This is a genomic window from Thalassobaculum sp. OXR-137 (assembly GCF_034377285.1).
Lineage (GTDB): Bacteria > Pseudomonadota > Alphaproteobacteria > Thalassobaculales > Thalassobaculaceae > Thalassobaculum.
This window is the reverse complement of record NZ_CP139715.1, coordinates 560,780-1,402,500: the sequence shown is the minus strand read 5'-3', so window position 1 is coordinate 1,402,500 and position 841,721 is coordinate 560,780. Positions and strand designations below refer to the sequence as shown.

Annotated in this window: 775 protein-coding genes, 8 tRNA genes, 1 other RNA gene and 3 pseudogenes; 392 read left to right on the top strand and 395 right to left on the bottom strand. The window is 67.9% G+C overall.

Annotation, left to right across the window (positions count from 1 at the left end; translation table 11 throughout):
* The first annotated feature begins 374 nt into the window (after positions 1–374).
* A complete protein-coding gene (locus T8K17_RS06630; RefSeq protein WP_322333712.1) occupies positions 375–1,673 on the top strand; it encodes a M23 family metallopeptidase in 1,299 nt (432 codons plus the stop codon).
* Between the two features lie 198 nt (positions 1,674–1,871).
* Here T8K17_RS06630 and T8K17_RS06625 read toward each other — a convergent pair whose 3' ends face one another.
* The 4 genes from T8K17_RS06625 to T8K17_RS06610 all read right to left on the bottom strand — a co-directional run bounded on the left by T8K17_RS06625 (position 1,872) and on the right by T8K17_RS06610 (position 7,413).
* Complete coding sequence (locus tag T8K17_RS06625) at positions 1,872–3,947, bottom strand: acetate--CoA ligase family protein (RefSeq protein ID WP_322333711.1); 2,076 nt, start codon at positions 3,945–3,947, stop codon at positions 1,872–1,874.
* 8 nt (positions 3,948–3,955) lie between these two features.
* Positions 3,956–5,140, bottom strand: coding sequence for an acyl-CoA dehydrogenase (locus tag T8K17_RS06620; protein WP_322333710.1), 1,185 nt, complete (start codon positions 5,138–5,140; stop codon positions 3,956–3,958).
* A gap of 177 nt (positions 5,141–5,317) precedes the next feature.
* A complete protein-coding gene (locus T8K17_RS06615) occupies positions 5,318–6,691 on the bottom strand; it encodes an MmgE/PrpD family protein (RefSeq protein ID WP_322333709.1) in 1,374 nt (457 codons plus the stop codon).
* Between the two features lie 11 nt (positions 6,692–6,702).
* Positions 6,703–7,413, bottom strand: a complete 711-nt coding sequence (locus T8K17_RS06610; protein WP_322333708.1) for a haloacid dehalogenase type II — start codon at positions 7,411–7,413, stop codon at positions 6,703–6,705.
* A 312-nt stretch (positions 7,414–7,725) separates the two neighbouring features.
* Here T8K17_RS06610 and T8K17_RS06605 point away from each other — a divergent pair.
* The 3 genes and pseudogenes from T8K17_RS06605 (at position 7,726) to T8K17_RS06595 (ending at position 11,355) form a co-directional block, all read left to right on the top strand.
* Positions 7,726–9,366, top strand: a pseudogene (locus T8K17_RS06605) (ABC transporter substrate-binding protein).
* A gap of 89 nt (positions 9,367–9,455) precedes the next feature.
* Positions 9,456–10,427, top strand: coding sequence for an ABC transporter permease (locus T8K17_RS06600; protein ID WP_322333707.1), 972 nt, complete (start codon positions 9,456–9,458; stop codon positions 10,425–10,427).
* 13 nt (positions 10,428–10,440) lie between these two features.
* Positions 10,441–11,355: an ABC transporter permease gene (locus T8K17_RS06595; RefSeq protein ID WP_322333706.1), complete on the top strand. Its 915-nt coding sequence runs from the start codon at positions 10,441–10,443 to the stop codon at positions 11,353–11,355.
* A gap of 89 nt (positions 11,356–11,444) precedes the next feature.
* On the opposite strand, the gene T8K17_RS06590 is transcribed toward T8K17_RS06595, so the two are convergent.
* The 3 genes from T8K17_RS06590 to T8K17_RS06580 form a co-directional block, all read right to left on the bottom strand.
* A complete protein-coding gene (locus tag T8K17_RS06590) occupies positions 11,445–11,975 on the bottom strand; it encodes a PAS domain-containing protein (protein ID WP_322333705.1) in 531 nt (176 codons plus the stop codon).
* Positions 11,976–12,078: 103 nt separating this feature from the next.
* A complete protein-coding gene (locus T8K17_RS06585) occupies positions 12,079–12,612 on the bottom strand; it encodes a PAS domain-containing protein (RefSeq protein ID WP_322333704.1) in 534 nt (177 codons plus the stop codon).
* A gap of 142 nt (positions 12,613–12,754) precedes the next feature.
* On the bottom strand, positions 12,755–14,638 hold the full coding sequence (locus T8K17_RS06580; RefSeq protein WP_322333703.1) for a dipeptide ABC transporter ATP-binding protein: 1,884 nt from the start codon (positions 14,636–14,638) through the stop codon (positions 12,755–12,757).
* A gap of 140 nt (positions 14,639–14,778) precedes the next feature.
* Between T8K17_RS06580 and T8K17_RS06575 the strand changes: the two genes are divergently transcribed.
* Positions 14,779–15,486 carry an AzlC family ABC transporter permease gene (locus tag T8K17_RS06575; protein WP_322333702.1) on the top strand — a complete coding sequence of 236 codons (708 nt, stop codon included), beginning with the start codon at positions 14,779–14,781 and terminating at the stop codon, positions 15,484–15,486.
* Entirely contained in the window at positions 15,483–15,821 is a 339-nt protein-coding gene (locus T8K17_RS06570) for an AzlD domain-containing protein (RefSeq protein WP_322333701.1), read from the top strand. Before T8K17_RS06575 ends, T8K17_RS06570 begins: the two co-directional genes overlap by 4 nt.
* Positions 15,822–15,938: 117 nt before the next feature.
* Here T8K17_RS06570 and T8K17_RS06565 read toward each other — a convergent pair whose 3' ends face one another.
* Together T8K17_RS06565 and T8K17_RS06560 are read right to left on the bottom strand one after the other, a co-directional pair.
* Positions 15,939–17,108 (bottom strand): pyridoxal-phosphate-dependent aminotransferase family protein, encoded by a 1,170-nt coding sequence (locus T8K17_RS06565; RefSeq protein ID WP_322333700.1) that lies wholly within the window; start codon positions 17,106–17,108, stop codon positions 15,939–15,941.
* Between the two features lie 30 nt (positions 17,109–17,138).
* The gene (locus T8K17_RS06560; RefSeq protein ID WP_322333699.1) at positions 17,139–20,057 is read right to left on the bottom strand and encodes an FAD-binding and (Fe-S)-binding domain-containing protein; all 2,919 of its coding nucleotides are present in this window, start codon (positions 20,055–20,057) and stop codon (positions 17,139–17,141) included.
* A gap of 140 nt (positions 20,058–20,197) precedes the next feature.
* Between T8K17_RS06560 and T8K17_RS06555 the strand changes: the two genes are divergently transcribed.
* Positions 20,198–20,959, top strand: coding sequence for a helix-turn-helix transcriptional regulator (locus tag T8K17_RS06555; RefSeq protein ID WP_322333698.1), 762 nt, complete (start codon positions 20,198–20,200; stop codon positions 20,957–20,959).
* Between the two features lie 170 nt (positions 20,960–21,129).
* Here the strand turns inward: T8K17_RS06555 and T8K17_RS06550 are convergent, their stop codons facing one another.
* A complete protein-coding gene (locus T8K17_RS06550; RefSeq protein WP_322333697.1) occupies positions 21,130–22,158 on the bottom strand; it encodes a lipid A deacylase LpxR family protein in 1,029 nt (342 codons plus the stop codon).
* 391 nt (positions 22,159–22,549) lie between these two features.
* Here T8K17_RS06550 and leuA point away from each other — a divergent pair, with 391 nt between their 5' ends.
* A complete protein-coding gene (leuA, locus tag T8K17_RS06545) occupies positions 22,550–24,226 on the top strand; it encodes a 2-isopropylmalate synthase (protein WP_322333696.1) in 1,677 nt (558 codons plus the stop codon).
* A gap of 60 nt (positions 24,227–24,286) precedes the next feature.
* Here the strand turns inward: leuA and T8K17_RS06540 are convergent, their stop codons facing one another.
* Positions 24,287–25,081 carry a DUF2189 domain-containing protein gene (locus T8K17_RS06540; protein WP_322333695.1) on the bottom strand — a complete coding sequence of 265 codons (795 nt, stop codon included), beginning with the start codon at positions 25,079–25,081 and terminating at the stop codon, positions 24,287–24,289.
* Between the two features lie 155 nt (positions 25,082–25,236).
* Positions 25,237–26,100, bottom strand: coding sequence for a DMT family transporter (locus T8K17_RS06535; protein ID WP_322333694.1), 864 nt, complete (start codon positions 26,098–26,100; stop codon positions 25,237–25,239).
* A 130-nt stretch (positions 26,101–26,230) separates the two neighbouring features.
* Between T8K17_RS06535 and T8K17_RS06530 the strand changes: the two genes are divergently transcribed.
* Entirely contained in the window at positions 26,231–27,664 is a 1,434-nt protein-coding gene (locus T8K17_RS06530) for a PLP-dependent aminotransferase family protein (RefSeq protein ID WP_322333693.1), read from the top strand.
* Here the strand turns inward: T8K17_RS06530 and T8K17_RS06525 are convergent.
* From T8K17_RS06525 to T8K17_RS06505, 5 genes are all read right to left on the bottom strand, one after another.
* Positions 27,661–30,744, bottom strand: a complete 3,084-nt coding sequence (locus tag T8K17_RS06525) for an efflux RND transporter permease subunit (protein WP_322333692.1) — start codon at positions 30,742–30,744, stop codon at positions 27,661–27,663. The genes T8K17_RS06530 and T8K17_RS06525 overlap by 4 nt on opposite strands.
* A 15-nt stretch (positions 30,745–30,759) precedes the next feature.
* On the bottom strand, positions 30,760–31,944 hold the full coding sequence (locus tag T8K17_RS06520; RefSeq protein WP_322333691.1) for an efflux RND transporter periplasmic adaptor subunit: 1,185 nt from the start codon (positions 31,942–31,944) through the stop codon (positions 30,760–30,762).
* Positions 31,944–33,080 (bottom strand): cyclic nucleotide-binding domain-containing protein, encoded by a 1,137-nt coding sequence (locus T8K17_RS06515; RefSeq protein WP_322333690.1) that lies wholly within the window; start codon positions 33,078–33,080, stop codon positions 31,944–31,946. Before T8K17_RS06515 ends, T8K17_RS06520 begins: the two co-directional genes overlap by 1 nt.
* Before the next feature lie 194 nt (positions 33,081–33,274).
* The gene (locus tag T8K17_RS06510) at positions 33,275–33,877 is read right to left on the bottom strand and encodes a class I SAM-dependent methyltransferase (RefSeq protein ID WP_322333689.1); all 603 of its coding nucleotides are present in this window, start codon (positions 33,875–33,877) and stop codon (positions 33,275–33,277) included.
* Between the two features lie 20 nt (positions 33,878–33,897).
* Entirely contained in the window at positions 33,898–34,839 is a 942-nt protein-coding gene (locus T8K17_RS06505) for a fatty acid desaturase (RefSeq protein WP_322333688.1), read from the bottom strand.
* 194 nt (positions 34,840–35,033) lie between these two features.
* Between T8K17_RS06505 and T8K17_RS06500 the strand changes: the two genes are divergently transcribed.
* Positions 35,034–36,188: a glycosyltransferase gene (locus T8K17_RS06500; protein WP_322333687.1), complete on the top strand. Its 1,155-nt coding sequence runs from the start codon at positions 35,034–35,036 to the stop codon at positions 36,186–36,188.
* Here the strand turns inward: T8K17_RS06500 and galE are convergent.
* The 4 genes from galE to T8K17_RS06480 all read right to left on the bottom strand — a co-directional run bounded on the left by galE (position 36,125) and on the right by T8K17_RS06480 (position 41,550).
* Positions 36,125–37,204 (bottom strand): UDP-glucose 4-epimerase GalE, encoded by a 1,080-nt coding sequence (galE, locus tag T8K17_RS06495; RefSeq protein ID WP_322334937.1) that lies wholly within the window; start codon positions 37,202–37,204, stop codon positions 36,125–36,127. The genes T8K17_RS06500 and galE overlap by 64 nt on opposite strands.
* A 31-nt stretch (positions 37,205–37,235) precedes the next feature.
* Positions 37,236–37,877: a DUF6962 family protein gene (locus T8K17_RS06490; RefSeq protein ID WP_322333686.1), complete on the bottom strand. Its 642-nt coding sequence runs from the start codon at positions 37,875–37,877 to the stop codon at positions 37,236–37,238.
* A 129-nt stretch (positions 37,878–38,006) separates the two neighbouring features.
* Entirely contained in the window at positions 38,007–39,752 is a 1,746-nt protein-coding gene (locus tag T8K17_RS06485) for a B12-binding domain-containing radical SAM protein (protein WP_322333685.1), read from the bottom strand.
* Between the two features lie 52 nt (positions 39,753–39,804).
* Positions 39,805–41,550, bottom strand: a complete 1,746-nt coding sequence (locus tag T8K17_RS06480; RefSeq protein ID WP_322333684.1) for a B12-binding domain-containing radical SAM protein — start codon at positions 41,548–41,550, stop codon at positions 39,805–39,807.
* A gap of 349 nt (positions 41,551–41,899) precedes the next feature.
* Between T8K17_RS06480 and T8K17_RS06475 the strand changes: the two genes are divergently transcribed.
* Complete coding sequence (locus T8K17_RS06475) at positions 41,900–43,186, top strand: hypothetical protein (RefSeq protein WP_322333683.1); 1,287 nt, start codon at positions 41,900–41,902, stop codon at positions 43,184–43,186.
* 35 nt (positions 43,187–43,221) lie between these two features.
* On the opposite strand, the gene T8K17_RS06470 is transcribed toward T8K17_RS06475, so the two are convergent.
* Positions 43,222–43,308: transfer RNA gene (locus tag T8K17_RS06470), tRNA-Leu, on the bottom strand.
* Positions 43,309–43,469: 161 nt separating this feature from the next.
* Here T8K17_RS06470 and T8K17_RS06465 point away from each other — a divergent pair.
* The 6 genes from T8K17_RS06465 to lpxK all read left to right on the top strand — a co-directional run bounded on the left by T8K17_RS06465 (position 43,470) and on the right by lpxK (position 48,214).
* Positions 43,470–44,051 (top strand): YqaA family protein, encoded by a 582-nt coding sequence (locus T8K17_RS06465; protein ID WP_322333682.1) that lies wholly within the window; start codon positions 43,470–43,472, stop codon positions 44,049–44,051.
* Positions 44,039–44,527 (top strand): disulfide bond formation protein B, encoded by a 489-nt coding sequence (locus T8K17_RS06460; protein ID WP_322333681.1) that lies wholly within the window; start codon positions 44,039–44,041, stop codon positions 44,525–44,527. Before T8K17_RS06465 ends, T8K17_RS06460 begins: the two co-directional genes overlap by 13 nt.
* A gap of 3 nt (positions 44,528–44,530) precedes the next feature.
* Entirely contained in the window at positions 44,531–45,157 is a 627-nt protein-coding gene (locus tag T8K17_RS06455; protein WP_322333680.1) for a demethoxyubiquinone hydroxylase family protein, read from the top strand.
* 107 nt (positions 45,158–45,264) lie between these two features.
* Positions 45,265–45,981, top strand: coding sequence for a lysophospholipid acyltransferase family protein (locus tag T8K17_RS06450; protein ID WP_322333679.1), 717 nt, complete (start codon positions 45,265–45,267; stop codon positions 45,979–45,981).
* Complete coding sequence (locus tag T8K17_RS06445; RefSeq protein WP_322333678.1) at positions 45,978–47,249, top strand: 3-deoxy-D-manno-octulosonic acid transferase; 1,272 nt, start codon at positions 45,978–45,980, stop codon at positions 47,247–47,249. Before T8K17_RS06450 ends, T8K17_RS06445 begins: the two co-directional genes overlap by 4 nt.
* Complete coding sequence (gene lpxK / locus T8K17_RS06440) at positions 47,246–48,214, top strand: tetraacyldisaccharide 4'-kinase (RefSeq protein WP_322333677.1); 969 nt, start codon at positions 47,246–47,248, stop codon at positions 48,212–48,214. The genes T8K17_RS06445 and lpxK overlap by 4 nt, the downstream gene beginning before the upstream one ends.
* A gap of 3 nt (positions 48,215–48,217) precedes the next feature.
* On the opposite strand, the gene T8K17_RS06435 is transcribed toward lpxK, so the two are convergent.
* Positions 48,218–49,030 (bottom strand): M23 family metallopeptidase, encoded by an 813-nt coding sequence (locus T8K17_RS06435; protein WP_322333676.1) that lies wholly within the window; start codon positions 49,028–49,030, stop codon positions 48,218–48,220.
* A complete protein-coding gene (gene xseA / locus T8K17_RS06430; protein WP_322333675.1) occupies positions 49,030–50,562 on the bottom strand; it encodes an exodeoxyribonuclease VII large subunit in 1,533 nt (510 codons plus the stop codon). Before xseA ends, T8K17_RS06435 begins: the two co-directional genes overlap by 1 nt.
* 108 nt (positions 50,563–50,670) lie before the next feature.
* Between xseA and T8K17_RS06425 the strand changes: the two genes are divergently transcribed.
* Together T8K17_RS06425 and purD are read left to right on the top strand one after the other, a co-directional pair.
* Positions 50,671–51,690: a class I SAM-dependent methyltransferase gene (locus T8K17_RS06425; protein ID WP_322333674.1), complete on the top strand. Its 1,020-nt coding sequence runs from the start codon at positions 50,671–50,673 to the stop codon at positions 51,688–51,690.
* 99 nt (positions 51,691–51,789) lie between these two features.
* The gene (gene purD, locus T8K17_RS06420; RefSeq protein WP_322333673.1) at positions 51,790–53,061 is read left to right on the top strand and encodes a phosphoribosylamine--glycine ligase; all 1,272 of its coding nucleotides are present in this window, start codon (positions 51,790–51,792) and stop codon (positions 53,059–53,061) included.
* 7 nt (positions 53,062–53,068) lie between these two features.
* On the opposite strand, the gene T8K17_RS06415 is transcribed toward purD, so the two are convergent.
* A complete protein-coding gene (locus tag T8K17_RS06415; protein WP_322333672.1) occupies positions 53,069–53,821 on the bottom strand; it encodes a helix-turn-helix transcriptional regulator in 753 nt (250 codons plus the stop codon).
* Between the two features lie 87 nt (positions 53,822–53,908).
* Here T8K17_RS06415 and T8K17_RS06410 point away from each other — a divergent pair, with 87 nt between their 5' ends.
* Positions 53,909–55,081, top strand: a complete 1,173-nt coding sequence (locus T8K17_RS06410) for an MFS transporter (RefSeq protein ID WP_322333671.1) — start codon at positions 53,909–53,911, stop codon at positions 55,079–55,081.
* On the opposite strand, the gene T8K17_RS06405 is transcribed toward T8K17_RS06410, so the two are convergent.
* Positions 55,078–55,482, bottom strand: coding sequence for a hypothetical protein (locus tag T8K17_RS06405; RefSeq protein ID WP_322333670.1), 405 nt, complete (start codon positions 55,480–55,482; stop codon positions 55,078–55,080). The two genes, T8K17_RS06410 and T8K17_RS06405, sit on opposite strands and share 4 nt — an antisense overlap.
* A 118-nt stretch (positions 55,483–55,600) precedes the next feature.
* Here T8K17_RS06405 and T8K17_RS06400 point away from each other — a divergent pair, with 118 nt between their 5' ends.
* Positions 55,601–57,424: a GGDEF domain-containing protein gene (locus tag T8K17_RS06400; RefSeq protein ID WP_322333669.1), complete on the top strand. Its 1,824-nt coding sequence runs from the start codon at positions 55,601–55,603 to the stop codon at positions 57,422–57,424.
* Between the two features lie 30 nt (positions 57,425–57,454).
* Here T8K17_RS06400 and T8K17_RS06395 read toward each other — a convergent pair whose 3' ends face one another.
* Positions 57,455–58,552, bottom strand: a complete 1,098-nt coding sequence (locus T8K17_RS06395; protein WP_322333668.1) for a DUF2125 domain-containing protein — start codon at positions 58,550–58,552, stop codon at positions 57,455–57,457.
* A gap of 76 nt (positions 58,553–58,628) precedes the next feature.
* On the opposite strand from T8K17_RS06395, the gene T8K17_RS06390 reads away from it, so the two are divergent.
* A complete protein-coding gene (locus T8K17_RS06390; protein ID WP_322333667.1) occupies positions 58,629–59,222 on the top strand; it encodes a gamma-glutamylcyclotransferase in 594 nt (197 codons plus the stop codon).
* On the opposite strand, the gene T8K17_RS06385 is transcribed toward T8K17_RS06390, so the two are convergent.
* On the bottom strand, positions 59,219–59,707 hold the full coding sequence (locus T8K17_RS06385) for a nucleoside deaminase (protein ID WP_322333666.1): 489 nt from the start codon (positions 59,705–59,707) through the stop codon (positions 59,219–59,221). The two genes, T8K17_RS06390 and T8K17_RS06385, sit on opposite strands and share 4 nt — an antisense overlap.
* An 89-nt stretch (positions 59,708–59,796) precedes the next feature.
* On the opposite strand from T8K17_RS06385, the gene T8K17_RS06380 reads away from it, so the two are divergent.
* The gene (locus tag T8K17_RS06380; RefSeq protein ID WP_322333665.1) at positions 59,797–60,918 is read left to right on the top strand and encodes a pseudouridine synthase; all 1,122 of its coding nucleotides are present in this window, start codon (positions 59,797–59,799) and stop codon (positions 60,916–60,918) included.
* Positions 60,884–61,462, top strand: a complete 579-nt coding sequence (gene rsmD, locus T8K17_RS06375) for a 16S rRNA (guanine(966)-N(2))-methyltransferase RsmD (RefSeq protein ID WP_322333664.1) — start codon at positions 60,884–60,886, stop codon at positions 61,460–61,462. The genes T8K17_RS06380 and rsmD overlap by 35 nt, the downstream gene beginning before the upstream one ends.
* Positions 61,463–61,624: 162 nt before the next feature.
* Here rsmD and T8K17_RS06370 read toward each other — a convergent pair whose 3' ends face one another.
* The 3 genes from T8K17_RS06370 to T8K17_RS06360 form a co-directional block, all read right to left on the bottom strand.
* Positions 61,625–62,662: an L-idonate 5-dehydrogenase gene (locus tag T8K17_RS06370; RefSeq protein ID WP_322333663.1), complete on the bottom strand. Its 1,038-nt coding sequence runs from the start codon at positions 62,660–62,662 to the stop codon at positions 61,625–61,627.
* An 11-nt stretch (positions 62,663–62,673) separates the two neighbouring features.
* Complete coding sequence (locus tag T8K17_RS06365; protein ID WP_322333662.1) at positions 62,674–63,555, bottom strand: isocitrate lyase/PEP mutase family protein; 882 nt, start codon at positions 63,553–63,555, stop codon at positions 62,674–62,676.
* Between the two features lie 274 nt (positions 63,556–63,829).
* Complete coding sequence (locus T8K17_RS06360; RefSeq protein WP_322333661.1) at positions 63,830–64,069, bottom strand: DUF1674 domain-containing protein; 240 nt, start codon at positions 64,067–64,069, stop codon at positions 63,830–63,832.
* 110 nt (positions 64,070–64,179) lie between these two features.
* Here T8K17_RS06360 and htpX point away from each other — a divergent pair, with 110 nt between their 5' ends.
* A complete protein-coding gene (htpX, locus tag T8K17_RS06355; protein WP_322333660.1) occupies positions 64,180–65,046 on the top strand; it encodes a zinc metalloprotease HtpX in 867 nt (288 codons plus the stop codon).
* Between the two features lie 308 nt (positions 65,047–65,354).
* On the opposite strand, the gene T8K17_RS06350 is transcribed toward htpX, so the two are convergent.
* Positions 65,355–66,299 (bottom strand): IS110 family transposase, encoded by a 945-nt coding sequence (locus tag T8K17_RS06350; RefSeq protein WP_322330493.1) that lies wholly within the window; start codon positions 66,297–66,299, stop codon positions 65,355–65,357.
* A gap of 217 nt (positions 66,300–66,516) precedes the next feature.
* Positions 66,517–67,302, bottom strand: coding sequence for a 3-oxoadipate enol-lactonase (gene pcaD / locus T8K17_RS06345; RefSeq protein WP_322333659.1), 786 nt, complete (start codon positions 67,300–67,302; stop codon positions 66,517–66,519).
* A 168-nt stretch (positions 67,303–67,470) separates the two neighbouring features.
* Between pcaD and T8K17_RS06340 the strand changes: the two genes are divergently transcribed.
* Positions 67,471–69,876: an ATP-binding protein gene (locus T8K17_RS06340; protein ID WP_322333658.1), complete on the top strand. Its 2,406-nt coding sequence runs from the start codon at positions 67,471–67,473 to the stop codon at positions 69,874–69,876.
* A gap of 6 nt (positions 69,877–69,882) precedes the next feature.
* Here the strand turns inward: T8K17_RS06340 and T8K17_RS06335 are convergent, their stop codons facing one another.
* Positions 69,883–70,503 (bottom strand): nitroreductase, encoded by a 621-nt coding sequence (locus T8K17_RS06335; RefSeq protein WP_322333657.1) that lies wholly within the window; start codon positions 70,501–70,503, stop codon positions 69,883–69,885.
* Positions 70,504–70,706: 203 nt separating this feature from the next.
* Here T8K17_RS06335 and T8K17_RS06330 point away from each other — a divergent pair, with 203 nt between their 5' ends.
* Positions 70,707–70,928, top strand: coding sequence for a hypothetical protein (locus T8K17_RS06330; RefSeq protein ID WP_322333656.1), 222 nt, complete (start codon positions 70,707–70,709; stop codon positions 70,926–70,928).
* Positions 70,929–70,954: 26 nt separating this feature from the next.
* Here T8K17_RS06330 and T8K17_RS06325 read toward each other — a convergent pair whose 3' ends face one another.
* On the bottom strand, positions 70,955–71,623 hold the full coding sequence (locus T8K17_RS06325) for a glutathione S-transferase family protein (RefSeq protein ID WP_322333655.1): 669 nt from the start codon (positions 71,621–71,623) through the stop codon (positions 70,955–70,957).
* Positions 71,624–71,758: 135 nt separating this feature from the next.
* On the opposite strand from T8K17_RS06325, the gene T8K17_RS06320 reads away from it, so the two are divergent.
* Positions 71,759–73,144, top strand: coding sequence for a leucyl aminopeptidase family protein (locus tag T8K17_RS06320; RefSeq protein ID WP_322333654.1), 1,386 nt, complete (start codon positions 71,759–71,761; stop codon positions 73,142–73,144).
* A gap of 94 nt (positions 73,145–73,238) precedes the next feature.
* Complete coding sequence (locus T8K17_RS06315) at positions 73,239–73,631, top strand: MarR family transcriptional regulator (RefSeq protein WP_322333653.1); 393 nt, start codon at positions 73,239–73,241, stop codon at positions 73,629–73,631.
* A 39-nt stretch (positions 73,632–73,670) separates the two neighbouring features.
* Here the strand turns inward: T8K17_RS06315 and T8K17_RS06310 are convergent, their stop codons facing one another.
* Positions 73,671–74,468, bottom strand: a complete 798-nt coding sequence (locus T8K17_RS06310; RefSeq protein WP_322333652.1) for a hypothetical protein — start codon at positions 74,466–74,468, stop codon at positions 73,671–73,673.
* A 58-nt stretch (positions 74,469–74,526) separates the two neighbouring features.
* On the opposite strand from T8K17_RS06310, the gene T8K17_RS06305 reads away from it, so the two are divergent.
* Positions 74,527–75,249, top strand: a complete 723-nt coding sequence (locus T8K17_RS06305; protein ID WP_322333651.1) for a HAMP domain-containing sensor histidine kinase — start codon at positions 74,527–74,529, stop codon at positions 75,247–75,249.
* 27 nt (positions 75,250–75,276) lie between these two features.
* Here the strand turns inward: T8K17_RS06305 and T8K17_RS06300 are convergent, their stop codons facing one another.
* Entirely contained in the window at positions 75,277–76,059 is a 783-nt protein-coding gene (locus T8K17_RS06300; RefSeq protein WP_322333650.1) for an alpha/beta hydrolase, read from the bottom strand.
* A gap of 51 nt (positions 76,060–76,110) precedes the next feature.
* Between T8K17_RS06300 and T8K17_RS06295 the strand changes: the two genes are divergently transcribed.
* Positions 76,111–77,352: a glycosyltransferase family 4 protein gene (locus tag T8K17_RS06295; protein ID WP_322333649.1), complete on the top strand. Its 1,242-nt coding sequence runs from the start codon at positions 76,111–76,113 to the stop codon at positions 77,350–77,352.
* Positions 77,349–78,341, top strand: a complete 993-nt coding sequence (locus T8K17_RS06290; protein WP_322333648.1) for a glycosyltransferase family 9 protein — start codon at positions 77,349–77,351, stop codon at positions 78,339–78,341. The genes T8K17_RS06295 and T8K17_RS06290 overlap by 4 nt, the downstream gene beginning before the upstream one ends.
* Here the strand turns inward: T8K17_RS06290 and T8K17_RS06285 are convergent.
* Together T8K17_RS06285 and T8K17_RS06280 are read right to left on the bottom strand one after the other, a co-directional pair.
* Positions 78,313–79,356 (bottom strand): nickel/cobalt transporter, encoded by a 1,044-nt coding sequence (locus T8K17_RS06285; protein WP_322333647.1) that lies wholly within the window; start codon positions 79,354–79,356, stop codon positions 78,313–78,315. The genes T8K17_RS06290 and T8K17_RS06285 overlap by 29 nt on opposite strands.
* Positions 79,357–79,364: 8 nt before the next feature.
* Entirely contained in the window at positions 79,365–80,021 is a 657-nt protein-coding gene (locus T8K17_RS06280) for a DUF1007 family protein (RefSeq protein WP_322333646.1), read from the bottom strand.
* 177 nt (positions 80,022–80,198) lie between these two features.
* On the opposite strand from T8K17_RS06280, the gene T8K17_RS06275 reads away from it, so the two are divergent.
* The 4 genes from T8K17_RS06275 (at position 80,199) to T8K17_RS06260 (ending at position 82,369) form a co-directional block, all read left to right on the top strand.
* The gene (locus T8K17_RS06275; RefSeq protein WP_322333645.1) at positions 80,199–80,591 is read left to right on the top strand and encodes a RidA family protein; all 393 of its coding nucleotides are present in this window, start codon (positions 80,199–80,201) and stop codon (positions 80,589–80,591) included.
* A gap of 27 nt (positions 80,592–80,618) precedes the next feature.
* Positions 80,619–81,266 carry a glutathione S-transferase gene (locus T8K17_RS06270; RefSeq protein WP_322333644.1) on the top strand — a complete coding sequence of 216 codons (648 nt, stop codon included), beginning with the start codon at positions 80,619–80,621 and terminating at the stop codon, positions 81,264–81,266.
* Positions 81,267–81,358: 92 nt separating this feature from the next.
* Positions 81,359–81,754 carry a RidA family protein gene (locus T8K17_RS06265; RefSeq protein ID WP_322333643.1) on the top strand — a complete coding sequence of 132 codons (396 nt, stop codon included), beginning with the start codon at positions 81,359–81,361 and terminating at the stop codon, positions 81,752–81,754.
* 24 nt (positions 81,755–81,778) lie between these two features.
* On the top strand, positions 81,779–82,369 hold the full coding sequence (locus tag T8K17_RS06260) for a hypothetical protein (protein WP_322333642.1): 591 nt from the start codon (positions 81,779–81,781) through the stop codon (positions 82,367–82,369).
* 861 nt (positions 82,370–83,230) lie between these two features.
* Here T8K17_RS06260 and T8K17_RS06255 read toward each other — a convergent pair.
* Positions 83,231–84,283 (bottom strand): 2OG-Fe(II) oxygenase, encoded by a 1,053-nt coding sequence (locus T8K17_RS06255; protein ID WP_322333641.1) that lies wholly within the window; start codon positions 84,281–84,283, stop codon positions 83,231–83,233.
* A gap of 321 nt (positions 84,284–84,604) precedes the next feature.
* On the opposite strand from T8K17_RS06255, the gene thrS reads away from it, so the two are divergent.
* Together thrS and infC are read left to right on the top strand one after the other, a co-directional pair.
* Complete coding sequence (thrS, locus tag T8K17_RS06250) at positions 84,605–86,542, top strand: threonine--tRNA ligase (RefSeq protein ID WP_322333640.1); 1,938 nt, start codon at positions 84,605–84,607, stop codon at positions 86,540–86,542.
* A gap of 17 nt (positions 86,543–86,559) precedes the next feature.
* On the top strand, positions 86,560–87,099 hold the full coding sequence (gene infC / locus T8K17_RS06245; protein ID WP_416153193.1) for a translation initiation factor IF-3: 540 nt from the start codon (positions 86,560–86,562) through the stop codon (positions 87,097–87,099).
* A gap of 112 nt (positions 87,100–87,211) precedes the next feature.
* Here infC and T8K17_RS06240 read toward each other — a convergent pair whose 3' ends face one another.
* The 6 genes from T8K17_RS06240 to T8K17_RS06215 form a co-directional block, all read right to left on the bottom strand.
* Positions 87,212–87,682, bottom strand: coding sequence for a GNAT family N-acetyltransferase (locus tag T8K17_RS06240; protein WP_322333638.1), 471 nt, complete (start codon positions 87,680–87,682; stop codon positions 87,212–87,214).
* A gap of 8 nt (positions 87,683–87,690) precedes the next feature.
* Positions 87,691–88,890: a multidrug effflux MFS transporter gene (locus T8K17_RS06235; RefSeq protein WP_322333637.1), complete on the bottom strand. Its 1,200-nt coding sequence runs from the start codon at positions 88,888–88,890 to the stop codon at positions 87,691–87,693.
* Between the two features lie 81 nt (positions 88,891–88,971).
* Positions 88,972–89,706 (bottom strand): SprT family zinc-dependent metalloprotease, encoded by a 735-nt coding sequence (locus T8K17_RS06230; protein WP_322333636.1) that lies wholly within the window; start codon positions 89,704–89,706, stop codon positions 88,972–88,974.
* Positions 89,703–90,962 carry a multidrug effflux MFS transporter gene (locus T8K17_RS06225; protein ID WP_322333635.1) on the bottom strand — a complete coding sequence of 420 codons (1,260 nt, stop codon included), beginning with the start codon at positions 90,960–90,962 and terminating at the stop codon, positions 89,703–89,705. The genes T8K17_RS06230 and T8K17_RS06225 overlap by 4 nt, the downstream gene beginning before the upstream one ends.
* A gap of 126 nt (positions 90,963–91,088) precedes the next feature.
* Positions 91,089–91,433 (bottom strand): antibiotic biosynthesis monooxygenase, encoded by a 345-nt coding sequence (locus tag T8K17_RS06220; protein WP_322333634.1) that lies wholly within the window; start codon positions 91,431–91,433, stop codon positions 91,089–91,091.
* Positions 91,430–91,759, bottom strand: coding sequence for an NIPSNAP family protein (locus tag T8K17_RS06215; protein WP_322333633.1), 330 nt, complete (start codon positions 91,757–91,759; stop codon positions 91,430–91,432). Before T8K17_RS06215 ends, T8K17_RS06220 begins: the two co-directional genes overlap by 4 nt.
* Positions 91,760–91,888: 129 nt before the next feature.
* On the opposite strand from T8K17_RS06215, the gene T8K17_RS06210 reads away from it, so the two are divergent.
* Together T8K17_RS06210 and T8K17_RS06205 are read left to right on the top strand one after the other, a co-directional pair.
* The gene (locus T8K17_RS06210) at positions 91,889–92,584 is read left to right on the top strand and encodes a helix-turn-helix transcriptional regulator (RefSeq protein WP_322333632.1); all 696 of its coding nucleotides are present in this window, start codon (positions 91,889–91,891) and stop codon (positions 92,582–92,584) included.
* A 77-nt stretch (positions 92,585–92,661) separates the two neighbouring features.
* The gene (locus T8K17_RS06205) at positions 92,662–93,612 is read left to right on the top strand and encodes a cupin domain-containing protein (protein ID WP_322333631.1); all 951 of its coding nucleotides are present in this window, start codon (positions 92,662–92,664) and stop codon (positions 93,610–93,612) included.
* A 9-nt stretch (positions 93,613–93,621) separates the two neighbouring features.
* Here the strand turns inward: T8K17_RS06205 and T8K17_RS06200 are convergent, their stop codons facing one another.
* Positions 93,622–95,571, bottom strand: coding sequence for a HAMP domain-containing methyl-accepting chemotaxis protein (locus T8K17_RS06200; protein ID WP_322333630.1), 1,950 nt, complete (start codon positions 95,569–95,571; stop codon positions 93,622–93,624).
* 228 nt (positions 95,572–95,799) lie between these two features.
* Between T8K17_RS06200 and T8K17_RS06195 the strand changes: the two genes are divergently transcribed.
* From T8K17_RS06195 to T8K17_RS06150, 10 genes are all read left to right on the top strand, one after another.
* Positions 95,800–96,000 (top strand): twin transmembrane helix small protein, encoded by a 201-nt coding sequence (locus tag T8K17_RS06195; protein ID WP_322333629.1) that lies wholly within the window; start codon positions 95,800–95,802, stop codon positions 95,998–96,000.
* Between the two features lie 16 nt (positions 96,001–96,016).
* Positions 96,017–96,592: a cob(I)yrinic acid a,c-diamide adenosyltransferase gene (locus T8K17_RS06190; protein WP_322333628.1), complete on the top strand. Its 576-nt coding sequence runs from the start codon at positions 96,017–96,019 to the stop codon at positions 96,590–96,592.
* Positions 96,593–96,764: 172 nt separating this feature from the next.
* The gene (locus T8K17_RS06185; protein ID WP_322333627.1) at positions 96,765–97,514 is read left to right on the top strand and encodes an electron transfer flavoprotein subunit beta/FixA family protein; all 750 of its coding nucleotides are present in this window, start codon (positions 96,765–96,767) and stop codon (positions 97,512–97,514) included.
* A 2-nt stretch (positions 97,515–97,516) separates the two neighbouring features.
* Positions 97,517–98,455 (top strand): electron transfer flavoprotein subunit alpha/FixB family protein, encoded by a 939-nt coding sequence (locus T8K17_RS06180; RefSeq protein ID WP_322333626.1) that lies wholly within the window; start codon positions 97,517–97,519, stop codon positions 98,453–98,455.
* 79 nt (positions 98,456–98,534) lie between these two features.
* Positions 98,535–99,404: a 3-hydroxybutyryl-CoA dehydrogenase gene (locus tag T8K17_RS06175; RefSeq protein WP_322333625.1), complete on the top strand. Its 870-nt coding sequence runs from the start codon at positions 98,535–98,537 to the stop codon at positions 99,402–99,404.
* Positions 99,405–99,541: 137 nt separating this feature from the next.
* Complete coding sequence (locus T8K17_RS06170; RefSeq protein WP_322333624.1) at positions 99,542–100,372, top strand: ABC transporter permease; 831 nt, start codon at positions 99,542–99,544, stop codon at positions 100,370–100,372.
* Complete coding sequence (locus T8K17_RS06165) at positions 100,362–101,726, top strand: ABC transporter ATP-binding protein (RefSeq protein ID WP_322333623.1); 1,365 nt, start codon at positions 100,362–100,364, stop codon at positions 101,724–101,726. Before T8K17_RS06170 ends, T8K17_RS06165 begins: the two co-directional genes overlap by 11 nt.
* Before the next feature lie 99 nt (positions 101,727–101,825).
* Positions 101,826–102,869: an ABC transporter substrate-binding protein gene (locus T8K17_RS06160; RefSeq protein WP_322333622.1), complete on the top strand. Its 1,044-nt coding sequence runs from the start codon at positions 101,826–101,828 to the stop codon at positions 102,867–102,869.
* Positions 102,870–102,888: 19 nt separating this feature from the next.
* The gene (locus T8K17_RS06155; RefSeq protein WP_322333621.1) at positions 102,889–103,656 is read left to right on the top strand and encodes an ABC transporter ATP-binding protein; all 768 of its coding nucleotides are present in this window, start codon (positions 102,889–102,891) and stop codon (positions 103,654–103,656) included.
* A complete protein-coding gene (locus T8K17_RS06150; RefSeq protein WP_322333620.1) occupies positions 103,649–104,446 on the top strand; it encodes an ABC transporter permease in 798 nt (265 codons plus the stop codon). Before T8K17_RS06155 ends, T8K17_RS06150 begins: the two co-directional genes overlap by 8 nt.
* A gap of 11 nt (positions 104,447–104,457) precedes the next feature.
* Here T8K17_RS06150 and T8K17_RS06145 read toward each other — a convergent pair whose 3' ends face one another.
* Positions 104,458–105,732 (bottom strand): MFS transporter, encoded by a 1,275-nt coding sequence (locus T8K17_RS06145; protein WP_322333619.1) that lies wholly within the window; start codon positions 105,730–105,732, stop codon positions 104,458–104,460.
* A gap of 100 nt (positions 105,733–105,832) precedes the next feature.
* On the opposite strand from T8K17_RS06145, the gene T8K17_RS06140 reads away from it, so the two are divergent.
* The 4 genes from T8K17_RS06140 (at position 105,833) to T8K17_RS06125 (ending at position 112,710) form a co-directional block, all read left to right on the top strand.
* Positions 105,833–106,987, top strand: a complete 1,155-nt coding sequence (locus T8K17_RS06140; RefSeq protein ID WP_322333618.1) for an alpha/beta hydrolase — start codon at positions 105,833–105,835, stop codon at positions 106,985–106,987.
* Between the two features lie 208 nt (positions 106,988–107,195).
* Positions 107,196–109,106: a DNA primase gene (gene dnaG, locus T8K17_RS06135; RefSeq protein ID WP_322333617.1), complete on the top strand. Its 1,911-nt coding sequence runs from the start codon at positions 107,196–107,198 to the stop codon at positions 109,104–109,106.
* Between the two features lie 48 nt (positions 109,107–109,154).
* Entirely contained in the window at positions 109,155–111,110 is a 1,956-nt protein-coding gene (gene rpoD / locus T8K17_RS06130) for an RNA polymerase sigma factor RpoD (protein WP_322333616.1), read from the top strand.
* 136 nt (positions 111,111–111,246) lie between these two features.
* Positions 111,247–112,710: an ATP-binding protein gene (locus tag T8K17_RS06125; RefSeq protein ID WP_322333615.1), complete on the top strand. Its 1,464-nt coding sequence runs from the start codon at positions 111,247–111,249 to the stop codon at positions 112,708–112,710.
* Positions 112,711–112,727: 17 nt separating this feature from the next.
* Here the strand turns inward: T8K17_RS06125 and T8K17_RS06120 are convergent, their stop codons facing one another.
* Complete coding sequence (locus T8K17_RS06120) at positions 112,728–113,240, bottom strand: YHS domain-containing (seleno)protein (RefSeq protein WP_322333614.1); 513 nt, start codon at positions 113,238–113,240, stop codon at positions 112,728–112,730.
* A 150-nt stretch (positions 113,241–113,390) separates the two neighbouring features.
* On the opposite strand from T8K17_RS06120, the gene T8K17_RS06115 reads away from it, so the two are divergent.
* Positions 113,391–114,761, top strand: coding sequence for an MFS transporter (locus tag T8K17_RS06115; RefSeq protein WP_322334936.1), 1,371 nt, complete (start codon positions 113,391–113,393; stop codon positions 114,759–114,761).
* A gap of 5 nt (positions 114,762–114,766) precedes the next feature.
* Here the strand turns inward: T8K17_RS06115 and T8K17_RS06110 are convergent, their stop codons facing one another.
* The 5 genes from T8K17_RS06110 to T8K17_RS06090 form a co-directional block, all read right to left on the bottom strand.
* Positions 114,767–115,264 carry a GNAT family N-acetyltransferase gene (locus tag T8K17_RS06110; RefSeq protein WP_322333613.1) on the bottom strand — a complete coding sequence of 166 codons (498 nt, stop codon included), beginning with the start codon at positions 115,262–115,264 and terminating at the stop codon, positions 114,767–114,769.
* The gene (locus T8K17_RS06105) at positions 115,261–116,169 is read right to left on the bottom strand and encodes a PhzF family phenazine biosynthesis protein (RefSeq protein WP_322333612.1); all 909 of its coding nucleotides are present in this window, start codon (positions 116,167–116,169) and stop codon (positions 115,261–115,263) included. Before T8K17_RS06105 ends, T8K17_RS06110 begins: the two co-directional genes overlap by 4 nt.
* 160 nt (positions 116,170–116,329) lie before the next feature.
* Positions 116,330–117,229: a PhzF family phenazine biosynthesis protein gene (locus tag T8K17_RS06100; RefSeq protein ID WP_322333611.1), complete on the bottom strand. Its 900-nt coding sequence runs from the start codon at positions 117,227–117,229 to the stop codon at positions 116,330–116,332.
* Between the two features lie 240 nt (positions 117,230–117,469).
* Complete coding sequence (locus T8K17_RS06095; RefSeq protein ID WP_322333610.1) at positions 117,470–118,186, bottom strand: alanyl-tRNA editing protein; 717 nt, start codon at positions 118,184–118,186, stop codon at positions 117,470–117,472.
* A gap of 38 nt (positions 118,187–118,224) precedes the next feature.
* Positions 118,225–119,199, bottom strand: coding sequence for a threonine dehydratase (locus tag T8K17_RS06090; protein ID WP_322333609.1), 975 nt, complete (start codon positions 119,197–119,199; stop codon positions 118,225–118,227).
* A 123-nt stretch (positions 119,200–119,322) separates the two neighbouring features.
* On the opposite strand from T8K17_RS06090, the gene T8K17_RS06085 reads away from it, so the two are divergent.
* Positions 119,323–120,711, top strand: coding sequence for a PLP-dependent aminotransferase family protein (locus T8K17_RS06085; RefSeq protein WP_322333608.1), 1,389 nt, complete (start codon positions 119,323–119,325; stop codon positions 120,709–120,711).
* 367 nt (positions 120,712–121,078) lie between these two features.
* On the opposite strand, the gene T8K17_RS06080 is transcribed toward T8K17_RS06085, so the two are convergent.
* Complete coding sequence (locus tag T8K17_RS06080) at positions 121,079–121,891, bottom strand: alpha/beta hydrolase (RefSeq protein ID WP_322333607.1); 813 nt, start codon at positions 121,889–121,891, stop codon at positions 121,079–121,081.
* A gap of 80 nt (positions 121,892–121,971) precedes the next feature.
* Here T8K17_RS06080 and T8K17_RS06075 point away from each other — a divergent pair, with 80 nt between their 5' ends.
* On the top strand, positions 121,972–123,231 hold the full coding sequence (locus T8K17_RS06075; RefSeq protein ID WP_322333606.1) for a flavin-dependent oxidoreductase: 1,260 nt from the start codon (positions 121,972–121,974) through the stop codon (positions 123,229–123,231).
* 80 nt (positions 123,232–123,311) lie between these two features.
* On the opposite strand, the gene T8K17_RS06070 is transcribed toward T8K17_RS06075, so the two are convergent.
* Positions 123,312–123,611 carry a hypothetical protein gene (locus tag T8K17_RS06070; protein WP_322333605.1) on the bottom strand — a complete coding sequence of 100 codons (300 nt, stop codon included), beginning with the start codon at positions 123,609–123,611 and terminating at the stop codon, positions 123,312–123,314.
* A gap of 232 nt (positions 123,612–123,843) precedes the next feature.
* Between T8K17_RS06070 and T8K17_RS06065 the strand changes: the two genes are divergently transcribed.
* The 6 genes from T8K17_RS06065 to rplS all read left to right on the top strand — a co-directional run bounded on the left by T8K17_RS06065 (position 123,844) and on the right by rplS (position 128,268).
* A complete protein-coding gene (locus tag T8K17_RS06065) occupies positions 123,844–124,188 on the top strand; it encodes a TM2 domain-containing protein (protein ID WP_322333604.1) in 345 nt (114 codons plus the stop codon).
* A gap of 189 nt (positions 124,189–124,377) precedes the next feature.
* The gene (gene ffh / locus T8K17_RS06060) at positions 124,378–125,868 is read left to right on the top strand and encodes a signal recognition particle protein (RefSeq protein ID WP_322333603.1); all 1,491 of its coding nucleotides are present in this window, start codon (positions 124,378–124,380) and stop codon (positions 125,866–125,868) included.
* Between the two features lie 61 nt (positions 125,869–125,929).
* Positions 125,930–126,352 (top strand): 30S ribosomal protein S16, encoded by a 423-nt coding sequence (gene rpsP, locus T8K17_RS06055; protein ID WP_322333602.1) that lies wholly within the window; start codon positions 125,930–125,932, stop codon positions 126,350–126,352.
* A 29-nt stretch (positions 126,353–126,381) separates the two neighbouring features.
* Positions 126,382–126,930 (top strand): ribosome maturation factor RimM, encoded by a 549-nt coding sequence (rimM, locus tag T8K17_RS06050; protein ID WP_322333601.1) that lies wholly within the window; start codon positions 126,382–126,384, stop codon positions 126,928–126,930.
* A gap of 96 nt (positions 126,931–127,026) precedes the next feature.
* Positions 127,027–127,716: a tRNA (guanosine(37)-N1)-methyltransferase TrmD gene (trmD, locus tag T8K17_RS06045; RefSeq protein ID WP_416153192.1), complete on the top strand. Its 690-nt coding sequence runs from the start codon at positions 127,027–127,029 to the stop codon at positions 127,714–127,716.
* A gap of 72 nt (positions 127,717–127,788) precedes the next feature.
* Complete coding sequence (rplS, locus tag T8K17_RS06040) at positions 127,789–128,268, top strand: 50S ribosomal protein L19 (RefSeq protein WP_322333600.1); 480 nt, start codon at positions 127,789–127,791, stop codon at positions 128,266–128,268.
* 219 nt (positions 128,269–128,487) lie between these two features.
* Here rplS and T8K17_RS06035 read toward each other — a convergent pair whose 3' ends face one another.
* Positions 128,488–129,231, bottom strand: a complete 744-nt coding sequence (locus tag T8K17_RS06035) for a sulfite exporter TauE/SafE family protein (protein ID WP_322333599.1) — start codon at positions 129,229–129,231, stop codon at positions 128,488–128,490.
* Between the two features lie 259 nt (positions 129,232–129,490).
* On the opposite strand from T8K17_RS06035, the gene leuC reads away from it, so the two are divergent.
* The 6 genes from leuC (at position 129,491) to T8K17_RS06005 (ending at position 135,286) form a co-directional block, all read left to right on the top strand.
* Positions 129,491–130,900, top strand: a complete 1,410-nt coding sequence (gene leuC, locus T8K17_RS06030; protein ID WP_322333598.1) for a 3-isopropylmalate dehydratase large subunit — start codon at positions 129,491–129,493, stop codon at positions 130,898–130,900.
* Between the two features lie 10 nt (positions 130,901–130,910).
* The gene (locus T8K17_RS06025) at positions 130,911–131,342 is read left to right on the top strand and encodes a GFA family protein (RefSeq protein ID WP_322333597.1); all 432 of its coding nucleotides are present in this window, start codon (positions 130,911–130,913) and stop codon (positions 131,340–131,342) included.
* 36 nt (positions 131,343–131,378) lie between these two features.
* The gene (leuD, locus tag T8K17_RS06020) at positions 131,379–131,984 is read left to right on the top strand and encodes a 3-isopropylmalate dehydratase small subunit (protein WP_322333596.1); all 606 of its coding nucleotides are present in this window, start codon (positions 131,379–131,381) and stop codon (positions 131,982–131,984) included.
* A gap of 153 nt (positions 131,985–132,137) precedes the next feature.
* Positions 132,138–133,250 (top strand): 3-isopropylmalate dehydrogenase, encoded by a 1,113-nt coding sequence (gene leuB / locus T8K17_RS06015; RefSeq protein ID WP_322333595.1) that lies wholly within the window; start codon positions 132,138–132,140, stop codon positions 133,248–133,250.
* 401 nt (positions 133,251–133,651) lie between these two features.
* Complete coding sequence (locus T8K17_RS06010) at positions 133,652–134,677, top strand: aspartate-semialdehyde dehydrogenase (protein ID WP_322333594.1); 1,026 nt, start codon at positions 133,652–133,654, stop codon at positions 134,675–134,677.
* 21 nt (positions 134,678–134,698) lie between these two features.
* Positions 134,699–135,286 carry a GNAT family N-acetyltransferase gene (locus tag T8K17_RS06005; RefSeq protein WP_322333593.1) on the top strand — a complete coding sequence of 196 codons (588 nt, stop codon included), beginning with the start codon at positions 134,699–134,701 and terminating at the stop codon, positions 135,284–135,286.
* Between the two features lie 544 nt (positions 135,287–135,830).
* Here the strand turns inward: T8K17_RS06005 and T8K17_RS06000 are convergent.
* Positions 135,831–137,081, bottom strand: coding sequence for a pitrilysin family protein (locus T8K17_RS06000; RefSeq protein WP_322334934.1), 1,251 nt, complete (start codon positions 137,079–137,081; stop codon positions 135,831–135,833).
* 20 nt (positions 137,082–137,101) lie between these two features.
* Positions 137,102–138,517 carry a threonine synthase gene (gene thrC / locus T8K17_RS05995; RefSeq protein ID WP_322333592.1) on the bottom strand — a complete coding sequence of 472 codons (1,416 nt, stop codon included), beginning with the start codon at positions 138,515–138,517 and terminating at the stop codon, positions 137,102–137,104.
* Positions 138,518–138,643: 126 nt separating this feature from the next.
* Between thrC and T8K17_RS05990 the strand changes: the two genes are divergently transcribed.
* The gene (locus tag T8K17_RS05990; RefSeq protein ID WP_322333591.1) at positions 138,644–139,558 is read left to right on the top strand and encodes an NAD(P)-dependent oxidoreductase; all 915 of its coding nucleotides are present in this window, start codon (positions 138,644–138,646) and stop codon (positions 139,556–139,558) included.
* Between the two features lie 175 nt (positions 139,559–139,733).
* Here the strand turns inward: T8K17_RS05990 and T8K17_RS05985 are convergent, their stop codons facing one another.
* Genes T8K17_RS05985 through coxB form a run of 9 tightly spaced genes read right to left on the bottom strand, consistent with a single transcriptional unit; the run spans position 139,734 to position 147,432 of the window.
* Positions 139,734–141,230, bottom strand: coding sequence for a carboxypeptidase M32 (locus T8K17_RS05985; RefSeq protein ID WP_322333590.1), 1,497 nt, complete (start codon positions 141,228–141,230; stop codon positions 139,734–139,736).
* Positions 141,227–141,979, bottom strand: a complete 753-nt coding sequence (locus tag T8K17_RS05980; RefSeq protein WP_322333589.1) for an SURF1 family protein — start codon at positions 141,977–141,979, stop codon at positions 141,227–141,229. Before T8K17_RS05980 ends, T8K17_RS05985 begins: the two co-directional genes overlap by 4 nt.
* 32 nt (positions 141,980–142,011) lie before the next feature.
* Entirely contained in the window at positions 142,012–142,362 is a 351-nt protein-coding gene (locus T8K17_RS05975; protein WP_322333588.1) for a DUF983 domain-containing protein, read from the bottom strand.
* A 27-nt stretch (positions 142,363–142,389) separates the two neighbouring features.
* Positions 142,390–143,175: a cytochrome c oxidase subunit 3 gene (locus T8K17_RS05970; protein WP_322333587.1), complete on the bottom strand. Its 786-nt coding sequence runs from the start codon at positions 143,173–143,175 to the stop codon at positions 142,390–142,392.
* Between the two features lie 43 nt (positions 143,176–143,218).
* Complete coding sequence (locus T8K17_RS05965; protein ID WP_322333586.1) at positions 143,219–143,833, bottom strand: cytochrome c oxidase assembly protein; 615 nt, start codon at positions 143,831–143,833, stop codon at positions 143,219–143,221.
* A gap of 3 nt (positions 143,834–143,836) precedes the next feature.
* Positions 143,837–143,989 carry a hypothetical protein gene (locus tag T8K17_RS05960; protein WP_322333585.1) on the bottom strand — a complete coding sequence of 51 codons (153 nt, stop codon included), beginning with the start codon at positions 143,987–143,989 and terminating at the stop codon, positions 143,837–143,839.
* 5 nt (positions 143,990–143,994) lie between these two features.
* Positions 143,995–144,915 (bottom strand): heme o synthase, encoded by a 921-nt coding sequence (locus tag T8K17_RS05955; protein ID WP_416153172.1) that lies wholly within the window; start codon positions 144,913–144,915, stop codon positions 143,995–143,997.
* Between the two features lie 12 nt (positions 144,916–144,927).
* A complete protein-coding gene (gene ctaD, locus T8K17_RS05950) occupies positions 144,928–146,559 on the bottom strand; it encodes a cytochrome c oxidase subunit I (RefSeq protein WP_322333584.1) in 1,632 nt (543 codons plus the stop codon).
* An 18-nt stretch (positions 146,560–146,577) separates the two neighbouring features.
* Entirely contained in the window at positions 146,578–147,432 is an 855-nt protein-coding gene (gene coxB / locus T8K17_RS05945) for a cytochrome c oxidase subunit II (RefSeq protein WP_322333583.1), read from the bottom strand.
* Between the two features lie 343 nt (positions 147,433–147,775).
* Here coxB and tldD point away from each other — a divergent pair, with 343 nt between their 5' ends.
* From tldD to T8K17_RS05905, 8 genes are all read left to right on the top strand, one after another.
* Complete coding sequence (tldD, locus tag T8K17_RS05940; protein ID WP_322333582.1) at positions 147,776–149,206, top strand: metalloprotease TldD; 1,431 nt, start codon at positions 147,776–147,778, stop codon at positions 149,204–149,206.
* Positions 149,207–149,450: 244 nt separating this feature from the next.
* Positions 149,451–149,774: a hypothetical protein gene (locus T8K17_RS05935; protein WP_322333581.1), complete on the top strand. Its 324-nt coding sequence runs from the start codon at positions 149,451–149,453 to the stop codon at positions 149,772–149,774.
* 26 nt (positions 149,775–149,800) lie between these two features.
* Complete coding sequence (locus T8K17_RS05930; protein WP_322333580.1) at positions 149,801–151,258, top strand: methyl-accepting chemotaxis protein; 1,458 nt, start codon at positions 149,801–149,803, stop codon at positions 151,256–151,258.
* A 74-nt stretch (positions 151,259–151,332) separates the two neighbouring features.
* Positions 151,333–152,358, top strand: a complete 1,026-nt coding sequence (nudC, locus tag T8K17_RS05925) for an NAD(+) diphosphatase (RefSeq protein WP_322333579.1) — start codon at positions 151,333–151,335, stop codon at positions 152,356–152,358.
* A gap of 165 nt (positions 152,359–152,523) precedes the next feature.
* On the top strand, positions 152,524–153,687 hold the full coding sequence (locus tag T8K17_RS05920; protein WP_322333578.1) for a hypothetical protein: 1,164 nt from the start codon (positions 152,524–152,526) through the stop codon (positions 153,685–153,687).
* 77 nt (positions 153,688–153,764) lie between these two features.
* Positions 153,765–154,715, top strand: a complete 951-nt coding sequence (gene ubiA, locus T8K17_RS05915; protein ID WP_322333577.1) for a 4-hydroxybenzoate octaprenyltransferase — start codon at positions 153,765–153,767, stop codon at positions 154,713–154,715.
* Between the two features lie 5 nt (positions 154,716–154,720).
* Entirely contained in the window at positions 154,721–155,395 is a 675-nt protein-coding gene (locus T8K17_RS05910) for a methyltransferase (protein ID WP_322333576.1), read from the top strand.
* Positions 155,396–155,520: 125 nt separating this feature from the next.
* Positions 155,521–155,964 carry a cyclic nucleotide-binding domain-containing protein gene (locus T8K17_RS05905; RefSeq protein WP_322333575.1) on the top strand — a complete coding sequence of 148 codons (444 nt, stop codon included), beginning with the start codon at positions 155,521–155,523 and terminating at the stop codon, positions 155,962–155,964.
* Positions 155,965–156,000: 36 nt separating this feature from the next.
* Here the strand turns inward: T8K17_RS05905 and T8K17_RS05900 are convergent, their stop codons facing one another.
* On the bottom strand, positions 156,001–156,714 hold the full coding sequence (locus T8K17_RS05900) for a hypothetical protein (RefSeq protein ID WP_322333574.1): 714 nt from the start codon (positions 156,712–156,714) through the stop codon (positions 156,001–156,003).
* Positions 156,715–156,802: 88 nt separating this feature from the next.
* Here T8K17_RS05900 and T8K17_RS05895 point away from each other — a divergent pair, with 88 nt between their 5' ends.
* From T8K17_RS05895 to T8K17_RS05885, 3 genes are read left to right on the top strand one after another with little or no spacing between them, the layout of a single operon-like run.
* Positions 156,803–157,684 (top strand): alpha/beta hydrolase, encoded by an 882-nt coding sequence (locus T8K17_RS05895; protein WP_322333573.1) that lies wholly within the window; start codon positions 156,803–156,805, stop codon positions 157,682–157,684.
* 4 nt (positions 157,685–157,688) lie between these two features.
* A complete protein-coding gene (locus tag T8K17_RS05890; RefSeq protein WP_322333572.1) occupies positions 157,689–158,378 on the top strand; it encodes a hypothetical protein in 690 nt (229 codons plus the stop codon).
* Between the two features lie 33 nt (positions 158,379–158,411).
* Positions 158,412–159,071 carry a c-type cytochrome gene (locus T8K17_RS05885; protein WP_322333571.1) on the top strand — a complete coding sequence of 220 codons (660 nt, stop codon included), beginning with the start codon at positions 158,412–158,414 and terminating at the stop codon, positions 159,069–159,071.
* Between the two features lie 142 nt (positions 159,072–159,213).
* Here T8K17_RS05885 and T8K17_RS05880 read toward each other — a convergent pair whose 3' ends face one another.
* The 3 genes from T8K17_RS05880 to fabA all read right to left on the bottom strand — a co-directional run bounded on the left by T8K17_RS05880 (position 159,214) and on the right by fabA (position 161,894).
* Complete coding sequence (locus T8K17_RS05880) at positions 159,214–160,041, bottom strand: enoyl-ACP reductase (RefSeq protein WP_322333570.1); 828 nt, start codon at positions 160,039–160,041, stop codon at positions 159,214–159,216.
* Between the two features lie 90 nt (positions 160,042–160,131).
* The gene (gene fabB, locus T8K17_RS05875; RefSeq protein WP_322333569.1) at positions 160,132–161,355 is read right to left on the bottom strand and encodes a beta-ketoacyl-ACP synthase I; all 1,224 of its coding nucleotides are present in this window, start codon (positions 161,353–161,355) and stop codon (positions 160,132–160,134) included.
* 11 nt (positions 161,356–161,366) lie between these two features.
* Positions 161,367–161,894, bottom strand: a complete 528-nt coding sequence (gene fabA / locus T8K17_RS05870; RefSeq protein ID WP_322333568.1) for a bifunctional 3-hydroxydecanoyl-ACP dehydratase/trans-2-decenoyl-ACP isomerase — start codon at positions 161,892–161,894, stop codon at positions 161,367–161,369.
* Positions 161,895–162,132: 238 nt separating this feature from the next.
* Between fabA and irrA the strand changes: the two genes are divergently transcribed.
* Complete coding sequence (irrA, locus tag T8K17_RS05865; RefSeq protein ID WP_322333567.1) at positions 162,133–162,549, top strand: iron response transcriptional regulator IrrA; 417 nt, start codon at positions 162,133–162,135, stop codon at positions 162,547–162,549.
* On the top strand, positions 162,546–162,968 hold the full coding sequence (locus tag T8K17_RS05860; RefSeq protein ID WP_322333566.1) for a rubrerythrin family protein: 423 nt from the start codon (positions 162,546–162,548) through the stop codon (positions 162,966–162,968). Before irrA ends, T8K17_RS05860 begins: the two co-directional genes overlap by 4 nt.
* 163 nt (positions 162,969–163,131) lie before the next feature.
* On the opposite strand, the gene T8K17_RS05855 is transcribed toward T8K17_RS05860, so the two are convergent.
* The 10 genes from T8K17_RS05855 to T8K17_RS05810 all read right to left on the bottom strand — a co-directional run bounded on the left by T8K17_RS05855 (position 163,132) and on the right by T8K17_RS05810 (position 175,221).
* On the bottom strand, positions 163,132–163,434 hold the full coding sequence (locus T8K17_RS05855; RefSeq protein ID WP_322333565.1) for a GIY-YIG nuclease family protein: 303 nt from the start codon (positions 163,432–163,434) through the stop codon (positions 163,132–163,134).
* A 172-nt stretch (positions 163,435–163,606) separates the two neighbouring features.
* Positions 163,607–165,475, bottom strand: coding sequence for a DNA mismatch repair endonuclease MutL (mutL, locus tag T8K17_RS05850; protein WP_322333564.1), 1,869 nt, complete (start codon positions 165,473–165,475; stop codon positions 163,607–163,609).
* Between the two features lie 47 nt (positions 165,476–165,522).
* A complete protein-coding gene (locus tag T8K17_RS05845; protein WP_322333563.1) occupies positions 165,523–166,830 on the bottom strand; it encodes a glucose-6-phosphate isomerase in 1,308 nt (435 codons plus the stop codon).
* A 66-nt stretch (positions 166,831–166,896) separates the two neighbouring features.
* A complete protein-coding gene (locus T8K17_RS05840; protein WP_322333562.1) occupies positions 166,897–168,225 on the bottom strand; it encodes a pitrilysin family protein in 1,329 nt (442 codons plus the stop codon).
* Between the two features lie 5 nt (positions 168,226–168,230).
* Positions 168,231–169,595 carry a pitrilysin family protein gene (locus T8K17_RS05835; RefSeq protein WP_322333561.1) on the bottom strand — a complete coding sequence of 455 codons (1,365 nt, stop codon included), beginning with the start codon at positions 169,593–169,595 and terminating at the stop codon, positions 168,231–168,233.
* A gap of 207 nt (positions 169,596–169,802) precedes the next feature.
* The gene (locus tag T8K17_RS05830) at positions 169,803–170,414 is read right to left on the bottom strand and encodes a DUF3035 domain-containing protein (protein ID WP_322333560.1); all 612 of its coding nucleotides are present in this window, start codon (positions 170,412–170,414) and stop codon (positions 169,803–169,805) included.
* Positions 170,407–170,913 carry a signal peptidase II gene (lspA, locus tag T8K17_RS05825; RefSeq protein ID WP_322333559.1) on the bottom strand — a complete coding sequence of 169 codons (507 nt, stop codon included), beginning with the start codon at positions 170,911–170,913 and terminating at the stop codon, positions 170,407–170,409. The genes T8K17_RS05830 and lspA overlap by 8 nt, the downstream gene beginning before the upstream one ends.
* A gap of 7 nt (positions 170,914–170,920) precedes the next feature.
* Positions 170,921–173,743: an isoleucine--tRNA ligase gene (gene ileS, locus T8K17_RS05820; RefSeq protein WP_322333558.1), complete on the bottom strand. Its 2,823-nt coding sequence runs from the start codon at positions 173,741–173,743 to the stop codon at positions 170,921–170,923.
* 43 nt (positions 173,744–173,786) lie between these two features.
* Positions 173,787–174,728 (bottom strand): bifunctional riboflavin kinase/FAD synthetase, encoded by a 942-nt coding sequence (locus T8K17_RS05815; protein ID WP_322333557.1) that lies wholly within the window; start codon positions 174,726–174,728, stop codon positions 173,787–173,789.
* A 19-nt stretch (positions 174,729–174,747) separates the two neighbouring features.
* Positions 174,748–175,221, bottom strand: a complete 474-nt coding sequence (locus T8K17_RS05810; protein WP_322333556.1) for a MaoC family dehydratase — start codon at positions 175,219–175,221, stop codon at positions 174,748–174,750.
* Between the two features lie 138 nt (positions 175,222–175,359).
* On the opposite strand from T8K17_RS05810, the gene T8K17_RS05805 reads away from it, so the two are divergent.
* Together T8K17_RS05805 and T8K17_RS05800 are read left to right on the top strand one after the other, a co-directional pair.
* Entirely contained in the window at positions 175,360–176,145 is a 786-nt protein-coding gene (locus T8K17_RS05805) for a biotin--[acetyl-CoA-carboxylase] ligase (protein ID WP_322333555.1), read from the top strand.
* Between the two features lie 55 nt (positions 176,146–176,200).
* The gene (locus T8K17_RS05800; RefSeq protein WP_322333554.1) at positions 176,201–177,001 is read left to right on the top strand and encodes a fumarylacetoacetate hydrolase family protein; all 801 of its coding nucleotides are present in this window, start codon (positions 176,201–176,203) and stop codon (positions 176,999–177,001) included.
* Positions 177,002–177,444: 443 nt separating this feature from the next.
* On the opposite strand, the gene T8K17_RS05795 is transcribed toward T8K17_RS05800, so the two are convergent.
* The 3 genes from T8K17_RS05795 to T8K17_RS05785 all read right to left on the bottom strand — a co-directional run bounded on the left by T8K17_RS05795 (position 177,445) and on the right by T8K17_RS05785 (position 180,952).
* Positions 177,445–178,854 carry an amidase gene (locus T8K17_RS05795; protein ID WP_322333553.1) on the bottom strand — a complete coding sequence of 470 codons (1,410 nt, stop codon included), beginning with the start codon at positions 178,852–178,854 and terminating at the stop codon, positions 177,445–177,447.
* A 71-nt stretch (positions 178,855–178,925) separates the two neighbouring features.
* Positions 178,926–180,119, bottom strand: coding sequence for a 4-hydroxybenzoate 3-monooxygenase (gene pobA / locus T8K17_RS05790; protein WP_322333552.1), 1,194 nt, complete (start codon positions 180,117–180,119; stop codon positions 178,926–178,928).
* Positions 180,120–180,202: 83 nt separating this feature from the next.
* Positions 180,203–180,952 (bottom strand): IclR family transcriptional regulator, encoded by a 750-nt coding sequence (locus T8K17_RS05785; protein ID WP_322333551.1) that lies wholly within the window; start codon positions 180,950–180,952, stop codon positions 180,203–180,205.
* A 160-nt stretch (positions 180,953–181,112) separates the two neighbouring features.
* Between T8K17_RS05785 and T8K17_RS05780 the strand changes: the two genes are divergently transcribed.
* Positions 181,113–181,997: a dihydrodipicolinate synthase family protein gene (locus tag T8K17_RS05780; protein ID WP_322333550.1), complete on the top strand. Its 885-nt coding sequence runs from the start codon at positions 181,113–181,115 to the stop codon at positions 181,995–181,997.
* 262 nt (positions 181,998–182,259) lie between these two features.
* Here T8K17_RS05780 and T8K17_RS05775 read toward each other — a convergent pair whose 3' ends face one another.
* Positions 182,260–182,919 carry a peroxiredoxin gene (locus T8K17_RS05775; RefSeq protein ID WP_322333549.1) on the bottom strand — a complete coding sequence of 220 codons (660 nt, stop codon included), beginning with the start codon at positions 182,917–182,919 and terminating at the stop codon, positions 182,260–182,262.
* A 304-nt stretch (positions 182,920–183,223) separates the two neighbouring features.
* On the opposite strand from T8K17_RS05775, the gene T8K17_RS05770 reads away from it, so the two are divergent.
* Both T8K17_RS05770 and T8K17_RS05765 read left to right on the top strand, forming a co-directional pair.
* On the top strand, positions 183,224–184,240 hold the full coding sequence (locus tag T8K17_RS05770) for an Ldh family oxidoreductase (protein WP_322333548.1): 1,017 nt from the start codon (positions 183,224–183,226) through the stop codon (positions 184,238–184,240).
* Positions 184,241–184,302: 62 nt separating this feature from the next.
* Entirely contained in the window at positions 184,303–185,136 is an 834-nt protein-coding gene (locus T8K17_RS05765; protein ID WP_322333547.1) for a mechanosensitive ion channel family protein, read from the top strand.
* A gap of 77 nt (positions 185,137–185,213) precedes the next feature.
* Here T8K17_RS05765 and T8K17_RS05760 read toward each other — a convergent pair whose 3' ends face one another.
* Positions 185,214–186,170: a S1C family serine protease gene (locus tag T8K17_RS05760; protein ID WP_322333546.1), complete on the bottom strand. Its 957-nt coding sequence runs from the start codon at positions 186,168–186,170 to the stop codon at positions 185,214–185,216.
* A 163-nt stretch (positions 186,171–186,333) separates the two neighbouring features.
* Between T8K17_RS05760 and T8K17_RS05755 the strand changes: the two genes are divergently transcribed.
* Positions 186,334–186,747, top strand: a complete 414-nt coding sequence (locus tag T8K17_RS05755; protein ID WP_322333545.1) for a hypothetical protein — start codon at positions 186,334–186,336, stop codon at positions 186,745–186,747.
* A gap of 30 nt (positions 186,748–186,777) precedes the next feature.
* On the opposite strand, the gene T8K17_RS05750 is transcribed toward T8K17_RS05755, so the two are convergent.
* The 4 genes from T8K17_RS05750 to T8K17_RS05735 form a co-directional block, all read right to left on the bottom strand.
* Complete coding sequence (locus T8K17_RS05750; RefSeq protein ID WP_322333544.1) at positions 186,778–187,419, bottom strand: hypothetical protein; 642 nt, start codon at positions 187,417–187,419, stop codon at positions 186,778–186,780.
* 290 nt (positions 187,420–187,709) lie between these two features.
* Positions 187,710–188,078 carry a hypothetical protein gene (locus T8K17_RS05745; protein WP_322333543.1) on the bottom strand — a complete coding sequence of 123 codons (369 nt, stop codon included), beginning with the start codon at positions 188,076–188,078 and terminating at the stop codon, positions 187,710–187,712.
* Between the two features lie 119 nt (positions 188,079–188,197).
* Positions 188,198–188,698, bottom strand: a complete 501-nt coding sequence (locus T8K17_RS05740) for a hypothetical protein (RefSeq protein ID WP_322333542.1) — start codon at positions 188,696–188,698, stop codon at positions 188,198–188,200.
* Positions 188,698–189,189 carry a response regulator gene (locus T8K17_RS05735; RefSeq protein WP_322333541.1) on the bottom strand — a complete coding sequence of 164 codons (492 nt, stop codon included), beginning with the start codon at positions 189,187–189,189 and terminating at the stop codon, positions 188,698–188,700. The genes T8K17_RS05740 and T8K17_RS05735 overlap by 1 nt, the downstream gene beginning before the upstream one ends.
* Positions 189,190–189,335: 146 nt before the next feature.
* Here T8K17_RS05735 and T8K17_RS05730 point away from each other — a divergent pair, with 146 nt between their 5' ends.
* Entirely contained in the window at positions 189,336–190,217 is an 882-nt protein-coding gene (locus T8K17_RS05730) for an amidohydrolase family protein (protein WP_322333540.1), read from the top strand.
* A gap of 3 nt (positions 190,218–190,220) precedes the next feature.
* Here T8K17_RS05730 and T8K17_RS05725 read toward each other — a convergent pair whose 3' ends face one another.
* Entirely contained in the window at positions 190,221–191,309 is a 1,089-nt protein-coding gene (locus tag T8K17_RS05725; protein WP_322333539.1) for a YceI family protein, read from the bottom strand.
* 82 nt (positions 191,310–191,391) lie between these two features.
* Complete coding sequence (locus T8K17_RS05720; protein ID WP_322333538.1) at positions 191,392–192,330, bottom strand: DMT family transporter; 939 nt, start codon at positions 192,328–192,330, stop codon at positions 191,392–191,394.
* A gap of 264 nt (positions 192,331–192,594) precedes the next feature.
* Between T8K17_RS05720 and T8K17_RS05715 the strand changes: the two genes are divergently transcribed.
* From T8K17_RS05715 to T8K17_RS05700, 4 genes are all read left to right on the top strand, one after another.
* Complete coding sequence (locus tag T8K17_RS05715) at positions 192,595–193,401, top strand: DUF1194 domain-containing protein (RefSeq protein ID WP_322333537.1); 807 nt, start codon at positions 192,595–192,597, stop codon at positions 193,399–193,401.
* A gap of 104 nt (positions 193,402–193,505) precedes the next feature.
* Complete coding sequence (locus T8K17_RS05710; protein ID WP_322333536.1) at positions 193,506–194,249, top strand: gamma-glutamylcyclotransferase; 744 nt, start codon at positions 193,506–193,508, stop codon at positions 194,247–194,249.
* Between the two features lie 63 nt (positions 194,250–194,312).
* A complete protein-coding gene (locus T8K17_RS05705; RefSeq protein ID WP_322333535.1) occupies positions 194,313–195,212 on the top strand; it encodes a DMT family transporter in 900 nt (299 codons plus the stop codon).
* Between the two features lie 38 nt (positions 195,213–195,250).
* On the top strand, positions 195,251–196,024 hold the full coding sequence (locus T8K17_RS05700; protein WP_322333534.1) for an SDR family NAD(P)-dependent oxidoreductase: 774 nt from the start codon (positions 195,251–195,253) through the stop codon (positions 196,022–196,024).
* Positions 196,025–196,129: 105 nt separating this feature from the next.
* On the opposite strand, the gene T8K17_RS05695 is transcribed toward T8K17_RS05700, so the two are convergent.
* Positions 196,130–197,074 (bottom strand): IS110 family transposase, encoded by a 945-nt coding sequence (locus T8K17_RS05695; RefSeq protein WP_322330493.1) that lies wholly within the window; start codon positions 197,072–197,074, stop codon positions 196,130–196,132.
* Between the two features lie 214 nt (positions 197,075–197,288).
* Positions 197,289–198,506, bottom strand: coding sequence for a glycosyltransferase (locus T8K17_RS05690; protein ID WP_322333533.1), 1,218 nt, complete (start codon positions 198,504–198,506; stop codon positions 197,289–197,291).
* Between the two features lie 108 nt (positions 198,507–198,614).
* On the opposite strand from T8K17_RS05690, the gene T8K17_RS05685 reads away from it, so the two are divergent.
* The 5 genes from T8K17_RS05685 (at position 198,615) to T8K17_RS05665 (ending at position 202,292) form a co-directional block, all read left to right on the top strand.
* Positions 198,615–199,316, top strand: a complete 702-nt coding sequence (locus T8K17_RS05685) for a DUF1028 domain-containing protein (RefSeq protein ID WP_322333532.1) — start codon at positions 198,615–198,617, stop codon at positions 199,314–199,316.
* A 32-nt stretch (positions 199,317–199,348) separates the two neighbouring features.
* The gene (locus T8K17_RS05680; RefSeq protein WP_322333531.1) at positions 199,349–200,125 is read left to right on the top strand and encodes an N-formylglutamate amidohydrolase; all 777 of its coding nucleotides are present in this window, start codon (positions 199,349–199,351) and stop codon (positions 200,123–200,125) included.
* 65 nt (positions 200,126–200,190) lie between these two features.
* The gene (locus tag T8K17_RS05675) at positions 200,191–200,502 is read left to right on the top strand and encodes a DUF1244 domain-containing protein (RefSeq protein ID WP_322333530.1); all 312 of its coding nucleotides are present in this window, start codon (positions 200,191–200,193) and stop codon (positions 200,500–200,502) included.
* 194 nt (positions 200,503–200,696) lie between these two features.
* The gene (locus T8K17_RS05670; RefSeq protein WP_322333529.1) at positions 200,697–201,428 is read left to right on the top strand and encodes an SIMPL domain-containing protein; all 732 of its coding nucleotides are present in this window, start codon (positions 200,697–200,699) and stop codon (positions 201,426–201,428) included.
* A 141-nt stretch (positions 201,429–201,569) separates the two neighbouring features.
* On the top strand, positions 201,570–202,292 hold the full coding sequence (locus T8K17_RS05665) for a glycerophosphodiester phosphodiesterase family protein (protein ID WP_322333528.1): 723 nt from the start codon (positions 201,570–201,572) through the stop codon (positions 202,290–202,292).
* Positions 202,293–202,468: 176 nt separating this feature from the next.
* Here the strand turns inward: T8K17_RS05665 and pdxY are convergent, their stop codons facing one another.
* Complete coding sequence (gene pdxY, locus T8K17_RS05660) at positions 202,469–203,302, bottom strand: pyridoxal kinase (RefSeq protein WP_322333527.1); 834 nt, start codon at positions 203,300–203,302, stop codon at positions 202,469–202,471.
* Positions 203,303–203,432: 130 nt separating this feature from the next.
* Between pdxY and T8K17_RS05655 the strand changes: the two genes are divergently transcribed.
* Positions 203,433–204,317 (top strand): CoA ester lyase, encoded by an 885-nt coding sequence (locus T8K17_RS05655; protein WP_322333526.1) that lies wholly within the window; start codon positions 203,433–203,435, stop codon positions 204,315–204,317.
* Positions 204,318–204,424: 107 nt separating this feature from the next.
* On the opposite strand, the gene T8K17_RS05650 is transcribed toward T8K17_RS05655, so the two are convergent.
* Positions 204,425–204,844 carry an EVE domain-containing protein gene (locus T8K17_RS05650; RefSeq protein WP_322333525.1) on the bottom strand — a complete coding sequence of 140 codons (420 nt, stop codon included), beginning with the start codon at positions 204,842–204,844 and terminating at the stop codon, positions 204,425–204,427.
* Between the two features lie 218 nt (positions 204,845–205,062).
* Entirely contained in the window at positions 205,063–206,115 is a 1,053-nt protein-coding gene (tsaD, locus tag T8K17_RS05645) for a tRNA (adenosine(37)-N6)-threonylcarbamoyltransferase complex transferase subunit TsaD (RefSeq protein WP_322334932.1), read from the bottom strand.
* Between the two features lie 120 nt (positions 206,116–206,235).
* Between tsaD and hemC the strand changes: the two genes are divergently transcribed.
* The 6 genes from hemC to T8K17_RS05615 all read left to right on the top strand — a co-directional run bounded on the left by hemC (position 206,236) and on the right by T8K17_RS05615 (position 212,304).
* Positions 206,236–207,174, top strand: a complete 939-nt coding sequence (gene hemC / locus T8K17_RS05640) for a hydroxymethylbilane synthase (RefSeq protein WP_322333524.1) — start codon at positions 206,236–206,238, stop codon at positions 207,172–207,174.
* A gap of 8 nt (positions 207,175–207,182) precedes the next feature.
* The gene (locus tag T8K17_RS05635; protein ID WP_322333523.1) at positions 207,183–207,938 is read left to right on the top strand and encodes a uroporphyrinogen-III synthase; all 756 of its coding nucleotides are present in this window, start codon (positions 207,183–207,185) and stop codon (positions 207,936–207,938) included.
* A gap of 3 nt (positions 207,939–207,941) precedes the next feature.
* Positions 207,942–209,696, top strand: a complete 1,755-nt coding sequence (locus T8K17_RS05630) for a COG4223 family protein (RefSeq protein ID WP_322333522.1) — start codon at positions 207,942–207,944, stop codon at positions 209,694–209,696.
* A 3-nt stretch (positions 209,697–209,699) separates the two neighbouring features.
* Complete coding sequence (locus T8K17_RS05625; RefSeq protein ID WP_322333521.1) at positions 209,700–211,109, top strand: heme biosynthesis protein HemY; 1,410 nt, start codon at positions 209,700–209,702, stop codon at positions 211,107–211,109.
* 225 nt (positions 211,110–211,334) lie between these two features.
* The gene (locus T8K17_RS05620) at positions 211,335–212,126 is read left to right on the top strand and encodes a hypothetical protein (protein WP_322333520.1); all 792 of its coding nucleotides are present in this window, start codon (positions 211,335–211,337) and stop codon (positions 212,124–212,126) included.
* A gap of 102 nt (positions 212,127–212,228) precedes the next feature.
* Positions 212,229–212,304, top strand: a tRNA-Thr gene (locus tag T8K17_RS05615).
* A gap of 76 nt (positions 212,305–212,380) precedes the next feature.
* Here T8K17_RS05615 and T8K17_RS05610 read toward each other — a convergent pair.
* The 4 genes from T8K17_RS05610 to T8K17_RS05595 form a co-directional block, all read right to left on the bottom strand.
* A complete protein-coding gene (locus tag T8K17_RS05610; RefSeq protein ID WP_322333519.1) occupies positions 212,381–213,145 on the bottom strand; it encodes a hypothetical protein in 765 nt (254 codons plus the stop codon).
* A 131-nt stretch (positions 213,146–213,276) separates the two neighbouring features.
* The gene (locus T8K17_RS05605) at positions 213,277–214,254 is read right to left on the bottom strand and encodes a putative sugar O-methyltransferase (protein WP_416153191.1); all 978 of its coding nucleotides are present in this window, start codon (positions 214,252–214,254) and stop codon (positions 213,277–213,279) included.
* Between the two features lie 68 nt (positions 214,255–214,322).
* The gene (locus T8K17_RS05600; RefSeq protein WP_322333517.1) at positions 214,323–214,595 is read right to left on the bottom strand and encodes a hypothetical protein; all 273 of its coding nucleotides are present in this window, start codon (positions 214,593–214,595) and stop codon (positions 214,323–214,325) included.
* 287 nt (positions 214,596–214,882) lie between these two features.
* Entirely contained in the window at positions 214,883–215,662 is a 780-nt protein-coding gene (locus T8K17_RS05595) for an HpcH/HpaI aldolase family protein (RefSeq protein ID WP_322333516.1), read from the bottom strand.
* Positions 215,663–215,826: 164 nt separating this feature from the next.
* On the opposite strand from T8K17_RS05595, the gene T8K17_RS05590 reads away from it, so the two are divergent.
* Together T8K17_RS05590 and T8K17_RS05585 are read left to right on the top strand one after the other, a co-directional pair.
* Complete coding sequence (locus tag T8K17_RS05590; protein WP_322333515.1) at positions 215,827–216,525, top strand: endonuclease/exonuclease/phosphatase family protein; 699 nt, start codon at positions 215,827–215,829, stop codon at positions 216,523–216,525.
* A gap of 131 nt (positions 216,526–216,656) precedes the next feature.
* Entirely contained in the window at positions 216,657–218,072 is a 1,416-nt protein-coding gene (locus tag T8K17_RS05585) for an MATE family efflux transporter (protein WP_322333514.1), read from the top strand.
* Here T8K17_RS05585 and T8K17_RS05580 read toward each other — a convergent pair.
* The gene (locus tag T8K17_RS05580; RefSeq protein WP_322333513.1) at positions 218,062–218,436 is read right to left on the bottom strand and encodes a DUF4170 domain-containing protein; all 375 of its coding nucleotides are present in this window, start codon (positions 218,434–218,436) and stop codon (positions 218,062–218,064) included. The genes T8K17_RS05585 and T8K17_RS05580 overlap by 11 nt on opposite strands.
* Before the next feature lie 171 nt (positions 218,437–218,607).
* On the opposite strand from T8K17_RS05580, the gene T8K17_RS05575 reads away from it, so the two are divergent.
* Positions 218,608–220,176 (top strand): MFS transporter, encoded by a 1,569-nt coding sequence (locus tag T8K17_RS05575; RefSeq protein ID WP_322333512.1) that lies wholly within the window; start codon positions 218,608–218,610, stop codon positions 220,174–220,176.
* A 156-nt stretch (positions 220,177–220,332) separates the two neighbouring features.
* Here T8K17_RS05575 and T8K17_RS05570 read toward each other — a convergent pair whose 3' ends face one another.
* Complete coding sequence (locus T8K17_RS05570) at positions 220,333–221,544, bottom strand: M24 family metallopeptidase (protein ID WP_322333511.1); 1,212 nt, start codon at positions 221,542–221,544, stop codon at positions 220,333–220,335.
* 99 nt (positions 221,545–221,643) lie between these two features.
* Between T8K17_RS05570 and T8K17_RS05565 the strand changes: the two genes are divergently transcribed.
* Both T8K17_RS05565 and T8K17_RS05560 read left to right on the top strand, forming a co-directional pair.
* Positions 221,644–222,990: a TldD/PmbA family protein gene (locus T8K17_RS05565; protein WP_322333510.1), complete on the top strand. Its 1,347-nt coding sequence runs from the start codon at positions 221,644–221,646 to the stop codon at positions 222,988–222,990.
* 137 nt (positions 222,991–223,127) lie between these two features.
* Positions 223,128–223,646 carry a YHS domain-containing (seleno)protein gene (locus T8K17_RS05560; RefSeq protein WP_322333509.1) on the top strand — a complete coding sequence of 173 codons (519 nt, stop codon included), beginning with the start codon at positions 223,128–223,130 and terminating at the stop codon, positions 223,644–223,646.
* A gap of 134 nt (positions 223,647–223,780) precedes the next feature.
* Here the strand turns inward: T8K17_RS05560 and T8K17_RS05555 are convergent, their stop codons facing one another.
* The gene (locus tag T8K17_RS05555) at positions 223,781–224,752 is read right to left on the bottom strand and encodes a diacylglycerol kinase family protein (RefSeq protein WP_322333508.1); all 972 of its coding nucleotides are present in this window, start codon (positions 224,750–224,752) and stop codon (positions 223,781–223,783) included.
* A gap of 254 nt (positions 224,753–225,006) precedes the next feature.
* Here T8K17_RS05555 and T8K17_RS05550 point away from each other — a divergent pair, with 254 nt between their 5' ends.
* Together T8K17_RS05550 and T8K17_RS05545 are read left to right on the top strand one after the other, a co-directional pair.
* Positions 225,007–225,780: a UDP-2,3-diacylglucosamine diphosphatase gene (locus tag T8K17_RS05550; protein ID WP_322333507.1), complete on the top strand. Its 774-nt coding sequence runs from the start codon at positions 225,007–225,009 to the stop codon at positions 225,778–225,780.
* Between the two features lie 70 nt (positions 225,781–225,850).
* Complete coding sequence (locus T8K17_RS05545; RefSeq protein WP_322334931.1) at positions 225,851–226,873, top strand: glycosyltransferase family 1 protein; 1,023 nt, start codon at positions 225,851–225,853, stop codon at positions 226,871–226,873.
* A 74-nt stretch (positions 226,874–226,947) separates the two neighbouring features.
* Here the strand turns inward: T8K17_RS05545 and pnp are convergent, their stop codons facing one another.
* The 20 genes from pnp to tsaB form a co-directional block, all read right to left on the bottom strand.
* Complete coding sequence (pnp, locus tag T8K17_RS05540; protein WP_322333506.1) at positions 226,948–229,065, bottom strand: polyribonucleotide nucleotidyltransferase; 2,118 nt, start codon at positions 229,063–229,065, stop codon at positions 226,948–226,950.
* 387 nt (positions 229,066–229,452) lie between these two features.
* Positions 229,453–229,722, bottom strand: coding sequence for a 30S ribosomal protein S15 (gene rpsO / locus T8K17_RS05535; RefSeq protein WP_322333505.1), 270 nt, complete (start codon positions 229,720–229,722; stop codon positions 229,453–229,455).
* A gap of 14 nt (positions 229,723–229,736) precedes the next feature.
* Complete coding sequence (gene truB / locus T8K17_RS05530) at positions 229,737–230,663, bottom strand: tRNA pseudouridine(55) synthase TruB (RefSeq protein ID WP_322333504.1); 927 nt, start codon at positions 230,661–230,663, stop codon at positions 229,737–229,739.
* On the bottom strand, positions 230,653–231,105 hold the full coding sequence (gene rbfA, locus T8K17_RS05525; protein ID WP_322333503.1) for a 30S ribosome-binding factor RbfA: 453 nt from the start codon (positions 231,103–231,105) through the stop codon (positions 230,653–230,655). Before rbfA ends, truB begins: the two co-directional genes overlap by 11 nt.
* Positions 231,106–231,138: 33 nt before the next feature.
* The gene (gene infB / locus T8K17_RS05520; protein ID WP_322334930.1) at positions 231,139–233,769 is read right to left on the bottom strand and encodes a translation initiation factor IF-2; all 2,631 of its coding nucleotides are present in this window, start codon (positions 233,767–233,769) and stop codon (positions 231,139–231,141) included.
* Between the two features lie 42 nt (positions 233,770–233,811).
* The gene (locus T8K17_RS05515) at positions 233,812–234,525 is read right to left on the bottom strand and encodes an RNA-binding protein (protein ID WP_322333502.1); all 714 of its coding nucleotides are present in this window, start codon (positions 234,523–234,525) and stop codon (positions 233,812–233,814) included.
* Entirely contained in the window at positions 234,473–236,044 is a 1,572-nt protein-coding gene (gene nusA / locus T8K17_RS05510; RefSeq protein WP_322333501.1) for a transcription termination factor NusA, read from the bottom strand. Before nusA ends, T8K17_RS05515 begins: the two co-directional genes overlap by 53 nt.
* A gap of 79 nt (positions 236,045–236,123) precedes the next feature.
* Entirely contained in the window at positions 236,124–236,570 is a 447-nt protein-coding gene (rimP, locus tag T8K17_RS05505; protein WP_416153190.1) for a ribosome maturation factor RimP, read from the bottom strand.
* Between the two features lie 203 nt (positions 236,571–236,773).
* The gene (gene trmB / locus T8K17_RS05500) at positions 236,774–237,487 is read right to left on the bottom strand and encodes a tRNA (guanine(46)-N(7))-methyltransferase TrmB (RefSeq protein WP_322333499.1); all 714 of its coding nucleotides are present in this window, start codon (positions 237,485–237,487) and stop codon (positions 236,774–236,776) included.
* Positions 237,488–237,556: 69 nt separating this feature from the next.
* On the bottom strand, positions 237,557–238,723 hold the full coding sequence (gene metK / locus T8K17_RS05495) for a methionine adenosyltransferase (protein WP_322333498.1): 1,167 nt from the start codon (positions 238,721–238,723) through the stop codon (positions 237,557–237,559).
* Between the two features lie 173 nt (positions 238,724–238,896).
* On the bottom strand, positions 238,897–239,349 hold the full coding sequence (locus T8K17_RS05490) for a helix-turn-helix transcriptional regulator (RefSeq protein ID WP_322333497.1): 453 nt from the start codon (positions 239,347–239,349) through the stop codon (positions 238,897–238,899).
* 101 nt (positions 239,350–239,450) lie between these two features.
* The gene (gene lnt / locus T8K17_RS05485) at positions 239,451–241,010 is read right to left on the bottom strand and encodes an apolipoprotein N-acyltransferase (protein WP_322333496.1); all 1,560 of its coding nucleotides are present in this window, start codon (positions 241,008–241,010) and stop codon (positions 239,451–239,453) included.
* A gap of 22 nt (positions 241,011–241,032) precedes the next feature.
* The gene (locus T8K17_RS05480; RefSeq protein WP_322333495.1) at positions 241,033–241,959 is read right to left on the bottom strand and encodes a hemolysin family protein; all 927 of its coding nucleotides are present in this window, start codon (positions 241,957–241,959) and stop codon (positions 241,033–241,035) included.
* Positions 241,956–242,534: an rRNA maturation RNase YbeY gene (gene ybeY, locus T8K17_RS05475; protein ID WP_322333494.1), complete on the bottom strand. Its 579-nt coding sequence runs from the start codon at positions 242,532–242,534 to the stop codon at positions 241,956–241,958. The genes T8K17_RS05480 and ybeY overlap by 4 nt, the downstream gene beginning before the upstream one ends.
* Entirely contained in the window at positions 242,531–243,550 is a 1,020-nt protein-coding gene (locus T8K17_RS05470) for a PhoH family protein (protein ID WP_322333493.1), read from the bottom strand. The genes ybeY and T8K17_RS05470 overlap by 4 nt, the downstream gene beginning before the upstream one ends.
* A complete protein-coding gene (gene miaB, locus T8K17_RS05465) occupies positions 243,547–244,956 on the bottom strand; it encodes a tRNA (N6-isopentenyl adenosine(37)-C2)-methylthiotransferase MiaB (protein WP_322333492.1) in 1,410 nt (469 codons plus the stop codon). The genes T8K17_RS05470 and miaB overlap by 4 nt, the downstream gene beginning before the upstream one ends.
* A gap of 263 nt (positions 244,957–245,219) precedes the next feature.
* The gene (locus T8K17_RS05460) at positions 245,220–246,098 is read right to left on the bottom strand and encodes a lysophospholipid acyltransferase family protein (protein ID WP_322333491.1); all 879 of its coding nucleotides are present in this window, start codon (positions 246,096–246,098) and stop codon (positions 245,220–245,222) included.
* 2 nt (positions 246,099–246,100) lie between these two features.
* Positions 246,101–246,937, bottom strand: a complete 837-nt coding sequence (locus T8K17_RS05455; RefSeq protein ID WP_322333490.1) for a GNAT family N-acetyltransferase — start codon at positions 246,935–246,937, stop codon at positions 246,101–246,103.
* A gap of 150 nt (positions 246,938–247,087) precedes the next feature.
* Complete coding sequence (gene rimI / locus T8K17_RS05450) at positions 247,088–247,561, bottom strand: ribosomal protein S18-alanine N-acetyltransferase (RefSeq protein ID WP_322333489.1); 474 nt, start codon at positions 247,559–247,561, stop codon at positions 247,088–247,090.
* Positions 247,558–248,220, bottom strand: coding sequence for a tRNA (adenosine(37)-N6)-threonylcarbamoyltransferase complex dimerization subunit type 1 TsaB (tsaB, locus tag T8K17_RS05445; protein WP_322333488.1), 663 nt, complete (start codon positions 248,218–248,220; stop codon positions 247,558–247,560). The genes rimI and tsaB overlap by 4 nt, the downstream gene beginning before the upstream one ends.
* An 82-nt stretch (positions 248,221–248,302) precedes the next feature.
* Here tsaB and T8K17_RS05440 point away from each other — a divergent pair, with 82 nt between their 5' ends.
* A complete protein-coding gene (locus tag T8K17_RS05440) occupies positions 248,303–249,352 on the top strand; it encodes a polysaccharide deacetylase family protein (protein ID WP_322333487.1) in 1,050 nt (349 codons plus the stop codon).
* Positions 249,353–249,398: 46 nt separating this feature from the next.
* Here T8K17_RS05440 and T8K17_RS05435 read toward each other — a convergent pair whose 3' ends face one another.
* Both T8K17_RS05435 and T8K17_RS05430 read right to left on the bottom strand, forming a co-directional pair.
* Entirely contained in the window at positions 249,399–250,388 is a 990-nt protein-coding gene (locus T8K17_RS05435; protein WP_322333486.1) for a glucosaminidase domain-containing protein, read from the bottom strand.
* Positions 250,389–250,490: 102 nt separating this feature from the next.
* The gene (locus tag T8K17_RS05430; RefSeq protein ID WP_322333485.1) at positions 250,491–251,069 is read right to left on the bottom strand and encodes a NifU family protein; all 579 of its coding nucleotides are present in this window, start codon (positions 251,067–251,069) and stop codon (positions 250,491–250,493) included.
* A 90-nt stretch (positions 251,070–251,159) separates the two neighbouring features.
* Here T8K17_RS05430 and T8K17_RS05425 point away from each other — a divergent pair, with 90 nt between their 5' ends.
* Positions 251,160–252,524, top strand: coding sequence for an adenylate/guanylate cyclase domain-containing protein (locus tag T8K17_RS05425; RefSeq protein ID WP_322333484.1), 1,365 nt, complete (start codon positions 251,160–251,162; stop codon positions 252,522–252,524).
* A complete protein-coding gene (gene murJ / locus T8K17_RS05420) occupies positions 252,521–253,855 on the top strand; it encodes a murein biosynthesis integral membrane protein MurJ (RefSeq protein WP_322333483.1) in 1,335 nt (444 codons plus the stop codon). Before T8K17_RS05425 ends, murJ (T8K17_RS05420) begins: the two co-directional genes overlap by 4 nt.
* Here murJ (T8K17_RS05420) and trpS read toward each other — a convergent pair.
* The gene (gene trpS / locus T8K17_RS05415) at positions 253,852–254,856 is read right to left on the bottom strand and encodes a tryptophan--tRNA ligase (protein WP_322333482.1); all 1,005 of its coding nucleotides are present in this window, start codon (positions 254,854–254,856) and stop codon (positions 253,852–253,854) included. The two genes, murJ (T8K17_RS05420) and trpS, sit on opposite strands and share 4 nt — an antisense overlap.
* 140 nt (positions 254,857–254,996) lie before the next feature.
* Between trpS and T8K17_RS05410 the strand changes: the two genes are divergently transcribed.
* Complete coding sequence (locus T8K17_RS05410) at positions 254,997–255,824, top strand: hypothetical protein (protein ID WP_322333481.1); 828 nt, start codon at positions 254,997–254,999, stop codon at positions 255,822–255,824.
* A gap of 56 nt (positions 255,825–255,880) precedes the next feature.
* Here T8K17_RS05410 and murJ (T8K17_RS05405) read toward each other — a convergent pair whose 3' ends face one another.
* Both murJ (T8K17_RS05405) and T8K17_RS05400 read right to left on the bottom strand, forming a co-directional pair.
* The gene (gene murJ, locus T8K17_RS05405; protein WP_322333480.1) at positions 255,881–257,425 is read right to left on the bottom strand and encodes a murein biosynthesis integral membrane protein MurJ; all 1,545 of its coding nucleotides are present in this window, start codon (positions 257,423–257,425) and stop codon (positions 255,881–255,883) included.
* Between the two features lie 274 nt (positions 257,426–257,699).
* Positions 257,700–260,531 carry a [protein-PII] uridylyltransferase gene (locus T8K17_RS05400; protein WP_322333479.1) on the bottom strand — a complete coding sequence of 944 codons (2,832 nt, stop codon included), beginning with the start codon at positions 260,529–260,531 and terminating at the stop codon, positions 257,700–257,702.
* Positions 260,532–260,629: 98 nt separating this feature from the next.
* Between T8K17_RS05400 and T8K17_RS05395 the strand changes: the two genes are divergently transcribed.
* Positions 260,630–261,826 carry an FAD-binding oxidoreductase gene (locus tag T8K17_RS05395; RefSeq protein ID WP_322333478.1) on the top strand — a complete coding sequence of 399 codons (1,197 nt, stop codon included), beginning with the start codon at positions 260,630–260,632 and terminating at the stop codon, positions 261,824–261,826.
* 253 nt (positions 261,827–262,079) lie between these two features.
* Here the strand turns inward: T8K17_RS05395 and T8K17_RS05390 are convergent, their stop codons facing one another.
* Complete coding sequence (locus T8K17_RS05390; RefSeq protein ID WP_322333477.1) at positions 262,080–262,502, bottom strand: VOC family protein; 423 nt, start codon at positions 262,500–262,502, stop codon at positions 262,080–262,082.
* 24 nt (positions 262,503–262,526) lie between these two features.
* Complete coding sequence (locus T8K17_RS05385) at positions 262,527–262,973, bottom strand: MarR family winged helix-turn-helix transcriptional regulator (protein ID WP_322333476.1); 447 nt, start codon at positions 262,971–262,973, stop codon at positions 262,527–262,529.
* A gap of 70 nt (positions 262,974–263,043) precedes the next feature.
* Between T8K17_RS05385 and T8K17_RS05380 the strand changes: the two genes are divergently transcribed.
* The 3 genes from T8K17_RS05380 (at position 263,044) to T8K17_RS05370 (ending at position 265,200) form a co-directional block, all read left to right on the top strand.
* Complete coding sequence (locus T8K17_RS05380) at positions 263,044–263,772, top strand: thioredoxin family protein (RefSeq protein ID WP_322333475.1); 729 nt, start codon at positions 263,044–263,046, stop codon at positions 263,770–263,772.
* Positions 263,773–263,794: 22 nt separating this feature from the next.
* On the top strand, positions 263,795–264,154 hold the full coding sequence (locus T8K17_RS05375; protein WP_322333474.1) for a DUF1428 domain-containing protein: 360 nt from the start codon (positions 263,795–263,797) through the stop codon (positions 264,152–264,154).
* Positions 264,155–264,240: 86 nt separating this feature from the next.
* Positions 264,241–265,200, top strand: a complete 960-nt coding sequence (locus T8K17_RS05370) for a dihydrodipicolinate synthase family protein (RefSeq protein WP_322333473.1) — start codon at positions 264,241–264,243, stop codon at positions 265,198–265,200.
* Between the two features lie 9 nt (positions 265,201–265,209).
* Here the strand turns inward: T8K17_RS05370 and T8K17_RS05365 are convergent, their stop codons facing one another.
* Positions 265,210–265,455, bottom strand: coding sequence for a hypothetical protein (locus T8K17_RS05365; protein WP_322333472.1), 246 nt, complete (start codon positions 265,453–265,455; stop codon positions 265,210–265,212).
* 62 nt (positions 265,456–265,517) lie between these two features.
* A complete protein-coding gene (locus T8K17_RS05360; RefSeq protein WP_322333471.1) occupies positions 265,518–265,943 on the bottom strand; it encodes a VOC family protein in 426 nt (141 codons plus the stop codon).
* Positions 265,944–266,014: 71 nt separating this feature from the next.
* Between T8K17_RS05360 and T8K17_RS05355 the strand changes: the two genes are divergently transcribed.
* Positions 266,015–266,608: a helix-turn-helix domain-containing protein gene (locus T8K17_RS05355; RefSeq protein WP_322333470.1), complete on the top strand. Its 594-nt coding sequence runs from the start codon at positions 266,015–266,017 to the stop codon at positions 266,606–266,608.
* A gap of 260 nt (positions 266,609–266,868) precedes the next feature.
* A complete protein-coding gene (locus tag T8K17_RS05350; protein WP_322333469.1) occupies positions 266,869–267,489 on the top strand; it encodes a hypothetical protein in 621 nt (206 codons plus the stop codon).
* A gap of 115 nt (positions 267,490–267,604) precedes the next feature.
* Here the strand turns inward: T8K17_RS05350 and mutS are convergent, their stop codons facing one another.
* Entirely contained in the window at positions 267,605–270,304 is a 2,700-nt protein-coding gene (gene mutS / locus T8K17_RS05345) for a DNA mismatch repair protein MutS (protein WP_416153171.1), read from the bottom strand.
* Positions 270,305–270,558: 254 nt separating this feature from the next.
* On the opposite strand from mutS, the gene T8K17_RS05340 reads away from it, so the two are divergent.
* The 9 genes from T8K17_RS05340 to T8K17_RS05300 all read left to right on the top strand — a co-directional run bounded on the left by T8K17_RS05340 (position 270,559) and on the right by T8K17_RS05300 (position 282,345).
* Entirely contained in the window at positions 270,559–272,826 is a 2,268-nt protein-coding gene (locus tag T8K17_RS05340) for an NADP-dependent malic enzyme (protein WP_322333468.1), read from the top strand.
* A gap of 63 nt (positions 272,827–272,889) precedes the next feature.
* Positions 272,890–274,431, top strand: a complete 1,542-nt coding sequence (locus tag T8K17_RS05335; protein ID WP_322333467.1) for an ATP-binding protein — start codon at positions 272,890–272,892, stop codon at positions 274,429–274,431.
* A 194-nt stretch (positions 274,432–274,625) separates the two neighbouring features.
* A complete protein-coding gene (locus T8K17_RS05330) occupies positions 274,626–275,663 on the top strand; it encodes a PstS family phosphate ABC transporter substrate-binding protein (RefSeq protein ID WP_322333466.1) in 1,038 nt (345 codons plus the stop codon).
* A 161-nt stretch (positions 275,664–275,824) separates the two neighbouring features.
* Positions 275,825–277,210: a phosphate ABC transporter permease subunit PstC gene (pstC, locus tag T8K17_RS05325; RefSeq protein ID WP_322333465.1), complete on the top strand. Its 1,386-nt coding sequence runs from the start codon at positions 275,825–275,827 to the stop codon at positions 277,208–277,210.
* Positions 277,203–278,552, top strand: coding sequence for a phosphate ABC transporter permease PstA (gene pstA, locus T8K17_RS05320; protein ID WP_322333464.1), 1,350 nt, complete (start codon positions 277,203–277,205; stop codon positions 278,550–278,552). The genes pstC and pstA overlap by 8 nt, the downstream gene beginning before the upstream one ends.
* A 78-nt stretch (positions 278,553–278,630) precedes the next feature.
* Entirely contained in the window at positions 278,631–279,398 is a 768-nt protein-coding gene (gene pstB / locus T8K17_RS05315; RefSeq protein WP_322334928.1) for a phosphate ABC transporter ATP-binding protein PstB, read from the top strand.
* A gap of 67 nt (positions 279,399–279,465) precedes the next feature.
* Positions 279,466–280,200: a phosphate signaling complex protein PhoU gene (gene phoU, locus T8K17_RS05310; protein ID WP_322333463.1), complete on the top strand. Its 735-nt coding sequence runs from the start codon at positions 279,466–279,468 to the stop codon at positions 280,198–280,200.
* A gap of 15 nt (positions 280,201–280,215) precedes the next feature.
* A complete protein-coding gene (phoB, locus tag T8K17_RS05305; RefSeq protein WP_322333462.1) occupies positions 280,216–280,911 on the top strand; it encodes a phosphate regulon transcriptional regulator PhoB in 696 nt (231 codons plus the stop codon).
* A gap of 81 nt (positions 280,912–280,992) precedes the next feature.
* Entirely contained in the window at positions 280,993–282,345 is a 1,353-nt protein-coding gene (locus T8K17_RS05300) for an AmpG family muropeptide MFS transporter (protein WP_322333461.1), read from the top strand.
* Positions 282,346–283,080: 735 nt separating this feature from the next.
* Here the strand turns inward: T8K17_RS05300 and T8K17_RS05295 are convergent.
* Positions 283,081–284,070, bottom strand: coding sequence for an adenosine kinase (locus T8K17_RS05295; protein WP_322333460.1), 990 nt, complete (start codon positions 284,068–284,070; stop codon positions 283,081–283,083).
* Positions 284,071–284,306: 236 nt separating this feature from the next.
* On the opposite strand from T8K17_RS05295, the gene T8K17_RS05290 reads away from it, so the two are divergent.
* The 4 genes from T8K17_RS05290 to T8K17_RS05275 all read left to right on the top strand — a co-directional run bounded on the left by T8K17_RS05290 (position 284,307) and on the right by T8K17_RS05275 (position 286,961).
* Positions 284,307–284,984, top strand: coding sequence for a DUF998 domain-containing protein (locus T8K17_RS05290; RefSeq protein ID WP_322333459.1), 678 nt, complete (start codon positions 284,307–284,309; stop codon positions 284,982–284,984).
* 108 nt (positions 284,985–285,092) lie between these two features.
* Positions 285,093–285,767, top strand: coding sequence for an EI24 domain-containing protein (locus T8K17_RS05285; RefSeq protein WP_322333458.1), 675 nt, complete (start codon positions 285,093–285,095; stop codon positions 285,765–285,767).
* Positions 285,768–286,057: 290 nt separating this feature from the next.
* The gene (locus tag T8K17_RS05280; protein ID WP_322333457.1) at positions 286,058–286,504 is read left to right on the top strand and encodes a polymer-forming cytoskeletal protein; all 447 of its coding nucleotides are present in this window, start codon (positions 286,058–286,060) and stop codon (positions 286,502–286,504) included.
* 7 nt (positions 286,505–286,511) lie between these two features.
* On the top strand, positions 286,512–286,961 hold the full coding sequence (locus T8K17_RS05275; RefSeq protein ID WP_322333456.1) for a hypothetical protein: 450 nt from the start codon (positions 286,512–286,514) through the stop codon (positions 286,959–286,961).
* Positions 286,962–286,976: 15 nt separating this feature from the next.
* Here T8K17_RS05275 and nth read toward each other — a convergent pair whose 3' ends face one another.
* Positions 286,977–287,615 (bottom strand): endonuclease III, encoded by a 639-nt coding sequence (nth, locus tag T8K17_RS05270; protein WP_322333455.1) that lies wholly within the window; start codon positions 287,613–287,615, stop codon positions 286,977–286,979.
* A 105-nt stretch (positions 287,616–287,720) separates the two neighbouring features.
* On the opposite strand from nth, the gene T8K17_RS05265 reads away from it, so the two are divergent.
* Positions 287,721–288,248, top strand: coding sequence for a DUF2244 domain-containing protein (locus tag T8K17_RS05265; RefSeq protein WP_322333454.1), 528 nt, complete (start codon positions 287,721–287,723; stop codon positions 288,246–288,248).
* Positions 288,249–288,253: 5 nt separating this feature from the next.
* Here T8K17_RS05265 and dapB read toward each other — a convergent pair whose 3' ends face one another.
* Positions 288,254–289,051, bottom strand: a complete 798-nt coding sequence (dapB, locus tag T8K17_RS05260; RefSeq protein WP_322334927.1) for a 4-hydroxy-tetrahydrodipicolinate reductase — start codon at positions 289,049–289,051, stop codon at positions 288,254–288,256.
* A gap of 155 nt (positions 289,052–289,206) precedes the next feature.
* On the opposite strand from dapB, the gene T8K17_RS05255 reads away from it, so the two are divergent.
* Entirely contained in the window at positions 289,207–289,740 is a 534-nt protein-coding gene (locus tag T8K17_RS05255) for a PadR family transcriptional regulator (RefSeq protein WP_322333453.1), read from the top strand.
* A gap of 127 nt (positions 289,741–289,867) precedes the next feature.
* Here T8K17_RS05255 and dnaJ read toward each other — a convergent pair whose 3' ends face one another.
* Positions 289,868–291,013: a molecular chaperone DnaJ gene (gene dnaJ, locus T8K17_RS05250; RefSeq protein WP_322333452.1), complete on the bottom strand. Its 1,146-nt coding sequence runs from the start codon at positions 291,011–291,013 to the stop codon at positions 289,868–289,870.
* A 140-nt stretch (positions 291,014–291,153) separates the two neighbouring features.
* Positions 291,154–293,088: a molecular chaperone DnaK gene (dnaK, locus tag T8K17_RS05245; protein ID WP_322333451.1), complete on the bottom strand. Its 1,935-nt coding sequence runs from the start codon at positions 293,086–293,088 to the stop codon at positions 291,154–291,156.
* Positions 293,089–293,241: 153 nt separating this feature from the next.
* Here dnaK and T8K17_RS05240 point away from each other — a divergent pair, with 153 nt between their 5' ends.
* Positions 293,242–294,132 (top strand): DUF1848 domain-containing protein, encoded by an 891-nt coding sequence (locus T8K17_RS05240; protein WP_322333450.1) that lies wholly within the window; start codon positions 293,242–293,244, stop codon positions 294,130–294,132.
* Between the two features lie 260 nt (positions 294,133–294,392).
* Here the strand turns inward: T8K17_RS05240 and grpE are convergent, their stop codons facing one another.
* Positions 294,393–295,064, bottom strand: a complete 672-nt coding sequence (gene grpE / locus T8K17_RS05235; protein ID WP_322333449.1) for a nucleotide exchange factor GrpE — start codon at positions 295,062–295,064, stop codon at positions 294,393–294,395.
* Positions 295,065–295,155: 91 nt separating this feature from the next.
* Here grpE and T8K17_RS05230 point away from each other — a divergent pair, with 91 nt between their 5' ends.
* The 4 genes from T8K17_RS05230 to T8K17_RS05215 all read left to right on the top strand — a co-directional run bounded on the left by T8K17_RS05230 (position 295,156) and on the right by T8K17_RS05215 (position 297,059).
* Positions 295,156–295,371, top strand: coding sequence for a hypothetical protein (locus T8K17_RS05230; protein WP_322333448.1), 216 nt, complete (start codon positions 295,156–295,158; stop codon positions 295,369–295,371).
* 60 nt (positions 295,372–295,431) lie between these two features.
* Positions 295,432–295,872 carry a hypothetical protein gene (locus tag T8K17_RS05225; RefSeq protein ID WP_322333447.1) on the top strand — a complete coding sequence of 147 codons (441 nt, stop codon included), beginning with the start codon at positions 295,432–295,434 and terminating at the stop codon, positions 295,870–295,872.
* A gap of 196 nt (positions 295,873–296,068) precedes the next feature.
* A complete protein-coding gene (locus T8K17_RS05220; RefSeq protein ID WP_322333446.1) occupies positions 296,069–296,521 on the top strand; it encodes a hypothetical protein in 453 nt (150 codons plus the stop codon).
* An 85-nt stretch (positions 296,522–296,606) separates the two neighbouring features.
* Positions 296,607–297,059: a hypothetical protein gene (locus T8K17_RS05215; protein ID WP_322333445.1), complete on the top strand. Its 453-nt coding sequence runs from the start codon at positions 296,607–296,609 to the stop codon at positions 297,057–297,059.
* A gap of 70 nt (positions 297,060–297,129) precedes the next feature.
* On the opposite strand, the gene hrcA is transcribed toward T8K17_RS05215, so the two are convergent.
* Positions 297,130–298,209, bottom strand: coding sequence for a heat-inducible transcriptional repressor HrcA (gene hrcA, locus T8K17_RS05210; RefSeq protein ID WP_322333444.1), 1,080 nt, complete (start codon positions 298,207–298,209; stop codon positions 297,130–297,132).
* Positions 298,210–298,371: 162 nt separating this feature from the next.
* Here hrcA and rph point away from each other — a divergent pair, with 162 nt between their 5' ends.
* Genes rph through hemW form a run of 3 tightly spaced genes read left to right on the top strand, consistent with a single transcriptional unit; the run spans position 298,372 to position 300,938 of the window.
* The gene (rph, locus tag T8K17_RS05205; protein ID WP_322333443.1) at positions 298,372–299,124 is read left to right on the top strand and encodes a ribonuclease PH; all 753 of its coding nucleotides are present in this window, start codon (positions 298,372–298,374) and stop codon (positions 299,122–299,124) included.
* 13 nt (positions 299,125–299,137) lie between these two features.
* Positions 299,138–299,761 (top strand): RdgB/HAM1 family non-canonical purine NTP pyrophosphatase, encoded by a 624-nt coding sequence (gene rdgB, locus T8K17_RS05200; RefSeq protein ID WP_322333442.1) that lies wholly within the window; start codon positions 299,138–299,140, stop codon positions 299,759–299,761.
* Entirely contained in the window at positions 299,739–300,938 is a 1,200-nt protein-coding gene (hemW, locus tag T8K17_RS05195) for a radical SAM family heme chaperone HemW (protein ID WP_322333441.1), read from the top strand. Before rdgB ends, hemW begins: the two co-directional genes overlap by 23 nt.
* A gap of 55 nt (positions 300,939–300,993) precedes the next feature.
* On the opposite strand, the gene T8K17_RS05190 is transcribed toward hemW, so the two are convergent.
* On the bottom strand, positions 300,994–302,160 hold the full coding sequence (locus tag T8K17_RS05190) for a penicillin-binding protein activator (protein ID WP_322333440.1): 1,167 nt from the start codon (positions 302,158–302,160) through the stop codon (positions 300,994–300,996).
* A 254-nt stretch (positions 302,161–302,414) separates the two neighbouring features.
* Between T8K17_RS05190 and T8K17_RS05185 the strand changes: the two genes are divergently transcribed.
* The 4 genes from T8K17_RS05185 (at position 302,415) to gshB (ending at position 305,368) form a co-directional block, all read left to right on the top strand.
* Complete coding sequence (locus tag T8K17_RS05185) at positions 302,415–302,804, top strand: YraN family protein (protein ID WP_322334926.1); 390 nt, start codon at positions 302,415–302,417, stop codon at positions 302,802–302,804.
* 54 nt (positions 302,805–302,858) lie between these two features.
* Complete coding sequence (locus T8K17_RS05180; RefSeq protein WP_322333439.1) at positions 302,859–303,515, top strand: BON domain-containing protein; 657 nt, start codon at positions 302,859–302,861, stop codon at positions 303,513–303,515.
* A gap of 20 nt (positions 303,516–303,535) precedes the next feature.
* On the top strand, positions 303,536–304,360 hold the full coding sequence (locus T8K17_RS05175) for a transglutaminase-like domain-containing protein (protein WP_322333438.1): 825 nt from the start codon (positions 303,536–303,538) through the stop codon (positions 304,358–304,360).
* A 69-nt stretch (positions 304,361–304,429) separates the two neighbouring features.
* Positions 304,430–305,368 (top strand): glutathione synthase, encoded by a 939-nt coding sequence (gene gshB, locus T8K17_RS05170; RefSeq protein WP_322333437.1) that lies wholly within the window; start codon positions 304,430–304,432, stop codon positions 305,366–305,368.
* Positions 305,369–305,382: 14 nt separating this feature from the next.
* Here the strand turns inward: gshB and T8K17_RS05165 are convergent, their stop codons facing one another.
* The 5 genes and pseudogenes from T8K17_RS05165 to T8K17_RS05145 form a co-directional block, all read right to left on the bottom strand.
* Complete coding sequence (locus T8K17_RS05165; protein WP_322333436.1) at positions 305,383–306,156, bottom strand: DNA/RNA non-specific endonuclease; 774 nt, start codon at positions 306,154–306,156, stop codon at positions 305,383–305,385.
* A gap of 94 nt (positions 306,157–306,250) precedes the next feature.
* Complete coding sequence (locus tag T8K17_RS05160; protein ID WP_322333435.1) at positions 306,251–306,679, bottom strand: hypothetical protein; 429 nt, start codon at positions 306,677–306,679, stop codon at positions 306,251–306,253.
* A gap of 133 nt (positions 306,680–306,812) precedes the next feature.
* Positions 306,813–307,526 carry an anti-sigma factor domain-containing protein gene (locus T8K17_RS05155; RefSeq protein WP_322333434.1) on the bottom strand — a complete coding sequence of 238 codons (714 nt, stop codon included), beginning with the start codon at positions 307,524–307,526 and terminating at the stop codon, positions 306,813–306,815.
* Positions 307,523–308,071 (bottom strand): sigma-70 family RNA polymerase sigma factor, encoded by a 549-nt coding sequence (locus T8K17_RS05150; protein WP_322333433.1) that lies wholly within the window; start codon positions 308,069–308,071, stop codon positions 307,523–307,525. The genes T8K17_RS05155 and T8K17_RS05150 overlap by 4 nt, the downstream gene beginning before the upstream one ends.
* 102 nt (positions 308,072–308,173) lie before the next feature.
* Positions 308,174–309,061, bottom strand: a pseudogene (locus tag T8K17_RS05145) (YifB family Mg chelatase-like AAA ATPase); the annotation flags it as partial.
* 44 nt (positions 309,062–309,105) lie between these two features.
* Here T8K17_RS05145 and T8K17_RS05140 point away from each other — a divergent pair.
* Both T8K17_RS05140 and T8K17_RS05135 read left to right on the top strand, forming a co-directional pair.
* Positions 309,106–310,785, top strand: a complete 1,680-nt coding sequence (locus tag T8K17_RS05140; RefSeq protein WP_322333432.1) for a recombinase family protein — start codon at positions 309,106–309,108, stop codon at positions 310,783–310,785.
* Positions 310,786–310,920: 135 nt separating this feature from the next.
* Positions 310,921–312,105: a hypothetical protein gene (locus T8K17_RS05135; RefSeq protein WP_322333431.1), complete on the top strand. Its 1,185-nt coding sequence runs from the start codon at positions 310,921–310,923 to the stop codon at positions 312,103–312,105.
* Positions 312,106–312,114: 9 nt separating this feature from the next.
* Here the strand turns inward: T8K17_RS05135 and T8K17_RS05130 are convergent, their stop codons facing one another.
* Positions 312,115–312,672, bottom strand: coding sequence for a recombinase family protein (locus T8K17_RS05130; protein WP_322333430.1), 558 nt, complete (start codon positions 312,670–312,672; stop codon positions 312,115–312,117).
* Between the two features lie 272 nt (positions 312,673–312,944).
* Between T8K17_RS05130 and T8K17_RS05125 the strand changes: the two genes are divergently transcribed.
* The 9 genes from T8K17_RS05125 to T8K17_RS05085 all read left to right on the top strand — a co-directional run bounded on the left by T8K17_RS05125 (position 312,945) and on the right by T8K17_RS05085 (position 319,962).
* Positions 312,945–313,349 carry a hypothetical protein gene (locus tag T8K17_RS05125; protein WP_322333429.1) on the top strand — a complete coding sequence of 135 codons (405 nt, stop codon included), beginning with the start codon at positions 312,945–312,947 and terminating at the stop codon, positions 313,347–313,349.
* On the top strand, positions 313,346–316,018 hold the full coding sequence (locus T8K17_RS05120; protein WP_322333428.1) for a DNA-primase RepB domain-containing protein: 2,673 nt from the start codon (positions 313,346–313,348) through the stop codon (positions 316,016–316,018). The genes T8K17_RS05125 and T8K17_RS05120 overlap by 4 nt, the downstream gene beginning before the upstream one ends.
* On the top strand, positions 316,015–316,299 hold the full coding sequence (locus T8K17_RS05115) for a hypothetical protein (protein ID WP_322333427.1): 285 nt from the start codon (positions 316,015–316,017) through the stop codon (positions 316,297–316,299). Before T8K17_RS05120 ends, T8K17_RS05115 begins: the two co-directional genes overlap by 4 nt.
* Positions 316,292–316,780: a GIY-YIG nuclease family protein gene (locus T8K17_RS05110; RefSeq protein WP_416153170.1), complete on the top strand. Its 489-nt coding sequence runs from the start codon at positions 316,292–316,294 to the stop codon at positions 316,778–316,780. The genes T8K17_RS05115 and T8K17_RS05110 overlap by 8 nt, the downstream gene beginning before the upstream one ends.
* Positions 316,777–317,385, top strand: a complete 609-nt coding sequence (locus T8K17_RS05105; RefSeq protein WP_322333425.1) for a hypothetical protein — start codon at positions 316,777–316,779, stop codon at positions 317,383–317,385. Before T8K17_RS05110 ends, T8K17_RS05105 begins: the two co-directional genes overlap by 4 nt.
* A 9-nt stretch (positions 317,386–317,394) precedes the next feature.
* Entirely contained in the window at positions 317,395–318,495 is a 1,101-nt protein-coding gene (locus T8K17_RS05100) for a hypothetical protein (RefSeq protein ID WP_322333424.1), read from the top strand.
* Positions 318,492–319,166 (top strand): hypothetical protein, encoded by a 675-nt coding sequence (locus tag T8K17_RS05095; RefSeq protein WP_322333423.1) that lies wholly within the window; start codon positions 318,492–318,494, stop codon positions 319,164–319,166. Before T8K17_RS05100 ends, T8K17_RS05095 begins: the two co-directional genes overlap by 4 nt.
* Positions 319,167–319,387: 221 nt before the next feature.
* Positions 319,388–319,651 (top strand): hypothetical protein, encoded by a 264-nt coding sequence (locus tag T8K17_RS05090; RefSeq protein ID WP_322333422.1) that lies wholly within the window; start codon positions 319,388–319,390, stop codon positions 319,649–319,651.
* Entirely contained in the window at positions 319,651–319,962 is a 312-nt protein-coding gene (locus tag T8K17_RS05085; RefSeq protein ID WP_322333421.1) for a hypothetical protein, read from the top strand. Before T8K17_RS05090 ends, T8K17_RS05085 begins: the two co-directional genes overlap by 1 nt.
* Before the next feature lie 109 nt (positions 319,963–320,071).
* Here the strand turns inward: T8K17_RS05085 and T8K17_RS05080 are convergent, their stop codons facing one another.
* Positions 320,072–321,301, bottom strand: coding sequence for a DNA cytosine methyltransferase (locus T8K17_RS05080; protein WP_322333420.1), 1,230 nt, complete (start codon positions 321,299–321,301; stop codon positions 320,072–320,074).
* A gap of 248 nt (positions 321,302–321,549) precedes the next feature.
* On the opposite strand from T8K17_RS05080, the gene T8K17_RS05075 reads away from it, so the two are divergent.
* On the top strand, positions 321,550–321,792 hold the full coding sequence (locus T8K17_RS05075; RefSeq protein ID WP_322333419.1) for a helix-turn-helix transcriptional regulator: 243 nt from the start codon (positions 321,550–321,552) through the stop codon (positions 321,790–321,792).
* Positions 321,793–321,926: 134 nt separating this feature from the next.
* Positions 321,927–322,808 (top strand): Cfr10I/Bse634I family restriction endonuclease, encoded by an 882-nt coding sequence (locus T8K17_RS05070; RefSeq protein WP_322333418.1) that lies wholly within the window; start codon positions 321,927–321,929, stop codon positions 322,806–322,808.
* On the opposite strand, the gene T8K17_RS05065 is transcribed toward T8K17_RS05070, so the two are convergent.
* From T8K17_RS05065 to hisB, 10 genes are all read right to left on the bottom strand, one after another.
* Positions 322,774–323,211 (bottom strand): very short patch repair endonuclease, encoded by a 438-nt coding sequence (locus T8K17_RS05065; RefSeq protein WP_416153169.1) that lies wholly within the window; start codon positions 323,209–323,211, stop codon positions 322,774–322,776. The two genes, T8K17_RS05070 and T8K17_RS05065, sit on opposite strands and share 35 nt — an antisense overlap.
* 32 nt (positions 323,212–323,243) lie before the next feature.
* Positions 323,244–323,957 (bottom strand): magnesium chelatase domain-containing protein, encoded by a 714-nt coding sequence (locus T8K17_RS05060; protein WP_322333417.1) that lies wholly within the window; start codon positions 323,955–323,957, stop codon positions 323,244–323,246.
* 62 nt (positions 323,958–324,019) lie between these two features.
* The gene (locus tag T8K17_RS05055) at positions 324,020–325,285 is read right to left on the bottom strand and encodes a pentapeptide repeat-containing protein (protein ID WP_322333416.1); all 1,266 of its coding nucleotides are present in this window, start codon (positions 325,283–325,285) and stop codon (positions 324,020–324,022) included.
* A gap of 239 nt (positions 325,286–325,524) precedes the next feature.
* Positions 325,525–325,887: a histidine triad nucleotide-binding protein gene (locus T8K17_RS05050; protein WP_322333415.1), complete on the bottom strand. Its 363-nt coding sequence runs from the start codon at positions 325,885–325,887 to the stop codon at positions 325,525–325,527.
* Positions 325,884–326,222, bottom strand: coding sequence for a phosphoribosyl-ATP diphosphatase (locus T8K17_RS05045; RefSeq protein WP_322333414.1), 339 nt, complete (start codon positions 326,220–326,222; stop codon positions 325,884–325,886). The genes T8K17_RS05050 and T8K17_RS05045 overlap by 4 nt, the downstream gene beginning before the upstream one ends.
* A gap of 7 nt (positions 326,223–326,229) precedes the next feature.
* Positions 326,230–326,994: an imidazole glycerol phosphate synthase subunit HisF gene (gene hisF / locus T8K17_RS05040; protein WP_322333413.1), complete on the bottom strand. Its 765-nt coding sequence runs from the start codon at positions 326,992–326,994 to the stop codon at positions 326,230–326,232.
* Entirely contained in the window at positions 326,994–327,728 is a 735-nt protein-coding gene (hisA, locus tag T8K17_RS05035) for a 1-(5-phosphoribosyl)-5-[(5-phosphoribosylamino)methylideneamino]imidazole-4-carboxamide isomerase (RefSeq protein WP_322333412.1), read from the bottom strand. The genes hisF and hisA overlap by 1 nt, the downstream gene beginning before the upstream one ends.
* Entirely contained in the window at positions 327,725–328,312 is a 588-nt protein-coding gene (locus T8K17_RS05030; protein WP_322333411.1) for an N-acetyltransferase, read from the bottom strand. The genes hisA and T8K17_RS05030 overlap by 4 nt, the downstream gene beginning before the upstream one ends.
* The gene (gene hisH / locus T8K17_RS05025; protein WP_322333410.1) at positions 328,309–328,968 is read right to left on the bottom strand and encodes an imidazole glycerol phosphate synthase subunit HisH; all 660 of its coding nucleotides are present in this window, start codon (positions 328,966–328,968) and stop codon (positions 328,309–328,311) included. The genes T8K17_RS05030 and hisH overlap by 4 nt, the downstream gene beginning before the upstream one ends.
* A gap of 7 nt (positions 328,969–328,975) precedes the next feature.
* On the bottom strand, positions 328,976–329,575 hold the full coding sequence (hisB, locus tag T8K17_RS05020; RefSeq protein WP_093150152.1) for an imidazoleglycerol-phosphate dehydratase HisB: 600 nt from the start codon (positions 329,573–329,575) through the stop codon (positions 328,976–328,978).
* A 174-nt stretch (positions 329,576–329,749) separates the two neighbouring features.
* On the opposite strand from hisB, the gene hslV reads away from it, so the two are divergent.
* On the top strand, positions 329,750–330,295 hold the full coding sequence (gene hslV / locus T8K17_RS05015; RefSeq protein WP_322333409.1) for an ATP-dependent protease subunit HslV: 546 nt from the start codon (positions 329,750–329,752) through the stop codon (positions 330,293–330,295).
* Positions 330,292–331,605, top strand: a complete 1,314-nt coding sequence (gene hslU, locus T8K17_RS05010; RefSeq protein WP_322333408.1) for an ATP-dependent protease ATPase subunit HslU — start codon at positions 330,292–330,294, stop codon at positions 331,603–331,605. The genes hslV and hslU overlap by 4 nt, the downstream gene beginning before the upstream one ends.
* An 860-nt stretch (positions 331,606–332,465) precedes the next feature.
* Here the strand turns inward: hslU and T8K17_RS05005 are convergent.
* The 6 genes from T8K17_RS05005 to T8K17_RS04980 all read right to left on the bottom strand — a co-directional run bounded on the left by T8K17_RS05005 (position 332,466) and on the right by T8K17_RS04980 (position 337,879).
* Positions 332,466–332,819, bottom strand: a complete 354-nt coding sequence (locus T8K17_RS05005) for a helix-turn-helix domain-containing protein (protein ID WP_028796131.1) — start codon at positions 332,817–332,819, stop codon at positions 332,466–332,468.
* Positions 332,816–333,487 carry a Smr/MutS family protein gene (locus T8K17_RS05000; RefSeq protein WP_322333407.1) on the bottom strand — a complete coding sequence of 224 codons (672 nt, stop codon included), beginning with the start codon at positions 333,485–333,487 and terminating at the stop codon, positions 332,816–332,818. The genes T8K17_RS05005 and T8K17_RS05000 overlap by 4 nt, the downstream gene beginning before the upstream one ends.
* Before the next feature lie 17 nt (positions 333,488–333,504).
* Positions 333,505–334,194: a lactate utilization protein gene (locus tag T8K17_RS04995; protein WP_322333406.1), complete on the bottom strand. Its 690-nt coding sequence runs from the start codon at positions 334,192–334,194 to the stop codon at positions 333,505–333,507.
* A complete protein-coding gene (locus tag T8K17_RS04990; protein ID WP_322333405.1) occupies positions 334,191–335,621 on the bottom strand; it encodes a LutB/LldF family L-lactate oxidation iron-sulfur protein in 1,431 nt (476 codons plus the stop codon). Before T8K17_RS04990 ends, T8K17_RS04995 begins: the two co-directional genes overlap by 4 nt.
* 3 nt (positions 335,622–335,624) lie before the next feature.
* Complete coding sequence (locus T8K17_RS04985; RefSeq protein WP_322333404.1) at positions 335,625–336,455, bottom strand: (Fe-S)-binding protein; 831 nt, start codon at positions 336,453–336,455, stop codon at positions 335,625–335,627.
* Between the two features lie 236 nt (positions 336,456–336,691).
* Positions 336,692–337,879 (bottom strand): IS481 family transposase, encoded by a 1,188-nt coding sequence (locus tag T8K17_RS04980; RefSeq protein WP_322333403.1) that lies wholly within the window; start codon positions 337,877–337,879, stop codon positions 336,692–336,694.
* A gap of 163 nt (positions 337,880–338,042) precedes the next feature.
* Here T8K17_RS04980 and T8K17_RS04975 point away from each other — a divergent pair, with 163 nt between their 5' ends.
* On the top strand, positions 338,043–339,350 hold the full coding sequence (locus T8K17_RS04975; RefSeq protein WP_322333402.1) for a pentapeptide repeat-containing protein: 1,308 nt from the start codon (positions 338,043–338,045) through the stop codon (positions 339,348–339,350).
* Between the two features lie 255 nt (positions 339,351–339,605).
* On the opposite strand, the gene rho is transcribed toward T8K17_RS04975, so the two are convergent.
* The 3 genes from rho to hemE all read right to left on the bottom strand — a co-directional run bounded on the left by rho (position 339,606) and on the right by hemE (position 342,525).
* Positions 339,606–340,865, bottom strand: coding sequence for a transcription termination factor Rho (gene rho / locus T8K17_RS04970; protein WP_322333401.1), 1,260 nt, complete (start codon positions 340,863–340,865; stop codon positions 339,606–339,608).
* 199 nt (positions 340,866–341,064) lie between these two features.
* Positions 341,065–341,496 carry a protoporphyrinogen oxidase HemJ gene (gene hemJ, locus T8K17_RS04965; protein WP_322333400.1) on the bottom strand — a complete coding sequence of 144 codons (432 nt, stop codon included), beginning with the start codon at positions 341,494–341,496 and terminating at the stop codon, positions 341,065–341,067.
* A gap of 6 nt (positions 341,497–341,502) precedes the next feature.
* Positions 341,503–342,525: a uroporphyrinogen decarboxylase gene (hemE, locus tag T8K17_RS04960; RefSeq protein ID WP_322333399.1), complete on the bottom strand. Its 1,023-nt coding sequence runs from the start codon at positions 342,523–342,525 to the stop codon at positions 341,503–341,505.
* Positions 342,526–342,936: 411 nt separating this feature from the next.
* On the opposite strand from hemE, the gene T8K17_RS04955 reads away from it, so the two are divergent.
* Genes T8K17_RS04955 through dnaQ form a run of 4 tightly spaced genes read left to right on the top strand, consistent with a single transcriptional unit; the run spans position 342,937 to position 345,716 of the window.
* Positions 342,937–343,764, top strand: a complete 828-nt coding sequence (locus T8K17_RS04955; protein WP_322333398.1) for a pyruvate, water dikinase regulatory protein — start codon at positions 342,937–342,939, stop codon at positions 343,762–343,764.
* Entirely contained in the window at positions 343,757–344,398 is a 642-nt protein-coding gene (locus tag T8K17_RS04950; protein ID WP_322333397.1) for a nucleoside triphosphate pyrophosphatase, read from the top strand. Before T8K17_RS04955 ends, T8K17_RS04950 begins: the two co-directional genes overlap by 8 nt.
* Entirely contained in the window at positions 344,395–345,072 is a 678-nt protein-coding gene (coaE, locus tag T8K17_RS04945) for a dephospho-CoA kinase (protein ID WP_322333396.1), read from the top strand. The genes T8K17_RS04950 and coaE overlap by 4 nt, the downstream gene beginning before the upstream one ends.
* Positions 345,006–345,716 carry a DNA polymerase III subunit epsilon gene (dnaQ, locus tag T8K17_RS04940; protein ID WP_322333395.1) on the top strand — a complete coding sequence of 237 codons (711 nt, stop codon included), beginning with the start codon at positions 345,006–345,008 and terminating at the stop codon, positions 345,714–345,716. Before coaE ends, dnaQ begins: the two co-directional genes overlap by 67 nt.
* Positions 345,717–345,782: 66 nt before the next feature.
* On the opposite strand, the gene secB is transcribed toward dnaQ, so the two are convergent.
* The 3 genes from secB to T8K17_RS04925 are packed head-to-tail and all read right to left on the bottom strand — an operon-like array spanning position 345,783 to position 347,447.
* Positions 345,783–346,277: a protein-export chaperone SecB gene (gene secB / locus T8K17_RS04935; protein ID WP_322333394.1), complete on the bottom strand. Its 495-nt coding sequence runs from the start codon at positions 346,275–346,277 to the stop codon at positions 345,783–345,785.
* Positions 346,278–346,328: 51 nt separating this feature from the next.
* Complete coding sequence (locus tag T8K17_RS04930; RefSeq protein ID WP_322333393.1) at positions 346,329–346,886, bottom strand: histidine phosphatase family protein; 558 nt, start codon at positions 346,884–346,886, stop codon at positions 346,329–346,331.
* Positions 346,887–346,892: 6 nt separating this feature from the next.
* Positions 346,893–347,447, bottom strand: a complete 555-nt coding sequence (locus T8K17_RS04925; RefSeq protein ID WP_322333392.1) for an FxsA family protein — start codon at positions 347,445–347,447, stop codon at positions 346,893–346,895.
* Positions 347,448–347,633: 186 nt separating this feature from the next.
* Here T8K17_RS04925 and T8K17_RS04920 point away from each other — a divergent pair, with 186 nt between their 5' ends.
* Together T8K17_RS04920 and T8K17_RS04915 are read left to right on the top strand one after the other, a co-directional pair.
* Positions 347,634–348,314: a Tim44/TimA family putative adaptor protein gene (locus T8K17_RS04920; RefSeq protein ID WP_322333391.1), complete on the top strand. Its 681-nt coding sequence runs from the start codon at positions 347,634–347,636 to the stop codon at positions 348,312–348,314.
* On the top strand, positions 348,298–349,518 hold the full coding sequence (locus T8K17_RS04915; protein WP_322333390.1) for a murein transglycosylase A: 1,221 nt from the start codon (positions 348,298–348,300) through the stop codon (positions 349,516–349,518). The genes T8K17_RS04920 and T8K17_RS04915 overlap by 17 nt, the downstream gene beginning before the upstream one ends.
* 32 nt (positions 349,519–349,550) lie before the next feature.
* Here T8K17_RS04915 and T8K17_RS04910 read toward each other — a convergent pair whose 3' ends face one another.
* The 4 genes from T8K17_RS04910 to T8K17_RS04895 form a co-directional block, all read right to left on the bottom strand.
* On the bottom strand, positions 349,551–349,910 hold the full coding sequence (locus T8K17_RS04910; RefSeq protein ID WP_322333389.1) for an MmcQ/YjbR family DNA-binding protein: 360 nt from the start codon (positions 349,908–349,910) through the stop codon (positions 349,551–349,553).
* Between the two features lie 125 nt (positions 349,911–350,035).
* Positions 350,036–351,010, bottom strand: coding sequence for a quinone oxidoreductase (locus T8K17_RS04905; RefSeq protein WP_322333388.1), 975 nt, complete (start codon positions 351,008–351,010; stop codon positions 350,036–350,038).
* 182 nt (positions 351,011–351,192) lie between these two features.
* Complete coding sequence (locus tag T8K17_RS04900) at positions 351,193–351,891, bottom strand: dienelactone hydrolase family protein (RefSeq protein ID WP_322333387.1); 699 nt, start codon at positions 351,889–351,891, stop codon at positions 351,193–351,195.
* A 116-nt stretch (positions 351,892–352,007) separates the two neighbouring features.
* On the bottom strand, positions 352,008–352,478 hold the full coding sequence (locus tag T8K17_RS04895; RefSeq protein WP_322333386.1) for a methylated-DNA--[protein]-cysteine S-methyltransferase: 471 nt from the start codon (positions 352,476–352,478) through the stop codon (positions 352,008–352,010).
* A 53-nt stretch (positions 352,479–352,531) separates the two neighbouring features.
* Here T8K17_RS04895 and mnmE point away from each other — a divergent pair, with 53 nt between their 5' ends.
* From mnmE to T8K17_RS04870, 5 genes are all read left to right on the top strand, one after another.
* Entirely contained in the window at positions 352,532–353,863 is a 1,332-nt protein-coding gene (gene mnmE / locus T8K17_RS04890) for a tRNA uridine-5-carboxymethylaminomethyl(34) synthesis GTPase MnmE (protein WP_322333385.1), read from the top strand.
* 98 nt (positions 353,864–353,961) lie between these two features.
* The gene (gene mnmG / locus T8K17_RS04885) at positions 353,962–355,830 is read left to right on the top strand and encodes a tRNA uridine-5-carboxymethylaminomethyl(34) synthesis enzyme MnmG (RefSeq protein WP_322333384.1); all 1,869 of its coding nucleotides are present in this window, start codon (positions 353,962–353,964) and stop codon (positions 355,828–355,830) included.
* Positions 355,827–356,432 (top strand): 16S rRNA (guanine(527)-N(7))-methyltransferase RsmG, encoded by a 606-nt coding sequence (rsmG, locus tag T8K17_RS04880; protein ID WP_322333383.1) that lies wholly within the window; start codon positions 355,827–355,829, stop codon positions 356,430–356,432. Before mnmG ends, rsmG begins: the two co-directional genes overlap by 4 nt.
* Positions 356,425–357,252: an AAA family ATPase gene (locus T8K17_RS04875; protein ID WP_322333382.1), complete on the top strand. Its 828-nt coding sequence runs from the start codon at positions 356,425–356,427 to the stop codon at positions 357,250–357,252. Before rsmG ends, T8K17_RS04875 begins: the two co-directional genes overlap by 8 nt.
* Before the next feature lie 28 nt (positions 357,253–357,280).
* Positions 357,281–358,447 carry a ParB/RepB/Spo0J family partition protein gene (locus T8K17_RS04870; protein WP_322333381.1) on the top strand — a complete coding sequence of 389 codons (1,167 nt, stop codon included), beginning with the start codon at positions 357,281–357,283 and terminating at the stop codon, positions 358,445–358,447.
* 239 nt (positions 358,448–358,686) lie between these two features.
* Here T8K17_RS04870 and holA read toward each other — a convergent pair whose 3' ends face one another.
* The 4 genes from holA to T8K17_RS04850 all read right to left on the bottom strand — a co-directional run bounded on the left by holA (position 358,687) and on the right by T8K17_RS04850 (position 363,389).
* On the bottom strand, positions 358,687–359,736 hold the full coding sequence (holA, locus tag T8K17_RS04865) for a DNA polymerase III subunit delta (protein WP_322333380.1): 1,050 nt from the start codon (positions 359,734–359,736) through the stop codon (positions 358,687–358,689).
* A 7-nt stretch (positions 359,737–359,743) separates the two neighbouring features.
* On the bottom strand, positions 359,744–360,298 hold the full coding sequence (gene lptE / locus T8K17_RS04860) for an LPS assembly lipoprotein LptE (RefSeq protein WP_322333379.1): 555 nt from the start codon (positions 360,296–360,298) through the stop codon (positions 359,744–359,746).
* Positions 360,299–360,300: 2 nt separating this feature from the next.
* Entirely contained in the window at positions 360,301–362,865 is a 2,565-nt protein-coding gene (gene leuS / locus T8K17_RS04855; RefSeq protein WP_322333378.1) for a leucine--tRNA ligase, read from the bottom strand.
* Between the two features lie 65 nt (positions 362,866–362,930).
* Complete coding sequence (locus T8K17_RS04850; RefSeq protein WP_322333377.1) at positions 362,931–363,389, bottom strand: DUF3576 domain-containing protein; 459 nt, start codon at positions 363,387–363,389, stop codon at positions 362,931–362,933.
* A gap of 429 nt (positions 363,390–363,818) precedes the next feature.
* Between T8K17_RS04850 and T8K17_RS04845 the strand changes: the two genes are divergently transcribed.
* From T8K17_RS04845 to T8K17_RS04825, 5 genes are all read left to right on the top strand, one after another.
* Positions 363,819–364,889 (top strand): porin, encoded by a 1,071-nt coding sequence (locus T8K17_RS04845; RefSeq protein ID WP_322333376.1) that lies wholly within the window; start codon positions 363,819–363,821, stop codon positions 364,887–364,889.
* A gap of 115 nt (positions 364,890–365,004) precedes the next feature.
* Positions 365,005–366,201, top strand: a complete 1,197-nt coding sequence (locus T8K17_RS04840) for a JmjC domain-containing protein (protein ID WP_322333375.1) — start codon at positions 365,005–365,007, stop codon at positions 366,199–366,201.
* Positions 366,202–366,204: 3 nt separating this feature from the next.
* Entirely contained in the window at positions 366,205–367,053 is an 849-nt protein-coding gene (locus T8K17_RS04835) for a sulfotransferase domain-containing protein (protein WP_093152158.1), read from the top strand.
* A 4-nt stretch (positions 367,054–367,057) separates the two neighbouring features.
* The gene (locus T8K17_RS04830) at positions 367,058–368,968 is read left to right on the top strand and encodes a tetratricopeptide repeat-containing sulfotransferase family protein (protein WP_322333374.1); all 1,911 of its coding nucleotides are present in this window, start codon (positions 367,058–367,060) and stop codon (positions 368,966–368,968) included.
* Entirely contained in the window at positions 368,965–369,702 is a 738-nt protein-coding gene (locus T8K17_RS04825; RefSeq protein WP_322333373.1) for a YggS family pyridoxal phosphate-dependent enzyme, read from the top strand. The genes T8K17_RS04830 and T8K17_RS04825 overlap by 4 nt, the downstream gene beginning before the upstream one ends.
* Before the next feature lie 22 nt (positions 369,703–369,724).
* Here the strand turns inward: T8K17_RS04825 and T8K17_RS04820 are convergent, their stop codons facing one another.
* Positions 369,725–370,621 carry a hypothetical protein gene (locus T8K17_RS04820; protein ID WP_322333372.1) on the bottom strand — a complete coding sequence of 299 codons (897 nt, stop codon included), beginning with the start codon at positions 370,619–370,621 and terminating at the stop codon, positions 369,725–369,727.
* 202 nt (positions 370,622–370,823) lie between these two features.
* Entirely contained in the window at positions 370,824–372,050 is a 1,227-nt protein-coding gene (gene ribA, locus T8K17_RS04815; RefSeq protein ID WP_322333371.1) for a GTP cyclohydrolase II, read from the bottom strand.
* Positions 372,051–372,167: 117 nt separating this feature from the next.
* On the opposite strand from ribA, the gene T8K17_RS04810 reads away from it, so the two are divergent.
* The 3 genes from T8K17_RS04810 (at position 372,168) to T8K17_RS04800 (ending at position 374,158) form a co-directional block, all read left to right on the top strand.
* Positions 372,168–373,034: an alpha/beta hydrolase gene (locus T8K17_RS04810; protein ID WP_322333370.1), complete on the top strand. Its 867-nt coding sequence runs from the start codon at positions 372,168–372,170 to the stop codon at positions 373,032–373,034.
* 19 nt (positions 373,035–373,053) lie between these two features.
* Positions 373,054–373,359, top strand: coding sequence for a DUF427 domain-containing protein (locus tag T8K17_RS04805; protein WP_322333369.1), 306 nt, complete (start codon positions 373,054–373,056; stop codon positions 373,357–373,359).
* 109 nt (positions 373,360–373,468) lie between these two features.
* On the top strand, positions 373,469–374,158 hold the full coding sequence (locus tag T8K17_RS04800; protein WP_322333368.1) for a response regulator transcription factor: 690 nt from the start codon (positions 373,469–373,471) through the stop codon (positions 374,156–374,158).
* 127 nt (positions 374,159–374,285) lie between these two features.
* On the opposite strand, the gene T8K17_RS04795 is transcribed toward T8K17_RS04800, so the two are convergent.
* Positions 374,286–375,518, bottom strand: coding sequence for an MFS transporter (locus T8K17_RS04795; RefSeq protein WP_322333367.1), 1,233 nt, complete (start codon positions 375,516–375,518; stop codon positions 374,286–374,288).
* Between the two features lie 227 nt (positions 375,519–375,745).
* Between T8K17_RS04795 and T8K17_RS04790 the strand changes: the two genes are divergently transcribed.
* Both T8K17_RS04790 and T8K17_RS04785 read left to right on the top strand, forming a co-directional pair.
* Positions 375,746–376,561 carry an MBL fold metallo-hydrolase gene (locus T8K17_RS04790; RefSeq protein ID WP_322333366.1) on the top strand — a complete coding sequence of 272 codons (816 nt, stop codon included), beginning with the start codon at positions 375,746–375,748 and terminating at the stop codon, positions 376,559–376,561.
* Between the two features lie 39 nt (positions 376,562–376,600).
* Positions 376,601–377,464, top strand: a complete 864-nt coding sequence (locus tag T8K17_RS04785; protein ID WP_322333365.1) for a class I SAM-dependent methyltransferase — start codon at positions 376,601–376,603, stop codon at positions 377,462–377,464.
* 36 nt (positions 377,465–377,500) lie between these two features.
* On the opposite strand, the gene T8K17_RS04780 is transcribed toward T8K17_RS04785, so the two are convergent.
* Positions 377,501–377,575: transfer RNA gene (locus T8K17_RS04780), tRNA-Gln, on the bottom strand.
* A gap of 94 nt (positions 377,576–377,669) precedes the next feature.
* On the opposite strand from T8K17_RS04780, the gene T8K17_RS04775 reads away from it, so the two are divergent.
* From T8K17_RS04775 to T8K17_RS04765, 3 genes are all read left to right on the top strand, one after another.
* The gene (locus T8K17_RS04775) at positions 377,670–378,074 is read left to right on the top strand and encodes a hypothetical protein (RefSeq protein ID WP_322333364.1); all 405 of its coding nucleotides are present in this window, start codon (positions 377,670–377,672) and stop codon (positions 378,072–378,074) included.
* Between the two features lie 151 nt (positions 378,075–378,225).
* Positions 378,226–378,945, top strand: coding sequence for a hypothetical protein (locus T8K17_RS04770; RefSeq protein ID WP_322333363.1), 720 nt, complete (start codon positions 378,226–378,228; stop codon positions 378,943–378,945).
* Between the two features lie 102 nt (positions 378,946–379,047).
* On the top strand, positions 379,048–381,435 hold the full coding sequence (locus tag T8K17_RS04765; protein ID WP_322333362.1) for a peptidoglycan-binding protein: 2,388 nt from the start codon (positions 379,048–379,050) through the stop codon (positions 381,433–381,435).
* A 19-nt stretch (positions 381,436–381,454) separates the two neighbouring features.
* Here T8K17_RS04765 and T8K17_RS04760 read toward each other — a convergent pair whose 3' ends face one another.
* The 3 genes from T8K17_RS04760 to T8K17_RS04750 all read right to left on the bottom strand — a co-directional run bounded on the left by T8K17_RS04760 (position 381,455) and on the right by T8K17_RS04750 (position 385,779).
* Positions 381,455–382,339 carry a 4-(cytidine 5'-diphospho)-2-C-methyl-D-erythritol kinase gene (locus tag T8K17_RS04760; protein WP_322333361.1) on the bottom strand — a complete coding sequence of 295 codons (885 nt, stop codon included), beginning with the start codon at positions 382,337–382,339 and terminating at the stop codon, positions 381,455–381,457.
* Positions 382,326–383,951: a tetratricopeptide repeat protein gene (locus tag T8K17_RS04755; protein ID WP_322333360.1), complete on the bottom strand. Its 1,626-nt coding sequence runs from the start codon at positions 383,949–383,951 to the stop codon at positions 382,326–382,328. Before T8K17_RS04755 ends, T8K17_RS04760 begins: the two co-directional genes overlap by 14 nt.
* Positions 383,952–384,138: 187 nt before the next feature.
* A complete protein-coding gene (locus tag T8K17_RS04750) occupies positions 384,139–385,779 on the bottom strand; it encodes an electron transfer flavoprotein-ubiquinone oxidoreductase (RefSeq protein ID WP_322333359.1) in 1,641 nt (546 codons plus the stop codon).
* Positions 385,780–385,918: 139 nt separating this feature from the next.
* Between T8K17_RS04750 and T8K17_RS04745 the strand changes: the two genes are divergently transcribed.
* The 3 genes from T8K17_RS04745 (at position 385,919) to moaB (ending at position 389,493) form a co-directional block, all read left to right on the top strand.
* Positions 385,919–386,812 (top strand): uracil-DNA glycosylase, encoded by an 894-nt coding sequence (locus tag T8K17_RS04745; protein ID WP_322333358.1) that lies wholly within the window; start codon positions 385,919–385,921, stop codon positions 386,810–386,812.
* Between the two features lie 289 nt (positions 386,813–387,101).
* On the top strand, positions 387,102–388,907 hold the full coding sequence (locus T8K17_RS04740; protein ID WP_322333357.1) for a lytic transglycosylase domain-containing protein: 1,806 nt from the start codon (positions 387,102–387,104) through the stop codon (positions 388,905–388,907).
* Positions 388,885–389,493, top strand: coding sequence for a molybdenum cofactor biosynthesis protein B (moaB, locus tag T8K17_RS04735; RefSeq protein WP_322333356.1), 609 nt, complete (start codon positions 388,885–388,887; stop codon positions 389,491–389,493). Before T8K17_RS04740 ends, moaB begins: the two co-directional genes overlap by 23 nt.
* 108 nt (positions 389,494–389,601) lie before the next feature.
* Here the strand turns inward: moaB and T8K17_RS04730 are convergent, their stop codons facing one another.
* A complete protein-coding gene (locus tag T8K17_RS04730) occupies positions 389,602–390,339 on the bottom strand; it encodes a glycosyltransferase (protein WP_322333355.1) in 738 nt (245 codons plus the stop codon).
* Between the two features lie 27 nt (positions 390,340–390,366).
* Here T8K17_RS04730 and T8K17_RS04725 point away from each other — a divergent pair, with 27 nt between their 5' ends.
* The gene (locus T8K17_RS04725; protein WP_322333354.1) at positions 390,367–391,413 is read left to right on the top strand and encodes an aminoglycoside phosphotransferase family protein; all 1,047 of its coding nucleotides are present in this window, start codon (positions 390,367–390,369) and stop codon (positions 391,411–391,413) included.
* Positions 391,410–391,613, top strand: coding sequence for a DUF4169 family protein (locus tag T8K17_RS04720; RefSeq protein WP_322333353.1), 204 nt, complete (start codon positions 391,410–391,412; stop codon positions 391,611–391,613). The genes T8K17_RS04725 and T8K17_RS04720 overlap by 4 nt, the downstream gene beginning before the upstream one ends.
* Before the next feature lie 8 nt (positions 391,614–391,621).
* Here T8K17_RS04720 and T8K17_RS04715 read toward each other — a convergent pair whose 3' ends face one another.
* Positions 391,622–392,044, bottom strand: a complete 423-nt coding sequence (locus T8K17_RS04715) for an organic hydroperoxide resistance protein (RefSeq protein ID WP_322333352.1) — start codon at positions 392,042–392,044, stop codon at positions 391,622–391,624.
* A 158-nt stretch (positions 392,045–392,202) separates the two neighbouring features.
* Here T8K17_RS04715 and T8K17_RS04710 point away from each other — a divergent pair, with 158 nt between their 5' ends.
* The 8 genes from T8K17_RS04710 (at position 392,203) to T8K17_RS04675 (ending at position 399,261) form a co-directional block, all read left to right on the top strand.
* A complete protein-coding gene (locus tag T8K17_RS04710) occupies positions 392,203–392,673 on the top strand; it encodes a MarR family winged helix-turn-helix transcriptional regulator (protein WP_322333351.1) in 471 nt (156 codons plus the stop codon).
* 58 nt (positions 392,674–392,731) lie between these two features.
* On the top strand, positions 392,732–393,964 hold the full coding sequence (locus T8K17_RS04705; protein WP_322333350.1) for a PA0069 family radical SAM protein: 1,233 nt from the start codon (positions 392,732–392,734) through the stop codon (positions 393,962–393,964).
* A 147-nt stretch (positions 393,965–394,111) separates the two neighbouring features.
* Complete coding sequence (locus T8K17_RS04700) at positions 394,112–394,810, top strand: ribonuclease HII (protein ID WP_322333349.1); 699 nt, start codon at positions 394,112–394,114, stop codon at positions 394,808–394,810.
* A 340-nt stretch (positions 394,811–395,150) separates the two neighbouring features.
* Positions 395,151–396,299, top strand: a complete 1,149-nt coding sequence (locus T8K17_RS04695) for a site-specific DNA-methyltransferase (protein WP_322333348.1) — start codon at positions 395,151–395,153, stop codon at positions 396,297–396,299.
* Between the two features lie 515 nt (positions 396,300–396,814).
* The gene (locus T8K17_RS04690; protein ID WP_322333347.1) at positions 396,815–397,246 is read left to right on the top strand and encodes a YeeE/YedE family protein; all 432 of its coding nucleotides are present in this window, start codon (positions 396,815–396,817) and stop codon (positions 397,244–397,246) included.
* 4 nt (positions 397,247–397,250) lie between these two features.
* Complete coding sequence (locus tag T8K17_RS04685) at positions 397,251–397,670, top strand: DUF6691 family protein (protein WP_322333346.1); 420 nt, start codon at positions 397,251–397,253, stop codon at positions 397,668–397,670.
* A gap of 77 nt (positions 397,671–397,747) precedes the next feature.
* A complete protein-coding gene (locus tag T8K17_RS04680; protein WP_322333345.1) occupies positions 397,748–398,347 on the top strand; it encodes a GNAT family protein in 600 nt (199 codons plus the stop codon).
* A gap of 107 nt (positions 398,348–398,454) precedes the next feature.
* Positions 398,455–399,261, top strand: coding sequence for an N-acyl homoserine lactonase family protein (locus T8K17_RS04675; protein WP_322333344.1), 807 nt, complete (start codon positions 398,455–398,457; stop codon positions 399,259–399,261).
* Between the two features lie 140 nt (positions 399,262–399,401).
* Here the strand turns inward: T8K17_RS04675 and T8K17_RS04670 are convergent, their stop codons facing one another.
* Positions 399,402–401,597 (bottom strand): primosomal protein N', encoded by a 2,196-nt coding sequence (locus tag T8K17_RS04670; protein ID WP_322334924.1) that lies wholly within the window; start codon positions 401,595–401,597, stop codon positions 399,402–399,404.
* Positions 401,598–401,832: 235 nt separating this feature from the next.
* Here T8K17_RS04670 and fsa point away from each other — a divergent pair, with 235 nt between their 5' ends.
* The 3 genes from fsa to T8K17_RS04655 are packed head-to-tail and all read left to right on the top strand — an operon-like array spanning position 401,833 to position 404,194.
* The gene (gene fsa / locus T8K17_RS04665; RefSeq protein WP_322333343.1) at positions 401,833–402,507 is read left to right on the top strand and encodes a fructose-6-phosphate aldolase; all 675 of its coding nucleotides are present in this window, start codon (positions 401,833–401,835) and stop codon (positions 402,505–402,507) included.
* Positions 402,504–403,241, top strand: coding sequence for a DUF484 family protein (locus T8K17_RS04660; RefSeq protein ID WP_322333342.1), 738 nt, complete (start codon positions 402,504–402,506; stop codon positions 403,239–403,241). The genes fsa and T8K17_RS04660 overlap by 4 nt, the downstream gene beginning before the upstream one ends.
* Positions 403,220–404,194 carry a tyrosine recombinase XerC gene (locus T8K17_RS04655; RefSeq protein WP_322333341.1) on the top strand — a complete coding sequence of 325 codons (975 nt, stop codon included), beginning with the start codon at positions 403,220–403,222 and terminating at the stop codon, positions 404,192–404,194. The genes T8K17_RS04660 and T8K17_RS04655 overlap by 22 nt, the downstream gene beginning before the upstream one ends.
* Before the next feature lie 203 nt (positions 404,195–404,397).
* On the opposite strand, the gene lpdA is transcribed toward T8K17_RS04655, so the two are convergent.
* The 6 genes from lpdA to mdh form a co-directional block, all read right to left on the bottom strand.
* Positions 404,398–405,804 (bottom strand): dihydrolipoyl dehydrogenase, encoded by a 1,407-nt coding sequence (lpdA, locus tag T8K17_RS04650; protein WP_322333340.1) that lies wholly within the window; start codon positions 405,802–405,804, stop codon positions 404,398–404,400.
* Between the two features lie 52 nt (positions 405,805–405,856).
* A complete protein-coding gene (gene odhB, locus T8K17_RS04645; RefSeq protein WP_322333339.1) occupies positions 405,857–407,143 on the bottom strand; it encodes a 2-oxoglutarate dehydrogenase complex dihydrolipoyllysine-residue succinyltransferase in 1,287 nt (428 codons plus the stop codon).
* Positions 407,144–407,243: 100 nt separating this feature from the next.
* Positions 407,244–410,144, bottom strand: a complete 2,901-nt coding sequence (locus tag T8K17_RS04640) for a 2-oxoglutarate dehydrogenase E1 component (RefSeq protein ID WP_322333338.1) — start codon at positions 410,142–410,144, stop codon at positions 407,244–407,246.
* A 231-nt stretch (positions 410,145–410,375) separates the two neighbouring features.
* Complete coding sequence (gene sucD / locus T8K17_RS04635) at positions 410,376–411,251, bottom strand: succinate--CoA ligase subunit alpha (protein WP_322333337.1); 876 nt, start codon at positions 411,249–411,251, stop codon at positions 410,376–410,378.
* Entirely contained in the window at positions 411,251–412,420 is a 1,170-nt protein-coding gene (gene sucC, locus T8K17_RS04630; protein ID WP_322333336.1) for an ADP-forming succinate--CoA ligase subunit beta, read from the bottom strand. The genes sucD and sucC overlap by 1 nt, the downstream gene beginning before the upstream one ends.
* 37 nt (positions 412,421–412,457) lie before the next feature.
* Positions 412,458–413,411 carry a malate dehydrogenase gene (gene mdh / locus T8K17_RS04625; protein ID WP_322333335.1) on the bottom strand — a complete coding sequence of 318 codons (954 nt, stop codon included), beginning with the start codon at positions 413,409–413,411 and terminating at the stop codon, positions 412,458–412,460.
* Between the two features lie 338 nt (positions 413,412–413,749).
* Between mdh and T8K17_RS04620 the strand changes: the two genes are divergently transcribed.
* The 5 genes from T8K17_RS04620 (at position 413,750) to T8K17_RS04600 (ending at position 416,407) form a co-directional block, all read left to right on the top strand.
* Positions 413,750–414,208: a phasin family protein gene (locus T8K17_RS04620; protein WP_322333334.1), complete on the top strand. Its 459-nt coding sequence runs from the start codon at positions 413,750–413,752 to the stop codon at positions 414,206–414,208.
* 82 nt (positions 414,209–414,290) lie between these two features.
* Positions 414,291–415,010, top strand: coding sequence for a methyltransferase domain-containing protein (locus tag T8K17_RS04615; RefSeq protein WP_322333333.1), 720 nt, complete (start codon positions 414,291–414,293; stop codon positions 415,008–415,010).
* A 54-nt stretch (positions 415,011–415,064) separates the two neighbouring features.
* Positions 415,065–415,379: a metalloregulator ArsR/SmtB family transcription factor gene (locus tag T8K17_RS04610; protein WP_322333332.1), complete on the top strand. Its 315-nt coding sequence runs from the start codon at positions 415,065–415,067 to the stop codon at positions 415,377–415,379.
* The gene (locus tag T8K17_RS04605; protein WP_322333331.1) at positions 415,376–415,750 is read left to right on the top strand and encodes an SRPBCC domain-containing protein; all 375 of its coding nucleotides are present in this window, start codon (positions 415,376–415,378) and stop codon (positions 415,748–415,750) included. Before T8K17_RS04610 ends, T8K17_RS04605 begins: the two co-directional genes overlap by 4 nt.
* Positions 415,751–415,795: 45 nt before the next feature.
* Entirely contained in the window at positions 415,796–416,407 is a 612-nt protein-coding gene (locus tag T8K17_RS04600; protein WP_322333330.1) for an ATP-dependent Clp protease proteolytic subunit, read from the top strand.
* A 37-nt stretch (positions 416,408–416,444) separates the two neighbouring features.
* Here T8K17_RS04600 and T8K17_RS04595 read toward each other — a convergent pair whose 3' ends face one another.
* Positions 416,445–418,046 (bottom strand): phosphoenolpyruvate carboxykinase, encoded by a 1,602-nt coding sequence (locus T8K17_RS04595; protein ID WP_416153168.1) that lies wholly within the window; start codon positions 418,044–418,046, stop codon positions 416,445–416,447.
* A gap of 150 nt (positions 418,047–418,196) precedes the next feature.
* On the bottom strand, positions 418,197–419,390 hold the full coding sequence (locus T8K17_RS04590) for a phosphoglycerate kinase (protein ID WP_322333329.1): 1,194 nt from the start codon (positions 419,388–419,390) through the stop codon (positions 418,197–418,199).
* A gap of 136 nt (positions 419,391–419,526) precedes the next feature.
* Here T8K17_RS04590 and T8K17_RS04585 point away from each other — a divergent pair, with 136 nt between their 5' ends.
* Positions 419,527–420,621: a class I SAM-dependent methyltransferase gene (locus tag T8K17_RS04585; protein ID WP_322333328.1), complete on the top strand. Its 1,095-nt coding sequence runs from the start codon at positions 419,527–419,529 to the stop codon at positions 420,619–420,621.
* 156 nt (positions 420,622–420,777) lie between these two features.
* Here T8K17_RS04585 and T8K17_RS04580 read toward each other — a convergent pair whose 3' ends face one another.
* The 11 genes from T8K17_RS04580 to T8K17_RS04530 all read right to left on the bottom strand — a co-directional run bounded on the left by T8K17_RS04580 (position 420,778) and on the right by T8K17_RS04530 (position 433,586).
* The gene (locus T8K17_RS04580) at positions 420,778–421,950 is read right to left on the bottom strand and encodes an ABC transporter permease (protein WP_322333327.1); all 1,173 of its coding nucleotides are present in this window, start codon (positions 421,948–421,950) and stop codon (positions 420,778–420,780) included.
* The gene (locus tag T8K17_RS04575; protein WP_322333326.1) at positions 421,947–422,945 is read right to left on the bottom strand and encodes an ABC transporter permease; all 999 of its coding nucleotides are present in this window, start codon (positions 422,943–422,945) and stop codon (positions 421,947–421,949) included. Before T8K17_RS04575 ends, T8K17_RS04580 begins: the two co-directional genes overlap by 4 nt.
* 13 nt (positions 422,946–422,958) lie before the next feature.
* Positions 422,959–424,908, bottom strand: coding sequence for an ABC transporter substrate-binding protein (locus T8K17_RS04570; RefSeq protein ID WP_322333325.1), 1,950 nt, complete (start codon positions 424,906–424,908; stop codon positions 422,959–422,961).
* The gene (locus tag T8K17_RS04565) at positions 424,905–426,794 is read right to left on the bottom strand and encodes an ABC transporter ATP-binding protein (RefSeq protein ID WP_322333324.1); all 1,890 of its coding nucleotides are present in this window, start codon (positions 426,792–426,794) and stop codon (positions 424,905–424,907) included. The genes T8K17_RS04570 and T8K17_RS04565 overlap by 4 nt, the downstream gene beginning before the upstream one ends.
* Before the next feature lie 39 nt (positions 426,795–426,833).
* Positions 426,834–427,445: a hypothetical protein gene (locus T8K17_RS04560; RefSeq protein ID WP_322333323.1), complete on the bottom strand. Its 612-nt coding sequence runs from the start codon at positions 427,443–427,445 to the stop codon at positions 426,834–426,836.
* Positions 427,436–428,203, bottom strand: a complete 768-nt coding sequence (locus tag T8K17_RS04555) for a hypothetical protein (RefSeq protein ID WP_322333322.1) — start codon at positions 428,201–428,203, stop codon at positions 427,436–427,438. Before T8K17_RS04555 ends, T8K17_RS04560 begins: the two co-directional genes overlap by 10 nt.
* Positions 428,200–429,357 carry a glycosyltransferase family protein gene (locus T8K17_RS04550; RefSeq protein WP_322333321.1) on the bottom strand — a complete coding sequence of 386 codons (1,158 nt, stop codon included), beginning with the start codon at positions 429,355–429,357 and terminating at the stop codon, positions 428,200–428,202. The genes T8K17_RS04555 and T8K17_RS04550 overlap by 4 nt, the downstream gene beginning before the upstream one ends.
* Complete coding sequence (locus tag T8K17_RS04545; protein ID WP_322333320.1) at positions 429,354–429,944, bottom strand: histidine phosphatase family protein; 591 nt, start codon at positions 429,942–429,944, stop codon at positions 429,354–429,356. Before T8K17_RS04545 ends, T8K17_RS04550 begins: the two co-directional genes overlap by 4 nt.
* Entirely contained in the window at positions 429,941–430,957 is a 1,017-nt protein-coding gene (locus tag T8K17_RS04540; RefSeq protein WP_322333319.1) for a glycosyltransferase family 4 protein, read from the bottom strand. Before T8K17_RS04540 ends, T8K17_RS04545 begins: the two co-directional genes overlap by 4 nt.
* A 77-nt stretch (positions 430,958–431,034) precedes the next feature.
* Positions 431,035–432,333: a glycosyltransferase family 4 protein gene (locus T8K17_RS04535; protein ID WP_322333318.1), complete on the bottom strand. Its 1,299-nt coding sequence runs from the start codon at positions 432,331–432,333 to the stop codon at positions 431,035–431,037.
* 2 nt (positions 432,334–432,335) lie between these two features.
* On the bottom strand, positions 432,336–433,586 hold the full coding sequence (locus tag T8K17_RS04530) for a glycosyltransferase family protein (protein ID WP_322333317.1): 1,251 nt from the start codon (positions 433,584–433,586) through the stop codon (positions 432,336–432,338).
* A 241-nt stretch (positions 433,587–433,827) separates the two neighbouring features.
* Here T8K17_RS04530 and T8K17_RS04525 point away from each other — a divergent pair, with 241 nt between their 5' ends.
* From T8K17_RS04525 to T8K17_RS04515, 3 genes are all read left to right on the top strand, one after another.
* A complete protein-coding gene (locus T8K17_RS04525; RefSeq protein ID WP_322333316.1) occupies positions 433,828–436,467 on the top strand; it encodes an ABC transporter ATP-binding protein in 2,640 nt (879 codons plus the stop codon).
* Positions 436,468–436,536: 69 nt separating this feature from the next.
* Positions 436,537–436,983, top strand: a complete 447-nt coding sequence (locus T8K17_RS04520) for a cyclic nucleotide-binding domain-containing protein (protein ID WP_322333315.1) — start codon at positions 436,537–436,539, stop codon at positions 436,981–436,983.
* Positions 436,984–436,993: 10 nt separating this feature from the next.
* Positions 436,994–437,485: a class I SAM-dependent methyltransferase gene (locus T8K17_RS04515; RefSeq protein WP_322333314.1), complete on the top strand. Its 492-nt coding sequence runs from the start codon at positions 436,994–436,996 to the stop codon at positions 437,483–437,485.
* A gap of 251 nt (positions 437,486–437,736) precedes the next feature.
* On the opposite strand, the gene xth is transcribed toward T8K17_RS04515, so the two are convergent.
* The 3 genes from xth to T8K17_RS04500 form a co-directional block, all read right to left on the bottom strand.
* The gene (gene xth, locus T8K17_RS04510; RefSeq protein WP_322333313.1) at positions 437,737–438,528 is read right to left on the bottom strand and encodes an exodeoxyribonuclease III; all 792 of its coding nucleotides are present in this window, start codon (positions 438,526–438,528) and stop codon (positions 437,737–437,739) included.
* A gap of 3 nt (positions 438,529–438,531) precedes the next feature.
* Complete coding sequence (locus T8K17_RS04505; protein ID WP_322333312.1) at positions 438,532–439,218, bottom strand: fumarylacetoacetate hydrolase family protein; 687 nt, start codon at positions 439,216–439,218, stop codon at positions 438,532–438,534.
* Positions 439,219–439,492: 274 nt separating this feature from the next.
* On the bottom strand, positions 439,493–440,299 hold the full coding sequence (locus T8K17_RS04500; RefSeq protein ID WP_322333311.1) for a gamma-glutamyl-gamma-aminobutyrate hydrolase family protein: 807 nt from the start codon (positions 440,297–440,299) through the stop codon (positions 439,493–439,495).
* Positions 440,300–440,381: 82 nt separating this feature from the next.
* Between T8K17_RS04500 and T8K17_RS04495 the strand changes: the two genes are divergently transcribed.
* The gene (locus T8K17_RS04495; RefSeq protein WP_322333310.1) at positions 440,382–441,158 is read left to right on the top strand and encodes a sterol desaturase family protein; all 777 of its coding nucleotides are present in this window, start codon (positions 440,382–440,384) and stop codon (positions 441,156–441,158) included.
* Positions 441,159–441,261: 103 nt separating this feature from the next.
* On the top strand, positions 441,262–441,879 hold the full coding sequence (locus T8K17_RS04490) for a DUF1134 domain-containing protein (protein WP_322333309.1): 618 nt from the start codon (positions 441,262–441,264) through the stop codon (positions 441,877–441,879).
* A gap of 146 nt (positions 441,880–442,025) precedes the next feature.
* Here T8K17_RS04490 and T8K17_RS04485 read toward each other — a convergent pair whose 3' ends face one another.
* The 4 genes from T8K17_RS04485 to T8K17_RS04470 form a co-directional block, all read right to left on the bottom strand.
* A complete protein-coding gene (locus T8K17_RS04485) occupies positions 442,026–442,808 on the bottom strand; it encodes a DUF3800 domain-containing protein (RefSeq protein ID WP_322333308.1) in 783 nt (260 codons plus the stop codon).
* A 153-nt stretch (positions 442,809–442,961) separates the two neighbouring features.
* Positions 442,962–443,894: a prephenate/arogenate dehydrogenase family protein gene (locus tag T8K17_RS04480; RefSeq protein WP_322333307.1), complete on the bottom strand. Its 933-nt coding sequence runs from the start codon at positions 443,892–443,894 to the stop codon at positions 442,962–442,964.
* Positions 443,891–444,988, bottom strand: coding sequence for a histidinol-phosphate transaminase (gene hisC / locus T8K17_RS04475; RefSeq protein ID WP_322333306.1), 1,098 nt, complete (start codon positions 444,986–444,988; stop codon positions 443,891–443,893). Before hisC ends, T8K17_RS04480 begins: the two co-directional genes overlap by 4 nt.
* A gap of 28 nt (positions 444,989–445,016) precedes the next feature.
* The gene (locus tag T8K17_RS04470) at positions 445,017–445,793 is read right to left on the bottom strand and encodes a chorismate mutase (protein WP_322333305.1); all 777 of its coding nucleotides are present in this window, start codon (positions 445,791–445,793) and stop codon (positions 445,017–445,019) included.
* Between the two features lie 221 nt (positions 445,794–446,014).
* On the opposite strand from T8K17_RS04470, the gene T8K17_RS04465 reads away from it, so the two are divergent.
* From T8K17_RS04465 to T8K17_RS04455, 3 genes are all read left to right on the top strand, one after another.
* A complete protein-coding gene (locus T8K17_RS04465; RefSeq protein WP_322333304.1) occupies positions 446,015–448,441 on the top strand; it encodes a S8 family serine peptidase in 2,427 nt (808 codons plus the stop codon).
* A 182-nt stretch (positions 448,442–448,623) separates the two neighbouring features.
* A complete protein-coding gene (locus T8K17_RS04460) occupies positions 448,624–450,423 on the top strand; it encodes a methyl-accepting chemotaxis protein (RefSeq protein WP_322333303.1) in 1,800 nt (599 codons plus the stop codon).
* 68 nt (positions 450,424–450,491) lie between these two features.
* The gene (locus T8K17_RS04455; RefSeq protein WP_322333302.1) at positions 450,492–451,217 is read left to right on the top strand and encodes a transporter substrate-binding domain-containing protein; all 726 of its coding nucleotides are present in this window, start codon (positions 450,492–450,494) and stop codon (positions 451,215–451,217) included.
* 10 nt (positions 451,218–451,227) lie between these two features.
* Here the strand turns inward: T8K17_RS04455 and T8K17_RS04450 are convergent, their stop codons facing one another.
* From T8K17_RS04450 to T8K17_RS04430, 5 genes and pseudogenes are all read right to left on the bottom strand, one after another.
* Positions 451,228–452,046, bottom strand: coding sequence for an isocitrate lyase/phosphoenolpyruvate mutase family protein (locus tag T8K17_RS04450; RefSeq protein ID WP_322333301.1), 819 nt, complete (start codon positions 452,044–452,046; stop codon positions 451,228–451,230).
* A gap of 107 nt (positions 452,047–452,153) precedes the next feature.
* Positions 452,154–452,942 (bottom strand): annotated as a pseudogene (locus T8K17_RS04445) (isocitrate lyase/PEP mutase family protein); the annotation flags it as partial.
* A 110-nt stretch (positions 452,943–453,052) separates the two neighbouring features.
* Positions 453,053–453,337, bottom strand: a complete 285-nt coding sequence (locus T8K17_RS04440; RefSeq protein ID WP_322333300.1) for a putative quinol monooxygenase — start codon at positions 453,335–453,337, stop codon at positions 453,053–453,055.
* On the bottom strand, positions 453,319–454,158 hold the full coding sequence (locus T8K17_RS04435) for a class I SAM-dependent methyltransferase (RefSeq protein ID WP_322333299.1): 840 nt from the start codon (positions 454,156–454,158) through the stop codon (positions 453,319–453,321). Before T8K17_RS04435 ends, T8K17_RS04440 begins: the two co-directional genes overlap by 19 nt.
* A 206-nt stretch (positions 454,159–454,364) precedes the next feature.
* Positions 454,365–454,895 carry a pentapeptide repeat-containing protein gene (locus T8K17_RS04430; RefSeq protein ID WP_322333298.1) on the bottom strand — a complete coding sequence of 177 codons (531 nt, stop codon included), beginning with the start codon at positions 454,893–454,895 and terminating at the stop codon, positions 454,365–454,367.
* A gap of 972 nt (positions 454,896–455,867) precedes the next feature.
* Between T8K17_RS04430 and sdhC the strand changes: the two genes are divergently transcribed.
* From sdhC to T8K17_RS04410, 4 genes are read left to right on the top strand one after another with little or no spacing between them, the layout of a single operon-like run.
* Complete coding sequence (sdhC, locus tag T8K17_RS04425) at positions 455,868–456,251, top strand: succinate dehydrogenase, cytochrome b556 subunit (protein WP_322333297.1); 384 nt, start codon at positions 455,868–455,870, stop codon at positions 456,249–456,251.
* Positions 456,252–456,280: 29 nt separating this feature from the next.
* Positions 456,281–456,670: a succinate dehydrogenase, hydrophobic membrane anchor protein gene (gene sdhD, locus T8K17_RS04420; RefSeq protein WP_322333296.1), complete on the top strand. Its 390-nt coding sequence runs from the start codon at positions 456,281–456,283 to the stop codon at positions 456,668–456,670.
* Between the two features lie 4 nt (positions 456,671–456,674).
* A complete protein-coding gene (gene sdhA, locus T8K17_RS04415) occupies positions 456,675–458,465 on the top strand; it encodes a succinate dehydrogenase flavoprotein subunit (RefSeq protein ID WP_322333295.1) in 1,791 nt (596 codons plus the stop codon).
* 47 nt (positions 458,466–458,512) lie between these two features.
* Positions 458,513–459,292 carry a succinate dehydrogenase iron-sulfur subunit gene (locus T8K17_RS04410; protein ID WP_322333294.1) on the top strand — a complete coding sequence of 260 codons (780 nt, stop codon included), beginning with the start codon at positions 458,513–458,515 and terminating at the stop codon, positions 459,290–459,292.
* Positions 459,293–459,523: 231 nt separating this feature from the next.
* Here the strand turns inward: T8K17_RS04410 and T8K17_RS04405 are convergent, their stop codons facing one another.
* Positions 459,524–460,618 carry a mandelate racemase/muconate lactonizing enzyme family protein gene (locus T8K17_RS04405; RefSeq protein ID WP_322333293.1) on the bottom strand — a complete coding sequence of 365 codons (1,095 nt, stop codon included), beginning with the start codon at positions 460,616–460,618 and terminating at the stop codon, positions 459,524–459,526.
* Positions 460,619–460,853: 235 nt separating this feature from the next.
* On the opposite strand from T8K17_RS04405, the gene gloB reads away from it, so the two are divergent.
* From gloB to T8K17_RS04390, 3 genes are all read left to right on the top strand, one after another.
* On the top strand, positions 460,854–461,624 hold the full coding sequence (gene gloB, locus T8K17_RS04400; RefSeq protein ID WP_322333292.1) for a hydroxyacylglutathione hydrolase: 771 nt from the start codon (positions 460,854–460,856) through the stop codon (positions 461,622–461,624).
* A 68-nt stretch (positions 461,625–461,692) separates the two neighbouring features.
* Entirely contained in the window at positions 461,693–462,304 is a 612-nt protein-coding gene (locus tag T8K17_RS04395; protein WP_322333291.1) for a glutathione S-transferase, read from the top strand.
* A gap of 4 nt (positions 462,305–462,308) precedes the next feature.
* Positions 462,309–462,761: a cupin domain-containing protein gene (locus tag T8K17_RS04390; RefSeq protein WP_322333290.1), complete on the top strand. Its 453-nt coding sequence runs from the start codon at positions 462,309–462,311 to the stop codon at positions 462,759–462,761.
* Here T8K17_RS04390 and T8K17_RS04385 read toward each other — a convergent pair.
* Positions 462,758–463,648: a DMT family transporter gene (locus T8K17_RS04385; RefSeq protein ID WP_322333289.1), complete on the bottom strand. Its 891-nt coding sequence runs from the start codon at positions 463,646–463,648 to the stop codon at positions 462,758–462,760. The genes T8K17_RS04390 and T8K17_RS04385 overlap by 4 nt on opposite strands.
* A 132-nt stretch (positions 463,649–463,780) precedes the next feature.
* On the opposite strand from T8K17_RS04385, the gene T8K17_RS04380 reads away from it, so the two are divergent.
* On the top strand, positions 463,781–464,194 hold the full coding sequence (locus tag T8K17_RS04380) for a RidA family protein (protein WP_322333288.1): 414 nt from the start codon (positions 463,781–463,783) through the stop codon (positions 464,192–464,194).
* A gap of 32 nt (positions 464,195–464,226) precedes the next feature.
* Positions 464,227–464,598, top strand: coding sequence for a cupin domain-containing protein (locus tag T8K17_RS04375; protein WP_322333287.1), 372 nt, complete (start codon positions 464,227–464,229; stop codon positions 464,596–464,598).
* Positions 464,599–464,910: 312 nt separating this feature from the next.
* Here the strand turns inward: T8K17_RS04375 and T8K17_RS04370 are convergent, their stop codons facing one another.
* The 4 genes from T8K17_RS04370 to T8K17_RS04355 all read right to left on the bottom strand — a co-directional run bounded on the left by T8K17_RS04370 (position 464,911) and on the right by T8K17_RS04355 (position 470,110).
* Complete coding sequence (locus T8K17_RS04370) at positions 464,911–465,561, bottom strand: outer membrane lipoprotein carrier protein LolA (RefSeq protein WP_322333286.1); 651 nt, start codon at positions 465,559–465,561, stop codon at positions 464,911–464,913.
* Between the two features lie 108 nt (positions 465,562–465,669).
* Positions 465,670–468,123: a DNA translocase FtsK gene (locus T8K17_RS04365; RefSeq protein ID WP_322333285.1), complete on the bottom strand. Its 2,454-nt coding sequence runs from the start codon at positions 468,121–468,123 to the stop codon at positions 465,670–465,672.
* Between the two features lie 293 nt (positions 468,124–468,416).
* Positions 468,417–469,748, bottom strand: coding sequence for an ammonium transporter (amt, locus tag T8K17_RS04360; RefSeq protein ID WP_322333284.1), 1,332 nt, complete (start codon positions 469,746–469,748; stop codon positions 468,417–468,419).
* Between the two features lie 23 nt (positions 469,749–469,771).
* Complete coding sequence (locus tag T8K17_RS04355; protein WP_028796024.1) at positions 469,772–470,110, bottom strand: P-II family nitrogen regulator; 339 nt, start codon at positions 470,108–470,110, stop codon at positions 469,772–469,774.
* A 359-nt stretch (positions 470,111–470,469) separates the two neighbouring features.
* On the opposite strand from T8K17_RS04355, the gene T8K17_RS04350 reads away from it, so the two are divergent.
* A complete protein-coding gene (locus T8K17_RS04350; RefSeq protein ID WP_322333283.1) occupies positions 470,470–471,753 on the top strand; it encodes a UbiH/UbiF/VisC/COQ6 family ubiquinone biosynthesis hydroxylase in 1,284 nt (427 codons plus the stop codon).
* A gap of 74 nt (positions 471,754–471,827) precedes the next feature.
* On the opposite strand, the gene T8K17_RS04345 is transcribed toward T8K17_RS04350, so the two are convergent.
* The 5 genes from T8K17_RS04345 to T8K17_RS04325 all read right to left on the bottom strand — a co-directional run bounded on the left by T8K17_RS04345 (position 471,828) and on the right by T8K17_RS04325 (position 474,727).
* Positions 471,828–472,211 (bottom strand): DUF971 domain-containing protein, encoded by a 384-nt coding sequence (locus T8K17_RS04345; protein WP_322333282.1) that lies wholly within the window; start codon positions 472,209–472,211, stop codon positions 471,828–471,830.
* Complete coding sequence (locus T8K17_RS04340; protein WP_322333281.1) at positions 472,208–472,447, bottom strand: Trm112 family protein; 240 nt, start codon at positions 472,445–472,447, stop codon at positions 472,208–472,210. The genes T8K17_RS04345 and T8K17_RS04340 overlap by 4 nt, the downstream gene beginning before the upstream one ends.
* Complete coding sequence (locus tag T8K17_RS04335) at positions 472,434–473,102, bottom strand: LON peptidase substrate-binding domain-containing protein (RefSeq protein ID WP_322333280.1); 669 nt, start codon at positions 473,100–473,102, stop codon at positions 472,434–472,436. The genes T8K17_RS04340 and T8K17_RS04335 overlap by 14 nt, the downstream gene beginning before the upstream one ends.
* Before the next feature lie 70 nt (positions 473,103–473,172).
* A complete protein-coding gene (trxA, locus tag T8K17_RS04330) occupies positions 473,173–474,090 on the bottom strand; it encodes a thioredoxin (RefSeq protein WP_322333279.1) in 918 nt (305 codons plus the stop codon).
* A 109-nt stretch (positions 474,091–474,199) separates the two neighbouring features.
* Positions 474,200–474,727 (bottom strand): prolyl-tRNA synthetase associated domain-containing protein, encoded by a 528-nt coding sequence (locus T8K17_RS04325; protein WP_322333278.1) that lies wholly within the window; start codon positions 474,725–474,727, stop codon positions 474,200–474,202.
* A gap of 210 nt (positions 474,728–474,937) precedes the next feature.
* Between T8K17_RS04325 and T8K17_RS04320 the strand changes: the two genes are divergently transcribed.
* The 3 genes from T8K17_RS04320 to T8K17_RS04310 all read left to right on the top strand — a co-directional run bounded on the left by T8K17_RS04320 (position 474,938) and on the right by T8K17_RS04310 (position 476,901).
* Entirely contained in the window at positions 474,938–475,492 is a 555-nt protein-coding gene (locus T8K17_RS04320; protein WP_322333277.1) for a hypothetical protein, read from the top strand.
* 145 nt (positions 475,493–475,637) lie between these two features.
* Positions 475,638–475,712 (top strand) — tRNA-Gly (locus tag T8K17_RS04315).
* 517 nt (positions 475,713–476,229) lie between these two features.
* On the top strand, positions 476,230–476,901 hold the full coding sequence (locus T8K17_RS04310) for a hypothetical protein (protein WP_322333276.1): 672 nt from the start codon (positions 476,230–476,232) through the stop codon (positions 476,899–476,901).
* 123 nt (positions 476,902–477,024) lie between these two features.
* Here T8K17_RS04310 and T8K17_RS04305 read toward each other — a convergent pair whose 3' ends face one another.
* Entirely contained in the window at positions 477,025–477,798 is a 774-nt protein-coding gene (locus tag T8K17_RS04305) for a hypothetical protein (protein WP_322333275.1), read from the bottom strand.
* 180 nt (positions 477,799–477,978) lie between these two features.
* Between T8K17_RS04305 and T8K17_RS04300 the strand changes: the two genes are divergently transcribed.
* Positions 477,979–478,644: a helix-turn-helix transcriptional regulator gene (locus T8K17_RS04300; RefSeq protein ID WP_322333274.1), complete on the top strand. Its 666-nt coding sequence runs from the start codon at positions 477,979–477,981 to the stop codon at positions 478,642–478,644.
* On the opposite strand, the gene T8K17_RS04295 is transcribed toward T8K17_RS04300, so the two are convergent.
* A complete protein-coding gene (locus T8K17_RS04295; RefSeq protein ID WP_322333273.1) occupies positions 478,565–479,311 on the bottom strand; it encodes a hypothetical protein in 747 nt (248 codons plus the stop codon). The genes T8K17_RS04300 and T8K17_RS04295 overlap by 80 nt on opposite strands.
* Positions 479,312–479,659: 348 nt before the next feature.
* Between T8K17_RS04295 and T8K17_RS04290 the strand changes: the two genes are divergently transcribed.
* Genes T8K17_RS04290 through T8K17_RS04280 form a run of 3 tightly spaced genes read left to right on the top strand, consistent with a single transcriptional unit; the run spans position 479,660 to position 486,248 of the window.
* The gene (locus T8K17_RS04290; RefSeq protein WP_322333272.1) at positions 479,660–484,561 is read left to right on the top strand and encodes an NAD-glutamate dehydrogenase; all 4,902 of its coding nucleotides are present in this window, start codon (positions 479,660–479,662) and stop codon (positions 484,559–484,561) included.
* Entirely contained in the window at positions 484,558–484,992 is a 435-nt protein-coding gene (locus T8K17_RS04285) for a hypothetical protein (RefSeq protein WP_322333271.1), read from the top strand. The genes T8K17_RS04290 and T8K17_RS04285 overlap by 4 nt, the downstream gene beginning before the upstream one ends.
* A complete protein-coding gene (locus tag T8K17_RS04280) occupies positions 484,989–486,248 on the top strand; it encodes an MFS transporter (RefSeq protein ID WP_322333270.1) in 1,260 nt (419 codons plus the stop codon). The genes T8K17_RS04285 and T8K17_RS04280 overlap by 4 nt, the downstream gene beginning before the upstream one ends.
* A 315-nt stretch (positions 486,249–486,563) precedes the next feature.
* Here the strand turns inward: T8K17_RS04280 and T8K17_RS04275 are convergent, their stop codons facing one another.
* Positions 486,564–487,172, bottom strand: a complete 609-nt coding sequence (locus T8K17_RS04275; RefSeq protein ID WP_322333269.1) for an HNH endonuclease — start codon at positions 487,170–487,172, stop codon at positions 486,564–486,566.
* Between the two features lie 230 nt (positions 487,173–487,402).
* Positions 487,403–488,065, bottom strand: coding sequence for an alpha/beta hydrolase (locus tag T8K17_RS04270; RefSeq protein WP_322333268.1), 663 nt, complete (start codon positions 488,063–488,065; stop codon positions 487,403–487,405).
* Between the two features lie 54 nt (positions 488,066–488,119).
* On the opposite strand from T8K17_RS04270, the gene gluQRS reads away from it, so the two are divergent.
* The gene (gene gluQRS / locus T8K17_RS04265) at positions 488,120–488,965 is read left to right on the top strand and encodes a tRNA glutamyl-Q(34) synthetase GluQRS (RefSeq protein ID WP_322333267.1); all 846 of its coding nucleotides are present in this window, start codon (positions 488,120–488,122) and stop codon (positions 488,963–488,965) included.
* 177 nt (positions 488,966–489,142) lie between these two features.
* Positions 489,143–489,433 carry a GIY-YIG nuclease family protein gene (locus tag T8K17_RS04260; RefSeq protein WP_322333266.1) on the top strand — a complete coding sequence of 97 codons (291 nt, stop codon included), beginning with the start codon at positions 489,143–489,145 and terminating at the stop codon, positions 489,431–489,433.
* Positions 489,434–489,647: 214 nt separating this feature from the next.
* On the opposite strand, the gene T8K17_RS04255 is transcribed toward T8K17_RS04260, so the two are convergent.
* From T8K17_RS04255 to ubiE, 3 genes are read right to left on the bottom strand one after another with little or no spacing between them, the layout of a single operon-like run.
* Positions 489,648–490,553 (bottom strand): DUF4743 domain-containing protein, encoded by a 906-nt coding sequence (locus T8K17_RS04255; RefSeq protein WP_322333265.1) that lies wholly within the window; start codon positions 490,551–490,553, stop codon positions 489,648–489,650.
* Positions 490,554–490,587: 34 nt separating this feature from the next.
* On the bottom strand, positions 490,588–492,129 hold the full coding sequence (ubiB, locus tag T8K17_RS04250) for a 2-polyprenylphenol 6-hydroxylase (protein ID WP_322333264.1): 1,542 nt from the start codon (positions 492,127–492,129) through the stop codon (positions 490,588–490,590).
* A gap of 30 nt (positions 492,130–492,159) precedes the next feature.
* Positions 492,160–492,987 (bottom strand): bifunctional demethylmenaquinone methyltransferase/2-methoxy-6-polyprenyl-1,4-benzoquinol methylase UbiE, encoded by an 828-nt coding sequence (ubiE, locus tag T8K17_RS04245; protein WP_322333263.1) that lies wholly within the window; start codon positions 492,985–492,987, stop codon positions 492,160–492,162.
* Positions 492,988–493,126: 139 nt separating this feature from the next.
* Between ubiE and mutM the strand changes: the two genes are divergently transcribed.
* From mutM to gyrB, 8 genes are all read left to right on the top strand, one after another.
* Positions 493,127–493,957: a bifunctional DNA-formamidopyrimidine glycosylase/DNA-(apurinic or apyrimidinic site) lyase gene (mutM, locus tag T8K17_RS04240; protein ID WP_322333262.1), complete on the top strand. Its 831-nt coding sequence runs from the start codon at positions 493,127–493,129 to the stop codon at positions 493,955–493,957.
* A 16-nt stretch (positions 493,958–493,973) separates the two neighbouring features.
* Positions 493,974–494,354 carry a hypothetical protein gene (locus T8K17_RS04235; RefSeq protein ID WP_322333261.1) on the top strand — a complete coding sequence of 127 codons (381 nt, stop codon included), beginning with the start codon at positions 493,974–493,976 and terminating at the stop codon, positions 494,352–494,354.
* Between the two features lie 53 nt (positions 494,355–494,407).
* Complete coding sequence (locus tag T8K17_RS04230; RefSeq protein ID WP_322333260.1) at positions 494,408–495,184, top strand: enoyl-CoA hydratase; 777 nt, start codon at positions 494,408–494,410, stop codon at positions 495,182–495,184.
* Positions 495,185–495,303: 119 nt separating this feature from the next.
* Positions 495,304–495,570, top strand: coding sequence for a 30S ribosomal protein S20 (gene rpsT, locus T8K17_RS04225; RefSeq protein ID WP_322333259.1), 267 nt, complete (start codon positions 495,304–495,306; stop codon positions 495,568–495,570).
* Between the two features lie 999 nt (positions 495,571–496,569).
* The gene (gene dnaA / locus T8K17_RS04220) at positions 496,570–497,970 is read left to right on the top strand and encodes a chromosomal replication initiator protein DnaA (protein WP_322333258.1); all 1,401 of its coding nucleotides are present in this window, start codon (positions 496,570–496,572) and stop codon (positions 497,968–497,970) included.
* A gap of 193 nt (positions 497,971–498,163) precedes the next feature.
* Positions 498,164–499,285, top strand: coding sequence for a DNA polymerase III subunit beta (dnaN, locus tag T8K17_RS04215; RefSeq protein ID WP_322333257.1), 1,122 nt, complete (start codon positions 498,164–498,166; stop codon positions 499,283–499,285).
* The gene (gene recF, locus T8K17_RS04210; RefSeq protein ID WP_322333256.1) at positions 499,282–500,475 is read left to right on the top strand and encodes a DNA replication/repair protein RecF; all 1,194 of its coding nucleotides are present in this window, start codon (positions 499,282–499,284) and stop codon (positions 500,473–500,475) included. The genes dnaN and recF overlap by 4 nt, the downstream gene beginning before the upstream one ends.
* A gap of 13 nt (positions 500,476–500,488) precedes the next feature.
* Entirely contained in the window at positions 500,489–502,936 is a 2,448-nt protein-coding gene (gyrB, locus tag T8K17_RS04205; RefSeq protein WP_322333255.1) for a DNA topoisomerase (ATP-hydrolyzing) subunit B, read from the top strand.
* 323 nt (positions 502,937–503,259) lie between these two features.
* Here gyrB and bfr read toward each other — a convergent pair whose 3' ends face one another.
* Positions 503,260–503,751 carry a bacterioferritin gene (gene bfr / locus T8K17_RS04200; protein ID WP_322333254.1) on the bottom strand — a complete coding sequence of 164 codons (492 nt, stop codon included), beginning with the start codon at positions 503,749–503,751 and terminating at the stop codon, positions 503,260–503,262.
* Between the two features lie 90 nt (positions 503,752–503,841).
* On the opposite strand from bfr, the gene T8K17_RS04195 reads away from it, so the two are divergent.
* The 3 genes from T8K17_RS04195 to purH all read left to right on the top strand — a co-directional run bounded on the left by T8K17_RS04195 (position 503,842) and on the right by purH (position 507,256).
* A complete protein-coding gene (locus T8K17_RS04195; RefSeq protein WP_322333253.1) occupies positions 503,842–504,534 on the top strand; it encodes an alpha/beta fold hydrolase in 693 nt (230 codons plus the stop codon).
* Positions 504,535–504,566: 32 nt separating this feature from the next.
* The gene (locus tag T8K17_RS04190) at positions 504,567–505,538 is read left to right on the top strand and encodes a DMT family transporter (protein WP_322333252.1); all 972 of its coding nucleotides are present in this window, start codon (positions 504,567–504,569) and stop codon (positions 505,536–505,538) included.
* A 131-nt stretch (positions 505,539–505,669) separates the two neighbouring features.
* Positions 505,670–507,256 (top strand): bifunctional phosphoribosylaminoimidazolecarboxamide formyltransferase/IMP cyclohydrolase, encoded by a 1,587-nt coding sequence (gene purH, locus T8K17_RS04185; protein WP_322333251.1) that lies wholly within the window; start codon positions 505,670–505,672, stop codon positions 507,254–507,256.
* A 33-nt stretch (positions 507,257–507,289) separates the two neighbouring features.
* Here the strand turns inward: purH and T8K17_RS04180 are convergent, their stop codons facing one another.
* Entirely contained in the window at positions 507,290–507,517 is a 228-nt protein-coding gene (locus T8K17_RS04180) for a hypothetical protein (protein WP_322333250.1), read from the bottom strand.
* A 48-nt stretch (positions 507,518–507,565) separates the two neighbouring features.
* On the bottom strand, positions 507,566–507,943 hold the full coding sequence (locus tag T8K17_RS04175) for a PRC-barrel domain-containing protein (protein ID WP_322333249.1): 378 nt from the start codon (positions 507,941–507,943) through the stop codon (positions 507,566–507,568).
* A 211-nt stretch (positions 507,944–508,154) separates the two neighbouring features.
* Here T8K17_RS04175 and deoA point away from each other — a divergent pair, with 211 nt between their 5' ends.
* From deoA to glyA, 5 genes are read left to right on the top strand one after another with little or no spacing between them, the layout of a single operon-like run.
* Positions 508,155–509,474, top strand: a complete 1,320-nt coding sequence (gene deoA / locus T8K17_RS04170; protein WP_322333248.1) for a thymidine phosphorylase — start codon at positions 508,155–508,157, stop codon at positions 509,472–509,474.
* Positions 509,474–510,697, top strand: a complete 1,224-nt coding sequence (locus T8K17_RS04165) for a phosphopentomutase (protein ID WP_322333247.1) — start codon at positions 509,474–509,476, stop codon at positions 510,695–510,697. Before deoA ends, T8K17_RS04165 begins: the two co-directional genes overlap by 1 nt.
* Positions 510,694–511,551: a phytanoyl-CoA dioxygenase family protein gene (locus T8K17_RS04160; protein ID WP_322333246.1), complete on the top strand. Its 858-nt coding sequence runs from the start codon at positions 510,694–510,696 to the stop codon at positions 511,549–511,551. Before T8K17_RS04165 ends, T8K17_RS04160 begins: the two co-directional genes overlap by 4 nt.
* Before the next feature lie 13 nt (positions 511,552–511,564).
* Complete coding sequence (locus T8K17_RS04155; RefSeq protein WP_322333245.1) at positions 511,565–512,077, top strand: DUF2937 family protein; 513 nt, start codon at positions 511,565–511,567, stop codon at positions 512,075–512,077.
* A 32-nt stretch (positions 512,078–512,109) separates the two neighbouring features.
* Positions 512,110–513,429 carry a serine hydroxymethyltransferase gene (glyA, locus tag T8K17_RS04150; protein ID WP_322333244.1) on the top strand — a complete coding sequence of 440 codons (1,320 nt, stop codon included), beginning with the start codon at positions 512,110–512,112 and terminating at the stop codon, positions 513,427–513,429.
* A gap of 183 nt (positions 513,430–513,612) precedes the next feature.
* Here glyA and T8K17_RS04145 read toward each other — a convergent pair whose 3' ends face one another.
* The 7 genes from T8K17_RS04145 to T8K17_RS04115 form a co-directional block, all read right to left on the bottom strand.
* On the bottom strand, positions 513,613–515,499 hold the full coding sequence (locus tag T8K17_RS04145) for a nucleoside-diphosphate sugar epimerase/dehydratase (protein ID WP_322333243.1): 1,887 nt from the start codon (positions 515,497–515,499) through the stop codon (positions 513,613–513,615).
* Between the two features lie 37 nt (positions 515,500–515,536).
* Positions 515,537–516,496 (bottom strand): NAD-dependent epimerase/dehydratase family protein, encoded by a 960-nt coding sequence (locus T8K17_RS04140; RefSeq protein ID WP_322333242.1) that lies wholly within the window; start codon positions 516,494–516,496, stop codon positions 515,537–515,539.
* On the bottom strand, positions 516,493–517,524 hold the full coding sequence (locus T8K17_RS04135) for a glycosyltransferase family 4 protein (RefSeq protein ID WP_322333241.1): 1,032 nt from the start codon (positions 517,522–517,524) through the stop codon (positions 516,493–516,495). Before T8K17_RS04135 ends, T8K17_RS04140 begins: the two co-directional genes overlap by 4 nt.
* Before the next feature lie 73 nt (positions 517,525–517,597).
* Positions 517,598–519,247 (bottom strand): heparinase II/III family protein, encoded by a 1,650-nt coding sequence (locus T8K17_RS04130; RefSeq protein WP_322333240.1) that lies wholly within the window; start codon positions 519,245–519,247, stop codon positions 517,598–517,600.
* Between the two features lie 13 nt (positions 519,248–519,260).
* Positions 519,261–519,926: a ribulose-phosphate 3-epimerase gene (gene rpe / locus T8K17_RS04125; RefSeq protein WP_322333239.1), complete on the bottom strand. Its 666-nt coding sequence runs from the start codon at positions 519,924–519,926 to the stop codon at positions 519,261–519,263.
* Between the two features lie 236 nt (positions 519,927–520,162).
* Positions 520,163–523,360, bottom strand: coding sequence for a multidrug efflux RND transporter permease subunit (locus tag T8K17_RS04120; RefSeq protein WP_322333238.1), 3,198 nt, complete (start codon positions 523,358–523,360; stop codon positions 520,163–520,165).
* 64 nt (positions 523,361–523,424) lie between these two features.
* Positions 523,425–524,558 (bottom strand): efflux RND transporter periplasmic adaptor subunit, encoded by a 1,134-nt coding sequence (locus T8K17_RS04115; RefSeq protein ID WP_322333237.1) that lies wholly within the window; start codon positions 524,556–524,558, stop codon positions 523,425–523,427.
* Positions 524,559–524,780: 222 nt separating this feature from the next.
* Between T8K17_RS04115 and T8K17_RS04110 the strand changes: the two genes are divergently transcribed.
* Positions 524,781–525,374 carry a TetR/AcrR family transcriptional regulator gene (locus tag T8K17_RS04110; RefSeq protein ID WP_416153167.1) on the top strand — a complete coding sequence of 198 codons (594 nt, stop codon included), beginning with the start codon at positions 524,781–524,783 and terminating at the stop codon, positions 525,372–525,374.
* On the opposite strand, the gene T8K17_RS04105 is transcribed toward T8K17_RS04110, so the two are convergent.
* From T8K17_RS04105 to hemP, 3 genes are all read right to left on the bottom strand, one after another.
* Complete coding sequence (locus T8K17_RS04105; protein WP_322333235.1) at positions 525,371–526,051, bottom strand: Fe2+-dependent dioxygenase; 681 nt, start codon at positions 526,049–526,051, stop codon at positions 525,371–525,373. The two genes, T8K17_RS04110 and T8K17_RS04105, sit on opposite strands and share 4 nt — an antisense overlap.
* 55 nt (positions 526,052–526,106) lie before the next feature.
* The gene (locus tag T8K17_RS04100) at positions 526,107–528,359 is read right to left on the bottom strand and encodes a TonB-dependent siderophore receptor (protein ID WP_322333234.1); all 2,253 of its coding nucleotides are present in this window, start codon (positions 528,357–528,359) and stop codon (positions 526,107–526,109) included.
* Between the two features lie 97 nt (positions 528,360–528,456).
* Positions 528,457–528,645, bottom strand: a complete 189-nt coding sequence (hemP, locus tag T8K17_RS04095) for a hemin uptake protein HemP (RefSeq protein WP_322333233.1) — start codon at positions 528,643–528,645, stop codon at positions 528,457–528,459.
* Between the two features lie 147 nt (positions 528,646–528,792).
* Here hemP and T8K17_RS04090 point away from each other — a divergent pair, with 147 nt between their 5' ends.
* The 5 genes from T8K17_RS04090 to T8K17_RS04070 are packed head-to-tail and all read left to right on the top strand — an operon-like array spanning position 528,793 to position 533,276.
* Positions 528,793–529,470 (top strand): PepSY-associated TM helix domain-containing protein, encoded by a 678-nt coding sequence (locus T8K17_RS04090; protein ID WP_322333232.1) that lies wholly within the window; start codon positions 528,793–528,795, stop codon positions 529,468–529,470.
* Positions 529,471–529,481: 11 nt separating this feature from the next.
* Positions 529,482–529,997 (top strand): DUF2271 domain-containing protein, encoded by a 516-nt coding sequence (locus T8K17_RS04085; protein WP_322333231.1) that lies wholly within the window; start codon positions 529,482–529,484, stop codon positions 529,995–529,997.
* 59 nt (positions 529,998–530,056) lie between these two features.
* On the top strand, positions 530,057–530,863 hold the full coding sequence (locus T8K17_RS04080; RefSeq protein ID WP_322333230.1) for a DUF4198 domain-containing protein: 807 nt from the start codon (positions 530,057–530,059) through the stop codon (positions 530,861–530,863).
* 59 nt (positions 530,864–530,922) lie between these two features.
* Positions 530,923–531,846 carry an FAD:protein FMN transferase gene (locus T8K17_RS04075; RefSeq protein ID WP_322333229.1) on the top strand — a complete coding sequence of 308 codons (924 nt, stop codon included), beginning with the start codon at positions 530,923–530,925 and terminating at the stop codon, positions 531,844–531,846.
* The gene (locus T8K17_RS04070) at positions 531,843–533,276 is read left to right on the top strand and encodes an NADPH cytochrome P450 oxidoreductase family protein (protein WP_322333228.1); all 1,434 of its coding nucleotides are present in this window, start codon (positions 531,843–531,845) and stop codon (positions 533,274–533,276) included. The genes T8K17_RS04075 and T8K17_RS04070 overlap by 4 nt, the downstream gene beginning before the upstream one ends.
* A gap of 9 nt (positions 533,277–533,285) precedes the next feature.
* Here the strand turns inward: T8K17_RS04070 and T8K17_RS04065 are convergent, their stop codons facing one another.
* From T8K17_RS04065 to polA, 4 genes are all read right to left on the bottom strand, one after another.
* Positions 533,286–534,662, bottom strand: a complete 1,377-nt coding sequence (locus T8K17_RS04065; protein WP_322333227.1) for an RsmB/NOP family class I SAM-dependent RNA methyltransferase — start codon at positions 534,660–534,662, stop codon at positions 533,286–533,288.
* A gap of 67 nt (positions 534,663–534,729) precedes the next feature.
* A complete protein-coding gene (locus tag T8K17_RS04060; RefSeq protein WP_322333226.1) occupies positions 534,730–535,497 on the bottom strand; it encodes an Hpt domain-containing protein in 768 nt (255 codons plus the stop codon).
* 75 nt (positions 535,498–535,572) lie between these two features.
* Positions 535,573–536,499: an arginase family protein gene (locus tag T8K17_RS04055; RefSeq protein WP_322333225.1), complete on the bottom strand. Its 927-nt coding sequence runs from the start codon at positions 536,497–536,499 to the stop codon at positions 535,573–535,575.
* A 13-nt stretch (positions 536,500–536,512) separates the two neighbouring features.
* A complete protein-coding gene (polA, locus tag T8K17_RS04050) occupies positions 536,513–539,335 on the bottom strand; it encodes a DNA polymerase I (protein WP_322333224.1) in 2,823 nt (940 codons plus the stop codon).
* A gap of 107 nt (positions 539,336–539,442) precedes the next feature.
* On the opposite strand from polA, the gene T8K17_RS04045 reads away from it, so the two are divergent.
* Positions 539,443–539,784 (top strand): pesticin C-terminus-like muramidase, encoded by a 342-nt coding sequence (locus T8K17_RS04045; RefSeq protein ID WP_322333223.1) that lies wholly within the window; start codon positions 539,443–539,445, stop codon positions 539,782–539,784.
* A 19-nt stretch (positions 539,785–539,803) separates the two neighbouring features.
* Here the strand turns inward: T8K17_RS04045 and T8K17_RS04040 are convergent, their stop codons facing one another.
* Positions 539,804–540,472 (bottom strand): hypothetical protein, encoded by a 669-nt coding sequence (locus tag T8K17_RS04040; RefSeq protein ID WP_322333222.1) that lies wholly within the window; start codon positions 540,470–540,472, stop codon positions 539,804–539,806.
* Positions 540,473–540,661: 189 nt separating this feature from the next.
* On the opposite strand from T8K17_RS04040, the gene T8K17_RS04035 reads away from it, so the two are divergent.
* Positions 540,662–541,144: a YHS domain-containing (seleno)protein gene (locus tag T8K17_RS04035; protein ID WP_322333221.1), complete on the top strand. Its 483-nt coding sequence runs from the start codon at positions 540,662–540,664 to the stop codon at positions 541,142–541,144.
* Between the two features lie 14 nt (positions 541,145–541,158).
* Here T8K17_RS04035 and T8K17_RS04030 read toward each other — a convergent pair whose 3' ends face one another.
* Entirely contained in the window at positions 541,159–541,356 is a 198-nt protein-coding gene (locus T8K17_RS04030; RefSeq protein ID WP_322333220.1) for a zinc-finger domain-containing protein, read from the bottom strand.
* Between the two features lie 97 nt (positions 541,357–541,453).
* Here T8K17_RS04030 and T8K17_RS04025 point away from each other — a divergent pair, with 97 nt between their 5' ends.
* A complete protein-coding gene (locus T8K17_RS04025) occupies positions 541,454–542,440 on the top strand; it encodes an alpha/beta hydrolase (protein ID WP_322333219.1) in 987 nt (328 codons plus the stop codon).
* A gap of 249 nt (positions 542,441–542,689) precedes the next feature.
* Here T8K17_RS04025 and T8K17_RS04020 read toward each other — a convergent pair whose 3' ends face one another.
* The 5 genes from T8K17_RS04020 to T8K17_RS04000 all read right to left on the bottom strand — a co-directional run bounded on the left by T8K17_RS04020 (position 542,690) and on the right by T8K17_RS04000 (position 549,467).
* The gene (locus T8K17_RS04020) at positions 542,690–544,405 is read right to left on the bottom strand and encodes a feruloyl-CoA synthase (RefSeq protein ID WP_322333218.1); all 1,716 of its coding nucleotides are present in this window, start codon (positions 544,403–544,405) and stop codon (positions 542,690–542,692) included.
* Positions 544,402–546,291 (bottom strand): DNA helicase RecQ, encoded by a 1,890-nt coding sequence (gene recQ, locus T8K17_RS04015; protein WP_322333217.1) that lies wholly within the window; start codon positions 546,289–546,291, stop codon positions 544,402–544,404. Before recQ ends, T8K17_RS04020 begins: the two co-directional genes overlap by 4 nt.
* Before the next feature lie 215 nt (positions 546,292–546,506).
* Positions 546,507–547,451, bottom strand: a complete 945-nt coding sequence (locus T8K17_RS04010; RefSeq protein ID WP_322330493.1) for an IS110 family transposase — start codon at positions 547,449–547,451, stop codon at positions 546,507–546,509.
* A 338-nt stretch (positions 547,452–547,789) separates the two neighbouring features.
* Positions 547,790–548,545: an SDR family oxidoreductase gene (locus T8K17_RS04005; protein ID WP_322333216.1), complete on the bottom strand. Its 756-nt coding sequence runs from the start codon at positions 548,543–548,545 to the stop codon at positions 547,790–547,792.
* Positions 548,546–548,627: 82 nt separating this feature from the next.
* Positions 548,628–549,467 carry an EamA family transporter gene (locus T8K17_RS04000; protein WP_322333215.1) on the bottom strand — a complete coding sequence of 280 codons (840 nt, stop codon included), beginning with the start codon at positions 549,465–549,467 and terminating at the stop codon, positions 548,628–548,630.
* Between the two features lie 109 nt (positions 549,468–549,576).
* Here T8K17_RS04000 and T8K17_RS03995 point away from each other — a divergent pair, with 109 nt between their 5' ends.
* The 3 genes from T8K17_RS03995 (at position 549,577) to T8K17_RS03985 (ending at position 551,584) form a co-directional block, all read left to right on the top strand.
* Positions 549,577–550,467, top strand: a complete 891-nt coding sequence (locus T8K17_RS03995) for a LysR family transcriptional regulator (protein WP_322333214.1) — start codon at positions 549,577–549,579, stop codon at positions 550,465–550,467.
* Between the two features lie 30 nt (positions 550,468–550,497).
* A complete protein-coding gene (locus T8K17_RS03990) occupies positions 550,498–551,262 on the top strand; it encodes a DUF3426 domain-containing protein (protein WP_322333213.1) in 765 nt (254 codons plus the stop codon).
* A 70-nt stretch (positions 551,263–551,332) separates the two neighbouring features.
* On the top strand, positions 551,333–551,584 hold the full coding sequence (locus T8K17_RS03985) for an HNH endonuclease (RefSeq protein ID WP_322333212.1): 252 nt from the start codon (positions 551,333–551,335) through the stop codon (positions 551,582–551,584).
* A 192-nt stretch (positions 551,585–551,776) separates the two neighbouring features.
* On the opposite strand, the gene T8K17_RS03980 is transcribed toward T8K17_RS03985, so the two are convergent.
* Entirely contained in the window at positions 551,777–552,409 is a 633-nt protein-coding gene (locus T8K17_RS03980; RefSeq protein ID WP_322333211.1) for a pyridoxamine 5'-phosphate oxidase family protein, read from the bottom strand.
* Between the two features lie 137 nt (positions 552,410–552,546).
* On the opposite strand from T8K17_RS03980, the gene T8K17_RS03975 reads away from it, so the two are divergent.
* The 3 genes from T8K17_RS03975 (at position 552,547) to T8K17_RS03965 (ending at position 555,449) form a co-directional block, all read left to right on the top strand.
* A complete protein-coding gene (locus T8K17_RS03975) occupies positions 552,547–553,005 on the top strand; it encodes a response regulator (RefSeq protein WP_322333210.1) in 459 nt (152 codons plus the stop codon).
* A complete protein-coding gene (aguA, locus tag T8K17_RS03970; RefSeq protein ID WP_322333209.1) occupies positions 552,993–554,102 on the top strand; it encodes an agmatine deiminase in 1,110 nt (369 codons plus the stop codon). Before T8K17_RS03975 ends, aguA begins: the two co-directional genes overlap by 13 nt.
* A gap of 108 nt (positions 554,103–554,210) precedes the next feature.
* A complete protein-coding gene (locus T8K17_RS03965) occupies positions 554,211–555,449 on the top strand; it encodes a pyridoxal-phosphate-dependent aminotransferase family protein (protein ID WP_322333208.1) in 1,239 nt (412 codons plus the stop codon).
* Positions 555,450–555,656: 207 nt separating this feature from the next.
* On the opposite strand, the gene T8K17_RS03960 is transcribed toward T8K17_RS03965, so the two are convergent.
* Positions 555,657–556,628 carry a 2-dehydropantoate 2-reductase gene (locus tag T8K17_RS03960; RefSeq protein ID WP_322333207.1) on the bottom strand — a complete coding sequence of 324 codons (972 nt, stop codon included), beginning with the start codon at positions 556,626–556,628 and terminating at the stop codon, positions 555,657–555,659.
* Between the two features lie 98 nt (positions 556,629–556,726).
* On the opposite strand from T8K17_RS03960, the gene T8K17_RS03955 reads away from it, so the two are divergent.
* Together T8K17_RS03955 and T8K17_RS03950 are read left to right on the top strand one after the other, a co-directional pair.
* Complete coding sequence (locus tag T8K17_RS03955) at positions 556,727–557,401, top strand: DUF1028 domain-containing protein (RefSeq protein ID WP_322333206.1); 675 nt, start codon at positions 556,727–556,729, stop codon at positions 557,399–557,401.
* A gap of 83 nt (positions 557,402–557,484) precedes the next feature.
* Positions 557,485–557,727 carry a (2Fe-2S)-binding protein gene (locus tag T8K17_RS03950; protein ID WP_322333205.1) on the top strand — a complete coding sequence of 81 codons (243 nt, stop codon included), beginning with the start codon at positions 557,485–557,487 and terminating at the stop codon, positions 557,725–557,727.
* Between the two features lie 6 nt (positions 557,728–557,733).
* Here the strand turns inward: T8K17_RS03950 and T8K17_RS03945 are convergent, their stop codons facing one another.
* From T8K17_RS03945 to T8K17_RS03935, 3 genes are all read right to left on the bottom strand, one after another.
* Complete coding sequence (locus tag T8K17_RS03945; protein WP_322333204.1) at positions 557,734–559,737, bottom strand: PBP1A family penicillin-binding protein; 2,004 nt, start codon at positions 559,735–559,737, stop codon at positions 557,734–557,736.
* A gap of 68 nt (positions 559,738–559,805) precedes the next feature.
* The gene (locus T8K17_RS03940; protein ID WP_322333203.1) at positions 559,806–561,437 is read right to left on the bottom strand and encodes a sensor histidine kinase; all 1,632 of its coding nucleotides are present in this window, start codon (positions 561,435–561,437) and stop codon (positions 559,806–559,808) included.
* Positions 561,434–562,276, bottom strand: a complete 843-nt coding sequence (locus T8K17_RS03935) for a transporter substrate-binding domain-containing protein (RefSeq protein ID WP_322333202.1) — start codon at positions 562,274–562,276, stop codon at positions 561,434–561,436. The genes T8K17_RS03940 and T8K17_RS03935 overlap by 4 nt, the downstream gene beginning before the upstream one ends.
* A gap of 214 nt (positions 562,277–562,490) precedes the next feature.
* Between T8K17_RS03935 and T8K17_RS03930 the strand changes: the two genes are divergently transcribed.
* Positions 562,491–563,681 (top strand): hypothetical protein, encoded by a 1,191-nt coding sequence (locus T8K17_RS03930; RefSeq protein ID WP_322333201.1) that lies wholly within the window; start codon positions 562,491–562,493, stop codon positions 563,679–563,681.
* Between the two features lie 9 nt (positions 563,682–563,690).
* On the opposite strand, the gene T8K17_RS03925 is transcribed toward T8K17_RS03930, so the two are convergent.
* Positions 563,691–565,445 (bottom strand): FAD-dependent oxidoreductase, encoded by a 1,755-nt coding sequence (locus T8K17_RS03925; protein WP_322333200.1) that lies wholly within the window; start codon positions 565,443–565,445, stop codon positions 563,691–563,693.
* A 159-nt stretch (positions 565,446–565,604) separates the two neighbouring features.
* Between T8K17_RS03925 and T8K17_RS03920 the strand changes: the two genes are divergently transcribed.
* Positions 565,605–565,681: transfer RNA gene (locus T8K17_RS03920), tRNA-Arg, on the top strand.
* A gap of 8 nt (positions 565,682–565,689) precedes the next feature.
* On the opposite strand, the gene T8K17_RS03915 is transcribed toward T8K17_RS03920, so the two are convergent.
* Positions 565,690–566,508, bottom strand: coding sequence for a helix-turn-helix transcriptional regulator (locus tag T8K17_RS03915; RefSeq protein ID WP_322333199.1), 819 nt, complete (start codon positions 566,506–566,508; stop codon positions 565,690–565,692).
* Between the two features lie 122 nt (positions 566,509–566,630).
* On the opposite strand from T8K17_RS03915, the gene T8K17_RS03910 reads away from it, so the two are divergent.
* Positions 566,631–567,020 carry a hypothetical protein gene (locus T8K17_RS03910; protein WP_322333198.1) on the top strand — a complete coding sequence of 130 codons (390 nt, stop codon included), beginning with the start codon at positions 566,631–566,633 and terminating at the stop codon, positions 567,018–567,020.
* Between the two features lie 2 nt (positions 567,021–567,022).
* Positions 567,023–567,343, top strand: coding sequence for a DUF1330 domain-containing protein (locus T8K17_RS03905; protein ID WP_322333197.1), 321 nt, complete (start codon positions 567,023–567,025; stop codon positions 567,341–567,343).
* A 7-nt stretch (positions 567,344–567,350) separates the two neighbouring features.
* On the opposite strand, the gene T8K17_RS03900 is transcribed toward T8K17_RS03905, so the two are convergent.
* Entirely contained in the window at positions 567,351–567,548 is a 198-nt protein-coding gene (locus tag T8K17_RS03900; RefSeq protein ID WP_322333196.1) for a hypothetical protein, read from the bottom strand.
* Positions 567,549–567,606: 58 nt separating this feature from the next.
* On the bottom strand, positions 567,607–568,398 hold the full coding sequence (locus T8K17_RS03895) for an enoyl-CoA hydratase-related protein (RefSeq protein WP_322333195.1): 792 nt from the start codon (positions 568,396–568,398) through the stop codon (positions 567,607–567,609).
* A 485-nt stretch (positions 568,399–568,883) separates the two neighbouring features.
* Between T8K17_RS03895 and T8K17_RS03890 the strand changes: the two genes are divergently transcribed.
* Positions 568,884–569,768: a matrixin family metalloprotease gene (locus T8K17_RS03890; RefSeq protein WP_322333194.1), complete on the top strand. Its 885-nt coding sequence runs from the start codon at positions 568,884–568,886 to the stop codon at positions 569,766–569,768.
* A 14-nt stretch (positions 569,769–569,782) separates the two neighbouring features.
* On the opposite strand, the gene T8K17_RS03885 is transcribed toward T8K17_RS03890, so the two are convergent.
* The 4 genes from T8K17_RS03885 to T8K17_RS03870 form a co-directional block, all read right to left on the bottom strand.
* A complete protein-coding gene (locus tag T8K17_RS03885) occupies positions 569,783–570,451 on the bottom strand; it encodes a glutathione S-transferase family protein (RefSeq protein ID WP_322333193.1) in 669 nt (222 codons plus the stop codon).
* Positions 570,452–570,516: 65 nt separating this feature from the next.
* A complete protein-coding gene (locus T8K17_RS03880; RefSeq protein ID WP_322333192.1) occupies positions 570,517–572,895 on the bottom strand; it encodes a mechanosensitive ion channel domain-containing protein in 2,379 nt (792 codons plus the stop codon).
* A gap of 81 nt (positions 572,896–572,976) precedes the next feature.
* Complete coding sequence (locus T8K17_RS03875; RefSeq protein WP_322333191.1) at positions 572,977–574,326, bottom strand: CoA transferase; 1,350 nt, start codon at positions 574,324–574,326, stop codon at positions 572,977–572,979.
* A 4-nt stretch (positions 574,327–574,330) separates the two neighbouring features.
* Positions 574,331–575,767, bottom strand: coding sequence for a helix-turn-helix domain-containing protein (locus tag T8K17_RS03870; protein WP_322333190.1), 1,437 nt, complete (start codon positions 575,765–575,767; stop codon positions 574,331–574,333).
* 226 nt (positions 575,768–575,993) lie between these two features.
* Here T8K17_RS03870 and aceA point away from each other — a divergent pair, with 226 nt between their 5' ends.
* Positions 575,994–577,292: an isocitrate lyase gene (gene aceA, locus T8K17_RS03865; protein WP_322333189.1), complete on the top strand. Its 1,299-nt coding sequence runs from the start codon at positions 575,994–575,996 to the stop codon at positions 577,290–577,292.
* A gap of 14 nt (positions 577,293–577,306) precedes the next feature.
* Entirely contained in the window at positions 577,307–577,510 is a 204-nt protein-coding gene (locus T8K17_RS03860; RefSeq protein WP_322333188.1) for a hypothetical protein, read from the top strand.
* A gap of 143 nt (positions 577,511–577,653) precedes the next feature.
* On the opposite strand, the gene T8K17_RS03855 is transcribed toward T8K17_RS03860, so the two are convergent.
* From T8K17_RS03855 to eda, 4 genes are all read right to left on the bottom strand, one after another.
* A complete protein-coding gene (locus T8K17_RS03855) occupies positions 577,654–578,430 on the bottom strand; it encodes a sulfite exporter TauE/SafE family protein (protein ID WP_322333187.1) in 777 nt (258 codons plus the stop codon).
* Positions 578,427–578,978 carry an N-acetyltransferase gene (locus T8K17_RS03850; protein WP_322333186.1) on the bottom strand — a complete coding sequence of 184 codons (552 nt, stop codon included), beginning with the start codon at positions 578,976–578,978 and terminating at the stop codon, positions 578,427–578,429. The genes T8K17_RS03855 and T8K17_RS03850 overlap by 4 nt, the downstream gene beginning before the upstream one ends.
* Before the next feature lie 223 nt (positions 578,979–579,201).
* Complete coding sequence (locus T8K17_RS03845; RefSeq protein WP_322333185.1) at positions 579,202–579,729, bottom strand: PAS domain-containing protein; 528 nt, start codon at positions 579,727–579,729, stop codon at positions 579,202–579,204.
* A gap of 85 nt (positions 579,730–579,814) precedes the next feature.
* Positions 579,815–580,444: a bifunctional 4-hydroxy-2-oxoglutarate aldolase/2-dehydro-3-deoxy-phosphogluconate aldolase gene (gene eda, locus T8K17_RS03840; protein ID WP_322333184.1), complete on the bottom strand. Its 630-nt coding sequence runs from the start codon at positions 580,442–580,444 to the stop codon at positions 579,815–579,817.
* A gap of 132 nt (positions 580,445–580,576) precedes the next feature.
* Here eda and ffs point away from each other — a divergent pair.
* The 4 genes from ffs (at position 580,577) to recR (ending at position 583,627) form a co-directional block, all read left to right on the top strand.
* Positions 580,577–580,667: signal recognition particle sRNA small type (gene ffs / locus T8K17_RS03835), an RNA gene on the top strand.
* An 88-nt stretch (positions 580,668–580,755) separates the two neighbouring features.
* On the top strand, positions 580,756–582,684 hold the full coding sequence (locus T8K17_RS03830) for a DNA polymerase III subunit gamma/tau (RefSeq protein WP_322333183.1): 1,929 nt from the start codon (positions 580,756–580,758) through the stop codon (positions 582,682–582,684).
* Between the two features lie 3 nt (positions 582,685–582,687).
* Positions 582,688–583,011 carry a YbaB/EbfC family nucleoid-associated protein gene (locus tag T8K17_RS03825; protein WP_322333182.1) on the top strand — a complete coding sequence of 108 codons (324 nt, stop codon included), beginning with the start codon at positions 582,688–582,690 and terminating at the stop codon, positions 583,009–583,011.
* 22 nt (positions 583,012–583,033) lie between these two features.
* Entirely contained in the window at positions 583,034–583,627 is a 594-nt protein-coding gene (gene recR / locus T8K17_RS03820) for a recombination mediator RecR (RefSeq protein ID WP_322333181.1), read from the top strand.
* A 20-nt stretch (positions 583,628–583,647) separates the two neighbouring features.
* On the opposite strand, the gene T8K17_RS03815 is transcribed toward recR, so the two are convergent.
* The 7 genes from T8K17_RS03815 to T8K17_RS03785 form a co-directional block, all read right to left on the bottom strand.
* Complete coding sequence (locus tag T8K17_RS03815; protein ID WP_322333180.1) at positions 583,648–584,691, bottom strand: hypothetical protein; 1,044 nt, start codon at positions 584,689–584,691, stop codon at positions 583,648–583,650.
* A 168-nt stretch (positions 584,692–584,859) separates the two neighbouring features.
* Positions 584,860–586,032, bottom strand: a complete 1,173-nt coding sequence (gene zapE / locus T8K17_RS03810; protein ID WP_322333179.1) for a cell division protein ZapE — start codon at positions 586,030–586,032, stop codon at positions 584,860–584,862.
* Positions 586,022–586,771: an SDR family oxidoreductase gene (locus tag T8K17_RS03805; RefSeq protein ID WP_322333178.1), complete on the bottom strand. Its 750-nt coding sequence runs from the start codon at positions 586,769–586,771 to the stop codon at positions 586,022–586,024. Before T8K17_RS03805 ends, zapE begins: the two co-directional genes overlap by 11 nt.
* Positions 586,772–586,814: 43 nt before the next feature.
* On the bottom strand, positions 586,815–587,537 hold the full coding sequence (locus tag T8K17_RS03800; RefSeq protein ID WP_322333177.1) for a hypothetical protein: 723 nt from the start codon (positions 587,535–587,537) through the stop codon (positions 586,815–586,817).
* Positions 587,538–587,656: 119 nt separating this feature from the next.
* On the bottom strand, positions 587,657–588,586 hold the full coding sequence (locus tag T8K17_RS03795; RefSeq protein WP_322333176.1) for a cobalamin-binding protein: 930 nt from the start codon (positions 588,584–588,586) through the stop codon (positions 587,657–587,659).
* Positions 588,586–588,942, bottom strand: coding sequence for a lipid-A-disaccharide synthase N-terminal domain-containing protein (locus tag T8K17_RS03790; protein ID WP_322333175.1), 357 nt, complete (start codon positions 588,940–588,942; stop codon positions 588,586–588,588). Before T8K17_RS03790 ends, T8K17_RS03795 begins: the two co-directional genes overlap by 1 nt.
* Positions 588,935–589,738: a glycosyltransferase family 2 protein gene (locus T8K17_RS03785; protein WP_322333174.1), complete on the bottom strand. Its 804-nt coding sequence runs from the start codon at positions 589,736–589,738 to the stop codon at positions 588,935–588,937. Before T8K17_RS03785 ends, T8K17_RS03790 begins: the two co-directional genes overlap by 8 nt.
* A 329-nt stretch (positions 589,739–590,067) precedes the next feature.
* Between T8K17_RS03785 and phnC the strand changes: the two genes are divergently transcribed.
* The 4 genes from phnC to phnE (T8K17_RS03765) all read left to right on the top strand — a co-directional run bounded on the left by phnC (position 590,068) and on the right by phnE (T8K17_RS03765) (position 594,254).
* Positions 590,068–590,925 carry a phosphonate ABC transporter ATP-binding protein gene (phnC, locus tag T8K17_RS03780; RefSeq protein WP_322333173.1) on the top strand — a complete coding sequence of 286 codons (858 nt, stop codon included), beginning with the start codon at positions 590,068–590,070 and terminating at the stop codon, positions 590,923–590,925.
* 89 nt (positions 590,926–591,014) lie between these two features.
* The gene (gene phnD / locus T8K17_RS03775; RefSeq protein ID WP_322333172.1) at positions 591,015–591,941 is read left to right on the top strand and encodes a phosphonate ABC transporter substrate-binding protein; all 927 of its coding nucleotides are present in this window, start codon (positions 591,015–591,017) and stop codon (positions 591,939–591,941) included.
* A gap of 83 nt (positions 591,942–592,024) precedes the next feature.
* The gene (gene phnE, locus T8K17_RS03770; RefSeq protein ID WP_322333171.1) at positions 592,025–592,882 is read left to right on the top strand and encodes a phosphonate ABC transporter, permease protein PhnE; all 858 of its coding nucleotides are present in this window, start codon (positions 592,025–592,027) and stop codon (positions 592,880–592,882) included.
* Positions 592,883–592,892: 10 nt separating this feature from the next.
* Positions 592,893–594,254 carry a phosphonate ABC transporter, permease protein PhnE gene (gene phnE / locus T8K17_RS03765; RefSeq protein ID WP_322333170.1) on the top strand — a complete coding sequence of 454 codons (1,362 nt, stop codon included), beginning with the start codon at positions 592,893–592,895 and terminating at the stop codon, positions 594,252–594,254.
* A 15-nt stretch (positions 594,255–594,269) separates the two neighbouring features.
* Here phnE (T8K17_RS03765) and T8K17_RS03760 read toward each other — a convergent pair whose 3' ends face one another.
* Positions 594,270–595,973 (bottom strand): acyl-CoA dehydrogenase family protein, encoded by a 1,704-nt coding sequence (locus T8K17_RS03760; protein ID WP_322333169.1) that lies wholly within the window; start codon positions 595,971–595,973, stop codon positions 594,270–594,272.
* 376 nt (positions 595,974–596,349) lie between these two features.
* Between T8K17_RS03760 and T8K17_RS03755 the strand changes: the two genes are divergently transcribed.
* Together T8K17_RS03755 and T8K17_RS03750 are read left to right on the top strand one after the other, a co-directional pair.
* Positions 596,350–596,937 (top strand): J domain-containing protein, encoded by a 588-nt coding sequence (locus T8K17_RS03755; protein ID WP_322333168.1) that lies wholly within the window; start codon positions 596,350–596,352, stop codon positions 596,935–596,937.
* A gap of 202 nt (positions 596,938–597,139) precedes the next feature.
* A complete protein-coding gene (locus T8K17_RS03750) occupies positions 597,140–597,487 on the top strand; it encodes a hypothetical protein (RefSeq protein WP_322333167.1) in 348 nt (115 codons plus the stop codon).
* A gap of 149 nt (positions 597,488–597,636) precedes the next feature.
* On the opposite strand, the gene T8K17_RS03745 is transcribed toward T8K17_RS03750, so the two are convergent.
* The 4 genes from T8K17_RS03745 to T8K17_RS03730 all read right to left on the bottom strand — a co-directional run bounded on the left by T8K17_RS03745 (position 597,637) and on the right by T8K17_RS03730 (position 600,004).
* The gene (locus tag T8K17_RS03745; protein ID WP_322333166.1) at positions 597,637–598,569 is read right to left on the bottom strand and encodes a carbon-nitrogen hydrolase family protein; all 933 of its coding nucleotides are present in this window, start codon (positions 598,567–598,569) and stop codon (positions 597,637–597,639) included.
* Positions 598,566–599,165, bottom strand: a complete 600-nt coding sequence (locus tag T8K17_RS03740) for a GNAT family N-acetyltransferase (RefSeq protein ID WP_322333165.1) — start codon at positions 599,163–599,165, stop codon at positions 598,566–598,568. The genes T8K17_RS03745 and T8K17_RS03740 overlap by 4 nt, the downstream gene beginning before the upstream one ends.
* Positions 599,166–599,232: 67 nt before the next feature.
* Entirely contained in the window at positions 599,233–599,622 is a 390-nt protein-coding gene (locus T8K17_RS03735; protein WP_322333164.1) for a cytochrome c family protein, read from the bottom strand.
* Between the two features lie 157 nt (positions 599,623–599,779).
* Entirely contained in the window at positions 599,780–600,004 is a 225-nt protein-coding gene (locus T8K17_RS03730; protein WP_322333163.1) for a hypothetical protein, read from the bottom strand.
* Between the two features lie 108 nt (positions 600,005–600,112).
* Here T8K17_RS03730 and T8K17_RS03725 point away from each other — a divergent pair, with 108 nt between their 5' ends.
* Entirely contained in the window at positions 600,113–600,955 is an 843-nt protein-coding gene (locus T8K17_RS03725; protein WP_322333162.1) for an ion transporter, read from the top strand.
* Between the two features lie 13 nt (positions 600,956–600,968).
* Positions 600,969–601,042, top strand: a tRNA-Gly gene (locus tag T8K17_RS03720).
* A 233-nt stretch (positions 601,043–601,275) separates the two neighbouring features.
* On the opposite strand, the gene T8K17_RS03715 is transcribed toward T8K17_RS03720, so the two are convergent.
* Entirely contained in the window at positions 601,276–602,028 is a 753-nt protein-coding gene (locus T8K17_RS03715; RefSeq protein WP_322333161.1) for a hypothetical protein, read from the bottom strand.
* A gap of 230 nt (positions 602,029–602,258) precedes the next feature.
* Here T8K17_RS03715 and T8K17_RS03710 point away from each other — a divergent pair, with 230 nt between their 5' ends.
* The gene (locus T8K17_RS03710) at positions 602,259–603,209 is read left to right on the top strand and encodes a hypothetical protein (RefSeq protein ID WP_322333160.1); all 951 of its coding nucleotides are present in this window, start codon (positions 602,259–602,261) and stop codon (positions 603,207–603,209) included.
* Between the two features lie 33 nt (positions 603,210–603,242).
* Here T8K17_RS03710 and T8K17_RS03705 read toward each other — a convergent pair whose 3' ends face one another.
* Positions 603,243–604,013 (bottom strand): methyltransferase domain-containing protein, encoded by a 771-nt coding sequence (locus tag T8K17_RS03705; protein ID WP_322333159.1) that lies wholly within the window; start codon positions 604,011–604,013, stop codon positions 603,243–603,245.
* A 116-nt stretch (positions 604,014–604,129) separates the two neighbouring features.
* Between T8K17_RS03705 and T8K17_RS03700 the strand changes: the two genes are divergently transcribed.
* Together T8K17_RS03700 and T8K17_RS03695 are read left to right on the top strand one after the other, a co-directional pair.
* A complete protein-coding gene (locus tag T8K17_RS03700; RefSeq protein WP_322333158.1) occupies positions 604,130–605,575 on the top strand; it encodes a pentapeptide repeat-containing protein in 1,446 nt (481 codons plus the stop codon).
* Positions 605,572–606,039: an MmcB family DNA repair protein gene (locus T8K17_RS03695; protein WP_322333157.1), complete on the top strand. Its 468-nt coding sequence runs from the start codon at positions 605,572–605,574 to the stop codon at positions 606,037–606,039. Before T8K17_RS03700 ends, T8K17_RS03695 begins: the two co-directional genes overlap by 4 nt.
* A 466-nt stretch (positions 606,040–606,505) precedes the next feature.
* Here the strand turns inward: T8K17_RS03695 and rfaE1 are convergent, their stop codons facing one another.
* Together rfaE1 and T8K17_RS03685 are read right to left on the bottom strand one after the other, a co-directional pair.
* Positions 606,506–607,972 carry a D-glycero-beta-D-manno-heptose-7-phosphate kinase gene (gene rfaE1, locus T8K17_RS03690; protein WP_322333156.1) on the bottom strand — a complete coding sequence of 489 codons (1,467 nt, stop codon included), beginning with the start codon at positions 607,970–607,972 and terminating at the stop codon, positions 606,506–606,508.
* Positions 607,969–608,556 carry an SIS domain-containing protein gene (locus tag T8K17_RS03685; RefSeq protein ID WP_322333155.1) on the bottom strand — a complete coding sequence of 196 codons (588 nt, stop codon included), beginning with the start codon at positions 608,554–608,556 and terminating at the stop codon, positions 607,969–607,971. Before T8K17_RS03685 ends, rfaE1 begins: the two co-directional genes overlap by 4 nt.
* A 205-nt stretch (positions 608,557–608,761) precedes the next feature.
* Between T8K17_RS03685 and T8K17_RS03680 the strand changes: the two genes are divergently transcribed.
* Positions 608,762–624,673 carry a calcium-binding protein gene (locus T8K17_RS03680; RefSeq protein ID WP_322333154.1) on the top strand — a complete coding sequence of 5,304 codons (15,912 nt, stop codon included), beginning with the start codon at positions 608,762–608,764 and terminating at the stop codon, positions 624,671–624,673.
* A gap of 406 nt (positions 624,674–625,079) precedes the next feature.
* On the top strand, positions 625,080–626,135 hold the full coding sequence (locus T8K17_RS03675) for a hypothetical protein (protein ID WP_322333153.1): 1,056 nt from the start codon (positions 625,080–625,082) through the stop codon (positions 626,133–626,135).
* 188 nt (positions 626,136–626,323) lie between these two features.
* Here the strand turns inward: T8K17_RS03675 and T8K17_RS03670 are convergent, their stop codons facing one another.
* Positions 626,324–626,896 (bottom strand): ActR/PrrA/RegA family redox response regulator transcription factor, encoded by a 573-nt coding sequence (locus tag T8K17_RS03670; protein WP_322333152.1) that lies wholly within the window; start codon positions 626,894–626,896, stop codon positions 626,324–626,326.
* Positions 626,897–627,008: 112 nt separating this feature from the next.
* A complete protein-coding gene (locus T8K17_RS03665) occupies positions 627,009–628,322 on the bottom strand; it encodes an ActS/PrrB/RegB family redox-sensitive histidine kinase (protein WP_322333151.1) in 1,314 nt (437 codons plus the stop codon).
* Positions 628,323–628,417: 95 nt separating this feature from the next.
* Between T8K17_RS03665 and T8K17_RS03660 the strand changes: the two genes are divergently transcribed.
* Both T8K17_RS03660 and T8K17_RS03655 read left to right on the top strand, forming a co-directional pair.
* A complete protein-coding gene (locus T8K17_RS03660; protein ID WP_322333150.1) occupies positions 628,418–629,176 on the top strand; it encodes an ABC transporter ATP-binding protein in 759 nt (252 codons plus the stop codon).
* Positions 629,173–630,009, top strand: a complete 837-nt coding sequence (locus T8K17_RS03655) for an ABC transporter permease (protein ID WP_322333149.1) — start codon at positions 629,173–629,175, stop codon at positions 630,007–630,009. The genes T8K17_RS03660 and T8K17_RS03655 overlap by 4 nt, the downstream gene beginning before the upstream one ends.
* Before the next feature lie 92 nt (positions 630,010–630,101).
* Here T8K17_RS03655 and T8K17_RS03650 read toward each other — a convergent pair whose 3' ends face one another.
* Together T8K17_RS03650 and cobT are read right to left on the bottom strand one after the other, a co-directional pair.
* Positions 630,102–630,698: an NUDIX hydrolase gene (locus T8K17_RS03650; protein WP_322333148.1), complete on the bottom strand. Its 597-nt coding sequence runs from the start codon at positions 630,696–630,698 to the stop codon at positions 630,102–630,104.
* 7 nt (positions 630,699–630,705) lie between these two features.
* Entirely contained in the window at positions 630,706–631,752 is a 1,047-nt protein-coding gene (gene cobT / locus T8K17_RS03645) for a nicotinate-nucleotide--dimethylbenzimidazole phosphoribosyltransferase (RefSeq protein WP_322333147.1), read from the bottom strand.
* A gap of 99 nt (positions 631,753–631,851) precedes the next feature.
* Between cobT and cobS the strand changes: the two genes are divergently transcribed.
* A complete protein-coding gene (gene cobS, locus T8K17_RS03640) occupies positions 631,852–632,646 on the top strand; it encodes an adenosylcobinamide-GDP ribazoletransferase (RefSeq protein WP_322333146.1) in 795 nt (264 codons plus the stop codon).
* A 9-nt stretch (positions 632,647–632,655) separates the two neighbouring features.
* Positions 632,656–633,270 carry a histidine phosphatase family protein gene (locus T8K17_RS03635; protein ID WP_322333145.1) on the top strand — a complete coding sequence of 205 codons (615 nt, stop codon included), beginning with the start codon at positions 632,656–632,658 and terminating at the stop codon, positions 633,268–633,270.
* Here T8K17_RS03635 and T8K17_RS03630 read toward each other — a convergent pair.
* Positions 633,245–634,006 carry a precorrin-6A/cobalt-precorrin-6A reductase gene (locus T8K17_RS03630; RefSeq protein ID WP_322333144.1) on the bottom strand — a complete coding sequence of 254 codons (762 nt, stop codon included), beginning with the start codon at positions 634,004–634,006 and terminating at the stop codon, positions 633,245–633,247. The genes T8K17_RS03635 and T8K17_RS03630 overlap by 26 nt on opposite strands.
* A gap of 133 nt (positions 634,007–634,139) precedes the next feature.
* On the opposite strand from T8K17_RS03630, the gene T8K17_RS03625 reads away from it, so the two are divergent.
* Positions 634,140–634,727: an SCO family protein gene (locus T8K17_RS03625; RefSeq protein ID WP_322333143.1), complete on the top strand. Its 588-nt coding sequence runs from the start codon at positions 634,140–634,142 to the stop codon at positions 634,725–634,727.
* Positions 634,728–634,812: 85 nt separating this feature from the next.
* On the top strand, positions 634,813–635,733 hold the full coding sequence (locus T8K17_RS03620) for a dihydrodipicolinate synthase family protein (protein WP_322333142.1): 921 nt from the start codon (positions 634,813–634,815) through the stop codon (positions 635,731–635,733).
* 142 nt (positions 635,734–635,875) lie between these two features.
* On the opposite strand, the gene T8K17_RS03615 is transcribed toward T8K17_RS03620, so the two are convergent.
* Complete coding sequence (locus T8K17_RS03615) at positions 635,876–636,778, bottom strand: DMT family transporter (RefSeq protein ID WP_322333141.1); 903 nt, start codon at positions 636,776–636,778, stop codon at positions 635,876–635,878.
* Positions 636,779–636,815: 37 nt separating this feature from the next.
* A complete protein-coding gene (locus tag T8K17_RS03610) occupies positions 636,816–638,603 on the bottom strand; it encodes an SLC13 family permease (protein ID WP_322333140.1) in 1,788 nt (595 codons plus the stop codon).
* Between the two features lie 130 nt (positions 638,604–638,733).
* Between T8K17_RS03610 and T8K17_RS03605 the strand changes: the two genes are divergently transcribed.
* Positions 638,734–638,901 carry a hypothetical protein gene (locus tag T8K17_RS03605; protein WP_322333139.1) on the top strand — a complete coding sequence of 56 codons (168 nt, stop codon included), beginning with the start codon at positions 638,734–638,736 and terminating at the stop codon, positions 638,899–638,901.
* A 4-nt stretch (positions 638,902–638,905) separates the two neighbouring features.
* Here the strand turns inward: T8K17_RS03605 and T8K17_RS03600 are convergent, their stop codons facing one another.
* Positions 638,906–639,460 carry a PAS domain-containing protein gene (locus T8K17_RS03600; RefSeq protein ID WP_322333138.1) on the bottom strand — a complete coding sequence of 185 codons (555 nt, stop codon included), beginning with the start codon at positions 639,458–639,460 and terminating at the stop codon, positions 638,906–638,908.
* Between the two features lie 59 nt (positions 639,461–639,519).
* Positions 639,520–640,506: a D-glycerate dehydrogenase gene (locus T8K17_RS03595; RefSeq protein WP_322333137.1), complete on the bottom strand. Its 987-nt coding sequence runs from the start codon at positions 640,504–640,506 to the stop codon at positions 639,520–639,522.
* A 223-nt stretch (positions 640,507–640,729) separates the two neighbouring features.
* Between T8K17_RS03595 and T8K17_RS03590 the strand changes: the two genes are divergently transcribed.
* Positions 640,730–641,251: an SH3 domain-containing protein gene (locus T8K17_RS03590; RefSeq protein ID WP_322333136.1), complete on the top strand. Its 522-nt coding sequence runs from the start codon at positions 640,730–640,732 to the stop codon at positions 641,249–641,251.
* 224 nt (positions 641,252–641,475) lie between these two features.
* Here T8K17_RS03590 and T8K17_RS03585 read toward each other — a convergent pair whose 3' ends face one another.
* Positions 641,476–642,477, bottom strand: a complete 1,002-nt coding sequence (locus T8K17_RS03585; RefSeq protein WP_322333135.1) for an NAD-dependent epimerase/dehydratase family protein — start codon at positions 642,475–642,477, stop codon at positions 641,476–641,478.
* Between the two features lie 240 nt (positions 642,478–642,717).
* On the opposite strand from T8K17_RS03585, the gene T8K17_RS03580 reads away from it, so the two are divergent.
* Both T8K17_RS03580 and T8K17_RS03575 read left to right on the top strand, forming a co-directional pair.
* Positions 642,718–643,287, top strand: coding sequence for a PAS domain-containing protein (locus T8K17_RS03580; protein WP_322333134.1), 570 nt, complete (start codon positions 642,718–642,720; stop codon positions 643,285–643,287).
* A 203-nt stretch (positions 643,288–643,490) separates the two neighbouring features.
* Entirely contained in the window at positions 643,491–647,003 is a 3,513-nt protein-coding gene (locus tag T8K17_RS03575) for an indolepyruvate ferredoxin oxidoreductase family protein (RefSeq protein ID WP_322333133.1), read from the top strand.
* A 134-nt stretch (positions 647,004–647,137) separates the two neighbouring features.
* On the opposite strand, the gene T8K17_RS03570 is transcribed toward T8K17_RS03575, so the two are convergent.
* The gene (locus tag T8K17_RS03570) at positions 647,138–647,464 is read right to left on the bottom strand and encodes a DUF2312 domain-containing protein (RefSeq protein ID WP_322333132.1); all 327 of its coding nucleotides are present in this window, start codon (positions 647,462–647,464) and stop codon (positions 647,138–647,140) included.
* A gap of 182 nt (positions 647,465–647,646) precedes the next feature.
* Here T8K17_RS03570 and T8K17_RS03565 point away from each other — a divergent pair, with 182 nt between their 5' ends.
* From T8K17_RS03565 to T8K17_RS03545, 5 genes are all read left to right on the top strand, one after another.
* Entirely contained in the window at positions 647,647–648,033 is a 387-nt protein-coding gene (locus T8K17_RS03565; RefSeq protein ID WP_322333131.1) for a nuclear transport factor 2 family protein, read from the top strand.
* A gap of 223 nt (positions 648,034–648,256) precedes the next feature.
* Complete coding sequence (locus T8K17_RS03560) at positions 648,257–649,063, top strand: 16S rRNA (uracil(1498)-N(3))-methyltransferase (RefSeq protein ID WP_322333130.1); 807 nt, start codon at positions 648,257–648,259, stop codon at positions 649,061–649,063.
* A gap of 13 nt (positions 649,064–649,076) precedes the next feature.
* Entirely contained in the window at positions 649,077–650,441 is a 1,365-nt protein-coding gene (locus T8K17_RS03555; protein ID WP_322333129.1) for a glutamate--cysteine ligase, read from the top strand.
* 697 nt (positions 650,442–651,138) lie between these two features.
* Positions 651,139–651,969 carry a hypothetical protein gene (locus T8K17_RS03550; protein ID WP_322333128.1) on the top strand — a complete coding sequence of 277 codons (831 nt, stop codon included), beginning with the start codon at positions 651,139–651,141 and terminating at the stop codon, positions 651,967–651,969.
* The gene (locus T8K17_RS03545) at positions 651,969–653,228 is read left to right on the top strand and encodes a hypothetical protein (RefSeq protein WP_322333127.1); all 1,260 of its coding nucleotides are present in this window, start codon (positions 651,969–651,971) and stop codon (positions 653,226–653,228) included. The genes T8K17_RS03550 and T8K17_RS03545 overlap by 1 nt, the downstream gene beginning before the upstream one ends.
* A gap of 1 nt (position 653,229) precedes the next feature.
* On the opposite strand, the gene T8K17_RS03540 is transcribed toward T8K17_RS03545, so the two are convergent.
* Positions 653,230–653,745, bottom strand: coding sequence for a cupin domain-containing protein (locus tag T8K17_RS03540; protein ID WP_322333126.1), 516 nt, complete (start codon positions 653,743–653,745; stop codon positions 653,230–653,232).
* Between the two features lie 151 nt (positions 653,746–653,896).
* Here T8K17_RS03540 and araD point away from each other — a divergent pair, with 151 nt between their 5' ends.
* The 12 genes from araD (at position 653,897) to T8K17_RS03480 (ending at position 669,948) form a co-directional block, all read left to right on the top strand.
* Positions 653,897–655,621 carry an L-arabinonate dehydratase gene (gene araD, locus T8K17_RS03535; protein ID WP_322333125.1) on the top strand — a complete coding sequence of 575 codons (1,725 nt, stop codon included), beginning with the start codon at positions 653,897–653,899 and terminating at the stop codon, positions 655,619–655,621.
* Positions 655,622–655,649: 28 nt separating this feature from the next.
* The gene (locus T8K17_RS03530) at positions 655,650–656,039 is read left to right on the top strand and encodes a hypothetical protein (protein WP_322333124.1); all 390 of its coding nucleotides are present in this window, start codon (positions 655,650–655,652) and stop codon (positions 656,037–656,039) included.
* A 2-nt stretch (positions 656,040–656,041) separates the two neighbouring features.
* Positions 656,042–656,740 carry an SDR family oxidoreductase gene (locus tag T8K17_RS03525; RefSeq protein WP_322333123.1) on the top strand — a complete coding sequence of 233 codons (699 nt, stop codon included), beginning with the start codon at positions 656,042–656,044 and terminating at the stop codon, positions 656,738–656,740.
* 94 nt (positions 656,741–656,834) lie between these two features.
* On the top strand, positions 656,835–657,701 hold the full coding sequence (locus T8K17_RS03520; RefSeq protein WP_322333122.1) for a TauD/TfdA dioxygenase family protein: 867 nt from the start codon (positions 656,835–656,837) through the stop codon (positions 657,699–657,701).
* 23 nt (positions 657,702–657,724) lie between these two features.
* Positions 657,725–658,195: a GFA family protein gene (locus tag T8K17_RS03515; protein WP_322333121.1), complete on the top strand. Its 471-nt coding sequence runs from the start codon at positions 657,725–657,727 to the stop codon at positions 658,193–658,195.
* 165 nt (positions 658,196–658,360) lie between these two features.
* On the top strand, positions 658,361–659,695 hold the full coding sequence (locus T8K17_RS03510; RefSeq protein WP_322333120.1) for a HAMP domain-containing sensor histidine kinase: 1,335 nt from the start codon (positions 658,361–658,363) through the stop codon (positions 659,693–659,695).
* Between the two features lie 145 nt (positions 659,696–659,840).
* The gene (locus T8K17_RS03505; protein ID WP_322333119.1) at positions 659,841–660,809 is read left to right on the top strand and encodes a TAXI family TRAP transporter solute-binding subunit; all 969 of its coding nucleotides are present in this window, start codon (positions 659,841–659,843) and stop codon (positions 660,807–660,809) included.
* Between the two features lie 98 nt (positions 660,810–660,907).
* Positions 660,908–662,917 carry a TRAP transporter permease gene (locus tag T8K17_RS03500; RefSeq protein WP_322333118.1) on the top strand — a complete coding sequence of 670 codons (2,010 nt, stop codon included), beginning with the start codon at positions 660,908–660,910 and terminating at the stop codon, positions 662,915–662,917.
* On the top strand, positions 662,910–663,131 hold the full coding sequence (locus tag T8K17_RS03495; RefSeq protein WP_322333117.1) for a hypothetical protein: 222 nt from the start codon (positions 662,910–662,912) through the stop codon (positions 663,129–663,131). The genes T8K17_RS03500 and T8K17_RS03495 overlap by 8 nt, the downstream gene beginning before the upstream one ends.
* 96 nt (positions 663,132–663,227) lie before the next feature.
* Positions 663,228–665,042: an autotransporter assembly complex family protein gene (locus T8K17_RS03490; protein ID WP_322333116.1), complete on the top strand. Its 1,815-nt coding sequence runs from the start codon at positions 663,228–663,230 to the stop codon at positions 665,040–665,042.
* A 3-nt stretch (positions 665,043–665,045) separates the two neighbouring features.
* On the top strand, positions 665,046–669,440 hold the full coding sequence (locus tag T8K17_RS03485) for a translocation/assembly module TamB domain-containing protein (RefSeq protein ID WP_322333115.1): 4,395 nt from the start codon (positions 665,046–665,048) through the stop codon (positions 669,438–669,440).
* Between the two features lie 28 nt (positions 669,441–669,468).
* Complete coding sequence (locus tag T8K17_RS03480; protein WP_322333114.1) at positions 669,469–669,948, top strand: acyl-CoA thioesterase; 480 nt, start codon at positions 669,469–669,471, stop codon at positions 669,946–669,948.
* 316 nt (positions 669,949–670,264) lie between these two features.
* On the opposite strand, the gene T8K17_RS03475 is transcribed toward T8K17_RS03480, so the two are convergent.
* Positions 670,265–670,510, bottom strand: coding sequence for a hypothetical protein (locus tag T8K17_RS03475; protein WP_322333113.1), 246 nt, complete (start codon positions 670,508–670,510; stop codon positions 670,265–670,267).
* Positions 670,511–670,654: 144 nt separating this feature from the next.
* Here T8K17_RS03475 and T8K17_RS03470 point away from each other — a divergent pair, with 144 nt between their 5' ends.
* Positions 670,655–670,948, top strand: coding sequence for a helix-turn-helix transcriptional regulator (locus T8K17_RS03470; RefSeq protein ID WP_322333112.1), 294 nt, complete (start codon positions 670,655–670,657; stop codon positions 670,946–670,948).
* On the opposite strand, the gene T8K17_RS03465 is transcribed toward T8K17_RS03470, so the two are convergent.
* Both T8K17_RS03465 and T8K17_RS03460 read right to left on the bottom strand, forming a co-directional pair.
* A complete protein-coding gene (locus T8K17_RS03465) occupies positions 670,930–672,183 on the bottom strand; it encodes a serine hydrolase domain-containing protein (RefSeq protein WP_322333111.1) in 1,254 nt (417 codons plus the stop codon). The two genes, T8K17_RS03470 and T8K17_RS03465, sit on opposite strands and share 19 nt — an antisense overlap.
* Before the next feature lie 47 nt (positions 672,184–672,230).
* A complete protein-coding gene (locus T8K17_RS03460) occupies positions 672,231–673,031 on the bottom strand; it encodes an undecaprenyl-diphosphate phosphatase (protein WP_322333110.1) in 801 nt (266 codons plus the stop codon).
* Positions 673,032–673,347: 316 nt separating this feature from the next.
* On the opposite strand from T8K17_RS03460, the gene T8K17_RS03455 reads away from it, so the two are divergent.
* The 3 genes from T8K17_RS03455 to T8K17_RS03445 all read left to right on the top strand — a co-directional run bounded on the left by T8K17_RS03455 (position 673,348) and on the right by T8K17_RS03445 (position 680,690).
* Positions 673,348–674,787 carry an NAD(P)-dependent oxidoreductase gene (locus tag T8K17_RS03455; RefSeq protein ID WP_322333109.1) on the top strand — a complete coding sequence of 480 codons (1,440 nt, stop codon included), beginning with the start codon at positions 673,348–673,350 and terminating at the stop codon, positions 674,785–674,787.
* 42 nt (positions 674,788–674,829) lie between these two features.
* Positions 674,830–679,374, top strand: a complete 4,545-nt coding sequence (gene gltB, locus T8K17_RS03450; protein ID WP_322333108.1) for a glutamate synthase large subunit — start codon at positions 674,830–674,832, stop codon at positions 679,372–679,374.
* A 284-nt stretch (positions 679,375–679,658) separates the two neighbouring features.
* Positions 679,659–680,690 (top strand): histone deacetylase family protein, encoded by a 1,032-nt coding sequence (locus T8K17_RS03445; protein ID WP_322333107.1) that lies wholly within the window; start codon positions 679,659–679,661, stop codon positions 680,688–680,690.
* Between the two features lie 177 nt (positions 680,691–680,867).
* On the opposite strand, the gene T8K17_RS03440 is transcribed toward T8K17_RS03445, so the two are convergent.
* Both T8K17_RS03440 and T8K17_RS03435 read right to left on the bottom strand, forming a co-directional pair.
* A complete protein-coding gene (locus T8K17_RS03440; protein ID WP_322333106.1) occupies positions 680,868–681,545 on the bottom strand; it encodes a DUF1194 domain-containing protein in 678 nt (225 codons plus the stop codon).
* 5 nt (positions 681,546–681,550) lie between these two features.
* Positions 681,551–682,339, bottom strand: a complete 789-nt coding sequence (locus T8K17_RS03435) for a DUF1194 domain-containing protein (protein WP_322333105.1) — start codon at positions 682,337–682,339, stop codon at positions 681,551–681,553.
* 133 nt (positions 682,340–682,472) lie between these two features.
* On the opposite strand from T8K17_RS03435, the gene T8K17_RS03430 reads away from it, so the two are divergent.
* The 6 genes from T8K17_RS03430 (at position 682,473) to T8K17_RS03405 (ending at position 691,182) form a co-directional block, all read left to right on the top strand.
* Positions 682,473–683,312, top strand: coding sequence for an FAD binding domain-containing protein (locus T8K17_RS03430; protein WP_322333104.1), 840 nt, complete (start codon positions 682,473–682,475; stop codon positions 683,310–683,312).
* On the top strand, positions 683,309–686,065 hold the full coding sequence (locus T8K17_RS03425) for a molybdopterin-dependent oxidoreductase (protein WP_322333103.1): 2,757 nt from the start codon (positions 683,309–683,311) through the stop codon (positions 686,063–686,065). Before T8K17_RS03430 ends, T8K17_RS03425 begins: the two co-directional genes overlap by 4 nt.
* The gene (locus tag T8K17_RS03420; RefSeq protein ID WP_322333102.1) at positions 686,062–687,552 is read left to right on the top strand and encodes a 6-hydroxynicotinate reductase; all 1,491 of its coding nucleotides are present in this window, start codon (positions 686,062–686,064) and stop codon (positions 687,550–687,552) included. The genes T8K17_RS03425 and T8K17_RS03420 overlap by 4 nt, the downstream gene beginning before the upstream one ends.
* 8 nt (positions 687,553–687,560) lie before the next feature.
* Entirely contained in the window at positions 687,561–688,421 is an 861-nt protein-coding gene (locus T8K17_RS03415) for a UPF0280 family protein (RefSeq protein ID WP_322333101.1), read from the top strand.
* A gap of 108 nt (positions 688,422–688,529) precedes the next feature.
* Positions 688,530–690,617: a methyl-accepting chemotaxis protein gene (locus T8K17_RS03410; protein ID WP_322333100.1), complete on the top strand. Its 2,088-nt coding sequence runs from the start codon at positions 688,530–688,532 to the stop codon at positions 690,615–690,617.
* A 106-nt stretch (positions 690,618–690,723) separates the two neighbouring features.
* Positions 690,724–691,182 (top strand): Hsp20/alpha crystallin family protein, encoded by a 459-nt coding sequence (locus tag T8K17_RS03405; protein WP_322333099.1) that lies wholly within the window; start codon positions 690,724–690,726, stop codon positions 691,180–691,182.
* Between the two features lie 146 nt (positions 691,183–691,328).
* Here the strand turns inward: T8K17_RS03405 and T8K17_RS03400 are convergent, their stop codons facing one another.
* Genes T8K17_RS03400 through T8K17_RS03390 form a run of 3 tightly spaced genes read right to left on the bottom strand, consistent with a single transcriptional unit; the run spans position 691,329 to position 694,475 of the window.
* On the bottom strand, positions 691,329–691,775 hold the full coding sequence (locus T8K17_RS03400) for a GNAT family N-acetyltransferase (RefSeq protein ID WP_322333098.1): 447 nt from the start codon (positions 691,773–691,775) through the stop codon (positions 691,329–691,331).
* A 4-nt stretch (positions 691,776–691,779) separates the two neighbouring features.
* Positions 691,780–692,559, bottom strand: a complete 780-nt coding sequence (locus tag T8K17_RS03395) for an SDR family oxidoreductase (RefSeq protein ID WP_322333097.1) — start codon at positions 692,557–692,559, stop codon at positions 691,780–691,782.
* 14 nt (positions 692,560–692,573) lie between these two features.
* Complete coding sequence (locus T8K17_RS03390) at positions 692,574–694,475, bottom strand: propionyl-CoA synthetase (RefSeq protein ID WP_322333096.1); 1,902 nt, start codon at positions 694,473–694,475, stop codon at positions 692,574–692,576.
* 339 nt (positions 694,476–694,814) lie between these two features.
* Between T8K17_RS03390 and T8K17_RS03385 the strand changes: the two genes are divergently transcribed.
* Both T8K17_RS03385 and T8K17_RS03380 read left to right on the top strand, forming a co-directional pair.
* The gene (locus T8K17_RS03385; protein WP_322333095.1) at positions 694,815–695,375 is read left to right on the top strand and encodes a manganese efflux pump MntP family protein; all 561 of its coding nucleotides are present in this window, start codon (positions 694,815–694,817) and stop codon (positions 695,373–695,375) included.
* Between the two features lie 44 nt (positions 695,376–695,419).
* Positions 695,420–697,060: an acyl-CoA synthetase gene (locus tag T8K17_RS03380; RefSeq protein WP_322333094.1), complete on the top strand. Its 1,641-nt coding sequence runs from the start codon at positions 695,420–695,422 to the stop codon at positions 697,058–697,060.
* 210 nt (positions 697,061–697,270) lie between these two features.
* Here the strand turns inward: T8K17_RS03380 and parA are convergent, their stop codons facing one another.
* On the bottom strand, positions 697,271–697,918 hold the full coding sequence (gene parA, locus T8K17_RS03375) for a ParA family partition ATPase (protein WP_322333093.1): 648 nt from the start codon (positions 697,916–697,918) through the stop codon (positions 697,271–697,273).
* 117 nt (positions 697,919–698,035) lie between these two features.
* Here parA and T8K17_RS03370 point away from each other — a divergent pair, with 117 nt between their 5' ends.
* From T8K17_RS03370 to T8K17_RS03360, 3 genes are all read left to right on the top strand, one after another.
* Positions 698,036–698,983, top strand: a complete 948-nt coding sequence (locus T8K17_RS03370; RefSeq protein ID WP_322333092.1) for an L-threonylcarbamoyladenylate synthase — start codon at positions 698,036–698,038, stop codon at positions 698,981–698,983.
* A 337-nt stretch (positions 698,984–699,320) separates the two neighbouring features.
* A complete protein-coding gene (locus T8K17_RS03365; protein WP_322333091.1) occupies positions 699,321–700,763 on the top strand; it encodes an FAD-binding oxidoreductase in 1,443 nt (480 codons plus the stop codon).
* 176 nt (positions 700,764–700,939) lie between these two features.
* Entirely contained in the window at positions 700,940–702,742 is a 1,803-nt protein-coding gene (locus T8K17_RS03360; protein ID WP_322333090.1) for an acyl-CoA dehydrogenase, read from the top strand.
* 197 nt (positions 702,743–702,939) lie between these two features.
* On the opposite strand, the gene T8K17_RS03355 is transcribed toward T8K17_RS03360, so the two are convergent.
* Entirely contained in the window at positions 702,940–703,581 is a 642-nt protein-coding gene (locus T8K17_RS03355; RefSeq protein ID WP_322333089.1) for a hypothetical protein, read from the bottom strand.
* A 152-nt stretch (positions 703,582–703,733) separates the two neighbouring features.
* Here T8K17_RS03355 and T8K17_RS03350 point away from each other — a divergent pair, with 152 nt between their 5' ends.
* The 4 genes from T8K17_RS03350 to T8K17_RS03335 all read left to right on the top strand — a co-directional run bounded on the left by T8K17_RS03350 (position 703,734) and on the right by T8K17_RS03335 (position 708,502).
* Positions 703,734–704,285, top strand: coding sequence for a DUF924 family protein (locus T8K17_RS03350; protein ID WP_322333088.1), 552 nt, complete (start codon positions 703,734–703,736; stop codon positions 704,283–704,285).
* A gap of 56 nt (positions 704,286–704,341) precedes the next feature.
* Entirely contained in the window at positions 704,342–705,286 is a 945-nt protein-coding gene (locus tag T8K17_RS03345; RefSeq protein WP_322333087.1) for a 2-hydroxyacid dehydrogenase, read from the top strand.
* Between the two features lie 161 nt (positions 705,287–705,447).
* On the top strand, positions 705,448–707,481 hold the full coding sequence (locus T8K17_RS03340) for a methyl-accepting chemotaxis protein (RefSeq protein ID WP_322333086.1): 2,034 nt from the start codon (positions 705,448–705,450) through the stop codon (positions 707,479–707,481).
* A 67-nt stretch (positions 707,482–707,548) separates the two neighbouring features.
* Entirely contained in the window at positions 707,549–708,502 is a 954-nt protein-coding gene (locus T8K17_RS03335; RefSeq protein ID WP_322333085.1) for a DUF2806 domain-containing protein, read from the top strand.
* A 41-nt stretch (positions 708,503–708,543) separates the two neighbouring features.
* On the opposite strand, the gene deoC is transcribed toward T8K17_RS03335, so the two are convergent.
* The 8 genes from deoC to T8K17_RS03295 form a co-directional block, all read right to left on the bottom strand.
* Positions 708,544–709,302, bottom strand: coding sequence for a deoxyribose-phosphate aldolase (gene deoC, locus T8K17_RS03330; RefSeq protein ID WP_322333084.1), 759 nt, complete (start codon positions 709,300–709,302; stop codon positions 708,544–708,546).
* Positions 709,292–710,128, bottom strand: a complete 837-nt coding sequence (locus T8K17_RS03325) for a purine-nucleoside phosphorylase (RefSeq protein WP_322333083.1) — start codon at positions 710,126–710,128, stop codon at positions 709,292–709,294. Before T8K17_RS03325 ends, deoC begins: the two co-directional genes overlap by 11 nt.
* Positions 710,125–710,649: a GNAT family N-acetyltransferase gene (locus T8K17_RS03320; RefSeq protein WP_322333082.1), complete on the bottom strand. Its 525-nt coding sequence runs from the start codon at positions 710,647–710,649 to the stop codon at positions 710,125–710,127. Before T8K17_RS03320 ends, T8K17_RS03325 begins: the two co-directional genes overlap by 4 nt.
* A gap of 8 nt (positions 710,650–710,657) precedes the next feature.
* Positions 710,658–711,641 (bottom strand): ABC transporter permease, encoded by a 984-nt coding sequence (locus T8K17_RS03315; RefSeq protein ID WP_322333081.1) that lies wholly within the window; start codon positions 711,639–711,641, stop codon positions 710,658–710,660.
* Positions 711,641–712,747: an ABC transporter permease gene (locus T8K17_RS03310; protein ID WP_322333080.1), complete on the bottom strand. Its 1,107-nt coding sequence runs from the start codon at positions 712,745–712,747 to the stop codon at positions 711,641–711,643. Before T8K17_RS03310 ends, T8K17_RS03315 begins: the two co-directional genes overlap by 1 nt.
* A 195-nt stretch (positions 712,748–712,942) precedes the next feature.
* Positions 712,943–714,247, bottom strand: a complete 1,305-nt coding sequence (locus tag T8K17_RS03305; protein ID WP_322333079.1) for an anti-phage deoxyguanosine triphosphatase — start codon at positions 714,245–714,247, stop codon at positions 712,943–712,945.
* On the bottom strand, positions 714,244–715,872 hold the full coding sequence (locus T8K17_RS03300) for an ABC transporter ATP-binding protein (RefSeq protein ID WP_416153166.1): 1,629 nt from the start codon (positions 715,870–715,872) through the stop codon (positions 714,244–714,246). The genes T8K17_RS03305 and T8K17_RS03300 overlap by 4 nt, the downstream gene beginning before the upstream one ends.
* Positions 715,873–715,906: 34 nt before the next feature.
* Positions 715,907–716,920, bottom strand: a complete 1,014-nt coding sequence (locus tag T8K17_RS03295) for a BMP family ABC transporter substrate-binding protein (RefSeq protein WP_322333078.1) — start codon at positions 716,918–716,920, stop codon at positions 715,907–715,909.
* 110 nt (positions 716,921–717,030) lie between these two features.
* Here T8K17_RS03295 and T8K17_RS03290 point away from each other — a divergent pair, with 110 nt between their 5' ends.
* Both T8K17_RS03290 and T8K17_RS03285 read left to right on the top strand, forming a co-directional pair.
* Positions 717,031–717,369: a DUF1491 family protein gene (locus tag T8K17_RS03290; RefSeq protein WP_322333077.1), complete on the top strand. Its 339-nt coding sequence runs from the start codon at positions 717,031–717,033 to the stop codon at positions 717,367–717,369.
* A 251-nt stretch (positions 717,370–717,620) separates the two neighbouring features.
* Positions 717,621–718,730, top strand: a complete 1,110-nt coding sequence (locus tag T8K17_RS03285; RefSeq protein WP_322333076.1) for a histidine kinase dimerization/phosphoacceptor domain -containing protein — start codon at positions 717,621–717,623, stop codon at positions 718,728–718,730.
* On the opposite strand, the gene T8K17_RS03280 is transcribed toward T8K17_RS03285, so the two are convergent.
* The 3 genes from T8K17_RS03280 to T8K17_RS03270 form a co-directional block, all read right to left on the bottom strand.
* On the bottom strand, positions 718,727–719,632 hold the full coding sequence (locus T8K17_RS03280; RefSeq protein ID WP_322333075.1) for a DMT family transporter: 906 nt from the start codon (positions 719,630–719,632) through the stop codon (positions 718,727–718,729). The two genes, T8K17_RS03285 and T8K17_RS03280, sit on opposite strands and share 4 nt — an antisense overlap.
* Complete coding sequence (locus T8K17_RS03275) at positions 719,607–720,617, bottom strand: NAD(P)-dependent oxidoreductase (protein WP_322333074.1); 1,011 nt, start codon at positions 720,615–720,617, stop codon at positions 719,607–719,609. The genes T8K17_RS03280 and T8K17_RS03275 overlap by 26 nt, the downstream gene beginning before the upstream one ends.
* Positions 720,618–720,816: 199 nt before the next feature.
* The gene (locus T8K17_RS03270) at positions 720,817–721,350 is read right to left on the bottom strand and encodes a peptidylprolyl isomerase (protein WP_416153165.1); all 534 of its coding nucleotides are present in this window, start codon (positions 721,348–721,350) and stop codon (positions 720,817–720,819) included.
* Between the two features lie 192 nt (positions 721,351–721,542).
* Between T8K17_RS03270 and T8K17_RS03265 the strand changes: the two genes are divergently transcribed.
* A complete protein-coding gene (locus T8K17_RS03265) occupies positions 721,543–723,075 on the top strand; it encodes a DHA2 family efflux MFS transporter permease subunit (RefSeq protein WP_322333073.1) in 1,533 nt (510 codons plus the stop codon).
* 12 nt (positions 723,076–723,087) lie between these two features.
* Here T8K17_RS03265 and pheT read toward each other — a convergent pair whose 3' ends face one another.
* Positions 723,088–725,487, bottom strand: coding sequence for a phenylalanine--tRNA ligase subunit beta (gene pheT, locus T8K17_RS03260; protein WP_322333072.1), 2,400 nt, complete (start codon positions 725,485–725,487; stop codon positions 723,088–723,090).
* Between the two features lie 3 nt (positions 725,488–725,490).
* On the bottom strand, positions 725,491–726,561 hold the full coding sequence (gene pheS, locus T8K17_RS03255; RefSeq protein ID WP_322333071.1) for a phenylalanine--tRNA ligase subunit alpha: 1,071 nt from the start codon (positions 726,559–726,561) through the stop codon (positions 725,491–725,493).
* 200 nt (positions 726,562–726,761) lie between these two features.
* On the opposite strand from pheS, the gene T8K17_RS03250 reads away from it, so the two are divergent.
* Positions 726,762–727,379, top strand: a complete 618-nt coding sequence (locus tag T8K17_RS03250) for a heme-binding protein (RefSeq protein ID WP_322333070.1) — start codon at positions 726,762–726,764, stop codon at positions 727,377–727,379.
* A 71-nt stretch (positions 727,380–727,450) separates the two neighbouring features.
* On the opposite strand, the gene rplT is transcribed toward T8K17_RS03250, so the two are convergent.
* The 6 genes from rplT to T8K17_RS03220 form a co-directional block, all read right to left on the bottom strand.
* Positions 727,451–727,810, bottom strand: coding sequence for a 50S ribosomal protein L20 (gene rplT, locus T8K17_RS03245; protein ID WP_322333069.1), 360 nt, complete (start codon positions 727,808–727,810; stop codon positions 727,451–727,453).
* An 11-nt stretch (positions 727,811–727,821) separates the two neighbouring features.
* Entirely contained in the window at positions 727,822–728,019 is a 198-nt protein-coding gene (gene rpmI / locus T8K17_RS03240) for a 50S ribosomal protein L35 (RefSeq protein WP_028795848.1), read from the bottom strand.
* A 147-nt stretch (positions 728,020–728,166) separates the two neighbouring features.
* Positions 728,167–729,033 (bottom strand): ChaN family lipoprotein, encoded by an 867-nt coding sequence (locus T8K17_RS03235; protein WP_322333068.1) that lies wholly within the window; start codon positions 729,031–729,033, stop codon positions 728,167–728,169.
* Between the two features lie 20 nt (positions 729,034–729,053).
* The gene (locus T8K17_RS03230; RefSeq protein WP_322333067.1) at positions 729,054–730,514 is read right to left on the bottom strand and encodes an alkaline phosphatase family protein; all 1,461 of its coding nucleotides are present in this window, start codon (positions 730,512–730,514) and stop codon (positions 729,054–729,056) included.
* 88 nt (positions 730,515–730,602) lie between these two features.
* Entirely contained in the window at positions 730,603–731,772 is a 1,170-nt protein-coding gene (locus T8K17_RS03225; RefSeq protein WP_322333066.1) for an HlyD family secretion protein, read from the bottom strand.
* Entirely contained in the window at positions 731,765–732,265 is a 501-nt protein-coding gene (locus T8K17_RS03220) for a MarR family transcriptional regulator (protein WP_322333065.1), read from the bottom strand. The genes T8K17_RS03225 and T8K17_RS03220 overlap by 8 nt, the downstream gene beginning before the upstream one ends.
* A gap of 239 nt (positions 732,266–732,504) precedes the next feature.
* Here T8K17_RS03220 and cysE point away from each other — a divergent pair, with 239 nt between their 5' ends.
* The 5 genes from cysE to T8K17_RS03195 all read left to right on the top strand — a co-directional run bounded on the left by cysE (position 732,505) and on the right by T8K17_RS03195 (position 737,106).
* Positions 732,505–733,311 (top strand): serine O-acetyltransferase, encoded by an 807-nt coding sequence (cysE, locus tag T8K17_RS03215; RefSeq protein WP_322333064.1) that lies wholly within the window; start codon positions 732,505–732,507, stop codon positions 733,309–733,311.
* An 82-nt stretch (positions 733,312–733,393) separates the two neighbouring features.
* Entirely contained in the window at positions 733,394–735,010 is a 1,617-nt protein-coding gene (locus T8K17_RS03210) for an NAD(P)/FAD-dependent oxidoreductase (protein ID WP_322333063.1), read from the top strand.
* A 171-nt stretch (positions 735,011–735,181) separates the two neighbouring features.
* Positions 735,182–735,955, top strand: a complete 774-nt coding sequence (locus T8K17_RS03205) for a ferredoxin--NADP reductase (protein ID WP_322333062.1) — start codon at positions 735,182–735,184, stop codon at positions 735,953–735,955.
* A 129-nt stretch (positions 735,956–736,084) separates the two neighbouring features.
* The gene (locus tag T8K17_RS03200) at positions 736,085–736,894 is read left to right on the top strand and encodes a phosphoadenylyl-sulfate reductase (protein ID WP_322333061.1); all 810 of its coding nucleotides are present in this window, start codon (positions 736,085–736,087) and stop codon (positions 736,892–736,894) included.
* Positions 736,891–737,106, top strand: a complete 216-nt coding sequence (locus T8K17_RS03195) for a DUF2061 domain-containing protein (protein WP_322333060.1) — start codon at positions 736,891–736,893, stop codon at positions 737,104–737,106. Before T8K17_RS03200 ends, T8K17_RS03195 begins: the two co-directional genes overlap by 4 nt.
* Here the strand turns inward: T8K17_RS03195 and T8K17_RS03190 are convergent.
* The 3 genes from T8K17_RS03190 to T8K17_RS03180 all read right to left on the bottom strand — a co-directional run bounded on the left by T8K17_RS03190 (position 737,103) and on the right by T8K17_RS03180 (position 740,910).
* Complete coding sequence (locus T8K17_RS03190; protein WP_322333059.1) at positions 737,103–738,002, bottom strand: dihydrodipicolinate synthase family protein; 900 nt, start codon at positions 738,000–738,002, stop codon at positions 737,103–737,105. The two genes, T8K17_RS03195 and T8K17_RS03190, sit on opposite strands and share 4 nt — an antisense overlap.
* Before the next feature lie 107 nt (positions 738,003–738,109).
* Positions 738,110–739,708 (bottom strand): DHA2 family efflux MFS transporter permease subunit, encoded by a 1,599-nt coding sequence (locus T8K17_RS03185; protein WP_322333058.1) that lies wholly within the window; start codon positions 739,706–739,708, stop codon positions 738,110–738,112.
* Positions 739,705–740,910, bottom strand: coding sequence for an HlyD family secretion protein (locus T8K17_RS03180; protein WP_322333057.1), 1,206 nt, complete (start codon positions 740,908–740,910; stop codon positions 739,705–739,707). Before T8K17_RS03180 ends, T8K17_RS03185 begins: the two co-directional genes overlap by 4 nt.
* A 121-nt stretch (positions 740,911–741,031) precedes the next feature.
* On the opposite strand from T8K17_RS03180, the gene T8K17_RS03175 reads away from it, so the two are divergent.
* On the top strand, positions 741,032–741,688 hold the full coding sequence (locus T8K17_RS03175) for a TetR/AcrR family transcriptional regulator (protein WP_322333056.1): 657 nt from the start codon (positions 741,032–741,034) through the stop codon (positions 741,686–741,688).
* Between the two features lie 24 nt (positions 741,689–741,712).
* On the opposite strand, the gene T8K17_RS03170 is transcribed toward T8K17_RS03175, so the two are convergent.
* A complete protein-coding gene (locus T8K17_RS03170) occupies positions 741,713–742,498 on the bottom strand; it encodes an SDR family oxidoreductase (RefSeq protein ID WP_322333055.1) in 786 nt (261 codons plus the stop codon).
* A 111-nt stretch (positions 742,499–742,609) separates the two neighbouring features.
* Here T8K17_RS03170 and T8K17_RS03165 point away from each other — a divergent pair, with 111 nt between their 5' ends.
* From T8K17_RS03165 to betB, 3 genes are all read left to right on the top strand, one after another.
* Positions 742,610–743,509 (top strand): SMP-30/gluconolactonase/LRE family protein, encoded by a 900-nt coding sequence (locus T8K17_RS03165; RefSeq protein WP_322333054.1) that lies wholly within the window; start codon positions 742,610–742,612, stop codon positions 743,507–743,509.
* Positions 743,510–743,889: 380 nt separating this feature from the next.
* Positions 743,890–745,398, top strand: a complete 1,509-nt coding sequence (gene betC / locus T8K17_RS03160) for a choline-sulfatase (protein ID WP_322333053.1) — start codon at positions 743,890–743,892, stop codon at positions 745,396–745,398.
* Between the two features lie 10 nt (positions 745,399–745,408).
* Positions 745,409–746,869: a betaine-aldehyde dehydrogenase gene (betB, locus tag T8K17_RS03155; RefSeq protein WP_322333052.1), complete on the top strand. Its 1,461-nt coding sequence runs from the start codon at positions 745,409–745,411 to the stop codon at positions 746,867–746,869.
* A 1,266-nt stretch (positions 746,870–748,135) separates the two neighbouring features.
* Here the strand turns inward: betB and metK (T8K17_RS03150) are convergent.
* Entirely contained in the window at positions 748,136–749,317 is a 1,182-nt protein-coding gene (gene metK, locus T8K17_RS03150; RefSeq protein WP_322333051.1) for a methionine adenosyltransferase, read from the bottom strand.
* A 92-nt stretch (positions 749,318–749,409) separates the two neighbouring features.
* Positions 749,410–751,104, bottom strand: a complete 1,695-nt coding sequence (locus T8K17_RS03145) for a methyltransferase domain-containing protein (protein ID WP_322333050.1) — start codon at positions 751,102–751,104, stop codon at positions 749,410–749,412.
* A 727-nt stretch (positions 751,105–751,831) separates the two neighbouring features.
* Here T8K17_RS03145 and T8K17_RS03140 point away from each other — a divergent pair.
* The 5 genes from T8K17_RS03140 to T8K17_RS03120 are packed head-to-tail and all read left to right on the top strand — an operon-like array spanning position 751,832 to position 755,454.
* On the top strand, positions 751,832–752,650 hold the full coding sequence (locus T8K17_RS03140) for a MotA/TolQ/ExbB proton channel family protein (protein WP_322333049.1): 819 nt from the start codon (positions 751,832–751,834) through the stop codon (positions 752,648–752,650).
* Entirely contained in the window at positions 752,586–753,035 is a 450-nt protein-coding gene (locus T8K17_RS03135; RefSeq protein ID WP_322333048.1) for a biopolymer transporter ExbD, read from the top strand. Before T8K17_RS03140 ends, T8K17_RS03135 begins: the two co-directional genes overlap by 65 nt.
* 9 nt (positions 753,036–753,044) lie before the next feature.
* Positions 753,045–753,452 carry a biopolymer transporter ExbD gene (locus T8K17_RS03130; protein WP_322333047.1) on the top strand — a complete coding sequence of 136 codons (408 nt, stop codon included), beginning with the start codon at positions 753,045–753,047 and terminating at the stop codon, positions 753,450–753,452.
* Complete coding sequence (locus T8K17_RS03125; protein WP_322333046.1) at positions 753,452–754,507, top strand: TonB family protein; 1,056 nt, start codon at positions 753,452–753,454, stop codon at positions 754,505–754,507. The genes T8K17_RS03130 and T8K17_RS03125 overlap by 1 nt, the downstream gene beginning before the upstream one ends.
* 59 nt (positions 754,508–754,566) lie before the next feature.
* The gene (locus T8K17_RS03120; protein ID WP_322333045.1) at positions 754,567–755,454 is read left to right on the top strand and encodes a dioxygenase; all 888 of its coding nucleotides are present in this window, start codon (positions 754,567–754,569) and stop codon (positions 755,452–755,454) included.
* Positions 755,455–755,512: 58 nt separating this feature from the next.
* Here the strand turns inward: T8K17_RS03120 and T8K17_RS03115 are convergent, their stop codons facing one another.
* Positions 755,513–757,015, bottom strand: a complete 1,503-nt coding sequence (locus T8K17_RS03115; RefSeq protein WP_322333044.1) for a bifunctional metallophosphatase/5'-nucleotidase — start codon at positions 757,013–757,015, stop codon at positions 755,513–755,515.
* A gap of 341 nt (positions 757,016–757,356) precedes the next feature.
* Here T8K17_RS03115 and T8K17_RS03110 point away from each other — a divergent pair, with 341 nt between their 5' ends.
* Positions 757,357–758,301 carry an IS110 family transposase gene (locus T8K17_RS03110; RefSeq protein WP_322333043.1) on the top strand — a complete coding sequence of 315 codons (945 nt, stop codon included), beginning with the start codon at positions 757,357–757,359 and terminating at the stop codon, positions 758,299–758,301.
* A 112-nt stretch (positions 758,302–758,413) separates the two neighbouring features.
* Here the strand turns inward: T8K17_RS03110 and T8K17_RS03105 are convergent, their stop codons facing one another.
* The 6 genes from T8K17_RS03105 to T8K17_RS03080 all read right to left on the bottom strand — a co-directional run bounded on the left by T8K17_RS03105 (position 758,414) and on the right by T8K17_RS03080 (position 763,656).
* Entirely contained in the window at positions 758,414–759,109 is a 696-nt protein-coding gene (locus T8K17_RS03105) for a glutathione S-transferase family protein (RefSeq protein WP_322333042.1), read from the bottom strand.
* Entirely contained in the window at positions 759,106–760,311 is a 1,206-nt protein-coding gene (locus T8K17_RS03100) for a CoA transferase (RefSeq protein ID WP_322333041.1), read from the bottom strand. The genes T8K17_RS03105 and T8K17_RS03100 overlap by 4 nt, the downstream gene beginning before the upstream one ends.
* Positions 760,312–760,633: 322 nt before the next feature.
* On the bottom strand, positions 760,634–761,731 hold the full coding sequence (gene modC / locus T8K17_RS03095; protein ID WP_322333040.1) for a molybdenum ABC transporter ATP-binding protein: 1,098 nt from the start codon (positions 761,729–761,731) through the stop codon (positions 760,634–760,636).
* Positions 761,728–762,411 carry a molybdate ABC transporter permease subunit gene (gene modB, locus T8K17_RS03090; protein ID WP_322333039.1) on the bottom strand — a complete coding sequence of 228 codons (684 nt, stop codon included), beginning with the start codon at positions 762,409–762,411 and terminating at the stop codon, positions 761,728–761,730. Before modB ends, modC begins: the two co-directional genes overlap by 4 nt.
* 27 nt (positions 762,412–762,438) lie before the next feature.
* Positions 762,439–763,197 carry a molybdate ABC transporter substrate-binding protein gene (gene modA / locus T8K17_RS03085; RefSeq protein WP_322333038.1) on the bottom strand — a complete coding sequence of 253 codons (759 nt, stop codon included), beginning with the start codon at positions 763,195–763,197 and terminating at the stop codon, positions 762,439–762,441.
* A gap of 93 nt (positions 763,198–763,290) precedes the next feature.
* Complete coding sequence (locus T8K17_RS03080) at positions 763,291–763,656, bottom strand: winged helix-turn-helix domain-containing protein (RefSeq protein WP_322333037.1); 366 nt, start codon at positions 763,654–763,656, stop codon at positions 763,291–763,293.
* A 196-nt stretch (positions 763,657–763,852) separates the two neighbouring features.
* Here T8K17_RS03080 and tcuA point away from each other — a divergent pair, with 196 nt between their 5' ends.
* Both tcuA and T8K17_RS03070 read left to right on the top strand, forming a co-directional pair.
* A complete protein-coding gene (gene tcuA / locus T8K17_RS03075; RefSeq protein WP_322333036.1) occupies positions 763,853–765,355 on the top strand; it encodes an FAD-dependent tricarballylate dehydrogenase TcuA in 1,503 nt (500 codons plus the stop codon).
* A gap of 14 nt (positions 765,356–765,369) precedes the next feature.
* Entirely contained in the window at positions 765,370–766,098 is a 729-nt protein-coding gene (locus T8K17_RS03070) for a GntR family transcriptional regulator (RefSeq protein WP_322333035.1), read from the top strand.
* A 509-nt stretch (positions 766,099–766,607) separates the two neighbouring features.
* On the opposite strand, the gene atpF is transcribed toward T8K17_RS03070, so the two are convergent.
* From atpF to T8K17_RS03030, 8 genes are all read right to left on the bottom strand, one after another.
* On the bottom strand, positions 766,608–767,090 hold the full coding sequence (gene atpF, locus T8K17_RS03065; RefSeq protein WP_322333034.1) for a F0F1 ATP synthase subunit B: 483 nt from the start codon (positions 767,088–767,090) through the stop codon (positions 766,608–766,610).
* Positions 767,090–767,698 carry a F0F1 ATP synthase subunit B' gene (locus T8K17_RS03060; RefSeq protein ID WP_322333033.1) on the bottom strand — a complete coding sequence of 203 codons (609 nt, stop codon included), beginning with the start codon at positions 767,696–767,698 and terminating at the stop codon, positions 767,090–767,092. Before T8K17_RS03060 ends, atpF begins: the two co-directional genes overlap by 1 nt.
* A gap of 61 nt (positions 767,699–767,759) precedes the next feature.
* A complete protein-coding gene (locus tag T8K17_RS03055) occupies positions 767,760–767,984 on the bottom strand; it encodes an ATP synthase subunit C family protein (protein ID WP_028795788.1) in 225 nt (74 codons plus the stop codon).
* Between the two features lie 63 nt (positions 767,985–768,047).
* Positions 768,048–768,773 (bottom strand): F0F1 ATP synthase subunit A, encoded by a 726-nt coding sequence (locus T8K17_RS03050; protein WP_322333032.1) that lies wholly within the window; start codon positions 768,771–768,773, stop codon positions 768,048–768,050.
* A 3-nt stretch (positions 768,774–768,776) separates the two neighbouring features.
* Positions 768,777–769,172, bottom strand: a complete 396-nt coding sequence (locus T8K17_RS03045) for an AtpZ/AtpI family protein (RefSeq protein WP_322333031.1) — start codon at positions 769,170–769,172, stop codon at positions 768,777–768,779.
* Between the two features lie 201 nt (positions 769,173–769,373).
* Positions 769,374–772,841, bottom strand: a complete 3,468-nt coding sequence (locus tag T8K17_RS03040; protein ID WP_322333030.1) for an AAA family ATPase — start codon at positions 772,839–772,841, stop codon at positions 769,374–769,376.
* Between the two features lie 24 nt (positions 772,842–772,865).
* Complete coding sequence (locus T8K17_RS03035; RefSeq protein ID WP_322333029.1) at positions 772,866–773,492, bottom strand: DsbA family protein; 627 nt, start codon at positions 773,490–773,492, stop codon at positions 772,866–772,868.
* A 103-nt stretch (positions 773,493–773,595) separates the two neighbouring features.
* A complete protein-coding gene (locus T8K17_RS03030) occupies positions 773,596–774,120 on the bottom strand; it encodes a DUF721 domain-containing protein (protein WP_322333028.1) in 525 nt (174 codons plus the stop codon).
* Between the two features lie 86 nt (positions 774,121–774,206).
* On the opposite strand from T8K17_RS03030, the gene mutY reads away from it, so the two are divergent.
* Positions 774,207–775,283 carry an A/G-specific adenine glycosylase gene (gene mutY, locus T8K17_RS03025; protein WP_322333027.1) on the top strand — a complete coding sequence of 359 codons (1,077 nt, stop codon included), beginning with the start codon at positions 774,207–774,209 and terminating at the stop codon, positions 775,281–775,283.
* Here mutY and T8K17_RS03020 read toward each other — a convergent pair.
* The 6 genes from T8K17_RS03020 to T8K17_RS02995 all read right to left on the bottom strand — a co-directional run bounded on the left by T8K17_RS03020 (position 775,280) and on the right by T8K17_RS02995 (position 782,529).
* The gene (locus T8K17_RS03020) at positions 775,280–776,926 is read right to left on the bottom strand and encodes an ABC transporter ATP-binding protein (protein ID WP_322333026.1); all 1,647 of its coding nucleotides are present in this window, start codon (positions 776,924–776,926) and stop codon (positions 775,280–775,282) included. The two genes, mutY and T8K17_RS03020, sit on opposite strands and share 4 nt — an antisense overlap.
* Positions 776,923–778,005, bottom strand: a complete 1,083-nt coding sequence (locus T8K17_RS03015) for an ABC transporter permease (RefSeq protein ID WP_322334919.1) — start codon at positions 778,003–778,005, stop codon at positions 776,923–776,925. Before T8K17_RS03015 ends, T8K17_RS03020 begins: the two co-directional genes overlap by 4 nt.
* Before the next feature lie 9 nt (positions 778,006–778,014).
* Complete coding sequence (locus T8K17_RS03010; RefSeq protein ID WP_322333025.1) at positions 778,015–779,112, bottom strand: microcin C ABC transporter permease YejB; 1,098 nt, start codon at positions 779,110–779,112, stop codon at positions 778,015–778,017.
* A 46-nt stretch (positions 779,113–779,158) separates the two neighbouring features.
* The gene (locus T8K17_RS03005; protein ID WP_322333024.1) at positions 779,159–781,009 is read right to left on the bottom strand and encodes an extracellular solute-binding protein; all 1,851 of its coding nucleotides are present in this window, start codon (positions 781,007–781,009) and stop codon (positions 779,159–779,161) included.
* A gap of 115 nt (positions 781,010–781,124) precedes the next feature.
* Complete coding sequence (locus tag T8K17_RS03000; protein ID WP_322333023.1) at positions 781,125–781,904, bottom strand: inositol monophosphatase family protein; 780 nt, start codon at positions 781,902–781,904, stop codon at positions 781,125–781,127.
* 22 nt (positions 781,905–781,926) lie between these two features.
* Positions 781,927–782,529 carry a cytochrome c family protein gene (locus T8K17_RS02995; RefSeq protein WP_322333022.1) on the bottom strand — a complete coding sequence of 201 codons (603 nt, stop codon included), beginning with the start codon at positions 782,527–782,529 and terminating at the stop codon, positions 781,927–781,929.
* A gap of 280 nt (positions 782,530–782,809) precedes the next feature.
* Here T8K17_RS02995 and T8K17_RS02990 point away from each other — a divergent pair, with 280 nt between their 5' ends.
* Both T8K17_RS02990 and T8K17_RS02985 read left to right on the top strand, forming a co-directional pair.
* Positions 782,810–783,562: a 3-deoxy-manno-octulosonate cytidylyltransferase gene (locus T8K17_RS02990; protein WP_322333021.1), complete on the top strand. Its 753-nt coding sequence runs from the start codon at positions 782,810–782,812 to the stop codon at positions 783,560–783,562.
* The gene (locus T8K17_RS02985; RefSeq protein ID WP_322333020.1) at positions 783,559–784,428 is read left to right on the top strand and encodes a prephenate dehydratase; all 870 of its coding nucleotides are present in this window, start codon (positions 783,559–783,561) and stop codon (positions 784,426–784,428) included. Before T8K17_RS02990 ends, T8K17_RS02985 begins: the two co-directional genes overlap by 4 nt.
* 167 nt (positions 784,429–784,595) lie before the next feature.
* Here the strand turns inward: T8K17_RS02985 and T8K17_RS02980 are convergent, their stop codons facing one another.
* The gene (locus tag T8K17_RS02980; protein ID WP_322333019.1) at positions 784,596–785,765 is read right to left on the bottom strand and encodes a DNA recombination protein RmuC; all 1,170 of its coding nucleotides are present in this window, start codon (positions 785,763–785,765) and stop codon (positions 784,596–784,598) included.
* 131 nt (positions 785,766–785,896) lie between these two features.
* Between T8K17_RS02980 and def the strand changes: the two genes are divergently transcribed.
* From def to truA, 3 genes are read left to right on the top strand one after another with little or no spacing between them, the layout of a single operon-like run.
* The gene (gene def / locus T8K17_RS02975; RefSeq protein WP_322333018.1) at positions 785,897–786,424 is read left to right on the top strand and encodes a peptide deformylase; all 528 of its coding nucleotides are present in this window, start codon (positions 785,897–785,899) and stop codon (positions 786,422–786,424) included.
* A 60-nt stretch (positions 786,425–786,484) separates the two neighbouring features.
* A complete protein-coding gene (gene fmt / locus T8K17_RS02970) occupies positions 786,485–787,396 on the top strand; it encodes a methionyl-tRNA formyltransferase (protein WP_322333017.1) in 912 nt (303 codons plus the stop codon).
* A 4-nt stretch (positions 787,397–787,400) separates the two neighbouring features.
* Positions 787,401–788,156 carry a tRNA pseudouridine(38-40) synthase TruA gene (gene truA / locus T8K17_RS02965; protein ID WP_322333016.1) on the top strand — a complete coding sequence of 252 codons (756 nt, stop codon included), beginning with the start codon at positions 787,401–787,403 and terminating at the stop codon, positions 788,154–788,156.
* A gap of 277 nt (positions 788,157–788,433) precedes the next feature.
* Here the strand turns inward: truA and T8K17_RS02960 are convergent, their stop codons facing one another.
* Together T8K17_RS02960 and T8K17_RS02955 are read right to left on the bottom strand one after the other, a co-directional pair.
* Positions 788,434–789,444, bottom strand: coding sequence for an alpha/beta fold hydrolase (locus T8K17_RS02960; protein WP_322333015.1), 1,011 nt, complete (start codon positions 789,442–789,444; stop codon positions 788,434–788,436).
* A gap of 185 nt (positions 789,445–789,629) precedes the next feature.
* The gene (locus tag T8K17_RS02955; protein ID WP_322333014.1) at positions 789,630–791,315 is read right to left on the bottom strand and encodes a methyl-accepting chemotaxis protein; all 1,686 of its coding nucleotides are present in this window, start codon (positions 791,313–791,315) and stop codon (positions 789,630–789,632) included.
* 374 nt (positions 791,316–791,689) lie between these two features.
* On the opposite strand from T8K17_RS02955, the gene T8K17_RS02950 reads away from it, so the two are divergent.
* Positions 791,690–793,345 (top strand): PAS domain-containing sensor histidine kinase, encoded by a 1,656-nt coding sequence (locus T8K17_RS02950; RefSeq protein ID WP_322333013.1) that lies wholly within the window; start codon positions 791,690–791,692, stop codon positions 793,343–793,345.
* Between the two features lie 13 nt (positions 793,346–793,358).
* On the opposite strand, the gene T8K17_RS02945 is transcribed toward T8K17_RS02950, so the two are convergent.
* The 4 genes from T8K17_RS02945 to T8K17_RS02930 are packed head-to-tail and all read right to left on the bottom strand — an operon-like array spanning position 793,359 to position 796,981.
* A complete protein-coding gene (locus tag T8K17_RS02945; protein WP_322333012.1) occupies positions 793,359–794,555 on the bottom strand; it encodes a mandelate racemase/muconate lactonizing enzyme family protein in 1,197 nt (398 codons plus the stop codon).
* 12 nt (positions 794,556–794,567) lie between these two features.
* Positions 794,568–794,981, bottom strand: a complete 414-nt coding sequence (locus T8K17_RS02940) for a VOC family protein (RefSeq protein WP_322333011.1) — start codon at positions 794,979–794,981, stop codon at positions 794,568–794,570.
* A gap of 57 nt (positions 794,982–795,038) precedes the next feature.
* Positions 795,039–795,884 carry a CAP domain-containing protein gene (locus T8K17_RS02935; RefSeq protein ID WP_322333010.1) on the bottom strand — a complete coding sequence of 282 codons (846 nt, stop codon included), beginning with the start codon at positions 795,882–795,884 and terminating at the stop codon, positions 795,039–795,041.
* 41 nt (positions 795,885–795,925) lie between these two features.
* A complete protein-coding gene (locus T8K17_RS02930; RefSeq protein WP_322333009.1) occupies positions 795,926–796,981 on the bottom strand; it encodes an SDR family oxidoreductase in 1,056 nt (351 codons plus the stop codon).
* 167 nt (positions 796,982–797,148) lie between these two features.
* On the opposite strand from T8K17_RS02930, the gene T8K17_RS02925 reads away from it, so the two are divergent.
* Positions 797,149–797,859, top strand: coding sequence for a hypothetical protein (locus T8K17_RS02925; protein WP_322333008.1), 711 nt, complete (start codon positions 797,149–797,151; stop codon positions 797,857–797,859).
* 26 nt (positions 797,860–797,885) lie between these two features.
* Here the strand turns inward: T8K17_RS02925 and T8K17_RS02920 are convergent, their stop codons facing one another.
* Genes T8K17_RS02920 through mtaB form a run of 4 tightly spaced genes read right to left on the bottom strand, consistent with a single transcriptional unit; the run spans position 797,886 to position 801,366 of the window.
* Complete coding sequence (locus T8K17_RS02920) at positions 797,886–798,446, bottom strand: DUF2061 domain-containing protein (RefSeq protein WP_322333007.1); 561 nt, start codon at positions 798,444–798,446, stop codon at positions 797,886–797,888.
* 5 nt (positions 798,447–798,451) lie between these two features.
* On the bottom strand, positions 798,452–799,042 hold the full coding sequence (gene greB / locus T8K17_RS02915) for a transcription elongation factor GreB (protein ID WP_322333006.1): 591 nt from the start codon (positions 799,040–799,042) through the stop codon (positions 798,452–798,454).
* Positions 799,043–799,097: 55 nt separating this feature from the next.
* The gene (ftsY, locus tag T8K17_RS02910; protein WP_322333005.1) at positions 799,098–800,045 is read right to left on the bottom strand and encodes a signal recognition particle-docking protein FtsY; all 948 of its coding nucleotides are present in this window, start codon (positions 800,043–800,045) and stop codon (positions 799,098–799,100) included.
* Positions 800,046–800,070: 25 nt separating this feature from the next.
* Positions 800,071–801,366, bottom strand: coding sequence for a tRNA (N(6)-L-threonylcarbamoyladenosine(37)-C(2))-methylthiotransferase MtaB (mtaB, locus tag T8K17_RS02905; protein ID WP_322333004.1), 1,296 nt, complete (start codon positions 801,364–801,366; stop codon positions 800,071–800,073).
* Between the two features lie 126 nt (positions 801,367–801,492).
* Between mtaB and T8K17_RS02900 the strand changes: the two genes are divergently transcribed.
* Positions 801,493–802,566: a tartrate dehydrogenase gene (locus tag T8K17_RS02900; protein ID WP_322333003.1), complete on the top strand. Its 1,074-nt coding sequence runs from the start codon at positions 801,493–801,495 to the stop codon at positions 802,564–802,566.
* A 156-nt stretch (positions 802,567–802,722) separates the two neighbouring features.
* Here T8K17_RS02900 and T8K17_RS02895 read toward each other — a convergent pair whose 3' ends face one another.
* Positions 802,723–803,256, bottom strand: a complete 534-nt coding sequence (locus T8K17_RS02895; RefSeq protein ID WP_322333002.1) for a 2'-5' RNA ligase family protein — start codon at positions 803,254–803,256, stop codon at positions 802,723–802,725.
* Positions 803,257–803,266: 10 nt separating this feature from the next.
* The gene (dapF, locus tag T8K17_RS02890) at positions 803,267–804,124 is read right to left on the bottom strand and encodes a diaminopimelate epimerase (protein ID WP_322333001.1); all 858 of its coding nucleotides are present in this window, start codon (positions 804,122–804,124) and stop codon (positions 803,267–803,269) included.
* A 100-nt stretch (positions 804,125–804,224) separates the two neighbouring features.
* On the opposite strand from dapF, the gene T8K17_RS02885 reads away from it, so the two are divergent.
* The 3 genes from T8K17_RS02885 to T8K17_RS02875 all read left to right on the top strand — a co-directional run bounded on the left by T8K17_RS02885 (position 804,225) and on the right by T8K17_RS02875 (position 806,962).
* A complete protein-coding gene (locus tag T8K17_RS02885; RefSeq protein ID WP_322333000.1) occupies positions 804,225–805,292 on the top strand; it encodes a malate/lactate/ureidoglycolate dehydrogenase in 1,068 nt (355 codons plus the stop codon).
* Between the two features lie 96 nt (positions 805,293–805,388).
* Positions 805,389–806,468: a bifunctional DNA-binding transcriptional regulator/O6-methylguanine-DNA methyltransferase Ada gene (gene ada, locus T8K17_RS02880; RefSeq protein WP_322332999.1), complete on the top strand. Its 1,080-nt coding sequence runs from the start codon at positions 805,389–805,391 to the stop codon at positions 806,466–806,468.
* A 68-nt stretch (positions 806,469–806,536) separates the two neighbouring features.
* The gene (locus T8K17_RS02875) at positions 806,537–806,962 is read left to right on the top strand and encodes a carboxymuconolactone decarboxylase family protein (RefSeq protein WP_322332998.1); all 426 of its coding nucleotides are present in this window, start codon (positions 806,537–806,539) and stop codon (positions 806,960–806,962) included.
* 108 nt (positions 806,963–807,070) lie between these two features.
* On the opposite strand, the gene T8K17_RS02870 is transcribed toward T8K17_RS02875, so the two are convergent.
* From T8K17_RS02870 to T8K17_RS02860, 3 genes are all read right to left on the bottom strand, one after another.
* Complete coding sequence (locus T8K17_RS02870) at positions 807,071–807,910, bottom strand: nitroreductase family protein (protein ID WP_322332997.1); 840 nt, start codon at positions 807,908–807,910, stop codon at positions 807,071–807,073.
* 89 nt (positions 807,911–807,999) lie between these two features.
* Positions 808,000–809,655, bottom strand: a complete 1,656-nt coding sequence (locus T8K17_RS02865; protein WP_322332996.1) for a Rieske (2Fe-2S) protein — start codon at positions 809,653–809,655, stop codon at positions 808,000–808,002.
* Positions 809,656–809,733: 78 nt separating this feature from the next.
* Positions 809,734–810,072 carry a hypothetical protein gene (locus tag T8K17_RS02860; RefSeq protein WP_322332995.1) on the bottom strand — a complete coding sequence of 113 codons (339 nt, stop codon included), beginning with the start codon at positions 810,070–810,072 and terminating at the stop codon, positions 809,734–809,736.
* Between the two features lie 171 nt (positions 810,073–810,243).
* Here T8K17_RS02860 and T8K17_RS02855 point away from each other — a divergent pair.
* A tRNA-Ser gene (locus T8K17_RS02855) sits at positions 810,244–810,333 on the top strand.
* A 57-nt stretch (positions 810,334–810,390) separates the two neighbouring features.
* On the opposite strand, the gene T8K17_RS02850 is transcribed toward T8K17_RS02855, so the two are convergent.
* Genes T8K17_RS02850 through T8K17_RS02830 form a run of 5 tightly spaced genes read right to left on the bottom strand, consistent with a single transcriptional unit; the run spans position 810,391 to position 814,928 of the window.
* Positions 810,391–811,299 carry a 3-keto-5-aminohexanoate cleavage protein gene (locus T8K17_RS02850; RefSeq protein ID WP_322332994.1) on the bottom strand — a complete coding sequence of 303 codons (909 nt, stop codon included), beginning with the start codon at positions 811,297–811,299 and terminating at the stop codon, positions 810,391–810,393.
* Positions 811,300–811,359: 60 nt separating this feature from the next.
* Complete coding sequence (locus T8K17_RS02845; RefSeq protein ID WP_322332993.1) at positions 811,360–812,082, bottom strand: GntR family transcriptional regulator; 723 nt, start codon at positions 812,080–812,082, stop codon at positions 811,360–811,362.
* A gap of 39 nt (positions 812,083–812,121) precedes the next feature.
* On the bottom strand, positions 812,122–813,402 hold the full coding sequence (locus tag T8K17_RS02840) for a TRAP transporter large permease (RefSeq protein WP_322332992.1): 1,281 nt from the start codon (positions 813,400–813,402) through the stop codon (positions 812,122–812,124).
* The gene (locus T8K17_RS02835) at positions 813,396–813,866 is read right to left on the bottom strand and encodes a TRAP transporter small permease (RefSeq protein WP_322332991.1); all 471 of its coding nucleotides are present in this window, start codon (positions 813,864–813,866) and stop codon (positions 813,396–813,398) included. Before T8K17_RS02835 ends, T8K17_RS02840 begins: the two co-directional genes overlap by 7 nt.
* 51 nt (positions 813,867–813,917) lie before the next feature.
* On the bottom strand, positions 813,918–814,928 hold the full coding sequence (locus tag T8K17_RS02830; protein WP_322332990.1) for a C4-dicarboxylate TRAP transporter substrate-binding protein: 1,011 nt from the start codon (positions 814,926–814,928) through the stop codon (positions 813,918–813,920).
* 171 nt (positions 814,929–815,099) lie between these two features.
* Between T8K17_RS02830 and T8K17_RS02825 the strand changes: the two genes are divergently transcribed.
* Together T8K17_RS02825 and T8K17_RS02820 are read left to right on the top strand one after the other, a co-directional pair.
* Positions 815,100–816,056 (top strand): aldo/keto reductase, encoded by a 957-nt coding sequence (locus T8K17_RS02825; RefSeq protein WP_322332989.1) that lies wholly within the window; start codon positions 815,100–815,102, stop codon positions 816,054–816,056.
* The gene (locus T8K17_RS02820) at positions 816,056–816,748 is read left to right on the top strand and encodes a DUF6064 family protein (protein WP_322332988.1); all 693 of its coding nucleotides are present in this window, start codon (positions 816,056–816,058) and stop codon (positions 816,746–816,748) included. The genes T8K17_RS02825 and T8K17_RS02820 overlap by 1 nt, the downstream gene beginning before the upstream one ends.
* Positions 816,749–816,787: 39 nt before the next feature.
* Here the strand turns inward: T8K17_RS02820 and T8K17_RS02815 are convergent.
* Positions 816,788–816,863, bottom strand: a tRNA-Ala gene (locus tag T8K17_RS02815).
* 254 nt (positions 816,864–817,117) lie between these two features.
* On the opposite strand from T8K17_RS02815, the gene T8K17_RS02810 reads away from it, so the two are divergent.
* Both T8K17_RS02810 and T8K17_RS02805 read left to right on the top strand, forming a co-directional pair.
* Positions 817,118–817,402, top strand: a complete 285-nt coding sequence (locus tag T8K17_RS02810; RefSeq protein ID WP_322332987.1) for a YggT family protein — start codon at positions 817,118–817,120, stop codon at positions 817,400–817,402.
* A 28-nt stretch (positions 817,403–817,430) separates the two neighbouring features.
* Positions 817,431–817,763: a DUF167 domain-containing protein gene (locus T8K17_RS02805; protein ID WP_322332986.1), complete on the top strand. Its 333-nt coding sequence runs from the start codon at positions 817,431–817,433 to the stop codon at positions 817,761–817,763.
* Between the two features lie 151 nt (positions 817,764–817,914).
* Here T8K17_RS02805 and T8K17_RS02800 read toward each other — a convergent pair whose 3' ends face one another.
* Genes T8K17_RS02800 through T8K17_RS02790 form a run of 3 tightly spaced genes read right to left on the bottom strand, consistent with a single transcriptional unit; the run spans position 817,915 to position 820,370 of the window.
* Complete coding sequence (locus tag T8K17_RS02800) at positions 817,915–818,652, bottom strand: NAD-dependent deacylase (protein WP_322332985.1); 738 nt, start codon at positions 818,650–818,652, stop codon at positions 817,915–817,917.
* A 33-nt stretch (positions 818,653–818,685) separates the two neighbouring features.
* On the bottom strand, positions 818,686–819,309 hold the full coding sequence (gene thpR / locus T8K17_RS02795) for an RNA 2',3'-cyclic phosphodiesterase (protein WP_322332984.1): 624 nt from the start codon (positions 819,307–819,309) through the stop codon (positions 818,686–818,688).
* Between the two features lie 17 nt (positions 819,310–819,326).
* Complete coding sequence (locus T8K17_RS02790; protein WP_322332983.1) at positions 819,327–820,370, bottom strand: NADP(H)-dependent aldo-keto reductase; 1,044 nt, start codon at positions 820,368–820,370, stop codon at positions 819,327–819,329.
* 320 nt (positions 820,371–820,690) lie between these two features.
* Here T8K17_RS02790 and T8K17_RS02785 point away from each other — a divergent pair, with 320 nt between their 5' ends.
* Entirely contained in the window at positions 820,691–821,833 is a 1,143-nt protein-coding gene (locus tag T8K17_RS02785; RefSeq protein WP_322332982.1) for a 3-deoxy-7-phosphoheptulonate synthase, read from the top strand.
* 190 nt (positions 821,834–822,023) lie between these two features.
* On the opposite strand, the gene T8K17_RS02780 is transcribed toward T8K17_RS02785, so the two are convergent.
* Positions 822,024–822,668: an arylesterase gene (locus tag T8K17_RS02780; RefSeq protein WP_322332981.1), complete on the bottom strand. Its 645-nt coding sequence runs from the start codon at positions 822,666–822,668 to the stop codon at positions 822,024–822,026.
* 73 nt (positions 822,669–822,741) lie between these two features.
* On the opposite strand from T8K17_RS02780, the gene T8K17_RS02775 reads away from it, so the two are divergent.
* The 7 genes from T8K17_RS02775 (at position 822,742) to T8K17_RS02745 (ending at position 832,897) form a co-directional block, all read left to right on the top strand.
* Positions 822,742–823,467, top strand: a complete 726-nt coding sequence (locus T8K17_RS02775) for an ABC transporter ATP-binding protein (RefSeq protein ID WP_322332980.1) — start codon at positions 822,742–822,744, stop codon at positions 823,465–823,467.
* Between the two features lie 3 nt (positions 823,468–823,470).
* Positions 823,471–825,996 carry an ABC transporter permease gene (locus T8K17_RS02770; RefSeq protein ID WP_322332979.1) on the top strand — a complete coding sequence of 842 codons (2,526 nt, stop codon included), beginning with the start codon at positions 823,471–823,473 and terminating at the stop codon, positions 825,994–825,996.
* A 142-nt stretch (positions 825,997–826,138) separates the two neighbouring features.
* A complete protein-coding gene (locus tag T8K17_RS02765) occupies positions 826,139–828,103 on the top strand; it encodes an ATP-binding protein (RefSeq protein ID WP_322332978.1) in 1,965 nt (654 codons plus the stop codon).
* A 71-nt stretch (positions 828,104–828,174) separates the two neighbouring features.
* Positions 828,175–830,157, top strand: a complete 1,983-nt coding sequence (locus T8K17_RS02760) for a sensor histidine kinase (protein WP_322332977.1) — start codon at positions 828,175–828,177, stop codon at positions 830,155–830,157.
* A gap of 137 nt (positions 830,158–830,294) precedes the next feature.
* A complete protein-coding gene (locus T8K17_RS02755; protein ID WP_322332976.1) occupies positions 830,295–831,515 on the top strand; it encodes an argininosuccinate synthase in 1,221 nt (406 codons plus the stop codon).
* Between the two features lie 7 nt (positions 831,516–831,522).
* A complete protein-coding gene (locus T8K17_RS02750; RefSeq protein WP_322332975.1) occupies positions 831,523–832,284 on the top strand; it encodes an SDR family NAD(P)-dependent oxidoreductase in 762 nt (253 codons plus the stop codon).
* A gap of 205 nt (positions 832,285–832,489) precedes the next feature.
* Positions 832,490–832,897 carry a GFA family protein gene (locus T8K17_RS02745; protein ID WP_322332974.1) on the top strand — a complete coding sequence of 136 codons (408 nt, stop codon included), beginning with the start codon at positions 832,490–832,492 and terminating at the stop codon, positions 832,895–832,897.
* A gap of 14 nt (positions 832,898–832,911) precedes the next feature.
* On the opposite strand, the gene T8K17_RS02740 is transcribed toward T8K17_RS02745, so the two are convergent.
* The 3 genes from T8K17_RS02740 to T8K17_RS02730 form a co-directional block, all read right to left on the bottom strand.
* Positions 832,912–834,081: an NADH:flavin oxidoreductase/NADH oxidase gene (locus tag T8K17_RS02740; protein WP_322332973.1), complete on the bottom strand. Its 1,170-nt coding sequence runs from the start codon at positions 834,079–834,081 to the stop codon at positions 832,912–832,914.
* A gap of 37 nt (positions 834,082–834,118) precedes the next feature.
* On the bottom strand, positions 834,119–835,195 hold the full coding sequence (locus tag T8K17_RS02735) for a dipeptidase (protein WP_322332972.1): 1,077 nt from the start codon (positions 835,193–835,195) through the stop codon (positions 834,119–834,121).
* A 77-nt stretch (positions 835,196–835,272) separates the two neighbouring features.
* Entirely contained in the window at positions 835,273–835,968 is a 696-nt protein-coding gene (locus T8K17_RS02730) for an NnrU family protein (RefSeq protein ID WP_322332971.1), read from the bottom strand.
* Between the two features lie 39 nt (positions 835,969–836,007).
* On the opposite strand from T8K17_RS02730, the gene T8K17_RS02725 reads away from it, so the two are divergent.
* The 4 genes from T8K17_RS02725 to T8K17_RS02710 all read left to right on the top strand — a co-directional run bounded on the left by T8K17_RS02725 (position 836,008) and on the right by T8K17_RS02710 (position 838,796).
* The gene (locus T8K17_RS02725; RefSeq protein ID WP_322332970.1) at positions 836,008–836,319 is read left to right on the top strand and encodes a DUF3253 domain-containing protein; all 312 of its coding nucleotides are present in this window, start codon (positions 836,008–836,010) and stop codon (positions 836,317–836,319) included.
* A gap of 43 nt (positions 836,320–836,362) precedes the next feature.
* Complete coding sequence (locus tag T8K17_RS02720; protein ID WP_322332969.1) at positions 836,363–837,613, top strand: APC family permease; 1,251 nt, start codon at positions 836,363–836,365, stop codon at positions 837,611–837,613.
* A 66-nt stretch (positions 837,614–837,679) separates the two neighbouring features.
* Entirely contained in the window at positions 837,680–838,375 is a 696-nt protein-coding gene (locus tag T8K17_RS02715; protein ID WP_322332968.1) for a winged helix-turn-helix domain-containing protein, read from the top strand.
* Entirely contained in the window at positions 838,359–838,796 is a 438-nt protein-coding gene (locus T8K17_RS02710; protein WP_322332967.1) for a hypothetical protein, read from the top strand. Before T8K17_RS02715 ends, T8K17_RS02710 begins: the two co-directional genes overlap by 17 nt.
* 12 nt (positions 838,797–838,808) lie before the next feature.
* Here the strand turns inward: T8K17_RS02710 and T8K17_RS02705 are convergent, their stop codons facing one another.
* Together T8K17_RS02705 and T8K17_RS02700 are read right to left on the bottom strand one after the other, a co-directional pair.
* Positions 838,809–840,356: a sensor histidine kinase gene (locus T8K17_RS02705; RefSeq protein WP_322332966.1), complete on the bottom strand. Its 1,548-nt coding sequence runs from the start codon at positions 840,354–840,356 to the stop codon at positions 838,809–838,811.
* A gap of 192 nt (positions 840,357–840,548) precedes the next feature.
* Positions 840,549–841,715 (bottom strand): acyl-CoA dehydrogenase family protein, encoded by a 1,167-nt coding sequence (locus T8K17_RS02700; RefSeq protein ID WP_322332965.1) that lies wholly within the window; start codon positions 841,713–841,715, stop codon positions 840,549–840,551.
* Between the last annotated feature and the right edge of the window lie 6 nt (positions 841,716–841,721).

Here is an 841,721-nt window from a genome sequence, read left to right as displayed (position 1 = left end):
CCGGCCGGTATGTCCCGCGGCGAGGAGGCGGTTTATAGGGGGGGTCTCCGGACCTGTCAAACACCTTTTTGAACTTTTTTCGACGGGGGTCCGGAACCCCGGATTCCCCGCGGTTTTCAAAACCGGCCCGTCCCCCTATAAAGGGACATGCGTCGGGGGACGGCATTCACGACGCGCTGGAAGAACGAGTTGGAATGGCCTGAATTCCTTCTCTTTTCTTGACACGCGCAACGCCCAGGGACATGATTCGACAGTCCTTGGGGGACGGGTTAGACCATCCCACACACATGCCTGTCGGGACCGGCGGGCGCGCCATACATCAGGGGAGACGGCACCGTATGCGCTGGACGAAGGTGGCCTTGGCGGGAACCGCAATGGTTTCCGCTCTCGCGATTGCACTGATTATCGACCGCGACACCCCTGCCCGGGCTGCCGCAACCGATACTCAGACCATAGACCAGGCCACTGGCCATCTGACGTCTGCCCCCGCACCGGCCCCCCGGCCGAAATACGACACCGAGCTGGTCCGGGACGCCCATCGCTTCGCGGTCACGCCGGAGCCCGAGGATCGCGTCGTCACCGTCGCGCCTGGCGACACCCTTATAAAGCTGCTCATGGACAACGGCGTCGACCGCGCCACCGCCCATACGGCCATCGACCGCCTGTCCGACGTCTATGACGTCCGCCGGCTGCAGATCGGCCAGGACATCGTCCTCACCTTCCAGGAGCAGGCCGCCGGGCCGGCCTTCCTCGGTCTCTCCCTGCAGCCGAGCGCCGAGCGGGATATCGAGGTGCGGGCCGATACCGATTCCGGCTTCGTCGCCGAGGAGGTGGTCCGCGAGCTCGAGCATCGCGACGATTTCGCCGCCGCCAAGATCCAGAGCAGCCTGTACGAGGCCGCCCTCGACGCCGGCATGCCGATCGACGTGCTGGTCTCCCTGGTCCGGGTGTTCAGCTTCGACGTGGACTTCCAGCGCGACGTGCAGGCCGGCGACAGCTTCGAGGTGATGTTCGACACCTATGAGGACGAGCTGGGCAACCGGGTCCGCAACGGCGAGATCCAGTACGCGTCCATGACCCTGTCCGGCAAGAAGGTCACCTTCTACCGCTACACCCCGGCCAGCGGCATCACCGACTATTTCGATCCCAAGGGCCAGAGCGTGCGCAAGACGCTGATGCGCACGCCGATCGACGGCGCGCGCCTGTCCTCGGGCTTCGGCAAGCGCAAGCACCCGATCCTCGGCTATACCAAGATGCACAAGGGCGTGGACTTCGCCGCCCGCAGCGGCACGCCGATCATGGCGGCCGGCGATGGCGTGGTGGAGATTGCCGGGCGCAACGGCGGCTACGGCAACTACGTGCGGCTGCGCCACAACAGCACGATCAAGACCGCCTATGCCCATATGAGCAAGTTCGCCAAGGGCATGGGCAAGGGCAAGCGGGTGAAGCAGGGCGACATCATCGGCTATGTGGGCACCACCGGCCGCTCCACCGGCCCGCACCTGCATTACGAAGTCCTGGTCGACAACCGCCAGGAAAACCCGATGAGCGTGAAGCTGCCCGCCGGCGAGCAGCTCAAGGGCAAGGAGCTGGACAAGTTCCGGCGGTTCCTGCCGGCGATCGACCAGCGCGTGGCCTCGCTGCGCAGCAACACGGCGGTGGCGAGCCGGTAAGGCGGCCCTCCCGTTCCGGATACAAGATCAGCCCCGGCCTCGCGCCGGGGCTTTTCTTTTGAGGGCGCGCGTGTCCTTCGACACGCTCCCTGCGGTCGCTGCTCAGGACGAGGTCTTGGGCTATATCTTGATGACCTCGCCCTGAGCAGGACCCCGGCGCCCCGCCGGGGGAGGTGTCGAAGGGCCGGCGTCAGGTGCTCAGGCGAAGCTCACCAGCGCATCCACCGCGACCGCGCCGTCCGCAAGCACCATGACCGGGTTGGCCTCCGCCTCGGCCACGCGCAGCTCCGGATCGAGGGCCAGGGTGGACAGGGAGACCACCGCCCGGGCCAAGGCTTCCAGGTCGCCGGCCTGCTTGCCGCGCCAGCCGGCGAGCGCCTTGAGACCCTTCACCTGGGCGATCATCTCCCGCGCGCCGGCCAGGTCGACCGGGGCGGTGCGGACCGCCACGTCCTCGTAAAGCTCGGCGAAGATCCCGCCCGGCGCCACGCTGATCACCGGCCCGACCTCGGGATCGACCCGGTAGCCGACCAGCGCCTCGCCCAGTCCGCGGACCATGGTCTGCACCAGCCAGCCCTCCAGCACCGCGCCGGGCGCGGAGGTCTTCAGGTGCTCCCGCATGGCGTCGCGCGCCGCCGCCAGCGCCGGCCTGTCGGTCAGGCCCAGGGCGACGGCTCCCGCCTCGGTCTTGTGCGGCAGGTCGGCACTCACCGCCTTCAGCACCACCGGATAGGCGATGTCGTCGGGGATCGCCTCGTCGACCCCGAGCAGACGACGCCCCACGGTGGTCATGCCGAGCCGGTCGAGCAGGTCGAGGCCGTCCGCCTCCCCCAGCACCGCGCCGGGCCGGGCCGGGCCGATCTCCGGCGCGGCCTCGGTCGGGACCGGTTTCGGCGGCGTCCATTCGATGAAGGCGCGGACCGCATCGGCCATGGATTCAACCGAGCGGAACCCGGCGACCTCCGCCTCGGACAGCATGGCCAGCGCCCGGTCGGCCTGGGGCAGCGGGGCGGCGGCGATGGGCGTGGCGTGCCCCGCGCAATCGACGATCGGCTGCACCGCCCGCTCCGGCAGGAACTGGGCCGAGGAGCCGATGGCCGCCACCACGGCCGCGTAATCGCCGCTGTCCAGCAGCCCGTCGAGCACGGTCTTCATCACCTCGTAGCGCGCACCGGCCAGGGTCACGTCGATCAGCCGGGCCGGCTTCAGGGACAGCCCCACCGCCTCCTTCACATGGGCGCGCAAGGCGTCGGAGGCCCCTTCCACCGCGATGCCGGCGGCTCCGAGACGGTCGACGGCCATCGCTCCGCCGCCGCCGGTGGTGGTCACCACCGCGACGGGCTTGGAACGGCGGGACGCATCGGGCCGGCGGCCTTTCAGCAGGGCGGGGAGTTCCAGCAGCGCCTCGAACTGGTCGACCCGCAAGATGCCGAGATCGCGGAAGAAGGCGTCCGCCGCCTTGTCCGAGCCGACCAGGGCGCCGGTATGGGAGACGGCGAGCGCCTGGGCCTCGGGCGAGCGGCCGAGCTTGTAGACCACGATCGGCTTGCCGGCGGCGTCGGCCGCGCGGGCGAAGGCGGCAATCCGCTCCGGCCGGCGCACGGTCTCCAGGAACAGGACGAAGGCATCGACCTCCTCCAGCCCGACCGCGGCCTCACCGATGGCGCCCACATCCAGGTCCGCCTCGTTGCCGACGGAGACCAGGGAATGAAAGCCGATGCCGCGAGCCGCCCCGCGCGACACCAGGGTGCCGATCAGGGAGCCGGACTGGGACAGGGCCATCAGCCGGCCGGGCTTCAGGCTTTCGGCCTCCCAGGCGGCATTGGTGGTGAAGGGGGTGCGGTCGGCGACATTGGCCGCCCCCATGCTGTTGGGGCCGAGAAGCCGCATGCCGCCGGCATGGGCCTTCTCCACCAGCCGACGCTGGGCCTCCGCCCCGTCCTCTCCCGCCTCGGCGAAGCCGTCGGCCAGGACCGTGGCGACCTTCACGCCCAGGCGGGCGGCCTCCACCACCTGTTCCTCGACCCGCTCGGCCGCGGTGACGATATAGACATGCTCCGGCACCGCCGGCAGGGCGGCCAGGCTCGGCCAGGCCTTCTCCCCCAGCACGGTCTCGCGCATGGGGTTGATCGGCCAGACCGTGCCGGCGAAGCCGTGCTTGCGCAGGAAGCGCAGCGGGCGGGCGCTGTCCTTCTTGGGATCGTCGGAGGCGCCGACCACGGCAACCGTGGCCGGCCGGACGAGGGCGTCGATCCAGCCCTTGCTGTCAGCCATGTCCCGCCTCACGCGCTCGACTTCGGGGCGGGCTTCGGCGGACGCTGGGAGAAGCGCCGGTTGAACACGCCCTCGGCGATCCGGTTCTTCATCATCTCCAGGCTGCCGCCGGCGATCTGCCAGCCGCGGGCCCGGCGCCAGCAGTATTCCACCAGGCTCTCCTCGGTGTAGCCGAGGCCGCCGAGGATCTGCATCGACTCGTTGGCGGCAAGGAACCCGGCCTCGTTGCAGAGGTATTTGACCAGGGCGGTCTCGTAAGCGCTGGGCAGCCCCTTATCGGCCTTGCCGGCGACCCGGTAGAGCATGAGCTGGGCCGCCTCCATGCGCAGGGCGGCCTCGGCGAACTTCCACTGCAGGCCCTGGAAATCGGCGAGCGGCCGGCCGAACTGGTGCCGGGTCTCGGCGTGCTCGCGGGCGATCTCGAAGGCGTGGCGGCCAAAAGCCAGCGCGCGGGCGGAATTGCCCAGGCGCTCGATGTTGAACGCCGCGATCTGCTTCTTGAAGCCGCCCTCGCGCAGCAGGACGTTCTCCGGGCCGACATAGACGTCCTCGAAATAGAGCTGGCACCAGTCGTCGCCGCCCACATAGCGGGAGGGGCGCCCGAGGGTGAAGCCCTCCTGACCGCGCTCGATCAGCACCGAGCCGATGCCGTCGACGCCCGGTCCGTAGCGGACATAGACCAGGAACAGGTTGGAATCCGGGCTGTGGGAGGAGAACACCTTGGTGCCGTTGATGCGGAAGCCGTCGCCGTCCGGGGTGGCGGTGGTCTTCAGGTCGGTGACGGCGGATCCGGCCTCGGGCTCGCTCATGCCGACCGAAATGGTCGCCTCGCCGCCGATCAGCGGGGCAAGATAGCGTTCCTTCTGATCCGGGGTGGCGTATTCCACGAAGGTGCGGATCGGCCCGAAATTGCCGGCCTGGATGACGTCGGCCGAGCGTGGGCAGACGGCGGAGACCGTCTCGATGGCCACGATGGCGTCCATGAGCGAGCCGCCCATGCCGCCGTCCTCCTCCTTGAAGGTGATGCCGAGCAGCCCCTGCTCCGCCATCAGCTTGGCGACGTCGAAGGGAAACTCCGAGCGATGGGCGCGGGCCAGCCGGTCGGCCGCCAGGTGGCGCTCGGCGAAACCGCGCACGGCATCGCGGAACTGAAGCTGCTCCTCGGTGAGCAGGTCGTCATAGAGGGAGGACATTCGGGTCTCCGGTGGGTGAGGTGGTCTTGGTGCGTATCCGTTGTTCTTTTCGCACTCCCCGGCCTTGTGCCGGGCCCACCGCCGACCCTCTGTGCCGCATGAAATCCGCCTCATGCGTCAGGCCCGTGGAACCGTCGGCCCCGGCACAAGGCCGGGGAGTGCTGTATGTTTAGCGCGCTATTCCGCCGCCTGGGCAAGGGCGCTGGCCCGCAGCAGGTCGCCGACCGGGCCGGCCGAGCGCAGGTCGCGCAGACGGGCCAGCAACGCGCTTGCCGCGGCCGTGCCGAGCACCTCGTCGGTCAGCTCGTGGAACTTCGCGTCCAGCTCGGCATCGGTCAGCGGATTGTCCGGATCGCCCTTGCGCGTCGGCGCGAAGAACTCGAACCGCTCCCCATCCGTCGTCACGATCGCCGCGCGGGCCGAGCGCACGCCCGGAAAGGCCGCCTCGCAGCCGGGATCGACGGTGTGCACTACCTTGGTCATCAGATCGCGGATCGCCGGGTCGGCCAGGGCGTCCGGCTCGAATGCCGCCCGCCGGACCGAGCCGCGCACCAGCACCGCCGCCACGCAGTAGGGAAGGCTGAACTTCGCCTCGAAGGCGGTGACCGGGTTGGCATTGCCGCAGATTTCCACCGACTTGGCATAGGAGCCGGCCTCGATAATGGCGATCCGGTCGACGGAGATGCCGTTGGCGGCGGCGATTTCGGTGACCGCGTCGACCGCCGCATGCACATGGCCGCAGGCGGCGTGGTTCTTGAAGGTGACCCGGGTGATCGTCCAGTCGGATCCGAGGGTGGCGGTGGCCGCCTCCCAGTCCACATCCGGCCCGCTCATCGCCGCCCCGAAGCCGCGCGGTCCCTCCAGCGCATCCAGCGCGCCGGTCACCCCGGCCTTGGCGAGGCGGGCGGCGAGAATGCCGGCCTCGGCGGCGCGGCCGGAATGCAGCGGCTTGCTCATGGCATCGGCCCGGAACGCCTGCTGCAGGCCGGCGGCCATGGTCGCGGCCGTGCCCAGGGCATGGGCGGTCTGGACGGCGTCCAGATCGAGGATCACCGACGCCGCGGCGGCCGCGCCGAAGCAGCCGACCGTCGCCGTGGTGTGCCAGTAGTCGTAATGGCGCGGATTGACCGCCTTGGCGATGCGGTTCGAGACCTCGTACCCGGCGACGACGCCGGCGATCAGCCGGGCGCCGTCCGCGCCGGCCAGCTCGGCCGCCGCCAGGGCGGCGGAGATGGTCGGCGTGCCCGGATGGTAGAGCCCCTCGCGGAAGATGTCGTCGAACTCCACCGTATGCGACGCGGTGCCGTTGATCAGCGCCGCGGTCTGGGCGGTGGCCCGCTGACCGCCCGGAACCAGCGAGGCGTTGCCGGCCCCGACCTGGTCGGACAGGGCCTCGGCCACCAGGGTCGCCGGCGCCATCACTCCGCCGGGAACGCAGGCGGCGAACCAGTCGACGATGGCCCGCTCCGCATGATGGCGGACCTCGTCGGAGAGCGGGGCCGTGCGCAGGCCGGCGGCGAAGCGGGCGTAGGTCTCGATAACCGTCGTCATGTCACCCTCCCTCAGGCGCCGAGCTTGTCGGCCAGCTCTTCCATGCTGTTCGTGATGTAGTCCCAGTCGCTTTCGGCCTCGTTGTCCTTGTGCTGGTTCGGGCCGTATTCGGTGGGACGCAGGATGAAGGCGGTCTTGAACCCGAGGTCGCGGGCCGCCTGCAGATCGCTGTTATGGGCCGCCGTCATCAGAACCTGGGACGGATCCAGGCCGAGCCAGTCGGCGCCGGTCAGGTAGACCACGGGTTCCGGCTTGTAGTTCCGGGCCGGCTCGGAGCCGAGGATCGTGTCCCAGGGCAGGCCGGCGAACTTCGCCATGTTGACCATCAGCGAGACGTTGCCGTTCGACATGGTGGCGATGATGAACTTCTTCTTGAGCCGGGTCAGTCCCGGAACACTGTCCGGCCAGGGATGCAGCCGGTGCCAGACCTTGTTCAGATGCTCCAGCTCGTCGTCGCCGAGGCTCACCTCATATTCCTGCAGGACGGTGCGCAGGCTTTCCCGATGCAGGTCGTCGAGGCGGCGGTAGGGCGCTTCTCCGCGACGCACCGGCCGCATGGAAGGCGCGTAGAGGGATCGCCACCGCATGGCGAACTCCACGCCGTCCAATGTCCAGCCTTTCTTCGCGGCCAGCGCATCGACTTCAGCCGCCACGCTCGTCCGCCAATCCACGACAGTCCCAAAGACATCGAAAACCAGCGCCTTGACCTCTTGGTCGGCCATTGCTTCCTCCTCGGCCGCGCGCCTTGTTGTTTGCATAATTCAGTTCAGTTCCTGGGGGCATCACTTGACCCCCGGCGCGGGTCATGAAACTGTATACAAGCGTCATAAGACGCGGCAACCGGTGGACTTAATCACACCGGAAAAGAAAGCAGGGACGGGAGGAACATCGCGGACGTGTGCCGCATCCCGACCGACATGCAAGTGGGACAGTGACGACGACGCCGAGGCGTCGGGCGAAAGTGTCCCTGTAACAAGCCGTTCCTGACCCCTGCTGGTCAGGTGCACTGTCACGTTTGGGAAGGAGACGACCCTATGAAGTCACGTCTGACCCGGTTAGCGGCCTCGGTCGTGTTCGGCTCGGCCCTTTTGGCCGGAGCGGGCTCGATGCCGGCGTCCGCTCAGGAGTATGGCGGCGAACTGCGCCTCGTGGTTGGCAGCGACATCCCGTCCTACGACGGCCACATCGAATCCACTTTCGGCATGATCCATCCGATCCGGCCGTTCTACAGCCTGCTGATCCGGGTCAATCCGGACAATCCGTCGTCGCCGACCGACTTCGTTTGCGATCTCTGCGTGGGCGACGTGCCGGCGCCGACCAACGACGGCAAGACCTACACCTTCAAGATCCGCAAGGGTGTGAAGTTCCAGGACGGCCAGGAACTGACCTCCGCCGACATCAAGGCCACGTTCGACAAGCTCGCGTTCCCGCCGGAAGGTGTGGCGTCGAACCGCAAGGCCTACTTCGCGATGATCGACTCGGTCGAGGCTCCGGATCCGGAGACGGTTGTCTTCAATCTGAAGTTCCCGTCCGGCACGTTCATCCCGACGATCGCCATGCCGTTCAACTTCGTCTACTCGAAGAAGGACCTGGATGATCACGGTTACACGTGGCACCAGACCAACATCAACGGCAGCGGCCCGTTCCACTTCGTGGAGCATGTGCAGGGCAGCCACGTGACGGGCAAGAAGAACCCGAACTACTACCACGATGGCAAGCCGTATCTCGACGGGTTCACCTCGCTGATCGCGCCGAAGATGTCGGTCCGCCTGCAGGCCATCCGCGGCGGTCAGGCCGATATCGAGTTCCGCGGCTTCCCGCCGAAGGCGCGTGACGACCTCAAGGAAGCCCTCGGCGACCAGATCTAGGTTCAGGAGAGCGACTGGAACTGCGTGCTGATCGTCACGCCGAACCACGAAGCGAAGCCGTTCGACGACCCGCGCGTGCGTCAGGCCCTGTCCCTGGCCATCGACCGGTACCAGGGCTCCGAGTACCTCTCCAAGATCGCGATCGTGAAGACGGTCGGCGGCATCGGTTTCCCGGGCCACCCGATCTCCTCCACGCCGGAGTATCTCGAGAAGAACATCATCGGCTACAGCAAGGATATCGAGGCGAGCCGCGAGAAGGCCAAGGCGCTCCTGAAAGAGGCCGGCCACGAAGGCCTGAAGTTCACCCTGCATAACCGCGGTGTGGACCAGCCGTACAAGGTCGTCGGCACCTGGCTGATTGACCAGTGGCGCCGTATCGGCCTCGATGTGGAACAGTGGGTGCAGCCGTCCACGCCGTTCTACGCGACCCTGCGCACGCAGAAGAACTTCGAGATCTCCCTCGACTTCAACTGCCAGGCCGTCGTGAACCCGATCGCCGATATCTCGAAGTTCCTGCCCTCCTCGGGCGCGAACTACTCGTACTTCAAGGACGAGGAGCTCGAGAGCACCTACGCCGAGCTTCTGAAGACCGGCGACGAGGGGCAGCAGCGCGAGCTGTTCGCCAAGTTCGAGAAGCGGGTCCTGAACGACCTGGCGTCCCAGTTCATCACGCTGTGGTGGTACAAGATCAACCCGTACCGCTCCTATGTGAAGGGCTGGAAGACGTCCCCGAGCCACTACCTCAACCAGTCGCTCGAGAACATCTGGATCGACGCGGCCGAGCGTAAGAAGCAGCTCGGCGGCTGACGCTTCCGACACGCTCATCCGCCGCCCCGGGACATCACGTCCCGGGGCGGTTCTTTGTCCCCTTATGAATAGCGTGAGCGACGCCTCAGATGTACACATACATCATCAAACGATTGCTGATGTTGCTGCCGACGCTGATCGGCGCCGCAATCCTGATCTTTCTTCTGTTGCGCCTGGTCCCTGGTGACGTCTGCCTGCTGAAATTCGGCGGCGAGGGCTCCTACGCGGATCCGCAGCAGATCCTCCAGTGCCAGCAGCGGCTCGGCCTGACCGATCCGATCTGGTACCAGTTCTTCGAATACATGGTCGGCTTCTTCACCTTCGACCTCGGCGTGTCGATGTGGACCGGCCAGCCGGTCGCCTACGAGATCGCGATCCGCTTCGAGCTGTCGCTGCAGGTGGCCCTGATGGCGACCTTCGTCTCGGTGGTGATCGCCCTGCCGCTCGGCGTCATCTCCGCGGCCAAGCAGAATTCCTGGATCGACTACCTGGTGCGGACGTTCAGCATCGCCGGTATCGCCATGCCGTCCTTCTGGCTCGGAATCCTGATCATCCTGGGCCTGCTCATAGGCTCCCAGGCATGGTTCGGTCGGCCCTGGATGCCGCCGATCCATTTCGAGTCGTTCTTCGTCGACCCGGTCCACAACATGTCCCAGCTGATCTGGCCGGCGCTCGCCACCGGATACCGGTATTCGGCCGTCGCCACCCGCATGACCCGTTCGGCCATGCTGGAGGTGCTGCGCGAGGACTATGTCCGCACGGCCCGCGCCAAGGGGCTGATCGAGAAGGTGATCATCAACAAGCATGCGCTGAAGAACGCCATGCTGCCGGTCATCACCATCGTCGGCATCGAGTTCGCGTTCCTCATGGGCGGTCTGGTGGTGACCGAGCAGGTGTTCAACCTCAACGGGCTCGGCAAGCTGTTCGTCTCCGCCGTGACCCAGTCGGACTACACCATGACCCAGGCTCTCGTGATGCTCGTGGTGGCGATCTTCGTCCTCATGAACTTCCTGGTCGACATCATGTATGCGTGGCTCGACCCGCGCATTCGCTACAGCTAAGGGTGCCTTCACGATGACGTCCCCCGAGATCAGCATCGAGTCCGACCGGCTGCCGCAGCGCAAGACGATCCTGCAGCACATTGTCAGCCTCGCCCGCAAACAACCCCTCGGCTTTGCCGGTGGCATCGTCGTCCTGGCCATGGTGTTCATGGCTGTCTTCGCCCCCTGGCTGGCCCCGTTCGACCCCGAGCAGGCGAACTTCGCCGACATGCTCGTTCCACCCGGGTCCACCAGCGAGATGGGCGAAGGATACTTCCTGCTCGGCACCGACCAGTTCGGCCGCGACCTGTTCTCGCGCATCATCTACGGCGCGCGGACGGCCCTCCTCGTCGGCTTCACCGCGGCGATCATCGGCTCCTTCGCCGGATTGGCGCTCGGGGTGGCGAGTGCCTATTTCGGCGGGTATTTCGACCTGATCCTGCAGCGGATCATCGACGTCTTCATGGCGTTCCCGCTGATCATCATGGCGCTGGCCATCGTGGCGATCTTCGGCACCGGAACGGAGAAGGTGATCATGGCGATCACCATCCCGTTCATCCCGCGCTGTGCCCGGGTCGTGCGGTCGAGCGCCCTGGCGGTCCGCGAGATGCCCTATGTGGATGCCGCCCGCTCGATCGGCTACAGCAGCGCGCGGATCATCTTCCGCCACATCGCCCCGAACGTGGTGGCGCCGTTCCTGATCATGCTCACCGCCTTCCTGGGCGAGGCGATCCTGCTGGAGGCGTCCCTGTCCTATCTGGGCCTGGGCGTGCAGGAGCCGACCCCGGCCTGGGGGCTCATGCTGCAGGGCGGTGCGGAGGAGTATGCCGAGAGCGCGATCTGGGTTCCGATCTTCCCGGGTCTCGCCATCACCATCGCGGTGTTCGGCTTCAACCTGTTCGGCGACGCGGTGCGCGACGCCCTGGATCCCCGCCTGCGCTCCCAGTAAGCGCAGCGTCATCCATCTCCGGAAAGGGCCCCGTTTCGGGGCCCTTTTCAGTTTCGCGACCGTTCGTGTTCTTGTGGAAGCGGTACCGTTCAGGCCGACGTGTCGTCGACCATCAGGGCGTAGACGCCGTCGCTGTCCGGCGTGCCGACGATCTCGGAGCTCATCAGGTAACGCTGGGCGCCGACCAGGACCGTCACCTCGTCCGTGTCGTCGTTCACGACCGGCACGTAGAGCCTGTCGCTGGCCACGAACTCCCGGCCGGGCACGGAGAACCGCAACCGGCAGAACACGGCACACCGCCCGTCCAGGGCCATCTGGTAGATCTTGCGGCGGAACGTGGCCGCCCCCGTCGGAATGACGTCGTCGAGATACTTGCCGGTGACCTCGAAGCCGTAGATCTCGCGCATGCGCGTCCCCGCCAGCCGGCACCAGAACCGATGATCCGCGTTGCGCTCAATGATGATCATGCCGGGCAGGACGTCGGACGGCAGGTCCAGCGGATCGATCTCCGACCGGCGCGGCAGGCGCCCCAGCGACTCCCGCAGCCCCACCCAGTAATCGTACAGACCGACCAGTCCCGCATCGGTGAGTGACGCCCGAAAACCCATGGCCTGATTCACGTCGAACCTCTCAAGTCGCCGGAAGGTTTCTCATCGATGGTGCGTTAGATCCGCGAAAATGTCGAAGCCGATGCGAACCCGGCCTCCGTCCCATAGGCAGTCCTTAGCCGATCGGCAGGTCGAAGGCCCGGCGATAGAAGCCGTCTTCATCCGCCTCTTCGCCGCGCAGGTCCGCGATCGACAGGAAGACATGGCCGGAGAAGAGGACCGAGACCTCGTCGCCGTCGTTGGACAGCGCCGGAAGATAGAGCCGATCGCTGGCGACGAACTCCCGCCCGGGTATGGCGAAGCGCAAGCGACAATAGGCGGCGCAGGGATCACCGAGCGCCCGGGCATAGATCGTCTCGCGGCTCGCGGTGGGGCCGGCGGGCATCATTTCGTCCACATACATCCCGGTCATCTTAACCTTGTGCATGTCCAGAAGCTTCGTGCCGGCCAGCTCGCAGAGGTATCGGCCGGACGGCTCGCGCACCAGGATCATCGCCAGCGGCAGGAAGGCGGGCGGCAGGTCGAGAGGATCGATCTCCCGGCGGCGCGGCAACCGACCCAGCGTGCGGCAGAGTTCCCGCCAGTATTCATAGACCGATCGCAGCAATCGGTCGGGGATGGTCGCCGAGAATGACGCGTTGCCGTCCATGTTCCCTCCGCCGCATCGGGCTCATGAAGAACCACTTTGAAATAAATACTCCCGTTTTGGCGCTGGACCAGTACCAGAAATGAAGAAGGCCCGTCCTGCGACGGGCCTTCATGGAACTCTTCGGCGATCGATAACCGACGCGTCAGGCGGCCTCGGCCGCTCCGCTGGCGGTGCGCTGGACGAAATGGCCCGGCGAGACCTCGTCGTAGTAGCGCTGCGGCGGCTCGTACCCGACCGGCTTGACCGGGCTGGGGATCTCGTCGGTCATCAGACGCAGCTCGGTCTTGCGCTTGGACGGATCGGCGATCGGCACCGCGGCCATCAGCTTCTTGGTGTAGGGGTGCTGCGGGTTCTCGAACACCGCCTGGCGCGGGCCGATCTCGACGATCTCGCCGAGATACATCACCGCGACCCGGTGGCTGATCCGCTCCACCACGGCCATGTCGTGGCTGATGAACAGATAGGCGAGGCCCATCTCCTCCTGCAGATCCATCATCAGGTTGACCACCTGGGCCTGGATCGACACGTCGAGGGCGGAGACCGCCTCGTCGGCGATGATCAGCTTCGGCGACAGGCCGAGCGCCCGGGCGATGCAGAGACGCTGACGCTGTCCGCCGGAGAACTCGTGCGGGTAGCGGCCCGCGTGCTCGGCGTCGAGGCCGACGCGGCGCAGCAGGTCGATCACCCGGTCCTGGGCATCCTTGCCCCGGGCCAGACCGTGCACGATCATCGGCTCGGCGATGGCGTCGCCCGCGGTCATGCGCGGGTTCAGCGACGCGAACGGATCCTGGAAGATCATCTGCATGTCGCGGCGGAACGGCCGCATCTCCGACGCGGACAGGCCGCTGAGCTCCTGACCTTCGAAGATCACCGACCCCCGGGTCGGCTGGACCAGGCGAATGATGCTTCGGCCGGTGGTGGACTTGCCGCAGCCGGACTCGCCGACCACCGCCAGGGTCTCGCCCGGCTGCAGGCTGAAGGAGACGTTCTCCACCGCGTGGACCCGGCCGCTGGCCTTGCCGAACATCCCGCCGCGGATGTCGAAACGGGTGGTCAGACCCTCGACCTTCAGCAGCGGCGGGGCGTCCACCTTCACCGTGTCGCGGATCTGCAGCGCCGCCTCGGGCACGGTGTTCTGTTCGGAGACGACGTCGCCTTCGGCGCGCTTGACGTCCACATTGGCGAACTTCATCGGCAGCTTGTGGCCCTTCATCGAGCCCAGGCGCGGGACCGCCGCCAGCAGCGCCTTGGTATAGGGGTGCTGCGGATTCTCGAAGATCTGCTGGGCCGGGCCCTCTTCGACCTTCTTGCCGCGCAGCATGACGACGACCCGGTCGGCCACCTCGGCCACCACGCCCATGTCGTGGGTGATGAACATCACCGACATGCCGATCTCGTTCTGGAGCTGCTTGATCAGGTCGAGGATCTGCGCCTGGATCGTCACGTCGAGCGCGGTGGTCGGCTCGTCGGCGATCAGCAGGCTCGGCCGGCAGGACAGCGCCATGGCGATCATCACGCGCTGGCGCATGCCGCCGGACAGCTGGTGCGGATACTGGTTGAGCTGCTTCTCGGGCTCGGGAATGCGGACAAGCTTGAGCATTTCCAGCGCCTGCTGCAGCGCCTGCTCCTCGGTCTTGCCCTGGTGCAGCATGATCGCCTCGGCGATCTGGAACCCGACGGTGAACACCGGGTTCAGCGACGTCATCGGCTCCTGGAAGATCATCGAGATGTCGTTGCCGCGGATCGAGCGCATGTCGTCCATCGACTGCTTGGCGATGTCGACCACGTCGCCCGACGGCTTGCGGAACAGGATCTCGCCGGAGGGGATCTTGCCGCCCGCGTTGTCGGTCAGGCGCATGATCGACATGGCGGTCACCGACTTGCCCGAGCCGGACTCGCCGACCACGGCCAGGGTTTCGCCCTTATCGATATGCCATGACACCCCATCGACCGCCTTGACCGTTCGGTCCTCCAGCGGGAAGTGGACCTTCAGATCGTTGACCTCGATGAGCCGCTTGGCATCCATCCCCTAACTCCCAAAAAAGACAAATCCGTCCCTGTGCCCCTCTTCGATGGGGGCGAGATTGCATACACTAACCGAGCCGCAAGCGGATTTGCAGGTGTTTTTCCGGTTTTCCCGGCATTTATCCCCGCTACGATACCCTCATGAAACCTCTCGACTTCGCCGGCGGTCTGAAAGCGGGAATGCGTGCCGCGGTGGGCCTTCCAACGGTTGTGTTGCTCGGCAGCCTGACCGGATACGGCGCGCTTGCGCACGACACCGGATTCGGCGGCGGACTGGCCGTGCTCTCCACGATCCTGATCTGGGGCCTGCCCGGTCAGATCGTCATGGCGGAGATGTATGCCGCCGGCGCCGACATCCTCGCCATCGCCATCGCCGTGGGCATGGCGAACATGCGGTTCTTCCCCATGGCGGTGTCGCTGATGCCGACCCTGGGCGGCAGCGGCACCCTGGCGCGCTTCACCCAGGCGCAGCTCATGTCGGCCACGTCCTGGGCCTATGTCATGCGGTCTTCGTCTCCGGAAACGCCCCAGGCCCGGCTCGGCTACCACACCGGATTTGCCTGCATCTGCATGTCGGTGGCGGCCATCGCCACGCTGATCGGCTTTCTCGGCGCCGCCGGCCTGCCCAAGCCCCTGGCCCTGGCGCTGCTGTTCATCAACGCCTGCTTCCTGATGCTGCTCCTGCTCGACACCAGGGGGCGGGGCGCCGCCGTCGCCGTGATCACCGGCGTTGCGGCCGGCATTCCGATCAACATGTACCTCCCCGATACCGGCCTGATCGTCACCGGCATCGTCGGCGGCACCGCCGGGTTCCTGGCCGACCGGACGCGCAGCAAGGAGGAGGCATGACCGCTTTCGGTCCGGTGACGGCAGCACTGGTGGTGGCCGGCGCGATCGCGGCCACCGCCCTTTGGCGCGGCCTGGGGGTGTTCCTGGCCAGGCGCCTCGATCCGGAGGGCGCGGTGTTCCGCTGGTTCTCCTTCGCCTCCTTCGCGGTCCTGGCCGGGCTGCTGTCACGGCTGTTGATCCTGCCGAGCGGCGATCTGGCCAGCATCGGCCTGGAGGTGCGGCTGGGTGCTGCGCTGATCGGGATCGCCGCCTTCTACCTCTCGCGCCGGAACCTGCTGATCGGCGTGGCCAGCGGCACGATCAGTTTCGCCCTGGCGGCCGGGGTGTTGGGGTAGTCTTCAGCGACTCAACCCAACAAAACGTCGTCATCCCGAACTCGTTTCGGGACCTCCCAGGTCGAACTGCATGGAGGTCCTGAAACAAGTTCAGGATGACGGTTGAGTGTGTGTGAATCAGGCGTTGCCGCTCAGATAGTCGAGTGCCGCCTGGACGCCGCCGGTCTGGATCGGCACGCCGGCCATCCGCAGGCCCATCTCGCAGCCGGACAGGGTGCCGCACAGCATCAGGTCGTTGAAATCGCCCAGATGGCCGATCCGGAACATCCGGCCCTTCACCTTGCCGAGGCCGGCGCCGAGCGACATGTCGAACTTGTCCAGAATGACCTTGCGCACCGCGTCGGCGTCATGGCCCTCGGGCATCACCACACCGGTCAGGACGGGGGAGTATTCGCGGCTGTCCTGGCATTGGGTCTCCAGGCCCCAGTGACGCACGGCGCGGCGGGTCGCCTCGGCGTGGCGCTCGTGGCGGGCGAAGACGTTGTCCAGCCCCTCGTCCATCAGCATGTCGCAGGCCTCCTTGAGGCCGTAGAGCAGGTTGGTGTTCGGGGTGTAGGGGAAGTTGCCGGTCGGGTTCTGGCCGATCTGCGACGACCACTCCCAATAGGACTTGGTCATCTTCGAGGATTTCGAGGCTTCCAGCGCCTTGTCGCTGACAGCGTTGAAGCTGATCCCCGGCGGCAGCATCAGGCCCTTCTGCGAACCTGAGATGGTGACGTCGATCCCCCACTCGTCATGGCGCAGGTCGGCCGAGGCCAGGCCCGAGATGGTGTCGACCATGAACAGCGCCGGATGCCCGGCCGCGTCGATCGCCTTGCGCACCTCGGGGATGCGGGAAGTCACGCCGGTCGAGGTCTCGTTGTGGACGCAACACACCGCCTTGATCTCGTGGCCCTTGTCCTTGGACAGGCGCGCTTCCACCTCGGCCGGATCGACGCCGCGGCGCCAGTCGCCCTCGATCACCTCCGGCTTCAGGCCGATGCGGGTGGCGAGTTCGACCCACAGGGTGGAGAACTGGCCGGTCTCGACCATGAGAACCTTGTCGCCGGGCGAGAGCGTGTTGACCAGAGCCGCCTCCCAGGCGCCGGTGCCCGAGGCCGGGAAGATGATGACCGGGTTCTTGGTCTTGAAGATCGGCTTGATCTTCTCCAGCACGTCCTTGGCCAGCGCCTGGAACTCAGGGCCGCGGTGGTCGATGGTCGGCCGCTCGATGGCACGCAGGATGCGGCCCGGCACGTTGGAGGGACCGGGGATCTGCAGGAAATGGGGACCGGCGCGGTGGGCCATGGGGTGTTCCTCCTAAGGGTTCTGTTCTGGTCAGGCGAGGGCGCGTTCCAGGACGCGGGAGACGTGGATCGCCTCTCGCCCTGCGCCGTCGTGAATCTGGTGGCGGCACGAGGTGCCGTCGGCGACGAGGATGGTGTCCGGATCGGCCGCCCGGACCGCCGGAAGCAGACTGAGTTCGGCCATCTTCATCGACACCTCGATGTGGTCCTTCTCGTAGCCGAAGGCGCCGGCCATGCCGCAGCAACTCGACTCGATCACCGAGACGTCGAGGCCGGGGATCAGCTTCAGCGCGGTCTGCACCGGCCCCATGGCGGCAAAGGCCTTCTGGTGGCAATGGCCGTGGACCAGGGCCTTGGCCCCGATCGGCTTGAGTTTCAGGCCGTCGAGCCGCCCGGTGGCAGCCTCGCGGGCGATGAACTCCTCGAACAGCATGGCCATCTCCGGCACCTTGCCGGCCCGCTCGCGCAGGAGCGAGGGCAGTTCGTCCTTCAGGGTGAAGAGACAGGACGGCTCCAGCCCGACGATCGGTACCCTGCGCTCGGCGAAAGGACCAAAGGCATCCACCAGACGGGCCATCTCGGCTTCCGCCTTTTCGATCAGGCCCGAGGCGAGATAGGTCCGCCCGCAGCACAGGTGCCGCCCGCCCGAAGGCACCGGATCGATCACGTGGATGGTGTAGCCCGCCGCCTCCAGCACCGCGACGGCGGCCCGCAGGTTGTCCGGCTCGAAATAGGTATTGAACGTGTCGGCGAAGAGCACGACCTCCCGGCCGTCCGCCACCGGGCGGTCGCTCACCTCGGATCCGCGGAACGGCGCCGAGCTCCAATGCGGCAGGGTCCGCTCCTTGGCAAACCCCAGCAGCTTCTCGCTCAGCCAGGCCGCCCCCGGCAGCGCGTCGCGCAGGTTGGAGATGTAAGAAAAGCGGCTCGCGGCCTCGGCATATCGCGGCATTTCGGCGATCAGCCGGTCCTTGGCCGACAGGCCGTGGCGCTTGACGTACTGGCCCAGCACCTCGGTCTTCATCTTCGCCATGTCGACGCCGGTCGGGCATTCCCGCTTGCAGCCCTTGCAGCCGACGCAGAGGTCCAGGGTCTCCTTCAGGGCCGGATCCGTCAGCGCCTCCGGGCCGAGCTGGCCGGACAGGGCGAGGCGCAGGGTGTTCGCCCGTCCGCGCACCAGATGCTGCTCATCGCCGGTCGCGCGGAAGCTCGGGCACATCACGCCCGGATCGCGCTTCCGGCAGGCGCCGTTGTTGTTGCACATCTCCACCGCCCCGGAGAGCCCGCCCCAGGCCGACCAGTCGAAGCGGGTGTCCGGATTGACCGCCGTGTAGCCCGGCTTGAAGCGGAACAGGGAGCGGTCGTCCATCTTCGGCGGATCGACGATCCGGCCCGGGTTCATCAGCCCCTTGGGATCGAACGCCCGCTTCACCTCGGCAAAGGCGTCGACCACCCGGTCGCCGAACATGGAGCGGTGGAACTCCGAGCGCACGATGCCGTCGCCGTGTTCGCCGGAATGGGAGCCCTTGTACTCCCGCACCATCTCGAAGGCCTCTTCGGCGATGGCGCGCATCTTCGTCACGTCGCCGCCGTCCTTCATGTTCAGGATCGGCCGCACATGCAGGGTCCCGACCGAAGCATGGGCATACCAGGTGCCCTTGGTGCCGTGCTTGGTGAACACGTCGGTCAGCCGCGAGGTGTAGTCCGCCAGATGCTCCAGCGGGACCGCGCAATCCTCGATGAAGGAGACCGGTTTTCCGTCGCTCTTCATCGACATCATGATGTTCAGGCCGGACTGCCGCACCTCGGTGATCCGCGCTTGCAGCCCCGGATCCTCGGCCCGCACCACCGCGCCGGGGAAGCCGAGATCGGCCATCATGGTTTCCAGGTCGTCCAGCCGGGCCAGCAGCGGGGCCTTCTCGTCGCCGGCGAACTCCACCAGCAGCAGCGCGTCCGGCTCGCCCCGTACGAACTCGCGCATGGCCGCCTGGAACATCGGGATCTCGCGGGCCAGCTCGATCATGGTGCGGTCGATCAGCTCGACGCCGAACGGTTTCAGCGTCACCAGATGCTGGGTGTTTTCCATGGCGGCGTGGAAGGTCGGGAAGTGGCATACCCCGACCACCCGGTGCTTCGGGATCGCGTGGGTCTTCAGCTTGATCCGCCGAGACAGGGCGAGCGTGCCCTCCGAGCCGACCAGCAGCGAGGCCATGTTGTGGCCGCCCGCGGCATCCCGCGCCACCACCCGGTCCAGGTTGTAGCCGCCGACCTTGCGCATCAGCTTGGGGATGTTGGCGTCGATCTCGCCCTGCTCGCGCTCGGCGATGGCGCGGATCTGCTGCACCAGGTCGCGGTAGCGGGCCGGGCCGGACAGCTCGCCCAGATTGCCCGGCACCCGGTCGAACCGCGCCTCGGTGCCGTCCATCAGGATGGCGTCGATGGCGGCGACGTTGTCGACCATGATGCCGTAATGGATCGACCGGCCGCCGCAGGAATTGTTGGCCGCCATGCCGCCGATCGTCGCCCGCGACGAGGTGGAGATGTCGACCGGATAGATCCGCCCCTTCGGCTTGAGCCAGGCGTTCAGGTGGTCGAGCACGATGCCCGGCTGCACCGTGACCTCGTGGGTCTCTTCGTCGTAGTCGGTGATCCCGCGCAGGTACTTGGTGCAGTCCAAAACCAGGGCGGTGTTCACCGTCTGGCCGCATTGCGAGGTGCCGCCGCCGCGCGGCAGCAGGGGGATGCCCTCCATCTCGGCGATATGCACGGCGGCGCGCAGGTCGTTCTCGGTCTTCGGGATGACCACGCCGATCGGTTCGACCTGATAGATGGAGGCGTCGGTGGCGTAGCGGCCGCGGGTGAAGGCGTCGAACTTCACCTCGCCTTCGATCTCGCGCCCCAGCCGCTCGGCCAGGGCGGAATCGCCGACCCGCGTCGCTGCATCCGCCATCGTCCACACCCTTCGGGGACACTGCCCCTTTATGCGTTTCCTCACGTGCTAATCTAGCGCCAGGATAAGACCGACGATACCAAGCGAGCGGACAACGGATGTCGCCGAGCGGACAGGACAGGGAGTCGGGACGGGATCCGGTGAGCGGTCACGAGGAGACCGACACGCCGGTGATCGGCCATGCCGCCTCCTTCGCGCCGGGCGCCAGCGTCCCGTGGCACACCCACGACCGCGGCCAGCTCGCCCTGACACTCGCCCGGGTCATGCGGGTGGAGACGCCGCAGCGGGTCTGGCTGGTGCCGCGGGGCAGCGTGCTCTGGCTGCCGGCCGGCACGCCGCACCGCTCCCTCGCACCCGAGGAGCGCTCCATGCGCAGCCTGTTCGTGCGCGACGACGGGGCCGGCGCCCTGCCGGACATCCCCAGTGCCGTGGAACAGGGCACGCCGCTTGCCGACATGGTTACCTGGCTGGCGGAGACCTATGACAGGGAGCGGCTGGACCGGGCCTGGACCACCGTGGCGGGCGCGGCCCTGGCGCTGGTGCGTCCGGCCCCGGGGGTCAGCGTGCGCCTGCCCCGGCCGAGCGACCCGGCGGTGGCGCGGATCGCCGACGCGGTCTCGGCGGATCCGTCGGACGCGCGCTCGCTGGAGGAATGGGGGGATCTTCTCGCCGTCAGCCCGCGCACCTTGCGGCGGCGGGTGCAGGCGGAGACGGGGCTGAATTATCGCGACTGGCGCCGCTACCTGGCGCTGACCGCGGCGGCGGAGAAGCTTCTCACCGGGGAACGGGTGACGGACGTGGCCTTCGAGGCGGGCTACGCGACGTCGAGCGCCTTCGTGGCGGCCTTCCATAAGGCATTCCAGGTCACGCCCGGGCAGTTCCAGCGGCTGGCGGGCGGTTAAGCCCTCGCCTGTGTTCACTGCCCGGATATATTCCGGGCCGATCCCAATAGCTTGCGCGCTCTCGGAAGTTTCGGAGCGACCGATGGGATTGCCCCGGCACAAGGCCGGGGAATGCGCGAGAGAGCAGGCAAAGAAAGGTCGGCTATCGGCCCCGCCCCTCTGATCGCACCCTAGAACCGCCAGCCCACGGTGATGCCGCCGAACACGCTCGGGCCGCCCTGACCTTCGAATTCCGGGCTGCGGATCACATGGGTGTAGGCGATGCGGAAATCGTCATAGGTCAGCACCGCGCCGGCCGACAGCTCGCCGACGAAGATGTTCTTGTCGACGCTGGGCGAGTCCTGGAACGTGTTACCGTCCAGGAAGATGTTGCGGCCGACCGCGCGGCCCTCGGCACCGGCGAAGAGGTACCAGCCGAGCCGGTCGCCGCCGACCACCTCGCCGAAGAAATCCGAGCCCGGGCTCGCCGGCTGGATGCGCGGCGGGCCGTAATCGCCCTCCGGCGGATCGCCGATCCGGAAGGTGATGCCCGCAGCCCCGTGGGTGAAAACGTTGCCCAGCGCCAGGGTCGTGTGCGGTGCGGCATCGACCCGCAGTCCGCCATAGCTCGCCAGCGGCGCACCGAAGACCCAGCGCCGCTGCAGCATCAGCAGCACGGCCGGCTCGTTGTGGAGCTGATGGTCCCAGCCCTGGGGGTCGGGAGAGCCGACGATGTCGTGCACGAAGTCCTGGACCTGCTCGCCCATGGCCAGCGGCCCGACCACGCCCAGCGACAGCAGCGCGGAGGTCTGCACCCGCGAGAACCGGGTGTCCGTGTCGTACGGCTCGTCGTTGATCACGCCGACCGAGCCGTACAGCCAGGCGGCATAGGGCTGATCGTCCGCCGGCGGGTTCTCCAGCTTGATGTCCTGCGGTGTGTACAGGTTCTGACCGAAGGTCGCCTGCCACCGCGTGCGCTCGCCCGTGCCCAGGAGCGGCTCCGAGCCGCTGCGCACCACATACGGCACGTTGTTCACCTCACTGGTCCAGGTGAAGCGGAAACCGTTGGTGTAGTACTGGTCGGTATTGGCCGGGAGATCGTTCTCCAGCGTGAAGCTGAGAACCGACTCGTCCTTGTCCACCTCCTCCTTCGGCTTTTCATCCGCGAAGGCCGGGGCGACGGGAACGGCGAGAAGCAGGGCGTAGAGAATCTTGCGCATGGACCGACTCATACGTTGCTGCGATGGAACGCGCCAGTCCGGACTTGACCGTAAGACGCGCTTATGGCTCAACTGCTGCCATGATGTTCGGAACCGCGATGCTCGGCCTGCGACTTATTTGCCCGGCTCTCTGAAGAGAGACCGGGACAGATTCGTTCGCCCCCGCGCGTCCACCCCAAGGTTCCATTGAGGCCGACCTGATGTTCGGCAGTGACCCCCAACAGGTATCGAAAATTCCGGACGCTCGAGCTGCGTTCGAAATTTCCCGTTCCTGTGGCGTGGCGGCGACACCTACCAGCAGACGAGAGCGACGATAATCCGGCGCCCGCCCAAGGCCCCCGACTGCCCCGAAGAGGGATCGGACCGGCGGCGCGCCCCAGGAGGAAAGACGATGTTGAACCGCATGCCGATCCACAAATACCGCGCCTACGCCCAGGTCGATCTGCCCAAGCGGTCCTGGCCGGACAAGGTGATCGACACCGCCCCGATCTGGTGCTCGGTCGATCTCCGCGACGGCAACCAGGCTCTGGTCGACCCGATGGACGGCGCCCGCAAGCGGCGGATGTGGGATGCGCTGGTCAAGATGGGCTTCAAGCAGATCGAGGTCGGGTTCCCGTCCGCCTCGGACACCGACTTCAATTTCGTGCGCCAGCTCATCGAGGAGAACCTGATCCCCGATGACGTCACCATCCAGGTTCTGACCCAGGCCCGCGAACATCTGGTCCAGCGCACCTTCGAGAGCGTGCTGGGCGCCAAGAACGTCATCATCCACCTGTACAACTCGACCTCGGAGCTGCAGCGCCGGGTGGTGTTCCAGCAGGACCAGGAGGGCGTGAAGAAGATCGCCACCGACGGCGCGGAGATGGTGCGCGACCGTCTGCCGATGCTGAAGGGCCAGAACGTTCAGCTCCAGTATTCGCCGGAGAGCTTCACCGGCACCGAGCTGGACTATGCGCTGGAGGTCTGCGAGGCGGTCATGGATATCTGGGCGCCGGTGGTCGACAACCAGATCATCCTGAACCTGCCCTCCACCGTCGAGATGTCGACGCCGAACATCTATGCCGACCAGATCGAGTGGATGCACCGCAACTTCAGCCGGCGCGACCGGATCTGCCTGTCGGTCCACCCGCATAACGACCGGGGCACCGGCGTGGCGGCGGCCGAGCTGGCGGTGATGGCCGGCGCCGACCGGGTCGAAGGCACCCTGTTCGGCAACGGCGAGCGCACCGGCAACGTGGACATCGTCACCCTGGGCCTGAACCTGTTCACCCAGGGCGTCGACCCGAAGCTGGACTTCTCCGACATCAACGGCCTGATGGAGACGGCGGAATACTGCAACCAGCTGCCGATCCACCCGCGCCATCCCTATGCCGGCGAGCTGGTGCACACCGCCTTCTCCGGGTCGCACCAGGACGCGATCAATAAGGGCATGAAGGCGATCAAGGCGGCGAATAGCGGCGTGTGGGAGGTTCCCTACCTGCCGATCGATCCGCACGATATCGGCCGGGACTACGAGGCGGTGATCCGGGTGAACTCGCAGTCGGGCAAGGGCGGCATCGCCTATGTGCTGGAGAACGACCACCACATTCGGCTTCCCAAGGAATGGCAGGCCCAGTTCAGCCAGGTCATCCAGCGGCTGACCGACGCCAGCAGCCAGGAGATCTCCAGCCAGGAGATCTGGAACGCCTTCGAGAAGGAATACGTCACCCAGCCGGAGGGCCGGTTCAACCTGGTCAACTTCGAATCCCGCCGGGTACCCGGCTCGAACCAGGTCGTCGAGGTCAATGCCGTGCTCACCGACAACGGCACGGAGAAGACGATCACCGGCCAGGGCAACGGCCCGGTCAACGCCTTCTCGCACATGATGCGCAAGGAATTCGGGCTGAAATTCAAGCTCAAGGACTATGTGGAGCACACCCGCTCGGTCGGCTCCGACGCCGAGGCCGCCGCCTATATCGAGCTCAAGGTTCCGGACGAGACCGGCACCAGCATCTTCGGCGTGGGCATCGACACCGACATCACGCTCGCGCCGATCAAGGCCGTGGTGAGCGCGTGTAACCGCCTGTAATCCAGGGCGGACGACCTTTCGGGCGGGTGCGGGACGATCCCGCGCCCGCCTTTTTCATGTCTACGCCTCGGATACCAGCCGGTCGTAGAGGTGCCAGGTCGTATGGCCCAGGATCGGGAAGATCACGATCACGCCGAGGAAGGCCGGCGCGATGGCCAGCAGGGTCAACCCACCGACGACCGCCCCCCAGACCAGCATCACGACCGGGCTCGCCAGGACGGTCTTCACGCTGGTGATCATGGCGGTGATGAAGTCGACCTCCTTGTCCAGCAGCAGCGGCATGGAGATCACGGTCAGCGAATACAGGACCGTCGACAGCACGGCGCCGACGATGGTCCCGACGATCAGGAACGACGCCCCGTGGGAGGTGGTGAACAGCACGGTGACGAAGGCCTCGGGGGAGCTCATGCCGCGATAGCCCAGGGTCAGGGCCATCACCAGCCGCACCTGATAGGCCCACATCCAGAACACGAACAGGACGACGAAGCTCATCCAGCCGAGCTGCCGGCCGCGCTGGGCGAACACCACCAGGAAGATGTCGGCGGCGGAGAACGGCTCCCCCCGGCTGCGGCGGCGCGAGATCTCGTACAGGCCCGCCGCCAGGAAGGGCGCTACCAGCGGAAACCCTACCCCGGCGGCGATGGCGATCAGGATCTGATCGAACACCACCAGGCTGGAGACCAGGACCGCCCCGAACAGCGCGCAGACCAGCCCGAAGAACAGACTGAGAATGGGCACCGCCAGGGTGTCGCGGAACCCGGCGGCGAGGGCTGCGCGGATGTCGTCGAGGCCGGCGGCCCGCACGGCAAGGCGCGGAACCGGCGATATGTGGATATGCGGTTGATCGGTGCTCATGGCGGACGCCCCTTCCCCAACGGACGACCGCCCCGCCGGGCAATCGCCCCGATCTCGTGCCGTCTCCGTCCTGGCCCTGCGGCTGTCGGGTCGGCCTGATTTGCGACGAGTTTACGCCGGGAATGAAAGGGGCACCAGCCCGACGGACGCCCCCGTTACGCCGCGAAGCGCCGGGCGCCGGCAACGCAGCCGACGATGCAGACCGTCAGCCCGAGCATGGCCCAGCTCACCGTCTCCCCGACGACAAATGCCGCCAGGGCAAGCCCGAAGAACGGCTGGAGGAGTTGGAGCTGACCGACGGCGGCGATGCCGCCCAGCGCCAGGCCGCGATACCAGAACACGAAGCCGATCAGCATGCTGAACAGCGAGACATAGGCGAGCCCGCCCCAGGCCGCGGCGCCGACCCCGTCCACTGTCGCCGGCATCGTCGCCCAGGTCAGGGCGAGGGTCGCCGGCAAGGACAGGACCAGCGCCCAGGAGATCACCTGCCAACCGCCCACCGTGCGCGACAGCCGTCCACCCTCGGCGTAGCCCAGGCCGCAGACCACGATCGCCGCCACCATCAGCGGATCGCCCCACGTCACCTCGCCGAGCCCATGGGCCAGGGAGAACCCGACCACCATGGCCGCACCGGCCGCCGAGAACAGCCAGAAGGCGGGCCGCGGCCGTTCCCCCGCCCGCAGGAAGCCGAAGGTCGCCGTTGCCAGGGGCAGCAGGCCGATGAAAAGAATCGAATGGGCCGAGGACACATACTGCAGCGCCAGCGCGGTCAGCAGCGGAAACCCGACCACCACCCCCAGCGCCACGATGATCAGCGAGGGCAGCACCTCGCGCGGCGGCCGCTTCTGGCGCAGCAGCAGCAGAACCGCCAAGCCCAGGAGCCCGGCGATCACCGCCCGCAGCCCCGTCAGGAAGACCGGATCGAACTCGAGCACCGCCAGGCGGGTCGCCGGCAGGGAGCCCGAGAAGATGACCATGCCGATGAAGCCGTTGATCCAGCCGCCCAACGATCTGTCCATTCCTGCCTCCGCTATCGCTGCACCCAGAAGGACTTTGTCGCCGGGGAGCCGTGGACGGGCCAGGGACAGTGCAATACAATTTGCACGAACTGTTATGGTCTATATAGCCGCACAACCAGGAACCGACCGGATGGATCTCGCCCAGCCCCGCACACTCTCCCGCGCACCGGCGGCCCCGGAACCCACGCGGATCGAGGCGGTGATGTCCGCCATTCGCTCCCGCATCGCCGCCCGAACCCTGCTGCCGGGCGCCCGCCTTCCGTCGATCCGCGCCCAGGCGAAGACGATGAAGGTCTCGGTGTCGACGGTGGTGGAAGCCTATGAGCGGCTGGCGGCGGAAGGGGTGATCCGCTCCCGCCCCGGGGCCGGGTTCTATGTCTGCGGCCCGGTCGCCCCCCTCGCCCTGGCGGAGATCGGCCCGAAGCGGAACCGGGAGGTAGATCCGCTGTGGATCTCCCGCCAGTCGCTCGACGCCGACGAGCGCACGCTCAAGCCCGGCTGCGGCTGGCTGCCCTCCTCCTGGATGCCGCAGGAGGCGATGCGGCGCGCGGTCCGGACGAGCGCGCGGGGAGCGGCGGCCACCCTGTCGGATTACGGCACTCCCCTCGGCCTGCCGGCGCTGCGTCAGGTCCTGGTGCGGCGCATGGCCGCCCTGGGTATCGCCGCGACCCCGGACCGGGTTCTGCTGACCGATTCCGGAACCCAGGCGATCGACCTGATCTGCCGGTTTCTGCTGGAGCCGGGCGATACCGTGCTGGTCGACGACCCCTGCTACTTCAATTTCCACGCGCTGCTGAAAGCCCACCGCGCCCGGGTGGTCGGCGTGCCCTACACCCCGGTGGGGCCGGATGCGGCGGCGTTCTCGGCCGCGCTGGAGACCCACCGTCCGCGCCTCTACATCACCAATTCGGCGATCCACAACCCGACCGGCGCGACCCTGTCCCCGGCCACCGCTCACCAGGTCCTGACCCTGGCGGAGCGTGCCGGGCTGGTCATCGTGGAAGACGACATCTTCGCCGATTTCGAACTCACGCCCGCGCCGAGATTGGCCGCGTTCGACGGACTGAACCGGGTGCTTCATATCGGCAGCTTCTCCAAGACCCTGTCGGCATCGATGCGCTGCGGCTTCATCGCCGGCCGCGCCGACTGGATCGACAGCCTGTGCGACCTGCGGATCGCCACCAGCTTCGCCGGCAGCCGGCTGGCCGCCGAGACCGTCCTGTCGGCCCTGACCGACGGCGGCTATCGCAGACATATGGACGCGGTACGCCTGCGCCTTGCCGCGGCAATGGACACGACCATCGACCAACTGGCGGCGCTCGGGATGACGCCGTGGATCCGGCCCCAGGCGGGCATGTTCGTGTGGATGCGCCTGCCGGACGGCGCCGATTCCGCCGCCGTCGCGCGGCACTGTCTGGCAGACGGCGTCGTCCTGGCGCCCGGCAGCGCATTCAGTCCGTCGCCCGTCGCCGCCGGCTACATGCGCTTCAACGTCGCCCAGTCAGCGGATCGGAAGATCGTCGACAGCCTGGCGCGCGCCCTGGACGCCACGGCCTCGCCCTAGCGGCGGAACCTGTTCGTCAGAACGAAGACCGGAGGGACGAAGAACAGCGCGAGCATGGTCGCCCCGATCATGCCTCCGGAGACCGCGATCGCCAGTGGCGGCCAGAACAGGCCGCCCCAGATGATCAGCGGCAGGAAGCCGCCGACCGTCGTCACCGTCGTCGACAGCACATGACGGGTGCCGTCCATCACGACCCTCTGGGCGGCGCCGAGATCGCCGGCCATGGCGCCGGGATCGTGGCGGAGTGCCGACAGGACGACGATGCTGTCGTTGATCGCCAGCCCGACGAGCCCCATGCATCCGACCACGGCGATGAAGCCGAGAGGGATGCCGAATATCCATAGCGACAACAGGCCGCCGCCGACGCTGAGCACCGCAACCGCCACGATCACCGCGGCGGCCCGGAAGGAATTGAAGGCGAGCACCAGGGATCCGACCAGCAGGACCGCCAGGGTCCCGAAGACGCTCGACAGATTGGACTGGGCCTCTCCGCTCTTCTCGGTCTCGCCCCCGAAGGTCAACCGATAGCCGGGCGGCGTCCGGAAGTCGCTGTCGGCGAGGCGCCGCTGGAAGTCGGCGAGCGCGACGCTCGGCAGGCTGAAGGGCTTCACGAAGGCCTGCACGGTGTTCGTGCGTTGGCCATCCCGCCGGGTGATCAGCGGGGTTTCCGGGATTAGCTCGAAACGGCCGAGCGCGGCCAGCGGAACGCTGGCGACGGTGCCGTCGGCGGCCGCGCCCGCGGCACCGGGGATGGTGGCGCTGGCGATCCGGTCGATAGACGTACGGTCCGCCTCGGCGGCACGCACGCGGACCGGCAGTTCCTCGGTTCCTTCGACGATCGAACCGCCCACGACGCCGTCGAGGGTGGTGTCCAGGGCCGTCGCCAGGTCGATCGGCGAGAACCCGGCGAACGCCGTTTCGTCCCGGTCCGGCTGCAGCATGAGGCGCGGGCGGCCGCCGGTGATCGTTGCCCGGGTATAGGTGACGTTCCGGGTCTCGCTCAGGATCCGCCGGACCTGCTCGCCGAGCTCGCTCAGCACGCCGATATCCGGCCCGGCCAGCCGGACCTCGACCGGAGCGCCCGTCGGCGGACCCTGCTCATAGGGCAGGGCCAGGACGAAGGCATTGGGCAACGCATCGCTCAGGCGCGCCTGCAGGGTTCTCAGGATCTCGAAGGTGGCGTCCGGCGAGACCGTGTCGACGAAACCGGCGGCGAAATTCGGCGCCGGGTCGTCGGCCAGCGCGAGGTTGTAGAAAACCCGGGGCGGGCTCTCGCCGAGGAAGAACACGCTCTGGCGAACGCCGTCGTACTCGCCCAGGATCCGGCGGATGGTCTGGACGGCCTCCTCCGTCTGCTGCAGCGATGCGGTGTCCGCGATCTTGAGCTGGATCTGGAACTGGTCGCGGTCGACCACCGGGAAGAACTGCGGCACCAGGTTCCCCGCCGCGACGAACCCACCGACCGGAATCGCGATGGCGGCCGCGATGCCGAGCCAGGGCCTGGCCAGGCTCGCCCCGATGATCCTGCTGTAGACGCGCGACACCCTGGGCAGCGACAGGCCGTTGCGCAGGAAGCTGCGATCCGTCCCGGCCTGGACGTCGCGCCCACCCGACCGGTCGAGAAAAGCGGCCACCGCCGGAAGCAAGGTCACGGACAGCAGGAACGAGAACGCCACCGACAGGATCACCACGAGTCCGAGCGACCCGACGAACTCGCCGGCGGCACCGGGCAGGAGCACCAGCGGCAAAAAGGTCAGCCCCGTCGTCGCCGTGGACGCGAGCAGCGGCACGAAGAGCCGCCCCACGGTGGCGTGGATCGCCGGCCCGCGGTCCAGCCCTTTGCGCCGGGCCTTCTGATACTCGTCGATGCTGACGATCGCGTTGTCGATCAGAAGCCCCAGCGCGATGATGAGCCCGGTCAGCGACACCTGGTGCAGCGGCACCTTGAACAGGCCGAGCACCAGCATCACGGCCAGAACCGACAGGGGCAGCGCGGAGGCGACCAGCAGGGCGGCGCGCCATCCCATGCTGACGAACAGAACCGCGGTTACCAGGGCGGCACCGGCAAGGAGGTTGACCAGAAGCGAGCCGAGCCGCTCGTCGGTCTGGCGGCTCTGGTCGAAGATGGTTTCGGCGCGCACGCCGTCCGGCAGGGTCTGCCGATACCGCGTCAGGAGGTCGTTCAGGCCTTCGACCCAGCGGTCGACCCGGCGCCCGTCTGCCATCTTGATCCCGACGACGACGGCCGGCTGGCCGCGCACCATCGCCCGGGTGGCCTGCGGTTCGCGCAGGAGTTTCGAGACTTCGGCCACGTCGCCGACCCGCAACAGCTCGCCGCTGGCGGAGCGATGCAGCGGGGTCCGCCGGATCCGCTCCAGGCTGTCCAGCTCGCCGTCGACCTCCAGCACCAGGTTGTTCCGCGCGCCCTGCATCTGCCCGGCGGCGACCTTGACGTCGGCTGCCCGGATGGCGTCGGCGATGTCCTGGGTGGTCAGGCTCTTCGCGGCCAGCACATCGAGCGATACGCTGACCTCGACTTCCTCCTCCGGCAGGCCGAACACCTGCACTTCGCGGGTTCCCTGGTAGGCGACCGTCTGCTGCTCGAGTTCCCGGGCGAGCCGCCGCAGCAGCCCGAGCTCGACCGGTTCGTCCAGGTCCCAGGTCAGGGCGACCAGATAGGTGAACGCCGCCGTCGTTCCCACCGTGACGTCCGGAACGGAGGCGCCGGCGGGCAGTTGGACGGAGGCCACCTTGGAGCGGATCAGCGTCCATACCGGGGCAGTATCGGTGACCTGATCCTCGAGTTCGATATAGACGACGGAGAAGCCGGACTGCGATCGCGAGTTCACGCTCTTGATTTCGTCGACCTCGTAGAGCGCGGCTTCGATCTTCTCGGTCACCAGCGCCTCGACCCGCATGGCGCTGGCGGCCGGCAGGTAAACCTTCACGTCGCCGACGCGCGGCGCCACCTCCGGATCTTCCTGGCGCGGCATCGTATCCAGCGACGACAGGCCGCCGATCACCAGCAGACCGATCACCAGGATTGTCAGCCGGGGCCAACGGAAGAACAGGTCGCGCATCGGCCGCTCCGACCGCTACGGCTGGGGTTGGGCGAGGCGCACGATCTGGCCCGGCACGATCCGATGGACGCCGTCGGCGACGATCAGGTCGCCGTCGGCGATCGCCCCGCGCACGAACACCCGGTCGGTCTCGGTCTGGAGCACCTCCACGTTGCGCCGGACGGTGCGGTAGAGGGCGGGCTCGTCTTCCGTCCGCACCAGCGCCAGGGCGTCCCAGAGTCCCCGTCTCCCGCCGACGAGGGCCCCCAGAGGCAGCCAGTAGCCTTCGTCCGCGACGAATTTGGTGACATCGAGGATGGCGAGCTCGCCGGAACGCAGGCGGGTCCCGTCCAGCCGGCCTTCGATCACGAACAGGGCCGGCACGGTTCTGGTCGCCAGGTCGAGGGCCTCCAGAACGGCCCGCAGCCGCCCGCGGTAGGCTTTGCCGAAGATCTCGATATCGTAGGTCGCCTCGGTCTCGAGTTCCCCGGCGATGGCGGGAGGAACGCCGATCCGCACCTCCATGACCGAATCCTCCAGCAGCCGCAGGACCGGGGTCGCGGAACCCAGCGCCACGCCCTCGTCCACCATCCGATCGACGACGATGCCGTCGAAGGGGGCCACGATCTGCGCCAGGGAGATATCGGCATCCGCCGCCGCGACCGCCGCCTGCGCCTGCTTGATGGCGGCGCCGTTCGCATCCAGCATGGCCCGGAGCGCCTGTTCCTCGAACCTCGCCTCGTCATAGGCCTGGCGGGAGACGTTGTCCGAGCGCAACAGGTTCTTCTGCCGCTCCGCCGTGATCTTCGCGAGCGCGAGCTTGGCCTCGGTCTCCTTGTAGGTGGCCCGCGCCAGCGCCTCTTCTGCGATCAACCGCTGCCGGTTCGCCTCCAGGCGCGTCGCGTTCAGGCGGGCGAGAACCTCCCCCTTGCGGACGCGATCCCCCTCCCGGACGAGAACGGCGTCGAGGAGCCCCGACGTGTCGAACCCGAGATCGCTGGTCCGCCGGCCGACGACCCGTCCGACATAGCGTCCGCGCACGTCGTAGCCGGAGACCCGGTGCACCGTCGTCGCGACGACCGGCAGGGGGGCGACGGGCGCCACGGCGTCTTCCGCCTGCGCCGGCGCCGGCCGGTACGCGGCAAGCGACACCGTCAGGAGGATCGCCGCGGCCAGGAAGCCGAGCGGTATCTCCCGTCCGAAGGTGCCGCGCGCGCCCACTACAGCATCCCGACCGAAAAGGCGCATGCACCCAGGAAGAAGTGCAGCAAGGTCACGCCGAAGATGTTCTCGTGCCGCAGATAAAACAGACCGAAGATGATGCAGCTCACGATGGTGACGATCACGGCCGTCAGACCGAAGTGAATGTGGAAAACCCCGAACATCGTGCTCGTCAGGATGACGGTTCGCACGCCCCGGCGGTCATTGAGAAAGCGCAGCACCGCGGACTGCATGAAGCCGCGCGCGACGACCTCCTGCAGGAACGAGTGCAGGAAATAGGCCGGCGTCTCGCTCCAGTTCGTCGAGACGCGCAAGTCCGGTATCGCGTCGGTCATGCGCGACCCGACAACGATCGCGGCGGTCAGCGCGACCGCGGCAAGCGACAAGACGGTGCCCTCGGTCAGGGATTTTCGCAGGCCCTTCGTCGTCAGCCCGATCTGGCTCATCGGGATCTTCATCAGCCAGACCACGATGAGGCTCGGGATCAGCAGGACCAGAAGATACTGCCAGGCGAACAGCTGGGTGTTGATGTCGACCTTGAGAATCTGCGTGGAGATCACGTTGTTCGCGACCATCGCGATCGAAAACAGCGTGATCGTGAACAGGAAGAACATCCCGAACTGCTTCTGCGACCGCACAAGCTCGAGCTGGTGCTGCAGTGTCGCCACGTGCAGTTCGGTGCCGACCCGCAGACGCTGGACCACGGCGATGCCGACGCTGGCCCGCAGATTGTCGTAGAAGTGGTCGCCGCCCTCGACCTCGAGCAGGTCGAACGGATGAATCCGCAGCAGCGTGCAGTCGACCTCGGCACGCGCATTGAGCTGCCGGACACCCCCGTCGAGGAACGACATCTCGCCGACGATGTCGCCTTCTCCCAGTTCGAGCACCGGCCACTCGGCGTCGTCTTCGCCGCCGGCCTGGTAGCTCGTGATCTGTCCGGATTCGATGATGTAGAGCTCGTTGCTCTGCTCGTCCTCGGTGAACAGCAGCGTACCGGCCTTGACCTCGACGCGCTGGCCGACCTGGTACATGACTTCCCGCGTGTCCGGGGCCAGCATTTTCAGGGTTAATGTCGGACGCTTCTGGTTTTCGGCGGGTCGTTCATCGACCATCGTCGGGAGCACTTCTTCGGTCATGCCATCACATTACAGTATTCTGATCTACGGCCGCCAACGACTACTTCAGCAGGATCAATGAACGGAAGCCAGCCCGACGCTGCACGCGGCCTCCTGCAGTCCCGGTGACTGACCGGACAATAGCGGATGACGGCCCGAAGCCAAGTCCGGCGAGGCGCTCCTGCCGAATTGACGGCGCGACGGCCCGGGGCCGGTCAACCGGGTTCGAGCACGAACACGACCTGCTTCACCCGGTCCCACGCGCTGTAGCGGAAAGTTTCCGTGCTGGTCAGCCGCGCACCGGCCGCGTCGAACACCGACAGCCACTCTTCCATCCGCAGAAAGTTATAGGGCAGCGCGATGCCGTAAGCCCGATTGCCGAGGTAGTCCGAGACGGCCAGCAGCGTTCGATCCCACCGCGTGATCCAGAAGTGGTCCTTGATCACGACCTTGCGGCTGGCGACCCGCAGCGCCTCCCGGATCGGCGCGGCCGGATCCTCGCAGTGATGCAGGACGTCGATCAGGGTGACGGCCTCGAACGCGTCGTCCGCAAAGGGGAGACGGCGCCCGTCATAAGGGCTCACGGGGATGCGCGGCGCCGGCTGCAGGACGACATCGACGCCGACGACCGAGAGCGTCGGAACGAGATCGGCGACCCTCCTTGCGATCTCACCGTCGCCCGAGCCGCAATCCAGGGCCGTCCCGACGTCGCCGAGATGGTGCGCGAGACGCGGGGGCAGGTGCCGCAGCCGGGATCGTAAGGACATCCACCGGTCCCAGGCGGCCAGCGCGCCCTCGACGGAAGTCCGGGACGGCATGACGCTGGGCTCCGGCGCTGTCAGCGGACGGTCTCGGAACCCGGCGCACGCTCCGGAATGCCGCGCACCACATCCCAGATCGAGACCACGTTGCGCCGGTATTCCGGGTCGGTCGCCTTCAGCTCGGCATGCAGGGCCGGAAGATGGTGATAGGGGACCCCCGGGTACATGTGGTGGGCGGTGTGGAACTGCAGGCCGATCGGCTGCAGCAGCCAGGCCAGCGGCCACTCGACGGTGAAACTGTCTTCGATCTGGTCCTTCTTGTCGGACGCCTCGACGCGCCGCTCCATGCGGTGCTCCAGCGGAATCCGCCAGGTGGTGATGTACCAGACGCCCGTGACGATCGCATAATGCAGCGGCAGGGTTTGCGGAGACAGATAGGCATAGGCCGCCCACAGGACGAGGTAGTAGCGGCTCAGCCAGGCCACCCGGCCCCGGTATTTTTGCGGCAGCACCGACCCGGTCGGGACGTCGCGGCGCATCAGGAACCGCTCGATGGCTTCCTCCGCGGCGATGCCGCCGAAGCTGCAGGTGAGCATCTGGATCACGCTGAGGATCGGCATGATCGGCGGGACGAGGATCATGATCAGGACGAAGACCGGCAGGTTGTTTCGCATCAGCAGGTACTGCGGATCGTCCTTCGTGCGAAAGATTCCGACCGTGTGATGAGTCAGGTGCGGCCGGATGAACCGGGCCGAGGGCACCAGCGTGAGCGCCCCGACCGTGAGGTCCCAAATCGTCGTGAACGTGCGCAGCCTAAAATTGCCGCTCTGATGCGTGATCTCATGAATGAAGAAGGCGGCCCGGTGCAGCGCCACCGTGGCGACGAGGGCCGCCAGCACGCAGACGATGCCGTCGCTGTACACGGCCCCCGCGAATCCTGCCGCGAAAACCGCCAACGCCAGCAGCAGGTCGCGGTAATAAACTGTCAGGTCGAGCTCGAAATACTTTCTGTCGATCATCCCGCGTCCTGTCTATCGCCCTGCCCTGCCATAGACCGGCGCCGGTCGCCGGCAGTGTCACCGCGTCGGTCGTCTCGAGTATAGTCCGCGCCGCAACCGGCGGCATCGTCACTTTGCGACGGACCGCCCGCCGTGACAGATTCTCGAATGGGTTGGCGATGCGGTTGGAGCAATCGCAAGCCGGAGGGTGGCGAATGTACGACTATGACGTCGCGGTGACCACGACCGCGAGCCCGCCTTGGCTGACCGGGCCGGCCTATCTGTCGCTTTGGCAGGCCTGCGGGCTGGCGGAGCTGGGCCTGCGCGTGGCGTATGTGGTGCCGTGGGTCCCGCCGGCCGGCCAGGCCTGGCTGTGGCGCGGCCAGACATTCGCGACGCCGCAGGAGCATCTGGAGTGGCTGGCGGCGGAGATCCGGGGGATGGGACGCCCGGTCGTCCCGGATCTCTTTCACTACGATGGCCACCTGTCCCGGGTCCTGCGCAGCATCGTGCCGCTGGAAGATGTGTTCCGTGCCGCGCCCTCGGCCCGGGTCCAGGTGCTGACGGAGCCGGAGCATCTGTGCTGGTATCCCTGGGCGACGCCACGCCCGCTCGTGGAAGCCGAGACCGTGGTCGGCATCGTGATGACGAATTACGACTACTACATCAGCCGCCAGGGAGGACTCGCGGGCCGGATCGTCGCGCCGCTGGCCAGGTGGTTCCACAGGCACCGGATCCGGCGGCACACCGACTGGACGGTGTCCCTGTCGCCGGCGGCCGAAGTCATCACCAGGGGGCATCCGTTGCGCCATGGGAGGGTGACCGGCGTTCTGCCGCACTATGCGGCGGTCCCGCCGGTCCAGCCAGGGTCCGGAGGCGCCTATTTCGTCGGACGGCTCGTCTGGGATAAGGGGCTTGAGACGGTCGTTCGGGTCGCCGCCCGGATGAACCTTCCGATCGACATTCTGGGCGAAGGGCCGGACGGCGCAGCCATCTCCGCCCTGGCCCGCGAGTTGGATGCGCCCGTGAGCTTTCTGGGCCCGAGCCGGACGCCGTGGACCCACCTTGATCGCTATCGGGTGTTCTTCAACCCGTCGCTCAGCGAGAACATGTGCACGACAACCGCCGAAGCGCTTGTGGCGGGGCGCCATGTCGTGATGCCGGAGTGCACCGGCAACGAGCCCTTCAAGGCCTATCGCAACGCGCATTTCTATTCCGATGCCGAGGGAGCGGTGGCCGCGTTGACCCGCGCGATGACGGAAGATCCGCTCCCGCCGGACGACTCACGCCGTGAATTCGACTGGCTCTATGCCTGCCGGACCTTGGCGGGGCTGTGGGAGGACGCCGGTCCGCGCTTGCCGAGCGGATGAGCCTGCGGACCCGCGGCCAGCACCGGAACCGCACGCCTGTCGGCAAGCGGGCGCTCCATCCAGGCGTGCGCCGTCGCGATCATGTCCACGGGCTCCGTCATCCGAGGCCGCCATCCCAGCACGCGTCCGGCCTTTTCGTTGGACGCGACGAGGATCGGCGGATCGCCCGGGCGCCGAGGTCGGGCGACCCGGGGAACCGTCCGTCCGGTGGCCCGTTCGACCGCGTCGATCAATTGCAGGACCGAGGTGCCGCAGCCGGTGCCGAGATTGACGACCGTGCTGGCGCCGCCCTGCAGCAGATAATCGAGTGCGGCGACATGCGCTTCCGCCAGGTCGCTGACATGGACATAGTCCCGGATCGCGCTGCCGTCCGGTGTCGGGTAGTCCGTGCCGTAGATATCGAACTGCGGGATCCGGCCGGTCGCGGCCATCAGCAGCAACGGAATGACGTGGGTTTCCGGATCGTGGGATTCGCCCGCCTCGCCGTCCGGGTCGGCCCCGCCGGCGTTGAAATAGCGCAGGCAGAGCGATCGGTGCCCGTATGCCTGCCCGTAATCGGCGATGATTCGTTCCATCATCTTCTTGCTGGCGCCGTACGGGTTCACCGGCTCCAGTGAACTCTCCTCGACGATCAGGGCGGTCGGCGGGCAGCCGTAGACCGCGCAGCTGCTCGAAAAAACCAGCGGGGCGACATCGTGATCCCGCATCGCATCGAGGATCGTCATGGTGCCGCCGATATTGATCCGATAGTAGACCGCCGGATCGACCATCGACTCGCCGACGCTGGCGATCGCGGCAAAATGCATGACCGCGTCAGGGCGGTACTCGCGAAAGACTCCATCGACACAGACCGGGTCGGCGATATCGCCGACCACCAGCGGCCCCCACCGCACCAGAGCGCGATGTCCCTGCGACAGGTTGTCGAGCACGATCGGTTCGTGTCCGGCACGGGCCAGGGCCTTGCAGGCATGGGAGCCGACATAACCGGCCCCGCCGGTGACAAGCACGCGCGCCATCAATGCTCCTCGAGGTGCAGGTGTCGGTGTCTCAAGCCGGTGCCTCACCGCTCCGGGTGCGCCGCAGCTTCAGGCCGCCCAGGAACAGCGCGAGCGCGGCCGGCATCAGGGCGACATGCATGGTCCCGTACAGGCCCAGGCCGAAAAATCCGTTCCCGCCGGAGAACACCAGCGACGACGCCGCGATGCTCAGAACGATACCGACGCACATCATCGACGACCCGCGCCCGGTCCGCAGATTGAAGAGGTGCAGCACGAGCGCAAGCAGCATGCCGACCGCGTTCATGGCGACCACGGCGAGCAGATCGTCGCTCGTCCAATTAACCCAGAGCGTGGCGGCCAGCGCGACCAGGCCGGCCGCGACCACAACCCGCGTCCACAACGACGACAAGAACTGACGGGCCGACGTGAGCAGCAGAATGACGGCACCAACGGCCAGGGTGGCCCGGGTGGCGAACTTCATCGCTCCATGGCCAGGGTGGTCGATCGGCTCGAAAAAGCCGTGGTCGATCGCGCCCAGCGCGGTCGCGATGCCGGAGACCGTGAGGTAGATCGCCCACAGCCAGGCAGGCGACCCGCTCTCGACATCCGTTCTGAAGGCCAGGCCCGCCAGAAAAAGCAGCTCGCAGGCCAGGATGACGTCGGTCAGGGAGGACAGGGCAAGATCAGTCATGATGCATCGGTCTGGTTGGGTGGGTCGCCGGGGCCGGACCAGCCGGCAACCGGGTCGGCCCGGAGGTTTCAGAAGGTACCGCGCGCCGCTTCGCCGCCTCGGCAACGGCATCGCCGCATTCCGACAGGATCATTCCGCGGCGGCCACCGGCGCCTGCGCCAGGGTCGGGGTCTCCTCGACTTCCGGCGTCGTCCGGATGCGGGTGTGAAGATCCAGACGGCCCCGCGCCCGCTCCACCCGCAAATACAGCTCCAACCCGTAGGCGTAGAGCAGCAGGCTCGCGATCCGGGTCAGCATGACGGTGTTCGTCGCGAACTGGCGGATCGCGTGTGGGATCGCAGCCGGACGCGGTAGGTTCGGCCGGCGGGACATCCGGTCGCGGAACCGCAGGCCGCCGCTGTCCAGCGGGTGCACCCGCTCGTAGCACGAGGCCGTATAGGCGCAGACGAACGTGCTGCGGATGATGTCGAGCTTGACGCCGTACCGCAGGGCGCGGGCGATCACCGTCTTCATGTACGACTTGGTGTAGAAGCGTTTCCAGGTGTCCCAGTACAACGCCTCCCACTCGTCCCGGGACATGATCGGATGGTCGACCACCGGGTGGACCGTATCGTAGCGGTTGAGGTCGTCGTCCATTACGACACCGGCCGCGACCGCGTGTTTATGGTCGGCGGAGCCGGGATGCGGGGTCAGCAGGAACGCGGACAGGATATCGACCGGGATCTCCTCCTGCAGGATCCTGACGTCCTCGGCGACGCGCTCGGGCGTATCGTTCGCCAGACCGACGATCATCGCGCCGTAGATCAGCACGCCGGCCCGGCGCCAGGTCATCGCCATGTCGTGCATCAGGTGGAGCTTGTTCTGTCCCTTGGCCGCGGCCTTCAGGTTGTCCGGCCGCACCGACTCGATGCCGATGAACACCCGCTTAACGCCGGCGGCTTTGCAGGCATCGACGAATCCGTCGATCCGGTAGGCCAGCGCGTCGACCTGGATCGCCACGTCCCACTCGACGTTGAGCTCGCGCTGCAGGCGCTCGAGGGTGGCCGTGACCTCCCGCCAGACGGGGCTCCGGGCGAAGTTGTCGTCGGTGACGAGGATGTGGCGCCCGCCATGGGCATGGCAGTCCCGCAAGTACGCCTCGATGGCCTCGGCATGGCGGTGCCGCATCTTCCGGCCGTGAAAGTTGATGATCGTGCAGAAGCTGCAGACGAACGGGCAGCCGCGTCCCGTCTCCAGGCCGTAGTGCCGCTCGACCGTCTGCGCGGCGAGGCCATGTTCGGCGCGCTGACGCGGGGAGACGCCGAGATCGGCGGGGCTGGCTAAGCGGTCGTAGAACGGCTTCACGCTGCCGGCGACGATGTCGTTCAGCAGCTCGTCGACATGCGGTTCGAACTCGCCTGCGAACAGGCTGGCGCCGGCTTCGGAGGCACCCGCGAAAGCCGGTTCCCAGTTCGGCACCATGGCCAGCGCCCCGCTGACATGGACGCCGCCGATGATGACCGGATAGCCGGCTGCGGCGAACGGGCGGGTGATGTCGAGGGCCCGGGGAAACTGGCTGGTCTGGACCGCCACCAGCAACACCGCGGCGTAATCGAACTCGGCCAGCCAGTCGATCAGCCGATCCGGGCGGACCACCTCGGTCACTTCGTCGATCAGGCGCCGCTCGATGTCGATATCCGGACCCACGGCCTGGCGGTCGGCGGCGTCGCTGATGACGCTGCCCATCACGGCCAGGGCGTTGTTGACCACGAACGAACGCCACCATTGGATGACATAACCGTCGTCGTCGTAGTGCGACGGCTTGATCAGCAACAGGCCGAGCCGTTTCTTGCTGGAGGATCGTTCGGTCTCAGGTTTGATCGATGTGACTGTCATCGGTACTGCCCCCGTTCGCGGCACTCTGGCTCGGCTACCGCCGAATAATTGACTATTCGGCGGCGATTGTCCCGGGCGACGGCGTTCCGGCGTCATGAGCCGGCGCGGGCACCTGTTCTTCGGGAATGTACCGGTCCAACCGGCCGCGACGCTGCTCCCACCTCAGGAACAGCTCCAGACCGTAGGCGTAGAGCAGGCGCACGCCGATCCGGGACAGGATCCACGTATTCCGCGTGAACTGGCGGATCGCATGCGGAACCGCCGGCGCTTTCGGAAAGCCTTCCCGCCGCGTCCGTCGGTCGCGGTACCGGACCGCCCCGGAATTGCCGGAATGCACCCGCTCGAAACAGGCCGCGGTATTGCTGCAGACATAGGTGCTGCGCAACGCGGCCATGGGCAGGCCGTGCTTCAGGCCCCGGGCGATGGTCGTGCGCAGATGGGGCAGCGTGTAGAACATCCGCCACGTGTCCCAATACAGCGCCTGCCAGACCTCCCGGCTCATCAGCGGGTGGTCGATCACCGTATGGACCGTCTCGTACCGGTTCAGGTCTTCGTCCATCGGGATGCCGACCGTGACCATGTCCTTGTGGTCGGCGGAGCCGGGCAAGGGGGTGTAGAGAAACGGCGACAGGATATCGACGGGGATGACGTCCTGCAGGATGCGGACGTCTTCGGCGATCCGTTCCGGCGTGTCGTTGGGCAGGCCCACGATCATGCCGGCATAGATGATCACGCCGGCGCGGCGCCAGGTCATGACCATGTCGCGGAGCTGGTGGAGCTTGTTCTGGCCTTTCCCCGCGGCCTTCAGGTTATCGGCCCGGACGGATTCCATGCCGATGAAGATCCGCGTCACCCCGGCTTCCTGGCACGCCTCGACGAAACCGTCGATCCGCACGGCCAGGGCATCGACCTGGATCGTCACGTCCCAGTCGATGCCGAGTTCCCGGCGCAGACGCGCGAAGATCCCGCAGACGTCGCGCCAGATCGGGCTGCGGGCGAAGTTGTCGTCGGTGATGAGCATGGTGCGGCCGCCGCCGGCGGCGCATTCGCGCAGATAGGATTCGATATCGGCCAGGGTGCGGTGACGCATCGTGCGGCCGTGAAAGTTGATGATCGTGCAGAAGCTGCACACGAACGGGCAGCCGCGGCCGATCTCGAGTCCGTAATAACGGTCGAAGGTCTTCGCCGCCAGGTCGTGGGTCGCCCGCTGGGTCGGCGCCTTGCCGAGATCGGCGTTGTTGGCGAGGTGGTTGTAGAACGGTTTGACGGTTCCGCTGACGATATCGGTCAGCAACGAATCGACATGGGGTTCGAGCTCGCCGGCGAACAGGCTGACATCCGCCTCTTCGACCCCGGCGAAGCCCGGTTTCCATCCGGGCGTCATCGCATAGGTCCCGCTGACATGGACGCCGCCGATGATCACCGGGTAGCCCGCGGCCCGGAACTCCGCCCCGATCGCCAGGGCCCGGGGAAACTGGCTGGTCTGGACCGCCACCAGCAACACCGCGGCGTAATCGAACTCGGCCAGCCAGCCCGTCAGTTCGTCCGGCCGAACGAACTGGACGACCTCGTCGAGCAGCCGGGTCTCGATTGCGATGTCCGGACCCAGGGCCTGACGGTCTGCGGCATCCTTGAACAGACTGGCGACGACGGCCAATGCGTTGGTGACGATGTAGGACCGCCACCACTGGATGACGTAGCCGTCATCGTCGTACTGGGACGGCTTGATCAGCAGCAACCCGAGCCGTTTGCGGCTTGCGGAAACCCCTTCGTTCGACGTAACCGGCAGCGCTGGCATCGGTGACTCCTCCTGGGACCAACTCCGGTCGCACCCTTCAAGGTAGCGACGGCGCCAGACCAGCCGGGTTAATCAGTAGCGGCATCGTAGTCTCAATTTTAGTATCCGGCGACAAAAACCCTTCAGTTCCAGCGCAGTGGGAGGTGTCCATCTGTCTCACTCCAGAGTCGGGAGGACACGCTATACTGCGCTACTGCGGGAACAGAAGGGACAGCGCGCAGGGTTCGACCGGTTTGACTGGATCGGGTGGGGCGCCGTCTGGAGGGGGTCGAATGAGGATTTGCGTGAGGCAGTTCGGTCACGGCACCGCGCTCGGATATCCGAATGCCGTCATGCTCGGATCGGGCCGATGAACGAGGCGACACCGGCGGGCCTTCCGACGGCGTCCGATGCAGCCGGCAGTCGCCACGTGGTCGTGGTCTACACCGATGCCGGCGGCGGCCACCGGGCGACCGCCGAGGCGCTTCGCGACATCCTGTGCGCGACCGGCGGATACCGTGTGACTCTGGTGAACGCCTACCAGGAGGTTCTTTCGGACCTCGACCTCTTCGCCCGGTTCACCTCGCGGACCGTCGAGGCGACCTACAACGACCTGATTCTGCGGCGGGGCCGGACCGGCCTTTTCTGTCTCGGCTTCTATGCCGGCGCCGTGCTGAACGTGGCCCTGCTCGGCAACAGGGGAAGGCAGGCGTTCGCCGATTTGTGGGAGCGCCTCGAACCCGACCTCGTCGTCTCGGTGCTCCCGGTCATCAACCATCTGATTGCGGACAGTCTCGCCGGATATCGGAAGGGTGGGGTCCCGTTCGCCGTGCTGATGACCGATTGGGCCGAGTTGAACCGGCATGTGTGGTTCCCGAAGGGCGATCGCTACTACGCGATCGCCGGAACCGATGTCTGCCACGACCAGCTGGTGCGCAAACGCCACCCCGCCGATCGCCTGTTCCCGATGTCCGGACTGCTGACCCGGCCGGTGTTTCTCGAAGCCAAGCCGGCGGATATCCCGGCGGCCCGCCGCGCGCTCGGTCTCGACCCGGATCTGCCGGTGGTGTGCATGCTCTATGGCGGTTACGGAAGTTGGCGGATGCTGGAGATGGCCGAGGCGCTGCGGGACTCGCCGCCGCGGGCTCAGGTGGTCTTCCTGTGCGGTCGCAATGATGCGCTGGCGTCAGCCGTCGCCGCCGCCCGCCTGCCGTTTCCCACCGTCGTGAAAGGCTTCACCCGCGAGGTTCACCGCTACATGGCCGTCGCCGACGTCTTCGTGGGAAAGACCGGTCCGCTATCGGTGAGCGAGGCGCTGGCCTTCGGCCTGCCGCTGCTGATCGACCGGGCGAACGTCCTGCCGCAGGAGCACGCGGTCCTCAAGTGGATCAAGCGGAACGGCGCCGGTGACGTTTTCTCGACACCGAAGCAGTTCGCCGAGACGCTGGCGTCGCTGCTGTCGGGCTCTGCCCATCACCGCGACAACACGTCGGATATGCCACTTCGCAACAGCGCCGCGAGACAGATCCCCGAGATCATCGCGGAGATCCTCCGGCGCGGTCCCGCCGGCGCCGCCCCCGCATTGCGGCGCGCTACCGCCGAGGAGCCCAGCTTCCCGATGGCCTATCCCAGCGCGGGCGAGCGTCCGAACGGCTAGAGCATCGCTGGTGGCGGCCGGCAGGGAGAGATCCGTGGTGCCCCCGGTCCGACTCGAACGGACACTTCCTTGCGGAAAACAGATTTTGAGTCTGTCGCGTCTACCAATTCCGCCACGGGGGCGCCGGGCGGGGCGCACTATGCCCAGAGCGCGACACCCGGTCAATCGGATCGCGCCCCAGATCGCGCCGGAGAGCGCCGCCTGGTCCCCCGTGCCATCTTGCCGCCCCACTCCCCGGCTGGTATCGCAGCGCGCATCGCCGACACCTGCCGAGGTCCGAGACATGCTCCGTCCCTTTTACGACTGGACCCTGCGGGTTTCCGGCCACCGGCACGCCGAGAGGTGGCTGGCGCTGGTGTCCTTCGTGGAAAGCTCGGTCTTTCCGATCCCGCCGGACGTGATGATGATCCCGATGATCCTGTCCGACCGCTCGAAGGCTTGGCGGATCGCGGCGATCACCACCGTCGCCTCCGTCCTCGGTGGCCTGCTCGGCTACGCCATCGGCGCGCTGTTCTTCGACGCGATCGGCCAGCCGATTCTCGAACTCTACGGCAAGGCGGACAAGTTCGACGCCTTCGCCGACATGTATAACGACTGGGGCGCCTGGGTCGTGTTCGGCGCCGGCGTCACGCCCTTCCCCTACAAGGTCATCACCATCGCCAGCGGTCTGACACGGCTCGACCTGCTGATCTTCATCGTCGCCTCGGTTCTGGCCCGCGGCATCCGGTTCTTCGCCGTTGCCGGCCTCCTCTGGTACTTTGGCCCGCCGATCCGCCGGCTGCTGGAAAAGCATCTCGGGCTGATCACCACCGTGTTCTTCGTGCTCCTGCTGGGAGGCTTCGTGGCGATCAAATGGCTGCTGTGACCCCGCTCTTCGTCGCCGGCGCCGCCGCGGCGGCCCTGATCGCCGCGCTGATCTCCCAGTACGGCTTCGACCTGCAGCCCTGCGTGCTGTGCATCTGGCAGCGCTGGCCCTATGTCGCCGCCATTCTGCTCGGTGTGGCGGCGGCCGCCCTGCGCCGCAACCGGGCGGCCGCGGCGGCGCTGACCGCCCTCGCAATCCTCGCCGTCCTGGTCTCCGGCGGCATTGGCGCATTCCATGTGGGGGTCGAGCAGGGCTGGTGGGAAGGCACGTCCGGCTGCGGCTCATTGTCCAGCACCGATGACCTGGCCGCCCTTCGCGCCCAGATCATGAGCGCCCCGATCGTGCGCTGCGACGAGATTGCGTTCTCGCTCTTAGGTATCTCCATGGCCGGATGGAACGTGCTCTTCGCGCTCGGGGTTGCCCTCGTGGCGGTCCGCGCCATGCTGAAGCAGAACGAAGTCCGACCGGGAGCCTGAGCCATGACCGACACCGCCCCGAAATCCGCCAACCCGAAATCCGCCAACCCGAAATCCGCCAACCCGAAGCCCGCCAGCCCGAAGCCTGCCGCCCGGCCCCGCCTGCCCGGCGACCTGTCCAAGCGCGCGCAGATCGACCGGATCCTGCGGGTCGACCATGCCGGCGAATTCGGGGCGCAGCGGATCTACGAGGGTCAGCTCGCGATCCTCGGCCGCAAGCCCTGCGGCAAGACCATCCGCCACATGAAGCAGCAGGAAGAGAAACACCTCGCCGCCTTCGAGAAGCTGATCGTCGAGCGGCGCGCCCGGCCGACCCTGCTGCACCCGTTCTGGAACGTCGCCGGCTTCGCGCTCGGCGCCGGCACCGCGCTGATGGGCGAGAAGGCGGCCATGGCCTGCACCATCGCGGTGGAGGAGGTGATCGACGACCACTACCGCCGGCAATACGAGTCCCTCGGCGAGGACGAGGCGGCGCTGAAGGAGACGATCGAGACGTTCCGCGCCGAAGAGGCGGAGCACGCCGATATCGGCCGCGAGCATGGCGGCGAGGAGACGGTCGGCTATCCGGTCATGCGCGCGGCGATCGCCGCCGGCTCCCGCCTGGCGATCTGGCTCAGCGAGCGGATCTGAGCGTCCCGGCCCGCCGCCTCGGGCATGCGGGCCGTCCCGGAGCGTGGTAGAAGGCGCCAACGCGGCCCGGCAGGGCCGTCCCCGTGCCGAGGTCGTCCGCCGAACCCATGTTGAAATCCGTCCTGAAGAGCGATGCGGGCACCGCCGTGCTCACCTGGATGCTGCGCGGCTATCTCCGCCTGCTGCTGGCCACGATCCGGGTGGAGCAGCGGGTCGATCCGGCGGCGGCGGCGATGCTGGAGACCGGCAAGCCGTTTCTCGCGGCCTTCTGGCACAACCGGCTCGGGCTGATCGCCGCCGGCTGGAGCCGGGGCCGCCCGCTCGCCATGCTGCACTCCCCCCATGGCGACGGCCGCATGCTGGGCAAGGCCCTCGCCGCCTTCGTGTCGCGCCCGATCGAAGGGTCGACCCGCCGCAACCCCGGCAGCGCCCTGCGCGGCATGATGCGGGCGCTCAACGATGGGATCCCGGTCGGCATCACCCCCGACGGCCCCCGCGGTCCGCGGATGCGATGCCAGCCCGGCGTGGTGGAGGCGGCGCGGATCTGCGGGGTTCCGGTGATCCCGGTCGCCTGCAGTTCCCGCCCCCGATTCCAGGCCAGGTCCTGGGACCGCTTTCTCGTGCCGCTGCCCTTCACCCGGGGGATCGTGGTCTTCGGTCCGCCCATCGACGTGACCGAGGCGGCGGCCGACCGCGAAGGGTTCCGCCTGCGGATCGAGGAGGCGCTGAACCGGGTGACCGACGAAGCCGACCGGGCGCTTGGCCTGGAGCCGATCCCGCCGGCGGCGGCGAAACCCGCCGCGAAGCGCGGAACCGCCCCATGATCCTGTCGCTCTACAAGGGCCTGGCGACCGCCCTGGGACCGGCGATCGACGCCTATCTCGACCGGCGGGTGGCGCGCGGCAAGGAGGATCCCCGCCGGTTGGACGAACGCCGCGGCGTCGCCGACCGGCCCAGGCCCGACGGCCCTCTGGTCTGGCTGCACGCGGCCAGCGTGGGCGAAGCGGTCGGGCTGCTCACCCTGATCCGCGCCCTGCGCCAGACCCGGCCCGATCTGACGCTGCTGATGACCACCGGCACCACCACCTCCGCCGACGCCATGGCCAGGCGCCTGCCCGAGGGCGTGATCCACCAGTTCGTGCCGGTCGACCGCCCGGCCTGGGTCGGCCGCTTCCTCGACCATTGGCGCCCCGATCTCGGCATCTGGATGGAATCCGACCTGTGGCCGACCCTGGTGACCGAGGCGGACGGGCGCGGCATTCCGCTGGTCATCGTCGACGGCCGGCTGTCGGTCGGCGCGTTCCAGCGCTGGCGCCGGATGGGATGGCTCGCCCGCCCGCTGTTCGGCGCCTTCGATCTGGTGCTGGCGGCGAGCGCCGATCAGGCGCGGCGGTTCTCCGCCCTGGGCTGCGCCGACGTCCGCTATGCCGGCAATCTGAAGGCTGCCGGCGATCCGCCGGAGGGCAACGAGGCGCTGACCGCGGAAATCCGCGCCGCCGTCGCCGGGCGCCCGGTCTGGCTCGCCGCCAGCACCCATCCGGGCGAGGACGCGGTGGTGCTCGACGCCCATGCCCGGCTCGCCTCCGGACGACCAGACCTGCTGACGGTCATCATCCCCCGCCACGTCACCCGGGCCGACGAGATCGCCGGGTTGATCCGGGCCCAGGGCCTGACCGCCGCGCGCCGGTCCGCGGGCGAGACGGTGACCTCCGGCACCGCCGTCTATCTCGCCGACACGATGGGCGAGGTGGCCGGGTTCTACTCCGCCATCCCGGTGACCTTCCTCGCCGGGTCCCTGGTGCCGGTCGGCGGGCACAACCCGATCGAGCCGGCCCATTGCGGGACCGCCCTCGTCTTCGGGCCGCTGATCCCCAACAACCGGGATGCCGCCGACGCCCTGCTCGCCGCCGACGCCGCGCGGGAGGTGACGGACGCCGAGAGCCTGGCCCAGACCGTCGGCGCGCTGCTCGACTCGCCCGAGTCGGCCGCCGCCATGGGCGGGCGGGCGCGGGCCGTCGCCGCCGAGGGGCGCGCGGGCCTCGTCCGGATCCTCGACGCGCTGACCCCGCTCCTTCCGGGCGGGCCCCGATGAAGGCCCCCGGCTTCTGGACGACCGGCGGCTGGCCGGCGGCTGCCCTCGCCCCGGCAAGTTGGCTGTGGCGTCTCGGCGCCCAGATCCGCAGGGCCACAACCACAACTTACCGTCCGGCGGTGCCGCTGATCTGCGTCGGCAACGCCACCGCCGGCGGCGCGGGCAAGACCCCGACGGTCCTCGCCGTCGCCGCCGAGCTGATCGTCCGCGGCAGCCGGGTCGGCCTGCTGTCCCGTGGCCATGGCGGCACCCTGAGCGGGCCGGTCCGTGTCGATCCGGCGGTCCATGGCAGTGCCGAGGTGGGCGACGAGCCGCTGCTGCTGGCCGCCGCCGCCCCAACCGTGATCGCCCGGGACCGGGCGGCCGGCGCGCGGCTTCTGGAGGAGATCGGCATCGACGTCATCGTCATGGACGACGGGCTGCAGAACCCGTCCCTGATCCCCACGCTCAGTCTTCTCGTGGTCGACGGCGGGGCGGGGATCGGCAACGGCCAGCTGATGCCCGCCGGCCCCCTGCGCGAGCCCTGGGACGCCGCCCTGCAGAAATCCGCCGCCGTGGTGCTGATCGGCGACGACCGGACCGGGATCGCCACACGGGTGGGCGACCGGCGGCCGCTGCTGCGCGCCGTTCTGGAGCCGTCGCCGGCCTCCCTCACTCTGCGCGGTCAGCGCGTTCTCGGTTTCGCCGGGATCGGCCGCCCGGATAAGTTCCGCGAAACCCTGACCGAGATCGGCGCCGAACTGGTCGGGTTTCAGGCTTTCGCCGATCACCACGCCTACCGGCCGCTGGAGGTCATGGAACTGGTCGAGCGCGCGGTGGGCCTGAACGCCATCCCGGTCACCACCGCGAAGGACGCGGTGCGCCTGCCGCCGGAGGCCCGGCCGATGGTCACGGTCGTGGACGTGTCGCTGAGCTGGCGGGATCCGGCGGCGATCGCCGCCCTGCTCGACGGGATGACGCCGTAGCGTCTACTGGCCGGGCATCGGCGGGACCACGAAAGCCGGGTCCAGACGCCGGTCGTACCAGTTCATCCGCCAGTCGAGATGCGGGCCGGTCGCCCGGCCGGTCGCCCCGACCGTGCCGATCACGGTGCCCTGCCTGATGTGCTCTCCGACCTTCACCGCGACGCTGTCCATATGGATGAAGGTGCTGGACAGGCCGTGGCCGTGGTCGAGGATCAGGGTGCCGCCGGTGTAGTAGTGGTCGGTCGCCGACAGGGTCACCAGACCGTCTGCCGGCGCCACCACCGGCGTGCCTTTGGGGACCGCGATGTCGATGCCGTAATGGGGCTGGCGCGGCTGGCCGTTGAGGATCCGCTGGCTGCCGTACACGCCGGAGATCGGTCCGGTGACCGGCCAGATGAAGCCGGAGCGGAAATCGGACTCGACCCGGTCGGCCGCCCGCGCCGCCTTCACCTCGGCCTGATCGCGCTGGATCCGGTCCAGCACCTCCTTGGGCGGGGTCACCATGGTGTCCGGCAGGCCGTCGATGCGCTGAATCCTGAACTCGCGCGGCGCCACATCGAGGGTCCGGGTCTCCGCCGAGCCGTCCGGCGCGGTGATCACCAGGGTGGAGGTCACCGGCGCATCCCGGTGGAACCCGAAGACGAAGACGCCGTCGCGGTCGACCACCACCGGAATGCCGTCCAGCACAAGCTTTGTGCCCGGATCGGTCTTGCCGAACACCACACCGCCCTGAGTGAAGCTTCCGTTGAAGGTGGTCTCCGCCCGCGCCACCGTCGACAGCAGGAGGAGACAGGCGATCGCGAGGAACCGGCGCATCAGAACAGGGTCTCCTGGGTGGGGGTGGGGGTGTCGGACGAGGATGCCGGTGTCGGTTTGGCCTTGGGCTTAGGTTTCGCCCCGCCGCCCCCGGAGGGTCCGGACCCGGCGCCGATGACCGCCGAGGTCTCGCCGTCCCGGAACCGCAGGGACACCGTCTGACCGGCGCTGGTCTCGGCGGCGGATTTCACCGGCGCGCCGGACTCGTCGCGCACCAGGGCGAAACCGCGTTCCAGCACGCGCTCGAAGGAATTGGCGTTGAGGAGCTTCTCCAGGGAATCGACTCGAGTCTTCTCTACCTTCAAACGCCGGTCGTAGGCCGCCTCAGCTCTGCGCAAATATCTGTCTAGTTCCCGGGCGCCGTCGACCACGGAGCGCTCGATCGGTCCGACCCGCAAACCGCGCGCCACCGTGTCGAATCGTCCCCGGGTGCGGGCCAGGATCTCCGCCGGCGAGGGGATCGGCCGGTCGACCGCATATTTCAGCCGGTCGAGCAGAGCGGTGATCCGGCTCAGCGAGGTGCCCGAGGCATAGTCCAGCCGCTGCTGCGCCTGCTCGATCCGAGCGCCCGGGTCGCCGAGCCCACGGGCCAGTCCGGAGACGATGGTCCGACCCTCGTTCAGCCGGCGGCTGACGGCGCCGGTCAGCCGGGCGGTGTCCTCGGCGATGCGGGCAATCAGGTCGGTGCGCACCGGCACCGCCATCTCGGCCGCCGCGGTCGGGGTCGGCGCCCGGCGGTCGCTGGCGAAGTCGATCAGGGTCGTGTCGGTCTCGTGGCCGACGGCGGAGATCAGCGGGATATCCGAGCCGGCGGCGGCGCGCACCACCTCCTCCTCGTTGAATGCCCAGAGATCCTCCAGGCTGCCGCCGCCGCGCGCGACGATCAGCAGGTCCGGACGCGGCATCGGCCCGCCCTGCTCCGGCAGGCTGTTGAAACCGCGGATGGCGCGGGAAACCTGATCCTTCGCCGCGTCGCCCTGGACCAGAACCGGCCAGACGATGACATGCACCGGGAAGCGATCGGCCAGCCGGTGCAGGATGTCCCGGATCACCGCCCCGGTCGGCGAGGTGACCACGCCGATGACGCCGGGCAGGAACGGGATCGGCCGCTTGCGGTCGGCGTCGAACAGGCCCTCGGCGGCGAGCCGCTTGCGTCTGTCCTCCAGCAGCTTGAGCAGCGCGCCCTCGCCCGCCAGCTCCATCTGCTCGATGACCATCTGGTACTTGGAACGGCCGGGATAGGTGGTCAGCTTGCCGGTGGCGATGACCTCCATGCCGTCCTCGGGCTGGATCGACAGCCGCTGGGCCGCTCCCTTCCAGCACACGGCATCGAGCACCGCGTTCTCGTCCTTGAGCGTCAGATAGACGTGGCCGGAGCCGGCGCGCATGGGCCGCGACACCTCTCCGCGCACCCGCACGCGCTCGAAACTGGATTCCACCGTGCGTTTAACCGCCAGGCTGATCTCGCCGACGGAGAACTCCGGCAGGTTTCCGACGGTGTCGGATCCGGGAGGTGGGGCTGCGTCTTCCATGGGTCTCCGTAACACCGATCGGCCGCCGTCGTCACGGGGCAACGAATTCTATTTCCGGCCCCCATTCCCGCATCATCCACAGGGACATGACAACCAATGGAAGATTCGATGACAAACTCCATCGCACAATACGTCCTCCAGGGCGATTTCCGGGCCGCCAGCGCCGTCGCCCGCGAGCAGGGCCTGCCGTCCTATGCCGAACTCGTCAGGACGGCGGAGTTTCTCTCCGCCACCGCCTGGCTCGCCACGGACGCCCCGGACCCGCACATCCGCGAAGAGGCGGAGCGGGTGCTGCGCGCGGTCGCCGCGATCTCTCCCCGTTGGGTGGAGAATGCGGTACCGCGAGCCCCGGTTCCCGAGCTCATGCCCCGCACCAAGGCAGCATTCGACAGCTTGATGGTCCGGGCTCTGGGGGATCGCGGATATTACCATCCGGTCAGCCTGCCCGGCCTCGACGGCCCCGTCCCACCAAGCCGCTTCAACGCACCGGACCGCAGCGGGGCCTATCACACCACGGAATGGACCCTGGCCAGGCCGCTGCTGGAGCGGGCCTGCGGCGGCAGTCTGCGCGACCGGGTGATCGTCGATGCCGGATGCGCCGACGGCTTCTTCTCCCTCAACCTCGCCCGCGCGGGAGCCCGGGTCGTCGCCCTCGACGTCGCGGTCACCATGGCCCTGCGCACCGCCACCTTTTGCGCCCTCAACGGCCTGGGCGACCGGGTGACCGTCCAGCTCGGCCCGGCCCAGGATCTGCCGGCGATCCTCGACCGCCTGCGCGCGGCATTTCCCGGACTGGAGCGCGTCGATGCCGTCTGTGCGCTGGGGCTGATCTATCACTTCGACGACATGACCGGCCCGCTGACCGCACTGACCGGGCTCGGCGCCCCGATTCTGTTCGAGCTGCATGCCTGCCCGCCGGAGGACGAGGCGGCGTTCGACCCGGCCCACCACCGCAATCCGGAGCCGGTGTCCCTGCCCTGGCTCTCCGCCTGGCTGCGACGGTCGGGGTTCGACACGGTGCCGGAACCCCGCTGGCGTGCGGCGGCCGAAGCGCTCGCGGACCGGCCCCGAATTCTGCGCCACGAGATGCTTCTCGCCCTGCCGGCGGCGGACCGGCCGGCGGAATGACGACGGTGTGGCATGGCCCGGCGGCACGGCGTATGGTCCGCGCCTGCCGCCGGACAGGCCGCGCGGCGGGATGAAGGATCGGACCTGGAGAAGCCTGACATGCGCATTCTGGTCGTGGGTTCCGGCGGGCGCGAGCATGCCCTGTGCTGGGCCATCGCCGCCTCGCCGCTGGTGACGAAGCTGTTCTGCGCCCCCGGCAATGCGGGCATTGCGCGCGAGGCCGAATGCGTGCCCATCGGCGTGGACGACCATGACGCCCTGGTGGCCTTCTGCACGGACTCCGCCGTCGATTTCGTGGTGGTGGGCCCGGAAGGGCCGCTGGTCGCCGGCCTGGTCGACAGGCTGGACGCCGCCGGCATCAAGTCCTTCGGTCCGACGGCCGCCGCCGCCGTGCTGGAAGGCTCCAAGGCCTTCACCAAGGACTTCTGCACCCGCCACGACATTCCGACCGCCGCTTATGGCCGCTTTACAGATCCCGAGGCCGCCAAGGTCTATATCCGCGAGCAGGGTGCGCCCATCGTGATCAAGGCCGACGGGCTGGCCGCCGGCAAGGGCGTGATCATGGCTGAGACCCTCGACGAGGCTCTGGAAGCGGTCGACGCGATCATGGCCGACCGGGCGTTCGGCGAGGCCGGGGCGGAGATCGTCGTCGAGGAATGGATGATCGGCGAGGAGGCCAGCTTCTTCGCGCTCACCGACGGCAAGGCGATCCTGCCGCTCGCCGGCGCCCAGGACCACAAGCGGGTCGGCGACGGCGATACCGGGCCGAATACCGGCGGCATGGGCGCCTATTCCCCCGCCCCGATCGTCGACGACGCCATGGCCGCCCGCATCGTGAAGGAGATCATCGAGCCGACCGTCGCCGGCATGGCGGCGGAGGGTCGCACCTTCCGCGGCGTGCTGTTCGCCGGGCTGATGATCACCGACGGGGGGCCGAAGCTGATCGAATACAACGTCCGCTTCGGCGACCCGGAATGCCAGGCGCTGATGCTGCGGGTGAAGGGCGACTTCCTGTCCGCCCTGATCGCCACCGCCGACGGCCAGATCGACCACTTCCACCTGCGCTGGCACGACGACACCGCGCTCTGCGTGGTCATGGCCGCCAACGGCTATCCGGGCGCCTACGAGAAGAATACGGTCATCGCCGGCACCGAGGCGGTGGAGAGCGACGACGTGGTCGTGTTCCATGCCGGCACCACCAAGGGCGAGGACGGCAGCCTGCTGGCCACCGGCGGCCGGGTGCTGGGGGTGACCGCCATCGGCAAGGACGCCTCCGAGGCTCGGACACGGGCCTATGCGGCGGTGGACGGGATCGATTGGCCCGGCGGGTTCTGCCGGCGCGACATCGCCTGGCGGGCGCTGCAGGGCTGAGCCCCGGTCACCGGCCGGACGCGGCCCGCGCCTCGGCCACGAATTGCCGCGGCGTCTTGCCGGTGACAGTGCGGAAGGCATGGGCGAAGGCGCTGGGCGTCTCGAAACCCACGTCATAGGCGACGGCCGTCACCGGACGCCCCTCGCAGAGCCGTTCGATGGCCACCAGGATCCGGGAGTGACGCCGGAGTTCGCGGAAGGTCATTCCGGTCTGCACCCGCACCGCCCGGATCAGGCTGCGCTCGGAAAAGCCCAGCCGCTTCGCCCATTGCGCCAGCGTCATCGGATCCGCCGGATCGGTGTGGAGATGCGCCAGCAGGTCCGCGACGCGCGGATCGGCCGGATAGGGCAAGCGCAGCGGCGGCAGACCCGCCTCCGCAATCTCATGGAGCAGCACAGCCAACAGAGCCGGCCTCAGCCCGGCCTCGCCGCCTTCTGCGAGCCGGACCAGCACCTCACGCAGCAGCGGCGAGACGGAGACCATCCGCACATCGACCGGGACGCCCGGACAGGCCGGGCTCAGATAGGCGGTGCGCATGCCGACCTCGCCGTCGCAGCGAATCGCGTGCTCGACCCCGGCGGGAATCCACAGGGCGCGGCCGAGCGGCAGGAACCACAACCCGCCGCCGGACACCACCCGCATCGCGCCCGATATCGCGTGGATAAGCTGATGTGCGGGATGGGCGTGCGCGTCGATCGCGGTGCCGGACCCATAGGTCAGGGCAAAACCGGACACGTCGCGCCGGGTCGGATCTGGCATCTGAGGGTCAGTATCGGACATTCTGTCGACAGACAGTAAGGCACCGTCCCGGCAGGCTGCAACGACGATCCCCAGCCGAGGTCCGCCATGTCCCGCACCGAGCTGTCGCTCTTCGTCAACGCCGCGCATTTCCTGACGCACTACGCGCTTCTGATCTTTCCCACCGCCGCCCTGGCCATCGCGCCGTCCTGGGACGTTCCCTACGGGGAGGTGCTGCTTCTGGGCTCGCCGCTCTACATCGCCTTCGCGCTCGGCACCCTGCCGGCCGGATGGCTGGGGGACCGGGTGGACCGGGTGGTGCTGATCGCCGTCTTCTTTCTCGGCATCGGTGGCGCATGCCTCTGGATCGCCCTGTCCGACAGCCCCTCAGGCCTCGCGGCCGGGCTCGGCGCCCTCGGTCTGTTCGCCGCGATTTATCATCCGGTAGGCCTCGCCCTGCTCACCGACGGGGGTGTGCGGTCGGGCCGGGCGCTGGCGGTCAACGGCGTGTTCGGCAATCTGGGTCTCGGCGGCGCCGCGGCGGCGACCGGCGTACTGGCCCAGGCCGGGGGATGGCATCTGGCCTTCGCCGTGCCGGCCGCCGCGTCGATCCTGCTCGGCGCTCTGCTTCTGGCCCGGGCGGGGCTCCGCGCCGACCGGCGCACCGACGGCCGGAGCGACGGGACGACGGCGCCGACGGCGTCACCCGTCCGCCCGCATCAGAAGACCGTCTTCGTGGTGGTCTGCATATCGGCGCTGCTCGGCGGGCTGATCTTCAACATGATCTCGGTTTCGCTGCCGAAATACTTGGACGAACGACTGGCGCAGGACGGTGCCGGACTGGCCTGGATCGGCCTGTCCGCGGGAGCCGTCTTCTCGGTGGCCGCCGTCGCGCAACTGCCGGTGGGGGAACTCCTGGACCGGATCGGCGCCAGACCGGTTCTCACCGCCCTGCTCGCGGTGCAGGTGGTTCTATTCCTGGGCATGGCGCAGGCGACGGGATGGGTCGCCCTGGTGCTGGCACTGCTGGCGGTGACGGCCCTGTTCGCCGAAATCCCGGTGACCACCTGGCTGCTCGGCAGGCACCTGGCGCCCGGCATCCGCTCCCGGGCGATCTCGGTGGAGTATACCCTGTCCCTGGGGGTGGGGTCGGTCGCCGCTCCGGTCTTCGCCCTGCTTCACGGGGCCGGCATCGGCTTCTCGGTTCAGTTGATCGGCCTGGCGCTGGCCGCGGCCATCGTCCTGGCTGCGGCGCGCCGGCTCCCGGCGGAGAACGGCTAACCGTCGCGCTTCGGCATCAGTTCCTTCTTCAGGGCCCCCCAGTCCCAGCCGACCACGCGGGAGCGGTGCAAGCCCTCCGGCAGGTTCGTGTGGGCCGTCGATCCGGCAAGCAGCACGCCCACGAGATTCAGGTTCGCGCGTTTGGCGAATTTGACCTCTTCGTTGACGTTCCTGCTCACCCCGGACATCGGCGTCACCAGAACCAGGCCGATTTTGGCCGCGCGCATCCGTTCGGTGACCACGACCTCCTTGGCCCTGGGATCCAAATCCTCACGTTTTGATGCGCCCGTCACCTGCACCGGCCAGTTCTGTTCCGCCATCTCGTGGAGAAATTTTCGAGCGGTCAGCCGCTCGCGTTCGAGATCGAAGATGACGTGGATGCAGGTAACGTCGTCAGCCATTGTTTGATGCAACTTTTCCGAAAAATTACCGTTGAGCTCAACCGGCGCCGTTAAGGTTTGATTAGGGATTTCTGTGTCTCATGTCGCCAGACCGTCAAGCCTAGCGGACGAGAGACAGATGCATCGAGCCGACGCAGACCTTCTCGCTGGGGCGCTTGACGCGTCCACGCCGAGCAATGACCGGGCCGAGGACACAGAGCGATTGCTCGACGCGGTCGACAACACGCTTTTGTACGCGTTCCAGCCGATCGTCAACATCGATACCGGAATCGCCTTCGGCTACGAAGCGCTGCTCCGCGGGGTCGATCGGGCCGGATACGCCTCCATCGCCGCCTTCTTCGACACGGCTCACGCATATGGCGTGCTGGAGGAAGTCGAGCGGCGCCTGCAGCGCAAGGCGGTCGAGGCCTTCCTGAAGCTGCCGAGCCGGACCGCCATCCTGTTCCTGAACGTCGACGCCCGCCTGCTGGCCTCGGGCGGCCGCACGATCATCGACGGGATGGCGGCCGCCATCGCCGCCAGCGGACTGAGCGCGGACCGGTTCTGCCTGGAACTCCCAGAGACCCAGGATATCGTGGCCGGCGACGAGGCCCTGGCGGTTATGCACCAGATCTCCGGCGCCGGCGTCCGTCTGGCCCTGGACGATTTCGGACAGGGGTATTCGAGGCTCCGGCTGCTGCATGAGCTGCAGCCGAACTTCGTGAAGATCGACCGGTATTTCGTGAACGGCGTCTCCGCCGATCCCAAGCGCCGGCTGTTCCTGTCGCGGCTGGTCGACATCATGCATGTCTTCGGCATCGCCATGGTCGCCGAGGGCGTGGAGACGGAGGCGGATTTCCGCACCTGCAAGGATCTGGGCTTCGACTACGCCCAGGGCTACCTGATCCAGAAGCCGACCACCGATCTCGATCACGTCCTGTCGCTCTACCCGATCGTCGCCGGCATCAACGCAAGGGAGCGGCGCAACCGGTCGACCGACAAGTCGCGGGTTCAGGGCCATCTGGAGATGCTGCCGACCATGTCCATCGACCTGCCCATGGTCGAGGTGTTCGACATGTTCCGCCAGCACCGGGACCTGAGCGTGATCCCCGTGGTGGACCAGGCCGGGGTTCCCGTCGGGGTGGTCGGCGATGCCGACCTGAAGGGCTACGCCTATTCCCCATTCGGCCGCGACCTGATCGCGAACAAGGCCTACGGCCGCTCGCTGCGCGATCTGGTGCGCTCCTGCCCGACCGCCAGCGTCGACATGCCCATCGAGAAGATCCTGGAGATCTTCGCCCACCGCTCGGACGCGCCGGGCATCCTGATGGTGGAGCGCGGCCGCTATGCCGGGTTCATGAGCTCGACCGCGCTGCTCAAGGTCCTGCACGAGAAGACCGTCGCCGCCGCCCGCGACCAGAATCCCCTCACCCGGCTGCCGGGCAACCTCTCCATCGGGGACTGGGTCAACGATGCGCTGGAGGATCTGGAGACCGGCATCGTCCTGGCCTATTTCGACTTCGACAGCTTCAAGCCGTTCAACGACACCTACGGCTTCCGCAACGGCGACCGGGCCATCCAGCTCTTCGCCGAGCTGCTGCAGAAGCATGCCGCGACCCAGGACGCCTTCGTCGCCCATATCGGCGGCGACGATTTCTTCGTCGGCTTCCGCACCGACGATCCCGACCTGGTGGCGAAACAGGTCGCCACCCTGATCCAGCGCTTCGCCCACGACGTCGAGAGCTTCTACGATGCCGAAACGCGGGAACGGGGCTTCCTGGAGATGCGGGGACGCGACGGTCGGCTCAACCGCTACGGCCTGCTGAGCGTCAGCGCCGGCCTCCTGAACCTCCGGCCGGGCCGCAACGAGGTGCCGATCGACACGGTGATGGACGTGATCGCCCGGCTGAAGAAGGAAGCCAAACAGGCATCCAGCGGGATGGCCGTCAGCACCCTCGGCTGACGCCACCCGGAGGCGCGGCCGGGAAATCGGTCAGCGGACCAGGGACGGCACTTTCAGGATCTTGAACGGCCCGATGGCCAGGCGGCCGTCCTGCACAGTCAGCGGCGCGCGCACCGAGGGCGAGCCGCCTTCGCTGCCCGTGCGCGAGAACGCCGCCGTGGCCAGCCGCAGCAGGGTCGCCACGTCCTCCGCCAGCAGACCGCGATCCACCGCCCGGTCGATCATCGCCGGCAGGCCGCGCACCTCGGCCGAGGCCGCCCCTTCCGGCCGCATCATGCCGTCCAGGGTCAGGGTGCCGTCGGCCGTCAGGTCCATGGGCCGCCAATTCAACCCGAGATGCTCCACGTCGACGACGCCGCCCGCGTCCCGCCACAGGGCGAGCGAGGCCGGGTCGAGCGAGATCGGCAGCGGTCCCCGGACGCTGGCGCGGATCCGGCCGTCGGCCGGTCCCTCGAACGGCAGGTTCGGGGTCAGCAGATCGGTCGGCTGCAAGGCATCGGCCGAGATGAAGAACTGCAGCGTGGCCGGGAGGCCGCTGCCGTCGTCCGTGGGCGAGGGATCCGCCTCGACGACCAGTCGCTCGGCCCGGGCGATGACCCGCCGCTCGCGGTCGACCGCCACCGCCTGGCGCAGGTCCAGCGCCAGATCGTCCAGCGCCCCCGGCACGAAGCTGATTTCCCCATCGGCGCTCGCCGCCGTCAGCCCGACCGACATGGACGGCGCCTGCCAGGACCCGGTGACCGGTCCCGGACTGTCGAGCTTCAGGGTGAGCGGCTCCCACGGCCGGGCGGAGATCACCAGCCGGTCGGTCGCGGTCATCAGGTCGCGCTGACCGTCGGTCCTGCCCCAGGCCACATCCGCGTAGGTGAAGCGGATCCGCAAGGGAAAGCCGTCTAGTTCCCGGTCGCCATGAGTCAGCCGGTCGCCGACCGACCGGCGATAGTCCATCCAGCCGTCGATCGACGCCCGAAGCTGAATCGACAGGAGCACCCAGCCGACGCTCCAGGCGATCGCGGCGAAGGCGAGGACGGCGAAGGCGATCATCGCCCAGAATCGCCGGCGGCTCGGCCGCCCGGGCGGCGGGCGACGATCGGAAACAGGGTCGATGGGGTCGCTTGCGGTGGTCATGACCAGGGCCCAGGTGCTTGGATGAGCACAATACGGATCGGGATCGCGACGGGGAAGAGTTGTGGATGCGCATACCGTGACAGGCCAGGATGGCAGCATTGAGGCCGGCGACATCTGGGTCTTCGGCTACGGTTCGCTGATGTGGCGGCCGGGCTTCCACCACGTGGAGCGGGCCGACGCGCTGCTGCGCGGCTACCGGCGCCGGCTCTGCGTGGTCTCGCGCCACCATCGCGGCACGGCGGCACGGCCCGGACTGGTGATGGGCCTCGACCGCGGCGGCGCCTGCCGGGGTGTCGCCTACCGGGTGCCGGAGGCGGGCGTGCCGGAGACACTGGCCTATCTCGACGAGCGCGAGATCGCCCATTACCCGGTCTACCGGCGCAGCATGGTGACCGTCGATCTCGGCGGCGGCAGGCGGCAGCGGGCGGTGACCTATATCGTCGACCGGCGCGAGGCAGACTACGCCGGCGCCCTGACGGTGGAGCAGCAGGCGGCCATCGTCGCCGGCGCCCACGGGCTGTCGGGCCCGAACCCGGACTACCTGCGCCAGACGGTGGCCAAGGTCCACGCCATGGGCCTGCGCGACCGCTCTCTGGAGGCGGTGCTGGCCGCGCTGACCGAACCGTCCGCCGCCACGGAGGAAATCGCCCGCCTGACCCTGGGCTATTAGCGCCGGGCGGCGAAGAAATCCTTCAGCAGCAGGGAGGCGGCCGTTTCCTCCACCCCGCCGATCACCTCCGGGCGGTGGTGGCAGGTCGGCTGGGTGAAGATGCGCGGACCGTGCTCCACCCCGCCGCCCTTGGGATCGTAGGCGCCGAAGGTCAGCCGGCGGATGCGGGCATGGGCGATCGCCTGGGCGCACATCGCGCAGGGCTCCAGCGTCACCACCAGATCGCAGTCCACCAGCCGCGGTGTGCCGAGGATCTGCGCCGCCGCGCGCAGGGCGAGAATTTCCGCATGGCCGGCCGGGTCGGGCGGCGCTTCCACTTGGTTATGGGCCCGGGCGATCACCCGGCCCGCCGAGTCAAGCACCACCGCGCCGACCGGCACCTCGCCGGCCTCGGCGGCGAGCCGGGCCTGCTCCAGGGCGATGGCCATCGGGGTGGTCGGGGCGCTCATCCGGCCTGGATAGGGCGTGCGGCGGCGCCTGTCCATGCCGCTCGCGCCCGTTACCCCTGTGCGCAGCAACGCCCCTGTGCGCAGCAACATTGCGGTTCGCGCCCGCGCGCGGTACACGCTGAACGATGAACGCACCCCGCAAACCCGCCGACAGATCCTCAGACAAGCCCGCCGGCCGCCCCGGCAGGCCGGCACCGCGTCCGATCGCCGAGCTGGAAGCCCTGTTCGAGGAACAGCGCGGGACCGAACGGATCGCCAAGCGCCTGGCCCGGGCCGGCCTGTGCTCGCGCCGGGATGCCGAGCGCTGGATCGCCGAAGGCCGCGTGGCGGTCGACGGCACGCTGCTGGACAGTCCTGCGGTCACCGTCACCGACGAGAGCGAGATCGTGGTCGACGGCAAGCCGCTGCCGAAGATCGAGCCGCCGCGCCTGTGGCGCTACCACAAGGACCGGGGCACGGTGACCACCGCCCGAGATCCCGAGGGCCGCAAGACGGTCTTCGACTCGCTGCCCGCCGACATGCCCCGGGTGGTGACGGTCGGCCGCCTCGACCTGGACAGCGAGGGACTGCTGCTGCTGACCAACGACGGTGGGTTGGCACGTTATCTGGAACTGCCGTCGACCGGCTGGACCCGGCGCTACCGGGTGCGGGTCTTCGGACCGCTGGACGAGAAGGCGCTGGCCGGACTGAAGCGCGGCGTGACGATCGACGGGGTCGCCTACGGTGCCATCGACGTCACCATCGACAAGGCCTCGCGCACCAATTCCTGGCTGACCGTCGGGATCAAGGAAGGCAAGAACCGCGAAATCCGTCGGGTGATGGAGTATCTGGGGCTGACCGTCAGCCGGCTGCTGCGGATCTCCTACGGCCCGTTCCAGCTCGGCGACATTCCACCCAATGGGGTGGAAGAGGTGAAGACCCGTGTGCTGAAGGGCCAGCTCGGCCTCGATATCGGCGACGAGACCGGTCGGGCCAAGGCCAAGCCGAAACGCACCGGCACCAAGCCGCCGGGCGGGAAAGAGGGGCCTGCAAAGTCGGGATCCGCAAAGCCTGGCTCCGCCAAGCCGGCGCCGGGGAAGCCTGTTTCCGGGAAGCCGGGCCCGGCGAAGTCCGCCGCCGCGAAGCCCCCTTTCGGAAAGCCGACGCCCGCCAAGGGCAAGGGCGGCCCCGGTCCGGCCAAGTCTGACGCGCCACGCAACAAGGACGGAAACCGTGCGGATCATCGCCGGAAAACACCGCGGAACTAACCTGCTCTCGCCGGAAGGCCTGGACACCCGCCCCACCCCGCAGCGGGTGCGCGAGGCGGTGTTCAGCATGCTGGAAAGCGGCCGCTTCGGCACGGTCCTGCGCGACCGGGTGGTGCTCGACCTGTTCGCCGGCACCGGCGCCATGGGCCTGGAGGCCCTCTCCCGAGGCGCGGAGCGGGTGGTGCTGGTGGACAACCACCCGACCGCCCTGGATGCGCTGCGGGCCAATGTGGAGAAGCTGCGGGTGGGCGGCCGCGCCCAGGTGCGCTCAGGCGACGCGACCCGCTGGCACGAACGCGCGCTGGTCGGCTGCGGGGTGATCTTCATGGATCCGCCCTACGGCAGCGAAGCCTGGGTCCCGGCACTGGCGGCGGCGCTGAAGGGCGGCTGGATCGGCGACGACACGGTGGTGGTGATCGAGACCGACAGGCGCGAGCGCACTGAGATCCCGGACGGGTTCGAGGTGCTGGACGAGCGGACCTACGGCCGCGCGCGCATCCTGATGCTGGGCAGGGCGTCGGACGGGTCCGACGAGAGCGAATAGACGCTCCCTCCCCCTCCCCGTCATCCCGGACCGTCCCCGGGCTCGACCCGGGGCGGGGCCGGGACCCGGCCGCAGCACCAGCGAGGTCCCGGGCCGCCCCCGGATCGGGTCCGGGGTCTCCCGGGATGACGGCTGGGAAAGATCGGACGCGGGCACGCCCCCTCAGAACCGGATCTGCACCTTCATCGCCTGCTTTCGATCCGCCGCCGTCCGGAAGGCCGTCATCGCGTCCTCGATCGGGAAGTTGTGGCTGAGCAGCGGACCGGTGTCGATCCGTCCCGACGCCAGCAGCGCCACCGCGGTGGGAAATTCCCGGGCGAAACGGAACGAGCTCTTCAGGGTCAGCTCCTTCACCATCACGTAATCCGCCGCGACCGTGATCTTCGGGTCGGCATAGGTCCCGACCTGGACCAGCAACCCGCCGGGCGCCAGCGCCTCCAGGCAGGAGCGCTGGGCATGCGGGTTGCCGGAACACTCGAAGGCCACGTCGAAGCGCCCGCGCGGATGGGCCGGGTCAGAAAGCCCGTCCGGCGTCTTGGCCACATTCACCACCCGGGTCGCGCCCAGCGCCTCCGCCGCCTTGAGCGGCTCGTCCATCACGTCGGTGATCACCGTCTCCACCGCCCCGCCCAGGCGGGCCACCACCAGACACAGGGCGCCGATCGGACCCGCCCCGGTCACCAGCACCCGGCGGCCGAGCATCGGCCCGGCATGGCCGGCGGCGTGCAGGCAGACCGACAGCGGCTCGGCCAGGGCGGCCACACCCGGATCGGTCCCGGCCGGCACCGTCACGCATTGCCGCGCATGGGTGGCGTAGGTCTCCGCGAACAGGCCCTGGGCATGGGGGAACCGGCGCGAGGAGCCTAGGAACACCATGTCGGCGCAGAGGTTCTCCCGCCCGGAACGGCAGTAGTCGCAGGTGCCGCAGGGATGGCTCGGATTGATCGCCACCCCGTCGCCGACCGCCAAGCCCTCCACTCCGGGACCGACCTCGGCGATACGCCCCGCCGCCTCGTGCCCGAGAACGAAGGGCTCGCGCACCGGGAAGTCGCCCATGCGCGCGTGGTGGAAGTAATGGAGGTCGGAGCCGCAGATGCCCCCAGCCTCGACCCGCACCCGGACCTCGCCCTCGCCGAGCGGCCGTTCATCCCGGGGCTCGACCCGAAGATCCTCGATGCCGTGCAGAACGGTCGCGCGCATGGCTTCGCCCCCTACTCGGCCGCCTGGCTCTTGGTTTCGAGATCGGCATGGTCGCGCTCGAACTTCCACACGTCCTCGAAGCCCATTGCCTTGGAGAAGGTCATGAAATCGGCGATCGGCACCTCCAGCTCGGTCGACGCGCCGGTGCGCTTCAGGGTGGAATAGACCGAGTTCAGCGCGTGTCCGACGGCGAGGAACCCGGCGGCCGGATAGATCGCGAGCTGATAACCGATCTCGGCATACTGCTCGGCGGTGAGCACGGGGGTCTTGCCGCCCTCCACCACGTTGACCAGCAGCGGCAGGTCGAAGCGCTTGCCGATGATTTCCATCTCCTCGACGGATTCCGGAGCTTCGACGAAGAGGATGTCGGCACCGGCCTTGGCGAAGGCGTCGGCCCGGCGCAGCGCCTCGTCCAGTCCGTGGGCGGTCCGGGCGTCGGTGCGGGCGATGATCAGGAAGTCGGTACTGTCCCGCGCCTCGGCCGCGACCTTGATCTTGGCCGCCGCCTGGTCGATGGGAATGACCTTGCGGTTCGGCGTGTGGCCGCATTTCTTCGGGAATTCCTGGTCTTCCAACTGGATCGCCGCAGCCCCGGCGCGCTCATAGCCCTTGACCGTGTGGTCGACGTTCAGCAGCCCGCCATAGCCGGTATCGCCATCGCAGATCAGCGGCGCGGAGGACAGTTCGGACAGGGTACGCACCCGCTCGACCATGTCGCGGTAGGAGGCAAGGCCGGCATCGGGCAGACCCAGATGCGAGGCGACCGTGCCGTATCCAGTCATGTACAGCGCGTCGAAGCCCATGGCATCGGCGAGCCGCACCGACACGCCGTCGAACACGCCGGGTGCGGTGAGCAGCTTGCCCTTCTGGAACTTGCTCTTGAGGGTGGCCATTTCCGTTCATCCTCCCGTGGATCCTGTTTGCCGGGAGGGTACGCCGAGGCGGGCGGCGATCAAAGGTGCAGAAACGCAAGGCGGGTTTCGGGAGATTTGGCTCCCCGCCTCCGCCCTCTTTCACTCACTCCCCGGACTTATTCCGGGGGAAGCCCAACGGATTGCGCGCAGCTCACCCAGAGATCCAAGGTCTTCACATGGCTCATCCGATCAGCCCGGAATAAATCCGGGGAGTGAGAAGAGGGAATGAAGGAAGGCGAAAAGGAAAGCGCCCTCAGAAATCCGTCGTCCGGCCCTTGTGTTCCCAGTCGCCGAAACGGGTCGGCTCGGGGCCGTTATAGCCGCCGCGCTCGGGCGGCAGGTCCTTGGCGGCGGCGCGGGGATCGAGCTGGGCCGGCACGGCCACTTCCTCGCCCGGCGCGGGGATGCGCTTCGCACGGGCGGGGGCCGTCGGGGCCTCCTTGGTCTGCGGGACGGAGACCTGGCGGAACTGGGGCTGCTTCGGATCGTTCATAAGCTGCCGATATAGGGCGTTCGGCGCCGTTTCGCCAGATCTTGAAGGGCCGGTTGCGCCCCCACACATTCAGTTTCGTTTCACCGACATCGACAACGGAGAGCACCGGCATGGTTCGGGTCAGCCTGATGATCGCCGCGCTGACGGCGCTGTTCATGGGAGTGGGCTATCTGCTCGGCGGCAGCGGCGGCATGGTGATCGCCCTGCTCCTGGCCGGCGGCATGAACCTGTTCGCCTACTGGAACTCCGACAAGATGGTCCTGCGGATGCACGGCGCGCGGCAGATCGGCCGCACCGAGCTTCCGTGGTTCCACGACATGATCGGCCAGCTCGCCCAGCGCGCCGATCTGCCCATGCCCAAGGTCTATGTGATCGACCAGGACCAGCCGAACGCCTTCGCCACCGGCCGCAACCCGGAGAACGCCGCCGTCGCCGCCACCACCGGCCTGCTGCGCAATCTCTCCCACGAGGAGATCGCCGGGGTCATGGCCCATGAGCTGGCCCATGTGAAGAACCGCGACACCCTGATCATGACCATCACCGCAAGCATCGCCGGCGCGATCTCGATGCTGGCCAACATGGCGATGTGGAGCTCGTTCCTGGGCGGCAACCGCAACAACCCGATGGGCATCATCGGCGTGCTGGCGATGACCATCCTCGCGCCGCTGGCCGCCACCCTGGTGCAGATGGCGATCAGCCGGGTGCGGGAATACGACGCCGACCGGATCGGCGCGGAGATCTGCGGCCGGCCGCTCTGGCTCGCCTCGGCGCTGCAGAAGCTCGAGGACGGGGCGCGGCGGATCGACAACCACGCCGCCGAGAACAATCCGGCGACGGCACACATGTTCATCGTGAACCCGCTTCACGCCCATGCCCTGGACGGCCTGTTCGCCACCCACCCGCCGATGCGCGAGCGCATCGCCCGGCTGAAGGCGATGGCGGGGCAGGACACGCCCCAGCGCGGGCCGTGGGGCTGAGAGGGGCAGGCGTCCCCCAATTCCGACTTCCTGGAAGCGCCGCAGGCGCTCTCCAGGACCGTGCCGCGGACGTTTCGGAAGCACGATCCTGGATCAAGTCCAGGAAGTCGGTTTGAGGGGAAGTCGGTTTGGGGGACGTCGGTTTTGGACGAAAGGCGGGTTTTTTGGAATGTGTGAGTACAGACAGCAGCTCCCACTCTACCTCCTGCCGTCATCCCTGCTGCCGTCATCCTGAACTCGCTTCAGGATCAACGCACCGGCGCCGCAAGCAGCTCGGTCCTGACTTTCGTCAGCGACTGTGATCTTGGTCAAGCGACTTGCCATGGCTTTTGATCTCTGACGATGGCGTTGAGGATGGTAAGCAGCTTTCTGGCGACGGCGATGAGGGCGACCATCTTGGGCTTTCCTGCAGCGATCAGTCTGGCGTGGAAGGCCTTGAGGGTAGGGTTGTAGCGCGCGCCGACCATGGCTGCGACGAACAGGGCGGTGCGTACGCTCGCGCGTCCGCCGCCGATGAAGGCTTTGCCGCGCCAAGTTCCCGATTGGCGCGTCCACGGTGCCAGCCCCGCCAGGGAGGCGATCTGGCGCCGGTCCAGTCGGCCGAGTTCGGGCAGATCGGCGAGCAGGGTGCGGGCGGTGGCCGGACCGATGCCGGGCACGCTGCGCAGCAGATCCTCCTGTGCCTGCCAGACCGGCGAGCCGCGGACCTGGTCGTCGATCTCGCGGTCGACCTCGTTCAGTTCCTTCTCCAGGGCCGTGATCAGACGCAGGATCGAGCGCCGCACCCGCGGTTCCGTGAGGCGGCTCTGACGCTGGCGCTCGGCGGCGATCATCGACACGATCTGCCGTCGCCGGGCCACCAGATCGGCCAGCAGGCGGCCGGACGCATCGGGCAATGCGCGCGGCTCAGGCCGGGTCGCCGCCAGGAACCGGGCGATCATCTCCGCATCGATCGGATCGGTCTTCGCCCGACGTCCCAGCGCCTGGGCGAAGGCCCGGATCTGGCGCGGATTGACCACGACGACCGGCAAGCCCGCCCCGGCCAGACCCGCCGCCACCACCGTCTCGAAGCCGCCCGTCGCCTCGACCCCCACCAGCGTTGCTCCCAGCGCTCCAAGACGCTCGGCCAACGCTGCAATCCCAGCGCCGTCACGCGGCACCGCCTCACATTCGCCCGGCCCTTGCGCGCCGAGCAGGATATGAACATCCAGACGGCTCTTGGAGACGTCGATACCCACGATCACCTGGTCCATCGCTACCCTGCCTTGCCTAAACGGGCTCGCCATATGGCGGCCCCGGCGACTGTTCGGGTTCGAGGGATGAACGGTGGATGGGCAACCTTGCTGACGTTCGGGCTCGCACGCTCCAGGACGACTCGGCGTCCCATCCACCACCGCTTCCGAAACTCTACCAGAAGCGGAAGACGATAAGTTACAAGGACGACGGATCGTTTTGGCTTCGAGTCTCTTTCTAGCCCTTCCCCAGGAACCCGAGCACCGCCTCGTCGAACAGTTTCGGCTGCTCGATATTCGCCAGATGCGCCGCCTCGGGCAGGATCTCGAGCTTCGAGCCCTCGATGCGCTTGTGGATCTCGCGGGCGGCGTCCGGGGTGGTGCCGGGATCGTCGGCGCCGACCACCACCAGGGTGGGGACGGCGATGGCCTGGATGGTCTCGCGCTGATCCATCGACTGGATCGCCCGACAGCAGCCGACGAAGCCGGCCACCGGCGTGTGCAGGATCATCTCGCGCACCTTGTCCACCGCGCCCGGGTCGCGCTTCTGGAACGGCTCGGTGAACCAGCGCATGATCGTCGCGTCGACGACGCCGGCCATGCCGTCCACCGTGGCCGTCTCGATCCGGCCTTCCCACAGCTCCGGCGGGCCCATGTAGCAGGCGGTGTCGCAGAGAACGAGCCGGTCGACCCGCTCGGGATGCAGGGTGGCGAGCCGCTGGCCGACCATGCCGCCCTTGGACAGGCCGCAGAAATCCGTCTTGTCGATGCCGAGATGGTCGAGCAGGCCGATGGCGTCGTCCACCAGGGTCTCGATGCTGTAGGCGCCCTCGGGAGCCGACGACTTGCCGTGGCCCCGGCTGTCGTAGCGGATCACCTTGTAGTGCTTGCGGAAGGCCGGCATCTGCGGGTCCCACATGTGCAGGGTGGAGGCCAGCGAATTGGAGAACAGGATCGGCGGGCCGTCCTCCTTTCCGGAAATCTCGTAATACAGATCGATGCCGTTGATCTTGGCGTGCGGCATGGCGCTTCCCCGCGTGGTGGTTTGTTGATTGGTGCTTTGTCGGGCCGATGGATGGTTTGGGTCTCCGGGTCGGTCCGGTCATTACACCGCCCGTGCGGCCCGGCGTCGAGCCTCGACATTCCGGGCGCCGCGGTGTCGAATGCCCCGGCTCCCGCCCAGAGGATCGATATGCCCATCCCCGCCCTGAACGTCGCCGACCTGTACCGCCACACCGACCTTTCGGGGCTCGGCTTCAAGACCACCAAGGACCTGGAGCCGGTCGATACGCTGATCGGCCAGGACCGGGCGCTGGAGGCGGTGCGCTTCGCCGCCCGGATGCGCGGTCGCGGCTACAACCTCTTCGTCATCGGCCCGAAGGGCTCGGGGAAGCACGCCGCCGTGCGCGGCTATCTGCAGGAGCGGGCGACCCGCTTCCCGTCCGGCGACGACTGGGTTTATGTCAACGACTTCAAGGATCCGCACCGTCCCATCGCCCTGCGCCTGCCGCCCGGGGAAGGTCACAACCTGCACCGGCGCATCGAGAAACTGATCGATGACCTGACCGCCTCCGTGGCCGCCGTGCTCGAAGGCGACGAGTACCGCTCCCGCCGCGAAGCGATCGACCAGGAATTCGCCAAGGAGGGCGAGAAGGCGCTGGAAACCGTCGCGGCCGCGGCGAAGGAGCGCGAGCTGGTCCTGGTGCGCACGGAGCAGGGCTTCGCCGTCGCCCCCGAAGACGGCGGCAAGCCGATGGCGCAGGAGAAGTTCAACGCCTTGCCCGAGGTCCGGCGCGAGCGGCTCCAGGCCTCGATCCAGGAGGTCCAGTCCATGCTGCGCGACGCCCTGCACAAGGCGCCGCTGCTGGAGCGCAACCGCCAGAAGGCGATCCGCACTCTGAATGAGACCGTCGCCCGGTCCATGGTGGACGAGGAGATCGAGGAGGTCCGCGACGGCCTGACGCCGACCGAGGAGCTGGCTGCCTGGCTCGCGTCGCTGCAGCAGGAGCTGGTCGAGAAGATCCACCTCTTCGCCCAGCCGAACGAGGCCAAGCAGGGCCCCGGCCAGACCGATCCCGCGGCCGCCCCCGATCCGCAGCGGCGGTTCCGGGTCAACGTCTTCGTCAGCCACGATCCCGAGGCCGGCGCGCCGGTGATCATCGAGGACCACCCGACCCTGGGACGGCTAGTCGGCCGGATCGAATACCGGGCGCAGATGGGCTCGATGCTGACCGACTTCACCCTGATCCGCCCCGGCGCGCTGCATTGCGCCAATGGCGGCTACCTGCTGATCGACGCGCGCAAGCTGCTGCAGCAACCCTTCGCCTGGGATGCGCTGAAGCGGGCGCTCTACAGCGGCAGCGTCACGATCGAGAGCCCCCAGGACGCGGCCACCACGGCGCTTGCCGTCTCGATCCAGCCGGCCGAGATCCCGCTGTCGGTGAAGGTGGTGCTGTTCGGCGACCAGCAGCTCTACCACATGCTCGCCGCCGCCGATCCGGACTTCGCCGACCTGTTCAAGGTGGCGGCCGATTTCGACGATATCATGGAGCGCGACGCCGAGCACGACGCGCTCTACGCCCGGCTGATCGCCACGATCCAGAAGAACGAGACCCTGCGCCCCTTCGACCGCAAGGCGGTGGAGCGGGTGATCGAGCATTGCTCGCGGCTGGTGTCCGACCGCGAGCGGGTGACCACCCGGGTCGGGCTGATCGCCGACCTCATGCGGGAGGCCGACTACCAGGCCCGCGAGCACAATCACCGGACCGTCGTGGAGGCCGATGTCGAGGCCGCCCTGGAGGCCTATCGCCGGCGCTCCGATCGGATCGAGCGGCGCATGCGCGAGCAGATCCTGGCCGAGACCATGCTGATCGCCACCGAGGGCGAGACGGTCGGCCAGGTCAACGGGCTGAGCGTGCTGCAGATCGGCACCCACGCCTTCGGCCGGCCGACCCGCATCACCGCCCGCGTGCGCCCCGGCAACGGCAAGGTGGTCGATATCGAGCGCGAGGTCGAGCTGGGCGGCCCGCTGCATTCCAAGGGGATGCTGATCCTGCAGGGCTATCTGGCGGCGACCTACGCCACCGACGTCCCGGCCTCGCTGCAGGCCAGCGTGGTGTTCGAGCAGTCCTATGGCGGGGTGGACGGGGACAGCGCGTCGTCCACCGAGCTCTACGCCCTGCTCTCGGCCCTCTCCGAGGTGCCGATCCGCCAGGGCATCGCCGTCACCGGCTCGGTCAACCAGATGGGCGACGTGCAGGCGATCGGCGGGGTGAACGAGAAGATCGAGGGGTTCTTCGACATCTGCGCGGCACGGGGCCTGAGCGGCGACCAGGGCGTGATGATCCCGGCCGCCAATGTGCGCCACCTGATGCTCAAGGAGGAGGTGCGGGACGCGGTCAAGAAGGGCAAGTTCCGGATCTGGGCGGTGTCGAGCATCGCCGAGGGCATCGAGATCCTGACCGGCGTGCCCGCCGGCCCGCGCGGGGCCGACGGCAGCTATCCCGAGGGAACGATCAACGCCAAGGTCGAGGCCAGGATGCGGGCCTTCGCCGACACGCGGCGCCGGTTCGCCCAGCGCGACGCCGCCGAGGGGTGAGCGGCGTCAGGCCCGGGGTTCCGGCCCCGTCCACGCGCTGACCACGTCCTCGTAGGCCGGGCGGCCGCGCTCTGTCGGCGCCTCGGTCGGGGTGCCGATATAGATGAAGCCGATGATGTCGGTCTCCGGGCTGTGGCCGAGCGCTTCCTTCACCGAGGCGTGGAAGGCCGGCCACTCGGTCAGCCACTGGGCGGCGAAGCCGCTGGCATGGGCCGCCACCAGGATGTTCTGGCACAGCGCCCCGCCGGACAGCCGCTGCTCCAGCTCCGGGATCTTGGGGTGGTGCGGGTCGATCTTGGACGTCACCGCCAGAAGGACCGGACTGCGCTGCGGGCGATGGCGTTCCATCTCCACCATCCGCTCCTCGGCATCCGGATTCTCGGCCAGATAGGCCGACGCGAAGACATCGCCCAGGGCGGCCTGGCCGTCCTTCAGCAGGATCTGGACCCGCCAGGGGCCGATCTTGCCGTGATCGGGCACGCGCAGACCGGCGGCGATGATCTTCTTCAGGGTTTCGGCGTCCGGTCCCGGCTCGCCCAGGTTCTTGGCGACGACCGAGCGGCGCGTCAGCAGCAGGTCGAGCGTGTCGGGGGAGGCGGCGGTCGCGAGGGTTTCAGCGACGGACATGTGAACGTGCTCCGATTGAGTATGCCGCGAAGATAGGGTTCCATACCCTCAGGGCAAAGCCCCCATGGCGCAAGATCGTTTTGCGAGTCACTCGCAACACGGATTCAGCGTGGAAATACGCGGTATTTTATGTATTATCGCCCCATCGCCAAAAGGGCGAAGCCCGGCCGACCGGCCCCCCGAAAGAAGTTCGGAGGATTACGATGTTCCAGACCACCATCGCCCGACTGTCCGTCGCAGCCCTGCTTCTTGGCATGCTTGCGGGATGTAATCCCTATGTTTGGGGAGGCGGCGCGCTGGCCGTCGGCCCGCAATTGGCGACGGGACGCAACGGTTTCTACCACCTGAACAAGGTCATGGGGAAACGGTGCTCGGATTCCACCTATTTCGATCGGCCGGTCCACTGCGTGAACGACGCCGACTGAGCGTCCGCTGACGCAGCGGGCTCCGCTCAGAACTCGGCGTCGTCGATCACCATGGGCTCGTCCTCGGCCGCCTCGACCCATTCCTTCATCGCCGGCATCGACCAGATGGCATCGGCATAGGCCTGTTCCTGCTCGCCCAGGTCCACCGCGAAGGTGCGGAAGCGGCTGACCACCGGCGCGTACATGGCGTCGGCGATGGTGAAGTGGCCGAACAGGAACGGTCCGTCCCCGCCATGGCGCGACAGGCAGAGACGCCAGATCGCCTTCACCCGATCGATATCCTCCTGCACACCCGGCTTGCGGCCTTCCTTGGGGAAGGACGAGCGGATGTTCATCGGCATGTTGGCGCGCAGGGCGCTGAAACCGCTGTGCATCTCCGCAGAGACCGACCGGGCCAGGGCGCGGGCCGACCGATCGGCCGGCCAAAGCCCGGCATCCGGCGCCAGCTCGGCAACGTATTCGCCGATCGCAAGGCTGTCCCAGATCGTCAGGTCGCCGTGCACCAGGCAGGGAACGCGACCGGAGGGGGAGTGTTTCAGCAGCTCGCTCTTGGAGCCGGGTTCGCTCAGCGCAATCAGCACCTCATCGGCCTTGAGACCCGCCTGACGGAGGATCAACCAGGCCCGAAGAGACCAACTCGAGTAGTTCTTGTTCCCGATGATCAACGTCAGGGGAAGGTCGGCCGTGTCTGACATAACCTCTCGCCGTTCAGTTGCGCAGACCCCTCATGTGGGGTGCTTGCTTGTGCCTGTTAAGCCGCAGCGAGTATACCGAAAGAACGAAACTGTCACTGACCATTCGTCCGGTCGCCATCAGCCAGGAGCATCGCCGTGGCCTTCAACCTCGTCGCCCGCGCCACCGCCGGAACCATCCCGGTCACCCCGGTCACCGCTGACGGTCTGACGGAATGGGCGGTCGAAGCCGATGCGGCGACCAAGGCCTGGATCGCGGCCACCGGCTACAAGGCAAAGCCCGGCGAGACCTGCATCGTTCCCGGAAAATCCGGCGATATCGCCCGGGTTCTGGTCGGGGTCGAGACCGCCGATCGGATCGGCCTGTGGGAGTTCGCCGGCCTGCCCGCGAGCCTGCCCGCTGGGCGCTACGCGATCGACGCCGACCTTTCGTCCGAGGACGCCACCCGGGCGGCCACCGGCTGGGCGCTGGCGACCTACCGCTTCACCCGCTACACCGAGATGCCCGAGATCGAGGCGGAGCTGGTCTGGCCGAAGGGGGCGGACCGCGACCATGTGGAGAATATCGCCACCTCGACGACCCTCGCCCGCGACCTGATCAACACCCCGGGCTCCGACCTGCGGCCGAGCGATCTGGCCGAGGCGGCGAAGGCCCTGGCCAAGGAGTTCAAGGCGAAGATCGCCGTCACCGTCGGCGACCAGCTCCTGAAGAAGAACTACCCGACCATCCACATGGTCGGCCGCGGGGCGGAGGACGAGCCGCGCCTGATCGACATCGCCTGGGGCGACGCCAAGCACCCGAAGGTCACCCTGGTCGGCAAGGGCGTGTGCTTCGACACCGGCGGCTACGACCTGAAGCCGTCGAACGGCATGCTGACCATGAAGAAGGACATGGGCGGCTCCGCCCAGGTGCTGGCGCTGGCCCGCATGATCATGGCGGCGAACCTGCCGGTGCGCCTGCGCGTGCTCGTGCCGGCGGTCATGAACATGGTCTCCGGCAACGCCTTCCTGCCGATGGATATCTGCCGCACCCGCAAGGGCACGACGGTCGAGGTCGGCAATACCGACGCCGAGGGCCGGCTGGTCCTGTGCGACGCCCTGACCGAGGCGGACAGCGAGAAGCCGGATCTGCTGATCGACTTCGCCACCCTCACCGGCGCGGCGCGGGTGGCGCTCGGCCCGGACCTGCCGGCGCTGTTCTGCAACGACGATTCGCTGGCCGGGGAGATCCTCGCCGGCGGGCTCGCCGAGGAGGATCCGCTGTGGCGCCTGCCGCTGCACCAGCCCTACAAGGCCATGCTCAAGACCAAGATCGCGGACCTGTCGAACACCGGTTCCGGCCCCTATGGCGGCGCCATCACCGCGGCGCTTTTCCTGGAGCATTTCGTTTCCAAAACAACGCCCTGGATGCATGTGGATCTGATCGCCTGGAACCTGAGCGACCGGCCGGGAAGGCCTCAGGGCGGCGAGGCTCAGGGCATCCGCGCGACCTTCAACACGATCAAGGCGCGGTTCGGCGGCTGACGGGTCGACTGGTATCGAAACGATCGCTCTTCCCTTTGCCGCCAAGCACATGTATCTTCGATCCGCTTCCGGAATGACCGGGGAAGGCCCGTCGATGCACCGATCCGATCAGCAGCACCGCGTTCTCAACCTGTGGAGAGCCGCCACCGTTCAGAGCGTGCGCCGGGACGGACCCGACCTCACCGCGCGGCAGATGGGCCTGCTGCTGACCGTCTATCTCACCACGCCGCCCCATACGGTGCGCGGCCTCGCCGTCGCCCTGAACATCTCCAAGCCGGCGGTGACCCGGGCGCTCGACCGGCTGTGCACCCTCGGCTTCCTGCGCCGCAAGGTGGACGAGGAGGACCGGCGCAGCGTGCTGGTCCAGCGCACGGTGAAGGGCTCGGTCTTCCTGTCGGAATTCGCCGGTCTGATCCTGAGCGCGGAAGCGGGCCGCAGCGCCGACCTGCCCGACGAGATGACGGAGGATCAGGCGCTGGTCGTCTGACGGCGCCGGATCTATCCGCCCTGACCTACCCGCCCTGGCCTACTGGGCCACGTCCAGGGCTTCGAGCCGGGCCCGCGCCGCATCGCCGACCATCCCGTCCGGCGCGATCTCCAGCACCTTGATCCAAGCCCGCCGGGCGGCCGGCTTGTCCCCGGCGATCTGATCGAGGATGCCCCGCTCGAGCCATGCCCCCGGCGCGTCGGGATCGACGGCCAGGGCGCGGGTGACATCGTCGCGGGCGAGGTCCGGCACGCCGAGATAGCGATAGGCCGACGCCCGGTACAGCAGTAGCTCCACGTCCTTCGGCGCGCCCTGCAGAGCCATGTCGAGATCGTCCACCGCCGCCCAGTAGTCGCCGAGCGCGAGAGACGCCACCGCCCGGTCGGCCCGGAGCTGGGGGTCGTTCGGCCGGACATTGATCACCAGGGACAGGAGCTGCGCCGACCGCTCCGCCCGGCCCGCCATCATCCAGCCCTGCGCCGCCTGGGCGATCAGGCCGAGGCGCAGGTCGACCCGCGCATCCGGCACCTCGCCCGCCAGCTTCTCCAGGCGGGTCGCGGCTTCCTCGAACGCATCCAGGCCGAGCAGGGCGACCGCCGCACAATGCCGGGCCGGCAAGCCGCCGCCCGCCTTGTGCCAGTCCAGGGCCGCCTCGTAAGCCGCCTTGGGCTCGCTGCGCGCCTGATTCAGGCAGGCGTCGTACATCGCCTCCTGGCTGGTGCTGCCGTCGCTCTGGGCCAAGACCGCCCCGACGTGACCGAAAACCAGCCCCACAATCGCCAAGATCAGGGCCGTCTTCTTTACCGGATGGTAAGAGAGGATGGTGGAAACTTGCATCATGATGTCAAAAGAACGTCCAAATGAACTCGGCGACTCCTCTGGCGAGTCCTCCCGTTTGACGCCGGACGCCGCGGCCCAGCTGCGGGAGATCGCCCATGAGCTCCGCAATCCGCTGAACGCCCTGTCGGCCATCATGGAGATCATGAAAGACGAGCGTTTCGGCCCCCTGGGGAACGCACGCTATCAGGAATACGCGGCGCTGGCGCATGACGCGACCACAAAAATGATCGGTCTCTGCGACCGGCTCGTTCAGGCGCCGATGGCCCGCTCCAAGGCGTCGGCGGTCTCGGTCGGCGCGCTGCTGAACGACCTCGCCGCCATGTACGGCCCCATGGCCGAGGCCAGGGGGCTAACCCTCGCAGTCGACATTCAGGCGGATCTGCCGGAGCTCGCCGTCGATACCGCCTCGCTCGGCACGGTGCTGAACAATCTGCTGACCAATGCCATCAAGTTCACGCCGCGGGGCGGCCGGGTGTCGCTGATCGCCCGGCGCGAGCCGCTGGAGAACGTGGCCATGTTCGTGGTCTCCGATAACGGCATCGGCATGGATCCGACCGTGCTTGCGGCGCAGATGGCCCCGGTCGATCCCCACGACCGCTCGGCGACCACCGTCGGTCCGCACGGCGATACCGGTTCCGGCCTCGGCCTCATCATTGCCCGGCGCACGGTGGCCGAGCTCGGCGGCACCCTGGAGTTCCGCTCGGGCAAGGAGTCCGGGACCTGCGCCATTATCCGCCTGCCCCTTCGGTCGGCGGATCCGCAGGACATATCGTCCTAGCGAACGCCTCACGCCGGGGATCGCCCCTCAGCCGCCGGACAGCTCGGCGACCGCGGCGGCCAGAAGAGCGATATCGCGGTCGGTCGAGAGCCGATGATCGCCGTCCTTGACCAGATGAACCTGCACGTCGTCGGTCTCCAGCCGCTCCGCCAGCAGAAGCGACAGACGGTGGGGGACGCTGGTATCCCGCATTCCGTGGAGCAGCCGCACCGGCACCCGGATCGGGATCGGCCCGCGCATGATCAGATGGTTCCGGCCCTCCTCGATCAGGTCCATGGTGATCGTGTAGGGCTCCTCTGAATACTCCGACGGCTCCAGATAGACCCGGTCGGTTATAAGCGTCTGACGGACCGCCTCGTCGAATTCCGCCCACATCAGATCCTCGGTGAAGTCCGGTGCCGCGGCGATGCCGACCAGCCCCGCCATCCGCTGCGGCCGGGCGATCGCCAGCAGCAGCGCGATCCAGCCGCCCATGGAGGATCCCACCACCACGACCGGACCGGAGGTCACCGCGTCGAGGATGGCCAGCGCATCCGACGTCCATTTGCCGATGGTCCCGTCGCGGAACGCGCCGGAGGACTGGCCGTGACCGCGATAGTCGAATCGGGTGAAGGCCTGGCCCCGCTCTTGCGCCAGCGCTTCCAGTGCCAGGGCCTTGGTGCCGGTCATGTCGGACATGAATCCGCCGCAGAACAGGATCCCGGGCTCCCGCCCCGGCATGTGATGATAGGCGAGGGTCTCGCCGTCCTGCGTGGCCAGGGTCCGGGGTGCCGATGAAGGCGTTTCACCATGCTGTGACGAAGGCGTCATTGTGCTAGGGTCCCTTCTCGATTTGGACCGTACCGATTGCTGGAATTGCCGGTGACAGAGCCGTTGGAGGCCGGCGCGAGCGCCGCGCCCGATCCTAACATTTTCCCCGAAGATTTCGAGGCGTTCCGGCCCAGTCACGGCGGAATGGGCCCGACGGTGCTGCAGGTTCTGCCGGCCCTGGTTTCCGGCGGCGTGGAGCGGGGCACGGTCGACATGGCGCGGGCCATCGTCCAGGCCGGCTGGCGGTCGCTCGTGGTCTCGCGGGGCGGCCCGATGGTGCACGAACTGGAGCGGGTCGGCGCCACTCACATCGAATTGCCGGTGCATTCGAAGAATCCGCTGCACTGGCGCGCCACGTTCGATTCGCTGGTCGACGTGATCCATCGCGAGCGGGTCGACCTGGTCCACGCGCGCTCCCGCCTGCCCGCCTGGCACGCGATGAGGGCGGCGGCGCACAACCGGGTGCCGTTCGTGACCACCTTCCACCAGCGCCCGGCCGCCTCCACCGCCCTGAAGCGGGCCTACAATTCGGTGATGGTGCGTGGCGAGCGGGTGATCGCGATCTCCCACTACATCGCCGAGCGGCTGCTCGCCGACTACAGGCTGGACCCGGCCCGGCTGCGGGTGATCCCGCGCGGGGTGGATCTGGAGATGTTCGATCCGGACAAGGTGCCGGCCGAGCGGATGATCCGGCTGGTCAACAAATGGCGCCTGCCGGACGGCGTGCCCATCGTGATGATGCCGGGGCGGATCACCGCCTGGAAGGGCCACAAGCTGTTGATCGACGCGCTGGCCCGGCTGGAGCGGGGCTCGTTCCACTGCCTGATGGTCGGCGACGATACCGCCCGGCCCGAGGCGAAGAAGGCGCTGGAGGCCCATGCCCATGCCAGCGGCGTCGGCGGCTTTGTCCACTTCGTCGGCCGCACCGACGACATGCCGGCCGCCTACAAGCTGGCCGACGTGGTGGTCTCCGCCAGCCTCGACCCCGAGCCGTTCGGCCGGGTGATGATCGAGGCCCAGGCCATGGGCCGGCCCATCGTCGCCGCCGATCATGGCGGCGCGCGAGAGACGGTCATCGTGGGCGAGACCGGCTGGCTGGTGACCCCGGGCGACGTCGCCGCCCTGGCCGACGGCCTGCGCATCGCGCTGACCCTGGACGAGGAGGACCGGGCGCGGATCTCCGCCCGGGCCATCGCCCATGTGCGGGAGAACTTCTCGCGCTACCAGATGTGCGCCCGCACCCTGGCGGTCTATACCGAGGTTCTGTCGGAACGGGGTTGCGAACGCCTATGACCGATGCGGCGGCGATGGAGCGCGTGCTGGTCATCAAGCTCGGCGCGCTGGGAGATTTTCTGCTCGCGCTCGGCCCGATGCAGGCGATCCGCCGGGCCCATCCCGCGGCCCGCCTGACGCTGCTGACCCGCACCGCCTATCGCGGCCTGGCGGAGGCCAGCGGGCTGTTCGACACGATCTGGATCGATCCCGCACCCAAGCTCAACCCCCTTGCCTGGCTGGCGCTGCGTCAAAAGCTGCGGGGCGGGCGGTTCCAGCGGGTCTACGACCTGCAGACCTCCGACCGCTCTGCCGCGTATTTCCGGTTGATGGGGGGAGCCGGCGGGCCGCAATGGTCGGGCAAGGTGCCGGGCTGCAGCCACCGCCATGTCTACCAAGCCCCGTCGCCGCTGCACACCGTCGACCGCCAGCGCGAACAGTTGGCGGTCGCCGGAATTACCGACGTTCCACTGTCCGATCTGAGCTTCCTCGACGCCCCGATCGCCGACCGCCTGCCCGCCAGGCCCTTCGCGCTGCTGATCCCCGGCGCCTCCCCCGGCCGGCCCGCCAAGCGTTGGCCGGCGGACAGGTTCGGCGCGCTGGCGTCCCGGCTCGACGCGCGGGGGCTGGGCAGCGTTGTGGCCGGCACCGACGGGGAAAGCGGGCTTGCCCATGCGATCCAGGCCCAGGCACCGGAGGCGCTGGACCTGACCGGGGCGACCAGCCTGGCGGACCTGGCCGCCGTCGCCCGGGCGGCCCGGCTGGTGATCGGCAACGATACCGGCCCGACCCATCTGGCGGCTCTCGCCGGCGCGCCGACGCTGGCCCTGTTCTCCGCCGACAGCGATCCCGGCCGCACCGGGCCGCGCGGGCCGCATACCCGCTGGCTGCAGCGGGACGACCTAGCGGACCTGGACGAGGCGGCGGTGCTGGCGGCGATCGGCGACTGGGTGACCGACGATCCGCGACTGACGGGCGACCTTACCGGAGCGGATGCGCCGGGGCGGTGAGCACCGCCTGCAGCAGCAACAGTCCCAGCACCAGGATCGCCAGCCCGCCGAGAACGGCCACCGCTTCGGAGGCGAGCGAGAGGCGTCCGGCATGATCCGGCAGGCGGGCGGCCAGCCGCCGGGCGAGATCGCGGGCGAAGACCGACAGCGAGGCCAGGAACCCGACCGTGATCGCCGTGCCCACGGACATCGCCAGCACCGAGGCCATGCCGGTCAGCCGCAACCCCATCGAATAGGCCACCACCAGCACCAGCACCGCGCCGCTGCATGGCCGGATGCCGATCGACACCACCAGGGCCGCCGCGCTGCGCAGGCTCAGGGGGGCGGCCAGATCCTCGCGGGCCGGCCCATGGGAATGGCCGCAATGACCGTGGTCGTGCCCGTGATCATGGTCGTGCGCATGATCGTGGGCATGGGCATGAGCATGGCCGTGATGATGATCGTGGTGGTCGTGGGATGCTCCGTATTCCGTCAGCCCGGCAAGCAGCCGGCGGCCGCGGGTGAAGACCAGACCGGCGCCGACCAGGGCGATCAGCCCGTAGCTTGCCGCCTCCAGGCTCGGGACCACGCCTTCGGCCTGGCGCATGGTCAGCCCGAGCACGCGGACCGTCGCCTCCACAAGCAGGATGGCGACGATGCCCTGCACCAGGGCCGCGGCGGCGGACAGCAGCAGCCCGCGCTTCAGCTCGCTCTCCTGGGTCAGCAGATAGGTGGAGATCACCACCTTGCCGTGCCCGGGCCCGGCGGCGTGGAAGATGCCGTAGAGGAAGCTCAGCCCGACCAGGGTCCAGGCGGCCACCATGCCTTCGTCGCGCACGGCGGCGATGGCCGCGGCGAGCCCCCGGTGCAGCTCGCGCTGGATCGCCTGGATCTCGAAAGCCACATACGACCAGTACGGGATCGCCAGGTCGAACTGCGGTGCAAAGGCCAGCAGGATCGCGGCGCAGACCAGCAGAACCAGAGCGACCGCGGGAAAGAGGGTGCGCGCATTCACGCGCGGCTCGCTCGTGGACATCGGCGGGCTCATTTGCAGGTGACGATCACAGTCTCGGCGAACTGGGCGCCGAGCGTGTCGTCGGCGGTGGCGTCCTTGTCGAGCGACTGGGCCAGGGCTATGGCATCCATGTCCGGGGCCGGCTGGACGATCCGCGCCCCGCATCCGGTCGCATTCGGCCCCTTAAAGGCGACCACGTCGCCCTCCAGATGCAGCATCTCGATGTAGTAGGTCGGATCGAAGACGGCGATATCGAGGTCGTGGCCGCGCGGATCGACGGGTTGCTTCAGCGGCACCGTGAAGCGGTAGATCAACCGGTCGCCGGACATCTGGGAGGTGTAGCCGCCCGCCACATCGGCCAGCGCGAGGCGCGCGCCGTCGGCCCGCACCCGCATGAAATAGTCGTATTCCCGCAGGTTGCGCATGCTCTCGTCCATGAGATCCGCCAGCGCCTTGCGTCCCTTGGCCGAGGCCGGATCCGCGCCGCCGGTCACATAGGCGGAGTAGATCGGATCGAACAGCCATTCCTGCTCGACCGCCGCCACCCGCCCGGCCTCGTCGGTCACCACGGTCGTGCGCACGTCGATCCACACATGCGGGTGGGCCTCCGCGCCGCGTCCGCCGGCCACGCCCAGCACGAGAACCAGGGCCGTTCCGATCAGAAATTTACGCCAGTGCCGCAGCATCGCCGTCTCCCGAATACCCGCCCCCAGGTTCGCCGGCGGCACTCTACAGCGCCGCGCCCGCGAAGTGAATCGGGCTGTCGGCGCAAGACGCCCCCTACGCCCGCAGCCGGATCTGCGCTTCAATGGCCCGCCCGCGCCGCCGGTGCGGATCTTCCACCCAAATGCGGAGAGCGACCGATGACGCAGACCCCTCTCGACCCCGCCGGCATGGCGGTCATGGGCACCCCGAACTACACCCACGCCATGGTCACCGAAGGGGTGAGCAAGTGGCTCCACATCGCCGGCCAGGTCGGAGTCCTGCCCGACGGCACCACCGCGTCCGGCACCCTCGCCCAGTGCCGCCAGGCCTTCGCCAATATCGGCATGCTGCTGGACGGCGCCGGGATGACCAAGGACGACGTCGCCCATCTGCGGATCTACCTGATCGACCGCGACGACATCCTGGCCCTGCGCCAGGCCCGCACCGAGTTCTTCGGCGAGGACAAGGTCATCCCGAGCACCCTGATCCTGGTCTCCGGCCTGGTCCTGCCGGAATGGCGGGTCGAACTGGAAATCGTCGCCGCCCGCTGAGCGCCGGCGCTGTCGAGGAGAGATCCGATGCTGACGGTCTGGGGACGCCGCGATGCGTTCAATGTGCAGAAGGTTCTGTGGTTCATCGGCGAGTTGGGGCTGGAGCACCGGCATATCCCGGCCGGCGGCGACCATGGCGGGCTCGACGATCCCGCCTTCCGGGCGATGAACCCCCATGGCCGGGTGCCGGTGATCGACGACGGCGGCACGGTGGTCTGGGAATCCCACACCATCCTGCGCTATCTCGCCGCCCGGTACGGCAAGGACGCGTACTGGTCGCAGGATCCGGGCGAGCGGTCGCGGGCGGAGCGCTGGATGGACTGGTCCGGTACCACCCTGCAGCCGGACTTCCTGACCGGCGTGTTCTGGGGCTTCTACCGGACCCCGGCCGAGCAGCGGGACACTGCCGCCGTGGCGCAGAAACTGGCGCGCTGCGCCGCCCATATGCGGCTCCTCGACGCCGAGCTGGCGACCCGGCCCTGGCTCGGCGGCGACCGCTTCGGGCTGGCCGACATCCCGGCCGGCACCAACCTGTTCCGCTATTTCGGCATCCCGATCGAGCGGCCGCCGGTCCCCCATGTGGAGGACTGGTACCGCCGCCTGCAGGAACGTCCGGCCTATCGGGAGCATGTCATGCTGCCCTTCGACCACATGGCCGGACGGTTGAGCTACTGATCGGCTCACTGCAACTTTAGAACACATCAATGCAGTTTAAGGTTGCTTTAATCGCAAAAACCCTATAATCTCTTCAAATCGGCGAGGCGACGATGACGACCACCACCCACGATCCGGACACCGTACCCAATCTCGGCATCCCCACCTTCACCCAGGGCCTGATGGTGCAAGGAGTAAAGGACTGGCTCATTCTGTCGGGCCAGATCGGGCTGAAGGCGGACGGCACGCTGGCCGGGCGGGATACCGAAACCCAGATCCGGCAGGCTTTTGCCAATATCGCCAACCTGCTGGCGGATGCCGGACTGACCCTCGACGACCTTGTATTCCTGCGGTTCTACCTGACCGACGCGGCCGACATTCCGACCATGCGGACCACCCGCAACGAGTTCCTGGGCAGCCGCAAGGTGCCGAGCACCCTGCTGGTGATCTCCGCCCTCGCCAACCCGGACTGGACGGTCGAGATCGAGGCGGTGGCCGCACGACGATGATGTCTCCAGCCAGGGAGTTTCAGCATGCTGATCACCGCCGACGACTACCTGCCGATCGCCCGGCGTTTCGAAGGTGACATTCCCTGGCTCTATCTGGACACGGTGGGCAAGGTCACCATCGGCATCGGCCACATGATCCCGACCGCCGCCGCGGTCTCGGCCCTTCCTCTGGGGCGCAACGGACAGGCGGCGAGCGAGGCGGACAAGCAGACGGCCTACGGCGCCGTCGCCGCGGCGACCGACCGGTCGCCGCGGGGCGCCAATGCGTTTCAGGACCTGTCGGACCTGCGCATCACGCCGGAGCAGTCGGCCGACCTGTTCCGGGGCAAGTTCGCCGAGATCTTCGGCGAGGCGCAGCGGCTGTTCCAGGACGTCGGCGGCGGCTTCGCGGCCTGGCCGACCCGGGTTCAGCTCGCCACCTTCGACATGGCCTACAATCTCGGGCCCCAGGGGCTCTTCAGGAACTTCCCCACCTTCCGCACCAAGGGACTGGCGCTGCACGACTATCTGGTCTGCGCCCAGGAAAGCCGCCGGATCGGCCCGTCACCGTCCCGCAACGCCTGGACTCGCGACCAGTTCGAAGCCGCCGCGCAAGAGGCCAAGCGGCCGGCATGATGGCCGGCACCGGTACCCGAGGATCCGCTGATCCGATGTCCCTCCTATCCAACACGACCCCCATCCGACTTCCTGGAAGCCGCCCGGACTTGATCCGGGAGGCTGTCCAGAACCCTGGGACCGACGCCGGGGCACGGTCCTGGATCGCTGCGGGCTGCGCCCTTCGCGTCCAGGAGGTCGGGTAAATAGAGAAAAGGCGAGGGAGCGGGAGAGGGACGATAAAAGCCGCCAGATCACGGGTTCCTCTGCAGATGTCCCTCTTATCCGACACCACCCCTATCCGATTTCCTGGAAGCCGCCCGGACCTCATCCGGGGGGCTGTCCAGGACCCAGGGATCGACGCTGGGGCTCGGTCGTGGATCGCTGCGGGCTGCGCCCTTCGCGTCCAGGAAGTCGGAGAAATAGGGAGCGGGAGAGGCAGAGGGACGATAAAAGCCGCCAGATCGCGCGCCCCTCTTCAGACCTCCCTCTTATCCGACACCACCCCTTCTATTATCCAACACGACCCCCATCCGACTTCCTGGAAGCCGCCCGGACTTGGTCCGGGAGGCTGTCCAGGACCCAGGGATCGACGCCGCGGCTCGGTCCTGGATCGCTGCGGGCTGCGCCCTCCGCGTCCAGGAAGTCGGGGAAAAGGGAGAGGGAGAGGCAGAGGGAGGATAAAAGCCGCCAATTCGCGCGCGCCTCTTCAGACCTCCCTCTTATCCGACACCACCCCTATCCGACTTCCTGGAAGCCGCCCGGACTTGATCCGGGGGGCTGTCCAGGATCCTGGGACCGACGCCGGGGCTCGGTCCTGGATCGCTGCGGGCTGCGCCCTTCGCGTCCAGGAAGTCGGAGAAAGGGGAGACCCGAAGCCCCTTACGTCTCGCCGAACAGGAACGCCAGCAGCGCGAAGCGGCGGCCGGAGCGCATCGGCATCACCTCGTGCAGCAGCGAACAGGAGAACACGATCGCCGACCCCGCCGGCGGCTTGTAGATCGCTTCCGAGAATTCCGGAAAACGGATCTCCGCCCCCTCGTACTCGTCGCTGTTCAGATTGATCGTCACCGCGAACCGCCGATGGGCGACCACCGGCTGGGTGTTGTCCCGGTGGCCGTGCTTGGAGCCCTTCTGCGCCCCCTCGTAGCGGGCGATGCGATAGCGCTCGTGGCGGGTGACCCGGTAGTTGAAGGCGCGCTGGATCTCCGGGATCAGGCGCGGGCCGATGCGGGCGTCGATGATGTTGTTGGTCTCCTGGGAGCAGACCCAGTGGTCGATCCGGTCGTCGCGGCCGTAATCCGGGATCCGCATCTTGCAGTCGGTGGTGCGGCCCTGGAGCTGGTTGTGCCCGGGCTCGACGAACTCGTTGCCCTGCATCGCAAAGATATTGATCAGCCGCTTGCAGTCGGCGTCGTTGAACACGTCCGGCACGACCAGCACCGGCGGATGCATCACCGGCACCAGACCGGCGCGGCGGCGCTCGACCATCGGCCGGACGACCGCCAGGACCGCCTCGGCCGGATTGCCGTCCTGCGGGCCGATCCGCGCCGCCAGGTGCTGGTTAGGCCCGACCAGGAGCAGCACGGGACCGCCGCCGGTGACCTTGCCCAGGGCGACGGTCAGCCCCGCCAGCCGCGAGGCGGTGCCGTCCGGATCGCTCAGAACGGCGAAGGGGAACTCGCCCTTGGCCGCGCCGGACAGCACGATCCGCACCCGCACCCCCAGAGCATCCAGATCGTCGCGCCGCGCCGCCAGGGCGTCGACCGCCGGCTTGCCGGTCTTCGGATCGCCGGCGAAGACGAGGAGATCGATGTTGCCGGACTCGTCGTCGGCATGGACGTCGAACGGCTCGCCGTTGCGCCGCTTCAGCGGCAGCGTGGGCACGATATCGCCGACATCGAGGGCGGGAAGCGGTCGCATCTGGGTCGTCATCGCGGATCTCGGTGGCTCGTTCGGTTGGGGCGAGTGAACCTGTTCGCCTCGGGCTGTGCAAGACCGAGCTCGGAGCGCCCGTTACGCCCGGCCCTTGCCTCGCACCGCCGAGGCGCGTAAAACCCGGACGAACGCAACGAAACCGGACGAACCCATGCACCCGCAGGGTCTCATCACTACTTGGACGCTGACTATCTGGCCGTCTCGGACGGCTGGCGCATTCCTGCGCGCGTCCGAGGCGGCATGACGCCTGAGCGGAGGCCCTGAGGGGCCGGACCGCTTCCGCCCGCTCTGCCCCCGGTTTCGACAAAGAGAACTCCAATGCCCGCCATCACGCTTCCCGACGGTTCCGTCCGTTCCTACGACGCGCCGGTCACGCCCGCCGCCGTCGCCGCCGATATCGGCCCCGGCCTGGCCAAGGCCGCCTTCATCGCCGAGGTCGACGGCAAGCCGGTCGATCTCGACCACCTGATCTCCGAGGACGCCAATCTGGCGCTGGTCACCCGCAAGGACGACAAGGCGCTGGCGCATATCCGGCACGACTGCGCCCATATCCTGGCCGAGGCGGTGCTGGAGCTGTATCCCGGCACGCAGGTGACGATCGGCCCGTCGATCGAGAACGGCTTCTATTACGACTTCTACCGCGAGCAGCCCTTCACGCCGGACGATCTGGAGACGATCGAACAGCGCATGCACGAGATCGTCGACCGCGACGAGAAGATCGTGCGCGAGGAATGGACCCGCGACCAGGCGGTTGAGCACTACAAGGCGACGAACGAGCCGTTCAAGGTCGAGCTGACGGAAGCGATCCCCCAGGGCGAGACGATCAGCTTCTACCGCCAGGGCAACTTCCTTGACCTGTGCCGCGGCCCGCACGGCCCGTCCACCAAGGGCGTGGGCCATGCCTTCAAGCTGATGCGGGTGGCCGGTGCCTACTGGCGCGGCGACGCCAAGCGCGAGCAGCTCCAGCGGATCTACGGCACGGCCTTCGCGGACGAGAAGGCACTCCAGGCCCATCTGACGATGATCGAAGAGGCCGAGAAGCGCGACCACCGCCGGCTCGGCCGCGAGCTCGACCTGTTCCACATCCAGGAAGAGGCGGTCGGCTCGGTGTTCTGGCACCCCAAGGGCTGGACGCTGTACCGCGAGATCGAGATGTATATCCGGCGCCGCCTCGAAGCGTCCGGCTATCAGGAGATCAAGACGCCGCAGCTCATCGACCGGGCGCTGTGGGAGGCCTCGGGCCACTGGGACAAGTTCCGCGAGGCCATGTTCACGGCCAATTCCGAGGACGACAGGGTCCTGGCGCTGAAGCCGATGAACTGCCCGGGCCATGTCCAGGTCTACAAGCAGGGGCTCAAGTCCTACCGCGACCTGCCGCTGCGCCTGGCCGAATTCGGCTCCTGCCACCGCAACGAGCCGTCGGGCGCGCTGCACGGCATCATGCGGGTGCGCGCCTTCACCCAGGACGACGCGCATATCTTCTGCACGGAAGACCAGATCACCGACGAGAGCATCCGGTTCTGCGACCTGCTGAAATCGATCTATGCCGATTTCGGCTTCCAGGACATCCGCATCAAGTTCTCCGACCGTCCCGAGGTCCGGGCCGGCGAGGATACGGTGTGGGACCGGGCCGAGGGCGCGCTGCGCGAGGCCTGCGACGCCGCCGGGCTGGAGACGACCCTGAACCCGGGCGAGGGCGCCTTCTACGGCCCGAAGCTGGAGTTCGTGCTGCGCGATGCCATCGGCCGCGACTGGCAGTGCGGCACGCTGCAGGTCGACTTCGTGCTGCCGGAGCGGCTGGACGCCACCTATGTGGCCGAAAGCGGCGAACGCAAGCGGCCGGTCATGCTGCACCGGGCGATCTTCGGCTCCATGGAGCGCTGGATCGGCATTCTGATCGAGCAGTTCTCCGGTCGGTTCCCCATGTGGCTGGCCCCGGTCCAGGTCGTCGTCGCGACGATCACCGACGCCGCCGACGACTACGCGCGCGAGGTTGCCGCCGCCTGCAAGGCCGCCGGACTTCGTGTCGCTCTGGACTTACGGAACGAAAAGATTAACTACAAGGTCCGCGAACATTCCGAGGCAAAGGTGCCGGCGCTGCTTGTCGTCGGCGCCCGCGAAGCCGAAGGAAAGCAAGTCGCGGTCCGCCGTCTCGGCGGCAAGGCGCAGGAAATCCTTGCTCTCGACGACGCCGTTCATAGACTAAAGGATGAAGCGGCGGCCCCGGATCGTTCCGCCAGCCGCTCCGCTGAATGAAACACAGGAGGTAACCTATCGCCAGACCACCTTTTAATACGACCCCGCCGCAAAAGGACGGCCCTCGGGTCAACCGTGACATCCGCGTGCCGAAGGTGCGCTGCGTCGGTCCCGATGGCGACATGCTGGGCGTGATGAGCGTCGACGAGGCCATCGCGCAGGCCGAAGGCTTCGGCCTTGACCTGGTCGAGGTGTCACCGAATGCCGATCCGCCGGTCTGTAAGATCCTGGATTACGGCAAGTTCAAGTACGAGGCTCAGAAGAAAAAGAACGAAGCCAAGAAGAAGCAGAAGGTCATCGAGGTCAAAGAGATCAAGATGCGCCCGAATATCGACGAGCACGACTACCAGACGAAGATGCGCAGCGTGAACCGCTTCCTCAGCGACGGGGACAAGGTCAAGCTGACAATGCGCTTCCGGGGTCGTGAGATGGCGCACCAGGAGATCGGTCTGAACGTGCTCAAGCGCGTGCAGGAAGAGGTCGCCGAGGTCGCCAAGGTCGAGGCGCATCCCAAGCTCGAGGGCCGGCAGATGATTATGGTGGTCGCGCCGCGCTAAGCGCCGCCGACAGCCGCAGGAAACGCCGCAGTAAGGAAGCCGACAGTCAGAGCCGACCGTCGGCTTCTTGGTTTTCCGGCCTTGGTTTCACGAGGGCCGGACCGCGGCGCCGTCAGACCGCCAGGGTGTTGGCGCCAAGGGGCTTCACCAGCTCCTCGCTTTCCGGCTTGGTGCGGCGGTAGCCCGAGGCCAGATAGAACCGCAGCGCCGTGCGGGTGCTGGTCACCCGGACGGCATTGGCGCCGGCCTGGAAGGCGTCCAGCTCAAGCTGGTCGAGCAGCGCCCGGCTGACGCCGGTGAACCGGGCCGACGGGTCGACATAGAGCAGCAGAAGCCGACCGTCCCGGCGGATGGCGCCCGCCCCCTCGATCGCCTCGCGCCCGGCCACGCACCAGAACTGCTCGCGGTCGGCGATCCAGCGGCCTACCTGCTGCGGCGACTTGTTGGCCAGCCACTCGGCGATCCGATGCAGGTCGCCGCCGTGATCCTCCGCACAGAGCTCCACGATGGAACGCCGGATGACCCGGGACACCGTGCGGGCGTCGGCGGTCTTGGCGGGGCGCAGCCAGAGAGACAGTGCCACGGCGTCCCCTATGCGCGGTGCCGCGCCGGCCAGACCAGGGTCAGGAAGAACACCAGCATCAGGATGCCGGACACGGCCACGCCGGTGGCCAGCGGCCGTGCGGTGCCGTCGAAGGCATGTCCGATGGCCAGGCCGACCACCGAGGCGACCCCCATCTGGAAGAATCCGACCAGGGCCGAGGCCGCCCCCGCCATCTGCGGGAACGGGCCGATGGCGCCGGCCTGGCTGTTCGGGAAGACGAAGCCGACCCCGACCATGGCCAGCATCTGCGGCAGCACGATGCTCAGCACGGTGACATGGCCGGTCCAGGCGAAGAAGGCCATGGCCCCGCCACCGATGGCGGCCAGGGTGGCGCCGATCAGGATCAGCCGCTCGCCGCCGACCCGCCGGCCGAACCGTCCAGAGATGAAGGTGCCGGTCATATAGCCGACGACGATGGTGGCGAAGCAGTAGCCGTAGAGATCCGGCGACAGGCCGATCACCTCGATCAGCACGAAGGACGAGCCGGAGATGAAGCTGAAGATCACGCAGTAGCAGGCGGCGATGGTCGCCAGATACCCGACATAGACCCGGTGCGACAGCAGCAGGGCATAGTTGGCGACGATGCCCCGCGGCGAGATCGCGTAGGGGTTCTTGTGCGGGTTGGTCTCGTCCAGCATGAAATAGGTGCCGAACAGGGCGATCAGTGAGAACAGGCTGAGCACCACGAAGACCGCCTGCCAGCCGAAGGCGACCTGCAGCCAGCCGCCGGCGATCGGCCCGATGGCGGGCGCCAGCGCCATGGCCGTGCCCATATAGGACAGCACCTGGGCCGCCCGCTCGCGGCCGTAGACGTCGCGCACCACCGCGCGGCCCAGCACCGGCCCGGCGCAGCACCCCATGGCCTGGAACACCCGGGCCACCACCAGCGCCTCGATGGTCGGCGCGAAGACGCAGGCGACCGAGGAGATGACGTAGAGGACCACCGCTCCCAGCAGCACCGGCCGCCGGCCGAACCGGTCGGACAGCGGACCGTAGACCAGCATGGCCAGCGCGAAGGCGACCATGAAGGCGCTCAGGGTGAGCTGCACCGTCGGCACGTCGGTCTGGAAATCGCTGACCAGGGCCGGCAGCGACGGCAGGTACATGTCCGTCGAGATCGGCCCGAAGGCGACCAGGGCGGTCAGAAGGGCTGCGACCGCAACGCTGTCGGGCCTGGGACGGGACATGGAGGTGCCTAAGTTGCAGATGCGAACGCCTCGACTTACGACGCCCGACACCGCGCGACAAGCGCGGCGCGCGGGACGACGTCATCCATAGGCGTGAAGCTTGGATCCGTGGCGCTTCAGCCAGGTGCGCGGGCGCTTGTAGTCGGGCATCAGCAGTTCGACCAGGGCCCAGAACCGGTCGGAATGGTTCATCTCCACCAGATGGGCGGCCTCGTGGGCGACCACGTAGTCCAGCACCTCCTCCGGCGCCAGGACCAGGCGCCAGGAGAAGGACAGGTCGCCGCGCGACGAGCAACTGCCCCAGCGGGTCGCGGTGTCGCGCACCGTCACCCGGCCGACCTTCCGGCCCAGCGCCTCGGCATGCAGCTTGGCCCGGGGGCCGACGGTCCTGCGGGCCTCGCCCTTCAGGAAATCCGTGAGGCGGCGCGGCAGATGTTCGGCGGTCCCGGAGACGTGGAGCTCCACCGAGCCGTCCGGATCCTCCACCCGCCACACGCCGCCGCGCTGGTCCGGACGGTGGCGGATCAGGTGCGGACGGCCGAGGATCGGCACCGTGGCGCCGGAAACGAAGGCGGTCCGCGCCGGCAGATGCGCCAGGCGAGCCCGCAGCCAGCCGAGATTCTTGGTGGCGAAGGTCCGGGCCGCGTCGATCTTGGCCCCCGCCGGCAGCACCAGTTCGGGGCCGCCGCGCACCGGATCGACCCGCAGCAGCATCCGCCGTGCCCGCGCACTGCGCCGCACCGGGACCGGGATCTCGGTCCCGTCCGTATCGGTGAGGACCAGGATGTCCTGCTCGAGCGGCGCGAGGCGTGTCATGACGGGGGCGAGCTTATCTGATTCGCGGTGGTCTCCGGAACGGGTCGCACCGGCTGCGGTCTTGGCAGCAGGGCGGCGGCGGTCAGGCTGGCGACCGTGCAGGCCAGCGTGGCACCCGCCATGGTCAGATGAATATTGCCGCCGATCGCGCCCACCACGAAGGAGGCGACCATCGCCTGGGCCATCTGGCTGAACCCCAGGAACGCCGAGGCCGAGCCGGCGATGAAGGGGAAATTCTGCATCGCGCCGGCCATGGCGTTGGGAATCGCGAAGGCCATGCCCACCAGCAGCAGCATGGCCGGGCCGATCACGGCGGGGGTCGACAGGTGGCCCATCAGCGGGGCGGCGATCATTGCCAGCCCGGCGGCGAGGCCGATGGTGGTGCCGATCCGGGCCATGCGCCGGGGCCCGTAGAGCGGGGCGAGCCGGCCGGCGACGATGCTGCCCGTCAGGAAGGCGACCACGTTGAACAGGATCAGGAAGCCGAAGGCCTGGGGCGACCAGCCCAGCATCTCCATCAGCACGAAGGGCGTGGCCGTCGTGTAGGCCATATAGGCGCCGAAAATGCCGCCGACGGTCACGATGTAACAGACATAGGTCCGGTCGGTGAGCAGGGTGCCGTAATTGCGCACGATCCGGATCGGCGACAGGGCGTCATGGACCCGCGTCTTCAGGGTCTCCGGCACCCGGGTCAGGGTCAGCACGAACAGGGTCGCACCGATGGCGCCGAGCGCGATGAAATTGGCCCGCCACCCGAAATGGGTCTCCAGGAACCCGCCCAGCGCCGGCGTGATCGCCGGGGCCAGCGACATGGACATGGCGATGTAGCTCATCACCACCGCCGTCGCGGCACCTTCCGTGCTGTCGCGCACCATGGCCCGGGCCACCACCTGGCCCGAACAGGCACCCAGGGCCTGGAAGAAGCGGAAGGCGATCAGTTCGTGGATCGTATCCGCCTGGGCGCAGGCGAGGCCGGCGGCGGCGTAGATCACCATCCCGCTCAACAGGGTGATCCGGCGCCCGAGCCGGTCGGCCAACGGCCCCCAGAACAACTGGCTGACCGCGAAGCCGCCGAGGAAGACCGTGAGGGTGAGCTGCGCCTCGGCCCGGGTGGCGCCGATCGCCTGGGCGAGCGAGGGCAGCGACGGGAGGTACAGGCCGAGCGACATCTGGCCCAGCGCGACCATGAAGGTGAGCATCGCGATCGAGCTCGGCCGCGTTGCCACGAAGGCGGCCGGAGGCGCGCTCGAGGTCATGAAGATATCCGATGAGATTGCACCCGTCGGCTATAGACCCGCTCCGACCCGGCGACAATCTCGCAACTGCGAAAAGTGTCATGGCGGTTTCGGCACCATGCCACCCGTCGCCGGCTCCCGGCCGCCTCACCCGTGGGCCGCGCGGGAGTCCTCCGGTGCCTGGGCGCGCTCCGCCATGCCGTAGTCGCGCAGCACCCCGGCGACCCGCAGCCGATAGTCGCGGAAGACCGATCCTCGACCCGCCGCCTGGGCGCGGCGGTGATGCATCGTGTTGCGCCAGGCCGCCACCGCCGCTTCGTCGCGGAATACCGACAGGGACAGCAGCTTGTCGGGATTGGTCAGGCTCTGGAACCGCTCGATCGACACGAAGCCGTCGATCTCCTCCAGCAAAGGCCGCATCTCGGCGGCCATCGCCAGATAGGCGTCGCGCTGCCCCGGCAACGGCTCAAGCTCGAACAGGACGGCGATCACGGCGTCACCCAGGGCGCGTGCGGGCCGGACGCGAGGGTGAGGAAGGTCCGGTTCTCCTTCAGGATGAACCGCTCGGACTTGGCGAACTCGTAGTTCTCCCGACCCAGGGGATCTGCCGCGAGCCGGGCGCGGTAGGCCTCGTAGGCCGCCAGGTTCTCCAGCGAATAGATGCCGTAGGCGCGGGTGGCGGACCCCTCGTGCGGGGCGAAATAGCCGATCAGGTCGGCGCCGGAGCGCGGGATCGCCTGGCCCCAGACGCGGGAATAGGCCTCGAACTCGGCCCGCTTGTAGGGGTCGATCTCGTATTCGATGACGCAGGTGATCATGGCGGTCTCCTCGGTTGCGATGCCGAAGAGATGCCCGAGCCGACCGACCGGATGTTTCGGTGCGCGCCGTAGCGTCGTTCCGCCCCCGCGGGTAGGCTGGAGCGATCGTCCACCGGCCCGGAGGCCCGCATGGTGAACACCAACCGCATGGCGGAGATCGGCCTGCTGATCGGCGAGCCGGCCCGCGCGGCCATGCTCGATGCCCTGATGGACGGCCGCGCCCTGACCGCGGGCGAACTGGCGGGGGTGGCCGGGATCACGCCGCAGACCGCAAGCGGCCATCTCGCCCGGCTGGCCGAGGCCAACCTGCTGGCGGTCGAGCGCCAGGGGCGTCATCGCTACCACCGTCTCGCCTCCACCGAGGTGGCCGACCTGATCGAGAGCGTGGCGCGGATCGCCGCCATCACCCTGCCGTCGCCCGTCCGCAAGCCGGTGACCGGCCCGCGCGATGCGCAGATGCGGCTGGCGCGGACCTGCTACGACCATCTGGCCGGCGGGCTCGGCGTGGCGGTCACCGACGCGCTGGTCGCCCGCGACGTCATCGCCTTCGACGACGGAGCAGGCATCGTCACGCCCGACGGCTTGGACCGGCTGGCGGCGCTCGGCATCACGGTCGACGGCCCACCGAAGCGCGGCGGCCGCCCGCTCTGCCGCCCCTGCCTCGACTGGAGCGAGCGGCGCCCGCATCTGGCCGGGCGGCTGGGAGCGGCGGTGTGCACCCATTTCCTCGAGCAGCACTGGGTCACCCGGGTCGCCGGCAGCCGGGCGCTGCGCATCACGCCGAAGGGACAGCAGGCCCTGCGCGAGCAATTCGGGATCGGCTGACGGCACAGTCTGTCTCTAGCGCCTCACCCGCCCATCCGTCAGCATGGGCAGACCGGGACCAGCCCAGGAGAAGCGCCATGTCGACCGCGATGAAACCCGCCAGCGCCGCCGTTCTCGACGGGGATCCGCCGATGCAGGCGGACACCGACGCCCAACGCCGGGCGCGGTTCTTCAACTCGGGCAACGCCTTCAACCTGAAGCTTCCGTCGGTCCCTCGCGCCCGCTTCGACGCCGAACGCGATGCCGCCTTCGCCGAGGACGCGGCGAGCGGTCTGTTCGCGATGGATCAGTCGGATGCCTTCGGCGGATCGTTCCCCGCGACCACGCCCCTGGTGCTGGCCCGCTACATCCGGGTGACGGCGGGCGACACGGTGACGACGGCTTTCATCGCCAGCGGCGAGGTGATCTACGCCATCGTCGGCAGCGGCACGACGACGATCGGGAGCGAGACGATCTCCTGGGGACCGGGCGACGTGATGGTTCTGCCAGGCGGCCAAGCGGTCTCGCATACGGCGGACGGGGACGCCGCGGCCGTGCTCTGGGTGGTCACCAACGAGCCGGTGCTGGCCTTCGAAGGGCTGCGCGCACCGAGCGCGGAGAGCTCGCAGATCGATCCGGTTCACTATCCGGCGGACGAGATCGCCCGGCAGATCGAGGTCCTGACCAACATGCCGACGGACGAGAACACGGCCGGGGTGGCGCTGATCTTCTCCTCCGAGCGCACGGCGGACAGCCGCAACGCCATGCCGTCGATGACCCTGGCGATGAACACGCTGGCGCCGGGGCACCACCAGCGGCCGCACAAGCACAACGCCGCCGCCATCACCCTATGCGTCGACGGGCCGGGCTGTTTCTCGATGATCGACGGCCACCGGATCGACTGGTCGCCGTTCTCCACCATGGTCACGCCGCCGGCCGAGGTGCACAGCCACCACAATGGCGGGGCCGGGCTCGCCCGCTTCCTGATCGTCCAGGACGGCGGGCTGCACTACTACGCCCGCACCATGGGCTTCGCCTTCTCGGACTGATCGGAAAGGTCAGGCGGCCCGGACCTCGTCGAGGAAGCCGGCGATCATCTTGCTCAGCGCCTCGCTCTGTCGGGCGAGTTCGCTGCTGGTCGCCTGCACCTCCTGGGCGGAGGCGCCGGTCTCCCGCGCGCCGGCATCGACCCGGCCGATATTCTCCGACACGCTCTCGGTGCCGACCGCCGCTTCCTGGACGCTGCGGCTGATCTCCTGGGTGGCGGAGGACTGCTCCTCCACCGCCGCGGCGATGCCGGCGGCCGTCTCGCGAAGCTGCGACACGGTCTGGGCGATGGCCCGGATGGCGCCGGCGGAGCGGCCGGTCTCGTGCTGGATGCGGGTGATCTGGTTGCCGATCTGCTCGGTCGCCTTGGCAGTCTGGGTGGCGAGGCTCTTCACCTCGCTGGCGACCACGGCAAAGCCCTTGCCCGCATCGCCCGCCCGGGCGGCCTCGATCGTGGCGTTCAGGGCGAGCAGGTTGGTCTGCTCGGCGATCTCCTGGATCAGCGTGACGATCTGGCCGATCTCCTGCGCCGAGGTCTCCAGGCTGGTGACCGCCTCGCTGCTGGCGCGGGCCTGCTCCTCGGCCTCGCCGGCCATGCGGGAGCTGTCGCTGACCCGGGTGCCGATCTCGCTGATCGACGCGCCCAGTTCCTCGGTCGCCGTGGCGACCGTCTGGACGTTCGCCGAGGCCTCATGGGAGGCGCTGGCGACCAGGGAGGCCTGACTGGTGGTCTCCTGGGAAATCTGCATCATCGACTGGGCCGAGGCGTCGAGCTCGTGGGTGGCGCTGGCGACCACCTGCAGCATCTCGCGCACCTGATTGTCGAACGTGCCGGTGATCTTTTCGATCGCCTGACCGCGGCGCTCGCGGGCGGCCCGCTGGGCCTCCTGCTCGGCCGCCATCTCCTCGTTGCGGATCATGTTCTCCTTGAACACCAGAACCGCGCGGGCCATGTCGCCGATCTCGTCGGTCGCCGCGGTATTCGGCACCTCGATGGACTTGTCGCCGCCGGCCAGGGCCCGCATGCGGTCGGTGAGGGTGGTCACCGGCCGCGACACCGAGCGCCCGACGACCAGGCCGAGCGCCAGACAGGCCGACGCGATCAGGATGATCAGCACCAGGGTAATAAGAAACGCCTCCTGGCTGATCCGGTCGAATTCCTCCACAGCGGTCTCGTAATCCGCCTCGATGCCGGCCCGCAGCTCTTCCATCAGCGGCTCGGCCGAGGCGAAGGCCTTCGACAGGGCCTCCGTCTTCTCGACGTTCGCCAGCACTGCGGCGGCGTAGCTGCCAAACTCGGCACGGTAGGTCGCCAGGGCGGCGACGATGCCCGCCTTCACGCTGTCCTCAACCGGCTTGCCGTCCAGCAGAGCGGTGAACTCGGCGATCCGCTCGTCGAGCCGACCGATATATTTGGGATCCTGACGCAGGATGAAGTCCTTCTCGTGGCGGCGCATCATCAGCAGCTTGACCATGAGATCGTCGGTCGCGTGCTGCTCGATCAGCGTCTCCGCGTTGTGGACAGCCGAGCGCAGGCTTCCCTGCAGCCCCAGTGACTCGTCCAGGCCAAGGGCGATGGTCGCGTTCGAGAGGCCGACGAATTCCGACTGGTAGGCGGCGATCCGGTCACGGAGCTGGGCCAGGAGTGCGGCCTCGTTGCCGTCGGCCAGGCCGGAGAGGGCGGCGAAGTTCTCCTGCAGCTCGGCGATCACGCCAGCATGCTGCTCGATATACTTGTCGTCCAGGCGAAGCAGAAAATCCTTCTCCCGCCGGCGGGCGTTCAGAAAACCCTCGGCGACCCGCTCCACCAGAGCGAGCTTCTGGGTGGCGCGCTGCTGACGCTCGGTCACCTGGACCTGCTCGACATGCGCCCAGAAGACGACGCCCAGGATCAACAGGAAGCCGGTGACGGCAACCAGGCTGATCGCCGTAATGCGTTGCGTAACGGAAAGCCGCGACATCTTCTACCTCCGATAGGGCGTGCCCACGCCGGCGGATACCGGCCGTGGAGAGGGAAAAATGCGGTGCTCGTCTTAAAATCGGATTAACTAATCCGCAAAGACGATGGGCATTTCGCAAACAAAGTTCCGGGCAGCGCTCCTGCCGGTCGCGCCCGCGCGCGTCGATCCGTCACACGGAAATGTCGGTTTCCCTATCGAAGCCCGCTTCGGACCGGTTATATCTCAGGGATGAACACGATTCTTTTCATCATGATGCTTCTGGCCATGGCCGCCACCGTCGGCGCTCTGGTCTGGGGCGTCATCGCCATGGCCCGCGGCGGGGATTTCAACGCCAAATGGTCCAACAAGATGATGCGCTACCGCATCCTGTTCCAGTTCATCGCGATCTGCGTCTTCATGGCGCTGCTCACGGCGATCGGCAAAGGCTGAGGGACCGCAGCGCTCCATGGTGAAGCTCACCAAGATCTATACCCGCGGCGGCGATGCGGGGCAGACCTCGCTGGGCGACGGCACCCGTGTCGCCAAGCACTCGCCCCGGCCGACCGCCTACGGCACCGTCGACGAGGCCAATGCCGTGATCGGCGTGGCCCGGCTGACCGCGGTCGCCGATGGCGGCGAGGCGGCCGACGCCATGCTGGCGCGGATCCAGAACGACCTGTTCGACCTGGGCGCCGACCTCTGCACGCCGGAGGAGGAGAACCCGAAATATCCGCCGCTGCGCATCACCGCCGAGCAGGTCGCCCGCCTGGAGGCGGAGATCGACGCGATGAACGCCGAGCTGGCGCCGCTGAACTCCTTCATCCTGCCGGGCGGCAAGCCGACAGCGGCGCATCTGCACGTGGCCCGCACCGTGGCCCGGCGGGCCGAGCGGGAGATCACGCTGGCCGCCACCCAGGAACCGATCGGCCCCGAAGTGGTTAAATACATGAACCGGCTGTCGGACCATCTGTTCGTGCTGGCGCGCTGGGTCAACGACCGGGGCGCGACTGACGTGCTGTGGGTCCCCGGCGCGAACCGATAACGGGAAAGCATAGGACCAGACGGCCCCGGAGCCGCGAATCGACGCAATTCCATCGGTCCAAGGCGGGGGCCGGGTTGACTTGGGACCGAGCGCTTTCTAAAGAGCGGGGTCGCCCGAAATCACGGCGCTCGGTCTAACAGGACCGCCAGATCCGAAATCGTTCGAGGGAGCCATGAAGGTACTCGTCCCCGTCAAGCGGGTGATCGACTACAACGTTAAGGTCCGCGTCAAGGCCGACCAAAGCGGTGTCGAGCTCGCCAATGTGAAAATGTCGATGAACCCGTTCGACGAGATCGCCGTTGAACAGGCGATCCGTCTGAAGGAAGCCGGCACGGCCACCGAGGTCATCGCCGTTTCCATCGGCCCGACCCAGGCTCAGGAAACGATCCGCACCGCGCTCGCCATGGGCGCCGACCGCGGCATCCACGTCGTCCATGACGGCGAGGTCGAGCCGCTGGCCGTCGCCAAGATGCTGAAGAGCATCGTGGAGAAGGAAAGCCCGGATCTCTGCATCCTCGGCAAGCAGGCGATCGACGACGACTGCAACCAGACCGGCCAGATGCTCTCCGCGCTGCTGGGCTGGAGCCAGGCGACCTTCGCCTCCAAGATCGAACTCGGCGACGGCGACCTCACGGTCACCCGCGAGGTCGATGGCGGTCTTGAGACCATCAAGGTCAAGGCCCCGGCGATCGTCACCACGGACCTGCGCCTGAACGAGCCGCGCTACGCCTCGCTGCCGAACATCATGAAGGCGAAGAAGAAGCCGATCGAGCAGATGAGCCCGTCGGATCTCGGTGTCGATCCGGCGCCGCGCCTGCAGACGGTGAAGGTCGTCGAGCCGCCGAAGCGCGAAGGCGGCGCCAAGGTCGCCGACATCGCCGAGCTGGTCTCGAAGCTGAAGAACGAAGCGAAGGTGATCTGATCATGAGCACGCTGATCTTCTTCGAACACACCAACGACGCCATTTCGCCCGCCAGCCTGCACGCGGTCACCGCCGCCACGCAGATCGGCGGCGACGTGGTCGCCCTGATCGCCGGTTCCGGCTGCGACGGCGCCGCCCAGGCCGCCGCCAAGGTCGACGGCGTCTCCAAGGTCATCAAGGTCGACAGTGCGGAATACGCGCACACGCTGGCCGAGAACCTGGCGCCGCTGATCGCCAAGCTGGCCGAGGGTCACAGCCACGTGCTGGCGACCGCGACCACCGTCGGCAAGAACATCATGCCGCGCGTGGCCGCCCTGCTCGACGTCGCGCAGGTGTCGGACATCATCGAGGTCGTCGACGCCGACACCTTCGTGCGGCCGATCTATGCCGGCAACGCGCTGGCGACGGTGAAGTCCTCGGACGCCACCAAGGTGGTGACCGTGCGCGGCACCAACTTCGACCCGGCCGCCGCGGAAGGCGGTTCGGCCAGCGTCGAGGACGGCAGCGCGGAAGGCGACAAGGGCCTGTCCAGCTTCGTCGGCCAGGAACTCTCGAAGTCCGACCGTCCGGAGCTGACCTCCGCCAAGATCGTCATCTCCGGCGGCCGCGGCATGCAGAACGGCGAGAACTTCAAGATGCTGGAAGAGATCGCCGACAAGCTCGGGGCCGCCGTCGGCGCCTCGCGCGCGGCGGTCGATGCCGGCTTCGTGCCGAACGACTACCAGGTCGGCCAGACCGGCAAGGTGGTGGCGCCCGACCTGTACATCGCGGTCGGGATCTCCGGTGCCATCCAGCACCTGGCCGGCATGAAGGACAGCAAGGTCATCGTCGCCATCAACAAGGACGAGGAGGCTCCGATCTTCCAGGTCGCCGATTACGGCCTGGTGGCGGATCTCTTCAAGGCCGTGCCGGAGCTCAGCGAGGCTCTGGACAAGGCCTGACCATCACCCGGCCCCCGCGCGCAGCCGCCACGGCAAGGCGCGGGGGCCGGATACGCCCGATGGGGCGCCCGGAGGGGTCATGGAACGGATCGGCATCATAGGTGCTGGTCAGATGGGTACCGGGATCGCGCAGATCTGCGCGGTGGCCGGGTATGACGTGCGCATGATCGACGTCAAGGACGAGGTCATCGCCGCGTCCCTGGAGACCATCGAGAACAACATCGCCCGTCAGGTCGCCCGCGGCCGCCTGTCCGTCGAGGCGGCGGAGATCGCGCAGCAGCGCATCGTGACCGGCAACGACTTCGCCCTGTTCGGCGACTGCGACCTGGTGATCGAGGCCGCCAGTGAGGACGAGGAGGTCAAGCGCGACGTCCTGAAGTCCCTGGTCCCGCACCTCTCGCCCGACGCGATCATCGCCACCAACACCTCGTCGATCTCCATCACCCGGCTCGCCGCCGCCACCGACCGGCCCGGCAAGTTCGTCGGCATGCATTTCATGAATCCGGTCCCGGTGATGCAGCTCGTCGAGCTGATCCGGGCGATCCAGACCGAGCAGCCGACCTTCGACGCGGTCCGCAAGCTTGCCCTGTCCCTCGGCAAGACGGTCAGCGTGGCGGAGGATTTCCCCGCCTTCATCGTGAACCGCATCCTGATGCCAATGATCAACGAGGCGATCTACACGCTGTATGCCGGCGTCGGCTCGGTGGAGGGCATCGACACCGCCATGAAGCTCGGCGCCAACCACCCGATGGGGCCGCTGGAACTGGCCGACTTCATCGGACTGGATACCTGCCTCGCGATCATGCATTCGCTGCACACGGGCCTGGCGGACTCGAAGTACCAGCCCTGTCCGCTGCTGGTGAAATACGTCGAGGCCGGCTGGCTCGGTCGCAAGACCCTGCGCGGCTTCTACGACTACCATTCCGAAAAGCCGGTCCCCACGCGGTAACCGGAACCGTCGGCCGGCAGGGCGCGGGCATGGGCCGCAATTGCCATCCCCCGACCGATCGGTTAAACCGCGCGCAGTGTCGACGGCCCGCTCGCGCAGCCGCCGGCTGACCGGCCGGAGCCCGTGACGCGAACTCGATGACGCCAACTCCCCGATTCCTCACCACGCCCGCGGATATCTGCCGCTCCCTGGCCACCCACCGCCTGATCCTGCGCCAACTGGTGCGCCGCGATATCCTGTCGCGCTACCGGAAGTCGGCCCTGGGCATGGTCTGGGCGCTGCTGACCCCGCTGATGACCTTCGTGATCTACGCCTATGTGTTCAGCACGATCCTGAAGGTCCGCTTCCCCTCCCGGGTGCCGGACGTGGAGTACAATTACGGCATCATCCTGTTTTCCGGCCTGATGCTGCATTTCTTCATCACCGAGGTGATCACGCGCTCGCCCGTGCTGGTGCTGGAGAACGTGAACTTCGTGAAGAAGGTGGTCTTTCCGCTGGAGATGCTGTCGCTGGTGGCGACCGGATCGGCGGCGGTGACCCTGGGCTTCAACTTCGTGATCCTGGTCGCGGCGATCCTGTTCTACAACGGCACCGTCCCGCCGACGGTCCTGCTGGTGCCGCTGGTGTGGATCCCGTTCTTCGCCGTGGTCGTCGGCATTTCCTGGATTCTGGCCTCGCTGGGCGTGTTCCTGCGGGATATCGGCCACGTGGTCGGCATCCTGTCGACGGTCCTGCTGTTCGGCAGCCCGATCCTGTTTCCGCCCGAGACCCTGCCGGATTTCCTGAAGACCCTGATCTGGTTCAACCCGCTGTCGGTGCCGGTTCACGCCACCCGCGACCTCGCCCTGTGGGGCGTGACCCCCGACCTGGAGCATCTCGGCATCTACACCGCGGTGTCGGCGGTCTTCCTGTGGCTCGGCGCGTTCTGGTTCCAGCGCACCAAGAAGGGCTTCGCCGATGTCGTCTGACGCATCCCCGTCCGGCGCCGAGCGGCGGGCCGGCGAGCCGGCCATCGTCATCGAGAACGTCTCCAAGGCCTTCTCGATCTTCAAGCGCCCGGCCGACCGCCTGCTGCAGATGGTCTCCATGGGCATGGGCCGGTACTACGACGTGTTCATGGCGCTGACCAACGTCTCGCTGACCGTCAACCGGGGCGAGACTGTGGGCATCGTCGGCTCCAACGGCTCTGGCAAGTCCACCCTGCTGCAGGTCATCGCCGGGCTGCTGCAGCCGAACGGCGGCTCGGTGACCGTCCACGGCCGCCCCGCCGCCCTGCTCGAGCTCGGCGCCGGCTTCAATCCGGAATTCACCGGGCGCGAGAACATCTACCTGAACGCCGCCATCCTGGGCCTGACCCAGCAGGAGATCGACGACCGCTTCGACAGCATCGTGGCGTTCTCCGGCCTGGAGCCCTTCATCGACCGGGCGGTGAACACCTATTCCAGCGGCATGTATGTCCGCCTCGCCTTCTCGATCGCGGTCAGCGTCGATCCGGACATCCTGATCGTCGACGAAGCGTTGGCGGTCGGCGACGAGGCGTTCCAGCGCAAATGCCTGGCCCGCATCGAGGCGATGCGCGATGCCGGCGCCACCATCCTGTTCGTCAGCCACGCCATGGGCATGGTCACCCAGCTCTGCGACCGGGCGGTGCTGATGGACCGGGGCGAGGTACTGATCGACGGCGACCCCAAGGAAGTCGCCTCCAACTACTACCGGCTGACCCACGCGCCGGGGAACGACCGCGAGCGGATCCGCAACGAGATCCTCAACCGCGGCCACGCCATCGAGGCCGCGCCCGCCGCGCGGGAGGTGGAGTCCGGCATGGACCTCACCTTCGTCAGCGAGAGCCGGGTCGAGCACGGCGGCCTCGGCGCGATCATCTGCGATCCCCGGATCGAGACGGTGAACGGCCAGCGGGTCAACCTGCTGGTCCGCGGCCGCTCCTACGTCCTGCGCTACGAGGTTTCGTTCGACGCCCCGTGCCGCAAGGTCCGCTTCGCCACCCTGTTCAAGACCAAGACGGGCATTGAACTGGGCGGCCGCGCCACCCAGCGGCTGGCCGAGGATCTGCCGGACTTCGAGCCGGGCGACCGGATCTCCGTCTCCTTCGAATTCACCTGCGCCCTGGCGCCGGGCACCTATTTCGCCAATACCGGCGTCAACGGCCTGGTCAACGGCGAGCGGGAATCCCTGCACCGCATCCTCGACGCCCTGATGTTCCAGGTGCTCCCCGATACCGACGACAGCCTGGTCGGCATGGTCGATCTCGGAATCATCCCGGCGATCGAGCGGCATACGGACGCCACCGGGGCGGGCGACTGACCCTCGCCCCCTAGGTCTGGCGGCCGGGGCTGATCCGGCTATTATCGCGCCAAACGCCCGCCGAGCAGCGGCGGAGCCATTCAGCGGAGGAAACGAACCATGCGGGCAACCCGTACAGCTCTCGGCGCCGTCGCGCGCCGCGCCCTTCTCGCGGCCCTGGTCGCCGTACCGGCCCTGACCGCAGGCGCCGACCTCGCCTCGGCGGCCGACACCATCAAGGTCGGCGCCCTGCGCTTCGCCTCCCACGCGGCCAGCTTCATCGCCTTCGAGCGCGGCTACTTCAAGGAGGCCGGGCTCGACGTCGAGTTCGAGTTCTTCCAGGCGGCACAGCCGATGGCCGTCGCCATCGCCTCGGGCGATATCGACTACGGCATCACCTCGATCACCGGCGGCCTGATCAACCTGGCCGACAAGGGCGCGATCAAGGTGATCGGCGGCGTGATGCACGAGGAGAAGGGCATCGACGGCTCGGCCATCGTGGTGTCCGACGCCGCCTATCAGGCCGGGCTGACCTCGCCGGACAAGCTCAAGGGCCACAGCTTCGCCATCACCCAGGCGGGCTCCTCCTTCCACTACATGGCGGCCCGCATCGCCGAGAAGGAAGGCTTCGGCGTCGAGGACCTGAAGCTCACCCCGCTGCAGAAGGTGCCGAACATCATCGCCGCCCTGAAGTCGGGTCAGGTCGATGCCTGGGCCATCGTCCCGCATATCGCCAAGGCGCTGGCCGGCGGCGGCGCGGTGCACATCATCGGCTGGGTCAACGACTACGCCCCCGACTATCAGGTGACCACCGTCTTCACGTCGGCCGACATCGCCGCCAACAAGCGCGACCAGACCGAGCGGTTCCTGAAGGCCTTTGCCCGGGGTGCCGCCGACTTCAACGCCGCGCTGGTGGACAAGACCGCCGGCGAGGAAGAGGCCGAAGCGGTGACCAAGCTGATCCACAAATACGTGTACACCACCCAGCCCTACGAGAAGGCCTCGGTGTCGATCCGCGACGGTGCGATCCGCCTGAACGAGGGGGCGAAGCTGAACGTGACCAACGTCGCCGACCAGCTCGCCTGGTTCAAGAAGGAGGGCCTGGTGAAGAGCGACATCGGCATCGACGGCCTGGTCGACGCGAGCTACGTCGAGACCTACTGACCAGCCTGGAGAGCGGGCCGTGGAGCTGAACATCCGGGGCGTCTGCCACGCCTATGGCCCGCTCACCGTGCTGGACGGGATCGATTTCGCGGTCCCGGAAGGCCGCATCGTCTGCATCGTCGGCCCGTCCGGCTGCGGGAAATCCACCCTGCTGCGGATGATCGGCGGGCTGGAACGGCCCGATAGCGGCGAGATCCTGCAGGTGGGCTCGCCGCCCGCCGCCAGCATCAACCCGCTGACCTTCATCTTCCAGGACTTCGCCCTGCTGCCCTGGCGCAGCGTTGAGGGCAATATCCGCCTGGTATTGGAGGACCACCGCCTGGGTGCTCCGGAGACGGAGCGGATCGTCGCCGACGTGCTCGCCCGCACCACCCTGAGCGAGTTCCGCAAGGCGTGGCCGCGCCAGCTTTCCGGCGGCATGCGCCAGCGGGTCGCCATCGCCCGGGCCCTGGCGGTGTCGCCGGCCGTCATGCTGATGGACGAACCGCTCTCGGCGCTGGACGCCCAGACCCGCGAGCTGCTGATGGCCGATCTGGTCGATCTGTGGGAGCGCGAGCGGTTCTCCGCCGTCTACGTCACCCACAATCTCGGCGAGGCGGTGCGGCTGGGGCACCGGGTGATCGTGCTGTCCCGCCGGCCCGGCCGGATCCGCGAGATCGTCGATATCGACATGCCCCTGGGCGAGCGCGCCGACCGCATGACCGAGCTGGAAGCGCATCAGTCCCGGCTCTGGGGGCTGATCCGCGACGAGGCCGAGGCGGCGGAGAAGGAACTGGTGGATGGCTGACAGAGAGATCCGGCCCGTGCCGTTCCGCGGCGGCGGTTTCGCCACCCGCAAGCTCGGGATCGTTGGCCCTCTGGTCTTCGTCGTGATCCTCGCCCTGTGGGAGATCGGCTGCCGCACCGGCGCGATCCCGCCGCTGGTGCTGCCGGCGCCGTCGGAGATCTATGCCGCGCTCGCCCGCCTGGTGGAGACCGGGCTGATCTGGGACCATCTCGGCGCCTCGCTGAGCCGGCTGGCGGTCGGGTGGACCCTGGGTACGGTGCTCGGCATCGCGGTCGGGCTCAGCATCGGCCTGTTCTCGCTCGCCCGCGCCGGGCTCGCCCCCATCGTCGCCGCGATCTTCCCGGTCCCGAAGATCGCGCTGCTACCACTGTTCGTCATCTGGTTCGGCATCGGCGAGGGGTCGAAGGTCGCCACCATCCTGTTCGGCACCTTCTTTCCCACGGTGGTCGCCACCTATGGCGGGGTGGACAATGTGGACCGCACCCTGATCCGCATGGGCCAGTCCTTCGGCCTGTCCTGGTTCTCCATCGTCCGCAAGATCATCCTGCCCGGCGCGCTGCCGGCGATCCTGCCGGGGTTCCGGATCTCCGCCGCCATCGCCATCGTGCTGCTGGTTGCCGCCGAGATGATCGGCGCCGAATACGGCATCGGCGCCTATATCCTGCTGGCCGGCAGTCTGATGGCGACCGACGAGCTGCTGGCCGGCGTCGCCATCCTGTCGACCATCGGCCTGGTGGTGAACTGGCTGATCGGCCGGGCGGAGCGGGCGCTTCTCGACTGGCGGCGGTAGCCGACAGCGACCTAAGGGCCGCCCTCGGCGGCGGGTTTCGGTTTCTCCGCCTCTCCGTCCTCCGGCTGCGGATCTTCGGTGCGGGGATCGAGTTCGAACATGATGGTGCCGCCGCGCGGGGTGGCCACCAGCTCCGCCTGTTCCTCCAGCGCCACCGGCGGGCGGGCCTTCAGGCGCCACAGGCCGAACAGGACCAGCAGCATCCACACCGCCGACACGTGCAGGAACAGGGCGCGCGGCCCCACCTCCTCCATCAGCAGCGAGGCGATCGGCGGGCCGACGATCGCGCCCATGCCGTAGGTCAGCAGCAACCCGCCGCTCATCACCACGAAGTCGCCGGCCTCCAGCCGGTCGTTGGCATGGGCCAGCGCCAGCCCGTATATCGGCAGGAACAGCCCGCCCAGGGCGAAGCCGGAGATCACTGCCCAGGTGACCGAGATCGGCGCCAGGAAGGCGGCCCCCGCGCTGACGATGGAGGTGGCGAAGGCGGCGCCGATGAGGATCAGGCGGCGGTCGAACACCCGGTCCAGCGCGGCGATGGGGACCTGCATCACCGCGCCGCCGATCACCGTGGCCGTCATGAACAGGGAGATGCCGACCGTATCGAGCCCGGTCTTCTGCCCGAACACCGCGCCGAGCGACCAGAACGCCCCATTGCCGACACCCACCGCCAGGGCGGCGGCGAGACCGAGGGGGGAGACCCGCCAGAGATAGAACAGCCGAATCTTCACGTTCTGGATCGGCGCCGGGGCCTGGGCGGTCGACATCGCCGTCGGCACCAGGGCGAGCACGATCAGGATGGCGGACAAGCTGAACAGCTCGAAACCCGCCGGCGGGGCAACGCTCAGCAGGAGCTGGCCGACGGAGACGGCACTCAGGTCGACGATGCGGTAGACCGAGATGATCTTACCCCGCGTCTCGTCGGTCGCCCGGTCGTTCAGCCAGCTCTCCACGATCATGGTCAGGCCGGACATGGCGATGCCGGAGAGGGCGCGCAGCAGGAACCAGGCGGTCGGGTCGCCGGCCAGGGCATAGGCCAACGCTGTCGCCGCCGCGAGCGCGGCCAGGGCGGAGAAGCTGCGGATATGGCCGACCCGCTGCACGATCCGCGGCGTCATCAGGCAGCCGATCACGTAGCCGACGAAATAGCCGGACATGGCGAGGCCGATGGCCCCGGTCGACATCCCGTCCATCGCCGCCCGCGTCGGCAGCAGCAGGGTCAGCAGCCCGTTGCCGGCAAGCAGCAGGGCGAGACTGGTCAGCAGGGCGGAGACGGAAGCGATCATGAGATCCCGGGCGCTATCGCGGAAAGGAACGGCCGGACTAGGATAGGGGTTCAACGACACACCGGGCAAATGAACAGCCCGGGACACCCGGAGACGCGCCATGAGCCACCCTTCCCTCACGCCCCAGGACCCGCTGGACTCCGCCCTTCTGCCCGCCGGAGTGCGCTCGCGCTTCGTGGAGAACGTCAACGGGTTGCGGATGCATCTGCTGGAGGCCGGATGGGAAAAGGCGGCGGACAGGCCCTGCCTGCTGCTGCTGCACGGCTTCCCGGAACTGGCCTATAGCTGGCGCAAGGTGATGCCGGCCCTGGCCGAGGCGGGCTACCACGTCATCGCCCCGGACCAGCGCGGCTACGGCCGGACGACCGGCTGGGATGCCGACTACGACGGGCCGCTGACGCCGTTCCGGCCGCTCAACCTGCTGCGCGACATCCTGGGCCTCCTGGCCGCGCTGGGCCGGCGCCATGTGGAGGCGGTGATCGGCCACGATTTCGGCTCGCCCATCGCCGCCACCTGCGCCCTGGTGCGCCCCGACGTGTTCCGCGCCCTGGCGATGATGAGCTCGCCCTTCCCCGGCCCGCCGAAGACGCCGTTCGAGACGCCGGACCCCAAGGCGGACGTCCATGCCGATCTCGCCGCCCTGGCCCGGCCGCGCAAGCATTACCAGTGGTACTACGCCACCCGCCCGGCCAACACGGACATGACCGAGTGCCCCCAGGGCCTCCACGCCTTCCTGCGCGCCTATTACCACCACAAGAGCGCCGACTGGCCCGGCAACAGGCCGTTCCGGCTGGCGGGCTGGACCGCCGACGCGCTGGCGCAGATGCCGACCTACTACATCATGGACCTGAACGAGACGATGGCGCAGACCGTGGCCAAGGAGATGCCGTCGGACGCCGAGATCGCGGCCAATACCTGGCTGCCGGAGCGCGAGATGGCGGTCTATGCCGGCGAATACGGCCGCACCGGCTTCCAGGGCGGGCTGCAATGGTACCGGTGCAACACCACCGGCGCCTTCCTGTCCGAGCAGGAGGTGTTCTCCGGCCGCACCATCGACGTGCCGGCCACCTTCATCGCCGGCGCCCAGGACTGGGGCATCTACCAGTTCCCCGGCGCGATCGAGGCGATGGCCAGCGATGCCGTCTGTCCGGACTGGCGCGGGACGCACCTGATCGACGGGGCCGGCCACTGGGTGCAGCAGGAGCAGCCGGAGGCGGTGGTGGAGAAGCTGCTGGGGTTTCTGCAGGGGGTGTAACGCCGTGCGGCCGCCCGGCCCTTCGACACGTCCCCCGGATTGACATCCGGGGTCCTGCTCAGGGCGAGGTCAAAATCCCTACCCATTGACCTCGCCCTGAGCAGCGCCCGCCGGGCGCGTGTCGAAGGGCCGCTCGCCGCAATGACTCTCCCAGCCAACAGGCGTATGATCGCGGCCCCGCGCCCCGATGTACCGAGTACCCCCGCCCATGTCGCTTCCCCCGCACTTTCTCGACGAGCTGCGCGACCGCGTGACGGTCTCCAGCGTGATCGGGCGGAAGTACAAGCTGGAGCGCAAGGGCCGGGAGTTCCTGGCGGTCTGCCCGTTCCATAACGACACCAAGCCGTCGCTCTCCATCGTGGACGACAAGGGCTTCTACCACTGCTTCGCCTGCGGCGCGCACGGGGACGTCTTCAAGTTCCTGATGGAAAACGACGGCCTCAAGTTCATGGAGGCGGTGGAGCAGGTCGCGTCTCTGGCCGGACTGGAAGTGCCGAAGGAAAGCCCCGAAGAGCAGCAGCGGGCCGAACGCCGCCGCTCGCTGCAGGAGGTGGTGGACCTCGCCTGCCGCTGGTACGAGCGCCAGCTCCACACCTCGGCCGGCGAGGCCGGGCTGCGCTACCTGAAGGAGCGCGGGCTCAGCGACGACACGATCAAGACCTTCCGCCTGGGCTGGGCGCCGGACGACCGCAAGGCGCTGCAGCGCGCCATGAAGGCCGAGGGCGTGGAGACCGACGTGCTGGTGGAAGCCGGTCTGGTCAAACGCTACGAGGAGGGCGAACGCTCGGGCGAGACCGTCGACTATATGCGCGGCCGGGTGTTGTTCCCGATCACCGACCGGCGCGGCAAGGTCATCGCCTTCGGCGGCCGGGTCTTGGGCGACGGCCAGCCGAAATACCTGAACTCGCCGGACACCCCGCTGTTCCACAAGGGCCGCATCCTCTACGGCCTCGCCCAGGCGCGCGAGCCGGCCCATAAATCCGGCGAGCTGATGGTCGCCGAGGGCTATATGGACGTGATCGCCCTGGCCCAGGCCGGCTTCCCGGCGGTCGCCCCGCTCGGCACCGCGCTGACCGAGGACCAGATCGTCGAGCTGTGGCGGATCACCCCGGAGCCGATCCTGTGCTTCGACGGCGACACCGCCGGCCAGCGGGCCGCGCGGCGCGCCTGCGACCGCGCCCTGCCGCTGCTGAAGCCCGGCCATTCCCTGCGCTTCGTCACCCTGCCCGAAGGCCAGGACCCGGACGACCTGATCCAGCGCGACGGCAAGAAGGCGCTGCGGGCGATCCTGAACACCGCCATCGGCCTGGCCGATTTCCTGTGGGCGAGCGAGCTGCTGGCGACCCCGACCGACACGCCGGAACGCAAGGCGGCCTTCTTCAAGCGGATGCGCGATCTGGTGCGCGAGGTCGCCGATCAGGGCGTGCAGATCGCCTACAAGGACCACATGGAGGCGCGCATCGACGAAATGCGCCGGCCCCAGGGACGCGCCGGAAGCGGCTATGGCGGTCGCGATTTCGGCCGGAACCAGGAACGCGGCGGTGCCGCGCGCGGCCGGGGCAACGACCGCCAGCGCGGCGGCCGCTGGACCCCGCCGACCCCGCCGGAACCGGCGGGCAGCCGCACCGCCCGAGCCCTGGTCGATGCCGTGCTGCCCCGGCGCCAGCAGCAGGTCATCCTGGCCACCTTCCTGCACCATCCCGGCCTGCTGGACGAATTGGGCGAGGTCCTGGCGACCCTGGCGCTGGACGACCCGTTCCTTGACAACCTTCGCCGTCAAATTCTAGAGATCAACGCTGAGGACACTGGACTTGACGCCGACGGTCTTCGCGACCACCTCATGGCGTTAGGCTATTCGGAAACGGTGGATGGATTGCTGTCCGACGAGGCTCTGCACCACGCGGGGTTCGCGCGGAAGGGTGCAAGCCATTCCGATGCGCGGCAGGGATTGGCGGAACTGCTTGGACGATTCGCCGGCCCTCTGCTACGAGAGCAACTGTTCGATGCGCAGCGGGAATATGAACAGACATTTAGCGAGGCAAGCTGGCAGCGCATGCTGAGCCTGCAAAGCACTCTTCAAGCGATTACCTCCGCGTCGGCGCTGGAAGACGCGAACTGAGAACGGAGCCGGCGTCGACACCGGCGACAACGATGAGGTCGAAGGCTCATGGCGACTAAGACAGCAACTGCGGCTCAGAATGACGACGACGATACCCGCGAGGAGGGTGCCGCGCCGGACGGGCCGCTGCTGGACAATATCAACCAGGCGGTCAAGAACCTCATCAAGAAGGGGAAGGAGCGCGGCTACCTGACCTATGACGAGGTGAACTCGGCCCTGCCCCAGGAGGAGATGTCCTCCGAGCAGATCGAGGACATCATGAGCGCCCTCAGCGAGATGGGCGTGAACGTCGTCGAGAACGAGGACGACGGCGACAAGGACGACGACAAGGGCGACAGCGACGGCGCCGTCGCCGGCAACGTCTCCGACGAGGATGTCGGCCGCACCGACGACCCGGTGCGCATGTACCTGCGCGAGATGGGCTCGGTCGAGCTGCTGTCCCGCGAGGGCGAAATCGCCATCGCCAAGCGCATCGAAGCCGGCCGCGAGATGATGATCGGCGGCATCTGCGAGAGCCCGCTGACCATCCGCGCCCTGGTGCACTGGCGCGACCAGCTCAAGGACGGCGCGATCCTACTGCGCGACGTCATCGACCTGGAAGCCACCTACGGCGCCGAGAACGCCCCGGCCACGCCGGCCGCCGACGACAGCGAAGACGGCGAGGACACCGAGTCCGAAAAGGCCGCCGGCGCGGAGAACGAGGACGACGACGAGGAGTCCGAGGACGGCGAGGACAACAACCTCTCCCTGTCGGCGATGGAGCAGCAGCTCATCCCGCAGGTGCTGGAGAACTTCGACAAGATCGCCGACACCTACGGCAAGCTCGCCAAGATGCAGAAGCGGCGCATCGAGAAGCTGACCCGCGGCGAGGAACTGGCCCGCACCACCGAGCGCAAGTACGAGAAGCTCAAGGGCGAGCTGATCGAGGCGATGGAGAGTGTGCGCCTGAACAACGGCCGCATCGAGGCCCTGGTCGAGCAGCTCTACTCCCTGAACCGCCGCATGACCCAGGTGGACATGCAGCTCTGGCGCATGGCCGACAGCGTGAAGGTGCCGCGGCAGTCCTTCATGGCCGAGCATTTCGGCAACGAGCTGGAGCCCGGCTGGGGCGAGCGCGTGTCGAGGAAGGACCAGCGCTGGGCCAAGTTCTTCGAGAATTACGGCGACCAGATCGAGAACCACCGCTCCGACCTCGCCCTGATCTCGGCCGATGCCGGCCTGCCGATCAGCGAGTTCCGCCGCATCGTCCAGACCGTGCAGAAGGGCGAGCGCGAGGCCGGACGGGCGAAGAAGGAGATGGTCGAGGCGAACCTGCGCCTGGTGATCTCCATCGCCAAGAAATACACTAACCGCGGCCTGCAGTTCCTGGATCTGATCCAGGAAGGCAATATCGGTCTGATGAAGGCGGTCGATAAGTTCGAATACCGCCGCGGCTACAAGTTCTCCACCTACGCCACCTGGTGGATCCGGCAGGCGATCACCCGCTCGATCGCCGACCAGGCCCGCACCATCCGCATTCCCGTGCACATGATCGAGACGATCAACAAGCTGGTGCGCACCTCGCGCCAGATGCTGCACGAGATCGGCCGCGAGCCGACCCCGGAGGAGCTGGCCGAGAAGCTGGTCATGCCGCTGGAGAAGGTCCGCAAGGTCCTGAAGATCGCCAAGGAGCCGATCAGCCTCGAGACACCGATCGGCGACGAGGAAGACAGCCATCTCGGCGACTTCATCGAGGACAAGAACGCGGTCCAGCCGCTCGACGCCGCGATCCAGGCGAACCTGCGCGAGACCACGACCCGGGTGCTGGCGAGCCTGACGCCGCGCGAGGAACGCGTGCTGCGCATGCGCTTCGGCATCGGCATGAACACCGACCACACCCTGGAGGAGGTCGGCCAGCAGTTCAGCGTGACCCGCGAGCGTATCCGCCAGATCGAGGCCAAGGCGCTGCGCAAGCTGAAGCATCCGTCGCGGTCGCGGAAGCTGCGCAGTTTCCTCGACTACTGATCCCGTTGCCTGCGGACGGCATGGAGTGGGGCATCCCACGGAAACCGACGATAAGACGGCCCGAACCGCGTCCACAGACGGCGCCGGGACGTCGCGCGGCGGCCTGAACAGGTTCTACCGGTTCAGGTCGGTCAGGATGGCCTTCCTCGCGGTCACCCTGCCGCTGGTGATCGTCGTAGTCGGCGGGTTCTTCGTCCTGCTGGAACGCGAGGTCTACAACGAGGCGGTCGAGCGGCTGGAAAGCAAGCTCGACCGGATGCTCGCCAGCAACACGGTCATGCTGGCCCGGGCGGTCTGGGAGCGCAACGACGTCCTGATCGCCACCCATGCCGCCCCGGCGCTGATCGACCCGGACCTGATCGGCATCTTCATCTACGACCGCGATGGCCATGTGCTGGCCGAGTTCGGCACCCATTCCACGCCGCAGGGAAAGTCCATCACCCGCGACGCCCCGATCAGCTACGCCGTCGGCTCCGACCTGCAGTATGCCGGTCAGCTCGTTCTGGTGATGACGGACGCGGGCATCCGTGCCTCCGCGCGGTCCCGGATCCTGATGCTGGTGGCCTTCGCCGTCCTGTTGACCGCCGCCGTCGTCTTCGCCGCCCAGGCCGCCTTCGATTTCGTGATCGGCCGGCCGCTGCGGGAGCTGCAGAAGGCGATCGACAGCACCCGCCTCGGCGCGCCGCGCGAGGAGGTGCCGTGGAGCGGGACCGACGAGGTCGCCCAGGTGATCGAAGCCTTCAACCGCATGCAGCGGCGGCACACGGCCTACGAGACGGCTCTCGACGAAGCGCGGATCGACCTGGAACACCGAGTCGAGGAGCGCACCGCCGAGCTGAAGCGCGCCCGCGACGAGGCGCGGGCCGCCAACCGGGCGAAGAGCGCCTTCCTGGCCAATATGAGCCACGAGCTGCGCACGCCGCTGAACGCGATCATCGGCTTCGCCGAGGTGCTGAAGAACCAGAAGTTCGGCCCCCTGGGCGACGAACGCTACAGCAGCTACGCCGAGATCGTGCGGACCAGCGGCACCCATCTGCTCGACCTGATCAACGACCTGCTGGACCTGTCGCGGGCAGAGGCCGGCGGGCTGATCCCGGCGGATTCGACCATCGCGGCGGACGCCCAGATCCGCCGCGCCATCGACATGAGCCGGCCCGAGATCGATGCCTCCGGGCTGACGATCGAGGTCGCGGTGCCGGACGAGGTCCCGCCGTTGCGGGCCGACGCGCGGCTGATCCTGCAGCTTCTGTCGAACCTGATCACCAACGCGGTCAAGTTCACGCGCGAGGGCGGCACGATCACCATCGGCGCCTCGATCGACCAGCGCCGCTCGGTCTCGCTCTACGTCCAGGACACCGGCATCGGCATCCCCCAGGACCAGATCGACAAGGTGCTGGAGCCGTTCACCCAGCTCGACACCCGCCTGCACCGCGAACATCGCGGCGCCGGTCTCGGCCTGCCCCTGTGCCGGGCCATCGCCCAGGCCCATGGCGGTCAGCTCGTGATCGACAGCGAGTTCGGCGTCGGCACCCGGATCACCGTCTCCCTGCCGCCCTGGCGCGCCCTGCCGCCCAACGACACGGCCGCCGCGGGCGTGTGACGCCCGCCGCGACGCCCTCAGGGCACGCGGCTCTGCAGTTCGGCGTCGGTCAGGGTGAGGATCTTCGGCCAGATCGCGTCGGCGCTCACGATGTTCTCCCCCAGGTTCAGCTCCCAGATCGTCTTGGTGCCCGGGTTCAGCAGCAGGAACAGCCGGCCGTCGACGATGCGCCAGGCCATCGGATCGGCCGGCAGCTTGCGGCCCGCCCGCACGCCGTAGGCGCAGAAACCGCCATAGGCCGGGGTGAAGCGCTGGGGGTCCGACATGAAGCGCCGGCGGTTCTCCTCGCTGGCGAACCGGTAGACCGCACCGCCGACCTCGTGCTCCAGCGCCGGTCTGCCCGGGACCGGCACGCCGTCGGTGAAATACGCCACCGGATCGTAGCCGTTCACGGCCAGGCGGTTCTGGACCAGGTTGATCTCGACGGCGGAGTCGGAGGTGGCCTCCGTCGCCCCGTCGACGACCAACAGGGCGATCCAGAGAATCGGGCCCCCCAGCCACGACAGGCCCCTTATGAATCCACTCTGCATCGTGTTTCTCGATATGCGATGGCCCCCACGACCATGGCGGGAGGATAGGGCAGACGGTGCCCGGCGCCAATACGGAACGCCGCTGCGCCCGGAACGGGGCGGAACGCGCGTCAGCCTTGACCTTCGACGGGAAGCCCCATCTCTGTGGCTATGCTCGCGCCCCTCGCCAACCGCACGTTCCGGCATCTGTTCGCCGCCCAGGTGACCAGCCTGGTCGGCACCGGCCTGACCACGGTGGCGCTGGCCCTGCTGGCCTACGACCTCGCGGGCGGCGATGCCGGGCTGGTGCTGGGTCTCATGCTGGCGCTGAAGATGGTGATCTATGTCGCCCTGGCGCCGGTGATCGGCGCAGCCGTCGCCCGGTTCGACCGCCGCCGGATGCTGGTCGTCCTCGACATCGCCCGCGCCGCCATCGTGCTCGGCCTGCCCTTCGTCACCGAGATCTGGCAGGTCTACGCCCTGTTCCTCGCCCTGCATCTCTGCGCCGCCGGCTTCACCCCGGCGTTCCAGGCGACGGTGCCGGACGTGCTGCCGGACACCGAGGAGTATACCCGAGCATTGGCCCTCTCCCGGCTGGCCTACGACATCGAGAACCTGGCGAGCCCGGGCCTCGCCGCCGTGGCCCTGACGGTGCTGTCCTACGACGCGCTGTTCGCCGCCAATGCCGCCACCTTCTGTCTCTCGGCGCTGCTGATCGTCTCCTGCCGCCTGCCCCGGCCCGCGGCGCAGCAGGCGCGCCGCTTCCGCGACCGCGCGACCCAGGGACTGCGTGTCTTCCTCGCCACCCCGCGGCTGCGCGGCCTGTTCGCCCTGTATTTCGCCGTGTCGGCCGGCGGGGCGATGGCGATCGTCAACACCGTGGTCCTGGTCCGCGACCGGCTCGGCGGCGGCGAAAGCGACGTGGCCGTGCTGATGGCGGTGCTGGGCGGCGGCTCCATGCTGGCCGCCCTGGCCCTGCCGCGGCTGCTGGAGCATGTGTCCGAACGCAGGGTCATGCTGACCGGCGGCGCCCTGATGGTCGGCGCGCTCCTGGCCGGACTGGCCGGATCGGGCTTCGCGGTCCTGGCCGCGATCTGGGCCGTCATCGGCTTCGCCGGCTCGCTGATCGGCACCCCGGCGGGCCGGGTCATCACCCGCTCGTCTGACGAGGAGTCCCGCCCGGCCGTCTTCACCGCCCAGTTCGCCTTGAGCCATGCCTGCTGGCTGGTCGCCTATCCGCTGGCCGGCCTGCTCGGCCGGCTGGACGAATCCTGGATCGCCTTCGCCGTCCTGGCGGCGCTGGCGGCGGCCGGCACGGCGGCCGCGGCGGCGTTCTGGCCGTCGGAGGACCGGTCGTCCCTGACCCACGACCATCCGGAGCAGCACCATACCCACGAGCATGTGCACGACGCCCATCACCAGCACGACCACGAAGGCTGGGAGGGGCCGGAGCCGCACAGCCACCCGCATCGCCACGGCCCGCTGCGCCACGCCCATGCCTTCGTGATCGACGACCACCACCCGGCCTGGCCGCGGGGCTGAGCGGGTTAGAGCAGCCGCTCCAGGAAGATCGTCTCGGTGATCGGCGTGTCGTAATAGGCGGCCCGAGGGGTGAAGCCGAGCCGGGCATACATCGCCACCGCGTCGCCCATCCGGCTTGGCAGGGTGTCCAGCACCATGGCGCTGAACCCGGCCGACCGGCCATGCGCCATCGCCGCCTCCGCCAGCCGCCGGCCGAGCCCCAGCCCACGCCCCGCCGGCCGCACGTAGAGCCGCTTCATCTCGCAGATGCCGGAGCCCAGCGCCGGCAGCGGCTTGACCGCCACCCCGCCGAGCGCCGTACCGTCCGCACCCCGGGCCAGCAGGATGCCGCCGGGCTCGCCGTAGACCCGCTCCAGCGCCGCCAGCTCGGCCTCCAGCCCCTGATAGCCGAGATCGATCGCCAGCCAGCCCACATACTCGCGCACCAGCGCGGCGAAATCGGTCCGGTCCGCGTCGGTGACCGCCGGGCCGATGGCGACAGCCTGGGCCGCCGGCTCGGTCATGGCATCACCAGCTCGCCGCGCATCATGGGCACGCAGCGGCCCCCGACGCGGATCGCCGTGGAAGCCCCGCCGGCCCGGTCGACCTCGCCCAGAAGCAGCGACGGGCGGCCCATCTCCACCCCCTGGGCGATGCGCAGGGCCATGGTGCCCTCGTCCGGTCCGTCGAGCTCCGCCAGCAGGCCCAAAAGGGCGCCGTTGGCGCTGCCGGTGGCCGGGTCCTCGTCGATATTGTCCAGGGGGGCGAACATGCGGGTGCGCACGTCCACCTCGTCCGTGCCGCCGGTGCGGACATAGCAATGGATGTCGAAGACCGGCAGGGCGGCCAGGCGGTTCTCGAACTCCGCCCGGATTGGCCGGGCCGCCTCCAGCGCCGCGCGATCCGCCAGTTCGACCAGGATGAACTCCAGCCCGACCGTGCCGCCGACCGGCGCGTGGCGGTCGGTGCGGATGGCGCTCTCGGCCAAGCCCAGGCAGGCGGCGATATCGGCTACCGGCACCTGCGCACCGCGCCGGAACGGCTGCGGCACGGTGAGCTGGGCACCGACGGGTGTCCCGCCCTCGCTCAGGATGGCGACCGGCACCAGCCCTGCCCCCTCCTCGAAACGGACCGCGTCGCCGACCGGCTTGCCGAACAGGGTGCCGCGCCGGGCGACCACCGTGGCGGTGCCGACATTCGGATGCCCGGCGAAGGGAACCTCGCGGCTGGGCGTGAAGATCCGCACCTGGGCGGTGTTCGCCGGGTCCTTCGGCGGCAGCACAAAGGTTGTCTCCGAATAGGCGAACTCGATGGCGATCGCCTGCATCCGCTCGGTGGCGAGGTCCTCGCCGCCGAACACCACCGCCAGCGGATTGCCGCCGAACGGGGTCTCGGTGAACACGTCCACGGTTTCGTATGTCAGGGTCATGTCCGGTGCTCCTGGTTGTCGTTGCCCCGGCCCTTCGACACGCCCCGGATCAATCCGGGGCTGCTCAGGGCGAGGTCGAAGGAAAATCAGTTAGATGACCTCGCCCTGAGCAGGACCCCGGCGATCAGCCGGGGGCCGTGTCGAAGGGCCTGCCGCCATCTCACCCCTCGATGCTCCCGCGCATCACCCGCACGGAGCGGCCGCCGATCCGCACGGCGGTGCTGGTGCCGCCCGCGTGGTCGACGGCTCCCTGGATCAGCGACGGACGCCCCATCTCCACCCCCTGGGCGATGCGCTGCTTAAGGGTGCCGCTGCCCGCCTCCAACGTGCCGAGCAGGCCCATCAGCGCGCCGCAGGCGCTGCCCGTGGCCGGGTCCTCGGCGACGTTGCGGATCGGCGCGAACATGCGCGCGCGGATGTCGAGTTCCGGCTCCGCCACCCGGGCGTAGCACAGGATCGCCCCATTGGCGGCGACGTCGGGCTGGTCGGCGAAGCGGGCCGCGACCGGCCGGGCCGTTCGGATCGCCTCGGCATCGGTCAGTTCGGCCAGGATGAAGGGCAGGCCGACCGAGCCGATCACCGGGGCGTGGCGGGCGGTGGTCACCGCCTCGGGCGCCAAGCCGAGGCAGGCGGCGACCTGGTCCACCGGAATTTCCGCGTGCCGGGAGAAGGCTTCCGGCGCGGTCAGGGTGGTGGCCGTCACCCCTCCGCCCTCGCGGGTCAGCGCCACCGGGACCACGCCGGCGATCTCCTCGAACAGGACGGTGTCACCGAGCGGTTTGCCGAACAGCTCCCCGCGCCAGCCGACCACGGCGGCGGTGCCCACATTCGGATGGCCGGCGAAGGGCATCTCGCGCTTGGTGGAGAAGATCCGCACCCGCGCGGTGTTGGCCGGATCCTCCGGCGGCAGCACGAAGGTGGTTTCCGAGTAATTGAACTCGCGGGCGATCTGCTGCAGGCGTTCGGTCGGCAGCCCCTCGGCCCCGAACACGACGGCCAGCGGGTTGCCGCCGTAGCGGGTGTCGGTGAACACGTCGACGGTCTCGAAACTCAGGGTCATTTCCTGTTCCCTCACATATGCCTGGGCAAACGGCCCTTCGACACGGCCCCCGGCGCGGCCGGGGTCCTGCTCAGGGCGAGGTCAACGTTCTAAACATTGAAAGACCTCGCCCTGAGCAGCCCCGTCCCGGATTTAATCCGGGATTGATCCGGGGCGTGTCGAAGGGTCGAAGGGCCGCACGCACCTCACCCGTCCGCGCCGGCACCCCGGCACGTCGTGCCTCCCGCCGATGGACCGCCCTCAGTCGACCAGGGCGATGTTGATCCGACGGTTCTGTTTTCCCTTGTTCTCGATCTTGGTGACTTCCAGCCGGCCGATCTCGCCGGTGTTCTTCACATGCGTCCCGCCGCAGGGCTGGTAGTCCACAGCGTCGCCGATCCGGATCATCCGCACCGTGCCGGCTCCGGTCGGCGGCTTCACCGACATGGTGCGCACCAGATCCGGATTGCTCTCCAGCTCGGCATCGGTGATCGAGCCAATCGTCACGTCATGGCCGCCGGCGATGACGGCGTTCAGCTTCTCGGTCAGGGCGTCCTTGTCCGGCACGTTCTCCGGCTCCAGGTTGAAGTCCAGCCGGCTCTTGGGATCGCCGACCTGGCCGCCGGTGACCCCGCCATCGACCAGCGAGCACAGGATGTGCATCGCCGTGTGCATGCGCATCAGCCGGTGGCGGCGGTCCCAGTCGATGGTGGCCGTCACGGTATCGCCCTCGGCCAGGGCCGCGGCCCCCTCGCCCGGCACATGGACGATGCCGGAGACCGTCTTGCCCTTGCGGGTATCGGCCACCGGCACGCTGCGCCCATCGGCGGTGGTCAGCGTCCCCACATCGCCCGGCTGGCCGCCGCCGGTCGGATAGAAGACGGTGCGGTCGAGGACGATCCCCTCCTCGCTCACCGCCACCACCGTGGCCTCGCAGGATGTGAGGTAGGAGTCCTCGCGGAACAGCTCCTCGGTCATGATCCACCTTTCACGTCGCGTTCGTCCGGGTCTCGATGTCAGGACGCCCCGGCCAGGACCTCCCGGTAGACGTCCATGTCCACATTACCACCGGACAAGATCACGCCAACCTTGCGTCCCTGCCAGCGGTCGCGCACCTGCATCAGCCCGGCCAGCGGCACCGCCCCCGCGCCTTCGGCGATGTTGTGGGTATCGGTGTAATAGGCCCGCATGGCGTCTTTGATCTCGGCGTCGGAGACCTTGATGATCCCGGCCGCGCCCGCCTTGATCCGCTCGAAGGCCGCGGCGTTCGGCACCCGGCAGTCGACACCGTCGGCGATGGTCGGGGCGCTTGAGGCGTTGGTGGAGACCGGATGGCCGGCGGCGAAGCTGAGCGCGTAGGCGGGGGCGGTCTCCGACACCACGCCCCAGACCTCGGCCTTGGAGCCGACCGCGTCGCGCGCCTGCATCACCGCGCAGATGCCGGAGCCGAGGCCGATCGGCACGAACACCGCCTCCAGGTCCGGCGCCGCCTCGAACAGTTCCATGCCGTAGGTCGCCACCCCGTCCACCAGCCGGTCGTGGAAGCTGGCGAACATGTGCAGGTCGCGCTCGGCGGCGAGGTCCTGGGCGTATTCGAAGCTCTCCTGGAAGTCGCGGCCATGGACCAGCAGCTCGCCGCCCCAGGCCTGCATGGCGGCGTTCTTCTCCACCGAATTGCCTTCCGGCACGACGACGGTGGCCGAGAGCCCGGCCCGGCGGGCGGCGATCGCCACCGACTGGCCGTGATTGCCGCGCGTGGCGGCGATCACGCCGGTCACCTCCGGCTGGGTGCGGCGCAGGTGGTCCACATAGACCGACCCGCCGCGGATCTTGAAGGCGCCGGCCGGCGTGTGGTTCTCGTGCTTGACCCAGACCTCGGCACCCACGCGCTCGCACAGCAGCGGCCAGGCGTATTGCGGCGTCGGCCCCATGACCGAATACACGATCTCGGCGGCGGCGTTCAGGCGGTCGAGGGCATCGCTCTGGGTCATGGGTCCGGTCCTCGTCTCTGCATCGTCCGCGATCCGTCTGTCACGGGGACAATGTTACGATTGTCTTTATGATTGTCCGGCATATTGTCTCCCTTAATTCGGTTCAAGCGGAACATTGTCACCATGACGCATTGGCTTCCCGACATCGATCGGCGCACCGGTCCGCGCTACCGGGCCATCGCCGAGGCCATCGCCGACGACATCCAGGCCGGCAGGCTCGCGGTGGGCACCCGGCTGCCGACCCATCGCGACCTGGCCTGGCGCCTGGGCGTGACGGTGGGCACGGTCACCCGCGCCTACAAGGAGGTCACCGCCCGCGGCCTGGTGGACGGGGAGATCGGCCGCGGCACCTTCGTGCGCGACCCCCGCACCCATGGCTGGGGCCGCTCCGGCGAGGGCGAGGCGGCGCCAGTCGACATGGGCCTGAACTTCCCCACCGAGATGGCGGAGTCCGAGGCGGCGCTCAGGGCGACCCTGGCGCAGATCGTCGCCGACCCGCGCGACCTGCGGCTGGCGGATTACGACACCAACGGCGGGCGGCGGGAGCATCGGGCGGTGATGGCCGACTGGATCTCCGGCTTCGGCGTCGACGCGTCCGCCGACACCACGCTGATCACCGCCGGCGCCCAGCACGCGATCTCCTCCGCGCTCCAGGCCCTGACAGAGCCGGGCGACGTGGTCCTGTGCGATCCGCTGACCCATCCGGGCTTCATCGGCGTCGCCTCCACCCTGCGGCTGCGCGTGGTGGGCGTGGACTGGGATGCCGAGGGCATGGCGCCTGAGGCGCTGGACGCCGCGATCCGCCACCATCGGCCCAAGGCGCTGTTCCTGATCCCGACGGTGCATAACCCGACCTCCAAGACCGTCGCGGCGCCGCGGCGGCGGGAGCTGGCCCGGGTGATCGAGCGCCACGGCCTGCCGGTGGTGGAGGACGACCTGTACCGGGCCTATGCCGATATCGACGTGCCGCCGCCGATCGCCGCCCTGGCGCCGGATCACGTGATCTACCTCACCAGCGCTTCCAAGCACCTGTCGCCGGGGCTGCGCATCGGCGCGCTGCACATGCCGCCGCGGATGCGGACGCGCGGCCGGGCGGCGATCCGGGATTCGGTCTGGATGGCCGCCCCGCTGGGCGCGGAGGTGGTCACCCGCTGGCTGACCGACGGGACGGCCGATCGGCTCCGGGCGGGCAAGCGCCGGGCCCAGACCCGCCGCGCCGACATGGCCCGCCAGCTCCTCGGCTCGCTGCTCGCCATCGAGGCGGAGGCGAGCCCGCACGGCTGGCTGCGCGCGCCGGACAGCTGGGAGGGCAGCGACGTAGCCGCCGCCCTGCTGGAGCGGGGCGTGGTGACCACCGCCGGGGACGTGTTCGCCACCGTCCCGGGTGCGGGCCGCAACCGGATCCGCCTGGCGCTCGGCCGTCCCCGCACCCACGAGGACGCGGTCGCCGGCCTGGAACTGGTGGCCGAAACCCTGCGGCATGGGCCGATGGAAGACCGGGCATTCATGTAGGGGCGGGTGGCGGTTGGCGCTTGGGCGCCTTCCCCCAAGACCGACTTCCTGGACGACCGTCAGGGAGATCCAGGACCGGTATGCGGACCCGCCCGAGGCACGGTCCTGGATCGGCCCCCGGCTCACCCCGGCACGAGGCCGGGGCCGGGTGTCCGTCCAGGAAGTCGATCGAGGGGAGGAGCGGGGACTCTGTGCCCTCTCTCGCTCATCTCTCCCCCCCAACCGACTTCCCGGACGACCGTCAGGTCGAGCCGGGACCGGTATGCGGACCGGTCCGGGGCACGATCCTGGATCTCCCTGACGGTCGTCCAGGAAGTCGGGTTGGGTATGCAGGGGGTATGAGTTGGATTAAGGAGGTGGGAAGCGCCTAGTCACCCGAGCCCAGCGCCTGCACCAGGGCCTGCGCCACCGTCTCCGGCTGCATCAGCGGGGCCATATGGCCGATGCCCGTCAGGCTGACCACTTCCGCCTGCGCCAGGTGCCGGACCGCGCCCGCCACCATCCGCCGGGCGATCTCCGGGGAGCGGTCGCCGTGGATCAGCGTGGTCGGCGGCGCCGCTTGCCAGACCTCCGGGGCTATCTTCACGCTGCCGGTCGCCCGGGTATCGGCCACCACGCCGGCCGCCTGCGCGGTCAGCCGGGCGCGGGCCGGTGCCGGCAGGTCGCCCCAGGCGGTGTCGTTCCAGACCTCCACGAAGACCCGGATGGCATCCTCGTCCCGGCCCTCGGCCAGATGGCGCCGCATCGCCGCCGCCATCTCCGCCTCGGCGGCGATCAGGCCGGCATCCGCCTCCGCATCCAGCGCGTCGAACAGAATCGGCTCGAACAGCACCAGCCGGTCGAGCCCCACCGAGGGTGCCGCCAGCAGGGCCGCCAGCCCGCCCATGGAATGGCCGACCAGGGTGCGGGCGCCGCTCACCTCGGCCAGCCAGGCGGCGATCGCCACATGGGCGTCCACCGCCGAGGCCGCCCCCGGTACCTGGCTGTTGCCGTAGCCGTGCAGGGCCGGCGCGAGACATTGCCATCCCGCCGCCGCCAGGCGCTCGGCCAGCGGCGCATAGGCCTTCGGTCCGGTGGCGGCGGCATGCAGCAGCACCAGCGGCCGACCGCCGGGCCCCCAGCGATGCACCTCCACCTGGCCGAAGCCGGTCTGCACGATCTCGCTCTGTCTCGCCGTCATCCTGCCTCTACGCCTCGCTTGTGCGACCCACCGCGCTCTCCCTATCATCGCGGGAAAAGACGGGAAAGGAGGGGACGGCCATGACAGTCCTGATCGCCGGCGGCGGGATCGGCGGGTTGACCCTGGCGCTCAGCCTGCACCAGGTCGACATCCGGTGCCGGTTGTTCGAGGCGGTGGAAACCCTGGCGCCCCTGGGCGTCGGCATCAACGTGCTGCCCCATGCGGTGCGCGAGCTGACCGAGCTCGGCCTGCAGGAGGAGCTGCTGGGCCTCGGCATCCCCACGGCCCGGCTGGCCTACTACTCGCGCCGCGGCCAGGAGATCTGGTCGGAGCCGCGCGGCCGCGACGCCGGCTATGGCTGGCCCCAGATTTCCATCCATCGCGGCGAGCTGCAGATGCTGCTGACCCGCACCGTGCTGCAGCGGCTGGGTGCCGACACCATCGCCACCGGCCATGTGCTGACCGCCTGGGAGGATCGCGGCGACCGCATCGTCGCCCGCTTCGCCGACCGGAACGGCGCAGAGATCGCCGAGGTGGAGGGCGATGTCCTGATCGCCGCCGACGGCATCCATTCCACCGCCCGCGCCGCCCTGCACCCGGACGAGGGACCGCCGATCTGGAACGGCGCCATCCTTTGGCGCGGCACGGCGGTGTCGCAGCCGTTCCTCGGCGGGCGCACCATGATCATGGCCGGCCACGAGTATCAGAAATTCGTGTGCTACCCGCTGCGCGACCTGCCGGACGGCCGCCAGCTCATCAACCTCATCGCCGAGCGCAAGTTCAGCGCCGACCAGCCCTGGCGGCGCGAGGACTGGAACCGGGCCGGCCGGGTGGAGGACTACCTGCCGCCCTTCGAGACCTGGCGGTTCGACTGGCTGGACGTGCCCGGCCTGATCCGGGCGGCGGAGAAGGTCTACGAATATCCGATGGTCGACCGCGATCCGCTGGACGCCTGGAGCCACGGGCGGCTGACCCTGCTCGGCGACGCGGCCCATCCGATGTACCCGATCGGCTCGAACGGGGCGAGCCAGGCGATCCTGGATGCGCGGGTGCTGACAAGGGAGCTGCTGGCCAAGGGCCTCACCCCGGCCGCGCTGCAGGCCTACGAGGCCGAGCGGCTGCCGGCGACGGCGAAGATCGTCACCGCCAATCGGGGCAACGGGCCGGAGCAGGTGATGCAGATGGTGGAGGAGCGCGCGCCGAACGGGTTCGAGCGGATCGACGACGTGCTGAGCGCGGAGGAGAGAGAGGGGACGGCCGCGGCTTACAAGCGCCTTGCCGGGTTCGACAAGGACGCTCTCAACGCGCGGCCGCCCATCGTGCCGGAAGCGGCGGCCTGACCGGGGGCTGGGGCAAGCAAGTCAGGCCGGCCGACGGCCGATACGGTTATTCCTTGGGCGATGCTGATCCCGGACCGGACTTATTCCTTGGTCAGCAGGGCCCGGGCCTGGACGACGGTGTCGGTCGCCTTGCCGAAGTCGCTGGCCTTGCACTGGGCCGAGGCCTCTTTGATCATCGCCTCGACCTGCTTGTCGACATCCTCGGTGACCTCGGTCTCGTTCAGCATCTCACGGGTGTCTTTGACGAGCTGACCGCAGGTCTTGGCGTCGGTCGCCGGCGCAATGCCGCGGTTGGCGTTGCCGGCGGCGGAGGCGGCGGTGGAGACGGAGGCAAGCGCAAGCGCCGCGAAAAGAGCGGTGCGGAGGGCGGTGAAAAACATGGGTGGAGAGGCCTCCCGGCCCGATCGCGCGTGCGGCGCGGCGCGCCCCGGTTATCGCCGGACACAGTCGCCGGGCTCCCCAGATCGCGGTGCGGAATATCCTCTGCAATGCGCGGTCTTGAAAGAGGGGAACCCATGCACAAAACGCGGGCCGGCCATGCCGGTTTTGCAGATTTGTCCGGCGTCCCCATATCAGGGATGACGCAACGCGAAAGGTATGAGGATTCACGACATGACGGACACATCGCCGGACCACGCTTCCGGCCGGTACGGCCATTCCGGCGAAGCAGAGCGGATGATGCAGTACGACGCTAACAAGAAGTCGGTGCTGATCGCCTATCTGCTCTGGTTCTTTCTCGGCACCTTTGCGGTGCACCGCTTCTATCTCGGCGCCCATAAGAGTGCGCTGGTCATGCTCGCCATGTGGGTGATCTTCGGCGCGCTCTCCGGCATCACCTTCGGCATCTTCGGCTTCCTGCTGCTGATCCCGGCGATCTGGTGGTTCCTCGACCTGTTCCTGATCCCCGGCATCGCCCGCGACAAGAACAACGAGCTGATCCTGATGCTGAGCCGCTGAGGCGGCTTTCAGCCGGTAAACTTGACTCCGCGGGCGGTTGCCCGTACACAGCGCGCTTCTTGGCACAGCTTCGGCCGCCGAGACCTTAACGGGTTCCGTCCGTCCTCGAGGGTTCGAGCACGGGCGCGTTTCCGTTTGGGACAACGCAAGACCATTTGGGTTCGACCGTAACGCACCACGGGTGACGACGTGTTCGAGGGATTGAGCGAGCGTCTTGGGTCGGTCTTCGACCGCCTGAAGAAACGCGGCGCACTGAGCGAAAGCGACGTGTCGACCGCCATGCGCGAAGTGCGCGTGGCGCTGCTCGAGGCCGACGTCGCCCTGCCGGTGGTGAAGTCCTTCATCGACCGGGTGCGCGAACGCGCCGTCGGCCAGGAGGTGATCAAGTCGGTCACCCCGGGGCAGATGGTCGTCAAGATCGTCCACGACGAGCTGGTCGCCATGCTGGGCTCCGACAGCCAGGCGGTGAACCTGAACGCCGCGGCCCCGGTGCCGATCCTGATGGTCGGCCTGCAGGGCGGCGGTAAGACCACCACCACCGCCAAGCTGGCCAAGCGTCTCGCCGAGCGCGACCGCAAGAAGGTCCTGATGGCCTCGCTCGACGTGACCCGCCCGGCGGCGCGCGAGCAGCTCCGCACCCTGGGCGAGCAGGTCGGCGTCGACACCCTGCCGATCGTCCAGGGCGAAACCGCGCTGACCATCGCCAAGCGGGCGATGACCGCCGGCCGCCTGCAGGGCTACGACGTGGTCATGCTCGACACCGCCGGCCGCACGTCCATCGACGAAGGGCTGATGGCCGAGGCCCGCGCGGTGCGCGACGCGGTCAATCCGCACGAAGTGCTGCTGGTCGCCGATGCGCTGACCGGCCAGGACGCGGTCACCACCGCCACCAATTTCGACGAACGCGTCGGCATCACCGGCATCATCCTGACCCGCGTGGACGGCGACAGCCGCGGCGGTGCGGCGCTGTCCATGCGCGGCGTCACCGGCAAGCCGATCAAGGCGCTGGGCGTCGGCGAGAAGGTCTCCGACCTCGAAGACTTCCACCCCGAGCGCATCGCCGGCCGCATCCTCGGCATGGGCGACGTGGTGTCCCTGGTCGAGAAGGCCGCCCAGACCATCGAGGCCGAAGAGGCCGAGAAGATGGCCGAGCGGATGATGAAGGGCACCTTCACGCTCGACGACATGGCCGCTCAGCTCAAGCAGCTCCGCAATCTCGGCGGCCTGGGCGGCGTGCTCGGCATGCTGCCGGGCGTGGGCAAGCTGCAGAAGCAACTGGCCGGCGCGAATATCGACGACAGCCAGCTGAAGCGCCAGGAAGCCATCATCTCCTCGATGACCAAGGCCGAGCGGGTCAATCCGCGGGTCATGAACGCCTCGCGCAAGCGCCGCGTCGCCGCCGGATCGGGCACCGAGGTGCAGGACATCAACCGCCTTCTGAAGAGCCATCTGGAGATGGCCAAGATGATGAAGAAGGTCGGCAAGATGGGCGGCAAGGGCATGATGAAGGGCCTGATGGGCGGCGGCGGCATGCCGGCCCCGGGCGAAATGCCGAAGATGCCGTCCGGCGGCATGGGTGGCGGCCTCGGCGGCGGGATGGGCGGCATGCCCGGTCTCGGCGGCCCCCGTCTTCCCGGCCTCGGCGGCCTGCCTCCAGGATTTCCCGGCAAGCGCAAATAGCCTGCCGGAGCACGACTAACGCACTGAACAAACTAAAGAATGTACTGAGAAAGGAACCACAATGTCACTTCGTATCCGCCTGTCCCGCGGCGGCGCCAAGAAGCGCCCGTTCTACCGGATCGTCGTCGCCGAGGCGACCTCCCCGCGCGACGGCCGCTTCGTCGAGAAGCTGGGCACCTACAACCCGATGCTGCCGCAGGACCATGAGCACCGCCTGATCGTCAAGGAAGACCGGATCAAGCATTGGCTCTCCGTCGGCGCGCAGGCCACCGACCGCGTCCACAAGCTGCTGGGCAAGGCCGGCGTGATGGATGCCTTCGTGTGGAACGAGCAGACCAAGAAGGCCGCGCCGGGCAAGAAGCGCGCCGAGCGCGAGGCCGAGGAAGCCGCGAAGGCCGCCGAAGCCGCCGAGGCTGCTGCCGCCGCCGCCGCTGAGCCGGCCGCCGAAGAGGCTCCGGCCGAGGAAGAGAAGGCCGAGGCCTGAGCCCTTCCATGCTCGCAGAGGCCGCCGCCATGAGCGCACGCGTCTGTCTCGGGGCCATCACCGGCCCGCACGGGGTCCGGGGCCTGGTGAAGGTGAAACCCTTCACCGAGGTGCCGGCCGATATCGCCGCCTACGGTCCCGTCGAGGACGAGACCGGGACGCGGCGGTTCACCCTGCAGGTTACCGGCGAGGCCAAGGGACAGGTGATCGTCGCCCTGGAGGGGGTCGGCGACCGCAATGCCGCCGAGGCCCTGAAGGGGCAGCGGCTGTATGTGGCGCGCGAGGCACTGCCCGAACCGGACGACGGCAGCTTCTACCATGCCGACCTGATCGGCATGGAGGTGGTCGGCCTCGACGGCACCCTGCTCGGCCGGGTCTCCGCCCTCTACGATTTCGGCGCGGGCGACGTGCTGGAATTCCGGGGCGAGGACGGCAAGGCGCGGATGCTGCCCTTCACCGAGCAGGTCGTCCCGACGGTCGACCTGACGGCGCGCCGCATGGTGGTCGATCCGCCGGAAGGCGCGCTGGACGACGGGCCGGACAAGTCGCCTCGGGAGGACCGGGGCGACGAAGAATAGGAGTACGGTGTGGACGAGCGGATCGAGCCGCAGGTCGATCAGCGGTCCGCGGCCCTTTCGCCCGACGGCAATGCCGCCGGGTGGCAGGCCACGGTACTGACGCTGTTCCCGGAGATGTTTCCGGGGCCGCTCGGTCTGTCGCTCGCGGGAAAGGCCCTGAATTCCGGCGTATGGAGTCTGAAAACGCTGGACATCCGGGACTTCGCGCGAGATAAGCACCGCTCCGTGGACGATACCCCGTTTGGCGGGGGTACCGGTATGGTCATGCGCCCGGATGTCGTGGATGCGGCATTGGCGGCGGTGGAGGACAGACCGGGTCCGCGGCTCTACCTCAGCCCGCGTGGACGGCGCTTCGATCAGGCGCGGGCGAAGGCGTTGGCGGCGGAACCGGGTGCGGTGATCGTCTGCGGGCGCTACGAGGGACTGGACGAGCGGGTGATCGCCGCCCGCAACCTTGAGGAAGTGAGCCTCGGGGATTTCGTGTTGTCCGGCGGCGAGCCGGCGGCGCTGGCGATGATGGATGCGGTGATCCGCCTGCTGCCCGGCGTCATGGGTGCGGCCGACGGATTGGCCGAGGAGAGTTTCGAGGAGGGGCTGCTTGAGTATCCCCTCTACACGCAGCCTCGGGACTGGAACGGCATGGCCGTCCCCGAGGTGCTGACCAGCGGACACCACGCCAATGTGAAGGCATGGCGGCGCCGGGAAGCGGAGACCATCACGCGGGAGCGGCGACCGGACCTCTGGGCGCGCTACCGCAAGAGCAAGGACCAGGCCGACGGTCGATAGACCATGCGGCCGACGACAACGGGACCAACCGCCGGAACGAGTTCGAGCCGGCCTCGAGACGGAGACGAAGCCATGAACATCATCGAGCAGCTCAACAAAGAGCAGGTCGAGAAGCTGAGCGCGGACCGCGACATCCCCGAGTTCGCCCCGGGCGACACCGTCCGCGTCGACGTGAAGGTGGTCGAAGGCACGCGTGAGCGTATCCAGGCCTTCGAAGGCGTCTGCATCGGCCGCAGCAACGACGGCCTGAACTCCTCCTTCACGGTCCGCAAGATCTCCTACGGCGAGGGCGTGGAGCGCGTGTTCCCGCTGTACTCCCCGCGGATCGCCGCCATCGAGGTGATGCGCCGTGGCAAGGTCCGTCGCGCGAAGCTGTACTACCTGCGCGGCCGCACCGGTAAGTCGGCCCGTATCGCCGAGAAGACCACCGGCTACGCCGGCAAGCTGGCCGCCAACGAGCGCGCCAACGCCGCCGAGGCGAAAGCCGCCAACAAGGCCGCCCAGGCTGCCGCCCGCGAGGCGAAGGCCGCCGAGAGCAACGCCGAGGCGTAAGCCTCCCGCGCCATCGGGTTCAAGAACACGGAACGCCGCGATCCCCAGGGTCGCGGCGTTTTCCGTTTGAGGGCTCTCCGGTTTCCTCTTCTCACACTCCCCGGATTCATTCCGGGGCAATCCCATCAACGGGCGTCGACGGGGGCGCCAGGCGCGGACGCATGCGTTGCCCCGGAACAAGTCCGGGGAGTGTATGAGGTGGGTGAGCGTAGAACGCCTCTACTTCAGCAACGTCCCCACCCCGACACAGGCGAGGATCGTCAGGGCGATCCAGCGGAAAGTCTTCTCGCTGGCCCGGGGGAACAGGAAGCCGCCGAAGGACATGCCGGCGAAATGCGGCACCGCCAGGATGCCGCCGATCGTCAGCGCCTTCAGGGTGATCAGGCCGTAGAAGAAGTATGTCGCCAGGCCGACGATCCCGGTGACCAGGAAATAGCCCGACAGGTCGCCGCGCACCTGCCGCGCCGGCTCGGCGGTCGCCAGGAAATACAGCACCAGCGGCGGCCCGCCGATGCCGGTCGCCCCGCCCATCGCCCCCGCCGTCGACGCCGCCACCAGATCGCGGGTGCGGGTGCGCCCGACCCGGGGCAGGCCGCCGACCGCCATGACCGCCGCCAGGGACAGCACGATCACCGAGATGCCGATGCGCAGCATCTCCGGATCCAGGCTCTTCAGCACCAGAGCCCCGAGCGGGATCGACACCAGCGCGGTCGCCGCCATCGGCGCGGTGCGCTTCCAGTTGGTCTCCCGCATGGCGATCTTGGTGACCTGGTACAGGATCGGCACCTGCAGCACCGACATGACCGGCACCGCCACCGTCGGCCCGTAGGCCAGGGCCAGCACCGGGGCCAGCACGAGCGCCGACCCGAACCCGGCGAAGCCGCGCACCGCGCCGGCGAGAAAGGCGGCGCAGATGGTGAGAACCAGCATCGTCGCGTCGAGGTCGGACAGCATTTCCGTCATGGGGGCGGCTCGAATGGTCGTCGGGGATCGGTCAGAAGGCGGGCGAAGCACGATTCGGGCGTGAAGCAGCCCTCGTGCAAAGCGTTCTTGCGCGTTTCACCGTTTGCCTGCAACCCACGTCCTTGTACAGTCCGGCGCTCGAAACACGCCGTTCCGGCCAACGGAACGCGAGAAGACTTGAGAGAGAGACCGGCCGCCGCCGGAGCCCAGCCCGCTCCAGGCCCCCGCGGCCCCCATACTTTAGGAGGAACCGGCAGCCATGGCGACGCCCCGCACGCTGTTCGACAAGATCTGGCAAAGCCACCTGGTTGACGTCCAGGAGGACGGAAGCTGTCTCATCTATATCGACCGCCACCTGGTCCATGAGGTCACCAGCCCGCAGGCCTTCGAGGGCCTGAAGCTCGCCGGCCGCAAGGTGCGCCGGCCCGACCTGACCCTGGCGGTCGCCGACCACAACGTCCCGACCACCGACCGCACCAAGGGGATCGAGGACGAGGAAAGCCGCATCCAGGTCGAAACCCTGGAAAAGAACGTCAAGGATTTCGGCGTCCCGTATTTCCCGGTGATGGATGTCCGCCAGGGCATCGTGCACATCATCGGCCCGGAGCAGGGCTTCACCCTGCCGGGCATGACCATCGTCTGCGGCGACAGCCACACCGCCACCCACGGCGCGTTCGGCTCGCTCGCCTTCGGCATCGGCACCTCCGAGGTCGAGCATGTGCTCGCCACCCAGACCCTGCCCCAGGCGCCGGCCAAGAACATGCGCATCACCGTCGACGGCGTGCTGCCCGAGGGCGTGGCCTCCAAGGACGTGGTCCTGGCCATCATCGGCAAGATCGGCACCGCCGGCGGCACCGGCCATGTGGTGGAGTTCGCCGGCGAGGCGATCCGCAACATGTCCATGGAAGCCCGCATGACGGTCTGCAACATGGCGATCGAGGCGGGTGCGCGCGCCGGCATGATCGCGCCGGACGAGACCACCTTCGAGTACCTGAAGGGCCGTCCGATGGCGCCGAAGGGCGGCGAGTGGGAGCTGGCCGTCGAGTACTGGAAGACCCTGCCGTCGGACGAGGGTGCCACCTACGACAAGGAAGTGGTGCTGAAGGCCGAGGACATCATCCCGCAGGTCACCTGGGGCACAAGCCCGCAGGACGTCGTCCCGGTCACCGGCCACACGCCGGACCCGGCCGCCGAAAGCGATCCGGGCAAGAAGGCCGCCATCGAGCGCTCGCTCGCCTATATGGGCCTGGCGCCGAACACGCCGATGACCGAGGTGAAGATCGACAAGGTCTTCATCGGCTCCTGCACCAACGGCCGCATCGAGGACATCCGCGCCGCCGCCGCGATCGCCAAGGGCCGCAAGGTCGCCGCCAATGTCCACGCGCTGGTGGTTCCGGGCTCCGGCCTGGTGAAGGAGCAGGCCGAGCGGGAAGGCCTCGACGTCATCCTGAAGGAGGCCGGCTTCGACTGGCGCGAGCCGGGCTGCTCCATGTGCCTGGCGATGAACGCCGACAAGCTGGAGCCGGGCGAGCGCTGCGCGTCCACCTCCAACCGGAACTTCCAGGGCCGGCAGGGTCCGGGCGGGCGCACCCATCTGGTGAGCCCCTCCATGGCCGCCGCCGCCGCCGTCACCGGCCATCTGGCCGACGTGCGGACCCTGGCGAACTGAGGCCGGGGCGATGGCGGCGGACACCGGGGCTGCGGTATGGACGGGTGGCTGCCTGTGCGGCCATGTGCGCTACCGCACGACCGGAACGCCGCTGCGGCCGCACTACTGCCATTGCCGTATGTGCCAGCAGGCGACCGGCGGTCCGTTTGCCGCCCTGGTCGGGTTCGACCGGGGCAGTTTCGAATGGACGGGGGCGGAGCCCAAGCGCTACCGCTCCTCGTCCCTCGCCCAGCGCGGCTTCTGCGGGGAATGCGGCACGCCCCTGACCTACGAGCGGGAGGGAGCGGCGCATGTGTCGGTCACCATTCCCAGTCTCGACCGACCCGACGCGATCCCGCCGCAAGCCCATTGGGGTGTGGAGAGCCGCCTGTCCTGGCCGAAAATCGACGACGGACTGCCGGGGGAGCGGACCGAGGATGTCGCTCCGTCCACGCCGTCCTGATCTGACAAGAACGCCCCATCCGGGAGGAGAACACCGATGGAGAAATTCACCCAGCTGCGCGGCACCGCCGCACCGATGGACATGATCAACATCGACACCGATATGATCATTCCCAAGCAGTACCTGAAGACCATCAAGCGGACCGGCCTCGGCAAGCACGCCTTCGCCGAGATGCGCTACAACGAGGACGGCAGCGAGAAGCCGGACTTCGTGCTGAACAAGCCGCAGTACCGCAACGCCCAGGTCATCGTGGCGGAAGACAATTTCGGCTGCGGGTCGAGCCGCGAGCACGCCCCCTGGGCGCTGCTCGATTTCGGCATCAAATGCGTGATCTCCACCAGCTTTGCGGACATCTTCTACAACAACTGCTTCAAGAACGGGATCCTGCCCATTCAGGTGACCCACGAGCAGCTGCGCGAGCTGATGGACGACGCCGGCAAGGGCTCCAACGCGGTGCTGGAGATCGATCTGGAGAACCAGACCATCGGCCGCCCGAACGGCGAGACCGTGTCGTTCGAGATCGACGCCCACCGCAAGCACTGCCTGATCAACGGCCTGGACGATATCGGCCAGACCCTGCAGCAGGCCTCGAAGATCGACAGCTTCGAGGAGAAGCGCAAGGCGGCGACGCCCTGGGCGTAATTTGCCGGGCGGCGACGCCCTGGGCGTAATGTCACGATACCGGCCGGCGGGGCAGATCCCGCCGGTCGAGAAAAACAACCGGTTTGCTTCGCCTCGCCCCTTTGTTTAAGGAACTGCGCGGGGAGAAGAGGGTCTTCTGGAGGAATGCGGGTTATGGCGTCGAACAAGAAACTGCTGGTGCTGCCGGGTGACGGCATCGGCCCCGAGGTCGTGGGCGAGACTCTGCGCATCGTCGACTGGATGGCGAAGAAGCGCAGTGTGTCCTTCGACATCGAGGAAGGCCTGGTCGGCGGAGCGGCCTACGACGCGCACGGCACGGCGCTGACCGACGAGACCATGACCGACGCCACCCATGCCGACGCCGTCCTGTTCGGCGCGGTCGGCGGCCCGAAATACGACGACTTGCCGTTCGAGCTGAAGCCGGAGCGCGGCCTGCTGCGCCTGCGCAAGGAAATGGACCTGTTCGCCAACCTGCGTCCGGCGATGGTCTTCCCGTCCATGGTCGAGAACTCCTCGCTGAAGCCGGAGCTGGTGTCGGGTCTCGACATCATGATCCTGCGCGAGCTGACCGGTGGCGTGTATTTCTGCGAGCCGCGCGGCATCGAGGACCTGCCCGACGGCAGCAAGCGCGGCTTCGACACCCAGGCCTACACCACGCCGGAAATCGAGCGCATCGGCCGGGTCGCCTTCGACCTCGCCCGCAAGCGCCGCGGCAAGGTGACCTCGGTGGAGAAGGCCAACGTCATGATGTCCGGCGTGCTCTGGCGCCAGGTCATGACCGCCCTGCACAAGGCCGAGGGCGAGGGTCTCGAATACGAGAACATGTTCGCCGACAACTGCGCCATGCAGCTCGTCCGCACGCCGAAGCAGTTCGACGTGATCGTCACCGACAACCTGTTCGGCGACATCCTGTCCGACTGTGCGGCGATGCTGACCGGCTCGCTCGGCATGCTGCCGTCGGCGTCGCTCGGTGCGGAGGATCCGACCACCGGCAAGCGCCACGCCCTGTACGAGCCGGTCCACGGCTCCGCCCCGGACATCGCCGGCAAGGGCATGGCCAACCCGATCGCCGAGATGCTGAGCTTCGCCATGCTGCTGCGCTACAGCTTCGACATGGCCGAGGACGCCGATCTGCTGGAGAAGGCGATCGACAACGTGCTGGCCGGCGGCATGCGCACCGCCGACATCATGGCCCCGGGCAAGGCCAAGGTCTCCACCGCGACCATGACCGACAGCATCCTCAAGGAGTTGGACAAGCTGGTCTGATCCGGCGCCCCTATCCTCCCACCCTTCCCGTCGTCCTGAGCTTGTTTCAGGACCCTGCCTCCGGCGCGAAAGCCGCCTGAGGCTTGATCCTGATTTGCATCAGGATGACGGATGGGGGTTGGTGTAGGACAGGACGGACCCCACACCAGAAGTCTACTTCCCCACACCCCTAAAATCGCTTATACGTCCTTCCCATGAACGCGATGGCTACCCTGGCTGACCTTCTCCTGCGCTCCGCTCCGAAAGCGGCCGGCGTCGGCGTCTGCGCGTTCGCCACCCCGAAAACCACCACCAAGACCACCGGCTAGCGGCTTCCGCCCTTCCGTTTGCGTGCTTGCGATGCAGGACCGGGGGGCGTAAACCCCGGCCGACTGTCGCGCGTATCGCGAAAGGAGAAAGAAATGGGCTACAGAGTTGCCGTTGTCGGCGCCACGGGTGCGGTGGGACGCGAGATGCTGACCACGCTGGCCGAGCGCAACTTCCCCGCCGACGAGGTCATTGCCCTCGCCTCGGGCCGTTCCGCCGGGAACGAAGTGTCCTTCGGCGAGAAGGGCACGCTCACCGTTCAGGACCTCGCGACCTTCGATTTCTCCAAGGCCGATATCGCCCTGTTCTCCGCCGGCGGCGACGTCTCGCTGGAATACGCGCCGAAGGCCGGCCAGGCGGGCTGCGTCGTCATCGACAACAGCTCCGCCTTCCGCATGGACCCGGACGTGCCGCTGATCGTGCCGGAGGTGAACCCCGGCGCGCTGGCCCGCTACGGCAAGAAGAACATCATCGCCAACCCGAACTGCTCCACCGCGCAGCTCGTGGTCGCGCTGAAGCCGCTGCACGACGCGTTCGGCGTCAAGCGGGTGGTCGTCTCGACCTACCAGTCGGTCTCCGGTGCCGGCAAGGAAGGCATGGACGAGCTGTTCAATCAGACCCGTGCGGTCTACGTGAACGACCCGATCGAGCGCGAGAATTTCACCAAGCAGATCGCCTTCAACGTGATCCCGCACATAGACAAGTTCATGGATGACGGGTTCACCAAGGAAGAGTGGAAGATGACGGTCGAGACCAAGAAGATCCTCGACCCGGACATCGACGTGGTCGCCCAGTGCGTCCGCGTCCCGGTGTTCATCGGCCATTCCGAGGCGGTGTTCATCGAGACCAAGAAGCCGATCGACGCCGAGACCGCCCGCAAGGCGATGCACGGCTTCCCTGGGCTGATCGTGCTCGACCACCGCGCCGACGAGGGCTACGTCACCCCGGTGGAGAGTGCGGGCGAGGACGCGGTCTATGTCAGCCGCATCCGGGTCGATCCGACCGTGAAGAACGGCCTGGTGTTCTGGTGCGTCAGCGACAACCTGCGCAAGGGTGCCGCCCTGAACGCGGTGCAGATCGCCGAGGAACTGGTCGCCAAGCACCTGAAGAAGGCGGCCTGACGCCCGGCCTGCTGCAGTCTCTTGCCTGATCTGAGCATCCGGCCGGCGCGTCCCACCGACGCGCCGGTCGTCGCCGCCCTCGATATCCTCGCCGGCGGCGGGGTCTACGAATTCATCTACGATGACCGTCCGGACGAGCCGGGCGCCGCCCAGCTCATGCTGCAGGCGGTGCTGTCGGCCGACACCGCCCTGTCCTGGAGCCGCGTCCTGATCGCGGAGCTGGACGGCGAGCCGGTCGGCGCGATCACCAGCCAGCCCTTCGACGACCAGCCGCCCTCCGGCCTGGAGGCGAGCGTCCCCGAAGACCGCGCCGCCCATGTGGCGCCGATCCAGGCCATGGGACGTCCGGGCTCCTGGTTCATCAACATGCTGGCGGTCGGGGCCAGGGCAAGCGGCCACGGCGTCGGCCGGGCGCTGATCGAGGCTGTCGCCGAGAGGGCCCGCGCGGCGGGGTTCTCGGAGCTGACGCTGCGGGTGTTCGCCGATAACGCGCCGGCGCTCGGCCTGTATCGAAGATGCGGGTTCCGGGAGGTGGACGCGGTCGACATCCCGTCCCTTCCCCGCCTGCCCCATGAGGGCGGGGTGCTGCTCCTGCTGCGGGCGCTGTAGGGCCTTTCGACTCCATCTACTCCCCGGACTTGTTCCGGGGCAAGGCCGGGGGAACTCGCGCGATCGAGACTGTACCCTCGAACGCCCGTCCCAGCGGACCGGATTGTCCCGGCACAAGGCCGGGAAGTGTGGTTGTGATGCTGGGGGCGTCGTTGTTTGGAGGGAGAGCAGGGAAAGCAGCACCTCCAGCAACCCCACACACTCCTGGGCCTGGTCCGGGGTCCACGTCAGAGCGCGCCCAAAGCTCGGCGCCCTGCTTCCGGCGTTCGTGCCGCCCGACCGTGGGTCCCGGCACAAGACCGGGAACTGTGATTGTGGTGGTGGGGAACGGGATAGCGGGAGACGGGTGGTTGTTTCCAGACAGTGCGGCGAAAGCGGCCGACCCTCGAGGGACCACCCTGATCGGCAACCACACTCACTCCCCGGACCTGTTCCGGGGTCCACGCTGGAGCGTGCCCGGAAGCTCAGCATTCTGCTTCCGGCGCGCGTGGCGCCTGGCCCGTGGGTCCCGGCACGATGCCGGGAAATGGGCTGAATTGAAAAGTCAGCTCAGGCGCGCGCGGATGGCGTCGTAGCTTTCCAGAGTGCCGGTCGGTCCCACCGCGGTCAGGGTCGGCGGCGCGCTCAGCAGGCGCTCCACCATCGCGCGGATCGCGGCCGGGTCGACCTTCTCCACGTTCTCGATGATATCCGCCAGGTCCGGCAGGCGGCCATGCACCAGGAAGTGGTTGGCGAGCTGCTCGCAGCGCGCGCTGGTGCTCTCCCGGCTCATCAGCAGGGAGGACTTGAGCTGGATCTTGGCCCGCGCCAGCTCGCTCTCGTCCAGCTCGTCCGGAATCGCCCGGAGCTGATCGCAGATCACCGGCATCACCTCGCCCACCTCGTCGGCCCCGGTGCCCGCATAGACGCCGAGCAGCCCGTCATCCAGATAGGCCGAGGTGAAGGAGTAGATCGAATAGGCCAGCCCGCGCTTCTCGCGCACTTCCTGGAACAGGCGGGAGGACATGCCGCCGCCATAGATCATCGACAGGACCTGCAGGGTGTAGAAATCCGGGTCGTCGAACGAGGTGCCGCGGAAGCCGAGGATCACGTGAAGCTGCTCCAGCTCGCGCTCCACCCGGATCTCGCCACCGGCATACTGGCCGAGATCGGTCGTCTTGGTGGTCTTGGACGGCATCGCCGAGAAGCGCTCGGCGGCCAGCTCGACCACCCGGTCGTGGTCCACCCGACCGGCGACCGACAGGATGCAGGAATCGGCGCCGTAGCTCTGCGCCACGTAGTCGACCAGCGACTGGCGCGGCACCGAGCGGACCACCTCGGCCGTGCCCAGTACCGGCCGGCCGAGCCCCTGGTCGGGGAAGGCGGCGGTCTGGAAATGGTCGAAGATCACGTCGTCCGGCGTGTCGTTGACCTGGGCGATCTCCTGCACGATCACCGCCCGCTCGCGGTCGAGTTCGGCCGGATCGAACACCGAGTTCTGCACGATGTCGGAGATCAGGTCGATCGCCACCGGCACGTCGTCGGCCAGGACCTTGGCGTAATAGGCAGTCTGCTCGCGCGAGGTATAGGCGTTCATGTGACCGCCGACATCCTCGATCTCGCGGGCGATGGCGGCGGCATCGCGCTTGGCGGTGCCCTTGAACACCATGTGCTCGATCAGATGGGCGAGCCCGTTCTCGGACGGCTTCTCATGGCGGGTGCCGACCCCGACCCACAGGCCGACGGAGGCGGATTCCACCGACGGCATGGCGTCGGTGGCGACGGTCAGCCCGTTATCCAGGGTGGTCAGACGCATCCCGGGGAGCGCTGGTGCGGTCAAGCTGCCGCTCCCCGCCGCGCCGCGCGGTCGCGCACCAGTGTCTTCAGGGCGGAAAGGTCGTTCGGCATCACGGTCTGGCGCTCCGGCCGGTCCATCAGGTCGGCCATCCGCTCCGGCAACCGGGCGGCGGCACCCACGGCCCGCTCCACCGCCTCGGCGAACTTGGCCGGGTGGGCGCAGGCCAGCGATACCATCGGGATCGACCCGTCGCGGCCGGCACGGGTCCGGCGGGCGGCGGCGATGCCGACGGCGGTGTGCGGGTCGATCACCTCGCCGGTCTCCTCGGCGATGGCGCGGATGGTGGCGACGATCTCGTCGTCATCCGCCCGCGCGCCGCGGAACAGCGCGGTGGCCCGGGCGTGGCGCTCGGGCTCGACCGTGTAGGAGCCGGACTGGCGGAAGCCGTTCATGGTGCGCTGGACCGCATCGCCGTCCCGGTCGAGCAGGTCGAACAGCAGCCGCTCGAAATTGCTGGAGACCTGGATGTCCATCGACGGCGACAGGGTCGGCGCCACGCCAGTGATCTCCATCGTGCCGCTCTCCAGGTAGCGGTAGAGGATGTCGTTGGAGTTGGTGCCGACCACCAGGGTCTCGATCGGCAGGCCCATGTTGCGGGCGGCATAGGCCGAGTAGACGTTACCGAAATTGCCGCTGGGCACCGAGAAGGACACCGTGCGCTCCGGCGCGCCGAGCGCCACCGCGGCCCAGAAGTAATAGGCGATCTGCGGCATGATCCGCGCCCAGTTGATCGAGTTGACCGCCGACAGGGTCATCTCGTCGCGGAACTCGGTATCGCCGAACGCCGCCTTCACCAGGTCCTGGCAGTCGTCGAAGGTGCCTTCCACGGCGATGGCGTGGACGTTCGGCGCGTCGACCGTGGTCATCTGCCGGCGCTGCACCGGCGAGACCCTTCCGTGCGGGAACAGGATGAAGCAGTCGATGTTGTCGCGGTCGCGGCAGGCTTCGATGGCGGCCGAGCCGGTATCGCCGGAGGTGGCGCCGACGATGGTCACCCGGTCGCCGCGCTGGGCCAGCACGTGGTCGAACAGCCGCCCCAGGATCTGCATGGCGTAGTCCTTAAACGCCAGCGTCGGGCCGTGGAACAGCTCCATCATCCAGAGATTGCCGTCGAGCTGCTTGAGGGGAGCGACGGCGGTATGGCCGAAACCGCCATAGGCGTCCTCGGCGATCTTGCGCAGGACGTCCTCGGGGATGGTACCGCCGACAAACGGCGCCATGACCCGCGTGGCCACCTCCGCATAGGAGAGGCCGCGAAGACTTCGGATGTCGTCCTTCGAGAACAGCGGCCAGACCGCCGGGACGTACAAACCGCCGTCACGGGCCAGTCCGGTGAGCAGAACATCGTCGAAGGCGAGAGCGGGCGCCTGCCCGCGGGTGCTAACGTATTGCACGGACCTGTATATCCCCGAGCGTTGACGCGGTAACCTATGCTTGGTGCGGGCCGTGTGCAACCTTGCGATCATACGGCGCCTCGCAGCACCATTTTGGCCTCCACCGATGGTTAGGAACGGATCGGCATGACAATCGAGAGAGTTGCCATCTTCGCGCCGGGCGACATGGGTCATGCCCTCGCCCGCGTGCTGGTCGCCAAGGGCTTGACGGTGACGACCAATCTCGCCGACCGGTCGGACCGCACCCGTGCGCTGGCCCGGGCCGCCGGCATCACCGATACCGAGGACGACGTGGAGGCGGTGGACGGCGCCGACGTGCTGTTCTCGATCCTGCCGCCGTCCCTGGCGCTGGAACTGGCGCAGCGCCTGGCCTCCTCCCTGGCCCTGGCCCGCTCGAAGCCGATCTATGTGGACCTGAACGCCATCGCCCCGGCCTCGGCCGTGGAGGTGGGCGAGGTGATCGAGGGGATCGGCGTGCCCTTCGTCGACGGCGGGATCATCGGCGGCCCGCCGAAGAGCGCCAGCGGCATGGGCCCGCGGCTCTATGTCTCCGGCCATGAGGACGACGTCACGCGGGTGCTGGAGCTGCGGAATTTCGGGCTCGACATGCGTGCGGTGCCGGGCGGCGTGGGTGCCGCGTCCGCCCTGAAGATGAGCTATGCGGCGGTCACCAAGGGGCTGACCGCGCTGGCGGTCCAGTCGCTCGCCTCGGCCAAGGCCTACGGGGTGGACAAGGAACTCGACGCCGAGATGGTGGCGAGCCTGCGGATGCTGCGCGAGCGCTTCGACCGCTCGCTGCCGGACATGGCGCCGAAGGCCTATCGCTGGGTCGGCGAGATGGAGGAGATCGCCCGCACCTTCAACGACGTGGGCCTCGACCCGCGGATCTTCATGGGCGCGGCGGAGACGTATCGGCTGGTGGCGGGGACCCAGCTCGGCAAGGAGGTGCCGGAGCGCCGCACCATCGGCTTCACCGCCGACGAGGTGTCCGAGATCATCGCCGGCGCGCTGGAGGCGGGGCTGCCGCAAAGCGGGGAGTGAGGTTGGGGGAGCGGCGGTCGCGTTCGGCCCTTCGACACGTCGCTGCGCTCCTGCTCAGGGCGAGGTCGGAGGGTTAGGGCGAAGTCAGAGAGAGTTGATCTTTGTGATGACCTCGCCCTGAGCAGCCCCGGATAACATTCGGGGCGTGTCGAAGGGCCGGGCCGTACAAAGCGCCCTACCCCTCCAGGTACCGCGCCTTCAGATGCGCCAGGAACGGGGCGGCGCTCAGTTCCGCGCCGGTGGCGGCCGTCAGGATCTCTTCGGTGCCCTTCGAGCTGGCCACGCCGTGCACGGTCTGCCGCAGCCAGCCGACCAGCGGCGTGAAGTCGCCCCGGCCGATTGCCTCGGGGATGCCGGGCTCGGCCCGCACCGCCGCCTGGAAGAGCTGGGCCGCCGCCATCGCTCCGAGCGTATAGGTCGGGAAATACCCGACCGCGCCGTCGTACCAGTGGATATCCTGCAGGCAGCCCCGCGCGTCGTCCGGCGGGGTCACGCCGAGCAGGTCCCGCATGCCTGCGTTCCACGCCCCGGGCAGGTCCGCGACCTCCAGATCGCCCGAGAGCATGGCGCGCTCCAGCCGGGTGCGCAGGATCACATGCAGCGGATAGGTCACCTCGTCGGCTTCCACGCGGATGAAGCTGCGCGCGACCCGGGTGTAGATCCGGCGCAGGTTCTCCGGCTCCCAGGCCGGACCGTCGGCGCCGAACGCCGTCCGCGCCCAGCCCGAGAGCAGGCCTAGGAAGGCGGGCGACCGGCAGGCCTGCATTTCCATCAGCAGGGACTGGCTCTCGTGCATCACCATGCCGCGGGCCTCGCCGACCGGCTGGCCGCGCCAGTCGGCGGGCAGGCCGCGCTCATACAGGGCGTGGCCGGTCTCGTGGATCACGCCCATGATGCCGTTGATGAAGCCGGTCTCGTCGTAGCGGGTGGTGACGCGCACGTCATCCGGCACGCCGCCGCAGAACGGGTGCAGCGTCTCGTCCAGACGGCCGTGGTTGAAGTCGAAGCCCAGGGTCTCCATCACCCGGCGCGACAGGATGCGCTGGGTCGCGACGGGGAACGGCCCCTCCGGCTGCACCGGATCGCCCTCGCGCGCCTGGCGCTCGAGCACCGCCTCGAGCAGCGGCGGCAGCTCGGCCTCCAGCTCGGCGAACAGCGCCTCGATCTTCGAGATCGATCCGCCCGGCTCGTACCCGTCCAGCAGCGCCTCGTAGGGCGTGGTTCCAAGGGCGTCGGCCTTGGCGGCCGCCTCCTCGCGGATCAGCCGGATCTGGTCGGCCATGGCGTCGCGGACGAGGGAGAAGTCGGCCTTGGCCCGGGCCTCGCGCCAGAGCGCCTCGCAGCGCGAACCGGCCCGCGACAGGGCCTCCACAAGGTCGGAGGACAGGGCCGTTGCATGGGCATGGGTACGGCGCATTTCGGCCAGGTTGGCCGCGCGCCAGCCGTCGACGCGCTCGCCCTGCGCCGCGGCCAGGTCGTCGACCACCGCCGGAGCGGTCAGCAGCTCGTGGCGCAGCACGGAGAGGGTGGCGAGCTGTTCGGCCCGCGCCTGGGCGCCCCCGGACGGCATCAGCACGTGCTGGTCCCAGCCGAGCATCCCGGCGGCACCCGACAGGGCGGAGAGCCGGCGGAAGCGGGTCTCAAGGGCGTCGGTCGCGGGGGTGGCGCTCATGCGCCCTCTCCATCCCGCTCGGCCCCGTCGCGCTCGGCCTTGTCCGCCTGGCGGTGCCAGACGATGTAGACGCCGATCAGGGTGGCGGCGAGCATGAACCAGGTGAGGGCGTATTGCAGGTGCTCGTTACGCACCGTCACATGCCGCTCCGCCCCGAAGGGAAGGACCGTCAGCTTGGGCTGCTCGGCGAGCTGGTCAATATAGTAGCCGGTTGCGACCGGGCCCTGGAGGCCCAGATGGGCGGCCATGGCTTCCGGCCGGACCGTGAACCAGACGTCGTTCTGCGGCTCGTTCTCCGGCACGAAGGTGCCCTTGATCCCGGATTGTACGATCACCCCGTCGATGGCGGCGGGCGCCGGGAGCAGGGTGTCGGGGCGGTCGGCCGGCCGGCGCTTATCCTCCGGGACCCACCCCCGGTTCACGAACACGGTCAAGCCGCCATCGGTCACGAACGGGGTGATGACGTGAAATCCGGCCGTGCCCTTGTAGGGCTTGCCGGTGATCTGCAGTTCCTTGTCGTGCAGGAAGCGGCCCGTCGCGGTCACCCGACGGTAGCGCCAGTCGCCCATGTCGGCCGGGGTCAGCGCCGGCGGCGGATCCGTCGGCTCGGCCGAGACCCGGGACTCGAACGCGTCGATCAGCTCGGTCTTCCAGGCGAGGCGCTGCAGTTGCCACACGCCCAGGGCCACCATCAGGACGACGGCGGGAACGGTGATGAGGGTCGGCCAGAGGCGCGGACGAAAGGCCATGATATCCCCAGGCCGCGGGGGTGCCGCGGCGGCTATTGGTCAGGCGTGCCGTGCCGGTATTCCAGCGCGACGACGACGCCCTTGAACGGTCTCAGAAGCAGGACGGTGCCGACGATCACGGCGACGGGCCACAGGGCCGCATGGACCCACATCGGTGGCGAAAACGCCGCTTCGACGATCCAGGCCAGCACCGACAGGATCGCTCCGAGGGCGAAGATCACGAAGACGGCCGGGCCGTCTCCGGAGCTGCGGGCCCGCAGCGGCTCGCCGCAGGCCTCGCATTTTTCGACGACGGTCAGATACCCGTCGAACAGTCGGCCCTTACCGCAGGCCGGGCATTTGCAGGACAGCCCGGTCGAGATCGGAGACGGGCCGGAGTCCATCGCTGCGCTCCCCTTCGGGGAACGGCCTCAGCCGCCCCACCAGTAGACGCAGATGAACAGGAACAGCCAGACCACGTCGACGAAGTGCCAGTACCAGGCCGCCGCCTCGAAGCCGAAATGGTGCTCCGGGGTGAAGTGGCCCTTGTAGGCACGGACCCAGCACACCGCCAGGAAGATGGTGCCGACGAGCACGTGGAAGCCGTGGAAGCCGGTCGCCATGTAGAAGGTCGAGGCATAGACCGTGTCGGTGAAGCCGAAGGCCGCGTGGCTGTACTCGTACGCCTGCAGGCAGGTGAACAGGAAGCCGAGGATCACGGTGATGCCAAGGCCCCAGAGCAGCTCCTTGCGGTTGTTCTGCAGCAGGGCCGCATGCGCCCAGGTGACCGTGGTGCCGGACAGCAGCAGGATCAGGGTGTTGATCAGCGGCAGGTCGAACGGATCGAAGGTCTGGATCCCCTCCGGCGGCCAGACGCCGGTGCGCGGATACAGCGCCATGTCGAAGAACGCCCAGAAGAACGCCAGGAAGAAGAACACTTCGGAGGTGATGAACAGCGCCATGCCGTAGCGCATGCCGATCTGCACGACCGGGGTGTGGTGCCCCTGCCACTGGGCCTCGCGGATGATGTCGCGCCACCAGAAGAACATGGTCGCGAGGATCAGCGCCAGGCCGACGACCATGATCGGAACGGCGAACTGCAGGTCGTGCATGTACATGACCCCGCCGACCGCGAGCACGAAGCCGGACGCGGCTCCCATGAACGGCCAGGGGCTCGGTTCCACCAGGTGGTAGGGATGTTGCTGTTCGTGTGCCATCGGTCCCCTCGTCTTCAGACCCTCCGCCGGAACTGGCGGTATGTTACTCTACGGACGGCGCCAGCGCGAGTTGCTGGGCCTTCGATTGATCCTCAGCCGGATAGAAGGTGTAGGACAGCGTGACCGTGGTCACCCCGTCCATCTTCGGATCCTTCAGGAGCTCCGGATCGAGAAAAAACTGCACCGGCATGTCGACCGTCTCGCCCGGCTTAAGCACCTGTTCGGTGAAGCAGAAGCAGGCGATCTTCATGAAATACGGCCCCGCCTTGTGCGGTGTCACGTTGAAGGCGGCGGTGCCGACGATCGGCGTGTCGCCGGTATTGGTCGCCCGATAGAAGGCGAGGTTCTCGACCCCGACCTCGACCTTCGTGGTCCGCGCCGCCGGCACGAATTTCCAGTCCAGCCCGTCGCGCACATTGCTGTCGAAGCGCACGGTGAAGGTCCGGTGCTCGGCCGAGGCGCCGGGCGCGGCGTCGGCCACCTGGGTGGTGCCGCCGAAACCGGTGACCTGGCAGAACAGGGTGTAGAGCGGGACGGCGGCGTAGGACACGCCGACCATGCCGGCCACGAGGCCGGCCAGACCCAGGCCGACGCGCAGGTTGGACCGCGCGGAGCGGGCGCTCCTGGAGGTGTCGTTGGTGTCGGTCGGTTCGGACATCGCTCAGCTCATCCGCAGGATGGTGACAACGAAGAACAGCACCGCAAGGCCCAGGATGGTGGCCAGGATCGCGATATTCTTGCCGCGGCGCTGCGCCCAGAGGTCCTCGGACTTGGTCGGCGCCGTCTGGTCCTGGTCGGTGCGGGGATCGCTCATCGCCGTCATCCCACGATCCAGTAGTCGGCCAGCAAGGCGCCGAACAGGGCGAACAGATACAGGATGGAATAGCCGAACAACAGCTTCGCCGGCTTCATGTCGTCCGTCCCGGCGCGCAGCACCTGCACCGCGCCGAGGATGAACAGCCCGCCCAGCACGATCGCGGCGACGCCGTAGACCGCACCGGCAGCACCCATGGCCCAGGGCACCAGGCCGAGGACGCCGAGCACGAGCGAATAGGACAGGATCTGGCGCTTGGTGGACAGCTCGCCGGAGACGACGGGCAGCATCGGCACGCCGGCGGCGGCGTACTCGCCGCGCTTCCACAGCGCCAGCGCCCAGAAATGCGGCGGGGTCCACACGAAGATGATGGCGAACAGGACGACGGAGAGCCACGACACGTCGCCGGTGGCCGCCGCCCAGCCGATGACCGGCGGAACCGCGCCGGCGGCACCGCCGATGACGATGTTCTGCGGCGTGCGGCGCTTCAGCCACATGGTGTAGACGAAGACGTAGAACCCGATGGTCGCGGCCAGCAGGACGGCCGCCAGGATGTTCACGGCCAGCGCCATCACCAGCACGGAGAACCCGGCGAGCACGACGCCGAAGGCCAGCGCCTCGTCGGCGTCGACCTTGCCGGACGGGATCGGCCGCTTGTCGGTGCGGCCCATGACCGCGTCGATGTCGCGGTCATACCACATGTTGATGGCGCCCGAGGCGCCCGCCCCGACGGCGATGCACAGGACCGCGATCATCGCCAGCACCGGATGGATGTCGCCCGGCGCGATGGCCAGGCCGACATAGCCGGTGAAGACGACGAGCGACATCACGCGCGGCTTGAGCAGCGCGATGTAGTCGCGGACCGAGGCCGTTCCCGAACTGGGAACGGCCTCGGCCGCAAGCGTCTGAGCCGTCAGGTCAGTCACCGAACGCTCCGCTCAATGGCCCTTGGAGGGGGCGATGCGGGGCAGCTCGTTGAAGGTGTGGAACGGCGGCGGGGAGCTGATCGTCCACTCCAGCGTCGTCGCACCTTCGCCCCACGGGTTCGCCTCGGCCTTGCGCTTGGCGCTGAAGGCCTCGATGACCACGACCACGAAGATCAGGGTGCCGATGCCGCCGATATACGAGCCGATCGAGGCCACGTAGTTCCAGCCCGCGAGCGCGTCCGGATAGTCGATGTAGCGCCGCGGCATGCCGGCCAGACCCAGGAAGTGCATCGGGAAGAACGTGAGGTTCACGCCGATGAAGGTAACCCAGAAATGGGCGCGGGCGAGCATCGAGTTGTAGGTGTAGCCGGTCATCTTCGGGAACCAGTAATAGAACCCGCAGAAGATGCCGAACACCGCACCCAGCGACAGCACGTAGTGGAAGTGCGCGATCACGTAGTAGGTGTTGTGCAGGGCGATATCGACGCCGGCATTGGCCAGCACCACGCCGGTCACGCCGCCGACGGTGAACAGGAAGATGAAGCCGACGGCCCAGATCATTGGCAGGCGGAACTCGATCGACCCGCCCCACATGGTGGCGATCCAGGAGAAGATCTTGATGCCCGTCGGTACCGCGATGACCATCGTCGCCGCGGTGAAGTAGGCCCGCGTGTCGACGTCGAGGCCCACCGTGTACATGTGATGCGCCCACACGACGAAGCCGACCACGCCGATCGCGACCATGGCGTAGGCCATGCCGAGATAGCCGAACACCGGCTTGCGCGAGAAGGTCGCGACCACCTGGCTGACGATGCCGAAGGCCGGCAGAATCATGATGTACACTTCGGGGTGACCGAAGAACCAGAACAGGTGCAGGAACAGCACCGGGTCGCCGCCGCCCGCCGGCTCGAAGAAGTGCGTGCCGAAGTTACGGTCGGTCAGCAGCATGGTGATGGCGCCGGCCAGAACCGGAACCGCCAGCAGCAGCAGGAAGGCCGTCACCAGCATGGCCCACACGAACAGCGGCATCTTGTGCAGCGTCATGCCCGGGGCGCGCATGTTGAAGATGGTGGTGATGAAGTTGGCGGCACCCAGGATCGAGCTGGCACCGGCGAGGTGCAGCGAGAAGATCGCGAGGTCCATGGACATGCCCGGCGTGCCGAGCTTGCCCGACAGCGGCGGATAGATCGTCCAGCCCGTGCCCACGCCGTCGGCGCCGCCCGTGCCCGGAACGAACATCGACAGGACCAGCAGCAGGAAGGCCGGGACGATCAGCCAGAAGCTGATGTTGTTCATCCGCGGGAAGGCCATGTCCGGCGCGCCGATCATCAGCGGCACGAACCAGTTGCCGAACCCGCCGATCAGCGCCGGCATGACCACGAAGAACACCATGATCAGGCCGTGGGCCGTCACGTAGACGTTCCAGGCGTTGCCGTCGGCCATGTACTGGACGCCCGGATCCTGGAGCTCCATGCGCATGTAGATCGAGATCGCACCGCCGAACAGGCCGGCGATCACCGCGAACACCAGGTAGAGAGTCCCGATGTCCTTGTGGTTGGTGGAGTACAACCACCGCTTAACGAAGCTGCTCGGCGCCCCGTGGTCGTCGTGACCGTGGTCGTGAGCGTGTTCAGCGCTTGCCATCTTGTTTGTCTCCACCGGTTAGTCGGCGATCGACGCGACCTTGGTCGCGCTCGGGTTCATCGCGAACTGTTCCTTGGCCTTCACGAGCCAGGCGTCGTAGTCCGCCTGTTCCATGGCCTCAACCACGATCGGCATCCGGGAATGGTCAATGCCGCAGATCTGGTTGCACTGGCCGTAATAGACGCCGGGCTTCTCGATCTGGAACCAGGTCTCGTTGATCCGGCCCGGCGTGCCGTAGACCTGCACCGTCAGGGCCGGAACGAAGAAGGAGTGCATCACGTCATAGGTCGTGACCAGAACCTGGACCGTGGCGCCGACCGGGACCACCAGACGGTTGTCCACGTCGAGCAGCCGCGTCTGGCCCTCTTTGATCTCCTCGTCCGGGATCAGATAGCTGTCGAAGGCGATCTCCTGGTCCGGATACGTGTAGTTCCAGTACCACTGATGCGCCTCGACCTTGATCGTCATGTCGGGATCGACCGCCTTGTCCTGCTTGTACAGAAGCGGGAAGGAGTAGAACGCGATCACCACCAGGATCAACGCCGGCAGACCCGTCCAGGCAACCTCCAACAGGGTGTTGTGGGTCGTCTTCGACGGGGTCGGGTTATTGCTTCGCTTGAAGCGGATGCACACATAGACCAGCAGCGCCAGCACGAAGAGGCTGATCAGCGTGATGATCACCAGCAGGATGTCGTGCAGTTGGTCCACATCGTGGCCCACCGGCGTGACATGTTCCTGCATGCCCAATTGCCAGGGCTGAGGCTGGGCGGCGGACGCGTCAAACGCCGCCACCGCAAGGATCGCCACCGCCGCCAAAATCGCGGCCCCGCCGCGCAAAGTGGCGCCGGTAACCCGCTTGAGGATCCGCTCCATCACTCGGTCATTCCCGTCGTCGTTGGTCCCTGAGCCACAGTCCCCCGGATTGCAGCGACGCCCTTATGGCACCATCCGCTCAACCGTGCAACGCGACCCTTCAGCACACCGGAGCAAGGCTAAATGCCCGCCCCGCCCCGGACAAGCGCGGGGGACGCGGCATTCGGTCGCGTAAACCCGTCGCTGCCGCCGCGCCCCGACGACCGGCATCCCGGATCCCAGGGGAACAACCAGCGGCACAAACGGCGGGTTCGGCGGCGACCGCCTCGACTTCCGTGGGCGGCGCGCCTATGTGAAGCTGATCGACCGACTGATGTCCACCCTATCGCGACGGAGCCGCCCCGTGTCCAATCTGGCCCTCACTGACGAGCTTTTCTTCGACCGAGCCGGCCTGGACAAGGGCCGCACGGAAGCCATCGTCGACGACGCCCTGAACGGCGCCGACGACGGCGAGCTGTTCCTGGAATACAGCCAGAGCGAAAGCCTGGCCTTCGATGACGGCCGCCTGAAGACGGCGAGTTTCGACACCACCCAGGGCTTCGGCCTGCGCGCCATCGCCGGCGAGGCCCGCGGCTTCGCCCATGCCGCCGACCTGTCCGAGGACGCGATCCGGCGCGCCGCCGACACCGTGCGCGCCGTCCATGCCGGCCATAACGGCAAGATGGACCTCGGCCCCAAGGGCACCAACAGCGCGCTCTACACCGCCGAGAACCCGCTACAGGGCTTCACCACCGAGGCGAAGATCGGCGTGCTGAAGGAGATCGACGCCTATGCCCGGGCGAAGGATCCGCGGGTGCGGCAGGTTTCCGCCACCCTGATCGGCTCCTGGCAGGCGGTGCAGATCCTGCGCGCCGGCGGCCAGCGCGTCGCCGATGTCCGCCCCCTGGTCCGCCTGAACGTCCAGGTCGTGGTCGGCGACGGCGACAAGATGGAGGCCGGCTATTACGGCTGCGGCGCCCGGGTCACCTTCGACCGCTACGTCGATCCCGAGACCTGGCAGCACGCGACGGACGAAGCGTTGCGCATCGCCCTGGTCAACCTCGGCGCGGTGGACGCCCCGGCCGGCGAGATGGAAGTGGTGCTCGGCCCGGGATGGCCCGGCGTCATGCTGCACGAGGCCGTCGGCCACGGCCTGGAGGGCGACTTCAACCGCAAGCTCACATCGACCTATTCCGGCATGATCGGCCAGCAGGTCGCCGCCAAGGGCGTCACCGTCATCGATGACGGCACCCTGCCCGACCGGCGCGGCTCGATCACCGTCGACGACGAGGGCACCCCGTCGAGCCGCAACGTGCTGATCGAGGACGGCATCCTGGTGGGCTACATGCAGGACCGCCAGAACGCCCGCCTGATGGGGGTTTCGCCGACCGGCAACGGCCGGCGCCAGTCCCATGCCCACCATCCGATGCCGCGCATGACCAACACCTACATGGCCGCCGGCACCGCCGATCCGGAGGAGATCCTGAAGTCGGTGAAGCGCGGACTCTATGCCGTGAACTTCGCCGGCGGGTCGGTGGACATCACCTCGGGCAAGTTCGTGTTCTCCATGAACGAGGCCTATCTGGTGGAGAACGGCAAGATCGGCCCGGCGGTGAAGGGTGCGACCCTGATCGGCAACGGCCCCGACGCCATGGGCAAGATCACCATGATCGGCAACGACATGAAGCTCGACGACGGCGTCGGCACCTGCGGCAAGGACGGCCAGGGCGTGCCCGTGGGCGTCGGCCAGCCGACCCTGAAGATGACCATCGCCGTCGGCGGCACCGCCGCCTGACCCGTGCCCGGCGGCCGGGTCAGCCCGGCCGCCGGACGCCTTTGCCGGTCCAAGACCTGCCGTTATCCAAGTCTCCGATCCAAGTCCTTGATCCAAGGCCTCGTCCGAATCGTAGGACGTTTGCTGGTTTACCTTAACGGCCCTTTAAATATTGGGGTGTAAGGGTACGTCGCTGTCGCTCGTCAGAGCGGGCGGCGACTTCCGACCGACGCAGACGATCCTGACCATCCGATCGGACCCGATCTTGCTGAATTTCCTCCCAGCCGCCATCGCCGGCATCGCCATGCTGGCCGTCGCCCTGTTCGGGCTGCTCGCGCCGGCGGGCGAGCGCGACGCCCGCGTGGCCGCGATCTTCCCGCCGTGGTGGACCGCCCAGGACGTGATGGCGAGCCTCTCCGGCAGCGACACCGAGATCCTGCGCGACGGCATCGCCCCCACGGTCCTGCTGCTCGCCAGCCCGACGCCCGGCCTGCCGGCGCGTCTGCGCGCCGCCGGCGCCCTCCTCGTCATCGACCCCCAGGCCGCCGCCGGCTGCCTCGGCCTGTCTTCCTCGACCGCCCGCGGTTGATCCGCCGCCAAAACCGGGAATCTGCCATGTCCGACATTCTGAGCATTCGCCGCCGCGCCACCTTCGCGCTTTCGATGTTCATTCTCGCCCATGTGCCGGTGGTCGGCGCGACCGCCTTCCTGCTGGGGCGCGAGGCGCTCTGGCCGACCCTGGCGACCGCCGTCGCCGCCGCCATCGTGGTCGCCATGGCCCGGCTGCAGCCGGACGCGCCGGCCACGCGCTATCTGATCGCGGCGGTGATGATGGGGATCGTGTCGATGATGGTCGCCCTGTTCTGGGGCAATTCCTGGCAGATCGACATGCACATGTACTACTTCGCCGCACTGGCGATCCTGGCGCCGATGGTCTGCACGGTGTCGATCCTGGTGGCGGCGGTGGTCGTCGCGGTGCATCACCTGACGCTCAGCTTCCTGCTGCCGGCCGCCGTCTTCCCCGACGACGCCTCGCTCGGCCGCGTGATCCTGCACGCCGTCATCGTGGTGTTGGAGGCGGGCGCCCTGCTCTGGGTCACCCACAGCATCCAGCGCGCCTTCGACGCATCGGCACGCGCGCTGAAGGAGGTCGAGCTGGCCCAGGCTGAACAGACCCGCATGGCCGACGAGGCGCGCGAGCGCGACCGCCAGGCCGCCACCGAGAAGGCGGCGGCGCTGATCTCGCTGTCGGATTCCCTGCAACAGACGGTCGGGGGCATCGCCGATACGGTCGCCGCCGCCTCGGAAGAGCTGAGCCGGACCGCCACCAGCCTGACCGAGACGACCAGTCGGGTCGGCGATCACGCCGGCCTCGTCGCCCGCGACGCGACCGAGAACCAGAGCCGCGCCCAGGCGGCGGCCGACGCCCTGGACCGTGTCTCCCAGTCGATCGCCCGGATCACCGAGCAGGTGAGCCTGTCCAGCCGGATCACCGGCGAGGCGGTGCAGCGCGCCGCCGATACCGACCGGACCGTCGCCGGCCTGGCCCAGGCCACCGACCGCATCGGCGAGGTGCTGACCCTGATCCAGGACATCGCCGAGCAGACCAACCTGCTGGCCCTGAACGCCACCATCGAGGCGGCCCGCGCCGGGGACGCCGGCAAGGGCTTCGCGGTGGTCGCCTCGGAAGTGAAGAACCTGGCCGGGCAGACGGCCAAGGCGACGGAGACCATCGCCGGCGAGATCTCCTCGATCCAGGCCGAATCCCGGGGCGCGGTCGACGCGATCCGCGGCATCGGCGAGACCGTCGGCCGGATCGACGAGGTCGCCCGCACCATCGCCGACGCCATCGGCGAGCAGGAAGCCACCGCCCGCGAACTCGGCGACGAGGTGGAAGCCATGTCCCTGAGCGCCAGCCAGGCCGCCAGCGGCGTCACCGAGATGGCGGACCAGGCCCGCGACGGCAGCAAGGCCGCCACGGACGTGCTGAACGCCAGCCAGGATCTCGCCGTCAACGCCGACAGCCTGCAGCGCGCGATCACCGACTTCTGCACCCGGGTCCGGGCCGGGTAGGGGCGTGCCGGCCGGGCCCTGACCCGATCAGGGCCCGTTGCCTCCCTCCTCCAGGCGTGTACACTCGCGCCGCCATGAACCTACATCCTCCCGGGACGGATGACTCCGTCCCCGCCACCGACCTGATCACCAAGCGCCCGAACGTCTACGGCTTCGGTGGTCTCGACCGTTCAGCCCATATCCGCGAGCGCGAAGGCTGGCTCGACGAGCTGCTGGAGCGGCCCGATACGGTGATCGTGCCGGTCTGGCGCAGCCGATCGCTGGTCGCGCCGGGCGACTTGCCGCGCGCCGGGATGCTGTCGGCGGCGGAGCACAGGGGGCTGATGCGCTTTGCCGACATGACCGCCTTCCTGGGCGAGCGCGACGGGATCGCCCATGTGGCGATCGACCTGTCGCCGCTGGAGGAGACGGACATTCTCAACATCCTGGCCGCCCATGGCGTGTTCCAGGACCTGCGCCAGATCGGCCCGCTGCTGAACCGCTTCGAGGGGTCGGTTCTGGCCTATGCCCGCGGCCTGATGTGGTGGCATCAGCGCCACCGGTTCTGCGGCGTTTGCGGCTCGGAGACCCGGTCGGTGAAGGGTGGCCATCAGCGCAGCTGCACCAACGAGAACTGCCGCGCCCCGCATTTCCCGCGCACCGACCCGGCGGTGATCATGCTGGTGCATGACGGCGACCGCTGCCTGCTCGGCCGCCAGAAGATCTGGCCCGACGGCATGTATTCCACCCTGGCCGGCTTCGTGGAGCCGGGCGAGACCCTGGAGGAGGCGGTGGCCCGCGAGGTCTGGGAGGAGAGCGGAATCCATGTCCGCGACGTGCGGTACCACTCCTCGCAGCCCTGGCCGTTCCCGTCCTCGCTGATGCTGGGCTTCCACGCCGAGGCGAAGTCTTTCGACATCGTGCGCAACGACGACGAGCTGGGCGACGCCCAGTTCTTCACCATCGACCAGCTCGCCGATTTCGAAGCGCTCGGCAAGTTCCTGCCGCGCCGCGACAGCATCGCCCGGCGACTGATCCAGGACTGGGTGGAAAGCGTGCGCCCGGACCTTCTGGACGCGGTCGACAAGGTTCCGAGCGCCTATCCGGTAAGGCCTAGCTGATCTGGCACGAAGACGCTGGCTAATACGAATGCGGAAGTACAATGAAAGAGCGGCACCTGCGTCTATACGTAGACCATTACTGATTGCATTTTACGATTGTGTCGATAAATTAAGTTTTATATAATTTACTTTCTACGCCATTAGCTTTTTAAAATAGGTAAAACCATGACGCGCAAGGTTGAACAGTCATTTTCAGCGGGATGCGTATTTTTTTCAGTGAAGAACTCGAATTTATTTAAGCTATCTAAAAATAAACAAATTGAAGAATCAATAAATTTTATCATTGAAGATCTTCGCAAAATCCCCAACATAACTAATATATCTTGTGAAGATATAGATTCAATTCGCTCACATCCGGATAGCGTCGATTGGTTAGAAATTCCTGATAGAATTTTAGTATCTGATATCCCATTTCCGAGATTTTCATCGGGAGTATTAAGATTTGAGATATTTTTATCTTCAGAACTTCAAGAGAAATTTTCCCTTAATTGGAAAGAAGTAAAATCAACAGATTTTATAGTTACGATATATTTTAATTTTGAACACCCTGTCTGTATTTTGAGACCAAAAATCCCACATATAGAACCAGATATTTCTGGAGCCGTAACTACTTTATGGCACTTCCTTCGTGATAGCTTTAATTCTAACGAATTCAATTGTGATTTCCATATAGTTGGCCCAACGCCATTTCATTGTGATTTTTTCATTTCAAAAATTGAAGATGATTCAAAAATAGAAGAGAATTCTCTTCCATCCATGAAAATGGTAACTCAACCTGGCTATAATGATTGCTTTTTTGAATTTAGTGATACGGATTTTGATTTAGATCAGATTCAAAGTTTTGTATTTCGTTACGTAGTTAGATCACTAGGACCATTCTACTTCACCGTTCACTCCACCAACCAAATATATGATATTAGAGACTCAATCACAGAGATACTAGAAGTTATTGAAGAAAATACAAAAGGTGACATAAAGAAAATAAAATCGCTGAAATCATACCATGAAGGGTTTAAATCTATTCCATTCTATTTTGTTGATATTGAAAATATATTTGTCGAAGTTGAAGCAAAATTGCTCGATCAAAATAAACTTTTATCGAGCCATGTATTTGGCAACACGCTACTCGAATATGCCAACCTTGAAATCAAATCCGCCGATATGGGTTTCGTTGAACGTTACAAAAAGCTTTATCAATTTATTTCTGACGAACTTCGCCACTCTGAGTCTACGAGCGCCATAATTACGGCGGCCCTTCTCGGAGTTATTGTCGGAGGAACCATAACCATGCTAACTACTATTTTGTCAATATATTACACAAAAACATAGAAATTCTTGAACAGAATAAAGATACTTATCAATAGAAACGCTTTTAATACTCGCCTAAATTCTCTATGACTTTCCCCATGAGCGGCAGCACTCCCGACCGGAACGTCAGCGGCGCGAGCGACATCCCCCAGGGCAACTGGGTGGACCGCTGGCTGCCCGCGTCCTGGCGGCCCTATGCCCGGCTGGCGCGGCTCGACCGGCCGATCGGCACCTGGTTGCTGTACCTGCCCTGCCTGTGGGGGCTCGGCCTCGGCTGGCAGGCGCTGGGCGCACCGACCGCCACCGGACCCGCCCTGGAGATGCTGCGGCTCGTCGTCCTGTTCACGGTCGGCGCGCTGGTCATGCGCGGCGCCGGCTGCACGGTGAACGACCTGTGGGACCGCAAGATCGACACCAAGATCGCCCGGACCGCCACCCGCCCGCTCGCCAGCGGCGCCGTCACGCCCTTCGCCGCCCTGGTCTTCCTCGCCGCCCAGCTTGCCGTCGGCCTCGCCATCCTGCTGCAGCTCAACACCACCTCCTGGGCGATCGGCGCGTCGGTGCTGGTCCTGGTGTTCCTGTACCCGGCGGCCAAGCGGGTCACCGACTGGCCCCAGGCGGTGCTCGGCCTGACCTTCAACTGGGGCGCCCTGCTCGGCTATGCGGCGGTGACCGAGACCATCGCCATGCCCGCGATCCTGGCCTATGCCGCCGGGTTCTTCTGGACGCTCGGCTACGACACGATCTACGCCCATCAGGACAAGGAGGACGACGCCATCGTCGGCGTGCGCTCCTCCGCCCTCGCCCTGGGCGACAGGACCAAGCCGGCCCTGGCCGTGTTCTACGCCCTCACCATCGGGCTGCTGGCGGCCAGCTTCTGGACCGCCGGCCTGGGCCCGCTGGCCTATGCCGGGCTGGCGCTGGCCGGCCTGAACTTCGCCCGGCAGCTCTGGGTCACCGATCTCGACGACCCACAGGACTGCCTGCGCACCTTCTGGGCGAACCGCGACGCCGGCCTGCTGGTCGCGCTTGCCATCGTGCTCGGCTAGACCGGATGGGCGATCCGCTCGCGTTCGTCCGACAGAACACACTTCTGAAGCCGCCCAGCCTCGTCCCCGAACTGAAGCTGCACCTGGCCGACAAGGCCGTGCCGCTGTGGGAGCTGACCGAGGAGGAGCTGGCGGAGAAGGACCTGCCGCCGCCCTACTGGGCCTTTGCCTGGGCCGGCGGGCAGGCGCTTGCGCGCTACATCATCGACCATCCGGACGTGGCCGCCGGCAAGCGGGTGCTGGACTTCGCCTCGGGCAGCGGCCTCGTCGGCGTCGCCGCGCTGTGGGTCTCGGCCGCCCATGTGGTGGCCAACGACATCGACGCCTTCGCCATCGCCGCGATCACCCTCAACGCCGAGGCCAACGGCGTGGCCGGGGGGCTGGAGACGGTGAGCCGCGACATGCTGGACGAGCCGGTTCTGGCCGACGACGGGGGGCCGCTGTTCGATCTCGTGCTGGCCGGGGACGTCTGCTACGAGTTGCCCATGTCGAACCGCACCATCGGCTGGCTGCGCCGCCACGCCGCCGCCGGGGCGACCGTGCTGATGGGCGATCCGGGCCGCAGCTACCTGCCGGAGAGCGGCCTCACCAAGCTCGCCGAATACATGGTCCCGACCCCGCGCGACCTGGAGGACAGCGACATCCGCCGCACCATCGTGTGGCGGGTCGAGCCGGCCTGACCGGCTCACCGCCCCGTCACGCAACGGTGACAGGCCGGGCGCCGATCGTGCATTTCCCGGTGTCCCGATATCCGTATCTTTCCTGAGAGGCCCGCCGACGGACCGCACGGGCCGGGAGAAAGCGGATGCGCAAGGCCAAGATACTGGATCGCCGGGTCTACCGGCCGGGCCAGACCCTGTTCCACGAGGGCGACCAGGCCTGGGCCGCCTTCCTGATCGAAAGCGGCGAGGTGGAGATCCTGCGCAGCGCCGGCCAGCGCCACGAGGTGCTCCTGGCCACCGTGGGGCCCGGCGAACTGATCGGCGAGATGGGGCTGATCGACAATTCTCCGCGGAGCGCCACCGCCCGCGCGCTCGGCATGACGGTCGTCCAGGTGATCACCGAGCAGAATTTCAGCCGATTGCTGACCAACGCGGAGCCCGGTCTGGTCGCCCTGCTCAAGGTGCTGCTGCGCCGGTTGCGCGTTGCGAACGAGACGGTCAGCGCGCAGTCCTGCCTGGTCGCGGAGACCCGGCTGCTGGCCGACCGGTTCGAGGACGAGGAACCCCTGCGTCCGGTCGTGAACTGACGAGACGGCCTGGCGGTCGATCGCATACTCCAGGCGTCACCCGCGGGGTCGGATCGCCCCCGCCGCCAGCCGCTCGGTCAGGCGGGTGCGCCGCAGCAGCCCGGTCGGCCCGATATGCCCGTGCAGCCAGCGCTCGAAATCCGACGGGCTCCCGGCCTCCCGATGCAGCCGTTCCAGCACCGCGCGCTGGGTCATCGCCGGGCTGCGACGGCGGGACGCCGGGACCGCGGCGAGCGGCACCATCGCGCCGTCGAAGCTGAGGCAGCCGCGCAGGGCGTTGTAGACCAGGGCCCGCTCCGGCGCCGGGCCGTCGGCGGCGACGATCTCCAGCACCTGCTCCTCGCGGGCATAGTTCACCCCGACCGCCTCGGTGGCGTCCATCCGGTGCATGGTCGGCGCGTCGAGCCAGGTGATCCACAGCTCCACCTCAGTCCCGGGCGACGGCGCCAGGGTCGCCGGCACCGCGCCATAGCCCGCCATATGGGCGGCATGGACCACGTCCAGATGGCGGGCGACCAGGCGGGTGACCGGGATCGCCGTCTCCATCCGCTCGAACTTTCGGGCGAGCTGCACCGGCGCGCGGTTGGAGCCGACGGCGATCACCGGGGTCAGGCGGGCGATGTCGAGATCGGCGGGCAGCGGCTCGGCCTTCCCGCCGCGGAACAGGTAGGGTCCGGGATGGGCCGCGTAGGGATAGTCCATCGCCCGGGCGAGCGCCGCCTGCCGCCCGCTGCTCCGGTCCTGCGCCATTTCACCCTCCCCGTCTGCCGACATTCGCGTACTGGAACCCTCCGCCCAGACGTAGCATGGTTAGTTCCGGAATTGAGGGGAGAGTGGCATGTTCGAAGGGTTCAGCACCGACCGGATCACGGTGGACGAGACGGAGTTCCATGTCCGGGTCGGCGGATCCGGGCCGCCGGTGCTGCTGCTGCACGGCTTCCCCCAGACCCATGTCGCCTTCCACCGGATCGCCCCGCTGCTGGCCGACCGGTTCACCCTGGTGATCCCGGACACCCCCGGCTACGGCGCCTCGCGCGGGCCGGCGCCGAGCCCGGAGATCTTCTCCAAGCGCAGCCTGGCCAAGCTCTGCGCCGGACTGATGACGGCGCTCGGCCACGACAGCTTCCATCTGTCGGGCCATGACCGGGGCGGGCGGATCGGCTACCGCCTAGCGCTGGACATGCCGCAGATGGTCCGCAGCTTCGTTCCGCTCGACATCGTGCCGACCCTGGAGAACTGGCGGCGCATGGACTGGCGCTCGGCGCTCGGCAGCTATCATTGGCTGCTGCTGGCCCAGGACGATCCGTTCCTGCGGCAGATGGTGGGATCCGACGGTCCCGGCTATGTCCGCCACCTGATCGACCGCTGGGCCGGCCATCGCGACCGGCTCGACGATGCGGCGGTCGAGGCATATTGCGACGCCTACCGGGACCCGGCGGTGGTCGATGCCATGTTCGCGGACTATCAGGCCGGGGCGACGGTGGACATCGCCCTGGACGAAGCCTCCCTGGAAGCAGGCTACCGGATTGCCTGTCCGACCCGGCTGATCTGGGGGACACGCTATCTGAAGGAAAAGGACGAGCGGCATCTGGACGTCTGGCGCCGCTGGGCCGACGATGTGGACGCCATCGGCTTGGATTGCGGACACTTCCTCGTGGAGGAGGAGCCCGCCGACTGCGCCGAGGCGATGGCCGACCTGTTCACCCGCGCGGAGTCCTGACCCGATGCTCGAAGATCCTCCCATCCTCACCGTCCGTCGCAAGTTCCCGCGCCCGAGCGAGGCCCAGCTCCGCCGCTTCCGCGGCGCCTACACCGCCCAGGTCGTAGACGCCATGGAAGGGCGGGGCGCCATGGACCCCGCGATCAAGCCGCAGATCGCCCCCGGCGTGTCGCTCGCCGCGCCGGTGCTCACGGCCTTCGCCCATCCGGCCGACAACCTGGCGCTGGCCGCCTGCCTGGACGTGCTGGAGCAGGGCGACATCATCGTCTGCACCACCGACGGCTACCGCCAGACCGCCCTGACCGGGGACCTGCTGTGCGGCATGCTGCGCAACGCCGGCGCCATCGCCGTGGTCACCGACGGGGCGATCCGCGATCAGGACGGGGTCGAAGGCATGGGCCTGCCGGTCTGGCATGCCGGCGTCTCCCCGAACTCGCCCGCCCGGGTCGGTCCCGGGACCGTGGGTCTCGACATCATCTGCGGCGGCGTGGCCGTCTCGTCCGGCGACCTCGTGGTGGCCGACCGAGACGGCGTGGTCATCGTGCCCCATGCGCGCATCGACGCGGTCGCCGACAGGCTCGACCAGGTCCGTGCCGGCGAGGCGGAGATGGAAGCCAAGGTGCGCGCCGGACTTGCCCGGCCGAGCTGGCTGGACGATGTTTTCGGCACGCCCAAGGTGCGTGAGGTAGACTGACCCGCACCGCAAGACAGGAGGCCGGCCCCGCCCATGCGCGATCCGAAAACCGCCCGCCAGGAGCGTCGGGCCCGCTTCGAGCAGCGGCTGCGCGGGCGTATCCCCAAGACCCCGGCCCGGACCCTCGACCCGGCCCGCCGGCTCGGCCGGCTGGCCGAAGAGGCGGATGAGGCCCCCGACCAGGCGCCGCCCGGGCTGATCGGGCGGGTCGCGAACCGGCTCGGGGCGAAGGGCCGCTTCCTTGCCGCCGCCATCGTGATCGGCGGGCTGATCACCGCCGCCGATTTGTACTGGGAGCGCTACACCAACGAGCACGCGGTCGCCGCGGACCACACCAACGCGGCGCTGGTCGGCCTCGGCCACACGCTCTACGACCAGCATTGCGCCTTCTGCCACGGCGCCGATCTGGCCGGAAAACCGGGATGGGACGGGGAGTACCCGGACGGTGGCCGGCCGCCGCTGCCGTTGGACGGGACGTCGCCGATCTGGCGCCTGACCGACCGCGACCTGTTCGACGTGACAAAATACGGGGGCCAGCCGTTCTCGCCGGCGAGCTACCGCAACGCCATGCCGGCCTTCGACTCCGAGCTGGCGGATGCGGATATCTGGGCGATCCTGGCCTTCATCAAGTCCCGCTGGCCGGAAGAGGCGCGAACCCGCCAGAAGGAAGCCGCCGCGGCACAGGGGTCTTAGCGTATCCTCTCATAGCCTTACTCCCCGGACTTGCCGAGAAGACTCCCGCATACGGAAGGCTGGCCCTCGGCCCGAGACCGGTTCAATCCGGGATGGGGAGATGGCAAGGCTTGAGAGAAGGAAGCGAGGAGAGCGCGGCCGCTCAGCCCTCGCCCTTGTTGCCCTCGCGGCGGCTCGGATGCGGGATGGCGACGGAGTGGAAGCCGCCATCCACATGCACCACCTCGCCGGTCACGCCGGAGGACAGGTGCGACAGCAGGTACATGCCGGTGCGGCCGACCTCCTCCAGCGCGGCATTGCGGCCGAGCGGAGCGGCGTTCTCCGAGAAGCGGAAGGTGTAGCGCGCATCGGCGATCGCCGAGCCCGCCAGGGTCCGCATCGGGCCGGCCGACAGGGCGTTGACCCGGATCCCGTCCGGCCCCAGATCGGCGGCCAGATAGCGCACGCTCGCCTCCAGCGCCGCCTTGGCCACGCCCATGACATTGTAGTTCGGCGTGCTGCGCTCGGCCCCGAGATAGGACAGGGTCAGCAGGCTGCCGCCCGGGTTCATCAGCGGTGCCAGACGCTGGGCCATCGCGGTGAACGAGTAGCAGGACACGTCCATCGTGTTGATGAAATTGGCCCGGCTCGTGTCGTAATACTTGCCCTTCAGCTCGGCCTTGTCGGAATAGGCGACCGCATGCAGGGCGAAGTCGAGCTTACCCCACTTGGCCTCGATCTGCGCCGCCACGGCGTCGAGCGAGGCATGGTCCGTCACATCGCACTGCAGGACGATATCGGCACCCACCGACTCCGCCAGCGGCTTCACCCGCCGCTCGATGCTCTCGTTCTGATAGGTGAAGGCGAGCTCCGCACCGTGCTCTGCGAGCGCGGCCGCGATCCCCCAGGCGATCGAGCGGTCATTGGCCACGCCGATGATGAGCCCGCGCTTGCCGGCCATGATCGGCTGGGGGGAGGGCGAATCTGACATCGGGCTCCTGTTCCTGAAATGCCCCGGCGGCTTGCCGGGATCACGGAATTTGCGTGGGCAGCGTTGTTAGGACTCGCGCCGCCCGGTTGCTCAGACGTCCGCCCGCCGGAAGGCGAGGACGGCGTTGGTTCCGCCGAAGCCGAAACTGTTCGACATCGCGACGTTGATCTCCTGGCCCAGCATCGGCTCGCGCACGATCGGCATGGCCTCGGCTTCCGGTTCCATCGACTCGATGTTGATCGAGGGGGCGATGAAGCCGCCCTGCATCATCAGCAGGGTATAGATCGCCTCGTGCACGCCGGTCGCGCCCTGGCTGTGCCCGGTCATCGACTTGGTCGAACTGATGTAGGGGATCTTGTTCTGGCCGCGGAACACCTCGGCGATCGAGGTCAGCTCGACCATGTCGCCGACCGGCGTCGAGGTGCCGTGGGTGTTGATGTAGTCGACCGGGTCATGGACATCCGCCAGCGCCAGCTGCATGGCGCGCAGCCCGCCCTCGCCGGACGGAGCGACCATGTCGGCGCCGTCGGACGTCGCCCCGTAGCCGACCACCTCGCCGTAGATCTTGGCGCCGCGGGCCTTGGCATGCTCGAGCTCCTCGAGCACCACCACGCCGCCGCCGCCGGCGATCACGAAGCCGTCGCGGCTGGTGTCGTAGGGGCGCGAGGCCTTCTCCGGCGTCTCGTTGTACTTGGAGGACAGTGCGCCCATGGCGTCGAACAGGACGGACAGGGTCCAGTGCAGCTCCTCGCCGCCGCCGGCGAAGACGATGTCCTGCTTGCCGTACTGGATCATCTCGACGCCGTTGCCGATGCAATGGGAGCTGGTCGAGCAGGCCGAGCTGATGGAGTAGCTCAGTCCCTTGATCTTGTAGATGGTCGACAGGTTGGCCGAGTTGGTCGAGGACATCACCCGCGGCACCATATAGGGGCCGACGCGCTTCGGGCTCTTCTCCCGCGCGGTGTCGAACGCCTGCATCATGTTGCGGGTCGACGGGCCGCCGGACCCCATGATCAGGCCGGTGCGCGGATTGGAGATGTCGGACGTCTCCAGGCCGCTGTCGGCGATCGCCTCTTCCATGGCGAGATAGTTGTACGCAGCCCCGTCGCCCATGAAGCGCAGCAGCTTGCGGTCGATCCGGTCCTCGAGGTTGAGCTTCAGCGAGCCGTGCACATGGCTGCGGAAACCCATTTCCTTATACTCGGGAGCAAAGGTGATGCCCGAGCGGCCGGTCTTCAGTGATTCGGTCACCTCGGCCTTGTCGTTGCCAATCGGGGAAACGACACCGACACCGGTGACGACGACGCGTCGCATTTTATTCTCCGTCAGGCCAGGGCCGCCGCCGGATTGGCGAACAGACCCACGCGAATGTCCTTGGCTTCGAACACCCGTTCACCGTCGCAATCCACCCATCCGTCGGCGATGCCGAGGAACAGCTTGCGGCTGATAACGCGTTTGATGTCCAAATGATAGCGAACCTTGGTCGCCGACGGCAGAATCTGGCCGCTGAACTTCACCTCGCCGACCGACAGGGCGCGCCCGGAACCCGGACCGCCGAGCCAGCCCAGCGTGAAGCCGAGAAGCTGCCACAGGGCGTCCATGCCCAGGCAGCCCGGCATGACCGGGTCGCCCTCGAAATGACAGGGGAAGAACCAGAGGTCCGGTTTGATGTCGAGCTCGGCCTCGACCTCACCCTTGCCGTTGGCGCCTCCGGACTCGGAGATGTGGGTGATGCGGTCGAACATGAGCATCGGCGGCAGCGGCAGCTGCGCGTTACCGGGACCGAACAGGCGCCCGTGGGCGCATTCAAGCAGATCCTTATAGGAAAAGCTGCTCCGCTTCTTGAAATCCAATGCCGGCCTCGCCGTCCGTGGGTCCGTCAAACCACCGGGAACACGCTCCCCGCATTCCCGGCGCGATTGAACCGCGACCTCCCGCCGGGCCCAACCGGCGCTCAGCAAACCACATCGCACCCACGCTTGCAAAGGGCATGGATTGCCAATTCTGGGACGTCATGATAATCGTTTTGTTTCAACGCTTTTGGAACTCTATTGATCGGTTCCGCAAGCGAGAACTCGCAAGGTGCGCGCCATGATTTCACGACCGTTCGCCGCCGCCGTGGACACGCTGCGTGGGGCCGGCCTGCGTCCGACGCGCCAGCGCCTGTCGCTCGCCCGGCTGCTTTTCGACGGCGAGGACCGGCACGTGACGGCCGAGCAGCTGCACTCCCAGGCGGAGCGCAACGGCGTGCGGGTGTCCCTGGCCACGGTCTACAACACCCTGCATCAGTTCACCGATGCCGGCCTGCTGCGCGAGGTCGTGGTCGAGGCCGGGCGGTCGTATTTCGACACGAACACCCAGGGCCACCATCATTTCTTCGACGCGGCGACCGGCAGTCTGGTGGACATTCCGGCCGACCAGGTCTCGATCGGAGCCCTGCCCTCCGCCCCCGCCGGCGCGGAGATCGAGCGGGTCGACCTGATCGTGCGGATCCGGACCGCTTCATGACCGATCTCAAGGGATCGAAGACCGAAGAGAACCTGAAGAAGGCCTTCGCCAGCGAGGCGCAGGCGAATCGCCGCTATCTCTATTTCGCGCTGACCGCCGATATCGAGGGCTACAACGACATCGCCGCCGTGTTCCGCTCCACCGCCGAGGGCGAGACCGGCCACGCCCAGGGCCATCTGGAATACCTGGAGGAGGTCGGCGACCCGATGACCGGCGCGCCGATCGGCGAGACCGCCGCGAACCTGAAATCCGCCATCGCCGGCGAGACCCACGACGCGACCGAGATGTACCCGCAGATGGCCGAGCAGGCGCGTGCGGAGGGCTTCGACGAGATCGCCGACTGGTTCGACACCCTCGCCAAGGCGGAGACCAACCACATGGCGCGGTTCAAGAAGGCTCTTGAGTCGATGGAGGGGTGAAGAGCGATTCTCGCTTGAAACGACCCTTCGACACGCCCCCTGCGGGGGCTGCTCAGGGCGAGGTCATAGAAACCGCACCAGATATCCTTCACTTCACATCTCCATCCTCTCCGACCTCGCCCTGAGCAGCGTAGGCGAAGCCGGAGCGTGTCGAAGGGCCGTCTCAACCCGCGCGACCATGGTGCTGATAGCTCCGTGAGAACGCCTGAATGGCGTCCCAGTCACCGCAAATGAGCGCTTCCTTCTTGCGCCGGCTCCAGCCTTTGATCTGCTTCTCGACGTCGAACGCGTCGGTATGCCGCTCGAAGCTGTTGGCCCAGACCAGGGTCACGGGCAAGCGGCGGGCGGTGTAGCCGTCCACCGCGCCGGACAGATGCTCGCGAATCCGTTCGTCCAGCGGCTTGCGGGTCGAACCGACGTAGTACGACCCGTCAGCGCAGCGGAGCATGTAGACATGGGCGACCATGGCGGCGCTATGGAACGGCTAGGCCGCATAACCAGCCGGCCCTTCGACACGCTCCCGTTGGTCGCTGCTCAGGGCGAGGTCATTTGGGTTTGTTGAGAAACCTTATCCCAGCCATCCGACCTCGCCCTGAGCAGCCCCGCAGGGGCGTGTCGAAGGGCCGCCCTAAGCTCCCCTACCGCCGGCCGAACAGCCGTTCGATGTCGCTGAGCTTCAGCTCCACATAGGTCGGGCGGCCGTGGTTGCATTGGCCGGAATGGGGGGTCGCCTCCATCTGGCGCAACAGGGCGTTCATCTCCTCCGCGTTCAGCCGGCGCCCCGAGCGCACCGAGCCGTGGCAGGCCATGGTGCCGCACACGTCGGCCAGCCGGTCCTCCAGGGACAGGGCCGAATCGGTCTCCGCCAGATCCTCGGCCAGGTCGCGGACCAGCCCGGCGGCGTCGGTTTGGCCGAGCAAAGCCGGGACCTCGCGCACGACCACCGCCCCGGGGCCGAAGCCCTCCAGCACCAGACCCAGCGCCTCGAGCTCCGGCGCGCGGGAGACCAGCCGGTCGACCGCCGCCTCGTCCAGCTCCACCACCTCGGGCAGCAGCAGCGCCTGACGGGCGACGCCGCCGGCCGCCAGGGCTTCCTTCATGCGCTCGTAGACCAGCCGCTCATGGGCGGCATGCTGGTCGACGATGACCAGACCGTCTCCCGTCTGGGCGATGATGTAATTCGCATGGACCTGGGCCTTGGCCGCGCCCAGCGGGTGGTTGGGGTCGGGCTCAACCGGCATCGGGCCGGGCTGCTCGACCCGGGCCGCCGGCGCGCTGTCGAAGGCGAAGCCGCCGCCGGAACTCCGGCCGTCCGGCGCCTGCCAGGCGGCCTGGGCCTCGGCGAGACCCTGGGAGGGGTGCTGCGGGTAGCGGGTCGCCCAGGAGGCGCTCGCCCCGGAATGCGGCCGCGGATAGCCGCCCTGATACGGTCCCTCTTGCGGCCGGAAGGCGCCCAGGGTGGCGGTGCCGACGGTGGTCGAGGCTCGGTGCCCGGCCTCGGCCAGGGCGTGCTTCAGGGCGCCGACGATCAGACCGCGCACCAGACCGGCATCGCGGAACCGCACCTCGGTCTTGGCCGGGTGGACGTTCACATCCACCTCCTCGGCCGGCAGGTCGAGGAACAGGGCGACCATCGGATGGCGGTCGGAGGAGATGAAATCCATATAGGCGCCGCGCACCGCCCCGAGCAGCAGCTTGTCGCGCACCGGGCGGCCGTTGACGAACAGGAACTGCTGGGCGCTGGTCCGCTTGTGCAGGGTCGGCAGGCCGGCGTGGCCGGTGAGCCGGTAGCCGGAGCGCTCGGCGTTCACCGCCAGGGCGTTGTCCTCGAACTCCCGGCCGAGAATGGCGCCGAGGCGGGCCAGCCGCGCCCGGTACGGATCGTCGCCGGTGGCGAGGTCCGGCGCGGCGGCCAGGTCGAGCAGGGTGCGGCTGCCGTCGCCGAGGGAGAAGGCCACCTCCGGATGCGCCATGGCCAGGCGCTGGATGATCTCCACCGCGTGGCCCTGCTCGGTGCGGGGCGCCTTCAGGAACTTCAGGCGGGCCGGGGTGGCGAAGAACAGGTCGCGCACCTCCACCCGTGTGCCGGCGGTCAGGGCGGCGGGTTCCGGCGGCGACAGGCGCCCACCCTCGACCCGGATGCGCCAGGCAGTGTCGCCGCCGCGGGCGCGCGAGGTGATCGATAGCCGGCTGACGGCGCCGATGGACGGCAGCGCCTCGCCGCGGAAGCCGAGGGTCGAGATGTGGGTGAGGTCGTCGTCGGGCAGCTTGGAGGTGGCGTGGCGCTCCACCGCCAGGGAGAGGGCGCCGTCATCCATGCCGCAACCGTCGTCGGAGACCTGGATCAGGGTCCGGCCGCCGTCGCGCAGCACGATGTCGATGCGCCGCGCCCCGGCGTCGAGCGCGTTCTCCACCAGCTCCTTCAGGGCGCTGGCCGGCCGCTCCACCACCTCGCCGGCGGCGATCTGGTTGACCAGCGTCTCCGGCAGGCGCCGCAGCGTCGGCATCGGGGACGCGCCTGAGGAGCCTACAACGCTGCCGGCCCCTTCGGGCATCAGGTCGCCTCGCGCAGGAACTGCCGGGCGAGCACCTTGCTTTCCTCGACCGCCGGCTGGTCGAAGGCGTCGATGCCGAGCATCTGGGCGGCGGCGATGGTCTCCAGGATGAACTGCATCATCAGCCCGCCCATCACCTCTTCGTTCAGGGTGTTGAAGCGGATCACCCGGGTCGGGCAGCCGTTCTTGATCAGGGTGTCGATGGTCGCCCGCTGCTCCGCCGCCATCAGGTCGCCCATGGTGCGGCCGACCAGATAGTCGAGGGCGCCCGCCGCCGACCCGGCGATCTCCGGGCGCACCCGTCCGCCGCGGCCGCGAGGGTCGCTGCAGATCACGGTGAACAGCTTGTCGCGCGGGCCGGCGAGGTAGAGCTGCATCTGGCTGTGCTGGTCGACGGCGCCGAGGGCGTTGACCGGGGTCGTGCCGTGGCCGTCCTTGCCCAGGCTCTCGGCCCAGAGCTGGCGGAACCAGAAGGACAGCCGGTCGAGCCGATCCACATAGGGCAGCAGCACGGTCTGATTGACGCCGTGGTCACGGGCGAGCGCCACGTTGATGGCCGCGCCGGCGATGGCCGGATCGTCCAGCGGGTTCTCCGCCGAGAGGGCGGCGTCCAGCATCGCGGCGGCCCCCCGGCGTACCCCTTCCACGTCGACGCCGGCGATGGCGGCCGGCAGCAGGCCGGTGACGGACAGGGCGGAGAACCGGCCGCCGACCTTGGGGTCGTGTTCCAGGCAGAACAGCCCGTGTTCCGAGGCGATGCGGCGCAGCGGATTGTCGGTCGCCTCGGCGATGCAGGTGATGTGGGTACCCAGGTTCTCGCTGCCGATCCGCTCGATCAGCCGGTCGATGACGATCAGGAGCTGGGTCAGGGTCTCCGCCGTGCCGCCGGACTTGGAGATCGCCAGGAAGCCGGTGCGGCCCATGTCGAGACGGGCGAGCCGCGAATCGAAGCCGATCGGGTCGATATTGTCGAGGAAATGGACCCTCGGGCCGGTCACCCCGCCGCCATCCACCAGGCCGCAGAGGGTCGCCCCACCCAGGGACGAGCCGCCGATGCCCAGCACCACCACGTCGTCATAGAGCGAGCGGTAGCGGTCGACGATCGGCTTCCAGGCGACGATGTCGTCGCGCCGTCCGGGCAGGGTGAGGATCGGCAGGCTGCCGTCCCTGCGCCGCGCCCGGATGAAGTCGAGCGCGGCACCGCCGGCCTCGCCCATCGCCTCGAACGTGTCGCGCGGCAGCCCGGCGGCCGTCTTGTGCGCGAAGCAGGCGTCTATGTCGTTGGCGATCGGCAGGTCGTGCAGCATCCGGCTCTCCTTGTCCCGTTAAGGTAGTCGATCGCCGCCCGTTCCGTCATCCATCCTCCTGCGGCCTCATCCGCCGGAGGCCGGCGCCGCAGGCGCGATCCCCTCCGGTTGACCGGCCACGACCACCGTCAATTCCGTCGCGCGGTAGAGTTTTGCCGCGACCCGGCGGGCATCGGCCAGGGTGATGCCGCCATAGACCTCCTCCAACCGGTCGAGATAGTCGATCGGCCGCTCGTTCTCCTGCAGGGAGACCAGGATCGAGGCGATCCCGTCCGAATCGGTCAGGCTGAGCGGGAAGGAGCCGAGCAGATAGGTGCGGGCGTCGTCCAGCTCCTCCTGAGTCGGGCCGTGCTCGGCCATGCGGGCCCATTCCTCGCGGACCAGCGACACCGCCTCGGCCACCCGCGCGTTCTGCGAGGCGAGGCCGCCCATCACCATCGGCGAATGCTCCAGCGGCAGCAGATAGGCCCACACGCCATAGACCAGCCCGCGCTTCTCGCGGATCTCCTCCATCAGGCGCGAGCCGAAGCCGCCGGCCATCATCCGGTTCAGCAGGTTGGCGGTGAACCAGTCCGGATCCTCGCGGTCGATGCCGGACTGGCCGAACACCACGACCGACTGGGGGATCTTCAGGTCGACGACGATGGTCTCGCCGTCATGCACCGGCACCGTATCCTCGACCACCGGCGCCTTGGACGTCTCCGGGAGGCCGCCGAACACCGTATCGAGCAGTTTGCTCAGATCCTCGGCGCCGATATCGCCCACCGCGCCGATCACCAGGTCCTCGCGGGCCAGAACAGCGTCGGTGAAGGCGCGCAGGTCCTCCACCGTCACCGCCGCCACGCTCTCCAGCGTGCCGTCGCCCGACCGGCCGTAGGGATGGTCGGGGAAGCTGGTCGCCCACCAGGTCCGGCTGGCGATGGTCTGCGGGTCCTGCAGGCTGCGGCGCAGGGAGGCGGAGACCTGGGCGCGGATCCGCTCCACCGGCTCGGCATCGAAGCGCGGCTCGGTCAGGGCGAGCCGCAGCAGGTCGGCCGCCTTGTCGCGGGTCTCGGTCAGGGTGACCAGGCTTCCGGAAAAGCGGTCGGAGCGGCTGTTGAAGCGGATGCTGATCGAACTGTCCGCCAGCGCTTTCTGGAACGCCTCGGAATCCAGGTCGCCCGCTCCCTCGTCCAGCAGGCCGGAGACCAGGCGGGCCCGGCCCTCCTTGCCCTTCGGGTCGGCGGATTCCCCGCCGCGGAAGGAGAAGTTCAGGGAGAGGATCGGGTTGCGGTGGTCCTCCACCAGCCAGGCCTTGATGCCGCCCGGGCTGGTGACCGGCTGGATCTCCAGCGCCAGGGCGCTGCCCGGGGCCAGGACGAGGACGCAGAAGACAAGTCGAAGAAGGCTTTTCATGGCGCTCAGCTCCGGGGCTCGGGGCGCAGAATGCTGGTGACGGAGTGCTGGTCGACGAGGACCTCGCGCAGGGCCGTCACGACGTCGTCGGGGGTGACCGCACCGATACGCTCAGGCCAGTCCTCGACATCGGCGATCGTGCCGCCGGCGGCCAGGACCGTGCCGAACAGGCGGGCGGGGGCGAGGGAATCGTCGCGGGAGAAGATCGCACCGCGCTTCATCCGCTTCACCGCGGCGTCGACCTCTTCGGTGGTGACGCCGTCGCGCAGCAGCCGGGCGATCTCCGCCTCGACCGCGTCCTCCAGGTCCTCCACCGTCGCGTCCGCGCGCGGGCTGGCGTACACCGCGAAGGTCTGCGGGCCGAGGCCCGACGGCCCGTAGCCGGCGCCGGCATAGACCGCCTTGGCCTGCTCGACCACCAGGGCACGGTACAGCCGGCTGGTGCTGCCGCCGCCGAGAATCTCCGCCGCGACCTCCAGGGCCGGCGCCTTGGAGGTGTCGCCCCAGACCTCGCCGGGGGCGAGCCAGCGCCGCGACCAGCTCGGCTGATCCACGCGGGGATGGGTGCCCTCGACCCGTCGGGCCGCGAGCTGCGCCGGCTCACCGCCGCGCAGGGCCACCCGGTCGGGAACCTCGCGGGCGGGGATCTGCCCGTAGGTCTTCTCCGCGAGCTTGCGGACCTCGTCCGGCGTCACGTCGCCGGCGACCACCAGCACCGCGTTGTTCGGCGCGTACCAGGTCCGGTAGAACGCCTCGGCGTCCTCCTGGGTGAGGGCGGCGACCTCGTCCTCCCAGCCGATGATCGGAATACGGTAGGGGTAGGCGAGATACATGGCGGCGTTGACCTGCTCGCCATGCAGCGAGGACGGGTCGTTGTCGATGCGCGACCGGCGCTCCTCGCGGACCACCTCCAGCTCCGGAGCGATCTGGTCCGCCGGCAGCTTCAGGTTCGCCATCCGGTCGGCTTCCATCTCCATCATGTGGCCGAGATGCTGCTTGGCCACGTTCTGGTAGTAGCCGGTGTAGTCGTAGGAGGTGAAGGCGTTCTCCTGGCCGCCGATCCGCTTGATGATCGCCGAGAACTCGCCCGGCCCCATCGTGTCGGTGCCCTTGAACATCAGGTGTTCCAGGAAATGGGCGATGCCGGACTTGCCCTTGGGCTCGTCCGCCGCGCCGACCTTGTAGAACACCATGTGGCTGACCACCGGCGCCCGGTCGTTCTCGACCACCACCACCTGCAGGCCATTCGCCAGGGTGAAGGTGACCGGGTCGAACACCGCGGCCCGGGCGGGGGCCGCCAGGGCCAGAACGACGGTGAGAAGGAGGGTCGCAAGGCCGATCGGACGACCGGTCGGAAAGGGGAATCGCATCGCCGAAATTCTCCGTACGGGCAGCAGGCACCCGTCACACATGGCGGCCCGACACCGGTTCGTCAAACCGCCGCGACAGGGATCGGCGCCGCCGCGACCGCCGGAGCGGTCCAGGGTGCCGGGAACCGGGGGATACAACGGGGAGAATGAGGCGAATTCACGACCGGCGCGGGCCCGATCTGGGGCCGGCGCCGGTCGCCGTTCGGATCAGAACAGCCGCTGCAGCAGCCCTTCGCGATTCCGCGTGATCGTCGGCAGGTCGCCCTCGCTCGGCTTGCGGCCCAGGGCGGCGTTCTCCTGCAGGCGCTGCTGCTCCTTGGTGGCGTCGAGCAGCACGCCGGCCGGCGGCTCTTCCTTCCAGAACAGCAGCCGGTCGATCGGATAGCGGGTCTCGTAGACGTAGTCCCGGGTTTCCTGGTCCACCGTCTCGCGAATGCCCGGCTCGGCCTGGTCGACGCCGAGCTGCTGGCGGAACTTCGCCTCGCCGATCGAGTTGACGACCACCGGCGCTGCCGGAACCGCGTTCGGGTTCGTGGTTGAGGCGCGAGCCGACCGGCCGAGAATCCGCTCGGCGGCGGCATCGGTGGTCGAGCGTTCCTGGGGACGCTCCGCACCCGGCTTCGGCGGACGCAGGTCGTAGTTCGGTGGCAGCGCGAGCGGTGCGCGGGCCACCACCTGGAACTCGTCCGGCGGATCCTTGGTTTGGCCGAGCGCGTCGCGCAGCTGACCGCAGCCGCCCAGTCCGACGGCCAGAATGACCGCCAGCACGGCGGCCGGGACGATGCGGGCCACGCGCCCGAGGTCGACGGTATCACCCATCGTTTCCGTGTCCTCCCTCGGTCTTCCCTGTGCGGGTGCCGATGCCGAAGGCATCGAGCAGCAGAAGACCGACGCCTAAGGTAATCGCAGAATCCGCGATGTTGAAGGCCGGCCAATGCCAGCCGCCGTAATGCACGTCGATGAAATCGACGACTGCGCCGTATAGCATGCGGTCGATCACATTGCCGAATGCCCCGCCGATCACCGCGCCGAGCCCCAGAATCAGCGGCCAGGTGGTCGCCCGGGCGAGCCAGACGGCCATGAAGACGCAGACCAGGAGCGCGAATCCGCCGAGCAGCCAGGGGCCCCACGCGGACGTGTTCGACAGCAGGCCGAAGCTCACCCCCCGGTTCCACACCGGCACGAAGTCCAGGAACGGCAGAACCGGCACCCGCCGCGGCGGGTCGAACAGGACGGACAGGGCCCACAGCTTGGTCGCCTGGTCGGCAATGACGACCAGGACGCTCAGGCCAAGCCCCCGTGACAGCGCCCTATTCATCCCCCGCTCACTCCGCCGCGTCGACCAGACCGGACACCGCATCCTCGCAGCGGTCGCAGATCGGCTCGCCCACGGAGACCTCGGGCAGCACGCGCCAGCAGCGTTCGCATTTCTCGCCCTCGGCCGGGGTCGGGTCGCAGGCCACGCCCGCCACGTCCGGCAGACGATAGGCGCCGTCCGGTCCCTCGCCCTCGGTCAGGGTGGCGCCGGAGGTGATGAAGATCTCCGCCGCGTCCAGCCCTTCGAAGGCCGCCTTCTCGGCCGCCGACATATAGACGGTCGGCGCCGCCTGCAGGGACGAGCCGATGCGCTTCTCCGCCCGCTCCAGCTCCAGCGCACCGGTCACCACGCGGCGCACCGCGCGGATCTTCGCCCATTTCTCCGCCAGCGCCTCGTCGCGCCACTCGGCGGGAATGGTCGGGTAGGCCTGAAGATGGACGGAGTCGAACTCGCCGGTGTTGCGCGACCGCCAGGCTTCCTCGGCGGTGAAGACGCAGATCGGCGCCAGCCAGGTGGTCAGGCATTCGAACAGGGTGTTCATCACCGTGCGCACGGCCCGGCGCCGGTCGCTCTGGGGATCGTCGCAGTAGAGCGAGTCCTTGCGGATGTCGAAGTAGAAGGCCGACAGGTCGCTGGCGCAGAACTGGTGCAGGGTCAGGAACATGGTGTGGTAGTCGAAATCGTGGGTGCTCTGGCGCACCACGGCGTCGACTTCCGAGATCCGGTGCAGCACCCAGCGCTCCAGCTCGGGCATGCGCTCGGCCGGCAGAGCCTCGGCCGAGGTGTAGCCGTCGAGCGCGCCGAGCACGTAGCGCAGGGTGTTGCGCAGACGCCGGTAATGGTCGATCGCGTGCTTCAGGATGCCCGGGCCGACGCGCAGGTCCTCGGTGAAGTCGGAACTGACCACCCAGATGCGCAGGATGTCGGCGCCGCTCTCCTGGATCACCTCCAGCGGGTCAACGCCGTTGCCCAGCGACTTGGACATCTTGCGGCCGTCTTCGGCGTTGATGAAGCCGTGGGTCAGCACCGCTTCGTAGGGCGCGCGGCCGCGGGTGCCGCAGCCGACCAGAAGCGAGGAGTGGAACCAGCCGCGATGCTGGTCGGAGCCTTCCAGGTAGAGCTGGGCCGGCCAGGGCAGATCGGCCCAGGCCGGATCGTCGGACTCCAGCACGAAGGCATGGGTCGAGCCGCTGTCGAACCAGACATCGGCGATGTCGGAGACCTGCTCGTAGTCCTTGGGATCGTAGTCCGACCCCAGGAAGCGCGACGGGTCGCTGGAGAACCAGGCATCCGCCCCTTCCTTTTCGAAGGCCTCGGCCACCCGGTCGATCACCGCCTGGTCGCGCAGCGGCTCGCCGGTCTCCTTGGAGACGAAGACCGGGATCGGCACGCCCCAGGCGCGCTGGCGGCTGATGCACCAGTCCGGCCGGGTCTCGATCATGCCGCGCAGCCGGTTCTGGCCGGCGGCGGGCACGAAGCGGGTCTCGTCGATCGCCTTCAGCGCCTTGTCCCGCAGCCCCGTGGTCTCCATGGAGATGAACCACTGGGAGGTGTTGCGGAAGATCAGCGGCGCCTTGGAGCGCCAGGAATGGGGGTAGGAGTGCTTGACCTTGCCCCGCGCCACCAGACCGCCATGGTCGCGGATGATGGCCGCGATCTTCATGTTGTCCTCGAGCACGTGCATGCCGGCGAACAGCGGCACGTGGTCGTAGAACACGCCGTCGTCGCCGACGGTCTGCGGCACCTCCAGATCGTGCGCCTTGCCCAGGACGAAGTCGTCGGCGCCATGGCCCGGCGCGATGTGCACGAAGCCGGTGCCGGCGTCGTCGGTGGCGAAGTCGGCGGCCAGCGCCGGCACGTCGTAGTCGTAGCCCTGGCCGCGCAGCGGATGGGCGCAGACCGTGCCGGCGATGTCGGCGCCCTTGAGGCTCGCCAGTTCCTTCAGCGCGGTGATCTTGGTCTGCGCCTTGAAGTCGTCCAGCAGGGCGCGGGCGACCACCAGCTTCTCGCCGACGACGGCCAGGCTGTTCTCGGCCACCTCGGTCGGCTCGACCACCACGTAGTCGATGTCCTCGCCATAGGCGACCGCCCGGTTGCCCGGCATGGTCCAGGGGGTGGTCGTCCAGATGACGATCGCCGCTCCCTCCAGCGCCGGATTGCCGGCTTTGATCACCGGGAAGCGCACATGGATCGTGGTCGAGGTGTGGTCGTGATACTCGACCTCGGCATCGGCCAGCGCGGTCTTCTCCACCACCGACCACATGACCGGTCGCGCGCCCTTGTACAGGCTGCCGTCCATCAGGAACTTGCCGATCTCGCGGGCGATCTGCGCCTCGGCCTTGAAGGTCATCGTGGTGTAGTAGTGGTCCCAGTCGCCGGTCACGCCCAGGCGCTTGAACTCCTCGCGCTGGGTGTCGATCCACTGGTCGGCGAACTCGCGGCACTGGCGGCGGAACTCGACCACCGGCACGGCGTCCTTGTCCTTGCCCTTGGAGCGGTAGTCCTCCTCGATCTTCCATTCAATCGGCAGACCGTGGCAGTCCCAGCCCGGGACGTAATGGGTGCGCTTGCCGGCCATATGCTGGGTGCGGTTCACCAGATCCTTGAGGATCTTGTTCAGCGCGTGGCCCATGTGCAGGTGGCCGTTCGCGTAGGGCGGGCCGTCATGCAGGATGAACGGCTCGGCCCCCTTGCGGACCTCGCGGATGCGCCGGTCGAGGTCGATCTCCTTCCACCAGGCGAGAATCTCCGGCTCGCGCTTCGGCAGGCCGGCGCGCATGGGAAAGTCCGTCTTCGGCAGGAAAACCGTGCTCTTATAGTCCGTCGTCATCTCGAACGTCCGTGTCGTTGGGGAGCCGGGATCCCGGGGCGGATCAATGCCCCAACAGTTCCCGCGCCTGAGCCGCATCGGCGCCGATCTGCGCCGTCAGCTCGTCCAGGCCGCCAAACTTCCGCTCCGGCCGGATAAAGTCAACCAATCTCACACGGAGATCGCGGCCGTAGAGGTCGATTTCCCGGTCGAACAGATGAACCTCGAGCAGCACGCCGCGGTCGTTGACCGTCGGCCGGATGCCGAGATTGGCCACGCCGGGCATCCAGGCGCCCGCCCGCTCGCCGCCCGTCAGCATGGCCCGGATCGCATAGACGCCCAGGCGCGGGCAGAGCAGGTCGCCCAGGCGCAGGTTGGCGGTGGGGAAGCCGATGGTCCGGCCGCGCTTGTCCCCCTCTTCCACCGTCGCCGTGATCTCCCACGGTGCGCCGAGCAGGGAGGCGGCCCCGCGCGGATCGCCCTCCATCAGGCACTGGCGGATGCGCGACGACGAGTAGACCGCGCCGTCGCTCTCGTGCACGGCGGCGACCTTGGTGGCGCCGAACCCCTTCTGGGAGGCGCGCTCCACCAGCATGTCCGGGGTGCCGCGCCGGCGGTGGCCGAAGTTGAAGTCGTAGCCGATCACCACATGGCGCAGGCCGAGCCGGCCGAGCAGCACGTCGTCGATGAACGCCTCGGCACTGAGCTGGGCGAAGTCCTTGTTGAAGGGGATCTCGAACAGGGTGTCGACGCCCAGATCCTCCAGCCGCGAGGCCCTGCCCTTCGACGTGCTCAGCCGGAACGGGTCCAGGTTGGCCTGGAAGAACTGGCGCGGATGCGGCTCGAAGGTCACCACCGAGAGCGGTGCGTGCAGGTCGCCGGCGATCCGGGCCGCCTCGCCGATCACGGCGCGGTGGCCGAGATGGACGCCGTCGAAATTGCCGATGGCCGCCACCGATCCCCGATGGCGGGGCTCCACGGCGTCTAGCGAACGCAGGATTTCCACTGAACTGCCTTTCCGACCGTCAGGCCGCCTGGCTCGCCGCGCGCGACGGGACCAGGATGGTGGCATCGCCGTCGATCACCACCGTCCGGTCGACCCGGCAGCGCGAGCGGAAGGCGACCCGCTTCTTCTCGTGATTGATCTCGGTGACCTCCACCGTGGTCGTCACGGTGTCGCCGATCCGCACCGGGGCGAGGAAGCGCAGGGTCTGGGAGATGTAGACCGAGCCCTTGCCCGGCATCTGGGTCCCGAACACCTTGGAGATGAAGGCCGCCCCCAACATGCCATGGGCGATCCGGCCCTTGAACATGGTGGTCTTGGCGTATTCCTCGTCGATATGCAGCGGGTTGTGATCGCCGGAGACCTCGGCGAACTGCTCGATCATGTCCTCGGTGACCACCCGGTCATAGACCGATGTCATGCCGACACTGAGGTCTTCGAGGAAGTACTGGCCAACCTCTTGGGGGCCCACTTCCCCGTCCTTGCTCTCACTCATGCCGCCCCTCTCCCGGGATGTCGGCCGCATTTGCTGCAGCGCGAAATTTTCCGCGCGGACTATACAGGCCGTACCCGGCACCCTCAAGCGAGGGCGATCCGGCTTGATCGGGGGCGCCGGCCGTGCGATCCGGCGGCCATGAACGCACCGAGCCCATCCATCATCGATCTCGACACCGTCGACAGCACCAACCTGGAAGCCCGCCGGCGGATCGCCGACGGACGCATCGCCGACGGCACCATCGTCACCGCCCGCGAGCAGACCGGCGGACGGGCGCGGCGCGGCCGGAGCTGGACCAGCCCGAAAGGCAATCTCTACTGGACGCGCGTCGCCTTTCCGCAGCCCGGCTGGCCGCCGGTCTGGGGCCTGTCCATGGTCTGCGGGCTGGCGGTGCTCGACCTCGCCCGCGCCGCATTGCCGGCCGACGTGCCGGTCGCCCTGAAATGGCCGAACGACGTGCTGGTGGCCGGCGGCAAGCTGGCCGGCATCCTGCTGGAGAGCGGCGACGGGGACGGCCGCCCCTGGGTGATCTGCGGGATCGGCGTCAATCTGGTCTTCTCGCCCCCCACCGGGCAGCTCTACGCCGCCGCCGACCTGCTGTCCCAAGGGGCGGTGGAGATCGACCGGGACCGGGCGGTGCACGATCTGGCGGGGCATTTCGACCGCCGGCTGTCGGCCTATCTGGACGGCGGGCTGCCGGCGATCCGGGCAGCAGTCATGGAACATCTGGCCGGGATCGGCGGTCCCATCATTGCGCGCATCACCGACGACCCGGCGGACGACGTGACCGGCACCCTGCGCGGCCTCGACGACCAGTGCCGGGCCGAGATCGTCACCGCCGACGGCACGGTACGGGCGATTTCCGCCGGCGACCTGTTTTTCGGAGCGCCGTCTCCGTCGCCCGACCGTCAGCAGCCGGGGTGACATCGCCGCCGACGCGTCGTACGTAAGCAGAACAACAATCCAAGGGAGTGCCGAGATGCCGATGCCCGAAGACATGGTGAAAGCCGCCGCCGCCACGCTCCAGGACCACCGGGCCCGCCAGGCAACCCTGGACGCCCTGCCCGACGGCCAGAAGCCGGAGGCGCTGGAGGACGGCTACGCCATCCAGGCCGAGCTGATCGAGATGCGCGCCGCCGACGGCGCCACCGCCATCGGCTACAAGATCGGCGCCACCAATGCCGGCGCCCGCGAACTGCTCGGCCTTCCGGACATGTTCTGGGGCGTCCTGCTCTCCACCATGACCACCGAGAGCCCGGCCGCCTTCCCGAGCAAGGACATGTATATCCGGGTCATCGAGCCGGAGATCGCCCTGCGCTTCGGCAAGCCGCTGGACGGGCTGAAGAAGACCATCACCGAGGAAGACGTGATCGACGCGGTGGACGCGGTGCTGCCGGCCATCGAGATCGTCGACACCCCGTTCGGCGCCGGCTGGACCAAGGCGGGCGGCGCCTCGCTGATCGCCGATGACGGCGCCCACGGCTTCTGGATCATGGGCGCGCCGGTGGACGGCGCGAAGGACATGAACCTGCTCGACCTCGCCGTGACCCTGACCGCCGACGGCCAGTCCGTGCGCGAGGGCAAGGGCGGCAACGTGGAGAACGGCCCCTACGCGGTGACCGCCTGGCTGGTGAACGAGCTGGCCAAGCACGGCAAGTCGATCGCGGCGGGCGAATACGTGACCACGGGCTCCACCACCCCGCCCTACCCGGCCCAGCCGAACGAGACGATCGTGGCCGATTACGGGCCGCTGGGCAAAGTGACGGTGGATTTCACCTGAGCTGAGGGTCTGGGGGTGGGATACTCGCCTACCCCCTCCCACACTCCCCGGCCCCGTGCCGCGGCCCACGGTTCATCGGCACGAACGCCGGGTTGGACATCCCATAGGCTGAACCGCCTTCCTACGTAGGCCCGGACCACGTCCGGGGAGGGCGTTCGGGTTTTGGGTGTGGAGGCAACCGGCCCTTCGACACGCTCCCTGCGGGAGCTGCTCAGGGCGAGGTCATTCCTCATAGTCTTCCTTTCGACCACACCCTGAGCCCATTCCAACTTTCGACCTCATCCTGAGAGGCCTCGGCCCGAGCCGGGGCGTGTCGAACGGTCGGCTGCTTCATTTCGACCTCATCCTGAGCAGCCCCGTCCCGGACTTGATCCGGGACGGGGCGTGTCGAAGGGCGGGGCGTGTCGAAGGGCGGGGCGTGTCGAAGGGTCGGCGAGAAGATCTCAGCTTCCCACGCGGGGATCGATGGGGATGCCGGACTTGATCGCCGCCGCCGTCTCGTAGAGCGCCGCCGCACTCAGCAGGTCGGCCTCGCCGCGCGGCTTGCCGGCGATCTGCAGGCCCACCGGCAGGCCGCCTTCGGTGAAGCCCGCCGGGACCGACAGCGCCGGGCAGGCGGCACAGGTGAAGGCATAGGCCACCGTGCACCACTCGATATAGTTCGAGAAGGTGACCCCGTTGCATGCCTCCACGTAGCGGTGCTCGACCGGATAGGGCGGCACGATGGTGGCCGGCGACAGCACCAGGTCGTAGGTCCGGAAGAACTGCTCCACCCGATGATACAGACGGCCGCGGGCGAGTTCCGCCTTGGCGATCTCGTCCATGGTGAGCTCGAGACCCTTCTCGATGTTCCAGATCACCTCCGGCTTCAGCAGGTCGCGGTGCTTCTCCAGCAGGGTCTTCTTGCCGGCGGCGAACTGCATGGCGCGCAGGGTCTGGAACACGAGCTGGACGTCGCTGAAATCCGGGCTCGCCTCCTCGACGATGCAGCCCATGTCCTCGAACACCTTGGCCGCCTTCTCGACGATCGCGGCGACCTCCTTGTCCACCGGGGTGATGCCGCCGAGATCGACGCTCAGCGCCACCCGCTTCGGCATGCGCTTCGCCTTGACCGCGTCGGTGAAGGACTCCGCCGGTCGGGCGAGCGAGATCGGGTCGACCGGGTGCTGACCCGCCATGGCGTCGAGCATCAGGGCCACATCCGGCACGTTGCGCGCCATCGGCCCGTCCACCGACATCATGCCGAAAGGCAGGTCGGAGGGGCCGTGGGCGACCCGGCCGGGGGTCGGCCGGAAGCCGACGATGCCGCAGAAGCTGGCCGGATTGCGCAGGCTGCCGCCGAGATCGGAGCCCGAGGCCAGCCACGCCGTGCCCGACGCCAGGGCCGCCGCCGAGCCGCCGGAGGATCCGGCCACGCTGCGCGAGGTGTTCCAGGGGTTCACCGTGCGGCCGAACACCTCGTTGAAGGTATTGGCGCCGGCGCCGAATTCCGGGGTGTTGGACTTGGCGTAGACCACCCCGCCCTCGGCCTCCAGCATCTGCACCAGGATGTCGGAGCTTTCCGGCACGTTGTCCTTGTAGATCGGCGAGCCGTAGGTGGTCAGCACGCCTTCCGTCGCCGTCAGGTCCTTGATCGCCACCGGCAGGCCGGCCAGCACGCTGTCCTTGGAGGCAGCCGACGCGTGCTCGCGGGCTCGGTCGAAGCACAGGGTCGGCAGGGCGTTGATCGTGCCGTCGACCGCCTCGATGCGCTGCTCCAGCGCGTCCAGAAGGTCGCCGGTGGTGACCTCGCCCTTCTTCAGCAGGCCGACGATTTCGGTGGCGGTCTTCGGGATCAGGTCGGCGACGGACATGGATATGAGCTCCGATTCGGTGGGGCCGCTATCGGACATCGCCCGTCCCGGAATGGCAACCGCCGGAATCGTCAGGCGGCGGTTCTGGGATCGACGAAGGGCAGGCCGACGTAGTTTTCCGCCAACGTCTTCTGCGCGCTCTCCGATTCCATCAGGTACTCCAGCTCCGCCCGGTGCACCCGGCGCTCGAAGGCCGGCTCGTTGTCGAAACTGTGGAGCTGGGTGGAGAACCACCAGGAGAAGCGCTGCACCTTCCAAACCCGCGCCAGGCAGGCGGCACTGTAGCCGTCGATCCCGACGGTCGAGCCGGACTTGAACAGGTCGATCAGCGCCCAGGACAGGATGCGCACATCGGCGGCGGCGAGGTTCAGACCCTTGGCGCCGGTCGGCGGCACGATATGGGCGGCGTCTCCCGCCAGGAACAGCCTTCCATGGCGCATCGGCTCGGCGACGAAGCTGCGCAGCGGCGCCACACTCTTCTCGATCGACGGACCGGTATGCAGCGCCGCCCCGGCCGCATCCCCGAACCGGGTCTTCAGCGCGTCCCAGAGCCGCTCGTCCGGCCAGTCGGCCACGTCGGTGTCGAGCGGGCACTGGATGTAGTAGCGGCTACGGGTCTCGCTGCGCATGGAGGCGAGCGCGAACCCGTCGCGATGGGTGGCGTAGATCAGCTCGTGGCTGACCGGCGGCACGTCGGCCAGGATGCCGAGCCAGCCGAACGGATAGGCCCGCTCGTAGGTCCGCAGCACACCATCGGGCATGCTCTTGCGCGACACCCCGTGGAACCCGTCGCAGCCGGCGATGGCCTCGCACTCGAGGGTATGGATCTCGCCGTCCGTCTCGTAGGTGACCCGGGGCCGGTCGGTGTCGATGTCGTGCAGGGCGACATGCGCCGCCTCGAAGATCAGCGGCGCCCCCTGAGCCAGCCTGGCGTTGATCAGGTCCTTGGTCACCTCGGTCTGGCCGTAGACCGTGACCGTCTTGCCGCCGGTCAGCCCCTCCAGGTCGATGCGGTGGCGGCTGCCGTCGATGCAGATGTCGAATCCGGTATGGACCAACCCCTCGGCCTTCAGGCGGCTGCCGACTCCGGCCTCCACCAGCAGGTCGACGGTCCCCTGCTCCAGCACCCCGGCACGGATCCGGCCCTCCACATGGTCGCGGGACTGGCGCTCCAGGATGACCGTGTCGATGCCGGCCAGGTGGAGAAGCTGGCCGAGCAGCAGCCCGGCCGGCCCGCTGCCGATGATCGCAACCTGTGTCCGCATCCGCACATCCCTCTCGTCCCCGTTCCAGATCCGCCGCTCCCCAGCCCGCATCGTGGCCGGCAAGGGGGGCGCGGCGGGGGCAGCTAACGCTCCAGATTGAGCCCGATCTTCGCCGCCGTGGCCATCACCATCTCGGCCAGCACTGGCAGCCTTGCGTCGGGGAAGCGCGCCGCCGGGCCGGTCACGCTGATCGCCCCGACCACCCGGCCATGGCGGCGGATCGGCGCGCCGACGCAGCGCACCCCCGGATTGCGCTCCTCGTCGTCGACCGCATAGCCGCGCGCCCGGCAGACGGCGAGGTCGCGCCGCAGCCGTCCCCGGTCGGCGATCGTGTTCGGCCCGAAGCGGGGCAGCGCGCCGTCGGCATGCAGGTCGGCGAGCAGCCGGTCGGCCTCCGCCTCGCCGAGGGCGGAGAGGATGGCCTTGCCGGTGCTGGTGCAGTGGGGAGGCTCGCGCTCGATGCGGACGATCTCGTTGCGCGCCCCCTCCATCTCCCGGCGCTCGATGGACACCACGTTGTGGCCGTCGAACACGCAGATATGGACCGCCTCGCCGCTCTGGTTGGCGAGGGTCTCCGCCGGGACGCGGGCGTGGCCCATGAGGTCGATGTCGGCCAGCACCACCCCGCCCAGGGCCAGCAGCCGGAAGCCCAGCCGGTAGGCGTCGCGCCGGCCGTCCTGGACCAGGAAGCCGATCTCGCGCAGGGCGGCGAGTTGGCGGTGCACCGTCGTCTTGGGCAGGCCGGTGCGCTCGGCGATCTCGGCCAGGGTCAGCCGGCGGTCCTCCCGGGTGAAGCAGTCGAGCACGGCGGAGGTCTTGCGCAGGGACTTCATCTCTCGCCGGGCTCGCAGGCTGTTCCGGATATCGGAATTGATGGAACGCCACCGTTCTCCGCGACGCAAGAGGCGGCGAAGATCCGGTCGATCAACCCCGGTACCGGCCGCCCCATTCCGCAATGAAGAACGCGCCGGACCCTTTCAGGAGGACACACCCATGGCCGAGCTCGCCGGCGTCATTCCGCCATCCACCACTCCGTTCGACGCCGCGGGCGCCATCGATTTCGAGGCCGCGGGCAAGCAGATCGACTGGCTGATCAAGGAGGGAGCGGCCGGCGTGGCGGTGGGCGGCTCGACCGGCGAGGGCCATACGCTGGATGCCGAGGAGACCCGCGACCTGGTCGCCGCCGCCACCGAGGCCGCCGCCGGCCGGGTGCCGGTGGTCGCCGGCATCATCTGCGACAGCACCCGCGAGGCGGTGCGCCGGGGCAGGCTGGTGGCCGACCTGAACCCCGCCGCCCTGCAGGTGACGCCGGTGCACTACCTGTTCCGGCCCTCCGACGACGACATGGTGGAGCATTTCCGCACCATGGCCGGCGAAACCGGGCAGAAGATCATCATCTACAACGTGGTGCCCTGGACCTATCTCTCCCCGGCCCTGCTGCTGCGGATCTTCGACGAGGTGCCGGAGGTGATCGGGGTAAAGCAGTCGGCCGGCGACCTGAAGCTGTTCGCCGACCTGATGCTGGACGTGAAGCCGGGCAAGTCGATCTTCAGCGCGGTCGATGCGCTGATGTATCCGTCCTACGCCCTGGGCGCCCACGGCTCGATCGCCGCGATCCTGGCGGCCGCCCCCGGTGCCTCGGTGAAGCTGTGGGATCTGGTGAAGGCGGGCGACCACGCCGCGGCGCTGGAGCTGCACGGCAAGCTGCTGCGCACCTGGAACGCGCTGCTGCCGCACGACAACCTGCCGGCGGCGACGAAATACGCCCAGGCGCTGCAGGGTGTGCCGTCGGGCCAGCCCCGCCAGCCCATGGCGCCGGCGAGTGCGACGCAGAAGAAGGCGATCGAGGCGGCGCTGAAGGGGCTGGGGGCGATCTGAGGGGGGCGGAACTCAGCACCCTCCACCTCTCCTCACTCCCCGGATTTATTCCGGGGCGAGGCCCAGGATCGACGGGGCGCCCGAACAGGCTCTGCGAAGTCCTGACACGCGGATGGGATTGCCCCGGAACAAGTCCGGGGAGTGCCGTAGGGGTTGGAAAGAAAAGGGCCGGTGCTTGATCTGCACCGGCCCGTCATTTCTTTCACGGCCCCGAAACCCCTGGATCGGGTCCAGGGCCGGGCCGAAGTAGCGCGCCCGCGCGTTACTTCGGCTGCGGGACGTAGCGCAGGTAGGGCTTCTCGGCGCGCCAGCCGTCCGGGAACTTCGCCTTGGCGTCCTCGTCCTTCAGCGCGGGGACGATGATGACCTCGTCGCCATGCTTCCAGTTCACCGGCGTCGCCACCTGGTGCTTGGCGGTGAGCTGCATGGAGTCGATCACCCGCAGCACCTCGTCGAAGTTGCGGCCGGTGCTCATCGGATAGACCAGGATGAGCTTGACCTGCTTGTCCGGGCCGATGACGAAGACGTTGCGGACCGTCGCGTTGTCGACGGCGGTGCGGCCCTCGGAGGTCTCGCCCGCCCCTTCCGGCAGCATGCCGTAGAGCTTGGAGACGTTCAGGTCGGTGTCGCCGATCATCGGATAGTTCGGCTTCGCGCCCTGGGTCTCCTCGATGTCCATCGCCCACTTGGCGTGGTTGTCGACGTTGTCGACGCTGAGGCCGATGATCTTGACGCCGCGCTTGTCGAATTCCGGCTTCATGCGGGCCATGTAGCCGAGCTCGGTGGTGCAGACCGGGGTGAAATCCTTCGGATGCGAGAACAGCACGCACCAGCTATCGCCGATCCAGTCGTGGAATGAGATCTCACCCTCGGTGGTCTTCGCGGTGAAATCGGGAGCGGTCTGGCCGATCTTGAGAGTCATAGGGGTCACTCCATCGTTATCAGCATCACGCACGGGCGATCCGCGCGCGTCTCGTCAAAGCGATCGTCGTCGCCGAGGCGTCGCTGCCGGTGATAGCCGACCGGTCGGCGTCCTCCTCCAGGCTGTCCCGCCCCCCAAAACCGGACGGAACGCGCGCGGACGGCTATCCTTAACGGAGCCGTTCGCGTCTTGCTTTCTTGGCCCTGACGTATCACGGCTAAGTGATAAATGTTAGCGTCGTTTCAAGCCGGTTCCATGGCGTTTCCGCCATGCTTCCCCGATGTCAGAACAGGAGAACAGCCCCGTGGCGACCTTCGCTCCCGCCGATCTGCGCGCCCTCATGGCCGATGTCTTCATCAAGTCCAATGTGGCGCCGGATATCGCCGGCGTGGTCGCCGATGCCCTGCTGCGCGCCGAGGCCGACGGGATCTCCAGCCACGGGGTCGCCCGGGTCCCGCCCTATGCCGAGCAGGCGATGAACGGCAAGGTCGACGGCCATGCCCGGCCGACCGTCACCCGCAGCGCCCAGGCGGTGATCGACGTGGACAGCCAGATCGGCTTCGCCTTCCCCGCCATCCGGGCCGGGCTCGACGCGGCGGCCGAGATCGTCGGCGAGACCGGCATCGCCGCGGTCTCGATCCGGCACAGCCACCATTTCGGCGTCGCCGGCCACCATGTGGAGGATGCGGCGGCCCGGGGGCTGGTGGCGCTGGCCTTCTCCAACACACCGGCGGCGATCGCGCCCTGGGGCGGCAAGACCGCGCTGTACGGCACCAACCCGATCGCCTTCGCCTCGCCGCGCACCGACGGGCGGCCGCCGCTGGTGATCGACCTGTCGGTCTCCACCGTCGCCCGCGGCAAGGTGGTGCTGGCGGCGAAGAAGGGCGAGGCGATCCCCGACGACTGGGCGCTCGATGCCGAGGGCACCATCACCACCGACGCCGAGGCCGCCCTGGTCGGCTCCATGGCGCCACTCGGCGGGCGCAGCGCCGGCGCCAAGGGAGCCGCGCTCGGCCTGATGATCGAGCTGCTGTGCGGGGCGCTGACCGGCTCCAATTTCGGCTATCAGGGCTCCTCCTTCTTCGAGCCGACCGGCGCGCCGCCGTCGATCGGCCATCTGATCCTGCTCATGGACCCCAGGGCCTTCGGCGGCGGCGACGGTTTCGCCGCCCGTTCGGAGGAGATGTTCGCCGAAATCCTGAAGCAGCAGGGCACGCGCCTGCCGGGCGACAGCCGTCTGGCGAAGCGGGCGGCGGCCCCCGGCGGCATCACCATTCCCGACGCCCTCGCGGATGACTTGAAGTCGCGGGCCGGCGTATAAGAGATTGGCCGTCAGGTGGGACAGAACTCGGGACCGGCAGTCACGAGTGTTAGGAGTATTGCGTGAACGTAGACCTGATTGAACTCCGCGACCAGGTGACGGAGATCCTGACCACCTATGGGCTGGAGGTGCTCGGTGCCATCGCCATCCTGGTCGTCGGCTGGATCCTGTCGGGCTGGGCCAAGGCCGGCACCCGCCGGGCACTGAACCGGGTGCGCTGGATGGACGACACCGTCCGGCCGATCTTCGCCTCGGTGGTCGGCTATCTGGTCCTCGCCATCACCCTGATCGCGGTGCTGAACCAGTTCGGGGTGCAGACCGCCTCGATCATCGCCGTCCTCGGCGCCGCCGGCCTGGCGGTCGGCCTGGCGCTGCAGGGCACCCTGTCCAACGTTGCCGCCGGGGTGATGCTGCTGTTCCTGCGGCCGTTCAAGGTCGGCGATTATGTGGAGGCCGGCGGGGCCGCCGGCACGGTGAAGGAGGTCGGGCTGTTCAACACCGAGCTCGCCACGCCGGACAATGTCTACATCGTGGTGCCGAACTCGGCGATCTTCAGCCAGGACATCGCGAACTACTCGCGCTACGCCACGAGACGCCTGGATATCGCGGTCGGGGTCGCCTACGACGCCGACCTGACCAAGGCGATGGAGGTGCTGATGGCGACCCTGGAGGCCGATGGGCGGGCCCTGCCCGAGCCGGCGCCCCAGGTCATGGTGATGGAACTGGGCGACAGCGCGATCACGATCAACCTGCGCTTCTGGGTGAATGCCGCCGACCTGTGGCCCTGCAAATGGGCGATGAACAAGGCGGTCAAGGAAGCGCTCGACGCCGCCGGCATCGAGATCCCGTTCCCGCAGCGGGTTATGCACATGAAGACGGACGCGCCGGCCGCCTGAGCCGCGCTACGTCACCGGCACCGGGTCGCGCAGCAGGGCGACCCGGTAGGTGCCTGATGTGTCCCGATCCGTTGGGGCTAGTAGCTGCGTTCCAGCTTCAGCCAGCCGCGGCGGTCGCGGGAGGTGAGCAGCACGTCGCGCACGCCGTTTCCGCCCAACACCTTCAGCGGCACGGCGACGCCGGCCGGACCCAGGGCCCGGAGCTTGCGCCAGAGTTGCTCGATATCGCCGACCGGCTCGTCGCCGACGCCGAGGATGACGTCGCCCGGCCCGATGCCGGCGGTCTGCGCCGGTCCGCCCGGCGCCACCCGTCCGACCACCAGCGCGCCGTCCACCTCGTTCGGATACAGCCCGATCCAGGGCTGGGCCGGGGACGTTGCCTGGCCGAAGGCGAGCAGGTCACCCAGGATCGGCGGCAGAAGGTCGACCGGAACGTAGAGATTGCCCGGCAGGCCGCCGCCGATATCCCGCAGGATCAGCGAGCCCACCCCGACCAGCCGCCCGTCCTTGGCGAACAGGGCCGCGCCGCCGAAATCGGGGATCGGCGGCGAGGTATAGAGCGCGTCCTCGAGCAGGTATTCCCAGCCGCCGGCGAAGGGCCTGACGCCGATCAGCACCGTCGGCCGGGCGCTGTCCGGACCGGCGGCGAGCAGGGTGTCGCCGACCTCCAGATCCCTGAAGCTGCCCAGCGGCGCGGGGGTGGCCGTCAGCGGACCGAGCGCCCGGATCAGTCCGAATCCGGTCTCGTGATCGTAGCCCACGGTCTCCGCCGGCACCCGATTCGAGTCGGCATCCATCACCCAGACCTCGTCGGCCTCCATGATCAGATAGCCGATGGTGAGGATCAGGCCGCCGCCGTCGATCAGAATGCCGCCGCCGGCACGCTCGGTGCCCAGCGTATCGGCGGTCCGGGCATCTGCCGGCACGCCGCTGCGGATTTCGACGACCGCATTCAACGGGTTGAGGTCCGCACCCGAGGCGGGGGCGGAGAAGGCGAGAAAGACGATACACGTCAGGAAGGCCAGTCTGCGCATGGCGCACCTCCTTCGATCTGAACGAGTGAGGGTAGACCGGGTTGCGTGCCGGACCAGTCTGAACGTGTCGAATTCGCGAAAGATTGGTATCGTGCGGGGTCGAGGCGGTCCCGTGGGGTGACCCCAAGGGGGCCGGCCGGCGGCATGGAGGCGGGAGACGGCGATGGCACGCGGACAGGACTACGTGAAAGCCAAGGCGCTCGAAGCGATGGAAGCGGCCGGCGGCAACCGTCACGAGGCGGCATTGCTGCTGCGCGTCTGGGCCGATGCCGACGACAAGCTCTACCGGGCCTTGACGGCGCCGCTGATGGCGAACCTGACGGCGCTGGCGATCCAGCGGGCGACGGGCGCCTCCGACGGTCATTCGATCGGCGGCACCGGCGGGCGTAAGAAGGGACCGAAGGGCCGCAGGCCGCAGATCGCGGAAGCCGACCTGCTGGCGGCCATCGGCTCGCGCAGCGGCCAGACCATGTCCAGCTATCGGCAGTCGGCCGCCCCACCCGCCCAGGGCAGCGCGCGCCACAAACAGGCTGTCACGCTGCTCGCCTCGGCCTACCGGCGCAAGCCCTCGGGCTGACGGCGGGCGTCGCTGCGAAAACGCGCCGGGTCAGGCCGGGCGCGCCTTCACCATGTTCTCGTACAGACTGGCGATGTAGGTCGGATCGGCACCGATCTGCTGGTTGGTGCGCGAGCGGTGCTCGGCCGTTTCCGCCACGCCGGCGCTGATCATGTTCGGCGCGGCCTCGTCCGGGCAGATCGCCAGTCCGGTCTTCTCCAGGCTGGCCATGATGTCCTGGCTCTGCTTGCGGAAGCGCTGGAAGGACGAATCGAACTTCCCGGAATCCTTCTTGCCCAGGCTGGAGGCCCGCGACAGCGCCATGGAGAAGATGTCGAGGATCAGATTGGCGTTCCGGGTCTCGATCCACTCGGTGATCATCGCACCCCAGACCGAACTGACATAGGTGCGCGACGCCGAGGCCATCATGCCCTTCGACAGCGCCTGGTCCGCCGCCTGGACCATCGCGTCGGTCGGCGATCGCGGCACGATGACGAATCCGGCCAGGGTCAGGGACTCGACCACCTCTTCGGCGTCCTTGCGGTAATTTTCCCACTCGTTCTCGATGAGGAACGAGCCAAGGAAATCCACTTCGTTATTCTGGACATTATTGAGGAAGCGCGCGAATTCCTTCGCGAAATACTCGACGACGGAGGGCTGCTGATTGATCGGGGCTGCGTTCCTGCCACGCATCTCTATCATCCTAACGTTCCGGTGCGGGCGCTTTCGGCCGGAGTCGGCCGCCAATCCGTGACCGCACCTCAAATCTCTCTCATCATCATTGCCCCGGAAGTGAAACCCGTGATGGGGGCCGCACGCCAGTACCGGCAATGAAGATCCGGGCTAGTATCCCACAGATGGCGCCGGTTTGGCACGCAATTCGGCCATTCGGTCCCTCTCGTGGCAGCGAACTATAGTTTTGATGATCAAATTTTGAAGTCTGATCTGCCGAATATTGATCGGGACGCTCTACCCCAGGCTGTTCAGCGGGTAACCCGCGGCTTCAGGAATCTCGGCGGCGAGGGGATCACCACCCGCTCCTGCGCCTCGCGCAGATCCTGCCAGTCCCGCGCGCTGTCGCGGACGGTCTCGCGGACCGGCGTGCGCCGCGGCTCGGCCGGCTTGGCGCGCATGCGGCGGGCCCGGCGGGTCGCGTCGTCCCCGATGCTGGAGCGCTGCCAGGAGGGAAGCGCGTCGAACGCGGCCGACGCGGTGCGCAGATCGGCGCTGCGCCCGGACCGGTAGGCCCGGTTGACCTCGCGGGCCACGATGCTTCCCGCACCGAGCTCGGCATTCACGGTTTCCGACAGCACGCCGAGTGCACGGCGATCCAGCGGGTCGATCTCAGCCATCCCTTTCCCCACCCAGCGGTTTGCGCCCGAGCCGCGCGTTCCGAGTCGCGCGTCCCGAGTGGCTCGGAGCGTCAGACTATTCCACGGAAATGCGATTGTCAGCAATCATGGGCGGGCGTTCAGCCGTCGCGGAACTTCTGATGCAGCGCCGAAAACGCCCGGAGCACGGCGGCTTCGGTCGGCCCGCCGCGGCCGGTGATGTTGTCCGCCAAAACCACGTAGAGCGCGTCGATATGCAGGTTGATGATGTCGACCCGCCGCCGGTCCAGCGTCTCCAGGCCTGTCACGAAGTCGTTGAGCGATTTGCCGATCGCCGTCAGCAGATCGAAGCCGATGGTGCCGCCGGCTCCCTTGATCTCCAGGGAGTCGGCGTAGATGGCGCTCAGGACGCCGCGGTCCTTCTCGTCGGTCTCGCTCTCCGCCGCCTCGCGCAGGGCGGCGCGCATGGCGACCAGCCGGGCGGCGATGTCGGCGGTGAAATTGTCCCGAGCCTTGTGCACGACCTGCTCGAGCTTCTCCACCATCGCCGGGGTCAGCTTGAGATCGAAGCCCTTGGAATAATTCACCGCCTTGCGCCGAAGATCCGGCCGCGGCGGAATGATCTGGGCGCGGCGCGCCATCAGTCGTTGCGCCGCCTGTCCGGACCGCCGAACTCGACCTGCCGCCGTCGGCGGTCGGGTCCGAAATAATTGTCGATGTTGACGAAGGCCCGGGGCCGGGCGATCACCGAGACCAGCCGGCGGTACAGGCCCTCCACGTTGAACGGCTTGGCCAGGAACTCCGTCACCCCGCGGTCGCGGGCGCGCATGACGTATTCCTCTTCCGAATTGGCCGTCAGCATGATGATCGGGATCATCCGGTCGGGCGAATCCGTGCTGGTGCGCAGCCAGTCGATCAGGTCGATCCCGTTCTCCGGCTCCATGTGATACTCGGTGATGATGATATCCACCGGTTCGCCGCGCAGGACGTTGCGAGCACGGGCGACCGAGGTCACGCTGCGGACGCGCGTCACCTCCAGCATGGCCAGAATGTCTCGAATGAGCTGGGTCGACAGTTTGTTCTGGTCGACGATGAGGAAGCTCACCTTGGAAAAGTCGATTTTTTCGGGCATGCGCGCGCCGTTCTCGGCCTCTCCGGTGGGTCCCAGCAATCGGCCAAAACATAAGCGGCACCGGCGCGTCTGTAAATCTGCGCAGGGCGTCCGGCGGGCGATTCGGCGTGTTTACTTCCGTTAACCACGCCGCCAGGATCGCCGCCATGAACGATGCCTCCATTCCGGTCTGCCAAGCGGCCGACCCCGCCCCCCGCGCACCCGGCTTCGCCGTGCCGGCAGGGGCGACCGATTGCCATTTCCACGTCTTCGGTCCCGCCGACCGGTTTCCCTATACCCCCAACCGCAGCTACACCCCGCCGGACCATCCGGCCGACGCGTATCGCCACCTGATCGACACCCTGGGCGTGACCCGCTGCGTCACCATCCATCCCAGCGTCTACGGCACCGACAACGCCATCACCGAGTGGCTGCTGCAGGAGGCCGCCGGCTGGGACGGGATCGAAATGCGGGGCATCGCGGTGCTCGACGCCAACATCGACGACGCCTCGCTGCGCCGGCTCGACGCGCTGGGCGTGCGCGGCGTGCGGTATAACCTGCTGTTCAAGGGCGGCCCGCCGGCCGACGAGATCCGCACCATGGCCGACCGGATCGCCGAGCTGGGCTGGCACATCCAGTTCCTGGTCGACGTCTCGACCTTCGACCTGGCGACCTATGCCGACCTGCCCGTCGAGATCGTGGTCGACCATATGGGCCACATGGATCCGGCCAAGGGGGTGGACGCGCCCGGCTTCGCCACCCTGCTCGACCTGCTGAAGGGCGGGCGCACCTGGGTGAAGCTGTCCGGGGCCTACCGCAGCACCAACCTGCAGCACACCCCCTATACGGACGTGGTGCCGGTCGCCCAGGCCCTGGCGCAGACCGCGCCGGAGCGTTGCGTGTGGGGCACGGACTGGCCGCATCCCTCGGTCACGATCCCGATGGCCAATGACGGCGACCTGATGGACGAACTGGCGGTCTGGGTCCCCGACGCGGCCCGGCGCAAGGCCATCCTGGTCGACAACCCGGCGAAACTGTACGGCTTCTGAGCCTCAGTAGACGCGGGTCGCGGTCACCGAGATCGCGATCCGCACCTCGTCCCCCACCGCGGCGTTGGTCGCCCATTCGCCGGTGCCGATGGCGAAGTCCTGCCGGTTCACCACCAGCGACCCCTGGGCATGGGCGGTATCGCCGTCCACGGTCAGGGTGAAGGGCAGGGAGAGCGGCCGGGTCTGGCCCTTCAGGGTCAGGGTGCCGACAGCCAGATACCCGTCCCCGTCCCGGCGAATGTCGGTGGCGTCGAACACCGCCTCCGGAAACGCCGCCACCGAGAAGAAGTCGGGACTGCGGGCCTGGACATCGCGGTCGTCGTCGCCGGTGTCGATGGACGCGGTCTCGATCACCACCCGGACCTCGCCGGCGGGGTCTTCCGGATTGAACCGGATCTCCACGTCGTACTCCTTGAACTCCCCTTCGATCGGCGAGCCGAGCTGGGTGAAGGTGAAGGCGATCCGGCTGCGCGCGGGATCGGCACTCCAGGGCGGCATCTCCTCCGACGGCGCCGCCGTAGCGGTGGCCATGCCGAAGGCGGAAACGATCAGCAGCACCGTCAGCATCCGGCGCAGGGTACCGTCGCGGTCGATCAGGTGGTGCTTGAGGGCCGCCGCCGCATGCAGCGCCACCAGGGCGAGCAGGCCGTAGGCCAGGGTCTCGTGCGCCTCCTCCAGCAGCTGCGCCAGCGCGCGGTCGGGGGCGATCGGGTTGGGCAGCACCATCAGCCCGAACAGGTTCACCGGCGTGTTCGCCGCCGCCGACATCAGCCAGCCGAGGATCGGCAGGGCGATCAGGCAGGCGTAGAGCAGCCAGTGAGCGACCGTCGACGCCCGGCGCTGCCAGGTACTGTCGCCGAGATAGCGGGGCTGCGGATTGGCCAGCCGCCAGAGCAGGCGCAGCACCGTCACCGCCAGGATCGTCAGGCCGATCGACTTGTGCCAGCCATAAGCCTGGAGCTTGGCGAGACCGACCGGGAGGGCGTCCATCGTCCAGGCGATGGCGAACATCGCGGCGACGGCCACGGCGGTGAGCCAGTGGAACACCTTGGCCGCCCAGCCGAACCGGTCGGGGGAATTGCGCCATGCCATCGGATGCTTCCTCGCCAGACCTCGGGACACGGTTCCTAGAAGAGATGGGCCGATGCGGCGCCCCGCCCAGGCCGGGCGGCCTTCACATTCCGGAGACCGGTATCCGGGCGCGCCGCTGGGCGACATGCTCGCGCCAGGACAGATAGACGCCGCTGGCGATCAGGATGGCGATGCCGGTCCAGGTGAAGGCGTCCGGGAAATCGCCGAACCACAGATAGCCGATCGTCGTCGCCATGACGATCTCCGCATAGATGAAGGGCGAGATCACCGAGGCGGGCGCCTGCTCGAAGGCGCGGATCATGAAGTAGTGGCCGAACGCCCCGACCGACCCCATCACCGCCATGCGCAGCCAGTCGCCCGCATCCGGGGTGTTCCACACGAAGGGCAGCAGGATGGCGGTGCAGAGCGCGCCGACCAGGGAGGTATAGGCCAGGGTCACCAGCGGCGGGGCGGCGGTGCTGAGATGCCGGGTCAGCAGGGCGTAGGTCGCTATGCAGCAGCCCGCCGCAAGAGCCAGCACCGCGCCGGGCTGGAACACGCCGAGACCCGGTCGCAGGATCACCAGCACGCCGAGGAAGCCGACCAGCACCGCGGCCCAGCGCCGCGCGCCGACCTGTTCGCCCAGGAACAGCGCGGAGATCGCGGTGACGATCAGCGGGGCGACGAACATCAGCGCCAGCCCGTCGGCCAGCGGCAGGGTGCGCAGCGACCAGTAGAAGAAACCGGTGCCGGCGAGGATCGACAGGCCGCGGGCGATCTGCAGCGCCAGCCGGTTGCCCCGCCTCAGTTCCCGTCCGTGGCGCAGGGCGGCGATCGGCACGATGAACAGCGACTGGAAGGCGAAGCGGGCGAACACGAGCTGAACCACCACGTAGCGGTCGCTCATCGACTTCGCCAATCCCTCCATGATCGGCAGGAGCGCCACCGACAGGAGCATCAGTCCGATCCCGAGCAGCACCCGGTCCTGCGGGGCGGACGGGGGGGTCGGGTCGGTAACGGGCACGGCGGTCGGTTCGGTCATGGATCGGCCTGCGGAAGAGCGGAAGGGATGGGGCGCAGGAGGGGCGCGGCGGATGGGCGCGGGCGGCAGGACGGCCTACGATAGCGACCCGGGCCCGGGAGGCCAACCGGGCGACGGCGGGCTTTCGCCCTTTCTCGACCCGTGGATCTCGCCGCGACCGGCGGGGCGCTCTATCTTGAAGAGACCGGCCTTGTGGAGACCGGCCTTGTATTGGCCGGCTCCGGGACTCCGGTGCCCGCGCTCGACCCGTTCGGAGGTGTCCGCATGCTCCGCCTGCTGTCCGCCGCCCTGCTCGGGCTCCTTCTGTCCGGCCGGGCCGAAGCCCAGACTGCGGTCGATCTCCAGCTCGTCCTCGCCGTGGACATCTCCCGTTCCATGGACCAGGACGAGCAGAGCCTGCAACGCGCCGGCTATGTCGCGGCCCTGCGCGACCCGGAGGTCATCCGCGCCATCGAGGGCGGGCCGCTCGGCCGGATCGCCCTGACCTATGTGGAATGGGCCGGCCACGGACTGCAGACGGTGCTGGTCCCCTGGACCCTGGTCGACGGTGCGGCCTCCGCCGGCCGGGTCGCCGATACTCTGGCGTCGGCCCCCCTCCAGCGCCTGAGCCGCACCTCGATCAGCAACGCCCTGACCTTCTCCGCCGGCCTCTTCGAGACCTCCGGCGTCGCCAGCCCCCGGCGGGTGATCGACATCTCCGGCGACGGCCCGAACAACCAGGGCTTCCGCGTGACGGACGCCCGCGATGCCGTCATCGATCGGGGCATCACCATCAACGGCCTGCCGATCATGCTGAAAACCGGCTTCCCCAGCGGGTTCTTCGACGTGCAGAACCTCGACCTCTACTACGAGGACTGCGTGATCGGCGGCTTCGGGGCGTTTCTGGTCACCGTTCAGGACCCGCGCGAATTCGCCGACGCCATCCGCCGCAAGCTGATCCTGGAGATCGCCGGCCGCATGCCGCCACCCCGGGCGGTACCGGCGCGTTGGATGCCCGCCCAGATGGCCGAGCTCAGCGACTGCCAGATCGGCGAGAAGCTCTGGGACAATTGGATGCGGAACGCCGAGTAACCGACGCCGACCACATATCGGCATCATACTGCGCCGAAATCGCACGAATGCCGTTCCAGACAGGCCCCTGGGAACCGGGCCGGCGCCAAGTATATGGAACGACCATGGCGGATTCATCCAGCACGGCATCCCGAACCCCTCCCGAAACCTCAGAGTCGGCGACCCCACAGACCGTCGCCCTGACGCGGGAGCGGCTGCGCTCGGGCGAGATCCGCGCCCTGCTGCACAAGCACGAACCCACCCTGAAGACCCTGACCGACGAAGAACTGGCGGCGTCCCGGGCGTCGATGTTTCCGCAGACCGGCCAGCCGGAGGAGGATGTCTGGCTGTTCGGCTACGGCTCGCTGATCTGGAATCCGGCCATCGAATTCAGCGAGCAGCGCTGCGCCACGGTGCGCGGGCTGCACCGCCGCTTCTGCCTGCGCACCGAACTGGGCCGCGGCACCCCCGACCGGCCGGGTCTGGTGCTGGGGCTGGATCGCGGCGGGGTCTGCCGGGGCGTGGCCTTCCGCATCCCCAAGGACCATGCCGAGGCGGAGCTCGAGCTGGTCTGGCGCCGCGAGATGGTCACCCACGCCTACCGGCCGCGCTGGCTGAAGGCGCAGACCGACCAGGGCCCGATCAGCGTGCTCGGCTTCGTCATCAACCGCGCCAACGAACGCTATTGCGGGCGATTGCCGGAGGAGGAAGCGGCGGAAACCATCGCCCGTGCCTGCGGGTTCCTGGGGCCCTGCTGCGAGTATCTGTTCAACACGGTGACCCATCTGCGCGAACTCGGGATGCCCGATGCCGGGCTGGAGCGCCTGGCGCGCAAGGTGGCGGCGAAGCAGGCGGCCGGCACCTCCTAAGCCCGGCCTCGACGCGCGGCGGCGGAGCGCGTAAGACGGGAGGAACTCACTCCCGAGGGCATCGTGGTCGCGCCGAATACGCCGAACTATCTGGACGACGGACATGTGGGCCGGGGCATCCTGCTGATCTGCGGCGCCTTCCTGCTCTTCGCCTGTCTCGACACCTCGGCCAAGGTGCTGAGCCGCGACCTCGACACCCTGCAGATCGTCTGGTCCCGCTTCGTCGGCCATGCGGTGCTGGTGATCCTGGTGCTGATGCCGCGCAAGGGCACGCGGGTCTTCGCCACCAGCAACCTGCGGCTGCAGATCGCCCGCTCCATGCTGCTGGTGATGTCGACGCTGCTGAACTTCACCGCCGTCAGCTATCTGCCGCTGACCACCACGGCGTCGATCTTCTTCACCGCCCCCCTGCTGGTCGCCGCCCTGTCGGTGCCGCTGCTGGGCGAGACCGTCGGCTGGCGGCGCTGGTCGGCCATCGCCGTCGGCTTCATCGGCGTGCTGGTGATCATCCGGCCGGGTGCGGCCGAGGTGCACTGGGCGATCGGCCTGTGCCTGGGCAACGCGCTGGTCGCCGCCCTGTACAACATCGCCACCCGCAAGCTCGCCGCCCGGGACCATTCCGACACCACCTCGCTGTACTCGCCGCTGGTCGGCGCGGTGATCTTCCTGCCGGTCCTGCCTTTCGTCTGGAGCACGCCGGAGACGGCGACCCAGTGGCTGCTGCTCCTCGGACTCGGGGTGTTCGGCGGGGTCGGTCACTGGCTGGTGATCATCGCCCACCGTTATGCCGGCGCCTCGGTGCTCGCCCCCTTCACCTACAGCGCGATCCTGTGGATGACGATCTCCGGCTATCTGGTCTTCGGCGACCTGCCGGACCAGTGGACCGTCGTCGGCGCGGCGATCGTGATTGCCAGCGGGCTCTACGTCTTCCACCGTGAGCAGGTCCGCAAGGCGGGACGCTGACACCCAAGAGCAAGAACCTTCCAGGGAGAGACCGACCGATGACCGTCGCCACCCAGCTATTCGATCTCACCGGACGGGTGATCCTGATCACCGGCGCCTCGCGCGGCATCGGCCTCGCCATGGCGCGGGCCTGCGGTGCCCACGGCGCGACCGTCGTCCTGAACGGCCGCAACGCCGAGGCGCTGAAGGGCCGGGTGGACGAGCTGGCGGCCGAAGGCATCGCGGCGGAGGCGGAAGCCTTCGACGTGACCGACGAGGTGGCCGGCCGCGCCGCGCTGGACCGGATCGTCGGCCGTCACGGCCGGCTCTGGGGCCTGATCGCCAATGCCGGGGTGCAGCACCGGGTGCCGGTGCTCGACTTCCCGACCGAGGATTTCCGCCGGGTGGTGGACACCAACCTGACCGCCTGCTTCACGCTCGGCCGCGACGCCGCCCGGCACATGGCCGAGGCCGGCGGCGGCCGGATCGTCAACACCGTCTCCATGCTCGGCCCCCAGGCGCGGCCGACGGTCCCGGCCTATATCGCCGCCAAGGAAGGCCTGCGCGCGCTGACCCGGGCGATGGCGGTGGAGCTGGGGGCGAAGGGCATCACGGTGAACGCGGTCGCCCCCGGCTATGTCGCCACCGAGATGAACACCGCGCTGATCGAGAACCAGGAGTTCAACAGCTGGGTGGTGGGCAAGACCCCGCTCGGCCGCTGGGCCGATCCGGCGGAGCTGGGCGGGGCGGCGGTCTACCTGATGGCCGATGCCGGCAGCTTCGTCAGCGGCCAGATACTCGGCGTCGACGGCGGGATGAGCGTGCAGGTCTGACCCGGCCGTCATTCAGTCCGGCCGTCATCCTGACGAAAGTCAGGACCAAGCTACCGGCGCCGGTGCACCGCAGATCCTGATTTGCATCAGCGACTGTGATCTTGGTCAAGCGACTTGCCATGGCTTTTGATCTCTGACGATGGCGTTGAGGATGGTAAGCAGCTTTCTGGCGACGGCGATGAGGGCGACCATCTTGGGCTTTCCTGCAGCGATCAGTCTGGCGTGGAAGGCCTTGAGGGTAGGGTTGTAGCGCGCGCCGACCATGGCTGCGACGAACAGGGCGGTGCGTACGCTCGCGCGTCCGCCGCCGATGAAGGCTTTGCCGCGCCAAGTTCCCGATTGGCGCGTCCACGGTGCCAGCCCCGCCAGGGAGGCGATCTGGCGCCGGTCCAGTCGGCCGAGTTCGGGCAGATCGGCGAGCAGGGTGCGGGCGGTGGCCGGACCGATGCCGGGCACGCTGCGCAGCAGATCCTCCTGTGCCTGCCAGACCGGCGAGCCGCGGACCTGGTCGTCGATCTCGCGGTCGACCTCGTTCAGTTCCTTCTCCAGGGCCGTGATCAGACGCAGGATCGAGCGCCGCACCCGCGGTTCCGTGAGGCGGCTCTGACGCTGGCGCTCGGCGGCGATCATCGACACGATCTGCCGTCGCCGGGCCACCAGATCGGCCAGCAGGCGGCCGGACGCATCGGGCAATGCGCGCGGCTCAGGCCGGGTCGCCGCCAGGAACCGGGCGATCATCTCCGCATCGATCGGATCGGTCTTCGCCCGACGTCCCAGCGCCTGGGCGAAGGCCCGGATCTGGCGCGGATTGACCACGACGACCGGCAAGCCCGCCCCGGCCAGACCCGCCGCCACCACCGTCTCGAAGCCGCCCGTCGCCTCGACCCCCACCAGCGTTGCTCCCAGCGCTCCAAGACGCTCGGCCAACGCTGCAATCCCAGCGCCGTCACGCGGCACCGCCTCACATTCGCCCGGCCCTTGCGCGCCGAGCAGGATATGAACATCCAGACGGCTCTTGGAGACGTCGATACCCACGATCACCTGGTCCATCGCTACCCTGCCTTGCCTAAACGGGCTCGCCATATGGCGGCCCCGGCGACTGTTCGGGTTCGAGGGATGAACGGTGGATGGGCAACCTTGCTGACGTTCGGGCTCGCACGCTCCAGGACGACTCGGCGTCCCATCCACCACCGCTTCCGAAACTCTACCAGAAGCGGAAGACGATAAGTTACAAGGATGACGAAGTAGGGAAAAGCCGGTGGTGTCACGCCCCTGCCAGCGCCTTCACCCGGCCGAGCATCTTCTGGATCGACGCCTCCGGGTCGCCGAGATCGACGCTGCCCGCCGCCGCCAGGGCCTTCTCGGCGATACCGTCGTCCGAGGCCAGGTTGGAGATGGCGTTGCGCAGGCTGGTCTCGTTCTCGTGGTCCTTGGACAGCACCACCGTGCCGCCGGTCGCCGCCACGCCGCGGGCGGTCACCGAATGCTCCAGGTTCCAGGGCAGGATGAACTGCGGCGTCCCCGCCAGCAGGGCCGCCACCGCCGTCGACAGGCCGCCATGGTGCACGATCAGCCGCACCGAGGGCAGGGCCGTGGCGAAGTCCTGCGGATCCGGATGGATCGTCAGGCCCGGGCCGCTCTCCGCGCGCGCCCCCTCCGGCGCCAGGTCTGAGATGTAGCCGCTGCCGCGCACCTTCGCCGCCTTGGTCGCCGCCACCGCCATCTGCGTCAGCTTGTGGCTGCGCGGCAGGTAGAGGAACACACCGCGCTCCTCGCGCTCGGCCAGCGGCTTCGGCGTGATGCCCCGCGGCATGTTGAACGGCGGCAGGGTCGGCTCGGTGCGGTAGGCGGCATAGGGGTCGACCAGCGGCAGGGAGAAGACGAAGGTCTCGTCGCCGTGCAGGGCGTCGGCCACGTAGTCGATCGGCCGGTCGCCGAGGGCCGCCAGCGCGGCATTGATCGAGCGGTGCAGCGCCTGCTCGTTCTCGACGCTGAACGCCTCCAGCTCCTGCTGCCAGGGGCGGATCGGCGGCATCGGCCGGCCGGCGGGCGGCGTGGTGTAGCCGTTGCCGACGCCGATATGCGGCACCCGGCCGCGCGCCGCCAGGTTCAGGGTCGGCGAGAAGTCGCCCACCACCACGTCCGGCTTCACCACCTCGATCAGGTCGCGCCAGGCCGAGATCCGCTGGCGAAGCGCCTCCACATTGCCGTAGCCGATGATCCGCAGCACGTCGGCGAAGATATGGGTCGGGATCTGCCGGATCTTGGGACCGCTTGGGATGTTCCAGCGCGGCGCCTGGACGACCCGCACGCCCGGCAGCCGCCGGCCCGTCGCCCGGTCGATCAGAGCGTCGCCGCGCTCGATCTCCTGCAGCGCGCAGACGATCTCCCAGCCCTCGGCGGACAGACGTTCGGCGATCGGCCGGAACCGCGTGACGTGACCGAGACCGGCCCCGAATTCCCAACCAAAAAGTACGCGCACTTCGGCAGATCCCGTGCTTCGATAGGCAGACCCCACCTCCATAGCGCGCCCGGCGGTGCAACACCACTCCGGCCCGCGCTCGCAGCAGATCGAACCGGAGTTAACCCGATGACCTTCTCCATCGCGGCGCGCGATCCCGAAACCGGTGCCTTCGGCCTGGCCGTCACCACCTCCGGCCTCGCCGTGGGCAGCCGCTGCCCGCACGCCCGCGCCGGTATCGGCGCGGTGATGACCCAGCACCGCACCGACCCGCGCCTCGGCGCACTCGGCCTCGACCTGCTCGCCAGCGGGCTGAGCGCGGAGGAGACGGTCGCCGCCCTGGTCGCCGGACGGGCCGACGCTCCCTGGCGGGAGATCGCGGTGGTGGACAATGCCGGGCGCACGGCGGCCTTCCACGGCACCGAGATCTACTCGCTGCACGGCAACGCGACCCGCGACGGCGCGATCGCGCTGGGCAACATCCTGGCGGACGAAGCGGTGCCCGGCGCAATGCTGGACGGCTTCTTCGCCGCGACAGGCGATCCGCTGGAACTGCGGCTGGTGGCCGCGCTCGAGGCCGGACTGGCGGCGGGCGGCGAATTGGGAGCGCTGCAGACCGCCGCCCTGCTGATCGTGCGCGACGATCCGTTCCCCTGGATGGATCTGCGCATCGACCGGTCCGCCGACCCGCTGGCCGATCTGCGGGCGCTGGCCCTGGCCTACGCGCCGGCCGCCGAGGGCATCCGGCAGACCGCCGTGGCGCCGGAGACGATCCCGAACAACGCCGAGATGGTGCGCAAGCACGAGGCCCTGATGGCCAGCCGCTCTTGAGCCCGGGCCGGCCGGACTCTATGACATCCGCCATGACGCTGCTGACCGATACCGATCCGCCCGCCTTCGAGGTCGTGAACCCCGACTCCACCGCCCCGGTGGTGTTCGTCTCCGACCACAACGCCAATGCGGTGCCCGCCGCGCTGAAGGCGCTCGGCCTGCCGGAGCGCGAGTTGGCGCGGCATATCGGCTACGACATCGGCATCGACCGGGTCGCGCGCCGCCTCGCCGACCGGTTCTCGGCACCCCTCGTTGTGAGCGGCTATTCGCGCCTGGCCTGCGACGTGAACCGGGTGCCGTTTTCCGCCGGCTCGATGCCGGAGATCTCCGACGGCACGCCGGTGCCGGCCAACCAGGGGCTCGCCCAGGCGGACCGGCAGGCACGCTACGATGCCCTGTTCCATCCCTACCACGACGCCATCGCCGCTCTGCTGGACCGGCGGATGGCGGGGGGCGAGCGTCCGCTCTTCGTCGCCCTGCACAGCTTCACCCCGGCCCTGGTCAGCGCACCGGCGGAGCGCCCGTGGGAGATCGGCTTCCTGTGGGACGAGGACTCGGCGACCTCGGCGCTCGCCATGCGGATCTTCCGCAGCCTGTTTCCGGACGTCTGCGTGGGCGACAACCAGCCCTATTCCGGGGCGACGCCTGAGGGCTATTCGATTCCGGTCCATGCCGAGCGGCGCGGGCTGAAGAACCTGTGTCTGGAATTCCGCCAGGACCTGATCGCCGACCCGGCGGGCGGCGACCTGTGGGCCGACCGGTTCGGCGATGCGCTGGCGGAACTTCTGCGCACCGCCGGCAAGGGCTAGCAACGCCCCGCGGCCGGACCGATATTCCCTGGAATAGAAGACGACAAACCACCGGAGGATCGACCATGGCCGACCAACCGAAACTCGACGACGCGACCCGCACCGAGCTGGAGGCCGCCGCCTTCCGCACGCTGGTGGAGCATCTGCGCGCGCGCACCGACGTGCAGAACATCGACCTGATGAACCTGGCCGGCTTCTGCCGCAACTGCCTGTCCAAGTGGTACCGGGCCGCCGCCGAGGACAAGGGCGTCGACCTCGACTACGAGCAGGCGCGCGAGATCGTCTACGGCATGCCCTATGGCGAGTGGAAGGCCAAGCATCAGGCGGAAGCCACGCCCGAGCAGAAGGCCGCCTTCGACGCCCAGGCCAAGCACTGACGGGCCAAGCACTGACGGGCGCGGTCCCGGTCGGACATATTTTGAGACAACGAAGTGTGGGACAGACCGATCCGGAATCGGGCACCATGCGCCTCGCCGACCGGTTTCGCCGCACTCATGTCCAACACCTGTCATGATTGCCGGCGCATGATGCCGGCGCGGACGAAACGGCCGCCTTGCGAGGAATAGAGACCATGCCGGATCAGTTGCGTATCGCCGCCCTTCTCCTGAGCGCCGTCGTCGTGGCCGTGGGTGTCGCGGTCGCCGGCAAGTTCGTCGGCGACGGGTTCCGCGACGGCCGCGCGTCCGACCGCTACGTCACCGTCAAGGGCGTGTCCGAGCGGGCCGTCGTGGCCGATCTGGCCGTCTGGCCGGTGCGGATCACCGAGACCGGCGACGATCTCGGCGCCACCCAGTCCCGGCTGGAGCAGGATGTGGACGCCCTGGTCGTGTTCCTGGTCGGCGAAGGACTGCCGCAGGAGAGCATCATCCGCGGCCGGGTCGAGGTCCAGGATCTGCTGGCCCAGGCCTATCGGCCCGAGGGCGTCGAGAAGGGCCGCTACATCCTGGCCCAGGCGGTCACTGTGCGGACCGACAACGTCCAGCTGGTCGACAGCGCCGCCTCGCGGATCGGCGAGCTGGTGAAGATGGGCGTGGTCTTCGCCGAGACCGGGGGGCCGACCTATGTCTTCACCGGCCTGAACGACATCAAGCCGGAGATGATCGCCGAAGCCACCCAGGAAGCCCGCGCCGGCGCCCAGCAGTTCGCCGACGACAGCGGCAGCACCGTCGGCGCCATCCGTCAGGCGAATCAGGGCGTCTTCACCATCGGCCCGCCCCTGGGCTGGGCCGAGTACAACGCCGACGGCGCCATCGAAAAGCGGGTGCGCGTGGTGTCCACGATCGACTTCTTCCTGCGGGACTGATTTCGGCGGGACTGATTTCGGCGGGACTGGCGAAGCCGCGGGGCATGAAGAGGCGGATGGCTGGAGAACGGCCGACGCCCGTCATTTTCCCGTCATCTCCCTTGCGCTATTGTCCGCCGGCCCCTGATCCGGAGATCCCCCATGCCTGCCCGCCCCTTCACTCCACCCCGCCTGATCGGCCACCGTGGCGCGAAGGCGCTCGCCCCGGAGAACACCCTCGGCTCGATCCGAGCGGCCAAGGCGGCGGGCGCGCCCTGGGTTGAAATCGACGCCAAGCTCGCCCGCGACGGCGTGCCGGTGCTGATGCACGACGCCACCCTCGACCGGACCACGACCGGCAAGGGCCCCGTCGTCGCGCTCTCGGCGCAGGAACTGGCGCAGGTCGATGCCGGCAACGGCGAGGGTGTGCCGACCCTGGCCCAGTGCCTCGCCCTGTGCCGCGAGATCGGCCTCGGCCTGGACCTGGAGATCAAGCCGGACCCGGGCACCGGCCCGCAGACCGCCCGCGCCGTGCTCGAGGTTCTCGACGCGGAGGGCTGGGCTGCGACGGACGATATCGTCATCACCTCCTTCGACCGGGCGGCCCTGGCGGTGGTGCGGGACGCCGCACCCGGCTACATCCGCGGCCTCCTGCTCAGCGACCGGCCGGCGGACTGGCGCGAGGCGGCCGAGGCTCTCGCCGTCGACGCGGTGATCCCGGGGACGAGGGACATTCTCGGGCCGGAAGACGTCACCGCGATCCTCGACGGGGGCTGGGTGCCGATGGTCTATACCGTTAACGATGCGGAACGGGCGAAGGAACTGTACGACTGGGGCATGGCCTCCATCGTCACCGACGACCCGCCGGCGCTGCTGGGTCTGTAGCGCCTCCCTATATATTCCGACTTCCTGGACGACCGCCGAGGGCGATCCAGGACCCTGTGATCGTCGCCGGATCATGATCCTGGATCGCTCCTGCGGAGCGTCCAGGAAGTCGGGGTTGGGAGTAGGGCTGCAACACTCCGGCGCCACTCCAGCGCCGCGCTACCGGCCCCGTGCGGTCAGCCGAGCGGCAGAACCTCGGCCGGGGCCGCCCGGGTGATCGCATCGAGATTGGCGATCAGCGCCAGGTCGACCGATCCCGCGGCCTTGGTCGCCGCCGTCGCCACCTCGAGCCCCGCCACGGTGCGGGCGAGCGCCGGCGCGGCGCTGCGGTGCTCCAGCCAATGGGACAGGAACAGCCCGGCGAACAGGTCGCCGGTGCCGAAGAACGGCCGGTCGTGCCAGGGCGAGCGGGCGACCCAGTTCTCGGTCGCCGTCACCGCCACCACGGCGAGCCGGTCGCCGTCCGGGACGCCGGTGGCGATCACCACCTCCGGACCCCATTCCAGCAGGGTGACCGCCGCGTCATGGGCGTCGGCCACGCTCTCCACCCGGTGCCCGGAGAGCAGCGCCAGCTCGAAGGCGTTCGGCGTGATGATCGTGGCCCGCGGCACCAGCCGGTCGCGGAAGGCGTTCTCGATGCCCTCGCGCACGAACACCCGTCCGTGGTCGCCGATCACCGGGTCGCAGAGATAGACCGCGTCGGGGCTCGCCTCCTTGATGGCGTCGAGCACCTCGGGAAAGGCGCGGCCGGTCTCCGCCGTGCCCAGATAGCCGGAATAGATCCCCTCCACCCCATGCCAGCCGGTGTGGTTGGCGATGCCGCGCAGCAGCTCGGCGATCTCGTGGCCCTCGCGCACCGTGCCGGTGAACTTGCGGTGGCCCGGGTGGTTGGAGAAGCTGACCGTGTCGACGCGCCAGACCTCATGGCCCCGGCGCTCCAGGGCCGGGACGGCGGCGGCGTTGCCCACATGGCCGACGGCGACATGGGAGGAAAGGGCGAGGATCGGCATGGCTCCCTCATACCCGGTTCGGGCCGTCCCGTCAGCGGGACAAATCCGGTGCGTTGTCGAGTTCCGCGCCGGCCGCTACCCTCGCCTCCAAAGACCCCCGGAACCCTCTCACCGTTGGAAACGCCCGCCCATGACCGCCGTGATCCGTCCCCGCCGCTCCGTCCTCTACATGCCGGGATCGAACCCCCGCGCCCTCGACAAGGGCCGCGCCCTGCCCTGCGACGGAATCGTCATGGATCTGGAGGACGCGGTCGCCCCCGAGGCCAAGCAGGCGGCGCGCGACGCCATCGCCGAGGCGCTGTCCCAGGGCGGCTATGGCAGCCGGGAGATCCTGATCCGGGTCAACGGTCTGGACACGCCCTGGGGCCATGACGACCTGCTCTTCGCCGCCGCCCAGCCGGCCCACGGCATCATCCTGTCCAAGGTGGAGAGTGGCGGCACGGTCCGCCAGGCGGAGTCGTTGCTGATTCGCAACGGTGCGCCGGAGACGATGGGCATCTGGTGCATGGTGGAGACGCCCCGCGGCGTGCTCGCGGCCCAGGAGATCGCGTCGGCGACCCCGCGCATGGCCGGGCTGATGCTCGGCACCAACGACCTGGCCAAGGACCTGCAGTGCCTGCACACGCCCGACCGCATGCCGCTGATGACCTCCTTCGGGCTCTGCCTGCTGGCGGCGCGGGCCTATGGGATCGCCATCCTGGACGGGGTGCATGCCGACCTGAACGACGACGAGGGCTTCGCCGCCGTCTGCCGCCAGGGACGCGAACTGGGCTTCGACGGTAAGACTCTGATCCATCCCAAGACCATCGCCGCCGCCAATGCCGCCTTCTCGCCGCGCGAGGAGGACATCGCCTGGGCCCGCAAGATCGCGCAGGCCCATGCCGCCGCTATGGCCGAGGGCAAGGGTGTGCTGCAGGTCGACGGCAAGCTGGTGGAGGGCCTGCACGTTGCCGAAGCGCAACGGCTGGTCGCCATGGCGGACATGATCGCGGAGATCGAGGGGGCGAGTGCATAACTCCCCATCTCCGTCATCCTGACGCAAGTCAGGATCAAAACCCCGGCGCCCGTGCACCGCAGATCCTGACGTGCGTCAGGATGACGGTTGAGCGGAGGGGGCGACGGTTAAACCTTCGTCTCCGCCATCTTCAGGATCAGGCGCCACTGGGCGTCGGTCACCGGGACGACGGAGAGGCGGGACTGGCGGACCAGGGCGAAATCCTCCAACTCCGGCTCGGCCTTGATGTCGGCCAGGGTCACCGGCTTCTCGACCGGCTGGATCGCCTTAATCGTTACCATACCGAAACGCTCCGACTTGTCGGTCGGGTCCGGATGGTATTCCTCGATCACCTCGACGATGCCGACGATCTGCTTCTCGTTGACCGAGTGGTAGAAGAAGCCGCGGTCGCCGACCTTCATGGCCTTCATGTTGTTGGCGGCCTGATAGTTCCGCACGCCGTCCCAGCCCTCGCCCTCATCGCCCTTCCTGACCTGATCGTCCCAGGACCAGGTGCCGGGCTCGGATTTGAACAGCCAGTACGCCATGAGGGGTGCCTCTCGTCTCGATATCGGAGGGAGGATTTAGCCCGAGTTTGCGGTGGTGCGCACCCCTGGAGTGCGGAATACCCACACAACCACCTCACTCCCCGGATTTATTCCGGGGCAAGGCCGGCCAACGCTTTGTCGTCCAACGTTGCGCCCGATGACGGCTCACCCCGGAACAAGTCCGGGGAGTGTAAAAAATTGGAAGAAGTTCAGTTTCCCTAAGCCTTCACCCGTCCGGCGCCGATGGAGGGAGAGGCGTCCGGATCCAGGGGCCAGCGCGGTCGGGGGCGGAAGTCCATGCCGTCGACCAGGCCCAGGCTCAGCCGCTCCTGCCCCGCCCAGGCGATCATCGCGCCGTTGTCGCCGCACAGTGCCAGGGGCGGCGCGACGAACCGCATTCCCCGGCTGTCCGACAACCCGGCCAGGGCGGTGCGGATCGTGCCGTTGGCGGCCACGCCGCCGGCCACGACCAGCGGCCGGCCGACGATGCCCTCGCTCTCCAGCAGGTCGACCGCCCGCCGGGTCCGGTCGACCAGGGAGGCGGCTACCGCCTTTTGAAAGGCGGCGGCGATGTCGGCGATGCGGCCCGCGTCCAGCCCGTCCCCCGCCTCCTCCACCCGCCGGCGCACCGCCGTCTTCAGGCCGGAGAAGGAGAAGTCGCATCCGGGCTTGCCGACCATCGGGCGCGGCAGGTCAACCGCGTCGGGATCGCCCTGCGCCGCCGCGCGCTCCACGGCGGGACCGCCCGGATAGCCCAGGCCCAGCAGCTTCGCGGTCTTATCGAACGCCTCGCCCACCGCGTCGTCGATGGTGGTGCCGAGCCGGCGGTAGCGGCCGACGCCCTGCACCAGCAGAAGCTGGCAATGGCCGCCGGAGACCAGCAGCAGCAGATACGGAAAGTCGATGCCGTCGGTCAGCCGCGCGGTCAGAGCATGGCCTTCCAGATGGTTCACCGCCAGGAACGGCTTGCCATGGGCGCTGGCGACCGCCTTCGCCAGGGTGGCACCCACCAGCACGCCGCCGATCAGCCCGGGCCCGGCCGTCGCCGCCACGCCGGCCAGATCGGCGAAATCGAGCCCCGCCTCCGCCATCGCCCGGGCGACGATGGCGTCCAGATGGTCGAGATGGGCTCGGGCCGCGATCTCCGGAACGACGCCGCCATAGACCCGGTGATCGTCGAGCTGGCTGAGCACCACATTGGACAGAATCCGCCGGTCGCCGTCGACGACCGCCGCGGCGGTTTCATCACAGCTCGTTTCTATGCCTAGAATAGGGCCTAAACTGGCGTGCGGGCCGGAAGGCACGGTGCGGTCTCCCTTAGGATCGTGCCTTCGTCTACACGAAACCCGCCGCGATGGCACTCCGCTAGACAGAGGCGAGACGACAGCTCCATGACCGCCAAAATCATCCTCGGCTCGCGCGGATCGGCGCTGGCCCTCGCCCAGACCCGAGAAACCCGCGAGCGGCTGCTGGCCGCCTGGCCCGAGCTGCGGGAGGACGGCGCGATCGAGATCCGGACGGTGAAGACCACCGGCGACGTCGTGCGCGACCGGCCCCTGGCCGAGCTCGGCGGCAAGGGGCTGTTCATCAAGGAGGTCGAGGGGGAGCTGCTCTCCGGCGCGATCGACGCCGCCGTCCATTCCATGAAGGACATGGAGACCACCATCGCCGACGGCACGATCCTGGCCGCCGTCCTGCCGCGGGAGGATCCGCGCGACGCCTTCATCTCGCCCCATGCGGACAGCTTCGAGGCGCTGCCCGAGGGCGCACGGATCGGCACCGCCTCGGTGCGCCGCGCCGCCCTGGTGCTGAACCGCCGGCCGGACCTGAAGGTGGTGATGTTCCGCGGCAACGTGGACACCCGCCTGCGCAAGCTGCACGACGGCGAGGCGGACGCCACCTTCCTGGCGGTCTGCGGCCTTAAGCGGCTGGAGATGGAACACGCCATCACCCGGATCATGGAGCCGGACGCCTTTCCGCCGCCGGTCAGCCAGGGGGCGATCGGCATCCAGTGCCGCGACGGCAACGCGTCGGCCCGCGATGCCGATATCGCCCGCTGGCTGAGCGCCCTCGACGATGCGCCGAGCCGGGCGCGGGTCACGGCGGAACGGGCGATGCTCTCGGCGCTGGACGGCTCCTGCCGCACGCCGATCTCCGGCCACGCCGTGCTCGACGGCGGCCGGCTGACCCTGAACGGACTGGTGCTGTCGCTCGACGGCACGCAGAGCCACGCCGGGTCCGCCAGCGCCGACGCGGGCGATGCCGAGGCGCTGGGCTTCGGGGTGGGCGAGGACATCCTGTCGCGCTGCGGGCGCGATTTCCTGGCCTGAGGGCCGGGATGACGGCCGGGAGGGCGGATCGACGGGTCATCGTTACCCGCCCGGCGGATGCTACCGCCGATCTTGCCGACGAGCTGGCGGCCCACGGGATCGAGACCCTGGCGGCGCCCATGCTGACGGTCGAACCGCTCGAGCCGTCCGGCGATCTGCCGGCGCCGCTTCAGGCGCTCCTGGTGACCAGCGCGAACGGCGCGCAGGGCGCCGGGCGGATGGGCCTGGGGCGGGATCTGCCGGTGCTGGCTGTGGGCGAGGCGACGGCGCGGGCGGCGGCCGAGGCGGGCTTCGCCACCATCGCCACCGCCTCCGGCGATGCCGCCTCGCTGACGGATCTGGTGGCCCGCACCTGCCGTCCCGAGGCCGGGGCCCTGCTGTGGGTCAGCGGCGAGGCGATCAGCACCGACCTGACCGAAATCCTCGCCGCCCGCGGCTATGCGGTGATCCGGCGGGTCGCCTACCGCACGGCGATGGCCGACGCGCTACCCGCGGCGGTCGCAGAAGCGCTGCGCGACGGATCGGTGGAGGGTGTCCTGTTTTTCTCTCCCCGCAGCGCGGAAGCCTTTGCTAGGCTTGTGGCCGGACGGGAGCTTGAAACCGCCTGTGCGACCGTTTCGGCCTATTGCCTCAGCGACCAGATCGCGCGCATGGCCTCGAAACTCGCGTGGCACGTCATACATGTAGCTAAGTCCCCGACAAAGGCGGCGCTGATTGCGGCGGTGGTCGAGGGCGGGTCCGATCGGAACGTGGAAAAGGATTGATCCATGGCGGAGACGCCTAAGGCCGAGAACGAGACCGGTGCTACCGTGACTGGAGGAGAAGGCGCGGACACGCTCAGCGCGCCTTCCTCCGGCCTGACGGCAGCATCGGCGGAAGATCGCGCAGCCGGCGCTGGCGCCGACACCCTGGCCGGCGGATCGGCCGGGGGATCCGCCGCCGGCGGATCCGACAGCGTCTCGGGCGCGGCGGCATCCAACGTACCGGATCCCGGCATGGGCGAGGATTCGCTGTCCGACGACGACTCGCGCTCCGAGGCTCGGTCGTCGGCGTCCGCCTCCGCCGCAAATCTGGCCGGCAAACCCGCCGACCGACCTTGGGGCGCCTCGAGCGAAACCGTCTCCTCCTCCGAGAGCCGGTCTTCCTCCGACACAGCGAAAGCCGGCAGCGACACCGGATCGTCCACAACCGCGACGCCCCGCAGTTCCGGATCGAGCGGCGGCGCCGGCCGGCTTGTGGTCTTTCTCATTTTGATCGTCCTGGTCGGCGGGATCGGCTACGCGACCTATCCCGAATGGCGCGACGAAGCGGCCCCCTATGCCGAGATGGTCGGGGTGACCCTGCCGGTGGTGCCGGCCGAGACCGATCCCGACGCCCCGAAGGACCCCGCGCCGGCGGCCTCCTCCTCGACATCGGACACCGCACCGGCGGTCTCCGCTCCCGTCTCCGCCGATGCCTCCGACGCAACCGGACCCGCCTCCCAGCCCGGGACCGACACCGGCGCCGATACCGGGGCCGTGACCGCCGCCGCCTTCGAGGCGCTGTCCGAGCGGGTCTCCGCCCTGGAGAGCGAGATCAAGCGTCTTGCCGACGCTCCGGCCGCCGACACGAGCGCGGGTACGAATGCCGACACCACCGCCGCGAGCGATCTGGCCGAGCGCATCGCCTCGCTGGAGAACCGGTTCACGGCGCTGGCCGACGAGATGTCCATCGTGCGCCAGGGCCTCGGCTCGGCCGAGGATACCGACGGCGTCGCGGCGGTGACCTCCAACCTGTCTGGCCGGCTGTCCGAGATGGATGCCCGATTGTCCGAACTGGAAACGCAAGATTCCGCACCGCCGGCAGTCTCTCCGGAAGATCTGGCCGCCCTGCGCGAGCGGGTCGACGGTCTGCAGGACACCTCCGAAGGCGGCGATGCCGACCTGGTGGCCCGTCTCGATTCCATCGCCGCCACCCAGAAGGATCTGGCCGACCGGCTGGCCCAGGGCCGCAACAGACAGGAACAGGCCGGCGCCTTCCTGCTGGCGACCAACCTGCTCGCCGCGGCCAGCAGCGACAGCGGCGATTTCGCCGCCGAGCTCGATGCGGTGGAGACCGCGGCCCTCGACCAGCCCCAGGTCGGCGAAGCCGTCGCCACCCTGAAGAGCCACGCCGCCGGGGTGCCCTCGGAAGCCGATCTACGGGCCCGGTTCCCGGCCGTGGCCGCCTCGGTCATCGACGCGTCCATCGTCGGCGCCGATGACGGCGTCGTCGGCACGGCGCTCACCCGCATCGCCTCGCTCGTCACCCTGCGGCGCACCGAGACCGAGGAAGGCGACGATATCGACGCCATCGTGAACCGCGCCGAGGCGGCGGCCAATGCCGGCGATCTGCCGGGGGCGGTCCAGGCGCTCGGCGCCCTCGACGGCGATCCGGCCAAGGTAGCGGCGCCGTGGATCGCGGAGGCCAACGCCCGGATCGCGGTCGATCGCGCGGTCCGCACCCTGCAGTCGCGCGCCCTTGCCACGCTGTCGGGGGGCTGATCCATGCGCCGGTCCCTGATCTATCTCGTCCAGCTCGCCCTCTTCGTCGCCGTCGCCGTCTGGCTGGTCCAGAATCCCGGCGGGGTTCGGGTCGACTGGCTCGGCTGGCGGCTGGAGACGCCGTTCGCGCTGTTCCTGTTGGTGCTCGGCATCGCCTTGTGGATCGCCGCCGTCGGCTGGCGCGCCGCGCTCGCGACCGTGCGGGCGCCGATCTCGTTCCTGCGCGGCCGCAGCGCCCATCGGCACGAGGAAGGCTACAAGGCCCTCGTCCAGGGTATGGCCGCGGTCGCCGTCGGTGACGGCGAGGAGGCCAAGCGTCTGGCGCGCGAGGCCGACCGTCTGCTGCGCGAGCCGAGCCTGACCCGGCTGCTCTCCGCCCAGGCCGCCGCCCTGAGCGGCGATGCGGCCGCCGCGGCCCGGTATTTCGCCGCCCTGCGCGACGACAAGGAAACCGCCTTCATCGGCCTGGTCGGACTGATGCGTCTGGCCGACGCCCGCGGCGACGACGCCCATGTGCTGGAGCTGGCGGAGGAGGCGCACAAGCTGCGTCCGAACTCGGTGCAGGTGGCGACCACCCGGGTGTTCGGCCTAGCCCGGGCCGGCCGTTGGCTGGAGGCCCAGTCGGCCCTGTACGATGCGGTCAAGCGCGGCCTGATCCCGCGTCCGGAGGGGCGCAAGCACCGCGCCGCCCTGCTGATCGAACGCTCGCGGCTGGCCGAGACCCAGACGGACTCCCTCGATCTCGCTGCCAAGGCACGGGAGAGTCAGCCCGACTTCGTGCCGGCCATCGTGGCCGAGGCCGCCCTGCTCGGCGCGACCGGCCGCAAGGACAAGGGGCGCAAGCTGGTGGCCGATCAGTGGAAGACCGCCCCCCATCCGGATCTGGCCGCAACCATGCGCACCCTGTGGGACGGCGAGTCCGCCTCCATGCTGTTGCGCAAGATCCAGTCGATGGTGGAGAAGCTGCCGGATCACCCGGAAAGCCGGCTGGCCGTCGCGGAGACGGCGCTCGACGGCGATTTCTGGGGCGAGGCCCGCGCCCAGCTCTCCGCCCTGGACCCGGAAGATGTCGGTCCGCGGGCCTGCGCGCTCTGGGCGCGGCTGGAAGAGGGCGAGCACGGCAATATGGCCGCCGCCCGGCAATGGCTGGAACGGGCGGCCTATGCGCCCAGCGATCCGGCCTGGACCTGCGACTCCTGCGGCGCGGTGGCGGCCAAGTGGACGGCGACCTGCGGCAATTGCGGGGCGTTCGATACGGTCGGCTGGTCCCGGCCGCCCCGGGTTTCGGTCGTGCCCCCCGCCCTGGTCACCCAGGACGGCGATGCATCCGGCCCGATCGTCGAACTCACCGCCGAGGAGACCGTGGACTCCGGCCCGAAGCCTTCGCAACCCGGTGCCGCAAGCGCGGCCTGAGATCGCCTGCCACAGCCCAGGTGACCGCTCTGCCGGTGCCCCGGCTGTGGATAATTTGCGCGAATCGGCGGAAAGCTTGACTCGGAGGTTAAGGGCGCTTTAATTATTAGCTGGAACTTTGCTGCGGATTAGATAGAATTCAGACTATCCGGCGAGAATGCCGGTCGACGAAGGCTGCGGAGGCGCTCACGGGAGACGCCTGGGCCGTCCAGAAAGGACATAGTCATGGTCGCGACGATCGATAGCGCGGCCGGCGTTGCGAACGCCGCCGGCGGATCTTCTCAGACAGCATTTCTGACGGCGTCCACGCGTCAGCAGCAGACCGCCCCCCGCTCGGAAACGACGAGCGAGGCGCCGAAAAGCCGTCCCTTCCTGCCCAACGATCCCGGTTACATCACGGTCGAGCCCGATGGCCGCGACGATGTGAGCTTCCGCGACCGCCTACGTCAGGCGATCGAGGCGGTGGCCAGTGCCTTCGCCTCCGGCGACGGCGTGACGGCCATCGTGGACCGGGTGATCGGCGAAATCTCCCAGACGCTCGACAGCGCCGAAGCCAAGGGCGAGCAGGTGGCGGTCCAGTTCCGCATCGCCGCCCTGGATGTGTCCGTGGCCGATGGCGGCAGCGCCTTCGCCTCGATCCGACAGTTCGCGCTCGAGGTGGGGGTCGCCCGCGACGGCAGGGTTGCCGCAGAGGACACCCGCGTGCTCGCCACCGACGGTCGCAGCCTCGGTCTTTCGCAGGAACAGGTCCGCGCCGGCCTCACCACGGGGACCTTCGCCCGGACCGACACCGCCAGCTCCGACGGCAATCTCAGCGAGGCGGCCCGCGAGCGGCTGGCCGCCGCACGGTCCGGCCTGGAGCGGGTCAAGGCCGTGCAGGATGCCCTGGCGGCGTTCCGGAGCGGCGACGAGACACCCCTGCGCGACCTGTTCGAAGGCCGGGGCCTGGGCGGCTCGGGCGACGCCGGGTCGCTCGGTCAGGTCTTCCCGGGGATCGGGGCGCTCTCTTTCCGTTGATCCACACCGGAAATGGGATTGGCGACGACGCAACGCTTGCATCGTCGGCACTTCCTCCGTATCTAGGACGCCGAATTCCGATGGCACTCCGGTGCCCTTGGGGCCGCAATAGCTCAGCTGGTAGAGCATCGCATTCGTAATGCGGGGGTCGGGGGTTCAAGTCCCTCTTGCGGCACCACTTCCCCGAACATGTGATTTTCCGGAACCTCCGATCGGCTGACCGGCCGGTGCATCGCCCTCGGCCTGTGGGCGGTTCAGGTTCCGGCGTTGCCCGGCAGGGGCAGGATCATGGCGTAGTCGCCGCCGTCGCGCAGCGCCTCGCGGATCCGCATCAGGTCGTCGTCGTCGTGACCGACGCCGGCGAACAGCCGGACATAAGCGCCGGCCACGGTCCGGACCTCGACCAGGGTCGGGGTCTCGCCCGTCAGAACGTCCCGGTACCGGTTCAGCAGGACCTCCCAGCCGGCCAGCGCCGCCTCATGGGTCCGGTAGCTGGCAAGGTGCACCGCCCGCACGGCGCTGCTGGGCGTGGGCCAGGCGATCCGGCTGGTCCGCAGCTCCAGCCGCTCCAGCCGGGCCCGCAGCACTGCCTCGCTGTCGGAATCGCCGTCGGCGAGACGGCCGATCGCCGCCGTCAGCGCGGCGACATCGTGCTGAAGCGAGTCGATCTCGGCGGTCAGGGCGGGCGCATCGGCGGGACCATAGGCGGCCCGGTCCATCGCCGGGAACGACTGGCCCGCAGTGCCCTCGATCGCCTCCAGCCGGGCGGCGATCGCCGTCGTCATGCGCTCCAGCGCCTCTAGGCGGGCCTCGGCGACCTGCCGGTCCGCGGGGGGCATCGGATTGTGCCGAGAGAGCCCGGCCAGAAGCCCACCCTGCCGCTCCCGCGCCAGGGCCTGCTGCACCGCCGCATCGACCCGGGCCTGGCGCTGCTGCTCCGTCTCGAACACGGCCAGAGAGCTGCATCCGCTCAGCAGGACGAAACAGCCGATCATCAACCCGTGGCGCACGAGGCTCATGAAGCCCTCCTTTTGCCGCAGTCTACCAAGCGGCCGGCCCGGCGGCGAGGACGGACGCGAAAGTAGGCGACGTTGTCCCCACAACTGAGGACCGAAGCGATGCTGTGTTCATATGCGCCGGGTCCGGGATCTCATCTGATTTTCCAGACCTGTTCAAACAACCGGGCAAATGCCGGATCCACTCTGTCGGCTAGTTTTGTCCAGTCACGGGGGATCGGATAATCGTCCTTCGTAAGTTGGATTTGATCTTGCAAATTATTTTGGTGTGTCCATTGCTTAGTATAGAAATATCCAGTTGTCGTTCTCCCAATCTGTTTTAAGTAATAGTCAATTGTCTCCATTTTCATTTCCATGAGCGAACAAACATTTATCGCAAGATCAAAATACTTGTCGGGAAGAAGCGATATCTGATCAGCGCTCATGAAACAAACATCGGCCTGTTCAAATTCCTGTTGGACAGATTCAAAATTATCGATCGGGCGGAAGTCGAAATATTTAAGATTGGGCATAATGTTATGCATGTAATTCTGGGCGACGATGATCGCAGGGCTGATATCGACCATCACATATTTTTTTGCGCCCAGAAATTTATAAAGATGGGCGAGGCGCCCGTAGCCGCTGCCGATCTCCAGAACGCGGATATTGTCTTGGATCCCAGTCTTGCTTTTGATGAGACTGTACTCGGAGACGGAATGACTGAGGTCCTGGGTAATCAGCCGGGGTCCTCTTCGGATCCTAAGTGGATTGCCGTAGAGCGGCTCCAACAGTCGCGGTAGGACCTTATGCTCGTCTATTAAAATTGTATATTCCCACATCAGACTCACCAGAAACTGGTAGACATTCCAGGTGTCCGGATCGTCAATTTTGGCAGTATTAAAATGCTCAAGGTCAGCTTTGAGGCCAATTGAGCCCGGAGCATCGGAGTCTATCTGAAACACATCCGTCGAACCGTGGATTTTCCATAGGTCCAGCTGACTCTTAAAATGAATGCTGGCCGGTGATTTGTTCAGAAAATTGATGTAATTATGGCCAAGAGTTCTTTTGAAGTTATCTACCCCATCCTTAACAAGCATATTGACATGGGAAGTTAAGTGTTTTTTCCAGAAAATACTCGGCGCTACTATTTTGTTTCTATCTATTGTTTTTGCAATAATTTTATGTTGATTTAGAATAAAATCTATTGTGATAGGAGATTTTTTTTGTCTAAATCGACATAGTTTCTAGAATTCGGATTTTGTTTTTCAGAATTATTCTCAATAACCTTATTGGCATCTCGTGCAGCCCTCGAAAGATGCTTTAGAAAAAGCTCGATACCATCAGTCCTTTCGTAGCCGCTGACTATAATATCATTTAAATTCAGGCCGGTTTTCGTAAAAATACGGCGGTAGATTTTTTCAGCTTCTACAGGATCGGTTCGGACAAGTTCCTGAGCATATTTGTACGTATCCATAGGTTTTTCCGCTTTTTTAAGTTTGCAGTGTTTGGAAAATCAGAAACGCCGCAGAACGTCAGGTGTCATACTATGTCGCGAAGTATAGCGGCGATTTCTCCTTGTCAATGACGATTGCGAAACAGAAAATCGGTTTCATCAAACACAAGGCTAGTCTGTGGACCAAGCAGTAGAAAAACAAAGAAGTTCAACCTTTTTGATTGAGGGGGCCGATTGAGGCACTGGAGAGAATTCCTATGCAGCGTCTTCAGGGCGACCCGATATGCCGGCCCCCCCCCAACCGAAGGCTATCGGCCCGCCAATCCCGACCGGAACGCCTCGACATCGGCCTGCATGCCGGCGCGCAGCAGATAGGCGTCGGCGAGACCGGCGACGAAGGAATATCCCTCGGCGACCAGATCGGTGAGGCTGTGCCCGGGGCGCGGGATCGTGCCCATGGGCTTGCCGGCCTTGCGGATGGCGGCCTCGGCGGCGTTGATCTGCTCGGTGACCTTCGCCTCTCCCGGCTGCTCCAGCAGGCCCAGCGAACCGGACAGGTCGGCGACCCCGATGAAGACCAGGTCGACGCCCTCCACCGACGCGATGGCCTCGGCCTGGGCGACGGCGGTGTGGGATTCGAGCTGGACGCAGATCAGCAGGTTCTCGTTCGCCCGCTTGGCGTAGTCCGGCGCGGCTCCGTAGCCGGACGCGCGCACGGTCGGGGCCGAATAGCCGCGCCGGCCCTGGGGCGGGTAGCGGCAGGCATCGACGATCGAGCGCGCTTCCTCCGCACTCTCGACCATCGGTATCATCAGCGCCTGGGCGCCGGCATCCAGCACCCGCTTCATATAGTCGCCGTCGGAGCCCGGGCAGCGGACCATGCAGGTGGCGTCTCCGGCCTGGGCGGCGCGCATCATATGAACCGTCGTGTCGAGCGAGGCGAAGCCGTGCTCGTTGTCCAGGATCAGGCAGTCGTAGCCGACCAGGCTGGCGATCTCGGCGATCGACGGCTCGGACATCTGAAGCCACACACCCAGGGTCGGCTCGCCACGGGCAATCTTCGCCTTCAAGGCGTTCTCACGGAACATGCGTCGGTTTCCTCCCTTGGATCCTTGTTGCCCGGGTTCTCGTTGCGGAAGGATCCCAGGCGAAGCGAAGCACGCGGCGGGGCGGCCCGCAACGCAGAGAATGGCGAATTCCGCCATGCGGGCGCCGCACGGAAACCGTCACGAAATGCGGGTATAGAAGGCCCATGCGCCTGCTCACCTGGAACACCTGGAAGAATTCACCGCCCTATCGCGACCGGCTGGCCGCCCTCGCCCAGGCGGCGGCGGAGGTGCGGCCGGATATCGTGCTGCTGCAGGAGGCGTTCGTCGGCGGCGGCGAGGATACCGCCGCGTTTCTGGCCAGTTCGCTCGACCTCCAGTGCCTCGCCGCCCCGGCGCGGCCGAAACCCCGGAAGCATGACGGCACGATGGTCGACAGCACCAACGGGCTGGCGATCCTCTCCCGCCAGGAGCCCTCGGAACATCGGGTGATTGCCCTGCCGCCGCATCCCGACGACCCGGACCGTATCGCCCAGATCGCTCGGTTCGAGGGTTTCACGGTGGTGAACCTGCACCTGACCCACCTGGTCGATGGCGATGTCCTGCGCCGGGACCAGATCCATCATCTCCTGGAGCAGCTGGATCCCAAGGCGCCCACGATCCTCGGCGGCGACCTGAATGCGGAGCCGGGCGATCCGGCCCTGGCGGCGCTGCTGACGGCCGGTTTCCGGGATCTGGCAGCGGATCGGCCCCAGGATACGGTGCCGGGACGGCGGATCGACTTCCTGATGATCCGCGCCCTGCCGATGACATCGGCGACGACCGGGCTGATCGGTGCGGCGCCCGTGAAGGGCGTGGCCGGCAGCGACCATATGGGGGTATTCGCTTCCCTGATCATGGCCTGATCACGGCCGGATCACGTGTGGTCCGCAACCGTCACGGTTGCAGGAGGTCCGGGGATTGCGCTTGACCCGACCCGCCCCCGCTTCTAGAGCCGGGGTCCGGTGCGCCCCCCGTGCACCCCATGGAGCAGCTTATGGTCTCCCCCGACCCCGTCTTGTCCGAGCGGCGGGCGCCCAGCGCCTACGCGACAGAAGTCCGCACCACCCTGGCCCTGGCGGTTCCGATCGCCGCGACCCAGCTCGCCCAGATGGGGCTGCAGACGACGGACGTGCTGATGACGGGCTATCTCGGCCCGGAGGCGCTGGCCGCCGCGCAGCTCGGTCACAGCTTCTACTTTCCGGTCTTCGTCACCCTGCTCGGCGTGCTGTTCGCCAGCTCGGCCATGTTCGCCCAGGAACTCGGCGCGCGCCGCTACAAGGGCGTGCGTCGCACCTTCCGTCAGGCCATGTGGCTGGTCCTGTCGGTGACGCCGGCGGCCTGGCTGTATTTCGGCCATGCCGAGGAACTGCTGCTGGCCATGGGGCAGGACCCGGTCCTGGCCGCCCGGGCGCAGACCTATTGCGACGGGGTGATGTGGGGTCTGCCCTTCATGGCCGGCTTCGCCCTGCTGCGGAACTTCATCGCCGCCCATGGCCGCCCGCGTCCGGCCATGTGGATTCTGGCGGTCGGCATTCCGGTGAACGCCGCGGCCGATTACGCGCTGATGTTCGGCGAGTTCGGCCTGCCGCGGCTGGAGCTGTACGGCCTCGGTCTGGCGACCACCGTCGTGCAGGCGACCATGTTCTTCGTGATGCTGGCCTATATCCTGCGCGACCGGCGCTATCGCCGGTACATGCTGCTGGTGCGGTTCTGGCGCTCCGACTGGGGACGGTTCTGCGAGCTCTGGACGCTCGGGCTGCCGATCGGCCTGACCAAGCTGGCCGAGGCCGGGCTGTTTGCCGCCACCGGCTTCCTGATCGGGCTGATCGGCGTGGCGGAGCTTGCCGGCCATGCGGTCGCCCTGCAGTTCGCCGCCATCGCCTTCATGATCCCGTTCGGCGTCGCCCAGGCGGCGACGGTTCGGGTCGGGCTGGCGGTCGGCCGCCGCGATCCGGAAGCTGCGGTGCTGGCCGGGCGGATCGCGACCCTGGTCGGCGTGCTGGTGATGGTGCCCTCGGCCCTGCTCTATGTCTTCTGGGGCGAGCCGCTGGTCTCGCTGTTCCTCGATATCGACGATCCGGCGGAATACGCCGCCGTGGCGCATGCGGTGACCTATCTGGCGATCGCCGGGCTGTTTCAGTTCGCCGATGGCGGCCAGTCGGTGGCGGCGGGCGCCCTGCGCGGATTCAAGGACACCCGCATGCCGATGATCATCGCCCTGGTCGGCTACTGGCCGATCGGGATCGGCTCGGCGGTCCTGTTCGCCTTTCCCATGGGGTACGGCGGCGCGGGCGTGTGGGCCGGGCTGGCGCTCGGGCTGTTCGTGGTGTGGGGGCTGCTGGCGCTTCGGCTGCGCCTTGTGGCGGGACGGCAGGCGGTCTCCGCCGTCCCTGTCGCGGTCAGTGGCTGATCTTCTCGACCCGCCAGCGGGAATGGGCGTCGTCGACGGTCTCCCACGCCTTCTGCGACCAGACCTTTTTGGCCTCTTCGTAATCGTCGAACGGGCCGAATTTCTGCTCCGGCGATCCGTCGGCCGTCTCGGTGAAGTCGGTCGACTTGTAGACCCCGCCGACCACCCAGAACTCCGTGGCTTCCTCGTTCAGGATCCGGTAGCGCACATGGGCGTCGTCCACATGCTGCCAGGCGAGCTTGCCCCAGACCGACTTCGCGGTCTCGTAATCGTCGAACGGGCCGATCTTCTTTTCGGCGTCCCCGCCGACGATGGTGGTGAAGCTGGTGTCGGTGTATTCGCCGCCGATAACCCAATAGACCATGGCACCCTCCGCCGTGTGTTCGGCCCCCTATACCGAAGCCGGCGACGGGCATCAATCGCGCGGTCCGTCGCGCGTCGGTGGCGCCGCGCGCCATCCGTCATCGTACCAGCCCGATGCAGCCCTATCTATGCAGTGGGATAAACCGGCCGACCTGAGTAGATTGCGCCCGCAATGACCGAGCCAGACACATTCGTGCCTCCGCCCTCCGACCTCGCGCCGGCCGAGTTCGGACGGCTGCGCCGCGGCCTGATTCTGGCGACGACCGTGCTCGGCTCCAGCCTCGCCTTCATCGACGGCTCGGTGGTCAACGTGGCGCTCGCCGACATCCAGAGCGATCTCGGCGCGTCGGTCGGCGATCTGCAGTGGATCGCCAACAGCTACATGCTGACCCTGGCCGCCCTGCTGCTGCTCGGCGGCGCCTTCGGCGACCGGATCGGCCGGCGGCGGATCTTCATCCTCGGCCTGGTGATCTTCGCCGTCACCAGCATCGCCTGCGCGATGGCGACGGACGCCGCCATGCTGATCGTCGCCCGGGCGTTCCAGGGCGTGGGGGCGGCGCTGCTGGTGCCCAACAGCCTGGCGATCCTGTCCGCCTCCTATCCGAGGGACAAGCGCGGCCGGGCGATCGGGGCGTGGTCGGCCTTCGCCGCCGTGACCTCGGCCGGGGGACCGGTGCTGGGCGGCTGGCTGGTCGACAGTTTCGGCTGGGCCTCGGTGTTCTGGATCAACCCGCCCATCGCCGCGCTGGCCCTGGTGCTGGCGCTGGTCTCGGTGAAGGAGAACCGCAACCCGCAGGCACGGGGCGATCCCGACTGGCTGGGCGGCCTGCTGGCCATGGCCGGTCTGGGGCTGGTGTCCTATGCGCTGATCCAGGCGGGAGAGGCGAGTTTCGACTCCCGGATCGGCATCGCCGCGGGCGTGGTCGGCGTGCTGGCCCTGGTCCTCTTCGTGCGGGTCGAGGCGCGCTGTTCCATGCCGCTGATGCCGCTGCGCCTGTTCGCCAACCGGGAATTCGCCGCCGCCAACGTGCTGACCCTGCTGCTCTACGGGGCGCTGGGCGCGGCGGTGTTCCTGTTCCCCTTCGGCCTGATCCGGCTCTACGGCTATACCGCGACCGAGTCCGGCGCGGCCTTCCTGCCCTTCGCCCTCATGCTGTTCCTGCTGGCGCGCTGGGGCGGCACGCTGATCGACCGGTACGGCGCCCGCATGCCGCTGGTGGCCGGCTCGATGATCACCGCGCTGGGGCTGGGCATGCTGGCGATCCCGACCACGGGCACACCCTACTGGTCGACCTTCCTGCCGGGGGTTCTGGTGCTGGGGATCGGGATGGCGATCTCCATTCCGCCGCTGACCACCGGCGTGATGAACGCGGTCGACGACCGGCATGCAGGGATCGCGTCGGCCGTGAACAACGCCGCCAGCCGGGTGGCCTTTCTCATTGCGGTGGCGGCGGTCGGGCCGCTGCTGCTGATCGCCTTCAACTGGCTGCAGGCGCCGCTGATGGCCGAGATCGAGATGCCGGCCGAGATACGCGAGGCGATCCGTCGCGACCCCGGCAGCCTTGCCAGCCTGACCGCGCCGGAGGGGGCCGGGTCGGCGGGACCGCTGATCGTGGCCACCGCCCGCCTGGCCTTGATCGACGCCTTCCGCGTGGCCACGCTCGGCCTCGCCGTGCTGGCGGCGGCGTCCGGGGTGGCGGCCTGGGTGATGTATCCCAAGACGAGCCGCCGCAAGGGGTGAGGCCCTACCATCCCTTCGCCACTCCCTCCCGCACTTCCCGGACTCGTTCCGGGATAATCCCGTCTGCGTGGGTGGGCTCATCCCGGAGGTGAGCGCCGCCTGACCCGATTACCCCGGAACAAGTCCGGGGAGTGCGCGTGGTGGATTGGGGGAGCGTCACCCCAGCACGTTCTTCTCCGGCCCCACCGGGAAGCCGGTGATGTTCTCCGCCCCGTCCTCGGTGATGATAAGGATGTCGTGCTCGCGGTAGCCGCCGGCCCCCGGCTGTCCCTCGGGAATCGTGATCATCGGCTCCATCGACACCACCATGCCCGGCTCCAGCACCGTCTCCACGTCCTCGCGCAGCTCCAGCCCGGCCTCGCGGCCGTAATAGTGGGAGAGCACGCCAAAGGAATGACCGTAGCCGAAGGTCCGGTTCTCCAGCACCCCGTGGCGGGCGTAGATCTCGTTGAGCGCGTTGGCGATGTCGCAGCAGCGGTTGCCTGGCCGCATCAGCTCCAGCCCGGCGTAATAGACCTCCAGATTGATGTCCCAGTAGCGCCGGTGGGCGTCGGAGACGGTCTTGCAGAACAGCGTCCGCTCCAGCGCGGTGTAGTAGCCGGCGATCATCGGGAAGCAGTTCAGCGACAGGATGTCGCCCGCCTGGATGCGCCGGGAGGTGACCGGGTTGTGGGCGCCGTCGGTGTTGATGCCGGACTGGAACCAGGTCCAGGTGTCCATCAGCTCCGCATGAGGCATGGACTTCGCGATCTCGCGCACCATCGCCTGGGTCGAATGCAGGGCGACCTCGTGCTCCGGCACGCCGACGCCGACCGCTTCGGCACAGGCGGCCCCGCCCACATCGGCGATCCGCGCCCCTTCGCGGATCAGGGCGATCTCCTCCGCCGACTTGGTCATGCGCTGGCGCATGGACGCCGACGCGATATCGGAGAACTCCGCCGCCGGAAACGCCTCGCCGAGCAGCCGGCGGGTGTCCAGGTCCACATGGTCGTATTCGATGCCGATGCGCCTGGCGTCCGGCAGCAGGGTCTGCAGCGCGTGGAACCAGTTGTCCCGGCGCCAGTCGGTATAGACCACGTTCTGGCCCACGGTGCGCCGCCAGGGCTGGCCGGCGTCGATATTGGCGCTGACGGTGGTCACCGCATCCGGCGTGACGACGCAGGCATAGCGCCGGCCGAACCGGGTGTAGAGGAAGTCGGTGTAGTAGTTGATGCCGTGATAGGAGGTCAGGATCGCCGCATCGAGCCCGTGCTCCGACAGGATCGCCCGCAATCCGGCCTGCCGCCGGGTCATTTCGGCTTCCGAGAAGGTCCCCTGAACCTTCTCCCCATTCTCAATCCGCTTCAGGCGCTCCATATCCAACCCCATCGACCCCTCCTTGGGTAAAAGCCGTCGGATGGTTGCACCATCCCTCTCAGCCCTCTAATTGGTCGGACGACCCGACGCCAGCCTGAATAGGAAGCCTCCATGACCGATCTTTCGCCGCATGATCTGCTCGACGATCTCCTGACCCGGGCGAAGCGGGCCGGAGCGGATGCCGCGGACGCGATCTTCGCCCAGGGCGTGTCGCAGTCGGTGTCGCAGCGCCTCGGCAAGCCGGAGGCGGTGGAGCGCTCCGAAGGCAAGGATCTCGGCCTGCGGGTCTTCGTCGGGCAGCGCCAGGCGGTGGTCTCCACCACCGACCTCAAGGGCGATGCCCTGGACGACATGATCGAGCGCGCCATCGCCATGGCCAGGGTGGCACCGGAGGATCCGTATGCCGGCCTCGCCGATCCGGCGCAGATCGCCAAAGACTGGCCGCAGATCGAGATGTTCGACCCGACCGAGCCGAGCGCCGACACCCTGGTCGAACGCGCCCGCATGGCCGAGGACGCCGCCCGGGCCGTCGCCGGCGTGACCAATTCCGAAGGGGCCGAGGCCGGGTTCGGCGTGACCGACGTCACCCTGGCCGCGACCAACGGCTTCACCGGCGCCTACAAACGGTCGAGTTATTCGTTGAGCGTGTCGGTCATCGCCGGCACCGGCCAGAAGATGGAGCGCGACTACGACTACAGCGCCAAGGTGTTCGACGCCGACCTGGACGACCCGGAAGAGGTCGGCCGCCGGGCCGGCGAGCGCGCCGTGCGCCGCCTGAACCCGCGCCGGCCGAAGACCTGCCGCGTGCCGGTGATCATGGAGCCGCGGGCCGCCCGCTCGATGCTCGGCTATCTCGCCTCCGCCATCAGCGGCTCGGCGATCGCCCGGGGCACCAGCTTCCTGAAGGACTCCATGGGCGCCCAGCTGTTCCGCCCGGAGATCCAGATCCACGACGACCCGCACCGGCCGCGCGGCTTTCGCTCCAAGCCGTTCGACGCCGAGGGCCTGGCGACCCGCCCGCGGGCGGTGATCGACAACGGCCGGCTGACGAGCTGGACTCTGGACCTCGCCACCGCCCGCCAGCTCGGGCTGGAGAGCACCGCCAGCGCCTCGCGCAGCACCGGCGGAACACCCGGGCCGAGCGTCAGCAACCTGTATCTGGCCGCCGGCACGGTCTCGCCGGAAGACATGATCAAGGACATCGAGAGCGGGTTTCTCGTCACCGAGATGATGGGCACCAGCGTCAATCTGGTCACCGGCGATTACAGCCGGGGGGCGGCCGGTTACTGGATCGAGAACGGCGAGATCACCTTCCCGGTCTCCGAGATGACCATCGGCGGTCACCTGAAGGAGATGTTCGCCTCCCTGCTCCCGGCGGACGACCTGGAATTCAAATACGGCATGGACAGCCCGACCATCCGGATCGAGGGGCTGCTGGTGGGCGGCGGCGAGGGCTGACGGGAGAGGGCTCGCGGGGCCGCTCACCGGTCCCTCTCCGGAATGTGACACTTTTTCTCTGGCGATGCCCGAGACCGCTCCCTATATGCGGGCTCGGGCGGGGGGCCGGCCGAGCGCCGGAGCCTGGAGAAAGTGACATGAGAAACCTGCCCGCCCTAATGCGTGTATCCGCCGTGCTGGGCCTTGCCGCCGTCGGCGGCATCTTCGTGGCCTGCGGCGCCGGCATGCCGGCCAACGGGGCCGCAACCGCCGGACCGGCACCGGTGTTCGAGCGCGACGGCGTCGCCCTCGGCGGCTACGACCCGGTGTCCTATTTCGTCGATCCGGAACCCGCGTCCGGCTCGCCCGACCATCGGGTCGAGTGGCGCGGCGCTGTCTGGTATTTCACCACCGCCGAAAACGCCCAGCTGTTCCGCGAGAACCCGGAGCATTACGCGCCGCAATACGGCGGCTACAGCCTGTACGGCATGTCGCGCGGCAAGGCCTACACCACGGACCCGCGGGTCTTCGACATCATCGACGGCAAGCTCTACCTGTCGCGCAACGACGCCGTGCGCGAAATCTGGCAGCGCAATCCCGCCGGCTACATCGCCACCGCCGACCGCAAGTGGAACCAGGCGGTCTGGTCCGAACCGCCGAACCAGCTCGCCCGCTGAGTTACTCTCCACCTCCCATTCCGACTTCCCGGACCTGATCCGGGATCCTGCTGCCGTTGTGCGGAGGTCCCGGATCGAGTCCGGGAAGTCGGTTGGAGGGGAGGAAGGCGGGGATCTACGAGGAAAGCGGGGATCTACCCCCGCGGCATCAGGATCCGCACCGTCTCCGGCGCGACCCCGATGGTGAGCGGAAGCTGGGTGATGATGTCGCCGTCGCCCTGCACCGGCCCGTCGCGGTCGTCGGCGATGTGGATGTCGCGGCCGGGGATCACCTTGTAGGTGTTCAGCCGGTCCAGGAACCCGCCGAACAGCGCCATCATGTAGTAGATCGCCTGCCACCGCCCCGGCTTCTGGAACAGGCAGACATGCAGGCCGGGCTCGGTGATCCGGGCATTCTCGGCGCAGACGAAGCGGCCGCCGTAGTAGTGGCCGTTGGCGACGATGACGCCGGCGGCCCGGTGCTCCATCCCGTCGACCGTCACCCGGAAATGGTGGTCGCGGTAGACCGACCAGCGCTTGAGGGTGGCGAGCCCGTAGGCCAGCTTGCCGGTCTTGCGCTTCAGTTTGCGGTCGACGCTGGCGACGACCTCCGCGTCCAGACCCACCCCGGTCATCAGGGTGAAGTAGCGCCCGTTCGCCATGCCCAGGTGGACCGGCACCGGCCGGCCGTGGAAGATCGTGTCGACGACCGTATCGATATCGGTGGCGAGGCCGATCTCGGCCGCCAGCACGTTCGCCGTGCCGATCGGCAGCAGCGCCAGCGGCGTGTCGCCGCCGGCCAGACCGTTCACCACCTCGTTCAGCGTGCCGTCGCCGCCGGCGCAGATCACCACATCGGGTCCGCTGCCCAGGAACCGGGCGGCATGGGCGGTCTGCTCGGCATCGCCGGCAAAGGAGGTGAGGTGGATCTCGACCTCGACCCCGGCCTCCGTCAGCCGGGTGACCGTCTCGTCGAGCCGGGCGACCTTGCGTCCGCCGCCGGCGTTCCGATTGAAGATGATCAGCGCGCGCCGCACCGTCCTGACCGCGGGATCGCCGTCGCCCTCCGGCCGGGCCGCCGGCGGGACGACCGGTTCCGTGGACGCGGTCGCGGGGTCGGTATGCATGTCCATATATCCTCTCGGCCTGTTTTGGCCCTACGGCTGATGGGCCGAGCGCGGTCGGCGAGTGAAAGCCCTGCTCTGGCGAGTATTGTTAAGGTTTTGTGACGAGCCGGCGCAAGCGTTCATATCGCAAATCGAAGAGCAGACCGGCGCTAAATGTCATAGATATTTAATTTTACCAGATATGGAGTGTCATCTAACGGAGCTATCAACTTGTAGAACTTTTACTGGTCGATGCGGTTGCGGCGGGGTGCGGCATGAACGCGGAACGGGGTATCACCCGATACCGGGCGATCTGGATATCCGACATTCACCTGGGTACCCGCGGGTGTCAGGCAGAATACCTGCTGGATTTCCTGAAGCATACCGATTCCGAATATCTGTACCTGGTCGGGGACATCCTCGACATCTGGCGGATGAAGCGGAGCTGGGGCTGGCGGCAGGCCCATAACGACGTGGTGCAGAAGCTGCTGCGCAAGGCGCGCAAGGGCACCAAGGTCATCTTCATCCCCGGCAACCACGACGACCTGTTCCGGGAATACCTGAACTCCGATTTCGGCCAGATCGAGATCCGGCCGGAGCACATCCACGTCACCAAGACCGGCAAGCGGTTCCTGGTCATCCACGGTGACGAGTTCGACGTGGTCGTGACCTACGCCAAGTGGCTGGCGGTGCTGGGCGACTGGTCCTACGCCACCCTGCTGTCGCTGAACGTCGCCTTCAACGAGGTGCGCCGCCGGCTCGGCTATCCGTACTGGTCGCTGTCCGCCTATCTGAAGCAGAAGGCCAAGCGCGCGGTCGAGTTCATCGGCGCCTTCGAGGACGCGCTGGCCGACGAGGCGCGGCGGCGCGGGGTCGATGGGGTGGTCTGCGGCCACATCCACAAGGCCGAGATGCGGATGATCGGCGACATCCTGTACTGCAACGACGGCGACTGGGTGGAGAGCTGCACCGCCCTGGTGGAGGACCTGAACGGCGAGATGGAGATCGTTCACTGGGTCGAAACCCGACAGATGTCCTTCGCCGCCTGAGGTGACGGTCATGGTCCCCGCCCTCGCGCGGACGGAGGTCTTGCCCGAGGCTGTCGGGCCGGCTCCGCCGCTGCATGTGACGGTGGTCTCCGACGCCTGGTATCCCCAGGTCAACGGCGTCGTCCGCACCCTGGCGACCACCGCCGAGCATCTCCGCGCGCGCGGGCATCGGGTGACTTTCGTGACGCCGGACCGGTTCCGCACGGTGCCCTGCCCGACCTATCCGGAAATCCGCCTGGCCCTGTTCCCCGACCGCCGCGTGGCCGACCTGCTGGACGCCGCCCATCCCTGCGCCATCCACATCGCCACCGAGGGGCCGCTCGGCCATGCCGCCCGGCGCTACTGCCTGGCGCGCGGCCTGCCCTTCACCACGGCCTACCACACCAAGTTTCCGGAGTACCTGCAGGCCCGGGCCGGGATTCCGCTGGCCTGGACCTACCGGATGATGCGCCGGTTCCACGCGCCCTCCAGCGGGGTTATGGTGGCGACCGCCTCGCTGCGCCGTGAGCTGGAGGCGCACGGATTTGCCAACCTGCGCGACTGGACCCGGGGCGTGGACGTGCGGTTGTTCCATCCGCGCCCGTCCATTCTCGACCTGCCCGGGCCGATCCTGATGTATGTCGGCCGCGTTGCCGTGGAGAAGAATATCGGCGCCTTCCTCGCGCTGGACCATCCGGGGACCAAGGTCGTGGTCGGCGACGGCCCGCAGCGCGCGGAGCTGATGCGCCAGCATCCCGATGTGGTGTTCGTCGGCGCGAAATCGGGCGAGGACCTGGCCGCGCACTATGCCTCGGCCGACGTGTTCGTCTTCCCGAGCCGCACGGATACCTTCGGCCTGGTGCTGATCGAGGCGCTGGCCAGCGGCGTACCGGTCGCGGCCTATCCGGTGCCGGGACCGCTGGACGTGATCGCCGACAGCGGCGCGGGCGTGCTGGACGAGGATCTGGCGCGCGCGGTGGCCGGGGCGTTGACGATCGACCGGAGCGTGGCCCGGACGCGGGGACTGCAGTTCACCTGGGCGCGCTGCGCCGAGATGTTCCTCGACAACCTGCAGCCGTTCGACCCGGCGGAAGGTCAGGTCCGCGCGGCATAGCCCCGGAAACGGAAACGGCGCGGCAACCGAGGCTGCCGCGCCGCTATTTCTCTATAAGTCGAAGTAGAAGCCGATTACTCGGCAGCGGCTTCCAGATCTTCGCCGGTCTCCTGATCGACGACCTTCATCGACAGCTTGACCTTGCCGCGATCGTCGAAGCCGATGACCTTCACCTTCACCTTGTCGCCTTCCTTGACGACCTCGGTGACCGCTTCCGGACGCTTGGCCGAGGTCAGCTGGCTGATATGCACCAGACCGTCCTTCGGGCCGAGGAAGTTCACAAAGGCGCCGAAGTCGAGGGTCTTCACGACCTTGCCGTCGTAGATCTTGCCCACTTCCGGCTCGGCCGTCAGCGAGTAGACCCAGTTATGGGCGGCGTCGAGAGAGGCCTGCTCGACGGCGGCGATCTTCACGGTGCCGTCGTCGTCGATATCGATCTTCGCACCGGTGACTTCGCAGATCTCGCGGATCACCTTGCCGCCCGAGCCGATCACGTCGCGGATCTTGTCGACCGGGATCTTGATCGAGATCATCTTCGGCGCGGTGTCGGAGACGCCGTCGCGGGCCGCGGACAGGGCCTTGCCCATCTCGCCCAGGATGTGCATCCGGCCGTCCTTCGCCTGCTCCAGCGCGACCTTCATGATCTCGCGGGTGATGGACGTGATCTTGATGTCCATCTGCAGGGCGGTGACGCCCTTGTCGGTGCCGGCGACCTTGAAGTCCATGTCGCCCAGGTGATCTTCGTCACCCAGGATGTCGGACAGGACGGCGAACTTCTCGCCTTCCTTGATCAGGCCCATGGCGATGCCCGCCACCGGACGGGCCAGCGGCACGCCGGCATCCATCAGCGACAGCGAGGTGCCGCAGACCGTCGCCATGGACGACGAGCCGTTGGACTCGGTGATCTCGGAGACCACGCGCAGGGTGTAGGGGAAGGCTTCCTTGCTCGGCAGCAGCGGCTTCACCGCCCGCCAGGCCAGCTTGCCGTGGCCGATCTCGCGGCGGCCCGGGGAGCCGACGCGGCCCGCCTCGCCCACCGAGAACGGCGGGAAGTTGTAGTGCAGCAGGAAGTGCTCGCGGTACTCGCCCTCGAGCGCGTCGATGATCTGCTCGTCCTGGCCGGTGCCCAGGGTGGCGATGACCATCGCCTGGGTCTCGCCGCGGGTGAACAGGGCGGAGCCGTGGGTCCGGGGCAGCAGGCCGACCTCGGCCACGATCTGGCGCACGGTCTTGGTGTCGCGCTCGTCGATACGCTTGCCGGTCTCCAGGATGCGGCCGCGCACGATGTCGGCCTCAAGGCCCTTCATCAGGCCCTTGGCGGCTTCCTTCTCGGCGTCGTCCTCGATCGCGGCGAGCGCCTTCTCCTTGGCGGCCGCGAGCTTGTTCTGGCGCTCGGACTTGTTCGGCTCGTCATAGGCGGCTTCCAGGTCGGCCTTGCAGGCCGCCTCGAGCTTGCCGCGGATGGCGTCCAGGTCCAGCGGGCTCTCCGGCAGATCCATCGGATCCTTGGCGGCGGCCTCGGCCAGCTCGATGATCGCCTTGATCACCGGCTGGAAGCTGTCGTGACCGAAGTTGACGGCGCCGAGCATGATCTCTTCCGACAGCTCCGACGCCATCGACTCGACCATGAGCACGCCTTCTTCGGTGCCGGCCACGACCAGGTCGAGCTCGCTCTCGGTGCGGGTCACGTCCATGGTCGGGTTCAGGATGTACTCGCCATCCTTATAGCCGACGCGCGCGCCGCCGATCGGGCCCAGGAACGGGGCGCCGGACAGGCACAAGGCGGCGGAGGTGCCGACCATGGCGACGATGTCCGGATCGTTCTCCAGGTCGTGGGCGAGAACCGTGCAGATCACCTGCACCTCGTTCTTGAAGCCCTTGACGAAGAGCGGGCGGATCGGCCGGTCGATCAGGCGGGAGGTCAGGGTCTCCTTCTCGCTCGGACGGCCCTCGCGCTTGAAGAAGCCGCCGGGGATCTTACCCGCGGCGTAGGTCTTCTCCATGTAGTGGACCGAGAGCGGGAAGAAGTCGATGCCCGGGCGCGGCGTCTTGGCGGCGACCACGGTGCAGAGAACGGCGGTGTCGCCGTAGCGGGCGAGGACGGCGCCATCGGCCTGGCGGGCCATTTTGCCGGTCTCAAGGGTGAGCGTGCGCCCGCCCCATTCGATTTCCTTGCGGTAAACGTCGAACATACGTGTCAATCCTCAGTTTCGAACCGACAGACATGGCCCGTCGCTGTCCGCCTTCTCTTCCGGTCGGCCCGTGCCGCGGTGGATGCCCGCGTCCGGATGGACCAACACGACCAGCCCCCGGCAGCGCATAGCCGGCGGCGACCCGCGATCAAAAGTGCGATGAAGAAAAAATGGACGCTCCTTGCGTCATGGCGCCCCAATGGCGGCCTTCGGTTCTCATATTTCGTCTCTTTTTGCGCGCGGGTTCTTTGACACGGAAAGCCGCGCTGGTCAACGCGCACGTGCCCCGGGACCCGAATACGACAAACCCCGGAAAGCCTGAGGCCGACCGGGGTTCGTGTCTGTCCGTAGGGTCGGCGCGTACGAAGACCCGCCAGGCCGGAGCGCTTAGCGGCGCAGGCCCAGGCTGGTGATCAGCGCGGAGTAGCGGTCGTTGGACTTCCGCTTCAGGTAGTCCAGCAGACGGCGGCGCTGGCCGACCATCATCAGCAGACCCCGGCGCGAGTGGAAGTCGTGCTTGTGGGTCTTCATGTGTTCGGTGAGGTTGGAAATGCGCTCGCTCAGGATCGAGACCTGCACTTCCGGCGAACCGGTGTCGCCTTCCTTCTGGGCATATTGTTTGATGAGCTCTGCCTTGCGCTCTGCAGTAATCGACATCGTCCTCTCCTTATCTAGAGGTTCAGCACCCTTACCGGACGAATGGCGCCGCTTTCGATCCGCGCGATGGCGACCGGGACCGTGCCGTCCGTGGCATAGACCAGATCGCCTTCCTGCAGATCGCCGAACCGGTCCCGATCCATCGAGCGATAGACCGGAACGCCTTGTCCGTTGCGCAGCGTCGTCGCCTCCGGGCCTCTCAAGGCCAGCGCCGGGATGCCGTCCAGCGCGGTCTCAACAGGGCACAGGTGCTCCAAAGAGGCGGGGTTATGCATCAGCTTCGCCAGGGAATCCAGCGAAATCGCGCGATCCGCGCCGAACGGACCGACGCGCAGGCGCCGCAGATCGCGGATATGGCCGACCGTGCCCAGGGCGAGGGCGAGGTCGCGGGCGAGCGACCGCATATAGGCGCCCTTGCCCGAGGTGACGGTGAACCGGGCCTCGTCGCGGCTGGGCATGTCGACCATCCGCAGGTCCAGGATCTGGATGCGGCGGGAGTCGAGCTCGACGTCCTCGCCGGATCGCGCCAGGTCGTAGGCGCGCTCGCCGTCCACCTTGATGGCGGAAAACTTGGGCGGAACCTGCTCTATTTCGCCAACGAAACGATCTAGCACGCCGGCGATCGCCGCCGCGTCCGGCCGCGCGTCGCTGGTCGCCACCACCTCGCCCTCGGCGTCGTCGGTCGAGGTCGCCTCACCCCAGCGCACGGTGAAGGCATAGTCCTTGGTGGCGTCCATCACATAGGGAACGGTTTTGGTCGCCTCGCCCAGGGCGATCGGCAGGACCCCGGTGGCCAGCGGGTCCAGGGTGCCGGCATGGCCCGCCTTGGCGGCGTCGAACACCCGGCGCACCGTCGCGACAGCCTGGGTGGAGGTGATGTCGATCGGCTTGTCGAGAATGACCCAGCCGTGGACCGGGTTGCCCCGTTTCCTACGCGCCATGGGTGTCGGACCCGCCGTCTTCGGTGGAGTCCTCGTCCGAGGATTCGGGTGCGGCGGCGACGTCCTGGCGGATCACCGGGTCGTTCAGGATCGCGTTCATGCGCTGGGAGGCGTCGAAGGCGGTATCGCGCTTGAAGGTCAGGCGCGGCGCGAACTTCATGCGCACCTCGCGGGCGACCTGGCCGGACAGCCGTCCCGCCACCCGGCTCAGGATCGGCAGGATGTCGGCGATCTCCCCGTCGATCGGCGGGATCACCCAGACCGTGGCGTTGCGCAGGTCCGGAGACACGCTGACCTCGGACAGGGTGATGCGCACGCCCGACAGGGCAGGCTCATGCAGCTCGCCGCGCTCGAACACGCGGGCGAGAACGCGCCGGATCTCTTCCCCGACACGCAATTGTCGCTGGCTCGGGCCCTCGCGGGCCTCGTCGCGCTTCGCCATGATCGTAATCCCGTTCGGCGAGACGCCGCCGTCTTAGCCGGCGGACGCCTCCTGCTGAACCTGTTCGAGCGTCCGGGCAACTTCCTTCAGCTCGAAGCACTCGATCTGATCGCCGTCGCGGATGTCGTCGTAGTTCTCGAACGCCATACCGCACTCGTAACCCTCGCGGACCTCGCGGACCTCGTCCTTGAAGCGCTTCAGGGTCTTCAGGGAGCCCTCGTGGATCACCACGTTGTCGCGCAGCAGACGGACCTTGCAGCCCCGCTTGATGACGCCGTCGGTGACCATGCAGCCCGCCACCTTGCCGACCTTGGTGATGTTGAAAACCTGGCGGATCTGCGCGTAGCCCAGGAACTCTTCCTTGAGTTCCGGCGCCAGCATGCCGGTCAGCAGGGCTTTCACATCGTCGATCAGGTCGTAGATGATCGAGTAGTAGCGGATCTCCATCCCGTCGCGGCGCGCCATCTCGCGGGCCTGCGGGTTGGCGCGGACGTTGAAGCCCACGATGATGCCGCCCGAAGCGCCCGCCAGGGACACGTCGGACTCGCTGATGCCGCCGACCGCGGAGTGCAGGATGCGCGGCTTGACCACGCTGGTCTCCAGCTTCTCCAGGGTCGCCCGGATCGCTTCCAGGGAACCGTGCACGTCGGTCTTGATGACCAGCGGCAGTTCCTCGGCCTCGCCCGACTTGATGGCGGAGAGCATCTGCTCGACGGTGCCGCGGGCACCGGCGGTCGCACTCTTCTCGCGGATCAGGCGCTGACGGTAATCGGCGATCTCGCGGGCCCGGCTCTCGTTCTCGACGACGACGAAATCGTCACCGGCGGTCGGCGTGCCCTGGAGACCCAGGACCTCGATCGGCTCGCTCGGCCCGGCGCTCTCGGCCGGCTCGCCACGGTCGTTGACCAGGGCGCGCACCCGGCCCCATTCCGCACCCGCAACGAAAACGTCGCCGGTCCGGACGGTGCCGCGCTGGACCAGCACGGTGGCGACGGAGCCGCGGCCGCGCTCGACCTTGGCTTCGATGACCACGCCGGCGGCGGCCCGATCCGGGTTCGCCTTGAGCTCGAGCACTTCCGCCTGAAGCGCGATGGCCTCCAGCAGCGTGTCCAGGCCCTGCTTGGTCAGCGCCGAGACGTCGATCGCCTGGACGTCGCCGCCCATGTCCTCGACCACGATCTCGTGCTGCAGCAGCTCGGTGCGGACCCGCTGCGGGTCGGCATCCGGCTTGTCGATCTTGTTGACCGCGACGATGACCGGAACCTTGGCGGCCCGGGCGTGGCGGATGGCCTCGACCGTCTGCGCCATGATGCCGTCATCGGCCGCCACCACCAGGATGACGATGTCGGTGACGTTGGCGCCGCGCGCCCGCATCTCGGTGAAGGCCTCGTGGCCCGGGGTGTCGATGAAGGTGATCTTGTCGCCCGACGGCACCTCGATCTGGTAGGCGCCGATATGCTGGGTGATGCCACCGGCCTCGCCCGACGCCACGTCCGCCTGGCGGATCGCATCGAGCAGGGAGGTCTTGCCGTGGTCGACGTGACCCATGACCGTGACCACCGGGGGCCGCGGACGCAGATCGTCGTCCCGGTCCTCGTCGCCTGTCATGCCGAGCTCGACGTCGGACTCCGCGACGCGGCGGACCTTATGGCCGAACTCCTGGGCCACCAGTTCCGCGGTGTCGGCGTCGATGATCTGGTTGATGGTCGCCATGACGCCCATCTTCATCAGCGACTTGATGACCTCGCCGCCGCGCTCCGCCATACGGTTGGCGAGCTCCTGGACGGTGATGGTCTCGGGCACGACCACGTCGCGCGACTGCTTGACCGCATCGCCCTGATTGTCGCGACCGCGCTGACGCTCCCGCTCCCGGGCACGACGGACCGAGGCGAGCGAGCGCACGCGCCCGCTATCGCCGCTCAGCGCGTCGCTGATGGTGAGCTTGCCCTGACGGCGGCGCGGCTCGTTGGTGGTGCGGGTACGGGCCGGGCGCTTGGCCGGCACTTCCTTCGCACCGCCGCCGCCACCGCTGCGCTTGCGGCGGTCGTCTTCCTCGTTGTCGACCGGAACGCGCGCCGCCGGCGACGCGGCCGGGGAGGTGTTGGCCGGCTCGCGGTCCAGACGGGCGGTGGCGCGCTCGGCGGCGGCCTTCGCCTGACGGGCGGCCTCCTCCTCGGCGAGGCGCGCGGCTTCGGCGGCTTTCACCGCGGCCTCAGCGTCCTCGATCTTGCGCATCTCATCCAGTTCGGCCTGGCGGCGATCCACCGGGGCGGCCGGCTCGGGCGCGGCTTCCGGCTCGGCGGCCGTCGTCTCGGTCACCGGTGCCGTCGGCGCGGCGGCCTCGGCCACGGCTTCCGGCAGCTCCTCCGGGCGCTTGGCGGCGGCCTGCTCGAGGACGCGGGCCCGGGCCTCGCGCTCCTCGGCGGTCAGCTCGCGCCCGCCCTTTCCGCCACCGGCTTTCGCCGCGGCGATTGCAGCCTCGCGCGATCCGGGTACCGGCTGAGAGGGCCGTCGCCGGCGCACCTCGACCTGCACGGTCTTGGAACGGCCATGGGAGAAGCTCTGCTTGACCTGACCGGTTTCCACCGTCTTGCCAAGCGACAGCTTGCCCTTGCCGGACCCGAGGCTCAGCTTCTTGCGATCTTGTTCGTTGGTGCTCGACATATCGTCTTTGCCCACGTCATCCATCCGTCAACGGGCAGGCCATCAGTACTTGGCGCCCTGAATACACGTCCCGGCGAGGTTTTCCAAGCCGGGGCCCACATCTGATGCAGCCTTTTCCGGCCGCAAACCCTCTAGTCTCGCCGCTTCACGCAGCAACCGGTCCGCCAGACCGGCCCGCGGACCGGCGGATTCGACGAACGCGTGTACCGTATGGTCGCGCCCGAAAGCTTCGGCGATCTCCGCCGATGCCAGGCACGACACCACCGGTCGCGTCCCAGCCAGTGCGCGCAGACGGGCACGCCCGTCCTCGGCACCATCGCCCGCCTCGACCAGAACGCCGGGGCGCCCCGCTTCCAGGGCCTGGCGTACCTTGGTCTGACCGGCGACCGCGCCGCCGGCGCGACGCGCCAGCGACAAAGTCTCCACGCAACGCCGCGTGATCAGCTTCTCGACCCGATCGGTCAAGGTGGGATCCACCGTGACCGACCGCTTCGCCGCACGGGCGAACAGCCGTTTCGTCACCGCCTCGTCGAGCGTGGCCCGATCGGCGGAAACCCATAATCCCCGGCCCGGCAGCCGCTCGTCGACATCCGGGACGATCGAGCCGTCCGGACCCACGACGAAGCGGATCAGCCCGCCGCGCGGCTGAACCTCGCGGGTGACGAAACAGCGGCGTTCGCCGTCGTCGTCCCGGTTCTTCGGTTCATGCCTTCGGCTCAGGATCGCTCTCCTCGGCGTCCGCGTCCACCCCGGCATTCGCCTCGGCACCGTCTTCGCCGTCGAACCAATGGGCGCGGGCCGCCATGATGATCTGGTTCGCCGCATCCTCGTCGAAGCCGGCATCCGGCAGGATCTCGCGCAGCTCGTCGCTGGCAAGGTCGCCCAGGTCGTCCAGGGTCTTCACCCCGTTCTCGCCCAGCGTCACCAGCATCGACGGCGTGAACACTTCCAGCTCGGCCAACTCGTCGGTCACGCCCAGCTCGCGGCGGCGGTCGTCATGGCGCTGACGCTCGGCCTGCACGAAGTTGAACGCGCGGGTGCGCAGCTCTTCTGCGATGTCGGCGTCGAAGCCTTCGATCTCGGCCAGGTCGTCGATATCCGTGTAGGCGATCTCCTCCACCGAGGCGAAGCCCTCGGCGACCAGCAGGCCGGCGATGACGTCGTCGATGTCGAGGGCGCCGATGAAGGATTCGGAGCGCTGGCGGAATTCCTCGCGGCGACGGTCCGACTCCTCCTGCTCGGTCAGGATATCGATATCCCAGCCGGTCAGCATGGAGGCGAGGCGGACGTTCTGGCCGCGGCGGCCGATGGCCAGCGAGAGCTGCTCGTCCGGCACCACGACCTCGATGCGGCCCTGGTCCTCGTCGAGCACGACCTTCGACACCTCGGCCGGCGCCAGGGCGTTCACCACGAAGGTCGCCGGGTCGTCGGAGAACGGAATGATGTCGATCTTCTCGCCCTGCAGCTCGCCGACGACGGCCTGGACGCGGGAGCCGCGCATACCGACGCAGGCGCCGACCGGGTCGATCGAACTGTCGTAGGAGATCACCGCGATCTTGGCGCGGGAACCCGGGTCGCGGGCCACGGCCTTGATCTCGATGATGCCGTCATAGACCTCCGGCACTTCCTGGCGGAAGAGCTGGCGCATGAATTCCGGATGGGTCCGCGACAGGAAGATCTGCGGGCCGCGCTGCTCTTCGCGCACGTCCTCGATATAGGCGCGGATCCGGTCGCCCTGGCGGAACGTCTCGCGCGGCAGCAGCCGGTCGCGGCGCAGCACCGCTTCGGCGCGCGGGATTTCCACGGTGACGTTGCCGTACTCGACGCGCTTGACCACGCCGTTGATGATCTCGCCGGCCCGGCCGTCATATTCCTCGAACTGACGGCGCCGCTCGAACTCGCGGACCTTCTGGACGATGACCTGCTTGGCGGTCTGGGCGGCGATGCGGCCGAAATCGATCGGCGGCAGCGGCTCGTCGATGACCGAGCCGACCTCCAGCGCCGGGTCGATCTTCTTGGCCTGCGCCAGGGTGATCTCGGCGAACTCGTCCTCGACCTCCTCGACCACCGTCGTGCAGCGCTTCAGGCTGATATCGCCCGTGCGCCGGTCGATGGTCGCGCGGATATCGTGGTCGGGGCCGTATTTCGAACGCCCGGCCTTCTGGATCGCCTGCTCCATGGCGATCAGCACTTCTTCGCGATCGATCCCCTTGTCACGGGCGACCACATCGGCGACCTGGATCAGCTCCAGCTTCGGTGTCGTGGCGATATCCATCGGCTTGTTCGTCCTCTATCAACCCGGCGGGCGGACCCGCACTGGTTACTCCCTTAACCCTGTCCCGGCCTTTCGGCCGTCAGCCCTGCCCCTGGGGCCGGCTGGCGTCGAGCAGTGCATCGGTCAGCACGAGCTTGGCCCGCGAAATTCCCTCGAACGGCAGGTCCACCGTCCCCGCCTTGTCGTCGAGCTCGACCTGCACCCGGTCGTCCGCGACGCCTTTGATCCGACCGCTGAAGCGCTTGCGGCCGTCGATCGGCACGTCCATGTCGACCCGGGCCTCGAACCCGGCCCAGCGTTCGAAATCCTTCAGCCGCGTGAGCGGCCGGTCGATCCCGGGCGAGGAAACCTCCAGCGTGTATTCCCCGGAGATCGGGTCCTCCACGTCGAGCACGGCGGACACCGTCCGGCTGATCTCGGCGCAATCGTCGACCGAGATCATCGTTCCGTCGCTCCGGTCGGCCATGATCTGCAGCGTCGGCCGCTGACCACCGGTGATCATGACCCGCACGACCTCGAAGCCCATGGCTTCGATGGACGGGGTCACGATTCCTTCGATGCGCCGGATATGTGGGTCCACCCTTGTCCTCACCTGCGACCGGCGGCGGCACCAACAAAAAAGTGGGCCGTTGGCCCACCCCCGATCAATAGTCCGATTGAAGAGCCGTTGATATATAGCAGACCGCTTGCGGCTGCAAGTCCGGCGTGCGGTAGGGACCGCGACCGCACCTATCCTTGGCAGGTTTCCGCGGGCTTGCGGAACTCCATATAGGCCGGCATCCGGCCTTCGCGCTTGGCCTTGGCCTCGTAGCGGGTTTCCGGCCAGTCCTCGCGGCGCTCGGTGAAATCCGCCATGGACGTGCCGGTCCAGCGGAACTCCGGATGGGCGGTGATGCGCGCCAGGATCCAGACCAGGTAACCGGGATCGTCCGTCGCCATCCGCAGGATCCCGCCCGGCTTCAGCAGCTCGTAGAACCGGGCGATGGTGTCGTGCTGGATGATCCGGCGGTAATGGTGGCGGCGCTTCGGCCAGGGATCGGCATGCAGGACGAAGATCCGCTCCAGGCTTTCCGGCGCCAGCACGTCGAGCACGTCGCGCGCGTCGTCGGGATGGATCCGCACCCGGTCACCCTCGACCTCGTCCAGATGGCGCAGCAGCGAGGCGACGCCGTTGACGAAGGGCTCGCAGCCGATCAGGGCGACGTCCGGGTTCTGCTGCGCCTGCCAGGCCAGATGCTCGCCGCCGCCGAAGCCGATCTCCAGCCAGACCGCGCGCGGCGGCTCGGGAAACCAGGTCTTCGGATCGGTCGCGTTGTCCGGCGCGGTTTCCACCGGCACAAGCCGCGGCACGAGATCCTCGTCGATCCGGCGCTGCATGCCCGCGCGCAGGGGACGCCCCTTGCGCCGGCCGAAGAACAGCCGCTCTTCACCGTGGTCGGACATGGCTCTACTGGGTCGGTTTCGGTCCGGCGGCCGGATCGCCCGGCCGCCGTCAGTCACGGATCGCGTTTCTTAGAACGCGCCCTTCAGCTCGTCGACCAGATCAAGACGCTCCCAGGTGAAGCGGCCGGCATCGTCCGGCTTGCGGCCGAAATGGCCATAGGCCGAGCTCGGCGCGTAGATCGGGTTGGACAGGGCCAGGCGCTCGCGGATACCGCGGGGCGACAGGTCGACCATCTCGGCGATGACGCTGGAGAGCTTCGCCTCGTCCACCTTGTTGGTGCCGTAGGTATCGACGAAGATCGACAGCGGATGCGACACGCCGATGGCGTAGGAGACCTGCAGCACGCACTTCTCGGCGAGGCCGGCGGCGACCACGTTCTTGGCGACCCAGCGCGCGGCATAGGCGGCCGAGCGGTCGACCTTCGTCGGATCCTTGCCGGAGAACGCACCGCCGCCATGGGGGGCCGCACCGCCATAGGTGTCGACGATGATCTTGCGCCCGGTCAGGCCGCAATCGCCGTCCGGGCCGCCGATCACGAACCGGCCGGTCGGATTGATGTAGTACACGGTGTCGTCGTCCACCCAGCCCTCGGGCATCACGTCGCGCACGAAGGGCAGCACCAGCTCGTGCACCTGCTCCTGGGACAGGTCGGCGTCGTGCTGGGTCGAGACGACCACCGAGGTGCAGCGCACCGGCTTGCCGTTCTCGTACTGCAGGGTCACCTGGCTCTTGCTGTCCGGGCCGAGGCCCTTGGCGGTGCCGTTCTTCCGGGCGACCGCCATGCGGCGCAGGATCTCGTGGCTGAAATGGATCGGCGCCGGCATCAGCACGTCGGTCTCGGTGCAGGCGTAGCCGAACATGATTCCCTGGTCGCCGGCGCCCTCGTCCTTGTTGCCCGAGGCATCGACGCCCATGGCGATGTCGACCGACTGCTCGTGCAGGACGTTCTCCAGGCTGGCGGTCTTCCAGTGGAAGCCCTCCTGCTCGTAGCCGATGTCCTTCACGGCGGCGCGCACCGCCTCCTCGATCACCTCGTGGGTGACGCTGGACGGGCCGCGGACTTCGCCGGCGAGCACGATCTTGTTGGTCGTGGCCAGGGTCTCACAAGCGACGCGGCTGCCCGGGTCGGCGCCCAGGTACAGATCGACCACCGTGTCGGAGATCCGGTCGCATACCTTGTCAGGATGCCCCTCGGAGACGGATTCACTTGTGAAGAGGTAGCTGGCTTGACTCAACGGGGCCTCCGGGATGCTCGACTGTCGCGGGAATCAACGCTTGGCTGCCGCAGCGTTGAGCGCACGCAGCGGACTGTACCGGGCCGGCGTTTTTGCGCGAATGCCGGCCCGGGTCAAGGGGAAAGCCGAAAGCGGGGTCCCGGCCGACGACCGGGACCGCAGGCGGTATCGTGTCAGGGCTTCTCGCCGTCCATCGATCCCGCGATCGATCGCATCAGCTCGTAGAGCCGCCGCCGGGCGGTGTCGTCGGTGATCCGGTAGTACGCCCGCACGAGCTCGATGGTCTCGCGGCGGCGCATGGGATCCTCCTCCATCGGACCGACCGCGGGGGCCGACGGCTCGATCCCGTCCTCGCCCGGCATGTCGTCGAAGAAGTAGGACACCGGGACGCCGAGGGCCTTCGCCAGCTCGAACAGTCGGCTGGCGCCGACGCGGTTGGCGCCGCGCTCGTACTTCTGCACCTGCTGGAAGGTGAGGCCCAAGGCTTCACCCAGCCGCTCCTGGCTCATGCCCAGTAGCGTGCGGCGCAGGCGAACGCGGGCTCCGACGTGGATATCGATGGGGTTCGGATTCGTAGCCGTAGGCGGACGGCCGACCCGACGGCGCCCTGGGCGGTCGTTCGCCATGCGATCCTCTGATTTCGTTAACCAAATAACCCCACGACTAATAGACCATACAATTGTATTCAGTCAACGCACTCAAATCGGGCAAACTGATTTAATTCCAATCAATTCGCAGGAGTTCTTCGACCGTCTCGAAATCGCCCGTACGCTGAAACAGCCAGCAGCGATACGACCATAAGAATTAAGGGGATATCACCAAATACCCCGAAAAGCGGTACCGGTATGGCGGCGGGCAGAAGACTGTCCAGGCTGCCGGTCACGCCGATGCCGATGCTTGCGACGATTCGGCCCGCGGGATCGATTACGGTGGATACGCCGGTATTGGCCGCACGGATCATCGGCAGGCCCTGCTCGATGGAGCGGAGCCGGGCGATGGCTAGGTGCTGGTACGGCCCGCTCCAGCGGCCGAACCAGGCATCGTTGGTCGCGTTCAGGAGCCAGGCCGGCCGATCGGCCGGGTCCACCGCCCCGTCCGGGAAGATCGCCTCGTAGCAGACCAACAGGGACACCGGCGGCGCCCCCTTCATCTCCAGGGTCCGCGGGCCCGGACCGGGGGTGAAGTCGCGCCGGCTCTGCACGATGGGGTTGACCGGCAGGATGTTCCGCAGCGGCACGTATTCGCCGAACGGCACGAGATGGGCCTTGTCGAAGATCCAGTCGAGCCGCGCCCGGTCGTCGAGGGCGAAGACGCTGTTGTAGACCTCGGACTGGCCGTCGACCTGGGCCACGCGCGGCGCGCCGAAGACCAGACTGCCGCCCGGCGGCGCGACCCTGGCCAGTGCGGCCATCAGCTCCGGCGCATTGCCGATCAGGTGGGCCACCGCCGTTTCCGGCCAGGCGACCACGGTCGGTCGGTCGGCGGAGGCCGCCAATCCGGGCGCCCGGACATCCGCCGGCCGGCCGGGATCGCTGAGGGTGATGTAGCGCCCCAGATGTTCGGGCTTCAGCAGCGGGTTCCACTTGTCGCGCTGGGGCACATTGCCCTGGACCACCCGCACCACCACGCCGGGGACCGATCCGCCGGGTTCTGCGATCTGCGGGATCGTCGCCTCGCGCATCATCCCCCAGCCGGCCAGGACCAGGAACAGCGCGGCGGCCGAGCCCGAGGCGACCGTCCGGACCCGGTCCGACACGCTTCGGTCGAGCCACAGGGCCGGCGCCATGGTGACGACGAGCACCAGCAGGCTCAGCCCGTAACTGCCGACCAGCGCGGCCGGTTGCAGCAGGGCGACCCAGCCATCCACCGTGGCGGAGGGCAGGTTCCAGGGAAAGCCGGTGAAGGCATGGCCGCGGACCCATTCCGCCACCGTGTACAGGGCGGCCAGGCCGAGCCAGAGCGGCCAGCCGTTGCGGAACAGCCGGCGCGCCAGGCCCCCGGCCAGCGCGGCGTAAAGCGCCAGCACCGCCGGCAGACCAAGATTGGCGAAGGGGATCAGCCAGGCATGCTCGCCGGCATTGACCAGCATGGCGTTGGCGATCCAATGCAGCCCGGCGATGTGGTAGCCGAGCGCCCAGAGCCACGCCCGGAAGGCGGCCGAGCGTACGCTTGCCGCATCGGCCACCACGGCCAGCAGCGCGGCATGGCCGAGGGCGAAGGGGAGCAGATGCAGGGGAGCGAGGGACAGGGCGGTCGCCGCCCCGGCACCCAGGGCGACGAGGGGCACGACCCACCGGCGGCGCCCGCTCCTACTCGGCGGCACGATCGGCGGCGTTCGGCTGGACCATGCGCACTTTCAGGCGGCGCAGGCGGCGCGGATCGCCGTCCATCACCTCGAATTCGATGCCGCTGGGATGGCGGATGACCTCGCCCCGGGTGGCGACGCGGCCGGCCAGGCTGAATACCAGGCCGCCCAGGGTGTCGATCTCCTCGCGCTCGTCCTCGGTGAGGAACTGGCCGGCGATCTCCTCCAGCTCTTCCACCGTCGCCCGGGCGTCGGCGACGATGGTGCCGTCGGAGCGCTCGGAGAGCTTCGGGCCTTCCTCGGTGTCGTGCTCGTCGACGATGTCGCCGACGATCTCCTCGATCAGGTCCTCGATGGTGATCAGGCCGTCGATGCCGCCGTATTCGTCGACCACCAGCGCCATGTGGCGCCGGGTCATGCGCATCTCCTGCAGCAGGTCGAGGGCGCGCGAGGACGGGGCGACGATCAGGATCTCGCGGGCCAGAGCGCCGGCGGCCACGTCGTCGCCGCTGTTCAGATGGGCCAGCACGTCCTTGATGTGGACCATGCCGATCACGTCGTCCAGGGAGTCCCGGTAGACCGGGATCCGGCTGTGGGCGACTTCGCTCATCTGCCGCGACAGGTCGGTCAGCCGGGTGGCCTGATCGACCGCCACGATGTCGGCGCGCGGCACCATCACGTCGTAGGCGGTGATGTCGCGCAGGCCGAGCACGTTGCGGATGATCGCCCCTTCATGCGGATCGATCGGCGAGGAATCCTCGCCGTTCTCGTCGATCAGCTCCTCCAGCGAGGCGCGGACGGCGGAGGTGCCGTTGCGGCCGAGACCGACCGAACGCATCAGTGTGCGCCACGCCTCGACCAGCGGTCCCTTGTCGGAGCCGCCGTTGCCGTTGCCGTTCCCATTGCTGCCGTAGGCGGTATTCTCGCTCATGCCGCCGCTCCCCGCGCGTCGCCGGGCAGCGGTTCGCCGCCGGCATAGGGATCGGCGATCCCGAGACCGGCCAGGATCTCGCGCTCCAGCGCCTCCATCTCCTCGGCCTCGTCGTCGTCGCCGTGATCGTAGCCGAGCAGGTGCAGGGTGCCGTGGACCAGAAGGTGGCTGACATGGTCGGCCACGCTCTTGTCCTGCTCCGCCGCCTCGCGGACGACCGTCTCCAGCGCCAGCGAGATGTCGCCCAGCGGCCGGGGGCCGGCAGGCGGCACGAAGCCGGCCGGGAACGACAGCACGTTGGTGGAGGAATCCTTGCCGCGGTGGTCGCGGTTCAACGCCCGCTGCTCCGCATCGTCGGTCAGCAGCAGCGACACTTCCAGATCGCCGGTCGCCCCGGCGCCGTCCAGCGTCGCCACAACGGCGCGTTCGGCGAGCGCGGAAAGGTCTGCGGCAACCTCTTCCCAAGCGGGGGCCGTGAGGGAGATGTCCAGTTCGACCGACCGGCTCGCGCCGGAAGGCCGGGTGCTAGATCGAGGACGACTGTCGCCCTCGGCAGAAGATTCTTCGTCGGTCATCGACTCTTGTCGCCGGGTAAAAGTACTCCGTCACGCGCATTGTACGCATGAACGATGCGTGTAACCAGGGGATGACGGACAACGTCAGCCGCGGTGAACTCCACGAACCCGACACCCTGGACGTCATGTAGGTGATCGAGCGCGTCCCGCAAGCCGGATTTGTTGCCCAGGGGCAGGTCGACCTGGGACAGGTCGCCGGTCACCGCCATGCGCGAATTCTCGCCCAGGCGGGTCAGGAACATCTTCATCTGGGTCGGCGTGGTGTTCTGCGCCTCGTCCAGGATCACATAGGCATTGGCCAGGGTCCGGCCCCGCATGAAGGCCAGCGGCGCCACCTCGATCTCGCCGGCGGCCAGCCGCCGCTCGACCATCTCGCCCGGCATCATGTCGTAGAGCGCGTCGTAGAGCGGACGCAGGTACGGGTCGACCTTGTCCTTCATGTCGCCCGGCAGGAAGCCGAGCCGCTCGCCCGCCTCCACCGCCGGCCGCGACAGAATGATGCGGTCCACCCGTCTGGCCTTGAGCATGGCGCAGGCCATGGCGACCGCGAGATAGGTCTTGCCGGTGCCGGCCGGGCCGAGACCGAAGACCAGTTCGTGCTGCATCAGCTGGTTGAAGTAATGGGCCTGGTTCGGCGATCGGGCGCTGATCGGCCGCTTGAAGGTATCGAGCCCCGCATCCCCCGCGAACTCGCGCACACCGCCCGCCGCGTCGGCCGCCTGGGCGTATTTCACCGCCGCGTCCACGTCGCCGATCTCGAACGGGTAGGGATCCTGGCCCTTCTTCTTGGTCTTCTCCAGCCGCCGGTACAGCCCTTCCAGGGTACCGCGGGCGGTCTGCAACGAGTCCTCCGCGCCGAGAATGCGCACGATGTTGCCGAAGGCCTCCAGCTTGACGCCGAGCTTCTGTTCGATGCGGGCCAGGTTTCGGTCGTGATCGCCGAACAGCAGCGGAATCAGCGAGTGATCGTGAAACTCGAGCTGGACGGAAGCGTCGTCGGCCGTGCCTGTGCTCACGCAGAAACCCTTTCGGCAGGAGGAGGGGGGAGAGACGAAGGCGAAGGAAGATCGGCGTCGACCGTGACGACCCGACCGGACAGGCTGTTGGCGCCGCCGAGATCGATGGCGACGTCGACCAGCGTCCCGAGCAGGCGGTCCGACGCGTCGGCATGGACCGACTGCATCCAGGGGCCGCGCCCGACGAGCTGTCCGGCACGGCTGCCGCGGCGCTCGAACAGCACCGGCTGAACCGTGCCGACCGCGGCCTCGTTGAAGGCGCGCTGCTGGGCGTTGAGGATCTGGTGCAGCGCCTCCAGCCGGTCGGACTTCTGCTCCTCGGTGAGCTGGTCGGCGACCGAGGCGGCGGGCGTTCCCGGCCGGGCGCTGTACTTGAAGGAATAGGCCTGGGCGTAACCGACCTCGCGGACCAGCCGCAGGGTATCGGCGAAGTCGCGGTCGCTCTCGCCGGGGAAGCCGACGATGAAATCCGAACTCAGCGCCAGATCCGGCCGCGCGGCGCGCAGACGGTCGACGATGCGGCGGTAGTCGTCGGCGGTATGGCCCCGGTTCATGGTGTCGAGGATCCGGTCGGAGCCCGACTGAACCGGCAGATGCAGATACGGCATCAGCGCCGGGACGTCGCCATGGGCGGCGATCAGGTCGTCGTCCATGTCGCGCGGATGCGACGTCGTGTAGCGGATGCGCTCGATCCCGTCGATCTCGGCCAGGGCGCGGATCAGCCGGCCCAGGCCCCAGTCGCGGCCGTCCGGACCGACGCCGTGATAGGCGTTCACGTTCTGCCCGAGCAGGGTGATCTCAAGGGTGCCGGCGGCGGCCAGACGCCGCGCCTCGGCGATCACCGCTTCGGCCGGCCGGGAGAACTCCGCCCCTCGGGTATAGGGCACCACGCAGAAGGTGCAGAACTTGTCGCATCCCTCCTGCACCGAGAGATAGGCGGCCGGCCCCTGGGCAGCGCTCTCCTCGGGCAGATGGTCGAACTTGTCCTCGGCCGGGAACTCGGTGTCCACGACGCCCGCGCCGCGCCGGTTCTCGCTGCCGAGCGCCCGGGTGACCAGTTCCGGCAGCCGGTGATAGGTCTGCGGGCCGAACACCATGTCGACCATCGGCGCGCGGCGCACGATCTCCTCGCCCTCGGCCTGGGCGACGCAGCCGGCCACGGCGATCAGCATTCGGCGTCCCTCGCGGGCGGCCTCCTCCTTCATCACACGCAGGCGCCCGAGCTCGGAATAGACCTTCTCGGTCGCCTTCTCGCGGATATGGCAGGTGTTGAGGATCACCAGATCGGCGCCGTCCGCCTGGTCGCTGGACGCATAGCCGTGCGGCGCCATGACATCCGCCATCCGGGCGGAGTCGTAGACGTTCATCTGGCAGCCGTAAGTCTTGACGTGAAGTTTCTTGCTCAATGGGACCGTCTTGTTCAAAGCCGCCGACTTCCATGAATACGTTTCTCATGGAAGCGATCGGTGATCGCAGACCCGAGCATCCCTCGCCCCTTTCGGGGACAGCGCCAGATCACCTGATCCATCAAGGTCGCGGCTACTCCCGCTTGCTGATCGCGCCGGATGATATCGTCCGGGTCGGCCTCTTCCCGGACCCTACGAAATGCCACGTCCCTGTCAAGCGACACTCGCATGACCCGCGGCAGAAGATCTTCGGGGCGGCGCGTCTAGCGCCCGGCATTGGCCCGGGCCAAGCCCGCCGCCACCTGCTCCTGCACGCGGCTGGCCAGGGCCTTGCGCGAGCCGGCCTCGTCGACGGTCACCGGCTGGTGAAACTCGATCACCACCGTGAGCTTGCCCAAGGCGGCGACCGTCCACAGGTGCGGCGCTAGGTCCATGTCGCCATACCAGGCGAAGAACGGCCGCAATCCGCGCCCCAGCGGGACCTCGTTCAGCTTGGTATAGGCGATCGACACCGGCTGGACGGTGAGTGGCCGGCCGCCGGGGCGGCGCTCGGCGACGGCGAAGAAGGCACTCTTGAAGGGCAGAACGCGGGTCCCGTCGCCACTGGTGCCCTCGGGGAACAGGATCAGGTTGTCGCCCGCCTCCAGCCGCTCGGCGATCTCGTCGCCGTGCTTGGCGACCGCCGTGCGCTTGCGGGCGATGAAGACCGTGCGCTGCAGCTTGGCCAACAGACCGAACAGCGGCCAGCCGGCCACTTCCGACTTGGCGATGAAACATCCGGTCACGGCCGAGCCGAGCGCGGTGATGTCCAGATAGGAGACATGGTTCGAGACGAACAGCACCGGCCGCTCGCGGACCCGGCGGCCGCGCACGATCACCTGGATGCCGAGAATCCGGGTGCATAGGCGGTGATAAAACCGCGGCAGACGCTCGGCCAGCCGCAGCCGCAGCATCACCGCCACCGCCTGGACCGGCATCAGCGCGACGGTCAGGAGCAAGTAGGCGGTGAGCCGGATGGCCGCCCTGGTCTCGGAACGGATCATCCCCTGCCCGTGGTCGAGCAGACGCCGCTCCTCCGCCTCATCGACAAAGACCGGGCGGAGCCGGTGCGTCGTTGTCGAGCCACCCACTGCGTCCGCCATGGTCAGCCGCCACGCGCCTCGCGTTCGTAATGCTTGTAGTATTTGTCGGTCACCGCGCTGGTCTGCACGATCACGCAGACATCGGTGGTGTTGAACTGCGGATCGACCACGGCCCCATCGCCGACGAACCCGCCGAGCCGCAGGTATCCCTTGACCAGCGGCGGCAGCCCGGCGAGCGCGCGCTTGGCGTCGATGCCCTCGGCCGGAAGCCGGTTCATGTCCACATACAGATGGTCGAGGGCGCGCACCCGCAGGGAGTCCGGCGCCAGGTGGTGGTGGTAGAGATAGCTGAGATCGCCGCCGACCAGATCGGGATCGGTGCCGGGCAGGGACGCACAGCCGAACATCAGGGTGATCTCGTGCCGGAACACGTACGCCGCGATCCCGCGCCACAGGAGCTGCATGGTCGGCCGGTTACGGTGGTCCACGTCGACGCAGGACCGGCCCAGCTCCATGATCTCGCCGGGGAAGGCCAGGATCTTGGAGATGTCGTATTCCCCGGCGGTGTAGAACGTGCGGCCGGCGGGCAGGCGCGAGCGCCGGATCAGCCGGTAGGTGCCGACGACCGCCTTCGCTCCCTCGCCCTTGGCGTGGTTGAGCACCAGCAGGTGGTCGGCGATCGGATCGAAGGCGTCGAAATCGCGCTTGAGCGCCGCCATCTCGCCGATCGGCTTGGCCGAGCGCTCCTCGTAGAAGACGCGGTACCGCAGGGCCTGGGAGGCGTCGATCTCCTCCGCGTCGCGGGCGAGACGGACCTCCAACTCGCCGGAGACGATCGCCGGAAAGGCCGCATCCGGATCGGGGGAGATAATCGCTGGGCGTTCGGTCGTGTCGCTCATCTGCCGCTATCTGACATCGACGGGATGTCCTTGCGAGGCCATGTTCATCGGCCGCATCGGAGGCCGGCGGACCGGATCGCGCGACCGTACCGTCGCATCCGCATGACTACAAGTCGCAATGCAGGCGTCAGTCGGCCTTCACAAAACCTTCTAAATCGGCAGCTTTTTAACCATCACCAGGGCGTCCACGGGGTCGGCGCGGCCGGACGCGTAATACCGGTCGCGGCGCGCCACGGTCTCGTAGCCTCGACCGGTATAGAGGGCCAGGGCCGGGTCGTTGTCGGCGGCAACGTCCAGGATCACCCGATCCGCGCCGGAGGCCCGGGCCACCCGCTCGAACCCGGTCAGCAGCGCAGCACCCCACCCCGCCCGCCGGGCCGACGCCTCCACCGCGACCGCCAGCACCTCGGCGGTATCGACCACGCATTGACCGATGACGAAGCCGACCATCCGGCCGGCGCTCTCGGCCACCATCGACAGGTTGGCGGGACCGGACAGCAGCCGCGCCACGGACTCCGCCCCCCATCGGTCGTCGAAGGAGGCCTGCTGGATCGCCGCGATCGCGTCCGCGTCCGACTGTTCGGCGGCGCGCAGCGCTGCCAGAAGCGCCTCGCGGTCGCTCATGACGCCGGCAGGTTGACCGCCGGAGCCCGCAGATAGAGCGGACGCAAGGGTCCTTCCCCGCCGGCCGCGAGCCGGACGGCCGCGACCGCCGCGACCGACACCGCGTCGGGCACCTCGCAGTCTGCCTCGACGGTGACGGTCTTGCCGGCCGGGGCCGCGGCGTCGGTCACCGCGTCGGCCGCGTCTCCCGCCGACCGGAAGGCTGGAGCCGGCGCCAGCGCCACCGCGTCCGCTGCCAGACGCACCGACGGCACGTCCACCGGCCGGCCCGCGCCGTCGAACCACTGGCAGAACAGGTCGCCGCGCTTGCTGTCGAGGGCGGCGAGCAGCGGGGTGTCCGCCGGTCCCGCGGCATGGGCCAGGGCTTCCAGGGAGGTGACCGGCACCGTGCGGGCGCCGACCGCCAGCGCCAGCCCGCGCGCCGCCGCCAATCCGATTCGCAGGCCGGTGAAGCTGCCGGGGCCGACCGTGGCGGCAACGGCATCCAGCGAGTCCGCCGTGCAGCCGGCCTCCGCCAGCACCCGTTCAACCATGGGCAGGATCACCTCGGAATGCCCGCGGGTGAGCCGTAACCGCGCGGCGGCCCTGATCTCTCCCTCCTCGGCGAGAGCGACCGAGCAGGCCCCGGCGGAACAGTCGATGGCGAGCAATCGGCTCATCGCCCGGCCCCGTTACGCTTGCCCTGCTTGCGGCGATGCGCAGCATTTCGAATTGCGGCTGGCATGAAGTAGTCTACATCCCATGAAGTTACGTGTCCGAGCCCTCGCGTTCGCGCTGACCCTGACCGGCCTGCTGGCCGCCCCGTCCGCCGTCACCCTCGGTGTCGGGACGACGCCGGTATTCGCGGCCGAGTCGGCGGTGGTGTTCATGTACCACCGTTTCGGCGAAGCGGAGTATCCCAGCGCCAATATCCGCCTCGACCAGTTCGAGGAACAGCTCGGCGAACTGCGCACCGGCGGATACACCGTCCTGCCGCTGCCGGACATCCTGGAGAAGATGCGCACCGGGGCCGACCTGCCGGACCGCACCGTCGCCATCACCATCGACGACGCCTATGTCTCGGTCTACGCCGAAGCCTGGCCGCGACTCAAGAAGGCCGGCATTCCGTTCACGCTCTTCATCGCCACCGATCCGATCGACCGCGCCAGCCCGGGCTATATGACCTGGGACCAGATCCGCGAGCTTCATGCCGCCGGCGTGACCATCGGCAGCCAGACCGCCTCCCATCCGCATCTGCCGGACCTGGATGTGGATACGGTCAAACTGGAACTCGACCGGGCCGCTGGCCGGATGCTCGACGAGCTCGGCGAAAGGCCGACCCTGTTCGCCTATCCCTATGGCGAGTACGGCCTGCAGATCGAGAAGATCGTCGCCGAGCGCGGCTATGCCGCGGCCTTCGGCCAACAGTCCGGGGTGCTGCACGCCACCAGCGACCGGTTCGGCCTGCCGCGGTTCGCCCTGAACGAGACCTATGGCGGGATCGACCGCTTCCGGCTGACCGCCAACGCCCTGCCCCTGCCGATCCGCGACCGGGTCCCGGCCGACCTGATCGTCACCTCGAACAACCCGCCGCCCTTCGGCTTCACCGTGGCGCCGGAGATCGGCGATCCCAGCCGGATCGACTGCTACGCCTCCGGCCAGGGCCGCACCCAGACCGAAGTGCTGGGCGATCGGGTGGAGGTCAGGCTGTCCGAGCCGTTCCCGGCGGGCCGGGCCCGGGTCAACTGCACCATGCCGGGTCCGGACGGCCGCTGGCACTGGTACGGGATCCAGTTCTACATCCCGCGGTGACGGTCCGCGCCCGGCCGGCCTTGGGGCCGGTCAGCTTTGGCGCCGGTCAGCTTTGAGGAATATCCTCGAGCGAGTCCCAACCGACGCCGCGCCGGATATTCGTGGCGCCCAGCCGGGCATCGCGGAAGTCCTCCAGGTCGTTCTGCGCCATGAGCGCGACCAGTTCCTCGCCATAGACCGCCCCGCGCTCGCTGTAGCGGATCAGCGTCCGGGCCAGGGCCCGCGGCGAGGCGCCGTCGGCCCGTGCGGCCCGGAACTCCCGGTAGCTCGCATGGGTGTTGAGGTTGTGCATATAGCCCCGCACGGAGTCCAGGAGGCTGCCGAACGCCCGCACGGCATGGCCCGCCTCGGGCGCGCCGGAAGGCGCCAGACCCTGGGACTTGTCCCAGGTCCATTGGCCGAACAGGGCGTTGCCTTCGCGCGCGAAGCGGGACCGGCCCCAGCCGCTCTCGACGATCGCCTGGGCAAGCGCCAGGGGCACGGGCACGGCATCGACCCGGAGCAGCAGCGTGCGGCCCGCCGCCCCGGTGAGCGCCGTTTCGGGATTGGCGGCGTCGCCGTCGATCACGCCGTACTGGCGGGCGATCGAGATCAGCCATTCGGCGTCGCTCCGCCGCAGCTTCTCGTCGTTGCGCAGACGCTCCAGCAGGGCGCTCACCCGGGTCCGGTCGATCTCGATCTCCGCGTTCACGCGCAGGATCAGGGGCAGCACGGTGCGGAGGAAGGCGTCCTTGCGCGGCCCGACATCCTCGACCCTGTCGAAATCCGCCGGCAGGGCGGTCAGGTACAGCCGCGGCACGTCGGTCTCGCCCGCCCGGACCGTACCGAGATCGTAGGACGCGCGGTCGTACAGGCCGAGCAGCGTCGCGGAGGATGCCACCGTGAACGGGTGCCCCGCGTCCGGCAGCGGGGCGGGGATCCCCAGGCGGGCGGAGGGTGCCGCCGTGCGCTCCGGGAGCGGCCAGTGCGGCGGGCCGAAGGTGAAAGCCGAGCCCTGGTACGCGACCAGGCACAGCGCGCCCACGATAAGGCCCACCCAGCGGGCGCGTCCGGATGTTATCGTTCTGGGAACCATACAGCCTCCCGGTCCCGACCTCGGCCGGCTGGCGGCTCGACCGGGATCGGAGTCCTGATGAGATCAGTAGTAGTCGGCCATGCCGCCGGCGGCGCGGACTTCCCGGATTTCCGGGATGTAGTGGCGCAGCATGTTCTCGATGCCCATCTTGAGCGTGGCGGTCGAGCTCGGGCAGCCGGCACAGGCGCCCTGCATGGTCAGCGTGACAACGCCGTCTTGGTAGCCGTGGAAGACGATGTCGCCGCCGTCCATGGCAACGGCCGGGCGGACCCGCGTATCCAGAAGTTCCTTGATCTGCGAGACGACCTCTTCGTCCTCCGGGAGGACTTCCGCCTCGGAGGCCTCGGTCGCGCCGTCCGCCAGGATCGGCTTGCCGGCGACGAAATGCTCCATGATGACGCCCAGCACCGCCGGCTTCATCAGGTACCATTCCTTGTCGTCGCGCTTGCTGACGCTGATGAACTCGTTGGCGAGGAAAACCGTGGTCACGCCATCGACGTCGAAAAGCGCCGCGGCGAGGGGCGAGCCGGCAGCGGCCTCCTCCTCCGACTTGAACTCGGCGGTACCGCTCACCATAACGGTGCGTCCCGGCAGGAACTTCAGTGTCGCCGGATTCGGGGTCTCTTCGGTCTGAATGAACATGACTCATTTCTCCAGTCTGGCATCGGGGGCGCACGCGGTTCGCCCGCCGCGCCGATGCCGGCAGATGACGCATAGTTGGGGTGTGGGCCGATGACGTCAAGTCAGACCCCGGACGAGAACGCCCATACCGGCGACGCACGAGAGCCGACGGACGCCGGACCTGTTGGCTATGCGCCGGTCCTGCGGCGGATCGTCGGGCCGAGCAACGAGGAGGCCCGCCAGCTCGTCCGGTTCCTCGACGACGACGACGATTCCGATCTGCCCCCGGTCGATCCGACCCTGACCCCGCTGCATTGGATCCTGAAGGAGTCCGCCGTCTACTCCTCGCGCCGGTTTCTCGCCCGGGATCTCGGCCGCCTTCTGGTGGCGCGCGGCTACCCGCTGATGCGGATCACCTATTTCATCACCACCCTGCATCCCCAGGCGACGGGCACCTCCATCGTCTGGTACCGCGACATCGACGAGCCGCGGCAGATGCGCGTCATGCGCGGCATGCAGCAGACCACCGCCTATAAACAGAGCCCGATGCCGCTGATCTTCGAAGGCGCCCAGGGCATCCGGCGGCGCCTCGACATGCCAGGCGAGCAGAACGATTTCCCCATCCTGAACGATCTGCGCGAGGAGGGGGCGACCGACTATGTCGCCATGCCGCTGGTGTTCTCCGACGGCAACATCAACTTCACCACCTGGACGGCGGACCGCCCCGGCGGCTTCAACACCGAGGAACTGCGCGAGATCTGGGAGTTCATGCCCGCGCTCTCCCTACGCATGGAGGTGCTGGAGCGGCGCGACCTGACCCGCCAGCTTCTGACCACCTATCTCGGCCGGGCCACCGGGGAGCGCATTCTCGCCGGCGAGATCGTGCGGGGTGTGTCCGAAGGCATCCGGGCGGCGATCTGGTACACCGACATCCGCGACTTCACCACGCTGTCCGACCAGCTCAGCCGCGACGAGATCATCCACATGCTGGACGATTACTTCGAGCGCGCGGTCCAGGCGGTGGAGGAGCGCGGCGGCGAGGTGCTGAAGTTCCTCGGCGACGGCATGCTGGCCATCTTCCCGGCCGATCCGTCCCGGGGTCAGGCAGAGGGCGATGCCGAGGCGTGCCGGCTGGCGCTGGCGGCAGCCCGCGATACGGTGACGCTGGTCCAGACCCTGAACACCCTGCGCTTCCGCCAGGACAAGCCGGCGATCGGCTTCGGCATCGCCCTGCATCTGGGCGAGGTCGGCTACGGCAATATCGGCGGCGCCGAGCGGCTCGACTTCACGGTGATCGGCCCGGCGGTGAACCTGGCCAACCGGATCGAGGGGCTGACCCGGTCCCTGTCGGCGAAGATCCTGGCCTCGCGCGAGTTCGCCGACGCCGTCGGCGAGCCCCTGACGCCGCTGGGCGCACATCCCGTGAAGGGCCTCGCCCGGCCGATCGACGTCTTCACCCCCGCCGACCTGTCGTGAGCCCGGCCGATCAGGCACCGGCGGCCTCCGCCATGGACGACCGCGCCATCGCCCGGGCCGGGGCGACCATCGCGATCCTGTCCGTCGTCGCCAAATCCTCCGCCTTCCTGCGCGAGGCGGTGATCGCGATGATCTACGGCCGCGGCCCGGAGGTGGACGCGTTCTTCGTGGCGCTCGCCCTGCCGGTCTTCCTGGTGCAGATCGTCGCCGGCTCGTTCCAGATCGCCGCCATCCCCGCCCTGCTGGCGGCCCGGCGCGGCGGCGACCGGCAGCGGGCGGCCGCCCTGGCGACCTCCGGGGCCGGGATCGTGGCCGCGGTGATCGCAGGCGCGGCCCTGCTCTGCGCCGCCTTCGCCCCGCTCTACCTGCCCGCGGTCGCTCCCGACTACGCGCCCCGCACCATTGCCCTGGCCTCGGACATGCTGTGGATCATGACCCTGTTCGCGATCCTGGGCGGCCTGGCCTATGCCGGCGGCGCGGTGCTGACCGCCGAGCGGCGCTTCGCCCTGCCGGCCATCGCCCCGGTACTCACCCCACTCGCCATGGCCCTGCTGCTGATCGGATTCCGCGACAGTCTCGGCGTGTCGGCCCTGGCCTGGGGGGCGGTGGTCGGGACGGTGGCGGAGGCGGCCATCGTGCTGACCGCCGCCCGGCGGCTGGGCTACCGGCTGTCCTTCACCGCAAGCCGGGCGGATCTCGCCGCCCTGCTGCGGCGGTGGGGGCCGCTGTTCCTGGCGACTCTGCTGCTGTCCGGCGCAGGGCTGATCGACCAGCTCATGGCCGCGCGTCTCGGGGAAGGGGCCGCCTCGGCCCTGGGTTATGGCGCGAAACTGGTGCTGGCCGGGCTGCATGTGGTGACCACCGCCCTCGGCATCTCCGTCCTGCCGGCCTATGCGGAGAACGCGCTGGACGATCCGGCGGCCCTGTTCGCGCGCCTGAAGCGGCATCTGGTGGTGGTGATCCTGCTGGCGATACCGGGGGTCGCCGTCGCCTGGCTGCTGTCGGAGCCGGTGATCGCCCTGCTGTACCAGCGCGGCGCCTTCACGGCGGAGGACACGAAGCTGGTGGCCCATGTGCTGAGCGCCTATGCGACCCAGCTTCCGGCCTTCGCGGCGGTGGTGATCCTGGTGCGGGCCGCCGCCGTGCTCAATCTCGGCGGGGTGATCCCGGTGGCCGCGGCCGTGAACATCGTGCTGACGATCGCGCTGAACGCCCTGTTCATGCGGTACTGGGGGGTGGTCGGGATCGCGCTGGCGACCGCTCCCGCCTTCGCGATGACGGGAGCGGTGCTGTATCTCGGAATCCTGCGCGATCAGGCCCGAAGGAGTTAGGGGCGCAGGAAACCGACGGTGTCGTAGACCTCCTCGACGATCGGCTTGGCCAGGGCGCGGGCCCGGTCGCCACCCTTGGCCAGGACGCCGTCGATATAGTCCGTGTCGGCCATCAGCTTCTGCAGCTCCGCCCCGATCGGGCCGAGCACGTCGACCGCCAGGTCCGAAAGGGCCGGCTTGAACTTGCCGAAGCCCTGGCCGCCATATTCGGCCAGCACCTCGTCGACGCTCTTGTCCGAGAGCGCCGCATAGATGGTCACCAGGTTGCGCGCCTCGGCCCGCTCGGCCAGACCCGCCGCCTCGCTCGGCAGCGGCTCCGCATCGGTCTTCGCCTTCTTGATCTTATTGGCGATCGTGTCGGCGTCGTCGGTCATGTTGATGCGCGACATGTCGGAGGCGTCCGACTTGCTCATCTTCTTGGTGCCGTCGCGCAGGCTCATGACGCGGGTCGCCGCGCCCAGGATCTGCGGCTCCGGCAGCGGGAAGAACTCGACCCCGAACATGGAGTTGTAGGCCTGGGCGATGTCGCGAGCGAGCTCCAGGTGCTGCTTCTGGTCGTCACCAACCGGCACATGGGTGCCCTTGTACGCCAGGATGTCGGCGGCCATGAGCACCGGGTACCACCAGAGGCCGGTGGTCGCGTTGTCCCGGTCCTTGCCGGCCTTGTCCTTGAACTGGGTCATGCGGTTCAGCCAGCCGACCCGCGCCACGCAGCCGAGCACCCAGGCGAGCTTCATGTGCTCGTCCACCTGGGACTGGTTGAACAGGATGCTGTCCGTCGGATCGATGCCGGCGGCGATCAGGCTGGCCGCGACCTCGCGGGTCGCCTGCTTCAGCGCGGTCGGATCCTGCGGGACGGTGATCGCGTGCTGGTCGACCACGCAGAAGATGCACTCGTAGGATTTCTCGCCCTGGAGCGCCACCCAGTTCCGGATCGCACCGAGGTAGTTGCCCAGGGTCAGGTTACCGGTCGGCTGAATGCCGGAAAAGATGCGTCTCATGGATCAGGGACTCGCCATCGGCTAGGGTGCATCGGTGAAGTCTGTATGCGGGCGCCCACGGACGCCCGTGGCCGGTTTATCCCCGGCCAGCGCCTGCAAATCAAGCATCCGACGCAACCGGGAGCCGAAAGGAGCCCGCCGTGATCCGAGTGATCGAAAGCGTGAACGATCCCGGCAACGGCCGGGATTCCGAGGACCGGGTCGGCTGCGACCCGGCGCGGGGTCTCGCCTGGGTGATCGATGGCGCCACCGATGTCTGCGCCGCGCGGCTGTTTCCCGAGGCTCCCAGCGATGCGTTCTGGTTCGCCGGACAGGCCGACAGCCTGCTGCGCGACGGCACCGGCGGTGACGTGACCGAAACTGTGGCGGCGCTGATCGACGGCCTGCGCGCCGCGGTGGAAGGGCAGACCGGCGCGCCGATCTCCGCGATCCCGCCCGGCGACATGCCGAGTGCCGCCCTGACGCTCATGACGTGGAACGGTGCCGCCGGCACCCTCTCTTTCGGCGGCTTCGCCGATTGCACCGCCCTGATCCAACATCCCGGCCAGGGGGTCGTTTCGCCACCGAAACCGACGCGCGATCTCGACGAACAGGCCCAGGCCCGCCGCCTGCTCTCCGACGGCAGCGACATCGCCGCCACCCTGCGCCGGCAGCGGGCGGCGATGAACCGGCCGGGGGGATACTGGGTCCTCAGCGTGCATCCGGAGGCGATGGCGGGGCTCAACGCCCATGAGACCGCCGCCGAGCCCGGCACCCGTATCCTGCTCTGCACCGACGGGTTCTACCGGCTGGTCGATATGTACGGCCTGTACGACGATGCCGGCCTGTTCGCGGCGGCCGAGAGCGAGGGGCTGCCGGCGCTCATCGCCAAGCTGCGGGGGTTCGAGGCGGATGCGGCCGACGACATCCGGTTCGGCCGGTTCAAGACCTCCGACGATGCCGCCGCCCTGGTGGTGGAGCTGGCGTGAAGGTTTAGAGAGGACGATTCACGGTTCAGATCGTTTCGATCTGGACCGATCGTGCTCTATCCGGCCCGGCGCATGGCGGCGAAATCGCGCGGATGGGCGGCCTTCAGGATCAGGCAGGCGGCGGCATAGACCGCGAGGCCGGCAATCACCAGCCCGGCCAGAGCGCCGACCCGCTCGACCGTCGCACCGGCGAGCCAGGGGGCGAGCCACCCGGCCAGGAACCACAATGCCGCCGCCATCAGGCAAGCGGCCAGGACGATCTTCGGGGCGCGGACCAGCAGCCGCTTGTCCAGCGCCAGATGGCCGCGCCGATAGAGCAGGGTGGCGAGCAGGGCCGCGTTCAGCCAGGAAGAGATCACCGTCGACAGGGCGATGCCGACCTGGTCGAACATCGGCAGCAGGACCGCGTTGCAGGCGAGGTTGGCAACCACGGCGGCCGCGGCGACCTTGACCGGGGTGGCGGTGTCTTGGCGGGCGAAGAAGCCGGGTTGGAACACCTTGATCAGCACGAAGGCGGGCAGGCCGGCGGCATAGGCGGCCAGGGTTATCGCCGTCTCAAACCCGTCCGTGGCGGAGAAGGCGCCGCGCTGGAACAGCACGGTGATCAGCGGATCGGCGATCACCGAGATGGCGAAGGCGGCCGGCACCGTCAGCAGCAGGCCGATCTCCAGCGCCCGGTTCTGAGTCCAGATCGCCGCACCCTTCTCTCCCGCACGCACCTGGCGCGACAACATCGGCAGCAGCGCCGTGCCGATCGCCACGCCGACGACCCCCAGCGGCAGCTGCACCACCCGGTCGGCGTAATAGAGATAGGAGACAGAACCCGCCGGCAGCAGCGAGGCCAGCAGGATGCCGATGAAGGCGTTCACCTGCACCACCCCCGCGCCGAGGGCCGCCGGGCCGATCAGCACCAGCAGCCGCTTCACCTCCGGGGTCAGGCGCGGGCGCACCAGCGGCGGCAGCGCGCCCTCACGGCGACAGGCGACCGCCACGAACAGCGCCTGGGCGGCCCCGGCCACCGTCACGCCCCAGGCCAGCACGTGGCCGGGCGTCTCCAGCACGCCGGCGGCGAGGGTCAGGGCGGCGATCAGGATCAGATTGAGCAGGATCGGGGCGGCCGCCATCGCCCAGAACTTGCCCAGGCTGTTCAGCATCCCGCCCCACAGCGCCACCAGGGAGATCAGCGGCAGGTAGGGGAAGGTGATCCGGGTCAGCTCGACCGCCAGATCGTAGCGCGGATCGTCGCCGCCGAAGCCCGGGGCCAGCAGCAGGATCACCCCGGGCATGGCGATCTCGGCCACCGCCAGCAGGATCAGCAGCACCAGCAGCAGCACCGACTGCACCTGCCCGGCGAAGGCGACGGCGGCCTCCTGGCTCCTGGTCTCCACCATGCCGGCGAACATCGGCACGAAGGCGACGGTCAGCGCGCCCTCGCCGGTCAGCCGGCGGAAGAAGTTGGGGATCTGGAAGGCGACGAAGAACGCGTCAGCGATCGGCCCCGCCCCGACCACGGCGGCGATCAGCATGTCGCGCACGAACCCGGTCACCCGGCTGATCATGGTGTAGCCGCCGACGGTGGCGATGGCGCGGGCGAGGTTCATGGAGCCAGGATGTACGTGATTCGGCGCGCTAGGCCTATGGCCGGCTTGCGGCGGATTTAAGGCGGGTGGTGCGGCGGCCGGCCCTTCGACACGCTCCCTGCGGGAGCTGCTCAGGGCGAGGTATAAAAATATATTCCAATCGTCATCCCGAACTCGTTTCGGGATGACGAAAAGTGAAGGGTTGATAATGACCTCGCCCTGAGCAGGAGCCCGGCCCGGATCTGATCCGGGGCGGGCGACGTGTCGAAGGGCCGGGACGCGCGGTGTGGAAGGGCTACTTCGCTTTCCCCTCAGCCTTCACGCCCAGCGATTCCAGCAGCGCCGCACGGATCTCGTCGAGCTTGCGCGCGCTGTCGATCTTCAGGCCGAAGACGTCCTTCACATAGAACACGTCGACGAACCGCTCGCCATAGGTCGACACGGTAGCGGAATGAATCTGCACGCCAACCCGCGCCAGGGCCCGGGTCATGCGGTGGAGCACGCCGGGCTCGTCATGGGCGTTCACCTCGATCACCGTGTGGGTGACGCTGGCCTTCTGGTCGATCAGCACCCGCGGAGGCACCTTCAGTGCCCGGGTGCGGCGGGTGGTGAGCGCGCCCTTCTTCCCGAGCTGCTCCTCCAGCCGCAGGCTGCCGTCCAGGGTCCGCTCGATGGCCGACGCCAGCCGTGCCAGCCGGTCGGGGCGGTCGAACATCTGCCGCTTGTCGTCCTGGATCATGAAGGTGTCGATCGCCATGCCGTCGGCCAGGGTGACGATGCGGGCATCGACGATGTTGGCGCCGACCGAGGACATCGCGCCGGCGATCCGCGAGAACAGGCCCGGATGGTCGGCGGCATAGACCGTCACCTCGGTCACCTCGCGGTCCGGATCGAGCCGGTGCTCCACCACCAGACGGGCGTCGGAGGCCTGGGCCCGGCGCACCAGCCAGGCGTGGCGGACCAGCGTTTCGGTATCGAAACCGAGCCAGTAGGGCGCGTAGCCCAGCGCCAGATGGGCCTCGACCTCCGCCTCGGTCCAGCCGGCGAGCTGCTCGGCCACCTTGCGCTTGGCGGCGGCCACCCGCGCGCCGGTCTTGGTCGGCGAGGTGCCGCCGGTCAGCATCTCGTCGGTCGCGTAGTACAGGTCGCGCAGGAGCTGCGCCTTCCAGCCGTTCCAGACATGGGGGCCCACGCCGCGGATATCGGCCACGGTCATCACCAGCAGCAGGCGCAGCCGCTCCGGCGACTGCACGATGCGGGCGAAATCCTCCACCGTCTTGGGGTCATGGATGTCGCGCTTGAAGGCGGTGTCGGACATCAGCAGGTGCCAGCGCACCAGCCAGGCGACCGTGTCGGTCTCCTCCTCGGTCATGCCCAGGCGCGGGCAGACCCGGCGGGCGACCCGCTCGCCCAGGATCGAGTGGTTGCCGCCGCGCCCCTTGGCGATGTCGTGCAGGAACAGGGCCACGTAGAGCGCCCGGCGCGACAGGATCTTGTGCACCACATCGGTGGCGATCGGGGCCACGTCCTTCAGCTCGCCCTGCTCGATCGCATGCAGCACGCCGAGGCAGACCAGCGTGTGCTCGTCCACCGTGTAGGTGTGGTACATGTCGAACTGCATCTGGGCGACGACCCGGCCGAAATCCGGCACGAACTTGCCCAGCACCCGCGCCTCGCTCATGCGCCGCAGGATGCGCTCCGGCCCCTTCGGGCTGCTCAGGATCTCCACGAACAGCCGGTTCGCCTCCGGATCGCGCCGCAGGTCGGCGTTGATCAGCGCCTGGTTCTGGGTGATCACCCGCAGAGCATGGGGGTGGATCATCAGGTCGCGGAAATGGCTGTCGTGGAACAGCCGGATCAGGTTCACCGGATCGCGCTCGAAGGCGTCGTCATCGATCACGGTGATGCGGTCGCCCTCGACCCGGAAGTCGCCGAAGCGCTGCTCGCCGAACATCTTGGGCAGGCGGAAGCGACGGCGCCGGCGCTTGTACTCGGCCTCGATCGCCGCGCAGAAGATGCGGGTCAGGTCGCCCACATCCTTGGCGGTGAGGTAATAGTGCTTCATGAAGCGCTCGACCGCGATCGCCCCGGCCCGGTCGGTATAGCCCAGGCGCTCGGCGATAACCGGCTGCACGTCGAAGGTCAGCCGCTCCTCTGGCCGGCCGGTCAGGTAATGCAGATGGCAGCGGATGGTCCACAGCCGCTTCTGCGCCTGGGCGAAGCGGCGGGCTTCCGCCAGGTCCAGCACCCCGCGCGGCACCAGCTCGGCCACGTCGTCGATCCGGTAGACGTATTTCGAGATCCAGAACAACGTGTGCAGGTCGCGCAGCCCGCCCTTGCCGTCCTTGATATTCGGTTCGACAACGTAACGGCTGTCGCCCATGCGGCGGTGCCGGTTGTCCGATTCCTGCAGCTTCTGCTCCACGAACTCCAGCGGCGAGCCGGACGCGATATCGGCCATGAACTTCTCGCGCATCTCCTCGTAGAGCGCGTTGTCGCCCCACAGGAAGCGGGATTCCAGCATGGCCGTGCGGATGGTGATGTCGGCATGCGACTGGCGGATGCACTCGGCAACCGAGCGGGTCGAGTGGCCGACCTTCAGGCCGAGATCCCAGAGCAGGTAGAGCATGTACTCCACGATCTGCTCGCAGCGCGCGGTCTGCTTGTAGGGCAGCAGGAACAGCAGATCGATGTCGGATTGCGGCGCCAGCTCGCCGCGGCCGTAGCCGCCGACGGCGGTGACGGCGATCCGTTCGGAGGTGGTCGGGTTGGTGGCCGGAAACTCGCGCTCGGCGGCGTGGGTGGCGATGACGCCGATGATCTGGTCCATCAGCCAGGCCCGGCCGCGCACGCAGGCGGCCCCGTCATTCGTCGCCTCCAGCCGGCGGCGGATCTCGCCGGTGGCATCCGCCAGGGCGTCCTTCAGCAGGTCCAGAATGGCGCCGCGCCGGAACGCCGCGTCCTTCAGGTCGGCCGCCGCTTCCTCGATCTCGGCGGCCAGGGCCGGGACGTCGCAGATCGCCTTGCGGTTGGGGACCCGTTTGCCCAGGACGGCGAGCTCGACCGCCGGCGCGCCGCGCTCGCGGGATGGGTCCGTCCGGGTCTCGGCCTCGGCTGTAGCGGCCACGAAAGCCTCCTTTTCAGTCGCGCAGACTATACGCGCCCCTTGTCCGGCCGTCACGGATGCCTGAGGCTCCCGACACGGATCAGGCAAGGGAGCGATGCATGAACGGGACGGAGAACGGACAGGCGGATGTGGTCATTGTCGGCGGCGGGGCCGTCGGGTCCGCCACCGCCTATTTTCTGGCCGCGTCGCCGGACTTCAAGGGGCGCGTCGTGGTCGTGGAGCGCGACCCGACCTATGCGCGGGCCTCCACACCCCTCTCCGTCGGCGGCATCCGCCAGCAGTTCTCGATTCGCGAGAACGTCGAGATCGGCCTGTTCGCGCGCCGGTTCGTCGCCGAGGCGCCAGACCTGCTGGAGGTGGACGGCGAACGCCCCGACCTGACCTTCGTGGAGAACGGCTATCTGTTCCTCGCCTCGCCGGAGGGGCGCGCGATCCTGGCCGAGAACCACGCGGTCCAGACCGAAGCCGGGGCGTCGATCTCCTGGCTCGAGACCGACGAATTGGCCCGGCGCTTCCCCTACCTGAACACCGACGGGATCGCCGCCGCCACCTTCGGCGAGCGCGGCGAGGGCTGGATCGATCCCAATACCCTGCTCCAGGCGCTCAAGCGCAAGGCCCGGTCCCTGGGCGTCACCTACCTCACCGGCGAGGTCACAGGTATCGACCGCGGCACCGGCGGGGTTGAGCGGGTGACGCTGGCCGATGGGTCGACGATCGCCTGCGGGACCCTCGTCGTCGCGTCGGGCGCGAATTCCGGCACGGTCGCAGGCCTGCTCGGCATCGATCTGCCGGTGGGTCCCCGCATCCGCACGGTCTACCAGATCGCCTGCCGGGACGCGCTGGAGGGACCGCCCCTGCCGCTGACCATCGACACGACGGGCGTCTTCGTGCGGCCGGAAGGGGCGGGCTATGTCTGCGGCATCTCCCCGCCGGAGGAGGACGACCCGGAAAGCTGGGACATCCAGGTCGACTGGCGCTGGTGGGAGGAGGTGGTCTGGCCGGCCCTGGCCGAGCGCATCCCGGCCTTCGAGGCGGTGAAGCTGACCGGCGCCTGGGCGGGGCCCTACGACTACAACGCCCTCGACCAGAACGCCGTGATCGGCCGCCATCCGGAGATCGGCAACCTGATCTTCGCCACCGGCTTTTCCGGCCACGGGCTGCAGCAGTCGCCGGCGGCCGGGCGGGCGGTGAGCGAACTGATCACCGCCGGGACGTTCAGCACCCTCGACCTCACCCGCTTCGGGATCGAGCGGATTCTGGAAGGCCGCCCGTTGAAGGAGCGAAACGTCGTCTGACGCCCCCGGCGACACGTCGCCGTGTGACATTTTGTGACATCTTGCATATGTCAGATTGATTCCAGATCGGGACCGGGCTCACCCTGTGGCGTGGGCAGAGCCGGGACCGGTGCACCGTGCCCCGCCGAAGCCCCGGGCCGGCGCAGAACCATCATCATCCCTCCCGCGGGCTTCCCCGGTTCGCGGTTTTGATCGGTCGGCGCCGGCCCGGGGTCTTCACCGCGGGCAGGCCGGCACAGTCGGGCGGCCGCCGTCAGGCCGGAGGGGCGTCCGTCTTCTCGCAATTGATGATCCAGCTGATGCCGAACCGGTCGACCAGCATGGCGAACCGGCTGGCCCAGAAGGTTTCCTGCAGCTCCATCTTCACCGTGCCGCCCTGCTTGAAGGCGTCGTAGATCCGCTGCGCCTCGGCGCCGCTGTCCACATGCAGGGCCACGGAGACGCCCCGCGGCTTCTCGTACATCTGCGGCGGCGCGTCGGACCCCATCAGAACCAGGCCCGGGGCGGTGAACATGCTGTGCATGACCTTGTCGCGCCAGTCGTCGGTCACCCAGTCGCAGTCCGGCGCCTCGCCGAACCGCAGCACATCGTTGATCTTGCCGCCCAGCACCTCGGCATAGAAACCGAAGGCCTCTGCGCAGTCGCCGGCGAAGGTGAGATAGGGATTCGATTGCATGGCGGGTCCTCTGGGTGGGGGTCGTCAGGAAAGCGACAGAAGGTCGGCGCGAAGGCCGTCCAGATTGCGGGAGGCGACGAGGGCATCGACCTCGTCATGGGTTCGCCGCCAGATGGGGACGGCGGCGGCCAGGGCATCGCGGCCGGCCTCGGTGATCTCGATCCGTCGGCCGCGCCGGTCCTCGGGATCGACCAGCACCCGGACCAGACCGCGCCGCTCGAGCGGCTTGAAGGCGGCGGTCAGGGTGGTGCGGTCCATCGCCAGCAGCGGCACCAGGTCGCCGATGCGCGGCGGCGACGGCCGGTTCAGCGACATCAGCAGGGAGAACTGGCCGTTGGTCAGCCCGAACGGCCGCAGCACCTCGTCGAAGCGGCGGGCGACCGCCCGGGCCGCGCGCTGCAGGTGCAGACACAGGCAGCGGTCGCGGACTTCGAGGGTCACTTCGATGGGAAGATCGTCACGCATGGTCATGAGTCAATTATGTTGACATCAACATATTAGTCAACCAGCATCCGCCTCCATCGACCCGAAGGAGGATCCGATGGAACCCAAGATCGTTTCGAAGGAAGAATGGCTTGAGGCCCGCCGTGCCCTGCTGGCGCGCGAGCGGGAGGCGACCCATCTGCGCGACGCGGTCAGCGCCGAACGCCGGGCGCTGCCCTGGGTAAGGGTCGAGACGGATTACGTCTTCGATACGCCGGACGGCACGGCGAGTCTGGCCGACCTGTTCGACGGCCGCAGCCAGCTCGTCGTCAAGCATTTCATGCTGCCGCCGGGCGGCCCGATCTGCCCCGGATGCGCCGGTGACGCCGACATGGTGGATGCCGCCCGCCGGCACTTCGAGCAGGCCGATCTGTCCTACGTCGCCGTCTCCCGCGCGCCTGTCGCCGAGATCGAGGCGGCCCGCAAACGCCTGGGCTGGACCTTCCGCTGGGTGTCCTGTGGCGGCAACAGCTTCAACCACGATTACTGGACAGCCTTCACGCCGGAGCAGATCGCCGCCGGTGCCGTCTCCTACAACTACGGCACCACACCCTATGCCCATCCCGACCTGCCCGGCATCAGCGTCTTCGCCCGCGGCGCGGACGGATCGGTGTTCCACACCTATTCGACCTATTCCCGGGGGACGGAGCTGATCTTCACCCCCTTCTCCTATCTCGACATGACGCCCAAGGGCCGCAACGAGGGCGAGGGAATCATGAGTTGGCTGCGGTTGCATGACGAATACGAAACCGCATCAGCCAAGGCGTGCTGCCACGCCGCTGAATAACTGGACCCGAGGAGAAAGCGCCGTGAGTTATGTAGATGGATTCGTCATTCCCGTACCGAACGACAAGAAGGAAGCCTTCCGGAAGATGGCCGCCGACATGGCACCGATCTTTCTGAAATACGGGGCGCTCCACATCATGGAGTGTTGGGGCGATGACGTTCCCGAGGGCAAGGTGACCTCCTTCCCCATGGCGGTGAAGGTCACCGAAGACGAGACCGTCGTCTTCTCCTGGATCGTCTGGCCGTCCAAGGAGGTTCGCGATGCGGGCATGGCGAAGGTCATGGAAGATCCTGCCGCGGGCCCGCCCGACGACATGCCGTTCGACGGCAAGCGGATGATCTTCGGCGGGTTCGTGCCGATCGTGGACACCAGCGCGGACTGACCGGGGAGCGAGATTCGGCGGCTTTCCAGCCCCAGGTGGCGGGCCTACACTTCCTCTCAACCAATAAACGATCTTGGGAGGAAACCATGGCCGCGCCGCTGCCCTTCGCGCCGAGGGGCGTGATCCCCGCCTGCCTGCTGCCCTTCACCGCCGATCTGGAGATCGACGAGGGCGGATACCGCCGTCATCTGAACGACGTCGCCTCGGTGGAAGGGATCAGCGCGATCACCGTCAACGCCCATGCCAGCGAGGTCGCCACCTGCACCGTTTCGGAACAGGAACGGGTGATGGCGATCACCATGGAGGAGGTGGGCGGAAAGCTGCCGGTGGTGCATGGCGTCTATAGCGACGGCTCGCACCTGGCAGCATCCATCGCCCGGCGGGCGGAGCGCGACGGCGCCAGCGCCCTGCTGGTTTTCCCGTCGAACACCCTGCTCTCCGGCGGCGCGATGCGGCCGGAGATGGCGCTCGCCCATTTCGCCACGATCCGCGAGGCGACCGACCTGCCGCTGATCCTGTTCCAGTATCCGGCGACCACGCTCGGTTACCCGGTTGAGACGCTCGTGCGCATCTGCCGGGAGATCGACACGGTCGTCGCCATCAAGGACTGGTGCAACGACGCCAAGCAGCATGAGCGCCAGATCCGCGAGCTGCACGCCCTGCCCCGGCGGGTCAGCGTGCTGACGACCCATTCCTCCTGGCTGCTCTCCTCCCTGGTCTTGGGCTGCGACGGGCTGCTGTCGGGCGCCGGCAGCGTCATCGCCGCCCTTCAGGTCGCCCTGTTCCGGGCGGTCCAGGCCGGCGACCTGGAGGAGGCGCGGCGGCTGGCCGACCGGATCTACCCGACCACCGGCGCGTTCTACGACCCGCCCTTCCTCGACATGCACAACCGCATGAAGGAGGCGCTGGTCCATCTGGGGAGGATGGATGCGGCCCACGTCCGCCCGCCCCTGGTCAAGCTGAGCGACTCCGAGATCGACAAGATCGCCGCCGCCATGGATGCGGCCGGGCTGACGGGAGAGACGGTGTATTCGAAGGTGGCGTGAGGCGGAGGGTCAGGCGTCGGCGAGGCCGAGGCGCTTCTCGATGCGACCCAGATGTCCGTCGAACCGATCCATGCGATGGGTCAATTCGACAATGCGTTCCTCCAGATGCGTGACGCGGTGATTGACCAGGACGAGTCCTTCTTCCACACGGGTGATTCGCTGCTTCACTTGGATCATATCCTCCGCAAGCGCATCGACCTTGGTGTCGATCCGTCGAAGGTATTCCAGCACAAGGTTCGTCGGTTCCTTCGCCATGGCTCGATCCTATCAAAAATCCCGTGGTACGTCGTGCCTGCCATGGAAGAGACGGGCCGATTTCACGCCGGCACCGCATCCTCAACGTATTGCGCCAGAAACTCGGCGCTCGGCGGGATCGGTGTGATGACGTCGATCAGCACACCAGCGGGGTCCCGGGTGATGAAATGGCGCTGGCCGAAGGGCTCGTCGCGCAGGTCCAGCAGCATCGGCAGGCCGGCCGCCGTCGCCCGGGCGTATTCAGCATCCACGTCGGCCACCTCGAAATTGATCAGCAGGCCCGCCGCCCGGCCGCGCCCCGCTTCCGGGATGGTCTCGTGGTCGCCGGACAGGATCGCGATATTGACCCCGGGATCCTCGCTCGACTGCAGGTGTACGTACCAGTCGCTCTCGAAAGCCGGCGCGAAGCGGAAATGGTCGCAGTAGAACCGGGCGGTCTCGGCCACCCGGTCGGTCATGATCACCGGATAGAACTGGGTGCAGCGCATGGCTTGCCTCCTCTCCATCAAAAACATACACTCTGCATGTAAATACATCAATTAACATACAGGCTGTATGCATGCAAGGAACCGAGCGGCGGACCAACGAGGCGCGGCGGGCGGCCACCAGGGCGGCACTGATCGCCGCCGCCCGGGCCCTGTTCGTCGAGAAGGGTTACGGCGAGACCGGCACGCCGGAGATCGTCGCCGCCGCCGAGGTCACCCGCGGCGCGCTCTATCACCATTTCGCCGACAAGGCCGACCTGTTCCGCGCGGTGGTGACCGCCGAGGCGAAAGCGCTGGCCGAAGCCATCGACCGGGCCGCCGCCCCCGCCGCCTCGCCCCGCAAGGCGCTGATCGAGGGCACCGGCGCCTATTTCGCCGCGATGACGGTCCCGGGCCGCGCCCGGCTTCTGCTGCTGGACGGCCCCGCCGTGCTCGGCCCGCACGTCATGGCGGACCTGGACCGCAGCCAGGGCGGTGCCACCTTGCGCCAGGGGCTGGCGGAGGCGATGCGGCGGATCGACCGGGAGGAGCTGGACGCGCTCGCCGACTGCCTGTCCGCCGCCTTCGACCGGGCGGCCCTGGCCATCGCCGGCGGCGCCGACCCGGCGCCTTACTGCGCCGCGATCACCCGGCTGATCGACGCCACGATCAGGACGGGGCGGCCTTAGCCTTCAGCGCATATGAGGTTCGGTCACGATCACCTGTTAGACGGCCTTCTTGCATTGCTGATGACTCATATAGCATTTATCTAGAAAAAGTACTTTGTGTACGCGCAGTTTGATAGGAAGATTATCGGCTATCGTCGCAACAAGAAAGCCAGTGTTGCAAAGTGCGGTAAAGGACTGAAGGCGTGTTAATTAATGCACTAAATTCTTTGGCATCATTTATGTTTTGTACTTTTAATGTACTCAATAGAAATCGAGTTTTTATGTTTTATAATACTTATGTGTTTGGAATATTATCGATATTATTACATTTTATACTGCTACACACACCTGTTTTCGCGAGTGAAAAATATAATAGAGATATATGGACTCCCCTGAAATCTATTAGTTGCAATAAAAATGGAGGGGAACAGTTCCAAATTACGTTGATGGGAGTAATTGAAGATGAAGTTAGGCAAATCGCTTATGATAAAATGCATTTATATAACTGTGATTCGACATCAGATTATTTGGAAATAAAATATGATCAAACATCAAACAGACATTTAGAAATCAGTGAAGCAGGAGTTAAATTAGTTGGCCGGCCATGGAGTGGAAAATGGCGCGTTCCCGAAGATTCAAATGCATTAATTGTCACTGCGGACACTTTGCGGAAGGGAAAAAATATGGGACTCTATGTAACCCAAATATTTGATTTTATACATAACAACACCAAAAATGACGAAGAATTCAAAAAAACGGTGAAAGGAATAGGATATTTTAACGATTTGTGTTCCAGCTACATGGGTTATTATAATGAATATCCATTTTTTCTGATCCTAATAGATGCGGAACAAATTTCTAAAATTGATTCCTGTCTTTCAAATATGAGAAATTCAGATTGAAGATCAGATATTAGCCAGATTTTCAGAAACCTAATGCTTCTCAATGATACATGTCCCCTCAAATCTTAGCACGATCTCAACGTCACTGACATCACTCGCTTGATCGACGCCACCCTCAGGACGAACCGGCCTTAGCCTTCAGCGCATATAGGGCGTCGAGCGCTTCCCTGGGCGTCATCTCGTCCGGGTTCAGGCCCTTCAGCGCCTCCTCCACCGGGCTCGGGCCGGCGGGTTCTGCCGACGAAGCCTTCGGTTTCGCCAGCATGCTGAACAGCGGCAGATCGTCGATCAGATTGGTCGCGGCCTTGCCCTGCTCGCCCTTCTCCAGCCGGTCCAGCACCTCCTCCGCCCGGCCGATCACCGCGCCGGGCAGGCCGGCCAGCTTGGCCACATGGATGCCGTAGGACCGGTCGGCCGCCCCGGCGATCACCTCGTGCAGGAAGACAATGTCGTCCTTCCACTCCTTCACCGCCATGGTGTGGCAGGTCAGCGCCGGGAGCCGGTCGGCCAGCACCGTCAGCTCGTGATAATGGGTGGCGAACAGCGCGCGGCAGCGGTTGCTCTCGTGCAGATGCTCCACCGTGGCCCAGGCGATGGACAGGCCGTCGAAGGTCGCGGTGCCGCGGCCGATCTCGTCCAGGATCACCAGCGCCCGCTCGCCCGCCTGGTTCAGGATGGCGGCGGTCTCCACCATCTCCACCATGAAGGTGGAGCGGCCCCGCGCCAGGTCGTCGGCCGCTCCGACCCGGCTGAACAGCCGGTCGACCACGCCGATCCGGCAGGCGGTCGCCGGCACGAAGGAGCCGATCTGCGCCAGCACGGCAATCAGCGCGTTCTGCCGCAGGAAGGTGGACTTACCGGCCATGTTCGGGCCGGTCACCAGCCAGACCCGGTCCTCGGGCACCAGGGTGCAGCCGTTGGCGACGAAGGCGGCCGGCCCGTCCGGCAGGCTTGCCTCCACCACCGGGTGGCGGCCGGCGGTCACCTCGAAGCCGAGCCCGGCATCCACCACCGGCCGGCACCAGTCGCGGGCGGCGGCGAGATCGGCCAGGGCGGCCGACACGTCGAGCCGGGCGAGCGCCGCGGCGGCGATGGCGATGGTGTCGGCCACTTCCAGCACCTTGCCGATCAGATCGGCGAAGACTTCCAGCTCGACCGCCAGCGCCTTATCGGCGGCACTCGACAGTTCCTTCTCCAGCTCGCCCAGCTCCACGGTGGTGAAGCGCACCGCGTTGGCCATGGTCTGGCGGTGGATGAAGCCATCGCGGCCCATGATCTTGTCGCCGTTGGTGGCCGAGACCTCGATGAAATAGCCGAGCACGTTGTTGTGCTTGACCTTCAGGGCCGAAACGCCGGTCTCCCGCGCGTACTTCGCCTGCAAGGCGGCGATCATCCGCCGGCTCTCGTCGCGCAGGCCGCGCAGCCGGTCCAGCTCCGGCGCATAGCCCGGTGCGACCAGCCCGCCGTCGCGGGCCAGCAGCGGCAGCTCGGCGGCCAGGGCACGGCCCAACAGGTCGACCAGGCCGGAATGTTCGCCCAGATCCTCCAGGTCGCGGGCGATGGCGGCCGGCGGGGTGGAGAGCGGGGCGCGGGCGATGGCGGCGCGGATCGGTCCGGTCTCCGCCAGCGCGTCGCGGATCGCCGCCAGATCGCGCGGCCCGCCCCGATCCAGGGCCAGCCGCGACAGGGCCCGGTCGATATCGGGAATGCGGGACAGGATCGCCCGCAGATCCTGGCGGGCGCGCTCGGCATCCATGAAAAAGGACACGCCGTCCAGCCGGGCGTCGATCTCTCCCGGATCAGTCAGCGGCGCCGACAGCCGGGCGACCAGCAGACGGGCGCCGGCCCCGGTCAGGGTGCGGTCGATGGTGGCGAGCAGGCTGCCCCGGCGTTCCCCGGACAGGGTGCGTGTCAGTTCCAGATTGCGGCGGGTGGCGGCATCGATTTCCATCACCCCGCCCGGCGACCAGCGCCGGATCGCCGCCAGCCGCGGCTGCTTGCCCTTCTGCGTGAGGTCCAGATAGTCGACGATGGCCCCGGCCGCCGCCAGCTCGGGCCGCGAGAACGCACCGAAGGCGTCCAGCGCGGTCACCCCGTAGGCCGCTTCCAGACGGCGCCGCCCATTCTCGCTGTCGAACCGGGCCCCCGGCATCGGATGGCTGATCGGCCGCACCTCGGCCAGCCCCGCCTCCAGCGCCGGATCCGCATAAAGCTTCTCCGACAGGATCAGCTCCGAGGGGGCGAGCCGGGCGAGGGCCGCCTCCAGCCCGCGCGGCTCCACCGGCTGGGTCTGGAAATCGCCGGTGGAGAGATCGACCCAGGCGAGACCGAAGGTCCCGCCGGCCTCCGCGAGACAGGCCAGATAGTTCGGCCGGCGCGCGTCGAGCAGGGTGTCTTCGGTCAGCGTCCCCGGCGTGACCACGCGAATCACCTCGCGCCGGACCACCGACTTGCCGCCGCGTTTCTTCGCCTCGGACGGATCCTCGGTCTGCTCGCAGACCGCCACCCGGAAGCCCTGACGGATCAGCCGGGCGAGATAGCCTTCGGAACTGTGGTGCGGCACGCCGCACATCGGGATCGGCTCGCCCTGGTGCTGACCTCGTTGCGTCAGCGTAATGTCCAGCGCGCGGGCGGCGGCGACCGCATCCTCGAAGAACAGCTCGTAGAAATCGCCCATGCGATAGAACAGCAAGGCGTCCGGGTGGGCGCGCTTGACCTCGAAATACTGCTGAAACATCGGCGTCGCGCCCTCGGCGCGGGCCTGCAGAACGACGTCGGGGTCTTCGGTCTCGGAGGAGGACGGCTCGGCGGACACGGCTGGGTCGGGCTCCGGGATTCGGCATCGGGATGAACGAAAGCGGCGACCCTATCACGCGTGTCCGGCCCGCGGGAGGGCAAGGGCGCGAGGCCCGGAAGGCTCGGGTAACAAACTGTTTTTCCTGCGGCCTCTTCCCCCCATGCGCCGGCGACGTTAACGTCGATTCGACGAAATAGGGCGGAGCTACCGCCACAAGCGCCGATTCGGGCCAACCGAGGCCGGCAAGGGTTCAGGGAGCGAACAGAAAAATCATGGACACCGACAATCGGACCGACGCGGAAAACGAAGCGCTGCTGTTCCACTCGACCGGCCGTCCCGGCAAGATCGAGATCACGCCGACCAAGCCGCTGACCACCCAGCGCGAGCTGTCGCTGGCCTACTCGCCGGGCGTGGCCGTGCCGTGCCTGGAGATCGAGAAGGATCCGAACACGGCCTACGACTACACCTCACGCGGCAACATCGTGGCCGTGATCTCCAACGGCACCGCGGTGCTCGGCCTCGGCAATATCGGCGCGCTGGCCTCCAAGCCGGTGATGGAGGGCAAGGCGGTCCTGTTCAAGCGCTTCGCCGATGTGGACGGCATCGACCTGGAGGTCGACACCCAGGACGTGGACGAGTTCGTCAATTCGGTGCGCTATCTGGGCCCCAGCTTCGGCGGCATCAACCTGGAAGACATCAAGGCGCCGGAGTGCTTCATCATCGAGCAGCGCCTGAAGGAGCTGCTCGACATCCCGGTGTTCCATGACGACCAGCACGGCACGGCGATCATCTCCGCCGCCGGCCTGATCAACGCCATGCACCTGACCGGCCGCGACCTGAAGACCACCAAGCTGGTGGTTAACGGCGCCGGAGCGGCGTCCATCGCCGGTGTGGAGCTGCTCAAGGCCATGGGCATGCCGCACAACAACATCATCATCTGCGACACCCGCGGCGTGGTCTATCAGGGCCGCGAGCAGGGCATGAACCAGTGGAAATCGGCCCATGCCGCGGTGACCGACCGCCGGACCCTGGCCGAAGCGATGGAGGGCGCCGACGCGTTCTTCGGCCTGTCGGCCAAGGGCGCGGTCACCAAGGACATGGTCAAGTCCATGGCCGCCAATCCGATCATCTTCGCCATGGCCAATCCGGATCCGGAGATCACTCCGGAGGACGTGGCCTCGGTGCGCGACGACGCCATCATGGCGACCGGACGTTCCGACTATCCCAACCAGGTGAACAACGTCCTGGGCTTCCCCTACATCTTCCGCGGCGCGCTCGACGTGCGGGCATCGGAGATCAACCAGGATATGAAGATCGCCGCCGCCAACGCGCTGGCGGAGCTGGCGCGCGAGGACGTGCCGGACGAGGTGGACGCCGCCTATTCCGGGCGCCGCCTCAAGTTCGGCCGCGACTACATCATCCCCGCCCCGTTCGATCCGCGCCTGATCGTCCATGTCTCCGCCGCCGTCGCCCAGGCGGCGATGGATACCGGCGTGGCGCGCAAGCGCATCGACGACATGGACGCCTACCGCGCCCAGCTGAGCGCCCGCCTCGACCCGACGGCGGCCAGCCTGCAGAACATCCTCGACCGCATCCGCAAGTCCAACAAGCGGGTGGTCTTCGCCGAGGGCGAGGAGGAGAAGACGATCCGCGCGGCCCTGTCCTTCCAGGCCGGCGGCTACGGCCACGCCATCCTCATCGGCCGCGAGGACCGCATCAAGCGCAAGATCGGGGATATGGGCATCGCCGGCGCGGAGACCCTGGAGATCCAGAACGCGAAAGTGTCGCCGTTCAACGAAAAGTACATAGAGTTTCTGTATAAGCGTCTTCAGAGGAAGGGCGCGATGCATCGGGACTGCCAACGCATGGTCAACCAGGACCGCAACATCTTCGCCGCCTGCATGGTGGCGATGGGGGATGCGGACGGCATGGTCACGGGCCTGACACGCAGCTTCGGCGTGGCGGCCGACGACGTCACCCGGGTGATCGACTGCAAGCCGAACGAGCTGCTGATGGCGGTCACCATGGTGATCTCGCGCGGCCGCACGATCTTCATCGCCGACACCAACGTGCACGAACTGCCGGAACCGGCCCAGCTCGCCGACATCACCTGCCAGACCGCCGCGGTCGCCCGGGCCTTCGGGCACGAGCCGCGGGTGGCGCTGCTGTCCTTCTCCAATTTCGGCAACCCGATGCGCGAGAAGGCGCTGCGGATCCGCGAGGCGGTGGACATTCTGGACAGCCGCGAGCTCGACTTCGAATACGACGGCGAGATGTCGGCCGATGTCGCCCTGGATCCTGAGGTTCAGCGCCTCTACCCGTTCTGCCGCCTGTCCGGCCCGGCCAACGTTCTGGTCATGCCGGCCCTGCACTCGGCCAACATCTCTTACAAGCTGCTTCAGCGGTTTGCCGGGGGGTCGGTGATCGGACCGATGCTGATGGGCCTGGAGAAACCGGCGCAGATCGTCCAGATGGGCGCCAGCGTGACCGACATCGTGAATGCCGCGGCGATCGCGGCGCACGAGGCGACGATCGGCTGATCGAAACGGCGGTCGGTCCGCCGTCGTCGGCCTGGATGATGCCGGTGGGGCATCGGAGGAAAGATGGCGGACGTCCGCACGACGCATGAGGATCGCAGCCGGCCGATGGCGTCGCCGGCCTGGAGCACGGTTTGGCGCATCTCCGGCGTGCTGGCGACGGTACCCGGCGTACTCTTCGTCGGCCTGGCCGCGGCCGGCGAGATGGGCGTGCCGGCGGCGATCGGCTCGGTGGCCGCGACCTATCTGGCGATGATCCTCATCGTGCGCCGGCACCTGCGCGAGCTGGCGATCCTGCGCCAGCACCTGGACGAACGCGCCCATGCGGGCGACCTGGACACCGCGCTGGCCGACCGTCGGGGCGCAATTTCCCACATCGGAGATACCGGCCCGGCCGCCGACCTTGCCCTGTCGCTGGAGCGGGCCGACCGTCAGGTCTCCGCCTGGATCAAGGCCGCCCATCGCCAGGCCGAGACCCCGAGCCGGGTGATCCAGGCGATCCCCGACCCGCTGCTGGTGGTCGACGGCCGCTCACGGATCATCGGCGCCAACCGCGCCGCCCAGGGCCAGTTCGGCCAGCATATCGAAGGCCGCGACCTGTCCGCGGTCATCCGCCACCCGGCCGTGCTCGCCGCCGTGCGCGATGCCCAGGCGGGCAAGCCGACCACGACGGTGGAGTTCGAGATCGCGGCCCCGACGGAGCGCACCTTCACCGTTCAGGTGGAATCCCTGCCCGACATCGCCGACCACGCCAGGGCGGCGCTGCTGCTGTTCGTGGACCTGACGGCGGTGCGGCGGTCGGAGCAGATGCGGGTCGATTTCGTCGCCAATGTCAGCCACGAGCTGCGCACGCCGCTGTCCACGCTGATGGGCTTCATCGAGACCCTGCAGGGGCCCGCCCGGGACGACGACGACGCCCGCGACCGGTTCCTGGAGATCATGCGCCTGCAGTCCCACCGCATGAGCCGGCTGGTGAACGATCTGCTGTCGCTGTCGCGGATCGAGACCAACGAGCACAGCGCCCCGACCCGGAAGATCGAGCTGAAACCGATCCTGGAAGGGGTCAAGGCGACCCTGGATCTGGAGGCGCGGCGCAAGGACATGCGGGTGTCGCTGGATATCGCGCCCGACCTGCCGCCCGTATTCGGCGAATCCGACGAGCTCACCCAGGTGCTCCAGAACCTGATGGACAACGCCATCAAGTACGGGCGCAGCGGCACCGTGGTGGAGGTCTCGGCCCAATTCGCCGACAAGGTGCCGGCGGCCTATCCGGGCAAGCGGGACGGCGTCCTCGCGATCCGTGTCCGCGACCGCGGCGAGGGGATCGATGCCGGGCACATCCCGCGGCTCACCGAACGGTTCTACCGGGTCGATACCGCCCGCTCCCGCGAGCTGGGCGGCACCGGGCTGGGCCTTGCCATCGTCAAGCATATCGTCGGTCGCCACCGGGGGGCCCTGACCATCGAGTCCACGAAGGGCGAGGGAACCACCGTGACCGTCTACCTGCCCAGGGCGTCCCAGGCCGGCAAGGGGGCCCAGGGTTCGGGCGGAGACTCCGGCGATGTTTCGGCCGTTCGCGGCGGCGTGCGGGCCATTACCGCTGCGTGAATCTTTCATGACCGATTAATTGCAACGGCCTCTGTAATCAAAGTTTCACAGAGCTGTCTTAAAAGATTTCCATCCGACCGGTACTTGTCGGGCCAGCCAACGCGGGGGAAGACGGCGCGGCCAGATCGCGCTGATCCCTTCCTGTCGACGCTGGTGGATATGCAACCTCCCAAGCAAATGACTGGAGGATTCCCATGACTTTCTCGTTCGGCAAGGCGGTCGCCATCGCCGCGCTCGGCGTCGTCGCCATGACGGCCCAGGCCGAGGCCCGTGATCAAATTCGCATCGTCGGCTCGTCGACCGTGTTCCCGTTCGCCACTGTGGTTGCGGAGAACTTCGGTAAGACGACCGGCTTCAAGACCCCGGTCATCGAGTCGACCGGTTCCGGCGGCGGCCTGAAGCTGTTCTGCCAGGGTGTCGGCACCGAGCATCCGGATATCACCAACGCCTCGCGCCGGATCAAGAAGTCCGAGGTCGAGCTCTGCGCCTCCAACGGCGTGACCGACATCACCGAGATCAAGATCGGCTTCGACGGCATCGTGCTGGCCAACGCCAAGGCCTCCGAGACTTACAAGCTGAGCCGCAAGGACATCTTCCTGGCCCTGGCCAAGGAAGTTCCGGTCGACGGCAAGCTGGTCGCCAACCCCTACACCAAGTGGTCCGAGATCAACGCCGACCTGCCGGACACCGAGATCGAAGTGCTCGGCCCGCCGCCGACCTCCGGCACCCGCGACGCCTTCGTCGAGCTGGTGATGGAAGTTGGTGCCGAGGAGATCCCGTTCCTGAAGGACCTGGCGAAGTCGGACAAGTCCAAGTTCAAGCAGGTCTTCGGCTCCATGCGTGAAGACGGCAAGTTCATCGAGGCCGGCGAGAACGACAACCTGATCGTCCAGAAGCTGGAAGCCAACCCGAGCGCGCTCGGCATCTTCGGCTTCTCCTTCCTCGACCAGAACGCCGACAAGGTCCATGGCTCGGTGATCGAGGGCAACGCCCCGACCTTCGACGCCATCGCCGACGGCTCCTACCCGGTCTCCCGTTCCCTGTTCTTCTACATGAAGAACGCCCATGTCGGCGTGATCCCCGGCATGAAGGAATATGTGGCCGAGTTCACCAGCGAGAAGGCTGCCGGCCAGGAAGGCTACCTGACCGACAAGGGCCTGATCCCGCTGCCGGAGGCGGATCTGGAGAAGTATCGCACCGCGGGCGAGAACCTCACCAATCTGAGCCTCTGATCGGCATTCCATACCAGCGGCCGACCCCCCGGGGTCGGCCGCTTCCTTCCGGTCCGCGCACCGCCGACCCATCCGATATTCTCCTACATCTCGTTCGTTAGACCCTTTATCTACTGCCGACCGCATGCCGGTCGGGGATCGCTCTCAGGGAGCCGGGATCAATGCAGACTTTCATCGTGGTTCTCGCGCTGCTCGGCTTCGCCGCCGTCGGCTACACCATGGGCCGCGCCCGCGCTGTGATGACCGCGGGCGGAATGCCCAAGGACCTTCACTCCCTGCCGAGCTACTACGGCTCCTACACCGCAATCTGGATCGGCATTCCGTCGCTCCTGCTGCTGGCGGTCTGGCTGATCATTCAGCCGCAAATCATTGAGAGCGTGGTGATGGGCGGACTGCCGGCCGCCATGACCGAGGGTCTGTCCTCTTCGGAATACGGCCTGCTGCTCAACGACATCCGGAACGTCGCGTCCGGCAATATCTCCTCGCGGGCCAACGATCCGGCGATCGAGGCCGCGGCAAGCCAGCTGACGAGCCTGCGCGATACCAGCTTCATCCTGATGATCGTCGCCACCTTCGGCATCGGCGCCGGCGGCCTGGCCTATGCCCGCAACCGGATCAACCCGTCCCTGCGCGCCCGGAACACCGTGGAGAAGGTGGTCAACGTGGTGCTGATCATCAGCTCCCTGATCGCCATCCTGACCACCGTCGGGATCGTGCTGTCGCTGCTGTTCGAGAGCTTCATCTTCTTCACCAAGGTGCCGTTCTACGAGTTCCTGTTCGGCCTGAACTGGAGCCCGCAGACCGCGCTGCGCGCGGATCAGGTCGGCTCCTCCGGCGCGTTCGGCGCGGTGCCGCTGTTCGTCGGCACGCTGCTCATCACCTTCATCGCCATGGTCGTCGCAGCACCCATCGGCCTGATGTCGGCGATCTACATGGCCGAATATGCCGACCCGCGCTTCCGCGCCTTCGCCAAGCCGATGCTGGAGGTGCTGGCCGGCATCCCGACCGTGGTCTACGGCTTCTTCGCCGCCCTGACCGTCGCCCCGTTCTTCCGCAACGTCGGCGAGGGCATCGGTCTGGACGTCTCCTCGGAGAGCGCGCTCGCCGCCGGTGTGGTGATGGGGATCATGATCATCCCCTTCGTCTCCTCCCTGTCCGACGACGTGATCAACGCCGTGCCGCAATCTCTGCGCGACGGCTCCTACGGCCTGGGCGCCACGAAGTCGGAGACCATCCGCTCGGTCATCGTGCCCGCCGCCCTGCCCGGCATCGTCGGCGCCCTGCTGCTGGCCGTCAGCCGCGCCATCGGCGAGACAATGATCGTGGTCATGGCCGCCGGCCTTGCCGCCAATCTGACCGTCAATCCGCTGGAAGCCGTCACCACCGTCACGGTGCAGATCGTCACCCTGCTGGTCGGCGACCAGGAATTTGACAGCGCCAAGACCCTGTCCGCCTTCGCCCTGGGACTGGTGCTGTTCTTCATCACGCTTGCCCTCAACGTGATCGCGCTCAGCGTGGTCCGCAAATACCGAGAGAAGTATGACTGATACAATCTCGACTTCCCCGGGCTCACCTCCTCCCTCGGGCACCCCCCCGCAGGGCAGACCGGCAAGCCGCCCGCTGCTCGTCAGCCCGCATCTCGCCAAGCGATACTCGCGCGAACGCACGTTCCGGCTTCTGGGCCTTGCCAGTGTCGGGGCGGCCGGGATCATCCTGCTGATCCTGCTCGGCAGCATCGTGTCCAAGGGTTATTCGGCGTTCTGGCAGCACGAGGTCGATCTCCAGGTGACCTTCAGCGCCGAGGAACTGAATCCCGATGGCGGACCGGTTGAAATCGAGACGCTGCAGCGCGCCAACTATCTGGACATGGTCCGCGACGGCCTCCGGCGCGAGTTCCCCGACGCCGCCCAGGACCGGCGTGAGCGCCGCATGCTCTATGGCCTGATCTCGCCGAACGCCGATATCCGGCTGCGGTCGATGGTTCTCGAAGATCCGTCGCTGATCGGCACGACCCAGACCGTGCGGGTCAAGATGTCCGACGACATGGACACCTTCGCCAAGGGGTTCATCGATCGCGATCTTCCCGAAGGCGATCGGCGGGTCAAGGACCGCGAGATCGGCTGGTTCGACCAGCTCGACTCCAAAGGCCTGGTGCACGCCACGTTCAACGTCGACTTCTTCACCACCGGCGACAGCCGCGAGCCCGAGGAAGCCGGTATCTACGGCGCGCTGATCGGCTCGATCCTGACCCTGACGGTGACCCTGCTGGTCTCCTTCCCGGTCGGCGTGATGGCGGCCGCCTATCTGGAGGAATTCGCGCCGAAGAACCGGTTCACCGACCTGATCGAGGTGAACATCAACAACCTGGCGGCGGTCCCCTCGATCGTCTTCGGTCTGCTCGGTCTGGCGGTCTTCCTGAACTTCTTCGGCCTGCCGCGCTCCGCCCCGCTGGCCGGCGGTCTGGTGCTGGCGCTGATGACCCTGCCAACGATCATCATCGCCTCCCGCTCCGCCCTGAAGGCGGTGCCCCCCTCGATCCGCGAGGCCGCCCTCGGCCTCGGCGCCTCGCCGCTGCAGGTGGTCACCCACCACGTGCTGCCGCTGGCGATGCCGGGCATCCTGACCGGCACGATCATCGGCATGGCCCAGGCGCTCGGCGAGACCGCGCCGCTGCTGATGATCGGCATGGTCGCCTTCATCGTCGACGTGCCCCAAGGCTTCACCGATCCGGCAACGGTCCTGCCGGTTCAGGTCTATATCTGGGCCGACAGCCCCGAGCGTGCCTTCGTGGAGAAGACCTCGGCGGCGATCATGGTTCTGCTTGGCTTCCTGGTTCTGATGAATGCGGTCGCCGTCCTGTTGCGCAAACGCTTCGAGCGACGGTGGTAAGGAGATAAAATGATGAGCACCACATCCCGGACGACGCCCGAAGTCGACGTCGCATCCAAGCCGCCGAGCCCGGAGCAGATGGCCAACCGGTACACCAAGGTCCAGTCCCGCGACGTCAACGTCTATTATGGCGAGAAACATGCCCTGAAGCATGTGGACCTGGACGTCTACGAGAACGAAGTGACCGCGCTGATCGGCCCGTCGGGCTGCGGCAAGTCCACGTTCCTGCGCTGTCTGAACCGCATGAACGACGTGATCGACATCTGCCGGGTCACCGGCAGGATCTCGCTGGACGAGCACGACATCTACGACCCGTCCCTGGACGTGGTGCAGCTCCGCGCCCGGGTCGGCATGGTGTTCCAGAAGCCGAATCCGTTTCCGAAGTCGATCTACGACAACATCGCCTACGGCCCGCGGATCCACGGCATCGCCCACGGCAAGGCGGAACTGGACGAGATCGTTCAGAAGAGCCTGGAGCGTGCCGGTCTCTGGAAAGAGGTCAGCGACCGCCTGGACCAGCCGGGAACCGGTCTGTCCGGCGGCCAGCAGCAGCGCCTGTGCATCGCCCGGGCGATCGCGGTGAATCCGGAAGTGATCCTGATGGACGAGCCGTGCTCGGCCCTCGACCCGATCGCCACGGCCCGCATCGAGGAGCTGATCGACGAGCTGCGGGAGAACTTCACCATCGTCATCGTGACCCACTCGATGCAGCAGGCCGCCCGCGTGTCCCAGCGCACCGCGTTCTTCCACCTGGGCGACCTGGTGGAGGTCGGAGAGACCGAGGCGATCTTCACCAACCCCGTCGACAGCCGGACCCAAGGGTACATCACCGGACGTTTCGGATAGGCTCGAAGGCTAATCCGCGGCCCGATCGGCGGCCGCGGCACGTCACCCGTTACCGGAGGTCTGAACCATGTCCGACAGCCACATCGTATCCTCGTTCGACGAGGAACTGGACGGCTTGCGGTCGGCAATTTCCCGCATGGGCGGGCTCGTCGAAGCCCAGTTGTCAAACGCCATCCAGGCGATCGCCAAACGCGACGACGCGCTGGCCGCCCAGTGCGTCGAGGCCGACAAGGCGATCGACGATCTGGAGGATCAGGTCGAGGCGCTGACCCTGCGGATGCTGGCCCTGCGCCAGCCCGTCGCCCACGACCTGCGCCAGATCCTGTCGGCGCTGAAGATCTCCCACGACCTGGAGCGCATGGGCGACTACGCCACCAACGTGGCCAAGCGGGCCTCGGCCCTGTCGCAGCTTCCGGAGGTCGGGCCGATCAACGGCATCGCCCGCATGGGCCGGCTGACCCACCGGGTGATCACCGACGTGCTGGACGCCTATACCCAGCGCGACGTGGAGCGCGCGATGGTCGCCTGGCAGCGCGACGAAGAGATCGACCAGATGTACACCAGCCTCTTTCGGGAGCTGCTGACGTACATGATGGAGGATCCGCGCAACATCACCGCCTGCGCGCATCTGCTCTTCGTGGCCAAGAACATCGAGCGGATCGGCGACCACGCCACCAACATCGCCGAAACCGTCTATTTCGAGGAGACCGGCCGCCGCCTGGAAGGCAATCGGCCGAAGGGGGACAACAGCAGCTTCGCCGTCGTCAAGCCGGAGGAGCTTTCCGATGGATCGTCCGAGTAAAGAGTGACCGACCCCATGAAACCACTGATCCTGATCGTCGAGGATGAAGCGCCGATCGTCACCCTGCTGCGCTACAACCTGGAACGCGAAGGCTTCCGCGTCATCGACGCGGGGGACGGCGAGGAGGCCATGCTGGTCGCCGCGGAACGCCGCCCCGACCTGATCCTGCTGGACTGGATGCTGCCCCTGCTCTCGGGCATCGAGGCCTGCAGGCGGCTGCGCCGGGCACCGGACCTGAAGAACATCCCGATCATCATGCTCACCGCCCGCGGCGAGGAAGGCGATCGGATCCGGGGCCTGAATTCCGGGGCCGACGACTACATCACCAAGCCGTTCAGTCCGGCCGAGCTGATCGCCCGGGTCCGCGCGGTGATGCGCCGGGCGCGCCCCTCCACCGAGGACGAGATCCTGCGCTTCGCCGACCTGACCATGGATCTGGCGGCGCACCGGGTGAAGCGCAGCGAGCGCGACATCCATCTCGGCCCCACCGAGTTCCGCCTGCTGCGCCATTTCCTGGAGCATCCGGGCCGGGTGTTCTCGCGCGAGCAGCTGCTCGACACGGTCTGGGGTCCGGACGTCTATGTCGAGCCGCGCACGGTGGACGTCCATATCCGCCGGCTGCGCAAGGCGCTGAACAGCGAGAACGACGACGACGTGATCCGCACGGTGCGCTCCGCCGGCTACGCACTGGACGCCAACGCCGCCGCCTGATCCGGCACCATCCGTCGCCGCGCCGCCTGCCCGGCGCTATTACCTATGGGCAAGCCGCGGCGACTCAGATACCTGATCGGTATGGCGGCTGAACGCACCTCCTGGACCGACGGCATCCGGGTCTATCTCGACCGCCGGATGCTCATCATCCTGATCTTCGGCTTCGCCTCGGGCCTGCCGGCGCCGCTGGTGTATTCCAACCTGTCGATCTGGCTGACCGATGCCGGGTTCTCGCGCTCCAGCGTCGGCCTGTTCAGCCTCGCCACCACCGCCTACGCGATCAACTTCCTGTGGGCGCCGCTGGTCGACCGGCTGCGCCTGCCGGGCCTGACCGACCGGCTGGGCCGGCGGCGGGGATGGGCGCTGCTGACCCAGCTCCTGCTGATCGCCGCCATCGTCTTTCTCGGCCTGACCGATCCGACATCCGACGTCTCGATGGTGGCGCTGGCCTGCGTCTTCGTCGCCTTCGTCTCCGCCACCCAGGACATCGTCATCGACGCCTACCGGGTGGACATCCTGAAGCCCGACGAGTTCGGTGCCGGATCCGCGGTCGCGATCTGGGGCTGGCATCTGGGCGGCACCCTGGTTGGCGGGGCCGGCGGGCTGTATCTGGCCGCCAGCCTGGGCTGGAACGCGACCTACCTGATCCTGGCCTGCACCCTGCTGATCGCCGTCGCCGCGACCCTCATGGCGCCCGAACCGGAGCGCCGCGACCCCCTGCCGAGGGCCGAACCGGATGCCGGGACGTCGGCGCTCGGCCGCGCCTGGATCTGGCTGCGAGAGGCGGTGTTCGACCCGCTCGCCGACTTCGCGACCCGGGACTGGTGGCTGCTGATCCTGGTCTTCATCTTCGTCTTCAAGTTCGGCGACGCCCTGCTCGGCCGGATGTCCGGCGTGTTCTACCGGGAGCTGGGCTTCGAGCTGACCCAGATCGCCGACGTGACCAAGGTCTTCGGACTGGCCGCCGTCTGCCTCGGGGTCTTCGCCGGCGGCGTGCTGGTCCGCGTGGCAGGCGTGTTCCGCGCGCTGTTGGTGGGCGGCCTGGCCGCCGCCGCAACCAACCTCGCCTACGCCTATCTGGCCGGAGCCGGACAGGACATGGAGGTTTTCGCCCTGGCGGTGGTCGCCGACAACTTCACCGGCGGTCTGGCGACCGTGGCCTTCGTCGCCTATCTGGCCGGGCTCTGCAACACCGCCTTCTCGGCGACCCAATATGCGCTGCTGAACTCCCTGGGGAACCTGGCGCGGATCTGGTTCGCGTCCTCCGCCGGAATGATCGTCGACAGTCTGGGCGGCGATTGGGCCCTGTTCTTCACCATCACCGCCGGTCTCGCCCTGCTGGGCCTGCCGCTGCTGCTGGTGCTGATGTGGGTGATGCCCGATCCGGGAACGGCCGCATCCCAGCGGTCCCCGGACCAACCCAATCCGAACTAACTCGATCCGAACGAACTCTACCCGAACGAACTCAACCCAACTTCCTGGACGGACCCGGCACCGCCGGGGGCGATCCAGGATCGTGGTCCCGGCGTCCCTCACGAGGTCCTGGACAGCCCCCCGGATCAAGTCCGGGCGGCTTCCAGGAAGTCGGTTGAGGTTGTTTGGAAGTAAGAGAGTTTGGCCGACTTGCTGGCGGCTGCCCCTTCAAAATCGAAATATTCCGACTTCCTGGACGGGCCCGGCACCGCCGGAGACGATCCAGGATCGTGGTCCCGGCGTCCCTCATAGGGTCCTGGACAGCCCCCCGGATCAAGTCCGGGCGGCTTCCAGGAAGTCGTTTGAAGGTTGTTAGAGGTCAGAGACTTCCGCCCGCTTGCTGCCGGCTGCCGCTTCAAAACCAACCCAACCCGACTTCCTGGACGGACCCGGCACCGCCGGGGACGATCCGGGACCGTGTTCCCGGCGTCCCTCACAAGGTCCTGGACAGCCTCCCGGATCAGGTCCGGGCGGCTTCCAGGAAGTCGTTTGAAGGTTGTTAGAGGTCAGAGACTTCCGCCCGCTTGCTGCCGGCTGCCGCTTCAAAACCAACCCAACCCGACTTCCTGGACGGACCCGGCACCGCCGGGGACGATCCAGGACCGTGGTCCCGGCGTCCCTCACGAGGTCCTGGACAGCCTCCCGGATCAAGTCCGGGCGGCTTCCAGGAAGTCGTTTTTGGTGGAGTAAGAAAGATCAGCCGAGCTTGTCGGCCACCAGCTTCTTCAGGTCGGCCTCCGGCCGTGCACCCACATGGCTGATGATCTCCGAGGCACAGATCGCCCCGATCCGGCCGCAGGTGACCGCATCCTTGCCGGCGGTGTAGCCGTGCAGGAACCCGGCGGCATAGAGGTCGCCCGCTCCCGTGGTGTCGACCACCCGCTCGACCGGCTCGGCGTCCAGCACATGGACCTCGTCGCGATGGACGACGACCGCGCCCTTCTCGCTGCGGGTCAGCGCCGCCGTCTCGACTTCGAAACGAACCGCCTGAAGCACGTCGTCGAACCTGTCGGTCTCGAACAGGGACAGGGCCTCCGCCTCGTTGGCGAACAGGATGTCCACGTGGTGCTTCACCAGCTCCTTGAAATCGGCCCGGTGGCGGTCGACGCAGAACGAGTCCGACAGGGACAGGGCGACCTTGCCGCCGGAGCGGTGGGCGATCTCGGCCGCCTTCACAAAGGCCTTCTTCGCCTCGGGCTGATCCCAGAGATAGCCTTCCAGATAGACCACCTGGGCATCGGCGATCAGATCCTCCGAGATATCGTCCGGCGTCAGGTTCACGCAGGCGCCCAGAAAGGTGCTCATGGACCGCTGCGCGTCCGGCGTCACCAGGACGAGGCAGCGGGCGGTCGGCGGGCCGTCCGGCGCCGCCGGCGTGTCGAAGCGCACGCCCTGGGCGGTGATGTCGTGGCGGAACACCTTGCCCAGCCCGTCGTCGCGGACCTTGCCTATATAGCCGGTCCGGCTGCCGAGCGCAGCCAGGCCGGCGGCGGTGTTGCCGGCCGAGCCGCCGGACATCTCCACGCCCGGCCCCATGGCGGCATAGAGGGATTCCGAACGCTCGGCGTCGATCAGGGTCATCGCGCCTTTCTCCACCTTCTCCGTCGCCAGGAAGGCGTCGTCGCAGCGGGAAATGACGTCGACGATGGCGTTGCCGATGGCGACGACATCCAGGCTCTTGGTCATTCAGATCTCCAGGAGTTCTTCGAAACGGCCTCGCCAGCACACTAGTGGTCTGGCCGAAGCGATCAACCCCGACGATCGCGGGGCGCCGATCGCCGACCGCCAAACGGTCATATGACCGCACTATGAAGATCGCACGACCGAGGGCACCGCACGCCGGCCGCAGCGTTGCCCCGGTGATGCCTGCTCGGGCGGACCGTCGACGCGTGCGCTGGGGCAGCCGCACAGAAGAGGTGACGATGTCCACTCCATCCAGAGCGTCCCATGCGGGTGACGTCCAGGGTCCAGCGCAACGCCCCGAGCTGCTGCTGGCCTGTGGCCTGATGGCCTTCGCCGGAATCCTGCTGTCACTGATGCTGATGGGCGTGGCGGCCGTGCTGGTGCGGCACGATTTCATCGCCGACACGATCAGCGACCTCGCCCGGGGCCCGATGAAATGGATCATGGATCTCGGGTTCTACCTGAATGCGGGGGCGCTTCTGGCGCTGGCGATCGGCACCGCGCATTTCCATCTGGGACGCGTCGCCTGGTCGCTCGGACTCTTCTGTCTGGCGTTCGCCGCGCTGGTGGTCGTTCTTCTGGGGCTGTGGGACGAATTCCATACGGCCGCCGGGCCGGACCAGGACATGACGGTGCACACCAAGCTGACCTTCGCGCTCGGCCCGCTCTATCTCGCCGGACCGCTTCTGATGGCGTCGGGGGCGTCGAGTATGGGGCGTCGCTATGGCTACATGTTCTGCGCCGCGGCGGCGCTTTGGCTGGTCCTGGCGACCGGGTTCAAGCTCGTGCCGACCGCCTACGACGGCATTCTGGAGAAGGCCGCGATGACCGCGACGCTTCTATGGACGCTGTCGCTCGCGTGGATCCTCACGACGCGCGGCTACCACAGGCTGAAGGATCGTGCCGTCGCCGGGTAAAGTGCACCGCCGGCGCAGACGACTTTCTCCCCGCCCGAGCGACACGCTTGAATACGGCGCGGCTTCGTGGTTTCAACCGCCGGGGCGACGCATCCACATGAGACGGCCATGTTCAGATCCATATCCCTGACCCTGGGTCAGCTCGGCGATCCCCGCCTGCGCTCGGTCCTGCTGATGGCGATCGCCGCCAGTCTCCTGCTGATCGTCGGTCTCGCGGTCGGCACGGGATACGCCCTGTCCGCCCTGGCCCAGACCGGCACCGAGTGGCTGGACAGCCTGCTGGTCTGGCTCGGCGCGGTCGGCACCTTCGTTTTCGCCCTGATCTTCTTCCCCGGCTCGGTCCAGCTGGTCAGCGGCCTGTTCGCCGACACGGTCGCCGACACGGTGATGTCGACCCACTATCCGAACGCGCCGCAGCCGCGCCACATCCCCCTGGGCGAGGTGATCGGCGACGGCCTGCGCTTCGCCGTCCTGAGCATCGGCCTGAACATTCTGGCGCTGCCGCTGTATTTCGTGCTGCCCGGCCTGAACCTGATCGTGTTCTACGGGCTGAACGGCTACCTGCTGGGCCGCGAATATGCCGAGATGGTCGGCCAGCGCACCCTCGACCGGATGGCGCTGCGGGAGTTCCGGCGCGCGAATCAGGGATCGCTTTTTCTCGGCGGAGTGCTGATCGCCGCGCTGTCGACCATCCCTGTGGTGAACCTCACAACCCCCGTCGTGGCAACCGCTTTTGCAGTCCACGAACATGAACGGTTGCGGCGCCGAACCGTTCCGCGATAATAGCGATAAGGCAACTGGTTAGCCGAAAGCGCTCAGTTAGGAGATCAGCCATGTTCCGGCGTCGCAGAGCATCAGAATTGCCGCGAGACGGAAATATCGACCCGGTGATGGACAAGAGCGGATCGAAAGAGTCCGGCTCTGCAGACGACGTCCGCTCGATATCCCCCTCCCTCGGCAGCCCTTCGGAGCGCCCGGATGGCGGCTCGGGGTCGCCGGACTCCGACACCACGCGCCCGGACACCTCGACGTCCTCCCCCTCGTCCGCCGCTTCCGACTCGAAAGGTTCGGCCATGTCCGCTTCGACCCCCCCGCGTACCCCCGGCCAGGGCTTCGTGCCCGAGATTCCCAGGCGGTCGGCCGCCGACATTCCCGGCGCCCCGCCGCGCCGCCCCTCCATGCCCCGCGGCAACGAGGAGAGCAAGCGGCTGCTGGTCGGCAAGGACATCTCCCTGTCCGGCGAGATCACGGCCTGCGACAGCCTGGTCGTGGAAGGCACGGTGCAGGCGACGCTCGAACACAGCCAGTCCCTGGAGGTCACCGAGACCGGCCTGTTCCGGGGAAAGGTCACAATAGAAGAAGCCATCATCGCCGGCCGCTTCGAAGGCGAGCTGTCGGTGCGCGGCACCCTGTCGATCCGGTCGACCGGCGTGCTGGAAGGCAAGGTCCGTTTCAACAAGCTCGAAGTCGAGCTCGGCGGCGTGATCAAGGGCGACATCAGCCCCCTGACCGAAGAGTAAACACCGAATGGACCCTGTCGCCGGGCGCCGCGTTTGCGCCCTCGTCCTGACTGCCGCCTTCGCCCTTTCCGGCTGTGCAACGACGCAGCCGGCACCCTCCGCGTCCCTGGCCGGCGCTCCGATCGCCCGGGGTGCTGCCCCCGTGCCGGTGGCCACCGGCCGCGCGATGCGCCCCCGGCCGGTCGCCCTGCGGGACGAGCGGTCGCTGCGCGCGCTGGATCCGGTGGGGATCGAGCAGCTCATCGGCCGGCCCACCTTCGTGCGTCAGGACGGCGGCGCCACGGTGTGGCAGTACGCCGCCCGATCCTGCGTCCTCGATCTGTTCTGGTATCGAACCGATATCGGCCCGGCGCTGGTGCATATGGAGGCGCGCACCATTCACAGCCCGCGCTCGGCAGACATGCAGGGCTGCCTGGACGAGCTGTGGAAGCAGCACACGGTCGAAGCCGAAAGCTGATCCCGGCAGGCCGCCTCACGGGGCCGGCGTCTTGTCCTTGAAATTGCACACCGCGGCGACCTTGCAGTCGGGACAGCGGGGCTTGCGCGCCTTGCAGATGTAGCGGCCGTGCAGGATCAGCCAGTGATGGGCGTGCCGCAGATAGGCCGGCGGCACCTTCTTCAGCAGCGCCTTCTCCACCGCCAGCGGAGTCTTGCCGGCGGCCAGTCCGGTGCGGTTGGCCACCCGGAACAGGTGGGTGTCGACGGCGATGGTCGGCTCCCCGAAGGCGATGTTCAGCACCACGTTGGCGGTCTTGCGGCCGACCCCCGGCAGGGCCTCCAAAGCCTCGCGGTCGCGCGGCACCTCGCTGCCATGCTTCCCGATGAGCTGTTCGCAGAGCGCGATGACGTTCTTGGCCTTGGCGTTGAACAGGCCGATCGTCTTGATGTGCTCCTTCACCCCGGCCTCGCCCAGCGCCAGCATCTTCTCCGGCGTGTCGGCGATCGGGAACAGGTTCTTCGTGGCCTTGTTTACGCCGATATCGGTCGCCTGCGCCGACAGCACGACGGCGACCAGCAGGGTGAAGGGATTGACCCAGTCGAGCTCGCCCTGCGGCTCCGGGTTTTCCGCCTGGAGCGTGGCGAAGAAGGTCTCGATCTGAGCTTTGGTCATGGCGCGGGGCATGATCCTGTTTACCGCCCGCGACACAGAGCCGCAATCGCCCTCGTCGCCTTGCCCGATTGACCGCGGCGGGGGGAGCGGCGCTAATCTGGCGCCATGGAAGCGCACGCCGCCATCGCAGGATCGCCGCCGGAGGAGAAGCCGGTGCTGGATCTCGTTCTGTATCCGCACCGATCCCTGTCGCCGCAGGGTTTCCTGCTGCTGATGGGCGGGATCGCCGGACTTTCCTTCATGATCGGGCTGATCTTCTTCCTGGTCGGCGCCTGGCCCATCGTCGGCTTTCTCGGCCTCGACGTGGCGGTGATCTATGGGGCGTTCCGGCTGAATTATCGGGCGGCGCGCGCCTACGAGACCATCCGGCTGTGCGGCAACGAGCTCGAGGTGGTGAAGATCGACGCCCGCGGCCGCCGCCGGCGCTATGTCATGCCCTCGGCCTGGCTGCGGGTCGATCTGGAAGCCCGGCCACGCCGGACCAGCCGGCTGACCCTGTGGTCGCGGGGCCGGGCGCTGGAGATCGGCGTGTTTCTCGGACAGGAGGAGAAGGATGGGCTGGCGGACGTGCTGCGCGACGGCCTGCGCCGCGCGACCCTACCCGCGCACCTGACCGTTCCGGACTCGAACTGACGCCGTCAGACGAGACCGAGCACGTCCCGCATCGTATAGAGACCGGGAGCCCGGCCGGCGACCCATCGGCTGGCGCGGACGGCGCCGGCGGCAAAGACGTCCCGGCCACTGGCTTTGTGACCGATCTCCACCCGCTCGCCGGCGCCGGCGAAGATCACCGTGTGATCGCCGATCACGTCGCCGCCCCTTAACGTTGCGAAACCGATTTGACCTTGCTCCCGGGGACCGGTATGGCCTTCGCGGGAGAGCACGGCGACATCGTCGAATGTCCGGCCCCGTCCCTTGGCGGCGGCGCGGCCGAGGCCGAGGGCCGTGCCGGAGGGGGCATCCACCTTGCGGTTGTGGTGCATCTCGACGATCTCGATGTCCCAGGCCTCGTCGAGGGCGGCGGAGACCTGTTCGACCACCGCCAGAAGCAGATTCACGCCCAGGCTCATGTTCGGCGCATAGACGATGGCGGTGTTCCGGGCGTGCTCGGCCAGGATCGCCTCCTGCTCGTTCGACAGACCGGTCGTCCCGATCACCAGCGGGGTGCCACTGGCGGCCGCCCGGGCGGCATGGGCGAGGGTCGCCTCGGGCAGGGTGAAGTCGATGGCCACATCGACGCCCAAAACCGCGTCCACATCGTCGGTGACGGTCACCCCGAGGGAGCCCACGCCGGCCAGGTCGCCGATATCGGCGCCGAGATGGGCACTACCGGGTCGATCGGCGGCTTTTTTCACGGTCATCCCGTCGGCTTCCGTGACCGCCCGGGTGACCATCCGTCCCATCCGTCCGGTGCTCCCGAACACGCCCACTGCCAGTGCCATCGATCGTCTCCCTTCCAGCCGTTCGGCCGTCGAGAATACGGCCTCCGCCGCGATTGTCAGCCCTTGTCGAGAGTCGAACTATCGCATTTGTATTTATATGGTGTTAAACATAAATTCTGGTTGATAGTCCAGCTAAATGGAGAATTTCGGTGGATGTGCGCACCCTCTGCCTCGGCGTGCTGAGTTTCGGAGAGACCAGCGGCTACGGCATCCGCAAGGCGGTCGCCGATTGGTTCGGCCATTTCGCCCATGCCAGCCTCGGAGCGATCTATCCGGCCCTCGCCAAGGCGGTAGCAAAGGGTGAAATCGAGGTCGTGGGGCCGGGAGACGTCTCGCTGGAGAAGCGGGTCTTCCGTCTCACCGAAACCGGGCGTGCGGCGCTCGTGACCTCGGTCTCCGGAGCAGCCGGCGAAGAGGTTCTGCGCTCGCCTTTCCTCACGGCGATGTTCTTCGCCCACCTGCTGGAAATGGACGACGTGCACCGGGTCGTGGACGAGCGTCTTGCCGGACTCCGCAAGGAACAGCGGCGTCTGCGCGGCCTGCCGAGTGCGGAGATGACCGACGGACAGCGCTTCACCATCCGCTACGCCATGGCCATGACGAGCGCGGCCATCGATTTCATGGAGCGCGAAGGCAGGGCAATGGTCACCGCCATCGCCCGCGAGAAATCCGGCGGCTATTGATCCACAAAAGGCACTACCCCTGAAAGCCGCGGTTTTCCTGGGGTAGTGCCTAGAACTCTGATCAGCGGAGAAGCCGGAAAGCCTGAAATCAACCGGCCCAGACGAGCCGGGCCGGGCGGACGCGGCGTTAGTCGCGCAGGTCTTCCCAGAGCTCCTTGACCTTGTCGAAGAAGCCGTGGCTCTGGGGAGAGGTCTTCTCCACGCCGCTGTCCTTCTGGAATTCCTCCAGCAGCTCGCGCTGACGGTCGGTCAGATTGACCGGCGTCTCGACCGCCACCTCCACATACATGTCGCCGCGTGAGGGCGAGCGCAGGACCGACATGCCCTTGCCGCGCAGGCGGAACTGCCGCCCGGTCTGGGTGCCCGACGGCACGGAGACCTTCGCCCGCCTACCCTCGATGGTCGGCACCTCGATGGCGCCGCCCAGGGCCGCCGTCACCATTTCCAGCGGAACCCTGCAGTAAATGTCGGCGCCTTCGCGCTGGAAGATCGGGTGCGGCTGGATGTTCAGGAAGAGATACAGGTCGCCCGCCGGCGCCCCGCGCATGCCGGCCTCGCCCTCGCCCTGCAGGCGAATGCGGGTGCCGTCCTCGACCCCGGCCGGTATGTTGACCGACAGGGTCTTCTCCTTGCGCTGGCGCCCGGCGCCGTTGCAGGCCTTGCAGGGGTTCTCGATCACCTGGCCGACGCCGCCGCACGACGCGCAGGTCCGCTCGATGGTGAAGAAACCCTGCTGGGTGCGGGTCTTGCCGCGGCCGCCGCAGGTCGGGCAGGCCACCGGCTTGGAGCCCTTCGCCGCCCCGGCGCCGTCGCAGACGTCGCAGGTGACCGACGTGGGCACGCGGATCTCGGCCTGCTTGCCCTGGAACGCGTCTTCCAGACTGACCGACATGTTGTAGCGCAGATCGGCGCCCCGGCCCGGGCTCGCGCCCCGCCGGCCGCCACCGCCGCCGCCCATGAAATCGCCGAACATCTCTTCGAAGATATCGGCGAACCCGCCGGAGAAACCCTCGAAGCCGCCGGCGCCGCCCGGTCGCGGGCCGCCGCCCTCGAACGCTGCGTGACCGAAACGATCATAGGCAGCCTTCTTCTCGTCGTCCTTCAGGACGTCGTAGGCTTCGTTGACTTCCTTGAACTTGCGTTCCGCCTCCTCGTTGCCGTGATTACGGTCGGGATGGAACTGCATCGCAAGCTTGCGATAGGCCTTCTTCAGGGTGTCCTTGTCGGCGTTTCTGTCTACGCCCAAGACCTCGTAATAGTCGCGCTTCGCCATCGATCGTCACCGCCCCCGGTATCGCCGCTCGTGTCGTTGTTGCACGTGTCGCTGGGACGCCTCGGTCCGACCGGACCGCGACGCCCGGCCCCGATCCGCGACGGGATGGAGCCGGGCCACGCGTTTCCGCCTGATCGGGATCAGGCCGACTTGTTGCGATCCTGGTCGTCGACTTCCTCGAAGTCCGCATCGACCACATCGTCGGCACCGGAGGACTCGGACTTGCCGCCCGCTCCCCCCTCGGCGCCGCCCTCGGCCGGTCCGGCCTCCTGCTGCGCCTTGTACATCGCCTCGCCGAGCTTCATGGACGACTGCTGCAGCGCCTGAAGCTTGTTCTGGATGTCCTCGACGTCTTCGCCGTCCATCGCGGTCTTCAGAGCCGCCAAGTCGGACTCGACCGCCGCCTTGTCCGCCGGATCGACCTTGTCGCCGAAATCGGCGAGGGTCTTCTCGGTGGCATGGATGGCGTTATCCGCCTGGTTGCGCGCCTCGATCAGCTCGCGACGCTTCTTGTCGCCCGCGGCATTCGCCTCGGCATCCTTGATCATCTGCTCGATGTCGTTGTCGGACAGACCGCCGGAGGCCTGGATGCGGATCTGCTGCTCCTTGCCCGTGGCCTTGTCCTTGGCGGACACGTTGACGATGCCGTTGGCGTCGATGTCGAAGGTCACCTCGACCTGCGGCACGCCGCGCGGCGCCGGCGGAATACCGACCAGATCGAACTGGCCGAGCATCTTGTTGTCGGCGGCCATCTCGCGCTCGCCCTGGAACACCCGGATCGTCACTGCGGTCTGGTTGTCCTCGGCGGTCGAGAAGGTCTGGCTCTTCTTGGTCGGGATCGTCGTGTTGCGGTCGATCAGTCGGGTGAACACGCCGCCCAGGGTCTCGATGCCGAGCGACAGCGGGGTCACGTCGAGCAGCAGGACGTCCTTGACCTCGCCCTTCAGCACGCCGGCCTGGATCGCCGCACCGGAGGCGACGACCTCGTCCGGGTTCACGCCGCGGTTCGGGTCCTTGCCGAAGAAGCTCTTCACCGTCTCGATGATCTTGGGCATGCGGGTCATGCCGCCGACCAGGATCACCTCGTCGATCTCGCCGGCGGACAGGCCGGCATCCTTCAGCGCGGCCTTGCACGGCGCGATCGTGCGCTGCACCAGGTCGTCCACCAGGGCTTCCAGCTTGGCGCGCGTGACCTTGATGTTCAGGTGCTTCGGACCGGACTGGTCGGCCGTGATGAACGGCAGGTTCACTTCGGTCTGCTGCGAGGAGGAGAGCTCGATCTTCGCCTTCTCCGCCGCTTCCTTCAGGCGCTGCAGCGCCAGACGGTCGCCGCGCAGGTCGATACCGTTCTCTTTCTTGAACTCGTCGGCCAGGTAGTCGATCAGCCGCTGGTCGAAGTCCTCACCGCCGAGGAACGTGTCGCCGTTGGTCGACTTCACCTCGAACACGCCGTCGCCGATCTCCAGCACGGACACGTCGAAGGTACCGCCGCCGAGGTCGTAGACCGCGATGGTGCCGGACGTCTTCTTGTCCAGGCCGTAGGCCAGGGAGGCCGCGGTCGGCTCGTTGATGATGCGCAGGACTTCCAGACCGGCGATCTTGCCGGCGTCCTTAGTGGCCTGACGCTGGGCGTCGTTGAAGTAGGCCGGGACGGTGATGACCGCCTGGGTCACGCTCTCGCCCAGATAGGCTTCGGCATCTTCCTTGAGCTTGCCCAGGATCATCGCCGAGATCTGCGCCGGGCTGTACTTGGCGCCGTCGATCTCGACCCACGCGTCGCCGTTGTCGCCCGGGACGACCTTGTAGGGGACGAGCTCGTTGAATTTCTTGGAGGCGGCGTCGTCCGCGCGGCGGCCCAACAGGCGCTTGATCGCGAACAGCGTCTTTTCCGGATTGGTCACCGCCTGGCGCTTGGCGGCCTGACCGACGAGACGCTCGCCGCCGTCGGCGAAGGCGACCATGGACGGCGTTGTGCGCGCGCCTTCGGCGTTCTCGATGACCTTGGACGTGGAGCCGTCCATGACGGCGACGCACGAGTTCGTCGTGCCGAGATCGATACCGATAACTTTGCTCATGCGATCCTCTCTTTAGCGGCAGGCGCCAGTGGCCTCGAAAGCGCCGTCGGCGCCCCCATCGGGGACAATTTCAGGATTGGACCGTATATAGTGGGGCCGTTCGCCGACGCAAGCGTTGCCGGAGCCTGATTCGCGCGGCAGGTTGACGACACCATGATCGTTTCCGCCAGTTACAAGACCGACATCCCCGCCTTCTACGGGTCCTGGTTCCGCAACCGGCTGGCCGCCGGCTTCGCCCAGGTCGCCAATCCCTATGGCGGCAGGCCCTTCACCGTGGACCTGCGGCCGGACGTGGCCGAGGCCTTCGTGTTCTGGACCCGCAACGCCGAGCCGTTCCTGGACACGCTGGACCTGCTGGCCGGGCAGCGCCGTCCCTTCATGGTGCAGATGACGGTGACCGGCTATCCCCGGGCGCTGGAGCGCTCGGTGATCGATACCGACCGGGCGGTGGCGCAGATCCGAGAGCTGGCGCGGCGCTTCGGACCACGGTCGGTGGTGTGGCGCTATGACCCGGTGCTTCTCACCGAGCTGACTCCGCCCGAGTTCCACCAGCAGCGCTTCGCGGCCCTGGCAGAGGCCCTCGCCGGATCGGTGGACGAGGCGGTGCTCTCCTTTGCGACGATCTACCGCAAGACCGGCGCCAACCTGAAACGACTGGAGCGCGAGGCGGGGATCGCCTGGCGCGACCCGGAGGAGGGTGAGAAACGGCGGCTGCTGGCCCGGCTGGCGGAGATCGCCCGGGACAGGGGACTCCGGCCGACTCTCTGCGCCCAACCGGACCTGCTGTCGGACGCGATCGAGCCCGCGGCCTGCATCGACATGCGCAGGCTGTCCGACATAGCGGGCAGGGAGATCGCCGGGCGGGAGAAGGGCAACCGGCCGGGCTGCGCCTGTGCGGAATCGCGGGATATCGGCGCCTACGACACCTGCCCGCATGGCTGTCTCTACTGCTACGCCGTCGGCCGCCCGGAAACCGCCAAGCGCAAGCTCAGGGCGCACGATCCCCAGGGCGAGTTCCTTTTTGCGCCGGGTGGCGCCGCCTGAGTTTTCACGCACTCCCTGAATAATCACGGGTGCGTTCCGCCGCGCGGGGTCTCCGACATCTCCCGCCACTCCCCGGATTTATTCCGGGGCAAGGCCAGCCGTCAGGGCGGGCGGCGCAGTCTCATGCCCGATCGTCGACGCCTGCTGACGGGATCGCCCCGGAATAAATCCGGGGAGTGATCAAGAGAAGGAGGAGTGATTGGGGAGGATCGTTGAAACCGCCCGAGAAAACGGGGGAGCCGGTCCGGCCCCCCTTCCCGTCACGCCGTGGTGTCGACCCGCTCGTGGTCGTCCGGCTTGCCGCCCTTCGCCACGCCGACCATCGCCGCGCGCAGCAGGCGGTCGTGCAGCACATAGCCCGGCGCCAGCACCTGAACCACCGTGCCCGGGGCCTTGCTCGGGTCCTCGACCTCGAACATCGCCTGATGCAGGTTGTAGTCGAACTTCTCGCCCAGCGGATTGATGCGCTGGATCTTGTGCTTGTCGAAGGCGGCCAGCACCTCCTTCTCGGTCATCTCCACGCCGACGATCACATTCTTCACCGCATCGTCGAGAGACTCCCGGTCGGCCGGCGCGGAATCCAGGGCGCGGCGCAGGTTGTCGACCGCGTTCAGCAGGTCCTTTGCCAGATCGGCGGAGGCGAACTTGCGCCACTGCTCCTTCTCGCGCTCGGTGCGGCGGCGCAGGTTTTCCGCATCGGCGAGCGCCCGCAGGGCTTGGTCCTTGAGGTGGGCCACCTGCTCTTCCAGTTCGGCGATCCGCACATCGCGCGCATCGGATCCGCCGGCCTCGGTGTCGAACAGACCCTCCTCCGACAGACCCAGGCTTTCGGCGAGCGAGGCCTCCGCCGCCGCATCGTATGAGGACTCGCCGGACGACGGCTGGTCGTTGACGGGCTGCGGGCCGGCGGGCTTCTTCTGGTCGTTCGCCATGATCGCTACTCGTGTCCTGCGGTTGGAAGGTCGGATGACTGTCTGAGACGCGTCTACATCGGTGTCCGCTATGTAAGGCGCAAGGGGTCGGATGAAAACCCGAATCGCCCTGGTCGACCGCAACCGCCGCCAGAAAAGCGCCGCACGCATTGGTTTGCGTCCGGATGCGCCGCAAGACCGGCAGGCCGGACGACCGCTCGGAACCGGGAACAGGAAGGCCGGCACGGGCCTGATCGGCGCCACTTTATGGGCAGTGCGAAAATCTGCGAATGAAAACAGATCACTACAATTGCCGGCCGGTTCGTGATGGCTAGCATGCCAAGTCTGTAGGTGGGGACGTGCGGTTCAGCAATACATGGAGTTAAAAGTGCCCGGCAAACCCAAGACCGTAAAGCTGTTGTGGATCTTTTCGGCCATCTTCAGTCTCTTGGCACCGACCCTGGCAATGGCCGGCGAAGTGACGGTGTTTAATTGTTCCAAGCAGGACGTGCCCTTTACTGTCAAATCCTACAATTCGAACGACACCATTCGGTTCACTCCCTCCGGTAGAGCGACTGTTCGCGCAGGAAATGGTGTTCGCTTCAGCTGTGCGACCGAAGAATGTGTGGCTTATATCCATTATCCTTCGCAAATAATTCCGAATAACCCCCTCGGTATGGGCCATATAGACATTGAGGCCACGAGCACGAGGCTGGAATCAAGACCGAACAAGCGGGCCTTCTGCATGAGGTATGTCTATAATGACAACGGAAAAGTAAAAAGCATTCAATATCTGAATACTGGTGCCAATACCTGTAGCTGTCCGTGACCGTACCGGTCTTCAGGGGGCCCTACCGGTGCTGAAGGGATAACCACTCAGCACGGCAAGGAGGCGGTGGTTGGCGGACCGCCTCCGAATTCCTGCAAGAAAATACGAAAAAATATAAATCATTGCGTTTGATGGTCGGCGGCACTGCCTTCATGGTTCTTCGGGGTCGGGGAAACCCAGTCTTCAGGAGGCCATTTTGAAGCCGATCATACGGGTCCTCGCCCTGGCGGCTCTCGTCGCATCCAGCCCTGCCCATGCAGGAAATTTCACCGTCACCAACTGCACCAAGCACATCGTCGGAAAATTCGACATCAAGGTCTACAACAGCACGGATCTGGTGAGGATTTCCCCGGTGCAGACGGCGATCGTTCCGCGCGGCGAGACCGCGTATTTGAGCTGCGCATCGCCGGATTGCACCTTCAGCATCACGGTTCCGCGAAACGGCTCCTCGTCCGACTCAAACACAAATGGCGGCGCAGCGGGAGTGTTCAGCATGACCTCCAGCGGGACGTCGACCCAGACGTTCACAACGGATATTTCCAACCGGGCCACTCCGCGATCGGCATACTGTATCGAACGTAGATACGACCGCGATGGCGTCCTGATGAACACGTACAACAGCATGGTCGGCAGCCAATGCGGTTGCTAGAGCAGGATCGGAATGATCTGCGCCGGAGATCCGTAGCATTTTTTTGGACTAATGAATTCCGGTTCGCCATGGGGAGGAACAGGTCATGACGGAGTCACCGGCTTTCTTGAAAGCCATCAAACTGCTGCCCGCGCTCATTGTCCTGGTCATGCCGAAATTGGGCGAGGCTGGTGAGTTTGCCGTTCGCAACTGTGCCAATCGCGACGTCCCCTTGAAGGTTAAGAGCTTCAATTCAACAGACACGGTTCGATTTGTGCCCGCCGGCAGTTCCACCATTCGGCAAGGGAGCATCGCTTATCTGCGATGCGCAACACCAGAATGCAGAATAGAAGTTGAATACACCGAACAGATTTCTCCACAATCACAATCAAATCTCCCTACAAATAGTTTTATTGTGGATTTTGATTGGGTGTCTGCGAATTATATTACAACTCCAAGCAAGCGTTATTTCTGTCTAAACTTGAAATACAAAGAAAATGGCGCGATAGCCAGCTCCTGGCGCTATACCACAGGCACGACATCATGTAGCTGCAGTTGACCGACCGCCCCAGGCGCGAGAGATGGCGGTTGAAGCCATGGCGGCGTCGGCCTGACCCAAGCGCAGGTGCCTATCCCAGCAGCCGGCCGATCAGCTTCGCGGTGTAGTCCACCATCGGAATGATCCGGGCGTAGTTCATCCGGGTCGGACCGATCACGCCGATCGCCCCCACGACCGAGCGTTTCTGGTCGTGATACGGCGCGATGATCATCGAGCAGCCGGTGTTGCGGAACAGCTGGTTCTCCGCACCGATGAAGATCTGTACGCCATCGGCCGCCCCGGTGGTCTCCAGCAGGCGCAGGGTGCTCTCCTTCTCCTCGAGCTGCTCGAACAGCCCGCGGATGCGCTCCAGGTCCTCCAGCGCAGTCACGTCGTGCAGCAGCGCCGACTGGCCGCGCAGGATCAGGGTGGAAGCGCCGGGTCCGCCGCCCCAGGTCGCCAGACCCGCCTGCACCACCCGGGAGGTCAGGTCGTCCAGCTCGGCCTTGCGCTGGACGATCTCCTCCTCGATCCGGGCCATCGCCTCGCTCAGCGTCCGGCCGCTGAGGCGCGTGTTGAGATAGTTGGATGCCTCCACCAGGGCCGAGGGCGGCAGGCCGGCGGGCAGTTCCACCACCCGGTTCTCCACCAGGCCGGTCTCGCTGACCAGCACCACCAGGGCGCGCTGGTTGCCCAGGGGCACGAACTCGATATGGCGCAGCGAGCCCTCGTTCTTGGGCGAGACCACCAGCCCGGCGCAGCGGGTCAGCCCGGCGAGGGTGGACGACACCTCTTCCAGCATCTCCGACATGCTGCGGCCGGCGGCGGCGCACTGGCCGTCGATGCTCTCCCGCTCCTCCGGGCCGAGATCGCCGCCGACCTCCAGCAGCCCGTCGACGAACATGCGCAGACCGGCATCGGTCGGCAGCCGGCCGGCCGAGGTATGGGGCGAGAACAGCAGCCCCGCCTCCTCCAGATCGGCCATCACATTGCGGATCGTGGCAGGCGACAGCACCAGGCCCTGCTTGCGGGACAGGGTGCGCGAGCCCACCGGCTCGCCGGTCTCAACATAGGCATCCACCACATGCATGAAGATGCGGCGCGACCGCTCGTTCAGCTGCGCGAGGGTGGTGGACGGCATCATCGTGCCGTCGAAGGAATCTCTCTGCATACCGGCCATGGTAGACCAAAATCTAGGAAGCGCCATGCACCCGGTCAATCCGCCTCGCCACCGGTCCGCGGCACTGGACGTCGAAGGCTCGGATCGCTAGCTTCCGCCCAGATTTCGACCCTGGCCCTCCGCACTGGCCGTCCGCAACGAAAGGCGCCCCCTATGGCATCCGCTCCGACCTCCGGCCAGACCAAGACCGGCTCCCGGCCTTCCGGCCGCGCCGTCGACGAACTGCGCAAGGTGGTTCTGGAACCCGGCTTCGCCAAGCACGCCGAGGGATCCTGCCTCGCCCGCTTCGGCGACACCCATGTGCTCTGCACCGCCACCGTGGAAGAGCGGGTCCCGTCCTGGCTCAAGGGCGGCGGCAAGGGCTGGGTCACCGCCGAATACGGCATGCTGCCCCGCTCCACCCATACCCGCACCGACCGCGAGGCCGCCCGCGGCAAGCAGTCGGGCCGCACCCAGGAGATCCAGCGCCTGATCGGCCGCTCCCTGCGGGCGGTCACCGACCTCGCCGCCCTCGGCGAGCGCCAGATCCGCATCGACTGCGACGTGCTGCAGGCCGATGGCGGCACGCGCACCGCGGCGATCACCGGCTCCTGGGTCGCCCTGCACCAGGCGATCGCCACCCTGAAGCGCTTCGGCGCGGTGAAGAGCGATCCGCTCGTCGACCGGGTGACGGCGATCTCCTGCGGGATCTACAAGGGCGTGCCGGTGCTCGACCTGGATTACGCCGAGGACAGCGACTGCGACGCCGACGCCAATTTCGTGCTGACCGCCGGCGGCGGGCTGGTGGAAGTGCAAGCGACCGCCGAGGGCGATCCGTTCCAGGAAGAGGCCTTCATGGAGCTGCTCCGGCTGGCCCGCAAGGGCACCGACGAGCTCGCCTCGCTGCAGCTCGCCGCGGTGGGCTGAGGAGGCCGATCCCATGGCGCCCCGCAAGCTCGCCGGCGAGACCCTGGTCCTGGCCACCCACAATCCGGGAAAGGTCCGCGAGATCGGCGAGCTGCTGGAACCTTATGGCATGACCGTGGTCTCCGCCGGAGAGCTCGGCCTTCCGGAGCCGGAGGAAACCGGCACCACGTTCATTGCGAATGCGGAACTGAAGGCGCTGGCGGCGGCAACCGCCTCGGGCAAGCCGGCGCTGGCCGACGATTCCGGGTTCTGCGTGGCCGCCTTGGGAGGCGATCCGGGGATCTACTCCGCCCGCTGGGCCGGGCCGTCCAAGGATTTCTCGGTCGCCATGGCGCTGGTCCACGACAAGATGGTGGAGAGCGGCTCCGACGACACGAGAGCCTGGTTTACCTGCGCGCTGACACTCGCCTGGCCGGACGGCCATTGCGAAAGCGTGGAGGGCTATGTTCACGGCACCGCCGTCTGGCCGCCGCGCGGCGGCAAGGGCTTCGGCTACGACCCGATGTTCGTGCCCGAGGGCGACACCAAGACCTTCGGCGAGGGCGACGCCGACTGGAAACACTCGGTGAGCCACCGGGCCGATGCCTTCGCCCAGCTCGTGGCGCGGTGCTTCGATGGCGGATCCGCTGACGACTGACCCCCTCGGACTCTACGTCCACTGGCCGTTCTGCCGGGCGAAATGCCCGTATTGCGACTTCAACAGCCATGTCTCGGACCGCGTCGACCACGCCCTCTGGCGCGACCTGCTCGTGCGCGAGCTGGAAACCCTGGCGCCCCGGGTCGGCGGCGGGCCGGACGGCACCCGGCGGCTGACCAGCATCTTCTTCGGCGGCGGCACGCCGTCCCTGATGGAGCCGGAGACGGCGGCCGCGGTGATCGAGGCGGCACGGGGCCTGTTCAGGTTCAACAACGACGTCGAGATCACCCTGGAGGCCAACCCCACGTCGGTGGAGGCGGCGAAGATGGCGGCGTTCCGGCAGGCCGGGATCACCCGCGTCTCGCTCGGGGTGCAGGCGCTGGACGACGCCTCGCTGCGCTTCCTCGGCCGCGAGCACACGGCGGCCGAGGCGCTGGGGGCCCTGGACTCCGTGCGTTCCCATTTCGACAACGTATCGTTCGACCTGATCTATGCCCGCCCTGAGCAGGACCTCGCGGCCTGGGAAGCGGAGCTGGCCCGGGCGATCGCGCTGGAGCCGGCGCATCTGTCGCTGTACCAGCTCACCATCGAGCCGACGACGCCGTTCTATGCCCGCCACGCCCGCGGCGAGTTCGCGCTGCCCGACGACGACGGCGCCGCCGACCTGTACGACGCGACCCAGGAAATCCTGGGGGCCGCCGGGCTGCCGGCCTATGAGGTGTCGAACCACGCCCGCCCCGGCCATGAATGCCGCCACAACCTGGTCTACTGGCGTTATCAGGATTATCTGGGCATCGGGCCCGGCGCCCATGGCCGGCTGTCGACCGGCGCCCCCGGCGCGCCGAAGACCGGAACACGGATCCATCGGGCGCCGAAGATCTGGCTGGAGCGGGTCGCCCGCGACGGTCACGCCCTGGTGGACGACATACCCATCCCGCGCGACGAGGCGGTGATGGAGGCGGTGCTCATGGGGTTGCGGATCGACGAGGGCCTGACGGCGGACCGGTTCCGCCATCTCTTCGGCGCCGCGCCGACATCCCTGTTCGAGCGGCAGGCGCTGGATACCCTGGCCGATGCCGGCTTCCTGGAGATCGACGGTGGCGGCATCCGCGCCACCGCCGAGGGCCGCGCCCGTCTGGACGCGGTCACCTCACGGCTGCTGCAGCACGCCCTCTAACCTATTGACGATAGAATAAACACGAGCGGATGTTCCCATCCGACCGTGATTCGCCCTAGTTGATCGCGCCCGAGAAGCTGGTCGGGGCCGGATCCACCCGCTCGAATCCGCTGGCGGTCAGCCGCAGGATCGCCAGGCCGCGCTGATTGGTGCCGTCCGCCAGCAGGCGGAACAGCCCGTCGGCGCCGTTGAACCCGGAAGGCTGGGTCAGGCTCTCGATCGCGAACTTCTCCTGCTCCGGCTGCCGCGCCAGCACCGCCGCGAGGCCCACCGCGTCGTAGGCGAGCGAGGCGAGCCCATGGGGCGCGCTGCCGTGGACCGAGCGGTAGCGGTCGATGAACGGCTTGCGACCCGCCGGATCGGGGGCGGCGAACCAGCCGCCGACCAAGGTCGGTTCCCGGCCCAGGGACGGGTCGGCCCACAGCGCCGTGCCGAGATACTTCACCGTGTTCGGATCGATATCGTAATAGGCCATCAGCGGCGCGAGATTCAGAATTGCCTGCCCGCCCTCGGGAACGAGCACCGCGTCGTAGCCGGAGGAACCGCTGTTGGAGGCGGCAAAGCTCTTCACCGTGTCCGACAGGGAGGTGGAGGAGCCCGGCGTATAGGAGCGCATGCGGCTGATGGTGGCGCCGGTCATGGCGGCGGTGTCGCGGGCCGCCTGCATGGCCTCGAAGCCATAGGCGTTGGACGGGGCCAGCACGCCGATGCGGCTGTAGCCGTTGGTGGCGGCGTAGCGGACCACGCGCTCCACCTGCTCGCCCGGCAGCATGCCGAGCACCCAGACCCCGTTCCCGGCGGCCGACCGATCGTTCGAGAAGGACAGGACCGGCACGTTCGCCGCCACCGCCACCGGGCCGACCGCCCGGGCGGAGTCGGAGAACAGCGGGCCGATGATCATGTCGGCGCCTTCGTTGATGGCGGTGCGGGCGACGGCGGCCGCCGTCTGCGGGCTCGAGGCGGTGTCGTAGAAGGCGAGGACGAAGTCGTCGGAGGCCACGTCGAACAGGGCCAGCTCGGCCGCGTTGCGCAGCGCCTTGCCCACCGCCGCCGCGCGGCCGCTCAGCGGCAGCAGGAGCGCGACCTTCGGCGGGCCGGCCTGATCGGGGATGCCCACGGTGCCCGGCACGGGCTCGGTCGGCTTCAGATCCAGGCTGGACGGCGGCTTCACCTCCGCGGTCTTCGGCGGCGGGGCGGTTTCCACCCGCTCGCTCGGTGCCATCGGCTGCTTTGCGCTTGAACATGCCGCCAGAACTGCAACCATGACGGCCAGCGTCGCGCAGAGACCGATCTGCCGTGTCCGGAACCTCATCATGCAGCTTTCCTTCGCTCTGGTCGAAACCCGCAGGTTCCCGTTGTCTGGCCCGTCGGCCCAAGGACCGTCAGATCGTGGCAGACGCTAATCGACACACGCCCCCAAGTAAACGTAACGAGGGGACCGCCAGTTCCGTCAAACAAGCACAGGAAGATGACAGCATCGCGGCAGACCGGCTCCGGCGGCGCCGCCGCGCGCAGAATTGGGGGCTGGCGGCGGAGACCTGGGCCTCCCTCTGGCTGCGCCTGAAGGGCTACCGGATCCTCGCCCGGCGCGCGCGCACCCCGGCCGGAGAGATCGACCTGGTCGCCCGCCGCGGCGACGTGCTGGTGGCCGTGGAGGTCAAGGCCCGCCCGAGCCTGGACGCCGCCGTCGATGCGGTCTCCCTGCGCCAGCGCCTGCGCATCGCCCGGGCGCTCGATCTGGTGGCGGCGCGGGATCCCGACCTCGCCGGTCTCGGCCGCCGTCTCGACCTGATCGCCATGCGTCCCTGGCGCCTGCCGCTCCATCTGGAGGACCTGCACCGCGACCACCGGCCTTACAACCGATGACGGATGGGCGCGAACCCCCTACATATGAAGCCGACGTCACTGGAGTACCGACCGATGCCGCAGCAGTTCCCGTCCCGTCCCACCGATCCGTCGCGAGCCCTGCCGCAGCGCACGCCCGGCGCACGCCCCAGGCGCATGACGCTCGCCCTGGCCGTGCTGGCCGCGCTGGCGGTGCCGCTGGCCGGGTGCACGCCGGTCGGCATGGCGGTCGGTGCCGGAGCCGCGGGCGCCACCGCCGCCCAGACGGAGAAGGGGTTCACCCGCTCTGTCGACGACAGCCGCATCCGGCTCCAGCTCAATGCCAAGTTCTTCGAGACCAATTACGACCTGTTCGCCGACGTCTCCTTCACGGTCGACCAGGGCCGGGTCCTGCTGACCGGCACCGTGACCAATCCCGACGACCGGGTGACCGCCACCCGGCTGGCCTGGAGCGCCGACGGCGTGGTGGAGGTGATCAACGAGCTGCAGGTCACCGACCAATCCTCGCTGACCGATTTCGGCCGCGATACCCGGATCGGCACCGAGCTGCGGGTCAAGCTGCTCGCCGACGACAAGGTCGCCTCCATCAATTACTCGATCGAGGTGGTCAACCAGACCGTCTACATCATGGGCATCGCGCGCTCGCAGAAGGAGCTCGCCCGGGCGATCGGCCATGCCCGCAACATCCCCTATGTCCGTGGCGTCGTGGACTACGTGACGGTGCGCCCGTGACCCCTGGCCCGCAGGCCGGCATGAGCGAAGAGGCGGCGGGGTCGCTCCTGGACGAGGCCGGGAGGGTCTGCGCGGCGGATCCCACCGCGCGGCTCGACCTGGCGCGGCTGGCGCTGGCTCTGTCGGTCCTGGCCCGGCCGGAGGCCGATGTCGGCCCCCAGCTCGCCCATCTTCAGGAGATCGCCGAGCAGGCGGCCGGAAAGGCCCGGAGCGATCCCAGCGAGGTGCTGCCGGCGCTCATGGCGGAAGATCTCGGCTATGCCGGCGACACCGACAGCTACGACGACATGGTCAACGCCGACTTGGCCGCGGTCATCGATCGCCGGCGCGGCCTGCCGGTGGCCCTGGGCATCCTGTACTGCCACGCTGCCCGCGCCGCCGGCTGGGATGCGGCGGGACTGAGCTTTCCCGCCCATTTCCTGATCCGGGTCGACGGCCCCGCGGGCCGGCGCATCCTCGATCCGTTCCATGGCGGGCGGTCGATGGATGCCGGCTCCATGCGGACCCTGCTGCGGCATATGGGGGCGGGCGACGATCTGGCCGCCGAGCACCATCAGGACGTGGCCGACCGGCTGGTTCTGTTACGGTTGCAGAACAACATAAAGCTGCGCCGGCTCCAGAGCAACGACATCGCCGGAGGCCTGGCGGTCCTGGCCCGCATGCGCCGGCTGGCGCCGGACATGGCGCCGCTGGTGATGGAGGAGGCCTCGATCCTGGCGGAGGGCGGGGCGATCGTCGGCGCGACCAAGTCGGTGCGCAGCTACCTCGACGCCGGCTATGGCGCGATTGAAGACCGCACGGAGATGGAGCGGTTCCTCGCCTCCATACAAACCCGCTTGAACTGACCGTCGCGCCGGACGATTGTCGCCCGACGCATTGAACGCACCCACCGAGAGCGAGACGGGGAGAGAACCATGGGCCTTGAGGTCGCGATCCAGATGGACCCGATGGAAACGGTCAGCATCGACGGCGACAGCACCTTCGCCTTGGCGCTGGAAGCCAAGAAGCGCGGGCACAAGCTCTACCATTATCTCCCCAAGCACCTGAGCTTCCGCGATCGCAAGGTCACCGCCCGGGTGGCCGAGTTGGACGTGCGCCGGGTGAAGGGCGACCACTTCACCCTGGGCGAGCGCGGCGTGATGAATCTGGCCGATGTTGACGTGGTGCTCATGCGCCAGGACCCGCCTTTCGACATGTCCTACATCACCGCCACCCATGTGCTCGAGCACATCCACCCCAAGACCCTGGTGGTGAACGACCCGGCCCATGTGCGCAACGCCCCGGAGAAGCTCTTCGTCACCCATTTCGAAGACGTGATGCCGCCGACCCTGATCACCCACGACCCCGAGGAGATCAAGGCGTTCCGGGCGGAGCACAAGGACATCATCGTCAAACCGCTGTTCGGCAACGGCGGCGCCGGCGTGTTCCACATCAAGCCGGACGACGAGAACCTGAACTCGCTGCTGGAGATCTTCACCCAGATGTTCCGCGAGCCGATCATCGTGCAGACCTACCTGCCGGAGGTCCGCCAGGGCGACAAGCGGGTGATCCTGGTCGACGGCAAGGGTGTCGGCGCCATCAACCGCATCCCGGCCGACGGCGAGGCGCGCTCCAACATGCATGTCGGCGGCCGCGCGGTGAAATGCGAGATGACCAAGCGCGACCACGAGATCTGCGAGATCATCGGCCCGGAACTGAAGAAGCGCGGCCAGATCTTCGTCGGCATCGACGTGATCGGTCGTTACCTGACCGAAATCAACGTGACCTCCCCCACCGGCATCCAGGAGCTCAGCCGCTTCGACGGCATCGACGTGCCCGCGATGCTGTGGGACGCGATCGAGGAGAAGCTCTAGGCTTCGCTCCGACGTCAGCACCCCAGCGCGGCAAAGGCCTCGGCCGGGTCGCCGATGGCCTCGCGGCCGGCGAAGAAGTGCAGGCGGACGCGGACTTCCAACTCGTATATCGGCACCCGGGTGGCGCAGAAATCCGCCGCCCGGTCCAGATCCTGGTCCATCGTGAAGGCCACGACCGACCGCCCCCGGCCGATCGCCACGATCTTGAAGTAGCCCGATGGGACCACATGCGGCTCGTCGGCCCCGGGCAACGACGGCATCGGGCGCTCGTAGAGCGGCCCGGTCACCACATGGACCGTTCCGCCCATACCGGTGGCCAGCGCCCGCACCGCCGTCTCCAGCCGGACCCACGGCCCCTGGTTCAGCGCGCTCGCCTGCGGGGTGATGTTCGACAGGTAGTTGGTGGTCGCCCAGCTCTCCATTCCGGCAAAGGAAGCGAGCGGTGCCTGATGGCCGCGGTCCGTCTTCAGGATGGCTGCCGCATCCCGGTAATCCTCGGGCTCCAGGGTCGCACTCTCCGGCAGATCCGGATCGGCTTTCCATGTCCGGGTGCGGCTGGGACCGAAATTGCGGGCGTCGACCGTATAGGCAATCCAGTCGGCGAATTTGGTGACCGGGTTGTTGGACAGGGTATAGGCCGGCCGGACGATCACTTGGTTCGCCAGGGTTCCGGACCCCTGCGGGCAGGCGCCCATGCAGGCCTCGGTGACCAGCATCTGCCCGGCGGCCGGAAGGCAGAGCGGCAGTGTCGCGCAGAGGACCGTCAGCCAAACGGCGATCCGATGCATGACTCCCTCCCGATCGCTGAAACCGGGAGGGAGTATGAGTAATTTAATACTCAGAGTCGAGTAATATGATACTCAATCAGGCCGTGTCTGCGGGTCACTCGGCGGTGATCACCGTCATGACCAGCTTGCCGTCCGGCTTGATCGGACCGTCTTCCTTGGCGCCGAGGGTGTATTCGAAGATGCCGGTCTTCGACCCGCCGGCCTCGCTGTGGACCATGAGCATCAGCATCTCGCCGGATTTCACCGGCTCCGACAGCAGAGCGGTGACATGGGCGTTCTCGCCCTTCTTCAGGGGCGCGTAACCGACGACCGGGCCGGGCTTGTGGTCGGCGCCCGTGCGGTGAACCACGAGCCAGCCGTTCTCCGGCGCCATGACCTGCATGGCGGTCACCGAGCCTTCGGCCACCGACTGGTTCGACACCTTGACGTCGGCGTGGTCCATGGCCTGGACCGTGCCGCCGAAGGCGAGGCCGCTGAAGAGGACGGAGGCGATCAGGCTGTGTTTCGCGAAAGTGGCGGTCATGTCGTGAATCCTCGTTCGTCTGTTCTCGGGTGCGCCGGGTGTGGGGATCCGGCGCCGGCTCCCGTTGAAGCCGAGAGCAGATACGGAGGGTTTCGCGATAGGTTTCAGATCCGGACGCTTTTTTTCCGACCGCTCAGTCGCCGGCCGGGATCAGGGTCCCGTGCAGGGCCGGACCGGTAGGCCTGCCGGTGGGCGAGCCACCGGCGGGCTCGACGCTGATTCCGAAGGTCGCCCGGCGCAGCAGAGCCGGATCGTACTGCTCCAGCCGCTTGCGGGTCGCGCCGGAGACGTCCTCGACAAGGCCGAGCGAGCGCGGCACCGGCGAGATGCCCTCGCCGACGATCCAGAGCTGGTAGGTTCTGTTCTCCACCGGCTCCGCCGTGACCGGTCGGATGGTGAGTTCCCGGCTCTCCAGATCGACCGAGAGCAGGAACCGCGGCTGGGTGTCCCCGTCATGGAAGACCGCCACGAACGTCTGGGACTCCGGGGCCGGCGCCAGCACCGTCTCGCGCATCAGCAGCACTCCCGCCAGGCAGGCGGCGAGCGCCGCGGAAGCGACGGCGGCGGCCCGCCAGCGCCCGAGCCGCCGACGCACCCGGTCGAGTTCGCTCCCGTCCGGCCCCGGCGCATCGAGCGCGGCGTCGATCGCCGGGAACAGCCGGGCCGGCGGTGCCACCGGCGTGACCTCGTCGAGCATCGGCGCCAGCCGCGCCTCCCAGGCGGAGATCGCCGCGTCCAGAGCCGGCTCGCGCTGGCGGCGTGCGGCCACCGCGGCGCGCTCGGCGGCGTCCAGCGTGCCGAGCGCGTATTCGGCGGCCAACAGGTCGATGTCCTCGCCCTCGGTCATGGTGCCAGGCAGTCCTTGAGCTGCTTCAGGCTGCGGTGCAGCCAGGTCTTCACGGTGCCCACCGGCTGGCCGAACCGATCCGCCAGTTCCTGCCGGGACAGGCCGTCGAGATAGGCGAGCCGCACCAGGCGGGCCCGGTCCCCCTCCAGCAGATCCAGGCACCGGTCCAGCCGGGCACGGTCTTCGCCGGCCTCGGCGGCGGCCAGGGCCGAGGGCGCCGGATCGGCCGCGCGCTCCAGGGCGATGTCGTCGGAGACCGTCACCGGGCGGGCGCGCCGGACCTCGTCCAGGGCCCGGTTCCGCGCAATGGTCGCCATCCAGGTGATGGGGGACGCCCGGCTCGGATCGAAATCCCCCGCGCGCTGCCAGATTTTCACATACACGTCCTGCGCCACCTCGTCGGCCTCGTCCCGCCGCCGCAAGATACGCAGGACGATGCCATAGAGTTTCGGCGCGGTCGCATCATAGAGGAGGGCGAAGGCCTTTCGGTCGCCGCCGGCCACCCGGGCCAGCAGTTCCGATATGTCCGAGCCCGATGCGAGCATCGCCCGTTTCGCCTCCCACGTGTTCCGATCGGGGCGTGCCGACCCGGACAGGGAGGTGGCGCGCGCGGGAGGAAGTCAAGGGGTGGCGCGTGGAACGGCCCGTCAGCCGCCGCGCCCGCGATAGGCCAGCGCCTCGGCCACGTGGATCCGGCTGACGGTTTCCGACCGGTCGAGATCGGCCAGGGTGCGGGCGACCTTGAGGACCCGGTGATATCCCCGCGCCGACAGGTGCAGCTTTTCCGCCGCCCGCCGCATCAGATCCCGGCCCGGGACGTCGGGCTCGGCCACGGCGGTCAGCAGCTCGCCATTGGCGTCGGCGTTGGTGCGCACCGCCCCGCTCGGATCGAGCCGGCGGTAACGTTCGGTCTGCACGGCGCGGGCCGCGGCCACCCGGGCGGCGACGGCGGCGGTGCCTTCCGCCGGCGGCGGCAGGGACAGATCCGCCGCGGACACCGCCTGGACGTCTATGACGAGATCGAAACGATCTAGAAGGGGACCGGAAAGCCGGCTCTGATAATCGCCGCCGCAGCGCGGGGCGCGCGAACAGGCGCGGGCCGGGTCGGCCAGATGGCCGCAGCGGCAGGGGTTCATCGCCGCGACGAGCTGGAAGCGGGCCGGATAGGTGACGTGATGGTTGGCCCGCGCGATCACCGCCTCGCCGGTCTCGATCGGCTGGCGCAGGGCATCCAGCACCGGGCGCGGAAATTCGGCCAGCTCGTCCAGGAACAGCACGCCGCGATGGGCAAGCGACACTTCCCCCGGTTTGGCCCGGATGCCGCCGCCGACCAGGGCGGGGGCGGAGCTGGAATGGTGCGGGTCGCGGAATGGGCGGCTGCGCTCGATCCGCCCTTCCTTCAGAATGCCGGCAACCGACCGGATCATCGAAACTTCCAGCGCCTCCGCCGGGGTGAGCGGCGGCAGCAGGCCGGGCAGGCGGGCGGCCATCATCGACTTGCCGGCCCCCGGCGGGCCGACCATGAGGATGTTGTAGTCAATTACAGAAATGATTATATTCTGAGTAAGGAGATTCGGCGATGACCTCACCCCAGCCTCGTGCCTATAGCTACGTCCGCTTTAGCCGCCCTGAGCAGCTTCGAGGTGACAGCCTCAGGCGCCAACTCGATGCTTCCCGCGAATACGCCGAGAAGCACGGCCTCGAACTCGACGACTCGCTCCGAGACCTTGGTGTGAGTGCATATCGAGGCGTGCACAGAGAGCGTGGTGCATTGGGCGCGTTTCTCGATCTTGTCGAGGCCGGAAAGGTGCCGCGCGGAAGTATTCTGATTGTCGAAAGTCTTGATCGCCTCAGTCGTCAAAATGTCTTCGACGCGCTCGATCAATTCTCCGGGCTAATCCGCGCTGGTATTGAGATCGTCACCTTAGCTGACCATCAGCGCTACAGCCGCGAATCTATAGTTAAGAACTGGTCGCAGCTTCTCATTTCCATTGGGGTGATGGCACGCGCTCACGAAGAGAGCCAGATGAAGTCGGACCGGCTGGGATCGGTCTGGAGAAAGAAGAAGGAACTTGCCGCTGAAGGGAGCATTGTCACGTCGCGGGCGCCAGCGTGGTTGCGTGTCGTGGATGGGAAATTCCAGCCCATCCCTGAGCGTGCTGCCGTCGTCAGGCGAATTTTTCAGGAGGCTGCGGACGGTGTCGGCGCGTACTCGATCACTGCCAGATTGAACCGCGAAGGGGTGCAGCCGTTTGGCCGGTCGCGCGGCTGGCAGCAGTCGTACGTGACAAAGATCCTAAATAACCCCGCGGTAACGGGCACATACCAGCCGCACAGCAAGCGGAGCGGGAAGCGCGTCCCGGAAGGCGCACCGGTCCTCGACTACTTCCCGGCGGTGGTTGATGAGGCACTGTTCTGGCGGGCACGAGCGGCGGCACGCGAGCGCAATGTCAGACCCGGCCGGGGAGCCGGTCGCAGAGGCAAGAACTTCGCTAACCTTTTTAGCGGGCTTGCAAAATGCGAGTGCGGCGGGACCATGATCTACCTCGATAAGGGCAACTCCGCGAAATCCGGTGGTCCGTACCTCACGTGCGATTCCCGCCAGCGCGGCCTAGGTTGTGGGCACGCGCGGCATTGGAAGTACGCGTCGACAGAGCGCAGCATCTTGACGGCGCTCCGTCGCGTCGACTGGTCACGCGTAGTCACGACGAACGACGCCAACGCAGCGGCTGAGTTGGCGCAGCGGGTCGAGGGCTTGCGGGCGCAGATCGCCGACACTGAGGACGGCCGGAAAGAATGGGCCGTTCTTGTAGAGAAGAAAGTTCAATTCGCAATCGACCGAGTCTTAGAGCTAACCGACACCCTCGACCGCCTCGATTCCGAACTCAAGGCGGCTGAGGAAGAGTGGCGGGCGGCAACGGCAACGGCGGCCGATGCACGAGAGAGGGTGGATCTGGTTGCCGAAATGTGGCGGCAGCAGGAAGAGCTTGAGGGCGAGGACCGGTACCGGCTCCGTGCACGCATCAATCAGGAACTCAGGCGGGTCTTGGAACGGCTTGAGTTTGGAGATAGCGACGTACTCGCACTGTATCGTCGGCGGAAGAGGCCCCGTGCGGCAATGGTGGACTATGGGGCTTTCGGGTTTTCGCTGTTGAAAGGAGAGGGGCGGATTTTGAAAGCGTCGGCTGACGATATTGCGGCCGTCGAATATGCCGAATGGCTTGAACAACAAGAAGCCGCGAAATCGAATTCCTTGTGATCAGCGATACGGCATGCGCAAACTAGAAAAGGCCCGGATACAACGCCGGGCCTTTTCGTTGAACTCTTGTTCTTCGGAATCGTGGGATCGAGAAGGCGCCAACCTTCTGGATCGACAGTAACGCAGGGACGAACGATGACTGCCCTTCCTATTTGTATTGTATCTGCTGGCTTCGCCAACCGCAATCAGTCTTGGCGTCGGCGCGGAAGCATTCTGTCCGCTATGGATGATGTTCTGCCGCCCGACGAATGGCAGATGGCTCAGCGGGATATCCCGGCATATGACGTTCACCGAGCGGACGAGATCATCGCTGCCCGGCTAATCTTGGGCGGTATCGACCCGGCCGAGGTCTTCTACGAAGATGACCCACTCGTCGGTGAAACTGTGGTGGCGATGGACGGCTCCGGGCTGCGGCGAGTACGGGAGGGCGGTCGGCTGCGCAGGTGGCAGGGATTTCCGTCTCAGTCGCTCGCACGAAAAAAGGAGCAAGCGCGGCAGTACGGCGCCTTCACGAGAGTGACCGGGATCAACCGGACGGAACAGGTTCGTCTTACTCCGCCTCGGCATCAGATCCCTCTTCGTGAGATCCGCGCCGCGCACTCGTCGACAAGCCGTGACCTGAACAACCTTGTGCGTCTCGCTGTGCGGAAATCTAGCGTCGTCGTCGACATGGTTAGCGCGCATTTTGCGAAGGATGCACAAGCGACGGGCACGGCATATCAACACTTTCACCTAGTGGCGAGAACCGCAGCCGACGACCTAGACGACTTTAAGAGCGTCTTTATTGAAAATGGATGGGATATCTGGACTGCTGTCGACAACGAAGAAACAGATCATTCAATCTATGGCCTTCCGCAGTACCTATCGGGCGGTCTAGCGGCGACGGCTTCCGACGACTGGACGCACGCCGAACTTGCGGAGATCTATCGGCAGACCAAGGGGCTGGCGCTGTGCCGTGCCGTTGGCGAGTTCCGAAGGTTCCTTCATGAGCTTAACGCTTGTGATCAGGTCGTTGACCGGAACGGCGACATCCGCGCCCGTTGGCACCGTGGCAATCCTGTGCGCCGCCCTGACTGGCTTTTCCGGTCCGCGGGGTTTCGCGCCCTTTTCGTCACGGAGTGGGACTATGGCGATGGCGTGAAACGCCCGGCCATCGTCGTTTCCGGGCGGACAGGCGTATCAGCGCGAGAAATCGAGTCCGTGTACGATCTACGGAATAATACGGCTATCCCGAAACACGTTCATGACCAGCAGCGGCCCGAAGATCCGCCTCCGGAACCTACGCCGATGGAATCGGAGGACGAACAGGTACCGTTCTGACCCCTCCGCCTACTGAGTAGCCCTCCAAACAGTCGACCGATCAACGCCGAGAATAGCGGCGACCGAAGCGCATGAGTGGCCTTCTGCTCTGAGGTTCTTCGCGTGCTCGCGCTGATGAGAGGTCAGCGCCGGGCGCCGACCGAGGCCGACACCTCGCTTCTTGGCGGCGGCCATCCCGGCCTTCACTCGCTCTCGAATCGTCTCACGTTCGAACTCCGCCAACGACGACAAGATCGAGTAGACAAGCCTGCCCGTCGCCGTGGAAGTATCCACACCGTCCGACAGTGACCGCAGACCAACACCGCGTTGACTGAGGTCTTCTGCCATGTTCGCGAGGTGAACGACCGATCGTCCGAGCCGGTCGAGGCGCCAGATCACAATCACGTCGCCGCGTTCGACGGTAGCAAGCAGCCGGTCTAGCCCCGGCCGGTCGGAACATGACCCGCTGATGCCCTGATCAGTGAAGATATCCCCATCGGCAACACCGGCGGCAAGAAGCGCATCAGTTTGTAGGCCGAGGTCCTGATCGTCGGTCGAAACACGTCCGTACCCGTAAATTCTTCCCATCTTGCAGTCTCCATTGTGCAACAGCCTTATGCAACATTGTAGTCTGCAGAAATTCTAGATTCTAGTTTTGTTGCAAAAGGAAATCCTTCTGCATCAATTCTATTACCGACTGTTAGGTTACTTCGACTTCCTTGCTTTATTGCATGACGATCCCGGATATTGGTGAGGAGCAAGCTATGTTCTTGTCTGCCGACAGGAACTCCTGACCACTCCCTTCGGTCGCGTTCAGGCTTGCGGGGGCTTTGCCCCTCGACCCCTTGGAGACGCTGTACGTGCCGCAGGACGCCATCGCCACCGCCGCCCCCCGACGCTGCCATCTTGGCGGCCGTCCTCGTTCGCTTGCCCCTCGGGAGGCACGCGTAACGGTGCGGTTCTCGGCGTCTGAGCTTGCCCTCGTGGCCGATGCAACGGACGGCATCCCGCTTTCCGAGGTGATCCGTGATGCGGCGCTCAGGCGTCGAGGGCGTCGGCGCGTCGTCGTGCCTGCGGTGAATGGTGCGGCCTGGCAGGCGTTGGCGCGATCGGCTGGCAATCTCAACCAGCTTGCCCGCGCAGTCAACGGAGGTGCCGTCCTCGACGCGGCCGAGATCGAACCTCTTCTCATTCGCATGCGAGAAGAGGTTCAGGCCCTCCGTCGCGGTCTGATCGGCCTTCCTGCCGAGGAGGATTCTGGATGATCGGGAAGCTCATCAAAGGCAGCGGCTCGCGCGGCCTCATTAACTATCTGCTCGCAGACCGCGACCACAACGGCGACGATCGCCCGCGCGTCGAGATCATCGGCGGCACTCTCACTGGCCGCGACACTCGCTCGCTGGCCGCCGAGTTCGGTCAGCTTCACCGGCTCCGGCCCGGACTTGGTCAGCACGTCGCCCACCAGAGTCTTCGCCTTCACCCCGACGACCCGCGCCTCACAGACGCCGAGTGGTCGGACCTTGCTTCTCAGTGGGCCGACGGGATGGGCTTTGAGGCATTCGTCGTCGTCGGCCACGGCGACGATCACGTGCACGTCGCCGCCAGCCGGATCAGGCTGGATGGCTCCGTCGTGTCGGACACCCACGATTTTCGCCGGTCGGAGGCGCTTGTTCGGCAGCTTGAAGTGCGGTTCGGGCTGATCCGCGTCGAGGCCTCACACCTTCTGGAACCCGAGCGCACCGAAGGGCATAGGAAGGCGCCAACGATGGCGAGGATCGCTTTGTCCGAGAAGGGCATCGCGGTTCCGAGCGAACAGGTCGCCGACATCATCGACGCCACTCTCAGCCGGTCCGTGACCGTCACCGAGTTTATCTCGACCTTGGAGGCGGCGGGCATTGAGGTTCGGCCGAATCTCGCATCGACGGGCAAGCTCAGCGGTTTCGCCTACTCCCTTGACGGCACGGTGCTCACAGCTAAGGCGTTGGGCCGGGGCTACACGCTCAGGAACCTCGTCAAGAAGGGGTTGGACTATGAGCAGGACAGAGACCTACCGGCGCTCACAGCGGCACGCCAACGAGCAGCGGATGGACAGCTTGAAAGAACGGATGACCACTCTGACAGCACTGCACCGGGAAGTGCAGGAGCAGACGGAGGCGTTGGCCGACGCGCCGGAGAGCTTGGCCGGGGCCTTGATGCCACTCGCGGAAGCGCTGGCCAAGCTGACAGAGGAGACGGGGGAAACGCTCCGTCAGGTCGTTCAGCAGGCCAAGAGGGGGCACCAGGCGGCCTTGAAAGAAGTAAGGAACTCCACGGAGCAAGCCACGGCGGCGGCGAAAGCTCTGCAATCCCGGCTTCACCGGCTGGAAGCGGTGGCGGCGCGCCTGGAGGAGATAACAGCGGAACCGCCACCGCCGCCCCCGAGTCCGTGGCCACCGGCAATAACATCAGGGGCGATGGCGATTCTGGCGGTGACGGCGTTAGCGTGGCGGGCGGGACTGCTGTAGCCGAGATCCGCCCCGCGAAGGCCGCCGCCGACATCAAGGGCGCCATCTGGCGGACGGCCTACGGCGCCGACCTCGACGAGCGGCTGAAGGCTCACCTACGGTTCGTCGACCGGCAGGCTGCCGCCGTTTATCTCCACGACGGCTCCGTCGTCCGCGACCTCGGCAACCGGATTACGACCTCTCGCTCTACACCAGCCGCAATCGACATCATGATCGCTGAGGCCAAGGCGAAGGGCTGGACGAGCGTCGAGTTTACCGGCTCCGACGAGTTCAAAAAGGCCGCCGCCGTCGCCGCCATCGCCGCCGGGCTGGACGTATCCAACCCGGAGTTGGCCGATATCGTTGCGGCCGAGAAGGCGAAGCTCGCCGAGGCCAAGCTGACGCCCGGTCCGAGCGTACAGGAGCTCCGCGACATCGCCGCATTGCCGCCGGGCGGGAAGACCGAGGCCGCCGTTCGCCAGCAGCTTGCCGCTCTTGGCGTCGGCCGGTTCGAAGTCGGCGTCATTCCGTATCGCGGCGCGCCCAAGGAAATGAAGCCGCACCGGACGCGAACCTTCGATGCCGAGACTGCCGTCAAATCCCTGGGCTGGCTCCGGCGGCAGAATCAGGCGGGATACGACATCTACATCCGTCCGGCGCCGCTCGATGATGACCGGTGCCATCCGCTGATCTTCATCGACGATATCACGGCCGAGGCCCTCGGTCGGATGCGCACCGATGGCTACGAGCCCGCCCTCGTTGTCGAGTCGTCGCCCCGCAACTTCCAAGCATGGGTTCGGATCGGCACGGAACCCATCGGCCGCGACGAGGCAACCGAGGTAGCGAGACAGCTAGCGAAGCGCTACGGCGGCGACCCCGGCGCGGCGGATTGGCGGCATTATTCGAGATTGTCCGGCTTCACCAACCGGAAGCCGTCGCGGTTGCAGTCGTCGGGCCTGCCTCCCTTCTGCCGCCTCCATTCTGCCGATGGCGTCACGGCGACCAAGGGCGCCGAGTTCCTGACTTGGATTCGGGCCGCCATGTTCGAGCGGCAGCAGCAGGAAGAACGCGTTGCCGCCCGCGCCCGCCAGCTACAGCGCGACCAAGCGCAATTTCGGCGGCCGGATGGTTTGAAGGACGCCGTTTCGTCGTTCCTCGAGATCCGGCAGCGCATCGCGACGACGAAACCGGATGGCAGCCCTGACGAGAGCCGCCGCGACTTCGGGGCCGCCGTCCGTCTCCTCGAGCACTATCACCCCGACCAGATCGCCGCCGCGCTCCGCAACTCGCCCGACATTGCGAAGAGGAAGAGGAATATCGAAGAGTACATCCGCCGCACGATCGAGGCCGCCGAACGTGAGTACGAGCGGCAGCAGCAGGCCCGCGCAGCGCAGGCGGTAGCGTACCGCCCACGGCCTCGACCGGCTCCCGGACGGGAGGTGCGGCGATGACCGAGGCGTTCACCGACTACGTTCCGGATTGCGACCACAAGGTTGCGGACGTTTTGACTGACCTGCTGGCAGAGCCTTGTCCTGCCTGCGGCCGAGAACTGGATTACGAAACTGAGGACGCACCGAGCATCCGCACCGTCGCCGTCTGCTGTGGGTGCGGATGGCGAGAGGCAGGCCGCGCCGCCGAGGACGTGCTGGCCGACCTATTGGCCGAGATCGAGGTAGTCAACGCCGACTTGGCCGAGATCGTCGCCGAGGGCGAGGGGGTGGGCTATGTCTAAGCGCCCTCCTAAGAGCCGGATTCCGGGATGGCTGTACGTTCTAGCGTCGCCTGCCATGCCCGGCCTTCTCAAGGTCGGATACACCAACAGAGATCCGCGTGTCCGGGCCATTGAGATCGCCGACGCGACGGGCGTTCCCTGCGCTTACGTCCTTCTCCATAAGCAGGCTGTCGAGGGCAACGCTGAGAAGTTAGAGGGCATCGTTCACGCCCTCTTAGGCGACCGGCGGCCGTCGCCTAATCGGGAGTTTTTCTACTGCACCTTGGACGAAGCCAAGGCGGCGATCGACGCGGCCGTGGCGGGCCGGAAACCGCCCAAGGAGCCGCTGGCATTGGCGATCACCCTTCCGGACGGCTGGCATGCTCCGGTGGCCCCAGCGCAGCGCCTGGCGTCATCTAGGGCCGGTCAGAAGCAGGGCCGGGACTTCGGTGATGTCGGCAGCATCGCGGACATGGTGGCGTTCGCGGGCGGTGCATCATGACTGGCCTGCCAACCACTGATCGCGTCTGGTGCATCCGGGATTGCCGGGTTGGCCTCGGAACCATCCGGAGCAAGCTGCCGCACACGGATCTAGAGTTCTCCGCTGGACGGGCGCGCCTGCACGAACGCGAGGCCGTGGAAGCCGTCCGCGACATCATCGAAAGAGTGGCCCCGTGGGTGACGGCGTACCTTGGGCCGCAGCTTTGGAGCAATCCGAAAACCGACAACGCGGATGACTATGAGCTAATGAATAAAAAGCGATATGGCCGGATTAATGGCGCTGCATCATATAAAGATCCTGTAATTTACATTAGACTTAGTCAGTCTATGCCCGATGTTCTTGCTACTGCCTACCATGAGTTATTTCATATCATTGATCTGTTGCTTTCCAAGGAGCAAAGGAAAATGGTTGCCCGCGACGTAATACGTGGTCGTGACTATCCTGGCGGATACTATCAGGAAATAATGGAAAGACGGGCTAGGGCTTTTGAGTATTTCGCTCTTTCCATCGAAGAGGGGCGGAGAAATATAATAAGAGGAACAGCGGAAGAAGTTTTTGAAGAGATATATTGTGGTGCATTCGCTGCACAGCTAGCGGCAGCTTAGGAGGATATTGTGCATTCATTACTTAATCTGTCAGCACGCGGATTGATGCAATGGTTTGGATCAAGTGTTGAGCGCTGGCCGACAGTGAACGAACTCGCGACCTTGCTTTCTGAAATTTTCTGGTTTCAGAAATATCTTGATGACAGACGGGCGCGTGAAATCTTCATTGCCGAATTGATCGAGCAAAATGAATATAAGCGGTTTCTACTGCAATTGGAAAACCACAAGCGGAGCGCCAAAATTATTAGCCGGAAGCTAAAATCGAAGCGCAAGGAGAATATCATGACCGATTTACTTACCTCTCCGGAAATGCTTTTCCCGATTGTTGCCCTGTGGGTCGTCTGCCAGCAGGTCATTCAGTGGCGGTCAGCCGCTCCGTCCCCCGACCCCCTGCCCGCGTTCACCTTGCGCGGCGCAGCGGCGATCCCCGTTGAGCAGCTGGTGACCGACGAGGAGGGGATGGACTGGCTGTACAAGGATCAGGAGCGCCGGGCCGACGCCTTCGCGCGGCACTGGGGAGGCCCTGAATACCCCAAGGCCCTATGGTCCGTTATCAAGGGCGCCGGGGTTCCTCGCTCTCAGATCGGCGGCCGGTCGCCATGGGCCATCATTGAGGACCGCGATCCCGACGTTGCGGAATACCTGCGCTCGCTGGGCGACGACCGGTCGCACTGGAACGAGATCCGGCGCGAGGTCGAGAAGGTGCGCGGCCAGATCAACGGCCAGATTTTCTGCGTCGGCGCTTCCGCCAAGAAGCTGGAAGACGAGGCCGAGGGACTGCGGCGCCAGGCAGCGGCGTTGAAGAAAGAGTACGTCACGGCCGTTAAGGAGGAGCGACCTGACGAGGCTGACGCGCTGGCGGCACAGGCCACGATCAAGACGGACGACGCCAAGGCGAAGATGGCTGAGGCCAAGACCGCCCATAAAGAAGAACGCGCACTAAATAATAAAATCGGCTGGATCAGTACAGGGCCGGGGGCCGCCGGATACTGCGCCGAGAGGGTCTGGAAGCAGCGCGGACAGGAACTCGCGGCGGCAGAGGAAGCCCCGGCTCCGACGCTGGAGCCGACACCGGAACCCGAGAACGAGAACGAAAGGGTGGCGCCATGATCGATACCTACCTTCGATGGTCTGGCGACCGCTGGATCGAGCACAAGATCGCTGACGGCACCCCTTCGCTGATCGCGGGCCGCATCATCGCTGGCATACCGAGCGAATGGCCGCTGTGGTCCGATTTCGACGACCGCGAAGCGCTAGCCGAGGCGGCGGCTGAGATCCAGCGGCTCAGGCCGACAGCGAAGATCGTGATCGCACCGCAGATCACGGGGCGCGGCGGCCTATGCGATGGTCGGAATATCTATATCGGCGCTTCCGGTGACCGGCCGGTCATGTCGACCTTTCATCACGAGGTCCATCACCTGCTTGCGAACAAGCTCCCGAACGCCGACCGGCTAGCTCTAGCGCGGCACGGCGGCCAGATCCGGCAAGCGTGGGCTGTCATCGGGCGCGAAGGCGCGTGGGAGGCGAAGCCGGGCGAGGCGGAGGCCGAGGCCTATTCCGCGTGGAGATGCTTGGGGCCGACTGCCGCGCCGGAGTTCGAGGGGCGCCAAGGTGTATCGCCGAGTGAGGAGGTGATCGAGACTTGGCTCAGGATGTTGCATCGATCCGAGCCACCGGCGCCCGTCTGGAAGCGGGAGGCGGCCCCGGCTTCCGTTTCTTGGGTATGCGACGAGGACGGCACCACACCGCTGCGGCCGTTCGTCTTCCCCGACGACGACTGACGCTGGGGAACCGTGGGCACACTCCTCCCCCCTCAGGGGGAGGGGAAAAAGAGGGTGAAATCCGCCGCTAAGGATTTCTCAGCCGTCAAGGATATCGCTCAAGGATTCAGTCGCCAGAAATTCTTCTGCAGTGCTCTCGTAAAAAATTCGCGCCGAACAATCCTTGGAAACAATAGAAAATCACAGAGGAAAAGTATTTTTGTTGACAAGCATAATTATTGTTGAAGCACACTCCCTGTCTGGCGTCATATTTATTTTCACTCAATGTCACCTACAACACGGGAACCAGAACGATGCGGACAAATACTATTAACAACGCCGCCCGACGCTTGGCGGAGATGGGCTTGCCAACTATTTTCAATTCTGCGGCCGAGGCGCTGCAGTACCTCCGCCGCGAGCCGACCGAACCGGCGGACGATCCGCTTGAACGGACCGCGCGGGCGCTCGTGAAGTTGCGGGCGTTGCAGGTGGCGGGGGTCATGTGATGTCAGCAGTGGTTCTTAGCTACCCGCCCCGCGTGATCTGGGTCGATCCGGATGGGCAGCGCTTCGACGTCACGGCTGCGCCGGTCGGTTGCGCAGTCCGCCGGGCCGCCGCGGAGTACCGAGCGAACGGCGGCGATGACCCGGAAGCGTTTCTCGACTGGATATTGCCTGACGGTCAGACCGGCACTCCCGGCGCGGTGGCAGGGCTCCGCTGGGCCGACGGTGGCCGGGTGGTCGGAGATTGGCAGCGGATTGAGGTTGACGAAGTCGACGAACGCCCCGGCATCGCGTGGCGGAAGCCGTCCGCATAAACCTAACCTCAAGATCCAGAGCCAACGGTCTGCGCTCTGGGTCTTGAGGATTCCCTTCTCCGGCCTCAGTCCAAGAGAACCTCAGGTAGGGTCACTCGGCGGGGCTAACTTACTCGGCTGCAACCGCTATTCCCGGCAGCACGGCTTGGACGGGCGGAAGTCCGCTACGAAGGTCGCCTTCGATCGCCGCTAGAACCTGTTGCGCCATACGAGCAACTGCGTACCCGAGAAGAGGAGGGACAGCGTTCCCAATCTGCTTGAGTTGTTGCCACTCGCTGCCGACGAAAACGAAGCCGTCGTGGAACGATTGAAGGCGCGCAGCCTCGCGAACTGTGATCCAGCGGTTCAGATGCGGGTGGACCCACTCGCTCAGGTCACGATGCATCTGGGCTAGGATCGTATAGCTAGGGGCAGTTGGATCGAGGCGGCGCCACTTCTCGGGCCGTTTTCCATTCCAGATTTCCTTCGGCAGGCTGTCTGCCTTCGCCCCGGGTTTCAGGAAAGAGATTAGGTGCGCTCGGCGCTCTTGGATCTCCTTCGTATGGTGATTGTGCAGCGCAAGTGATCCACCGCCAATTCCGCGCCGCCGTTTCAACACCTTGGTATATGGACCCGCTGAGTAGTCCAGTCGCATCATTCGTTGGAACCGGGAGGGTTCCTTGCAAGATGGGTACGGAAGAACCTCTCCGCTGGCAACAACGTCAGATGGAAGGTCGCTTATCGCCTCCCACACAGTGTAAGGCCGTTTCACCTGAAGCTGTGAGAATACATTTTCAGCAAAGCCGCGAAGGTCCAGGGAAAACTCAAGGTCGTCTCGTGTGCCAAAGAAAAACACGCGCTCACGAGTTTGAGGTACACCAAAATCAGCAGAGGAAACCTTCAGAAATGTAGTGTTGCCGTAACCCAGTGATGCAAAGTGCTTAATGATTAGGTCGCGAAAATGTCCCTTCTGCATAAGAAGAAGATTAGGCACATTCTCCATAAGGAACATTCGTGGCTTTAGCGTATCAACAATGCGAGCGTATTGTTTGTACAGGAGGTTGCGCTCGTCCTCTACGTTGCGTGTGCCGATTTGTGAGTACCCTTGGCAGGGTGGTCCACCAAACACCAAGTCGACACTTGTCAGCCCATACTTTGCACGATGTTCTTCTCCGCTTCCGACGAGGAACTCGGATACGTCACCTTCGAACAGGCGAGTCCGTGGAAAGTTATGGCGGTAGGTCTCCGCCGCAAAGCGGTCGAGTTCGACACCACACTGGAGGTCAAATCCAGCGAGTTCGACGCCCTCGCAGAAGCCACCGCACCCTGAGAACAGCGATACAGCCGTAAGGTTCGACACCCGGTCCCCTCCTTATACACCGGCGGATCTGCGAGACTCATGAGTCTTTGGCAGACAGGTGTCCGCAGGATACGCAGTCCAATTGGGAAGCACAACTGGTTGCGGTGCTAATCCACAGGATATCGACGTACGGCGGTGGTCGGCGACACTCGTCTCATGGGCCGATCCCAGAATGTGACTCATCGTCCGTGGTGAACTACCGCAATCAGGCGTAGCGGTTTCAAGCCGATACAACTGGCGATGTAGGCGTGGACCTGGCGAAACATTTTGGCGCGGCAGTTCGGACTCACCGGAAGCTTCTCCGACTTTCACAGGAAGAGCTAGCAGACCGGGCCGAGATGGACCGCACCTATGTCAGCGGGATTGAGCGCGGTACCCGCAATCCGACCCTGGATGTGCTCCAGCGTGTCGCAGACGCGCTGGGCTCGGATCTGGACGTGATCTTCGCGACGGCCCGAGAGATCGCGCTTAACTCTAAGGGCAAGCCGTAATGCCATTCGAGTTCGATGATCAGGAAGCCGTCTGCCGGGCGTGCCATGCGGCAGGTACGGGTTGCCTCACTGACCATCGGATTGATCGGATCCACGGTCGCGGAACAGATTTTCGGATTTCCCAGCACCGGCTAATGGATTGCGCCTTCGAGGCGTTCACACCAGGTACAGACACCGACCCGGACCCCGGTCGGACATTTCGAGCCTACCGAAGTCAGGCGACAGAGAACGTTTCGGAAGCCGGGCGAATCAACTTTGGCGCCGACTTCCATCTGACCAAGCAGCAACTTGGTAAGGTGGATGGCGACGTTTTCGAAATCCTTTCGGCCGCGGCGATGTGGAATGCTGTAGCGGCGTGGAACCGCTTCATGGACGGAGGGGCGTGGGACTCGACCGTGTTCAACTGTCCTCCGAACGCTGTACCTACTCCAGCGCGCAAAGTAGCGGTGGTGAAGCTTCCGAGAAACTTCGATACGACACGGTTGTTCAAGGAAGAAGTTCGGCGAGATATCGAGGCCTTTCAGGGTGCTCTTCACGCGCGGGATCTTCAACTTGGACTTTCGTCTCCCGACATTGTCGGAGTCAGGCTCCCGCATCCACTACCCGAGGATTGTGGGATATTCCTTCAGTCATTGCCTAATCTTCGAAATGAGAATCGTGGACTCTTGGAGTCGGCGCACGAACGGATCATAGGTAAACTCGAAGGCAGATCATTCCTGTTTGCTATCGCGGTGAAGACGTCGACGAGAAGTGACAGGCTTTATCAACCTCTGTTCGAAGCCAACGTCCTTAAGTTCCTAATCGGAGTCGTACTGCGAGGCGCGGCGTTCCGATTCCACGTGCATATGGAGACCTTTGACGGCGCGAATGTCATTGAGCGATACAAGGCGGCGGGACTGGTGTCGCTGTTGACCGGAGCCGAACCGAGGAGGGCTGTCGACAAGGTGTATCAGGCGCTTCAGCCGACGGACACGGCACAGGTCATCCTGGACGACCTTCCACTGTTCCCACTCTAGCTGGTCCTAGAAAGCCAGTCAGCGTACTGGCAAGTACAGTGGTGTTCTTGATCTCGCATTCCCATACGACCAGCACCTCCCACCCCATCGCCTCAAGGGTGGCTCGGTTCCTTTCGTCCCGTTCTCGGTTCCCTTGGATCTTCGACAGCCAGTACTCCTCCCGCGACTTTGGCATCCGATCTAGGCAATCGTGTCCATGCCAGAAGCATCCGTGAACCTGCACGATCTTCTTCCGTGCGGTGAAGACAATGTCAGGTCGCCCGGGTAGATCGGTGCGGTGCACACGATAGCGGTATCCGAGAGCATGCAGGAGACGACGAACAGCCATCTCCGGTTTGGTGTTCTTCTGCCGGATCGCTTGCATGTTGCGCGACCGCCGCTGCGGAGTGAGCTTGTCCACCATACCTCAGCCATATCAAGGAACTCGTGGACGACCTAGTGATTAGTCAGTTCAGTAATTGACCATATCATTAGCAGGTTGTGATTGCCCGCCGCCACCACTTCCAGGGCACGCTTGGCCGTCTCCTGGCCCTTGACGTCCTTCAGGTCGGGATAGTGCGGCTCAGCCTCGACCACGCCTTCGGCCGCCTCGGGCAGCACCTGCACGCCGCGCAGATGGTTCAGCAGGGAGAGCAGGTCGGGGGCGGCGATCACCTCGATTCCGTCGGCCCACCGCGCCTCGGGGCCGCAGGCGCGCGGGCAGATCACCCCACGCCGCCCGCCCGCCGCGGCCGCCACCGCCGCCGGCAGGACGCCCGCCACCGGCGAGATGCGGCCGTCCAGCGCCAGCTCCCCCAGCACGATGCGGTCGCCCACATCCTCCACCGACAGGGCTCCCATCGCCACCAGGATGCCGAGCGCGACGGGCAGGTCGAAATGCCCGCCTTCCTTGGGCAGATCGGCCGGCGCCAGGTTCACGGTGATGCGCTTGTAGGGCAGGGCGAGGCCCAGGGCCGAGAGGGCCGCGACCACCCGCTCGCGGCTTTCGGTCACCGCCTTGTCGGCCAGGCCGACCAGGCAGACCCCCGGCCAGCCGCCGCCGCCCACATGGACCTGGACGTCGACCTCCACCGTCTCGATGCCGCGGAACGCCACCGTCGTCACCCGCGCCCCCATGGGCAGACCTCCCTCGCATCGGCGCACCGTCATGTGCGCCCCGGAGGGCTATGGGAGAGCCGGCGGTGTTTCCGGTCGCCGGCAGAGGCCGTCGGCTATTCGGCGGCGCTCAGCGTCGGGCGGGAGAGGCCGACGGCACCTTCCATATCGGCGACCTTGTACGCCCCCCGATCGAAGCGGGAGCCGGCCAGGTCGGCGTGATGGAACACCGTGCCGGCGAGGACGGCATGGGTGAAATCGGCCTTGTGGGCCACCGCGCCGGCCAGGGAGGCGCCCGACAGATCGGCCGGCCATTCGCGCATCAGTTCCAGCGTCGCCGGCTTCAGGATCTGCATCGGCGTCAGCCGGGCATGGGACAGGGTGGCCCCGTCCAGCACCGCGCCCTTCAGCCCCACGCCCCGCAGGTCGGCGCCGGTCAGGTCGGCCCGCGGCAGCTTCGCCCCGGCCATCTGGGCGAAGCGGAAGGAGCATTGCTTCATGTTGGCGCCGGCCAGGTTGGCGCCCTCGAAATCGGCGGCCGACAGGTCGGCGCCGGAGAAATCGACGCCGGCCAGGTCCATGCTCCGGAACACGCCGCGCTCGCCCTTCTTGCCGCCGGAGCTGATCCACAGGAAATGCTGCACCACCTTGTGCTGCACGTCCGGCGCCATGGTCTCCAGGCCGGTGGCGATCTTGCAGTCGGTCAGGTTGGCGCCACCCAGATCGGCGCCGTCCAGGTTGCAGGACCGCAGGTCCGAACCGGTGAGGTCGGTATCGGTGAGCACGGAATCGGCGAAGTTGACGCCGCGCAGGTTGGAGCCGCGCAGGTCGGTGCCCTGGAACGAACTCTTCGACAGGTCCGCCTTGTTCAGGTTCACGTTGCGCATCACCGCGCTCTCGAACGCGGTGTTGACGGCGGTCACGCCGGACATGTTGGCGCCGGTCAGGTCGGTGCGCACGACCGTGGCGTCGGACAGGTCCGCCCGGGTCAGGTTGGCGTTCTGCTCGATGCTGCGGTTCATGTCCTGGATGCGGGCCGGGCGCAGGTCGGCGTCCGTCAGGTCCGCCGTCATCAGCTTGGCGCCCTTCAGGTTGGCGCCGCGCAGATCGGCCTTCACCAGCTTGGCCCCGGCGAAATCGCACTGTTCAAGCTTGGCGGTGGAGAACTGGGTGGCGGTGAGATTGGAGCCGGCGAAGCTCGCCCCACGCAGGTCGGTGCCGTGGAACAGCCCCTGGCGCAGGTCGCTGCCGGCGAGCATGGCGCCGCGCAGGGTCTTATGGCGGAAATCGGCCTGCACGCCGCCCGAATTGTGCTTCAGGAACAGCCCGTGCTTGCGGATCGATTCCGCGACATCCCAATCGAGATCGTTCGCCCGCTGCATGCACCCTCGCCCTGAGAGCGACGCGATCCCGCCCTCAACGACACCTACGTCTGATTGATTCTTGTCTTTGCGATAACGCAGAATAATCCCCACGCTCGAGGGATTATGCCGGTTCAGGCTAAATCTGTCAAAGTTTTCAATTTGTTAAGCTGAGCAGGGGAGGCTGGTCACAAGATGGTCAGCCTCGGCGACGGCGAACCCCCATATGCGGTGCCGCCATCGGCGCCCGGCGGCCGGTCTCAAACCGGCTTGATGATCCGCCCGAGATTCTGGCCGGCGAACAGGTGCACATGGAAGTGGGGCACCTCCTGGTTCGCGTCCCGGCCGTGGTTGGACAGGATGCGGTAGCCGTCCTCCACGACGCCCAGATCCCGCGCGATCTTGCCGGTGGCGCGTACGAAAGCGGCAATTTCCGCGTCGCTGGCCTTCTCGGAGAAATCGGCGAAGGAGACATAGGCGCCCTTGGGGATGACCAGGACGTGGGTCGGCGTCTGCGGCTGGATGTCCCGGAACGCCAGGACGTGCTCGTCCTCGTAGACCGTATCGTTCGGGATCTCGCCGCGCAGGATCTTGGCGAAGATATTGTTCGGATCGTAGCTCATGCACCGTCTCCCTTCGTCTGACCGCGGGCCGCCTTCTCGGCCAGGCCGGAGGTCCCTTCCCGCGCCTCGAGCTTGGCCCAGACCTGGTCCGGGGTCACCCCGGCCGCCGTCCATAGCACCAGCAGGTGATACAGCAGGTCCGCACTCTCCGAGGCCAGGGCCTCGGCATCACCGCGGGCGGCCTCGATCGCCACCTCGACCGCTTCCTCGCCGACCTTCTGGGCCGATTTCACCGGCCCCTTGGCCAGCAGCTTGGCGGTGTAGCTGCTCTCCGGGTCGCCGCCCCGGCGCGAGGCGATCGTCGCGGCGAGACGGTCGAGGATATGGTCGCTCATCGCTGCCTCAGTCGCCCTGGCGCATGGCGAGACCGGCGGCGGCCATGGCCGCCTTCGCCTCGCCGATGCGGTAGGTGCCGAAATGGAAGATGGAGGCGGCGAGCACCGCGCTGGCATGGCCGTCGCGCACGCCTTCGACCAGATGATCCAGGGTTCCGACTCCGCCGGACGCGATCACCGGCACCGGCACCGCGTCCGAGATCGCCCGGGTCAGCGGAATGTTGAAGCCCTGCTTGGTGCCGTCCCGGTCCATGGAGGTCAGCAGAATCTCGCCCGCCCCGTATTCGGCCATTTGTTGCGACCACGCAACGGCATCCAGGCCGGTGGCGTTGCGGCCGCCATGGGTGAAGACCTCGAACCGCCCGTCGCCCACGCTCTTGGCGTCGACCGCGACGGTGATGCACTGGCTGCCGAACTTGTGGGCGGCCTGGCGCACGAACTCCGGATTGGTCACCGCGGCGGTGTTGATCGAGACCTTGTCGGCCCCGGCCAGCAGCAGCTTGCGGATGTCCTCGACCGTGCGCACCCCGCCGCCGACGGTCAGCGGCATGAAGCACTGCTCGGCGGTGCGGGCGATCACGTCGAAGATGGTGTCCCGGTTCTCATGGCTGGCGGTGATGTCGAGGAAGCAGAGCTCGTCCGCCCCTTCGGCGTCGTAGAGCTTGGCCTGCTCCACCGGATCGCCGGCATCGATCAGGTCGACGAAGTTGACGCCCTTGACCACCCGGCCGTCCTTCACGTCAAGGCAGGGGATGACGCGGACCTTGAGCATCACGCGGCCTCCCCGGCAAGGGCGCGGACGGCACCGACCACATCCACCCGGCCGTCATACAGCGCCCGGCCGACGATGGCGCCGGCCACCCCGTCGCCGTCCAGCTTGGCGATGGCCCGCAGGTCGTCGAGAGACGACACGCCGCCCGAGGCGATCACCGGGGTCGAGAGCGCCCGGGCCAATGCGCCCGTCGCCTCCAGGTTCGGGCCCTGCAGGGCACCGTCCCGGTCGATATCGGTGAAGATGATGGCGGCCACGCCGGCATCCTCGAATTTCAGCGCCAGGTCCGTGGCCGTGATTTCGGAGGTCTCGGCCCAGCCTTCCACCGCGACCTTGCCGCCGCGGGCGTCGATGCCGACGGCGATCTTGCCCGGGTGATCGCGGCAGGCGGCGATCACCAGTTCCGGATCGCGCAGAGCCACGGTGCCGAGGATCACCCGGCTGATCCCGGCCTCGAGCCAGGTATCCATATGGGCGCGGGAGCGGATGCCGCCGCCGAGCTGCACCGGCACGTCCACCGCCGAGAGGATCGAGCGCACGGCCTCGCCGTTGACCGCCTCGCCGGCGAAGGCGCCGTCGAGATCGACCACATGGATCCAGGCGCAGCCGGCATCCTGGAACGCCCTGGCCTGGCTGGCCGGGTCCGGATTGTAGACGGTCGCGGCATCCATTTCGCCGCGCAGCAGGCGGACGCACTGACCGCCCTTCAGGTCGATGGCCGGATAGAGGATCACGACGCACCCCCTTGCGCATCCCCCTCCGGCGCGGTCGCCGTGAGGTTCTTGAAGTAGTAGAGACCGCGCACGAAGCCGTCGCGGGTCCGGGCGTAGTAGGGATGCTCGCCGAACTTCTGGAAGCCGAGGGCCTCGTACAGCCGGATCGCCGCCCGCTGGGTCTCGCGCACGTCCAGGTTCATCACCTCGAAGGCGAGCTTGCGGGCGTGGTTCTCGGCGATCTGGGTGAGGTCGCGCGCCAGCCCGTGCCCGCGCGCCCACGGGGCGACGAAGGAGGTGGTGAAGTTGCAGGCGAAGCTCTGCGCCTCGTTGTTGCGCGGCGGCCGGTGAAGCTGCGAGGAGCCCGCGATCACCCCGTCGAGCCGGCCGACGAACAGGTCGCGGTCGGGGATCAGCAGGGTGCCGCGCCAATAGGCCTCCAGGGTCTCGCGCGGCGGCGGGGTCAGCCAGCCGAAGCCGCCGCCGTCGATGATCGCCGCTTCCGCCGCGTCGCACAGGTCGTTGAGGTCGCCGGCCGACAGTTCGGTGACGTGCTCGACCAGGGTGACCGGCTGCGGGGCAAACTGAGTCTGATCGCCGGTCATGGCGTCCATCCGATGAAATTGGCGATGAGACGCAGGCCGGTGGCCTGGCTCTTCTCGGGGTGGAACTGGGTCCCGACCATGTTGTCACGGCCGACCATGGCGCAGATAGGGCCGCCGTAATCGACGGTGGCGAGCTGCTGGTCGGCGCTGTCGAGGCGCATGGCGTAGGAATGGACGAAATAGGCGTGGTGCCCGTCCTCCAGACCGGCCAGCACCGGATGGTGGCCGCCCTGCACGCTGAGCACGTTCCAGCCCATATGCGGCACCTTGCGCGGCCGTCCGTCCTCCTCGTCCGCCGGCTCGATGCGATGCACCTCGCCGTCGATCCAGCCGAAGCCCTCGGTGGTCAGGTGCTCGAATCCGGCCTTGGCCATGAGCTGCATGCCGACGCAGATGCCGAGGAACGGCACCGCCTCGCGGATCACCCGCGTCTCCAGCGTGTCGCGCAGCCCCTGGACCCGCTCCACACCCTGTCGGCAGTCGGCGAAGGCACCCACGCCCGGCAGGACGATGCGGTCAGCCTTTGCGATCGTGGCGAGATCGTCGGTCACCTTGATGTCGGCGGCGATGCCGGCTTCCCGGGACGACCGCTCGAAAGCCTTCGCCGCCGAGCGGAGGTTGCCCGACCCGTAGTCGATAATCGCGATGGTCTGCATGGTCGCCTCAGTCGCTCCGCAGCGCGCCCTTGGTCGACGGCACGGCGTCGGCCTTGCGCGGGTCGATCTCCACCGCCGCGCGCAGGGCGCGGGCGAGACCCTTGAAACAGGTCTCCACGATATGGTGGCTGTTCTCGCCTTTGAGGGTGTCCACATGCAGGGTGGCGCCAGACGCCTGGGCAAAGGCGCGGAACCACTCCTTGAACAGTTCGGTGTCGAAGGTGCCGACCTTCTGGGTCGGGAACACCACGCCCCAGGACAGGAACGGGCGGCCCGACAGGTCGATCGCCACCCGGGTCAGGGCCTCGTCCATCGGCAGCAGGCACGAGCCGTAGCGGGTGATGCCGCGCCGCTCGCCCAGCGCCTGGGCGATGGCGGAGCCGACCGCATAGCCGGAATCCTCCACGGTGTGGTGATCGTCGATATGCAGATCGCCCTCGGCCTTCACGGTCAGGTCGATCAGGGAATGTCGGGAGAGCTGCTCCAGCATATGGTCGAGGAACCCGATGCCGGTCGCCACGTCATAGGCGCCCGATCCGTCCAGATCGACGGAGGCGGAAATACGGGTCTCATTGGTGTTGCGCTCGACGCGCGCCGTGCGGGCCATGCCACCCTCCCTGGAGAATGGCGGCTGTTTAGCAGGAAGGCCGCCCAGGTGCCAGCCCAAGGCGCCCCCTAAGGCGCCCCGGCACACCGCCCGTCCGACTTGCCCTGGCAACTTGCTTGAACCGCACGCGCCGGACATTACATTCGCCTGACCATCGGAATAAGGCAGAACCCCATGAGTGACGATCCGACCCAGTGGCACGGCACGACGATCCTGGCCGTGCGGAAGGGAGATCGCGTCGTCGTCGCCGGCGACGGGCAGGTGACCTTCGGCAACACGGTGATGAAGGCGACCGCCCGCAAGGTGCGGCGGCTGTCCGGCGGCAACGTGATCGCCGGGTTCGCCGGGGCCACCGCCGACGCCTTCACCCTGTTCGAGCGGCTGGAAGCCAAGCTGGAGCAGCATCCGGGCCAGCTCACGCGCGCCTGCGTCGAGCTTGCCAAGGACTGGCGCACCGACCGCTACCTGCGCCGCCTGGAGGCGATGATGGCCGTGGTCGATGCCGACGTCTCCCTGGTGCTGACCGGCACCGGCGACGTGCTGGAGCCCGAGGACGGGCTGATCGGCATCGGCTCCGGCGGGTCCTTCGCGCTCGCCGCCGCCCGCGCGCTGGCCGACCGCGACGACATGGATGCCGAGACCATCGCCCGGCGCGCCATGGCGATCGCCGCCGATATCTGCATCTACACCAATGACAACGTGACCGTCGAAAGCCTATGACCGACTTTTCCCCCAGAGAGATCGTCTCCGAGCTCGACCGGTTCATCATCGGCCAGCATGACGCCAAGCGCGCGGTCGCCATCGCCCTGCGCAACCGCTGGCGCCGCCGGCAGCTCGACGAAGGGCTGCGCGAGGAGATCCTGCCGAAGAACATCCTGATGATCGGCCCGACCGGCGTCGGCAAGACCGAGATCGCCCGCCGCCTCGCCAAGCTGGCCAACGCGCCGTTCCTGAAAGTGGAAGCGACGAAGTTCACGGAGGTCGGCTATGTCGGCCGCGACGTGGAGTCGATCATCCGCGACCTGTTGGAATCCGCCATCGCCATGACCCGCGAGCGGATGCGCAAGGAGGTCCATGCCAAGGCGGAGCTGCAGGCCGAGGAACGGGTGATCGACGCCCTGGTCGGCGACAGCGCCAGCACCGAGACCCGGCAGAAGTTCCGCAAGATGCTGCGCGAGGGCCAGCTCGCCGAGCGCGAGATCGAGATCGACGTGACCAGCACCGGCGGTCCCGCCGGCATGCCGACCTTCGACATTCCCGGCATGCCCGGCGGCCAGCTCGGGGTGATGAACCTCAACGACATGCTGGGCAAGGCCTTCGGCGGCCAGAGCAAGCGCAAGCGGATGAGCGTGCCGGAGAGCTACGAGGTCCTGGTGCGCCAGGAGGCCGACAAGCTGCTCGACGAGGAGGCGGTCACCCGCGAGGCGATCGATCTGGTCGAGCAGAACGGCATCGTCTTCCTGGACGAGGTCGACAAGATTGCCCGCTCGGAGGAAGGCCGCAGCGGCGACGTGTCCCGCGAGGGTGTGCAGCGCGACCTGCTGCCGCTGATCGAGGGCACCACGGTCGCCACCAAGCACGGGCCGGTGAAGACCGACTTCATCCTGTTCATCGCGTCCGGCGCCTTCCACCTGGCGAAACCGTCGGACCTGCTGCCGGAGCTGCAGGGCCGCCTGCCGATCCGGGTGGAGCTGAAGGCGCTCACCCGCGACGATTTCCGCCGCATCCTGACCGAGCCGGAAGCCAGCCTGGTGACCCAGTACAAGGCGCTGATGGGCACCGAGGACCTGACCCTCGACTTCACCGACGACGCCATCGAGGCGCTCGCCGACATGGCGGTGGAGATCAACCGCACGGTGGAGAATCTCGGCGCGCGGCGGCTGCACACGGTGCTGGAGAAGCTGCTGGAGGAGGTGAGCTTCACCGCCTCGGACCGCAGCGGCCAGACGGTGACGGTGGACGCCGCCATGGTGAAGGAACGGGTCGGCGAACTGGCCAAGAACGCCGATCTGAGCCGGTTCATCCTGTAGGCGTAGGCAAGACGTCATCGAGAACGCCTAGAGCCAATATTTTGGGCTAGGAGCACCGCCTACTACTATATATACGACATTGGAGAGAATCTTATTGCGTCTACGAGGGTAATTTTGAATCTAAAGACTCACAAATGGACGCAAGAAGAATCCATATTACACCCAATCTTTGTTATAAGATTCCTGGCGTGAGCGACACGGTGCTATTCCCCAGGCCGTAGCACGCCGGGCGACCGGCGGAGCGCTATGTGGGGTTCTTTGGGGGCCCCACCTCACGCCCACTTGCTTCGTGAGTAGCAAGCGATTTTGAGCGGCTATATGCTGCGCGAACACCGCTTCTGTCGACTCTATGTATCGACACCAGATACAATTCGGCTCCATCCTTCGTTGCTTTGACTACGGCCTTATAGGATTTTATTTGTGGGCCATCTTTGTAGTGATAAATGAATATAGCGTGGTGCGGTGCTTCAATGCGCACAAATCCTTGGCCGATAGTCAAGGGAGCCATTCTATATGGATGCTGTGTTTCGCTATAGTGCTTCGATTCTTGTTTTTCGATGGTATATCGGGACAACCAAACAGCCGTCGTGATTGCGCCAATCGCTATCGCGACGCGATCCGAAATGCGGCACACAAAAATTGGCTCGGTTCTTTCGCCTGTGAGAAGGCGAATAAGTTCTGCTTCGTCCACCGCACCTATATAAGCGCGCCATAAATAGTTGAAATTAATTTTCTTAATTCACTAAGCGGAACGGCTTCATATCGGATTGATAATGAAAATACCGACGGCCCAGTTCTGTATAAAAGCAAAGTATCTTCAAAACCACTCCCGGTTAATTCCATCTCCGCTTGAAATGAATTTACGGATCCCGCAGCTCTGCCAGCAGGGTATCGATCCGGCTGTCGTCCAGCTCCCGGATCCGCACCGCCAGCAGGTTCGCCAGCTCCGTCGCCTTGGGACTCAGGCCGCCGGTATCCAGCACCACTCGGGGGCGGGAGATCTCCGACAGGCGGCGCAGTTCCTCCGCCTCTTCCCAGTCCAGGTTCAGGCAGGCATTCACCAGCTCCAGAAAGCCGGATCGGGGCCGCGCCCGCTTGCCGTGCTCGACGGCGGAGAGATAGGCGGCCGACACTCCAAGCCCCTCGGCCATGACCGCCAGGGTCAGGCCCCGGGCCTCGCGCAGATCCCGCAGCCGTCGGCCGAGCGGGGTCACAGCTCGTCCATCCCGTCGAAATCGGGTCTGGGGCGGGTCCGGTCCCGGCGCCGGCGCAGCAGCACGTACCATGCACCCTTGCCGCCGTCCTGCGGCTGGGCCGGGGTGAAGGCGAGGATGCGTTCCTTGTTCGGATAATCGCCGAGCCAGCCGGGCAGGGCGCGGCGGATCACGCCGATCTCGCGGGCGTCCCGTCCCCAAGGCACGTCGTATCCCGGCGCCTGCCAGTCCGGCCGCCCCTTGCCGGTGATCACCAGAACGCAGCGCCGCCCCAGCGCTTCCTGCCGGGCGAGGAAACCGTTCAGCGCCACATGCGCCTTCTCCCGGGTGAGCCCGTGCAGGTCGATCCGTGCCTCGATCGGCAACTGGCCGCGCTTCAGGCGAAGCTGCAGCCGCCGGTCCATCCCCGGCGCGCCGCCATGGATGTGATCCTGAAGGTCGGACGGCACGATTTCCGGCACCGGCTGCGGCGCCGGCGGTGTTCCCCTCACCCGCTTGTGTCCCGCAGGTTTCTGCAGGGTTGCGGGTTTTTCGGGAACCGGTTCGGGCAGGGGTTCCGGGGTCACCGCATGCTCGGCATGGCGGTCGCTCTCGATCCGGGTGGCGTCCTTGAGGACCTTGCCGAACAGATCCAGTTCTTCCGTGCTGGGTCGCCGGGGTTTGCGCACGCCGGCCCTCCCGCGCCTCAATCGGCGACGAGGATGACGTGCAGGCGGCGCGGGCCGTGGGCGCCCATCTGGATCTTCTGCTCGATATCGCCGGTGCGCGACGGGCCGGTGATCAGGTTCACCGTCCGCGGCATGGTGAACCCGTCGCTATCCGCCTTCGCCCGCGCGGCGCGGAACCGGGCCCAGGCATCCTCCAGCGGGCCGACCATCTGGCTGCGGCGGACCACGGCGATGTGATTTTCCGGCAGGAAATTCAGGCCCGTCGGCGTGCTCGCATCGGAGGTCAGCATCAGGGTGCCGGTCTCGGCCACGGCGGCGAAGACCGGGGTGACGCTGGTATCCTCCGAGCCGTCGGAGGTGCCGGTCTTGATCTCCAGGGTCGGCGTCTTCGACCAGTCCAGACCATCGGAAAGCGCAGGCGCCTGCACGATTCGGGCCGGCAGGTTCTCGCGGGACAGATAGGCGCGTACCGCCTCCGGCACGGCATCCAGGCTGTCCACCTCGTCCACCGTGCAGGCGAATTCCCGCGCCTTGTCGGCGAACAGGGCGGTCAGGCCGGCGGTGTCGCGACCGGCCGTGCGGTCGGGGATCAGATTGCGTTTCGGCTGGGCCAGGCGCTGGCGGAGCTGGGCCGCCGGCTCGCCGGACAGCGCTTCGCGGCCGAGAGACTTGCGGATCGAGCCGAGAATATCGTCGCGCGCGCTCATGCCCGGCCTCCCTTCGCCTGGCGTTCGCGGTAGAGGTCGTGGAAGGTCTTGCCCTCGGGGGCGGGCATGTCGCGGACGGAGGTCCAGCCGCCGGCCAGCGGCAGACTGGTAAACCTCCCGTTAACCTTTCCGAGCTTGCCCAGCAGGCCAGAAGCCAGCCGCGTGGCCAGGCGATACAGCTTCGGCCGGGTAGCGAAGTAGGACCATAGCGACAGTCCCGCCCTAGCCTTTTGGGGAGAAAGGCCTTTTTCGAATTCGCGCTGGCGGTAGTGACGCATCATTTTCGGTAGCGGGATGCACATCGGGCAGACGCTCTCGCAGCGCCCGCAGAAGGTCGAGGCGTTCGGCAGGTGGCCGGCCTCCTCCACGCCGATCAGCGACGGGGTCAGCACCGAACCCATCGGTCCCGGATAGACCCAGCCATAGGCGTGTCCTCCCACCGCGGCATAGACCGGGCAGTGGTTCATGCAGGCCGCACAGCGGATGCAGCGCAGCATGTCCTGGAACTCGGTGCCCAACATGGCGCTGCGGCCGTTGTCCAGCAGGACCACGTGGAATTCCTCCGGCCCGTCCATATCCTCCGAGCGGCGCGGGCCGGTGGAGAAGGAGGTGTAGACCGACATTTCCTGCCCCGTCGCCGAGCGGGCCAGCAGGCGCAGGATGGTGGAAGCGTCCTCCAGGGTCGGGACGATCTTCTCCAGGCTGGCGATGACCACATGCGCCTTGCCCAGGAGCTGGGTCATGTCGCCGTTGCCCTCGTTGGTCACGATGACCGTGGAGCCGGTCTCGGCAATGAGGAAGTTCGCGCCGGTGATGCCGACATCGGCGGCGAAATAGCGCTCGCGCAGCTTGGCTCGCGCCTCGTCGGTGAAGTCCTGCGGGATCTCCAGCCGGCGGTTCGGGTCGAGGTCCTTGTGTTCCCGCCGGAAATCCTCGGCGATCTGCTCGCGGGTCACGTGGATCGCCGGCGCGATGATGTGGCTCGGCGGCTCGTGGCGGAGCTGGATGATGTACTCGCCCAGATCCGTCTCGATCGGCTCGACGCCGTTCTTCTCCAGGTAGTCGTTGAGGCCGATCTCCTCGGCCACCATGGACTTGCCCTTAGTGACGGTCTTCGCCTCGCGGCGCTTGCAGATCTCCAGGATCGTCTCGCGCGCCTCGGCCGGGGTCCGGCACCAGTGCACGTGGCCGCCATTGGCGGTGACGTTCTCCTCGAACCGCTCCAGGTAGAAGTCCAGGTTGGCCAGCACGTGATTCTTGATGTCGCGGCCGGCATCGCGGAGCTGCTCGAATTCCGGCAGACCGGCGACCGTGCGGGCCCGGTTCTCCTGGAAGCCGGACTTCACGTTCAGCAGCGCGCGCTGCAGGGTCGCGTCGTTCAGCGCCTTGTGGGCGTTGTCCTTGAAGTTCCTGGATGTGGACTGCATGGCTCAGCGCTCCTTGGTGGACAGGGAGGCGGCAGGGTCGCCGATGGCGGGCGTGTCGGTCATGCCGGCCAGCACCTCGGCCACGTGGCGCACCTTGGTCTCGGCCCCCAGGCGCTTCAGTTTGCCGGCCATGTTCAGCAGGCAGCCGAGATCGCCGGCCAGCAGGGTATCCGCACCGGTGGCGACGATCTCCTCGGCCTTGTTGGTGACCATCTTGTCGGAGATCTCCGGATACTTGACGCAGAAGGTACCGCCGAAGCCGCAGCACACCTCCGCCCCCGGCAGTTCGGTGACGCTCAGCCCCTTCACCCCGGCGAGCAGCCGGCGCGGCTGGGCCTTCACCTCCAGCTCGCGCAGGCCGGAGCAGCTGTCGTGATAGGTGACGGTGCCGGCCATCTCGGCATCGACCGAGGTGACGCCGAGCACGTCGACCAGGAAGGAGGTCAGCTCGTAGGTCCGCTTGGCCACATGCTGGGCGCGCTGGGCCATGGCCGGGTCGTCGGCGAACAGCTCCGGGTAATGCTCGCGGATCATCCCGGCGCAGGAGCCGGACGGGGCGACCACGTAGTCCAGCCCTTCGAAGGCCTCAATCACCTGGGCGGCGACGGCGCGGGTGTCCTTGTTGTCGCCGGAATTGAAGGCCGGCTGGCCGCAGCAGGTCTGCTCCGCCGGCACGATGACGGTGCAGCCGGCATCCTCCAGCAGCTTCAGCGCGGCGAAGCCGATGGACGGCCGGAACATGTCGACCAGGCAGGTGACGAACAGCCCGACCTTTGGGGACTTGGCGGCAGCGGCGGCCTGCGAGCCGGATTGTGAAGCATCACCCTGGGCCATCGACGCCCCTTCGCACGGTAAATGGTCAGACATTTGAGCTATCACGCGGGCGGGGGAGCGGCAAGGTGCGGCGGGTCCAGTGGGGCGATGTGCGCCATGCTTGCCCGGCACCTTTCCCCTTCTCCCTTCACGCACTCGCCGGACTTGTTCCGGGATAATCCGATCCGCGCGGTCGAGGTTCGAGATTATCCTGTGGCGCCCGCCCTAGCTCACCGGGTTGCCCCGGCACAAGGTGTTCAGCCCGGAGAGATGGTTGACGCCTGTTCGGAGACATAGCTGACGGTTTCCGGGATTATGTTTTTGTCGATGTTGACGTCAATGGTTGCGATGCGCTTGGCGCCGAAGAAGACGCCGAACGGGCCGTCGCGGTCGCGTGGCCGGATGGCGACGCGTTCGCCGCGGAAGGCCTTGGGCACGCGCCAGCGGCGGTTTCGGAAGCTGATGGTGGCGGACTGGTTGACGGTGCGCAGCGTCTCGCCGTCGTCATAGACGATCGCGGGCGGCGGATCGATGAGGGGACGCGGCGAGACGGTGTATCGGGTCGCCGGCACCTCCTGACCGAGAGCCTCGTGCGGCCTGCGGGTATTGTAGACGGTGCGCCAGGCATCGAAGGCGCTCTGGGCGCAGGCGAGATCGCGGAACCGGTTGCCGGCCAGCAGCTCGGCATTGAGGGTGCGGTGGAAGCGCTCGTTCTTGCCGCGCGACTGGGGATGGTAGGGGCGGCTGTGGATGACCTCCACGCCGAGCTTGAGCAGCCACACGCCGAGCGGCGTCCACTGTCCCGGCACGCCACCGCCCCAGGGCGAGCCGTTGTCGAGGAAGAACGCCTCGGGCAGGCCATAGCGGCAAAAGGCCCCTTCCAGAGCGCTGCGCACCGTCGCCGTGCGCTGGTCACCGCAGGCGGCAAGGCAAAGCGCGTAGCGCGAGTGATCGTCGATCACCGTCAGCGGATGGCACCAGCCGGCCCCGGCCAGCGGCACCCGGCCCTTGAAGTCCATCTGCCACAGCAGGTTCGGCAGCGGCTTCTCGAAGCGCTGGTAGTGATGGTTGTCGCCGCCGCTCCCGCCACCGATCCGCCCATGACGCTGCAGCACCGCATGCACCGTCGACGGTGCGGGTGCGGCAAGACCGTCGCGGCTCAAACAGCGCGCGATCTTGCGCGCCCCCCACGCCGGGTGCGCATCGCGCACCGCCAGGATCGCCGCCTCCACATCCGCCGCCGTCCGCGCCGGGCTCCTATGCGGCCGCCGAGACCGCTCACACAGCCCGTCTGCGCCATCCAGCCACCGCCGTAGCCACTTGTAGCCCGTCTGCGCACTGATCCCAAAACGCCGGCACAACTCCCGACGGTTCGCCCCTTCAGACAACGCCAGCGTCACGAACTCAACCCGCTGTTCCATGGCAGACACCTCTCTCCACGGCATGCCCAGCCTCCTGCGCTGATCACATGCCTAAAGTGTCAACCATCTCCCCGAACACCTGTCCGCTATCTCTCCGGGCTGAACACACAAGGCCGGGGAGTGTCGGAGGGGATGTGGTGAGGCTCCGTGCTTGCCCGGCAGAAGGGGTTCCCCATAGATTGCAGGGATGGATGCTTCCACACCACGCGACGGCGAGACCGACCCGTTCATACTGGCGGAACAGAAGCGCTGGCTCGATCTTGCTCGTCTGGGCAAGGAGGCGTGGAACACTTGGGCTGAAGCCGAGCTAAAGAAACCGCTGGAAGATCGTGTCGAGGTCGATTTCTCGGGTCAGGAGATCGAGATTTCAGGTTTTGGCGACTTCATTTTTCCGGCCGAAGTCGATTTCAGCGACGCAAGATTCTCGGTTAAGGCTGACTTCAGAGCGGCCACATTCTCTGCCGGTGCTGACTTTATCCAGGCCACATTCTCAGGATACGCTGATTTCAGAGAGGCCACTTTCGCCGTCTACGCCGACTTCAGCCAGACCACATTCTCTGCCGATGCCGACTTCAGAGAGACCACATTCTCAAATTACGCCTTCTTCACCCAGGCTACATTCTCTGCCGACGCCGACTTCAGAGAGACCACATTCTCAAATTACGCCTTCTTCACCCAGGCCATATTCTCTGCCGACGCCGACTTCAGAGAGACCACATTCGCCGACGCCTGCTCCTTCAACAGTGCGAGGATGAAATCCGTTTGGCAGCTTAATGGAGCAAGGGTTGCCGGCTCACTTTTCGCTCATAGTGCAGAGATTGAGGGTCATGCCTATTTCACCGCTATCGATTTCAATTTTCCGCCGAACCTGACCTCAACATCGTTTTCGCAACCACCCTCGTTTCTGGGGTCGACCTTCCGATACCCGTGCTCGAACTGGATTTCGGGGAAATGTGACGTCGGCGACGGCGAAGCGCGGTTCCGGCGGTTGAAGCAGCTCGCCGCCGACACCCATGATCACGAACTGGAACTACGCCTCTTCGCCCTCGAGACGAAGGCAAAGCGGTTCCATACGCTCAAGCTGGCAAACCCGCTCCACTGGCCGGGTCTCGTCCTGAACTTTGGATATGGCTGGGTCTCGGACTTCGGGCAGAGCGTGCTCCGCCCCTTGGGATGGCTCATGGTGACGATCCTCTTCGCGCTCTTCGCCTTCGAGGCGATGACGGATCTTCCCGACATGCTCGCCAGAGGCCTCATCGACTTCAGTACTGCGGCAAAGGTGGCCGCCTTCGTGAATGTGGTTCCCTTCGCCGGCCAGGCCGTTCTTGGGCGGGAGATCATGACCAAGGGCTTGTGCCCGATGGACGAGGGAGCACCTGAATATCTCGACTGCCTCACCACCCTCTACACCATCAGCGCGGTGGAAGGGGTCTTCGGGCTGATCTTCCTGTTTCTGATCGGTCTCGGGCTGCGGAACCGGTTCCGGATCAAGTGAGGGCCGGGGAGGCTACGCTCAAGCTCCCTCTATCTCTCCCACTCCCCGGACCTGTTCCGGGGTGATCCCATCCGCGTGGCGGGCTTCAGAGCTCCTGTGATGACGCCCGTCCCAGCCCACAGGTTTGCCCCGGCACAAGGCCGGGGAGTGTCGGGGAGGAGGGGGAGGGAAGCGTTGTCCCCACGAAAAAGGCCGACCCCGAAGGCCGGCCCATTCCATCTGAAACTAGATCCTGACTTTCGTCAGGACGAGACGTCAGGAATTCATCTGGTCGAAGAAATCCTGGTTGGTCTTGGAGTGCTTGAGCTTGTCGAGCAGGAACTCCATGCCGTCGACCGTGCCCATCTGCATGAGGATCCGGCGCAGGACCCACATCTTCGACAGGGTGGCCTTATCGACCAGCAGCTCTTCCTTACGGGTACCCGACTTGGTGATGTCGATCGCCGGGAAGGTACGCTTGTCGGAGAGCTTGCGGTCGAGGATGACTTCGGAGTTACCGGTCCCCTTGAACTCCTCGAAGATCACCTCGTCCATGCGCGAGCCGGTATCGATCAGCGCGGTCGCGATGATCGTCAGCGAGCCGCCCTCCTCGATATTCCGGGCCGCACCGAAGAAGCGCTTCGGGCGCTGCAGGGCGTTGGCGTCGACACCGCCGGTCAGCACCTTGCCCGAGGACGGCACCACGGTGTTGTAGGCGCGGGCCAGGCGGGTGATGGAGTCCAGCAGGATCACCACGTCGCGCTTGTGCTCGACCAGGCGCTTGGCCTTCTCGATCACCATCTCGGTGACCTGCACGTGGCGCGAGGCCGGCTCGTCGAAGGTGGAGGAGATCACCTCGCCCTTCACCGAGCGCACCATGTCGGTCACTTCCTCCGGCCGCTCGTCGATGAGCAGGACGATGAGGTAGACCTCCGGGTTGCCCTGGGAGATGGCGTGGGCGACGTTCTGCAGCATCACCGTCTTACCGGTGCGCGGCGGCGCCACCATCAGCGCGCGCTGGCCCTTGCCGAGCGGCGAGATCAGGTCGATGACCCGGGCGGTGAAATCCTTGTTCTCCGGCTTGAACTCGGTCTCGAGCTTCAGCTTCTCGTTCGGGAACAGCGGGGTGAGGTTGTCGAAGTTGATCCGGTGACGGACCGCCTCGGGATCCTCGAAGTTGATCTGGTTCACCTTCAGGAGGGCGAAGTACCGCTCGCCGTCCTTCGGCGCGCGGATCTGGCCCTCGACCGTGTCGCCCGTGCGCAGGCCGAAGCGGCGCACCTGGCTCGGCGAGACGTAGATGTCGTCCGGACCCGGCAGGTAGTTGGATTCCGGCGCCCGCAGGAAGCCGAAACCGTCCGGCAGGATCTCCAGCACGCCCTGACCCGAGATCGGGACGTCGTTCTCCGCGAGTTGCTTGAGGATCGCGAACATCATGTCCTGCTTGCGCAGCGTGCTCGCGTTCTCAACTTCAAGCTCCTCGGCGTAGGAGAGGAGATCGGCGGGGGTTTTCGCTTTGAGTTCTTGAAGATTCATCTGCTGTGGATTGCCTTCAGGGAAGGGACCGGAACACGCCCGACACAAAGGGTTATCGTTTTACCCATGGGCCCGTCCGAATGGGGGCCGTCTGCAACACATGCAATGTTCCGGAGAAAAGCGGTCGCGCCCGGCGACCGGAAACAGGCCTTACCCGACCCACCGGGCGGTGTCAACGGCGTTCACCGTACGACAGATCTTAAAACGGCTTCGTGATCACCAGGAATACAACCACGACCATCACTAACGTAGGGACTTCGTTGGCGATTCGGTAGTAGCGGGTCGAATTCTTATTCTCGTCTGCCGCGAAAGCCTTACGCCAGCGTCCCATCATGTGATGCGCCGCGGTCATGACCAGCACCAGGAATAGCTTTGCGTGCATCCAGCCGTCCTCGAGCCATCCGGGGGTCAGCCAGAGCAGGCCGAGGCCGAAGATCCAGGTGGCGATCATCGCCGGGTTCATGATCGCCCGGTACAGTCGGCGCTCCATGACCTTGAAGGTCTCCGACGTAGCCGAGCCCGGGGCTTCCGCGGCGTGGTAGACGAACAGCCGCGGCAGGTAGAGCAGACCGGCCATCCACGAGATCACGCTGATCACGTGCAGCGCCTTGACGATGCCGTAGGCGTCCATCGCCGCTCAGCCCCGGATATGCTTGAGCAGGGCGGCGACATTCTCCGGCGGGGTCTGCGGTACGATGCCGTGGCCCAGGTTGAAGATGAACGGCCCGCCCGACAGGGCTTCCAGGATGCGGTCGGTCTCCGCCTTCAGCGCATCGCCGCCGGTGACCAGGGCGATCGGGTCGAGATTGCCCTGGACCGGAATATCGGCCTGCAGCGCGCAGGCCATGGCCAAGGGGATGGTGCTGTCGAGCGCCAGGCCGTCGATCCCGGTCGCCGCGGCATAGCCCCGTGTCATCGCCCCCGCACCCCGGGCGAAGCCGATGACCTTCACCTCCGGATGCAGCGCCTTCAGCCGGCGCACGATCTCCGCCGTCGGCTCGATCACGGCGCGCTGGAAGACGCTTTCCGGCGCGGCCCCCGCCCAACTGTCGAACAGCTTCACCACCTGGGCGCCGGCGGCCACCTGGCGGTCCAGATAGGCCACCGTGGCGTCGACCAGCAGATCCATCAGCTTGGCGAAGCCCTGGGGCCGCCCATAGGCCCAGCCCTTGAGCTTGGCGTAGTCCCGGCTGCTGCCGCCCTCGACCATGTAGGAGGCGACGGTCCAGGGGCTGCCGGCGAACCCGATCAGCGCCACGTCCTTCGGCAGCGCCTCGCGCAGGCGCGCCACGGTTTCGTAGACGTTGCCGACCTTGGCATGGAAGGCGTCCGCATCGAAGGGCGGGATCTCCTCCTCGCGTTCGATCGGATCGAGGACCGGGCCGCGCCCTTCCACGAACTCGAGCCGACGGCCGACGCCGTAGGGCACGATCAGGATGTCGGAGAACAGGATCGCCGCGTCGAAGCCGAAGCGCCGGATCGGCTGCATCGTCACTTCGCAGGCCAGCTCCGGGTTCAGGCACAGGTCGACGAAACCGCCGGCCAGTTTCCGCGTTTCCTTGTACTCGGGCAGATAGCGCCCGGCCTGGCGCATCAGCCAGACCGGCGGCGGCGACCCGACTCGGCCGTTCAGCGTGTCTAACAACGGGATGCCCGACATGCCTTGCTCCCTGTTTTTCTGCACAACTTCTCTACCTCATTACTCTTTTTAAAAGATAGGGAGTTGAAGTGGTTGGGGGGTGGAATCCTGGGGATCAAATCCGGTCCACCGGTTGTCCACAGACTTGTCGGTTTCGTGAATCGGGTCGCGTCGACGGGGAGCGATCGCCGAACAACTCCTTCAACGGCCGCAGGAATGCTGGCGGTTACGGCGGAATTGAAACATGGGGATAACGGGGACAGTCTGGACAAGTGCGCGGCCGGTGACGTTGTCCCGCCGGGCCGGTAAACTTGTCCACCCTCGGACAGACGGGGGTAGTGAATCGAGGTGACCCTTGAGCAATTTCGACGCCACCGGCTTCTGCACGACTTATCCCGGGTTTCACGGGAGTTCTCCCCAGGGCGTCGGTGGATGAGCGCGACCGACCTTCTCCACCTGCATCTGGTGTCCGACGCGACCGGCGAGACCAATCACCAGATCGCCCGGGCCTGCCTGGTGCAGTTCGAGGATGTGCGGGCGAAAGAGCATGTCTGGTCGCTGGTCCGCACCGGCAGCTATCTGGACAAGGTGATCGCCGGGGTGGAGGCCAATCCGGGCCCGGTGCTGTTCACCCTGGTCGATCCCGAGCTGCGCCGCCGGCTGGAGGAGGCGTGCCGGCGCATCGAGGTGCCGTGCCTGCCGGTGCTCGATCCGATCGTGATGACCCTGGCCAACTACATGGGCCGGGAATCTCATCCCCGGCCGGGCCGCCAGCACGAGATGGACGCGGCCTATTTCAACCGCATCGAGGCGATGGACTTCACCCTGGCCCATGACGACGGCCAGCAGGTCCACGATCTGGAGGAGGCGGACATCGTCATCGTCGGCGTGTCGCGGACGTCGAAGACGCCGACCTCGCTCTATCTGGCCAACCGCGGATACAAGACCGCCAATGTGCCGATCGTCCCCGACGTCCCGCCGCCGGACGAGATCTTCCACCTGAAGCGGCCGCTGGTGGTCGCCTTCACCACCGACCCGGCCCGGCTGATCCAGGTCCGGCGCAACCGGGTGCTAATGCTCAAGCAGCGCGAGGAGACCGACTACGTGGCCATGGAACAGGTGCGCAAGGAAGTGGCGGAAGCCCGCCGCATGTTCACCAAGAACGGCTGGCCGGTGATCGACGTCACCCGGCGCTCCATCGAGGAGACCTCGGCCGCGGTTCTGCAGCATTTCGAAGCGCGCGAGGCCGGCAATGACTGAGACCAAGGCTCCCCGCTTGCTGGGCGAGGCCGGCGGCACCCTTCCGGTGGTGCTCGCCTCGGGCAGCCGGTTCCGCGCCGAGTTGCTGCGCAACGCAGGCGTGCCCTTCACCATCGACGTCCCCGGCGTGGACGAGGGGTCGGTGCGGGACAGCCTGCGCGCGGAGAATGCGACGACCGAGGATGTGGCCACCGTGCTCGCCGAGCTGAAGGCCATTGCGATCTCGCGCAAGCACCCGGACGCCCTGGTCATCGGTTCCGACCAGATGCTGGATTGCGGCGGGGTCTGGTTCGAGAAGCCGGTCGACCGCGACCATGCCCAGGCCACGCTGAAGGCCCTGTCCGGCAAGACCCACCGGCTCGTGACCGCCGTGGTGGTCGCCCGTGCCGGCAGCCGGATCTGGCATGCGATGGACAGCGTGACCATGCGCGTCCGGCCGCTCTCGGACGAATTCATCGAAAGATATCTGGATGTTGTCGGGGAAGACGTGTTCGCTTCGGTCGGCGCCTATCAGCTCGAAGGCCTCGGCGCGCAGCTCTTCACCGGGGTGGAGGGGGACTATTTCACGGTCCTCGGCCTGCCCCTGCTGCAGCTTCTGGAGTTCCTGCGGACCCATGGTGTGCTCGCCCGATGATCGTCGTCGGTCTGACCGGCTCCATCGGCATGGGCAAGAGCACGACGGCCAACATGTTCCGACGGCTCGGCATTCCGCTGCATGATTCCGACGCGGTCGTTCATGCGATGATGCGGCCTGGCGGCGAGGCGGTCGCTCCGATCGCCGCGGCGTTTCCCGAGGCGGTGCGCGAGGGCGCGGTGGACCGGCCGGCCCTGGGCGCCCGGGTGTTCGGGGATCCGGTCGCCCTGAGGCGGCTTGAATCGATCGTCCATCCGCTGGTCGGCGCCCGCACCCGCCGGTTTCTCAGACAGTCCCGCCGGCACCGCCGGCCCATCGTGGTTCTCGACGTCCCGCTTCTGCTGGAGGGCAGCAGCCATCTCCTGTGCGACCTTGTCGCCGTGGTCAGCGCCCCGGGCTTCATCCAGCGCCAGCGGGTGATGGCCCGACCCGGGATGACGGCACAGCGCCTGGCAAGTATCCTGGCGAAACAGATGCCGGACGCGGAGAAGCGCCGCCGGGCCGACCGGGTGATTCACACGGGGCTCGGCCGGGCCTATACCATGCGGTCGGTGAAACGGCTGGTGACCGGGCTCCGGCGCGGGCTCGGGGACGGAAAGAGGGCTGCATGCGGGAAATCGTGCTCGATACGGAGACGACGGGTCTCGACCCTGAGACCGGCGACCGGGTCGTAGAAATCGGCTGTCTGGAGCTGATCAATCACGTCCCCACCGGACGCACGCTGCATCACTACTTCAACCCCGAGCGCGACATGCCGGAGGAGGCCTTCCGGGTCCACGGCCTGTCGGCGGAGTTCCTGTCCGGCTATCCGGTCTTCGCCGCGTTGGCGGACGAGGTGATGGAGTTCCTGGGCGACGCGACCCTGGTGATCCACAACGCCAGCTTCGACATGAAGTTCCTCAACAAGGAACTCCAGCTGCTGGGTCGTCCGCCGATCCCGATGGCCCGGGCCTTGGACACGGTCGCCATGGCCCGCCGCAAATATCCGGGTGCTCAGGTGAGCCTGGACGCCCTGTGCCGGCGTTTCGAGATCGACAATTCCAACCGGTCGCTTCACGGCGCGCTGATCGACGCCGATCTGCTGGCGTCGGTCTATCTTGAGCTGATCGGCGGGCGGCAGCCCGACCTGATGGCGCCGCCGGCCGAGGAGAACCGGGGGGCGGCCGCGACCGGAGACGGGCCGAAGACGATCGAGCGGATCGACCGGGTGTACCGCGAGCCGAGACCCCATGCGCCGAGCCCGGAGGAGGCGGCGGCCCATGCAGCCTTCCTGGAGAAGCTGAAAAGCCCGCTCTGGCTCAACGGCGCCGGGTCCTGAAAAAAGCCCGGCAGGAGCGCTGTCCGACCGGGCTTTATATTTTAATTCAGATACTTATATCGCGGCTTAGGCCGAGGCGACCGGCGTGCCGATGGCGGAGTCCTTGCTCTGCCGGTACATCGACGCGAAGTCGACCGGCTGGATCAGCAGCGGTGGGAACCCGCCGTCGCGGGTGGCGTCGGCCACGATGGCGCGGGCGAACGGGAACAGCAGGCGCGGGCACTCGACCAGCAGGACGGCGTGCAGAGAGTTCTCGTCCATCGGCTGCAGGGTGAACAGACCGGCATAGGTCAGGTCCGCCAGAAACAGCGGATCGTTCTCGACCTTCGCGGTGGCGGTGATCTTCAGGACGACTTCGAACAGCTCTTCGTCCTTGGAGACCTTCGACGCCTGGACGTCCACGTTGACGTCGATCCGCGGCTGCGAGGACTGCGGGCGCAGGCTGGCCGGCGCGCGCGGGTTCTCGAAGGAGAAGTCCTTGATGTACTGCGCATTGATCTGCAGCGGCATCGACGTCGCCTGCATCGTATTCGGGTCGGTGGCGAGGTTTGTGTCGGACATGAAGGATCCCGGGTCTAGCGTCCGCTTGCGGACAGAATTAGCTGCGCTTCGCTAACACGACTGGGAAGTGTGGACAATAGTGGCGGCCAGCCCCCGGTGCAGGGCAAGCAGGGTACCATTCGGCACCGCCATGCCGGTCAATCCGCGGATGAAGGCCCAATGGCTGACGAAGACGGTGTCGTCCCAGTTGGTCTCGGCGCCCAGCTTCTCCCGGAAGGCGCTGCAGCGCAGGCCGAGCTCTTCCTCGTTCTCGCCGCCGTCGGGCCACCACCGCTCCGGCAGGTCGCCGAAGGAGAGGGACGGCCAGTCCTGGCGCAGTTTGGAGGTCGGCGTCCCCACATCGCAGACGAACCAGCAGCGCTCGCGGACCAGGGGCTCGATCTCGATGGCCAGGCCGAGCCGGCCGGCGACGATCTCGGCGGTCTGCAGGGTCCGCCGATAGGGGCTGGCCACGACCCGGCGGATCGGCAGGTCCCGAAGATGCTCCGCGGCCGCAGCGGCCTGGGCCCGGCCCGTCTCGGTCAGGGCGGGATCCTCGATGCCCGGATCGATGCGGGTCTTGGAGAAGTGGACGTTGAATTCGCTCTCGCCATGGCGCAGCAGGTACATGGGCGGTCAGTCCCTGGGTCGGTCGTGGGGGGGGCGGTCGAGGGAGGGCGGGGTGTCGCCGGCGTTCCGGTCTTCCGGTCTGCCGGTGCTGTCCCGGTCCGACAGGTCCTCGAACTCGCCGTCGATGATGTCGCCCGGCCCGCCCGGCGCGCGCGGCCCCGGGCCCTGCCCACCGCGCAGGTTCACGAAGATCGTCGAGCCGCCACGTGAAACGATATAGGCGATCAGCAGCGTGGCGAGCCATCGCCGCACCGGCGGAATGAACAGCAGGAACCCGAGCGCGTCCGTCGCGAAACCGGGGATCAGCAGCAGCAGACCGGCGAACAGCAGTCCGAACCCGGACACCACTTCGCCGACCGGCGTCTCTCCCCGGTCGATATGGGCGCGCAGCCGCTCCAGCGTCGCCAGACCCTGGACGCGGAACAGCAATGTCCCCAGCACCGCGGTCAGGATGATGAGGGCAATGGTCGGCCCGGCGCCGATCTCGCTGCCCACCTCAATGAGCAGCCATAACTCGACTGCGGGAATACCGATGAGAATGAAGAGAATGACTAAGCCCATGCTTGCCCTTCGGATATCGAGGCCCTATCTACACCACAGGCATCGAGAATTAGTCCCGATGTCAATCGAAGCGATGCCCGCACCATCTTGGATGCACCGGCGCCGCGACCGCCGTGGCAACGCTGTCCGGGGCGGGCACTCTAAACGGGAGGGTGCGGCTCGGTCCACCCGGAGGGCGCAACAGACATGGGATCCGGTTTTCCACTCTTCGAAATCATCCTCTATGCGATGATCGCAGGGTTTCTGATTTTGAAACTCCGCAGCGTGCTCGGTCGGCGGACCGGTCACGAGAAGCAGCGACCCGATCCGTTCAGTGCGCCCGAAGCGGCCAATGAGAGCGCGCAGGACAACATCATCTCCCTACCGGACCGGGCGACAGTGCCCGATGCCGACGATCTGGATGAGCGCGATCCCCTGACCGCTACGCTGATGCGGATCAAGCTGGCCGACCAGGATTTCGACGACAAGGACTTCGTCGTCGGTGCCCGCGGCGCCTTCGAGATGATCGTCCAGGCATATGCGGCCGGCGACGTGGACACCCTGAAGACGCTGATTTCCGGCCCGCTCTATGGCGGCTTCGTCCAGGCGATCGAAGAGCGCGAGCAGGCGAACGAGACCCAGGAGACCACCATCGTCAGCTTCCGCTCCACCGAGATCACCGGGGCGGAGCTGGAGGGCCATGAGGCCCGGGTGACGGTCGAATTCGTCACCGAGCAGGTGAAGGTCACCCGTGATGCCGACGGTAAGGTGGTCGACGGCGATCCCGACAAGATCGAGGTCCTTACCGATATCTGGACCTTCGAGCGGGATACCCGGTCCAGCGATCCGAATTGGGAACTGGTCGCCGCCCGTGTCCCCGAAGAATAAGAGCGGCCTCCGCGCACTCGCGGCCTCGCTGCTGCTGGGCGCGCTGGCGGCCTGTTCGGCCGATCAGCCGCCGGAAACCTCCGACGGCGGTACCCTCCAGCTGGCGCGGGCCGGCTTCGCCGATCTGCCCGGCTGGTCCGACGACGACGTCGCCGCCGCGGTCCCGGCCATGCGGCGCTCCTGCTCCCGGATGCTGCGCGGAGACGACTCCAAGCCGCTCGGCCCGGGCATCCGCTTCGGCACCGTCGGCGATTGGCGGGCGTCCTGTTCGGCAATGGAGACTGTCGCACCGGGCGACACCGCCGCCGCCCGCGCCGTGTTCGAGGAACAGTTCACCGTCTGGAAGGCCACGGATTCAGAGCCGGACAACGATCTGTTCACCGGCTATTACGAGCCGGAGCTGTCCGGCGCGCGGGTCGATACCGCGCCGTATTCCGTGCCGATCTTTCCGCGTCCCGACGATCTGATCCTGGTGGATCTGGGCGATTTCCGCGACAGCATGAAGGGCGAGCGCATCGCCGGCCGGATCGAAGGCTTTCGCCTGAAGCCCTATGACAGCCGGGCCGAGATCGAAGCCGGGTCCTTGTCCGGCAAGGTGCAGCCGATCCTGTATCTGGCCGATCCGATCGACGCGTTCTTCCTGCATATTCAGGGCTCCGGCCTGATCCGCCTGCCGGACGGGAGCCGCACGCGGGTCGGCTATGACGGCCATAACGGCCACATCTATTTCCCCATCGGCCGCCATCTCATCAGCGAGGGGCTGGTGCCGAAGGAGGAGATGTCGATGCAGGCGATCCGGGCCTGGCTGGATGCCCATCCGGACCAGATGCACGCGGTGATGAACCTCAATCCGTCCTACATCTTCTTCCGGGAATTGACCGGCGAGGGGCCGATCGGCGCCCAGGGCGTGGCGCTGACGGCGCAGCGCTCCCTTGCGGTCGACCGCACGAAACATGCGCTCGGCGTGCCGATCTGGGTCGATATCGACTATGGGTCGGAGGGCGGATTGCGGCGGCTGATGGTGGCGCAGGATACCGGCGGCGCGATCCGCGGGCCGATCCGCGGCGATTTCTTCTGGGGATCGGGCGATGCAGCCGGCGAGAAGGCCGGCGCGATGGCCGCGCCCGGGCGGATGTGGCTGCTGCTGCCGGTGGGCGTCAATCCGAACGCCGTTCCGCCGGCCTCCGCCGCGCCGGCGAGCTGACCCTCGGGTTGGGCTCCGACTTTCCGAACTAATTACGGCAGGCCCAGCGCGATCCGCTGTTTCTTGGTGAGATTGCGCGCGGCCAGCCGGTGGGATTCCGCCAGATACGCTTTCAGATTCTCGTCGCTGAGCCCCGGGTCCGCGTATTGCTGGATCCATTTCATCCCGCGCGAGGCCAGATAGGGGGCCGGCCGCAATCCGGGTTCCTCCCGCAGCATCTCATAGGCAACCGGCGATACCTTGAACGTATAGGCCGGGCGGCTCCCGTCGCCCCAGCCGGCGATCGCGAAGACCTTCGATTGGTTACCGTCCCCGACCTTCCAGACCGTGGCGCCGCCCCACTGCACCACATGGAACGCGGCGGGGAGGGCGGCGCAGTAGGCGTCGAACATAGCTTTATCCACCGGTGACTCCCTCCGTGAACGGCGAAACGCCGCCACCCGGATCTCTCCTGGCGGCGGCGCATGACTGTCAGCGTGTCGGTACTCGGTGTTTCACGTGAAACACTTGGTCCTCATTACGGGATCAGAACAGTCGATCCCGTGGTCTTGCGGCCTTCCAGGTCGATATGCGCCTGCACCGCATCGGCCAGGGCGTATTCCTGATTGACCGCGACCTTCACCGCGCCCTTGCCGACCACGTCGAACAGGTCCGCCGCACAGGCGTCGAGCAACGGCTTTGTCGCCGTATAGGTCATCAGGGTCGGCCGGGTGAACTTCAGCGAGCCCTTGGCGGCGAAGATGCCGAGATCGACCGGCGGGATCGGACCCGAGGCCTGGCCGAAGCTCACCATCATGCCGGTGGGCGCGATGCAGTCGAGGCTCATCGGCCAGGTGTCCTTGCCGATGCTGTCATAGACGACCGGGACCTTCTTGCCGTCGGTGATCTCGATCACCCGGTCCACGAAGTTCTCGCGGGTGTAGATGATCGGATGATCGCAGCCGTTCTTCTTGGCGAGCTCGGCCTTCTCGTCGGAGCTGACCGTGCCGATGACCGTGGCACCCAGATGCTTCGCCCATTGGCACAGGATCAGGCCGACACCGCCGGCGGCGGCGTGGATCAGGATCGTGTCGCCCGGGCCGACCTTGTAGATCTGCCGGATCAGGTACTGCACGGTCATGCCCTGGAGCATCATCGCCGCGGCGAGCTTGTCGCTGACGCTGTCCGGGACCTTCACGACCTTGCTCGCGTCCTGGTTCCGCGCCTCGGCATAGGAGCCTGGCGGCGGGGCGGCATAGGCGACCCGGTCGCCGATGGCGAAGTCGGTGACGCCGTCGCCCACCGCCTCGATGGTGCCGGAGGCTTCCATGCCGATGCCCGAGGGCAGGGGCAGGGGGTACAGGCCCGAGCGGTGATAGGTGTCGATGTAGTTCAGGCCGATGACGCTGTGCTTGATCTGCACCTGGCCGGCGGCGGGCTTCGGCAGGTCGACGTCCTCGAGCTTCATCACCTCGGGGCCGCCCTGCTCATGCATGCGGATGGCTTTGACCATGGGATGTTCTCCCTCTTCCCTGTTCTTGTTTTGCTTGGCTACGCCAGAGCGAGATAGAGCAAATTCACACGCGCAGATCGAAAGATCCGAGCGTGATTTGCTCCAGGACCCGCGAGGCGTGAACCGTCCTCGCGGGCAGCAGTGCCGTGCCTGGAGGCACGGGAATTATGTGGCGAAACCGGTTAGGCCAGATGGGCCTTGAAGAATTCCGTCGTCCGGCCGTTGGCCAGGTCGGCCGAGGCCTTGTCGTAATGCTGGCCGCCGACCCGGGCGAAGGCGTGGTCCTGGCCCTTGTAGACATGCACGGTGGCGTGGCTGTTGGCTTCCAGCACCGGCACGAAGGTGGCCTGCGCCTCCGGCGGCACGAAGCCGTCCTTCTCGGCCACGTGGCAGAGATAGGGGCGGGTGATCTTGTCCGCCTCGCCGATCAGCTCGTCCAGGCCGACGCCGTAGAAGCTGACATTGGCATCCGCGTCGGAGCGCGTCGCCATCAGATAGGCCAGCTTGCCGCCCAGGCAGTAGCCGACGGAGCCGGCCTTGCCGTTGCAGCCGTCCATGCCGCGGACGTGGGCGAGGGTGGCGATCAGGTCCTTCACACCCATGTCGACGTCGAATTTGCCGAACAGGTCGAACGCCTTCTGCCATTCGGCCTCGGTCTTGTCGGTGATGTCGATCCCTGGCTCGATCCGCCAGAACAGGTCCGGGCAGATCGCCAGGTAGCCCTGGGCGGCATAGGCGTCGGTCAGGTCCCGCATGACCTGGTTCACGCCGAAGATCTCCTGAATGACGACCACGGCGGCGGTCGGCGTGCCGGAGGACGGCTTGGCGACATAGGCGCTGAAGCTGCCGCCATCGGCGGCGGTGACGGTAACGGTGGACATGGGGCGCTCCCTTAGTTCGCTGGTGGGTCCGGCGTGTCTGGGCGCGACCGTAGCAAAGCCGGGGCCCGATGAACAACGCGCCCCGAACAACGTGTCCGACGCGCCGAGGGGGTCGCTCAGAACAGGGACGCCTGTCCGCGCTCCAGATCCAGGAGCTGGCGCTTGCTTTCGACCCCATCGCCGCCGGAGAAGCCGACCAGCTTTCCGCTGGCGCCGACCACCCGGTGACAGGGAACGACGACGGGGATCGGATTGCGGCCGCAGGCGCCGCCGACGGCGCGGGCGACCCCGCCGATGCGCTCGGCCAGATCGCCGTAGGTCCAGGTCTCCCCATAGGGGATCGCGCGCATGGCCTGCCACACGTCCCGTTCGAAGGCGGAACCGCCCTGGAAGCGCAGGGGCAGATCGAACACGGTCAGCTCGCCGGCGAAATAGGCGGCGAGCTGGCGCACCGTTTCACGTGAAACGGCGTCGCCCTCGGGAGGGACGGTGCCGGCGTGGGGGATCCAGGTGACGCGGACCAGGGCCTCGCCGTCGCTCACGGCACGCAGGCGGCCCACGGGGGTGTCGAGATCGCTGGCAAGCATGGCGACGGGCCTGATAAAGACGGGCACAGGATCCACAGCATAAGGCTGAGACGGTGGAGCAGGATACCATCTTCGCTCCGGCGACCGCGCCCGGCCGGGCGGCGCTGGCGATCGTACGGATCTCCGGTCCGCACGCCTTCGAGGCCCTGCGCGACCTCGCGGGCAATGTGCCGCCGGCGCGCCGGGTTTCGCTGCGAGTCCTGCAGGATTCCAGCAGGAACGAGGTGTTGGACGAGGCGATGGTCGCGGCCTTTCCGGGGCCTGCCAGTGCGACGGGCGAGGATCTGGTCGAGCTCTATCTGCATGGCGGGCGGGCGGTGCTGGCGGCAGTCTGCGGCCGACTGGGCGCGCTGCCGGGATTGCGCCTCGCCGATCCGGGCGAGTTCACCCGCCGGGCCTTTCTGAACGACCGGATCGACCTGACCCGGGCCGAAGGCATTCTCGATCTGGTCGATGCGGAGACCGACGCGCAGCGGCGCCAGGCGATCGCCCAGGCGACGGGCGGTCTGGAGGCGGCCCTGGACGGTTGGCGGGAGGTTCTGGTCGCCGCCATGGCCCGGCTGGAGGCCTTCATCGATTTTCCGGACGAGGATCTGCCCGAAACCCTGCAGCAGCAGATCCGCGACTCGCTCTCCTCTCTGGAAGCGGAGATGGACGCAGCTCTGGTCGATGGTAGTCGGGCCGAACGGATCCGTGAGGGGCTCCGAATCGCCATCGTGGGAGTGCCGAATGCGGGCAAGTCTTCCCTTCTTAACTGGTTGGCAAAACGTGATGTTGCGATCGTCAGCGCGACCGCCGGCACGACCCGTGACGTGTTGGAGGTTCACCTCGATATCGACGGGTATGCGGCCACGGTAGCGGATACCGCCGGACTGCGCGAAACCCCCGACGAGATCGAGGCGGAAGGAGTACGGCGGGCCCTGGCGCGGGCCGAAGCGGCCGACCTGACGCTTGTCCTGGCCGATGCCGGGGAGGGGGAGGCCGGTCGCGCGGCGATGCAACGGTATCTGGCCGAGGACACTGCGCTGGCCGTGGCCACCAAGATCGATCTGATCGACGGACTGGTCCCCGAACCGTGGATCGGCCTGTCGACCCGGACCGGGGCGGGGACCCAGGCCTTCATGGCCGCCCTGGCCGCGGCCTTGGCCGAACGGATGGATCGGGTGGGTTCGGTGGCGCTGAACCGGGCGCGTCATCGCGAGGCGGTGGCCGTTTCCCGCGATGCCGTACGGCGCTGTCGGGAGGGTCTCGCCTCTGGCGTGCCGCTGGAAATCGCGGCGGAGGATCTGCGTCTCGCCGCCGCCTCGCTGGGGCGGGTGTTGGGCCGCGTGGATGTGGAGGAGATTCTGGACCGGATCTTCGGGGAATTCTGTCTGGGCAAATAGCGTAAAAAGGGTGGCCTGTTTCACGTGAAACACCGCCGATCCGGGGCGAACGTCGCGCAGGCTTTGACAGCGGCGGTGGGGCTGCGTATCTCAGGGTCATGAGCTCCTTTGACATCATCGTCGTCGGCGGAGGGCACGCCGGCTCGGAAGCGGCGGCCGCCGCAGCGCGCATGGGCGCGCGCACGGCCCTCGTCACCCACCGGCGCGACACCATCGGCGTGATGTCCTGCAACCCGGCCATCGGCGGCCTGGGGAAGGGCCACCTCGTGCGCGAGATCGACGCGCTCGACGGCATCATGGGCCGGGCCATCGACCGGGCCGGCATCCAGTTCCGGATGCTGAACCGCTCCAAGGGGCCGGCGGTCCGCGGACCGCGCGCCCAGGCCGACCGCGCCCTGTACCGCGCGGCGATCCAGGAGATCCTGGCCGAGTTCGACACGCTCTCCATCGTCGAGGCGGCGGTCGAGGATCTGATCGTCACCGACGGACGCTGCCGCGGCGTTATCCTGGCGGATGGACGCGAACTGGCCGCCGCCGCTGTGGTGTTGACGACTGGCACCTTCCTGCGGGGCGAGATCCATCTCGGCGAAGAGCGCCGGCCCGCCGGCCGGGTGGGGGATGCGCCGGCCATCGGTCTGGCCCTGACCCTGGAGCGGCTGGGTCTGCCGCTGGGACGGCTGAAGACCGGCACGCCGCCGCGGCTCGACGTCACGACCATCGACTGGGCCAGCCTGGAGGTTCAGCCCGGCGACGACCCGCCGGAGCCGTTCTCCACCCTGACCGAGCGGATCACCGTGCCGCAGGTTCCCTGCCATATCACCTATACGAACGCGGCGGCCCATGCGGCGATCCGGGCCAACCTGCACCGTGCGCCCATGTATAGCGGCCAGATCGGCAGCTCCGGTCCGCGCTATTGCCCGTCGATCGAAGACAAGATCGTCCGGTTCGCCGACAAGGAGACGCATCAGATCTTCCTGGAGCCCGAGGGGCTGGACGATCCGACGATCTATCCGAACGGGATCTCGACCTCGCTGCCGCGCGACGTCCAGGACCAGGTGGTCGCCTCGATCCCGGGGCTCGAGCGCGCGCGGATCCTGCAATACGGCTATGCCATCGAATACGACTACGTGGACCCGCGCGCCCTGTCCCGCGGCCTGGAGGTGAGGGCGCTGCCGGGCCTGTATCTGGCCGGTCAGATCAACGGTACGACGGGGTACGAGGAGGCGGCGGCCCAGGGACTGGTCGCTGCTACCAACGCTACTCTGGCAGCCGGTAGCTCGGATGACACACTATATATAGACCGGGCTGACGGGTATATTGGGGTCATGATCGATGATCTTGTGTCCCGTGGCGCCCCTGAGCCCTACCGGATGTTCACCTCCCGGGCGGAGTACCGGCTGCGGCTGCGCGCCGATAACGCCGACCTGCGCCTGACGCCCCTGGGAGAGCGCGTCGGACTGGTCGGGTCTGTCCGACGCGAGGCCTTCGCGGCGCGGCAGACCCTGATGCGTGTTTCACGTGAAACATTGGAGAGGCTCGTCGGATCGCCTCAGACCCTGTCCAAACTCGGATTCGCGGTGAATCAGGACGGCAAGCGCCGCTCGGCCCTCGATCTCCTGTCCTATCCGGACGTCACGTGGAACAGATTGGTGGACGCCTGGCCCGAAGAGCTGGCGGGTATCCCGGAATCCACGGCCGAACAGATCGCGACCGAGGCCAAATATGCCGGATATCTCGATCGGCAGGAGGCGGATATCCGTGCCTATCGCCGTGACGAGACGTTGGAGCTGCCCGAGGACCTGGATCCGGCAACCATCGGATCGCTCTCGACGGAAATCCGGGCGCTGCTGACGCGCGAACGGCCCAAGACCCTCGGTCAGGCAAGCCGACTTCCCGGAATGACGCCGGCGGCGACGGTCGCTTTGCTGCGTCACGTGAAAAAATCCGACAAAAAGTCCGCGGCGTGACCCCTCAAGAGCTTCAACAGCGTCTCTCGCTGACCGATGCCCAGCGCGCGCACCTCGAAACCTATGCCGAGCTGCTTCAGAAGTGGCAGGCCCGGATCAATCTGGTGGCTCCGGCGACGCTGCCGGAGCTGTGGTCGCGCCATTTCCTCGATTCCGCCCAGCTGATGTCTCACATGAAAGACCTGCCGGGACCGGTTCTGGATTTCGGCTCGGGGGCGGGGTTTCCCGGGCTGGTGCTCTCCATCCTCGGCCGCGACGACGTGACCATGGTGGAATCCGACCGTCGGAAGGTCGCGTTCCTCCAGGAAGTGGCGAGGCTCACTGGTGTGAAACCGACCCTGGAAGCCTGTCGAATCGAATCACTACGTCCGATTCGCGCCGGTATTATCACCGCGCGCGCGCTGGCGCCGGTCGACAAACTGCTGCGCTACGCAGAGCGATATGCCGATGAGCAAACGGTATTTCTGTTCCTGAAGGGAGAGCAGGCAGACGCCGAGTTGACTACCGCCCAAAACACCTGGAAGATGGCCGTCACCAAGGCTCCCAGCATTTCTGACTCTCGGGGGGTCGTGCTGAAGCTGGAGGAGGTAAGCCGTGCTTGACGGACAGACCAACCAGGTAGTGGCACCGCGGATCCTGGCGATCGTGAACCAGAAAGGCGGCGTCGGAAAGACGACGACGGCGGTCAACCTGGCAACGGCCATGGCTGCCTGCAAGAAGAAGGTCCTGGTCATCGACCTCGACCCCCAGGGCAATGCCTCGACAGGCTTCGGCGTCCCGCGCAAGGGACGCGACGCGGATTCCTACGCCGTGCTGATCGGCGAGGCGACCATCGCCGAGGCGGCGATCGAGACGCCGGTCCCCGGCCTGGAGGTGGTTCCGGCCTCTACCGATCTCTCCGGTGCCGAGATCGAGCTGGTCGACATGGACCATCGCGAGTTCCGCCTGCGCGAGGCGGTGGTCCGGCACGCGGCGACCTCGCCCTACGACTACATCCTGATCGACTGTCCGCCGTCGCTCGGCCTGCTGACCCTGAACGCGCTGGTGGCGGCCGACGCCGTGCTGGTGCCGCTGCAGTGCGAGTTCTACGCGCTGGAGGGTCTCTCCCAACTCGTGCGGACCGTGGAGCGGGTGCGCAAGGCGCTGAACCCCGGCCTGGAGATCCAGGGCGTGGTGCTCACCATGTACGACCGCCGCAACAACCTGTCGGATCAGGTGGCGGCCGATGTGCGCGAGTATTTCGGCGACGTGGTCTACCGCACCATGATCCCGCGCAACGTCCGCGTCTCCGAGGCGCCGTCCTACGGCAAGCCGGTCATCGTCTACGACATGGCCTGCAGCGGCTCGAAGGCGTATATCTCCCTGGCGCGCGAGGTTCTGACGCGGGAATCCGCCCTCGCGGCCAACGCCGTCGCCGCCTAGCCACTCAGACCAGTCCGTCCGAGGTGAGATGAGCGAAGAAACCGGCAAACGTCGCAGCAACAAGCTGGGCCGCGGCCTGTCCGCCCTGCTGGGGGAGGACGAGGACGAGCAGGCCCAGCTCGAACGGCTGCGCCAGTCCCGGGCGCTCCCGGTCGAGCAGCTCACCCCGGGTCCGTTCCAGCCGCGCCGGCGGTTCGACCAGGAAGACTTGCGCGAGCTGGCCGAAAGCGTGCGCGAGCAGGGGGTGATCCAGCCGATCCTGGTGCGCCGCGCGCCCGATGGCGACAAGTACCAGATCATCGCCGGCGAACGGCGCTGGCGGGCCGCGCAGCTCGCCCAGCTCCACGAGGTTCCGGTCCTCATCCGCGAGTTCGACGACCAGACGGCGATGGAGATCGCCATCGTCGAAAACGTTCAGCGCCGCGACCTCACGCCGCTGGAAGAGGCCGAGGGTTATCGCCGCCTGATCGACGAATACAGCCATTCCCAGGACGATATCGCCCGCGCGGTCGGCAAGAGCCGCAGCCATGTGGCCAATACCCTGCGCCTGCTCAACCTGCCCGACGAGGTGCGGGTTCTAGTGGAGGACGGCCAGCTCACCGCCGGCCACGCCCGTGCCCTGCTGTCGGCCGAAGACCCGGCCGCACTCGCCCGCGAGGTGGTCACCCGCAAGCTGAACGTGCGCGATACCGAGCGTCTGGTCCAGCGCGAGAAGGCGCCGCCCCCGGCACCGGCGGCGCCGAAGCAGAAGGATGCGGATACCCGTATCTTGGAGCAGGACCTGTCCGACCGCACAGGTCTAGTGGTAGCGATCAATCATAACGCCAATAACGGGTCCGGTAGTGTCACGCTACGCTACCAGGATTTGGACCAGCTGGACCTGATCGTGGAACGTCTGTCGGCCCATCAGAACCGTCGTTCGGACACGTTCGGCGCCCTGGACGGTGGCCCGGCCGAGGCAGAGGCGGCCGACGAAGACGGCGAGTGGGACGCGCCGTTGCCCGATGAGGTGGATCTGACCGCCGGAATCGACCCGACCCGGCCCCGGCCGACCGCGCCCGACGAAGAGGGCATCGCGGAGCCGGCCGGAGAGGCAGCGGACGGATCCGACCTCGACGGCGACGACCCGACCGATACGCGCTGGGACTTCGATGACGACGACGAGGATGACGATCCCTTGATCCCGAAGACCTAGTCGAGGGTGCGATTCGGATCGGCCTCATGAGCCGAAAATCCAATTATCTCTAATATGTTGACGCGATCTTTGCGGGAGGCGAGCTCCGGAATGGAGCTTCCCGCCGCCGGATCGTCTCCGGTGGCCCCGGCCGCGCTCTCACGTGCCCGATCGGTCAGCGGCGGCCCGGTCATACCGCCGTCTGAGGGGAACAGACCCGCCGATTTTTGGGTCCGAGCCGTGCGCCGGGCGGTCGGCCGTTACCGTCTGGCGCCGGCGCGACGGCCGGCCATCACCGCCATCCGCGCCACGTCGATCATGGCCTGGCCGCATTCGGCCTCGTCCGGAAAGCCCGTGGTCTTGCAGCGGATCTCCGCTTCGCCCAGCCGGGCGAGGGCGGAGGCGAGGCTGCGCAGATCCCAGCGTTGAAGCTGCCGGGCCATCGCGTCGGCGGTCCGGAAGAAGATCGGCGGCCGAAGCGACTTCACCGCGTCCACCGGATTGCGCCCGTCGGCCATGCGCGCGCGGGCCAGATGCAGCCGCTGGAAATAGGTGATCGCCATCCGGATGATCCGGACCGACGCCTCGCCCTGGCGGAACGCCCGATCGAGCCCGGTCATGATCGCGTCGGGCCGTCCTTCGGCTGCGGCGGCAATCAGCGCGTCAATATCCAGTGCTGCGCTATCTCCGATGGCCGAAACAACCAGATTGAGATCGATCGTCTGCCCAGATCCCGCCAAAAGGGTGAGCTTTTCGACCTCCATTCGGCTCGCCATCCGGTCGCCGCCCAGGTGCTCGATGAGGAACCGTTCGGCGTCCGGATCTATTTTGACGGAGCCCGTGGACAGGGTTTCCCGCACCATGGTCGCCAGGTCGCGTCCGCTATCCGCATAGCAGGCAAGTCCGGCGATATCCTCGCGTTTGCCCTCAAACAGCTTGCGCAGACCGCCGGCGGGCTTCAGGTCGCCGGCCTCGACCACGAGAAGGGTGTCGCCGGTATCGCCGTCGAGCGCGTTGACGATCGCGTCGCTGCATTTGTCGCCGGCATTGCGCAGGCGGACGAGACGCCGGCCGCCCATCAGTGAGCGGGCCCGCATCTCGTCGGAGAGGCGGGCCGGGTCGCCCGTGGCGTCGTCGCCGTCGAGTTCGCAGACGTTGAACGGGTCGTCGAGATTGTCGACGGCGGTGCGGGCGATGCGCTTGGCGAATTCGAGAACCTTGCCGGTATCGGGACCGTAGACCAGCACGGCTCGGACCCCCGGCGGCGGATCCTTGACGAACCGCTCCACACCGTTGGCCGCCACCTTCATCGCCGTCTCACCCCTCGGTGCGGTTGAAATAGAGGGCGAGGCGCAGGCGGATATCCTCCGCCAGTTCGGTCGCCGCCCGCAGCCGCGCGTCCTTCTCCGCCTGAAGGATCGCGTATTCGGAGGAGCTGATGGAGAAGCTGGAGGTGCGTTGGTTCGATCCCTGGGTGACGACCGCGTTGCTCTGAAGGTCGACCAGGCGCCACTTCACCTCGACGATGAACTTCGCGAAGGTTGCGGTGGAATCCCGCAGGATCACGATGTCGGACCGGCGTTCCTTGGCGTCGACCTGCAGCCTGTAGGTCGGGTTCCGGGCGACGCCGCGGGGATTGATGCGGTCGGCCAGCTCGTTGCGCAGGATCTGGCCGAGCCGGTTGTCGATCTGACCGATATCGACCTGGGGGAAGCCCTGGTTATAGACCGTATTCTCCGAGGGATTCTTGGCGTAGAGCGGCTGGAAACCGCAGCCCGACAGCGCGCCCGTCGCCAGCAGCCCGGCGACGATGGCGGCGGCGGCGCGCAGGCGGGCGGCGCGCAGGGGGGCTGTCCGGATCCGCCGCGCCACGCTCAGGCCACCACGTTGACGATCTTGTTCGGCACCGCGATCACCTTGCGGGGCTGCTTGCCGTCCAGCAGCCTGATCACGTTCGGCTGGCTCATGGCCTGCTCGATCATCGCGTCCTTCGAGCTGTCCTTGGCCATCTCTATGGTCGCGCGCAGCTTGCCGTTTACCTGAATGGCGATGGTGACGGTGTCGTCTTCCGCCAGGCTCGCATCGGCCTCGGGCCAGGGCGCGGTCGCCAGCATCGTGTCGTGCCCCAGGTGCCGCCACAATTCCTCGCAGATATGCGGGGTCATCGGCGCCATCAGGCGAACCAGGGTCTCGAAGCCGAAGCGCAGGGCCCAGGCCTCGCCCGCGCCCTTGCCGGACAGGGCGAAGATCTGGTTCGACAGTTCGCGGACCTGAGCCACAGCGCTGTTGAAGCGGAAGCGCTCGATGCTGTCGGCCACCGCCAGAACGGTCTTGTGGCAGGCCCGGTAGACCGCTTCGGCCTCGGCGGACAGGTCGGCCGGCTTCTGCGTGCCGGTGGCGGGGAGGGCGGTCTCGCTCTCCGTGATCTCGCGCCAGACCCGGTTGATGAAGCGCCAGGCGCCGTCGACGCCGGCCTCGGTCCATTCCAGGTCGCGCTCCGGCGGGCTGTCGGAGAGCATGAAGAGCCGGGCGGTATCGGCGCCGTAGCTGCCGATGATGTTGGCCGGGTCCACGGTGTTGCGCTTCGACTTCGACATCTTCTCCACCCGGCCGACCGTCACCGGCTTGCCGCCGTCGAGGGTGACCCAGTCGCCGCCGTCGGTCTTGGTGATCTCGTCGGGGTACAGCCAGCGGCCGTCCGCCCGGTAGGTTTCGTGGCAGACCATGCCCTGGGTGACCAGGCCGGCAAAGGGCTCGGCGATGGAGAGGTAGCCGCAGTCGCGCAGGGCCCGGGTGAAGAACCGGGCATAGAGCAGGTGCAGCACCGCATGCTCGACGCCACCGATATACTGGTCCACCGGCAGCCAGTAGTCGGCCGCCTGGCGGTCGAAGGCGATCTCGCCCTGGGCATCGGTGAACCGCGCGAAATACCAGGAGGATTCGAAGAACGTATCGAACGTGTCGGTCTCGCGCCGGGCCTCGCCGCCGCAGGACGGGCAGGTCGTGTGCTTCCAAGTGGGGTGGCGGTCCAGCGGGTTGCCCGGATGGTCGAACTCAACATCCTCCGGCAGTTCGACCGGGAGCTGGTCCTCGGGCACCGGGACGACGCCGCAGCTTTCGCAATGGATCATCGGGATCGGGCAGCCCCAGTACCGCTGGCGCGACACGCCCCAGTCGCGCAGGCGCCAGGTGGTCGTGCGCTCGCCGCGGCCGAGCTCCTCGAGACGGCCGGCAACCGCCGATTTGGCGGCCTCGATGTCCATCCCGTCCAGGAAGTCGGAATTGAAGATCTTGCCCGGACCCGTATATGCCTCGGTGCCGACGGTGAATCCGGCGGCCTCGGCGTCCGACGGCAGAACCACAGGGAGAACCGGCAGATCGTATTTGCGGGCGAAATCCAGGTCGCGCTGGTCATGGGCCGGGCAGCCGAAGATGGCGCCGGTGCCGTATTCCATCAGCACGAAGTTCGCGACGTAGACCGGCAGGGTCTTGCCCGGCATCAGCGGGTGCTCGACCTCGAGCGTGGTGCGATAGCCGCGCTTCTCGGCGGTCTCGATATCCGCCTCGCTGGTGCCCATGCGGTTGCATTCGGCGATGAAGGCCTGCAGCTCGGCATTGCCCTCGGCCATCTCGGCCGCCAGCGGATGGTTCGCCGACACGGCGCAGAAGCTGGCGCCGAACAGGGTGTCCGGCCGGGTGGTGAAGATCTCCAGGCTGTCGTCGCGGCCGACGAGCTGGAAGCGGACCCGCGCTCCCTCGGAGCGGCCGATCCAGTTATGCTGCATCAGCCGGACCTTGTCCGGCCAGCGGCCTTCCAGACCGTCCAGCGCGCCGAGCAGGTCCTCGGCATATTCGGTGATCTTCAGGAACCACTGGTTCAGCTTGCGCTTCTCGACGGGCGCGCCGGAGCGCCAGCCCTTGCCGTCGATCACCTGCTCGTTGGCGAGCACGGTGTTCTCCACCGGATCCCAGTTGACCCAGCTCTCCTTGCGGTAGGCGAGCCCGGCCTTGACGAAATCCAGGAACATCTTCTGTTCGTGGCGATAGTAGCTCGGATCGCAGGTCGCGACCTCGCGCCGCCAGTCGTAGCTCAGGCCCATGCCCTTGAGCTGCTCGCGCATGGCGTCGATGTTCTCCCGGGTCCACTTGCCCGGGTGCACGCCACGCTCGATCGCCGCGTTCTCCGCCGGCAGACCGAAGGCGTCCCAGCCCATCGGATGCAGCACGTTGAAGCCGCGCGCGGTCTTGTAGCGCGCCACCACATCCCCGAGGGTGTAGTTGCGGACATGGCCCATATGGATGCGCCCCGACGGATAGGGGAACATCTCCAGCACGTAGTATTTCGGCTTGGAGGGATCGGCCTCGACCTCGAAGCACCCGTCCTGCGCCCAGCGCGACTGCCACCGGGCTTCGGTTTCCTTGACGTTGTAGCGCGCCATGACGTGCAGCTCTCTTAGTGATGGCTTTGGGGCCACGGGCACGCGCGGCACCGGCTTAGGCGTGTTTACTGCGCCGCCTGCTGAATGCGGATCTGACGGGCGCGGGTCAGGATCGTGTTCTCCAGATCCTTGCCGAGGCTTTCGTCCACCGCGGAATCGCGCCAATCACCGGAATTGGTGCGGGTCTGACGGAACACGTTCGCCCGGATGCCGTCGGACCGCAGGGCGCGGTCGAGAATATAGACCGTGACCTTGAACCGTTCGTTCGGGCTTTCCGGCGGATTGTACCAGTCGGAAATGATCACACCGCCGAACGGATCGGCCGAGGACAGCGGCAGGAAGGAGAGAGTGTCGAGCGATGCGCGCCACAGAAAGGCGTTGACCGCCACGCCGCCTCCGCCCTGACCGCCCTCGTCGCCCTTGCCGAGCGAGAAGAGGTCGAGCCCGTTCGGGCCGGTCAGGGTGTCCTGCTTCTTATAGGTCGGCAGACCGTTTGGTCCCGTCGTGGGGTACTCGTACTCCACGGGGACGTCCGAGCCGCAGGCGGAAAGCGCCAGAAGGCACAGAACGCCTGCACCGACACCGCTCACTAATTTCGATCGAGAACTGGCCATCACAATCTTGTCCAAAGTTCGCAGCCATCTGTTTACCCATGCAAAGGGCCCGGCGCAATGATCGCCGCACGATCCCGTCTTCCGGTGTGCGAAAGCCGTGCGAAAGCTGGGGGAAAACAGCCGATCTTGAGGGCGCGAGAGGCGCAAATCCGCCGATCTCCGTTGTGACATATCCGCCACATTGAGACAGTTTTGCACCCGGAGCGGCGTCAGCCGAGTTGACGGTGGTCCGTAGAGCCCTGTAGCAATTGGCCATCGGTCAGGGATGGCGGGCGTGCTGTTTCGCTTTTTCCAGATGGACCGAGGACCCTAAAACACCTCGAACTCGGGAGATGGGGAATGAAGAAGGTTCTTCTCGGCTCGACGGCCATCGTTGCCGCCGGCCTGATTGCCGCACCGTCCGCCATGGCCGCTGAAAAGCTGCAGGTTTCGGTTGGCGGTTACATGGAGCAGTGGTTCGGCTACACGTCGGTCGACGACTCCACCGGCCGCGACGTTGACGGCTTCGACGTCAGGTCCGACTCTGAAATTCACTTCAAGGGCTCCACGACCCTGGATAACGGTATCGAGTTCGGTATCAACGTCCAGCTCGAGGCCAACAGCAACAGCTCTGACCAGATCGACGAGTCGTATCTGATCATGAGGGGCTCGTTCGGTGAGATCAACCTGGGCTCCGAAAACTCGGCGATGTACAAGATGCATTACGCTCCGAGCGATTTCGGTATCGGCATCAACTCCGGCGACCAGGGCAACTGGGCGGCTCTCGTGGGCAGCAACGTCTCCAGGTCCGGCTACTACGGCGGCGTTCTGGGTTCGACCTATGTCGAGCCGGGCCGTACGAGCGACTCCGAGAAGCTGACCTACTACACCCCGCGTTTCGCCGGCTTCCAGCTGGGTGCGTCGTACTCCCCGGACAACCTCCAGGACGTGACATTCGCTCCGGTTGACCGCAACACCGGCCTCTCCGACATGGTGACGTTCGGCGCCAACTACTCCGGCGACTTCGGCGGCGTGTCCCTCGGCGTGTCCGGCGGTTACGGCACCTTCATGGAGTCCGCTTCGGGCACCGATGAGCCGGAGAGCTACAGCGCCGGTGTGACCCTCGGTGTTGGCGGCTTCGGCGTGGGCGCGTCCTACGCTGCTGAGGAAGGCGCGACCGAAGGTCAGTCCTACAACCTCGGCGTCTCCTACGAGACCGGCCCGTTCGGCGTCAGCCTGTCCTACTTCCATGGCGAAGTTGACAACAGCTCCGCGCAGGACACCGTGCATCTGTCGGGCAAGTATGCTCTGGGTCCGGGCGTCACCGCCGCTGCGACCCTGGGCTATGCTGAGTTCGAGGACGATGGTACTGCCGGCTCCGACGAGATCGAGGCCACCTACTTCGTCACCGGTATCCGTCTGTCCTTCTAATCCAGAAGACAGTCTGATTTGGGGAGCCGCCTTCGGGCGGCTCCCTTCTTTTTTGCGCCCGGATAGGCTATCGGTTGGCCAACACTTCTGACACGCGACCGACCCCAGGGCTCCGATGACCGACGTTTCCTTCGACCGGCTGTTCCGCGCGATCGACCGCGATCGCTTTCTCGACCAGTATTTCGACAAGGCGCCGTATTACGAGGCCGGGGCTGTCCGCAGCGTCGAGACGGTGTTCTCCTGGTCGCACATGAACGACCTGCTGGCCCGCCCGAAGCTCTGGGACGGGCATACGATCGAGATGGCGCTGGACGGCAAGGTGCTGCCTGCGGCCCAGTTCTGCCGGCCGGGACATGGGCGCCAGGGCGAGTCCGGCCTGCGGCCGGACCGGGGCAAGGTGACCGCCCTGCTGCAGAAGGGGGCGACCTTCGTCCTCGATTTCCTGGAAGGGATCGATCCTCGGATCGCGTCGGTTTCCCGGGCGCTCGAGCGGCTCACCGGGGCCAACACGTCCTGCAACGCCTATTGCTCCTGGAAGGCGGTGCGGGGCTACGCCTCCCATTTCGACTGCATGGACGTCTTCGCCCTGCAGATCGAAGGCGAGAAGACCTGGAACCTCTACGAAGGCCGGTTTCCGGAGGCGTCCTTCGTCCCGGGCAGCCGCCCCAGCGACTTCACCGCCGAGCAGCACGACCGCATGAAGGGCAAGCTGGCGCAGCAGGTGACCACGCGGCCGGGCGACATTCTCTACCTGCCGCGCGGCCTGTATCACGACGCGCTCGCCACCGACACGGCCTCGCTGCACCTGTCCTTCGGCTCGACGCCGGCGGTCGGGGTCGCGGTGCTGGAGATGCTCGCCCGCGAGATGCAGGGCCAGGAGTATTTCCGCAAGCGGCTGCCGCATTTCGAGGATCGCGCGGCGCTTGCCGCCTATCTCCAGGGTATCGGCCAGACCGTGAACAAGGTGCTTGCCGATCCGGCGTTCCATGACTTCGTGGCCGGCTTCCAGAAGGACCGCATCTTCGACAAGGTCGCGGACTATCGCTTCCCGGAGCGCGATACCGACGGATATTTCTTCGTCTCGCGCTATGCGCCCGTGGTTCAGGGCACCGGGGACGGCCTGACAGTCACCCATCGCGGCCAGACGTTCCAGCGCGCCGCCGCGGACCGCGAGATGCTCGCCTGGATCCTCGAGCGCGAGGAATTCTGGCTCTCCGAGCTCTCCGAAGCCCATGGCCAGCGGGGCGAGGCGGGCCGGACGCTGATCCAGGCCCTGATCCAGAACAAGGTCATCTTTCCGGTGCAGGTCTGACCGATGTCCGGCGGAATCCTCTGGCTGGCCTCCTACCCCAAATCGGGCAACACCTGGATCCGGATCTTCCTGGAGAACCTCTTCCGAAACGGCGCGGCGCCGGTGTCGATCAACGAGCTCAACGTGGTCTCCTTCGGCGACGCCCAGCGGGATCTCTACCAGTCGCTGACCCAGCGGCCGATCGACGAGATGACCGACCAGGAGCTCGATCAGCTGCGCCCCGTGCTGCAGCAGAAGCTCGCCTCCCGGCCAGAGACCTCGATCGTGAAGACCCATAACCGCATCGGTTTTGCCGGGGACATTCCGATCATCGGCCTCGAGCAGACCATGGGGGCGATCTACGTCGTGCGGAACGTGTTCGACGTCGCCGTGTCCTTCGCCGCCCACTACAACGGCACGATGGAACAGGTGGTGGACGGACTGTGCCGCGATACCATGCACACGCCGACCACCAAGGCGGCGATCGTCCAGTATCTCGGCCCCTGGGGGGAGCATTACCGGGGCTGGACCGGCGTGCCGGGCTTCGAGCCGCTGGTCCTGCGCTACGAGGACCTGCGGTCCAAGCCGTTCAAGGAATTCTCCCGCATCGTCAAGTTCCTGAACATCCCGGCCACTCCCGAGCGGATCAAGAAGGCGATCCGGTTCAGCAATTTCGAGGAGGTCTCCCGACAGGAGAAGCAGGCCGGCTTCCGCGAGCGGGTCCGCTCGGATCAGACCTTCTTCCGCGAAGGCAAGGTCGGCGGGTGGCGCAAGAGCCTGTCGGACGCCCATGTCGCCCAGCTGATCGACGTCCATGGCGACGTCCTGCGGGAGCTGCGGTATATCGACAAGAACGGCAAGCCGACGGTCTGATGCCATGGCCGGCCCGCTCCCGCCCAAGGCCAGAACCGCGCTGGAGAAATCCCTCTCCTCCGGAGATCCGGCGCCGGCCCGCCCGGTCCACGATCTTCTGCTGAAGCACCGGGCCGTCCCCGGCGCGGCCCTGTTCCGCCTGGCCATGCTGGAAGCGGGCGCCGGTGCCTTCGCCACGGCCGACCGGCTGCTGGTCGAGGCCGACCGCCGGCAACCCGGAGACGCGCAGATCCTGGTCAACAGAGCGCAGGTGCGCCTGGCGCTGGACGACCCCGAGGGTGCCCTCGGCCTGCTGTCCCGCCTGCCCGATCAGGTCCGCGCGAACCCCGCCGTGATCCGGCTGACGGCCGAGGCCGCCCTGTCCTGCGATCGGCTGGACGAGGCGATCGGCGCCTATGAGGCCCTGGCGGCCACGGGCGGCGGCACCGATCCGGCGGTGCTCGCCAACCATGGCACGGCCCTGCGGCGCCTCGGCCGGTTCGAGGAGGCGGCCGACAAACTCGGGCGGGCGATCGACCGGGGCGCCGGCAGCGAGGCCGTGGTCGGACTGGCGGGTCTGTACGGCCAGCTCGACCAGCATGACCGGGCGGTGGACCTGCTGTCGGCGCATCTCGGCCGCAGGCCGCTGGACAGCGTGCTGCTGCGCCAGTTGGCGGCCACCGAGCGGGCGGCCGGGGATGGCGGCCGGGCGCGCAAGGCGGCCGACCGGGCCCTTCTCGTCGCACCCGGACAGGCATCGGCCCTGGTTCTCCTTGCAGAATTCGCCGAGAACGCGGCCGATCTCGACGGCGCGGAGCGCTGGGCCCGCCGGGCTCTCGCGACCGCGCCCGACACCGCGGCGGCGGCGCTGGTGCTGGCTTCGGTGGCCCGCCGACGCGGCGATCCGGCGGGGTCCCTGTCGATCGTGGAAGCCGGGATCGACCGGTGCCCGGCGGCGATGCGCCATCTCTTTCTGTTCGAGCGGGCGCGGTCCCTGGAAACGGCGCGGCGCACGGATGAGGCCTTCGCCGCCTTCGCCGAGGCCAACGCCCGTCAGGTGGCCACTGCCCGCCCGCAGCGGGATCCGGGCCGCGCGCTGGCGCAGCTCGAGGCGCTGGCCGAGCTCCACCGCGCCGGACCGCCGGTCGGCGAGGGCGATGCCGGGTCGGATCTGCTGTTCGTCGTCGGCTTTCCGCGATCCGGCACCACCCTGATCGACCAGGTGCTGGACGCCCATTCCCGGATCGAGGTCGTCGAGGAGCGGCCCCTGGTCGCGGCGATGATCGCCGATCTGACCCTGTCGGCCCATCGCTACCCGGTGGATCTACCGGCCTTGAAAGAGCCGGAAATTGAAGAGTTGAGGCGGCACTACCGTGTCCGGCTGGCCCGTCATACCAGGCGCACCGATACCCGCTACACGGTCGACAAGATGCCGCTGAACATGGCGCATGTGGCGCTGATCCGGCGGGTGTTTCCGGGCGCCCGGTTCATTCTCGCCCTGCGCCACCCCTGCGATGTGGTTCTGTCCTGCTTCATGCAGAACTTCGTGCTCAACGACTGGATGGCGGCGTTCTCCTCGCTCGACGGGGCGGCGGCCCTGTACCGGGCGACCTTCACCGCCTGGGAGAGCTATTGCCGGGCGGTCGAGACGCCGGCCCTTGCCGTGCGCTACGAGGACGTGGTCGCGGATCTGGAGCGGGAGGCCCGCCGGATCACCGACTTCCTCGACCTGCCGTTCGAGCCTGGCATGCTGGCCTTTCACGACCATGCCCGCAGCCGCGGTGTCCTCGCGACCCCGAGCGCGGCGCAGGTCACCCAACCGATCTATCGAACCGCGCTGGCCCGCTGGCGGCGGTATGATAGCGTTATGGCGCCGATCGCCCAGGCGCTGTCGGCGGAAATCGAGCGATACGGATATGCGGAGGAAGAGACATGAGCGCGGCAACGGGACAGGCTGTCGGTGAGGATGGCGGCCCGGTCGCCGTCGATCCGCACCTGGTGCGGCAGATCTCCGACAATATCGACACCATCCGCCACGCCATCGAGAAGGCGGCGGGCGAAGCGGAGCGGGATCCCGCCGCGGTGACGCTGATCGCGGTCGGCAAGGTCCAGCCGGTGGAGCGGGTCGAGGCGGCGCTGCTCGCCGGCCAGCGGGTCTTCGGCGAGAACCGGGTCCAGGAAGCCAAGAGCAAATGGCCCGACTTCCGCAGCCGGTACGAGGGCGTGGAACTGCACCTCATCGGCCCGCTGCAGACCAACAAGGTCAAGGAGGCGGTCGAGCTCTTCGACGTGATCCAGACAGTGGACCGCCCCAAGCTCGCCCGCGAACTGGCCAAGGAGATGGAGAAACAGGGCCGAAAGCTCGCCTGTTACATCCAGGTCAATACGGGCGAGGAGGAGCAGAAGGCCGGCGTCTCGCCCGCCGAGGCCGATGCCTTCATCGCCGAGTGCCGCGACATGCTGGGGCTTACCGTGGTCGGGCTGATGTGTATCCCGCCGGTGGAGGACAATCCGGCGCTGCATTTCGCCATGCTGCGGGAGGTCGCCAAGCGCAATGGGTTGGCGAACCTGTCGATGGGGATGAGCGGGGATTTCGAGACCGCCGTCGAGATGGGCGCGACCCATGTCCGGGTCGGCACCGCGATCTTCGGCGCCCGCGACTACGACTGAGCGCGCGGCCGCACCTGCCCGGTCAGGACTGTTCCCTGGTCTTCATGGACTCGTAGCGGTCGAGCGCGCGCGACATCCAGTTGGCGACATCGGTATTGCCGCCCGTGGCCAGGGTCAGCGGTGCGCCGGCCGGAGCCTGGGCGCTGCGCGCCGGCGCCGTCTGAGCGGCCGCCGACGGGGTCACGTCCACGACGAGGCCCTTGCCGCCGGTGGGTTGGGCGCCTCGGCCCGGCGCGCTCTGGACTGCGTTCACCGCCGGATCGGCGGCCTGAGTCCGGGCGGGGGTGAGCGCCGGGGTGCGCACGGCGTTGGCCCGCTGGATGAAGGCGTCGAGGCGGCTGGCGGCGGATCCCGAGAATTCCTGCGAGCCCGCCGGCGTCGGACCGGCCTGGGCGGCGGCGAGCGCCATCGCGCCGGCCTGTGCGGCCGGGACGGAGCCCGGGGTCGCGGGTTGGGCCGCGTCGGCGAAGGCGGCGACGGAAGCCGGCACCGGGCCGGCCAGCGGGTCGCCCGATTCGGCGGCCTGCGATGCGTCGGCCAGCATGGCGGCCGGATCCTGGGCCGGCGTGCCGACCTCTTCGCCGCGCAGATAGGCCATGGCGGTTCCGCCGATATCCGAGCCGGTCTCGCCTTCGGTGATGGTGTTGGCGAGCGCGCCGATCACGCCGGCCGGACCGCCCCAGAGCGCGCCCCCGGCCATGCGGGCGGTTTCCGAGATCGTGTCGCCGGTCAGCTCCCGGTACAGGGTGCTGACCACCGGGATGTGCTGCAGCGGATTGATCACGTCCAGAAGGTCGGCAAAGCCGAAGGAGTCGTTCGTGCCGCCGGTGCCCGGCTCGCACGGATCTGCCTCGCCGCTCTGGCACTTCTGCGACCACCAGCTTGGATTTGCCTGGCCCGTTGCTTCTGTCACGCTCATCGCACACTCCTCCGTCATCCAGAGAGAAGCAAGCTGCGTGCCAAGCACCGTGGGAAATAAACTTTAGCGATTCCGGTCTGTTAGCGCGCCGGCGGTGGGAACCGACCCGGCATCCTCCGCCTCTGCGGCGCGGTCGGCGGCAGAGACTGCCGCCCTGCAGGGTCCGGGGCGGAATCTTTCGCCGCCGTCTGGAAGACGCTGTCTAGAAGAGGTGACCCGACCGCGACGCCTTGGTCGCGAGATAGCGTTCGTTGTGGCTGTTCGAGGCGAAGATATGGGGCACCCGCTCCACCACCTCCACGCCGCAGGCGGCGAGCTGTTCCATCTTGGAGGGGTTGTTGGTCATCAGCCGCACCCGGCCGACGCCGAGCTGGCGCAGCATCTCCGCCGCTGGGAAATACACCCGTTCGTCGTCGTCGAAGCCGAGGGTGGTGTTCGCGTCCACCGTGTCGGCCCCGAGATCCTGCAGGGTGTAGGCGCGCAGCTTGTTGATCAGGCCGATATCCCGGCCCTCCTGCGCCAGATACAGCAGGATGCCGCCGCCGGCCTGCTCGATCTCCCGGATCGCGCCGCGCAGCTGGTCGCCGCAGTCGCAGCGCAGACTGCCCAGAAGATCGCCCGTCAGGCAGGCGGAATGGATGCGGATCAGCACCGGGCCCACATCCGCGTCGGGCTCGCCGATGCGGATCGCCACATGTTCGGTGCCGCCGTCCATCGGCCGGAAGGCCGTCAGTTCGCAGAGCTCCGCATCGGCCAGCGGCACCCGGGCCGAGGCGGCACGGATCAGCCGGTGGGCGCTGGTCTCGGCATAGCGTTCGATTTCGCCGGCCTCGACCACCAGCAGGGCCCGTTCCCGCGCCCAGGCGGTCATGGTCGAGGCGGAGATCCCGTGCACCGTGGCGACAAGGGCGCTGGGTAGCAGGCGCGCCAGCTTCACCAGGGTCACCGCCGCCGCGGCCGCGGTATCCGCGCGCTCCGGCAGGGCGGTGAGACCGGCCGGAACGGCGGCCTGGCGGGTGGGGTCGGACAGATCGAGCACCGCATCCACGTCCAGGGCGGTCGACAGCGCGACCGAAACGGCCGGGGCGTCGGTCCCGGAGCCCAGCACGGCCGCCCGGTTGCGGGTCAGGACGAGGCGCGGCTCGGAGCCGGCGATGGCCGACATCTGGCCCATCAGTTCGCGGGTCGCCATCTCGCTGCCGGCGGCCACCGCCAGGCGGTCGAGGTCGCGTCCGGCGCGGATCGCCACCAGGCCGCCGCGCCGCAGCTCGGCGATGGCCCGATCGACCGCGAGCTGGCCGGTGGCGCGCACGAAGGGGCGCGGCCCGGCAGGGCGGTCTGAGGACGGTCGGGGCGTGGCGGGTGCGCCGTCGAGGGAACTGGCGGGGGCGCCGGCGGCGGGATCGCGGTCATCGGGCATGGCGCGCATATTGATCGCCGCGCCCGTCAGGTCAAGACGAATGGACCTCACGACGCAGGGGCGCTGGAATGCTAGAACGGGACGACCGGAAGAGTCGGGCCAGGAAAGTCGATACGGGAGAAAGCGATGACGGTCTTCGGGACCTACGATCAGGCGGCGCTCGACGCCCAGTACAACAACCAGGCCAAGGTGCCCGACGTGGCCGGTATCGGTCAGCGCTGGATGGCCCGGGGCGCCGAGGCGCGCAACGCGCTGTCCTGCGACCTGGACCTGGCCTACGGACCGCATGAGCGCCACCGGGTCGACGTGTTCCCGGCCGCCCGGCCCGACGCGCCGATCCTCGCCTTTATCCATGGCGGCTACTGGCACACGCGGGACAAGTCCCTGGTGCATTTCCTGGCGCCGACCTATGTGGCCGCCGACGTGACCCTGGTCTCGGTCGAGTACCGGCTGTGCCCGGAGGTGACGATCGCCGATATCGTCGCCGACGTGACCGCCGCCATCGAGTGGATCCACGCCAATGCCGAGCGGGTCGGCGGTCGCGCCGACAAGCTGCACGTGGCCGGGCATTCCGCCGGCGGCCATCTGGCGGCGATGCTCTGCGGCCCCAACGGCCGGCCGGATCTGCTGAAGGGCGGCTGCTCGGTCTCCGGCCTCCACGACCTGGAGCCGATCCGCCTGTGCTACCTCAACGAGAGCCTGCATCTGAAGCCCGAGGATGTGGCGCCGCTCAGCCCCATTTCCATTGCCCGCGACCTGAAGAAGGGCGATGGCCGCCTGCCGCCGCTGATCGCCACGGTCGGCCTGGAAGAGGGGCCGGAATACCTGCGCCAGCGCGACGAGCTGATTCAGGCGCTGCACGCCGCCGGTCAGCCGGCCCTGTCGGTGGATGTGGAGGGCGGCAATCACTTCACCGCTCTGGAGGCCTTCGGCGACCCGCACCACCCGCTATGTCTGGCCATGCTGCGCCAGATGCTCTCCCCCGGTTTTTGAGATCCGCGAGGGAGGAAAGATGCCGACCGCAAGCTTCAACGGCGAGGTGATCGCCGAGGCCGAGGAGGTGGTCACCATCGAGGGCGTGGCCTATTTCCCCCCCGAAGCCGTGCGCCTCGACTGCCTGGAGGAGACGGCCACCCGCACCGGCTGTCCGTGGCGCGGGGTCGCCACCTACTACACGGTGCGCGTGGGCGACCGGGAGGAGCGCGACGCCGCCTGGCGCTATCTGGAGCCCAAGCGCAAGGCGCGACGGATCGCCGGCTGGGTGGCGTTCTGGAAGGGCGTAACGGTGGAGGGCGTCGGCGACGGACTCGTCGAATGAGCGCGCCACGGTTATTTGAGGTAACCTGAGGCGGCCTGCGTGCATTGGCGCCCTGGTAATGCGATGCCGCAGCCTGACCGGGCCGCAGCTTAACCGGATGGGAATGACGATGACGACGGGACGCAAGGTTCTTCTGGTGGACGACGACGAGGCGCTGCGCGGGACTCTCGCCGAGCAGCTGCAGCTTCACGAGGAGTTCGACACCAGCGAGGCGGGGACCGGCGCCGAAGGGCTGGAGGCCGCCAAGGCCGCCACCTACGATCTGATCCTGCTCGATGTCGGTCTTCCGGACATGGATGGCCGCGACCTCTGCCGGCTGATGCGCAAGGCGGGGGTGAAGTCGCCTGTCATCATGCTCACCGCCCAGGACAGCGACGCCGACACGATCCTCGGTCTCGATGCCGGCGCCAACGATTATGTGACCAAGCCGTTCAAGGTGGCGGTGCTCCTGGCCCGGATGCGCGCCCAGCTCCGCCAACACGAGCAGAGCGACGACGCGGTGTTCTCCATCGGCCCCTACGCCTTCAAGCCGGCGGCGAAGCTGATGGTGGACGAAACCAAGAACCGCAAGATCCGCCTGACCGAGAAGGAAACCGCGATCCTCAAATACCTGTATCGGGCCGGCGACCGGATGGTCCGGCGCGAGACCCTGCTCAACGAGGTCTGGGGCTACAATGCCGGGGTCACAACCCACACGCTGGAAACCCACGTGTACCGGCTGCGCCAGAAGATCGAGCCCGACCCGTCCCGAGCCGAGATCCTGGTCACGGATACGGGCGGCTATCGGCTTGTTCCGTAAATCGGATTCCGGCCGGCATAGTTAATGAACCGTCATCCTGAACTTGCTTCAGGACCTTTGCCGGCCACCTCTTCCCACAATTTCCAGCCATAAAAAGACGCCGGAAACCCGTCGATACGATTCCGTATCAATCGGGCCGATACCGGCCCATGCGCGCCAGGCCGAGGCCGAGCAGCAAGGCGCCGAGGGCGCAGAGCGTGGTGAGGGCGGCGAAGACCCAGGTGACGTCGGCCCAGACCTGCATCACCAGCAGGATCTGCGGCAGCAGGATCGGTCCGATCAGCACGCCGAGATTGCGCCCGGTCATCAGCACCGCGAAGGCGCTCGGTCCCGCCCGGGACGAGCCCAGGATGGTGCTCGGCAGGGCGAACAGGCAGACCGGCGTCACCCCGATGCCGAGGCCGTAGGCGACCAGCGAGACGATCCCGGTGGTCAGCGTGGTCGTATAGGGGATGGTCCACCAAACCGCCGCCTGCAGCACGATGGAGGCGACGAACATCGGCGCCAGGGGCAGGCCGCGGCGGATCGCGATGGATGTCAGCAGGCCGACCACGATCAGGATCACCACCGGTACCGAATAGCCGATCGTCGCCCAGTCCTCCGACAGGCCGTGCGCCTCGACCAGGAACTGAGGCAGCCAGGTCATGTAGGCGAAATACTGGGTCGACCACAGGGTGAAGATCAGCGCCGCCAGACTGAGCGCCCAGCGTTCGTCGGTGGAGAAGGGCGCGTGGACCGTCCCGGCGGGCCGCCGCAGGTCGAGATCGGCCGCACCCCGCAAACGGATCGCCACCATCCAGCCGGCGAGCAGGACCGTCGCCACGCCGGTCGCGATCCAGGACAGCCGCCAGCCGCCCCAGGCCTCGCCCTCGGCCATATGGCCGAGCGGCACCAGCAGGTTCGCGCTGATCTGGCCGAGCGGGATCCAGATCGCCGACAGGGCAATCGCTAGCGGCAGGTGGCTCGGCCCGGCGCTGCGGTTGGTATAGACCGGCCCGGCGATGGCGAAGACCGCGAAGGCGAGCCCTTCCAGCCCGCGGGCGGCCAGCATGACCATCGCGCTCTCCGGATGGATCAGGGCCAGCACGTTGCCGCCGATCGCCGTGGCGAAGGCGGTGAGCAGGATCGGGACCGTCCCGATCCGCTGCAGCAGCCAGCCCAGGCCGAAGGAGACCGCTAGGCCGACCACCGCATAGATCGACATGAAGGCGCCGGCCATCACCTTGGGATAGGCGTACTCGGCCAGCAGCGCCGGCAGCAGCGGCGGCAGCTTGAACTGCTGAAAAGCGGCGAGGGTCGCCAGCAGGAAGCCGAACAGAATGCCGGTCCAGTTCGTGCGGCGCATGTCGGGTCGGACCATCGGCGAGCTTCGTGTCGGGAGCGGGGAGGGCAGAGCAGGCGGTGACGTCGGGCAGTCGTGTCGGGCCGTCACTCTGGGGCATCGATCGGCGGGCGACAACTGCGTACATGCAGGTGTTCTCCCCTGCATTTTTCCTGCAACATGCCTGTGGTAGGGGTTGCGGGCGGGCGTGAAGGCTGCAATGTCCGTAGCAGCAGGACGGGAGACGTCGGTTGGCGGATGACGCAATGGTCGTCAAGGTTTGGGGAGCCCGCGGCAGCGTGCCGTGCCCCGGACCGAGGACGGTTAAATACGGTGGCAATACGTCCTGCATAGAGGTGCGCTGCGCCGGCCGCCGGATCGTCCTCGACGGCGGCACGGGCATCCGCGAACTGGGCCGCGCCATGAGCGGCGAGCCCTGCGGGCCGACCGACGTGCTGCTGACTCACTTCCATCTCGACCACATCGCCGGCCTGCCGTTCTGGGGCCCGGCCTACACGCCGGGCAACAGCATCGTGTTCCGGGCCGCCCGGCTGCAGCAGACGTTCGGCCTGCGCGAGATCCTGCACAAGATGATGTCGCCGCCGTTGTTTCCGATCCCGCTGGACGAGTTCCGGGCGGATGTCCGGTTCGAGGATTTCTCCTGCGGTGCGGGCTTCGAGGTGGCGCCGGGGCTGCGCGTCGACACCCGTCCGCTGAACCATCCGGGCGGGGCCTGCGGCTACCGGATCAGCCATGGCGGCCGGTCGGTCGCCTATGTCACCGATACCGAGCACGTCCCCGGGCAGGACGACGGCAATGTGCTGGACCTGATGCGCGGGGCCGATCTGGTCTTCTACGACGCGACCTATACCGAAGAGGAACTCCCCGCCCATCGCGGCTGGGGCCATTCGACCTGGGAGGAGGCGGTGCGGCTGTCGGAGATCGCCGGGGTCGGGACCCTGGCCCTGTTCCACCACGATCCCAAGCACGAGGATGACGATCTCGACCGGATCGCCGACCTGGCAGCGGCCGCCCGTCCGGGCACGATCGTCACCCGCGAAGGCGCCGAATTCCGCTTGTGATGTCTCGTAGTCTTTTCGCCGGTAGTGAGATCTAACGCATTGAAAAAACGCCTGATAGCGATTGCTACGACGCTCGGTATTGCCGACGGGGGCGTGTTCGTGCCGCACCGGTACGCCGCCTCCCTGCGACCGCCGGCCACCTACAAGGCGCTCGAGCCCGTCTTCGCCGCCGCCGAACCGGCCATGGCCGAGGTGCTGTCGGCGATCGATCGGTTCGCCGAGATCGTCGACCGGTTTTCCGGCGCCAAGCCGCCGATGCCGCGCTGGGGCCAGGACTGGTTCCCCGGCCTGGACGGAGCGGCCGCCTATGCGATCGTGCGGGCCGGCCGGCCGCGGCGCATTCTCGAGGTCGGGTCGGGCCATTCCACCCGCTTCATGGCCCAGGCGGTGGCGGATGGCGGCCTGGAGACCGAGATCCATTGCGTCGATCCGGCGCCTCGGGCCGACATCTCCGCGCTGAACGTGCGCCTGCGCCGCCGAACCCTGCAGGAAACTGCGCTCGGAACCCTGCCCGAGCTGGAACCGGGCGACGTGCTCTTCATCGACTCCAGTCACCTGGCCCTGCCGGGCTCGGACGTGGACCTGCTGTTTTCCGAGATCGTCCCGGCGCTGGCGCCCGGCGTGCTCGTGCATGTCCACGACGTGCTTCTGCCGGACGGCTATCCGCGGGCCTGGGACTGGCGGGCCTATTCCGAGCATCAGGTCGTCAGCGCGTGGCTTGCCTCCGGCGGGCTGGAGCCGCTGTTCTCCAGCCACTACACCCGGACCCGTCTCGCGGACCGGGTCGCCCAGTCGGCGGCGGCGCGCATCCCGGTTTCGGCCGGCGCCCACGAGACGTCGCTGTGGTGCGTCAAGCGCTCGCCGCAGCGGGTCGCCGGGGCGCAGATCGGTGCGGGAGCCTGAGGGAGGCCGAACGGGATGACGCCGGAGCGGAGCGGGTGGCTGGGGCGCCAGGATTCGAACCTGGGAATGGCGGTACCAAAAACCGCTGCCTTACCGCTTGGCTACGCCCCATGCGAGGCGGAACATACGCAACACATGGCATTTCAAGCAAGCGTCAGGTTGCGGTACGATAACAACGCCGTCCGCCCCTAGCCGGAGACCGACCGTGGCAACGCGCAGCAAGGCCAAACTGCCCTGGAGTGTGAAGGGCGTCACCCCGGAATCCCGCGACCTCGCGAAGTCCGCGGCGGCGGACCACGAGGCGACGATGGGCGAGTGGTTGAGCCATGTGATCCGCCGCGTCGGCGCCGCCGAGGCTTCCGGCCGCCCGCTGGCCCCGGCCGACTCCCTGCGCGACTCGGCGCAGCAGCATGGTGAGTCGGGCGGCGCGCTGGTGCCGGGCGGCAGGGACGAGGTGGTGGACGACGCGGCCCTGATCGCCGGCGTGCATCAGCGGCTGGAACGCAGCGAAGCGCGGCTGCTCGACGTGCTCGACGGCCTGGAGGATGTGGTCGAGAAGCTGGCCGACCGGATCGGCCGGCTGGAGCGGCGCGGAATGGGGCGCGACTGACCCTGGAGATACGGGGATGACCGGCAACTGGATCCTCGTCAAATCTCTGCCGTTTTCCGCTGAATTCTGTATAGTAGGGGCGCAAAGTCTTACCGGGTAGTTTCCCGGCGCGCGGTCGCGCATGGGGTCGGTCAGGAACGGTGGCGGGTCGATGTCCGGTTCTACACCTTGGAGCATCAAGGGCGTCTCGCGGGAGGATCGCGAGATCGCAAAGAACGAAGCCCGCAAAAGCGGCGAGCCCATCGGCGTCTGGCTGTCCCGCCGGATCCGCGACGGCGGCGGCACTCCCGTGGATCGCCGCGCCGCGCCCGCCGCTCCGGCCGCACAGTCCGATCCGGAGACCCGCGCCCTTCCGCCGGAGGGCGACCGGCGCCAGGCCGGCCAGGCCTTGGGGCGGCGGGCCAGCGATCACCCCGATTTCGGCTTCGGCCCGGGCAACTGGCGACAGGCGCGCGAGACCATCCTCGCCCGCGAGGATAGCCGCCATACCGAAGGACTTGCCTCCCTGCGGGACCGGGTGCGGGTTCTGGAAACCAGGATGGAGACCGAGCCCGACGAGATCGCCGGGCTCGACACGCGGATCCAGGCGCTCTCCGGCCGCATCGCGGAGCTGACCGAGCGGTTGGAGATGCTCGAGGGACCGCGCGGACTCATCGGGGTCGAGCGCAAGGTCGAGCGGCTCGAGACCGAGCTACTGGAGACCGAGCGGTTCGTGCGCCGGATCCCCTCCGACACCTCCGACTCCCTGGACGGCCTGGCCCGCCGGATCGAACAGCTCGTCGACCGTATGCGGGTGGTGGAGACCTTCGTGCTTCCCGGCCGCGGCAAGCCTGGGTTCTTCGGACGGATCTTCCGGCGCAAACCTCGGTAATCCCACCGGCGTTTTCCTTGGGAATTCATACGGGTCGCGCTTGCTTCCCTGCCGAGCGCTACCACGTTATGATGCGGTATTGTTGGCGGTAGTGAGGGTAAGGTGTCCCGAGACACCACGGCCTGGAGCGTAAAGGGAGTCGACCAGGCGACGCGCGACATTGCGCGCCGGGCGGCTGCGGCTGCCGGCATGACGATCGGCGAATGGATCGATCACGCCATCAAGTCGGATTCCACCAACCGCGGCATCCCGGTGCCGGCCGACCGCGGCGGCGCCCAGCGTGGACCCGCCGCACCCCGCCCCGACGGGATCAGCGCCGATACGGTGGAGGCCATCTTCAGCCGGATCTCCGATGGCGAGCGGCTGTTCGAGGCGCGCCTGCGGCCGATCGGCTATGCGCTGAAGGACGTGGCCGAGCGGGTGGTGGCCCTGGAACGCGAGGCGGAGCGGCTGCCGCCGCCGACCGCGCATCCGGAGCCGGAAGAGGTCACGCCGCCACCGCCGCCGCAAATCGAGGCCGCCCCCCAACCGGAACCCGAGCCAGAACCCACCCCGCCGCCTGCTCCCCAGCCGATCCGGACGCCGATCGCCTTCCGGCCGATCCGGACGCCGGAACCACCGCCGGCCACCGAGCCGCGCCAGGAGGTGCCGCAACCGGCCGCCGACGAGGATATCTGGGACAGCGAGACCCCCGGTCCGACCGCCGACGAGGTGACGCGCGACCTTGTGGAGGTGCCGCCCCCGCCCGAACCGGAGCGCCCGAAACCGGCCCCGATCGTCCTGCGACCCGTTCCGCCTGCACCGCCGGAACCGGTTGAGGAAGAAGAAACTTTCGAGCCGATACAACAGGACACACGACCCGTTCCGCCGCTTCCGGGCGGTCCCCCGGCGGGTTGGGAGCCGGAAATAGAGATCGATCGCACGGCCCTGGCCTTCGCGGCCGAGGATCTGCGGGACCGCGACACGCCGAAGGCGGATCCGGAGCCCGAGGAGGCCGCCGGGCCCGATCTGGACGCCGCCGCCGTGCTGGCGGAGACGTGGGAGCCTGCCCGGCCGGACGAGATTCCGCCGCCGCCGGAGATGCCGCCGGAAACCGTATCGAAACCCCAACGACCTGAGCCGACCCCGCCCTCCTACGACTTCCCGGCCGATCCGATCGACACCCGGGCGCTCGGTCTGTCGGGCGAGCCCATCCGCGAGGGATTGCCGGCGCGGCGCCAGGGCGGCGGCGTTCGGCTGGCCATCGCAGCGGCAATCGTGCTGATGCTGATCGGCGGGGCGCTGTGGTCCGCCCATCGGCAGGGAACGCTCAACCTCGACGCGCTCGGCAATCGGCTCGCCGAGGCGCAGTCCAGCGTTCAGAACGCCTTGGCGGCGGCCACAGACTGGGTGCGGCAGGGGATCGGGTCGACCTCGGACGCGCCGCAGGACGTCGCTGCGCCGGCACCTGGGCCGGAGCCTCTGGGATCAGTCGCCTCCGCTCCACCGCCTCTTTCTCCGCCGCCTCATTCCACAGCACCGTCGCCTGTCACCGGGTCGTCGCCCACCGCCGACACGACACCGGCGCCGGCTGGTGAGACCGGCTCCGCTCCCGCCGAACCGGGTGCCGGCGCGCCGACCGAAACGGCGTCCGTCGCCGAGACCGCGATCCGTCCGGCGCCGCCGCTGCCGGACAAGCCTATCGCCGTTGACCCCCGGCCCGTCGCCCCCCCACCGGCCCCGGCCCTGGTCGAGCCGCCGCGTCGGGCCTCGGCCGCCGCTGCGCCGACCACCGAGGGGGCCGCGCCGCTCAGCCGGGCAGAGGCCGGCAATCCCGCTGCCCAGTTCGAGGTCGCCGCCGCCATGATGCGCGCGGCCGAGCCCCGGCCGGCGGAGGCCGCGACCTGGTTCCGGGAAGCGGCGATCAACGGCCTCGATGTGGCGCAGTTCAATCTCGGCGTGATGTACGAGAGGGGTCTCGGCGTACCCGAGGACGAGACGCGGGCGCTGCTCTGGTATCACAGCGCGGCCGAACAGGGCTTCCCCTTGGCCCAGTACAATCTCGGCAGGCTCTATGCCCTGGGGAAGGGCATTCCGCAATCCGATGCGGAAGCGAAACGGTGGTTCCAGCGGGCGGCGGAACGGGGTGTGTCTGAAGGCTTCTACGAGATCGCGCGGTTCGAGCCCGACGAGCTGGAGCGTGAGCGCAAGATGTATGACGCCGCCAAGGCCGGTGCCGAGGGCGCCCAGGAATGGCTGCGGACCAAGTCGGCGGGTGGCCTGCCGGAAGCGCCCCTGGGCCCGGCGGCGGGGCTGGTGCTCGATCCGCCGACCGGCGCCCCGGACATTGCCGAGATCCAGGAAGGGCTGACGTCGCTGGGCTATTACGACGGGCCGGTGGACGGTATCGCCGGTCCGATGACCCGGGCGGCGATCAGCAAGTTCCAGAGCGATAACGGCCTGCCCGCCACCGGCCTGCCGTCGCGCAGTCTGCGCCAACGGCTGAACTGAGCGAACCCTGCGGAGACGCTCAGGCCTGCAGCACGCCCGCCCGCACCCACCAGTGGGGGGCGCCCGCCGAGATCCGGTCGGCCGCCTCCGCCGCGGCATTCCCGTCGGCGAAATATCCGACCACGGTCGATCCGCTTCCCGACATCCGGACCAGCCTGCACCCTGCAGACTCCCGCAGGGCATCGGCCGCGTGACCGACCGCCGGCAGCAAGGCGCGGGCGGCCTCCTCCAGATCGTTGCGCAGATCGGCGATCGCGCCGAGCGGGTCTTGGGCGAGGGCGTCGATGGCGGTGGCGGGGATCGCATCGCGATCCTCGGCGGCGCGGGCCCGGAACACCGCGGGAGTCGACAGGCCTTCGCCAGGCCAGACCAGCACGACGGCCAGGGCGTGTGCGAGGGCGACCGGCGTCAGGCGCTCTCCGATACCCTGCACCCGTGTCGGCCGACCGGCCAGGCAGACCGGCAGGTCGGCGCCGAGCCGCACTGCCTGCGCCTGCAGGAAAGCCTCGTCGGTTGCGGTCTCGGTCAGCAGGAGGCGCAGCACCGCGGCCGCATCGCTCGACCCGCCGCCGATCCCCGCTCCTGAGGGCAGGCTCTTCTCCACCGTCAGGTCCCCGGCCAGGGGTGCCGCGCCGAGCCGCCCGGCCAGGGCCAGGGCGCGCCAGGCAAGGTTGGAGGTATCGACCGGCACCGGCTCCGGACGGAGCAGTCGGTCGTCGACGCTTAGCCGGCAGGCAGACCCGCCCGGCCGCCAGGTGACCCGGTCGCCGATATCGGCGAAGGCGACCAGCATGTCGAGCAGGTGATACCCGTCCGGCCGGCGGCCGGTAACGTGCAGGGCGAGGTTGACCTTGGCGGGGGCGAGGCGGTGCCGGGCGGCGCCGTCGGCGTCAGCCGTCCACATCCGCCTTGGTGTCCGCCGTCTTCACCGAGCCGGACTGCACCGCCGGCAGGCCGGCCTGCAGCTTGTGCTCGATGCTCTTGGCCAGGTCGGCGTCCGGATCGAAGCTGAGCGCCCGCTGCCACTGGAACCGGGCCTCCTGGCGCCGGCCGACCCGCCAATAGGCATCGCCCAGGTGGTCGTTGATGGTCGCGTCGGTGGGCAGCAGTTCCACGGCCCGCTCCAGATGCTCCACCGCCTCGGCGAACCGCTCCTGGCGGTACATCGCCCAGCCCAGGCTGTCGACGATGTAGCCGTCGTTCGGCCGCAGGGCGACTGCCTGCTCGATCATCTGCGTCGCCCTGGACAGGTTCCGTCCCTGATCGATCCAGGTATAGCCCAGGTAGTTCAGCACGTAGGGCTGTTCCGGCCGCAGTTCGAGCGCGGTCAGGAAGTCGGCCTCGGCGCGCTCCCACTGCTCGTCGCGCTCCAGGGCGATGCCGCGGGAATAGTACATCGACCAGGAGCCCGGATCGCCCGCCGGCAGCCGCGAGAAGGCCCGGTTATAGGCGGAGATCGCGCCCTTCCACTCCTCGGTCGAGCGATAGAGGTCGCCGAGCCGGACCAGCGGGTCGATCTGCTCCGGCCGCCGGTCGGCCAGCGCGTTCAGCCGGTCGACGGCCTCGTCCATGCGGTCCATGTCGACCAGGCTGCTCACCGCCCGCAGTTCGGCCATCAGCCGATAGGCGGAGGTTTCCGGCACGGTGTCGTACAGCGCCAGCGCCTCGCCGTATTGCTGTCGGTCGTCGAGGATCTCCGCGATCAGCAGCGTGGCGAGATCGAAATCCGGGTCGAGCCGCAGGGCGAGCCGGCTGAACACCATCCCCAGCTCCGAGCGGCGGTCGCGCTGCAGGGCGCTGCCCAGGTCGAAGAAGGCCTGGGCGAGCCCGTCGGCGGCACTCGGATGCAGGCCCTTGCGGGTTTCCGCCACGCGCCGCAGATAGGCTTCCACGTCGGACGGATCGGCGGCGGTGGCGTCGGTCACGATGGCCGTCGCCATGGCGGCTTCGACGCTCTCGAACCGGGCCTGGAAGTTGGCGGCAACCAGCCGCACCCGCAGCGGCGGATCCTGCAGGTTGGCGAGGGCGGCTTCGTAGCGTTCCGCCGCAAGCGCGGTCTCGCCGGCGGCATCGGCCAGCATGGCGCTGTGCAGGGCATGGAGCACGGCGAAGCCGTCGATCTCCAGAACCCCGTCGATCGCCTGCTCGGCCGTCTCGCGGTTGCCCTGGCCGAGCGCGATCCAGCCGTCCAGCAGCGGGCTGAGCACCCGGTTGAGCCGGTTGTCCGGCAGGCTGTCGATCAGTCGGGCAGCCCGGTCGAAATCGCCGACCCGCGCCGCCTCCACCGCCATGAAGATGTTGGCGATCGGAGCATTGGCGTCGAGGGTGTCGACGATCTCCGGCGCCAGAACGGCGGCGTCGTCGTAGCGGCCGGCTTCCAGACGGAGCAGGAAGGCGCGTCGTTTCAGCGCGATCCCGATATCGCCGCTCTCCACCACCCGGTCCATGAAGGTGCTGGCATTGCCGACATCGCGGATGCGGTCGGCGTAACGTCCGGCGAGAAAGGCTCCGGCCACCGACATCTCGTCGGGAGAAAGCGACGCGGCCGCCGCATCGGAGCGTTGCGGTCCGGCGGTCGCGCAGGCCGACAGGCCTAGCGCGACACAGAAGGCCGGGGCGAATGTGCGAAAGCCACTCAGGGCGCCGGTCCGTCGTCCGGCGGCGGAAGCGGGTCGCAGGGCGGTCTGGGGCAAAGGCAAAGCCTCACATGTTCGGGTAGACCGGACCTCCCCCTCCTTCCGGTACGACCCAGTGAATATTCTGCGTGGGATCCTTGATGTCGCACGTTTTGCAGTGAACGCAGTTCTGAGCGTTGATCTGCAGTCGCGGATTCCCACCATCGTCATCGCGTACGATCTCATAAACGCCTGCCGGACAATAGCGTTGTTCCGGGGCGTCGTAGAGCGGCAGATTGTGCTCCACCGGGATGGACGGATCCTTCAGCGTGAGATGCGCCGGCTGGTTCTCCTCATGGTTGGTGTTCGACAGGAACACCGAGGAGAGCTTGTCGAAGCTGATCTTGCCGTCCGGCTTCGGATAGGAGATCGGCTGCGCCTGAGAGGCCGGCATCAGGGTCTCGTGGTCCGGGTGGTGGTGCAGGGTCCACGGTGCCTTGCCGCGCAGGATATAGGTGTCGAGCGCGGAATAGGCGAGGCCCGGCAGCAGGCCGGCCCGGAACGCCGGGCGGATGTTGCGGACCTTGTAGAGCTCGTCGTAGACCCAGGTCTTCTTCAGCATGTCCGGATAGGCGGTCGGCTCCACACCCTGCTTGGCGTCGCCGCCCTTCAGCGCCTCGAAGATCGCCTCGGCCGCGGTCATGCCGGACTTCATGGCATTGTGGCTGCCCTTGATCTTCGGGACGTTGAGGAAGCCGGCGGCACAACCGATGAGCGCACCGCCCGGGAAGGTCAGCTTCGGGATGGACTGCCAGCCGCCCTCGTTGATGGCGCGGGCCCCGTAGGCCACCCGCCGGCCGCCTTCGAAGATCGGGCGAATCGAGGGATGCTGTTTGAAACGCTGGAATTCGTCGAACGGCGACAGGTGCGGGTTCTTGTAGTCGAGGCCGATCACGAACCCGACGGCGACCTGGTTTTCCTCCAGGTGATAGAGGAATGAGCCGCCATAGGTGTCGCTGGTCAGCGGCCAGCCGATCGTGTGGACGATCTTGCCCGGCGTGTGCTTTTCCGGCTCGATCTCCCAGAGTTCCTTGATGCCGATACCATAGGTCTGCGGGTCGCAGTCCTTGCGCAGGTCGAACCGCTCCATCAGGCCCTTGGTCAGGGAGCCGCGGACGCCCTCGGCGAACAGGGTCACCTTGGCGTGCAGTTCCATGCCCGGCTGGTAGTTGGCGGTCTTCTCGCCATCCTTGCCGATGCCCATGTCGCCGGTGGCCACGCCCTTGACGCTGCCGTCCTCGTGATACAGCACCTCGGCGGCGGCGAAGCCCGGATAGATTTCGACGCCCGCGGCTTCCGCCTGCTCGCCGAGCCAGCGCGCCACGTTGGCCAGACTGACGATGTAGTTGCCGTGGTTGTTCATCGACGGCGGGGTCGGCATCCGGAAGGACGAGCCCTTGGTCAGGAACAGGAACTGGTCCTCTGTCGCCGGCGTGTTCAGCGGCGCGCCCTTGTCCTTCCAGTCCGGGATCAGCTCGTCGAGCGCGCGGGTTTCCATGACCGCGCCCGACAGGATATGCGCACCGACCTCGACACCCTTCTCCAGGACGACGACCGAGAGATCGACATCATTTTCCTGACAGAGCTGCTTCAGCCGGATCGCCGCGGCAAGACCGGACGGTCCGCCCCCGACAATGACGACATCGCATTCCATCGACTCCCGTTCCATCCTGCACTCCCGCTTCGAAGCAATGGCTTATTCTATGTCTCTGACACCGTGCGGTGGCCGCCGGCCTTTCGACCTGTCATAACTCACCCATGAACACGAGACCAGGGGCGCCGGCCCCGATTCGGGCCAGGAGAAGACCGTGACGGCCGCCGATATCCAGTCGGCGGCCCGCGCGCTGCTTTCCTGGTATGTGGAGGCTGGCGTCGATGAGGCAATACTTGCCAGCCCGGTCAACCGGCTGCAGCCGCGCCAGCCCCAGGGCGCCGCGCCCGCCCGATCCGTCGCCGAAAGGGGCGATTACCGGCCCGCCGCCGGCCCCGCCCCCGCGGTGTCCCCCCAGCCGAATCGTCCCGTCTCCGCCCCGCCGGTCCGCCCGGCCGCCGTGCCGCGGGCCGCGCAGGCGGAACTCGACCGCCCGGCGGAAGCCGCCCGGGCCGCCGCCCGCGGCGCCGACTCCCTGGAGGGACTAAAGGCGGTGTTGGAGGGGTTCGAGGGCTGCGGACTGAAGGTGACCGCCACCAACACGGTCTTCGCCGACGGGGTCCCGGGCGCCGACGTGATGGTGGTCGGCGAGGCCCCCGGCGCCGACGAGGACCGTCAGGGCAAACCCTTCGTCGGGGTGAGCGGACAGCTCTTGGACAGGATGCTGGCCAGCATCGGCCTGTCGCGGGCAGAGTCAGTATATATAACCAACATCCTGCCCTGGCGGCCGCCGGGCAACCGGCAGCCCACGCCGGCCGAAATCGCCACCTGCATACCCTTCGTGGAGCGCCACATCGAACTGGCGGCGCCGAAGATCCTGCTGTTCGCCGGCGGCACGTCGGCCAAGTCGCTGATGGGCCGCAAGGAGGGTATCACCCGTCTTCGGGGAACCTGGATGGACTGGCGGCTGCCCAATTCGGCGGGCACGATCCCGGCGCTCGCGACCTACCATCCGGCGTATCTGCTCCGCACGCCGGGACAAAAGGCGAGTGCCTGGAAGGACTTGCTTGCATTGCGTCGCCGATTGGATGAAGTCGCGAAAACCGTATAATTTTTATAAAAAATTAGCCCTCTTCAAATTAACAAACTTGCTTACCGTAAATTAAATACGAAATTAAAAATCATTCCGCGTCCGTCGATGCATTTTTGGGTCAGTTATCCACAGGAATGGCTTCTTGCCGGAGGTAACTCACCTTGCCGTGTAGAGGGTTTCTGATTAACTGGGTCGCATGTCTCCGCCACATTCCCGCCACAAATCCCCGTCGTCTTTCCGGGGAGGCATTCTTCGACTGGTTGCCGGAGTCCTGGGTGCCGCCGTGATCTGCGGCGCAGCGTCCGGGGTGTTCGCTCAGGATCGGGTGCAGGTCCCGAACGCGGACCGGTTTCCGGACGAGGCGCAGGAGACGGCGCTGCTGCCCCCCGCCGTGCTGGACGGCTCCCGCCTGGAGGCGGCCCAGCCGCTGCCGCGGATCCTGACCCAGCGCGACGTCGAGCTGTACCGCAAGATCTTCGCCGAGCAGAGCGAGGGACACTGGAAGACGGCCGACAAGCTGTTGGCCCGCGTCCAGAACAAGATCCTTCTTGGCCATGTGAAGGCCCAGCGCTACTTGCATCCGACCGCCTACCGGTCGAGCTGGTCGGAGCTGCGGGCCTGGCTTGAGAATTATGCCGATCTGCCCGATGCCAAGCGGATCTACAGTCTCGCCGTTCTGCGCAAGCCGGCCTCGGCCAAGGCGCCGCGCGCGCCGGAACGCGGCTATCTCGGCGGCAACGGCGCGGATGCGGTTCGCGACGTCCATTTCTACGTCTCCCTGCGCGCCCGCAGCGCTGCCGAACAGACCCGGATCCGGGCGCTGTCGCGCGAAATCCGCACGCTGATCGGGAACGGGTCGCCGAGCGCCGCCCTGCGCAAGCTCGACACCAAGGCGGTGCGCGCGCTGCTCGATCCGGTGGAGTTCGCCGAGCAACGGGCCCAGATCGCCAAGGGCTTGTTCATCTTCGGCAAGGACGAGGACGCCCTGCGTCTGGCGGCGAAGAGCGCCGAGGAAGCCGGGTCCGACGTCCCCATGGCCTATTGGATCGCCGGCCTGGCGGCGTGGCGACTGGGCCGGATCGAGGATGCCGAGACGCATTTCTCCGCCCTCGCCATGTCGGAGAACGCCGCCCGCACCCAGCGTTCCGCCGGGGCCTACTGGGCCGCCCGGGCTGCGCTTCAGCTCCGCAAGCCGGCAGACTCAACCCGCTGGCTCGCCCGTGCCGCGCAGTACCCGCTGACCTTCTACGGCCTGCTCGGGCGCCGGGCGCTCGGCGTCGAAGTGCCGTTCGACTGGTCGCTGCCGGAGATCAGCGACCGCAAGGCCAAGCGCCTGCTGTCCCACGAGGGCGCGCGTCGGGCGATCGCCCTGATGCAGATCGGCGAAAGCAGCCGGGCCGAGCGCGAATGGCGCAAGCTGTTCCCGCGCCTGGACCGGTCCCTGCGCGAGCCCCTGATGACCATCGCCACCCGCCACAACATGCCGGGGCTGGCGATCCGTCTGGCCGGCATCATCCGGGTATCGACGGGCCGGATCTACCATGCGGCCCTGTATCCGGTGCCGAGCTGGGCGCCGGCGGACGGGTTCTCCATCGACCGCGCGCTGATCTACGGCATCATCCGTCAGGAATCCGGCTTCGACCCGAGGGCCCGGTCCGGCCGGGGTGCGCGCGGCCTGATGCAGCTCATGCCCCGGACCGCCAACTACATGGACTCCGACGACGACCTGGAGGGCCGCCACGAGCTGTACGATCCGGGTCTCAACATGCAGCTCGGCCAGCGCTACGTGGACCATCTGCTGCATCTGGACCGGGTGGACGGCGATCTGTTCCGCCTGCTGGTCGCCTACAATGCCGGGCCGGGCAATCTCGGCAAGTGGCGGCGCAGCACCGATTTCAAGGACGATCCGCTGCTGTTCATCGAGTCCATCCCGTCGAAGGAGACGCGGGAGTTCATCGAACGGGTCTTGTCAAACGTCTGGATCTACCGACATCGTCTGGGACAGACCGCACCGTCCCTCGACCGCGTGGCCGCGGGCGACTGGGCCTTCTACCGCGGCATCGACGACGAGACAGGATTCAAGATCCGCAATGCCCGATTCGGACAAGACTAGCCGTCCCGATTCCAACGCAACGGCGCCCGGTACCCGGCTCGACGAGAGCCGCCCCTTCATTCCCGTCAACATCGCCGTCCTGACCGTCTCCGACACCCGGACGGCGGAGACCGACCGGTCGGGTGACACCCTGGTGGAGCGCCTGACGGCGGCCGGTCATGTCCTGGCCGACCGGGCGATCGTGCGAGACGACGTGGGCGCCATCACCGAGCGGCTGAGTGCCTGGATCGCGGACGACGGCATAGACGTGGTGATCTCCACCGGCGGCACCGGCGTCACCGGCCGCGACGTCACCCCGGAGGCGTTCGAGAGCGTCTACGAGAAGCGGATCGAGGGGTTCGGCGAGGCCTTCCGCTGGATCAGCTTCCAGAAGATCGGCACCTCGGCCATGCAGAGCCGGGCGACGGCCGGGGTCGCCCATGGCACCTATCTCTTCGCCGTGCCGGGCTCGACCGGCGCCTGCCGCGATGCCTGGGACGAGATCTTCGCCTACCAGCTCGACTTCCGCTTCCGTCCCTGCAACTTCGTCGAGATCATGCCGCGCCTGCGCGAGCACGAGATGGCGCGGGAGAAGACGAAGGCCTAAGGCCCTTCGACACGCGCCTGCGGCGCTGCTCAGGGCGAGGTCCTTTTCAATATTCACTCTGACCTCATCCTGCGTCGGACCTGATCCGGGACGGGGCGTGTCGAAGGGTCAGTCCCCCAGCCGCTGCAGCCAGCGGGCGGGAACGTGGAGCCGGAACAGGATCAGCCGCAGCAGCCCGAGCAGCACCGCCCCCGCTCCCGTCGGCCAGTCCTCCGCATCGACCCGTACGGCGATGTCGAACAGCGCCATGCGCTTGCGCCCCAGGGTGCGCGCAAGGACCAGGTCTTCGCCGCGCTCCAGATCCGCCATCCCGCCGAGATGCACCAGGAACCGCCGCCGCATGATCGGCCCCTGGGCGCCGGTGGGCAGACCCATCCAGAGCTGCCGAAGCCGGATCGTTCGGCTGGCGCCGGGGGCGCCGACCACCTCCAGGGGGAAGTATCCCGCCCGTTCCCGGTTGCGGGCCTCGGCGGCGAAGACCATGACGGTGGCGTCCCAGCCCCTGTCGAGCCGGGTCTCCGACCGCAGCATCAGCATCCACTCGGCGGTCGCCGCCTTGGCGCCGGCGGCGAAGCGGGCGCCGCGTGAGGCCGCCAGGCGGATCAGCGCCGCCCCATGGGCCTCGGCGACGGCGTCCAGCCCATCGGGGCCGTCCGGGGCGACCACGATGATCTCCAGATCCAGCCCGCGCCGGTCGGCACCGGCCAGCGAGGCCAGACAGCGGCCGAGCTGCTCCGCGTCTCCGCGCGCGGCAATCACGACCGAGAGCGCCATGCGCCGCGTCCCCGGAGGGCCGACCTGGGCGGCGGGATCGGTGCGCATGGCGCGGGGACGGGGTAGGTGCATGGGGCGAGCCTATGGTAAGTCCGCGCCATGATAACCGAATCCGTACCCGCCGACCCTACCCGGGAGACCCTGGCCGCGGCGCTGGGCCTGCCCGACGACGCCATCGCCGCCGAACCGGTGGAGGGCAGGGTGCACCGCCACTGGCGGCTGGCAGGGGGGCAACTGGCCGGCGGGCGGCTGGTGCGCGTTCCGCGGATGAGCCATCTGGGCCTGTCTCCCCGGCGCAACCTGATCTATGCGGTCGAGGCGTTCCGGCGCATGACCCCGAGCGGAGCGGTGCCGGCGCTGCATGGCGTGCTGCGGGTGTCGCCCGCGCTGCCCTGGGGCGCGCTGGTGGTGGAGGACGTCCAGGGGACGGTGCCGGCGCTGCCGAGGGATCTGCCGGCGATCGGACGGGCCCTGGCGGCGATCCACCGCCTGCCGGTTCCGGACCGGCGGGCGCCCTTCGTCGATCCGGCCGATCCGCTTGCCTATCTGCTGTCGGTGGCGCGCGGGCAGTTGGCGCCGGTGCAGGACCGCTTGGACGGCGACGCCCGGCGCATCCTGGACGAGGAGATCGCCTGGGCCGAGGGGCTGATCGCCGCCGCCCCGACCCGGCCGAGACCGAGCCTGACGGCGGCCGATACCCATCCGGGCAATTTCCGCATCCGTCCGGACGGATCGGCCGTGCTGCTGGATGTGGAGCGGCCGGTCTACGACAGTGCGGCGGTGGACCTCGCCCATGCCTCGCTGCCGACCTCGCTGGCCTGGGATCCGGCGGTGGCCGGTGCGGCGGAACGGACCGATGTCGTCGGCTTCCATACCGCCTGGACGGCCGAGGTGCCGGTGGATCTGGCCGATGCGGTGCGGCCGTGGGTCCTGCCCTACCGGCGGCTGATCTGGCTGCGCACCACGAGCTGGGCCTGCGCCTGGGCGGCACGCAACGACCTGTCGGCGGCGCTCGCCTCGGCGGATGCGGCGACGTCCGGCCTGGCGCGCAGGCTTGCGCGGTTCGTGGATCCGGCGATGATGGAGCAGGCCCGGGCCGGCTGGATCGGCGCGCGGGCCTTCAGGGCGGAGGAACTGGTGCCGTGAGCGGGAAAATCGTCAACCTGCGCACCGAGCGCAAGCGGCGCGAGCGGGAAGAGGCGACCGACAAGGCGGCGCGCAACCGGGTGCTCCACGGCCGCACCAAGACGGAGCGGCTGCATGAGGAAACCCGGCGCGGCGCCGCCGATCGGGCCCATGAGGGCAGGCGGATCGAACCGGAGGATGACCGCTCCGATCCGGCCTGACATCAGACTCAGACGACGCTGAGCGTCACGTCGATATTGCCCTTGGTGGCATGGGAGTACGGGCAGACCACATGGGCCTTGTCGACCAGCGACTTGGCGGTCTCCTTGTCCACACCCGGGATCGACACGGCCAGCGCGGCCTCGATGCCGAAGCCGGTGCCGTCGTCGCGCGGACCGATGCCCACGGTGGCGGTGACCTTGGCGTCAGCCGGGATCTTCACCTTCTCCTTGCCGGCCACGAACTGCAGCGCGCCCAGGAAGCAGGCGGAATAGCCGGCGGCGAAGAGCTGCTCGGGATTGGTACCGGTGGCGCCGTCGCCGCCCAGTTCCTTCGGCTTGGTCAGGGTGACATCGAGGACGCCGTCTTCGGAACGGGCCTGGCCGGCGCGGCCGCCGGTGGCGCTGGCGGTGGTCTTGTAGAGGACGTTCATGATCGCTCTCCTGCTTGAGGGGGGAAGCTCGTCTGGTAAATAGATTGTGTGCGATTGAATTGATATCAAGGTAGAGCAGCTCATATAAGCTCTGCAATAAATTTTGTGCGATTGAATTGCCGCGCCCGTACACTGCGTGGATCGACCTGGAGCCTGCCGTGGATCATCCGACCGCCCCATTCCCGCCCTCTGCGCCGCCGAAGCTGGACGACCAGCTCTGCTTCGCGCTGTATTCGGCCGGGCTGGCGCTGACCAAGGTCTACCGCCCGATCCTGGAGGCACTGGGGCTGACCTATCCGCAGTATCTGGCGATGATGGCGCTGTGGGAGCGCGACGACATCCCGGTCAACGCGCTCGGCGCCCAGCTTCGGCTGGATTCCGGGACGCTGACCCCGCTGCTGAAGCGGCTGGAGGCCCGCGGCCTGATCGCCCGGCGGCGCGATGCGGAGGACGAGCGGCGGGTGCGCGTGGTGCTGACCGAAGCCGGCCGCGCCCTCGGCGCCCGGGCCGCCGACATTCCGCTGGCCATCGGCAAGGCCGCCGGGCTCAGCCGGGAGGACGCGGTGGAGGAACGCAAGCGGCTCACCGCCCTGCGCGACCGGCTGGAGGCCTTCCTGGAGGACAATTGAGACTTCGGCCTCGCTGGAAGTTCTTGATTTGTTCTCGCGCCGATCCTACTCTTCGGCCATGTCCCGTCGCCGGTCCATCGCGGTCGATCCGCTCGAGGTTTTCGCTGACGAGTTCGCCCAGGACCCGTCGAGCGATCCGTTCGCCGACGATTTCGGCCAGACCGGCGAGGCCGAGGAACCGGTCAAGCTGATCGAGGCGATCCTGCCCAGCGACGTGGTTCCGGCGGCGCCGCGCAAGGGCCGGGGCGCCGTCACCAATGCGGCCGGCCGCTACGAGCGCTTCGCCCAGGAACGGGTGGATGACGGCTGGCAGCGCGCCGAGGAGGACGAGCCGAAGCTGCGGACCACAGTCGCCATCGACGCCAGCCGCACGGTGATCGCCCGCAACCAGTCGCCCGACGTGCCCTTCGACCGCTCGATCAACCCCTATCGGGGCTGCGAGCATGGCTGCGTCTATTGCTTCGCCCGGCCGACCCATGCCTATCTCGGCCTGTCCCCCGGCCTGGATTTCGAGAGCAAGCTGTTCGCCAAGCCGGATGCGCCGGCGCTGCTGCGCAAGGAACTGGCCCGCAAGGGCTATACCTGCCAGCCGATCGCGCTCGGCACCAATACCGATCCCTACCAGCCGGTGGAGCGGGAGCGCAGGATCACCCGGGGCATCCTGGAAGTGCTGGCCGAGCACGAGCATCCGGTGACCATCGTCACCAAGTCCGACCTGATCGTCCGCGACCTGGACATTCTCGGGCCGATGGCGGCCAAGGGTCTGGCATCCCTGTCGATTTCGGTGACGACCCTGGACCGGGACCTGGCCCGGCTAATGGAACCGCGGGCGTCGACGCCGGAGAAGCGGATGGCGGCGATCCGGGCCTGCGCCGCCGCGGGCGTGCCGAGCGGGGTGCTGGTAGCGCCGATCATCCCCGCCGTGAACGACAGCGAGATCGAGGCGATCCTGAAACGCGCCCACAGTGAGGGCGCCCGCCACGCGGCCTGGGTGCTGCTGCGATTGCCGTTGGAAATCAAGGATCTGGTGGAGGAATGGCTGCGCGCCCACTTCCCCGACCGGGCCGAGCGGGTGCTGTCCCTGGTCCGGCAGAGCCGCGGCGGCGCGCTGTACCAGGCCGAATTCGGCAAGCGCATGTCCGGCGAGGGGCCGTATGCCCATATGATCTCCCAGCGCTTCCGCCGGGCCTGCCAGGACCTGGGCCTCGGGCGCCGCATGGGCGGGCTCGACACCACCCGCTTCGCCGTGCCGGGCGGCGTCAGCCGGCAGATGTCGCTGTTCGAGGGCTGAGCGCGGCCCGATCCACAGGGACGCCGATCCTAGGCCCTGGGTTAACGCGTTGGATTCGTGTATGAATTCCGGTAGCGCTCCGTAGCGAGCGATGAAACCGACATGTAAGTTGTCGTCGCAAGATATTGATATGGTGGACGGTTAGAGATGGCCCGTGCCCCGAGATATGGTGAAGAGGTCGCCGATCTCCTGATTCAACGGCCGACCGGCGATCTGGAACGGGCCGCCGGTGCCGGCGCGGCACGCGGGGCGGTGGTGTTCGGCGTCGACGAGGTCGGCCGCGGGCCGCTGGCCGGGCCGGTGGTGACCGGCGCCGCCTGGATCGATCTGGACCGCATGCCAGACGACGTCGCCTGCCTGATCGCCGACAGCAAGGCGCTGACCGCCGAGCGCCGGGCGGCGGCCCTGGAGGCGGCCCGTCCCTATGCGGTGATCGCGCTCGGCCGGGCCGAGGTCGAGGAGATCGACACCACCAACATCCTGGCCGCCGCCCTGACCGCCATGGGGCGGGCGGTGGAGTCGCTGGTCGCCACCTTGGGGCGGCGGCCCGACCATGTGCTGGTCGACGGCAACCGGCTGCCGCGCTGGTCGTGGCAGGCCCAGGCGGTGGTCAAGGGCGACTGCCTGTCCCTGTCCATCGCGCTCGCCGCCATCGCCGCCAAGCAGGCCCGCGACGCCGAGATGGCCGCCCTGGCCCGGCACCACCCGGGCTACGGCTGGGAGCGCAATGCCGGCTACGGCACCGCCGAGCACAAGGCCGGCCTCGCCGCCCTGGGCGCCACTCCTCACCATCGCCGCAGCTTCGCGCCCGTCCGCGCGGTGCTCGAGGCGCGCGAGCTGGGGTAGACCGGCCCATCCCCACCCTTTCCCACACTCCCCGTACCGGATTAAATCCCGGATTGTTCCTGGGCCCGCGATTGGAACAGCCCAGCTGTCCGACGCCAAGGATCACCCGACCCGTCGCGCTTCTCCGTAGCCCCGGAATAAATCCGGGGAGTGTGAAAGAGGGGGTGGGAAGATGAGGTGGGGTCGGGAAAAACAGATCCATGCCGACCCGGCCATCGCCCCATCACAAGCGTCTAGCGCCCACAGTTAGCACTATATCTTGGGTATGACTCATAACTCATTGAGTCTATTTAGTGATTCGTCCATGAGCGTTGACGGGAGTCCCGCTGCGTGAGAGTCTATGCGCCTCCTTCTTGGCACGGACGGGGACGAAAACGTGGGAGAGACCAAGCTTCCGGTCGGGCGAATCCTGACCGGCGATTGCGTAGAGATGCTGCGCACATTACCGGATGCAAGCGTCGACCTCGTCTTCGCCGATCCACCCTATAACCTGCAGCTCGGCGGCGAGCTCTACCGGCCCAACAACACGCGGGTCGCGGGGGTCGACGACGACTGGGACCGGTTCGTTGGCTTCGAGGCCTACGACGCCTTCACCCGCGCCTGGCTGGCGGAATGCCAGCGGGTGCTGAAGGATACCGGCACCCTGTGGGTCATCGGCAGCTATCACAACATCTTCCGGGTGGGCGCCACGCTCCAGGATCTGGGCTTCTGGATCCTGAACGACGTGGTCTGGCGCAAGGCCAACCCGATGCCGAACTTCCGCGGCAAGCGCTTCACCAACGCCCATGAGACCATGATCTGGGCGGCGCGCAGCGAGAACGCGCGGAAATATACGTTCAACTACGACGCCATGAAGGCGCTGAACGACGACCAGCAGATGCGCTCGGACTGGTTTCTGCCGATCTGCTCCGGCTCGGAGCGCCTGAAGGACGAGAACGGCGACAAGGCGCATCCGACCCAGAAGCCGGAGAGCCTGCTGGCCCGCGTGCTGCTGGCCTCCACCCGGCCCGACGACGTGGTGCTCGACCCGTTCTTCGGCACCGGCACGACGGGGGCGGTGGCCAAGCGGCTCGGCCGGCGCTGGATCGGCGTGGAGCGCGAGGCGAAATACATCGAGGTCGCCAAGCGCCGCATCGCCGAGACCGAGGCGGCGGAGGACCCGCTGGCCCTGGCGCTCGCCAACAAGCGCGACCAGCCCCGGGTGCCGTTCGGCCGCCTGATCGAAGAGGGGCTGATCCGTCCGGGCGAGGTGCTGTTCGACGCGCGCCGCCGCTGGACCGCCAAGGTGCGGGCCGACGGCCACCTGATCAGCGCCGAGCATCGCGGTTCCATCCATTCGGTGGGGGCGGCCGTGCAGGGCGCGCCAGCCTGCAACGGCTGGACCTTCTGGCACGCCGAACGCAAGGGCATGCCGATTCCAATCGACGCCTTCCGTTCCCAGATCCGCCAGGGGATGGGGGAGAAGGTGGGCGAGAGGGTCGGCGCGTAAGGCGGGCGGTTTGTGGCCTGACCCCTGGGGCGTCCGGTCACGGCTTCCCGTTTCCCCTCCACCAAATATCACTCCCCGGTCTTGTGCCGGGGCCCACGGGTGCGGGTGGCATGACCTGTCAGGAGCGGGTTGGGGCTTTGCGAACCCCGGCGTAGGCCCCGGCACGAGGCCGGGGAGTGCGATGAGGAGGGTGGGGAAGGTATCTCCTTCCATGCATCGCCGCCGCGCCGGACGGTTTCCCCGGATCCCAAGAAATTCTCTCCAGCCGCGACCCAACAGACCCACTCCCCGGTCTTGTGCCGGGGCCCACGGGTGCGGGTGGCATGACCTGTCGGGAGCGGGCTAGGGCGTTGCGAACCCTTTGGTAGGCCCCGGCACGACGCCGGGAGTGCGTGAGGTGTGGGAGCGTAGATAAGCGCTCCCCGCACCCATCGTCGCACCCTAGCGATTTCTTCCACATTGCCCGCCGCCCTCGGCGATACTGGTGCGGTTCAACCCGTCTGGGGGATCGCCGCATGATGTTCGACCTGTCGGATGCCCTGAACGGCCTGCTGGGCGGGCTGTCGATCGGGGTGGCCGCCGCCCTCTTCCTGCTCGGCAACGGCAGGATCGCCGGAATCAGCGGCATCGCCGTCTCCATCGCCAATGCCCCTGCCACCCGGCGGAGACTGGAATCCGCTGCCTTCATCGCCGGGCTCATAGCCGCGCCGCTGGCATATGCTGCGCTCGCCGGGCCGGTGGAGATCGGCGTGCCGGGATCAATCCCGCTGCTGCTCGTCGCCGGCCTGCTCGTCGGGATCGGCACCCGGACCGGCAACGGCTGCACCAGCGGCCACGGGGTCTGCGGGTTGTCGCGGCTGTCCAAGCGCTCGATGGCCGCCACCGCGACCTTCATGGTGGTGGCCGCCCTGGTCGCCGGGCTGGCGCCGCTGGTCATGGGAGGCTAGGGCGATGCGAATCCTCGTCTCCCTCGTCAGCGGACTGCTGTTCGGCCTCGGCCTGACCCTCTCCGACATGATCGACCCGGCCCGGGTTCTCGGCTTTCTGCGGGTGGCCGGCGGCGCCTGGGATCCGACCCTGGCCTTCGTCATGGGCGGCGCCCTGATCCCGATGGCGATCGCCTGGGCGGTGAGCCGCCGGCTGACGGCCCCGGCCTGCGGCGAGAGCTTCCCCGGCCCGGCCTCCCCGACCATCGATGCCCGCCTGCTGGCCGGCAGCGCGCTGTTCGGCGTCGGATGGGGGCTGGTCGGCTTCTGCCCGGGTCCGGCCTTCGCGGCACTCGGCCTGGGCGGGGTGCCGGTGCTGATCTTCGTGGCCGCGATGCTCGCCGGGTTCTGGATCGCCGGCCGGATCGCGCCGCGGCCGGGCTGACCGGCCACGCGCCAGCTTGCCAGGGGGCCGTCCGGCGTGGACAATATGGCTCTTATCCTTGGACGAGAGCCGGTTCCTTGGTCCTGACACTGTTTCCGCCGTCCCGGTCCGACCCGACCCTGCTGCTGCCGCGCATCTATATGCGCCAGCCGCAGCGCGGCGACTGGCAGGAATGGGCCGAGCTGCGCGCCCTGTCCCGCGACTTCCTGGTCCCGTGGGAGCCGACCTGGCCGGAGGACGCCCTGACCCGGGCCGCCTTCCGCCGCCGCCTCGCGCGCTATGTCGAGGACTGGAGCCGCGACCAGAGCTACTCCTTCTTCCTGTTCCGCCGCGACGACGACGCGCTGCTGGGCGGCATCACCATCGCCAATGTGCGCCGCGGCGTGGCCCAGAGCTGCACCTTCGGCTACTGGGTCGGCAAGCCCTTCGCCCGCCACGGCTTCATGACCGAGGCGGTGCACGGCGCCTGCTGCTTCGCCTTCGACCGCCTGTCCCTCCACCGGGTCGAGGCCGCCACCCTGCCGCACAACGTAGCGAGCCAGGGGGTGCTGAAGAAGTGCGGCTTCGAGGAGGAGGGCCTGGCCCGGCGCTACCTGAAGATCAACGGCACCTGGCAGGACCATGTCCTGTTCGCGCTGCTGCGCGAGGAATTCGACCCGAGCCTGCCCTCCGCCTGACCGCCTCCGCCCCATCCTTCTTTCAGCGATGCCCAGAACGCCCGTTCCCGATCGCGGCGCGGGCTGCTACCGACAGAAAAACAAGACCGACCCAAGGGAGAACCGCCATGTCCGAGCGCGAGCAGTACGAAGTCTTCGCCGTCAAATACGCCCATAAGGCCGACCGCATGGCCTCGCAGAACCTGATCTTCAGCGATCTGCACGACCGACCGATGCCGCTCGACTATTTCGTCTGGGTGATCCGCAACGAGAACCGCACCTATGTGGTCGATACCGGCTTCGGCGAGCGCGAGAGCAAGGAGCGCGGCGTGCCGCTGGAGCGCACCCCGGCGGAGGGCGTGAAGCTGCTCGGCATCGACGCGGACACGGTCGAGGACGTGATCATCACCCATCTGCACTACGACCATGCCGGCGGCCAGGACCAGTTCCCCAACGCCACCTTCCACCTGCAGGACGGCGAGATGTCCTATGCCACCGGCCGCTGCATGTGCTTCGAGCCGATCCGCCGGCCCTTCGACGTCGAGCACGTGACCGACATGGTCCGCAACGTCTATGGCGGGCGGGTGAAGTTCCACGACGGCGATGCCGAGCTGGCGCCGGGCGTGTCGATTCACAAGGTCGGCGGCCACTCCGCCGGGCTGATGGCGGTGCGGGTCTGGACCAAGCGCGGCTGGGTCGTTCTGGCCTCGGACTGCGCCCATTTCTACATGAACATCGAGCAGCGCACGCCCTTCATCATCTGCTACAATCTCGGCGAGATGATGAACGGTTTCAATACGTTGGAGATGCTGGCCGACAGCCCCGACCACGTGGTGCCGGGGCACGATCCGCTGGTGATGCAGTATTACCCCGCCCCGTCCGAGGATCTGAAGGGCGCGGTGGTGCGGCTCGACGAGATGCCGACCAAGGGGTAGGGGGCGGATAACGGGCTGGCCCTTCGACATGCCCCTGCGGGGCTGCTCAGGGCGAGGTCTCACGTCTTTTTCTCAACCTCGCCCTGAGCAGCCGCCCGCGTTAGCGGGGGGCGTGTCGAAGGGCCGCCAGCAGCGCCCCATCACATGAAGCTGTACGGATCCACATCCACCTGGAGGCGCACCGAGGTCTCCAGCTTGATCGGCGTCAGCCAGTCGCGCAGCACCTGCTGGATGTTCACCTGCCGGCCCGCCTTGACCAGCAGGCGGCGGCGGTGGCGGCCGCGCAGCATGGTGATCGGCGCTGGGGCCGGGCCCAGGATCGTCACCCCGCTCAGCCGCGGCGCCGCCCGCGCCACAGTCCGGGCCGCCGCGTCCGCCCGGTCGGCGTCCGGGGCCGAGATCACCAGCCCCGCCAGCCTTCCGTAGGGCGGCATGCCCGCCGCCTTGCGCTGGTCGATCTCCGACTGCAGGAATGCGTCCCGGTCGCCGGCGGCAAGCGCCTGCATCACCGGCGTTTCCGGCGCATGGGTCTGCAGCAGCACCTTGCCCGGCCGCTCGGCCCGCCCGGCTCGGCCCGAGACCTGGTGCAGGAGCTGGTAGGTCCGCTCCGAGGCCCGCAGGTCGCCGCCGGACAGCCCCAGATCCGCATCCACCACCCCCACCAGGGTCAACCAGGGGAAGTTGTGCCCCTTGGCCACCACCTGGGTCCCGATGATGATGTCGACCTCCCGGGCGCGCACCGAGCGTACGAACTCCGCCGCCTTGTCCGGCCCGGTCAGGGTGTCCGACGAGGCGAGCTGGAAGCGGGCGTCGGGGAAGCGGACCAGCACCTCCTCGGCCAGCCGTTCCACCCCGGGGCCGCTGGCGACGAAACTGTCCTCCGCCTCGCAGGACGGGCATTTCTTCGGCAGACGCGCCGACAGACCGCAATGGTGGCAGACCAGCCGGCCGAGCAGCCGGTGCTCCACCAGCCAGGCGGTGCAGTTCGGGCATTCCAGCCGGTGGCCGCAGCTCCGGCACAGGGTCAGCGGCGCATAGCCCCGGCGGTTCAGGAACAGCATCGCCTGCTCCCCTTCCTCCAGAGTCCGGTTCACGGCATCCACCAGGGGCGGGGAGAGGAAGGTGCCGCGATCCGGCGCGTGCTTGCGCAGGTCGATCAGCGAGACCTCGGGCAGGGTGGCGGAGCCGGGGCGGGCGGTCAGATGCACCGCGCCGTAGCGGCCCTGGCGCACGTTCTCCACCGTCTCCAGGCTCGGCGTGGCGCTGACCAAAGCGATCGGGATGCCCTCCAGCCGGGCGCGGACCACCGCCATGTCGCGGGCGTGATAGGCGACCCCGTCCTCCTGCTTGTAGGCGGATTCATGCTCCTCATCGACCACGATCAGGCCGAGCTCGGCGAAGGGCAGGAACAGGGCCGATCGGGCGCCGACCAGCACCCGCACCTTACCCTCGGCCACCGCGCGCCAGGTCTCTCGCCTGACTTTCGGCTTCAGATCAGAGTGCCAGACGGCCGGTTCGACACCGAAACGATCGGCGAACCGCTCCAGCCATTCCGCCGACAGGGCGATTTCCGGCAGCAGGACCAGGGCCTGCCGTCCGGCCTCCAGGGCGGCGGCGATCGCTTCGAAATACACCTCCGTCTTGCCCGACCCGGTGATGCCGTCCACCGCGGTGACGGAGAAGGCGTGGGCGTTGACTTTGTGGCACAGGGTGTCGGCCGCCTTCTGCTGCTCGCCGCTCAAGGTCGGGCCGTCGCGGGTGGGGTCCGGCACGTCGAAGGGCGGGCGCTGGGCGACGGTGTGGGCCTCGACCATGGCGCACTCGATCATGCCCTTGATCACCGAGGGGCCGACGCCCGCCTCCCGCGCCAGATCCTTCTGGTCCAGGGCCGGGCCGTCGGTGAGCACGGAGAGCACCCGGCGGCGGGACGGGGTGAGGCGGGCCTGGCCGGTCCAGTCCTCCTGCGGGCAGGCGGTGTGGACGACCACCGGCGCCGGCGGCTCGAAGGCCGAGGGGGTGCTGATCGCCATGCGCACCACCGATCCGCGCGGCGCCAGGGTCCAGGCGGCGGTCCATTCCACCAGGTCGATCACCGCCTTGGGCAGGCGCGGGATGTCGAGCCGGCGGAACACCGCGCGCAGCCGCTCCGACGCCACAGCCTCGTCGCCGCCGGGGCCGAGCACCACGCCGACCATGCGCCGCTGGCCCAGCGGCACCTCGACCACGTCGCCGCGCGCCAGCTCCAGCGCCGGGTCCGCCTTGTAGTCGTAGGCGACGTCGAGCGGCAGCGGCAGCAGCACGCTGACGCGGTCGAACGGGTCGTCGAGGGGCAGCATGTCGGTCACGGGCGGGTCATGCGGTTTTCGGGTGGGACGCGGGGTCGGCCATGCGATTCGCTCATACAGGAAATTCGCGCGAGTGTGGCCCCCCGCCGGCCGCGCCACAACGGATGCCTCTTTTGCGTATGCGAAACCCGGCTCGCCGGTGGCCGGTGGCTTGGCGATGGGGTAGACTCCGGCAAGCGACTCGCGTACGCCACCGGCCAACTGCCGAACACGGAGACGAGCCCCAATGAAGTTCTTTATCGACACTGCCGATGTCGCCGAGATTCGCGACCTGGCGTCGACCGGCATGGTCGACGGGGTCACCACCAATCCCTCGCTGATCGCCAAGTCCGGCCGGCCGATCGCCGAAGTGATCGCCGAGATCTGCGACGTGGTCGACGGACCGGTATCCGCCGAGGTCACCGCGACCGATCACGAGACCATGCTGCGCGAAGGCCGCTACCTGCGCGGCATCGCCGACAACATCGCCGTCAAGGTGCCGCTGACCGTCGACGGGCTGAAGACCTGCAAGGTGCTCGCCGACGAGGGCACGCCGGTCAACGTTACCCTGTGCTTCTCGCCCGCCCAGGCGCTGCTGGCCGCCAAGGCCGGTGCCGCCTTCATCTCGCCCTTCGTCGGCCGCCTGGACGACATCGGCGCCGAAGGCATGGGGCTGATCGGTGAGATCGTCGAGATCTACGGCGCCTACGACTTCGCCACCGAGATCCTGGTCGCCTCCGTGCGCGGCCCGCATCATGTGGTGGAAGCCGCCAAGATGGGCGCCGACGTGGCCACCCTGCCGCCGGCGGTGCTGCGTTCCCTGTACAATCACCCGCTGACCGACAAGGGTCTGGACGCGTTCATGGCCGATTGGGCCAAGACCGGCCAGTCCATCCTGACGGCGGAGAGCGACGCCGCATGACCGAGAAGGGACCCGTTCCGACCCCAGCAGCCGGCAAGCCCCGTTCGGGCGAGATGCGCGCGCTGACGGCCGACCGGGTCGCTGCGTATCTGCGGGAGAACCCGGAGTTCCTGAACGAACATCCGGATCTCCTCGCGGTGCTCGTGCCGCCGGGCCAGTCCCAGGGCAATGTGGTCGACTTCCAGCAGGCGATGGTCACCCGGCTGCGCGAGGACAACGACAAGCTTCGCACCGCCCAGGACTATCTGATCACCACGGCGCGCAACAACCAGTCGATCCAGGCCCGGGTGCATGACAGCGTGCTGGCGATCCTGCGGGCCTCCAGCTTCGAGACCATGATCCAGACGGTGACGGCCGATCTCGCCGTGCTGCTGGACGTGGACGCGGTGACCATCGGGGTGGAGACCGGCGACGTGCCGATCCCCAAGGCCTATGCCGCCGGCATCCGCGCCCTGCCGAACGGGGCGGTGGACGGCATGCTGGGCCCGACCCGCGACGTTCTGCTCTGCGCCGATATCCACGGCGATCCCCGGCTCTTCGCCTCGGCCGCCGGTCTGGTGCGCAGCCAGGCGATCTGTCGCCTGCGCGCCTCCAGCCAGGCCCCGGTCGGGTTGCTGGCCCTCGGCTCGCGCCGTCCGGACGCCTTCCAGCCGGGCCAGGGCACCGAGCTGCTCGGTTTCCTCGGCCGGTCGCTGGAATGCATGATCCGACAGTGGCTGCACCTGCCGAGCTAGGCCCCGGGTTGGACCCCGACGGGGTGCTCGCCACCCATAGCGACGCGCTGGCGCCGCTGATCGCGGCGTGGCGGGACTGGATGCGGGTCGAAAAACGCATGTCGCCCCACACGCTCGCCGCCTACGAGCACGATCTGGGCACCTTCCTTCAGTTTCTCTCCGGCCATCTGGGCGGTCCGGCCAGCCCGGGCGACCTGTCCCGGCTGGGCCCCGCCGATTTCCGCGCCTGGCTGGGCAAGCGGGCGATGGCCGGCCTGTCCAAGACCTCCACGGCGCGGGCGCTGTCGGTGATCCGCGGCTTCTTCCGCTTCCTGGAGCGGCGCGGGGCGGTGTCCAACGCCGCGATCGGCGGCGTGCGCGGGCCGCGGGTGCCGCGCTCGGTGCCCAAGGCACTGACCGTGGGCGAGGCGGCGGACGCGCTGGAGAGCGTCGGCGATCTGGAGGACGAGCCCTGGGTGGCGGCGCGGGACGCGGCGGTGGTGTCGCTGCTCTACGGCTGCGGGCTGCGGGTCGGCGAGGCGCTGGGACTGAATCGCTCGGTCGCCCCCCTGGCCGAGACCCTGTCGATCACCGGCAAGGGCAACAAGACCCGGCTGGTGCCGGTGCTGCCGGTGGTGCGCGCGGCCGTGGAGACGTATCTGAAGCAGGTGCCCTTCGTCCTGCCGCCGGACGGGCCGCTCTTCGTCGGGGTGAAGGGCGGGCGGCTCAGTTCGCGGCGGGTGCAGGAGCGGCTGCAGTTGCTGCGCGGCTATCTCGGCCTGCCGGAGAGTGCGACGCCCCATGCGCTGCGGCATTCCTTCGCCACCCATCTGCTGGCCGGCGGCGGCGACCTGCGGGCGATCCAGGAGCTGCTGGGCCACGCGTCCTTGTCGACGACCCAGCGTTATACGGATGTGGACTCCCGGCGCCTGATGGACATCCACCGTCTGGCCCATCCGCGCGACCGGCGGTAGTGCCACCCTTATACCTCCCAAAAACACTCCCCGGACTTGTTCCGGGGCAGGGCCCAGGATCGACGGAACCCGTATCGGCAAGAATCGGACACGCTGAGCGGATTGCCCCGGAATAAATCCGGGGAGTGTTTGAGGGGGAGACGGAGATAAAAAAGGGCGCCGAATCGCTCCGGCGCCCCTTTTAGTCGCTGAATCCGCCGATCTCAAATGTGGATCGGCCGGCCGTCCACTGCCAGGGCCGCTTCCTTGACCGCTTCGCTGAGCGTCGGGTGGCCGTGGCAGGTGCGGGCGACGTCTTCCGCCGAGCCGCCGAACTCCATGATCGCGCAGATCTCGTGGATCAGCGTGCCGGCATCCGCCCCCAGGATATGGGCGCCGAGCACCCGGTCGGTCTTCTTGTCGGCCAGGATCTTCACCTGACCCTCGCTGTCCGCATTGGCCCGCGCGCGGCTGTTGGCGGAGAACGGGAAGACGCCCTTGCGGTACTCGATCCCGGCTTCCTTCAGCTGCTCCTCGGTCTGGCCGACCGAGGCGACCTCCGGCCACGTGTAGACGATGCTCGGGACCAGGTTGTAGTCCACATGGGTGGACTGGCCCGCCATGATCTCCACGGCGGCGACCCCGTCCTCCTCGGCCTTGTGGGCGAGCATCGGACCCGGAATGGCGTCGCCGATGGCGAAGATGCCTTCCACGTTGGTCTGATAGTCCTCGTCCACCTGGATGAAGCCGCGCTTGTCGCGCTCGACGCCCAGATCGTCCAGCCCCAGGCTCTCGAAATACGGACGCCGGCCGATGGCGACCAGCACCACGTCGCCCTTCAGCTCCTCGGAATCGCCGCCGGCGGCGGGCTCCAGGGTCAGGGTGACGTCGCTCTTGCCCTTCTTGGCGCCGGTGACCTTGGTGGACATCTTGAACTCGATGCCCTGCTTCTCCAGCACCCGCTTGAAGCGCTTGCCGACATCCTGGTCCATGGTCGGGACGATCCGGTCCAGGAACTCGACGACGGTGACCTTGGCGCCGAAGCGCTTCCACACCGAGCCCAGCTCCAGGCCGATCACGCCGCCGCCGATGACGATCAGGTGCTTCGGCACCTTGGTCAGGTCCAGCGCGCCGGTGGAGGTGACGATCTGCTTCTCGTCGACCTCGACCCCCGGCAGCGGGGTCGGCTCGGAGCCGGTGGCGATCAGGATCCGGTCGCACTCGACCGTCTGCTTCTTGCCCTTGGACGGAGTCACCTCGACCTTGCCCGGGGCCGTGACCTTGCCGGTGCCCTGCAGCCAGTCGACCTTGTTCTTCTTGAACAGGAAGCCGATGCCGTCGGTCAGGCCGGTGACGATCTCGGTCTTCTTCTCCATCAGCTTCTTGACGTTCAGCTTCGGGGCCGAGACCTCGATGCCGAAATCGCCCAGGTGATGCTCCACCTCGGAATACTTCTCCGAGGCGTTCAGCAGCGCCTTGGACGGAATGCAGCCGATGTTCAGGCAGGTGCCGCCGAGCGCGTCGCGCATCTCGACGCAGGCGGTCTTCATGCCGAGCTGGGCGGCCCGGATGGCGGCGACATAGCCACCCGGCCCACCGCCGATGACCACGAGATCGTACTTGTCAGACATGGGAACTCCCCAAGGGTAATCGTGCCGCGCGTAACCGAGGCGGTGGCGTGGCTTACAGGTCCAGCAGCAGGCGGCGCGGATCCTCGATGGCGTCCTTCACCTTGACCAGGAAGGTCACCGCCTCGCGGCCGTCGACGATCCGGTGGTCGTAGCTCAGCGCCAGATACATCATCGGCCGGATCTCGACCGAATTGCCGACGGCCATCGGCCGCGGCTGGATCTTGTGCATGCCCAGGATGCCCGACTGCGGGGGATTGAGGATCGGGGTCGACATCAGCGAGCCGTAGACGCCGCCGTTCGAGATCGTGAAGGTGCCACCCTGCATCTCGGCCAGGGACAGCTTGCCGTCGCGCGCCTTCACGCCGAGGTCGTAGATCCCCTTCTCCACGCCGGCGAAGGAGAGCTGATCCGCATCGCGCAGGATCGGCACCACCAGGCCCGACGGAGTGCCGACGGCGACGCCGACATCGAAGAAGTTCTTGTAGACGATCTCGTCGCCGTAGATCTCGGCATTGACCGCCGGCAGCTCCTGCAGCGCGGCGATGCACGCCTTCACGAAGAAGCTCATGAAGCCGAGCTTCACGCCGTGCTTCTTCTCGAAGCCGTCCTTGTACTCGTTGCGCAGGGCCATGACGTTGGTCATGTCCACCTCGTTGAAGGTGGTCAGCATGGCCGCGGTGTTCTGAGCCTCCTTCAGGCGCCGGGCGATGGCCTGGCGCAGGCGGGTCATCTTCACCCGCTCTTCGCGCGGGTCTTCCGGGCGCGGCGGCAGCGGGCCGGAGGGGGCGGCACCGCCGGCGGGCGCGGCGCTGAACGAGCGCTTCGCGGTGCCGGCCTCGATCGCCTTCTGCACGTCTTCCTTCACAAGGCGGCCGTCCTTGCCGGTCGGCTTGATCTTGGTCGGGTCCAGGTTGTTCTCGTCGACCAGCTTGCGCACGGCCGGGGACATGGTCTTCAGATCGTGGCTGCCGGAAGAGGCGGCGGCGGCCGGCGCCGGCTTGGCGGCTTCCTTCTTCGGCTCCTCTTTCTTCGGCTCTTCCTTCGGAGCCTCGGACTTGGCCGCTTCCTTCTTGGGCTCTTCCTTCTTCGGCGCGGCGGTCGCGCTCTCGTCGATGGAGCCGAGCAGGGCGCCGACCTCGACCTCCGAGCCTTCCTTGGCCAGGATCTCGGTCAGGACGCCGGCGGCCGGCGCGTTGACCTCGAGAGTGACCTTGTCGGTCTCAAGCTCGACCAACGGCTCGTCGGCGGCGACGGCGTCGCCCGGGGACTTCATCCACTTCGCCACCGTCGCTTCGGAGACGGACTCCCCGAGTGTCGGAACCTTGATCTCCGTCGCCATACTCTTGGTCCTCTTCATCTTTCGTCATGCGTGGGCCGACCCGCCGGGGTGTCCGCCGTGTTGCGTTACATATGGTGTCAGCGTCTCGACGTGCTCAGGCCTATTCGGCCGCCATCCGTCCCTTGCTCGCCATGTCCACGGTGAGGGCCTCGTCGACCAGGGCGGCCTGCTCGCGCGCGTGGCGGCTCGCATTGCCGGTGGCGGGCGAGGCGGCCTCGCGGCGACCGACATAGCGCGGCCGCTTGCAGGCGCCGTCCAGCTCGATCAGCACGTCTTCCAGGCGGCGGTCGACGAAGGTCCAGGGACCCATGTTCGCCGGCTCCTCCTGGCACCACACGACCTCGGCCTGCGGGAACCGCGACAGCTCCTGCAGCAGCGCCTTGCGGGGGAACGGATACATCTGTTCCAGACGCAGGAAGAAGACGTCCTTGATGCCGCGCTTCTGACGCTCCTCGTACAGGTCGTAGTAGACCTTGCCCGAGCAGATCACGACGCGCTTTACGTCCTTGTCGTCGCACAGGGTCTCGTTGTCGTAGAGCACCCGGTGGAAGGTCGTGTCGCGGCCCATCTCCTCCAGCTTCGAGACCGCCAGCTTGTGGCGCAGCAGCGATTTCGGCGTGAAGATGATCAACGGCTTGCGGAAGTCGCGGTGCAGCTGCCGGCGCAGGACGTGGAAGTAGTTCGCCGGCGTGGTGCAGTTCACCACCTGCATGTTGTCCTCGCCGCAGAGCTGCAGGTAGCGCTCGATCCGGGCGGACGAGTGCTCCGGGCCCTGGCCCTCGTAGCCGTGGGGCAGGAGCATCACCAGACCGGACATGCGCAGCCACTTCGCCTCACCGGAGGAGACGAACTGGTCCATGATCACCTGGGCGCCGTTGGCGAAGTCGCCGAACTGGGCTTCCCAGCAGGTGAGCGCGTTCGGCTCGGCCTGGCTGTAGCCGTATTCGAAACCGAGCACCCCGGCCTCGGACAGCGGACTGTCGATGACCTCGTAATGGGCCTGCTTGTCCTGGATGTTGTTCAGCGGGACGTACCGCTCCTCCGTCTTCTGGTCGATATAGACCGAATGACGCTGGGAGAAGGTGCCGCGCTGGCTGTCCTGGCCCGACAGGCGGACCATGAAGCCTTCCGTCAGCAGGGTGGCGAAGCCGAGCGCCTCGCCGGTCGACCAGTCGATGCCCTCGCCGCTCTCGATCGCCTTCTGACGGGCCGAAATGAAGCGGTTGAGCTTGCTGTTCAGGTTGAAGCCTTCCGGCACCTCGCAGAGCTTGGCGCCGATGCGCTTCAGCTCCTTGATGTCGACGCCGGTGCTGCCGCGCCGCGCATCGCCGGAGGCGACCTTCAGCCCGGACCACTTGCCTTCCAGCCAGTCGGCCTTGTTCGGCTTGTAGGAGAGGCCGGCCTCGAACTCCTCGGCGAGATAGGCGTTCTCGTCCTCGAGGATCTTGTCGGCCTCTTCCTTGGTCAGCGTGCCGTCCTTGACGAGCTGCTCGGCATAAATCTCGCGCGTCGTCTTATGCTCGCCGATCTTCTCGTACATGAGCGGCTGGGTGAACCGCGGCTCGTCGCCCTCGTTATGGCCGAAGCGGCGGTAGCAGATCATGTCGATGACCACGTCGACGTTGAATTCCTGGCGGAATTCCGCGGCGATACGGGCGACATGGACGGTCGCCTCCGGATCGTCGCCGTTCACGTGGAAGATCGGCGCCATCACCATCTTCGCCACGTCCGTCGGATACGGGGACGAGCGCGAATAGTGCGGGCTGGTGGTGAAGCCGATCTGGTTGTTCACGATGATGTGGATCGTGCCGCCGGTCTTGTAGCCGCGCAGGCCGGAGAAATCGAAGGTCTCCGCCACCACGCCCTGGCCGGCGAAGGCCGCGTCGCCGTGCAGCAGGATGCCCATGACCTTCTTGTGGTCCTTGTCCTGGCGCTGCTGCTGCTTGGCGCGGACGCGGCCGAGCACGACCGGGTTGACGATCTCAAGGTGCGACGGGTTGGCGTTCAGGGTGAGGTGCACGTTGGCGCCGTCGAACTCGCGGTCGGCGGACACGCCCATGTGGTACTTCACGTCGCCCGAGCCGCCCGCATCCTCCGGGTTCGCCGGATTGCCCAGGAACTCCGAGATGATGGCGCGGAACGGCTTGCTCATGAAGTTGCAGAGCACGCTCAGGCGGCCGCGGTGCGGCATGCCCAGCACCACCTCTTCCAGGCCGAGCTGGCTGCCGCGCTTCAGGATCTGCTCCAGCGCGGGGATCAGCGTCTCGCCGCCGTCGAGGCCGAAGCGCTTGGTGCCGACATACTTCACGGCCAGGAACTTCTCGAAGCTCTCGGCCGCGGTCAGCCGCTCCAGGATGGTGCGCTTGCCCAGCGGGGTGAAGTCGGTCTGGTTGCGGATCTGCTCGATGCGCTCCTGGATCCAGGCTTTCTGGGCCGGGTCCTGGATGTGCATGAACTCGACACCGATGGAGCCGCAATAGGTGCCCTCCAGGACCTCCATGATCTCGCGCAGGGTCGGGGTCTCCATACCCAGCACGTTGTTGATGAAGATCGGCCGGTCCCAGTCGGCGTCGGTGAAACCGTAGGTCTCGGGATCGAGCTCCGGATGGGGCGTCGGCGCCTCCAGCCCGAGCGGATCCAGCTTGGCCTTGAGGTGGCCGCGGATCCGGTAGGCCCGGATGATCATGATCGCCCGGAGCGAATCGAGCGTGGCGGCGCGCACGTCGTCGGTCGACAGCGCGCTGGCGCCGGGCTTCTTTCCCGGTTTCGCCGGGGCGGCGTCCGGATCGGCCGCGCCGATGATCTTGGTGGTTCGGGCCGCGAAGCTCGGCCCCCGCACGTCCGTGGTTGCGGCGTCGACGTCGTCGCTCAGCGCATCGAAATACGATCGCCAGCTTTCGTCGACCGAGCCCGGATTCTCAAGGTATCGGGCGAAAAGTTCCGCCATGAACGGCGCGTTCGCACCGTTCAGAAAGGTGTAGTCCTGATAGTCCATGGACATCTGCGTTCACCGCCTCTGCGCTCGCTGCGGAGCCGGCCACCCGCGTCGGCGGCCCCACCTGCCGGGTCAACCCGGCGTCGTCCCTGCCACTACACCAAATGAATAGTTAACATTCAGTGATATTTCCATGGTCCTCCGATCTTCCCGACGGATCAAGGCCGCCGGGCCGGTATCGGGAGACCGGGACGGGGCTGTGGCCAGCCCCGTCCTCTGGATCTGTTGGTCGGCCGATCAGCCGCCCATCGCGGCGACCATCGTCTCCCCGAGCGCCGCCGGGCTGTCCGACACCTTGATGCCGGCCGACTTCATGGCCTCGATCTTGTCGCCGGCACCGCCCTTGCCGCCGGCGATGATGGCGCCCGCATGGCCCATGCGACGGCCCGGAGGGGCGGTCACACCGGCGATGAAGCCGGCGACCGGCTTCTTCTTCGAGTTCGACTTGAGGAACTCGGCCGCCTCTTCCTCGGCGGAGCCGCCGATTTCGCCGATCATGATGATGCCCTGGGTCTCGTCATCGGCCAGGAACATCTCCAGCACGTCGATGAAGCTGGTGCCGTTGACCGGGTCGCCGCCGATGCCGACGCAGGTCGACTGGCCGAGGCCCGCCGCCGTGGTCTGCGCCACCGCCTCGTAGGTCAGCGTGCCCGACTTCGACACGATGCCGATCTTGCCGCGCTTGTGGATGTGGCCCGGCATGATGCCGATCTTGCAGGCGTCCGGAGTGATCACGCCCGGGCAGTTCGGACCGATCAGGCGGGTCTTGGTGCCGGTGAGGGCGCGCTTGACCTTGATCATGTCCATCACCGGGATGCCTTCGGTGATGCAGATCACCAGCGGCAGCTCGGCGTCGATCGCCTCCAGGATGCTGTCGGCCGCGAACGGCGGCGGAACATAGATGACGCTGGCATTGGCGCCGGTCTTGTTCACCGCGTCCTCGACCGTGTCGAACACCGGCAGGTCGAGATGGGTCTGGCCGCCCTTACCGGGGGTCACACCGCCGACCATCTTGGTGCCGTACTTGATCGCCTGCTCGCTGTGGAAGGTGCCCTGGCTGCCGGTGAATCCCTGGCAGATGACCTTCGTGTTCTCGTCGATAAGAACGGCCATTACGCGGCCTCCTTCACGGCTTTGACGATTTTCGCTGCGGCGTCGCCCAGGTTGTCGGCCGACACGATCGGCAGGCCGCTATCGGCCAGGATCTGCTTGCCGAGCTCAACGTTGGTGCCCTCGAGGCGCACCACAAGGGGAACGTGCAGGCTGACTTCCTTGGCCGCGGCGACCACGCCCTCGGCGATCACGTCGCAGCGCATGATTCCGCCGAAGATGTTGACCAGGATGCCTTCGACGTTCTTGTCGGACAGGATGATCTTGAAGGCCGCGGTCACCCGCTCCTTCGTGGCACCGCCGCCGACATCGAGGAAGTTGGCCGGCTCGCCGCCGTACAGCTTGATGATGTCCATGGTGGCCATCGCCAGGCCGGCGCCGTTGACCATGCAGCCGATCGAGCCGTCGAGCTTCACGTAGTTCAGCTCGTACTTGCCCGCCTCGAGCTCCATCGGATCCTCTTCGTCCTCGTCGCGCATCTCGGCGACGTCCTTGTGACGGTAGAGGGCGTTGTCGTCGAAGTTCATCTTGGCATCGAGGGCGATGAGGTCGCCCGCGCCGGTCACGACCAGCGGGTTGATCTCCATCAGCGACGCGTCGAGGCTGGTGAACGCCTCGTACAGGCCGGTCAGGAACTTCACCGCCGCGCCGACCTGCTTGCCTTCCAGGCCAAGCGCGAAGGCGATGCGCCGGGCGTAGTGGCCGGACATGCCGGTCACCGGATCGATCGCCACGGTCAGGATCTTCTCCGGGGTCTTCTCGGCGACCTCTTCGATGTCCATGCCGCCCTCGGTGGAGGCGATCACGGTCACCCGCGAGGTCGACCGGTCGACCAGGAAGGACAGGTACAGCTCACGGGCGATGTCGGAGCCTTCCTCCACATACACCCGCTTCACTTCCTTGCCTTCCGGGCCGGTCTGGTGCGTGACCAGGGTCATGCCCAGCATGCGCTCGGCCTCGGACCGGACGTCGTCGATCGACTTCACGACCTTGACCCCGCCGCCCTTGCCGCGACCGCCGGCGTGGATCTGCGCCTTGACGACGTAGACCGGTCCGCCCAGCCCCTCGGCGACCTTCACGGCCTCGTCCGGGGTGAACGCCACCCCGCCCTTCGGCACGGCGACGCCGTACTTGGCCAAGAGAGTCTTGGCCTGATACTCATGAATGTTCATCGTTCCCCGCTCCGTACGGTGCGAGCGCGCTTACCCGTCAATCGGGCAGGCCCGCGGCGACTTCGTTGAGGGTTTTGACGGCGTTGACCGAGTTGTCGAACATCGTCTTCTCGTCGGCGTTCAGTTCGATCTCGACGATCTTCTCCACGCCGCCGGCGCCGAGCACGGTCGGCACGCCGACATAGAGACCGTTGAGGCCGTACTGGCCGTCCACATAGGCGGCGCAGGGCAGAACCCGCTTCTTGTCCTTCAGGTAGGATTCGGCCATCTGGATCGCCGAGCTGGCCGGCGCGTAGAAGGCCGAACCGGTCTTCAGCAGACCGACGATCTCCGCACCGCCGTCGCGGGTGCGCTGGACGATCTGGTCGATCTTCTCCTGGGTCGACCAGCCCATCTTGATCAGGTCGGGAACCGGGATGCCGGCGACGGTGGAGTAGCGGATCAGCGGCACCATGGTGTCGCCATGGCCGCCGAGCACGAAGGCGGTCACGTCCTCGACGGACACGCCGAACTCTTCGGCCAGGAAGTAGCGGAAGCGGGCGCTGTCGAGCACGCCGGCCATGCCGACAACCTTGTTCTTCGGCAGGCCGCTGTACTTCTGCAGCAGGCCGACCATCACGTCGAGCGGGTTGGTGATGCAGATCACGAACGCGTCCGGGCAATTGGCCTTGATGCCTTCGCCGACGGCCTTCATGACCTTCGCGTTGGTGCCGATCAGGTCGTCGCGGCTCATGCCCGGCTTGCGCGGGATGCCGGCGGTGACGATCACCACGTCGGCGCCTTTGATCGCTTCGTAGCTGCTGGCGCCGGAAAGAACGGAGTCGAATCCTTCGACCGGCGAGGCTTCGGCGATGTCCAGCGCCTTGCCCTGCGGCACGCCGTCGACGATGTCGAACAGCACCACGTCGCCGAGATCCTTGAGGCCGGCGAGAAGTGCCAGCGTGCCACCGATATTACCCGCGCCCACGAGCGCGATCTTGTTGCGAGCCATGATTTCCCCTGTCGCAAGCGTTGGCCTGGACATCCCGCGGCTGCCGGCGGCTGAGGCGGCCGGCGACGGCCCGAGATATGTGCGATGCGGCATAGCGCGTTTCCGTTGCGCGGGCAACCGCGTGTGGGTGCGATTCGTCACGTTGGGGTCGACGGCCCGGTCAAACGGTCCGGAAAATCGATTTTTTCAACCCGGTTGATTCAGATCAACACGAGTGCAACCTGAATTCGGTACGCTGGGAAAATGCCGGGTCCGCAGACCGTGCGGCGCGCCTTCGGGCCGCCCATCGACCCGGGCGGGGGGTCGTAACGTCAATCGTACCGTCAAGGGAGCACACCATGACTAAGCAGCCGACCGAGACCTCCGAGATCGAACAGTCCGTGGACAAGTCCATCAAGGCCGGGCAGGAGGCGATGGAGAAGACGTCGAAGACCGTGGCCAAGGCTGCGCGCGAGGCCGCCCAGGCCAACGGCTGGACCGAGACGGCGGACAAGCAGGCCGCCACCCTCACCGCCCTTCAGGGTCCGCTGGTGGAGGCGACCTCCCAGGCCTTCGGCCGGTATGTCGAGGGGATGGCGGAGCTGAATCAGGAAATGACCCGCTTCGTCGCCCAGCGTCTGCGCTACGACGCCGAGTTCGGGCACGCCCTGGCGGGCTGCGGGTCCTTCGTCCAGGCCGCGGAGATGCAGCAGGAATGGATGAAGAAGGCGGCCGACGACTACATGGCCGAGGCCAAACGGCTGGGCGAGATCGGGCAGAAGTTGGTCAGCGACGTCGCCCGCACGCCCGCGGCCTGACGGACCTCCGACCGTACCAGGACCGGCGGCGCGGGCTGCCGCTCTTGATCCGGGTGGCCTTTCTGGGGCAGGACTGACTTCCATGTCAGACACTGTTCCGGCGGGGCCGGCCCCGAAGATCGATGTCGTCTCGTCCACCAGTGCCGTGGAGACCGCGCGCATTGCCGCCCGCGGCTGCGATCCGGTGCTGCAGATCGGATCCCGGGTCGAGGTCGTCGATCGGGTGGAGACGAGCTGGCGCAAGCGGATGGCGGGCCGCGACTTCACCGGTCTCGACATCGCCGAGGGCGAGGGCGTCGACGTGGTCGCCGATCTCTGCTGGCCCTTCGAGCGGCTGGACCAGGCGGTCGACGGCCGCCGCTTCGGCCTCATCCTGTGCCAGCACGTTCTCGAGCATGTGCGCCGGCCCTTCGAGGCGGCGGAGAACGTCGCGCGCCTGCTGGCCCCGGCCGGCACCCTTTATGTCGCCGTGCCCTGGGTCCAGGCGTTCCACGGCTATCCCGACGATTTCTGGCGGTTCTCGTTCCGCGGTCTGCTGGAGCTGTTCCCGGACCTGGAGCCCGTGGACATGTACTACAGCGCGACCGGTTCCGGACTGGACGCCGCCTACAAGATCACCGTGGACGGCCGGATCGACGTGGCCCGCACGCCCTTCGAGATCGAGGGCCGGCTGTTCGAGACGGTGTACGACCAGCAGGACAACATCGCCATGCTCCGCCGCCAGGAGCAGCAGCCCAAGCTGCCGATCGCTCGGCGCTACCTGCCGGCCCTGTTCGTCAATCTGGTGTTCGAGCGGCGTTAGGCCTCCCCGGAGCATGCGCTTGCCAAACACATAAGTGCGTGCTTATGTGTTTGCATGATCGAGAACGACATCTTCAGGGCGCTGGCCGATCCGACCCGACGGGCGATCTTCGACAAGCTCGCCGCCGGCCGGATGAATGCAAGCGCGCTGCGCCAGGGCATGGCGATCAGCCAGCCGGCCATCTCCCAGCATCTCTCCGTTCTGCGCCAAGCGCGGCTCGTGCGCGAGGAGCGCCAGGGACGGGTCGTCAACTACGAGATCGACCCGGAAGGCCTGGCCCTGGTCGCGGGATGGCTGGACCGCTACCGCGCCTACTGGCCGGCCCGGGTCAATGCCTTGTCGGACCTTCTGAAGGACATGGAGCCATGAGCGATCCGAAGCGCGTACCGGCGAAGGCGACGGACCACCCCGCGACCCTGACGTTCGACTATGACCTTGATGCCTCCGTCGAGAGCGCCTGGCGGGCGATCAGTTCCCCGGAGGTACGGGAGAAGTGGCTTCCGGCAGAGGATCTTGCGGATCCGGAGCCGATCCACACCGTTCCGGGCAAGGAGATCCGCTACCGGATGCGCGAGACCGAGCCGCCCCATCTGGAGAGCGTGGTGACGTTCCGGCTCGCTCCCGGCCGGGCCGGCGGGACCCGGCTGACGATCATCCACGATCTGACCGATGCCCGGTTGTCGGCGCGCCGGCTGGTGCCGGCGAACAGCGATCGCGGCCCCGTCATGCTGGCGGCCTGACACCCCCCGACCCACTCCCCATCACCGGAATCCAGGAGGTCACCGATGCGTGACGCGATGCAGCTCGTCCCCATGGTCGTGGAGCAGTCGAGCGCCGGAGAGCGATCCTTCGACATCTATTCCCGGCTGCTGCGGGAGCGGATCATCTTCCTGAACGGCGAGGTGAACGACACGGTCTCGGCCCTGGTCTGCGCCCAGCTTCTGTTCCTGGAGGCCGAAAACCCGCGCAAGCCGATCCACCTGTACATCAACTCGCCCGGCGGCGTGGTGACCAGCGGCCTCGCGATGTACGACACCATGCGCTACATCCGCGCGCCGGTGGAGACCCTGTGCATGGGCACCGCCCGGTCCATGGGGTCGTTCCTGCTGATGGCGGGCGAGCCGGGCCTGCGGGCGGCCCTGCCCAACGCCAGCCTCCACGTCCACCAGCCGCTCGGCGGCTTTCAGGGCCAGGCCTCGGACATCCTGATCCACGCCGAGGAGATGCAGCGCACCAAGCGGCGGATGATCCGGCTCTATGCCGAGCATTGCGGACGCAGCGAGGAAGAGGTGGAACGCACCCTGGACCGCGACCGCTTCATGACGGCGGAAGAGGCGGTCGACTGGGGGCTGATCGACCGCGTGGTCGCCCGCAGCGAGGCACCTGCCGGGCACTGAAACCCGGCAGGTGGACCCGGCAGGTGGCTGGAGTCGATCAGGCGGCGCGGCGGACGCCGGCGGCCTTGACGCTGTCGTCGACGAAGGCCTCGAACGGCTTGAAGTTCTCCACGAACCGGCCGCGCAGCTCGTTCGCGGTGGCGTCGTAGGCGGCACCGTCGCTCCACGCGGAGCGCGGACGCAGGACGCCGCTCGGCACGTTCGGGCAGCTCTCCGGCACCAGCAGGCCGAAATGGCCGTCTTCCTGCACCGGCGCCCCGCTGAGCGAGCCGTCCAGGGCGGCGCGGACCATGGCGCGGGTATAGGCGATCTTCATGCGCTCGGCGCCCGACCCGGCGCGGCCGCCGGACCAGCCGGTGTTCACCAGCCAGCAGGTGGCGCCGTGTTTGGCGATCCGCTCGCGCAGCATCTCGCCGTAGACGCTCGGGTGACGCGGCATGAACGGGGCGCCGAAACAGGTCGAGAAGGTCGCCTGCGGTTCGGTCACGCCCTTTTCCGTGCCGGCCACGCGCGCGGTGTAGCCGGACAGGAAGTGGTACATCGCCTGATCCGGCGTCAGCTTGGAGATCGGCGGCAGCACGCCGAAGGCGTCGGCCGTCAGCATCACCACGTTGACCGGATGGCCGGCCATGCCGGTGGCCGAGGTGTTCGCGATGTAGTCGATCGGGTAGCAGGCCCGGGTGTTCTCGGTCAGCTCCGCGCTGTCCAGGTTCAGCATCCGGGTGACCGGATCCATCACCACGTTCTCCAGCACCGTTCCGAACCGGTGCGAGGCGGCCCAGATCTCCGGCTCGGCCTCTTCGCTGAGCTTGATGACCTTGGCGTAGCAGCCGCCCTCGAAGTTGAAGATGCCGTTCTCCGACCAGCCGTGCTCGTCGTCGCCGATCAGGGTGCGGCTGCCGTCGGCCGACAGGGTCGTCTTGCCGGTGCCGGAGAGGCCGAAGAAGATCGCGCTGTCGCCCTTCGGGCCGACATTGGCCGAGCAGTGCATCGGCATGACGCCGCGGTCGGGCAGCAGGTAGTTCAGGATGCCGAAGATCGACTTCTTGATCTCGCCGGCGTAGCTGGTGCCGCCGATCAGGATCATGCGGCGGTCGAAATCGACCAGGATGAAGGTGGAGGAGCGCACGCCGTCCTGCTCGCCGCGGGCGGTCAGGCCCGGCGCGTGCAGGATCGTGAAGTCCGGCTCGAAGCCCGGCAGGTCCTCCGCCGGCGGGCGGATGAACATGTTGCGGGCGAATAGGTTCTGCCACGCGGTCTCGGTCACCACCCGCACCTTGAGGCGGTGCTCCGGATCGGCGCCGGCATAGCAGTTGAGAACATAGGCATCGCGGCCGTGATAGTAGGCCTGAACCCGCGCATGCATCGCGTCGAAGGCGCTGCGGTCGATCGGCTGGTTGATGTTGCCCCAGTTGACCGTCTTCTCCGTCGCGGCATCGCGGACGATGAACTTGTCCTTGGGCGAGCGGCCCGTGTGCTCGCCGGTCGACACCACGACCGCCCCATGGGCGGAGAGACGGGCCTCGCCGCGCCGGATCGCGTGTTCGGTCAGCAGCGCCGGGCCGAGGTCCCAGTGCTGGGTGCCGAGGTTGGTCAGTCCATGCGAGGTCAGGTCCATGCGTGTCGCGCTGTTGCCCACGTGTCCTCTCCAGATAAAGCTGAACGACGGCTCATTTTCTGGCCGGCCGCCGTTTGGATAGGCGAAGTGTCACCGAAACGCAACGACTCGCCCGGCGAAATAGCCGCGTCCGGCGCGGCGATACGTCGCGTCGGCCTTCGGCCTGTGGTCTCAGGCCTTGAGCACCGCCACGCCCGGCAGGTCCTTGCCCTCCAGCCACTCCAGGAAGGCGCCGCCTGCCGTGGAGACGTAGGAGAAGCGGTCGATCACCCCCGCATGGGCGAGCGCGGCGACCGTGTCGCCGCCGCCGGCAACAGACAGGATCTGGCCGCGGTCGGTCAGGTCGGCGGCGGCCTTCGCCAGGGCGTTGGTGCCGGCATCGAACGGCTCGGTCTCGAACGCGCCGACCGGCCCGTTCCACACCAGGGTCTTGCAGTCTTCCAGGCGCTTGGCGATGGCGGCCACGGTCTTGGGACCGACATCGAGGATCATTTTATCCGCGGGCACGTCCAGAATATCGACGGTTTGTGTCGCCACGCCCGCGGCCAGGGTGTCGGCCACCACCGCGTCCACCGCCAGCAGGATCTCGCAGCCGGCGGCATCCGCCTTGGCCTGGATCTCCTTCACCGTGTCCGCCAGATCGCGCTCGGCCAGCGACTTGCCGATCTCCACCCCGCCCGCATGCAGGAAGGTGTTGGCCATGCCGCCGCCGATGGCGAGCACGTCGACCCGGCCGACCAGGTTGCCCAGCAGATCCAGCTTGGTGCTGACCTTGGCGCCGCCGACCACCGCGGCGACCGGCCGCTCGGGACGCTCCAGGGCGCGGGTCAGGGCCTTGAGTTCGGCCTCCATCAGGCGCCCGGCCAGGGCCGGCAGCTTGCGCGCCACGCCGTCGATCGAGCCATGGGCCCGGTGCGCGGCGGAGAAGGCGTCGTTGACGTAGAGGTCGGCCAGCTTGGCGAGGCCGGCGACGAAGTCCGGATCGTTCGCCTCTTCGCCGGCGTGGAAGCGCAGGTTCTCCAGCAGCACAACATCGCCGTCGGACAGGCTGTCGACCGCGCTCTCGGCGGCGGCGCCGATGCAATCCTCGGCGAAGGCGACCGGGCGGCCGACGGCCTTGGACAGCGGACCGACGATCGGCTTCAGCGACATCTCGGCGTTCGGCTTGCCCTTGGGCCGGCCGTAATGGGAGACGACGATGACCTTGGCGCCCTTGTCGGCCAGTTCGGCGACGGTCGGTGCCGCGCGCTCGATCCGGGTGGCATCGGTGACCTTGCCGTCTTTCATCGGCACGTTCAGGTCCAGGCGCAGCAGCACGCGCTTGCCGGCGACATCGGCGCCGTCGAGAGTACGGTAATCGGCCATCTCGGGTCTCTCCCCAGCTACGAAACCGGCCCTTGCGCTCCGGATTGCGCCGGGATGTGCCACACTGCGGCCGGTGCGACAACCCTGACGGCGCCCTTGATTGACCGGCGCCGGGACCGATTTCTTCCCCATGGGAATGACGACACCTTCCGGCCGGCCCGGCGCGTTGCTCGGCTACGGCCTCGGCCAGGGCACGCGGATGGCCTGGTATCTCGGAAATTACCTGGCGACCCGCGCCTGGTTCTCGCGGATCGATCCGGCGGAGAAGCGGCGGCCGACCCTGCGCGGGCGGCTCATGGGCGCCCGGATCCAGGCGGCGCTGACCCGCGGCGCGCTGGCCCTGATGGCGCGGGATGCGGCCCATGTCCGGGCCGGCCTGTATCCGATGCCCGGCGACCTGCGGCCCCGGCCCGGCGCGGTCGGCGAGATGGTCGGATACTGGCGCGACCTGCCCAAGGTGGCGCTGCGGCGGCGCATGAAGGATGGGCAGGAAACCTACGCGGAGGCCCGGGATCAGGCGGATCCGCAGGACGGATATCCCCGCTACTACCTGCAGAACTTCCATTATCAGTCGGGCGGCTGGCTGACCGAGGAATCCGCCGATCTCTACGACACCCAGGTCGAGGTGCTGTTCGGTGGCCTCGCCCAGGCCATGCGCCGTCAGGGGGTCGTACCGGTGGTCGACTGGCTGCGGGCGCGCGGCTCGCCGGACGGGGCCGGGTTCGGCGCCGGCCATACCCTGCTCGATCTGGCGACCGGCACCGGGGCGATGCTCGAGGCCGTGGCGCAGGCGGCTCCCGGCTTGGCGCTGCACGGGCTGGACCTGTCGCAGGCCTATCTCGACAAGGCGCAGCGGCGGCTGGCGGGCCGCGACGTCACCTGGCACCGGGCCAAGGCGGAGGCGATCCCGCTGCCGGATGCCTCGGTCGATCTGGTGACGAGTACCTACCTGTTCCACGAACTACCGAAGAAGATCCGCGCCGAGGTGCTGGCCGAGGTGCTGCGGGTGCTGAAACCGGGCGGCCGTCTGGTGCTGGTGGACTCGCTCCAGCTCGGCGACACCCCCGCCCTCGATCCGGTGCTGCGCGGTTTCCCCGACCAGTTCCACGAGCCGTACTACGCCGACTGGATCGGCAGCGATGTGCCGGGGCTGCTGGCAGAGGCCGGCTTCTCGGTCGATGGGGTGGAGAAGGCCTATCTGTCGAAAGTGTTCGTCGCCGGCAAGCGGTAGCCTTCCTCACCGCCGCCTTTAATCACTCCCCGGACTTGTTCTGGGGCAATCCCGTCAGCGTGCGTGTTCGCCGACCGCCAAGCGCACCGGAAGCGTTGCCCCGGAACAAGTCCGGGGAGTGATGGAGGGGCAAAGGAGGAGGGGAAAAGTGAACCCCTACTTATACGGATCGGCCGCGTCCCGCAGGCCGTCGCCGAAGAAGTTGAAGGCGAGCACCACCAGGATCACCGGGATGACCGGGGTCATGATCCACGGGTAGAGTTCCACCGCGTTGATGTTCTGCGCCTCGGTCAGCAGCACGCCCCAACTGGTGATCGGTGGGCGCAGGCCGAGGCCGAGGAAGGACAGGGCCGTCTCGCCCAGGATCATGGTCGGGATCGACAGGGTCGCCGAGGCGATCAGGTGGCTCATGAAGCTCGGCAGCAGGTGGCGGCCGATGATGCGCTTGGGCTTCGCCCCCATCAGCTCGGCGGCGACGCAGAAATCCTCCTCGCGCAGGCTGAGCAGCTTGGAGCGCACCGCCCGGGCGAGGCCGGTCCAGTCCAGCAGGCCGAGGATCAGGGTGATGCCGAAATACACCAGGATCGGCGACCAGGTGACCGGCAGCGCGGCCGACAGCGCCATCCACAGGGGCAGTTCCGGGAACGAGCGGATCACCTCGATCACCCGCTGCACAAAGGCATCCACCCAGCCGCCGTAATACCCCGCCAGCCCGCCGATCGTGATCCCCAGCACGAAGCTGACGATGATGCCGATCAGGCCGACGGTCAGCGAGACCCGGGTGCCGTAGACGATGCGCGAGAACACGTCGCGGCCCAGCCGGTCGGTGCCCAGCAGGAAGAGCGTGCCGCCTTCCGCCGGGCAGACCAGATGGAAATCGGCCTCCACCTGACCCCAGAACTTGTACGGATCGCCGGAGCAGAAGAACCGCAGCGGCTGCACCTTGTCGGGATTGGCGGTGTAGTCCCGCTTCAGGTTGCGCAGGTCCAGTTCGTAGTCGTAGCCGAGCACATAGGGGCCAACGAACCGGCCGTCGCGGAACAGCTTCACCGCCTGGGGCGGCGCGTAGATGTGGTCGGTATGGCGGCTGGTCAGGGCGTAGGGCGCGATCATCTCGGAGATCAGCACCGAGGCGTAGAGCAGCAGCAGGATCACCCCGGAGACGACCGCGAGCCGGTGGCGCTTCAGCTTCCACCACATCATCCGCCATTGGGACGCCATGTAGTAGCGTTCCTGCTCGGGCGTGAGGACCTCGTCGCGTTCCGGATCGAAGGGTGCCCGGTCGACGAAATGCCGGGCCTTGGGGCGGGGCGGGGTGGCGAGGCTCATCGCGCGGTTCCTCCGCCCAGCCGGATCCGCGGGTCGAGCCAGGCGAGCGCCAGGTCGGAGATCAGCATGCCGACCACCGTCAGGGTCGCCAGGAACATCAGGAACGACCCGGCCAGATACATGTCCTGGCTCTGCAGCGCGCCGATCAGCATCGGCCCGGTGGTCGGCAGGGACAGCACCATCGACACCACGGCCGACCCGGACACCACCTGGGGCAGCATGTTGCCGATATCGGCGATGAACGGGTTCATGGCCATGCGCAGCGGATATTTCATCAGCGCCCGGAACGGCGGCAGCCCCTTGGCCCGGGCGGTCACCACGTATTGCTTCTGCAACTCGTCCAGCAGGTTGGCCCGCAGCCGGCGGATCATCGCCGCCGTCCCGGCGGTGCCGATCACCACCACCGGCACCCACAGGTGCTCCAGCACCGACATCACCTTGCCGAGGCTCCAGGGCTGGTCGATGTAGGACGGGTCCATCAGTCCGCCGATCGACGTGCCGAACCAGACATTGGCGAAGTAGAGCAGGATCAGCGCCAGCAGGAAGTTGGGCGTCGCCAGCCCCAGGAAGCCGAGGAAGGTCAGGCCGTAATCGCCGACGCTGTACTGGTGGGTGGCGGAGTAGATCCCGATCGGGAACGAGACCAGATAGATGAACAGGATCGTGCTGAAGTTCAGCACGATGGTCATCAGCACCCGGTCGCCGACCACGTCGCTCACCGGAAGCTGGTATTCGAAGCTGTAGCCGAAATCGCCGCGCAGCATGCCCACGGCCCAGACCACGTACTGCTCCCACATCGGCCTGTCGAGGCCGTACTGGGCGCGCAGGGCCTGGATCTTGGCCGGATCGACCGCCTCGCCCTGGCTTTCCATCTCGGCGATCAGGGTCGACAGGTAGTCGCCCGGCGGAAGCTGGATGATGATGAAGGTGATGATGCTGATCGCGATCAGCGTCGGGATCATCACCAGGATCCGGCGGGCGAGATAGTCGAGCACGGGGCCGGTTCCTTTACTGGCGCGACCGGGCGGCCGAGGTCAGCACCCGGTCGGGTGTGCGCGGCCGCTCGGCGCCAAAGAAGAAGGTGTCGGGGCGGTGCATCCCGAAATGCGCACCCGGATCCCAGTTGTAGATTGCCTGAACCGGGACGTTGTGCAGCTTCAGGCTGACCACCACCGGCTGCAGCACCCCGGCGATCAGGCCGATGGAGAAGACCTGGTCGCTCCAGATCGCCAGCATGTCGTGCCAGACCGCCCGCCGGGCATCGGCCGTGGTCGCGCGCCGCCAGGAGTCGTACAGCTCCATCAGCCGCAGCGCCTCGGGCAGGTCAGGGGTCACGCCGGCCTTGCCCTTGGTCTGGTAGTACTGGCCCCAGCGCGGCCACATGTACTGGGTCTGGGCTGTGGGGGCGAATTCGACCGGGCTGGACTCGGCGCTCGGGATGCCGTTCTCGATGCCGAAGGAGATCGCCATCATGGTCTTGCCGGCGAAGATCCGGTTGCGGAACACAGTGCGCTCCGACGGCCGCGAGTAGAGCTTGATGCCGGCCTCCATCCACGTGTCGTGGATCAGCTCCAGCAGGTCGGTCTCCTCGGTGCTTTCGCCGGCGGTCTCGATGATGATCTCCATCGGCCGGCCGTCCGGCAGCAGCCGCACGCTCCGGTCGTCCCTCCCGGTCAGCCCCATCTCGTCGAGCAGGGCGTTGGCCCGCTTCAGGTCGAACGCCGCCCATTTCCGGCGATAGTCGGGCTCGAACAGCCGGGACGCGGGCAGCACCGTGTTGCCGCCTTCCAGGGCGAGGCCGAAATAGATCACCTCGTTCAGCTCGTGCCGGTTGATGGCGAGCGACAGGGCGCGGCGGAACCGGACGTCGCGCATCACCTCGCGCCAGACCGGATCCTCGACGTTCAGGTTCGGGAACAGCGCCAGGTGCGACCCCTTGGCGGTCTTCCAGAGATAGGTCTCGTAGTTGCCGCGCTCCTCGCCCTGGCGCAGGAACGTGTAGTCCTCGAAATTCAGGTAGCGCGCCTGCAGGTCGACCTCGCCGGCGCCGGTCTTCGCCGGAATCAGGCCCGGAGAGGCGATCTGGAACACCACCGAATCGATATAGGGGAGCTGGCGGCCCGTGCTGTCGGTCTTGTGGTAGTAGGGATTGCGCTCGAAGACGTAGCGGTTCGACGGCGGAGACGTGCGCGCCATCCAGGGCTGCAGCGTCGGCAGGTCAGGATTGTCGAACTTGTAGGGGTTGTCCTCCCGATTGTGCAGGGCGGCCCAGTTCCGCGCGTCGGCCTTCTCAACCCGCGCCTTCAGTTGGTCGGGCTCGGCGTAGCGGTCGTGATACAGCTTCAGGTGATGCGCCGGCCGGTACAGGTACACCGGCCGCGCGCCGGCCAGCTGCGGCAGGAAGTCCGGGTTGGGCTGCGACCAGGAATACCGCACCTCGGTCGGCGACAGGATCTCCACCGTGGGCAGTTCGCCGTTCACCATCAGCTCGATCGGCGGGCCGGTGGGGGAGATGTCCGGATCGTTGGCGACATCCTCCCAGAAATACCGGAAATCCTCGGTGGTGAAGGGCGTGCCGTCGGACCAGCGGTGACCCTCGCGCAGGACGAAGGTGAAGGAGCGGTTGTCCTCCACGATCACGTCCTTGGCGAGGTCGGGGCGCAGTTCCATCGTCGTCGGGTCGTAGCCGACCAGCCGGGCGTAGCCGTAGACCACCATCTGGCGCACGTCCTTGGCGCCGGACATGACCATGTTCAGCGTGCCGCCATAGTCGCCGAGTTCGCGGTCCTGGCTCTTCAGATCGACCACCAGCGGCTCTATCGGCAGCCGTTCCCACATCCCGGGAAGCGCACCGGTGGCCACTGCCTCGGCCAGCAGCGGCGGTTCGCTCTGGGCCGCCGCCGGCATCGGCGCGGCCAGCAGCAGCAGGACGGCGGCGAGGAGCAGCAGGCGGGTCATGAGGCCAGCCTCAGGTTCAGGATCCCTGGATCGGCGCGCACGAAATGGCCGTCCCCGAGCTCGACGAAGCCCGGCGCGTGGCTGTCGTCGACCGTGAACGGCGCCGGCCAGGCGGCGGGGTTGGAGGCGCGGCCGTCCATCACCGCGTCGAAGTCCAGCGGATTGTCCAGATCCGGGTCCGGGACGGCCGCCAGCAGCGCCTGGGTATAGGGGTGCACCGGGTCGCGGAACAGCGCCTCGCGCGGCGCCAGCTCGACGATCTGGCCGGCGCACATCACCGCGATGCGGTCGGCCACGTAGTCGACCACCGCCAGATTGTGGCTGATGAAGAGATAGGTCAGGCCGAGCTTTTCCTTCAGGTCCTTCAGCAGGTTCAGCACCTGGGCCTGGATCGACACGTCCAGCGCGGAGACCGGCTCGTCGCAGATCAGCATCTTCGGCTTCAGGGCAAGCGCCCGGGCGATGCCGATGCGCTGGCGCTGGCCGCCGGAGAAGCTGTGCGGGTAGCGGTTCAGGTGGCGCACGTCGAGCCCGACCAGGCGCATCAGTTCCGACACCATCTCGCGCCGCCAGGCCGGATCGCCGATGCCGTGGATCACCAGGGGTTCGGCGATGATGTCGTACACCGTCATCCGCGGATTGAGCGAGGAGAACGGGTCCTGGAAGACGAACTGCAGCTTCTGGCGGAACTCCGTCAGCCGGTTGCCGTCGAGGGCGAGGACGTCGGTCGGCCCGGTTTCGTCGGTGAAGGTCACCTTGCCGGCGTCCGGCGTCAGCGCCCGCATGATCACCTTGGACAGGGTTGTCTTGCCGCAGCCGGACTCGCCCACCAGGCCGAGGCATTCGCCCGGCTGCACGGTGAAGGACACGTCGTGCAGCGCCTTGATCGACTTGCGGGAGGTCGAGACCCAGCCGCCCTTGCGGATGGTATAGGCCTTGGTCACCCCTTCGACCGCCAGCATCGGCGCGTTGTCGGCCGTCGTGGCCTTCGGCCGGTCGGCCAGCAGGTGCCCGGTCTCGGTCTGGATCTCGCGCAGCGGCTTCAGACGCTCGCCCGGCGCCATGTCGAAGCGCGGCACCGCCCCCATCAGGGCCTTGAGATACGGATGCTGCGGCCGACGGAAGATGTCGTCCACGTCGCCGGATTCCATGATCCGACCGCGATACATCACCACCACTTCCTCGGCCACGTTGGCGACCACGCCCAGATCGTGGGTGATCATCAGCATCGCCATGTTCAGCTCGGACTGCAGATCCTTGATCAGCTTCAGGATCTGCGCCTGGATCGTGACGTCGAGGGCGGTGGTCGGCTCGTCAGCGATCAGCAGGGCGGGGCGGCAGACCAGGGCCATGGAGATCATCGCCCGCTGGCGCAGCCCGCCGGACAGCTCGAACGGATAGGTCTTCAGCGCCCGGTCCGGATCGGGGAAACCGACCAGGGCCAGCATGTCGCGGGTCAGCTCCGTCGCCTCGCGGGCCGAGACGTCGCGGTGCAGCTCCAGCGCCTCGCGGATCTGGTTGCCGACCGTGTGCAGCGGCGACAGGGACGTCATCGGCTCCTGGAAGATGATGGAGATCCGCCCGCCGCGCAGGTCGCGCATCTCGCGGCCGTCGACCGGCAGGCGGACGATGTCGGTGATGGTGCCGGGCTTCTCCGGATCGGCGAACAGGATCGAGCCGCCCAGGATCTTCGCCGGGCGCGGCAGCAGCCCCATGATCGCCTGGCTGACCACCGACTTGCCGGAGCCGGACTCGCCGACCAGGGCGACGGTGCTCCCGCGGCGGATCTGGAACGACACGCCGTCCACCGCCACGAGCCGGCCTTCCGGCAGATCGAACCCGATCCGCAGGTCGTGCACGCGCAGCAGCGGCGTTGAGCGATCCAAGTCTTCGTCCCCCTCCGGTGTGGCTCGATCCGCAGCCTATCAGCGGTCCCGATCCGGTCCAATTCCCTGCTGCATACCCCCTTGGCGCAGACCCGGTTCCAGTTTCGGGGCGATATGTCCGCTCGACCCGAAGGTCGGCGGTCCGTCGCCCCCGGCCTGGTCCGGCGCCGCACCGAGCAAGCCCAGGGCGCGCAGATTGTCGAGTGTGGCCTCGGTCAGTTCAAGATTGTTGCGCCGGGCCACCAGCATGGCATGGCGCACGATGCCCTCGAAATCGTCGATGGAGCTCTCCACCGGCAGCTTGTTGCCGTTGCCGGTCAGCTTCAGTTCCATCCAGCCGCCGTTCTTGTCGCGCCGGGTGGAGAAGTACCGCAGCCCCATGGAGTCCAGGTCGTCCCACGGGATCTCGATTGCCAGCGGCCCGGTGCGGCGGATGCCTTCGGCGCCGACCTCGATCGCCTGGGCCGAGCGCAGCCAGGTCCGCGCGACATAGACGCCGAACAGGGTGGCGAGTCCGCCGAAGATCACGGCCATGGTCGTGGCCATCGGCGTGACGACCAGCGGCAGGCCGGTCACGGCCAGTCCGAGCCCGCCCCGTGCCATATCCCAGACGATCGCGCCGCGTTCGTAGCGGTGCACTGTCACAAGCACCTCCGTTTCCCCGGTTCAACACCCACCCGGGCAAGCGCGTCGCCCGGGGAAAGCCACCGCACCGCGGGGTGGTCCGACAGCAGCCGCAGAAGCGGCGCCCAGTCGGTCCATGCCCGCCGGTCGGTGACGCGGTGATGGGACAGGATTCCGACCGGTCCGTCCACCCCGTCGTGTTCAAAAAGCCGTGCCACGAAGCCGTCGCCGGAGACCGGCTTGCCGGTGCCGCGCCAGTCGATCAGGTCCACATGGGTATCGAGCCTGGGCACCGCGGCCGCCGGCGCCGCGCGCCTCGGCGGGGCGAACGCGGACAAGGCCAGGATCCCGGCGGCCCCCAGTTCGGGAAGCAGGTCGTCCCCGATCCGGTTCCAGGGCGGCACGAAGCAGGCAAAGGCCCTGTCCCCGCCGATCGCTTCCACCGCCTCCCGCCCCCGGGCGATCTCCTCCAGCCGCTCTGCGACGGGCCGTGCCGGGCCGTATTCGGATTTCTTCTCGCCTGCCGGCGCGTGGTCGGTATGGGCCCAGCCATGGACGAACAGCGCCGCTCCGGTACCGTCCAGGGCCGCCACCGCCGCAGGCGTCAGGCCGCTGGGGATGGCGGCGAAGGCCGCGGCGATCCCGGCGGCGTGGAGGGCGTCCAGGCAGACCGACAGTTCGGCCGACGGCGTCTCCAGATCGTCGTCGCGCCACCACAGGAGCAGCGGCCGGCCCGTCTCGCCGCGCCGGTCCAGATGGGCCGCCAGGGTGTTCAGTGCGCTCATCGCCGGACGAGGCGGTCCATGACATAGGCGGCGGTCTTGCGCGCGCCGTCCAGATCGACGCTCGGCACCGCGTCGCGCGACCGTGCCCGGGCCCGCTCCATCGCCGCCCCCAGCGTCTCGGCGGAGAGATCGTCCTCGGCCACCACTTCCAGGGCGCCGACATCGGCCAGCAGGTCGGCGCGCAGCCGCTGCTCGGTCTCCACCCCGCCCTCGTAGGGCACGACCACCGCCCGGGTGCGCGCGGCCAGCAGCTCCAGCAGGGTGTTGTAGCCGGCCTGGGAGACCGACAGGGCGGCGCCGGCCATCAGCTCGGGCAGGTTAGGCACGCTGCGCTCGATCACCGCGTTGGCCGGCACGGCGGCCTCGATCTGCGCCAGGGCGGAGGCGGGCATGTGATGGCCGGTCACCAGCCGCCAGGGCCGGTCGGCCAGGGGCAGGTCGGGGATCAGCCGCGCCACCGCCGGCATGAACCGGTCGCCCACCGCGCCGCCGCCGGCGGAGACCAGCACCTCGCCGGTCGCCGCCGGATCGGCCTCCGGCACGGCGATGTCGTCGGCGTTGACCACATAGCCGGTGTAGTGCTGCTCCACCGTGATCTCGGCGGCCATGGGGAAGGTGCGGTCCAGCCGGATCAGCTCCGGGTCGGAATGGATCAGGGCGGCGTCGTAATAGGCGTTGAGGGTATCGACGATCTCCTGGTTGCGGTCGCGCCGCGGCTTGGTGACCAGGATGTCGCGCATGGAGGAGAAGACCTGAGGGTGCCAGTCGGCCTGCCGCGCCCGTTCCAGCAGCGGGATCAGCTCGAAGCGCATCTGCCGGCGGCCGAACGGGAACAGCTCGGTGATCAGGGCCGCCGGCCGCAGCTCCTCGAACAGGGCGAGCAGCCGGTCGCGCCGGGCGTCGCGGAACGCGTCGTCGACCGGCTTGTCGGTCTCGTCCAGCAGCACCTTGAAGTTGCCGTCCTCGGTGCGGATCGGCGGGAGCTGCACCATCTTCGCCCCGCCGAGCGGCAGGTGCGGCACCGGCATCCCGCCCGACACGAAGGCCACGTCGGCGCCGGCCGTCACCAGGGCCCGGGCCACCGCCGCGGCCCGGCGCAGATGGCCGATGCCGAGCAGGTTCTGGACGTAGAGCATGACGACAGGTCGGGTCATCGGTCGGCCTTCAGGGGCAGGTTGGGCTGGGTCAGGCGCGGCGTGCCGTCGGCGGCGAGGTCGAACAAATGCACCCGGTCCCAGAACAGTTTCACCGGCGGCTTATCGACCATCGGCCATCCGGTGGCCAGGGACAACAGGGCGCGGATGACGCCTTTATGGGTGACGATCCCCGTGTCCCTGTCCTCCGCCGCCAGCTTGGCGAGCAGCGGGGCGAGCCGGGCCTGCACGGCGCGCGGGCTCTCGCCGCCGGGGGGGGTGAAGTCCACCCCGCGGGCCTCGTTCGCCGCCGTGCCGTCCGGGTCCTCCGCCCGGATCTCCGACAGGCGGCGGCCCTCCCAGGCGCCAAAATCGAGCTCGATGGCGGCGGGCTCCTCCGTTGCTTCCACGCCGATCAGCGCGGCGGTGCGCCGGGCGCGGATCAGCGGGCTGGTCAGCCAGCGGAAACCGGAGAGATCCGGCGGCAGGGTCCAGGTGCGCACCTGCGCCTCGCCGTCCGGGGAGAGCGGCTGGTCGGCCCGGCCCTGCAGCCGCTTCTCGGCGTTCCACGCGGTCGGGCCGTGGCGCAGCAGGGCGAGCCGGGTCATCGCGCCCGCTCCACCAGCGGCCGCAATGCCGCGTCCAGGGTCGCCGCGGCAGCGGGCAGGCCGTGCTCGGTCCGGGTGACGGCGGCGGCGTTGGCGCCCAGGGCGCGACGTCGCGCGGAGTCCTGCACCAGGCCGGCCACCGCCTCGGCGAAGGGATCGGGCGCGCCCACCGGGACCAGCAGCCCCGTCTCGCCGTCCCGCACGATGGCGGACACCCCGCCGGTATCGCCGGCCACCACCGGCAGACCCGCCGCCTGGGCCTCCAGCAGGGCCATGCCGTAGGCCTCGTTCACGGCGGGCCAGACCAGCAGGTCGGCGGCCCGATAGGCGGCCTCCAATTCGGCCGCGTCCAGGGCACCGCGCCAGGTCACCCGCCCGGCCACCGGGGCCAGGGCCGCCTCCACCTCCGCCCTGGCGGGGCCGTCTCCGACCACGGTCAGCCGCCAGTCGCCGGGCACCCGGACGAGGGCCTCGCCCAGCACCCGGTAGGAGGCCAGCTTGTCGCCCGCCCGCATCATGCCGACCGCCAGCAGTTCCGCCGGGCGGTCCGGCCGCTCGGGCGGGGGCGGGCCCTCGACCTCCAGGAACGGTGGCAGGTCGAGATAGTGCGCGCCGTCCTTCAGGCAGGGCTGCACCAGCACCCGGTCATGGGGATTCAGCCCGATCACGAGATCGGCGCGGGCGAGGGCGGTCAGGGTCGCCCGGTGTCCCTGGTCCCAGGGACCGCCGGCCCGCTTATGGGCCACCGACGCCTCGGCGACCACATAGGGGATGCCCAGTGCCGAGGCGACCAACGGCCCGATCAGGTCGGGCGCCTTGTAGTAGAGGTGATAGGTGAACCAGAGGTCCGGGCGCGGCCGCCGGCCTTCGGCGACCAGCCGCAGGTAGCGCCCCGCCAGCCGGGTTCCGAGCTCGGCCAGCCGGGCCTGCCGGGTGACGTCGCCGGTGCCGTCGCGGGTGCGCAGCCGGGTGGCGAGATCGACCTGGTGGCCGGCTTGGGCGAGGGCGGCCATCAGCAGGCGCGCGACCTGTCGATCCCCGGAGGGGACGGCCGAATCCGGGGTCTTCAGAGGGGCGTGGAAGGCGATCCTCACGCCGCGTCGGGCCGGCCCTCGGCCCGTGCGGACGGCAGGCCGAATTTTGCCGCCAGCCGGTCGATCCCCGCATCGGCGGAGAACTCGGTGATGACCCGGGCGCGCCCGGCCGCCGCCAGCCGCAGCCGGGCGGACGGATCGCCGATCAGATCCTCCAGCGCCTTGGCCAGGGCCGGGTGATCCCCCGGCTTCACCAGCCGGCCGTTGACCCGGTCGTCGATCAGCTCGGGGATGGCGGAGACCGAGGTGGCCACCACCGGCAGGGTCATGAGCTGGGCTTCCATCAGCACGTTGGGCAGGCCGTCGCGGTCGCCGTCCGGGGCGATCTTGCTGGCGAGGACGAAGATGTCGGCTTCGGCCAGGGCCTCGATCACGCCCGAGCGGGGCTGGGCGCCGCGCCACTCGATCCGGTCGGACAGGCCCATGATGTCGGCCGCCTGCTTCAGCCGGAAGGCGAGGGCGCCCCCGCCGATATGGATGAAGCGCCAGTTCACGCCGTCCGGCAGCGCCCGCAGGGCGGCGAGCACGTCGTCATAGCCCTTCTTCTGCACCGCCCGCCCGACCGACACGATGATGACCGGGGCGTCGGGGTCGCGGCCGTCGCGCTTGGAGCGCGGGCCGGGCGGCGGAAAGCCGGACGCGTCGAGCCCGTGATACAGCAGGCTGACCCGGGCCGGCTCGGGGGCGAGGTCGGCCAGGTGGCGCGCGCCGATCGCCGTGCAGGTCACCGCCCAGTCGGCATCGGCGAGCTTCTCCCGCTTCTCCCAGGCCGGGGTGGTCCAGATGTCCTTGGCATGGGCCGACACCGACCAGGTGATCCCGCGCATCATCGCGGCATAGCGCGCGACCGAGGCGGGGGTGTGCAGGAAATGGGCGTAGAGATGGGTGATCGACGGATCCAGTTCGGCCGCCAGGACGCAAGCCTGGCCGAAGCGTCGGCCCCGGTTCGGCGTCGGATCGCGCATCAGGTCGCGCAGCCAGGTCCGCAGCGCCTTGCCGTATCCCGGCAGGCGGCGCGCCGCCGCCCAGCCGCGCCGGACCCGGCGCAGGTCGTCGGTCAGGTATTCCGGCAGGTAGTCCACCGGTGCTGCGATCGCGTCGTGCACCGGGTGGGTCGCCTTGTCGGTGGGATGGCGCAGCGAGATGATGCGGAAATCCAGCCCGCGCTCCTGCAGGCCCAGGATCTCCTGGGCGATGAAGGTCTCCGACAGGCGGGGATAGCCTTTCAGCACGATTCCGACCTTGCCGGGAAGGCCCCCGCGGCCCGCCGCGTCGTTCTCGGCGATCAGGGTCATGGTCAGGCCGTCCGGCGTGCCGATTTGGAGCGCCGCCGCTCTTCGATCCAGCGGTCGGTCAGCCTGCCGACCTGGTCCAACCCGTTCAGCATGGCCAGGGCCTTGGCCTGGGACGGGATCTTCTGGCCAGGCAGCTCGCGCAGGGCGGCGGCCATGCGCTTGGGATCGCGGTCGCCGTCGTCCACCAGCATGCGCAGCAGACCCAGCTCCTCGGCCCGCCGGGCACGGATGAACTGCTCCAGGCGCGGCTCGGTCCGGGGCACGACGATCGACCGTTTGTCGAAGGACAGGATCTCGCAGAACGTGTTGTAGCCGCCCATCGCCACCATGCCGGCGCAGCGGGCCATGAGCGTCTCGATCCGGCTGTCGAAGGTGATCGCCTCCACCCGGTCGAGCTTGCTCGCCCGCTCCATGAACTCGTGCTGCTGCTCCTGGACCATGAAGGGGCCGAGCACCAGCAGGGCCGGATAGGGAAGCTGCTGGTCCTCCTCATAGGCGCGCAGCACCCAGTCCATCACCTGCTCGCCGTCGCCGCCGCCGCCTGCGGTCACCAGGATGAACGGATCGTCGCCGAAGGGCAGGGCGGAGGACGGGCTCGGCGCCCGCGAGACCGAGCGGCGCAGATAGCCGGTATAGCGGGTCTTCAGCTTGATCTCGGCCGGGATGTCCAGACCCTCATACGGATCGCAGACCTCCTTCACGCCGTAGACCCAGACCTCGTCGTAGAGGTCCTGGAGCGCCGGCAGCACCTTCTTGCGCTCCCACTCCTGCTCCAGCTGTTCGGGCTCGTCCATCACGTCGCGCATGCCCAGGACCAGCGGCGTGCCGCGCTCCTTCAGCAGTTCCAGCGTGTCCTTGACCTCGCCGCGCAGGCCGAGCGGTTCCTTGTCGACGATGAACAGGTCGGGATCGAACACCTCGGCGGTGTGGCGGATGATGGCGCTGCGCAGGGCCACCGTCTCCTCGATGTCGAGATGCAGGGAGAGCGAGGTGTAGTCGCCGTTGCGCAGCTTGATGACGCCGGGAATGCGGACGAAATCGACCCGGGTGCGGAAATCGAAACTTCCGATGATCGGCGAGCCCGACAGGATCAGCACCGACAGGCCCGGATGATCCTCGACCAGGGCATGGGCGATGGCACGGCACCGGCGCAAATGCCCCAGCCCCATCGTGTCATGGCTGTACATGAGGATCCGGGCTGCCGAGCCGTCCGCGAGCGGCCTGGCGGGCGCGGGGGCCTTGGTCTTGGTCATGGGTTCCCCGTCGCTGTCATCGCTGCCCGAAAATGTGGAGATTCTGGCGGAGGCCGATGTGGGCCGCACTATGGCACATAGCGTCTTCCCGAGAAATGGTAACCTTTTGACGCAGCTTGCCATTGCACCGATCGGCCTTCCGCCGCAAGATCGACCCTCGCGGCGCGCCGGGGGAAGAGGGCGGCGGACCGCGGCGGGGCGATCCCAGCATTCCAGGTCGAGGATACAGGTCACCGGGGCGATGGAATCCACGATCTACCGCTTCATTCTGCGCTATTCGAAACGCGAGCAGATCATCCTGCTCGTGATGACATTCATTTCGTTCCCGTTTCTTTATTATTCGCTCGACCTTCCCAAGCGCATCGTCAACGAGGCGCTGGGTGCGAAGGGACAGACCGAGTTCCCTGTCACCTTCCTCGGCATCGAGTTCCAGCAACTCGAGTATCTGTGGACCCTGTCGGGACTGTTCCTGGTTCTGGTCTTCATCAACGGCGGCTTCAAATACTGGATCAACGTCTATCGCGGCCGCCTGGGCGAGCTGATGCTGCGCCGACTGCGCTACGAGCTCTACACCCGCATCCTGCGGTTTCCGCTCCCGCATTTTCGCCGGGTCAGCCAGGGCGAGATCATCCCGATGGTCACCCAGGAGGTCGAACCCCTGGGCGGCTTCATCGGCGATTCCATCTCGTTGCCGGCGTTTCAGGGCGGGACGCTGATCACCATCCTGTTCTTCATGTTCATGCAGGACCCGATCCTGGGGGCGGCGGCCATCGCCCTGTCGCCGGTGCAGGCCTATGTGATCCCCAAGCTGCAGCGCCGGGTGAACGCGCTCGGCAAGCAACGGGTCCGTACGGTCCGGGTCCTGTCGGACCGCATCGGCGAGACGATCTCCGGCGTCCAGGAGATCCACGCCAACAACCTGGCCCGGCTGATGCTCGCCCGGTTCTCCGCCCAGCTCGGGGTGATCTACGACATCCGCTTCGAGATCTACCGGCGCAAGTTCGTCATCAAGTTCCTGAACAACTTCATCGCCCAGCTCACCCCGTTCTTCTTCTACGCGATCGGCGGGTATCTGGTGATCATGGGCAGCCTGTCGCTCGGCGCGCTGGTCGCCGTGCTGGCGGCCTACAAGGACCTCTCGGCGCCCTGGAAGGAACTGCTGAACTACTATCAGCAGAAGGAAGACGCCCGCATCAAGTACGAGCAGGTGATCGACCAGTTCGACCTGACCGACATGACGCCGGCGGAGACGCTGGTGGCCGAGCCGGAGACCCCACAGCCGCTGGACGGCGAACTACGGACCAGCAATCTCGGCCTGGTGGACGACGACGGCGACGTGCAGTTCGAAGGCGTGGCGCTGGCCGTGCCGCCGGGCACGCATATGGCCCTGTTCGGGACGGGCGGCGGCGGCAGCGAGGCGCTGGCGATGACCATCGCCCGGCTGATGCATCCGACCAGCGGCAAGATCACCATTGGTCAGGCGGACCTGCAGACCCTGCCGGAGGCGATCACCGGACGGCGCATGGGGTATGTGGGGCCGTCGACCTACGTGTTCAGCTCGACCATCCGCGAGAACCTGCTGCTCGGGGTGATGCACCGGCCGACCGGCCCGGCCCGGGACGATCCGGCGATCCGCGCCGCCCTGGAGACCGCGGCCCAGGCGGCGAACTCCACCGACGATGCGGGCGGTCCGTGGGTCGACCCAGAAGCGCTGGGCGACGGCGACGGGCTGGTCGCCCGCATCGTCTCGGACCTCGCCCTGGTGGAGCTGGACGACGGCTGCTACGGCCTCGGCCTGCGCGGCACCATCGATCCGGAGGCCCGCCCGCAGATCGCCGAGCGGATCCTTGCGGCGCGCCGGTCGTTCGCCGAGCGGCTGGCCGACGACCCGCAGATGGTCGACCTGGTCGAGCCGTTCGCCGCCGACCGCTACAACACCAACGCGACGATGGCGGAGAACCTGCTGTTCGGCACGCCCGTCGGTCCGGCGTTCCAGCCGGAGACCATCGCCGCCCATCCCTATGTGCGCAGCACGCTGGCGAGCGTCGGCCTGACCGACGATCTGCTGAAGATGGGCCGCGACGTGGCGTCCACCATGGTGGAGCTGTTCGCCGACCTGCCGTCCGACCACGAGTTCTTCGGTCAGTTCAGTTTCATCTCGCCCGACGACCTGCCGGAATTCCAGGCGCTGCTGAACCGGGTCGAGCGCATCGGCCTGGACAAGGTGCCGGAAGAGGATCGCGCCCGGTTGCTGTCGCTGCCGTTCAAGCTGATCCCGGCCCGCCACCGCCTGGGCATGCTCGACGGCGACATCCAGTCCCGCATTCTGGAGGCCCGCGCCGCCTTCGCCCGCGACCTGCCGGCCGAGCTGCAGGGATCCGTCGCCTTCTTCAGCGCCGACGCCTACAACGCCGCCGCCTCGCTCCAGGACAACATCCTGTTCGGCAAGATCGCCTACGGGCAGGCCGACAGCGTCGCCCGGGTCGGCGCGCTGATCGGCTCGGTGCTCGACGATCTGGACCTGCGGCCGACGGTGATGGAGGTCGGCCTCGATTTCGAGGTCGGCATCGCCGGCGCCAAGCTGTCCTCGGTGCAGCGGCAGAAGATCGGCATCGCCCGCGCCCTGCTGCGCCGGCCCGACATCCTGGTGCTGAACGACGCGGTCGCCACCTTCGACGCCGCCGCCCAGCGCCGCCTCGTCGCCAATATCCTGGAGGCCATGGCGGAGCGCACGGTGATCTGGTCGACCCAGCGTCCCGATATCGCGCGTCTGTTCCCGGTCCTCTCGGTGATGCGGGGTGGCCGGCTGGCGGAAACCGGGACGGTCGAGGAGCTTGACCGTGAGGGTCGGGTGTTCCACGAAATTGCTGCGCGAAATTGAGGGGGGTTTCACAATGTTCGCGTCCGCTCCACCTTGTGTCCTGGGCCCGGTCCATGAAGGAGGGTCGCCATGAGCCTCAATGAAGAGGTGGAACTGCTTCGCAAGATACCGCTCTTCGCGAAGATCGAGCCGTCGAAGCTGAAGCTGCTGGCCTTCACGTCGGAGCGCCTGACCTATCAGAACGGCCAGCGCCTGTTCCAGCAGGGCGATATCGGCGATGCGGCCTACATCATCATCGACGGCGAGGCGTCGGTCCGCATCCGCACCGACAGCGGAGAGATCCAGGTCGCCGAACTGGGCAAGGGCGACGTGGTCGGCGAAATCGCCATCCTGTGCGACGTGCCGCGCACCGCGTCGGTGGAAGCGACCGGCAAGCTGATCACCCTGCGCATCACCAAGGAGCTGTTCTTCCGCCTGGTCAGCGAATTCCCGCAGATCTCCATCGAGATCATGCGCGAGCTGGCCGCCCGTCTGGAGCGCACCAACGTGCAGCTCCTCGAAGCCCTGAACCGGTGATCCGTAGCCGATGAGCAGACTGGACAGCATGATCCGGCGCCTGGAAGCCCAGCGCGCCACCCTCAACGACGCTGCCGCCCGGGTGGAGGGCCGGCCCGGCATCGCGCTGGAATTCGGGCTCGGCAACGGCCGGACCTACGACCACCTGCGCTCGATCCTGCCGGACCGGGAGATCTACGTGTTCGACCGCCAGGTCGCCGCCCATCCGGACTGCATCCCGCCCGAGGACCGGCTGTATCTAGGCGACCTGTTCGACACCCTGCCGGCGGCGATCGCCGATCTCTCCGGCCGTGCGGTGCTGGCGCATATGGATATCGGCACCGGCGACAAGGACGAAAGCGTCTCCCTGTCCCAGCGCGCCGCCCCGCTGGTGGCGGACCTGCTGGCGTCTGGCGGCGTGGTGGTCAGCGACCAGCCGCTCGACGGCGTCGCGGAATTCAGGGCCCTGCCGCTCCCTCAGGGCGTGAAGCCGGGGCGGATCTATCTGTACGAGCGGGTCTGACATCCGTCTGCGAGGGTAGTCATTCCGGGTTCGATATGAAAAACAAGCTGCCTGCTTGCGCCACAATGCTATGCGTTAATTATAAAATTCAGTCCGTCATCCCGGATCGTCCCCGGGTTTAACCCGGGGCGAGGCCGGGACCGTGCGGAGGCCTCCCGGGTCCCGGCCGGCCCCCGGATCGGGTCCGGGGAGCCGCCGGGATGACGCGTTAGTGTGGGAAGGGCGAGGCGGCAGCGCTGCCGCCGCTCGTCCTACAGATCCAGGTCCACCACCACCGGGGCGTGGTCGGAGGCCTTCTCCCAGCCGCGGGCGTCGCGGATGACCTCGGCATGGCGGATGCCGCCGTCGAGCGGCGGGGTCACCCAGACATGGTCCAGTCGCCGGCCCTTGTCCGCCGCCGACCAGTCCTTGGCCCGGTAGCTCCACCAGGAGTACAGCCGTTCCTCCGGGGGAACGATCTTGCGCACCGCGTCGATCCAGCCGGCCGACGCCTGGACCTTGTCCAGCGCCTCGACCTCCACCGGCGTATGGCTGACCACGTTGAGAAGCTGCTTGTGGGACCACACGTCGGTCTCCAGCGGCGCGATGTTCAGGTCGCCGACCAGGATCATCGGGTGATCCGGGCTGCGGTCGGTGCCGAGCCACGTGGTCATCTCGGCCAGGAACTCGAGCTTGTGGGCGAACTTGTCGTTCACCGCCGGGTCCGGCACGTCGCCGCCGGCGGGGACGTAGAAATTGTGCACCTCCGGCCCGTCGTCGATCCGGGCGGCCACGTGGCGCGCGTCGGTGCGTCCGCAGAACTCGCGCGAGACCGTCTCCTCGATGGGCAGGCGGGAGACGATGGCGACCCCGTTATAGCCCTTCATGCCGGCGACGAGCTGGTGTGGCCAGCCGGCCTCGGCCAGGGCGGCACCGGGGAACACGTCGACGATCGCCTTGGTCTCCTGCAGGCACAGGACGTCGGGCTGCAGCTCCTGGAGGAGGCGCAGCACCAGCGGCAGGCGCAGGCGGACGGAGTTGATGTTCCAGGTGACGATCCGCACCGGTCAGACCACCTTCACATGCAGGTCGGTCAGGCCGTCCACATGGCCGTGCAGTTCGTCGCCGCGCTCGACCGCGTTCACCCCTTCCGGCGTGCCGGAGAAGATCAGGTCGCCGGGGGCCAGCATGACCAGGCCGGACAGGTAGCTGATGGTCTCCGGGATCGACCAGATCAGCGCCTTCAGGGTCGATTCCTGACGGCGCTTGCCGTTCACGTCGAGCCAGATGGCCGCGTCCTCGATGATGCCGGTCTCGCTCACCGGGTGCAGGTCGGCGATCGGGGCGGAATGGTCGAAGCCCTTCGCCATGTCCCAGGGGCGGCCCATCTTCTTCGCCTCGGCCTGGATGTCGCGGCGGGTCATGTCGAGGCCGACGCCGTAGCCCCAGATCAGGCTGTTGGCCTCTTCCACCGGGATGTCGCGGCCGCCGCCGGACAGCGCCACCACCAGCTCGATCTCATGGTGCACGTCGGACGTCATGGACGGATACGGCATCGCCGCCCCTCCGGTGACCAGCGCATCGGCCGGCTTCATGAAAAAGAACGGCGGCTCGCGGTCCGGATCGTGACCCATCTCACGGGCGTGCGCGGCATAGTTCCGGCCGACGCAGAAGATGCGGCGCACCGGGAAACCCTTGTCGCTGCCGGCAACCGGCACGGCAACGGTGCGCGGCGGGGTGATCACATATTCCATTGAAGAAATGTCCTTTTTCGTCTCGATATGCCGAAATTCGACCGGATCTCTCCACCGGATCGGCGACGGATGCGTCGCCGTGCTCCGGGGCGGGGGGCGCTCGGCCGGGAGACTATGGCGGGCATCCCCCCGCCGGGTCCAGCCCCGATCGTTCCGGCGCCCGGAAGCCGTGGACGGGCGCATCGCCGCCGCCCGGTCCGCCAGCATCCGATCCACGCTCCGAAACATCGTCGTTGCGGGGTCGATATGAATAAATCCGGTCCTTGCGGGCGGCTTATTCGGCCGCCACACCGACCCGGGCGCCCGCCGCCATCGCCCGGGCCGCGGCGCCGAACGCCTCGAAGATCGCCCGGTTGATGCCTTCCACCGGCCGGGGCCATTCCGGGTGCCACTGGACGGCAAGGGCGAAGGCCGGCGCGTCGGCAATGGAGATCGCCTCGACCACCCCGTCCGGCGCGCGGCCTTCGACCACCACCCGCGGGCCGAGCCGGTCGATGGCCTGGCCGTGCAGCGAGTTCACCAGATGCGGACCGGGGCCGGCGATGGCGGCCAGGGCGCCGCCGGCGGCCAGCTCCAGGGAATGGGCCGGCCGGTATTTCCAGTCGTAGGGCACGTCCCGGCGCATGCGGTGGTCGAGGCCGCCGGTATTGGTGTGGACCTCCTGGTGCAGGGTGCCGCCGAACGCGACGTTCAGCTCCTGCGCGCCGCGGCACACGCCGAGCAGAGGGATGCCCCGGGCGACGGCGGCCCGCGCCAGGTCCAGGGTCACGCCGTCGCGCGCCGGATCGTGCTCGTCGGGTGTGGCGCTGTCGCCGCCGTCATAGCGCGACGGCTCCACGTTGGACGGGCTGCCGGTGAGGAACACGCCGTCCAGCCGGTCGAGCAGGCTGTCGATGTCGATGCCGCCGGGCAGGGCCGGGATGATCACCGGACAGACGCCGGCGACCTCGGACATGGCGGTCACGTATTTCTCGCCCACCCGGTGGCTGGCGTTGTGCTCTCCCATGATGCGGCAGGCGGTGACACCGACGAGGGGCAATCTTCCGGGTGCGGAACTGCCGGGGATCGAACTGCGGCTCACGCGAACTCTCCTGAACGTCACGAGGATGGCAAGGACGCTTGGCCCTTCGCCCGCACAATGCCATATCCCGATAATGTTGGACATGTCGGACCCGCAGGACCTGACGATCGCCAAGGGCCTCGCCGTCGCCGCGTGGATCCTGCTGATCCTGACCGCCGAGCGGGCGGCCCCGGCCGTCGCCCGGCGCGGCGGCTGGCCCCGGATCCTGCGCAATGCCGGCCTGTTTGCGGTCAATATCGGCCTGTCCCGGCTGGCGGTGATCCCGATCACGGTATTCGCCGCCTCCGTGGCCCTGGACTGGCGGCCGTCCTGGCTGCAGGGCGGCTGGGCGCTGGTCGCCGACCTGCTGATCCTCGACCTGTGGATCTATTTCTGGCACCGGGCCAACCACGCGGTGCCGTTCCTGTGGCGGTTCCACGAGATCCATCACCTGGACGAGTTCCTGGATGCCAGCTCGGCGGTTCGGTTCCACGCCGGCGAGGTGCTGATGTCGGCGGCGGTACGGGCGGTGGTGATCGTGCTGCTCGACATTCCGCTGGCCTCGGTCCTGGCGTTCGAGACCCTGGTGCTGGTGGCCGCGGTGTTCCAGCACTCGAACACACGGCTTCCCCCCGCGCTGGAGCGGGCCCTGTCGGCCGTGATCGTTACGCCGTCGATCCATTGGGTGCATCACCACGCCGTGCGACGCGACACGGATTCCAACTACGGCACCGGCCTGTCGGTCTGGGACCGGATCTTCGCCACCCTGAGCCCGACCCCGCGGACGCCGGAGATGGCGATCGGGGTCGAGCGCGCCCATGACCGCGGCTTTCTCGCCCTGCTGATCCGCCCCTTCCGCTCCGGCGGGGAGCCGGATTAGCCGACGGGCGAGCCCCGTGCCGTCCCGATTTCTCACAAATGCCAGCGGGTTGCTTCTATAGTGCGCCGGCGGGACACGGGTCCCGACACACTGGGAGGTTTCAATGTTCCGTTGGCTGCGCGCCGCCGCATTCGCCCTGACCGCCTTGCTTCTGTTACCGGTCCAGGCCGATGCGCAGACCACCACGACCGGCTCCAGCGCCTCGTCGGAAACCTCTTCCTCCACCAAGTCGGGAGCGAAGACCTATAGCGAGCCCGAGGTCGTCTCGGCCGCCAAGGACCTGTTCGGCGAGACCACCGAGGGCCTGGCCAAGGTCATCGAGAAGGTGTTCGCGGACATGGGCGAGCCGAACGCCTATATCGCCGGCAGCGAGTATTCCGGCGCGATCGGCGTCGGCCTGCGCTACGGCGAGGGCATGCTGAACATGGCCGGCGGCGGCGGGAACAAGGTCTACTGGCAGGGGCCGTCGATCGGCTTCGACCTGGGCGGCAACGCCTCGAAGGTCTTCGTCCTGATCTACAATCTGGACTCCGCGGACAAGATCTACCGCCGGGTGCCGGGGGTGGAGGGGTCCTACTACTTCTTCGCCGGCGTCGGCGTGAACTACCAGTCCGACGGCGAGCTGACCCTGGCCCCGATCCGCACCGGCGTCGGCCTGCGCTCGGGCGTCAATATCGGCTACCTGCACTACAGCCGGGAATTCTCCTGGATGCCGTTCTGAGATAGGGGCTTGTCTCGGTCGCCCGATCCGACTTCCCAGGGCGCGTCACACCATCCAGGAACCGGCGGTTTCTGGGAAAGTCCCTAGAACTGGTGATGCTGTCGAACTAAGCCCCAGTGAGGCCGATGAACAGGTGGAGCGTGCAGCTAACCGCGCGCGGCAATCTGACCAGTTCGCAGATCGACGGTGGTGATCAAGAAGTGACCGAAGTCTTTGTCTTGTGGCATTATCTGAACCGAACCGGACACCAACATCTCTGAAACCAACTGATCGAAACCTTTAAAGCCGGCGCAGTATCCGCGCATCGCAAACGAACAAGCATCTGCATACTGCAAATGGCGCGAGTCGGCTTTCTCGGCAAATAGCGGTGTTTGAACGATATGCCGTAAGGGAACGGCATTGCGATCCCACGGAGCGTTGTCGGACGGGTTCAGCATATCCTGCTGAACCTCTTTCAGATGCTTTCGGCGCTCTGGTATATCTTCAATTACCACCGTGGCAATTTCATCTGATGCTAGATTTTTTAAGAATAGTTCGACCCCAGTCAGGCAATGAGCAAACGCGGATAAATGCCGAATGTGAGCTTCTTGCGCTGGTGTTAACTTGGTTTCTTTGTCCTTGCGCACAATACCGAGCACAATGTCATATCCAATTTCACGGTTTGCCCTTAGCACGTCCTTAATGATGTCCCATCGTCTTTTTGGAGGCCACAAATTGCGATCGCTAAATATACCATTTCCTGCAGAAATATCCTTCGCATGAAAAACGAAACCATCCTGATACTGTTCAGGAATGTGCCTCTTTATGATAGTCAATAAGTATTCGTCTAACTGACGCCAGTGGCAGTCGGAACGTATTATTACTCCGGCGACAACCGTAACCGGCTCTCCCGCGCTGGTGCCAGCTTCATCTATAAATATATGCCGCATGTAATCACCTTTAGCCAGAAGGTGACCTGAAAAGCGGAAGATTCAGCGGCGCTTCAGGTCAATTTGCGTACCACAGCCACCTCAGCCGAGTACGACAAATCGAATATAGTGTCGTCAAGAGTTAGCAGGAAGAACGGGGTAGGAAGCGGCAGTCTACTTGCCGTTGCCGCCTTCGGGGAACGGTTTGTCCTGCTTGGCCTCGATCACGCTGCGGCGCACCTCGCGGGTGCGGGTGAACAGGTCCTGCAGCTTGTCGCCCTCGCCCCAGCGGATGGCCCGTTGGAGGTAGCTCAGGTCCTCGCTGAAGCGCTGCAGCATCTCCAGAACCGCCTCGCGGTTATTGAGAAAGATGTCGCGCCACATGATCGGGCTGGAGCCGGCGATGCGGGTGAAGTCGCGGAAGCCGCCGGCGGAGAAGCGGATCACGTCCTGCTGCTCCTGGCCCTCCAGGTCGAAGGCGGTGCCGACGATGGTGTAGGCGATCAGGTGCGGCAGGTGCGAGGTCACGGCCAGCACCTTGTCGTGATACTCGGCCTTCATCTCCTCGACGATCGCTCCGCAGCGCGTCCAGAGTTCGGTCACCTTGGCCACGGCCGCGCGGTCGGTGGTCTCGTCCGGAGTCAGGATCCAGTATCGGCCGACGAACAGGTCGGACGATCCGGCATCCGGTCCCGACTTCTCGGTGCCGGCGATCGGATGGCCGGGCACGAAGGCGACGGAGGCCGGCATGTGGGGGCCGGCGGCGGCGACCACCGCGCCCTTCACCGAACCCACATCGGTCACCACCGCTCCCGGCTTCAGGTGCGGCGCCATCGCCTTGGCGATCGCCCCGAACGCGCCGAGCGGGGTGCAGAGCACCACCACGTCGGCCTGGGCAACCGCCTTGGACGGGGCGTCGTAATAGGCATCGGCCAGGTTCAGCTGCTCGGCCCGGGTCAGCGCCTCGCTCGACAGGTCGGCGGCGATTACCCGCTCGACCGCGCCGTACTTGCGCACGGCACGGGCGACCGAGGAGCCGAGATTGCCGATTCCGATGACCGCGAGGGTCCCGAAGACCGGCTCTCCGGAAGGCGCAGGCGTGGTCACGCGGACACTCCGTTGAAGAAGTCGGTCAGGCCCTGGACGACCAGCCGGTTCTCGTCCTCCTGGCCGACGGAGATGCGGATGAAGTCGTGCTCGCCGTAATCGGCCATGCCGCGCACCATGATGCCGCGCTTGGCCAGGAAGTCCTTGGCCTCGGTCGCGGTCTTGCCGGGCTCCGTCGGGAATCGGGTGATGAAGAAGTTCGTCACCGACGGAAACGGCTCCAGGCCGAGCTTCTTGAACTCGTCCTGCAGCCAGGGCAGCCAGGCGCCGTTGTGGGCGACCGACTTCTCCTGGAAGTCCAGGTCCTTCACCGCCGCGATGCCGGCCACCAGGGCCGGGGTGTTGACGCCGTAGGGCGGCTTCACCGCATAGAGCGTGGCGGCGATGTGGGCCGGGCAATAGGCCCAGCCCAGGCGCAGGCCGGCCATGCCGAACATCTTGGAGAAGGTGCGCAGCATCACCGTGTTGTCGGTCTCCTCCACCATGTCGATGCCGGCGGAGTAGTCGTTGCGCTGGACGTATTCGGCATAGGCGGCGTCGAGCACCAGCAGCACCCGGTCCGGCAGCTCGGCGCGCAGGCGGCGCACCTCCGGGATCGGCACATAGGTGCCGGTCGGGTTGTTCGGGTTGGCCAGGAACACGATCTTCGTGCGCTCGGTCACCCGCTCCAGGATCGCGTCGACGCTGGCGGTGAAGCCGTTGTCGGGGGCCGAGACCGGAACGCCGCCGGCGATCTTGGTCGCCATCGGGAACAGCAGGAAGGCGTACTGGGTGTGGATCACCTCGTCGCCCGGCTCCAGATAGGCCTGCGTGAGCACCTGGATCAGCTCGTCGGAGCCGCAGCCCAGGATGATGCGCGCCGGATCGATGCCGTGCCGCTCGGCGATGGCTTCGGCCAGGCCGGAGGCGGCGACGGCGGGATAGGTGTGGATCTTCGACGCGATGCCGGCCAGGGCCTCCATCGCTTTCGGAGACGGGCCAAGAGCGCCCTCGTTCAGGTTCAGGCGGATGATGCGCTGAAGGCTCTTGGGGTAGCTGGTCGGCTTATAGGCGGCGAGATCGGCAATGGACGCTTTGGGGGCCACGCTGGGCATAGGACAGTCCTCGGACGGAAGAATAGGGTCAGGTGCTCGTCTTCGAGCGGGAGGTCTCGGGCCGGGCGTAGGCGCCGATCAGCGCCGCGCCGGCCGGAATATGCCCGACCTCCAGATAGCCGTCGGCGGCGATCAGCGACCAATGGGCCCCTTCGATCTCCGCGGTGTCCAGCGCGCCCTCGGCGGTGCCGGGCACGGCGTAGAGGGTGACGTCGTCGCCGGACGGGTCCGGGTCCTGCGGGGCCACGCCATAGGCCGGCACGTCGCCCTCCCCGAAAAGCGGAAGCCGCGCGATGACGCGCGGCTTCTGGGTAGAGGAATTCCGTTGGGAGTCCGAAACGAGCTGCGGCCACCAACGCCAGCGAGAATCCGCCACGTCCGGCAGGACGGCCAGGGTCGCCCGTCCGTCGACCGCCGCGGCGATCGCCGCTTCCGCCGTGTCCACCGCCTCCAGACGGGTCGCCGCCCCGCCGCGGTCGCGCGCGAGATCGAGCACGGCTGCGGCACCTTCCGGGGCGTAGACGACGGTCAGCGGGTCGACCTGGCGGGCCAGGTTGGCGCCCAGAATCTCGCGCCAGATGCGCTCCAGGGTGGCGGTCGGCAGGTCGTCGCTGGCGGCCGAACAGAGCCGGCGCAGGATCGCCGCCTCCCGGCCCGGACGCAGATACGGACCCGAGGCGTCGCCCTTGGCCGCGGCCACGCGCCGACCGATCGCCACCCGGCTTTCGAGCAGCCCGAGCAGCGCGTCGTCGATGCGGTCGATCTCGGCCCGAAGCTGGGCCAGCGAGGGCGCGACATCCGCCATGCGGTACTTCCTGGAGAGGTCGGTCACGAGAAAACCGGAAAGACCTATCGGAGCGCGCCGATTAAGGCAAGCCGCGACGGACGGGTGCCCCCGCCGAAACCGAGCCACAGGCGTCAGCGAAACTGGCTCCAGAGCGATTTTTCGATCCTGACCCGGAGCGCAGGATTGTGTACCAGATTCGAAAAGGCATCGGTCTCAATGCTTTGGAGGAGACGCATACCATGACCGTACTTCCGTCCGATCCGCTGTTCGGCGACCAGTGGTATCTGCTGAATACGGGGCAGAGCGGCGGCACCGCCGGCCAGGACATCCGGGTGCTCGGCGCCTGGCCGGACTATACCGGGGCCGGCATCCGCATCACCGTGATCGACGACGGGGTGCGCTACACCCACCCGGACCTGTCGGGAACCTACGACGCGGACAGCGACTACAACGTGGTCACCGGGCAGGATGACGCCACGCCGATCGCCGGCACCTATTCCCACGGGACCCAGGTGGCCGGCTTCTCTTCCGCCACGGCCAACGGCATCGGGGTGGTGGGCGTCGCCTATGATGCGATCTTCACCGGCATCCGCATCGCCGACGAGACCGGCAATCTGACGAATGCGGCGGCGGCGATCCGCCAGGCGGCCGATGCCGACGTCACCAACAACAGCTACGGCACCGAGATCTTCGCCCTGGAGCCGGACGCCTTCGCCTCGATCGCCGATACGGCCCGCGACGGCCGCGGGGGATTGGGCACCGTCCATGTCTATGCGTCCGGCAATTCCCGGTTCCAGGCGGTCCTGTCGACCCACGGACCCGAGCAGAACTCCCCGTACCAGATCAACGTCGCCGCCACCGACGCCGACGGCCAGATCGCGACCTTCTCGTCGCCGGGATCGAACGTGCTGGTCGCCGCGCCCGGCGCCCAGGTGCTGGGGGTCAGCGGCGTGGACGACGGCTACGGCCTGACCGACGGCACGTCCTTCTCCGCGCCGATCGTGGCCGGCGTGGCCGCCCTTGTTCTGGAGGCGAACCCGTCGCTTGGCGTGCGCGACGTGCAGGAGATCCTGGCCTATTCCGCCTACGATACCGGCGCCGATCCGCTGACCCGGGCCGAGATCCTGGCCGAGACGGTCGGCAGCGAAGAGGCGCTCGCCGATCGGCCGGAAGCCATCCGCACCGCCCTGGAGAAGGGCATCTCCCTCGCCCTGTCCTACCCCTGGACCACGGTGGAGAACGGGGCGACCGACTGGAACGGCGGCGGGCTCACCGCCAGCCACGATTACGGGTTCGGTCAGGTCGACGCCCGCGCGGCCACCCGCCTCGCCGAGACCTGGGACGCCGTGCCCCACACCGTCGCCAACCAGACGGTGGTCATCGCGGCCTCCACCGGGGCGGTGGCGGTGCCCGACGGCGATTTGGCCGGCGTGTCCCAGTCGCTGACCGTCGACGCCAACCTGGACGTCGAGTTCGCGGTGGTCGACGTGACCATCCCCCATGGCGATCTCGGCCAGCTCCAGATCGAGCTGACCTCGCCCCACGGCACGACCAGCTATCTGATCTACAATCCGGATTTCGAGGTCTACGAGGTCCTGGCGCGGCAGGACGGCCTGCTGGATGCGCTGCCGGACCAGACCTTCTTCGCCAGCGATTCCGCGACCCTGATGTCGACCCAGCATTTCGGCGAGAGCGCCGCCGGCGCGTGGACCCTGAAGGTCACCGACACGGAGACCGGAACCGCGGGCACCCTGGAGAGCTGGACCCTCAGGCTCTACGGCGATGCGGCCACCGCCGACGACCGCTATGTCTACACCGATCAGTACGTGACCCTGGCGACGGCGGATGCGGGCCGCAGCATCCTGGTCGACAGCGACGGCGGCACCGATGCGATCAACGCCGCTGCCGTGACCGGGTCGGTGTCGATCCATCTCGACGGAACCCTCGGCAGCATCGGCGGCGCGGGGTTCCGCGTGGCCGAGGGCACCCAGATCGAGAATCTCTATACCGGCGACGGCGACGACCTGCTGGCCGGCTCGACCCTGGCCAATGTCCTGATGGCCGGACGGGGCAGCGACAGCCTGACCGGCGGCGCGGGGGACGACATCCTGGACGGCGGGCGCGGTATCGACACCGCCCGGTTCAGCGGCCTGTCCGTCTCCTACGGAATCGGGGTCTCCGGCGGGGAGACCGTGGTCGAAGGCGTCGACGGGCGCGACGTCCTGCGCAACATCGAGATCCTGGCCTTCGACAACGGGAACCTGCTCGCCTCCGCCCCGGTCTGGGTGAACGCGATCGGCTTCGACGCCGGTTTCTATCTCGCCGACAACGAGGACGTGGCGGCGGCCGGTTTCGACATCGGCAACGCCTTTCTTCACTACCTGTCTTACGGCGGGTTCGAGGACCGGTCGCCGAACGCGCTGTTCGACAGCGGCGACTATCTGGCGGCCAATCCGGATGTCGCGGCGGTGGGGCTCAATCCGCTGCTGCACTACCATATGCACGGCAGTCTGGAAGGCCGGGACACGAGCGCCCGGTTCGACGCCCAGGCCTATCTGGCGGCCAATCCCGACGTGGCGGCCGACGGGATGGATCCGCTGCTCCACTACCTGACCCATGGCGTCTTCGAGGGCAGGCTGTTCCAGTCGGATCCGTTCTTCGGCTAACGTGCTAAAAACAGATCAATTCGTAACTAAACCAACGCATAAAACCGAAAAGGAACGGTAATCCTTCTGTCACTGCGGGACACTAGGTTGGCCGGCGGGGCCCCGGCGCCCCATGGCCTCCGCCTGCCGAGGGTTCGGCGAGCGGCGGCTGTTCTCGCTCCTGGCCAGAATGAGGCTACCGCATGCTCGCGTTCGTCCGGTCCCACGTGAACGTCAAGCTGACCGCCGCTCTCGCGCTCACCCTCTGCCTCGTCCTCGGGGGGCTCGCCGGCGTCTACATCACGGTGGTGAACACCCTGATGGCCGAGCAGGAGGCGCGGGCGGGTCTGCTGCGCGACATGAACGCCGAGCTGCGGGCCGAGGTGTTCGGCCTGCAGAAGAAGCTGATCGCCATTCCCGACCAGCTTCAGACCGACGCCCTGCCGGTGCTGATGGCCTGGGCCGTCGGGGCCTACCCGACCGAGACCCGGCGCTTCGAAGGCCGCGACGCCATTCTCGAGCGCTTCACCAAGCGGGGCGAGCGCCGCGACCTGCAGCAGGAGGGCGGCATCGTGGTCAAGGAGACCGACGGCGGGGTCGGCATCGTCTATGGGATCTTCGCCGACGACGCCTTCACCGACACGGTCGAGGAAGTCGTCCTGGCGGGGGCGGACCCGGCTTCCGTCGCCGCAAAGGTGGCCGAGGTCACCGGTGCGGCGGCGAGCCCCGACGCCCTGAAGCGGAAGGTGGCGGAACTGAAGAGCGTGATCGTCGACGAGGCCCTGGCGGCGGAGACGACGCGCACCGCCATTCTCGGCCAGATTGACCATATCCGCGATGCCGAAGCCCAGGTCGACCGCACCCTGACCTGGGCGCTGGTGCTGATCGCGGCGGTCAGCCTGGGCTGCGTGCTGATCGCCAATGTCGCGGTCTGGGCGGTGATGCGCCACATGGTGACCCGGGCGCTGTCCCGCCTGTCCGCCGCTCTCGGGGCCATCGCCAACGGCGAGGAGGCCGAGGTCACCGACACCGACCGTGTGGACGAGATCGGCGCCCTGGCCGACGGCATCCAGCGCTTCAAGGCGGCGCTGGAGGAGATCGACGAGATGCGGGTGCAGCGCGAGGCCGAGCGCGCCGCCCGCGAGCGCCAGCTTGCCGACCAGCTCTCCGCCCTCAGCGCCGAACTGGAGACCGGCATGGGCGCGCGGGTCTCGGTGGTGACCGACAGCGTGGAGCAGCTCGTGGCGATCTCCGCCGAGCTGAACGGGCTGGCGAGCGACACCCTGTCCCGCTCCACCGAATCCCACGCCCTGGCGGAGGAAAGTGCGGCCTTCATCCAGGACGTCCGCGAGGTCGTGCGCAACCTGAGCGACACCGCCCGGGACATCGCCCGCGACGTACGCTCCCAGCGGGCCCTGACCAGCGAGGTGGCGGCCGAGGCGGACAATGTGGCCGTCGCGGTGGCCGACCTGTCGGCGACGGCGCGGCAGATCGGCAGCGTGGTCGGGCTGATCCAGGAGATCGCCGAGCAGACCAATCTGCTGGCGCTGAACGCCACCATCGAGGCGGCGCGCGCCGGTCGGGCGGGGGCCGGGTTCGCGGTGGTCGCCGGAGAGGTGAAGACCCTGGCCGGACAGACCGCGGATGCCACCCTGAGGATCGGCGAGGAGGTCAGCGGGTTCCGCGCCAGCCTCGCCCGGGTGTCAGACGCGGCCGGGGCGATCCAGGAGCGCCTGCGCTCGGTGGACAGCGGCATGGGCGAGGTCGCCGACGGCATCGAAAGCCTGAGCGAGAAGACCGGCACGATCACCGACACGGTGGAGGACGTGGCCGACCGCGCCCACCGGGTCGCCGGCGTCAATGAGGGGGTCGCCAGCGCGGCCGAGAAGACCGGCTCCATGAGCGGCCACATGTCGGCGTCCTCCAACCGGATCACCGAGGCGCTGACCGACATGCGCGCCCATCTGCGCCAGATCCTGGCCGATGCGGGGGCCGCCGCCTGAGAGCGGCCATGGGCAAGCCGGCCGACCAGCCTTAGGATAACGCTCCCTTCCCATTCCGGAGCCCCGCCATGGCCGCCTCGATCGATACCGACCTGACCCGCCCGGGCGTGCTGCGCGCCGGCATCAATCTCGGCAACATCCTTCTCGTGACCGGCAAGGCGGCCAACGGCGTCCCGGAAGGCGTGGCGCCGAGCCTGGCCGGGCTGATCGCCGCCCATCTGGGCCTGGATGTCGAGCTGGTGCCGTTCGCGTCGCCGGGCGAGGTGGCGGACGCCCTGGCCGACGACGCCTGGGACATCGCGCTCATCGCCGAGGAGCCGGAGCGGGCCAAGACCATCGCCTTCGTCGACGCCTATGTGGAGATCGAGGCGACCTACATGGTGCCGGCGGACTCGCCGCTGACGGCCCTGGCCGATGTGGATGCGCCGGGGGTGCGGATCGCGGTGTCCGACCGGTCGGCCTACGACCTCTACCTGTCGCGCACCCTCAAGCACGCCGAGCTGGTGCGGGCCAAGGGGCTGCAGGGCGCGCTGGATCTCTACGTGAACGAGACGCTCGATGCCCTGGCCGGCCTGCGCCCGGCGCTGAAGGAGAACGCGGCCGATCTCGGCGGCCAGCGCATCCTCGACGGCCGCTACACCGCCGTGCGCCAGGCCGTCGGCACCAAGCCGGAGAACCGAGCCCTGCAGGCGGCCATCGCGGCGTATCTGGCGACCGCGAAGGCCGACGGCACCATCGCCGGCCTTCTGCAGCAGTTCGGGGTTCAGGAGAAGCTGAGCGTCGCCACCGACTGACGGCGCGGCGTCAGCCGAACCGCTCCACGATCTTGCCGGATCCGAGCGCCCGGATCGCGAAGTCGAAGGTGCCGCTGTCTTTGATCTCTTCGGCGGCCGCGATCAGGGCGGTGTAGGCGGCGCGGGCGAGGGCGGGGCCGGTGCTGATCCGTCGCACGCCGGCGGCGGCAAGCTCGTCCACCGAGAAGGTGCGCCCGGGAATGCCTATCATCACGCTGACCGGCTTGGTCACCTCGGCGCAGACCGTGCGGATGGAGTCGAGATCCGGGAGGCCCGGGGCGAACAGCACCTCGGCGCCGGCCTTCTCGTAAGCCTGGAGCCGGCGGATCGTGTCGTCCAGGTCGGCCCGCCCGTGCAGGAAATTCTCCGCCCGCGCGGTCAGCACGAAGCCGCCGGCGACGGTGCCGGCCATCTCGGCCGCCGCCGCGATCCGCTCGACCGCCTGCTCGAAATCGTAGATCGGCGCGTCCGCCTTGCCGGTGGAATCCTCGATCGAGCCGCCGGCGAGGCCGGTTCCGGCGAAGCTGTGGATCGTCTCGGCCACGCCTTCCGGGCTGTCGGCGAAGCCGTTCTCCAGGTCGGCGGAGACCGGAAGGTCGGTGGCCCCGACGATCTGGCGGCAATGGGCGAGCACCTGGTCGGGCGCCACCTTGCCGTCGCCGAGGCCATGGGCGAAGGCCATACCGGCGCTGGAGGTGGCGAGCGCCTTGTATCCCAGGGAGGCCAGGATGCGGGCGGACCCGATGTCCCACGGATTGGTGATGACGAAGGCGTCGGGCCCGTCGTGCAGGCGTCGGAAGGCGTCGGCGGATGAGGCGGCGGTCGACATGGCGGGGACCTCGTTGCGGTCGCGGGATGCAGCGTGCAGGTGGGGGCGCGGCGCCCGGGACGTAGGGACCAAGCGGGCGACCGACCTATGGGACAAGCGGTAAAGGTTTACGGCGCGCGGGCGGCGAAATGCCCTTCGATCTCGGCGAAGCCCATGGCCTTGTGGGCGAAGCCGAAGCTGCCGTCGCCTGCCATCTCGCGGGCGGCCTCGATGAACGCCCCGTAGGCGCGCCGGGCCAGGGCCGAGCCGACGCTGATCCGTCGTACCCCGGCCGCCGCCAGCGCGTCGGCGTCGAAGGTCGCGCCCGGCATGCCCATGACCACGTTGACCGGCTTGGTGACGGCGGAGCAGACGGTCCTGATGGTCTCAAGATCGTGGAGCCCGGGCGCGTAGAGCACGTCGGCCCCGGCGGCCTCGAAGGCCTGGAGCCGCCGGATCGTATCGTCCAGGTCGTCGCGGCCCCACAGCAGGTTCTCGCATCGGGCGGTCAGCACGAAATCGCCCGGTACCGCACGGGCGGCTTCCGCCGCCGCCGCGATCCAGTCGACCGCCAGGTCGAGCTCGTAGATCGGCCGGTCCGGATCGCCGGTATGGTCCTCGATCGATCCGCCGGCGAGGCCGGTGGCGGCGGCCGCGCGGATCGTCTCGGCCACGCTGTCGGGACTGTCCCCGAACCCCTTCTCCAGATCGGCAGAGACCGGAAGCGGGGTGGCGGCGACCAGGCTGCGGCAATGGTCCAGAACCTGGTCCGGGGTGGCCTGACCTTCCCGGATGCCCAGGGCGAAGGCCATGCCGGCGCTGGTGGTGGCCAGCGCCTTGAACCCCAGGGATGCGAGGATGCGGGCGGTGCCGATGTCCCAGGGGTTGGGAATGATGAAGGCTCCGGGCCCGTCGTGAAGGGCCCGGAACGTGGATGCTGCCTAGGTCACGGGTCGGTCCTTCGCGCGGTCTCGAACGGCGCGACCCTAGACCCAGGACGAGAACAAAGCAAGAACTTTTGCGCGGCCTACGCGATCTGGTCGCCGGTCGCCAGCACCCGGTTCTTCACCAGCGGGGCGGAGAAGTCGCGGAAATCGGCCATGAAATCGGCGTTCTTGTGCTCGTCGAACGCGGCCGCGTCCTTGTAGACCTCCCACAGGTGGAAGGAACCCGGCGCGTCGTGGTCGGCGCTGACCGAGAAGCCCAGGCAGCCGGACTGGGTGAGGCTGTTCTTGGCGTGCTGCTTCAGGCGGTCGGCGAAGGCGTCGGCGTCCTTGGCATCGACGACGAGGTTCACGGCGACAACGTACATGCGGGATCTCCTCCGGGAGTTTGATTGGTTTTGGGTAGACGGTCACGCAGGATAGCCCGACCGGCGGCGTCCAGATACAGGCTGCGCGGCGCCGGCGCGGGGGTCGGTCGGGGGGCGGTGATCAGGTCCCGGGCCCGGGCCAGCACCCGCTTGCGGTCCTGGCGCACGGCATAGACCTGTTTCTGCGCCTCGATCATGACGACCCCGGCGAAGGTCTTGAACCACCGGTCGCCGATCCGCTCGATGGCGGGCGCGGACCGGATCAGCAGCCCGCTGACATAGGGCGGGGTGAAGACCGAGTTGACGGTGCGGGTCGGGGTGAAGCGGTTGTCGCGCAGCAGCCGCGAGAGCTGGCCGACCGTATAGGGCTGGCCGTGGCCGAACGGGGTGTGGTCGAAGCGCGCCCACAGCCCCCGGCGGTTCGGCACGATGAACAGGATCCGCCCGTTGGCCGCCAGCACCCGCCACAGCTCGGCCATCATGGCCGCGCGCTGCTCGGTGCCTTCCAGGGCATGGACCACGACGATCCTGTCGATCGAGGCGTCCTCCAGCGGCAGCTCGCCCTCGTCCACCAGGGCCGAGAGGTTGGGGCCTTCGGGCGGCCAGTGCAGCACCCCCTGCTGGGCCGGCATGAACGCCAGCACCCGCTCGGCCTCGCCGCGGAACGGGCGCAGATAGGGGGTGGCGAAACCGAGGCCGAGCAGCGACTGGCCGCGAAGATCCGGCCACAGATCGCGCACCTGACGGCGGATCATCCGCCGCGCCAGATGGCCGAGCGGCGCGTCGTAGAAATCCCGCAGATCGATGGCGTCGTTGAACATGCCGGGAGCCTAGTGCATTTCCGGGGGGATTGCCTTTGCCCATTACTTACCCCGTCATCCCGGGGTTGGCCGGACCTGATCCGGCCATCGCCCGGGACCCTGGACAGCGGGCCGGACTGGGTCCCGGCCGACACCCGGATCAATCCCGGATTAAATCCGGGACGGGCGTCGCCGGGATGACGATGGAGAATTTAAGGGCCGGTGCCTTAGCGGCAGAACGTGATCGACCCCTCGGCGCAGATGCGGTCGCCGTCGATCCAGGTGGCTCCCGAAAGATCGGCCCGGTAGAAATCCACGTCGCGCAGCCGCGCGCCGGTCAGGTCGGCGCCGCGCAGGTTGGCGGAGACCATGCGGGCATCGGCCAGATCCGCCCCGGCGAAGGAGGCGCCCTGGAGATCCGCCTGGCTGAAATCGGCGAATTTGAGCAGCGCCCCCTCGAAACTCGTCCCCTGCAGATTGGCGCCGAGGAACCGGGCGCGCCCGCCCTGGATGCCGTTGAAGATCGAACCGGCGAGCTTGGCGCGGTTGAAGCTGGCATCGTCCAGCCGGCCGCCGCTGAGGTCGATGCGTTCCAGGTCCACCCGGTCGAAGTTGCAGCGCCGCCAGTCGGCGCCGGGCATCGGCGGATCGCTGCAGGCTGCCTCGGCGATGGTGGTCCCGAACACCAGGCTTCCCAGGAGCACGGCGCCGATCAGGCGCGGAAGAGTCGGCAGGCGGGCAGATATTGGACGCGGCATGCAAGCCTCTGTTCGATGGGCGACGGGGTGGCCTGTCGCGGCGCCCGTCAGACTCTGAACGTCGGTAGCGTCGACGGGCGGGAGACTATCACGGGGATCGGATCGGCAAAGAGGTTTGCCCGGACACGCCGCCGTCGCAGGCCGGTCCGGCCGCACACAGCGCTCGAACGTGTAAGTCGCGCGGGGGCGGAGGGCGTCGGCTGTGCCTTGAGCGATTGTCTTGGCACGGACTCCGCCGGCACGGTGCCGACACTCCCTCCCGCCACCGGTCCGGTCCGTTGGGACGGTCGCTGCGGCCGGCGCGCATCCGATCCTCCCCTTGGCTCGGAGAGACCGGCGTCGCGGGGCGGAGATCCCCGCGGCGGCACCTCCCGAAGGGGGCCGCACGCACCGCACGGAAGCGTCAACGGCGGTCTGCACGCCCCCCAGGAGGGATCCTCCATGAGACAATGCCGACCCGGACCGGGCCCGTCCGCTGGCCCTCGGACAAATCCGACAAGGTCGGATCGACCGAAGGGGAAGCATCGAGGCCCCGCGCGATGAAAGAAGCGTGACATCGGTGCTGTGGTATGACAAGAAAAAAATCAGAGAATCGCCGCCCTAGTCTGGACGACAGAAGCCGAATACTTATCAACATTTAATTCCATTATTATCCACCGACTTATCCACACAGTTTCTTGTCGATGAGTGCACGGTAAGGGTGTGAAATCAACGGCTTCGGCCGGGAGCTCCGGGCGGCTCGGCCGGTTGTGGAAAACGGAAGGCTGTTTTAAAGAGAACGAGACTTTTGTGCGCTGCGACCCTACGCCGGGTTTGAGGCCGCACGCCTATGGTCTATAAGACGTGTCGAAAATGTCGGGGGGCGCGCGGATCCGGACCGGGGGACGCGCCGCCATTCGGGCGAACCGGCGCCGCTTCGCGGCGGTGCCTGCCAGGGGGCCTGCGAAACGGGCCCGCCAGTATGAGGGAAGTATGAGCGCTCACAATCGGCCGCTGTCACCGCACCTTCAGGTCTACAAGCCCCAGCTGACCAGCATCATGTCCATCGCCCATCGCGCGACCGGGATCGCGCTGGCGGTGGGGACCCTGCTGCTGGTGTGGTGGCTGCTTGCCGCCGCGGCGGGACCGGACGCCTTCGCCACGGCGCATGGATTCCTGGGCTCGTGGTTCGGGATGCTGATCCTGTTCGGGTTCACCTATGCGCTGATGTATCACCTGTGCAACGGCATCCGGCACCTGTTCTGGGATGCCGGTTACGGTTTCGAGCTGGAAACGGCGTATAAGTCGGGCTGGATCGCGGTGGGCGCCTCGGTGGCGCTGACCGTTCTCGCCTGGATCATCGTCGCCGCCAGCTGACGAGGGGAACGCAAATGTCTGAGAATTCGATGCGCAGCACATCGATGCGGAGCACCCTGGGGCGGGTCCGTCATCTGGGCTCGGCCAAGGAGGGCGCGCACCACTGGTGGATGCAGCGCCTGACCGCCCTCGCCCTGGTGCCGCTGGTGCTCTGGTTCGTGGTGTCGGTGGCCGGCCTGTCCAGCCTGGACTATCCCGCCGCCCTGGTCTGGATCGGCTCGCCGTCGGTGGCCGTCACCCTGGTTCTTCTGATCGGTGCGACGTTCTACCACGCCCAGTTGGGTCTCCAGGTCGTCATCGAGGACTACATCCACAACGAAGGTCTGAAGCTCGCGACGCTGGTCCTGGTGAAGTTCGCCGTGATCATCCTCGCCGTCGCCTCGATCTTCGCCGTGTTGAAAATCGCCTTCGGAGGCTGAGATCATGAACGCCTATCCCATCATCGATCATGAATACGACGTGGTTGTCGTCGGTGCCGGCGGGGCCGGTCTGCGCGCCACCCTCGGCATGTCTCTGGAAGGCCTGAAGACCGCCTGCATCACCAAGGTGTTCCCGACCCGCAGCCACACCGTGGCGGCCCAGGGCGGCATCGGTGCGGCGCTCGACAACATGGGCGAAGGGGACAACTGGAAGTTCCACATGTACGACACGGTCAAGGGCTCCGACTGGCTCGGCGACCAGGACGCGATCGAGTACATGTGCCGAAACGCCATCCCGGCGGTGATCGAGCTTGAGCATTTCGGCGTGCCGTTCTCGCGCACCGACGAAGGCAAGATCTACCAGCGCCCGTTCGGCGGCCACACGCTGAACCACGGCAAGTCGATGGCCAAGCGCGCCTGCGCCGCCGCCGACCGGACCGGCCACGCGATCCTGCACACGCTGTATCAGCAGTCGCTGCGCAACAACGCCGAGTTCTTCATCGAGTACTTCGCCCTCGACCTCATCATGAGCGAGGAAGGCGAGTGCGTCGGTGTCATGGCGCTCTGCCTCGAGGACGGCACCATCCACCGGTTCCGTGCCCACCAGACCGTGCTGGCGACCGGCGGCTACGGCCGCGCCTACTTCTCCTGCACCTCGGCCCATACCTGCACGGGCGACGGCAACGCCATGGTGCTGCGCGCCGGCCTGCCGCTGCAGGACATGGAGTTCGTGCAGTTCCACCCGACCGGCATCTACGGCGCGGGCTGCCTGATCACCGAGGGCGCACGCGGCGAGGGCGGGTACCTCACGAACTCCGAGGGCGAGCGCTTCATGGAGCGCTATGCCCCGACCGCCAAGGACCTGGCCTCGCGCGACGTGGTCAGCCGGGCGATGACCATCGAGATCAACGAAGGCCGCGGCGTGGGTCCGAACAGCGACCACATCATGCTGCACCTGGAGCACCTGGACCCGGACGTCCTGCACCAGCGCCTGCCGGGCATCTCGGAGACCGCCAAGGTCTTCGCCGGCTCCGACGTGACCAAGGAGCCGATCCCGGTGCTGCCGACCGTGCACTACAACATGGGCGGCATCCCGACGAACTATCACGGCGAGGTCATCTCCCCGACCGCCGACAATCCGGACCGGGTCGTCCCGGGCCTGATGGCGATCGGCGAGGCGGCCTGCGTGTCGGTGCACGGCGCCAACCGCCTGGGCACCAACTCGCTGCTCGACATCGTGGTGTTCGGCCGTGCCGCCGCCCACCGCGCCGCCGAGACGGTGAAGCCGGGCGAGGGCCACAAGCCGATCACCAAGGACGCGTCGGACAAGGCGATCGCCCGTCTCGACCGCATCCGCAACGCCAAGGGCGACCTGCGCTCCGGCGAGGTGCGGCTCGACATGCAGCGCGCCATGCAGACCCATGCGGCGGTGTTCCGCACCACCGAGCTCATGGAGAACGGCCTGAAGAAGATCCACGAGGTGGCCAAGTCGATGCCGAATGTCGGCGTCAACGACAAGTCGCTGATCTGGAACACCGATCTGGTCGAGACCATGGAGCTCGACAACCTGATGGGTCAGGCGATCGTCACCCTGAATTCGGCGTCGCTGCGCCAGGAGAGCCGGGGCGCCCACGCCCATGAGGACTTCCCGGACCGCGACGACGACAACTGGATGAAGCACACGGTCATGTGGCTGAACGACAAGAACGAGACCCGGGTCTCGTATCGCGACGTCCACATGAACACGCTTTCGAACGAGGTCGAGGTGATCCCGCCGGTGGCGCGCGTCTACTGAGCCGCGCCCGCCGCACCGGATAGCCAGATAGCGAAGGAAAAACACCGATGGCCGAGTTCACTCTGCCCGCGAATTCCAAGGTCAAGATCGGCGACACGTACAAGGCGCCGGAGGGGGCCAAGCGGGTCAAGAAGTTCAAGATCTACCGTTACGATCCGGACAAGGGCGCCAATCCGCGCCTGGATACCTACGAGATCGACATGGACGATTGCGCGCCGATGGTTCTCGACGCGCTGATCAAGATCAAGAACGAGATCGACACCACCCTGACCTTCCGCCGGTCCTGCCGCGAGGGCATCTGCGGCTCGTGCTCGATGAACATCGACGGCACGAACACGCTGGCCTGCCTGAAGCCGATCGAGGATGTGAAGGGCGACGTCCACATCTACCCGCTGCCGCACATGCCGGTGATCAAGGACCTGGTCCCGGATCTCTCGGTGCCCTACGCGCAGCTCGCCTCGGTGGAGCCCTGGCTGCAGGCCGACACCCCGCCCTCGCCGACCGAGGAGCGCCGGCAGTCGCCGGAGGAGCGCGAGAAGCTCGACGGGTTGTGGGAATGCGTCCTGTGCTTCTGCTGCACGACGTCCTGCCCGAGCTACTGGTGGAACGGCGACCGCTATCTGGGTCCGGCCGTGCTGCTGCAGGCCTATCGCTGGATCGCCGACAGCCGCGACGAGCGCACCGGCGATCGTCTGGACGCGCTGGAGGATCCGTTCCGCCTGTACCGCTGCCACACGATCATGAACTGCACCAAGACCTGCCCGAAGGGCCTGAACCCGGCGAAGGCGATCGCCGAGATCAAGAAGCTCATGGTGCTGCGCCAGTAGTCTGGGCGGGCCCGACGCGGCCCGACCCCGGCGGCTGAAACAAAGAACCCGGCGCTCCCAAAGGCGCCGGGTTTTTCTTCTCTACCTCTCCCCCTCTTCACACTCCCCGGATTTATTCCGGGGTGACATATGGAGCCGCGCCTAGCTCCAGTGGCTCGCGCGAACCCCGGCCTCACCCCGGAATAAATCCGGGGGAGTGTAAAGAGAAGGGAGTTTAGAGAATGGTGCCCGTTACCGCACCCCATACTCCTTGATCACATCCGCATCCGGTTCCGGGCCCAGCCCCGGCATGTCGGGGACCGCGAAGAACCCGTCCACCGGATCCAGCCAGCGCTGGTACAGCATCGCCTCCGGGCGGATGTAGAACCGCTCGATCAGCCCCGGATTGGCCAGCCCCGCCGCCAGGTGCAGGGTCGCCAGGAAGCCCGGGCCGAAATACGGCGAGTGCGGCATGATCTGCACGCCGGCCGCCTCGCAGATCGCCGCGGTCTTGCGGAACTCGGTGATGCCGCCGACCTTGGTCACGCTCGGCTGCGCATAGTCCACCGCGCCCGCCTGCACCGCCTGGCCGAACATCATCGCCGTGCACCAGTTCTCCCCGGCGGCGATCGGCACGCCGGTCTCCCGGCGCAGATGGGCGAGGCTGGCGAAATCCTCCGGCGGGAAGATCGGCTCCTCCAGCCAGTGCAGGTCGAACTCGTCCAGCTCCACCGCCATGCGCCGCGCCTGATCCGGCGTCCAGGGGCAGTTGGTGTCGACCATGATCGGGATGTCGTCGCCGGCCGCCTCGCGCGCCGCGCCGACCTCCTCGGCGGCGATCTCGTGCAGCTTGATGTACTTGTAGCCCTCCTCCAGGGATTGTTTCACATCCTTAACGACCGCCTCCCGGTCGCGCAGGATGAACAGGGAGGAGTAGGCCGGGAGCTGGATGGACGGCGAGCCGCCGAAGAGCTGGCACAGCGGCATGCCGGCCGCCTTGGCGGCGATGTCCCACAGGGCGAGGTCCAGGCCGGAGATGGCGAAGATCGTGATCCCGTGGCGGCCGAACAGGTGCATCTTCTGCTGCAGCCGGTGGTTCAGCCCGGCGATGTCGCGCGCGTCCTCGCCGATCACGGCCGGCGCGATCATGTGCTCCACCGCCGCCGTCACCGCGTCCAGGCAGTGATAGGCGAAGGCGTCGCCCCAGCCCACCAGACCGGTATCGGTCGTCACCTTGACCAGGCAGGTGTCGAGCATCGCCCATTTGCCCGTCGCGAAGGCCTTGGTCTCGCCGCTATGGCTGAACGGGATGCGGAGGGGAATGGCCTCGACGGCGGCGATCTTCATGGACGGTCTCCCTGGCGGTATCGGTGGTTTTCTTATCCGCCATCTTAGGCTGCGCGGGGCGCGTTCTGTCGAGCCCGGATCGGGCGGCGGTTCCCGGTGACGCCCCGATTGACCGATTGGCCGGCCGCCGGTCCCGGTGCTAGGGTTCGGCCGACTTTCCTATCGACACCGGGGCGATCCACCCCATCTCAGCGTGCAGCACCGAACCGTCACAAGAACGCGAGGAAACCCGCCGATGCCTGCTCTCGAAATCGTTCTCGTCCCGGCCCTGTCGGACAATTACGTCTATCTGCTGCACGACGCGGCCTCCGGTGCGACCGCCGTGGTCGATCCCGGCGAGGCGGCTCCGGTGGAGGCGGCCCTGTCCGAGCGTGGCTGGAAACTGACCCATATCCTCAACACCCACCACCACGCCGACCATATCGACGGCAACGAGGCGCTGAAGGCGAAGTACGGCGCCACCCTGGTCGGCCCGAAGGCCGAGGCGGCCCGCATCCCCGACATGGACGTGACCGTGGCCGAGGGCGACACCTACGACTTCGCCGGCCATACCGCCCAGGTGTTCGACACGCCGGGCCACACCACGGGCCACATCTCCCTCTACTTCGCCGACAGCGACGCCCTGTTCCCGGGCGACACCCTGTTCTCGCTCGGCTGCGGGCGGATGTTCGAAGGCACGCCGGCCCAGTTCTGGGACTCCCTGTCCAAGCTGCGGAAGCTCCCCGACACGACCTACATCTACTGCGGCCACGAATACACCGCCTCCAATGCCAAGTTCGCCCTGTCGATCGACGGCGGCAACGACGCCCTGAAGGCACGGGCGAAGGAGATCGAGGAGCTGCGGGCCAATGGCGAGCCGACGATCCCGTCGCTGCTTGGCCAGGAGAAGGCGATCAACCCGTTCCTGCGCGCCGACGATCCGGAGATCGCCGCCGCGGTCGGCAAGCCGGGCGCCGATCCGGTCGAGGTCTTCGCCGCCGTGCGCAAGGGCAAGGATAATTTCTGACCGACCGACGTCCCAACCAAGACCCCCTGGCCACGTCGACCCGGGGCATTTCCTGCGAGGAAACCTAGATGAAGCTGTACCAGTCGCCCGCCTCTCCCTATGTCCGCAAGGTCGTGGTCGTCGCCCATGAGATCGGCCTGATCGACCAGATCGAGCTTGCGGCGGTCAAGACGGCGCCCGGCGCACCCGATGCCGATGTGGCCAAGGCCAACCCGGTGAAGAAGATCCCGGCCCTGGTGACCGACGACGGCCTGTCCCTGTTCGACTCGCCGGTGATCTGCGAATACCTGGACAGCCAGCACGAGGGCCCGAAGGTGTTCCCGGAGCCGGGCAACGCCCGCTGGCACGCCCTGCGCGTCCAGGCGGCCGCCGACGGCCTGCTCGATGCCGCCCTGCTGATCATCTACGAGGGCCGGATCCGTCCCGAGGAGCTGCACTTCAAGCCCTGGACCGACGCCCAGATGAGCAAGGTCGACGGCGCCCTGGCCGCGCTGAACACTTGGTCGGAGGATTTCGGCGACCGGGTCGATATCGGCACCATCAGCGCCGGCTGCGCGCTCGGCTATCTCGACTTCCGCTTCCCGGACAAGGACTGGCGCGGCGAGAACCGGGCGCTGGCCACCTGGTACGAGCGGTTCTCCGCCCGGCCGTCCATGCAGGCGACCAAGCCGGTCGGCTGAGCCGATGGCGGATGACGAGGTCAAACGCCTGATCGACCGGATGGGCCTCCAGGCCCATCCGGAAGGCGGCTGGTACACGGAGACCTACCGCGACGCCCCGGAAGGCGGCGGGCGCGGGGCGGTCACGCAGATCTATTACCTGCTGTCGGCGGGCGAGCTGTCCGCCTGGCACCGGGTCAACGACGCCACGGAGATCTGGCATCACTACGCCGGCGCGCCGCTGGTGCTGACCCTGTCGTCGAACGGCCACGACGCCGAGGCCCATACATTGGGCGGCGACGTGCTGGCCGGCCAGAAGCCCCAGGTGGTGGTGCCGCCGGGCTGGTGGCAGACGGCGGAGAGCCTGGGCCGCTGGACCCTGTGCGGCTGCACCGTGGCCCCGGCCTTCGAGTTCGCCGGCTTCGAAATGGCCCCGCCGGACTGGCGCCCGACGCCGAGGAAACCGTCGGGGGGCTAAAGACCCGGGTCCGCCTCCCGGCGCCGCAACAGGCGGTGTGCCGCCAGGACCGCGCCGCCGACGATGAGCACGCAGGCGATCGCCACCTCCGCCGAGGCCGGGGCCAGGCCGGCCGCCACCAACACCAGGGTCGATAGCAGCGGGGCGGCGTAGGAGGACGCGCCGAGCACCTGGATATCGCCCTTCTTCACGCCGATGTCCCAGGTGAAGAACGCGCCGCCGACCGGCCCCAGACCGAGCGCCAGCACCGCCAGCCATTCGGCGGTGGTCTGCGGCCAGATCGTGGTCTCGAAGATCAGATGGCAGGGCACGGCCAGGATCGCGGCGGCCGCACAGAATCCGCCCACCGCATCGGTCGGTACGTCGCCGAAACGACGCGAGGCGACGGAATAGGTCGACCAGGTCAGCGCGCAGACCCCGGCCGCCATGTAGCCGAGCGTGTAGCGCGGGTCGATCTCCAGACTCTGCCCCTTGGTGACCAGGAGCGCGGCCCCGGCAAGGCCGAGCAGGGCGCCGCCCACATGGAACCAGCGCAGCCGCTCGCCCGGCAGCAGGGCGGAAAATACCACGATCAGGAGCGGCCAGAGGTAGGCGATTAGGCTCGCCTCCACCGCCGGCGCGTTGCGCAAGGCCAGGAAGTAGAAGAAGTGGTAGCCGAACAGTCCGCCGACCCCGAGCAACCAGACCACCGGCGGCTGGCGCAGATGGGCCAGCGGCGACGTGCCCCGGGCCAGGGAGGCGACGATGCCGATCGCCGTGGCCACGCTGAAGGTCATCGCCAGGAGCTGGAACGGCGGCACGTCGCCGGACAGGGCGGTGAACAGGGCGAGCAGCGCCCAGCTCAGCACGGCGGTGAAGCCGATCAGGGTGGCACGGCCTTTTGTCATGGGACGGCGTTCATGGGCGGGAGCCTGTGGGATGGCGGGCAGGCGTGGACGGATGCCCTCCGGTTTACGCGCTTGCCGGAAGGGCCGCCACACGAAACAATCGCCCCATTCCCGTTCTCATGGTGCACCGACATGCCGCACACGCGTCTTCGCAAGTTCAACACCCGCGACACCTATCCCGACCAGTCGCTCGACAACGACCTGTGCCAGGCGGTGGTCGCCAACGGCACCGTCTATCTGCGCGGCCAGGTCGGCACCGATTTCGACGGCAATCTTGTGGGCGCCGGCGACCCGGCCGCCCAGACCGACCAGGCCATGCGCAACGTGGAGACCCTGCTCTCCGAGGCCGGGGCGCGGCTGGAGGACATCGTGAAGATCACGATCTTCATCACCCGCCGCCAGGACCGGGAGCCGGTCTACCGCACCGTCGGCAAATGGCTGAAGGGCGTGTTCCCGGTGTCCACCGGCCTGATGGTCGCCGGGCTGGCCAAGGAGGAATGGCTGATGGAGATCGACGTGATCGCCGTCATCCCGGAAGAGGACTGACGCAACGAACCCATAACCGGAGGAGGACCGCCGTGACCGCCCTGACCCCGAAGGCCGCGAACCATACCGGGCTCGGCCCGTTGGACTCGCGTTACGTGGATGTCGATGCCATGGACTGGGAGCCGACCCAGTTCCCCGGCGTGGAATGGAAGGTCCTCCTGCGCGACGAGGAGAGCGGGCTGCTGACGGCCCTGTTCAAATGGGCGCCGGGATCGGAGCTGCCGCTGCACGAGCATACGCGGATCGAGCAGACCTTCGTGCTGGAGGGCTCCATCGAGGACGAGGAGGGCGAGGTGACCGCCGGCAATTTCGTATGGCGCCCGGCGGGCTCCAAGCACGTGGCGAGATCGCGCAACGGCGCCCTGCTCCTGGGAACGTTTCTGAAGCCCAACAAATTTCTGTGAGGGGGCTACCCTTCGACACGCCCCCGCTTGCGCGGGCGCTGCTCAGGGCGAGGTCAATTCTTTCGAGGTCGGGGTCAATTCTTCGGGCAAAAGATGACCTGGCCCGAGGCTTTGGGCGAAAAGTTGAACTCGCCGTGAGGCTTTGGGCAAAAGATGATCTGGCTCTGAGGCTTTGGACAAAAGATGACGTGGCCCGAGGCTTTGGGCAAAAGACCTCGACCTGAGGCTTTGGGCAAAGGTGACCTCGCCCTGAGCAGCCCCGTAGGGGCGTGTCGAAGGGTCGAACCAGATCAGAGCAAGGAAACTCGGCCCTTACCGCCCCACGTCGTCCGACGGCCGGCCGAAATCGTTCGGGCGCCACAGGTCGGCCGGCAGGTCCAGGCCGAAGACCGGGTCGAGCAGCGCCACCTTCACTTCCACCCCCTGGGCGTCGGTGATGATCCACTGCTTCAGCGACAGCGGCTTGTCCTGGAAGGTCAGGACCACGGTGCCCTGGTCCGGTTCGTCGCGCTGGCGGAGCTGCAGGCGGATCACGTTGGCGCCCTTCTGCACGTCTTCCACCACCAGCTCGTCCATCAGGTCCACATCGTCGGAGACCAGCACCGACAGGGGCGAGCTGATCAGCGGGATCTGGGTCGTCTGCTCCAGGTCGTTGTCCTGATAGGTCAGCCAGATGCCGTCGGCGGTGATCAGCACCGGCGAGGGCGGCGCGTATTCGAACCGCATGCGGCCCGGACGCTCCAGCCACACCACGCCGCGGGCCACCAGCCCGGTGGAGCTCGCCTGCAGGAAGGTGGAACGCATGGACGTGAGCTGGTTGAAGTAGTCCTCGACCCGCTGGACCTCGGCCTTCTGCTCGGCGGTGAGGCCCTGGGCGGCAGCCGGGCTGGGCATGCCGGTGACGGCCCCCGCGGCGGCGACGGTGAACAGGAGGGCGGCTAGGAAGGAGCGGGCTCGGATCATGATGCTGACTTGGCGTGTCGCGACGCGGATGGCAAGCGGCAAATCGGAGACGGCCGCGTCACGATTGCGCCACGACCGTCTGCCGTCGACGGCGCTCCGCCGCGCCGGTCAGTCGGCCGAATGGTCGCCGACCAGCACCTCGCGCTTGCCCACATGGTTGGCCTGGCTGACCACGCCTTCGGATTCCATGCGTTCGATCAGGGTGGCCGCCCGGTTGTAGCCGATCTTCAGGTGGCGCTGGATGAAGCTGGTGGACGCCTTGCCCTCGCGCGCCACGATGGCCACTGCCTGGTCGTACAGCTCGTCGCCCGAGCCGCCGCCGCCCTCGCCGGCGCCGGAGAAGCCGAGTGGGTCGGCCGCACCGTCGTCGTCCTCGGTGATGGTCTCGTCGTATTCCGGCTCGCCCTGGGTCTTCAGGTGGCGGACCACGTCCTCCACCTCTTCGTCGGAGCAGAACGGCCCGTGCACGCGGGTGATCCGCCCGCCGCCGGCCATGTAGAGCATGTCGCCCATGCCCAGGAGCTGCTCTGCCCCCTGCTCGCCCAGGATGGTACGGCTGTCGATCTTGGAGGTGACCTGGAACGAGATCCGGGTCGGGAAGTTGGCCTTGATGGTACCGGTGATGACGTCGACCGAGGGGCGCTGGGTCGCCATGATCACGTGGATGCCGGCGGCACGGGCCATCTGCGCCAGGCGCTGGACCGCGCCTTCGATGTCCTTGCCGGCGACCAGCATCAGGTCGGCCACCTCGTCGATCACCACGACGATATAGGGCAGCGGCACCAGATCGAGCGGCTCCTCCTCGAACACCGGCTTGCCGCTGTCGGCGTCGAAGCCGGTCTGCACCCGGCGCTTCAGCACCTCGCCCTTCTTCACCGCCTCGGCGATGCGGGCGTTGTAGCCGTCGATGTTGCGCACGCCGAGCTTGGACATGGCCCGGTAGCGGCTCTCCATCTCCCGCACGGTCCATTTCAGCGCGACGACCGCCTTCTTCGGATCGGTGACGACCGGGGAGAGCAGATGCGGGATGCCGTCATAGACCGACAGTTCCAGCATCTTCGGGTCGATCATGATGAAGCGGCAGCGATCCGGCGGCAGGCGGTAGAGCAGCGACAGGATCATCGTGTTGACCGCCACCGACTTGCCCGAGCCGGTGGTGCCGGCGATCAGCAGGTGCGGCATGCGCGCGAGGTCTACGGCGATCGGCGTGCCGCCGATATCCTTGCCGAGCGCGATCGCCAGCTTGTGGGACGAGGCGTTGATCGCTTCGGATTCCAGAACGTCGCGGAAATACACGGTTTCGCGCCGGGCGTTCGGCAGTTCGATGCCGATCACGTTGCGGCCGGGCACCACGGCGACGCGGACCGACACCGCGCTCATGGAGCGGGCGATGTCGTCCGACAGGCCGATCACCCGGGACGACTTTGTGCCGGGGGCCGGCTCCAGCTCGTATAGGGTGACGACCGGACCGTAGCGGACCTTGCCGATGGTCCCCTTCACCCCGAAATCGGCCAGCACGCTTTCCAGCATCCGGGCGTTCTGTTCCAGGGAATCCTCGTCCGGGCCGCTCGCGGCGGCCGGCGGATCGGTCAGCAGGTCGAGATCGGGATAGGCGTAGCTGCCGTCGTTCGGGCCGAGATCGAACTGACGCTGGGTCGCCTGGCGCGGTTTGACGGGAGTCGCCGGCTTCTCCACCCGACGCACCGACGGTTCCGGATCGCGCACGGCGGCGGCCTTGGCGGCGCGCACGGCCTGGCGCGGCGCTTCGGGCTCCTGGCGTTCCTCCTTCCAGGGGACGTCGTCCTCGTCGTCGCCGTTGTCATCGTCGTTCAGGCGCGGCTCCTTGCGGCGCATGCCCGAGCTGAAGCCGGCGCCGAGCCGGGCGCTGAGACGCACCCCGGCGCCGGCACCGCGGGCGCCCATGCGCGCGCCGCTGGCGGCACCGGTGGCGGCGTGGCGGAACAGGCCGAGCACGCCGCGGGCGGCGTCCATCAGACCGATCCCCGCCGACCACAGGCCGATGGCGACGGACAGCAGCCCGGAGAGGATGGCGACCGGCAGCAATCCGCCCAGGGGGGCGAGGTGGCTGGCGAAGGCGCCGGCCGGGGTCAGCATCAGCGGACCGAGGAAGCCGCCGAGCCCGGCGCGCAGCGGCCAGGCCGAGGGTGGGGTGACGAGGGCGAGGGCGGCGGTCGCCAGGACCATGGAGAGGGGCAACAGGGCGATTCGCAGGGGCCAGCGGCCGACCCGCTCGTGCCGCAGGATCCGCCAGCCCCACACGGCCGGGATCAGCACCAGCAGGGCGCTGGCGGCGCCGAGCGATTGCAGCAGCAGATCGGCGATCACCGCGCCGAGATAGCCGAACGGATGGGAGATCGTGCCGGATCCGGCCGCGTTGAGCGAGGGATCGGCCGGGTCGTAGGCGCCGATGGTCGCCGCCAGCAATCCGGCGGCGGCGATCAGGGCCAGACCGCCCGCCTCCTCGCCGCGCCGCTGCAGGTACCGGGTCGCCTCGACCGGCAGAAGGGTTCGATTTTCGTTTCTGCCGGACGCCCGTGCCATGCGCCTCAGCCCTCCCAGATTTCGGAGACGCGCGGAGCCGCCGGAGGCTCGGCTCCGGGCGATTCGCGCGTATCGGGTTTGTTCCAAACGCCGATCAACTCTATACGACAGGGAGTTAGCGGGCAACCTTCACAGACAAGATCAGAAAAAATCGAATCCCCTCAAACAGAAAGCGGGCCCGATGACCTGCATCGAGCCCGAGTCGAGGGAGAGTGCGGCGTCGAAAGGACCCTGCCGCTGGGGAGCGGGACCGCCGGAGCGGTCCCGCCGTTGGGTAGGTCGATCGGTCCAGATCAGAAGGTCTGGGAACCGCGACCGAACTCCGGATAGGCCTCCATGCCGTTCTCGGCACGGTCGAGACCGAGGGACTCGTCCTCTTCGCTCGGCCGCAGGCCGAAGATCAGCTTCAGGACGAACCACAGGATGGCCGAGGTGATGATCATGAAGACCGCCACGCCGACGATGCCGGTGAGCTGGCCGACGATGGTCGCATCGCCGTTGGAGAAGATCACCGCGATGGTGCCCCAGATGCCGCAGACCAGGTGGACCGGAATGGCACCGACCACGTCGTCGATCTTCAGCTTGTCGATCAGCGGCACCGCGAAGACGACCAGCACGCCGCCGATACCGCCGACGACGATCGCGGTGAACGGCGACGGGGCCAGCGGCTCGGCCGTGATGGCCACCAGACCGCCCAGGGCGCCGTTCAGCAGCATGGTCAGGTCGACCTTCTTGTACATGACGCCCGTCAGGATCAGGGCGACCACCACACCGGCCGCGGCGGCCAGGTTGGTGTTCATGTAGATGGTGGCGATGGCGACCACGTCGGCGGCGGAGCCCATGGCGAGCTGCGAGCCGCCGTTAAAGCCGAACCAGCCGAGCCACAGGATGAACGTGCCCAGCGCGGCCATCGGCAGGTTGCTGCCCGGCATCGGATTGATCGAGCCGTCCGCGTTGAACTTACCCTTACGGGCACCGAGGATGATGGCGCCGGTCAGAGCCGCCCAGCCGCCCACCGAGTGCACGATGGTGGAGCCGGCGAAGTCGAGGAAGCCGGCTTCGGACAGCCAGCCGCCGCCCCAGCTCCAGGAGCCCTGGATCGGGTAGAGGACGCCGGTCAGGACGACCGTGAACACCAGGAACGGCAGCAGCTTGATGCGCTCGGCGAGGGTGCCGGACACGATCGAGGCGGCCGTGGCGACGAACACCATCTGGAAGAACCAGTCGGAGGCCGCGCTGTAGCCGGCGGCATCGTCGCCGGTGAACAGACCCTCGGCGTCGATCGGATCGGCCGCGGACCACGGGCCCGGGGTGCCGAAGAAGCCGGTGACGTCGGCATACATCAGGTTGTAGCCGATCACCCAGTACATCAGCCCCGCAATGGAATAGAGGGCGATGTTCTTGGTGAGCTGCATGGTCGTGTTCTTGGTCCGGACCAGGCCGCCTTCGAGCATCGCGAAGCCGGCGGCCATCCACATGACCAGCGCGCCGTGGAAGATGAACGAGAATGAGTTGAAGATGAACGCGGTCTCGACCGAAACGTCGGCAGACGCGCTCTTGGTGAAGCCAACCGTCGCGACGGACGCCGCGAGGGCCAGCAGGCTGAAGGACATGAACTTCTTCATCGATAGGTGCTCCCCGCCGCTACTCAGAGCGCGTCCGCGTCGGTTTCGCCCGTGCGGATACGTACCGCCTGGGCCACGTCCAGCACGAAGATCTTGCCGTCGCCGATCCGGCCGGTATTCGCCGACTTCTGGATCTGCTCCGCCACCTGGCCGACCATGTCGTCCGCGACGACGACCTCGACCTTCACCTTCGGCAGGAAATTCACGGAGTATTCCGCGCCTCGATAGATTTCAGTTTGGCCCTTCTGACGGCCGAAACCCTTCACTTCGCTGACAGTGAGCCCCTGGATGCCCAGGCCCGTCAGCGACTCGCGTACTTCGTCGAGTTTGAAGGGCTTGATGATGGCCATGACGAGTTTCATATCGCCCAACCTCGCGCCTTGTGTTCCCCAAAACTCCGATCGGCGCCCGCGCGGTCCGGAAACCCCCCAGGTACTGCCCGCGCGCCGAGCGGAGCGGCCGCGTCATGCAGGCCAGTGGTTCTTTCATCAAGAACCATGCCGAAAGGTGGGGGTACTGAATCATTGATTGATTCCGAGGGCTTAGTCTAGATACGCAGCGGTTGCGCAACTGGGGTCCTTCGGAATTTGGGCATAAATTGGGCGGGAAATTTGAAATGCCTAAAATTTATGCATATGATTTGCGCGCCGCGCGACCATCTGCCTCTTGTCCTGGCCGCCCCGCACGCCATTCTGACTTCAGGATATGAGGAGACCGATTGATGGCATCGACTTCGCGGGCACGGCCGACCGGTGACACCCCAGCGCCCGACGCGGGCACCCAGCGCGCCGCCGGGCCCGATGCCGATACGCTGATTGTCGGCGCCGGGCTGTCCGGACTGACCCTCACCCTGGCCCTGGCCGAGGCCGGGCTGTCCAGCGTCATCGTCGACCGGGTCGATCCGCGCGCCGCCGTCGCCGGCCGCGCCGATATCCGCACCACCGCTATCTCGCTGTCGTCGCGGCGGCTGTTCACCGTGCTGGGCGCCTGGCAGGCCGTGGCCGACGGGACCGGCCCGATCCACGACATCCGGGTCTCCGACGCCGGGTCGAGCCGATATCTGCATTACGACCACAGCGCGGTCGGCGACGAGCCGATGGGCCATATCGTCGACAACGGCGCGCTGAAGGCGTCGCTGCTGGCCCGCCTTGTCGAGCATTCGGATCTGGTGACCTTCGCCGAGCCGGGGTCGGCCGCCGCCCTGGACGTGACGGCAGGGCGGGCGACCCTGACTCTGGAGGACGGCCGGGTGCTGTCGGCGCCCCTGGTGGTCGCCGCCGACGGGCGCGGCTCGCGGGTGCGGGCGCTCGCCGGCATTCGCCATACCACCGTCGACTATCACCAGACCGCCGTCGTCGACACGATCGCCCATGCCGAGAGCCACCACAATCTGGCCCATGAGCGATTCCTGCCCGGCGGTCCGCTGGCGCTTCTCCCGCTCCAGGGTAACCGGTCCGCACTGGTCTGGACCGAACGCACCGCCGTCGCCGAGCGCATCGCCCAGCTCGACGACGCCTCCTTCGCCGCCGCCCTGGAGGAGCGTTTCGGCGACTCCCTGGGACGGATGACGCCGGTCGGGCCGCGCCGGGTGTATCCGCTGACCCTCACACTGGCGGAGTCCGGGATCGCCGAACGGGTGGCGCTGGTGGGCGATGCCTTCCACGCCCTGCATCCGATCGCCGGCCAGGGCTTCAACGTGGGCGTGCGCGACATCGCGGTGCTGGCCGAGGTGCTGGCCGACGCGTCCCGTCTCGGGCTCGACATCGGCGGCGCGCCGGTGCTGCGCGACTATCAGCGCCGGCGGCGGTTCGACATCATGACCATGGTGGCGTCGACCGACGGGCTGACGCGGCTGTTCTCCAACGACATCGCTCCGGTGCGCTCGGCCCGGCGGATCGGCCTGTCGATAGTGGAGCGGGTGCCGGCCTTCAAGCGCGCCGCGATCCGCCACGCCATGGGGACCCTGGGCACGCTGCCCCGGCTGCTGCGGGGCGAACCGGTTTAGCCGGTTCGGCTCATCCCTTCTCCGCGCTCCCCCGATTAATTCCGGGTCGCGCGGTCGGATCGGGAGAGGTCGGATCACCCGCGCGACAGACCGGCCTTCGCCAGGGCGTCCTCGTAGGCGGCCATCATCGTCTGGCCGTCCTGCGCCAGCTTGCGCAGGTACCGCCAGGTGAACAGGCCGGTATCGTGGCCGTCGCTGAAGACGATGCGCACCGCGTAGTTCCCGACCGGCTCCACCGCCTTGATCGTGACCGTGCGCTTGCCGGCCACCAGGGTCTTGCCGGCGGCGCTGTGGCCCTGGACCTCCGCCGAGGGGCTTTCCACCCGCATCAGCTCGGCCGGGATCGCCCCGGACACGCCGCTCTCGAAGGTCACGGACAACGCCGCCCGGTCGCGGGTAACCCGCAGTTCGGTCGGCCAGTCGTCGGTGACGGCGTCCGCGGCTTCCGGGTCGGTCACGCCGGCGATCCCTCGTCCAGCCGCCGCGCCTCTTCCACCAGCATGATCGGCACGCCGCCGCGGATCGGGAAGGCCAGGCCCGCCTTCTCGCTGATCAGCTCCTGGCGGTCGCGGTCGTAGGTCAGGGCCTGCTTGGTCACTGGGCAGACCAGGATCTCCAGGAGCTTCGGGTCCACCCCGCCGGCGGCCGGCCTGGCGGGGCCGGAGTCTGGTGCCGGCGCGTTAGTGTCGGGCATGGTCGCCTCCGCTCGTATCGGCGACCGCCATGTCCAGCAGGGCCAGCATCATGCTGGCCCGCGCCTTCAGGGAGTCGCATTCCAAAAGGGCCTGTTTCTCGCTGCTCTCGAACGGGCAGACCATGGCGAGCGTGGTGACCAGCCGGTCGTCCGGCGTCTGCTCGATCACGCCCCAATCCGCGGTGATGCCCTGGGCGTCGAAATACCGCTTGAGCCGGTTCACCAGCAAGCTCCGGTCGAGTTCGGCCTCGCAATCGCCGGCGAGGTCGCGGCTGAAGGGTCCCCAATCGGCGATGACCCGCCGATAGCCGCGCATGGAGGCGAGCTCCTCGTCGACGGCGAACCGGCAGACCCCGGTGAGGGTGATCAGGAACCGGCCGTCGTCGGTCTCGGCGAACTGGGTAATCCGGCCGGCGCAGCCGATCCGGTAAAGGCAGCGCGCGCCGGCATCCCGGCCGAGCTCGGTCGGCTTGGGCTGGATCATGCCGATCAGCCGGTCGGTGGCGAGCGCGTCGCGGGTCATGTTCAGGTAGCGCGGTTCGAAGATGTTCAGCGGCAGCTTCCCCTTCGGCAGCAGCAGGACGCCGGGCAGGGGGAACACCGGCAGGGTTGCCGGCAGCTCGTCGAAGCTCGGATCGAAGGGGCTTGGACTCATTGCGTCGCCGCCTTTCCTTTACCAGTGCCTGACCGAATGGCCACTCGGCGCGCGGATGCCCGGGACGCGCCTAGGAGAACAGCAGCGAGGACAGCCGGCGCCGCGCATCCGCGGTGACCGGATCCGTCGGGCCCATCGCCTCGAAATACTTCAGCAGCTGCTTGCGCGCCGCCTCTTCCTCCCACTTCCGGTCGATCCGGATGCTCTCCAGGAGCTGCTCGACGGCACCGCCCCGGTCGCCGGTCGCATACAGCGCGGCGGCGAGGTCGATGCGGGAGCGATGATCCTTCGGGTTGGCCTCGACCTTGGCGCGCAGGCTGTCGAGCTCGGCGCTCGCCTTGGCGCCTTCCAGCGCCAGTTCGAGCTGGGCGATGGCGGCCTGCAGGGCCTTGTCGGCCTTCACGTCCTCGGGGATCTGCTCCAGCACCTTCTCGGCGTGGTCCGCCCGCCCGTCGGCGATCAGGCATTTCAGCAGACCGGCCAGGGCCGCCGGGTTGGTTTCCTCGTGCTGCAGGATCTGCTGATACAGCGCTCCCGCCTGCTGGTGCTCGCCGGCGTCCAGAAGCTCCTCGGCCTGTTCCAGCGCCTGCTCGATCGGCGAGGGGCCGACCGCGCCGCCGACCCGCTCGATCAGTGCAGTGATCTCGCTCTCGGGCACCGCGCCCTGGAACCCGTCGACCGGCTGGCCGTTCTTGAAGACATAGACGGTCGGGATCGACTGGATGCGGAGCTGGCCGGCGATCTCCGGGCTTTCGTCCACGTTGATCTTGACCAGCTTCACCGAGCCGCCGGCCTTGCGCACGGCGTTCTCGAGGGCGGGGGTGAGCTGCTTGCACGGGCCGCACCACGGCGCCCAGAAATCGACCAGCACGGGCTGCTGCATGGAGGCGTCGACGACCTCGGTCATGAAGGTGGCCGTCGTCGCGTCGACGATGGCGGCATCTCCGGTCTGTCCGCCGGGTTGTGCCGCGCCCAGGATCGGTTCCATCTGCTGCGTTCCTCTGTTCTGGGAGTGACTATCTAAAGTGCGACGGTGTCGCGACAAGGTGCCGGGTGGCGATTTCGTATGCGCGTTCTGAACGTGGGGCCGGCGGCGGTCAATCGCCAGAGGCCGCGGAGAGGTCGAGGACCTGCGGGGCGTGTCCGCAGGACTCGATGAATCGGGTGAGGGCGTCTGGCGCGACCGCGACGGTCATCTCGTTCGACAGCGGGTGATAGTTCAGCGGCGACAGGCCCATCATCTCGGCATCCAGGATGACGGTGACCGAGACGCCCGTGTCGTTGATCAGAGCGAAGGGCGACACCGCGCCGGGGATCACCCCCAGGGTGGCCATCAGCCGGTCGGGGCTGCCGAAGGACAGCCGACCGCCGAGCAGGGAGCCCAGAGCCTTGAGGTCGATCCGGCGGTCCTCCAGGCAGACCACCAACCACATGGCGCCCTTGCGGTCGCGCAGGAACAGGTTCTTGCAGTGGCCGCCGGGCAGGTCGCCGCGCAGCGCCTTGCTGTCCTCCACGGTGAACAGCGGCGGGTGGGTGTGCAGATCGTAGGCGATGCCGAGCGCGTCCAGCCGGGCGAGCAGGGCTTCCGGCGATGTGGGGAGGGCGGGCGTCTCGCTGTCGGCCATGGGGTCGGGCTCCGGTATGCGCGGTTTAATCGGCGTGGCTCGGTATGTGGCGGCCCTGTCTAGCGCATTTTGGCCGGCGGTTGCAGCCCACAGAGCGGCGTCGTTCGGATCTCGGGGATCTCGCGCGCGAGATCGGCGCGACCGCGTGGTAAGCTCCCGACAGCACCGGTCCGGTGACCGGTCGTCGATCGTGCCGATCTGGAGGTCTCCATGCGCCGCATCGTTCTTGTCCTCGCCCTTGCCCTGATCACCGCCCTACCCGCCGTCACCGCCGCCCGGGCCGCCGGTCCGGTCGTGCTCACCGTGACCGGCGAGATCGAGAGGACCAACCGCGGGCCGTTCGATCCGTTCACCGACAGTCTGTTCGCCGCGCTGCAGGAGACCTTCGAGCGCGCCCATGAACTGACCCTGGACGATCTGGCCGCGCTGCCGCAGGAGACCGTGGAGGTCGCCTATCCGAACTGGCCGGGACCGGTGACGGTGACCGGACCGACCCTGGCCTCGGTCATCGACCTGGTCGGTGCGAAGGCGGACCGGGTACTGGTCCAGGCGGTCGACGGCTACGCGCCCGCCTTCCGTCTGTCGGAGGTGCGGGCCGGCACGTTCGTGCTGGCGACGGCGAGCGATGGGAAGCCGTTGCCGCTCGGCGGTCGCGGGCCGCTCTGGCTGGTGTTCCCCGCCGGCAGCTACGCGGGCCAGACGGCGGAGGATGACTCAGGCCTGGCCTGGGCGGTTTTCCACCTGAAAATCACCACCGGCGAGTAAAATCCACCTGGAGACGGGCCGGTAAGTTGCGGAAAAAACAAGGATTTCCGCCGTTTTTCGCGGCGGAAAAAAATCTGTGAAAAAAGGCGTTAATCGCTCTTGCAATCGTGCGATCCGCCGGTATTATCCGCGTCCTCAACGGAGCGCGGGCGTAGCTCAGGGGTAGAGCACAACCTTGCCAAGGTTGGGGTCGGGCGTTCGAATCGCCTCGCCCGCTCCAGTTTTCCTGCACATCGACGGTGTATCAGTCCCCCATCGGGGGACCCGCGGCTACCACGGGGTTACCGTTGGAAAGCGGAAGCTTGGTCCTATGTGTGACCGGGACCGTCGGATGAGAGCCGGGCGCCCAAGCTAAACCGATCATGAGTCAGCGCGAGTCGCTGACCGTGCCGGCGAAAGACGACGAAGCGCATGTCGAGACGAGTCATCGGCTGTCGCTGCGGTCCCACCAATCAACTGCAGATCGGACTACTCGCCAGGATAGTCGTCCAGCGAGTTGTGACCGCATACGCGACTGCTTCCTTCGCCGTCGCGTCGGCATCGCCGGGGATTCTCCAGACACCAGAATCGCCCGCCACCTGGAGCCGGTTGCCCGTTGCGTTCTTGAGCATATACGCCGGTCTCTCCTACTTCGCTCTTCGATGGTTTTCAAAATTGTAGCTTTGAGATCATGCGGTGTTCCAGATATTATCGGGCTGTGAATAAAGAGAATTGCATGTATTAAGGGAAATCACGTCATGGATCTTTTTTCAGTAGAGTACCAGGAGGAGTTGAGGAAGTTACATAAAGACGAATCTGCTCATTTTGGAAACAGTGCGCGAATGCCCGGTGGCATTTTTGCGCCGCCATTATTCAAATTGATCCTCGGTGTTCTAGACACGCACAATCTGAGTTCTTTTTTAGATTTCGGATGCGGAAAATCGGGAGGGGTGCCGCTTCCCCGCGACCAGTTTCCCAGCCTGAAGGACCGGCAAGTCCATGGCTTTGACCCTGGTGTCGCGGAATACGCGGATAGTTCAAAGCTTGGCTCTAAATACTCCGTTGTATTTTCCAACGATGTTTTGGAGCATATTGAAGAACGATATATAGATAATAATATCGAGTTTATAGCAAATCGAACAGAGGATCTGTTCATAGCGTTTATCGATACATATCCGGCTTTGAAAAAACTATCGAATGGCTTAAACGCACACGTCATAATAGCTCAGCCGGAGTGGTGGATTACGCGGATGATCCGACACTTCGACTGTTTCCTGTCTCATGTCGTACGATATAACGAAACGCCAAATCCGCCAGGTAAGCTTCTTTTTCTCGGCGTAAAGTCTCGGGCAGGAAAGAATGCGGCGTCGGAGATCTTTGCCCGGCTACCATTTCATCTGCGGATATCCGCCAGTGACATGGAGAAATAAGGTCGTTCTGTCGATTCGGATTGCTGTCGCGCGACTATCGAGTCCATCTATCCCAGGCATGCGGCTTCAGAAAAGAAATCGACCCCGTCAATCTCCACCGAATACGCTTGGCAAGGCGACCGGTCAGCCGCGCAGCCGCAGGAGCAGGCCCTGGGCGATGTTGGCGATGGCGTTGGCCGCCGCCGGGCCCATCTGGTCGGCGATCTCGTCCGTCAGCTCGAGCAGCAGGCCGGCCTGGCGACCCAGCACTTCCGTACTGCCGTCGGCAAGACTCAGGACCGCCTCCTCGGCGGCGAAGTAGCGGTCCACGTCTGGATGCGGCGCCTGGCTGTCCGCCTCCGCCGGTAGCCTGGACCAGGCCTCGCGCGCCAGGTCCAGCTCGACGAAAGCCGCTTCCACCTCCGGGTCGACCTCGTTGCACACCGGCTTCTGCGACAGGGCGCTCATGGGCACGCTGAGGCCGGCGGATCCGGCCAGCGAGGCCAGCGCGTCCGCCACCAGCCGCCGCGCCTCCTCGGCATCCCCGTCCGCATCCGCATCCTCATACCCGCCCCTGGTTGCGGCGCGGTCGCGATAGGGCGGACCCGCGTCGAACGGCGCATTGTCCCAGGCGGGGGGGCGACGCCCCTGGGCATAGGCCCGCGGCAGCCGGTTCAGCAGCTCCAGGGCATGGGCGAGCTGGATCGACGGCACGGTCAGGCCGACCGGTAGTCCGTGGCCGCGCATCATGTCGCCGCCCGGATAGGATGTGGCCGCGGACGGCAGGCGGGCGCCCGCATCCGGCCCGGCGCGCCGTGACGCCGGCGGTTCGGCGACATCCACATAAGCGTCCAATCCATGCGGTCCCGAGGCACCCGGGCCGTTCCCGCCGCCAGCGCTGTCATCGGTAGGGGGCATGTCTCGCATCCGTCGCCTATTCTGTCATGCGGGAGTATCGATGAAAAAGACTAGCGACATAATTGCATCGTGGCTATCGAAAATCGATAAGATTTCGATCCTTGTCGAGTTTGCACCGAAACTTACCGATCATCCATCTATCATATTTAAAATTTCAGCCGTCGGATGTACGCTGGGCCGATGGATGACTACCTCACAGGCGAAGCGTTGCGGGCGGCGCTGGCGCGTCTGAACTGGACGCGCGAGCGGCTGGCCCAGGCCGCCGGCCTGGGGGAGGCGACGGTCTATCGCATGCTGGCCCAGAACGGCGCGATCCAGGCGCGGCGCAGCTCGATCGACCGGGTGGCCACCGCCCTGGCGGCGGAGGGGGCCCTGGACCGCCCGAAGACCCCGGGCGAGCTGGATCCGCTGATCACCGTGGCGCTGCCCGCCGATCTTATCCGGCGGATGACCGGCCCGTTCACCAGCCTGACGCGGTTGTGGGCGCAATCCATGGAAACCCAGGACCTGGACGAACTCGTGCGCCGCCTGGGCGGGGCGACGGATCGCATGTCCAGCGTGAATGTGGGCGAGGACGGCGGGCTGCGGATCGGCCTGCTGGGGCATGGTCTGCGGTGGGCGTCCAACAACATGATCGGACGCCCACTCATGGAGCTCGCCGATCAGGACGTCGCGGTGTCGGCGTCAGAACGGTATTGGCGATCGATCATCGCCAACGAGCCGAACCTGGCCTATTGCCGCCGCGGCGACCTGGAATTCACCGTCCTCAGCGTACCAGTTCGGCATGCTGGTCGGCAGGCTGTCGTGTCTTGGTCGGAACTAGGACGTCCGGACCTTTGGAAATGAAGTCCAGGGCGTCCTTCATGATCTGCACCGGGGCGGCATAGCCGAACCACAGCGGGGTGGGCGGCGTCGTGTAGTGCCAGGTCGCCCCCGGCTCCAGGAAGAGCGGCCGGTACCGTTCCGCGATGCCCTTCTTCATGATGATCTCCGGCACCATGAAGAAGACGTGCTTGGCGTCCCAGACATCCACCGCGAAGCTGCGGCCGACCATCGGCAGGAACGGCACGAGCAGCCGGGACAGGTCCGTGCCGCGCAGGTCCGGGCGCACCCAGATGCCGCCGGAGAACGCCGACGGCCCCTCCATCGCCTCGAACCATTCCCGCACGGTCCCGAAGATCTCGATGTCGGGCTTGGCGCAGGCATGGTGCAGGCCGATCTCGTCGATGTATTCGGCCATGGTGTCCACCGGCAGGTAGAGGCCGCAGGCATAGGTGCCGATGGTCTCCCCGCCCTTGTGGATCAGGACGCACATGCCCCGGTCGGCGTTGGTGGTCTCGTTGAAATAGCCCGGGAAGGCGATGGCCTTGTCCCGGTCGACGCTCGCGAAGGCTGCGAAGTCGCCGTGAATGGTCATTTCCGCGCCGTAGCGGGCCAGCGTGCGCTGTCCGGCGGCGATGAGGTCACCCATGATCGTTCCGGCCAAGGCCTGGGGCAGACGAGTTCTTTGCATTTGATCCTCCATTGGCGATTTGGGCATCCGGGCCAGCCGTCACCTGAAAGAGAAACAAACAACCGTGCGACGTATTGACTCGGATTCGGCAAACGCGAAACTTTATCGCAGGTAAAGAAATCCAATCAATATTTGATCAGATTCCTATCTATTCTATCAATTTTTGATAGATAGAAAGAGAGGCCGGAAATCTGCCTCGGATCCTGCATCCAAGGGTGTAACCCTCGCGAAAAACCCTAATTTGTGAACTGTTTCCGGTCCTTCGGCCGTTCTGGTAGGCTCCATGCCGACCGCAAGGAGCCGTGCCGATGCGCGGTACGGCTTCCATAATTTATTGGGGGTACTGACATGCGCAGCCGCACTGAGACCCTGAAGGCGGAGAAGATCGACGCCGTCTGCGCCCTGGTTCTCGAGCGTTTGCAGGGAACCAAGGCGGAGACGGCACAGAGCTTCGTGCGTCAGTTCTTCGCCAACGTCGCCCCGCAGGATCTGATCGACGAGGAAGTCGAGGACCTGTTCGGCGCGGCGATCGCGATCTGGACCTTCGGGCGCGAGCGCAAGCCGGGCCAGGCCCGGATCCGCGCCTATAACCCCCGCTTCGAAGAGGTGGGCTGGCAGTCCACCCACACGGTCATCGAAATCGTGAACGACGACATGCCGTTCCTGGTGGATTCGGTGACCGCGGCGCTGAACCGTCGCGACATGACGGTCCATCTGGTGATCCACCCGATCCTGCGGGTGGTGCGCGACGGCAAGGGCTCGGTCACGACGCTGCTGGACGCCGACGGCAATGCCGACGGGGCGACCGGCGAAAGCTTCATGCATCTGCAGGTCTCCGAGCAGACCTCCTCGGACGCGCTGGCCGAGATCGAGCGGGATCTCGCCCAGGTGCTGGAGGACGTCCGGGCCGCCGTCGAGGACTGGCGCGCCATGCGCAAGACCATGGTGGACGTCATCGCCGGACTGGAGAAGGCGCCGCCCAAGGGCCAGAACAAGGCCGACCTGGAGGAGATCTGCGCCTTCCTGCGGTGGATCGAGGACAACCACTTCACCTTCCTCGGCTACCGTCAGTACGACTACAAGGCCAGCGGCAAGACGCTGCGCATGGAGGTGGTGGAGAACAGCGGTCTCGGCATCATCCGCCAGCCCGAGGTCAGCGTGTTCGACGGGTTGCGGGAGATCTCGGCGCTGCCGGACCAGGTGCAGGGCTTCCTGCTCGACCCCACGCCGCTGCTGGTGATGAAGGCCAATAAGGTCTCCACCGTGCACCGGCCGGTGCCGCTCGACTCGATCAGCGTCAAGAAGATCGACAAGTCCGGCAAGGTCGTCGGCGAGCATCGGTTCATCGGCCTGTTCACCTCGGTCGCCTATAACGAGAGCCCCAAGGAGATCCCGCTGCTGCGCCGGCGGGTGGAGAAGATCGTCGAGCGCGCCGGCTTCCGCCCGGCCAGCCATGACGGCAAGGCGCTGGTTAACATCCTGGAGACCTATCCCCGCGACGAGCTGTTCCAGGCCAGCGAGGACGAGCTGTTCGAGATCTCGATCGGCATCCTGCATCTCCAGGAGCGGCAGAAGACGGCGCTGTTCGTGCGCCGCGACGCCTTCGAGCGGTTCGTGAGCGCCCTGGTCTTCGTGCCGCGCGACCATTTCAACACCCAACTGCGCCAGCGTTTCCAGTCGATCCTGGCCGCCGCCTTCAACGGCGAGGTCACGGCCTTCTACACGCTGATGTCGGACAGCGTTCTCGCCCGCCTGCACTTCATCATCGCCACCACACGGGGCGAGATCCCCAAGGTGGATTTCGACGAGCTTGAACAGCGGCTGATCGATGCCGGCCGGAGTTGGGCCGACAAGCTTCACGACGCCCTGGTGACCGACAAGGGCGAGGAGGCCTCGCAGAAGCTGCTGCGGCGCTACGGGCCCGCCTTCCCGACCGCTTACAAGGAGGCCTATCCGGCCCATGCCGCGATCTTCGACATGGAGCGGATGGAGGAGATCCGGTCGGCCGACCAGCTGGGCATGAACCTGTTCCGCCCCATCGGGGTCGACGACGACGTCCTGCACCTGAAACTGTTCCATCGCGGCACGCCGGTGCCGTTGAGCGACGTCATGCCGATGCTGGAGAACATGGGCGTGCGCGTGCTCTCCGAAGTGCCGTTCGAGATCGAAGGCGGTGGGCTGGAGCATCCGATCTGGCTGCACGATTTCGAGATGCGGCTGCGGGCCGAGACGGAATGCGACCTCGCCACCATCAAGACGCCGTTCCAGGAGGCCTTCGCCGCCGTCTGGGACCGCCGGATGGAGAATGACGGGTTCAACGGCCTCGTGCTCAACGCCGGCCTGACCTGGCGCGAGGTCACCGTCATCCGCGCCTATGCCAAGTATCTGCGCCAGGCGGCCTTCACCTTCTCCCAGGACTACATGGAGGAGACCCTGCTGGCCTATGCGCCGATCGCGCGGCTGCTGGTGAAGCTGTTCGCCGCCCGCTTCGATCCGGCGGCAGAGCAGGGCCGGCAGAAAGCGGTCGAGGGACTGGAGGACAAGATCCACGCCGCGCTGGACGGGGTGGCCAACCTGGACCAGGACCGGATCCTGCGCCGCTTCCTGAACCTGATCCGCAGCACCCTGCGGACCAACTTCTACCAGATGGGGGAGGACGGTCAGCCGAAGAGCTACACCTCCTTCAAGCTGGACAGCCAGCAGATCCAGGACCTGCCGCTGCCGCGTCCGATGGTCGAGATCTGGGTCTACGGTCCCCGGGTCGAGGCCATCCACCTGCGCGGTGGCAAGGTGGCCCGTGGCGGCATCCGCTGGTCCGACCGGCGCGAGGATTTCCGCACCGAGATCCTCGGCCTGATGAAGGCCCAGCAGGTCAAGAACGCGGTCATCGTTCCGGTCGGCTCCAAGGGCGGCTTCGTGGTCAAGCGCCCGCCGGTGGGCGGCACCCGCGAGGAGATCCAGGCCGAAGGCATCGAGTGCTACAAGACCCTGATGCGCGGGATGCTGGACATCACCGACAACATCTCCGGTCCCGACATCATTCCGCCCAAGCACGTGGTGCGCTACGACGAGGACGACCCCTACCTGGTGGTGGCGGCCGACAAGGGCACGGCGACCTTCTCCGACATCGCCAACGGGGTGTCCCAGGATTACGGCTTCTGGCTGGACGACGCCTTCGCCTCCGGCGGCTCGGCCGGCTACGACCACAAGAAGATGGGGATCACCGCCCGGGGCGCCTGGGAGAGCGTGAAGCGCCACTTCCGCGAGCTCGGCCATAACACCCAGACCGAGGACTTCACCGTCGTCGGCTGCGGCGACATGTCGGGCGACGTGTTCGGCAACGGCATGCTGCTGTCCAAGCACATCCGCCTGATCGGCGCTTTCAACCACCTGCACATCTTCGTCGACCCCGATCCGGACCCGGCCAAGAGCTTCAAGGAGCGCCAGCGGCTGTTCGACATGCCGCGGTCGAGCTGGTCCGACTACAACACCAAGCTGATCTCAAAGGGCGGCGGCGTGTTCGACCGCTCGGCCAAGTCGATCAAGCTGACGGCGGAGATCAAGAAGGCCTTCGGCATGACCGAGGACACGGTGCCGCCGAGCGAGCTGATCCGCGCCATGCTGAAGGCGCAGGTGGATCTGCTCTGGTTCGGCGGCATCGGCACCTACATCAAGTCCGAGCGCGAGAGCAACGCGGATGTCGGCGACCGGGCGAACGACCCAGTGCGGATCGACGCCAAGGAGATCGGCGCCAAGGTGCTGGGCGAGGGCGCCAATCTCGGCGTCACCCAGCGCGGCCGCATCGAGGCCGGCCTGCGCGGCGTGAAGCTGAATACCGACGCCATCGACAACTCCGCCGGCGTCGACTGCTCCGACCATGAGGTCAACATCAAGATCCTGCTCGGCGCCATCGTGGCCGACGGGGACATGACCCTGAAGCAGCGCGACAAGCTGTTGGAGGCGATGACCGACGACGTGGCCGAGTTGGTTCTGGCGGACAACTACGACCAGACCCAGGCGCTGTCGGTGGCATCGCACAAGGGCCTGTCGCTGATCGACGCCCAGAGCCGGCTGATGCGCGAGCTGGAGCGCGGCCACCTGAAGCTGAACCGGCGCATCGAGTTCCTGCCGGACGACGAGGCCATCGCCGACCGGATCTCCGACGGTAAGGGGCTGACCCGCCCGGAACTGGCGGTGCTTCTCGCCTATGCCAAGATGGAGCTGTACGACGACCTGCTGGCCAGCGACCTGCCGGACGATCCGGCCCTGGCGGAGGATCTGGCGCTCTACTTCCCGGAGCGGCTGCGGGCCAAATACGGCAAGGCGATCACCGAGCACCGTCTGCGTCGGGAGATCATCGCCACCACGGTCACCAACTCGATGATCAACCGGGTCGGCGCGACCTTCCTCAACACCCTGCACGAGCAGACCGGCGCCAATCCGGCGGAGATCGCCCGGGCCTTCACCATCGTGCGCGACGTGTTCGGCCTGCGCGGGCTGTGGGACGCCATCGAGCGGCTCGACAACAAGGTGCCCGCCGCCCTGCAGACCCGCATGCTGCTGGACATCCAGCGGCTGGTGGAGCGCGAGACCCTGTGGTTCCTGCGCAACGGCCGCCGGCCGCTCGACATCGCCAGCCACGTCAACGAGTTCGAACCCGGCGTCAGCGCCCTGAAGGGCTGCCTGGTCGAGGTGATCGGCGACGTGGAGCGCGACGACCTCAACCTGGTCTGCGGCGAGCTGGCGGAGAAGGGCGTGCCGAAGGATCTGGCCCACGAGATCGCCTCGCTGGAGGCGCTGTCCTCGGCCTGCGACGTGGTCCGTCTGGCCCTGGCCTCGAAGTCCGAGGTGCGGACCGTGGCGATCGTCTACTTCAAGGTCGGCGCGCGGTTCTCGCTCGACTGGCTGCGCGACCGGGCGCTCGAACTGGCGGCCGACACCTACTGGCAGAAGATGGCGGTGAACGCCCTGGTGGACGACTTCTACCAGCATCAGAGCCAGCTTGCGCAGAACGTGCTCGGCCATGTGGACACGGCCAAGGGAAGCGGCAAGGGCAAGGGGAAGAAGGCCGACAGCGCGACGGCCGACGTGGCCCTTACAGACGCGGCGATCGCCGCGTGGAGCGAGGGCCGTCCGGACGATGTGGAGCGGGCCGACCGTCTGCTCGACGACATCCGCGCCGCCGACCACGTGGACCTGGCCATGCTGGCCGTGGCCAACGGCCAGATGCGCGCGTTGCTGACGCGATGACGCCGGACGGCGGGTGTCCTCCGCTGAGCGTGGCGAGCGGGGAGCATGTGGGCGGGCGGATCTCGTGGGAGGTCGATTATCGGCGGCTGGTCCTGACCATCCGCCTGACCGGCGGCGTGACCGACGACGACCTGACCGGCGGTATCCCGGAGATCTGGGTCCGGCACCCGGAAGTGCTCGACTGCGCCACCCTGGTCGATGCCCGCCACCTGACCGGCGAAGGCAATTACGGCTGGCGCGGTCTGCGGGATGTGGCGGCCGCCTGGCGGCGTTTCGCCATGGGCCGCGACATGGGCACCAAGGTGGCGATCGTGTTGCGTGATACCCTGCTCGCCAAGCTTGTCCGGGCGGTCAGCTTCGACTACCCGGGTTCCGTATTCCGGATCTTCTTCTCCCTGGACGACGCCGAGGACTGGTTGGGCATGCGATGAGCCGTTTCCCCCGCGCACCGGTCATCGGCTGGTGCCTGTACGACTGGGCGAACTCCGCCTTTCCGACGGTGATCTCGACCTTCGTCTTCGCCGCCTATTTCACCAAGGCGGTGGCGCCGGACGAGACCACGGGCACCTTCCTGTGGGGCAACGCCACGGCCGTCGCCGCGGTCTGCATCGCCGTGCTGAGCCCGGTCCTGGGCGCGATCGCCGACCGCACGGGCAAGCGCAAGCCGTGGCTGGCCGTGTTCTCGCTGGTCTGCATCCTGGCCTCGGCCGCCTTGTGGACGGTCGAGCCCGACCCGTCCTTCATCACCCGGGCCCTGGTGCTGGTGATCGTCGCCACGCTCGGTTTCGAGTTCGCAACGATCTTCTACAACGCCATGCTGGCGGAGGTCGCACCGTCGGACAAGATCGGCCGGGTCAGCGGGCTGGGTTGGGGTCTTGGCTATTTCGGCGGGCTCGCCTGCCTGGTGGCGGCGCTGTTCGGCTTCATCCAGGCCGACCCGCCACCCTTCGGCATGGGCGATCATGCCGAGGAACCGGTGCGGGCGACCTTCGTTCTGGTGGCGGTCTGGTTCGCGGTGTTCTGCCTGCCGCTCTTCCTGTTCGTGCCGGAATCCCGTCTGAAGGAGAAAGAGGGCCTGGACGAGGCGGTGGGCGACGGGCTGAAGCGGATCTGGACCACCCTGCGCCGCCTGCGCTGGTCGCAGCCGGTGACCCGGTTCCTGGTGGCGCGGATGCTCTATGCCGACGGTCTGACCACCCTGTTCACCTTCGGCGGGATCTACGCCGCGGGCACCTTTGGCATGGACTTCGACGAGATCATCCTGTTCGGAATCTCGCTGAACGTGACCGCCGGGATCGGGGCGGCGGCGTTCGGCTGGATCGACGACCGGATCGGATCGAAGCGAACGATCTTCTTCGCGCTGATTGGGCTGGTGGTGTTTGGAACCGCGGCCCTGCTGGCGCCGGACAAAACCTGGTTCTGGGGCATCGGCATGGCGCTCGGCACCTTCATGGGCCCGGCCCAGGCGGCCTCGCGCACCTACATGGCCAAGCTTGCCCCGCCGGACCAGCGGGCGGAGATGTTCGGCCTGTTCGCTCTTTCCGGAAAGGCAACGAACTTCGCCGGCCCACTGGTGCTGGGATGGGCGACGCTGGCCTTCGACAGCCAGCGCGCGGGCATGGCGACGATCGTGCTGTTCCTGGTGGCCGGCCTGGCGCTGCTGACGACGGTGCGCGACCAGCGGTAGGGGCTCTTTTCCCCTCCCCCTCACACACTCCCCGGATTCATTCCGGGGCCTACCCCAGGATCGGCATGAGCCGGGTCCATGGACCCCGGAATGAATCCGGGGAGTTGTGAGGAAAAAGGTAAAGAGGATGTTGAGGAAAGCCGGCTTCGCTCCGGCGTTCTCCCTCACTCATCCTTTATCACTCCCCGGATTTATTCCGGGGGAACCGGCGCCATTTGGGCGGGCGTTCGGGAACAGGGGTGAAACGGGCCGCATGCCACTTGGGCTTGCCCTGGAATGAATCCGGGGAGTGTCTGAGGGAAAAGAAAAGCCCCCTCAGAACGCCGGTGAGGTCGCGGTGATCCGGGTGAGGCCGTCGCCCAACTCGTCGTGTTCCAGCTCGATGTCCCAGTACAGGTAATCGCGCCAGCTCTCATGCAGGTAGTTCGGCGGGAAGCTGCGGCCGCTCTGCTGCAGCTCGTAGGCGGTGGGCTGTTTCGGCGCGGTGATCGGGATCATGCCGATATCGCGCGGCATGTGGTTGCCCTTCACCAGATTGCAGGCCCCGCAGGCGGTGACCACGTTCTCCCAGCTCGTCCGCCCGCCGCGCGAGCGGGGAATGACGTGGTCGAAGGTCAGCTCCTGGGTCGGAAAGCGGTCGGCGCAGTACTGGCAGGAGAACCGGTCGCGCAGGAACACGTTGAACCGAGTGAAGGCCGGACGGCGCGACTGGTGGACGTATTCCTTCAGCGCGATCACGCTGGGCAGCCGCATCTCGAAGCTCGGGCTGCGCACGGTGGTGTCGTATTCGGAGACGATGTTCACCCGGTCGAGGAACACCGCCTTGACGGCGTCCTGCCAGGACCAGAGCGACAACGGGAAATAGGAGAGCGGCCGGAAATCGGCATTGAGGACGAGCGCGGGTGCTGCGTCCGGGCCCGTCACCGCGCGCTCCTCCGGAATCCCGGCAGGACACGCGGCGCGCGACTAGGGAGAGCCGTGGTGTGCCACGCCGCACTTTGCTGCGTGGTCTGCCACAATATCTTGTCGTCCCATTCGCTTCGCATCGCAGTGACCGCCCATGTGTTGGGGAGTTCGTGCCAGGCTTCGAGGCGCTATATATCTATATGTTGTTACAGTTTTATGGTCCCGACAAGACCCCTCGCGGGGCTTCCTCAAACCCCAAGAACTCTCCGCAGAAACGCCGCCCCGGCCCCCAGCCCGACCTCGTCGATGCCGTGGCCGAGACCCGGCCGGCCGATCGATTCGACCGCCACGCCGGCCGAGCTCAGGCCGGCCTGGGCCGCCTCCATGGCGCCGAAGGGCACGATCTCGTCGGCGGTCCCATGGACCAGCAGCACCGGCGGCTTGGCGGTGACCGGATCGTCAGGCAGGTCGCCGGCGATCAGCGCGCCGGAATACCCCACGATGCCGGCGATCGGCGCCGGCCGGCGCAGGGCGGTATAGAGCGACATCATGGTGCCCTGGCTGAAGCCGACCAGAGCGAGCTTGTCGGGGCCGAGGCCCAGGCGCTCCAGCTCGGCGTCGAGAAAGGCGTTCAGCAGGGGGGCGGCGGTCCGGATGCCGGCGAGCATGTCGGCCGGATCGCGGCTCTGCAGGCTGAACCACTGGCGGCCGAACGGCGCCATGTCGCAGGGAAACGGTGCGTTGGGCGAAGAGAAGGCGACCGAGCCCATCTCGCGGGCCCAGACCGGGGCGATGCCGATCAGGTCGTTCCCGTCGGCGCCCAGACCGTGCAGCATCACCACCAGGGCTTCCGCCGTCCCGCCGTTCGCCGGTCCGAAGCGCGGGCCGTCGAGCTGGGTCGTCTCCGTCATGATCGTCTCATCCGTCCAGTTGACCGCTGCGGACCCTAGCGCTACCGAGGCTGCATGACCACCACCCGCTTCGCGCCGAGTCCGACCGGGCTGCTGCATCTGGGCCACGCCTATTCGGCGCTGCATGCGGCCTCGTTCGTCGACCGGAAAGCGGGGGACCGGTTCCTGGTCCGACTGGAAGATATCGACATCGCCCGCTGCCGGCCGGAATTCGAGGCGGCGATCCTGGAGGATCTGGCCTGGCTGGGACTGGACTGGGAGCGTCCGGTGCGCCGGCAGTCGGACCACATGGACGACTACCGCGCCGCGCTGGACCGGCTGGAGGGGATGGGGCTGCTCTACAAGTGCTTCCATTCCCGCAAGGAGTTGGACGAGGCCCTGTCGGCGCCGCACAACCGCCCGATGATGGGCCCGGACGGCCCGGCCGTGACCGGGACCGACGCCCTGATGCCGCAGGACGAACGCGCCCGGCGCGAGGCGGCGGGGGAGCCCTATGCCCTGCGCCTGCGCATGGAAGAGGCGGTGCGCCGGGCGGGGCCGCTGACCTGGCGCGACCGGACCCATGGCGAGCAGGCGGCGCGGCCGGAGGTCTTCGGCGACGTGGTGCTGGCCCGCAAGGACGTGGCGACCTCCTACCATCTGGCGGTGACGGTGGACGACGCGCTGCAGGGGGTGACGCTGGTGACGCGGGGCGAGGACCTGTTCCAGGCGAGCCACGTCCACCGCCTGCTCCAGGCGCTGCTCGACCTCCCGGCGCCGGACTACGCGCATCATCCGCTGCTGGTCGACCCGGAAACCGGCCGCCGCTTCGCCAAGCGCGACCGCTCGCTGACGCTGAAGGCCTTGCGGGACAGCGGGGTGAGCGCGGCGGAGGTACGGACGCGGGTGGGGTTCGGTTGACCCTCCCTCTCTCACACTCCCCGGATTTATTCCGGGGTAATCCCATGGCCAGGCGTGGAAGCTCATTCTAAGTGCCCGGCGCCCGCCCAAGCTGATCGGATTGCCCCGGAATAAATCCGGGGAGTGATCGGAGGTGGGGAGGAACGAAAATCCCTTTGGACCGCCCATCGCCCGGGCATGAGCTTCTTCGTCTACATCCTGGTCGACCGACCCTACGGCCGGCTGTATGTCGGGCGCACGAGCGATCTGCGGCGCAGGATCCGACAGCACAGGACGAAGGCGCTCCCCGGTTTCACCGCCGAGCATGGCATCTCGACGCTGGTGTATTTCGAGGCACATGAAACGTTGGAGCCGGCCTGGCGCCGAGAGCGAACGCTGAAGCGCTGGCGGCGGGAATGGAAGTTCAACCTGATCGAACGGGACAATCCGCAGTGGCGGGATCTCGCCGCCGACTGGTTCGATGAATGATCGCCCACCTTCCCCCTGCCTCACTCCCCGGATTCATTCCGGGGCAATCCGATCGGCCTGGACGGGCGGCGGGTGAGATCGATGAACCGTGACGCATTCCTCTGGGGATCACCCCGGAATGAATCCGGGGAGTGAGAAAGAGGGGAAGGGCGGCAAAGAACGCGCTGAGCACATCAGTGATCCGCTCGGTACCGCGCCCGGCCCCACCCGCCCCCTACGGAAACGCCGCGTGCAACCCAGTGCAGAGCTCCAGGTAGTCCGGGTGGTCCGGGTCGATCCGACCGGTCCGCAGCAGCCAGTCGATCACCACCAGGTTGCAGTTGTACTTGAACCCCTCCGGCCCGTGGACCACGCCACGCTCGACGATCTCCGCGACCTCGCGCCAGGGCAGCAGCATGAACTCCGCCACCTCGCCGTCCACCGGCCGCGGGACGAAATCCTCCGGCAGGGCCAGGTCGTAGACCCAGAAGGCATGGCGCCGCAGTCCGCCGCCCATCTCGCCGCCGCGGCTGGAGGGGCCGTCATCGTCGACTTCCATGGTGTAGGAGACCATCCCGGCCGGCCGCGCCTGCCGGGCCAGAGGCTCGGCGATGCCCGCCTCCTCGGCGCATTCCTTGATCAGGTTCTCCTGGGCCGAGTAGCCGACCGGATGGCCGCCGGCGACGATGTTGTCGAGGCTGCCCGGATAGGTGCTCTTGTCCCAGGCCCGGCGCGCCACCCACATCTGCGCGTCGTCGCCCCGGCCGACCACGCCGTTCAGGTGGAAGCCGCGGTTGACGATGCCGAACGCGGTCGCCGCCGAGCGGTCGATCTCGAAGACCGGCGCGTCCGACAGCCGCTCGATCACCGGATATTTCTCGCCGCGCCGCCGGGGCAGCAGCCCGTCCTCGGACAGCGCCGCCAGGGCCTCGTCCACCGCCTCGGTGCGGTCCGCGTAGGTGGTCAGGCGCGGATCCAGATGCACCAGGTCCTCGAACACATGGAACAGGCCGCCGAAGCGGCGCAGCTCCAGGGACAGGGCCCGGCGCATCAGCCCGACCCGGGCCTGGCCGACCCGGAAGGGCACGAAGTCCTTCAGGTCGTGGGCGTTGCAGAAGCGGATGTGGTCGATGAAGGCCATGGGACTCGGACGGTGGGGGTCTGGGAGGGTGGGGTCAGGACAGCAGCATGCCGAAAAGCAGGCCCAGCGCCAGGGCGACGCCCACCGGCCAATAGGCGCGCCGCGCCCGCTCCCGGGCCATCAGCCGTACCGTGTCGGGATGCAGCCGCAGGCCGCCTTCCTCCACATGACTGAGCGCCATGTCAGCATGGCGGATCAGCGAGGGCAGCCGCTCCAGCCCGCGCAGGATGTCGGCCCCGGCCCGGGCGATGCGCGCCTCGGGTCCCCGGTTCTCGCGCATCCACTCCTCGATCAGCGGCCGCGCCAGCTCCCACATGTTCACGTTAGGGTTCAGGCGCCGGCCGACGCCTTCGGACACGACCATGGTCTTGTGCAGCAGCAGGAGCTGGGGCTGGGCCTCCATCTCGAAGGTCTCGGCGATGCGCAGCACCTGGCCGAGCAGCTTGGCGACCGACACCTCGTTCAGCGGCTTGTCCATCAGCGGCTCGCCGATCGAGCGCACCGCCTGGGTGAACAGGTCGATCGACTTGTTCGCGGGCACCATGCCCATGCGGAAATGCACCTCGGCCACCGAGCGCCAGTTGCCCAGCAGGAACCCGGTCAGGGTGTCGGCGAGATAGTAGCGGGTCTCCAGATCGAGCCGTCCCATGATGCCGAAATCGACCGGGACCAGGACCCCCTCGGGGGTGACCAGCATGTTGCCCGGATGCATGTCGGCATGGAAGAAGCCGTCGCGGAAGACCTGGTTGAAGAACACCGCCGCCGAGCGCGACAGCAGCACGGTCGGGTCGAGCCCGGCCTTGGCCAGCGCCTCGGTGTCGTCGATCCGGCAGCCGTCGATCCACTGGTTGGTGAAGACCCGGCGGGTGGTGCGCTCCCAGTCGACCTCCGCCACGGCGAAGGTGGTGTCGCCGGTGAAGTTCTCCGCCAGTTCCACCGCGGCGGCCGCTTCCAGCCGCAGGTCCATCTCGATCTCCACGGTTTCGCGGAAGACCTCGACGGTATCGACCGGTTTGAAGCGGTGGGACCAGGGCAGGTGGCGCTGCAGGGTCTCGGCGATCCAGGAGAACAGGTCGAGATCCCGGGCAACGGCGACCTCGATGCCGGGCCGCAGGATCTTCACCGCCACCCGCCGGCCGTCGGTGGTGACGGCCCGGTGCACCTGGGCGATGGAGGCCGCGGCGATCGGCTTGGTCTCGAATTGGGCGAACAGGGTCTCCACCGGCGCGTCCAGCTCGTATTCCAGGGTCTGGCGGGCCACCGTCTCGTCGAACGGGGCGAGGCGGTCCTGGAGCTGGGTGAGGTCCTCCGACGCCTGTTCGCCGATCAGGTCGGCCCGGGTCGCCATGGACTGGCCGAGCTTGATGAAGGTAGGGCCGAGCCGGGTCAGGGCGGCGGCGAGGCGCTGGCCCCAGCGTCCGCTGACCGAGGGACTGCGCAGGTGCCGGGCGAGGCGGGCCAGGCCGGAGATCGTCGGCGCCTCCGCCACCGTTTCCAGCGGCTCGAACACGCCGTGCCGGGCCAGGACCCAGAGGATGCGGAACAGCCGGATCAGGTTGCGCAGGGAGCGGATCATGGGGAGCGGATCACAGGGAGCTTGCCATGCCTACAGGCGCCAGCCCGAATGGATCGCCGCGATCCCGGCCGACAGGTTGCGCCATTTCACGTGCTCCAACCCGACCCGGCGCATCCGCTCCGCCAGATCCTGCTGGTCCGGGAAGCGGCGGATGCTCTCCGCCAGATACTGATAGGCCGGCCGGTCCTTGGCCACCTTGTCGCCGAGCCAGGGCAGGACCTTGAAGGAATAGGTGTCGTAGATCGGGTCGAGCCAGCCCTGGGTGGGTCGGGAGAACTCCAGGCACATGAACCGTCCGCCGGGGCGCAGCACCCGGGTCATCTCCGCCAGGGCGCGGTCGATGCGGGTCACGTTGCGCAGGCCGAAGGCGATGGTCACCCGGTCGACCGAGCCGTCGGCCAGCGGCAGGTCCTCGGCATTGCCGACGACCCAGTCCACGGCGTCGTCGCCGCCGGCCTTCGCCAGCCGGTCGCGGCCGACGGCGATCATCTCGGCATTGATGTCGCAGACGGTGACGGGACCGCCGCCGCGCTTGCGCCACAGGGCGGCAATGTCGCCGGTGCCGCCGGCCACGTCCAGCAGCCGGTGGCCCGGACGCGGCGCCAGCCAGTCGGCGAAGGCCTGCTTCCACACCCGGTGGATGCCGAGGCTCATCAGGTCGTTCATGACGTCGTAGGAGGTCGCGACGCTGTCGAACACCTCGCGGACCCGCGCGCTCTTCTCCTCCACGGAGACCGAGGCGAAGCCGAAATCGGTCACGCCGTCGCGGATCTTCGGATCGGCGGCCGACGGATCGCCCGCGGCCGTCTTCAGGGAAGGGGTCTTTGTCGAATTCGCGTTCTTGCCGTCGGCAGCCATCGCGTCTGCACCCGCCCACCGGTTTCGGTCTGACGTGGATTAGGCTCCTCGGCCTCCGGAATCAAGGCCGGCCGCCCGCCGGCGTCTCGGCCAATCTGCCGCTTGGCCTGCGGCGGGCGTCGGGATACCGTCCGCCGTCATGCCTGAATTGCCCGAAGTCGAAACCGTGATGCGCGGCCTCGCCGCCCGCCTGGACGGCCGCACCCTGGCCGCGGTCGAGGTGCGCCGACCGGACCTGCGCTGGCCGCTGCCCGAGCGCATGGCCGAGCGGCTGACCGGCCGCCGGATCCTCGGCCTGCGCCGCCGGGCCAAGTACATCCTGGTCGATCTGGACGACGGGACGAGCTGGATGATCCATCTGGGCATGTCCGGCCGGATGCTGATCTCCGACGGGGAGAAGCCGCCGCTGGAGGTGCACGATCACGTGGTCTTCCGCACCGATGACGGCACCTGGGTGAAGTTCAACGACGCCCGGCGCTTCGGCATGATGGACCTGTGGCCGACCCAGGAGGTCGAGCGGCACAAGCTGCTCAAGGGCATCGGGCCGGAGCCCCTGGGCAACGCCTTCAACGGCCCGGCGCTGGAATCCGCGCTGGCCGGCAAATACACCCCGATCAAGGCCGCCCTGCTCGACCAGAAGGTGGTGGCCGGGGTCGGCAACATCTATGCCTGCGAGGCGCTGCACCGCTCCGGCATCTCGCCCCGCCGGCTGGCCCTGAACGTCTGGGGCAGCCGGGCGGAACGGCTGGCCGAGGCGGTCCGAACCGTGCTGACCGAGGCGATCGCGGCGGGCGGCTCCAGCCTGCGCGACCACCGCCAGGTCTCGGGCGAACTCGGCTATTTCCAGCACACCTTTCGGGTGTACGATCGCGAGGGGGAGGGATGTCCGACCCCGGAATGCGGCGGCACGGTGAAACGGCTGGTGCAGTCCGGGCGGTCCACTTTCTATTGTCCCCGCTGTCAACGCTGAGGTAGAAGCCGGCGCCATGAGCCTGCCGTTCCGACGCGCCAAACCGTCCGCCCTCGCCATTCTGGCGGTGGCGGTGCTGATGATTGTCCGCTTACCGGCCCTGGCCGACGGACAGTTCGTCGATGGCATCGAGGATCTGCCCCTGATGCCGGAGCTGCAGAGCGTCCCGGCCGCGAGCGTCGATTTCGACGGGCTCGCGGGCCGGATCGTCGTCGCCTTCGCCGAAGGCAAGGTAGCCATGGAGGATGTCCGTGCGTTCTACGACGCCACACTGCCCCAGCTCGGCTGGGACAGGCTGGAGGCGGATCGCTGGGCGCGCGCGGGCGAGGAGTTGAGTCTCGACGCGGTGGCGGAGCGGGGCGGACTGGTTGTCCGCTTCGAGCTCGTGCCGCGATGATCACAACCGCCGCCGTCCTCCGGGACGGCCGGCGTGACCCGGGAGTGGCCGTGATGGCTTATGAGAACATTCTGACCGAGACGCGCGGCAACGTCGCGCTGATCACCCTGAACCGTCCCAAGGCGCTGAACGCTCTGTCCTCGCCGCTGATGGCGGAGCTGGGCAAGGCGCTGCTGGAGGCCGATGCCAATGCCGAGATCGGCTGCATCGTCGTCACCGGCAGCGAGAAGGCCTTCGCCGCCGGCGCGGACATCAAGGAGATGCAGTCCAAGGAGTTCGCCGACGCCTATGTGGAGGATTTCATCACCTCCGGGTGGGAGACCATCCTGCGGGTCCGCAAGCCGGTGATCGCCGCGGTGGCGGGCTACGCGCTCGGCGGCGGCTGCGAACTGGCGATGATGTGCGACTTCATCATCGCCGCCGACAGCGCCAAGTTCGGCCAGCCGGAGATCAATCTGGGCGTCATACCGGGGGCCGGCGGCTCCCAGCGCCTGACCCGCTTCGTCGGCAAGTCCAAGGCGATGGACATGGTGCTGACCGGCCGCAACATGGATGCCCAGGAGGCCGAGCGCTCGGGCCTGGTCAGCCGCATCGTGCCGGCGGCCGACCTGCTGGACGAGGCGATGAAGGTCGCCGGCCGCATTGCCGATCTGTCGCTGCCGTCGGTCATGATGGCCAAGGAGGCGGTGAACCGCAGTTACGAGACCACCCTCAGCGAGGGCGTGCGCTTCGAGCGGCGCCTGTTCCACTCGCTGTTCGCGACCGAAGACCAGAAGGAAGGCATGGCGGCCTTCGTCGAGAAACGCCAGCCGGTCTTCAAGAATCGCTGATTCCGCGACTCATTGAGCCCAAAGAATCGAACAGGGCGCCGCGAGTCATTGTTGACGCAGTCCGGGTCGGCAGTTATAAGCGCGCCTTCCACGGACCTGCCGTACTTTGAGAGAAGAACATGGCCAACCACGCTTCAGCCGAAAAGCGCATCCGGCGCAACGCACGGCGGTACGAGATCAATCACGCGCGCATCTCGCGCATCCGCACCCACGTCAAGCGCGTCGAGAAGGCGATCGCCGCCGGCGACAAGACCGCCGCGATGGAGGCTTTCAAGGCCGCCCAGCCGGAGATGCAGCGCGGGGTCGTCAAGGGCGTCCTGCACCGCAACACGGTCGCGCGCAAGCTGTCCCGCCTGAACACGGCGATCAAGTCGATCGGCGCCTGACACCAGGTTCCGACTGGCGTGCATTCTGACTGACTCCACGACGAGGAAGCCGCCGGTTCCGGCGGCTTTTTTGTTGCCGGAGGCTGGCGGGCGCTGCCGTGTGCCGGGTCAAAATGATCCGGCCGTCCGGCAAGATTTCCGCGCGCCATGCGGGCCGTGAGTCAAGACTTTGGCCCCTGGCCGTCTCTGGAAGATGGAACCTCCTGGTGAATCACAGAGATTCAGGACTTCCCGTGGGGAAGACCCCCGGGGGCGGAAGCACGCGCTCGTTGTATCGGGGGTGATAACAAGAATCCGGAAGGGGACTTTTGACCCACTTCTTATGATTGTTCCGTCTTGCTTGAAATAATACCGACTACCTGGATGACAATCCGGTGACGCGGGTTAGCAATCTGAATCCCAAACCCGATTCTGAGCGATGAACCAGTTGGCCCGATTCGTTCAGGCTGAGATGAGGAAAGCGGCCCAATCGGCTGAATCGAAAAGACTCTTCTGAGGGGGTGTGTTCCTCTTGCACAGGGGCACGAAAAAAAATCGTCACAGAGTGTTCGACTCGGTTGCGTGCCGATGGCCTGCCGAGTACCTTAGCAATCTCACCGGACACGACGAGTTGCGAAACATAAGGAATAAAGATGTTAAGTAATTCGTCTAATAAATGGTGGACTTTCATTCGATTGAATGGATTTTCCCGGCTTAAGTTCTCAGGGTGAGTTTCCGTATATTGGCTCGATACTGAGCGGGGCGGCGTTCGCCGCGACGCTATGGGTGCGTGTAGACGATCGAATGACATCGGTGCGGCGGTGGTAGGGATGCCGCCGCTGTTGGTTGGGCAAGAGGGATCGCCGCCTGTCGGGATCCGGAAGAAATGCGAGGGAAGGACGGTGACACGGATCGGCTGGGGGAGCCAATCGGGGGATGTATCGTCAAAGTGGAACTATTGGAGCATCGCGCTGACCAGGAACGACCGGCCGGCGGGCGATCTTTCGAGGGAGGGTCGTCATGGCTGAATTGGCGGATCGGGACGGGCTGGCGGCCCAGTGGGCGCGGGTCAAGACGCGCCTGCGGTCTGAATGCGGCGAGACGGCGTATCGCGGCTGGCTGAAGTCGCTGACGCTGGCGCGCCGCGACGGCCAGGTCGTGTACCTGGCCATCCCGTCGAAATTCGAGCGGGACCGCGTGGTCACACAATACGGGGACCGTCTGCGCGGTCTCTGGCAGGGCGAGGACCCGGCCATCGCCTCGGTCGAGGTGGTGGCGGCCGCCGCGCGTCCGGAGGCGGGCCTGCGGGCCGTGCCGGAGGCGATCGCGGAGCCGGCGGAAGAGGCCGCTTATCCGGCCGAGCCGGTGGCCGTGGAGCCGCCGAGCGACCTGAGCGCCATCTCGGCATCGCTCGACGCGCGCTTCACCTTCGACAACTTCGTCGTCGGCAAGCCGAACGAACTGGCCTTCGCCGCCGCCCGCCGGGTGGCGGAAAGCGAGACCGTGCCGTTCAACCCGCTGTTCCTGTATGGCGGGGTCGGCCTCGGCAAGACCCACCTGATGCATGCCATCGCCTGGGAGATCCGCAAGAACCACCCTCAGCGGCGGGTCCTGTATCTCTCGGCCGAGAAGTTCATGTACCAGTTCATCCGCGCCCTGCGGTACCGGGACACGGTCGCCTTCAAGGACCTGTTCCGCTCCGTCGACGTGCTGATGATCGACGACGTGCAGTTCATCAGCGGCAAGGACAGCACCCAGGAAGAGTTCTTCCACACCTTCAACGCCCTGGTGGACAACAACCGCCAGGTCGTGATCTCCGCCGACAAGAGCCCGACCAATCTGGACGGGCTGGAGGAGCGGCTGCGCTCCCGCCTGGGCTGGGGTCTGGTGGCCGACATCCACCCCACCGACTACGAGCTGCGCCTGGGCATCCTGCAGTCCAAGGTCGAGCGGGTGGACGCGGACATTCCGCCGAAGGTCATGGAGTTCCTGTCGCACAAGATCAGCTCCAACGTCCGCGAGCTGGAAGGCGCGCTGAACCGCGTGGTGGCCCATTCGACCCTGGTCGGCCGGGCGATCACCCTGGAGATGGTGCAGGAGGTCCTGTCCGACCTGCTGAAGGCCAACGACCGCCGGGTGACGATCGAGGAGATCCAGCGCCAGGTCGCGTCGCACTACAACATGCGGATCTCCGACATGTACTCGGCCCGCCGGGCCCGGGCGATCGCCCGGCCGCGGCAGATCGCCATGTACCTGTCGAAGCATCTCACCCAGCGCTCCCTGCCGGAGATCGGCCGCAAGTTCGGCGGCCGCGACCACACGACGGTCATGCACGCCGTCAAGAAGGTCGACGAGCTGCGGGCCACGGACCGTCATTTCGACGCCGATGTGGACCTGCTGCGGCGGATGCTGGAGGGGTGAGTCCCTTGCCGTCCGGCGGTGGCGGAAACCGCCTCGCCGGACGGTGAAAAACTCCCTGTGCACAAGCGTTTCGTGCTATAAACTCTGACTTTCGATTCGCCGGGTCGCGGGCGGTCGGATTCCGCCGGACTCGGTGGTTCCGCCGATCGCGATGCGCCGGTCCGTCAGGCGTCAATCCAGTTCGAGCGAGCACATGAAGATCACCATTGACCGGGCGGCCCTCCTGAAGCCGCTGGCCCATGTTCAGAGCGTCGTCGAGCGCCGGAATACCATTCCCATCCTGGCCAACGTCCTGTTGCAGGCGAAGGAAGGGCGGGTGTCCCTGACCGCGACCGACATGGACATGGACGTGGTCGAGAGCGTGGCCTGTTCCGTCGACCAGCCGGGCTCCGCCACGGTGCCGGCGCTGACCCTCTACGAGATCGCCCGCAAGCTGCAGGACGGCTCGGAGGTCGAGCTGACCGTCGCCGGCGACAGCGGCCGCATGGCGATCCGGGCCGGCCGCTCCAACTTCTCGCTGCCGACCCTGCCGGTGGAGGAGTTCCCGGCCCTGTCCGGCGACGAGCTGACCACCAATTTCGTGCTCTCCGCCGCCGATGCGAAGACGCTGATCGACCGTACCCGCTTCGCGATCTCCACCGAGGAGACGCGCTACTACCTGAACGGCATCTACCTGCACGAGACCCAGGCCAACGGCATGGCGGTGCTGCGCGCGGTGGCGACCGACGGCCACCGGCTGGCCCGGGTGCAGATGCCGCTGCCGGAGGGTGCCGCGGGCATGCCCTCGGTGATCGTGCCGCGCAAGGCGGTGACCGAGATCCGCAAGCTGATCGACGAGACCGATGGCGACGTGCAGATCGGCCTCAGCGAGAACAAGCTACGCTTCGCCTTCGCCGACACCGTGATGACCACCAAGCTGATCGACGGTACCTTCCCGGATTACGAGCGGGTGATCCCGGCCGGCAACGACAAGATCATGCGGGTCGATTGCAAGTCGTTCAAAAGGGCGGTGGACCGCGTGGCGACCATCTCCACGGAAAAGTCGCGCTCGGTGAAGCTCGCGGTCGCCAACGGCACCCTGACCCTGTCGGCCAACAGCCCGGACAATGCCCAGGCGACCGAGGAGATGGACGTCGAGTACGGTGCCGCCTCCATGGAAATCGGTTTCAATTCCCGCTACTTGCTGGACATCGCCGACCAGGTCGACGACGGCGGCAAGGCGGTGTTCCAGATGGCCGACGCGGCCTCACCGACCATCGTCACGGACGAGGCGGACGACGGCGCCCTCTACGTCCTGATGCCGATGAGGGTGTGACGGGGCGCGTGTCGGTCGAGGGTCCCATTCTCAGCGAACACAGCGGTGCCGCCTCCACCGTGAGAGCGCCGCTGCGGCTTGCCGTGAACAAGCTCAGCCTGACCCGGTTCCGCAACCACGCCGCGACGTCGCTCGAGGTCGACCGCCCCGTGGCGGTGCTGACCGGCGCCAACGGCTCGGGCAAGACCAACCTGCTGGAGGCGGTCTCCTTCCTCAGCCCCGGCCGCGGCATGCGCCGGGCGAAGCTGTCGGAGATCGACCGGGTCGGCGATGCCGGCCCCTGGGCGGTCTCGGCAGCGGTCGAGGGCAAGCTGGGCGAGACGCGGATCGGCACCGGCCGCGACGCCGGCGTCGAGGGCGAGCGCCGCCTCGTGCGCATCGACGGCGCGCCGGCGCGCAGCCAGTCGGCCCTGGGCGACCATCTCACGATTTCCTGGCTGACCCCGGCCATGGACCGGCTGTTCACCGAGAGCGCGTCGGGTCGCCGGCGCTTCCTCGACCGGCTGGTCTACGCCTTCGACGGCGAGCATGCCGGACGGGTGAGCGGCTACGAACACGCCTGGCGCGAGCGCAACCGACTGATCCGGGACGGACGGCGCGAAGCGGCCTGGTACGCCGCCCTGGAGGAGACCCTGGCCGAGACCGGCGTGGCGATCGCCGCCGCCCGCGCCGCCCTGGTCGCCCGGCTCAACCGGATTTGCGCCGCCACGCGGGAGCCGTTCCCGGCCGCCGAGCTGGCGCTGGACGGCGAGATCGACCGCTGGCTGATCGGGACCCCGGCCCTGGAGGTCGAGGACCGGCTGCGTGCGACCCTGGCCGCCGCCCGGTTCGGGCCGCAGGAGGCCGAAGGGCCGCACCGCACCGATCTGGCGGTCACCCATGTGGGCAAGGCCATGCCGGCCGCCCAATGCTCCACCGGGGAGCAGAAGGCGCTGCTGGTCGGCATCGTGCTCGCCCATGCGCGGCTGCAGGCGATCGACGAGTACGCCGCGCCGATCCTGCTGCTGGACGAGGTCGCCGCCCATCTGGACGACCGCCGCCGCGCCGCCCTGTTCGAGGCCGTGTTCGACCTCGGCGGTCAGGCGTGGCTGACCGGCACCGATGTTTCCACCTTCGCGCCGATCGCCGATCGCGCGCGCTTGTTCGACGTCGCCGACGGCAAGGTCCGGCCGGCCGACGTCGTGTCCTAACCGGAGTCCCCCCATGGCTGACGACGCCAATAAGAACATCGAGAACGACGACTACGGTGCGGAGTCCATCAAGGTTCTGCGCGGCCTCGATGCGGTGCGCAAGCGCCCGGGCATGTATATCGGCGACACCGATGACGGGTCGGGCCTGCATCACATGGTCTACGAGGTGGTCGACAACGCCATCGACGAAGCCCTGGCCGGCTATTGCGACGCGGTCCAGGTGATCCTGAACGGCGACGGCTCGGTCACCGTGCGCGACAATGGGCGCGGCATCCCGGTGCAGATCCACTCCGAGGAGGGGGTCTCGGCGGCGCAGGTCATCATGACCCAGCTCCATGCCGGCGGTAAGTTCGATCAGAACTCCTACAAGGTTTCCGGCGGTTTGCACGGCGTGGGCGTCTCCGTGGTGAACGCGCTGTCCGAGTGGCTGGAACTGCGGGTCTGGCGCGAGGGCAAGGAGCACTTTATGCGGTTCCGCCACGGCGATGCCGAGGCGGATCTGGTGGAGGTCGGTCCGTCCGGCGGCAAGACCGGCACCGAGGTCACCTTCAAGCCCTCGTCCGGCACCTTCACCATGGTCGAGTTCGACTATCCGACCCTGGAGCACCGGCTGCGCGAGCTGGCCTTCCTGAATTCCGGGGTGCGCATCCTGCTGACCGACGAGCGCAGCGGCGAGCCGAAGACCACCGACCTGTTCTACGAGGGCGGTCTGAAGGCCTTCGCCGAGTATCTGGACCGCTCGCGCACCGCCCTGCACCCGACCATCTCCGCCATCGGCGAGAAGGACGGCATCACGGTCGAGATCGCGATGGAGTGGACCGACTCCTATCACGAGACGATGCTCTGCTTTACCAACAACATCCCGCAGCGCGACGGCGGCACCCACCTAGCCGGATTCCGCGCCGCCCTGACCCGGCAGGTGAACAACTACGCCGGCCAGACCGGGATCGCGAAGAAGGAGAAGGTCTCGCTCGCCGGCGACGACGCCCGCGAAGGCCTGACCTGCGTGCTGTCGGTTAAGGTGCCGGATCCGAAATTCTCCTCCCAGACCAAGGACAAGCTGGTCTCCTCCGAGGTCAAGCCGGTGGTGGAGAACATCGTCGGCGAGCGTCTGGACCAGTGGTTCGACGAGCACCCGAACGAGGCCAAGCGCATCGTCACCAAGGCCTATGAGGCCGCGGCCGCCCGCGACGCCGCCCGCCGGGCACGCGAGCTGACCCGGCGCAAGGGCGCTCTGGACATCGCCAACCTGCCCGGCAAGCTCGCCGATTGCCAGGAGCGCGATCCGTCCAAGGCCGAACTGTTCCTGGTCGAGGGCGACAGCGCCGGCGGCTCGGCCAAGCAGGGCCGCGACCGCAAGAACCAGGCGATCCTGCCGCTGCGCGGCAAGATCCTGAACGTGGAGCGCGCCCGCTTCGACAAGATGCTGTCGAGCGCGGAGATCGGCACGCTGATCGCGGCGCTGGGCACCGGCATCGGGCCGGAGGAGTTCAATATCGAGAAGACCCGGTATCACCGGATCATCATCATGACGGACGCCGACGTGGACGGCTCCCACATCCGCACCCTGCTGCTCACCTTCTTCTTCCGGCAGATGCCGGAGCTGCTGGAGCGCGGCTATCTCTACATCGCCCAGCCGCCGCTCTACCGGGTGAAGCGGGGCAATGAGGAGACGTACCTGAAGGACGACAAGGCGCTCGAGCGCTTCCTGATCGACGAGGGGACCAAGGGGGCGGTGCTGAAGACCGCGTCCGGGACCCAGATCGCCGCCGCCGACCTGGCCCATCAGGGCGAGCTCGCCCGCCAGGCGCGTCAGCTTCTGGAACCGCTGGTCCGCCGCCTCGGCGGTCCGGTCGTCACCGAGCAGGCGGCCGTCGCCGGCCTGCTGCGCCCGGCCCTGCTCGCCGATCAGGCCGCCGCCGCGGCCGCCGCGGCCGATTTCGCCCGGCGTCTCGACGTGCTCTCGGAAGAGCATGAGCGGGGGTGGTTCGCCTCCTACGAGGAGCAGACCGAGACCGGCCCGGCCATCGTCGTCGCCCGCACCCTGCGCGGCGTGACCGAGACCTACACCATCGACGGGGTGCTGATGCGTACCGCCGAGGCCCGGGCCCTGGCCGAGCGGACGCCGGACCTGCAGGAGCTGTTCGCCGAGCCGGCGACCCTGGTGCAGAAGGACGGATCCGAGCGCACGGTCTACGGACCGGTCGGGCTGATCGAGGCGATCTTCGAGATCGGCCGCAAGGGCCTGACCATCAACCGCTACAAGGGGCTGGGCGAGATGAACCCGGACCAGCTCTGGGAAACCACGCTGGATCCGGACCGCCGCACCCTGCTGCAGGTCAAGATCGCCCATGCCGACGAGGCCCAGGAGGTGTTCAGCACCCTGATGGGCGACGTGGTCGAACCGCGCCGGGAATTCATCCAGTCCAACGCCCTGAAGGTGGCGAACCTGGACGTGTGATCCGGCCCGCCCGGCCCTTCGACACGCCCCCGCTCACGCGGGGGCTGCTCAGGGCGAGGCTGGGTTTCAATCCGCCGTCATCCCGAACTCGTTTCGGGACCTGCGGGCTCCGGTACGGGCGGAGGTCCCGAAACGAGTTCGGGATGACGATCAGCTATACAAATTGACCTCGCCCTGAGCAGCTCCCGGACGTGATCCGGGGGCGTGTCGAAGGGCGGCGGAAACACCCGCTCCCCGAAACGCAAACCGGCCGCCGGATCACTCCGGCGGCCGGTTGCCTATGCATCGGGAACTCCTGGCGGAGCGGCCGTCGGCGCGGGGTCTCACGACCCTTCGGTCATGGCGTTGGCTTCGCTCTGCAGGTGCGTGTAGTGCTCGATGCCGATGCGGCCGATCAGGTCGAGCTGCGTCTCCAGATAGTCGACATGCTCTTCCTCGTCCTGGAGGATCTGGTTGAACAGGTCGCGGCTGACATAGTCGCGGATCGAGTCGGCATAGGCGATCGCCTCGCGCAGATCGGGGATCGCATCGTTCTCGACCGCGAGATCGCACTCGAGGATCTCCTTCACGGTCTCGCCGATGCGCAGCTTGTTCAGCTCCTGCAGGTTCGGCAGGCCTTCCAGGAACAGGACGCGCTGGATCAGCTTGTCGGCATGCTCCATCTCCTCGATGGACTCCTCATAGGCTTTCTTCGAAAGCTTCGAGACGCCCCAATCGCCGAGGATGCGCGAGTGCAGAAAGTACTGGTTGATCGCCGTCAACTCGTTCTTGAGGATGCGATTCAGGTGTTCGATGACTGTCTTGTCGCCCTTCATGGCGCCCTCCGTCGGTCGGATCTCTGCCACAACAGTACAAGATCGTGGTAATTCGGCAAGAAAAAACGTAATGATTTCAAGTAATTGAGAATGATCCGCAATACAATCTGCCTGCCCGGCTTCATGTGCGGCCCCGGGCTGTTCGACGATCTCGGCGCCGCCCTGGGCGACCGGCTGGCACTCCTGCACGGGGATGTTTACAGCGATCCGTCCATCGAGGGGATGGCGCGGCGGGTGCTGGCGGCGGCGCCCGAACGGTTCGTCCTGCTGGGATTCTCCATGGGCGGCTTCGTCGCCCGCGAGATCGCGCTGACCGCGCCGGAGCGGGTCGAGGCGATGGTGCTGGTCGCCACGTCCGCCCGCGCGACCTCGCCGGCGGAGCATGCCCGCAAGGAGGCGATCCTCGCCCAGCTCGCCGAGACCGGCTTCAAGGGCATGTCGCGCAAGGCGCTGGCCCGCGGCATCCATCCCGACCATCCGGACCGCGACGCCCTGGTGGCTCGGCTGAAGGCGATGGGCGCCGACCTCGGCGGGGCGGTGATGACCCGCCAGCTCCAGGCGACCCGGGAGGACGGCTACCGCGACCTGCCCCGGATCGCCGCGCCGACCCTGGTGATCGCCGGCCGCCAGGACGTGCTGCGGCCGATGGACGAACTGGAGCGGCTGGCCGCCGGCATCCCCGGCGCCCGCTTCGAGGTGTTCGAGGAATGCGGCCACATGGTGCCGCTGGAAAAGCCGGATCAGTTGGCTGAGAGCATCACCGCCTTTCTGGATGCGCTCTAGGCAGACCCGGAAGGGACAGATACGTTGACCTTGTGTCAGTCAGATCCTCCCTCTCGCCCCTGCTTACCGGTTCGCTCGCCGGCGTCCTGATGATGGCGGTGGCCGCCGCCGCCTTCAGCATGATGCACGCCGCGATCCGCCATGTGAGCGTGGAGGTGCATCCGTTCGAGATCGCGTTCTTCCGGGTCTTCTTCGGGTTCTTCGCCCTTGCTCCGGTGTTCATGCGCCAGGGCTGGACCCCGCTGCGCACCACGAAGATGAAGCTGTTCGCCGCCCGCGGCGGGTTGAACGCCTGCGCCATGCTGATGTTCTTCTACGGTCTGTCGATCACGCCGTTGGCGACGGTCGCGGCCTTGGGGTTCACGGCACCGCTCTTCGCCACGGTGCTGGCGATGCTGGTGCTGGGCGAGACGGTGCGCCTGCGCCGCTGGACCGCCATCGCCATCGGCTTCGCCGGCGCCATGGTGATCCTGCGCCCCGGCGTCATCGAGGTCGGGCTCGGGCCGATGCTGATCCTCGGCTCCTCGGTCGTCTGGTCGGTGGCGCTGATGGTGATCAAGGTCCTGACCCGCACCGAGTCCAGCGTCGCCATCACCGCCTACGCGTCGATTTTCCTGTCGCCGATCGCCCTGGTGGCGGCCCTGCCGTTCTGGACCTGGCCGTCGCTGGAATCGCTGGCCTGGCTGTTTGCCATCGGCATTGTCGGCACCATCGCCCAGACGGCGATGAACCAGTCGCTGAAGATCGCCGACGCCTCGGCGGTGTTGCCGGTCGACTTTTCCAAGCTGCTCTGGGCGGCCGCCATCGGCTACACGCTGTTCGGCGAGGTGCCGGATATGTGGACCTGGATCGGCGGGGCGATGATCTTCTCCAGCTCGACTTATATCGGTGTGCGCGAAGCCCGGCTGAAGCGGGAGGGTAAGCTGGCCGCCGGCCCGCCCTCCACCGCCGTCGACCGCGAGCCGCCCGTGCCCTCGCCCCGCGCGATGGGAAAAGAGGGCTGAATCGGCCCGGTTTGGCCGTGAATCCGGTCTGAAATGCCCCGATCCGGGGCTGGGGCGCTCTGTCCGGTTGACCGCGCCCCGTCCAATGGGGATAAGCCCGCATCCCTGAACAATTGCCGAGGTCGCCCCAAATGGCCGCCCCCGATCTGGTTCCCGTCGCCCGCGCCCTGATTTCCGTCTCCGACAAGACCGGCCTCATCGAGTTCGCCGCCGCCCTGTCGCAGATGGGGGTGGAGATCCTGTCCACCGGCGGCACCGCCAAGGCGATCGCCGAGGCCGGCATCCCGGTGGTGGAGGTGGCGGAGCGGACCGGCTTCCCGGAGGTGATGGACGGCCGGGTGAAGACCCTGCACCCGGTGATCCACGGCGGCCTGCTCGCCCGGCGCGACCTGGACCACCACGTCGCCGCCATGGACGACCATGGCATCGCGCCGATCGACCTGCTGGTGGTGAATCTCTACCCGTTCGAGGCGACCCGCGCCCGAGGTGCGGGCTATGACGAGAGCGTGGAGAACATCGATATCGGCGGCCCGGCGATGATCCGCGCGGCCTCGAAGAACCACGACTTCGTCACCGTCATCGTCGATGTCGAGGATTACGGCCCGGTGCTGGAGGAGATGCGCGCCAACGAGGGGGCGACGACCCTGGCGCTGCGCCGCAAGCTGGCCGCCACCGCCTATGGCCGCACGGCCGCCTATGACGCCGCGATCGCCGGCTGGCTGGCCGGCGAGGTGGGCGAGGTCTTCCCGCGCCGCTTCACCCTGGCCGGCTCCGCCCCGCAGGTGCTGCGCTACGGCGAGAACCCGCACCAGCAGGCCGCTTTCTACCGCACCACGGAGAGCCGGGCCGGCGTGTCGACCGCCGAGCAGATGCAGGGCAAGGAGCTCAGCTACAACAACCTGAACGACACCGACGCCGCCTTCGAACTGGCCGCCGAGCTGGATGAGCCGGGCATCGCCATCATCAAGCACGCCAACCCGTGCGGCGTGGCCATTGCCGGCTCCCTGGCCGACGCCTGGGATGCGGCCCTGGCCTGCGATCCGGTGAGCGCCTTCGGCGGCATCGTCGCCGCCAACCGCAAGATGGACGCCGCGACCGCCGAGAAGATCGCGTCCATTTTCAGCGAAGTGGTCATCGCCCCGGATTTCGACCCGGCCGCTCTTGAGGTCTTCGCCGCGAAGAAGAACCTGCGGGTGCTGAAGACCGGCGGCATGCCGGATCCGACGGCCAAGGGGCTGATGGTCAAGAACCTGGCCGGCGGGCTGCTGATCCAGTCGCGCGATGCCGGCCGGGTGACCCAGGTCAAACTGAAGGTCGTCACCAAGCGGGCGCCGACCGAGGCGGAGATGCGCGACCTGCTGCTCGCCTTCCGCATCGGCAAGCACGTGAAGTCGAACACCATCGTCTATGTGAAGGACGGCTCGACCGCCGGGATCGGGGCGGGTCAGATGAGCCGGGTGGACGCTGCCCGCATCGCCGCGGTGAAGGCCCAGGACGCCGCCAAGGCGGCCGGATGGGCCGAGCCGCGCACGGTCGGCTCCGTCGCCGCCTCGGATGCGTTCTTCCCCTTCGCCGACGGCCTGATCACGGTGGCCGAGGCTGGAGCGACGGCGATCATCCAGCCGGGCGGATCGATCCGCGACGAGGAGATCATCGCCGCCGCCGACGAGCGGAACCTGGCGATGGTCCTCACCGGGATGCGGCACTTCCGGCACTGACCGCGTTGGGCGCGCCGGAAGTGCTGGGTCGGGTCAGTCCCAGTCCCAGATCGGGTTGCCGAGATTGACGTCGTCCTTCTCGGTGAAGGCGCCGGCGGCACCGCCGGCCGCGGCACCGAGAAGCGGCGCGCCGACCGCATAGCCCGCCGCGCCGCCGAGACCGGCGCCGGTGACGCCGCGTTCGGTCGCGGTGTTGCCGCAGGCAGAGAGGGCGAAGGCGCCGACGGTGAGAGCCGCAGCGGTCATCAGAATCTTAGGCATGTCATCCTCCAAGGATCTTGGTGGGTGATGAAGGGTGAGCTTCGGCGCTCATTGTGCGCCGTGCAGGCTGGCCATCGGGGCGGTGCGCAGCTCGCGCAGCGGGATGATGAGGATGTCCTCGCTGCCGGTTTCGAACAGCTCGTCGAGCGGACCGTTATCGGTGTCGATCACCGCCACGACCTCACCGCCGCGGCCGATCGCGAAATCCTCGATCACGCCGAGCTGCTTGCCTGAATTGCTGTAGACCGCCTGGCCGCTCAGCTCCGAAAGGCGCGGGCCGTTGCCCTTGCCGGGGCTGCGGTACAGGTCCGTGGCATCGACCACGACGACCGAGGTATCGGCCTGGACAGGCGCGCTCGGGACGGTGGCGAAAGCCGCGACTGCGAGCGAAAGGGCGCCGGCACCGGCCAGTAATTTCCTCCTCATATGCTCCTCCTTTCGTTGTGCATGTCCTTGGCCAACGGGGCGGGGGCGGGAACGGTTCCATAGGTTTTCCCTGGAGAACCGGCGTCACTTGCGGCAGTTGCCGGCCGTTGCGGTCCCAGTGGCCGGTCGCAGTGGCGGGTCGCAGTGGCGGGGCCCGAACCCCACATGTAGTCTGCGTCGCCAACCCCCGCGACCAGCGAAGGACGGATCCGTGCTGCCCCAGGAACTCATCCGCGCCAAACGCGACGGCCAGACCCTTCGCCCCGAGGCGATCGCCGAGTTCATCGCCGGGTTGACCGGCGGATCGGTCGGCGAGGGCCAGGCCGCCGCCTTTGCCATGGCCGTGTTCTTCCAGGGCATGACCGCCGAGGAGCGGGCCGCCCTGACCCGGGCGATGGCCGACAGCGGCACCGTGCTGCGCTGGGACGGGCTCGACGGGCCGGTGCTGGACAAGCACTCGACCGGGGGCGTGGGTGACAGGATCAGCCTGATGCTCGCACCCATCGTGGCGGCCTGCGGCGGCTATGTGCCGATGATCTCCGGCCGCGGCCTCGGCCATACCGGTGGCACGCTGGACAAGCTGGACTCGATCCCCGGCTACCGCACCGACCCGGACCTGGAGACCTTCCAGCGGGTGGTGCGCGAGACCGGCTGCGCCGTGATCGGCCAGACCGACGATCTCGCCCCGGCCGACCGGCGGCTCTACGCCATCCGCGACGTCACCGCGACCGTCGAATCCGCCGCCCTTATCACCGCGTCCATTCTGTCGAAGAAGCTCGCCGCCGGGCTGGACGGGCTGGTGATGGACGTCAAATGCGGCAGCGGTGCCTTCATGGACGACCTCGCCAAGGCGCGGGAGCTGGCCGACGCGCTTGCCGAGACCGCACGGGCCGCCGGCCTGCCGACCGTGGCGCTGATCACCGACATGAACCAGGTGCTCGGCCGGACGGCCGGCAACGCGCTCGAGGTGGCCGACGCGGTCGCCTTCCTGACCGGTGTTGCGCGTGAGCCTCGCAGCCTGGAGGTGACCCTGGCGCTCGCCGGCGAGATGCTGGCCCAGGGAGAGATTGCCGAGACGCCCGAGGCCGGCGTCGAAATCGCCCGCAAGGCGCTCGAGGACGGCCGGGCGGCGGAGGTGTTCGGCCGCATGGTGGCCGCACTCGGCGGCCCCACTGACCTGCTGGAGCGGCCGGACGCCCATCTGGAGAGCGCCCCCGTCGCGGTGCCGGTCTATGCCGAGACAAGGGGCATCGTCGCCCGGATCGACGCCCGACGGCTCGGCGTGGCGGTGATCGAGCTGGGCGGCGGAAGGCGCCAGGCCGCCGACCGCATCGACCACGCGGTCGGCCTGACGGAGATCGCCGGGATCGGCGAGACGGTCGGCCCCGATGTGCCGCTGGCGGTGATCCGGTGCCGCGATGCCGCCGCCGCCGCGCCGGTCGCCGACGCGATCCGTGCCGCCTATACCCTGGGCGACACGGCGCCGCGCCCCGACCCGGTGGTGATCGAGCGGCGGACGGGTGAGAGCTGATGGCCCGCGCGTTTTTCATCGTTCTGGATTCCGCCGGGATCGGCGGCGCGCCGGATGCGGACCGCTTCGGCGATACCGGCGCGGACACCTTCGGCCATATCGCCCAGGCCTGTGCGGAGGGCAGGGGCGACGGCCATGGCCGCAGCGGCCCTCTCCATGTCCCCAACCTGCTCGCCCTCGGCCTGGGGGCGGCCCATCGCGGGGCATCCGGCTCCGAGCCGGTCGGGCTGGAGGCTTACGCCGCCCGCATTGGCGCCTGGGGCCACGGGGCGGAAACCAGCCGGGGGAAGGACACGCCCAGCGGTCATTGGGAGCTGGCCGGGGTGCCGGTTGACTTCGACTGGACCTATTATCCCGATACGGTGCCGAGCTTCCCGGCCGATTTCACCGCCGCCCTGATCGCGCGCTGCGGGCTGCCGGGCATTCTGGGAAATCGTCACGCAAGCGGAACGACCATCATCGCCGAGCTCGGGGCCGAGCACATGGCGAGCGGCGAGCCCATCCTCTACACCTCGGCCGACAGCGTGGTGCAGATCGCCGCCCATGAGGAGAGCTTCGGGCTGGAGCGGCTCTACGAGGTCTGCCGGGTCGCCCGCACCCTGGTGCCGGACACCGTTGGCCGGATCATCGCCCGGCCGTTCCTCGGCTCCGGCCCCGACGATTTCAGCCGCACCGCCAACCGCAAGGACCTGGCCGTCACTCCGCCGTCGCCGACCCTGCTGCAGCGCCAGTCAGAGGCGGGCGGCAAGGTCGTCTCCATCGGCAAGATCGGCGACATCTTCGCCCATGCTGGCACCGGCGAGGAGATCAAGGCGGCCGGCAACGACGGCATTTTCGACACCCTGATGTCGGTCACCGCCCGCGATCAGGACAACGCGCTCGTGGTGGCCAATTTCGTCGATTTCGACACGCTCTACGGCCACCGACGGGATGTGGCCGGCTATGCCGCCGCCCTGGAGGCTTTCGACCGCGACCTGCCGCGCTTCCTCGACGCCCTGCGACCGGGCGATCTGGCGGTGCTGACGGCCGATCACGGCTGCGACCCGACCTGGCGGGGCAGCGACCATACCCGCGAGCAGGTGCCGGTGCTGTTCGCCGGCCCCGGCCTGGCGCCGGTGGATCTCGGCCAGCTCGCCTTCGCCGATGTGGGCGCCACTCTGGCCGCCCATCTCGGTCTGGCTCCGGGGGAACACGGCATGGATCGCCTGGGAAGGGGCCGATGATCCCGCGCTTCGCCGTCGACTGCGACCCGGCCGAGCTCGCCGCCGCCTATGGGCGCGACGGGGTGCTGGTCGTGGAGGACGCGATCCCGGCCGCCGAGTGCGACGCCCTGATCGACCGATCCCACGCCCTGGTGGATGCCTGGGACCCGGCGGAGGGGCGCTCGGTCTTCTCCACCACCGCGCCGAAACATGCCGCCGACGCCTATTTCCGGGAGAGCGGCGACAAGATCCGGGTGTTCCTGGAGGACGGCGCCGTCGATGCCGAGGGCACCCTCACCGTCGACCGGCACCGGGCGGTCAACAAGCTCGGCCACGCGATGCACGACCTGGATCCGGTGTTCGCGCGGGTGTCGCGCAGCCCGGTTCTGGCCCGCATCGCCGCCGCCCTGGGGATCGCCGCGCCGAAGCTGGTGCAGTCCATGGTGATCTGGAAGCCGCCTGCCATCGGCGGCGAGGTGGTGCCGCATCAGGACGCCACCTTCCTGGTGACCGACCCGCCGAGCGTCACCGGCTTCTGGCTGGCGCTGGAGGATGCGGACGAGAGCAACGGCTGCCTGATCGCCCAGCCCGGCGGCCACAGGGGACCGCTGCGCCAGCGCTTTCTGGAACGGGACGGCGCGCTGTCCTTGGAGACTCTGGACGACACTCCCTATCCGGCGGACGGGTTCGTCCCGCTGCCGGTGCGCAAGGGAACCCTGGTGGTGCTGCACGGGTTACTCCCCCATGGCAGTGCGGCCAACACCTCGCCGCGCTCGCGCATGGCCTATACGCTGCATGTCGTGGACGGACACGCGGCCTGGCATCCCGGGAACTGGATCCGCCGGCGACCGGACGATCCGTTCCGAGGCTTCTGACCGGGGAGAGTGCATGTTCCGGATGCTGCGCGATCTGTGCCTGCTCCTCGTCGTGATTCTCGGCCTCACCGGTGGGTCGCAGGTCTCCTCCTTCGTCGATGCCTATGCGCAACGGTTGGGCGGGGCCGTGGACGAGCTGGACCGCCAGGTCACCGCCCACCGGACCGAGGCCGCGGCCCAGAACCTCACCCTGGAGGCCTATCTGGAGCGCCACCGCACCAACGCGGACCCGGCAATCCAGGGTTCCGGCCGGCGGTTGACCGCCATGGTTCAGCGGCTGGACGACTTGCGGGCCGCCCGCGCCGAGCTGATGGAGGCGGGGCCCTGGACCCGGCCGGCGGTGGCCCTGCGCCATTCCGACAGCGAGATCCTGGGCAATGCCTATGCGGAATGGCGCCCCGGCCTGACCATCGATCCGCGCTGGGGCCTGGTCGGTGCGGTTCTGGCCTGGATGCTTTTCTGGGCGGTGTCTACGCTGCTGGTGCGCGGGTTCACGACGCCCCGCCGTCGCGCACCCGCTCGCTGAGATCCGCCCCCAAGCATCGAAGGAGGCCTGCCGTGGCCCTTGCCCGCCGTTCCTGGGTTCCCGCCCCGTCCGAGGATCTGGTCCAGTCCCTGGCCGCGCGCACGGCCGGCGAGGAGAGCGGCCGGATCGCCGACCGGATCGAGGCGCTGGCCGCCCGCAACCGGGAGATTCACGAGCACGACTGCTTCAACCTGAATCCGGCGACCAACGTCCTGAACCCGAGGGCCGAGGCGCTGCTGGCCTCCGGCATCGGCTCGCGGCCGTCGCTGGGCTATCCCGGCGACAAGTACGAGATGGGGCTGGAGGCGATCGAGGAGATCGAGGTCATCGCCGCCGAACTCTGCGCCGAGGTGTTCGACGCCAAGTTCGCCGAGATCCGGGTGCCGTCGGGCGCGCTGGCGAACCTGTACGGCTTCATGACCACCTGCAAGCCGGGCGACACGATCATCGCCCCGCCGGCCTCCATCGGCGGCCATGTGACCCACCATGTCGCCGGCTGCGCCGGGCTCTACGGGCTGAAGACGGTGCCGGCCCCGGTGGTCGAGGACGGCTATACGGTGGATGTGGAGGCGCTGCGGGAAATGGCACGCAGGGAAAGGCCGGCGCTGATCACGCTCGGCGGCAGCCTGAACCTGTTCGAGCATCCGGTCCGCGAGGTCCGCGCCATCGCCGACGAGGTCGGGGCCAAGCTGCTGTTCGACGCCGCCCACCAATGCGGCATCATCGCCGGCAAGGCCTGGCGCGACCCGCTGGCCGAGGGCGCGCATCTGATGACCATGAGCACCTACAAGAGCCTGGGCGGCCCCGCCGGCGGCCTGATCGTCACCAACGATGTCGACATTGCCGAGCGGCTCGACGCCATCGCCTTCCCCGGCATGACCGCGAATTTCGATGCGGCGAAGTCGGCGGCCCTAGCGGTGTCGATGCTGGACTGGCGCGACTTCGGCAAAGAATACGCCGCCGAAATGATCGCGCTGTCCAAGGCACTGGCGGCCGCGCTGGACGCCGAAGGGGTGCCGGTCTTCGCGGTCGGGGACGGCTTCACCAACTCCCACCAGTTCGCGGTCAGGGCGGCGGCCTATGGCGGCGGTCAGGCGGCGTCGAAGACCCTGCGCAAGGCCGGCTTCCTGGCCTGCGGCATCGGCCTGCCGGTGGACGAGGTGGCGGGCGACATGAACGGGCTGCGGATCGGCACGCCGGAGCTGGTGCGCTGGGGGATGACGGCGGCCGACGCGCCGCGGCTGGCCGGCCTGATCGCCGGCGCGCTGAAGAGCAACGACCGGAGCGCCATGGCGGGCGAGGTCGCGGCGTGGCGGAAAGAGTTCGGCACGCTGCATTTCGTGCACGGCTGACCCTGACCCCAACCCGCCCTCACCCCACCCCCAGCCGTCATCCCGAACTTGTTTCGGGACCTAAACTTGGCCGGACACAGGGAAGGTCCCGAAACAAGTTCGGGATGACGGTTGGGCGGGCGAGGTCCCGAAATATCCCAAAGCAGATCCGGGACGGGATGACGGTCGGGAACGCGGGTGGAATCAAGACCCCGCCGCGGCCTTCGGCGTGTCGGATTCGTATTCCGGCACCATGCGGCCGAGGATCTCCACCGTCGCGCCCATCTGCCGGGAGCGGGCGGCGGCTTCCAGCTCGTCCAGGCCGCGCTCGATCAGGGCGCGGTCGGCGGTGCGGGGATGGGCGCGGCGGATCGCCGGGATCTCCGTCGCCTCCAGCGTCTCCGCGCCGTGGAACAGCTCCTCGTGCAGCTTCTCGCCCGGGCGCAGGCCGGTGAAGGCGATGGCGATGTCCTTGCCCGGCTCCAGTCCCGCCAGCCGGATCATCCGGTCGGCCAGATCGACGATCTTCACCGGTTCGCCCATGTCCAGCACGGTGATGCCGCCGCGCTCGCTCTCCAATGCGGCGGCCTGCAACACCAGCTCCACCGCTTCGCGCACGGTCATGAAATAACGGGTGATGTCCGGGTGGGTGACGGTCAGCGGCCCGCCGCGCTCGAGCTGGCGCTGGAACAGCGGCACCACCGAGCCGGTGGAGCCCAGCACGTTGCCGAAGCGGGTGGTGACGAAGCGGGTGCCGCCGTCCAGGTCGAGCGCCTGGCAATAGGCCTCGGCCAGCCGCTTGGTGGCGCCCATGACGTTGGTCGGGTTCACCGCCTTGTCGGTGGAGATCACCACCACCGTGCCGACCCCGGCGGCGCGGGCGGCGTCGGCGACGATGCGGGTGCCGACGGCATTGGTCAGCACCGCGTCGCAGACATTGGCCTCCATCAGCGGCACGTGCTTCAGGGCGGCGGCGTGGAACAGGATCTCCGGCTTCGCCTCGCCCAGGATCTCGGTCACCCGCGCCCGGTCGCGCACGTCGCCGATCAGGGCGGCGCGGGGCAGGTCGGGGACCCGCTCGGCCAGCTCCAGGTCGATCCGATACAGCGCATATTCCGACTGCTCCACCAGGGTGATGTGGGCCGGGTCGAGATCGGCGATCTGGCGAACGAGCTCGGAGCCGATGGTGCCGCCGGCGCCGGTCACCATCACCCGCCGGCCCTCGATCAGCCGCCGCATGGCGGGGCGGTCGAGGATCGCCTGGGGGCGGCCGAGCACGTCCTCGACGTTGATCGGGCGCAGCTTGACCTGGCCGTCGCCGGGCGTCTCCAGGGCGCTCAGCACCGGCATCCGGCTGACCGGAATGCCGATGGCGTCGGCCTGGTCCAGCAGAGTGCGGACGGTCGCCCCGTCCATCTGGCGCCGGGTGAGGACGATGCGCTGCGGCCGCAGACCCTGGCCGGTCAGCCGATTGATGACCTCTTCCAGTTTGTTCAGCCCGCCGAAGACCGGTACGCCGCGGATGCGGCGGCCGGTGCGGGAATCCCGGTCGTCCACGATGCCGACTACCCGGTAGGGCACCGCGTGGCCGGGGGCGGATTCGCGGATGAAGAGGTCGGCCCCATCGCCGGCGCCGACCAGCAGCACCGGGACCCGGTCCCGGGAATTGCGCTCGAACAGGGCGGAGATGGTGCCGTCCTTCAGCAGCCGGTAGCCGACCCGGGGCAGCATCAGCAGGATCGACAGCAGGGCCGCCTCGATGATCAGGAAGGAGCGGGGCAGCGAATCGAGCCGGGTGACGATGAACTGCAGCACCAGGAACGCCGCGATGATGACCGCCACCGCCCGCAGGATCTGACCGAGATCGCCGATCGAGGTGTAGCGCCACACGGCGGTGTCGAGCCGCATCACCAGGAACACCGCCAGCGCGGTCAGGGTGAACAGGGCCGTGCCGGTCTGGATCGCCTGCATCGGCCACCACACGATCTGGTCGCCGAGACGCACATACAGCGCCAGCGGGAACGAGACGGCGGCCATTGCCGTGTCGTGCGCGAAGATCAGCAGGGAGCGTCGGAAAGCGCGGGCGTTCATGCGGGGTCGCGGGCTGAAGTGGATCCGGGACGGGAGTCTAGCACGGCTGATCTCCCCGAACGGCAGTTTGCAGAGGATCCGCCGCGAACCGGACGGCCTCTAGCATGCCCGCGCGGCCGTCGACGACCGGTTTCCAGTCCAGGGTCCGGCGCAGGGCGGTATCGTCGAAGACGCAGGACGCGCCGAGCCGCCGGCCGGTGGCGCCGAGCCGGGACAGCCCGGCGGCCGGCAGGGGCAGCAGCAGCGCCCTTCGGTCCAGGGCCGTCAGGATCCGCCGCACCAGCGCGCCGGTGGACAGCGGCTCGCCGTCGGTCACGAAGAACGTGCGGCCCGCGGCCTCCGGCTTTTCAAGACAGGCCAGGGTGGCCGACGCCAGATTGTCGCGATGCAGGAACGAGCGGCGGTTGCCGAGGATGCCCAGCGGCAGAACCGGCGGGGCGCCGCGCAGGAAGTCGATGATCCTGCGCACGTTGCCGCCGCTGCCGGGGCCGTAGACCGGCGGCGGGCGCAGGATCGCGACCTCCAGCCCGGGATACGACAGCGCGGTGTCCTGCAGCGCCCGCTCGGCGGCGATCTTCGCCCGGCCGTAGGAATCCTCCGGGGCGGGGTCGACGGTCTCGTCTACGCCGGCGAAGGGGGTGGTCTCACCCACCGCCTTGACCGAGCTCATGAAGACGAATCGGCGTGCGCCCGCGCGCTGGGCGGCTTCGGCAAGCCGTTTCGTTCCCGCAACGACGATGCGGTCGAGAATATCGTCGGCGAGGCCGCCCGGAGCGCTGGGGCTGGCCAGATGCACCACCGCGTCGACCCCGCTCAGGGCGGCGGACCAGTCGGTATCCGCAGAGATCTCGCCGACCGCCGCCGCCCGGTCGCGCCAGCGCGGCGGCAGACGGGCGGGATCGCGCACGGCAGCGACGATCCCGTGACCCGCGGCCTCCAGATCGCGCAGGACGGCGCGCCCGACATAGCCGCTCGCCCCGGTGACCAGAACCTTCATGCGGAGCCTCGGGCGCGATCCAGGTCGTAGACGCGCATCAGCAGGCCGTAGCACAGGGCCGCCACCGCAAGGCCGAGGACGACGGTGAGCCACGGCTGCACCGGCGCCACCAACCAGGCGAGGGCGATCAGCCCGGCATTGGCGGCGATCACCGCCAGGCATACCCGGTCATGCGGCCAGCCGCCCTGGGTGGCGCGCTGATAGGCGTGCTCGCGATGGGCCTCTGTCGGCTTCTTGCCACGGGCGAGGCGGCGCAGCAGGGTGACCGAGGCGTCCAGCACGAAGACCAGCGGCAGCACCAGGGCCGCCGCCAGGGCCGCGCCGCCCGGCTGGGCGGTGGCGACCAGCAGGTAGCCCATCAGGAAGCCGAGCGGAATGCTGCCGGAATCGCCGAGGAAGATCTTCGCCCGGTGCCAGTTCCACACCAGGAAGCCGATGGCGGCACCGAGGATCGCGGCGCTCGGAGCGAAAAGCGTGGCCGGGGCGAGGCCGAGGACCGCCAGACCGCCGACGCCCACCGCAATGGCGGCGGTCTCGCTGCCGACGATGCCGTCGATCCCGTCCATGAAATTGTACAGGTTGATGAACCAGAGCCAGCCAAGGGCGGTCAGCGCCAGGTCCAGCGGCTGCGGCAGATAGGCGGCGAAGGCCCCATGTCCGCCCAGCGCCCAGAGACCGCCGGCCACCGCCAGGAAATGCGCGGCGAGACGGATGCCGGCGGACAGGTTGCGCAGGTCGTCGACGAAGGACAGGACGCTCAGGCCGATCGCCAGGGCGAGGGCGACGCCGAGCCCACCCCCGGTCTGATCGCTACCGGGCTGCCCGGCGACCATGGACCAGCCGAGGCTGGCGACGACGATGCTGGCGATCACGGCAATGCCGCCGCCGCGCGGGGTGGGAACGGCGTGGCTCGAGCGGTCGTTGGGATGGTCGAGGATCGCCGCGCGCCGCAGCAGGGCCAGCACCGCCCGGGTGGCGAGACAGGACAGGGCGGCGGCCAGGCCGAGAAGGATCAGGAGCGCGGACATCGCAAGGGCTTATACACAGCCGGCACCAAGGGAGATAGGAGGCATTCGGACGACCGGGGACCCCCGGCGCCGTCTAGCGCCTGTCCTCGCGGCGCAGGGCCCATTTCACCGAGATCGACTCCAGCTCCCGCAGCTCGTCCAGCGGCACGCCGATGACGATCTGGCGGGTGCGCTGCAGATGGCCGCCTTCGCCGAAATAGACGCTCTCGTTGAGCGCCAGCTTGCCGCCGGTGACCCGCAGACGCCAGCCGCCGCCCGACGGCATGCGCAGCAGCACCGAGGCGCCGTTCTGGATCAGCGAGGCGGAGACCCGCGGATGCAGGTGGAAGCGGATCGCCGCCTCCGTCGGCTTGGCGCCCGGCCCGCCGGTATAGGTCAGCACGTCCTCGCCGCGCAGATCGTCGCCGCCGGCCGCCAGGAACAGGCGGCGGCGATGCAGGATCGAGTGGCTCTCGCGGTAGCCGTCATGCTCGGCCTCGACCCAAACGGCCCCGTCGGCCTCCCAGCGTTCCAGGCGTACCTGGGCCGGGCGGCGGCCGAGGCTGCCGTCGGCCCGCAATTCGGTGGTGTTGGTGTCGTCGATCACCAGCCCGGAATGGGCGGCCGACGCGCGCAGCAGCCCCTGCCAGCGCGGGTCGCCCGGGGCGGCGCCGCAATTGACCACCAGCCGTTCCTTGCCGACGGAGAATTCCAGGCTGAGCGTGCCGGCGTGGGCGGTGTCGTCGGCGGCGACCGGTGCGCCGGTGTCGATGATGGCGACGGCACGGCCGGCGACCAGCCGCTCGAACCCGGTCTCCAGGGCGGAGGTGACGGCCCGCGTCTTGGCCTCGGTCCGGGCGATCAGGGTGTCCAGGCGCCAGACCTGGCCCTCGGTGGCGCCGTTGAACAGGGCGAGCCCACCGTCGCCGTGGCGCAGCATCCGCAGCACGCCGGTCATGCGCTGGATCGTCTCGTCCAGGGCGGCGGTGGACTCCCGGCCCGCAGCGCGCAGGGCGGCGCGCGCGTCGACCAGGGCGACCAGCGCATCGGTCTGCATGGCGGGCGAGCGCGAGCGGTGGCCGCCGTCGGGCAGCACCTGGGCGCGGATGGCGGCGTCGAGGCGGTCGACCAGCCCCTGAACCTCGTCGCCGTCCGCACCCAGCGCCACCCCGGCGATCAGGGCGCCGCGTAGGGTCTCCAGACGCGACACGCCGTCCGGACCGCTTTCGACCGCGCTTTGCAGGTGGCGGTACTGGCGGATCAGGCTTTCCAGCACCCGGCGGCGGAACTCGTCATCGGCGGAATCGGCGAAGAAGCCGAAGGTATGGACCCAGGCGGCCACGCGGGCGGCCAGCAGGTCGGCGCGCCAGGCCAGACGGTCCCAGGCCGGATAGCGCTCGATCCAGGCGCCGACCAGGTCGCGGGCGCGCCGGCGGGCGGCATCGCCGCCGAGATCGCGCAGGTCGCGCAGCCATTCGAACCGGTGCAGGGCCTCCAGCGCGGCATCGCTGTAGCCGGTCTGGCCCCAGGGATCCGCCCCCACCTGCACGGCGGTCCCGCCGAGGGTGTAGGTGCCTTCCAGAAGCTCGCGGCCGAGGTCGGAATCGCCGGTCCAGGCATCGGTGATCGACACGGCGAGACCGTCCGGCACGGGACCCGACAGACGCCACGCGTGTACCGGCGAGGCGAAATAGGCGTCCCGCAGGCGATCCGACAGTCCGCGCCTATCCCGCCGCCTGCTCACCGCACGTCTCCCGTCAGTTGGCGGCCCTGATCGCGGCGATGTTCGCCGCATAGGCCTCCGTCCCGCCCTTGAAGGTCGCGGTGCCGGCGACCAGCACGTCGGCACCCGCCGCCACGATGCGCCCGGACGTCTCCGCCGTCACGCCGCCATCGACCTCCAGGTGGATGGCGCGGCCGGTGGCGTCGATCCGCCGGCGCACGGCGGCGATCTTCTCGAGCTGGGAGGCGATGAAGGCCTGGCCGCCGAAGCCCGGGTTCACGGTCATCACCAGGATCAGGTCGACCATGTCGATCAGATTGTCCAGCGCCTCCACCGGCGTGCCCGGGTTCAGCGCGACCCCGGCCTTCGCCCCCAGGGAGCGGATGAGCTGCAGGGTGCGGTGGACGTGCGGGCCGGCTTCCGGATGGACGGTGACGATATCGGCGCCGGCCTCGATGAAGCCGGGCACATAGGCGTCGACCGGCGAGATCATCAGGTGGACGTCGAAGGTCTTGGCCGTATACGGCCGGATCGCCTTCACGATCGCCGGGCCCAGCGAGATGTTCGGAACGAAATGTCCGTCCATCACGTCGACATGGATCCAGTCGGCGCCGGCGGCGTCGACGGCACGGATCTCCTCGCCGAGCTTGGCGAAGTCGGCGGCGAGAATGGAGGGGGCGATCAGCGGAGCGTTGGCCATGCCGGGTCGGTAGCAGGTTGCGCCGGTCGCATCAAGCGCCTGTGCCCCGGCACCGCCCTACCGTCGGTACGGAAACCCACTCCGGTCACGGTCGCCGCCGCCGGAGTGGTGGAGCGGCGCGATCGGCGGATCGCGGCCGGGTTGATCGCGGCTTGTTCCCGGTGCCGCGAAAGCGACGGGCGCCCCCCGCCTGCGCGAGGGACGCCCGTACCGGCCGCCGGGGAGGCGGGGGGGGGTTACTCCCCCGGGGCCGGGATCGGATCGTGGGCGTTGAAGTGTTCCACCTCCGCCGCGTGGCGCAGCGGCCTGTTCCCGGTCAGCGCCCGGGCGACGACGTAGAACACCGGGGTGAAGAAGATCCCGAAGGCGGTCACCCCGATCATCCCGGAGAACACCGTCAGCCCCATGGCGTAGCGCATCTCCGCACCCGCCCCGGTCGAGGTGATCAGCGGCACGACGCCCATGATGAAGGCCATGGAGGTCATCAGGATCGGCCGCAGCCGCAGCCGGCTGGCCTCGATCGCGGCGGCCACCGGACCGCGTCCCGACAGTTCCAGATCGCGGGCGAATTCCACGATCAGGATGGCGTTCTTCGCCGAGAGGCCGACCAGCACCACCAGACCGATCTGGGTGAAGACGTTGTTGTCCCCGCCGGTCAGCCACACACCCGTCATCGCCGCCAGCACGCTCATCGGCACGATCAGGATGATCGCCAGCGGCAGGCTCAGGCTCTCGTACTGGGCGGCCAGCACCAGGAACACCAGCAGCAGGGCCAGGGGGAAGATGATCAGGGAGGAATCGCCCGCCAGGATCTGCTGGTAGGTCAGGTCGGTCCATTCGAAGCTGAACCCGGCCGGCAGGTTTTCCGCCGCGATCCGCTCCACCGCCGCCTGGGCCTGGCCGGACGAATAGCCGGGGGCGGGCGCGCCGCTGACATCGGCGGCGATGAAGCCGTTATAGCGCATCGCCTGTTCCGGGCCGACCGCCGGCTCCACCGTCAGCAGCGCCGACAGGGGCACCATGGCGCCGGAGCTGGAGCGGACTTTGAGGGTGCCGATATCCTCCGGCTGGGCCCTGTACTGGGCGTCGGCCTGCATCCGGACCGAGTAGGTGCGGCCGAACCGGTTGAAGTCGTTCACATAGAGGCTGCCCAGGTAGATCTGCAGGGTCTCGAACACGTCGGTCACCGACACGCCGAGCTGCTGGGCCTTGGTGCGGTCCAGGTCGGCATAGAGCTGGGGCACGTTCACCTGGTAGTTGGTGAACAGGTTGGCCAGCTCCGGCGCCTGGCGGGCCGCCGCCAGGAAGGTCTGCACCGCCCCGTTCAGCGCCTCGTAGCCGTGGGAGGCGCGGTCTTCGATCTGCAGCTTGAAGCCGCCGGTGGTGCCAAGGCCCTGCACGGGCGGCGGCGGGAAGATCACCACGAAGGCGTCCTTGATCGCGCCGTACTGGGCGTTCAGGCGGCCGGCGACGGCCCCGGCGCTGTGGGCCGGCCCCTGGCGCTCCTCGAACGGCTTCAGGGTGGCGAAGACGATGCCGGCGCTGGAACTGTTGGTGAAGCCGGCGATGGACAGGCCGGGGAAGGCGACCGCGTGCTCCACGTCCGGGTCGTCCAGGGTGATCCGGCTCATCTCGCGGATCACGCCCTCGGTGCGGTCCAGGGTGGAGCCGTTGGGCAGCTGGGCGAAGCCGATCAGGTACTGCTTGTCCTGCATCGGCACGAAGCCGCCGGGCACCTGGTTGAAGATGACGTAGGTGGCGCCCAGCAGCGCCAGGTACAGGCCGACGGTCACCGTCTTTTGCCGGGTTACCCGCGCCACGCCGCCGCCATAGGCGTTGGAGCCGCGCCGGAACACCGCGTTGAAGCCGCGGAACAGCCAGCCGAAGGCGAAGTCCATCGCCCGGGTCAGCCAGTCCTTCGGCGCGTCGTGCCCCTTCAGCAGCAGGGCGGCCAGGGCCGGGGACAGGGTCAGCGAGTTCACCGCCGAGATCACCGTGGAGATCGCGATGGTCAGGGCGAACTGCTCGTAGAACTGGCCGGTCAGGCCGGTGATGAAGGCCAGCGGCACGAAGACCGCCACCAGCACCAGGGCGATGGCGATGATCGGGCCGGAGACCTCGCGCATGGCCTTGTAGGTCGCGGCCTTGGGCGCCAGTCCCTCCTCGATGTTGCGCTCCACGTTCTCGACCACGACGATGGCGTCGTCGACCACGATGCCGATGGCCAGCACCAGCCCGAACAGGGACAGGGCGTTGATCGACACGCCGAGCAGATGCATGGCGGCGAAGGTCCCCACCACCGAGACCGGCACGGCCAGCAGCGGGATGATGGACGCCCGCCAGGTCTGCAGGAACAGGATCACCACCAGCACCACCAGCCCGACCGCCTCCAGCAGGGTGTGGATCACGGATTCGATGGAGGCGCGGACGAACTGCGTCGGGTCGTAGACGATTTCGTAGTCCACCCCCTGGGGCATGTAGCCCTTCAGCTCCTCCATGGTCGCGCCGACGTCGTCGGAGATCTGGATGGCGTTGGAGCCCGGCGCCTGGAAGATCGGGATGGCGACCGCCGACTTGTTGTCCAGCAGCGAACGCAGGGCGTATTCGGCCGCCCCCAGCTCGATCCGGGCGATGTCGCGCAGCCGGGTGACCGCGCCGTCGGTGCCGGTCTTGACGATGATGTCGCCGAATTCCTCCTCGGTCTCCAGCCGGCCCTGGGCGTTGACGGGGAGCTGCAGGTCGACGCCGATCAGGCCCGGGGAGGCGCCGATGATGCCGGCGGCCGCCTGGATGTTCTGCGACCGGATCGCGGCGGCGACGTCGCCGGCGGACAGGCCGCGCTCGGCGACCTTCTGCGGGTCGAGCCAGATCCGCATGGCGTAGTCGCCGGAGCCGAACAGCCGGACCTGGCCCACGCCCTCGATCCGCGCCAGCCGGTCCTTCACGTTCAGGACCGCGTAGTTGCGCAGATAGGTCATGTCGTAGCGGTCGTTCGGCGACAGCAGGTGCACGACCATGGTCAGGTCGGGCGAGCTCTTCACCGTCGTCACGCCGAGACGGCGGACCTCTTCGGGCAGGCGCGGCTCGGCCTGGGTGACCCGGTTCTGCACGAGCTGCTGCGCCTTGTCCGGGTCGGTGCCCAGGCGGAAGGTCACGGTCAGGGTCATCAGGCCGTCGGTGGTGGCCTGGCTGCTCATGTAGAGCATGTCCTCCACGCCGTTGATCGCCTCCTCGATCGGCGTCGCCACGGTGGCGGCGATGACCTTCGGGTTGGCGCCCGGATACTGGGCGCTGACGACCACGGTGGGCGGCACGACCTCGGGATACTCGGAGATCGGCAGGGTGCGCAGGGCGACAAGCCCGGCGATGAAGATGAGAACCGACAGCACCCCGGCGAAGACCGGACGGTCGATGAAGAAACGGGAGATGTTCATGTCACGGATCCGGAACTCGGGAGGGTGATGTGCGGCAGGGAGAGAGGGAGGACGGGGGACGGCGTCAGTTGGACGCCGTCTCCATCGGCAGGTCGGGAGTCATGGCGACCGTCTCGGCGGCGACGCGGGCGCCCGGCCGGACCCGCTGCAGGCCGTTGACGACGATCCGCTCGCCGGCGGCCAGACCGCTGGTCACGATCCGCAGGCGGCCGACATTCGGGCCGAGGGTGACCTCGCGATAGGCGACGGTGTCGGTCTCGTCGACCACCAGGACGAACTTCTTGCCCTGGTCGATGCCGACCGCCCGGTCGGTGATCAGCAGGGAGCGGGCCGTGCCCGCGGTGCCCATGCGCAGCCTGGCGAACTGGCCGGGGATCAGCATTCCGTCCGGATTGTCGAACTGGGCGCGGACATGGATCGTGCCGCTGGCCGCGTTGACCGTGTTGTCGATGAACTGCAGATGGCCGCGGATCGGCTCCTGGCCCTCGAAGGTCGGGGCCATCTCCACCGGGATGCGCGACACGTCGCGGACGCCGCCGGTGCCGAGGTCGCGGATCGCCTGCAGCACCACCTGCTCGTCAGCCTCGAAGCTGGCATAGATCGGATCGACCGAGACCAGGGTGGTCAGGGCCGGGGCGCTGGCGCCGGCCGGAACCAGGTTGCCGACATCGACCAGGATCTCGCCGACCCGGCCGGAGACCGGCGCGCGGATCTCGGTATAGCCGAGGTCGAGCTTGGCCTTTCTCAGGTCCGCCTCGGCCGCCTGGTGGTTGGCCTGGGCCTCGCGGTAGGCGTTGGCCCGGCTGTCGCCCTCGCGGATCGGCAGGGTCCGGGTCTTCACCAGCTGCTGGGCGCGGTCGTGCTCCTTCTTGGTGAAGGACAGACGGGCCCGGGCGGCGGTGGTCTGCGCCTCGGCCCGCGCCACCTCGGCGGCGAAGGGCTCCGGATCGATGGTCACCAGCAGATCGCCGGCCTGCACCAGACTGCCCTCGCGGAAATGCACGGCCAGGACCTGTCCGGCGACGCGGGAGCGCACGTCGACCCGCTCCACCGCCTCAAGACGCCCGGCGAATTCCTTCCAGCCCACCAGATCCTGGGCCTCGACCGTCGCGACGGAGACCGGAATGGCGGGCGGCGCCTGAACTGACGGGGCGGGTTCCGCCGCCGTCGCGGTCTCTTCGGAGAGGGAGGGAGACATGGCGATCATGCCGGCGGCGATGATTGCTGCTACCGCGGCCGATCCCAGTATGATTTTGTAGCCTCGGCCTTTGGAATGAGTACCGGCCATCGGAGCGCTCCATATCTAGTTTTGTACCGATTGGTATTAAATCGGTTCGCCGGATATGGAGGGTGGACATGGGAGGGTCAAGTACCCACCTTACCGATCGGTACAAAAAAAATCGAGTGGAGGATTCTGGCCATGAGTCGGCCGCGGACATTTTGTGAGGTAACTGCGCTCGACAGGGCCCTCGACGTGTTCTGGCGTTCCGGCTACGAGGGCGCGTCGATATCGGCCCTGACCGAGGCGATGGGCATCAACCGTCCGAGCCTCTATGCCACCTACGGCAACAAGGAAGAACTCTTCCAAAGGGCCCTGGCGCGCTACATCGAGCTGAAGAACGAGTTCTTCGAGGAGGTTCTGAAGGAACCCACCGCCCGGGACGTGGTCGCCAAACTGCTCGACGGGGCGGCCGAGATCCTCACCGATCCGGAGCATCCGGTCGGATGCCTGTCGGTGCAGGGCGCGCTGGCCTGTTCGGCGGATTCCGAGCCGGTTCATCTCGAGCTGGCGAAGATCCGGGCGAATTACGAGGCGCGGCTGCGCGAGCGGTTCGCGGAGGAATGCGCGGACGGCCGCCTGCCGCCGGGCACCGATCCGGACGTGCTGGCCCGCTTCGTCGCCACGATCAGCCACGGCATGTCGGTCCAGGCCAGCGGCGGCGCCACCTGCGAGCAGCTCAGGGACGTAGCGAAAATGGCGATGCGCGCCTGGCCGGTTCCCGACGCGGCCTAAACCTCGGCCCAGCGCCGCAGCAGGTTGTGATAGAGCGCCGTCAGGGCGACGAGGCTGCCCTGGTCGCGCTGTTCCGCCGACAGCCGCTGGATCGTGGTGTCGAGCTCGAACAGCATGGTCCGTTCGCCGTCGTCGCGCACCATGCTCTGCAGCCAGAAGAACGAGGACACCCGGGCGCCGCGCGTCACCGGGCGGACATGGTGCACGCTGGTCGACGGGTAGAGGATCAGGTCGCCGGCCGGCAGCTTCACCGCATGGGCGCCGTAGGTATCCTCCACCACCAGCTCTCCACCGTCGTAGTCGTCCGGCGCGCTGAGGAACAGGGTGCAGGACAGGTCGGTGCGGATCCGCTGGCCGGTGACCGGCGAGTAGCGGATCGAATTGTCCACGTGATTGCCGAAATTCTGGCCGCCGGCATAGCTGTTGAACAGCGGCGGAAAGATCGTATGCGGCAGGGCGGCCGATACGAACATCGGGTGCCGGTTCAGCGCCTGCAGGATCATCTCGCCGGCGGCTCGGGCTTCGTCGTCGCCTTCCGGGATCTGGGCGTTGTTCTTGACGGTGGCCGACTGGTGTCCGGCGGTCACCCGACCGTCGACCCAGCGGGCGGCGTCGACCAGCCGTCGGCATTCCTGGACCTGGTCGGGGGTGAGGACACCGGGGACATGCAGCATCATGGCGGGGAACGATCCTGGTAGGGGGCCCGGCCCATGTCTGGACCGGGCCGGGTGATCAGAACTTCGCGACGGCGGTGAGCAGGACCGAGCGGCCCGGCGCCACCGTGGCGAAATGGGTGGTGTACGGCTTGTCGAAGTAGCGCTCGTCGAAGATGTTGTTGGCGTTCAGACGCAGCGCGAGGTTCTCGGTCGGCTGGAACTCCACCATCGCGTCGAAGCGCCAGAATTCAGGCACGCTGCGGGTGTTGGCCGTGTCGCCGAAGCGGCTCGACATGTAGGTGGCGCCGCCGCCCAGGGTCCAGTCGGCGAACACGTCGTAGGTCGACCAGATGCTGAAGCTGTGCTCCGGCACGTTGGGGATCTCGTTGCCGTCGGTGGTGCCGGCCCCGTCGTCGACGATCTCCGACGCCATGTAGGTATAGCCGCCGAACACTTGCCACTTGTCGGTGATCCGGCCGGCGAGACCCAGCTCGAAGCCGTCGACCCGCTGCTCGCCGTCGAGCACCTGCTCGGTGCCGCCGGCCGGATCGGTGACCCGGGCATTGGTCTTCTCGGTACGGAAGATAGCGCCGGTGACCGACAGCTTGCGGTTCATCAGCTCCCACTTGGTGCCGATCTCGTAGCTGACCGAGCGTTCGGGATCGAGGTTCATGTTGGCGGCCGACAGGTTCTCCGAGCCCTCGCCGCCGCTGGCGCCGGACGGGTCGGAGGAGGTGCCGAAACTGGCGTAGATGCTGCCGTTCGGCAGCGGCTTGTAGACCACGCCGGCCTGGTAGTTCAGGAAGGTGTCGCTGGCCGATCCGTCGAAGTCGCCGCCGCGCCCGCCGCCGCTCTGCACCTCGGTCTTGTAGTTGTCCAGGCGCAGGCCGCCGTTGATCGACCATTGCGGCGTGAGCTCGATCGTGTCGAACGCATAGGCCGCCACGGTGGTGGTCTTCGCGTCGCGATAGCTGGAGGACGGGGTGATCGACCCGGTCCAGGGATCGCCCGGGTTCGGGTTGTAGAGATCGGTGCAGTTGTAGTTCGACGCGGCGCCGATCCCGGTGACCGAGCAGTCCCGGTTGCCGGTGTCGACCGAGTAGCCGCGGCTCTGGCTGTCCTCCTGGCTGGCTTCCACACCGAAGATGAAGCTGTGGCCGAACCAGCCGTCATGGGCGTTGCCGAGCAGCTCGGTGTTGTTGGCGACGATCTCGGTGTCGGAGTTGCGGCTCTTGATCGCCCGCCAGACCGACCCGTTGGCGACGTTGCCGGCGCTGTCGTCCGGGTTGGTGACGATGTAGTCGATGGTCGACCAGCTATAGCGGGTAACGTTGCGCACCGTCAGCGCGTCGGTGACGTCGTGCTCCAGCGTCAGGGTGACCTGGTCAGACTGGGTCTCGCGAAAGTCGCGGTTCGTCAGGCCGTAGAAGTTGTCACGGTCGACATCCACGGGCTGGCCGGTCGTCCGGTCGTAGGGGATGCCGTAATCCGGCGTGTCGTCGGTCTGGAAATGCGACAGGGCGAGGGTGCCCCGGGTCGGACCGTTCATGCCGACCGAAATCGACGGGGCGATGCCGTACTGGCTCATCTCGACGGAATCGCGGCCCGCCACCTCGCCGTCATGGCCGAGCACGTTCATGCGCACCGCCACGCTCTCGTTGACGGCGTAGTTGGCGTCGACCGTCGCGCGCTTGGTCTTGTCGGTGCCGACGGTGGCCGAGCCCTCCACGAAGGTCTCCGCCTTCGGGGTCTTGGTGACCAGGTTGATGCTGCCGCCGGTGGAGCCGCGCCCGGCGAAGGCGGAGCCCGGCCCCTTCACGATCTCGACCTGCTCCAGGTTGAAGGTGCCTCGGGTCTGTGCGCCGGTGTCGCGCAGGCCGTCGATATAGACGTTGCTCTCGGCGTTGAAGCCGCGGATCAGCGGCCGGTCGGAGCCGGGCACCCCGCCTTCTCCGGCGCCCAGGGTGATGCCCGGCGTTGTGCGGAACACCTCCTCCAGGGTCGTCGCCCCGCGTTGCTCGATCACCTCCTCGGGGATCACGGTCACGCTTTTCGGCGTGTCGAGCAGCGGGGCGGTGAACTTGTCGCTGGCCGAGCGGTCGACCTTGTAGCCGACCGGCCGGTCGCCGACCACGTTCACCGGATCCAGCACGATGCTGCTCGAGGTCTCGCTCGCCGGCGCGGCGGACGGGGTGGCCGACGGTGTGGTCGATTGGGCCAGGGCGGTGGTGGTCATGGCGCAGGACAGCAGGACGCCGACGGCGGTGCCGGCCCGCAGGCGCTCGGGAAGCGGCGTTATCGGCCGTGGGCCGAGGTCGAGTTCGGACATGAACGGGATCTCCGTAGCGAGGTCAGAGTGTCGGTCTGGCTGGCTAGCGGAGGACGGCGTCCGTCTCCTGCATGGCTGGCTGGGCGGGTGGAACCCCTCATTTCGTGAGGAGCAGCTTTCCATTGCTGGTGAGGCGCAGGAGATATTCGGCGCCGCGGTGGACGAGGCACACCTCGCGGTCGGCGCCCAGAAGGTCGGCGACGTCGATCCGGCGACGGATCGCGTCCGGTTCGACGGTCCGGGGCTTACCCGTCGGTGCGTTCTGCATCGGGTTGTCGTCGGTCATCGGGCCTGGCGGTCAAGAATGCGGCGGGTTGGGATCGCAGAAGTGGCGGCCGAGCGTGATCGACCTTATTGCAAATGCTTCGCATTACCGTTAATGCTTGTCAAGACGCTCATCCCCCCGTCCGGCACAACCCTGGAACCGTTTCCCATGTCCGTAAGCCGTTCTGATATCGCGACGGTCGCGATCCGGAACCCCGCGGCTCCACGCCCGGCCGCCGGGTGGGGTCGGGCGTTCTGGCTGCGTCAGATCCGTCTGTGGCACTGGGTGTCGGCAGCGTTGAGCCTGATCGGCATGGTGTTCTTCGCCGCCACCGGCATCACCCTGAACCACGCGGCCGACATCCCGGCCGCCCCGCAGCGCGTCGAGTGGACCGGGACGCTGCCGCCGGCGCTCGCCGCCGAGACCGCCGCCGCCGCCCGGCGGCAGGACGCCGCGCTGCCCGACGCCGTGGCCGACTGGCTGGCGCCGCGCGCCGGGATCGACCCGCGCGACCGGCCGGTGGAATGGTCGGCGGGCGAGGCCTATGTCGCCCTGCCCCGGCCCGGCGGCGATGCCTGGGTGGCGATCGCCCTGCCAGATGGCGCGGTGACGGCGGAGCGCACTTCTCGCGGACCGGTCGCCTTCCTGAACGACCTGCACAAAGGGCGCGACACCGGCGACGTCTGGCGCTGGTTCATCGACGCGTTCGCCGGCGCGACCCTTATCTTCAGCCTCACCGGCCTCGGCCTGCTCTGGCTGAACGCCGGCGCCCGGCCGTCGACCTGGCCGCTGGTCGGCTTCGGGCTCCTGGCCCCCGTCCTTCTCGTCATTCTGTTCATCCACTGATCGGGACCCCCATGCGCATCGTCCTCACCGCGACCCTCGGCGGCGTCCTCGCCACGCCGGCCCTCGCTTCCTCCCTGGAAGTGACCGTCGATATCCCCGAGTTGGCCGTCGCCGAGTATCACCGGCCCTATGTCGGGATCTGGCTGGAGCGGCCGGACAGCTCCGTCGCCGCCAATCTGGCGCTCTGGTACGACCACGACATGCGCGGCGGCGAGGGCACCAAATGGCTCAAGGACATGCGCCAGTGGTGGCGCCGCATCGGCCGCGACCTGTCCCCCGCCGAGATCGACGGGGTCAGCGGCCCGACCCGCGCGCCGGGCAGCCAGGAGGTCGTCTTCGAGGTGCCGGGCGAGGCCGTCGCCGGTCTGGCCGACGGCGACTACGTGCTGGTGGTGGAGGCCGCCCGCGAGGTCGGCGGCCGCGAGGTGGTGCGGGTGCCGTTCTCCTGGCCGGCCGCCGCGGCGACCACCCGCGACGCCTCCGGTGCCGAGGAACTTGGCCGGGTGACCGTCACCGTCCGGCCCTGACCCCCGCTTTCTTGCCCTCTCTTCCCCGTCCTGTCCCCCATCTTGCCAGGAGGCCGCGCATGACCCGCGTTCTGACCCTGACTTTCGCCGCCGTTCTCGGCCTGCTGCCGCTCCCCGCCGAGGCGCACCGCGCCTGGCTGCTGCCGTCGACCACCGTCCTGTCGGGCGAGGATCCCTGGATCACCGTCGACGCTGCCGTCTCCAACGACCTGTTCGTGTTCGAACACCGCCCGCTCGGGCTCGACGACCTGACGCTGACCGGCCCGGACGGCCAGCCCGTGGCGGCCGAGAACAAAGCCACTGGCCGGTTCCGCAGCACCTTCGACCTGCCGCTGGCTCAGCCCGGGACCTACCGGCTGGCCGTGGTCTCGTCCGGCTATTTCGCCCGCTACGAGCTCGACGGCGCGCGCAAGCGCTGGCGCGGCGCAAAGGAGGAGATCGCCACCGCCATCCCCGCTTCGGCCACCAACGTGGCGATCAGCCGGTTCGACAACCGCGTGGAAACCTTCGTGACGGTGGGCCCGCCGACAAAAGAGGCGCTGGCGCCGGTCGGCGCGGGGCTGGAGATGGTGGCGGTCACCCATCCCAACGATCTCTATGCCGGCGAGACGGCGCGGTTCCGGTTCCTGCTGGACGGCGGCCCGGTGGAGGGCCTGGAGGTCGAGGTGGTGCAGGGCGACGGCCGCTACCGCTCGGAGGCCGGCGACCGGGTCTTGCGGACCGACGCCGACGGCATGGTCGAGATCGCCTGGCCGGAAGCCGGGCGCTACTGGATCGGCACCGATATCCGCAGCGACGACAAGGATGCCGACGGCGCCACCCGCCGTGCCGGCTATACCGCGACCGTGGAAGTGCTGCCCCAGTGACCGGGGTCTCGGCACCCGCCCCAGTCTCGGCCCCGTCGGCATCCGGCTGGCGGGTTCTGGTGCCGCCGGGACTGCCGGCGCCGGATCGCTGGCCCGACCGGGCGGCAACGCTTCACCGGCTGGGCGGCGAAACCATGGGCACGTCCTGGCGCGCCACGGCCGTCGCCGGACCCGACCTGGACACCGCCGCGCTGGCCGCCGCGATCCACCGGGACTTCGAGGCCGTCTGCGATGCGCTGAGCACCTGGCGGCCGGCGTCGGAGATCAGCCGCTTCAACCGCGCACCCGCCGGAAGCCGGGTGCCGGTGAGCGGGCTTTTCGCCGCCGTGCTCGGCCGGGCGCTGGAGATCGCCGCGCTGACCGGGGGCGCGTTCGACCCCACGGTCGGCGGCTGGCGTCAGGGCCATGACCGGATCGGCCGGTGGCGCGACGTGGAGCTCGACCGCCGGAACCGCACCGCGACCCAGCCGGGCGGCCTAGTGCTCGAGCTGTCCGCCATCGCCAAGGGCCATGCGGTGGACCGCCTCTCCGCCCGTCTGGCCGAGGCCGGGGCGGTGTCCCATCTGGCGGAAATCGGCGGCGAGTTCGTCGGCCGCGGCGTCAAGCCGGACCGCCGCCCCTGGTGGGTCGCCCTGGAGCGGCTGGGGTCGGGACGCGACGGCGATCCGCAGACCCTGGTGGCGCTGAGCGATGCCGCCCTGGCGACCTCCGGCTACCGGACCCGCACCGGCCGGCCCCTGGGGGAGCTGATCGATCCGCGCTCGGGCCGTCCCTATGCCGGCGACACCCTGGCCGTGTCCGTCCTGACCGGCTGCTGCGGGGATGCCGACGCCTTCGCCACCGGGCTGCTGGTCATGGGGCCGGAGAAGGGCATGGCGGCGGCGGACGCCCATGGCCTTGCCGCCCGCTTCCTGATCCGCACGCGGCAGGGTGTCGAGGCGCGGCTGTCCCGGGCGATGGCGGCGATGGACGGCCCCTCATGACCTTGGCACTGCCCGTGCCCGCCGACCGCCTGCCGGGCGCCCGGTTCCGGGTCGCCGCGCTGGGGGCCGGGATGCTCGCCGTCGCCGGCCTTTGCCTAGTCCTGCCGGCGGACGGATCGGCTGCCGCACGCGCCCTGGAGGCCGGGGCGGCGGTCGCGCTCTATCTCGCCTTCTGCTGCGCCGTCCTGCTCCCCGGCCGGTCGGAGAGGAGCGACGGCGATGGCGGCTGGCTGGTCGTGCATGCGAGCCAGACCGGTACCGCCGCCGATCTGGCCGCCCAGGCCGCAAGCCGGCTCGCCGCCGCCGGGCTTTCTGCCCGCCTCGTGCCCCTCGGCGAAATCGGGGTCGCCGACCTCGCCGTCGCCCGCCGGGCGCTGTTCGTGGTGGCGACGACGGGGGAGGGAGAGCCACCGGATCCGGCGATCCGGTTTCATCGCACGGCCATGGCGGCGCCGGCTGACCTGTCCGGTCTCGACTACGCCCTGGTCGCGCTGGGCGACAGCGACTACCCGGCGTTCTGCGGCTTCGGCCGGGCCCTGGATTCCTGGCTGCAGGCGTCGGGCGCGCGGCCGCTGACCGAAAGGGCCGAGATCGACGCGATGATGCCCGCCAGCCGGACGGGCTGGACCCGGGTGCTCGACCGGATCGCCGGCCCGGACATTTCTCCCCCTGCGGGGGATGGGTCGGCGCCCTGGCGCATCGACCGGGTGGCGCGCCAGAGCACCGGCCCGATGCCGGATCGCGAGGATCTGGCCCTAGTGCGGCTGGTGCCGGAGGGGCCTTTGCCGGACTGGGGGGCCGGTGACGTGGCGGAGATTTCGGTGGGCGACAGCCGGCGCGACTACACCATCGCCTCGCTGCCGGCGGAGGGTGGGCTGTCGCTGGTCGTGCGGCCGGCGTTCCACCCCGACGGCAGTCCCGGCCTGGGGACCGGGCTGCTCACCGCGACGGGGGCGGCCGGACGCCGGATCGGCCTGCGCATCCGCGCCAACCCGCACCTGCGCTGCCCGCCGCTGGACCGGCCGATGCTGCTGATCGGTGCCGGGTCGGGGATCGCCGGGATCCGCGCGCAGCTTGCCGCCAGGATCGCCGCCGGCGGCGGGGCGAACTGGGTGGTCTATGGCGACCGTCTGCCGGCTACGTCCACGGGACCCCAGGCGGAACTGCTGGCCTGGCACCGGGCCGGCTGGATCGGCCGCCTCGACCTCGCCTTCTCGCGCGGCGACGGCGAGCGGTGCCGGGTTCCCGACCGGCTGCGCGGCGAGGCGGAGACCCTGCGCGATTGGCTCGCCCGGGACGCGGTGGTCTATGTGTGCGGCGGGGCCGACGGCATCGGCGCCTCGGTCCACGCCCTGCTGGTGGAGATGCTGGGCGAGGGTGTGCTGCAGGAGATGGCGGCGCGCGGCGACTACCGGCGCGACGTGTACTGAGCCGGCCGGTCAGCCCTTGATCAGGCGGCAGGCGTAGAACCCGTCCATGCCGCCGAAGTCGGCCAGGTGATCCGGCCGGGTGCGCAGATCGCCCTCGGCGGTGATCAGCGCGTCGAGGCCGCCGATCTCCTGGGCCGCGATCGGCACCCGGCGCACGGCCGGGTTGCGCGCCAGCAGGGCGGCGATCCGGTCGATCCCTTCGGCGCTCTCCAGGGAGCAGGTGCAGAACACCACCGTGCCGCCCGGCTTCACGATCTCCAGCGCCGCATTCAGCAGTCGGTCCTGCAGGCCCACGAGCTTGGCCACGTCGGCCTCGCCCTTCAGCCAGGGGATGTCCGGATGCCGGCGCAGGGTGCCGGTGGCCGAGCAGGGGGCGTCGAGCAGGACCGCGTCGACCGGCAGCGGCGGCCGCCACTTGGCGGCGTCGGCGGTCACGCAAGTGGCGGAAAGCTGCAGGCGGCTGAGGTTCTCCTGCATCCGCTTGACCCGCTTGGCCGCCCGGTCGACGGCCAGGACATTGGCCGCGGCGGCGGCGAGCTGGGCGGTCTTGCCGCCTGGAGCGGCGCAGAGGTCGACCACCGTCTTGCCGGCGACGTCGCCCAGCAGCTTCACCGGCAGGGCGGCGGCAGCGTCCTGCACCCACCAGGCGCCCTCGGCGAAGCCCGGCAGGGCGTCGATGCGGCCCTCGATCGGCCGGCGCAGGGTGCCGGTCGGCAGCATCTGCGCGCCCAGCGTCTCGGCCCAGGGGGCGGGGTCGGATTTCACCGTGATGTCCAGTACCGGCTCGCGCTGCACGGCGGCGGCCATGGCTTCGGCGGTCTCGTCGCCATAGGTCGCGCGCCAGCTCCGCGCCAGCCAGTGGGGCAGGGCGTCCAGCGCCGGCAGGGCCTCGATCGCGGCACTGCCTTCCCGGTCGAGCCGGCGCAGCACGGCGTTGGTCAGCTTGACGAATTTCTCATGGCCGCGCGAGCGCACCAGATTGACCGCGCTGTCCACCGCGGCGTGCGGCGCGACCTTCAGGATCAGCAGCTCTGTCGCTGCGATCCGCAGCACGTCGCGCACGGCCGAGGCCTTCAGCGGCAGCGGCTGGGACAGGCAGGCGTCGATCATGCGGTCCACATGGCCCAGCCGGCGCAGGGTCGTCGCCACCAGGGTGCGGGCGAAGCCGCGGTCGCGGTCCGGCAGCCAGTTCATCCCGTCATGGGCGACCAGCGCCTCGTCCAGCGGCGTCTTCTTGGCCAGGACCGCGCGCAGCAGGTCGAAGGCGACGCTGCGGGCGGCGGAGATCTTGGCATCGCCAGTGTGCGCGTCGCTGGTGTGCGCGTCGCCGGGAGAGGGGGAGTCGGGCGTGGGGGTGTCGGAGCTCATGGCGGCGGGTTTGAGCACGGCTCGCCCGTCAAGCAAAGCGGAAAGGCGCGTCCCCGCCGCCCCGTCGGTGCGAGATCGCCCCGGATCAGCGCGGCGTCACTCCGGTCAGGACCGCGCCGAGATCGTCGGACAGGGTCTTGCCCAGCCGCACGACGCCGGCGTCCTTCGGCAGGCCGGCCAGCTCCGGATGATTCCGGTCGAAGGAGGTGACCACCGCGCAGGGCAGGTCCGCCGTCGCCTTGATGCTGCGCAGGGCGTTGATCAGGTCGACGCCGGAGATCCCGTCCATCACGGCCGAGGTGAGCACGATGTCCGGCCGCTCGGTCACCGAGAGGCGCACCGCGTCGAACACGTCCAGCGCGGTCTGGGCGCGGAAGCCGCAATTGGCCAGCTCGCGCGACAGCATGTGGCCCATGGTCCGGGCCCGGATCACCACCAGGGCGTGGCCCGGCTTGGCCGACACGCTGGTCGGATCGAAATCCGCCAGGACCGGCAGCCGGCTCTGCATCTTGGCGGAGGTCTTGGGGTCCGGCTCGCGGCCGAGCTCGATCAGATCCGACAGACAGTCGACGAAGCGCTGGTAGTCCTCGATCGGCAGGGGCGTCTGATCGAGGGTCGCCGACATGTAGTCTTCGAACCGGTGGGCGACGGTGGCGACGGTGCGGAACTGGAAGTTCGCGGCGGCACCCTTCACGCTGTGGATCTCGCGCGACAGGGTCATGATGGCGTCCCGGTTCGCCTTCCCCGAACTGGCGAGGTTGGTCAGCGAGACCTGCATGCGCGCCAGCCGGTCGGAGGATTCGCCGAGGAATTCCTGCGTCAGATTAGCAACGATATCGTCGAACAGTGCCATGGAACCCCATCCCCAAATGACCGCCGGTCGGAAAGACGCGGCGCGGAACCCTGCCGCGAGACTATTAAAGTTTCGTCAACGGGCAGTCGAGGAAATCGCACCGATCGCATTGACGAGGATCCGCGCGGCGGTGAGGGCGGACAAACCGTCCGGGTCGCGCTCGGGGATGAACTCGATCATGTCGAAGGCCCGCAGCCGGGCCTTGGCCGCCACGCCGTGGATCAGCTCGATCGCCTGGGTGTAGCTCAGCCCGCCCGGGGTCGGGGCGACGACGGCCTTCATGATCGACGGATCCAGGGCGTCGCAATCCAGCGTGATCAGGCAGTTGGCGCCGGCCGGAATATGCTCCAGCGCGGCCTCGATGCCGTGGCGGTGGATCTCGCGGGCGGTGACGATGTCCGCCCCCCAGGTCTCGGCGATCTGCACTTCCTCCTGCATGGCGGAACCCAGGCCGCGGATACCGACCTGCACGATGCGCTCCACATGGGCCATCTCCGAGGCCCGGCGCATGGTGCTGGAGAAGCCGTATTTCTCGCCGCGCCGTTCGTCGCGCCAGTCGATATGGGCGTCGACCTGGACGACGGTCAGCGGGCCGAGCGGCGCCAGCGCCTCGATGAAGGGTATCGGCACGGAATCGTCGCCGCCGATCATGATCGGCACCGCCCCCGCCGCCACGACGGCGGCGGTGGCCGCCCGGATCTTCTCCCGGTTGCCGGCCCCGTCCAGGGAGGCGGTCTTCAGGTCGCCGGCATCCAGGAACTTCAGGCTGCCGTCGTCGTCCAGCGGCCGGCCCAGGTCGAAATCCCAGTGATGCGCCCAGCCGGCATCGTGATTGAGCGCCCGGCGGAGCGTCGCCGCCGTGCCGGCGAGCGCTTCGTTGCTGAACTCCGGATAGGGCGTGCCGTGGGGTGCGCCGAACAGCACGATCTCGGCCTCGGCCAGGGGCAGGTCGGTGCGCGCCCCGAAGAAGGCGGGCGCCGGGGCGGTGGTGTCGAGGTTCATGTCTCGGGGTCCCTCAATGCGCGGTGGCCCAGCTCTCGCCCCAGCCGGCCTCGGCGACCAGCGGGACCGACAGCTTCAGGACCGGGGCGGCGGCCCCCTCCATCACTTCCTTCACCAGGGCAGCGGTCGCTTCGACGTCGCCCTCGGGCACCTCGAAGAGCAGTTCGTCATGCACCTGCAGCAGCATCCGGGCCTTGGAGTTCGCCCGCTGCAGCGCGACCGGCAGGCGCACCATGGCGCGCTTGATGATGTCGGCGGCCGTGCCCTGGATCGGCGCGTTGATCGCCGCGCGCTCGCCGAAGTTCCGCATCGCCGGGTTCTTCTCGCGGATCGCGTTGATATGGACCTTGCGGCCGAACCGGGTCTCCACGAAGCCCCATTCGTGCGCCCGCCGCTTCATCTCGTCCATGTAGTCGCGGATGCCGGGGAAGCGCTCGAAATAGGCGTTGATGTATTGCTGCGCCTCGCCCTGGGGCGTGCCGAGCTGGCGCGCCAGGCCGAAGCCGGAAATGCCGTAGATGATGCCGAAATTGATCGCCTTGGCCTTGCGGCGGATGTCCGGCGTCATCTCCGACAGCGGCACACCAAACACCTCCGAGGCGGTTTGGGCGTGGATGTCGATGCCCTCGCGGAAGGCGGCACGCATGGTCTCCAGCCCGGCGATGTCGGCGACCAGCCGCAGCTCGATCTGCGAGTAGTCGACCGAGAGCAGCAGGTTGCCCGGCTCGGCGACGAAGGCGGTGCGGATCTTGCGCCCCTCCTCGGTGCGGATCGGGATGTTCTGCAGGTTCGGGTCGTTGGAGGACAGCCGGCCGGTGGCCGCACCGGTCATCGAATAGGAGGTGTGCACCCGGTTGGTCTCCGGGTTGATGTCGCCCACCAGCGCGTCGGTATAGGTCGACTTCAGCTTGGCGATCTGGCGGTAGTCGAGCACCTTCTCCGCCAGCTCGATGCCCTGGGCGGCGAGCGCCTCCAGCACGTCGGCGCCGGTGCTGTAGGCGCCGGTCTTGCCCTTCTTGCCGCCGGGAATGCCCATCTTGTCGAACAGGATCTCGCCGAGCTGCTTGGGGGAGGCGACGTTGAACGGCTCGCCGGCCAGGGCGTGGATCTCGCCCTCGCGCTCGACCAGGCGCTTGGCGAAATCGGCCGACATGTCGTTCAGGATCTTCGGGTCGACCCGGATGCCGTTGCGCTCCATGTCGACCAGCACCGGGATCAGCGGCCGCTCCAGGGTCTCGTAGACCGTCGTCATGTGCTCGTCGACCAGGCGCGGGCGCAGCACCTGATGCAGGCGCCACGCCATGTCCGCGTCCTCGGCGGCATAGTCCCGGGCCCTGTCGAGCGGCACTTCGGCGAAGCCGATCTGGCTCTTGCCCTTGCCGCAGACCTCCTCGAACTTGATGTTGCGATGCTCGAAATGCAGCAGCGACAGCTCGTCGAGCCCATGGCCGTGCAGCCCGCCCTCCAGCACGTAGGAGGCGCACATGGTGTCGTCGAGCGGTGCCACCGCGATGCCGCCATTGGATTTCCGGCTCAGCACCAGGCAGTCGTATTTGGCGTTGTGGGCGATCTTCAGGACCGCCGGATTCTCGAACAGCCACTTCAGCGCGGCGATGGCCGGCTCGAACGGCACCTGCTCCGGGTTGTCGCCGGCGGAGGGGGCGGAGAGCAGCTCGCCCTGGGCGGCGGAACCCACATGGCGCAGGGGGATGTAGCAGGCCCTGCCCGGTGCCAGGGCGAGGGACACGCCCACCAGCTCGGCCCGCATGGCGTTGAGCGAGGTCGTTTCGGTGTCGAAAGCAACCGCCCCCTGGGCCTCCGCCGCGGCGATCCAGCCCTGCAGCGCCGCCATGTCGGTCACCAGCTCGTAGCCGGCCGCCTCACCGGTCGGAGCGGAGACGGCGGCGGTGGACGCGGTCTCGCCGGCGGCCTGTCCGGCCTCGCTTTCGAACCGGGCGATCAGCCGCTTGAAGTTCTGCTCGCGCAGGAAGGCCAGAATCTTGTCGGAATCGATCCCGCGGACCACCAGGTCGCCCAGCGGCTCCGGCACGTTCACGTCATCCTTCAGGGTGACGAGCTGCTTGGAGATGCGGGCCAGCTCGGCATGTTCGATCAGGTTCTCGCGCCGTTTGGGCTGCTTGATCTCCCCCGCGCGCTCCAGAAGGGTCTCCAGGTCGCCGTATTCGCCGATGAGCTGGGCGGCGGTCTTGACGCCGATGCCGGGCACCCCGGGCACGTTGTCGACGCTGTCGCCGGCCAGCGCCTGGACGTCGACCACCTTGTTCGGGGCGACGCCGAACTTCTCCATCACCTGATCCGGGCCGATCGCCACGTTCTTCATCGGGTCGAACATGTCGACGCCGGGCCGCACGAGCTGCATCAGGTCCTTGTCGGAAGACACGATGGTGACGCGCCAGCCCTGCTCCACCGCCTGGCGGGCATAGGTCGCGATGATGTCGTCGGCCTCGAACCCGTCCATCTCGATGCAGGGCGCGTTGAAGGCGCGGGTCGCTTCGCGGATCAGCGGGAATTGCGGGACCAGATCCTCCGGCGCGTCGGGGCGCTGGGCCTTGTACTGAGGGTAGATGTCGTTGCGGAAGCTGAACCGGCTGGCGTCGAAGATCACCGCCATGTGGTCGGCATCCATGTCGTCAATCAGCTTCACCAGCATGTTGGAGAAGCCGAACACCGCGTTCACCGGCGTTCCGTCCCGCCGGCTCATGGGCGGCAGGGCGTGATAGGCGCGGAAAATGTAGCCCGACCCGTCCACCAGGAAGAGGTGGCTCTGCCCCGGTTCGGTGGGGGTCGGGACGGCGGGGGCGCAGGTGTCGGCCATCGGATCTTCCGGGGCTGGTGAGGCTGGGCGCGACTCTAAAGGACGGAGGCGTTTCGGCAACCGCGAAGCGCGTCGACGGGCGGTCCTATCGCCCATGATTATAGGATATGAACGAGGACTTCTCGGTCGCCCTGGCGGTTTGGGAGAAATTCGAAGACGACTATAAGAAATTTACAATTCAACCGATGATCCAGAGCTACAACGCGGTGCTTCAGCCTGGAATGGTGCGGTTTGGGGATTTGCCGCCAGAGTTTCAGACCGTCATAGCGTCCGTCACGTGGCAGTACGGCAATCTGGCGACGCAGACACCGACATTCTGGAAGCACATCACCGCTCAGGATTGGGAGGCGGCCCTGGCCGAACTTCGGAATTTCAGGGACGACCACCAGAGCCGACGTCATCAGGAAGCCGACCACATGGAGCCCGCCCTCCGGCGCCTGAGGCAATAGCATCGTCGGTCGCGGGCCGTCAGCGCTGCGGTGGCCGATCGCCAAAGGGCTGGAAGAGGCTCCGAAGCGTCCGGTCGGAGGAAAAGGTCGGGGCGGTCCGGATCTCGATGTCGGAGTACCGGACGGACTGACCCTCGGAAACCGCCCGATGGACCGCGTCGGCGAAGGCATCGGCGCATCTCGCAAGGAGACTCGGCCGACCGTCATCGGCTGCGGGCACGAAAATTTCCGCCTCGATCGAGACGACCTGACGGTCAAGCGGGTTTCCGAGCCGATCGAAATTGTCGTCCACGCGGAAGAAGGGATGAAAGATCACGGCACACAGGGCAGCGGTTTCCGTATCGAGGACGACCACGCCCTTGGAGGCCGAGCATTCATGCACCCGACAACTCTCGGCGGTCAGGAACCGGTCGTCCCCGCTGAGCCGCAGCGCTTGGCCGGGCAGGCTCAGAACCTCCATGACGGAGCCCGAGGCCGTCGCTCCCGGATACAGGATGTCCGAGCGGACACACGTAGGCAGGAACCGCTCCAGCACCTTCCGGAAAACATCGGTGCGCACCAGTGTATTCGAAGGCTGACCCGCGAGTGCGCGCAGGCCATGGAGCGGCGCGGACTCCGAGCGCGCCCAGGCCAGGCTGCAAGCCAGCACCACGGCGGCGACTGCCAGGAGGAGGCGGAGCGTCGTCATATCGTCACTATGCACGAGGCAGGGTCAGAAAAGTAAACGTGGACCTGATTTGTCCTCACAGTGCGCCCCAGTCCTGCCTCACGGACCCTTTACCGCAAGGTCGCGGGCGCGTGATGTCGCGCGACCGCCGTCTGCCCGTATGCTCGGGAAATCGATCGGGAACTGTCCGCACAGGGAAGCAAGCAGGTCATGCAGTACGTGTCGTTTTCCAAGGGCCTGGCCCGTGTCGTCGGCATCCTGGCGGTCGCCGGGCTGATCGCCTTCGTCGGGCCGCGGATCACCCATGCCGGACAGGACCCGGTCTATACCGAGTTCCTGTCGAGCACGGCGGTGGACGGTTACGATCCGGTCGCCTACTTCACCGACGGCAAGCCGGTGGAGGGCTCGGACAAGTTCGAGACCGAGTACAAGGGCGCGACCTGGCGCTTCACCTCGGCCGAGCACCGCGACGCCTTCATCGCCAATCCGGGCAAATACGCACCGCAATACGGCGACTACTGCGCCTGGGCGGTGTCCCAGGGCTATACGGCCAAGGGCGACCCGCAGCATTGGCGCATCGTCGACGGCCGGCTGTACCTGAACTACAACGCCGACGTTCAGAAGAAATGGGAAGCCGACGTCCCCGGCCACATCAAGGCGGCCGACGGCAACTGGCCTAAAGTCCTGGAATAGACCGGACCGGCCGCTCAGGCGGCGTGTTCGCCCGCACCCTCGGCGACCATGACATAGGTCTTGGAGCAGTAGGGGCAGACCACCTTGTGCTCGTCCTCGGGGATCTCCAGGAACACCCGGGGGTGGCCCAGCGGGCCGTCGCCGCCGTCGCAGGCGACCCGGTGTCCGGTCACTTCGATGGTCTCGAACGCGTCGTTGCCTACCGCCGCCATGGCCCGTCCCTCCGCGCTGCCGCGCTTGTTCACGTGATCGCCGGATGATACCCACGACCGCGTCTCCCGCAAGGATTTGATACTGTCGGATGGGGTCATGGGGTCGGTCCGCCTGTCGTTAACCATCGTTTGCCTGTTTGTCCTGGCCGCCTGCGCGCCGCAGCTCGCCCCGCCGGGCAAGGATGCGGTGGTGCCCAAACTGGTGCAGCGGCCCTTCGCGGTGATGGATGACGGCATCCGCCTGCCGATGCGGATCTGGCGGCCGGACGGCCCCGCCGCGGCGGCCGTCGTCGCCCTGCACGGCTTCGGCGACTATTCCAACGCCTTCGACGAGCTCGGCGACGACCTGTCGGCCCAGGGGGTGGCGGTCTATGCGGCGGACCAGCGCGGCTTCGGCGAGGCCCCGGGGTACGGCATGTGGGCCGGCGGCGACCGCATGGCCCGCGATGCGGAGACCCTCGTCCGCCTGGCGAAGGCCGACATGCCGGGCGTGCCCGTCTACCTGCTGGGCGAGAGCATGGGCGGGGCGGTGGCGATGCTCGCCCTGTCCTATCCGGAGACCGAAGCGGACGGTGCGGTGCTGTCGGCGCCGGCGGTCTGGGGCCGCGACTGGATGCCGCTGTTCCAGACGCTGCCGCTGGACATCATGGCCCATACGGTTCCCTGGCTGCCGCTGGAGCCCCGCGGCATCCGGATCATCCCGAGCGACAATTTCGCCATGCTGCGGGAGCTGGCGCGCGACCCGCTGTTCATCAAGCGGCCGCGGGTCGACACGGTCTACGGTCTGGTGGCGCTGATGGACGCCGCCCAGCAACAGGCGCCCAACCTGCGCGGGCCGATCCTCGTGCTCTACGGCCGCAAGGACCAGCTCGTGCCGCGCAGACCGACCTGCGCCATGCTGAAGGCCCTGCCGCCGGACCGCCGGGTGGCGCTGTACGAGGACGGCTATCACATGCTGTTCCGCGACCTGGAGCGCGAACAGGTCATCGCCGACATCGCCGCCTGGACGCGGGATCCGGAAGCGGCCCTGCCCTCGGGGGAGGAGGCGGACGCCGCCACGCTGCGGCGGTTCTGCGGGGACTGACCCTCCAGCCGTCATCCTGATGCAAATCAGGATCAAGCACCCGGCTTCTGTGCACCGGATCGAGTTTCGTATTCCTTCCCTAACCCACTCCCCGGCCTTGTGCCGGGGCCTACGGCAGGGTGCGCCCGAGCACTAAAGGGTATAGTCGACCGCGATCTAGCGATGGATGGGTGGGTCCCGGCACAAGGCCGGGAAGTGCGGTGATGGAAGGGTGAGTGGCTTGGTCCTGACGTGCGTCAGGATGACGTCCTAAAGAACGATCACGTCCCGCGCCGGCGGGGTGGCGAAGAGGTGCCAGACCCGGTCGGAGCGGCGCTCCAGGATGCGGCGCTGGTTCAGGTAGCCCTTGTCGGTGATCTCGCCCGCATCGACGTTCGGCGGCTCGTCCAGGATCAGGGCGCGGGCAATCCGGGTGCTGGAGGCCGGATTGGCGGCGTTGTGCCGCATCAGCCCCTCGCGGATCGCGTCCGCCGTCGCGTCCGGCTTGGCGAAGACCAGGATGCCGACCGCGTCCCGGTCGTGACCGGCGATCACCACATCGCTGACCGCTGCCCCGCAAGTGGCGATCACCGCCACCCGCAGCGCGCCGACGCTGACCCAGGTGCCGGTGGACAGCTTGAAATCCTCGGCGATCCGGCCGTCGAAGATGATCCCGGCATTCGGGTCCACCGGATCGGCCAGCCGCACCGCGTCGCCGCTCAGGAAATAGCCCTCGGCATCGAACGCCTCTGCCGTCAGGTCGTCGCGGCCCGCGTAGCCGGGCGAGATGTTCGGGCCGCGCAGGGCGATCTGCAGCTTGTCGCCGGTCGGCACCAGCTTGGCCTCCACCCCCGGCACCGGCACCCCGACCACGCCGGTGCCCTCCAACACCAGATGGGCGGCCAGCGCCATGGGGGCGGTCTCCGTGGTGCCGTAGCAGGTGGTCAGCACCGGCAGCTCGCCGGTCGCCGCCAGACCCAGCGCCTCGACCCGCCGCCACAGGGACAGGGGCAGGGTGGCGCCGGCATAGAACACGAACTCCAGGCTCTCGAAGAACCGGTCGCGCAGGGCTGTATCCGCCTCCAGGTGGGGCAGCAGCATGTCCAGCCCGCGCGGCACGTTGAAATGCAGGGTGGGGCGGACGAGGCGGAGGTTCTCCACCGTGCGGGCGATCCGCTCCGCGGTGGGGCGGCCGTCGTCGATATACAGGGTGCCGCCATGGCTGATGGCGAGGCCGAGATTCTGGTTGCCACCGAAGGTATGGCTCCAGGGCAGCCAGTCGAGCATGACCGGCGGCCGCTCGACCAGGAACGGCCAGACCTGGCCCAGGGCCGCCTGGTTGGAGGCCAGCATCCGGTGGGTGTTGATCACCCCCTTGGGCGTGCCGGTCGAGCCGGAGGTGAACAGGATCTTGGCGACGTCGTCGCCGCCGATCTCGTGCAGGGCGCCGGGCTCGGTCGCGGCCAGGGAAGAGACGTCGCCGATGAAGTCGGCCCCGCCGAAGTCGACCCCGGCCCGGGCCCGCTCGAACGGCGCCAGCCCCTCGGCCAGCACTAGGCCGGGCCGGACGATCTCCACGATCTGCTTCAGCTTGGCGAAGTCGCGCGACAGCAGCGAATAGGCGGGGGAGACCGGGCAGAACGGTACTCCGGCCCGGAACGCGCCCAGCATCAGCAGGGCCTGGTCGACCGAGTTCTCCGACAGGACCATGACCGCGCCGACGCCGCGCGCGATCAGGGCGGTGGCGATGCCCCGGCTGGCCCGGGCGGCCTCGGCGAAGCTCACCTCGCGCCAGCCGTCGCCCCGCCGCTCGGCCACCAGGACGCGGTCCGGCGTGCGGCTCGCCCAGCGGTCGAGATGATCGACGATGGTCTCCGGATGGGCGGCGAGCGGGGTGCGGGAGCGCAGGTGGATTGTGCCGTCGGAATCCCGGCGGATGGCGATGTCGGGCAGCGCGAAGGGCGCCCGTTTTCGCGCCGGCTTCATGCGGCCGCCCCGTCGGCCTCGCGGATCACGGCGAGGAACCGGGCACCGAACTTCTCCAGCTTGGCCTGGCCCACCCCATGGATCCCGGCGAAGGCCTCCAGCGAGGACGGCCGGCGCTCGGCCAGCTCGATCAGCGAGCGGTCGTGCAGCACGGTATAGGCCGGCAGGGAGAGTTCGCGGGCGATGTCGCGCCGCTCCTCCTTCAGGGCCCGCAGCAGGTCGGCGTTTTCCGGCGAGACGGTGGCCACGGTCTGCTCGCGGTCGCGCCCGGTCTTCGCGCGCTTGGCGGTGTCGCGGCGCAGGGTGACGCCGGCCTCGCCCTTCAGCACGGCGCGGCCGGTCTCGCCCACGGTCAGCCCGCCGAACCCGGCGGTGTCGATGGCAACGATGCCACAGGCGACGAGCTGGCGGATCACCGAGCGCCAGCCGTTGCGGTCGAACTCGGTGCCGACGCCGAAAGTTGGCAGCGCATCGTGGCCGTGGCGCTGGACGGCCTCGGTCTTGCCGCCGACCAGGATGTCGACGATATGGCCGGCACCGAAACGCTGGCCGGTGCGCAGGATGGCCGAGAGCACCTTCTGCGCCGGGACCAGCCCGTCCAGGGTCTCCGGCGGCTCCCGGCAGGTGTCGCAGTTGCCGCAGGGTTTCGCCATCGGCTCGCCCAGGGCGGCGAGCAGCGCCTGGCGGCGGCAGCCTGCGGTCTCGCAGATGCCCAGCAGGGTGTTGAGGCGGCGATGCTCGATCCGGCGCTGGTCCTCGCTTGCCCCGCTCTCGTCGACGAAGCGGCGGCGCTGGGCGATATCGGCCAGGCCGTAGAGCATCTGCACGGTGGCGGGCAGGCCGTCGCGCCCGGCGCGCCCGATCTCCTGGTAATAGGCCTCCACCGATCCGGGCACGTCGGTGTGGAAGACGAAGCGCACGTCCGGCTTGTCGATGCCCATGCCGAAGGCGATGGTGGCGCAGACGACGATCCCGTCCTCGGTGACGAAGCGGTCCTGATTGGCCGAGCGCACCTCCGGGTCGAGTCCGGCGTGATAGGGCACCGCCTTGATGCCCTGGCGGTTCAGGCCGGCCGCCGTCTCCTCCACCGCCCGGCGCGACAGGCAGTAGACGATGCCGCTCTCGCCCTGACGGTCGGCCAGGAAGGCCAGGAGCTGCTTCATCGGGCTGCGCTTCTCGGCGATGCGCAGATCCAGGTTCGGCCGGTCGAAGCCGAAGACGAATTCCCTTGCGTCGCCGCCGCACAGCCGGTCGACGATGTCGCGCCGCGTGGCGGCGTCGGCGGTGGCGGTGAAGGCGGCGGTCGGAACGCCGAGCCGCTCGCGCACCCGCGCCAGGGTGAGATAGTCCGGCCTGAAGGCGTGGCCCCACTGGCTGATGCAGTGCGCCTCGTCCACCACCAGCCGGGTGACGCCGATCTCCGACAGGTCGTCGAGGATGCCGTCCAGGGCCAGGCGCTCGGGCGCGATGTAGAGCAGCCGCAGCTCGCCGGAGCGGGCCTGGCGCCAGATGTCGCCGTTGGTGCCGGGCGCGTTGCCGGAATGCATGGCGGCCGCGCAGACCCCCTGCAGGCGCAGGGAGCGGACCTGGTCTTCCATCAGCGCGATCAGCGGCGACACGACGACCGTCAGCCCGCCATCCATGACGGCGGGAAGCTGGAAGCAGAGCGACTTGCCCGCACCGGTCGGCATCACCGCGAGGGTGTCGCGGCCGGCGAGGATGCTGTCGATCACGTCGCGCTGGCCGGGCCGGAATTCGGCGAAGCCGAACACGTCGTGCAGCGCCGTCTCCGGGCAGCGGCCGGGGAGGGCGGGCGAAACGTCGAGGGAGTCGGGGTGGGCGAGAGCCATGGCCTCAGAGGTAGCACTGTCGCGGGTGCGGGTCATGGGGCCTTGGCATTCCGGCGGATCGCGGGCGTTGCGGGGCCATGGCTATGGCACCGGCAGGGCGCGAATCGCCGCGTTTGGCGCCCGGCGTATCCGACCGTACACATTCCCCACGTCATCCCGGGAGACCCCGGGCCCGACCCGGGGGCTGCCCGGGACCCAGGGCTCGGCGCTGGACGCATGGTCCCGACGTACGTCAGCGACTGTGATCTTGGTCAAGCGACTTGCCATGGCTTTTGATCTCTGACGATGGCGTTGAGGATGGTAAGCAGCTTTCTGGCGACGGCGATGAGGGCGACCATCTTGGGCTTTCCTGCAGCGATCAGTCTGGCGTGGAAGGCCTTGAGGGTAGGGTTGTAGCGCGCGCCGACCATGGCTGCGACGAACAGGGCGGTGCGTACGCTCGCGCGTCCGCCGCCGATGAAGGCTTTGCCGCGCCAAGTTCCCGATTGGCGCGTCCACGGTGCCAGCCCCGCCAGGGAGGCGATCTGGCGCCGGTCCAGTCGGCCGAGTTCGGGCAGATCGGCGAGCAGGGTGCGGGCGGTGGCCGGACCGATGCCGGGCACGCTGCGCAGCAGATCCTCCTGTGCCTGCCAGACCGGCGAGCCGCGGACCTGGTCGTCGATCTCGCGGTCGACCTCGTTCAGTTCCTTCTCCAGGGCCGTGATCAGACGCAGGATCGAGCGCCGCACCCGCGGTTCCGTGAGGCGGCTCTGACGCTGGCGCTCGGCGGCGATCATCGACACGATCTGCCGTCGCCGGGCCACCAGATCGGCCAGCAGGCGGCCGGACGCATCGGGCAATGCGCGCGGCTCAGGCCGGGTCGCCGCCAGGAACCGGGCGATCATCTCCGCATCGATCGGATCGGTCTTCGCCCGACGTCCCAGCGCCTGGGCGAAGGCCCGGATCTGGCGCGGATTGACCACGACGACCGGCAAGCCCGCCCCGGCCAGACCCGCCGCCACCACCGTCTCGAAGCCGCCCGTCGCCTCGACCCCCACCAGCGTTGCTCCCAGCGCTCCAAGACGCTCGGCCAACGCTGCAATCCCAGCGCCGTCACGCGGCACCGCCTCACATTCGCCCGGCCCTTGCGCGCCGAGCAGGATATGAACATCCAGACGGCTCTTGGAGACGTCGATACCCACGATCACCTGGTCCATCGCTACCCTGCCTTGCCTAAACGGGCTCGCCATATGGCGGTCCCGGCGACTGTTCGGGTTCGAGGGATGAACGGTGGATGGGCAACCTTGCTGACGTTCGGGCTCGCACGCTCCAGGACGACTCGGCGTCCCATCCACCACCGCTTCCGAAACTCTACCAGAAGCGGAAGACGATAAGTTACAAGGACGACGGACGAATTTCGAACCGCCCCTGCCGTCATCCTGATGGAAATCGGGATAAAGCCACCGACCCCGCGGCACCTCGGTCCCGGCCCAGCCCCGGATCGGGTCCGGGGCTGTCCGGGATGACGAGGTAGAGGAACGGGAAGGAAAGAGGACTACCCCCGCCCCACGAACGGCATCTTGGTCGCCATCACGGTCAGGTTCAGGATGTTGGCCTCCGGCGGCAGGCTGGCCATGTGGACGATGGCGTTGGCCACGTGGTCCACGTCCATCATCGCCTCCGGCTTGATGTCGCCGTTCGCCTGCTTCACCCCGGTCTTCATGCGCGCCGCCAGCTCGGTGAAGGCGTTGCCCACGTCGATCTGGCCGACCGCGATGTCGTACTTCCGCCCGTCCAGCGCCGCCGTCTTGGTCAGGCCGGAGACCGCGTGCTTGGTGGCGGTGTAGGGGATGCTGTCCGGCCGCGGCGCATGGGCCGAGATCGAGCCGTTGTTGACGATGCGCCCGCCCATGGGCTCCTGCGCCTTCATCACCCGGAACGCCTCGCGGATCACCCAGAAGCAGCCGGTCAGGTTCACGTCGACCACGTTGCGCCACTGGTCGTCGGACAGCTCCTCCAGCGGGATGCCCGGGGCGTTCATGCCGGCATTGTTGAAGATGAAGTCGACCCGGCCGAAGGCTTCCACCGTCTTGTCGAACAGCGCCTTCACGGCTGCCGGATCGGTCACGTCGGTCGGCACGGCCAGGGCGCGGTCGCCGTCGGCGCCGGCCTCCTTCTTGGTCTCCTCCAGCGCGTCGGCGCGGCGGCCCGCCAGGGCCACGCTCCAGCCGGCCTTCAGCAGCGCCAGCGCGCTGCGCTTGCCGATGCCGGACCCCGCGCCCGTGACGATGGCCGATTTGATGGTGCTCATGGTGTTTTCCCTCCCGGATTGGATGTTTGCCGGGACGGTAGCACCGGGTTCCGCCCGGGCACAGACGCCAATATCGCGCCCGTCAGGCCCGCGTCAGGGCGACCCCGGCGGCGATCATCAGGGCCGACCCCCAGCGCCAGCCGCTCACCCGCTCGCGCATGACGAAGGCGGCGATCAGGATCGCGAACAGGATGCTGCTCTCGCGCAGGGCGGCGACCAGGGCGATCGGCGCCTGGGTGAATGCCCAGACCGCGATCCAGTAGGAGCCGAGCGACATGGCCCCCGCCGCCAGACCGGTCTTCCAGGCCGGGACCAGGGCGGCGAACACCCCCGTGCCGCGGGTGGCGACGGCGAAGGCCACCATGACCATGGCGTCGCCGATGACCATCCACAGGATGAAGCCCGAGGGCGAGCCGGCGACCCGGGCGCCGACCCCGTCCATCAGGGTGTAGCTGGCGGTGAAACCGGCCGTTCCCAGGGCGTAGAACAGCGCCTTGCCCTGCATCCGGCCGCTGTCGCTACCGCGCAGCGCCATCACCAGGATACCGCCGGAGATCGCCGCGATCGCCAGCATCTGGACGCCGGTGAAGCTGACGCCGAGGAACAGGATCGACACCGCCGACACGATCAGCGGTGCGGTGCCGCGGGCCAGCGGATAGGCCTGGCTCAGATCCGCATGGGCATAGGCCTGGATGAGGAACAGCTTGTAGCCGGCATGCAGCAGGGCGGCCGCGGCGATCCACCACCAGCCCTCCGGTGCCGGCAGCGGCACGAAGGGCAGCAGCGGCACGGCGATCGCCGCCTGGACGATGGCCAGCAGCAGGATCGAGGAGAACCGGTCGAGCCCGACCTTCACCGCGGCGTTCCAGCCGGCATGCAGCAGGGCGGCGAACAGGACGGCGGCGAAGACGGTGGTTTCCATCGAAGGGTCTCGCTCGGCGGCGCGGCATCATGTGCTTCAATCGCTTATGACAGTTTTATGACAGGCTGAAAAACGATGATTTATCCCGTTTCATGTGCAAGAAACGCACATGAAACGCGGCATGCTCCCCCTGAACGCCCTGCGCGCCTTCGAGGCGACGGCCCGGCTCGGTCGGATGACCGACGCGGCCGATGCGCTGGGGGTCACCTACAGTGCGGTCAGCCGGCAGATCCGCGGGCTGGAGGCCCAGCTCGGCGTCGCCCTGTTCGAGGGGCCGCGCAACCGGCTGAAGCCGTCGCGGGCGGCGCTGGCCCTGCTGGAACCGCTCACCGAGGCGTTCGACGGCATCGAGGAGGCGGTGAACCGGGTGATCCAGGACCGGCACAGCACCCTCGACGTGTCCTGTTCCGGCACCCTGATGATGCGCTGGCTGATCCCGCGGCTGCTCGGCTTCCAGCGCGCCCATCCGGAGATCGAGGTGCGGCTGACCGCCAATGACGGGCCGGTGGAGTTCCGCCGCCAGCGGCTCGACGCCGCCATCCGCGTCGGCCGTCCGCCCTGGGAGCTGCCGTCCGCCATCACCCTGTTCGACGAGCAGGTCGGCCCGGTCGCCCGCCCCGACCTGGTGGCGGATGTCGCCGCTCCGGCGGATCTGGCGGCGCTGCCGCGGCTGCATACCCGCACGCGCCGCGCCGCCTGGCCGGACTGGTGTGCGGGATCGGGCCTGTCCCTGCCGGCGGGCGGACAAGAATACGAGCATTTCTACTTCATGCTGGAAGCGGCGACGGCCGGTCTCGGCGTCGCCATCGCCCCGAAGGTGCTGGTGCAGGACGATCTCGACAGCGGCCGGCTGGCGGCGCCGTTCGGCTTCACCGACAGCGGCCTCGCCTATGTCCTGCTGCTGCCCGACGACGCCCGGCCGGAGGCGCGGGTCTTCGGCACCTGGCTGCGCGACACCGCCGCCGCGCCGTCCTTGCCGCTGGGCCGCGCCGCGATATAGTTTGTCCGACCCTGATTTTTGAGGACACGAATGCTCGTCACCTGCCCGAAATGTGAGCAGAAGTTCAAGGTCCCGGACTCCGCGCTCGGCACCAAGGGCCGCAAGCTCAAATGCAGCAGTTGCGAGCACAAGTGGCACCAGATGCCGGCCGGTGCCGACGACCCGGCGCCGGAAGCGCCCGCGCCGAAGAAAAAGAAGAAGGCGGCGGCGCCGGAACCGGCTGTCGAGGGGCCGCTCGAAGAGGCGGAAGGCTACGACCGGTCGGGCGAGGAGATGGATCCGCCGCCGCTGGCCGACGTGTCCCGGTTCCGGGCCGTGCGCGGCGCCGGGCCGGAGAAGCCCTCCCGGCCGTATATCCTCTACGCCCTGCTGATCCTGGCGGTGGCGATCCCGGCGGGGCTGTTCGTCGCCCGCACCACCCTGGTCCATGCCTGGCCGGCGAGCGCGCTGCTCTACGAGAAGGTCGGCATGCCGGTCCCCGTGCCGGGCGAGGGGCTGGTGCTGCAGAACGTCTATGTCCAGCGCCGCCAGGAAGGCACCGTGGAGGTGCTGGAGGTGCATGGCGAGATCCGCAATCCGGGCGAACTGATGATCAGCCTGCCGGCGCTGCGCGCCACGGTGGTCGCCGAGGGCGGCCAGCCCCTGGCGAGCTGGTTGTTCACCACCGAGTCCTATCAGCTGCTGCCGGGCGAGAAGACGGCGTTCGTGTCGGAATTCGCCAATACCGCGCCCGGCGCGGCCAAGGTCAACGTGACCTTCACCGATCAGCGCCCGGAGGCCGGGCTCGGCTATTGAGCGGGTCGGAGGGGTGAGCGGGACCGGGCCGGACGATGGATTGGGGCCGTGTCCGCTCTGCGGCCGGCCGATGGTCGCGGGGCCGAGCGTCGACCGCCACCACTGGGTCCCGAGGAGCAAGGGCGGCCGCGCGGCGGAGCCGATGCACACGGTCTGCCACCGCAAGATCCACAGCGTGCTGGACGAGCGCAGCCTGGCGCGGGACTACGACACCCCGGAGAAGCTCCGCGCCCATCCGGAGATCGCCCGGTTCCTGGTCTGGCTGCGCGGCAAACCCCCAACCTTCACCAGCCGCCACCGCTCAGCGCGACGGCGGCGGTAGAACCGCCCCCCCCCCTTCTTCTTACACTCCCCGGATTTATTCCGGGGGAGCGCTCGGGAGAGGCGTTGACTTCACCGCCTTAATACCGGTGTCCGGGAGGCTGAGGGGTTACCCCGGAATAAATCCGGGGAGTGAAAAAAAACGGAAAGGGAAGAGGGAAGCACACCGCTCTCTCAAAAACCCCCCGCCCCATCAATACAGGTTATTCTTCTCCGACTCCGCGATGCGCTTGTCGGCGGCGGCCACGTCGACGGTGGCGTCCTCCACCTGGTCGGCGATCATCTGGCCGAGCGACGGCAGCACCGCGCGCTCCACCCGGTAGTCGTCCTCCCACAGCTTGGAGCGCACCAGCGCCTTGGCGCAGTGCAGGTACATCTCCTTCACCTCGACCAGGATGCCGGTCTTCGGCAGCCGGTCGCGCACGGCGAACTGGGTCAGCAGCGCGGTGTCGGCGATCACCCGGGCGCGGCCGTTGATCCGCAGGGTCTCGTTCACCCCCGGAATCATGAACAGGATGCCCACGCCCGGATTCGCCGTCAGGTTGCCCAGGGTGTCGATCCGGTTGTTGCCCGGCCGGTCCGGGATCAGGATCGTGCGGTCGTCGAGCACCGCCACGAAACCCGGCGCATCGCCCTTCGGCGAGACGTCGCCCAGACCGTCCGGACCCTGGGTGGAAATCACCAGGAACGGGCACAGTTCCAGGAACCGCCTGGCGTGCTTGTCGAGATAGGTGAGCTGCTTCTTCGCCGCCAGTTCGCCCGGCATGCCGTAGATCTCGCGCAGGGCGGATTCGGTTTCCAGGGCGTCGATTGTGGCCGTATCCATGGTAGGAACTCCGGGTTCGCGCCGGCTTCGCGGAAGCCGGCGATTCGGCTAGACTCGGTTTTGCTGGCCGGACGCTAGCAGACCTGAAAACGGGGGACCATGGGCATATGCCGACGGGACTGTCCCAGACGCGCCGCTTGACGCGCATCATGGACGGGGTGCTCGCCAGCTTCGACTACGAGGGGCTGCTCGCCCTGGTGGTGGAGCCGGACGACGACAACCGCGCCCTGCTGTGCCGCGCCCTGATCGATCTCGGGTTTCCGCCGCCGCTCGACGCCCACAATGCCGCCACCGCCCTCTATGCGGCCGAGGAGATCACTCCCGATCTGCTGATCCTCGACGCCCGGCTGGAAGGCCCGGACGGCGCCGACGGGTTCGAGCTGCTGCAGCGGATCCGCGAGGATTACACCACCCTGCCGGCCGACATCCCCGTCGTTTTATTGGCCGGCGCGGTGAATGATTTCGCCGTTCAGGAGTCTAAGCGTCTGGAGGTGGACCTCCTCCTGACCAAGCCGGTGCCCGCCAAGCGCCTGCAGAACCGGGTGAACTCGCTGATGATGAAACGCTTCACGGATCGCGTCACATGGGGCAACTGACCGCGCTGCCGGGCACCCCGGCGGCCGACGGATATCGGATGCCGGGCGAGTTCGAGGCCCATGCCGGCACCTGGATGCTGTGGCCGGAGCGCGGGGATACCTGGCGCGACGACGCCGCTCCGGCGGAGGAGGCCTTTGCCGCCGTGGCGGCGGCGATCGTCGCCGCCGAGCCGCTCACCGTAGGCGTTTCCGCCCGGCGCATGGCGCGGGCGCGCGCCGCCCTGCCGGCCGAGGTGCGGCTGGTGGAGATGGAGACCGACGACGCCTGGATGCGCGATACCGGCCCGACCGTCGTGGTCGATGCCGCCGGCGACCGGCGGGCGGTGGACTGGACCTTCAACGCCTGGGGCGGCGAGGTGCACGGGTTGTATCCGGACTGGCGGGCCGACGACGCGGTGGCCGCCGCGGTCGCCGCGCTGGAAGGGGTGGAGCGCTACCGCGCCCCGCTGATCCAGGAAGGCGGCGGCATCCACAGCGACGGCAAAGGCACGGTCTTCGTCACCGAGGAATGCGTGCTGAGCACCGGCCGCAATGCCGGGCTCGGCCGCGAGACCTGCGAGGAGATGCTGAAGGCCTATAGCGGCGCCGAGCAGGTGGTCTGGCTGCCGCGCGGAGTGTTCGCGGACGAGACCACCGGCCATGTGGACAACCTGCTGCACGTGGCTGGGCCGAACCTGATCCTGCTGACCTGGACCGACGATCCCTGGGACCCGCAGCACGTGCGCTCGGCCGAGGCGCTGGCGGCCCTGGAGGCGGTGCACGACACGGCGGGCGACCCGTTCCGCATCGTCAAGCTGCCGATGCCCGGCCCGCTGCACATGACCGACCGCGAGGCCGGCGGCGTGGTGTCGGCCCCCGGCGGCAAGCCGCGCGAGGCCGGCGACCGTCTGGCCGGGTCCTACGCCAATTTCTACCTGGTGGACGGGCGGGTGCTGGTGCCGCTGCTCGACCCGCGCACCGACGACGACGCCTGCCGGATCATCGCCGACGCGCTGCCCGACCGCGAGGTGGTGGCGATCCCGGCCCGCGAGATCCTGCTCGGCGGTGGCAATATCCATTGCATCACCCAGCAGATTCCGGCGGGAAAGTCGCAATAATGTCGTGAGCACGCCTCAGGTTTGCACTATCTTGCGGCCGATCGATCGTCCCTGATCGCTCCCAAACCAAAGATCCGCACCGAAGATCTGCTGCCAGGAGCCCCCCGCATGGCCCCCGATTCCGTCTCCAACCGTCCCAACGTCCTCATCAAGCGCGGCCGCAAGTTCCTCAACACGCCGGGCCCGACCAACGTGCCCCAGCGCGTGCAGAACGCCATGCATCGCGACACGATGGACCTGAACGATCCGGAATTCGTCGAGGCGGCCGTGGAGTCCTTCGAGGGGCTGCGCCGGGTCTTCAAGACCGAGGGCGAGCTGTTCACCTACATCGCCAACGGTCACGGCTCCTGGGAAGCCGCCCTGGTCAACACCCTGAAGCCGGGCGACGTCGCCCTGGTGCCGGAAACCGGCCACTTCTCCGGGAGTTGGACCGACATGGCCGAAGCGCTCGGCATCGTCATCCAGACCGTGCCGGGAAGCTGGCGCGAGGCGATGGACCCGGCCGCCGTCGGCAAGGCGCTGTCGGAGGACAAGGAGGGCCGGATCAAGGCCGTGCTGGTCGTCCATACCGATACCGCGACCTCGATCACCAGCGACGTGCCGGCGGTGCGCAAGGCGATGAACGAGAGCGGCCACGGCGCCCTGCTGATGGTCGACACCATCGCCTCCCTGGGCACCACCGACTTCCGCATGGACGAGTGGGGCGTGGACGTCGCCATCGCCGCCTCGCAGAAGGGTCTGATGATGCCGCCGGGCCTGGGCTTCTGCGCCGCCAACGAGAAGGCGATCGCCGTGCACAAGGCGAACGCCAACCCGCGGCGTTACTGGGACTGGTCGCCGCGCATGGCCGGGCCGGGCTACCGCACCTTCTGCGGCACCTCCCCGCAGCTTCAGATCTTCGGCCTGCGTGAGGGTCTGCGCACCCTGTTCGAGGAAGGGCTGGAGCGTTGCTTCGAGCGGCACCGGGTGCTGTCCCAGGCGACCCACAAGGCCGTTGAGGTCTGGGGGACGGCCGGCGCGTTGGAACTGAACGCCCTGGTGCCCGAGCAGCGCTCGGTCGGGGTGACGGCGATCCGCACGGCGGAGGGCATCGACGCCAACCGGCTGCGCGAGGTCTGCCGCGACGAGATGATGGTCGGCATCGGCGGCGGCCTGGGCGATCTGGGCGGCAAGGCGTTCCGCATCGGCCATATGGGCGACATGAACGCGCCGATGCTCTACGCGGCCCTGGCGGCGGTGGAGTCGACCCTCGGCTATCTCGACGTGCCCTACAAGTCGGGCGGCGTGACCGCGGCGATCGAGCACGTGACCGCCTACAAGAAGGCGAACGGCCCGACCACGTTCTGATCGGGTCGGGCGGGGCGGCCCGGGGCACGCGTCGGGGCCGCTGCCGTTTCAAACAAAACCTAAAAACACTCCCCGGATTCAGTCCGGGGCCCACGGCGCGGCGCGCCTCCAGCTCCTCGGGAGCACCGTGGCGCCCGAGGCGTCCCTTGTGTGGACCCCGGACTAAATCCGGGGAGTGTTTGAGGGGGGAGTGAGGGAAGGGTGGTGCTAAACCCCCGCCGCCCGGGCCTTTTCGCCGAGCAGGGCCGAGACCGTGTCCAGCACCGGGGTCGCGATGCCGGCGCTGCGGCCGTAGTCCTGGATGATCCGCACGATGCCGTCGATCTCCATCGGCCGGCCCAGGTCCCAGTCCTGCAGCATGGAGGAGCGGTGCAGCGAGCGCTGGGACGGGTCCGACTGCCGGTCCTGGTCGATCCGCACCTCGATGCCGTGGGAGGCGGCGACTGCCTGGGCCTCGCGCATGATGGCCATGGTGACCGCCAGGGTCTCCGGGTTCTCCGCCAGCCCGCGCTCGGTGGAGCCGGTCAGCACGCCCAGCGGCGAGCGCGAGGCGTTGACCAGCAGCTTGATCCAGATTGCCCGGCGCATGTTGGTGGTCACCGGCGCGCCCATGCCGGCCTCCTCGATCACCTTGGCGATCGCCTTGACCCGGTCGCTCTCGGTGTTGTCCGGCTCGCCCAGGGTGAAGCTGCCCTTGCGCGGCGCCACATGGCGCACGAAGCCCGGCTCGGCCACAGCGGCCGGACAGTCGATCATGCAGCCGATGGCGCGCTGCGGGCCGATGGCGTTCCAGACCACGGCACCCGGATCGAGCCGCTCGATCGGCGCGTCGGTGCCGCCCGCGCGCTTGTATTCGTACCACCAGGGAATGCCGTTCATGGCGCAGACCACCGGCGTGTCGGCGCCGAGCATCGGCTGGATCGCCTCGGCGATGACCGGCAGGGCGGGGCCCTTTGCGGTGACGACGATGACGTCGACCTCGCCCAGGTCGGCCGCCTTGTCGCTGGCGGTCACCTGGGAGGTCCAGGTCTCGCCCTGGCTTTCCACCGTCAGGCCCTTCTCGCGGATCGCCGCCAGATGCGGGCCGCGGGCCAGCACCGCCACGTCCGTACCCGCCCGGGCCAGGTGTCCCGCCATGAAGCCGCCGACGGCTCCCGCTCCGATGATGCCGATGCGCATGTCCGTCAGTCTCCCTGTGCACGGGTGCGGTGGATTGTTAGGGCTCGGATGCCGGTATAGCGTCTCCCTTTCGCCCTGTGACCCCACGGAGTATGCCCGTGACGTTTTCCCTGACCGCCCGCTGCGAGATCACCGGCGCCTTCGGCATCGTCGTCAGTTCCTCCTCCACCGCCGTGGCAGCGCGCTGCGCCTTCACCCGGGCCAGGATCGGCGCGGTGGCGACCCAGAACATCACCGATCCGCGGATCGGCCCGCGCGCCCTGGACCTGCTGGAGACCGGACTGCCTGCGCGCACCGTGCTGGATCGGATCGTGGAAACCTCGGACCACATCGCCTACCGCCAGGTCGCGTTGATCGACGCCCAGGGCGGCACTGCGGCGTATAGCGGCGAGAAGACGCTGGGCACCTACGCCACGGCGGAAGGGAAGAACTGCGTGGCCGCCGGCAACATGCTGGCGGGTGAGGACGTGATCGCCGCCATGGTGGAGGCGTTTGAATCCCGGTCGGGCAGTTCCTTCGGCAAGCGGCTGATCCGGGCGCTGCAGGCCGGGCTGGCGGCGGGCGGCGAGGCGGGGCCGGTGCATTCCGCCGGGCTGCTGATCCAGGCCGAGGTCTCCTGGCCGGTGGCGGACCTGCGGGTCGATTATTCCGAGACGCCCATCGCCGACCTGACGGCACTGTGGGAGATGTGGAAACCGGACATGGACAGCTACGTCACCCGGGCCCTGGATCCCTCACAGGCGCCGAGCTACGGGGTTCCCGGCGACCCGTGACCGGCCATTCGCGGAGTCCCATATCTCGCTATTGACAATCAGTCGCAAGAGCGCGAGCTTACCTCAACTTCGAGGGAACGCTCATGTACGTGTGCATCTGCAACGCTCTGAACACCCGCACCGTGACCCAGGCCATCGATGGCGGGGCCGAGACCGTCGGTCAGGTCTACAAGGCCTGCGGTGCCGTTCCCCAATGCGGCAAATGCAAGTGCACGATCCGCGAGATGCTGGACGACCGGGCCCCGCGTGCCGTGGCCGGCGCCCATGTTTCCGGTGCGATGCCCGGCCTTCCGGCCGATCCGCTGCCGGCGTTCACCGCCGCCTGAGGCGCCCTACCGGCCGAGCAGGGCGCGGCGGGGCAGGCCCGCATGGGCCGCCGTCATGAAATCGTGGAAGATCTCCGCCGGAAGCCCGCCGCCCGTGACCTTCTTCATGGCCGCCCCGTTGTCGTTGCCGATCCAGACCACGGCGACCAGATCCGCCGTGAAGCCGGCGAACCAGGCATCGCGGTAGTTCTGGCTCGTGCCGGTCTTGCCGGCGACGGGCCGGTCGAGGGCAGCCTTGTGGCCGGTCCCGCCGGTCACCGTCTCCATCATCATCGCGGTCAGGGTGGCCGCCGCCGGACCGGAGAACTGGCTGGGCAGGCCGGAGCTCGACAGCCGGTACAGGGTCGCCCCGCCGCGCCCGCGGATCTCCTGGATCCCGTGCGGGGTGACCGGACGGCCGCCATTGGCGAAAGTGGCGTAGATCCCGGCGACATCGAGCGGGCTCATCTCGTCCACCCCAAGCCCTAGACTGGGGCCCGGGGTCAGCTCGTCGGAGAAGCCCAGGCGGCGGGCCACGTCGCGCACCTTGCCCCGTCCGACCATCTCCTGCAGGCGGATGGTGGCGGCGTTGCGGCTTTCGGCCAGCGCCTCGGTCAGGGTGATGACCCCGTCGTACTTGCCGTCGAAATTCCCCGGCGACCAGCCCGAGACCGTGATCGGCGTGTCGTTGATCAGGTCGCCCGGCTGCCAGCCCTGTTCGAGGGCGGCCAGGAAGACCACGGGCTTGAACAGCGAGCCGGGCTGGCGCAGGGCCTGGACGGCGCGGTTGAACTGGCTGCTCTGGAAATCCGCGCCGCCTACCATGGCGCGCACCGCCCCGGTATGGGGATCGAGCGCCACCAGCGCGGCCTGGCCGACCCCCATCGCTCCGCCCCGGGCGAGGCCGTCGCGCACCGCCTGCTCGGCCAGGGATTGCAGCCTCAGGTCCAGGGTGGTGGCCACGGACAGGTCGTCGGATACCGCGCCGACGAAGCTGGGGACCTGATCGTAGATCCAGTCGGAGAAATACCGGTGGCCCGCACCGCGGCCGACCGGCCCGCTCAGCCGGTAGGGATCGGCGGCGACCTGGCGGGCCGTCTCCGGGTTGATGTAGCCGATATCCGCCATGGCGTTGAGCACCACGGCGGTGCGCCGCTGCGCCAGGTCGGGATCGGCGGCCGGGCTGTAGCGCGACGGCCCCTTCAGCATCCCGGCCAGCAGGGCGGCTTCGCCCAGGGTCAGGTCGCGCGCGCTCTTGGAGAAGTATTTGCGGGCCGCCGCATCCACCCCGTACGCCCCGGCGCCGAAATACACCCGGTTCAGGTAGATCGACAGGATCTCGTCCTTGGTGAACTCCCGTTCCAGCCAGAAGGCCAGCAGCAGTTCCTGGATCTTCCGCGACAGGCTGCGGTCGTGGGTCAGGAAGACGTTCTTGGCGAGCTGCTGGGTCAGGGTGCTGCCCCCCTGGACCACGCGCCCGGCCCACAGGTTCACCGCCATGGCGCGGGCCAGACCGATCGGATCGACACCGAAATGATAGGGAAAGCGCCGATCCTCGATGGCGATGACGGCGGCCGGCAGGTGCGGCGACATCTCCCCCACCGTCACCGGGTCGCCATGCAGCGGGCCGTAGGAGGCGAACATTCCGCCTTCCGACGCGGTCATCCGCACCGAGCCGGGACGGGTGTAGCGGTCGAGATCGGTGATGTCGGGAAGCTGGAAGGCGTGCCAGACGAGAATGCCGGCGACCACGATGCCGCCCCAGAACGCGGCCAGGAACCCCCATTTCAGCAGCGGACGGATCAGCCGGCCCAGCAGCGAGCGCCGGGCTCCGCCGCTGCGTCGGGTGGAGCCGCGGCCGGCGCTTCTCTTCCGCCGGGCACCCGGGTGGGCGGACGCGGCCTTCGCCGGCCCCTTGCCTTTGCGCGCCCCGCCGAAATGCGGTTCGGCGCGGCTCCCGGCGGCCTTGGCGCTGGACCTGGTCTTGCCCTTGCGCGCCGGCTTCGCCGTGCTGGAAGAGGATCGGGCCATCGTCGATTCCAGTTTAGGTTCGCGGTGAAGATAACCGATGAACTAACTGGAACAGAGAGAAAAATACCCTACTCGTCTCGCACCGAGTTGGGTGGGAAGCGCAGCATCACCCTGGTGCCGGCGTTGATCGCGCTCTCGATCGCCAGCCGGCCGCCGTGAAGCTGCATCATCCGGGCGACCAGGGGCAGGCCGAGGCCGGCCCCGGCGAGCCGCCGGGTGGTCGGGTCGCCCGCCCGGCCGAACGGCTCCAGGGCGATGGCGATGTCGGAGGCGGGCATGCCGACGCCGGTATCGGCGACCACGATCTCCAGCCAGCCGTCGGGCCGACGGTAGCCGTCGATCCGGATCTCGCCGCCGGGCTCGGTGTATTTCAGCGCGTTGGACAGCAGGTTCATCAGCATTTGCCGATACCGCCGCGGATCCACCTTCAGCATCGGCAGGTCCGGCTTCACCAGGCATTCCAGCGACAGCCGGCGCTTGGTCGCCGGGTCGCGCATCATCTCCACCACGGTGCGGGTGGTGGCCGCCGTGTCGATCCATTCCGGCGTCACCTCCATCCGGCCCGCCTCGATGCGCGACAGGTCGAGGATGTCGGTGATCAGGGTGAGAAGCTGGGTGCCGCTCTCGTGGATCGAGCCGGCATAGCTGGCGATCTGGGCCGGGTTCACGTCGTCCTGCCGGGTGCTCACCTGCCGCTGGATCAGTTCGGAGAAGCCCAGCACCGAGTTGAGCGGCGTGCGCAGTTCGTGGCCGACCAGGGCCAGGAATTCCGCCTTGGCCCGGGCGGCCCGTTCGGCCTCCTCCAGAGCGGCGGCGGCCTGTCGCCGGGCCTGCTCGACCCGGGCGGTGGCGGCGGAGGCTTCGGCGGTGCGGGCCTCGAGTTCCCGGGTGCGCTCGCCGACCCGCGCCTCCAATTCGGTGTTCAGGACGGAGAGCGCGTCGCGGCTGCGGCGCAACTGGCCGATCATGTCGTTGAAGGTGGATCGCAGGGTCTCGATTTCCGTGCCCGCCGCGGCCCGAGCAGTGGCCGCGTCGAACTCGACCGGCTCCAGCTTGTCGAAACCGGTGCGCCGGGTCGCGTCGACTAGGGCCGCCAGGGGGCGCACCAGGATCGACCGGCCCACCCGTTTGAAGATGAACCACAGGATGGCGGTCTTGAGCAGCGCGGCGAGCACCAGCAGGGCGATGTGCCAGCGGACCCGCTCCAGCACCACCATCTCGCTGGTGAACAGGGTCACGAACCCGACGCGGGTCTGGCCGACCGCATGGCTGTAGTCGACCGGGAAGGACAGGGCGATGCCGTCGCCCGGTCTGTCGCGCGGCTCGGCCTCGGCGCTCGGTTGATCGGGAACATCGCCCGCTCGGGCGAACTCGCCGGTCCGGTTGTGGTCGCGGATCACGATTCCGACGATCTCCGGCAGGCCGGCGGTGGCGGCCGCGATCTCTGCGATCTCATCCCGGTCCAGCGACCAGAGCGGTCCGGAGAGGGTGCGTTCCAGTGCGCGCCGGTGGATCGAGAGCTCGCGCTCCAGGTCGGCCCTGGCGCAGAGATAGGTCTCCGCCACCAGGGCGCCGGTGATCGCGATGGCGGCCGCCAGATACAGAAAGAAGGCGGTGCGGAACAGTCGCCCGGTTACGGTCGAGCGGGTGGAAGGGGACGGCTCCGTGCTGCGTTCCCTGTTCTGGCCGGCGGCCGTCACCGGGAGGCATCCGCGGCGGCGTAATCCGACGCCCGGGCCTGGAAGGCCGGGTCTGCGTTGATCTCGGCGATGGTCTCGAACACCGCCTCGGCCAGGGCCGGATCGCGGTCCGCGAAGGCGTGGGACAGCAGCAGGTAATAGGGCTTGGCGATCAGCGGCGGCTCCAGCTTGACCACATCGGCATAGGCGGCCGCATCGGTGGCGATGGCGGCGGCGGCCATGTTTTCCAGCTCGGCATAGGCGGCGATCCGGCCGGCGACCAGCTTGTTGAGGTTGAGTCCCTGTATTTTCCCTGTTTCCACCGGCACGCCCATCGCCTCCAGATCCCCGACGACGGAATAGCCCGCGGTCGCCCCGACCGGCTTGTCGCCGAGACCGGAGAGGGTCGTGCCGTCCCAGCGCACCGGCGACCCGCGCAGGACGTGGAGGTAATAGGCCTGGGTGAAGATCGCCCGCGTGGGATCGACCGCGCCGTCCGCCGTTTTCGGATAGACGCCGATCCGCTCCCGCTCCTTCTTGTAGCTGGCGTGGAAGATGCCGTCGGCCTCACCGGTTTCCACCAGATACAGACCCCGGTTCCACGGAAAGCGTTCCAGGACCAGATTGACCTGGAGCCGGCTTCCGAGCTCGCGCAGCAGGTCCAGGGTGAGGCCCGGCCGATCCCAGTTGATCGCCGTGCCCTTGCCGAGATAGCGCGGCGGATTGGCTTCGGTCTCGTAGACGAAGGTCAGGGTCGGGCGCCCGGCGAAGGTCGCCGGCGGCTCGGCCTTCGCCGGCCCGGACACGCCAAGCAACGCCGCCACCGCGAGCAACAGTCCTGCGATCAATCCGTAGCGCATCCAGCGACTCCCCAGCCGTCTCGGGCACCGAACAAACATATTGAACCGCCAAGGTCTAGCCGATCCAAGGGCGGACCGTATCCAGGATACCGCCCGCGGCGCCCGGCGGGCATTCCGCTCTCGACCTGTGACGGTTCGATTGCGCCGTCCGCCGGCCGGGGATACTGTTTCGCCATGACGCCATCCGGTCTTCAGATAGCGGGCGGATCCGGCCATGGCGGCTGAAGACCATGCTCTGCGCGAGACGCTCGCTTCCGGCGCCAGCCGCATCTTCAACGTGGCTGCCATCACGCGAAAGCTGGAAACCGTCCGCGGCGAAACCGAGACGTTTCTTTTCGGTCACCGCAGCCTGAACGACGCCGTCTTCATCAAACGCCCCAAGGACGCCGCCTCGCCGAACCGCTCCGGCGCGGTGCAGGCGAATACCGCCGAGATCCTGGAGAACGGCGCGCTGAAGACCGTCACCTTCGACCTGACGCCGCGGGTCGAGAAGGGGGACATCGCGACCTTCCTCTACATTCCGTTCGACGTCGACGACATCGCCGGCGGCGGCAACAGCCTGGACCTGAGCGTGTATCGCGGCCGGGCGGAGGCGCTGTTCCATCTCACCGGTTTCCGCCAGGACGAGGAGGGGCGGGCGATCGCCCGCGACCGTCGGCTGATCGAGCTGATCGAGGAGCTGCCCTCCCTCGACCCGTTCCTGCTGCGCGACCGGCTGGAGACCGACGGCATCAAGGCGCCGGAGGCCTATTTCGAGATCTCGGAGAGCGAGTTCCAGGAGATCAAGAAGTACATTCTGGGCAAGTTCAAGCCGATTACCACCCGGGTCGTCGATCCCACCTCGCCCAAGGCTGCCGAGGTCGCCGAGCAGTTCATCCTGAAGCTGTGGCAGGGCAAGGACCTGGACTATCTCGCCCCGATCACCCAGGTCTTCCGCATCGACCCGGAGCAGGCCGGGGAGATCTACTACTCCTGGAAGGGCGTGACCTATTACGAGTTCCAGTACAAGCGCGGCCAGCGCACCCTGCTCGGCTTCGCCGACTGGCTGCACACCAAGGGCGCGGTGCCGTCCCACTACGTGAAGGCTTCGGTCCGCCAGGAGCTCGAAGCCAAGGCGCGCCAGGTGGCCGGCGCCTTCGCCCGGCACCTGAAGAACAGTTCGGAGATCCTGCGGATCTACAACCAGGCCTACGAGGATCTGTTCGTGCGCGGCGGCGACGCCCGGCCGTTCATCGAGTTTCTGAAGGATTCCAGCACCCTGTTCTGGGACATCGCCGCGTCGATCTCGGCGATGAATCACGGGGTGGCCGTCTGGCGTCAGCACACCGCCAAGAGTACCGACGGCAAGCTGGCGGCCGACGACCTCACCCGCCTTCTGGCCCTGCTCGACCGGGTGATTGTCTGACCGGTCGGGTCAGGCGGTGTCGGCCAAGTGGTTGCCGATCACATAGCCGAAGGTCATCGCGGGCCCCAGGGTGATGCCGCCGCCGGGATAGTTGCCGCCCATGATCGACGCATTGTCGTTGCCCACCGCATAGAGTCCCGGGATCGGCCTGCCGTCCGGGCCGACCGCCTGGGCATTGGCGTCGGTCTTGATCCCGGCGAAGGTGCCCAGGTCCCCCGCCACCACTTCGACCGCGTAGAACGGCGGCGTGTTGAGCGGGTGGACGCAGGGGTTGGGCTTGATCTCCGGATCGCCCTGGAAGCGGTTATAGGCGGTGGAGCCCTTGGCGAAATCCGGATCCTCGCCGCCGGGACCGAAGGTGTTGAACCGGGTGATCGTCTTCTCGAAGGTCTCCGGGTCCACGCCGATCGCCCGGGCAAGCTCGACCGCCGACCGGTCGCGCTTCAGATAGCCCGAGTTCAGATACGGCGTCAGCGGCAGCGGAAAGGGCTTGGCGAAGCCCAGGCCGTATTTGCGGATCGCCCGGTGGTCGGTGACCAGCCAGCCGCGCGCCTCTCCCGGCGTGCCGTCGCAGGCCTTGACCAGGGCCTGGACGAAGTCGTGGTAGGAATTGCCCTCGTTCACGAAGCGCCGGCCGTCCGGTGCGACGGCGATCACGCCCGGCTTGGCCCGGTCGATGAAGTGCGGGAAAACCCCGACCGACCCGTCCGGCCAGGGGACCTTGGAGACAGGGACCCAGGCCGCCGCGTTCGGCAGGCTCTCGTCCAGGCTCGCGCCCGCCGCCTCGGCCAGCCGCAACCCGTCCCCCGTATTGCCCGGCGGGGCGGGGGAGTGGTGCTCGGCGCCGGTCGGGGCATGGGGAAACAGCCGTTTGCGGCGGTCGGGATCCTGCGGGAAGCCGCCGGAGGCCAGGACGACCCCGCGACGGGCGGCGATCGTGATCCGCTTCCCCGCGCGCTCCACCACAGCACCGGTCACCGCCCCGTCGCCGTCCACCACCAGCTCGACCGCCGGGGCCGAGGTCCACAGCCGCACGCCGCGGTCGAACGCTGATTTCGCGAGCCGGCCGGCGAGCGCGTTGCCGTTGGTCAGCCGCATGGACCGGCCCTTGGTCGCCACGTCGAAGAAATGACTGACCAGCCGCTTCGCCACGAAACCGGCCGAGGTCAGGGATTTGGTGACGTTGAAGAAATGCAGCAGCTCCTTGCCCGAGCCGATCATCATGCCGAGCACGGTGATTTCCTTCAGCGGCGGACGCAGCCGCTTGACCTCGTCGCCGAGGCGCCGTCCGTCGAACGGCGCGGCGCAGATCGACCGGCCGCCCTCCATGCCGCCGGGGACGGTCGGGTGGTAGTCGGAGAAGGCGGTGCCGGTAATGAAGTCGACCTCGGTCTGCTTCTCGAAGAAATCGACCATCTTCGGGCCGTTCTCCAGAAAGGCGTCGACCCGCGCCGGGTCGAAATGGTTGCCCGCCTCATGCTGCAGGTAGGTGCGGGCGGACTCGATGCTGTCCTGGATGCCCTCCCGGGCCGAGGGGCCGTTGCAGGGAATCCACAGCCAGCCGCCGGAGCGCGCGGTGGTGCCGCCGAACACAGGCTCCTTCTCGACCACCAGCACGCTCAGCCCGCGATGGGCGGCGGTGACGGCGGCGGACAGCCCGCCGGCCCCGGAGCCGATCACCAGAACGTCGACGGTCTCGGACGGGGCTGCGGCGGCAGCGGGCACGGCATCGGAGGCCGGTCCGGGCGAGGACTCGGAAGTCATGTCGGCGTTTCCCTGTTCAGTCTGTCGGCTTTTTGTTGGGAAAAGAGTGCGCCAGCCGCCGGATCCCGGCAACCCGCCTCGACCAAGCGGCCCGGTTCATCGGCCGTTGCACGCGGCTCTTGCCTAAACCGCTCGGGACCATTAGGTTCCGGCCGAGTCGCACCCGTAGCTCAGCTGGATAGAGTGCTGCCCTCCGAAGGCAGAGGTCACAGGTTCGAATCCTGTCGGGTGCGCCATTCCCCTCTCATCTTCGTCCGCTGTCTCGACCGTCCATCAGGGCGGCCGCGGTTTCGTCGTCGGCCGGGAAGAAGGCCTCGATGGCCAGTTCCGACAGCGTGATGTCCAGCGCGGTGCCGAAGACAGTCGTCGTGCTAAGGAACGACAGAATCCCGCCCGCCGTCCGCAGACGGAACGGGACGGCGACCCCCGCAAGCGCAGGGGCGGAGCCGCGGCGATGCGGGGCCGCGCCCGGCGGGGTCGGATAGGTGCGCAGCTCCTCGAGCAGGGCCGTCAGGACCGGGTCCGCTGTCAGGCTCACCTGCTCGGCCAGACGGTGCAGCACATGGTCCCGCCATTCCCGGAAATTGACGATCCGCCCGCCGAGCCCGTCCGGATGCAGGCTGAGGCGCAACACGTTCACCGGTGGGGTCAGCAGGCCTGGATCGACCCCGTCCAGTAAGCCGAAGACCGCCGCATTGGCGTGCACCAGGGTCCAGTGCCGGTCGATCGCCAGGGCCGGAAACGGGGCGTGGCGTTCCAGGATCAGTGCGACCGCCTTATTCGCCGCCGCCATCGCCGGATCGTCCTGGCCGCGGGCCTGGAACACCGGGGCGTAGCCGGCGGCGACAAGAAGCTGGTTGCGCTCGCGCAGGGGCAAGGCGAGGCGCTCCGCCAGGCGCAGGATGATGTCGCGGCTGGGCGTGCTGCGGCCGCTCTCGATGAAGCTCAGATGTCGCTGGGAGACCTCCGCATCGGCTGCTAGCGCGAGCTGGCTGAGCGACCGGCGGCGGCGCCAGTCGCGCAGCAGCGGACCGAAGGTCGGGGCGGAGACGGTGCTGTTCATGGCGCAACCCTAGCCCCGCACCGCAGGACCGCCAATTACCTGGGAGGTAATCGACGGGCTTCGCTCGGCGGCGAAGGATGCGCGCACCCCATCCGGGGCGCGATGCAACCACGGAGCCTGTCATGCCAAACGATCGACCCACCCTGTCCCTTCGCCGCGTGCTCTATCTCGACGCCGCCACCTGCCTGGCCCTGGGCGCGGGTCTCGTCACCGCGGCACCGACGCTTGCCGGCCTAACCGACATTCCCTCGGCATTGCTGACCTATGCCGGCGCGGCGCTGATCCCGCTGGCCCTGGTCATCGCCGCCATCGGCCGCTGGATGCTGGGCAGTCCGGCCGTCTGGCTGGTGATCCTGGGCAATGCCGCCTGGGTCGCCGGGAGCCTGGCGCTGGTCGGCGGCGCGATTTCCCCCAACCTGCTCGGCGCGGCCTTCATCCTGGTCCAGGCGGCCGCGGTCTGCGGGCTCACCTGGCTGGAGTTGACCGCGTATCGCGCCATGGGGAGGGCGTGACCATGGCGGCCTATGCCATCGCCCATCTCGCCGGTGTCGAGCTGGGCCCGGAGATCGTCGCGTATCTCCGGCAGATCGACGCCACACTGGCGCCGTATGAGGGGCGCTACCTGATCCATGGCGGCCGGGCGGAGGTACTGGAGGGCGCCTGGGAAGGCGATCTGATCGTGATCGGCTTTCCGGACATGGGCCGGGCCCGCGCCTGGTACGCGTCGGAGGCATATCGGCGGATCCTGCCCCTGCGCACCGGCCACTCACAGGGGAGTGTCATCCTGATCGACGGCGTCGCCGACGGGCATCGGGCGACGGATATCCTGGGCTAGCCGCCGATCACCAGATCCCGAACCAGACGCCGATCCCATGGATGATGGCGATCGGGAAGAAGATCGCCCCGGCGATGAGGAAGCCCCAGGATTCCTCGGTGAAGCAGGTGTAGAGGTGCTGGAACCACGCGGCGACGCCGACCAGCAGCACGAACAGGGCGGTGAAGATACCGATGACGCCGGTCTGGATGATTCGATCGATCATGGAGGTCCCATATGTGGCCGTTGCGCAGGGATAACGCGCCAGCCGCCCAACGGCTCCCTCACGGCGTTCCGCGATAGGTCGGGACCCGTTTGTTGAGGAAGGCGTCCAGACCCTCCTGGGCGTCCGGCTCGACCGAGGCGGCGGCGATGGCCGCCCCCTCCTTCTCCATCTGGGTCTCGAACGGGGTATCGAAACTGTCGATCAGCAGGCGCTTGGCCCGGCCGAACGAGCGGGTCGGCCCGGATGCCAGGCTGCGGGCGGTCTCCTCGGCCTTGGCGAGCAGCGCATCGTCGGCGACGGACGCGGTCGCGATCCCCCATTCCACCGCCTCGGCGGCGGACAGGCGGCGGTTCGTCAGGGTCAGTTCCTGGGCGCGGCGCAGCCCGACCATCCGGGGCAGCAGGAAGGTCGAGCCGCCATCCGGCGAGAGGCCGGCCGCCGTGTAGGCCATCGTGAATTTCGAGCTCTCCGCCGCGTAGACCAGGTCGCCCAGCAGCGCCAGCGACAGCCCTGCTCCCGCCGCCGCACCTTGGACCGCGACCACCAGCGGCGCGTCCATCCGCGCCAGGGTGGAGCACGCGGCATGCAGGTAGGCCGTGGTCTCCTTGATCAGGGCGCCGACGCCGGGCCCGGCTTCCTTGAAGGTCTTCAGGTCGCCGCCGACGCAGAAATTCTTGCCCGCCCCGGTCAGCAGCACCGCCCGCACCGCGCCGTCGGTGGAACAGCGCACCGCCGCCTTCATCAGCGCCAGTCCCATGTCCGGCGTGATGGAATTGCCGGCATCGGGCCGGTTCAAGTTCAGGCGGGCAAGCCCATCCTCCAGCGAAAACGTTACGAGCGTATCGGTCACGGGGTCGCCTCCCAGCGCTTATGGTTGGCCGCAGAGTAACGGCATTGACGCGGGGGCGGTCAAACGGGATTGCGCGCCGGTGGTTCAGACCAGGGCGAAGGAGATCTCGTCGGTCGTGACGCCGATCAGGGTGACCGAGGCGCCCAGGCGGTGACGACGCCCTCTGCCGCGCTCCAATTGACGACCGGATGCGTTGGAAAAGTGGACGTTCGAGACCTGCTCCCATGTGTCGAGGCCGGACCAGATGAACTCCCTTTAGGCGTCGCTGAAATCTTACAGGAGCTCGACTTTGATGGTGACCTGTCCGTCGCTGTTGCTCTGTCCTTATCGTTAGAAACGGCGTTCAGAGGCGCGGGATAGTGACAGGAAGATTCGCGTTAAGCGGGAAATGCGGATAGAATGACCCTGAAAATAATGCGGGTGAAGGGCTGACTCTCTCGACCCATGCCGAAAGGGTGGGCGTCCACGCAGGGGAGGATACGACGATGACGATCACCGCACTTTTCGACCGGGACGGCGATGGTATCTGCACCGTGTCGGTGAGTCTGGACGACAGTTTCACGGTCGCGCAGAAGGAGTCGATCTATACCGCCCTCGATACATGGGAGGCGCTGACCAATGTCGACTTCTCGACCCATGGCACGGGTGCCGAAAACAGCCTCAGCTTCACGAGCGCCGGGATCGACAATGTCTTCGGCATCTGGGCATACGCCCTATACTGGGGCGAGGTGGTGTATGACGTCGACGATATGAATCGGATCGAACCGGAGATTTTCACCACCCTGTCGATCCACGAGGTCGGGCATATCATCGGTCTGGAGCATGAGAGCAACGATAGCGTGATGATTCACGCTATCCGCAACGCCGCGAGCGTGCCGACCGACAAGGACATTGCCAATCTGGAGTCGATCTACGGTGAGAAGCGTACGGACCTCCCGGCGACTGCCCAGTCAGGCGGTGACGGAGCGCAGGAGGTCATCGGCAATGCAGGTTCCGACATTCTCTACGGCAACCGGGGGACGGATACATTGATGGGCCGGGCTGGCGACGACAGCCTTTATGGCGGGCAGGACGACGACACGCTGGTTGGCGGTGACGGCGACGACAGTCTGTTCGGCAATCTCGGGAACGACGTTCTCTCCGGCGGCATGGGGGACGATGTCTTCACCGGCGGCGCAGGTTCGGACCTGTTCATCGTCGGGCCCGGCCAGGACACGATTTCCGACTTTTCGGTGGGTGAGGGCGACCGGCTGAGTGGCACGATGCTGCGGGCGACCGACGCCAGCGACGGCGTCACCCTATGGCTCGACGACGGGACGGTGAAGCTGATCGGTCTCGGCTCGGGAGACCTGGACTCGATCTTCGTCTGACGCGCCCGGCCTGCTCAGAAATCCAGGTCCGCGTAGTGGCCCACCGGGCGCAGGCCGGGGACGGCGTCGGCCAGCAGGGAGCGGAAGGCCGGGCGGGACTTCACCCTTGCGTACCACTCCTTGGCCTCCGGCGCGTGGTCCCAGGGCACGTCGCCCAGATAGTCGACGCAGGACAGGTGGGCGGCGGCGGCGAGATCGGCCAGGGAGAACTTGTCGCCGGCGAGCCAGGTCCGGCGCTCCGCCAGCCAGGCGATATAGGCGAGATGGATCTGCAGATTGGCATGGCCGGCGCGGATCGCGGAGCTGGACGGCTCGCCGATGCCGAGGAACCGCTTCATGACCTTCTCGCCGACCAGCAGGTCGGTGACCTCGCGGTCGAACTTGCGGTCGAACCAGGAGACCAGCCGGCGGATCTCCGCCCGGTCTGCGATGGTGCCCGGCAGCAGCGGCACCGTGTCGTCGCATTCCTCCAGGTATTCGGCGATCGCCTGGGAGCCGGCTATCGTGCTGCCGTCGTCCTCCACCAGGACCGGAACCTCGCCGGCCGGATTGATCGCGAGGAATTCGTCTCGGCGCTCCCAGACCGGCTCGGCGCGCAGATGCACTTCCATGCGCTTCTCGCCCAGGACCAGACGGATGAGACGGGACTGCGGAGAGAGTGCCAGATGATACAGGGTGCGCATGGACCGGGAGGAAACGCGGCGAAGGTCAGGAGTTTAACAGGTCGGGCAGGGCCGGCGCTACAGCGCTAGGTGCGGCCCACCCCATCGTCGCTTTCCGGCGGCGGGTCGGTGGCCGGTTGCTTCGGCGGGGTGACCTCCTCGACCGTGGCGTCGGGCGGCGGTGCGATCTGCCTGGCGGCCTCTTCGGCCTGCAGGGTGATATGGGCCGGCGGCGCCTTGCCGGCCGCGTCGACGCCGAAATAGACCGTGGTGTGCGGGAACGGGATCTCGATGTTCTCCGCATCGAACCGCTTCTTCAGGCGGCGCAGCATCTCGCGCTTCACGCCCCATTGCTTGATCGGCGGGGTCTTGATCCGGCAGCGGATGATCACCGCGCTGTCGGCCAGCTCGTTCACGCCGAGGATTTCGATCGGATCGAGGAACAGGGCCTTCCAGGCCTCGTCGGCCTGCATCTCGTCGGCGACCTCCTTGATCACCTCGCTGACCCGGTCGGTATCCTCGCGATACGCCACGCCGACATCGAGCAGCGCGTAGGAGAAGTCCTTGGTCAGGTTGATGACCGAGGTCACGTCGCCGAACGGGATGATGTGGACCGACCCCTCCAGGTCGCGCAGCCGGATGGTGCGGATCGACATGTCTTCCACCACGCCGGTATGGCCGCCCGCCGTGATCACGTCGCCGACCGCGACGGTGTCTTCGATCAGGATAAACAGGCCGGTGATGACGTCGCGGACCAGTGCCTGGGAGCCGAAGCCGATGGCCAGGCCGACGACACCGGCACCGGCGAGGAGCGGGGCGATGTCGATGCCGAGTTCGGAGAGCACGATCAGGCCGCCGAACACCACCAGGGCGACCAGCACCGCGCGCCGCAGCAGGGGCAGCAGGGTCTTGGTCCGGCTGCTCGCCTCGCGCGGGCTGCCGTCGGAATTCGTGCCGGACAGGGCTCGGGCGATGCCGCTGGCGGTGAGTTCCCAGATCACGATGCAGACGATCAGCACCAGGATGATGGTGCCGGCCGAGCGCAGCACCGCCGTCTGGGTCTGGGCGTCGAGCGCGCTGATGACCCCGGCGTTCCAGCCTTCCAGAATGGCGACCGCGGCGACGATGAAGATGACGATATCGACCGCCTTCTTCAGGGTCGGGCGATAGAGGTTGGCGCGCTTGCGCAGGCCCGGAAACCGTTTCTCGAGTTCCTCGTCGACAGCGAAGAGGCGATCCAGCAGCTTGTTGGCGATGTGCTGGGCGGTGAGGGCGATGGCGACGGTGACGATCGTGATGACGGTGGCGCGGAGCATGAACAGGAACCCGTCCTGCGCACCGGAAACGAAGATCCCGAAGCCGACCAGGATGTACAGGCTCGCCAGCAGGTTCCAGATATCGGCGAACCGGCGGCGCACGACGCTCTTGCCGCCGCCGCGGATCACCTCGCGCACCGTGGGACGGAGCTGGGTCACGAGGATCAGCAGCATACCGGTCATGACGGCCGCCGCGGCAACCTCCAACGCGTGGGATCCGACATAGCCGGCGCCCAGCGGCAGGGCGGTCTGCGAGATCACGTAGCCGATCACCCCGACCGCGGTGAGGCGCATGACCCAAAGATAGAGATAGGCGGCCATCTCGTCCCCGACCCGGAAGATTCTGAGATGGGGGGCGAAAGGCGCCAGGATGAGCCTGGCCAGCACGCCGATACCGGTATGGACGGCAATCGCCTGGATCACCACAAGCGCGATCTGTTCGGCCTGATAGCTGCGCGGCACGACCACCAGGGCCGCCCAACCGGCGCCGAGCACGGCGGCGACCGTGAACGCCTCCAGGACGGTGCGGAAGAGCGCGGTGAAGACCTTGGCCTGGATCGTAGGAACTTCGGCATTGCGCAGACGTTGGATCGTTCCGCCCAGGGCGAGGCCGGTGAGCCAGCGGGCGATCAGCGCCACCAGTATCGGAAATCCGAGACCGACGGTGGCGATCTCGATCCAGAACTTCCGGCGGTATTCGACATTGATCTGGTCGTCCAGCCACTCCGGCAGGTCGCGGATGGCGATCACCGCGTCCCACACTTCGGAGAACACGAGCTGCACCCGCTCGCCCTGATTGACCACCGCATCGGAAAGCTGGTTGCTGAAGGAATGGCCGTCGTCTTCGGTTTCCTTGGCGCCTTCGCCGGGGCGACGGGCGGTGCCTGCGGCGTTGTCGGTCCCGCTCCTCTGGGCTTCGAGCAGGGTACGCAGGTCGCTCAGGAGCTGCGCGCGCCGTTCGGGGTCCTCCAGGGTCTGGATCAGCTGCCGCAGGTCGGCCGCCGTCTCAGGCGCTTTCTCCTCCGGGGTCGTCGCTTCCTGGGACCCGGAGGAGCCGGATCCGGTCGCAAGGCCGGGCATCTGGGCGGAGACGGGAGGCGCAGCGAGAAGAGAGGCGGCGAGGGCCAGGCAGGCGATCAGGAGGCGCATGGACGGTCCGAGACTAGTCAGGATGCCCCATAAATTAACGTTCCTGGCCCCAGGTCAACCATGGAGGCGAGATTCGCCGGCCTACCAGGACGGCGGCGACGACCGCAGGTTGGTTGCAGGCCGGTCGTAGCGCATCGCGCAGCCGGCGATCGTAACCGGCGGTTTCAGCCGCAGCGCCGGGCCTCGTCCGGTGCTCTCCGGCTCGGGCCAGGAGTCGGCCGGGCCGCGCGGCGCCAGGGGGCCGTCCCGTTCCGTCGGATCGTTGTCGGTCACCAGCTTGGCCGAGCGGGCCAGCGAGGTCCGGGCGCGCAGGACCCTGCCGCTGGTCCGCCGTTCGGCGATCCCGCGCAGGGCGGCGATGGCCATGAGGTAGCCGGTGGCATGGTCCAGCGCCTGGACCGGCAGCGGCACCGGCTTGTCCGCACCCCGGCGGACCATGCCGGCATGGGCGATGCCGCTCGACATCTGCAGCAGGCTGTCGAAGGCCCGGCGGGTTTTCCACGGCCCGCTCCAGCCGTAGGCGTCCAGGGACACGTCGATCAGGGCGGGGTTCAGCGCCCGGCGCTTCGCGACGCCGAAGCCGATATTCTCCAACGCGTCGCTGCGGTAGCCGTGGATGAACAGGTCGGCCTCCGACAGCAGCCGGGCGAAGGTCTCGCGGTCGGCCTCTTTGGTCAGGTCCAGGCCGGTGCAGCGCTTGCCCAGCGTCATGTCGGGCTCCAGCAGCGGCTCCTCCCACCAGGGCGGGTCGACCCGCAGCACGTCGGCGCCGAACCCGGCGAGGAACCGGCCGCAGGCGGGGCCGGCCAGCACACGCGTGCAGTCCAATACCTTCAGCCCGGCGAGCGGGCGGGCCGGATCGACGTCGCGGCCGTCGGGCGTGCCAGGTGTCCAGTCCATGTGGATCAGCGGTTCGGCATTGACGGCCATGCCCTGGGGATGCGCCTTCCAGGCTTCGATGGAGCGCATCTCCGCGGCACAGCCGTTCTCCGCCACCACGGCATCCTCCAGCGCCTTCGCCTCCCATCGGGCGACGGCGGGGGCCATGGCGGCACGGTCGGCATGGTCGCCGAGGACCCGCTGGGCGGCGGCGCGGTGGTGCGGTGCGTTGGTGTGCAGCCGGATCCAGCCGTCCTTGGTCGGATAGTCGCCGGCGATCGAATCCCAGATGCCCGGAATGTCCCAGCCCTGGGGCTCGAAGGTCAGGTCGTACCAGAACGAGGCCTGACGCCGGTCCACGGTCACGTCCGGCGCGGACCCGGTCGTCTGAGCGATCAGCCGGGCGACTTCCACCGATGCCGCCCCGATGGTCGCGGTCGCCAGGTCGGTCACGGCGAAGACCGACGGCAGGCCGCCCTCGCCGGTGACGGCGAAGGATGCGGGTTCGTCATCGCCGAGGGCCCCGGCAATGTGGTCGAGAAATCCATCCATGTGTCTACCTCGCGAAGTCGAAAGGCTGGGTCCGGCGCATGCTGTCGTCGATGCGCAGGCGGTGGTTGACCGGCGGATGCGCCCGCTGGGTGCAGTCGAGCCGCTCGCAGACGCGGCAGCTCACGCCGGCCGGGGTGGCCGCCGGTTTACGCTTGGGGTCGTGGCCGTCGGCATAGAGCAGGTGCTTGGCCTCCTTCCATTCGCAGCCGAGCGCGATGGCATAGCGCGGCTGCAGAGGATCCCGCCCGCCGCCGCTGACGTCCAGGGTGCGGGCCAGCAGGAACAGGGTCGTGCCGTCGGGCAGGCCGGCCACCTGGGTCTGGATCTGGCCCGGGGTGCGGAAGGCGTCATGCACCGCGAGCCGGGGACACGTGCCGCCGAACCGGGCGAAATGATAGCCGCCGCCGGACAGCCGCTTGGAGATGTTGCCGGCATTGTCGATCCGCAGGAAGAAGAACGGTACCCCGCGCGCGCCCGGCCGCTGCAGGGTGGTCAGCCGGTGGCAGACCTGCTCGAAGCTCGCCCCGAAGCGGCGGCGCAGCAGCTCCACGTCGTAGCGCAGCTCCTGCGCCGCTTTCAGGAACGGGGCGTAGGGCATCATCAGGGCGCCGGCGAAATAGGCGGCGAGCGTCGCCCGCAGCAGACCCCGCGCCTCGTCGCCGGACAGGCCCGCCCGATCGACCAGATCGTCCAGCAGGTCGCGCTCGGTGATCAGGACGAACTGGACCGCCAGGTTGAACACCCGCCCGGAGCCGAGCAGCGCCTCGGAGATCAGGATGCGTCGGCGGTGGTGGTCCCAGCGGCGCAGGGTATCGCCCATGACCTCCACCGGCATGACCCGCACGCCGATGCCGTGATCGCGCTCGATATGGTCGCGCAGACCGGCGAACAGGGCGTCGCGGTCGAGCTTGGCGGCGTCCCAGACCTGCTCGGCCAGCCGCTCCATCGGGTCGAAATAGTTGTTCTCGGCCTGGAGGAAATCTCGGACCTCTTCGACCGGCGCCACCGACATCGACGCTTCCAGACCGCCGTCGCCGCCCTCGCGATGGGCCAGCGCCTGGGCGGTGTCCCAGAGCTGGCGGTACGCCCGATAGAGGCTGAGCACGCCCTGGGCGGCGGCGGGGGCGGCTCCGACCAGCTCGCGGATTTCCCGGTCGGACACCCGCTGGCCCTCGAACAGGGTGTCGCCGAACACCTCCGACAGGCCGGCGGCGAGCCGCTGGTCGTCATCCTCGGCGAAGGCCTTCAGGTCGATCTCGAAGGTCTGGCCGAGTTTGAACAGCAGCGGCACGGTCACCGGCCGCTGGTTGTGCTCGATCAGATTGAGATAGCTGGGGGAAATGCCGATCTGGGCCGCCATTTCGGTCTGGCTCAGCCCGGTATCCATTCTGAAGCGCCGGACTTTGTGGCCCAGCATGGCCTTGCGATCGAGGCTTTCCATTCCCCTTGGTCCGCATCTTGTCGGGAAGACAGTCTAGATCGCTCTTTTTGCAGATGCGAACACTTTACGAATTTTACAGGAACAGGCGGATTGGATTTACGCCTGTTACATATTTACTCTTTTTCAAACAACATCTTATGGACCCATTCCAGAGCCTGCTCCTACGGTCTCTTCACATTGCGACGCAGCAGAAGACGTCGCAGGACCGAGGAAGAGGATCGAAGGCATGACCAGTTTCGAGGACCATACCCAGGCCGGGCTCGGCCGTTTCGACAATGTGCGGCGCGACTACGCCATGGCCGATGTCGCCCGGCTGGCCGGCTCGGTGCGGGTCGAGCATACGCTCGCTCGGCGCGGGGCCGAACGGCTGTGGCATCTGCTCAACACCGAGCCCTACGTGAACACGCTCGGCGCGCTGACCGGCAATCAGGCGATGCAGCAGGTGAAGGCCGGGCTGAAGGCCATCTACCTGTCCGGCTGGCAGGTCGCCGCCGACGCCAACAGCGCCGGGGCCATGTATCCCGACCAGAGCCTGTATCCGGTCAATTCCGGCCCGGAGCTGGTGCGCCGGATCAATAACACCTTCATGCGGGCCGACCAGATCCAGACGATGGAAGGCGATGGGGACACCGATTTCTTCGCGCCGATCGTCGCCGATGCGGAGGCCGGGTTCGGCGGGGCGCTCAACGCCTTCGAGCTGGCCAAGGCCTATATCGAGGCCGGCGCGGCCGGCATCCATTTCGAGGACCAGCTCGCCTCGGAGAAGAAATGCGGCCATATGGGCGGCAAGGTGCTCATCCCGGTGCAGCAGCACATCGCCACCCTGAACGCCGCCCGGCTGGCCGCCGACGTCATGGGCGTGCCGACGCTGATCATCTGCCGCACGGACGCCGAGAGTGCGAAGCTCATCACCTCCGACGTGGACGAGCGCGACCATCCGTTCCTCACCGGCGAGCGGACGGCCGAAGGCTTCTATCGGCTGAAGGACGGCACCAGCTTCGAGCGCTGCGTCGCCCGCGGCCTCGCCTACGCGCCCTATTCCGATCTGCTGTGGATGGAGACCTCCACCCCCGATCTCGACCAGGCGCGGCGCTTCGCCGAGGCGATCCGATCGCAGTTCCCGGACCAGATGCTGGCCTATAACTGCTCGCCCTCCTTCAACTGGGCGGCCAACCTGGACAAGGACGACATCGCCCGGTTCCAGCGCGAGATCGGCGCCATGGGCTACAAGTTCCAGTTCGTGACCCTGGCCGGGTTCCACAGCCTGAACCACGGCATGTTCGAGCTGGCCCGCGGCTATGCCCAGCGCGGCATGGCGGCCTATTCCGAGCTGCAAGATGCCGAATTCGCCAGCGAGGCGAACGGCTACACGGCGACCCGCCACCAGCGCGAGGTGGGCACCGGCTATTTCGACGCGGTCTCCGTCGCCATCAAGGGCGGGGCCTCGTCCACCACCGCGCTGGCCGACAGCACCGAGGTCGCGCAGTTCCGCAAGCAGTCCGCGCTTCAGACCGCGGCCGAGTGAGAGGAGGACACGTCATGTCGAAACATCGCTATTGGGTGATCGGCGGCGAGTACGCCAGCACGGCCTTCGACCGGGTGGTGGAGGGGACCGAGCGGATCCTGGGGCCGTATCGCTGTCCGCAGGAGGCGCATAAGGCCTGGGAGGAGGTGGCGGTGGAGACCCGCAGCATTTGCCTCGCCCGCTTCACCATCGTCCAGGAGGGCGCGCGGGCGGCGTGAGCGTTGCGCAATCCCCCTCCCTATTCCGACTTCCCGGACTTGATCCGGGATCTTGTCCCGGACGCCCGGTTCAGGGTCCCGGCTCGCTCCCCGCCTCGGGCGGGGACCGTCCGGGAAGTCGGGTTATTTTTTGGGGTAAGGGCCTAGAGCACGCTCTTGGCGATCGCCACGACGGCGAGCACGGTCAGCAGTACCAGCGCGGCGCGCTTCACATGGGCCGGGTCGGCGATGCCGTAGAGATGCCGGCCGCCCAGCACCGCCAGTTCCACGATGGGTACCAGGACCAGGGCGCGCCATCCGACGGACTCGGTGATCAGCCCGAACCAGAGCATCGCCGCCAGGGCGGCCAGGTCGCTGAACAGGAAGAAGGCGATGGAGGTCGCCCGCAGGGTCGCCACCGGCAGCGGCGACGACAGATAGAGCAGGATCACCGGCGGGCCGGGCATGCCCATGGTGCCGGACAGGAACCCCGCCGCCATGCCGGTGCCGGTCAGCAGCGGCGCCGCCGGCGGCCGCGCCATCTGGAAGCCGCGGGCGATGATCAGCACGGCGATCAGCACCATCACGCCGATCGCCAGCCGCATGGTCTCCGCGTCGAGCGACGACAGCAGCCAGGCGCCCACAGGGATCGCCGGCAGGGCGCCGAGCACCAGGAAGGACACCCCGCGCCGGTCCACGTCGTGGCGTACCGAGGGCAGCATCCGCACCCCGGCCAGGATGTCGAGCAGCAGGGCGATGGGCACGATCTCGACCGGCGCGATCACCAGGCTGGTCGAGGTGACCACGATCAGCGGAAAGCCGAAGCCGGTGAACCCCCGCACCACGCCTGCCACGATGCAGGCACCGACAACCGCCGCCCAGATCGGGCCGCTCCATCCCAGAAAGACGGTGTGCTGAAGGTCGCCGAGGAGTCCGCTCACCCGGCTGCCCGGAGCGCGGTCACGTCACCGGCTCCTCGAACCAACCTCCAGGGCCGGATCGGCCGCTTCGCCTTGCGGGCGAGCGCATCCAGGGCGCCGGCCTTCAGGTCGCGGACCTGCAGCCAGCCGGCCTTGAGCGGCCCCGGCATCTCGAAACCGTAGGGCGGGGCGGGCTCGAAGCTGAAGGGCGTGTAGTAGGACGGCTCGCCGGAGACCAGGCAGAGGTCCCAGCCGCCGTCGCGCGCCGCCTGCAGCCCGTGGGACACCAGCGCGCGGCCGATGCCCTGGCCCTGCATGGTCGGGCAGACGGCGAGCGGGCCGAGCAGGACGGCGGAGACATCCTTGCCCACATCGACCTGCCAGAACCGGATCGTGCCCAGCACCCGCCCGTCCATCGGATCGTCGGCGACGAAGGCCAGGCCCTCGGCAACCGGACCCTGACGCAGACGCCAGACGGTGCGGCCCTTGCGGTCGGTGCCGAAACCGAGATCGTTCAGCGTCTCGACGGCGGAAATGTCGGCGGGAAGTTCGGCGCGGATATGAAACATGGCGATGACCTGATCCGGAGAGGGCGTCGAAACCCCGTTCCGGTCGGCCGGCACGGGGGCGTTCAGATGCTGGGAAGCACCTGTCGTCGTCGCTCCAATCGGGTATGCCGGTCGTTCATAGGTCTGTTCCCATGTGAGACTTTTGCAAATACAGCAATCCCGGGTGAGCTGCTACAGCATTTTCGCCGGGCCAGCATTGCACTTGGCGCGCGTTGCAGAATCGTCACTTGCGGACCAGGACGGCCCTGGCGTTCTCCACCGGCGCGGTCCCCGGCACGATCACCATCGGGTCGGTGCGCCGACCCTCGCGGCTGTTCGGCCAGGTCTGGACGACGAGGACCTGGGTGACCGGCCCCCGATCCGTGGCGCCGATCGGCAGCATGAGCCGCCGGGTCCACAGGAAGCCGCCCGCGTCCCAGCGGAACCGGCTCGCGGTGAAGACGGGCAGCCAGTGCTCGATCGCCATGGCGAAGGCGGTTTCCAGATAGTCGCGGTAGTCGCCGGTGAAGATCTCGTCGGACCGGCGCCCGGCGAAATTCGTGCCCCACCGGTTGACCATCTCATCGCCCACCACCCGGTAGCGGACCCGTCCCTGCGGGGACACCACATCGGCGAGAATGAGGTAGGGGAAAAGGTGAGGCGGTATCCGGACAGGATCGATCTCTGTTCGGGTCGGTAACCCGTCAGGCGGTTGGCTGTCGGACCAGAACGTCAACGCCGACGCCAGGATCGGATCGTCGTCTACTCGCATTGGCTACGCTCAAACATTGCGTAGGGTCACGGTACGCCCTTATTGCCGTCATCAAAAGGATTGATGGGATCGGCCGCAGAGGCTGTCATCCATTCAGCTCCGCGGCCGCCGCCGCACTGGCGCGGACGGCCGTCCAGTCGCGGCGGCGGATGGCATCGCTCGAGGCCGGGAAGCTGCCGCCCACACAGAGCACGTTGGGCAGGGCGAGATACCCCTTGGCATCCGCCTGGCCGATACCGCCGGTCGGGCAGAACCGGAGATCGGGCAGGACCGGCTGGATCTGCTGCAGGGCGGCGGGGCCGCCGGAGGTCTTTGCCGGGAAGAACTTCAGCGTGTCGAGCCCGGCGCGCCGCGCGGCCATCGCTTCCGAGACGGTCTGGATCCCCGGCAGCAGGGGCAGGCCGGCGGTCCGGCAGGCATCGACCAGCGCCAGATCCAGGCCGGGCGAGACGGCGAACTGCGCACCCGCCGCCAGGACATCGGGAATGCGGTCCGGGTCGAGCAGGGTGCCCACGCCGGCGATCATCCCGGGCACTTCCGCGCGGATCGCCCGCACGGCGTCCAGCGCCGCCGGGGTGCGCATGGTGACTTCGATCACCGTGATGCCGCCGTCCATCAGGGCGCGCGCCAGGTCGGGGCCGGTCGAGGCATCCTCGATGGTCACGACCGGAATGACCGGGCCCCGTGTCAGGATATCGCGTACGGCAAGGCTCATGGCTGCCCTCTCGGCTTCTGTCGTCCGTCTTGCCGTCCACGATAGGGGGCGAGCGGACGCAACTCAAGGTGACCGGTCCGGTGGACGCCGTCCTTGCGTCACCCCCCGGCGACACCCTATATGGGGGGCGGAAGGCTGGCGCGGACGGGCTCCTCGCCAACCCGGTCAGGTCCGGAAGGAAGCAGCCGTAACGAGTTTCGGTCCGGGTCGCTGCCAGTCTTCCACCTCTCTCCCGCGTCATATGCTTCGAGCTTCCGGATTTTGGGGATCGCGTTCTTTCATGTGCGGGGACGCGGCCCTATGATCGCGCGATGAACGACGCCTCGCCCCCCGCCCAGGACGCCGCCCCGAGCGAATATCGGGTATTGGCGCGGAAATACCGGCCCCAGACCTTCGACGATCTGAAGGGCCAGGACGCGCTCGTGCGCACCCTGCGCAACGCCTTCGAGCAGAACCGGGTGCACCACGCCTTCGTGCTGACCGGCGTGCGCGGGGTCGGCAAGACCACCACCGCGCGGATCATCGCCAAGGGGCTGAACTGCATCGGTCCGGACGGCCAGGGCGGGCCGACCATGCAGCCCTGCGGGGTGTGCGACAATTGCCGCGCCATCGCCGAGGACCGGCATGTGGACGTCCTGGAGATGGACGCCGCCTCCCATACCGGCGTAGACGACGTCCGCGAGTTGATCGAGAACGTGCGCTACCGCCCGGTGGCGGGCCGCTACAAGGTCTACATCGTCGACGAAGTGCACATGCTCTCAAAGAACGCCTTCAACGCGCTGTTGAAGACGCTGGAGGAGCCGCCGGAGCACGCCAAGTTCATCTTCGCCACCACCGAGATCCGCAAGGTTCCGATCACCGTCCTATCGCGCTGCCAGCGCTTCGACCTGCGGCGGATCGACATCGCCCTGCTGGTCGAGCTGTTCGAGCGGGTGTGCCGGGACGAGAAGGTCGAGGCCGAGCCCGAAGCGCTGCGGCTGGTTGCCCGCGCCGCCGATGGCTCCGCCCGCGACGGTCTGTCGATCCTGGATCAGGCCATCGCGCTTGCCTCCGGCCCGGTGACGGTCGACGGCGTGCGCGACATGCTGGGCCTGGTCGACCGGGTGCGGATCTACGATCTGTTCGAAGCGGTGATGGCCGGACGGATCGGCGACGGGCTGACGGTGCTGTCCGAACTGTATGACGGCGGTGCGGATCCGGTCGTGGTGATCCAGGACCTGATGGAGCTGACCCATGCCATCACCCGCATGAAGGCCGCCCCCCAGGCCGCCAGCGCGAACGATCTCGGCGAGTCCGAGCGCGAGCGCGGCAAGGCCCTGGCCGAGACCCTGGCGGTGCCGTCCCTGACCCGGACCTGGCAGATGCTGTCCAAGGGGTTGGGCGAGGTGCAGGCCGCCCCGGTGCCGATCGCCGCCGCCGAGATGGTGCTGATCCGCGTCGCCCACAGCGCCGACATGCCGGACCCGGCCGATCTGGTGCGATTGCTGACCGATGGCACCGCGCTGCCGGCGGGCGGCGGTGCGCCGAGCGCGCCCGCTCCGGCGGCGTCCGGTCCGGTGGCGTCCGCGCCGTCCGGTCCGCCGCCACGCGCCGAGGCGCCGCCGCCCCCGGTCGCCGCAGTGCCCGCCGCCGATCCGGTGCCGGACTATGTGTCCTCCGATTACGGGATGGGCGAGTTCGACGGCGGCGATCCAGGAGCGGCGTCCTACGCCGGGGACGGTGTGCCGGATTTCGTCACCGCCGGTCCGCCCCCTGACGACGACGAGGGGCTGGCCGGCGATCCCGACGACGCGTTCGATCCGGTGCCGACAGACTTCGCCGGGGTGGTCGACCTGGCCTTCCGGCGCGGCGAGGCGATCCTGGGTGCGACGCTGACCAACAAGGTCCATCCGGTGCTGGTCGAACCCGGCCGTTTGGAACTGCGGCCGCAGAAGGGCGTTGACTCTCGCATGATCGGGCTGCTGGCCGGACATCTGCAGCGATGGACCGGCCGCGATTGGATCGTGGAGATCTCCGACGAGGAGGGCGGCCCCACCCTGAGGGAGCAGAAGGCGGCGCAGAAGGCGGCCATCCAGGCGGAACTTGCCGCCCACCCGGTGGTCGCCAAGGTGCTGGAACTGTTCCCCGGCGCTGAGATAGACACTGTGGTCGAACTGGCCGCCCCCGAACCGGAGGCGGCCGACCTGCAAAGCGATATGTCCCCTGACCCGCTTCGGGCGGGTCAAGCAAACGAGGCGTAGGCGATGAAAAATCTCGGCCAGATGATGAAGCAGGCCCAGGAAATGCAGACCCGCATGCAGGAAATGCAGGAGCGGATGGAGCAGACGGAGATCGAGGGCGCCGCCGGCGGCGGGATGGTCTCGGTCACCATGACGGCCAAGGGCTCGGCCCGGAAGATCAAGATCGATCCGGCCCTGATGGACGCCAACGAGACGGAAGTGCTGGAGGACCTGCTGGTCGCCGCCCTGAACGATGCCCGCGCCAAGGCGGAGACGTTGCAGGCCGAGCAGATGAAGGAACTCACCGGCGGCTTGCCGCTTCCTCCGGGCTTCAAGCTGCCGTTCTGAACGGCGGATCGGACGCGAACCCATGGCCGCAGGCGATCTCGATAGAGTGATGCATCTTCTGGCGAAGCTGCCGGGCCTTGGGCCGCGGTCGGCGCGCCGGGCGGTTCTGCACCTGATGCAGAAGCGCGAGGCCCTGATGCTGCCGCTGGCCGACGCCCTGGCGGCGGCGGCGCGGTCGATCCGCACCTGCAGGACCTGCGGGAATTTCGACACGACCGACCCTTGCGGGATCTGCGACGACCCGCGCCGCGATCCGGGGCTGGTCTGCGTGGTCGAGGATGTGGGCGACGTCTGGGCGCTGGAACGGGCGTCGGCCTTCAAAGGCCGCTACCACGTCCTCGGCGGGGTTCTGTCCGCTTTGGACGGGGTCGGCCCGGAGGATCTGAACATCGACACCCTGGTCGCCCGCGCCGCCTCGCCGGAGGTGAACGAGGTCATTCTGGCGATGAACGCGACCGTGGATGGCCAGACCACGGCGCATTACATCGCCGACCGGCTGTCGGGCACCCATGTGGCGGTCTCCCGCCTGGCCCATGGGGTTCCGGTCGGGGGCGAGCTCGACTATCTCGACGACGGGACCCTGACCCAGGCGTTGAAGGCCCGTCAGAGCGTCTGATCCGGAGCCGGCAGCTGCTTTCAGGAGGCGCCGGCGAATTTCGGGGCACGACGCTCCATGGCCCAGAGCCGGTCGAGGCCCGGCTTGATTTCTGCGGCGACGAAATCGGCGCGCTTGTCGGGGCTGCCGCCGCCGCTGGGGAACCGCTGCTCCCATTCGTAGACCTTCACCGTCAGGCCGCACAGAACCTCGGCCAGGCTGCGCTGGTGCCGGGAGATGGCGCCGCGTACCGCGTTGAAGGTCTCCACCGTCACCTGGTCCCAGCGCACCACGGTCTCCCGGTCGAACCCGTTGAACCGGCGCGTAACCGAGTTGGAGACGTAGGTCAGGATCTCCTCCACCCGGGTGATCGCCTTCTGCATGGACTGGTCGTGGCGCAGATTGCCCGACTCCTTCACATCCGCGATCCAGGTCATCAGGCGGTTCACCGCCGGCAAGCAGTACAGGAAGTAGCTGCGGTAGTAGGAGAGGGCCAGGTAGGTGTCGCCGTAGCTCTCCAGCATGTCCGGAAGCTGCTCGACGCCGATGCCGAGACCGCGGGACATGTTTTCGATGCGGCTGCGCACGGACGCCGTATCGGGATTGGCCACCCGGTCGATCAGGGTTTCGATGTCGTTCTCGCCGCTGCCGTTCCCGTCGCCGTAGAGGTACTGCATGAGGGGGCGCGTGATGTTCTGCATCAGCGGCGCCAGCTCGCGCTTCTTGGCGGTGGAGAGCTGGAAGGCGTCGAGGCTGAGGATGTCCACGCCGGCTTGGCGCAGGCCGATCCGAAGCGTGTAGGGGTCGAAGGCCGGAAGCTGGCTGAGACGGCGGAGCAGGAGGATGTCGTTCTCGAGATCGCCATCGTCGGTGAAGAAATCCGGAACCTCGTCCACCGAGATCTGACCGGACCCCATGCCCTTCTCGCGGAACAGCTCGATCCGGGTTTCCAGGCGCACGTTCTTGATCAGACGCGCCTTTTTCATCGCGGGTGTCTTGACCGGAACGATGGCGAGCGGCAGCGTGTGGATCGAATCGCGGTCGTATTCCGCTATCTCATGAATCGTGCCGGTCGCATCGGGCATGGCGATGTCGATCTCCCCAATCGCCCGTTAGACAAGACTTCAACCGGACGAAGCGTTGCGGTCGTTTCCGCAACATCTAAAGCCTTTTAGGGAAATTTCCGCAAAACGCAATACGTCTCGCCTTATCCGCGTGTGGCGGGAAGACTGTTTCGCGTCAAGTATAACCCTTCAAGGCCTATGGGGTTTGGTGACGTAGTCTTCCGAGCGCATTTCCATAAGCCTTGAAACAGTACGGTCGAACTCGAATCCCCAGTCCGTGCCGGCGTACAGCGCTTCGGGCTCGTCGGCTGCGGAACAGACCAACGTGGTGTGCCGCTCATACAGGGCGTCGATCAGCGTCATGAAACGCCGGGCCTGATCGCGAATCGCGTCGGTCATGGTCGGGATATCGTCGATCACAATCGCGCGATACTTCTTTGCCAGCGCCAGGAAGTCGGCCGGACCGAGCGGCTTGGCACACAGATCTTCAAACCGGAAGCGGGCCACGCCCTTGGCCGCCCGGTCCACTGCCATTTCGCGGCCGTTGACGATCACCACGTCCGACTCCGGCTTAGCACCGCCGGTCATCTCGGCGAACAGGTGGTCCAGGGTCTTTTCGGCCTCGGCATCGGCGGGGGTCACGTAGACCTTCTCGCCGACCAGGCGATCGAGCCGGTAATCGGTCCCTTCGCCGAGATCGACCACGTCCAGCCGGGCCTTGAGCAGCTCGATGAAGGGCAGGAAGCGCTCGCGCTGCAGGCCGTTCTTGTACAGTTCGTCGGGATGACGGTTCGAGGTGGCGACGACGATCACGCCGCGCTCGAACAGGGCGGTGAAAAGCCGCGACAGGATCATCGCATCGGCGATGTCGCGCACCTCCATCTCGTCGAAGCACAGCAGGTGAGCCTCGCGGGCGATCTCCTGGGCGGCGCGGGCGAAGGGCATCTCGCCGCCGATCCCGCGCTGGCGGATATGGTGGATGAGGCTGTGCGCCTCCTGCATGAACTCGTGGAAATGGACCCGGCGCTTGCGCTCGACCTCGGCGGCGCCGAAGAACAGGTCCATCAGCATGGATTTGCCCCGTCCGACCGGGCCGTAGAGATACACGCCGCGTGGCGTCTCCTCCTTGCCGGAATCCCAGCCGCCCAGGAAGCGGCGGACGAGGCCGCCGCCCTTGGGCGACTTGGCGCGCCAGCCGGAGACTTTGTCGGCCAGGGTGTCGAGCCGGCGGGCGGCCGCCTCCTGATCCGGATCCGCGGTGATCGCGCCGGTCTTCAGGAGGGCGGCATAGCGTTCGAGGGGCCGGCCGTCGGGAACCGCGGAGCAGTCGACGATCAGCTTCTGCGCAGCGTCAGCGGCCACCGTTCACTTCCAGGACGGTTCCGACGCAATAGGCGGCATGGTCCGAGAGCAGCCAGACGATGGCCTCGGCCACTTCCTCGGCGGTCCCGGCCCGGCCGATCGGCACCAGAGCGCCGAGCCGCGCGGCCCGGTCCGGCGCACCGGCGGTGGCGTGGATGTCAGTATCGATCATGCCCGGGGCCACGGCGTTCACCCGGATCCCCTCGCCGGCCACTTCGCGTGACAGGCCAAGGGTCCAGGCGTTCACCGCGCCCTTGGAGGCGGCGTAGTGGACGAACTCGTTGGGCGAGCCGACGCGCGGGGCGATGGAGGACAGGTTCACGATCGGACCGCCCTTGCCGCCGTTCTTGGTCGACAGGCGCCGGACCGCCTCACGGTTGGTGATCATCAGGCCGATGACGTTGAGGTTGATCACCTCCTGCATCGCCTCGGTGCTCATGTCCTCGACCCGGGTGATCTTGCCGGTGATGCCGGCATTGGCCACCACCCCGCCGATCGGGCCGAGTTCCTTCTCGGTGGTCTCGAACAGGGACAGGATGTCGGCTTCCTTGGCCATGTCGCCCTGGACGGTGATCGCCCGGCGGCCGGCATCCCGGACCTGCGTGGCGACCGCCTCGGCGGCGGCCGCATTGGCGGTGTAGTTGATCGCGATGTCCCAGCCCTGGGCGGCGGCGAGGCGGCAGGCGGCGGCACCGATGCCGCGTGAGCCTCCGGTGACGATCAGGACCTTGTCGGACATCGCGATTTCCCCCGTTTAGCTGTGCCCGCCCGCAGCGGCGGACTTACTGAGCGGCCGGCGCGGTGGCGGCCAGATGGACCCGCGCGGTGATGGTGGCCTTCTCGGCACCGGCCAGGCCGCTGCCGCCGCCGGGTGCCGCCTGGGCCATGTCGGAGCGCATCATCTGCATCTCCGCCTTGGCCATCGGCATCGGGCGGTAGGACTGGGTGAAGTCGATCATGCGCACCCGGAACTTGCGGTCGGCGAAGGCCGCGTTCAGGGCGGAGATCTCCTTGCCGACCCGCTCGTAGACCTTGGCGCGCAGGGTGTCGGTGACGGCTTCGCGCTCGGCCATGGTCGGCGAGTAGTCGATGGACGCGACGGTGAGCGAGCGGCCCGGCTTGGTGGCCTTCTTCGCCTTGTCGGAGAGGTCGGACAGGGCGGCCTCCGGAACCCGGGCTTCCGCCACCACGCTCCACCGCTCGAACCCGGCGTCGTCGGCCTGCTTGCTGAACTGGACGATGCGCCAGGTGGTGTCGATGCCGAAGCCCTGCAGGGTGGTGACCAGCTCGTCGCGGGCGGCGCCGAAGGTGCCGGCTTCGACCGCGAGGTCGGCGGCGATGCGCACGGTGGCGGTCGTCGTTTCCACCCAGTCCTCGACCTCGAGCATCATCACGACCTCGTCGTCGGCGACGCCCTGCCGGGTGATCGGGCCGGCCTCGTCGGCCTGAACGGGGGCCGCGAGCAGAAGGGAGGCGGCGAGAAGGGCGGCTAAGGAAAGACGCATGGAGAGTTCCTAACGGTCAGGTGATCTTGGACCGGAATCCGACCATAGCCAGAGGGCGAAATGAAGGCAATCCGGGGACGGTCCGGTCAAGATCGGGTCCTGAGAGCGCTGTCTCCAGGCTATCTCGACCCGCCGATCGTCGCCCAGGCGGAGCCTTCGCGCGAGAAGTTGAAGGCGCCCGGGTTCAGGATCTCCGCGAGGATCTCCAGGGACGTGATCAGCCGCGGGCCCGGTCGGTTGAAATAGGCGTTGCCGTCCACCGCCCAGAGCTTGCCGTCGCGCACGGCCCGCATCTTCGCCACGGTCGGCCGGGCCAGGAACGGGGTGGCCTCCTGCAGGGTGCGGGCGAGATCGAATCCGCAGGGCATGAAGATCATCGCGTCGGGGTCCGACTTGGCCAGCTTCGCCAGGGTCGTGAATTCCGAGTGCTGGCCCTTCTTCGCCATCACCGGCACGCCGCCGGCAGCGGTCACCAGTTCCGGGACCCAGTTGCCGGCGATCATCGGCGGATCGATCCATTCGATGCAGGCGATGCTCGGCTTCGGGTCGAGGGCGGCGCCGCGCATGGAGATGATCTCCACCCGTTCCCGGGCCCGTTCCGCCAACTCGTTGCCGGCCCAGCGCAGGTCGAACGCATCGGCCATCGTGCCGAAGCTCCGCCAGACCTGGTCCAGCGTTTCTGGCGCGACTGAGACCACCACGGGGTGACTGCCGGTCCAGGTCGCCAGCGCCGCGTTCAGGTCGGCCTCGGAGACCGCGCAGGCGGCGCACTGATGCTGGGTGAGAATGATGTCGGGCTTGGCCGCCTTCAGGGCGTCGGCATCGACCTCGAACACCGACAGCGCCTTGGTGATCAGTTTGGATACCTGCCGGTGCAGGCCGCGCGACGGCTTGGCCGGATTGATCCGCGGCCGGGTCATCACCGGGATCTCGGCGACCTCGGCCGGGTAGTCGCATTCGTGGCTGCGCCCCACCAGATGCTCGGCCATCCCGAGGGCGGCGACGACTTCGGTGGCGCTGGGCAGCAACGAAACGATACGTGGGGCCATTATTGCACTGCTTCTGTGGCGGATTTCCGGGCGGCAGCTTCGGTCTCGCGGCGTTCCCGGTGGATCAGCCAGAGATTTCGGGCATAGATGAACAGGCCGGTCCCCTGGCCCAGGATGAAGACGGGATCCTGTCGCCACAGGGCGTAGATGAAGAGCGTAGCACCGCCGGCGATCGAGAAGTACCAGAAGGCGATGGGGATGACGCTCTTGCGGCTGATCTCACTCTTCAGCCACTGGATCAGGAACCGCATCGTGAACAGGGCCTGGCCGCCGAAGCCGACGCAGACCATGACGATCTCCTCGGTCGACATGCCGGTGAAGGCCCCCACTAGTTTTTCGGCGAGGGTATCAAGCATGCGGCCCTCCTTCGTGGGCACCGGCCTCGGTGACCGTCAGGTTGGCGGGGGCGCGGCGCATCAGCCAAACCATCCCCAGCAGGTCGGGAATGCCAACGGCCAAGCGGTCGAAGATCCGGTATTTGGAGGCACCGGCATGGCGAGCGCGGTGATTGACCGGCACCACCGTCACCCGGGCGCCTTCGCGCTTGGCCAGGGCCGGCATGAACCGGTGCATGTGATCGAAATAGGGGAAGCGCAGGAACAGCGCCCGCTCGAACAGCTTCAGCGAACAGCCGGTATCCGGGTTGTCGTCGCCGAGCATGGACCGGCGCAGCGCATTGGCGATGCGCGAGGCCCGGCGCTTGGTCCAGGTGTCGCGCCGGTTCACCCGATGCCCGGTGACCATCAGCGGCGCGGCGCCGGTGTCCGCCTGCCAGGCCCGCAGCAGTGCCGGAATGTCCGCCGGATCGTTCTGCCCGTCGCCGTCGAGGGTCGCGATCAGCCTCCCGCGCGCGGCGGTGATGCCGCTGCGTAGGCCGGCGCTCTGTCCCGAGCGCTTGGAGTGGGTCAGGACCCGCAGTTCCGTCACGTCGCGTCGCAACTCCGCCAGTTTCGCAGAGGTCTGGTCCGTCGAGCCGTCATCGACGAACACGATTTCGAAGGCGCATACATCTGCCAGTGCGGCGCGGATCTCGGCGATCAGCGGACCGACATTGGCCTCCTCGTTCAGGACCGGGACAACCACCGACAGGAGCGGAGCGCTCTTGGACACGGTAGACGAGGTCTCGGCCGGCACGGCGGGTGTCTCCGGCACGGGCGTGATCTTTCACTTTTGACGTCGGCGCCCTGATAGCCCCGCAAGGGGCCGTGTTTCAAGGAAGATCACGCAGAGAGAACGCGCCGATCCGGCCCGCGGTTCCCCCGAGGTCTCCAAATCGCAACGTGACTGCAAACAAAGCGTCATCGACCGCGGGCTATACGGGCTTCCGACGGAGCCGATCGTCGGCGCCGGTCATGCTGGGAAGTCGTCGACCCGACCCGGACCCGCCGGCGGGATGACGGCTTTGCGCGGTGGGGCCGGCGGATTGGTCGGACGGACCGCACGAACGCTCCTCGCAACGCTCGAAGGCCCGCTCGCCCCTCATGCTGATTTATCAGAACGTCACCAAGCGCTTCGGCGCCAACGCCGCCGTCGACAAGGTCAACCTGTCGGTCGATGCGGGCACCATGCTCGGCATCATCGGTCGCTCGGGTGCCGGCAAGTCGACGCTGCTGCGCCTCACCAATCGCCTGATCGATCCCAGCGAGGGGTCGATCCGCTTCGGATCGCGCGACATCGGCAGCCTGAAGGGCAAGGCCCTTCTCGACTGGCGGGCCGACTGCGCCATGATCTTCCAGCAGTTCAACCTCATCCCGCGCCTGGACGTGCTGACCAACGTCATGCTCGGCCGCGCCAATGCGATGGGGTTCTTCAAGAGCGTCTTCAAGCTGTTCACCGATGCCGAGCGCCACGAAGCGCTGCTGGCGCTGGAGCGACTCGGCATCTTGGAGACCGCGCTGCAGCAGGCCGGCACCCTGTCCGGCGGGCAGCAGCAGCGCGTGGCCATCGCCCGGGCCCTGATGCAGAACCCGAAGATCATCCTGGCCGACGAGCCGATCGCCTCGCTCGACCCGATGAACGCCAAACTGGTGATGGACGCCCTGCGCGACATCAACCGCCAGGAAGGCATGACCGTCGTCTGCAACCTGCACACCCTCGACACCGCCCGCGCCTATTGCGATCGCATCGTGGGGATGCGCGGCGGCCAGGTGGTGTTCGACGGCGCGCCGGCGGATCTGACCACCGACGCGGCGCGCGAGATCTACGGCGCCGGCGCCGAGTTCGACGAGGCCGCGACCTCCACCAGCATCAACGACCGCCCGGACGATACGGGCCCCGAGATTTCCGACGGCCCGCGCCTGCGTGCGGTCGGAAGCGCCGTCGCCTCCGCCGGGGGGTGACGCCGCCGACCGTCCCGGTCAGCCAGACCCGGCGATGCCAATACCAAGGCGCCAACACCAAACGGCTCATATCGAGCGAGGGGAAGACAATGACCTTTCTGCGCACTGCGGCGGCCGCCGCCGTCACTGCCCTGGTCGCGTTCGCCGGCACCGCGCCGGTCTCCGCGGCCGATCTCGGCATCAAGGAATTCCGCATCGGCCTGCTCGGCGGCGAGAACGCCTCCGACCGTCTGAAGAGCAACGAGTGCCTGCGCGAGCGCACCGAGAAGCTGCTGGGCGTGGAAACCAAGCTGTTCGCCCCGGCCGACTATAACGGCGTGATCGAGGGCCTGCTCGGCGGCAACCTGGACATGGCCTGGCTCGGCGCGTCGGGTTATGCAGCCGTCTATCTGAAGGACCCCGAGGCGGTCGAGCCGGTCCTGGTGAAGATCAATGTGGACGGCTCCTACGGCTACCACTCCATCGGCTTCGCCCGTGCCGACAGCGGCATCAAGAGCCTGGACGACATGAAGGACAAGAAGTTCGGTTTCGGTGATCCGAACTCCACCTCCGGCTACCTGATCCCGTCGATCGAAATCCCGGCGGCCGGCTTCCCGATGACCCCGGGCGAGTATTTCGGCGACGTCGTCTTCACCGGCGGCCACGAGCAGACCATCGTCGCGGTCTATAACGGCGATATCGAAGCCGGCGTGACCTGGGCCGACGGTATCGGCGCCTGGGAAGAGGGCTACAACTCCGGCGCCCTGCGCAAGGCGGTCGATGCCGGCCTGGTCGACATGACCCAGCTCGTCGAGATCTGGCGCTCGAAGGTCATCCCGGAAGGCCCGATCGTGCTGCGCAAGGCGCTGCCGGAGAAGGTCAAGCTGCTGATGACCGGTCTGATGGCCAGCCTGGAGTCGATGGACGCCGAGTGCGCCTATGGCGTGATGGCCGGCGAGGTGAAGGGCCTGGCCCCGATCACCCACGAGGAATACCAGAGCATCATCGACGCCCGTAAGTCGAAGATCGGCAAGTAAGACTGCCTAGTGCGGCGCCGCGCGGTCCCAATCGGATCGCGCGGCGTTCGTCGTTCTGCCCTCCCGCCCGTGCGAGCCCGCCCATGGCCATGACCACCGTCGATCAGCTGCAGGCCCATGCCTCCTCCCTGGAGAAGCGTCGGCGCCTGTACACCGTCCTGGGAGCCGTGGTCTTCGCCTTCCTGGTGGTGATGGGCTTCATCGGCGCCGAGGAGATGAACTCCGGCGGCTTCGTCCAGGGTCTGTCCAAGTTCTTCGACTATCCGAGCAACATCGTCGCCGAAACCCACAATGCCGGGCTCGGCTGGTTCGAGCGGCTGTGGGTCTACCTGCCCGCCCTTTTCGAGACCATCAATATGGCGGCGGTCGCGACCATCTTCGGCACCGTCTTCGCCGTCTGCCTGTCCTTCGCCTCGACCCGGGGCCTGGGCGTCTGGCCGCCGATCATTCCGGTCGCGCGGCGAATCATGGACATCACCCGGGCCTTTCCCGAACTCATCCTCGCCCTGTTCCTGATCTTCATGCTCGGCTCCTCGCCGGTCCCGGCGATCATCGCCGTCGCCTTCCACACGGCGGGCGCGCTGGGCAAGCTGTTCTCCGAGGTTAACGAGAATATCGACCGCGGCCCGCTGGAAGGCATGACGGCGGCAGGCGCGAGCTGGTCGAAGCGCATGCGCTGGGCGGTGCTGCCCCAGGTGCTGCCGAACTATACGAGCTACATGCTGCTGCGCTTCGAAATCAACATCCGCGCCTCGGCGATCCTGGGCTTCGTCGGCGCCGGCGGCATCGGCACCGAGCTGCGGAAGGCGATCAGCTGGGCCAATGGCGCCGACATCGCCGCTCTCTTCGTCCTGCTGTTCCTGACGATCATGGTGATCGACCAGATCTCCGGCCATGTGCGCCGGCGTCTCGTCGGCGGCATGTTCGTCGGCGCGCGCTGAGGAGGCCGCCATGAGCGCCATCACCGCCGGCGAGACCGCCCGCCTGAACGCGTCCTATGGCGAGGTGCTGGGCGTTCACCGCCGCCAGTTCCTGTGGCCTGTCGGGCTGGTGGTCGCCGTGATCGCCTACCTGGTCTACGCCTTCTTCGCCTTCGATGTTCCCGACCTGATCGCCAAGTCGCGGCTGGACCGTGGCGTCCTGCTCGGCCTCGACAGCGTCGCCTACAAGGTCCATGTCGAGAAGAACCTGCGCCGCGACCTAGTGGAGGTGGCCGTCGAGGGCGAGCGCACCGCCACCTATGACGAGGCGGACCTGCCGGACTGGGTGCAGGTGAGCGGCCCGAACGCGAACGAAGGCCGGATCGACATCGACATGGGCGGCGGCTACCGCTTCGTGATCGAGGGCGAGGTTCTGACGGTGACGGGGCCTGGACTCCAGCGGCCCTTCGTGGTGACCGCCGGCGGCGAGACCTTGAGCTGGGAAGGCGACACGCCGTCCTGGATCGAGCTGAACCCGAAAAAGGTCGACGTGAAGCCGAGCCTGTTCCAGCGCGCCCAGGTGACCTCCGGCCGGATCCTGGTGTTCCGCTATTTCTGGGGCTGGGAGGATTTCTGGTTCGATTTCCGCTCGCCGCTGCACGACGTGTCGGCCGGCGCGCTGTGGTCGCTCGCCTGGTCGGACGAGCGTCTCGATCCGGAGATGTCCAACGCGGCCCTGATCTTCCACGAGTTCTGGACGAACGAGGGCTGGCAGCACGGCGACGTCTTCAAGGCCCTGCTCGAGACCGTGATCATGGCGTTCCTGGGCACCGTGGTCGCCGCCTTCGTGGCCCTGCCCCTGGCGTTCATGGCCGCGGCCAACGTCAATCCGGACCCCGTCAGCCGGTTCTTCATCCGCCGGTTCTTCGACTTCGTGCGCGGCGTCGACATGCTGATCTGGTCGCTGATCTTCATCCGGTCGTTCGGCCTCGGCCCGCTGACCGGCGTGATGGCGATCGCGCTGACCGATACCGGCACCCTGGGCAAGCTGTTCTCCGAGGCGATCGAGAACATCGACAACAAGCAGGTCGAGGGCATGCAGTCCACCGGCGCCGGCGCCCTGACCCGCTACCGCTTCGGGGTGATCCCGCAGATCCTGCCGGTGTTCATCTCCCAGTCCCTGTACTACCTGGAATCCAACACCCGCTCGGCCACGGTGATCGGGGCGTTGGGGGCGGGCGGCATCGGCCTGAAACTGGTCGAGACGTTGCGCACCGGGAAGGACTGGGAGAACACCGCCTACATCATCGTGCTGACCCTGATCGTGGTCATCGGCATGGACATGACCTCCGGCTGGCTCCGCCGCAAACTGACCGGCGTCGGCCGCGACTGAGGGCCGTTCGGACTCTCAGTTGCGTCCCGGGTTTAACAACCCCCGCGCGATCACGCCGGCCTGAATCTCGGCCGCACCTTCGAAGATGTTCAGGATGCGGGCGTCGCACAGCACCCGGCTGATCGGATACTCCAGCGCATAGCCGTTGCCGCCGTGGATCTGCAGGGCGTCGTCGGCGCAGGCCCAGGCGACCCGGGCGGCGAGCAGCTTGGCCATGCCCGCTTCGATATCGCAACGGCGGCCGCTGTCCTTCTCGCGGGCGGCATGCAGGGTGAGGGCGCGGGCCGCCGCGATCTCCGCCGCCATGCGGGCGAGCTTGTTGGCGACACGCGGAAAGGCCTGAAGTTTCTTGGAGAATTGGACCCTTTCGTTGGCGTAACGAAGCCCCAGCTCCATCGCCGCCTGGGCTACCCCGACGGCGCGGGCGGCGGTCTGGATGCGCGCGCTCTCGAATGTCGCCATGAGCTGCTTGAAGCCCTGGCCCTCCTCGGAGCCGAGCAGGCTGCCCACCGGCACCTCGAAGCCGTCGAAGGCGATCTCGTATTCCTTCATGCCGCGATAGCCGAGCACCTCGATCTCGCCGCCGCTCATGCCGGCGGCGGGGAACGGGTTCTCCTCGGTGCCGCGCGGCTTTTCGGCCAGCAGCATGCTCAACCCGCGGTAGCCGGATTCGTCCGGGTTGGTCCGCACCAGCAACGTCATCAGGTCGGTGCGTGCCGCGTGGGTGATCCAGGTCTTGTTGCCGTTCACTTTCCACACCTCTCCGGCCTTCTCGGCTCGGGTGCGCAGGTGGGCGAGGTCGGAGCCGGTGTTCGGCTCGGTGAAGACCGCCGTCGGCAGGATCTCGCCCGACGCGATCCGGGGCAGCCAGTGCGCGCGCTGCGCCTCGGTGCCGCCCAGGCGGATCAGTTCGGCCGCGATCTCCGAACGGGTGCCCAGGGAGCCGACGCCGATATAGGCCCGGCTGAGAGTCTCGGAGACCACCACCATGGCCTCCTTGCCCATGCCGAGGCCGCCATACTCCTCCGGGACCGTCAGGCCGAAGGTGCCCAGCTCCGCCATGGCCTCGACCACGTCCATCGGGATCAGCCGGTCCTCCAGATGCCACTGATGGGCATGGGGCTCGACCCGGTCGGCGCCGAAACGGCGGAACTGCTCGCGCACCATGCCGAGGGTCTCGTCCAGCCCGTGATGGCCGAAGGCATCCGGGTCGCCGGCTTCCATGGCCTCGGCCAGGCGGTCGGCCAGCGCAACCCGGGCGGCCTGACCGTTACCATAGCGCATCAACTTTTGGCACGAACCGCTTGTAAGTGGGGCGAGATCTTGCTCTTCCAGTCCCAGATCGTGCGGGCGCAGCATCTCTGTCTGCGCCATCGGGATACCGCCCCGGATCTGGCCCAGATACTCCCCGGCGGCGACTCCGAGAATGAGCCGCTCGGTCTCGCCGGCCTGGCCCCGCTCGGTCAGGTCGTCGGCCCAGGAAACCAGCCTTTTCAACGCTTCGACGGTGGTGGCGAGCCAGGCGAGCCCGTGGGCGGCGGTCTGTTCGGCCTCCAGTTTGGCGCCGTCGATCCGTCCGTTGACCACCACAAGGTCGGAAACCCGCCGGCGGGCGGTCGCCAGAACGGTCTCCGCAGCCTCCACCGCCTCGCGGGCGAGGGCCAGGGTATCTGTGTCTGCGGTTTCAGTGGTCGCGGTATCGACGGCGGCGCCGTTCATCCTCGGATCTCCCAATTCGCAAGCTTTTCCGGTGGGTTCGACACCATGGTGCAGTCGGCGTTTGAGGTCCATACCTCGCGGATTGATACCGGAGGTTAACCCTTTTTGTTAACCCATTGGTTACAATTTGATATGGATGCGAAACGGAGCGGCAAAATGAAACCCCGTTCGCGGTTGCGGGCGCCGTGGCGGGTCGATATGATCGCGCCAACGCCTCAAGATCCTGTGTCTGTTTGGCCGGATCATACGATATGGAGCAAGCGTGATTTCCGCCGACACTACGGGTCCTGATGGAAAAAATTCTTCTAAATCAAAAGGTTCGAACGCGGCGGGGGCAGCCTACGTGGTCCCTTGCGCGTCCTCCTTCCGGGATGCGGTGCTGAAGCTCGCAGATGCGCGCCAGGCCAGTCCCTCGGACCTTGCCCGCGCCGTGCTTCTGCTCATTCCCCGCGACATTTTGGCCCGCACCGTCGATCCGGGGGAGCCGACGCCGGGGGACCGGGAGCGGATCGCCCTTCAGTCGGGCGCATCGCGCGGCCGGGTGCTTAAACGGAAACCGCGTTTGCAGATGCGCCTTCCTGCCGGGCACGATCACGCCGATCTGCGGCGCGCCCTGGCCCTGGCCCTGTCGATGGCGAAGGGCGAGGCGGAGCTGGCGGTGGTGACCGAGGCCGACCGCAAGGCCGAAGCGGCGGTCGAGCGGGCCCGCGACGAGATGTCGGACGAGAACGCGACCCTGCGCGGGCTGATCGGCGATCTGGCGATGCCGGTCCTGCCCGACGGCATCCAGACCCGCAGCGAAGCCCTGTTCGCCCTGGGCTTTCCGCCCACCGCCGTGCCCGATATCGGCACGATCCGGCGCCGCTGGCGCCGCATGGCGATGATCTATCATCCGGACAGCGCATTCGGGGACCACGACCGGATGAGCCAGCTCAACCAGGCACTTGCGAAGCTCACCCAATAGGAAGGGTGAGCATACGATTGTAATTTTATTTCGCGTGCTTGACAGCCGTCCCGACGCTCCGTAGCGTCATGCCCATGACCAACGATCTCCACATGCAGGCCGCCGTCGTGGTGGGCCTCATCGGTCGGCGAATTAGCCGCCCGGTCCTCTCTGAGGGCCGGGGCTGTGCCATTCGCCTGGAACCGATCTATGGAGACTTCTCATGCTCGCCGAGCACCTGAGCGCCAATTCTGGCCCTTCGACCACCGCCGCCAACACCGCCCTCACGAACCCCGCCGCCAATGCCGCGGACGAGCCGGTCGTGGCCTGCTTTTCCATCACCGCCGAGGCCGACCCGCAGGTCATGCCGCGGGTGCTGGAGCTGTTCGCCAAGCGCGGCCTGATCCCCTCGCGCTGGCACAGCGACCTCAGCGGCCGACGCCGGGACGAGCTGCTTATCGACCTGCAGGTCGAAGGGCTGGGCCGGGAAAAGGCCGACCTGATCGGCCACGCCATGCGCCAGATGGTGCCGGTCCTGAGCGTGCTGATCAGCGAGAAAAGCTACGCCTGAGAGGCGGATCTTCCTAGATCACTGCCCGGATTTATTCCGGGGTGAGCGGTGCGGTCGCTTCGTCCTCTGGGATGGGAGTGCGAAGCGTCGGATGGGCTTGGCCCGGAATAAATCCGGGCAGTGAGAAGAGAGAAAGCAGCGGCGCAGTCCTACGCAATCCGAACGATCTCGACGCCGGCCGCCGCCGCGGCATCGGCTTCCGCCGCACCGACCTGTTCCAGCCAGTCGCGGCGGCCGCGCACGCCGCCGCTCTCGCGCACGGCGGCGATCGGCGCGAAGTCGATCTCCGCCTGCACCCAGCCGGGCCGGTCGAACGTCCCCTCGGCCAGGATGCCGGTCGGCGGCAGACCAATATCGGCGGGCACGAAGACACCGGCGGATCCGTGGTTCATGTCGAGAGCCGGCGACCACGGCGCCTCGCCGATGGTGGGGCTGGTGATCACCGGCACCTGGTTCTCCAGGGCCCGGGCGAGCGCAGCGGTGCGGACCCGGGCGGCGCCGGCGATCGTTTCGGTGGCGCTGGGGATCAGGATCAGTTCGGCGCCGGCGGCCACCATCGCCCGCACGATCAGGGGAAACTCGCCGTCGTAGCAGATCGCCACGCCGATGCGGCCGAGCTCGGTATCGAAGACCCGGGCGGCCGAATTGCCCGTGATCCCCCAGGTCTCGCGCTCCCAGGGGGTCATGATCCGCTTGTCCTGGATGCCGATGCCGCCCTGCGGACCGATCAGCCGGGCGCGGTTGACTGCCATTCCCCCCAGGTCGGCGGCCAGCACGGGCAGGCTGGCGGCCAGGATGTGGACGCCATGGCGCCGGGCGAGGTCGACATGCAGGGCGTCGACCTGACCGATCAGGCTGCCGACGGCGCGGATCTGGCCGGCGAGATCGGCCTCCATCTCCGGGCCGAACGTGGACGCCAGTTCCAGGGCGCCATACTCCGGGAAAACCAGAAGTTCGGCGCCGGCTTCGGCGGCTTCGGCCACCCAGCGGGTGATCCCGTCCGCCCAGGCGTCCAAGCTGGAGGGGCGGCCGACCGGATACTGGGCGGCGGCCACCTTGAGGGTCGGCCGGGCGGCGCTCACAGCTCTTTGATCCAGTATTGCATGGGCTTGGCGGTCTCCTCGGTGTCGCCGACATCGGTCCAGCTGTAACGCGCGACCGCGCCGTCCAGTTCACGATAGCCGAACCGGCGCCACACCGGGTCGAGCGGCTGGTAGCCGTCCGGCCTCGCCGGATGGTCGTCCGGGCGCAGCACGCCGCAGAACACCGCCGTGGAGAAGCCGAGCCGGCGGGCATGGTCTTCCCGCCGCTCGAAGAACGCGCGGTAGGCGCCCCGCCCCCGGCATTCCGGAAGCAGAACGGATTCCGCGCAGTAGAACACCCGGTCGACGTCGTAGCCTGCCGTCGCCAGGGGGGCGGAGAAGTCGGCGTGCTCGTGGGCGAGCGGCAGGCCGGTCGACGCGCCGACCAGGGCGTCGCCCGCATGCGCCGTCACCAACACGGCCCCGTCCGACGCGGCGAAGGCGGACAGATACTTCGCCTCGTAGTCGACCGACCCGTCGTAGAGATAGGGCCAGGCACGGAACACCCGGATCCTCAGACGCGCCAGATCGTCTACCGCCGGCGCGATCTCGGAACGTCCCCTTAGGGTCTCGAGGCGTAGATCGTTGGTGGCCATGGCGTCCCCCTGCATCGCGCGCCGGAATACCGGCGGCGATGCTGTGGGTCAACCGGCCGGCCGATGCCTATTCGGCCGCCTGCTTCAGATAGGCGATGACGTCGGCCCGCTCCTTGGCGTCCTTGAGGCCGACGAAGATCATCTTGTTGCCCGGCACCGTCGCCTTGGGATCCGCGAGATAGGCGCTCAGGGTATCGGCGTCCCAGACCACGTCATGGGCCTTCATGGCGTCGGAATAGCGGTTGAAGCCCTCGGCGGTTCCGGCCTTGCGGCCGATCACGCCATACAGCGAGGGCCCCTGGCGGTGTTTGCCCTCCTGGACCGTGTGGCAGGCCTGGCACTTGCGGAACACCTTCTTACCCTCGGCCGGATCGCCGTCCTGGGCGAAGGCGGCGGGGGCCAGGGTCATCGTGCCGGCCGCAAGGGCAAGGCCGAGGGCGAGGGCGGTTCTACGCATGAAAGTCTCCGTCTTCAGCATGGGTCGTCGGGAAGCGGCTCTTGGGGCCGGTCGGTCCCGGTGCGCGGCCGCATTCTGGCGCGCTGCCGCGCCGGGCGACAGGCCGTGTGACGATCTGTCGGAACTGTTGTTCTTACGGGGCGAGCGGGCGGACGGATCAGTACCCGCGTTTCAGCAGGCGGTTGATCATGTGCGTCACGATCAACGCTCTTGGCTCCACGGCGCGCCAGCGCTCGGCCACATCGCCGGCGAGCGTCCGGGCCTGCCAGTCCGAGAGTTCGGCGCTTGCCTCGTCGAGCGAGATGACCCGTCGGGCGACCTTCGCGGCCAGCAGGCCCGCCTGGAACTCGACCTCCGGATTGATCGGGCGCTCCTCCGTCATGCGTCCCCCATGCAAAGCTGCCTCTTGAACCGGCGCCCCGGCGAGGTTAGCTGAAGCGCTGTCGTGGCCGCCGGACCGGCAGGCCTGTCGGGGGAGCGCGTGGGAGCCATGCAGTCGATCACTGGAACGGGGGCCGGGGTCCGGGAACGGGTGCGCCGCTTCGTGGAGTCGGGCCGCACCCAACTCGCGATCACCGTCCTGATCGTGCTGAACGCGATCACGCTGGGGCTGGAGACCAGCGAGACCGCGATGGCGGTGGCGGGGCCGGCGCTGACCCTGTTGGACACCCTGATCCTGAGTATCTTCGTCGCCGAAATTCTGCTGAAGGTCTTCGCCCATGGGGCCGGGTACTTCCGGGATCCCTGGAATCTGTTCGATGTGGCCGTGGTGGGGGTCGCCCTTGTTCCCGCCTCCCAGGGCTTCTCCGTGCTGCGGGCGTTTCGGATCCTGCGCGTCCTGCGGCTGGTGTCGGTGGTGCCGTCCCTGAGACGGGTGGTCGGAGCGCTGCTCCATGCCATTCCGGGGATGGGCTCGGTCGTCATGCTGCTCGGCGTGCTCTTCTACGTGTTCGCGGTCATGGCCACCAAGCTGTTCGGCGGCCAGTTTCCCGAGTGGTTCGGAACCATCGGCGCGTCATTCTACACCCTGTTCCAGGTGATGACCCTGGAGAGCTGGTCCATGGGGATCGTGCGGCCGGTCATGGAGGTGTTCCCGCAGGCCTGGCTGTTCTTCGTGCCGTTCATCCTGCTGACCTCCTTCGCCGTCCTGAACCTGTTCATCGGCATCATCGTGGACGCCATGCAGAGTCAGGCCCATGCGGACGAGGTCGCTCAGCATGAGGGCGAGCCGACCCTGGTGGACCTCATGGCCGAAGTGAAGGCATTGCGCGCCGAAATCGCTGAAAGCCGGGGTGTGAAGTCCGCTCTGGAATCTGAGAGGAACAGCGGCTAAAGTCCGCCGCCTCGCGGGCGTAGTTCAATGGTAGAACCTCAGCCTTCCAAGCTGATGATGCCGGTTCGATCCCGGTCGCCCGCTCCAAACCCCGCTCCCTAGATCGATTCCGCCCCCGCGACCCGCCGCCTCTCCGGCAGGGGCCTGGCACACTTGCCCGGCGGATGGCGATGGTGGCCGTCCTGGATCCTGGTTTGATAATGGATCGGAGCCGGAATGAAGGGCCGCTGGCCGTCAGGTCCGATCGGAAGACAGGCGAGACCGTTGGCGCCGACGATCGGCCGCCGGCGCGCGGACTTTGATACGATGCGGTGTCGCGGTCAGTCGAACAGGGCGTCGATATCGGCCTGGCTCAGACCCTGGCCGCCCAGGGCGGGACCGTTGAGGAGCTCGTGCTCCTCGTGCTCGTCATGGGCGCCGTCGCTGATACCTTCGTCCGGAATGTCGACGTCCTTGAACGCCTCCAGGCCCCAGATGTCGATCATCGCCAGCACACGGCTTTCGATGTAGCGCAGGGTCTTGACCACCTGCGTCACGCGCTGGCCGGTCAGGTCCTGGAATGCGCAGGCCTCGATGATGGCGATCAGGCGCTCGCTGGCGAGGTCGATGAGCGGTCCCACGTCGGGATCCTCGACCGTATGCGAGTGGATCTTCTTGAGCAGCTGCTCGACCTCGTCGGCCGCCGACATGATCTCGTTGGTGGCGTCTTCGGTCTGCTTGGTGATTTCCTCGAGTTGGAGAGAGGCTTTCTCCATCTCGTCCCGGCCCATGACCGGGTTCTTGATGGCCGCGATCTGGGTCTTGGCGCGGCCGATGCTGCGGACCATCTGCGCGATTTCCACGCGCACGTCCCGCTTCATATCGTCGTCTTCGGCGATCTCGATTTCTTTGACGTCGCGGATCTGGGCGATCTCCTGCCGCAGCTCCGCGATCTGGGCGAGGATCAGCTCGACCCCGCCTTCCACCACCGCTACGGGAGGAATGTCCGTATTGGCGCCTTTCAGCACACCCACCGCACCGGCCTTCTTGGCCTTGCGCTCAATAGAAAACAGCTTCTCGTGCTTGGCGGCCATCATCATCTTCTCCCGGCACCTAGGTACGACCAGAGCGGATACTCGCCGAGATGCTTAAAAAAAGCGTTAACCCTTAGGTGGAGGTTCTAGAACTGAATCTCCTTCACCTCTTCATTAACCGTTTTTTTAGGCTATTGCGCCAAATTGGCGCGGTCGGCCAACAGGTCTGACGGCCGTGCCTATATCAACGGGCGTGGAGCGGAATAAGGTTTACCAGGATGGCTCTCGCAGTGGCTAACGCCGATACAAGCGACAAGTTGGACTCCAATACCCACTTCGTTTTCCAGCACCGGGTATTCCAGCTTCCCGATACGCGCTTCGAGCTCTCGAGCATCGACCGTCACCCTGTGATGCATGTGAAGCTCGGCGACATCGACGCGGTCATTCCGATCGACGACGTGTCGATCGAATTCGGAATCTCTCCAGATTCCCCCGATGGGAAGCTTCTGGTCGTCGTCTCCAACAGCCTGAAATACGTCAAGGATATCCGGCCGGGCGACAGCATCCCCTCCGAACTGCTGGACGGCACGGCGTCCTGGCGAGTGGACGACCATCACCGCGAGCTGGCCAAGAACCGGCTCATGGTCCAGGTCGCCACCTGGCTGACCGGAAACGAGTCCGTCGTCCTCGACATGGCCGAACTGCGGCGGATGTCCACGGATTCCAGCATGCAGCAGAAGGTCCGCGACGGCATCTCCAAGATCGCCGAGGAACTCGGTCTTGGCTCTGGGCGGCGCGACGAGGTGCTCGACATGATCGACCGCTTCGCCCGCGAGCTCTGCTACATCGAGGCCCTGCGCGACCGCTACAACGCGGCCCGCGGCATCGCGGTGAAGCTGAACAAGGTCGGCAAGCTCTACAAGGAAGACAAGCACTTCTACGAAGAGGTCAACCGCGCCGGCATCCTGATGCGGCCGGCCATGAACGGGTTCACCAACCTCTTCGATCAGGTCGACGCCCAGACCGGCGAGATCATGGCGGTGCTGAAGACCTACGACGCCATGGTGAAGTATGTCCGCGAGATCCGCGACGAACTGCATCAGCGCCTGATCATCTGGGATAAGGCGATCAAGATGTGGAACATTCCGATCGAGAAGAAGCACGACCGGATCCGCGATGCGGTCCGCGAGACCTATCGCTTCGTCGCCTATCATTTCCCGCAGACCCACGACTGGGTCTAGCCGACCTCAGCGGCTGATCGACGAGGGCCGCTATTAGCCCCTGCGCCGGGCCACCAGGAACAGTCGGCGGAACGGGAACACCGTGCGACCGTCCGGCATCGGCGGATAGGCGGCGCGGACCCGGGCGCGATAGGCGGCCTCGAACCCCTGGCGCTCATCACCTTCCAGGGCGGCGAGGAACGGCCGCAGCCAGGTTCCCTTGGTCCATTCCGCCACCGGATTGTCACCCTCCAGAATCTGGATGTACTCGGTTTCCCAGACGTCGAGCGTGTCGGCCATAGGCGACAGCAGGTCGATGTAGAAGCCGGGCGCGTGGGTCGGCGGGTCGCTGAGCATCGGCGCGAGGGTCGATTTCCACGGTCCGTCCTCCGCGGCCGCCGCCACCGAGACATGGGACGGGGCGGAGAAGTTGCGGGGCATCTGCACCGCCAGCCAGCCGCCAGGGGTTACCTGCTCGAACAGTTGCGGGAATAGCGTGCGGTGATCGCCCAGCCAATGCAGCGCGGCGTTGGAATAAAGCACGTCCACCTTTGGTTCTGCCTTCCAGGAGGCGGCGTCCGCGACCTCGAAGGACAGGGACGGATGGTCGGCGCGGGCGCGCTCGAGCATTTCCGGCGACGGATCGAGCCCGCTGATCTCGGCCCCTGACCAGCGGGACGCGAGCACGGCGGTGACATTGCCGGCGCCGCAGCCCAGGTCCACGACCCGGCGCGGCGCCTCGATGGGGACCCGGGCCAGGAGATCGAGCGCGGGGCGGAGGCGATGGTCGGCGAACTTCAGGTACTGCGCGGTATCCCAGGTCATTTCTGCGGCTCCGGAGGGTCGACGGCGGTCGGCGGGCTTGGAGTATGGTAGAGATACGGAGAATACAGCATATTTTCCGGCCGAAGACGGGGCCGGTGAGTTCGGGCGACAAGTCTATGACCGACGGCAAGGCTGGAAACGGCGGCAAATCCGGCAAGACCACGCGGACCCGGGACAGCATCCCGGGAACCCTGGCCGAGCAGGCGACCGGGCATGAGTTCCCGCGCGACGACCGCCCCACCTCCCTGCGCCTGCGCAAGCTCAGCCAGCGCGACGTCGATGCGATGGTCCAGTCCCACGCCCAGTTCGAGAGCGGCCGCACCGGCGGCGCGCGGGCCAGTTTCGCCGGCTGCGACCTGCGCTATCTCAGCTTCAAGGGCGTCGATCTCGGCGGCGCGGATTTCACCGGCGCCAGCCTAAGCCACGCGGATCTGCGCTATGCCAAGCTTGGCAGCGCCAACATGTTCGCCTGCGACCTGCGCCACGCCGACCTGCGGCACGCCAACCTGTCGCGGGCCGATATGCGCGGCGCCTGTCTGCGCGGTGCCAACCTGACCGACGCCGTCCTGCAGGAAGCGGATCTGCGCGACGGCGTGCTGCTGAAGCCGGACGAGCGCGGCAACCTGGTGGCCTCGGGGTTCGAGACCACCTCGACGGACGCGGCGACGGCCACCGCCCTGCGCGCCGATCTGTCCAACGCGAAGATGTCGAACGCCTTCGTGGTGCAAACCGACCTGACAGACGCCAACCTCCGCAACGTGCGCCTGAACCGTGCCGATCTCAGCCACGCCAACCTGACCGGCAGCAATCTGGAAGGGGCCGACCTGACCGAGGCGAATCTGACCGGCGCGATCCTGCACGGCGCGGTGCTTTACAACGTGATCTTCTCCAATACCCAGCTCGCCGACGCCGACCTGGCCGGGGCGGCCTTCTCCAACATGGACCGGGACGCGCCGCAGTTCCGCGACGCCCGCCTGCCCAAGGTGCTGGACGCGCTGGGTATGGAAATGAAGACCATGCTGATTGCCCACGACGCCTGGATCCGCTCTTCCGGGCGCCAGGGCCAGCGTGCGGCGCTGACCCGGCGCGACGCCAGCGGCCAGTCCCTGGCCGGGATCAACCTGTCGGCGGCGGGCATGGAGTTCGTGGTGCTGACCAACTGCGATCTCAGCCGGATGGAGCTGCTGATGTCGGACATGGCTTTCGCCGATCTGCGCAATTCCGACCTGTCCCATGCCGACATGCGCGGGGTCACCCTGCGCCGCGCCAACCTGACGGGGGCCAACCTGACCGGCGCCCGGCTCGGGCCGATCAACATCATCGGTTCCAATGTCCAGCGCTGGACCGCCCATCTGGAGCATGCCCGGCTGGCCCGGGCGAATTTCCGCGGCGCCGACCTGTCCTTCGCCGCCATGAGCCATGTGGATCTGACCGGAGCGGACCTGCGCGACGCCAACCTGCGCGGCGCCGATCTGCAGGACGCGATCCTGACCGATGCCGACCTGCGCGGGGCGGATACGCGGGATACCGATTTCCGGGGGGCCCAGGACGTGTCCCTGTGAGCGGGACGCCCTGGCCGGAAACGGACGGGGACGGGGCGGCCGCGATCACCCGGGCCGTCACCCGCGGGGCTGCCCGGCTGTTCGAGGATCTGGGGCAGGCGGTGGTGACCGAGCTGCGCCTGGCGAACGGCCGGCGGGCGGACATCGTCGCCCTGGCCCCCGACGGTACGGTGACGATCGTGGAGGTGAAGTCGGGCATCCCCGATTTCGCCGCCGACGGAAAATGGGCGGAGTACGGCCCGTTCTGCGACCGGTTCTTCTTCGCCGTCTCTCCGGAGTTTCCGGTCGAACGGCTGCCGGATGCCGGGATCTGCGGCCTCATCGTGGCCGATGCCTGGGGCGCGGAGATCCTGCGCGATGCGCCGGTTGTCCGGCTGGCCGCCGCCCGGCGCAAGGCGATCACCCTGCGCTTCGCCGCCACCGCCGCCCGCCGCCTCCGCAGCCTGGAGGACCCTCGACTGTAGCGGCCGGGCCGGACGTGCGGAACGGGGCGCCACCGGTCCGGTTGTCTCGCTGCAGGTGCGAAAGATCGCGTCGGACCGGCGTTATTAAAAATATGAATTATCGTTATTTGAATTAATCAGGCCATCATTGACGCGATAACGGCACGAATTCACTGCTGTTTTGGTCAGTTATCCTGACCGTTCTTCGGGCCTATGTTGCATTGCACAAGGTGACGGGCTGATCCGCCGCCGCAACTGGAGGCAGACATGCAGAATCTCGACGTCGCGAAGACCGTTATTGCGTACAGCATGGGCTGGGCCCTGATTGCCCTGACCGCGGTCGCCGGCGCCCTCTGAGGCTCCGGGGTTCCGGTACCGTCCGGGACGACCTTTCACCCGTGACCGGGGCGCGGGCCGCCAAGCGGCCTTGCCCCGGACGGTGGCACCGACCCGACCCCGGGTCCGCCGGCTTAACCGTCTAACACTCTTACTTCTTGGAAATTCTGGCGACCGTCGCCGTCGTGCTGTGACCGTCCTCCAGGGACGCCAGCATCACCCGGCCGCCATAGGACTGCACCACATCGGCGCCGACCACGGTGGCCACGGTGTAGTCGGCCCCCTTCACCAGCACATCCGGCCGCAGCGCCTCGATCACCGCCAGCGGTGTGTCGTCGGGGAAGATCACCACCGCGTCCACGGTGGCGAGCGATCCCAGAACCAGTGCGCGCGAGGCATCGTTCTGGATCGGCCGGGACTCGCCCTTCAGCCGCTTTACCGAGGCATCGCTGTTCACGCCGACGACCAGCCGGTCGCAGGCGGCGCGCGCCTGGCGCAGCAGCGATACGTGCCCGGGGTGGAGCAGGTCGAAAACGCCGTTGGTGAACCCGACCTTCAGCCCCTGGCGGCGCCAGGTTTCGGCCAGCGACCGGGCCTCCTCCAGCGTATGGGTCTTCGACTCGCCCACGTCGAGCTCGCGCTGCCGCAGGACGGCGGCCATCTCGTTCGCCGCGGCGGTGGCCGTGCCGACCTTGGCAACGACGATCCCGGCGGCGACATTCGCCAGGCGGCAGGCATCTTCGACGGCGATCCCGGCGCCGAGCGCCGCCGCCAGGGTGGCGACGACCGTGTCGCCGGCGCCGGACACGTCGTAGACCTCGCGTGCGGTCGCCGGCAGATGCAGCGGGGCCGCGCCGCCGCGCACCAGGGTCATGCCGTCCTGGCTGCGGGTGACGAGCACCCCGTTCACGCCGGAGGCGTCGATCAGGGCGCTCGCCGTCTCGACGATGTCGACGTCGCCGGACACGGAGCGGCCGGTCGCTTCCGACAACTCCCGGCGGTTCGGCGTGACCAGCGTCGCGCCGGCATAGCGGCCGTAATCGCTGCCCTTGGGGTCGGCGATCACCGGCACGCCGCGCTCCGCCGCCGCCTCGATGAGGCGCCGCAGGACCGGCACCGTCAGCACGCCCTTGCCGTAATCGGACAGGACCATGGCCTTCGCATCCGCCAGATCGGCGGTCGCCCGGGCGACGATCTCGTCCTCCAGGCTGGCGGAGACCGGGACGATCCGCTCCCGGTCGGCCCGCATCATCTGCTGGCTGCCGGCGATGTAGCGGGTCTTGATCGTGGTCGGACGGGCGTCGTCCTCGATCAGGTGGCTTTCGATCTCCAGATCGTCGCGCAGCAGCCCCTTGATGTCCCGGGCCTCCTGATCGCGTCCCATGACGGCGACGAGGCAGACCGTGGCGCCGAGCGCCCGCAGGTTCCGCGCCACGTTGCCGACGCCGCCCAGCATCACGCTCTCGCGCTCGATCCGCAGCACCGGCACCGGCGCTTCCGGTGAAATCCGGTCAACGGCACCGTAGACGAAGCGGTCGAGCATCAGGTCGCCGACGGTCAGAACCCGGACGCCGGCCAGGGCCTCGACGAAGGAGGCGAGTTCGGACTCGTCGGTCATTGTTCTTCCACCAGGCCGAGCCGCCGTTCCAGGGAGCCGCACAGGGCATGTCCGATCAGGATATGCATTTCCTGGATCCGGTTGGCCGCCCGGGCCGGCACGGAGATCACGATATCGGCGATCGGGGCCACCTGCTCGCGATTGGCGCCGACCATGGCCACGGCGGTCAGCCCCTGCGCCTTGGCCGCCTCCAGCCCCCGCAGTACGTTGGGCGACTTGCCCGAGGTGCTGAGGCCGATGGCAATGTCGCCGGGACGTCCGAGCGCCTCGATCTGCCGGGAGAAGACCCGGTCGAAACCGAGATCGTTCGCGCCCGCGGTCAGCGCCGATGTGTCCGTCGTGAGGGCCAGGGCGGCAATGGCTGCCCGGTCGCTCACGTAGCGAACCACCAGCTCTGTGGATAAGTGTTGGGCATCCGCGGCGCTGCCGCCGTTGCCGAAAAAGAGAATCTTGCCGCCGAAAGACACGGATGCCGCGCAGGCGTCGACCAGTCGCTCGAAGTCTGATTCGACGGCGGCGCGTGTCTCGGAGGCGACCCGGAAATGCTCTTCGAAATCTTTTTCCAGCAAGGACTTGGCGATCATTTGGCGCCTCGGCTCCGCGCGAGTTTGCCGGGCCCGAACAGGCGCTCGACGGCCCAGGATTTACCCCGTCGGCGGGCTCCTGCCAAGTGTCGGAGAATCCTTCAACAGTTCTTGCGAAATTCTCAGGTAGCCAGGATTTGCATAAAATTTGCGAAGGAGCGGATCAGGGGATAGATTGCGCGCTCCAGGGGGGAGAAACCTGCCCATGGTCGACCTGACCGGCACTAATTCGAACGATACGCTGCTCGGCAGCACCGTAAACGACACGCTCTTCGGGGGCGACGGCAACGACTCTCTCGATGGACGGGAGGGAGCGGACCTTCTGTTGGGCGGTGCCGGCGACGATCTGATCGATGGATCGGCGGGCAACCTCTACGATTACAATCAGGCCCCAGGCGACGACACGCTGTCCGGCGGATCCGGCTCGGACACGCTGCGCGGGGGTGGGGGTAACGACACCTATCTCTATAACCGCGGCGACGGTTACGACGAGATCCAGGACTATTACTATTTTCATGAGCGCAGCAATCTGGGTGCGATACGCAGTCCGGTGGAGCTGAACGGCGGCGTCGACACCATTCGGTTCGGCGCCGGGATCACCTATGAGGATCTCTGGGTCTCGCTCGACGGCGACGACCTGGTCATCGGGCTTCGCGACGGCGAGACCGACCTTTACGGCCTGACCGACATTCTGCGCATCACCGATGCCGACAATCCGCTGCGGGCGATCGAGCAGATCCAGTTCGAGGACGGGACCACGATTCAGGTTTCCGACCTGATCACCGACATGGACGGCTCCGATCAGGCCGATGCGGTCGACTGGGACGGGTCCGCGATCGGCATCGATGCCGGCGACGGGGACGACACGGTCACCGCGACCGATGCGTCGGACACCATCGGCGGCGGCTCCGGCAGCGACGTGATCAATGCGGCGGGCGGTGACAACCAGATCGACGGCGGCGATGGCGACGATGCGGTGGTCACGGGCGGCGGCACGGATGCGGTCACCGGCGGGGCCGGTCAGGACACCCTCAATGTCGGCGGCGGGAACGACCGGGTGGATGCCGGAGACGGCGACGATTCCGTCATCGGCGGGCAGGGTGATGACATCCTGCTCGGTGGTGCTGGCGACGACACGCTGGACGGCTCGGCCTCCAGCGGGACCACGAACGAGGCGGAGGGGGCCGACTCTCTTTCCGGCGGCCTGGGCAACGACTCTCTGCTCGGCGGCGGCGGCGACGATGTCTACCGCTTCGATCTCGGCGACGGCCAGGACACCATCGTCGACGAATACAGGTTGATCCCGGAAAACGGGCTCGGCCACATCGATAACGGGGAAGTGGTCGACGGCGGCGCCGACCGCATCGTCTTCGGGCCGGGCATCGGCGCGGACGATCTGTGGATCGACGTGGTCGGCGACGATCTGATCATCGGTATCCGCGACGGGGTGAACGAGCTCGGCGACCTGCCCGACCAGATCACCATCGAGAACTGGCGCGACAGCGATTACCGGATCGAGACCCTGGAATTCGCCGACGGAAGCCAATTGTCCGTCAACGACATCACCGCCCGCCTTGAGGGCACCTCGGGCGACGAAAGCCTGACCTGGACCGAGACGCCGCTGGGCATCGATGCCGCGGCGGGCGATGACACGGTGTCGGCCGGCTCGGCGAACGACACGATCTCCGGCGGCGACGGCAACGACTCGCTGGTCGGCGGGGCCGGCAACGACCTGGTCGATGGCGGCGCGGACGCGGATTCCATCCGCGGCGGCCTGGGTAACGACACCGTCACCGGCGGCGACGGCAACGATACGATCGACGGCGGCGAGGGCGACGATCTGCTCTCCGGCGGTGCGGGCAACGACACGCTGCTGGGCAGCGGCGGCATCCGCGGCGCGGCGATCGGCGAAGGTGCGGGCAACGACACCCTTGTCGGCGGCGCGGGCGACGATCTGCTGCGTGCCGGCGGCGGCAACGACGTCTACCAGTACGCCGCCGGCGACGGCCGCGACACCGTCCTCGACGAGTACTGGTACCAGACCCGCAGCCCGCTGGGGCATATCGGCTCGCCGACCCTCCTGAACGGCGGTTTCGACACGCTGGAGCTGACCGACCTCGACGCCGAGGACGTGACCCTCTGGCTCGACGGCTCGACCCTGTACCTGGCCGCCCCGGACGAGGCGGTGGGCTGGGATGCGATCTCCGACATGGTCGAGATCCAGCAGTGGACCGACACCCTCCGCACCATCGAGAACATCGAATTCGCCGACGGCACGGTGCTCGACCGCAGCCAGATCCTGTCCGCCACCTCCGGCGTGGGCGCCGGCAACGACACGGTTTCCTGGTCGGGCCCGGGCATCCGCCTCGATGCCGGCGCGGGCGCGGATTCGATTCAGGGTGGCACCGGCCGTGACTATCTGCAGGGCGGCAGCGGCAACGACACGCTGAACGGCGGGGCCGGAGACGACACGCTCGAGGGACAGGGCGGCAACGACGTCCTGGTCGGCGGTGCCGGCAGCGACCGGCTCGACGGCGGTGCGGACGCCGACACGCTGACCGGCGGCGACGGCGGCGACGTCTTCGTGGCCGGCGACGGCGACGTCATCACCGATCTCGGCGACGACGACGTGGTCCGGGTCGAGGGCGTTTCCCTGGACGCCGACGCGATCGAACTGGTGCGCAGCGAGGATGGCAGCACGACGCTGGTCCGCATCGATACTGACGGCGACGGCAACCCCGATCTGACCCTCACGCTCGCGGGCGATTTCAACGACGTGCAGGTGGTCGTGCGCACGGCGGCGGACGGCTCGTCCTATACCGACCTGACCATCCGCGACCAGGCTCCGATCGCGACGACTGGCGGCGAAGGTAACGACCTGCTCTCCGGTGCCGCCGCAGAGGACACCCTGTCCGGCGCCGGCGGCGACGACAGCCTTCTCGGCGGTCGCGGCGATGACAGCGTCGACGGTGGCGACGGCAACGACCTGCTCTCCGGCGAGGAGGGTGAAGACACGCTGGAAGGCGGTGCGGGTAACGACACGATCGCCGGCGGTTCCGAGAACGACCTGCTCTCCGGCAACGAGGGCGAGGATGCCCTGGACGGCGGCGCTGGCGACGACACCCTGTTCGGCGGTGAGAGCAACGATTCTCTCACCGGCGGTACGGGCAACGACCAGTTGCTGGGCGAAGGCGACGACGACAACATTCAGGGCAACGATGGCGCTGACCTGCTCGAGGGCGGCGGCGGTAACGACACCCTTGACGGCGGCGACGGCGCGGACACGCTGCGTGGCAGCGACGGTGACGACCTTCTGTCCGGCGGGGCCGGAGCGGACGAGATCGAGGGCAATGCGGGCGACGATCTGCTGGTCGGGGGCGCGAGCTCAGACAGTCTGGCCGGCGGTTCGGGTGCCGACACCTTCGCCGGAACGGCCGAGGAACTCGACGGGGATGTGATCCGCGACTTCACCGCCGGCGCCGACGTGATCTCGGTGGCCGGGGTCAGCGCCGATACGCTCGAGATCACCCTGGTCCGCGACGAGACCGGCAGCACGCTAAGCCTCGATACCGATGGCGACGGCAACGCCGAGTCCACGATCCGCCTGGAAGGGCTCTTCACCGAGCCGACGGTGACCAACAACGGCAATGGCGGCGTCGACATCACCCTGGAGGCCTTTGAGCCGGATCTCGGTACCGACGGTGCCGATACCCTGGTGGGCACGCCGGAGAACGACACCATCGAGGCTGGCGACGGCGACGACGACATTTCCGCCTTGTCCGCCGGCGACATCGTTTCGGGCGGCGGCGGCGACGACACCCTGTCCGGCCAGGCCGGCGACGACACGCTCTCCGGCGGCGCCGGAAACGACAGCCTGCTGGGCGGCGAGGATAACGATATCGCCCTGGGCGGCGACGGCGACGACGCCGCCGAAGGCGGCAGCGGCGAGGACACGCTCTCCGGCGGTCTCGGGAATGACAGTCTCGACGGCGGCGCGGGCAACGATACCGCCAGCGGCAATTCCGGAGACGACACGCTGTCGGGCGGCGACGGCGACGACAGCCTGGATGGCGGCGCGGGCAACGACAGCTTCGATGGCGGCGCCGGCAGCGACACCGTCGACGGCGGTGCGGGTAACGACGCGGTGGACGGCGGCGCTGGCAGCGACACCGTCGACGGCGGCGCTGGCGACGACACGGTGGCGGGCGGCGACGGCAACGACAGCGTTGTCGGCGGTGCGAATAACGATCTGGTCGACGGCGGTGCCGGCAACGACCTAGTAGGCGGCGGCACTGGCGACGACACGGTCTCCGGCGGTGAGGGCGATGACAGCCTGGACGGAGGCGACGGCAACGACAGCGTGCTGGGCGGTTCCGGCAATGACACGGCGGCCGGCGGCGCTGGCGACGACACGCTCTCCGGGGAGGCGGGCGATGATTCCCTGTCCGGCGGCGACGGCAACGACCTTGTCGACGGCGGCGACGACAACGACACGGTCCAGGGTGGTGCCGGCAACGACACAGTCCAGGGCGGTGCGGGCGACGACCTCGTCGACGGCAATGACGGCGACGATTCCCTTGTCGGCGGGGACGGCAACGACACGGTTCAGTCCGGCGACGGCAACGACACGGTCGAGGGCGGCGCGGGTGACGATTTCCTGGCGGGCGACGCGGGCGCTGGCTGGGACAGCGAAACCCTCACCGGCTCGGCGACGGCCGACCGTCTGGTCGGCGGTGACGGTAACGACCTTCTGGTTGGCGGCAGCGGTCGCGACAATCTGGTCGGCGGCGCAGGCGACGATACCATTTCCGGCGGCGCCGACCGCGACATTCTGGTCGGCGGCGACGGCGAGGACTTGCTCTCCGGCGGCGGTGCCGACGATTCCGTCTATGGCGGCGACGGCAGCGACACGCTTTCCGGCAATGACGGCAGCGACTACCTTGAAGGCGGCGCCGGCGACGACCTGATGGAAGGCGGTTCCGGCCTCGACATGCTGATGGGCGGGGACGGCAGCGACACGCTTCTTGGCGGCGGCGGACGGGACGTGCTCTCGGGCGGCGCGGGCGACGACTACCTCGACGGCGGTGGCGCAAACGACCGGATGGCCGGCGGCGCCGGCGCGGACACCTTCGCGGTGGACGACGGCGACGTCATTCTCGACCTCGACCGTTTCGATTCCGTCCGCATCAGCGGCGCCGCTATCGATGCCGACGCCCTGACGATCACTCGACTGCCCGGCAATTCCAACACCACCACCTTCGGCGTCGATATGGACGGCGACGGAGTCGCCGATTTCAGCTTCACGGCCGTGGGCGGCTTCGAGGTCGCCGAGATAACGACCGGCATTGACGAGAACGGCGAACCCTACAGCCAACTCCGTTTCAACGCCTCCAATGTGCCGACCGAGCCGGTCGACGACACCGCCACGGGCGGTGGCGATACCCTGAGCGGTGGCGGCGGCAGCGACACGCTGACGGGAGATACCGACACGGTTACCGGCGGCGGCGGTGGTGACACCCTGACCGGCGGTGGGGGCGGCGATACGGTCACCGGCGGTGATGGCGGCGACACGCTGTCGGGTGGTTCCGGGAACGACACGCTGACCGGCGGGGATGGCGGCGACACCCTCTCCGGTGGCGGCGGCAGTGATACGGTCACGGGCGGCGACGGCGGAGATACCCTTTCCGGCGGCGACGGCGGAGATACCCTTTCCGGCGGTGCCGGCAACGACACACTGTCCGGCGGCGACGGCGGCGACACACTGTCCGGCGGCGACGGCGGCGACACACTGTCCGGCGGGGACGGCGGCGACACACTGTCCGGCGGGGACGGCGGCGACACACTGTCCGGCGGCGACGGCGGCGACACACTGTCCGGTGGCGATGGCGGCGACACGATCTCCGGCGGCGGCGACAACGACACACTGTCCGGCGGCGATGGTGGCGACACGATCTCCGGCGGCGACGACAACGACACGCTGACCGGCGGTGACGGCGGTGACACGATCTCCGGCGGCGCGGGCAATGATACGGTCAGCGGCGGCTCGGGGGACGATGACGTTTCCGGCGGTGCGGGCAACGACACGCTTTCCGGCGGCTCGGGCAATGACACGCTGATCGGCGATGATGGTGTCGATGACGGTGAGGGCGAGGATCCGGGCGAGCCGGACAACGACGATCTGCTGTCCGGAGGGGCGGGCAACGACTTCATCGGCGGCGGCTGGGGCAACGACACCGTCGATGGCGGTAGCGGCAACGACACGCTTCTAGGCAATGTCGGCGCCGACATCCTGATCGGTGCGGAGGGCGACGACCTTCTCAGCGGCGGCCGCGGCGACGACGCGCTGTCCGGAGGCGAAGGCAACGACCTGGCCCTCGGCGGTGCGGGCGATGACACCGTGTCCGGCGGTCTCGGTAACGACACTCTGTCCGGTGGCGACGGCAACGACACCCTCTCAGGCGGCCTCGGCGACGACGCGCTCAGCGGCGCCAGCGGCAACGACCTGTTGGACGGCGGCGAGGGTGACGACATCCTGTCCGGCGGCAAGGGCGACGACACGCTGCGCGGCGCCGACGGCGACGATCTGCTGTCGGGCGGCGAAGGCAATGACGTTGTCTCGGCCGGTGCGGGTGCCGACACGGTGTACGGCAGCGTGGGTTCCGACCAGATCTCCGGCGGAGCCGACGACGACGCGCTGATGGGCGGAGTCGGGAACGATACGCTGGCCGGCGGCGACGGTGTGGACACGCTCTCCGGCGGTGCGGGCAACGACAAGCTGAGCGGCGGTGACGGAACGGACCTGCTCTCTGGCGGTGCGGGCAACGATACGCTCTCCGGCGGGGCGGGCGACGACACGCTGATCGGCGGGGACGGCCGAAACGAACTCGTCGGCGGCGCCGGCGACGACGTGATGTATGGCGGCGCTGACGTCGATATCTTCCGTGGCGGCGACGGTAACGACACGTATTTCGTCAACGATAACGATGTCGTAGCGCAATACGGCGAAGGAGACGTCATCCGTCTGGATGGCTTCGAGCTCGACGCGTCCGACTTCGGCGTGCGGACCGCCGGCAACACCGCCGTCATCTCTGTCGATACCGATGGCGACGGCCTCCCCAACATCTCCTTCAGCGTCGTCGGCGCCTCAGGTGCGCCGCAGGTCAACGTCGGCAGCGACGGCCAGGGCGGTTTCTTCACCGATGTATCCTTCGACGTGGTCGACACGGTCACCGGCGGAGACGGCAACGACACGCTCACGGGCGGTGACGGCAACGACACGGTCACGGGTGGTGACGGTAACGACACGGTCACGGGCGGTGACGGTAACGACACGGTCACGGGCGGTGACGGTAACGACACACTCACGGGCGGCGACGGCAACGACACGGTCACCGGTGGCGACGGTAACGACACGGTCACCGGTGGCGACGGCAACGACACGGTCACGGGCGGTGACGGCAACGACACGGTCACGGGCGGTGACGGCAACGACACGGTCACCGGCGGCGACGGCAACGATACGGTCACCGGCGGCGACGGCAACGATACGGTCACGGGCGGCGACGGAAACGACACGGTCACGGGCGGTGACGGCAACGACACGGTCACGGGCGGCGACGGCAACGATACGGTCACCGGCGGCGAGGGGAATGACACCCTGACCGGCGGCGACGGTAACGACACCCTGACCGGTGGCGACGGCAACGACACGGTCACCGGTGGCGACGGCAACGACACGGTCACCGGTGGTGACGGCAACGACACGCTGACGGGCGGCGACGGTAACGACACGGTTACCGGCGGTGACGGCAACGACACACTCACGGGCGGCGACGGCAACGACACGGTCACCGGCGGCGACGGCAACGACACGGTCACCGGCGGCGACGGCAACGACACGGTCACGGGTGGCGACGGCAACGACACGGTCACGGGTGGCGACGGCAACGATACGGTCACCGGCGGCGACGGCAACGACACGGTCACTGGTGGTGACGGCAACGACACGGTCACCGGTGGCGACGGCAACGACACGGTCACCGGTGGTGACGGCAACGACACGCTGACGGGCGGCGACGGTAACGACACGGTTACCGGCGGTGACGGCAACGACACGGTCACGGGTGGCGACGGCAACGACACGGTCACGGGTGGCGACGGCAACGATACGGTCACCGGCGGCGACGGCAACGACACGGTCACGGGCGGCGACGGGAACGACACGCTCACCGGCGGCGAGGGGAATGACACCCTGACCGGCGGCGATCCGTTCACCATCGATGGGTCGAACTACACGGATACCGACTCCGGCTACTCGATCGTCGCCCGGCGGATCGTCGACGGCGCCCTGACCGAACCGAGCGTGGACTATGTCTCCACCTCCGGCGGCAGCCTCGGCGTCGACGGCCCGGCTTCCGGGCCCGCCCTGCAGCTCGGCTACGATCCGGTGGCCGGGGTCTCCGAGGAACTGATCGTCAATCTCGATCAGCCGGCGACCTCCGCCACCGCTTTGATCACCAACCTGGTTTCGAACGAAGGCGCGGGCGGCGAGACCGGCCACTGGGCCGTCTATGACGGCGACACCCTGGTCGCCGAAGGCAACATCGTCGCGACCAGCGGGTCGACGGCGACCATCGCGATCGAGCCGGGCCAGAGCTTCGACAAGATTGTCTTCACCGCCCTTCCCTATGGCGGCGTGAGCCAAACGGCCACGAACGACAGCAGCGACTACCTGGTCAAGAGCATCACCGTGACCCCCGATCCCGAGGGCGGGACCGGCGGCGAGGACACGGTCACCGGCGGCGACGGCAATGACACGGTCACCGGCGGCGATGGGAACGACACGGTCACCGGCGGTGATGGCAACGACACGGTCACGGGCGGTGATGGTAACGACACGGTCACCGGCGGCGATGGCAACGACACGCTGACCGGCGGCGACGGCAACGACACGCTCACCGGCGGTGACGGTAACGACACGCTGACCGGCGGCGACGGCAACGACACGGTCACGGGCGGTGACGGTAACGACACGGTCACCGGTGGCGACGGCAACGACACGGTCACCGGCGGCGATGGCAACGACACGCTGACCGGCGGCGACGGCAACGACACGCTCACCGGCGGTGACGGTAACGACACGCTGACCGGCGGCGACGGCAACGACACGGTCACGGGCGGTGACGGTAACGACACGGTCACCGGCGGCGACGGCAACGACACGCTGACGGGTGGTGACGGCAACGACACGCTGACCGGCGGCGATGGGAACGACACGGTCACGGGCGGTGACGGCAACGACACGCTCACCGGCGGCGACGGTAACGACACGGTCACCGGTGGCGACGGCAACGACACGCTGACGGGTGGCGACGGCAATGACACGGTCACCGGCGGCGATGGGAACGACACGGTCACCGGCGGTGACGGCAACGACACCCTGACCGGCGGTGACGGTAACGACACGGTCACGGGCGGTGACGGCAACGACACGGTCACCGGCGGCGATGGGAACGACACGCTCACCGGCGGCGACGGCAACGACACGGTCACTGGTGGTGACGGCAACGACACGCTGACCGGTGGCGACGGTAACGACACGCTCACGGGCGGTGACGGCAACGACACCCTGACCGGTGGCGACGACGATCTTCTGGTGGGGGGCAACGGTCCGGACCAGCTCTATGGCGGGTCGGGCGAGGACACCCTGTCGGGCGGCCATGACGACGACCTCCTGGTCGGCGGCGACGGCAACGACACGATGATCGGCGGGCTCGGCCGCGACACCTTCGTCGCCGGCGACGGCGACCTGATCAGCGACTACGACAGCCAGGACCTGGTCCGGGTCGCCGGATCGTTCGACAGCGATGCCGTCAGCCTGAGCACCGAGGGCGGCGTCACCACGGTCTCCATCGACACCACGGGCGACGGCTCGGCCGATATGACCTTCGCCATGACCGGCAGCTTCGACAACGTGTCGGCGACGGTCCAGGGCGGCCAGACCTACCTGTATTTCGGCAACGGCTCCGGCCCGGGCGTCCAGAATCAGAACGGCGGCTGGCAGTCGAGCGGCAATGGCAGCCAGAGCGAGACCCTGATCGGCGGCGAGGGCAACGACAGCCTGACCGGCGGCCATGGCAACGATGCGCTCTCCGGCGGCGCCGGCGACGACGCGCTGGGCGGGGCCAACGGCTCCGACACGGTGTCCGGCGGCAGCGGCAATGACACGCTCGACGGCGGCCACGATGCCGACTCCCTGTCGGGCGGCAGCGACGACGATTCCCTGCGCGGCGGCAACGGTACCGACGTGCTGGTCGGCGGCGCCGGCAACGACACTCTGAGCGGCGGCCACGAGGCGGACACGCTGTTCGGCGGCGGCGTCACCGACACCCTGTCCGGCGGCACCGGCAACGACACGCTGACCGGCGGCGAAGGCGACGACCGCCTGATGGGCACGCCGGACAACGACACCCTTTCCGGTGGCGAGGAGAACGACGAGATCCTGGCCCTGTCGGCGGCGGACGTGGTGTTCGGCGGCGGCGGCGGCGACACGATCTCCGGCGGTGCCGGCGAGGACGTGCTCGACGGCGAGGACGGCGACGATGCGGTCTTCGGCCAGGACGGCCAGGACTCCATGAGCGGCGGCGCCGGCAACGACACCCTGTCCGGAGGCGAAGGCGCCGACCGGATCAACGGCGGCGACGACAACGACCTGCTGGACGGCGGCGCGGGTGCCGACACGCTGCAGGGCGGCGCGGGCGACGACAGTCTGCTCGGCGGCGCCGGCAACGACTCCCTGATCGGCGGCGAAAACAACGACCTGCTGGTCGGCGCCGAGGGCGCGGACCGTCTCCTGGGCGACGGTGGCGACGACACCCTGTCTGGCGGCGTTGGCAACGACCGTCTCGAAGGCGGCGACGGCAACGACTCGCTGCAGGGTGGCGACGGCTCCGACTGGGCCTTCGGCGGCAACGGGGCCGACACGATCGGCGGCGGTGCCGGCGTCGACTACCTGTTCGGCAATGCCGGCGACGACGTCTTCACCGGTTCGCTCGACGACCTGAACGGCGACCTGCTGGGCGACTATGCCGAGGGCGAGGAGATCGTGATCTCCGACCTCGCCGATACCGACACTCCGATCTCGCTGACCATCGAGGGCAACAAGACCCTGGTGGAGATCGGCGACGACGGGAACGGCAACCCGCTGTCCAGCTTCCGGGTCTCCGGCAACTACCAGGGCGCCACGCTGACCCAGACCGCCGGCGGGGTCACCCTCACCCTCAGCGAGGATCCGGTCGACCCCTACGGCGCGACCGAAGGTGCCGACACGATCACCGGCCTGACCGGGACCAACGACACCATCGATGCCCTGGGCGGCGACGATCTGGTGCATGCCGGCTCCGGCAACGACCTGGTCAGCGGCTCCGGCGGTTCCGACACGCTCTATGGCGGCGAAGGCAACGACGCCCTGTCCGGCGGTACCGGCGGCGACCGCCTGGAAGGCGGTGCCGGCAACGACACGATGAAGGGCGGTGCGGGCGACGACACGCTGAGCGGCGGCGACGGACGCGACAGCCTGGACGGCGGGACCGGCGACGACCTGTACCTGTGGTCCGGCGACCAGACCGGCGGCGTCCGCAACTACCAGGTGGGCGACCCCGAGAACCCGCTGACCGATGGCAGCATCACCGACGCCGACGGCACCAATTCCAACGGCGCCGGCCATGCCCGCTACGACACCTATGCCGACAGCGGCAGCGACGACAGCGACACCCTGCTCGGCACCGACGGCGCCGACGACATCGTGCTGGACTTCGACGGTCGCCGTCTGTCCGGGATCGAGGTGATCGACGGCGGCGCCGGCAACGACATCCTCGACCTCGCCAGCCACCGCTACAGCCAGGGTGCGACCACCCTGATCGGCGGCGATGGCGACGACGTGGCCTGGGGCAATGTGGGCGACGACCAGGTCTCCGGCGGCTCGGGCAACGACTGGCTGGCGGGCAATTCCGGCGACGACACCCTGTCGGGCGGCACCGGCAACGACCGCATGGAAGGCCTCGCCGACAACGACCTGCTCTCCGGCGGGACCGGCGACGATTCCCTCTCCGGCGGTGCCGGCAACGACGCCCTGATCGGCGGCGCGGGCAACGACCTGCTGTCCGGCGGGGCCGGGGCCGACACCCTGACCGGCGGCGACGGCAGCGACACCTTTGCCGGGACGGCCGCCGATCTCGACGGCGACCGGGTCACCGATTACGACGCCGAGCAGGACAAGCTGCGGGTCACCGGCGGCACCGACCAGCTCGCGGTCACCCTGACCTCCGAGAACGACGTCACCACGGTCGGTCTGGACACCGACGGCGACGGCTCCGTCGATGCCAGCTTCCAGGTCGACGGTGATTTCGGCACCGCCGAGCTGACGGTCGATGGCGACGGCGTCGACATCGCGCTCGCCGAGACCGTTCCGCTGGAGCGCCTGACCCTGACCGCGATGGGCAAGGTCGATCTGGATGGCGACGGCGATCTGGAGCAGATCTGGCGCCTGCGCAACCCGAACGACGTGGCGATCGAAGCCACGGCCGATATGTACGGCATCGACGATCCGCAGGACGGACCGCTCGTGGCCGAGCCGGGCGACAGCTTCTTCTGGAGCGAAGCGGCCAGCGGCACGATGGTCGTGCGCTACGAGATCAACGACACCGAGCGGCAGGAGACCAAGGCCTCCAACCCGAACGCCGCCGATCTGGACGCGCTCGAGCAGGCCGGCTTCGTCAATCCGTTCGGCCCGACCGAGGGCGACGACACGCTGATCGGCGGCGACGGTGCGGACGAAATCTCCGGCCTGGCCGGCGATGACGTTATCAGCGGCGGCGGCGGATCGGACACCCTGTCCGGCGGCGAGGGCAACGACACGATCGTCGGCGACGGCGATGCGAGCCCGGCGGCCTTCGACATCGACGCCTCGAACTATGCCGAGACCGGGTCCGGCTTTGCGGTGACCGGCCGCAAGATCGTCGACGGCACGCTGACCGACGCCAGCGTGGAGAACGTCTCCACCTCCGGCGACAACATCGGTGTGAACGGCAATACCGGGACCGGCCCGGCGGTGCAGCTCGGTTACGATCCGGCCACCGGCCAATCCGAGGAGCTGATCGTCCAGCTCGACCGCCCGGCGAGCAGTGCCACGGTCGAGGTCGACCGCCTGTTCCCCGACGAGGGGAGCGGTGGCGAGGTCGGCCACTGGGCGGCCTATCGCGACGGTGTGCTGGTCGGCGAGGGCGATATCGACACCACGTCGCAGACCGGCATCTCGACCACCGTCGAGATCGATCCGGGCAGCGCCTTCGACACGCTGGTCTTCACCGCCCTGCCGTATGGCGGCGTCAGCCAGACCGGCTCGACCGACAGCAGCGACTACCTGATCACCGGCATCAACATCCGGCCGGAGGGTGCCGACAATTCCGAGGGCGACGTCCTGGTCGGCGGTGCCGGCAGCGATGTGCTCATCGGTGGCGACGGCAACGACGCCCTGTATGGCGGCGCGGGCGATGCCAGCCTGATCGGCGGTGCCGGCGACGACACCCTCTATGTCGACAGCATCGACGACCTGGACGGCGCCACCGTCGACGGGATCGAGCACCTGGTGGTCGGCGGCAGCACCGGTCCGGCCGACGGCCAGAACCTGCTGATCAACGGCGACTTCGAAACCACGCCGACCGAGCTGACCAATGTCTGGACCATGTTCCAGCAGATCGACGGCTGGACCGCGATCGACACCGATCCGGAGATCCCCGGCACCTCGCCGATCGAGATCCAGCATGGCCGCATCAATGGCGCGCCGGTCTCGCCGGACAGCTGGGCGTCCGACAACAACGTGCTGGAGCTGGACTCCGGTCCGGAGGAAGGCGGCCAGCCGGTCGGGAACAACAACGCGCTGGTCGAGCAGACCTTCACCGTTTTCGACCAGGGGACCTACACCCTGTCCTTCGACTACGCCGCCCGCGAAATCAACGGTATCGGGGCAGAGTCGAGCGGCTTCGACATCCTGATCGACGGTGAAGTCGTCTACAGCCAGGAGGATGCGCCGCACGCCTGGGTGAGCGACTGGCTGACCCTGGATCTGGGTGTCGGCGAGCACACGATCAGCCTGCGCGGCACCCTCATCGAGGACCGCCACGGGGCCCTGATCGACAATATCGAGCTGGTCTCCGGGACCCAGCCGGCCCGCGCGCTCCTGGCCCAGGCCGGCAGCTCGGGCGATGACCTGATGCTGGGCGGGGCCGGCAACGACACGTTGCTCGGCCGCGACGGCAACGACACCCTGTCCGGCGGCGCCGGCAACGACGTGCTGAGCGGCGGGGCGGGCAACGACGCCCTGTCGGGCGGCGCGGGCGACGACGCGCTCCATGCCGGGCCGGGCGACACCTCGCTGGTCGGCGGGGCCGGGTTCGACACGGTCTATATCGACAGTGCCGACGATCTCGACGGCATGACCTTCGACGGGGTCGAGCGGCTGGTCATTGGCGGCGATTTCGGTCCGGGCGCGGGCGAGAACCTGCTGCTGAACGGCGATTTCGAGAACACGCCGGCGCTCAACCATGGCCGCTGGGGCACGTTCACCGAGATCCAGGGATGGTTCGCCGAGGATGCCACCCCCGATGTGGCCGGTGTGGCGCCGATCGAGATCCAGGACGACGATCTGGGCGGCAAGGCGATCCAGCACAACCAGGACAACCAGGTCCTGGAGCTCGACAGCCATCCGGAGAAGGGCGGCAGCGCCGGCGATACGAACGCCAAGGTGACCCAGGAGTTCACCATCCAGGAAGCCGGGGTGCACACCCTGTCCTTCGACTTCTCGGCGCGCCAGTACAGCAACAACCCGGCGGCCACGAGCGAGTTCAGCATCGAGATCGACGGGCAGGTCGTCTACACCCAGACCCATGCCCAGACCACGTGGCACAGCGATGTGGTCACCCTGAACCTGGGTGTCGGCGAGCACACCATCTCCTTCGTCGGCGCCGATGCCGACGGCTCGTCGGACAACCACGGTGCCCGGATCGACAATATCGAGTTGGTGCTCGGCGACGAGCCGGTGCGCGATCTGCTGCCGCGCCTGGGCGCGGTGGCGGACAATGCCACGGTGCTCACCGCCCAGGGCGACGACGGCATGCTGCGGGCCCTGGCGGTGGACGACGACGGAACCACGGTCCTCGACACCCGCGCCCTCGGGGCCGAAGAGCGGGTTCTGGCGACCGGCGACTTCAACGGCGACGGCCAGGCCGACGAGCATCTGATCCAGAACACCGCCACCGGCGTCACCACCGTGGTCGGGGTCGACAGTTCCGGCATCACCGAGCAGGGCACCCAGAGCGGGCTGCCGGCCGACGCGACGGTCGCTGCTACCGGCGACTTCGACGGCGACGGCACCGACGACCTGCTGCTGAGCGGCAACGGATCGGTCTCGGTCTGGCAGCTCGGCGACGACGGGACCGCGACGGCCGGGCTGACCCAGACGGTCGGCGCCGACTGGTCCCTGGTCGGCACCGGCGACTTCGACGGCGACGGCAGCACCGACCTGCTGTGGCGCAACGGCATCACCGGCGGACTGAGCGCCTGGACCGACGTGTCCGGCGCCGGCGGGGCGGCGGTGACGGCCGAGCAGGCCATGGCGCCCTCGACCGAGATCCTCGGCATCGCCGATTTCGGCGGCGACGGGCGCGACGATCTGCTGGTGCGCTCGGCGGACGGCACGGTCAGCCTGTGGCAAAACAACGGTACCTCGGCCACCAAGACCGATATCGGCCACCTGGACTCCGTCTGGGAGGCCGATGCGGTGGGCGACTTCTCCGGCGACGGCAAGGCCGACATCGTCTGGCGCTCCGGCGACACGGCGACCCTGTGGATGATGAACGGCGCGTCCGTCGCGGCGGAAGAGACCATCAGCGTCGAGGCCAACTGGCGCGTCGTTGACATGGACGATCTGGCCCCGTCCTTCGCCCACGATCTGCTGCTGCAGAACGACACCGGCGACCTGGCGGTCCTCGACGTGGTCGACGACGACAACCCGACCCTGGCGGTGGTCTCCACGATCCCGACCGACTGGTCTCTTCTTTGAGCCGCGCTGATTGAGACCGGAGCCATGTTTCTGATATTGTCGAATCGGGGAGGGAAAACCCGGCGTCGACGCGGCTAAATTCGTAAAAACCTTAGTGTTATTTCCGATTTCTTAACTGTGCCTCGCGTTTACCTGGGTCCCAGAGAGTGATAGCTTCACGAACCTGCCCGGTGCCTCTAGGCGGTGGCCGACCGGGTGGACTGACCAGAGCGGGACAACGATGGCGCTGAGCCAAACGCAAAACCGATCAAGAGGGCCGAGCCAGGAGTATCTCCTGCTCGATTACCTCCAGCGTCTCGGACGCAATCTCGATGGACGGATGGCGGTCCACATCCATCTTTCACGACTGCGTCCGCAGAACCGTCAGGAACATCACATTCGGATCGCTGCGGCGACGTTCGAGGGAATGACCAACAATTACGAGGGTCAGATCTTCATCCTCTCGAACATGGACCTGTTCTTCATCTGCAAGGACGCGGCGATCGAGGATATCGACGCCGCGATCATGAAGGTGCGCTACCTGTTCAGCGAGGATCCGCTGAGCCAGGGCGACGAGGAAGAGGACCTGGCGCGGTTCTGCACCTGGTACAATGTCGAGAGCCAGTACGACGAACTGCTCGACCTGGTGAAGTCCATGCACCGGGAGCGCGAGCGCAAGGCGCGGCTCGCCGTCGCCAGCGAGAAGGGCCAGCAGCGCTCCAAGGGCTCGCGCAAGGCGCTGGATCCGGAGCAGCTCGGCAAGCTGGAGAACTTCCTGCGCCGGGCGGACCTCTCCAACCTGATGCGCCGCCAGCCGATCTGCGCCATCACGCCGGGCAACATGAACCCGCAGCCGGTGTTCCGCGAGCTGTACATCTCGATCGCCGACCTGCAGCAGTCGGTGCTGCCGGAATTCGACCTGGCCTCGAACCTGTGGCTGTTCCAGCACCTGACCCAGACGCTGGACTCGCGGATGCTGTCCATGCTGGTGCGCAACGACGACACGTCGATCGCCAGCTCCTTCAGCATCAACCTGAACGTCGGCACCATCCTGTCTCCGCCGTTCCTGAACTTCGACAGTTCGCTGAAGGCGATCGCCCGCGGCACCGTGGTCATCGAGCTGCAGAAGATCGACATCTTCGGCGATATGGGCGCCTACATGTTCGCCCGCGACTTCATGCGCGAGCGCGGCTACCGCATCTGCCTCGACGGGCTGAACCACCTGACGCTGCAGTTCATAGACCGCGAGCGGCTGGGTCTCGACCTGCTGAAGCTGATCTGGTCGCCGGACATGGCCGACGACCTGTCGGGCAACCGCACCAGCGAGCTGAAGGAGCATATCGACCGCTGCGGCCGCGCCCGCATCATCCTGACCCGCTGCGACAGCGACGAGGCGATCCGCTTCGGCCAGTCGCTCGGCATCACGATGTATCAGGGCCGCTACGTCGACAAGCTGCTCACCCAGGAAAGCCGGGTGAGCTGAGAGGTTAGTTCCCTCTGCCTTCCTAATTCACCCCAATGTACTCCCCGGCCCTGTGCCGGGGTAAGGCACAGGATGAACCGGTCGTCGGCATCCTTGCGTCGAAGTGTCGAGCCCATACCGACCCTTACCCCGGCACAATCCCGGATTAAATCCGGGACGGGGAGTACGCTTATTCTATGTGGAACAGCTCAATCCCGCGGCGCGTGCTTGGCCAGGATCCGCTGCAGGGTGCGGCGGTGCATCTTCAGGCGGCGGGCGGTTTCCGACACGTTGCGGTCGCACTGCTCGTAGACCCGCTGGATATGCTCCCAGCGCACCCGGTCGGCCGACATCGGGTTCTCCGGCGGCGGCGGCAGCGCATCGGCGTGGTCCAGCAGCGCTGCCGTGATGGCGTCCGCGTCGGCCGGTTTCGGCAGGTAGTCGAGCACGCCGGCCTTCACCGCGGCGACCGCGCTGGCGATGTTGCCGTAGCCGGTCAGCATGATGATGCGGGCGTCGGCCCGGGCGTCGCGCAGGGCGGCGACGATGTCGAGCCCGTTGCCGTCTGACAGCCGCAGGTCGAGGATCGCATAGGCCGGGCGCTCGCGCCGGGCGATGCCGACCCCTTCCTCGACGGATTCCGCCAGGCGGACGTCGAAGCCGCGGCGTTCCATCGCCCGCCCCAGTCGGTTGCGCAGCGGCGCGTCGTCGTCGACGATCAGCAGGGTAACGTCCCCGCCGCTGGGCGCCGTCAGCGCTTTCTGTTCCGGTTGGTCAGCCATCGTCATGATGTCCGTATACGTTCCGGGCACCGGCGCGGATCAGCGACCGGTCTTTCGACCGTTTCTATAATGCGACACAGCCCATGACCAGCCCAATGGGTCCCGGCCCCGGTCACGACATGCTGATGACCCCGTCCGGCCAGCGGATGACGACCTGGGCGCCGCCCTCGCGCCGGTTGGCGAATTCGACCTGCGCCCCGGTACGGCCGAGCAGGGTGATCGCGATGAACACTCCCAAACCCATATGGCCGTCGCGGTTGCCGCGTCCGGAGACATAAGGCTCGCCCAGGCGGGTCAGCAGGGTGAGGGGGAAGCCTGGGCCGTCGTCCTCGATGGTGATGGTCAGGGCGCGCGGCCCCACCAGGATGGCCACCTCCACGGTGGCGGTGGCGAACTGCACCGCGTTCTGGATGAAGGCGCCGATGCCGTGCAGCAGTTCTGGGCTGGGCGCGACGGCCGGCACCTCGCGGCGCGGGGCGCCGTCGGCCAGGGTGTCGCGGTCCTGCACCTCCACGATCACCGCCACGTCCTCGCGCTGGTGCGGCGCCGCCGCCTGTTCCACCAGCAGGTCGATGGGGATGGCGGTGAACGGCTGGGCGGCGTCCGGGGTCGGATCGCGGCCGAGGCTCGCCAGGATCTCGCGGCAGCGCTGGCTTTCCGACAGCAGGAGCTGCACGTCCTCCGCTAGGTCGCTGTCCTTCGGCACTTCACGGGCCAGCTCCCGGGCGACCACGGCGATGGTGGCCAGCGGGGAGCCGAGCTCGTGGGCCGCCGCAGCGGCGATCCCGCCCATGGCGGCCATGCGCTGCTCTCGGGCGAGGGCCTGCTGGGTGGCGGCCAGGGCGGTGGAGAGCTGCCGCGCCTCCTCGGCCACCCACCAGGCATAGGCCGCGTTGAACACCAGGGCGATGACCAGGGCGCACCAGATCCCGGTGACGTAGAGTTCCGGCAGGACGAACCCGGCTTCGACCCAGGGCAGCGGCAGATGGCTCACGGTCAGCACCGACGCGCAGATCATCGCCAGCAGGCACAGGTTCACCGTGGACTTCCGCCCCAGGATGGTCGCCGACACCGTCACCGGCGCCAGCAGCATCAACGCAAAGGGGTTCTCCAGCCCGCCGGTCAGGTAGAGCAGCACCGAGAGCTGGAGGATGTCGAAGGCGAGATAGAAGGCGGCCTCGCCCTCGCGCAGCCGCTCGCGGCCGTCGCGGCGCATCTGCAGACGCAGGTTCAGCAGGGCGGAGACGGCGACCACGCCGAGGCTGGGGGCCATCGGCACGGGCGAGCCGAGACCGAAGGCGACCAGGACCAGGGCCGCGACCTGTCCGGCCAGGGCGACCCAGCGGATGACGACGAGGGTGCGGACGCTGACCGTGCGGGTGGTGACCGGGCGGCCGGGATCTAGGCTGTCATGGGCGAATGTCATTGCCGCAGAATGGCGCGGGCGCGCGGAACTTTCCAGACCGGCGTCGAGCGCCTATGTTCCTGCCTCCCACCGACTTTCCACCACCCGGTTCTAATATGCAGCCCGCTCTCGAAGTCAGGGATCTGACGAAGTCCTTCGGCCCGGTCCGCGCCGTCGACGGCATCTCCTTCTCCGTGCCTGCGGGCGCCACGGTCGCTCTGCTGGGCGGCAACGGGGCCGGCAAGACAACGACGATCTCCATGCTGCTCGGCCTGCTGCTGCCGACCTCCGGCGAGGTGCGGGCGCTGGGCCACGACTTGGTGAAGGATCGGTACGCGGTGCTGCACCGGATGAACTTCTCCTCGCCCTATGTGGAGCTGCCGCACCGGCTGACCGTCGGGCAGAACCTGACCGTCTATGCCGAGCTCTACGGCATCGCCGACGCCAAGGGACGGGTCGCCGAGCTGGCCGACCGGCTGCACATCGCCGACCTGATGGACCGTCCGGCGGGCAAGCTCTCGGCCGGGCAGAAGACCCGCGTGGCACTGGCCAAGGCGCTGGTGAACCATCCGGACCTGCTGCTGCTGGACGAGCCGACCGCCTCGCTGGACCCGGACACCGGCGACTGGGTGCGCCGCTATCTGGAGGAATACCGGGCCGACACCGGGGCCACGATCCTGCTCGCCTCCCACAACATGGCCGAGGTCGAGCGGCTCTGCGACAGCGTGCTGATGCTGCGGGCCGGCAAGATCGTCGACCAGGGCAGCCCGAACGACCTTCTGTCGAAATACGGACGACGCACCATGGAAGACGTGTTCCTCGACATCGCCCGCGACCGCCGGGCCGAGACGGCCGCCGAAGAGGTGCAGGCATGAGTCTGTCCGCGTCCTCCGCCCGCCGGGTGACCGGCCCGGCCGCCTCCGCCCGCCGGATCGCCGCCATGGTGCGGCGCTACTGGTACCTGATCCGCGGGTCCTGGCCGCGTTTGGCCGAGCTCGCCTACTGGCCGACGGTGCAGATGATCCTGTGGGGGCTGGTGTCCCAGTTCTTCATGACCCAGTCGAGCTGGCTGGCCCAGGCCGGCGGCGTGCTGATCGCCGGCGTGCTGCTCTGGGACCTGCTGTTCCGGGGACAGATCGGCTTCACCATCTGCTTCCTGGAGGAGATGTGGTCGCGCAACCTCGGCCATCTCTTCGTCAGCCCGCTGCGGCCCTGGGAGCTGGTGGCGGCGCTGATCACCATGAGTGCGATCCGCACGGTGCTGGGCGGCGTGTTCGCGGCGGTCATCGCCATCCTGCTCTACGAGTTTTCAATCTTCGATCTGGGGCTGCCGCTGTTGGCCTTCTTCCTCGTGCTGATGGGGATGGGCTGGGGCATCGGCATGGTGATCACCGCCGTGGTGCTCCGCGCCGGCCTGGGGGCGGAGTCGCTGGCCTGGGTGGCGATGTTCGCCCTGGCGCCGATCAGTGCCGTGTACTACCCGGTCGACACCCTGCCGGAAGCGGTCCGCTGGCTCGCCTGGCTGACCCCTTCGGCCCATGTGTTCGAGGGCATGCGGGCGCTGATGGTGGAGGACGTGTTCCGCTGGGATCTGTTCGGCCGCGCTGTGCTGCTGGACGTGGTCTATCTGGGGATCGGCAGCGCGGTCTTCGCCTGGGCCTTCGGCAAGGCGCGGGAAGAGGGCAAGCTGCTGCAGACGGGGGAGTAGGGGGCGGTCAACGCCTCGTCATCCTGATGCAAATCAGGATCTGCGGTGCACTGAGGCTGTCGGCTTGGTCCTGATTTGCATCAGGATGACGGTTACGCCCCGATCATCCTCGCCGCTGCCGGGTGGCTGGCGAAGGCCGTGCGCGCGACATCGCGGGCGAGAAGCAGGTTGGCGATGTGCAGCCCGTGGGCCTTGCGGTCGCCGCTCAGGATCTCGCGCAGGGTTTCCGCCGGATCGGCCACGACGACGGCGATGGTCTCGCCATCGTCCAGCTTCTGGGCGCCGGTCGGCGTCACGCCCACCGCCAGATAGGCGTGGCAGGTGTTGTTCGCCGTTGCCGGGTTCGACCAGAAGGTCGGCAGGGTGACCCACTGCCCGCCCTCGTAGCCGGTCTCCTCCAGCAGCTCGCGCGGCATGGCTTCGGCCGGATCCTCGCCCGGCTCGACGGTGCCGGACGGCAGGCCGCGCACGATCTCGCCGGCCGCGTGACGGTATTCCTCGACCAGGACCAGGTCGCCCGCCTCCGTCAGTGCGACGACCATGCACCAGTCGTTGAACTCGATCACATGATAGGGGTCGAGGATGTTGCCGCGCTCGGTGACGCAGCGGTCCATGCGGTGGCGCAGGAAGCGGTCGGCGTATTCGATCCGGCTGCCTTCCACCGTCCAGGGCGCGGGCTTCGCGGTCATGGCGGGCTCAGTGCGGCTTGGAGGACGCGGCCGTGGACACCCCGGCCGAGGCAAAGGTCGCCATGCCGGCATGGCACTCGGCGGCCGCCTTCAGGATGCCGATGGCGAGCGTCGCCCCGCTGCCCTCGCCGAGGCGCATGCCGAAATCGAACAGCGGCTCCTTGTCGATGATCTGCAGCAGCTTGGCGTGGCCCGGCTCGACCGAGCGGTGGGCGACGATGCAGTGGTCCAGCGCCTTGGGATCGACCTTCCACAGGACGGCGGCGGCCACGGTGCAGGCGAAGCCGTCCAGCACGACCGGCGTGCGGGCGAGGCGGGCGGCCATCACCGCGCCGGCGATCGCCGCCAGCTCCAGCCCGCCGAGCGCGGCCAGCTTTTCCAGCGGATCGGTCAGGTGCGCGTGCTTGGCGACCCCTTCGGCCACCACGTCGGTCTTGCGTGCCAGCGCATCGCCGGTCACCCCGGTGCCGCGGCCGACCCAGTCGGAGACCTCGCCGCCGAACAGGGCACAGGCCAGGGCCGCCGCCGAGGTGGTGTTGGCGATCCCCATCTCGCCCAGGCACAGCACGTCGAGATTGGGTTCCACCGCCATCATGCCGTAGGCCATCGCCCGGGCGCAGGCACCCTCGTCCATGGCCGGGCCCTGGGTGAAGTCCTGGGTCGGCTGGTCCAGCGCCATCTCGTAGACCCGCAGGTCGGCGTCGAACGCCTGGCAGAGCTGGTTCACCGCCGCGCCGCCGGCGATGAAGTTCTGCACCATCTGTTCCGTGACCTCGGCCGGATAGGCCGACACGCCCCGTGCGGCGACGCCGTGGTTGGCGGCGAAGACGGCGGTGCGCGGGTGGCGCATCTCCGGCGGATGGCGACCCTGCCAGGTGGCGAGCCAGCTCGCCAGTTCCTCCAGACGCCCCAGGGAGCCGCGCGGTTTGGTCAGCTGCGCCTCGCGCTCCGCCGTGGCGGTGGCGGCCTCCAGATCGGGGCCCGGCAGTTCCCTGAACAGGGCGCGGATCTCGTCGAGCGAGGCGTCGGCGGGGTCGAAACCGGTCTTGGACATGGAACCTCGAGTGGGACCTCGTTTGGGGCCACGGTTGTTGCAACGTCGGGCGAAGGCTATACCCGCTCGACCGATGTGACGCAAAGCGAGACCATCGACATGAACGATACCTCCCCTCCGGATGTCCCGGGGTCCGGCGCCCCGACCGGCCGCTGGATCGACGAGCTTGGCCTTGTCACCGTGTTTCTGAGCCGGCTGCCCTGGCCGCGGCCGATCCGCGATCCCCGTCCGCTGATGGCGGCGGCCTGGGCCTTCCCCCTGATCGGCGCGGTGATCGGGCTGATCGGCGGCGTCGCCTTCGCGGTGGCCGACACCGCCGGCCTGCCGTCGGGCGTCTGCGCCCTGATAGCGCTCGCCGCCGCAGCCCTGGCCAGCGGCGCGCTGCACGAGGACGGGCTGGCCGATCTGGTCGACGGGTTCGGCGGCCGCGATCCCGAGGCCAAGCGCCGGATCATGCGGGACAGCCGCATCGGCAGCTACGGTGTGCTGGCGCTGATCCTCGCGGTCGGGCTGAAGGCGTCGGCTCTGGCGGCGATGGATGCCGACACCGCCGTGCTGGCGATGATTGCGACCCATGCCGTCGCCCGCGGAGTCCTGCCTGGACTCGCCCGTGCCGTACCCTTCGCGCCGGGAGACGGTCTCGGCCGATCCGCCGGTCGTCCGGGGTTGCCCGGGGCGCTCTGGGCGCTCGGCATCGCCACCGCCGTCGCCCTGTTCGTCCTGCCTGCCGGGATCGGGCTCGCCGCCGCCATCGCCGCGATCGTCGCCGCCGTGCTGATCGGCGCGCTCGCCCGGCGGCAGATCGGCGGCCTGACCGGCGACGTGCTGGGAGCGGCGGAACAGGTCGCGGAAGTCGCCGCCCTGGCGGCCCTGTCCGCCTATCTCGCAGCCTGAGGAGAGACTATGCCCACGCCGACCCGCTGGTGGCTCGTCCGCCACGCCCCTGTCATCAACCCCGACAATTCCATCTACGGCCAGATCGACCTGGATTGCGACGTGGCCGACGACAAGGTGTTCTCCTCCGTCGCGCGGTTGCTGCCGAAGAAGGCCCTGTGGCTGCAGAGCCCGCTCGCCCGCACCCGCAAGACCGCGGCGGCCCTGAAGGCGGCCGGCGCCCAAGGGCCGGAGCCGGTCGACGAGAAGCGGCTGATGGAACAGCATTTCGGCGACTGGCAGGGCGGCAACCGTCAGGAGATCCGCGATCGCCATCCGGAGGCCTATCGCCGGTTCTGGCTCGCCCCGGCCGACGAGCGGGCGCCGAACGGCGAGAGTTTCGTCGACGTGGTCGGCCGGGTCGGTGCGGCCCTGGACGAGTGGAGCGAAAAGCAGCCGGGCGGGGACGTGGTGGCGGTCATGCATGGCGGCTCGATCCGGGCGGCGCTCTCCCATGCCCTGTCGCTCGCCCCGGCGCGGGCGCTGTCCTTTCACGTCGAGACGGTGTCGGTGACGCGGGTTGACCTGTACCCGGACGGTCAGTCCGCGGTGGTCTTCGTCAACGCCACTCCCTGGCGGTTCTGAGGTAGTCCGGCGGGTTCAGGATCGAATCCACCCAGTCGAGGGTCACGTCGACGGACCGGGCCGGCACCTCGCCGCGCTCGAGCGGCGGGCGGATCATCACGATCGGCAGGTCGAGGCTGCGGGCGGCGCGAACCAGCGGCGCGTCGGTCTCGGCGCCGGTCGCCCGCATCACCACGGCCTGGGCCTCGGTGCGGCGCAGCAGCAGGGTGTCGCCGGCCAGGCTGTAGGGCGGGGCGGCGAGGATCGGCTCGAACCGGGGCGGCAGGGACCAGCCGACCGGCATCCGCACAAGACGGGTGGGAAAGCGCAGGCCGCCGACAGGGGCGAAGGCGGCCACGTCGCGGGGCGGCAGCCAGAGCAGGGCGGTCCGCGCGACCGAGGCGATGGCGCCCACCGCTCCCTGCAGATCCCGGACCTCCACCCAGCGGTCGAGCGGGTGACGCTCCCAGCCGCGCGGCCGGAAGCTGAGCCGGGGGATCGACGCGCGCCGGGTCGCGTCCCGCACGGCGCGGACCGTCCGCCGCGCGAACGGGTCCAGGGCGTCGATCACCGCCGCGGCCTCGCCGATCTCCGTGTCGCCGATCCGGTCGACCAGGCAGCCGCGCGGCGGCCGGGCGCCACCATGGAGGGTGACGCGCAGGGTCGCCTGCGGTCCGAAATGCTCGGCGAGCCGCTCGGCCAGGCGCGTGCCCTCGGCGGTGCCGACGAAGATCCGCAGGGTGTTCGGATCGCTCATGGCGACAGCCTACGGCCCCGCGCGGCCTGCGGCAATTCCGCCGGGCGGGGGCGGCCCGTCTTTGACGTGGGCCCCGGTCTCCCATATGACCGGAACCTAGCCGACAATCCGCGACCCGCCGAAGGGTGATCCCATGTCCTCCCGCGTCTTCTTCTTCGTCGTCACCCTGCTCGTCGCGACCCTGGTCGGGACGGTCACCGCCGGCTACTTCATCTGGCAGGCCAAGGACGGCGACGTCGATGTGGGCGGCCCCTTCACCCTGACCGATCAGACCGGCAGGCAGGTCACCGAGAAGACCTACGAGGGCACGTGGCAGGTCGTGTTCTTCGGCTACACCTACTGCCCGGACGTCTGCCCGACGACGATGGCGACCGTCACGACAGCGATGGATGAACTCGGACCGCTGGCGGAGAAGGTCACGCCGATCTTCATCACGATCGACCCCGAGCGCGACACCCCCGAGCAGCTCGCCGGCTATCACGAGTACTTCCACCCGAGCTTCGCCATGCTGACCGGCACCGAGGAGCAGATCGCCAAGGTGGCCCGCGAGTTCCGGGTCTATTACGCCAAGGCCAAGGACGACAGCGCGTCGGACTATCTGATGGACCACTCCTCCATCACCTATCTGCTCGACCCGAACGGCAAGTACGTCACCCATTTCAGCCACGGCATCTCGCCGGAGAAGATGGCGGAGACCCTGCGCAAGCAGATCGAGGGCTAAACTGCGGAGAGCCGCGCGGGACGGCTTGATTGCCGCAAGGGCGCGCAATATGGTCGGCGCTCAACATACCGCCCGGAGGAAACCGATGAGCGAGCGCATCAAAGGCGTGATGGCCGCAGGCCTGACCGCGTTCAACGACGATCTGTCGATCGATGTCCAGGGCACCCTGGATCACAGCAAATGGCTGCTCGCGAATGGCTGCGACGGGGTGCTGCTGTTCGGCACCACGGGCGAGGCCAACTCGCTCTCCCTGAAGGAGCGCCTGGACTTCCTCGACGTGCTGGGCGGTTCCGGCATGCCGATGAACAAGCTGATGATCGGCACCGGCTGCTGCGCCCTGCCGGACACCGTCGAGCTGACCAAGAAGACCCTGGAGATCGGCATCGAGTCGGCGCTGATGCTGCCGCCGTTCTACTACAAGAACCCGAGCGACGACGGCCTGTTCGCCCATTTCGCCCGGGTGATCGAGGCGGTCGGCGACGACCGGATGAAGGTCTATCTCTACCACTTCCCGCAGATGTCGGCGGTGCCGTTCAGCCACGACCTGATCGGCCGGTTCCTGAAGGAATTCCCGGGCGTGTTCTGCGGCATCAAGGACAGCTCCGGCGACTTCGCCAACATGAAGGCGATGGCCGAGACCTTCGACGGTTTCGACGTCTTCGCCGGTACCGAGCGCTACCTGCTCGACACCCTGAAGGCCGGCGGCGTCGGCACGATCACCGCGACCGGCAACTGCACCTCGTCGCTCTGCGGCGCGGTTTATGCCGCCTGGAAGGCAGGCGCGCCGGACATGGAGGGCCTGCAGGAGCAGCTCACCGCCCAGCGCCTGGCGCTGCAGAACTACCCGGCCGCGGCCGGCCTGAAGGAGCTGCTGGCCCGCGAGAGCGGCAAGGCCTCCTGGCGCAACGTGCGGGCCCCGTTCCTGCCGCTGCCGAAGGAAAAGGCCGATGCGCTCGTCGCCGACATGGCGAAGGTGAACTGGCAGCTTCCGGCCCTGGCGGCGTAAGGGGCACTCCCTTACCCGCGTCTCCCCGGCCGCGCGCCGAGGTGCAGAACAACAACGGGCTGGAGCGTTCGGGAATAGAGCCCGATCGCTCCGGCACGCGCTCTCTCCCGGTCCCGGCCAAGGGCGGGGAGACGTGGGGAGGTTACGAGGGTGTCTCGGCCCGCGTCGTGCGGTTGACCAGGTACACCCCGGCGAAGACCAGCACTACCGTCGCCCAGAGCCAGGGCGACGGCACCTCGCCGAAGATCGCGTATCCCCAGAACAGTCCCGACACGTTCACCACGTAGCTGACCTGACTCAGATAGACGGGGCCGGACCGCTCGTTGATCTCGAAATACATGATGTAGGCGACGCAGGTGATGACGATCTGGCCGGTCATCGCCAGGTCGTGCGGCGTGAGGCCCTCGGCGAACAGCGGATGGAACGTCCCGGTCGCCAGCATGATCGGCAGGCTGGTCACCGAGGCCGTCGCCATCATCCCCAGGGCCGCCGCCAGGGACGACGTGCCGGCCGGCCGCAGCCGCGCGGCCAGGATCCCGTTGGTCGCGTAGAACACCGGGGTCAGCAGGCCGAACAGCACCCAGCCCGCCATGTCGGCGCTGGGCAGGCTCGAATCCGGCACCACCAGGAACAGCACGCCGATCAGACCCAGCGTCAGTCCCGCCAGCGCCATCGGCTGGAAGCGCTGCAGACCCGTGGACACCGCCAGGGCGAAGGTCAGCATCGGCACCGTCGTCACCAGGGTGGAGATGATTCCCGCCGGTACATGCAGGGCGGTGGTCACGATCGTCAGGCTCGGCAGCACGGTGCCGACCAGGCCGGTGGCGCCGTAGAGCAGCAGGTGGCGGCGGCTCGTCGGCACCGTCACGCCCGCGCGGCGGCAGATGACGAACAGGAACAGGGTCGCCCCCGTCGTCTGCATCCAGACATAGGCGAGCGGATGGATGCCGCCCAGCACCACCGTCTTCGACAGCGAAAAGGACAGCCCCCAGAGATTGCCCAGGATCAGCATGAGCACCAGGGGGAGATGCCGGGCGGGGATCACGGGGCGGTCGCTATCGTGGAAAGCCGGGCCGGGGCGGTCAGGTGAACGGCCAGAACCAGGGAATCAGCCAGACCCCGATCACCACCAGCAGGACTTCCAGCGGCAGGCCCATGCGCCAATAGTCGCCGAACTTGTAACCCCCCGGTCCCATGACCAGCAGGTTGTTCTGGTGACCGATGGGGGTCAGGAAGGCGCTGGACGCGCCCACCGCCACGGCCATCAGCATCGGGTCCGGATTCACGTTGATCGCCGCGGCGAGCCCGACGGACACCGGCGCCATGACCACGGCCGTGGCGGCATTGTTCATGATGTCGCTCAGCGTCATGGTCAGGATCAGCACCACCGCCAGGATCAGGTGCGGATCGGCACTCCACGCGACCGCGGCGATGGCGCCGGCCAGCACGTTGGCGGCACCGGTGGTCTCCAGCGCGCCGCCGACGGGGATCATGGCGGCCAGCAGCACGATCACCTGCCAGTCGATCGCCTCGTAGACCTCGCGCATGGTCAGGCCCCGCAGGAAGACCAGGCCCACCACGGCGGCGGTCAGGGCGACGGCGGCCGGGATGACGTTGGTCACGGTCGCGACGATGGCCGCGGCGAAGAGCAGGATGGGCACCAGCGCCCGGCGCGGCTCCAGCGACAGGTTGCGGTAGGCCAGGGGCAGGCAGCCCAGGGCGCGGACGGTGTCGTTGATCTGGTCGCGCGCACCCTGCAGCAGCAGCACGTCGCCGGCCTGGAAGCGGGCGTCGCGCAGCCGCGAGCGGATCGGCGCGCCCGAGCGGGCGATGGCCAGCAGGTTGATGCCGTAGCGCGCCCGCAGGGTCACCAGCGCCGGCGTGCGTCCCTCCAGCCAGGAGCGCGGGGTGACCACGGCTTCGACGATCGCCAGGGCGTCGGTGTCGATCGGGCTTTCCCCGTCCTCGGTCTTCAGGTCTTTAGCGGCGACCATCTTGAAGCCGGCGGCCACCATCTCCTCGATGGACTCGGTGTCGCCATGGACCAGGACGACGTCGCCGACCTCGAGCTTGGCGATATGCAGCCGGCGGATGACCCGGTTGCGGCCGCGCACGATGCCGTCGAACTGCGGCGGGTTCTCCAACTCCTGGGTGATCTCGTCGATCGTCTTGCCGACGACCTTGCCCTCCTTCGGCACCACCAGTTCGGTCAGGTAGCTGTCGATATCGAACGGCGCGTCCCCCTCCGCCCGGCCCTGGCTGGAGGACGGAATCAACCGCCAGCCCACCAGGGTGAGGAACAGGATCCCGGCGACCGCCATCGGCAGGCCCGTCCAGGCGAAGTCGAACAGCTCGAACCCTTCGCCGGTGACCCGCTGGCGATACTGGGCGATCAGCACGTTGGGCGGCGTGCCGATGAGGGTGACCAGGCCGCCGAGGATGGTGGCGAAGGACAGCGGCATCAGGATCAGCGACGCCGAATAGCCGGTCCGCTTGGCCATGGAGAGGGCCACGGGCATCAGCAGGGCGAGCGCGCCCACATTGTTCATGAAGCCTGACATCGCGCCGCCCAGGGTCGACAGCGCCGCCATCTGGGTCAGCCGGGTCGAGGCGAAGCGCTCCACCCCGGCGGCAATCAGGTCGACGACGCCGGAGCGGGCGAGCGCCGAGGACAGCGCCAGGACCGCGGCGACGGTGATCACCGCCGGATGGCCGAACCCCTTGAACGCGTCCCCCGGTTCGACGATGCCGATGAAGACCGAGGCCATCAGGGCCAGCATGGCGACGGCGTCGACCCGCCAGCGCCCCCAGATGAAAAGGACGACCACGACGGCGAGAAGCGACAGGGTGGAGATCTGGTCGACGGTCATGGGCGGAGGATCCGGCGGCGGCGCCGCGTTGCGGGAAGGTAATGCCTCCTCGGAATTTCCGTTGGGGCATTAATCCTTTGTTTACATAGGTCTGTTTATCTTATTCGAGCAAAGTTGGGGAGTATCGATCATGCCCTTGGATGCCGGTCCCGATACGGAATTGGGCGATAGCGGCTACATGCTTCCGGGCGAAGCGGCGCTGCTGACCCCGGTCGGCACCATCCGCGAACCCTATTTCGCAAGCTTGGTCGAAGTTGTCCGCGCGATCATAGAGGCCGACGCCTCGGTCGCGGAATAGCCCGTCACCGGCGCAGGTCGCACCACCGAATGTCCTTGGTGATCAGGCCGTTGGAGAACGGATCCTGGCCGGATGTCGTCTCGTCGAACACTGTAAAGCCCATCAGATGGTCGGCGGTCTGCCCGTCGGCCCCCAGCGGGAGGAGCACCCGGCGCGCGGTGACCACCGATTGGTGGATCGATATGTGCTGGGTGTAGGAATAGTACCCCGCCGGCGCCTCGATCACCCGCTGCCAGCGTTCCAGGATCCGGGCGGCGCTGCGGTCGGAGAACAGATCGCGGATCCGCTTTCCCTTGAGCGACTGGTTGTAGCGGTCGGCAACGTCCTCGCCGGCCAGCCGGTAGACGAAATCGCCGTCCCTGGCTTCGACGATGTAGATCCGAGACAGCGCCCAGGGAATGTCCAGCGGATCGACGGCGCGATAGGCCGGCAGCAGGTTCGAGCCCCGCAGCCCGTCCCAGTACCGGACGAACGCGCGCATCTGTTCCGGCGCGTCCGGTCCGATCAGGTCATCCAGAGCGACATGGGTTTCGCGGGCGGAATCTACGTCGAAGGGCATTATGGTTGGCATCGCGGGTGAGTGTCGGTTGTGCGGTGCACAAGATACCTTCGCTCGTCTTAAAACATCGTTTCGATGACCCGGTCGGGTGGGGTGTGCCCATCGACGAAGGTCTTCACGTTGATGATGACCTTGTCGCCCATGTCCTGGCGGCCTTCGATGGTGGCGCTGCCCATGTGCGGCAGCAGGACCACGTTATCCAGGTCGAGCAGGCCGCTCGCCACTTCCGGCTCGTGCTCGTAGACGTCCAGACCGGCCCCGGCGATCCGGCGTTCCTTCAGCGCATCGACCAGCGCCTCCTGGTCGACGACCTCGCCGCGGGCGGTGTTGACCACATAGGCGTGCGGCTGCATCAGTCCGAGCCGCCGTCGGTTCATCAGGTGATACGTGGCCGGGGTGTGGGGGCAGTTCAAGGACAGGATGTCCATGCGCCCCACCATCTGGTCGAGATTGTCCCAGTAGGTCGCTTCCAGCTCGTTCTCGATATCCGCGTGGACCGGTTTTCGGTTGTGGTAGTGCACGGAGAGGCCGAAACCGCGGGCGCGCCGGGCGACCGCCTGGCCGATCCGGCCCATGCCGACGATGCCGAGCCGCTTGCCGTGGATCCGGTGGCCGAGCATCCGGGTCGGCGCCCATCCGGTCCATTTGCCCGAGGTAATCAGGGCGTTGCCCTCCACCACGCGGCGCGGCACGGCCAGGATCAGGGCCATGACCATGTCGGCGGTGTCCTCGGTCAGGACGCCCGGCGTGTTGGTGACGGTGATGCCGCGGGCCTTGGCCGCGCGCAGGTCGATATGGTCGACGCCGGTGCCGAAGGAGGCGATCAGCTTCAGCCGGTCGCCCGCCTGCTCGATCAGACTGCCGTCGATCCGGTCGGTCACGGTCGGGACCAGCACGTCGCATTCGCGCATGGCGGCGGCCAGCTTGTCGCGGCTCATCGGCTCGTCCGACAGGTTCAGGACGGTCGAGAACAGCTCCATCATCCGGGTTTCCACCGGATCGGGAAGCTTTCGCGTGACGACAACGCGCTTCTTCGACTGCGGCATGTTCTCCTCCCGGCGATCGACCCGGTTTTCCTGGCGTCGGCCCCTTCGCGTTCGGCCGTGGGGTAGCAGGGTCGCGGCATCCTGTCACCTGCGGCGATGCGTCGATCGGCCCGGCCGACCGCGCGACTCGATGCGTATATTGTAGTGCGCGGCCTTAACGAGCGCCATGGATAGCGGTATAAGATCGGACGCTCCACATCCCTTCGCGCCACCGGGAGCCCCAATGCGCGTCTTTGTCCTGCTCCTTGTCGCTCTCCTGCTCGCTCCGGTACCGTCAGGGGCGCAGTCGGCTGCGTCCCGTGCGGCCATGACCTCGGTCGGCACCGAGACCGGCTTGCCGATCCCGCGTTTCGTCACGCTGCGGGCGCGGGAGGTGAATGTCCGCACCGGCCCTGGCGTGCGCTATCCGATCGACTGGGTGTTCCAGCGCCCCAACCTGCCGGTGGAAGTGGTCGCCGAGTTCGACACCTGGCGCAAGATCCGCGATTTCGAGGGCACCGAGGGCTGGGTGCATCAGTCCATGCTGTCGGGCCGCCGAACGGTGATCGTGGTCACCGCCGTCCGCCTGCTGCGCCGCGAGCCGGCGGAGAGCGCGTCGCCCATGGCACGGCTCGAACCCGGGGTGATCGCCTGGCTGGAGGCGTGCCGGGCGGACTGGTGCGAGGTCGAGGTCGCCGGCATCGACGGTTGGCTGCGCCGCGGCGATGTCTGGGGTGTGCGCCCCGACGAGGCGATCGAGGAATAATCGCCGGCCCCCGGCCTACGCGCCGGGGCTGCTCGGGTTGAGGTCAATCGTTTAATACCAACAACTGTCATCCCGAACTCGTTTCGGGACCTTAACCCGCCTCAGCGCCATTGAGGTCCCGAAACGAGTTCGGGATGACGGGAGATATTTTCGTCTTCGCCCTTACCCTGGGCAGCGCCCCGCAGGTGGCGTGTCGCAGGGGCGCGTGTCGAACGGCGACGGGCTTACATGCCGTGATAGCGCTTGAACCAGTCGATGAAGCGCGGAATTCCCTCCTCAATGGAGGTGGTCGGGCAAAAGCCGAGGTCGCGTATGCTGGCGTCGATATCGGCGTAGGTCTCCGGGACGTCGCCCGGCTGCATCGGCTTCATGTCCAGATGGGCCGAGCGGCCACAGGCGGCCTCCAGCACCCGGATATAGTCGAGCAGGGCGACCGGCCGGTTGTTGCCGAGATTGTAGACCGCGTGCGGCGCCTCGCCCTCGCCCGGGGCGGGCGGCCGGTCCAGCGCGGCGATGACCCCCGCGACGATGTCGTCGATATAGGTGAAGTCGCGCCGCATCTGGCCGTGGTTGAAGACCTGGATCGGGTCGCCCCGCAGGATCCGCTCGGCGAACAGCCAGGGCGACATGTCGGGCCGGCCCCAGGGACCGTACACCGTGAAGAACCGCAGGCCCGTGGCGGGGATGCCGTACAGGCTGGCGTAGCTGTAGGTCATCACCTCGTTGGCCTTCTTGGTGGCGCCGTAGAACGACACCGGCCGGTCGGTCCTGTCGTCGATCGAGAACGGAACTTCCCGGTTGGCGCCGTAGACGCTCGACGACGACGCATAGACGAAGTGCTTCAAGGCCGGGCGGCCGTCCGTCGGCGCCATGCGGCCGCGGGCCATCTCCAGCATGGACAGATGGCCGACCAGGTTGGCGCTGGCGTAGTCGAACGGCTCCTGCAGCGAATAGCGCACGCCCGCCTGGGCGCCGAGATGGACGATGCGGTCGATTTCCGGGTGCCGGTCGTCGAACTCGGCCAGCTCCGCCCGGTCCGAGAAGTCGATCCGCTCGAAGCTGAAGCCGTTGCGGCCCTGCAGCTCGGCCAGCCGGGCGTGTTTCAGCGCCGGATCGTAATAGGCGTTGAGATTGTCGATGCCGATCACCCGCTCGCCCCGGTCGAGCAGGGCGCGCACGGTATGCATGCCGATGAATCCGGCGGCACCTGTGACGAGCACGGTCATCTGATTGGGCTCTCCTCGCGGCCGGTTCCGGCCATCCAGCGCCGCCGATTCCGGATCGGCGGCCTTGTTCCGACTGCGGTGCCTCCTTAGCCGGTCAGGCGCATCCCGTCGAGACCGTGTCGTGGCCCGAGATCGCCATTCCTGGGTGCCGTTCCGATCCGATGATTGAATACTTCAATATTATCTCGAGTTCAGGGAACCGATTTGTTACCGATATGTTCAAAGGGGATGGGGGACGAAGTGACGGTAGCCGAAGCGACGGATGCGTGGTCCGGACCACTGCATGTGGTCTTCGACAGGATCGACGACGCGCCGCGCTGTTCCGCCCTTCTCGACATCTGGAAAATCGCCCGCGGCGACATCGCCGTGGCATCCCGGTCCGCCCTCGACCCGGTCGTTCTGGCCAAGGCGGGATTGCTGCCGCATGTCTGGATCATCGAGCGGGACGGCGACGGCGGTTTCTTCTACCGGCTGATCGGCGAGAGCGTCCGCCGCAACTTCAACAGCGCCCTGCGCGGCCGTTACCTGCACGAGATCTATGACGGCGCCACGGCCGGCACCATCGCGCAGCGCTGCGTCCGCATGCTCGCAAACCGCGAGATGATGTTCGCCAGCGGCCTGGTCTTCCGCGACGGCGATCCGACCTACTACGCCCGGCGCATTCTGCTGCCGCTGTGCGACGACAACGGCGTGGTGCGGTTCCTGATCGGCGCGTTGGATCAGTCGGTCCGGGGCAGCGATATCGAACGCAGCGGCAATCCCCGCTTCGCCCACGACTTCCTCGCCTTCGTCGGCGTGGAGTCCGTCTAGCGCGGCTATCGACGGGCTTGCCGGCCTCGGACGGGGCCGGTGGTCTACGTGGATTGTCAGCCAGGGGCCGGTCTGTCGTAATCAAAGGCGAATGAGGGTGCGACCGACGGTTGGTTGTGACTTAGGTCAGCACCCTTTACCTTTGAGTCACAGGCTCGCATCCCAAATCAGGGGGACATAACCAGACGAGCCGGGAGGCATGCATGGTTCGGTCTAGTACCGCACAGTCCGCGAACGCCCTCGCGACTGTATCGCTCGACGACAAGTACACCCTCGACCGGGGACGGATCTTCCTCACCGGCGTGCAGGCGCTGGTGCGTCTGCCGATGATCCAGCGTCGGATCGATCAGGCGGCCGGGCACGACACCGCGACCTATATCTCCGGCTATCGCGGCTCGCCGCTGGGCGCCTACGACCAGCAGCTCTGGCGCGCCGGCAAGCTGCTGAAGGAACACCGCATCCACTTCCAGCCGGGCGTGAACGAGGAACTGGCGGCGACCTCCGTGTGGGGCTCGCAGCAGCCGGGCCTGTTCCAGGGCGCCACCGCCGACGGCGTGGTCGGGCTCTGGTACGGCAAGGGTCCGGGCGTGGACCGGTCCGGCGACGTGTTCAAGCACGGCAACTTCGCCGGCTCGTCCAAGCTGGGCGGGGTCCTGCTCTTCGCCGGCGACGACCATACCGCCAAGTCCTCGACCGTCCCGCATCAGAGCGAATACGCCTTCGTCGATGCCAACGTCCCGGTGCTGAACCCGGCCGGCGTGCAGGACACGCTCGATTTCGGGCTGCTCGGCATCGCCCTCAGCCGGTTCAGCGGCTGCTGGATCGGCTTCAAGACCACCGCCGAGATCATGGACAGCACCGCCTCGGTCGATGCCGATCCGGACTCGGTCAACATCACGATCCCCGACTTCGACATGCCTGCGGGCGGGCTCAACATCCGCTGGCCGGACGACTGGACCACCCAGGAGCAGCGGCTGCAGGACTTCAAGCTGCCGGCGGTCCGCGCCTTCACCCGGGCCAACGCCTTCGACACGGTGGTCTGGGACACCGACAGGCCGCGGCTGGTGATCGTCACCACCGGCAAGTCCTATCTCGACGTGCGCCAAGCGCTGGACGATCTCGGCATCGACGCCGAGATGGCCCGCGACATCGGTCTGCGGCTCTACAAGGTCGGCATGTCCTGGCCGCTGGAGCCGAGCGGGGCGATCGCCGCCACCGCCGGGGCCGAGAAGGTGCTGGTGATCGAGGAGAAGCGCTCGCTGATCGAGTGGCAGCTCAAGGAGATCCTGTACGACCAGCCCCAGGCCCGCCAGCCGAAGGTCGAGGGCAAGAAGACCGTCGACGGCAAGCCGCTGTTCCGGGTGAACGGCGAGCTGTTCGCCAACGAGATCGCGCTCGCCATCGCCGACCGGGTGCTGGAGATCGCCGATCTCGACCGCATCAAGGCGCGCCGCGCCCTGGTCGAGCAGCGCATGAAGTCCGAGCAGGCCAAGCCGTCGGACTTCGCCCGCACCCCGTATTTCTGCTCCGGCTGCCCGCACAACACCTCCACCAAGGTGCCGGACGGCTCGCGCGCCATGGCCGGCATCGGCTGCCACTTCCTGGCCTCCTGGATGCCGCGCAGCACCGAGACCTTCACCCAGATGGGCGGCGAGGGCGTGCCCTGGGTCGGCATGGCGCCGTTCACAGAGACCAAGCACATCTTCGCCAATCTGGGCGACGGCACCTTCAACCACTCGGGTTCGCTCGCCATCCGCCAGGCGGTCGCCGCCAAGGCGACGATGACCTACAAGATCCTGTTCAACGACGCCGTCGCCATGACCGGCGGTCAGCCGTCGGACAGCCAGCTCACCCCGTGGATCATCGCCCGCATGGTCGCGGCCGAGGGCGTGGCGCGGATCGACGTGGTCACCGACGATCCGGATAAGTACCCGTCCGACAGCATCTGGCCCGAGGGCACCAAGGTCCATCACCGCGACGAGCTGGACAGCATCCAGCGCGACCTGCGCGAGACGCCGGGCGTCACCGTCATCATCTACGACCAGACCTGTGCCGCGGAGAAGCGGCGGCGGCGCAAGCGCGGCCTGATGGAGGACCCGAACAAGCGGATCTTCATCAACGAGCAGGTCTGCGAGGGCTGCGGCGATTGCGGCGTGCAGTCGAACTGCGTGTCGATCCAGCCGGTGGAGACCGAGTTCGGCCGCAAGCGCAAGATCGACCAGTCGACCTGCAACAAGGACTATTCCTGCGTGAAGGGCTTCTGCCCGAGCTTCGTCAACGTGATCGGCGGCAAGGTTCGCAAGAGCACCGGGCAAGCGGGCAAGTCCGATACCCCGCCGCCGGTTTTCGAAGCCCTGCCGGAACCGACCCTGCCGGGGCTGGACGAGCCTTACGGCATTCTGGTCACCGGCATCGGCGGCACCGGCGTGGTGACCATCGGCGCGCTGATCGGCATGGCCGCCCATCTGGAGGGCAAGGGCACCAGCATCCTGGACATGACCGGCCTCGCCCAGAAAGGCGGGGCGGTGATCAGCCACGTGAAGGTGGCGTCCTCGCCCGAGGCCGTGCACGCCCCGCGCGTCGCCACCGGTTCGGCCGACCTGATGCTGGCCTGCGACATCGCCACGGCGGTCTCCAAGGACGGACTGAAGGCCATGAGCCGGGAGCGTACCCGGGCCGTGGTCAACACCCAGGAGACCATGACCGGCGCCTTCACCCAGAACCCGGACCTGCACTTCCCGGCCGAGGCCATGAAGAACCAGATCCGCGAGGTGGCCGGCGACAATTCGGCCGAGTTCGTGGACGCCAACCGGATCGCCACCAAGCTGCTGGGCGACAGCATCGCCTCCAACCTGTTCATGCTGGGCTATGCCTATCAGCAGGGGCTGGTGCCGCTGTCCGCCGCCGCCATCGAGCGGGCGATCGAACTGAACGCCGTGGCGGTTGAGTTCAACAAGCAGGCCTTCCTGTGGGGCCGCCGTACCGCCCACGACCGCGAGGCGGTGGAACGGATCGTCGCGCCGAAGACCGAGGCACCGGTGCGGACCGCGCCGGAGACCCTGGCCGAGATGGTGGAGCGCCGCGTCACCATCCTGACCGACTACCAGGACGCGGCCTATGCCGGCCGCTACAAGGCGCTGGTGGAGAAGGTGGAGGCGGCCGAGAAGAAGGCGGTGCCGGGCAGCGATGCCTTCGCCAAGGCGGTCGCCCGCTACGCCTTCAAGCTGATGGCGATCAAGGACGAGTACGAGGTCGCCCGGCTCTATACCGACGGCACGTTCCGCAAGCACCTCCACGACACGTTCGAGGGCGACTTCAAGCTGGAGTTCAACCTCGCCCCGCCGCTCTTCGCCAAGCGTGACCCGGAGACCGGCAAGCTGCAGAAATCGGTCTACGGGCCGTGGATGCTGGGCGCTTTCGGCATGCTGGCGAAGTTCAAGGGCCTGCGCGGCGGTGCCTTCGACATCTTCGGCCGGACCGAGGAGCGCCGGATGGAGCGCCGCCTACGCGACGAGTACATCGCCCGCATGGAGCGCCTGGCGGATGGTCTGTCAGCCCAGACCCACCCGGTGGCGGTCGATCTGGCCCTCGTGCCGGAACAGATCCGCGGCTACGGCCATGTGAAGGAAGCCCATGTGGAGCGGGCCGAGGCCAAGGTGAAGGCGCTGGAAGAGCAGCTCCGCAATCCGGACGCGGCTCGGAAGGCGGCGGAGTAGGGGGCTCTTAACCCTCAACCGTCATCCTGAACTTGATTCAGGATCAGCGCTCGGACGGAGCAGCTTGCATGCGGGATCCGCCGGCGGCTTGGTCCTGAATCAAGTTCAGGACGACGGCGCAGAGGTGTGCCCCCTCACGCCATCCCAAGCGCGCGCTTGTAGACCTCCAGCAGGGTCTCCAGCTCGTCGCGGTCGTCCTCCTCCATTTTCCGGAGCTTGAGGATCTGGCGCATGATCTTCACGTCATAGCCCTGGGCCTTGGCCTCGGCGAAGATTTCGCGGATATCGGCCGCCAGGTTCGCCTTCTCCTCCTCCAGGTTCTCGATGCGCTGGATGAAGGACTCGAGCTGGCCGGCGTTGATCCCGCCGATATAGGGGGAGTCCTTCTCGCTGGCGGAGGCGATGCCGGAATTGTTGCTGGCGGGCGCGGGGGCGGTCTCGTCGTCGTAATCGTCCGACATCGCAGGCTCTCCTTCAGGCGGTCTGTTACGCGGGGCGCCGCGCCGAACGGGGCGCAGAAAAGGCGCGGAAAACGGTTGCGGACCCTACGCGCAGCCCGCGTCGCAATCAAGCTTGACAGTGCAGGAACAAAAATAGAACATCCGCTGTCCTGGCACAACGAGCCCGGCAACAGGAGGCTGGCATGCTGGCGACCATGATTTCGGATCCGACCGACCCGGTACGGGCGTTGTGGGAGCGGATGAACCACCGCGACTGGGACTCGGTGGCGCGGCTGCTCGACGGCGGCTTTCAGGCGATCTGGCCGCAGACGGGGGAGCGGATTCCCTCTCCCGCCAACTATGTCGGTCTCAACCGGACCTATCCCGGCGACTGGAAGATCGCGGTGAAGACCGTGGACGCCACGGCCGAGGGGGCGGTCGCCCGGATCCATATCTCCAATGGCGAGGAGGATGTGTACGCGGTGGGATTCTACCGGGTGATGGGCGGCAAGATCCTGAGCGCGGAGGAATACTTCGCCGATGCCGGCACCCCGCCCTACGACCGGTCGGACTGGGTGGAGCGGATTTAGCTGCATCCGATATTTCCTATCCGTCATCCCGGCGAGCCCCGGACCCGATCCGGAGGCAGGCCGGGACAGTGTTGTTCCGACGGGAGTGGCTCGATCCTGACTTGCGTCAGGATGACGGGGGTAAATTGAAAAAAATTCGTCGTCCTGACGAAAGTCAGGACCAAGACTCCGACGCATCCACCGGGATGACGGCGTAGAAACAATGAAGGTGTGGGAGCACGCCATGCGCACCGACACCCCGCTTGCTCCTCCCCCTTTCCCCGGCTACACCGCGCCCATGAAGGACGGGATCGAAACGCGCCTGTATGTGGACGCGCCGCTGGACGGCGGCGGGACGGTCGCGCTCGGCCAGGACCAGACCCATTACCTGAAGAACGTGCTGCGCCTCGGGCCGGGTGAGGGCGTGGCGCTGTTCAACGGCCGCGACGGCGAATGGCGCGCCGAGATCGCCGCCGTCGCCAAGAAATCCGCCGACCTTGCCGTCATCGAGCAGACCCGCCCGCAGCGTCCCGAGCCCGATGTCTGGCTCGCCTTCGCACCGATCAAGCGGGCGCGGATCGATTTCACCGCCCAGAAGGCGACCGAATTGGGCGCATCGCTGCTGTGGCCAGTGATGACGCGGCACACCATGGTCGACCGGGTGAACACCGAGCGGCTGCGCGCCAATGCGGTCGAGGCGGCGGAGCAGAGCGACCGGCTGACGGTCCCGGAGGTGCGCGAACCAGCCAAGCTGGACGCGCTGATCGACGCCTGGCCGGCGGATCGCGCCCTGATTCTTGCCGACGAGACCGGCGGCCCGCCGATCGCGGAGGCACTGTCCATGCATCGGGATCGCCCGATGACAAGAGCCGGATTCCTGATCGGACCGGAAGGGGGCTTTGCCGAACCGGAACTTGACCGGCTTCGGAAGCTGCCGTTTGTTACGCGTGTCAGCCTGGGAGAGCGTCTCCTGCGCGCCGACACGGCCGCGCTCGCGGTGCTTGCCATCTGGCAGGCGCTCGTGGGCGACTGGTCCGCTCGCCACGACTGATACCGGAGGCCCAATGTCCCGTCCGCCTGAAGATCAGGGTGCGCCCATCACCGACAAGGCGCAGCTGATCGAGTGGTTCTCCTCCGCCGTCACACCGCGCAGTGACTGGAAGGTCGGGACCGAACACGAGAAGTTCGCCTTCCGCCTGTCCGACCACAAGCGGCTCCCTTACGAGGGACCGGATGGAATCGGCGCGATCCTGAACGGCCTGAAGCGTTTCGGCTGGGAGGGGATCGAGGAGAAGGGCAAGGTGATCGCCCTGACCCAGAACCGCTGCGCCATCACCCTCGAGCCGGGCGGCCAGTTCGAGCTCTCCGGCGCGCCGCTCGATAACCTGCACGAGACCTGCGAGGAGGTGCATACCCACCTCGCCCAGGTCCGCGAGGTCTGCGACGAGCTGGGGGTCGGCATGCTCGGCCTCGGCTTCGACCCGACCTCGACCCGCGAGGATATCTCGTGGATGCCGAAGGGCCGCTACGGGATCATGAGTGCCTACATGCCCAAGAAGGGCAGTCTCGGCCTCGACATGATGAAGCGGACCTGCACCATCCAGGCCAACCTCGACTTCGAGTCCGAGGCCGACATGGTGGAGAAGTACCGGATCTCCCTGGCGCTGCAGCCGATCGCCACCGCCCTGTTCGCCAACTCGCCCTTCACCGAGGGCAAGCTGAACGGGTTCCGGACCTTCCGCAGCCATGTCTGGACCGATACCGATCCGGACCGCTGCGGCATGCTGCCCTTCGTCTTCGAGGAGGGCTTCGGCTTCGAGCGCTATGTCGACTACCTGCTCGACGTGCCCATGTACTTCGTCTACCGCGACGGCGAGTACATCGATGTGGCGGGCAAGAGCTTCCGCGACTTCATGGCCGGCAAGCTGCCGGAAGTGGCGGGCCATACCGCCTCCATGGGCGACTGGTCGGACCACACCACCACCGTGTTCCAGGAAGTCCGGCTGAAGAAATACATCGAGATGCGCGGCGCCGACGGTGGTCCCTGGGGCCGGATCTGCGCCCTGCCGGCCCTGTGGGTCGGCCTGCTCTACGATCCGGGCGTGCAGGACCAGGCCTGGCAACTCTGCCGCGACTGGACGGTCCAGGAGCAGGAGGAGCTGCGCAACGCCGTGCCGCGGGAGGGCCTCTCGGCCCAGTTCCGCGGCCGCAGCCTGAACGACTGGGCCACCGACGTGGTCGACCTCGCCCGCGAAGGCCTCAAGCGCCGTGCCCGCCAGGACTTCCAGGGCCGCGACGAGACCCACTACCTGAAGCCGCTGGAAGAGATCGTTGCCTCCGGTCGCAGCCAGGCGGCGGAGCTGATCGAAGCCTATAACGGCCGCTGGAACGGCAGCGTCGATCCGGTCTTCACCGAACTGCGCTACTGAGCGGCCGCGTGTCTCCGGGCAAGGGCCCGGGGACACGCCCCTCCGCCGAAGCCGCCCCGGTCCTCACCCGCATCGCGCGAGACCCTGTTCGATCCGGGATCGTGCAGGCCGTCGTGATTCGACGGCTGCGACCGGCTGCCGCACGGCCCGAATCCGGCTGCGGCCCAGGGGCGGTCGCCAATTAACCTGATCTTAAATTATGGCCTTCCACTCTGCGCCCGACCGCGGGGGCGGGGGGATCTGTCCTGGTCGGGCAGGGCGATTGAATAAATTGTTACCTTTCGACGAAAACAGAAAGAATCCGATCTAGCAAAAACAATAAGAAAAAGTGCTTTAATTGTCTTGGATTCGATCCGGTTTTCTGGTTGAGGCTGAATTTCCCGGTATGATATGTTCAAGGATTACTGGGGCATCATACGAAGTGCTCAGAAATAAACGGAATATTTCGTGAGTTGAAACACGATACGGGACTGGGAGTCGTCTTTGTGCCGGTCGGCGGTTCCGGGTCGGCAGATCGGGGTTTCGAGTCACTTTGTTGCGCCGCAGCGTGCCTTGCCGGTTTCGGTGGCAGAGCACCCGGGCGGCGGTCGGAGCAAACGCCTCCCGGCACGCGCATCGCGGGCAAAGGGAGATTGGAGCAGTTTTCTGGCCTGGGGATCGGATGGCCGCAACCGATGGGTGGTCGGGGGAAGTCGGAATGATACGTTCTGTCTATATTTCGGGGGCGGATCTCGCTGCGCAGCTTGCCGCGCAGCGGATGATCGGCACCGGCGAGGCCGGGCTTCGAGGGCCCGAGACCTGCGAATCCTGGACCGAGGTGCCGCCTGGGGCGGTTGTCGTCGGCAGCCTGGCCCAGGATTCCGACTGCGACGCGGCGCCCTGCCGCGACGGCGTCACCAAGGTGGTGATCGTGCCGAACCATGCGCAGGGCCTGAAGGCGGTCAGCAGGGGGGCGGATCATTACATCGTCGCCGCCGATGTCGACAGCCCGGTTCCGGAAACCATAGCCCTGCAGATCCGGCGGGCGGATCGCGCGCGGTCGTCGGGCTTCGGCAACGGCGTGGTCGAGGAAGAGAACTGTGTCGACGCCTCGGCGTTCCGCTGGCTGATCGCCTATACCGGCTCGGTGGTCCATCGCCACGGCCAGATCGGCTACATGATCCTGCTGCGGGTCGAACCGGACAGCCCGATCCCCTCGGAAGCGCTGGCCGAAGCGATCTGCCTCCGTCTGTGCAAGACGCTGCGGGCGGCGGATATCGTCACCTGGCTCGGTCGGAACTGGTTCGGCACGCTGGTGGCGACGGGGCTCACCCTGGAAGGCGCGCAGGTGCTGGCATCGAGGCTGCGGGAATCCTGCGGTCAGCCGATCGAGTACGAGGGACGTCCGGTCGCCGTCCGCTGCAACATCGGCATGACGACCTTCGGCGGCAGCGAGATCGATCCGGACCTGATCCTGGATCGGGCCGCCTCGGCGGTCGACCAGTCGACCTGGAGCAATTTCAGCGACTCGATGCAGGAGGTGCCGTGATGAGCCGCCGTGGTCGTCCGATGCCCATGAGCTTCGAAGCGCGGGGCGCCAGCGTGCCCTTCGAGAGCAGCAGCCTGCGCGAATGCCGTCTGCGTGTCGTCGATATGGGGCGTCACCTCGACTGGGAGATCACCGTGCCGAGCGGCATGGGCGGAACCGACTCCCGCAGCGTGATGATCCTGCCCTGGCGCGACGTGCCGGCCTTCGCCGGGATGACCCTGCGCGACAAGGAACTGTATCAGCGCATCGACGATATCGACGACGAGGAGTCGCCGGATCCCTTCAAGCTGCGCGAGATCCGCATCCGGGTCGATCAGGCCATGGGCGACACCGAGGAGGTCCGCAAACAGGCGGCGCTCGAGGTCGACCGGGAGAAGCAGGATCGGCTGATGACCTATCTCAGTTTCCTGGCCCAGCTCACCCGCGACTGCGGCATCCGCAAGGGCGATGCCTTCATGGCCAGCGCCGACACCTCGCTGCTGATGCGGCTGACCAAGGACAAGGAGGCCAGCAAGGAGGCGGGGCTCGACGCCTCGGCCCTGACCGAGCGCGTGCTGTCCTTCGCGTCCGAGGAGCTCGGCGCCCCGGTGAAGGTGGTGAACCAGCGGCTGGAGGAACTGACGAGCTACATGGCGCCGTTCGGCGCGGTGAACATCGAAGCGGAGAACAAGACCGACGGCTTCCTGACGCGGACCCGCAACGAGATCAAGCGCATGGACCGGACGATGACCCAGTACGCCAAGACGGCGCGCTCGGAGACGTCCGATCGGATCACGCTGGTCCGCTTCGCCATCAAGGACTTTCTCGACTACGTGGACGAACGGTTCAACCAGATCGAGCAGTTCTTCTCGTACTTCATGAACGTCTTCCGCGAATACGACAAGACCAAGGGCTTCGCCCAGCAGATCCGGCGCGACGTCTCCTACGCGCTCGACGGGTGGAGCCACCTCTGCGCCATCTGGTTCGCCGCCCTCGACACCGGGGAAGGCGAGACCATCGACGATGCGATCGGATACATTCTGGCCAACCTGCCGATCATGCCGGACGAGGAAGTCAACCAGGAGGACGAGCGCTCGAAGGTCCGCCGCGGCTTCGAGATGGCCCGCGTCCAGATGGTCCGGACCATGGTCAACTGGACCGACAACACGGTCGACAAGGAGCTGGAGCAGCGGGTCGCTGCGGCGAAGGAAGAGAACGCCAAGCCGAAGTTCGACCCGAACCAGGCCAAGAAACGCCGCCGCGCCGGCGCCCGCATGTAGCTCAGCGCCTCCAGGCGTCGAGCAGCGGGCCCGAGGATCCGAAGAGCGGATCGGTCTCGGGGAGAGACACGGCGGCGATCCGCGCCTCGACACCATCCCGTGGATCGTCCTCGCGCTTGAGATCGGGGTTCTCCTGACCCGGCGGATAACAGCCGCAGACCAGGAAGTCCGGGCTCGACGACAGGCATTTGTGTCCGGTGCCCGCCGGCAGGACGAGCGCATCGCCGCGCCGGATCTGCAGCGTCTCTCCGCCTTCGCCGCCAATCTGCAGCTCCGCCGTGCCCCCGACGCAGATCAGCGCCTCGTGGGCGTTGGAGTGGTAGTGGTGATAGGGAAAAACGCCGTACAGCCACGCCCCGCCCCAGCCGTTGCGGCGCACGGTGTCCTGAACCTCCGTCGCTGATGTCACGGCTGCCAAGGCGCCGGCGATCACCACCACCGGAAGCTGCGGGTTGTTCGGCGCGGCCCGGTCGGGGTCGAAGATCAGGGTGGAAACGGCGGGGGCTGCGTCGGCCATGTCGGGCATCCTCGTCGGTCGTGGGCGATCCGGTGGATATGGGGTCGCAATCCGCGGTTGCGACGTCCGGCGTTTCACCAGCTTGACCCCCGCCGGGCTCGGTGCTCGACTGCGGCAAAACACTGACAAGCATGCGACCGGAGGGAATGACATGGCGCGCAAGAAGTATGAGGATCTGCGCAGTGCGCGCTGGTACGGGGCGGCCGACCTGCGGGCCTTCGGGCACCGCTCGCGGACCCTGCAGATGGGCTACAGCCGCGAGGATTGGAGCGGCAAGCCGGTCATCGCCATCGTCAACACCTGGTCCGAGATCAATCCCTGCCACACTCACTTCCGCCAGCGCGCCGAAGAGGTGAAGCGCGGCGTGTGGCAGGCCGGCGGCTTTCCGGTGGAGCTCCCGGCGATTTCGCTGTCGGAGCCGTTCCAGAAGCCGACCACCATGATGTACCGCAACCTGCTGGCCCTGGAGACCGAGGAGCTGCTGCGCTCCTACCCGGCCGACGGCGCGGTGCTGATGGGCGGCTGCGACAAGACCACCCCGGCGCTGCTCATGGGTGCGGCCAGCATGAACATCCCGTCGATCTTCGTGCCCGCCGGCCCGATGCTGCGCGGCAATTGGCACGGCAAGACGCTGGGCTCCGGCTCGGACACCTGGAAGTACTGGGCCGAGCTGAAGGTGGGGAACATCTCCGAGCGCGACTGGGAGGAGATCGAGGAGGGCATCGCCCGCTCCCCCGGCACCTGCATGACCATGGGTACCGCGGCGACGATGATGAGTGCGGTGGAAGCGCTCGGCATGTCGCTGCCCGGCTCCAGCGCCATCCCGGCACCGGATTCCAACCATTCCCGCATGGCGGCCCTGTCCGGCCGGCGCATCGTCGACATGGTGTGGGAGGACCTGAAGCCGTCCGACATCATGACCGAGGGCGCGTTCGAGAACGCGATCTCCACGGTCATGGCCATGGGCGGGTCGACCAATTCCATCGTCCACCTGATCGCCATGGCCGGCCGTCTGGGGCTGCCGATCGACCTCGACCGGTTCGACGCGATCTCCCGCCGGGTGCCGTGGCTGGCCGATATCCGGCCGTCCGGCAAGTGGCTGATGGAGGACTTCTTCTATGCCGGCGGCCTGCCCGCGTTGCTCGGCGAGCTGAAGGACCTGTTGCATACCGACGCGGTCACCGTCTCCGGCAAGACCCTGGGCGAGGACATCGCCACCGCCGACGTCTATAACGAGGAGGTCATCCGCCGCCGCGCCAATCCGCTGAGCAAGCAGGGTGGCCTCGCCGTGCTGCGCGGCAACCTGGCGCCGAACGGGGCGGTCATCAAGCAGACCGCCATGGACCCGAAATTCATGAAGCACCGGGGCCCGGCCGTGGTCTTCGCCGACTACAACGACATGGCCGCGCGGATCGACGATCCGGACCTGGACGTCACGCCGGACAGCGTCATCGTGCTCAAGCATGCCGGGCCCCAGGGCGGGCCGGGCATGCCGGAATGGGGCATGCTGCCGATCCCGAAGAAGATCCTGCAGCAGGGCATCCGCGACATGGTGCGGATCTCCGACGCCCGCATGTCCGGCACCAGCTACGGCACCTGCGTGCTGCATGTGGCGCCGGAAAGCTGGGTCGGCGGCCCGCTGGCCTTCGTGCAGGATGGCGACATGATCGAGCTCGACGTGGACGGCCGGCGCCTGCATCTGGACGTGTCGGAGGAGGAACTGGCCGCCCGCAAGGCCGCCTGGACACCCCCGACCCGCAAGTTCGAGCGCGGTTTCGGCGCGATCTACGCCGACCACATCACCCAGGCCGACAAGGGCTGCGACTTCGACGTGCTCATGGGAACCATGGCGACCCCGGAGCCGGAGATTCATTGAGCCGGGGACGAACAATGGTGAGTCGTCGATGAGAAAGTGGCTCTCCGCTGCTATTCTCCTGATTGTGGGCTGCAATTCGGCGGCAGGAGATACGGCGATAATTGGTGATCCTGACGGTGTTGTCTGCGCTGACAGCTATGTTTCCGATACTGGAAAAGGCGTAGTGCGATGCGTGTCTAGGAATAGAAATCAGCAGCTCGGATTTGTGAATCTAGACACTTTAGTTGTCCAGTACCTCAGGCAGGGTGGGGTTAGAATTTATGGAAGCGAAAGTGATGGTGAGAAATTTGAGATCAAAATTGAAAATACTCATGATTTAATGTGTGAAGACCTGCTCAATATCACGCTAAAAGAATCACATTCCAGCAGTCTATACTGTGTGAAAATGCAGTTGAAGCATAACCGAAAGGCTAATTGACTATGCCTAAAGCGGCTCTGATCACCGCCGCCGGCTCCGGCATGGGGGCGGCGATTGCGCGGAAGCTGGCGGCGGAGGGATATGCCGTCGCCATCAACTCCTCCTCCGACAAGGGGGAGTCGCTGGCGTCGGAACTCGGCGGGATCTCGGTGACCGGGTCCAACCTGGAGCCGGATGTGCTGAAGGCGCTGGTCGATGCCGCCCTCGACAAGTGGGGGCGGATCGACGCGGTGGTAAACTCGGCCGGTCACGGGCCGAAGGGACCGGTGCTCGACCTGACCGACGAAGACTGGCACCTGGGCCTCGACGTCTACCTGATGAATGTGATCCGCATGACCCGGCTGGTCGTGCCGGTGATGGAGAAGCAGGGCGGCGGGACGATCGTCAACATCTCCACCTATGCTGCCTTCGAGCCGGAAGAGGCGTTCCCCACCTCCGGTGTGTTCCGCGCCGGGCTCGCCGCGTTCACCAAGCTGGTGACCGATAAATACGCCGCCGCCGGTATCCGGATGAACAACATTCTGCCAGGCTTCATCGACAGCCGGCCGGAGAAGGAGGCGTTCCGCGCCCGGATCCCCATGGGTCGCTACGGAAGGGCCGAGGAGATCGCCGACGTGGCGGCCTTCCTGGTGTCGGATGCGTCGTCCTACATGACGGGTCAGAACCTCCGGGTGGATGGCGGCATAACGCGAAGTGTGTGAGAAGAAACTCAATCGCAGGCTATATTCGGTGGTGCGCGGTCTCATCGTCAGCCGCTAGACTGGCGGAAAACGACACCCCGGAGAGGACGCCAGCATGACCACCTACGATACTATCGACGTGGAGCCGCTCGGCGGCGCGATCGGCGCTGTCATCCACGGAGTCGATCTCGCCGAGCCCCTGTCCAACGCCCAGGCGGCGGAGGTCCATGCGGCCTTCCTGGCGAACTCGGTGGTCTTCTTCCGCGGCCAGGACCTGGACGATCCGGAGCGCCAGAAGCGCGCCGCCCGGCTGTTCGGCGAGCCGGTGGCGATCCCCTTCGTGAAGTCGCTGGACGGCCATCCCGAGATCATCGAGATCGTCAAGGAAGCCGAGGATGTCGGGAAGTACAATTTCGGCGGCAACTGGCACACCGACACCAGCTTCCTGGAAACCCCGGCAATGGGCTCGCTGCTCTATGCGCTGGACGTGCCGCCGCGCGGCGGCGACACCCTGTTCGCCGATCTCTACGCCGCCTACGAGACCCTGTCCGACGGCCTGAAGCGGACCCTGGAGGGCATGACGGCGCTGCACAGCGGCACCCGCTCCTACGGCAGCCAGTCGAAGTTCCAGGGCGGCAAGAACACCTCGGTCTCCATGTCGATCGACGCCAACGAGGACGGCGACCGGCTGATCGAGCATCCAGTGGTGCGCACCCATCCGGAGACCGGCCGCAAGGGGCTGTTCGTCAATCCGAACTACACGATCCGCTTCAAGGACTGGAGCGAGGCGGAATCCAAGCCGCTGCTCGACTATCTCTATGCCCACGCGATCCGCGACGAGTTCATCTGCCGCTTCCGCTGGGAGCGGGGGTCGGTCGCGGTCTGGGACAACCGCTGCCTGATGCACCGGGCGGTGAACGACTACGAGGGCCATCGCCGGCACATGCGCCGGGTCACGCTGCAGGGCGATCGGCCGCACTGAGGCCAGGATCGGGAGGGACGGACATGAAGCTGGACGGGTCCTGTCATTGCGGGAAGGTGCGGTTCAGCGTCGAGAGCGCCCACCCCTATCCCTTCAACCTCTGTTACTGCTCGATCTGCCGCAAGACCGCCGGGGCCGGCGGTTTCGCCATCAATCTCGGCGGCGAGGCGGCCACGCTCACCGTCGAGGGCGAAGAGCACGTGACGGTCTACCACGCGCAGGGCCCGGACGGCCCGAGCCCGCTGGGCCGGCGGTTCTGCTCCCAGTGCGGCAGCATGCTCTGGGCCTGGGACAGCCGCTGGCCGGAGCTGATCCATCCCTTCGCCTCGGCCATCGACACGCCGCTCCCGGTCCCGCCGGAGAAGGTCCACCTGATGCTCGGCTCCAAGGCGCCCTGGGTGGAGCCGGCGGTAGGGGTCGGCGACCGGTGTTTCGAGGAATATCCGGAAGAATCGATCGCAGACTGGCACGCGCGCAGAGGTCTTGTTTCGTAATTCGGGAGCGGGGTGGGAGACCGCGGACGAAGCAACCAATCGTTAACGCAAAGTTCTGTAGCGTCGCGGCAGATGCGGCACTCTGCGCCGCCCGTGCCTATTGGGAGGTCAGTCATGACCGCTCCCGCCTTTGAGGGGAGAGGGGGGACCGGTCCGGGATTCCGCGTGTCGGCAGACGCGCTGGATACGGAGCGGGTTCGCTATCTGTACAGGTCGCCGGCCTCGGTGCTGGCCAGCACCTTTGCGGCCTTCGTCCTGGCCTTCGTCAGCATCGGGGTGGTCGGGCGTGAGCTTGCCGTGGCCTGGATGGCGGTGCAGATCGCGATCTCGGGATGCCGGGTCTATGTCTGGATTCTGTCCCGCAGCAGACGGATCACGGTGGCGAATCACCGCCGCTGGGCGTTGATCTACGAGGCCGGACTGTTGGCCTCTGCCGTCACCTGGGCCGTCCCGTCCATCCTGCTCTACACCACCCCCCTGCCGATCGACACGGTGACGCTGTACGGCGCCTGCGTGGCCGCGTTGGGGGCGGGGGCCGTCTTTTCCTTCGCGATCTGGTGGCGCAGCTTCGTCGCCTATCTGATCCTCGTGATCGTCCCGCCGGTCAGCGGGATGCTGATGTCGGATCAGCCGGCCGTTCAGACCCTGGGCGTGGCCGGCCTGCCCTATTTCGGGGCCGTGGCGATCTGGGGACGGGTGGTGTCGCGCACCCTCGCGGAGAGCATCGCGCTGCGCCTGGAGAACTATGCGCTCGCCAGCGACCTCGGAATGGCGCGGGAGCATGCCCGCGAGCTCGACCGCACCCGCCATGACGGTTTCGCCAGCCTGAGCCACGAATTGCGGACCCCGCTGAACGCCATCATCGGCTTCGGCCAGGCGATCGAGGCCGAGCTGTGGGGGCCGGTCGGCAACAAGCGCTATGTCGAATACGCCAGCAACATCGTCCATGCGGGCCAGCACCTGGACATCCTGATCGGCCAGGCGATGGACCTGTCCAGGCTGGAGAGCGGGCGCATCACCCTGGATGAGGAGGAGGTGCCGCTGGCCGAACTGGCGGCGACCTGCGAGGCGTTGATCGCCGAGCGCGCATCGTCGCAGGGGCTGACCCTGACGGCCACGGTCGATCCCGACCTTCCCCTGCTGCGCTGCGATCCCTCGAAGATCCGGCAGATCATCATCAACCTGCTGTCCAACGCCGTGAAGTTCACCCAGAGCGGCGGCCGGGTCGCCCTGTCGATCCGGCGCACCGCCGACGGCGATCTCGATATCGCGGTCAGCGACACCGGGTTCGGCATCTCTCCCGAGGAGCTCAAACGGGTGATGGAGCCGTTCGTGCGGGGCGACCACGCCCAGGTCCGCGCCTCGGACGGCTTGGGGCTCGGCCTGGCCCTGTCGCGCACCTTGGCCGAGCTGCATGGCGGCTCCGTGGAGCTGACCAGCACCGTCGGCGAAGGCACGACCGCCCACCTCTATCTCCCCAAGGAGCGGCTGGGCGCGTGACCGCCTCCGGCAGGCTCCCAGGCTGCCGCCGTTCTCGGTCCCGATTGCGCATGGTGTCTTGCCTCAATGGCACACTAATGCAATTTTGAGCCCGGATGGTCGCGCTAGACGGCCGGTAAAAAGAGAATCTGATGGAGGAAACGCAATGAAACGTCTCGCAAGAGCGGCGGTGATCGCTGCCCCGATCCTGGCCCTGGGCGCGACCGGCGCCAGTGCCGACCAGTTCGTCCGCATGGTGTCCGGCCCGTCCGGCGGTTCCTGGTACCCGCTGGGCGCCAAGATCATGCAGGTGATGCAGGACCAGATCGACGGCATCGCCGCGTCCAACACGTCGGGCGGCGGCATCGCCAACGTCAAGGCCGTCAGCGACGGCGACGCGGAACTCGGCTGGACCTACGCTCACACAGCGGCCAACGGCTTTGCCGGCAAGGGCAAGTTCGAGAAGCCGGCCAAGGACATCGCCTATTTCGCGACGCTGTACCCGTCGACCTTCCAGGTCGCCGTTCCCCGCGACAGCAAGATCATGTCCTTCGAAGACATGAAGAACGCCAACATCTCGCCGGGCAAGACCGGCTGGACCGGCACGGCCTTCGCGGAATCGATTCTGCAGGCCTACGGCTTCAACTTCGAAGACATCAAGAACAACGGCGGCACCGTCCACTACGTGGACTACACCGAGTCCGTCGCCCTGATGAAGGACGGCCATATCGACGTGTTCATGGCCGCGACCTCCATGCCGCAGGCATCCTATATCGAACTGAACCACAGCCCGGGACTGCGCTTCATCGGTATTCCGGAGCCGAAGCTGACCGAGATCATCAAGGCGAACCCGGGCTACATCCGCGGCGCCATCACGCCGGCGGCCTATGACGGCGTCGAGAAGGACATCCCGACCCTGGGCATCGTCACCAGCATGATCGTGAACAAGGATCTGCCGGACGATCTCGTCTACCAGATGATGACCGTGTTCTGGGACAACCACGCTGCCTTCGCCGAGGTGAAGAAGACGTGGAACGAGGTCACCCTCGAGGATGCCCTGAACGGCGCTTCGGTGCCGGTCCATCCGGGTGCGGCGCGTTACTACGAAGAGAAGGGCGTGCGCCCGGCGAGCTGATCGCCTCGCACTGCTGACCGTTGCGGGCGCCGGACATCCCGGCGTCCGCTCGGCGTTTTCATTTCCAGATCCAAGATACGAAAGCCGGGACGGCCGCAATGAGCCAGACGGAAAACGCCCTCGATTACGGCGAGGTCAAAGAGGTCACGTTTCTTGAGCGCCTGCTGGTGCAGAAGCGCTGGACACTGGCCTGGACCATCACCCTGTTCTGCGTGGTGATCGCCGTCGCGCTCTCCTTCTTCCACCTCTACGTCGCCGAGTTCGGCACGCCGGAGGGCCGGTCGTTCCGGACGACGCACCTCACCGTGATGATGGTGCTGGCTCTGCTGATCAATCCGCTGTTCCGCCCCTCGCATTTCGAGCCGATCGACACGCCGATGAAGAAGCTCGGCTTCGGCATCGACCTGGTGCTCGTGCTGGCGGTGATCTTCGTCCATGTCTGGACGATGTGGGACATCGACGCCTTCCAGCTCCGGCTGGGCTCCAAGGAGGAGGGCGATCTGCTCGTCGGCACCCTGTGCATCGCCCTGGTGCTGGAGGCGACCCGCCGCACGGTGGGTCTGGCGATGGTGCTGGTGACCGCTTTCTTCATCACCCACGCGCTCTACGCCCACAAGTTCTTCGGCTTCTTCTACGGACCGCCGACCCGGCCGGCGAAGTACATCGACACGATGTTCATGAGCACCGACGGCATCTTCGGCCTGCCGCTGCACGTCGCCGCCACCTACATCGTGCTCTTCATCATCTTCGGCGGGCTGCTGATCCGCTCCGGTGCGGGCAAGTTCTTCATCGACCTCGCCGTGTCGCTGACCGGCCACCGGGTCGGCGGCCCGGCCAAGGCGGCCACCGTCGCTTCCGGCTTCATGGGGACCGTCTCCGGATCCGCCGTGGCCAACGTGGTGACCACCGGATCCTTCACGATCCCGCTGATGAAGAAGCTCGGCTACCGGCCGAAATTCGCCGCCGCGGTGGAGGCCTGCGCGTCGTCCGGCGGGCAGATCACGCCGCCGATCATGGGCGCCGCCGCCTTCATCATCGCAGAGAATCTGGCGCTGCCTTACGTCTACGTGATCCTGGCCGCCGTCATTCCGGCCTTCCTCTACTTCGCCACCATCTACTTCATGGTGCATTTCGAGGCGGAGAAGAGCGGAATCGAGCGGATCTCCAAGGATCGCCTGCCCCGGGCGCTGGAGGTGCTGAAGGACGGATGGCACCTGCTGTTCGCCCTCGGCGTTCTGATCTTCTTCCTGGTCACCGGCTACACCCCGATGAAGTCCGCCTTCTGGGGTATTCTGGCGCTGATCGGGCTCAGCTTCATCCGTCCGGCGACGCGCATGAGTCCCGCCGACATCCTGGCGGCGTTCGAGAGCGGCATCCGCGCCACCGTCCCGGTGACCGTGGCCTGCGCCTGTGCCGGCATCATCATCGGCTCGGTCTTCGTTTCCGGCCTCGGCCTGAAGTTCACCCAGTCGGTCATCGACATGTCGGGCGGGAACCTGCTGATCCTGCTCTCCCTGACGGCGGTTGCGGCGATCGTGCTGGGCATGGGGATGACCACCACGGCGGTGTACATCACGGTCTCGGCGCTGATCGTTCCGTCGCTGGAGAAGCTGGACGTGCTGCCGATGGCGGCCCACCTCTTCGCCTTCTATTTCGGCGTGGTCTCCACCATCACCCCACCGGTGGCGCTTGCCGCCTTCGCCGGAGCGGCCATCGCCAAGACGCCGCCCATGGCGACGGCGGTGGAATCCGCCCGGGTCGGCATCGCCAAATATCTCGTGCCCTTCGCCTTCGTCTACAATCCGTCGCTGCTCTTCGAGGGCTCGATCGCCTGGACCGTCTATTCCGCCCTGGCGGCGGTGGCCGGACTGTGGCTGCTGTCCGCGGCGCTGGAGGCCTGGCTCTACGGCCCGCTCAACTGGCTGCTGCGGCTGACGGTCTTCGCCTCCGCCGTGCTGGCGCTGATGCCGCCGACCATCGACATCCTCGGCATTCCCGGCGTGATCCTGTCCCTGGCCGGTCTCGGCCTCGGGGCGGCGGTCGCCCTGCTCCGGCGACGGGACCCCGCGCCGGAATTCGCCGCTCACAAGGGAGGAGCCCATGGCTGACATCTTCATCGGCAAGCCCTGGCACTGGGGACTTCTGGTGGTGGCCTTCGTCCTGCTCGGCGTGGTGGGCGAGTTCTACATGCACACCTATGCCTTCAACACCTTCAGCGCGATCTGCCTGGCCATCGGCTGCGTGACCGTGCTGGCGGTGGTGCTGACCTACAAGCCCGGCGACCGGATCACCCGCGAGCCGATCGAGGAGCCCGAGGAGTGACCCCGGATCGCCGCTGACGTCAGTGGGAAGGCGTGACTCATCGCCGATCGACCCTTATACCCGAAGGCTTTGACCACTGACGGTCCGGCTGCGCTCATGCGCTTCGCTTCGATGCTCTTTCTGGGACTCCTGCTGTTCGCAGGCGGAGTCCGGCCGGCCTGGGCACAGGCCGACCCGGCCGAGGAAGAGCAGCCGGGCATCGTCTACGAGGTCAGCATCGAGGGGCTGGACGGCACCGGGGAACTGAAGTCCCTGGTGGAGGAAAGCTCGGTGCTGAAGTCGCGCATCGACGATCTTCCGGTCTCCGAGGCGGCCCTGGAACGCCGGGCGCGGGAGGACGAGGAGATCTTCGACAGCGTCGCCCGGTCGCTCGGCTACTACGACGCGGTCTTCGTCCACCGGGTCGACGATCCGGTCGACCCCGGCGGCCCGGTCCGGGTTCTGGTCTACGGCGATCCCGGTAGTGTCTATACCTTCGACGCCCTCACCATCCGCGCCGCCGGCAAGGGTGGGTTGCCGGACGGGCTCGACCTGCCGCGGGAGGATCTGGCGGTGGAGCGGGGGGCTCCGGCCAAGTCTTCCGCTGTGGTCGATGCCGAGACCAACCTGATCCGCCTGCTGCAGCAGCAGGCCTATCCCCTGGCCAAGCTCGCCGACCGCACCGCGCTGATCGACCGCGACGCCAAGACCATGGACCTCGTGTTCGAGGTGGATCCCGGCGCCAGGGCCCGGTATGGCGACATCGCCGTCAAAGGCAACGACAGCATCGAGCGCGACTACATCGTGCGGCGGCTGCCCTGGACCTATGGCGCGCCGGTGGACATGCGCGAGATCGACAAGGGCCGCCGCGCCCTGGTGAGCACCGGCCGCTTCGACAGTGCCGGCATCCAGATCGGCGATGCGGTCGCCGACGACGGCTCGCTGCCGATCACCGTCACCGTCCGCGAGCGGCCGGCGCGCAGCATCGGCGCCGGCATCAGCTACTCGACCTCCGAAGGTCTCGGCACCAGCGCCCATTGGGAGCATCGCAACCTGTTCGGCGGGGCGGAAAAACTGCGGATCGAGACCACCGTCGCCGAAGTGGAAACCAGCCTGACGGGGGCGTTCACCATCCCCGACGTGCTGGTCACCGACCAGAACTTCACCATAGAGAGCGGCTACATCCAGCAATACACCGACGGCTATGACAGCGAGAGCTATACCCTCGGCGGCCGGTTCGACCGGCGCATCTCCGATATGCTCTCGGTGGATTACGGTCTCAGCCTGGAGCGGTCCCGCATCGAGGAGGACGGTCAGGAGCAGCGGTTCACCCTGGTCGGCATCCCGCTCGGCGCCTCCATCGACACGTCGAACGACCTGCTGAACCCGACCCGTGGTGGGCGCACCCGGATCAAGTTCACGCCGTATCTGGAAAGCCTTGGCTCCACCCTGTCGTTCTACTCGACCTCGGTGCGCCATGCCCATTACCTGGCGCTGGACGACGAGGGCGATCTCGTCCTCGCCGGCCGGGCCGGGATCGGCACGATCTTCGGCGCATCGACCGGCAATCTGCCGGCGGACAAGCGGTTCTATACCGGCGGGTCGGGATCGGTGCGGGGCTATGCGCTGCAGAGCGTCGGGCCGCTCGACGCCTCCAACGAGCCGACCGGCGGCAGCGCCCTGCTCGATTTCGGGGCCGAGCTGCGGTGGCGGGTCTATGGCGATTTCGGCATCGTCCCGTTCATCGACGCGGGCCAGGTCTACGATCAGGAGGTGCCGACCCTGGACGGCGACCTGCAATGGGGCGCCGGCCTCGGCTTCCGGTATTTCACCGCGATCGGTCCGATCCGCGCCGATATCGCCTTTCCCCTGAATCCGCGCGACAGCGACGACGCTTTCCAGGTCTATTTCAGTCTCGGCCAGGCGTTCTGAGCCATGCTGCGGCGCGCGCTCCTCATTCTTGGCGGCACGCTCGGCATCCTGGCGGTCGCGGTGCTGGGGCTGCTGGCGCTTGCCAACACCGACTGGGGCCGCGCCCGGATCATCGCCCTGGTGGAGGATGCCACCGCCGACGGCCCGGTGCGGGTCAGCATCGGCGCCATCGACGGCACCCTGCCCGGCCGGATCGAGTTGCTGGACGTCTCCGCCTATGACAGCCGGGGCGAGTTCGCCCGGGCCGGATCCCTGGTGCTGGACTGGGACGTGCTCGACCTGCTGGGCGGGCGGGTTTCGGTGAACGCCCTCGCCCTGGCCGACGCCCGGCTCGACCGCATCCCCGAGCTTCCGCCGACCCCCGAGGAGCCGGAGCCGGAGACTCCGGAGCCGCTGTCCCTGAAATTCGAGCTGCCGGGTATCGAGGTGTCGCTCGACCGACTGTCGGTCGACGCGCTCGTGCTGGGGGCCGATGTCGCCGGCGAACCGGTCACCGTCACCGCCGACCTGTCCGCCGCCCTGACCGACGCGGATATCCGCGCCGGCGGCTGGATCGAGGCGGTCCGGGAGCAGGGGCCGCCGGCCCGCGCCGAGATCGACGCGGCACTGGTGCCGTCGAGCGGCGTGTTGCGCGCCGAGATCAGCCTGCGGGAGCCGGAAGGCGGGCTGGTCGCCGGCTTGTTGGAGATCGAAGGCCGTCCGCCCCTGGCCCTGTCGCTGACCGGACAAGGCGGGTTGGAGCGCTGGCAGGGCGCGCTGGAGGGCGGTTTCGGCCCCAACGCGCGGGCCGATCTGGATCTCGTCGTGACCTCCACGGAGCAGGGATACGGCCTGTCGGTCGACGGGACCGTCGCCGCTTCTCGGGTGGCGCCGCCCGAGCTGCGTACGCTTCTGGCCGCGCCGATCGTCCTGGCGCTGGAGGCCCGGGCCCATCCGGACGGCAGCGCCCGACTGGAAAACCTGAGGATCGGCCTTCCCTCGGCCGAGCTGACAGGGTCGGCCGAGATCGACGCGGAGGGGACGCCGGTGGCGGCCCAGGCCGATCTGGCGGTTCCGGACCTCGCCGCCTTCGCCGGGCTCGCCGGCACCGACCTCTCCGGTCCGCTCACGCTCTCCGCCCGGCTCGACATGCAGGGGCGGCGGCTGGCCGTGACGGCCGGGGGCGCGCCGTCGGTCCAGGCCATCGCCCTCGACGATCTCGCCCTGTCCCTCACCGCCGAGGCCGACGACGCCCTGGCGACCGTCCCCGACCGGATCCGCCTCGCCCTGGACGGCGGGGTGGCCACGCCGCAGGTGGACGGGGTCGACACCGTGGATCTGCTCGGTCCGCGCCTCACGCTGGCCGCCGCCGGGTCGGTGGCGCCGGATACGATGGACGCCACGGTCGACAGTCTGACCCTGACCACCGCGGCGGCAACGCTGGAGGGTACGGCGTCCTTCACCGGCGGCGAGACGCTGACACCGTCCCTGCGCCTGACGGCCTCCGATCTCTCCCGCTTCGCCGATCTCGCCGGCATGGACCTGTCGGGCGCGGCCGAGGTCGAGGTGGACGGGACCCTCGACCTCGACCCGCTCGCCCTGTCCGCCACCCTCTCCGTCGCGGGGGCCGAATTCGGTCTCGGCGACCCGGCCCTGGAGCGGCTGATCGGCCCGGCGCCGAGCCTGATCGCCGGCATCGGGCTGGATGCCGAGCAGCATCTGGATCTCGTCGGGATCGAGCTCACGGCGGATGCGGCCCAGGCCACCGGCGACGTCTCCCTCGATCTGGGCGGCGGCGAGATCGGCGGGCGGATCGACCTCAATGCCCCTGACCTGTCCGCCCTGAGCGGGATCGCCGGCACCGACCTGTCCGGTGCCGCGGCGGTTGCCGTGGCTCTGGGCGGCACGCTCGACGCGCCGGCGGCCTCAGCCTCCTGGCGGATCGTGGATCTGGTTGCGGCCGGCACGCCGGTGGATGAGATCACCGGCTCGGTCACCGCCTCGGGTCTTCCGGACGCTCCGGTCGGACGGGTGCAGGCGTCTCTGGGCTTTCGTGGGGAGCCGGTGGACCTGACCTTCGGCTACGCCCTCGCCGACGGTTCGCTGCGGGTCAGCGGCCTGTCGCTCGACGGGCTGGGGACGACCGTCACGGGCGGTGCGGCGGTCGATCTGGACAGCAACCTCGCGCGCGGCGAGCTGGAGATCGCCATCGCCGATCTCGGCATCGTCGGCACCGCGCTGAACGCCCCGCTTGCCGGCGGCAGTGTGACGGGCGCGGTGCGGCTGACCGACAAGAAGGGGCAGGGGGTCGGATTGACTCTGGATGCCGCCAACCTGGCCGTGACCGACGGTCCCGTGGTCGAACGCGTCTATTTGGAAGCCTCCCTGGCCGATGCCACCGGCAAGGCGGCCGGCCGGGTCGACCTGACCGTGACGGGTGTCTCCGCCGACGGGGCGACCCTGAAAACGGCGGTGCTCGACGCCGACGTCACCGGCGGTGTGGCGCAGGTGACCCTGAATGCCGAGGGCGAGGCGGGCGTGCCGGTGCTGCTCGCGGCGGCGGCAACGGTCTCGCTGGATCCGACGCTCGGGCCGATCTCGGTGCGGAAGCTCGACGCCGATGTGGGCGATGTGGCGATCCGTCAGCGGGGTACGATGCAGGTCGCCCTGGACCCGGCACCGCGGATCGACGGCATCGACCTGGCGATCGACGACGGACGGGTCAGCGGCCATGCCGGGCTCGACACCGCCGACCTGGATATCGCGCTGGCCATGCGGGAGCTGCCGGCTAGCCTGGCGCGGCTGGCCGACCCGACCCTGGAGCTGGACGGACGGATCGGCGGCGACGTCAGGGTCACCGGGCCGATCGAGAACCCGAGGGCGGAGATCTCCCTGTCCACGTCGGGCGTGCGGACCCTCGATCCCAATCTCGCCGATATCCCGCCACTGGTGGCCGATCTCGGCGTGAAACTTTCCGACCGCCAGGCGACCGCCAAGGTCAACGCCTCGATCGGCGAAGGCGCCACGGTGACCCTAACGGCCATGGTGGACGGTGCCGCCGGGCCGGCGGGATCGCCGCCGGTCTTCGAGAACAGCGCCCGGCTGGACGCGCGGCTGGACGCGGACATGGATCTCGACCGAGTCTCCGCGTTCCTGCCGCTCGACCTGGTGGCCCTGGGCGGGGCGGCGCAGGCGCGCATCACCGCGGGCGGGACCATCGGCGACCCGGCGCTGGCCGGCGCGGTGACGGTGGACCGGGGGCGGGTCGACGTGCCGTCGGCCGGGCTTTACCTGCGCGAGGCCACGCTGCGGGCCGAGGGCGCGGGCCAGGAACTGGTCATCCGCCGGTTCGACGCCAAGGCGGCCGGCGGCGGCACGATCAGCGCGTCCGGCACCCTGTCGGCCGATCCGGAAACCGACTTCCCGGCGGATATCCGCATCACCGCCGACAGGTTCAACGCCTCCGACATGGACATGGCCTCGGTCTCCGTCGACATGGACCTGACGGTGCAGGGCGCGATGCCGGAATACCTGCTCGCCGGCAAGGTGACGGTGCTACCCACCGAAATCCGCATTCCCGAGAACCTGCCGCCGAGCGTGGTCAAGATCGAGGTGGTCGAGATCAAGGACGGCCGGGTGGTCGAGGACCCGGAGGAAGAGAAGCGCGAGGAAGAAGCCCGGGAGGAGGCCGGCGCGCCGCTGCGCCTGGATATCGAGATCGACATTCCCGGCCAAGTCTTCGTGCGCGGCCGCGGCCTCGACAGCGAGTGGGGCGGCCATCTGACGGTGACCGGGCTGGCCGACGCGCCGGTGGTGGACGGCGAGATCTCGGTGCGCCGCGGCGTGCTGAGCGCGGTCGGCGAGAACTTCAATTTCGAACGCGGCCGGGTGATCTTCGACGGCGGCCCGGCCGAGGATCCGGCGCTCGACATGCGTCTGACCGCCGAGCTGACGGAGATCACCGCCTCGGTCGTGGTCGGCGGGAACGCCAGCGACCCGGATATCAGCCTGGAAAGCACCCCGGCCCTGCCGGAGGAGGACATCCTCTCCCGCATCCTGTTCGGCTCCGACAAGGCCGAGCTGACGCCGATCCAGGCGCTCAAGCTGGCCCGGTCGGCGGCGATCCTGTCGGGCGGCTTCGGCGCCGGTCCGGGCGTGACCGAACAGGTGCGCGATGCGCTCGGCGTGGACACGATCGACGTCGACACCAGCACCGCCGATGACGGGTCGGTCGGCGCGTCGCTCTCCGTCGGCAAGTATATCGCCCCTGGGGTTTTCCTGAAGCTGCAGCAGGGCCTTTCCGGCGCCTCCAGCCGGGCGGTGGTGGAAGTGGAAGTGACCGATAGCATCTCGGTGGAGACCGATGTGGGCGCGGATTCCCAAAGCCGGGTTGGCGTCACCTACGAGCTCGACTATTGAGGGGCCTCACGCTTTTCGAGGACCTCCGATGACCGACGCCGCTTTCGATCCGAGCACGCCCGCCAGCTTCGCTTTCTGGACCCAGGAGCGGCTGCGTGCCGGCGATCTCGACATCGTGGGACATGTGAACAACAACGCGATCGGCGTGTTCCTGGAGAACGGCCGGGTGCGCATGTTCATGGCGGCGGGCGAGAACCTCTACAGCGCCGCGGCCGAGGGCGGCTCGCCGGAGACCACCTGGGTGGTGCGGCGGCTGGAGACCGATTTCGTGCGGGAGATCCGCTTTCCCGGCATCGTGTGGACCGGCACGCGGGTGACCCGGTTCGGGACAACGTCATGCCGGGTGGAGCAGGGGATCTTCGTGGACGGGACCTGCCGGGTGACGGCGGTGGCGACCGCGGTGTGCTTCGATCCGCGTCTGCGCACGTCTGTGCCGATATCGGATACGTTGCGTGCGAACCTCATCCAGGCCTGCGAGGGGGATGGAGACGGTCCGTTTCCGGGGTAATTCCCTTCATATCTTCCTCATCTCGATTTCCTGGAGCCCCCGAGAGGGGGCATCCAGGATCCTGTGACGGGCGCCGGAACGCGGTCCTGGATCTGCGCCCTTGCGGGCTTCGTCCAGGAAGTCGGTCAGGGAGAAGGGTGCGGGAGGAGTGGGGGAGAAGCAGGGAAACCGGCTCGTCGTTAAACCTATTCGACTTCCTGGACGCCCCGAAGTTTCAGGGCGATCCAGGATCCTGTGACGGGCGCCGGAACATGGTCCTGGATCTGCACCCTTGCGGGCTTCGTCCAGGAAGTCGGTGAGGGGAAGGGGAGGCCCCTCAGTTGCGGAGCGGAACCGTGGACACCGTCGCGCTCGGATGGCTGAACATGTAGCGGTGGACCGCCACCTCGTCGTCCATGATCCGGGTCTCGGTTCCGTCCGTCACGCTGTACATGAAGCCGGGGCGCAGGCCCGGCAGGTCGGCCTTGGCCTGGGCGCCCGACGCACTCACATGGGTGCTCTTGAACAGGGCGAGTTCGCCCTCGTAAGCGACCCCGTTATGCAGAAAAAGATGACGCGCCATCGTGGCCTCCATTGTTCCAGAAATATGTATATGCGCACGAGGTGCGTCTAATCAAGAGGAAGAACCGCACGTCGTGCGCATTTTATATTGGCTACTTGTTTAATAAGCTGTTAAATCCCGGCTCGACCGAGTGCGAGGGTATGCGTGGCCAAACAGCCCAACGATTCCAATGTGATGAAACCGGCGGACTTCAAGCGTTGGCGCAAGACGCTGAAGCTGTCGCAGAAGGAAGCCGCCGAAGCGCTCGGTCTGAAGCGCCGTGTCGTCCAGTATTACGAGAAGGGCGAGCGCGACGGCGAGAAGGTGCAGATCCCGAAATACATCCGCTTGGCCTGCTCTGCCGTGGCGTCGGGCGTGGCGGACTACGACGGCCCGCCACGCGACAAGGATCCGGCGGCCCCGGAACCGCTCGGTGAGCCTCAGTCCACCAGCGACTGATAGGTCAGCACCCGGAGCTCGCGGCGCAGCGGCCAGGAGGACGACGGGGTGAGCTGGGTGAAGAACACCGCCGAGATCTCCTCCGCCCGGTCGATCCAGAACCCGGTGCTCGCCACCCCGCCCCAGGCGAACTCGCCGACGCTGCCCGGGATCTGGGCGGCGGCGGTGTCCAGCAGGATGGAGCCGCCCAGGCCGAAGCCGATGCCGACCATCGGCATTTCCGAGAAGCTCGACTGCCCCATGGAGGCGATGTCGCCCGGCAGGTGGTTCGACATCATCAGGTCGACGGTCTTGCGCCCGAGGATGCGGGCCGCGCCGAAGGTGCCGCCCCGGCGCATCATCTCCATGAAGCGCAGATAGTCGGGCAGGGTGCCGACCAGGCCGCCGCCGCCGGATTCCATCGCCGGCGTGCCCAGGAACTTGGAGGTGCCCGGCTCCTCGCCGCGCTTCATGCCCTGGCCGGCCTTCTCGTAGCACGGCACGAAGCGGCCGACCTTGTCCTCCGGCACGCCGAAGAACGTGTCGATCATCCCCAGCGGCTCGAAGATGCGTTCGCGCAGGACCTCGCCCAGCGGCTTGCCGGCGACGACTTCCACGAGGCGGCCGAGCACGTCGATGGCGACCGAATAGGTCCACTGGCTACCCGGCTCGAACAGCAGCGGCACCGCGGCGGTACGTTTGGTCACCTCGGCGGCGCTCTCCTTGCCGGGGAAGTAGTTGACGTTGTTCTTGCGATAGGCGGCCCCGATCGGGCCCGGATCGAAGAAGCCGTAAGTCAGCCCGGCGGTGTGGGTCATGAGCTGGCGGATGGTGATCGGGCCTTCTGCCGGCCGGGTCACCATGCTGTCGCCCTCGCCCGAGACATAAACCCGGGGCTCGGCGAATTCGGGCAAGAAGCGGCTGATCGGATCCTCGAGCTGGAACCGCGCCTCCTCGTAATAGGTCATGGCTGCTGCCGTGACGATCGGCTTGGTCATGGAGTAGATGCGGGCGAGGTGGTCGACCGCCGGCGCCTGCTTCGCGTCCGGGTCGGTGTAGCCGCGGGCGTCCAGATAGGCGAGCTCGCCGCCGCGCAGGATCGCGGTCATCGCATAGGGCAGCTTGCCCGCCTCGACATAGCGGTCCATCCAGTCGCCGATCCGCGCCAGGCGGCCGGCATCGAAGCCCAGCGCCTTGGGGTTCTCGGTCTGGTTGGCGAAGGCCGCGAGGCTCTGGTGCTCGGCGAATTCGGTCATGTCGGCTCCCTCCAATGCTTTTGGGAGCCGAGATTAGGCAGGGATGCTCAAGCCGTATAGAGCCAGATCAGCAATCCGCCGCCCATCAGGATCCGGTAAATCACGAAGGGCAGGAAGCTCGCCCGCTTCAGCCAGCCCATCATCAGGGCGATCGAGACCAGGGCGGCGATGAAGGACAGACCGCCCGCGATCAGCGCGTCGGCGGTGAGCTGGGCGTCGCCGGCCTCGTAGAGATCCAGCCCGATCAGCGCACCGGCGGCGAGAATCGTCGGGATGCCCATCAGCATGGAGAACCGGGCCGCCTCCTGGCGCTCGTAGCCGAGCGCCCGGGCGGCGGTCATGGTGATGCCGGACCGGCTGGTGCCGGGAATCAGGGCCAGCACCTGGGCCAGGCCGATGAACAGCGCCTCGCCGTAGCGCATGTGCTCGATCCGCCGCAGGGTCATGCCGACATAGTCGACGATGCCGAGCAGAATGCCGAAGCCGAGGGTGGCCCAGGCGACGACCTCCGGCGAACGCGGCATGCCGCCCATGTAGCGCTTCAGGGCATAGCCGGCACAGATCACCGGGATGGTCGCCAGCACGATCTGCAGGGCGAGGCGAAAGCCGGGATCGCGGCGGCCGCGCAGGCCGTTCAAGGTCCCGAGCGTCATCCGCCCGATGTCGCGCCACAGGTACAGACAGACGGCCAGCAGGGTGCCCACATGGACCGCGACGTCGATCACCAGCCCCTGGTCGGCCTCGCCGGTCAGCGACGGGATCAGGATCAGGTGGCCCGACGAGCTGATCGGCAGGAATTCGGTGATCCCCTGCACGATGGCGATGAGGATCAGATGTTCGATGGACACGCGCACTTCCCCCGCTGTCCGATGGCGCGGCTCGGACAATATAAGATTCGCTCGTCCAACGCAGGCGGCAAAAATAGTCTCATTTCGGAATTATAATCATCCACAGACGGCTATGCCGACCGATGTGATCCGGGATTGTTCCCAGGCTTTGGCGAGTGTAGGATCCGATTTAGGCCCAAAACGGACCTAAATACGACTTTTGGTCTTTTTCGACTCTCCCTGAACGTGTATAGAGGCCGCCCGCCACGCGATAAGGCGGGAGTTAAGGATCCGGGATCGCGCCTGCGCGCCCGGTTCCAGATGAGGAGACGACGCCATGACGACCGATCGGATGCTGAAGTTTGTCGGAACCGAAAAGCGGATGCCCCAGAAGCGCGCCGCCGAGGACCGCCGCACCGATTTCGGCGAGATCTACAACGAGTTCGATCCGGCCCGGGCGGAGGAGCAGGCCGGCCGCTGCTCGCAATGCGGCGTGCCCTACTGTCAGGTCCACTGCCCGCTGCAGAACAACATCCCCGACTGGCTGATGCTGACGGCGGCTGGGCGCCTGGAGGAGGCCTACGAGATCTCCTCGGCGACCAACAACTTCCCGGAGATCTGCGGCCGTATCTGCCCGCAGGACCGCCTGTGCGAGGGGAACTGCGTCATCGAGAAGGGCTTCCAGTCGGTCACCATCGGGTCGGTGGAGAAGTACATCACGGAGACCGCCTTCGATAACGGGTGGGTGAAGCCGGTCAAGCCGGTGCGCGAGCGCGAGGAGTCTGTCGGCATCATCGGCGGCGGACCGGGCGGCCTGGCGGCGGCGGAACAGCTCCGCAAGCGCGGCTACCAGGTCCATGTCTACGACCGCTACGACCGCATGGGCGGCCTGATGATCTACGGCATTCCGAACTTCAAGCTGGAGAAGGAGGTCGTCGAGCGGCGCACGGTCCTGCTGGCCGACGGCGGCGTGCAGTATCACGCCAACACCGAGATCGGCCGCGACGTCACCCTGGACGAACTGCGCCAGCGCCACAGCGCCGTGCTGATCGCCACCGGCGTCTACAAGGCCCGCGACATGCAGTGCCCGGGCGTCGGCCTGGACGGCATCTATCCGGCACTCGACTACCTGACCGCCTCCAACCGCAAGGGCCTGGGCGATGCCGTGCCGGAATTCGACAACGGCACGCTCGACGCCAAGGGCAAGAAGGTCGTGGTCATCGGCGGCGGCGACACCGCCATGGACTGCGTGCGCACGGCCATCCGCCAGGGTGCCGAGGCCGTCACCTGCGTCTACCGGCGCGACCGGACCAACATGCCCGGCTCCCAGCGCGAGGTCGCCAATGCGGAGGAAGAGGGCGTGACCTTCGAATGGCTCGCCGCGCCGGAAGCCTTCGTCGGCGGCGAGACCGTGGACGGCGTGCGCTGCCAGCGCATCCATCTGGGCGTGCCTGACGCCACCGGCCGCCAGACCCCGCAGCCGATCGAGGGCTCCAGCTTCACCATCGAATGCGACATGGCGATCAAGGCGCTCGGCTTCGATCCGGAGGACCTGCCCGGCCTGTTCGGCGCGGCCGACCTGAAGGTCTCGCGCTGGGGCACCATCGGCATCGACTTCAAGACCATGATGACGAGCCTCGACGGGGTGTTCGCCGCCGGCGACATCGTGCGCGGCGCCTCGCTGGTGGTCTGGGCGGTGCGCGACGGCCGCGACGCCGCCGACCGCATCCACGACTACCTGACCGCCAAGGCCGAGACGGCCCTGTCGGCCGCCTGACCCATCCCGCAGACACCGTTTGCTGACCCGAGGAGGCCAGACATGTCGGACACGCCCATCCTGAACGGCGAGACTTTCGTGCGCGAGTGGCGGGAGAACGCGGCCAAACTGCAGGCCGGCCACGCCTACGACCCGGCCCATGAGCACGAGTCCTGCGGCGTCGGCTTCGTCGCCGCCATCGACGGCAAGCCGCGGCGCGAGGTCGTCACCTCGGCGATCCAGGCGCTGAAGGCGGTCTGGCACCGCGGAGCGGTGGATGCCGACGGCAAGACCGGCGACGGCGCCGGCATCCATATCGAGATCCCGGCCGACTTCTTCCGCGAGGAGGTCGCCAATACCGGACACAAGCTGCTCGACGAGCGGATCGGCGTCGGCATGGTCTTCCTGCCGCGCACCGACCTCGCCGCCCAGGAGCGCTGCCGGATCATCGTCGAGTCGGAGATCCTGAAGACCGGCTGCTTCATCTACGGCTGGCGCCAGGTCCCGGTCGACATCTCGGTGATCGGCGAGAAGGCGAACGCGACCCGCCCGGAAATCGAGCAGATCATGTTCTCCGCCCCGACGGAGCATGACGCCGACCAGATCGAGCGCGACCTCTACGTCATCCGCCGCCGGATCGAGAAGGCGGCGCTGGCCGAGCACATCACCGACTTCTACATCTGCTCGATGTCCTGCCGCTCGATCATCTACAAGGGCATGTTCCTGGCCGAGCAGGTGGACCAGTTCTATCCCGACCTGACCGACGAGCGGTTCGTGTCGAACTTCGCCGTCTACCACCAGCGCTATTCGACCAACACCTTCCCGACCTGGCGTCTGGCCCAGCCGTTCCGCGTGCTGGCCCATAACGGCGAGATCAACACGGTTAAGGGCAACGTCAACTGGATGGCGAGCCACGAGACCCGGATGGCGCATCCGACCTTCGGCGAGCTCATCGAGGACCTGAAGCCGGTGGTGCAGGCCGGCTCCTCCGACAGCGCGGCACTGGATGCCACCTTCGAGCTGATGGTCCGTTCCGGCCGCGAGCTGCCCATGGTCAAGACCATGTGCATTCCGGAGGCCTGGACCGAGGAAGACGACCTGCCGCAGTCCTGGCGCGACCTCTACGCCTATGCCAACGCGGTGATGGAGCCCTGGGACGGCCCGGCGGCGATCGCCGCCTATGGCGGGCGCTGGGTGCTCGGCGGAATGGACCGCAACGGGTTGCGGCCGCTGCGCTATTCGGTAACCGATGACGGCCTGCTGATCGGCGGGTCGGAGGCCGGTATGGTCCGTGTCGACGAGTCCAAGCTGATCGAGAAGGGCCGGTTGGATCCGGGCCAGATGATCGCCGTCGACCTGCTCGAGGGGAAGCTCTACCACGATGCCGAGCTGAAGGACCTGCTGGCCAACAGCCGCCCGTTCGGCGAGTGGATCACCGAGAGCACCAAGATCGACAAGCTGATCCGCGCCGAGCACGAGGAGAAGCCGGCTTTCGAGCGCGACGTGCTGCGCCGCCGTCAGGTGGTGGCCGGCTGGACCCTGGAGGACATGGAACTGCTGCTGCAGCCGATGGCCGAGGGCGGCAAGGAAGCCGTCGGCTCCATGGGCGACGACACGCCGCTGGCGGTTCTGTCCGACAAGTATCGCGGCCTGCACCACTTCTTCCGGCAGAACTTCAGCCAGGTGACCAACCCGCCGATCGACAGCCTGCGCGAGCGCCGGGTGATGACCCTGCGCACCCGCCTCGGCAACCTGGGCAACATCCTCGACGAGGACAGCGAGCAGTGCGACCACCTGCTGCTGGAAAGCCCGGTGCTGACCAATGCCGAGTTCCACGCCATGCGCGACTACATGGGCGAGACGGCGGCGGAGATCGACTGCACCTTCGACGCCGAGGGCGGCCCGCACGCGCTTGAGACCGCGCTGAACCGGATCCGCCAGGAGGCCGAGGACGCCGTGCGCGGCGGCTGCACGCACGTGATCCTGTCGGACATGGAGACCACCCCGACCCGGGCCGGCATGCCGATGATCCTGGCGACCGGTGCGGTGCACAGCCATCTGGTCCGCCAGCAGCTCCGCACCTTCACCTCGATCAACGTGCGCTGCGGCGAGGTGCTGGACGTGCATTACTTCGCCGTGCTGATCGGCGTCGGCGGCACCACCATCAACCCCTATCTCGTTCAGGAGGCGATCGCCGACCGGCTGTCGCGCGGCCTGTTCGGCGACCGCACGCTCGAGGACTGCCTCGCCAACTACAAGAGGGCGATCCAGGACGGCCTGCTGAAGGTCATGTCCAAGATGGGCATCTCGGTCCTGTCCTCCTATCGCGGCGGCTATAACTTCGAGGCGGTCGGCCTGTCCCGCTCCCTGGTGGAGCAGTATTTCCCGGGCATGTCCTCGCGCATCTCCGGCCTCGGCCTGAACGGCATCCAGGCCAAGGTCCTGGCGATGCACAAGAAGGCGTTCGACGAGAGCGTCGTGCCGCTGCCGGTGGGCGGGCTCTACCGCTACCGGCGCACCGGCGAGCGTCACGCCTTCAACGGCGACATGATGCACGCCCTGCAGCGCGCGGTGGAGACCGACAGCTACCACCTCTACAAGCGCTACGCGAACGCGGTCTACGACGAGGCGCCGATCAACCTGCGCGACCTGCTCGGCTTCAAGCAGGTCAAGGAGACGGTGCCGCTCGACGAGGTCGAGTCGATCACCGACATCCGCAAGCGGCTGATCGCCCCGGGCATCTCGCTCGGCGCACTGAGCCCGGAGGCGCACGAGACGCTCTCCATCGCCATGAACCGCATCGGTGCGAAGTCCGACAGCGGCGAGGGCGGCGAGGATCCGGCCCGCTTCCGGCCGCGGCCGAACGGCGACAACCCGAGCTCGGCGATCAAGCAGGTGGCGTCCGGCCGCTTCGGCGTGACGGCGGAATACCTGAACAACTGCCGCGAGATCGAGATCAAGGTGGCCCAGGGCGCGAAGCCCGGCGAGGGCGGCCAGCTTCCCGGCATCAAGGTGAACAGCCTGATCGCCCGGCTGCGCCACTCCACGCCCGGCGTCACCCTGATCTCGCCGCCGCCGCACCACGACATCTACTCGATCGAGGATCTGGCCCAGCTCATTTACGACCTGAAGCAGATCAACCCGGACGCCCGGGTCTGCGTGAAGCTGGTCGCCTCCACCGGTATCGGCACCATCGCCGCCGGCGTGGCCAAGGCCCATGCCGACACGATCCTGATCTCGGGCCATGGCGGCGGCACCGGCGCCAGCCCGCAGACCTCGATCAAGTATGCCGGCATCCCGTGGGAGATGGGCCTGTCGGAGGTGCACCAGGTGCTCACCCTGAACCGCCTGCGGCACAAGGTGACCCTGCGCACCGATGGCGGCATCAAGACCGGCCGCGACGTGGTGATCGCCGCCATGCTCGGCGCCGAGGAGTTCGGCATCGGCACGGCCTCCCTGGTCGCCATGGGCTGCATCATGGTCCGCCAGTGCCACTCCAACACCTGCCCGGTGGGCGTGTGCACCCAGGACGAGGGGCTGCGCGCCAAGTTCGAGGGCACGCCGGAGAAGGTGGTGAACCTGTTCTCCTTCGTCGCCGAGGAGGTGCGCGAGATCCTGGCGAGCCTCGGCATGCGTCACCTGCGCGAGGTGGTTGGCCGCTCCGACCTGCTGGCCCAGGTCAGCCGCGGCGATCCGTCCCTGGACGACCTGGACCTGAACCCGATCCTGGTGCGCGCCGATACCGGCGGCCTGCCGCCCTACAACACCGTCGAGCACCGCAACGAGGTGCCCGAGACCCTCGACGCCATCATGATCAAGGATGTGAAGCCGGCGATCGAGGGCGGCGAGAAGCTGCAGCTCACCTACAACATCGCCAATACCCAGCGCGCCATCGGCACCAAGCTCAGCTCGGTCCTGGTCCGCAAGTACGGCATGTCGGGCCTGCAGCCGGGGCACATCACCGTGCGGCTGCGCGGCACCGCCGGCCAGTCGCTCGGCGCCTTCGCCGTGCAGGGGCTGAAGCTGGAGGTGTTCGGCGACGCCAACGACTATGTGGGCAAGGGTCTGTCCGGTGGCATCATCTCGGTCCGACCGATGACGGCGGCATCCTTCACGCCGAACGAGAACACGATCATCGGCAACACCGTCCTGTACGGGGCCACGGCGGGCAAGCTGTTCGCCGCCGGCCAGGCGGGCGAGCGGTTCTGCGTGCGGAACTCCGGCGCCGACGCGGTGGTGGAGGGCTGCGGGTCGAACGGCTGCGAGTACATGACCGGCGGCACCGTGGTGATCCTGGGCGAGGTCGGCCACAACTTCGGCGCCGGCATGACCGGCGGCATGGCCTTCGTCTACGACGCGGCGGGGAATTTCGAGCAGGTGGTGAACCCGGAAACGGTGATCTACCAGCGGATCGAGACCGACTACTGGGAGATGCTGCTGCGCCGCATGGTGTCGGAGCATGTCCGCGAGACCCAGTCCCGCTTCGCCGAGCGGCTGCTGATCGACTGGCGCCACGAGCGCGACAATTTCTGGCAGGTGGTGCCCAAGGAGATGGTCAGCCGCCTGTCCCAGCCGATCAGCAACACCACGCGGGAACGGCGGGCGTAAGCCTCCGCCTTTCTCACCCCAGTTCCGTCATCCCGGCGGCTCCCGTCCCGGATTTAATCCGGGATTGATCCGGCGGCAGGGCCGCCCTGACATTGGGGCGGTTCCGGCGTCGGCGGCTTGGTCCTGATTTGCATCAGGACGACGGTCGGGGTTTGGAAAAAGAAAAGGTCGTCGTCCTGACGAAAGTCAGGACCAAGCCTCCTCCTTATCTGCCCGCTCCAACCCTTGCGCCCCCGCCGCAGAGCCCGCTACACCTGCAGGTAGGACCGAGCAGGAGAGATGAGATGCGGGTCGTTCTGGCCGATGACTACAGCGTGCACGCCCCCAGCGGCTTCATCAGCCGCGGCAACCGAGCACCCAACCCGGAAGTGCCGGAGCGCGCGGCGATCCTGCGGCGGGCGGTGGAGGCCGGTTCCCACGAGGTGATCGCGCCCCAGGATTTCGGCCTTGCTCCGGTCCAGGCGGTCCATGCCGCCGACTATCTCGACTTCCTGCAGACCGCCTGGGACAAGTGGTCGGCCCTGCCGCACCATGCGCCGGAGATCCTCCCGAACGTGCATCCGGGACGGAACATGGACATCCACCCGACCCATATCGTCGGCCTGGCCGGCCATTATCAGGCCGACACCGCCTGTCCGATCGGGCCGGGCACCTGGAAGGGCGCGCTGTCTTCGGCCCAGGTGGCGCTGACCGCTGCCGATGCCCTGTGGCGCGACGGCAAGCCGACCTACGCCCTGTGCCGGCCGCCGGGACACCATGCCTATGGCGACCAGGCGGGCGGGTTCTGCTTCCTGAACAACTCGGCCATCGCCGCCCAGTACCTGCGCGACCAGGGGGCCGCCAAGGTGGCGATTCTCGACGTGGACGTGCATCACGGCAACGGTACCCAGGGCATCTTCTACCGCCGGGGCGACGTGCTGACCGTGTCTATCCACGGCGATCCGCACAGCTACTACCCCTTCTTCACCGGCTATGCCGACGAGATCGGGGCCGGTCCGGGCCGCGGGGCGAACGTGAACCTGCCGCTGCCGCAGGGGACCGGCGACGCGGAATATCTGGAGACCCTGGACACCGCCCTGGCCGCGATCGACGCCTTCGGCGCGGACGCCCTGGTCATAGCGCTCGGTCTCGACGCGTCGGAGAAGGATCCGCTGGCCTTCCTCGGCGTCACCACGGAGGGATTCCGCCAGATCGGCGCCAAGCTCGGCGCCGGCAGCCGGCCGACGGTGATCGTGCAGGAGGGCGGCTACATCTCCGACATCCTCGGCGACAATCTGGCGGCGGTGCTGGCGGGCTTCGACGGCGCGCGGGGGTAAGGGGAGGGCTTCCCGCCCCCACCCATCTCCATATCACTCCCCGGATTTATTCCGGGGTGAGCCCTCGAGGATGACCGGGCGCGTCGGGGCGCACACGGACGTCCGCTCAAGCCCCGGCGTTGCCCCGGAATAAATCCGGGGAGTGCGAGATGAAAGGGAGATGAGCGGGAGAGCGCCCTAAGAAATCGGCACCGGTTGGATCTCGCGCAGCAGCTTGCGGCGGATCTGGCCGATATAGTCCTCGTAGTCGGACGCCCGGATCATGAAGGCGCCGAAGCCGCCGATCAGGCTCTCCTCGAAATAGTCGCCCAGCCCCGGCACCTGGTTCTCGATGGCCACCGCGTTGATCGTGATCCCGCGCTCCAGCACCAGGTCGCGGGCCACCGCCAGGGCCGGGCCCTGGTTGTTGTAGCCGTCGCCGGACAGGTCGATCACCTTCCGGGTCCCCTCGAACCCGTTGGCGTCGAACATGGCGGCCGAGTAAAGCACCGAGGCGGAGATCGAGGTCGCGCCGGTGATCACTTGCCGCGGGGCGGCGCTGATCTCGGCGGCGAAGGCGCGGGCGTCGTCGGCATTGCGGATCACCGTCCAGGGAATGGACACCTCCTGGCGCTCCGCGCTCGACCATTCCACCAGGGTGACGGCAATCGCCCCCAGCGGTCCGGCGGCGATCGCGTTCGCCAGTTCCTCGTCCTCGAAGGCGAGGGTCAGGCCCTGGAGCTGCAGGTTGAACTCGGTGTAGTCGACGCTGGCGGAGCTGTCGACGGCGAGGACCAGCTCCAGATCGACCGGTTCCGCCGCCTGCGCCGGGCCCGCCAGCAGAAGGCCGGCCAGGATCGCTGCCAGGACCCGCATGGACGCTACCATCGATCGGCGGCCAGGACTGTTGCCGCGGCTCCGGCCGGGAGCGGGGCGGCGGGGGCGCTGATGTTCATCGTGCGGATCTCGCGGATCAGTTTTCGGCGGATGGCCCGGGGATAGTCGGCGTAGTCGTTGGCCACCTCCACGAAGGCGGCGGTGCCGCCGATCACCCGGTCCTCGAAATAGTAGTTCAGGGTCGGATGCTCGTTGACGATGGCGAGGCCGTTGATCGTCACGCCCTGGGCGACGATGCCTTGGCGGACGGTGTCCACCGGCGGGCCCTGGTTGTTGCGGCCGTCGCCGGACAGGTCGATCACCAGCCGGCTGGCGTCGAACGGATTGGCGTGCAGCAGGGCGTTGGCGAAGTCGAGGGCACCGGCGATGGAGGTGGCGCCGGTCAGGATCTGCCGCTGCAATCCGTCGATCCGGTCGGCCAGCGCCGTGGCCCCGTCCGGACCGTCGACCACGGTCCAGGGAATGTCCACCGACTGGTCCGCGTGGCCCGCCCATTCGATCACGGTCACGGCGATCCGCTTGAACGGGCCGCTGGCGATGGCCTTCACCACCTCCGGATCGCGAAAGGCCTGGGCAAGGCCGCCGCGCTGCAGCGCGAATTCGGACTCGTCGACGCTGGCGGAGCTGTCGACGGCAAGAACAAGGGCGAGGTCGACCGGCGTCTGGGCCTGGGCGACGGGGGCCGCGCAGGCCAGGGCCACGACCCACGGCGCCGCGACGACCGCCGGTCGAAGGGCACGGGCAAACCGGCGAAGGAAATGCGGCGCTCTCATGGTGGAAAGACTTGCATCCGATTGTGGCCAAATCCAGTGCCGCGACACCGGCGCGACCCCTTGACCGCTCACAAACTCGTGGCACACTTCATTGGTGTACGAATGAAATTTAAAGCCGTCCGCCGGAGGTGCCGTGAGCCGATATCTGCGTCCACGCAACCTGGACGAGGCCCTTCGCGAACTGGCGGAGGACCGTTGGACGGTGCTCGCCGGCGGGACCGATCATTTTCCGGCACGTGCGATCCACGACCGCGACGAGGACATCCTCGACATCACCGCGCTCGAGGCCCTGAAGGGGATCGAGCGGACCGCGGCCGGCCTTCGGATCGGCGCGGCCGCGACCTGGCGGGCGGTGATCGACGCCGACCTGCCGCCGGCCTGCGACGGGCTCAAGGCGGCGGCACGGGAGATCGGCGGCGCTCAGATCCAGAACCGGGGGACGGTCGGCGGCAATCTCTGCAACGCTTCGCCCGCCGCCGACGGGGTACCGGCCCTGCTGTCCCTCGATGCCGAGGTGGAGTTGGCCTCCATCGGCGGAACTCGCCGTCTGCCGCTCGACCGCTTTGTGCTGGGCAACCGCAAGACCGCGCTGGCGCCGGGTGAGCTGCTGACCGCCATCCACCTGCCGCAGACCGCGCTGGAGGGGACGGGCCGGTTCCTGAAGCTGGGCGCGCGGCGTTATCTGGTGATTTCCATCGTCATGGTCGCCGGAACCATGCGGCTGGCGCCCGACGGAACCGTCGCGGCCGCGCGGATGGCGGTGGGCGCCTGCTCCGCCGCCGCCCTCCGGCTGGAGGCGCTGGAGAACGCGCTGGTCGGGCTGTCGCCGAGGGGGGCGGCGGACCGGCTGGACGACAGTCATCTCGCCGCCCTGGCGCCGATCGCCGATGTGCGGGGCGATGCCCCCTATCGGCTGGATACCGCCCGCATTCTGGTGCGGCGTTGCCTGACCGACCTGGCGGAGGCGGCATGACCGAGATGCTGAGCTTTACCGTCAACGGCACGCCCCGATCCGTCGAGACCGCCCCGCAGCGGCGTCTGTCCCGGGTGCTGCGCGAGGATCTGGGCCTTACCGGCACCAAGGTCGGCTGCGATGCCGGCGATTGCGGGGCCTGTACGGTGCTAATGGACGGCGCGCAGATCTGCGCCTGTCTCGTCCCGGCCGGCCAGGCCGCTGGCTGCGAGATCGTGACCGTCGAGGGCCTGGCGGAAACGGACGGGTCCCACTCCGCCCTGCAGCGCGCCTTCGCCCGTCACGGGGCCGCCCAATGCGGGATCTGCACCCCGGGCATGCTGATGGCGGCGGAGGATCTGCTGCGCCGAGAGCCGCAACCGAGCCGGAGCGCCGTCGAGGATGCCCTGGGCGGGGTGCTGTGCCGCTGCACCGGGTATCTGAAGATCGTCGAGGCGGTGCTGGACGTCGCCTCCAACGCGCCCGACGCCGGGATGCCGGAACCCGGGGCGGCGGTCGGCGCGCGGGTCGCGCGGCTGGACGGCAGCGGCAAGCTGGACGGCCGCGAGCTCTATGGCGACGACACCACGCCGGCCGACGCGCTCTGGCTGCGGGTGGTGCGCTCGCCCCATGCGCTGGCGGATTTTTCGCTCGGCGATCTCGACGCCTGGGCCGATGCGACGCCGGGGGTGGTGGCGGTGCTCACCGCCCGCGACGTACCGGGGCATAACAGCTTCGGCATCTACCCCACCCTGAAGGATCAGCCGGTCTTCGCCGAGCGCTTCGTGCGCTATCGCGGCGAGGCGGTGGCCGCGGTGGTGGTCGCCGACCGGGCGGCCTTCGAGGCGGTGGACCTGTCCGACTTCCCGGTCGAGTGGTCGCCGCGCGAGGCGGTGGTCGGCATCGAGGCGGCTCTGAAGGACGGCGCCACGCAGTTGCATGAGGCGTCGCCCGGCAACGTGCTGATCCGCGGCCGGGTGGCGTCCGGCGATATCGACTCGGCCCTGGCCGGCGCCGATGCGGTGGTCGAGGCCGCCATGCAGACCAGCTTCGTGGAGCATTCCTATATCGAGCCCGAGGCCGGTTGGGCCCGGCGGGTCGGCGACCGGGTCGAACTGCGGGTGACCACCCAGACCCCCTATATGGACCGCGACGAGGTCGCCCATGTGCTCGGCGTTCCGCAGGAGGCGGTGCGGGTGACGCCGTCGGCCGTCGGCGGCGGGTTCGGCGGCAAGCTCGACCAGTCGATCCAGCTCCCCCTGGCGGTCGCGACCTGGAAGCTCGGCCGGCCGGTGGCGACGCTCTATCACCGCCCGGAGAGTTTCGCCGCCACCACCAAACGCCACCCGGCCGCGATGACCGCGAGCCTGGGTGTGAGGCGAGACGGCACGATCGCCGGCTTCCGGTTCCATGGCGATTTCGACACCGGCGCCTATGCCTCCTGGGGGCCGACGGTGGCGGGCCGGGTGCCGGTCCATGCCCCGGGTCCCTACCGGGTGGGCTCGGTGCTCGCGACCAGTGCGGCGGTCTATACGGACGGGCCGCCGGCGGGCGCCTTCCGCGGCTTCGGCGTGCCCCAGGCGGCCATCATCGGCGAGCGGCTGATGGACGAAGCGGCCGCCAGCATCGGCATGGACCCGTTGGAGTTCCGGCTGCTGAACGCCCTGCGCGTCGGTGACCCGACGGCAACAGGTCAGGTGATCGAGGCTTCGGTTGGCCTTGCCGCGTGTATCGAAGCCCTGAAGCCCGCCTGGGCGCGCTATGCCGAGCAGGTCGCGGCCCACAATGCGAAAGCCGGTCGAACCCGTCTCGGCGCCGGGATCGGCTGCATGTGGTATGGCTGCGGCAACACCTCCATGTCGAACCCGTCCACCATGCGCCTGGCGCTGAAGCCGGACGGGCGGCTGACCCTGTTCAACGGCGCGGTCGATATCGGCCAGGGCAGCTACACCATCATGGCGCAGATCGCCGCCGACGCGCTGGGCGCGCCGCTGGCCCTGGTCGATCAGGTCTGGGGCGATACCGACCTGACGCCCGATGCCGGCAAGACCTCCGCCTCGCGCCAGACCTTCGTGTCCGGCCGGGCCTCGGAGCTGGCCGGCCGCGACCTGCGGGCGCAGATCCTGCGGCTAGCCAATGCGGGCGAGGATGCGGACCAGTCCTTCGACGGGGCGCGGATCGCCATCCGCGACGCCGCCGGGACGCGGGAGTTGGACCTGTCGACCCTGCCGGTGGATGGCGACGGACATCTGCTGGTGGGCGAGGGGACGTTCGACCCGCCGACCGCTCCGCTCGACGGCGACGGCCAGGGCACCCCCTACGCCACCTACGCCTTCGCCGCCCAGATCGCGCTGGTGGAGGTCGACCCGGAGCTCGGCACCACCAAGGTGCTGCACATGACCGCCGCCCACGATGTCGGCCGGGCGGTGAACCCGACCCTGGTGGAGGGGCAGATCCATGGCGGCATCGCCCAGGGGCTCGGCCTGGCGCTGATGGAGGAATACGTCCCCGGCCGCACCGAGAACCTGCACGACTACCTGATCCCCACGGTCGGCGACATGCCGCAGATCGACTGCATCCTGATCGAGGATCCGGAGCCCCTCGGCCCGTTCGGCGCCAAGGGGATCGGCGAGCCGGCCCTGGTGCCGACGGCGCCCGCCATCCTCGCCGGCATCCGCCAGGCGGTCGGCGTATGCCCGGACAAGGTGCCGGTCCTGCCCCATCGTCTGCGCGCGGCGATCCGGGCCGCCCAGGCGAAGGAGGCGGCGGAATGAGTGCGGAAACGGAAACCCTGCCCGACGGCATCGTGCGCTGCGACGCCTGCCCGGTGCTCTGCCGGATCCGCGAGGGCAAGTCCGGCGCCTGTGACCGCTACGCCAATGTGGACGGCGACCTGGTCCGCCTCGACCCGCTGGTGGTGACAGAGCGGGCGATCGAGCGCGACGGCACCGTCGTCCCGTTCCTGGAGAACGCATCCGACTGGGACGGCCGGATCGTCGCCGAGCCGCCGGTCTTCGTCACCGGCATCGGCTCAGGCACGACCTATCCCGACTACAAGCCGGCACCCTTCATCGTCGGCGCGCAGTGGGAGGGAGTGGACACGGTCACCGTCGTGACCGAGGGAATCTTCAGCTATTGCGGCGTGAAGGTGAAGATCGACACCGACCGCCATCTCGGCCCCGAGCAGGCCCAGGTGCTGGCCGATGGCGAGCCGGTCGGCCATGTGACCACGGCGGAATACGGCAGCCAGATGCTGTCGCTCGGCGGCGTGCGCCACCTGACCGGCGGCAGCAAGAAGGAAGGCACCGTGACCTGCGCCGCCATGCTGGCCCTGTGCAACGGCGAGGCGGTGGACCTGCAGATCGAGGGCGGGAGCAAGGTCACCGTCCAGGCCGGCAAGCCGCCGATCGTCGACGGCAAGCAGGAGGAGCGGATGCGGGTCGGCTGCGGCTCGGCCACCATCGGCATCTTCGCGCGCCAGTGGCTCGGCCATGCCGACGAGGTCATCGTCGTGGACGACCACATCACCGGCGTGCTGAGCGAGCACCAGGCCGGAAAGTTCCTCGACATGAAGCCCGGCGGCATCCGGGTGCGGGGCCGCAAATCCACCCCCGGCCGGTATTTCCAGGTGGCCGACCCCGGCTCCGGTTGGGGCGGCACCGACGTGACCGACCCGCTGGACATCATCGACCGGGTCGATCCGAAGACCGCCTGGCCCGGCGAACGGATCCTCATGGTCTCCACGACCGGCGAGGACAGCGCCTATTTTGAGCTGGATGACGGGCTGAATTTCGTCGCCAAACCAATGCCGAAACCGCTGGAGGTGGTGGTCGATCGGATCGGCGAGAATTGCGAACCGGCGCTGTGCACCGTGCTGTTCATGGGCGGGGCCGGCGGCAGCCTGCGGGCCGGGGTAACCGAGAACCCGGTGCGGCTCACCCGCTCGGTTCAGTCGGCGATCACCCGGGTCACCTGCGGCGGCGCGCCGGTCTATGTCTGGCCGGGCGGCGGCATCACGCTGATGGTCGACGTGACCCGCCTGCCGAAAGGCGCCTTCGGCTATGTGCCGACCCCGGCCCTGGTCGCCCCGATCGAGTTCACCCTGCCGCGCTGGGCCTATGAGGAGTTGGGCGGCTACATGGACGCCATCCGCCCTCTGGCCGACGTGCTGGACAGCCGGCCGGATCTGCGCCGGGAAGCCCAGGCGTCGGACAATCCCTGGCCCTATCTGCCCCAGGGCACGACCGCCCGCGGCGGCTGAGGCCGGGCATGCAGGCCGCCCGCCTTTCCGACGGCCGCATACACCTGCAGGACGGCCCGATCGACCTGATCCTCAAGGCGGAAGGCCCCGGTCACGAGGCCGCGGCGCGGGCGGCTGTCGCCGCCTTCGACGGGCTGCTGGCCGAGCTGGCGGGGGAGCTGACGATCCTGCGTCGACCCATCGTCGATCCGCCGCCGGGGGTAAGCGGTCCCGTGGCCCGCCGCATGGTCGCCGCCGTCGCCCCCTATGCCGGTCGGTTCGTGACGCCGATGGCCGCCGTCGCCGGATCCGTCGCCGATCACATCCTGGCCGTAATGCTGGCGGCCGCACCCGACCTCTCCCGCGCCTGGGTGAACGACGGCGGCGACATTTCCTTTCATCTGGCGCCGGGACAGACTTTCGAGGTCGGGCTGGTGCCGGAACTGCACGCGCCCGCCCTCGCCGGGACCGCCGTCCTGAGCCACGCCGACCCAGTGCGCGGGGTGGCGACCAGCGGGCGCGGCGGGCGCTCCTACTCCTTCGGGATCGCCGATGCGGTGACAGTCCTGGCCCTGGATGCGGCGACCGCCGATGTGGCCGCCACGCTGATCGGCAATGCGGTCGACCTGCCCGGCCATCCGGCAATCCGGCGCGGGCCGGCCTCGGCCGAGGACCCGGACAGCGATCTCGGAGACCGGGAAGTCGTATTAAAAGTAGGGTCACTCTCAGAAATCGAGATCGACCGCGCCCTACAGTTCGGATTGATTGAATATGAGACGATTATGAAGAGCATGCCCATATTCGGCGTGATAGTATTTTTGTCGGGACGGTGGCGCATGGCCGGCGACACGATGGCGGGGACCCCCGGCAGGTGGTTACTCAGCCCATAAGAAAAGACCCCCGGCCCCTCGCGTCATCGCGCAAAAAGACCGTGACCGTAAGGGGGAATGGGCATGAAGTCTGGGAGTGGCGCGCCAGAAATCGCGGAAATCCAAAGATTGTTCCGGCTGGATGACCAGGGAGCGGTTCCCGAGGGCGACCGGCTGGCGCGGTCCGCGCTGGAGGGTTTCTACGGCTCGGGCATCGGCCGCTCCGACATCGCTCCCCATTTCGAGAACGGCGATCTCGACCGTTTCATGCGTGCCCAGAAGGAGCATTGGGCTGCCCTCATGTCGAGCGGTTCCGCGGCGCAGGGGGAGACCCGGTTCGCCACGTCCGCGACCATCGCCCGGATGCGCTCCGAGGCCGGCATCGGGACCGCCGCCGCCATCGCCGAGTACGAAGCCCTGACGGAGGAGCTGGTCGTCGGTGCGCTGAAGAGCGTGCGGAAATCGGACCGGCAGGAGCAGGCGATCCGCACGATCCTGCGCCGCTGTTTCGCCGATCTGGCCGCCGGCCTCGGCGCCGCGCCGGGCACCGGACCGGACGGCGATGCGGCGGGACGGTTGGCCGCCATGTCGGACAGCCTGGAACGGGAGATGTCGACCACCCTCTCGGAGGTGCGCCACCAAGTGCAGACCCTGACCCAGGTGGCCGGGCAGCTGGAGGGCATCGCCGGGGACGTGACCTCGGCCACCGGCACGGTCGCCGCCAGTGCGGAGAACACCCGCGAGGGCGTGAACATCGTCGCCAGCGCCTCCCAGGAGATGGAGGCCTCCAGCCAGGAGATCTCCGACCAGACAACCGGTGCCGCCTTGAAGGCGGAGGACACCCTGGCGGATATCGACCGGGCGAAGGCAGCGATGGCCGCCCTGACCGAGAGTGCGGCGGCGATCGGCGGGGTGACGGAACTCGTCCGTAACATCGCCAAACAGACCCGGTTGCTGGCCCTGAACGCGACCATCGAGGCGGCGCGCGCCGGCGACATGGGCAAGGGATTCGCCGTGGTGGCCGGCGAGGTGAAGAGCCTCGCGGCGGAAACCGAGCAGGCGATCGCCTCGGTCCATGAACGCACCCAGCAGATCTCCGAATCCACCGACTCGGTCAATCTGGCCCTCGGCAGCATCGTCGCCGGGGTGGAGGAACTGTCCCAGCGCGCCGGCTCGGTCTCGTCGGCCGCCGACGAACAGCGCGCCGCCATCGCCGAGATCGCCCGCAGCGCCGAACGCGCCTCGCTGGAGACCGGGCAGGTTGCCGACCAGATCGGGGCAATCCAGGACACCGCCCAGATGTCCCTGCGCGCCGCCGACCGGCTGTCGGAGGTCGCCACCCGGCTCGGCCGCGATGTGGGCGATCTCCAACGGCGGATCGTCACCATGCTGCGCACCTCCAGCACCGGCCAGGCGGGACAGTCGGAGCGGGTGTCGGTCGGCATTGCCGGTACCTTGTCCGTCGGAAGCGCCGCGCTGACCGGTCACGTGATCGACCTCTCCCCGTCCGGCGGACTGTTCTTCCCCGGCCTGGAGGAATCGGCCACCGGGCAGACCGGAGCGGTGGACGTCGAGGGGATCGGCCGGATGCCGATCCGGGTGGTCGGCAGCAGCCCGCTCGGCTCCCATCTTCAGTTCCTCGACCCGAGCGCCGCCGACCTCGCCCGCGTGCGGCAGGCCATGGAGGCGACCAAGGTCAAGGACGCGCCGCTGGTCGATCTGTGCCGGGACGCGGCCGAGAGGCTGTCCGGCATCCTGGCGAGCGCGCTCTCCTCCGGCCGGCTGGACCAGGCGGGCCTGTTCGACGAGGACTACGTCCCGATCGCAGGCACCGATCCGGTTCAGTACTCCACCCGGTTCCTGGCGCTGACCGACGAGCAGTTCCCGGCGATCCAGGAGGCGGTGGTGGCGAAGAACTCGGCCATCGTGTTCTGCGCCGCGGTCGACCGGAACGCCTATCTCCCCACCCACAACGCCGCCTTCTCCAAGCCGCAGAAGCCGGGGGAGACGGTCTGGAACACCGCGAACAGCCGCAACCGCCGGATCTTCGACGACCGCGCCGGCCTGCTCGCCGCCCGCAATACCGAGCCCTACAAGATCCAGAGCTACGTGCGCGACATGGGCGGCGGCAACAAGCAGGTGCTGAAGGAGGTCGACTGCCCGATCCGCGTGGCGAACCGGATCTGGGGCAATCTGCGGCTGGCCTATCGCGGATGAGCGTTTAACGGACCGATTTGACCCAGGTCAAAGCGCTATCGGCGCTCTCCCCGTAGGTTTCCCCCGTCCCTGAAGGGACGTTGGGAAATGAGCCAGGGAGGTCGAAATGGTCGAAGGCGTTCCATCCCAAGCCGACTGGTGGCCCCAGGTCATGGATCCGCTGCGGCGGTTCGGCCATCGGGTCGCCGAGTTCTTCAGCCCGCCCTCCGACGCCACCGCGTCGAGTTCCGCCTATGTCATCGAGATCGAGCTGCCTGGCGTGCGCGAGGAGGACATCCATGTGGAGGTCCATGGCGATCAGATGACTGTCAGCGGCGAGAAGCGGTCCTCGCGCAACGAGAAGACCGACAGCTACATCTTCTCCGAACGGACCTATGGCGCGTTCCGGCGCAGCTTCCGCTTTCCGCCGGATGTGGACGAGGGCGGCATCGAGGCCCATAGCGAGGACGGCATCCTGCGCATCACCCTGCCGAAGAAGGCGGAAGCGTCTCAGGGCAAGCGCCGTATCGATATCCAGCGCGCGCCCAAGGGCGTGACCGGGGATCCCCGTCCGAATTTCGAATAGGCCGTCCGACGACGGTCGACCGGCTGGCCCGTGGGGGGCTGGGCAGGCGGGTCGGCACCGGGGCTCTTAAGACCCGGTCGCCGATCCGCCCCGCCGGCCTTTCAGGCCGGGACTCGGTTCCCCGGCAGTGAGAGCAGGCCTCAAGGTCAGCAGGGACCCAACGTTCGGCGGAAGAACTTCGACGTGTCGGTGTTTTCGTATCCAAGGGCCGTGTAGAAGGCGTGCGCGTCCGTCCGGCGCTCATGGGACGCCAGGCTGACGGATGAGAGACCGTGTTCTCTCGCCCAACTCTCGGCAGCAGCCATCAGGCGCCGGCCGAGTCCGAGGCCGCGCCGGGTCTCGTCGATCACCAGCGACTGCACGACGGCCTCCGTCGGCTTCTCGATGGCCGGGCGTTGGAACACATGAAGGACGCCGACGACCTCCTCCCCGAACACACTGACCATGACGGCGTGCCCCGGAGAGTCCTGAACGACACGCAGTCGGTCGGCGAGAACCTCAGCGTCCATCGCGTAACCGAGCTGGTTCAACAGGGTGACGCAGCGCGGAACGTCGCTCAGCGTCATCGCTCGGACCGTTACCTGGCCGCTCATGCCTTCAGTCCTTCGGCTGGATCACATGTCCCTGGGCGAGGCGGCCGCCATCGGCGTAGATCACCTGGCCGGTGACGTACGAGCTGTCGTCGCTGGCCAGGAACAGGGCCACGCCGGCCATCTCCTCCGGCTCGGACGCACGGCGCATCGGCGTGCGCATTTCCACCCGGCGCATCGCCTCGTTGTCGGTGAGAATGCCGGCGCGGAACAAGTCGGTGGCCACGCTGCCCGGGCCGATGGCGTTCACCCGGATGCCGTAATCCGCCAGATCCATCGCCATGGTCTTGGTGAGCTGCGCCACCCCGCCCTTGGACGCGTTGTAGGCGGCGAGCCCCGTCGGTGCGATCACCGAGTTGACCGAGGCGGTATTGACGATCCGGCCCTGGATGCCGCGATCGACCATCCGCCGCGCCGCCTCCTGGCCGGTCAGGAACACGCCCTTCAGGTTGACCGCGATCACCCGGTCGAAGGTGGCGTCGTCCAACTCGAGGAACGGGTGGTTGTGGATCACGCCGGCATTGGCCACGGCGATATCCAGGCTGCCGTAGGCTTCCAGGGTGCGATCCATCAGCGAGGCGACCTGGGCGCGGTCAGAGACGTCGCAGGCGATGAACCGCGCCTCGCCGCCGGCCTGCTTGATCGCCTCGACCGACGCATCGCCGGCCATGGGATCGGCGTCCGACACCACGACCTTGGCCCCTTCCAGGGCGAATCGCTTGGCGATGGCCGCACCGATCCCCCGTGCCGCGCCGGTGACGACGGCGACTTTTCCTTCCAGACGCATGTCAATTCCCTTCCTTATGCCCCTTTGCGGGCGTATCCGATGGTCTGCAGCGACGCGCCGATCTCGTCGATGATCGCCGGGTCGTCGATGGTGGCGGGGGTGGAAAAGCTCTCGCCGTCGGCGATCTTCTGCATGGTGGCGCGCAGGATCTTGCCCGAGCGGGTCTTCGGCAGCCGGTGGACCACCGTCGCCTGCTTGAAGGCCGCGACCGGTCCGATGCGGTCGCGCACCATGGCGACCACCTCCTTCACGATCTCCTCATGCGGCCGGTTCACCCCGTCCTTCAGCACCAGGAAGCCGAGCGGCACCTGGCCCTTCACCTCGTCGGCGACGCCGATCACCGCGCATTCGGCGACGTCCTGGTGGCTGGCCAGCACCTCTTCCATGCCGCCGGTCGACAGGCGGTGGCCGGCGACGTTGATGATGTCGTCGGTCCGCGACATGACGTGGAGATAGCCGTCCTCGTCGACGATGCCGGCATCCCCCGTCTGGTAGTAGCCGGGGAACTCGGCCATGTAGCTTTCCACGAAGCGCTCGTCGTTGTTCCATAGGGTCGGCAGGGCGGCGGGCGCCATGGGCAGCTTGATCGCCAGCGAGCCGATCTCGCCCGGCGGCATCTCCTCGCCCTCCGGCGACAGGGCATGGACCTCGTAGCCCGGCACGGCGCGGGTCGGCGATCCCGGCTTGAACGGCAGCAGTTCGATGCCGAGACAGTTGGAGGCGATGGGCGAGCCGGTCTCGGTCTGCCACCAGTTGTCGATCACCGGCACGTTCAACTTGTCCTGGGCCCATTTGAGCGTGTCCGGATCGCAGCGCTCGCCGGCCAGGAACTGGGCGCGGAAATGGGACAGGTCGTAGTTCGCCAGCAGCTTGCCCTGGGGATCCTCCTTCTTGATCGCGCGCAGGGCGGTCGGGGCGGTGAACATCGCCTTGACCTTGTGGTCGGCGATCACCCGCCAGAAGGCGCCGGCATCGGGCGTGCCGATCGGCTTGCCCTCGTAGAGGATCGTGGTGCAGCCGTGGAACAGCGGCGCGTAGACGATGTAGGAGTGGCCGACCACCCAGCCGACATCGGAGGCGGCCCAGTACACGTCGCCGGTGTCCATGCCGTAGATGTTCGGCATCGACCATTTCAGGGTGACCAGATGGCCGCCGGTGGCGCGCACTACGCCCTTCGGCTTCCCGGTCGTCCCGGAGGTGTAGAGGATGTAGACGGGATCCTCCGCCTTGACCGGCACGCATTTGGCCGGCTCCGCCTGGTCGACCGCGTCCTCCCACAGCCAGTCGCGGCCCATGACCAGGGAGGCCTCCTCTTGGGGGCGCTGCTTGATGATGCAGGCGTTCGGCTTGTGCTCGGCCAGCTCGATGGCCCGGTCCAGCAGCGGCTTGTAGTGGACCACCCGCTGGCCCTCCAACCCGCAGGAGGCGGCGACGATCACCTTCGGCTTGGCGTCGTCGATCCGGGTCGCCAGTTCCTTGGAGGCGAAGCCGCCGAACACCACCGAATGGATCGCGCCGATCCGGCTGCAGGCCAGCATGGCGATTACCGCCTCGGGGATCATCGGCATGTAGAGGATCACCCGGTCGCCATAGCGCACCCCCAGGCCCGCCAGGGCGCCGGCGAAGGCGGCCGTCCGTTCCTTGAGCTGGTCGTAGGTGATGGTCTCCACGGTCTTGGTGACCGGGCTGTCGTAGATGATGGCCGGCTGGCTGCCGCGCCCTTCGTCCACATGTCGGTCGACCGCGTTGTAGCAGGTGTTGGTCTCGCCCCCGACGAACCACCGGTAGAACGGCGGGTTGCTGTCGTCGAGCACGGTGTCCCAGCGCTTGGTCCACACCACATCCTCGGCGGCGCGCGCCCAGAACGCCTGCGGGTCCGAGCGCCACGCGGCATAGACGTCGTCGAATTGACCCATCGTCGCGGCCTCCCTTGTCGGCGGGACCGTTGTCGGTCCGTCTGTTCGTTCTTCTGCGAACTCTATGCGCGAGGTGGCGGTCTTGTTAAGCGGCAGCATTGCCGCGGCTGCCGGCCGGGCGGGATCGCGGACAGGTTTAGTCGCCGGCCGGACCGGTCCCGTCCGGCGGCCGACTAAGAAGATTGAGGGGGGTATAGATGTCATCCTCCATGTAAGAAACTCTCTTTAATATCATAAAGTTAGCTTTGCCTAATTTTTGACTTCCCCGCCGGAGGTCGCTATATACGGGGCATCCCACAGGGGCGCTGCGGTGCCCATCCACAGACCGGCGGACCCGGAATGATTTCGACCCTTGCCCTCGCCGTCGGCGTCTCGGCGGACGCGTTCACCGTCGCCATCGGAAAAGGTGCGCGCCAGGACCGTCATCGGGCCGTCGATATCCTGACCATCGCCTTGGTCTTCGCCGCGGCGGAGACGGTGGCGTTGCTGATCGGCTGGTCGCTTGGGCATGCCGCCAACACCTATGTGGCGGCGGTCGACCACTGGATCGCCTTCGGCATCCTCGGGGGCGTGGGCATCAAGATGATCTGGGAAAGCCTGATCGTCCCGTCCGAGGCCGATAGCGGCCCGGCGGTGATCTGGCCGACCCTCGTGCTGACCGCCATCGGCACCAGCGTCGACACCTTCGCCGTCGGCGCCGTGCTGGCGCTGATGGAGGATGCGGTGGTGCCGACCGCGCTCGCCATCGCCGCCGTGACCTTCGTCCTGGCGTGTCTCGGCATGCTGCTGGGCCGGGCCGCCGGCAATGCCATCGGCCGGCCGGCGGGCGCCATCGGCGGGCTGATCCTGATCGGCATCGGCAGCGTCATTCTGGTCCAGCATCTCGGGGTGTGGGCATAATTCGCGTTCTCGGCTAGGGTCTGCGCGACCACCGGAGAGCGACAATGACTGCTACTGCTACTGCCGATAATCCGTTCGAAACCGATCTCGACCGCAACGCCGCGAACTACGTGCCGTTGTCGCCGTTGAGCTTCCTGGTGCGCACCGCCGCGACCTTCCCGGACCGGCTGGCCATCGCCCATGGCAAGCGGCGCTACACCTGGGCGCAGACGGCAGAGCGCTGCCGCCGGCTGGCCTCGGCGCTGGCGAAGCGCGGGGTGGGCAAGAACGACACCGTGGCGGCCATGCTGACGAACACGCCGGAAGGGGTGGAAGCGGCCCATGGCGTGCCGATGGCCGGTGGTGTGCTGAACATGCTGAACACGCGCCTGGACGCGGCCACCATCGCCTTCATCCTCGATCACGGCGAGGCCAAGGTCCTGCTGACCGACACCGAGTTCGCGCCGGTGATCAACGAAGCCCTGACCCTGACCGACCGCGAACTCCTGGTCATCGACATCGACGACAGCGAAGGGCCGGGCGGCGAGAAGCTGGGCGAGGTGGACTACGAATCCTTCCTCGCCACGGGCGATCCGGATTTCGCGGGCGTGCGGCCCGACGACGAGTGGGATGCCATCGCCCTCAACTACACGTCCGGCACGACGGGCGACCCCAAGGGCGTGGTCTACCACCACCGCGGCGCCTATCTGAACGCGCTGGGGAACATCATGGTCTGGGGTATGAAGATGCACCCGGTCTATCTCTGGACCCTGCCGATGTTCCACTGCAACGGCTGGTGCTTTCCGTGGACCATCACCGTGCAGGCGGGCACCCATGTCTGCCTGCGCAAGGTCGAGGCTTCGGCGATCTACAAGGCCTTCGCCGAGGAGGGGGTGACCCATCTCTGCGGCGCGCCCATCGTCATGTCGATGCTGCTGAACGCCGACGAGCAGACCAAGCAGTCCTTCCCGCAATCGGTCCAGATGATGACCGCCGCCTCGCCGCCGCCGGCTCCGGTCCTGGCCGGGATGCAGAACCTGGGCATCGACGTCACCCATGTCTACGGCCTGACCGAGGTCTACGGCCCGGCTGTGGTCTGCGCCTGGCACGACGAGTGGTCGATCAAGCCAGTGGACGAGCAGGCGGCGCTGAAATCGCGCCAGGGCGTGCGCTACCCGTCGCTGGAAGGCCTCTACATCGCCGATGCCGAGACCCTGGCGCCCGTGCCCGCCGACGGCGAGACCATGGGCGAGGTCATGATGCGCGGGAACGTGGTGATGAAGGGATATCTGAAGAACCCGTCGGCCACCGACAAGGCGTTCAAGGGCGGCTGGTTCCATACCGGCGATCTCGGCGTGATGCACGAGGACGGCTATATCGAGCTCAAGGACCGCTCCAAGGACATCATCATCTCCGGCGGCGAGAACATCTCCACGATCGAGGTCGAGGGTGTGCTGTACAAGCACCCGGCGGTGATGGACGTGGCGGTGGTCGCCCGCCCGGACGAGAAATGGGGCGAGACCCCCTGCGCCTTCGTCACCCTGCGCCCCGGCAAGGAGGCGACCGAGGCCCAGCTCATCGCCTTCGCCCGCGAGCACATGGCGCATTTCAAGGCGCCGAAGACGGTGGTGTTCGGCGAGCTGCCGAAGACCTCCACTGGCAAGGTGCAGAAATTCGTCCTGCGGGAGCGGGCGCGGAACCTGTAGGGAAAAGGCGCGACAGGCCGGCCCTTCGACACGCTCCGACCCTTCGACACGCTCCGACCCGGACCAAGTCCGGGCCTGCGCTGCTCAGGGCGAGGTCATCTGGAAATTTCAGGGCGAGGTCATCTGGAAATTAATGGAGACCTCGCCCTGAGCAGCCCCGCAGGGGCATGTCGAAGGGCCGGGGCCAGATCGAGAGTGCGGGTACGCCCTCTACTTCTTCATCACCTCGGCGGCCAGCGCCTTGATCTCGGCCGCCGCGGTGCCGCGCTTCTGATATTCGGTCACCCCCTTGCCCTCCAGCAGGGAGGCGGCCAGCGCGGTGCGGTTGCCGATGGTCGCCTTCGCCACCTTCGCCCCCATCTCGCCGGTCTTCGCCGTCATCGCCTCGGTCAGGGAGGCGCGCGACGGCACCCGGTTCAGCACCAGCAGGGCGGCGGTCTTCTCCGATTTGGCGAGGTCCAGGGTCGCCTGGGTGGCCCAGAAATCCATCGGGCTCGGCTGCAGCGGCACCAGCACCAGATCCGCCACCCGCACGGCGATCTTCGCCTCGGTCTCGGCATGGGGCGGGCTGTCGACCACCACCACGTCGTGGTCGCGGGCCAGTTTCTCGACCTCGTTGGCGGTGCGCCAGCCGGTGATCCGGTGCACCGACAGGCTGCCCTTGCCCTTGCCGTTGGACGGTTCGGGCAGGCCCAGCTCGGTGCGCATGTCCCACCAGGAGGACAGCGAGGCCTGGGGATCGATATCGACGACGGCGACGGACTTACCGGTCTCGGCGATCGCCACGGCGAGATGGGCGGCCAGCGTTGTCTTGCCGGCGCCGCCCTTCTGCTGGGCGACGGTGAGGATGCGTGCCATTCAGGCCCTCCCTCCTCTAAAGATTGTCGGAGCAGTGTAGCGGGCCGACGGCTATGCTGCACTGCAAAACAGTACCGCGACTTGACGTTGCGTCTCCCGTGAGGCACCTGCCCCGCCATGTCCGTACCGATCCGCCCCCTCGACGACCCTGACGCCCGTGCCGAGGCGGCGCGGATCCTGCGTGCCGGCGGCCTCGTCGCCTTCGCCACCGAGACCGTCTACGGGCTCGGCGCCGATGCCACCGACGAGACGGCGGTGGCCAAGATCTTCGCCGCCAAGGGCCGGCCGCGCTTCAATCCGCTGATCAGCCATGTGCCCGATGTGGAGACCGCCTTCGCCCTTGGACAGGCGACGGAAGCCGCGCGGGCGGTGGCGCAGGCGTTCTGGCCAGGACCGCTGACCCTGGTGCTGCGCCGGGCCGAGGGCTGTCCCATCGCCTGGCTGACCTCCGCCGGGCTGGAGACGGTGGCGATCCGCGTGCCCGGCAAGCCCGACGCCCGCGCGCTGCTGGCGGAGGTCGGCCGCCCCATCGCCGCCCCCAGCGCCAACCGGTCGGGCCGGGTCAGCCCGACCAATGCGGCCCATGTGGCGGCCGAGGGCTTCGACGGGCTGGACGTGATCCTCGACGGCGGGGCGTGCACGGTCGGGCTGGAGAGCACGGTGCTGGACGTTTCCGGCGAGACGCCGCGGCTGTTGCGGCCGGGTTCGGTCACCCGGGAACAGATCGAGGCGCTGGTCGGACCGATCGAGCTGGCCGGCCATGGGGATGCGATCACCGCGCCGGGGATGCTGGCCAGCCACTACGCGCCGGCGGCGCCGGTTCGGTTGAACGCCACCGAACTGCGGGCGGGCGAGGTCGGGCTGGATTTCGCCGGGCACCTGGGGGCGGAGGCCGATCTCAGCCCCACGGGCGATCCGGTGGAGGCGGCGGCCAATCTCTTCGCGCTGCTGCGCGCGCTGGACCGGCAGGGCGTGGCCGCCATCGCGGTCGCTCAGATCCCGGAAGCAGGGCTGGGGGCCGCGATCAACGACCGCCTGCGCCGGGCAGCGGCACCGCGCGGGTGACACACTTTCCCATTTTTCAAAGCACTCCCCGGATTTATTCCGGGGTCCACCCCTGCCCGCGCGAGGGCGGCGACGCAAGGTCCCCGGTTGCCGAGCAGGACCAACCGTGGGCCCCGGAATAAATCCGGGGAGTGAGGGGGGAGCGTTGATCCTGACCTGCGCCAGGATGACCAAAAGCAGAGGAGCAGCTGGGAAGCTCGGCTAGCATCCCCTCCGCCTGAGGCCAAATTTCCGCCCCGGTGAATGGACCAATCGCGGACGCATCTTGTCGTGCGGGGATGGAGCCTTATGATCGGGTTATCCACATGTCCCATACCTCACCGTGAGGAGACTGCCCATGGCCGCGCCAGCCGCCGCCACCCGCAACGACGCCGACCAGGCTCTGGAGCGCATCAAGACCATCGTCGGCCCGAAGGGCTGGATCGACGACGCCGACGCCATGGCGCCGCATCTGGCCGACTGGCGCGGGCTCTACGGCGGCTCGGCGCGCATGGTGGTGAAGCCGGCGAATACCCAGGAAGTGGCCGACGTGGTCGCGGTCTGCGCCGAGGCCGGCATCCCCATCGTCCCCCAGGGCGGCAACACTTCCCTGTGCGGCGGCTCGACCCCGGACGAGGGCGGCGAGGAGATCATCCTGTCGCTGGCGCGCATGAACAAGGTCCGTGCCGTCGATCCGGACAACTACACCATGACGGTGGAGGCCGGCTGCATCCTGGAGAGCCTGCAGCAGGTGGCCTCCGACGCCGACCGCTATTTCCCGCTGTCGCTGGCCGCCGAGGGCAGCGCGATGATCGGCGGCAACCTGTCGACCAATGCCGGCGGCACCAACGTGCTGAAATACGGTAATGCCCGCGAGCTGGTGCTCGGCCTTGAGGTGGTGCTGCCGGACGGCCGGATCTGGAACGGCCTGCGCGGCCTGCGCAAGGACAATACCGGCTACGACCTGAAGCAACTCTTCCTCGGTGCGGAAGGCACGCTCGGCATCATCACCGCCGCCGTGTTGAAGATCTTCCCCAAGCCGACCGACGTGCGTAGCGCCTTCTGCGCGGTGCCGGACGTGGCCTCAGCCGTCACCCTGCTCGGCCGCGCCCGGGCGGAGAGCGGCGACGCGGTGGAGACTTTCGAGCTGATGCCGCGGCTGGTCATCGACCTGGTGCTCAAGCACATGCCGGACTGCGAGGACCCGCTGGCCGAGCGCTACGAGTTCTACGTCCTGCTGGAACTGGTCTCCACGGCGTCCGGCGAGAGCGGGCTGTCGGAGCGGCTGGAGTCGATTCTGGAGGGCGCGTTCGAGGCCGGGCTGGTGATCGACGCCGCCATCGCCCAGAACGAGGCCCAGCGCCAGGAGTTCTGGAAGCTGCGCGAGAACGCCTCGGAGAGCCAGAAGATCGAGGGCGCGTCGATCAAGCACGACGTCTCCGTTCCGGTCTCGCGCATCGCCGAGTTCTACGATGCCGCCTGGAAGAAGGTGGAGGAGATCGACCCCACGGTGCGGCTGGTCGGCTTTGGCCATGTCGGCGACGGCAACCTGCACTACAACCTGCAGGTCCCCGAAGGCGGCGACGGCAAGGCCTTCCTGGCGCGCTGGGACGAGTTCAACCGGGCGGTCCATGACACGGTGGTGGAGATGGGCGGCTCGATCAGCGCCGAGCATGGCATCGGCCGCCTGAAGCGCGGCGAACTCGCCCACTACAAGGACGCGGTCTCCATGGACCTGATGCGGGCGATCAAGGCGACCCTGGACCCGACGGGCATCTTCAACCCGGGCAAGGTGCTCTGACGCCAACACGAAAGCTGGGCGCCCGCCCATTTCGGAGTAGGATTCTCCGCAGGCGACAGATATGTCGTCCCTGGGTTGGGCGCCCGGTCATCGCGACTATATAAGGGCGCTCGATTTCGAGGATCGTGACCGGGCCCCTGCAAGACGGCCGGCGCGGGAGGAAGAGGACGCGAGTGATGAGCCCTTACGCTGCCCCCCTGCGCGACATGCGCTTCGTGCTGAACGACGTGGTCGGTCTCGACCGCATCGCGGCCCTGCCCGGGCTCGACGGCACCGACCCCGATCTGGTCTCCCAGATCCTGGAGGAAGGCGGTAAGCTCGCCGGCGACGTGCTCGCCCCGCTGAACTCAGTCGGCGACAAGTATCCGCCGACGCTGGAAAACGGCGTTGTGCGGACACCCAACGGATTCCCGGACGCCTACCGCCAGTTCGCCGAGGGCGGCTGGAACGGCGCGCCCTTCGAGGAAGAATACGGCGGCATGGGCCTGCCCTGGCTGGTCTCCACCGCGCTGCAGGAGATGTGGCAGGGCGCCAACCTCGCCTTCGGCCTGTGCCCGCTGCTCACCCAGGCGGCGATCGACGCCCTGCGCGAGGTCGGCTCCGACGAGCAGAAGGCGCTGTACCTGCCCAAGCTGGTGTCCGGCGAGTGGACCGGCACCATGAACCTGACCGAGCCCCAGGCCGGCACGGATCTGGGTGCTATCCGCACCAAGGCGGAGAAGCGGGACGACGGCAGCTACCGGCTGAAGGGTCAGAAGATCTACATCACCTGGGGCGACCACGACTGCACCGCCAACATCGTGCATCTGGTGCTGGCCCGTTCGCCCGACGGCATTGCCGGCACCAAGGGTCTCTCGCTCTACATCGTGCCGAAATTCATCCCCGACGCCGACGGCAATCCGGGCACGCGCAACGACGTGCGGCCGGTCGGTCTGGAGCACAAGCTGGGCATCCATGCGAGCCCGACCTGCGTGATGGCCTATGGCGAGGACGAGGGCGCGGTCGGCTGGCTGGTCGGCGAGGAAAACCGCGGCATCGAGTACATGTTCATCATGATGAACAACGCCCGACTGGCCGTCGGCCTGCAGGGCGTGGCCATTGCCGAGCGCGCCTACCAGCAGGCGGTGGACTATGCCCGCAACCGGGTCCAGAGCCGGGCGATCAACGGCTCGAGCGACGGCGTGACGATCATCCACCACCCGGACGTGCGCCGCATGCTGATGACCATGAAGGCGCAGATCGAGGCGATGCGCGGGCTGGTCTACGACACCGCCGCCGCCATCGATACCGCCGACCGGCACGCCGACAAGGACGTTGCGTCGAAGGCCCAGCGCCGGGTCGACCTGCTGATCCCGGTGGCCAAGGCCTGGTGCACCGATACGGCGGTGGAGATCTGCTCCACCAACATCCAGGTCCATGGCGGCATGGGCTTCATCGAGGAGACCGGTGCCGCCCAGCATCACCGCGACGCCCGCATCCTGCCGATCTACGAGGGGGCGAACGGCGTCCAGGCGTTGGATCTGGTCGGTCGCAAGGTGTCCCGCGACGGCGGGGCGGCCATGGGCGAACTGCTGGCCGATATCGACCTGACCGTCGCCGAGCTTTCCGAGCACGCGGCGGGCGACACCACCCTGCACGCCATGCACCGCCATCTGTCGGCGGGCCGCAAGGCCCTGGCCGAGGCGACCGACTGGGTGGTGGCGACCATGCCGGGCGACCCGGCGGCGGCGGCTTCTCCCTCGGCGGTGTTCCTGAAGCTGTTCGGCCTGGTGGCCGGCGGCTGGCTGATGGCGCGGTCGGGCCTGGCGGCGCGGCGGCTGCTGTCGGAAGGCGGCGATGTCGACGCGCGGTATCTGGAGGCGAAGCTGGTGACGGTGCGGCACTACGCCGACCACGTTCTGGCCCAGGCGCCGTCCCTGCTGGACACCATCACCGCCGGCGGGGAGACGGTGATGGCCCTGGCCGAGGATCAGTTTTAGAGGCGGGCTGCGGCGGCAGCTATTCCCCGCCCGCAAACAACTTACACTCCCCGGATTCATTCCGGGGTCCACCACTGGGCGCGACCTAGACGCCTGGCCGCGATCACCGACGCCCGTGCCGAGTGATGGGTGGACCCCGGAATGAATCCGGGGAGTGAAGTGAGAGAGGAGTGGAGGAGAGGGAGAGCCTCCGCGCCTCAGTTGATCACCCCTTCCAGCGGGTTCAGGCGGAAGCCGAAATTGCTCGGGTTGCCGGAGATCGAGCCCAGCACCGGCGGCTCGCCGCGTCTGCGGTCGCGGGCATCGACGGCGAACATCTCCTGGATGCCGGCGCGGGTCATCTTCGCCAGGGCCGGATCGCTCAGCGACGTGATCTTCGGGCCGCTGACCTTGGTGCCGCCCAGCGCTTCGCCGCGGGTGCAGAAGGCGAGGAACAGGTTGGTGCGGTCGCTATAGCGCGCGGCCGCCACGTCGGCGGCGCGGGCCTCGGACTCGCAGACATCGGCGGTCGACAGGGACTCTTCCGGATCGAACAGGGCGACGATGCGGAAGTTCGGATGGTTCGCCGCACCGATCTCCGAGGTGAAGGTCGTCGGCATCGCGAAGACGGCGCCGCTGGCCGCGTTCGCCATCACCGAGGCGACGGCATCATGGTCGCCCAGTTCCGTCGGCGGATTGGCGGCGCGCAGATAGACCGGGCTGTCCGAGCCGGCGTAGCGCAGATAGGCGCGGCGGCCCTCGGAATCCGTCGGTTGAATGGTGTTCTGCGCCGTCACGCATCCGGCCAGGGCCAGCGCGCATACGCCCAGCATCCCGACCCGTCGCCCGAATTTCAGCATGGTTCGATCCTCCTGATCCGACTCCTATGTGCGCATCGCGGTCAACGTCGGCAAGGCCGCATTCCGTCGCGGCCGCTCTCCGGCGATCCCGAGCGATCCGCACGCTTCAACCTTTGCGGTGGCTCCGCTAAGGTCGCGGCGGGAGGATACCGATGACCGATACCGCCACCGTCGAGGACGTTCTGACCTTCTGGTTCGAGGAGTGTTCGCAGGAAGACTGGTTCAAGAAGAGCGACGCGTTCGACGCCACGCTGCAGGCGCGGTTCGGCCCGACCCACGCGGCCGCCGCCGAGGGCCGGCTCGACGCCTGGGCCGAGACGCCGGACGGACGGCTCGCCCTGATCCTCCTGCTCGACCAGATGTCGCGCAACCTGCTGCGCGGCGATGCCCGCGCCTTCGCCCAGGATCCGGCCGCCCTGGCGCTTGCCCGCCGCGCCCTCGCCGAGGGCGACCATGCGGGGGCGAGCCGGGATCGCCGGCTGTTCCTCTACCTGCCCTTCGAGCATAGCGAGAACCCGGCCGACCAGGCCCTGTGCATGGCGCTGTTCACCGCGCTGGGCGATGACGAGCTGACCGAGTTCGCCCGGCGGCACAAGGAGATCGTCGACCGGTTCGGCCGCTTCCCCCATCGCAACGAGACCCTGGGCCGGCAGAGCACCGCCGAGGAGATCGCCTTTCTCCAGCAACCCAATTCATCGTTCTGACCCATCACGCCCAAATTCACGCCCAAAATTCACGCCCCGACAGAAGGACGCCAGCCGTGAGCACCAAGCCCGATCTCCTCGTCATCTCCCCCTGGTACGACGTCGCCATGAAGGAGCTGGACGACCATTTCACCGTCCACAAGCTCTGGGAGAGCAAGGACAAGGCGGGCCTGCTCGCCTCCATCGCCGACCGCTGCGAGGCGATCGCCGGGGCCACCGCCTGCGGCGCCGACATCATGGACGCCCTGCCCAAGGCCAAGGTGATCGCCCATCACGGCGTCGGCTATGACGGGGTCGACGTGAAGGCGGCGACCGAGCGCGGCATCAAGGTGTCGAACACCCCGGACGTGCTGAGCGACGAGGTCGCCGATTTCGCCCTGGGCCTGCTGCTCGCTACCTGCCGCAAGATCCCCCATGCCGACCGCTATGTGCGCGCCGGCAAGTGGGAGAGCGAGGGCAACATGGCCTTCACCCAGCGGGTGCATGGCCGCAAGGTCGGCATCCTCGGCCTCGGCCGCATCGGCATCGAGATCGCCCGGCGCTGCGAGGGCTTCAAGATGGACATCGCCTACCATACCCGCAGCAAGAAGACGGACGTGCCCTACACCTATTACGGCGATCTGCTGTCCATGGCGAAGGACGTGGACTTCCTGATCGCCATCGTGCCGGGCGGGGCGTCCACCAAGCACATGATCGACCGCGAGGTTCTCGACGCGCTCGGCCCGGCCGGCGTGCTGGTGAACGTCGCCCGCGGCTCGGTGGTGGACGAGGCGGCCCTGATCGAGGCGCTGAAGGATGGACGGCTCGGCGCCGCCGGCCTCGACGTGTTCGAGCAGGAGCCGAAGGTGCCCCAGGCGCTGAAGGACATGACCGAGAACGTCGTCCTGCAGCCGCACCAGGCGAGCGCCACCCATGACACCCGCCTCGCCATGGGCCGGCTGGTGATGGAGAACGCCCTGGCGGGTCTCGCCGGCAAGCCGCTGATCACGCCGGTGAACTGAGGCGCTGCTTTCCGGCGCGGGGCGCGCGTCGGAAAGCCCCTCCGGTGTCTCGTCCGCAGCGGACCCCTATCCGACGGCATGCCCATCGACATATCGTGTGAATGCCGTCTCGAAATCTGGTACGTCGATATGTGTGGGAAACAGAATGTGATCCATCGGCGATGAAGTTCAAATACAAGGTTATGGGTGCGTTGCTGGCGGCCGGCATCCTGCCTCTGATCGTCAGCTCCGTGTTGGATATCTCCCGCATGTACACGATGGCCGAAGACGCGGCCCGTGCGGAAATCGCCTCCGTCGTCGACCTGAAGCAGGAGATGGTCGAGACTTACTTCGGAACGCTCCTGAGCATCGCGCGCACGCTCGCGATCAATCCGGTGGTCACCGACGCGACGCGGGCCTTCACCGCCGCGATCGACGAGCTGGACACCTCCGCAGCCATAAACGCCGAGAGCCTGGAGCAGCGCTACCGCTACCAGCAGGAAAATACCGCGGGGGCAACCCAGGCGGATCTGGACCGGTGGATGAAGATCGATCCGATCTCGGAGACGCTTCAGCACCTCTACATTTCCGACAATCCCGAGAAAATCGGCGAGAAGCACCTGCTCATGGCGGCAGGCGACGGCAGCCGGTATTCCAGCCTCCACGAGACCTATCACCCGTATTTCAAGGCGTATCTGGAAGAGTTCGCGTTCTACGACATCTTCCTGTTCGAACCCAAGGACGGCCGGATCGTCTATTCCGTCTTCAAGGAGCTCGACTATTCCACGTCCTTCGTCGACGGTCCCTATAGCGGGTCGGCTTTCGGACGGGCGGTTCAGCAGATCATCCGCGACAAGTCGGACGACATCCTCTTCGTCGATTTCGAGCCCTACGAGCCGTCCTACAACCAGGACGCCTCGTTCCTGCTCGCCCCCCTGAAGGAAAACGGCGAGCTCATCGGGATTATTGCGTTCCAGATGCCGGTCGATCGGATCAACGCGATCGTCAACAAGGACATCGCCGGCTTCGAGACCGCCGAAACTTTCCTGATGGGCTCGAACGGCCAGCTGCGGTCCGTTCCTCAGAATGCGGAGAATCTCGCCATCGGGTCGCCGATGTCCAGCGAGGTCGTCACCCGGGCCCTCGAAAGCACGCAGGGCCGCGTCGCCGCGCTGGATCACAAGGGCATCCCGGTCATCGCCGGCTTCGAGCAGGTCAGCCTGCCCGGGCTCGACTGGAAGATCATCCTCTCGGTGACCCAGGAAGAGGCGATGGCGGATGCCAACGCCTCGATCCGCAGCGCCATTGTCACCCTGGGCGTGTTCGGCCTGATCATCCTGGCCTGCGGCTACGGATTGTCGATGATTCTCCTGCGCCCGGTGCAGGCGCTCGGCAGGGATTTCCACGACAGCGTCGTCGGCGCGATGAACGCCCTGCACAAGGCGTCGAAACGCTCCAAGATCTCCGCTGAATCGATGGTCGCGACGGCGGAATCGACGAACCGCCAGGGCTCCGTCGTCAAGGAGAACTCGGTTGCCGCCTCCGAGAACGTCTCCATCGTCGCCGTGGCGATGGATCAGATGGCGTCGTCCATCCAGGAGATCGTCAAGGGGGTGACCAAGACCTCCGGCCTGACCGAAGACGCCTCCGACCGGGCGGCGGTGGCGACCTCGTCGCTGCAGAATCTGGAGACTGCGACCAAGCGCATCACCGGCGTGGTCACGCTCATCAAGGACATCGCCAACAAGACGAACCTGCTCGCCCTGAACGCGTCCATCGAAGCGGCCCGGGCGGGCGATGCCGGGCGCGGCTTTGCCGTGGTCGCGGAAGAGGTCCGCAAGCTCGCCTCCCAGACCACCGCGTCCACCGAGGAGATCGGCTCCGAAGTGGACAGCGTCACCAAGGCGGTGCGGGAGAATGTCGCCGCCATCCGGTCGATCACCGAGGCCATCGAGCTGGTCCGCGAACAGGCCACGGCCATGTCCACCGCCGCCGAGGAGCAGGGTGCGGTGACGTCGGACATCACCGGCAACATGGCGGACACGGCCCAGCGTGTGACGGCGGTCGATCAGAACATCGGCGGCGTCGAAGCGGCCTCCGCCGAGGCGGCCACGGCGGCGCGGGACGTGATGCAGCAGATGCGGCGCGTCGACGAGGCCGAACGGAAAGTCACCGAGGCGGTCGACGCCTTCCTGAGGAAGTTCAAGAATATATAGCCTCTGTAGATTTCAACCAGATTTCTTTTTATACTAAAGCCCGTGATCGGCTGGACGGCGGGACTACATGGCCGAAGAGAAATCATCTGCTCTGGAGGCGATTGCTGACAGTATCAGCGGTTTGCCTGCCCCAGTTGAAACCAGTTTTTTCAAGGCCGTTAGCCACCTCATTGGCAGCGCAACGGCAATACCTGCAGCGTGGCTAAAGCGCCCCGCACAAGCCATAAATGATGTCACGGCGGCACGATCGACAGTTTCCGCGGTTCTGGCAAAGGGTGTAGCCGAAAGCGCGTTAAATGATCCCGCAATTATGCAGCTGGCCATGGAAATTTATCTACCGTCGGCCGTTCGCAAAGCTAGAAACCGCGTGCAGATTGCGCAGAAGGCTGCAGAATACACAGTCGATCAAGTAGGAAAGACCAATTCTAGCGAAGCGGCACCACCCGACGATGATTGGATGAACAAGTTCATGCGGCTCGCTGATGATGCATCATCCGAGCAACTACAGAACTTGTTTGCACGAATCCTCGCAGGCGAAGTGATGCGGAATGGTTCTTTTTCCTTATCAACGCTTCGGACGGTGAGTGAGTTAGACAAATCTACTGCCGAAGATTTTAGTTTGGTTTGGTCAAAGAGCGTCGGTGGTGCGGTTGACTATAATGAGGAGTTCGCGCGCGGGGAATGGTTCAGTCGTTGGAAACGGATGGCAGAAGCTGGCCTAATGGCCCAGACAAAAATAAATCAGTTTCTACCTCCCTATCGACCAGTTTATAATGGTGACGCGCTATGGAGTCCTATGTCTGCCGGCACGACTCTTTTGCGAGTCCATTTTTCGCAAGAATGTAACGCCAGTTGGCAGTGTATAGAGTTCACTCGTATTGGCCGTGAACTTGGTAGCATTCTGGAGGAGCCTGATTATCCGGCTAATATCCGTATAGCGGCTAGAAAGTTATCTGGAAAAGTTGGCATCAAGAGAATTGAAATGATTACTCGCGGTTTGCAAATTGAGGTTATTGCTTAACCGTAGAAGGTTAACACTAATCCGAAATATCGCCCAACTCGTTAATACCCCGCTGACACCGTCGCCGGCCCGCCGTCCAGTGTCGCCAGCAGCGCGTCCAGCAGACCGCTGGCGCCGAAGCGGAAGTTTGACGGCTCGGCCCGTCCGTTGATCGCATCGGCCAGCCGCAGATAGGCGGCGGCCTGGTCGGTGGTGCGCACGCCGCCGGCGACCTTCACGCCGACCGGGCGGGGTGCGGCCGCCGCGACGTCCAGCAGCACATGGGCGGCCTCCAGCGTGGCGGAGATCGCCACCTTGCCGGTGGAGGTCTTCAGGAAGTCGGCCCCGGCGTCGACGGCCAGCTCCGAGGCTTCGCGGATCGCCGATTGGGTGAGCAGGCGTCCGGTCTCCAGGATCACTTTCAACGTCGCCTCGCCGGTCATCAGCCGGGCCATGTCGAGCACCGCCCGCGCCTCCGCCACCCGGCCGGTCAGCAGCGCGGTGTACGGCAGCACCACGTCGATCTCGTCGGCGCCGTCGGCGATGGCCGGCAGGATCTCGTCGCGCACCCGCTCCACACTGTCGCGGCCGTGCGGGAAGTTCACCACGGTGCAGACCTTCACGCCGCTGCCCTCCAGCCGGTCGCGGCAGAGCGGCACGAAGCGCGGCCACACGCAGACGGCGGCGACCGGCCCGGCCGGCGTCACCGCGCGCCGGCAGAGCTTCTCGATCGCCGCATCGTCGTCGCCGTTGTTCAGCGAGGTCAGGTCCAGGCAGGCGATCGCCCGGCGGGCGGTGTCGGCGAGCGCTTCAGAGGTCATCGGCGGCGATCCCAGCGAAGGCGGTGAGCAGGCGGGCGAGGTCCTGGGCCATGGCGGCTCCGGTGGTCATGACGTCGGCATGGTCGAGCGCGGTGCCGTCACCCATGCCGGCGGCCAGGTTGGTGATGGTCGAGATGCCGGCCACCTTCACCCCCATATGCCGCAGGGCGATGCATTCCGGCACGGTGGACATGCCGACCGCGTCGGCGCCCAGGGTCTTGAAGGCGCGGATCTCCGCCGGGGTCTCGAAGCTCGGGCCCGGGTACCAGAAATACACCCCCTCGGCGAGGTCGAGGCCGATCTCTGCGGCGGCGGCGGCAAGGTGGCCACGCAGGCCAGGATCGTAGGCGGTGGTCATGTCGATGAACCGGGCGCCGAGTGCCGCCAGGTTCGGCCCGGTCAGCGGGTTCAGGCCGGACCAGTTGATGTGGTCGGTGATCGCCATCAGCCGGCCGGGGCCGACCTCCTCGCGCAGGGAGCCTGCCGCATTGGTCAGCACCACCGCCTGGCAGCCGAGGCGGGCGAGCGTGCGCACCGGCCGCACCACATCGACCATCGGATGACCCTCATAGGCATGGGCCCGGCCGCGCAGCATCGCCACGGGCAGCCCGCCGAGCGAGCCGAGCCGCAGCCGTCCGGCATGGCTGTCGACGGCGGGCTTCGGGAAGCCGGGGATATCGGCGTAGGAGATGTCGACCCGTCCGGTGATCGCCTCGGCACAGGCATCCAGCCCGGAGCCGAGCACGATGCCGAGGCGTGGCCTGAACCCGGGGGCGGCGGCCTGGATGGCCGCGACGGCGGCGTCGATGCGGTCGATCTCGGTCATGTCAGGGCGATCCGATAAATGACGCCGGGGTAGAGCGGGCCGGAGGGCCGCTGGACGGTCTCGCTGCCGAACACCACGCCGCCCAGGCTTTCGGGGATCCGGCGGCTGGGGCCGTTCTCCTCGGCAACGACGTAGTGAACTTCCGGCTCTCCCAGCACGTCGCGCACGTAGCCGATCAGCCCGACGATGGCCTCGCGGCCGTAGCCCCGGCCCTGGGCGTCGGCGCGGACCCAGATGCCCAGACCGGGTTGAGGATGCTTGCGGTAATGGATGCCCCCCATGCCGAGAAAACGCTGTGTCGCCCTGTCCCGGATCGGCACCGCCACTTCGCGCCCCTCCGCCGCCTGGATCAGCCACTTTTCGCCGATCAAGCGGACCTCCTCGACGGACTGCGCCGGATTGAAGGTCATGTATTCGCAGATCTCCGGCGTCACCGCCGCGAAGATCTCCGCCGCGTCGTCCTCGCGATAGGCGCGCAGGTGCAGCCGCTCGGTCTCGATATCCAGGGACGACAGGTCCATGGCCGGTCTCACCGTTCCTTCACATAGGGCACGCCGATCGCCTTGGGCGCGATGGCCTTGCCGATGAAGCCCGCCAGCAGGATCACCGTCAAGGCATAGGGCAGGGCCTGGATCAGCGCCACCGGCGCCTGGCCGATGCCGGGGATCTCCACCCCCTGGAGCCGTGTGGCGACCGCGTCGAGGAACCCGAACAGCAGGCAGGCCATCAAGGCCGGCACCGGCCGCCATTTGCCGAAGATCAGGGCGGCGAGCGCGATGTAGCCCTTGCCCGCCGTCATGTCGCGCACGAAGGCGGCGGACTGGGCGGTGGAGAGATAGGCGCCGGCGATGCCGCAGAGCGCGCCGGTGAACAGCAGCGCCCGGTAGCGCAGGAAGGTCACCGAGATGCCGGCGGTGTCGACCGCGCTCGGGCTCTCGCCGACGGCGCGCAGGCGCAGGCCGAACCGGGTGCGGTAGACCAACCACCAGGTGAACGGGACCGAGGCCAGCGCCACATAGACCAGGATGTTGTGGCCGCTGAGCACCTCCGCATAGAACTGGCCGAGCACCGGCACCGCCTGCATCTCGGCGGCGAAGGGCCACGCGATGGACTGGAACCGGCCGCCTTGGGGCAGGGGCGGCGTCTGCCCGCCCTGGGAGAACCAGGCGATGCCGAGCACGATGGTCAGCCCCGCCACCAGCACGTTGATCGCCACGCCGCTGACCACCTGATCGCCGCGATGGGTGATGCAGGCGAAGCCGTGCAGCAGGGCGAGCGCGGTCGACACCGCCATGGCGGCCAGCAGGCCGAGCCAGGCGTTGCCGGTGACATAGGCGACGGCGGCGGCGGCGAAGGCGCCGGCCAGCATCTTGCCCTCCAGCCCGATATCGACCACGCCGGAGCGCTCGCTGAACAGGCCGGCCATGGCACAGAGGATCAGCGGGGCGGCGACCCGGATGGTGGCGTCCAGGGTCAGGACGAACAGCAGCCAGAACTCGGCGAGATCGACCATCACGCGGCCTCCCGCCGGGCCGTCCACCCGCGCCAAAGCTTCAGCGCGGTGGGATGCAGCATGAAGGCCAGCGCCCCGGAGAACAGGATCACCAGACCCTGGATCACCACGACCAGATCGCGGGTGATGGTCTGGAACTCGAAATCGAGCTCGGTGCCGCCCTGGTACAGCGCCCCGAACAGCAGGCTCGCCAGAACGATGCCGACCGGGTGGCTGCGGCCCATCAGGGCGACGGCGATGCCGGTGAAGCCGTAGCCGGCGGTGAAGTTCAGCAGCAGCCGGTGGTGCACGCCCAGCAGCTCGTTGAGGCCGACAAAACCGGCCAGCGCGCCGGAGATCACCATGGAGACCACGATCACCCGCTTGGGGTCGATGCCGGCATAGACCGCTGCCTTCTCGTTGCGGCCGACGGTGCGGATCGCGTAGCCCCACCGGGTGCGCCAGATCAGCAGCCAGACGAAGATGCAGGCGAGTCCGGCCCAGAAGATCGACACGTTGAGCGGCGAGGGCGCCACCTCGATGCCGAAGCCGCCGAGAATGTCGTGCACGAAGGGCAGCCAGACGGCCTCCGCCATCTCCCGGCTCTGAGGCGACATCTGGCCGGGCTCGATCACCACGTTCACCATCAGGTGGACCATCAGGGCGGCGGCCAGGAAGTTGAACATGATGGTGGTGATGACGATGTGACTGCCGCGATGGGCCTGCAGCCAGGCCGGGATGAAGGCCCAGGCGGCGCCGAACAGCCCGCCGGCCAGTCCGGCGATGGGGATCACCAGCCAGCCGGGCAGGACGGTGTCCAGGGACAGGGCCGCGATGCCGACCCCGAGCCCGCCGATATAGGCCTGACCCTCGCCGCCGATGTTGAACAGCCCGGCATGGTGGGCGACGGCGACGGCGAGGCCGGTGAAGATCAGGTTGGTGGTGTAGTACAGCGTGTAGCCGAGCGACCCCGGATAGCCGAAAGCCCCGGCCACCAGCACATCCAGCGCTTCCAGCGGGTTCTCGCCGACGATCAGCACGATCAGCCCGGCGACCACGAAGGCCATCAGGATGTTCAGGGCCGGCAGAACGCCGATATCGATCCAGGCGGGCAGCTCCCGGCTCATATCAGGCTCCCGGCTCGGCTTTGCTTGAGAGCGGTGTTCAGCCGCTCCTCCCTCACCGACTTCCTGGACGGCCGGCCCATGGCCGGACGATCCAGGATCCAGAGGGCGGTCGGAGCCATGGGTCCTGGATCCCGCTGCGCGGGCCCAGGAAGTCGGTGAGGGGGAAAGGGTGTGTTCATAGAGACGCCGATCGACCTAGAGCTCATCCGTCGTGGTCCCGAAACCCGGCTCGAACATGCGCCGGTACAGCCGCTCGGCATAAGTGTCCGTCATCCCGGCGATGTAGTCGCAGACCTGACGCTGGATCGGATCGGAGCTCAGCAGGTCGTCGCGCGCGCTCTCCGGGATCATGGTCGGGTCGTGGATCAACTCGTCGAACAGGCTGTTCACCACCAGATGCCCCTTGCGGCGGAGCTGGCGGACCGAGGCGCTGTTGATCACGGTCTCATAGACGAAGGTCTTCAGGAACCGCACCAGGTCCTTCACGGGCCCGGCGAAATCGACCGTGTGGCGCAGCAGCGGATGCTCGAATTCCGGCCGCTCGAACACGTTCACATGGGTGACCAGCACGTTGACCAGGGCGGAGATCGCCTGCTTGCGGTCGTAGCTGGAGCGCGAGAACAGGGCGTCGGCAAGGGCGTCGCGGTCGAGACCGAGCCCCTCGGCCTTCAGCCCCTCGAAATCCGGCAGATCCGCGGTGCGGGCCGCATAGGCCTCGAAGGTGTCGCGCCGGATCAGCCCGCGGGCGATGGCATCCTCCAGGTCGTGGACCCCATAGGCGATGTCGTCGGCGCATTCCATCAGCGCGCAGTCGATGGTCCGGTAGATCGGCCGGCCGGTGGTGTCCAGCGCCGGCAGGGTGTCGCGGTCGGCGTTGGAGAACGGAGCGAGCGCCCAGTCGACGATGTCCTGCTCGCTGTCCAGGTAGCATTTCGGCGGCCGGTCGTCGGCATCCTTGCCCAGCGTCGCGAAGGCGGCGGCGCAGGCGGAATAGGAGGCGGGGTATTTCAGCACCGCCAGGTTGAGTCGCCGGGTCGGGTTCAGACCGATCCCCGCCCGCCGGTACTTCTCCAGTCGGTTCAGCACCCGCAGGGTCTGGCCGTTGCCCTCGAACCCCCCGTTGCCGGCCATGCAGGCGTTCAGGGTCTCCTCGCCGCTATGGCCGTAGGGCGGGTGGCCGAGATCGTGGGCGTGGCAGGAGGCGGTCATCAGCGAGGCCGAGGGCAGCCAGGTCTTCAGCGCCTCCGGCACCGCCGGATCGGCGCGGATCTTCAGCAACAGCCCTTCGCCGATCTGGCCGCACTCGATGCTGTGGGTCAGCCGGGTGCGGTGGAAGTCGCCCTCGCCGGTGGCCATGACCTGGGTCTTGCCCTGCAGCCGGCGGAAGGCGGCGGAGTGGATCACCCGGCCCTTGTCGTGGTCGTAGGCATCGCGCACATCGGCGGAGCGCGGCGGCTCCGGATGGCGGCGCTCGGTGAACGCCGCAAGATCTCCGGTCATGCGGGGCCTCCCCGGGTACGGCCTTGGGTACGACCCTGGGCACGGATCTCGGCCAGGGGCACGTTGGCCATCATAAGCCCGAGCGTTCGTTCGTCCGCCTCTTCGGCCGGCAGCTCGCCGACCAGGGCGCCGCCGCACATGACCAGGATACGGTCGCTCAGCCCCATGATCTCGTCCAGTTCAACCGAGACCAGCAGGATGGCGGCGCCGCGGTCGCGCATGGCGACGAGCTGGCGGTGGATGAATTCGATGGCGCCGATATCCACGCCCCGCGTCGGCTGGCCGACCAGCAGGATCTTCGGGTCGCCGTCCAGCTCGCGGGCCAGCACCAGCTTCTGCTGGTTGCCGCCGGAGAACAGCGAGGATTTCAGCGACGGATCCGGCGGTCGGACGTCGAAGCTCTCCATCTTCGCCCGGCAGGCGTCGTCGATGGCCCGCGGATCGGTCAGCAGGCCGGCATTGAAACGGGGGTCGGCATGGTGGCCGAGGATCGCGCTTTCCCGGGCGTCGAAATCCATCACCATGCCCATGGCGTGGCGGTCCTCCGGCACATGCCCGACCCCGGCCGCCCGAACCTCGGCGCCGTTCGAGGGACGGTCGGGCGTAATCTCCAACGGCCCCAGCCGCACGGTGCCGGATGTGGGCGCGCGCAGTCCGGCCAGGACCTCCAGCAGCTCGCTCTGGCCGTTGCCGGAGACCCCGGCCAGGCCGACGATCTCGCCTTCCCGCACGGTGAACGACACGTCGCGCAGCCGGGTCACGCCGGCACTGTCGACAACGCCCAGTCCCGACACCGACAGCAGCGGCGCGCCGGGCTTGGCCGGGCCCTTCTCGACCCGGAACAGCACCTTGCGGCCGACCATCAGCTCGGCCAGTTCCTCGCGCGAGGTCTGGGCGGTCGGCCGGTGGGCGACCATCTCGCCGCGGCGCATCACCGACACGGTGTCGGTCACCGCCAGGATCTCGCGCAGCTTGTGGGTGATCAGGATGACGGTGACGCCCTCGCGCTTCAGCTCGCGCAGGATCTCGAAAAGCTGGTCGGTCTCCTGGGGCGTCAGCACGCCGGTCGGCTCGTCCAGGATCAGGATGCGGGCGCCGCGATACAGCGCCTTCAGGATCTCCACCCGCTGCTGCAGCCCGACCGGCAGCTCGCCGACAATGGCGTCCGGGTCGATCTCCAGCCCGTATTCGCGGCCCAGGCGCAAGAGCTCCGCCCGGGCGGCGCCGATGCCGGCGGCGAGCAGGGGCGCCCCCTCGGCCCCCAGCATGACGTTCTCCAGCACGGTGAAGGGCGGGACCAGCATGAAGTGCTGGTGCACCATGCCGATGCCGGCGCGGATCGCGTCCTTGGCGTTGCGGATGGAAACCCGCTTGCCGTCGATCCGGATCTCTCCCGCATCGGCCTCGTAGAAGCCGTAGAGGATGCTCATCAGGGTGGATTTGCCGGCGCCGTTCTCACCGACGATGCCGTGGATCGTGCCGGGGGCGACCGACAGGGACACGTCCCGATTGGCGTGGACCGGCCCGAACCGTTTCTCGATACCAACGAGCTCGATGGCGGCCGGGGAGCCATGCGGGGAGGACGGGACGGAGCGGGTGTTGGCCGTTTCTGCGGCGGTGCTCACTCCGTCCCCTCCGTGTTGGCTGCGCTGCGCCGGCTCAGTGCGGGCAGGAATTGTCGGCCATGTAGTCGTGCACCACGATCTTGCCGAGGGTGATGCTCTCCTTGGCCAGCTCGACCTCGCGCTTCATCTCGCCGGTGATCAGGGGGCGGTTGTTGTCGTCCAGTGCCCAGTCGACGCCGCCCTCGGCCAGACCGAGATTCTGCACGCCGGTGGTGAACTTGTCGTTATGGGCATCGGAGAACGCCATGTAGGCGGCCACGTCCACCCGCTTGAGCATCGAGGTCAGCATGGTGCCCGGATGCAGGTGGTTCTGGTTGCTGTCGACGCCGATGGCCAGCTTGCCGTTGTCGGCGGCCGCCTGATAGACGCCGAGGCCGGTGCCGCCGGCCGCCGCGAACACCACGTCGGCGCCGCGATCGAACTGCGACTTGGCCAGCTCGCCGCCCTTGGTCGGGTCGTTCCAGGCCGACGGGGTGGTGCCGGTCATGTTCTGGAACACCTCAACGTCCGGATTGGCGTGCTTGGCGCCCTGCACGTAGCCGCAGGCGAAGCGGCGGATCAGCGGGATGTCCATGCCGCCGACGAAGCCGATCTTGCCGCTTTTCGAGGCCATGGCCGCGATCATCCCGACCAGGAACGAGCCCTCATGCTCCTTGAAGACGATGGAGCGGACGTTCGGCAGGTCGACCACGCTGTCGATGATGGCGAACTTGGTGTCCGGGTTCGCCTTGGCGACCTTCTCCATGGCCGGGGCCTGGGCGAAGCCGACGCCGAGCACCGGGTTGGCCCCGCGCTGGGCCATGCGGGTGATCGCCTGCTCGCGCTGGGTCTCGTTGGTGACCTCGAACTCGCGGTAGTCGATGCCCGTTTCCTTCTTGAATTTCTCTACGCCGTTGTAGACGCCTTCGTTAAAGCTCTTGTCGAACTTGCCGCCCATGTCGAAGACGACGGCGGGGGCGATGTCGGCCGCCAGGACCGGGCCGGCGACCAGGGACAGCGCGACCGCCGCACCCAGGACCGACTTTTGGCCGAGAAGACGAAAATGCATGGATGAGCTCCCCTGTTTGGGTCCGCCAAATCGGCGGTTGAGGTGTAATCTATGCGAAATCATAAGGCGTTCCCAGCGTCTCGGGGCGCGAAATCAACGTTGAGGGTACTGTGACCGAACCACGGCTCAAGGCAGGCATCATCGTGCAGGCGGCCATCCGCCAGGCCGGCGCCCGCGGCATTCCGGCGACGGTGGTGCGTCACGGCGACGACGATGCCGGACAGGTCTTCGTGGTCGTCAACCGGGGACGCGACATCGGCTTCGTCCTGCTGGCGCCGACCCGCGACTACGACAGCGGCAAAATGGTGTGGCGCCGCCCCCTGGGCGAGCATCCATTGCCGGAATACGAGGTCGACGCCCATATCGAGAAGGAACGCCGCATCGACCCGGACCTCTGGGTCCTGGAGATCGAATCCCGGGACGGCTGGCACCCGTTCGACGAGGCGTAAGGGTCACCCCGGCTCCCCTTCCTGATCCTTCCCGGCTCGGGGTGGGGACCGCTGGGACCGCACCTCGTCGCAGGACGGGCCCTGACGGTCAAGCCGCCGAGGGGCCGCCCGGCGGTGCGATCCCGGCTTGTGACTCCAGCAATAAGTGTGTTCTGGTCTCGCCCGTCCGGTCGCGCGGGCCTCGTCGGGATCGGCGCCTGCGGTCCAGCGACCGTTCCGTCGAACACGTTTCTGAAAGCGGGAGTCCGACTATGGAGGCCGCGTGCCACCCACTCCAGCACGAGCGGCTTGCCGCCCTGCATTCATTCGAGATTCTCGACACCGACCCGGAACGGGACTTCGACGATATCGTGAAGCTGGCGGCGGCGACCTGCGGCACCTCGATCTCGGTGGTGAACTTCATCGACGCCGAACGGCAATGGTTCAAGGCCGAAACCGGGCTGGGCGTGCGCGAGACACCGCTTGCGACCTCGATCTGCGCCCATGTCATCCTCCAGGACGAGTTCGTCGAGATCAACGACACGCTCGACGACCCGCGCATGCGCGACAATCCGCTGTGCTGCGGCGATCCGGGCCTGCGGTTCTACGCCGGGGCGCTGCTCAAGACCGCCGAGGGGCTTCCGCTGGGCACCCTGTGCGTCCTCGACTACGCGCCCAGAACGCTGACCGCTCTTCAGCGCGACACGCTGCGCGTCCTGGCGCGGCAGGTCATCGCCCTGCTTGAATCGCGCAAGGCGCTGCGCACCGCGGACCTGCTGCGCCTGGAAGTGGACCACAGGGTCAAGAATTCGCTACAGGCCCTCACCGCCTTCGCCCGCCTGCAGCGGCGGGCCTTTGCCTCGGAGGAGGCGAAGCTGGCGCTGTCGATGATTCTGACGCGCATCGATTCCCTGGTCCATCTGCACCACCAGCTCTACGAGACGAACGAGCATCTGGCGGTGGAGCTCGGCGAGTACATCGGCCGGGTCTGCGGTCATCTGCGGGGTATTGCGCCGCCCGGTGTAATCCTCGCCGTGGAGGCGGATCGGATCATCGTCACCGCCGACCAGGCCGCCGCCGTTGGGACCTATCTCAACGAGTTCATCACCAATTCCTTCAAGCACGGCTTTCCGAACGAGAGGGAAGGCACGGTTACGATCAGCCTGCGGCTGACGGAGGCGGGCACGGCGTGTCTGAGGTGTTCCGACGACGGGATCGGCCTGCCCCCGGACCTCGATCCGGCCCCTGCCGGGCTGGGTATGAAGATCGCCGAAATCGTGTGCATGGAACTGGAGAGCGCGCTCGACCTGCGCTCCGGCCCGGCCGGGGTGGTCGCCACCCTGAACTTCGAGCCGCGGATACCGACCATGGAGCTGCTCTAACGCCGAAACCGGCCCGAGAGCTGCATCGCCACGATCCCGCCGAGCACCAGCACCGCGCCCAGCCCCTGGGCCGCGGTCAGGGCCTCGCCGAACATCAGGTAGGCGGCGAGGATCGAGGTCACCGGCTGCAGGTTGTTCAGAATGGAGCTGGTCTCGGCTCCGATCTTCTGGATCGAGGCGAAATAGAGCGGGATCGAACAGCCCTGGAGCAGGATCACCCCCAGGGCGCCGAGCCAGCCGGCGGTGGTCAGCGGTGCCGTCAGCCCGGTGGTCGACGGTACGATGACGCTCAGCACCACCGCCGCCACCAGGGCCATGTGGAACATGATCACCAGGGAATCCCGCCCGCGCATCGCCCGGCCGATCCAGGTGACGTTGATGGCGCAGGCGATGCCGGCCGACAGGCCGAGCAGCACGCCGCGGGGATCGAGCTGGTGCAGACCTTCGCCCAGCATGATCGCCAGACCGGCGAAGGCGGTCAGGAAGGCGGCGAGCCGCAACCCTCCCGGCCAGCGGCGGTCGAGCAGGGCGGTGAAGACGCTCACCAGGGGCGGGTAGACGAAGAACAGCAGGGCGGCGACGCCGACCGGGATGAACTGCACCGCGCCGATATTGCCGAAGAACATGTGGGCCAGCAGCAGCCCGAGCCCGAGACAGTTCAGCCAGGTCAGCCGGTCGACCTTCAGCGACCGGCCCGAGGCTAGGCACCAGGTGCCGACCAGGGCGACGACGAACCAGGCCCGCACCAGGGCCACCGACTGGCCGTTGGTGCCGCCCTCGAAGGCGATGCGGGCGACCGCGATGGCCAGGCCGAGCCCGACCGTCGCCGCCAGGGCAAGGCCGAAGCCGACGAGCCGCCCGCGCCGGCGCTCGGCGTCAGCTTCGGTCCCAGAAACTGCCATGGTCGCGGATCCAGCCGATGAAGTCGGCCATGGTGGCGGCCAGGTCGTCCGGCAGCCGGTGCCCGGCCTCGTCGGCCAGCCGGTCCGGCTTCATGGGAAAGCGGTCCTGGTCGGACCAGAGATTGATCGTCGGCTCCTCGCCCGGCTCGGCCAGGCGGTAGGAGAAGTCCGGGAAGGCCGTGGCCAGCTCGGCGCACATGTCCAGCACGCTGACCGGCTTGGCCGAGGTGACGTTGAACAGGTCGCTTTTCAGCGTTTCGGTCGGGGCCGCCATCAGCGCCTGCAGGGCGCCGGCCACATGACGGGAATAGGTCCAGTCGAGGCTGTCGCGCCGGGCGAGGATCGCGGTGCCGCCGGAGCGGGCGAGCAGGGCGGCCTGCATCGGCGCCGACAAGGTATCGCGGGCGCCGCTGTCGATCTCCCAGGCGCCGTAGATCGTGGACAGCCGGACCGAGCGGGTATCCAGGTCTGTCAGCTCTGCGTAGCGGCGCACCAGCCGTTCGGAGCCGTATTTGGTCATGCCGTAGATCTTGAACGGCTCCTCGCGGGTGCCGTACTCGTCCAGCGGGCCGTCCCAGCCGGTCTCGCCGAAGGCGCCGGTGCCGTAGGCCGCGCCCGAGGAGATGTTGATCAGCCGGGTCGCGCCGGCCTTCCACGCCGCCTTGAGGGCGTGGGCGAGGCCGACCAGGTTGACCTCGATCACGCTTTCCGGCGCCTCGCGCTCCCGGTCCGGACCGGAGGTGACGGCGGCGCCGTAGAACACCTGGGTGACCTTGTGATCGCCGATCGCCTGGGCGACGGGCTCGGCCTGGCGGATGTCGCCCTGGACCAGGGTGTAGCTGCCGGGCAGGGCGTCGAGGCGGGCCTTGGCCACCGGGTGCAGGGCGTTGCGGTCGAACAGCACGACCTGCTGGCCGTCCTCCAGGTAGCGCTCGGCCACCGCGAGGCCGATGAAGCCGCATCCGCCGGCGATCAGGGTGGTCATGGTCGGTCTCCGCTGTGTGGATCACGTCCAACCAGCCTATCCCGTCGTCCTGACGAAAGTCAGGACCAATAGTCCGGCGGTTGAGCACCGCAGATCCCGATGTGCATCGGGATGACGAGGGAGGGGAAACAGAAAAGACCTCGCCCTTCGACACGCCCCGGATGGGATCCGGAGCTGCTCAGGGCGAGGTCGGTGTTCTTTACTGGTCCGCCTGGACCTTCATCGAGACGATGCTGTCCGGATTGCGCGGCGGCTCGCCGCGGGCGATGGCGTCCACATGCTCCATGCCGTCGGTCACCTGGCCCCACACGGTGTACTGGCCGTTCAGGAACGAGCAGTCGTTGAAGCAGATGAAGAACTGGCTGTTGGCGCTGTGCGGCGCCTGGGTGCGGGCCATGCCGATGGTGCCGCGGCCGAAATTGGTGTTGGTGAACTCGGCGCGCAGGTCGTCCTTGTCGGAGCCGCCCCGGCCGGTGCCGGTCGGGTCGCCCGTCTGGGCCATGAAGCCTTCGATCACGCGGTGGAACACGACCCCGTCATAGAAGCCCTCCCGCGTGAGCTCCTTGATCCGCTCGACATGGTTCGGCGCCAGGTCCGGGCGCAGGTCGATGACCACGGTGCCGTCCTTCAACTCCATGATCAGCGTGTTTTCAGGATCGGCGGCGGCCGCCCCATTGGTGTCGGTCGTCATGATCGCTCCGATAATGCTTGCGGCGAACGCCAGGCGGCGCATCGACGTCTCCTTCGGCTTTAGGGTGATCGGGTCATCCCCCCACGGGGTTCGCACCTTACCGGAGCGGGCCGCGCAGGCAAGCGTTGCTGCCGCCATCGCCGATTTTCAACGGGTAACGGCCCGCCGCCGGACGTGCGATGATGGTGAAAACGTCAAAAGAAGACCGAACAAGGGAGGAGGGTGCACGGACGCATGGCGATCGCCGTCCCATCCGAGCTGCCTTCCGGCGGCGAGACCAGTTTCGCGCAGCGCGCCGTCATCCTGATATCGCTCACCTTCGTGACGATGCTCTACACGATGACGGTGATGATCGCGAACGTGGCCTTGCCGAAGATGCAGGGCACCTTCGCCGCCACCACCGACCAGATCGCCCTGGTCGTCACCTTCAACATCGTCGCCACGGCGGTGATGACCCCGGCCTCGGGCTGGCTCGCCTCGCGGTTCAGCCGGCGCTCGCTGATGTTCTGGTGCGCCGTCGGCTTCACCGCCGCCTCCTTCCTGTGCGGGGTGTCGCAGAGCCTGGAGGAGCTGGTGCTGTATCGCATCCTGCAGGGCGGCTTCGGCGCGCCGCTGGTGCCGCTGGCCCAGGCGACGATCCTCGACACCTTCCCGCGCCACCAGCACGGCACCGCTACGGCGGTGTTCTCCATGGGCGTGGTGTTCGGCCCGATCATCGGCCCGACGGTCGGCGGCTTCCTGGCCGAGGAGCTCGGCTGGCGCTGGGTGTTCTTCCTGCTGGTGCCGTTCGGGCTGATCGCCATCACCGCGATCACGGTGGTGATCCAGGACCGGCGACGGTCGAACGCCATGCGGCTCGACTGGTTCGGCTTCCTCACCCTCTCCGTCGCCATCGCCTCGTTCCAGTTCATGCTGGACCGGGGACAGCGGCTCGATTGGTTCGAATCGCCGGAGATCATGATCGAGGCGATCGTCGCGGCGCTGGCCTTCTATCTGTTCCTGGCCCATGTGGCGACGGCGGAGAAACCGTTCCTCAACCTCGCCATGTTCCGCGACCGGAACTACGCGATCGGCTGCACGATCATGTTCCTGTTCGGCATGGTGCTGTGGACGCCGATGGTGCTGTTTCCGCCGATGATGGCGAACATCCAGGGCTATCCGGAGGCGGAGATCGGCGTGTTCATGGCCCTGCGCGGCCTCGGCACCCTGGTCGCCTCGGTGGTGATGGCCTTCATCAACCGGCTGTTCGATCCGCGCCTGCTCCTGACCATCGGCTTCGTGCTGCAGGGGGTGGCCGCCGCCTATATGGGCGGGTTCGACATCAACCTGTCGCCCTTCGCACTCGCCTGGACCAGCCTGCTGGCCGGATTCGGGGTCGGGTTCATCTGGGTCCCGATCACCCTGATCACGTTCCGGACCCTGGACAAGGCGTTCATGAACGAGGCGACGGCGATCTATCACCTGATCCGGAATGTCGGCTCGTCGATCTTCATCTCGGTGTCCATCGCCTTGGTCATCCGCACCACGGCGGCCGGCTACACGGAGCTGGTGCCCTTCGTGTCGATCTTCGCCGAGGCCAACAGCCTGTTCGGCCTGCGCGGCGACTGGCCGACCGACAGCACCCGGTCGCTGGCCGGGCTGGGGGCGGAGATGCGGCGGCAGGCGACGATGCTGGGCTACATCAACGCCTTCTACCTCTACGCCGCCACCTGCTTCGCCATCATCCCGTTCGTCTTCATGGTGAAGTACCGCCGGGCGGAGGCATGAAGGCGGGGCCGGTCAGCCCCGCAGCACGCCGCCGGTCTGCTTCTCCACATTGGCGACGATCTTGGCGGAGACCGCCTCGATCTGCTCGTCGGTGAGGGTGGCGTCGCGCGGTTGCAGGATGACCTCCACCGCGATCGACTTGGTCCCCTCGGCAAGGCCCGGACCGGTGTACTGGTCGAACACGTGCACACCGTCGATCAGCGCCTTGTCGGCGCCGGCCGCCGCCCGGGCGATCTTGTCCGCCGCCACGTCCGCCGCCACCACGAAGGCGAAGTCGCGGGCCACCGGCTGGAACGGGATGCGCTCCAGCAGCGGGCGCTGCGGCCCCTTGCGCTTCGGCATGGGCACGTTGTCCAGCAGGACCTCGAACGCCACCGCCGGACCCTTCAGGTCGAACGCTTCCAGGATGCGCGGGTGCAGCTCGCCGAACCGGGCCATGACCTTCGGGCCCAGCCGCAGGCAGCCGGAGCGGCCCGGGTGGTACCAGTCCGGCGCGTCGGTGGAGACCTGAAGGTTGGCCACCGGCGCCTCCAGCATTTCCAGCAGGTCGAGCACGTCGGCCTTGGCGTCGAACGCGTCCACCGCCCGGTCGGCCTTGCGCCAGTCGCGCGGACCGGTGCGGCCGACCCGCAGGCCGACGGCGGCCTGGGACTGGTCCTCCGGCCGGTCGCCCGCGTATTCCGGGCCGACCTCGAACATCGCGATGTCCGGATAGCCGACATTGGCGTTGCGCGCGGCGGCGGCCAGCAGGTTCGGCAGGATCGACGGCCGCATCACGTCCAGATCCGCGCTGATCGGGTTGACCAGCCGCAGGGCCGAAGCGCCGCCGCCGAACAGCTCGGCATGCTTGGCCGGCAGGAAGGAAAAGGTCACCGCCTCCATCATCCCCCGCCCGGCCAGCGCCCGCTTGGCGAGGCGGCGGCGGTTCTGCTCGGCGGTCAGGGCCGGCTGGCCGACCACGCTGGTCCGCTCCATGGAAACCGGCGCGATCCTGTCGTAGCCGTAGACCCGGACGACCTCTTCCACCAGGTCGGCCTCGCCCTCCACGTCGCCGCGCCACGGCGGCGGGGTGACGCTCATGGTCTCGCCCGCCCCCTCGACCTCGAAGCCGAGGGTGGTGAGGATGCGCTTGGCCTCCTCCTCCGGCACCTCGACACCGCACAGACCAGCGATGCGGGAATGGCGCAGGGGCAGCTTGCGGCGCCAGTCGCGGCCCTCGCCGCTGCGGACGGTCTCGCTGACCTCGCCGCCGCAGATCTCCAGCACCATGCGGGCGGCAACCTCCGCCCCCCACCAGGGGCCGGTCTGGTCGAGGCCGCGCTCGAACCGGTAGCGGGCGTCGGACAGCACGCCGAGCTTGCGCCCGGTGGCGGCGACCGAGGTCTCGTCGAAGATCGCGATCTCCAGGAACATGTCCGTCGTTGCGCCATCCACGCCGGTGCGCTCGCCGCCCATGATGCCGGCCAGATCGTCGACGCCGTTCGCATCGCCGATCACCAGCATGCCGGCCTCGAAGGTGTATTCCTTGCCGTTCAGCGCGAGGTATTTTTCGCCGTCCTTGGCCAGCCGGATCGTCGGGTTGCCGTGCAGCTTCTTGGCGTCATAGGCGTGCAGCGGGCGGCCCAGATCGAGCATCATGTAGTTGGTGATGTCGACCAGGGCGGAGATCGGGCGCAGACCGACGGCGCGCAGGCGGTCCTGCATCCAGGCCGGGGCCGGGCCGTTCTTCACGCCGCGGAAATAGCGGCCGCTGACCGCCGGGCACAGATGCGCCTGGTCGGCCGGCAGGTCGACGTCGAAGCGCAGCGGGCTGGCGAACGTGCCCTTGACCGGCGAGGTGTCGAGCGGCTTCAGGGTGCCGATGCCGGAGGCGGCGAGATCGCGGGCGATGCCGCGCACGCCCAGGCAGTCGGCCCGGTCCGGAGTGATGGCGATGTCGATGATCGGATCGTCCAGCCCGGCATAGGCGGCATAGGCCTGGCCGACCGGCGCGTCGTCCGGCAGGTCGATGATGCCGTCGTGATTGTCGCTCAGGCCGAGCTCGCGCTCCGACAGCAGCATGCCGTTGCTGTCCTCGCCGCGGATCTTGCCCGGCTTCAGCAGCAGATCGGTGCCCGGCACATAGCTGCCCGGCGGGGCGAAGACGCCCTTCATGCCGGTGCGGGCGTTCGGCGCGCCGCAGACTACCTGGACGATGCCGTCGCCGGCGTCGACCTTGCAGACCCGCAGGCGGTCGGCATTCGGGTGCTGCACCGCTTCCACAACATGGGCGACGCGGAACGCGGAGAAGGCGGCGGCGCGGTCCTCCACCTCCTCCAGCTCGAGGCCGAGCATGGTGAGCCGGTCGGTGATCTCCTGGAGCGACGCGTCGGTGTCCAGATGATCCTTCAGCCAGGACAGGGTGAACTTCATGGCTCAGAGGCCTCCGGCGATGGTCGGCTGGGCCAGCGGCACGAAGCCGTAATGGCGCATCCAGCGCAGGTCGCTGTCATAGAATGGGCGCAGGTCGGGAATGCCGTATTTCAGCATGGCGATCCGCTCGATCCCCATGCCGAAAGCGAAACCCTGGTACTCGGTCGGGTCGATCCCGGCATAGCGCAGCACGTTCGGGTGCACCATGCCGGAGCCGAGGATCTCCAGCCAGTCGCCGTGGTTGCCGATCTTCAGCTCGCCGCCCGACCGCGAGCAGCCGATATCGACCTCGGCCGAGGGCTCGGTGAACGGGAAATAGCTGGGGCGGAAGCGCAGCGGCAGGTCGTCGATGCCGAAGAAGGCCCGGCAGAAATCGGTCAGGCAGCCCTTCAGGTGGCCCATATGGCTGATCTTGTCGATCACCAGCCCTTCGACCTGATGGAACATCGGCGAGTGGGTGGCGTCGTGGTCGGAACGGAAGGTGCGGCCCGGCACGATGATCCGGATCGGCGGGGTCTGCTTCTCCATGGTGCGGATCTGCACCGGGCTGGTGTGGGTGCGCAGGACCTTGCGCTCGCCGTTGGCGTCCGGCGTCAGGTAGAACGTGTCGTGGTCCTGGCGGGCCGGGTGGTCCGGCGGGAAGTTGAGCGCCTCGAAGTTATAGTAGTCGCTCTCGATATCCGGCCCTTCGGCAACCACGAAGCCCATCTCGGCGAAGATCGCGGTCAGCTCGTCGATGGTCTGGGTGATCGGGTGGATGCGGCCCTTCATCTCCGGGCGCACCGGCAGGGACACGTCGATCCGCTCGGCGGCGAGGCGGGAATCCATCGCGGCGGAGGACAGGCTCGCCTTGCGGGCGTCGAGCGCGCTCGCCACCGCGTCCTTGACCCGGTTCAGCGCCTGGCCGGTCTCCTTGCGGGTTTCCGGGTCCAGGCCGCCGAGGGTCTTCATCTCGGCGGTGATGCGCCCCTTCTTGCCCAGGGCGGAGATCCGCACCTGTTCCAGCGCGTCGAGATCCCCCGCGCGCTCCACCTCGGCCAGCAGTTCGGCCTCTAATGCGTCGACATTTGCCATGGTTCTGTGCCCGTTTCCCGGTCCGGTGGGCGCCGTTTTAGCGGGTCGCCAACGGTTTTGCGAGCCCCCAGGCGCCATCGCGCTGCGGGGTGCCGCTCGGCGCCCGGGGCTCGGGGTTCGACGGCGGCGGATTTCGCTCCATTTCAAGGTCATGCCGGCACGGGGCACGGCAGAGCAACGGCGTCGGAGAACGGAAGCAGATGGGCCGGGCAACGAAGATCTCAATCGGCGCGGTCACCGCGCTCTGCGTGCTGGCGGTGGCCTTGGCGGGAGGATGGTACTGGGTGACCCACAGCGTGGAACAACCGGCCTATACGGTGGTCGAGGCCGACGGCGATATCGAGTTGCGCGACTATCCGGCGATGGTGGTGGCGGAAGCGGCGACGGCCGGCGACCGGCAGGAGGGCGTACGCCAGGGCTTTCGGGCGCTGGCCGGCTACATCTTCGCCAAGGACCGTGACGGCGAGCGGATTGCGATGACGGCGCCGGTGATCCAGCAGCCGGCCCAGGGTAAGGGCGCGGGCGACGGCGGGTGGCGGATCCGTTTCGTGATGCCGTCGCAATACGCGCTGGACGAGTTGCCGCGCCCGGCCGGTGAGGACGTGGCGCTCGACCGCTGGCCGCCGATGCGGCTCGCCGCCATCCGGTTCAGCGGCCGGGCCAAGGACGCGGATTTCGCGGAACACGAGGCACGGCTGCGCGACTGGCTGGCCGGGCAGGGGCTGGAGGCCGAGGGGGCGCCGCTGTTCGCCTATTACGACGACCCGTGGACGCCGGGTTTTCTGCGGCGCAACGAGGTCCTGCTGCGGTTTCGGTGACGGCCCGGCGGCAACGAAAAAGGGCCGGTCCGAAGACCAGCCCTTTAAAGCGTCGGTGATCTGCGTCGGGCTTACGCCTTCAGCGCGGCCTCGGCCTGATCGACGATGTTCTTGAACGCGGCGGGCTCATGGATCGCCAGGTCGGACAAGACCTTACGGTCCAGTTCGATGCCGGCGAGCTTCAGGCCGTTCATGAACCGCGAATAGGTCATGCCATACTGGCGCACACCGGCGTTGATGCGCTGGATCCAGAGCGCGCGGAAGTCGCGCTTGCGGACCCGGCGATCCCGGTAGGCGTACTGCTGGCCCTTCTCGACCGCCTGGACGGCGACCCGGAAGACATTCTTGCGACGGCCATAGTAGCCCTTGGCGGCGTCCGTGACCTTCTTGTGGCGGGCATGCGCAGTCGTGCCCCGCTTAACTCGTGCCATCTATCCGCTCCTCAACCGTAGGGCATGAACCGCTTGACGATCTTCTGATCGGCCTCGGCCAATACGAAGGTCCCGCGGGCCTGACGCTTCATCTTCTGGGAACGGCGGCGCAGCATGTGGCGCTTGTACGCGACGTTGCCCTTGATCTTACCGGACCCCGTCGTGCGAAAGCGGCCTTTGACGCTGCTTTTCGTCTTCATCTTGGGCATTTTGTCGCTCCTTTGGTCTCGACGTTCGACTTCTCGTCGGCCGGGCAGCCCTTGTTCGCCCAGACGCGACGGACCAACCCCGGCACAGGTCCGGAGCGGGAAGGCGGGGATGTACAGGAAACGTCCCGATAGGGCAAGCGGAGTCCGTTATTTCGTGCCGGAGAACCGTTCCCTCAGCGCGACGCAGGGATCGGCCCGTTCGGGTGCGGGGAAGGCGTGCAGATAATCGAAGGTTCCCGCCGCCTCTCCCTCGCTCAGGCCGACGGTGACGATCCTGGCTTCGGGTGCGAGGCGGCGCAGGAACACAGGGACGCCGATATCCGCGCGCGCATGGCCGCGTCCTGCGATCAGCACCGCCCCGCCCGCATGGCCGACCAGGGCTGCGGCCATGGACGCGTCGCGGGCAACCTGAACATCGACCATCCGGCCGAGGTGCTCCCGCGGGACCAGCCGGCAGTGGCCGTCGAACACCGAGTCCAGGTGGGCCTCGCGCGCGGCGGCCGAAACCGGCTCGGCCAGGCCCCAGGCAGTTCGGCGGTCGCGGTCGAGGGCCGCCAGGCCCGCCCCCGCCACGGCGCGGGTCGGCTCCGCATCCAGCCCGCCCGCGACCATCGCGAGGCCGGCATCGATCGCCACCTGGACGATCGGCCGGTACAGGGCGAAGTCCGGCCAGCCCTCCGCCGCCCAGTCCGCGGCCGAGGCGAATCCGTCGGGATCCCGAGCCGCCGGCCCGGTGGCCCAGGCGTCGAGCGCCGGTTGGCGGCTGCGCCGGACCATCTCCCAGACGACGGCCGGACGACGCCCGGCCTCGACCATGGCGCGGAGGAGGGCGGCCTGGGCCGCGTGGTGGTACGGGTTGTCGTGGGTCTCGCCCAGCAGGACGAAATCGGCATCCCGCAGTGCCGCGTCGACCGCCGCCCGCGATACCGCCGTGCCGTCGCCGCGCTGCCACGCGCCTTCGGCCCCCGCGCTGGGGGCGAAGACGAGGATCAGGAGGGCAAGCAGGCCGCGCATGCCCAGGAAGATAGGGCGGTTCAGTCCGTCCGCATCCCCCAGCGCAGATACGGCCGCTTCGCGCCGCCGACCTTGGCGGTGACGATGGTCTGGGCGTAGCCGCCGCGGCCGGCCTCGTGCACCTGCTCGACCACCTCGGGGGCCGGGTCGCCGACGGCGAAGGCCTCCTCGATGGCCCGGCCCGCCATCAGCGGATGCGGCGGCAGGCCCAGGGTCTTCAGGATGGTCGGCGTGACGTCGACGGTGCCGCTCGGCGTGGCGATCTCCACGCCCTTGCGGAAGCTGTCGCCACCGAGGAACAGGCAGTGGTTCAGCTCGCGCCGGTTCAGCCCGCCATGCATGCCGCCGCCGAGCGGAATGTCCGGATTGTCGGCCAGGATCACGCCGGGCAGGCCGCCCTCGCTGTCCTTGTCCCAGGAGCGCATGGTGAAGGCCACGTCCGCGGCGCGCGGGCTGTCCCAGTTCACAACCGAGATCGGCAGGGTCCCGTCGTCGCCGGCGTCGCGCCGGGTCATGATCGGGCCGCACCAGTCCTGGGCCTGCAGGGTCTCCACCAGCCGTTTGATCAGCGCCGGGTCGCGGTCGCGCACGGCGATATGGGCCGAGTAGCCCGACTTCAGCGCGTAGTCGACGTCCGGGCCGAGCGCCTTGCCGACCTTCAGGCCTTCCTTCGTCAGCGCCTCCGCGACGCTGAGCTGGCCCTCCACCGTGACGTGGCCGTGGTCGGACATGGCGATGATGTTCCAGCCGTCCTCGCGGCCCTCGGCCTTCCACCAGTCGAGGATGCGGCCGAACCCGGCATCGACGGCGCCGATGGCGGTCTGGCCGTCGCCGCTGGCGAGGCCGCGGTAGTGGTAGGACAGGTCCGGCTCATTGAGCCACAGCACGCAGGCATCCGGCTTGTGGTCGGGGATGGTGTGTTCCAGCAGCACGGTCACCGCCCAGTCGGCGACCGCGCTGTTGGGGAAGACCTGCTGCGGGACCGGGCCGAACCGCTCGACCACCTTGGCGAAACTGGCCGCCGGGGTGGAGATCGCATCGCCCCAGATCGACAGCACCGGCTGGTTCAGCTCGGCGGCACGGCCCGCGAGCAGCCGGGCGTTGCCGACCTTGCCGGTGGTGACTGCGGCGAACTTGCGGCCCGCACCCCACAGGATCTCGCTCAGATGATGGGCGGCGATCAGCCGTCCGTAGATCTTGTCGGCGGCGCGCATGCGCTCGTCGTCGGACGTGTCCATCGCCGAGGAGAAGCCCAGCGCCGGATCGTAGAAGGCATTGGCCATGATCCCGTGGCCGGCCGGCGGATGCCCGGTCATCGACGTGGTCACCTGCACCCGGGTCTCACTCGGGAAGGCCGAGCCGGTGTTGCGCATCCACACCCCGCCGGTGGCGAAACCGTGGATGTTCGGTGCCTGGTTCGGCGTGACATGGTCGGGACGCAGGCCGTCGAAGACGACGACCAGGACTTTCTGCGCAGGCATGGGAACACTCCGGAGATCGGAAGGACGCGGGACCTACTCTACTACACGCCGTCGATGACCATCCGGTGACACGTTGAGGCTCGGCGGATTACTGGGCGGTCTCGCCGTTCGGCGCGCGCAGGGCGGCCAGCGACTCGCGTACGGTGGTCAGCAGCTCGCGCTCGCGCTCGGTGTCGATGGAGATTGACGCTGTCATGCCGGCCCGCAGGGTCGGGCGACCGTCCACCGGCTCGATGTCCACGCGCACCGGGATGCGCTGCACCACCTTCACCCAGTTGCCCGAGGCGTTCTGCGGCGGCAGCACGGCGAACTCGGCCCCGGTGGCCGGTGCGATCGACGTGATCCGCGCTTTCCAGGTCAGGTCCGGATAGGCGTCGATCCCGACTTCCACCACCTGTCCCACCCGGACGTGGGTGAGCTGGGTTTCCTTCAGGTTCGCCACGATCCAGGTGTCGTCGGCCTCGATCAGCCCGAAGGCGGGATCGCCCTCCTCCAGCCATTCCCCGGGCTCCAGATGGACCTGGGTGACGATGCCGTCGGCCGGCGCGTGCACTTCGGTATAGCTGAGACGCAGCTCGGCGATCTCCCGGTCGGTCTGCGCCTCGATATACTTGGGATGCAGTTCGACGGCCCGTTCCGGGTCGCCGCCGAGTTCGGCCAGGACGGTCCGCACCTTTTCCTGCAGGGCGCGCACCCGCTGGCGGGCCGAGGCGACCTCGAACTCCGCTTCGTCTAGTCGGGCCGCGGTGGTGACGCCGCGCTTGTTCAGCTTGCGCTGCCGGTCGGCCTCGCGGGCGAAGTAGTTCACCGTCTCGCGCGCCTCGGCGATCTCCGCCTGCACCTGATGGAATTCGGCCCGGGTGGCCTCCACGTCCTGGCGCACGGTGAGCATCCGCGCCTCGGCCGATTTCAGCTCCAGCCAGTGCGGGTCCGGGTCGAGCCGGAACAGCAGGTCGCCGGCCTTCACCCGCTGGTCGTTGCGGACATAGACCTCGCTCACCCGGCCGTCGATATCGGTGGAGATGGCGATGATATGCGCCTTAACATAGGCGTTCTCGGTGGTCACGAAGCGGCCGGTGACGGCGTAGATGTAGGAGGCGCCGAGCAGCGCCAGAACCGGGATGACCACCAGCAGGACCAGCCGCTTCACCCAGCGTCCGCGCCGACGCTTCGGCCGCTCGCTGTGGGGGGCGATACGGCCCTCTTCGGCCGGAACCACACCCTGGTTGCCGCCTTCCTTATTCGTCTGGTCAGTCATCGGCTGCCTCGGCCTGGGCCGCGGGGCCCGCGAGTTCATCGAAGGCGTAGAGATTGGCCTTGATCTTCAGAAGCGTGTCGATGAAGGCCTCGTGCTCCTCACGGGACAGGCCCTTCATCGCGTCGCTTCGGATATCGGCGGCGATGCCGCGTAGCTCGCGCATCAGCCCCTGCACCGTCTCGGTCAGGACCACGCGCTTGATGCGGCGGTCGACCGGGTCGGGACGGCGTTCGATCCAGCCCTTGTCCTCCAGCCGGTCGAGCAGCCGGCCGAGCGTGGCCTTCTCCAGCTCCATGAAGGCGGCCAGTTCGGACTGGGCCATGCCTTCCTTGGCGTACAGCGCCGTCAGCACCCACCACTGGGACCGGGTCAGCCCGAGTTCCTTGCCGCGGCGATCGAAGGCCACGCGCATGAGCCGGGCCACATCGTGGACGAGGAATCCGAAGTTCCGGTGCAGGTCGGTACGTTCCATGGCGGCAAATATAGTTGCCATGACAACCGTTGCCAAGCAGATCGTAGGCCCGTGCGACGGCCTCGGGGAGGCCGGGCGGCGGGCGTGCCAGGAGTCACGGGTCCGCCGCAAATCACTCGTTCCGATGCGCGGTTAATTCCGGCGCTTGAAACGGGTATAATGTGTGCCAAGGTCAAGGATGGCCAAAGGTCACGGATGAACGGGCGGCCGGCCTGGTCGGCGCAGGCCCGTCGCAACGGGAGGAGTTGAGGATGCCGGAAATGTCCGCGTCGCCGCGTCCGGGTTCGCCGGACCTCGATCCGATCTGGTCCTCCCTGCGGGCGGATGCGGAGAAGACCGCCCGCGACGAACCCGCCCTGGCGAGTTTCCTGCACGCCACGGTTCTGGCCCACGACACGCTGGAACACGCGCTGGCGTTTCACCTGTCGCAGAAGCTTGGCTCCGAGGCGATCTCCGCGCTGTCGCTGCGCCAGACCGTCGACGAAGCCGTGCACGGGGACAAGACGGTGGGTGCCGCGGTGCGCGCCGACCTGTCCGCGGTGTTCGAGCGCGACCCGGCGTGCAATTCCTATCTGGAACCGTTCCTCTATTTCAAAGGCTTCCAGGCGATCCAGTCGTATCGTGTGGCCCACTGGCTGTGGGGCCACGGCCGGCAGGCGCTGGCCTTCTACCTGCAGTCCCGGATCTCCGAGGTCTATGGCGTCGACATCCACCCGGCGGCCCAGATCGGCCGCGGGATCATGATCGACCACGCGACCTCGGTGGTGGTAGGCGAGACCGCGGTGATCGAGGACGAGGTGTCGATGCTGCACAACGTCACCCTCGGCGGCACCGGTAAGGAGACCGGCGACCGGCATCCGAAGATCCGCCGCGGCGCCCTGCTCGGTGCGTCGGCGACGGTGCTCGGCAATATCGAGGTGGGCGAGTGCTCCCGCGTCGGGGCCGGCAGCGTGGTGCTGAGCGACGTGCCGCCCCATTGCACGGTCGCCGGCGTCCCGGCAAAGCCGGTGCGCGGCAGCAATTGCGATCAGCCGGCCCTGTCCATGGACCACCGTTTCGTGAAGTAAGGCGGGCGGCGGCGGATCTGCCGCACTGCAGCACATTCGACGGCTTGTCGCCGGGCTCCGGGGCTGCTTTGGTTTCGGGGCCATGAACGCTCAGAACCCCCTCTCCGCCGACGACCATGACGTCGTCATCATCGGTGCCGGTATCTCCGGCATGTACCAGCTCCACAAGCTGCGCGGTCTCGGCCTGAAGGTCGTCGTGCTGGAGGCGGGAACCGGTGTCGGCGGCACCTGGTACTGGAACCGCTATCCCGGTGCGCGCTTCGACAGCGAGAGCTACTCCTACGCCTATTCCTTCGACCAGGAGTTGCTGGACGAATGGGACTGGTCGGAGCATTTCGCCGCCCAGCCGGAGACCCTGCGCTACCTGAACCACGTGGCCGACAAGCTCGACCTGCGCCGCGACATCCGCTTCTCCGCCCGGGTGGCGTCCGCCCATTTCGACGAGGCGGACACGGTCTGGACGGTGACGCTGGAGAGCGGCGAGGCCTACCGGTCGCGTTTCCTGGTCACGGCCATCGGCCCGCTCTCCTCGCCGACCATGCCGCGCATCCCGGGCATCGAGGCGTTCACCGGCGAATACTTCCACACCGGTCTGTGGCCGAAGGAGCCGGTGAGCTTCGAGGGCAAGCGGGTCGCCGTCATCGGGACCGGTGCCACCGGCGTGCAGACCATCCAGGAAGTGGCGAAGACCGCCAAGACCCTCACTGTGTTCCAGCGCCGGCCGAACTGGTGCGCGCCGCTGCACAACGCCAAGATCACCGCCGAAGAACAGCCGGCGCTGAAGGCGCGCTATCCGGAGATCTTCCAGCGCTGCCGCGAGACCTTCGCCTGCTTCCTGCACACGCCCGATCCGCGCAGCGCCCTGGAGGTGTCCGATGCGGAACGCGAGGCGTTCTGGGAGCAGCGCTACAGCGAGCCGGGCTTCGGCATCTGGCAGGGCAATTTTCGCGACGTGATGATCGACCGGACGGCCAACAGGATGCTGTCCGACTTCGTGGCGAAGAAGATCCGCGAGCGGGTGAAGGACCCGGCGGTGGCCGAGCTGCTGATCCCCAAGGACCACGGCTTCGGTACCCGGCGCGTGCCGCTGGAGACCAAGTATTACGAGGTCTACAACCAGCCCAACGTGCGCCTGGTCGACGCGCTCTCCACCCCGATCGAACGGATCACCTCCACCGGTCTGGAGACGGCCGAGGAGGCGTTCGAGTTCGACATGATCATCTACGCCACCGGCTTCGACGCGATCACCGGCAGCTTCGACCGCATCGACTTCCGCGGCGAGGGCGGCCGGGCCCTGAAGGAGCAATGGGCCGGCGGGCCGAAGACCTTCCTCGGCGTGATGGTCGAGAACTTCCCCAACATGTTCATGCTGGTCGGCCCGCATACCGCGCTGGGCAACATCCCGCGCAGCATCGAATACAATGTTGAATGGATCACCGGCCTGATGGCGCATATGCGCGACAACGGCATCGGCTATGCCGCCACCACGGGACAGGCGGTGGCCGACTGGACCGAGACCGTGCGCAAGGCGGGCGAGGGGCTGCTGTCCAACGAGGTCGACAGCTGGATGACCGGCGTGAACCGCAACGCCGGCAAGACCGAACGCATCCTGGCCCGCTACAGCGGCAGCGCCGTCGCCTATCGCGAGCGGTGCGATGCGGTCGCCAGGGGCGGATACAGCGAATTGCGCCTCGCCTGAGGGCGGAACGCACCGGTCGTGCTGGATCGGGCTGCGGAAAGGATCGGTCCTGCTTCTCGCGGCGGCGGGACCGTCCCGTTCTTTCTGACCGTTCTTGACTGAAATCAATGGATTCAGTCGGGAATGGCCGTATTTACTGCGTCAGATGAACCGTACCTGACGAGGCTGTCCATGGCCGCTTTCCGCACCGAGACCGTGCTCGACGTCCGTCACTGGACCGACACGCTGTTCAGCTTCCGCACCACCCGCGACCCGGCCTTCCGCTTCGAGAACGGCCAGTTCGCGATGATCGGGCTGGAGATCGACGGCAAGCCGCTCGTGCGCGCCTATTCCATGGCCAGCGCGAATTACGAGGAGGACCTGGAGTTCTTCTCGATCAAGGTGCAGGACGGCCCCTTGACCTCGCGCCTCCAGCATCTCGCCGTCGGCGACAAGGTCCTCGTCGGCAACAAGCCCACCGGCACGCTGCTGACCGAGAACCTGCTGCCGGGCAAGGTGCTGTACATGCTGTCCACCGGCACCGGTCTGGCGCCCTTCCTGTCGCTGATCAAGGATCCGACGGTCTACGAGAAATTCGACCGGGTGGTGCTGGCCCATGGCTGCCGCTACGCCTCGGAGCTGGCCTATGGCGACCTGCTGCGCCGGGACCTCAGGGACCATCCGCTGGTCGGCGAGCAGGTTCAGACCCAGTTCTCCTACTATCCGACGGTCACCCGCGAGGATTACGACCCGCGCGGCCGGATCAGCGACCTGATGCGCCAGGGCAAGCTGTTCAAGGATCTGCGCCTGGAGCCGCTGCACCCGGAGAGCGACCGACTGATGCTGTGCGGCAGCCCGGCGATGCTGGACGAGATGACCGACTGGGTGGAAGGCCTGGGCTTCTCCATGGGCAACAACTCCGCCCCCGGCAGCTACGTGATCGAGAAGGCGTTCGTCGAACGCTGAACCACGGACCATCCGGCTCTGGGATCAGGGCCGGCGCGGCGATTTGAAGGGCAGCTTGCGGCCGCGTCACCAACCGCTAAAGCGCCACGGGGACGACTCCGTGGGCCCGACACCTAGTGGAGGTGACCCATGCGCGCGCGCCAGGAGTCCGATCTTACCCCCGTTTCCGCCAACCCCGTTTCCGCCAACCCCGTTTCCGGTGCCGCCTCCGGGATCGACCGGCGGCTTGCCCGCCTGACCACCCTCTACGGCGCCCTCCAGGGGACGGCCCTGGTGCGGGCGATGCTGCTGAAGGCGTTCCCCGGGCGGGTGGCGCTGACCTCCTCCTTCGGGGCGGAGGCCGCCGTCCTGCTGCACATGGTGGCGACGGTCGATCCGGCGACCCCGGTGCTGTTCCTGGAGACCGGCAAGCTGTTCGAGGAGACCCTGGCCTATCGCGATACCCTGGTCGCGCGCCTCGGCCTGCGCGACGTGCGTAGCCTTGCGCCCGCACCCTATGAGGTGGCAGCCCTGGATCCCGACGGCGACCTGCACCGCACGGCGCCGGATCAGTGCTGCTTCGTGCGCAAGGTGGCGCCGCTCGACCGGGCGCTGAGCGGCTTCGAGGCGTGGATCACCGGCCGCAAGAGCTACCAGAGCGCCGGGCGGGCCGACCTGCCGTCGCTCGAGGCCGAGGACGGGCGGATCAAGATCAACCCGCTGCTGCGCTGGCGGCCGGCGGATATCGACGCCTATATGGACCGCCACGGCCTTCCGCCCCATCCTCTTCTGGCGCGGGGCTATCCGTCCATCGGCTGCGCGCCCTGCACCCAGGCGGTGCGGGACGGCGAGGACCCGAGGGCCGGGCGCTGGCGGGACTGCGCCAAGACGGAATGCGGCATCCACCGGCCGCGCGCCTCCATGGAGGGCGGCACAACAACCCGGGGGAACGGAACATGAGCGACGGTCCGCGCACGACACGCAAACGCGCACTCGCCAAGACGATCACCTGGCGGGTGGCGGCGACGTTCGACACCTTCCTAATCAGCCTGTTCATCACCGGCAGCTTGGCCTGGGCGAGCTCCATCGCCAGCATCGAGGTGCTGACCAAGATGTTCCTGTATTACGGCCACGAGCGCCTGTGGGACCGGCTCGGCTGGGGGGTGGATTAGACCAATCCGTTGGCCTTCAGGAAGCCCTGCAGCTTCTCCTGCTGCGCCGAGGTCAGCGGCCAGGCGGAGGGCGGACGGGTGGGTCCGCAATCCATGCCGAGCATCTGCAGCGCCGCCTTCACCCCGGTGACGTTGGTGCCGTTCAGCTCCTCCGCCCGGATGTCCTCGAACGCCCGCATCTCGCGGATGAGTTTGCCGGCGGTGGCGTAGTCGCCGCCGTCCAGGGCCGCGTGGATCGCCACCGAGCGCTCCGGCCAGACATTGATCAGCCCCGAGGTGAAGCCGCGCGCGCCGACCGCGTAGAACGGCGGCGCCCAGACCTCGGCCAGCCCGCCGACCCAGGTGATCGAGGGATCGCAGGCGGCCATGGCTTCCGCCAGCTTCATCGGGTTCGGCGTCGCCCATTTGACACCCTTCACGCCCGGCAGCCCGCAGAGCTCGGCGATCGCCTTCGTGCCGATGGCGTCGTTGCGCAGGTACAGCATGATCGGCAGGCCGTCGGCCGCGTCGGACACGGCGCGGACATAGTCGACCACGCCGCGCGGGGCGACGAAGGGATCCGGCGGCTGGTGGATCATCAACGCCGCCGCGCCCGCCTCGGCCGAGACCTTGGCCAGGCGGCAGGCGTCGCGGATGCCGCGCCCGACCCCGGCCAGCAGCGGCGCCCGGTCGCCGACCAGGCCTGCGACCTCGCGCACCATGGTGCAGGCCTCGTCGGTGGTCAGGGCGTAGAACTCGCCGGTATTGCCGTTCACCACGGGCATGTGGACGCCGGCCGTCAGCACCCGGTCGACGATCGGCGCGAGCTTGGCGGGGGCGATGTCGCCGTCGCCGTCATAGGGCGTGACGAGAATTCCGGAAATGCCCGACAGGGCGCGGTCGAGATCGTGTTTCATGGTGGTCCTCCCCATCCGGCAGGCGTGGCGCGGTTGGTTCCGCGACAGGGCCTATCAGTAACGCGCGAGCGGACGGCGCGCCATCCCGCCGAACCGCCGGCCGGCGGTCACCGCCCGGGCGGGCGGTTCGGGCGGCGCAGGAAGATCACCGCCGGGACCAGCGCGAAGAACACGATGGCCAGGGTGGTGAAGTCGTTCAGGAACCCGAGCAGCTCCGCCTGCTGACCCATGGAGCGGGCGATCACGGCGACCGCCATGTCGTGGACCCGCGACGGATCCGCGCCGTTGGCGAGCAGCCCGCGCTCCACCGCCGCCACCTGCTGCAGGTACTCGGCATTCAGCGGCGACACGTGGCCGGCGAGATCGGCGCGGTGCGCCTGGGTTCCGCGGACCAGCCAGGTCGACAGCAGGGCGATGCCGACGCTGCCGCCGAGGTTGCGTGACAGGTTGATGAGCGCCGCCGCCTGGTTGTTCTTGCCCGGCGGCAGGCCGACATAGGCCATGGAGGAGATCGGGATGAACAGGAAGCCGAGGCCCGCGGCCTGCACCATGCGGGCGTGGGCGATGGTCCAGAAATCCGCCTCCAGGGTGAACCCGCTCATGAGGATCAGTCCCGACGCGGAGCAGAGCAGGCCGAACATGATCAGATACCGGGCGTCCACGACGCCGACCAGCCGGCCGACCAGCGGCATCGCCGCCATGATCATGAACCCGCCGGGCGACAGCACCATCCCCGCCTGCATCGCGGTATAGCCGAACAGCGACTGCACGAAGAGCGGCAGCAGCGCGGTGGACCCCATCAGCACGAAGCCCAGCATGAACATCATGGCGTTGGCGATGGCGAAGTTGCGGTCGCGCAGCAGCGACAGATCGACGATCGGATCCTCGCTGCCCAGCTCCCAGATCACGAAGGCGATGATGCCGACGACCGCGAGCAGCGCCATGATCACGATGAAGTGGGAGGAGAACCAGTCCTCCTCCTGACCCTTGTCCAGCAGGATCTGAAGGCAGCCCAGGCCGAGGGCGAGCAGGGCGAAGCCGATATAGTCGATCCGGATGCCGGCGGCCCGGCGGCGCTTGACCTCTTCCTTGGCCGCCTCGGGATCCTCGATCAGCGCTTCGACCAGCAGCCAGAGGACGATCGATACCGGAACGTTGACCAGGAAGATCCAGTGCCAGCTGAAATTGTCGGTGATCCAGCCGCCGAGGGTGGGGCCGATCGCCGGGGCGAAGACCACGGAGATGCCGTACATGGCGAAGGCCATGGCGCGCTGATGCGGCGGAAAGGTATCGGCCAGGATCGCCTGGCTGACGGGCTGCAACCCGCCGCCGGTCAGGCCCTGCAGCGTGCGGGCGATGATCAGCAGCTCCAGGGTCGGCGCCATCCCGCACAGGAGCGAGGCGATGCCGAAGCCGGCGATGCACATCATGTAGAATTTCTTGCGGCCGATCACCGTCGACAGCCAGCCGCTGAGCGGCAGGATAATGGCGTTGGTGACGAGATAGGACGTCAGGATCCAGGTCGACTGGTCGCGCGAGGCCGACAGACTGCCGGCGATATGCGGCAGCGCGACGTTGGCGATGGACAGGTCGAGCACTTCCATGAACGCGGCCATCGCCACCACCGGGGCGATGATCCACGGATTGACCTTCCGCCGGGCGGCGGGCGCGGCGCCGGCGCCGCTGCCTGGGGTGGTGTCGGTCATTCGGCAGTCCGGCCCTCGCCATCCACATGCACGGTGGGGATCACCGACATGCCCAGGGACAGCGGCCGGGCCGGGTCGAGCCCGTCGGTGACGACGATCTTGACCGGCACGCGCTGCACGACCTTCACATAGTTCCCGGTCGCGTTCTCCGGCGGCAGCAGGCTGAAATAGGCACCGGTGCCCCGGCCGATCGTCTCCACCCGGCCGCGCAGCGCCAGATCCGGATAGGCATCGACCTCGATATCGACGCTCTGGCCGACCCGCATCTCGGTGAGCTGGGTCTCCTTGAAGTTGGCCACCACCCAGGGCTGGCCGAACACGAGCGAGCCCAGCGCCTGACCGGTCTGCACCAGTTGGCCGACCACCACCGACTTCCGGGTGACCGTGCCGTCATGGGCGGCGACGATCCTGGTGTGGCCGAGGGCGACCTTGGCGGCGCGCAGGGAGGCTTCGGCCTCGCGCACGGCGGCCCAGGCGGCGTCGCGGGCGGCCTCGCGGGCGTCGATCTCCTTGCGGGCGGCTTCCACCGTCTCGATCGCGGCTTCCGCCCGGCGCACTTCCGCGATGGCGGCATTGACGGCGCTGCGGGCGGCGGTGAGCTGGGCGCTGGTGGTGCGCGCCTTGGCGTCGGCGGTCTCCACCCGCTGTCTGGAGGCGAAATCGGAGCGGCTGAGTTTCTGGTAGCGCGAGGCGTCGGAGGCGGCCTGGGTCGACTCCGCTTCGGCGGCGGTCACGTCCGCCTTGCGCTGGGCGAGGGTGCTCTGGGCCAGATCGCGCGCCGCCTCCGCCTCGGCCAGACGGGCATCGGTATCGGCATGGATGTAGGACAGATCGGCCTCGGCCCGGGCGGCGTCCGCATGGGCCCGGACCAGAGCGGCCTCGGCATTGGCCACCCGCGCCTCGGCATCGGCGGATTCGATCTCCACCAGGACGGCGCCCTGGGCGACCGACGCGCCTTCCTCGAAGTTGACCGCGATCACCCGGCCGGTCACCTCGCTGGCGATCATCTGGGTGTCGCCGTCGACGAACGCGTTGTCCGTCTCCTCCTTGCCGAGCCCCTGGAACCACCAGAACCCGCCTCCGACCACGGCGACGAGAAGGACGGTGGCGAGGAATACAAGCCGGCGGCGCTTCTTCGCGCTGCCGCCAGCGGGTTTATCCGCCGCGCCGTCGCGGGCATCTGTCGGTGACTGAGCGTCCACCGGGCGACTCCATGTCGAGTGCGTTGTAACGTCGATTCGACTGAACTGAACCGTTCAGTTTTGTGTTGCGAACACATGGAATATCACGTAGGCCACGTCAAGTTCCAACCTCAGGACGCCCATGACGAACCGCGCGGATGGTCCGGGCACGACGCCTCAGAGCCCCTGCCTGGGCGAGGACGGCGACGGCCAGGACCCCAAGACCCGGCAGATCCTGAACGCCGCCGCAGCCGCGTTCATGGAGCATGGATTCGGCCCCGCCTCGGTGGATCTGATCGCCCGCAACGCCGGCGTCTCCAAGGCCACCGTCTACACCCGCTTCGCCTCGAAGGAGGCCATGTTCGAGGCGGTCGTGGAACGCGAACGCAAGCGCCGGCATCTGGACCAGGTCCTGACCGAGAGCTACCCCGATTTCGAGGCCCGCCTGCGGGCTTGGGCCGAGGGCATGGTGCGGGTCTTCATCGACCCGGTCACCGCCAAGGTCTATCGCATGGTGGTCGCGGAGAGCCCGCGCTTCCCGGAGCTCGGGCGGGCGTTCTACCGCTCCGCCCCGATGGCCTCGCGCGAGCGACTGGCCGAGCAGCTCGCCGCCCATGGGGCGGAGGCCGGGCTGGCGATCGACGACCCGATGCAGGCGGCGGCCGACTTCATCGGCCTGCTGCGCGGCGATCTCCAGCTTCGGGTGTTGCTCGACGTGGAGCACCAGCCCGATGCCGACCGCATCCAGGGGGTCGCCGACCACGCGGTCCGGCTGTTCCTCAAGGCCTATCGGGCCTAGCCGCCGGCCTGACAGCGGCGGGGCCTAGAAATTCCCGCCGTCGACCCGGAATTCCTGGCCGGTGCAGCCGCGCGAGGCGGTGGACGCGAGGAACAGGACCATCTCGGCCACGTCCTCCTCCACCATGTCGCGCTTCAGGCATTGCCGCTCGTGGATTGCCTTGCGGTCCTCCTCGCTGATCCAGTCGCGCAGCTGCCGTTCGGTGAGGATCGCGCCGGGCAGGATGGAGTTCACCCGAATGCCGTCGCGGCCGAAATCCCGCGCCAGCGACCGGGTCAGCCCGAAGGCTGCCGCCTTGCAGGCGTTGTAGACCGACAGGTCCGGCACCGCGAGCCAGGGGGCGATGGAGCCGAAATTGACGATCGACCCACCCCCCGCCTTCACCATCAGCGGCCGGGCCGCCTGGGCGGCGAAGAACTGGTGCTTCAGGTTGACCGCCACCAGGTCGTCCCAGACCTCCGGCGTGACGGCCTCGGCCTTGACCCGCTGGTCGCGGGCGGCGTTGTTGACCAGGACGGAGAGGCGCCCGCCGGCCGGCTCCGCCGCCGCTTCCACCGCCAGGGCCAGCGAGGCGGTGTCGGTGACGTTGCAGGTCGCGAAATTGGGCCGGTTGCCGCACTCGGCCGCCACCGCCTCGGCCAGCGCCGTACCGGCCTCGGGGTTGATGTCGACGAAGCTGACCTTGGCCCCCTGGCGGGCGAAGAGGGTGACGATCGCCGCGCCGATCCCGGTGGCGCCGCCGGACACGAAGACGGCGCTGTCCTTGAGGTCGGCATAGAGTGCGGGCGAGGCGGCGTAGGGTCGGCGCATGGAATCCAGCTCTTTGGGATGTGTCGAGTTTGAGTATTGATCGGCGGTTTTCCCTTCGACAAGATAAATTAAAGTAATGAAATAAATAGTCCGATGGGGAGAGCGAGGACGATGAACCGGCGTATCGATGCGGTCCTGCTGCTCGACTGCCGCAACGTGCTGGCCGAGGGCATCCAATGGCATCCTGGCCATCGACGGCTCTACTGGACGGATATTCTGGGCCGCACCCTGTGGAGCTGCGATGCGGACGGCGGAACGGTGGAGACCCGGGATTTCGCCAAGCGCATCGGCAGCTTCGCCTTCTGCACCGACGACCGGATCCTGCTGGCGCTGGAAGACGAGCTGGCCCTCTACGACCCGCAGGACGGAGCGCTGAAGACCCTGGCGCCCGTGGAAGCCGACGAGCCCCGGACCCGGATGAACGACGGTCGGGTCGACCGCGGCGGCCGCTTCGTCTTCGGCGGCGTCGACGAGCACGGGCTGAAACCCTATTCCGCCGTCTATCAGTTCAATGGCATCCGGGTGTCGCGGCTGTTCGACGGGGTCGGCTGCGCCAACAGCATCGCGTTTTCGCCTGACGGAGCCCGGATGTATTTCGCCGACACCGCCGGCAAGACGATCGAGCGGATCTCCTACGAGACGGACGGGGTGCTGGGCGCGCGGCGGACCTTCGCGATCCTGGGCGCCGACGAGGGCAGCCCGGACGGTTCCTGCGTCGATGCCGAGGGCGCGCTGTGGAATGCCCAGTTCAACGGTGCCCGGGTCCAGCGCTTCCTGCCGGACGGCAGCCGCGACATCCGCGTCGACGTGCCGGTGAGCCAGGTGACCTGCGCCTGTTTCGGCGGGCCTGAGTTCGACCGGCTGTACATCACCACCGCGCGGGAGAACTTCACCGACGCCCAGGCCGCGGCGGAACCGACGGCCGGCGGCATCTTCGTCGCCGACGTCGGTGCAGCGTTCGGGGTGAAAGGCCTGCGGGAGGACCGGTTCGCGGGGGTGATCGGGGATTAGGGGGGGCGCGGGCTGGGCTCTTCCGTCCCCCCATCCCTCCATCCCCCCATCCGACTTCCTGGAAGCGTCCCCGGACTTGATCCGGGGCGCTGTCCTGGACCCTATGACTGACCGGCGGGGGCACGATCCTGGATGACCCCTCCAGGGTCTCCAGGAAGTCGGAGGGGGGAGAGGAGGGACAAGCCGCCGCTCCCGATCCGCCATCTCCCGTCGCCCCGGCGCAAGATCGCAGCGGTTGTCCGTGAAGAATGCAAACACCCCCGATCCGGGCCGTCGGCCGCCGGTGCCTTTGCGCCGTCGCGGCCGATCGGCTAGGGACGGGGAGTCGGCAAGCCTGTTCTCGGGCGGCCGACCCTGAAACCCGGACCGGGAAGCAATCCATGGCGCGCCCCAACATCCTCATCCTGATGGTCGACCAGTTGAATGGAACCCTGTTCCCCGACGGGCCGGCGCCGTGGCTCCATACCCCGAACCTGCGCCGGCTGGCGGAGCGCTCGACCCGCTTCGCCAATGCCTATACCGCCTCCCCACTCTGCGCGCCGGGGCGGGCGTCCTTCATGTCGGGGCAGCTTCCCTCGCTCACCGGCGTCTACGACAACGCCGCCGAGTTCTCGTCCGCCATCCCGACCTATGCCCATCACCTGCGCCGGGCCGGCTATCAGACCTGCCTCAGCGGCAAGATGCATTTCGTCGGGCCGGATCAGCTCCACGGCTTCGAGGAGCGGCTGACCACCGACATCTATCCGGCCGATTTCGGTTGGACCCCGGACTACCGCAAGCCGGGGGAGCGGATCGACTGGTGGTATCACAATCTCGGCTCGGTCACCGGGGCGGGCGTGGCCGAGATCTCCAACCAGATGGAGTATGACGACGAGGTCGCCTACAACGCCGTGCGCAAGATCTACGACCTGTCGCGCGGCCATGACGGCCGGCCCTGGTGCCTGACGGTCAGCTTCACCCATCCGCACGACCCCTATGTTGCCCGGCGCAAATACTGGGATCTCTACGAGGACTGCGAGCATCTGCTGCCGACCGTCCCGGCGATGGACTACGCGGACCACGACCCGCATTCCCAGCGGCTGTTCGACGCCAACGACTGGCGCAAGTTCGACATCACCGAGGAGAATATCCGCCGCTCCCGCCGGGCCTATTTCGCCAATATCAGCTACCTGGACGACAAGATCGGCGAGATCCTCGACACGATGGAGCGCACACGGCAGGAGGCGATCATCCTGTTCGTCTCCGACCACGGCGACATGCTCGGCGAGCGCGGGTTGTGGTTCAAGATGAGCTTCTTCGACGGCTCCTCGCGAGTGCCGCTGATGATCTCGGCCCCCGGAATGGCGCCGGGCCTGATCGCCGCCCCGGCCTCGACCCTGGACGTCACGCCGACCCTGGCGGAGCTGGCCGGCATCTCCATGGATGAGGTGCTGCCCTGGACCGAGGGCAAGAGCCTGGTGTCCGTCGCCAGCGGGGCGCCGCGTTCGGGCTCCGTGGTGATGGAGTATGCGGCCGAGGGCTCCTACGCGCCGCTGGTCGCCCTGCGCCGGGGCAGATGGAAATACACCCGATGCAGCCTGGACCCGGATCAGCTCTTCGACCTGGAAGCCGATCCGCACGAGCTGACCAACCTGGCGGGCGATCCGGCGCACGCCGAGACCCTGGCCGAGTTTCGGGCAGAGGCGGACGGGCGCTGGGATCTCGACCGGTTCGATGCCGATGTGCGGTCCAGCCAGGCACGGCGCTGGGTGGTGTACGAGGCGCTGCGCAACGGCGCGTATTATCCCTGGGACCACCAGCCGCTGCTCAAGGCGTCCGAGCGCTTCATGCGCAACCACATGGATCTCAATGTGGTCGAAGAGAACCAGCGCTTCCCCCGCGGCGAATAAGGACACGGACATGAGCTACGACGCACAGCCGAAAGCCAGCCATTTCATCGACGGCGAATACGTGGAGGACACCGCGGGCGATCCGATCGAGGTTGTCTATGCCGCCACCGGGGAGACCATCGCAAAGCTGCACGCCGCCACCCCGACGATCGTCGACAGGGCCCTGGCTTCCGCCAGGGCAGCTTGCGCCGGCTGGGCGGCGATGAGCGGGACCGAGCGCGGCCGGGTGCTGCGCCGGGCCGCGGACATCATCCGCGAGCGCAACCGGGAACTCTCCGTGCTGGAGACCCTCGATACCGGCAAGCCGCTGTCCGAGACCCTGGTGGCCGATGCCAGCTCGGGGGCGGACGCGCTGGAGTATTTCGGCGGGCTGGCCGGCAGCCTGACCGGCGAGCATGTGCAACTCGCGGGGGGCGATTTTGTCTACACCATGCGCAAACCGCTGGGCGTGTGCGTGGGTATCGGCGCCTGGAACTATCCGACCCAGATCGCCTGCTGGAAGGCCGCCCCGGCGCTCGCCTGCGGCAACACGATGGTGTTCAAGCCGTCGGAGATGACGCCGCTCTGCACCCTCAAGGTGGCGGAGATCCTGATCGAGGCGGGGGCGCCGGCGGGCGTGTTCAACGTGGTGCAGGGAATGGGGCCCGTGGGGGCGGCACTGACCACCGATCCTCGGGTCGCCAAGGTCTCGCTCACCGGCTCGGTGCCGACGGGGCGCAAGGTCTATGCGGCGGCGGCGGCAGGCATCAAGCACGTCACCATGGAGCTGGGCGGCAAGTCGCCGATCCTGGTCTTCGACGATGCCGATGTGGAAGCGGCCGTCAGCGGCGCCATCGTCGGCAACTTCTACAGCTCCGGCCAGATCTGCTCCAACGGCACCCGGGTCTTCGTGCAGAAGGGCATCAAGGAGGCGTTTCTCAAACGCCTGACCGAGCGGCTGGGCGACGCAGTGATCGGCGACCCGATGGACGAGGCGACGACCTACGGCCCGATGGTCTCCGAACGCCAGCTCAAAATCGTCGAAGGCTATATCGCCAAGGGGATCGAGGAGGGGGCGCGGCTCGTCACCGGCGGCAAGCGGATCGACCGGGGCGGCTGGTACCTGGAGCCGACGGTCTTCGCCGATGTGACCGACGGCATGACCATCGCCCGGGAGGAGATCTTCGGCCCGGTGATGTCGGTGCTCGACTTCGCCGACGAGGCGGACGGCATCGCCCGCGCCAACGCCACCGAGTTCGGTCTGGCCGCCGGGGTGTTCACCCGCGATCTCGCCCGCGCCCATCGGGTGGTGGGTCAGCTGGAGGCCGGGAGCCTGTACATCAACGCCTACAACCTGACCCCGGTGGAGGCGCCGTTCGGCGGCGTGAAGGCGTCCGGCGTGGGCCGCGAGAACTCCAAGGAGGCGATCCACCACTATTCCGAGGTGCGCTCGGTCTATGTCGCGGTGAACGCCCCTGAGGCGCCGTATTGAGGGGCTGAGCTTCCCTCATGCCAACACTCCCCGGATTTATTCCGGGGTAATCCGTGGAGCCTGGGGCGGGCGTTGGTGATCTGTCGCCGAAGGTCACGCCTGAGGACGGGATCGCCCCGGAATAAATCCGGGGAGTGTACGGGGTGAGGGAGAAGCGAAGAGTGTCCTGCGGCTGTAGGATGCTCGAGTGGCTCGAGGGGGCTATTGGACCCTGACACCGCAGAGGTTCTCTTAGGCGGGTTAGCAGCAACTGGCCTGCGCCACCAGAGATCTAAAGAGGCTATCCGCCACGACTTGCTCGGCCACCCGGTCGCGACAGCGTCCGAGCCGCCGTATTGAGAGCGGGCCGACACCAACACCTCCCCCCACTCCCCGGATTTATTCCGGGGCGATCCGTGGAGCCTGGGGCGGGCGCCGGTGATCTGTCGCCGGAGGTCACGCCTGATGACGGGATCGCCCCGGAATAAATCCGGGGAGTATATGGGGGGTGAGGGAGAAGCGAAGAGTGTCCCGCGGCTGTAGGATGATCGGGTGGCTCGAGGGGGCTATTAGACCCTGACACCGCAGAGGTTCTCTTAGGCGAGTTAGCAGCAACCGGTCTGCGCCACCAGAGATCTGATCCGCCACGGCTCGCTCGGCCACGCGGTCGCGACAGCGTCCGAGCCGCCGTACTGATAGGGGGCCGACAACAATGCCCCCCACTCCCCGGATCTATTCCGGGGTAATCCGTTAAGCCTGGGGCGAGCGTTGGTGATCTGTCGCCGAAGGTCACGCCTGATGACGGGATCGCCCCGGAATAAATCCGGGGAGTGTATGGGGGTGAGGGAGAGGCGAAGAATGTCCCGCGGCTGTAGGATGGTCGGGTGGCTTGAGGGGGTTATTGGACCCTGACACCGCAGAGGTTCTCTCAGGCGGGTTAGCATCAACTGGCGTGCGCCACCAGAGATCGAAAGAGGCGATCCGCCACGACTTGCTCGGCCACGTGGTCGTGACAACGTCCGAGCCGCCGTACTGATAGGGAGCCGACACCAACACCTCCCCCCACTCCCCGGATTTATTCCGGGGCGATCCGTGGAGCCTGGGGCGGGCGCCGGTGATTTGTCGCCGACGGTCACGCCCGATGACGGGATTGCCCCGGAATGAATCCGGGGAGCGTATGGGGGGAGAAAGGAAGAAAGGCCCGCGCCTATCCGGCGCGGGCCTTTCCGTTTTCTTCGTCTTCCCGGGCCTGATCCGGGACCCAGAGGGCGATTTATCGCCGCTCCCTCAGTCCGCCGCCTCGGCGCCGAATTCGCGGGCGAGGTCGTTGGCGATGTCCGTGCGCTCCCAGCCGAAGCCGCCGTCCTTCTCCGTCGGCCGGCCGAAATGGCCGTAGGCCGCGGTGCGGGCGTAAATCGGCTTCAGCAGGCCGAGATGCTCGCGGATGCCCCGCGGCGTCAGGCGCACCCGCTCGCGCAGGACGCGGCCGAGACGGTCCTCGTCCACGCGGCCGGTGCCCTGGGTGTCGACATAGACCGCGACCGGCTCCGGCACGCCGATGGCATAGGCGAGCTGGATCACGCATTTGTCGGCGAGACCGGCGGCGACCACGTTCTTCGCCAGGTAGCGCGCGGCATAGGCGGCCGAGCGGTCGACCTTGGTCGGATCCTTGCCGGAGAAGGCGCCGCCGCCGTGCGGGGCCGCACCGCCATAGGTGTCGACGATGATCTTGCGCCCGGTCAGACCCGCGTCGCCGTCCGGACCGCCGATCACGAAGCGGCCGGTCGGGTTCACCAGCAACCGGTCGTCGGCCAGGGTCCAGCCTTCCGGCAGGGCCTGGGTGACGAACGGCTTCACCATCTCGCGCACGGTGTCCTGATCGACCGACTCGGCGTGCTGGGTGGAGACCACCACCGTGTCGATGCCGACCGGCTTGCCGTTCTCGTAGCGCAGGGTGACCTGGCTCTTGCTGTCCGGGCCGAAGCGCGGCTCCTTGCCGGATTTCCGGGCTTCCGCCATCAGCCGCAGGATGCGGTGGGAGAACTGGATCGGCGCCGGCATCAGCTCTTCGGTCTCGTTGCAGGCATAGCCGAACATGATGCCCTGGTCGCCGGCACCCTCCTCGGCCTTGTTGCCGGCATCGACGCCGAGCGCGATGTCGGAGGACTGGGCGTGCAGCCGGTTGACGATCTCGCAGGTCTTCCAGTGAAAGCCGTCCTGCTCGTAGCCGATATCCTTGATCGCCTCGCGGGCGATGCCCTCGACTTCCTTCAGCACGGCTTCGGGGCCGCGGACCTCGCCGGCGATGGTGACGTGATTGGTGGTCGCCAGGGTCTCGCAGGCGACGCGCACGTCCTCGCCGGTGGCGAGGAAAGCGTCGAGCACGCTGTCGGAGACCCGGTCGCAGACCTTGTCCGGATGGCCCTCGGAGACGGATTCACTGGTGAACAGCCATGTTCTGTCAGTCATGTTCTGACGGTCCTTCGTTGTTGTCGGGAAGAGGCGCCGGGGCGGGGCTGCGGTCTCGCGCGCCCTGCCCCGGCGCCGTTCGGTGGGATCGGTCAGTCCGGCTTGCGGAAGATCTGGATGCCCCAGGCGAGGTAGCCGGCATCGGCGGCCTTCACCCAGTTCTCCAGGCCGACGATCATCTTGTCGAGATACTCGGCCGACGCGCCGCTCTCGCGCAGCTTGTCGTAATTGCCCACCAGATCCTCGCGGACCCGGTCGTAGTGGGTGCGGAGCTGGTTGGTCATCTCGCGCTGCTCGACGGTTTCGAGGCCCGCCGCTTCGGCCGCCTCGCGGTAGAACCGCATGGAGCCCAGCGAGGTGAGCTGGAGGCGGTCGTAGACCGGCTGCAGCACGCCTTCCGGCACGTCGTCGGCCTGCATCGGGTCGGTGAAGATGAAGTGGCCGCCTGGCTTCAGAACCCGGTGCACCTCGGTCAGCACCTTGGCGCGCTGGTCGGAATGCAGGATCGCGTCCTGGCTCCACACCACGTCGTAGCTGCCTTCGGGCTCCGGAATGTCCTCGAACACGCCGTGGATGACCTTGATCTTGTCGGCCAGCCGGTCGCGCCGGATCTTGCTCCGGTTGGTGTCGTTCTGGATCTCGGAGATGTTCAGGCAGGTCGCGCTGTTGCCGTAGCGTTTCACCAGCCGGCGCATCGCGCCGCCATAGCCGGCACCGATGTCCAGCACGCGCGAATTCTGGTCTAGGCCCGGCAGGGCTTCCGCCATCTTGTCGATGGTGGTGTCGCTCGCCTCGCGGATCACCTTGGTGTCGTCATAGATGCCGACATGCAGGTCCTCGCCGCCCCAGACCATGCTGTAGAACGTGTCTGCGTCCTCGCTGTCGTAATAATCCTCGGCGACGTCGCGGACGTCGGTCTCGCCATCGTCCCGGGTGCCGCCGCCCCAGCGCACCACGTGCAGGGTAGATTTCTCGGCGACATGGATGAAGAAATCCGGGTCTGCGTCGGCGTAGGTCTCCTGGAAGTCGCCATAGGTGCGCACCCGCTGGAACCCGGCCTCCGACAGCAGGCGCCGGACGTAGTTCTTGCGGATCGGGCACATGTTGAGCGTGTACTCGGAGCCGTCCGGGAAGCTGTATTTGAAGCGGGCCAGCCCCTCGTCGATATACTCCGGCTCGGCCGTCACCTTGTCGCCGACGTAGTAGAACTTGTGCTGCGTGCTGAAGCCGTGATCCAGCATGGCGTCGTAGTTGCGCTGGTCGAGGATCAGGATGCCGTCATGCTTCAGCGCGGCATAGAACTCGGCGAGCGCGCGCCGGCGGTCGGCCTCGGTATGCAGGTGGGTGAACGAGTTGCCGAGGCAGATGATGGCGTCGTACTTGCCCTGGATGTCCCGGTTCAGCCAGCGCCAGTCGGCCTGCACTGTCTTCAGGATCAGGCCGCGGGACTGGGCGTTCTGGAACGCCTTGGCGATCATCGCCGCCGAGCCGTCGGCGGAGGTCACGTTGAAGCCCGCCTCTTGCAGACGCACCGAATGGAAGCCTGTCCCGCAGGCGACATCGAGAACGGTTTCCTTCCCGCGGGCCCGCAGGACGTCCATGAAGAACTGGCCTTCGCTCTCGGCGCGGGCGGTCCAGTTGATCAGTTCGTCCCACTTCTCCACGAAGGACATGATGTATTCGCCGCGATAGAGGTCGGTGTCGCGGTTTTCCAGCGGGTTCTCGCCGTATGCCTGGGCGTCGAGCCGCAGCTCGGCGTTGGTGGTCTGTCGGGCGGTCTGCTCCATGATGGCCTCCGGTCGTTGTGGGGGACCGGGCGTCCGGGTGCATAAAAAGGTGCCGCCTTCGGCTCCTGATACGGCCTCCCGGCCCGATCGCGGGTTCGGGCCATCCGTCACGGATGGCGATGCGAGGTCTAGGCCGGCCGCGGCCCTGTAAGGGCGGCCCCGTTCCATGGGGCCATCGCGCCAGGCGCTGGCCCAACGATCCAAGCCGCGGCGGCGTTAAAGATGGCGGCGCGTCTTGCGCGCGTTCTTGCTCTTGGCGGACCGGCGATTGGCTCGCCCGCCCACAGTCCAAACCGTGGGCGGTCCGGCATCGGTCGCGAAGACAGACCCGGACGCCCATCGGTTGCAGCATGTTTAATGTTCTGTTTACGACATAACAAGTCGGAATAGGACGCAAAACCGGGTTGACATTCCATAGGCCGTTGATCTGCCTCGACAAACCCCGTCCGAAAAAATCTCAAACAAGCGAGGGGCTTAGCCGATCGCCGTTCGGATCCGGCGCGATGCGGAGGAGAAGCCGGCCTGACTGTTCCGATACCGCAGGCGAAGACCTCCGCACCGCAGCATCTAGGTCCTTGCGAATGCGAGGCGGTCGCAATAAAGTCCGCTGCGACCGATTTCCGAACCAAGGAGCTGAGATCATGCGCCTGGCCCAGTGCGCGACCCGTCGCAATGTCCCGCAGCACGACCGGGACGTCTGCCGACCGGATCGTCGGAAGGTGTCGGCATGAACGATACCGTTGGCACGACGGCCGCGACCGGCACGGCGGACCCCGCCGGCGCGGCGGATGCGGCCCAGGGTCTCGGGGCGCCGGCGGTCGAGGCGGTGGAGCCGGATTGGCTCGCCAGCCTGACCGACATGCTGGCGGCGGGCGGCCCGGTGGTGGCGATCCTGATCGCCATGTCGGTGATCGCCCTGGCCATCGTCCTGGTGAAGCTGTGGCAGTTCCGCGCCGCCCGTCTCGGCGACCGCAAGTCGGTGCGCACCGCTTTGACCCTGGTGCGGTCCGGCCGGTCGCAGGAGGCGCTGGCCGCCGTCCGCAGCAAGCGCAATCCGGTGGCCCAGGCCGTCACGCGGGCGCTGATCGGCCAGCAGCGCGGTCTGCCGGATCACAAGATCCGCGAGGAGGCCGTACGGTTCGGCGGCGACATGCTCGAGGAGCTGCGCGGCTATCTGCGGCCGCTGGAGGTGATCGCCTCGCTGGCGCCGCTGCTCGGCCTTTTCGGCACGGTGCTCGGCATGATCGGCGCGTTCCAGCAATTGGAGGCCGCGGGCAATCAGGTGAACCCGGCCGTGCTGTCCGGCGGCATCTGGGAGGCGCTGCTGACCACCGCGGTCGGTCTGGCCGTCGCCATCCCGGCGGTGGCGGCGCTGAACTGGCTGGAACGGGTGGTCGAGCGCACCGCCCATGAGATGGACAGCGCCATCACGGGCGTCTTCACACAGGATCTCTCCACGCAGGTGGGGGAAAGCGACGGTCATGGCTACGAGCGCGAATACGGACGCGGTCCCACCCGGCTACACGCCGCCGCGGCTGGCGAATAGCGGCCGCCGGCGCCGCGCGGTCATCAGCCTGACGCCGCTGATCGACGTGGTGTTCATCCTGCTGGTGTTCTTCATGCTGGCCTCCAGCTTCCTGGACTGGCGGACCATCGATCTGGCCGCCCCGACCTCGGCGGGGGCCGGCAGCGCGATGACCGGCGCCATGCTGCTGGAGATCCGGCCCGACGGGCTGCGCCTGAGCGGGCACATGGTCACCCTGGACGAGGCCGAGCGGAAGATCATGGCCAAGGTGCGCGAGAAGGCGGATCAGCGGGTGCTGATCAAGCCGGCGGACGGCGTGGCCCTGCAGGACACGGTGAGCGTGCTGGATCGGCTGTCGGCGGCGGGCGTCGCCAACATGTCCTTCGTGCGCTCGGGCAGCCGATAGGAGCCCCCCATGTCGCTTGTGAGACAGCGTCCCAAGAACGAGGACGACCGGATCCTGCCGCTGATCAACGTGGTCTTCCTGTTGCTGATCTTCTTCATGCTGGCCGGGCGCCTGGCGGCGACCGATCCGTTTCAGATCGACCCGCCGGTCTCCGCTAGCGAGGGGCTGGTGACCGTGGAGGATCTGCTGGTGCAGGTCGGCGTCGACGGCCGCCTGGCGCTGAACGGCCAGGAGATGGGCGAGGCGCAGATGGCCGCCGCGGTCGCCGAGCGCCTCGCCGACGGCACCCCGGCGCCGGTCCGACTGAAGGCCGACGGCACGGTGGAAGCCACCCGGGTGGTGGCGATCATGGAGCTGCTGCGCGAGGCCGGTGTGGCGTCCGTCCAACTCCTCACCCTGCCGGCCGGAGACGGCTGATGCGGATCCGTCCCCGTCACATGGGGCTGGCGGTCGGGGTCGCGGTGGCGATCCACGTCGCCGCGGCCATCGCCATGGTCCTGCAGCCCGATATAGACAGCAAAGGTGCGGCCGGGGCTGGCGTAGGCGGCATCCAGGTGTCCCTCGGCCCGTCCGGCGGCGCCCCCGGCAGCGTGGCCGAGGTGGACAGCGACGTGGAGAAGGCCGAGCCGGTGACGCCGACCTCGGCCGCGGTCGCCGAACCCGACACCACCCGTCCGGAAACCGTCCAGACCCAGCCGCCGCCGGTGCCCGTCGCGGCGACCGAGCCGCCGCCGCCCCCGGCACCCGCCGAGACGCCGTTGGAGACGGCCGAGGTGGTGGAGAAGGTCGACGAGGTCATCGCCATCGCCGAGCCGGAGCGGGTCGCCCCTCCGCCGCCGCTCGAGCCGGTGAAGATCGAGCGTCCCGACCCCGTGGAGAAGCCCGTCGAGGTCAAGCCCGAGCCGGTGACCGTCGCCCGGGTCGAGCCGGAGGCGCCGCCCGTCGAGACGCCGCCGATGCCGGTGACCCGTCCGCAACCTCCGCAGCCGCAGAAGCCCAGGGTGGAGCAGACCCCGCCGCGCCCGGCACCGCAGCAGACGGCCGCACTCTCCGTGGACGCGCCCACTGCGCAGAGCGCCCAGCCTGCAGCCGCCCAGACCCAGGGGGCGGCCGGCCGCAGCGGCGTGGGCCAGTCCCAGCAGTCCAGCACCGCCCAGGCCAGCAGCGGTGGCGGACGCCCCGGCGTGACGGTCGACTACGCCTCGATCCTGCAGGCCTGGCTGGAGGACCATAAGGAATATCCCCGCCGCGCCCGCTCCCGCCGGCAGGAGGGGGTGGTCATGCTGTATTTCGTGATGGACCGCGCCGGGAACGTGCTCGACTACCGGATCGACCGCAGCTCGGGCTACGACCTGCTGGACCGCGAGGTGGAGCAGATGATCCAGCGCGCCCAGCCGCTGCCGCCGATGCCGGCGGAGATGACCCAGGCCCGTCTCGAACTCGTCGTCCCGGTGCAGTTCCAGCTCCGCTAGGACGTAGTCCGGACCCCCGTTCCTCTCTACCCTGGCGGAAAAGGTCAGGGAGGCGGGACATGCCGGAAGACGTGGAGTCGATGCGCTATTTCACCGAGGACACCTCCGTGGAGACCGTGCTCTCGCGCATGGGCGAGCCGGAGAACGCGCGTCTCGCCGAGGTGATGCGCTCGGTCATCGCCCATCTGCATGCGGTGGTGAAGGAGGTCGAGCCGACCTACGGGGAATGGATGGCCGCCATCCGCTTCCTGACCGAAACCGGCCGGATGTGCGACGACAAGCGTCAGGAGTTCATCCTGCTCTCCGACGTGCTCGGCGTGTCGATGCTGGTCGACGCGATCAACACGCGGCGGCCGGACGGGGCGACCGAGAACACGGTGCTCGGCCCGTTCCATGTGGACGGCGCGCCGGACCTGGCCATGGGCGACACAATCTCCCAGGACGGAGAGGGCGAACCGCTGGTGGTGCGCGGCCGGGTGCTCGACGGCGACGGACGGCCGGTGGAAGGGGCGGTGATCGACACCTGGCAGACCAGCCATGACGGGTTCTACGACCTGCAGCAGCCGGGGGTGCAGCCGGAGAACAACCTGCGCGGCGTGTTCCGAACCGGCGCCGACGGCCGCTTCTCCTACCGCTCGGTCAAGCCGAGCTTCTATCCGATCCCCGATGACGGGCCGGTGGGGCAGCTCCTGCACGGGCTGGGGCGCGGCAATATCCGCCCGGCCCATCTGCACTACATCGTCGGCGCGCCCGGCTTCGAGACGGTGACCACACACATCTTCGTCCATGACGACCCGTATCTGGACAGCGACGCCGTGTTCGGGGTGAAGGAGAGCCTGATCCGGGAGTTCACCCGGCACGACGATCCGGCCCAGGCGGCCGAGTTCGGGGTGGCCAATCCGTTCTGGACCGTGGAGACCGATTTCGTGCTGACCCCCGCGGCGTGAACGAAAACGGCCCGCCTCCGAAGAGACGGGCCGCGGATCGCAGTCTTGATGGCGCGGGTTAGTCGATCCGCTTGATGCGTCCCTCGACGGCCGGGGAAACGGTGCCGTTCCTGAGCACGTAGTCGATCACCTGACCGGCCTCCAGACCGCCGGCAGCGCCGTCGATCAGCACCTTGGCGTCGCGGAACATGCCGTAGCCGTCGCCGCCGCCGCCGACATAGTCGTTGGTGGACAGGGTGTAGGTCGCATTGTCGTCCAGCGGCTTGCCGGCGACCAGAACCTCGACGATGCGCGAGCCGACCGGCTTGGATCCGTCGAAGCTGTAGGTCATGCCGGAGACCTGGGGGAAGCGGCCCTGGCCGTCCTCCAACCCGCTGACCCCGTGCTCCAGGGCGGCGCGGAGCTGGGCGCCGGTGAGCTGCAGCTTGACCGTGGAGTTGCCGAACGGCAGCTCGGTCAGGATGATCTTGCGGGTGAGCTGGGTGCCGGCCGGATAGACGGTGTCGCCGCGGATGCCGCCGCCATTGGCGAGGCCGACATCGGCGCCGGTCGCGGCCCGGCTGGCATCGGCGACCAGATTGCCGAACGCCGTCTCCTGGGAGCGGATAGCGGCGCGACGGGTGTCCAGTTCCACCGCGGTGCTGCCGATGACCTGGCCCAGCTCCCTGTCCAGGGCGGCGGTGTACTCGTCGACCTGGGCCTGGACCTGCGCCGCCGGAATGGCGCCGGCGGTGGCGACCAGGCCGAAGCTCGGCTTCCAGACCAGGCTCAGCTTGCCGCGCTTCTCGACCTTGTCCATTTCGATGACGGTCTTGGCGATGAACTCGCCCTGGGAACCCGACGACGCGGTCATGTCGCGGCCGTCATAGACGATGCGGGCCAGGTGGTCGTGGCCGCCCAGCACCAGATCGATGTCCTTCACCGAGCGGGTCAGGCCGCGGTCCAGGGTTTCGCCCCCATGGCTGAGCACGATGATGAAGTCCGCCCCCAGGCCCTTCAGCACGCCGGCCGCGGTGGTCGCGGCCTCGGTGTAGTCGGCGAAGCCGACGCCCGGCCCCGGGCTGGCGAGGAAGGAGGTGTCGGGCGTGGTCAGGCCGATCAGGCCGATCTTGTAGCCGTTCATGTCGACGATCTGCGGGCCTTCGACTCCCGGGAACGGCTTGCCGTCCAGGGTGACGTTGCTGGAGATCCACTTGAAGTCGGATTCCGCGACCCGGGCCTTCAGGACCTCGTCGCCGAGATCGAACTCGTGGTTGCCGAGGGTCGCGTACTCAATGCCGACCTGCTCGGCCAGTTCGATCATGTGCGCGCCCTTGTCGATGCCGCTCATCAGCGACGGCGAGATCAGATCGCCGCCGAAGGTGACGAGCACGAAGGCGCCTTCGGCCTTGGCCGCTTCCTTCTCCGCGGCGATGACGGAGGCGACCTTGCCGGCGCTCTCCATCTTGTCCCAGTCGTTCAGGTGCAGAAGCACCAGTTTCAGCGGCTCGGCGGCCGCGGGTCCGGCCAGCGTGGCGACAGCCACGAGCGCGAACGCAAATGTGCGCAGGAAGGAGAACATCGTCGGCTCCATCGATCAGCGAAAGGCGGGAAATCCTGGATGCCACATTACTGTAACACGCGGCGGGCACCAACAAGCCTTGGCAACCGATCGTAGCCGAGGGTGATGACGGTTTGCATGCCGGTGCCGGGGAGAAGGGAACGCAACCTCGTCGTCCTTGTAACTTATCGTCTTCCGCTTCTGGTAGAGTTTCGGAAGCGGTGGTGGATGGGACGCCGAGTCGTCCTGGAGCGTGCGAGCCCGAACGTCAGCAAGGTTGCCCATCCACCGTTCATCCCTCGAACCCGAACAGTCGCCGGGGCCGCCATATGGCGAGCCCGTTTAGGCAAGGCAGGGTAGCGATGGACCAGGTGATCGTGGGTATCGACGTCTCCAAGAGCCGTCTGGATGTTCATATCCTGCTCGGCGCGCAAGGGCCGGGCGAATGTGAGGCGGTGCCGCGTGACGGCGCTGGGATTGCAGCGTTGGCCGAGCGTCTTGGAGCGCTGGGAGCAACGCTGGTGGGGGTCGAGGCGACGGGCGGCTTCGAGACGGTGGTGGCGGCGGGTCTGGCCGGGGCGGGCTTGCCGGTCGTCGTGGTCAATCCGCGCCAGATCCGGGCCTTCGCCCAGGCGCTGGGACGTCGGGCGAAGACCGATCCGATCGATGCGGAGATGATCGCCCGGTTCCTGGCGGCGACCCGGCCTGAGCCGCGCGCATTGCCCGATGCGTCCGGCCGCCTGCTGGCCGATCTGGTGGCCCGGCGACGGCAGATCGTGTCGATGATCGCCGCCGAGCGCCAGCGTCAGAGCCGCCTCACGGAACCGCGGGTGCGGCGCTCGATCCTGCGTCTGATCACGGCCCTGGAGAAGGAACTGAACGAGGTCGACCGCGAGATCGACGACCAGGTCCGCGGCTCGCCGATCTGGCAGGCACAGGAGGATCTGCTGCGCAGCGTGCCCGGCATCGGTCCGGCCACCGCCCGCACCCTGCTCGCCGATCTGCCCGAACTCGGCCGACTGGACCGGCGCCAGATCGCCTCCCTGGCGGGGCTGGCACCGTGGACGCGCCAATCGGGAACTTGGCGCGGCAAAGCCTTCATCGGCGGCGGACGCGCGAGCGTACGCACCGCCCTGTTCGTCGCAGCCATGGTCGGCGCGCGCTACAACCCTACCCTCAAGGCCTTCCACGCCAGACTGATCGCTGCAGGAAAGCCCAAGATGGTCGCCCTCATCGCCGTCGCCAGAAAGCTGCTTACCATCCTCAACGCCATCGTCAGAGATCAAAAGCCATGGCAAGTCGCTTGACCAAGATCACAGTCGCTGACGCAAGTCAGGACCAAGCCGCCTACGCCGGCCGGTAGCGCTCAGATCCTGATGTGCATCAGAATGACGGGAGGTGGTGACGGGTGGGGCGCCCCTACCGCGTGACGCTCGCCCCGCTCTGGGTGAACAGGATCTTGCGCTCGGCATCGTCCGGCGGGGCGGAGCGGCGGAACTCCTTGCCGAGATCGACCGCCCGCTGCACGGCCGGCCGCTCCTTGATCGCCGCCCGCCAGCGGCTCACGTTCGGATAGGCGTCCAGGGACGCACCCAGCGGCTTGGCGATCAGCACCCAGGGCCAGCAGATCATGTCGGCGATGGTGTAGTCGTCGCCGACGATCCACTCCCGTCCCTCCAACCGGCGCTCCAGCACCGCCACGCAGCGGTCGTATTCGTTGAGGTAGCGGGTCTTGGCGTAGGGCACGTCTTCCGGCGCGTAGTTCACGAAATGGCTGAGCTGGCCGGCCATCGGTCCCTGGTTGCCGGTCTGCCAGAACAGCCATTCCAGCACTTCCTTCTCGCCCCGTGGGTCGCTCGGGATGAAGCGGCCGGTCTTGCGGGCGAGGTAATGCAGGATGGCGCCGGACTCGAAGACGGATATCGGGTCGCCCTCCACGCCGTGGTCGACGATGGCGGGCATCCGGTTGTTCGGGCTGATCGCCAGGAACTCCGGCTTGAACTGGTCGCCCTTGGAGATGTTCAGCGGGATCAGCGTGTAGTCGATCCCCAGCTCCTCCAGCAGGATCGCGACCTTCCAGCCGTTCGGGGTGGGCCAGTAGTAGAAGTCGATCATGCCGCGTCCTCCTCCTTGGTGCCGGCGACGCCCTCGGCGCGCAGGGTGGCGATCTCCGCGTCCGTGAACCCGGCAGACGCCAACATCGCGTCGGTATCCGCCCCCAGGACCGGCGCGCCGTGGGACAGATCGGGCGCGCTCACCGAGAACGTCGCCGCCGGTCGGGCCTGACGCACGCGGCCGGCCTGGGGATGGTCGAGCTCGACCACGATGCCGGTCGCCCGGATCTGCGGATGGTCGATCATGGCGGAGCGGGTCAGTACCGGCGCGCAGGGCACGTCATGGGCCTCCAGCCGCTCCAGCCAATAGGCCGAGCTCTCGGTGGCCAGCACGCTCTGGGTCAGGGTCAGCCGGTCGTCGATATTCTCGTGCCGCAGGGCCGGGGTGAGGAAGCGCGGGTCCTCCAGCCATTCCGGCGTCTCCAGGGCGGCGGTCAGCGATTTCCACTGCTTGTCGGTGTTCACCGCCACGGTGATATAGCCGTCGGTGGTCTCGTAGATCAGGTCGATGAAGCTGGCCGCCTTCTCCTGCGGCAGCTCGCCGCCGACGAAGGTCTGGCTGCCCATGTCGGAGTGCCACAGGAAGTCGATCACGCTGTCCAGCATGGAGACTTTCACGTGCTGGCCCTCGCCGCTGCGCTCGCGCTTCAGCAGGGCGGCGGTGATCGCCTGGGCGGAGGTGTAGCCGGTCAGCTTGTCGGGGATGATGGTGCGCACAAGCCGGGGGCGGGCGTCGTCGGATCCGCCCTGGATGGAGGTGAGGCCGGACAGGGCCTGGACCAGCGGGTCGTAGACCGGCTTGTCGGCATAGGGTCCGGTATCGCCGAAGCCGCTGATCGAGCAGTAGACGATCGACGGGTTCACCGCCCGCACCGCTGCCTCGCCCAGACCCATGCGGTCGGTCACGCCGGGGCGGAAGTTCTGCACAAAGGCATCGGCCGTCGCCGCCAGCTTCAGCACCGCCTCGACGCCGCGCGGGTCCTTCAGGTTGAGGGCCACCGACTTCTTGGAGCGGTTGTTGTTCAGGAACGAGGCGGAGAAGCCGCCCTGGCGGTTGGCCATGGCGCGGGTGAAGTCGCCGCCGGCCGGGTGTTCGATCTTGATCACCTCCGCCCCCTGGTCGGCCAGCAGCATGGTGCCGAGCGGCCCGGAGACCACGCTGGTCAGGTCGATGATGCGGAATCCCTCAAGCGGTCCGGCCATGGCGCGCGCTCTCCCCCGGTTGGCTCATGCGTGGATGCAAGGTCGTGTTCAGGCGCGCGGAGTCAACCACTGCGCGGCCGCAACGGGTACCGGGAAGCGAAGGAGGAGCTTTTCGTGATTTGGAACGAATGGGAGAGGAATTGCGGCGAATTCGGAACCTGCAGCTCTGTTCCTCCCTATATATTTCCGACTTCCTGGACGACCCCGGACTTGATCCGGGGCGAGATCCAGGATCGTAACTCGGACGGGTCGGCATAACGGTCCTGGATCTCCCGGTCGGTCGTCCAGGAAGTCGGCTTTATTTGTGGAAGAGATGGGAACCCTATCTCCCGTCGAAGGAGATCGTCTTCACCAGGGCGATGACCGGCGCGCCGACCTGCAGGCCGAGCTCGTCCGCCGACTCCCGCGTGACCCGCGACCGCAGGCGCACACCGTCGGCGATCTCGATCAGAGTTTCGGCATAGGGCGCGCCCTCGGCGGCGGCGATCTCGACGATCCGGCCGGAGAGCCGGTTGCGGATGCTGATCCCCTCCGGCGGCCGGGTCGCCAGCGCCACGTCCCGGGCGCGGATGCGCAGGCGGACCCGATCGCCGACGGCCACATCCACCCGCGGAATGGACACCGGCTGACCCGCCAGGTCGAGGCGGGTGAGCTGGTAGGTGCCGTCGTGACCGGTCACCGAGGCGGACAGCACCACGCCGGCCTCGAACCGTCCGGTGGCCGGCTCCAGATCCAGCCGTTCCAGGATCGGTCCCACATCCCCCTCCGCCACCACCCGGCCTGCCGAGAGCACCACCATCCGGTCGGCCAGCCGGGCGACCTCGGCCAGATCGTGGCTGACATAGAGCGCCGGGATCGGCAGGGCGTAGTGCAGCCGCTCGAAGGTGGCGAGGATGTCGGCCCGCGACGCCTCGTCCAGAGCCGAGAGCGGCTCGTCCATCAGCAGCAGACGGGGACAGGAAAGCAGGGCGCGGCCGATGGCCACCCGTTGCCGCTCGCCGCCGGAGAGTTTGTCCGGCCCGCGCTCAAGCAGCCGCTCCAATCCGAGCAGCGTCACCGCCTCGTCGAAGCCGATCGCCGGCGCCTGCCCGGCCGACCGCTTGGCGCCGTACAGCAGGTTGCCGCGCACCGACAGATGGGCGAACAGGCTCGCCTCCTGGAACACATAGCCGATGGGTCGGCGGTGCGGCGATAGGAATAGGCGGTGCGCGTCGTCCTGCCAGGTCTCGCCACCGACGCGGAGGTGTCCGGGCAGGCGGGCGAGCCCCGCCATCGCCCGCAACACCGTCGTCTTGCCGGAGCCGGAGGGGCCGAACAGGGCGGTGATGCCCCGCATCGGCGCGGTGAAGGCGACGTCCAGGGAGAACCCGCCCATGGTCCCGGCGAACCGGGCGTCGATGCCGTCGGGCGGGCGGCTCACGACCGCACCCCCCCGATCCGCTTCTCCAGCACCAGCATCGCCAGGATCACCGCGAAGGCGAAGACCACCATGCCGCCGGCCAACAGGTGTGCCTCGGCCCAGCGCAGGGTCTCCACGTAGTCGTAGATGGCGATGGAGAGAACCCGCGTCTCGCCCGGGATGTTGCCGCCGATCATCAGGATCACGCCGAACTCGCCCATGGTGTGGGCGAAGCCGAGCACCGCCCCGGTCAGGAATCCGCGTCGGGCAAGCGGCACCGCCACGCTCCAGAATCGGTCCCAGGGGCCGGCGCGCAGGGTGGCGGCGACCTCCAGCGGCCGGTCGCCCATGGCCTCGAAGGCGTTGCGGACCGGCTGCACCACGAAGGGCAGGGAATAGATCACCGAGCCGATGACCAGTCCGGTGAAGGTGAAGGCCAGCGACCGCGCACCGCCGAGAGAGGCGAGCCACCCGCCCGGCCCGTCCGGCCCGAGCAGGATCAGGAGATAGAAGCCGAGCACCGTCGGCGGCAGCACCAAGGGTAGGGCGACGATTGCTGCCACCGCTTCCTTCCAGGCGGCACGCGACCGCGCGAGCCACCAGGCGATCGGCGTGGCGACGACCAGCAGGACCAGGGTCGTAACCGCCGCCAGGATCAGGGTCAGGCGGACCGGGGACCAGATCTCGGCGAGGTCGGGCATGGATCTCCTTCCGTCAACCGTCCGTCGTCAGTCACCCGGGGCGTAGCCGTATTTCTCCAGCACCGCCAGAGCCTGCGGACTTTTCAGGAAGGCCATGAAGGAGAGCGCGGCGTCGCGGTCGGCGGCGGATTTCAGCAGCACGGCATCCTGGGCTATCGGATCGTGCAGGTGGTCCGGCACCAGCCAGCGCGACCCGTCCCCATGGCCGGCGATCTGCGAGGCGGCGACGAAGCCAAGCCGCGCATTGCCGGTGGCGACGAACTGATAGGTCTGGGCGATGTTGACCCCCTGGACCATCTCGCCCTCGAACCGCTCGAGCCGGCCGAGATGGGTCAGGACCTGGATCGCCGCCGCGCCGTAGGGAGCGGTCTGCGGGTTGGCGATGGCGAGCCTGCCGAGGCCGTCGGCGTCGAGGGTTTCCGGACCGGTGACCAGTCCCGCCTCTCGGCTGTACAGGGCGAGGCGCCCCTTGGCGTAGGTGAAGCGATGGTCGGGATCGCCCAGGCCCTCGTTGACCGCCTTTTCCGGCCGCGCCTGGTCGGCGGCCAGGAAGACGTCGAACGGCGCACCGCCGAGGATCTGAGTGTAGATCTGGCCGGTGGAGGCGAAGCTGAAGACCGCGCGATGGCCGGTCGCCGTATCGAAGGCGGCGCCGATCTCCTTGGCGGCGTCGGTGAAGTTGGCGGCGACCGCCACCCGCACCTCTCCGGCGCGGGCGGAGGCGGCCGTGACGACCGCCAGCAGCACGAGAAGCGAGGCCCGGGACAGGCAGGTCAGGACCGACATCGGCTTCCGATATGTCTCATTGAACATATCGGGACGGTCTCACGTCGCGGCAGCGCGGTCAACGGGGCTGCGGCGACAGGCATCCACGGGGCGTCAGCCCTTCTGGTCGGCGAGCAGGGTCTGCAGCGCCTCCAACTCCACCCTGGTCGCGGCGGCCGCCTGGTCTTCCATCCGCCGGTAGAGGTCGAGCACGCTCTGGCCGAGGTCGGTGAGTTCCGCGCCGCCGCGGGCCGAGCCGCCGCGGGTGGTGGTCACCAGGGGAGCCCCGAAATCCTCCTTCATGCCTTCCACCAGGCCCCAGGCGCGCTTGTAGCTCATGCCGAGGCGGCGGCCGGCGGCGGCGATCGAGCCGGTCTCCACCACGCCTTGCAGCAGGTCCGCCTTGCCGGGGCCGACGGCGACGTTGGGGGCGATGACCACCCTGAGGCGGGGGCCGAGTGTCTGGTTCCAGGGACGCATGGCCGCAGCTTACCCGCTCTCCGTTCGCTTGGGCAGCGCGGCATGAAGGCGGGCCCGTGCAATTAGCGGCACCGGGTGTTCGCAATGCTGGACATCGGCCCCGGCAGGATTGTATACAAAGTTATACAAGCAGTTTTATCTAAGGTCGGCCCAGGCCGCACCGGGCGCCTGCGGGCCCCCAGAAGGAGAGGAAGTCATGGCTGAATGGGATGTCGTCGTCGTCGGTGCCGGTAATGCCGCACTCTGCGCTGCCCTGTCGGCGCGCGAGTCCGGGGCCTCGGTCCTGGTGCTGGAGCGCGCTCACGAAGACGAGGGCGGCGGCAATACCCGTTTCACCGCCGGTGCCATCCGCACGGTCTATAACGGCGTCGACGACCTGCGCGCCCTGATGCCCGACATCACCGACGAAGAAGTGGCGATCACCGATTTCGGCACCTACACCGCCGATCAGTTCTTCGACGACATGTTCCGGGTCACCCAGTACCGCTGCAACCCGGACCTGGCGGAAAAGCTCATCACCTCGTCCTACGACACGCTGATGTGGATGAAGGGCAAGGGCGTGCGCTTCCAGCCGATCTGGGGCCGCCAGGCCTTCAAGGTCGACGGCAAGTTCAAGTTCTGGGGCGGCCTGACCGTGGAAGCCTGGGGCGGCGGACCCGGTCTGGTCGAGGCCCTGTGGACCGCGGCCAAGAAGAACGGCATCGAAATCCGCTACTCCACCCGCGCCCTGTCGCTCGAATACGACGATGTGCGCGTGCACGGCGTGAAGGTGAAAGGCCCGACCGGCGTGGAGACCATCTCCGCCAAGGCGGTGGTCCTGGCCAGCGGCGGCTTCGAGGCCAACCCGGAATGGCGCACCCGCTACATGGGCCCGGGCTGGGAGCTGGCGAAGGTGCGCGGCACCCGTTTCAACACCGGCGACGGCATCCGCATGGCGCTCGACATCGGCGCCTGCCCCTACGGCAACTGGTCTGGCGGCCATGCGGTCGGCTGGGACTTCAACGCGCCGGAATTCGGCGATCTGGCGGTCGGCGACAACTTCCAGAAGCACTCCTATCCGTTCTCGATCATGGTCAATGCCGAGGGCAAGCGCTTCGTCGACGAAGGGGCGGACTTCCGCAACTACACCTACGCCAAGTACGGCCGGGTGATCCTCAACCAGCCGGGCCAGATGGCGTGGCAGATCTTCGACCAGCAGACCGTCCACCTGCAGCGCGACGAGTACCGCATCCGCCAGGTGACCAAGGTCACCGGCAACACGCTGGAGGAACTGGCGGACAAGCTGGAAGGCGTGGACAAGAAAGCCTTCCTGGCCGAGGTGAAGGCCTATAACGACGCGGTCCAGACCGATGTCGAGTTCAACCCGAACGTCAAGGACGGCCGCGGCACCAACGGGCTCTCGGTGCCGAAGTCGAACTGGGCGGTGCGGATCGAGCAGGGTCCGTTCGAGGCCTATCAGGTCACCTGCGGCATCACCTTCACGTTCGGCGGCCTGCGGATCGACGAGCGCGGCCAGGTGGTCGACGTGGACATGAACCCGATTCCCGGCCTGTACGCCGCCGGCGAGCTGGTCGGCGGCCTGTTCTACTTCAACTACCCGGGCGGCACCGGCCTGATGTCCGGCGCGGTGTTCGGCAAGCTTGCCGGGACGGGTGCCGGCGAGGAGGCGACTTCCGGTCGCGCCGACGCCGCGGAGTAGGGCATACTCGCCCCATGGCGAGGGCTCCGAAGAAACTCGAACTGAACGACAATGAGCCGGGCGGCATCGACGATGCCGCCCGTTCCGTTGCGGAGTCGCGCGGCGAGTGGGCCTATCACCGCCTGCGCGAGGCGATTCAGGCCGGCGAGCTGAAGCCGGGCGAACGGATCCGCGAAATCGAGATGGCGAAGCGGCTGGATGTCAGCCGCACGCCGGTCCGCGAGGCGCTGCGGCGGCTGGAAGCGGACGGCCTGCTCACCTTCGTGCCCTATCGCGGCATGGTCATCGCCGAGCTCGACCACCAAGCGGTGATGGAGCTCTACCAGATGCGCGAGGTGCTGGAGGGCACGGCCGCCGGCCTGGCCGCCCGCCACGCCTCCGATGCCGAGATCACCCTGCTGCGCGACCTGATCGCGGCCGATCCGGGCGACGGAGATCCCAGGGCGCTGGCGACCCATAACCGGCAGTTCCACGGCACGCTCTACCGGGCGGCCCATAACCGCTATCTGCTGAAGACCCTGAACGTGCTGAGCGACGCCATGGCGCTGCTGGGCATGACCACCCTGTCGCTGACCGGCCGTTCGGGCACCGCCCGTCAGGAGCACCAGGAGGTGCTGGAGGCGATCGAGGCGCGGGATCAGGCGCGGGCGGAGGCGGCGGCGCGCTACCACATCCGCGAGGCCCAGCGGGCCCGTCTGCGCCTGATGTTCGACGGCCAGAAGACGAAGGCCGACAGCACATAGGCGACGGTTCTCGGCGCCCCTCGGCGGCTCTCGACGGCTCTCGACGCCCTCTTTGCCGACTTCCCCCTCACCGACTTCCTGGAAGCGCGGCACGCGCTGTCCAGGACCCCGATGAGGTCGTCGGATACAGCGGGACACGGTCCTGGATCTTCCCCCGGATTACCCCGGCGCAAGGCCGGGACGGGGGCCGTCCAGGAAGTCGGGTATGGGGGAGCGGGGGACCGCGGTTCTCCCGTATCCTCTTTCCCTCCACCGACTTCCTGGAAGCGCGGCACGCGCTGTCCAGGACCCTCATGAGGTCGTCGGATACAGCGGGGCAAGGTCCTGGATCGTCCCCCCGAATACCCCGGCGCAAGGCCGGGACCGGGGCCGTCCAGGAAGTCGGGTTTGGCGGGGAGGGGGAAGGGGCGGTGCGCCCGGCCGGCATCCCCAAAAGAAAACGGCCCGGGGAGCGATCCCGCGGGCCGTTATCCGTATCGTGTCCGAGCGTCCCTGCCGGGCCGGTCCGTTTACTGGAGCCGGGTCGGGATCTCGTCGATGGCGTTGGCGACCAGCTTCTTCTGGGTCGCGGCGTCCATGTTGTCCTCGATCAGGCGCCGGGTCGCGGCGACGGCGAGGTCCACCATCTGCGCCCGCACTTCCTGAAGGGCCTTGGCCTCGGCCGCCTGGATCTTCTCCATGGCGACCTGCTCGCGCCGGGCGAGCGACTGCTCCAGCTTCGCCTCGGCCTCTTCGCGCAACCGCACGGATTCGGTCTTGGCGTGCTCCAGGATGGCCTCGGCCTCCTGCAGGGCGTCGCGCTGGCGGCGCTGGTAGTCGGCCTTGGCGGCCTGCGCCTCCTCGCGAAGCGCCTGTGCCTCGTCGAGCTTGCGCTTGATCTCCTCGGCCCGCTTGTCGAGGCCGGCGACGATCGGACGCCAGCCCTTCCAGTACAGCAGGGCCAGGAACAGGACGAAGGAGACGGCGACCCAGAATGTCGGATCGTTGAACATCAGGCGCCTCCCTGCATGGCGGATTCGACCGCCTTTCCGACCTTGGCGTCGCTCACCTTGATGCCGGTCAGCTTCACCGTCGCCTCGGCGGCGGCTTCGCTGGCCACGGACTTCAGGCTCTCCAGAGCCTCGGTCCGCTGCTCGGCGATACGGGCCTCGGCGGCCTTGGTGGTCTCAGCGGTCTTCTTCGCCGCCTCGGCCTCGGCCGTGGCGTGGGAAGCCGAGATCTCGTCCATGGCCTTGCGGACAAGGTCATGGGCCTGGGACCGGGCGTCGGCCACCGCCTTCTCGTAGTCGGCCTTCACCGCTTCCGCCTCGGCGCGCAGGCGCTCGGCGGTCTCGATGTCGTCCTCGATCCGCTCCTGCCGCTCTTCCAGCACATCGGCGATCCGCGGAATCGCGACCTTCGACATGATGGCGTAGAGCAGGGCGAAGCTGACGATCAGCCAGAAGATCTGGGTCGGATAGGTCGTGGCATCGAGCTGCGGCAGGCCGCCGCCTCCGCCACCATGGGCGTCCGTAGCCGCCCAGGACGGCACGGCCGCAACCGCCGCGGCGGCTGCGAGGCCGATGCGCCGAGACCAGCGGGTCACGCTGTTGGCGATCATGTCGTCATCCTCCTGACGGGGGTCGAGGGTGCCGGCCGGACAGCGGGCACCCGGAACCGGATCAGGTGAACAGGATGAGGAACGCGATCAGCAGCGCGAACAGCGCGACGGCTTCCGTCAGGGCGAAGCCCAGAATGCCGATGCCGAAGACTTCGCCGCGGGCCGCCGGGTTACGGGCGATCGAAGCGATCAGGGTCGAGAAGATGTTGCCGATACCGACACCGACACCCATCAGGGCGATGACGGCAAGACCGGCTCCGATCATCTTGGCGGCTTCGAGTTCCATGGGTCTTATCCTTCCGTTCGTTGGGAGGTTAGAGGCTGGGTTGATGTCTCGCGACGTGACCGATCAGTGCAGATGGATCGCGTCGTAGAGATAGATGCAGGTGAGGATCGTGAACACGTAGGCCTGCAGCACGGCGACGAGGATCTCGAAGCCGGTCAGCGCGACCAGCACCAGCAGCGGCGCCACGCCGAACACCCCGAGGGCGACGACGAAGCCGCCGAACACCTTCATCATGGTGTGGCCGGCCATCATGTTCGCGAACAGTCGCACCGACAGGCTGACCGGGCGCGACAGGTAGGACAGGATCTCGATCGGGATCAGCAGCGGCGCCATGTAGACCGGCGCGCCCGACGGGAAGAAGAACGTGAAGAAGTGCAGCCCGTGCTTGACCAGCGCCACGATCGTGATCGCGACGAAGATCGTGATCGCCATGGCGAAGGTCACGATGATCTGGCTGGTGAACGTGTAGCTGAACGGAATCATGCCCAGCAGGTTGCCGACCAGGATGAACATGAACAGCGAGAAGATGAACGGGAAGTACGGCCGGCCTTCCGGACCGACATTCTCGCGCACCATGTTGGCGATGAACTCGTAGGACAGCTCCGCCAGCGACTGGATCCGCGTCGGGACCAGGTGACGGCCGCTCATCGACTGGGTCAGGAACACGCCGACCACGAAGGTCGCCAGGATCATGAACAGAGCCGAGTTGGTGAAGGAGATATCCATGCCCGCGACATGGAGCTCCGGGCCAATGGTCTTGATCTGGAATTGTTCGACCGGAGACGCCACCTTCTACCCCTCTTTGTTTCCGCCGTCCGGCGATCCGCCGTCCGCTTGCTGCGACCCGCGAGGGCCAACCCCGTCCGGATCCTTGGTGTAGCCCACCGAGAGACCCTGGCCGGTTGCCGCGCGGTAGACGTTCATCATCCCGCCTGCGGCCCCAAGAAAGAAGAACACGATCAGCATCCAGGGAGTAGTCCCCAGCCATTGATCGAGCCCGTACCCAATCGCCGCCCCGACCACGACGCCGGCCACGAGCTCGACACCGACGCGGAAGGCGACACCGATCGCACTCTTCGGCAGGCCCGGTTCCAGATCCTTGTTCAGCGATCCCTTCTCGCCGCCCCGCGCGCGCTTCAGGCGCTCTGCGAGGCTGTCGAGCGAAGGAGGGGAGTTCTTGTCGGTCATTCCCCAGACCCGAAAGATCGGGCTCCGCTAAAGTTGATCCGGACCCCGGCGCACCTGTGGGCGCGACGAATCCCGTGCTTGCCGGACCCCCAGCGAAGCGGCGCCACCATACGCAGGGGCCTGTAGGGTGTCAAGGCCACGACCGCACTGCGAAAAACATGACAAGCGGTTGATTATAAATAATAAATATATCGGCGGTTTTCAGCCGGCGTCGCGCAGCCTCTCGGCGCGGGCCAGATCGACGGAGACGAGCTGGCTGACGCCGCGCTCCGCCATGGTGACGCCGAACAGCCGGTCCATGCGCGCCATGGTCATCCGGTGGTGGGTGATGACCAGGAAGCGGGTGCCGGTCTCCTTCACGATGTCCTGCAGCAGCGAGCAGAACCGGTCGACGTTGGTGTCGTCCAGCGGCGCGTCCACCTCGTCCAGCACGCAGATCGGCGACGGGTTGGTCAGGAACACCGCGAAGACCAGGGCGGCCGCCGTCAGCGCCTGTTCGCCGCCGGACAGCAGGGAGAGATGCTGCATCTTCTTGCCCGGCGGGCTGGCCAGGATCTCAAGCCCGGCCTCCAGCGGATCGTCGGCCTCGGTCAGCTTCAGATGCGCCTCGCCGCCGCCGAACAGGCGCCGGAACAGGGTCTGGAAATGGCCGTTGACCAGGTTGAAGGCGGCCAGCAGCCGTTCGCGGCCCTCTTTGTTCAGGGCGGCGATGGCGCTGCGCAGGCGCTGGATCGCACCGACCAGGTCGTCGCGCTCGCGCTCCATGCCCTCGATCTGTTCGGTCAGTTCGTCCAGCTCGGTCTCGGCCCGCAGGTTGACCGGGCCCATGGCCTCGCGCTCGCCGCTCAGCCGGTCCAGGCTGCGCTGGGTCTGCTCGGCGTCGGGCAGGGGCGCTTCCGGATCGATCCCGGCCTTGGCCAGGATCTCGTCCGGGGTGCAGTCCAGGCGTTCCTGGATGCGCTCGCGCTCGACGCGGAGGGTCTGGTTGATCTGCTCCAGCTGGGCCTCGGCCCGGATCAGGGTCTCGCGGGCCTCGCCGGCGCTGCGTTCGGCTTCCTTGGCCACCCGGTCCAGTTCGGTCTGCCGGCTCTCGGCGGAGACCAGGGCGTCGGCCGCCTGCCGGCGCTTGGCCTCGGCGGTTTCGATCAGCGCCACGACCTTCTCGCGCTCGGCGGCGATCTCCTGCGGCCGCGAGGCCAGGCGGGCGATCTCTCCCTCCTCGCCCTGGCGGCGGGTATCCAGGTCGCCCAGCCGGGTATCCGCGCGCTCGCGGCGCTGTTCCCAGGACTTGATCTCGCCCTCGGTCGCCGACAGCCGGGTTCGCCGCGCCTCGGCATCGCGCACCAGCCGGTCGTGCTCGGTGCGGGCCTCGACCAGTTCGGCCCGGCGTTCCGACAGGGCGGCCCGCAGCCGGGAGGATTCCGCACGCAAGGCCTCCACGTCCGGCAGGGTCTTCAGTTCCTCCGCCGCCTGGACCTGGGCGGTCACGGCCTCCTCGCGCTCGCCGGCGAGGCGGGCGGCCCCGTCATCCAGGGCGGCGAGTTTCGTGTCCACGGCGGCGACCCGCGCCTCGATCGCGGCGGCCGCGGATTTCGCCTTGGACAGGGCGTCCGACGCGGCATTGCGGGCCCGACGGGCGACCTCCACCGCGTCGTCGGCGGCGGCCAGGGTCTCCGCCGCATGCTCGGCCTCGGATCGGGCGACGTCCAGGGCGCCGCGTCGCTCGGCAAGGTGGCGGTCGAGCTCGGCCAGACGGTTGCGGCGCTCCAGACGGATGGCGGCGGAACTGGGCGCACCGGGGGTCTGCACGAACCCGTCCCAGCGCCACATGCCGCCCTCGCGGGTGACGATCCGCATGCCTGGCGCCAGGGACGGCTGGGCGGCGGCGGCTGTCGCCGGATCGGCGGCGATGCCGGTGCGGGCGAGGCGGGCGGTGAGGGCGGCGGGCGCCGTGACCTTCGGCGCAAGCGGCTCGATGCCGGCCGGCCAGTCGGCCCCGCCAGCCGCCGCGCCATCGCGCCAACCGCCGGCCGTCGGGGTGGCGTTCGCCTGGAGGGCGGGGGCCTCAAGATCGTCGCCGAGGGCGGCTCCAAGGGCGGTTTCGTAGCCCGGCGCGACGGTGACCGCATCGACGATGGGCGCGGCCTCGCTCTTCGCCTGCATTAGCAGACGGCGCAGGCCGGTGGCCTCGGTGTCCAGTTCCGAGACCGCGGCGTCCAGGTCGCGGGCGGCGGCGCGGGCGGCCTTTTCGGCTTCCTGGGCGGCATCGCGGGTCTGCTGGGCCGCCGGAATGCCGGCTTCGGCCGCTTCCGCGGCGGCGGCGGCGTCGGTCACCGCCCGTTCGGCGGCGCCGCGCTCGTCCTCGGGCACGGCCTGGCGGACCAGTTCGGCCCGGCGCTCGGCGAGTTCGGCCTGCTGGCGGTCGAGCCGGGCGATCCGCTCCTCGGCCTGGCGCAACTGCCGTTCCAGGGCGGCCCGGCGGGCGTCGGCGACGGCGATCGCCTCGGTGGTCTTGTGAACCGCCTCCTCGGCCTCCTCGGCGTCGCGGTTCGCCTTGGTCAGGGCGGTGCCGCTCGCCTCCTGGGCCTCGGCCTCGCCTTCCCCGGCGGCGGCCAGGGCATCACGCTCGCCGATCAGCCTTGCCAGCGAGGACGCGGCCTCTTCCACCAGGGTCTTCTCTCGGGCGACGTCGTCGGCGATCTGGCGCAGGCGGGTTTCGGCCTCGCTGCGGGCGGTGGCGATCCGCCGTTCCTCGGCATCGAGCTCGCTGCGGGTGACGGTCAGGTGCTGGAGTTCCGCGGAGGCCTCCGCCTCGCTCTGGCGCAGGCCGGGCAGGCTGGCGGCCGAATCGGTCTGGGCGGCGCTGGCGGCGGCGGCCGCCTGGGTCGCTTCCGTCACCTTGTCCCGGGCGGCGGCGAGGGCGGCGCCGGCCTTGCGCCGTTCCTCCATCGTGTGGGTCCAGCGGGCATGCAGGACGATGGACTCCGCCTGGCGGATCTTCTCGCTGAGCTCGCGGTAGCGCTGGGCCTGTCTTGCCTGACGCCGAAGCGCGGCACGCTGGCCCTCCAGCGCTTTCAGCACGTCGTCCAACCGTTCCAGGTTCTGCTCGGCGGCGCGCAGGCGCAGTTCCGCCTCGTGCCGCCGGGTGTGCAGGCCGCGGATGTTCGCCGCCTCCTCCAGCAGGGCCCGGCGGTCACCCGGCTTGGCCTGGACGATGCTGCCGATCTTGCCCTGGCTGACCAGTCCGGCCGAGCGGGCGCCGGTGGCGGCATCGGCGAACAGCAATTGCACGTCGCGGGCGCGCACGTCCTTGCCGTTGACCCGGTAGTGCGACCCCTTATCGCGCTCGATCCGCCGCACCACCTCGAGCTCGTCGGCGGCATTGAACTGCGCCGGGGCGCGGCGGTCGTCATTGGCGACGAACAGCCCTACCTCGGCCATGTTGCGGGCCGGGCGCTGCTCGGTGCCGCCGAAGATGACGTCGTCCATGCCGCCGCCACGCATCTGCTTGGCGGATGTCTCGCCCATGACCCAGCGCAGCGCCTCGACAAGGTTCGACTTGCCGCAGCCGTTCGGCCCCACCACGCCGGTCAGCCCTTCCTCGATGAGCAGCTCGGTCGGCTCGACGAAGGACTTGAACCCGGTCAGACGCAGTTTGCTGAAATGCACCGTGGTGGGTCTCCGAGACGGGGGTTAGGCGAGCTTGGCCTCGATCACCTTCTGGAAGGTCTCGTAGGGCTCGGCGCCACGGATCACCTCGTCGCCGATCACGAAGGTCGGGGTCGAGTTGACGTCGTAGCTCTTCTGCGCGTCGATCCGGCCGTTCAGGATCGAGTCGAGCAGGGCCTCGTTGGTCATGTAGGCATCGGCCGTCTCGGCGCTGATGCCGGCCAGCCGGCCGATCTTCTTCAGGGCGTCGATCGGGTTCTCCGCGCGGGTCCAGGTGGCCTGCTGCTTGAAGATCATGTCGATCAGCGCGAAATACGGCTTGCCGTCGATCGCCCGCGCCATGGCCGAGGCGCGCAGCGCGTACTGGTCGAGCGGGAAGTCCCGCATCTCGAACTTCAGCTTGCCGGTGTCGACGTAGTTCTCGACGATCGGCTTGTAGCTCTTGGCGTGGAACGTGGCGCAGTGCGGGCAGGTGAGCGAGGAATACTCGATCATCGTCAGCGGCGCATCCGGGTCGCCGAGCACGCGCGGCGTCTCGGCGGCTTTCAGGTCGACCTCGACGACGGCACGGGCCAGGGACGGGACCAGCGTCGTGCCGACCAGGCCGCCAGCCAGACCAAGGATCCCAAGATTTAGTGTTCTGCGATACATGTTCCGCTCCCGGACACCAGATGTTGATGACAATACGCCGAGTCCCTGCGACCCGGCAAGTTTCCCGATTAGCTCGGGATTGAGGCTATTTTCCGCCCCATACTCAAGTTCCCTCGCCGGGGCCGGCGGCTGCGCGGGCGGTGACCGCCTCGCCCAGGGCCGCCAGACGCTCGCGCAGGGCGCTGTCCTGTACGCCCCCGACCCGGTCCCGGATCGCGGTCTTCTCGCGCTCCGCCAGGGGGCGCAGGCTCGGGCGCCGGGATTTCGGCGGTGTGGGCAGCAGCCCCTGGCGGATCGTCATCCGCGCGACCGCGGCCCAGCCGAAATGGCCGTTCACCCGCTCGATGATCTGTGGCGTCAGGTGCTGAATTTCCAGCGCGCGTCCCGGCAGGGCGACGATTTTCAGGGTCGCCCCGTCGCGCCGGCCGCGCGGAAAGTTCAGCGACTCGGGCGCGCAGGACTGCGCCAGGTCGGCGCCGACGATCTGCGCCCAGTCGCGGGGAATACGGCCTTCGACGAAGCCGCGCTTGCGGAACAGCGGATCGGTCAGGCCGGGCGCCAGGTTGGACAGCGCGCGCATGCCGCCGCGCCGTACCTTCCTTGCTCCCTCGGTCTTCTCGTCCGCCATCGCGGCCCTCCTGTCCGGCTCCGGTTCGATAGGGGCGTCATCCATACATATGGCGCGGTCGCCGTCACACGCTATCTTCACCGACGATGACACACACCGCCGCTCCGATCTCCTCGCCCGATCTCGCCCGCCGCCTGCTCGCCTGGTATGACCGGCATCGCCGTCGCCTGCCCTGGCGGGCGGAACCGGGCGAGCTGGCCGATCCCTACCGGGTCTGGCTGAGCGAGATCATGCTGCAGCAGACCACGGTGGCGACGGTCGGTCCCTACTTCCAACGCTTCACCTCGCGATGGCCGTCGGTGGAATCGCTGGCTTCGGCCGACTTGGACGACGTGCTGACCGAATGGGCCGGGCTCGGCTACTACGCACGGGCGCGCAACCTGCATCGCTGCGCCGGCGTGGTGGCCATGGAACACGGGGGCCGGTTTCCCGACACCGAGGAGGGGCTGAAGACCCTGCCGGGGGTAGGCGACTACACGGCCGCAGCGGTCGCCGCCATCGCCTTCGACCGGCCGGCGACGATCCTGGACGGCAATGTGGAGCGGGTGATCGCCCGCCTGCGTCTCGTCACCGACCCGCTGCCGGGCTCCAAGCCGAAGCTGAAGGCGCTTGCCGCCCGGATCACGCCCATGGAGCGGGCGGGCGACTATGCCCAGGCGATCATGGATCTGGGCGCGACCGTCTGCACCCCGCGCAAGCCGAAATGCCTGACCTGCCCGTGGTCGGATGCCTGCGTGGCCCGGGTGGAGGGCGTCGCGGAGGATCTGCCGGCCAAGACGCCCAAAAAGGCCAAGCCGACCCGCCGCGGCACCTGTTTCTTCGTGACGGACGGGCAGGGCGCGATCCTGCTGCGCCGCCGGGTGGAGAGCGGGCTGCTCGGCGGTATGCAGGAGGTGCCCTCCTCGCCCTGGATCGAGGAAGCCGAAACGGTATCGGCGAGGGACCACGCGCCGGTTGCCGGCGTGGCCTGGCGGGAACTGCCGGGGATGGTGCGCCACACCTTCACCCATTTCCATCTGGAGCTGACCGTGCTGGCCGGCCGGGTCGAGACCGGTCCCGAGGTGGCCGACGCCCGCTGGTGGCCGGTGGAGCGGCTGGGCGAGGCGGCGCTGCCCACGGTGATGGCCAAGGTCGTGCGCCACGCGATGGGGCATCTGAGCTAGGTTCTGACGGCCCCGTCCTCGCGCGCTTCCAGGTCGAAGGCGGCGGCCATCAGGGCCTTGGTGTAGTCGCGCTTGGGGGCGTCCATCACCTGGGCCGTGGGCCCGTGCTCGACCACCATGCCCTCGCGCATCACATAGACCCGGTGCGACATGGCGCGAACCACCTTCAGGTCGTGGCTGATGAACAGATAGGCCAGCCCGTGCTTGCGCTGCAGGTCGCGCAGCAGCTCGACGATCTGCGCCTGCACGCTCATGTCCAGGGCCGAGGTCGGCTCGTCCAGGATCACCAGCTTCGGGCGCAGCACCATGGCGCGGGCGATGGAGATGCGCTGGCGCTGGCCGCCGGAGAACTCGTGCGGATAGCGGTCGCGCAGGGCGGGATCGAGCCCGACCTCGCGCAGCACCTCGTCGATGCGGCGATCCTTGTCCGCCTCGCTCTTCAGGCCGAGTTCGGAGAGGTCGTGGACGCCCATGCCCTCGCCGACGATCTCGGCGATGGAAAGCCGGGGCGACAGGCTGCCATAGGGGTCCTGGAAGACGATCTGCATGTCCCGGCGCAGGGACCGCAGGTCCTCCTTGCCCATGCCCTGGACCTCGCGGCCGAGGAAGGTGACCCGGCCGGTGCAGGAGGTCAGCCGCAGGATCGCCATGGCCAGCGTGGTCTTGCCGGAGCCGGACTCGCCGACGATGCCGACGGTCTCGCCTTCTTTGACGCCCACTGTCACGCCGTCGACCGCCTTCACATGGCCGATTGTGCGCTTCAGGAAGCCGCGCTGGATCGGGAACCAGACCCGCACGTCGGAGGCCTGAAGCACGGTCTTGGCCCGCTCCGCCACCGGTTCAGGCGCGCCCTTGGGCTCGGCGGCCAGCAGCTTCTGGGTATAGGGGTGCTCGGGCGCGGTGAAGACCCGCTCGGTCTCGCCATGCTCGACGATCTCGCCGTCGGTCATCACGCAGACCCGGTCGGACACCTTGCGCACGATGCCCAGGTCGTGGGTGATCAGCAGCACCGCCATGCCCATCTCCCGGCGCAGCCGGTCGAGCAGGGCCAGGATCTGCGCCTGGATGGTGACGTCCAGGGCGGTGGTCGGCTCGTCGGCGATCAGCAGGTCCGGCTCGTTCGCCAGCGCCATGGCGATCATCACCCGCTGGCGCTGGCCGCCGGAAAGCTGATGCGGGTAGGAGGCCAGCCGGCTCTCCGGGTCCTTGATCCCGACCAGGTCCAGCAGCTCCAGGGTTCGCGCCCGGGCGGCGTTGTCGCGCAGACCCTTATGCAGGGCCAGGGTCTCGCCGATCTGCTTCTCGACCGTGTGCAGCGGGTTCAGCGAGGTCATCGGCTCCTGGAAGATCATGGCGATCTCGTCGCCGCGGATCCGCATCAGGGTGCGCTCGTCGGCGCCCATGATCTCCTCGCCCTTCCAGGTGACGCTGGAGGCGGGGCCGTGGCTGGCGAGCGGGTAGGGCAGCAGCCGCAGGGTCGACAGGGCGGTGACCGACTTGCCGGAGCCGGACTCGCCGACCAGCGCCACGGTCTCGCCCTTGTGCACGTCGAACGAGACGCCGCGCACGGCGGGCTCGTTGCGGCCGAAGCTGACCGACAGGTCGCGGACCCGGAGCAGGGGTTTCTCGTGCTGCTCGGTCATTGGGAGAAGGTCTTTCGCGGGTCGAAGGCGTCGCGCACCGCCTCGCCGACGAAGATCAGCAGGCTCAACATGATCGCCAGCGTGAAGAAGGCGGTGAGACCGAGCCAGGGGGCCTGCAGGTTCTGTTTGCCCTGGTTCAGCAGCTCGCCGAGGGAGGGCGAACCGGGCGGCAGGCCGAAGCCCAGGAAGTCGAGCCCGGTCAGGGCGGTGATCGATCCGTTCAGGATGAAGGGCATGAAGGTCAGGGTCGCCACCATGGCGTTGGGCAGGACGTGGCGGCGCATGATCGTCCGGTCGCCGACGCCCAGCGCCCGGGCGGCGCGGACATAGTCGAAATTGCGGGCGCGCAGGAACTCGGCCCGCACCACGCCGACGAGTTGGGTCCACTGGAACAGCAGCAGCAGGAACAGCAGCGTCCAGAAGCCGGGCACGATGATCGAGGACAGGATGATCAGAATGTAGAGGAACGGCATCCCGCCCCAGATCTCGATGAAGCGCTGGAAGCCGAGATCGATCAGCCCGCCATAATACCCCTGGACCGCACCGGCGGCCACGCCGATCACCGAGGCCGCAGCGGTCAGCGCCAGGCCGAACAGGATGGAGATGCGGAACCCGTAGATCACCCGGGCGAGCACGTCGCGCGCCTGGTCGTCGGTACCGAGCCAGTGCCGGGCGTCAGGCGGCGACGGGGCCGGCACGGTCAGCTCCCGGTCGATCGTCTGGAACGAATAGGGGATCAGCGGCCAGACCGTGAAGCCCTTCTCGGCGATCAGCTCCTGGACGAAGGGATCGCGGTAGTCGGCCTCGGTCGGGAAGTCGCCGCCGAAGGTGGTCTCCGGATAGGACCGCACGATGGGCGTGTAGAGGCCGCCGTCGTAGACGATGAGCAGCGGCTTGTCGTTGGCGACCACGTCGGCCAGCAGGCTGAAGACGAACAGGACGAGGAACAGCCAGAGCGACCACCAGCCCCGCCGGTTGGCTTTGAAGTTCTCGTACCGGCGGCGGTTGATCGGCGACACGCGGATGCCGAAGACAGTCGGCCGGCGGTCGGCCGAAGCCTGGTTGGGGATGTCGGACACGCTCACCGCTCAGCCCTCCCGCCGCTCGAAATCGATCCGTGGATCGATGATCGTGTACATCACGTCGCCGAGCAGATTCAGCAGCAGGCCGAGCAGGGTGAAGAAGTAGAGGGTGGCGAAGATGACCGGATAGTCCCGGCTGATCGCCGCCTCGAAGCCGAGCAGGCCGAGCCCGTCCAGCGAGAAGATGATCTCCACGAACAGCGCCCCGGTGAACAGCACGCTGACGAAGGCGCTGGGGAAGCCGGCCACCACGATCAGCATGGCGTTGCGGAACACGTGGCCGTAGAGGACGCTGCGCTCGCTCAGCCCCTTGGCGCGGGCGGTCAGGACGTACTGCTTGTTGATCTCGTCCAGGAACGAGTTCTTGGTCAGCATGGTCAGGCTGGCAAAACCGCCGACCACCATGGCCGTGATGGGCAGCACCATGTGCCAGAGGTAGTCGAGGATCCGCGCGCCCCAGTCGAGCTGCTCCCAGTTGTCGGAGACCAGGCCGCGCAGCGGAAACCACTGCAGGAAGCTGCCTCCGGCGAACAGCACGATCAGCAGCACGGCGAACAGGAACCCCGGGATCGCATAACCGACGATGATGACCCCGCTGGTCCACACGTCGAAGGCCGAGCCGTCGCGCACCGCCTTGCGGATGCCGAGCGGGATCGAGATCAGGTAGACCAGCAGCGTCGTCCAGATGCCGAGCGAGATCGAGACCGGCATCTTCTCCAGCACCAGATCGACCACAGACCCGCTCTTGAAGAAGCTGTCGCCGAAATCGAAGCGCAGGTAGTTGCCCATCATGTCCAGGAAGCGCTCATGCATCGGCTTGTCGAAGCCGAACTGGCGTTCCAGCCGCTTGATCAGTTCCGGATCCAGTCCCCGGGCGCTGCGGGTGGTCGACGAGCCGTCGGAGCGCGGGGCCGACGCCTCGCCCGGCGCGCTGGTATTGCCGCTGATCCGGGCGGTGGCGTCGGTATTCTGACCGCTGATCTGGGCGATCACCTGATCGATCGGTCCCCCGGGTGCCGCCTGCATGATCGCGAAGTTGAGCACCATGATGGCGAACAGCGTCGGGATGATCAGCAGCAGCCGTTTCAGGATGTAGGCGGTCATTCCGGGGCGTCCAATCGGGGATCAGGCGGACACGGGCGGCGGCGGATCAGCGCTTGCCGAGATAGGCGCGGACGGCGGCCGCCTTGTCCGGATCGATCCACCAGGTGCCGGGGAAGCCGAGCCCGTATTTCGGCGCGACGTCCGGATGCTCGAACTTGTTCCAGTAGATCAGGCGGAAGTTGTCGCTGTGGAATTGCGGAATGACGTAGTGGTTCCACAGCAGCGCCCGGTCCAGCGCCCGGGTCGCCACCTCCAGGTCCTCGCGGCTGTCCGCGGCGACCACGTGGCGGATCAGGGCGTCGATCGCCGGATTCTTGATGCCCATGATGTTTCTCGAGCCCGGCTGATCGGCGACGACGGATCCCCAGAACTCCCACTGCTCGTTGCCGGGCGACGTGGACTGGCCGAAGGCGCCGGTGGTCATGTCGAAGTCGAAATCCCGGATCCGGTTCTGATACTGGATCGGATCGACCAGCCGCGGCGTCGCCTTCACCCCGATCTTGCCCAGGCTGTCGATGAACGGCAGCACCAGCCGCTCGGTCGAGGCCTGGCTCATCAGGATCTCGAATTCCAGCCGCATGCCGTCCTTGGTCATCACCCCGTCCTGGAGCGACCAGCCGGCATCCTGCAGCAGCTTGAGCGCCGTGCGCAGGTTCCTGCGGTCGCTGCCGGACCCGTCGCTGACCGGCGCCTTGTACGGCGTGGTGAAGACCTCCGGCGGAAGCTGGTCGCGCAGCGGCTCCAGCAGGGCGAGCTCCGCCCCCTCCGGCAGGCCGCTGGATTCCAGACCCGTGTTGGTGAAGTAGCTGTTGGTCCGGGCATAGGACCCGTACATCAGCGTCTGGTTGGTCCATTCGAAATCGAACGCGTAGCCCAGGGCCTCGCGCACCGTGCGGTCCTGGAAGATCGGCTTGCGCAGGTTGTAGACGAAGCCCTGCAGGCCGCCGGAGGCGTTGTTCGGGATCTCCTCCTTCACCACCATGCCGGCGTCGAGGGCGGGGAAGTTGTAGGCCGTGGCCCACCGCTTGGCCGAGTTCTCGGCCCGGAAGTCGAAGGCGCCGGATTTGAAGGCCTCCGTCGCCACCTCGCGGTCGCGGAACACCTCATAGGCGATCCGGTCCATGTTGTTCTGACCCTTGTTGACCGGGATGTCGGCCCCCCAATAGGTCTCGTCGCGCTTGTAGGCGATGCGTCGGCCGAACTCGAAGCTCTCGATCGTGTAGGGCCCCGAGCCGACCGGCGGCTCGGTCAGCGGCTCGGAGAAGTCGCGGCCGTCCCAGAAATGCTTCGGCAGCACCGGCATCTGGCCGAGGATCAGCGGCAGTTCCTTGTTCTTGTTGTTCTTGAAGATGAACAGGGCGCGACGTTCGCCGGTCGCCCGCACCTCCTGCACATCGCTCCAGTACGACGCGTAGATCGGCGAGCCCTTCTCCACCAGGGTGTTGAAGCTCCAGACCACATCCTCGGCCGTTACCGGCTTGCCGTCCTGGAACCGCGCCTTCGGGTTCAGGTTGAAGGCGATCCAGGACCGGTCCTCAGGCACCTCGATGGTCTCGGCGAGGCGGCCGTATTTGGTGAACGGCTCGTCCTCGCTCGGCTCCAACAGGGCTTCGAAGATCATGTTCGATCCGAGATAGCTCAGGCCGCCGGCCGGGGTGCCGCGCAGGATATACGGGTTGAAATTGTCGAAGCCGCCGGAATCCTCCAGCGTCAGGGTTCCGCCCTTCGGCGCGTCCGGGTTCACGTAGTCAAAATGATCGAAATCAGGCCCGTATTTGGCCTCCCCGTGCATCGCGATCGCGTGGGTCGGCTCGGCCGTGTAGTCCTGGGCGGCGGCCGAAGCGAGGGCGGACGTCGTAGCGACGGCCAGGATGGCGGCGAAACGGGCTATCGTCATCGATCTGGCTCTCCCGACAGGCAGTGCATCGCCCATCATAAACAACAGGCTCTGGGCGGAAACATGGCAGTTCGACGGATAATGTCGAGCGCCCGCGAGTCGATTGTCGGGCCGGTCAGGAGGAGAGGATGGCGACGGCGGCGGCGTGCAGGGCCGGATTGCGCGCCGCGACGATGCGCGACGTGGAGCCGAGGCTGACCGGCGCGCCGGTCCAGTCCGTCAGCTTGCCGCCCGCGCCGGTCACCACGGCGGCGGGAGCCAGATAGTCGTAATCGCTGAGGCTGGACTCGACCACCAGATCGATGGTGCCCAGGGCCAGCAGGCCGAAATTGTGGCAGTCGCCGCTGAACAGGGTCAGGCCGCAGGCGTCCTTCAACGCGGCGAAGCGGGGCGCTTCCATGGCGTTGAACATGTCCGGCGAGGTGGCGGTCAGGATCGCCTTGTCGAGCGGCTTGGAGACCGGCTCCATCATCGGCTTGCCGTTGAGGAGGGTCGCCACTTCCGGTCCGCCGACCCAGCGTTCGTCCAGGATCGGGCAGTCGATCACGCCGAGAACCGGCTCGCCCCGCCGCAGCAGGCCGATCAGGGTGCCGAAGGTCGGGCGTCCGGTGATGAAGGCCTTGGTGCCGTCGATCGGGTCGAGGGACCAGACGTATTCGGCGTCCAGATTCTTCGGGCCGAATTCCTCGCCGGCGATGCCGTGATCGGGGAAGCGGGCCTCGATCATCGCGCGCAGGGCCTTCTCGACGCTGCGGTCGGCGACGGTCACGGGGCTGTCGTCGGCCTTGATGTCGACGACAACGCCGGTGCGGAAATAGTCCCGGATGATCGGCCGGGCGGCGTCGGCCAGCTCGGCGGCGAAATCCGCCGCCGCCTCGAGGGTGAACCCGGTCATGGCGGAGAGCCGGGGCGGCCGGTCAGCCGCCGGTCGCCGTCTTGAACTCTTCCTCGGCCTTCTGGATCTCCTCGTCCGACGGCAGCGGCGCCGGAGAGTCGGCCATGGTGCGCAGATAGGCGATCAGGTCGGCGCGCTCGGACGCCTTCTTCAGGCCCGCGAAGTTCATCTTCGTGCCGGGCATGTAGTCCTTCGGCTTGTTCAGGAACTTGTTCAGCGACGTGTATGTCCAGGTCGCCGGGTCGGAGAAGTTCGCCATGGCGTCGGAATAGGCGAAGTCGTCGCGATGCGCCTTCGGCCCCATCACCACGCCGTAGAGGTTCGGACCGACCTTGTTCGCGCCGCCATTGTCGAAGGTGTGGCAGGCCGCGCACTTCTTGGTCAGGGCCTCGCCGGCGGCGACATCGGCGCTGGCCAGCAGGCCCAGGACCGGCTCGACCGGCTCCGGACCGGCCGCAGCGGCCGTCTGCGACGAGGCGCCCTCGGCGACCTCGATCTTGAACGCGTTCTCTTCCAGGTGGTTCGGATGGACCAGCGCGTCCGCGATCTTTCCGGTCGCCATCGCCAGCAGTCCCGCGCACAGGATGCCTGCGATGATCTTGTTGCCTTCGAGCGACGTCGCCATGGTGTTCAGCCCTCTTCGTATCCCACCCGGGCCCGCGCATTGACGCGCCGAGGCCCCGCGAAAATCCATGCGCGCAACCATACTGACAGCGTCCGACTCTGTCGACCATGAGGCCGACCGGACGGCTGCTGCCACGTCACGCGGAACACGACTTACCTTATCCCCGCGCGCTTGCGCAACTCCGCGCGATCGGCGTATCACCGCAGCCTCGCGTGGCATATCGCCGCAAACGCGTGTCCGGGCCTTTCCCGGGCGTGCAAAACAGGAGCCTTTGGCCGGCATGAACCCGATTCTCATGATCCCCGCCCGCTTGGCCTCGTCCCGCCTGCCGAACAAGCCGCTGGCCGATATTCACGGCGTCCCGATGATCGTGCAGGTGCTGCGCCGGGCACTGGAAGCCGATGCCGGCCCCGTCGTCGTCGCCGCCGGCGACCAGGCGATCGCCGACGCCGTCGAGGCCGCCGGCGGACGCGCGGTGATGACCGATGCGGCGCTGCCCTCGGGGACCGACCGGATCCACCAGGCGCTGGGCAGGATCGATCCGGACGGCAAACATGACGTGATCGTCAACATCCAGGGCGACCTGCCCGTGCTGGAGACCAAGACGGTGCGCGCCACCATCGAGGCGCTTAACCGTATGCCCGATGCCGACTGGAGCACGGCCGCCTGCGCCATCACCGAGCCGGAGGACCTCGATCCCGCCAGCGGCGTGAACAAGGTCGCCACCGCCTGGGAGCCGAACGGGCTGTTCGGCCGCGCCCTGTACTTCTCCAAGCACCCGATCCCCTGGGGCGAGGGCGAAGTGTTCCACCATATCGGCCTGTACAGCTACCGCCGCGCCGCGCTCGACCGGTTCGTGACCCTGCCGCCGTCGCCGCTGGAGATCCGCGAGCGCCTCGAGCAGCTCCGCGCGCTGGAGGCCGGCATGCGCATCGAAGTGGCCCGGGTGGAGACCATTCCGCTCGGCGTCGACACCCAGCGCCAGCTCGAGCAGGCCCGCGCCCTGCTGGCCCCTTCCGGAGAGACCGCATGACCGACCAGCCGAAAGTCGCCTATCAGGGGCAGCCGGGCGCCTATTCCCATCTGGCCTGCGTGGCGGCCGCGCCCGATCACGAGCCGATGCCCTGCTACAGCTTCGAGGACATGCTGTCGGCGGTGCAGGACGGCACGGCGGAGCTGGCCATGGTGCCGGTGGAGAACTCGGTGGCCGGCCGCGTGGCCGACATCCACCACCTGCTGCCGGAATCGGGCCTTTTCATCATCGGTGAGCACTTCCAGCGCGTGAACCACATGCTGCTCGGCCTCAAGGGCGCGACCCTGGAGGGGCTGAAGGAGGTCCACGCTCATCCCCAGGGACTGGCCCAGTGCCGCAAGCTGATCCAGAAATACGGCCTGAAGCGGATGCAGCACGCCGACAATGCCGGGGCGGCCAAGGACGTGGCCGAGTGGAACGACCCTTCCATTGCCGCCATTGCCTCGTCGCTTGCCGCCGAGGTCTACGGGCTGGAGATCCTGGCCGACTCGGTGGAGGATTTCGCCCACAACACCACCCGCTTCCTGGTGATGTCCAAGGCGCCGAAGCTGCCGCCGGTGTCCGCCGACAAGGTGGTCACGACCATCGTCTTCCGGGTCCGCAGCGTGCCGGCCGCCCTGTACAAGGCGCTGGGCGGCTTCGCCACCAACGGCATCAACCTGACCAAGCTGGAGAGCTATCTGGTCGGCGGCTCGTTCGAGGCGGCGCAATTCTATGTCGACGCCGAGGGCCATCCCGAGGAGCGCCACATGGCGCTGGCGCTGGAGGAGTTGAAGTTCTTCTGCCCGCCGGATGCCGTCCGGATCCTCGGCACCTACCCGATGAGCCCCTTCCGCGCCAGCGCAGCCCGGCCCGAGGGGGATTGAGGGGCTCTTTCCTACCCCCCCATTCGTCATCCCGACCTTAGTTTGGGGATGACGGGGAAATGGCCGGCCCTTCGACACGCCCTCCGGGCTGCTCAGGGCGAGGTCGGGGTTTCTGTTCAAACTTTTGACCTCGCCCTGAGCAGCCCCGTCAGGGGCGTGTCGAAGGGTCAATCCTCCACCGCCGCCAGCCTCGGCGGCGTGGGGGCGGCATCGGTGATCGCGCTCGGCTGTTCCAGTTCGATCTCCTGGATCCGTTCGCTCCGCTTCGTCACCTTGTCGGTGGAGATGCGGATCTGGCGGATGTCGTCGGTCGCCTGATTGAAATGCCGGTCGAGCTTGCTCACCCGGTCGTCCAGCCGGGTCACGTCGTCCAGCAGCTTGCCGACCTCGGCCTGGATCACATGCGCCTGTTCGCGCATGGAGGCGTCCTTCAGCACCGCGCGGACCGTGTTCAGTGTCGCCATCAAGGTGGTCGGCGACACGATCCAGACCCGACGGCGGAAGGCGTCCTGCACCACGGCGGGCAGGTTGGCGTGCAGCTCCGCATAGACCGCTTCCGAGGGCAGGAACATCAGCGCGGATTCCGCCGTCTCGCCCGGCACGATGTATTTCTCGGCGATGGCCCGCACATGCACGCCGATCTCCTGGGCAAGGCGGCGGCGGGCGACGATGCGCTCCTCGTCCGTCGTCGCCGCCTGGAGCACGTGATAGGCCTCCAGCGGGAACTTGGCGTCGATGGCGATGGCGCCCGGCGGGTTCGGCAGGGTCAGCAGACAGTCGACCCGGCGGTTACCGCCCACCGTCGCCTGGAAGCTGTAGGCGCTCGGCGGCAGGGCCTGGGTGACCAGATCGTTGAGCTGGATCTCGCCGAAGGCGCCGCGCGCCTGCTTGTTCGACAGGATCGCCTGCAGCCCGTCGACCTGGGTGGACAGTTCGGTGATGTTCTTCTGCGCCCGGTCGATGACGGCGAGCCGCTCCTTCAGGTCGCCCATGGTCGTCTCGGTGGACTTCGACGACTTCTCCAGCCCCTCGCCGATCCGCTTGGTGACGTCGGCGAGGCGCTCTTCCAGCTTCTTGGCGATCTCGCGTTCCTGGACCTGCAGGGCTTCCGCCATGCGCGCCTGGGCCGCCGACTGGCTCTCGGCGATCTGGGTGAGGCGGCCGGACAGCTGCTCCTGGCTCGCCGAGAGCCGCTCGGTCAGTTCGGCCTGGCGCCGGTCGCGCTCGGCCAGCACCTCCGCCAGCCCGGAGCCGGCGTTCGAGCGCAGATACAGCAGGATCGCCACCACGAGAACGATGGCGATCAGGGCGATGAGGAGAATGTCGGTTCCTGTCATGTTCTCACGCTAACACGGGTACGACCCCCGGCGAGCGCCTTGTCGGCAAGCCATCGGATTCTTGACGATTTCGCGCAGTTCCCCTAACTCCACCGCATTCCGACACTGGCGAATCGACCGGACATACCGACATGGCGAAGCGGCCGATCATCTGGGCACCCGATCCCGTTCTGAAAACCAAGTGCACGCCGGTGCCCGCGGTGGACGACGAGATCCGCACGCTCATGGACGACATGCTGGACACCATGTACGCGGCTCCCGGCATCGGACTGGCCGCACCCCAGATCGGCGTGACCAAGCGGGTGATCGTCGTCGACGTGTCCGAGAAGGACGAGCCGCGCGCGCCGATCTGCCTCGCCAATCCGGAGATCGTGTGGAAGTCCGACGAGACCGCCCCGCATGAGGAGGGCTGCCTGTCGCTGCCCGACCTCTATGCCGATGTGGAGCGTCCGGTCGCGGTCAAGGTGCGCTATCTCGACCGCGACGGGGCCGGCCAGGAGCTGGAGGCCGACGGCCTTCTGGCGATCTGCCTGCAGCACGAGATCGACCATATCGACGGCGTCCTCTTCGTCGATCATCTCTCCGCGTTGAAGCGGAACATGTTCCTGAAGAAGATGGTCAAGGCGAAGAAGGCCCGCGCGCGCGAAGACGCGGCCTGAGCCGGCCATGGCGCGCTTGTCATGACAGCCACGGACACCGCTCCCCTCCGGATAGCCTTCATGGGCAGCCCCGATTTCGCGGTTCCCAGCCTGCGCGCCCTGGTGGACGCCGGCCACGAGGTGGTCTGCGTCTATGCCCAGCCGCCGCGCCCGGCCGGCCGCGGGCAGAAGGAGCGGCTGACCCCGGTGGACGAGGCCGCCATCGAGCTCGGCATCCCGGTGCGCACGCCGCGCAGCCTGCGCGGCCCGCAGGAGCAGGCGGAGTTCGCGGCGCTCGATCTCGACCTCGCCGTGGTCGCCGCCTACGGGCTGATCCTGCCCAAGGAGATCCTGGACGCGCCCCGGCTCGGCTGCATCAACGTCCACGCCTCCCTGCTGCCGCGCTGGCGCGGCGCCGCCCCGATCCAGCGCGCGATCCTGGCCGGCGATGCCGAGACCGGCGTCACCATCATGCAGATGGATGTGGGCCTGGACACCGGCGACATGCTGCTCAGCCGGTCGGTGCCGATCACGGCGCAGACGACGGGGCAGAGCCTGCACGACGACCTCAGCCTGCTCGGCGCCGATCTGATCGTGCCGGCGGTCGCCGCCCTGGCCCAGGGCGCGCTCACCGGCACGCCGCAGCCGGAGGAGGGCGTGACCTACGCCAAGAAGCTGGAGCGCGACGAGGGCCGGCTGGACTTCCACCGGCCGGCGGTGGAGCTGGAGCGGCTGGTCCGCGCCTTCGATCCCTGGCCCGGCGCCTTCTTCGAGCACGGGGGCACCCGCATCAAGGTGCTGTCGGCCGAGGCCTTCGATATCGGGCCGGTCTCCAACCTGCCCGGAACGGTGCTGGACCCGGAGCTGACGATCTCCTGCGCCGACGGGGCGTTCCGGCCGACCCGGGTGCAGCGGCCGGGCAAGGGGCCGATGGAGGTCGAGGCGTTCCTGCGCGGCTTCCAGATCCCCCCCGGCACCGTCCTGGCCGGGTGACGCGGTGCCGCGCTTCAAGCTGACGATCGAATATGACGGCCGGCCCTATATCGGCTGGCAGCGCCAGGCCGACGGGCCCACCGTGCAGGAATGCCTGGAGGACGCGGTCTTCGGCTTCTCCCAGGAGCGGGTGGAAGTCGCCGGTGCGGGGCGCACCGACAAGGGCGTGCACGCCACCGGCCAGGTCGCCCATATCGAACTGGCCAGCCACAAGTTCGACGCCCGCACGGTGATGAAGGCGATCAACGCCCTGATCCGGCCCGAGCCCATCGCCGTGGTGGCGGCCGAGGCGGCGGCCGACGATTTCCATGCCCGCTTCTCGGCCAACGAGCGGCGCTATCGCTACGAGATCCTGAACCGCCGCGCACCGGCGGCCATCGACCAGGGCAAGGTCTGGCACGTTGCGGTGCCGCTGGATGTGGAGGCCATGCACGCGGCGGCCCAGCGGCTGGTCGGCCATCACGATTTCACCAGCTTCCGCGCCACCCAGTGCCAGTCCGCCTCGGCGGAGAAGACGCTCGACCAGCTCGACATCTACCGCGCGGGCCCCGAGCGGATCGTCGCCATCGCCCGCTCGCGCTCCTTCCTGCACCACCAGGTGCGCAACATGGTCGGCACGCTGAAGCTGGTCGGCGAGGGCAAGTGGACGGCGGACCGGGTGTCGGACGCCCTGGCCGCCCGCGACCGCGCCGCCGCCGGCCCCACCGCGCCGGCGGACGGGCTGTATCTGACGGGAGTGGGGTATCCGGACGACGCCTGAGCCTTGTCCTTCAAGCTCGTCATCCCGGGAGACCCCGGACCTGATCCGGGGGCTGCCCGGGACCGAGGGGGCGGCTGAGGCATGGTTCTGATTTGCATCAGGACGACGGACGATTTTTTGAATCGGCCCTCTGTCGTCTACCCACCCCACCGTCATCCATCCACCCTGCCGTCATCCTGATGCACATCAGGATCAAGCTACCGACCACGCAGCGGCTCGGTCCCGGCCTCGCCCCGGGTCGGGCCCGGGGACGAGCCGGGATGACGGTGACGTTTTCTCAGCCGAGCAGGTCCGCCACCGCCTGACGCAGCACCGCCTTGTCCGCCGGGTTGAGGTTGGGGTTGCCGGCCCGGTGGCCCCAGTCGGAGACAATGGGGCGGAACTCGGCGTTCGGCATCTGCGCCGTCTCGCGCTCGCTGTCCAGCGCGGTGAAATACAGGTCGGTGGTCGACGGCATGATGATGCTCTTCGCCGTGATCGCGCCGAGCGCCTTGGCGAGATCGCCCTTGTGGATCTCGTTGTCGGAGATGTCGGAGCGGTACCAGGTGTCGAGGCTGGCCAGCAGGTCGTCGCCGCTGCGCCGCAGGAAGTTGCCCTCCCAGCTTCGCACCAACCAGTCCTCCAGAGAACTGAACCCGGCGCCGCGCCACATCTCCTCGCGATAGAAGGCCTGACTCATCGCCCAGCCGGCATAGACCCGGCCCATGGCCCGCAGGCCGGTGACCGGGCGGTCGCGGAAATGGGTTCCGGCCCAGGCCGGATCGGCGGTCAGCGTAGCCCGGACCCCTTCCAGGAACACCTTGTTGTGCGGCGAGGTCCTGGCGCTCGTGCACACGGCGCAGATCCGCTCCACCATGTCCGGGAACAGGCTGCCCCAATGCAGCGCCTGCTGGCCGCCCATCGACCAGCCATAGATCAGAGCGACCGTCTCGGCCCCGAACGCCTCCTGCACCAGCCGCTTCTGGGCGTGGACGTTGTCCCAATGGGTGAAGACCGGGAAGCGGCCATGGCCGAACGGCTCGGGCAGGGTGCTCGGGCTGGTCGACAGCCCGTTGGTGAACATGTTGGGGATGACGATGAACCAGTCCGTCGGATCCAGAACCCGCCCCGGGCCGATCAGCCACTGGGTGTCGTAGTGCTGGGCGCCGTAGGACGTCGGATACAGCACCAGGTTCGAGCGGTCCGGCGCCAGGGTGCCGTAGGTCTTGTAGGCCAGCCGCAGGTTGGGGACGGTCGCCCCGTGCTGCAGGACGGTCGGGCCGAGATCGAAATAGGCGTAGTCCGGCATGGGACGCTCCGGGTTCGGACGGGAGCGGCGATTAGACCACGGTTCTCGCTTTGTCCAACAGGCCCGGAAGCATCTGACGATTTTTCAAACACTATTGAAATATCTTCCGAACGTGCGTTCTCGTTCAGGCTCGGAGGAGAAGGTGCGTCCGGACGGGGCTTCGGCCTTCCGGACGCACCAGCAGATCAGCTTGCTTGCAACTCGGCCAGGAACTTGTCCACTTCGACGCGGAGCGCTTGCGATTGGTTCGACAGTGTTTCTGAGCGGGTAAGCACCTCTTTCGCCGCTTGGCCGGTGCTCGTTGCGCCGGAGCGGACGTCGCTGATCGTGGTTGTTACTTTGTTGGTCGCGGCAGACGCTTCCTGAACGTTGCGGGCGATTTCCTGTGTCGAGGCGTTTTGCTGTTCGACAGCGGAGGCAATACCGCCGGCGTTCTCGTTTATCTGCCGGATGACGGAGGTGATCTCCTCGATCGCTGCGACCGTGTCCGTCGTAGATCCTTGCATTGCGGTGACTTGAGCGGAGATTTCGTCGGTGGCCTTGGCGGTCTGGTTGGCGAGGTTCTTGACCTCAGACGCGACGACGGCAAATCCCTTTCCCGCATCGCCGGCACGGGCCGCTTCGATGGTGGCGTTCAGGGCCAGCAGGTTGGTCTGCTCCGCGATCTCCTGGATCAGGCTGACGATGTTGCCGATCTTGGTTGCCCCTTCGGCCAGCGCGGCGACTTTGGTGTTGGTGGCTTCGGCGGTCTCAACGGCCCGGCGCGAGATCGAATTGGAGTCGCTGATCTGACGGGTGATCTCGCCGATCGAGGCTGAGAGTTCTTCGGTCGCCGACGCGACGGTCTGGACGTTGGTCGATGCGTCATCCGATGCGGTGCCGACGGATGTAGCGAGCGCGTTGGCCTGTTCTGCTGTGGACGACATCGTCTTCGCCGTCTCCTGCAGCTCCAGTGCTGAGGCGGACACGCCTTCGATCACGGTTCCGACGCTGGTCTTGAACGACTCTGCAAGGCGGCGCATGTCTTCGCGCTTCTCCTCGGCCGCCTGGCGATCGCGTTCGGCCTGTCGCACGCCCATTTGCTCTTTCTCGACGGCCGACGATTTGAAGGTCTCGAGGCTCCGGATGATGTCGCCCACTTCGTGGCGATCCTTGGTCGTTGGGATGTCGACGGATAGATCGCCGGCGGCAAGCCGACGCATGGCGTCGGTAGAGGCACGAAGCGGGCGGAATGCGGCCACAGCCCAGGCACCCAGCGCAAGCGCCAGCAAAAGGGCGATAGAGAAGGCTGCGAACATGAAGAGCTGGAAGCCGTCCGCCGTGTTGCGTACCTCGGTACCTTCGGCTCTGTTAAACTCTTCCTGCAGATCGATAAACTGGTTGATCTGCGCCAGCCACCGAATGAACAGGGGTCGCGCCTCATCCATCAGAATCTCATGCGCCTGGACGACGTCACCATCTCGCCGCAAGCCGATGATCTGCTCAATGAGCGGGAGGGTTTCGGCCTCGGTCTTCTGGATGGCGGCCAGGATTTCTAGCTCTTCCGCAGTGCTGTTGTTCCGCGCAGCGAAGATCTCCTGCATGCCGGTTGCCGCCTCGGCGTAGAATGCCTCAAGCTGCCTGATCTCCTTGATCGCGGCATCGCGCTCGGCATCTGTCTCGAAAAGGACGACGTCTCGGATAGAAATCGCACGGTCATGAACGCTGCCGCGGAAGTTGATGGCATACCGCTGTTTCACGCTGTTGACGTCATTGATGATGCCGAGACTGGCGCTGATCGAATTGACCTGAACCACGGCCACGACCGCCAGACCGAGCATCAGCAGGAGAACGCCAGCGTAGCCGAGAAATATCCGGTGTATGATGCGCATGTCGGTGACTCTGTATAAGTGAAAGCGATCTCGAATGAGGACGCGGAACACATACGTGCCGAGCCGTTAAAAGGATTATAATTTACGGCTAAAAACTCTGATCGATTCGATAGGCAGAAGCTATCGTTCGGTTCGCTGTTGCCGCGAGCAGATGCCTGGCTCGCAACAGCCTGAACCTTTTGATATCGAGCACTTCCGAGGGAAGTGGCCGCCGGGTGTCGGCGACATCTTCGCCCGGGCGGCCGTGTGACCGGCATGGACGGATGTCCCTCCGATCCGGCCGGGGGCGAAAGACGCAATTGGCCCACAGGGTCGTGGCGGTTACCATCGCGTTCGTTGATATGCCGCCGTGCACGCGCCGGGGAGGGTGCTGGTTGACCTTCGGAGTTGATTTCTGGATCGCCACGGCCGTGGCGGTTGGGGCAATTGCCGTATCAGCCTGGCTCTGGAGCCGTGTGAGGTCGCTCGCCGCCGCCCAACGGACCTCCGCCGCGGAAGTCGACCGGTTGCAGTCCTTCATCGCGGTGTCCTCCGACTGGACGTGGGAGCAGGACGACCAGTTCCGGTTCACCTATGTCTCCGACACGGTGGTCGACATCCTCGGCCTCTCGGCCGCGTTCTGCCTGGGCAAGACCCGACGCGAGGTCGCGCCAGAGTCCCTGGATAACCTCGCCTTCGTCGTGCACGAGCAGCAACAGGCCCTGCATGCGCCGATCCGCAACCTGCGCATGCGTTTCAAACTGCCCAACGATCAGATCCGCTATGTGGAGATCGACGGCGATCCGGTCTTCGACGCCGGAGGCCGGTTCATGGGCTATCGCGGCGTCGGGCGCGACGTCACCTTTCTGGTCGAGGCGGAGCGGGAAGCCTCGGAGACCCAGCGCCGGTTCCTCAGCGCGATCGAGGCCCGCTCCGAGGGGATTTCGTTCTGGGATCGCGACGACCGGCTCCGGCTCTACAACAGCGCCTATATCACCCTGGCAACCGGTGCCGAGAGCACCCTGCGCGAGGGCGTCTATTTCCAGGACTACCTGCAGGCGTCGGTGAACAGCGGTGTGATCCCCGATGCCGTCGGCCGGGAGGAGCAGTGGATCGCCGACCGCCTGGAGATGCGCAAACGTGCCCCCAGCAGTCATGAGATGATGCGGGGCGAACGCTGGCTCAAGGTCAGCGAGTTGCGGACGTCCGACGGCTGGCTGCTGCAGACCGTGCTGGACATCAGCGAGGCCAAGGAGCGCGAGTCCGCCATGCGCCGAGCCGTGGCCGAGGCGGAGATCGCCAACCGCGCGAAGATGGAGTTCCTGGCGGTGATGAGCCACGAGCTGCGCACGCCGCTGAACGCCATCATCGGCTTCTCCGACGTCATCCGGAACCGGGTGCTGGGCGACGCCATGGACACCTACATGCGTTACGCCGAGCACATCAACGAATCCGGCACGCATCTGTTGGCGCTGATCAACGATCTGCTCGACGTCTCGCGCATAGAGGCCGGACGGCTCGAGCTGGAAGAGACCGCCTTCAGCGTCAGCGAGCTCATGGGAGAATGCGCCCGGATGCTGCGGGTCCGCGCCGACGACAAGGATGTGGACCTCACCACCGATGCCGGCGAGCCCAGCCTGGGGCTGCATGCCGACCGCCGAGCCGTGAAGCAGATCATCGTCAATCTTGTGTCCAATGCCATCAAGTTCACCACCGCCGGAGGCAAGGTGCACCTGCGGGCGACGCTGGACGAGGTGGGGCAGGTGCGGATTGTCGTCTCGGACACCGGCATCGGCATCCCTGCCGATCGACACGAGGTCGTGTTCCGGCCGTTCGAGCAGTTGGAAAACGCCCATTCCCGGCGCCATGACGGCACCGGGCTGGGGCTCTACATCACCCGCAATCTCATCGAAGCCCATCGCGGCGCGATCGCCTTGGACAGCGTGGTCGGCGACGGCACGACGGTGACCGTGACTTTCCCGGCGGAACGTACCCTTGAACTGCGGGCCGAGCCGTCCGTGGCCGCCGGACGGTCTCCGGTCTCGGACTGAGGCCGGCTCCGTTTCAGAGGGTGCTGCGGCGGACCTGCGCGTCCGGCCGCTTGGCGATGTCCGGGATCAGCTCCAGGCCGAGCCCGGGCCCGTCCGGTGCGCGGATCCGGCCCTTCTCCACCGGCGGCAACTGGGTGACCAGCTCGCCGTACCAGCCGTAATAGAAGGCCCGCACCATCTCCTGAATGAAGCAGTTCCGGGTGTGCAGCGCCAGATGTGTGGAGGCGGTCAGCGCCACCGGGCCGGTGCAGTCGTGGAACGCCACCGGCACGTGCCAGGCATCGCAGAGTGTGGAGATCTTGCGCCCCTCGGTCAGCCCGCCGCACCAGGTCAGGTCGGCGATGATGACGCTCAGGGCGTCGAGCTCCACCAGATAGCGGAAGTCGGCCTTCCCGCCCCGGGTCTCGCCGACGGCGATCGGCGAGGTGGTGGAGCGGGCGACCTCGCCAAGGCTGCCCAGGTGGTCCATGAACACCGGATCCTCGACCCAGAGCGGACCGATCTCCTCCAGGGCGCGGGCGATCTTCACCGCGCTCGGCCGGTTCCACATGGAGTGCAGCTCGCACATGATGTCCATGCGGTCGCCGACGGCGGCCCGGATCTTCTCGAACGGCTCCAGCCCCTTCTTCAGGTCGGAGGCCGAGATGTACTGGCCCTGGCTCGCCTCGGCGGCGTAGTCGAACGGCCAGATCTTCATGGCGTCGATGCCCATCTCCAGAAGCGACTGGGCGAGCTCGTCGGCGTTGTTCAGGAAGGCATCCAGATCCTCATAGGGCCCCTCGGCGCCGCCGAGGCCGAAATTCTGCGTGCCCTGGACCGGCTTCTGGCGGACGTACTGATAGCCGGCGCAGGTGTTGTAGACGCGGATGTCGTCGCGGCTGGCGCCGCCGAGAAGCTGGTGGATCGGCTGGCCCGACGCCTTGCCCCAGAGATCCCACAGCGCGATGTCGACGGCGGAGCGGCCGCGCTGCTCGGCGCCGGCGCCGGTGAAGCCGACATAGCCGATCAGGTTGGCGTGATGCCGCTCGATCTGCAGCGGGTCCTGGCCCAGCAGGTAGGGGGCGATGATGGCGTGGACATGGGCCTCGGCCGACTGGGCGCCGTAGAAGGTTTCGCCCAGCCCCTTCAGGCCTTCGTCGGTTTCGACATGAACCCAGAGCAGGTTCGGGAATTCATCCAGGCGGATGGTCTCGATGCCGGTGACCTTCACGGTGTTCCTCCCTCATGCCGACACGCCGGTCAGCTCCACCCCGTTGCCGTCGGGGTCTTTCATGTAGATCGACGGGCCGTCGCCGCGCGCGCCGAACCGCACCTTGGTCTCCTCCGGCGCCACGCCCTTGGAGACCAGATAATCGCGGATCGCCGCCTCGTCGAAGGTCGCCAGCTTGATCGCCACGTGATCGACGTTCGGCGCGCCGTCCGGGGCCGGGCCGCCGGCCTGGCCCAGGGTGCCGTTCACGTCCACCAGGTCGATCATCGAGCCGCCGGCATCCAGATGCCACAGTCCCAGCGGTTCGTTGTGCTTGGCCACCTTCAGGCCGAGCACGTCGCGGTAGAAGGAGAGCATCGCGTCGATGTCGCGGGCGCGCAGCACCACATGGTCGAGACCGGCGAGGGCGAGGGGGCTATCGGTCATGGGAACCTCCAGAATGGAACGCCAAGGCTACGACCCTGCCGCCCGCCTGTCACGCCGTCACCGCTTGCCGAAAACCGCGACCCAGAGATGGGGCAGGACCAGCGCGCCCTTCTTGATCGGGCCGTAGCGGTAGGCGATGCCGATCTCGTCGAATTCGATGCCGTAGAGGGTCTTGGCGTGGCCGGGGCTGGAGTCCCAGGCCTCCACCGCCAACTGTGCCGAGCCCTGGCCGGCCGCCGTGTTCTCCGCCGCCCAGTCGAAGTCGTAGCCCACCGCCTTGACCCGGTCGATCAGGGACGGGCCGCCGGGGCTGCCATGGCCGATATAGCTGTTTGCGGCCATGTCCTCGGCCTGCATCTCGGCGGCGCGCATGAGCTTGTCGTTGATCCGCACCGGGCCGATCCCCTTGCGGGCGCGCGCGGCATTGATCTGGCGCAGCAGTTCGGCCTCGGCATCCGGCACCGGGGCGGGGGTGTCCTGGGCGACGATGATCGACCAGGCCTCCGCCGTCAGCCCGCCATTGGCCAGGCGGAACATGTCCTCGTGGAAGCCGACACCGATCTGCACCCTGCCCGGTGCCGCCAGCACGTCGGCCATGGACTGGGTGCGCAGGACTGCCTTGGCCAGGCTCCAGTGCTCCGGCAGGTTGCTGACGGCGACGGCGCTGAAGACGGGTGTCTCCACCCCAGCGCGCTGCAGCCAGATGCCGGCATCCGTGCCGTCGGGAGCCCGCACATCGACATAGCCGCGCTGGACCATGTCGCCCACATGGGCCTCGGCCGCCTGCATCAGGGCGGGCGCCTCCACCAGCGCCGGCAGGCCCCGGCTCAGCCGATCCTGGTTCAGGGCGCCGATCAGTTCGGCCCGCGCGTCGGCCAGGGCGGGCAGGGCCGCCACCGTCATCAGCAGGGCGACGGCGGCGGCGCAGAGGGATCGCAGACCGCTCAGGGCACCACCTTCATGTCGCGGAACTCCTGGAAGATGCGCAGGAACATCTCGTCGGTGCGCAGGCAGTCGTGGAAGCCGTGCAGGCGCAGTTTCAGCGTGTCGGTCATCACGTCCCAGTCGGTGCCGAAGACGTAGTCGGCGAAGGGCCAGGCGGCCACATCCTTGTAGGGGATCTTCTGAAGCCCGTACTTCTCGACGATGCTGTCCCACAGCGGTCCCTTGTCGGCCATGAAATCGGTCAGGGAGATGGTTTGCAGATCTCCGACCTCCATGTCAAAGAACCGCGCGAACTGGCCCCACACATTCTTCCAGCGGAAGAAGTCGCCATTGGTGATGTTGAACACGTTGTTCGCCGCGTTCGGATCGGTGCCGCACCAGACCATGGCGTTGGCCAGGTGCTGGTTGTCGCAGACCTGATAGACCGCCTCGTAGGCCCCCGGCTTGCCCGGGAAGCGCAGGGGCAGGCCCAGCTCCTTGGAGATCGTGGCGTAGACCGCGATGCAGGTGGTGATGTTCATCGGGTTGCCGAGCGCGAAGCCGCAGACGGTCTGGGGCCGCAGGGCGGTCCAGGTCCACGTCTTGCCCTTCTGGGCCGCGCGCAGCCACATTTCCTGGTCGTAGTAGAAGTTCGGCAGCATGTGCGGCGGGTCGGTCTCGCGGGCGGGCGTCTTGAACGGCCCGAGATGGGAGCCGTACCACTTGTTGCCCTCGATCAGGTGGACATGCTCCAGCCCCGGCGATGCCTTCTCGATCGGCTCCACCGCGTTGACCAGCATCGCGAGGTTCGGTGCGGAATGCTCCGCCCAGGTCGGGCGGGCCTGGAAGGCGCAGTAGAAGACATGGGTGACGTCGGTGAGGGCGCCGAGCTTGGCTTCCGCGTCGGCCCGGTCGAGCAGATCGACGGAGATGTAGGAGGCGGGGCTGTCGAAATCGGGCGCGCGCCGCGACAGGCCGACGATCTCCCAGCCGCCGCGTCGTCCCAGATCCTCGATCAGTTTGCGGCCGATCACGCCGAGCGCGCCGACCACCACCGCCTTCTTCCGATCCGCCATCATCCACTCCCTGAATTTGTCTTTCTAATTGGCCGGCATGGTGGCCGCGGCAGGCAACCAGGGTCAATGCACGGAGTTATACCCGATAGGAATGCGTGGAGCGGGGGTCTGAATCGTGACACCATCCGCGCCTCCGCCCGTCCTGTAGGCTGCGTGACGTCCCGACGATGCTGAAATTCGTCCTGCTGACTGCCCTGTTCCTTGCGATCCAGCAGCCGATATCTCCGGCGAAGGCAGCCCAGGGGGCGCCGGAGGTGGTTCAGGCGACCCTGAAGGAGATCATCGGGGAGCTGGCGGGCAATCAGGTGGTCGACCAACGCTATTCCGATCCGCTTCGGGCGGAGATCAAGCGGCAGCGCGACTTCATCGTGCCGACCCTGACGGCGGCGGGGCCGCTCAAATCCGTGACCTTCATGGACTCTACCCAACCCGCCCCGGACCAGCGGGTGCACCGGTTCCTGGCCGAGCACGAAAACACTAGTTTCGTGTGGACCATCTCGCAGGATGCCGCCGGCGTGGTCACGCTCCTGGTTCTGGCACCGCCCAATGTTCCGGCCAGCCCGGAGGAGAAGCGCACCGCTCTGGCCGGCGCCACCCTGACCGAGATCATCGGCGAGTTGCGCGACGGCAAGATCGACAAATCCCGCTATTCCGCGGCGCTCCACAAGGAACTCCAGAACCAGCAGGATATCATCGTCCCCAGCCTGGTGGCGGCCGGTCCGCTGCTCACGCTGAAATTCCTGAACGCCACCCGCTCCGAGAAGGGACAGCAGATCAACCAGTTCCTCTCCGAGCACGAGCACGCGGATTTCCTGTGGACCATCTCGATGGACCGCAAGGACGTGATCACAATGCTGATCATGCAGCCGGGGAGCTAGAGCGCGACCGGGTCCGGGAATGCGGCCTAATAGGCGATCTCCACGGTGTGCGGTTCCGGTGCCGCGTTGATCGGCCAATACAGAGACCAGGCGAGATCGTTGATCAGATAGATGGAAAGATCCCCCACCGCGCTGACCGCGGTGAACCCGGCTGCCGTGGCCGGATCGGCGGTGAACAGCAATCCGAGCCCGTAGTTTTTTGCCGAGCTGACGACCCGAAAGCTCGTCGCGCGGGCCGGAAGGGTCCAGCCGCCGAGCGGCTGCGGATCGCTGAAACCCAGATCCCAGGCCGTCTCGTGGGTATAATACGCCACGGTCGACAGGGCGGCGTTGGTGAGGATGAAGGCCGGGGCGGCCGCCACGGTCCCGCCCAGCATCGCGCCGTAGAGGACGATGTCGAACCCGTTGGCCATCACCTCGTAGGTGAGGGTCTTGTAGAGGTTCCGCTCCCAGACCTCGGACATGCCGGTATCGGCGGTCGCTTGTGTCTGTGCGGAGGCCTGCGAGACACTCGACAGCCAGAGCCCAGCCGCCAGGACCAGGGCCAGTGCGCCGACGTGCCGTCGTCGCTGACGCCTCACCGCCATCGGGATCAGTCCGTATCGTAGCGGACGGCGACGACCTCGAGCTCCTTGGGGCCCTGGGGCGCGTAGACGGTGACGGCATCACCGACCTCCGCCTTCATCAGCGCCTTGGCGATCGGCGAGATCCAGCTCACATCGCCCTTGTCGGTATCGGCTTCGTCGACGCCGACGATGCGGATCGTGTGCTCGGTCTCCGAGCCGTCGTCGTGTAGCTCGGCATAGGTCACGGTCGCGCCGAAGAACACCCGGTCCAGATGGGTCTGCAGTGCCGGGTCGACTGGTTCGGCGGTGTCGATCCGCTTGGACAGGTAGCGCATGCGGCGGTCGATCTCGCGCAGGCGCTTCTTGCCGTAGATGTAGTCGCCGTTCTCCGAGCGGTCGCCGTTGCCGGCGGCCCAGGACACGACCTCCACCACCTTCGGCCGCTCAACGCTGCGCAGATGCTTCAGCTCGGCCCTCAGCGCCTCCAGCCCTTTCGGCGTGATGAGGTTGCGGCCCAACTGCGCATCGAGCGCCTCCTCGGCGTCGTCATGCACCTCATCGGTCTCGTCCCAATCGTCGAGCCCGCCATCTTCTTCTTTTACGAATGCCTTGTTCATGGGCGCAGTCTAGCCGCAGACCGGCCGCGAGGACAGGGGCGCGCCGAGGAGGACCTTACCCCTCGATCCCCATCAGCGAATTGGCGAAGGCGCGGGCCTCGAACGGGCGCAGGTCGTCGGCCCCTTCGCCGACGCCGACCGCGTGCACCGGCAGGCCGACGCTCTGGGCCAGGGCGACGACCACGCCGCCGCGGGCCGAGCCGTCCAGCTTGGTGACCACCAGGCCGGTGATGTCGACCATCTCCTTGAACGCCTTCACCTGGGCATGGGCGTTCTGGCCGACCGTGCCGTCCAGCACCAGGACGGTGGCGTGGGGGGCGGTAGGATCCTGCTTCTTGATCACCCGGACCACCTTGGCGAGCTCGTCCATCAGCAGGGTCTTGTTCTGCAGGCGGCCGGCGGTGTCGATCATCAGCACGTCGGTGCCGGCGGCCTTGGCGGCGGCCAGGGCGTCGAAGGCCAGGGCGGCGGCTTCGGAGCCGTGCGGCTTCTCGATCACCGGGACCTTCGCCCGCTCGCCCCAGACCTTGAGCTGTTCGATGGCGGCGGCGCGGAAGGTGTCGCCGGCGGCCAGCATCACCGACTTGCCCTCGCGGGTCCATTGATGCGCCAGCTTGCCGATGGTCGTGGTCTTGCCCGACCCGTTGACGCCGACCATCAGCACCACGAAGGGCTTGTGCCCGACCGGGTCCAGCGGCTTGGCGACCGGGCCCAGGATCTCGGCGATGTCCTCGGCGAAGGCGGCGCGGACCTCGTCGCCGGTGACTTCCTTGTCAAATTTCTCGCGGGCCAGGTTGCCGGTCAGCTTCATCGCCGTCTCGACCCCGAGATCGGCGGTGATCAGCAACTCCTCCAGCTCTTCCAGCGTGGCGTCGTCCAGCTTGCGCTTGGTGAACAGCCCGCCGATGCCGTCCACAAGCCGCTTGGACGACTTGGACAGGCCCTCGCGCAGGCGGGCGAACCAGCCCTTTTTCGGGGTGCCGTCGGTCTCGGTATCGGTCATGCGGAGGGGCTCTTTATCTGGCAGCTCATGCGGCGGCCCGGGCTGTCCGCTCGCCGATCAGGACGGTGCCGTCGCGGCCGGTGACGGTGACCTCGACGATCTCGCCCGCCGCCGCACCGCCGGCGACCCGGATCTCGGCGAAGCTCTCGCCATGGCCCATGCCGTCGCGCTCGACCAGCACCCGCTCCGCCGTGCCGATGCGGGTGTCGAGCCAGCGCGCCAGGTTGTCGGCGCCGATGGCCCGCAGCTCGGCCGCGCGCGCCTTGCGGGCATCGCCATGGACCTGGGGCATGCGGGCGGCCGGGGTGCCGGGACGCGGGGAATAGGGGAAGATGTGCAGGTACTGCAGCCCGAGATCGCGCAGCAGGGCGGCCGTGTTGGCGTGCATCTCGTCGCTCTCGGTCGGGAAGCCGGCGATCACGTCGGCGCCGAAGGCCACGTCCGGGCGCAGGGCGCGGGCGCGCTCGACCACCCGGATCGCGTCGTCGCGCAGATGGCGGCGCTTCATGCGCTTCAGCACCATGTCGTCACCCGCCTGCAGGCTCAGATGCAGATGCGGCATGAACCGCGGCTCGCTCTCCAGCAGCCGCCAGATATCGTCGTCCAGCTCCACCGGATCGACCGAGGACAGGCGCAGCCTCGGCAGCTCCGGCACCAGGGCGAGCAGGCGGCGCACCATCTGGCCGAGCGACGGCTTGCCGGGCAGGTCGCCGCCATAGGAGGTGATATCGACCCCGCTCAGCACCATCTCGCGATAGCCGGACGCGACCAGGGTGCGGACCTGCTCGACGATCACGCCCATGGGCACCGAGCGGCTGTTGCCGCGGCCGAAGGGGATTACGCAGAAGGTGCAGCGGTGGTCGCAGCCCTGCTGGACCTGGACGATGGCGCGCTCGCGCCCCTGGGCCTCGGTGACCAGATGGGCGGCGGTCTCGCGCACGCTCATGATGTCGTTGACCAGGATCCTCGGCGCGTCGTCGGTGGCCGGCGCGTTCCAGGTCTCCGGCCGCAGCTTCTCCTCGTTGCCGACCACGCGGGCGACGCCGGGGATGGCGGCGTAGCGGTCCGGGTCGATCTGTGCGGCGCAGCCGGTGACGACCACCTGGGCGTTCGGGTTCTCGCGGATCAGCCGGCGGATCGCCTGGCGCGACTGGCGCTCGGCTTCCGAGGTGACGGCGCAGGTATTGACCACGATGGTGTCGCCGGCACCGGACGCCGCCAGGTGGCCCTGGATCAGGTCGGACTCGTGCGCGTTCAGCCGGCAGCCGAAGGTCTCGACCCGGTGAGAGGGAGCTGTCGCGGTGTCAGCCTGATGCGCCATAGGGCGGTAGATGCCTGCACGGGGGGCGGAATGCAAGACTCCGGGCATGATCGGGCGATTGTGGATTGCCGCCCTGCTCCCCTACATTGCGCCGATAAACAGAACGTCGATGCGTGAGGAAGCCCCATGAAGACCTACAAGATCGCGGCCATTCCGGCCGACGGTATCGGCCCGGAAGTGATCGCCGCCGGCCTGCAGGCGCTGGAAGCGCTGGAGCGGCGCGACGGGTCGTTCAAGCTGGAGGTCGAGCATTTCGACTGGGGCTCCGACTACTACAAGAGGCACGGCGTGATGATGCCGGAGGACGGGCGCGACCAGCTCAAGCCGTTCGACGCGATCTTCTTCGGCGCGGTCGGAGCGCCCGACGTGCCGGACCACATCACGCTCTGGGGCCTGCGCCTGCCGATCTGCCAGGGCTTCGATCAATACGCCAATGTGCGGCCGACCAAGATCCTGCAGGGCATCACCTCGCCGCTGGCTGGCGTCGGGCCGGGCGACCTGGACTGGGTGATCGTGCGCGAGAATTCCGAGGGCGAATACGCCGGCAACGGTGGCCGCACCCACCGCGGCATGCCCGAGGAGGTCGGTACCGAGGTGGCGATCTTCACCCGTGTCGGCGTGACCCGGATCATGCGCTACGCCTTCAAGCTGGCCCAGTCGCGGCCGCGCAAGCTGCTGACCGTGGTGACCAAGTCGAACGCCCAGCGCTTCGGCATGGTGATGTGGGACGAGATCGCCGCCGAGGTGGCGCAGGAATTCCCGGACGTCACCTGGGACAAGATGCTGGTCGACGCCATGACCGTGCGCATGACCCTGAAACCGAAGAGCCTGGACACCATCGTCGCCACCAACCTGCATGCCGACATCCTGTCCGACCTGGCGGGCGCGCTGGCCGGCAGCCTCGGGGTGGCGCCGACGGCGAATATCGATCCGGAGCGGCGGTATCCCTCGATGTTCGAGCCGATCCACGGCTCGGCCTTCGACATCACCGGCAAGGGCATCGCCAACCCGGTGGCCACCTTCTGGACGGCGGCGCAGATGCTGGAGCACCTGGGCGAGCCCAAGGCGGCGGCCCGGCTGATGGAGGCGGTGGAGAAGGTGACCGAGGAGGGGATCATCACCCCGGATATCGGCGGCACGGCGACGACCCAGCAGGTGACCGACGCCGTCTGCGAGGCGATCCGCGCGTCGAATATATAGGGCGCGCTCTTCTCTCTATTCTACCCGACTTCCTGGACTGCCCGAAGGGCTGATCCAGGACCGAGCCCATACCCTTGGGCGTGCCACGGTCCTGGATCGACCCTGCGGGATCGTCCAGGAAGTCGGTGGTGGGGAGAGAGGGGAGAGCGGAGCGCCCTACCCCCTGAGCGCCACCTCGGCGAGCCGTCTCGGCGCCTCGCCCTCGCTCAGGCGGAACAGTTCCACCGTGTCGAGCCGGGCGCGAATCTCGATGTCCTGGGCGTTCAGGTCGTCGACCAGGGCCTTGGCCAGCTTGGCCTCGCCGAAGCGACCCAGGGTGATGTGCGGCACATAGGGCAGGTCGAGGCGCAGCACCTCGGCGAAGGGCCCGCTATACAGGTAGTCGTGCAGCCGGATCAGCGCGCCGTTGCCGGCATCGGGCACCAGGTAGACGTAGGTCTCGTCGGAAAACTTGTCGAGCCAGGGCATCGCCGCACGGAAGTTGAGGTCGATCGGCGCCGTCTCGCCGGCCACGGTCGCCAGATGGCTGGTGGCGCTGGTCGGGTCGGTGGCGTCGGTCGGGAACACCAGGGTGACATGGGCGCCGAGCCCCTCCTGGAAGATCGCGCCGCGGTGGCGGCCCCGCAGGGCGTCGATCCAGGCCCGGTCGGCCGCGGCCATGGCCGGACGGCCGAGCACCACGAGGCTCATCGCGCGCTCCTCAGGATCCCAGGGACGAGAGGTCGAGTGTGCCGGAGAAGCTGGTCGCCACCGGTCCCGTCATCTCCACATGGCCGTCCTCGCGCCAGGTAATGTCCAGCACGCCGCCGTCCAGCACGACGCTGGCGGAGCGGCCGGGGATCATGCCGCGCCGGGCGGCGGCGACCACCGTGGCGCAGGCGCCCGAGCCGCAGGCCTGGGTGATGCCGGCGCCGCGCTCCCACACCCGCATGCGGAGGCGATCGCCCCCCTCGGAATCAGGTGCCAGCACGCTGACGAACTCGATATTGGCGCGTTCGGGGAAGATCGGGTTGGTCTCGATCGGCGGGCCGATGCGGGCGAGGTCGAGCGCCTCGACATCTTCGACAAAGAACACCGCATGCGGGTTGCCCATGTTGACCATGGTCGCCGGCCCATAAGCTTCGGCCCCCGGTATGGTTACGTCCAGCGTGTCGGTCTCCCCGGCGATCGGGATCTCGTTCCAGGCGAGGTTGGCCTTGCCCATGTCGACGGTCACCCGCCCATCGGCGGCGCGCTTGCAGATCAGCCCGCCGACCACGGTCTCCAGCACGATCTCCTCCGCCCCGGCCTCGTCCATCAGCAGGGAGGCCACACAGCGCGTGCCGTTGCCGCAGGCCTGGGCCTGGGAGCCGTCCGGGTTGTGGATCGCCATATAGGCCAGCCCGCCGTTCTTCGGCGGTAGGATGGTGAGGAACTGGTCGTAGCCAACCCCGCGGCGGCGGTCGCCCACCGCACGGTACTGCGCCACGCTCAGGGCGGCGTCGGCCTTGCGTCCGTCGACGACGACGAAGTCGTTGCCGAGGCCGTGCATCTTCAGGAAGGGCAAATTCGTGCTCATGACGCCTCATATAGAGACGGTGTAGGCTCGGCTGCAAGCGTACCTTGAACAGCCGTCCAACATCGTCCAACCAATCAAACAAAGAACACGAGGGAGTGAGATGCCGATCACCATCGGACACGAGCGCCTGACCGATATCGTCGCCGCCATGATGCAGGGGGCGAAGAGCTCGCCTGAGGAAGCCCGCACCATCGCCGAGAACCTGGTGACGGCCAACCTGATGGGCCATGACAGCCACGGCGTCGGCCTCGCCCCGCGCTACATGAAGCATGCGCTCGCCGGCACCATGAACCCGGGCGCCCGGCCGTCCGTGGTCACCGACAACGGCGCCTATCTGCTGCTCGACGGCAATATGGGCTACGGCCAGACCGTCTGCCGCGAGGCGATGGAGATGGCGATCGACCGGGCGAAGAAGACCGGCGTGTGCATCATGGGCCTGCGCAAGACTCACCACATGGGCCGGATCGGCGCCTGGGGCGAGATGGCGGCCAAGGCCGGGCTGATTTCGATCCACTACGTCAACACCACCGGCCACCGGCCCTACGTGTCGCCCTGGGGCGGCTACGAGGCGAAGTACTCGACCAACCCATATTGCACGGCGATCCCGGCCACTGACGACCACCCGATGATCGTGCTCGACATGGCGACCTCCCGCGTCGCCCAGGGCAAGGTCCGCGTCGCCTATTACGCCGGCAAGAAGACTCCGGCCGATGCGCTGGTCGGTCCGGACGGCAAGCCGACCGACGATCCGACCGTGATCTTCGAGGAGCCGTTCGGCGCCATGCTCTCCTTCGGCCAGCACAAGGGCTACGGCCTCGCCATGATCTGCGAGATCCTGGCGGCCGGCCTGACCGGCGGCGGCACGGCCCGCGAGGAGCTGATGAGCCAGAACACGATCTGCAACAACATGCTGACCATCGTGATGGACCCGGCCGGCTTCGGCGCCGACATCCCGTTCAAGTCGGAGATCGACCAGCTCGTCGGTCACGTCTCCACCGCCAAGGTGGCGGTCGGCCACGACAAGATCCGCTTCCCCGGCGATCCGGAACGGGAGACCTCGGCCGAACGCACCGCCAACGGCATCCCGATCGACGACAACACCTGGGCGGAGATGACCGAGGCCGGAGTCGAGGCCGGGATGGACAAGGCCGATTTCTCGGTGAACTGAGGGGTCTGATCTTCTCCGCAAGAAGCGGATGGAGGGGCCTCGGCCGTCGGTTCAGGGTAGGATCATCACGAGCGATGGAGATCCGAGATGACTGCGATGACGGCTGAGGTTCGCACACCGATGGACGACGACGCCCGGTATAAGGTCGTTGTCGCCCGCGATAAATCCTTCGACGGCGCCTTCATCGTGGCGGTGCGCACGACCGGCGTTTACTGCCGGCCCTACTGCCCGTCGCGCACGCCGAAGCGCGAGAACGTGAGCTTTTACCGGACGCCGGAGCAGGCGCGGACCGCCGGCTACCGGGCCTGCCGCCGCTGCAAGCCGGACGAGTCCGCCGCCCCGGACCCGCGCCTGGACGCGGTGCGGGCCGCTTGCCGGGCGATCGAGAGCGCCGAGGACGAGTGCCCGAGCCTGGAGGCTCTGGGGGCCGCGGCGGGGCTCAGCCCGTTCCATCTGCAGCGCAGTTTCAAGGCGGTGATGGGCATCAGCCCGCGCCAGTACTGGGACGCGCGCCGGCTCGGTAAGCTGAAACAGAACCTTAAATCCGGCGAGGGGGTCGCCATGGCGCTGTACGGTGCCGGCTACGGCTCCTCCAGCCGGCTCTACGAAAAGGCGGGGGCGCAGTTGGGCATGACACCGGCAAGCTACGGCAAGGGCGGCGAGGGGGCGGTGATCGCCTATGCCTTCGCCGATACGTCTCTGGGGCGCGTCATCGTCGGGGCGACCAAGACGGGGATCTGCTTCGTCGGCATCGGCGATACGGACGAGGCCCTGGTGGAGGAGCTGCGCGGCGACTTCCCCAACGCCACCCTGGCCGCCGATCCGGGCGGGCTGGGCGAGACCCTGGGCGAGGTCGCCGGGATGCTGGAGGGGCGCGAGCCCCATGCGGATCTGCCGCTCGACATCCGCGGTACGGCCTTCCAGCGTCAGGTCTGGCAGGCGCTCACCGACATTCCCATGGGCGAGACCCGGACCTATGCGGAACTGGCGGCCCAGATCGGCCGGCCCAAGGCGATCCGGGCGGTGGGCAGTGCTTGTGCCAACAACCCGGTGTCGCTGATCGTGCCCTGCCATCGGGCGGTCGGCACCGACGGCACCCTGCGCGGCTACCGCTGGGGCCTGGAGCGCAAGCGCAGGCTGATCGACACCGAGGCGCGCGAGGCGGAGAAGGCTTAGAGCATCCGTTGACGCGGGGCGGGCGGTTCTGCCCCACTGGGAAAAACAACCCCAGGGAGGAGCCGCCCATGTCCACCGAACCCGCCACCGTCGTCATGGTCGAATACGAGAACGCGTCGGACGAGGTCCGCGCGGTGTTCGACGACATCATGGCGACCAAAGGCATCGGCTTCGTGCCGAATGCCTGGAAGGTCTTCGCCTCCCATCCGCCGACCCTGAAGCGGCTGTGGTACGGGCTGAAGGAGGTCATGGCGCCGGGCGCGCTCGACCCGAAGTTCAAGGAGATGATCGCCGTCGCGGTCTCCGTCACCAACGGCTGCGACTACTGCACCCGCAGCCACACCGGTGCGGCCCGCAAGCTCGGCATGACCGACGCGGAGTATGGCGAACTGCTCGCAGTGGTCGGTATGTTCAACCAGACCAACGCGCTTGCCGAGGCCTACAAGATCCCGGTGGACGACGTGTTCCTGCGGCCGTGGTCGGACCAGGGGTGAGGGGGTAGCCCTCTCTCACCCACAACGGTCATCCCGAACTCGTTTCGGGACCTGCCGGCAGATGACCGAGTGAAGGTCCCGAAACAAGTTCGGGATGACGGTTGATATTCAATCCAGGTTGAACTTCTTCGACTTCAGGAACGCCGCCAGGTTCTTGCGCTGGGGCACGGCGTATTGCCGGGCCTTGTCGTCGGACCAGCCGTAGAAGTCCGGGGCGCCGAACTCCTCCACCATCCGGTATTTCTCCTTCGGGGTGGAGAACTTCGCGTCCCGGCGCCGGTCGTAGGCGGCGATCTCGTCCAGCGCGTCGCTGTCGTCGTAGCGGTCGGTATGCACCGTCACGCTCTGCGGCAGGCGCAGGCTGACCCAGCCCTCGCGCTCCGGGAAGCCCAGCCCCATGCCGACGAAGGGGAAGACGTAGTCCGGCAGACCGAGGACCTCTGACGCCGCCTCGATCTTGTTGCGGATCACGCTGATCGGGCAGCAGCCGAGGCCCAGCGCCTCGGCGGCGCGGATGAAGGTCGCCATGACGATGGCGGCATCGCCGGTGGCGTTCATGACCGCGTCGAGATGGTCGTTCGGATAGGGCGTGCCCTTGGCCTCGGCGATCTTGTGGATGCGCCGGTTGTCGCCGCAGAACACCAGCAGGGACGGCGCGGCGGTGACCCAGGGATCGTTGATCTGCTCGTTCAGCGCCCGGCGGATCTCCGGGTCCTTGACCACGATGACCGAGCATTGCTGCAGGTCCGACTTGGCCGGGGCGGAAAACGCGCCGGCCAGGGCGATGCGCAGCAGCTCGTCCGGCACCGGCGTGTCCTTGTAGCGGCGATGGCTGCGGTGGCTCAGGATCGCGGCGATCTCGCCCTCGGCCGGCATGTCGCGCCCGTCCTGTGTCGGCAGCCCGAACCGGTCCTCGATCAGATCTGCGACGGTCTTCTTCTCGGTCATCTGGGCCTCGGCGCGCTGGTTAGGGCCGCATCATGGCCGAGGACAGCCGCCCCCGGCCACTCCCTATCTGTCGCCGTGCCGATCCGGCGTTATTCGCCTTTCACCGTCTCGCGCGCCTGATAGGCGACCCGCCGGGTGAGCTTGCGCTTGAACGGCTCGTTGAGGAACCGGTTGAGGGCGGCCGCCAGATCCGGAACCCAGGAGGCATGCGGCGATGCGTCGATCTCCTCGCGCACGGCGCAGGTCATCTTCACCAGATGGGCCGAGACGATGAACTCCGGGTTGCCGTGGTCGATTACCGCCTCGGCGCAGCCCTCGACGAAGGCGCGCGGCGACGTCACCCGCCAGCGCTCCGCCGGATAGGCCGGGTCCACATAGCCGGCATTGCGGCCGAGGAAGCAGGCGGTCTGCAGCAGCACGTCGGGGGCGAGATCCGGATGCCGCCCCATCATCCGCCGGCCGGCATTGGCGAAGGTGATGGCGTGGCTGAAATCGAGCCGGCCGACATTCTGGCTGACCGGCTGGGCGTCGCGGGTGGCGTAGAGGGGATCGGCATGCAGGAGCTGCCAGGCCGCCGCTGCCATCAGCGCGTCGTAGCAGCGCTGCGGATCGGCACTGCCGGCCGAGACCCGCTCCAGCGCCTTGGCGACCGACACCCGGCACAGATCGGCGGGCTTCACCGGGGCGCGGCCACGACCGGTCCAGGCCTCGCGCGCGGGGCGGTAGGCCTTGAACTCCGGGATCAGATCCTCGCGCCGGGCGGTCACCAGCGCGCGCACCAGCAGCAGCATCAACGGCTCGGCGACCGGGCCGCCGTCGCCGTCGGCGGCACCGTCATTGGCGGCGTCCAGGCGGTGCACTGCCTCGCGGGTCTTCTCCACATAGATCGCCGAGTGGCCGAAATCCTGGTAGTGGGCCAGGGCCGCCCGGCACAGGCCGCGATCGATCCGCGCCCAGCCGCCCTCGGCCAGCCCGCCCCGGGCCAGGCGCAGGGCCGCTGCCTCGTCCTCCGCCTCCACAGCGGCGACGAAGGCGTCCTCGTCCCACGGCTCGGCGCCGCCGGCATAGGGATGGGCCTCGCCGCGCAGGCTGTCCTCGGCCAGATGGGCGACGATCTCGGTGATGCAGACCAGCCGGTCGACCGGGTCGTCCTGGTCGTCGGCCAGGGCCAGCCAATCGGCCAGCGCCGCATGGGCGTGGGTCATGCCCCACTGGAAGCGCTCGTGGGTCCAGCGGATCGCCGCGCGCACGCCGAGCCGGGGGTCGCAGCCCGCCGCCTCGATCCGCGCGAGTTCGCGGGCGATGCGGTCGGCGCTCGGGTCGCGCAGCCCCTCGCGCAGGCCTGTCAGTGCGCGGGCCACCCGCTCGGCGGCCGGCGGGTCGGCAATGTCGATCCAGACGGTGTCGTCGCGGATCTCGCAGGGAAACACGCGGACCGCGTCGCCGCCGCCGACCACCGCGCCGGTCTCCAGGTCGAATTTCCAGTTATGCCGGTTGCAGGTCAGGGTGCAGGCGCCGCCGTCTGCCGGTTGCGCCAGCGTGCCTTCGGACAGGGGATAGCCCTGGTGCGGGCAGCGGTTGGCGATGGCGCGCACGCCGCCGGCGGTGTCGAACAGGGCGACCTGCTTTCCGTCGCGCTTCACCAGGGCCCGCCCCCGGTGCTGCAGGTCGGCCAGCGGCAGCGCCTCCACCCAGATCGGTTCGGGAGCGGTGTCGGTCGGGCGGTCGTCGATCGCAGCGGACATGGGGACCTCCTCCTGGCGTCGGCCCATTCAGGCCGTGTCGTCTCAGGATGATCGCCCCGCCGGTTTATTAAAGCAAGTTTAATCTTGTTTAAAATACTCCCCCGAGCGTGACCGGCTTGTCGGGCGTCCCGGTTTGCGGCCGCCGAGGAAGAACAGCACGGCGAGACCGCCGGTCACCGCGAAGGCCGGCCAGGTGAGGAGGGTGGAGATCACCGGATGCCACAGGAACTGGCTGACATGGCGCGAGATCCCGGCCTCGGTGAGCTGCAGGGAGGTCGGGTGCAGGGTGAACCAGACGAAGCCGGTTGAGAGCGGCGCAAACGCGCCGTGCTCGACGAGCTGGTACAGGTCCCGGGTCAGGAAGGCGGCGGCGAGGCCGGCGAAGATCCAACCGAGGCAGCGCAGGAGGGTACGCATGGAATCACCTGTCGTTTGGTGCCGCGGCCCGTCGCCCTGACTCGCCGCAGTCCCGGGGCCGCGCCCGCGCCGAGAAGGGCGGATCTTAACCCCTTACGGTGTCAGGCGAAAGAAGACCTGCATGAGGGCGTTGCAAACCAGCGCGACCTCTATTACGTTCCCGCCTCCTCAGGAGGGGTGGCCGAGTGGTTGAAGGCGCACGCCTGGAAAGTGTGTAGGGGCGAAAGTCTCTCGCGGGTTCGAATCCCGCTCCCTCCGCCAAATTCCTTTTGAAAATCTGAAATGCTTTCCGTGCGGCCCCGGACAACGGGAGGCGGCTCAGGTCATGCCCAGCATGGCGCGGGCTTCGGTCGGGGTGGCGGGTTCGCGTCCGAAGGATTCGGCCATCTGGACGAGGCGCGTCACGACCTCGGCATTGGTCGGCGTCCCGAGCTCGGGATAGGGGTAATCGCCCAGCCCGATGGCCACATGGCCACCCAGTTCCAGCGCAAGGGCCGCCGGTCCGAACAGGTTGCCGACCTTGTTGTTGACGGACCACTCGTAGCGGAAACCGCCGGGCAGGAACTCCAGATGGGCCATCAGGCCGCGGATGGTCCCGGGATGACCGCCGAGATAGCCCGAATCCGAGAGCGCGAAGAGGAGATAGGCCGGCTGGTCGGCCAGGTCCATCTCGAGGAAGGCTTCGAACATCCGCGTGAAGGGAACCGTCCAGGAGACGAAGACCGGTTTGACGCCGATCTCGCGCATGCGCCCGGCGAAATAGGCGCAGGTCTTCGGCGTGTTGATATAGGCCAGCTCGTCCGTCTTCATCTTGCGAGCGACCGGATCGTAAACGTCCACGTTGGTCGAGCCGATGTCGATCGGAGCGAAATCGGGCTTCAAAGCCGGGTCCTGCGCCGCCTTCACGATGTGCTGCAGCCGCGCCTCATCGGAGGACTTCAATGTCACCTGACCAAGGGTCGGGTGGATGAGAATGTCGGTGGCCTCGCGGATCTTGCGGATCGTCTCGAAATAGGTGTCCGGGTCGTGGTTGGGCGATCCGTCCGCGTTCCGGGCGTGGTAGTGGCAGATGGCGGCACCGGCCTCACGACAGGCGACCGCCGCCTCGGCGATCTCGTCCGGGGTGAAGGGGACGTTCGGATTCACATCCCGCGCCATGTACTCGTTCACGCGGGCTTCGATGATCAGCTTCTTTCCGAAAGCAGGTACCGTCGACCGAAATCCCATTGCCCGATCCTTTTCGTTTCTGGTTTTCGAGAAGGATGCATGGCGGTCCGCTCTCTGTCCCTAACAGAACAGCTCCAGATGCTCCTCCACGATCTGCGGCATGCGGCGCAGCGAGCCGGAGAGGTGTTCGCGCATGGTCCGCACCGACAGATCGCCGTCGCCCGCCTCGATCGCGTCCATCACCGAGCGATGGGCGGCCAGCACCTGCGCCGTCTTGCCCGGGCTGGGCAGATCCAGGGTGCGCAGCCGCGCCAGATGCCCGCACCGGGCCTGGATGTGCCGGTGCAGGTTCGGCTGGTTGACGCCGGAGAACAGCGCCTCGTGGAACGCCTCGTCGAGCTGCTTGAACAGGTCGACCTGGTCCATGTCGTCCACCAGCGCCTCCTGCATCTTCAGGAAGCCGCGCGCCTTCTTCAGCGCCTCGGGGTCGCCGGCCTCCGCCAGGCGGCGCACCACCTCGCATTCGACCGCGGTGCGCAGGAAATGCTCCTCGCGCACCCGGGCCGGGTCGATCCGGGTCACCACCGTGCGGGACTGCGGATAGGAGATCACCAGACCGTCCTGTTCCAGCCGCAGGATCGCCTCGCGCACGGGAGACTGGCTGACGTCGAACCGCTCGGCGAGATCGCTGCGCACCAGGATGGCGTCCGGCGGGATGTCCAGGGCGATGATCCGCTCCCGCAGCTCGCGATACACCCGGGACGAGGTCGGGACGCGTCCGCCGCCCCGCAAGGCGGGCTCCGACAGGGTGTTATCGGCGGTCGAGAAGGGATTCTTCGTCATCGATCCGACCTTGGGCTCCATGGCAGACGGGTGGGCGACCTACATGAGGTGAGAGGGAAGCCACACGGTTAATCCGGAAAAGGCCACCAGCAGCGCGAAAAACACCAGCATGGCGGCGAAGAAGGGCAGCGAGGCCCGGGTGAACGCGCCGGTCTTGCAGTCGAGAATGCCGCAGACCGTGAACATGATAACCCCGACCGGCGGGGTCAGGCCCCCGAAATTGATCAGCGAGACGATCAGCACGCCCATATGCACCGGGTCGTAGCCGGCCTGGATCAGCACCGGCATCACGATGGGGGTCACCAGCAGGATGTTCGCCGCGCCTTCCAGGAACATGCCGCTGATCACCAGCAGCGCCATGACCAGCAGCAGGATCGACAGCGGGTCCTCGGTGAGGGTGGTCACGAAGGTGGCGATGTCCTGGGGCGCGCGCTCGATGGTCATGGCGTAGCCGAGCACCGCCGCCGTCATGATCAGCAGCATGATCATGCCGAGGTCGGACACCGTCTCCCGCGCCGCCTCCAGCAGCTTCGCCAGGGTCAGCTCGCGGTAGATGCCGAAGCCGACGATCAGGGCGTAGAACACCAGAAACACGCCGGCCTCGGTTGCGGTGAAGATGCCGAAGCGGAAGCCCACCACCAGCACCACCGGAAACATCAGCGCCCAGAGGCTGTCGAGGAACCCGGCGCCGATCTCGCGGGCCGACGGGATGCTGGGCAGGTCGGCGCCGTAGCCCCGGCGCTTGGCCACGATCCAGGTGGTGCCCATCAGCACGGCGGTGAGCACGATGCCGGGAATGACGCCGCCCAGGAACAGCCGGCCGATCGACACCTCGTTGATATAGCCGAACAGGATCAGCCCGATGCTGGGCGGGATGGTGGCGGTGATGATCGAGCCGAAGGCCAGGATCGCGGCGGTGGAGGCCTTCGAATATCCCTGTTTGATCATGCTCGGGCCGAGCAGCCGCGCCTCCATCGACGCATCCGCCACCGCCGAGCCGGACACGCCGCCCATCATCAGGCTCAGCATGATGGAGATCTGGGCCAGGCCGCCGGCCATCCAGCCGGTGAGCAGGCGGGAGAACCGCACCAGCCGCTCGGTGATCCCCGTCGCGTTCATCAGGTTGCCGGCCAGGATGAAGAACGGCACCGCCAGAAGCGGGAAGCTCTGGGTGGCGGTCACCATCTTCTGGATGGCGACCGTCGGCGGCATGGTGCCTGTCAGGACGAAGACCGGGATCGACGCCAGCGCCAGGGCGAAGGCGACCGGAATTCCGCCGATCAGAAACACCGCGAACAGGGCGGCCACCAGCATCAGCATGGGTCGGTCTTTCCGATAGGGGCGGTCTTTTTCAGATGGGAGACGAACTGCACCATTGAGGTGCGTAGGAGCAGCAGCAGCCCGACCACCATGGAGGCGTGGATCAGCGAGCCGTTCATCTGGGTGGCGCCGATCAGCCTGGGGTGCATCAGGATCATGTTGCGCCAGGCATAGACCCACAGGAACATCAGCAGGCCGATGACGATCAGCAGGTTGGCCGCCTCCAGCACATGGCGGCTGCGCGGGCCGAGACTGTCGGGCAGCAGCGACAGGCCGAAATGCCGGCGCTGCTGCATGGCCAGGTCGGCGGCCAGCATGCAGAGCCAGACGAACAGAAGCTGGGCGATCTCGACGGACCAGATGATCGGACTGCCCAGGCTACGGGCCACGGCGGCGATGCCGACGAGGACGACGATCCCCGCCAGCAGGGCCACGGCGCAGGCGGATTCCAGGGTACGCAACATGCAAGGCTCTCGCTTCCGGGACTCGGCCCGCGCCGGGATTGTGAGGACGGATCAGCGGCCGAGGATGCCGTCGACGATCGCCTTTTCCTTCTCCAGCTTGAGCATGCCGTAGACCGGCTTCACCGCGTCCTTGAACGGCGCCAGATCGACCTCGCTCACGGTCACGCCGGCGGCGGCGACGTCCTTCAGCGCCTTCTCGCCCAGCTCGATGGTCAGGCCGGAGGCGTAGCGGCCGTTCTCCACCGCCAGGTCGCGGACGATCTTCTGGTTCTCCGGCGAGATCTGGTTCCAGGTCTCCGCCCCCACCACCAGGGCGGTGACGAGCTGGATATGGCCGGTCTTGGTGACGTGCTTGATCACCTCGTAGAGCTTGGCGCCCCAGATCGCGGTCGGCTGCGCCTCGGCCGCGTCCAGCGTGCCGAGCTGCAGGGCGGAATAGACCTCGCCCCAGGCCATCGGGGTCGGCTCCGCCCCCATGGCGCGGATCGTCTCGATCCAGACCGGGGCACCGATGGTGCGCATCTTCAGGCCGTTGAGGTCGGACGGGCCGGCGACCGGCACCTGGGTCAGGGCATGGCGCGCGCCCTGGTACCAGTTGGAGGCCAGCATCACGAGCCCGGCCTTCTCCGCCAGCTCGTCGCCCCAGCCCAGATAGTCCTTCGACAGGGCGAACGTGTCGGCCTGATCGTAGGTGTCGAACAGGAAGGGGGCGGACATGATCGCCAGCGACGGCACGAAGCTGGACAGCCGGGCCACGTCCGTGACGGTGCCCACATTGGCGCCGGCCCGGGCCTGGTCGAGCATTTCGGTTGTGTCGCCGAGCTGGGAGTTGTGGAACACGTCGATCACGACCTCGCCCTTGGTCGCCGCCTCCACGTCCGTCTTGAACTTCTCCAGCCCCTGACCCATCGGGTCGGTCGGCGCCAGCACCGTGCCGATGCGCAGCACCGTCTCGGCCCCGGCGGGTGCGGACCATCCGCCGAGGGTCGCCCCGGTCACCATGCCAATCGCCAGCGCCGTCACGGCGGGAAGCAGGCGCACTCGTTCTGTCGCGTTTCTCATGACGTTCCTCCGACTATGGCCGCAGAGGCCATTTGTTATTTTTTTAACACTAAAATATTAATTATCGGCGGGCGGGCGAGTCAATCCGCTTCCGGGCACTGTCATGGTTGCGGGTCGGTAGGGCCGCCGGGTGGCCTTGTCCCGCCCGGAACGCGGTCCAAGTATCCCTGCATGACCGATACGACACGCTTTCCAGCCGATCCGTCCCGCCGCCGGGTGCTCGCCTCCGGCGGAGCCGCCCTTGCGCTCGCCGGCCTGACGGGCGGCCTCGGTACCCGGCCCGCCCGGGCGGCCGCCGGGCCGGTCCTCGCCCGCACGCTCCCCTCCACCGGGGAGAGCCTGCCCGCCGTCGGGCTGGGGAGCTGGATCACCTTCAACGTGGGCGACGATCCCGTCCTGCGTGCCGAATGCGCGGCGGTCATGGCGGCGTTCCTCGATGCCGGCGGTGCGGTGATCGACTCCTCGCCCATGTACGGCTCGGCCCAGGCGGTGATCGGGGCCGGGCTGGATCGGCTCGGCCGCAGCGGCGAGGCGTTCTCCGCCGACAAGGTCTGGACCGGCGATACCGACGAGGGCCGGTCGCAGATCGCCCAGTCGCGGGACCTCTGGCGGGTGCCCCGGTTCGATCTCGTCCAGGTGCATAATCTGGTGGGATGGGAGGCCCATCTGGAGACCCTGGCCGCCCTGAAGGCCGAGGGCGCGGTGCGCCATGTCGGCATCACCACCTCCCACGGCCGCCGCCACGACCTGTTCGAGGAGATCATGGTCGCCCACGAGCTGGATTTCGTTCAGTTGACCTACAATCCGGTGGATCGGGAGGCCGAGCGGCGCCTGCTCCCCCTGGCGCGGGAGCGGGGGATCGCGGTGCTGGTGAACCGGCCGTTCCGGCGCGGCGCGCTGACCCAGAGGCTTGAGGGCGAACCGCTGCCGGACTGGGCGGGTGCGCTGGGGGCGGAGACCTGGGCCCAGCTCGTGCTGAAGTTCATTCTGTCCCACCCGGCGGCGACGATCCCGATTCCGGCCACGACCCGACCCGGCCATGCGAGCGAGAACGTGCGGGCGGCCGCCGGACCGCTGCCGGATGCCGACCTGCGCGGCCGCATCGCCCGGCACATCCAAGACCTGTGATGGAGACCTGGCTGACCTACAGCCCGCAGGATTTTCTCTTGTTCTCCGAGCGGGTCTATTGGCGGCTGTTCGAGCTGCACAATGCCGCGCTCTGGCCGGCGCAGGTGCCGGCGGTTCTGGCGGGGCTCGCCGTCCCGGTGCTACTTGTCCGGCGCTTCGGCCTTTCGGGTCCCGTTCTGGCGGCGATCCTGGCGCTGGCCTGGGCGGTGGTCGGGATGACCTTCCTGCCGCGCTACGGCGAGATCAACTGGCTGGCAGCCGACCTGATCCCCGTCTTCCTCGCCCAGGCGGCCCTGCTGGCCGTCCTCGGCATCCCGACGCGCAGCCTGGAAGCGCGGCCCGGCCGCGAGCGGCGATGGGTGGGTCTTGCGCTGTGCCTCTACGGGCTGGTCGGACTGCCGCTGACGGCGCTTGTCGGCGGTCGCGGGGTCGCCGGCGTGGAGATCTTCGCCCTGACCCCCGATCCGACCGCGATCGTGACCCTGGGCGCGCTGGTCGCCGCGGGCCGGGGCTGGCGCGCCCTGGCTTTGGCGATCGTCCCGGCCCTGTGGTGCGCCGCGAGCTGGGCAACCCTCGCCACGCTCGGGGTCGTCCAGGCCTGGGCGTTCCTGCCGGTCGCCCTGGGCCTCGGAATCGCGGCCTGGGCGGCGCGGACGGACGGGCGTGCTGCGGACCACTCGGGTGCAGACTGACAGGGGGTCGGGGATTGAGATGGGGTGTCTGGAGGATTTTGGTGGAGCCGAGGAGGATCGAACTCCCGACCTTCGCATTGCGAACGCGACGCTCTCCCAGCTGAGCTACGGCCCCACCGACTGGGACGGAGGGCCGTGCCCCCCGTTCAGAGTGCGCGGAACATATAAACTTCCCTCGCACAGTTCAAGGACGAGATTGCACCGCCGTTTCTCTGCGCTCCGCCCGCCCCGATCGGCGCGGTTTTCCGGGGCGATCGCGGGTCGCGTGCCGTCTGCGCGGAGGGCGGGCGGCGGGCGTGTCGCCACCGGCCTTGTTCCGGGGCGGTCGCATCGCTACCTTCGGGGCCGGAACAACAGCGGTTTGCGGCAATGAACTCGGTAATCTGGCTGATCGGCGCGGTCGTCCACTATCTGACGATCGCCCTGTTCATCTACATCGTGATCGATCTCCTGGTGAAGTTCGGCGTGCTCAACGCCTACAACCAGGTCGTCCAGGTGGTGATGAACTTCCTGTCGCGAATCTTCGAGCCGATGCTGCGGCCGATCCGCAACATCCTGCCCGATCTCGGCGGCATCGACATCTCGCCGGTGATCCTGGTGCTGCTGCTCCAGTTCTCCGTCCGCCTGCTGAACGAGGTCGCCAGCGGGCTCTGACCGCCGCGCCGCCGGGACCGCGATCCGCATGGGCAAGGACCCCGCCGCCCTGTCGCCGTTCTCCCTTCAGCCCGACCGCTTGGTGCTGCGGGTGCGCGCCACGCCCAAGGCGTCGGCGGATCGCCTCGGCGCCGTCGTGGCGGACGAGACCGGCGAGGGCTGGCTGCAGGTCTCCGTGACCGCGGTGCCCGAGGACGGCAAGGCGAACAAGGCGATCGTCGCCCTGCTCGCCAAGCGCTGGAAGCTTCCGAAATCCGCGCTGGAGGTGGTGCGCGGCGCGACCGACCGGCGCAAGGTGCTGGAGATCGCCGATCCCGATCCGGCAGCGCTCCGGGCGCGGCTCGAAGCGCTGATCGGGTAAGGGCGGTACCTTACTCCTCTTTCCCCTCTAAAATCGACTTCCTGGACTTGATCCAGGACCGTGTGACCGGCGTTCGAGGCGTGGTCCTGGATCAATCCCGGATCAGATCCGGGACAGGAAGTCGGGATTGGGATGTAGGTGTTGCTCTCACTCACCCCGCCAGCGCCAGCAGTTCCGCCACATAGGCCGGCACGATCTCGGTTGCCGGGCCGTGCCGGGCTTCGGCGAAGGCGGTGACGCCGGAGGACGGTTCCAGGTTCAGCTCCACCGTATGGGCGCCGGCCACCTGGCGGGCCTCCTGCACGAAGCCGGCGGCGGGGTAGACGTTGCCCGAGGTGCCGATCGACACGAACAGCGCACAGCGCGCCAGGGCGGCGAAGATCCGCTCCATCTCGTAGGGCATCTCGCCGAACCAGACCACGTCGGGCCGCAGCCCGCCGGCGCTGCCGCAGCGCGGGCAGATCGCCTCGTCCGACAGGTCCTCGCGCCACGGGCTGCTGGCGTCGCAGATCTGGCACAGCGCCTTCAGCATCTCGCCATGCATGTGGATCAGGTTGGCGGAGCCGGCGCGCTCGTGCAGGTCGTCGATGTTCTGGGTGACCAGCAGCACCGGGCCGGCCCATTCCCGTTCCAGCCGGGCAAGCGCTGCGTGGGCGGCGTTCGGCTGCACGGTCGGGTTCAGCAGGCTCTGGCGCCGGGCGTTGTAGAAGCCCTGAACCGTCTCCGGGTCGCGGGCGAAGGCCTCCGGCGTGGCCACGTCCTCGATGCGGACGCGCGACCAGATGCCGTCGGCATCGCGGAAGGTGTCGAGCCCGGACTCCTTGGAAATCCCGGCTCCCGTCAGGATGACGATGGGGGCGTCGGGCGTCAGGGGGGCGGGCAGGGGCATGCGGAACTCCGTCAGGGGGCAGACGGCGGCAGCCTAACAGGCTTCACCGTCCCCGTCCGAGTCCCCGTCATCGCCGTGCGGATATCCGGCCCAGCCGGTGCTGTCCTCGTCCGGCAGGCTGTCCAGCGGGAAGCGGTGCAGCGGCTCGTAGCGCGCGCCCTCCGGCTGGCGGCGGCTGCGGTAGAGGGTCACCGCATCGACGGTGAAGGGCGGGATCTGCGGCGTCGGCGCGGTCTCCAGCCAGCGGCCGACCCGGTCCGCCTCGATGCTCCTGGGGAAGCGCGCGAGGGTGATGTGCGGGGTGAAACGGCGCGGGTCGGGGGAGACGCCGCAGCCGCGGACCAGGCTTTCCACCCGGCGCTGCAGGGCGGCGAGTTCTTGTGTCGGCTCGGCGGCGACGTAGAGCACCGCCGGCTTGCCCTTGCGCTCGAAATGGCCGTAGCCGCGCGGAATCACGGCGACGGCCGGGCCGTCCAGCAGGTCGAGGGTTTCGACCAGCTCGGTTTCGGTGGCGGGATCCACCTCGCCGATGAAGCGCAGGGTCAGGTGGAAGTCGTCGATATCGTGCCAGCGGGCTTCGGGCAGGCCCACCTGCAGGTCGCCGAGCGCGTCCTTGACGGTTTCGGGAAGATCGAGGGCGACGAACAGGCGGGGCATGGCCGGGATATGGGGCCTTACGGGCCCGGATTGGAGATGCGGCGCTGCACGTCCTCGATCGCCTCGAGCACCGCCTCTGAGAGGGTGACGTCCAGGCTGGCGATATTCGCCTCGAGCTGGTCCATCTTGGTGGCGCCGATGATGTTGGCGGTCATGAAGCGCCGGGTGTTCACATAGGCCAGCGCCATCTGCGCCGGGTCGAGGCCGTTGTCCCGGGCGATCTGCACATACTCCGCATTGGCCGCCTGGGCGGCGTCGTTGGAATAGCGGCTGAAATTGTCCGGGAACAGGGTCATGCGCGCGCCCTCGGGCCGCGCCCCGCCCTGGTACTTGCCGGTCAGCCAGCCCGAGGCGAGCGGCGAATAGGCGAGCAGGCCGATATCCTCGCGGATCGCCACCTCCGCGCAGCCGACCTCGAAGGAGCGGTTCAGCAGGCTGTAGGGGTTCTGCACCGAGGCCACCCGCGGCAGGCCGTGCTCGTCGGCGAGCCGGGCGAAGGTCATCATGCCCCAGGGGGTCTCGTTCGACAGGCCGATGTGGCGGATCTTGCCGGCCTTCACGAGCGTAGCCAGGGTGAAGAGCTGCTCGGCGATCGGCGTGGTCACCTCGTCGTCGTTATGGACGTAGCCGAGCTTGCCGAAGGAGTTCACCGAGCGCTCCGGCCAGTGGAGCTGATAGAGGTCGATGTAGTCCGTGCGCAGCCGCTTCAGGCTGTCGTCCACCGCCTGGGTCAGGTTCTTGGCGTCGAATTTCGGCGACCCGTCGCGGACATGCTTGAAGCGCTCGCCCGGGCCGACCGCCTTGGTCGCCAGGATCACCTTGTCCCGGTTCCCGCGGGCGGCGAACCAGGTGCCGATGACCTCCTCGGTCTTGCCGTAGGTCTCCGCCGTGGGCGGGACGGCATACATCTCGGCGGTGTCGAAGAAGTTGATCCCGCGGTCCAGCGCCAGGTCCATCTGGGCATGGCCCTCGGCCTCGGTGTTCTGTTTGCCGTAGGTCATGGTGCCGAGACAGATCAGGCTGACGTTCAGGCCGGTCCGGCCGAGCGGGCGGTATTGCATGCGGAATCCTCGCGGGAAAGGCATCGGGAAAGCGTTGGCGGGGTTGATAGCCGCCCGGAGCCGGTCCGACAATATTCGCGGCACCTGTCGCCTTGGCGACAAAACGGGGTGACAGGGAGAAATCGCGGGACTACGCTCCGCGCCATGACCCACGCATTCGCCGGCTTCTGGTTTTATTTTAGCAGCTATCCGCAGCCGGCGGAGGCAGGGGTGCGCGCGACCTAGAACAGACCAAGCGCAGCAATCATCCCACAAGCCGCCGGCCCTCTCCCGGCGGCTTTTTTGATGTCGTCGGCGGGCCTCCACAGGAGGACTTCACCGTGAACATCGCACCCATAAAGACCGAGACGAAAACCGACCCCCGTGTCTCCGACGTGCCCGATGCCGATCCGCTTGCCCTCGATCCGCTGAGCCGGTCCGACGATCTGCGGATCGCATCGATCACCCCGCTCAGCGCGCCGGAAGCGGTGATCGCCGAGAACCCGCGCGAGCCCGAGATCATCCGCCGGGTGCAGACCGCCCGCGCCGCGATCGCCGACATCCTGCACGGCCGCGACGACCGGCTGGTGGTGGTGATCGGGCCCTGCTCCGTGCACGACCCCAAGGCGGCGCTCGACTACGCCGCCCGGCTCGCGGTGCAGCGCCGGCGTCACCGCGACACGCTGGAGATCGTGATGCGGGTCTATTTCGAGAAGCCGCGCACCACGGTCGGCTGGAAGGGGATGATCAACGATCCGCATCTGGACGGCAGCTTCGCCATCGAGACCGGCCTGCGCCGCGCCCGCGACCTGCTGCAGCGGATCAACGAGATGGGCCTGCCGGCGGGTTGCGAGTTCCTGGACACCACCACGCCGCAATACTTCGCCGACCTCGTCTCCTGGGGCGCCATCGGCGCGCGCACGACGGAGAGCCAGATCCACCGCGAGCTCGCCTCCGGCCTGTCCTGCCCCGTCGGGTTCAAGAACGGGACCGACGGCAGCGTGACCGTCGCCCTGGACGCGGTCCAGGCGGCCTCCCAGCCGCACCACTTTCTGGCGGTGACCAAGGAGGGACGGGCGGCCATCGCCGAGACGGCGGGCAATCCGGACTGCCACGTCATCCTGCGCGGCGGGCGGTCGGGCACGAACTTCGACGCGGCGAGCGTGGACGCGGTCTGCGCCCAGGCCGAGAAGGCGGGCGTGCGTCCGCAGGTGATGATCGATGCCAGCCACGCCAACAGCGCCAAGAAGCCGGAAAACCAGCCCAAGGTGATCGACGCGGTCGCATCGCAGATCGCCGCCGGCGAGCACCGGATCACGGGCGTGATGGTGGAGAGCTTCCTGGAGGCGGGTCGTCAGGACCAGATTCCGGGCGAGCCGCTGGTCTATGGCCGCAGCATCACCGACGGCTGCATCGACTGGCAGACCAGCCTCGGCGTGCTCGACCGGCTGGCGGATGCGGTCGAAGCGCGGCGGCGGGGGTGAGGGGGCTTTGCCTTACCTCTGTCCAACCCACCGCACTCCCCGGCCCCACCCGCCGCACTCCCCGGATTTATTCCGGGGCGATCGGTGCGGCCGCTTCCAAGTACCCGCCAAAATTGGAGACGGCGGAGCGAGCGGACGGGTTACCCCGGAATAAATCCGGGGAGTGCGTTTCTCTTGGCGACGGAGTGCCTCACTCCCCCTTGGCCCGGACGACCAGCTTCTCCGCATAGGGCAGGATCCGCTCCACCAGGATATCCACCCCCGCCCGGTTGGGGTGGATGCCGTCGGCCTGGTTGAGTGCGAGGTCGCCCGCAACCCCGTCCAGGAAGAACGGGTAGAAGATCACCTCGTGCTGCGCCGCCAGATCCTCGAAGACGGCGGCGAAATCGGCGCCGTATTCCTTGCCCATGTTCGGCGGGGCGTACATGCCGGCGAACAGCACCGGAATGTCGTTCTCGCCCAGCGCCGTCAGGATGGCGTCCAGGTTCTGCCGCGTGTCCGCCGTCGGTATGCCGCGCAGCCCGTCATTGGCGCCGAGTTCGACGATCGCGGCGTCCGGCGCCTCCGACAGGGACCAGGCCAGGCGGGCGGCGCCGCCGGCCGTGGTGTCGCCCGACACGCCGGCGTTGATCACGATCACGTCATGTCCGGCCGCCTGCAGGGCCGCTTGCAGCCGGGTCGGGAAGGCATCCTCGTCCGCCAGCCCGTAGCCGGCCATCAGCGAATCCCCGAAGCCGAGGATGCGGATCGTCTCGGCGGCGGCCGGCCCGGCGAGGGTGAGCGACAGGATCGCAATACCTGCGGCGAACCGCAGAACCGCATTGATCCGCCTCACGGCAGGACCATATCGGGCTCGTGGGGACGGCGTTGCGACGCCCGGCCTTGGACCAGTGTGGGATAGCGACACGATGACCTCATCTTCCGGTGACCCGATCGTCCGCCTCAGGGGCGTCACCCTGAACCTGAGAAGTGGAGCCGGCGAGGTCAATGTCCTGCGCGGAATCGACCTGTCCGTCGCCGCCGGCGAAACCGTCGGGATCGTCGGTCCCTCGGGGGCGGGCAAGTCCACCCTGATGATGGTGACCGCCGGGCTGGAGAACCCGAGTTCCGGCAGCGTGCAGGTCGCCGGGACCGAACTCGTCGGCCTTGACGAGGACACCCTGGCGCGGTTTCGCCGCGACAATGTCGGGATCGTCTTCCAGGCGTTCCGGCTGGTGCCGACCATGACGGCGCTGGAGAACGTCGCCGTGCCGCTGGAGTTGGCCGGGCGCGACGACGCGTTCGAGGCGGCCGCCGACGCGCTGAACCGGGTCGGCCTGTCCCACCGGGTCGAGCACTATCCCGAGCAGCTTTCCGGCGGCGAGCAGCAGCGCGTCGCCATCGCCCGCGCCATGGTCGCCAAGCCGCGCCTGCTTCTGGCCGACGAGCCGACGGGCAACCTGGACGGCACGACCGGCGACCAGATCATTGACCTACTGTTCGGCCTCGCCCGCGACGACGGCACGACCCTGTTGCTGATCACCCATGACATGGATCTCGCCGCGCGATGCGCCCGCACGGTGAAGGTGGCGGACGGCAAGGTGGTGGAAGACACCGCGATCGACGGCAACCGCACCGACCAGGCGGCGGAGTAGACCATGCGCACCGGACCGCTCGCCCTGCGCCTCGCCCGCCGCGAGTTGCGCACCGGCCTGAAGGGATTCCGCATTTTCCTGGCCTGCCTTGCCCTCGGCGTCGCGGCGATCGCCGCGGTCGGGTCGGTATCCTCGGCCATGATGTCGGGCCTGGAGGGCGATGCCCGGCGCATCCTGGGCGGCGATGTCGCCCTGCGCATGGTGCACCGGCCGGCCGAGCCGGAGGCACTGTCCTATCTCGAACAGTCCGGCAGGGTATCCACCGTGGTGTCGATGCGCGCCATGGCCCGTTCGGAGTCGGGGGACGACAGCTCGCTGGTCGAGCTGAAGGCGGTGGACGGCCTGTATCCGCTCGTCGGGACGTTGAAGCTGGATCGCGGCGCGGGTCTCGAGGAGGCGCTTGCCCGACGCGACGGCGTGTTCGGGGCGGTGGCCGATGCCAGCCTGGCGGAGCGGCTGAACATCTCGGTCGGCGACCGGCTGCGGCTGGGCGAGGCGACCCTGGAGCTGCGGGCGCTGATCACCGGCGAGCCGGACCGGCTGGTCAACTTCGCCAGCTTCGGCCCCCGGCTGATGATCTCCGAGGCCGCGGTGGACGAGACCGGACTGGTTCAGGTCGGTTCCATGGTGCGCCACTACTATCGGATCGTTCTGCCGCCCAGCACCGACCGCAAAGCCTGGCTCGAGGATCTCGAGCAGCGGTTTCCGGATGCCGGCTGGCGGACCAGTTCGCTGGAGAACGCGACCCCCGGCTACGACAATTTCGTCACCCGCGTGACCCTGTTCCTGACCCTGGTGGGCATGACCGCGCTGCTGGTCGGCGGTGTCGGCGTCGCCATGGCGGTGCGCAGCTATCTCGACGGCAAGACCGAAACGGTGGCGACGCTGAAATGCCTCGGCGCACCGAGTGCCCTGGTGTTCCGCACCTATCTGCTGGTGATCTGCGTCCTGGCGGCGGCGGGTACCGTCATCGGCCTGCTGGTCGGGGCGCTGGCGCCGATTGCCGCCGCCAAGCTGGCGGCCCCGCTGCTGCCCTTCGACGTGCCGGTGGCGCTGTATCCTGCGCCGCTTGCGCTTGCGGCGCTGTTCGGGATGCTGACGGCGGTGGCCTTTTCGCTCTGGTCCCTCGGCCGGGCCTGCGACGTGAAGGCGGCACAGCTTTTCCGCTCCGCCATTTCGCCCCTCGGCGGCCGGCCGCGCCTGCCCTATCTGATCGCCCTGGCGGCCGCCGTCGCCCTGCTGGTGGGCTTGGCGATCGCGACCGCGACGGACCCCAAGCTCGCCGCCTGGTTCATCGTCGGGTCGATCGGCGCCATCCTGCTGTTCCTGGCGGCGTCCTGGGTGATCATGACCCTGGCCCGCAAGGCCGGGCGCCCGCGGGATCCCGAACTGCGGATGGCCCTGGCCAACCTGTACCGTCCGGGCGCGCCGACCCCCGGCGTGGTCCTGGCCCTTGGGCTGGGCCTGACCGTGCTGGTGACCATCGCGCTGATCCAGGCCAACCTGTCCCGACAGGTGGACGAACGGATCCCGGACGTGGCGCCGGCGTATTTCTTCATCGATATCCAGCCGCATCAGAAGGAGCAGTTCCTTGAGACCGTCTCCGCCATCGACGGGGTCGGGCACATCGAGACCACGCCGATGGTCCGGGGTCGCATCACCGAGATCAACGGCGTGCCGGCGGACGAGGGCTCGGTCGACCCGGACACATCCTGGGCCCTGCGCGGCGATCGCGGTCTGACCTATTCCGCAGCACCCCCCGAGCATTCCGAGGTGGTGGAGGGCGACTGGTGGCCGCAGGACTATGCGGGACCGCCCCTGGTCTCGTTCGACGCCAACATCGCCAAGGGCTTCGGCGTGGGCGTCGGCGACAGCCTGACCCTGAACATTCTGGGCCGGCCGATCACCGTGCAGATCGCCAATCTGCGCAAGATCGACTGGGGCTCGCTCGGGATGAACTTCACCTTCGTGTTCGCGCCGGGCACCCTGGAGGCCGCTCCCCATTCGATCATCGCCACGGTTTACATGGACGATCCCGCCCTGGAGGCGGAGGTTCAGCGGGCGGTCACCGCCGCGCTGCCGAATGTGACCGCGATCCGGGTCAAGGACGCGCTGGAAGGGGCGAACCGGATCTTGACGGCGGTGGCGATCGCGGTGCAGGCGACGGCGGCGGTCACCCTGGTCGCCGGCACCCTGGTGCTGGCTGGCGCGATCGCCGCGGGCCATGCGCGGCGGGTCCGGGACGCGGTCATCCTCAAGGTGCTCGGCGCCACGCGAGGCCGGATCGTGAAGACCTATCTGCTGGAATACGGTCTGCTCGGGCTGGCCACCGCCGCCATCGCCTCCCTGGTCGGCACCGTCGCCGCAGCGGCGGTCGTCGTGGAAGTGATGCGCAGCGATTTCGTGCTGCCGCCCGGCGTGCTCGCCCTGACCGCCCTGCTGGCGATGGGGATCACGATCTCCTTCGGTTTCGTCGGCACCTGGCGGGCCCTGGGCCAGCGTCCCGCCCCGATGCTGCGCAACGAGTAGCCGCCGGGTTCGAGCGCGACAAAAAACGGTGCCGACGGCGTTTCCTTAACGGGTTCTTAGCTTTCCCGGCCGCACCCTGTCGCGTCGTGGTGACAGGGCGAATTTTCATACGGTAGGACTTATTGTGCAGTCGCCGTCGCAATTGAGTGACGATCAGGCCATCGACGTCCTGCAGGCGCTGATCGCGCCGCTGGACCAGGCCGTCGTCATTCTGTCGGCGCGGCAGCGGGTTCTGATCTGCGTGGCCGCGAACGAAGCCGCCCGCTCCCTGCTGGCGAGCGACGGGTTGGGGCTGGTCGGCCGCTCGGCCGAAGGGCTGCTCTCGGGCGACAGCCGCTCGGCGCTTTCCCATACCCTGGAGGTTCTGGCCGACGGCGCCGCCCGGTCCGCCGGGATCGCCATTCAGGGACCGGACGGCCAGGCCTCCATCGTCTCCGTGAAGATCGTGCCCCTGGGCGACCATGTCGCCTGGTATCTGTCGGCTCCGCAGCCGGATCCGCAGCCGGAGACGGAGAGGCGCATTGCGATCGCCGAGGGCCGGTTCCGGGCGTGGCTCGACCGTGGCGACGATCTTGTGGTGGTCTATGACAATCAGGACCGGGTCGTCGTGGCCAATGACCGGTGGCTGGAAACCCTGGCCATCGGGTCGCTGAGCGACGTCGTCGGGAAGACCGCCTGGGAGATCGTGACGTCGCGGGCGGAGGTCGTGGACCACGTGGCGACCGGATTTCCCAGCAAGGAAGCCTGGAGCAATCACTGGTTCGCCCAGCGCCATAAAGAGTCTGGCGACACCGGTATCGTGCACCTGAAGACCGGGCGTATCGTGCGCACCCGCTACCAGACCACCGCTGCCGGCGAACGCATCTTCACCGCCCGCGACGTCACCGACGCCGAGCGTAGCCGGCGGCGCATCGGCGAGGCTTTCGAGGCGATCGGCCAGGCCTTCGCCCTGTTCGACGCCGACCAGCGGCTGACGGCCTGGAACAGCCGGCTCGCCGATCTGGCGTCGGGCCTCGCCTTGACCCAGGGCATGCCCTACACGGCGGTCGCAGGCGCCATCGCCCGCGCCAGCGTGACCATGAAATCGCGCAGCGGCACCCCGCTGAAGGCGGAGGACCTGGTGTCCCGCACGCCGGTCTTCGGTCAGCGCTACGAATTCGAGCTCGTGGCGGAGACCGGCCGGACCCTGAGGGTGCACGAGGACGTCACCCACGAGGCCGGCCGCGTCCTGATCGGGCACGACATCACGGCGCTTAAGGGGCACCAGCTCGCTCTGGAATACCGGGTCGAGGATCTCGGCCGGGCCCGCCAGGAGGCCGAACACCATGCGGCCCGGGCGACCGCCATGGCGGAGCTTCTGCATGCGGAAAAGGAGCGGGCCGAGGCGGCAAGCCGCAGCAAGTCGCAGTTCCTCGCCAATATGAGCCACGAGCTGCGCACCCCGCTCAACGCCATCATCGGCTTTTCGGAAATCCTGAAGAACGAGACCTTCGGCCCGGTCGGGCACGACCGTTACCGCGGCTATGCCGAGGACATCCATTCCAGCGGCCATCACCTGCTCAGCCTGATCAACGACGTGCTCGACATGGCGAAGATCGAGGCCGGCAAGTTCGAGCCGGCGATCACCACGAACGCGGTGGACGACCTGATCTACGAGGTCCGCCGGATGATCAAGGGCCGCATGGCGGAGGCCGGGCTGAGCCTGGTGCTCGACCTGCCGTCGGTCGCCGTGGTCTGGGATTTCGACCGGCGGGCGATCAAGCAGGTGCTGATCAACCTGCTGGCCAACGCGATCCGCTTCACCTCGGCCGGCGGTCAGATCGCGATCCGGGTGCGCAGCGACGATCGCGGCTTCATCTTGGAGGTGGAGGATACCGGTACCGGGATCCCGGCCGAGCATGTGCAGCGGCTGCTGCAACCCTTCGAGCAGATGTCGGACATGACCAGGCGGGGGCAGGAGGGGACGGGCCTGGGGCTCTCCCTGTCGAAGGCGCTGGTCGAGGCCCATGGCGGCACGCTCTCGATCCACAGCGTCGTCGGGGAAGGGACCGCGGTGACCCTGTGGCTGCCGCCGACGCCGGGCGGGCGGTCCGACGCGTGTCCCTGAGTTCAGGGATTATTAACCGGCCGTGGCCGAATATCGCGGGAGCGCACTCCAACGTTGCGGTTCAGTCCCCCATGTCGGTTGAGTTGGCGATCCTGAATAAGCCGATAGACATACAAGGCGGTGCCCTCGCATCCGCCGCCGACACGCTGGATGCGGCATTCCTCGGTGCGCTGCTGCTGGTGCCGGTGCACTCGACGACCTGCGAAATTGTCGATTTCCTGTGCGCGGACGCGACACCCGGCGCCCTGTCCCTGCTCGGCCTCGCCGCGAAGGACCTTATCGGCAAGAGCCTGGTGCGGCGGCTGTCCGGCTGGGTCGGCCGCGATCCCCTGCAACTTGCGCAGTGCGTTCTGCGCGACGGCCGCCCGGTGGACTGCGCCTTCGACGCCACCGCCGCCCCCGCCTATCACACGTTGCGCGCGCGCTTCGCCCCGCATCGCGCCGGTATTCTGATGACCTGGAGCGACGCGGTCCCGCGGGCGGACATTTCCACCCGCCTCAGGGAGGCTGAGCGGCGGGCCGAGGTGGCGGAAGCCCGTCTGGTGGACAGTTTTGTCGCCAGCCCGGATCCCTTCGCCCTGTTCGACCAGCAGGAAAGGCTCGTGCTGTGCAACGAGGCCTGGATCGACATTTTCGGCCTGCAGGAAGTCGACTCAGTCATCGGGCGCGGAATCGAGGATCTGATGGCCGTCGCCGGACGCTCCGAGACTGTCCCGGCGAGCCAGGGCTATGCCCGATGGCGCCTTGAGAACCGGATCTCGGCTTCCGACGATTCCTACGAGATGGCGCTCGCCGACGGGCGGACCTTCCGCCTGCGCGAACGGGTGACCCGCGATGGCGGCCTGGTCAGCGTCGGGTCGGAAGTCACCGAGATCATCCGTCAGCGCGAAGTCCTTCACAGGGCGCTCGAATCGATCAACGTCCGGATCGGCATCTTCGATCCGGAGGATCGTCTGGTGGTCTGGAACCAGGCCTTCGCCCGCGTGGCCGGGGAAGACGCCCTCCAGTCCGGCATGACCTTCGAGGCGTGCGCCAGCATCAACGCGGCCCGTGACGATGTGGTCACCCTGTATGACGGACGGGAGATCGACCTGGAGGAGCGCATGGCGCTGCACGCCCTCCGTCATCGCGAGCTCCAGTTCGAGCGCCGGTACAAGGACGGCTCGGTCAGTCTGATGAGTGAGACGCGGACGCCGGACGGCTGGATCGTGATCGCCGGCACCACGATCACCGAGCTGAAGGCGAAGGAGGCGGTGCTGCGGGCCCGGGTCGCCGAGCTCGATTCAGCCCGGGCCGAGGCCGAGCGCCATGCGGCCGACCTGGCGGTGGTGACCGAGCAGCTCACCGTGGAGAAGGAGCGGGCCGAGACCGCCAACAGGACCAAGTCGCGGTTCCTCGCCAATATGAGTCACGAGCTGCGGACGCCGCTGAACGCGATCCTCGGTTTCTCGGAGATCCTGAAGCTGGAGGCCTTCGGCCCCCTCGGCGCCGAGCGCTACCGCGACTACGCCGAAGACATCCATGCCAGCGGCAATCATCTGCTCAGCCTGATCAACGACATCCTCGACATGTCCAAGGTGGAAGCGGGCAAGTACAGCCTGGTGCTGGAGGACGTCGCCCTGAGCGACGTGGTGGACCGTGCGGCGCGGATGGTGCGCGGCCGGGCTGCGGAGGCCGAGCTGCATCTCGACATCGGCCCGGTGGACCCGTCGCTGATCCTGCGGATCGACCCGCGGGCGGTCAAACAGGTGCTGATCAACCTGCTGGCCAACGCCATCAAGTTCACCCCGGCCCACGGTTATGTGGAACTCGTCACGGTCGTGGAGCCGGGGGCGGTGCAGATGACCGTGCGCGACACCGGTCCGGGCATCGACCCGAATGAGGTTCCGCGGCTGCTGCGGCCGTTCGAGCAGGCCAAGTCCGCCGGCGGACAGGGCACCGGCCTCGGCCTCGCCCTCAGCAGCGCGCTTGTCGGGCTCCATGGCGGCCGCCTGACGGTGGACAGCCTGCCGGGTGCGGGCACCAGCGTCACGGTCCGGCTGCCGCGGGACTGACGTCCCGGCGGTAATTTCCGACGGGTTTCCGGCCCACCCCCTTGCCGAGTCTGAGCGGCCCCCTTACAACGCCGCGCAGGAATGTCGCGCGTCGTCTTGGTGGCGCCGCGCGCCGAAAGGGAGCCTCGAGCAAGCCAATGTCCGATACCGAGTCCGTGAAGAAAGTCGTCCTCGCCTATTCCGGTGGCCTGGACACCTCCATCATCCTGCGCTGGCTCCAGGACACCTACCGATGCGAGGTCGTGACCTTCACCGCCGATCTCGGCCAGGGCGAGGATCTCGAGCCGGCGCGCGAGAAGGCCAAGCTGCTCGGCATCAAGGAAATCTTCATCGAGGACCTGCGCGAGGAGTTCGTGCGCGACTTCGTGTTCCCGATGTTCCGCGCCAACACGGTCTACGAGGGCACCTACCTGCTGGGCACCTCCATCGCCCGGCCGCTCATCGCCAAGCGGCAGATCGAGATCGCCCAGGAGACCGGCGCCGATGCCGTCTGCCATGGCGCCACCGGCAAGGGCAACGACCAGGTCCGTTTCGAGCTGAGCTATTACGCGCTGCAGCCGGACATCAAGATCATCGCTCCGTGGCGTGAATGGGACCTCGGCTCGCGCACCGCGCTGATCGACTACGCCGAGAAGCACCAGATCCCGGTGCCGAAGGACAAGCGCGGCGAGGCGCCGTTCTCCGTCGACGCCAACATGCTGCACGTCTCCTCGGAAGGTAAGGTGCTGGAGGATCCGGCGGTCCAGGCGGCCGACTACATCTGGTCCAACACCATCGCCCCGGAAGAGGCGCCGGATAAGCCGACCTTCGTGGAGATCGGCTTCGAGAAGGGCGACCCCGTCTCCATCGACGGCGAGGCGCTCAGTCCGGCCACCATCCTGACCAAGCTGAACGAGCTCGGCCGCGCCAACGGCATCGGCCGTCTCGACCTGGTGGAGAACCGCTTCGTCGGCATGAAGAACCGCGGCCTGTACGAGACCCCGGGCGGCACCATCATGCATGTCGCTCATCGGGCCATCGAGAGCATCACTCTCGACCGCGAGATGGGCCATCTCAAGGACGAGCTGATGCCGCGCTACGCCAAGCTCATCTACAACGGCTTCTGGTTCGCCCCGGAGCGCGAGATGCTCCAGACGGCCATCGACTTCAGCCAGCAGGCGGTGACCGGCACCGTGACCATGAAGCTCTACAAGGGCAATGCCATGGTCGTCGCCCGCAAGGCCGAGAAGAGCCTGTTCTCCGCCGACTGGGTGACCTTCGAGGAGAGCGCGGTGGCCGATTACGACCACAAGGACGCGGCCGGCTTCATCAAGCTGAACGCCCTGCGCCTGCGTCTGAAGAAGATGCTGCAGGGCTAAGACCGCCATGGCCGACAGGGTCGCGCTCGTCACCGCCGGTGCCCAGGGCATCGGCCGGGCGACCGTGCTGGCCCTGTCCGCCGCCGGCTTCCGGGTCGCGGCGATCGATACCGACGTCGAGGCCCTGGCCGAGCTACCCGATGGGATCCTGACCGTCGCCGGCGATGTCGGCGACGAGGCGGTGGTGGCCGACGCCATCGCCCACACTGTCGAGCGCTTCGGCCGGCTTGACGCCATCGTCAACAACGCCGGCATCAACGCCAACGGCCCGGTCGAGAGCCTCGACCTGGACGCCGTGCGCAAGGTGCTGGACGTGAGCCTGGTCAGCATTCTCGCCACGGCCAAGCACGGGGCGAAGCATCTCCGGGCGGCCGGTGGCGGGGCGATTGTGAACATCGCCTCTTCCCGTGCCCTGATGAGCGAGCCGGACACCGAAGCCTATTCCGCCGCCAAGGGCGGAGTGGTGGCGGTGACCCACGCGCTCGCCATGTCGCTCGGTACCCGCGACGACCGCGACGGCCCGGCGATCCGGGTCAACGCGATCTCGCCCGGCTGGATCGAGACCGGCCCCTGGCAGAAGGCGTCGACGCGCCGCGATCCGGCGCATAGCGACGCCGACCGGGAGCAGCACCCTGTGGGCCGCGTCGGCACGCCCGAGGACATCGCCGAGGCGGTGCTCTACCTGCTCGACGACCGGGCGGGCTTCATCACCGGTCAGAACCTGGTGATCGACGGCGGCATGACGAAGAAGATGATCTACGTGGAGTAACGCGGCCCCCGGCCCTTCGACACGCCCCCTGGATCAATCCCGGATTAAATCCGGGACAGGGGGCTGCTCAGGGCGAGGTCAAAGTTTGTTCCGGATAAAATTCGACCTCGCCCTGAGCAGCCTCGGCCCGAGGCCGGGGCGTGTCGAAGGGTCGATCCCGTCGCATGATCCAGCCCTACGCCGAACAGCCGGAAGGATCCCTTAGATGACCCGGACAATGGTTGGTTCCTGTCTGTGCGGCGCCGTGCGCTTTGAAGTCGTGGGCGAGATTCAGGGGTTCTATCTGTGTCACTGCTCGCGCTGCCGAAAGGACACCGGGTCCGCGCATGCAGCCAATCTGTTTACCGCGGCCGCGGCGATCGATTGGCTTTCAGGTCGTGAGAACGTCCGGACCTACCGCGTCCCGGAAACGCGGCACCAGAAGAGTTTCTGTGTGACATGCGGGTCCGCCGTCCCCAGCGTCCAAGTCGAGGGGGATCTTCTGATGATCCCCGCCGGCTGCATCGACGGGGCGATCTCCAGGCAACCGGACGCCCATATCTGCCTCGCCAGCCGGGCGGACTGGGACGACCGATTGGAAAATGTCGCGGGGATTGAGGGGGTGCCGGGCTGATCCCTCGGCGGGCCCTACCGCTTCCCGCCGCTGGCCGCGATCTCCGAACGACGGACCATCGCCCAGCCGTATTGCGTCTCCCAGAGCGCGCACTCCGGGTCCGCTCCCAGCGCTTCCGCCGCATGGAGCGCCCAGAACGGGTTGTACATCAGCTCCCGGCCGATCCCGATCAGGTCGGCGCGGCCCTCCTGCAGGATCTCCTCCGCCTGCGCCGCTTCGGTGATGACGCCGACCGCCATGGTCTTCACCCCGGCCTCGTTCCGCAGCCGTTCGGCGAAGGGGACCTGGAAGCCGGGTCCGCGCGGCGCGCGCTCCAGGGGCTTGCCGGCATAGTCAGCGCGATAGGCCGGCGGTCCGGCGATGCCGCCCGACGAGCAGTCGACCACGTCCACGCCCCGCGCCGCCAATTCGGTTGCCAGCGCCACGGAATCCTCGATCGACCAGCCCTCCTGCGGGCCGTCGATGGCGGAGATCCGGCAGAACAGCGGCAGCTCCTCCGGCCAGACCGCCCGCACGGCCTCGGCGACTTCCAGCAGGAAGCGCATCCGACCGGCCCGGTCGCCGCCGTAGGAATCGTTGCGCCGGTTGGTCAGCGGCGACAGGAAACTGTGCAGCAGATAGCCGTGGGCGGCATGGATCTCCGCCACCTTGAAGCCTGCGGCGAGCGAGCGCCTGGCGGAGGCGGCGAAGGCGTCCACGATATCGCCGATCTCCGCATTGGACAGCGGATGCGGCGTCGGCCAGTCATCGCCTACCGGCAGGGCCGACGGGCCGACGGTCTGCCACGGCTCGGCCTTGCTGGGGGAGTCCGGGCCGAGCGGCTTGCCGCCGGTCCAGGGCTCCGCCACCGAGGCCTTGCGGCCGGCATGGGCGAGCTGCACCGCCGGGATCATGCCGGTCCCGGAGATGAACTTGGCGATCGGCGCATAGGCCTCGGCCTGGGCGTCGGTCCACAGCCCGCAGCAGCCATGGGTGATCCGGCCCTCCGGACGCACGGCGGTCGCCTCGGTGAAGACCAGGCCGGTGCCGCCGCGGGCGAAGGCGCTCAGATGCGAGAAGTGCCAGTCGTTCGCCACGCCGTCCCGGGCCGAATACATGCAGAGCGGTGACAGCACTACGCGGTTCGGCAAAGTCACGCCGCGGATCGTCAGCGGCTGGAACAAGAGCGGGGTCTCGGTCGCCATAGGGTCTCCCTTCGATGTGCCCGGTGACGACCCGCGATCAGGCGCCCCAGGTCTTCTCCAGCACTCGGACCCAGTTGCCCCAGCACAGTTTTTCCATCAGCGCGTCATCGACGCCATGGTCGCGCATCGCCTGACGCATGACCGGCAGCCCGGCCACGTCGCCGATATCGCCCGGGATCGTCGCTCCGTCGAAATCGGAGCCGAAGCCGACCCGGTCCTCGCCCACATGCTCGATCAGGTGATCGAAGTGGCGCATCATCACGTCGAGCCCGGTCTGGGCGTTCATCTGCCCGTCCGCGCGCAGGAAGCAGGTGGCGAAGTTGACGCCGACCATGCCGTCGCTCTCGCGGATCGCGGCGAGCTGCCTGTCGGTCAGGTTGCGTGTACTGGCGCTGAGCGCGTGGGCGTTGGAATGGGTGGCGACCAGCGGCGCATCGCTGAGCTTGGCCACGTCCCAGAACCCGGCCTCGTTCAGGTGGGAGAGGTCGATCATCACCCGCATCTGATTGCAGCGCCGGATCAGCTCCTTGCCGAGATCGGTCAGTCCCGGACCGGTATCGGGATTGCCGGGGAAGCGGAACGGCACCCCGTGGGCGAAGGCGGTCGGCCGGCTCCATACCGGTCCGATGGAGCGCAGGCCCGCCTGGTACAGCAGTTCCAGCGAGCGGAACTCGGGGTCGATGGTCTCCGCACCCTCGATATGCAGGATGGCGGCGACCGATCCGCGCTCCAGGGCCGCGCGGATCTCGGCGGCGGTGCGGCAGACGGTGAAGGCGCCCTCGCTCTCCTTCTCGATCTGGAACAGCAGGCCCATCATCTCCAGAGCGATGGGCTGGGCGTAGCCGATATCGAGTTCGGCGGGCAGCGGCAGGTCGTAGCTGTCGCCCTGCATGGAGTCGGTGAAGTTGTCGGCCGCGTCGGGATCCCGGGGCGACGGCACGAACACGGCGAAGAAGCCGCCGCCGAACCCGCCCTTCTGCATGCGCGGCAGGTCGAGGTGGCCGCGGTTGTCGCCCTTCACGAACTGGGTCGCCGCGTCGGAGGACTCCTTGCGGTGCAGGCGCAGCAGGACGTCGTTATGGCCGTCGAAGATGGGAGGGGTAGTGGAGGGCATGACGCGCCGCCTGTGCCGGTGGGAAAGTCACCGAGCCTAGCAGCAGGAAGACGCGTCTGACGAGGCGGCTTCTGGCCTCAACCCGGATGCGGCCAGACCCCGGCGTAATACGGATGGGCGCCGTAGAGCAGGACCCAGACCAGCACGCCGAGCCCCAGGCGCCACCAGCCGATGCCGGCGAGGTCGAGGCGGGTGCGGCCCTGGAGGACGGCGAGGAACGGCAGGATCGAGGTGGTCATCGCCACCGGCCCCCAGGCGCTGTCCACCTTGCGGCGGATCTTGGCGTCCAGGGCGGGCATGCCGGCGAAGGACAGGACCGCGATGCCGCCGAACAGGAGAATCGAGGCGAGATCGCCGTTGGTCGCCAGGTGGCCGAGCGACCACAGGCCGGTGCCCCACAGGAACGGGTGGCGGGTGATCGTCAGGATGCCCTTGAAGGTGGTCGGCTCCGCCAGCATGGCCTCGCCGCCGACCGAGGTCGGGCTGCGCGTGGTGATGCCGGACACGAGCAGGATGCAGGCGATCGGCACCAGGATGTTGGGGACCCACTTGGTCGCCGCGCCCGGCACCCAGATCTCCATGTAGGGTGCGTCGCGGAAGGCGAGGATCAGCCAGACCAGGCCGCCCAGCATGACCAGCGAATACAGGCCCCGGAACTTCTCTTCTCCGATGGCGTCGATCGCCCGGTCGCGGATCGGCGCCGAGGACAGCAGGAAGTGCCCTCCGGTGAAGACGAGCACGCCGATGATGACCGCGTCGATCGTGCCCAGCATTCTTCTGGTCCTTCCCGCCTGTCGGACTATGCTGGCTATATGGCAAGTGAACCCAACGAAGCAACCGTTGACCCGCTCGAGGCGCTGATCCTGGATCGGTGCGCCGCGGCCGGATCCGGCAAGTCGATCAGCCCGGACGAGGTGGCGCGCGCCGCCGGTGGCAATCCGAACGAGACATCGGCCTGGCGGCCGTTGCTGCGGTCCGTCCGCGCGGCGGCGGCTTCCCTGCAGGACCGCGGCGCGATCCAGGTGCTGCGCAAGGGCAAGCCGGTGGACATCCGCACCGCCAAGGGCGTCATCCGTCTGGCCCTGCCCTCGGCCGCACCGCAGGCGCCTTCCGCGGAGGTTTGATCTGGCGCAAGGCCGGGCGGCCGGAACCCGGTATGCTCGTGCCATGACCGCTGACCCTAAACTTTTGCCCGAACCCGAACCCGAACTCGCCCGTCGCCTCGGCCCGGGTCTGCTGACGCTGTACGGTGTCGGCACCACCATCGGTGCCGGCATCTATGTGCTGATCGGCGAGGTCGCGGCCCGGGCCGGGGCCTGGACGCCGTTCACCTTCCTGTTGGCCGCCCTGCTGGCCGGGGCGACGGCGCTGTCCTTCACCGAACTGTCGGCCCGCATGCCCAAGAGTGCCGGCGAGGCGCTGTACGTGCGCGAGGCCTTCGCCTCGGAGGGGCTGTCCCTGATCGTCGGTCTGATGGTGGCGGCGGCCGGGATCATCTCCGCGGCCAGCGTGGTGGTCGGCGGCGTCGGGTACCTGCGGACGCTCATCGCGATCCCGGAAGCGCTGGCGATCGTCGTGCTCTGCGCGACCCTGGGCGGGCTGGCGATCTGGGGCATCACGGAATCGACCCTGGCGGCGGGGGCGCTCACCCTGGTGGAGATCGGCGGGCTGATGCTGGTGGTCGGCTCCGGGATCGCGACGGGCGGCGAGGGGGGACTGCCGGTGGCGGAGATCCTGGTTCCGCGCACGCCGTTTCCGGTGGTCGGCGTCTTCGCCGGGGCGGTGCTCGCCTTCTATGCCTTCATCGGCTTCGAGGACATCGTCAACGTTGCCGAGGAGGTGAAGGATCCGGCCCGGGCCATGCCGATCGCCATCGTCGCGACGCTGGTCATCGCCGGCAGCCTGTACCTGGCGGTATCGGTCACCGCGCTTGCCGTCCTGCCGCTGGTGGAACTGGCCGGATCGCCGGCCCCGCTCGCCCTGGTCTACGCAGCCGCAGGCGGGGACGCCCGCCTGCTGGGCGCGATCGCGGTGCTGGCGACGGTGAACGGGGTGCTGGTTCAGATGGTCATGGCCTCGCGGGTGCTGTTCGGCCTGTCGCGCCAGGGCTCCCTGCCGGAGTTCCTCGGCCGGGTGCATGCGACCACCCGCACGCCGGCGGTGGCGACGGTGCTCGTGGTGGCGGCGATCCTGACGCTGGCCCTGCTGTTCCCGATCGCCACCCTGGCCGGCACCACCTCGCTGGTGACGCTCGCGGTCTTCGCCCTGTGCAATCTGGCACTTTGGCGCCTGAAGCGGCGCGGCTCCGCCCCGGCGGAGGCGCCGAACCTGCCGATCTGGCTGCCGGTGATCGGCGCGCTGGTCAGCCTCGCCGTGCTCGCCGTCGAGATCGGCCGCCGGCTGTCCGGGCTGTTCTAGGCATCCTTAGGCAGATCCCGAAGCGTTCGACATTGTCTTGTCGCCGTCGGGCGTCATGATCGGCCCATGACCCTGTCCGCCAAATTCGAGCTGATCGGCGCCGCGCTGGCCAACGAAAGCCGGGCCCGCATGCTCTGCGCGCTGATGGACGGCCGGGCCTTCACCAACAAGGAACTGGCCCTGGCGGCCGGGGTATCGGAGCCGACGGCGACCGCCCATCTGCGCCAGCTCGCCGAGGCGGGGCTGACGGTGTCGATGCGGTCCGGCCGGTCGGTCTACCACCGGCTCGCCTCGGCCGAAGCGGCCAACCTGCTGGAGCGGCTCGGCGGGCTCACGCCGCAACCCTACCTGCATCGTGCCCGCCGCAGTCCCGGCAATGCCGACCTGCTGGTTGCCCGGAGCTGCTACAGCCATATCGCCGGCCGGCTCGGCGTCCTGTTGCTTGATGCCCTTGTCGCCCGGGGAGCGATCGTCCTCGAGGGCGAGAGCGTCACCCTCGCGCGGCCGGCCTTCTTCGCGTCCCTCGGCCTGTCCATGCCCCGGGCCGGGCCGGAGCCGGTGCGGCTCTGCCTGGACTGGACCGAGCGCCGTCCGCACCTGTCCGGACCTCTGGGCGCCGCCCTGATGGACCATGCCCTGCGCAGCGGTTGGCTCAGCCGCGGCGCGCCGCGCGTGCTGACGGTTACCGAGCCCGGATATGCCGCCCTCCACACCCATTTCGGACTGACACGAGAGGATATCGACCATGTTCCCGCAGCTTGAAACCAACCGGTTCACCACGGAGACCGGATACACCCTCACGGTGGAAGTGCCGCAGGAACGGGCCGATGCGGTCATGGAGGCGGTGCTCGCCGTCGTGCCGCTCACCTGGGGAGACTACGACCGGGTTGCATTCCGCAGCGCCGCCGGCGAGCAGCAGTTCCGCTCCCTGGGGACGGGCCGCAACGCGGCGACCGCCGACACGGTGACCGTGCCCTGCCTGCGGGTGACCTGTTTCCTGCCCGGCACGGCGGATGTGGTCGCGGTGATGGAGGCGGTCTATGGCGCCCATCCCTACGAGGAGCCGGTCATCCTGCTCGCCCCGGCCTTGCGGTCGCGGCACGTGCGCGGTCTGGACGAGGACAACCCGAACCGGTTCTGGAACCGGCAGGCGGCCGACTGGGTTCCGGCGGCCCACCGCTGAACCGGAGGAGGGTCAGGCTTCGGTCTCGGCGGCGGGCCGGTACGGCCGTTCCACCGACGGGATCCGGATGCGGGCCCGGGTGCCGCGGCCGGGCGTGCTCCGAAGCGTGAGAGTGCCGTCCTGCAGTTCGATGAGCCGGCGGGCGATCGGCAGGCCGAGGCCGAATCCGTCGGGGGCCACGGCGGGATCGGTGTCGGCCCGGGCGAAGGGTTCCATCAGCATGGGCAGGTCGCGCATGTCGAAACCGATCCCGTCATCCTCGACCACGATCTCCACGTCGTCCTGCTCGGGCTGGCCGAAGGAGATGTGGACGCGGCCGCCGTCGCGTCCGTATTTCAAGGCGTTGTCGACCAGATTGATCAGCGCCTGGCGCAGAAGACGCTCGTCGATGCGGGCGGAAACCGGGATGTCCGGCCGGGTGACGGTGATGTGCTGATCCCGGTCGAGGCTCTTGGCGCGCATCATCGCCATCACGCCGCCGATGACCCGGCCGATATCGACGATGTCCCGGTTGACCACGACGGTGTCGGTCTCGATCCGCGACAGGTCGAGCAGGTCGGTGACCAGATCCAGCAGGTGTTCGCCCGATGCCCGGATGTCGCCGGCGTATTCGTGGCGCTTGGCCTGCGATATCCCAAGGCTGTCCGCCGAAACCAGCATCTGGGCGTAGCCGATGATGGCGTTCAGCGGCGTGCGCAACTCGTGGCTCATCTGCGCCAGGAATCGGGTCTTGGCGTCGTTGGCGAGCCGCAGCTCCTGTTCCGCACGGCGCCGCTCGGCCAGGGAGAAGGTCATGGTGCGGATGGACAGAATGGTCCGCTCGATATGCCGCACCATCGGACGGAAGATGAACAGCACCTCCAGCACCAGCAGGACCAGGGTCGCCACCCACATCAGGGTCTTGGTGACCACCAGGGTGCGCAGATGCCCCTCGCCTTCGCGCTGGATGATCTGGGCGACCCGGTCGAGCCGGCGGGGCAGGTCGGTATGGGCGATCTCGAAGATTTCCGCGCGGAGCGTCTCCACCCGTCTGTCGGCCTGGGACGGCAGGGAGATCAGGCTGCGCAGCAACTCGATGTAGCGGGTGAGCAGCGGATCGACCGGCCGCGGGTCCTCGAAATAGGCGGCGGCGAGGTCGGGCGACATCTCGCCCCCGGGCAGCGGCTCCAGCCTGCCGGGCAGGCAATCCGCCCCTTCGGCGGCGGTGGCCGGGAGGAGTGTCGCATCCCGGCTGAGCATGATCCGGTGGGCGCGTTCCAGCAGATCGGTGCAGGCCGCGATCTCGGCGATCAGATCGGCGCGGTCGGCCTGGGTGGCGGCGGAGGGCAGGGAGGCGGTCAGAAGGGCGGTCTTCTGGGTCAGCATGCGCTGGCGGCCGGCGACGTTGATCTCGGCGGCGAGCTGATCCTGAGTCGAGGCCATGAAGATGGTGGTGAACCAGATCACCGTGGCGATTACCGCCACCAGGGTCAGACCGACCGCGTAGGCGAGGGTCGGCGCGCGCTTGGACCACGCGTTCGGCTCGACCGCTCCGTCTTCGGTCTCGGAGGCTTCGATCATCTGCCCCGCCCCATTTGGCCGCCGCGATCGGCGGCGGAAATCGATCCTTCACTGCCGGCCGGACTGGCCGATCCCGATACCCGCGATCGCCCTGACTCCCGATTGCAGCCATTGCGTAAAAAACACAATAATAATCAAATTTTTATTAATGTCCCGAAGGATGCGTCCTTATGTCCTGCCGGACCGGGGACTTCAGGCAGGCGAGCGCGCGACCAACTGCTTGGCGATGATGATCCGCTGCAGCTCGTTCGTGCCCTCGCCGATGGCCAGCAGCGGGGCGTCGCGGTAGTAGCGCTCGATGTTGAACTCCTTGGAATAGCCGTAGGCGCCGTGCAGGCGCATGGCTTCCAGCGAGTTGTGCACGGCGGCCTCGGTGGCGAACAGCTTGGCCATGCCGGCCTCCAGGTCGCAGCGCTCGCCGCGGTCATAGGCCTTGGCGGCCTGCTCGACCAGAAGGCGGGCGGCCTCGGCCTGGGTCGCCATGTCGGCCAGCTTGAACTGGATCGCCTGGTGCTCGGCGATCGGCTTGCCGAAGGTCTTGCGCTGCTGGGCGTAGCGCACGCTCTCCTCCAGACAGGCCCTGGCGATGCCGACGCCGCGCGCCGCCACGTTGATGCGGCCGAGCTCCAGCCCGCCGAGGATCTGCTGCAGCCCGCGGCCTTCCTCGCCGCCGATCAGGTTGTCGGCCGGCACGAAGCAGTCGTCATAGACCAGCTCGCCGGAATCGATGCCCTTGTAGCCGAGCTTCTCCAGTTTGGAGACGGACACGCCCTCGCCCTTCTCGATCAGCATCAGGGACATGCCCTTGTGCCGCGGCTCGGCCTGGGGATCGGTCTTCACCAGCACCGCCAGGACATGGCCCTTCACCGAGTTCGAGATCCAGGTCTTGGTCCCGTTCACCCGGTAGCCGTTGCCGTCCTTGCGGGCGGTGGTGCGGATACCCTGAAGGTCGGTGCCGGCATCCGGCTCGGTCAAGGCGATGCCGCCGCGCAGCTCGCCGCTGGCGAATTTCGGCAGCCACTTGCGCTTCTGCTCCTCGGTGCCGGCGCGCTCGACCGCCTGGGCCATGATCAGGTGGCTGTTGAAGATGCCGGAGACCGACATCCACACCGCCGAGACCCGCTCCACGATCTTGGAATAGGTCGCCGCCGACAGGCCCAGTCCGCCGTACTCCTCGCCGATGGTGGCGCCGAACAGGCCGAGGTCCTTCATCTTCTCCACGATCTCGGCCGGCCACTCGTCGCGGGCCTCCAGCTCGTGGGCGACGGGGCGCACGTCGCGCTCCAAAAAGCGGTCCACCGCGTTGAGGATCAGGGCTTCCTGTTCGTCCAGCTCGGTCTGGTCATGGGCAGCCGCCATGGCGGT

Excerpts from the sequence above, each read along its gene's own strand:
- T8K17_RS06630 (WP_322333712.1), top strand. The coding sequence starts at position 375 with ATGGTTTCCGCTCTCGCGATTGCACTGATTATCGACCGCGACACCCCT.
- T8K17_RS06625 (WP_322333711.1), bottom strand. The coding sequence starts at position 3,947 with ATGGCTGACAGCAAGGGCTGGATCGACGCCCTCGTCCGGCCGGCCACG.
- T8K17_RS06620 (WP_322333710.1), bottom strand. The coding sequence starts at position 5,140 with ATGTCCTCCCTCTATGACGACCTGCTCACCGAGGAGCAGCTTCAGTTC.
- T8K17_RS06615 (WP_322333709.1), bottom strand. The coding sequence starts at position 6,691 with ATGACGACGGTTATCGAGACCTACGCCCGCTTCGCCGCCGGCCTGCGC.
- T8K17_RS06610 (WP_322333708.1), bottom strand. The coding sequence starts at position 7,413 with ATGGCCGACCAAGAGGTCAAGGCGCTGGTTTTCGATGTCTTTGGGACT.
- T8K17_RS06600 (WP_322333707.1), top strand. The coding sequence starts at position 9,456 with ATGTACACATACATCATCAAACGATTGCTGATGTTGCTGCCGACGCTG.
- T8K17_RS06595 (WP_322333706.1), top strand. The coding sequence starts at position 10,441 with ATGACGTCCCCCGAGATCAGCATCGAGTCCGACCGGCTGCCGCAGCGC.
- T8K17_RS06585 (WP_322333704.1), bottom strand. The coding sequence starts at position 12,612 with ATGGACGGCAACGCGTCATTCTCGGCGACCATCCCCGACCGATTGCTG.
- T8K17_RS06580 (WP_322333703.1), bottom strand. The coding sequence starts at position 14,638 with ATGGATGCCAAGCGGCTCATCGAGGTCAACGATCTGAAGGTCCACTTC.
- T8K17_RS06575 (WP_322333702.1), top strand. The coding sequence starts at position 14,779 with ATGAAACCTCTCGACTTCGCCGGCGGTCTGAAAGCGGGAATGCGTGCC.
- T8K17_RS06570 (WP_322333701.1), top strand. The coding sequence starts at position 15,483 with ATGACCGCTTTCGGTCCGGTGACGGCAGCACTGGTGGTGGCCGGCGCG.
- T8K17_RS06565 (WP_322333700.1), bottom strand. The coding sequence starts at position 17,108 with ATGGCCCACCGCGCCGGTCCCCATTTCCTGCAGATCCCCGGTCCCTCC.
- T8K17_RS06560 (WP_322333699.1), bottom strand. The coding sequence starts at position 20,057 with ATGGCGGATGCAGCGACGCGGGTCGGCGATTCCGCCCTGGCCGAGCGG.
- T8K17_RS06550 (WP_322333697.1), bottom strand. The coding sequence starts at position 22,158 with ATGCGCAAGATTCTCTACGCCCTGCTTCTCGCCGTTCCCGTCGCCCCG.
- leuA (WP_322333696.1), top strand. The coding sequence starts at position 22,550 with ATGTTGAACCGCATGCCGATCCACAAATACCGCGCCTACGCCCAGGTC.
- T8K17_RS06540 (WP_322333695.1), bottom strand. The coding sequence starts at position 25,081 with ATGAGCACCGATCAACCGCATATCCACATATCGCCGGTTCCGCGCCTT.
- T8K17_RS06535 (WP_322333694.1), bottom strand. The coding sequence starts at position 26,100 with ATGGACAGATCGTTGGGCGGCTGGATCAACGGCTTCATCGGCATGGTC.
- T8K17_RS06530 (WP_322333693.1), top strand. The coding sequence starts at position 26,231 with ATGGATCTCGCCCAGCCCCGCACACTCTCCCGCGCACCGGCGGCCCCG.
- T8K17_RS06525 (WP_322333692.1), bottom strand. The coding sequence starts at position 30,744 with ATGCGCGACCTGTTCTTCCGTTGGCCCCGGCTGACAATCCTGGTGATC.
- T8K17_RS06515 (WP_322333690.1), bottom strand. The coding sequence starts at position 33,080 with ATGACCGAAGAAGTGCTCCCGACGATGGTCGATGAACGACCCGCCGAA.
- T8K17_RS06510 (WP_322333689.1), bottom strand. The coding sequence starts at position 33,877 with ATGCCGTCCCGGACTTCCGTCGAGGGCGCGCTGGCCGCCTGGGACCGG.
- T8K17_RS06505 (WP_322333688.1), bottom strand. The coding sequence starts at position 34,839 with ATGATCGACAGAAAGTATTTCGAGCTCGACCTGACAGTTTATTACCGC.
- T8K17_RS06500 (WP_322333687.1), top strand. The coding sequence starts at position 35,034 with ATGTACGACTATGACGTCGCGGTGACCACGACCGCGAGCCCGCCTTGG.
- galE (WP_322334937.1), bottom strand. The coding sequence starts at position 37,204 with ATGGCGCGCGTGCTTGTCACCGGCGGGGCCGGTTATGTCGGCTCCCAT.
- T8K17_RS06490 (WP_322333686.1), bottom strand. The coding sequence starts at position 37,877 with ATGACTGATCTTGCCCTGTCCTCCCTGACCGACGTCATCCTGGCCTGC.
- T8K17_RS06485 (WP_322333685.1), bottom strand. The coding sequence starts at position 39,752 with ATGACAGTCACATCGATCAAACCTGAGACCGAACGATCCTCCAGCAAG.
- T8K17_RS06480 (WP_322333684.1), bottom strand. The coding sequence starts at position 41,550 with ATGCCAGCGCTGCCGGTTACGTCGAACGAAGGGGTTTCCGCAAGCCGC.
- T8K17_RS06475 (WP_322333683.1), top strand. The coding sequence starts at position 41,900 with ATGAACGAGGCGACACCGGCGGGCCTTCCGACGGCGTCCGATGCAGCC.
- T8K17_RS06465 (WP_322333682.1), top strand. The coding sequence starts at position 43,470 with ATGCTCCGTCCCTTTTACGACTGGACCCTGCGGGTTTCCGGCCACCGG.
- T8K17_RS06460 (WP_322333681.1), top strand. The coding sequence starts at position 44,039 with ATGGCTGCTGTGACCCCGCTCTTCGTCGCCGGCGCCGCCGCGGCGGCC.
- T8K17_RS06455 (WP_322333680.1), top strand. The coding sequence starts at position 44,531 with ATGACCGACACCGCCCCGAAATCCGCCAACCCGAAATCCGCCAACCCG.
- T8K17_RS06450 (WP_322333679.1), top strand. The coding sequence starts at position 45,265 with ATGTTGAAATCCGTCCTGAAGAGCGATGCGGGCACCGCCGTGCTCACC.
- T8K17_RS06445 (WP_322333678.1), top strand. The coding sequence starts at position 45,978 with ATGATCCTGTCGCTCTACAAGGGCCTGGCGACCGCCCTGGGACCGGCG.
- lpxK (WP_322333677.1), top strand. The coding sequence starts at position 47,246 with ATGAAGGCCCCCGGCTTCTGGACGACCGGCGGCTGGCCGGCGGCTGCC.
- T8K17_RS06435 (WP_322333676.1), bottom strand. The coding sequence starts at position 49,030 with ATGCGCCGGTTCCTCGCGATCGCCTGTCTCCTCCTGCTGTCGACGGTG.
- xseA (WP_322333675.1), bottom strand. The coding sequence starts at position 50,562 with ATGGAAGACGCAGCCCCACCTCCCGGATCCGACACCGTCGGAAACCTG.
- T8K17_RS06425 (WP_322333674.1), top strand. The coding sequence starts at position 50,671 with ATGACAAACTCCATCGCACAATACGTCCTCCAGGGCGATTTCCGGGCC.
- purD (WP_322333673.1), top strand. The coding sequence starts at position 51,790 with ATGCGCATTCTGGTCGTGGGTTCCGGCGGGCGCGAGCATGCCCTGTGC.
- T8K17_RS06415 (WP_322333672.1), bottom strand. The coding sequence starts at position 53,821 with ATGCCAGATCCGACCCGGCGCGACGTGTCCGGTTTTGCCCTGACCTAT.
- T8K17_RS06410 (WP_322333671.1), top strand. The coding sequence starts at position 53,909 with ATGTCCCGCACCGAGCTGTCGCTCTTCGTCAACGCCGCGCATTTCCTG.
- T8K17_RS06405 (WP_322333670.1), bottom strand. The coding sequence starts at position 55,482 with ATGGCTGACGACGTTACCTGCATCCACGTCATCTTCGATCTCGAACGC.
- T8K17_RS06400 (WP_322333669.1), top strand. The coding sequence starts at position 55,601 with ATGCATCGAGCCGACGCAGACCTTCTCGCTGGGGCGCTTGACGCGTCC.
- T8K17_RS06395 (WP_322333668.1), bottom strand. The coding sequence starts at position 58,552 with ATGACCACCGCAAGCGACCCCATCGACCCTGTTTCCGATCGTCGCCCG.
- T8K17_RS06385 (WP_322333666.1), bottom strand. The coding sequence starts at position 59,707 with ATGGACAGGCGCCGCCGCACGCCCTATCCAGGCCGGATGAGCGCCCCG.
- T8K17_RS06380 (WP_322333665.1), top strand. The coding sequence starts at position 59,797 with ATGAACGCACCCCGCAAACCCGCCGACAGATCCTCAGACAAGCCCGCC.
- T8K17_RS06370 (WP_322333663.1), bottom strand. The coding sequence starts at position 62,662 with ATGCGCGCGACCGTTCTGCACGGCATCGAGGATCTTCGGGTCGAGCCC.
- T8K17_RS06365 (WP_322333662.1), bottom strand. The coding sequence starts at position 63,555 with ATGGCCACCCTCAAGAGCAAGTTCCAGAAGGGCAAGCTGCTCACCGCA.
- T8K17_RS06360 (WP_322333661.1), bottom strand. The coding sequence starts at position 64,069 with ATGAACGATCCGAAGCAGCCCCAGTTCCGCCAGGTCTCCGTCCCGCAG.
- htpX (WP_322333660.1), top strand. The coding sequence starts at position 64,180 with ATGGTTCGGGTCAGCCTGATGATCGCCGCGCTGACGGCGCTGTTCATG.
- T8K17_RS06350 (WP_322330493.1), bottom strand. The coding sequence starts at position 66,299 with ATGGACCAGGTGATCGTGGGTATCGACGTCTCCAAGAGCCGTCTGGAT.
- pcaD (WP_322333659.1), bottom strand. The coding sequence starts at position 67,302 with ATGCCGCACGCCAAGATCAACGGCATCGATCTGTATTACGAGATTTCC.
- T8K17_RS06340 (WP_322333658.1), top strand. The coding sequence starts at position 67,471 with ATGCCCATCCCCGCCCTGAACGTCGCCGACCTGTACCGCCACACCGAC.
- T8K17_RS06335 (WP_322333657.1), bottom strand. The coding sequence starts at position 70,503 with ATGTCCGTCGCTGAAACCCTCGCGACCGCCGCCTCCCCCGACACGCTC.
- T8K17_RS06330 (WP_322333656.1), top strand. The coding sequence starts at position 70,707 with ATGTTCCAGACCACCATCGCCCGACTGTCCGTCGCAGCCCTGCTTCTT.
- T8K17_RS06325 (WP_322333655.1), bottom strand. The coding sequence starts at position 71,623 with ATGTCAGACACGGCCGACCTTCCCCTGACGTTGATCATCGGGAACAAG.
- T8K17_RS06315 (WP_322333653.1), top strand. The coding sequence starts at position 73,239 with ATGCACCGATCCGATCAGCAGCACCGCGTTCTCAACCTGTGGAGAGCC.
- T8K17_RS06310 (WP_322333652.1), bottom strand. The coding sequence starts at position 74,468 with ATGCAAGTTTCCACCATCCTCTCTTACCATCCGGTAAAGAAGACGGCC.
- T8K17_RS06300 (WP_322333650.1), bottom strand. The coding sequence starts at position 76,059 with ATGACGCCTTCGTCACAGCATGGTGAAACGCCTTCATCGGCACCCCGG.
- T8K17_RS06290 (WP_322333648.1), top strand. The coding sequence starts at position 77,349 with ATGACCGATGCGGCGGCGATGGAGCGCGTGCTGGTCATCAAGCTCGGC.
- T8K17_RS06285 (WP_322333647.1), bottom strand. The coding sequence starts at position 79,356 with ATGTCCACGAGCGAGCCGCGCGTGAATGCGCGCACCCTCTTTCCCGCG.
- T8K17_RS06280 (WP_322333646.1), bottom strand. The coding sequence starts at position 80,021 with ATGCTGCGGCACTGGCGTAAATTTCTGATCGGAACGGCCCTGGTTCTC.
- T8K17_RS06275 (WP_322333645.1), top strand. The coding sequence starts at position 80,199 with ATGACGCAGACCCCTCTCGACCCCGCCGGCATGGCGGTCATGGGCACC.
- T8K17_RS06270 (WP_322333644.1), top strand. The coding sequence starts at position 80,619 with ATGCTGACGGTCTGGGGACGCCGCGATGCGTTCAATGTGCAGAAGGTT.
- T8K17_RS06265 (WP_322333643.1), top strand. The coding sequence starts at position 81,359 with ATGACGACCACCACCCACGATCCGGACACCGTACCCAATCTCGGCATC.
- T8K17_RS06260 (WP_322333642.1), top strand. The coding sequence starts at position 81,779 with ATGCTGATCACCGCCGACGACTACCTGCCGATCGCCCGGCGTTTCGAA.
- T8K17_RS06255 (WP_322333641.1), bottom strand. The coding sequence starts at position 84,283 with ATGACGACCCAGATGCGACCGCTTCCCGCCCTCGATGTCGGCGATATC.
- thrS (WP_322333640.1), top strand. The coding sequence starts at position 84,605 with ATGCCCGCCATCACGCTTCCCGACGGTTCCGTCCGTTCCTACGACGCG.
- T8K17_RS06235 (WP_322333637.1), bottom strand. The coding sequence starts at position 88,890 with ATGTCCCGTCCCAGGCCCGACAGCGTTGCGGTCGCAGCCCTTCTGACC.
- T8K17_RS06230 (WP_322333636.1), bottom strand. The coding sequence starts at position 89,706 with ATGACACGCCTCGCGCCGCTCGAGCAGGACATCCTGGTCCTCACCGAT.
- T8K17_RS06225 (WP_322333635.1), bottom strand. The coding sequence starts at position 90,962 with ATGACCTCGAGCGCGCCTCCGGCCGCCTTCGTGGCAACGCGGCCGAGC.
- T8K17_RS06215 (WP_322333633.1), bottom strand. The coding sequence starts at position 91,759 with ATGATCACCTGCGTCATCGAATACGAGATCGACCCCTACAAGCGGGCC.
- T8K17_RS06210 (WP_322333632.1), top strand. The coding sequence starts at position 91,889 with ATGGTGAACACCAACCGCATGGCGGAGATCGGCCTGCTGATCGGCGAG.
- T8K17_RS06205 (WP_322333631.1), top strand. The coding sequence starts at position 92,662 with ATGTCGACCGCGATGAAACCCGCCAGCGCCGCCGTTCTCGACGGGGAT.
- T8K17_RS06200 (WP_322333630.1), bottom strand. The coding sequence starts at position 95,571 with ATGTCGCGGCTTTCCGTTACGCAACGCATTACGGCGATCAGCCTGGTT.
- T8K17_RS06195 (WP_322333629.1), top strand. The coding sequence starts at position 95,800 with ATGAACACGATTCTTTTCATCATGATGCTTCTGGCCATGGCCGCCACC.
- T8K17_RS06190 (WP_322333628.1), top strand. The coding sequence starts at position 96,017 with ATGGTGAAGCTCACCAAGATCTATACCCGCGGCGGCGATGCGGGGCAG.
- T8K17_RS06185 (WP_322333627.1), top strand. The coding sequence starts at position 96,765 with ATGAAGGTACTCGTCCCCGTCAAGCGGGTGATCGACTACAACGTTAAG.
- T8K17_RS06180 (WP_322333626.1), top strand. The coding sequence starts at position 97,517 with ATGAGCACGCTGATCTTCTTCGAACACACCAACGACGCCATTTCGCCC.
- T8K17_RS06175 (WP_322333625.1), top strand. The coding sequence starts at position 98,535 with ATGGAACGGATCGGCATCATAGGTGCTGGTCAGATGGGTACCGGGATC.
- T8K17_RS06170 (WP_322333624.1), top strand. The coding sequence starts at position 99,542 with ATGACGCCAACTCCCCGATTCCTCACCACGCCCGCGGATATCTGCCGC.
- T8K17_RS06165 (WP_322333623.1), top strand. The coding sequence starts at position 100,362 with ATGTCGTCTGACGCATCCCCGTCCGGCGCCGAGCGGCGGGCCGGCGAG.
- T8K17_RS06160 (WP_322333622.1), top strand. The coding sequence starts at position 101,826 with ATGCGGGCAACCCGTACAGCTCTCGGCGCCGTCGCGCGCCGCGCCCTT.
- T8K17_RS06150 (WP_322333620.1), top strand. The coding sequence starts at position 103,649 with ATGGCTGACAGAGAGATCCGGCCCGTGCCGTTCCGCGGCGGCGGTTTC.
- T8K17_RS06145 (WP_322333619.1), bottom strand. The coding sequence starts at position 105,732 with ATGATCGCTTCCGTCTCCGCCCTGCTGACCAGTCTCGCCCTGCTGCTT.
- T8K17_RS06140 (WP_322333618.1), top strand. The coding sequence starts at position 105,833 with ATGAGCCACCCTTCCCTCACGCCCCAGGACCCGCTGGACTCCGCCCTT.
- dnaG (WP_322333617.1), top strand. The coding sequence starts at position 107,196 with ATGTCGCTTCCCCCGCACTTTCTCGACGAGCTGCGCGACCGCGTGACG.
- rpoD (WP_322333616.1), top strand. The coding sequence starts at position 109,155 with ATGGCGACTAAGACAGCAACTGCGGCTCAGAATGACGACGACGATACC.
- T8K17_RS06125 (WP_322333615.1), top strand. The coding sequence starts at position 111,247 with ATGGCCTTCCTCGCGGTCACCCTGCCGCTGGTGATCGTCGTAGTCGGC.
- T8K17_RS06120 (WP_322333614.1), bottom strand. The coding sequence starts at position 113,240 with ATGCAGAGTGGATTCATAAGGGGCCTGTCGTGGCTGGGGGGCCCGATT.
- T8K17_RS06115 (WP_322334936.1), top strand. The coding sequence starts at position 113,391 with ATGCTCGCGCCCCTCGCCAACCGCACGTTCCGGCATCTGTTCGCCGCC.
- T8K17_RS06110 (WP_322333613.1), bottom strand. The coding sequence starts at position 115,264 with ATGACCGAGCCGGCGGCCCAGGCTGTCGCCATCGGCCCGGCGGTCACC.
- T8K17_RS06105 (WP_322333612.1), bottom strand. The coding sequence starts at position 116,169 with ATGACCCTGACATACGAAACCGTGGACGTGTTCACCGAGACCCCGTTC.
- T8K17_RS06100 (WP_322333611.1), bottom strand. The coding sequence starts at position 117,229 with ATGACCCTGAGTTTCGAGACCGTCGACGTGTTCACCGACACCCGCTAC.
- T8K17_RS06095 (WP_322333610.1), bottom strand. The coding sequence starts at position 118,186 with ATGACCGAGGAGCTGTTCCGCGAGGACTCCTACCTCACATCCTGCGAG.
- T8K17_RS06090 (WP_322333609.1), bottom strand. The coding sequence starts at position 119,199 with ATGACCCAGAGCGATGCCCTCGACCGCCTGAACGCCGCCGCCGAGATC.
- T8K17_RS06085 (WP_322333608.1), top strand. The coding sequence starts at position 119,323 with ATGACGCATTGGCTTCCCGACATCGATCGGCGCACCGGTCCGCGCTAC.
- T8K17_RS06080 (WP_322333607.1), bottom strand. The coding sequence starts at position 121,891 with ATGACGGCGAGACAGAGCGAGATCGTGCAGACCGGCTTCGGCCAGGTG.
- T8K17_RS06075 (WP_322333606.1), top strand. The coding sequence starts at position 121,972 with ATGACAGTCCTGATCGCCGGCGGCGGGATCGGCGGGTTGACCCTGGCG.
- T8K17_RS06070 (WP_322333605.1), bottom strand. The coding sequence starts at position 123,611 with ATGTTTTTCACCGCCCTCCGCACCGCTCTTTTCGCGGCGCTTGCGCTT.
- T8K17_RS06065 (WP_322333604.1), top strand. The coding sequence starts at position 123,844 with ATGACGGACACATCGCCGGACCACGCTTCCGGCCGGTACGGCCATTCC.
- rpsP (WP_322333602.1), top strand. The coding sequence starts at position 125,930 with ATGTCACTTCGTATCCGCCTGTCCCGCGGCGGCGCCAAGAAGCGCCCG.
- rimM (WP_322333601.1), top strand. The coding sequence starts at position 126,382 with ATGAGCGCACGCGTCTGTCTCGGGGCCATCACCGGCCCGCACGGGGTC.
- rplS (WP_322333600.1), top strand. The coding sequence starts at position 127,789 with ATGAACATCATCGAGCAGCTCAACAAAGAGCAGGTCGAGAAGCTGAGC.
- T8K17_RS06035 (WP_322333599.1), bottom strand. The coding sequence starts at position 129,231 with ATGACGGAAATGCTGTCCGACCTCGACGCGACGATGCTGGTTCTCACC.
- leuC (WP_322333598.1), top strand. The coding sequence starts at position 129,491 with ATGGCGACGCCCCGCACGCTGTTCGACAAGATCTGGCAAAGCCACCTG.
- T8K17_RS06025 (WP_322333597.1), top strand. The coding sequence starts at position 130,911 with ATGGCGGCGGACACCGGGGCTGCGGTATGGACGGGTGGCTGCCTGTGC.
- leuD (WP_322333596.1), top strand. The coding sequence starts at position 131,379 with ATGGAGAAATTCACCCAGCTGCGCGGCACCGCCGCACCGATGGACATG.
- leuB (WP_322333595.1), top strand. The coding sequence starts at position 132,138 with ATGGCGTCGAACAAGAAACTGCTGGTGCTGCCGGGTGACGGCATCGGC.
- T8K17_RS06010 (WP_322333594.1), top strand. The coding sequence starts at position 133,652 with ATGGGCTACAGAGTTGCCGTTGTCGGCGCCACGGGTGCGGTGGGACGC.
- T8K17_RS06000 (WP_322334934.1), bottom strand. The coding sequence starts at position 137,081 with ATGCGTCTGACCACCCTGGATAACGGGCTGACCGTCGCCACCGACGCC.
- T8K17_RS05990 (WP_322333591.1), top strand. The coding sequence starts at position 138,644 with ATGACAATCGAGAGAGTTGCCATCTTCGCGCCGGGCGACATGGGTCAT.
- T8K17_RS05985 (WP_322333590.1), bottom strand. The coding sequence starts at position 141,230 with ATGAGCGCCACCCCCGCGACCGACGCCCTTGAGACCCGCTTCCGCCGG.
- T8K17_RS05980 (WP_322333589.1), bottom strand. The coding sequence starts at position 141,979 with ATGGCCTTTCGTCCGCGCCTCTGGCCGACCCTCATCACCGTTCCCGCC.
- T8K17_RS05975 (WP_322333588.1), bottom strand. The coding sequence starts at position 142,362 with ATGGACTCCGGCCCGTCTCCGATCTCGACCGGGCTGTCCTGCAAATGC.
- T8K17_RS05970 (WP_322333587.1), bottom strand. The coding sequence starts at position 143,175 with ATGGCACACGAACAGCAACATCCCTACCACCTGGTGGAACCGAGCCCC.
- T8K17_RS05965 (WP_322333586.1), bottom strand. The coding sequence starts at position 143,833 with ATGTCCGAACCGACCGACACCAACGACACCTCCAGGAGCGCCCGCTCC.
- T8K17_RS05960 (WP_322333585.1), bottom strand. The coding sequence starts at position 143,989 with ATGAGCGATCCCCGCACCGACCAGGACCAGACGGCGCCGACCAAGTCC.
- ctaD (WP_322333584.1), bottom strand. The coding sequence starts at position 146,559 with ATGGCAAGCGCTGAACACGCTCACGACCACGGTCACGACGACCACGGG.
- coxB (WP_322333583.1), bottom strand. The coding sequence starts at position 147,432 with ATGGAGCGGATCCTCAAGCGGGTTACCGGCGCCACTTTGCGCGGCGGG.
- T8K17_RS05930 (WP_322333580.1), top strand. The coding sequence starts at position 149,801 with ATGTCCGACATTCTGAGCATTCGCCGCCGCGCCACCTTCGCGCTTTCG.
- nudC (WP_322333579.1), top strand. The coding sequence starts at position 151,333 with ATGAACCTACATCCTCCCGGGACGGATGACTCCGTCCCCGCCACCGAC.
- T8K17_RS05920 (WP_322333578.1), top strand. The coding sequence starts at position 152,524 with ATGACGCGCAAGGTTGAACAGTCATTTTCAGCGGGATGCGTATTTTTT.
- ubiA (WP_322333577.1), top strand. The coding sequence starts at position 153,765 with ATGAGCGGCAGCACTCCCGACCGGAACGTCAGCGGCGCGAGCGACATC.
- T8K17_RS05910 (WP_322333576.1), top strand. The coding sequence starts at position 154,721 with ATGGGCGATCCGCTCGCGTTCGTCCGACAGAACACACTTCTGAAGCCG.
- T8K17_RS05905 (WP_322333575.1), top strand. The coding sequence starts at position 155,521 with ATGCGCAAGGCCAAGATACTGGATCGCCGGGTCTACCGGCCGGGCCAG.
- T8K17_RS05900 (WP_322333574.1), bottom strand. The coding sequence starts at position 156,714 with ATGGCGCAGGACCGGAGCAGCGGGCGGCAGGCGGCGCTCGCCCGGGCG.
- T8K17_RS05895 (WP_322333573.1), top strand. The coding sequence starts at position 156,803 with ATGTTCGAAGGGTTCAGCACCGACCGGATCACGGTGGACGAGACGGAG.
- T8K17_RS05890 (WP_322333572.1), top strand. The coding sequence starts at position 157,689 with ATGCTCGAAGATCCTCCCATCCTCACCGTCCGTCGCAAGTTCCCGCGC.
- T8K17_RS05885 (WP_322333571.1), top strand. The coding sequence starts at position 158,412 with ATGCGCGATCCGAAAACCGCCCGCCAGGAGCGTCGGGCCCGCTTCGAG.
- T8K17_RS05880 (WP_322333570.1), bottom strand. The coding sequence starts at position 160,041 with ATGTCAGATTCGCCCTCCCCCCAGCCGATCATGGCCGGCAAGCGCGGG.
- fabB (WP_322333569.1), bottom strand. The coding sequence starts at position 161,355 with ATGCGACGCGTCGTCGTCACCGGTGTCGGTGTCGTTTCCCCGATTGGC.
- irrA (WP_322333567.1), top strand. The coding sequence starts at position 162,133 with ATGATTTCACGACCGTTCGCCGCCGCCGTGGACACGCTGCGTGGGGCC.
- T8K17_RS05860 (WP_322333566.1), top strand. The coding sequence starts at position 162,546 with ATGACCGATCTCAAGGGATCGAAGACCGAAGAGAACCTGAAGAAGGCC.
- T8K17_RS05855 (WP_322333565.1), bottom strand. The coding sequence starts at position 163,434 with ATGGTCGCCCATGTCTACATGCTCCGCTGCGCTGACGGGTCGTACTAC.
- mutL (WP_322333564.1), bottom strand. The coding sequence starts at position 165,475 with ATGCCGACGCTGCGGCGCCTGCCGGAGACGCTGGTCAACCAGATCGCC.
- T8K17_RS05845 (WP_322333563.1), bottom strand. The coding sequence starts at position 166,830 with ATGCTGCACGACCTGCCGATCGCCAACGACATAGACGCCTGCTTCGCG.
- T8K17_RS05840 (WP_322333562.1), bottom strand. The coding sequence starts at position 168,225 with ATGAAAAGCCTTCTTCGACTTGTCTTCTGCGTCCTCGTCCTGGCCCCG.
- T8K17_RS05835 (WP_322333561.1), bottom strand. The coding sequence starts at position 169,595 with ATGCGATTCCCCTTTCCGACCGGTCGTCCGATCGGCCTTGCGACCCTC.
- T8K17_RS05830 (WP_322333560.1), bottom strand. The coding sequence starts at position 170,414 with ATGGGTGATACCGTCGACCTCGGGCGCGTGGCCCGCATCGTCCCGGCC.
- lspA (WP_322333559.1), bottom strand. The coding sequence starts at position 170,913 with ATGAATAGGGCGCTGTCACGGGGGCTTGGCCTGAGCGTCCTGGTCGTC.
- ileS (WP_322333558.1), bottom strand. The coding sequence starts at position 173,743 with ATGACGACGGACTATAAGAGCACGGTTTTCCTGCCGAAGACGGACTTT.
- T8K17_RS05810 (WP_322333556.1), bottom strand. The coding sequence starts at position 175,221 with ATGAGTGAGAGCAAGGACGGGGAAGTGGGCCCCCAAGAGGTTGGCCAG.
- T8K17_RS05805 (WP_322333555.1), top strand. The coding sequence starts at position 175,360 with ATGAACGCACCGAGCCCATCCATCATCGATCTCGACACCGTCGACAGC.
- T8K17_RS05800 (WP_322333554.1), top strand. The coding sequence starts at position 176,201 with ATGCCGATGCCCGAAGACATGGTGAAAGCCGCCGCCGCCACGCTCCAG.
- T8K17_RS05795 (WP_322333553.1), bottom strand. The coding sequence starts at position 178,854 with ATGTCCGTCGCCGACCTGATCCCGAAGACCGCCACCGAAATCGTCGGC.
- pobA (WP_322333552.1), bottom strand. The coding sequence starts at position 180,119 with ATGCGGACACAGGTTGCGATCATCGGCAGCGGGCCGGCCGGGCTGCTG.
- T8K17_RS05785 (WP_322333551.1), bottom strand. The coding sequence starts at position 180,952 with ATGAAGTCCCTGCGCAAGACCTCCGCCGTGCTCGACTGCTTCACCCGG.
- T8K17_RS05780 (WP_322333550.1), top strand. The coding sequence starts at position 181,113 with ATGGCCGAGCTCGCCGGCGTCATTCCGCCATCCACCACTCCGTTCGAC.
- T8K17_RS05775 (WP_322333549.1), bottom strand. The coding sequence starts at position 182,919 with ATGACTCTCAAGATCGGCCAGACCGCTCCCGATTTCACCGCGAAGACC.
- T8K17_RS05760 (WP_322333546.1), bottom strand. The coding sequence starts at position 186,170 with ATGCGCAGACTGGCCTTCCTGACGTGTATCGTCTTTCTCGCCTTCTCC.
- T8K17_RS05755 (WP_322333545.1), top strand. The coding sequence starts at position 186,334 with ATGGCACGCGGACAGGACTACGTGAAAGCCAAGGCGCTCGAAGCGATG.
- T8K17_RS05750 (WP_322333544.1), bottom strand. The coding sequence starts at position 187,419 with ATGCGTGGCAGGAACGCAGCCCCGATCAATCAGCAGCCCTCCGTCGTC.
- T8K17_RS05745 (WP_322333543.1), bottom strand. The coding sequence starts at position 188,078 with ATGGCTGAGATCGACCCGCTGGATCGCCGTGCACTCGGCGTGCTGTCG.
- T8K17_RS05740 (WP_322333542.1), bottom strand. The coding sequence starts at position 188,698 with ATGGCGCGCCGCGCCCAGATCATTCCGCCGCGGCCGGATCTTCGGCGC.
- T8K17_RS05735 (WP_322333541.1), bottom strand. The coding sequence starts at position 189,189 with ATGCCCGAAAAAATCGACTTTTCCAAGGTGAGCTTCCTCATCGTCGAC.
- T8K17_RS05730 (WP_322333540.1), top strand. The coding sequence starts at position 189,336 with ATGAACGATGCCTCCATTCCGGTCTGCCAAGCGGCCGACCCCGCCCCC.
- T8K17_RS05725 (WP_322333539.1), bottom strand. The coding sequence starts at position 191,309 with ATGGCATGGCGCAATTCCCCCGACCGGTTCGGCTGGGCGGCCAAGGTG.
- T8K17_RS05720 (WP_322333538.1), bottom strand. The coding sequence starts at position 192,330 with ATGACCGAACCGACCGCCGTGCCCGTTACCGACCCGACCCCCCCGTCC.
- T8K17_RS05715 (WP_322333537.1), top strand. The coding sequence starts at position 192,595 with ATGCTCCGCCTGCTGTCCGCCGCCCTGCTCGGGCTCCTTCTGTCCGGC.
- T8K17_RS05710 (WP_322333536.1), top strand. The coding sequence starts at position 193,506 with ATGGCGGATTCATCCAGCACGGCATCCCGAACCCCTCCCGAAACCTCA.
- T8K17_RS05700 (WP_322333534.1), top strand. The coding sequence starts at position 195,251 with ATGACCGTCGCCACCCAGCTATTCGATCTCACCGGACGGGTGATCCTG.
- T8K17_RS05695 (WP_322330493.1), bottom strand. The coding sequence starts at position 197,074 with ATGGACCAGGTGATCGTGGGTATCGACGTCTCCAAGAGCCGTCTGGAT.
- T8K17_RS05685 (WP_322333532.1), top strand. The coding sequence starts at position 198,615 with ATGACCTTCTCCATCGCGGCGCGCGATCCCGAAACCGGTGCCTTCGGC.
- T8K17_RS05680 (WP_322333531.1), top strand. The coding sequence starts at position 199,349 with ATGACGCTGCTGACCGATACCGATCCGCCCGCCTTCGAGGTCGTGAAC.
- T8K17_RS05675 (WP_322333530.1), top strand. The coding sequence starts at position 200,191 with ATGGCCGACCAACCGAAACTCGACGACGCGACCCGCACCGAGCTGGAG.
- T8K17_RS05670 (WP_322333529.1), top strand. The coding sequence starts at position 200,697 with ATGCCGGATCAGTTGCGTATCGCCGCCCTTCTCCTGAGCGCCGTCGTC.
- T8K17_RS05665 (WP_322333528.1), top strand. The coding sequence starts at position 201,570 with ATGCCTGCCCGCCCCTTCACTCCACCCCGCCTGATCGGCCACCGTGGC.
- pdxY (WP_322333527.1), bottom strand. The coding sequence starts at position 203,302 with ATGCCGATCCTCGCCCTTTCCTCCCATGTCGCCGTCGGCCATGTGGGC.
- T8K17_RS05655 (WP_322333526.1), top strand. The coding sequence starts at position 203,433 with ATGACCGCCGTGATCCGTCCCCGCCGCTCCGTCCTCTACATGCCGGGA.
- T8K17_RS05650 (WP_322333525.1), bottom strand. The coding sequence starts at position 204,844 with ATGGCGTACTGGCTGTTCAAATCCGAGCCCGGCACCTGGTCCTGGGAC.
- hemC (WP_322333524.1), top strand. The coding sequence starts at position 206,236 with ATGACCGCCAAAATCATCCTCGGCTCGCGCGGATCGGCGCTGGCCCTC.
- T8K17_RS05635 (WP_322333523.1), top strand. The coding sequence starts at position 207,183 with ATGACGGCCGGGAGGGCGGATCGACGGGTCATCGTTACCCGCCCGGCG.
- T8K17_RS05630 (WP_322333522.1), top strand. The coding sequence starts at position 207,942 with ATGGCGGAGACGCCTAAGGCCGAGAACGAGACCGGTGCTACCGTGACT.
- T8K17_RS05625 (WP_322333521.1), top strand. The coding sequence starts at position 209,700 with ATGCGCCGGTCCCTGATCTATCTCGTCCAGCTCGCCCTCTTCGTCGCC.
- T8K17_RS05620 (WP_322333520.1), top strand. The coding sequence starts at position 211,335 with ATGGTCGCGACGATCGATAGCGCGGCCGGCGTTGCGAACGCCGCCGGC.
- T8K17_RS05610 (WP_322333519.1), bottom strand. The coding sequence starts at position 213,145 with ATGAGCCTCGTGCGCCACGGGTTGATGATCGGCTGTTTCGTCCTGCTG.
- T8K17_RS05600 (WP_322333517.1), bottom strand. The coding sequence starts at position 214,595 with ATGGATACGTACAAATATGCTCAGGAACTTGTCCGAACCGATCCTGTA.
- T8K17_RS05595 (WP_322333516.1), bottom strand. The coding sequence starts at position 215,662 with ATGTTCCGTGAGAACGCCTTGAAGGCGAAGATTGCCCGTGGCGAGCCG.
- T8K17_RS05590 (WP_322333515.1), top strand. The coding sequence starts at position 215,827 with ATGCGCCTGCTCACCTGGAACACCTGGAAGAATTCACCGCCCTATCGC.
- T8K17_RS05585 (WP_322333514.1), top strand. The coding sequence starts at position 216,657 with ATGGTCTCCCCCGACCCCGTCTTGTCCGAGCGGCGGGCGCCCAGCGCC.
- T8K17_RS05580 (WP_322333513.1), bottom strand. The coding sequence starts at position 218,436 with ATGGTCTATTGGGTTATCGGCGGCGAATACACCGACACCAGCTTCACC.
- T8K17_RS05575 (WP_322333512.1), top strand. The coding sequence starts at position 218,608 with ATGACCGAGCCAGACACATTCGTGCCTCCGCCCTCCGACCTCGCGCCG.
- T8K17_RS05570 (WP_322333511.1), bottom strand. The coding sequence starts at position 221,544 with ATGGGGTTGGATATGGAGCGCCTGAAGCGGATTGAGAATGGGGAGAAG.
- T8K17_RS05565 (WP_322333510.1), top strand. The coding sequence starts at position 221,644 with ATGACCGATCTTTCGCCGCATGATCTGCTCGACGATCTCCTGACCCGG.
- T8K17_RS05560 (WP_322333509.1), top strand. The coding sequence starts at position 223,128 with ATGAGAAACCTGCCCGCCCTAATGCGTGTATCCGCCGTGCTGGGCCTT.
- T8K17_RS05555 (WP_322333508.1), bottom strand. The coding sequence starts at position 224,752 with ATGCATACCGACCCCGCGACCGCGTCCACGGAACCGGTCGTCCCGCCG.
- T8K17_RS05550 (WP_322333507.1), top strand. The coding sequence starts at position 225,007 with ATGAACGCGGAACGGGGTATCACCCGATACCGGGCGATCTGGATATCC.
- pnp (WP_322333506.1), bottom strand. The coding sequence starts at position 229,065 with ATGTTCGACGTTTACCGCAAGGAAATCGAATGGGGCGGGCGCACGCTC.
- rpsO (WP_322333505.1), bottom strand. The coding sequence starts at position 229,722 with ATGTCGATTACTGCAGAGCGCAAGGCAGAGCTCATCAAACAATATGCC.
- truB (WP_322333504.1), bottom strand. The coding sequence starts at position 230,663 with ATGGCGCGTAGGAAACGGGGCAACCCGGTCCACGGCTGGGTCATTCTC.
- rbfA (WP_322333503.1), bottom strand. The coding sequence starts at position 231,105 with ATGGCGAAGCGCGACGAGGCCCGCGAGGGCCCGAGCCAGCGACAATTG.
- infB (WP_322334930.1), bottom strand. The coding sequence starts at position 233,769 with ATGTCGAGCACCAACGAACAAGATCGCAAGAAGCTGAGCCTCGGGTCC.
- T8K17_RS05515 (WP_322333502.1), bottom strand. The coding sequence starts at position 234,525 with ATGCCGGGGTGGACGCGGACGCCGAGGAGAGCGATCCTGAGCCGAAGG.
- nusA (WP_322333501.1), bottom strand. The coding sequence starts at position 236,044 with ATGGATATCGCCACGACACCGAAGCTGGAGCTGATCCAGGTCGCCGAT.
- rimP (WP_416153190.1), bottom strand. The coding sequence starts at position 236,570 with ATGGGCTTCGAGGTCGTGCGGGTCATGATCACCGGTGGTCAGCGGCCG.
- trmB (WP_322333499.1), bottom strand. The coding sequence starts at position 237,487 with ATGTCCGACCACGGTGAAGAGCGGCTGTTCTTCGGCCGGCGCAAGGGG.
- T8K17_RS05490 (WP_322333497.1), bottom strand. The coding sequence starts at position 239,349 with ATGGCGAACGACCGCCCAGGGCGCCGTCGGGTCGGCCGTCCGCCTACG.
- T8K17_RS05480 (WP_322333495.1), bottom strand. The coding sequence starts at position 241,959 with ATGAGCGAGAATACCGCCTACGGCAGCAATGGGAACGGCAACGGCAAC.
- ybeY (WP_322333494.1), bottom strand. The coding sequence starts at position 242,534 with ATGACCGACGAAGAATCTTCTGCCGAGGGCGACAGTCGTCCTCGATCT.
- T8K17_RS05460 (WP_322333491.1), bottom strand. The coding sequence starts at position 246,098 with ATGGCGGACGCAGTGGGTGGCTCGACAACGACGCACCGGCTCCGCCCG.
- T8K17_RS05455 (WP_322333490.1), bottom strand. The coding sequence starts at position 246,937 with ATGAGCGACACGACCGAACGCCCAGCGATTATCTCCCCCGATCCGGAT.
- rimI (WP_322333489.1), bottom strand. The coding sequence starts at position 247,561 with ATGAGCGACCGCGAGGCGCTTCTGGCAGCGCTGCGCGCCGCCGAACAG.
- tsaB (WP_322333488.1), bottom strand. The coding sequence starts at position 248,220 with ATGAGCCGATTGCTCGCCATCGACTGTTCCGCCGGGGCCTGCTCGGTC.
- T8K17_RS05440 (WP_322333487.1), top strand. The coding sequence starts at position 248,303 with ATGAAGTTACGTGTCCGAGCCCTCGCGTTCGCGCTGACCCTGACCGGC.
- T8K17_RS05430 (WP_322333485.1), bottom strand. The coding sequence starts at position 251,069 with ATGTTCATTCAGACCGAAGAGACCCCGAATCCGGCGACACTGAAGTTC.
- T8K17_RS05425 (WP_322333484.1), top strand. The coding sequence starts at position 251,160 with ATGACGTCAAGTCAGACCCCGGACGAGAACGCCCATACCGGCGACGCA.
- trpS (WP_322333482.1), bottom strand. The coding sequence starts at position 254,856 with ATGAGACGCATCTTTTCCGGCATTCAGCCGACCGGTAACCTGACCCTG.
- murJ (WP_322333480.1), bottom strand. The coding sequence starts at position 257,425 with ATGAACCTCGCCCGCGCCATCGCCACCGTCGGCGGCTACACCATGATC.
- T8K17_RS05395 (WP_322333478.1), top strand. The coding sequence starts at position 260,630 with ATGAACGGGACGGAGAACGGACAGGCGGATGTGGTCATTGTCGGCGGC.
- T8K17_RS05390 (WP_322333477.1), bottom strand. The coding sequence starts at position 262,502 with ATGCAATCGAATCCCTATCTCACCTTCGCCGGCGACTGCGCAGAGGCC.
- T8K17_RS05385 (WP_322333476.1), bottom strand. The coding sequence starts at position 262,973 with ATGACCATGCGTGACGATCTTCCCATCGAAGTGACCCTCGAAGTCCGC.
- T8K17_RS05380 (WP_322333475.1), top strand. The coding sequence starts at position 263,044 with ATGGAACCCAAGATCGTTTCGAAGGAAGAATGGCTTGAGGCCCGCCGT.
- T8K17_RS05370 (WP_322333473.1), top strand. The coding sequence starts at position 264,241 with ATGGCCGCGCCGCTGCCCTTCGCGCCGAGGGGCGTGATCCCCGCCTGC.
- T8K17_RS05365 (WP_322333472.1), bottom strand. The coding sequence starts at position 265,455 with ATGGCGAAGGAACCGACGAACCTTGTGCTGGAATACCTTCGACGGATC.
- T8K17_RS05360 (WP_322333471.1), bottom strand. The coding sequence starts at position 265,943 with ATGCGCTGCACCCAGTTCTATCCGGTGATCATGACCGACCGGGTGGCC.
- T8K17_RS05355 (WP_322333470.1), top strand. The coding sequence starts at position 266,015 with ATGCAAGGAACCGAGCGGCGGACCAACGAGGCGCGGCGGGCGGCCACC.
- T8K17_RS05350 (WP_322333469.1), top strand. The coding sequence starts at position 266,869 with ATGTTTTATAATACTTATGTGTTTGGAATATTATCGATATTATTACAT.
- T8K17_RS05340 (WP_322333468.1), top strand. The coding sequence starts at position 270,559 with ATGGACACCGACAATCGGACCGACGCGGAAAACGAAGCGCTGCTGTTC.
- T8K17_RS05335 (WP_322333467.1), top strand. The coding sequence starts at position 272,890 with ATGGCGGACGTCCGCACGACGCATGAGGATCGCAGCCGGCCGATGGCG.
- T8K17_RS05330 (WP_322333466.1), top strand. The coding sequence starts at position 274,626 with ATGACTTTCTCGTTCGGCAAGGCGGTCGCCATCGCCGCGCTCGGCGTC.
- pstC (WP_322333465.1), top strand. The coding sequence starts at position 275,825 with ATGCAGACTTTCATCGTGGTTCTCGCGCTGCTCGGCTTCGCCGCCGTC.
- pstA (WP_322333464.1), top strand. The coding sequence starts at position 277,203 with ATGACTGATACAATCTCGACTTCCCCGGGCTCACCTCCTCCCTCGGGC.
- pstB (WP_322334928.1), top strand. The coding sequence starts at position 278,631 with ATGGCCAACCGGTACACCAAGGTCCAGTCCCGCGACGTCAACGTCTAT.
- phoU (WP_322333463.1), top strand. The coding sequence starts at position 279,466 with ATGTCCGACAGCCACATCGTATCCTCGTTCGACGAGGAACTGGACGGC.
- phoB (WP_322333462.1), top strand. The coding sequence starts at position 280,216 with ATGAAACCACTGATCCTGATCGTCGAGGATGAAGCGCCGATCGTCACC.
- T8K17_RS05300 (WP_322333461.1), top strand. The coding sequence starts at position 280,993 with ATGGCGGCTGAACGCACCTCCTGGACCGACGGCATCCGGGTCTATCTC.
- T8K17_RS05295 (WP_322333460.1), bottom strand. The coding sequence starts at position 284,070 with ATGACCAAGAGCCTGGATGTCGTCGCCATCGGCAACGCCATCGTCGAC.
- T8K17_RS05290 (WP_322333459.1), top strand. The coding sequence starts at position 284,307 with ATGTCCACTCCATCCAGAGCGTCCCATGCGGGTGACGTCCAGGGTCCA.
- T8K17_RS05285 (WP_322333458.1), top strand. The coding sequence starts at position 285,093 with ATGTTCAGATCCATATCCCTGACCCTGGGTCAGCTCGGCGATCCCCGC.
- T8K17_RS05280 (WP_322333457.1), top strand. The coding sequence starts at position 286,058 with ATGTCCGCTTCGACCCCCCCGCGTACCCCCGGCCAGGGCTTCGTGCCC.
- T8K17_RS05275 (WP_322333456.1), top strand. The coding sequence starts at position 286,512 with ATGGACCCTGTCGCCGGGCGCCGCGTTTGCGCCCTCGTCCTGACTGCC.
- nth (WP_322333455.1), bottom strand. The coding sequence starts at position 287,615 with ATGACCAAAGCTCAGATCGAGACCTTCTTCGCCACGCTCCAGGCGGAA.
- T8K17_RS05265 (WP_322333454.1), top strand. The coding sequence starts at position 287,721 with ATGGAAGCGCACGCCGCCATCGCAGGATCGCCGCCGGAGGAGAAGCCG.
- dnaJ (WP_322333452.1), bottom strand. The coding sequence starts at position 291,013 with ATGGCGAAGCGCGACTATTACGAGGTCTTGGGCGTAGACAGAAACGCC.
- dnaK (WP_322333451.1), bottom strand. The coding sequence starts at position 293,088 with ATGAGCAAAGTTATCGGTATCGATCTCGGCACGACGAACTCGTGCGTC.
- T8K17_RS05240 (WP_322333450.1), top strand. The coding sequence starts at position 293,242 with ATGATCGTTTCCGCCAGTTACAAGACCGACATCCCCGCCTTCTACGGG.
- grpE (WP_322333449.1), bottom strand. The coding sequence starts at position 295,064 with ATGGCGAACGACCAGAAGAAGCCCGCCGGCCCGCAGCCCGTCAACGAC.
- T8K17_RS05230 (WP_322333448.1), top strand. The coding sequence starts at position 295,156 with ATGAAAACCCGAATCGCCCTGGTCGACCGCAACCGCCGCCAGAAAAGC.
- T8K17_RS05215 (WP_322333445.1), top strand. The coding sequence starts at position 296,607 with ATGACGGAGTCACCGGCTTTCTTGAAAGCCATCAAACTGCTGCCCGCG.
- hrcA (WP_322333444.1), bottom strand. The coding sequence starts at position 298,209 with ATGCAGAGAGATTCCTTCGACGGCACGATGATGCCGTCCACCACCCTC.
- rph (WP_322333443.1), top strand. The coding sequence starts at position 298,372 with ATGGCATCCGCTCCGACCTCCGGCCAGACCAAGACCGGCTCCCGGCCT.
- rdgB (WP_322333442.1), top strand. The coding sequence starts at position 299,138 with ATGGCGCCCCGCAAGCTCGCCGGCGAGACCCTGGTCCTGGCCACCCAC.
- hemW (WP_322333441.1), top strand. The coding sequence starts at position 299,739 with ATGGCGGATCCGCTGACGACTGACCCCCTCGGACTCTACGTCCACTGG.
- T8K17_RS05190 (WP_322333440.1), bottom strand. The coding sequence starts at position 302,160 with ATGGCACCGAGCGAGCGGGTGGAAACCGCCCCGCCGCCGAAGACCGCG.
- T8K17_RS05180 (WP_322333439.1), top strand. The coding sequence starts at position 302,859 with ATGCCGCAGCAGTTCCCGTCCCGTCCCACCGATCCGTCGCGAGCCCTG.
- T8K17_RS05175 (WP_322333438.1), top strand. The coding sequence starts at position 303,536 with ATGAGCGAAGAGGCGGCGGGGTCGCTCCTGGACGAGGCCGGGAGGGTC.
- gshB (WP_322333437.1), top strand. The coding sequence starts at position 304,430 with ATGGGCCTTGAGGTCGCGATCCAGATGGACCCGATGGAAACGGTCAGC.
- T8K17_RS05165 (WP_322333436.1), bottom strand. The coding sequence starts at position 306,156 with ATGCATCGGATCGCCGTTTGGCTGACGGTCCTCTGCGCGACACTGCCG.
- T8K17_RS05160 (WP_322333435.1), bottom strand. The coding sequence starts at position 306,679 with ATGACCGCCACTTTCGCGAAACACAGCCTGATCGCCTCCGTCCTCTTC.
- T8K17_RS05155 (WP_322333434.1), bottom strand. The coding sequence starts at position 307,526 with ATGACCGAGGGCGAGGACATCGACCTGTTGGCCGCCGAATACGCGCTC.
- T8K17_RS05150 (WP_322333433.1), bottom strand. The coding sequence starts at position 308,071 with ATGCTCGCATCGGGCTCGGACATATCGGAACTGCTGGCCCGGGTGGCC.
- T8K17_RS05140 (WP_322333432.1), top strand. The coding sequence starts at position 309,106 with ATGACCTCACCCCAGCCTCGTGCCTATAGCTACGTCCGCTTTAGCCGC.
- T8K17_RS05135 (WP_322333431.1), top strand. The coding sequence starts at position 310,921 with ATGACTGCCCTTCCTATTTGTATTGTATCTGCTGGCTTCGCCAACCGC.
- T8K17_RS05130 (WP_322333430.1), bottom strand. The coding sequence starts at position 312,672 with ATGGGAAGAATTTACGGGTACGGACGTGTTTCGACCGACGATCAGGAC.
- T8K17_RS05120 (WP_322333428.1), top strand. The coding sequence starts at position 313,346 with ATGATCGGGAAGCTCATCAAAGGCAGCGGCTCGCGCGGCCTCATTAAC.
- T8K17_RS05115 (WP_322333427.1), top strand. The coding sequence starts at position 316,015 with ATGACCGAGGCGTTCACCGACTACGTTCCGGATTGCGACCACAAGGTT.
- T8K17_RS05110 (WP_416153170.1), top strand. The coding sequence starts at position 316,292 with ATGTCTAAGCGCCCTCCTAAGAGCCGGATTCCGGGATGGCTGTACGTT.
- T8K17_RS05105 (WP_322333425.1), top strand. The coding sequence starts at position 316,777 with ATGACTGGCCTGCCAACCACTGATCGCGTCTGGTGCATCCGGGATTGC.
- T8K17_RS05095 (WP_322333423.1), top strand. The coding sequence starts at position 318,492 with ATGATCGATACCTACCTTCGATGGTCTGGCGACCGCTGGATCGAGCAC.
- T8K17_RS05085 (WP_322333421.1), top strand. The coding sequence starts at position 319,651 with ATGTCAGCAGTGGTTCTTAGCTACCCGCCCCGCGTGATCTGGGTCGAT.
- T8K17_RS05070 (WP_322333418.1), top strand. The coding sequence starts at position 321,927 with ATGGATTGCGCCTTCGAGGCGTTCACACCAGGTACAGACACCGACCCG.
- T8K17_RS05065 (WP_416153169.1), bottom strand. The coding sequence starts at position 323,211 with ATGGTGGACAAGCTCACTCCGCAGCGGCGGTCGCGCAACATGCAAGCG.
- T8K17_RS05060 (WP_322333417.1), bottom strand. The coding sequence starts at position 323,957 with ATGACGGTGCGCCGATGCGAGGGAGGTCTGCCCATGGGGGCGCGGGTG.
- T8K17_RS05055 (WP_322333416.1), bottom strand. The coding sequence starts at position 325,285 with ATGCAGCGGGCGAACGATCTCGATTGGGATGTCGCGGAATCGATCCGC.
- T8K17_RS05050 (WP_322333415.1), bottom strand. The coding sequence starts at position 325,887 with ATGAGCTACGATCCGAACAATATCTTCGCCAAGATCCTGCGCGGCGAG.
- T8K17_RS05045 (WP_322333414.1), bottom strand. The coding sequence starts at position 326,222 with ATGAGCGACCATATCCTCGACCGTCTCGCCGCGACGATCGCCTCGCGC.
- hisF (WP_322333413.1), bottom strand. The coding sequence starts at position 326,994 with ATGCTCAAGGTCCGCGTCATCCCCTGCCTTGACGTGAAGGACGGCCGG.
- T8K17_RS05030 (WP_322333411.1), bottom strand. The coding sequence starts at position 328,312 with ATGACCGGCGATCAGACTCAGTTTGCCCCGCAGCCGGTCACCCTGGTC.
- hisH (WP_322333410.1), bottom strand. The coding sequence starts at position 328,968 with ATGCAGACCATCGCGATTATCGACTACGGGTCGGGCAACCTCCGCTCG.
- hisB (WP_093150152.1), bottom strand. The coding sequence starts at position 329,575 with ATGGCCCGCACGGCGCGCGTCGAGCGCAACACCAATGAGACCCGTATT.
- hslV (WP_322333409.1), top strand. The coding sequence starts at position 329,750 with ATGAGTGACGATCCGACCCAGTGGCACGGCACGACGATCCTGGCCGTG.
- hslU (WP_322333408.1), top strand. The coding sequence starts at position 330,292 with ATGACCGACTTTTCCCCCAGAGAGATCGTCTCCGAGCTCGACCGGTTC.
- T8K17_RS04995 (WP_322333406.1), bottom strand. The coding sequence starts at position 334,194 with ATGAGCGCGCGCGACGATATTCTCGGCTCGATCCGCAAGTCTCTCGGC.
- T8K17_RS04990 (WP_322333405.1), bottom strand. The coding sequence starts at position 335,621 with ATGCAGTCCACATCCAGGAACTTCAAGGACAACGCCCACAAGGCGCTG.
- T8K17_RS04985 (WP_322333404.1), bottom strand. The coding sequence starts at position 336,455 with ATGGCCCAGGGTGATGCTTCACAATCCGGCTCGCAGGCCGCCGCTGCC.
- T8K17_RS04980 (WP_322333403.1), bottom strand. The coding sequence starts at position 337,879 with ATGCCGTGGAGAGAGGTGTCTGCCATGGAACAGCGGGTTGAGTTCGTG.
- T8K17_RS04975 (WP_322333402.1), top strand. The coding sequence starts at position 338,043 with ATGGATGCTTCCACACCACGCGACGGCGAGACCGACCCGTTCATACTG.
- rho (WP_322333401.1), bottom strand. The coding sequence starts at position 340,865 with ATGAATCTTCAAGAACTCAAAGCGAAAACCCCCGCCGATCTCCTCTCC.
- hemJ (WP_322333400.1), bottom strand. The coding sequence starts at position 341,496 with ATGGACGCCTACGGCATCGTCAAGGCGCTGCACGTGATCAGCGTGATC.
- hemE (WP_322333399.1), bottom strand. The coding sequence starts at position 342,525 with ATGTCGGGCATCCCGTTGTTAGACACGCTGAACGGCCGAGTCGGGTCG.
- T8K17_RS04955 (WP_322333398.1), top strand. The coding sequence starts at position 342,937 with ATGAGCGCGACCGACCTTCTCCACCTGCATCTGGTGTCCGACGCGACC.
- T8K17_RS04950 (WP_322333397.1), top strand. The coding sequence starts at position 343,757 with ATGACTGAGACCAAGGCTCCCCGCTTGCTGGGCGAGGCCGGCGGCACC.
- coaE (WP_322333396.1), top strand. The coding sequence starts at position 344,395 with ATGATCGTCGTCGGTCTGACCGGCTCCATCGGCATGGGCAAGAGCACG.
- dnaQ (WP_322333395.1), top strand. The coding sequence starts at position 345,006 with ATGCGGGAAATCGTGCTCGATACGGAGACGACGGGTCTCGACCCTGAG.
- secB (WP_322333394.1), bottom strand. The coding sequence starts at position 346,277 with ATGTCCGACACAAACCTCGCCACCGACCCGAATACGATGCAGGCGACG.
- T8K17_RS04930 (WP_322333393.1), bottom strand. The coding sequence starts at position 346,886 with ATGTACCTGCTGCGCCATGGCGAGAGCGAATTCAACGTCCACTTCTCC.
- T8K17_RS04925 (WP_322333392.1), bottom strand. The coding sequence starts at position 347,447 with ATGGGCTTAGTCATTCTCTTCATTCTCATCGGTATTCCCGCAGTCGAG.
- T8K17_RS04920 (WP_322333391.1), top strand. The coding sequence starts at position 347,634 with ATGGGATCCGGTTTTCCACTCTTCGAAATCATCCTCTATGCGATGATC.
- T8K17_RS04910 (WP_322333389.1), bottom strand. The coding sequence starts at position 349,910 with ATGTTCGACGCCTACTGCGCCGCCCTCCCCGCCGCGTTCCATGTGGTG.
- T8K17_RS04905 (WP_322333388.1), bottom strand. The coding sequence starts at position 351,010 with ATGGTCAAAGCCATCCGCATGCATGAGCAGGGCGGCCCCGAGGTGATG.
- T8K17_RS04900 (WP_322333387.1), bottom strand. The coding sequence starts at position 351,891 with ATGTCCACCGTTACCGTCACCGCCGCCGATGGCGGCAGCTTCAGCGCC.
- T8K17_RS04895 (WP_322333386.1), bottom strand. The coding sequence starts at position 352,478 with ATGCTTGCCAGCGATCTCGACACCCCCGTGGGCCGCCTGCGTGCCGTG.
- mnmG (WP_322333384.1), top strand. The coding sequence starts at position 353,962 with ATGAGCTCCTTTGACATCATCGTCGTCGGCGGAGGGCACGCCGGCTCG.
- T8K17_RS04870 (WP_322333381.1), top strand. The coding sequence starts at position 357,281 with ATGAGCGAAGAAACCGGCAAACGTCGCAGCAACAAGCTGGGCCGCGGC.
- holA (WP_322333380.1), bottom strand. The coding sequence starts at position 359,736 with ATGAAGGTGGCGGCCAACGGTGTGGAGCGGTTCGTCAAGGATCCGCCG.
- leuS (WP_322333378.1), bottom strand. The coding sequence starts at position 362,865 with ATGGCGCGCTACAACGTCAAGGAAACCGAAGCCCGGTGGCAGTCGCGC.
- T8K17_RS04845 (WP_322333376.1), top strand. The coding sequence starts at position 363,819 with ATGAAGAAGGTTCTTCTCGGCTCGACGGCCATCGTTGCCGCCGGCCTG.
- T8K17_RS04840 (WP_322333375.1), top strand. The coding sequence starts at position 365,005 with ATGACCGACGTTTCCTTCGACCGGCTGTTCCGCGCGATCGACCGCGAT.
- T8K17_RS04835 (WP_093152158.1), top strand. The coding sequence starts at position 366,205 with ATGTCCGGCGGAATCCTCTGGCTGGCCTCCTACCCCAAATCGGGCAAC.
- T8K17_RS04830 (WP_322333374.1), top strand. The coding sequence starts at position 367,058 with ATGGCCGGCCCGCTCCCGCCCAAGGCCAGAACCGCGCTGGAGAAATCC.
- T8K17_RS04825 (WP_322333373.1), top strand. The coding sequence starts at position 368,965 with ATGAGCGCGGCAACGGGACAGGCTGTCGGTGAGGATGGCGGCCCGGTC.
- T8K17_RS04820 (WP_322333372.1), bottom strand. The coding sequence starts at position 370,621 with ATGAGCGTGACAGAAGCAACGGGCCAGGCAAATCCAAGCTGGTGGTCG.
- ribA (WP_322333371.1), bottom strand. The coding sequence starts at position 372,050 with ATGCGCGCCATGCCCGATGACCGCGATCCCGCCGCCGGCGCCCCCGCC.
- T8K17_RS04810 (WP_322333370.1), top strand. The coding sequence starts at position 372,168 with ATGACGGTCTTCGGGACCTACGATCAGGCGGCGCTCGACGCCCAGTAC.
- T8K17_RS04805 (WP_322333369.1), top strand. The coding sequence starts at position 373,054 with ATGCCGACCGCAAGCTTCAACGGCGAGGTGATCGCCGAGGCCGAGGAG.
- T8K17_RS04800 (WP_322333368.1), top strand. The coding sequence starts at position 373,469 with ATGACGACGGGACGCAAGGTTCTTCTGGTGGACGACGACGAGGCGCTG.
- T8K17_RS04795 (WP_322333367.1), bottom strand. The coding sequence starts at position 375,518 with ATGGTCCGACCCGACATGCGCCGCACGAACTGGACCGGCATTCTGTTC.
- T8K17_RS04790 (WP_322333366.1), top strand. The coding sequence starts at position 375,746 with ATGGTCGTCAAGGTTTGGGGAGCCCGCGGCAGCGTGCCGTGCCCCGGA.
- T8K17_RS04770 (WP_322333363.1), top strand. The coding sequence starts at position 378,226 with ATGTCCGGTTCTACACCTTGGAGCATCAAGGGCGTCTCGCGGGAGGAT.
- T8K17_RS04760 (WP_322333361.1), bottom strand. The coding sequence starts at position 382,339 with ATGTGGACGGCTGACGCCGACGGCGCCGCCCGGCACCGCCTCGCCCCC.
- T8K17_RS04750 (WP_322333359.1), bottom strand. The coding sequence starts at position 385,779 with ATGGAACGGGAGTCGATGGAATGCGATGTCGTCATTGTCGGGGGCGGA.
- moaB (WP_322333356.1), top strand. The coding sequence starts at position 388,885 with ATGCCCGATTCGGACAAGACTAGCCGTCCCGATTCCAACGCAACGGCG.
- T8K17_RS04730 (WP_322333355.1), bottom strand. The coding sequence starts at position 390,339 with ATGCACCTACCCCGTCCCCGCGCCATGCGCACCGATCCCGCCGCCCAG.
- T8K17_RS04725 (WP_322333354.1), top strand. The coding sequence starts at position 390,367 with ATGATAACCGAATCCGTACCCGCCGACCCTACCCGGGAGACCCTGGCC.
- T8K17_RS04715 (WP_322333352.1), bottom strand. The coding sequence starts at position 392,044 with ATGAACGTCCTCTACAAGACCACCGCCAGCGCCACCGGCGGCCGCGCC.
- T8K17_RS04705 (WP_322333350.1), top strand. The coding sequence starts at position 392,732 with ATGTCCCGTCGCCGGTCCATCGCGGTCGATCCGCTCGAGGTTTTCGCT.
- T8K17_RS04700 (WP_322333349.1), top strand. The coding sequence starts at position 394,112 with ATGGCCCGTGCCCCGAGATATGGTGAAGAGGTCGCCGATCTCCTGATT.
- T8K17_RS04695 (WP_322333348.1), top strand. The coding sequence starts at position 395,151 with ATGCGCCTCCTTCTTGGCACGGACGGGGACGAAAACGTGGGAGAGACC.
- T8K17_RS04690 (WP_322333347.1), top strand. The coding sequence starts at position 396,815 with ATGATGTTCGACCTGTCGGATGCCCTGAACGGCCTGCTGGGCGGGCTG.
- T8K17_RS04685 (WP_322333346.1), top strand. The coding sequence starts at position 397,251 with ATGCGAATCCTCGTCTCCCTCGTCAGCGGACTGCTGTTCGGCCTCGGC.
- T8K17_RS04675 (WP_322333344.1), top strand. The coding sequence starts at position 398,455 with ATGTCCGAGCGCGAGCAGTACGAAGTCTTCGCCGTCAAATACGCCCAT.
- T8K17_RS04670 (WP_322334924.1), bottom strand. The coding sequence starts at position 401,597 with ATGCTGCCCCTCGACGACCCGTTCGACCGCGTCAGCGTGCTGCTGCCG.
- fsa (WP_322333343.1), top strand. The coding sequence starts at position 401,833 with ATGAAGTTCTTTATCGACACTGCCGATGTCGCCGAGATTCGCGACCTG.
- T8K17_RS04660 (WP_322333342.1), top strand. The coding sequence starts at position 402,504 with ATGACCGAGAAGGGACCCGTTCCGACCCCAGCAGCCGGCAAGCCCCGT.
- lpdA (WP_322333340.1), bottom strand. The coding sequence starts at position 405,804 with ATGTCTGACAAGTACGATCTCGTGGTCATCGGCGGTGGGCCGGGTGGC.
- odhB (WP_322333339.1), bottom strand. The coding sequence starts at position 407,143 with ATGGCGACGGAGATCAAGGTTCCGACACTCGGGGAGTCCGTCTCCGAA.
- T8K17_RS04640 (WP_322333338.1), bottom strand. The coding sequence starts at position 410,144 with ATGTCCATGGACTATCAGGACTACACCTTTCTGAACGGTGCGAACGCG.
- sucD (WP_322333337.1), bottom strand. The coding sequence starts at position 411,251 with ATGGCCGTTCTTATCGACGAGAACACGAAGGTCATCTGCCAGGGATTC.
- sucC (WP_322333336.1), bottom strand. The coding sequence starts at position 412,420 with ATGAACATTCATGAGTATCAGGCCAAGACTCTCTTGGCCAAGTACGGC.
- mdh (WP_322333335.1), bottom strand. The coding sequence starts at position 413,411 with ATGGCTCGCAACAAGATCGCGCTCGTGGGCGCGGGTAATATCGGTGGC.
- T8K17_RS04620 (WP_322333334.1), top strand. The coding sequence starts at position 413,750 with ATGACTAAGCAGCCGACCGAGACCTCCGAGATCGAACAGTCCGTGGAC.
- T8K17_RS04615 (WP_322333333.1), top strand. The coding sequence starts at position 414,291 with ATGTCAGACACTGTTCCGGCGGGGCCGGCCCCGAAGATCGATGTCGTC.
- T8K17_RS04610 (WP_322333332.1), top strand. The coding sequence starts at position 415,065 with ATGATCGAGAACGACATCTTCAGGGCGCTGGCCGATCCGACCCGACGG.
- T8K17_RS04605 (WP_322333331.1), top strand. The coding sequence starts at position 415,376 with ATGAGCGATCCGAAGCGCGTACCGGCGAAGGCGACGGACCACCCCGCG.
- T8K17_RS04600 (WP_322333330.1), top strand. The coding sequence starts at position 415,796 with ATGCGTGACGCGATGCAGCTCGTCCCCATGGTCGTGGAGCAGTCGAGC.
- T8K17_RS04590 (WP_322333329.1), bottom strand. The coding sequence starts at position 419,390 with ATGGCCGATTACCGTACTCTCGACGGCGCCGATGTCGCCGGCAAGCGC.
- T8K17_RS04585 (WP_322333328.1), top strand. The coding sequence starts at position 419,527 with ATGACGACACCTTCCGGCCGGCCCGGCGCGTTGCTCGGCTACGGCCTC.
- T8K17_RS04580 (WP_322333327.1), bottom strand. The coding sequence starts at position 421,950 with ATGAGCCTCGCCACCCCGCCCCGCCCCAAGGCCCGGCATTTCGTCGAC.
- T8K17_RS04570 (WP_322333325.1), bottom strand. The coding sequence starts at position 424,908 with ATGACCCGCCTGCTGCTCCTCGCCGCCGTCCTGCTGCTGCTGGCCGCG.
- T8K17_RS04555 (WP_322333322.1), bottom strand. The coding sequence starts at position 428,203 with ATGAGCGCACTGAACACCCTGGCGGCCCATCTGGACCGGCGCGGCGAG.
- T8K17_RS04550 (WP_322333321.1), bottom strand. The coding sequence starts at position 429,357 with ATGACCCGACCTGTCGTCATGCTCTACGTCCAGAACCTGCTCGGCATC.
- T8K17_RS04545 (WP_322333320.1), bottom strand. The coding sequence starts at position 429,944 with ATGACCCGGCTCGCCCTGCTGCGCCACGGCCCGACCGCGTGGAACGCC.
- T8K17_RS04540 (WP_322333319.1), bottom strand. The coding sequence starts at position 430,957 with ATGGCCGCCCTCGCCCAAGCCGGCCACCAGGTCGATCTCGCCACCCGG.
- T8K17_RS04535 (WP_322333318.1), bottom strand. The coding sequence starts at position 432,333 with ATGACCCTGATCGCCGAGAACGACGCGGCGGGCCGCGGGGGCCTTCCC.
- T8K17_RS04530 (WP_322333317.1), bottom strand. The coding sequence starts at position 433,586 with ATGACCAAGACCAAGGCCCCCGCGCCCGCCAGGCCGCTCGCGGACGGC.
- T8K17_RS04525 (WP_322333316.1), top strand. The coding sequence starts at position 433,828 with ATGGAATCCACGATCTACCGCTTCATTCTGCGCTATTCGAAACGCGAG.
- T8K17_RS04520 (WP_322333315.1), top strand. The coding sequence starts at position 436,537 with ATGAGCCTCAATGAAGAGGTGGAACTGCTTCGCAAGATACCGCTCTTC.
- T8K17_RS04515 (WP_322333314.1), top strand. The coding sequence starts at position 436,994 with ATGAGCAGACTGGACAGCATGATCCGGCGCCTGGAAGCCCAGCGCGCC.
- T8K17_RS04505 (WP_322333312.1), bottom strand. The coding sequence starts at position 439,218 with ATGGAATATGTGATCACCCCGCCGCGCACCGTTGCCGTGCCGGTTGCC.
- T8K17_RS04495 (WP_322333310.1), top strand. The coding sequence starts at position 440,382 with ATGTCGGACCCGCAGGACCTGACGATCGCCAAGGGCCTCGCCGTCGCC.
- T8K17_RS04490 (WP_322333309.1), top strand. The coding sequence starts at position 441,262 with ATGTTCCGTTGGCTGCGCGCCGCCGCATTCGCCCTGACCGCCTTGCTT.
- T8K17_RS04485 (WP_322333308.1), bottom strand. The coding sequence starts at position 442,808 with ATGCGGCATATATTTATAGATGAAGCTGGCACCAGCGCGGGAGAGCCG.
- hisC (WP_322333306.1), bottom strand. The coding sequence starts at position 444,988 with ATGCCCAGCGTGGCCCCCAAAGCGTCCATTGCCGATCTCGCCGCCTAT.
- T8K17_RS04470 (WP_322333305.1), bottom strand. The coding sequence starts at position 445,793 with ATGGCGGATGTCGCGCCCTCGCTGGCCCAGCTTCGGGCCGAGATCGAC.
- T8K17_RS04465 (WP_322333304.1), top strand. The coding sequence starts at position 446,015 with ATGACCGTACTTCCGTCCGATCCGCTGTTCGGCGACCAGTGGTATCTG.
- T8K17_RS04460 (WP_322333303.1), top strand. The coding sequence starts at position 448,624 with ATGCTCGCGTTCGTCCGGTCCCACGTGAACGTCAAGCTGACCGCCGCT.
- T8K17_RS04455 (WP_322333302.1), top strand. The coding sequence starts at position 450,492 with ATGGCCGCCTCGATCGATACCGACCTGACCCGCCCGGGCGTGCTGCGC.
- T8K17_RS04450 (WP_322333301.1), bottom strand. The coding sequence starts at position 452,046 with ATGTCGACCGCCGCCTCATCCGCCGACGCCTTCCGACGCCTGCACGAC.
- T8K17_RS04440 (WP_322333300.1), bottom strand. The coding sequence starts at position 453,337 with ATGTACGTTGTCGCCGTGAACCTCGTCGTCGATGCCAAGGACGCCGAC.
- T8K17_RS04435 (WP_322333299.1), bottom strand. The coding sequence starts at position 454,158 with ATGTTCAACGACGCCATCGATCTGCGGGATTTCTACGACGCGCCGCTC.
- T8K17_RS04430 (WP_322333298.1), bottom strand. The coding sequence starts at position 454,895 with ATGCCGCGTCCAATATCTGCCCGCCTGCCGACTCTTCCGCGCCTGATC.
- sdhC (WP_322333297.1), top strand. The coding sequence starts at position 455,868 with ATGAGCGCTCACAATCGGCCGCTGTCACCGCACCTTCAGGTCTACAAG.
- sdhD (WP_322333296.1), top strand. The coding sequence starts at position 456,281 with ATGCGCAGCACATCGATGCGGAGCACCCTGGGGCGGGTCCGTCATCTG.
- sdhA (WP_322333295.1), top strand. The coding sequence starts at position 456,675 with ATGAACGCCTATCCCATCATCGATCATGAATACGACGTGGTTGTCGTC.
- T8K17_RS04410 (WP_322333294.1), top strand. The coding sequence starts at position 458,513 with ATGGCCGAGTTCACTCTGCCCGCGAATTCCAAGGTCAAGATCGGCGAC.
- T8K17_RS04405 (WP_322333293.1), bottom strand. The coding sequence starts at position 460,618 with ATGAAGATCGCCGCCGTCGAGGCCATTCCCCTCCGCATCCCGTTCAGC.
- gloB (WP_322333292.1), top strand. The coding sequence starts at position 460,854 with ATGCCTGCTCTCGAAATCGTTCTCGTCCCGGCCCTGTCGGACAATTAC.
- T8K17_RS04395 (WP_322333291.1), top strand. The coding sequence starts at position 461,693 with ATGAAGCTGTACCAGTCGCCCGCCTCTCCCTATGTCCGCAAGGTCGTG.
- T8K17_RS04390 (WP_322333290.1), top strand. The coding sequence starts at position 462,309 with ATGGCGGATGACGAGGTCAAACGCCTGATCGACCGGATGGGCCTCCAG.
- T8K17_RS04385 (WP_322333289.1), bottom strand. The coding sequence starts at position 463,648 with ATGACAAAAGGCCGTGCCACCCTGATCGGCTTCACCGCCGTGCTGAGC.
- T8K17_RS04380 (WP_322333288.1), top strand. The coding sequence starts at position 463,781 with ATGCCGCACACGCGTCTTCGCAAGTTCAACACCCGCGACACCTATCCC.
- T8K17_RS04370 (WP_322333286.1), bottom strand. The coding sequence starts at position 465,561 with ATGATCCGAGCCCGCTCCTTCCTAGCCGCCCTCCTGTTCACCGTCGCC.
- T8K17_RS04365 (WP_322333285.1), bottom strand. The coding sequence starts at position 468,123 with ATGGCACGGGCGTCCGGCAGAAACGAAAATCGAACCCTTCTGCCGGTC.
- amt (WP_322333284.1), bottom strand. The coding sequence starts at position 469,748 with ATGAAGAAGTTCATGTCCTTCAGCCTGCTGGCCCTCGCGGCGTCCGTC.
- T8K17_RS04355 (WP_028796024.1), bottom strand. The coding sequence starts at position 470,110 with ATGAAACTCGTCATGGCCATCATCAAGCCCTTCAAACTCGACGAAGTA.
- T8K17_RS04350 (WP_322333283.1), top strand. The coding sequence starts at position 470,470 with ATGGCATCGACTTCGCGGGCACGGCCGACCGGTGACACCCCAGCGCCC.
- T8K17_RS04340 (WP_322333281.1), bottom strand. The coding sequence starts at position 472,447 with ATGCCCGACACTAACGCGCCGGCACCAGACTCCGGCCCCGCCAGGCCG.
- T8K17_RS04335 (WP_322333280.1), bottom strand. The coding sequence starts at position 473,102 with ATGAGTCCAAGCCCCTTCGATCCGAGCTTCGACGAGCTGCCGGCAACC.
- trxA (WP_322333279.1), bottom strand. The coding sequence starts at position 474,090 with ATGGAACCGATCCTGGGCGCGGCACAACCCGGCGGACAGACCGGAGAT.
- T8K17_RS04325 (WP_322333278.1), bottom strand. The coding sequence starts at position 474,727 with ATGGCCGACAGCGAGACGCCCGCCCTCCCCACATCGCCGGAAGCCCTG.
- T8K17_RS04320 (WP_322333277.1), top strand. The coding sequence starts at position 474,938 with ATGCGCCGCATCGTTCTTGTCCTCGCCCTTGCCCTGATCACCGCCCTA.
- T8K17_RS04310 (WP_322333276.1), top strand. The coding sequence starts at position 476,230 with ATGGATCTTTTTTCAGTAGAGTACCAGGAGGAGTTGAGGAAGTTACAT.
- T8K17_RS04305 (WP_322333275.1), bottom strand. The coding sequence starts at position 477,798 with ATGCCCCCTACCGATGACAGCGCTGGCGGCGGGAACGGCCCGGGTGCC.
- T8K17_RS04300 (WP_322333274.1), top strand. The coding sequence starts at position 477,979 with ATGGATGACTACCTCACAGGCGAAGCGTTGCGGGCGGCGCTGGCGCGT.
- T8K17_RS04295 (WP_322333273.1), bottom strand. The coding sequence starts at position 479,311 with ATGCAAAGAACTCGTCTGCCCCAGGCCTTGGCCGGAACGATCATGGGT.
- T8K17_RS04290 (WP_322333272.1), top strand. The coding sequence starts at position 479,660 with ATGCGCAGCCGCACTGAGACCCTGAAGGCGGAGAAGATCGACGCCGTC.
- T8K17_RS04285 (WP_322333271.1), top strand. The coding sequence starts at position 484,558 with ATGACGCCGGACGGCGGGTGTCCTCCGCTGAGCGTGGCGAGCGGGGAG.
- T8K17_RS04280 (WP_322333270.1), top strand. The coding sequence starts at position 484,989 with ATGAGCCGTTTCCCCCGCGCACCGGTCATCGGCTGGTGCCTGTACGAC.
- T8K17_RS04270 (WP_322333268.1), bottom strand. The coding sequence starts at position 488,065 with ATGACGGAGACGACCCAGCTCGACGGCCCGCGCTTCGGACCGGCGAAC.
- gluQRS (WP_322333267.1), top strand. The coding sequence starts at position 488,120 with ATGACCACCACCCGCTTCGCGCCGAGTCCGACCGGGCTGCTGCATCTG.
- T8K17_RS04260 (WP_322333266.1), top strand. The coding sequence starts at position 489,143 with ATGAGCTTCTTCGTCTACATCCTGGTCGACCGACCCTACGGCCGGCTG.
- T8K17_RS04255 (WP_322333265.1), bottom strand. The coding sequence starts at position 490,553 with ATGGCCTTCATCGACCACATCCGCTTCTGCAACGCCCACGACCTGAAG.
- ubiB (WP_322333264.1), bottom strand. The coding sequence starts at position 492,129 with ATGATCCGCTCCCTGCGCAACCTGATCCGGCTGTTCCGCATCCTCTGG.
- ubiE (WP_322333263.1), bottom strand. The coding sequence starts at position 492,987 with ATGGCTGCCGACGGCAAGAACGCGAATTCGACAAAGACCCCTTCCCTG.
- mutM (WP_322333262.1), top strand. The coding sequence starts at position 493,127 with ATGCCTGAATTGCCCGAAGTCGAAACCGTGATGCGCGGCCTCGCCGCC.
- T8K17_RS04235 (WP_322333261.1), top strand. The coding sequence starts at position 493,974 with ATGAGCCTGCCGTTCCGACGCGCCAAACCGTCCGCCCTCGCCATTCTG.
- T8K17_RS04230 (WP_322333260.1), top strand. The coding sequence starts at position 494,408 with ATGGCTTATGAGAACATTCTGACCGAGACGCGCGGCAACGTCGCGCTG.
- rpsT (WP_322333259.1), top strand. The coding sequence starts at position 495,304 with ATGGCCAACCACGCTTCAGCCGAAAAGCGCATCCGGCGCAACGCACGG.
- dnaA (WP_322333258.1), top strand. The coding sequence starts at position 496,570 with ATGGCTGAATTGGCGGATCGGGACGGGCTGGCGGCCCAGTGGGCGCGG.
- dnaN (WP_322333257.1), top strand. The coding sequence starts at position 498,164 with ATGAAGATCACCATTGACCGGGCGGCCCTCCTGAAGCCGCTGGCCCAT.
- gyrB (WP_322333255.1), top strand. The coding sequence starts at position 500,489 with ATGGCTGACGACGCCAATAAGAACATCGAGAACGACGACTACGGTGCG.
- bfr (WP_322333254.1), bottom strand. The coding sequence starts at position 503,751 with ATGAAGGGCGACAAGACAGTCATCGAACACCTGAATCGCATCCTCAAG.
- T8K17_RS04195 (WP_322333253.1), top strand. The coding sequence starts at position 503,842 with ATGATCCGCAATACAATCTGCCTGCCCGGCTTCATGTGCGGCCCCGGG.
- purH (WP_322333251.1), top strand. The coding sequence starts at position 505,670 with ATGGCCGCCCCCGATCTGGTTCCCGTCGCCCGCGCCCTGATTTCCGTC.
- T8K17_RS04180 (WP_322333250.1), bottom strand. The coding sequence starts at position 507,517 with ATGCCTAAGATTCTGATGACCGCTGCGGCTCTCACCGTCGGCGCCTTC.
- T8K17_RS04175 (WP_322333249.1), bottom strand. The coding sequence starts at position 507,943 with ATGAGGAGGAAATTACTGGCCGGTGCCGGCGCCCTTTCGCTCGCAGTC.
- T8K17_RS04165 (WP_322333247.1), top strand. The coding sequence starts at position 509,474 with ATGGCCCGCGCGTTTTTCATCGTTCTGGATTCCGCCGGGATCGGCGGC.
- T8K17_RS04160 (WP_322333246.1), top strand. The coding sequence starts at position 510,694 with ATGATCCCGCGCTTCGCCGTCGACTGCGACCCGGCCGAGCTCGCCGCC.
- T8K17_RS04155 (WP_322333245.1), top strand. The coding sequence starts at position 511,565 with ATGTTCCGGATGCTGCGCGATCTGTGCCTGCTCCTCGTCGTGATTCTC.
- T8K17_RS04145 (WP_322333243.1), bottom strand. The coding sequence starts at position 515,499 with ATGAACGCCCGCGCTTTCCGACGCTCCCTGCTGATCTTCGCGCACGAC.
- T8K17_RS04140 (WP_322333242.1), bottom strand. The coding sequence starts at position 516,496 with ATGAAGGTTCTGGTCACCGGGGCGAGCGGCTATGTCGGGCGCGCCGTC.
- T8K17_RS04135 (WP_322333241.1), bottom strand. The coding sequence starts at position 517,524 with ATGTCCGCGCTCCTGATCCTTCTCGGCCTGGCCGCCGCCCTGTCCTGT.
- rpe (WP_322333239.1), bottom strand. The coding sequence starts at position 519,926 with ATGGCCAACGCTCCGCTGATCGCCCCCTCCATTCTCGCCGCCGACTTC.
- T8K17_RS04120 (WP_322333238.1), bottom strand. The coding sequence starts at position 523,360 with ATGAACATCTCCCGTTTCTTCATCGACCGTCCGGTCTTCGCCGGGGTG.
- T8K17_RS04115 (WP_322333237.1), bottom strand. The coding sequence starts at position 524,558 with ATGTCTCCCTCCCTCTCCGAAGAGACCGCGACGGCGGCGGAACCCGCC.
- T8K17_RS04110 (WP_416153167.1), top strand. The coding sequence starts at position 524,781 with ATGAGTCGGCCGCGGACATTTTGTGAGGTAACTGCGCTCGACAGGGCC.
- T8K17_RS04105 (WP_322333235.1), bottom strand. The coding sequence starts at position 526,051 with ATGATGCTGCATGTCCCCGGTGTCCTCACCCCCGACCAGGTCCAGGAA.
- T8K17_RS04100 (WP_322333234.1), bottom strand. The coding sequence starts at position 528,359 with ATGTCCGAACTCGACCTCGGCCCACGGCCGATAACGCCGCTTCCCGAG.
- hemP (WP_322333233.1), bottom strand. The coding sequence starts at position 528,645 with ATGACCGACGACAACCCGATGCAGAACGCACCGACGGGTAAGCCCCGG.
- T8K17_RS04090 (WP_322333232.1), top strand. The coding sequence starts at position 528,793 with ATGTCCGTAAGCCGTTCTGATATCGCGACGGTCGCGATCCGGAACCCC.
- T8K17_RS04085 (WP_322333231.1), top strand. The coding sequence starts at position 529,482 with ATGCGCATCGTCCTCACCGCGACCCTCGGCGGCGTCCTCGCCACGCCG.
- T8K17_RS04080 (WP_322333230.1), top strand. The coding sequence starts at position 530,057 with ATGACCCGCGTTCTGACCCTGACTTTCGCCGCCGTTCTCGGCCTGCTG.
- T8K17_RS04070 (WP_322333228.1), top strand. The coding sequence starts at position 531,843 with ATGACCTTGGCACTGCCCGTGCCCGCCGACCGCCTGCCGGGCGCCCGG.
- T8K17_RS04060 (WP_322333226.1), bottom strand. The coding sequence starts at position 535,497 with ATGGCACTGTTCGACGATATCGTTGCTAATCTGACGCAGGAATTCCTC.
- T8K17_RS04055 (WP_322333225.1), bottom strand. The coding sequence starts at position 536,499 with ATGAACCTCGACACCACCGCCCCGGCGCCCGCCTTCTTCGGGGCGCGC.
- polA (WP_322333224.1), bottom strand. The coding sequence starts at position 539,335 with ATGGCCGACACCTGCGCCCCCGCCGTCCCGACCCCCACCGAACCGGGG.
- T8K17_RS04045 (WP_322333223.1), top strand. The coding sequence starts at position 539,443 with ATGAACGAGGACTTCTCGGTCGCCCTGGCGGTTTGGGAGAAATTCGAA.
- T8K17_RS04040 (WP_322333222.1), bottom strand. The coding sequence starts at position 540,472 with ATGACGACGCTCCGCCTCCTCCTGGCAGTCGCCGCCGTGGTGCTGGCT.
- T8K17_RS04035 (WP_322333221.1), top strand. The coding sequence starts at position 540,662 with ATGCAGTACGTGTCGTTTTCCAAGGGCCTGGCCCGTGTCGTCGGCATC.
- T8K17_RS04030 (WP_322333220.1), bottom strand. The coding sequence starts at position 541,356 with ATGGCGGCGGTAGGCAACGACGCGTTCGAGACCATCGAAGTGACCGGA.
- T8K17_RS04025 (WP_322333219.1), top strand. The coding sequence starts at position 541,454 with ATGGGGTCGGTCCGCCTGTCGTTAACCATCGTTTGCCTGTTTGTCCTG.
- T8K17_RS04020 (WP_322333218.1), bottom strand. The coding sequence starts at position 544,405 with ATGAAGCCGGCGCGAAAACGGGCGCCCTTCGCGCTGCCCGACATCGCC.
- recQ (WP_322333217.1), bottom strand. The coding sequence starts at position 546,291 with ATGACCCGCACCCGCGACAGTGCTACCTCTGAGGCCATGGCTCTCGCC.
- T8K17_RS04010 (WP_322330493.1), bottom strand. The coding sequence starts at position 547,451 with ATGGACCAGGTGATCGTGGGTATCGACGTCTCCAAGAGCCGTCTGGAT.
- T8K17_RS04005 (WP_322333216.1), bottom strand. The coding sequence starts at position 548,545 with ATGAGCACCATCAAATCGGCCATCGTCACGGGCGCGGGGTCCGGCATC.
- T8K17_RS04000 (WP_322333215.1), bottom strand. The coding sequence starts at position 549,467 with ATGGAAACCACCGTCTTCGCCGCCGTCCTGTTCGCCGCCCTGCTGCAT.
- T8K17_RS03995 (WP_322333214.1), top strand. The coding sequence starts at position 549,577 with ATGAAACGCGGCATGCTCCCCCTGAACGCCCTGCGCGCCTTCGAGGCG.
- T8K17_RS03990 (WP_322333213.1), top strand. The coding sequence starts at position 550,498 with ATGCTCGTCACCTGCCCGAAATGTGAGCAGAAGTTCAAGGTCCCGGAC.
- T8K17_RS03985 (WP_322333212.1), top strand. The coding sequence starts at position 551,333 with ATGGTCGCGGGGCCGAGCGTCGACCGCCACCACTGGGTCCCGAGGAGC.
- T8K17_RS03980 (WP_322333211.1), bottom strand. The coding sequence starts at position 552,409 with ATGGATACGGCCACAATCGACGCCCTGGAAACCGAATCCGCCCTGCGC.
- aguA (WP_322333209.1), top strand. The coding sequence starts at position 552,993 with ATGGGGCAACTGACCGCGCTGCCGGGCACCCCGGCGGCCGACGGATAT.
- T8K17_RS03965 (WP_322333208.1), top strand. The coding sequence starts at position 554,211 with ATGGCCCCCGATTCCGTCTCCAACCGTCCCAACGTCCTCATCAAGCGC.
- T8K17_RS03960 (WP_322333207.1), bottom strand. The coding sequence starts at position 556,628 with ATGCGCATCGGCATCATCGGAGCGGGAGCCGTCGGCGGCTTCATGGCG.
- T8K17_RS03950 (WP_322333205.1), top strand. The coding sequence starts at position 557,485 with ATGTACGTGTGCATCTGCAACGCTCTGAACACCCGCACCGTGACCCAG.
- T8K17_RS03945 (WP_322333204.1), bottom strand. The coding sequence starts at position 559,737 with ATGGCCCGATCCTCTTCCAGCACGGCGAAGCCGGCGCGCAAGGGCAAG.
- T8K17_RS03935 (WP_322333202.1), bottom strand. The coding sequence starts at position 562,276 with ATGCGCTACGGATTGATCGCAGGACTGTTGCTCGCGGTGGCGGCGTTG.
- T8K17_RS03930 (WP_322333201.1), top strand. The coding sequence starts at position 562,491 with ATGGCGGCTGAAGACCATGCTCTGCGCGAGACGCTCGCTTCCGGCGCC.
- T8K17_RS03925 (WP_322333200.1), bottom strand. The coding sequence starts at position 565,445 with ATGACTTCCGAGTCCTCGCCCGGACCGGCCTCCGATGCCGTGCCCGCT.
- T8K17_RS03915 (WP_322333199.1), bottom strand. The coding sequence starts at position 566,508 with ATGAACAGCACCGTCTCCGCCCCGACCTTCGGTCCGCTGCTGCGCGAC.
- T8K17_RS03910 (WP_322333198.1), top strand. The coding sequence starts at position 566,631 with ATGCCAAACGATCGACCCACCCTGTCCCTTCGCCGCGTGCTCTATCTC.
- T8K17_RS03905 (WP_322333197.1), top strand. The coding sequence starts at position 567,023 with ATGGCGGCCTATGCCATCGCCCATCTCGCCGGTGTCGAGCTGGGCCCG.
- T8K17_RS03900 (WP_322333196.1), bottom strand. The coding sequence starts at position 567,548 with ATGATCGATCGAATCATCCAGACCGGCGTCATCGGTATCTTCACCGCC.
- T8K17_RS03890 (WP_322333194.1), top strand. The coding sequence starts at position 568,884 with ATGACGATCACCGCACTTTTCGACCGGGACGGCGATGGTATCTGCACC.
- T8K17_RS03885 (WP_322333193.1), bottom strand. The coding sequence starts at position 570,451 with ATGCGCACCCTGTATCATCTGGCACTCTCTCCGCAGTCCCGTCTCATC.
- T8K17_RS03880 (WP_322333192.1), bottom strand. The coding sequence starts at position 572,895 with ATGCGCCTCCTGATCGCCTGCCTGGCCCTCGCCGCCTCTCTTCTCGCT.
- T8K17_RS03875 (WP_322333191.1), bottom strand. The coding sequence starts at position 574,326 with ATGGATGGATTTCTCGACCACATTGCCGGGGCCCTCGGCGATGACGAA.
- T8K17_RS03870 (WP_322333190.1), bottom strand. The coding sequence starts at position 575,767 with ATGGAAAGCCTCGATCGCAAGGCCATGCTGGGCCACAAAGTCCGGCGC.
- aceA (WP_322333189.1), top strand. The coding sequence starts at position 575,994 with ATGACCAGTTTCGAGGACCATACCCAGGCCGGGCTCGGCCGTTTCGAC.
- T8K17_RS03860 (WP_322333188.1), top strand. The coding sequence starts at position 577,307 with ATGTCGAAACATCGCTATTGGGTGATCGGCGGCGAGTACGCCAGCACG.
- T8K17_RS03850 (WP_322333186.1), bottom strand. The coding sequence starts at position 578,978 with ATGTTTCATATCCGCGCCGAACTTCCCGCCGACATTTCCGCCGTCGAG.
- T8K17_RS03845 (WP_322333185.1), bottom strand. The coding sequence starts at position 579,729 with ATGCGAGTAGACGACGATCCGATCCTGGCGTCGGCGTTGACGTTCTGG.
- eda (WP_322333184.1), bottom strand. The coding sequence starts at position 580,444 with ATGAGCCTTGCCGTACGCGATATCCTGACACGGGGCCCGGTCATTCCG.
- T8K17_RS03830 (WP_322333183.1), top strand. The coding sequence starts at position 580,756 with ATGAACGACGCCTCGCCCCCCGCCCAGGACGCCGCCCCGAGCGAATAT.
- T8K17_RS03825 (WP_322333182.1), top strand. The coding sequence starts at position 582,688 with ATGAAAAATCTCGGCCAGATGATGAAGCAGGCCCAGGAAATGCAGACC.
- recR (WP_322333181.1), top strand. The coding sequence starts at position 583,034 with ATGGCCGCAGGCGATCTCGATAGAGTGATGCATCTTCTGGCGAAGCTG.
- T8K17_RS03815 (WP_322333180.1), bottom strand. The coding sequence starts at position 584,691 with ATGCCCGATGCGACCGGCACGATTCATGAGATAGCGGAATACGACCGC.
- T8K17_RS03805 (WP_322333178.1), bottom strand. The coding sequence starts at position 586,771 with ATGTCCGACAAGGTCCTGATCGTCACCGGAGGCTCACGCGGCATCGGT.
- T8K17_RS03800 (WP_322333177.1), bottom strand. The coding sequence starts at position 587,537 with ATGCGTCTTTCCTTAGCCGCCCTTCTCGCCGCCTCCCTTCTGCTCGCG.
- T8K17_RS03795 (WP_322333176.1), bottom strand. The coding sequence starts at position 588,586 with ATGGCCCCACGTATCGTTTCGTTGCTGCCCAGCGCCACCGAAGTCGTC.
- T8K17_RS03790 (WP_322333175.1), bottom strand. The coding sequence starts at position 588,942 with ATGCTTGATACCCTCGCCGAAAAACTAGTGGGGGCCTTCACCGGCATG.
- phnC (WP_322333173.1), top strand. The coding sequence starts at position 590,068 with ATGCTGATTTATCAGAACGTCACCAAGCGCTTCGGCGCCAACGCCGCC.
- phnD (WP_322333172.1), top strand. The coding sequence starts at position 591,015 with ATGACCTTTCTGCGCACTGCGGCGGCCGCCGCCGTCACTGCCCTGGTC.
- phnE (WP_322333171.1), top strand. The coding sequence starts at position 592,025 with ATGGCCATGACCACCGTCGATCAGCTGCAGGCCCATGCCTCCTCCCTG.
- phnE (WP_322333170.1), top strand. The coding sequence starts at position 592,893 with ATGAGCGCCATCACCGCCGGCGAGACCGCCCGCCTGAACGCGTCCTAT.
- T8K17_RS03760 (WP_322333169.1), bottom strand. The coding sequence starts at position 595,973 with ATGAACGGCGCCGCCGTCGATACCGCGACCACTGAAACCGCAGACACA.
- T8K17_RS03750 (WP_322333167.1), top strand. The coding sequence starts at position 597,140 with ATGCTCGCCGAGCACCTGAGCGCCAATTCTGGCCCTTCGACCACCGCC.
- T8K17_RS03740 (WP_322333165.1), bottom strand. The coding sequence starts at position 599,165 with ATGGCCACCAACGATCTACGCCTCGAGACCCTAAGGGGACGTTCCGAG.
- T8K17_RS03735 (WP_322333164.1), bottom strand. The coding sequence starts at position 599,622 with ATGCGTAGAACCGCCCTCGCCCTCGGCCTTGCCCTTGCGGCCGGCACG.
- T8K17_RS03730 (WP_322333163.1), bottom strand. The coding sequence starts at position 600,004 with ATGACGGAGGAGCGCCCGATCAATCCGGAGGTCGAGTTCCAGGCGGGC.
- T8K17_RS03725 (WP_322333162.1), top strand. The coding sequence starts at position 600,113 with ATGCAGTCGATCACTGGAACGGGGGCCGGGGTCCGGGAACGGGTGCGC.
- T8K17_RS03715 (WP_322333161.1), bottom strand. The coding sequence starts at position 602,028 with ATGGCCGCCAAGCACGAGAAGCTGTTTTCTATTGAGCGCAAGGCCAAG.
- T8K17_RS03705 (WP_322333159.1), bottom strand. The coding sequence starts at position 604,013 with ATGACCTGGGATACCGCGCAGTACCTGAAGTTCGCCGACCATCGCCTC.
- T8K17_RS03700 (WP_322333158.1), top strand. The coding sequence starts at position 604,130 with ATGACCGACGGCAAGGCTGGAAACGGCGGCAAATCCGGCAAGACCACG.
- rfaE1 (WP_322333156.1), bottom strand. The coding sequence starts at position 607,972 with ATGACCGACGAGTCCGAACTCGCCTCCTTCGTCGAGGCCCTGGCCGGC.
- T8K17_RS03685 (WP_322333155.1), bottom strand. The coding sequence starts at position 608,556 with ATGATCGCCAAGTCCTTGCTGGAAAAAGATTTCGAAGAGCATTTCCGG.
- T8K17_RS03680 (WP_322333154.1), top strand. The coding sequence starts at position 608,762 with ATGGTCGACCTGACCGGCACTAATTCGAACGATACGCTGCTCGGCAGC.
- T8K17_RS03675 (WP_322333153.1), top strand. The coding sequence starts at position 625,080 with ATGACCAACAATTACGAGGGTCAGATCTTCATCCTCTCGAACATGGAC.
- T8K17_RS03670 (WP_322333152.1), bottom strand. The coding sequence starts at position 626,896 with ATGGCTGACCAACCGGAACAGAAAGCGCTGACGGCGCCCAGCGGCGGG.
- T8K17_RS03665 (WP_322333151.1), bottom strand. The coding sequence starts at position 628,322 with ATGACATTCGCCCATGACAGCCTAGATCCCGGCCGCCCGGTCACCACC.
- T8K17_RS03660 (WP_322333150.1), top strand. The coding sequence starts at position 628,418 with ATGCAGCCCGCTCTCGAAGTCAGGGATCTGACGAAGTCCTTCGGCCCG.
- T8K17_RS03655 (WP_322333149.1), top strand. The coding sequence starts at position 629,173 with ATGAGTCTGTCCGCGTCCTCCGCCCGCCGGGTGACCGGCCCGGCCGCC.
- T8K17_RS03650 (WP_322333148.1), bottom strand. The coding sequence starts at position 630,698 with ATGACCGCGAAGCCCGCGCCCTGGACGGTGGAAGGCAGCCGGATCGAA.
- cobT (WP_322333147.1), bottom strand. The coding sequence starts at position 631,752 with ATGTCCAAGACCGGTTTCGACCCCGCCGACGCCTCGCTCGACGAGATC.
- cobS (WP_322333146.1), top strand. The coding sequence starts at position 631,852 with ATGAACGATACCTCCCCTCCGGATGTCCCGGGGTCCGGCGCCCCGACC.
- T8K17_RS03635 (WP_322333145.1), top strand. The coding sequence starts at position 632,656 with ATGCCCACGCCGACCCGCTGGTGGCTCGTCCGCCACGCCCCTGTCATC.
- T8K17_RS03630 (WP_322333144.1), bottom strand. The coding sequence starts at position 634,006 with ATGAGCGATCCGAACACCCTGCGGATCTTCGTCGGCACCGCCGAGGGC.
- T8K17_RS03625 (WP_322333143.1), top strand. The coding sequence starts at position 634,140 with ATGTCCTCCCGCGTCTTCTTCTTCGTCGTCACCCTGCTCGTCGCGACC.
- T8K17_RS03620 (WP_322333142.1), top strand. The coding sequence starts at position 634,813 with ATGAGCGAGCGCATCAAAGGCGTGATGGCCGCAGGCCTGACCGCGTTC.
- T8K17_RS03610 (WP_322333140.1), bottom strand. The coding sequence starts at position 638,603 with ATGACCGTCGACCAGATCTCCACCCTGTCGCTTCTCGCCGTCGTGGTC.
- T8K17_RS03605 (WP_322333139.1), top strand. The coding sequence starts at position 638,734 with ATGCCCTTGGATGCCGGTCCCGATACGGAATTGGGCGATAGCGGCTAC.
- T8K17_RS03600 (WP_322333138.1), bottom strand. The coding sequence starts at position 639,460 with ATGCCCTTCGACGTAGATTCCGCCCGCGAAACCCATGTCGCTCTGGAT.
- T8K17_RS03595 (WP_322333137.1), bottom strand. The coding sequence starts at position 640,506 with ATGCCGCAGTCGAAGAAGCGCGTTGTCGTCACGCGAAAGCTTCCCGAT.
- T8K17_RS03590 (WP_322333136.1), top strand. The coding sequence starts at position 640,730 with ATGCGCGTCTTTGTCCTGCTCCTTGTCGCTCTCCTGCTCGCTCCGGTA.
- T8K17_RS03585 (WP_322333135.1), bottom strand. The coding sequence starts at position 642,477 with ATGACCGTGCTCGTCACAGGTGCCGCCGGATTCATCGGCATGCATACC.
- T8K17_RS03575 (WP_322333133.1), top strand. The coding sequence starts at position 643,491 with ATGGTTCGGTCTAGTACCGCACAGTCCGCGAACGCCCTCGCGACTGTA.
- T8K17_RS03570 (WP_322333132.1), bottom strand. The coding sequence starts at position 647,464 with ATGTCGGACGATTACGACGACGAGACCGCCCCCGCGCCCGCCAGCAAC.
- T8K17_RS03565 (WP_322333131.1), top strand. The coding sequence starts at position 647,647 with ATGCTGGCGACCATGATTTCGGATCCGACCGACCCGGTACGGGCGTTG.
- T8K17_RS03560 (WP_322333130.1), top strand. The coding sequence starts at position 648,257 with ATGCGCACCGACACCCCGCTTGCTCCTCCCCCTTTCCCCGGCTACACC.
- T8K17_RS03555 (WP_322333129.1), top strand. The coding sequence starts at position 649,077 with ATGTCCCGTCCGCCTGAAGATCAGGGTGCGCCCATCACCGACAAGGCG.
- T8K17_RS03550 (WP_322333128.1), top strand. The coding sequence starts at position 651,139 with ATGATACGTTCTGTCTATATTTCGGGGGCGGATCTCGCTGCGCAGCTT.
- T8K17_RS03545 (WP_322333127.1), top strand. The coding sequence starts at position 651,969 with ATGAGCCGCCGTGGTCGTCCGATGCCCATGAGCTTCGAAGCGCGGGGC.
- T8K17_RS03540 (WP_322333126.1), bottom strand. The coding sequence starts at position 653,745 with ATGGCCGACGCAGCCCCCGCCGTTTCCACCCTGATCTTCGACCCCGAC.
- araD (WP_322333125.1), top strand. The coding sequence starts at position 653,897 with ATGGCGCGCAAGAAGTATGAGGATCTGCGCAGTGCGCGCTGGTACGGG.
- T8K17_RS03530 (WP_322333124.1), top strand. The coding sequence starts at position 655,650 with ATGAGAAAGTGGCTCTCCGCTGCTATTCTCCTGATTGTGGGCTGCAAT.
- T8K17_RS03525 (WP_322333123.1), top strand. The coding sequence starts at position 656,042 with ATGCCTAAAGCGGCTCTGATCACCGCCGCCGGCTCCGGCATGGGGGCG.
- T8K17_RS03520 (WP_322333122.1), top strand. The coding sequence starts at position 656,835 with ATGACCACCTACGATACTATCGACGTGGAGCCGCTCGGCGGCGCGATC.
- T8K17_RS03515 (WP_322333121.1), top strand. The coding sequence starts at position 657,725 with ATGAAGCTGGACGGGTCCTGTCATTGCGGGAAGGTGCGGTTCAGCGTC.
- T8K17_RS03505 (WP_322333119.1), top strand. The coding sequence starts at position 659,841 with ATGAAACGTCTCGCAAGAGCGGCGGTGATCGCTGCCCCGATCCTGGCC.
- T8K17_RS03500 (WP_322333118.1), top strand. The coding sequence starts at position 660,908 with ATGAGCCAGACGGAAAACGCCCTCGATTACGGCGAGGTCAAAGAGGTC.
- T8K17_RS03495 (WP_322333117.1), top strand. The coding sequence starts at position 662,910 with ATGGCTGACATCTTCATCGGCAAGCCCTGGCACTGGGGACTTCTGGTG.
- T8K17_RS03490 (WP_322333116.1), top strand. The coding sequence starts at position 663,228 with ATGCGCTTCGCTTCGATGCTCTTTCTGGGACTCCTGCTGTTCGCAGGC.
- T8K17_RS03485 (WP_322333115.1), top strand. The coding sequence starts at position 665,046 with ATGCTGCGGCGCGCGCTCCTCATTCTTGGCGGCACGCTCGGCATCCTG.
- T8K17_RS03480 (WP_322333114.1), top strand. The coding sequence starts at position 669,469 with ATGACCGACGCCGCTTTCGATCCGAGCACGCCCGCCAGCTTCGCTTTC.
- T8K17_RS03475 (WP_322333113.1), bottom strand. The coding sequence starts at position 670,510 with ATGGCGCGTCATCTTTTTCTGCATAACGGGGTCGCTTACGAGGGCGAA.
- T8K17_RS03465 (WP_322333111.1), bottom strand. The coding sequence starts at position 672,183 with ATGACCGAATTCGCCGAGCACCAGAGCCTCGCGGCCTTCGCCAACCAG.
- T8K17_RS03455 (WP_322333109.1), top strand. The coding sequence starts at position 673,348 with ATGACGACCGATCGGATGCTGAAGTTTGTCGGAACCGAAAAGCGGATG.
- gltB (WP_322333108.1), top strand. The coding sequence starts at position 674,830 with ATGTCGGACACGCCCATCCTGAACGGCGAGACTTTCGTGCGCGAGTGG.
- T8K17_RS03445 (WP_322333107.1), top strand. The coding sequence starts at position 679,659 with ATGCGGGTCGTTCTGGCCGATGACTACAGCGTGCACGCCCCCAGCGGC.
- T8K17_RS03440 (WP_322333106.1), bottom strand. The coding sequence starts at position 681,545 with ATGCGGGTCCTGGCAGCGATCCTGGCCGGCCTTCTGCTGGCGGGCCCG.
- T8K17_RS03435 (WP_322333105.1), bottom strand. The coding sequence starts at position 682,339 with ATGAGAGCGCCGCATTTCCTTCGCCGGTTTGCCCGTGCCCTTCGACCG.
- T8K17_RS03425 (WP_322333103.1), top strand. The coding sequence starts at position 683,309 with ATGACCGAGATGCTGAGCTTTACCGTCAACGGCACGCCCCGATCCGTC.
- T8K17_RS03420 (WP_322333102.1), top strand. The coding sequence starts at position 686,062 with ATGAGTGCGGAAACGGAAACCCTGCCCGACGGCATCGTGCGCTGCGAC.
- T8K17_RS03415 (WP_322333101.1), top strand. The coding sequence starts at position 687,561 with ATGCAGGCCGCCCGCCTTTCCGACGGCCGCATACACCTGCAGGACGGC.
- T8K17_RS03405 (WP_322333099.1), top strand. The coding sequence starts at position 690,724 with ATGGTCGAAGGCGTTCCATCCCAAGCCGACTGGTGGCCCCAGGTCATG.
- T8K17_RS03400 (WP_322333098.1), bottom strand. The coding sequence starts at position 691,775 with ATGAGCGGCCAGGTAACGGTCCGAGCGATGACGCTGAGCGACGTTCCG.
- T8K17_RS03395 (WP_322333097.1), bottom strand. The coding sequence starts at position 692,559 with ATGCGTCTGGAAGGAAAAGTCGCCGTCGTCACCGGCGCGGCACGGGGG.
- T8K17_RS03390 (WP_322333096.1), bottom strand. The coding sequence starts at position 694,475 with ATGGGTCAATTCGACGACGTCTATGCCGCGTGGCGCTCGGACCCGCAG.
- T8K17_RS03385 (WP_322333095.1), top strand. The coding sequence starts at position 694,815 with ATGATTTCGACCCTTGCCCTCGCCGTCGGCGTCTCGGCGGACGCGTTC.
- T8K17_RS03380 (WP_322333094.1), top strand. The coding sequence starts at position 695,420 with ATGACTGCTACTGCTACTGCCGATAATCCGTTCGAAACCGATCTCGAC.
- parA (WP_322333093.1), bottom strand. The coding sequence starts at position 697,918 with ATGGCACGCATCCTCACCGTCGCCCAGCAGAAGGGCGGCGCCGGCAAG.
- T8K17_RS03370 (WP_322333092.1), top strand. The coding sequence starts at position 698,036 with ATGTCCGTACCGATCCGCCCCCTCGACGACCCTGACGCCCGTGCCGAG.
- T8K17_RS03365 (WP_322333091.1), top strand. The coding sequence starts at position 699,321 with ATGGCCGCGCCAGCCGCCGCCACCCGCAACGACGCCGACCAGGCTCTG.
- T8K17_RS03360 (WP_322333090.1), top strand. The coding sequence starts at position 700,940 with ATGAGCCCTTACGCTGCCCCCCTGCGCGACATGCGCTTCGTGCTGAAC.
- T8K17_RS03355 (WP_322333089.1), bottom strand. The coding sequence starts at position 703,581 with ATGCTGAAATTCGGGCGACGGGTCGGGATGCTGGGCGTATGCGCGCTG.
- T8K17_RS03350 (WP_322333088.1), top strand. The coding sequence starts at position 703,734 with ATGACCGATACCGCCACCGTCGAGGACGTTCTGACCTTCTGGTTCGAG.
- T8K17_RS03340 (WP_322333086.1), top strand. The coding sequence starts at position 705,448 with ATGAAGTTCAAATACAAGGTTATGGGTGCGTTGCTGGCGGCCGGCATC.
- T8K17_RS03335 (WP_322333085.1), top strand. The coding sequence starts at position 707,549 with ATGGCCGAAGAGAAATCATCTGCTCTGGAGGCGATTGCTGACAGTATC.
- deoC (WP_322333084.1), bottom strand. The coding sequence starts at position 709,302 with ATGACCTCTGAAGCGCTCGCCGACACCGCCCGCCGGGCGATCGCCTGC.
- T8K17_RS03325 (WP_322333083.1), bottom strand. The coding sequence starts at position 710,128 with ATGACCGAGATCGACCGCATCGACGCCGCCGTCGCGGCCATCCAGGCC.
- T8K17_RS03320 (WP_322333082.1), bottom strand. The coding sequence starts at position 710,649 with ATGGACCTGTCGTCCCTGGATATCGAGACCGAGCGGCTGCACCTGCGC.
- T8K17_RS03315 (WP_322333081.1), bottom strand. The coding sequence starts at position 711,641 with ATGGTCGATCTCGCCGAGTTCTGGCTGCTGTTCGTCCTGACCCTGGAC.
- T8K17_RS03310 (WP_322333080.1), bottom strand. The coding sequence starts at position 712,747 with ATGAGCCGGGAGCTGCCCGCCTGGATCGATATCGGCGTTCTGCCGGCC.
- T8K17_RS03305 (WP_322333079.1), bottom strand. The coding sequence starts at position 714,247 with ATGACCGGAGATCTTGCGGCGTTCACCGAGCGCCGCCATCCGGAGCCG.
- T8K17_RS03295 (WP_322333078.1), bottom strand. The coding sequence starts at position 716,920 with ATGCATTTTCGTCTTCTCGGCCAAAAGTCGGTCCTGGGTGCGGCGGTC.
- T8K17_RS03285 (WP_322333076.1), top strand. The coding sequence starts at position 717,621 with ATGGAGGCCGCGTGCCACCCACTCCAGCACGAGCGGCTTGCCGCCCTG.
- T8K17_RS03280 (WP_322333075.1), bottom strand. The coding sequence starts at position 719,632 with ATGGCAGTTTCTGGGACCGAAGCTGACGCCGAGCGCCGGCGCGGGCGG.
- T8K17_RS03275 (WP_322333074.1), bottom strand. The coding sequence starts at position 720,617 with ATGACCACCCTGATCGCCGGCGGATGCGGCTTCATCGGCCTCGCGGTG.
- T8K17_RS03270 (WP_416153165.1), bottom strand. The coding sequence starts at position 721,350 with ATGCGCCGCCTGGCGTTCGCCGCAAGCATTATCGGAGCGATCATGACG.
- T8K17_RS03265 (WP_322333073.1), top strand. The coding sequence starts at position 721,543 with ATGGCGATCGCCGTCCCATCCGAGCTGCCTTCCGGCGGCGAGACCAGT.
- pheT (WP_322333072.1), bottom strand. The coding sequence starts at position 725,487 with ATGAAGTTCACCCTGTCCTGGCTGAAGGATCATCTGGACACCGACGCG.
- pheS (WP_322333071.1), bottom strand. The coding sequence starts at position 726,561 with ATGGCAAATGTCGACGCATTAGAGGCCGAACTGCTGGCCGAGGTGGAG.
- T8K17_RS03250 (WP_322333070.1), top strand. The coding sequence starts at position 726,762 with ATGGGCCGGGCAACGAAGATCTCAATCGGCGCGGTCACCGCGCTCTGC.
- rplT (WP_322333069.1), bottom strand. The coding sequence starts at position 727,810 with ATGGCACGAGTTAAGCGGGGCACGACTGCGCATGCCCGCCACAAGAAG.
- rpmI (WP_028795848.1), bottom strand. The coding sequence starts at position 728,019 with ATGCCCAAGATGAAGACGAAAAGCAGCGTCAAAGGCCGCTTTCGCACG.
- T8K17_RS03235 (WP_322333068.1), bottom strand. The coding sequence starts at position 729,033 with ATGCGCGGCCTGCTTGCCCTCCTGATCCTCGTCTTCGCCCCCAGCGCG.
- T8K17_RS03230 (WP_322333067.1), bottom strand. The coding sequence starts at position 730,514 with ATGCCTGCGCAGAAAGTCCTGGTCGTCGTCTTCGACGGCCTGCGTCCC.
- T8K17_RS03225 (WP_322333066.1), bottom strand. The coding sequence starts at position 731,772 with ATGACTGACCAGACGAATAAGGAAGGCGGCAACCAGGGTGTGGTTCCG.
- T8K17_RS03220 (WP_322333065.1), bottom strand. The coding sequence starts at position 732,265 with ATGGCAACTATATTTGCCGCCATGGAACGTACCGACCTGCACCGGAAC.
- cysE (WP_322333064.1), top strand. The coding sequence starts at position 732,505 with ATGTCCGCGTCGCCGCGTCCGGGTTCGCCGGACCTCGATCCGATCTGG.
- T8K17_RS03210 (WP_322333063.1), top strand. The coding sequence starts at position 733,394 with ATGAACGCTCAGAACCCCCTCTCCGCCGACGACCATGACGTCGTCATC.
- T8K17_RS03205 (WP_322333062.1), top strand. The coding sequence starts at position 735,182 with ATGGCCGCTTTCCGCACCGAGACCGTGCTCGACGTCCGTCACTGGACC.
- T8K17_RS03200 (WP_322333061.1), top strand. The coding sequence starts at position 736,085 with ATGCGCGCGCGCCAGGAGTCCGATCTTACCCCCGTTTCCGCCAACCCC.
- T8K17_RS03195 (WP_322333060.1), top strand. The coding sequence starts at position 736,891 with ATGAGCGACGGTCCGCGCACGACACGCAAACGCGCACTCGCCAAGACG.
- T8K17_RS03190 (WP_322333059.1), bottom strand. The coding sequence starts at position 738,002 with ATGAAACACGATCTCGACCGCGCCCTGTCGGGCATTTCCGGAATTCTC.
- T8K17_RS03185 (WP_322333058.1), bottom strand. The coding sequence starts at position 739,708 with ATGACCGACACCACCCCAGGCAGCGGCGCCGGCGCCGCGCCCGCCGCC.
- T8K17_RS03175 (WP_322333056.1), top strand. The coding sequence starts at position 741,032 with ATGACGAACCGCGCGGATGGTCCGGGCACGACGCCTCAGAGCCCCTGC.
- T8K17_RS03170 (WP_322333055.1), bottom strand. The coding sequence starts at position 742,498 with ATGCGCCGACCCTACGCCGCCTCGCCCGCACTCTATGCCGACCTCAAG.
- T8K17_RS03165 (WP_322333054.1), top strand. The coding sequence starts at position 742,610 with ATGAACCGGCGTATCGATGCGGTCCTGCTGCTCGACTGCCGCAACGTG.
- betC (WP_322333053.1), top strand. The coding sequence starts at position 743,890 with ATGGCGCGCCCCAACATCCTCATCCTGATGGTCGACCAGTTGAATGGA.
- betB (WP_322333052.1), top strand. The coding sequence starts at position 745,409 with ATGAGCTACGACGCACAGCCGAAAGCCAGCCATTTCATCGACGGCGAA.
- metK (WP_322333051.1), bottom strand. The coding sequence starts at position 749,317 with ATGACTGACAGAACATGGCTGTTCACCAGTGAATCCGTCTCCGAGGGC.
- T8K17_RS03145 (WP_322333050.1), bottom strand. The coding sequence starts at position 751,104 with ATGGAGCAGACCGCCCGACAGACCACCAACGCCGAGCTGCGGCTCGAC.
- T8K17_RS03140 (WP_322333049.1), top strand. The coding sequence starts at position 751,832 with ATGAACGATACCGTTGGCACGACGGCCGCGACCGGCACGGCGGACCCC.
- T8K17_RS03135 (WP_322333048.1), top strand. The coding sequence starts at position 752,586 with ATGGCTACGAGCGCGAATACGGACGCGGTCCCACCCGGCTACACGCCG.
- T8K17_RS03130 (WP_322333047.1), top strand. The coding sequence starts at position 753,045 with ATGTCGCTTGTGAGACAGCGTCCCAAGAACGAGGACGACCGGATCCTG.
- T8K17_RS03125 (WP_322333046.1), top strand. The coding sequence starts at position 753,452 with ATGCGGATCCGTCCCCGTCACATGGGGCTGGCGGTCGGGGTCGCGGTG.
- T8K17_RS03120 (WP_322333045.1), top strand. The coding sequence starts at position 754,567 with ATGCCGGAAGACGTGGAGTCGATGCGCTATTTCACCGAGGACACCTCC.
- T8K17_RS03115 (WP_322333044.1), bottom strand. The coding sequence starts at position 757,015 with ATGTTCTCCTTCCTGCGCACATTTGCGTTCGCGCTCGTGGCTGTCGCC.
- T8K17_RS03110 (WP_322333043.1), top strand. The coding sequence starts at position 757,357 with ATGGACCAGGTGATCGTGGGTATCGACGTCTCCAAGAGCCGTCTGGAT.
- T8K17_RS03105 (WP_322333042.1), bottom strand. The coding sequence starts at position 759,109 with ATGATCGACTTCTACTACTGGCCCACCCCGAACGGCTGGAAGGTCGCG.
- T8K17_RS03100 (WP_322333041.1), bottom strand. The coding sequence starts at position 760,311 with ATGGCCGGACCGCTTGAGGGATTCCGCATCATCGACCTGACCAGCGTG.
- modB (WP_322333039.1), bottom strand. The coding sequence starts at position 762,411 with ATGCCCGACCTCGCCGAGATCTGGTCCCCGGTCCGCCTGACCCTGATC.
- modA (WP_322333038.1), bottom strand. The coding sequence starts at position 763,197 with ATGTCGGTCCTGACCTGCCTGTCCCGGGCCTCGCTTCTCGTGCTGCTG.
- T8K17_RS03080 (WP_322333037.1), bottom strand. The coding sequence starts at position 763,656 with ATGCGTCCCTGGAACCAGACACTCGGCCCCCGCCTCAGGGTGGTCATC.
- tcuA (WP_322333036.1), top strand. The coding sequence starts at position 763,853 with ATGGCTGAATGGGATGTCGTCGTCGTCGGTGCCGGTAATGCCGCACTC.
- T8K17_RS03070 (WP_322333035.1), top strand. The coding sequence starts at position 765,370 with ATGGCGAGGGCTCCGAAGAAACTCGAACTGAACGACAATGAGCCGGGC.
- atpF (WP_322333034.1), bottom strand. The coding sequence starts at position 767,090 with ATGTTCAACGATCCGACATTCTGGGTCGCCGTCTCCTTCGTCCTGTTC.
- T8K17_RS03060 (WP_322333033.1), bottom strand. The coding sequence starts at position 767,698 with ATGATCGCCAACAGCGTGACCCGCTGGTCTCGGCGCATCGGCCTCGCA.
- T8K17_RS03055 (WP_028795788.1), bottom strand. The coding sequence starts at position 767,984 with ATGGAACTCGAAGCCGCCAAGATGATCGGAGCCGGTCTTGCCGTCATC.
- T8K17_RS03045 (WP_322333031.1), bottom strand. The coding sequence starts at position 769,172 with ATGACCGACAAGAACTCCCCTCCTTCGCTCGACAGCCTCGCAGAGCGC.
- T8K17_RS03035 (WP_322333029.1), bottom strand. The coding sequence starts at position 773,492 with ATGTATCGCAGAACACTAAATCTTGGGATCCTTGGTCTGGCTGGCGGC.
- T8K17_RS03030 (WP_322333028.1), bottom strand. The coding sequence starts at position 774,120 with ATGGCGGACGAGAAGACCGAGGGAGCAAGGAAGGTACGGCGCGGCGGC.
- mutY (WP_322333027.1), top strand. The coding sequence starts at position 774,207 with ATGACACACACCGCCGCTCCGATCTCCTCGCCCGATCTCGCCCGCCGC.
- T8K17_RS03020 (WP_322333026.1), bottom strand. The coding sequence starts at position 776,926 with ATGACCGAGCAGCACGAGAAACCCCTGCTCCGGGTCCGCGACCTGTCG.
- T8K17_RS03010 (WP_322333025.1), bottom strand. The coding sequence starts at position 779,112 with ATGACCGCCTACATCCTGAAACGGCTGCTGCTGATCATCCCGACGCTG.
- T8K17_RS03005 (WP_322333024.1), bottom strand. The coding sequence starts at position 781,009 with ATGACGATAGCCCGTTTCGCCGCCATCCTGGCCGTCGCTACGACGTCC.
- T8K17_RS03000 (WP_322333023.1), bottom strand. The coding sequence starts at position 781,904 with ATGACCGGGTTCACCCTCGAGGCGGCGGCGGATTTCGCCGCCGAGCTG.
- T8K17_RS02995 (WP_322333022.1), bottom strand. The coding sequence starts at position 782,529 with ATGGCGACGTCGCTCGAAGGCAACAAGATCATCGCAGGCATCCTGTGC.
- T8K17_RS02990 (WP_322333021.1), top strand. The coding sequence starts at position 782,810 with ATGAACCCGATTCTCATGATCCCCGCCCGCTTGGCCTCGTCCCGCCTG.
- T8K17_RS02985 (WP_322333020.1), top strand. The coding sequence starts at position 783,559 with ATGACCGACCAGCCGAAAGTCGCCTATCAGGGGCAGCCGGGCGCCTAT.
- T8K17_RS02980 (WP_322333019.1), bottom strand. The coding sequence starts at position 785,765 with ATGACAGGAACCGACATTCTCCTCATCGCCCTGATCGCCATCGTTCTC.
- def (WP_322333018.1), top strand. The coding sequence starts at position 785,897 with ATGGCGAAGCGGCCGATCATCTGGGCACCCGATCCCGTTCTGAAAACC.
- fmt (WP_322333017.1), top strand. The coding sequence starts at position 786,485 with ATGGGCAGCCCCGATTTCGCGGTTCCCAGCCTGCGCGCCCTGGTGGAC.
- T8K17_RS02960 (WP_322333015.1), bottom strand. The coding sequence starts at position 789,444 with ATGCCGGACTACGCCTATTTCGATCTCGGCCCGACCGTCCTGCAGCAC.
- T8K17_RS02955 (WP_322333014.1), bottom strand. The coding sequence starts at position 791,315 with ATGCGCATCATACACCGGATATTTCTCGGCTACGCTGGCGTTCTCCTG.
- T8K17_RS02940 (WP_322333011.1), bottom strand. The coding sequence starts at position 794,981 with ATGACCGATAGCCCCCTCGCCCTCGCCGGTCTCGACCATGTGGTGCTG.
- T8K17_RS02935 (WP_322333010.1), bottom strand. The coding sequence starts at position 795,884 with ATGACGGTGGCGGCCCTGCCCGCCCTGGCCGACGCGCGGGCCGAACTG.
- T8K17_RS02930 (WP_322333009.1), bottom strand. The coding sequence starts at position 796,981 with ATGGCGGATCGGAAGAAGGCGGTGGTGGTCGGCGCGCTCGGCGTGATC.
- T8K17_RS02925 (WP_322333008.1), top strand. The coding sequence starts at position 797,149 with ATGCTGAAATTCGTCCTGCTGACTGCCCTGTTCCTTGCGATCCAGCAG.
- T8K17_RS02920 (WP_322333007.1), bottom strand. The coding sequence starts at position 798,446 with ATGGCGGTGAGGCGTCAGCGACGACGGCACGTCGGCGCACTGGCCCTG.
- greB (WP_322333006.1), bottom strand. The coding sequence starts at position 799,042 with ATGAACAAGGCATTCGTAAAAGAAGAAGATGGCGGGCTCGACGATTGG.
- ftsY (WP_322333005.1), bottom strand. The coding sequence starts at position 800,045 with ATGACCGATACCGAGACCGACGGCACCCCGAAAAAGGGCTGGTTCGCC.
- mtaB (WP_322333004.1), bottom strand. The coding sequence starts at position 801,366 with ATGGCGCATCAGGCTGACACCGCGACAGCTCCCTCTCACCGGGTCGAG.
- T8K17_RS02900 (WP_322333003.1), top strand. The coding sequence starts at position 801,493 with ATGAAGACCTACAAGATCGCGGCCATTCCGGCCGACGGTATCGGCCCG.
- T8K17_RS02895 (WP_322333002.1), bottom strand. The coding sequence starts at position 803,256 with ATGAGCCTCGTGGTGCTCGGCCGTCCGGCCATGGCCGCGGCCGACCGG.
- dapF (WP_322333001.1), bottom strand. The coding sequence starts at position 804,124 with ATGAGCACGAATTTGCCCTTCCTGAAGATGCACGGCCTCGGCAACGAC.
- T8K17_RS02885 (WP_322333000.1), top strand. The coding sequence starts at position 804,225 with ATGCCGATCACCATCGGACACGAGCGCCTGACCGATATCGTCGCCGCC.
- ada (WP_322332999.1), top strand. The coding sequence starts at position 805,389 with ATGACGGCTGAGGTTCGCACACCGATGGACGACGACGCCCGGTATAAG.
- T8K17_RS02875 (WP_322332998.1), top strand. The coding sequence starts at position 806,537 with ATGTCCACCGAACCCGCCACCGTCGTCATGGTCGAATACGAGAACGCG.
- T8K17_RS02870 (WP_322332997.1), bottom strand. The coding sequence starts at position 807,910 with ATGACCGAGAAGAAGACCGTCGCAGATCTGATCGAGGACCGGTTCGGG.
- T8K17_RS02865 (WP_322332996.1), bottom strand. The coding sequence starts at position 809,655 with ATGTCCGCTGCGATCGACGACCGCCCGACCGACACCGCTCCCGAACCG.
- T8K17_RS02860 (WP_322332995.1), bottom strand. The coding sequence starts at position 810,072 with ATGCGTACCCTCCTGCGCTGCCTCGGTTGGATCTTCGCCGGCCTCGCC.
- T8K17_RS02850 (WP_322332994.1), bottom strand. The coding sequence starts at position 811,299 with ATGGGATTTCGGTCGACGGTACCTGCTTTCGGAAAGAAGCTGATCATC.
- T8K17_RS02845 (WP_322332993.1), bottom strand. The coding sequence starts at position 812,082 with ATGACGAAGAATCCCTTCTCGACCGCCGATAACACCCTGTCGGAGCCC.
- T8K17_RS02840 (WP_322332992.1), bottom strand. The coding sequence starts at position 813,402 with ATGCTGATGCTGGTGGCCGCCCTGTTCGCGGTGTTTCTGATCGGCGGA.
- T8K17_RS02835 (WP_322332991.1), bottom strand. The coding sequence starts at position 813,866 with ATGTTGCGTACCCTGGAATCCGCCTGCGCCGTGGCCCTGCTGGCGGGG.
- T8K17_RS02830 (WP_322332990.1), bottom strand. The coding sequence starts at position 814,928 with ATGAGAAACGCGACAGAACGAGTGCGCCTGCTTCCCGCCGTGACGGCG.
- T8K17_RS02825 (WP_322332989.1), top strand. The coding sequence starts at position 815,100 with ATGACCGATACGACACGCTTTCCAGCCGATCCGTCCCGCCGCCGGGTG.
- T8K17_RS02820 (WP_322332988.1), top strand. The coding sequence starts at position 816,056 with ATGGAGACCTGGCTGACCTACAGCCCGCAGGATTTTCTCTTGTTCTCC.
- T8K17_RS02810 (WP_322332987.1), top strand. The coding sequence starts at position 817,118 with ATGAACTCGGTAATCTGGCTGATCGGCGCGGTCGTCCACTATCTGACG.
- T8K17_RS02805 (WP_322332986.1), top strand. The coding sequence starts at position 817,431 with ATGGGCAAGGACCCCGCCGCCCTGTCGCCGTTCTCCCTTCAGCCCGAC.
- T8K17_RS02800 (WP_322332985.1), bottom strand. The coding sequence starts at position 818,652 with ATGCCCCTGCCCGCCCCCCTGACGCCCGACGCCCCCATCGTCATCCTG.
- thpR (WP_322332984.1), bottom strand. The coding sequence starts at position 819,309 with ATGCCCCGCCTGTTCGTCGCCCTCGATCTTCCCGAAACCGTCAAGGAC.
- T8K17_RS02790 (WP_322332983.1), bottom strand. The coding sequence starts at position 820,370 with ATGCAATACCGCCCGCTCGGCCGGACCGGCCTGAACGTCAGCCTGATC.
- T8K17_RS02775 (WP_322332980.1), top strand. The coding sequence starts at position 822,742 with ATGACCTCATCTTCCGGTGACCCGATCGTCCGCCTCAGGGGCGTCACC.
- T8K17_RS02770 (WP_322332979.1), top strand. The coding sequence starts at position 823,471 with ATGCGCACCGGACCGCTCGCCCTGCGCCTCGCCCGCCGCGAGTTGCGC.
- T8K17_RS02760 (WP_322332977.1), top strand. The coding sequence starts at position 828,175 with ATGTCGGTTGAGTTGGCGATCCTGAATAAGCCGATAGACATACAAGGC.
- T8K17_RS02755 (WP_322332976.1), top strand. The coding sequence starts at position 830,295 with ATGTCCGATACCGAGTCCGTGAAGAAAGTCGTCCTCGCCTATTCCGGT.
- T8K17_RS02750 (WP_322332975.1), top strand. The coding sequence starts at position 831,523 with ATGGCCGACAGGGTCGCGCTCGTCACCGCCGGTGCCCAGGGCATCGGC.
- T8K17_RS02745 (WP_322332974.1), top strand. The coding sequence starts at position 832,490 with ATGACCCGGACAATGGTTGGTTCCTGTCTGTGCGGCGCCGTGCGCTTT.
- T8K17_RS02740 (WP_322332973.1), bottom strand. The coding sequence starts at position 834,081 with ATGGCGACCGAGACCCCGCTCTTGTTCCAGCCGCTGACGATCCGCGGC.
- T8K17_RS02735 (WP_322332972.1), bottom strand. The coding sequence starts at position 835,195 with ATGCCCTCCACTACCCCTCCCATCTTCGACGGCCATAACGACGTCCTG.
- T8K17_RS02730 (WP_322332971.1), bottom strand. The coding sequence starts at position 835,968 with ATGCTGGGCACGATCGACGCGGTCATCATCGGCGTGCTCGTCTTCACC.
- T8K17_RS02725 (WP_322332970.1), top strand. The coding sequence starts at position 836,008 with ATGGCAAGTGAACCCAACGAAGCAACCGTTGACCCGCTCGAGGCGCTG.
- T8K17_RS02720 (WP_322332969.1), top strand. The coding sequence starts at position 836,363 with ATGACCGCTGACCCTAAACTTTTGCCCGAACCCGAACCCGAACTCGCC.
- T8K17_RS02715 (WP_322332968.1), top strand. The coding sequence starts at position 837,680 with ATGACCCTGTCCGCCAAATTCGAGCTGATCGGCGCCGCGCTGGCCAAC.
- T8K17_RS02710 (WP_322332967.1), top strand. The coding sequence starts at position 838,359 with ATGTTCCCGCAGCTTGAAACCAACCGGTTCACCACGGAGACCGGATAC.
- T8K17_RS02705 (WP_322332966.1), bottom strand. The coding sequence starts at position 840,356 with ATGATCGAAGCCTCCGAGACCGAAGACGGAGCGGTCGAGCCGAACGCG.
- T8K17_RS02700 (WP_322332965.1), bottom strand. The coding sequence starts at position 841,715 with ATGGCGGCTGCCCATGACCAGACCGAGCTGGACGAACAGGAAGCCCTG.